Annotated in this window: 721 protein-coding genes, 14 tRNA genes, 2 other RNA genes, 6 pseudogenes and 2 riboswitches (1 of these 745 running past the window's edge); of the genes and pseudogenes, 291 read left to right on the top strand and 452 right to left on the bottom strand. The window is 72.0% G+C overall.

The window, feature by feature from the left end; genetic code table 11:
• Positions 1-242: 242 nt before the first annotated feature.
• Together AC6CH6_RS05545 and AC6CH6_RS05540 are read left to right on the top strand one after the other, a co-directional pair.
• Positions 243-620 (top strand): hypothetical protein, encoded by a 378-nt coding sequence (locus AC6CH6_RS05545; protein WP_498254344.1) that lies wholly within the window; start codon positions 243-245, stop codon positions 618-620.
• Positions 621-798: 178 nt separating this feature from the next.
• Positions 799-1,692 (top strand): glycosyltransferase family 2 protein, encoded by an 894-nt coding sequence (locus AC6CH6_RS05540; protein ID WP_498254343.1) that lies wholly within the window; start codon positions 799-801, stop codon positions 1,690-1,692.
• Positions 1,693-1,752: 60 nt separating this feature from the next.
• Here the strand turns inward: AC6CH6_RS05540 and AC6CH6_RS05535 are convergent, their stop codons facing one another.
• The 3 genes from AC6CH6_RS05535 to AC6CH6_RS05525 form a co-directional block, all read right to left on the bottom strand.
• The gene (locus AC6CH6_RS05535; protein WP_498254342.1) at positions 1,753-2,913 is read right to left on the bottom strand and encodes a fatty acid desaturase family protein; all 1,161 of its coding nucleotides are present in this window, start codon (positions 2,911-2,913) and stop codon (positions 1,753-1,755) included.
• 21 nt (positions 2,914-2,934) lie between these two features.
• Entirely contained in the window at positions 2,935-3,987 is a 1,053-nt protein-coding gene (locus AC6CH6_RS05530; RefSeq protein WP_498254341.1) for a ferredoxin reductase, read from the bottom strand.
• Positions 3,988-4,561: 574 nt separating this feature from the next.
• Positions 4,562-4,834: a hypothetical protein gene (locus AC6CH6_RS05525; protein ID WP_498254340.1), complete on the bottom strand. Its 273-nt coding sequence runs from the start codon at positions 4,832-4,834 to the stop codon at positions 4,562-4,564.
• A gap of 298 nt (positions 4,835-5,132) precedes the next feature.
• On the opposite strand from AC6CH6_RS05525, the gene AC6CH6_RS05520 reads away from it, so the two are divergent.
• From AC6CH6_RS05520 to AC6CH6_RS05485, 8 genes are all read left to right on the top strand, one after another.
• Positions 5,133-6,221: a hypothetical protein gene (locus AC6CH6_RS05520; RefSeq protein WP_498254339.1), complete on the top strand. Its 1,089-nt coding sequence runs from the start codon at positions 5,133-5,135 to the stop codon at positions 6,219-6,221.
• A gap of 648 nt (positions 6,222-6,869) precedes the next feature.
• A complete protein-coding gene (locus AC6CH6_RS05515) occupies positions 6,870-7,400 on the top strand; it encodes a flavodoxin domain-containing protein (RefSeq protein WP_498254338.1) in 531 nt (176 codons plus the stop codon).
• Between the two features lie 5 nt (positions 7,401-7,405).
• Positions 7,406-8,383 carry a hypothetical protein gene (locus tag AC6CH6_RS05510; protein WP_498254337.1) on the top strand — a complete coding sequence of 326 codons (978 nt, stop codon included), beginning with the start codon at positions 7,406-7,408 and terminating at the stop codon, positions 8,381-8,383.
• 93 nt (positions 8,384-8,476) lie between these two features.
• Positions 8,477-9,007 (top strand): flavodoxin family protein, encoded by a 531-nt coding sequence (locus tag AC6CH6_RS05505; protein ID WP_498254336.1) that lies wholly within the window; start codon positions 8,477-8,479, stop codon positions 9,005-9,007.
• A gap of 43 nt (positions 9,008-9,050) precedes the next feature.
• Positions 9,051-10,667, top strand: coding sequence for a DUF4389 domain-containing protein (locus AC6CH6_RS05500; protein WP_498254335.1), 1,617 nt, complete (start codon positions 9,051-9,053; stop codon positions 10,665-10,667).
• A 3-nt stretch (positions 10,668-10,670) separates the two neighbouring features.
• Positions 10,671-11,519, top strand: a complete 849-nt coding sequence (locus AC6CH6_RS05495) for a CPBP family glutamic-type intramembrane protease (RefSeq protein ID WP_498254334.1) — start codon at positions 10,671-10,673, stop codon at positions 11,517-11,519.
• A gap of 92 nt (positions 11,520-11,611) precedes the next feature.
• Positions 11,612-12,568 (top strand): hypothetical protein, encoded by a 957-nt coding sequence (locus AC6CH6_RS05490; protein WP_498254333.1) that lies wholly within the window; start codon positions 11,612-11,614, stop codon positions 12,566-12,568.
• Between the two features lie 43 nt (positions 12,569-12,611).
• Entirely contained in the window at positions 12,612-14,174 is a 1,563-nt protein-coding gene (locus AC6CH6_RS05485; protein WP_498254332.1) for an alpha/beta fold hydrolase, read from the top strand.
• On the opposite strand, the gene AC6CH6_RS05480 is transcribed toward AC6CH6_RS05485, so the two are convergent.
• Entirely contained in the window at positions 14,166-14,405 is a 240-nt protein-coding gene (locus AC6CH6_RS05480) for a hypothetical protein (RefSeq protein WP_498254331.1), read from the bottom strand. The genes AC6CH6_RS05485 and AC6CH6_RS05480 overlap by 9 nt on opposite strands.
• A gap of 243 nt (positions 14,406-14,648) precedes the next feature.
• Here AC6CH6_RS05480 and AC6CH6_RS05475 point away from each other — a divergent pair, with 243 nt between their 5' ends.
• The gene (locus AC6CH6_RS05475) at positions 14,649-15,830 is read left to right on the top strand and encodes an alpha/beta hydrolase family protein (RefSeq protein ID WP_498254330.1); all 1,182 of its coding nucleotides are present in this window, start codon (positions 14,649-14,651) and stop codon (positions 15,828-15,830) included.
• 128 nt (positions 15,831-15,958) lie between these two features.
• Here AC6CH6_RS05475 and AC6CH6_RS05470 read toward each other — a convergent pair whose 3' ends face one another.
• The 3 genes from AC6CH6_RS05470 to AC6CH6_RS05460 all read right to left on the bottom strand — a co-directional run bounded on the left by AC6CH6_RS05470 (position 15,959) and on the right by AC6CH6_RS05460 (position 19,043).
• Positions 15,959-16,672, bottom strand: coding sequence for a GAF and ANTAR domain-containing protein (locus AC6CH6_RS05470; RefSeq protein WP_498254329.1), 714 nt, complete (start codon positions 16,670-16,672; stop codon positions 15,959-15,961).
• A 189-nt stretch (positions 16,673-16,861) separates the two neighbouring features.
• The gene (locus AC6CH6_RS05465) at positions 16,862-17,791 is read right to left on the bottom strand and encodes a GAF and ANTAR domain-containing protein (protein WP_498254328.1); all 930 of its coding nucleotides are present in this window, start codon (positions 17,789-17,791) and stop codon (positions 16,862-16,864) included.
• A gap of 421 nt (positions 17,792-18,212) precedes the next feature.
• Positions 18,213-19,043, bottom strand: a complete 831-nt coding sequence (locus AC6CH6_RS05460) for a helix-turn-helix domain-containing protein (protein WP_498254327.1) — start codon at positions 19,041-19,043, stop codon at positions 18,213-18,215.
• Positions 19,044-19,575: 532 nt separating this feature from the next.
• Here AC6CH6_RS05460 and AC6CH6_RS05455 point away from each other — a divergent pair.
• Entirely contained in the window at positions 19,576-20,370 is a 795-nt protein-coding gene (locus AC6CH6_RS05455) for a helix-turn-helix domain-containing protein (RefSeq protein ID WP_498254326.1), read from the top strand.
• Positions 20,371-20,482: 112 nt separating this feature from the next.
• Here the strand turns inward: AC6CH6_RS05455 and AC6CH6_RS05450 are convergent, their stop codons facing one another.
• Positions 20,483-20,770 (bottom strand): hypothetical protein, encoded by a 288-nt coding sequence (locus AC6CH6_RS05450; protein WP_498254325.1) that lies wholly within the window; start codon positions 20,768-20,770, stop codon positions 20,483-20,485.
• A 1,106-nt stretch (positions 20,771-21,876) separates the two neighbouring features.
• Between AC6CH6_RS05450 and AC6CH6_RS05445 the strand changes: the two genes are divergently transcribed.
• On the top strand, positions 21,877-22,158 hold the full coding sequence (locus tag AC6CH6_RS05445; RefSeq protein WP_498254324.1) for a hypothetical protein: 282 nt from the start codon (positions 21,877-21,879) through the stop codon (positions 22,156-22,158).
• A gap of 658 nt (positions 22,159-22,816) precedes the next feature.
• Here AC6CH6_RS05445 and AC6CH6_RS05440 read toward each other — a convergent pair.
• Positions 22,817-23,089, bottom strand: a complete 273-nt coding sequence (locus tag AC6CH6_RS05440; protein ID WP_498254323.1) for a hypothetical protein — start codon at positions 23,087-23,089, stop codon at positions 22,817-22,819.
• A 496-nt stretch (positions 23,090-23,585) separates the two neighbouring features.
• Here AC6CH6_RS05440 and AC6CH6_RS05435 point away from each other — a divergent pair.
• Both AC6CH6_RS05435 and AC6CH6_RS05430 read left to right on the top strand, forming a co-directional pair.
• A pseudogene (locus AC6CH6_RS05435) lies at positions 23,586-23,820 on the top strand (GuaB1 family IMP dehydrogenase-related protein); the annotation flags it as partial.
• Positions 23,821-24,026: 206 nt separating this feature from the next.
• Positions 24,027-24,305 (top strand): hypothetical protein, encoded by a 279-nt coding sequence (locus AC6CH6_RS05430; RefSeq protein WP_498254322.1) that lies wholly within the window; start codon positions 24,027-24,029, stop codon positions 24,303-24,305.
• Positions 24,306-24,653: 348 nt separating this feature from the next.
• On the opposite strand, the gene AC6CH6_RS05425 is transcribed toward AC6CH6_RS05430, so the two are convergent.
• Positions 24,654-25,205, bottom strand: a complete 552-nt coding sequence (locus tag AC6CH6_RS05425; protein ID WP_498254321.1) for a hypothetical protein — start codon at positions 25,203-25,205, stop codon at positions 24,654-24,656.
• A gap of 405 nt (positions 25,206-25,610) precedes the next feature.
• Here AC6CH6_RS05425 and AC6CH6_RS05420 point away from each other — a divergent pair, with 405 nt between their 5' ends.
• Positions 25,611-26,345 carry a transporter substrate-binding domain-containing protein gene (locus AC6CH6_RS05420; RefSeq protein WP_498254320.1) on the top strand — a complete coding sequence of 245 codons (735 nt, stop codon included), beginning with the start codon at positions 25,611-25,613 and terminating at the stop codon, positions 26,343-26,345.
• Between the two features lie 429 nt (positions 26,346-26,774).
• Positions 26,775-27,377, top strand: a complete 603-nt coding sequence (locus AC6CH6_RS05415) for a DUF805 domain-containing protein (protein ID WP_498254319.1) — start codon at positions 26,775-26,777, stop codon at positions 27,375-27,377.
• 292 nt (positions 27,378-27,669) lie between these two features.
• Here the strand turns inward: AC6CH6_RS05415 and AC6CH6_RS05410 are convergent, their stop codons facing one another.
• A complete protein-coding gene (locus AC6CH6_RS05410) occupies positions 27,670-28,122 on the bottom strand; it encodes a nuclear transport factor 2 family protein (protein WP_498254318.1) in 453 nt (150 codons plus the stop codon).
• Between the two features lie 419 nt (positions 28,123-28,541).
• Here AC6CH6_RS05410 and AC6CH6_RS05405 point away from each other — a divergent pair, with 419 nt between their 5' ends.
• A complete protein-coding gene (locus AC6CH6_RS05405) occupies positions 28,542-29,588 on the top strand; it encodes a serine hydrolase domain-containing protein (RefSeq protein WP_498254317.1) in 1,047 nt (348 codons plus the stop codon).
• 103 nt (positions 29,589-29,691) lie between these two features.
• On the opposite strand, the gene AC6CH6_RS05400 is transcribed toward AC6CH6_RS05405, so the two are convergent.
• The 3 genes from AC6CH6_RS05400 to AC6CH6_RS05390 form a co-directional block, all read right to left on the bottom strand.
• Positions 29,692-30,096 (bottom strand): hypothetical protein, encoded by a 405-nt coding sequence (locus AC6CH6_RS05400; protein WP_498254316.1) that lies wholly within the window; start codon positions 30,094-30,096, stop codon positions 29,692-29,694.
• A 104-nt stretch (positions 30,097-30,200) separates the two neighbouring features.
• On the bottom strand, positions 30,201-30,974 hold the full coding sequence (locus AC6CH6_RS05395) for a hypothetical protein (RefSeq protein WP_498254315.1): 774 nt from the start codon (positions 30,972-30,974) through the stop codon (positions 30,201-30,203).
• A 270-nt stretch (positions 30,975-31,244) separates the two neighbouring features.
• Complete coding sequence (locus AC6CH6_RS05390; RefSeq protein ID WP_498254314.1) at positions 31,245-31,712, bottom strand: hypothetical protein; 468 nt, start codon at positions 31,710-31,712, stop codon at positions 31,245-31,247.
• Positions 31,713-31,802: 90 nt separating this feature from the next.
• Between AC6CH6_RS05390 and AC6CH6_RS05385 the strand changes: the two genes are divergently transcribed.
• Positions 31,803-32,327, top strand: coding sequence for a flavodoxin domain-containing protein (locus tag AC6CH6_RS05385; RefSeq protein ID WP_498254313.1), 525 nt, complete (start codon positions 31,803-31,805; stop codon positions 32,325-32,327).
• Positions 32,328-32,523: 196 nt separating this feature from the next.
• Complete coding sequence (locus tag AC6CH6_RS05380) at positions 32,524-33,192, top strand: GAP family protein (RefSeq protein WP_498254312.1); 669 nt, start codon at positions 32,524-32,526, stop codon at positions 33,190-33,192.
• 31 nt (positions 33,193-33,223) lie between these two features.
• On the opposite strand, the gene AC6CH6_RS05375 is transcribed toward AC6CH6_RS05380, so the two are convergent.
• Positions 33,224-34,366 carry a calcium/sodium antiporter gene (locus AC6CH6_RS05375; RefSeq protein ID WP_498254311.1) on the bottom strand — a complete coding sequence of 381 codons (1,143 nt, stop codon included), beginning with the start codon at positions 34,364-34,366 and terminating at the stop codon, positions 33,224-33,226.
• Between the two features lie 165 nt (positions 34,367-34,531).
• Here AC6CH6_RS05375 and AC6CH6_RS05370 point away from each other — a divergent pair, with 165 nt between their 5' ends.
• Together AC6CH6_RS05370 and AC6CH6_RS05365 are read left to right on the top strand one after the other, a co-directional pair.
• A complete protein-coding gene (locus AC6CH6_RS05370) occupies positions 34,532-35,095 on the top strand; it encodes a DinB family protein (RefSeq protein ID WP_498254310.1) in 564 nt (187 codons plus the stop codon).
• A gap of 60 nt (positions 35,096-35,155) precedes the next feature.
• The gene (locus tag AC6CH6_RS05365; RefSeq protein ID WP_498254309.1) at positions 35,156-35,728 is read left to right on the top strand and encodes a mycothiol transferase; all 573 of its coding nucleotides are present in this window, start codon (positions 35,156-35,158) and stop codon (positions 35,726-35,728) included.
• Between the two features lie 14 nt (positions 35,729-35,742).
• Here the strand turns inward: AC6CH6_RS05365 and AC6CH6_RS05360 are convergent, their stop codons facing one another.
• Together AC6CH6_RS05360 and AC6CH6_RS05355 are read right to left on the bottom strand one after the other, a co-directional pair.
• Positions 35,743-35,952 (bottom strand): hypothetical protein, encoded by a 210-nt coding sequence (locus tag AC6CH6_RS05360; protein ID WP_498254308.1) that lies wholly within the window; start codon positions 35,950-35,952, stop codon positions 35,743-35,745.
• 94 nt (positions 35,953-36,046) lie between these two features.
• Positions 36,047-36,778: a DUF72 domain-containing protein gene (locus AC6CH6_RS05355; protein WP_133410143.1), complete on the bottom strand. Its 732-nt coding sequence runs from the start codon at positions 36,776-36,778 to the stop codon at positions 36,047-36,049.
• A 157-nt stretch (positions 36,779-36,935) separates the two neighbouring features.
• On the opposite strand from AC6CH6_RS05355, the gene AC6CH6_RS05350 reads away from it, so the two are divergent.
• Entirely contained in the window at positions 36,936-37,526 is a 591-nt protein-coding gene (locus tag AC6CH6_RS05350; RefSeq protein ID WP_419967317.1) for a thymidine kinase, read from the top strand.
• A 34-nt stretch (positions 37,527-37,560) separates the two neighbouring features.
• Here the strand turns inward: AC6CH6_RS05350 and AC6CH6_RS05345 are convergent, their stop codons facing one another.
• The 3 genes from AC6CH6_RS05345 to AC6CH6_RS05335 form a co-directional block, all read right to left on the bottom strand.
• Complete coding sequence (locus AC6CH6_RS05345) at positions 37,561-38,058, bottom strand: hypothetical protein (protein WP_498254307.1); 498 nt, start codon at positions 38,056-38,058, stop codon at positions 37,561-37,563.
• Positions 38,059-38,467: 409 nt separating this feature from the next.
• Positions 38,468-40,162, bottom strand: coding sequence for an MDR family MFS transporter (locus AC6CH6_RS05340; RefSeq protein WP_498254306.1), 1,695 nt, complete (start codon positions 40,160-40,162; stop codon positions 38,468-38,470).
• Complete coding sequence (locus tag AC6CH6_RS05335; protein ID WP_498254305.1) at positions 40,159-40,860, bottom strand: TetR/AcrR family transcriptional regulator; 702 nt, start codon at positions 40,858-40,860, stop codon at positions 40,159-40,161. Before AC6CH6_RS05335 ends, AC6CH6_RS05340 begins: the two co-directional genes overlap by 4 nt.
• A 163-nt stretch (positions 40,861-41,023) precedes the next feature.
• On the opposite strand from AC6CH6_RS05335, the gene AC6CH6_RS05330 reads away from it, so the two are divergent.
• Positions 41,024-41,635 (top strand): deoxynucleotide monophosphate kinase family protein, encoded by a 612-nt coding sequence (locus AC6CH6_RS05330; RefSeq protein ID WP_498254304.1) that lies wholly within the window; start codon positions 41,024-41,026, stop codon positions 41,633-41,635.
• On the opposite strand, the gene AC6CH6_RS05325 is transcribed toward AC6CH6_RS05330, so the two are convergent.
• On the bottom strand, positions 41,610-42,503 hold the full coding sequence (locus AC6CH6_RS05325) for an SDR family NAD(P)-dependent oxidoreductase (RefSeq protein ID WP_498254303.1): 894 nt from the start codon (positions 42,501-42,503) through the stop codon (positions 41,610-41,612). The genes AC6CH6_RS05330 and AC6CH6_RS05325 overlap by 26 nt on opposite strands.
• A gap of 146 nt (positions 42,504-42,649) precedes the next feature.
• Here AC6CH6_RS05325 and AC6CH6_RS05320 point away from each other — a divergent pair, with 146 nt between their 5' ends.
• Positions 42,650-43,348: a type 1 glutamine amidotransferase domain-containing protein gene (locus AC6CH6_RS05320; protein ID WP_498254302.1), complete on the top strand. Its 699-nt coding sequence runs from the start codon at positions 42,650-42,652 to the stop codon at positions 43,346-43,348.
• 43 nt (positions 43,349-43,391) lie between these two features.
• Here the strand turns inward: AC6CH6_RS05320 and AC6CH6_RS05315 are convergent, their stop codons facing one another.
• Positions 43,392-43,595, bottom strand: a complete 204-nt coding sequence (locus AC6CH6_RS05315; protein WP_498254301.1) for a hypothetical protein — start codon at positions 43,593-43,595, stop codon at positions 43,392-43,394.
• 186 nt (positions 43,596-43,781) lie between these two features.
• Between AC6CH6_RS05315 and AC6CH6_RS05310 the strand changes: the two genes are divergently transcribed.
• Positions 43,782-44,525 carry an MBL fold metallo-hydrolase gene (locus tag AC6CH6_RS05310; RefSeq protein ID WP_498254300.1) on the top strand — a complete coding sequence of 248 codons (744 nt, stop codon included), beginning with the start codon at positions 43,782-43,784 and terminating at the stop codon, positions 44,523-44,525.
• 164 nt (positions 44,526-44,689) lie between these two features.
• Complete coding sequence (locus AC6CH6_RS05305) at positions 44,690-45,697, top strand: zinc-dependent alcohol dehydrogenase family protein (protein ID WP_498254299.1); 1,008 nt, start codon at positions 44,690-44,692, stop codon at positions 45,695-45,697.
• Between the two features lie 42 nt (positions 45,698-45,739).
• Here AC6CH6_RS05305 and AC6CH6_RS05300 read toward each other — a convergent pair whose 3' ends face one another.
• Positions 45,740-46,876 (bottom strand): CAP domain-containing protein, encoded by a 1,137-nt coding sequence (locus AC6CH6_RS05300; RefSeq protein ID WP_498254298.1) that lies wholly within the window; start codon positions 46,874-46,876, stop codon positions 45,740-45,742.
• A 364-nt stretch (positions 46,877-47,240) separates the two neighbouring features.
• Here AC6CH6_RS05300 and AC6CH6_RS05295 point away from each other — a divergent pair, with 364 nt between their 5' ends.
• The 3 genes from AC6CH6_RS05295 to AC6CH6_RS05285 all read left to right on the top strand — a co-directional run bounded on the left by AC6CH6_RS05295 (position 47,241) and on the right by AC6CH6_RS05285 (position 50,387).
• Positions 47,241-47,675, top strand: coding sequence for a hypothetical protein (locus AC6CH6_RS05295; RefSeq protein WP_133410153.1), 435 nt, complete (start codon positions 47,241-47,243; stop codon positions 47,673-47,675).
• Between the two features lie 38 nt (positions 47,676-47,713).
• Positions 47,714-49,051 carry a M20/M25/M40 family metallo-hydrolase gene (locus tag AC6CH6_RS05290; protein WP_017833811.1) on the top strand — a complete coding sequence of 446 codons (1,338 nt, stop codon included), beginning with the start codon at positions 47,714-47,716 and terminating at the stop codon, positions 49,049-49,051.
• 79 nt (positions 49,052-49,130) lie between these two features.
• Positions 49,131-50,387, top strand: a complete 1,257-nt coding sequence (locus tag AC6CH6_RS05285) for an acyl-CoA dehydrogenase family protein (protein ID WP_498254297.1) — start codon at positions 49,131-49,133, stop codon at positions 50,385-50,387.
• Positions 50,388-50,415: 28 nt separating this feature from the next.
• Here AC6CH6_RS05285 and AC6CH6_RS05280 read toward each other — a convergent pair whose 3' ends face one another.
• Positions 50,416-50,649 carry a DUF5703 family protein gene (locus AC6CH6_RS05280; protein ID WP_035923920.1) on the bottom strand — a complete coding sequence of 78 codons (234 nt, stop codon included), beginning with the start codon at positions 50,647-50,649 and terminating at the stop codon, positions 50,416-50,418.
• 40 nt (positions 50,650-50,689) lie between these two features.
• On the opposite strand from AC6CH6_RS05280, the gene AC6CH6_RS05275 reads away from it, so the two are divergent.
• The 3 genes from AC6CH6_RS05275 to mshC all read left to right on the top strand — a co-directional run bounded on the left by AC6CH6_RS05275 (position 50,690) and on the right by mshC (position 53,387).
• Entirely contained in the window at positions 50,690-51,064 is a 375-nt protein-coding gene (locus AC6CH6_RS05275; RefSeq protein WP_498254296.1) for a primosomal protein, read from the top strand.
• A 111-nt stretch (positions 51,065-51,175) separates the two neighbouring features.
• Positions 51,176-52,006, top strand: a complete 831-nt coding sequence (locus tag AC6CH6_RS05270; protein WP_017833502.1) for an undecaprenyl-diphosphate phosphatase — start codon at positions 51,176-51,178, stop codon at positions 52,004-52,006.
• Between the two features lie 97 nt (positions 52,007-52,103).
• Positions 52,104-53,387 carry a cysteine--1-D-myo-inosityl 2-amino-2-deoxy-alpha-D-glucopyranoside ligase gene (gene mshC, locus AC6CH6_RS05265; RefSeq protein ID WP_498254295.1) on the top strand — a complete coding sequence of 428 codons (1,284 nt, stop codon included), beginning with the start codon at positions 52,104-52,106 and terminating at the stop codon, positions 53,385-53,387.
• A gap of 126 nt (positions 53,388-53,513) precedes the next feature.
• Here mshC and AC6CH6_RS05260 read toward each other — a convergent pair whose 3' ends face one another.
• A complete protein-coding gene (locus tag AC6CH6_RS05260) occupies positions 53,514-54,422 on the bottom strand; it encodes a PAC2 family protein (protein WP_017833504.1) in 909 nt (302 codons plus the stop codon).
• A gap of 74 nt (positions 54,423-54,496) precedes the next feature.
• Here AC6CH6_RS05260 and AC6CH6_RS05255 point away from each other — a divergent pair, with 74 nt between their 5' ends.
• The 16 genes from AC6CH6_RS05255 to AC6CH6_RS05180 all read left to right on the top strand — a co-directional run bounded on the left by AC6CH6_RS05255 (position 54,497) and on the right by AC6CH6_RS05180 (position 73,763).
• A complete protein-coding gene (locus AC6CH6_RS05255) occupies positions 54,497-55,207 on the top strand; it encodes an HAD family hydrolase (RefSeq protein WP_498254294.1) in 711 nt (236 codons plus the stop codon).
• Positions 55,204-56,337, top strand: coding sequence for a site-2 protease family protein (locus AC6CH6_RS05250; RefSeq protein ID WP_498254293.1), 1,134 nt, complete (start codon positions 55,204-55,206; stop codon positions 56,335-56,337). The genes AC6CH6_RS05255 and AC6CH6_RS05250 overlap by 4 nt, the downstream gene beginning before the upstream one ends.
• A gap of 126 nt (positions 56,338-56,463) precedes the next feature.
• Positions 56,464-57,645, top strand: coding sequence for a tRNA (adenine-N1)-methyltransferase (locus AC6CH6_RS05245; RefSeq protein WP_498254292.1), 1,182 nt, complete (start codon positions 56,464-56,466; stop codon positions 57,643-57,645).
• Positions 57,642-59,453: a proteasome ATPase gene (arc, locus tag AC6CH6_RS05240; protein ID WP_498254291.1), complete on the top strand. Its 1,812-nt coding sequence runs from the start codon at positions 57,642-57,644 to the stop codon at positions 59,451-59,453. Before AC6CH6_RS05245 ends, arc begins: the two co-directional genes overlap by 4 nt.
• Positions 59,450-61,087, top strand: coding sequence for a depupylase/deamidase Dop (gene dop, locus AC6CH6_RS05235; RefSeq protein ID WP_498254290.1), 1,638 nt, complete (start codon positions 59,450-59,452; stop codon positions 61,085-61,087). The genes arc and dop overlap by 4 nt, the downstream gene beginning before the upstream one ends.
• 35 nt (positions 61,088-61,122) lie before the next feature.
• The gene (locus AC6CH6_RS05230; protein ID WP_498254289.1) at positions 61,123-61,341 is read left to right on the top strand and encodes a ubiquitin-like protein Pup; all 219 of its coding nucleotides are present in this window, start codon (positions 61,123-61,125) and stop codon (positions 61,339-61,341) included.
• Between the two features lie 5 nt (positions 61,342-61,346).
• Positions 61,347-62,792 carry a Pup--protein ligase gene (gene pafA / locus AC6CH6_RS05225; protein ID WP_498254288.1) on the top strand — a complete coding sequence of 482 codons (1,446 nt, stop codon included), beginning with the start codon at positions 61,347-61,349 and terminating at the stop codon, positions 62,790-62,792.
• Positions 62,793-62,916: 124 nt separating this feature from the next.
• Entirely contained in the window at positions 62,917-63,876 is a 960-nt protein-coding gene (locus AC6CH6_RS05220) for an FKBP-type peptidyl-prolyl cis-trans isomerase (RefSeq protein WP_498254287.1), read from the top strand.
• 90 nt (positions 63,877-63,966) lie between these two features.
• Positions 63,967-64,362, top strand: a complete 396-nt coding sequence (locus AC6CH6_RS05215; RefSeq protein WP_017833513.1) for an FKBP-type peptidyl-prolyl cis-trans isomerase — start codon at positions 63,967-63,969, stop codon at positions 64,360-64,362.
• Between the two features lie 11 nt (positions 64,363-64,373).
• Positions 64,374-66,449, top strand: coding sequence for a helix-turn-helix transcriptional regulator (locus AC6CH6_RS05210; protein WP_498254286.1), 2,076 nt, complete (start codon positions 64,374-64,376; stop codon positions 66,447-66,449).
• 23 nt (positions 66,450-66,472) lie between these two features.
• Positions 66,473-66,841 carry a hypothetical protein gene (locus AC6CH6_RS05205; protein WP_017833515.1) on the top strand — a complete coding sequence of 123 codons (369 nt, stop codon included), beginning with the start codon at positions 66,473-66,475 and terminating at the stop codon, positions 66,839-66,841.
• Positions 66,834-67,142: a Sec-independent protein translocase subunit TatA gene (gene tatA / locus AC6CH6_RS05200; RefSeq protein ID WP_368811024.1), complete on the top strand. Its 309-nt coding sequence runs from the start codon at positions 66,834-66,836 to the stop codon at positions 67,140-67,142. Before AC6CH6_RS05205 ends, tatA begins: the two co-directional genes overlap by 8 nt.
• Positions 67,143-67,248: 106 nt before the next feature.
• On the top strand, positions 67,249-68,142 hold the full coding sequence (gene tatC, locus AC6CH6_RS05195; RefSeq protein WP_017833517.1) for a twin-arginine translocase subunit TatC: 894 nt from the start codon (positions 67,249-67,251) through the stop codon (positions 68,140-68,142).
• Positions 68,143-68,213: 71 nt separating this feature from the next.
• Positions 68,214-71,051: a DEAD/DEAH box helicase gene (locus AC6CH6_RS05190; protein WP_498254285.1), complete on the top strand. Its 2,838-nt coding sequence runs from the start codon at positions 68,214-68,216 to the stop codon at positions 71,049-71,051.
• A gap of 89 nt (positions 71,052-71,140) precedes the next feature.
• On the top strand, positions 71,141-72,829 hold the full coding sequence (locus AC6CH6_RS05185; RefSeq protein WP_498254284.1) for an amidohydrolase: 1,689 nt from the start codon (positions 71,141-71,143) through the stop codon (positions 72,827-72,829).
• A gap of 196 nt (positions 72,830-73,025) precedes the next feature.
• Complete coding sequence (locus AC6CH6_RS05180) at positions 73,026-73,763, top strand: polyprenol monophosphomannose synthase (protein ID WP_109222708.1); 738 nt, start codon at positions 73,026-73,028, stop codon at positions 73,761-73,763.
• A gap of 84 nt (positions 73,764-73,847) precedes the next feature.
• Here the strand turns inward: AC6CH6_RS05180 and AC6CH6_RS05175 are convergent, their stop codons facing one another.
• From AC6CH6_RS05175 to AC6CH6_RS05165, 3 genes are all read right to left on the bottom strand, one after another.
• Positions 73,848-74,183, bottom strand: coding sequence for an RNA polymerase-binding protein RbpA (locus tag AC6CH6_RS05175; RefSeq protein WP_031283042.1), 336 nt, complete (start codon positions 74,181-74,183; stop codon positions 73,848-73,850).
• A gap of 139 nt (positions 74,184-74,322) precedes the next feature.
• Positions 74,323-75,438, bottom strand: coding sequence for an SPFH domain-containing protein (locus AC6CH6_RS05170; RefSeq protein WP_498254283.1), 1,116 nt, complete (start codon positions 75,436-75,438; stop codon positions 74,323-74,325).
• 64 nt (positions 75,439-75,502) lie between these two features.
• Positions 75,503-75,994, bottom strand: a complete 492-nt coding sequence (locus AC6CH6_RS05165; protein ID WP_133410170.1) for an NfeD family protein — start codon at positions 75,992-75,994, stop codon at positions 75,503-75,505.
• Between the two features lie 264 nt (positions 75,995-76,258).
• On the opposite strand from AC6CH6_RS05165, the gene AC6CH6_RS05160 reads away from it, so the two are divergent.
• Positions 76,259-76,633, top strand: a complete 375-nt coding sequence (locus tag AC6CH6_RS05160) for a hypothetical protein (RefSeq protein WP_498254282.1) — start codon at positions 76,259-76,261, stop codon at positions 76,631-76,633.
• 10 nt (positions 76,634-76,643) lie between these two features.
• On the opposite strand, the gene AC6CH6_RS05155 is transcribed toward AC6CH6_RS05160, so the two are convergent.
• Positions 76,644-78,089 carry an alanine racemase gene (locus tag AC6CH6_RS05155; protein WP_498254281.1) on the bottom strand — a complete coding sequence of 482 codons (1,446 nt, stop codon included), beginning with the start codon at positions 78,087-78,089 and terminating at the stop codon, positions 76,644-76,646.
• 917 nt (positions 78,090-79,006) lie between these two features.
• Between AC6CH6_RS05155 and AC6CH6_RS05150 the strand changes: the two genes are divergently transcribed.
• Both AC6CH6_RS05150 and AC6CH6_RS05145 read left to right on the top strand, forming a co-directional pair.
• Complete coding sequence (locus AC6CH6_RS05150) at positions 79,007-79,423, top strand: DUF3054 domain-containing protein (RefSeq protein ID WP_498254280.1); 417 nt, start codon at positions 79,007-79,009, stop codon at positions 79,421-79,423.
• A 50-nt stretch (positions 79,424-79,473) separates the two neighbouring features.
• The gene (locus AC6CH6_RS05145; RefSeq protein ID WP_017833527.1) at positions 79,474-79,752 is read left to right on the top strand and encodes an Lrp/AsnC family transcriptional regulator; all 279 of its coding nucleotides are present in this window, start codon (positions 79,474-79,476) and stop codon (positions 79,750-79,752) included.
• Between the two features lie 136 nt (positions 79,753-79,888).
• Here AC6CH6_RS05145 and trpD read toward each other — a convergent pair whose 3' ends face one another.
• A complete protein-coding gene (trpD, locus tag AC6CH6_RS05140) occupies positions 79,889-80,947 on the bottom strand; it encodes an anthranilate phosphoribosyltransferase (RefSeq protein ID WP_498254279.1) in 1,059 nt (352 codons plus the stop codon).
• 249 nt (positions 80,948-81,196) lie between these two features.
• Between trpD and ctaE the strand changes: the two genes are divergently transcribed.
• The 4 genes from ctaE to qcrB all read left to right on the top strand — a co-directional run bounded on the left by ctaE (position 81,197) and on the right by qcrB (position 85,515).
• Positions 81,197-81,835 (top strand): aa3-type cytochrome oxidase subunit III, encoded by a 639-nt coding sequence (gene ctaE / locus AC6CH6_RS05135; protein WP_081994597.1) that lies wholly within the window; start codon positions 81,197-81,199, stop codon positions 81,833-81,835.
• A gap of 59 nt (positions 81,836-81,894) precedes the next feature.
• Positions 81,895-82,686, top strand: coding sequence for a cytochrome bc1 complex diheme cytochrome c subunit (gene qcrC, locus AC6CH6_RS05130; RefSeq protein WP_498254278.1), 792 nt, complete (start codon positions 81,895-81,897; stop codon positions 82,684-82,686).
• Positions 82,687-82,759: 73 nt separating this feature from the next.
• Positions 82,760-83,854: a cytochrome bc1 complex Rieske iron-sulfur subunit gene (gene qcrA / locus AC6CH6_RS05125; RefSeq protein ID WP_498254277.1), complete on the top strand. Its 1,095-nt coding sequence runs from the start codon at positions 82,760-82,762 to the stop codon at positions 83,852-83,854.
• Positions 83,854-85,515, top strand: a complete 1,662-nt coding sequence (gene qcrB, locus AC6CH6_RS05120; protein WP_284563734.1) for a cytochrome bc1 complex cytochrome b subunit — start codon at positions 83,854-83,856, stop codon at positions 85,513-85,515. Before qcrA ends, qcrB begins: the two co-directional genes overlap by 1 nt.
• A gap of 1,096 nt (positions 85,516-86,611) precedes the next feature.
• Here the strand turns inward: qcrB and AC6CH6_RS05115 are convergent.
• From AC6CH6_RS05115 to AC6CH6_RS05095, 5 genes are all read right to left on the bottom strand, one after another.
• On the bottom strand, positions 86,612-87,016 hold the full coding sequence (locus AC6CH6_RS05115; protein ID WP_017834559.1) for a cytochrome c oxidase subunit 4: 405 nt from the start codon (positions 87,014-87,016) through the stop codon (positions 86,612-86,614).
• A 2-nt stretch (positions 87,017-87,018) separates the two neighbouring features.
• Positions 87,019-88,731, bottom strand: a complete 1,713-nt coding sequence (gene ctaD, locus AC6CH6_RS05110) for an aa3-type cytochrome oxidase subunit I (protein ID WP_095651087.1) — start codon at positions 88,729-88,731, stop codon at positions 87,019-87,021.
• Positions 88,732-88,740: 9 nt separating this feature from the next.
• Positions 88,741-89,622: an aa3-type cytochrome oxidase subunit II gene (gene ctaC, locus AC6CH6_RS05105; RefSeq protein ID WP_031283271.1), complete on the bottom strand. Its 882-nt coding sequence runs from the start codon at positions 89,620-89,622 to the stop codon at positions 88,741-88,743.
• A 250-nt stretch (positions 89,623-89,872) separates the two neighbouring features.
• Positions 89,873-90,244: a HesB/IscA family protein gene (locus AC6CH6_RS05100; protein WP_017833990.1), complete on the bottom strand. Its 372-nt coding sequence runs from the start codon at positions 90,242-90,244 to the stop codon at positions 89,873-89,875.
• An 84-nt stretch (positions 90,245-90,328) separates the two neighbouring features.
• Positions 90,329-91,750: a dipeptidase gene (locus AC6CH6_RS05095; protein ID WP_498254276.1), complete on the bottom strand. Its 1,422-nt coding sequence runs from the start codon at positions 91,748-91,750 to the stop codon at positions 90,329-90,331.
• Between the two features lie 107 nt (positions 91,751-91,857).
• On the opposite strand from AC6CH6_RS05095, the gene AC6CH6_RS05090 reads away from it, so the two are divergent.
• Complete coding sequence (locus tag AC6CH6_RS05090; RefSeq protein WP_133410178.1) at positions 91,858-92,418, top strand: DUF3043 domain-containing protein; 561 nt, start codon at positions 91,858-91,860, stop codon at positions 92,416-92,418.
• A 162-nt stretch (positions 92,419-92,580) separates the two neighbouring features.
• Here AC6CH6_RS05090 and AC6CH6_RS05085 read toward each other — a convergent pair whose 3' ends face one another.
• Positions 92,581-93,669: a quinone-dependent dihydroorotate dehydrogenase gene (locus AC6CH6_RS05085; RefSeq protein WP_498254275.1), complete on the bottom strand. Its 1,089-nt coding sequence runs from the start codon at positions 93,667-93,669 to the stop codon at positions 92,581-92,583.
• 96 nt (positions 93,670-93,765) lie between these two features.
• On the opposite strand from AC6CH6_RS05085, the gene AC6CH6_RS05080 reads away from it, so the two are divergent.
• Complete coding sequence (locus tag AC6CH6_RS05080) at positions 93,766-94,824, top strand: alpha/beta hydrolase (RefSeq protein ID WP_498254274.1); 1,059 nt, start codon at positions 93,766-93,768, stop codon at positions 94,822-94,824.
• On the opposite strand, the gene AC6CH6_RS05075 is transcribed toward AC6CH6_RS05080, so the two are convergent.
• The 8 genes from AC6CH6_RS05075 to AC6CH6_RS05040 form a co-directional block, all read right to left on the bottom strand.
• Positions 94,776-95,570 (bottom strand): isoprenyl transferase, encoded by a 795-nt coding sequence (locus AC6CH6_RS05075; protein WP_017833985.1) that lies wholly within the window; start codon positions 95,568-95,570, stop codon positions 94,776-94,778. The genes AC6CH6_RS05080 and AC6CH6_RS05075 overlap by 49 nt on opposite strands.
• A 2-nt stretch (positions 95,571-95,572) precedes the next feature.
• Positions 95,573-96,325 carry a DNA repair protein RecO gene (recO, locus tag AC6CH6_RS05070; protein WP_017833984.1) on the bottom strand — a complete coding sequence of 251 codons (753 nt, stop codon included), beginning with the start codon at positions 96,323-96,325 and terminating at the stop codon, positions 95,573-95,575.
• A gap of 126 nt (positions 96,326-96,451) precedes the next feature.
• A complete protein-coding gene (leuA, locus tag AC6CH6_RS05065; RefSeq protein WP_498254273.1) occupies positions 96,452-98,197 on the bottom strand; it encodes a 2-isopropylmalate synthase in 1,746 nt (581 codons plus the stop codon).
• A gap of 178 nt (positions 98,198-98,375) precedes the next feature.
• Complete coding sequence (locus AC6CH6_RS05060) at positions 98,376-99,845, bottom strand: LCP family protein (protein ID WP_498254272.1); 1,470 nt, start codon at positions 99,843-99,845, stop codon at positions 98,376-98,378.
• Between the two features lie 154 nt (positions 99,846-99,999).
• Positions 100,000-101,076 (bottom strand): GTPase Era, encoded by a 1,077-nt coding sequence (locus tag AC6CH6_RS05055; protein ID WP_498254271.1) that lies wholly within the window; start codon positions 101,074-101,076, stop codon positions 100,000-100,002.
• Positions 101,069-102,397, bottom strand: coding sequence for a hemolysin family protein (locus AC6CH6_RS05050; RefSeq protein WP_498254360.1), 1,329 nt, complete (start codon positions 102,395-102,397; stop codon positions 101,069-101,071). The genes AC6CH6_RS05055 and AC6CH6_RS05050 overlap by 8 nt, the downstream gene beginning before the upstream one ends.
• Positions 102,398-102,406: 9 nt before the next feature.
• Complete coding sequence (gene ybeY, locus AC6CH6_RS05045; protein ID WP_133410185.1) at positions 102,407-102,913, bottom strand: rRNA maturation RNase YbeY; 507 nt, start codon at positions 102,911-102,913, stop codon at positions 102,407-102,409.
• Positions 102,913-103,998 (bottom strand): PhoH family protein, encoded by a 1,086-nt coding sequence (locus tag AC6CH6_RS05040; RefSeq protein WP_498254270.1) that lies wholly within the window; start codon positions 103,996-103,998, stop codon positions 102,913-102,915. The genes ybeY and AC6CH6_RS05040 overlap by 1 nt, the downstream gene beginning before the upstream one ends.
• Before the next feature lie 288 nt (positions 103,999-104,286).
• On the opposite strand from AC6CH6_RS05040, the gene AC6CH6_RS05035 reads away from it, so the two are divergent.
• On the top strand, positions 104,287-105,213 hold the full coding sequence (locus AC6CH6_RS05035; RefSeq protein ID WP_498254269.1) for a GerMN domain-containing protein: 927 nt from the start codon (positions 104,287-104,289) through the stop codon (positions 105,211-105,213).
• A gap of 16 nt (positions 105,214-105,229) precedes the next feature.
• Here the strand turns inward: AC6CH6_RS05035 and AC6CH6_RS05030 are convergent, their stop codons facing one another.
• The 3 genes from AC6CH6_RS05030 to hrcA form a co-directional block, all read right to left on the bottom strand.
• The gene (locus tag AC6CH6_RS05030; protein ID WP_498254268.1) at positions 105,230-106,027 is read right to left on the bottom strand and encodes a 16S rRNA (uracil(1498)-N(3))-methyltransferase; all 798 of its coding nucleotides are present in this window, start codon (positions 106,025-106,027) and stop codon (positions 105,230-105,232) included.
• On the bottom strand, positions 106,024-107,175 hold the full coding sequence (gene dnaJ / locus AC6CH6_RS05025) for a molecular chaperone DnaJ (protein ID WP_035928454.1): 1,152 nt from the start codon (positions 107,173-107,175) through the stop codon (positions 106,024-106,026). The genes AC6CH6_RS05030 and dnaJ overlap by 4 nt, the downstream gene beginning before the upstream one ends.
• Before the next feature lie 72 nt (positions 107,176-107,247).
• Positions 107,248-108,255, bottom strand: a complete 1,008-nt coding sequence (gene hrcA / locus AC6CH6_RS05020) for a heat-inducible transcriptional repressor HrcA (RefSeq protein WP_133410189.1) — start codon at positions 108,253-108,255, stop codon at positions 107,248-107,250.
• Between the two features lie 174 nt (positions 108,256-108,429).
• On the opposite strand from hrcA, the gene AC6CH6_RS05015 reads away from it, so the two are divergent.
• Positions 108,430-109,293 carry a DUF3097 domain-containing protein gene (locus AC6CH6_RS05015; protein ID WP_498254267.1) on the top strand — a complete coding sequence of 288 codons (864 nt, stop codon included), beginning with the start codon at positions 108,430-108,432 and terminating at the stop codon, positions 109,291-109,293.
• 154 nt (positions 109,294-109,447) lie between these two features.
• Positions 109,448-109,912, top strand: a complete 465-nt coding sequence (locus AC6CH6_RS05010; RefSeq protein ID WP_017833972.1) for a DUF4870 domain-containing protein — start codon at positions 109,448-109,450, stop codon at positions 109,910-109,912.
• 94 nt (positions 109,913-110,006) lie between these two features.
• On the opposite strand, the gene hemW is transcribed toward AC6CH6_RS05010, so the two are convergent.
• Complete coding sequence (gene hemW / locus AC6CH6_RS05005) at positions 110,007-111,251, bottom strand: radical SAM family heme chaperone HemW (protein ID WP_498254266.1); 1,245 nt, start codon at positions 111,249-111,251, stop codon at positions 110,007-110,009.
• On the bottom strand, positions 111,251-113,107 hold the full coding sequence (gene lepA / locus AC6CH6_RS05000; RefSeq protein WP_017833970.1) for a translation elongation factor 4: 1,857 nt from the start codon (positions 113,105-113,107) through the stop codon (positions 111,251-111,253). The genes hemW and lepA overlap by 1 nt, the downstream gene beginning before the upstream one ends.
• A 169-nt stretch (positions 113,108-113,276) precedes the next feature.
• Here lepA and AC6CH6_RS04995 point away from each other — a divergent pair, with 169 nt between their 5' ends.
• Both AC6CH6_RS04995 and rpsT read left to right on the top strand, forming a co-directional pair.
• On the top strand, positions 113,277-113,852 hold the full coding sequence (locus AC6CH6_RS04995; RefSeq protein WP_498254265.1) for a type II toxin-antitoxin system PemK/MazF family toxin: 576 nt from the start codon (positions 113,277-113,279) through the stop codon (positions 113,850-113,852).
• Positions 113,853-114,042: 190 nt separating this feature from the next.
• Positions 114,043-114,303, top strand: coding sequence for a 30S ribosomal protein S20 (gene rpsT, locus AC6CH6_RS04990; protein ID WP_017833968.1), 261 nt, complete (start codon positions 114,043-114,045; stop codon positions 114,301-114,303).
• Positions 114,304-114,418: 115 nt separating this feature from the next.
• Here the strand turns inward: rpsT and holA are convergent, their stop codons facing one another.
• Complete coding sequence (gene holA / locus AC6CH6_RS04985) at positions 114,419-115,420, bottom strand: DNA polymerase III subunit delta (protein ID WP_017833967.1); 1,002 nt, start codon at positions 115,418-115,420, stop codon at positions 114,419-114,421.
• 122 nt (positions 115,421-115,542) lie between these two features.
• Here holA and AC6CH6_RS04980 point away from each other — a divergent pair, with 122 nt between their 5' ends.
• On the top strand, positions 115,543-116,328 hold the full coding sequence (locus tag AC6CH6_RS04980; protein WP_498254264.1) for a potassium channel family protein: 786 nt from the start codon (positions 115,543-115,545) through the stop codon (positions 116,326-116,328).
• On the opposite strand, the gene AC6CH6_RS04975 is transcribed toward AC6CH6_RS04980, so the two are convergent.
• From AC6CH6_RS04975 to leuS, 3 genes are all read right to left on the bottom strand, one after another.
• Positions 116,325-118,907: a ComEC/Rec2 family competence protein gene (locus AC6CH6_RS04975; RefSeq protein WP_498254263.1), complete on the bottom strand. Its 2,583-nt coding sequence runs from the start codon at positions 118,905-118,907 to the stop codon at positions 116,325-116,327. The two genes, AC6CH6_RS04980 and AC6CH6_RS04975, sit on opposite strands and share 4 nt — an antisense overlap.
• Positions 118,904-119,908, bottom strand: coding sequence for a ComEA family DNA-binding protein (locus AC6CH6_RS04970; protein ID WP_498254262.1), 1,005 nt, complete (start codon positions 119,906-119,908; stop codon positions 118,904-118,906). The genes AC6CH6_RS04975 and AC6CH6_RS04970 overlap by 4 nt, the downstream gene beginning before the upstream one ends.
• Before the next feature lie 274 nt (positions 119,909-120,182).
• Entirely contained in the window at positions 120,183-122,675 is a 2,493-nt protein-coding gene (gene leuS / locus AC6CH6_RS04965; protein WP_498254261.1) for a leucine--tRNA ligase, read from the bottom strand.
• Positions 122,676-122,896: 221 nt separating this feature from the next.
• Here leuS and AC6CH6_RS04960 point away from each other — a divergent pair, with 221 nt between their 5' ends.
• The gene (locus tag AC6CH6_RS04960) at positions 122,897-124,054 is read left to right on the top strand and encodes an alpha/beta fold hydrolase (protein WP_498254260.1); all 1,158 of its coding nucleotides are present in this window, start codon (positions 122,897-122,899) and stop codon (positions 124,052-124,054) included.
• Positions 124,051-125,172, top strand: a complete 1,122-nt coding sequence (locus tag AC6CH6_RS04955; protein ID WP_498254259.1) for a glycosyltransferase — start codon at positions 124,051-124,053, stop codon at positions 125,170-125,172. The genes AC6CH6_RS04960 and AC6CH6_RS04955 overlap by 4 nt, the downstream gene beginning before the upstream one ends.
• Here the strand turns inward: AC6CH6_RS04955 and AC6CH6_RS04950 are convergent.
• The 31 genes from AC6CH6_RS04950 to AC6CH6_RS04800 form a co-directional block, all read right to left on the bottom strand.
• Complete coding sequence (locus AC6CH6_RS04950; protein WP_498254258.1) at positions 125,169-126,650, bottom strand: glutamate-cysteine ligase family protein; 1,482 nt, start codon at positions 126,648-126,650, stop codon at positions 125,169-125,171. The two genes, AC6CH6_RS04955 and AC6CH6_RS04950, sit on opposite strands and share 4 nt — an antisense overlap.
• A 128-nt stretch (positions 126,651-126,778) precedes the next feature.
• Positions 126,779-128,893 carry a primosomal protein N' family DNA-binding protein gene (locus tag AC6CH6_RS04945; protein WP_498254257.1) on the bottom strand — a complete coding sequence of 705 codons (2,115 nt, stop codon included), beginning with the start codon at positions 128,891-128,893 and terminating at the stop codon, positions 126,779-126,781.
• A 2-nt stretch (positions 128,894-128,895) separates the two neighbouring features.
• The gene (metK, locus tag AC6CH6_RS04940; RefSeq protein WP_498254256.1) at positions 128,896-130,101 is read right to left on the bottom strand and encodes a methionine adenosyltransferase; all 1,206 of its coding nucleotides are present in this window, start codon (positions 130,099-130,101) and stop codon (positions 128,896-128,898) included.
• A 70-nt stretch (positions 130,102-130,171) separates the two neighbouring features.
• Positions 130,172-131,404 (bottom strand): bifunctional phosphopantothenoylcysteine decarboxylase/phosphopantothenate--cysteine ligase CoaBC, encoded by a 1,233-nt coding sequence (coaBC, locus tag AC6CH6_RS04935; RefSeq protein ID WP_498254255.1) that lies wholly within the window; start codon positions 131,402-131,404, stop codon positions 130,172-130,174.
• A gap of 34 nt (positions 131,405-131,438) precedes the next feature.
• Positions 131,439-131,996: a DNA-directed RNA polymerase subunit omega gene (gene rpoZ / locus AC6CH6_RS04930; protein ID WP_017832309.1), complete on the bottom strand. Its 558-nt coding sequence runs from the start codon at positions 131,994-131,996 to the stop codon at positions 131,439-131,441.
• A 29-nt stretch (positions 131,997-132,025) separates the two neighbouring features.
• On the bottom strand, positions 132,026-132,625 hold the full coding sequence (gene gmk, locus AC6CH6_RS04925; protein WP_419966991.1) for a guanylate kinase: 600 nt from the start codon (positions 132,623-132,625) through the stop codon (positions 132,026-132,028).
• Between the two features lie 68 nt (positions 132,626-132,693).
• A complete protein-coding gene (mihF, locus tag AC6CH6_RS04920; protein ID WP_017832307.1) occupies positions 132,694-133,008 on the bottom strand; it encodes an integration host factor, actinobacterial type in 315 nt (104 codons plus the stop codon).
• Between the two features lie 176 nt (positions 133,009-133,184).
• Entirely contained in the window at positions 133,185-134,102 is a 918-nt protein-coding gene (pyrF, locus tag AC6CH6_RS04915; RefSeq protein WP_498254254.1) for an orotidine-5'-phosphate decarboxylase, read from the bottom strand.
• Positions 134,095-137,415 carry a carbamoyl-phosphate synthase large subunit gene (gene carB, locus AC6CH6_RS04910; protein ID WP_498254253.1) on the bottom strand — a complete coding sequence of 1,107 codons (3,321 nt, stop codon included), beginning with the start codon at positions 137,413-137,415 and terminating at the stop codon, positions 134,095-134,097. The genes pyrF and carB overlap by 8 nt, the downstream gene beginning before the upstream one ends.
• A gap of 1 nt (position 137,416) precedes the next feature.
• Positions 137,417-138,673: a glutamine-hydrolyzing carbamoyl-phosphate synthase small subunit gene (carA, locus tag AC6CH6_RS04905; RefSeq protein ID WP_498254252.1), complete on the bottom strand. Its 1,257-nt coding sequence runs from the start codon at positions 138,671-138,673 to the stop codon at positions 137,417-137,419.
• Positions 138,674-138,735: 62 nt separating this feature from the next.
• A complete protein-coding gene (locus AC6CH6_RS04900) occupies positions 138,736-139,239 on the bottom strand; it encodes a PH-like domain-containing protein (RefSeq protein ID WP_498254251.1) in 504 nt (167 codons plus the stop codon).
• A gap of 40 nt (positions 139,240-139,279) precedes the next feature.
• Entirely contained in the window at positions 139,280-140,596 is a 1,317-nt protein-coding gene (locus AC6CH6_RS04895; RefSeq protein ID WP_498254250.1) for a dihydroorotase, read from the bottom strand.
• A 6-nt stretch (positions 140,597-140,602) separates the two neighbouring features.
• Positions 140,603-141,601: an aspartate carbamoyltransferase catalytic subunit gene (locus AC6CH6_RS04890; protein ID WP_498254249.1), complete on the bottom strand. Its 999-nt coding sequence runs from the start codon at positions 141,599-141,601 to the stop codon at positions 140,603-140,605.
• Positions 141,598-142,221, bottom strand: coding sequence for a bifunctional pyr operon transcriptional regulator/uracil phosphoribosyltransferase PyrR (gene pyrR / locus AC6CH6_RS04885; protein ID WP_498254248.1), 624 nt, complete (start codon positions 142,219-142,221; stop codon positions 141,598-141,600). The genes AC6CH6_RS04890 and pyrR overlap by 4 nt, the downstream gene beginning before the upstream one ends.
• A gap of 127 nt (positions 142,222-142,348) precedes the next feature.
• On the bottom strand, positions 142,349-143,137 hold the full coding sequence (locus tag AC6CH6_RS04880) for an ABC transporter permease (protein WP_498254247.1): 789 nt from the start codon (positions 143,135-143,137) through the stop codon (positions 142,349-142,351).
• On the bottom strand, positions 143,127-144,059 hold the full coding sequence (locus AC6CH6_RS04875; protein WP_498254246.1) for an ABC transporter ATP-binding protein: 933 nt from the start codon (positions 144,057-144,059) through the stop codon (positions 143,127-143,129). The genes AC6CH6_RS04880 and AC6CH6_RS04875 overlap by 11 nt, the downstream gene beginning before the upstream one ends.
• A gap of 70 nt (positions 144,060-144,129) precedes the next feature.
• A complete protein-coding gene (gene nusB, locus AC6CH6_RS04870; protein ID WP_031282389.1) occupies positions 144,130-144,540 on the bottom strand; it encodes a transcription antitermination factor NusB in 411 nt (136 codons plus the stop codon).
• Positions 144,537-145,100, bottom strand: a complete 564-nt coding sequence (gene efp / locus AC6CH6_RS04865) for an elongation factor P (RefSeq protein ID WP_133410212.1) — start codon at positions 145,098-145,100, stop codon at positions 144,537-144,539. Before efp ends, nusB begins: the two co-directional genes overlap by 4 nt.
• A gap of 76 nt (positions 145,101-145,176) precedes the next feature.
• On the bottom strand, positions 145,177-146,292 hold the full coding sequence (gene aroB / locus AC6CH6_RS04860) for a 3-dehydroquinate synthase (protein ID WP_498254245.1): 1,116 nt from the start codon (positions 146,290-146,292) through the stop codon (positions 145,177-145,179).
• Positions 146,289-146,900: a shikimate kinase gene (locus AC6CH6_RS04855; RefSeq protein ID WP_017832293.1), complete on the bottom strand. Its 612-nt coding sequence runs from the start codon at positions 146,898-146,900 to the stop codon at positions 146,289-146,291. Before AC6CH6_RS04855 ends, aroB begins: the two co-directional genes overlap by 4 nt.
• Positions 146,897-148,225: a chorismate synthase gene (gene aroC, locus AC6CH6_RS04850; protein WP_498254244.1), complete on the bottom strand. Its 1,329-nt coding sequence runs from the start codon at positions 148,223-148,225 to the stop codon at positions 146,897-146,899. Before aroC ends, AC6CH6_RS04855 begins: the two co-directional genes overlap by 4 nt.
• A 63-nt stretch (positions 148,226-148,288) precedes the next feature.
• A complete protein-coding gene (locus AC6CH6_RS04845; protein ID WP_498254243.1) occupies positions 148,289-149,182 on the bottom strand; it encodes a shikimate dehydrogenase in 894 nt (297 codons plus the stop codon).
• The gene (locus AC6CH6_RS04840) at positions 149,173-150,396 is read right to left on the bottom strand and encodes an endolytic transglycosylase MltG (protein WP_368795948.1); all 1,224 of its coding nucleotides are present in this window, start codon (positions 150,394-150,396) and stop codon (positions 149,173-149,175) included. Before AC6CH6_RS04840 ends, AC6CH6_RS04845 begins: the two co-directional genes overlap by 10 nt.
• The gene (gene ruvX / locus AC6CH6_RS04835; protein ID WP_498254242.1) at positions 150,393-151,079 is read right to left on the bottom strand and encodes a Holliday junction resolvase RuvX; all 687 of its coding nucleotides are present in this window, start codon (positions 151,077-151,079) and stop codon (positions 150,393-150,395) included. The genes AC6CH6_RS04840 and ruvX overlap by 4 nt, the downstream gene beginning before the upstream one ends.
• Positions 151,076-153,772, bottom strand: a complete 2,697-nt coding sequence (gene alaS / locus AC6CH6_RS04830) for an alanine--tRNA ligase (RefSeq protein ID WP_498254241.1) — start codon at positions 153,770-153,772, stop codon at positions 151,076-151,078. The genes ruvX and alaS overlap by 4 nt, the downstream gene beginning before the upstream one ends.
• Positions 153,772-154,143, bottom strand: a complete 372-nt coding sequence (locus AC6CH6_RS04825; RefSeq protein ID WP_498254240.1) for a hypothetical protein — start codon at positions 154,141-154,143, stop codon at positions 153,772-153,774. The genes alaS and AC6CH6_RS04825 overlap by 1 nt, the downstream gene beginning before the upstream one ends.
• Positions 154,140-154,568: a DUF948 domain-containing protein gene (locus AC6CH6_RS04820; RefSeq protein WP_498254239.1), complete on the bottom strand. Its 429-nt coding sequence runs from the start codon at positions 154,566-154,568 to the stop codon at positions 154,140-154,142. The genes AC6CH6_RS04825 and AC6CH6_RS04820 overlap by 4 nt, the downstream gene beginning before the upstream one ends.
• Before the next feature lie 193 nt (positions 154,569-154,761).
• A complete protein-coding gene (gene rpsD / locus AC6CH6_RS04815; protein ID WP_017832285.1) occupies positions 154,762-155,394 on the bottom strand; it encodes a 30S ribosomal protein S4 in 633 nt (210 codons plus the stop codon).
• 365 nt (positions 155,395-155,759) lie between these two features.
• Positions 155,760-157,283 carry a glycerol kinase GlpK gene (gene glpK, locus AC6CH6_RS04810; RefSeq protein ID WP_133410219.1) on the bottom strand — a complete coding sequence of 508 codons (1,524 nt, stop codon included), beginning with the start codon at positions 157,281-157,283 and terminating at the stop codon, positions 155,760-155,762.
• Between the two features lie 55 nt (positions 157,284-157,338).
• Entirely contained in the window at positions 157,339-158,121 is a 783-nt protein-coding gene (locus tag AC6CH6_RS04805) for an aquaporin (protein WP_419966973.1), read from the bottom strand.
• Positions 158,122-158,237: 116 nt separating this feature from the next.
• Positions 158,238-160,037 carry a glycerol-3-phosphate dehydrogenase/oxidase gene (locus tag AC6CH6_RS04800; RefSeq protein WP_095650959.1) on the bottom strand — a complete coding sequence of 600 codons (1,800 nt, stop codon included), beginning with the start codon at positions 160,035-160,037 and terminating at the stop codon, positions 158,238-158,240.
• Positions 160,038-160,105: 68 nt separating this feature from the next.
• On the opposite strand from AC6CH6_RS04800, the gene AC6CH6_RS04795 reads away from it, so the two are divergent.
• Positions 160,106-161,062: a sugar-binding transcriptional regulator gene (locus tag AC6CH6_RS04795; RefSeq protein WP_095650958.1), complete on the top strand. Its 957-nt coding sequence runs from the start codon at positions 160,106-160,108 to the stop codon at positions 161,060-161,062.
• A 9-nt stretch (positions 161,063-161,071) separates the two neighbouring features.
• Here the strand turns inward: AC6CH6_RS04795 and AC6CH6_RS04790 are convergent, their stop codons facing one another.
• On the bottom strand, positions 161,072-162,427 hold the full coding sequence (locus AC6CH6_RS04790; RefSeq protein WP_498254359.1) for a replication-associated recombination protein A: 1,356 nt from the start codon (positions 162,425-162,427) through the stop codon (positions 161,072-161,074).
• A 316-nt stretch (positions 162,428-162,743) separates the two neighbouring features.
• Between AC6CH6_RS04790 and AC6CH6_RS04785 the strand changes: the two genes are divergently transcribed.
• A complete protein-coding gene (locus tag AC6CH6_RS04785; RefSeq protein ID WP_498254238.1) occupies positions 162,744-164,048 on the top strand; it encodes a cation:proton antiporter in 1,305 nt (434 codons plus the stop codon).
• Positions 164,049-164,070: 22 nt separating this feature from the next.
• Here the strand turns inward: AC6CH6_RS04785 and dtd are convergent, their stop codons facing one another.
• Positions 164,071-164,523: a D-aminoacyl-tRNA deacylase gene (gene dtd, locus AC6CH6_RS04780; RefSeq protein WP_095650955.1), complete on the bottom strand. Its 453-nt coding sequence runs from the start codon at positions 164,521-164,523 to the stop codon at positions 164,071-164,073.
• Between the two features lie 56 nt (positions 164,524-164,579).
• Here dtd and AC6CH6_RS04775 point away from each other — a divergent pair, with 56 nt between their 5' ends.
• Complete coding sequence (locus AC6CH6_RS04775; protein WP_498254237.1) at positions 164,580-165,179, top strand: hypothetical protein; 600 nt, start codon at positions 164,580-164,582, stop codon at positions 165,177-165,179.
• Between the two features lie 17 nt (positions 165,180-165,196).
• Here the strand turns inward: AC6CH6_RS04775 and AC6CH6_RS04770 are convergent, their stop codons facing one another.
• Positions 165,197-165,823 (bottom strand): maleylpyruvate isomerase family mycothiol-dependent enzyme, encoded by a 627-nt coding sequence (locus AC6CH6_RS04770; RefSeq protein WP_498254236.1) that lies wholly within the window; start codon positions 165,821-165,823, stop codon positions 165,197-165,199.
• 341 nt (positions 165,824-166,164) lie between these two features.
• Between AC6CH6_RS04770 and AC6CH6_RS04765 the strand changes: the two genes are divergently transcribed.
• The 4 genes from AC6CH6_RS04765 (at position 166,165) to AC6CH6_RS04750 (ending at position 170,506) form a co-directional block, all read left to right on the top strand.
• On the top strand, positions 166,165-166,593 hold the full coding sequence (locus AC6CH6_RS04765; RefSeq protein WP_126346302.1) for a hypothetical protein: 429 nt from the start codon (positions 166,165-166,167) through the stop codon (positions 166,591-166,593).
• Complete coding sequence (locus tag AC6CH6_RS04760; protein ID WP_498254235.1) at positions 166,593-167,831, top strand: glutathionylspermidine synthase family protein; 1,239 nt, start codon at positions 166,593-166,595, stop codon at positions 167,829-167,831. The genes AC6CH6_RS04765 and AC6CH6_RS04760 overlap by 1 nt, the downstream gene beginning before the upstream one ends.
• Entirely contained in the window at positions 167,828-169,123 is a 1,296-nt protein-coding gene (locus tag AC6CH6_RS04755; RefSeq protein WP_498254234.1) for an APC family permease, read from the top strand. The genes AC6CH6_RS04760 and AC6CH6_RS04755 overlap by 4 nt, the downstream gene beginning before the upstream one ends.
• A gap of 81 nt (positions 169,124-169,204) precedes the next feature.
• A complete protein-coding gene (locus AC6CH6_RS04750) occupies positions 169,205-170,506 on the top strand; it encodes a winged helix-turn-helix domain-containing protein (RefSeq protein ID WP_498254233.1) in 1,302 nt (433 codons plus the stop codon).
• Positions 170,507-170,673: 167 nt separating this feature from the next.
• Here AC6CH6_RS04750 and aspS read toward each other — a convergent pair whose 3' ends face one another.
• Positions 170,674-172,476 (bottom strand): aspartate--tRNA ligase, encoded by a 1,803-nt coding sequence (gene aspS, locus AC6CH6_RS04745; protein ID WP_109269143.1) that lies wholly within the window; start codon positions 172,474-172,476, stop codon positions 170,674-170,676.
• Between the two features lie 144 nt (positions 172,477-172,620).
• On the opposite strand from aspS, the gene AC6CH6_RS04740 reads away from it, so the two are divergent.
• Complete coding sequence (locus AC6CH6_RS04740) at positions 172,621-173,919, top strand: APC family permease (protein ID WP_498254232.1); 1,299 nt, start codon at positions 172,621-172,623, stop codon at positions 173,917-173,919.
• A 185-nt stretch (positions 173,920-174,104) separates the two neighbouring features.
• Here AC6CH6_RS04740 and hisS read toward each other — a convergent pair whose 3' ends face one another.
• A complete protein-coding gene (hisS, locus tag AC6CH6_RS04735) occupies positions 174,105-175,463 on the bottom strand; it encodes a histidine--tRNA ligase (RefSeq protein WP_498254231.1) in 1,359 nt (452 codons plus the stop codon).
• A gap of 237 nt (positions 175,464-175,700) precedes the next feature.
• Between hisS and AC6CH6_RS04730 the strand changes: the two genes are divergently transcribed.
• Complete coding sequence (locus AC6CH6_RS04730; protein ID WP_498254230.1) at positions 175,701-177,278, top strand: DUF349 domain-containing protein; 1,578 nt, start codon at positions 175,701-175,703, stop codon at positions 177,276-177,278.
• A 91-nt stretch (positions 177,279-177,369) separates the two neighbouring features.
• The gene (locus AC6CH6_RS04725; RefSeq protein WP_035928559.1) at positions 177,370-177,966 is read left to right on the top strand and encodes a type IV toxin-antitoxin system AbiEi family antitoxin; all 597 of its coding nucleotides are present in this window, start codon (positions 177,370-177,372) and stop codon (positions 177,964-177,966) included.
• 18 nt (positions 177,967-177,984) lie between these two features.
• Here AC6CH6_RS04725 and AC6CH6_RS04720 read toward each other — a convergent pair whose 3' ends face one another.
• From AC6CH6_RS04720 to AC6CH6_RS04675, 10 genes are all read right to left on the bottom strand, one after another.
• On the bottom strand, positions 177,985-180,309 hold the full coding sequence (locus AC6CH6_RS04720) for a RelA/SpoT family protein (protein ID WP_498254358.1): 2,325 nt from the start codon (positions 180,307-180,309) through the stop codon (positions 177,985-177,987).
• A gap of 212 nt (positions 180,310-180,521) precedes the next feature.
• Positions 180,522-181,541 carry a protein translocase subunit SecF gene (gene secF / locus AC6CH6_RS04715; RefSeq protein ID WP_498254229.1) on the bottom strand — a complete coding sequence of 340 codons (1,020 nt, stop codon included), beginning with the start codon at positions 181,539-181,541 and terminating at the stop codon, positions 180,522-180,524.
• Positions 181,541-183,382: a protein translocase subunit SecD gene (secD, locus tag AC6CH6_RS04710; RefSeq protein ID WP_498254228.1), complete on the bottom strand. Its 1,842-nt coding sequence runs from the start codon at positions 183,380-183,382 to the stop codon at positions 181,541-181,543. Before secD ends, secF begins: the two co-directional genes overlap by 1 nt.
• Before the next feature lie 90 nt (positions 183,383-183,472).
• Positions 183,473-183,925 carry a preprotein translocase subunit YajC gene (gene yajC / locus AC6CH6_RS04705; protein ID WP_498254227.1) on the bottom strand — a complete coding sequence of 151 codons (453 nt, stop codon included), beginning with the start codon at positions 183,923-183,925 and terminating at the stop codon, positions 183,473-183,475.
• 105 nt (positions 183,926-184,030) lie between these two features.
• Positions 184,031-185,128, bottom strand: a complete 1,098-nt coding sequence (gene ruvB, locus AC6CH6_RS04700; protein ID WP_043738545.1) for a Holliday junction branch migration DNA helicase RuvB — start codon at positions 185,126-185,128, stop codon at positions 184,031-184,033.
• A gap of 26 nt (positions 185,129-185,154) precedes the next feature.
• Entirely contained in the window at positions 185,155-185,799 is a 645-nt protein-coding gene (gene ruvA, locus AC6CH6_RS04695; RefSeq protein ID WP_017832261.1) for a Holliday junction branch migration protein RuvA, read from the bottom strand.
• A 90-nt stretch (positions 185,800-185,889) separates the two neighbouring features.
• Positions 185,890-186,516, bottom strand: coding sequence for a crossover junction endodeoxyribonuclease RuvC (ruvC, locus tag AC6CH6_RS04690; protein ID WP_109244419.1), 627 nt, complete (start codon positions 186,514-186,516; stop codon positions 185,890-185,892).
• Positions 186,513-187,274 carry a YebC/PmpR family DNA-binding transcriptional regulator gene (locus AC6CH6_RS04685; RefSeq protein WP_035928571.1) on the bottom strand — a complete coding sequence of 254 codons (762 nt, stop codon included), beginning with the start codon at positions 187,272-187,274 and terminating at the stop codon, positions 186,513-186,515. Before AC6CH6_RS04685 ends, ruvC begins: the two co-directional genes overlap by 4 nt.
• A gap of 141 nt (positions 187,275-187,415) precedes the next feature.
• Positions 187,416-188,138 carry a type 1 glutamine amidotransferase gene (locus AC6CH6_RS04680; RefSeq protein ID WP_498254226.1) on the bottom strand — a complete coding sequence of 241 codons (723 nt, stop codon included), beginning with the start codon at positions 188,136-188,138 and terminating at the stop codon, positions 187,416-187,418.
• A gap of 11 nt (positions 188,139-188,149) precedes the next feature.
• Complete coding sequence (locus tag AC6CH6_RS04675) at positions 188,150-189,457, bottom strand: DUF1727 domain-containing protein (RefSeq protein ID WP_498254225.1); 1,308 nt, start codon at positions 189,455-189,457, stop codon at positions 188,150-188,152.
• Between the two features lie 162 nt (positions 189,458-189,619).
• On the opposite strand from AC6CH6_RS04675, the gene AC6CH6_RS04670 reads away from it, so the two are divergent.
• On the top strand, positions 189,620-189,922 hold the full coding sequence (locus AC6CH6_RS04670) for a hypothetical protein (protein WP_498254224.1): 303 nt from the start codon (positions 189,620-189,622) through the stop codon (positions 189,920-189,922).
• 76 nt (positions 189,923-189,998) lie between these two features.
• Here the strand turns inward: AC6CH6_RS04670 and AC6CH6_RS04665 are convergent, their stop codons facing one another.
• Positions 189,999-190,799: a hypothetical protein gene (locus tag AC6CH6_RS04665; RefSeq protein ID WP_498254223.1), complete on the bottom strand. Its 801-nt coding sequence runs from the start codon at positions 190,797-190,799 to the stop codon at positions 189,999-190,001.
• Between the two features lie 36 nt (positions 190,800-190,835).
• On the opposite strand from AC6CH6_RS04665, the gene AC6CH6_RS04660 reads away from it, so the two are divergent.
• On the top strand, positions 190,836-191,228 hold the full coding sequence (locus tag AC6CH6_RS04660; protein ID WP_498254222.1) for a VOC family protein: 393 nt from the start codon (positions 190,836-190,838) through the stop codon (positions 191,226-191,228).
• Positions 191,229-191,535: 307 nt separating this feature from the next.
• On the top strand, positions 191,536-192,033 hold the full coding sequence (locus AC6CH6_RS04655) for a hypothetical protein (protein ID WP_498254221.1): 498 nt from the start codon (positions 191,536-191,538) through the stop codon (positions 192,031-192,033).
• 37 nt (positions 192,034-192,070) lie between these two features.
• Here AC6CH6_RS04655 and AC6CH6_RS04650 read toward each other — a convergent pair whose 3' ends face one another.
• From AC6CH6_RS04650 to AC6CH6_RS04635, 4 genes are all read right to left on the bottom strand, one after another.
• The gene (locus AC6CH6_RS04650) at positions 192,071-193,603 is read right to left on the bottom strand and encodes an amino acid permease (protein ID WP_498254220.1); all 1,533 of its coding nucleotides are present in this window, start codon (positions 193,601-193,603) and stop codon (positions 192,071-192,073) included.
• Positions 193,604-193,645: 42 nt separating this feature from the next.
• The gene (locus AC6CH6_RS04645; RefSeq protein ID WP_498254219.1) at positions 193,646-195,049 is read right to left on the bottom strand and encodes an aspartate ammonia-lyase; all 1,404 of its coding nucleotides are present in this window, start codon (positions 195,047-195,049) and stop codon (positions 193,646-193,648) included.
• Positions 195,050-195,174: 125 nt separating this feature from the next.
• Positions 195,175-196,173, bottom strand: a complete 999-nt coding sequence (locus AC6CH6_RS04640) for an asparaginase (RefSeq protein ID WP_498254218.1) — start codon at positions 196,171-196,173, stop codon at positions 195,175-195,177.
• Between the two features lie 184 nt (positions 196,174-196,357).
• Positions 196,358-197,053: a FadR/GntR family transcriptional regulator gene (locus AC6CH6_RS04635; RefSeq protein WP_498254217.1), complete on the bottom strand. Its 696-nt coding sequence runs from the start codon at positions 197,051-197,053 to the stop codon at positions 196,358-196,360.
• A 239-nt stretch (positions 197,054-197,292) separates the two neighbouring features.
• On the opposite strand from AC6CH6_RS04635, the gene AC6CH6_RS04630 reads away from it, so the two are divergent.
• From AC6CH6_RS04630 to AC6CH6_RS04610, 5 genes are all read left to right on the top strand, one after another.
• Positions 197,293-198,066, top strand: coding sequence for a VldE C-terminal domain-containing protein (locus AC6CH6_RS04630; protein ID WP_498254216.1), 774 nt, complete (start codon positions 197,293-197,295; stop codon positions 198,064-198,066).
• Between the two features lie 208 nt (positions 198,067-198,274).
• Positions 198,275-198,766 carry a beta-class carbonic anhydrase gene (locus tag AC6CH6_RS04625; protein ID WP_498254215.1) on the top strand — a complete coding sequence of 164 codons (492 nt, stop codon included), beginning with the start codon at positions 198,275-198,277 and terminating at the stop codon, positions 198,764-198,766.
• A gap of 293 nt (positions 198,767-199,059) precedes the next feature.
• Positions 199,060-199,389 carry a hypothetical protein gene (locus AC6CH6_RS04620; protein ID WP_498254214.1) on the top strand — a complete coding sequence of 110 codons (330 nt, stop codon included), beginning with the start codon at positions 199,060-199,062 and terminating at the stop codon, positions 199,387-199,389.
• 82 nt (positions 199,390-199,471) lie between these two features.
• Positions 199,472-200,047, top strand: coding sequence for a dihydrofolate reductase family protein (locus AC6CH6_RS04615; RefSeq protein WP_498254213.1), 576 nt, complete (start codon positions 199,472-199,474; stop codon positions 200,045-200,047).
• A 7-nt stretch (positions 200,048-200,054) separates the two neighbouring features.
• Positions 200,055-200,441, top strand: coding sequence for an MmcQ/YjbR family DNA-binding protein (locus AC6CH6_RS04610; protein ID WP_498254212.1), 387 nt, complete (start codon positions 200,055-200,057; stop codon positions 200,439-200,441).
• Between the two features lie 73 nt (positions 200,442-200,514).
• Here the strand turns inward: AC6CH6_RS04610 and AC6CH6_RS04605 are convergent, their stop codons facing one another.
• Positions 200,515-201,435 (bottom strand): LysR family transcriptional regulator, encoded by a 921-nt coding sequence (locus AC6CH6_RS04605; protein ID WP_498254211.1) that lies wholly within the window; start codon positions 201,433-201,435, stop codon positions 200,515-200,517.
• A 111-nt stretch (positions 201,436-201,546) separates the two neighbouring features.
• Here AC6CH6_RS04605 and AC6CH6_RS04600 point away from each other — a divergent pair, with 111 nt between their 5' ends.
• From AC6CH6_RS04600 to AC6CH6_RS04590, 3 genes are all read left to right on the top strand, one after another.
• Positions 201,547-202,239, top strand: coding sequence for a LysE family translocator (locus AC6CH6_RS04600; RefSeq protein WP_498254210.1), 693 nt, complete (start codon positions 201,547-201,549; stop codon positions 202,237-202,239).
• 239 nt (positions 202,240-202,478) lie between these two features.
• Positions 202,479-205,016, top strand: coding sequence for a PEP/pyruvate-binding domain-containing protein (locus AC6CH6_RS04595; protein ID WP_498254209.1), 2,538 nt, complete (start codon positions 202,479-202,481; stop codon positions 205,014-205,016).
• A 4-nt stretch (positions 205,017-205,020) separates the two neighbouring features.
• Positions 205,021-206,058, top strand: a complete 1,038-nt coding sequence (locus tag AC6CH6_RS04590) for a hypothetical protein (RefSeq protein WP_498254208.1) — start codon at positions 205,021-205,023, stop codon at positions 206,056-206,058.
• On the opposite strand, the gene AC6CH6_RS04585 is transcribed toward AC6CH6_RS04590, so the two are convergent.
• Positions 206,042-206,227: a hypothetical protein gene (locus AC6CH6_RS04585; protein WP_498254207.1), complete on the bottom strand. Its 186-nt coding sequence runs from the start codon at positions 206,225-206,227 to the stop codon at positions 206,042-206,044. The two genes, AC6CH6_RS04590 and AC6CH6_RS04585, sit on opposite strands and share 17 nt — an antisense overlap.
• Before the next feature lie 151 nt (positions 206,228-206,378).
• On the opposite strand from AC6CH6_RS04585, the gene AC6CH6_RS04580 reads away from it, so the two are divergent.
• Together AC6CH6_RS04580 and AC6CH6_RS04575 are read left to right on the top strand one after the other, a co-directional pair.
• Positions 206,379-206,546: a hypothetical protein gene (locus tag AC6CH6_RS04580; protein WP_498254206.1), complete on the top strand. Its 168-nt coding sequence runs from the start codon at positions 206,379-206,381 to the stop codon at positions 206,544-206,546.
• Between the two features lie 26 nt (positions 206,547-206,572).
• A complete protein-coding gene (locus AC6CH6_RS04575) occupies positions 206,573-207,013 on the top strand; it encodes a hypothetical protein (RefSeq protein WP_498254205.1) in 441 nt (146 codons plus the stop codon).
• A gap of 7 nt (positions 207,014-207,020) precedes the next feature.
• Here AC6CH6_RS04575 and AC6CH6_RS04570 read toward each other — a convergent pair whose 3' ends face one another.
• On the bottom strand, positions 207,021-207,458 hold the full coding sequence (locus AC6CH6_RS04570) for a VOC family protein (RefSeq protein WP_498254204.1): 438 nt from the start codon (positions 207,456-207,458) through the stop codon (positions 207,021-207,023).
• A gap of 107 nt (positions 207,459-207,565) precedes the next feature.
• A complete protein-coding gene (yczR, locus tag AC6CH6_RS04565) occupies positions 207,566-208,984 on the bottom strand; it encodes a MocR-like transcription factor YczR (protein WP_498254203.1) in 1,419 nt (472 codons plus the stop codon).
• Positions 208,985-209,045: 61 nt separating this feature from the next.
• Here yczR and yczE point away from each other — a divergent pair, with 61 nt between their 5' ends.
• Together yczE and AC6CH6_RS04555 are read left to right on the top strand one after the other, a co-directional pair.
• Positions 209,046-209,690 (top strand): membrane protein YczE, encoded by a 645-nt coding sequence (yczE, locus tag AC6CH6_RS04560; protein ID WP_498254202.1) that lies wholly within the window; start codon positions 209,046-209,048, stop codon positions 209,688-209,690.
• A 391-nt stretch (positions 209,691-210,081) separates the two neighbouring features.
• Positions 210,082-210,762 carry a DUF305 domain-containing protein gene (locus AC6CH6_RS04555; RefSeq protein WP_498254201.1) on the top strand — a complete coding sequence of 227 codons (681 nt, stop codon included), beginning with the start codon at positions 210,082-210,084 and terminating at the stop codon, positions 210,760-210,762.
• A gap of 188 nt (positions 210,763-210,950) precedes the next feature.
• Here the strand turns inward: AC6CH6_RS04555 and AC6CH6_RS04550 are convergent, their stop codons facing one another.
• From AC6CH6_RS04550 to AC6CH6_RS04540, 3 genes are all read right to left on the bottom strand, one after another.
• Positions 210,951-211,850, bottom strand: a complete 900-nt coding sequence (locus AC6CH6_RS04550) for a dihydrodipicolinate synthase family protein (protein WP_498254200.1) — start codon at positions 211,848-211,850, stop codon at positions 210,951-210,953.
• Positions 211,851-211,922: 72 nt separating this feature from the next.
• A complete protein-coding gene (locus tag AC6CH6_RS04545) occupies positions 211,923-212,669 on the bottom strand; it encodes a B3/B4 domain-containing protein (protein WP_498254199.1) in 747 nt (248 codons plus the stop codon).
• Entirely contained in the window at positions 212,662-213,267 is a 606-nt protein-coding gene (locus tag AC6CH6_RS04540) for a helix-turn-helix domain-containing protein (protein ID WP_498254198.1), read from the bottom strand. Before AC6CH6_RS04540 ends, AC6CH6_RS04545 begins: the two co-directional genes overlap by 8 nt.
• A 304-nt stretch (positions 213,268-213,571) precedes the next feature.
• On the opposite strand from AC6CH6_RS04540, the gene AC6CH6_RS04535 reads away from it, so the two are divergent.
• On the top strand, positions 213,572-214,693 hold the full coding sequence (locus tag AC6CH6_RS04535; protein ID WP_498254197.1) for an MFS transporter: 1,122 nt from the start codon (positions 213,572-213,574) through the stop codon (positions 214,691-214,693).
• A 238-nt stretch (positions 214,694-214,931) separates the two neighbouring features.
• Here the strand turns inward: AC6CH6_RS04535 and AC6CH6_RS04530 are convergent, their stop codons facing one another.
• From AC6CH6_RS04530 to AC6CH6_RS04520, 3 genes are all read right to left on the bottom strand, one after another.
• Positions 214,932-215,468, bottom strand: a complete 537-nt coding sequence (locus AC6CH6_RS04530; protein ID WP_498254196.1) for a DinB family protein — start codon at positions 215,466-215,468, stop codon at positions 214,932-214,934.
• A gap of 67 nt (positions 215,469-215,535) precedes the next feature.
• Positions 215,536-216,312, bottom strand: coding sequence for an HAD-IIA family hydrolase (locus AC6CH6_RS04525; protein ID WP_095650922.1), 777 nt, complete (start codon positions 216,310-216,312; stop codon positions 215,536-215,538).
• Between the two features lie 177 nt (positions 216,313-216,489).
• Positions 216,490-217,803, bottom strand: coding sequence for a heparan-alpha-glucosaminide N-acetyltransferase domain-containing protein (locus tag AC6CH6_RS04520; RefSeq protein ID WP_498254195.1), 1,314 nt, complete (start codon positions 217,801-217,803; stop codon positions 216,490-216,492).
• A 1,488-nt stretch (positions 217,804-219,291) separates the two neighbouring features.
• Here AC6CH6_RS04520 and AC6CH6_RS04515 point away from each other — a divergent pair.
• Positions 219,292-219,495 (top strand): hypothetical protein, encoded by a 204-nt coding sequence (locus AC6CH6_RS04515; RefSeq protein WP_498254194.1) that lies wholly within the window; start codon positions 219,292-219,294, stop codon positions 219,493-219,495.
• 170 nt (positions 219,496-219,665) lie between these two features.
• On the top strand, positions 219,666-219,935 hold the full coding sequence (locus AC6CH6_RS04510; protein WP_498254193.1) for a hypothetical protein: 270 nt from the start codon (positions 219,666-219,668) through the stop codon (positions 219,933-219,935).
• Positions 219,936-219,962: 27 nt separating this feature from the next.
• Here AC6CH6_RS04510 and AC6CH6_RS04505 read toward each other — a convergent pair whose 3' ends face one another.
• The gene (locus tag AC6CH6_RS04505) at positions 219,963-220,802 is read right to left on the bottom strand and encodes a helix-turn-helix transcriptional regulator (protein WP_498254357.1); all 840 of its coding nucleotides are present in this window, start codon (positions 220,800-220,802) and stop codon (positions 219,963-219,965) included.
• Between the two features lie 259 nt (positions 220,803-221,061).
• On the opposite strand from AC6CH6_RS04505, the gene AC6CH6_RS04500 reads away from it, so the two are divergent.
• Complete coding sequence (locus tag AC6CH6_RS04500; RefSeq protein ID WP_498254192.1) at positions 221,062-221,868, top strand: DUF3159 domain-containing protein; 807 nt, start codon at positions 221,062-221,064, stop codon at positions 221,866-221,868.
• 41 nt (positions 221,869-221,909) lie between these two features.
• Positions 221,910-222,866, top strand: a complete 957-nt coding sequence (locus AC6CH6_RS04495) for an SDR family oxidoreductase (protein WP_498254191.1) — start codon at positions 221,910-221,912, stop codon at positions 222,864-222,866.
• A gap of 124 nt (positions 222,867-222,990) precedes the next feature.
• On the opposite strand, the gene AC6CH6_RS04490 is transcribed toward AC6CH6_RS04495, so the two are convergent.
• The 5 genes from AC6CH6_RS04490 to AC6CH6_RS04470 all read right to left on the bottom strand — a co-directional run bounded on the left by AC6CH6_RS04490 (position 222,991) and on the right by AC6CH6_RS04470 (position 227,152).
• Positions 222,991-223,560: a GNAT family N-acetyltransferase gene (locus AC6CH6_RS04490; RefSeq protein ID WP_498254190.1), complete on the bottom strand. Its 570-nt coding sequence runs from the start codon at positions 223,558-223,560 to the stop codon at positions 222,991-222,993.
• 353 nt (positions 223,561-223,913) lie between these two features.
• Complete coding sequence (locus tag AC6CH6_RS04485) at positions 223,914-224,093, bottom strand: hypothetical protein (protein WP_498254189.1); 180 nt, start codon at positions 224,091-224,093, stop codon at positions 223,914-223,916.
• An 8-nt stretch (positions 224,094-224,101) separates the two neighbouring features.
• The gene (locus tag AC6CH6_RS04480) at positions 224,102-225,436 is read right to left on the bottom strand and encodes an NtaA/DmoA family FMN-dependent monooxygenase (RefSeq protein ID WP_498254188.1); all 1,335 of its coding nucleotides are present in this window, start codon (positions 225,434-225,436) and stop codon (positions 224,102-224,104) included.
• Positions 225,437-225,626: 190 nt separating this feature from the next.
• The gene (locus tag AC6CH6_RS04475) at positions 225,627-226,343 is read right to left on the bottom strand and encodes an NADPH-dependent F420 reductase (RefSeq protein ID WP_498254187.1); all 717 of its coding nucleotides are present in this window, start codon (positions 226,341-226,343) and stop codon (positions 225,627-225,629) included.
• Between the two features lie 206 nt (positions 226,344-226,549).
• Positions 226,550-227,152 carry a TetR/AcrR family transcriptional regulator gene (locus AC6CH6_RS04470; protein ID WP_498254186.1) on the bottom strand — a complete coding sequence of 201 codons (603 nt, stop codon included), beginning with the start codon at positions 227,150-227,152 and terminating at the stop codon, positions 226,550-226,552.
• A gap of 472 nt (positions 227,153-227,624) precedes the next feature.
• Here AC6CH6_RS04470 and AC6CH6_RS04465 point away from each other — a divergent pair, with 472 nt between their 5' ends.
• The 4 genes from AC6CH6_RS04465 (at position 227,625) to AC6CH6_RS04450 (ending at position 230,960) form a co-directional block, all read left to right on the top strand.
• Positions 227,625-229,160 (top strand): DHA2 family efflux MFS transporter permease subunit, encoded by a 1,536-nt coding sequence (locus AC6CH6_RS04465; protein WP_498254185.1) that lies wholly within the window; start codon positions 227,625-227,627, stop codon positions 229,158-229,160.
• The gene (locus AC6CH6_RS04460; protein WP_272026890.1) at positions 229,100-229,960 is read left to right on the top strand and encodes an NADPH-dependent F420 reductase; all 861 of its coding nucleotides are present in this window, start codon (positions 229,100-229,102) and stop codon (positions 229,958-229,960) included. Before AC6CH6_RS04465 ends, AC6CH6_RS04460 begins: the two co-directional genes overlap by 61 nt.
• Before the next feature lie 130 nt (positions 229,961-230,090).
• On the top strand, positions 230,091-230,588 hold the full coding sequence (locus AC6CH6_RS04455; RefSeq protein WP_498254184.1) for a DUF1990 domain-containing protein: 498 nt from the start codon (positions 230,091-230,093) through the stop codon (positions 230,586-230,588).
• Positions 230,589-230,678: 90 nt separating this feature from the next.
• Positions 230,679-230,960: a hypothetical protein gene (locus AC6CH6_RS04450; protein ID WP_498254183.1), complete on the top strand. Its 282-nt coding sequence runs from the start codon at positions 230,679-230,681 to the stop codon at positions 230,958-230,960.
• On the opposite strand, the gene AC6CH6_RS04445 is transcribed toward AC6CH6_RS04450, so the two are convergent.
• On the bottom strand, positions 230,893-231,858 hold the full coding sequence (locus AC6CH6_RS04445) for an NAD(P)-dependent alcohol dehydrogenase (RefSeq protein WP_498254182.1): 966 nt from the start codon (positions 231,856-231,858) through the stop codon (positions 230,893-230,895). The two genes, AC6CH6_RS04450 and AC6CH6_RS04445, sit on opposite strands and share 68 nt — an antisense overlap.
• 17 nt (positions 231,859-231,875) lie before the next feature.
• Positions 231,876-232,544 (bottom strand): TetR/AcrR family transcriptional regulator, encoded by a 669-nt coding sequence (locus AC6CH6_RS04440; RefSeq protein WP_498254181.1) that lies wholly within the window; start codon positions 232,542-232,544, stop codon positions 231,876-231,878.
• Positions 232,545-232,680: 136 nt separating this feature from the next.
• On the opposite strand from AC6CH6_RS04440, the gene AC6CH6_RS04435 reads away from it, so the two are divergent.
• Together AC6CH6_RS04435 and AC6CH6_RS04430 are read left to right on the top strand one after the other, a co-directional pair.
• Positions 232,681-233,175 (top strand): DUF6326 family protein, encoded by a 495-nt coding sequence (locus AC6CH6_RS04435; RefSeq protein ID WP_498254180.1) that lies wholly within the window; start codon positions 232,681-232,683, stop codon positions 233,173-233,175.
• Positions 233,176-234,106: 931 nt separating this feature from the next.
• The gene (locus tag AC6CH6_RS04430) at positions 234,107-235,147 is read left to right on the top strand and encodes an NAD(P)-dependent alcohol dehydrogenase (protein WP_498254179.1); all 1,041 of its coding nucleotides are present in this window, start codon (positions 234,107-234,109) and stop codon (positions 235,145-235,147) included.
• Positions 235,148-235,415: 268 nt separating this feature from the next.
• Here the strand turns inward: AC6CH6_RS04430 and AC6CH6_RS04425 are convergent, their stop codons facing one another.
• Positions 235,416-236,399: an AraC family transcriptional regulator gene (locus AC6CH6_RS04425; RefSeq protein WP_498254178.1), complete on the bottom strand. Its 984-nt coding sequence runs from the start codon at positions 236,397-236,399 to the stop codon at positions 235,416-235,418.
• 81 nt (positions 236,400-236,480) lie between these two features.
• Here AC6CH6_RS04425 and AC6CH6_RS04420 point away from each other — a divergent pair, with 81 nt between their 5' ends.
• The 7 genes from AC6CH6_RS04420 to AC6CH6_RS04390 all read left to right on the top strand — a co-directional run bounded on the left by AC6CH6_RS04420 (position 236,481) and on the right by AC6CH6_RS04390 (position 243,288).
• The gene (locus tag AC6CH6_RS04420) at positions 236,481-237,344 is read left to right on the top strand and encodes an NmrA family NAD(P)-binding protein (RefSeq protein WP_498254177.1); all 864 of its coding nucleotides are present in this window, start codon (positions 236,481-236,483) and stop codon (positions 237,342-237,344) included.
• Positions 237,341-237,787, top strand: coding sequence for an anthrone oxygenase family protein (locus AC6CH6_RS04415; protein ID WP_498254176.1), 447 nt, complete (start codon positions 237,341-237,343; stop codon positions 237,785-237,787). Before AC6CH6_RS04420 ends, AC6CH6_RS04415 begins: the two co-directional genes overlap by 4 nt.
• Before the next feature lie 398 nt (positions 237,788-238,185).
• Positions 238,186-238,677 carry an excalibur calcium-binding domain-containing protein gene (locus tag AC6CH6_RS04410; RefSeq protein ID WP_498254175.1) on the top strand — a complete coding sequence of 164 codons (492 nt, stop codon included), beginning with the start codon at positions 238,186-238,188 and terminating at the stop codon, positions 238,675-238,677.
• A 289-nt stretch (positions 238,678-238,966) separates the two neighbouring features.
• On the top strand, positions 238,967-239,713 hold the full coding sequence (locus AC6CH6_RS04405; protein ID WP_498254174.1) for an SAM-dependent methyltransferase: 747 nt from the start codon (positions 238,967-238,969) through the stop codon (positions 239,711-239,713).
• A gap of 350 nt (positions 239,714-240,063) precedes the next feature.
• Positions 240,064-241,230 (top strand): MFS transporter, encoded by a 1,167-nt coding sequence (locus AC6CH6_RS04400; RefSeq protein WP_498254173.1) that lies wholly within the window; start codon positions 240,064-240,066, stop codon positions 241,228-241,230.
• A gap of 585 nt (positions 241,231-241,815) precedes the next feature.
• A complete protein-coding gene (locus tag AC6CH6_RS04395) occupies positions 241,816-242,289 on the top strand; it encodes a cupin domain-containing protein (protein WP_498254172.1) in 474 nt (157 codons plus the stop codon).
• 597 nt (positions 242,290-242,886) lie between these two features.
• Positions 242,887-243,288, top strand: a complete 402-nt coding sequence (locus AC6CH6_RS04390) for a VOC family protein (protein WP_498254171.1) — start codon at positions 242,887-242,889, stop codon at positions 243,286-243,288.
• Positions 243,289-243,357: 69 nt separating this feature from the next.
• On the opposite strand, the gene AC6CH6_RS04385 is transcribed toward AC6CH6_RS04390, so the two are convergent.
• The 8 genes from AC6CH6_RS04385 to AC6CH6_RS04350 all read right to left on the bottom strand — a co-directional run bounded on the left by AC6CH6_RS04385 (position 243,358) and on the right by AC6CH6_RS04350 (position 250,153).
• Positions 243,358-243,627, bottom strand: coding sequence for a hypothetical protein (locus AC6CH6_RS04385; RefSeq protein ID WP_498254170.1), 270 nt, complete (start codon positions 243,625-243,627; stop codon positions 243,358-243,360).
• Between the two features lie 260 nt (positions 243,628-243,887).
• The gene (locus AC6CH6_RS04380; protein ID WP_498254169.1) at positions 243,888-244,478 is read right to left on the bottom strand and encodes a cupin domain-containing protein; all 591 of its coding nucleotides are present in this window, start codon (positions 244,476-244,478) and stop codon (positions 243,888-243,890) included.
• Between the two features lie 179 nt (positions 244,479-244,657).
• Positions 244,658-244,894 (bottom strand): hypothetical protein, encoded by a 237-nt coding sequence (locus AC6CH6_RS04375; protein ID WP_498254168.1) that lies wholly within the window; start codon positions 244,892-244,894, stop codon positions 244,658-244,660.
• A gap of 1,066 nt (positions 244,895-245,960) precedes the next feature.
• The gene (locus AC6CH6_RS04370; protein WP_498254167.1) at positions 245,961-246,182 is read right to left on the bottom strand and encodes a hypothetical protein; all 222 of its coding nucleotides are present in this window, start codon (positions 246,180-246,182) and stop codon (positions 245,961-245,963) included.
• Between the two features lie 309 nt (positions 246,183-246,491).
• Positions 246,492-247,466 (bottom strand): universal stress protein, encoded by a 975-nt coding sequence (locus tag AC6CH6_RS04365; protein WP_498254166.1) that lies wholly within the window; start codon positions 247,464-247,466, stop codon positions 246,492-246,494.
• A gap of 205 nt (positions 247,467-247,671) precedes the next feature.
• Positions 247,672-247,821, bottom strand: a complete 150-nt coding sequence (locus AC6CH6_RS04360) for a DUF4913 domain-containing protein (protein WP_498254165.1) — start codon at positions 247,819-247,821, stop codon at positions 247,672-247,674.
• A 260-nt stretch (positions 247,822-248,081) separates the two neighbouring features.
• Positions 248,082-249,443, bottom strand: coding sequence for an FtsX-like permease family protein (locus AC6CH6_RS04355; RefSeq protein ID WP_498254164.1), 1,362 nt, complete (start codon positions 249,441-249,443; stop codon positions 248,082-248,084).
• On the bottom strand, positions 249,440-250,153 hold the full coding sequence (locus tag AC6CH6_RS04350) for an ABC transporter ATP-binding protein (protein ID WP_498254163.1): 714 nt from the start codon (positions 250,151-250,153) through the stop codon (positions 249,440-249,442). The genes AC6CH6_RS04355 and AC6CH6_RS04350 overlap by 4 nt, the downstream gene beginning before the upstream one ends.
• 99 nt (positions 250,154-250,252) lie before the next feature.
• On the opposite strand from AC6CH6_RS04350, the gene AC6CH6_RS04345 reads away from it, so the two are divergent.
• The 3 genes from AC6CH6_RS04345 to AC6CH6_RS04335 are packed head-to-tail and all read left to right on the top strand — an operon-like array spanning position 250,253 to position 251,881.
• Positions 250,253-251,197 (top strand): sensor histidine kinase, encoded by a 945-nt coding sequence (locus AC6CH6_RS04345; RefSeq protein ID WP_498254162.1) that lies wholly within the window; start codon positions 250,253-250,255, stop codon positions 251,195-251,197.
• The gene (locus AC6CH6_RS04340; protein ID WP_498254161.1) at positions 251,194-251,394 is read left to right on the top strand and encodes a response regulator; all 201 of its coding nucleotides are present in this window, start codon (positions 251,194-251,196) and stop codon (positions 251,392-251,394) included. The genes AC6CH6_RS04345 and AC6CH6_RS04340 overlap by 4 nt, the downstream gene beginning before the upstream one ends.
• Positions 251,384-251,881, top strand: coding sequence for a response regulator transcription factor (locus AC6CH6_RS04335; protein ID WP_498254160.1), 498 nt, complete (start codon positions 251,384-251,386; stop codon positions 251,879-251,881). The genes AC6CH6_RS04340 and AC6CH6_RS04335 overlap by 11 nt, the downstream gene beginning before the upstream one ends.
• A gap of 450 nt (positions 251,882-252,331) precedes the next feature.
• Here the strand turns inward: AC6CH6_RS04335 and AC6CH6_RS04330 are convergent, their stop codons facing one another.
• The 5 genes from AC6CH6_RS04330 to AC6CH6_RS04310 all read right to left on the bottom strand — a co-directional run bounded on the left by AC6CH6_RS04330 (position 252,332) and on the right by AC6CH6_RS04310 (position 256,952).
• Entirely contained in the window at positions 252,332-253,141 is an 810-nt protein-coding gene (locus tag AC6CH6_RS04330) for an alpha/beta hydrolase (protein WP_498254159.1), read from the bottom strand.
• Positions 253,142-253,196: 55 nt separating this feature from the next.
• Entirely contained in the window at positions 253,197-253,556 is a 360-nt protein-coding gene (locus AC6CH6_RS04325) for a nuclear transport factor 2 family protein (RefSeq protein WP_498254158.1), read from the bottom strand.
• 77 nt (positions 253,557-253,633) lie between these two features.
• Positions 253,634-254,455, bottom strand: a complete 822-nt coding sequence (locus AC6CH6_RS04320) for a MerR family transcriptional regulator (RefSeq protein WP_498254157.1) — start codon at positions 254,453-254,455, stop codon at positions 253,634-253,636.
• A 317-nt stretch (positions 254,456-254,772) separates the two neighbouring features.
• The gene (gnd, locus tag AC6CH6_RS04315; RefSeq protein WP_498254156.1) at positions 254,773-255,711 is read right to left on the bottom strand and encodes a phosphogluconate dehydrogenase (NAD(+)-dependent, decarboxylating); all 939 of its coding nucleotides are present in this window, start codon (positions 255,709-255,711) and stop codon (positions 254,773-254,775) included.
• 422 nt (positions 255,712-256,133) lie between these two features.
• Positions 256,134-256,952, bottom strand: coding sequence for an alpha/beta fold hydrolase (locus AC6CH6_RS04310; RefSeq protein ID WP_498254155.1), 819 nt, complete (start codon positions 256,950-256,952; stop codon positions 256,134-256,136).
• 331 nt (positions 256,953-257,283) lie between these two features.
• Here AC6CH6_RS04310 and AC6CH6_RS04305 point away from each other — a divergent pair, with 331 nt between their 5' ends.
• From AC6CH6_RS04305 to AC6CH6_RS04270, 8 genes are all read left to right on the top strand, one after another.
• Positions 257,284-258,183: an SDR family oxidoreductase gene (locus AC6CH6_RS04305; protein WP_498254154.1), complete on the top strand. Its 900-nt coding sequence runs from the start codon at positions 257,284-257,286 to the stop codon at positions 258,181-258,183.
• A 185-nt stretch (positions 258,184-258,368) separates the two neighbouring features.
• Positions 258,369-259,922, top strand: coding sequence for an alpha/beta hydrolase fold domain-containing protein (locus AC6CH6_RS04300; RefSeq protein WP_498254153.1), 1,554 nt, complete (start codon positions 258,369-258,371; stop codon positions 259,920-259,922).
• Between the two features lie 208 nt (positions 259,923-260,130).
• Positions 260,131-261,342, top strand: coding sequence for an alcohol dehydrogenase catalytic domain-containing protein (locus AC6CH6_RS04295; protein ID WP_498254152.1), 1,212 nt, complete (start codon positions 260,131-260,133; stop codon positions 261,340-261,342).
• A 266-nt stretch (positions 261,343-261,608) separates the two neighbouring features.
• Positions 261,609-262,175, top strand: coding sequence for a flavodoxin family protein (locus AC6CH6_RS04290; protein WP_498254151.1), 567 nt, complete (start codon positions 261,609-261,611; stop codon positions 262,173-262,175).
• A 986-nt stretch (positions 262,176-263,161) separates the two neighbouring features.
• Positions 263,162-263,956, top strand: a complete 795-nt coding sequence (locus AC6CH6_RS04285; RefSeq protein WP_498254150.1) for a GAF and ANTAR domain-containing protein — start codon at positions 263,162-263,164, stop codon at positions 263,954-263,956.
• Positions 263,957-264,272: 316 nt separating this feature from the next.
• Complete coding sequence (locus tag AC6CH6_RS04280; RefSeq protein ID WP_498254149.1) at positions 264,273-264,467, top strand: hypothetical protein; 195 nt, start codon at positions 264,273-264,275, stop codon at positions 264,465-264,467.
• Positions 264,468-264,636: 169 nt separating this feature from the next.
• On the top strand, positions 264,637-265,275 hold the full coding sequence (locus AC6CH6_RS04275; RefSeq protein WP_498254148.1) for an NAD(P)H-binding protein: 639 nt from the start codon (positions 264,637-264,639) through the stop codon (positions 265,273-265,275).
• Between the two features lie 117 nt (positions 265,276-265,392).
• Positions 265,393-265,460: riboswitch (guanidine-III (ykkC-III) riboswitch) on the top strand.
• A gap of 10 nt (positions 265,461-265,470) precedes the next feature.
• Entirely contained in the window at positions 265,471-265,785 is a 315-nt protein-coding gene (locus tag AC6CH6_RS04270; RefSeq protein WP_498254147.1) for a DMT family transporter, read from the top strand.
• A gap of 168 nt (positions 265,786-265,953) precedes the next feature.
• On the opposite strand, the gene AC6CH6_RS04265 is transcribed toward AC6CH6_RS04270, so the two are convergent.
• From AC6CH6_RS04265 to AC6CH6_RS04240, 6 genes are all read right to left on the bottom strand, one after another.
• Positions 265,954-267,231 carry an ABC transporter permease gene (locus AC6CH6_RS04265; protein ID WP_498254146.1) on the bottom strand — a complete coding sequence of 426 codons (1,278 nt, stop codon included), beginning with the start codon at positions 267,229-267,231 and terminating at the stop codon, positions 265,954-265,956.
• On the bottom strand, positions 267,228-268,004 hold the full coding sequence (locus AC6CH6_RS04260) for an ABC transporter ATP-binding protein (RefSeq protein WP_498254145.1): 777 nt from the start codon (positions 268,002-268,004) through the stop codon (positions 267,228-267,230). Before AC6CH6_RS04260 ends, AC6CH6_RS04265 begins: the two co-directional genes overlap by 4 nt.
• 628 nt (positions 268,005-268,632) lie before the next feature.
• Entirely contained in the window at positions 268,633-268,815 is a 183-nt protein-coding gene (locus AC6CH6_RS04255; RefSeq protein WP_498254144.1) for a hypothetical protein, read from the bottom strand.
• Entirely contained in the window at positions 268,812-269,168 is a 357-nt protein-coding gene (locus tag AC6CH6_RS04250; protein ID WP_498254143.1) for a hypothetical protein, read from the bottom strand. Before AC6CH6_RS04250 ends, AC6CH6_RS04255 begins: the two co-directional genes overlap by 4 nt.
• A 248-nt stretch (positions 269,169-269,416) precedes the next feature.
• Positions 269,417-269,659, bottom strand: a complete 243-nt coding sequence (locus tag AC6CH6_RS04245) for a hypothetical protein (RefSeq protein WP_498254142.1) — start codon at positions 269,657-269,659, stop codon at positions 269,417-269,419.
• 122 nt (positions 269,660-269,781) lie between these two features.
• On the bottom strand, positions 269,782-270,816 hold the full coding sequence (locus AC6CH6_RS04240; protein ID WP_498254356.1) for an App1 family protein phosphatidate phosphatase: 1,035 nt from the start codon (positions 270,814-270,816) through the stop codon (positions 269,782-269,784).
• Between the two features lie 146 nt (positions 270,817-270,962).
• On the opposite strand from AC6CH6_RS04240, the gene AC6CH6_RS04235 reads away from it, so the two are divergent.
• The 4 genes from AC6CH6_RS04235 to AC6CH6_RS04220 all read left to right on the top strand — a co-directional run bounded on the left by AC6CH6_RS04235 (position 270,963) and on the right by AC6CH6_RS04220 (position 274,776).
• Positions 270,963-271,583: a hypothetical protein gene (locus AC6CH6_RS04235; protein WP_498254141.1), complete on the top strand. Its 621-nt coding sequence runs from the start codon at positions 270,963-270,965 to the stop codon at positions 271,581-271,583.
• A gap of 390 nt (positions 271,584-271,973) precedes the next feature.
• The gene (locus AC6CH6_RS04230; RefSeq protein WP_498254140.1) at positions 271,974-272,741 is read left to right on the top strand and encodes a SurA N-terminal domain-containing protein; all 768 of its coding nucleotides are present in this window, start codon (positions 271,974-271,976) and stop codon (positions 272,739-272,741) included.
• Positions 272,742-273,068: 327 nt separating this feature from the next.
• Positions 273,069-273,524, top strand: a complete 456-nt coding sequence (locus AC6CH6_RS04225) for a hypothetical protein (RefSeq protein WP_498254139.1) — start codon at positions 273,069-273,071, stop codon at positions 273,522-273,524.
• A gap of 529 nt (positions 273,525-274,053) precedes the next feature.
• Complete coding sequence (locus AC6CH6_RS04220) at positions 274,054-274,776, top strand: serine hydrolase (RefSeq protein WP_498254138.1); 723 nt, start codon at positions 274,054-274,056, stop codon at positions 274,774-274,776.
• A 159-nt stretch (positions 274,777-274,935) separates the two neighbouring features.
• Here the strand turns inward: AC6CH6_RS04220 and AC6CH6_RS04215 are convergent, their stop codons facing one another.
• Both AC6CH6_RS04215 and AC6CH6_RS04210 read right to left on the bottom strand, forming a co-directional pair.
• The gene (locus AC6CH6_RS04215; RefSeq protein ID WP_498254137.1) at positions 274,936-275,451 is read right to left on the bottom strand and encodes a hypothetical protein; all 516 of its coding nucleotides are present in this window, start codon (positions 275,449-275,451) and stop codon (positions 274,936-274,938) included.
• Positions 275,452-275,691: 240 nt separating this feature from the next.
• A complete protein-coding gene (locus AC6CH6_RS04210; RefSeq protein WP_498254136.1) occupies positions 275,692-276,294 on the bottom strand; it encodes a hypothetical protein in 603 nt (200 codons plus the stop codon).
• 214 nt (positions 276,295-276,508) lie between these two features.
• Here AC6CH6_RS04210 and AC6CH6_RS04205 point away from each other — a divergent pair, with 214 nt between their 5' ends.
• The 6 genes from AC6CH6_RS04205 (at position 276,509) to AC6CH6_RS04180 (ending at position 281,680) form a co-directional block, all read left to right on the top strand.
• A complete protein-coding gene (locus AC6CH6_RS04205; protein WP_498254135.1) occupies positions 276,509-277,258 on the top strand; it encodes a MerR family transcriptional regulator in 750 nt (249 codons plus the stop codon).
• 877 nt (positions 277,259-278,135) lie between these two features.
• Positions 278,136-278,801 carry an arsenate-mycothiol transferase ArsC gene (locus AC6CH6_RS04200; protein WP_498254134.1) on the top strand — a complete coding sequence of 222 codons (666 nt, stop codon included), beginning with the start codon at positions 278,136-278,138 and terminating at the stop codon, positions 278,799-278,801.
• Between the two features lie 591 nt (positions 278,802-279,392).
• Entirely contained in the window at positions 279,393-280,052 is a 660-nt protein-coding gene (locus tag AC6CH6_RS04195; RefSeq protein WP_498254133.1) for a three-helix bundle dimerization domain-containing protein, read from the top strand.
• Positions 280,049-280,735: an arsenate-mycothiol transferase ArsC gene (locus AC6CH6_RS04190; protein WP_498254132.1), complete on the top strand. Its 687-nt coding sequence runs from the start codon at positions 280,049-280,051 to the stop codon at positions 280,733-280,735. The genes AC6CH6_RS04195 and AC6CH6_RS04190 overlap by 4 nt, the downstream gene beginning before the upstream one ends.
• A 236-nt stretch (positions 280,736-280,971) precedes the next feature.
• The gene (locus AC6CH6_RS04185; RefSeq protein WP_498254131.1) at positions 280,972-281,208 is read left to right on the top strand and encodes a hypothetical protein; all 237 of its coding nucleotides are present in this window, start codon (positions 280,972-280,974) and stop codon (positions 281,206-281,208) included.
• A gap of 106 nt (positions 281,209-281,314) precedes the next feature.
• Entirely contained in the window at positions 281,315-281,680 is a 366-nt protein-coding gene (locus tag AC6CH6_RS04180) for a hypothetical protein (RefSeq protein WP_498254130.1), read from the top strand.
• Positions 281,681-281,687: 7 nt separating this feature from the next.
• On the opposite strand, the gene AC6CH6_RS04175 is transcribed toward AC6CH6_RS04180, so the two are convergent.
• A complete protein-coding gene (locus tag AC6CH6_RS04175) occupies positions 281,688-282,026 on the bottom strand; it encodes a hypothetical protein (RefSeq protein ID WP_498254129.1) in 339 nt (112 codons plus the stop codon).
• Between the two features lie 276 nt (positions 282,027-282,302).
• Here AC6CH6_RS04175 and AC6CH6_RS04170 point away from each other — a divergent pair, with 276 nt between their 5' ends.
• Together AC6CH6_RS04170 and AC6CH6_RS04165 are read left to right on the top strand one after the other, a co-directional pair.
• Positions 282,303-282,506, top strand: coding sequence for a hypothetical protein (locus tag AC6CH6_RS04170; RefSeq protein ID WP_498254128.1), 204 nt, complete (start codon positions 282,303-282,305; stop codon positions 282,504-282,506).
• 166 nt (positions 282,507-282,672) lie between these two features.
• Complete coding sequence (locus AC6CH6_RS04165; RefSeq protein WP_498254127.1) at positions 282,673-283,083, top strand: hypothetical protein; 411 nt, start codon at positions 282,673-282,675, stop codon at positions 283,081-283,083.
• A gap of 191 nt (positions 283,084-283,274) precedes the next feature.
• Here the strand turns inward: AC6CH6_RS04165 and AC6CH6_RS04160 are convergent, their stop codons facing one another.
• On the bottom strand, positions 283,275-283,505 hold the full coding sequence (locus tag AC6CH6_RS04160) for a hypothetical protein (RefSeq protein ID WP_498254126.1): 231 nt from the start codon (positions 283,503-283,505) through the stop codon (positions 283,275-283,277).
• A gap of 385 nt (positions 283,506-283,890) precedes the next feature.
• Between AC6CH6_RS04160 and ppk2 the strand changes: the two genes are divergently transcribed.
• Positions 283,891-284,802 (top strand): polyphosphate kinase 2, encoded by a 912-nt coding sequence (gene ppk2 / locus AC6CH6_RS04155; protein ID WP_498254125.1) that lies wholly within the window; start codon positions 283,891-283,893, stop codon positions 284,800-284,802.
• A gap of 10 nt (positions 284,803-284,812) precedes the next feature.
• Positions 284,813-285,265, top strand: a complete 453-nt coding sequence (locus tag AC6CH6_RS04150; protein ID WP_498254124.1) for an anthrone oxygenase family protein — start codon at positions 284,813-284,815, stop codon at positions 285,263-285,265.
• Between the two features lie 175 nt (positions 285,266-285,440).
• Here AC6CH6_RS04150 and AC6CH6_RS04145 read toward each other — a convergent pair whose 3' ends face one another.
• Entirely contained in the window at positions 285,441-286,043 is a 603-nt protein-coding gene (locus AC6CH6_RS04145; protein ID WP_498254123.1) for a YdeI/OmpD-associated family protein, read from the bottom strand.
• 72 nt (positions 286,044-286,115) lie between these two features.
• Between AC6CH6_RS04145 and AC6CH6_RS04140 the strand changes: the two genes are divergently transcribed.
• Both AC6CH6_RS04140 and AC6CH6_RS04135 read left to right on the top strand, forming a co-directional pair.
• Complete coding sequence (locus tag AC6CH6_RS04140; protein ID WP_498254122.1) at positions 286,116-286,652, top strand: MarR family winged helix-turn-helix transcriptional regulator; 537 nt, start codon at positions 286,116-286,118, stop codon at positions 286,650-286,652.
• Positions 286,649-287,191 carry a TspO/MBR family protein gene (locus AC6CH6_RS04135; RefSeq protein ID WP_498254121.1) on the top strand — a complete coding sequence of 181 codons (543 nt, stop codon included), beginning with the start codon at positions 286,649-286,651 and terminating at the stop codon, positions 287,189-287,191. Before AC6CH6_RS04140 ends, AC6CH6_RS04135 begins: the two co-directional genes overlap by 4 nt.
• A 327-nt stretch (positions 287,192-287,518) precedes the next feature.
• Here AC6CH6_RS04135 and AC6CH6_RS04130 read toward each other — a convergent pair whose 3' ends face one another.
• Complete coding sequence (locus tag AC6CH6_RS04130) at positions 287,519-288,367, bottom strand: phosphatidylinositol-specific phospholipase C/glycerophosphodiester phosphodiesterase family protein (protein WP_498254120.1); 849 nt, start codon at positions 288,365-288,367, stop codon at positions 287,519-287,521.
• A gap of 261 nt (positions 288,368-288,628) precedes the next feature.
• Here AC6CH6_RS04130 and AC6CH6_RS04125 point away from each other — a divergent pair, with 261 nt between their 5' ends.
• Positions 288,629-289,027 carry a hypothetical protein gene (locus AC6CH6_RS04125; protein WP_498254119.1) on the top strand — a complete coding sequence of 133 codons (399 nt, stop codon included), beginning with the start codon at positions 288,629-288,631 and terminating at the stop codon, positions 289,025-289,027.
• A gap of 314 nt (positions 289,028-289,341) precedes the next feature.
• Positions 289,342-290,532 (top strand): PucR-like N-terminal domain-containing protein, encoded by a 1,191-nt coding sequence (locus AC6CH6_RS04120; RefSeq protein ID WP_498254118.1) that lies wholly within the window; start codon positions 289,342-289,344, stop codon positions 290,530-290,532.
• Between the two features lie 209 nt (positions 290,533-290,741).
• Here AC6CH6_RS04120 and AC6CH6_RS04115 read toward each other — a convergent pair whose 3' ends face one another.
• From AC6CH6_RS04115 to AC6CH6_RS04105, 3 genes are all read right to left on the bottom strand, one after another.
• Positions 290,742-291,245 carry a hypothetical protein gene (locus AC6CH6_RS04115; protein WP_498254117.1) on the bottom strand — a complete coding sequence of 168 codons (504 nt, stop codon included), beginning with the start codon at positions 291,243-291,245 and terminating at the stop codon, positions 290,742-290,744.
• 55 nt (positions 291,246-291,300) lie between these two features.
• Complete coding sequence (locus AC6CH6_RS04110; protein ID WP_498254116.1) at positions 291,301-291,978, bottom strand: hypothetical protein; 678 nt, start codon at positions 291,976-291,978, stop codon at positions 291,301-291,303.
• Between the two features lie 113 nt (positions 291,979-292,091).
• The gene (locus AC6CH6_RS04105) at positions 292,092-292,706 is read right to left on the bottom strand and encodes a hypothetical protein (RefSeq protein WP_498254115.1); all 615 of its coding nucleotides are present in this window, start codon (positions 292,704-292,706) and stop codon (positions 292,092-292,094) included.
• Between the two features lie 329 nt (positions 292,707-293,035).
• Between AC6CH6_RS04105 and AC6CH6_RS04100 the strand changes: the two genes are divergently transcribed.
• The 4 genes from AC6CH6_RS04100 to AC6CH6_RS04085 all read left to right on the top strand — a co-directional run bounded on the left by AC6CH6_RS04100 (position 293,036) and on the right by AC6CH6_RS04085 (position 296,046).
• Positions 293,036-293,620, top strand: coding sequence for a hypothetical protein (locus AC6CH6_RS04100; RefSeq protein ID WP_498254114.1), 585 nt, complete (start codon positions 293,036-293,038; stop codon positions 293,618-293,620).
• Between the two features lie 96 nt (positions 293,621-293,716).
• The gene (locus tag AC6CH6_RS04095) at positions 293,717-294,226 is read left to right on the top strand and encodes a hypothetical protein (protein WP_498254113.1); all 510 of its coding nucleotides are present in this window, start codon (positions 293,717-293,719) and stop codon (positions 294,224-294,226) included.
• 7 nt (positions 294,227-294,233) lie between these two features.
• Positions 294,234-294,737 carry a hypothetical protein gene (locus AC6CH6_RS04090; protein ID WP_498254112.1) on the top strand — a complete coding sequence of 168 codons (504 nt, stop codon included), beginning with the start codon at positions 294,234-294,236 and terminating at the stop codon, positions 294,735-294,737.
• Positions 294,738-294,897: 160 nt separating this feature from the next.
• A complete protein-coding gene (locus AC6CH6_RS04085; protein WP_498254111.1) occupies positions 294,898-296,046 on the top strand; it encodes a hypothetical protein in 1,149 nt (382 codons plus the stop codon).
• A 12-nt stretch (positions 296,047-296,058) separates the two neighbouring features.
• On the opposite strand, the gene AC6CH6_RS04080 is transcribed toward AC6CH6_RS04085, so the two are convergent.
• The 5 genes from AC6CH6_RS04080 to AC6CH6_RS04060 all read right to left on the bottom strand — a co-directional run bounded on the left by AC6CH6_RS04080 (position 296,059) and on the right by AC6CH6_RS04060 (position 299,806).
• Positions 296,059-296,556: a hypothetical protein gene (locus tag AC6CH6_RS04080; protein ID WP_498254110.1), complete on the bottom strand. Its 498-nt coding sequence runs from the start codon at positions 296,554-296,556 to the stop codon at positions 296,059-296,061.
• A gap of 129 nt (positions 296,557-296,685) precedes the next feature.
• The gene (locus AC6CH6_RS04075) at positions 296,686-297,336 is read right to left on the bottom strand and encodes a hypothetical protein (protein ID WP_498254109.1); all 651 of its coding nucleotides are present in this window, start codon (positions 297,334-297,336) and stop codon (positions 296,686-296,688) included.
• A 156-nt stretch (positions 297,337-297,492) separates the two neighbouring features.
• On the bottom strand, positions 297,493-297,876 hold the full coding sequence (locus AC6CH6_RS04070) for a hypothetical protein (RefSeq protein WP_498254108.1): 384 nt from the start codon (positions 297,874-297,876) through the stop codon (positions 297,493-297,495).
• 317 nt (positions 297,877-298,193) lie between these two features.
• On the bottom strand, positions 298,194-298,577 hold the full coding sequence (locus tag AC6CH6_RS04065) for a DUF805 domain-containing protein (protein ID WP_498254107.1): 384 nt from the start codon (positions 298,575-298,577) through the stop codon (positions 298,194-298,196).
• Between the two features lie 245 nt (positions 298,578-298,822).
• Complete coding sequence (locus AC6CH6_RS04060; RefSeq protein ID WP_498254106.1) at positions 298,823-299,806, bottom strand: hypothetical protein; 984 nt, start codon at positions 299,804-299,806, stop codon at positions 298,823-298,825.
• Between the two features lie 450 nt (positions 299,807-300,256).
• Here AC6CH6_RS04060 and AC6CH6_RS04055 point away from each other — a divergent pair, with 450 nt between their 5' ends.
• The 5 genes from AC6CH6_RS04055 (at position 300,257) to AC6CH6_RS04035 (ending at position 302,985) form a co-directional block, all read left to right on the top strand.
• Positions 300,257-300,886 (top strand): hypothetical protein, encoded by a 630-nt coding sequence (locus tag AC6CH6_RS04055; RefSeq protein ID WP_498254105.1) that lies wholly within the window; start codon positions 300,257-300,259, stop codon positions 300,884-300,886.
• Positions 300,887-301,048: 162 nt separating this feature from the next.
• On the top strand, positions 301,049-301,579 hold the full coding sequence (locus AC6CH6_RS04050; RefSeq protein ID WP_498254104.1) for a hypothetical protein: 531 nt from the start codon (positions 301,049-301,051) through the stop codon (positions 301,577-301,579).
• Positions 301,580-301,806: 227 nt separating this feature from the next.
• Positions 301,807-302,073: a PLD nuclease N-terminal domain-containing protein gene (locus AC6CH6_RS04045; protein ID WP_498254103.1), complete on the top strand. Its 267-nt coding sequence runs from the start codon at positions 301,807-301,809 to the stop codon at positions 302,071-302,073.
• 136 nt (positions 302,074-302,209) lie between these two features.
• The gene (locus tag AC6CH6_RS04040; protein ID WP_498254102.1) at positions 302,210-302,692 is read left to right on the top strand and encodes a hypothetical protein; all 483 of its coding nucleotides are present in this window, start codon (positions 302,210-302,212) and stop codon (positions 302,690-302,692) included.
• A gap of 32 nt (positions 302,693-302,724) precedes the next feature.
• Positions 302,725-302,985 (top strand): hypothetical protein, encoded by a 261-nt coding sequence (locus AC6CH6_RS04035; protein WP_498254101.1) that lies wholly within the window; start codon positions 302,725-302,727, stop codon positions 302,983-302,985.
• 89 nt (positions 302,986-303,074) lie between these two features.
• On the opposite strand, the gene AC6CH6_RS04030 is transcribed toward AC6CH6_RS04035, so the two are convergent.
• From AC6CH6_RS04030 to AC6CH6_RS04010, 5 genes are all read right to left on the bottom strand, one after another.
• Complete coding sequence (locus AC6CH6_RS04030; protein ID WP_498254100.1) at positions 303,075-303,284, bottom strand: hypothetical protein; 210 nt, start codon at positions 303,282-303,284, stop codon at positions 303,075-303,077.
• Positions 303,285-303,307: 23 nt separating this feature from the next.
• On the bottom strand, positions 303,308-303,481 hold the full coding sequence (locus AC6CH6_RS04025; RefSeq protein ID WP_498254099.1) for a hypothetical protein: 174 nt from the start codon (positions 303,479-303,481) through the stop codon (positions 303,308-303,310).
• 173 nt (positions 303,482-303,654) lie between these two features.
• Positions 303,655-303,990, bottom strand: a complete 336-nt coding sequence (locus tag AC6CH6_RS04020) for a hypothetical protein (RefSeq protein ID WP_498254098.1) — start codon at positions 303,988-303,990, stop codon at positions 303,655-303,657.
• 641 nt (positions 303,991-304,631) lie between these two features.
• On the bottom strand, positions 304,632-305,180 hold the full coding sequence (locus tag AC6CH6_RS04015) for a hypothetical protein (RefSeq protein ID WP_498254097.1): 549 nt from the start codon (positions 305,178-305,180) through the stop codon (positions 304,632-304,634).
• 575 nt (positions 305,181-305,755) lie between these two features.
• On the bottom strand, positions 305,756-306,607 hold the full coding sequence (locus AC6CH6_RS04010) for an SAM-dependent methyltransferase (protein WP_498254096.1): 852 nt from the start codon (positions 306,605-306,607) through the stop codon (positions 305,756-305,758).
• 235 nt (positions 306,608-306,842) lie between these two features.
• On the opposite strand from AC6CH6_RS04010, the gene AC6CH6_RS04005 reads away from it, so the two are divergent.
• Positions 306,843-307,091, top strand: coding sequence for a hypothetical protein (locus tag AC6CH6_RS04005; RefSeq protein WP_498254095.1), 249 nt, complete (start codon positions 306,843-306,845; stop codon positions 307,089-307,091).
• Here AC6CH6_RS04005 and AC6CH6_RS04000 read toward each other — a convergent pair.
• On the bottom strand, positions 307,074-308,147 hold the full coding sequence (locus AC6CH6_RS04000; RefSeq protein WP_498254094.1) for an IS630 family transposase: 1,074 nt from the start codon (positions 308,145-308,147) through the stop codon (positions 307,074-307,076). The genes AC6CH6_RS04005 and AC6CH6_RS04000 overlap by 18 nt on opposite strands.
• A gap of 409 nt (positions 308,148-308,556) precedes the next feature.
• On the bottom strand, positions 308,557-309,150 hold the full coding sequence (locus tag AC6CH6_RS03995; RefSeq protein WP_498254093.1) for a recombinase family protein: 594 nt from the start codon (positions 309,148-309,150) through the stop codon (positions 308,557-308,559).
• Positions 309,151-309,518: 368 nt separating this feature from the next.
• Here AC6CH6_RS03995 and AC6CH6_RS03990 point away from each other — a divergent pair, with 368 nt between their 5' ends.
• Complete coding sequence (locus AC6CH6_RS03990; protein WP_498254044.1) at positions 309,519-309,701, top strand: hypothetical protein; 183 nt, start codon at positions 309,519-309,521, stop codon at positions 309,699-309,701.
• A 720-nt stretch (positions 309,702-310,421) separates the two neighbouring features.
• Here AC6CH6_RS03990 and AC6CH6_RS03985 read toward each other — a convergent pair.
• From AC6CH6_RS03985 to AC6CH6_RS03975, 3 genes are read right to left on the bottom strand one after another with little or no spacing between them, the layout of a single operon-like run.
• Complete coding sequence (locus AC6CH6_RS03985) at positions 310,422-311,345, bottom strand: AAA family ATPase (RefSeq protein ID WP_498254043.1); 924 nt, start codon at positions 311,343-311,345, stop codon at positions 310,422-310,424.
• Positions 311,332-312,792: a transposase gene (locus tag AC6CH6_RS03980; RefSeq protein WP_498254042.1), complete on the bottom strand. Its 1,461-nt coding sequence runs from the start codon at positions 312,790-312,792 to the stop codon at positions 311,332-311,334. The genes AC6CH6_RS03985 and AC6CH6_RS03980 overlap by 14 nt, the downstream gene beginning before the upstream one ends.
• A gap of 13 nt (positions 312,793-312,805) precedes the next feature.
• Positions 312,806-313,438, bottom strand: coding sequence for a recombinase family protein (locus AC6CH6_RS03975; RefSeq protein WP_498254041.1), 633 nt, complete (start codon positions 313,436-313,438; stop codon positions 312,806-312,808).
• A 372-nt stretch (positions 313,439-313,810) separates the two neighbouring features.
• Between AC6CH6_RS03975 and AC6CH6_RS03970 the strand changes: the two genes are divergently transcribed.
• The 3 genes and pseudogenes from AC6CH6_RS03970 to AC6CH6_RS03960 all read left to right on the top strand — a co-directional run.
• Complete coding sequence (locus AC6CH6_RS03970) at positions 313,811-314,410, top strand: recombinase family protein (RefSeq protein WP_498254092.1); 600 nt, start codon at positions 313,811-313,813, stop codon at positions 314,408-314,410.
• Between the two features lie 4 nt (positions 314,411-314,414).
• Complete coding sequence (locus AC6CH6_RS03965) at positions 314,415-316,040, top strand: DUF5677 domain-containing protein (RefSeq protein ID WP_498254091.1); 1,626 nt, start codon at positions 314,415-314,417, stop codon at positions 316,038-316,040.
• A 470-nt stretch (positions 316,041-316,510) separates the two neighbouring features.
• Positions 316,511-316,924 (top strand): annotated as a pseudogene (locus tag AC6CH6_RS03960) (transposase); the annotation flags it as partial.
• Positions 316,925-317,030: 106 nt separating this feature from the next.
• Here AC6CH6_RS03960 and AC6CH6_RS03955 read toward each other — a convergent pair.
• Both AC6CH6_RS03955 and AC6CH6_RS03950 read right to left on the bottom strand, forming a co-directional pair.
• Positions 317,031-318,617, bottom strand: coding sequence for a hypothetical protein (locus AC6CH6_RS03955; RefSeq protein WP_498254090.1), 1,587 nt, complete (start codon positions 318,615-318,617; stop codon positions 317,031-317,033).
• Between the two features lie 726 nt (positions 318,618-319,343).
• Positions 319,344-319,643 carry a hypothetical protein gene (locus tag AC6CH6_RS03950; protein ID WP_498254089.1) on the bottom strand — a complete coding sequence of 100 codons (300 nt, stop codon included), beginning with the start codon at positions 319,641-319,643 and terminating at the stop codon, positions 319,344-319,346.
• Positions 319,644-319,858: 215 nt separating this feature from the next.
• Between AC6CH6_RS03950 and AC6CH6_RS03945 the strand changes: the two genes are divergently transcribed.
• From AC6CH6_RS03945 to AC6CH6_RS03925, 5 genes are all read left to right on the top strand, one after another.
• The gene (locus tag AC6CH6_RS03945; RefSeq protein ID WP_498254088.1) at positions 319,859-320,248 is read left to right on the top strand and encodes a MobC family plasmid mobilization relaxosome protein; all 390 of its coding nucleotides are present in this window, start codon (positions 319,859-319,861) and stop codon (positions 320,246-320,248) included.
• Positions 320,245-321,759 carry a relaxase/mobilization nuclease domain-containing protein gene (locus tag AC6CH6_RS03940; RefSeq protein WP_498254087.1) on the top strand — a complete coding sequence of 505 codons (1,515 nt, stop codon included), beginning with the start codon at positions 320,245-320,247 and terminating at the stop codon, positions 321,757-321,759. Before AC6CH6_RS03945 ends, AC6CH6_RS03940 begins: the two co-directional genes overlap by 4 nt.
• Positions 321,760-321,763: 4 nt before the next feature.
• Positions 321,764-322,534, top strand: coding sequence for a hypothetical protein (locus AC6CH6_RS03935; protein WP_498254086.1), 771 nt, complete (start codon positions 321,764-321,766; stop codon positions 322,532-322,534).
• Between the two features lie 118 nt (positions 322,535-322,652).
• Complete coding sequence (locus AC6CH6_RS03930) at positions 322,653-322,775, top strand: hypothetical protein (protein WP_498254085.1); 123 nt, start codon at positions 322,653-322,655, stop codon at positions 322,773-322,775.
• Positions 322,776-323,099: 324 nt separating this feature from the next.
• Entirely contained in the window at positions 323,100-324,263 is a 1,164-nt protein-coding gene (locus AC6CH6_RS03925) for a hypothetical protein (RefSeq protein ID WP_498254084.1), read from the top strand.
• Between the two features lie 227 nt (positions 324,264-324,490).
• Here AC6CH6_RS03925 and AC6CH6_RS03920 read toward each other — a convergent pair whose 3' ends face one another.
• The 3 genes from AC6CH6_RS03920 to AC6CH6_RS03910 all read right to left on the bottom strand — a co-directional run bounded on the left by AC6CH6_RS03920 (position 324,491) and on the right by AC6CH6_RS03910 (position 326,189).
• Positions 324,491-324,619 (bottom strand): hypothetical protein, encoded by a 129-nt coding sequence (locus tag AC6CH6_RS03920; protein WP_498254083.1) that lies wholly within the window; start codon positions 324,617-324,619, stop codon positions 324,491-324,493.
• A 322-nt stretch (positions 324,620-324,941) separates the two neighbouring features.
• Positions 324,942-325,235, bottom strand: coding sequence for a hypothetical protein (locus AC6CH6_RS03915; RefSeq protein ID WP_498254082.1), 294 nt, complete (start codon positions 325,233-325,235; stop codon positions 324,942-324,944).
• Between the two features lie 45 nt (positions 325,236-325,280).
• Positions 325,281-326,189: a hypothetical protein gene (locus AC6CH6_RS03910; protein ID WP_498254081.1), complete on the bottom strand. Its 909-nt coding sequence runs from the start codon at positions 326,187-326,189 to the stop codon at positions 325,281-325,283.
• A 210-nt stretch (positions 326,190-326,399) separates the two neighbouring features.
• Between AC6CH6_RS03910 and AC6CH6_RS03905 the strand changes: the two genes are divergently transcribed.
• Positions 326,400-326,828, top strand: a complete 429-nt coding sequence (locus AC6CH6_RS03905; protein ID WP_498254080.1) for a hypothetical protein — start codon at positions 326,400-326,402, stop codon at positions 326,826-326,828.
• A gap of 247 nt (positions 326,829-327,075) precedes the next feature.
• Here the strand turns inward: AC6CH6_RS03905 and AC6CH6_RS03900 are convergent, their stop codons facing one another.
• The 9 genes from AC6CH6_RS03900 to AC6CH6_RS03860 all read right to left on the bottom strand — a co-directional run bounded on the left by AC6CH6_RS03900 (position 327,076) and on the right by AC6CH6_RS03860 (position 337,262).
• The gene (locus tag AC6CH6_RS03900; protein ID WP_498254079.1) at positions 327,076-327,549 is read right to left on the bottom strand and encodes a DUF6416 domain-containing protein; all 474 of its coding nucleotides are present in this window, start codon (positions 327,547-327,549) and stop codon (positions 327,076-327,078) included.
• Between the two features lie 665 nt (positions 327,550-328,214).
• Complete coding sequence (locus AC6CH6_RS03895; RefSeq protein WP_498254078.1) at positions 328,215-328,640, bottom strand: DUF4913 domain-containing protein; 426 nt, start codon at positions 328,638-328,640, stop codon at positions 328,215-328,217.
• A gap of 3 nt (positions 328,641-328,643) precedes the next feature.
• Entirely contained in the window at positions 328,644-330,440 is a 1,797-nt protein-coding gene (locus AC6CH6_RS03890; protein WP_498254077.1) for a type IV secretory system conjugative DNA transfer family protein, read from the bottom strand.
• Positions 330,437-332,188, bottom strand: coding sequence for a putative type IV secretion/conjugal transfer ATPase (locus AC6CH6_RS03885; protein ID WP_498254076.1), 1,752 nt, complete (start codon positions 332,186-332,188; stop codon positions 330,437-330,439). Before AC6CH6_RS03885 ends, AC6CH6_RS03890 begins: the two co-directional genes overlap by 4 nt.
• Positions 332,188-333,702: an SCO6880 family protein gene (locus AC6CH6_RS03880; RefSeq protein ID WP_498254075.1), complete on the bottom strand. Its 1,515-nt coding sequence runs from the start codon at positions 333,700-333,702 to the stop codon at positions 332,188-332,190. The genes AC6CH6_RS03885 and AC6CH6_RS03880 overlap by 1 nt, the downstream gene beginning before the upstream one ends.
• Positions 333,683-335,560: a TrbL/VirB6 family protein gene (locus tag AC6CH6_RS03875; protein ID WP_498254074.1), complete on the bottom strand. Its 1,878-nt coding sequence runs from the start codon at positions 335,558-335,560 to the stop codon at positions 333,683-333,685. The genes AC6CH6_RS03880 and AC6CH6_RS03875 overlap by 20 nt, the downstream gene beginning before the upstream one ends.
• Complete coding sequence (locus AC6CH6_RS03870) at positions 335,553-336,302, bottom strand: DUF8175 domain-containg protein (protein ID WP_498254073.1); 750 nt, start codon at positions 336,300-336,302, stop codon at positions 335,553-335,555. The genes AC6CH6_RS03875 and AC6CH6_RS03870 overlap by 8 nt, the downstream gene beginning before the upstream one ends.
• 40 nt (positions 336,303-336,342) lie before the next feature.
• Entirely contained in the window at positions 336,343-336,642 is a 300-nt protein-coding gene (locus AC6CH6_RS03865; RefSeq protein WP_290468098.1) for a hypothetical protein, read from the bottom strand.
• Complete coding sequence (locus AC6CH6_RS03860; protein WP_498254072.1) at positions 336,639-337,262, bottom strand: DUF6668 family protein; 624 nt, start codon at positions 337,260-337,262, stop codon at positions 336,639-336,641. Before AC6CH6_RS03860 ends, AC6CH6_RS03865 begins: the two co-directional genes overlap by 4 nt.
• Before the next feature lie 170 nt (positions 337,263-337,432).
• Here AC6CH6_RS03860 and AC6CH6_RS03855 point away from each other — a divergent pair, with 170 nt between their 5' ends.
• Genes AC6CH6_RS03855 through AC6CH6_RS03840 form a run of 4 tightly spaced genes read left to right on the top strand, consistent with a single transcriptional unit; the run spans position 337,433 to position 340,803 of the window.
• Positions 337,433-337,675 (top strand): helix-turn-helix domain-containing protein, encoded by a 243-nt coding sequence (locus AC6CH6_RS03855; protein ID WP_251356605.1) that lies wholly within the window; start codon positions 337,433-337,435, stop codon positions 337,673-337,675.
• 16 nt (positions 337,676-337,691) lie between these two features.
• Positions 337,692-339,110, top strand: a complete 1,419-nt coding sequence (locus tag AC6CH6_RS03850; protein ID WP_498254071.1) for a MinD/ParA family ATP-binding protein — start codon at positions 337,692-337,694, stop codon at positions 339,108-339,110.
• Positions 339,110-340,222, top strand: a complete 1,113-nt coding sequence (locus AC6CH6_RS03845; protein WP_498254070.1) for a transglycosylase SLT domain-containing protein — start codon at positions 339,110-339,112, stop codon at positions 340,220-340,222. The genes AC6CH6_RS03850 and AC6CH6_RS03845 overlap by 1 nt, the downstream gene beginning before the upstream one ends.
• The gene (locus AC6CH6_RS03840) at positions 340,219-340,803 is read left to right on the top strand and encodes a hypothetical protein (protein WP_498254355.1); all 585 of its coding nucleotides are present in this window, start codon (positions 340,219-340,221) and stop codon (positions 340,801-340,803) included. The genes AC6CH6_RS03845 and AC6CH6_RS03840 overlap by 4 nt, the downstream gene beginning before the upstream one ends.
• Before the next feature lie 55 nt (positions 340,804-340,858).
• On the opposite strand, the gene AC6CH6_RS03835 is transcribed toward AC6CH6_RS03840, so the two are convergent.
• From AC6CH6_RS03835 to AC6CH6_RS03820, 4 genes are read right to left on the bottom strand one after another with little or no spacing between them, the layout of a single operon-like run.
• Positions 340,859-341,299: a hypothetical protein gene (locus tag AC6CH6_RS03835; protein WP_290468094.1), complete on the bottom strand. Its 441-nt coding sequence runs from the start codon at positions 341,297-341,299 to the stop codon at positions 340,859-340,861.
• An 11-nt stretch (positions 341,300-341,310) separates the two neighbouring features.
• Positions 341,311-341,904, bottom strand: a complete 594-nt coding sequence (locus AC6CH6_RS03830) for a hypothetical protein (protein ID WP_498254069.1) — start codon at positions 341,902-341,904, stop codon at positions 341,311-341,313.
• Positions 341,901-342,902 carry a hypothetical protein gene (locus AC6CH6_RS03825; RefSeq protein ID WP_498254068.1) on the bottom strand — a complete coding sequence of 334 codons (1,002 nt, stop codon included), beginning with the start codon at positions 342,900-342,902 and terminating at the stop codon, positions 341,901-341,903. The genes AC6CH6_RS03830 and AC6CH6_RS03825 overlap by 4 nt, the downstream gene beginning before the upstream one ends.
• Positions 342,902-343,315 (bottom strand): hypothetical protein, encoded by a 414-nt coding sequence (locus AC6CH6_RS03820; RefSeq protein WP_498254067.1) that lies wholly within the window; start codon positions 343,313-343,315, stop codon positions 342,902-342,904. Before AC6CH6_RS03820 ends, AC6CH6_RS03825 begins: the two co-directional genes overlap by 1 nt.
• Positions 343,316-343,564: 249 nt before the next feature.
• Here AC6CH6_RS03820 and AC6CH6_RS03815 point away from each other — a divergent pair, with 249 nt between their 5' ends.
• From AC6CH6_RS03815 to AC6CH6_RS03775, 9 genes are all read left to right on the top strand, one after another.
• Positions 343,565-343,780, top strand: a complete 216-nt coding sequence (locus tag AC6CH6_RS03815; protein ID WP_047802221.1) for a hypothetical protein — start codon at positions 343,565-343,567, stop codon at positions 343,778-343,780.
• A gap of 309 nt (positions 343,781-344,089) precedes the next feature.
• Positions 344,090-345,154 (top strand): hypothetical protein, encoded by a 1,065-nt coding sequence (locus AC6CH6_RS03810; RefSeq protein WP_498254066.1) that lies wholly within the window; start codon positions 344,090-344,092, stop codon positions 345,152-345,154.
• A 127-nt stretch (positions 345,155-345,281) separates the two neighbouring features.
• The gene (locus tag AC6CH6_RS03805) at positions 345,282-345,722 is read left to right on the top strand and encodes a LexA family protein (RefSeq protein ID WP_498254065.1); all 441 of its coding nucleotides are present in this window, start codon (positions 345,282-345,284) and stop codon (positions 345,720-345,722) included.
• 14 nt (positions 345,723-345,736) lie between these two features.
• Positions 345,737-346,996: a Y-family DNA polymerase gene (locus AC6CH6_RS03800; RefSeq protein WP_498254064.1), complete on the top strand. Its 1,260-nt coding sequence runs from the start codon at positions 345,737-345,739 to the stop codon at positions 346,994-346,996.
• Positions 346,997-347,487: 491 nt separating this feature from the next.
• On the top strand, positions 347,488-347,628 hold the full coding sequence (locus AC6CH6_RS03795; RefSeq protein WP_498254063.1) for a hypothetical protein: 141 nt from the start codon (positions 347,488-347,490) through the stop codon (positions 347,626-347,628).
• A gap of 347 nt (positions 347,629-347,975) precedes the next feature.
• Complete coding sequence (locus AC6CH6_RS03790) at positions 347,976-348,239, top strand: glutaredoxin domain-containing protein (protein WP_498254062.1); 264 nt, start codon at positions 347,976-347,978, stop codon at positions 348,237-348,239.
• Between the two features lie 73 nt (positions 348,240-348,312).
• Entirely contained in the window at positions 348,313-348,642 is a 330-nt protein-coding gene (locus AC6CH6_RS03785) for a hypothetical protein (RefSeq protein WP_498254061.1), read from the top strand.
• Positions 348,643-348,724: 82 nt separating this feature from the next.
• Positions 348,725-349,516 carry a ParA family protein gene (locus tag AC6CH6_RS03780; RefSeq protein ID WP_498254060.1) on the top strand — a complete coding sequence of 264 codons (792 nt, stop codon included), beginning with the start codon at positions 348,725-348,727 and terminating at the stop codon, positions 349,514-349,516.
• 31 nt (positions 349,517-349,547) lie between these two features.
• Positions 349,548-349,964, top strand: coding sequence for a hypothetical protein (locus tag AC6CH6_RS03775; protein ID WP_498254059.1), 417 nt, complete (start codon positions 349,548-349,550; stop codon positions 349,962-349,964).
• A gap of 36 nt (positions 349,965-350,000) precedes the next feature.
• Here AC6CH6_RS03775 and AC6CH6_RS03770 read toward each other — a convergent pair whose 3' ends face one another.
• Positions 350,001-350,354, bottom strand: a complete 354-nt coding sequence (locus tag AC6CH6_RS03770; RefSeq protein WP_498254058.1) for a hypothetical protein — start codon at positions 350,352-350,354, stop codon at positions 350,001-350,003.
• Between the two features lie 199 nt (positions 350,355-350,553).
• Between AC6CH6_RS03770 and AC6CH6_RS03765 the strand changes: the two are divergent.
• A pseudogene (locus AC6CH6_RS03765) lies at positions 350,554-351,346 on the top strand (IS5 family transposase); the annotation flags it as partial.
• Between the two features lie 281 nt (positions 351,347-351,627).
• Here AC6CH6_RS03765 and AC6CH6_RS03760 read toward each other — a convergent pair.
• The 3 genes from AC6CH6_RS03760 to AC6CH6_RS03750 all read right to left on the bottom strand — a co-directional run bounded on the left by AC6CH6_RS03760 (position 351,628) and on the right by AC6CH6_RS03750 (position 353,120).
• Positions 351,628-351,957, bottom strand: a complete 330-nt coding sequence (locus AC6CH6_RS03760) for a histone-like nucleoid-structuring protein Lsr2 (RefSeq protein WP_498254057.1) — start codon at positions 351,955-351,957, stop codon at positions 351,628-351,630.
• A 572-nt stretch (positions 351,958-352,529) separates the two neighbouring features.
• Positions 352,530-352,736, bottom strand: a complete 207-nt coding sequence (gene cspE, locus AC6CH6_RS03755) for a transcription antiterminator/RNA stability regulator CspE (RefSeq protein WP_498254056.1) — start codon at positions 352,734-352,736, stop codon at positions 352,530-352,532.
• 186 nt (positions 352,737-352,922) lie between these two features.
• Complete coding sequence (locus tag AC6CH6_RS03750; RefSeq protein WP_498254055.1) at positions 352,923-353,120, bottom strand: hypothetical protein; 198 nt, start codon at positions 353,118-353,120, stop codon at positions 352,923-352,925.
• Between the two features lie 308 nt (positions 353,121-353,428).
• Between AC6CH6_RS03750 and AC6CH6_RS03745 the strand changes: the two genes are divergently transcribed.
• From AC6CH6_RS03745 to AC6CH6_RS03725, 5 genes are all read left to right on the top strand, one after another.
• Entirely contained in the window at positions 353,429-354,628 is a 1,200-nt protein-coding gene (locus AC6CH6_RS03745) for a cysteine desulfurase family protein (protein ID WP_498254054.1), read from the top strand.
• Positions 354,625-355,575: a DUF4007 family protein gene (locus AC6CH6_RS03740; protein WP_498254053.1), complete on the top strand. Its 951-nt coding sequence runs from the start codon at positions 354,625-354,627 to the stop codon at positions 355,573-355,575. The genes AC6CH6_RS03745 and AC6CH6_RS03740 overlap by 4 nt, the downstream gene beginning before the upstream one ends.
• On the top strand, positions 355,572-359,087 hold the full coding sequence (locus tag AC6CH6_RS03735) for a hypothetical protein (protein WP_498254052.1): 3,516 nt from the start codon (positions 355,572-355,574) through the stop codon (positions 359,085-359,087). Before AC6CH6_RS03740 ends, AC6CH6_RS03735 begins: the two co-directional genes overlap by 4 nt.
• Positions 359,080-359,946: a phosphoadenosine phosphosulfate reductase family protein gene (locus tag AC6CH6_RS03730; protein ID WP_498254051.1), complete on the top strand. Its 867-nt coding sequence runs from the start codon at positions 359,080-359,082 to the stop codon at positions 359,944-359,946. The genes AC6CH6_RS03735 and AC6CH6_RS03730 overlap by 8 nt, the downstream gene beginning before the upstream one ends.
• 687 nt (positions 359,947-360,633) lie before the next feature.
• On the top strand, positions 360,634-362,064 hold the full coding sequence (locus AC6CH6_RS03725; protein ID WP_498254050.1) for a DNA sulfur modification protein DndB: 1,431 nt from the start codon (positions 360,634-360,636) through the stop codon (positions 362,062-362,064).
• 341 nt (positions 362,065-362,405) lie between these two features.
• Here the strand turns inward: AC6CH6_RS03725 and AC6CH6_RS03720 are convergent, their stop codons facing one another.
• Complete coding sequence (locus tag AC6CH6_RS03720; protein ID WP_498254049.1) at positions 362,406-362,729, bottom strand: hypothetical protein; 324 nt, start codon at positions 362,727-362,729, stop codon at positions 362,406-362,408.
• An 84-nt stretch (positions 362,730-362,813) separates the two neighbouring features.
• On the opposite strand from AC6CH6_RS03720, the gene AC6CH6_RS03715 reads away from it, so the two are divergent.
• The 3 genes from AC6CH6_RS03715 to AC6CH6_RS03705 all read left to right on the top strand — a co-directional run bounded on the left by AC6CH6_RS03715 (position 362,814) and on the right by AC6CH6_RS03705 (position 366,492).
• The gene (locus AC6CH6_RS03715; RefSeq protein ID WP_498254048.1) at positions 362,814-363,290 is read left to right on the top strand and encodes a hypothetical protein; all 477 of its coding nucleotides are present in this window, start codon (positions 362,814-362,816) and stop codon (positions 363,288-363,290) included.
• A 293-nt stretch (positions 363,291-363,583) separates the two neighbouring features.
• Positions 363,584-364,261, top strand: coding sequence for a hypothetical protein (locus AC6CH6_RS03710; RefSeq protein ID WP_498254047.1), 678 nt, complete (start codon positions 363,584-363,586; stop codon positions 364,259-364,261).
• Positions 364,258-366,492 (top strand): hypothetical protein, encoded by a 2,235-nt coding sequence (locus tag AC6CH6_RS03705; protein ID WP_498254046.1) that lies wholly within the window; start codon positions 364,258-364,260, stop codon positions 366,490-366,492. Before AC6CH6_RS03710 ends, AC6CH6_RS03705 begins: the two co-directional genes overlap by 4 nt.
• Positions 366,493-366,588: 96 nt before the next feature.
• On the opposite strand, the gene AC6CH6_RS03700 is transcribed toward AC6CH6_RS03705, so the two are convergent.
• Positions 366,589-367,659: an EcsC family protein gene (locus AC6CH6_RS03700; RefSeq protein ID WP_498254045.1), complete on the bottom strand. Its 1,071-nt coding sequence runs from the start codon at positions 367,657-367,659 to the stop codon at positions 366,589-366,591.
• A gap of 437 nt (positions 367,660-368,096) precedes the next feature.
• On the opposite strand from AC6CH6_RS03700, the gene AC6CH6_RS03695 reads away from it, so the two are divergent.
• Positions 368,097-368,279: a hypothetical protein gene (locus tag AC6CH6_RS03695; protein WP_498254044.1), complete on the top strand. Its 183-nt coding sequence runs from the start codon at positions 368,097-368,099 to the stop codon at positions 368,277-368,279.
• A gap of 720 nt (positions 368,280-368,999) precedes the next feature.
• Here the strand turns inward: AC6CH6_RS03695 and AC6CH6_RS03690 are convergent.
• From AC6CH6_RS03690 to AC6CH6_RS03680, 3 genes are read right to left on the bottom strand one after another with little or no spacing between them, the layout of a single operon-like run.
• Complete coding sequence (locus tag AC6CH6_RS03690) at positions 369,000-369,923, bottom strand: AAA family ATPase (protein WP_498254043.1); 924 nt, start codon at positions 369,921-369,923, stop codon at positions 369,000-369,002.
• The gene (locus tag AC6CH6_RS03685; RefSeq protein WP_498254042.1) at positions 369,910-371,370 is read right to left on the bottom strand and encodes a transposase; all 1,461 of its coding nucleotides are present in this window, start codon (positions 371,368-371,370) and stop codon (positions 369,910-369,912) included. Before AC6CH6_RS03685 ends, AC6CH6_RS03690 begins: the two co-directional genes overlap by 14 nt.
• 13 nt (positions 371,371-371,383) lie before the next feature.
• Positions 371,384-372,016 (bottom strand): recombinase family protein, encoded by a 633-nt coding sequence (locus AC6CH6_RS03680; protein ID WP_498254041.1) that lies wholly within the window; start codon positions 372,014-372,016, stop codon positions 371,384-371,386.
• An 828-nt stretch (positions 372,017-372,844) separates the two neighbouring features.
• On the opposite strand from AC6CH6_RS03680, the gene AC6CH6_RS03675 reads away from it, so the two are divergent.
• Positions 372,845-373,654 carry a hypothetical protein gene (locus tag AC6CH6_RS03675; RefSeq protein WP_498254040.1) on the top strand — a complete coding sequence of 270 codons (810 nt, stop codon included), beginning with the start codon at positions 372,845-372,847 and terminating at the stop codon, positions 373,652-373,654.
• Positions 373,655-373,889: 235 nt separating this feature from the next.
• Here AC6CH6_RS03675 and AC6CH6_RS03670 read toward each other — a convergent pair whose 3' ends face one another.
• Positions 373,890-374,159 (bottom strand): hypothetical protein, encoded by a 270-nt coding sequence (locus AC6CH6_RS03670; RefSeq protein WP_498254039.1) that lies wholly within the window; start codon positions 374,157-374,159, stop codon positions 373,890-373,892.
• Positions 374,160-374,525: 366 nt separating this feature from the next.
• Positions 374,526-374,596: transfer RNA gene (locus AC6CH6_RS03665), tRNA-Gln, on the bottom strand.
• 401 nt (positions 374,597-374,997) lie between these two features.
• Here AC6CH6_RS03665 and AC6CH6_RS03660 point away from each other — a divergent pair.
• Positions 374,998-375,417, top strand: a complete 420-nt coding sequence (locus tag AC6CH6_RS03660) for a nuclear transport factor 2 family protein (protein WP_498254038.1) — start codon at positions 374,998-375,000, stop codon at positions 375,415-375,417.
• 81 nt (positions 375,418-375,498) lie between these two features.
• Here the strand turns inward: AC6CH6_RS03660 and AC6CH6_RS03655 are convergent, their stop codons facing one another.
• The 3 genes from AC6CH6_RS03655 to AC6CH6_RS03645 all read right to left on the bottom strand — a co-directional run bounded on the left by AC6CH6_RS03655 (position 375,499) and on the right by AC6CH6_RS03645 (position 377,473).
• The gene (locus tag AC6CH6_RS03655; protein ID WP_498254037.1) at positions 375,499-375,618 is read right to left on the bottom strand and encodes a hypothetical protein; all 120 of its coding nucleotides are present in this window, start codon (positions 375,616-375,618) and stop codon (positions 375,499-375,501) included.
• A gap of 4 nt (positions 375,619-375,622) precedes the next feature.
• Positions 375,623-376,126: a recombinase family protein gene (locus AC6CH6_RS03650; RefSeq protein ID WP_498254036.1), complete on the bottom strand. Its 504-nt coding sequence runs from the start codon at positions 376,124-376,126 to the stop codon at positions 375,623-375,625.
• A 210-nt stretch (positions 376,127-376,336) separates the two neighbouring features.
• The gene (locus tag AC6CH6_RS03645) at positions 376,337-377,473 is read right to left on the bottom strand and encodes a lycopene cyclase family protein (protein WP_498254035.1); all 1,137 of its coding nucleotides are present in this window, start codon (positions 377,471-377,473) and stop codon (positions 376,337-376,339) included.
• 202 nt (positions 377,474-377,675) lie between these two features.
• Between AC6CH6_RS03645 and AC6CH6_RS03640 the strand changes: the two genes are divergently transcribed.
• Positions 377,676-379,763: a M3 family metallopeptidase gene (locus AC6CH6_RS03640; RefSeq protein ID WP_498254034.1), complete on the top strand. Its 2,088-nt coding sequence runs from the start codon at positions 377,676-377,678 to the stop codon at positions 379,761-379,763.
• 49 nt (positions 379,764-379,812) lie between these two features.
• Here the strand turns inward: AC6CH6_RS03640 and AC6CH6_RS03635 are convergent, their stop codons facing one another.
• Both AC6CH6_RS03635 and thrS read right to left on the bottom strand, forming a co-directional pair.
• Positions 379,813-380,391, bottom strand: a complete 579-nt coding sequence (locus AC6CH6_RS03635; RefSeq protein ID WP_368810824.1) for an HIT family protein — start codon at positions 380,389-380,391, stop codon at positions 379,813-379,815.
• Positions 380,388-382,505: a threonine--tRNA ligase gene (gene thrS, locus AC6CH6_RS03630; protein ID WP_498254033.1), complete on the bottom strand. Its 2,118-nt coding sequence runs from the start codon at positions 382,503-382,505 to the stop codon at positions 380,388-380,390. Before thrS ends, AC6CH6_RS03635 begins: the two co-directional genes overlap by 4 nt.
• A 205-nt stretch (positions 382,506-382,710) precedes the next feature.
• On the opposite strand from thrS, the gene AC6CH6_RS03625 reads away from it, so the two are divergent.
• Positions 382,711-383,901: an MFS transporter gene (locus AC6CH6_RS03625; protein ID WP_109243888.1), complete on the top strand. Its 1,191-nt coding sequence runs from the start codon at positions 382,711-382,713 to the stop codon at positions 383,899-383,901.
• A gap of 73 nt (positions 383,902-383,974) precedes the next feature.
• On the opposite strand, the gene AC6CH6_RS03620 is transcribed toward AC6CH6_RS03625, so the two are convergent.
• Both AC6CH6_RS03620 and AC6CH6_RS03615 read right to left on the bottom strand, forming a co-directional pair.
• Positions 383,975-385,030 (bottom strand): PRC and DUF2382 domain-containing protein, encoded by a 1,056-nt coding sequence (locus AC6CH6_RS03620; protein WP_498254032.1) that lies wholly within the window; start codon positions 385,028-385,030, stop codon positions 383,975-383,977.
• 185 nt (positions 385,031-385,215) lie between these two features.
• Positions 385,216-388,599, bottom strand: a complete 3,384-nt coding sequence (locus AC6CH6_RS03615) for a DNA polymerase III subunit alpha (protein WP_498254031.1) — start codon at positions 388,597-388,599, stop codon at positions 385,216-385,218.
• Positions 388,600-388,944: 345 nt separating this feature from the next.
• On the opposite strand from AC6CH6_RS03615, the gene AC6CH6_RS03610 reads away from it, so the two are divergent.
• Together AC6CH6_RS03610 and AC6CH6_RS03605 are read left to right on the top strand one after the other, a co-directional pair.
• Positions 388,945-389,940, top strand: coding sequence for a LysR family transcriptional regulator (locus AC6CH6_RS03610; RefSeq protein WP_498254030.1), 996 nt, complete (start codon positions 388,945-388,947; stop codon positions 389,938-389,940).
• A gap of 127 nt (positions 389,941-390,067) precedes the next feature.
• Entirely contained in the window at positions 390,068-391,165 is a 1,098-nt protein-coding gene (locus AC6CH6_RS03605) for a tartrate dehydrogenase (protein WP_498254029.1), read from the top strand.
• Positions 391,166-391,241: 76 nt separating this feature from the next.
• On the opposite strand, the gene AC6CH6_RS03600 is transcribed toward AC6CH6_RS03605, so the two are convergent.
• Entirely contained in the window at positions 391,242-391,817 is a 576-nt protein-coding gene (locus tag AC6CH6_RS03600; protein ID WP_498254028.1) for a hypothetical protein, read from the bottom strand.
• Positions 391,818-392,072: 255 nt separating this feature from the next.
• Between AC6CH6_RS03600 and AC6CH6_RS03595 the strand changes: the two genes are divergently transcribed.
• A complete protein-coding gene (locus AC6CH6_RS03595) occupies positions 392,073-392,645 on the top strand; it encodes an MOSC domain-containing protein (protein WP_133410322.1) in 573 nt (190 codons plus the stop codon).
• Positions 392,646-392,683: 38 nt separating this feature from the next.
• On the opposite strand, the gene AC6CH6_RS03590 is transcribed toward AC6CH6_RS03595, so the two are convergent.
• From AC6CH6_RS03590 to AC6CH6_RS03580, 3 genes are all read right to left on the bottom strand, one after another.
• Positions 392,684-393,652 (bottom strand): TIGR03885 family FMN-dependent LLM class oxidoreductase, encoded by a 969-nt coding sequence (locus AC6CH6_RS03590; protein WP_498254027.1) that lies wholly within the window; start codon positions 393,650-393,652, stop codon positions 392,684-392,686.
• Positions 393,653-393,768: 116 nt separating this feature from the next.
• Complete coding sequence (locus tag AC6CH6_RS03585) at positions 393,769-394,608, bottom strand: fumarylacetoacetate hydrolase family protein (RefSeq protein ID WP_498254026.1); 840 nt, start codon at positions 394,606-394,608, stop codon at positions 393,769-393,771.
• Positions 394,609-394,688: 80 nt separating this feature from the next.
• Entirely contained in the window at positions 394,689-395,012 is a 324-nt protein-coding gene (locus tag AC6CH6_RS03580) for a DUF6504 family protein (protein WP_498254025.1), read from the bottom strand.
• Positions 395,013-395,313: 301 nt separating this feature from the next.
• Here AC6CH6_RS03580 and AC6CH6_RS03575 point away from each other — a divergent pair, with 301 nt between their 5' ends.
• A complete protein-coding gene (locus tag AC6CH6_RS03575) occupies positions 395,314-395,817 on the top strand; it encodes a GNAT family N-acetyltransferase (protein ID WP_498254024.1) in 504 nt (167 codons plus the stop codon).
• Between the two features lie 124 nt (positions 395,818-395,941).
• Here AC6CH6_RS03575 and AC6CH6_RS03570 read toward each other — a convergent pair whose 3' ends face one another.
• The 9 genes from AC6CH6_RS03570 to AC6CH6_RS03530 all read right to left on the bottom strand — a co-directional run bounded on the left by AC6CH6_RS03570 (position 395,942) and on the right by AC6CH6_RS03530 (position 402,826).
• On the bottom strand, positions 395,942-396,361 hold the full coding sequence (locus AC6CH6_RS03570; RefSeq protein WP_498254354.1) for a pyridoxamine 5'-phosphate oxidase family protein: 420 nt from the start codon (positions 396,359-396,361) through the stop codon (positions 395,942-395,944).
• Positions 396,358-397,194: an SOS response-associated peptidase gene (locus AC6CH6_RS03565; RefSeq protein ID WP_498254023.1), complete on the bottom strand. Its 837-nt coding sequence runs from the start codon at positions 397,192-397,194 to the stop codon at positions 396,358-396,360. The genes AC6CH6_RS03570 and AC6CH6_RS03565 overlap by 4 nt, the downstream gene beginning before the upstream one ends.
• Positions 397,195-397,232: 38 nt before the next feature.
• The gene (locus AC6CH6_RS03560; RefSeq protein ID WP_487340213.1) at positions 397,233-397,949 is read right to left on the bottom strand and encodes a lipoyl protein ligase domain-containing protein; all 717 of its coding nucleotides are present in this window, start codon (positions 397,947-397,949) and stop codon (positions 397,233-397,235) included.
• A 44-nt stretch (positions 397,950-397,993) separates the two neighbouring features.
• Positions 397,994-398,563: a nucleosidase gene (locus AC6CH6_RS03555; protein ID WP_498254022.1), complete on the bottom strand. Its 570-nt coding sequence runs from the start codon at positions 398,561-398,563 to the stop codon at positions 397,994-397,996.
• Positions 398,564-398,695: 132 nt separating this feature from the next.
• Complete coding sequence (locus AC6CH6_RS03550) at positions 398,696-399,703, bottom strand: MsnO8 family LLM class oxidoreductase (RefSeq protein ID WP_498254021.1); 1,008 nt, start codon at positions 399,701-399,703, stop codon at positions 398,696-398,698.
• Between the two features lie 60 nt (positions 399,704-399,763).
• Entirely contained in the window at positions 399,764-400,615 is an 852-nt protein-coding gene (locus tag AC6CH6_RS03545) for a Rieske (2Fe-2S) protein (protein WP_498254020.1), read from the bottom strand.
• 97 nt (positions 400,616-400,712) lie between these two features.
• A complete protein-coding gene (gene sufU, locus AC6CH6_RS03540) occupies positions 400,713-401,177 on the bottom strand; it encodes a Fe-S cluster assembly sulfur transfer protein SufU (RefSeq protein ID WP_498254019.1) in 465 nt (154 codons plus the stop codon).
• Positions 401,178-401,244: 67 nt separating this feature from the next.
• Positions 401,245-402,528 (bottom strand): aminotransferase class V-fold PLP-dependent enzyme, encoded by a 1,284-nt coding sequence (locus tag AC6CH6_RS03535; protein ID WP_498254018.1) that lies wholly within the window; start codon positions 402,526-402,528, stop codon positions 401,245-401,247.
• A 67-nt stretch (positions 402,529-402,595) separates the two neighbouring features.
• Positions 402,596-402,826: a hypothetical protein gene (locus tag AC6CH6_RS03530; protein ID WP_017834631.1), complete on the bottom strand. Its 231-nt coding sequence runs from the start codon at positions 402,824-402,826 to the stop codon at positions 402,596-402,598.
• 257 nt (positions 402,827-403,083) lie between these two features.
• Between AC6CH6_RS03530 and AC6CH6_RS03525 the strand changes: the two genes are divergently transcribed.
• Both AC6CH6_RS03525 and AC6CH6_RS03520 read left to right on the top strand, forming a co-directional pair.
• On the top strand, positions 403,084-403,551 hold the full coding sequence (locus tag AC6CH6_RS03525) for an ArsI/CadI family heavy metal resistance metalloenzyme (RefSeq protein ID WP_017834630.1): 468 nt from the start codon (positions 403,084-403,086) through the stop codon (positions 403,549-403,551).
• Between the two features lie 372 nt (positions 403,552-403,923).
• Complete coding sequence (locus AC6CH6_RS03520) at positions 403,924-405,162, top strand: FG-GAP repeat domain-containing protein (RefSeq protein ID WP_498254017.1); 1,239 nt, start codon at positions 403,924-403,926, stop codon at positions 405,160-405,162.
• Between the two features lie 73 nt (positions 405,163-405,235).
• Here the strand turns inward: AC6CH6_RS03520 and AC6CH6_RS03515 are convergent, their stop codons facing one another.
• Positions 405,236-405,691: a hypothetical protein gene (locus tag AC6CH6_RS03515; protein ID WP_498254016.1), complete on the bottom strand. Its 456-nt coding sequence runs from the start codon at positions 405,689-405,691 to the stop codon at positions 405,236-405,238.
• Positions 405,692-405,937: 246 nt separating this feature from the next.
• Here AC6CH6_RS03515 and AC6CH6_RS03510 point away from each other — a divergent pair, with 246 nt between their 5' ends.
• Positions 405,938-407,050, top strand: coding sequence for an excalibur calcium-binding domain-containing protein (locus tag AC6CH6_RS03510; RefSeq protein WP_498254015.1), 1,113 nt, complete (start codon positions 405,938-405,940; stop codon positions 407,048-407,050).
• Positions 407,051-407,164: 114 nt separating this feature from the next.
• Here the strand turns inward: AC6CH6_RS03510 and AC6CH6_RS03505 are convergent, their stop codons facing one another.
• Positions 407,165-407,377, bottom strand: a complete 213-nt coding sequence (locus AC6CH6_RS03505) for a hypothetical protein (RefSeq protein ID WP_095650504.1) — start codon at positions 407,375-407,377, stop codon at positions 407,165-407,167.
• 166 nt (positions 407,378-407,543) lie between these two features.
• On the opposite strand from AC6CH6_RS03505, the gene AC6CH6_RS03500 reads away from it, so the two are divergent.
• Positions 407,544-408,278 carry a hypothetical protein gene (locus AC6CH6_RS03500; protein ID WP_498254014.1) on the top strand — a complete coding sequence of 245 codons (735 nt, stop codon included), beginning with the start codon at positions 407,544-407,546 and terminating at the stop codon, positions 408,276-408,278.
• Positions 408,279-408,293: 15 nt separating this feature from the next.
• Here the strand turns inward: AC6CH6_RS03500 and AC6CH6_RS03495 are convergent, their stop codons facing one another.
• The 4 genes from AC6CH6_RS03495 to AC6CH6_RS03480 form a co-directional block, all read right to left on the bottom strand.
• Positions 408,294-409,757 (bottom strand): protein adenylyltransferase SelO, encoded by a 1,464-nt coding sequence (locus AC6CH6_RS03495; RefSeq protein WP_498254013.1) that lies wholly within the window; start codon positions 409,755-409,757, stop codon positions 408,294-408,296.
• 49 nt (positions 409,758-409,806) lie between these two features.
• The gene (locus AC6CH6_RS03490) at positions 409,807-410,406 is read right to left on the bottom strand and encodes a class I SAM-dependent methyltransferase (RefSeq protein ID WP_498254012.1); all 600 of its coding nucleotides are present in this window, start codon (positions 410,404-410,406) and stop codon (positions 409,807-409,809) included.
• A gap of 80 nt (positions 410,407-410,486) precedes the next feature.
• Positions 410,487-411,455, bottom strand: coding sequence for an ABC transporter substrate-binding protein (locus AC6CH6_RS03485; protein ID WP_498254011.1), 969 nt, complete (start codon positions 411,453-411,455; stop codon positions 410,487-410,489).
• Between the two features lie 91 nt (positions 411,456-411,546).
• Positions 411,547-412,857 carry a flavin-dependent oxidoreductase gene (locus AC6CH6_RS03480; protein WP_498254010.1) on the bottom strand — a complete coding sequence of 437 codons (1,311 nt, stop codon included), beginning with the start codon at positions 412,855-412,857 and terminating at the stop codon, positions 411,547-411,549.
• Between the two features lie 104 nt (positions 412,858-412,961).
• Here AC6CH6_RS03480 and AC6CH6_RS03475 point away from each other — a divergent pair, with 104 nt between their 5' ends.
• Positions 412,962-413,726 carry an IclR family transcriptional regulator gene (locus AC6CH6_RS03475; RefSeq protein WP_498254009.1) on the top strand — a complete coding sequence of 255 codons (765 nt, stop codon included), beginning with the start codon at positions 412,962-412,964 and terminating at the stop codon, positions 413,724-413,726.
• A gap of 132 nt (positions 413,727-413,858) precedes the next feature.
• Complete coding sequence (locus tag AC6CH6_RS03470; protein WP_498254008.1) at positions 413,859-415,361, top strand: FAD-dependent monooxygenase; 1,503 nt, start codon at positions 413,859-413,861, stop codon at positions 415,359-415,361.
• Here AC6CH6_RS03470 and katG read toward each other — a convergent pair.
• Complete coding sequence (gene katG, locus AC6CH6_RS03465; protein WP_498254007.1) at positions 415,330-417,537, bottom strand: catalase/peroxidase HPI; 2,208 nt, start codon at positions 417,535-417,537, stop codon at positions 415,330-415,332. The genes AC6CH6_RS03470 and katG overlap by 32 nt on opposite strands.
• Before the next feature lie 105 nt (positions 417,538-417,642).
• Entirely contained in the window at positions 417,643-418,599 is a 957-nt protein-coding gene (locus tag AC6CH6_RS03460) for a M12 family metallopeptidase (RefSeq protein ID WP_498254006.1), read from the bottom strand.
• 496 nt (positions 418,600-419,095) lie between these two features.
• On the opposite strand from AC6CH6_RS03460, the gene AC6CH6_RS03455 reads away from it, so the two are divergent.
• Complete coding sequence (locus AC6CH6_RS03455) at positions 419,096-420,076, top strand: patatin-like phospholipase family protein (RefSeq protein ID WP_498254005.1); 981 nt, start codon at positions 419,096-419,098, stop codon at positions 420,074-420,076.
• 99 nt (positions 420,077-420,175) lie between these two features.
• Here the strand turns inward: AC6CH6_RS03455 and AC6CH6_RS03450 are convergent, their stop codons facing one another.
• Positions 420,176-421,684: an MFS transporter gene (locus AC6CH6_RS03450; protein WP_498254004.1), complete on the bottom strand. Its 1,509-nt coding sequence runs from the start codon at positions 421,682-421,684 to the stop codon at positions 420,176-420,178.
• Positions 421,685-421,986: 302 nt separating this feature from the next.
• On the opposite strand from AC6CH6_RS03450, the gene AC6CH6_RS03445 reads away from it, so the two are divergent.
• The 3 genes from AC6CH6_RS03445 to AC6CH6_RS03435 all read left to right on the top strand — a co-directional run bounded on the left by AC6CH6_RS03445 (position 421,987) and on the right by AC6CH6_RS03435 (position 423,961).
• Entirely contained in the window at positions 421,987-422,619 is a 633-nt protein-coding gene (locus AC6CH6_RS03445) for a dihydrofolate reductase family protein (RefSeq protein ID WP_498254003.1), read from the top strand.
• A 140-nt stretch (positions 422,620-422,759) separates the two neighbouring features.
• Positions 422,760-423,182, top strand: a complete 423-nt coding sequence (locus AC6CH6_RS03440) for a hypothetical protein (protein WP_498254002.1) — start codon at positions 422,760-422,762, stop codon at positions 423,180-423,182.
• Positions 423,183-423,235: 53 nt separating this feature from the next.
• Positions 423,236-423,961, top strand: coding sequence for a YwaF family protein (locus AC6CH6_RS03435; RefSeq protein ID WP_498254001.1), 726 nt, complete (start codon positions 423,236-423,238; stop codon positions 423,959-423,961).
• Between the two features lie 109 nt (positions 423,962-424,070).
• Here the strand turns inward: AC6CH6_RS03435 and nrdF are convergent, their stop codons facing one another.
• From nrdF to AC6CH6_RS03325, 22 genes are all read right to left on the bottom strand, one after another.
• Complete coding sequence (gene nrdF, locus AC6CH6_RS03430; protein WP_017834614.1) at positions 424,071-425,069, bottom strand: class 1b ribonucleoside-diphosphate reductase subunit beta; 999 nt, start codon at positions 425,067-425,069, stop codon at positions 424,071-424,073.
• A 91-nt stretch (positions 425,070-425,160) separates the two neighbouring features.
• Positions 425,161-427,320 (bottom strand): class 1b ribonucleoside-diphosphate reductase subunit alpha, encoded by a 2,160-nt coding sequence (nrdE, locus tag AC6CH6_RS03425; RefSeq protein WP_035929990.1) that lies wholly within the window; start codon positions 427,318-427,320, stop codon positions 425,161-425,163.
• Positions 427,317-427,814, bottom strand: a complete 498-nt coding sequence (gene nrdI, locus AC6CH6_RS03420; protein WP_081994584.1) for a class Ib ribonucleoside-diphosphate reductase assembly flavoprotein NrdI — start codon at positions 427,812-427,814, stop codon at positions 427,317-427,319. Before nrdI ends, nrdE begins: the two co-directional genes overlap by 4 nt.
• A 74-nt stretch (positions 427,815-427,888) precedes the next feature.
• On the bottom strand, positions 427,889-428,125 hold the full coding sequence (nrdH, locus tag AC6CH6_RS03415; protein ID WP_109267973.1) for a glutaredoxin-like protein NrdH: 237 nt from the start codon (positions 428,123-428,125) through the stop codon (positions 427,889-427,891).
• A gap of 298 nt (positions 428,126-428,423) precedes the next feature.
• Positions 428,424-429,923 (bottom strand): aldehyde dehydrogenase family protein, encoded by a 1,500-nt coding sequence (locus tag AC6CH6_RS03410; protein ID WP_498254000.1) that lies wholly within the window; start codon positions 429,921-429,923, stop codon positions 428,424-428,426.
• A 142-nt stretch (positions 429,924-430,065) separates the two neighbouring features.
• On the bottom strand, positions 430,066-431,136 hold the full coding sequence (locus tag AC6CH6_RS03405) for an App1 family protein phosphatidate phosphatase (RefSeq protein WP_133410781.1): 1,071 nt from the start codon (positions 431,134-431,136) through the stop codon (positions 430,066-430,068).
• Between the two features lie 106 nt (positions 431,137-431,242).
• Positions 431,243-432,460, bottom strand: coding sequence for a formaldehyde dehydrogenase, glutathione-independent (gene fdhA / locus AC6CH6_RS03400; RefSeq protein ID WP_133410782.1), 1,218 nt, complete (start codon positions 432,458-432,460; stop codon positions 431,243-431,245).
• 241 nt (positions 432,461-432,701) lie between these two features.
• Positions 432,702-432,777, bottom strand: a tRNA-Ala gene (locus AC6CH6_RS03395).
• Between the two features lie 110 nt (positions 432,778-432,887).
• Entirely contained in the window at positions 432,888-433,298 is a 411-nt protein-coding gene (gene rsfS, locus AC6CH6_RS03390; protein ID WP_498253999.1) for a ribosome silencing factor, read from the bottom strand.
• A 116-nt stretch (positions 433,299-433,414) separates the two neighbouring features.
• On the bottom strand, positions 433,415-434,305 hold the full coding sequence (locus AC6CH6_RS03385) for a hypothetical protein (RefSeq protein ID WP_498253998.1): 891 nt from the start codon (positions 434,303-434,305) through the stop codon (positions 433,415-433,417).
• Positions 434,305-434,925 carry a nicotinate-nucleotide adenylyltransferase gene (gene nadD, locus AC6CH6_RS03380; RefSeq protein ID WP_498254353.1) on the bottom strand — a complete coding sequence of 207 codons (621 nt, stop codon included), beginning with the start codon at positions 434,923-434,925 and terminating at the stop codon, positions 434,305-434,307. Before nadD ends, AC6CH6_RS03385 begins: the two co-directional genes overlap by 1 nt.
• 121 nt (positions 434,926-435,046) lie before the next feature.
• Complete coding sequence (locus AC6CH6_RS03375; RefSeq protein WP_498253997.1) at positions 435,047-435,295, bottom strand: hypothetical protein; 249 nt, start codon at positions 435,293-435,295, stop codon at positions 435,047-435,049.
• 122 nt (positions 435,296-435,417) lie between these two features.
• Positions 435,418-436,776: a glutamate-5-semialdehyde dehydrogenase gene (locus AC6CH6_RS03370; protein WP_031283629.1), complete on the bottom strand. Its 1,359-nt coding sequence runs from the start codon at positions 436,774-436,776 to the stop codon at positions 435,418-435,420.
• The gene (gene proB / locus AC6CH6_RS03365; RefSeq protein ID WP_133410784.1) at positions 436,773-438,026 is read right to left on the bottom strand and encodes a glutamate 5-kinase; all 1,254 of its coding nucleotides are present in this window, start codon (positions 438,024-438,026) and stop codon (positions 436,773-436,775) included. The genes AC6CH6_RS03370 and proB overlap by 4 nt, the downstream gene beginning before the upstream one ends.
• Before the next feature lie 162 nt (positions 438,027-438,188).
• Positions 438,189-439,748, bottom strand: coding sequence for a GTPase ObgE (obgE, locus tag AC6CH6_RS03360; RefSeq protein WP_133410785.1), 1,560 nt, complete (start codon positions 439,746-439,748; stop codon positions 438,189-438,191).
• Between the two features lie 142 nt (positions 439,749-439,890).
• Complete coding sequence (gene rpmA, locus AC6CH6_RS03355) at positions 439,891-440,148, bottom strand: 50S ribosomal protein L27 (RefSeq protein ID WP_017834601.1); 258 nt, start codon at positions 440,146-440,148, stop codon at positions 439,891-439,893.
• Between the two features lie 60 nt (positions 440,149-440,208).
• Positions 440,209-440,520 carry a 50S ribosomal protein L21 gene (gene rplU, locus AC6CH6_RS03350; RefSeq protein ID WP_017834600.1) on the bottom strand — a complete coding sequence of 104 codons (312 nt, stop codon included), beginning with the start codon at positions 440,518-440,520 and terminating at the stop codon, positions 440,209-440,211.
• 220 nt (positions 440,521-440,740) lie between these two features.
• Positions 440,741-442,276 (bottom strand): bifunctional hydroxymethylpyrimidine kinase/phosphomethylpyrimidine kinase, encoded by a 1,536-nt coding sequence (locus AC6CH6_RS03345; protein WP_498253996.1) that lies wholly within the window; start codon positions 442,274-442,276, stop codon positions 440,741-440,743.
• Positions 442,273-442,956 (bottom strand): thiamine phosphate synthase, encoded by a 684-nt coding sequence (gene thiE / locus AC6CH6_RS03340; protein ID WP_284563649.1) that lies wholly within the window; start codon positions 442,954-442,956, stop codon positions 442,273-442,275. The genes AC6CH6_RS03345 and thiE overlap by 4 nt, the downstream gene beginning before the upstream one ends.
• Positions 442,953-443,777: a hydroxyethylthiazole kinase gene (gene thiM, locus AC6CH6_RS03335; RefSeq protein WP_498253995.1), complete on the bottom strand. Its 825-nt coding sequence runs from the start codon at positions 443,775-443,777 to the stop codon at positions 442,953-442,955. Before thiM ends, thiE begins: the two co-directional genes overlap by 4 nt.
• Positions 443,778-443,819: 42 nt before the next feature.
• Positions 443,820-443,913: riboswitch (TPP riboswitch) on the bottom strand.
• 49 nt (positions 443,914-443,962) lie between these two features.
• Positions 443,963-444,697, bottom strand: a complete 735-nt coding sequence (locus AC6CH6_RS03330) for a nuclear transport factor 2 family protein (protein ID WP_498253994.1) — start codon at positions 444,695-444,697, stop codon at positions 443,963-443,965.
• 194 nt (positions 444,698-444,891) lie between these two features.
• Entirely contained in the window at positions 444,892-448,242 is a 3,351-nt protein-coding gene (locus AC6CH6_RS03325) for an Rne/Rng family ribonuclease (protein WP_498253993.1), read from the bottom strand.
• A 427-nt stretch (positions 448,243-448,669) separates the two neighbouring features.
• On the opposite strand from AC6CH6_RS03325, the gene AC6CH6_RS03320 reads away from it, so the two are divergent.
• Positions 448,670-449,302 carry a vitamin K epoxide reductase family protein gene (locus AC6CH6_RS03320; protein WP_498253992.1) on the top strand — a complete coding sequence of 211 codons (633 nt, stop codon included), beginning with the start codon at positions 448,670-448,672 and terminating at the stop codon, positions 449,300-449,302.
• 135 nt (positions 449,303-449,437) lie between these two features.
• On the opposite strand, the gene ndk is transcribed toward AC6CH6_RS03320, so the two are convergent.
• From ndk to AC6CH6_RS03295, 5 genes are all read right to left on the bottom strand, one after another.
• Complete coding sequence (gene ndk / locus AC6CH6_RS03315; RefSeq protein WP_017834593.1) at positions 449,438-449,854, bottom strand: nucleoside-diphosphate kinase; 417 nt, start codon at positions 449,852-449,854, stop codon at positions 449,438-449,440.
• A 43-nt stretch (positions 449,855-449,897) separates the two neighbouring features.
• Complete coding sequence (locus AC6CH6_RS03310) at positions 449,898-450,332, bottom strand: DUF4233 domain-containing protein (RefSeq protein ID WP_176337635.1); 435 nt, start codon at positions 450,330-450,332, stop codon at positions 449,898-449,900.
• Between the two features lie 64 nt (positions 450,333-450,396).
• Positions 450,397-451,770, bottom strand: a complete 1,374-nt coding sequence (locus AC6CH6_RS03305; RefSeq protein ID WP_498253991.1) for a bifunctional folylpolyglutamate synthase/dihydrofolate synthase — start codon at positions 451,768-451,770, stop codon at positions 450,397-450,399.
• Positions 451,767-455,135: an isoleucine--tRNA ligase gene (gene ileS, locus AC6CH6_RS03300; protein WP_498253990.1), complete on the bottom strand. Its 3,369-nt coding sequence runs from the start codon at positions 455,133-455,135 to the stop codon at positions 451,767-451,769. Before ileS ends, AC6CH6_RS03305 begins: the two co-directional genes overlap by 4 nt.
• A 346-nt stretch (positions 455,136-455,481) precedes the next feature.
• Positions 455,482-456,261, bottom strand: a complete 780-nt coding sequence (locus AC6CH6_RS03295; RefSeq protein WP_498253989.1) for an SDR family oxidoreductase — start codon at positions 456,259-456,261, stop codon at positions 455,482-455,484.
• 85 nt (positions 456,262-456,346) lie between these two features.
• Between AC6CH6_RS03295 and valS the strand changes: the two genes are divergently transcribed.
• Complete coding sequence (gene valS / locus AC6CH6_RS03290; RefSeq protein WP_498253988.1) at positions 456,347-459,007, top strand: valine--tRNA ligase; 2,661 nt, start codon at positions 456,347-456,349, stop codon at positions 459,005-459,007.
• A gap of 120 nt (positions 459,008-459,127) precedes the next feature.
• Here the strand turns inward: valS and AC6CH6_RS03285 are convergent, their stop codons facing one another.
• The 6 genes from AC6CH6_RS03285 to AC6CH6_RS03260 all read right to left on the bottom strand — a co-directional run bounded on the left by AC6CH6_RS03285 (position 459,128) and on the right by AC6CH6_RS03260 (position 464,464).
• Complete coding sequence (locus tag AC6CH6_RS03285; RefSeq protein WP_133410796.1) at positions 459,128-459,724, bottom strand: mycothiol-dependent nitroreductase Rv2466c family protein; 597 nt, start codon at positions 459,722-459,724, stop codon at positions 459,128-459,130.
• 64 nt (positions 459,725-459,788) lie between these two features.
• A complete protein-coding gene (gene clpX / locus AC6CH6_RS03280; RefSeq protein WP_017834586.1) occupies positions 459,789-461,084 on the bottom strand; it encodes an ATP-dependent Clp protease ATP-binding subunit ClpX in 1,296 nt (431 codons plus the stop codon).
• 151 nt (positions 461,085-461,235) lie between these two features.
• On the bottom strand, positions 461,236-461,913 hold the full coding sequence (locus tag AC6CH6_RS03275) for an ATP-dependent Clp protease proteolytic subunit (protein ID WP_368819948.1): 678 nt from the start codon (positions 461,911-461,913) through the stop codon (positions 461,236-461,238).
• A 61-nt stretch (positions 461,914-461,974) separates the two neighbouring features.
• Entirely contained in the window at positions 461,975-462,640 is a 666-nt protein-coding gene (locus AC6CH6_RS03270; protein WP_017834584.1) for an ATP-dependent Clp protease proteolytic subunit, read from the bottom strand.
• Positions 462,641-462,830: 190 nt separating this feature from the next.
• Positions 462,831-464,282, bottom strand: coding sequence for a trigger factor (gene tig, locus AC6CH6_RS03265; RefSeq protein ID WP_498253987.1), 1,452 nt, complete (start codon positions 464,280-464,282; stop codon positions 462,831-462,833).
• 109 nt (positions 464,283-464,391) lie between these two features.
• A tRNA-Pro gene (locus tag AC6CH6_RS03260) sits at positions 464,392-464,464 on the bottom strand.
• 225 nt (positions 464,465-464,689) lie between these two features.
• Between AC6CH6_RS03260 and AC6CH6_RS03255 the strand changes: the two genes are divergently transcribed.
• Positions 464,690-464,760, top strand: a tRNA-Gly gene (locus tag AC6CH6_RS03255).
• An 81-nt stretch (positions 464,761-464,841) separates the two neighbouring features.
• On the opposite strand, the gene AC6CH6_RS03250 is transcribed toward AC6CH6_RS03255, so the two are convergent.
• Genes AC6CH6_RS03250 through AC6CH6_RS03240 form a run of 3 tightly spaced genes read right to left on the bottom strand, consistent with a single transcriptional unit; the run spans position 464,842 to position 466,931 of the window.
• Entirely contained in the window at positions 464,842-465,483 is a 642-nt protein-coding gene (locus AC6CH6_RS03250; protein WP_498253986.1) for a methyltransferase domain-containing protein, read from the bottom strand.
• Between the two features lie 32 nt (positions 465,484-465,515).
• Positions 465,516-466,409: an Fpg/Nei family DNA glycosylase gene (locus AC6CH6_RS03245; RefSeq protein ID WP_498253985.1), complete on the bottom strand. Its 894-nt coding sequence runs from the start codon at positions 466,407-466,409 to the stop codon at positions 465,516-465,518.
• Entirely contained in the window at positions 466,410-466,931 is a 522-nt protein-coding gene (locus tag AC6CH6_RS03240) for a ribose-5-phosphate isomerase (RefSeq protein WP_133410799.1), read from the bottom strand.
• A gap of 240 nt (positions 466,932-467,171) precedes the next feature.
• Here AC6CH6_RS03240 and pepN point away from each other — a divergent pair, with 240 nt between their 5' ends.
• Both pepN and AC6CH6_RS03230 read left to right on the top strand, forming a co-directional pair.
• Positions 467,172-469,739, top strand: a complete 2,568-nt coding sequence (pepN, locus tag AC6CH6_RS03235; protein ID WP_498253984.1) for an aminopeptidase N — start codon at positions 467,172-467,174, stop codon at positions 469,737-469,739.
• Positions 469,740-469,888: 149 nt separating this feature from the next.
• Positions 469,889-470,320: a globin gene (locus tag AC6CH6_RS03230; protein WP_255219494.1), complete on the top strand. Its 432-nt coding sequence runs from the start codon at positions 469,889-469,891 to the stop codon at positions 470,318-470,320.
• A 13-nt stretch (positions 470,321-470,333) separates the two neighbouring features.
• On the opposite strand, the gene AC6CH6_RS03225 is transcribed toward AC6CH6_RS03230, so the two are convergent.
• Positions 470,334-471,002: a DUF8185 domain-containing protein gene (locus AC6CH6_RS03225; protein WP_498253983.1), complete on the bottom strand. Its 669-nt coding sequence runs from the start codon at positions 471,000-471,002 to the stop codon at positions 470,334-470,336.
• 5 nt (positions 471,003-471,007) lie between these two features.
• On the bottom strand, positions 471,008-471,493 hold the full coding sequence (locus tag AC6CH6_RS03220; RefSeq protein WP_498253982.1) for an acyl-CoA thioesterase: 486 nt from the start codon (positions 471,491-471,493) through the stop codon (positions 471,008-471,010).
• Between the two features lie 74 nt (positions 471,494-471,567).
• On the opposite strand from AC6CH6_RS03220, the gene AC6CH6_RS03215 reads away from it, so the two are divergent.
• Positions 471,568-472,458: an acyl-CoA thioesterase gene (locus AC6CH6_RS03215; protein ID WP_017834575.1), complete on the top strand. Its 891-nt coding sequence runs from the start codon at positions 471,568-471,570 to the stop codon at positions 472,456-472,458.
• Positions 472,459-472,560: 102 nt separating this feature from the next.
• Here AC6CH6_RS03215 and ettA read toward each other — a convergent pair whose 3' ends face one another.
• From ettA to mptB, 6 genes are all read right to left on the bottom strand, one after another.
• Positions 472,561-474,243, bottom strand: a complete 1,683-nt coding sequence (ettA, locus tag AC6CH6_RS03210; RefSeq protein ID WP_031283621.1) for an energy-dependent translational throttle protein EttA — start codon at positions 474,241-474,243, stop codon at positions 472,561-472,563.
• 123 nt (positions 474,244-474,366) lie between these two features.
• Positions 474,367-474,966, bottom strand: coding sequence for a single-stranded DNA-binding protein (locus tag AC6CH6_RS03205; protein ID WP_498253981.1), 600 nt, complete (start codon positions 474,964-474,966; stop codon positions 474,367-474,369).
• Positions 474,967-475,171: 205 nt separating this feature from the next.
• The gene (locus tag AC6CH6_RS03200; RefSeq protein ID WP_017834572.1) at positions 475,172-475,306 is read right to left on the bottom strand and encodes a hypothetical protein; all 135 of its coding nucleotides are present in this window, start codon (positions 475,304-475,306) and stop codon (positions 475,172-475,174) included.
• Positions 475,307-475,741: 435 nt separating this feature from the next.
• Positions 475,742-475,972 carry a hypothetical protein gene (locus tag AC6CH6_RS03195; protein ID WP_133410803.1) on the bottom strand — a complete coding sequence of 77 codons (231 nt, stop codon included), beginning with the start codon at positions 475,970-475,972 and terminating at the stop codon, positions 475,742-475,744.
• A 718-nt stretch (positions 475,973-476,690) separates the two neighbouring features.
• A tRNA-Arg gene (locus tag AC6CH6_RS03190) sits at positions 476,691-476,763 on the bottom strand.
• Between the two features lie 69 nt (positions 476,764-476,832).
• Entirely contained in the window at positions 476,833-478,404 is a 1,572-nt protein-coding gene (gene mptB, locus AC6CH6_RS03185; protein WP_498253980.1) for a polyprenol phosphomannose-dependent alpha 1,6 mannosyltransferase MptB, read from the bottom strand.
• 156 nt (positions 478,405-478,560) lie between these two features.
• On the opposite strand from mptB, the gene orn reads away from it, so the two are divergent.
• The 3 genes from orn to def all read left to right on the top strand — a co-directional run bounded on the left by orn (position 478,561) and on the right by def (position 480,053).
• On the top strand, positions 478,561-479,178 hold the full coding sequence (gene orn, locus AC6CH6_RS03180) for an oligoribonuclease (RefSeq protein ID WP_272026256.1): 618 nt from the start codon (positions 478,561-478,563) through the stop codon (positions 479,176-479,178).
• Positions 479,179-479,308: 130 nt separating this feature from the next.
• A tRNA-His gene (locus AC6CH6_RS03175) sits at positions 479,309-479,382 on the top strand.
• Positions 479,383-479,480: 98 nt separating this feature from the next.
• Complete coding sequence (gene def / locus AC6CH6_RS03170; RefSeq protein WP_498253979.1) at positions 479,481-480,053, top strand: peptide deformylase; 573 nt, start codon at positions 479,481-479,483, stop codon at positions 480,051-480,053.
• A 31-nt stretch (positions 480,054-480,084) separates the two neighbouring features.
• On the opposite strand, the gene AC6CH6_RS03165 is transcribed toward def, so the two are convergent.
• On the bottom strand, positions 480,085-480,858 hold the full coding sequence (locus tag AC6CH6_RS03165; RefSeq protein WP_498253978.1) for a YaaA family protein: 774 nt from the start codon (positions 480,856-480,858) through the stop codon (positions 480,085-480,087).
• 69 nt (positions 480,859-480,927) lie between these two features.
• Between AC6CH6_RS03165 and rnpB the strand changes: the two genes are divergently transcribed.
• Positions 480,928-481,321, top strand: an RNA gene (gene rnpB, locus AC6CH6_RS03160) — RNase P RNA component class A.
• A gap of 48 nt (positions 481,322-481,369) precedes the next feature.
• Here the strand turns inward: rnpB and AC6CH6_RS03155 are convergent.
• Positions 481,370-482,104, bottom strand: coding sequence for a zinc ribbon domain-containing protein (locus AC6CH6_RS03155; RefSeq protein WP_498253977.1), 735 nt, complete (start codon positions 482,102-482,104; stop codon positions 481,370-481,372).
• The gene (locus AC6CH6_RS03150; RefSeq protein WP_498253976.1) at positions 482,101-483,039 is read right to left on the bottom strand and encodes a Nif3-like dinuclear metal center hexameric protein; all 939 of its coding nucleotides are present in this window, start codon (positions 483,037-483,039) and stop codon (positions 482,101-482,103) included. The genes AC6CH6_RS03155 and AC6CH6_RS03150 overlap by 4 nt, the downstream gene beginning before the upstream one ends.
• A 104-nt stretch (positions 483,040-483,143) precedes the next feature.
• Between AC6CH6_RS03150 and msrA the strand changes: the two genes are divergently transcribed.
• From msrA to epsC, 3 genes are all read left to right on the top strand, one after another.
• Positions 483,144-483,740 (top strand): peptide-methionine (S)-S-oxide reductase MsrA, encoded by a 597-nt coding sequence (msrA, locus tag AC6CH6_RS03145; RefSeq protein ID WP_017833730.1) that lies wholly within the window; start codon positions 483,144-483,146, stop codon positions 483,738-483,740.
• A 137-nt stretch (positions 483,741-483,877) separates the two neighbouring features.
• Positions 483,878-484,813 (top strand): cysteine synthase A, encoded by a 936-nt coding sequence (gene cysK / locus AC6CH6_RS03140; RefSeq protein WP_017833731.1) that lies wholly within the window; start codon positions 483,878-483,880, stop codon positions 484,811-484,813.
• A gap of 158 nt (positions 484,814-484,971) precedes the next feature.
• Positions 484,972-485,556, top strand: coding sequence for a serine O-acetyltransferase EpsC (epsC, locus tag AC6CH6_RS03135; RefSeq protein ID WP_017833732.1), 585 nt, complete (start codon positions 484,972-484,974; stop codon positions 485,554-485,556).
• Positions 485,557-485,710: 154 nt separating this feature from the next.
• Here epsC and gnd (AC6CH6_RS03130) read toward each other — a convergent pair whose 3' ends face one another.
• Positions 485,711-487,168 carry an NADP-dependent phosphogluconate dehydrogenase gene (gnd, locus tag AC6CH6_RS03130; RefSeq protein WP_031283136.1) on the bottom strand — a complete coding sequence of 486 codons (1,458 nt, stop codon included), beginning with the start codon at positions 487,166-487,168 and terminating at the stop codon, positions 485,711-485,713.
• Between the two features lie 190 nt (positions 487,169-487,358).
• Between gnd (AC6CH6_RS03130) and AC6CH6_RS03125 the strand changes: the two genes are divergently transcribed.
• Positions 487,359-487,643, top strand: a complete 285-nt coding sequence (locus tag AC6CH6_RS03125) for a hypothetical protein (protein WP_017833734.1) — start codon at positions 487,359-487,361, stop codon at positions 487,641-487,643.
• A 42-nt stretch (positions 487,644-487,685) separates the two neighbouring features.
• Here the strand turns inward: AC6CH6_RS03125 and AC6CH6_RS03120 are convergent.
• The 4 genes from AC6CH6_RS03120 to AC6CH6_RS03105 form a co-directional block, all read right to left on the bottom strand.
• Positions 487,686-487,761: transfer RNA gene (locus AC6CH6_RS03120), tRNA-Val, on the bottom strand.
• Between the two features lie 130 nt (positions 487,762-487,891).
• Complete coding sequence (locus AC6CH6_RS03115) at positions 487,892-488,794, bottom strand: NAD-dependent protein deacetylase (protein WP_496307150.1); 903 nt, start codon at positions 488,792-488,794, stop codon at positions 487,892-487,894.
• A gap of 31 nt (positions 488,795-488,825) precedes the next feature.
• Positions 488,826-489,284, bottom strand: a complete 459-nt coding sequence (locus AC6CH6_RS03110) for a peroxiredoxin (RefSeq protein ID WP_017833736.1) — start codon at positions 489,282-489,284, stop codon at positions 488,826-488,828.
• Between the two features lie 35 nt (positions 489,285-489,319).
• Positions 489,320-489,736: a DUF3052 domain-containing protein gene (locus AC6CH6_RS03105; RefSeq protein WP_017833737.1), complete on the bottom strand. Its 417-nt coding sequence runs from the start codon at positions 489,734-489,736 to the stop codon at positions 489,320-489,322.
• A 453-nt stretch (positions 489,737-490,189) separates the two neighbouring features.
• Between AC6CH6_RS03105 and aceE the strand changes: the two genes are divergently transcribed.
• The 6 genes from aceE to AC6CH6_RS03075 all read left to right on the top strand — a co-directional run bounded on the left by aceE (position 490,190) and on the right by AC6CH6_RS03075 (position 498,312).
• Complete coding sequence (gene aceE, locus AC6CH6_RS03100; protein WP_498253975.1) at positions 490,190-492,928, top strand: pyruvate dehydrogenase (acetyl-transferring), homodimeric type; 2,739 nt, start codon at positions 490,190-490,192, stop codon at positions 492,926-492,928.
• Positions 492,929-493,039: 111 nt separating this feature from the next.
• Entirely contained in the window at positions 493,040-494,314 is a 1,275-nt protein-coding gene (locus tag AC6CH6_RS03095; RefSeq protein ID WP_284563631.1) for a PucR family transcriptional regulator, read from the top strand.
• A 78-nt stretch (positions 494,315-494,392) separates the two neighbouring features.
• A complete protein-coding gene (locus tag AC6CH6_RS03090; protein ID WP_095650538.1) occupies positions 494,393-495,307 on the top strand; it encodes an ACP S-malonyltransferase in 915 nt (304 codons plus the stop codon).
• 111 nt (positions 495,308-495,418) lie between these two features.
• The gene (locus AC6CH6_RS03085) at positions 495,419-496,486 is read left to right on the top strand and encodes a beta-ketoacyl-ACP synthase III (RefSeq protein ID WP_498253974.1); all 1,068 of its coding nucleotides are present in this window, start codon (positions 495,419-495,421) and stop codon (positions 496,484-496,486) included.
• 209 nt (positions 496,487-496,695) lie between these two features.
• Positions 496,696-496,941, top strand: coding sequence for an acyl carrier protein (locus AC6CH6_RS03080; protein ID WP_017833742.1), 246 nt, complete (start codon positions 496,696-496,698; stop codon positions 496,939-496,941).
• Positions 496,942-497,052: 111 nt separating this feature from the next.
• On the top strand, positions 497,053-498,312 hold the full coding sequence (locus AC6CH6_RS03075; RefSeq protein ID WP_017833743.1) for a beta-ketoacyl-[acyl-carrier-protein] synthase family protein: 1,260 nt from the start codon (positions 497,053-497,055) through the stop codon (positions 498,310-498,312).
• 152 nt (positions 498,313-498,464) lie between these two features.
• Here the strand turns inward: AC6CH6_RS03075 and AC6CH6_RS03070 are convergent, their stop codons facing one another.
• The 25 genes from AC6CH6_RS03070 to ftsY form a co-directional block, all read right to left on the bottom strand.
• Positions 498,465-498,968, bottom strand: coding sequence for a DUF3145 domain-containing protein (locus AC6CH6_RS03070; protein WP_031283140.1), 504 nt, complete (start codon positions 498,966-498,968; stop codon positions 498,465-498,467).
• A gap of 309 nt (positions 498,969-499,277) precedes the next feature.
• A complete protein-coding gene (locus AC6CH6_RS03065) occupies positions 499,278-500,228 on the bottom strand; it encodes a tyrosine recombinase XerC (RefSeq protein WP_498253973.1) in 951 nt (316 codons plus the stop codon).
• Positions 500,229-500,237: 9 nt separating this feature from the next.
• Positions 500,238-501,446 carry a DNA-processing protein DprA gene (dprA, locus tag AC6CH6_RS03060; RefSeq protein WP_498253972.1) on the bottom strand — a complete coding sequence of 403 codons (1,209 nt, stop codon included), beginning with the start codon at positions 501,444-501,446 and terminating at the stop codon, positions 500,238-500,240.
• An 80-nt stretch (positions 501,447-501,526) separates the two neighbouring features.
• Positions 501,527-503,098 carry a YifB family Mg chelatase-like AAA ATPase gene (locus AC6CH6_RS03055; RefSeq protein ID WP_498253971.1) on the bottom strand — a complete coding sequence of 524 codons (1,572 nt, stop codon included), beginning with the start codon at positions 503,096-503,098 and terminating at the stop codon, positions 501,527-501,529.
• Positions 503,099-503,263: 165 nt separating this feature from the next.
• Positions 503,264-504,538 carry a hypothetical protein gene (locus tag AC6CH6_RS03050; RefSeq protein ID WP_498253970.1) on the bottom strand — a complete coding sequence of 425 codons (1,275 nt, stop codon included), beginning with the start codon at positions 504,536-504,538 and terminating at the stop codon, positions 503,264-503,266.
• 89 nt (positions 504,539-504,627) lie between these two features.
• A complete protein-coding gene (locus AC6CH6_RS03045; RefSeq protein WP_498253969.1) occupies positions 504,628-504,996 on the bottom strand; it encodes a YraN family protein in 369 nt (122 codons plus the stop codon).
• A gap of 112 nt (positions 504,997-505,108) precedes the next feature.
• Positions 505,109-505,453 carry a DUF2469 domain-containing protein gene (locus AC6CH6_RS03040; RefSeq protein WP_017833750.1) on the bottom strand — a complete coding sequence of 115 codons (345 nt, stop codon included), beginning with the start codon at positions 505,451-505,453 and terminating at the stop codon, positions 505,109-505,111.
• Positions 505,450-506,223: a ribonuclease HII gene (rnhB, locus tag AC6CH6_RS03035; protein WP_133410822.1), complete on the bottom strand. Its 774-nt coding sequence runs from the start codon at positions 506,221-506,223 to the stop codon at positions 505,450-505,452. The genes AC6CH6_RS03040 and rnhB overlap by 4 nt, the downstream gene beginning before the upstream one ends.
• Positions 506,213-507,118 carry a signal peptidase I gene (lepB, locus tag AC6CH6_RS03030; RefSeq protein WP_498253968.1) on the bottom strand — a complete coding sequence of 302 codons (906 nt, stop codon included), beginning with the start codon at positions 507,116-507,118 and terminating at the stop codon, positions 506,213-506,215. Before lepB (AC6CH6_RS03030) ends, rnhB begins: the two co-directional genes overlap by 11 nt.
• A 62-nt stretch (positions 507,119-507,180) precedes the next feature.
• Entirely contained in the window at positions 507,181-507,861 is a 681-nt protein-coding gene (lepB, locus tag AC6CH6_RS03025; RefSeq protein WP_133410823.1) for a signal peptidase I, read from the bottom strand.
• A 16-nt stretch (positions 507,862-507,877) separates the two neighbouring features.
• The gene (rplS, locus tag AC6CH6_RS03020; RefSeq protein ID WP_017833754.1) at positions 507,878-508,282 is read right to left on the bottom strand and encodes a 50S ribosomal protein L19; all 405 of its coding nucleotides are present in this window, start codon (positions 508,280-508,282) and stop codon (positions 507,878-507,880) included.
• Between the two features lie 195 nt (positions 508,283-508,477).
• The gene (gene trmD, locus AC6CH6_RS03015; protein ID WP_498253967.1) at positions 508,478-509,296 is read right to left on the bottom strand and encodes a tRNA (guanosine(37)-N1)-methyltransferase TrmD; all 819 of its coding nucleotides are present in this window, start codon (positions 509,294-509,296) and stop codon (positions 508,478-508,480) included.
• Entirely contained in the window at positions 509,296-509,934 is a 639-nt protein-coding gene (gene rimM, locus AC6CH6_RS03010; RefSeq protein WP_498253966.1) for a ribosome maturation factor RimM, read from the bottom strand. The genes trmD and rimM overlap by 1 nt, the downstream gene beginning before the upstream one ends.
• Before the next feature lie 138 nt (positions 509,935-510,072).
• Positions 510,073-510,315 carry an RNA-binding protein gene (locus tag AC6CH6_RS03005; protein WP_017833757.1) on the bottom strand — a complete coding sequence of 81 codons (243 nt, stop codon included), beginning with the start codon at positions 510,313-510,315 and terminating at the stop codon, positions 510,073-510,075.
• 2 nt (positions 510,316-510,317) lie between these two features.
• Positions 510,318-510,752, bottom strand: a complete 435-nt coding sequence (gene rpsP / locus AC6CH6_RS03000; protein WP_368811647.1) for a 30S ribosomal protein S16 — start codon at positions 510,750-510,752, stop codon at positions 510,318-510,320.
• Between the two features lie 181 nt (positions 510,753-510,933).
• Entirely contained in the window at positions 510,934-512,115 is a 1,182-nt protein-coding gene (locus AC6CH6_RS02995; RefSeq protein ID WP_498253965.1) for an ABC transporter permease, read from the bottom strand.
• Positions 512,112-513,053: an ABC transporter ATP-binding protein gene (locus AC6CH6_RS02990; RefSeq protein ID WP_109222458.1), complete on the bottom strand. Its 942-nt coding sequence runs from the start codon at positions 513,051-513,053 to the stop codon at positions 512,112-512,114. The genes AC6CH6_RS02995 and AC6CH6_RS02990 overlap by 4 nt, the downstream gene beginning before the upstream one ends.
• Positions 513,054-513,213: 160 nt before the next feature.
• Entirely contained in the window at positions 513,214-513,903 is a 690-nt protein-coding gene (locus AC6CH6_RS02985) for a response regulator (protein WP_419968166.1), read from the bottom strand.
• Positions 513,900-515,396, bottom strand: coding sequence for a sensor histidine kinase (locus AC6CH6_RS02980; protein WP_498253964.1), 1,497 nt, complete (start codon positions 515,394-515,396; stop codon positions 513,900-513,902). The genes AC6CH6_RS02985 and AC6CH6_RS02980 overlap by 4 nt, the downstream gene beginning before the upstream one ends.
• Before the next feature lie 65 nt (positions 515,397-515,461).
• Complete coding sequence (locus AC6CH6_RS02975) at positions 515,462-516,769, bottom strand: hypothetical protein (protein ID WP_498253963.1); 1,308 nt, start codon at positions 516,767-516,769, stop codon at positions 515,462-515,464.
• 71 nt (positions 516,770-516,840) lie between these two features.
• Positions 516,841-517,326: an NUDIX domain-containing protein gene (locus tag AC6CH6_RS02970; protein ID WP_498253962.1), complete on the bottom strand. Its 486-nt coding sequence runs from the start codon at positions 517,324-517,326 to the stop codon at positions 516,841-516,843.
• A 7-nt stretch (positions 517,327-517,333) separates the two neighbouring features.
• Positions 517,334-518,917, bottom strand: a complete 1,584-nt coding sequence (ffh, locus tag AC6CH6_RS02965) for a signal recognition particle protein (protein WP_133410834.1) — start codon at positions 518,915-518,917, stop codon at positions 517,334-517,336.
• 198 nt (positions 518,918-519,115) lie between these two features.
• On the bottom strand, positions 519,116-519,454 hold the full coding sequence (locus tag AC6CH6_RS02960) for a P-II family nitrogen regulator (protein ID WP_017833766.1): 339 nt from the start codon (positions 519,452-519,454) through the stop codon (positions 519,116-519,118).
• A 51-nt stretch (positions 519,455-519,505) separates the two neighbouring features.
• Positions 519,506-520,819, bottom strand: a complete 1,314-nt coding sequence (locus AC6CH6_RS02955) for an ammonium transporter (protein ID WP_368796759.1) — start codon at positions 520,817-520,819, stop codon at positions 519,506-519,508.
• Between the two features lie 208 nt (positions 520,820-521,027).
• On the bottom strand, positions 521,028-522,173 hold the full coding sequence (gene ftsY / locus AC6CH6_RS02950) for a signal recognition particle-docking protein FtsY (RefSeq protein WP_052133099.1): 1,146 nt from the start codon (positions 522,171-522,173) through the stop codon (positions 521,028-521,030).
• Positions 522,174-522,254: 81 nt separating this feature from the next.
• Between ftsY and AC6CH6_RS02945 the strand changes: the two genes are divergently transcribed.
• Positions 522,255-523,490, top strand: coding sequence for an MFS transporter (locus tag AC6CH6_RS02945; protein ID WP_498253961.1), 1,236 nt, complete (start codon positions 522,255-522,257; stop codon positions 523,488-523,490).
• Positions 523,491-523,528: 38 nt separating this feature from the next.
• Here AC6CH6_RS02945 and smc read toward each other — a convergent pair whose 3' ends face one another.
• Positions 523,529-527,218, bottom strand: coding sequence for a chromosome segregation protein SMC (gene smc, locus AC6CH6_RS02940; RefSeq protein WP_498253960.1), 3,690 nt, complete (start codon positions 527,216-527,218; stop codon positions 523,529-523,531).
• Positions 527,219-527,529: 311 nt separating this feature from the next.
• On the opposite strand from smc, the gene AC6CH6_RS02935 reads away from it, so the two are divergent.
• The 3 genes from AC6CH6_RS02935 (at position 527,530) to AC6CH6_RS02925 (ending at position 532,543) form a co-directional block, all read left to right on the top strand.
• Positions 527,530-528,555 (top strand): 3-oxoacyl-ACP synthase III, encoded by a 1,026-nt coding sequence (locus AC6CH6_RS02935; RefSeq protein ID WP_498253959.1) that lies wholly within the window; start codon positions 527,530-527,532, stop codon positions 528,553-528,555.
• Between the two features lie 134 nt (positions 528,556-528,689).
• Complete coding sequence (locus AC6CH6_RS02930; protein WP_498254352.1) at positions 528,690-531,371, top strand: alpha/beta fold hydrolase; 2,682 nt, start codon at positions 528,690-528,692, stop codon at positions 531,369-531,371.
• A complete protein-coding gene (locus AC6CH6_RS02925; RefSeq protein WP_498253958.1) occupies positions 531,368-532,543 on the top strand; it encodes an NAD-dependent epimerase/dehydratase family protein in 1,176 nt (391 codons plus the stop codon). The genes AC6CH6_RS02930 and AC6CH6_RS02925 overlap by 4 nt, the downstream gene beginning before the upstream one ends.
• Positions 532,544-532,651: 108 nt before the next feature.
• Here AC6CH6_RS02925 and AC6CH6_RS02920 read toward each other — a convergent pair whose 3' ends face one another.
• The 6 genes from AC6CH6_RS02920 to coaD form a co-directional block, all read right to left on the bottom strand.
• The gene (locus tag AC6CH6_RS02920) at positions 532,652-533,695 is read right to left on the bottom strand and encodes an NAD(P)-dependent alcohol dehydrogenase (RefSeq protein ID WP_498253957.1); all 1,044 of its coding nucleotides are present in this window, start codon (positions 533,693-533,695) and stop codon (positions 532,652-532,654) included.
• A gap of 369 nt (positions 533,696-534,064) precedes the next feature.
• A complete protein-coding gene (mutM, locus tag AC6CH6_RS02915; protein WP_498253956.1) occupies positions 534,065-535,006 on the bottom strand; it encodes a bifunctional DNA-formamidopyrimidine glycosylase/DNA-(apurinic or apyrimidinic site) lyase in 942 nt (313 codons plus the stop codon).
• A gap of 20 nt (positions 535,007-535,026) precedes the next feature.
• The gene (gene rnc, locus AC6CH6_RS02910) at positions 535,027-535,725 is read right to left on the bottom strand and encodes a ribonuclease III (RefSeq protein ID WP_017833173.1); all 699 of its coding nucleotides are present in this window, start codon (positions 535,723-535,725) and stop codon (positions 535,027-535,029) included.
• Positions 535,726-535,730: 5 nt separating this feature from the next.
• Complete coding sequence (gene rpmF / locus AC6CH6_RS02905) at positions 535,731-535,934, bottom strand: 50S ribosomal protein L32 (RefSeq protein WP_031282896.1); 204 nt, start codon at positions 535,932-535,934, stop codon at positions 535,731-535,733.
• Between the two features lie 2 nt (positions 535,935-535,936).
• Complete coding sequence (locus AC6CH6_RS02900) at positions 535,937-536,449, bottom strand: YceD family protein (RefSeq protein ID WP_165440247.1); 513 nt, start codon at positions 536,447-536,449, stop codon at positions 535,937-535,939.
• Positions 536,450-536,619: 170 nt separating this feature from the next.
• The gene (coaD, locus tag AC6CH6_RS02895) at positions 536,620-537,087 is read right to left on the bottom strand and encodes a pantetheine-phosphate adenylyltransferase (RefSeq protein WP_498253955.1); all 468 of its coding nucleotides are present in this window, start codon (positions 537,085-537,087) and stop codon (positions 536,620-536,622) included.
• 83 nt (positions 537,088-537,170) lie between these two features.
• On the opposite strand from coaD, the gene AC6CH6_RS02890 reads away from it, so the two are divergent.
• Positions 537,171-538,517: a wax ester/triacylglycerol synthase domain-containing protein gene (locus tag AC6CH6_RS02890; protein WP_498253954.1), complete on the top strand. Its 1,347-nt coding sequence runs from the start codon at positions 537,171-537,173 to the stop codon at positions 538,515-538,517.
• Positions 538,518-538,527: 10 nt separating this feature from the next.
• Positions 538,528-539,760 (top strand): aminotransferase class I/II-fold pyridoxal phosphate-dependent enzyme, encoded by a 1,233-nt coding sequence (locus AC6CH6_RS02885; RefSeq protein WP_498253953.1) that lies wholly within the window; start codon positions 538,528-538,530, stop codon positions 539,758-539,760.
• A gap of 59 nt (positions 539,761-539,819) precedes the next feature.
• Here AC6CH6_RS02885 and AC6CH6_RS02880 read toward each other — a convergent pair whose 3' ends face one another.
• From AC6CH6_RS02880 to thiL, 5 genes are all read right to left on the bottom strand, one after another.
• The gene (locus tag AC6CH6_RS02880; RefSeq protein WP_498253952.1) at positions 539,820-541,145 is read right to left on the bottom strand and encodes a UDP-glucose dehydrogenase family protein; all 1,326 of its coding nucleotides are present in this window, start codon (positions 541,143-541,145) and stop codon (positions 539,820-539,822) included.
• An 89-nt stretch (positions 541,146-541,234) separates the two neighbouring features.
• Positions 541,235-541,834: a 16S rRNA (guanine(966)-N(2))-methyltransferase RsmD gene (gene rsmD, locus AC6CH6_RS02875; protein WP_017833180.1), complete on the bottom strand. Its 600-nt coding sequence runs from the start codon at positions 541,832-541,834 to the stop codon at positions 541,235-541,237.
• 50 nt (positions 541,835-541,884) lie between these two features.
• Complete coding sequence (locus tag AC6CH6_RS02870) at positions 541,885-544,182, bottom strand: ATP-dependent DNA helicase RecG (protein ID WP_109222466.1); 2,298 nt, start codon at positions 544,180-544,182, stop codon at positions 541,885-541,887.
• A gap of 12 nt (positions 544,183-544,194) precedes the next feature.
• Entirely contained in the window at positions 544,195-545,154 is a 960-nt protein-coding gene (locus tag AC6CH6_RS02865) for a DAK2 domain-containing protein (RefSeq protein WP_309221582.1), read from the bottom strand.
• A complete protein-coding gene (thiL, locus tag AC6CH6_RS02860; RefSeq protein ID WP_498253951.1) occupies positions 545,144-546,250 on the bottom strand; it encodes a thiamine-phosphate kinase in 1,107 nt (368 codons plus the stop codon). Before thiL ends, AC6CH6_RS02865 begins: the two co-directional genes overlap by 11 nt.
• Positions 546,251-546,314: 64 nt before the next feature.
• Between thiL and AC6CH6_RS02855 the strand changes: the two genes are divergently transcribed.
• Positions 546,315-546,806: a DUF3515 family protein gene (locus AC6CH6_RS02855; protein WP_095651683.1), complete on the top strand. Its 492-nt coding sequence runs from the start codon at positions 546,315-546,317 to the stop codon at positions 546,804-546,806.
• Between the two features lie 142 nt (positions 546,807-546,948).
• Complete coding sequence (locus AC6CH6_RS02850; RefSeq protein WP_017833185.1) at positions 546,949-547,254, top strand: DUF4193 domain-containing protein; 306 nt, start codon at positions 546,949-546,951, stop codon at positions 547,252-547,254.
• Positions 547,255-547,285: 31 nt separating this feature from the next.
• Here AC6CH6_RS02850 and AC6CH6_RS02845 read toward each other — a convergent pair whose 3' ends face one another.
• Together AC6CH6_RS02845 and AC6CH6_RS02840 are read right to left on the bottom strand one after the other, a co-directional pair.
• A complete protein-coding gene (locus tag AC6CH6_RS02845) occupies positions 547,286-548,566 on the bottom strand; it encodes an ABC transporter permease (RefSeq protein ID WP_035928937.1) in 1,281 nt (426 codons plus the stop codon).
• On the bottom strand, positions 548,563-549,345 hold the full coding sequence (locus AC6CH6_RS02840; RefSeq protein WP_498253950.1) for an ABC transporter ATP-binding protein: 783 nt from the start codon (positions 549,343-549,345) through the stop codon (positions 548,563-548,565). Before AC6CH6_RS02840 ends, AC6CH6_RS02845 begins: the two co-directional genes overlap by 4 nt.
• 481 nt (positions 549,346-549,826) lie before the next feature.
• Here AC6CH6_RS02840 and AC6CH6_RS02835 point away from each other — a divergent pair, with 481 nt between their 5' ends.
• Together AC6CH6_RS02835 and AC6CH6_RS02830 are read left to right on the top strand one after the other, a co-directional pair.
• Complete coding sequence (locus AC6CH6_RS02835; RefSeq protein WP_498253949.1) at positions 549,827-550,534, top strand: hypothetical protein; 708 nt, start codon at positions 549,827-549,829, stop codon at positions 550,532-550,534.
• A gap of 198 nt (positions 550,535-550,732) precedes the next feature.
• Entirely contained in the window at positions 550,733-551,335 is a 603-nt protein-coding gene (locus AC6CH6_RS02830) for a class F sortase (RefSeq protein WP_498253948.1), read from the top strand.
• A gap of 34 nt (positions 551,336-551,369) precedes the next feature.
• On the opposite strand, the gene AC6CH6_RS02825 is transcribed toward AC6CH6_RS02830, so the two are convergent.
• The 6 genes from AC6CH6_RS02825 to leuC form a co-directional block, all read right to left on the bottom strand.
• Positions 551,370-552,488, bottom strand: coding sequence for a D-alanine--D-alanine ligase family protein (locus tag AC6CH6_RS02825; RefSeq protein ID WP_498253947.1), 1,119 nt, complete (start codon positions 552,486-552,488; stop codon positions 551,370-551,372).
• On the bottom strand, positions 552,485-553,606 hold the full coding sequence (locus AC6CH6_RS02820) for an NAD(P)H-dependent glycerol-3-phosphate dehydrogenase (RefSeq protein WP_498253946.1): 1,122 nt from the start codon (positions 553,604-553,606) through the stop codon (positions 552,485-552,487). Before AC6CH6_RS02820 ends, AC6CH6_RS02825 begins: the two co-directional genes overlap by 4 nt.
• Positions 553,603-554,352 carry a lysophospholipid acyltransferase family protein gene (locus tag AC6CH6_RS02815; RefSeq protein ID WP_498253945.1) on the bottom strand — a complete coding sequence of 250 codons (750 nt, stop codon included), beginning with the start codon at positions 554,350-554,352 and terminating at the stop codon, positions 553,603-553,605. The genes AC6CH6_RS02820 and AC6CH6_RS02815 overlap by 4 nt, the downstream gene beginning before the upstream one ends.
• Positions 554,353-554,365: 13 nt before the next feature.
• The gene (murA, locus tag AC6CH6_RS02810; RefSeq protein ID WP_095651676.1) at positions 554,366-555,682 is read right to left on the bottom strand and encodes a UDP-N-acetylglucosamine 1-carboxyvinyltransferase; all 1,317 of its coding nucleotides are present in this window, start codon (positions 555,680-555,682) and stop codon (positions 554,366-554,368) included.
• 172 nt (positions 555,683-555,854) lie between these two features.
• Entirely contained in the window at positions 555,855-556,454 is a 600-nt protein-coding gene (gene leuD, locus AC6CH6_RS02805; RefSeq protein ID WP_109222471.1) for a 3-isopropylmalate dehydratase small subunit, read from the bottom strand.
• A gap of 32 nt (positions 556,455-556,486) precedes the next feature.
• Positions 556,487-557,989 carry a 3-isopropylmalate dehydratase large subunit gene (gene leuC, locus AC6CH6_RS02800; RefSeq protein ID WP_284563613.1) on the bottom strand — a complete coding sequence of 501 codons (1,503 nt, stop codon included), beginning with the start codon at positions 557,987-557,989 and terminating at the stop codon, positions 556,487-556,489.
• A gap of 114 nt (positions 557,990-558,103) precedes the next feature.
• Between leuC and AC6CH6_RS02795 the strand changes: the two genes are divergently transcribed.
• The gene (locus tag AC6CH6_RS02795) at positions 558,104-558,916 is read left to right on the top strand and encodes an IclR family transcriptional regulator (protein WP_498253944.1); all 813 of its coding nucleotides are present in this window, start codon (positions 558,104-558,106) and stop codon (positions 558,914-558,916) included.
• Between the two features lie 13 nt (positions 558,917-558,929).
• On the opposite strand, the gene AC6CH6_RS02790 is transcribed toward AC6CH6_RS02795, so the two are convergent.
• Genes AC6CH6_RS02790 through AC6CH6_RS02775 form a run of 4 tightly spaced genes read right to left on the bottom strand, consistent with a single transcriptional unit; the run spans position 558,930 to position 564,282 of the window.
• Complete coding sequence (locus AC6CH6_RS02790) at positions 558,930-560,618, bottom strand: dynamin family protein (RefSeq protein WP_498253943.1); 1,689 nt, start codon at positions 560,616-560,618, stop codon at positions 558,930-558,932.
• Positions 560,615-562,378 carry a dynamin family protein gene (locus tag AC6CH6_RS02785; RefSeq protein WP_498253942.1) on the bottom strand — a complete coding sequence of 588 codons (1,764 nt, stop codon included), beginning with the start codon at positions 562,376-562,378 and terminating at the stop codon, positions 560,615-560,617. Before AC6CH6_RS02785 ends, AC6CH6_RS02790 begins: the two co-directional genes overlap by 4 nt.
• Before the next feature lie 57 nt (positions 562,379-562,435).
• Positions 562,436-563,356: an NADP-dependent oxidoreductase gene (locus tag AC6CH6_RS02780; protein WP_498253941.1), complete on the bottom strand. Its 921-nt coding sequence runs from the start codon at positions 563,354-563,356 to the stop codon at positions 562,436-562,438.
• A gap of 50 nt (positions 563,357-563,406) precedes the next feature.
• A complete protein-coding gene (locus tag AC6CH6_RS02775; RefSeq protein WP_498253940.1) occupies positions 563,407-564,282 on the bottom strand; it encodes a potassium channel family protein in 876 nt (291 codons plus the stop codon).
• A 161-nt stretch (positions 564,283-564,443) separates the two neighbouring features.
• On the opposite strand from AC6CH6_RS02775, the gene AC6CH6_RS02770 reads away from it, so the two are divergent.
• Together AC6CH6_RS02770 and AC6CH6_RS02765 are read left to right on the top strand one after the other, a co-directional pair.
• Positions 564,444-565,688 carry a cation:proton antiporter gene (locus tag AC6CH6_RS02770; protein WP_498253939.1) on the top strand — a complete coding sequence of 415 codons (1,245 nt, stop codon included), beginning with the start codon at positions 564,444-564,446 and terminating at the stop codon, positions 565,686-565,688.
• 51 nt (positions 565,689-565,739) lie between these two features.
• Entirely contained in the window at positions 565,740-566,291 is a 552-nt protein-coding gene (locus tag AC6CH6_RS02765) for a DUF421 domain-containing protein (RefSeq protein ID WP_498253938.1), read from the top strand.
• Between the two features lie 55 nt (positions 566,292-566,346).
• On the opposite strand, the gene AC6CH6_RS02760 is transcribed toward AC6CH6_RS02765, so the two are convergent.
• From AC6CH6_RS02760 to AC6CH6_RS02740, 5 genes are all read right to left on the bottom strand, one after another.
• Positions 566,347-566,541 carry a DUF2795 domain-containing protein gene (locus AC6CH6_RS02760; protein WP_368796789.1) on the bottom strand — a complete coding sequence of 65 codons (195 nt, stop codon included), beginning with the start codon at positions 566,539-566,541 and terminating at the stop codon, positions 566,347-566,349.
• Between the two features lie 128 nt (positions 566,542-566,669).
• The gene (locus AC6CH6_RS02755) at positions 566,670-566,945 is read right to left on the bottom strand and encodes an SHOCT domain-containing protein (protein ID WP_017833203.1); all 276 of its coding nucleotides are present in this window, start codon (positions 566,943-566,945) and stop codon (positions 566,670-566,672) included.
• Positions 566,946-567,108: 163 nt separating this feature from the next.
• The gene (locus tag AC6CH6_RS02750) at positions 567,109-567,810 is read right to left on the bottom strand and encodes an esterase/lipase family protein (RefSeq protein ID WP_498253937.1); all 702 of its coding nucleotides are present in this window, start codon (positions 567,808-567,810) and stop codon (positions 567,109-567,111) included.
• On the bottom strand, positions 567,807-568,586 hold the full coding sequence (locus tag AC6CH6_RS02745; protein ID WP_498253936.1) for an alpha/beta fold hydrolase: 780 nt from the start codon (positions 568,584-568,586) through the stop codon (positions 567,807-567,809). Before AC6CH6_RS02745 ends, AC6CH6_RS02750 begins: the two co-directional genes overlap by 4 nt.
• Entirely contained in the window at positions 568,583-569,737 is a 1,155-nt protein-coding gene (locus AC6CH6_RS02740) for a glutamate--cysteine ligase (protein ID WP_498253935.1), read from the bottom strand. Before AC6CH6_RS02740 ends, AC6CH6_RS02745 begins: the two co-directional genes overlap by 4 nt.
• Before the next feature lie 293 nt (positions 569,738-570,030).
• Here AC6CH6_RS02740 and AC6CH6_RS02735 point away from each other — a divergent pair, with 293 nt between their 5' ends.
• The 4 genes from AC6CH6_RS02735 (at position 570,031) to AC6CH6_RS02720 (ending at position 572,779) form a co-directional block, all read left to right on the top strand.
• Positions 570,031-570,264 carry a hypothetical protein gene (locus AC6CH6_RS02735; RefSeq protein ID WP_498253934.1) on the top strand — a complete coding sequence of 78 codons (234 nt, stop codon included), beginning with the start codon at positions 570,031-570,033 and terminating at the stop codon, positions 570,262-570,264.
• A gap of 6 nt (positions 570,265-570,270) precedes the next feature.
• Positions 570,271-570,717 carry a TerC family protein gene (locus AC6CH6_RS02730; RefSeq protein ID WP_498253933.1) on the top strand — a complete coding sequence of 149 codons (447 nt, stop codon included), beginning with the start codon at positions 570,271-570,273 and terminating at the stop codon, positions 570,715-570,717.
• A gap of 227 nt (positions 570,718-570,944) precedes the next feature.
• The gene (locus AC6CH6_RS02725) at positions 570,945-572,201 is read left to right on the top strand and encodes a heparan-alpha-glucosaminide N-acetyltransferase domain-containing protein (RefSeq protein ID WP_498253932.1); all 1,257 of its coding nucleotides are present in this window, start codon (positions 570,945-570,947) and stop codon (positions 572,199-572,201) included.
• 146 nt (positions 572,202-572,347) lie between these two features.
• Positions 572,348-572,779 (top strand): OsmC family peroxiredoxin, encoded by a 432-nt coding sequence (locus AC6CH6_RS02720; protein WP_498253931.1) that lies wholly within the window; start codon positions 572,348-572,350, stop codon positions 572,777-572,779.
• A 153-nt stretch (positions 572,780-572,932) separates the two neighbouring features.
• Here the strand turns inward: AC6CH6_RS02720 and AC6CH6_RS02715 are convergent, their stop codons facing one another.
• The 15 genes from AC6CH6_RS02715 to AC6CH6_RS02645 all read right to left on the bottom strand — a co-directional run bounded on the left by AC6CH6_RS02715 (position 572,933) and on the right by AC6CH6_RS02645 (position 587,593).
• The gene (locus tag AC6CH6_RS02715) at positions 572,933-573,895 is read right to left on the bottom strand and encodes an NAD(P)/FAD-dependent oxidoreductase (protein ID WP_498253930.1); all 963 of its coding nucleotides are present in this window, start codon (positions 573,893-573,895) and stop codon (positions 572,933-572,935) included.
• A 224-nt stretch (positions 573,896-574,119) separates the two neighbouring features.
• Positions 574,120-574,195, bottom strand: a tRNA-Glu gene (locus AC6CH6_RS02710).
• A 151-nt stretch (positions 574,196-574,346) separates the two neighbouring features.
• Positions 574,347-574,422: transfer RNA gene (locus AC6CH6_RS02705), tRNA-Glu, on the bottom strand.
• A gap of 22 nt (positions 574,423-574,444) precedes the next feature.
• Positions 574,445-574,516 (bottom strand) — tRNA-Gln (locus tag AC6CH6_RS02700).
• Between the two features lie 88 nt (positions 574,517-574,604).
• The gene (locus AC6CH6_RS02695; protein ID WP_498253929.1) at positions 574,605-575,183 is read right to left on the bottom strand and encodes a cupin domain-containing protein; all 579 of its coding nucleotides are present in this window, start codon (positions 575,181-575,183) and stop codon (positions 574,605-574,607) included.
• 133 nt (positions 575,184-575,316) lie between these two features.
• Positions 575,317-576,831, bottom strand: a complete 1,515-nt coding sequence (gene gltX, locus AC6CH6_RS02690; RefSeq protein ID WP_498253928.1) for a glutamate--tRNA ligase — start codon at positions 576,829-576,831, stop codon at positions 575,317-575,319.
• Between the two features lie 109 nt (positions 576,832-576,940).
• A complete protein-coding gene (locus tag AC6CH6_RS02685; RefSeq protein WP_498253927.1) occupies positions 576,941-577,714 on the bottom strand; it encodes a fumarylacetoacetate hydrolase family protein in 774 nt (257 codons plus the stop codon).
• Positions 577,715-577,784: 70 nt separating this feature from the next.
• Positions 577,785-578,894: a branched-chain amino acid aminotransferase gene (locus AC6CH6_RS02680; RefSeq protein WP_035928893.1), complete on the bottom strand. Its 1,110-nt coding sequence runs from the start codon at positions 578,892-578,894 to the stop codon at positions 577,785-577,787.
• 98 nt (positions 578,895-578,992) lie between these two features.
• On the bottom strand, positions 578,993-580,069 hold the full coding sequence (locus AC6CH6_RS02675) for a 3-isopropylmalate dehydrogenase (protein WP_498253926.1): 1,077 nt from the start codon (positions 580,067-580,069) through the stop codon (positions 578,993-578,995).
• Positions 580,070-580,148: 79 nt separating this feature from the next.
• Positions 580,149-581,711 carry a methionine--tRNA ligase gene (gene metG, locus AC6CH6_RS02670; RefSeq protein ID WP_498253925.1) on the bottom strand — a complete coding sequence of 521 codons (1,563 nt, stop codon included), beginning with the start codon at positions 581,709-581,711 and terminating at the stop codon, positions 580,149-580,151.
• Positions 581,712-581,784: 73 nt separating this feature from the next.
• Positions 581,785-582,591, bottom strand: a complete 807-nt coding sequence (locus AC6CH6_RS02665) for a CPBP family intramembrane glutamic endopeptidase (RefSeq protein ID WP_498253924.1) — start codon at positions 582,589-582,591, stop codon at positions 581,785-581,787.
• Between the two features lie 163 nt (positions 582,592-582,754).
• Positions 582,755-583,780: a ketol-acid reductoisomerase gene (ilvC, locus tag AC6CH6_RS02660; protein ID WP_133410868.1), complete on the bottom strand. Its 1,026-nt coding sequence runs from the start codon at positions 583,778-583,780 to the stop codon at positions 582,755-582,757.
• Positions 583,781-583,883: 103 nt separating this feature from the next.
• Positions 583,884-584,393 (bottom strand): acetolactate synthase small subunit, encoded by a 510-nt coding sequence (ilvN, locus tag AC6CH6_RS02655; RefSeq protein ID WP_017833218.1) that lies wholly within the window; start codon positions 584,391-584,393, stop codon positions 583,884-583,886.
• A 3-nt stretch (positions 584,394-584,396) separates the two neighbouring features.
• Positions 584,397-586,289, bottom strand: a complete 1,893-nt coding sequence (locus tag AC6CH6_RS02650; RefSeq protein ID WP_498253923.1) for an acetolactate synthase large subunit — start codon at positions 586,287-586,289, stop codon at positions 584,397-584,399.
• A 287-nt stretch (positions 586,290-586,576) separates the two neighbouring features.
• Positions 586,577-587,593 carry an NAD(P)-dependent oxidoreductase gene (locus tag AC6CH6_RS02645; RefSeq protein ID WP_498253922.1) on the bottom strand — a complete coding sequence of 339 codons (1,017 nt, stop codon included), beginning with the start codon at positions 587,591-587,593 and terminating at the stop codon, positions 586,577-586,579.
• A 158-nt stretch (positions 587,594-587,751) separates the two neighbouring features.
• Here AC6CH6_RS02645 and AC6CH6_RS02640 point away from each other — a divergent pair.
• Positions 587,752-587,827 (top strand) — tRNA-Lys (locus AC6CH6_RS02640).
• Positions 587,828-588,046: 219 nt separating this feature from the next.
• On the opposite strand, the gene AC6CH6_RS02635 is transcribed toward AC6CH6_RS02640, so the two are convergent.
• Positions 588,047-588,583 (bottom strand): MarR family winged helix-turn-helix transcriptional regulator, encoded by a 537-nt coding sequence (locus AC6CH6_RS02635; RefSeq protein ID WP_017833221.1) that lies wholly within the window; start codon positions 588,581-588,583, stop codon positions 588,047-588,049.
• Positions 588,584-588,802: 219 nt separating this feature from the next.
• On the opposite strand from AC6CH6_RS02635, the gene bcp reads away from it, so the two are divergent.
• From bcp to AC6CH6_RS02605, 6 genes are all read left to right on the top strand, one after another.
• Positions 588,803-589,276 (top strand): thioredoxin-dependent thiol peroxidase, encoded by a 474-nt coding sequence (gene bcp / locus AC6CH6_RS02630; protein WP_419968201.1) that lies wholly within the window; start codon positions 588,803-588,805, stop codon positions 589,274-589,276.
• A gap of 36 nt (positions 589,277-589,312) precedes the next feature.
• Positions 589,313-589,396, top strand: a tRNA-Leu gene (locus tag AC6CH6_RS02625).
• Between the two features lie 78 nt (positions 589,397-589,474).
• Positions 589,475-591,082: an ABC transporter substrate-binding protein gene (locus tag AC6CH6_RS02620; protein ID WP_498253921.1), complete on the top strand. Its 1,608-nt coding sequence runs from the start codon at positions 589,475-589,477 to the stop codon at positions 591,080-591,082.
• Positions 591,083-591,194: 112 nt separating this feature from the next.
• Positions 591,195-592,679, top strand: a complete 1,485-nt coding sequence (locus tag AC6CH6_RS02615) for a malate:quinone oxidoreductase (protein ID WP_498253920.1) — start codon at positions 591,195-591,197, stop codon at positions 592,677-592,679.
• A gap of 210 nt (positions 592,680-592,889) precedes the next feature.
• Positions 592,890-596,087, top strand: coding sequence for an efflux RND transporter permease subunit (locus AC6CH6_RS02610; protein WP_498253919.1), 3,198 nt, complete (start codon positions 592,890-592,892; stop codon positions 596,085-596,087).
• Positions 596,088-596,343: 256 nt separating this feature from the next.
• On the top strand, positions 596,344-596,778 hold the full coding sequence (locus tag AC6CH6_RS02605; protein WP_498253918.1) for a MarR family winged helix-turn-helix transcriptional regulator: 435 nt from the start codon (positions 596,344-596,346) through the stop codon (positions 596,776-596,778).
• 19 nt (positions 596,779-596,797) lie between these two features.
• Here the strand turns inward: AC6CH6_RS02605 and AC6CH6_RS02600 are convergent, their stop codons facing one another.
• Entirely contained in the window at positions 596,798-597,622 is an 825-nt protein-coding gene (locus AC6CH6_RS02600) for a transglutaminase-like domain-containing protein (protein WP_498253917.1), read from the bottom strand.
• Between the two features lie 172 nt (positions 597,623-597,794).
• Between AC6CH6_RS02600 and AC6CH6_RS02595 the strand changes: the two genes are divergently transcribed.
• The 3 genes from AC6CH6_RS02595 to AC6CH6_RS02585 all read left to right on the top strand — a co-directional run bounded on the left by AC6CH6_RS02595 (position 597,795) and on the right by AC6CH6_RS02585 (position 600,929).
• A complete protein-coding gene (locus AC6CH6_RS02595; RefSeq protein WP_498253916.1) occupies positions 597,795-598,910 on the top strand; it encodes a YihY/virulence factor BrkB family protein in 1,116 nt (371 codons plus the stop codon).
• Between the two features lie 184 nt (positions 598,911-599,094).
• Positions 599,095-600,192 (top strand): S-(hydroxymethyl)mycothiol dehydrogenase, encoded by a 1,098-nt coding sequence (locus AC6CH6_RS02590; protein WP_368811591.1) that lies wholly within the window; start codon positions 599,095-599,097, stop codon positions 600,190-600,192.
• Entirely contained in the window at positions 600,189-600,929 is a 741-nt protein-coding gene (locus AC6CH6_RS02585) for an MBL fold metallo-hydrolase (protein WP_498253915.1), read from the top strand. Before AC6CH6_RS02590 ends, AC6CH6_RS02585 begins: the two co-directional genes overlap by 4 nt.
• Positions 600,930-601,022: 93 nt before the next feature.
• On the opposite strand, the gene AC6CH6_RS02580 is transcribed toward AC6CH6_RS02585, so the two are convergent.
• Positions 601,023-602,330, bottom strand: coding sequence for a hypothetical protein (locus tag AC6CH6_RS02580; RefSeq protein ID WP_498253914.1), 1,308 nt, complete (start codon positions 602,328-602,330; stop codon positions 601,023-601,025).
• 139 nt (positions 602,331-602,469) lie between these two features.
• Complete coding sequence (locus AC6CH6_RS02575; RefSeq protein WP_498253913.1) at positions 602,470-603,417, bottom strand: aquaporin; 948 nt, start codon at positions 603,415-603,417, stop codon at positions 602,470-602,472.
• A 149-nt stretch (positions 603,418-603,566) separates the two neighbouring features.
• Here AC6CH6_RS02575 and AC6CH6_RS02570 point away from each other — a divergent pair, with 149 nt between their 5' ends.
• Positions 603,567-604,694, top strand: coding sequence for an ADP-ribosylglycohydrolase family protein (locus tag AC6CH6_RS02570; RefSeq protein WP_498253912.1), 1,128 nt, complete (start codon positions 603,567-603,569; stop codon positions 604,692-604,694).
• On the opposite strand, the gene AC6CH6_RS02565 is transcribed toward AC6CH6_RS02570, so the two are convergent.
• From AC6CH6_RS02565 to clpS, 8 genes are all read right to left on the bottom strand, one after another.
• Positions 604,663-605,310: a 3'-5' exonuclease gene (locus AC6CH6_RS02565; RefSeq protein ID WP_498253911.1), complete on the bottom strand. Its 648-nt coding sequence runs from the start codon at positions 605,308-605,310 to the stop codon at positions 604,663-604,665. The genes AC6CH6_RS02570 and AC6CH6_RS02565 overlap by 32 nt on opposite strands.
• A gap of 22 nt (positions 605,311-605,332) precedes the next feature.
• Positions 605,333-606,205 (bottom strand): phosphotransferase family protein, encoded by an 873-nt coding sequence (locus tag AC6CH6_RS02560; protein ID WP_498253910.1) that lies wholly within the window; start codon positions 606,203-606,205, stop codon positions 605,333-605,335.
• 27 nt (positions 606,206-606,232) lie between these two features.
• The gene (gene rdgB / locus AC6CH6_RS02555; protein WP_498253909.1) at positions 606,233-606,877 is read right to left on the bottom strand and encodes an RdgB/HAM1 family non-canonical purine NTP pyrophosphatase; all 645 of its coding nucleotides are present in this window, start codon (positions 606,875-606,877) and stop codon (positions 606,233-606,235) included.
• Positions 606,870-607,655: a ribonuclease PH gene (gene rph / locus AC6CH6_RS02550; protein WP_498253908.1), complete on the bottom strand. Its 786-nt coding sequence runs from the start codon at positions 607,653-607,655 to the stop codon at positions 606,870-606,872. The genes rdgB and rph overlap by 8 nt, the downstream gene beginning before the upstream one ends.
• Before the next feature lie 56 nt (positions 607,656-607,711).
• The gene (locus tag AC6CH6_RS02545) at positions 607,712-608,539 is read right to left on the bottom strand and encodes an MBL fold metallo-hydrolase (RefSeq protein WP_017833240.1); all 828 of its coding nucleotides are present in this window, start codon (positions 608,537-608,539) and stop codon (positions 607,712-607,714) included.
• A 59-nt stretch (positions 608,540-608,598) separates the two neighbouring features.
• Positions 608,599-609,534 (bottom strand): glutamate racemase, encoded by a 936-nt coding sequence (gene murI / locus AC6CH6_RS02540; protein ID WP_498253907.1) that lies wholly within the window; start codon positions 609,532-609,534, stop codon positions 608,599-608,601.
• 115 nt (positions 609,535-609,649) lie between these two features.
• Positions 609,650-610,210: a DUF2017 domain-containing protein gene (locus AC6CH6_RS02535; protein WP_017833242.1), complete on the bottom strand. Its 561-nt coding sequence runs from the start codon at positions 610,208-610,210 to the stop codon at positions 609,650-609,652.
• Entirely contained in the window at positions 610,210-610,548 is a 339-nt protein-coding gene (clpS, locus tag AC6CH6_RS02530; protein ID WP_017833243.1) for an ATP-dependent Clp protease adapter ClpS, read from the bottom strand. The genes AC6CH6_RS02535 and clpS overlap by 1 nt, the downstream gene beginning before the upstream one ends.
• 55 nt (positions 610,549-610,603) lie before the next feature.
• Between clpS and AC6CH6_RS02525 the strand changes: the two genes are divergently transcribed.
• Together AC6CH6_RS02525 and AC6CH6_RS02520 are read left to right on the top strand one after the other, a co-directional pair.
• On the top strand, positions 610,604-611,953 hold the full coding sequence (locus tag AC6CH6_RS02525; RefSeq protein WP_498253906.1) for a nicotinate phosphoribosyltransferase: 1,350 nt from the start codon (positions 610,604-610,606) through the stop codon (positions 611,951-611,953).
• Between the two features lie 113 nt (positions 611,954-612,066).
• Complete coding sequence (locus tag AC6CH6_RS02520) at positions 612,067-612,678, top strand: isochorismatase family protein (RefSeq protein ID WP_133410889.1); 612 nt, start codon at positions 612,067-612,069, stop codon at positions 612,676-612,678.
• A gap of 55 nt (positions 612,679-612,733) precedes the next feature.
• Here AC6CH6_RS02520 and AC6CH6_RS02515 read toward each other — a convergent pair whose 3' ends face one another.
• The 6 genes from AC6CH6_RS02515 to AC6CH6_RS02490 form a co-directional block, all read right to left on the bottom strand.
• Positions 612,734-614,536, bottom strand: a complete 1,803-nt coding sequence (locus AC6CH6_RS02515) for a DEAD/DEAH box helicase (RefSeq protein ID WP_035928862.1) — start codon at positions 614,534-614,536, stop codon at positions 612,734-612,736.
• 120 nt (positions 614,537-614,656) lie between these two features.
• Entirely contained in the window at positions 614,657-614,992 is a 336-nt protein-coding gene (locus AC6CH6_RS02510; RefSeq protein WP_419968217.1) for a DUF3039 domain-containing protein, read from the bottom strand.
• Between the two features lie 57 nt (positions 614,993-615,049).
• The gene (locus AC6CH6_RS02505) at positions 615,050-616,705 is read right to left on the bottom strand and encodes a hypothetical protein (protein WP_498253905.1); all 1,656 of its coding nucleotides are present in this window, start codon (positions 616,703-616,705) and stop codon (positions 615,050-615,052) included.
• Entirely contained in the window at positions 616,687-617,544 is an 858-nt protein-coding gene (locus AC6CH6_RS02500) for an ABC transporter ATP-binding protein (RefSeq protein WP_035928856.1), read from the bottom strand. The genes AC6CH6_RS02505 and AC6CH6_RS02500 overlap by 19 nt, the downstream gene beginning before the upstream one ends.
• A gap of 174 nt (positions 617,545-617,718) precedes the next feature.
• Entirely contained in the window at positions 617,719-618,681 is a 963-nt protein-coding gene (locus AC6CH6_RS02495; RefSeq protein WP_498253904.1) for a tetratricopeptide repeat protein, read from the bottom strand.
• Positions 618,682-618,908: 227 nt separating this feature from the next.
• Entirely contained in the window at positions 618,909-619,250 is a 342-nt protein-coding gene (locus AC6CH6_RS02490; RefSeq protein WP_133410893.1) for an Rv1322 family protein, read from the bottom strand.
• A 69-nt stretch (positions 619,251-619,319) separates the two neighbouring features.
• Here AC6CH6_RS02490 and nucS point away from each other — a divergent pair, with 69 nt between their 5' ends.
• Together nucS and AC6CH6_RS02480 are read left to right on the top strand one after the other, a co-directional pair.
• Complete coding sequence (gene nucS / locus AC6CH6_RS02485) at positions 619,320-620,015, top strand: endonuclease NucS (RefSeq protein ID WP_031282930.1); 696 nt, start codon at positions 619,320-619,322, stop codon at positions 620,013-620,015.
• A gap of 324 nt (positions 620,016-620,339) precedes the next feature.
• The gene (locus tag AC6CH6_RS02480) at positions 620,340-620,543 is read left to right on the top strand and encodes a cold-shock protein (RefSeq protein ID WP_017833253.1); all 204 of its coding nucleotides are present in this window, start codon (positions 620,340-620,342) and stop codon (positions 620,541-620,543) included.
• Positions 620,544-620,618: 75 nt separating this feature from the next.
• On the opposite strand, the gene murA (AC6CH6_RS02475) is transcribed toward AC6CH6_RS02480, so the two are convergent.
• From murA (AC6CH6_RS02475) to AC6CH6_RS02405, 15 genes are all read right to left on the bottom strand, one after another.
• Positions 620,619-621,896 carry a UDP-N-acetylglucosamine 1-carboxyvinyltransferase gene (gene murA, locus AC6CH6_RS02475; RefSeq protein WP_498253903.1) on the bottom strand — a complete coding sequence of 426 codons (1,278 nt, stop codon included), beginning with the start codon at positions 621,894-621,896 and terminating at the stop codon, positions 620,619-620,621.
• A gap of 129 nt (positions 621,897-622,025) precedes the next feature.
• The gene (locus AC6CH6_RS02470) at positions 622,026-622,301 is read right to left on the bottom strand and encodes a F0F1 ATP synthase subunit epsilon (RefSeq protein WP_031282932.1); all 276 of its coding nucleotides are present in this window, start codon (positions 622,299-622,301) and stop codon (positions 622,026-622,028) included.
• A gap of 2 nt (positions 622,302-622,303) precedes the next feature.
• The gene (gene atpD, locus AC6CH6_RS02465; RefSeq protein ID WP_133410894.1) at positions 622,304-623,770 is read right to left on the bottom strand and encodes a F0F1 ATP synthase subunit beta; all 1,467 of its coding nucleotides are present in this window, start codon (positions 623,768-623,770) and stop codon (positions 622,304-622,306) included.
• Between the two features lie 55 nt (positions 623,771-623,825).
• Entirely contained in the window at positions 623,826-624,737 is a 912-nt protein-coding gene (locus tag AC6CH6_RS02460; protein WP_419968223.1) for a F0F1 ATP synthase subunit gamma, read from the bottom strand.
• 60 nt (positions 624,738-624,797) lie between these two features.
• Positions 624,798-626,423: a F0F1 ATP synthase subunit alpha gene (atpA, locus tag AC6CH6_RS02455; RefSeq protein WP_133410896.1), complete on the bottom strand. Its 1,626-nt coding sequence runs from the start codon at positions 626,421-626,423 to the stop codon at positions 624,798-624,800.
• Positions 626,424-626,574: 151 nt separating this feature from the next.
• Entirely contained in the window at positions 626,575-627,387 is an 813-nt protein-coding gene (locus AC6CH6_RS02450; protein WP_498253902.1) for a F0F1 ATP synthase subunit delta, read from the bottom strand.
• Positions 627,387-627,938 (bottom strand): F0F1 ATP synthase subunit B, encoded by a 552-nt coding sequence (locus tag AC6CH6_RS02445; RefSeq protein ID WP_133410898.1) that lies wholly within the window; start codon positions 627,936-627,938, stop codon positions 627,387-627,389. The genes AC6CH6_RS02450 and AC6CH6_RS02445 overlap by 1 nt, the downstream gene beginning before the upstream one ends.
• Before the next feature lie 47 nt (positions 627,939-627,985).
• On the bottom strand, positions 627,986-628,189 hold the full coding sequence (gene atpE / locus AC6CH6_RS02440; RefSeq protein ID WP_017833261.1) for an ATP synthase F0 subunit C: 204 nt from the start codon (positions 628,187-628,189) through the stop codon (positions 627,986-627,988).
• A gap of 118 nt (positions 628,190-628,307) precedes the next feature.
• A complete protein-coding gene (atpB, locus tag AC6CH6_RS02435) occupies positions 628,308-629,102 on the bottom strand; it encodes a F0F1 ATP synthase subunit A (protein ID WP_133410899.1) in 795 nt (264 codons plus the stop codon).
• A 33-nt stretch (positions 629,103-629,135) separates the two neighbouring features.
• Entirely contained in the window at positions 629,136-629,525 is a 390-nt protein-coding gene (locus AC6CH6_RS02430) for an AtpZ/AtpI family protein (RefSeq protein WP_498253901.1), read from the bottom strand.
• Positions 629,512-629,940 carry a hypothetical protein gene (locus tag AC6CH6_RS02425; RefSeq protein WP_498253900.1) on the bottom strand — a complete coding sequence of 143 codons (429 nt, stop codon included), beginning with the start codon at positions 629,938-629,940 and terminating at the stop codon, positions 629,512-629,514. Before AC6CH6_RS02425 ends, AC6CH6_RS02430 begins: the two co-directional genes overlap by 14 nt.
• Positions 629,937-631,049 carry an MraY family glycosyltransferase gene (locus AC6CH6_RS02420; RefSeq protein ID WP_240722643.1) on the bottom strand — a complete coding sequence of 371 codons (1,113 nt, stop codon included), beginning with the start codon at positions 631,047-631,049 and terminating at the stop codon, positions 629,937-629,939. Before AC6CH6_RS02420 ends, AC6CH6_RS02425 begins: the two co-directional genes overlap by 4 nt.
• Positions 631,046-632,974, bottom strand: coding sequence for a polysaccharide biosynthesis protein (locus AC6CH6_RS02415; protein ID WP_498253899.1), 1,929 nt, complete (start codon positions 632,972-632,974; stop codon positions 631,046-631,048). The genes AC6CH6_RS02420 and AC6CH6_RS02415 overlap by 4 nt, the downstream gene beginning before the upstream one ends.
• 70 nt (positions 632,975-633,044) lie before the next feature.
• Positions 633,045-633,884: a glycosyltransferase gene (locus AC6CH6_RS02410; RefSeq protein WP_498253898.1), complete on the bottom strand. Its 840-nt coding sequence runs from the start codon at positions 633,882-633,884 to the stop codon at positions 633,045-633,047.
• Positions 633,885-633,888: 4 nt separating this feature from the next.
• A complete protein-coding gene (locus tag AC6CH6_RS02405; protein ID WP_095651708.1) occupies positions 633,889-634,806 on the bottom strand; it encodes a glycosyltransferase in 918 nt (305 codons plus the stop codon).
• Positions 634,807-635,044: 238 nt separating this feature from the next.
• Between AC6CH6_RS02405 and AC6CH6_RS02400 the strand changes: the two genes are divergently transcribed.
• Positions 635,045-636,016, top strand: coding sequence for an NAD-dependent epimerase/dehydratase family protein (locus AC6CH6_RS02400; RefSeq protein WP_498253897.1), 972 nt, complete (start codon positions 635,045-635,047; stop codon positions 636,014-636,016).
• A 49-nt stretch (positions 636,017-636,065) separates the two neighbouring features.
• Here AC6CH6_RS02400 and AC6CH6_RS02395 read toward each other — a convergent pair whose 3' ends face one another.
• The 9 genes from AC6CH6_RS02395 to argS all read right to left on the bottom strand — a co-directional run bounded on the left by AC6CH6_RS02395 (position 636,066) and on the right by argS (position 648,376).
• Positions 636,066-637,100 (bottom strand): L-threonylcarbamoyladenylate synthase, encoded by a 1,035-nt coding sequence (locus AC6CH6_RS02395; RefSeq protein ID WP_498253896.1) that lies wholly within the window; start codon positions 637,098-637,100, stop codon positions 636,066-636,068.
• Positions 637,088-637,987 (bottom strand): peptide chain release factor N(5)-glutamine methyltransferase, encoded by a 900-nt coding sequence (gene prmC, locus AC6CH6_RS02390; RefSeq protein WP_133410907.1) that lies wholly within the window; start codon positions 637,985-637,987, stop codon positions 637,088-637,090. Before prmC ends, AC6CH6_RS02395 begins: the two co-directional genes overlap by 13 nt.
• A gap of 12 nt (positions 637,988-637,999) precedes the next feature.
• A complete protein-coding gene (gene prfA / locus AC6CH6_RS02385; RefSeq protein WP_498253895.1) occupies positions 638,000-639,082 on the bottom strand; it encodes a peptide chain release factor 1 in 1,083 nt (360 codons plus the stop codon).
• Positions 639,083-639,190: 108 nt separating this feature from the next.
• Positions 639,191-641,413 (bottom strand): transcription termination factor Rho, encoded by a 2,223-nt coding sequence (gene rho / locus AC6CH6_RS02380; protein WP_498253894.1) that lies wholly within the window; start codon positions 641,411-641,413, stop codon positions 639,191-639,193.
• Positions 641,414-641,738: 325 nt separating this feature from the next.
• The gene (gene thrB, locus AC6CH6_RS02375) at positions 641,739-642,689 is read right to left on the bottom strand and encodes a homoserine kinase (RefSeq protein ID WP_498253893.1); all 951 of its coding nucleotides are present in this window, start codon (positions 642,687-642,689) and stop codon (positions 641,739-641,741) included.
• A 6-nt stretch (positions 642,690-642,695) separates the two neighbouring features.
• Positions 642,696-643,805: a threonine synthase gene (gene thrC / locus AC6CH6_RS02370; protein ID WP_498253892.1), complete on the bottom strand. Its 1,110-nt coding sequence runs from the start codon at positions 643,803-643,805 to the stop codon at positions 642,696-642,698.
• Positions 643,806-643,929: 124 nt separating this feature from the next.
• On the bottom strand, positions 643,930-645,252 hold the full coding sequence (locus AC6CH6_RS02365; RefSeq protein ID WP_498253891.1) for a homoserine dehydrogenase: 1,323 nt from the start codon (positions 645,250-645,252) through the stop codon (positions 643,930-643,932).
• On the bottom strand, positions 645,253-646,701 hold the full coding sequence (lysA, locus tag AC6CH6_RS02360) for a diaminopimelate decarboxylase (protein ID WP_498253890.1): 1,449 nt from the start codon (positions 646,699-646,701) through the stop codon (positions 645,253-645,255). It lies immediately after the preceding gene.
• 4 nt (positions 646,702-646,705) lie between these two features.
• Complete coding sequence (gene argS, locus AC6CH6_RS02355; RefSeq protein ID WP_498253889.1) at positions 646,706-648,376, bottom strand: arginine--tRNA ligase; 1,671 nt, start codon at positions 648,374-648,376, stop codon at positions 646,706-646,708.
• 105 nt (positions 648,377-648,481) lie between these two features.
• Between argS and AC6CH6_RS02350 the strand changes: the two genes are divergently transcribed.
• A tRNA-Arg gene (locus AC6CH6_RS02350) sits at positions 648,482-648,557 on the top strand.
• Positions 648,558-648,686: 129 nt separating this feature from the next.
• On the opposite strand, the gene AC6CH6_RS02345 is transcribed toward AC6CH6_RS02350, so the two are convergent.
• From AC6CH6_RS02345 to AC6CH6_RS02330, 4 genes are all read right to left on the bottom strand, one after another.
• Entirely contained in the window at positions 648,687-649,058 is a 372-nt protein-coding gene (locus tag AC6CH6_RS02345) for a hypothetical protein (protein ID WP_498253888.1), read from the bottom strand.
• A gap of 140 nt (positions 649,059-649,198) precedes the next feature.
• Entirely contained in the window at positions 649,199-650,026 is an 828-nt protein-coding gene (locus AC6CH6_RS02340) for an ABC transporter ATP-binding protein (RefSeq protein ID WP_017834405.1), read from the bottom strand.
• Between the two features lie 3 nt (positions 650,027-650,029).
• Positions 650,030-650,968, bottom strand: a complete 939-nt coding sequence (locus AC6CH6_RS02335) for an ABC transporter permease (RefSeq protein ID WP_031283500.1) — start codon at positions 650,966-650,968, stop codon at positions 650,030-650,032.
• Between the two features lie 151 nt (positions 650,969-651,119).
• Positions 651,120-652,124 (bottom strand): ABC transporter substrate-binding protein, encoded by a 1,005-nt coding sequence (locus AC6CH6_RS02330; RefSeq protein ID WP_133411257.1) that lies wholly within the window; start codon positions 652,122-652,124, stop codon positions 651,120-651,122.
• A gap of 174 nt (positions 652,125-652,298) precedes the next feature.
• On the opposite strand from AC6CH6_RS02330, the gene hrpA reads away from it, so the two are divergent.
• Positions 652,299-656,336, top strand: a complete 4,038-nt coding sequence (gene hrpA / locus AC6CH6_RS02325; RefSeq protein ID WP_498253887.1) for an ATP-dependent RNA helicase HrpA — start codon at positions 652,299-652,301, stop codon at positions 656,334-656,336.
• A gap of 12 nt (positions 656,337-656,348) precedes the next feature.
• Here the strand turns inward: hrpA and AC6CH6_RS02320 are convergent, their stop codons facing one another.
• Together AC6CH6_RS02320 and AC6CH6_RS02315 are read right to left on the bottom strand one after the other, a co-directional pair.
• Entirely contained in the window at positions 656,349-656,777 is a 429-nt protein-coding gene (locus tag AC6CH6_RS02320; protein ID WP_017834401.1) for an HIT family protein, read from the bottom strand.
• A 57-nt stretch (positions 656,778-656,834) separates the two neighbouring features.
• Positions 656,835-657,497, bottom strand: a complete 663-nt coding sequence (locus AC6CH6_RS02315; RefSeq protein WP_498253886.1) for an MBL fold metallo-hydrolase — start codon at positions 657,495-657,497, stop codon at positions 656,835-656,837.
• Positions 657,498-657,610: 113 nt separating this feature from the next.
• Between AC6CH6_RS02315 and AC6CH6_RS02310 the strand changes: the two genes are divergently transcribed.
• Positions 657,611-658,042: a Fur family transcriptional regulator gene (locus AC6CH6_RS02310; RefSeq protein ID WP_017834399.1), complete on the top strand. Its 432-nt coding sequence runs from the start codon at positions 657,611-657,613 to the stop codon at positions 658,040-658,042.
• Positions 658,035-658,991, top strand: coding sequence for a diacylglycerol kinase family protein (locus AC6CH6_RS02305; protein WP_498253885.1), 957 nt, complete (start codon positions 658,035-658,037; stop codon positions 658,989-658,991). The genes AC6CH6_RS02310 and AC6CH6_RS02305 overlap by 8 nt, the downstream gene beginning before the upstream one ends.
• Positions 658,992-659,066: 75 nt before the next feature.
• Here AC6CH6_RS02305 and AC6CH6_RS02300 read toward each other — a convergent pair whose 3' ends face one another.
• From AC6CH6_RS02300 to guaB1, 3 genes are all read right to left on the bottom strand, one after another.
• Positions 659,067-660,149 carry a hemolysin family protein gene (locus tag AC6CH6_RS02300; RefSeq protein ID WP_133411261.1) on the bottom strand — a complete coding sequence of 361 codons (1,083 nt, stop codon included), beginning with the start codon at positions 660,147-660,149 and terminating at the stop codon, positions 659,067-659,069.
• On the bottom strand, positions 660,146-661,507 hold the full coding sequence (locus AC6CH6_RS02295) for a hemolysin family protein (protein WP_133411262.1): 1,362 nt from the start codon (positions 661,505-661,507) through the stop codon (positions 660,146-660,148). Before AC6CH6_RS02295 ends, AC6CH6_RS02300 begins: the two co-directional genes overlap by 4 nt.
• A gap of 194 nt (positions 661,508-661,701) precedes the next feature.
• Positions 661,702-663,159 carry a GMP reductase gene (gene guaB1 / locus AC6CH6_RS02290; protein WP_017833670.1) on the bottom strand — a complete coding sequence of 486 codons (1,458 nt, stop codon included), beginning with the start codon at positions 663,157-663,159 and terminating at the stop codon, positions 661,702-661,704.
• 270 nt (positions 663,160-663,429) lie between these two features.
• Between guaB1 and AC6CH6_RS02285 the strand changes: the two genes are divergently transcribed.
• The 3 genes from AC6CH6_RS02285 to AC6CH6_RS02275 all read left to right on the top strand — a co-directional run bounded on the left by AC6CH6_RS02285 (position 663,430) and on the right by AC6CH6_RS02275 (position 668,220).
• Positions 663,430-667,275, top strand: coding sequence for a multifunctional oxoglutarate decarboxylase/oxoglutarate dehydrogenase thiamine pyrophosphate-binding subunit/dihydrolipoyllysine-residue succinyltransferase subunit (locus tag AC6CH6_RS02285; protein WP_498253884.1), 3,846 nt, complete (start codon positions 663,430-663,432; stop codon positions 667,273-667,275).
• A gap of 134 nt (positions 667,276-667,409) precedes the next feature.
• Positions 667,410-668,009, top strand: a complete 600-nt coding sequence (locus AC6CH6_RS02280; RefSeq protein WP_031283102.1) for a GDSL-type esterase/lipase family protein — start codon at positions 667,410-667,412, stop codon at positions 668,007-668,009.
• Between the two features lie 136 nt (positions 668,010-668,145).
• A complete protein-coding gene (locus tag AC6CH6_RS02275) occupies positions 668,146-668,220 on the top strand; it encodes a 50S ribosomal protein bL37 (protein WP_095343185.1) in 75 nt (24 codons plus the stop codon).
• Positions 668,221-668,334: 114 nt separating this feature from the next.
• On the opposite strand, the gene rsrA is transcribed toward AC6CH6_RS02275, so the two are convergent.
• Together rsrA and AC6CH6_RS02265 are read right to left on the bottom strand one after the other, a co-directional pair.
• Complete coding sequence (gene rsrA, locus AC6CH6_RS02270; protein WP_133411264.1) at positions 668,335-668,601, bottom strand: mycothiol system anti-sigma-R factor; 267 nt, start codon at positions 668,599-668,601, stop codon at positions 668,335-668,337.
• A 2-nt stretch (positions 668,602-668,603) separates the two neighbouring features.
• Positions 668,604-669,272 carry a sigma-70 family RNA polymerase sigma factor gene (locus AC6CH6_RS02265; RefSeq protein WP_035927301.1) on the bottom strand — a complete coding sequence of 223 codons (669 nt, stop codon included), beginning with the start codon at positions 669,270-669,272 and terminating at the stop codon, positions 668,604-668,606.
• Between the two features lie 309 nt (positions 669,273-669,581).
• Between AC6CH6_RS02265 and AC6CH6_RS02260 the strand changes: the two genes are divergently transcribed.
• The 4 genes from AC6CH6_RS02260 (at position 669,582) to hisN (ending at position 673,489) form a co-directional block, all read left to right on the top strand.
• Positions 669,582-670,121 (top strand): DoxX family membrane protein, encoded by a 540-nt coding sequence (locus AC6CH6_RS02260; RefSeq protein ID WP_017833665.1) that lies wholly within the window; start codon positions 669,582-669,584, stop codon positions 670,119-670,121.
• Positions 670,122-670,141: 20 nt separating this feature from the next.
• Positions 670,142-671,521, top strand: coding sequence for a 3-phosphoshikimate 1-carboxyvinyltransferase (aroA, locus tag AC6CH6_RS02255; protein ID WP_498254351.1), 1,380 nt, complete (start codon positions 670,142-670,144; stop codon positions 671,519-671,521).
• Complete coding sequence (gene rsgA, locus AC6CH6_RS02250) at positions 671,511-672,620, top strand: ribosome small subunit-dependent GTPase A (protein WP_017833663.1); 1,110 nt, start codon at positions 671,511-671,513, stop codon at positions 672,618-672,620. The genes aroA and rsgA overlap by 11 nt, the downstream gene beginning before the upstream one ends.
• Before the next feature lie 71 nt (positions 672,621-672,691).
• The gene (hisN, locus tag AC6CH6_RS02245; RefSeq protein WP_017833662.1) at positions 672,692-673,489 is read left to right on the top strand and encodes a histidinol-phosphatase; all 798 of its coding nucleotides are present in this window, start codon (positions 672,692-672,694) and stop codon (positions 673,487-673,489) included.
• A gap of 71 nt (positions 673,490-673,560) precedes the next feature.
• Here the strand turns inward: hisN and AC6CH6_RS02240 are convergent, their stop codons facing one another.
• The 3 genes from AC6CH6_RS02240 to smpB form a co-directional block, all read right to left on the bottom strand.
• On the bottom strand, positions 673,561-674,355 hold the full coding sequence (locus tag AC6CH6_RS02240) for a DUF4190 domain-containing protein (protein WP_498253883.1): 795 nt from the start codon (positions 674,353-674,355) through the stop codon (positions 673,561-673,563).
• Between the two features lie 162 nt (positions 674,356-674,517).
• Positions 674,518-674,912, bottom strand: a transfer-messenger RNA (tmRNA) gene (gene ssrA / locus AC6CH6_RS02235).
• An 88-nt stretch (positions 674,913-675,000) separates the two neighbouring features.
• Positions 675,001-675,477 (bottom strand): SsrA-binding protein SmpB, encoded by a 477-nt coding sequence (smpB, locus tag AC6CH6_RS02230; RefSeq protein WP_017833660.1) that lies wholly within the window; start codon positions 675,475-675,477, stop codon positions 675,001-675,003.
• 178 nt (positions 675,478-675,655) lie between these two features.
• Between smpB and AC6CH6_RS02225 the strand changes: the two genes are divergently transcribed.
• Positions 675,656-676,891, top strand: coding sequence for a polysaccharide pyruvyl transferase family protein (locus tag AC6CH6_RS02225; RefSeq protein WP_498253882.1), 1,236 nt, complete (start codon positions 675,656-675,658; stop codon positions 676,889-676,891).
• A 76-nt stretch (positions 676,892-676,967) separates the two neighbouring features.
• Here AC6CH6_RS02225 and prfB read toward each other — a convergent pair whose 3' ends face one another.
• Positions 676,968-678,089 carry a peptide chain release factor 2 gene (gene prfB / locus AC6CH6_RS02220; RefSeq protein ID WP_498253881.1) on the bottom strand — a complete coding sequence of 374 codons (1,122 nt, stop codon included), beginning with the start codon at positions 678,087-678,089 and terminating at the stop codon, positions 676,968-676,970.
• 88 nt (positions 678,090-678,177) lie between these two features.
• Here prfB and AC6CH6_RS02215 point away from each other — a divergent pair, with 88 nt between their 5' ends.
• Complete coding sequence (locus AC6CH6_RS02215; RefSeq protein ID WP_498253880.1) at positions 678,178-679,338, top strand: glucose-1-phosphate adenylyltransferase family protein; 1,161 nt, start codon at positions 678,178-678,180, stop codon at positions 679,336-679,338.
• Between the two features lie 80 nt (positions 679,339-679,418).
• Here the strand turns inward: AC6CH6_RS02215 and AC6CH6_RS02210 are convergent, their stop codons facing one another.
• The 9 genes and pseudogenes from AC6CH6_RS02210 to AC6CH6_RS02170 all read right to left on the bottom strand — a co-directional run.
• Positions 679,419-680,564, bottom strand: a complete 1,146-nt coding sequence (locus AC6CH6_RS02210; RefSeq protein ID WP_133411270.1) for a glycerol dehydrogenase — start codon at positions 680,562-680,564, stop codon at positions 679,419-679,421.
• Positions 680,565-680,746: 182 nt separating this feature from the next.
• Positions 680,747-681,640, bottom strand: a complete 894-nt coding sequence (locus AC6CH6_RS02205) for a LamG-like jellyroll fold domain-containing protein (protein ID WP_498253879.1) — start codon at positions 681,638-681,640, stop codon at positions 680,747-680,749.
• 353 nt (positions 681,641-681,993) lie between these two features.
• The gene (locus AC6CH6_RS02200) at positions 681,994-682,515 is read right to left on the bottom strand and encodes a pilus assembly protein TadG-related protein (protein ID WP_498253878.1); all 522 of its coding nucleotides are present in this window, start codon (positions 682,513-682,515) and stop codon (positions 681,994-681,996) included.
• Positions 682,512-682,895, bottom strand: coding sequence for a hypothetical protein (locus AC6CH6_RS02195; protein ID WP_498253877.1), 384 nt, complete (start codon positions 682,893-682,895; stop codon positions 682,512-682,514). The genes AC6CH6_RS02200 and AC6CH6_RS02195 overlap by 4 nt, the downstream gene beginning before the upstream one ends.
• A gap of 142 nt (positions 682,896-683,037) precedes the next feature.
• On the bottom strand, positions 683,038-683,445 hold the full coding sequence (locus AC6CH6_RS02190) for a TadE/TadG family type IV pilus assembly protein (RefSeq protein ID WP_133411273.1): 408 nt from the start codon (positions 683,443-683,445) through the stop codon (positions 683,038-683,040).
• A 2-nt stretch (positions 683,446-683,447) separates the two neighbouring features.
• Entirely contained in the window at positions 683,448-683,672 is a 225-nt protein-coding gene (locus tag AC6CH6_RS02185) for a hypothetical protein (protein WP_133411274.1), read from the bottom strand.
• Between the two features lie 52 nt (positions 683,673-683,724).
• On the bottom strand, positions 683,725-684,669 hold the full coding sequence (locus AC6CH6_RS02180; protein ID WP_133411275.1) for a type II secretion system F family protein: 945 nt from the start codon (positions 684,667-684,669) through the stop codon (positions 683,725-683,727).
• On the bottom strand, positions 684,666-685,523 hold the full coding sequence (locus AC6CH6_RS02175; RefSeq protein ID WP_498253876.1) for a type II secretion system F family protein: 858 nt from the start codon (positions 685,521-685,523) through the stop codon (positions 684,666-684,668). Before AC6CH6_RS02175 ends, AC6CH6_RS02180 begins: the two co-directional genes overlap by 4 nt.
• Positions 685,520-685,888: pseudogene (locus AC6CH6_RS02170) on the bottom strand (CpaF family protein); the annotation flags it as partial. The pseudogene AC6CH6_RS02170 and the gene AC6CH6_RS02175, both read right to left, overlap by 4 nt.
• A gap of 52 nt (positions 685,889-685,940) precedes the next feature.
• Between AC6CH6_RS02170 and AC6CH6_RS02165 the strand changes: the two are divergent.
• The 11 genes from AC6CH6_RS02165 to AC6CH6_RS02115 all read left to right on the top strand — a co-directional run bounded on the left by AC6CH6_RS02165 (position 685,941) and on the right by AC6CH6_RS02115 (position 694,761).
• Positions 685,941-687,335, top strand: coding sequence for a recombinase family protein (locus AC6CH6_RS02165; protein ID WP_498253875.1), 1,395 nt, complete (start codon positions 685,941-685,943; stop codon positions 687,333-687,335).
• A 255-nt stretch (positions 687,336-687,590) separates the two neighbouring features.
• Positions 687,591-687,815, top strand: a complete 225-nt coding sequence (locus AC6CH6_RS02160; RefSeq protein ID WP_498253874.1) for a helix-turn-helix transcriptional regulator — start codon at positions 687,591-687,593, stop codon at positions 687,813-687,815.
• A 151-nt stretch (positions 687,816-687,966) separates the two neighbouring features.
• On the top strand, positions 687,967-688,425 hold the full coding sequence (locus AC6CH6_RS02155) for a hypothetical protein (protein WP_498253873.1): 459 nt from the start codon (positions 687,967-687,969) through the stop codon (positions 688,423-688,425).
• On the top strand, positions 688,422-689,870 hold the full coding sequence (locus AC6CH6_RS02150) for a hypothetical protein (RefSeq protein WP_498253872.1): 1,449 nt from the start codon (positions 688,422-688,424) through the stop codon (positions 689,868-689,870). The genes AC6CH6_RS02155 and AC6CH6_RS02150 overlap by 4 nt, the downstream gene beginning before the upstream one ends.
• Positions 689,867-690,277 carry a hypothetical protein gene (locus AC6CH6_RS02145; RefSeq protein ID WP_498253871.1) on the top strand — a complete coding sequence of 137 codons (411 nt, stop codon included), beginning with the start codon at positions 689,867-689,869 and terminating at the stop codon, positions 690,275-690,277. Before AC6CH6_RS02150 ends, AC6CH6_RS02145 begins: the two co-directional genes overlap by 4 nt.
• Before the next feature lie 256 nt (positions 690,278-690,533).
• Entirely contained in the window at positions 690,534-690,884 is a 351-nt protein-coding gene (locus AC6CH6_RS02140; protein WP_498253870.1) for a hypothetical protein, read from the top strand.
• Entirely contained in the window at positions 690,881-691,354 is a 474-nt protein-coding gene (locus tag AC6CH6_RS02135) for a hypothetical protein (protein WP_498253869.1), read from the top strand. Before AC6CH6_RS02140 ends, AC6CH6_RS02135 begins: the two co-directional genes overlap by 4 nt.
• Before the next feature lie 25 nt (positions 691,355-691,379).
• Positions 691,380-692,285 (top strand): hypothetical protein, encoded by a 906-nt coding sequence (locus AC6CH6_RS02130; protein ID WP_498253868.1) that lies wholly within the window; start codon positions 691,380-691,382, stop codon positions 692,283-692,285.
• 143 nt (positions 692,286-692,428) lie between these two features.
• Positions 692,429-693,280 carry a phage major capsid protein gene (locus tag AC6CH6_RS02125; protein ID WP_498253867.1) on the top strand — a complete coding sequence of 284 codons (852 nt, stop codon included), beginning with the start codon at positions 692,429-692,431 and terminating at the stop codon, positions 693,278-693,280.
• 65 nt (positions 693,281-693,345) lie between these two features.
• Positions 693,346-693,762 carry a hypothetical protein gene (locus AC6CH6_RS02120; protein ID WP_498253866.1) on the top strand — a complete coding sequence of 139 codons (417 nt, stop codon included), beginning with the start codon at positions 693,346-693,348 and terminating at the stop codon, positions 693,760-693,762.
• A 294-nt stretch (positions 693,763-694,056) separates the two neighbouring features.
• Positions 694,057-694,761 carry a hypothetical protein gene (locus AC6CH6_RS02115; protein ID WP_498253865.1) on the top strand — a complete coding sequence of 235 codons (705 nt, stop codon included), beginning with the start codon at positions 694,057-694,059 and terminating at the stop codon, positions 694,759-694,761.
• Between the two features lie 248 nt (positions 694,762-695,009).
• On the opposite strand, the gene AC6CH6_RS02110 is transcribed toward AC6CH6_RS02115, so the two are convergent.
• Positions 695,010-695,297 carry a hypothetical protein gene (locus AC6CH6_RS02110; RefSeq protein ID WP_498253864.1) on the bottom strand — a complete coding sequence of 96 codons (288 nt, stop codon included), beginning with the start codon at positions 695,295-695,297 and terminating at the stop codon, positions 695,010-695,012.
• Between the two features lie 694 nt (positions 695,298-695,991).
• Positions 695,992-696,912 (bottom strand): annotated as a pseudogene (locus AC6CH6_RS02105) (TadA family conjugal transfer-associated ATPase); the annotation flags it as partial.
• Positions 696,913-697,252: 340 nt separating this feature from the next.
• Here AC6CH6_RS02105 and AC6CH6_RS02100 point away from each other — a divergent pair.
• Positions 697,253-698,200: a glycerophosphodiester phosphodiesterase family protein gene (locus AC6CH6_RS02100; protein WP_498253863.1), complete on the top strand. Its 948-nt coding sequence runs from the start codon at positions 697,253-697,255 to the stop codon at positions 698,198-698,200.
• A gap of 16 nt (positions 698,201-698,216) precedes the next feature.
• Here the strand turns inward: AC6CH6_RS02100 and AC6CH6_RS02095 are convergent, their stop codons facing one another.
• On the bottom strand, positions 698,217-698,633 hold the full coding sequence (locus AC6CH6_RS02095) for a DUF2304 domain-containing protein (protein WP_109243504.1): 417 nt from the start codon (positions 698,631-698,633) through the stop codon (positions 698,217-698,219).
• Between the two features lie 40 nt (positions 698,634-698,673).
• On the bottom strand, positions 698,674-699,339 hold the full coding sequence (locus AC6CH6_RS02090) for a glycosyltransferase family 2 protein (RefSeq protein WP_240722694.1): 666 nt from the start codon (positions 699,337-699,339) through the stop codon (positions 698,674-698,676).
• Positions 699,340-699,482: 143 nt separating this feature from the next.
• On the opposite strand from AC6CH6_RS02090, the gene AC6CH6_RS02085 reads away from it, so the two are divergent.
• Entirely contained in the window at positions 699,483-701,534 is a 2,052-nt protein-coding gene (locus AC6CH6_RS02085) for a DUF6541 family protein (protein ID WP_498253862.1), read from the top strand.
• A 103-nt stretch (positions 701,535-701,637) separates the two neighbouring features.
• On the opposite strand, the gene AC6CH6_RS02080 is transcribed toward AC6CH6_RS02085, so the two are convergent.
• The 6 genes from AC6CH6_RS02080 to AC6CH6_RS02055 form a co-directional block, all read right to left on the bottom strand.
• Positions 701,638-702,405 (bottom strand): ABC transporter ATP-binding protein, encoded by a 768-nt coding sequence (locus tag AC6CH6_RS02080; RefSeq protein ID WP_133411281.1) that lies wholly within the window; start codon positions 702,403-702,405, stop codon positions 701,638-701,640.
• A 2-nt stretch (positions 702,406-702,407) separates the two neighbouring features.
• Complete coding sequence (locus AC6CH6_RS02075; RefSeq protein WP_017833641.1) at positions 702,408-703,268, bottom strand: ABC transporter permease; 861 nt, start codon at positions 703,266-703,268, stop codon at positions 702,408-702,410.
• Positions 703,268-705,271 carry a glycosyltransferase gene (locus AC6CH6_RS02070; RefSeq protein ID WP_498253861.1) on the bottom strand — a complete coding sequence of 668 codons (2,004 nt, stop codon included), beginning with the start codon at positions 705,269-705,271 and terminating at the stop codon, positions 703,268-703,270. Before AC6CH6_RS02070 ends, AC6CH6_RS02075 begins: the two co-directional genes overlap by 1 nt.
• A complete protein-coding gene (glf, locus tag AC6CH6_RS02065) occupies positions 705,268-706,455 on the bottom strand; it encodes a UDP-galactopyranose mutase (RefSeq protein ID WP_133411283.1) in 1,188 nt (395 codons plus the stop codon). The genes AC6CH6_RS02070 and glf overlap by 4 nt, the downstream gene beginning before the upstream one ends.
• 104 nt (positions 706,456-706,559) lie before the next feature.
• Positions 706,560-707,738: a glycosyltransferase family 4 protein gene (locus AC6CH6_RS02060; protein ID WP_498253860.1), complete on the bottom strand. Its 1,179-nt coding sequence runs from the start codon at positions 707,736-707,738 to the stop codon at positions 706,560-706,562.
• Positions 707,739-707,895: 157 nt separating this feature from the next.
• Positions 707,896-708,294, bottom strand: coding sequence for a hypothetical protein (locus AC6CH6_RS02055; protein WP_498253859.1), 399 nt, complete (start codon positions 708,292-708,294; stop codon positions 707,896-707,898).
• Positions 708,295-708,606: 312 nt separating this feature from the next.
• Here AC6CH6_RS02055 and AC6CH6_RS02050 point away from each other — a divergent pair, with 312 nt between their 5' ends.
• Positions 708,607-708,855, top strand: coding sequence for a WhiB family transcriptional regulator (locus tag AC6CH6_RS02050; protein WP_017833636.1), 249 nt, complete (start codon positions 708,607-708,609; stop codon positions 708,853-708,855).
• 73 nt (positions 708,856-708,928) lie between these two features.
• Here AC6CH6_RS02050 and AC6CH6_RS02045 read toward each other — a convergent pair whose 3' ends face one another.
• The 3 genes from AC6CH6_RS02045 to AC6CH6_RS02035 form a co-directional block, all read right to left on the bottom strand.
• Positions 708,929-710,482 carry a sensor histidine kinase gene (locus tag AC6CH6_RS02045; RefSeq protein ID WP_498253858.1) on the bottom strand — a complete coding sequence of 518 codons (1,554 nt, stop codon included), beginning with the start codon at positions 710,480-710,482 and terminating at the stop codon, positions 708,929-708,931.
• Between the two features lie 50 nt (positions 710,483-710,532).
• Positions 710,533-711,402, bottom strand: a complete 870-nt coding sequence (locus tag AC6CH6_RS02040; RefSeq protein ID WP_498254350.1) for a CpaE/TadZ family protein — start codon at positions 711,400-711,402, stop codon at positions 710,533-710,535.
• Between the two features lie 512 nt (positions 711,403-711,914).
• Positions 711,915-712,568 (bottom strand): hypothetical protein, encoded by a 654-nt coding sequence (locus tag AC6CH6_RS02035; protein WP_498253857.1) that lies wholly within the window; start codon positions 712,566-712,568, stop codon positions 711,915-711,917.
• 241 nt (positions 712,569-712,809) lie between these two features.
• On the opposite strand from AC6CH6_RS02035, the gene AC6CH6_RS02030 reads away from it, so the two are divergent.
• Entirely contained in the window at positions 712,810-713,025 is a 216-nt protein-coding gene (locus tag AC6CH6_RS02030) for a helix-turn-helix domain-containing protein (RefSeq protein WP_017833632.1), read from the top strand.
• Positions 713,026-713,052: 27 nt separating this feature from the next.
• Here the strand turns inward: AC6CH6_RS02030 and AC6CH6_RS02025 are convergent, their stop codons facing one another.
• Positions 713,053-713,616, bottom strand: a complete 564-nt coding sequence (locus AC6CH6_RS02025) for a hypothetical protein (RefSeq protein ID WP_498253856.1) — start codon at positions 713,614-713,616, stop codon at positions 713,053-713,055.
• A 209-nt stretch (positions 713,617-713,825) separates the two neighbouring features.
• Between AC6CH6_RS02025 and AC6CH6_RS02020 the strand changes: the two genes are divergently transcribed.
• Both AC6CH6_RS02020 and AC6CH6_RS02015 read left to right on the top strand, forming a co-directional pair.
• Positions 713,826-714,644 (top strand): LysM peptidoglycan-binding domain-containing protein, encoded by an 819-nt coding sequence (locus AC6CH6_RS02020; protein WP_498253855.1) that lies wholly within the window; start codon positions 713,826-713,828, stop codon positions 714,642-714,644.
• A gap of 70 nt (positions 714,645-714,714) precedes the next feature.
• Entirely contained in the window at positions 714,715-715,236 is a 522-nt protein-coding gene (locus tag AC6CH6_RS02015; RefSeq protein WP_144835961.1) for an Rv3235 family protein, read from the top strand.
• An 87-nt stretch (positions 715,237-715,323) separates the two neighbouring features.
• On the opposite strand, the gene secA is transcribed toward AC6CH6_RS02015, so the two are convergent.
• From secA to AC6CH6_RS01965, 10 genes are all read right to left on the bottom strand, one after another.
• The gene (gene secA, locus AC6CH6_RS02010; RefSeq protein WP_498253854.1) at positions 715,324-718,038 is read right to left on the bottom strand and encodes a preprotein translocase subunit SecA; all 2,715 of its coding nucleotides are present in this window, start codon (positions 718,036-718,038) and stop codon (positions 715,324-715,326) included.
• A gap of 191 nt (positions 718,039-718,229) precedes the next feature.
• Entirely contained in the window at positions 718,230-718,916 is a 687-nt protein-coding gene (hpf, locus tag AC6CH6_RS02005; protein WP_017833627.1) for a ribosome hibernation-promoting factor, HPF/YfiA family, read from the bottom strand.
• An 89-nt stretch (positions 718,917-719,005) separates the two neighbouring features.
• Positions 719,006-719,800 carry a ComF family protein gene (locus AC6CH6_RS02000; protein WP_498253853.1) on the bottom strand — a complete coding sequence of 265 codons (795 nt, stop codon included), beginning with the start codon at positions 719,798-719,800 and terminating at the stop codon, positions 719,006-719,008.
• A 95-nt stretch (positions 719,801-719,895) separates the two neighbouring features.
• A complete protein-coding gene (locus AC6CH6_RS01995) occupies positions 719,896-721,590 on the bottom strand; it encodes an LpqB family beta-propeller domain-containing protein (protein WP_498253852.1) in 1,695 nt (564 codons plus the stop codon).
• Complete coding sequence (mtrB, locus tag AC6CH6_RS01990) at positions 721,587-723,341, bottom strand: MtrAB system histidine kinase MtrB (RefSeq protein ID WP_498253851.1); 1,755 nt, start codon at positions 723,339-723,341, stop codon at positions 721,587-721,589. Before mtrB ends, AC6CH6_RS01995 begins: the two co-directional genes overlap by 4 nt.
• Complete coding sequence (gene mtrA, locus AC6CH6_RS01985) at positions 723,338-724,021, bottom strand: MtrAB system response regulator MtrA (RefSeq protein ID WP_017833623.1); 684 nt, start codon at positions 724,019-724,021, stop codon at positions 723,338-723,340. Before mtrA ends, mtrB begins: the two co-directional genes overlap by 4 nt.
• Positions 724,022-724,205: 184 nt before the next feature.
• The gene (locus tag AC6CH6_RS01980; RefSeq protein ID WP_498253850.1) at positions 724,206-725,258 is read right to left on the bottom strand and encodes a uroporphyrinogen decarboxylase/cobalamine-independent methonine synthase family protein; all 1,053 of its coding nucleotides are present in this window, start codon (positions 725,256-725,258) and stop codon (positions 724,206-724,208) included.
• Positions 725,255-725,656, bottom strand: coding sequence for a chorismate mutase (locus AC6CH6_RS01975; RefSeq protein ID WP_017833621.1), 402 nt, complete (start codon positions 725,654-725,656; stop codon positions 725,255-725,257). Before AC6CH6_RS01975 ends, AC6CH6_RS01980 begins: the two co-directional genes overlap by 4 nt.
• A 10-nt stretch (positions 725,657-725,666) precedes the next feature.
• Positions 725,667-726,869 carry a tRNA 2-thiouridine(34) synthase MnmA gene (gene mnmA, locus AC6CH6_RS01970; RefSeq protein ID WP_498253849.1) on the bottom strand — a complete coding sequence of 401 codons (1,203 nt, stop codon included), beginning with the start codon at positions 726,867-726,869 and terminating at the stop codon, positions 725,667-725,669.
• Between the two features lie 159 nt (positions 726,870-727,028).
• Complete coding sequence (locus tag AC6CH6_RS01965) at positions 727,029-728,294, bottom strand: cysteine desulfurase family protein (protein ID WP_498253848.1); 1,266 nt, start codon at positions 728,292-728,294, stop codon at positions 727,029-727,031.
• Here AC6CH6_RS01965 and AC6CH6_RS01960 point away from each other — a divergent pair.
• Positions 728,293-728,760 (top strand): tRNA (cytidine(34)-2'-O)-methyltransferase, encoded by a 468-nt coding sequence (locus tag AC6CH6_RS01960; RefSeq protein WP_017833618.1) that lies wholly within the window; start codon positions 728,293-728,295, stop codon positions 728,758-728,760. The two genes, AC6CH6_RS01965 and AC6CH6_RS01960, sit on opposite strands and share 2 nt — an antisense overlap.
• 34 nt (positions 728,761-728,794) lie before the next feature.
• On the opposite strand, the gene AC6CH6_RS01955 is transcribed toward AC6CH6_RS01960, so the two are convergent.
• Positions 728,795-730,270, bottom strand: coding sequence for a S1C family serine protease (locus AC6CH6_RS01955; RefSeq protein ID WP_498253847.1), 1,476 nt, complete (start codon positions 730,268-730,270; stop codon positions 728,795-728,797).
• A gap of 278 nt (positions 730,271-730,548) precedes the next feature.
• Here AC6CH6_RS01955 and AC6CH6_RS01950 point away from each other — a divergent pair, with 278 nt between their 5' ends.
• Both AC6CH6_RS01950 and AC6CH6_RS01945 read left to right on the top strand, forming a co-directional pair.
• Complete coding sequence (locus AC6CH6_RS01950) at positions 730,549-732,606, top strand: TPM domain-containing protein (protein WP_498253846.1); 2,058 nt, start codon at positions 730,549-730,551, stop codon at positions 732,604-732,606.
• Positions 732,607-732,728: 122 nt separating this feature from the next.
• Positions 732,729-733,472 carry a PspA/IM30 family protein gene (locus tag AC6CH6_RS01945; RefSeq protein WP_133411298.1) on the top strand — a complete coding sequence of 248 codons (744 nt, stop codon included), beginning with the start codon at positions 732,729-732,731 and terminating at the stop codon, positions 733,470-733,472.
• A 121-nt stretch (positions 733,473-733,593) separates the two neighbouring features.
• Here the strand turns inward: AC6CH6_RS01945 and AC6CH6_RS01940 are convergent.
• The 3 genes from AC6CH6_RS01940 to AC6CH6_RS01930 all read right to left on the bottom strand — a co-directional run bounded on the left by AC6CH6_RS01940 (position 733,594) and on the right by AC6CH6_RS01930 (position 737,941).
• A tRNA-Met gene (locus AC6CH6_RS01940) sits at positions 733,594-733,670 on the bottom strand.
• A 46-nt stretch (positions 733,671-733,716) separates the two neighbouring features.
• Entirely contained in the window at positions 733,717-736,704 is a 2,988-nt protein-coding gene (locus AC6CH6_RS01935; protein ID WP_498253845.1) for a UPF0182 family membrane protein, read from the bottom strand.
• A 157-nt stretch (positions 736,705-736,861) separates the two neighbouring features.
• Positions 736,862-737,941, bottom strand: a complete 1,080-nt coding sequence (locus AC6CH6_RS01930; protein ID WP_498253844.1) for a YlbL family protein — start codon at positions 737,939-737,941, stop codon at positions 736,862-736,864.
• Positions 737,942-738,157: 216 nt separating this feature from the next.
• Here AC6CH6_RS01930 and AC6CH6_RS01925 point away from each other — a divergent pair, with 216 nt between their 5' ends.
• A complete protein-coding gene (locus AC6CH6_RS01925) occupies positions 738,158-739,648 on the top strand; it encodes a zinc-dependent metalloprotease (protein WP_498253843.1) in 1,491 nt (496 codons plus the stop codon).
• Here the strand turns inward: AC6CH6_RS01925 and AC6CH6_RS01920 are convergent.
• Positions 739,624-740,193: a M48 metallopeptidase family protein gene (locus tag AC6CH6_RS01920; RefSeq protein WP_498253842.1), complete on the bottom strand. Its 570-nt coding sequence runs from the start codon at positions 740,191-740,193 to the stop codon at positions 739,624-739,626. The two genes, AC6CH6_RS01925 and AC6CH6_RS01920, sit on opposite strands and share 25 nt — an antisense overlap.
• Before the next feature lie 163 nt (positions 740,194-740,356).
• Here AC6CH6_RS01920 and AC6CH6_RS01915 point away from each other — a divergent pair, with 163 nt between their 5' ends.
• Entirely contained in the window at positions 740,357-741,178 is an 822-nt protein-coding gene (locus tag AC6CH6_RS01915; protein ID WP_498253841.1) for a hypothetical protein, read from the top strand.
• On the opposite strand, the gene AC6CH6_RS01910 is transcribed toward AC6CH6_RS01915, so the two are convergent.
• Both AC6CH6_RS01910 and nudC read right to left on the bottom strand, forming a co-directional pair.
• Entirely contained in the window at positions 741,169-743,001 is a 1,833-nt protein-coding gene (locus AC6CH6_RS01910; RefSeq protein WP_498253840.1) for an ATP-dependent helicase, read from the bottom strand. The genes AC6CH6_RS01915 and AC6CH6_RS01910 overlap by 10 nt on opposite strands.
• Positions 742,995-744,080, bottom strand: coding sequence for an NAD(+) diphosphatase (gene nudC / locus AC6CH6_RS01905; RefSeq protein WP_498253839.1), 1,086 nt, complete (start codon positions 744,078-744,080; stop codon positions 742,995-742,997). The genes AC6CH6_RS01910 and nudC overlap by 7 nt, the downstream gene beginning before the upstream one ends.
• A gap of 87 nt (positions 744,081-744,167) precedes the next feature.
• On the opposite strand from nudC, the gene AC6CH6_RS01900 reads away from it, so the two are divergent.
• On the top strand, positions 744,168-745,367 hold the full coding sequence (locus AC6CH6_RS01900; protein ID WP_498253838.1) for a phosphotransferase: 1,200 nt from the start codon (positions 744,168-744,170) through the stop codon (positions 745,365-745,367).
• Here AC6CH6_RS01900 and AC6CH6_RS01895 read toward each other — a convergent pair.
• On the bottom strand, positions 745,343-748,831 hold the full coding sequence (locus tag AC6CH6_RS01895) for an ATP-dependent helicase (protein ID WP_498253837.1): 3,489 nt from the start codon (positions 748,829-748,831) through the stop codon (positions 745,343-745,345). The two genes, AC6CH6_RS01900 and AC6CH6_RS01895, sit on opposite strands and share 25 nt — an antisense overlap.
• Positions 748,832-748,890: 59 nt before the next feature.
• Entirely contained in the window at positions 748,891-752,325 is a 3,435-nt protein-coding gene (locus AC6CH6_RS01890; RefSeq protein ID WP_498253836.1) for an ATP-dependent helicase, read from the bottom strand.
• A 144-nt stretch (positions 752,326-752,469) separates the two neighbouring features.
• On the opposite strand from AC6CH6_RS01890, the gene AC6CH6_RS01885 reads away from it, so the two are divergent.
• Positions 752,470-753,324 (top strand): 3'-5' exonuclease, encoded by an 855-nt coding sequence (locus tag AC6CH6_RS01885; RefSeq protein ID WP_498253835.1) that lies wholly within the window; start codon positions 752,470-752,472, stop codon positions 753,322-753,324.
• A 43-nt stretch (positions 753,325-753,367) separates the two neighbouring features.
• Here the strand turns inward: AC6CH6_RS01885 and hemL are convergent, their stop codons facing one another.
• The 8 genes and pseudogenes from hemL to hemE all read right to left on the bottom strand — a co-directional run bounded on the left by hemL (position 753,368) and on the right by hemE (position 762,466).
• A complete protein-coding gene (gene hemL, locus AC6CH6_RS01880; protein ID WP_498253834.1) occupies positions 753,368-754,684 on the bottom strand; it encodes a glutamate-1-semialdehyde 2,1-aminomutase in 1,317 nt (438 codons plus the stop codon).
• Positions 754,685-754,736: 52 nt separating this feature from the next.
• Positions 754,737-755,747: a porphobilinogen synthase gene (gene hemB / locus AC6CH6_RS01875; protein ID WP_498254349.1), complete on the bottom strand. Its 1,011-nt coding sequence runs from the start codon at positions 755,745-755,747 to the stop codon at positions 754,737-754,739.
• 177 nt (positions 755,748-755,924) lie between these two features.
• A pseudogene (locus tag AC6CH6_RS01870) lies at positions 755,925-756,707 on the bottom strand (uroporphyrinogen-III synthase); the annotation flags it as partial.
• Between the two features lie 107 nt (positions 756,708-756,814).
• Positions 756,815-757,774 carry a hydroxymethylbilane synthase gene (gene hemC, locus AC6CH6_RS01865; RefSeq protein WP_133411311.1) on the bottom strand — a complete coding sequence of 320 codons (960 nt, stop codon included), beginning with the start codon at positions 757,772-757,774 and terminating at the stop codon, positions 756,815-756,817.
• Positions 757,765-758,973: a ferrochelatase gene (locus AC6CH6_RS01860; RefSeq protein WP_498253833.1), complete on the bottom strand. Its 1,209-nt coding sequence runs from the start codon at positions 758,971-758,973 to the stop codon at positions 757,765-757,767. Before AC6CH6_RS01860 ends, hemC begins: the two co-directional genes overlap by 10 nt.
• Positions 758,970-759,722: a hydrogen peroxide-dependent heme synthase gene (gene hemQ, locus AC6CH6_RS01855; RefSeq protein ID WP_498253832.1), complete on the bottom strand. Its 753-nt coding sequence runs from the start codon at positions 759,720-759,722 to the stop codon at positions 758,970-758,972. The genes AC6CH6_RS01860 and hemQ overlap by 4 nt, the downstream gene beginning before the upstream one ends.
• 3 nt (positions 759,723-759,725) lie before the next feature.
• A complete protein-coding gene (hemG, locus tag AC6CH6_RS01850; RefSeq protein WP_498253831.1) occupies positions 759,726-761,264 on the bottom strand; it encodes a protoporphyrinogen oxidase in 1,539 nt (512 codons plus the stop codon).
• Positions 761,261-762,466, bottom strand: coding sequence for a uroporphyrinogen decarboxylase (gene hemE, locus AC6CH6_RS01845; protein ID WP_498253830.1), 1,206 nt, complete (start codon positions 762,464-762,466; stop codon positions 761,261-761,263). The genes hemG and hemE overlap by 4 nt, the downstream gene beginning before the upstream one ends.
• 149 nt (positions 762,467-762,615) lie before the next feature.
• Here hemE and AC6CH6_RS01840 point away from each other — a divergent pair, with 149 nt between their 5' ends.
• Together AC6CH6_RS01840 and AC6CH6_RS01835 are read left to right on the top strand one after the other, a co-directional pair.
• Positions 762,616-763,941 carry a glutamyl-tRNA reductase gene (locus AC6CH6_RS01840; protein WP_498253829.1) on the top strand — a complete coding sequence of 442 codons (1,326 nt, stop codon included), beginning with the start codon at positions 762,616-762,618 and terminating at the stop codon, positions 763,939-763,941.
• A gap of 50 nt (positions 763,942-763,991) precedes the next feature.
• A protein-coding gene (locus AC6CH6_RS01835; RefSeq protein WP_017833430.1) for a TetR/AcrR family transcriptional regulator crosses the window boundary here: on the top strand, positions 763,992-764,419 show its 5' portion. The gene runs 190 nt beyond the window's last position; only the first 428 of its 618 coding nucleotides appear in the window; the start codon lies at positions 763,992-763,994; its stop codon lies off the right edge, out of view.

Raw genomic sequence — 764,419 nt, 5'->3', positions numbered from 1 at the left:
CCCCGGCGCCGACCAGGAATCGCCACCCGGCTCCGGCCGGGTGGCGATTCTTTTGTGCCGCTGCCTCCGTGGCCTCCGTTCCTGGGTCCTTCGCCTCACGTCACCATGGTCGCCGGGAAAATTCAGTGCCAAGTAGGCAGGACCTGAGCGGGCGTGTCCCGATCCAGCCATCCAGAAATCCACCATGGGGTATCACCTGGCTCCATCGGGTAAGTTCTGGGCGGCGGTCGCGGGAAGGACCCTTGTCCGGAGCCCCGGATGGATTTTGCTGTCTGTACCTGCCAGTTGCGCCGGATAGCCATCCGTTTGAGAACCGTCTGTCCCGGCTGATCATGGCTGGCTGTGATCCGGGGATGCTCGACGCCAGTGTCACCGCATGCGACAGTGAAGCCATGGACATTTCCCAGATCGGGCGCCATGTCGGTGATCGGGTTCGAATCCGTGGCGGGGGAGTCGAGAAGACGGGCACTGTGGAGCACGTCCAGGCCGTGACCTACACCCTCGGGGCCGATGATGGCACCGGGGCCCGGGACATCGCCGATGGGTATGTGGTCGTACTCGACGGCCAGCGACTGGAGTTCAGTCCCGGCGATGAGTTCGAGGTCCTCGACGGCACTTGAGGGCCGGCCCGCACCCGCTGTGATGCTCCGGCGGGACTACGGGTCCTGACCGGAAGGGGCTGTCTCACCAGGTCCGCTGAGGACCGTGTCGGAGGCTCTCCTCGCGTCAGAACACTGCTGTTGCCACCGTCGTGTCCGGAGTACATCGAGGGCTGGGCGTCGGCGATCATGGGCGGGGATGATCTCTACCATGGGTGACATGTCTCCCTGTCAGCGCCCTGGTCTGCCGTCTGTGGCCGTGGTGATCCCGGCGTTCAACGAAGAAGCCGTGATCGAGCGGTGTCTGGCAGCGGTGCTGGATCAGACGGTGGCGGCGGAGCAGATCATCGTGGTGGACAACGGGTCCACCGACGACACCGGGGCGGTAGTGGCCCGGGTGCAGCGGCAGCACCCGGAGAGCCCCATCATCGTGGTGCAGCAGAACCTGGAGCAGGGGCTGGTGCCCACGCGCAATGCCGGGCTGAACAGCGCCACCGCAGATGTGCTGGGGCGGATCGATGCGGACTCGGTGCTGGCACCGCAATGGGTGGAGCAGGTACAGCAGGCCTTTGGGGATTCGGGTGTCGCTGCGGCAACCGGCCCGGTGGCCTATGAGGACATGCCGCTGCGCCGGCTGGGATTGAGACTCGACGATGCGGGGCGGCGATTGGCGCTGCGGCTGGCTCCAGAACGGTATCCGGTGTTGTACGGGTCCAACATGGCGATCCGCCGCTGTGCCTGGGAGGGGATCCGTTCCACGGTCTGCCGGGACGAGGCCGATGAGATGCACGAAGACCTCGATCTGTCTCTGCACCTGAGCGAGCACGGGTTGCGGATCGCCTACGTCCCCACCATGGTCGCTGGCGTATCGGCCCGCCGCCTGGAGAATTCCCCCGAAGACTTCCGGTACTACGTGAACCGCTTCGACCGCACCTGCCGCGCCCATCAGATCAACAGCCCGGCGCTGAGGGTGCCGGCGATCATGCTGCGATCCCTGTACCGGCCGCTGCAACTACTGCGAGCCATGCACCCACACTCAGCTCCACTGTCACGCATCAATCGTGCAGACCTCCTCGCTCACCGCACCAGCTGACCCCGGGCGCCCACCAGCATCCGCGTCCCGGCCCATGCTGAAGCCGCCCCGACGGCCGTTCTAGGGCAAGGCCAGGCGGAAGACCTTCGCCCACGCCGAGCCCACCTGCTGATACAGCGGCCCGGTGGTGTACGGCAGTCCGTAGCGGGCGCAGATCTCGCGGACCTTCACGGCGACCTCGGCGTAGCGGTTGGAGGGCAGGTCCGGGAACAGGTGGTGCTCGATCTGGAAGGACAGGTTGCCGGTCATCAGGTGCATCAGTCTGGACCCGGAGATGTTGGCCGAGCCGATCATCTGCCGCAGGTACCAGTCGCCGCGGGTCTCGCCCTCGATCTGGGCCTCGGTGAAGGTGTCGGCTCCGGCGGGGAAGTGCCCGCAGAAGATCACGGCGTGCGCCCAGATGTTGCGCACCGCGTTGGCCGTGACTGTTCCGATGAGGGCCTGTTTTCCTGAGCCGCTCAGGACCGCGGCGGCCACCGGGGTGGCCACGTAGTCCTTGGCGATCTGCTTGGCGAACTTCTCCCCCAGGGCCTTCAGCGACTGGTGGAGCTCGGCCTTGGACTTGGTGCCCTCCCGCACCCGGTCGAGTTCGAGGTCGTAGAGGGCGATGCCCCATTCGAAGATCGGGGCCAGCAGGGCGTTGTAGAGCGGATTGCCCAGGTTCTTGGGCCGCCACGGTTGGTCGGCGTCCATCCGCAGGATGGTGTACCCGACGTCGCGGTCCTTGCCGATGACGTTGGTCCAGGTGTGGTGCAGGTCGTTGTGGGTGTGCTGCCACGCCTCGGCAGGGGTGACGAAGTCCCACTCCCAGGTGGTGGAGTGGATGTCGGGGTCACGCATCCAGTCCCACTGCCCGTGCAGCACGTTGTGGCCGATCTCCATGTTCTCCAGGATCTTGGCGACGGTCAGCATGGAAGTACCGGCGAGCCAGGCGGGCTTGTGCTTGGCGTACAGCAGCGTGGCGCGACCGGCCAGCTCCAGCGATCGCTGGGCCCGGATGACGCGGCGGATGTAGGCCGCGTCCTTGGCCCCGCGGTCCTCGATCACGGCGGCGCGGATCGCGTCGAGCTCGCGGCCCAGCTCTTCGACCTGCTCGGTGGTCAGGTGGGCGGCGGCGGACGGTCGCCCGGCGGCGACCTCGTCCGGTGCGGGGCCGGGGGAATGGGCGGGTGACTGTCCAGCGGTGGCGGTGGTCTGGTCGGGGGACGCGGTGGAGGTCATGGGTCATCCTTTCGGCAGGGGTCAGATGTCGAGGTGGACGGGTCCGGCGGCGCCGGAGATGCAGGTCTGCACGAGTTCACCGGGCTCGCCGTGGACTTCCCCGGTGCGCAGGTCCCGGATCTGCCCGGCACGCAGCGGCACGAGGCAGGATCGGCAGATGCCCATCCGGCAGCCGTAGGGCATCGCCACCCCGGCTTGCTCCCCGGCCTCGAGCAGGGTCGTCGCACCGTCGGCCTCGACCTCCTGGTCGGACTTCTCGAACGTCACGAGGCCGCCCTTCCCGCCGGAATCGGCCAGCAGGGCAGGCGCGAAGCGCTCCACGCGCAGCTGGCCCTCCTCCCGCTGCCAGAGGCTCTCGGCGGCGTCGAGGAACTCGGCGGGCCCGCACGCGTAGGCGGCACGGTCGCGCCAGTCGGGGCAGGCGGCATCGAGGTCGGCGGTCGTGGTGAAATCCAGGCGCCGGCCGCGCTCACCGGTGAACCACTGCACGAGGCGGAAACCGGGGAACTGGTCGGCCAGCTCGGCCAGCTCCTCGGCGAAGAGGGCGTCCTCGGGGGTGCGTGCGGAGTGGACGAGCACCACATCCGCGTCCGGGCGGCTCGGTACCAGGGTGCGGATCATCGACATCACCGGGGTGAGCCCGCTGCCGGCGGTGAGCATCAGCAGCGGGCGCGGGTGCTCGGGCAGCACGAAGTCGCCCTCCGGTGGGGCCAGGAACAGCACGTCCCCGACCGTCGTGCCGCGCACCAGGGCCGTGGAGACAGCGCCCATGGCGGTCACGGTGATGGCCGGGTCCTGCCCCGCACCGGTGCTCAGGGAGTAGGAGCGCCAGTGCCGCACCCCGTCGATCTCCACCCCGATGCGGGCCCACTGGCCGGTCTCATGGGGATTCCAGCCCTTCCCGGGGCGGAAGCGGATCGTGACCGAGTCCGCGGTCTCGGGTTCCACCGCGGTGACGACGGCGCGCAGCTGCCGGGCGCTGGCCAGCGGGTCGAGGAGCCGCAGGAAATCCTCGGGGGAGCGTGGGGTGGTGAAAGCCGACGCCAAGCGGGACAGCACACGTAATCTGGCCATGCGACAGAATATCGCGCAGTTTCCGGGCCTGTCCTCGTCCTGTCAGCCTCAATCCTGTCCAGAAAACTGTGGCGTCATGACGAAAAAGGTGGTGCCGGACTGGGGCGCGACCGGCCCGGGACGGCGTTGCCGCCGTCGTGGACTTCTCTGCTGCTTCCACATTTTCCCGCAGTGACCGTCGAGAAACCCTGAGGTTCTTCTATTGCCCATCCGGCTCGTTCGCAGCAGACCAGGCAACGTTCCCGTGGCCGGGTGAGCGAGCAAGGCAGACCGTTGCCGTAGGGACCACGAGGTGGACCACAGATTGCACCGGCCCGGGACTGTCGACGACCAGCGCTCCAGGTGGAGTGGCGCCACCGGGGTGGGGCGTTGCTCAGCGCCGCCGGTTCCGATTCCTGTTCTTCACCGGGGCGGTTGCCTTCTTCTCATGACGGTCGCTCATCACACGCCCCATCACTGCGGTGGCGACGACGAACGGGAGTTTCTTCATGCGGGTACTTCTCCATGAGTAGGAGAATCGGGGCCTTCCACCCGGACCGGTGGGCTGCCCGGGTGGAGGACCGGGCTTGTGCTGCTATTCAGGGTTGTCGGTTCGCACCGGGCTGTCCTCTTCTTCCTCCAGCTCGGGCAGTCCCTCGCTCTCCGATGCGCCGCTGCCGGGGGAGGAGCCCTCGGGCGCCCGGCGGGCCAGGCGTCGCTCGACGGCGTCGTTGAACTCCTGGTCGGCCCCGGCACCGACCAACCCGCCCTGGGCTTCGCCGGCGGTCTCATGGACTTGCATGGTCTCTTCGCCCGCGTCGTTGTTGGCGGGGTCTGTGGGGTCGGGTGCATTCGGTGCGGAACTCATCAAGTTCTCTTTTCATGGGGGCCGGTGTGGTCAGGAGGTCTTGGTGCATCAGGTGGGAGCCTCTGCGAGGGAGTCCGCCTCGGGGTCCTGGAGATTCCAGCTCTGGGACCTCTCGTGGCATTCCCGAGCGGGGGCGGTGAGGTTGTAGGGATTCCTGTGCGACCGAGTTTGAGGTGGGAAACCGATGTGTGGGTGGGCGTGGACGGACTGAACCTTCGCGTGGGCGGGTTGCGCTTGCGGTGGGGGGCAATGAGGTGAAGTGGGTCCGGGGTGAGCGTGTGTGCTTGATGATGGGGTCATGACCACGACAACAACGATGAGGATAGGGCTGATGGCCGATCCTGGCCTGCCGGAGAAGGTAGCCGAATCGGTTGCTGCTGATTTGTCCCGGGAACTGTCGGACGATCCTGGTGCTGCTGGGGTGCAGTGGGAGGTGGAGGTCAGTTCGGGGGCTCTTCCGCTCACCTCGGAGGGGGAGATTCCTTTGATGGGGCGTGCCGGTGAGATCCGGGACGGGCGAGGTTGGGACTACGTGGTGTATCTGACGGATCTTCCCCGGGTCCACGATGGTCAATCCGTGTTGTGCGAGGTGAGTTCTGCGGCCCGGGCTGCCCTGGTGGCGCTGCCGGCTCTGGGGGCATACCGGCTCAGGACAAGGATCCGGAAGTTGGTGGTGGCCTTGATCCGCTCGGTGCAGGAGGGGACCATGGATTTCCCATCCGCCCCGGCGGCCCGGGAGGCGGTGGGGCATGGCGCGGTGCGCCGGGTGCCCCCGGGGCGGGAGGGGGACGTGGCCTATGTTGTTCTTCCGGGGCGGTGGAATCGGTTGCGGTTGCTGTCAGGGATGGTCCGCAGCAACCGTCCCGGGCGTGTGCTGTCGGCCCTGTCTAGTTGTGTGGCCGCAGCGGCGGCCACCGGGGCGTTCGGTATCTTCTATGCGTCCATCTGGAACATGTCGGATGCACTTTCCGTGCCCCGTATGGCCGCGATCAGTGGCGTGGTGATCGCGGCGCTGAGTGCGTGGCTGATCGTCTACAACGGTTTGTGGAATAGGCTCCGCGACGCCACCGATCGGTGGCGAGCCGGGCTGGACAATGCGGCCACGATCATCACGGTCGGGTTGAGCGTGGCTTTGATGTATATGTTCCTGTGGTTGGTGCTGTTCGTGCTGGGATTGGCGGTCATCACTGGTGACTATCTCGCCTCCCAGCTCGGCCACCCGGTCAGCCTGGTCGACTATCTCCACCTGTCTTGGTTGGCCGCCTCGCTGGGCACCCTGGCCGGGGCCTTGGGGTCGAATTTCGATAGCGACGAGTCGATCCGAGAGACGACCTACAGTCGGCGAGTACACGAACGGCGACAGCTCGCCGATGACTACCAGAACTGAAGGTTCGGTCGAGTCCATCGCCCGGTCGGTGCTGGGTCAGCACAGTGGGCGTCCAACAAACGCAACGGGACTGCTGAAGGCGCGGTTGACTCCTAAGCATGCCTCGTTGCGGTCAAGATTCCCGGGCAAGGGGTTCCCTACGATGAGCCCGTCCCCGGCCTCATTTTGAGGTGACTGGGCAGCTGAACGTCCTGCGTTTTACATATGGCCGGTTGTCGGACATCAAACGGAGGGAAGCGCGGTGGGCGTTGCTCTGCGGGCATGGCCGGTCGGCGCGACACCGGCTGTTCCTCATTGAACAGAGCGGGGGCAGGGGCGCGGGGTTGCAGGTGCCGAACAGGGATGGGGAGAGGTGGTCACCTCCACCCGATGGGTTCTTTGGCCTGCACCGTCATAGCTGGTGTGGCGCAGATGGAGCTGGAGATCGAGCGGGAGTAGGTGCCGGCCAGGACTTGGGTGGGCGGTGCCCTGCTGTCGTCTGCGAGGGGTCACTACCTAGAGGCCGGGGTGCCCTTCGGGGGCTGTGGTCCTCCGGGGCAGGGGAGCCCGTGTCTGCGGTGCGGACCGTCACCTGAACGCGGGGACCGTCACGTATTTCTTGCTGGGCTGCTCCCTTCCTAGGCTGAGAACAACCCGGGGAGATGTCGAATGCGAATTCTGGTCGCTTATGCGAGCTGGCAGGGGTCCACCGCCGAGATAGCCCAACGAATCGCCATCACCCTGGAACATGCCGGGGCCGCAGTGGAGGTGACCCCGGTGGGGGAGGCAGGTAATCCCGTCGGCTACGACGCGGTGGTGCTCGGCAGTGCGGTCCACAATCAGTCCTGGATGCCGGAGGCCGCCGATTTCGTCCACCGCCACGCCGCGGGCCTGTCGTCCCGGCCGGTGTGGCTGTTCAGCGTGGGCATGTCCGATGGTCTGCCCCGGCTGCTGCGCCGGATGGCGCGCACCGCCCAGGACCAGCGGATCGCGTCCGCCCTGCGCGAGGACGTGCAGCCACGGGGTCATCGGGTTTTCTCGGGTGTGTGCCGGCCCGAACAGCTGCCCCGCTGGGTGGGAGTCGTGTTCCAAGCTGTCGGCGGTCACTTCGGGGACTACCGTGACTGGTCGGCGATCGAGGCCTGGGCCCAGCAGATCGCCCAGGACCTGGAGTCGTCCTCGGTCGCGGAAGGCCCCTGAGCGCGATGCGCGCGCACCCCGGCCACCGCCTCCAGCACGACGAGCGTCAGATCTCTGCAGGGCCAGGGCGCCCGGTGCTGTGGTGGTGCGCTCTCATCGCGGTGCTGGCGGGCATCGCCGCGGCCGTGGGTCTGCTGCAGCAGGGCGGGCCAGGCCCCTTCCCTGTCGAGACGGTCCGGGGCCAGGCCGCAGAAATCTCCGGCGACGGCTTGTACCGCTACGACACCGTCTTCACCGCCGCCGGCAGCAGGGCCACGGACCTGGTGACCCTGGTGGCCGGGCTCCCCCTGCTGGTGGCCGCCACGGTGGGATGGAGGCGTGGCAGCACCCGGGCCGGGCTGGTGCTGCTGGGCGCCCTGGGGTATTTCCTCTACGTCTACGCCGGCTACGCGCTGGGAGCGATCGCCTACAACAGGCTGTTCCTGCTCTACGTGGGGGCCTTCTCCGCGGCCCTGTACGCCTTCGTACTGGTCTTCGCGGCCTTCTTCCAGCAGGACCCGGCCCGGCTGTTCCCGCCTGGCACGCCCCGGCGAGGACCGGCGGTGCTGATGTTCGCCAGCACGGTGGTGCTGCTGCTGGTGTGGGGGACACCGTTGGTGTCGGCTGCGCTCACGGGGGCGGCCCCGGAGGGACTGGGCCCGTATTCGACCGAGTTCACCGAGGCCCTGGATCTGGCGGTGATCGCCCCGGCCACCGTCTGGGCCGGGGTGCTGATCCTGCGTCGGGACCCGCGGGGATACCTCATCGCGGTGTCCCTGCTGGTGCTGGAGATCCTGCTGGCGCCGTTGATCATCGCTCAGACGGTGCTGCAGCTGCGGGCCGGGGTGAGCTTCACCCTCCCGGAGATCATCGGACCGATGAGCGGCTTCGTGGTCCTGGCCGTGGCCGCGATCGCGGTGCTCGTGACGATCCTGCGGCACGTCCCCGCGGCGACACCTCGCCCCGATCGACCAGTGCGGACAGGAGCTGGAGGATCACCATGACCAGGCTGTGGGTGCGGTCACTGATCGTGCGCAGAGCTCCGGAACACCTCAACACCACCCAGTGCCCGGCAACTCGACAGAAAGGAAACCACGATGACCGTTGTAGTGGTCTACGAGTCCATGTACGGCAACACCCACCGGATCGCCGGGGCGATTGGCCAAGGACTGACCGCGGCCGGCGTCCCGGCCGACGTCGTCTCCGTCGAGGCGGCGCAAGAGCGTGGACTCGACCCGGAGGACGTGCTGGTGGTGGGCGCCCCCACCCACGTGCACGGGCTCAGCCGGGCATCCACCCGTCAGGCGGCCGTCCAGGACGCCCCCGGACGCGGCCTCGAGGTCGACCCGTCGGCCCCGGGCGCAGGGGTCCGGGAATGGCTGGGAACACTGGATACCCACGGTGGTCGGGCGGCGGCCTTCGACAGCCGGGCGAAAGGCCCGGCGGTACTGACCGGTCGGGCGAGCCAGAAGATCGCCAAAGCCCTCCACCAGTACGGATTCACCCTGATCGCCGAGCCAGAGAGCTTCCTGGTCTCCGCCGACAACCGGTTGCTGCCCGAAGAAGAAACCCGTGCCCGCCAGTGGGGAGCCGAGCTGGCCGCCACGATCCGACCGGCCCAGCCCTAGACCCCTCTCCACGGCGCAGCCCCGCACCATCGAAGGGAACACCATGATCGCCCCACCTGTCCCGAGAAACGCCCCGCCCTCCCGCGCCGGTCCTCCACCGCGCATGAAGGCAGGGCACTGGGTCCTGCTGGTCCTGGGCACGCTACTGGCATCGATGGGACTGGCCGCCACCATCGGCGGGGCGGTGCTGGTCGGTGCTGACGCCGCCCAGCGCGAGGGCCGCTATGTCACCGGCGACACACAGCGGTACCAGAGCACCGGGTACGCCCTGACCTCCCCCTCGGTGGTCATCGACCCGGGCGAGGCCGGAATGCCCGGTGTCCCGCCGGTGGGGGACCTGGCTAGCGTGCAGGTCCGTGTCACCCCGGTGGTCCCGGGCCAGGAGATCTTCATCGGTGTCGCCGAGGCCTCCGACGTCTCGAGCTATCTGCAGGACGTGCCCCGGACCTCGCTGGGGGACGGCTCCTGGGACGTCACCGGCACCCGGCCCGGCTCCCCGTCCTGGCCCGACAACAACGATGATGAGCCGACCACGTCGGGGAACCGGAGCCCAGCTGATCCCACCGGGCAGGACATCTGGGTGGCCTCGGCCACCGGCGCCGGGACCCAGGAGATCACCGTCGACCTGCAACCGGGCCAGTGGTCGCTGGTGGTGTTGAACGCCGACACGACCCGCCCGGTGTGGGTGGACCTGCAGGCCGGGGCCCGCACCGACCTGCTCGGCCCGATCGGCACCGGGCTGCTGATCGGCGGGCTGATCGGTCTCGTGCTGGGGGTGCCCCTGCTGCTGCTGGGCACAAGGGGGCTGGGCCGCGACATCGACCCGGCCGCCCGCCGGGACCGGCCCCGGCCCGGCACGGGACCCGGGGCCGCCCTGGCCGAGAACCCCGGGCGCAACGGCGGGGCGGGCCCCGGCTACCCGGTGCGGGTAACCGGCTTCCTGGATCAACGGCTCTCCCGGGGACTGTGGCTGGTCAAATGGTTGCTGGTCATCCCGCACGCCCTCATCCTGGCCCTGCTGTGGGTCGCCCTGGTGGTCACCACGATCGCTGCGGGGATCACCATTCTGTTCACCGGGCGCTATCCGCGGTCCTGGTTCGCTTTCTCCGTCGGGGTGCTGCGCTGGTCTTGGCGGGTGGGGTTCTACTCCTACTCGGCCCTGGGCACCGACCGGTACCCGCCTTTCACCCTGGCCGCCGCCGACTACCCGGCGGAGCTGGACGTGGCCTACCCGCAGAAGCTTTCCCGCAGTTTGGTGCTTGTGAAGTGGTGGCTACTGGCCATCCCACACCTGCTCATCATCGGCGTCTTCACCAGCGGCACCAGCACCTGGGGCGCCGAGTGGGACGAGAGCGGCCGGGCGACCACCAGCTGGGGCCCCTCACTGCTCGGGCTGCTGGTGCTCATCGCCGCGGTGATCCTGCTGTTCACCGGCCGCTACCGCCACGAGCTCTTCGCCCTGATCGTGGGGCTCAACCGCTGGGTCTACCGGGTGGGCGCCTACGTGCTGCTGCTGCGCGATGAGTACCCGCCCTTCCGCCTGGACCAGGGCCCGGCCGAGCCGCAACCCCGCCCTGCCGACGCGCGGCAGGGGCCCTGGGGCGGCAACCAAGCCGGACCACCGCGGGACCCGGGGGATCGTCCGGCTACAGGACCCTGATCCGTGCTGGCCGCCAGGGCCCCCGGTGGGGTGAGCGCGCACCCGCTGACCGCATTCACCGTGCTGGCCCTGGGCATCACCTGGGCCGCATGGATGCCACAGGCAGCAGCCTCCCGGGGCCTGCTGCCCGAGGCGCCGTGGGTGTACGACGTGCTCTACGTGGTGGGCGGGACCGGGCCCCTAGTGGCGGCCTGGCTCGTGCTCCGGGCCCAGCACGGACCCGGAGTGGAAGGCCGGCTCTTCGCCCCGCTGGCACGGTGGCGGGTGCACCCGGGCTGGTACCTGCTCGCCCTGGCAGGTCCGATGCTCCTGACCCTGGGGGCTCTGACGGTGACCGGCCGGTGGGGGAGCGCGATGGGCGGGCTGGAAGTCACCTGGGCCTGGGCGTGGGTACTCCTGATCCGCCTGGTGGCCGCGGTCCCGGAAGAGCTCGCCTGGCGCGGCTTCGCCCTACCCCGCCTGCAGGCCCGCTACAACGGGCTGGTGGCGGCCGTGATCATCGGGGTGGTGTGGGCGCTGTGGCACCTGCCGCTGCTGCTGAACCGGGACAATCCCATGTCGACCTACCCGATCGCCAGTTTCCTGCTCTCGGTGGTGGCCACCAGCGTGGTCTACACCTGGATCTACAACAGCACCGGCGGCAGCGTCCTGATCCTCACCCTGCTCCACGGGGTCGGCAATGCCGCCGGGGACGTGTTCTTCGGCGGCGACGCCGCACTGTGGAAAGCATTCCACACCGTGAACACGGTCGCCATGACAGCCCTCGCGGTCGCCCTCGTGGCGATCTTCGGTACCGGACTGTCCTCCCGGACCCCGCAAGCACAATTACCGGAGGAGGCCAGGCGTCCATGACCGGATTCCCCGGCGCCGAGAAACCACCACAAGAGCTCGACGCCCCCACACTTCACCCGACAACCACGACCGCCCCGCGAGGAGCATCAAGGATGACTTCAACCGCAGAACCCACCGATCGTCCGCACCACCAGGACCACTCGCCGAACGGTTCCCCGCAGGGGCCAGCGTCCCTGGCCCCGGTGCTGCTCGCCCTGGCGCTGGGTATGGCGACAGCCTCCGTGATGGGACCGGTGGGGCTGGGGCTGCTGGAGTACCGCACCTCGCCCACGACGCTGAACCAGTTGGTGGGCAGTGACGCCGCAGCCCTGGTGATGATCGCGCCCCTGGCGGTGATCGCCGCGGTGCTGGTGGCCCGCGGCCACCGGGCCGGTCCGGTGCTGGGCAGCGGCATCGGTGTCTATGCGGTGTACACCTACGCGCAGGTGGTCATCGGTCAGGAGTATCTGCGGTTGCCCGGCAACGTGGAGTACTGGTTCCCGTTGCTGCTCACCGTCTTTGTGCTGGCCGAAGCGGCCGCGGTGCTGTCCTGGCTGGCGACGCCCAAGGACCTGCCGCGGCCCTCGCGGCGGGTGCAACGGACCGCGGCGGTGGCGCTGCTGGCCTCGGCGGCTTTCCTGACGGTGGGTCTGCACCTGCCGACCATGCTCACCGCTTGGGAGGACCCGTCCTCGATGACCGAGTACGCCTCCAGCCCCACACCGTTCTGGATGGTCAAGCTCATGGATCTGGGCATCCTGGTGCCGGTGGCCATCACCTGCGGGATCGGTCTGCTCGCCGGTGCGGGCTGGGCGCGCCGGGTCGTGTACCCGTTGCTGACCGGCTACACCTGCCTGACCATCTCGGTGGCCTCCATGGCGGTGGTCATGATCCTGAGCAGCGACCCGGACGCCTCACCCGCTCTGGCCGCCGGGTTCCTCGTCTTCGCCGCGCTGTTCGTCGCCCTGGCCGTGGCCCTCTACCGCCCGCTCTTCCACCACGGCGAACACCTCACGGATCACACCGTCCCCGACGACGCCGCTCCCGGAAGGACCGTGGCCCGATCATGAACTGGCCAGACCGACCCACACCGAGCCGTCCGACAGGCCGGCGATGAGTCCCTCACATCAGCACCTTGACCGGGGCTCCTCCGTCCCCGCCCGGCGCACCTCTGCCCAGGTCCGTGTCCACGCCCACCGGCGCCGCGGGCTCACCGCCGCCATGATCCTGGTCGCGGCGACCGGCCTGCTGACCGCTCTGGTGCTGCCGCGCGGACCGGTCACCACGGCCCAGTCCGTGACGATGCTGGCCCTCTGCCTCGCCCTTGGCGTGGCAGCAGGAGTACTCACGGGCTCCCGGTGGTCGGTGCTGGCGGCCCCGGTGGTGTTCACCGCGGTGTTCGAGCTGGGGCGGATTCCGGCGTTCGGGCCCACTGTGGACGGGATCCATCTGAGCAGTGTCTACGGGATCGCCGCGCTGCTGGCCGGCCGGGGTTTCGACGCCCTGGTGATGGGCTTCCCCCTGGCCGTCGGGGCGGTGTGGGGCGCGGCGGCTGGCCGCCGACTCACCCGCAGGGACCGGCCTGCCCGGCGTGGAGTGTGGGGGCACCTTTGGCTGGGCGGTGCGGTGCTCGCCGGGGTGCTGGTGCTGGTCCTGGCGGGCGCCCTGGTGCGCCCGGCTGCCACCGCCCCGATCGTCGGGGCTGACGGCGCCCCGGCCCCGGACGGTGTGGCGGAGCTGGTCACCATCCCGGTCGGCGGGCACGAGCAGTCGCTGATGATCCGCGGCCACGATCGGCAGGCCCCGGTGCTGCTGTTCCTGGAAGGCGGACCGGGCGGTACGGCCCTGGGGGCGATGCGCGCCTCCGGGGGCGGGCTGGAGGAGGACTTCGTGGTGGCCGTGTGGGACCAGCGCGGCACCGGCAAGTCTCTACCGGCCCTGGAACCGACCTCCACGATGACGGTGGAGCAGATGGTGGACGACACCCTGGAAGTCACCGACTACCTCCGGGACCGGTTCGACCAGGAGAAGATCTACCTGGTGGGCTCCTCCTGGGGCACCACCCTGGGGGTGCTGGCCGCCCAACGGGCACCGGAAAAGTACCACGCCTTCGTCGGGTCCGGGCAGATGGTCGACCAGCAGGAGACCGATCAGCGGATGTACGCCGAGACCCTGGAGTGGGCACAACGGACCGGGGACACCGACTTCGCCCAACGACTGCGCGACAACGGCCCGCCCCCGTACACGGACATGCTGGCCTACCCGGACGCGCTGTCGACCAACCCGGAGTACCGGGACTTCCCGCACGGGGACGATTACAACCCGGCCTCGGCCTACCCGGTGAGCCTGTTCGTGCCCGAGTACACCCTCACCGAACAGGTGCGGGCCATGGGCGGGATCATCGACACCTTCGCGGTGCTCTACCCGCAGCTGCAAGACATCGACTTCCGCCGCGACGTCCCCGAACTGGGCGTGCCGGTGTTCGTGGTGGAGGGCGCCTACGAGTCTCCGGGCCGGTCCGAGCTGGCCGTGGAGTGGTTCGAGGCAGTGGAGGCCCCGGAGAAGGAGCTGGTGGTCTTCGCCAACTCCGGGCACACCCCGCACCTGGACGAACCCTCGGCCTTCCACGAGTTCATGACCGGCACCGTGCTGGCCCGGACCGGCGCCTCAGACTGATCGGGGGCCAACGACCCCGCGGCGGATGAGCCCGACGACGACCGCGGTGACCGCGTTCGGCACCCAGTACGGCCAAGGTAACGCCGGCACCAGGCCCAGCACCCAGGCCTGGGCCCAGCGCAGCGCCCCGGACACCCGGCGCCCCGACAGCAGGTGGTAGCCCACAACGGCCTCGAAGGCTGCCGTGCCCAGCACGACACCCGGGGCGGCCGGGACCAGGGTGGTCAGCACCCGTCGGTAGGGCGCCTGAGCCGCGAAACCACCTCCGTGGTTTGAGGGCTCAAGCGTTGCAGTGGGGGCCCTGAAGCACAGGAACCGTGGGTATCTCGTGGCGGAAATCGACGGGCCGACAGCCGATGCGCCACTCGCCACTGCTTTACATATGGCCCGGTTCTCGGATTCGCTCGCGCGCGAAGTGTGGTGAGCGTTTCGGGTACCTGCTGCGCCCCTCCAGTCCGGGAGTACGCTGGCGGCGTGGGTGATCACGAGCTTGTGTCTCTGCCGGTGGGGTTCCATCGGTTCCATCGACGGGACTTCATCAACTACCAGCTCAACCGGGCCCATGCGCTGGGCTTCGCCGACCGCCGCGAGCTGGTCGACGCCGCCGGGCGCGTGCGGTCGATGGGCGACTGTGTCCCCGTGTTCGAGGCCTTGTCGCACCGGGCGGCCGCTGCGGGCCGGCCACGGCAGGCGACGGGCTATGGGCGGATCGCGGAGTTCTTCACCCCGCCAGGGTCGGTGGAGAAGACGGATCGCTACCGCCGCTATCTGAGGCTCGTCGAGACCACGTTCGCCGATGCCGACATCGTCGCTCACGAGGTGCCTTACGCCGGCGCGGCGCTGCCGGCCTATTCGTTGTCCGGGGTGGGGACACCGACCGGTGGCACGGTGCTGCTGCACGGCGGGTTCGACTCCTTGATCGAGGAGTTCTTCCCCATCGCCCAGCGGATCGCAGCCGCCGGGTTCGACGTGATTGCCTTCGAGGGCCCGGGGCAAGGTGGGGCGCGGAGGTTGCACGGGCTCACCTTCGACCACGACTGGGAGAAGCCGGTCGGGGCGGTGCTGGACCACTTCGGCCTCGATCGGGCCGGGCTGGTCGGCATCTCGATGGGCGGGTACTGGGCGTTGCGTGCTGCAGGGCGCGAGCCGCGCATCCACCGTGTGGTGGCCTGGCCGCCGGTGTACGACTGGCTGCACCGGGTCCCCCCGGTGCTGCGGAGCCCGGTCCGCGCGATGGCCCGGCACCGGGGCTTCATGGGCTGGAGTGTGCGCACCCGTGCCCGGCTGTTGCCGACCCTGCGCGTGGTGGTCGATCAGGTCCTGTACATGCTCGACAGCCAGGACCCGGCCGATGTCGCCGAGTGGTTCCTGGGCATGAACGCCGGACACCTGGACAGCGCACGGGTGACACAGGATGTGTTGCTGATGTGCGGTGAGCACGACGCCTTCCAGCCCCCGGCGCTGGCCCGAGCGCAGGCGCAAGCACTCGTGGCCGCGTCAAGCGTCACGACGCGGATGTTCACCAGCGCCGAGCAGGCCGATCAGCACTGCCAGATGGGCAACCTCGAACTCGCCTGCCAGGTCCTCACCACCTGGTTGCGCCGAGTCGGGACGAACGTGGAGGTAACCGGGCCGCGGCCCGATTCGTCACCATGACATCATGCCCGAAGCGTTCGGTGTCTCGATACACCCCGCCCCGACGCGAGACCCGACGTCCGCGAGGATCGCCTAGGTCCTCGGCGTGCGGTCGGCGCCGGTGCTCGCATCGTCCATGGCGGGTCCCGTCACAGCCGCGGGTCATCGGCCCGGTGCACGAGGCGCACGGCCACCACCTGCACGGGTATCTGCTGCTGGCGGGCGGCGGCCAGCAACCGGGTGTGGGCCGCCTCGGCGTCGAGTCCGTGGCGTTCCATCAGGATCCCCACGGCCGCCTGGATCTGTTGCCGCTCCACCAGGCCACCGTGCAGTTCGGTACTGAGTCTTGTGGCCGCTGAGGTGTTGTGGGCCGTCCCCAGCAGGGTGGCGGCCGCGACGGCGAGCAGGCCGAGCAGGTGTTCCTCGTGGTCGGTGAACGCGTGCGGCTCCGCGGCGTAGACCTTCGTCGCCCCGATCTCGCGCCCCCGGTAGAGCAGTGGGACGCTGAGCACCGAGCGCACCCCGGTCGCGGCCGCGGCCCATTCCGGCCACCGGGTCTCGGTGAGCGTGTCCTCGACGCGTTGGACGCTCACGGTGTCCCAGGCCGTCAGGCACGGGCCTTCCCCGGCCGCGTACTGCATCCGGTCCACCGCGGCCACCCCCGGGTCGGTGGCCGCGGTGGAGGAGGGGTGCCCGGAGCTGTCGATCAGGGTGACTCCGGCTCCGACCGCCAACGGAATCAGGTCCCGGGCGACCTCGGCCAATCGTGCCACGGCAGCGGTCGCGGTCGGCTCATCCAGCAACAGTTCCTGCAGCCGGGCGAGAACAGTCATCGGCTCGGCCACTGACGGATCAGATTCCATGACGTCCCTCGCTCACCTGCTGGCACCTGCGGTAGGCCCTGTTTCAGGGGCCATGTTTGCCGGCCGGTACCCATGATCCTCCCCTTCGACGGCCATCGCCCCCTCCCCGCCGGTCCGGTTCTGCGGAGACCGCCGGCCGTGATCTCGCAGCACCTTGATTTTGCGCGTCAGGGTGCATGGTTGGCAGAGTCAGCGTGGCCGAGCGGGGAGCACCCGAGGGGCCGGTCGGCGATGGACGTGTGGTGGCCGGGTTCTCCCTGCAGGCCTGTCGAGGGGCGGGGCCGCGGTGAAGCGGACCGAGTGGGTGCCCGGCCGAGTTCGCAGACGGGTTACCAGGGGGTTGCACATTCGCCTGCCTACCGTGGGGGCACCTCCCCCGGGGAGCTCACACAACCGGTGGGCCTGCTCGTGGCCCACCGCGGCGTCGATCACGGCGGCGGCGACCTCGACCAGGCCCCGGTCCTGGGTGTCTGCTGCCTTGAGCAGCGCCGCCCGGGCCGTCTCGGGAGTCAGGTGGTCGCGGGCCATCAGCACACCGGCGGCCAGCCCGATGAGCTGGCCGGAGTCCAGGGCGTCCTCCCACGGAGCGGCCCGGGGCGCTGGGGCCTCCGGGGCCTGGGCGGCCCCGACCAGGGTGGCCGCCGCATCGGCCAGCAACCCCAGCAGCCGTTCTTCGGCGTCCCCGAAGGCGCCCGGGGCAGAGGCGTAGACCGTCAACGCCCCCAGCCGGCGGTCGAGACAGGCCAGGGGGACGCTGAGCACCGAGCGGATCCCGGCCTCGGCCCCGCCCGCCTGCCACAGCCCCCAGCGGGGATCGGTGGTGGTGTCCTCGACGCGCTGGGTCTGCCCGGTGGTCCATGCGCTCAGGCACGGGCCTGCCCCGAGCCCGTGCTGCCGGGCGTCGATGGCCTCCACGGCCGGGTCGGTGGAAGCGATGGTGGTCCCGATGCCGTCCTCGTCCAGCAGCGAGATCCCGGCCCCGGCCGCGGCAGGGATCATCCGATGGGCAGCACGGGCCAATTGCTGCATCGCGGTGGTGAGGTCCTGGCCGGACAGGAGCCTGCCGGCCAGGTGGGTGAAGCTGGGGGTCAGTCCCTCGGGCAAGAATTCAGAGGACATGGTGGGCGCCATTCGGCAGGGATGGTCAGGCTGGCCCGGTGGCCGCTGCCGACTCCGTCAGCAAAGAAAGCGCCTTCGTCTCACCGACCCCTCTTATGATCAGTGTACTGCCCTTTCGTGCTCCGGAACCCCGGCCCCGGGGGGCGGCCGGGCACAAGCCACAGAACTCGTGGACAGCAGGTGCACCAGCAGCTCGGCGCTCTCTGCTGCTTTGCATACGACCCGGCTGTCGATCCTCAGGCGAGGTCATCGAGGTCATCGTGGGCGTCGTTGCAGTCGGAGTTCCCCGTGAAGTTCATCAGCGGACTTGAGGGTTAGCGTGAGCCCAGTGCGTGGGGTGCCGGTCTGCGCGGTGGGATGGGCGCCACCACGTGGACCGGGTGTTCGACGGTGTCGCCGTTCCTTGTGGTGCGTGGCGGCCTCAGCGGTGCAGGGTGTCGGCGGGTGCTTCACCGTGCTGGGTGCGGTAGGCGGCGGCGAAGCGGCCCGGGTGGGAGAAGCCCCACCGGGCGGCGATCTCGCCCACGGTGTCCCCGGCCGTGGGGTCACCGGCGAGCAGGTCGGTGTGGGCGGCGTCGATCCGGGTGGTGCGCAGGTAGCGCAGCGGTGTGGTGTCCAGGTGGCGGCGGAAAGCCGCCTGCAGGCCTCGTGGGCTCATCCTGGCGGCGGCGGCGATCTCGGGCAGGCCGATGGGCTCGGCCAGGTGGGCTTCGATGAAAGCGACCGCCCGGCGCAGCGCCGCGGGGTGGGCCTGTTCCGGTGGGTCTGGGTCGGTGCCGGCCTGGAGGAAGCTGTTGGGGAAGGTCTGCAGCACCGCGGTGGTCAGGCTGCGCAGGCTCTGCTCCAACATCAGCGGACTGGCCGCGGCGTCGTTGACCAGCACGTGGGCAACGACGTGCCCTGCCGTGGCTTGCCAGTATCTCCTGTGGGTCTCGGTGAGCGGGTGGTGCCCGGTGAACTCCAACCGGAATTCGGTGCGCCCGATCATGGCCCGGGCGTAGTCCTCCACGACCGCGGCCTCCACGGTGAGGGTGCTCAGTCCCAGGTCCTTCCACTGGGCCGTGTAGGGGCCGGAGGGCAAGAGGAAAGCAGGCCCGCCGGTGACCTCGGTGCGCTCGGAGCGGACCAGGAAACGGCCGTGGGCGAGGTGACCGATACACAGCAGTCCCGTGCTGTCGTTGGCGCCGTGGCTGTCCCAGCCGATCAGCCGCAGCCGCTGGGCGGTCAGCGGCCCGCAGGCGGTGCTGGCCATTGTCAGCTCGAATCTGCTCGCCTCCGGTCGCGGCAGGCGCAGGCGGCGGTAGGCATGCTGGAGTGCCTCACGGCCTTCTTCTGGGTCACGGGTGGTCAGCACCGACCATCCCCCTGATGAGCCCATGGTGCCCAGGATATTGCGCTCCACCGTGGAGCACACCGGGTCAGGACACAGCCAGGAGGCCGGGTGCGTTCTGACCGAACCGATTTGTCCTGCCGATCTCGCGAGGCAGTGGACGTGGCTGTGACCGGATCGGGGGTGTGCGCGGTCGTGTCCCGCCCAGAAGGGACGGTCCGTAGAATGGACGGGAGGTCCGGTGGGGGCACTGTCCGGGCGTCGAACCTGCACGCAGCGAGTCGATGGGGGAAACACCGATGAGCGCACCGTTCCACCGTGAGGCCACGGCCACGGAACCAGGAGCCGTGGCGGCCCTGTTCGCCGAGGTGCGGGTGCCCTTCTCCTTCACCCCGACCCGACCCGCCCCACCTTCCGCTACCGGCAGCGCCACGACGGCGATGAGCACCTGTCGGTGGTGCGACTGGGCCTGGACGGCCCGTTCTCCTCCTGGGGCGACACCGAGGTCTTCGGCGTCGCCGAGGCCCGCGCGACCCGCTACGAGTGGTCCACCGGTACGGAGACCGGCACCGGCACCGGATCCCCGGTGCTGTTCCGTCCCGGTCACCCGACCCTGGTCGTCGGGGGGCCCCTGGAGGTGACCACCATCAATCTCACCCGCCCCCTGCTGCAGGGGGTCGCCGACACCGTCTACGGCACCCACACGCCCGTGGCCTTCGCCTCCGCACGGCCGGTCAACGACCGGCTGGGCCGGTACTGGACCGGGGTGGCCGGCATGGCCCGGGACACGGTGGACTCCGCGGCCTTCGCCGAGCCCCTGGTGCGCGTCCAGCTGACCCGGCACCTGGCCGTGGCCATGCTCGAGTGCTTTCCCCTGGCCGGCGACCCGTGCGAGCGGACCCGGTCCATGGCGGCCCAGACCCGCGTCTACCGCACCGCGGTGGCCTTCTTCGACGACCACGCCTCCCTGCCCATCACCGTCGAGGACGCCGCCCGCGCCGCCGGCACCACCACCGAAGCCCTGGTGCGCGCCTTCCGGGCCAACCACCCGCGCAGCCTCACCCCGACCGCCTACCTGCGTACCACCCGGCTGGCCGCCGCCCACGCCGACCTGCTCGCCGGTGACCCCACGGCCGGGGACACCGTGGGCGAGATCGCCGCCCGGTGGGGCTTCTCCCACCCGGGCCGCTTCGCCGGGGCCTACCGGGCGGTCTATGGCGTGCCGCCGAGGCGGACCCTCCAGCGGTGACCGCATGGGGCACGAGGCGGGGTCTGTTCCGGGCTGTCCTGCGGAGGGCCAGGACCGTCCCTGGTTTCACGGTCGTACCCGGGGGCATCTGAGGCCAGGTCCACGCGTTGTCTCAGGCTGCCTGTGGCCGCGTTCGGGTCGGCTGGTGGACGATGATTTGCAGGTTGGTGAGGGAGGTCCCGGGCAGGAGGGGGAAAATCGTGGTGGCCAGGTGGTCCAGGGCGGTGCGGCAGGCGCCGGTGCGGTCCTCGGTCTCCACGTCGAACTGCAGCCACAGCCCGGGGATCCGGTAGGTCACCTGCCCGTGGTGGTCGCTCAGTGCGGCGGTGAGCGAGCCGACCACGACCGGTCCCAGGGGTGTGACGGTGAGGATGCTGGCCGTGGCCCTCCACTGGGTCATGGCCGGCTCAACCTCCTGGCGGGGCGGGGGCGGTCGGTGGCGAGCAGGGCCCGGGCCCGGTGGACCCTCCTGGGCAGTGCCTGGTGGCTGCGGTGGGTGGGGCACCCGGTGACGACCGGCGCACGGAAGCCCCGTCCGTATCGATGCGCAGGAGAGCGGGCAGGTGGTGGGTACAGGATGCGTCGTCCATGGAATGCAGACCCCCCGGGTGCATCTGGGGGGAGGGGCGGCCTCGGCTGAGCCGTTCTCCGGAAGGTGGACCGAGGATTTCAGGTCCATCTGGTGGGACCAGTTGGCGTCTTCCCCCGGCTTTTCACGGTACGCCGCCTGACGGGCCGGAACCATGCCCACGCATGATCCCGGGCATAGATGTCGCCCCACGACGCGCCGGGACCACCACCGGGCAGGACACCCTTCCGGGGATCCCTCACCGACATGCTCAGGTGGCCCGTGCAGCACTTACGGGTGGGGTCACCAGCACGGGCCTCACGACGTGTCCGCCGGCACGTGGGCCGTCCGCACGGACAGGGCCGGGTCCACATCGGCGCGTGCCGCGGGGATGCAGTGTGTTCGGGTCAGCGGCTCGGGAAGCGTTTACCGGTGCGGTGCGGTGCGGTGCGGTGGGGTGGCCGGTCTGAGAGTTTCTGTGCTCGTGGCCGGGTGAGAGGGGCCCGAGCTGTGGGGCCGTGCCCATCAAGTCGTCGTAGCGGTACTCCTTGTCGATCAAACCGTCCTGACCTACGCGACTGACGAGAGCCTCAGGGTTCGAGGCCCGGTGGCCGGTGGGTGGGATTCCACCGGTGCCCGTGCCCACTCAACCGCGGTCCGGGTAGTGACGCTGCGCTGGGCCGGGGTCGCTTCCAGGGACTCGCTGGCCGCCTCGTCCTCGAAGGCGGTGTGTGGAGCGTCGTAGTCGCTGGCCATGATGGGCGTGTGCTCCGTTGAGCCAGTAGAGGGGCGGTAGTGACCTCAACGGAGGCCGGGGGGCTCCGCTGTACCAGAGGTTGGGGACCAGGGGGCGCGACCCTCGGTAATTATTGACCCATCAAGTTACCCGGGTGTATGAAATAGACTAAAGTCTAGATCCAGCTCGAGGGGGCTCTCTGATGGCAACCACATCAATCATCGCCGCAACGGGTGTCGGCGGGCTTGCGGCCGCGGTGGCCACCGTCGGACTGTGCGTGTCGGTGGGGGCAGGCGGCACGCCGGAACCTGCCTGGATCGCTCTGCTGGTGATCGGGGTGGTGCTGCTGGTCATCGGGTTCATGGCGAACTTCGAGCACCAGTCGCGCCTATGGGCCGACCAGCTGGAGGCGCAACGGCAGCTCCGCCGGCACGGGTGGCAGCTGTCGAGGGCGGTCCCGGCATCAGGTTTGTCCATCGGATAAACCGGCCTCACACATCCATCCTGAAGAGCCCGCACAGCCGCTCATGGGTTGATGCCGATGAGTGACTTCACCCGACCCCGGAGACCACGAGGTAGACGTTCGGGATTGATGCGTGAATAAGCAACAGCTCATCTGGCTTGCCCGCAGGGCCGCCGCGAAAGATGTAGCCAGCGCTCGAGAAGAAGATCCGAAGGTCGGAAGGTCGCCGACAAGGAATCTTCTTTGCATATGGCCGACCATCGGTCACCAACCCAGCTCGGATGTCAGCTGATCGTGCAGCAGTCCCCAGCCTCGGTCGACGTTGGCGGCGAGGTGACATCGGGACGCGGAGTGTTCGTGGGAGAGGTCACAATTACTCCATGGTGTGAGTAGTGTGTGCTGGCGCCTCAGAACCTGAAGATGCCGACGGCAGCCAGCATCACCCGCACGGGGTGAGAAGCCCGGTCACCATGCGAGGCACCCACTGGAGCTGATGGGTGAGCCCGCTTCCCCACGAACCATGAAGAGCCGCAAAGTCACCCTCAGCGCAGGTCGTCCCATCGCTGTTCAGCGGGCAGGATCCCGCCAGAAAGATCAGGCGGGCCTCTGCCGGCGCTGCAGGGCGCGTCTCTCAATAGATCCTTGAGCCAGATGGTGATCGCGCGCAGCACGAGGGTGCTTACTCGGGGTTATCGGTTCGCACCGGGCTGTCCTCTTCATCCTCCAGCTCGGGCAGTATCGCGCTCTCTGGCACGTTGCTGCCGGGGGAGAAGCTCTCCAGTACCCGGCGGGCCAGGCGCCGGTCGACCGCGTCGGTGAAACCCTGGGCGGTCCCGGCGTTGGCCAGCCCGCCTTGGGCTTGACTGGCGCTCTCATGGCCTGGCGTGGTCTCCTCGCCCGCGTCGTTGTTGGCGGGGTCCGTGGGGTCGGGGGCATCTGGTGCGGAGTTCATCAGGTTCTCTTCTCATGGGGGGGACTGGTGTGGTCAGGAGGGCTTGGTGTGTCGGGGTTCTCTTCGAGGGTATCGACCCCGAGGTCCTGGTGATTCCAGCTCCTGGACCTCCGGTGGCATTCCTGAACGGGGGCGGTTTCGTTGCAGTTCTGTCCTGGTCCGGGCGACCAAGGGGTCATGCCCTCGTGCATGGGAGGCCGCCGGAGTGCGGTCGGAGGACCCTGTCACTGCAGTCCGCAGCTGGTCGGTGTGGTGATGCCATCACGGGGAACATGGGACCGCCCCGGGGTCAGCGCTCAGTAGCTCTCGCGCATCGATCTCGGTGACCCGTTCGTGCTGCCGATCCACCGTGACAGGGTGCGGGCCGTGACAGGACACCAACGTCTCATGGTCGAGCTGCCGGCGCTTGGCTGTCCAGCACCTGCAGCTCCAGCGAAGGCACTGTGGTCAGGTCGGCGGTAAAATCATTGGCGGGCTGCACCTGAGTGCTCCAGGCGCGTTCGAGCGGGCCCGCAAGGGATTGTCCGAGCGGGGGATCTCCAGTTCCAAGATGTACCTGGACCCGCAGCGGTCTGGGGTGGAGGACCTGGTGGACCACCTCATTGCCGGGGAGCGCAGCTCCATGACCTACGCCGGTGCCACAACCCTGGAGCAGTTCGCGGCTCGCGGTGGTCGGCATCCAGTCCGCCTCCGGCTACGAAAAAGGCCGAGCCCGGGCAGTCAGCTGGTCCCGACCAGCCCCAGGCTCCGACACGCTGGAGGCTTCACGGACTCGTTCAGTGGTCGTCGACCCTCCTGTGGTCCTCCCTCGTTCTGGCTCTCGATGATCGTCCACGGGGCAGGTCAGAAGGCATCGGGTAGTTCGACGGATGACAAGATCAAGGGTGTCACTCACCTGAGGACCCCGGAGGGTGTCCCACACGACAGGAGCACCACCATGACCCACCACCAGCAGAGTCCCGAGGAAATGTGGGCGCAAGCGAAATGGGCTGCCCTCAACCCCGAGTTCCAGGCGGAAATCGAGCAGGCTCTCCTCGATGGCCCGTGGATGCAAGTGCGCTCTGAAGCTCTGCTCGAGGCAGTAGCGGCCGCCCAGCGCGCCGGTAAGGATCCAAACCAGTACGGTTCCCCACAGGCACTCGTAGAGGCATACGGACTGGAATGGCCCACTGAGCCGGAATCGCCCACCGATGGACAGGGAGTCAACGGCGGGTAGAAGCGGGACAACCGCACCATCAGGTGACGTTGACTTGGCTTGCCCATGGGGCGGGCACTGCCGAGGTTCGGGGTGCGGCTGTGCAGTCGCTCGTGGGCCTGTGGACACCAGGTGCAGAGCAGCCCATTTCCGTGACTTCACATAAGGACTGCTACCGGACATGGAGTCGCATGGGTTGGGACGGCCGCGCCGATAGGCGACACGCGGCGTTTCGTGCGCCAAGGGTGAAAACGGAGTTGCGACGCGGAACATCAGTTCCGCGATGGTTGTGCTTGGTAGGGCTGCGCCTAGGTCATGGAACGGCGGCCCGCTGAAGCCCGTTTCTACCGCAGGCGATGAACTGGGACGTCACTTGCCGAGGTTTTCTGCGCTGACATCGACACGGACAGGCCAGCGGCCTGTGACCTCGTGAGAATCAATGGCCCGCAGTAAGGGCGACATGTCGTAAGCACTGGCGTTGATGGTGAGCTTGGCGCCGTGAATGGATCTGACCTTCAAGAACTGCTGCCCTTTCAGCATCTCCAAGCTGTAGTAGGTGATGTCGCTGTAGGGAATGACGTGCTCCTTGCCGAACACGCTGCGGAAGGCCACCTCGAAGGCGCGCGGAGCCACGTAGAAATTGCGGTACATCGCCACGAAGGCCATCCCTCCGACAAAGATCGCCGCCGAAGCAAGGTGGGCGCCGAGAGGTGCGCCGGGCGTGAGAAAGGACAACAGGCCCATGAGGAGCCCCATGCACAGGAAGAGCCAGCCGACCACCGGAATCACCTTGGGCATCCGTACCTGTTCCGAGTACTCCTGGGGCCGGTTGTGGTGCATGCGTGCCCACCAGGCAATCGCGGCAATGGACAGGGTGGTGAACGCCGTGATGAGGATCTTCAGGATGAGCGCGATGGACATTCACTCAGCGGACTTCTGGATTCCCGATGGCCAACGGGTTGTGGGAGTCCCATCGCTTCGTCCTGTGCCACCCGCCCGGCCCTTGTCGGCGGCTCATGAGGACATCGCCGGGTCGTCGATCAGCGTCGCGCCTTGTCTTGCAGCACTTGCGGCAGCCTCGGTGATGGGTGCAGACAGAACTACGGCACAGACCCAGGCCATCCGAAGCCCGCCCTGTTCGCGCTCCGCTCCCCGGCCGTGTTCTGCGGAGGAGCGGCGCGGCGCGGTGATTGAATCGCTGTCATGAGACGCAGCACACGCCGGAGAGTGAAAATCATGGTCACGGTCACGTCACTGACCGTGACAGGACTGCTGGCGTTGACCTCCTGTGGTGCCGACGCCGATGCTGGAGGCGCCGCGGCACCGGTGAGTGACGAGCAGCCGGTGTCCCGTCTCGACGGCATCACTGACAGCGGTACTCTGCGGGTGTGCACCACCGGTGACTACCGGCCGTTCACCTACCTGGACCCGAAGACCAACGAGTACACCGGCATCGACATCACCATGGTGGAGGACCTGGCGGAGAACCTCGAGGCAGAGATCGAGTGGGTCCCCACGACGTGGAAGACCCTCATGGATGACTTCACCGGCGGGTGCGACATCGGCGCTGGAGGCATTTCGGTGTCCACGGCGCGGGCGGAGCAGGCCTTCTACAGCGACCCGTTGATGGAGGAGGGCAAGACGCCGATCACCTTGTGCGAGAACGTCGAGAAGTACGACACGATCGAGGAGATCAACCAGCCAGGAGTCCGGTCGATCACTCCCATCGGCGGAACCAACGAGAAGTTCGCCGAGGCGAACTACCCGGAGGGGGAGATCATCCGGTTCGAGGACAACAACGCCATCTTCGACGAGATCATCGCCGGCCGCGCGGACGTCATGACCACCGATGCCTCGGAGACGGTGTGGGTGGCCAATGAGGAGCCCGAGCTGTGCGCCGTGCACCCGGAGGACCCGTTCGACTACTTCGAGAAGGCGTACCTGCTGCCCCGGGGAGACGTGGCGCTCAAGGAGTACGTCGACCAGTGGTTGAACATGGCCAAGCACGACGGCACGTACGAGGAGGCCACGAAACCCTGGTTCGGGGACACGGAGCTGTGATTGGCCGAGCTCGGAGACGGCGGGTCTGGCGGCCTTGTCGCCTCTGCTGCCACCGGCCGTTGCGCCGGTCCGCGTGAAACAGTCCGGCGCAGACGTGAAGCCGAGGATGTGCCACCGTGTTCGGGCAGCCCTCGGCTCCCCGACCGGCCGATGCGGCGCGATAGCCCCGGCAAGCCTCCCGCCGCCCGAGGAGTCGAGGTCCTCGTGGCACCGGCGGAAAGCTGTCTCGACGTGGGCCCAGCGCAGCAGGTGGGCGGTGGATTTGGTGGCAACGACACCGCCGGCTGTCGAAGCCGAGTTGCCCCCAGAGCCGGGGCCAGCGCTTGTCGCAGGTCACCAGGGGCATCCATCTGGGCGGCGCGGTCTCCTGGAGCGGCCCCTTGCACATACGATGTGTGCAGAAGCGAACTACATGTGAAGGGGATCCCCGTGAGCACGAATGATCCGTATGGCAGCCCGGACCACCCGCCACTCAGCGGCCAGTCCACCAACCCCGTGCAGACACCGGCCTACGGCGGACAGCAGGGCTACGCAGCCCACCCGAACGGCTACGGCTACCAGCAGCAGGGCTATCCGCAGCCAGCCTACCACCAGTCGGGCCCCAACGACTATCAGAACAGCCCGCAGCGGTACGGCACCCAGCCCGGAGTGCCCGTCGGGTTCGGGCAGGCGATCAAGCGCTTCTTCGCGAAATACGCCCAGTTCTCCGGGCGCGCCAGTCGCTCCGAGTACTGGTGGGTCGCGCTGTTCTTCTTCCTGATCTCCTTTGCGGTGAACCTGCTCATTGCGGTGGTCGGCACCGATTCCTTCGGCGAGCCCAACGGCCTTGGCATCGTGTTGTCGCTGGTGTTCTTTGTCTTCGCCCTGGGAACCCTCGTTCCGTCGCTGGCGGTCGCCGTCCGGCGCCTGCATGACGTGAATCTATCCGGGTGGATGCTGCTGCTCGGACTGATCCCATTCGTCGGCTGGATCGTCATCCTCGTGTTCACGGTTCTTCCGCCCAAGCCCGAGGGTGCCCGGTTCGACCGGTGAGCTGACAGCCCATTCTCCGCGGGCCGTTGCTCCTCCGAAGGGGGTAGCCGCCCGTAGTCTTCCCGGCACAGCGGGGGAGAGCCGGTCCCTGCGCTCAGCGGTGATCTGAAGCCCAGTGACCTCGCTGAGCGGCCACCGTCGTCGACGACCAGGCCGGCAACAATCAAGCGGTGTTTCGATGCCAGCACGGCGTTGGCGTGAGCCATGTCGTTCCCCGGACATAGGAATGGCCAGCCAGGAGGCTGACCAGCAATGGATGCTTCGGCTGGCAGGGGAGGGACTCTCGCCGTCGTCACCAGACGGGAAGCTCGCCCTCGCCGGGAGTGACGCGCAGGTCGGACTCGTCGAGGGCGACGTCATCGATGGAGGCTTCACGGCGGCGCATGTAGCCGAGTGCGTCGAACTCCCACAGCTCGTTGCCGTAGGAGCGCCACCACTGCCCGTCGGTGTCGTGCCACTCGTACTGGAACCGCACTCCGATCCGGTTGTCCGTGAAAGACCAGAGGTTCTTGCGCAGGCGGTAGTCGAGCTCGCGGGCCCACTTATCGGTGAGAAAGGCGACGACCTCCTCTCGCCCGCGAATGTGCTGGTCGCGGTTGCGCCACTCGGTGTCGAGGGAGTAGGCGCCGGCGACGCGCGCGGGGTCACGGCTGTTCCAGGCGTCCTCGGCGGCCTGGACCTTGGCGAGGGCGCTCTCGTGGGTGAATGGCGGAAGCGGCGGGCGCGGCTGATCAGAAGTGCTCATGTGCCCATCCTTCTAGGGCGCGGGGTGCGCCCGCCAGTGGCGGGGAACCGCTTTACATATGGCCGGCTACCGATCACTTCTCGGGAGTTCGGCGTTGCAGCGGGGGTTCATATGCCCGCCTCCCTGGTTCCCGTCGCGGACGCAGGTGTCTGTAGTGGTTCACGGCGGGATCGACCGTCGTCCGGTACTGAGGGGCCCAGCGCAGCGTCCTGACGGACGCCGTCTGCGTCGTCTGTATGGCTTGGTCGGTTTCGGTCTTGACACCGCAGCGGCAGAATTTCAAGGTGGCGTCAGACCGTTGCGACGTCCGTGGAGTCGCGCATCTGGGGGATGCCATGCACAGCCATCCGTCCGAGAACCACCCCGGTGATTCCGGGGCCCAGCCAGGGGGTACTCCTGAGTGGTTGGCGGAGGCAGTGATGACCATGATGCGCACCGGGCGCATCCCGGGACTGTCCCTGGTCGTGGTCGACTCACAACGGTCGTTGTACGCCGGTGGGTTCGGAACTGCCGACCTGGCCACGGGGGCGCCCGCGACTCCGGCCACGGTGTATCTGTGGTTCTCCATGACGAAGATCGTGACCGCCACGGCCGCCATGATCCTGGTCGAGGACGGTCGCCTCGAGCTGGACGCACCGGTGGCCGACTATGTGGATGGTCTGCGCGCCCCGCGTGCCTCCCAGCCCACGGTAGGGCAGCTGCTGACCCACACCGCGGGGTTGTCCAATCCTCTGCCGCTGCGATGGGTGCACCCGGCCGAGCAGGAGCCGCCGGCGGTCGAGGACCTGCTGCGGTCCGTGATGAGCCGACCGCGCGCCTATCGCCACGCCCCGGGGCACAGGGCCCGATACACCAACATCGGCTATCTTGCGCTGGGTCAGATCATCGAAGCCGTGAGCGGTATGCCGGTGACGTCCTATCTGCGGCAAGCCGTGCTGGATCCGGCGGGCATGACCGGCACCGGGTTCACCTACTCCCCGGAGGCACCAGCCGCCACCGGTTATGTGCGCGCCCCGCGCGCCGCCGATCCGCTGCTGCGCCGTCTGCTCCCGCCCGGGGTGGCCGGGACCCGTCACGGCGCTTACCTGGGCCTGCGGCCCTTCTACGTCGACGGAGCCGCCTACGGCGGTCTGGTCGGCGACGTGGCGGATGCCGGACGGTTTCTGCGGCTGCACCTGGGTGACGGCCAGATCGAGGGGCACCGCATCTTGTCCGCTGAGACGGCCCGATCCATGCGAGTGATCGAGCACCCGGGGAAACCTTTCGACCACGGCATCGGCTGGTTCCGCCGCCCCACCCCGGAAACGGGGCAGTGGGTCGAGCACTTCGGGGCCGGCGCCGGATTCTGGAACGTCATGCGTCTCTACCCAGCACACGGCTTGGGCATCGCGGTCATGACTAACAGCACCACGAGCTACGACTTCGAGCCTCTCTTCGCCCTCCTCACGACCGCATCCTGGTCGTAGCAGGCCCGGGGTATGTCCGTGAGGGGGGCGTGGGCGTCCGCCGTGTCCCGGTGGCGGGCTCCCACGCCCCGTGCGGGCGGACGGCGAGCGGCACCGTGAGCGCTCAGGGGTTCGTGGTGATGTCCCCGCCGAGTTCGTCCCGGAGCTGCTGCAGCGGGGCCGCGTCCCTCGAGATGACGACCCAGTTGTCCGCGTGCAGGAAGGAGGCGCCCTGCTCGCTGCTGAGGGTGTTCAGCAGCCCCGCCATGCGCTCCTCGGAGTCCGTGACGGCCATGGCCATGCGTCCGTTGGCGCAGTCCAGGTAGGTGGTCTCCGGGTCGGCCGGGGCGCGCAGCTGGTCCGTGCCCGGGCAGTCGATGCCGGCCCCGACGACGTCGTCGCGCAGCGCCGTCGCGTCCTCGTAGACGGCTCCGCCGGCCACCATCGCCTGGATGTCGTCGGCGGTCGGCGCGCAGCCGGTCAGGGCGAGGGCGGAGAGGGCGAGCAGAGCGGGAACGGGTCGGCGCATGGGACGTCCTGTCGTCGAGGGGATCGGGTGGCGTGCTGGGGCCGGCCTGCGGACGGGGGCGGGTCCGGGTCCGGTGCGCGGTGCGCCGTCCGTCGGCGCCGCGCTCACGGGGCGGCCCCCTGCTCCGGACGGTGGTGCTCGTCGAGGACACGGGTGAGGACCCGGCCCGGGGTGTGCCGGTACCCGGGGTCGATGCGCTCGAGCACGGCGACGATCGCCTCGACGTCGTAGACCACGGACGGGTCACCGCTGTGGTGGCTCCAGCGGCGCTCGGCCACCCACGCCCACACGTGCACGGGCCGGCACCGCCGGCAGGTCCCGTGCTCCGCGGTGAGACAGTTCGGCCCCACCGGCTGGTTGAGCCCGGCGATCTCGGCGGGAGTGCGCCGGTGGCGCTCCACCACGGCCCAGAACTTCTCGTCCGGGATCCGGGAGAGGTCCGAGCTCAGACCGGCCAGGGCTTCTCGCGCCCGGACCACGTCGTAGTAGAAGTCCGGCCTCGACCAGGGCGGGACGCGGTGCCGGGCGCGCAGCGCCTCGACCACAGCCGCCTCCTGCTCCTCGGCGATCTCGGCCGCCGTCCGCGGCGACGGGTCCGCGGCCGAGCGCCAGAGGCCGTCGAACAGGGCCGCGCCCTCAGTGCAGGCCTGACGGACCAGCAGCGTGCCGACGTCCGGGGAGCGCCGCTGGGACCAGAGCGCCCCGGAGAGCCGCTCGTAGACCTGCCCGTCGTCCAGGGTGAAGCTCCTCCGGTCGGCGGCCACGACCACACGGCGGGTGGTGGGCTCCCCGGTGGCTCCGGTGCGGGCGGGGATGACCACCGCGCGCGCACCGGGGTACACGGCACCGCCCTGGTTCAGCCTCCGCCGCTCGTCCACCGTCCGGTGACCCCGGCTCAGCGGACCGGCCGGCGCGGCCGGCTGCGGGACCCGGGGGCGCGACGAGCCCGAGACCCGGCCTCACCGCGGCCCGGGGCGGGGAAGACGGTCGGGGCGCCGAACGGCACGAGGACAGGCTCGGTCTGCCGGGCGACGGGCTCAGCGGCCATGGTGGTGCTCCTCGTGGAGTCGGGGTCGACGGGCGACGCGGGCGTCCGGTGCCTGCTGGGGGAACCGTAACAGCCGCCGCGCCCGGGGCGGCGGAGGTCGTCAGGCAACGGGCCGGCGGCCCTCCCCTGCGAGAGCGCTCATGCGGTCCCCGGCGGCGTCCATGCCCAGCGAGGCGAGCACGGCGAGCGCGGCCATCCACCGGCGCGGATGGGTCGCCCCGCGGGCGACCAGCCACCGCTCGAGCATCGCGTCGATCCGCAGCGAGGCGGCCTGGACCCCGCACGTCGCCGCGCCGAGACCCATCAGCAGCGCCGCCCGCGCCGCCACCGGCAGCCGCTGCGCCGCGACAGGGCTCCCGTCGGCCAGGGGCCCGACCTCGGTGCCGGCGTCGACGGGATCCTCCCCGCCGGTGTTCCGGGAGAGCACCCACGCTCCTGCGCCGGCGACCAGGACTCCCGGCACCACGACGTACGCGGCGCGCACCCGGGGCGACCAGCCGGACGGGGAGACCAGCGTCAGCGCTCCGGCGGCCGCGGAGCTGGTCAGGGACAGCACGAGATTGTTCATGGTTCTACGCTACGTCCCGCGTCCCCGGTCGTCACCCGGTCCGGCCGGTCGTCGGCCTACGCTGGAGGCAGGACCGAGAGGGAGGCGGAGATGCGCATTCTCGTCTCACATGCCAGCGCACACGGGTCGACGGCGGAGATCGCCCGGCGGATCGCCGACGTGCTCCGGGACGAGGGCTCGTCGGTCGACGTCGAGCCCATGGAACAGCAGGACGGTCTCGGCGACTACGACGCCGTCGTGCTGGGCAGTGCCATCCACGACCAGGACTGGCTGCCGGTGGCCACCGCGTTCGTCCACCGCCACCAGGCCGTGCTGCGGACCCGGCCGGTGTGGCTGTTCAGCGTGGGGATGTCCGCGGCCCTGCCCCGGATCCTTCGCGGACCGGCCCGCCGCGCCCAGAACCGGCGGCTGGCCGCGTCCCTGCGGGAGGTGGTGCACCCGCGCGGGCACCTGCTGCTGTCCGGGGTGGCGCAGGCCGAGCAGCTTCCGGGCTGGGCCGGACTCCTCCTCTGGGGGACCGGGGGGCGCTTCGGCGACCACCGGGACTGGCCCCGGATCGAGGCCTGGGCCCGCGACATCGCCGGGGCGCTGAGGACGACCACCCGCGGCGGGTGATCCGCGGCCGCGCCCGCGGCCTCCACCCTGGTGGAGAAGGATGTGCCCCCGAGGCCGGTGTTCCGATCGTTCCCGTCGCAGGGCGGTTGGGCCCCGGTGCCCGGGGCCCCAGCCCTCGTCGAGGGGAGCGGTCGGCTCGACCGCAGCCCCGGGCGTCAGCGGCCCGGTCACGGGCACCCGTTCCCAGGAGGTCGTCGTGCCGGCAGCCGCAGCCGCGGGTCTCCCGATCGCGGTGGGACTGCTCGCCGCCTCCCTGCCCGTCGCCGTGATCGTGCTGATGCTCGTCACCAGCGGGACCCGGGGCGCGGTCACAGCGTTCCTGTCCGGCTGGATCGCCGGGATCGCCGTCGTGGCCGCCCTCACCGTGCTGGTCGTCGACACGACCCTGCCCCGCGACGATCCCGCGCCCTGGGTCGGCGTCCTGCGGGTGGTGCTCGGCGGCACGCTGCTGCTGCTGGGGGTCAAGCAGTGGCGGAGCCGGTCGCGCGAGGGGTCGGAGCCGGCGCGGTGGATGACGGCGGTCGACACGATGACGCCCTCGAAGGCCCTGGCCGTGGCCTTCCTGCTGGTCACGGTGAACCCGAAGAACGCGGTGCTGGTCGTCTCGGGGGCGGCCGCGATCGCGACGGCCACGGCGTCCGTGGCGCAGCAGGTGCTCGCGCTCCTGCTGTTCACGGGGGTCGCCAGTGCCGCGGTCGCCGCCCCGGTGCTGCTCGACGTGGTCCTGGGGGACCGGGCCGCCACGGTGCTGGCGGCCGCGAAGGGGTGGATGACCGCCAACGGTTCCTGGGTGATGACCGTCGTGCTGGTCGTCATCGGCGCGGTGCTCCTGGGCAACGGTGTGAGCGGACTGCGGTCCGGCTGACCGTGACCGTCCGTCGGCCCACCCGCGGTGGCTAGGGGGCGCCTGCCGGCCCGTCGAGCCCGCGGCGCTCGCGGCGTCGGCCCAGCTCGTGGGCGCTCACCGCCACGAGGGTCATCACGACCAGGGGCAGGACGAACGAGACCATCACGGAGCTGAACCCCTCCAGGGCGTCGTGCTCGGTGGCCGCCAGCAGCACGTATCCGGTGTAGGCGAGGTACAGGAGCAGGAACAGCCCGCCCTCCCAGCGGGCCACGGCGAACCCGGTGAAGGCGATGGGCAGCAGCGCCACCACGGCGGCCAGCATCACCGGGATGTCCAGGGCCACGGCCGCCGCCGGGACCGGCAGGCCGTCGTCGACGAGGATCGCCGGCACCCCGAGCACCAGCCCGAGGTTCAGCAGGCAGCTGCCCACGACGTTGCCGATGGCGAGATCCCGCTGTCCCCGGCGGACCGCGACGACGGACGCGGCCAGTTCGGGCAGGGACGTCCCGAGGGCAACCACCGTGAGCCCGACGACCAGGCCGCTGACGCCCAGCGCCGTGGCGACGTTGACCGCCCCCTCGACGAGGACCGTGGCCCCGGCCACCAGGAGCCCCACCCCCACCACGACGAGGACGAGCGAGACACCGGCCGAGGCCTCCCCGGCCGGTGGCCCGTCGACACCGGGTGCGGCGGGCGGCCGGTCCGGCGGAGGATCCGGCGCCCCGGCGGGGGAGGCGGCGTCCCGGCGGCCGATCAGCACCGTCAGGACCCCGTGGACGACCACCGCCGCGAACAGCACCGCGCCGTCCGTGCCGCTGATCCGGCCGTCCAGGGACACGAGCAGCAGCACCGTCGACACGACCACCAGCAGGGGCAGGTCGAAGCGCAGCAGCTGCTGTGTGACGGCCAGCGGTGCCACGAGGGCGGTCAGCCCCAGCACGAGCAGGACGTTGGCGATGTTGCTGCCCACGACGTTGCCCAGCGCCAGCCCCGGCTCCCCGGCCAGGACGGAGCTGACGGTCACCGTCAGCTCCGGGGCCGACGTGGCCAGCGAGACGACCGTCAGCCCGATGACCAGCACGGAGAGCCCCAGGCGCCGGGCCAGGGCGGTGGCCCCGCGCACCAGCAGCTCCCCGCCCGCGACCAGCAGCACCATGCCGAGCACGATGCGCCCCACGTCCAGGACCGTCATGGGCGCCAGTCTAGAGCTGCCGCCCGGGAGGACAGAGGCAGTGCGCGGCATCCGTCACGGCACGGGTGCTGCGCGGACGCGGACAGGATCTGTCCGCGTCGGGGAGGACACTGGACCTGTCACCGGACGCTGCGCCGGAGGCGCCCCGACCAGGAGGGAACCGCCATGACCGACCTCGACGTCGCCGCCTGTGCCGCCGACCAGATCGACCGGCACTGGACCCACCAGCTGCGGCCCCGCCTCGCCGGCCTGACCGACGAGGAGTACTTCTTCGACCCCACCGGCGGGTCCGCGTGGACGGTCCATCCCCGGGCCGAGGAACGCACCCCGATGCAGGCGGGCCGCGGGGAGCTCGTGCTGGACTTCGCCTTCCCCGAACCGGTGCCCGCGCCGTTCACGACCATCGCCTGGCGGCTGGCGCACGTCGTCGTCGGGGTCCTCGCCGCGCGCAGCCACGGGCACTTCGCCGGCCCTGAGGCGTCCTACGAGAGCTGGGCGTACGCCGGGACCGCGGAGGAGGCGCTGGCCCAGCTCGACCGCGAGTTCGCCCGCTGGGCGGCCGGGGTGCACTCGCTGACGGACGCGGACCTGGCGCGCCCGTGCGGCCCGGTGGAGGGCCCGTACGCGGACCTGCCGATGCTCGCTCTCGTGCTGCACATCAACCGCGAGCTGATCCACCACGGCGCGGAGCTCGCTCTGCTGCGCGACCTGTACGCCCACACCCGCTGAGCCACCGCGCCCGCCGGCCTCGTCCCCGATCCGCGCCGCACGACACCTCAGGAGCCCACCGTGCCCTTCCTCACTCCCACCGTCACCGACGAGCGCGACGCCCTGGCGGCCTTCGCGAGCCAGCAGATCCGCCAGGTCGCCACCACTCTCCAGGGTCTCGACGCCGAGCAGCTGCGGGCGACTCCCTCGGCGAGCGCCATGAGCCTGGGCGCGCTGGCCCGGCACGTCCTGTTCATCGGCGGGCACGGTCCGTTCGCCGTGCTCACGGACCCCCACCGGACCTCCGGGGAGCCGCTGGACGAGGCCGGCTGGGCCGCCGGGGCGATCCTGCCGGAGGCCGTGCGCCCGGAGGACACCGCCGAGTCCCTGCGCGCGGCCCTGTACGCGCTGGCCGACCGCGTCGAGGCCGGGCTGCGCACCGCGGACCCGGAGGCCCGCATCCCCGTCCCGGACGCCCCGTGGTTCCCGCGGGACCTGGGGACGTGGCCCGCCCGGTGGGTGGCGCTGCACATGGTCGAGGAGAACGCCCGGCACGCCGGGCACGCCGACATCCTGCGCGAGTCCCTCGACGGGCGGACCGCCTACGAGCTCAACGCCCTGGCGGACGGGGAGCCGTGGAGCCCGCAGGACTGACCGGCGGGATGCGGCTACTCGTCGTCCGATGGGCGCCCGGTCCCCGCCTCCGGGTCATCCGGGGGCGGGGCGTCGTCCTCGGCCTCCTCGGGGGCAGCGCCGGCGCGCCGGTTGCTCTCGTCGGTGGTGGCGGTCAGCCAGGCCTCGTCGCGGACGCCCAGTCCCTCCTGGCTCGTCTCCGCCCAGGCCTCGTTGCGGTCCGCGGGCTCGGGGTAGCGGTCCATCTCCGGCTCCTGTCCTGCTCGACGGTGATGGCCCGATCCTATGCCCGGGTCCGGCATCCCGCGCAGTGCGTCCTGCGCCCGGCCGGGGGTCTCCTCAGCCGCCCTCGAGGAGCCGGCGCAGCGTCAGGGCGTTGCGCACGGCGTGGCCGTCGCCGTCGTTGTTGAAGTACGCGTAGACCTCGCGGCCGCCGTGGTGCCACTCCCGGATCCGGTCCGCCCACCAGGCCAGGTCCTCGTCCGAGTAGGAGCCGGCGTAGAGGTGGTGGTGGTCGGGGCCGTGGAAGCGGACGTAGACGAACGGGGCGGTGGCCTCGAGGACGCAGGGCAGCCCGGCCCCGCTCATCACGCAGTACGCCGCGCCGTGGCGCCGGAGCAGCTCGAAGACCTCCGGGTGCACCCAGCTGTCGTGGCGGAACTCCACGGCGACGGGCAGCCAGTCGGGCAGCCCGGCCAGGAACCAGTCGAGGCGCGCGTCGTCGCGGGCCTGCGCCGGCGGGAGCTGGACGAGCAGCACGCCGCGCCGGTCCCGCAGCTCGTGCCAGGACTCGGCGATCCGCCGGCTCCAGGTCTCGGGCGCGTAGAGCTTCTTCGCGTGCGTCAGTCCGCGGGGAGCCTTCACCGTCATCCGGAAGCCCTCCGGCAGGCGCCGGTTCCAGCCGGCGAAGGTGCTGCTGCGCGGCCAGCGGTAGAAGCTGGCGTTGAGCTCCACGGTGGAGAAGGCCCGGGTGTAGATCTCCAGGCGCTTCGCCGGGGCCGTGCCGGGAGGATAGAGGACGTGCTCCCAGTGGTCGTAGCTCCACCCGGAGGTGCCGATGTGCCAGCCCATGGGCTCCAGGGTAGCGGTGGAGGGCCCCGGGCCCGGCCGCCCGCGTGGCGGACGTAGGGTGTTCACCGGCACGCACGGCGCCCCCGCCGAGCACCCCGCACGATCCCAGGAGAACGCGCATGACCACCCCCGACCCCCGGCCTGCCGGGACCCGCTGATGGCGAAGCTCTACTTCCGGCACGGGGCGATGAACTCCGGCAAGTCCACCGTGCTGATCCAGGCCGCGCACAACTACGAGGAGCGCGACCAGACGGTCCTCGTCGCCAAGCCCGCGATCGACTCGAAGGGCGCGGACACCGTGGTCTCACGCCTGGGGGAGTCCCGGCGGGTCGACCTGCTGCTGGCCCCGGAGGACGGGGCGCGCGAGCGCTTCCGGGCCGCCGTGCGGGAGCGCGGACCGGTGCACTGCCTGCTGGTGGACGAGGCGCAGTTCCTCGCCCCGGCCCAGGTCGACGACCTGCTGCGCATCGCGGTGCTCGACGGCGTCCCGGTGCTGGCCTACGGGCTGCGCACCGACTTCCGCACCGTGGCGTTCCCGGGCGCGGCGCGCCTGCTGGCCGTGGCCCACACGGTCGAGGAGCTGCGCACGATCTGCCGCTGCGGGTCCAAGGCGATGTTCAACGCCCGCACGGTGGACGGGGAGCCGGTCTTCGAGGGCGACCAGGTGGCCATCGACGGTGCGGCCGTGTCCTACGAGTCGATGTGCGCCGGCTGCTACCTGCGGCACTCGGACGGGCGCCTGGGCTGAGCCGGGGACCCGGCGGGCCGGCCCGGGGACGGCGTCAGGGGGTGACGTCCCGGTCGTCCTCGCGGCCGTGCCGGTCGACGACCGCCCAGAACAGGTCCTCGGGGATCGCCTCGAGGTCGGGGTGCAGGGCGGCGAGCTCGTCGATGATGGCGGCCACGTCGTAGTGGGCGTGCACGTCGCCGCGCCGGGCGAGCCGGTTCGAGGCGATCAGGCCCTCGACGTAGGCGGTGTGGTCGGAGTCGGTGAACGTGCTCAGGACCGCGTCCGCCCACAGCTGCTCGAAGGCCGGGTGGCCCTCGGTGACGAGCCGGACGGGGGCGTGCGCGCCGTCGGGCTCGGCGGGGTCGACCTCCGGCGCGTCCCGCACCGGTCCGGTGGTCTTGGCGAACCGGGTGCCGTCGTCGACCGTGACGGTCCGGTCGGTCTCGTCGACGACGGTGCGCCGCTCGGTGCGCAGGACGGGGCCGCCGCGGACCACCACGGCGCGGGTGCCGACGCCGGTGGCTCCGCCGAGGTGGTGGTGCTGGCTCACGGAGACCTCCTGGGGTCTGCGCTGCGGGGGCGGCCGATCCGCCGGGTGCCTGATGCGCAGAACCTAGCAGGCGGCGCCGACCGCCGGAAGCCTCCGGGAACGCGGACGGCGCCGCCGGAGGAGCTCCGGCGGCGCCGAGGGCGCGGGGTGGACCGGGGCTCAGCCGCCGAGCAGCACCGCGCGGACCAGGTCGAAGAACATGCCGAGGATGGCCGTGAAGTTGGGGTTGAAGAACGCGTCGAACTCGCCGACCAGTCTGATCATGACAGTTCCTTCCGAGGGGGGTGGGTGGGGCCCGGGCCGGGCGTGGATCCGGCCCGGGCCCGAGCCTACCGGGGGTGTTCACTGAAGCACATGGCCTTTCGGCCAGTTCCCGCCCCGCCCCGGGCCGGCCGGACGCCGGGGCCGGTCAGGGGGAGGGGGTGCCGGTGGAGGACGCTCGGCGCGCGTCGTCGTGCGCCGCTGTCTCCTGCGCCGCTGTCTCCTGCGCCGCGGCCTCCTTCGCGGCGGCCTCGTGGGCCGCGGCCTCCGCGCCGCCGATGGCCTCGCCGCGGGCCACCATGCCGGCGGTGTCCGAGAGCGGGATCTGCTTGAGGAACACCGCGAGGACGAAGGCCAGCAGCATGAAGGGGATGAGGTACCAGAACACCGGGGCGAGGGAGTCGGCGTACGCGGTGACGATGCCCTCGCGGACGGGCTCGGGCAGCTGCGCCAGGGTCTGCGGGTCCAGGGTGGCGGTCGCCTCCCCGGCCTGGGCGGCGGAGGCCCCGGCCCCGGTGAAGACCGCTGTGAGCCGCTCCGAGAGGTTGTTGGTGAAGATCGCCCCGAAGATCGCCACGCCGAGGGCCGCGCCGACCTCCCGGAAGTAGTTGTTGGTGCTGGTGGCGGTGCCCACCATGGACGGGTCCACGGCGTTCTGCACCACGAGGACGATGACCTGCATGATCAGGCCCAGGCCCGCGCCGAACACGAAGAGGTAGACGCAGATCAGCCAGATGGGCGTCTCGGCCGCCAGCGTGGTCATGGAGAGCATGGCCGACGCCGTGACGAGCGTGCCCGCCAGCGGGTAGCCCTTGTACCGGCCGGTGCGGGAGATCCTGAGGCCGGACCAGATCGAGGTGCCCATCAGCCCGACCATCATGGGGACCATGAGCAGCCCGGACTCCGCCGCCGAGGTGCCGGAGGACATCTGCAGGAACGTGGGCACGAACGCGATGGCGGCGAACATCCCCAGCCCCAGGGTGAGGCCGATCGCGGTGGCGTTGACGAACACCGGGTTGCGGAACAGGCCGAGGGGGATGATCGGGTCCTCGGCCCGGGTCTCGTTCCAGACGAACAGCGCCGTGGCCACGAGCATGCCGCCCGCCCACGCCCACGTGGCGGCCGCGCCCCAGCCGTGCTCGGCGTTGCCGCCGAACTCGGTGAAGAAGATGAGACAGGTCGTCGCCACGGACAGCAGCAGGACGCCGGCCACGTCGATCCTGCGGGTCGCGCGCTTGTGCGGGAGGGTCAGGGTGAACCAGGCGATGGCGAAGGCGGCGATGCCGATGGGGATGTTGATGTAGAAGGCCCACTGCCAGGTGAGGTGGTCCACGAAGTAGCCGCCGAGCAGCGGCCCCGCCACGGCGGAGAGCCCGAAGATGCCGCCGAGCGGGCCCATGTACTTGCCGCGCTCGGAGGCCGGGACGATGTCCGCGATGATCGCCTGGGAGAGGATCATCAGTCCTCCGCCGCCGAGCCCCTGCAGCGCGCGTAAGGTCACGAACTGCCAGAACCCGGTGGCCAGGGCGCAGCCCACCGACGCGAGGGTGAACAGGGCGATGGCGACCAGGAAGAGGTTGCGCCGGCCCAGGACGTCGCCGAACTTGCCGTAGACCGGCATCACGATGGTGGTGGCCAGCAGGTAGGCCGTGGTGATCCAGGCCTGGTGCTCCACGCCGCCCAGCTCGCCGACGACGGTCGGCATGGCGGTGGAGACGATCGTCTGGTCGAGGCTGGCGAGCATCATCCCGGCGATGAGGGCGGAGAAGATGATCCAGATCCGCTTCTGGGTCAGCACCAGCAGCGGGGCGTCCTGCGCGACCGCGGACGGGGTGGTGGTCATGGGCTTCCTTCGGTGTCCGGGGACGGGTCAGAGGTGTCGGGGGGAGTGGCTGAGGGGGTCTCCGCGGCGGCGTCCGGCGTCGTCGGCGGGGCGGTGGCGCCGGGGGAGAGCAGGGCCCCGGCGAGGCGGACGTTGCGGGCCAGCAGCTCCGCGAACTCCTCCAGGGGCGGGGACTCGTCCGGGTAGGCGCCGGCCGGCCGGGTCTCGAGGAGCTCGTGGACGGTGTGCCCCGCGAGGTGGGAGACGACGGCGGCGGCCACGCCGGGGAACGGGTCCCGCTCCCCGCAGCCCTGCCGGCGAGCGATGAGGTCCGTCAGCTCGGCCAGCCGGCGTTCCATGGTCTCGGTGAGCCGCTGGAGCAGCACGGGCTCGCGGCGCAGGACGTCCAGCAGCAGGGTCCGGTCGTGGGGGCCCTCCAGGAGGGCGAAGGAGCGCACGACCAACTCCTGCAGGGCGCTCAGCAGCGGCGCTCCGTCCGGCGCGGAGCCCCCGGCCACGAACTCCTCGCCGAAGGCCTCGAGCGGGTCCCGGGCCGGGGTGCCCAGCACGGCGTCGTCCTTGGAGGCGAAGTAGTTGAAGAAGCTCCGCCGGGAGATCCCGACCTCCGCGCAGAGCTCGTCCACGGTGAACCCGGACAGCCCGCGCTCGGCGGTCAGCCGGCGCGCGCCGGTGATGAGGGAGCGGCGGGTCCGGCGCATGCGCTGCTCCCGGGCGCCCGCCGTCACCGGAGGCGCCCGAGGTCGAATTGACGTTGCACTCAAGACATCATAGTGCAATTTTGTGGCGGGCGATGCCCGGTGCGCCGTCGTGCCCCCGTCCGTACGCTGGAGCACGTCGGTGCACGACCGGAGGAGACCCGTCATGGCCCAGGAACCGGACCCCCGCCCGCGGCTGATCGGGCTGCACGGGCGCAAGCAGTCGGGCAAGGACACGTGCGGCGACCGCCTCGTGGTCGCGCACGGCTACGCACGGGTGGCCTTCGCGGACCCGCTGCGGCTGTTCCTCACCGAGCTGGACCCCCTCGTGGGCGTCCGGGACGGCCGGCTCGTGCGGCTCGCCACGGTGCTGGCGGAGGCCGACGGGGACTGGGGTCTGCTCAAGGACGAGGCGCGGGACCCGGTGCACCGGGAGATCCGGACGCTGCTGCAGAAAGTCGGCAACGAGGCCGGCAAGGCCGTCTTCGGGGAGACGGTGTGGGCGGACCGCGGGCTGGAGACCGCCCGGCGGCTGGGCGGGCCGGTCGTGTTCACGGACGTGCGCTTCGACGTCGAGGCCGAGGCCATCACGGCCGCCGGGGGCAGGGTGGTGCACGTGGTGCGCCCCGGGGCTCCTGCCCCGGAGGACCCGCACCCCTCGGAGGCCGGCATCGACCCGCGCTGGATCACCGCCGTCCTCGTCAACGACGGGACGGTCGAGCAGCTCTGGGCGAAGGTCGACGCCCTGGTGCTCAGCCGGCCGGGTGCCCCGGGGTGAGCCCCACGAGCTCGGCGCTGCGCCGCCACAGGGCGTCCGCGAGCGCGTCGTCGGCCGCGCGGGACGGGGCACGGGCGGGCCGCCTCTTCTCGAAGTAGCCCCCGGAGCGCCAGTCCTCGCCGGCGGCGCCCTCCGCCAGCCACACCAGGGTCTCCGCGCCCCGTTCCGGGGTGATCATGAGCCGGCGGCCCAGGCGGGTGCGGTACAGGAACCGCAGGGGGGTGGTGGTGCCCGAGGCGAAGTTCGTCGCGACGCCCCCGGGGTGGAACGCCGCGGCGGCGAGGCCGTGCGGTCCGTGCCGCCGGTCGAGACCGCGGGTGAAGAGGATGTTGGCGAGCTTCGTGTCCCCGTAGGCCCCCTGCGGGGACCAGCGCCGGTCGTCGACGAGGACCTCCGGCGAGAGCCGGCCGATCCGGGCGGCGACGCTGGACGTGCTGAGCACCGCCGCGCCGTCCGCCACGAGCCGGTCGAGCAGCAGGTGGGTGAGCAGGAAGGGCGCCAGGTGGTTGACCTGCCACGTCATCTCGTGCCCGTCGGGCGTCAGCTCGCGGCGGTCGAAGATCCCGCCGGCGTTGTTGACCAGGACGTCGATCCGCGGGACGGACTCCTGCAGCTCCCGGGCGAGCCGGCGCACGTCGTCGAGCCGCGCGAAGTCCGCGGTGAAGTGCCGGAGCCCCAGGGGTGCGGCCACCGCCGCGGTCTTCTCGCCCGATCGCCCGACGACGACGACGTCGTGGCCCCGTCCCGCCAGCTCGCGGACGGCGGCGGCCCCGATGCCGTCGCTCGCGCCGGTGATCACCACCGTGCGCCGCCCCCCGCGCCGGTGGGCGTGCTGCTCGCGGTGCTGGTCCTCGTCGTGCTGGTCCATGGTGACCTCCTCGGTCGAGCCGGAATCCCGGTCAGCATAGCGACGCCTCCTGGGCCGCCGGACGGAATAAGCGCGCGGGCGGAGCCGTTGCGGCACGCACGACGGAAAACACCCGGACAGACAGCACAGCTGAGGAGCTGACCATCATGGCCCGTGTTCTGATGATCGTCTCGGCGGCCGACTCCCTCACCATGCGGGACGGCACCGAGCACCCCACCGGCTTCTGGGCGGAGGAGCTCGTCGTCGCCCACCGGGCGCTGCGCCGGGCCGGGCACACCGTCGACATCGCCACCCCCGGCGGGCGCCGGCCCACCGTGGACCGGGTCAGCCTCTCCCCGGACGTCACCGGGGGCCAGGAGCGGGCCGACGAGTTCCGCAGCTACCTGGAGGACATCGACGCCGAGCTCGCCGCCCCCCGCGTCCTGGCCGAGGTCGACGAGCACGACTACGACGCCGTGGTCCTGCCCGGCGGCCACGGTCCCATGGCGGACCTCGTCCACGACCCCTCGCTCGGCCGGATCCTGGCCTCCTCGAACCGGACCGGCCGGCTCATCGCCCCGTTCTGCCACGGTCCCGCAGCCCTGCTCAGCGCCCAGGACGACGGGACGTTCCTGTTCGCGGGCCGCAGGCTGACCGCCTTCACCAACGAGGAGGAGCTCGGCGGCGGCACCGGGGAGAACACCCCCTGGTTCCTGGAGACCGTGCTCCGGGAGAAGGGGGCCGTCGTGGAGACCGGCCCCGCGTGGTCCAGCCACGTCATCCGCGATGCCAACCTGATCACCGGCCAGAACCCCCAGTCGAGCCAGGCCGTCGCCGACGTCCTCGTGGAGGCGCTCGCCGAGTGACCCCCGGCCGCAGACGCGCCGGCGGCGGTGGGAGCCGCCGGGCTCAGGCGCTGACGGACGTCCTCCCGGCCAGGGCGAGGCCGCGGGCGGCGACCACCGCGTCCCGGAACTCCGGGAACGTGCGGCGGACGGCGTGCCCGCCGTCGGCGGGCACGAAGGTCATGGCCCACCGGTTCCGGCGGAGCCGGTGGAAGGGCACGGCGACGATCTCCACGGAGGGCAGGGCATCGGGGCGCTGAGCGTTCACAGCGGGACCTTTCGGGGGGTTCAGGTCGGGGGAGGGCGGGGCCTGCTCCGGGCGGACCGGGGGATCCGCGGACCGGGGCCCTGCGTGGGGCCCATGGTACCGGGCGCGCCGCCCGGCGGGGCGGTCGCCTGGTCGGTGTCGGCGCCCGGCAGGTATGATCAGCACACTGATCGAGTGAGGAGACCCATGTTCACCCCCGAAGTGGCCGACGGCGTCCACCGCATCACCCACGCCCACGTCAACTGCTACCTGGTCGAGGACGAGGACGGCGTCACGCTCGTGGACGCCGGCCTGCCGAGCATGTGGCCCATGCTGCTGGCGGGACTCGAGGAGCGCGGGCGGCGCCCCGACGAGGTGAGGGCGCTGGTGCTCACGCACGCGCACTTCGACCACGTGGGCTTCGCCCGGCGGGCGCAGGAGGAGTGGCGGCTGCCGGTGCACGGGCACCCTGCGGACGCGCGGCTGGCCGCCCACCCGTACCGGTACCGGCCCGAGCGCAACCGGTTCCTCTACCCCTTCACCCACCCGCGGTCCCTGCCGCTGCTCGGCCGCATGGCGGTGGCCGGGGCCCTCACGGTCCGGGGCGTGCGGGATCTGCTTCCGCTCGAGGCCGGGACCGTCCTGCCGGTCCCGGGCCGGCCGGTGGTGGTCCACACCCCCGGCCACACGGACGGGCACTGCGTCCTGGACCTGCCCGGCCGCGGGACCGTGCTCAGCGGTGACGCGCTCGTGACGCTGGACCCCTACACCGGCCGGCGCGGCCCGCAGATCGTCGCCGGGGCCGCGACCCACGACTCCGCCGTGGCCCTCGCCTCCCTCGACGCGGTGGCCGCCACCGGGGCGCGCACCGTGCTGCCCGGCCACGGGGAGCGGTGGACGCAGGGCGCCGAGGCCGCGGCCCGGCACGCCCGCGCGGTGGGCGCCCACTGAGCGAGCCCGGCAGGGTCCGCGAACCGGTCCGGACCGGGCCGGGAGCGGCCGTGGCTGTCGCGACCCCGCCCCACCGGGGATCCGAAGCGTGCTGATGACACCCCCGGGGGCGGCGGCTATCGTGGGCGGCGACCGACGACCCCGCAGCGCCTGGAGGACCCACCGTGAAGCAACTGACCGTCTCCGCCCCCGGCGGCCTGGACCGGCTCGAGCTCGGGGAGGCACCCGACCCAGGCGCGCCGGGCCCCGGCGAGGTCCGTGTCCGCGTGCACGCCAGCTCCCTGAACTACCACGACTACCTCGTGGTCTCCGGCGGGACACGGACCGAGGACGGGAGGATCCCGCTGGCGGACGGCGCGGGCGTCGTCGCGGCCGTGGGGGAGGGCGTCGACGACCTCGCGGAGGGCGACGCCGTGGTCTCCTGCTTCTTCCCGCTCTGGCAGGACGGACCCCCCGTGGACGGGAACTTCCGGCGCGTCCCGGGGGACGGGCTCGACGGCTACGCCCGGGAGACGGTGGTGCGTCCCGCCACGTGGTTCACGCGCGCACCGGCCGGGTGGTCCCACGCAGAGGCCGCGACCATCACCACGGCCGGCGTCACCGCCTGGCGGGCGCTCGTGGTGGACGGCGGGCTCCGGGCGGGGGACGTGGTCCTGGCCCTGGGCACCGGCGGCGTCTCGGTCTACGCCACGCAGCTCGCCAAGGCCGTGGGCGCCACCGTGGTGGTCACGTCATCCTCCGACGACAAGCTCGAACGCGTCCGGCGGCTCGGCGCGGACCACGTCATCAACTACCGCGAGACCCCCGAGTGGGGACGCGCCGTCCAGGAGCTCACGGACGGGCGCGGCGCCGACCACGTGATCGAGGTCGGCGGCCCGGGCACCCTGGCGCAGTCGATCCGCGCCGTGCGCGTCGGCGGCCACATCTCCCTGATCGGCGTGCTCACCGGGGCAGCGGGCGACGTCCCCACGGCGCTGCTCATGGCGCGCCAGGCGCGCCTCCAGGGACTGCTGGTGGGCAGCCGCCGGGACCAGGCCGACTTCGTGCGCGCGCTCGAGGCGACCGGCCTGCGGCCGGTGATCGACCGCCGCCGCCCCCTCGCCGAGGCCGCCGACGCGTTCCGGGAGATGGAGTCGGCCCGGCACTTCGGCAAGATCGTGCTCGAGCACTGAGCCCGCCCGGTGCCCCGGGGAGCGCACCCCGGGGCATCCCGGTCACCAGCCGGTGACCCACACCTGACCGGTGGCCGGGGACCAGTTCACCCTGTACCCGTTCGAGAAGCGCTGGTAGACGGTGGTCCCGGTGCGGATCTCGTCGGTGACCGGGTAGCCGTAGCCCCGCTCGAAGCCGGCGGCCTTCCAAGCCCGGCCGATGGCGCCGGTCTCGTGCACCGCACGCGCACCGTGGGCCCGCGTCCACAGCACCTTGGTGAGCGCCCCGTCCCGGGAGAAGACCTGGTAGGAGGACCCGTCGGCCAGCCGGCGCTCCTCCGTGGTCGGGAAGCCGTAGCCGTTCTCCCGCCCCCCGGCCACGAACTTCTGGCCGATGACCGTGGCGTTCTCGACCCGGTGGGCGCCCGTGGCCGGGCTCCAGTACAGGGTGGACTTGCGCCCGTTCAGGGAGAACTCCTGGTAGACGCCTCCGGCGCGCAGCCCGCCGCGCTCCGCCGTCACGGGCTGACCGACGACCGGGGCGCCGCCCAGGGCATGGTACTTCGCGCCGATGGCGCCGCCCACGCCGTACCCTGCCGGGGGCGGGACGGGCGTCGACGTCTCGTAGGTGTAGGCCGGGGCCCCGTTCACGCGCGTCGAGGCGTCCGCAGGCGCGCCGCCGTTGGCGTACCCGTAGAGGTTGACGGTGGAGAGCACCTGCCAGGGCTGCCCGGAGTTCTCGAGCCGGCCGTCCGCGTAGGTGAGGCCGATGCCGATCACCTCGTGGCGCGGGTCCTTGATCGCCTTGTCGTGGGCGGCCGAGGACTTCCACCACGCCACCAGGGCGCGCACGTCCCGGTGGTGCTCCAGGGCGATGACCTCGTTGGCGCTGGTCCAGGGCCCGGTGCGCGGGTCGGTGAGGAAGGTGGTGCTGTGCGAGAACTTCTCCTCGACGATCTGCCGGTCGGACTCCTTCTGCACCACCTGGGACAGCGTGGCGGAGTACTTGAGCGGCTTCGCGCCGAGGGACTCGCGGTAGCGGTTGATCTCGTCGAGGATCAGCTGGGCGTCGGCCTGACGCGTGGCGGCGTCCACCGCGACGATGTCCTGCGCGGCGGCGTGGGCCGCCGGACCGGCCAGCAGGGAGGTGCCGGCGAGCGTGGTGACGCCGATGCCGGCGGAGAGGGCCAAAGAGGCCATGCGGCCGTGACGGCGCGCGGGAGCGCAGCGATGTTTCGCCATGGGTGCTTCTGCTTCCTGGTCTGTCTGCACGCACGGAGGAATTGGGGGGTTCCGTGCGGCGGGGGGCTATCGTCGTCCGGCCGGACGACGAGACAGATTGGGCTGGGGAAGGCGCCCAGGGAAAGGCTAGGGAATTCCCATTGCAAATAGGAAATGTGTGAAATTGTTTCGTCTATCACAGAACAATAACGACGACATCACGGAATGTACCGGACGGCCGGAATTGCCGTGGTTATAGTGAGCGGTTCTCACCCCGTCCGCGCGGCGAACGCACCGGTGCCGGTGACGATAGGCTGTGAGCGCACGCCCGGAGAGGAGCCCGATGACCGTCCACGCCACCCGCGCCACCGGCGTCCGGGCCCCGTTGCGGCTGTGCCTCGCCGTCGCCGCCGCCGTCGGCCTGACCGGGTGCGGCCCCGACCTCGGGACGCCCGAGGGCACCACCCGGGCGTTCGTCGACGCGATGGCCGAGCGCGACTGGGACGGCGCCTGCGAGCTGCTGTCCCACGACTACGTGCACCGGGCCACGGAGGGCAACTCGCAGTACTGCGGCGTCCACCTCGAGCGCCGGCACCCGGACACCTCCCGCTACGAGACGCTCGCCGTCCAGGGCGAGGCCGTCGAGACCGCCGAGGGGTACCGGCTGGTGGTCGCCCCCGAGGACGCCCCCGGGGAGACGGAGGAGGTCCTCGTGGTCGAGGAGTCCGGACGCCTCGTGCTGCTGAGCTACCCCGGCCGCGACACCGCCGTCCGCTGAACCCCACCCGCCCACCAGGAACTCCAGGAAGGACCGCCATGACCGATCCTCAGACCGTTCCCGCCGCGGCGGCCGCGGCGTCGTCGCCCGAGGGCGAGACCGTCGAGATCTGCCGCAACCTCATCCGCATCGACACCTCCAACTACGGCAGCGGCGACGCCAAGGGGGAGCGGCGGGCCGCCGAGTACGTGGCCGGGCTGATCGAGGAGGTCGGTCTCGCCACGACCGTCCTGGAGTCGGCGCCCGGCCGGGCCAACGTCTTCGCCCGGATCGAGGGCACCGATCCTTCGGCCGACGCCCTGCTGGTGCACGGCCACCTCGACGTGGTGCCCGCGATCGCCGCGGACTGGTCCGTGGACCCGTTCGGGGGCGAGATCCGGGACGGCATGATCTGGGGCCGCGGCGCCGTGGACATGAAGGACATGGACGCCATGATGATCTCGGTGCTGCGCCACATGGTGCGCACCGGGGACCGGCCGCGGCGGGACATCGTCTTCGGCTTCTTCGCCGACGAGGAGGCCGGCATGGTCTACGGCTCCCACTGGATCGCGGAGCACCACCGCGGTCTCTTCGACGGCGTCACCGACGCCATCAGCGAGGTCGGCGGGTACTCGGCCACCATCGGCGGCCGGCGGGCCTACCTGTTGCAGACGGCGGAGAAGGGCCTCATGTGGCTGCGCCTCAACGCGCAGGGCACGGCCGGGCACGGCTCCCAGATCAACGACGACAACCCGGTCACCCGGCTCTCGAGGGCGCTGGCCAACATCGGCGAGCACCAGTGGCCCGTGGAGCTCACCAAGACCACCCGGGCGTTCCTGGACTCGGTCACCGAGCTGACGGGCGTGGAGTTCGACCCCCAGAACCCCCAGCGGCTGCTCGCCGAGCTCGGCTCCGTGGCACGGTTCGTGGGCGCGACCCTGCAGACCACCGCGAACCCGACGATGCTCGAGGCGGGCTACAAGGTCAACGTCATCCCCGGCTCCGCCCAGGCGGGGCTGGACGTGCGCTACCTGCCGGGCCAGCGCGAGATCGTGCTGGCGAAGCTCGCGGAGCTCGCCGGGGACGGGGTGTCCTTCGAGTTCGAGTCGGACGACATCGCCCTCGAGGTGCCGTTCTCCGGCACCGTGGTCGACGCCATGGTCGACGCGCTGCACGCCGAGGACCCCGAGGCGGTCGTGCTGCCGTACATGCTCTCCGGCGGGACGGACAACAAGTCCCTGGACCCGCTCGGCATCACCGGCTACGGGTTCGTGCCGCTGCGCCTGCCCGACGAACTCGACTTCCCGTCCATGTTCCACGGCGTGGACGAGCGCGTGCCCACGGACTCCCTGGAGTTCGGCTCCCGCGTGCTGCACCGGCTGCTGACCCGGTACTGACCGGCCACCCGCCCCTCCCGCCCCGGTCCGCCCGAGCGCCGGAGCACCCACGACCCCGACGACCGCCGACAGGAGCGAGATGCACCCCGCCACCGGACCGCAGCCCGCGACCGCACGACCCGCACCCGCACCTGCGGGAGCCGAGGCGCCCGAGGACCGGGCGGCCGGGGACCTGGTGCCCGAGACCCTGCTCCCGGACAACCTGCTGGCGACGTTCCGCGAGCGCGCCGCCGGCTACGACCGGGAGAACCGGTTCTTCGACGAGGACTTCGCGGACCTGGTGCGGATCGGCTATCCGCTGATGCTGGTGCCGCGGGACCGGGGCGGCCTCGGGTTCACGCTGCAGCAGGCGGTCGCCGCGCAGCGGCGGCTCGCGGCGGCCGCCCCCGCCACGGCGCTGGGCATCAACATGCACCACGTCCTGGTGGGTGTGGCGCACACCCTGCGCCTGCGCGGGGACGCCCGGGCCGAACGGATCTTCGAGCTGGCCGCGGCCGGGGAGATCTTCGCCTTCGGCATCTCCGAGGCCGGCAACGACTCCGTGCTCTTCGACTCCGACACCACCGCCGTGGCCGTGGCCGACGGCTACCGGATCACGGGCACCAAGATCTTCACCTCGCTGTCCCCGGTGTGGACCCGGCTGATCGTCCACGCCCGCGACGACGCCGAAGAGGGCACGCCGCTGGTGTTCGGCCTCCTGGACCGGGCGGCGGAGGGCATCGAGGTCCTCGACGACTGGGACACCATGGGCATGCGGGCCTCCCAGTCCCGGACCACGGTGCTGCGCTCGGTGCCGATGCCCGCGGAGCAGGTGCTCACCCGCACCCCGGTGGGCCCGAACCCGGACCCGGTGGTGTGGGGCGTCTTCGGCTGCTTCGAGCTGCTGCTGGCCGCCGTCTACACCGGGATCGCGGACCGTGCGGTGGAGCTGGCCGTGGAGATCGCCGGCACCCGGCGGTCCCGCGGCGGGGGAGCGCCCCGTGCCGAGCGCCCCGACGTCCGCCGGCGGATCGCCGAGGCCGCGCTGCTGCGGGACGGGGTGGAGCTGCAGCTGCTCCGGCTGGCCGCGGACGTCGACGCCCTCGGCACCGCCGGCGCCCCGGACCACGGTCCCCGATGGTTCCTGCTGTTCTCCGGGGTCAAGCACCGCGCCACCGAGGCGGCCCGCCGGGTCGTCGACCTCGCGATGCGCAGCTCGGGCGGGGCCCAGTACTCCCGGGGCGGGGAGCTGGAGCGGCTGTACCGGGACGTGCTCGCCGGGATCTACCACCCGTCCGACGACGAGTCCGTGCACGCGGCCGTGGCCAAGGCGCTGCTGGGCCCGATCGGGGGCTGAGCCCCGCCGGCGGGGGCGGGTCCAGGGCTCAGACGGTGCGCTCCACGCGCATCACCCGGCGGCGCAGCCAGTACTTGCGGGTCCCGCCGTAGAGCAGCACGGAACGGGTCAGCTCCCACTTGCCGTACTCGGCGTGCTCGCTGAGCCGGGCCCGCGCGTCGCCGAGCGGTTCGTGCGGCGCCACGGTCAGCAGGAGGTACTCGTAGCGCTGGTCGGCGTCCCTCGTGAGGGTGGCCGAGCTGGTCCGGACTTGTTCTCTCATCGGTCCCCATTCTGCACGGAATAGCGCTAACGTCTACTCCATGAGCAATGACCCTCGTGCCGCGTTGCAGGCCCTCGTGAGCGCCTTCGAAGAACACCTCGTCGCCGCGTCCAACCGGCGCAGCGACGACGACCCGGCCGTCGACGGCGCCTACATCGCCATCGCCGACGCCTTCGACGCCTACGAGGAGGCGCTCTACGACGCCTACGACGAGGTCACCCCGCTGACCGTCTTCGCGGAGGAGGACGACTCGGACGACGACTCCGAAGACGACTCCGACGACGACGAGGACGAGGACGACTCGGAGGACGACGAGGAGCTCCTGGAGGACAACGAGATGCTCGACGAGGACCTCGTCGACGAGGAGGACTACGAGGACCTCGACGACGCCGACGGGGCGCGCTCGGCCCGCTGAGCCCCGTCCCCCGCACCGCACCCGCAGGAACGGCCCGCACGGCGGGCCGTTCCTGCCGCGTCCGGGCCTGTCCCGCCGTGCCCGGCGCGGAGCGTGCCGTAGGGTGGCCGGGTGAATTGGATCGAAACCATCATTCTCGGCCTCGTCCAGGGCCTGACCGAGTTCCTCCCGGTGTCCTCCTCGGCGCACCTGCGCATTGTGGGCGAGCTCCTGCCGAACAGCGCCGACCCCGGCGCCGCGTTCACGGCCATCACGCAGCTGGGCACCGAGACCGCCGTGATCATCTACTTCTGGCGGGACATCGTCCGGATCCTCAAGCAGTGGACCCTGTCCCTGGTGGGCCGCGTGGAGCGCTCGGACCCCGACGCCCGGATGGGGTGGCTGATCATCCTGGGCTCCCTGCCCATCGGCGTGCTCGGGCTGCTGCTGGAGGACTACATCGACACGGAGTTCCGCTCCCTGTGGATCACGGCCACGATGCTGGTGGTCTTCGGCGTGATCCTGGCGGTCGCGGACCGGGTGGGCCGGCAGGCTCGGCACCTGGACGACCTCACCGTCAAGCACGGCGTGCTCTTCGGGCTGGCGCAGGCGCTGGCCCTGATCCCGGGGGTCTCGCGGTCCGGCGGCACGATCACGGCGGGACTGCTGATGGGCTACACGCGCGAGGCCGCGGCCCGCTACGCGTTCCTGCTGGCCATCCCCGCGGTGTTCGCCTCGGGGCTGTACAAGCTGGCGCAGTCCGTGGGACAGCCGCAGGCGGGGCCCTACGGCATGACCGAGACGCTCGTGGCCACGGGCATCGCGTTCGTGGTGGCGTACGTGATCATCGGCTGGTTCATGCACTACATCTCCAACCGCAGCTACACGATCTTCGTCTGGTACCGCATCGCCCTGGGCCTGGCCATCTTCGTGCTCCTGGGCCTCGGGGTGATCAGCGCCTGAGCCCTGCGTCACCTCCGGATCGGGGGCGGCGGCCGGTCCGGTAGGTTGGGTGAGGCCCCGCGGCCGCCGTCCGATCCCCGAACCACCCGAGGTGAGCATGAAAGCCTGGTCCGCCCGACCCGTTCCCGACCTCCCCGGCGAGGCGGCCCTGCCCGTCGTGCAGGACACCCGGCTGCGGCGGCGGGTGGAGCTGCCCCGGCAGGAGCGGGCGAGCCTCTACGTGTGCGGGATCACCCCGTACGACGCCACCCACATGGGACACGCCGCCACGTACGTGGCCTTCGACCTGCTGCACCGCGCCTGGCTGGACGCGGGGACCCCGGTGGACTACGTGCAGAACGTCACCGACGTGGACGACCCGCTGCTCGAACGGGCCGCGGCCACCGGCGTGGACTGGCGTGACCTGGCCGCCGAGCAGACCGAGCTGTTCCGCACCGACATGAGCGCGCTCAACGTCCTCCCGCCCCAGCACTACGTGGGCGCGACCGAGGCCGTCGGCTGGATCGTGCCGGCCGTCGAGCGCCTCGTGGCCCGCGACCTCGCCTACCGGGTGGCGGGCCGGGACGGCGAGCCGGACGGGGACGTCTACTTCGACGTCGAGGCCGCGGGCGCGCTGCCCACCGACGACGACGACGCGTGGGTGCTCGGCGACGTCTCCCACCTGACCCCCGAGCAGATGCTGCCGCTGTTCGCCGAGCGCGGCGGGGACCCCGAGCGCCCGGGCAAGCGGCACCGGCTGGACCCGCTGCTGTGGCGCGCGGAGCGCCCCGGAGAGCCCGCCTGGGACGGCGCGTCGCTGGGCCCGGGGCGGCCCGGCTGGCACATCGAGTGCTCGCTCATCGCCCTGGAGCACCTGCCCGCCCCGTTCACCGTCCAGGGCGGCGGCTCGGACCTCGTCTTCCCGCACCACGAGATGGGCGCCGGCCACTGCTGGGCGCTGACCGGCAAGCCCATGGCCCGGCACTTCCTGCACACCGGGATGGTCGGCCTCGACGGGGAGAAGATGTCCAAGTCCAAGGGCAACCTGGTGCTCGTCTCCGCGCTGCGGGCCCAGGGGGTCGATCCCGCCGTGATCCGCACCGCGATCCTCGCCCACCGCTACACCGACGACTGGTTCTGGACCGACCTCGTGCTGGCCGGCGCCGTCGCCCGCGTGGACGCGTGGCGCCGCGCCCTGGCCGTGGCCCCGGAGGGCAGCGCGGCCCCGCTGCTGCAGGCCGTGCGCACCGCCCTGTCCGACGACCTGGACGCCCCCGCGGCGCTGGCGGCGCTGGACGCGTGGGCCGCCGACGCCCTGACCACCGGCACCCCGGGGCCCTGCGGGGCGGACGCCCGGCTGGTCCGGGACCTGGTGGACGCCCGGCTCGGCATCGAGCTCTGAGCCCGCCGGCGGACCCGGTGCCGCCGGACGACGCCGGACGACGACGGAGGGGCGGCACCCGATCCCGGGTGCCGCCCCTCCGTCGTCCCTGCGCCGCCGATCCCCGTCACCGGGCACCGGCGGCGCTCACTTCTCGTCGCGGCGGCGGCGCAGGTAGCGCTCGAACTCCTTGGCGATCGCGTCCCCGGTGGCCTCGGGCAGGTCCGTGGTGTCCTTGGCCTCCTCGAGCTGCTGGACGTAGGCGGCGATCTCGGGGTCGTCGGAGGCCAGCTCGTTCACCCCGCGCTCCCACGCCTCGGCGTCCTCGGCGATGGCGTCCAGCGGCAGCGTGATGCTGAGCAGCTCCTCGAGCTCCCGCAGCAGGGCCAGCTCGGCCTTCGGGGAGGGGGACTGCGCCACGTAGTGGGGCACCGCCGCCCACAGGCTGACCGTGGGGAACCCGCCCAGGGAGGCCATGTGGGAGAGGAGCCCCACGATCCCGGTGGGTCCCTCGTACTGGGAGGAGTCGATGCCCAGCTCGTCCTGGAGCTCGGCGGTGTCCGAGGTCTTGGTCACCGGGATGGGCCGGGTGTGCGGCACGTCCGCGAGCAGCGCCCCGACCATCACCACGAAGTCGACGTCGAGCAGGGTCGCCTGCTCGAGCAGCTCCGCGGTGAAGGAGCGCCACCGGTAGGAGGGCTCCCAGCCGTGCAGCAGCACGAGGTCGAGATTCGTGCCGGGCACGGTGGCGGTGGAGAGCCGGGTCGTGGGCCAGACGATCTTCACGTCGCCGGTCGCCCCCCGGCGCACGAGGGGCCGGGAGAACTGGTAGTCGTAGTAGTCGTCCGACGTCACCTCGAAGACGTCCTTCGCCCCGTAGTGGGTGGCCAGGAACTGCACGGCGTCCGTGGCGGCGTCCCCGGCGTCGTTCCACCCCTCGAACGCGGCCACCAGCACGGTCACGCGCTCCTGGTCACCGTCCTCGCGGACCACGCCGAACGGCCCCGCCTGGGGGCGGGGGAACGTCTCGTCGAAGTTGTTGCTCACGGAACCCACACTACGCGCCGGGACATCGACGGCAAGTGGCCCGGCACGGGGAGCCCTGTGTTGCGGCCACTACGATGGAGGCCATGTCCAGCCTCCCGTCCGCGTCCCCCGACGACCTCCTGCCCACCGCCGTGCTGTTCGACATGGACGGGACCCTGGTGGACACCGAGCCGTACTGGATCGAGGCCGAGATCGAGCTGGTGCGCTCCCACGGGGGCACCTGGACCGAGGCGGACGCCCTGGCCATGGTCGGCACCGGGCTGGAGGACGCCGCCGCCGTGTTCCAGCGCCAGGGGGTGCGCCTGGGGATCCGGGAGATCGTGGACCGGCTCATCGGCCGGGTCGCGGCCCGCACCCGGGAGCGGGTCGTCTACAAGGAGGGGGCGCCGGAGCTGGTCGCCGCCCTGCGCGAGCGCGGCGTGCCCCTGGCCCTGGTCACCAGCAGCGAGGCGCTCCTGGCCGAGGTCGTCCTCGACGCCTTCGGCGGCCCGGGCGTCTTCGACGTCGTCGTCACCGGCGACCTCGGCCACCCGGCGAAGCCGGCCCCCGACCCCTACCGGATCGGCGCCGCCGGTCTCGCCGAGCGCGCCGGCCGTCCGCTGGCGCGCGCCGGCATGGTGGCCGTCGAGGACTCCCGCACGGGCATCCGCTCCGCGACCGCCGCGGGGATCTTCACCGTGGGCGTGCCCAACATGGTCCCGCTCGACGACGCCGGCGCCGACCTCGTGCTGCCGAGCCTCGCCGGCGTGGGCCCCGAGGACCTCGGCCGGATCGTGGCCGGGGCCCGCGCGTGAGCCGCCCCCGCAGCGAGGGCATCCCCCTGGGCCGGATCGGCGGGGTGCCCATCACGCTCTCCTGGTCGTGGTTCGTGATCGCCGCGGTCACCGTGCTCCTCTACACCCCCGTGCTGATGACCGCCTACCCGCGGCTCGGCGCGCTCAACTACGCCGCGTCCCTGGGCTTCGCCCTGACCCTGGCCCTGTCCGTGCTGCTGCACGAACTGGCCCACGCCTGGACGGGCCGGGCCTTCGGCTGGCCCACCGGCCGGATCGTGCTCAGCCTGCTCGGCGGCCACACCCACTTCGGGGACGTGCGCAGCACCCCGCTGGCCTCCGCCGCGGTGTCGCTGGCCGGGCCGGCCGTGAACCTCGCGCTCGGCCTGGCCGGCTGGACGCTGCTGCGCACCGGCGAGCCGTCGCCCACGCTCGGCTGGGTGCTGCTCGACCTCACCACGTGGGCGAACCTCATCGTCGGCGTCTTCAACGTGCTGCCGGGCCTGCCCCTGGACGGGGGCCGCGTGGTGGAGGCCCTGGTCTGGGCGGTCACCGGCCGGGAGCACCACGGCACGGTGGTGGCCGCCTGGACGGGCCGGCTGCTCGCCGTGGGCCTCGTCGTCGGGGCCGGGGTCACGGGCCTGTGGAACCAGCCCGTCGCCCTCGTGCTCGTCGTCCTCATCGCCGGCTTCATGTGGCAGGGCGCCGGCGCCTCCCTGCGCGGGGCGGCCGTCCTGTCCCGCGTGCACGGCGTCAGCGCCGCCGCGCTGGCCGAGCCCGCCGTGGCGGTGCCGGAGGGCGCCTCCCTGGCCCACACCGACCGGCTGGTCACCGACCACCTCGCCCGCGCCGCCGCCCCGGGCGGCCCGGTCCTGCACGTGCTCGCCGTCTCCCCGGACCGGCAGGTCGTCGGTCTGCTCCTGCCGGCCGCGGCCGACGCCGTGCCCCCGGCCCGGCGGGCCGACACCCCGCTGACGTCCGTGCTCCAGCACCTGCCCGCCGACGCCGTGCTCGACGCCGGGCTGCGCGAGGAGTCCCTGCTGCGGGCCGTCGCCGCCCGGGAGTACCCCCACTACGTGGTGACGGGACCCGACGGCGCCCTCGTGGGCGTGCTGCGCACCGCCGCCCTCGAGCGCCTGCTCGCCGGCTGACGCCGGGCCCCCGCCCCGGCCCCCCGCGCCGCGGTGACACAATGGGGAAGGACCCCCGGGCCGGCGGAGCCTCCGCCGGCCCCCGCACGACCAGACCAGACCACGCCCTGCCCCGAGAGTGAGCCGATGACCGGAACCGCTGACCACACCGCCGCCCCTGCACCCGCGTCCCCGCGGGGCGCCGCCAACCGGCGCGGGCCCTTCCGGGCCGGGGAGCGCGTGCAGCTGACCGACGAGCGCGGCCGGATGAACACGGTCACGCTCGCGGACGACGGCGAGTTCCACTCCCACCGCGGCGTGCTCAGCCACGGCGAGCTCATCGGCCGCCCGGAGGGCACAGTGGTCGAGAACTCCGCCGGGTTCCGGTACCAGGCCCTGCGCCCGCTGCTCAAGGACTTCGTGCTGTCCATGCCGCGCGGCGCCGCGGTGGTCTACCCCAAGGACGCCGGCCAGATCGTCACGATGGCCGACATCTTCCCGGGCGCCCGGGTGGTCGAGGCCGGTGTCGGCTCCGGCGCGCTGTCCATCTCCCTGCTGCGAGCGGTGGGCGACGAGGGCCGGCTGCACTCCTTCGAGCGGCGGGCGGAGTTCGCCGACATCGCCCGCGGCAACGTGGAGACCATGTTCGGCGGCCCGCACCCCGCGTGGCAGATCAGCATCGGGGACCTCGCCGAGGAGCTCGGCGAGCACGAGGCGCCCGGCTCCGTGGACCGTGTGGTCCTCGACATGCTCGCCCCGTGGGAGTGCCTCGACGCCGTGGCCACGGCCCTGACCCCCGGCGGGGTGGTCATGTGCTACGTCGCGACCGTCACCCAGCTCTCCCGCACCGCCGAGGCGATGCGCGCCGACGGCCGCTTCACCGAGCCCGACGCCTCCGAGACCATGGTCCGCGGCTGGCACGTCGAGGGCCTGGCCGTGCGCCCGGACCACCGCATGGTCGCCCACACCGGCTTCCTGCTCTCCGCCCGCCGGCTGGCCGACGGCTCCGAGCGGCTGGCGCCCAAGCGGCGGGCCTCCAAGTCCGAGTACAGCGAGGAGGACCTGCAGGCCTGGACCCCCGTGGCCCTCGGCGAGCGGGACGTCACCGACAAGAAGCTGCGCCGCGCCGGCCGCGATGCCCTCGGCCTGGCCGAGCGCGCCGCCCGCGCGACGCCCCCGCCGGCACCGGCACCGGAGTCCGCGCCCGAGGCCGCACCGGCTCCCGCGCCCGAGGCCGCACCGGCTCCCGCGCCCGAGGCCGCACCGGCTCCCGCGCCCGAGGCCGCACCGGCTCCCGCGCCCGAGCAGCCCCACGAGGAGCGCCCGTGAACGAGACCTCCCCGCAGCAGACCACCGGACCGGCCGGCACCGGACCGGCGGACGCCGAGCAGACCCGCCGGGCCCTGACTAACGCCCAGCGGCAGGTCAACATCCTGCGCGACCAGAAGCGCGCCCTCGACAAGCAGCTCGCCGCCGCCGGCACCCAGAACCAGAAGCTCGTCCGGCTCCTCGACGCGACCCGCACCGAGATCGCCCAGCTCAAGCGCGCCCTCGAGAACGACCTGGTCCCGCCCCTGAGCCAGGGCACCGTGCTGCAGGTCAACCCCGGGCGCACCCCGGTCGGCGAGCAGACGGGCAGCGGTCCCGCCGTCACCGACCGCACGCTCGACGTCCTCGTGGCCGGGCGCCGCATGCGCGTGGCCCTCAGCCCGCTCGTGAGCTTCGCCGCCTGCGAGCCGGGCCGCCAGGTCCTCCTCGACCAGAACTACACCGTCGGCGCCGTCCTCGACTACGAGCAGACCGGCGAGATCGCCACCGTCAAGGAGATCGTCGACCACGACCGCGTCCTCACCGTGGGACGCTCCGACGAGGAGCGCGTCCTGCTGCTCTCCGGGCTCCTGCGCCGGAGCCGCCCGGAGATCGGCGACGCGGTGTCCATCGACCACCGCACCGGCTTCGCCCTCGAGCCCATCGAGCGCTCCGACGTCGAGCAGCTGGTCCTCGAGGAGGTCCCCGCCGTCTCCTACGACGACATCGGCGGCCTCGGCCCCCAGATCGAGCAGATCCGCGACGCCGTCGAGCTGCCCTTCGTGCACCCCGAGCTCTACCGCGAGCACGGGCTCACCCCGCCCAAGGGCATCCTGCTCTACGGGCCCCCCGGCAACGGCAAGACGCTCATCGCGAAGGCCGTCGCCCGCTCCCTCGCCGAGCGCGCCGCGGACCGCGCCGGGCGCGGGAAGGCCCTGGGCTACTTCCTCAACATCAAGGGCCCCGAGCTGCTGGACAAGTACGTGGGGGAGACCGAGCGCCAGATCCGCTCCATCTTCCTGCGCGCCCGCGAGCAGGCGGCCCGCGGCATCCCCGTGGTCGTGTTCTTCGACGAGATGGACTCCCTGTTCCGCACCCGCGGCTCGGGGCTGTCCTCGGACGTGGAGACCACCATCGTCCCGCAGCTGCTCACCGAGATCGACGGCGTGGAGCGCCTGGACAACGTCATCGTCATCGGCGCCACGAACCGCGAGGACATGATCGACCCCGCCGTGCTGCGCCCGGGCCGGCTCGACGTGAAGATCCGCATCGACCGCCCGGACGCCGAGGGCGCCGCCGAGATCCTGCGGCTCTACGTCACCGAGGACCTGCCGCTGCGCCAGGACGAGGTCGACGCCGCCGGCTCCCGCGCCGGGGCCGTCGCCGGCCTCGTGGACGCCGCCGTGGCCCGGATGTACGAGAAGAGCCCCGGCACCCGGTTCCTGCACCTCAGCTACCGGGACGGCACCGAGGAGACCCTCTACTTCAGCGACTTCACCTCCGGGGCAGTCATCCGCAACGTGGTGGACCGGGCCAAGAAGCAGGCCATCAAGGACCTGCTCACCACCGGGGTCCGCGGCCTGGGCCGCGACCACCTGGTCCGCGCGGTGGACGAGGAGTTCCACGAGCAGCAGGACCTGCCCAACACCTCCAACCCGGAGGACTGGGCCCGCATCTCGGGGCGCCGCGGCGACACCATCACCGACCTGCGCGTGGTCCTGCACCGCGACCCGCACCCGGCCGGCCCCGGCGGGCGCCACGCCCCGGCCGGTCCGGCGTCGACCGGTCCGACGTCGGCCGGACCGGTCCCGGGGGAGGGGCCCGCGTGAGCGTGCGCCGCGTCATGGGCGCCGAGACCGAGTTCGGCGTGCTCGCCACCGGCAACCCGCACGCCAACGCCACCGTGCTCTCCAGCCAGGTGGTCACCACCTACGCCGCCCTCGTGCGGCGCCGCCTCGGCGCGTCCCGGACCGCCGCCGGGTGGGACTACCACGGCGAGACCCCCCTCGAGGACGCCCGCGGCTTCACCGTCCCCCGCGACCAGGCCGACCCCTCGCAGCTCACCGACGTCGCGCCCGTGCTCACGGCCGAGGAGGTCGCCGCCGAGGCCCTCCGGGAGATCGGGTCCCACGCCGAGTCCCTGGACTGGCGGCAGGTCGTGATGAACACCGTCCTGCCCAACGGCGCCCGCCTCTACGTGGACCACTCGCACCCCGAGTACTCCTCCCCGGAGGTGACCACCCCCCGCGACGCCGTCCTGTGGGACGCCGCCGGGGACCGGGTGGCCCTCGACGCGGTCCGGGCGATCGCCGCGAGCGCCGCCACGACCGGCCTCGACGTCGTGAACCTCTACAAGAACAACACCGACAACAAGTCCGTCTCCTACGGCGCCCACGAGAACTACCTCGTGCCCCGCACGGTGCCCTTCGCCGCCCTTGCCGCCGGGCTGCTGCCCTTCTTCGCCTCCCGGCAGGTGGTGTGCGGCGCCGGTCGCGTCGGCATCGGGGACCGCGGCGGGCGCCCGGGCTTCCAGATCAGCCAGCGCGCCGACTTCTTCGAGCGCGAGGTCGGCCTCGAGACCACCGTCCACCGTCCCATCGTCAACACCCGCGACGAGCCCCACGCCGAGCGCACCCGCCACCGGCGCCTGCACGTCATCATCGGCGACGCCAACCTCTCCCACACCTCGAGCCTGCTGAAGTTCGGCACCACCTCCCTGGTCCTGGGCCTGATCGAGGCCGGTGCCGCCCCGGACATCGCCCTCGCCGACCCGGTGGCAGCCCTGCAGGCGATCAGCCACGACCCGGGGCTGACCACCACCGTCCTGCTCCGGGACGGCCGGCGGCTCACGGGCGTCCAGCTGCAGCGGCTCTACCTCGAGGCCGCCCGGGCGCACGAGCACGCGACCGGGGGCCCCGACCCGGACACCCGCGAGGTGCTCGAGCTGTGGGCGGAGGTCCTCGACGCCCTCGAGACGGACCCCCTGTCCCTCGCGGACCGCCTGGACTGGGTCGCCAAGCACGCCCTGCTGCTGGGCTACCGGGAGCGCGACGGTCTGGCCTGGGACGACCCGCGCCTGACGTTGATCGACCTGCAGTACGCGGACGTGCGCCCGGAGAAGGGCCTGCACCACCGGCTGGTCGCGGCCGGCCGGATGCGCACCCTCTTCACCGCCGAGGAGGTGGAGCGCGCCGCCGGCCTGCCCCCCGCCGACACCCGGGCGTGGTTCCGTGGCCGGCTGATGACCCGCTTCCCCGACGACGTCCTCACGGCCAACTGGGACTCGGTCTCGCTCACCCTGCCCGGCGTCCGCCGCGGCGCCCGGATCGCGATGCCCGAGCCGCTCGAGCTGACCCGCGAGGACGTCGACCCCCTGCTGAGCGCGGCGCCCGACGCCGAGCACCTCGTCCGCGCCCTCGCCACCGCCCGACCCGCCCTCGTGCACACCGGCTCCCTCGGCTGAGCACCCCGACCACCATCCCCAGGAGGAACCCCGTCATGGCCCAGGAACGCATCTTCGGCACCGGCGCCCAGCGCCGCGAGGAGTCCGAGCTCCCCGAGCTCCCCGAGCCCGGAGCCCCCGCCCCCACGGCACCCACCGCCCAGTCCCAGACCACCGCGACCAGCGCCGACGACCTGCTCGCCGAGATCGACGGCGTGCTCGAGTCCAACGCCGAGGAGTTCGTGAAGGGCTTCGTCCAGAAGGGCGGCCAGTAGCCCCCATGGACCGCAGGATCTACGGGGTCGAGACCGAGTTCGGCCTCACCCACAGCGCCCCCGGCGCCCGTCCGCTCAGCCCGGAGGAGGCCGCGCGCACCCTCTTCCGCCCCGTGGTGGCCTGGGGCCGGTCCTCGAACGTGTTCCTGCCCAACGGCGGGCGCCTCTACCTGGACGTGGGCTCCCACCCCGAGTACGCCACCGCGGAGTGCGCCACGCTCGAGGACCTCGTCGCCCAGGACAAGGCCGGCGAGCTCATCGTCGACGACCTCCGGCGGCAGGCCCAGGACGCCCTGGCGGAGCAGGGGGTGGGCGGGCAGCTGTACCTGTTCAAGAACAACGTGGACTCGCGCGGCAACTCCTACGGCTCGCACGAGAACTACCTGATCGCCCGGCGCACGGAGTTCGCCCGGCTCGTGCAGATCCTCATCCCGTTCCTCGTCACCCGCCAGCTGCTCGTCGGCGCCGGCAGGGTGCACCCCGCCGGGCCCGAGGACTTCGGCGCCGTCCGGATGGGCGACGACGCCGGGACGCCCAGCTACTCGTTCTCCCAGCGCGCCGACCACATCTGGGAGGGCTCCTCCTCGGCCACGACGCGCTCCCGGCCCCTCATCAACACCCGGGACGAGCCGCACGCCGACGCCGAGCACTACCGCCGGCTGCACGTCATCGTGGGCGACTCGACGATGTCCCAGACCACCACGGCGCTGCGGATCGGGACCACCGACCTCGTGCTGCGGATGATCGAGGCCGGGCAGATCCTGCCCGACCGCACCATGGCGGACCCCGTCCGGTCCCTGCGCGAGGTCTCCCACGACCTCACCGGCACCCGCCCGGTCCTGCTCGCCGACGGCACCCGCCGCTCCGCCCTGGACCTGCAGCACGAGCACCTGGAGTCCGTGCGCCGGTTCGTGGACCGCGAGGGGGCCCACCACGACCGCGTGCCGTGGGTGCTCGACCTGTGGGAGCGGGCCCTGGACGCCGTGGCCCGACAGGACACCTCGGCGATCGACACCGAGATCGACTGGGCGATCAAGAAGAAGCTCCTCGACGGCTACGCCGCCCGCGACGGCCTGGACCTCTCCGCGCCCCGGATGGCGCAGCTGGACCTCGCCTACCACGACACCGCCCCGGAGCGGGGGCTCTTCAATCTCCTGCAGCGCCGGGGACGGGCCGCGACCTTCGTCCCGGGCGAGCGGGTCCAGGAGGCCGCCCGCACCCCGCCCGCCACGCGGGCCGCCGTGCGCGGCCGGTTCATCGAGGCGGTGCTCGCGTCCGGACACGAGTACACCGTCGACTGGGTGCACCTGAAGGTCAACGACCGCGGCCGGCGCACGGTGCTGTGCAAGGACCCGTTCGCCGTGGCGCACCCGGAGGCCGACGCCCTGATCGCCGCCCTCGGCGAGCGCGACACCGCGGGGCGGGCCCACGGGGACGCCCCCGTGGTCTGAGCCGCGCCGCGGGAGCGCCCCGTCCAGTCAACGCCCAGCGCCCTGCACTAGGCTGGCCGCCGTCCCGGCCCGAGCCGTCCGACCCCACCGCCCCCACCCGGCCCGACCCCTGAGGAAGACACCCGTGCGAAAGACCCTGACCACCTCCGGCGCCGCCCTGTCCCTGGCGCTCGTCCTCACGGGCTGCTCCGGGCCCGGCGTCGACTCCGTGGAGCTCAGCAACGAACCGGACCCGGGCACGGCCCCGTCCGTCACGTTCGAGACCCCGCTCAACGCCGAGGAGGCCGGCGCGAAGGAGCTGCGCGAGGGCGACGGGGAGGAGCTCGCCGAGGGCGACACCATCCTCCTGCAGGCGGCGCTCTTCAAGGGCTCCGACGGCACGTCCATCGGCGAGACCTACTCCCGCGGCGCCGGCCAGGTGCTCCAGCTCGAGCAGGGCCTCCAGGAGTCGATCCCGGAGATGTACGACGCGCTCGTGGGCGCCAAGGAGGGCGCGATCATCGCCTACTCCTCCCCGGAGACCTCCGGGGCCGCCGGCGACGAGTCGACCTCCGTGGAGGTCTACGAGGTCGTCCGGAAGATCCCCACCGAGATCGAGGGCGACATGCAGGACAGCCCCCGGGGCCTGCCGGAGATCACCGAGAACGACGAGGGCGTGCCGGCCGTGGCGAAGCCGGAGGGCCAGGCCCCGAAGAAGCTCGTCTCCGAGTACCTCATCGAGGGCGACGGCGAGGAGGTCGCCGAGGGCGACACCGTCATCGCGAACTACGTGGGCGTCAAGTGGTCCGACGGCGAGACCTTCGACTCCTCCTACGAGAACGGCGCCCCCGCGTCCTTCCCGCTCGACAACGTCATCGAGGGCTGGCAGGAGGGCCTCGAGGGCAAGAAGGAGGGTTCCCGCGTGATCCTCTCCGTGCCCGTCGGCCAGGCCTACGGCACGGAGAAGGACCTGGGCGAGGACTCCGACTACCCGGCCGGCAGCCTGCTCTTCGTCGTCGACATCCTGGCGGCCGTGGACACCCCCGAGGCCCCGGCCGAGGACGAGTCCTCCGCCTCGCCGTCCCCCTCCGCGACCGAGGAGTAGCCCCCGGTCGGCTAAGGTGGCCCGGTGGGCCCCCGAGGCCCCTCCGATCCCGACGACCACCCGTCGACGACCCGACGAACAGGAGCACCCATGTCCTTCGGAGAGCGCAAGCTCGACCGCAGCAAGCCCGAGATCGACTTCCCCGAGGGGGAGGCCCCGACCGAGCTCGTCAGCACCGACCTCGTGGAGGGCACCGGCGCCGAGGCGACGCCCGGCAAGCAGATCTCCTGCCACTACGTGGGCGTGACGTTCTCCGCCGGCGAGGAGTTCGACGCCTCCTGGAACCGCGGCCAGCCCCTCGACTTCACCGTGGGCATCGGCCAGGTCATCGAGGGCTGGGACAAGGGCCTGCTGGGCATGAAGGTCGGCGGCCGCCGCCGGCTGGAGATCCCCGCGGACCAGGCCTACGGCTCCAGGGGCGCCGGCGGGGTCATCGGCCCGGACGAGGCCCTGATCTTCGTGGTGGACCTCCTGGACGTGCGCTGAGGACCCACCGGATGGCAGCCCGATCGACGGAGCGGCTCCTCAACCTGCTCATCGCCCTGGTCTCCCGCGAACGCGGGTACACCCGCGCCGAGCTCCGGGAGGCCGTTCCGTCGTACGCGGAGTCCGCGTCCGACGAGGCGTTCGAGCGCATGTTCGAGCGCGACAAGGCGGAGCTGCGCGACCTCGGCTACCCCATCGAGGAGGTCTCCGAGGACCCCCTGTTCCCCGACGACACGCACGGCCACCGCTACCGGATCCCGCGCGGTTCGTTCACGCTGCCGCCGCTGCAGTTCACGGCGGAGGAGTCCGCGGTGCTCGCCCTGGCGGCCAACGCCTGGACGGACGCCTCCCTCGGGGAGCTCGCCCGCCGGGCACTGCGCAAGCTCGAGCCCGCCATCGGGGGCCTGCCGGAGGACGACGCCCCGCCGCTGCTGCAGCCCACCCTCACCGCCCACGAGCCGTCCTTCGAGCCGCTGCTCTCGGCCGTGGTGCGCCACCGCGAGGTCCGCTTCGACTACCTCGCCCGCAGCACCGATCAGCTCACCACCCGGCGGCTGCGGCCGTGGGGCATCGGCTCCCGCTACGGCAACTGGTACGTGGTCGGCTGGGACCTGGACCGCAAGGACTCCCGCACGTTCCGGCTGTCGCGGATCATGTCCGACGTCACGGTCACCCGCAAGGAGTTCGACCCGCCCGAGGGCTTCTCCATGAACGAGTCCCTGTCCCAGATGGTCTCCCACGCCCCCGCGCGCACCGTGGAGGTGCTGGCCCGGCCCGGCCACGCGCACATGCTGCGCCGGATGGCCGCCCGGCAGGAGCCCGGCGTCGGCGCCGGGGACGGCGTGGACCGGTGGGACCGGCTGCACATTCCCTTCGCGGAGACCGAGATCCTCGCCGAGGAGATCGCCGCGGCGGGCCCCGGCGTCGTCGTGCCCCGCGACGGGGACGGCACCGCCCCCACCATGCAGGCCGAGGTGCGCGCCGCGGTGGTGCGCCGGCTGCGGAGCGCCGCGTCCGCCGTGGCACGGTTCCGCGGCGTGCAGGTCGACTGGAACAACAAGTCCCGCAAGGGCACGCGCAACAAGCTCTCCACCGCGGACCACCTCTCGCGGCTGCTCGAGATCGTCCGCTGGGTCTACGCCCACCAGGGCGCGGAGCTCGAGGAGACCGCCCGCCGGTTCGGGATCACCGACCAGGAGCTGATCGCGGACCTCAACACCCTGTTCGTGTGCGGCAAGCCCGGGCACATGCCGGACCAGCTGATCGACGCGTCCTGGGACGACGGCCACGTCTACCTGTCCAACGCGGACGAGCTCTCCGACCCCGTGCGCCTCACGCAGCCGGAGGCCTCCGCGCTGCTCGTGGGCCTGCAGACGCTGCGCACCGTGCCCGGCGGGGACTCCGAGGCGGTCGCGTCCACGATCGCGAAGGTTGCCGGCGCCGCGGGGGACGCCGGGGTGCTCGCCAACGCGGTGGGCGCCCGCCCCATCACGGACACGCCCGCGCCCGCCCTCGCCGACGTCATGTCCGCGGTGCGCCGCGCCGTGGAGCAGCGCCGCCGGATCCGGATCGGCTACGTGGTCCCGTCCCGCGACGAGCTCACCGAGCGGGTCGTGGACCCGGTCCAGGTGTTCTCCTCCAACACCCACTGGTACGTGCGCGCCTGGTGCCTCGGCTCCGAGGGGATGCGCAACTTCCGGCTGGACCGGATCTCCGCCGTCGAGGACGCCGGGCCGGCGGGGGAGCGCCCCGCAGCCCAGGAGGCCGCCGCCGCGTCCCCGCCCGCCCCCGGCACCCCGGACACCGTGGAGGTCGTGCTCGTCACCGACCGGCGCAGCCGGTGGATCGCCGACCAGTACCACGCCACCCGCACGGCCGTGGTCCGGGTCCCCGGCGGGGCCCGCACCGGGCCGGCGGCGGACCACGAGGCCGCGCTCATCGGGTTCCAGACGGCCGAGGCCGTGTGCGCGCTCGTCACCCGCTACGGCGGCCAGCTCGCGGTCATCGGGCCCGACGACGTCGTGGCGCAGGTGGAACTCTGGGTGAACTCTGCGCTCGGCGCCTACGGGGCGTCCGAGCCGGCCTGATCCGCCCGCCTATACTGGAAGGCATGCTCTGGTGGTCCTGGGTCCTGCTGTGGACGGTCCTCGTCCTGCTCGGCGCGGCGTTCCTCGGACTGATGCTGTGGCGGCTGGTGAAGACCTTCTTCGTCCTGCTCCGGGACACCGAGACGGTGGCCGGGGAGTTCGCCCAGCGGTGGGACGACGCGGCCGCCGGGGTGCAGCGCCCCGTCCGGGCCGCCCCGGACCCGGCCCTGTTCACACCGGTGGGGCAAGCCGTGGCCGACTACCGGGTCGGCCGTGACCAACGAGAAACCGCCCGTCTGAGACGCCGCATCGAGCGCAAGGACCGGATGGGCCAGCCGCAGCGGATCAGCGACCTCCGCCGGGCTGAACGGAAAGGAATGTTCCATGGGTAGGCTCTTCGACAGCCCCTTCATGATCCTGATCATCCTGCTGGTGATCCTGCTGCTGTTCGGCGCGCCCAAGCTCCCGGGCATGGCCCGCAGCCTCGGCCAGTCGCTGCGCATCTTCAAGTCCGAGGTCAAGGAGATGAAGAAGGACGACCAGCCGGACGGCTCGGACGTGGTCATCGACGGCAAGGCCGTGGCGCCCGGCCGGGACGGCACCACCGACCGTGACCCCGGCGCCACCGGCACCGCCTCGGGCACGGACACCCCGCGCGACCCCGAGCAGCACCCCGGCCGCCCTCCGGCCTGACCCCCGTCCCGATCCGCCGCACCGGCCGGTCCGCGCCCCCGACCGGGGAGCGGGCCGCCGGACCGGCCCCGCCGCCCCGGGCGGCCCCCGAGTCCCGAAGGTCCCCATGTCCTCGCAGTCCCCCCGCGGTCCGAAGAAGCGCCGGACCGCGCGCAAGGCCAATCCCCAGGCGCAGATGGCCCTGGCCGAGCACCTGCGGGAGCTGCGCAACCGGCTGATCAAGTCCGCGGTCGCCACCGTGGTGGGCATGGTCGGCGGGTTCTTCCTGTACATCCCGTTCATGGCCTACATCACGGAGCCCCTGCAGCGGCTGGCCTCCGCGGAGGGCAGCGAGGCCTCCATCAACTACTCCGCGGTGGGCTCGTCCTTCAACATCATGGTGGAGGTCTCCCTGGTGCTCGGCCTGGTCCTGGCCAGCCCTGTGTGGCTCTACCAGCTCTGGGCGTTCGTGACGCCGGCCCTGCACCGGACCGAACGGCGCTACGCGGTCGGCTTCCTGGCCGCGGCCGTCCCGCTCTTCCTGGGCGGGATCGCGGTCGCCGTGCTCACCCTGCCCACGGCCGTCTACGCCCTCACCGCGTTCACCCCGGCGGGCGGGACCAACTTCATCTCCGCAGACGTGTACCTGCGGTTCTTCCTCCAGCTGATCCTGACCTTCGGCGTCGCCTTCGTGCTGCCCGTGTTCCTGGTGGGCCTGAACATGCTGGGCGTGCTCTCCGGGCGCACGGTGCTCAAGAGCTGGCGGATCGTCGTGGTCCTCGTGATGGTCGTCTCCGCGATGGCCGCCCCGGGCCCCGACCCGATGACCATGTTCTACCTCGCCGTGCCGCTGCTCACGCTCTTCTTCGTGGCCGTCGGACTGTGCCTGCTCCTCGACCGCCGGCGGGCCCGGAAGGAGGCCCGCCTCGCGGCGGGCACGGGGGCGTCGGCCGACGTCGCGACCCCCGCCGACGAGCTCGGCCGCCTCGGCCACGACCCCGAGGGCGGGTTCCGCACCTGACCCGCTCGGCCCGTCGCGAACGGGCCCCCGGTGGACCCGGCCACGTCCGGGTCGAGCAGTAGGGTGGACGCATGTCCTCCTACGCCGACCGATACCTGGCCGCCAAGCAGCGGGCCGCCCACGCGAGGACCGAGCTCGCCGTGTTCCAACACCGGCTCGAGTTCGAGATGGACAACTTCCAGACGACCGCCTGCGGTGCGCTCGAGGAGGGCCGGGGGGTGCTCGTCGCGGCGCCGACCGGCGCCGGCAAGACCGTGGTGGGGGAGTTCGCCGTCCACCTCGCCCTGTCCCGCGGGCAGAAGGCCTTCTACACCACGCCCATCAAGGCGCTCAGCAACCAGAAGTTCCACGAGTTCTCCCGGGCCTTCGGCGCCGAGCGGGTCGGCCTGCTCACCGGCGACACCTCGGTGAACTCCGAGGCGGACGTCGTGGTGATGACCACCGAGGTCCTGCGCAACATGCTGTACGCGGACTCGCCCACCCTGCTGAACCTGGGCTTCGTGATCATGGACGAGGTGCACTACCTCGCCGACCGCTTCCGGGGCGCCGTGTGGGAGGAGGTCATCATCCACCTGCCGGACAGCGTCCAGCTGGTGTCCCTGTCCGCGACCGTCTCCAACGCCGAGGAGTTCGGGGCCTGGCTGGACACGGTGCGCGGCGACACGGACGTGGTGGTCTCCGAGCACCGGCCCGTGCCGCTGTGGCAGCACGTCCAGGTGGGCGGGCGGCTGCTCGACCTGTTCCTGGACGACACCACGGTGGAGGAGGCCGCCGAGCGGCTCGAGGGGCCCGGCAGCGACGAGCCCGACGTCAACCCCGAGCTGCTCCAGCTCGCCCGCGCCGAGCACCCCCGCGGGGGCCGCCGGGGCGGCCGCGGGCCCGGGGGACGCTCCCGGGACCGGTTCTCCCGCCGCAACGGCGGCGAGGGCTTCCGGCCCAGCCCCGAGACGCGCCGGGTGTCCCGCCCGCAGCTGATCCGCCGCCTCGACGCCGAGGGCCTGCTGCCCGTCATCACCTTCATCTTCTCCCGCGCCGGGTGCGACGCCGCCGTGCAGCAGTGCGTCGCCGCGGACATCCGGCTGACCGGCGAGAAGGAGCAGCAGACCATCCGTGCCCGGGTGGCCGAGACCGCCGCCTCGCTCGAGGCCGCGGACCTCAACGTCCTGGGCTTCTACGAGTGGCGCGACGGCCTGCTGCGCGGCGTGGCCGCCCACCACGCGGGGATGCTGCCGGCGTTCAAGGAGCTCGTGGAGGAGCTGTTCGCCGAGGGACTCGTCAAGGCCGTCTTCGCCACGGAGACTCTGGCCCTGGGCATCAACATGCCGGCCCGCTCCGTGGTGCTCGAGAAGCTCGACAAGTTCAACGGCGAGTCCCGGGTGGACATCACACCGGGGGAATACACCCAGCTCACCGGGCGCGCGGGGCGCCGGGGGATCGATGTCGAGGGCCACGCCGTGGTGCTGTGGCAGCCCGGGATGGACCCGCACGCCGTCGCCGGTCTCGCCTCCAAGCGCACCTACCCGCTGAACTCGAGCTTCCGGCCCACCTACAACATGTCCGTGAACCTGGTGGCCCAGTTCGGCGCGCACCGCTCCCGCAAGATACTCGAGTCCTCCTTCGCCCAGTTCCAGGCCGACCGCTCCGTGGTGGGCCTGGCCCGCCGGGTCCGCTCCCAGGAAGAGTCCCTCAAGGGCTACGAGGAGGCCATGACCTGCCACCTCGGGGACTTCTCCGAGTACGCCGCCCTGCGCCGGGAGCTCAAGGACCTGGAGCGCGCCGAGGAGAAGGCCGGCTCCCGGCAGCGGCGCTCCGACGCCGTCGCGTCCCTGCACGACCTGCTGCCCGGGGACGTCGTGGAGATCCCGCGGGGGCGCAACGCCGGCTACGCCGTGATCCTGTCCACCGACCCCAACCGGGACGACCCCCGCCCCTCCATCCTCACCCTCGACCACCAGCTGCGCCGGGTGGGGGCCCAGGACCTGGACGGGCCGCTCGAGCCGGTCTCGCGGATCCGGATCCCCAAGCAGTTCACGGGCCGGACCCCCAAGGAGCGGCGCGACCTCGCCTCGTCCGTGCGCAACGCCCTGCACGAGCACCGGCCCCCGCGCGGCGGCGGCCGCGGGCACACCATCCAGTTCGACCGCGGCACCAGCGCCGCCGAGCGGCGCATCACGGAGGTCCGCAAGGCCCTGCGCGGCCACCCCTGCCACGGCTGCTCGGACCGCGAGAGCCACGCCCGCTGGGCCGAGCGCTGGTGGACGCTGCGCCGGGACACCGACGGGCTGCTGCGCCAGATCGAGAGCCGCACCAACACGATCGCCAAGACCTTCGACCGCGTCTCCGAGGTGCTGGGCTCCTTCGGCTACCTCGAGACCCTCCCGGACGGGGAGGTCCGGCCGACCCGCGCCGGCGAGCAGCTGCGGCGGATCTACGGGGACCGGGACCTGCTCCTCGCCCTGAGCCTGCGCGACGGCTTCCTCGACGACCTCGACCCCGCCGCCACCGCGGGGCTCGTGACCCTGCTCGTCTACCAGGCCAAGCGCGAGGAGCAGGGGATCCAGCCGGTCCTGCCGACCGCCGCCATGGACCGGGCCGCACAGACCGTGGTGCGCAACTGGTCCCTGCTCACCGACCGCGAGCAGGAGCACCACCTCCCGGCCACCGCGGAGCCGGAGTTCGGGCTCGTGGAGGCCATGCACCTCTGGGCGCGCGGGGCGACCCTGAGCGCGGCCCTGTCCGGCACGGAGCTCGCCGCCGGTGACTTCGTGCGCTGGGCCAAGCAGGTGATCGACATGCTCGACCAGCTCGCCAAGATCGACCTGCTCGACGCCGGCACGCGCGCCCAGTGCCAGCGCGCGATCGCGCTGGTGCGCCGCGGCGTGGTGGCCCACTCCGCGTTCGAGGACTGAGCCGCGCCCTCCCGCCCCGCGCCGCCCCGTCCACCGGCACGACCGCCCCGCACGACCCCCTCGCACCACCGCCCCCGAACAGGAGACCCGTGAGCACCACCGTCCCCGCCCGTCCCGTCCTCTACCGCAACGGCTCCGTCTACAGTCCCGCGGACCCGTTCGCCACGGCCCTGCTGGTCGACGGCACCCGCGTGGCCTGGGTCGGCTCCGAGGAGGCGGCGCAGTCCCTGCAGGACTCCTCCATGGACGTGGTCGACCTCGACGGGCGGCTGCTGGCCCCGGGGTTCGTGGACTCCCACGTGCACGTGACCGAGACCGCGCTGGCGCTGTCCACCCTCGACCTCACGGCGGCCGGCTCCCTGCACGAGGTGCTCGACGCCGTGGCCGGCGCCGCCCGCACGAGCACGGGCCCGGTCCTCGGCTCCGGCTGGGACGAGTCCGTGTGGCCGGAGCGCCGGGCGCCGACGGCGGAGGAGCTCGACCGGGCCGCCGGCGGGCGCGAGGTCTACCTGACCCGCATCGACGTCCACTCCGGGGTGGTGTCCTCGTCCCTGGCCCGGCGGCTGGGCCTCGCCGGCACCGACGGGTGGCTCGGCGACGGCCGCGTGGAGAACCTGGCCCACGACCGGGTGCGCGGCGCGGCCCTCGACTTCGACGCCGGGCGCCGCGCCGAGCTGCACCGGCTCGCCCTGCGGCACGCCGCGGCCCAGGGATACGTGGCCCTCGTCGAGGCCAACGCCGAGCAGGTCGCCCCCTTCGAGGACCTCGTGCGGCTGACGGCTCTCGCCAACCACGGGGTCGGCGCCGAGGGCGCGACTCCCCGCGTGCTGCCCTACCGGGGGGAGCTCGTGGCCACGGCCCAGGAGGCGCTGGCGGTGGCGGAGCGGTTCGACACCGCCCTGGCGGACCTGCTCGGACGCCCCGTGGAGCGGCGGGAGTCGCTCGTGGGGCTCGCCGGGGACCTGTGCGTCGACGGCGCCCTGGGCTCCCGCACCGCAGCCCTGCGCGCTCCCTACGCCGACGCCCCCGGCGACCTGGGGGACCGCTACCTCGACGCCGCGGCCGTGGCCGCCCACCTCGCCGCGACCACGGAGGCCGGTCTGCAGGGCGGCTTCCACGTCATCGGGGACGCCGGGATGGACATCGTCCTCGACGGCCTCGACCGCGCCGAGGCGCTCGTGGGCGAGCGGGCCCTGCACAGCGCCGGCCACCGTCTGGAGCACGCCGAGATGATCGACCCGGAGGGCATCGAGCGGCTCGCCCACCACGCCGTGACCGTGTCCGTGCAACCGGGCTTCGACGCCGCCTGGGGCGGACCGGGCGGGCTCTACGAGCAGCGCCTCGGGGCCGACCGGGCGGCCGCGATGAACCCGATGGCCTCCTTCTACCGCGCCGGGGTCCCGGTGGCCCTCGGCAGCGACGCCCCCGTGGTGCCGCTGTCCCCGTGGGAGACCGTCCGCGCCTGCCTCCAGCACCACGACCCGGACCAGCGGATCTCCGCGCGGGCCGCGTTCCTCGCCTCCACCCGGGGCGCGTGGCGGGCCGCCCGGCACCCCGACCCCATGCAGGGCCAGCTCGCGCCCGGCACCCCGGCCACGTTCGCCGTCTGGGACGTCGAGGCCCTCATGGTGCAGCAGGCCGAGGGGACCGGCTCCGCCTGGAGCACCGACCCGCGCGCCCGCACCCCCCTGCTCCCCGCGCTCGACGGCGCGTCCCTGCCCGTGTGCCGCCAGACCGTGCTCGACGGCGTCGAGCTGTACCGCTCCGCCGGGTTCTGAGCCGCGGGGCGCCCGGCCGCCCCGCGCCGATCGGATCTTGGTCGCAGGCGCGGGGCAGGTTAGGCTGGGCAACTGCTGCCGGGTGGGCTCGCTCGTCCTTAGAAAACAGGCCGGCATCCCCTCAGGGCCGGACTGGTCCGAAGACGAGGGAGCCTGCCCTGTGGTGCGGCAGGCAGACCTCGAAAGGAACCACCCGGTGCGCGTACTGACCGTCATCCCCACCTACAACGAACACGAGTCCCTCCCGACCGTGATGGACCGGCTCCGCCAGGCCGTCCCGGACGGGCACGTGCTGGTGGTGGACGACAACAGCCCGGACGGGACCGGCCGTCTCGCCGACGAGATGGCCGCCGCGGACGGGAACATCCACGTCCTGCACCGCACCAGCAAGGAGGGCCTCGGCGCCGCGTACATCGCCGGCTTCCGCTGGGGCCTGGCCCGGGACTACGACGTCCTGGTCGAGATGGACGCCGACTGCTCCCACCAGCCCGAGCAGCTCCCGCTGCTGCTGGACGCCGTGGAGCGCGGCGCCGACCTGGCCATCGGCTCCCGCTACGTCCCCGGCGGGCGCACCGTGAACTGGCCCCTGCAGCGCCAGCTGCTCTCGCGGGGCGGCAACCTCTACGCCCGGACGCTCCTGGGCTCCCGGATCCACGACATCACCGCCGGCTACCGCGCCTTCCGCCGCGAGACCCTCGAGCGGATCGGTCTCGAGACCGTCGACTCCAAGGGCTACTGCTTCCAGATCGATCTCGGCTGGCGCACCGAGCGGGCCGGCCTGAGCGTCGTCGAGGTGCCCATCACCTTCGTGGAGCGCGCCGAGGGCGAGTCCAAGATGAGCCCGGACGTGACCCGGGAGGCCGTCGTGCGCGTGGCCCAGTGGGGGCTCACCGCCCGCGCCAGGACCCTGGCGGGCAAGCTCACCCGCCGCTGAGCCTCTGACCGGCGCGCTGCCCGGCACGTGCGGAGGGCCCCACCCGAACCGGGTGGGGCCCTCCGCACGTGCCGGGCGACGGGATCAGATCGCGTGCTTCTCCCGGTAGAACTCGACGCGCTGGGCGAGGATCTCCTCCAGCTCGTCCGTGCTGCGCCGCTCCAGGAGCATGTCCCAGTGCGTGCGCTGGTGCTTCTCGTTGGGGTTCACCGGCTTCTCGCCGTTGACGATGATCGCTTCCTTGCCGGTCTTCGACACCCACACCGGCGGGATCTCGGCCTCCGCCGCGAAGGTGACGGTGACCTTCTCGCCGTCCGCGGTGCGGTACTCGACGCGCTGGCGCGGGGCCGGCTCGACACCGGCCTCGGTCTCCATGGACTGGGAGCCCAGACGCATTCCCCTGAGGCTGCGGTCGCTCATTGTGGTGGTTCCTCCATAACTGACGGTGGCCACGGCAGTGGCGCACGCTCGGGCTGACGGCGGGTCGCACGGACCCGGGATCCGCTGGGTGCAACGCACGGGCTCCCGGGGTTGTTCCCCGGGGCCCGGGCCCGCCGCGTCAGCGCGCGGCCGGGCCGTCCTGCGGCGGCATCGGGTCGTCGAGGCGCACGGGGGCCTCCGGGTCGATGGTCGAGGGCCGGGGGATGGTGAACTCGTCCGGGTCGACGGTGGTGCGCTCCAGGTTGGGCTGCAGGTCCTCCTCCGTCACCCGGACGGCGTCCGGCTTCACGAGGGGCTCGTCCGCGGGCTCGGGCTCCGGCATCTCGTCCGCGTCCGACCAGGTCCGGTCCGGGCCGTCCTCGTCCGGCCTGGAGAGGAAGTCACCCACGCCCCGCAGGGCGTCGCCGAGCTCGGCGGGGATCATCCACACCTTGTTGGCGCTGCCCTCGGCGACCTTGGGCAGGGTCTGGATGTACTGGTAGGCCAGCAGCTTCTGGGTCGGCCGGGCCCGGTGGATCGAGTCGAAGACCTTCCGGATGGCCTGGGCCTCGCCGTCCGCGCGCAGGATCGCGGCCTTCGCCTCGCCCTCCGCGGACAGGATGGCCGCCTGCCGCTGGCCCTCGGCCATGAGGATCCGCGACTGCTTGTCGCCCTCGGCCGTGAGGATCACCGCGCGGCGCTCCCGCTCGGCGCGCATCTGCTTCTCCATCGAGTCCTGGATGGACGGCGGGGGAGTGATCTCCTTGATGTCCACCCGCGACACCCGGATGCCCCAGCGCCCCGTGGTGGAGTCCAGGACCCCGCGCAGCTCGGCGTTGATCTTGTCGCGGGAGGTCAGCGCCTCCTCGAGGTTCAGACCGCCCACCACGTTGCGCAGGGTCGCCGACGTCAGCTGGTCGGCGGCCTGGATGTAGTCGACGATCTCGTAGGTGGCGGCCCGCGGATCCATGACCTGGAAGTAGACGACCGTGTCGATGCCGACCACGAGGTTGTCCTCCGTGATCACGGACTGCGCCGGGAAGGACTGGACCTGCTCGCGCAGGTCGATGAGGGGCAGGAGACGGTCCACGAACGGGATGAGGAAGTGCAGACCGGGGGTGAGGGTGCTCTGGTACTTGCCGAGTCGCTCGACGATCCCGGCCCGGGCCTGCGGGATGATCCGCACCGACCTCAGCAGGATGATGAAGACCAGGACGACCAGGATGACGAGCAGGACGATGACGGCTAGGTCCACGGGTGCCTCTCTCGGTGGCGCCGCTCCGGGCGGCGTTCCCGCCGGGCCGGTGCGGTCTTGGGGGTCAGAAGGACGGGCGCGGCGCCGGCCCGCCGTCGGCGGCCGGAGCGGGGTACGGGGCCACGAGGACGGTGGCGCCCTCGATGTCGTGGACGAAGACGTCGGTGCCGGGGGGCAGCTGCTCGCCGGTGACCGAGCGGGCGCTCCAGGTGTCGCCCTCCAGGCGCACCAGCCCGCTGCGGCCGGTCACGGGGTCCAGGACCTGGCACGGGAGGCCGATGAGCCGGGCGGCGTTGGACGCGGTCCCGGGCGTGGACCGGTTGAGGCGGCGCAGGGCCACCGGTCGCACCACGAAGATGAGCAGCACCGAGGCGAGGGCGAACGTCACCACCTGGAGCACGAAGTTGTCCGTCACCCAGCTCACCGCGAAGGCCAGCAGCGCGGCGGCGGACATCATCAGGAAGAGGAAGTCCAGGGTGAGCATCTCGACGGCGGCCAGAGCGATCACGACGATCAGCCACAGGACCCACGAGTTCTCGACCAGCCACTCCCACATGTCCGTCCCCGGCCTTCCGATCCGCGTCCGCGAGGGCACCCTCGCCTTGGACCCATTCTGCCCCACGGGCCTGACAGGACGCTGGAGCGGCGTGGCGGCAGGGCTGCGGCCGGCGTCCCCGGAATAGGCGCTGTTCGGGTGGCGTTGGGATCTCTACGGTGGTCGCACCGGACTCTCCGGAGACCGCAGGACGCCACCGTCCGTCGGTCCGGCCCGGTGCTGGTCCGCCCCCACAGACCCCCGGCACGCGGGAGGAGGAGATCCATGAAGCTCATCACCTCGGTGGCGGTCTCCGCCGCCGGCGCCTGGCTCGCCGGGACGGCGACCGCCGTGGTCGGCCTCTCCGCGCTGCAGTCCCGGCTGCCCGCCCTGATCGCGCGGGGCGTTCCCGCCGAGCCCGACTTCGAGCGCGCGTTCGTCCTGCTCGGCACGGGTCGCTGCGCGCCCGGCGACGACCGGGCGGAGGTGCTGCGGGCCCGGCTCGAGGAGTCCTGCGGCCGGCCCGTCGTCTACGTGGACCTCACCGTCGGGCCGGAGGCCTCCGCGCGCCGGGCCGCCCGCACCCGGGAGCTGGCGCGGGACTTCCACGCCGACCTCGTGCTGGACCACGACGTCGAGGACCCGGCCGGTCGGTCCTGAACGGCGCCGGTCACCCGCCGGTGGTCGTCACCGGCAGCGGCGCGGTGGCGTCGAGCAGGTGGAAGGCCTCCGCGCTGAAGTCGATGGCCACCTCGTCCCCGGCGGCGGCCTCCGGCACCTCGGACAGGTCGAGGGTCAGGACCGTGCCGTGGTCGAGCAGCACCGGGACCTGCTTGCCGCCGACCGTGTAGGTCAGCTCGTTCTCCCGGGACGGGATGTGGTTGACGAGACCCACCTTCTTCGGCGCGGTGGTCGGCTCGGTGCACCCGTAGTCGATGCACCAGCCCGCGGGGAGCGTCTTGACCTGGCTCAGCTCCGTGGTCCAGGAGTAGAGGGTCGTCTCCGGCGGGCTGCTGGCGAAGAACATGCCGCCGACGCGCAGCAGGTCGTAGTAGAGGGAGTCGATCTCCTGGTCCAGCACGTCGCTGGCCCCCGCGTGGATCAGGGCGTCCTGCCCGAGGCCGGCGTCCCGGATCGCGGCCACCGCACCGTCGAAGCGGTTCTTCTGGGCCACCGTGGTGTTGGCCGTGTCGTTGCGCTCGATGGCGTCCTTGTCCTCCGCCGTGACGGTGGAGAAGTGCGTGGCGATGCCGGCGAGCTCCAGGTGCGGGGCGTCCTCGACGGCTCGGGCCAGGGGGAGCGCCTCCTCGGGCACGACGCCCTCGCGCCCCATCCCCGTGTCGACCCACAGGTGGACCTTCAGCGTCCCTCCCGTGGTGGACAGCACCTGCTCCGCCGCCTCGACCCAGGCGGGGTCCGTTGCGGCGACCTCCACGTCGTAGTGCATCAGCAGCGGGATGTCCTCGATCTGGGCGACGTAGAGCACCGCGATCTTCGCCTCGACGCCGGCCTCGCGCAGGGCGATGGCGTCGTCGAGCTTCGGCACGAAGATGTAGTCGACCTCGGCGGCGTCCTCGATGACCTTGCCGAACACGTCCACGGGCTCGCCGTTCTTGAGCACGGCGCCGAGCTGGACGTTCGACGGGAAGTCGGCCCGGATCGCCTCGGCGTTGCTGCGCACGGTCTCCGTGTTCACGGTGAGGAGCGGGACGTCCTGCGTGCCCTGCGTCGTGTACGTGTAGGCGGTCTTCTCCCCGACGTCGCTCCCGCCGGAGGCGAAGGACACCTCCACCGTGCCCGGGGTCCCGCGGGCCGGGGCCACGCAGGCGTGGCGCGCGGAGCGGTCGTCGAACTCGCACTCGACCTCCGCCTCGCCGAAGCGGACGGTGACCGGGCCGTCGGTGCCCCCGCCGGTGTCCGCCAGGACCAGGTTCCCGCCCTGTAGACCGCCGTGCGAGGGGGAGAGGGCGACCGATCCGGAGGCGGTCGCGGGAGGCGCGTCCGAGCCCTCGTCCTGTCCGCAGCCGGCCAGCGCCAGCACCGACAGGGCCAGCACGGAGGTCACCAGCCGGCGCCCCCGGCCGTCCGTCACGATCACAGTGTTCCGTCGTCCCACGGATGTCCTCCCCTTGAACCAAGAATTTGCCGACGCGAATTCAGGTCGGCCACGGCGAGCGTATCGGCGGCCGGACCTTGAGGCCGGGTCGACGGTGGAATCCCCCCACAAGTGGCCACAAAAGGAGGGCCGGGCGGCGCAACACGAGGACATCGGCACGCTGACGGCGTCGCCAGGGGAGAGGCCCCGGTCTGTTCGGAGCGGGACGGTCGGTCCGCCGTGTCGTGGCGGTGCTGCGGCCCAGTGCGTCCAGTGCGCGAACACGAACTCGCCGATCAGCAGGGACAGCGCCGGCAGCACGCCCAGGAGGACCAGCACCGACCGCTCACCGTGGCGGAACCATGCGACCAGCGCGATGAGCACCGGCGCGACGACGACGAGCGCGGGCTCGGTGCCGCTGTCCGGCCGGACGACTGTCAGGACGGGCCCGACCGCGCCCAGCACGAGCCCGGCGGCGGAGAGGCCCACGGCCCACCGGAACGACGGCGTGCGCGGACACGGATGCCGAGCCCTGCGGCCCCCTGACAGCCTGCTCGGCTAAGCGCCGATAATCGACATTATGTAAAGTAGCGTGGAGCGGAGGCTCCCCTCCAGTCCGTTCCACCCGCTATGTACCACTCCCGAGCATCCCCCGTCGCGCACACCTCCGCCGGTCGTCGCACCGGCCGCTCCACCGGGACGCCGCGCCGCACGAGGACGTGATTCTCCTCGATCGCCCCGCCGTCCCGACCCGCATTCCGTCTCGAGTCCGGCACCCGAGGCCGTCCGGCGGCCCCCCGTGGCCTCCGGGCCCCGGACCATCGACCCCTGGTGGAAGGTTGAGACTTTTTTCGCTCGCAGCCCTCAACTCTCAAGGTGCACCTGAGGCTTTGGGAGGCCCGGATCGCGGCCCGTGGACGCCGCACTAGACTGCCAGCATGCACACGTCGGCCCCCCTCACCGCTCGCCCCGAGGAACGCACCACGCACTCCGGCCCCTGGTCCGCGGCGCTGACCGTGGACGTGCTGCTCGTCCTGCTGTTCGCCGGCCTCGGCCGCAGCACCCACGCCCTGGACGCCGCCGGCCTCCTGATCACGGCGTGGCCGTTCCTGGCCGGGCTCCTGCTGGGATGGATCGGGTGGCGGGTGCACCGCGCCCCGTTCGCCGTCTGGCCGCGGGGCGTCGCGCTGTGGTCGACGACCGTGGCCGTGGGCATGGCTCTGCGCCTGCTCGTCGGCGAGGGCACGGCACCGAGCTTCGTCCTCGTCACGCTCGCGGTGCTCGGCGTCTTCCTGCTGGGCCCCCGCGCCCTCGTCTCGGGGCTGCGCGCGGCCCGCTCCCGCCGCCCGCGCTGACCCCTCCGTTCCGCCGGTCCTGCCGGCCCCGCTCCCGCGAAAGGTGCTCCATGCTCACCGCCATCGTCCTCATCAAGACCTCCGCCGATCGGATCCCCGAGGTCGCCGAGCAGATCTCCGACATCCCCGGGATCAGCGAGGTGTACTCCGTGACCGGTGACTGGGACCTCATCGCGATGGTGCGCGTGCACCGGCACGAGGACCTCGCGGACGTCATCGCCGACCGGCTCTCCAAGGTCGAGGGCGTCGTGGGCACGAACACCAACATCGCGTTCCGGACCTACAGCAAGCACGACCTGGAGGCGGCCTTCTCGCTCGGCATCGACTGAGGGGCGCCGGGCCGGCGCCGGCCTCATGCCACCGGGCCGGAGTCCGCGCGGCGGTCGGGTGCACGGACAGCAGGAGGCCGGCGGGGGAACGCCCCGCCGGCCTCCGTCGTCGTCGGCCCTCCGCCGGCGCGGCTCCTCAGCGTGCGGTGTGGGCGATCCAGCGGTCCAGGACGGCGCGGGCCGCGCCGCTGTCCACCGACTCCTCCGCGCGCCGCACCGCCGCGGCCATCCGGTCCTGGAAGGACCCCGCGGCGCCGGTGTCGAAGGCCACGAGGCCGGCGGCGGAGTTGAGCAGCACGGCGTTGCGCACGTGCCCCTTCTCCCCCGCCAGGACCCGCTCGACCACGCCGGCGTTGTACCGGGCGTCCTGGCCGCGGAGGTCCTCGATCGTGGCCCGCGGCATGCCGAGGTCGAGCGGCTCGAGATCGTGGTGGTCGACCCGCCCGTCCCGGACCTCCCAGACCTCGGAGGGCGCCGTCACGGTGAGCTCGTCGAGGCCGTCGCCGCCCCGGAAGACGAGGGCCCGGTCGCCGCGGGCCGCGAAGACGCCCGCGATCAGTGGCGCCAGCGCGGGATCGGCCACGCCGACGGCCGAGGCCTCGACCCGTGCCGGATTGGTCATGGGCCCGAGGAAGTTGAAGGCGGTGGCCACGCGCAGCTGGGACCGGGCCGCCGCGGCGAAGCGCATCGACGGGTGGAAGGCCTGGGCGAAGAGGAACGTGATGCCCACGTGCCGGGCCGCGGACTCCACCATCTCGACCGGCTGGTCCAGCCGCACCCCGAGCGCCTCCAGGACGTCGGCGGAGCCGGACTTCGAGGACGACGCACGGTTGCCGTGCTTGACGACCTTCGCCCCGGCGCCGGCGCACACGAGGGCGGACATCGTGGAGATGTTGACGCTGGAGAGCCGGTCGCCGCCGGTGCCGACGATGTCCAGGGCCGGGCCGGGGATGTCGACCGGCCGGGCGTTGCCCACCATGGCGTCGGCCAGCCCGGTCAGCTCCTCGACCGTCTCCCCCTTCGCCCGCAGGGCCACGAGGAAACCGGCGATGACGACGTCGGACACCTCGCCCGACATGATCGTGTCCATGGCCCAGTAGGCCTGGTCGCGGGTCAGATCCGTGCCGGAGATCAGGGCGGTGATCAGGTCCGGCCACTCGAAGTGCGGGGCGGTCGTCGGTGTCGTCGTGTTCACGCCCCCGATCGTATCGCCCGCCGCCGGACCGGCCCGAACGGGCTCCCGGGCGTGGGATGCCCCTCGCCGAGGACTTGTGACACGGATCGCATCCGCGTCCCGGAAGCCCCCGGATCCCCGGCCTCCCGCGCCCGGACGCGCGAGGAGACGGCGCGGCTCGTCAGCGGGGGCCCTCGGCGTCCGGACACGCGAACCGCCCGACCCCGCCCCTGGTTGGTCCACCGGGAGTTTTGGCGACATAATGTCTCTGTGACGACTGCAACCCATACCCCAGCCAAGCCGGTAGGCGGGTCGATCAACCGACCCAACCTCACCTCAGTGGGCACCATCGTGTGGCTCGCTTCCGAGCTGATGTTCTTCGCCGGCCTCTTTGCCATGTACTTCACCCTGCGCTCCACCGCACCGGAGCTCTGGGCCGAGGAGTCCGCCAAGCTCAACATCCCGCTGGCCCTCGCCAACACCATCGTCCTGGTGCTGAGCTCGGTGACCTGCCAGTTCGGCGTCTTCGCGGCCGAGCGCCTCCAGCCCCGCCGGGCCGGCGGGCTGTTCGACGTCCGCCGGTGGGGAATGATCGAGTGGTTCGCCCTGACCTTCATCATGGGCGCGATCTTCGTGGCGGTGCAGTCCTTCGAGTACGCGGAGCTGGTCGCCCACGGCATCAGCATCCCGGCCAACTCCTACGGCTCCGCCTTCTACATCACCACGGGCTTCCACGCCCTGCACGTGACGGGCGGTCTCATCGCGTTCCTGTTCATCATGGGGCGTGCCTTCATCGCCAAGCGCTTCGGGCACTTCGAGGCCACCTCGGCGATCGTCGTGTCCTACTACTGGCACTTCGTGGACGTCGTCTGGATCGTGCTGTTCCTCGTGGTCTACTTCCTCCGGTAGGCCGCGCTGTCCGGAGGACGCACCAAGCAAACCAACACCGAGTTAAAGGAACGTTTGACGTGAAGGCACTTTCGCAGCAGCGACGCCACCCTCTGGCCGTCCTGGTCCTGATGGTCCTGGCCCTGCTCCTCAGCGGTGGGCTCTACGCAGTCGCCACCACCACCAACGAGGCCCAGGCCCAGACCGAGTCCTACACCGCGCAGGACATCGAGGAGGGCGAGAAGCTGTTCGTCGCGAACTGCTCCACCTGCCACGGCCTCGACGGCGCCGGGACCCCCTCCGGCCCGTCGCTCGTCGGCGTCGGTGCCGCCGCCGTCGACTTCCAGGTCGGCACCGGCCGCATGCCCATGCAGGCCAACGGGCCCCAGGCCGAGAAGAAGGCGGTCCAGTTCAACGACGAGCAGGTCCGCCAGTTCGCCGCCTACGTGGCGACCCTCGGCGCCGGCCCGGGCATCCCCGAGGAGCAGTACCTGGACGTCTCCCAGGGCAACGCCGCCAACGGTGCGAAGGTGTTCCTCGCGAACTGCGCCATGTGCCACAACGCCGCCGGTGCCGGCGGTGCGCTGACCCGCGGCAAGTACGCCCCCTCGGTGATGGACGTCGAGGAGAAGCACATCTACGAGGCCATGCAGACCGGCCCGCAGAACATGCCGGTGTTCAACGACGCGAACATCACCCCCGAGGAGAAGCGGGACGTCATCACCTACCTGAAGACCCTCGAGGACAACCCCAACCCCGGTGGGTTCGGGCTCGGCGCCCTCGGCCCGGTGTCGGAGGGCCTGTTCGTCTGGACCATCGGGCTCGCCGTCATCATCGGGTTCACCGTCTGGCTCACCTCGCGCTCCGCCTGACGGGCCGTGCCGGCAGCGGATGTCGGACCCCGAAGCTACGATCAACTGCACCAAGAGAAGAATGAGGGACCACATGGGAAGCCACAGTGACGGCACTCCCCACCAGTCGGGAACCGTTGCCACCACGGGCACCACGGCAATGGAGCGTTTCCCCGACCCCGGACTGCCCCCGCACCGCCCGCGCCTGACGGACATCGACTCCGCGGCCGCCAAGCGCGCCGAACGGCAGGTCGTCCTGCTGTTCCTGATCTCGATCATCGGATCGATCCTGTTCTTCGTCGGGTACTTCGGCGTCCGCGTCGACGGACCCATCTACGACGTCACGAACACCGCGCCCACGCAGGCCCTCCAGCTGCAGAACCTGCTGCTCGGCCTCGGCGTCGCCCTGGGCATGTTCGGCATCGGTCTCGGCGTGGTCCACTGGGCCCGCACGCTCATGCCGGACCACGAGCTGGTCGAGAACCGGCACGCGGTGCGCACGGAGGAGCAGCGCGCCGAGGCGCAGAGCATCCTGACCACGATCTACGACGAGTCCGGGATCAAGCGCCGGCCGCTGCTGCGCAACACCCTCATCGGCGCGGCCGTGCTCGCTCCCCTGCCGTTCGTCGGCATGCTCCGGGACCTCGGCCCGACCGATCTGGACGTCCTCAAGGAGACCCTCTGGGACGAGGGGATCCGTCTGGTGCGCGATCCCTCCGGCACGCCCATCAAGGCCTCGGACGTCACGCTCGGCTCCACGTTCCACGTGGTCCCCGAGAACCTGAGCGCCATCGGGCACAACGAGGGCTACCTCGACGAGAAGGCCAAGGCCGTGGTGCTGCTCATGCGCCTCGACCCGGACACCGTCAACGTCTCGCCCGAGCGGTCCGACTGGAACGTCGACGGCATCTTCGCCTACTCGAAGGTCTGCACCCACGTCGGCTGCCCGGTCGCGCTCTACGAGCAGCAGACCCACCACCTGCTGTGCCCGTGCCACCAGTCCACGTTCGACCTCGCGAACGAGTGCGAGGTCATCTTCGGGCCGGCTGCCCGGCCCCTTCCCCAGCTGCCGATCACTGTGGACGACGAGGGCTACCTCGTGGCCCGCAGCGACTTCCAGGAGCCGGTCGGTCCGACCTACTCGCAGCGCGGTACCCATGTCGAGGAGATGCAGGGTGAGGCGAACTGATGTCCACGTCCACTGATTACGAGTACAAGCCCCAGACGGGCGCCGGCCGGATCGCGAACTTCGTCGACACCCGTGTCGGCATGTCGCCGATCGTCAAGGAGTTCGGCCGGAAGATCTTCCCTGACCACTGGTCCTTCATGTTCGGCGAGGTGGCGCTGTACACCTTCGTCATCCTGCTGCTCTCCGGCACGTTCCTGGCCCTGTGGTTCGAGCCGTCGATGGCGGCCCTGGAGTACGAGGGCTCCTACGTCCCGATGCAGGGCGTCGAGATGTCCGCGGCCTACGCGTCCTCGCTCGACATCTCGTTCGACATCCGCGGCGGGCTCTTCCTGCGCCAGATCCACCACTGGTCCGCGCTGGTCTTCGCCGCCGCCGTGTCCGTGCACATGCTGCGCGTGTTCTTCACGGGGGCCTTCCGCCGGCCGCGCGAGCTCAACTGGCTCGTCGGCGTCGCGCTGTTCCTGCTCGCGATCGTCGCCGGCTTCACCGGCTACTCGCTCCCCGACGACGTGCTCTCCGGCAACGGTCTGCGCATCGCCGACGCGATCCTGAAGGCACTCCCCATCGTGGGCGCCTACCTGTCGATGTTCCTGTTCGGCGGCGAGTTCCCCGGCCACGACATCATCGCGCGCCTCTACATCCTCCACGTGCTCGTGATCCCGGCGATCATCCTGATGCTGATCGTCGTCCACCTGTTCATGGTCGTGGTGCACAAGCACACCCAGTTCCCCGGCCCGGGCCGCACCGAGAACAACGTCGTCGGCTTCCCCGTGGGTCCGATCTACGCGGCGAAGGCCGGCGGGTTCTTCTTCATCGTGTTCGGCATCATGGCCCTGATGGCGGGCACCACCACCATCAACGCGATCTGGAACTACGGTCCGTACGATCCCTCCCCGGTGCAGGCCGGTTCCCAGCCCGACTGGTACATGGGCTTCACCGACGGAGCCGTGCGCCTCATGCCCGGCACCTGGCCGTTCAACTGGGAGTGGACGTTCTGGGGCATGTCGATCCCGATGAACGTGCTGCTGCCGATGGCGCCGCTCGCGGTGCTCTTCGGGCTCATGGCCGCGTGGCCCTGGATCGAGCGCTGGGTCACGAAGGACGACCGTGAGCACCACATCCTCGACCGTCCCCGGAACGCTCCGTTCCGGACCGCCATGGGCGCCGCCGGCGTGACGTTCTACACGATCATGCTCATCGCGGCCAGCGGCGACCTCATCGCCACGCACTTCAACCTGGCCGTCAACGACGTCCTGTACTGGCTGCGTGCCCTGTACTTCCTGGGCCCGATCCTGGCCTTCATGATCACCCGCAGGATCTGCCTGGCGCTGCAGCGCAAGGACCGGGAGATCGTCCTCCACGGCCGGGAGACCGGACGGGTGCAGCAGCTCCCCCACGGTGAGTTCATCGAGGTGCACGAGCCGCTCGACGAGTACAAGCGGTACCGTCTGGTCAACATGCCCGACTACCAGGTCGAGCCGGCCCAGCCGAACGCGAAGGGCAAGATCACGGCCACCGAGAAGACGCGGGAACGGATCAGCCGCTTCTTCTTCGAGGACCGTGTCGCCCCCGTCACCCCCGCCGAGCTCGAGGCGGCGCACCACCACCACGAGGCCGACGCCCTCACCACGGGTTCCCAGGACCGGGAGCTCGTGCGCTGAGCCGGCAGCACGCCTGACAGGGCCCCGAGGGGATCACTCCTCTCGGGGCCCTGTCGCATCTGTGGATGCGTCGCCGGCGGTCGGACACAGCGGAGACATGACCGCCGGACTCCTCCGACGGACCTCAGCGCCGTTCCGGCGGGACAGAACCTGCGAACCGCATTCCCCCGGCTCTTGCCGCCCCGAAGGCCCGCAGGACCGCGTCCAGGCCCTCCTGGCGGGACGCTACGGCCGCAAGCGACCGGTACCAGCCCGGGACTCCGCCGGAACCCGCCTCCGGACCGGCACCGGTCTGTCGATGCACTGGGCCGGACCCGGGCCCGTGCCATCGCCGCCGCGCGGTCGGGGAGAGCCCGTGCCAGGGCGGCTCGGACGACCGGGGGCGGGCGTCGCTGCCGTGCTCGCCGGCGTCTCCGTGGCGTCTCCGGCGGCCCCCACGCGGGGCGGGCTGGTCCGGCACCGGACGGACGCGCGAGAACGCTCCGTGTCCTCTGGCATCGCGGGGCCAGCGGCGCGGCGGTGACGACCCGGTCAACGTCGAGAACGGTCCCGCGTGGAACACCGAGCCGCTCGAGGCGCACCATGACCAGGCACAGGACGCAGTACGGACGGTTGCCAGGGTGCACCGCCCGGGGATGGTCCTGCGCCTCGACCTTCGACCGGTGCAACACGTGCCATACCGGCATCGTCTGTCCGGTCGCGCCGGAACCCCTGAACGACGCACCGGAGCCTCTGGACGACGCGCCGGGCCGCTCGGAGCGGAGTGACCGGGCCGCTGCTCCGGACCGTGTCGTCGAGGTCGCGGACCGCAGCGGTCACCGGTTCCCGGGGCCCCGGCCCTGGCCCCGGCTCCACCCGAGGTTCTGCCTCGGGCTCTGGGGCACCAGGTATCCGTCGCACGGAGCGTCATCGCCGGCCTGCCCAAGGACTTGCAACGACAGCCGCTCCCCGCCGTCGGCTTCGTCCTCAAGGACGCTGTGACCGCCCAGGTCTCCCCCGGGACTGGCCACGGCCGCCCGCAGCGCGGGGACGCGAAAGGCCCCGGACACCTGGGGTGTCCGGGGCCTTGTCGACCGTCGGCGTTCAGCCGCCCGTGTCAGTGGGCGTGGTCGCCGCGGGAGTACTCGAAGATCAGACCGACCAGGCCGAGCACCGCCAGGGGGGCGGCGAGGCCGAGGATCCACCAGCCCATGGCCAGCGCGGTGAACGCGAGGGCGCAGCCGGTGCCGAGCAGCAGGGGCCACCAGCTCCACGGGGAGAAGTGGCCGTACTCGCCGGCGGACTCGACGATCTCGCCGTCGAGCTTGTCCTCGGGGAGGACGCCACCGGTGTTGCGGTTCACGAGCCACAGGTAGACGGCCAGCATGAAGGACATGGCGCCGACGGCCAGCAGCGCCGGGAACCCGACGAGCTCGTCGAACCGCGTGAGGAAGCCGTAGACCACGGCCACCAGGAGGCTGAAGCCACCGATGAGGATGAACAGTTTGATGGAGAGTTTCATGCTCAGCCCTTCCGCGTGGCGATGGCGCCGTCGTCGACCGGGGACTGCTGCGGGGACTCCGCGGCCAGCTCCGGGTGGTGCAGGTCCAGCGCCGGCCGCTCGGAGCGGATGCGCGGCAGCGAGGTGAAGTTGTGCCGCGGCGGCGGGCAGGACGTCGCCCACTCCAGCGACCCGCCGAAGCCCCAGGGGTCGTCGACCTCGACCTTGGTGCCGTTGCGCCAGGTCGTGTAGACGTTCCAGAACCACGGGATCATCGAGACGCCGAGGAGCATCGCCCCGACCGTGGAGATCTGGTTCATCCAGGTGAAGTTGTCCTCCGGCAGGTAGTCCGCGTAGCGGCGCGGCATGCCGTCCACGCCCAGCCAGTGCTGGATCAGGAAGGTCATGTGGAAGCCGAGGAACAGCAGCCAGAAGTGGATCTTGCCGATCCGCTCGTTGAGCATCTTCCCGGTGAACTTGGGCCACCAGAAGTAGAACCCGGCGAACATGCCGAACACGACGGTGCCGAAGATGACGTAGTGGAAGTGGGCGACCACGAAGTACGAGTCGGAGACGTGGAAGTCCAGCGGCGGGGTGGCCAGGATGACGCCGGTCAGGCCGCCGAAGAGGAACGTGAACATGAAGCCCAGGACCCACAGCATGGGGGTCTCGAAGGTGATCGAGCCCTGCCACATCGTGCCGATCCAGTTGAAGAACTTCACGCCGGTGGGCACCGCGATCATCATGGTCATGAACGCGAAGAAGCTCAGCATCACGGCCCCGGTCACGTACATGTGGTGTGCCCACACGGTCACCGACAGGGCGGCGATCGCGATGGTCGCGAACACGAGGCCCTTGTAGCCGAACAGCGGCTTGCGGGAGAACACCGGGATGATCTCGGAGACGATGCCGAAGAACGGCAGCGCGAGCACGTACACCTCGGGGTGGCCGAAGAACCAGAAGAGGTGCTGCCACAGCACCGCTCCCCCGTTGGCCGGGTCGAAGATGTGCCCGCCCAGGGTCCGGTCCATGCCGAGTGCGAACAGCGCGGCGGCAAGCGGCGGGAACACCATGATCACGAGCAGCGAGGTGATGAGCGTGTTCCAGGTAAACAGGCCCATCCGCCACACGGTCATGCCGGGGGCGCGCATCGCGATGATCGTGGTGATGAAGTTGACGCCGCCCATGATCGTGCCGAAGCCGGACAGGGCGAGGCCGAAGACCCAGAGGTCACCACCGGCGCCGGGCGAGAACGAGGAGTTGCTCAACGGCGTGTACGCGAACCAGCCGAAGGAGGCCGCGCCCTGCGGGGTGAGGAACCCGGCGGTCGCGATCAGCGAGCCGAACAGGAAGAACCAGAACGCCAGGGCGTTGAGCCGCGGGAACGCGACGTCGGGTGCGCCGATCTGCAGCGGGACGATGACGTTGGCGAAGCCGACGAACAGCGGGGTGCCGAACATCAGCAGCATCAGCGTGCCGTGCATGGTGAACAGCTGGTTGTACTGCTCCTTGGTCTCCAGGATCTGCATGCCCGGCTCGAAGAGCTCGGCGCGGATCAGCAGCGCCATGACGCCGGCGATGCAGAAGAAGGCGAAGGAGGAGATCAGGTACATGTACCCGATCGTCTTGTGGTCGGTGGACGTGATCCAGTTGACGACCATCCGTCCCTTGGACCGGGGCACCACGCGCGGAGCGACAGTGGCTGCCTCGTCCCGTGAATACTCGAGTGTGGACACCGGTACTCCTTAGTTGTTAAAAGATTCTTGCTGCTGGTCGTCCGCGCCCGGGTAGGAGTCGCGGCTGTACTCCTCGCCCAGGGCCCCGGTCTGGCCGGCGTCGCGCAAGGACTGGATGTGGGCGTCGTACTCGGCCTGGCTGACCACGTTGACGTTGAACAGCATCTCCGAGTGGTACTCGCCGCAGAACTCGGCGCACTTGCCGAAGTACTCGCCCTCACGGCCCGTGGTGATGCTGATGTTGTTGGTGCGTCCCGGGAACATGTCCGCCTTCTCGAGGAACGCGGGGACCCAGAAGGAGTGGATGACGTCGCGGGAGGTGACCTGCAGCTCGACGTCGCTGTCGACGGGCAGGTACAGGGTGGGCACCCGCTCGGGGACGCCCTCCTCGCCGTCGAGGTGGCCCTGGATGCCGGTGTCCCAGACGTCGTCGGTCAGGTAGTTGAAGTCCCAGGCCCACTGCTTGCCGTAGACCTGGACGGTCACGTCCGGGTTGTCGTGCTGGGCCGTGATCTCGGCCTGGGTCCGCTCGGTGAAGAAGAACAGGGACATGATCAGGGCGATCGGGACGATCGTGTAGAAGACCTCGAGAGGGGCGTGGTACGCGACCTGGCGCGGGTAGCCGGTCTCGTTCTTGCGCCGGCGGTAGGCGATCATGCACCAGAGCATGAGGCCCCAGGTCACCAGTCCCACGACGAGGGCCGCGATCCAGGAGCCGACCCACAGGTCGAGGATCATGTCGGCGTTGTCGGTGGTGCCACGCTCGGTGGGCATCCAGCCGAGCTTCGCCTCTTCCGAGCATCCCGTCAGCGCGGTTGCTGCCAGGACTGCTACCGCAGACACCTTCGCCGTGCGGCGCCGGAGGCTGTCGGTTCGTGTGTGCGAACTCACAGACGGCCCTTCCTCTTCTTCTCGTGCTCGTCGTCTGCGCGCCGAAGGCCCCGATTCGAAGAGCCCGGACACAGTCAGGTGGAATGTTTCCCTCCGAGCTTACCCCGTGTCGCTGACATCTGGTGACACAGTGTCAGCTTCCGCGCGGCGCTCGGAGGCCCCTCCTGGAGCGGTTCGCGGGACCCCCTGGGAACGCCGAGAGGCCCGCCGTCCGGACGGACGACGGGCCTCTCGGGAGGAGCGGACGGACTCAGTGGAAGGAGTCGCCGCAGGCGCAGGATCCCCCCGCGTTGGGGTTGTCGATCGAGAACCCCTGCTTGGAGATCGTGTCCTCGAAGTCGACCGTGGAGCCCTCGAGGTAGGGCACGCTCATCTTGTCCACGATGACCTCGACGCCGCCGAAGTCCCGCACGGAGTCCCCGTCCAGGATGCGCTCGTCGAAGTACAGCTGGTAGATGAGGCCCGAGCAGCCGCCGGGCTGGACCGCCACGCGCAGCCGGAGGTCGGTGCGGCCCTCCTGCTCGAGCAGGGCGCGGACCTTCTGGGACGCGACGTCGGTCAGCTGGACGCCGTGGGTGGGCAGGCCGTCCACTGCGGCGCCGTTCTCGGTCGTGACGCTCATGATGCTCACTTTCTGTGGAGGGGTGCCGCACGGGGTCGGACCGGCGGCGGGTCTGTCACGGGCACAACGGATGGGCGATCGGGTTCATTCCCGGATCCGCTGCCCGGGGCGGGCGGCGTCGTCGAGGGCGAGCAGCATCAGCGTCTCCGCGACCACCGCGCGCTCGAACTCCGCCAGGTGCAGCGACTCGTTGGCGCTGTGCGCCCGGGAGTCCGGGTCCTCGACGCCCGTGATGAGGATGCCGGCCTCAGGATAGACCTCCAGGAGGTCCGCGGTGAAGGGGATGGAGCCGCCGATGCCCGTCTCCACGGCGGGCCGGCCCCACGCCTCCCCCAGCGCCCACCGGGCGATCCGCGCGGACTCGGAGCCCATGTCGGTGCGGAAGGACTGTCCCGTCTCCTCGAGCTCGAAGCGCACGTGCGCCCCGAACGGGGCGTGCTCCTCCACGTGGCGCCGCAGGGCCTCCGCGGCCTCGGCGGGGTCCTGGCCCGGCGCCGTGCGCAGGCTCAGCTTCGCGCGGGCGGATGCGGCGATGGTGTTGGCGGCGGTGTCCACGGGCGTGACGTCCATGCCCGTGACCGACAGCGCGGGCTGCGTCCAGAGCCGGGAGGCGATCGAGCCGCGCCCGGCCAGCCGGACGCCCTCCAGGACCGCCGCGTCGGCCCGGAACCGCTCCTCGTCGTAGACCAGGTCGGTGCGGTCCTCGGCGAGCAGCCCCTCGACGGCGACCGCGCCCTCGTCGTCGTGCAGGGTGGCGATGAGCCGGGCCAGCAGCGTGGGTGCGTCCAGGACCGGGCCGCCGTACATGCCCGAGTGCACGGCGTGCTCGAGCACGGACAGCTCCACGACGGCGCCGACCATCCCGCGCAGGCTCGTGGTCAGGGCGGGCACGCCGACCTCCCAGTTGGCGGAGTCCGCGATGACGATGACGTCCGCGGCCAGCCGTTCCCGGTGGGCCTCCAGGAAGTCCCGGAAGGACGGGGAGCCGGCCTCCTCCTCCCCCTCCACGAAGACGGTCACGCCGAGGCCGAAGTCGTCGCCGCGGTGGGCGGTCGCGGCGCGCAGGGCAGCGGCGTGGGCCATCACCCCGGCCTTGTCGTCGGCCGCGCCCCGCCCGTAGAGGCGGCCGTCGCGCTCTTCGGCGACGAACGGTTCGGAGTCCCACAGCTCGCGCCGGCCCGGGGGCTGGACGTCGTGGTGGGCGTAGAGCAGCACGGTCGGCCGGCCGGGCGCGGGCCGGCGGTGGGCGACGACGGCGGGGTGTCCCGGCCCGTCGCCCAGGGGCACGCGCAGGATCTCCACCTCCTTCAGGCCGGCGTCCGCGAGCACGCCGGCCACGGCCACCGCACTGCGCTCGAGCTGCGCGGCGTCGAAGGACTCCCAGGCGATGCCGGGGATCGCGACCAGCTCGACGAGCTGCTCGAGGGTCCGCGGCATGTCCGCGCGCACGGTCGCGCGCACGGTGTCGACGGGGACGGGGACGGTCGGGGCACAGGGCTCGCTCATGGCACCCACCCTATGTCCGGGGCCCGGCGGGGACCGGCAGGTCCGTCGGCTATCCTTGACGGGTGTTTGGACGCAAGAAGCAAGCAGACCGCGCAGGGTCCACGTCGGTGACCGCTGCGGCCGCCCCCACGGAACCGGTAGCCGCCCCGCGGCAGACCCCGGGCAAGGGCCGGCCCACGCCCAGCCGCCGGCAGCAGGAGGCGGCCCGGCGCCGGCCCCTGGTCCCGGAGGACCGCAAGGCCGCGAAGGCGCAGTCCCGCGACGCCGCGCGCGAGCAGCGGATGCGGGCGCAGGCCGGCATGGCGGCCGGGGACGAGCGGTTCCTCGGGCCGCGGGACCGCGGCCCGCAGCGCCGGTTCGCGCGGGACTGGGTGGACTCCCGGATCAACGTGGGCGAGTACCTCATGGTCGTGGCGCTGCTCGCGCTCGTCATCCTGTTCTTCCCCGTCCAGGACGTGGCCACCTACGGCGTCTACGTCATCTGGGCGCTGATGATCCTGGGCATCGTGGACGCCGTGCTGTCGACGGCCCGGATGAAGAAGGCCATGCAGGCGAAGTTCGGGACCGTGGAGCGCGGCGTGCGCTGGTACGCCGCGATGCGCTCCTTCACGATGCGCCGCCTCCGCCTGCCCAAGCCCCAGGTCGCCCGCGGGGAGCGCCCCTCCTGAGCCCCGGCCGGCCCGCGCCCGGCGCGGGGTCCGGCCGCGACAGGACTGCCCCGGACCGCACGGTCCGGGGCAGTCCTGTTCCCGCCGACGGGGCGGCCGTCGGCGGCGCCCCGTCGGGACGGAAGCCGTCAGCCCCGGTGAGCCGTCAGCTCGGGTGAGCCGTCAGCTCCAGGCGCGGCCCGCCCGGCGCGCCAGGCCCTGGTTGATGCGGCGCGCCCAGAAGGGACCCTCGTAGAGGAAGGCGGTGTAGCCCTGCACGAGGGTCGCGCCGGCGTCGAGGCGCTCCTGGACGTCCTCCGCCGTGGCCACCCCGCCCACGGAGACCAGGACCAGCCGGTCCCCCACGCGCTCGCGCAGCAGCCGCAGCACTTCGAGGGAGCGCCGCCGCAGCGGGGCCCCGGAGAGCCCGCCGGCCCCGTGGGCCTCGATCTCGGCGGGATCGGAGGTCAGCCCGAGCCCGGTGCGGGCGATGGTCGTGTTGGTGGCCACGATGCCGTCCAGGCCCAGGTCGAGGGCCAGGTCCGCGACGGCCAGCACGTCCTCGTCCGACAGGTCCGGGGCGATCTTCACGAGCAGCGGGACGTGCCGGTCCGCGGCCTCGTCGGCCGCGCGGCCCACCGCGCCGAGCAGCGGCCGCAGGCTCTCGATCTCCTGCAGCTGGCGCAGGCCCGGGGTGTTGGGCGAGGACACGTTGACCACGAGGTAGTCCGCCAGGGGGGCGAGAACCCGGGCGCTCTGCAGGTAGTCGTCCACCGCGTCCTCCAGCGGCACCGCCTTGGTCTTGCCGATGTTGACGCCGAGCACCGGACGGGCGCGGCCGCGGTGGTCCGCCTCGAGCTCGCGGCGCGCCTGCGCGAGGCGCGGGGCCACGGCCGCCGCACCCTCGTTGTTGAAGCCCATCCGGTTGATCACGGCCCGGTCCCGGACGAGCCGGAACAGGCGGGGCCGGGGGTTTCCCGGCTGCGCCTGGGCGGTCACGGTGCCGATCTCGACGTGACCGAAGCCGAGGTCGGTCAGGGCGCCGATCCCCTCACCGCCCTTGTCGAAACCGGCCGCCAGCCCGAACGGGGACGGGAACCGCAGGCCCAGCGCCTCCACCTCGAGCGCGGGGTCGGGCCGGGTGTAGACCCGCAGCGCGGTGCTGATCCGGGCGGCGCGCGCCGCCCGGATGCCGAAGAAGCCGACCCGGTGGGCCCGTTCGGGGTCCATCCGGGAGAAGACAGCCGTGAAGAACGTAGGGTAGAAGCGCATGGTCCCAGTCTTCCACAGGGCACTCCTCCGGCCGGGCGGCCGCGGAGGGGCTTGACGGACCGGCGCCCCGACGGACCGCCCGCACGAGGAGAGGGCATGTGCGCTCCCCCGGACCCGTGGGTCCCCGACGTGCTGGGACCCGGCTTCCGCGCGCGGACCGTGGACCTGGACCCCGGCTCCGCCCCCCACTCCACCGCCACGGTGGTCCGCTACCGGCCGGGGGACGTCCCGCCCGTGCCGGGCCGGCTGCGCGGGGCCGTGCTGTACCTGCACGGCTGGTCCGACTACTTCTTCAACGCCGAGCTGGCCCGGACGTGCGCGGCCGCGGGCTACGCGTTCTACGCCCTGGACCTGCACGGCTACGGCCGGAACCTCACCGACGAGGTGCTCGCCGTGGAGGAGGGCCGCCCCGGCCACACCACGGACCTCGCGGACTACGACGACGACATCACCGCGGCGCTCGACGTGATGGCCGAGGACGGTCTGCCCGGTCCCCGGGGGCGGCTCGTGCTGATGGGCCACTCGACCGGGGGGCTCACCGCGGCGATGTGGGCCTCGCGGCACCCCGACCGGCTCGACGGACTGGCCCTCAACGCCCCCTGGATCGGCAGCCACGGCTCCGACGCCGTGGGCGCCGCCCTGCGCCCCCTGGTGGCCCGGCTCGCCGAGCAGCGCCCGGACTTCCCGGTGCGGGCCCGGCTGCGCAGCCACTACTACCGGGTGATCAGCGAGCACGCGGAGGGCGAGTGGCCGATCGACGCCCGGTGGCGGCCCGAGACCAGCTTCGACATCACCCCGGGGTGGCTCAACGCTGTCCTTCAGGCTCAGAGTGAAGTTGCGAAGGGCTTGAACCTTCACCTTCCAGTGCTGGTGCAGACCTCGGCCCGCTCGTGCATCCGCCCCTGGTGGAGCGAGCGGATGCGCTCGGCCGACACCGTGCTGGACGTCCGGCAGATCCGCCGGCACGCGCCCGATCTGGGCACCGACGTGACGCTGCGCTCCTACGAGGGCGCCGTCCACGACGTGCACCTCTCCCGGCAGGCCGTGCGCCGGGCCGCGCAGACGGATCTCGCCGCCTGGCTGCGCGGTCTGCGACGGCGCCGGCCTCAGGCGGAGGCGCCGGGGCCGGCGACGCGGTCGACGGCTCCGCCGTAGCGCCGGTCCCGCCGGGCGTAGACCTCGACGGCCTCCCACAGGGTGCGGCGGTCGACGTCCGGCCAGAGCACGTCCTGGAAGACGAGCTCGGCGTAGGCGGACTGCCACAGGAGGAAGTTGGAGATCCGCTGCTCCCCGGAGGAGCGCAGGAAGAGGTCGACGTCCGGCAGGTCGGGCTCGTCGAGGTATCGCTGGACGGTCTTCTCGTCGATGCTGCGCGGGTTCAGGACGCCCGCCCGGGCGTCGGCGGCGATGGCGGCCGCGGCGTCGGCGATCTCGGCTCGCCCCCCGTAGTTCACGCACATGGTGAGGGTGACGACGTCGTTGTCGCGGGTGGCCCGCTCCGCCTCCTCGAGGCGGTTGATGACCGAGCGCCACAGGCGGGGCTTGCGCCCGGCCCACCGGATCCGGATGCCCCACTCCTGGAAGGTGGGCAGCTGGCGCTCCATGACGTCGGCGGTGTAGTTCATCAGGAACGTCACCTCGTCCAGGGAGCGCTTCCAGTTCTCGGTGGAGAACGCGTAGGCGCTGACGTACGGGATGCCCATCTCGATGGCCCCGGCCATCACCTCGATCAGGGCCGCCTCTCCCGCCTTGTGGCCCTCGTTGCGCGGCAGTCCGCGCTGGTTCGCCCAGCGCCCGTTCCCGTCCATGACCACGGCCACGTGCTGGGGCACGAACTGCCGCGGGATCGGCGGGGCGCTGGCGCCGCTGGGATGGGCGGGCGGGGCGGCAAAGCCGGGCATGGTCAGCTCCGTTCCACGAGGTTCAGGGACCGGACGGCCCTCTCCAGGTGCCACTGTACGTAGGTGGCCACGATCCCGGCGGCGGCCCGGGCCGTGCGCGGCTCCACGGCGTCGATCCGCTCCCACGCCCCGGTGAGCAGGGCGGAGAGGTGCTCGACGGTCGCGGGGTCGGGGGCGGCGGCCCCCGGCGGGCGGCAGGCCGGGCAGACGGCGCCGCCGAGCGGAGCCGAGAACGCCTCGTGCGGTCCGGGGGCGCCGCACCGGGCGCAGTCGGTGAAGCTCGGGGCCCACCCGGCCGTGGACACGGCGCGCAGCAGGTAGGAGTCCAGGACGGCCCCGGGTTCGTGCAGCCCGCGGGCCAGGGCGGACAGGGCGCCGACGAGCAGCCGGTACTGCTGGGCCGCGGACTCGTCGTCGTTCTCCGTGAACTTCTCCGCGGCCTCGGTCATGGCCGCGGCGGCGGTGTACTTGGCGTAGTCGGCGGCGATGACCGACCCGTAGCCGCGCTTGCCCAGCGCCTGGGAGACGATGTCGAGGTTGCGCCCGGTGACCAGCTGCAGCTCGGCGACGTTGAACGGCTCGAGCCGGGAGCCGAAGCGGGAGGTCGTGCGCCGCACGCCCTTGGCCACGGCCCGGACCTGCCCGTGGTCCCGGGTCAGGAGCACGACGATCCGGTCGGCCTCGCCGAGCTTGTAGGTGCGCAGCACGACGGCGTCGTCCCGGTAGCTGCGTGATGCGAACGTCGTCCTGGCCACCGGATCATTGTCCCACGCGGGGCGGACGGCGCAGGCCGACGGCGCAGCGGGACGGGCCGGGCGGGACGACGACGGCGGGCCGCCCCGCGTCCGGGGCGGCCCGCCGTCGCACGGTGCGCCGGCCGCTCAGCCCTGGGCGTCCCGCACGGCCCGGTTGACCGCCGAGACGAGGGCCTTCAGGGACGCGCGGGTGGTGTTCGCGTCGATGCCCACGCCCCACAGGACGCGGTCCCCCACGGCGGCCTCGACGTAGCTGGCCGCCTGGGCGTCGCCGCCGGCCGAGAGGGCGTGCTCGCTGTAGTCGAGCACGCGCACGTCCACGCCCTCGGACGCGAGGATCGTCTGCAGCGCCTCGATGGGGCCGTTGCCCTGCGCCGTGCGGTGGTGCTGGACGCCGTCGACGTCCAGGCCGATCTCGAGGGTGCTCTCCCCGTCCTCCTCGGAGGTCGTGGTGATGTTGGTGATCCGGTACCGGCCCCAGCGCCCGGCGTCCCCGTCCTGGACGGTGGGCAGGTACTCGTCCGCGAACACCTTCCACAGCTCCGCGCCGGAGACCTCCCCGCCGGAGGTGTCGGTGTGCTCCTGCACCACGCGGGAGAACTCGATCTGCGCCCGCCGCGGCAGGTCCAGCCCGTGCTCGTTGGCGAGCAGGTAGGCGACCCCGCCCTTGCCGGACTGCGAGTTCACCCGGATGACGGCCTCGTAGGTGCGGCCCAGGTCCTTGGGGTCGATGGGCAGGTAGGGCACGGCCCACACCAGCTCGTCGACGCCCCGGCCCTGCTCCTGCGCGTCCCGGGCCATCCGGTCGAAGCCCTTCTTGATGGCGTCCTGGTGGGAGCCGGAGAACGCCGTGAACACGAGGTCCCCGCCGTAGGGGGCCCGCTCGGGGACGGGCAGCTGGTTGCAGTACTCCACGGTCCGGCGGATGTCGTCGATGTCGGAGAAGTCGATCTGCGGGTCCACGCCCTGGGTCAGCAGGTTCAGGCCCAGGGTCACCAGGTCCACGTTGCCGGTCCGCTCACCGTTGCCGAACAGGCAGCCCTCGATGCGGTCGGCGCCGGCCAGGTAGCCCAGCTCGGCCGCCGCCACACCGGTGCCGCGGTCGTTGTGCGGGTGCAGGGAGACCACGGTGGCGTCCCGGTTGTAGAGGTTGCGGCACATCCACTCGATGGAGTCGGCGTAGACGTTGGGGGTGGCCATCTCCACGGTGGCGGGCAGGTTGAGGATCATCTCCCGGTCCCCGCCGATCTCGAAGGTCTCGGCCACGGCGTTGGCGATGCGCGCCGCGAACTCGAGCTCGGTGCCGGTGTAGGACTCCGGGGAGTACTCGTAGGTCACGGACGTGTTCTTCAGCTGCTCCTCGTACTTCAGGCACAGCCGCGCCCCGGTGAGGGCGATGTCCACGATCCCGTCCATGTCCTGGTCGAAGACCACGCGCCGCTGCAGGGTGGAGGTCGCGTTGTAGAGGTGCACGATCGCCTTGTCGGCGCCGTCGATGGCCTCGTAGGTGCGCTCGATGAGGTGCTCGCGGGACTGCGTCAGGACCTGGATCGTGACGTCGTCGGGGATCCGGTCCTCCTCGATGAGCCGGCGCACGAAGTCGAAGTCGGTCTGGGAGGCCGAGGGGAACCCGACCTCGATCTCCTTGTAGCCCATCCGCACGAGCAGCTCGAACATCTTGAGCTTGCGGTCGGAGTTCATGGGGTCGATCAGCGCCTGGTTGCCGTCCCGCAGGTCCACGGCGCACCACCGGGGCGCCTCGGTGATCGCCCGGTCCGGCCAGGTGCGGTCGGAGAGGTCGAACGGGAACTGCTGCTGGTACGGCACGTACTTGTGGATCGGCATGCCGGAGGGCTGCTGGTAGTTGCGCATGGAAGGGGCCTGTTCTGCTCGAGACGTCTGCGGGTGGCCGGGCATCAGGAACTCCGCAACGGGAGGCCGGCCATGCAGTCGTCGGGTCAGGCCCCGTTGCGGCACGTAAGGAGGAGGAGCGTCCCGGTCCGCATGTGTTCAACCTATCACGGGGCGTCCGGCGCGCCGGGTCGCGTCCTCACCAGTCGCCGGCCGCCTGCTGGCAGGTGTACTGCTCGGCGGTCTGGCCGTTGAGCTCCCCGGGAAGCCCCGCGCCGAGCTCGAGCCGGTCCCCCTCGCGGAAGTCCTGGCCCACCGAGACGAACACCCCCACCACGTCGGTGGTCGGCACGATCTGCGAGGAGGGGACACCGAGCAGCTCGGCGACCTCGACGGCCGCCTCGTACCAGCCCGCGCCGAAGAAGATCTGCGTGCCCGGCAGCTCGGTGGCCTGCGGGCCGGACTCGACGGCCGTGTAGCCCTCGTCCTCGAGCACGTCGGCGATGTCCGCGTCCCGACCGTCGACGCCGGAGACGTTGGCGACCGTGAGCGGGACCGTGGCCGGGTCGACCGTGGGGGCCGGGACGGCGGCGTCGGGCGACGGGGTCGCGGAGGAGGTCGGCTCGTCGGCCGGCTCCGCGGAGGGCGACGTGAGCGGCCGGTCCGCGCGCAGCGCCTCGAAGAGGTGCTCGGCCGGGTCCGCGTCGAGCTGGAGCCGGTTGGGGTCCAGCGCGTAGGGCTCGGTGGGCGCCGTCACGAAGACCATGCTGCCCAGGTCGATCCCCCGGACGGCCGTGCCGAGGCCGACCACCGTCGGGACGGAGCCGAGCCCCTCGTCGACGTGCAGGTTGCGGGTGGCGACGTCGGCGATCTCGTAGAGCTTCGGCAGGTCCGACAGCGTCCCCTCGTCCTTGATCTTGCGGGCCATGGACGCGAGGAACGACTGCTGGGAGCGGATCCGGCTCGTGTCCCCGCCGTCGCCGAAGGCGGCGCGGCTGCGCAGGAACGCCAGGGCCTGCTCGCCCTCCACGGAGGAGACGCCGGCGGGCAGCTTCAGCCCCGACTTCGGGTCGTCGACGGCGTCGTTGACGCACACCTCGACGCCGCCCACGGTCGAGGACAGCTCCTTGACGGCGTTGAAGTCGGCGAGCATGAAGTGGTCGATCTTGAGGCCGGTCATCTGGTTGACGGTCGCGACCGTGCACCCGGGGCCGCCGTTGGCGATCGCCGAGTTCAGCATCGCGTCCTCCTCCGCCGGGTGGACCTCGCCGGACTCGGGGTCCGTGCAGCGCGGGATGTCCGCGACCAGGTCGCGCGGCAGGGACACCACGGTCACGCCGCTGCGGTCCTCGCTCACGTGCACCAGCATCATGACGTCCGTCAGGCCGGCGCCGGCGCTGTCCTCGTCGTCGCCGTACCGGTCGTTGCCCTCGCCGTCACGGGTGTCGGTGCCCATCACGAGGATGTCCAGCGGGCCGGCCTCGGGCCCGGTCCCGTCGCCGAGGTCGAGCGGGGAGGTGTCCAGGTTGGACTGCAGCCGCCAGGTCGCGGCCACGCCGGCCCCGAGGACCGCGAGCAGGACGACGACCAGCCCGACGGCGGTCCAGCGCTTCCGGGACCATCGGCGGGCGCGGTGGCGTCCGTGGGCGGCGGGGGGCGTAGAGGACACGGTGACTCTCTCCTGGCGGGCCCCGGGCGCGGGGCCCGGGGTCGGGGGGACGGCGCCCGGCCGGGGCGCCGGGTGTCATGGTAGTCGCCCGCCCCGGGACTCGGGGCGGGCGACGCGGCGGGGTTGGGGGCGCGATCCGGGGGCGCCGGGGGCCTCAGAAGCCCAGGCGGGACAGCTGCTTGGGGTCGCGCTGCCACTCCTTGGCGATCTTCACGTGCAGGTCGAGGTAGACCTTCGTGCCCAGCAGCGCCTCGATGGCGGTCCGGGACCGGGTGCCGATCTCGCGCAGCCGCGCGCCGCCCTTGCCGATGATGATGGCCTTCTGCGACGACCGCTCGACGTAGACGTTGACCCGCACGTCGAGCAGCGGCCGGTCCGCGGGGCGGCCCTCGCGGGGCACCATCTCCTCGACCACGACCGCGAGGGAGTGCGGCAGCTCGTCCCGCACGCCCTCCAGGGCGGCCTCCCGGACGAGCTCGGCGACCATCGTCATCTCGGGCTCGTCGGTCAGCTCGCCGTCGGGGTACAGGGCCGGGGACTCCGGCATCCTGCCGATGAGCAGCCCGGCGAGGGCGTCGACCTGGAAGCCGTCCACGGCGGAGACGGGGATGACGTCGGCCCAGCCCGGGTCGTCGGCGTCGGGACGGGGCGCGTGCGCGGCCGCGGAGCGGTGGCGGGGCTTGCTGGCGGCCCGTTCGGCGCGCTCGGCGCGGACCCGGTGCTCGGCCTCCATGACGGAGCGGCCCAGCTCGGTGACCGCCAGCAGCTGCTCGGCGAGCTCGGCGCGGGAGACGGTGTCCGTCTTCGTGACGATCGCCACGACCGGCTTGTTGCCGGAGGCCGCGAGCTGCTGGGCGATGAACCGGTCCCCGGGGCCGATCTTCTCGTTGGCGGGCACGCAGAAGCCGATGACGTCGACCTCGGCGAGGGTGTCCGCCACGAGGTCGTTGAGCCGCTCGCCGAGCAGCGTCCGCGGCCGGTGGAGGCCCGGGGTGTCCACGAGCACGAGCTGGCCCTCGGGCCGGTGCACGATGCCGCGGATGGTGTGCCGCGTGGTCTGCGGCCGGCTCGAGGTGATCGCGACCTTCTGCCCGACCAGGGCGTTGGTGAGCGTGGACTTCCCGGCGTTGGGGCGGCCGACCAGCACGGCGAAGCCGGCGCGGAACGGGACCGGCTCCCCGGTGGTGGGCTCGCCGGCCCCGGGGGGCACGGCGGGTGTGGGCTCAGACATGGTGGTGGGTCTCCTCCTCGGACTCCTGGGCGGCGGGCTCCACGGCCGTGGAGCCCGGAGGGACCCAGTCGGGGTCCCGGCGGACCTCGAGCTGGCCCACCCGGTTGCGCCGGCCCTCCAGGGTGACGGCCTCGAGGACGATGCCCTCGACGGTGGCGCGGGAGCCCACGATGGGCACCCGGCCGATGGACTTGGCGAGCAGGCCGCCGGCCGTGTCCACCTCGTCGTCCTCGAGGTCGAGGCCGAACAGGTCGCCCAGGTCCTCGACGCCGAGCCGGGCGGAGACGCGGTAGCGGCCGTCGCCGAGCTCGGCGACCTCGGGCTTCTCCCGGTCGTACTCGTCGACGATCTCGCCGAGCAGCTCCTCGATGAGGTCCTCGAGGGTCACCAGCCCGGCGGTGCCGCCGTACTCGTCGACGACGATCGCCACGTGGATCGACTCGAGCTGCATCTCGCGCAGCAGCTCGTTGACCTTCTTCGACTCGGGCACGTAGCGGACCTCGCGGGCGAGCTCGGAGAGCCCCGTGAGCCGCAGCCCGGTGCCCAGCCGGTGCACCCGCTCGGCGAGGTCCTTCTGGTACAGGATGCCGAGGACGTCGTCGGCGCTCTCGCCGATCACCGGGATGCGGGAGTAGCCGGAGCGGAAGAAGAGGTTCAGGGCGTTGTCCACGGTGTCGTCGTCGTCGACGGAGACCATGTCGGTGCGGGGCACCATGACGGCCCGGACGTTGGTGTCGTCGAGGTCGAAGACCGAGTGCAGCAGCTCCGCCTCGTTGTCCTCGATGAGGGCCTGGCCCGTGGACCGGTCGACGAACTCGAGCAGCTCCTCCTCGGTGAGGTAGCCGGGGGCGATGTTCCCCGCGTCCCGGGTGCCCGAAGAGCCCAGGCGCACGAGCATCCCGGGGACCGGCCCGAGCACGATGCGCAGCAGGCGCACCAAGCCGGCCGTGGCCCGGACGGTGCCGGCGGCGTGGCTGCGCCCGACCTGGCGCGGCGAGACCCCGGTGAGGACGAAGCCCACGGCGGCCATCACCACGGTGGCCAGCAGACCGGCGAGCCAGACGTCGTCGAGGCCGTCGAACATCGCGAGGGCCACCGCCACGGCGGAGGCCGTCTCGAACCACACGCTCCAGAAGCGCAGGGCCTGCAGGTGCGCGGTGGGCGTGGCCAGGATCCTGGCGGCGGACGAGGCGGGGGCGTCCCGGGCGATGGCCTCGGCGTCCGCGCGGGGCAGGTAGGTGAGGCCCGTCTCGGCGGCCGTGAGGACGAACGCCGTGCCCAGGAACACGATCGCCGCGACGACCAGGACGGCAGTGGTCATCATGGGGCGCTACTCCATGGTCTCGACCGGCGCGGGCCGGCCGAGGAAGTCGGTGAGCAGGTCCCGCTGGAGGGCGAACATGACCTGCCGCTCCTCGGGCTCGGCGTGGTCGTGCCCCAGCAGGTGCAGGATCCCGTGGGTGGTGAGCAGGCACAGCTCGTCCGCGACGGAGTGACCGCCGGCCTCCGCCTGCCGGCGGGCGACCGGGGGGCACAGCACGATGTCGCCCAGGGTGCCCTCCGCGGGCTCCTCCGGGGTCCCCGGGCGCATCTCGTCCATGGGGAAGGAGAGCACGTCCGTGGGGCCGGGCAGGTCCATCCACTCGACGTGCAGGCGGGCCATCTCGTCCTCGTCGACCACCGCGATGGACAGCTCCGCGTCGGGGTGGACGTGCAGGCGCTCCAGGACGTGGTCCGCGAGCCGGCCCAGCAGCTCGACGTCGACCGCCTCCCAGGCCGCGCGTTCCCCGGCGGGGACGTCCTGCGGGTCGACCTGCAGGTCGAACTCGACGGCCATCAGGCCTCCGTCCCGTCCGTGTGCGGGGCCGCCGGCGCGGCGTCACGGGCGGCCCGGGCGTCGTCCTTGCGCCGGCGCCGTTCGTTGCGGTGCCGGTTGGTCGTGTCGAAGGCGTCGTAGGCGCTGACGATCCGGCCCACCAGCTCGTGGCGCACCACGTCCTCCGCGGTCATCTCCGTGAACGCGACGTCGGGGACGCCGCTGAGCACGTGCTGGACCTGGCGCAGGCCAGAGGACGCGCTGCCCGGCAGGTCCACCTGGGTGACGTCCCCGGTGACGACCATCTTGGAGCCGAAGCCGAGCCGGGTGAGGAACATCTTCATCTGCTCGGGCGTGGTGTTCTGCGCCTCGTCGAGGATGATGAACGCGTCGTTGAGGGTGCGGCCGCGCATGTAGGCCAGAGGGGCGACCTCGATGGTGCCCGCCTCCAGGAGGCGGGGGATCGAGTCCGGGTCCATCATGTCGTGCAGCGCGTCGTAGAGCGGTCGCAGGTACGGGTCGATCTTCTCGCTGAGCGTCCCGGGCAGGAAGCCCAGCCGCTCCCCCGCCTCCACGGCGGGGCGCGTGAGGATGATCCGGGACACCTCCTTGGCCTGCAGCGCCTGGACGGCCTTGGCCATGGCCAGGTAGGTCTTGCCGGTGCCGGCGGGACCGATGCCGAAGACCACGGTGTGCTCGTCGATGGCGTCCACGTAGGTCTTCTGGTGCAGCGTCTTGGGGCGGATCTTGCGGCCGCGGCCGGAGAGGATGTTCTGGGTCAGGGCGCCGCTGGGGCGGGCGGTGAGGTCCCTGCCGATCAGCTCGAGCAGCTGGGTGATGACCTGGGGGGTGACCGCGGTCTCGCGGCCGGCCAGGACCTTCAGCTCGTCGAAGAGGGTGGCGACGATCTGCACGGGCCCGCTGGGGCCCTCGATGCCGAGCTCGAGTCCGCGCGGGCTGGTCGTGAGGCCGGGGAACGCCGTCTCCACCTGGCGCAGGGTGTCGTCCCCGGAGCCGAGGCACCGGACCATCGTCTCGCGGTCGGGGAAGGTGATGACGGTGCGGGCCGTCAGGGGGTGCGTGGTGCCGGGCAGCGTCTCAGTCATGGGTCCGGCCGCGCGGGCCGTGCTCTCGCTCTCTCGTGGGTCGCCGTGGTAGGGACGGCGGACGGGACTCGTCCTCCCCCAGGGTACCGCGCGGCTCCGGCACCGGAGGTCGCCGGCCGCACATTGCGATTTGGTATCGGTCACGCCCGCCGGGGCTCCTCGGCTGGGGGCGTCCACGGGCCCTGTGCTGGAATGGTCCGGTCCTCCGGCAGGGGGACGGGTGCGGCCTCCCCCGGTGCCGGCACCGCCCCCCTCCCGATCCCGGAAAGCCGAGGTGCGCGTCCCCCCATGGCCACTGCCCGTTCCCGGCCCCGGTCCGCCCGCGGCCGGCTCCCCGTGCTCGCCCTGTCCGCCGTGGGCGTCCTGGTCCTCGGCGCGTGCGGCACCGGCCCGGGGCCCGCCCTCGAAGGCACGGTCAGCGCGTCGGGCGCCGCGCCGACCTCCTCCACCACGGCGAGCACCGCGGACGGCCGGGTGGCCACCACGAAGCTGCCCGTCTACTGGGTGGGCCGTGCGGACGGCGAGGAGCGGCTGTTCCGCGAGTTCCGGGACGCCTCCGAGGCGGCCGCGGCCGTGGACCCCATCGCGGCGGCGGCGGCGCTGATGACCGGGGCGACCCCGGAGGACCCGGACTACCGGACGCTGTGGTCCCCGGTGGACCGGGTGGGCGCCTCGACGTCCCCGGGCGGGACCATCACCGTGGACCTGCCGTCCGAGGCCTTCCGCCCGGAGCTGGACGACCGCGAGGTCCGGCTGGCCCTCCAGCAGCTCGCGCACACGGTGACCGCCACGGCGGCCACGGCGGGCCTGCTGCCGGAGGGCTCCGCGGCCGAGGTCGTGGTGCTCGTGGACGGCCGGCCCGACGAGGAGGTCTTCGGGTCCGTGCGCCTCGACGGCCCCCTCCGCCCCGACGAGGCGCTGGAGGCACCGCTCTGGCTCGACGAGCCCCGGCAGGACGAACGGTCCGAGGGGACCCTCGTCCTCTCGGGACGGGCGCTGGACGAGGTGCGGGACTGCCGGTGGACCGTGGCCGGACCGGATGGGGAGCGCGTCTCGAGCGGCGCGGCGGACGAGGTCCCGCGGGGCGACGGGACCGCCGGGTTCCGGGCCGAGCTCGAGCTGGAGCCGGGCCCCTACGTGGTGACGGTCGTCGGCCGGGACGCCGAGGGCGGGACCGTGCGCGACGACAAGGACGTGGAGGTCGTCCCCGGCTGAACCGGCCGCCCGGGACTCAGAGGGTCCCGGACGCCCAGCGGCCGAGCGCGGCGCTGAGCACCGCCAGCGCGGCCGGTCCGGCGGTGGAGCTGCGCAGCACCTCCGGGCCGAGCCGGACCGCGAGGGCCCCCGCCCCGGCCAGGACCTCGAGCTCCGCCGGTGCGACGCCCCCCTCGGGGCCCACCACCAGGACGATCCGCTCGGCGCCCGCCCACGGGGCACCGGCGGTGCCGGCGGTGCCGACGGCGCCGGCCAGGTCGGCGAGGGAGTCGTGCGCCTCCTCGTGCAGGACGAGGCCGCGGGTCCCCGGCTCCCCGAGCAGGCGGGCGAGCTCGCGGGTGGTGGACAGGGGCAGCACCTCGGGCCAGGCGGCCCGCCGCGACTGCTTGGCGGCCGCCGCGACGGTGTGCACCCACTTCTCGTGGCTCTTGGCGGCGCGCTCCTTCTTCCACCGCACGATCGAGCGGTCGGCCTGCCAGGGCACCACGGCGTCGACGCCCAGCTCGGTGGCCGTCTCCACGGCCAGCAGGTCCCGGTCGCCCTTCGCGAGGGCCTGGGCGAGGACCAGCCGGGGCGTGCGGGCGGGCTCGGTGGTCACCGAGACCACGCCGACCTCCATGCTGTCCCGGTCCCCCGCGCGCAGCTCCCCGGTGGTCCGGGTCCCCGCGCCGTCGACGAGCTCGAGCCGCTCACCGGGCGCGAGCCGGCGCACGGTGACGGCGTGCCGGGCCTCCGGGCCGGTGACGGTGAGCGCCGCTCCGGGGCCGAGACCGGCGAGCCGGCCCGGCTCGACCTTGAAGACCGGCAGGCTCACAGGTCGGAGAACCGGTCCTTGAGCCGGGAGAAGAAGCCGCCGGAGCCGGCCGGGGAGTTCAGGGTGGTGCCGGTGGACTGGTCCTCGCCGCGCAGCCGGGACAGCTGCTCGAGCAGCTCGCGCTGCTCGTCGTCGAGCGCCGTGGGGGTCTCGACCTCGAGGTGGACGAACAGCTCGCCCCGGCCGCCGCCGCGCAGCCGGGTGGCCCCGAGCTCGTGCAGGGTCACGGTGTGGCCGGTCTGCGTGCCGGGGCCGACGGGCACCTCGCGCTCGCCGTCGAAGGTCTCGAGGGTCACGGTGGTGCCGAGGGCCGCGGAGGTCATGGGCACCCGGACGCGGGCGTGCAGGTCGTCGCCCTGGCGCTCGAACGTGGGGTCGGGATCGACCTTGAGCTCGACGTAGAGGTCGCCGTTCGGCCCGCCGGCGGTGCCGGCCTCGCCCTGCCCCGAGAGGCGGATCCGGTTGCCGGTCGAGACGCCGGCGGGGATCTTGACGGTCAGCGGGCGGCGGTCGCGCACGCGGCCCTCGCCGTAGCACTCGTGGCACGGGTGCTTGATGACGGTGCCGAAGCCCTGGCAGGTGGCGCACGGCGCCGCCGTGACCACGGTGCCGAGGATCGACTGGACCTGGCGCTGCACCTGGCCGGATCCGTGGCAGACGTCGCAGGTCTCGGGCTGGGTGCCCGCCTGGCAGCAGGTGCCGTCGCAGGTGGGGCAGACCACGGCGGTGTCCACGGTGATCTTCTTCTCCGTGCCGAAGACCGCGTCCCGGAGGGTGACCCGGACGTTGATCAGGGCGTCCTGGCCCTGGCGGGTGCGGGACGCGGGTCCGCGCCGGCCGGAGCCGGCGCCGCCGGCTCCCTGGAAGAAGGTGTCGAAGATGTCGGCGAAGCCGAACCCCGTGCCGGGGAAGCCCCCGCCGAAGCCGGTGTCGGTGCCGTTCTCGTTGCCGGTCGCGTCGTAGACGCGCCGCTTCTCGGGGTCGGAGAGGACGTCGTTGGCGTGGGAGAGGCGCTTGAAGTCCTCGGCGGCCTCCGGGCCGGGGTTGACGTCGGGGTGCAGCCGGCGGGCCTTCTTGCGGTAGGCCTTCTTGATCTCTTCCTGGCTGGCGTCCCGGGACACGCCCAGGGTCTCGTAGTGATCGCTCACCGTGGTCCGTTCTGTCGAGAGGTCTGTGGTGGGTTTCGCTGGTGGGCCCCGGGGGACGGGGCCCGCGGGGGCTCAGCCCCCGAGGATACGGGAGAGGTAGCGGGCGACGGCGCGCACGGCGGCCATCGTGGACGGGTAGTCCATGCGCATCGGGCCCACGACCCCCACCTTGGACTGCGGCCCGTAGCCGGTGGCGACGACGGCGGCCTCGGACAGGGGGCCCTCGGCGTTCTCCGTGCCGATCCGCACGGCCACCCCGCGGGCGTCCTGCTCCATCTCGGAGAGCAGCCGGAGCATCACCACCTGCTCCTCGAGGGCCTCGAGGACCGGGCCGATGCTCAGGTGGAAGTCCCCGGTGGAGCGGGCGAGGTTGGCGGTGCCGGCCATGACCATGCGGTGCTCGGCCCCGCCCGCCGCGAGGGCGCCGACGGCCTCCCCCACGGCGGCGGCGGCCGGCTGCAGCGGCGGGGCGGTGCTCGCGGTCATCGCCGCGAGGGCGTCCGGCACCGCGGTCAGGGAGCGCCCGACCACGGCGGCCAGCACCCGGGCGCGCAGCTCGAGCAGCTGGGACTCCTCGAGCGGCGCCCGCAGCACGGCGACGCGCTGCGCCACCCGGCCGTTGGTCGGGATGAGCACCACCAGCACCCGGCCGGCGCCGAGGTCGACGACCTCGACGTGGCGCACGGTGACCCCGGAGGCGTGCGGGTACTGCACGACCGCGACCTGCTGGGTGAGCTGCGCGAGCAGCCGCACGGTGCGCTCCATGACGTCGTCGATGTCCGCGGCGTCGTCCAGCAGCCGCTGGATGGCCCGCCGTTCCGGACCCGAGAGCGGCTTGACGGCCGCGATCTGGTCGACGAACGTGCGGTAGCCCTTGTCCGTGGGGATCCGGCCCGAGCTCGTGTGGGGGGCCGTGATCAGGCCCTCCTCCTCGAGCGCGGCCATGTCGTTGCGCACGGTGGCCGAGGAGACGCCGAGCCGGTGCCGGTCCACGAGGGCCTTGGAGCCGACCGGCTCGCGGAAGTGCACGTAGTCCTCCACGATGGCCTGCAGGATCTGCAGTCGTCTCGGATGGTTCACGTCGCTCCTCCCCGGTTCGTCCACGCCCCCGAAGATGCCCTGGCACTCGGGTGGCCACAGTGCCAACGGCGTCCAGTGTAGCCCCCGTGTCCGACGGCCGGTCGCCCCCGCGGTTTGGTACGCTTCCGGCTGATCCGCGCCGGACGCGCGGCACCGCGACCCGGGAGGACGACCATGAGCCACCACGGCTGGGGGCCGCGCAGCCTCGACGACGACGCCCTCGCCCGCCGCCGGCCGGTCTCCGCGGAGGTCCCGGTCGCCCCGGGGATGCTCCTGGAGGACGTCACGACCGGCTGGGTCGGCGCGGTCGTGTCCCTGGAGACCATCGGCGGGATGCGCGTGCTGGGGCTCGAGGACCGGAGGGGGCGGGTCAAGGCGTTCCCCCTGGGACCGGGGTTCCTGCTCGAGGGCGAGCCCGTGGTCGTTGTCGAGCCCCGCCGGGCCCCCGCGGCGCGCAAGCGCTCCCGCACGCGCTCGGGCTCCGTGGCCGTCGAGGGGCTGCGCGCGAGCACCGCGAAGGCCTCCCGGGTGTGGGTCGAGGGCTACCACGACGCCGAGCTGGTGGCCAAGGTGTGGGGCCACGACCTGGCGGTCGAGGGCATCGTCGTGGAGCCCCTGCACGGCATCGACGACCTGCCCGCCGCCGTGCGGGAGTTCGGGCCGGGCCCCGGGCGACGGCTCGGCATCCTCGTCGACCACCTCGTGGCCGGCTCCAAGGAGTCGAGGATCGCCGCGGAGACCATGCGCCTGCCCGGCGCCGCGGGCAACGTCCTGGTGCTGGGCCACCCCTACGTCGACATCTGGCAGGCGGTCAGGCCGCGCACCCTCGGCATCGACGCCTGGCCCGTGGTCCCGCGCGGCACGGACTGGAAGACCGGCACCGCCGCCGCCCTCGGGTGGCCGCACCGCACCCCCGGCGACCTCGGCCGGGCCTGGCAGCACATCCTGTCCCGCGTGGACAGCTACGCCGACCTCGAGCCGTCCCTGCTGGGCCGGGTCGAGGAGCTCATCGACTTCCTCACCGCCCCCGGCGCCTGACCCGCCGCCCCCGCGCACGGGCAACGCCCAGCAGATCGTCACAAAGGCACACGTGCGCGGGGCCGATCCTCCGCCCTCCGGGCCGGTCGGTAGGATGGTCGTGTCCCACCCACCCTCCGCGGCCCCGCCGCGGTCCCACCGCCGAAGGACATCCGTGCCCGTGCAGACCGACCCCCGATCGAGCCGCGACAACGCCGGGGCCCCGTTCGAGGGCCTCTCCCCCGTGGCCCAGCCGCTGACCGTCACCGAGGACCACCAGTGGGCGACCCTGGCGCACTTCGGTGGCGTCATCGGCTTCCTCCCCTCGTTCCTCGTCCACCGCGTCTTCCGCGGGCGCGGCCCGTTCACGGAGCAGGAGTCGATGGAGGCCATGAACTTCACGCTGCTGCCGACCCTCGTGGTGGTCACCGGGATCCTGCTCGCCCCGGTGCCGTTCATCGGCTGGTTCTTCGCGCTCGCCGCCGCCGCCGCGTGGCTGCTGCTCGCCGTCGGCTCCCTCATCGGCGGGGTCCGGGTCAACCGCGGCGAACCGCACCTCTACCGCTTCAACACCCGGCTCTACGACCGGCTCGTCGAGCGCCTCCGCGAGCGGTCCCGGGGGCGCGCCGCGCGCGGCTGACCCCGGCCCGCGCCGGGGGTGTCCCTGACGGACGCATCCGTTCCCGACGGGTGCGTCCGTTCCTCGTGCGGGCGCCCCGGCCGGGGTGCCCCCGTCAGGCGAGCAGCCGCCGCACCACGGCGTCGCCGAGGAGCCGGCCCCGCAGGGTCAGCACCAGCGAGCCGCGCAGCGCCGCCGCGGGCTCCACCAGCCCGTCGGCGATCAGCCCGGCCACCGCGGTCCGCCCGCCGCCGGCCAGAGCGGTCGTGGGCAGGCCGTCGCGGATCCTGGCCTCCAGCATCACCCGCTCGAGGTGGCGGGTGTCCGCGTCGAGGATCTCGCGCCCGGCCGCCGGCGACTGCCGGGCGCGCACCCGGTTCGTGTAGGGCACGGGGTGCTTGAGGTTCCACCAGCGCGTCCCGCCCACGTGCGAGTGCGCCCCGGGGCCGATCCCCCACCAGTCCTGGTTGCGCCAGTAGGCGAGGTTGTGCCGGCTGCGGTGGGCGCCGGCGTCCGCGCCCTCGGCGGGCCGGGCCCAGTTGCTCACCTCGTACCACTCGAAGCCGGCCTCGGCGAGGACCCGGTCCGCGAGCTCGTACTTGTCGGCCTGGTCGTCCTCGTCGATCGACGGGACCTCCCCGCGCCGCATCCGCGCCGCGAGCTTCGTGCCGTCCTCGATGATCAGCGAGTACGCGGAGACGTGGTCGGGCTCGTAGCCCACCGCCGTGCGCACCGAGTGCTCCCAGTCGGCCAGGGACTCCCCCGGGGTGCCGTAGATGAGGTCCACGCTGACGCCCAGGCCGGCCTCGCGCGCCCACCGCACGGCCCGCGGCACGTTGTCGGGGTCGTGCGTGCGGTCCAGGACGGCGAGCACGTGCGGGACGGCCGACTGCATCCCGAAGGACACCCGGGTCACCCCCGCCGCCGCGAGCACCGCGAGGGACTCGGGCGTCACGGAGTCCGGGTTGGCCTCGGTGGTCACCTCCGCGTCCGCCGCGAGCCCGAAGCTCTCCGCGGCCTGCGCCAGGACCGCGGCGAGGTCCTCGGCGGGCAGCAGCGTGGGAGTGCCGCCGCCGAAGAACACGCTGTGCAGCGGGCGGGGGGCCACCCCGGAGTCCTCCAGCACCCGGCGCGCCCAGCGGACCTCCGCCGCGGCGTCCCCGGCGTAGGCGTCCTGGGACACCCCCGCCCCGAGCTCCACGGCCGTGTAGGTGTTGAAGTCGCAGTAGCCGCACCGAACCGCGCAGAACGGCACGTGCACGTAGAGGCTGAGCGTGCGGTCGGCGGAGCCCACCGCGGCGGAGGGCGGCAGCAGTCCGTCGAGCGGGCCGGGCAGGCCCTCCGGCTGGGCGGGGGCCACTACTTCTTCTTGTCCTTCGCCCCGGACTCGTCGGAGGACAGCGCCGCGACGAACGCCTCCTGGGGGACCTCCACCCGGCCGACCATCTTCATCCGCTTCTTGCCCTCCTTCTGCTTCTCGAGCAGCTTGCGCTTGCGCGAGATGTCGCCGCCGTAGCACTTGGAGAGCACGTCCTTGCGGATCGCCCGGATGTTCTCGCGGGCGATCACCCGGGAGCCGATGGCCGCCTGGATGGGCACCTCGAACTGCTGCCGCGGGATGAGCTCGCGCAGCTTGCCGGTCATCATCACCCCGTAGGCGTATGCCTTGTCCCGGTGGGTGATCGCGCTGAAGGCGTCCACCGGCTCGCCCTGCAGGAGGATGTCGACCTTCACGAGGTCCGCGGCCTCCTCGCCCTCGGCCTTCCAGTCCAGGGACGCGTAGCCCTTGGTGCGGGACTTGAGCTGGTCGAAGAAGTCGAAGACGATCTCGGCCAGGGGCAGCCGGTAGCGCAGCTCCACCCGGTCCTCGGAGAGGTAGTCCATGCCCTTGAGCTGACCGCGCTTGGACTGGCACAGCTCCATGATCGCGCCGATGAACTCGGACGGGGCCAGCACCGTCGCGGCCACCATGGGCTCGCGGATCTCGGCGATCTTGCCCTCGGGGAACTCGGAGGGGTTCGTGACCGCGCGCTCGGAGCGGTCCTCGAGGGTGACGTTGTAGCTCACGGAGGGCGCCGTGGAGATCAGGTCCAGGTTGAACTCGCGCTCGAGGCGCTCCCGGACGATCTCGAGGTGGAGCAGGCCCAGGAACCCGCACCGGAAGCCGAAGCCCAGGGCCGCGGAGTTCTCGGGCTCGTAGACCAGGGCGGCGTCGTTGAGCTGGAGCTTGTCCAGGGCGTCGCGCAGGACCGGGTAGTCGGAGCCGTCGATGGGGAACAGCCCCGAGAAGACCATCGGCTTGGGGTCCTCGTAGCCGCCCAGGTTCTCGGCCGCCGGCCGCTGGTGGTTGGTCACGGTGTCCCCCACCCGGGACTGGCGCACGTCCTTGACCCCGGTGATGAGGTAGCCCACCTCGCCCACGCCGAGCCCCTCCGTGGGCTTCGGCTCGGGCGAGATGACCCCGATCTCCAGCAGCTCGTGCTGCGCGCCGGTGGACATCATCCGGATCCGCTCCCGCGGGGTCAGCTTGCCGTCGACCACGCGGATGTAGGTGACCACGCCGCGGTAGGTGTCGTAGACGGAGTCGAAGATCATGGCCCGCGAGGGCGCGTCCGCGTCCCCCTGCGGGGCGGGGACCAGCTCCACGATCCGGTCGAGCAGCGCCTCGACGCCCTCACCGGTCTTCCCGGAGACCCGCAGCACGTCCTCGGGGTCCACGCCGATGAGGTTGCCGAGCTCCTGGGCGTACTTCTCCGGCTGGGCCGCGGGCAGGTCGATCTTGTTCAGCACCGGGATGATCGTGAGGTCGTTCTCCATGGCCAGGTACAGGTTCGCCAGGGTCTGCGCCTCGATGCCCTGCGCGGCGTCCACCAGCAGCAGCGCGCCCTCGCAGGCGGCCAGGGAGCGGGAGACCTCGTAGGTGAAGTCCACGTGCCCCGGGGTGTCGATCATGTTCAGCGCGTAGTCCGTGCCCCCCACGTTCCAGGGCATCCGCACCGCCTGGGACTTGATGGTGATCCCGCGCTCGCGCTCGATGTCCATCCGGTCCAGGTACTGGGCCTTCATCTCCCGCGTGGTGACCACGCCGGTGGCCTGCAGCATCCGGTCCGCGAGCGTGGACTTCCCGTGGTCGATGTGGGCGATGATGCAGAAGTTTCGGAGGATCGACGGGTCGGTCGAGGCGGGAACCGGGGCATTGACGGCCAGCGGTGACACGGGCGGTCCTTTCTCCGGGAGAACGTCGCTTCCGGCAGGTCCTGGGGCTACCGGCGGGTGGACCGCGCCGGGGATTCAACTGTCCAGTTTCCCACGTTCGGTCATGGAGAGCCATTTCGGCCCGCGGGGGCCCCGACGGCGCCGGAGGGCCCCTGGCTAGAGTGGTGGCATGAAGCTCAACCTCGGCACGCTGACCCGGCTCGCCGCCCGCGCCGTGGACGCCTACCAGCGCTCTGGGCGGCGCCGCCCGGAGCCCTCCCGGCAGGGCCGGCGCACCGCCTCGCCGTCCGCGCGGCCCCGGCCCACCGTGCCGTCCCGGGCCGGCGACAACCGCCCCGCGGGGCTCTCGCGCCCCTACCCCGGGGACTGGACGGGTCCGGTGCGGCCCGTCTACCGGCCGCTGTCCGATGGCGAGGCCGACCCCGGCGAGATCGTGTGGACCTGGGTGCCCTTCGAGGAGGACCACCGCCGCGGCAAGGACCGGCCCGTGCTGGTCGTGGACCGGGCCGGGGACCACCTGCTGTGCCTGATGCTCACCTCCCGGGACCGCAGCAATGGGCTGGAGCAGGACCCGGACTACGTGGACGTCGGGACGGGGTCGTGGGACCCGCGGGGCCGGCCGTCCGAGGTCAAGCTCGACCGCGTGGTCCAGGTGCTGCCCGCCGACGTCCGGCGGGAGGGCGCGGTCCTGCCCGAGCCCCTCTTCGACCGGGTGGCCGGGCGGCTCCACCGCCTGCGCGACTGAGCGGGCGGCCCGTGTCGGCGCCGCCCGGCGGCGGGGCGCGGTCTGCTAGACTTTTCTGCTGTGTGTCCGCGCTGGTCGTCGGGCACTGCAGGACGGTCGCCACACGGGCGTCCCCACTCCCACTCAGTCACATGGCTGTCCTGTTTGCCCTCACTGACCGAATTCCGCACCCATCGCCAAGGAGTTATACGTGGCCAACATCAAGTCCCAGAAGAAGCGCAACCTCACCAACGAGAAGTCGCGCCTGCGCAACAACGCGTACAAGTCCGAGCTGAAGACGCTGGTCCGCCGCGTCGACGAGGCCGTCGGCGCCTCCGACAAGGAGACCGCCCAGGACGCCCTGCGCGTCGTCTCCCGCAAGCTCGACAAGGCCGTCAGCAAGGGCGTCCTGCACAAGAACAACGCGGCCAACAAGAAGTCCGGTCTGGCCAAGCTGGTCGCCAAGATCTGATCCCGGTTCCCCGCGAACCGCGCCCGCCGCTCCGGCGGGCTGCACGGAGGCCCCGTCCCGCTCAGGGACGGGGCCTCCGTCGTCCCCCGGGCCCGTCAGGCCCGGGGACCGCCGCTCAGCGGCGGCCGGACAGGGCGATGGTCGTGATCGCCCGCTCCACCGCGTAGGCGGGGTCCCGCCCCTCGCCCTTGACCTGGGCGTCGGCCTCGGCCAGCGCCCGCAGCGCCCGCACGAGGTCCTCCTCGGAGAAGCGCCGGGACTCCTCCTGCGCCCGCTCCACCATCCACGGGGCCGCCCCGATCCGCTGGGCGAGCTGACCCGCGCCGCCGCGGGTCCCGTGCACCTGGGCGATCGTGCGCAGCTTCGCGGCCAGCGCCCCGACCATCGGGACGGGGTCCACCCCGGTGTCGAGGGCCTGGCGCCACAGCTTGAGGGCGCTCTCGGCGCGTCCGGCCAGCGCGGCGTCCGCGACCTTGAACGCGGTGGCCTCCACGCGCCCGCCGTAGTACTTCTCCACGTCGTCGAAGCTGATGCTCTCGGGCCCGTCGGACAGCAGCTGGGCGCACGCGGCGGCCAGCTCGGCCGTGCTGCTGCCCACGGCGGCGGCCAGCGCGCGGGCGGCGTCGGGGTCGATGCGGCGCCGGTGGGTGCGGAACTCGGTGACGATGAAGTCGGTCTTGTCGCGGTCGTTCTTGAGGGGCTTGCACTCCACGACGGCGGCGCCGGCGGCCTTGAGGGCGTCGAGGAGCTTCTTGCCGCGGTTGCCGCCGCTGTGCTCCCAGAGCACGACGACGTCCGGGTCGGGGGCCTGGACGTAGGCGAGGCCGTCGGCGAGGCAGTCGTCGTTCATGGCGGCGAGATTGCTGACGTGGATGAGCTTCGCGTCGTCGAACAGGGAGGGGCTGGCGAGCGCGGCGAGCTGTCCGGGGGCGTAGGCGGCGGCGTCGACGGTGGAGAGCTCGACGGGGCCGCGCCGGTCCTTGAGGGCGGTGCGGACGCGGTCGCGGGCGCGGGCGGCGAGGTAGTCCTCGGGGCCGGTGAGCAGGATCAGCGGGGTGGGCTCGACGTCGCGCCAGGTGGGTCCGGCGGTGGGTGCGGGGCGCCTCGGTGGGGTCATGGCCGCGTCCTCCTGTGGTGGCGGCCGGACGGGGCCGCCTGCTGGGTGGGGTGGTCTCCAGCTTCCCACGTCCGGGCGACATGTGGTGGCGCGGTCCCGGGTGGTGGGGTCATGATCGTGGCATGCGGAGGGGTCGCGGGGAACGGGTGGCCGGGCGGGTGCTGACGGGGGCCGCCGTCGTGTTCCTGGTGGCGTGGGCGTGGCCCATCCTCGATCCGGGGCTGGATCCGCGGCTCGTGCTGGCGTGCCGGGTGGTCCTGGGCGCGGTGTGGGCGCTGTTCGTCGCGGACTACGTGGTGCGCCTGGTGCGGGCCGGGGACCGGCGGGAGTTCGTCTCCCGTCATCTGCTGGACCTGCTGGTGCTGGTCTTCCCGGTGCTCCGGCAGCTGGAGCTGGTGCGGCTGGTCGCCCTGGTGCTCGTCGTCAACCGGCGGGCCTCGGCGGACCTGCGGGGGCGGGTGGCCGTGCACCTGGCCGGCGGGGCGCTGCTGCTGGGCGTGGTCGGGTCGCTGGCCGTGCTGGACGCCGAGCGGGGCGCTCCCGGGGCGGGCATCACGAGCTTCGGGGACGCCGCCTGGTGGACGGTCACGACGATGAGCACGGTGGGCTACGGGGACCTGTACCCGGTCACCGTGCTGGGCCGGGGTGTGGCGGTGCTCCTGATGCTGGGCGGTGTGGGGGTGCTGGGTCTGGTCACGGCTCTGCTGGCCTCCTGGCTGGTGGAGGCGGTGGCCGTCCGCGGGGGCCGTGACCTGTCCGCGGAGGTCGCGGCGCTGCGGGCGCAGGTGGCGGAGCTGACCGAGCAGCTGCGCCGGCGGGAGGAGCGCGGGCCGGGTCCCCCGGACCGGGGGGCGGGGGGCGAGGACCCGCCGGGACCCGGGACGGTGGTCCGGGGGCCGGCGGACTAAGGCTCGGCGGGGACGGCACGGAGCCGGTCGCCCTCGCGCAGGATATAGGCGCTGCCGTGCTCGTCCGTGCGCACGAGAGGGATCCCCCGGGTGCGCAGGTGGTCGAGGATCCGAGGGTGGGGGTGGCCGTAGTCGTTGTCCCGGCCGGCGGAGACGACGGCCAGCCGGGGAGCGGCCGCGTCGATGACGGCGGTGCCGCCGTTGCGCGCGCCGTGGTGGGAGACCTTGAGCACGTCGACGTCGACGAGCGGCCCGGCGGTGCGCAGGAGGGCGCGTGCGCCCTCCTCCTCGAGGTCCCCGGTGAGCAGCCAGGAGGTGGACCGGCCGTCCTCGCCGGTGAGCTCGGCGCGCAGCACGAGGGAGGCGTTGTTCTCGTCGGCGGAGGACGGGTCGCTCCAGCGCCCCGGTGCGGTCGGTGCCGGGGCGAGGACGGTCAGGCGCAGTCCGCCCAGCGTCCGGGTCTCCCCCGGGGCCGGTCGGCGGGCCGGGGTGCCGGGCAGGGCGTCGGTCAGCTCCTCCGGCGGTGCCGCGGCCGCCGTGGCGTACCAGACCTCGCCGATCCGCCCGTGCCGGGCGAGGGCGGGCAGGCCTCCGGTGTGGTCGGCGTGGGCGTGGCTGAGGACCACGAGGTCCAGGTGCTCCACCCCGCTGCGCCGCAGGCACCGTGCCAGGGCCTGCGGGTCGGGACCGGTGTCCACGAGGACGGCACGGCCCGGCGCGGTGCGCAGCAGGACGGCGTCCCCCTGGCCCACGTCGCACAGCACGGCCTCCCAGGCCGGCGGCGGACGTCGGGCGTCCACGGCGGCGCGGAGGGCCAGCGCCGCGAGGACGAGCAGCACGGCCGCGGCGGCCGCGATCCGCCGCCGCCGGCGCCGGCGGGACCGCTCCCGCCAGTGCTCCTCCGGGACGGGGACCGGCGCGGGTCCCTCGTGCAGGGTCCCGGACGTCGGCCGGGGGCGCCGGCGGCGCACGTCGAGGGCGTGCACGGCGAGCAGGAGCGCCGCGCTCGCCAGGGTCATCAGCAGCACGCCCGGCAGGCCCTGGGGCCACGGGGCCAGTGCCCCGGGGGCCCCGGCCAGCGCCCGGGCGGTGCCGGCGACGAGGCGCGCCCCCAGTGCGCCGGCGCCCAGGGGCAGCACGGCCGCCGGGGCGCCCGCCCCGTCGGGCAGGTTCAGCAGCAGCAGTCCCGCCAGGCCGCAGACGGTCACCACCGGCACCAGCGGTGCGGCGAGGACGTTGGCCGGCAGCGAGTACACGGGCACGGCGGGCTGGAGGAGCACGAGCACCGGGGCGCACCACAGCTGGGCGGCCGCGGGGATCGCGACCGCCACGGCGAGCACCTCCGGGACCCGGGTACCCAGCCACCGGGTCAGGGGCCGCCCGCTCACCACGATCCCCGCGGTGGCCAGCACCGAGAGGACGAAGCCGTACTCGGCGGCGAGCGCCGGCCGGACGACGACGAGGGCGATCACGGCGCCCGCAAGAGTGGCCAGGGAGACGGCGGTGCGCCCCGTGAGGAGGCTGAGGGCGGCGAGTCCGCCCATCACGGCGGCGCGCAGCACGGACGGGTCGGGACCGACGAGGAGCACGAACGCCGCCAGGGCGCCGAGGCCGGTGGCCAGGCAGGTGCGCCGCCCCGCGCCGAGGGACAGCGCGGCGTGCCCGGCCAGGGCCGTGACGAGGGCGCAGTTGGCGCCGGAGACGGCCGTCAGGTGGGTCAGTCCGGTGTCCCGCATGGCCTGGTCGAGCTCCGGGCTGATCCCGGAGCGCTCGCCGAACGTCATCCCGGGCAGCAGCCCCGCGGCGTCGGGGCCCAGTCCTGCGGTGCCGGCCACGAAGCGCTCCCGGACCTGCTCCCGCCGGCCGGGCTCCCGTGCCGGGAGGTCCGCCGGCGGGGCGGCGGCGCGCAGCACCGGGGGTCCGGGGGACGGGGGCCCGGCGGTGAGCACGGCGGTGATCCGCTGCCCCGGGACCAGCCCGGCCCAGGCGGGCCCGTCCGCGAAGACCGTGACGTCGACGTCGGCGGGTCCGCCGCGGCCCTCGTGGGTGACCTGTTCGAGGCGCAGCCCCAGGACCACGCCGGTGCGGTCCTCGTCCTCGTGGCCGGTCCCGGGGGCGGGCGCCGTCCACCGCCGGGGCGGCTCGGCCACCTCCGCCGTGACGGCCACCGTCCCGCTTGCGGCGAGCGCCGCCCCGAGCGGGCCGTGGGCGGTCTCGCGCTGGGCGGCCGTGGTGCTCAACAGCACGGCCGTGACGGCGAGGGCGCTCAGGGCCACGGCCGACCACGGCAGGGCCCGCCACAGCCCGAAGGCGCGGGGCCGCCCGGGCGGGGGCTCCTCCCGCCGGAGGGCGCGGGCCGCGACGAGGACCAGGGCGGCGCCGAGCACCAGCGCCGCCAGGTAGAGCGCCCCGGCGGCCGCGACCCGTGCCGGGGGCAGGTGCGCGGCGAGCAGACCGGTGAGCCACGCGCCCAGCGCGGCGGGGACGAGCCGCAGGTCCCACGTGCGGCCCGGCGCGCGGGCGTCGCGGTGCTCCTGGTGCTCCAGGGCCCCGGCCCACCACTCGGCGGGGCGCCTCACACGCTCACCAGCGGGCCGAGCGACTCCATCAGGGCGGGGCCGATCCCCGGCACGGCGTCGAGGTCGGCGACGGCGGCGAATCCGCCGTGCTGCTGCCGGAACTCCACGATCCGTCCGGCCAGCACGGGCCCGACCCGCGGGAGGGTCTCGAGCTCGGCCGCGGTGGCCGTGTTGAGGTTCAGCGTCCCGCCCGGGGCGGCGCCCTCCGGTGCCCCGGGCCCGGGCGGTGCACCCGGGACCCCGGGCGGCGCCGCCGCTCCCGGCGCCGCTGCGGCTCCGGGCCCCGGATCTCCGGGAGCAGGGGGTGCGGTCTCGGTGTCCGGGACGAGCACCTGCTGGCCGTCCGTGACGGGGGCGGCCAGGTTCACGGACTCCGTCACGGCGGCATCGGTGAGGCCTCCGGCGGCCTCGACCGCGTCGACGACCCGGGCCCCCGCCTCGAGGGACACGACGCCGGGGCGGGCCACCTCCCCGGTCACGTGCACGTGCAGCGTCGAACCCGCCGCGGGCGGCTGGGCCGCGGCGGACCCCGGCGGGCCCGTCCCGGGTCCGGTCGCCGTGCCCGCACCGGCCACGGCACCGTCCCCGGCCCCTCGCCCGGTGTCGCCCCCGCCGTGCCGGCCGGGGTCCTGGCCGGGGTCGCCGTCCAGCTCCGCCTCGGCGAGGACGGGCCGCCCGGCGGTCTCCGGGACCTCCCCGCCGTCCCTCCCGGGCCCCAGCACCGTCCAGCTCAGCCAGGCGAGCGCGGCCAGGGCGATCAGCAGCAGCGAGGCCGGGACCCGGGTCCGGGCGGCGACCGGCCGGCGGTGGGCGGGAGCGGCCCCCGGTGCCCCGTCCTGGGGCGACGTCGCCCGGCCGGGGCCGGTGGCCTCGCCCCGGGCCTCGGCCAGCAGCGACGCCAGCCGTTCGGCGGGCGGCAGGGCACCAGGCGGCGGGGCAGCGGGCGCGGGAGCACTGCCGGGCCCGGTCCCGGTGGCCGCCGGGACGGGCGCGGAAGGCACGGGCGGGACGACGGGCGCGGGCGGGGTGGGGTTCGCTCGCCGTCGGGCGCGCGGCACGGTACCGGTCATGGCCCCAGCCCACCCCGGCCGGCCGGTCCCGCGCGCCGGACGGGGCCCCGCTGGGGACGCGCGCAGTCCCGGAGGAGGCCTGTGGAGCCCGGACACCGGCCCGAACACCGGCCCGGCCCCCGGTCCGGGCACCGGCTCCCAGGTGCGGGGCGGGGGCCGGGGGCGGCGGGGCGGCGTCGTCGTGCTCCCGTGCGGGAGCGGCGGCTCAGGCCACGATGTTGACGAGCTTGGGCGCGCGCACGATCACCTTGCGGATCTCGGCGTCGCCCAGCTGGCGGCGGATCGTCTCCGAGCCCAGGGCGAGCTCGCGCAGGGCGTCCTCGCCGATGTCGGCGGGCACCTCGAGCCGGTCCCGGACCTTGCCCTTGATCTGCACCACGGCGGTGACGGTGTCGTCCACCAGCAGCTCCGGGTCGACCGCGGGCCAGCCGGCGACGACGACGGAGCCCTCGTGGCCCAGCGCGTGCCACATGTCCTCGGCCGTGTACGGGGCGACCAGCGACAGCAGGACCGCGACCGCCTCGACGGCCTCGCGCACGGCGGGGTCGGCGGGCCCGCAGCCGGAGTCGATGGCCTTGCGGACCACGTTCACCAGCTCCATGGTCTTGGCGATCACCACGTTGAACTTCGCGGCGTCGAGCAGCTGGGCGGCGTCGTCGACGGCCCGGTGGGTGGCCCGGCGCACGGACAGGTCCCCGTCGGCCGGGTCGGCCCCGGGGTCGCCGGTCACGTCCTGGGCCAGGCGCCAGGCCCGGGCCAGGAACTTCTGGGAGCCCTGCGGGGAGACGTCGGCCCAGTCCACGTCGTCCTCCGGCGGGGAGGCGAAGACCATGGTCAGGCGCACGGCGTCCACGCCGAACCGGTCGAGCTGCTCGCCCAGGTCCACGCCGTTGCCCAGGGACTTGGACATCGCCCGGCCCCCGTTGAGCACCTGGCCCTGGTTCAGCAGCGCCTTGAACGGCTCGGTGAAGTCCACGAGCCCCAGGTCGAAGAGCACCTTGGTGAAGAACCGGGAGTAGAGCAGGTGCAGGATCGCGTGCTCCACGCCGCCCACGTACTGGTCCACGGGCAGCCACTTGCGGGTCTGCTCGAGGTCGAATGCCGCGGTCTCGTCGTTCGGGGAGGCGAAGCGCAGGTAGTACCAGGAGGAGTCCACGAAGGTGTCCATGGTGTCGGTGTCGCGCAGGGCGGGGCCGTCGCAGGAGGGGCAGTTCACGTGCACCCAGGACTCGGCCGCCGCGAGGGGGGACCGGCCCTTGGGCGCGAGCTGCTCGCCGCGCAGGTCGTCGGGCAGCCGCACCGGCAGCTGCTCCTCGGGCACCGGCACCTCGCCGCAGGCCCCGCAGTGCACGATCGGGATGGGCGCCCCCCAGAAGCGCTGGCGGGACAGCAGCCAGTCGCGCAGCCGGAAGTTGACCTGGCGGTTGCCCGTCCCGGCGGCCTCGACCAGGCCGATGGCGCGCTCGATGGCCTCGGTCTTCTCCAGCCCGGAGAGCTCGCCCGAGTTGATGAGGGTGCCCTCGCCCGTGGTGGCGGTCCCGGTGACGGCGGGGTCCTCCTCGCCGGTGTCGAGCACCGCGCGCACGGGCAGGTCGAAGGTGCGGGCGAAGTCGAGGTCGCGCTGGTCGTGGGCGGGCACGGCCATGATCGCGCCGGTGCCGTAGTCGGCGAGCACGTAGTCCGCGGCCCACACGGGCAGCTTCTCGCCGTTGAGCGGGTTGACGGCGTGGCGGCCCAGGAACACCCCGGTCTTCTGCCGGTCGGTGGCCTGGCGCTCGATGTCGGACAGCGCCTTGACCTGCTCCCGGTAGGCGGCCAGCTCCGCCGCGTGCTCCGGGGCGACGATCTGCCCGGCCAGCTCCGCGTCCGCGGCGACCACGAAGAACGTGGCGCCGTAGAGGGTGTCGGGGCGGGTCGTGAACACGGTGACCTCGCGGTCCGTGCCGCCCTCGCCGGCGCCCTCGATGGCGAAGCGCACGTGGGCTCCCTCGGAGCGCCCGATCCAGTTGCGCTGCATGGCCAGCACCCGCTCGGGCCAGTGGCCCTCGAGCGCGGCCATGTCCTCCAGCAGCCGGTCGGCGTAGTCGGTGATCTTGAAGTACCACTGGTTCAGGGCCTTCTTCGTCACCGGGGTGTGGCAGCGCTCGCACGCCCCGTTGACGACCTGCTCGTTGGCCAGCACCGTCTGGTCCTTGGGGCACCAGTTGACCGGCGAGTTCTTCCGGTACGCCAGGCCCTTGCGGTGGAACTGCAGGAACAGCCACTGCGTCCACCGGTAGTACTCGGGGTCGGAGGTGTGGATCTCCCGGGACCAGTCCGCGCTGATCGCGTAGCGCTGGAAGGAGGCCTTCTGCGTTTCGATGTTGGCGTAGGTCCACTCCGCCGGGTGGGCGTCGCGCTTGATCGCCGCGTTCTCCGCCGGCAGCCCGAAGGAGTCCCAGCCGATCGGGTGCAGCACGTCGTAGCCGCGCTGGCGCCAGTACCGGGCCACCACGTCCCCCATCGCGAAGGCCTCCGCGTGCCCCATGTGCAGGTCGCCCGAGGGGTAGGGGAACATGTCCAGGACGTAGCGGCGCTCCCGCGAGCCGTCGTCGACGGGCGCGTAGACCTGCTGCTCCGCCCAGAACGACGGCCACGCCGCCTCGATGGCACGGAAATCGTACCCGGTGGTCTCGGTCGTGTGCTGCTGTTCGGTCACGGTCCTCGCCTTCGCGGTCGTGGACCGCCGCCGGCCCCGGAACGGGCGGCGCGCGGTCGCGTGTGCGGCACCCGGGCATCACGGATGCCCGGCGGTGCGCCGACGGTGGTGGAATCCGTCCCATCCTAGCCCAGCGCCGCCCGGCCCCCCGGCCCGCAGGGGCTAGCATCGACAGCGGGCCGGGACGCACCGGGCGCCTGCCGGGCCCGCAGGGAGGAACCATGGCGGCAGCGGCCGGCGCACGGCACGGCACGGCGGACGGCGGCGGGCCCACCGGCACGGGCCGCGACGCCGACGTGCCGGACAGCGCGGTGCAGAACCCCTGGGCCGAGCGGCGCAGCATGGTCCTGGACGGGCACAAGGTGCGCTACTGGTTCTACGACGTCGACCGGGCCCCCAAGCCCCTGCTCGTGCTGGTCCACGGCTTCCGCGGCGACCACCACGGCCTGCAGCTGATCGCCGACCGGCTCCGCGAGCGCTACCACGTGGTCGTCCCCGACCTGCCCGGCTTCGGCCGCTCCGAGCCCTTCCCCGACCGGCCCCACGACATCGCCGGGTACGCGGAGTTCCTGCGCGGTTTCGTGGAGACCCTCACCGACGGCGCGGTGCACGACGGCGCCCCGCACGGGGTCGCCGTGCTGGGCCATTCCTTCGGCTCGGTGGTCGCCGCGCACTTCGCCGCCGCCCACCCGGCGATGGTCGAGCGGCTGGTGCTCGTCAACCCGATCTGCGAGCCCGCGCTGGAGGGCGAGCAGGCGCTGCTGAGCCGTCTGACGGTGGGCTACTACCGGCTGGGCCGGGCCCTGCCCCGGCGGCTGGGCCGGCGGCTGCTCTCCAGCTGGCTCGTCACGGACGCGATGAGCGGGGTGATGACCAAGTCGCAGGACCCCCGGGTGCGCGGCTACGTGCGCCACCAGCACCGCGCCTACTTCTCGTCCTTCGCGGACCGGGACGTGCTGCTGGAGGCCTACGAGGCCTCCGTCTCGCACACCGTCGCGGAGGTCGCGATGCAGCTGAGCATGCCGACCCTGCTGGTCGTGGGCGCGCAGGACGAGCTGGGCTCGCTCGCCGCGCAGCGGACCATGGCCTCCTGGATCCCCCGGCACCGCTTCGAGGTCCTCGACGGCGTGGGCCACCTCATCCACTACGAAGCCCCCGGGCGCACCGCCGAGCTGGTCCACGACTTCCTCTCCTCCCCCGCCCCCGAGCCGGCCCCCGGCCCGCCCCCCGGACCGGACGGCGGGCCGCCCGCGCTGCACACGCAGGCGCCTCCCGCCGACGCCCCCGCCCCCGACACCGCCCCGTTCACCGGTCTGCAGCGCATCGTGCGCCGCGGGCACCGGGCCCGCAGGGACCAGCCCGGAGGACGCCGCCGGTGAGACTGCTCCTGGACGCCCGCTACACCCGTCTCGACCGCCACGACGGGATCAGCCGCTACGGGGCGAGCCTGGCCGAGGCCGTGGCCGGTCTCGCGAGCGCGACCCCCGGCCTGGACGTGGCCCTGCTCGTCAGCGACCCCCGCCAGCTCGCTCTGCTGCCGGGGCTCCCCCACGTCACCGGTCCCTCCCCCGTGTCGGCCGCCGAGGCCGCCACGGCGCTGGTGCTCAACCGGTACGCGCCCGACGTCGTGTTCTCCCCCATGCAGACCATGGGCTCCGCGGGCCGCCGGCACGGGCTGATCCTCACCCTGCACGACCTCATCTACTACGACCACCCCCAGCCGCCCGGGGACCTGCCCGCCGCCGTGCGCGCGGGCTGGCGGCTCTACCACCGGGCCTGGTGGCCCCAGCGGGTCCTGCTGGACCGCGCCGACGCCGTGGTGACCGTCTCGGACACCACCCGCGAGCTGATCGCCGCCCACCGGCTCACCCGCCGCCCCGTGCACGTGGTGCCCAACGCCCCCCAGCCCGGTTCCGTGCTCCCCACCGGGCAGGCCCTGGCGCGGCTGCCCCGGCGCGGCCGGAAGCTGCTCTACATGGGCTCCTTCCTGCCGTACAAGAACGTGGAGACCCTGCTGCGCGCGGCCGGCCGGCTCCCGGACCACGAGCTGCACCTGCTCTCCCGGATCTCCCCCGCCCGCCGCGCCCAGCTGGAGGCCCTCGTCCCGGACGGGGCGCGGGTCGTCTTCCACGACGGGGTGGACGAGACCGAGTACGCCGCCCTGCTCGCCGAGGCGGCCGCCCTGGTGCACGCGTCCCGGGCCGAGGGCTACGGGCTGCCGCTCGTGGAGGCGCTCGCGGCGGGCACGCCCGTGGTGTGCAGCGACCTGCCGATCTTCCGGGAGGTCGCCGGGGGCGCCGCCGGCTACGCCGCGCCCGGCGACGACGCGGGGTTCGCCGCCGCCGTGCGCGCGCTCGAGGACCCGGGCCGGGCCCGCGCCCGGGTGCTGGCCGGGCTCGAGCGGGCCCGGGCCTACTCGTGGGATGACTCGGCGCGCGAGCTGCTGGCGGTCGCCCGCGGCGTCCACGAGTCCCGCATCCGGCGCCGCCGCGCCTAGGGCACCGACCAGGTGTGCACCGGCTCGTTGTCGTCCATGTGCTCGGCGTAGGCCTCCAGCATCCGGCGCAGGGCGGTGGGCCGGTCCGCGCCGTGGCGCTCGAAGTGCTCGACCGCCCGGGTCTGCCACACCGCGCCGTTGACCCCCGAGACGCAGCGGCCCTCGATGATCCCCAGGTAGCGCTCGCGCACCTCCGGGGCCACCCCCCACTCCTCGAGGCCCTGGTGGGCCAGCGGGAGGAGGTGGCGCAGGACGAGCTCGTCGGCGCTGACCTCCCCGAAGCCGGGCCAGTACAGCCGGGCGTCGATGCCGTCACGGGCGGCGCGGGTGAAGTTCTCTGCGCAGGCCGGGAAGCTCATCCGGGTCCACACCGGCCGCTCCTGCCGGGCCAGCACGCGCGCGGCCCCGTAGTAGAACGCGGCGTTGGCCATCACGTCGGTGATCGTCGGGCCCGCGGGCAGCACCCGGTTCTCCACCCGCAGGTGCGGCCGGCCGCCCACGACGTCGTAGATCGGCCGGTTCCAGCGGTAGACCGTCCCGTTGTGCAGCCGCAGCTCCGAGAGGTCCGGGGCGATCCCGGCCCGCAGCTTCGCGGCCGGGTCCTCCTCGGAGCTCTCGGCCAGCAGCGCCGGGAACCAGCGGACGTTCTCCTCGAACAGGTCGAAGATCGAGGTGATCCACCGCTCGCCGAAGAACACCCGGGGGCGCACCCCCTGGTTCTTCAGCTCCACCGGGCGGGTGTCCGTGGCCTGGGTGAACAGCGCGATCCGGGTCTCGGCGTGCAGCCGCCGGCCGTAGAAGAACGGGCTGTTCGCGCCGAGGGCGATCTGCGGGGCGGACAGCGCCTGGGCGGCGTTCCAGTGCGCCGCGAACTGGGCGGGGGCGACCTGCAGGTGCAGCTGGACGCTGGTGCACGCCGACTCGGGGGCGATCGAGTCGCACCAGGTGTCGACCCGCTCGCCGGTGGGCCCCTCGATCTCGAGGCGGATGTCCTCCCCGCGCGCCACGAAGATGGAGTCGTTGAGCGCCGTGTAGCGGTTGTTGTCGCTGATCCACTCCTGCTCGTAGTGCTCGGGCCGCAGGGTGGGCAGGATGCCGATCGTCACGATCCGCGAGCCGACCCCACGGGCCGCGGCGTCCGCGGCGTTGAGCGAGGCGCGCAGGTCCTCCTCGAGCTCCAGGGCGGCCCGTCCGGGCAGCGGGCGGGGAGGCACGTTGAGCTCGATGTTGTACCGCGCCAGCTCGGTCTGGTACCCCGGGTCGGCGATTGCGGCGAGCACCTCGTCGTTGTGGAAGTGCGGGTCGAAGCTCCCGTCGACGAGGTTGAGCTCGATCTCCAGCCCCGTCATGGGCCGGTCGAACTCGAACGAGGCGCGGGCGAGCATCTGCTCGAACACGTCGAGGTCCTCGCGGACCTTCTCCCGGTAGCGCTGGCGCTGCTCGCGCGTGTAGCTGCGGGAACTGACCTCTTCGCCCACGGTGGCCTCCGACTCCCGGCCGCGGCGCGGCCCCAGGACACCAACCAACCACACCGCGGCCCGTGCGCCAACACCCGGGCGCACCCGCCGCTGCGCCGTCCGCGGGTGCACCCCGGCCGGCGCGGTCCTCAGAGCAGGTCGGTGACGTCGCAGCGCACGTGCACCGGGGCGTGCTTGCGCAGCGCGGAGGCCTTCGACCGGGCGGCCCGCAGCCGGCGGGTGACCTCCCCGGCCACGCCGTAGCCGAAGAACAGCAGCGCCCGGTGCGGGGCCGGCTCCCCCTCAGGCCCGGGCTCGTGGTCCTCCAGGGGCGCGGGCCCGATGACCCGCACGGCAGGCGGCAGCTCGAGGTCGGCCAGGAACGCCGCGACCGCCGCGGCCGGGCCCGTCACGGCCGCCGAGCGCACGGCCGGGGGCAGGCCCAGGGACTGGCGCTCCACCAGCTCGCGCTCGGCGTACCCGGCCGGGTCCCACCGCACGAGCGCGCCCACGGCGGCCTCGTGCTCCGCGGTGACCACCACGATCCCGCCGTCCCGGGCGCGGCGCACCAGCGCGGCGGCGTTGAACCACCGGCGCAGCGTCTGCTCCGCGGCGCGCAGGGCGGGGCGCATCAGCATCCGGTTGCCGTCCAGCAGCAGGGCGGCCGCGTAGCCGCCCTCCGCGACCGGCTCGGCGCCCGGGGTGGCCACGACGAGGGCGGGCGTGCCGGGGACGTCCGCGCGCACCGCGTCGCCCGAGGACGCCACGACGGGCACCTTCGGGAACGCCCGCCCCAGCTCCTCGGCGGTGCGCAGCGCCCCGACGGTGACCAGGCGCATCCGGGGGGACCCGCAGGCGGCGCAGGACCAGGCGTGCGCCGAGCGGCCGCACCAGCCGCACCGGGGCACCCCGCGCCGGGACACCACCCCGAGGGGCCCGTCGCAGGCGGTGCAGCGGGCGGGCTCCCGGCAGCGCTCGCAGGCGAGGTGCGGGGCGTAGCCGGCGCGGGCGACCTGGACCAGGACGGGGCCCCGCTCGAGGGCTTCGCGGGCCGCCCGGTAGGCCGTCTCGGGCAGCCGGGCCCGGGAGGCCAGCGGGTCCCGGGCGGCGTGGAAGGAGTCGGCGGTGGAGACGATGCGCGGGGTGTGGACGCGCAGCACGTCCCGCGCGGGGGCGATCCGGCGGGCCCACCCGGAGACGACGAGCCGCTGCGCCTCGGGGCTGACCGCGTGACCGGCGAACAGCGCCGCGCACCCGCTGCGCCCGGCGCGCAGCAGCAGCACGTCCCGGACGTGCTGGTAGGGGGCGCGCTGCTCCACGAGGTTCTCGTCGCCGTCGTCGAAGCACGCCACGAGGCCGAGGTCGTCCACGGGGGCGTACGCGGCGGAGCGGGTGCCGAGGACCACCCGGACCTGCCCGGTGGCCGCGGCGAGGAACGCCCGGTAGCGGGGCGTGGGCCCGTCCTCGGCGTGCAGGCGCACCAGGTGCTCCCCGCCGATCTCGTCCGCGACCGAGCGCTCGAGCCGCGCCAGCGCCTTCTGGTCCGCGACGACGGCGACCGCCCCGCGCCCGGCCCGCCACGCCGCGCCGATCGCGGCGGCCAGGACGTCCGTCCAGTCGTGGGCGGGATGGGCGGGCAGCACCTCGACGACGGCCCGCGGGGAGGCCCCCGCCGCCAGCTCCGCCAGGAACTGCGCACCGCCGGCGTAGTCCGCCAGCGCGGCGTCGTGGGAGGGACCCGGGGCGTGCGGGGACAGCCCGGTCGAGTGGCCGGGCACCTCAGCCAGCCGCTGCTCGACCTCCTTCTCCACGCGGGCGACGCGGGGCGGGACGGCCACCCGGACGACGTCCGCGGCCGTGCCGGCCGAGCGGGCGGCGACGTCCTCGGCCAGCCGCGCGATCTCCGGGGCGAGCACGGGCAGCGGGGACAGGACCCGGCGCAGGGGCTGGATCCGGTGCATGACCTCGGACTCGCCCGTGCGCTCGAGCACGAAGCCTGTCAGCTCCTGCCCGCCGAAGCCGACCTTGACGCGGGCGCCCGGCACCGCCGCCCCGGCCAGCTCGGCCGGCACGAGGTAGTCGAACGGGCGGTCCAGGTGCGGGACGTGGGTGTCCAGCAGCACCCGGGCCACGGGGTCGTGCTCGGCCGGCAGCACCGCGCCCACGCCCTTCGCGTCCTCGCGCGGGGGCCGGGGCGGGAAGCCCGAGAGGAGCGACATCTGCCGCGGGCCCTCCGCGGCGTCCCCGGCGCCCTCCGGGTCCACGGTCAGACCCCGGCGGCCGACCGCAGGTCCGCGACGCGGTCGGTGCGCTCCCAGGTGAACTCGGGCTCGGAGCGGCCGAAGTGCCCGTGCGCGGCGGTGCGCGCGTAGATGGGGCGCTTGAGGTCCAGGTCCTCGATGATGGCCAGCGGCCGCAGGTCGAAGACCTCGCGGATGGCGTGCTCGATCCGGGTGGGGGCGACCTTCTCGGTGCCGAAGGTCTCGACGTAGAGCCCGACGGGGGCGGCGCGCCCGATCGCGTACGCGACCTGGACCTCCACGCGGTCGGCGAGGCCGGCCGCCACCACGTTCTTGGCCACCCAGCGCATCGCGTAGGCGGCGGAGCGGTCCACCTTCGAGGGGTCCTTGCCGGAGAAGGCGCCCCCGCCGTGGCGGGCCATTCCGCCGTAGGTGTCCACGATGATCTTGCGGCCGGTCAGACCGGCGTCCCCCACGGGCCCGCCGCGCACGAAGTTGCCGGCCGGGTTGATGATCACCTGGGTCCCGGAGAGGTCCAGCCCGGAATCCTCGAGCACGGGGCTGATCACGCTGCGGCTCAGGTCGGAGGCGAGCTGGTCGAGGTCGTAGCCCTCGACGTGCTGGGCGGAGACCACCACGGTGTCCACGGCCACCGGGCGGTCGCCGTCGTAGCCGAGGGTGACCTGGGTCTTGCCGTCGGGGCGCAGACCCGGCAGCACGGCGGTCTTGCGCACGCGGGTGAGCTGCTCGGAGAGGCGGTGGGCGATGTGGATCGGCGCCGGCATCAGCACCTCGGTCTCGTTGGAGGCGTAGCCGAACATGATGCCCTGGTCCCCGGCGCCCTGGGCGTCGCGGGCGTCGCGGGCGGTGCCCTCGCGGACCTCGAGGGACTGAAACACGCCCTCGTAGATCTCCGGGGACTGCTCCCCGACGCTGATGGACACCCCGCAGAACTCGCCGTCGAAGCCGTGCACCGAGGAGTTGTAGCCGATGTCGAGCAGCGTCTTGCGCACTACGTTGGGGATCTCCACGTAGCCGCGGGTCTTCACCTCGCCGGCGACGTGCACCAGCCCGGTGGTCACCATGGTCTCGACCGCCACGGAGGACTCGGGGTCCTGGCGCAGGAGGTCGTCCAGGATGGAGTCGCTGATCTGGTCGCAGATCTTGTCGGGGTGTCCCTCCGTGACGGACTCGGAGGTGAACAGTCTCAGGTGCTGGGTCGTCTCGCTCACGGGAGACCACACTACCGGGCGCCCCGGACGGCGCAGCGCCGCACCGGTCGGCGCCGCCGGCCCGGACGGGTCAGGCTCCGGCGCGGACCCCGGCGAGTTCCTGCGCGATCCGCGCCACGAGGCCGCGGGCCACGTCCGTCTTGGAGCCCTCGAGCACCTGCTCGGGGGCCCCGGCCGCGCTGAGCACGGTCAGGGTTGTGGTGTCCTGGCCGAAGACGAGGTTCTCGCCCACGTGGTTGACGGCCAGCAGGTCGCAGCCCTTGCGCACGAGCTTCCGGCGCCCGAACGTCAGGGGGTCGGTCTCGGCGTCCCCGGTCTCGGCCGCGAAGCCGACGAGGAGCTGGCGGCGCCGGGCGGTGTTGCGCAGGTCCACGAGCTCCCTGAGGATGTCGGGGTTGCGCACCAGCTCGAGCACGGGGTTGGACCCGTCCTCGGCCTTCTTCAGCTTGGCGTCGGCGATCCGGGCCGGGCGGTAGTCAGCCACCGCGGCGGCCATCACCACGACGTCGGCCCGGGCCGCGGCGCGCACGCAGGCGCGGCGCAGCTGCTCCGCGGTGCCGACGTGCACGACCTCGACGCCGGCGGGCACCGGCGTCTCGAGGTGGGCGGCCACGAGGGTGACCGCGGCGCCGGCGTCCCGGGCGGCGGCGGCGATCGCCACGCCCTGCTTGCCGGAGGAGCGGTTGCCCAGGAACCGGACGGGGTCCAGCGGCTCGCGGGTGCCGCCCGCGCTCACGAGCACCCGCGTGCCGGCCAGCGGGCCGTCGGGGGCGCCGCCGTCCCCAGCCAGGCGCAGCGCGGCGTCGCGGACGACCTCGGGCTCGGGCAGCCGGCCGGGGCCCGAGTCGGGGCCGGTGAGCCGGCCGTCGGCGGGCTCCAGCACGGTGTGCCCGTGGGCGCGCAGCTGCGCCACGTTGGCCTGCACGGCCGGGTTGAGCCACATCTCGGTGTGCATCGCCGGGGCGAACAGCACCGGGGCGCGCGTGGCGAGCAGCGTGGTGGTCAGCAGGTCGTCGGCGTGCCCGTGGGCGGCGCGCGCCAGCAGGTCGGCGGTCGCCGGGGCGACGACGACGAGGTCGGCGGCCTGGCCCTGGTGGACGTGGTTGACCTCGTCCACCCGGTCGAAGACGTCCGTGCTGACCCGCTGCCCCGAGAGCGCCTCCCAGGTGGGGGCGCCGACGAAGCGCAGCGCGGCCTCGGTGGGGACGGGCACCACCGTGTGGCCGCTCTCGGTGAACAGGCGCAGGAGCAGCGCCGCCTTGTACGCGGCGATGCCCCCGCCGATGCCGAGGACGATCCTCACGCCGCCGCGCCCCGTCGTCGGGGTGCCGGCCGGCTCACAGGTCCTGGAGGTCCCCGGGCTCGCGCCCCGGCTCCTCCGGAGCGGCGTCCGCCGCGTCGCCGGCGCCGTCGGAGGCGTTGTCGGCGGCGATGGCCGCGCCGCTGCCGGGCAGGTCGCCCAGCGGCTCGGCCGGGCTGTCGTCGCCCGAGGAGAAGTCCACCGAGGTGCCGCCGGAGAAGGCGGCGTCCGCGGAGAAGTCCACGGCGCTCTCCTCGGTGCCCTGGGCGAAGAAGTCGGCGCCGAAGACGTCGGCGGCGAGGTCGGCCTCCGTGGTGAGCTGGCCGTTCTCGGCGAACCCGGCGTGCTCGACCGGGCGGCCCTCGATGAGGCCCTCGTCGATCTCGCGGAAGGCGATCGACAGCGGCTTCTCGTTGAGCTGGGTGTCCACGAGGGGACCGACGTACTCGAAGAGGCCCTCGTGCAGCTGCGAGTAGTAGGCATTGATCTGCCGGGCCCGCCGGGCGCCGAAGATCACGAGCCCGTACTTGGAGTCGGACTTCTTCAGCAGGGCGTCGATCGGCGGGTTGATGATGCCTTCGGTGTGGGTAGACAAGCGATTGCTCCAGACGGGGTGGACGGGTCTCAGGATGCCGGCTCGGGGTCGACCCCCATGAGCTGCACGAGTTCGGCGGCGGCGCGCTCGACCCGGTCGTTGATCACGGTGTGGTCGAACTCCGGCTCTGCCGCGAGCTCCAGTTTAGCGGTTTCCAGCCGGACCCGCTGTTCGGCCGCCGTCTCGGTGCCCCGGCCGACGAGCCGGGCGACCATCTCGTCCCAGCTGGGCGGGGCGAGGAACACGAAGTTGGCCTCCGGCATGGTGTTGCGGATCTGGCGGGCGCCCTGCAGGTCGATCTCGAGCAGGACGCTGAGCCCGCGCTCGAGGGCCCGCTCCACGGTGGAGCGCAGCGTGCCGTAGCGGTGCGAGTTGTGCACCACGGCCCACTCGAGCAGCTGCCCGTCGCGGGCCATGGCGTCGAACTCCTCGTCGGAGACGAAGAAGTAGTGGGTGCCGTCGATCTCCCCGGGGCGGGGGTCCCGGGTGGTCGCGGACACGGACAGCCACACCTGCGGGTAGTGGTCCCGGACGTAGGTCGAGACCGTGCCCTTGCCCACGGCCGTGGGTCCGGCGAGCACGGTCAGGGACGGGCGCGCGGCGCGGGGCGCGTCGAGGCTCACGGGCATCCTCCTGGGACTGGGGTGTTTCCCCCAATCTAGCGGATCGCGCCCGGGGCCTCCGCGCCCCGCCCGGCTCAGCGGTCCAGGTGCTCGATGAGCGCCCTGCGCTGGTGCACGCCGAGCCCGCGCAGCCGCCGGGTGCGGGCGATGCCGATCTCGTCCATGATGGCCGCGGAGCGGACCTTGCCGATGCCGGGGGTGGCCTCGAGCAGGTCCGAGACCTTCAGCCGGCTCACGGCCTCGTCCCGGTCCGCGCGGTCGAGGATCTCGGCGACCGTCATGCGGCGCTCGCGCAGCCCCTTCTTCACGTCGGCGCGCGCCGTCCGTGCCCGGGTGGCCTTCTCCCTCGCGGCGGCTCGCTCCTCGTCGGTCAACGGACGCAGTGCCATGTGGTTCCTCCTCGTCGCCACGGACTGCAGCCCCCGTCCCACGAGAGGACGGACAGCCCGTTTGCTAAAGAAACTACATGAAGAACGATGCTTCGCAAGGCGACACGACCGTGGTGTGACCAGGGGTGTCGTCGCCGGGGAGCCGGCGGGAGGAGGCGCGGGACCACCGCGGGGGCTCAGTCCAGGGCTGCCGCCAGCTCCCCTGCCGAGCGCAGGACCGCCTCCCGCAGCGCCGGCACCTCCGGCCCCCGGCGCAGGATCGCCCGGCTCGAGGCCGCGAGCACCTGCCCGGCCGCGGCGCCGAACACGGCCGGGAGCTCCTCGGCGCGGGCGCCCTGCGCGCCGTAGCCGGGGGCGAGCAGCGGCCCGCGCACGGCCGTCAGGTCGATGCCGAGCTCGGTCAGCGCGCTGCCGACCGTGGCGCCCACCACGAGCCCGCAGGAGCCGAGACCGGCCCGGGCGGCAGGCTCTCCCCCGGAACTGAAGAGCCGGTCGTTCTCGGCGGCGGCCGCGGCGCACACGGAGCCGGCCACCGACTCCCGGCCCCCGACGTGCTGGACGGAGCGCCCCTCGGGGTTGGAGGTGAGCGCCAGCACGAACGTGCCGCGGCCGGTGCGGGCCGCCAGGTCGAGGGCCGGGCGCAACGACTCGAAGCCGAGGTAGGGGCTCAGGGTCACGGCGTCCGCCGCGAGGGGGGACCCCTCCCCCAGCCACGCGGCCGCGTAGGCCTCCATCGTGGAGCCGATGTCCCCGCGCTTGGCGTCGGCGACCGTCAGCAGCTCCGCCGAGCGCGCCTGCGCGAGCAGCTCCTCGAGCACGGCGAAGCCGGCGGCGCCGTAGGGCTCGAACAGCGCCACCTGGGGCTTGATCGCGGCGGCGTGCCCGGCGGCGGCCTCCAGGACCGTGAGCGCGAACCGGCGCAGGCCCTCGGCGGAGCGGGGCAGGCCCCACGCGTCCAGCAGGCCGGGGTGCGGGTCGATGCCCACGCACAGGGGCCCGTGCTCGTCCATCGCGACGCCCAGCCGCGCGCCGAAGGGCGCGCGGCCGGGCGCCGGGGTCACCGGGCCGGGCACGGGGGCAGGGACCTCAGGCACGCACGGCCTCGGGCTCGTCGGCGCGCAGGAGGGCCTCCAGGCGCTGCTCGTGCTCCTGCAGGCTCGTCACGTCCCACGAGTAGGCGCGCAGCGCGGTGACGGCCTGCAGGGCGGCGCCCAGCACGGAGACCGTGGTCATCAGGGGCACGCCCACGCTGGTGGCCGCGGCGCGGATCTCGTAGCCGTCGCCGCGGGCGGCGCCGCCGGCCGGGGTGTTGAAGATCAGGTCGATCTCCCCGTCGGCGATGAGGTCCACGATGGTCCGCTCCCCGGGGGCCGTCTCGCGGATCTTGCGGACCACGGTGGACTCGATGCCGTTGCGGCGCAGCACGTCCGCGGTGCCGCCGGTGGCGAGGATCTCGAAGCCGAGGTCGCGGAACATCCGCACGTAGGCGATCGAGGAGCGCTTGTCCTTGTTGGCCACGGACACGAACATCCGCCCGGACGTGGGCAGGGAGACGTTCGCCGCCGCCTGCGCCTTGGCGAAGGCGGTGTCGAAGTACTTGTCCAGGCCCATGACCTCGCCGGTGGAGCGCATCTCCGGGCCGAGCAGGGAGTCGACCACGGCCCCCTCGGCGGTGCGGAAGCGCGCGAAGGGCAGGACGGCCTCCTTCACGGCCACGGGGGCCGAGGCGGGCAGCGTGGACCCGTCGATGCGCTGGGGCAGGTGGCCCTGGGCCCGCAGCTGGGCGATGGTCGTGCCGGTGCCGATGAGGGCGGCGGCCTTGGCCAGCTGCACGCCCGTGGCCTTGGAGACGAACGGCACGGTGCGGGAGGCCCGCGGGTTGGCCTCGATGACGTAGAGGATGTCGGAGGCCACGGCGAACTGGATGTTGATGAGCCCGCACACGCCCACGCCGCGGGCGATGGCCAGGGTGGCCTCGCGCACGCGCTCGACCACGTCCGGGCCGAGGGTGATGGACGGCAGGGTGCACGCGGAGTCCCCGGAGTGGATGCCGGCCTCCTCGAGGTGCTCCATGACGCCGCCCACGTAGAGGTCCGTCCCGTCGTAGAGGGCGTCCACGTCGATCTCGATGGCGTCCTCGAGGAACTTGTCGATCAGCGCGGGCCGCGAGGCGGAGACCTCGGTGGCGTTCTGCAGGTAGCGGGCCAGGGCCGGCTCGTCGTAGACGATCTCCATGCCGCGGCCGCCGAGCACGTACGAGGGGCGCACGAGCACCGGGTAGCCGATGTCGTCCGCGATCCGCTTGGCGGCCTCGAAGGTGGACGCCGTGCCGTTCTTCGGCTGGCGCAGCCCGGCCTCGGCGAGGACCCGGGCGAACTCCCCGCGGTCCTCGGCGAGGTCGATGGCCTCCGGGGTGGTGCCGAGGATCGGCACGCCCGCGGCCTTGAGCTGGGCGGCGAGCTTGAGCGGGGTCTGCCCGCCGAGCTGCACGAACACCCCGAGCAGCCCGCCGGTGCGCCGCTCCGTCTCGACGACCTCCATGACGTCCTCGAAGGTCAGCGGTTCGAAGTACAGCCGCGTGGAGACGTCGTAGTCGGTGGAGACGGTCTCCGGGTTGCAGTTGACCATCACGGTCTCGTGCCCGGCCTCGCGCAGCACCATGGAGGCGTGCACGCACGAGTAGTCGAACTCGATGCCCTGCCCGATCCGGTTCGGCCCGGAGCCGAGGATCATGATGGAGGGGCGATCGTGCCGGCCGACCTCGCTCTCCTCGTCGTAGGAGGAGTAGTGGTACGGGGTGAACGCCTCGAACTCCGCCGCGCACGTGTCCACGGTCTTGAACACGGGGCGGATGCCCAGCGCGTGGCGCACGCCGCGGACCACGTCCTCGGCCAGGTGGGCGAGCTCGCCGATCTGGGCGTCGGAGAAGCCGTGCCGCTTGGCCAGGCGCAGGGTGCGCACCGTGAGGTCGGCGTCCTGGCGCACCACGTCCGCGACCTCGTTGAGCAGCACCAGCTGGTCGAGGAACCAGGGGTCGATGCCCGTGGCCTCGTAGAGCCGCTCCACGGACGCGCCGGCCAGCAGGGCCTGCTGGACCTGCTGGATCCGGTCGGTGGTGGGCGTGCGGGTGGCGTCGACGAGCCGCGCCAGGGCGTCGTCGTCGAGCTCGGGGCGCACGAACGAGAAGCTGGAGCCCTTCTGCTCGAGGGAGCGCATGGCCTTCTGCAGCGCCTCGGTGAAGTTGCGCCCGATCGCCATGGCCTCGCCGACCGACTTCATGGTGGTGGTCAGCGTGGGGTCCGCGGCCGGGAACTTCTCGAACGCGAAGCGCGGGATCTTCACGACGACGTAGTCCAGCGTCGGCTCGAAGGACGCGGGGGTCTTGCGGGTGATGTCGTTGGGGATCTCGTCGAGGGTGTAGCCCAGCGACAGCTTCGTGGCGATCTTGGCGATCGGGAAGCCCGTGGCCTTGGAGGCGAGGGCCGAGGAGCGGGAGACGCGCGGGTTCATCTCGATGACGACGACGCGGCCGGTGTGCGGCTCGATCGCGAACTGGATGTTGCACCCGCCGGTGTCCACGCCGACCTCGCGGATCACGGCGATCGCGATGTCCCGCAGGTTCTGGTACTCGCGGTCGGTCAGCGTCATGGCCGGGGCCACGGTGATCGAGTCCCCGGTGTGCACGCCCACGGGGTCGAAGTTCTCGATGGAGCACACGACCACGACGTTGTCGTTCTTGTCGCGCATCATCTCCAGCTCGTACTCCTTCCAGCCGAGGATGGACTCCTCGAGGAGCACCTCGGAGGTGGGGCTGTACTGGATGCCGGCGCCGGCGATGCGGTGCAGGTCCTCCTCGTCGTAGGCCAGGCCCGAGCCGAGGCCGCCCATCGTGAAGGACGGGCGGACCACCATGGGGTAGCCCAGCTCCTCGGCGGCGGCCAGGGCCTCGGGCATGGAGTGCACGATGACGGAGCGGGCGGACTCGGCGCCGCAGCGCTCCACCACGCCCTTGAACTTCTCGCGGTCCTCGCCCAGGTTGATGGCCTCGACGTTGGCGCCGATCAGCTCCACCCCGTACTTGTCGAGCACGCCGTTGGCGTCGAGGGCGATCGCCGTGTTGAGCGCGGTCTGCCCGCCCAGGGTGGGCAGCAGGGCGTCGGGCCGCTCCTTGGCGATGATCTTCTCCACCACCTCGGGGGTGATGGGCTCCACGTAGGTCGCGTCGGCGAACTCGGGGTCGGTCATGATGGTCGCCGGGTTGGAGTTCACGAGGATGACCCGCAGGCCCTCCTCCTTGAGCACCCGGAGGGCCTGCGTGCCCGAGTAGTCGAACTCCGCGGCCTGTCCGATGACGATCGGCCCGGAGCCGATGACCAGAACGCTGGTGAGATCTGTCCTGCGCGGCATGTCAGTTCTGCCCTTCTTCCTGTGCGTTCGGGGTGTCCTCGGAGCTCTGGGCGCCCTGGGCGCCGCCGGGGACGGCGTTGTCGATGGTCGGGTCGGCGCGGCCGTCCCGGTGGCTGTCCATCAGCTCGATGAACCGGCCGAAGAGGTAGGAGGCGTCGTGCGGGCCGGCGGCGGCCTCCGGGTGGTACTGCACCGAGAACGCGGGCAGGTCGAGGCAGTTGAGCCCCTCCACCACGTCGTCGTTGAGGCACACGTGGCTGACCTCGACGCGGCCGAACTCGCCCCGGGGCGCCTCGACCGGGCCGTCGAGGGGCGCGTCCACGGCGAAGCCGTGGTTGTGGGCGGTGATCTCCACGCGCCCGGTCCGCCGGTCCAGGACCGGCTGGTTGATCCCGCGGTGGCCGAAGACCAGCTTGTAGGTGCCGAAGCCCAGGGCCCGGCCGAGCAGCTGGTTGCCGAAGCAGATGCCGAAGAACGGGATCCCGGCGCGCAGCACCTCCCGCAGCGTCTCGATCTGCCGCTCGGCGGTGGCGGGGTCGCCGGGGCCGTTGGAGAAGAACACCCCGCTCGGGGCCAGGGCCCGGATCTGCTCGAAGCCGGTGTCGGCGGGCACCACGTGCACGCGCACCCCGCGCTCGGCGAAGCGGTGCGGGGTCATCGACTTGATGCCGAGGTCCACCGCCACCAGCTCGTGCAGGACCTCGCCGGTCCAGCCGTGCTCGGCGGGCTCCACGACGTAGGCCTCCGGGGCGGAGACGGTCTCGGCGAGCCGGCGCCCCTCCATCCGCTCGGCGGCGCCGACCTCGGCGACGAGCTCGGCGTCGGGGCGCAGCGCGGCGTCCCCGGAGAAGATCCCGCCGCGCATCGCGCCGCGGTCCCGCAGGTGGCGGGTGATGGCGCGGGTGTCGACGTCCTGGATGCCGACGACGCCCTGCGCCACCAGCTGCTCGTCGAGGGACCCCTCGGAACGCCAGTTGGACGGGCGGCGGGCGGCGTCGCGCACGACGTAGCCGGACACCCAGATCCGCCGGGACTCGGCGTCGGCGGCGTTGACGCCGGTGTTGCCGATGTGCGGGGCGGTCTGCACGACGAGCTGGCCGGCGTAGGACGGGTCGGTGATGGTCTCCTGGTAGCCGGTCATGCCGGTGGAGAACACGGCCTCGCCGAGGGCGGTGCCGAGGGCGCCGTAGGCGCGGCCGCGGAAGACGCGGCCGTCCTCCAGCACGAGCACGGCGGGGTCAGTGGTGATCGAGCTCAAGGTCGTCCTCACGTTCGGGTCTGTGGGTCGGGAAGGCGGGGCGGCGGGTGGCCGCCGGTGGGTCAGGAGTGCGGTGCCGGGACGATCGCCTCCACGGCGTCGAGGAGGCGCTGCTTGTCCTCGGCCCGCTGGGTGCGGAAGCCGGTGTCCACCACGGTGGAGCCCAGCCGCCAGGTCAGCACGGCGAGCCCGTCCCGCTCCACGAACTTGCCGACCATGCCGGAGCTGGTGCCCACGGCCACGAGGTCGGCGGCGGGGACGAACAGGCCCGGGGCGCCCTGCCGGTCCAGGAGCACGCCGTCGTCGTGGACCAGGGCCGTCGCCCGGGCGCGCACGCCCAGTCCGTGGGCCGCGATCCGCTCGAGCGGGGCGCCGGTCTCCGTGGTGCTCACGTACATGCCCGGGACCACGAGCCGGGGCTCGCGCGCCTCGATCCCCTCGGGCGGCCCGGCCGGCGCCGCGATCCCCGACTGGCGTCGCACGCGCGTGCGCCAGCCCCGGCGGAGCAGGGCGAAGAGCACGGCGAGGACGATGACCGTGACGAGCACGGTGCTGAGCTGGTCCATGGGACGGGGGCCTCCGGGCGGTGGAAGGGGGTCGGCGCGGTCAGGCGGCGGGGGTCGGGGCGGGGGTGTTGAGGGCCCCGTCGAGGACGGTGGGGTGGCCGCGGAAGAAGGTGGCGCGGACCGCGCCGGGCAGCTCCATGCCGCGGTAGGGGCTGTTGCGGCCCTTGGACGCGTGCCGGGCGGGGTCCACCACGGTGGTCGCGGCCGGGTCCCACAGGGTGATGTTCGCGGGCTCGCCCTCCTCGAGCGGCCGGCCCTGGCCGGCGAGGCGCCCGATCCGGGCGGGGGTCGCCGAGGTGATCCGGGCGACGTCGCGCCAGGTCAGCAGGCCGGTGTCGACGAGGCTGAGCTGGACCACGGACAGCGCGGTCTCGAGCCCGGTCATCCCGTTGGCCGCGCAGGACCACTCGCACTCCTTGTCCTCGGCCGGGTGCGGGGCGTGGTCGGTGCCGATCACGTCGATGGTGCCGTCGGCCACGGCCTCGCGCAGGGCGTGCACGTCCTCGTCCGTGCGCAGCGGCGGGTTGACCTTGAACACCGGGTCGAAGCTGCGGACCCGCTCGTCGGTGAGCAGCAAGTGGTGCGGGGTGGCCTCGGCGGTGACGTCGATGCCGCGCTGCTTGGCCCAGCGGACGATGTCCACGGAGCCCCTGGTCGAGAGGTGGCAGATGTGCACGCGGGAGCCGACGTGCTCGGCGAGCAGCACGTCGCGGGCGATGATGGCCTCCTCCGCGACGGCGGGCCAGCCCGTCAGCCCGAGCTCGGCGGACACGGTGCCCTCGTTCATCTGGGCGCCCTCCGTCAGCCGCGGCTCCTGGGCGTGCTGGGCCACGACGCCGTCGAAGCCCTTGACGTACTCCAGGGCCCGGCGCATGAGCACCGGGTCGTGCACGCACATGCCGTCGTCGGAGAACATCCGCACGCCCGCGCGGGACTCGGCCATCGCCATGATCTCGGACAGCCGCTCGCCCTTCAGACCCACGGTCACGGCGCCCACGGGACGGACCTCGACCCAGCCCGCGGAGCGGCCCAGCTCGTGCACCTGCTCCACCACACCGGCGGTGTCCGCCACGGGATCGGAGTTGGCCATCGCGAAGACCGCGGTGTAGCCGCCGAGCGCGGCCGCCCGGGTGCCGGTCTCGACGGTCTCGGCGTCCTCCCGGCCGGGCTCGCGCAGGTGCGTGTGGATGTCCACGAGCCCGGGCAGGGCCACGAGCCCGGCGGCGTCGAGGACCCGGGCGTCGCCCGCGTCCGCGGCGAGGTCGGGGCCGATGCGCCGGATCACGCCGTCCTCGACGAGGATGTCGGCGGTCTGCTCGCCGAGCAGCTGGGCGCCCTGGATGAGGTACGAGGTCACGAGAGGTCAGCGCTCCTGGGGGTGCGGGGTGGAGGTGGGGTCGAGGTCGTCGCCGGAGAGCAGCAGGTAGAGCACCGACATCCGCACGGAGACGCCGTTGCGCACCTGGTCCAGGACCGTGGAGCGCGGGGAGTCCGCCGCGGCGGAGGAGATCTCCAGCCCGCGGTTCATGGGCCCCGGGTGCATGATCGCCGTGGCGGCCCCGGCGGCGTCGAGGGCGGCGACCCGCTCGGGGGTCAGCCCCCACTCCCGGGCGTACTCCTGGGCGGTCGGGAAGAAGGCGGCGTGCATCCGCTCCCGCTGCACGCGCAGCATCATCACGGCGTCCGGGGCCGGGTCCAGGGCGTCGTCGAGGGAGAAGACCACCCGACACGGCCAGTCCGCGATGCCGACGGGCAGCAGGGTGGGCGGGGCCACGAACGTGACCCGCGCGCCCAGGGTGGTGAACAGCCACAGGTCGGAGCGGGCCACCCGGGAGTGCAGGACGTCGCCGACGATCACCACGTGCATGCCCTCGAGGTCGAGCCCGCGGGTGCTCTCGCGGCCCTCGGTGCGGGCACGGTGCTGGCGCAGGGTCATGGCGTCGAGCAGGGCCTGCGTGGGGTGCTCGTGGGTGCCGTCGCCGGCGTTGACCACCGCGGCGTCGATCCAGTCGGACTCCGCGAGCTGCTGCGGGGAGCCGGAGGCCGAGTGCCGGATCACCACGGCGTCGGCGCTCATCGCCGCGAGGGTCTGGGCGGTGTCCTTGAGGGACTCCCCCTTCGAGACCGAGGAGCCCTTGGCGGAGAAGTTGAGGACGTCCGCGGACAGGCGCTTGGCGGCCGTCTCGAAGGAGATGCGGGTGCGGGTCGAGTCCTCGAAGAAGAGGTTGACCACGGTGCGGCCCCGCAGCGCGGGGAGCTTCTTGACGGAGCGCTGGCCCACGGCGGCCATCTGGTCCGCGGTGTCCAGGAACGTCAGGGCGGCGTCGTAGGAGAGGTCCTTCGTGGACAGCAGGTGCCTCATGCGCCGGTTCCCGGCACGGTGGTCTCGATGACCACGCAGTCGGCGTTCTCCGCCGTGCGGGGCTCCGGGTCGGTCTCGGCCAGCCGGACCCGGACCTTCTCCTGGGAGGAGGTGGGCAGGTTCTTGCCCACGTGGTCGGCGCGGATGGGCAGCTCCCGGTGGCCGCGGTCCACGAGCACGGCGAGGCGGACCACGCGGGGCCGCCCGACGTCCACGAGGGCGTCGAGGGCGGCGCGCACGGTGCGCCCGGAGTACAGGACGTCGTCGACGAGGACCACGGTGCGCCCGTCGATGCCCTGCACGGGGATGCGGGTCGGCTGGGGGGCGCGGGCGGGGTTCTTGCGCAGGTCGTCGCGGAACATCGTGACGTCGAGCTGGCCGAGGCTCGCGGCGGCGTCGAAGCCGGTGTCGGAGGCGGCGATCTTGGCGGCGATCCGCTGGGCCAGCGGATAGCCGCGGCGCGGGATGCCGAGCAGGACGAGGTCCGAGCTGCCCCTGTTGGCCTCGAGGATCTCGTGGGCGATGCGCGTCAGGGCGCGGTCGATGTCGGCTGCCGAGAGGATGACGCGCGCGGTCGCGGGTCCCGTCGAGGGACCGGCCGCGGAGGTGTCGTCGTTCATGGGTGCCGCCTCCTTCCCCGCCTCACAGGACGGACTTAAAGGTTGCTTGCTCGCCCCAAACTAGCACAGCGGCCCTGACGCCCCGGGCCCGGTGTGACGCCCGCCTCCCCCGGCGACCCGGCCCGGGCTAGGCGCTGTGGTCGGCCCGCTCCCACCAGGCGGCGGTGGCCGCGGCGGAGCCGAGGGCGACGAGCGCGACGCCCAGGACGCCGCCCGGACCGGCGGCGGCGTCCGGGCCGGCCGTCCCGGCGAGCAGGGCGGGCACGGCCCAGGGGAACCACGCGCCGTGGCCGACCGCGGCGAGCACCTGGGCCACGAGGACGGTGAGGAAAAGGACCGCCACAGCGGGCAGGTAGCCACGGCCCACGCTCGCGGCCAGCCCGTAGGACGCCGCCAGGCCCGCCGTGAGCAGCCCGGTGCCGAGGACACCGGCGGCCCCGCGCAGGGCGACGCCGGCCGACCAGCCGGGCAGTCCCAGGGCCGCGCCGAGGGCGAGCACGAGCACGAGGAGGAGCACGGTGAGCGCCGCGCACCAGGCGAGCAGCAGCAGCAGCTTGGCCAGGACCACGGCGGTGCGGGAGGTGGGCAGGGCCAGCAGGTCGGTCGCGGTCCGGTCGGAGAACTCCCGGCCGAAGAGCCAGATCGCGGCGGTCCCGAAGATGATCAGCCCGCCCACCGCGACGGTCTGCGCGGTGAGCGCGAAGTACCCCGGCCAGTCCGCGGTGCCGCCGGTGAGCTGCGCCTTGGCGCCGAGCAGCCCCAGCGCCCGGGCCCGGTCGACGTCCTGGAGCACGTACATGAAGAACGCCCCGACCGCGGCGGCGAGGGCCACGGCCCCGGCGGTGGCCCAGGGCACGCGGGAGCGGCGCAGCTTCAGCGCCTCCGCCCCGAGGGCGGCCGCCGGCTCACCGGTCACCGGGGCGCTCCCGCCGGTGCTCCGCGCCCACCAGACGCAGGAAGTAGGCCTCGAGGTCCTCGCGGACCACCACGAGGCCGGTGGGGGGCACGCCGCCGTGGACGAGGGCGGCGGCCACGGCGTCCGGGCGGTCCGCGGCGCCGGCGTCGCCGAGCACGACCGCGGGCCCCGCGCGGTGCGCGTCGTAGCCGGCGGCGGCCAGGACCCGCACCGCCCGGGCGTCGTCGCGGGTGCTGAGCTCCAGGTGGCGGCGGACCCGGTCGGGCAGGGCGGCCGTGGCGAACTCGTCGAGCAGTCCGCCCCGGTGCAGGACGCCGATCCGGGTGGCGAGGCGGGCGACCTCGCCCAGGATGTGGCTGGAGAGCAGCACGGCGGTGCCGTGCTCGCGGGCGAGGCGTTCGAGCAGGGTGCGGACCTCGACGACGCCGGCCGGGTCCAGTCCGTTGACGGGCTCGTCCAGGACCAGCAGGGACGGGCGGTGCAGCACGGCCCGGGCCAGGGCCAGGCGCTGCAGGTTGCCCCGGGACAGGACGCGGGCGCGGCGGTCGGCGTGCTCGCCCAGCCCGAAGAGCTCCACGGCGTCCTGCACCGCGCTCGTCGACCGCAGCCGGCGCAGCCGGCGGGCGACCTCCAGGTTCTCGCGCACGGTCAGCTCCGGGTAGGCGGAGGCGGTCTCCACGAGGTAGCCGACCTCCGCCCAGACCGACCGGTCGCCGCGCCCGCGGCCGAGGACCGTGACGGTCCCGGCCGAGGGCCGGACCATGCCGAGGACCGTCCGCATGACGGTGGTCTTGCCGGCGCCGTTGAGGCCCAGCAGCGCGTAGACCTCCCCCGGGCGGACCTCGAGGGTGACGCGGTCGACCGCGCGCACGGTCCCGTAGTGCTTCGAGACGCCCTGCAGGCGCAGCGCGGGAGCTGTCATGCGGACCTCCCCGGGACGCACGGTCGTGGTCCCGGAATGGTAGCTCCCCGGGCGGGGTCCGGCGGCCCCGTCAGCCGAGCAGGGTCGGCTTCATCTGCTGCAGCCGGCCCAGCAGGCCGTTGACGAAGCGCGGGGAGTCGTCGCCCGCGAGCTCCTTGGCGAGGCTCACGGCCTCGGCCACGGCGACCCCGTCCGGGACGTCGTCGTTGAACAGCAGCTCCCAGGCCCCCACGCGCAGCACGTTGCGGTCCACCGCGGGCATCCGCTCGAGGGTCCAGCCCTGGGAGTACGTCTCGAGGTACTCGTCGAGCTCACCGCGGCGCATCGTGACGCCGAGCACGAGCTCCTCTGCGTACGGGGAGACCTGCGAGTCGCTGTGCATCCGGCGCCGCTCCATGACCTCGCGGGCGTCCTCGGAACGCTGCTCGGCCTCGAAGAGGATCTCCACGGCGCGCCGGCGCGCCTTGCCCCGGGCGCTCACTCGTTGACGCGGCCCAGGTAGTCACCCGTGCGGGTGTCGACCTTGACCTTGGTGCCCTGCTCGAGGAACAGCGGCACCTGGATCTGGTAGCCGGTCTCCACGGTGGCGGGCTTGGTGCCGCCGGTGGAGCGGTCGCCCTGCAGGCCCGGCTCGGTGTAGGTGATCTCGAGGACCACGGACGCGGGCAGCTCGATGTAGAGCGGGGCCCCCTCGTGCAGCGCGATGGTCGCGTTGAGGTTCTCGAGCATGAAGTTGGCGGCGTCGCCCACCACCTCACCGGGGACGGTGATCTGGTCGTAGGTCTTGTTGTCCATGAAGACGTAGTCGGCGCCGTCCTGGTACAGGTACTGGTACTCGCTGCGGTCCACCGTGGCGGTCTCGATCTTGGCGCCGGCGTTGAAGGTCTTGTCGACGACCTTGCCGGAGGTGATGTTGCGCATCTTGGTGCGCACGAACGCCCCGCCCTTGCCCGGCTTCACGTGCTGGAACTCGATCACGTTCCAGAGGTTGCCCTCCAGCTTCAGGACGGTGCCGTTCTTGATGTCGTTGGTCGTAGCCACAGGTTCTCTCTCTGGTTGTCTGCGAAGTCGGCAGGTCGGCGCGGACAGGGGGTGTCGTCCCGGACCGCGGACCAGTCTAGCTGGGCGCGTCCTCGGCGATCTCCTGGTAGCTCGCGAAGAGGATCGCGGGGTCGGGGACCTCGAGCACGCGGGGCCGGCCGACGGCGTCGAGGACGACGAAGCGCAGCAGGTTCCCGCGCGTCTTCTTGTCCCGCTTCATGACCTCCAGCAGCCGCGGCCACTGGTCCCACCGGTACGCGGTCGGCAGGCCGAGGGAGGCGAGGATGCTGCGGTGGCGCTCGACGACGTCGTCGGCCAGGTTCCCGGCGGTGCGGGCGAGCTCGGCGGCGAAGACCAGCCCCACCGAGACCGCGGCGCCGTGGCGCCACTGGTAGCGCTCGTTGTGCTCGATCGCGTGGCCGAGCGTGTGCCCGTAGTTGAGCATCTCCCGGCGGCCCGCCTCGCGCAGGTCGCCGGAGACGATCTCGGCCTTGACCCGGATGCTGCGCTCCACGAGCTCGCGGACCACCTCGGACTGCGAGTCGCGCACCGCCTCCGGGTGGGCCTCGATCAGCTCGAGGATCCGCTCGTCGGCGATGAAGCCGCACTTGACGACCTCCGCCATGCCGGTGAGCAGCTCGTTCTCGGGCAGCGTCCGCAGGGTGTCGAGGTCGCACAGCACGGCCGCGGGCGGGTGGAAGGCGCCCACGAGGTTCTTGCCCTCGGCCGTGTTGATCCCGGTCTTGCCGCCCACGGCGGCGTCGACCATGCCGAGCAGGGTGGTGGGCACGTGCACCACGCGCACGCCGCGCAGCCACGTGGCGGCCACGAACCCCGCGAGGTCGGAGACCGCTCCCCCGCCCACGGACACGATCGCGTCCGAACGGGTGAAGTCGTTCTGCCCCAGGACCTGCCAGCAGAAGGACGCCACCTGGACGTGCTTGCCCTCCTCGGCGTCGGGGATCTCGGCGGTGAACGCCTGGTAGCCCTGACCGCGCAGCTCCTCCATGACCACGTCGCCGGTGCTGCGCAGCGCCCGCGGGTGGATGACGAGCACGCGCTGGACCCGGTCGCCGAGCACGCGGGGGACCTCGCCGAGCAGCCCGTGGCCCACGAGGACGTCGTAGTTCTCGGCCGGGCGCTCCCCGGTGACGGGGATGGTCGTGACGGTGCGGGGAGCGGACTCGCTCATGCCTGGGCCTCCTGGGTGCTGTCGGTGGTGCCGCCGGCGCTCCGCGCGGAGCGCAGGCGGGTGAGCTCCGCCTCGAGGTCGGCGCCGATCTCGGCGACGGGCCGGTTGCCGCGGCCGTCGAGGGTGATGTCGGCGAGCTCCTCGTAGCAGGCGCGCCGGGACTCGTAGAGCTCCTGCCAGCGTCGCTCCGGGTCCGGCTGGAGCATGGGGCGGGTCCGGTTGCCGCTGATCCGGGGCAGCACGGTCTCGGTGTCCACCTCGAGGTAGGCGACGAGCTCGTGGCGCAGCAGCTCGCGGGTGGACGGGGTCATGGGGGCGCCGCCGCCCACGGAGAAGATCGCGTTGGCGTGGTCCGGGTCCCGCAGGATCTCGGCCACGGTGTCCGCCTCGAGGTCGCGGAAGTACTTCTCGCCGTGCTCCGCGAAGATCTTCGAGATCACGCCGTACCGGGAGACGATGACCTGGTCGGCGTCCACGAAGTCGTAGCCGTAGAACTTGGACATGTGCAGGGCCAGGAAGGACTTGCCGGCGGCCATGGGCCCGATGAGCACCACGGGCCGCTGCGGGGTCTCGGCGGCGTCGGCCGGGGCGGGGAACTGCGCGTTCACGCCTGGGCCTCCCCGGTCTCGGCGGGCGCCACCGCATCTGCGGGGGCCCCGGTCTCGGCGGGGGCCACGAGGGGGTCGCCCATGTGGTCGTCGCGCGCCGCGGCGGCGTCGTCCCCGAAGGCCCCGAGCTCGCCGGCGGAGTGCAGGGACTCCGGGATCGCGGCGAGGTAGGCGTCCTTGTTGCGGGCGGTCTCGGTGATCGAGTCCCCGCCGAACTTCTCCGTCACGGCGTCGGCGAGCACGAGGGCGACCATCGCCTCGGCGACCACCCCGGCGGCGGGCACGGCGCAGACGTCCGAGCGCTGGTGGTGGGCGCGGGCGGCCTCGCCGGTGGCGACGTCGACGGTGCGCAGCGCCTTCGGCACGGTGGCGATGGGCTTCATGGCCGCGCGCACGCGCAGGACGTCACCGATGGACATGCCGCCCTCGATCCCGCCGGCGCGGTTGCTCACACGGCGCACGACGCCGTCTGCGCCGCGGGAGATCTCGTCGTGGGCCTCGGAGCCGGGCCGGGCGGCGGTCAGGAAGCCGTCCCCGACCTCGACGCCCTTGATGGCCTGGATGCCCATCAGGGCCCCGGCCAGGCGCGAGTCGAGCCGCCGGTCCCAGTGCACGTACGAGCCGAGCCCCGGGGGCAGCCCGTAGGCGAGGACCTCGACGACGCCGCCGAGGGTCTCCCCGTCCTTGTGGGCGGCGTCCACCGCCGTCACCATGGCCTCCGCCGTGGCGGGGTCGAAGCAGCGCAGGGGGTCGGCGTCGAGGCCGGGGACGTCGGCCGGCAGCGGGCGCGGGGCGTCCACCGGGGCGCTGACGGCGCCCACGGCCGTGGTGTGGGAGACGAGCTGCACGCCCACGGCCTCGAGGATCTTCGCGGCGACGGCGCCGAGGGCCACGCGCGTGGCCGTCTCCCGGGCGCTGGCGCGCTCGAGCACGGGCCGCGCCTCGTCGAAGCCGTACTTCTGCATGCCGGTGAGGTCCGCGTGGCCGGGGCGGGGGCGGGTCAGGGGGGCGTTGCGGGCGCGGCCCGCGAGCACCTCCGGGTCCACGGGGTCCGCGGACATCACCTCGCGCCACTTGGGCCACTCGGTGTTGGCGATCTCGATCGCCACCGGTCCGCCCTGGGTCACGCCGTGGCGCACGCCGCCGAGCAGGCGCACCTGGTCCTGCTCGAACTTCATCCGCGCGCCGCGCCCGTAGCCGAGCCGGCGGCGGGCCAGGGCGTCGCGGACGTCCTGGCTGGTCAGGCTCACCCCAGCCGGGACGCCCTCGATGATCCCGACGAGCGCCTCGCCGTGCGACTCGCCGGCCGTGAGCCAACGCAACATAACAACTCTTTCCGTTCGGGGTCTCGGCGACAGGGCCCCGCGGGGCGCGGCCGCCGACAGGTCTCAGGTGCGGGGCAGGGACGGGGCGGTAAGGATGGGCCGCCCCACGGCCGCGCACATCGCGGCGACCACGTCCTGCTCGCGGGGCAGGGGTGTGCCCGGATCGCGGCCGGTGAACAGGCGGATCTGGTCCACCGCCTGGAAGATCAGCATATCGAGTCCCGGGGCCACCGCTCCCCCGGCCCGGGACCAGGCCGCGGCCACCGCCGACGGCCACGGGTCGTAGGCGGCGTCCAGGAGGACGCCCGTGGTGGTCGGGGCGGCGGCCTCCAGCTGCGCCGCCAGCTCGTCCGCGCCGTGCGGCGGGAGGGTGGAGATGACCACGTCGTACGCGGCCAGGAGGCCCGGCGCCTCGTCCCACGCCCGCAGGTGCACGGGGATCCCGAGCCGGCGCCCCGCCTCGAGGGCGCGCCCGGCGCGGGTGGCGGAGCGCACGAAGACGTCCACGGAGGCGGCCCCGAGCCGCTGCGCGGCGGCGACGGCGGCCGTGGCCGTGCCGCCCCCGCCGAGGACGGCGGCCCGGGGGACGGCCGGCACGGTGCCCGCCGCGAGCACCGCGCCCACGATGCCGGTGACGTCGGTGTTGTGGCCGAGCACGGTCCCGTCCGGGCGGAAGAGCAGGGTGTTGACCGCGCCGACCGCCGCCCCGAGGACCGTGAGCTCGTCCGCGCACGCGGCGGCCACCGACTTCAGGGGCATCGTCACCGACAGCCCGCGCCAGGCGGGGTCGGACCGGCGGGCGTCGACGAACGGCGGGAGCTGCTCCTCGACCAGGTCGTGGGCGTCGTAGTGCACGTCCTCGCCCAGCACCGCGTACGCGGCGCGGTGCAGGTCCGGGGACCTCGAGTGGCCGATGGGGTGGCCCACCACGGCGGCGCGGGCGGGACTCACCCGCACCGGCCCTCGTTCTCGCTGCACCACTGGTTGTACTCCTCCACGTACCCCAGGTGCTCCGCGTAGGTCTCGGCGAACTTCGTCTCGCCCGTGTCCAGGTCCACGGTCACCCAGAAGTAGTAGTCGTTGTCCTGCGGGTCGGCGGCCGCGACGATGGCGGCGTCGCCCGGGGAGCCGATGGGGCCCACCGGCAGGCCGGGGTTGGCGAAGGTGTTGTACCGGTTGGACTCGTCGCGGCGCTCCTCCTCCGAGAAGTCGTAGCTGCGGCGGTCGAGGCCGTAGGTCACGGACGCGTCGGACTGGATGAACCCGGAGGTCTCGCCGTCGGGGTTCTCGAGCCGGTTCTCGATCGCGCCGGCCACCACGTCGTAGTGCTCGGGCTGGACCTCGAACTCGATGATCGAGCCGATGGTGAGCACCTCGAAGATCTGGTCCTCGTCGCTGATGCCGTTGTCGTCGAGGGTCGTGCGGGTGCGGTCCACCATCGTCTGCAGGATCTGCTCCGCCGTGGCGTCCAGCGGGAACCGGTACTCGCCCGGGTGCAGCCAGCCCTCGAGGGTGGGGAAGCGGTCCGGGATCCCGAACGTCGCCGTGTCCTCCCGGTACGCCTCGAACTCGGAGACGGGGATGCCGGTGGACTCGCTGAGGACCCCGAACACGTCGGTCATCCGCAGGGTCCGGTTGACCGCCGCGTAGTGGGTGGCCTCGTCCTCCTCCATGAGCGCGTCCACGGCGGCCTCCGAGCTCATCTCCGTGCGCAGCTCGTACTCGCCCGGCTGGATGAACTGCTCGGCGTGCTCCTCCTGGTAGGTCTCGACGAACGTCTCGGCGTCCGCCACGATCCCCTGCGCCTCGAGGGCCACGGCGATCTGGCCGGTGGTGGCGCCGTCGGCCACGGAGAAGGTCACGGGGTCCTTGCCGTCGCCGCGGTAGTCGCGGACCTCGAACCACCGGAAGGTGGAGCCGAGCACGGACACCGTGATCAGCGCGGCGAGCAGGAACAGGGCGATGGCCGTGGTCAGGGACACGCGGCCGCGGCGCCGGCGCCGCTTGACCTGCTCGGGGGTGAGCTCCTCGTGCTCGAAGACGCCGCGCAGGCCCGTGGAGGGCTCCCGCGAGGACGGGGCGTCCAGGAGGCTGCCCAGACCGCCGCCGGACGACTCCCGGGGCGCCTCGGGTCGGCGGGGCGCCGACTGGTCGTACGGATCGTCGCTCACGAATGCTCTCCGTCCGGATCGGTGGTCGTCAACGGTGCCGTCCGCGCCCGGTCGGGCGCTCCGGCGGTGTCCTCGGCGGTGTCCTCGGCCGTGTTCCCGGCTCCGGTGGACGACTCCCCGCGGTGCGCCGCGGCGGGACCCTGCCCGTCGCGGTCACCCCCATTATGCGGGACGGCGGGTTCCACGGCGCCGGGGACCGGCGGGTCCACCGGCGCGCCGGGCTCCGCCCCGGTCGCCCTGGCCCGGTCCACGGCGCTCTGCAGGATGGTGGCCGCGGCCACCTGGTCGACCTTGTCCATGTGGTCGCGGCGGGCGACCCCGGCCTCCAGCAGCGCCCGGTGGGCGTCCACGGTGCTGAGGCGCTCGTCGACCAGCCGCACCGGCACGTCGCGGCCCTTCACGCGCAGCCGCCGCACGAGGGCCTCCGCGTAGTCGCGCGCCATCGCGGTCGAGGCGTTCTCCCCGCCGTCGAGGCTGCGGGGCAGCCCCACGTAGACGGCGACGACGTCGTGCTCCTGGACCAGACCGGCCAGCAGCTTCACGTCGAAGCCCTTCCGGGGGTCGCGCCGCAGCGTGGTGAGCGGCGTGGCGAGGATGCCGTCGGGGTCGCACAGGGCGACCCCGACGCGGACGAGGCCGACGTCGACCCCCATCCGCCGTCCCCGGGCGTAGGCGTCGCTCACGCGGCGGCGCCGCCCGTCGCCCGGGCGATGTCGGCCAGCACCGCGTCCAGGGCGTCCCCCGTCCGGGCCGGGTCCTGCCCGCCGCCCTGGGCGATGTCGTCCTTGCCGCCGCCGCCGCCGCCGAGGACCTTGGCGGCCGTGCGCACGAGCCGGCCGGCCTGCACCCCGGCCGCGCGGGCGCCCTCGGTGGTCGCCACGAGGACCAGGGGACGGCCCTTGGCCGTGCCCGTGACGGCGACGACGAACGGCTCCGCCGTCATCCGGCCGCGCAGGTCGAGGGCGAGCGAGCGGACGTCATCGGCCCCGGAGACCTCGCCCATGTCGTGGGTCAGGACCTTCACGGCGCCGACCTCCCGCACCCCGTCGAGCAGGGAGCCGGCCTGCGCCTGGAGCTTCTCCCGGCGCAGGACCGCGAGCTCCTTCTCGGCCGACTTCAGCTTCTCGAGCGTGCCCGCCAGGCGCTCGGGCAGCTCCGCGGAGGACTGCACCTTGAGCATGCCGGTGAGCTGGTGCACGAGGGTCCGCTCGGCCGCGAGGTGGCGGAACGAGTCCAGGCCCACGAGCGCCTCGACACGGCGGTTGCCCGAGCCCACGGACTGCTCGGTGAGCAGGGTGAGCGAGCCGATCTGGGCGGTGCCGCCCACGTGCGTGCCGCCGCACAGCTCCCGGGACCAGGGTCCGTTGAGCTCGACCACGCGCACCCGGTCCCCGTACTTCTCGCCGAACAGGGACATGGCGCCCATGGCCTTGGCCTCGTCGAGGGCCATCTCCTGCGTGACGACCTCGTGGTTGGCGTGGATCGCCGCGTTGGAGACCTCCTCGATCTCCTGGCGCTGGGCCTCGGCGAGCCCCTCGCCCCACGCGAAGTCGAAGCGCAGGTACCCCTCCTTGTTGAAGGAGCCGCGCTGGACGGCCTCGGGGCCGAGGATGTCGTGCAGGGCCGCGTGGACGATGTGGGTGCCGGTGTGGGCGGCCTCGGCGGCGCGCCGCCGGGCGACGTCCACCTGGGCGAGCACCGTTGCCCCGGAGAGGGCCTCGCCCTCGCGCACGACCGCCTGGTGCACGGACAGCCCCTTCACGGGCTGCTGGACGTCGGTGACCTCGAGCACGAAGCCGTCGCCGCTGATGGTGCCCCGGTCGGCGGCCTGGCCGCCGGCCTCGGCGTAGAACGGCGTCTCGTCGAGGACGACCTCGACGTGCTCCCCGGCCGAGGCTGCGGGGACGGTCACGCCGTCCTGCAGCAGGGCGCGCAGCACGGTCTCGTGGCCGAGCCGGGTGTAGCCGGTGAACACCGAGCCGCCCTCGTCGACGAGCCGGCGGAACACCGAGAGGTCGGCGTGGGCGCCCTTCTTGGCGCGGGCGTCCTGCTGCGCGCGGTGGCGCTGCTCCTCCATGAGACCGCGGAACGCCGTCTCGTCGACCGCGACCCCGGCCTCCGCGGCCATCTCGAGGGTCAGGTCGATGGGGAAGCCGTAGGTGTCGTGCAGGGCGAAGGCCTCCGCGCCGGAGACGGCCTGGCCCTGGCGCCGGGCGCCTGTCACCGCCTCGTTGAGCCGGGTGGTCCCGGACTCGATGGTCTTCAGGAACGCCCGCTCCTCGGCGTAGGCGATCCGGGAGATCCGCTCGAAGTCCTCGGCCACGTAGGGGTAGACGCCGCGCATCGCGTCCCGGGAGGCGGGCAGCAGCACGGGCAGGCAGGGCTCGGTGACGCCCATCAGGCGCATCGCGCGGATCGCGCGGCGCAGCAGGCGGCGCAGGATGTACCCGCGGCCCTCGTTGGACGGGCTCACGCCGTCCGCGATGAGCATCAGCGAGGAGCGGACGTGGTCGGCGACCACGCGCATCCGCACGTCGTCGTCGTAGCCCTCCTCCCCCGGCTTCTCGGAGCCGTGGTACCGCTTCCCCGACAGCTCGGACGCCCTGTCCAGCACGGGGCGGACCTGGTCGGTCTCGTAGAAGTTCTCGACGCCCTGGAGCAGCATGGCCAGGCGCTCGACGCCGAGGCCGGTGTCGATGTTCTGCTCGGGGAGGTCGCCCAGGATCTCGTAGTCCTTGCCCGAGCCCTCACCGCGCTGGTACTGCATGAAGACGAGGTTCCAGATCTCGATGTACCGGTCGTCGTCGACGGCCGGCCCGCCCTCCCGGCCGTACCGGGGGCCGCGGTCGTAGAAGATCTCGGAGTCGGGGCCCGCGGGGCCGGGCTGGCCGGTGTCCCAGTAGTTCTCGTCCCGGCCCAGCCGCTGGATCCGCTCGGCGGGCACCCCCACGGTGTCCTTCCAGAGCGTGTAGGACTCCTCGTCGCCCTCGTAGACGGTCACCCACAGCCGGTCCGGGTCCAGGCCGAAGCCGCCCTTCTCGAGCGGGCTGGTGAGCAGCTCCCACGCCATGGGGATGGCCCGCTCCTTGAAGTAGTCGCCGAAGGAGAAGTTGCCGGCCATCTGGAAGAACGTGCCGTGCCGGGCGGTCTTGCCCACCTCGTCGATGTCGAGGGTGCGGATGCACTTCTGGATGGACGTGGCGCGCCGGTAGGGGGCGGTCTCCTGGCCGAGGAAGTACGGGATGAACGGGACCATGCCCGCGATCGTGAACATGGCACCCGGCTGGGAGGAGATCAGCGAGGCGGAGGGCACCACGGTGTGGCCCTGGCCTTCGAAGTAGTCCAGCCAGCGCTTGGTGATTTCCTGAGAGAGCATTACCGGTGCTTTCCTTCGCGTTCGGTCGAGGGGTCGGTGGGCTCCGCCGCGGCCCCGGCCGCGCCGGGGGCGGCGGTGCCGTCGAGCACCGGCGGGGCGGTGCGGCCGGCGGCGAGACGGCCGTCCTGCGGCCGGGGGGCGGCGACGCCGAAGGACTCGCGCAGCTCGGCCTCGCGCTCGTCCATGCCCGCGCGCACGGTGGCGGCGAAGCGGTAGAGCCGGGAGCGCCAGTCCCCGGGGCGGGGGGCGCGCGCGGCGCCGGTGCCGCCCGGCACGGAGAGGTCCTGGCCGGGTGACCGGGCGAGGCGGGTGGCGGCGGCGCCGAGCACGCCGCCGGCGGCCACGAGGGCGAGCCTGCCCCAGAAGCTCATGGCCGGTCCTCCCCCGGGGCGCCGGGGACCTGCTCGTCGGCGTCCCCGAAGCGGTCGGCCCGGTGGGAGCCGTGCGGGGCGGTGTCGCCCGTGAACGCCCGGCGGACGCCGTGCGAGAACGCGGCGACCTTGATCAGCGGCTGGCCCACGGTGGAGGCCACCAGGGAGGACAGCGCGGAGACGTTCGCGGAGGCGTCGGAGACGTTGGTCGTGATCCCGTCCACCTTCTCGAGCTGCGAGTTGGTGGTCGAGACGGTGCGGGTGACCTCGTCGATGAGGGGGACGGTCTCGTTGTTGAGCGAGCGGATCGTCAGCCGCAGCTCGTCGAAGACCTTGCCGAGCTTGAGGATCGGCACCGCGAGCAGGAGCACCAGCACGGCGAACACCCCCGCGGCGAGCAGTCCTGCGATTTCTCCACCGGTCATGGGGCGGCGCGCTCCTTGCTGGTCGGGTCGGGGGGCCGGGGCGGCGGGACCGCCCGGGCGTGCGGGGACGGGCACCGGCGCGGTGCCCGGGGATCAACTGTACCGAACGGAAGAGCCCGCGGCGCAGGCGCCGCGGGCTCTCCGCAGGGAAGGCCCTGCCCTCGGGGTGTCCCGGTGGCAGGAGCCCGCAGGATCAGGCCATGCGGGCGTAGTACTCCACCACGAGCTGCTCCTCGCAGGTCACGGGGACCTCGGCGCGCTTGGGCTTGCGGACCAGCTTGGCCTGCAGCTTCTCGATCTGCACGTCGAGGTAGCCCGGGGTGTCGGGCAGCACGGCCTGGTGCGCGCCGGCGGCGGCGACCTGGAAGGGCACCATCTTCTCCGACTTGGCGTGCACGTGGATCAGCTGACCCTCCTTGACCTGGTAGGAGGGGCGGTCCACCCGCTCGCCGTCCACCAGGATGTGGCGGTGCACGACCATCTGGCGGGCCTGGGCCATGGTCCGGGCGAAGCCGGAGCGCAGGACCAGGGCGTCCAGGCGGGACTCCAGCAGGGCGACCAGGTTCTCACCGGTCTGCCCCTCCTGGCGCTTGGCCTCGACGTAGGCGATGTGCATCTGCTTCTCGCGGATGTTGTACTGCGCCCGGAGACGCTGCTTCTCGCGCAGCCGGACGGCGTAGTCCGAGTCGGCCTTCCGGCGGGCACGGCCGTGCTCACCGGGGCCGTAGGGACGGCGCTCGAAGTACTTCTCGGCCTTCGGGGTCAGGGCGATCCCGAGGGCGCGGGACTTGCGCACCTGGCGGCGCGCACGCGTGTTGTTAGCCACGTTTACCTTTCACAATGCGGTGCCCTCCCCCGTCCGGCGGGCGGTGCGGGGGGAGCGTGTTCTGTTCGGTCCGGCCTCCGAGGACGGGATCGGTCCCGCCGGAGAGGTGAGGATCAGCCGCAATCCTCCTGTCCTGCAAGCGCCGTGGCCGCGCGCCGCGCACCGTGGTTGAGGCGGTGCGCCGGGCGTGCGGGAGCACGGGCCTTGCCGGCCGACGTCCCACTATAGCGTGTGCGGGGCCGTGGCGCGCCCCGGGGTGCTCGCGCCGGGACCGGGCCGGCCCCCGTCCCGGTCCCGGCGCGCCGGAGCGCCGCCCGGGAGTCCCGGACGACGCTCCGGCGCACGAGCCCTCGGCGCGGACGCGGTCAGTCGACGTCCTCGTCCACCCAGTCGAAGGTCTTGGTGACGGCCTTCTGCCAGTTGCGGAACAGCCGGCCGCGCTCGGCGTCCTCCATCTGCGGCTCCCAGCGCTTGTTCTCGGCCCAGTTCGCGGTGACCTCCTCCGTCCCGGACCAGAAGCCGACGGCGATGCCCGCGGCGTAGGCGGCGCCGAGGGCCGTGGTCTCGGTGACCTCCGGGCGGATCACCGGGACCCCGAGCTGGTCCGCCTGGAACTGCATGAGCAGCTCGTTGGCGGTCATCCCGCCGTCCACCTTGAGCTCGGTGATGTCCACCCCGGCGTCGGCGTTCATCGCCTCGACCACCTCGCGGGACTGGTAGGCCGTGGCCTCCAGGGCGGCCCGGGCGATGTGGCCCTTGTTGACGTAGCGGGTCAGGCCCACCAGGGCGCCGCGGGCGTCCGAGCGCCAGTACGGGGCGAACAGGCCGCTGAAGGCCGGGACGAAGTAGGCCCCGCCGTTGTCCTCGACCGACGCGGCCAGGGACTCGACCTGCGGCGCGGAGGAGATGATGCCCAGGTTGTCGCGCAGCCACTGGACCAGGGACCCGGTCACGGCGATGGAGCCCTCCAGGGCGTAGACGGCGTCCTGGTCGCCGATCTTGTAGCACACGGTGCTCAGCAGCCCGTTCTCCGAGTGCACCACCTCGGTGCCCACGTTCATCAGCACGAAGCTGCCCGTGCCGTAGGTGTTCTTGCCCATGCCCTTCTCGAAGCACGCCTGCCCGAACATCGCGGCCTGCTGGTCGCCGAGGATGCCGGCGATCGGCACGTCCTTGAGGAAGCCGCGGGTGCGGCCCTTGCCGTAGACCTCGGAGGAGGAGCGGATCTCGGGCAGCATCGACGTGGGGATGCCCATGTCGGCGCAGATCTCCTCGTTCCAGTCGAGGGTCGCCAGGTTCATCAGCATGGTGCGCGAGGCGTTGGTGACGTCGGTGACATGCACCCCGCCGTCCACGCCGCCCGTCATGTTCCACACCAGCCAGGAGTCGGTGTTGCCCATGAGCAGGTCCCCGCGCTCGGCCCGCTCCCGGGCGCCGTCCACGTTGTCCAGGATCCACTTGACCTTCGGGCCCGAGAAGTAGCTGGCCAGGGGCAGGCCCACCCGGTCCTTGTACCGGTCCGGGCCGACCTCCCCGCCGAGCTCCTCGGCGATCTTCTGGGTGCGGGTGTCCTGCCAGACGATGGCGTTGTAGACGGGCTCCCCGGTGGTGCGGTCCCAGACCACGGTGGTCTCGCGCTGGTTGGTGATGCCCACGGCGGCCAGGTCCCGGGCGTTGATCTCGGCGGAGGCCTCGGCGTCGGCGACCACCTTGCGGACGTTGCGCCAGATCTCCATGGGGTCGTGCTCCACCCAGCCGGCGCGCGGGAAGATCTGCTCGTGCTCGAGCTGGCCGGTGCTGACGATCGTGCCCCGGTGGTCGAAGATGATCGCGCGGGAGCTCGTGGTGCCCTGGTCGATGGCCATGACGTACTTGGTGTCGGTGCTCATGGGTGGTCCCTCACTTCGTTGTGGTGTCGTGGACGGGTCGGTGGTGGTGCGGGCGTCAGGCGGGAACGTTGGCGTACAGCTGGTAGAAGCCGCCGGCGAGCACGGCGCCGATGAGCGGGCCCACGACCGGGACCCAGGCGTAGGCCCAGTCGCTGGAGCCCTTCCCGCGGATGGGCAGCACGGCGTGGGCGATGCGCGGACCGAGGTCACGGGCGGGGTTGATGGCGTAGCCCGTGGGCCCGCCGAGGCTCGCGCCGATGCCGACCACGAGCAGCGCCACGGCCAGCGGCCCGATCTCCGAGGGCGTGTTGCCGAAGAGCAGGATCACGATGACGAGGACGAACGTGCCGATCACCTCGGTGACCACGTTCCAGCCGTAGGAGCGCACGGCGGGTCCGGTGGAGAACACGGCCAGCTTGGTCTCCCCGTCGATGTCCTCGTCGAAGTGCTTCTTGTAGGCGAGGAAGGCCAGCACGGCGCCCAGGAAGGCGCCGATCAGCTGCGCGGCGAAGTAGACGAGCGTGTTGACCAGGGTGACGGCCACCCCGGGGGCGTACTCCCCGGCGCCGCTGGCCCACAGGCCCACGGTCACGGCGGGGTTGATGTGCGCACCGGACTGGAAGGCCACGTACACACCGGCGAACACGGCCAGGCCCCATCCGAAGTTGATCATCAGGAACCCGCCGCCGAGTCCCTTGGTCCTCGGCAGCACGGCGTTGGCGACCACGCCGGCGCCGAGCAGGATCAGCATCGCGGTGCCCGCGACCTCGGACCAGAAGACGGTGGACAGGGAGATGGGCACGGTGGGCGCGACGGCCTGTACCACTGCGTTTGACATCGACAGCACTGCGACTCCTCAGGTGGTGCGGATTGGACGGACCGGCCGCCCGTCGGGGACGGCCGGTGTGGGGGGGGTGGGGTCAGGGGACGGGACTCGGTGGGACGGGTGGGTGCTCAGGCCTCGGAGGGGCGCACGAGCTCCAGGACGTCGGGGGCCGCTGCCCGTGCGGCGGCGGCGGCGGTGTCGTCCGGGGTTCTCGCGGCCTCGTCCTCCGCCGCGCAGCGGAGCCGGTAGGCCTCGACCTCGGCCCCCCGCCGCCGATCGTCCCAGCCGAGGGCCTCGGCCGCGAGGTCCGCGATCTCCTCGACCGCGTCGAGACCGTGGCGGGCCTGCTCCCACGTGAGCCGGGTGCGCGTGTCGAAGATGTCCTCGAGGTGCAGCGCGCCCTCGTGGGTGCAGGCGTGCACGATCTCCGCCCGCAGGTAGGCCGGGGCCCCCTCCAGGGGGCGGCCCAGGTCGGGGCGGTCCTCCACGAGCTCGGCGATCTCGGTGATCGCCGACCCGTAGCGGCCGAGCAGGTGCTGCACCCGCTCCTCGTTCCAGTCGTGCCGGGCGCCCAGGCTGCCGGCCTGGTGGCTGAGCGCGAGATAGCCCTCGGCGCCCAGCAGCGGAGTGCGGTCGGTGACGGAGGGCACGGCCTTGGCCCGCTCCTCGCCCAGGGCGAGGTCCACGGCGTCCTCGGCCATCACCCGGTAGGTGGTGAGCTTGCCCCCGGCGATCGTGATCAGCCCGGGGGCGACCTCGGTCACGGTGTGCTCGCGGGAGATCTTCGTGGACTGCGCGTCCCCGCCGCCCTTCTTCGTCCCGGGCTGCAGCAGCGGCCGCAGCCCGGCGTACGTGCCGATCACGTCCTCGCGGGTGAGCGGCCGGTCGAGGACCACGTTGGCGTGGTCGATGACGTAGTCGATGTCCTCCGCGGTGGCCACCGGGTTGACGAGGTCCTGGTGGTAGGGGGTGTCGGTGGTGCCGATGATCCAGTACCGCGCCCACGGGATGATGAAGAGCACGGACTTCTCGGTCTGCAGGATCAGCCCGCTCTCGCCGCGGATCCGCTCGCGGGGCACGATGATGTGGATGCCCTTGGAGGCGAGCACCTTCAGCCCGCCCTCGGCGTGGGCCAGGTCCTGGGTCTGCTCGGTCCAGACCCCGGTGGCGGCGATGACGGTCTTCGCCCGCACCGTGTGCTCCGCCCCCGTCTCGAGGTCGCGCACGGTGGCGCCGACCACCCGGCCGGTCTCGTCCGTGGGGAAGGACACGGCCCGCGTGCGGTTGGCGGCGAGCGCGCCGTAGCGCACGGCGGTGCGCACGATGGTGACGACGAGGCGGGCGTCGTCGACCTGGCCGTCCCAGTACTTGACGGCGCCGACCATGGAGCCGGGCTTGATGTCGGGGAAGACCCGCTGGACGCCCTTGAAGCTGTAGTGCCGCTGGTAGGGCAGGGTCGCGACCTTGGCGCCGATGTGGGCGAGGGCGTCGTAGAGGCCGATCCCGGCGGTGACGTAGGGCCGCTCCCAGAAGCGGTGGGTCAGCGGGTAGAGGAAGGGCACGGGCTTGACGAGGTGGGGGGCGAGGAAGTCCAGGAGCAGCTCGCGCTCGCGCAGCGCCTCGGAGACGAGCTTGAAGTCGAGCTGCTGGAGGTAGCGCAGGCCGCCGTGGACGAGCTTGGAGGACCACTGCGAGGTGCCGCCGGCCCAGTCCTGGGCCTCGACGATGCCGGTGCGCAGTCCGCGGGTGACGGCGTCCAGGGCGATGCCGGCGCCGGTGATGCCGCCTCCGACCACGAGGACGTCGAGCTCGGGGCCGTCGGAGAACTCGGCGAGTGCGCGGTCCCGTTCGGCGCTGGAGAGGGTGGGGTGGGCCATGGTGGGGAACTCCTCGGGGCGGGTGGTTGCGGTCGGGAAGGTGCTCTGCATCACACTCTGTCCTGGGTTGCACCTATGCTCAAAGCAAATGAACGGACGTGCAGGGAAGGGAGGGTCACATGCACGGTGATGCCGAGCTCCACCACGCGGCGGAGCTGTACTACGTGCAGGGCATGACGATGGAGGCGGTGGCGGACCGCTTCGGGGTCTCCCGCCCCACGGTCTCGCGGATGCTGCAGGCCGCCCGGGAGCGGGGCATCGTGCGGATCAGCCTCGCGGCTCCCCCGGACGCGGGACACGACCTGTCCCACCGGCTGCGGGAGGCCTTCGGGGTGACGGTGCACGTGGCGGGCACGCCGCGCACGGCCACGGAGCCGCAGCGGCTGGAGTCCGTGGCCCGGGCCGCGGCGGGGCTGCTGGGCGACTGGTTCGGGGACGGGATGACGCTGGCGGTCGCCTGGGGGATCACGACCTCGGCGATCGGGGGCCACCTGCAGCCGAAGGCCACGCGGGACGCGGTGGTCGTGCAGATGAACGGCGCGGTCAGCGCCCGTTCCACGGGGGCGGCGCAGTCCTCGGCGCTGCTCGGGCAGATGTCGGCGGCCTTCGGGGCCGCGCTGCTGCCCTTCCCCGCCCCCGCGTTCTTCGACCAGGAGGAGACGCGGCGGCTGATGTGGCAGGAGTCCTCGGTGCGGCGGGTGCTGGCGGTGCGCAACGCGGCGGACCTGGCGGTGTTCAGCGTGGGGGCCTTCCGCGGTCCGATGATCTCCCAGGTGTACACCAGCGGCTACCTGCCGGAGGACGCGCTCCGGGAGTTGTCCGCGCACCGGGTGGTCGGCGACGTGTGCACGGTCTTCCTGCGGGAGGACGGGACCTACGCCGACATCGACTACAACCGGCGGGCGAGCGGACCCACGCCCATGGAGCTGCGGCGGATCCCGCGCCGGCTGTGCGTGGTGGCGGGGGATCACAAGGTGCCGGGCGTGGTGGGCGCCCTGCGGGCGGGCGTGGTCACGGACCTGCTCATCGACGAGCGCACGGCCGCGTCGGTGGTGCGCCACCTGTTCGGCCGCTGAGCCCGGCGGTCACCGGCCCCGGACGATGCCCCGCAGGATCTCGAGGCGGTGGGCGATCTCGCGCTCGCGGCCGTGCTCGGTGGGCCGGTAGTAGTCGGTGCCCACGAGCTCGTCGGGCGGGTACTGCTGGGCGGCCACGCCGTTGGGCTCGTCGTGGGAGTAGACGTAGCCCCGGCCGTGGCCGAGCTGGCCCGCGCCGGGGTAGTGGGCGTCGCGCAGGTGGAGCGGGACGGGTCCGGCCCGGCCGGCGCGGACGTCGGCGATCGCCTCGTTGATCGCGGTGTAGGCGGCGTTGGACTTCGGGGCGGTCGCCAGGTGCGCCACGGCCTGGGCCAGCGGGATCCGCCCCTCGGGCATGCCGATGAGCTGCACGGCGTCGGCGGCCGCCACCGCGGTCTGCAGGGCGGTCGGGTCGGCGGTGCCGATGTCCTCGGAGGCGGAGATGATGAGCCGGCGGGCGATGAACCGCGGGTCCTCCCCCGCCTCGATCATCCGGGCCAGGTAGTGCATCGCGGCGTCGACGTCGGAGCCGCGGATCGACTTGATGAACGCGCTGACCACGTCGTAGTGCTGGTCGCCGTTCTTGTCGTAGCGCACCGCCGCCCGGTCGAGGGCCTCCTCGGCGTGCTCCCGGGTGATCACCGGCACCGGCCGCGCGCGGTCCCCGCCGTCGTCCCCGTCCGTGTCCCCGCCGTCGCCCCCGCCGGTGTCCCCGTCCATGTCGCGGTCGTCCGGCTGCTCCGAGAACGCGACCCCGGCGGCGGCCTCGAGGGAGGTCAGGGCCTTGCGGGCGTCCCCGCCGCACAGGTCCAGGAGGTGCTCGCGGGCCTCCGCGGTGAGCTCCACCTCGCCGTTCAGTCCCCGGGGGTCGGCGACGGCCCGGTCCAGCAGCGCCCCGATGTCGGCCCGCTCCAGGGGCTGCAGCGTGAGCAGCAGCGAGCGCGAGAGCAGCGGCGAGATCACCGAGAAGGACGGGTTCTCCGTGGTGGCCGCGACCAGCACCACCCACTGGTTCTCCACCCCGGGCAGCAGCGCGTCCTGCTGGGCCTTGGTGAAGCGGTGGATCTCGTCGAGGAACAGCACCGTGGTGCGCCCGTGCAGGTCCCGGTCCGTGAGCGCCTCGTCCATCACCTTCCGCACGTCCTTGACGCCGGCGGTGATCGCGGAGAGCTCCACGAACTTCCGGGACACGCCCCGGGCGATCACGTGGGCCAGGGTGGTCTTGCCCGTGCCCGGGGGGCCCCACAGGATGATCGACGACGGTCCCGCCGGGCCCCGGTCCTCCCCCGCCAGCACCTGCAGCGGGGAGCCGGGCTTGAGCAGGTGCTGCTGGCCCACGATCTCGTCGAGGCGGCGCGGGCGCATCCGCACCGCCAGCGGCGCCCGGGAGCGGGTGCGCCGCGCCCGGCCGGCCGGGCGGGCGGCACGGTCCGCCCCGTCCCCGGCGGCGCGGGGACCGGGGTCGGGGGCGTCGAGGTCGTCGAAGAGGGAGCCGGTCACCCCCTCAGGCTAGCGGCTGCACCCGTCGCGGCCTGTCGGACGAGGGGGCACAGGGCGTACGATCAGCACGCTGATCACGTCGGTGCCGGCGGCGGGCGCGCTCCGCCCGGCGACGGCCACGACCGCTGCGGCGCGGGGTCCACCGGGGATCCCGCCCGGCCGTTCCAGGAATGAGGTACCGGTGTTCGAGGCCCCGAGTCTGCTCTTCGCCGCCGCCGGGCTCGCCGTGTTCGCGGCCGCCCTGCTGCCCCGCCTGCTCGTGCGGGCCCCCGTGTCGATGCCCATGGTGTTCCTGGCCGCCGGGGCGGTGATCTTCGCCCTGGCCGACACCCTGCCCGACCCGGACCCGGTGGCCCACAGCGCCGTCACCCTGCACCTGAGCGAGATCTGCGTCATCGTCTCGCTGATGGGCGCCGGGCTGGCCCTGGACCGCCCGCTGGGCTTCCGGCGCTGGGCCACGACCTGGCGGCTGCTGGGGATCGCCATGCCCCTGAGCCTGCTCGGGGCGGCCCTGCTGGGCTGGTCGGTGCTGGGCCTGAGTGCGGCCGGCGCCGTGCTCGTGGCCGCGGCGCTGGCCCCCACCGACCCGGTCCTGGCCTCCGAGGTCCAGGTCGGGGAGCCCTCGGAGTCGCAGGAGGACCTCGAGGGCGAGGACGAGGTCCGTTTCGGGCTCACCTCCGAGGCGGGGCTCAACGACGGCCTGGCCTTCCCGTTCGTCTACCTCGCGATTGCCCTGAGCGTCGTGGGCACCGCTCCCGGCGCGTGGCTGCCGCACTTCCTGACCGTGGACGTGGCCTGGCGGATCGCGGTCGGCTGTCTCGCCGGGGTCCTGGTGGGCCTGCTCCTGCGGCGGCTCTTCTTCCGCTCCCCGCTCGACAGCGTCCGCACGACCGCGCAGACCGAGGGGTTCGTGGCCCTGGCGGCCACCTTCCTCACCTACGGTCTGACCGAGATGGTCGAGGGCTACGGGTTCATCGCCGTGTTCGTGTGCGCGGTGACCATCCGGGCGGGCGAGCGGGTGCACGGCGCCCACGGCGTGCTGCACAGCTACATCGAGCAGCTCGAGCGGCTGCTCACCGTGGTGGTGCTCGTGCTCCTGGGCGGCGCCGTGGCCCGGGGGCTGCTCGCCGGGCTGACCTGGCGGGAGGTGCTCGTCGCGGCGGCCTTCCTGCTGCTGGTGCGCCCCCTCGCCGGCTGGATCAGTCTGCTCGGCGGCCGGACGGGACCGTGGGAGCGCGGCGTGCTCGCCTTCTTCGGCGTGCGCGGCATCGGCTCGGTCTACTACCTCGCCTACGCCCTGTCCGAGGGCGAGTTCGCCGCGGAGGACCAGGCCCTGTGGCGCATCGTGGGGCTGGTGATCGTCGGCTCGGTCCTGCTGCACGGGGTCACCGCGGGGCCCGTCATCGCGGCCCTCGACCGCGCCCGGGAGCGGAAGGCCCGCGAGGAGACGGGCTCCGAGGAGGCCGCTCCCCGCACGGCGATCTGACGGCCCGCGCCGGGCCCCGGTCTCAGCCCCGCCGGGGCCGTTCCAGCTCGGCGCTGTCCAGGACCAGGGTGAACGGGCCGTCGTTGACGAGCTCCACCTGCATCGCCGCCCCGAAGCGGCCGGTCGCCACGCGCGCGCCGAGCTCCCGCAGCGCGGCGACGTACGCCTCGAACACGGGTTCCGAGACGGGGCCGGGCGCGGCGGCCGACCACGAGGGGCGCCGGCCCCGGCGGGCGTCGCCGTAGAGGGTGAACTGGCTGACGGCGAGCACCGGGGCGCCGAGGTCGGCGCAGGACCGCTCGCCCTCCAGGAGCCGCAGCGTCCAGGTCTTCTCGGCGAGCTTCGCGGCCGTCGCGGCGTCGTCGTCGTGGGTCACGCCCACCAGGGCCAGCAGCCCCGGCTCCTCGACGGCCCCCACGACCTCTCCTCCGACGGTCACGGCGGCCCGGGACACTCTCTGCAGAACGATGCGCATGGGCCCCAGTCCACCACAGGACCGGGCCCGCCCGGGGCCCCCGCTAGCCTCGTCCCATGGCCACCGCGCGCAGCACGTCCCGTCCGAGCACCCTGGTGGCCGAGGTGTTCGCGCCCGCCCCGCTGGTGCTGTCCCTGCTGGTGCTCGCCGGCTGGTCGGGGGCCGGGTGGTCCGGGGCCCTGTGGGGTCTGGGGACGGCGGTGGTCGTGGCGTCGCTGCCGATGCTCGTGCTGCGGGTGCTGGCCCGGCGCGGGCGGGTGGACGGGCACTTCGTGCGCACCCGGGCCCAGCGGCTGCCGGTCTACGCCGCCACGGGGGTGCTGACGGCCCTCGTGGTGGTCGCCGAGCTCGCCCTGGGCGCCCCTCCGGTGGTGCCGGTGACCGCGGCGTTCGTGCGGCTGGGCCTGCTGGTGCTGCTGGTCGTGACCCTGTGGTGGAAGGTCTCCGCCCACGTGGCGATGGCCGCGTGCTGGGCCGTGGGGCTCGGCGTCCTCAGCACCCCGTGGGCGGCGCTGGCCGCGGCGCCGGTGCCGGTCGCGGTGGCCGTCTCGCGGGTGCGCACCGGGGACCACACCCCGGCGCAGACGGTCGTCGGGGCCCTGATCGGCGTGCTCCTCGCGCTGGGCTGGGCGTCGGCCGCGCGCACGGTGCTCTGACCGGCGCCCAGGCCGCTTCAGCCCAGGACCGAGAAGCCCGGGGGCAGCGGCCGCCGGCCCGTGAGCGCCAGCAGGATCCCGGGCAGGTGCCCGCCGTGGGCGGCGAGCTCCAGCGCCGTCCGTCCGGCGTCGGCCAGGACGTGCTCGGGGGGTCTCCGGTCCAGCCCGCAGGCCTGGGCGACGTCCAGGCCGTGGACCGTCAGCTCGAAGGTGCGGGTGGGCACGTAGGCGCGCAGCCGGGTGCCGCCCACCAGGGTGCGGATCAGGGGGTCCTCGTCGACCGGCACCTGCGCCAGGGCGTCCCGGGCCCGGTCCAGCGAGGCCCGGACGGTGGCGGCCGGGTGCCGGCCGAGCTCGCGGCCGGCGGCGACGCCCCGGGCCGCGACCTCCGCGGGGTCCGTGGCCGCGGCGGAGAGCGCGTAGTACTGGGCCGTGCCGGTGCAGGTCTCGTCGTCGGCGGGGACGGTGAGATAGGTGCCGAGCGTGACGAGCGCGCGGTGGGTGTGCCCCACGAGCGCCCGGACGTCCCAGGCGCCCAGGCCCGGCCGGGTCCAGTGGTGCGGGCGGATCTCCCCGACGAGCTCGGCGAACCAGGCCCCGGCGTCGAGGAGGGCGGTGCGGGCGGCGGCGGGATCACGGCTCATGGGCTCCCCTGGGTGCTCGGCGCGGGGGCGGGTCCGGTCGGCGGGACCCGGCCCCGGAGGTGCCCGAAGCCTACTGCGCGGCGACGGCGGGCGGGCCGATGTTGCGCCTGGTTGCGCCCGCACCTCCGGCGGCGGGGCGCCGGCGGCGCGCGGGGTCCGGGACACGGGCCGGGGCGGGGCGCCCGGACGGGGCCGGGACGTCGTACGCTCGGAGGACCCCGCACGGGCGGGCCGGGTGCGCCGGCGCCGCCGTGCGGACCGTGCCGGCCGGCCCCGCGCCCGGACCGGCGCCACCGCAGTCCTCGACCGCCCCGTCCCGTCCTCGTCCCGGAAGGCCCCGCATGCCGCCCCGCCCCTCCTCACGGACCATGGCCGCCGCCTCCATCGGCGCCCTGACGATCGCCCTGACCGGCTGCGGGCAGGAGGCCCAGGACGTGCAGGAGGTGGACTCGGACTACGCCCAGATCTGCGTCGAGGACCCGGACGGGGAGGGCGGCGCCGAGCCCGTGCGGGTCGACGACGACGAGTGCGACGACGACCGCGGGCCGCGGGTGGGCGGCTTCTTCCCGATGTGGGTGCTCATGAGCTCCGCCCGGGCCACGGCCGTCCCCGCCGTGGGCTCGCCGGTGTCGTCCGCGGCGGGCTGGAGCACCGGCCGGCCGCCGGGCTCGGCCACCGTGGCCCGCGGTCTGCCCCGCGACGGGGCCGCCGTGGGCAAGAGCGGCGTCTCGCGCGGCTTCGGCGGGTCGAAGAGCGGCTGGGGCTCCTGATGCGGCGCGTCGACGGCCTGGCGCCGCGCCCCGGCTGGGAGCGCACCGTCCGCGCCGAGGGGCTCACCTACGCCCGCACCGAGCGGCCCGACGGCCGGTCCTTCTCGTACTGGAACGAGACGGCCGCCTACGTCTTCTCCCCCGACGAGGTGGACGAGCTGGAGTCCGTCACGGACGAGCTGCACCGGATGTGCGCCGAGGCCGCCCGGTACCTGGCCACCGGCGCCCTGGGCACCCTCGGGCTCTCGGACGCGGCGTTCGAGCTGGCCCAGCACTCCCTCCGGCTGCGGGAGCCCTCGGTCTACGGCCGCTTCGACCTGGCCTGGGACGGGACGGGCCCGCCGAAGATGCTCGAGCTCAACGGCGACACCCCCACCGGGCTGGTCGAGGGGGCGATCTGCCAGTGGAGCCGCATGGAGGCGCTGTTCCCGGGCCTGGGCGAGGACCACCCGGAGTTCGACCAGCTCAACGGGCTGTGGCCCATGCTCGTGGACCGGTGGCGGCAGCGGCTGCCGTACTCGGCCACGAAGACCCTGCACGTGGCCTACACCCGGGAGGAGGAGTCCGGGGAGGACGCGGCCAACGCCGCCGTCATCGCGAACACCGCGGTCGAGGCCGGCTACCGGGCCGTCCTGCTGCCCGTCGAGGACGTCCGCTACGACACCGGGTCCGGCGGCTGGGTGCACGCGACCGGGGACGTGGACGACCCCGTGGTGGTCGGCCCGATCGAGGAGATCTTCGCCCTGCACCCGTGGGAGCACATGGTCGACGACGGCCCCGGCGCGTTCGTGCTCGACGACCCCACCCGGATGCACCACTGGTACGAGCCGGCGTGGAAGATGTTCCAGTCCAACAAGCTCCTGCTCGTGGCGCTGTGGCGGTGCTTCCCCGGGCACGAGAACCTGCTGGCCGCCCACCCGGACGGGCCCGGCGAGCTGCGGGAGTGGGTGCGCAAGCCCGTGTTCGGCCGCGAGGGGGACGGCATCGAGATGCACGCCCGCGACGTGCGGATCCGTTCCGAGCATCCCCACGCCTCCCCGCTGGACGTGTGGCAGGCCTACACGCCCATCCGGAACTTCCCGGGCTCCGACGGCGCCCCCAACCACCCGGTCATCGGCTCGTGGGTGGTGGGCGAGGCGGGCGCGGCCGGCATCGGCATCCGCGAGTCGGACGGCCCGCTGACCGACTACTACTGCCGGTTCGTGCCCAACGTCATCGACAAGAAGGGTCTGCTGTGACCGCCCACCTGCTCCCCCGGTCGATCTCCACCACGACCTCCGCGGTCATCGGGTCCACCTCGATCGCCCCGCTGTACTCGGCCGTGGTCACGGTGGGCCTGATCCACGCCCTGGTCGGCGCCTGGACGCCCGTGGTGCTGGTCGGCGCCGTGCTCCCCATGGTGGTCGTCTCGGTCTGCTTCGCCCGCCTGGACGCCCTCTACGAGGACCAGGGCACCGTCTACCGGTGGGCCCGGGAGGCCTACGGGGCGTTCGCCGGGTTCCTGGGCGGGTGGGGGCTGTGGCTCTCGGCGACCCTCGTGCTCGCCTCCCTCGCCTGGGTCACGGCCGACTCCGCCCTGTTCGCCCTCGGGATCGGCGCCGGGCCCTGGACCACCACCGCCGTGGCCGCCCTGCTCATGGCGGCCTTCGCGGCGGTGTCCGCCACGGGGATCAGGGTCTCGGCCGCCGTGCAGTGGGTTTTGGCCGTCCTGCAGCTGATCGGGGTGGGCGTGCTGGTGTGGGCGGTGCGCACCGCGCCGGCGCTGCCGCCCGGCACGGGCGCCGAGGACGGGGAGTGGACCGGTTTCTACGGCGCCGCGGAGCTCGCCGCCGGCACCGGGGTCTCGGCCGGGGACGTGGCGGCCGCCCTGCTGCTGGCCCTGTTCCTGTACTGGGGGTGGGACTCCACGTTCTCGCTCACCGAGGAGTCCACCACGCAGCGGGCCCCGCGGGTCTCGGCGTGGGTGGCGCTGGGCGTGGTGGCGGCCGCCTACGTCGCCATCGGCTGGGCCTACGCCCCGGGGTCCTCGGTGGCCTCCCCGTTGCTGGCCGCGCTCGTGGCGGTCTCGGCGGGGGCGTCCATCGGCACCACGATGATCCCCACCTCCCGCGGCCTGATGTCCATGGCGCGCGGCGGGCACCTGCCGCGCCGCTTCCGGTCCCTGTCCTTCGCCACGTGGACCACCGCCGCTGTCGCCGCCGCCTGGATGGCGTTCTCCGGGCCGCTCTTCGACGACTCGATCGGCATCATCTCGGTGCTGGTGGCCCTCTACTACGGCCTGGCCTGCGCGGCGGTGGCGAAGCTCGGGCGGACCGCCGGGGCGCGGGCGCTCGGCGTGCTGGGCGCCGCGCTCATGGCCGTCGCCCTCGTCCTGACGGGTGCGGAGTACGCGCTGACCGCCTCGTGGGTGTGGGTGGGCCTGGTGCTCGCGCTGCTCGTGGTCCCGCTGTGGTTCCTCCTGGGCCGGGGCCGCGAGCCGCTGCCGGGCGCCCACGAGCGCACCCCGCACCTGGAGAGCCTGCTCGACTGACCCCCTCGCCGGCTGCTGCCCTGCCGGACCGCTGGTGCCCGGACCACCATGCCCCGGCCGCAGTCGTGCGCGCGGCCGCGAATGCCGTCGACTCCGCACGCCGGTCTCGGTATCGTCGTCCGGGTGACCCGCACGATCAGCCCGGCCCAGGCGCGCCGCGTCGCGATCGCCGCCCAGGGCCTGGACCGCACCCGGCCCCCGGTGGTGACGATGCGGCACGTCACGAGCACCGTGGAGCGCATCGGGCTGCTGCAGATCGACTCGGTCAACGTCCTCGCCCGGGCGCACCTGCTGCCGCTGCTCGCCCGGCTCGGGCCGTACGACACCGCCCTGCTCGATCGGGCAGCGGGCCGGGCGCCGCGCCGCCTCGTCGAGGCCTGGGCGCACGAGGCCTGCTACCTGCCCGTCGCCACCTTCCCGCTCGTCGCCTGGACCCGCCGGCGCTGGGCCGGCATGGACCCCGACGCGCTGGAGGCGCGCCACCCGGGCGTGCTCGAGCTCGTCCGAGACGTCGTCGCCGAGCGCGGCCCGCTCACGGGCCGGGAGGTCGAGGCGTTCGTCGACGCCCGCCACGCGCAGCGCGCCGAGGAGGGCTGGGGCTGGCGGTGGAGCCCCGCCAGGACAGCCCTGGAGATCCTCTTCGACGCCGGGCAGCTCGGCGCCGCCCGCCGCAACGCACAGTTCGAGCGGGTCTACGACCTCGCCGAGCGCGTCCTGCCCCCGCACGTCCGTGGTCAGCCGCCGCCGGACCCGGACGACGCCGTCCGCGAGCTCGTCCGCATCTCCGCCCGCGCCCACGGCATCGGCACCGTCCGGTGCTTCGCCGACTACTTCCGCCTCGGGCAGCGCGTCACCCGCCGCGCTGTCGACGAGCTTGTCGACAGCGGCGAGCTGCTGCCCGTCACGGTCGCCGGCTGGGACCGCCCGGCGTGGCTGCACGTCGACGCCCGTGTGCCGCGCCGCACGGGCGCCCGTGCCCTGCTGGCCCCCTTCGATCCGCTCGTCTTCGAGCGTCGTCGGCTCCTGGAGCTGTTCGGGATGCACTACCGCATCGGGATCTACACCCCGGCCTCCCGGCGCACCCACGGCTACTACGTGCTGCCGTTCCTGCTCGGCGAGTCCCTCGTCGCCCGGGTCGACCTCAAGTACGACCGGGACCGCGGCGTCCTCCTGGTCCGCTCCGCATTCGCCGAGGAGCCGGGTCCCGACGCCGCCGCGGCAACGAGGTGGCCGACGCGCTCCGTCGTCGTCGGGGAGCTGGCGGCCGAGCTGGCGACGACCGCGACGTGGCTGGGCGCGGACACCGTCGCCGTGGACGAGGACGCGAGAGGGGATCTGACCGGTCCGCTGCGGGGAGAGCTCCGCCGACCGTGTCCGCGCTGAGGCCCGAGGATCCGTCCCGACGACGATCGCGGTGGGCGCAGGCTGGATCGGCCTGCGGCGGGGGCTCGGCACCGCCGTGGTGCTGCCGGACCGAGCACCGGCGCACCGGGAGCACATCGGGCCGGGTCCGCCCGGAGCGGGCGGACCCGGCCCGCTGGTGCCCTGGCCTAGTGCGCGGCCGCCTTCTCGGCCTTCAGGTCCTCGTCCTGCTTCGCCCCCGGCCTGGCGTCCACCCCGGCCTCCTTGCGCTGCTGCGCGGTGATCGGCGCCGGCGCGGCGGTCAGCGGGTCGAAGCCGTTGCCGGTCTTCGGGAACGCGATGACCTCGCGGATGGAGTCGGTCCCGGCCAGCAGGGCGACCACGCGGTCCCAGCCGAAGGCGATGCCGCCGTGCGGGGGCGCGCCGTACTTGAAGCCCTCGAGCAGGAACCCGAACTTCTCGTCGGCCTCCTCCCGGCCGATGCCCATGACCTCGAAGACCCGCCGCTGCACGTCCTGCTGGTGGATGCGGATCGAGCCGCCGCCGATCTCGTTGCCGTTGCACACGATGTCGTAGGCGTAGGCCAGGGCGTGCTCGGGGTCCTGGTCGAAGGTGTCCAGGAACTCGGGCTTGGGCGAGGTGAACGCGTGGTGCACCGCGGTCCACTGGCCGGCGCCCACGGCGACGTCGCCGGACTCGACGGCCTCGGCCGCGGACTCGAACAGGGGCGCGTCCACGATCCACACGAATGCCCAGGCGTCCTCGTCGATCAGCCCGGTGCGGTGGCCGATCTCCACCCGGGCCGCGCCCAGCAGCGCGCGGGAGGACTTCTTCTCGCCGGCGGCGAAGAAGATGCAGTCCCCGGGCTGCGCGCCGGTCGCGGCGGCGAGGCCCTCGCGCTCGGCCTCGGTGATGTTCTTGGCCACCGGTCCCGTCAGGGTGCCGTCCTCGCCGACGAGGACGTAGGCCAGACCCTTGGCCCCGCGCTGCTTGGCCCACTCCTGCCAGGCGTCCAGGGTGCGGCGCGGCTGGGACGCCCCGCCGGGCATGACCACGGCGCCCACGTAGGGGGCCTTGAACACGCGGAAGGTGGTGTCCTGGAAGTACTCGGTCAGCTCGGTGAGCTCGAGGCCGAAGCGCAGGTCCGGCTTGTCGGAGCCGTACTTCGCCATCGCCTCCGCGTAGGTCATCCGGCGGATGGGCGTGGGGATCTCCACGTCGATGAGCTTCCACAGCGCGGCCACGATCCGCTCGCCGAGGGCGATGACGTCGTCCTGCTCCACGAAGGAGGCCTCGATGTCGAGCTGGGTGAACTCGGGCTGGCGGTCGGCGCGGAAGTCCTCGTCCCGGTAGCAGCGGGCGATCTGGTAGTACTTCTCGATCCCGCCGACCTGCAGCAGCTGCTTGAACAGCTGCGGGGACTGCGGCAGGGCGTACCAGGAACCCGGGGCCAGGCGGGCCGGGACCACGAAGTCGCGGGCGCCCTCGGGGGTGGAGCGGGTCAGGGTGGGCGTCTCCACCTCGGTGAACCCGTCCTGGTGGAGCATCTCGCGGGCCACCCGGTTGGCGTCGGAGCGCAGGCGCATGATGCGGGCCGGCTCCGGGCGGCGCAGGTCCAGGTAGCGGTGCCGCAGGCGGGCGTCCTCGCCGACCTCCACGTGCTCGTCGATCTGGAAGGGCAGCGCGGCGGCGGTGTTGAGCACGGTCACGGTCTCGGCCATGACCTCGACCTCGCCGGTGGCCAGCGCCGGGTTCTCGTTGCCCTCGGGGCGGCGCTCCACGGTGCCGGTGACCTGCAGGACGAACTCGTTGCGCAGGTGGTGGAAGTCCGCCTCGTCGCGCACCACGATCTGGGCGACCCCGGAGGCGTCGCGCAGATCCAGGAAGGCCACCCCTCCGTGGTCGCGGCGCCGGCCGACCCAGCCGGCCAGCGTGACGGTCTCTCCGATGTGCTCGGCGCGCAGGGCGCCGAGGTTGTGGGTGCGCAGCACTGAAAAACCCTTCGTTGTTCGGGAGGTGCGGACGGGGCCGCGCCCATCGCGCGTTTCCCGGGGATTCACCGGGTGCCCCTACTCTCGTTCCGTGCACGAGTTTACAGCCCGGGCCTCCGCCGCCAGGACGACGACAGTACGACCATGAGCACCTCCCCCGGCCACTCGGCCCTCGCCCGCCGCCTGGGCACCCTCGACGCGACGGTGATCGGGGTGGGCTCCATGGTCGGCGCCGGGGTGTTTGTGGCCTTCGCCCCGGCCGCGGGGTTCGCCGGCCCGTGGCTGCCGCTGGCGCTGCTGCTGGCCGCGGTGGTCGCCTGGTGCAACGCGACCTCCACCGCCCAGTTGGCCGCCGTCCACCCCGCCTCCGGCGGCACGTACGTGTACGCGAACCGGCAGCTGGGCCCGTGGCCGGGCTTCGTGGCCGGCTGGGGCTTCGTGACCGGCAAGACCGCGTCCGCGGCGGCGATGGCGCTGACCTTCGGCCTCTACGCCGCGGAGCTCACGGGGGCCGACGACGCCGGGGCGCGGCTGCTCGCCGTGGCCGCCGTCCTCGGGCTGACGGCGGTGAACCTGGGCGGGGTCACCCGCACCGCCCGGCTGACGAGGCTGCTGGTCGCCCCGGTGCTGGTGGTCCTGCTGGCCGTGGTCGTGCTGCTGTTCGCGGGCACCGGCCCCACTGCGGGCGGGGCCCCTGCGGGGGACGGCCCCGGGTGGGAAGGGACCGGCTGGGGCGTGCTGCCGGCGGCGGGCACCCTGTTCTTCGCGTTCGCCGGCTACGCCCGGGTGGCCACCATGGGCGAGGAGGTCCGGGACCCGGCCCGCACCATCCCCCGGGCCGTGCTGGGGGCGCTGGCGTTCACGCTGCTCCTCTACGGGCTGCTCGGCCTCGGGCTGCTGCGCTTCCTCGGCGTCGACCGGCTCGCGGCGTCGGCCGCCCCGCTCCTGACGGTGGTGCGCGAGGCCGGCTGGGCGGCCGGGCCGGCGACCGCGGGCGCCGTCGTCGTCACCGCGGCCGCCGCCCTGGCCACGCTGGGGGCGCTGCTGGCGCTGGTCGCCGGGATCTCGCGCACGGCCCTGGCCATGGCCCGCGAGCGGGACCTCCCGGGGCCGCTGGGCGCGGTGTCGCAGCGGCACCGGGTGCCGTGGGCGGCTGAGCTGGCCGTGGCCGGCCTCGTGGTGGTGCTCGTGCTGGTCGGCGACGTCCGCACGGTCATCGGCTTCTCGAGCTTCGGCGTGCTCGTCTACTACGCGCTGGCGAACCTCTCCGCGCTCACCCTCCGGCAGCGCCCGGGGTGGGCGCCCCGGGCGGTCAACGCGCTCGGCCTGGCCGGCTGCCTGGTGCTGGCGTTCACGCTGCCGTGGCAGTCCGTGGTCACGATGCTCGGGGTCTTCGCCGTGGGCCTGGCCGGACGCGCCCTGGTCCTGTCCCGGCGGCCCTGACCTCCCCCGCGCCGAAGCCCCACTCTCCCGTCACCCACGGCGCCGAGCCCCCATTCCCTTGCCCTTTCCCCACATTTTTTCTGGGGAATCGCGGCAGGAGTGGGGGCTCGGCGGAGCGGGCGGCAGGGATGTGGGGGCTCGGTGGGGCGGGAGGGGGCGGGGCGGCGGGGTCGGTCGGGAACCGGTCAGGAGCCCGCCGCGCGCACGACCGGGCGCAGGTCCTCGGCCGGCGGGGACCAGGAGGCCGGGTCGGCGGAGACCTGCTCGCCGGAGCGGATGTCCTTGACCTCGTGGGCGAGCGAGCCGTCCTCGCCGCGGACCGTGAACCACACGTAGGGGATGCCGCGGCGCTCGGCGTACTTGATCTGCTTGCCGAACTTGGCCGCGCTCGCCGAGACCTCGCACGCGATGTCGCGCTCGCGCAGCTGCTGGGCCACGTCCTGGGCCGGGGACCAGGACTCCTCGTCCACCAGGGAGATCAGCACCGCGGTGGGGACCTTGCGGGAGGGCGCGGCCATCCCCTGGGACAGCATGCGGGTGACCAGCCGGGTGACGCCCACGGACAGGCCCACGCCGGGGTAGGTCTTCTTGCCGGTGGACGCGAGGGACTCGTAGCGGCCGCCCGAGCACACGGAGCCGAGCTGCTCGTGTCCCACCAGCACGGTCTCGTAGACGGTGCCGGTGTAGTAGTCGAGGCCGCGGGCGATCGAGAGGTCGGCGACCACCGTGCCGGGGGCGCGCCGGGAGGCCTCCCCCACGACCTCGGCGAGCTCGCGCAGTCCCTCCTCGAGCAGCTGGGTGTTCACCCCCAGCGCGCGGACCTGCTCCACGAAGGAGGTGTCCTCGGTGCGGATCGCCGCCAGCTGCAGTGCGGCCTGCGCCTGCTCGGGGGTGGCGCCGACCTCGTCGCACAGGGCCTGGGCGACCCGCTCGGGGCCGATCTTCTCGAGCTTGTCGATGTTGCGCAGCACCCCGGCGGTGTCCTGCAGCCCGATGCCCTGGTAGAACCCCTCGGCGAGCTTGCGGTTGTTGACGCGCAGCACGAACGGCGGGATGGGGAGCCTGGACAGGGCGTCGATCATCACGAGCGCGAGCTCCACGTCGTAGCGGAACGGCAGCGCGCCGTCGCCCACCACGTCGATGTCCGCCTGGGTGAACTCGCGGGCCCGGCCCTCCTGGGGGCGCTCGCCGCGCCACACCTTCTGGATCTGGTAGCGGCGGAACGGGAAGGCGAGGTGCCCGCCGTTCTCCACCACGTAACGGGCGAAGGGCACGGTGAGGTCGAAGTGCAGCGCCAGCTGGTCGTCACCGCGCTCGGCGGGGGCTGCGTCCTCGTCCTCCTGCAGCCGGGAGACGACGTAGACCTCCTTGTCGATCTCGCCCTTGCGCAGCAGCTGGCCGACCGTCTCGACGGCGCGGGTCTCGATCGAGGAGAAGCCGTGCAGCTCGAAGCTCTCCCGCAGGACGTCGAGGACGTGCAGCTCGACCAGACGCTCCTCCGGAAGCCATTCGGGGAAACCGGACAGGGAGGTCTTGCGGGCCATGGGGACGTGCTCCTCGGGTGGATCGGCGGCGGGACGGGTGGACGGCCGGCCCGGACGGGCCCGACGGTTCCGCACTCATCCTAGGGATCCCCGCGCGCCCGGCCCAAAGCCCCGCCCGGACCGGACCCGGACCGGCCCTGGACCCGGCCCCGCGCTCTGCCCCCGTCCGGAGCCCCGCCGGGCGCGGCGCGGGGCACCGGGGAGCGCCCGGCGGCCGGAGCAGGCGGCCTCGGTAGTATGGGCAGGACGATTGTCCGAAGCCGGGCGACGACGCGGGGCACGCTCCCGGGGTCGGCGCCCGGCGAGAGCGAAAGAGTTCCAGCGGTGACAGAACGTCTCGAATCCGACGACCAGCCCACGCCCCGCCCCGTCCCCGCCCCGGGACCCGTGCCGAAGCCGGGGGTCCCCCGGCCGGGTGCCCCCGCGGCGCCGGCGCAGGCCTCCCCCGGCCCGGCCCCCACGCCCGCGGTGGTCCCGCCGTCCGCGGCCCCGGCGGCGACCCCGTCGGTGGCCCCGGCCGCGGCCCCGTCGGCGGCGGCGCCGGCCCTCGCCTCCCCGGAGTCCGTGGCCCGCGCCCGGGCCTTCGGGCGGGTCACGGAGGACGGGCACGTCTACGTGGTCGTCGACGGCGAGGAGGTCCTCTGCGGCCAGTTCCCGGACGCGACCGAGGACGAGGCGCTGGGCTACTTCGCCCGGAAGTTCGACGACGTCGAGGCGCAGGTGGCGCTGCTCGAGCAGCGCGTGGCCGCGGGCGCGCCCTCGGCCGACATGCAGAGCACCGTGGACCACCTCGCCGAGCAGGTCGGCCAGCGCAAGATGCTCGGGGACGTCAAGGCCCTCGAGTCCCGGCTGGAGGCCCTGCGCCCGGCGATCCGGGAGCTCGAGGCCGCCGAGCGGGCCGCCCACGAGGCGCAGCGCGCCCAAAACGTCGCGGCGCGGGAGGCGATCGTGGCGGAGGCGGAGCAGATCGCCGCCCAGGACCCGCAGCGCACGCAGTGGAAGCAGTCCTCGGCCCGGATGGCGGAGCTCTTCGACCAGTGGAAGACCCACCAGAAGTCCGGCATCCGTCTGGGCCGGGCCGCGGAGGACGCTCTGTGGAAGCGGTTCCGCACGGCGCGCACCACGTTCGACCGGCACCGCCGGGCGTTCTTCTCGCAGCTGGACGCCGACAACTCCGAGGCGAAGAAGGCCAAGGAGACCCTCATCGCCGAGGCGGAGGCCCTGTCCGGCTCCACCGACTGGGGCGCCACGGCCGCGGAGTACCGCCGTCTGATGGACCGGTGGAAGGAGTCCAAGCGTGCCTCCAAGAAGGACGACGACGCCCTGTGGGCGCGGTTCCGCGCCGCCCAGGACACCTTCTTCGCGGCGCGCAAGGCCGACAACGACCGGATCGACGAGGAGTTCGAGGGCAACCTCGCCGTGAAGGAGCAGCTGCTCGCCGAGGCGAAGGCGCTGCTGCCGGTCACGGACCTCAAGGCCGCCAAGCGCGCCCTGGGCGACATCCTGGACCGGTGGGAGCAGGCGGGGAAGGTCCCGCGCGCCCACATGCGCCGGGTCGAGGCCGAGCTGCGCACCGTGGAGGACGCCGTGCGCCAGGTCGAGGACGAGAAGTGGCAGCGCTCCAACCCGGAGACGAAGGCACGGTCCAACTCGATGCTCACCCAGCTCGAGTCGAAGATCGAGGACCAGGAGGACGCGCTGGCCCGGGCGCAGGCCACCGGGGACACCAAGCGCGCGGCCAAGCTGGAGGGCGAGCTCGCCACCAGCCGCCAGTGGCTCGAGACGCTGCGCCGTTCGGCGGCCGACCTGCGCTGACCGGGGACGCCCCGGAAGGCCCCGCGGCCGCGCTGTCCACAGCGCGCCGCGGGGCCTTTCCCGTGCCGCGGCCGTGGACGAGAGTGGGCCCATGGACGCCCCGCCCTGGCACCCCGACACCCTGTTCCTGCCCGCACGGCCGTTCTCGCGCGCCGAGCTCTCGGCCCTCGTCACGGACGGGGTGCTCGTGCCCGTGGTGCTGGAGGCGCACGTGCTGCGCGGGCGCCCGGTGACCCGGGCGGTGAAGGTCGCGGCGCTCGAGGCGCAGCTGCCGCCGCACCTGCTGCGGCGCGGGGTGCTCGGGCGGCTCTCCGCCGCGTGGTTCTACGACTGCGCCGGGCGCCCCAGCATCCTGCCGGTGCTGCTGGACAAGCTGCGCCGCACCACGATGTCCCCCGTGCCGGAGGGCCTGGCGCTGCACCAGGTCACGCTGGGCGGCTACGACGTCCACGACGCCGGGCCGGTGCACGTCACCACGCCGCTGCGCACCGCGGTGGACCTGGCCCTGCACGTGCCGGGAAAAGAGGGGACCGCGGCCCTGGAGAAGCTCATGCACGCCCCGCACCTGCACTGCCCGCCCCCGCTGGTGCAGGCCGCGCTCGAGAGCTTCGAGCGGATGCCCGGCCGGCAGGCGGCGCTGCTGCGGGTCCGCCGCGCCGCCCGCGCAGTCGGCCGCCCCCTGCGCTGACGGGGGCGGCCGGGCGGCTCACCGGCCGGAGGGCTCCGAGATGGGGCGGTTGCCCGAGGTGCGGTAGACGTCGTACACCCCGTCGATCCGGCGGACCTGGTTGAGCACGTGGTCCAGGTAGCGGGGGTCGCCCATCTCGAAGGCGAAGCGGGAGATCGCCAGCCGCGACTTCGAGGTGTGCACGGACGCGGAGAGGATGTTGACGTGGTTCTCGGAGAGCACCCGGGTCACGTCCGAGAGCAGGGACTTGCGGTCCAGGGCCTCCACCTGGATCTCGACCAGGAACACGCTGGACTGGGTGGGCGCCCACTCGACCTCGACCACCCGCTCGGTGGAGGTGAGGGCGAGCATGTTGGCGCAGTCCTTGCGGTGCACGGAGATTCCGGCGCCGCGGGTGACGAAGCCCATGATCTCGTCCGGCGGCACCGGGGTGCAGCAGCGGGCCAGCTTGACGTAGACGTCCGAGGCGCCCTGGACCGTCACCCCCGAATCGGACACGCGCGGGCGCACCGGCTGGGTGGCGATCGTGGTCTCCGCGAAGTCCTCCTCCGCGCCGTCGGCCCCGCCGAGGTCGCCCACGATCTTCGCGACCACGTCCTGGGCGCTGACCACGTCGGAGCCGATCGCCTCGTAGAGGGAGCTGATGTCGGTGCGGTGGAAGTCCTGCGCCACCGCGAGCAGGGACTCCTGGGTGAGCGTGCGCTGCAGGGGCAGGTGGTGCTTGCGCAGGGCGCGGGTGAGGGCGTCCTTGCCCTTCTCGATGGCCTCCTCGCGGCGCTCCTTGGAGAACCACTGGCGGATCTTGTTGCGCGCCCGCGGGGACTGCACGAACTTCAGCCAGTCCTGGGACGGTCCGGCGTGCTCGGACTTGGAGGTCAGCACCTCCACCCAGTCCCCGTGCTGGAGCTCCGAGGACAGCGGCACGAGCTTGCCGTTGACCCGGGCCCCGATGGTCTTGTGCCCCACCTCGGTGTGCACGGCGTAGGCGAAGTCCACGGGCGTGGAGCCGGCGGGCAGGGCCATGACCTCGCCCTTGGGGGTGAAGACGTACACCTCGGACGTGTTGATCTGGTAGCGCAGGGAGTCGAGGAACTCGGAGGAGTCCTGGGTCTCCTCCTGCCAGGACACGAGCGAGCTCAGCCAGGCGAGGTCCCCCTCCATGGCCTTCGGGGTCGCGGAGTTCGCCTGGTTGGCCTGGTCCTTGTACTTCCAGTGTGCGGCCACGCCGTACTCGGCGCGGCGGTGCATCTCGTGGGTGCGGATCTGGATCTCCACGGGGCGCCCGTCAGGGCCGATCACCGTGGTGTGCAGGGACTGGTACATGTTGAACTTCGGCATGGCGATGTAGTCCTTGAACCGCCCCGGCAGCGGCCGCCACCGCGCGTGCAGGGCGCCCAGGGCCGCGTAGCACTCGCGCACCGTGTTCACCAGGACCCGGACCGCCTGCAGGTCCTGGATCTCGTCGAAGTCCTTCCCGCGCACGATCATCTTCTGGTAGATCGAGTAGTAGTGCTTGGGGCGGCCGGTGATGGTCGCCTCGATGCCGGCCTCGGAGAGGTCCAGGGCGATCCGCTCGCGGATCTTGGCCAGCGACCGCTCGCGCTGGGGCTGGCGCTCCCCCACCATCCGCACGATCTCCTCGTAGACCTTGGGGTAGAGCGCCGCGAAGGCGAGGTCCTCGAGCTCCCACTTGATGGTGTTCATCCCGAGCCGGTGGGCCAGCGGGGCGAAGATCTCGAGGGTCTCGCGGGCCTTCTTCGAGGAGGAGGACTGGGAGACGAAGCGCCAGGTGCGGGCGTTGTGCAGGCGGTCGGCGAGCTTGATGACGAGCACGCGGATGTCCTTGGCCATCGCCACGATCATCTTGCGCACGGTCTCGGCCTGCGCGGCGTCCCCGTACTGGACCTTGTCCAGCTTCGTCACGCCGTCCACGAGGGCGGCGACCTCGTCGCCGAACTCGGCGCGCAGCTGCTCCAGGGTGTAGTCCGTGTCCTCGACCGTGTCGTGGAGCAGGGCGGCCACCAGGGTGGCGCCCGTCATGCCGAGCTCCGCGAGGATCGTGGTCACGGCCACGGGGTGGGTGATGTAGGGGTCGCCGCTCTTGCGCTTCTGGCCCTCGTGGCACTTCTCGGCGACCTTGAAGGCGCGCTGGAGGACCTCGAGGTCCTCCTCGGGGTGGGTGGCGCGCACGGTGTGCAGCAGCGGCTCGAGGATCGGCGAGTGGTCCATGGGCCGGCCGGAGAGGTAGGACAGGCTCGACCGGGTGCGGTCGCTGCGGCCCGGGAACACGGCCCGCCCCAGCATCGGCCGGGACGCGGGCACCACGTAGTGGGTGCCGGCCATGTCCGAGCGGCGCGGCGGGGTCGGTGCGGCGCTCTGGCCCGTGGGGACGGCCCCGTCGTCGGACGAGCTCATGGCCGGGACTTCCTTCCCAATCGATGCACGCGGGGCGGCGGCCGTGCGGCCGCCGCCCCTGTCGTCGTCCCCGGTCCGGGTCCGACGTGTGCTGCTGTGGCGGTCCGCTCCTGCACGGCCCGCCCTACGGTGGCTACAGTCTAGTGCGCGAGCGCCTCCTCGGCGGCACGCTCGGCGGACGCCCCCGCACGGGCCTCCTGCTCCTGGATGGCGGGCTCCCCGCGGCGCAGCAGTGCGTACAGGGGCGCGGCCACGAACAGGGTGGCGGCGGTGCCCACGATGATCCCGACGAACAGGGACAGGGACAGGTCCTTGAGGGTGCCCGCGCCCAGGACGAGCCAGCCGATGAACAGGATCGAGCCCACCGGCAGGATGCCGACCACGGAGGTGTTGATCGAGCGCACGAGCGTCTGGTTGACGGCGAGGTTCACCTGGTCGGAGTACTTCCGTCCGGCCCGCTCCGGCGGGGCCGTGCCGTCGAGCAGGCCCTCGGTGTTCTCCCGGACCTTGTCGAAGACCACCACGGAGTCGTAGAGCGAGTAGCTGAGCACCGTGAGGAAGCCGATCACCGCCGAGGGGGTGACCTCGAAGCCCACGAGCGAGTAGATCCCGGCGGTGATCGCCACCGAGGCGAGCATGCCGGCGACCGCCGAGACGGACATCTTCCAGGTGCGGAAGTACAGGGCCATCAGGGCGGTGGCCAGGACCACGAAGACCACCAGGCCCTGCAGGGCCTGGCTGGTGACGCCGGCGCCCCAGGTGGGCCCCACGAAGTTGGAGGTGACCTCCTGCTCGCTCACGCCGTAGGCCTCGACCAGGGCGTCCTTGACGGCGAGCGTCTGGTCGTCGTCGAGCTGCTCGGTGCGCACCCGGACGGTCTCCGGGGCGATGTTGGTGACCTCGACCTCCGCGGCGTCCGAGGAGCCGTCGACGGCGCGCCGGCCGGTCTCGATGTCCGGATCGGCCACGGCGGACACGGTGAACTCGGACCCGCCGGTGAAGTCGATGCCGAGGTTGAAGCCGCCCTTGGCGACGGGCACGAGCAGGGAGAGCAGCACGAGGACGCCCACGATCGCGAGCCACCGCTTGGCCCGGCCCACGAAGGGGTAGGAGGTCCGCCCGCTGTGCAGGGCGTTGCCGAAATCTGCGAACCGGGACATCAGGCGTTCTCCTCGGGGGTGCGGGCGGCGGACGACGGCGCGCCGACCGGCGCGCCGTCCGGTGCCGCTGCGGACGGGGGGTCCTGCGGCGCGGTCCGTCCCGCGCGCCGGCGCCGCTCGGCGATGGTCAGCCCGTCGTGCTCCGCCGAGGGCTCGCGCAGCCGTCCGGCGCCCCGGTACAGGGGCACCGCGTCGAGGGCCTCGGGGCTGAGCCCCGAGTGCTTCCCACCGCCGCCGAAGTAGCGGGTGCGGGCGAGCATGACCATTACCGGGTGCGTGAAGAGGAAGACGACGAGGAGGTCGGCGATCGCGGTCAGCCCGAGGGTGAAGGCGAAGCCGCGCACGTTGCCCACGGCCACGAAGTACAGCACCGCCGCGGCCAGCAGGTTCACGGCCTTGGACGCGAGCACGGTCTGGCGGGCGCGCTGCCAGCCGTGGTCGACCGCCGCGGGGATGGAGCGGCCGCTGCGGATCTCGTCGCGGATGCGCTCGAAGTAGACGATGAACGAGTCGGCGGTCTGGCCGATCGCCACGATCAGGCCCGCCACGCCGGCCAGGGACAGCCGGTAGTTCGCGGACCAGCCCAGCAGCGTGATCGCCAGCCAGGTGAGCACGCCCGCGACCACGAGCGAGCTGATGGTCACCAGTCCCAGCAGCCGGTACTGGAAGAGCGAGTACACGCACACGAGCACCAGGCCGATGATCCCGGCGATGATGCCCATCCGCAGCTGGTCGGCGCCCAGGGTCGCGGAGATCTGCTGCTCGGACTGGATGTCGAAGCTCATGGGCAGCGCGCCGTACTTGAGCTGCTCGGCCAGGAACTGCGCCTGCTCCTCGGTGAACTGACCCGTGATCTGGGCCTGACCGTCGGAGATCACGGCGTTCATCGACGGGGCGGAGACCACCTGGCCGTCGAGCAGGATCGCGAACTGGCTGCGGGGGTCGCCGGGCGTGGCGCTGCCGATGCCGTAGAGACGCTCGGAGAGCTCCCGGAAGGTGTCCGTGGCCTCGGGGCCGAACTGCAGGTTCACGGCGAACTGGTTCAGGGAGACCCCGGTGGAGTTCTGCGCCGTCCCGTAGGACGCGTCCTCGATCCCGGTGCCCTGGATCTCGACCGGGCCCAGGAGGTACTTGGTGCCGGTCTCGGGCTCGCAGGCGATGGTCGGGGCGTCGGCATCCTGGGCCTCCCGCTCCTCCGGGGACTGCGGCACGGTGCAGTCGGCCTCCTCGAACTCCCGGAACAGGTCCGGGGTGATCCAGTTCGGGTCGGAGGCGTCGGTGGGCTCGGCCGTGGGCTCGGGCACCTCATCCTCGGCGACACGCTGGTCCTCGGGCACCGGCTCCGCCGCGGCGGTGGTGAGCACGGGGCGGAAGTTCATCTGCGCCGAGGTCTGGATGAGCTCGCGGGTCTGGGCGGAGGGGACGCCGGGCATGGAGACCACGATGTTGTTGCCGGACTGGGTGGCGATCTCCGCCTCCGCCACGCCCGAGCCGTCGACACGCTGGCGGATGATCTCGACGGCCTGGTCCAGCTGCTCGGCGGTGATCTCCTGGCCGGCGTCCTCCCCCTGCAGGGACGGGGAGAGGATCATCTGCGTCCCGCCCTCCAGGTCCAGGGCCAGCTTGGGGCCCCAGCCGGTGCGGTCGGTGCCCGCGCCCCAGGCCAGGAGCCCGGCCAGCAGGGCGAGGAGCACGGCCAGCCCGATCAGGGACCGCCGGGCGGTCGAGAGGGCGGCCCGCACCCCCGAGCGCGCCGGCGCGGTCGAGCCGCCCCGCGCGGACGGGCCGTCCGGGGCGGCGGGTCCCGGGTCAGCGGGGGTCTTGCGTGTGGTCAGTGCCATGGTCTTCCTTATGAACGACGGCCCGGTGGGGCCGGGCCTGTGCATGGGAACGGGCCGACCAGTGGTCGGCCCGTCGTCCCGTGTGGGGGGTCAGTCGTTGCGCTGCCCGGGCTCGCGCCGGGCGTCGTCGTCGAGGGGTTCGACCGGGGTCGATCCCGCGCCGGGGGCGTCGGGCTCGACCACCGACGGCGCCGCCTCGGTCTCGGCGGCGGGGGCCGCCTCGTCCTCGACGACCGTGGTGACGGTCTGCAGGTGCACGGTCACGGCGGTGCCCGGGGCGATCTCGAGGACCACCTTGTTGGTGTCCCGGTCGATCGAGCGCACGGTGCCGTAGAGGCCGTAGTTCGTCATGACCTCGGTGCCGGGACCCATGGCCGCCTGCTTCTCCTTGACCTGAGCCACGGCCTTCTTCTGTCGGCGCATGGGCAGCCAGAGCAGGAGCACCATGGCCACGAGCATCAGGGGCAGCAGCCAGGCGGTGCCGCCTCCCGTGGGCTGGGCGGCCTGGGCGGGGAGGGACTGGGCGAGGAGGAGCGGGCTCACGGACTTCCGTTCGATCGGCGGTGGGTGTCCTCACCATGGTAGGTGATCCGGCCCGTCAGCGTCCTGGACGGCACCCGGGAGGCGGCCCCGGGTCTGCGGCCGCGCTCAGTCCTCGAACAGCGGCGGGACGTCCTCGGCGGCCGGGGCCGCGGCCGTCCCGCCGAAGGCGGCCCGCAGCCCGGGGTCCTTGAACGCGGCGTGCTCGGGCGGGCGCAGGCCCAGGTGGTCCCAGGCGGCGGCCATCGCGATCCGGCCCCGGGGGGTCCGGCCCAGCAGGCCCTCGCGGACCAGGTAGGGCTCGGCCACGGTCTCGACCGTCTCGGTCTCCTCCCCCACGGCGATCGCCAGGGTGGACAGGCCCACCGGCCCGCCGCCGAACTTCGTCACGAGCGCCTCGAGCACCGAGCGGTCCAGCCGGTCGAGGCCGCGGGTGTCCACCTCGTACATGTCGAGGGCCGCGGAGGAGGTGCGGGCGTCGATCCGGGGGATGCCGTGCACCAGCGCCCAGTCCCGCACTCGGCGCAGCAGCCGGTTGGCGATGCGCGGGGTGCCCCGGGAGCGGGAGGCGACTTCGGAGAAGCCCTCCGCGGTCATCGCGAGGTCCATGAGACCGGCGGAGCGGCGCAGCACGAGCTCGAGCTCCTCCACGGAGTAGAACTCGAGGTGGCCGGTGAAGCCGAAGCGGTCGCGCAGCGGGCCGGGCAGCAGACCGGCCCGCGTGGTGGCGCCGACGAGGGTGAACGGCGGCAGGTCCAGCGGGATGGAGGTGGCGCCGGCGCCCTTGCCCACCACGATGTCCACCCGGAAGTCCTCCATGGCCATGTAGAGCATCTCCTCGGCGGGCCGGGACATGCGGTGGATCTCGTCGAGGAACAGCACCTCCCCCTCGGTCAGGGAGGACAGGATCGCGGCGAGGTCGCCGGCGTGCTGGATGGCCGGGCCGGACGAGATCCGCAGGGGCGCGCCCATCTCCTCGGCGATGATCATGGCCAGGGTCGTCTTGCCCAGACCGGGGGGACCGGAGAGCAGGACGTGGTCGGCGGAGCGGCCCCGCAGCCGCGAGGCCTCGAGCACCAGGGACAGCTGCTGGCGCACCCGCTTCTGCCCCACGAACTCGTCGAGGTTCGCGGGCCGCAGCGCCGACTCGAGCTGCTTCTCGTCGGGCTCGTCCTCCCCCGAGACCAGCCGGTCCCGGGAGTTCACGGCGGCGCCGTCGTCGCGGGCCACGTTCAGGCCCCTCGCTCCGCCGGGACCCGGGGCCCGGCCTTGGCCGCGCCGAGCCACCCGAGCACGGTGCGCAGGATCGCGGGCACGTCACCGGAGGCGGCGAGCTCCTCCCGGCCGGAGAGGGCGTCGGCGATGCCCCGGGCGGCGTCCTTCTCGTTCCAGCCCAGGCCCACGAGGGCCTCGAGCACCTGCTCCCGCCACGGCTCCATCGGGGCGGCGGCGGCCGGCTGGGCGGGACGGTCCGGGACGATGAGCTTGTCGGCCAGTTCCAGCACGATCCGGCGGGCGCCCTTGGGGCCGATGCCGGGGACGGTGGTGAACGCCTTGGCGTCCCCCTGCGCGATGGCGCGGTGGACGGCGTCCGGGCCGAGCACGGAGAGCACCGCGAGTGCGGTGCGGGGGCCCACGCCGCTGACGCCGAGCATGATCTCGAAGACCTCGCGCTCGGCGGGGCTGCGGAAGCCGAAGAGCAGCGGGGACTCGTCCTTGCGGGCCACGTAGGCCGTGTCGAGCCGGACCTCCCCGCCGATCCGCAGGCCGGACAGGGTCTCCGGCGTCGCCTGGACCTGGACGCCGAACCCGCCCACCGCCACGACGGCGGTGGTGAGGCCGACGTGCTCGACCTGTCCCGTGATGGACGCGATCACCGCGCAACTCCTTCCCGTGCCCGGCGGGGGCCGTGCACGGTCGATCGAACAGATCTACGAATGACGACCACTCTAGCAGTGGGCGCCGGCTCAGCGGCGCCCGCCCCGCTTGGCGCGGTGCTCCGCCTCGGCCCAGGCCCGCTGGGCGGGGGTCATGCCGGAGCGGGCGGCGGCCAGGGGGCGGGCGCCCTGGTGCGTCTCGGTCCGGGCGGTGGCGTCCACGCCCGTGCCGCCGCCGCGCCAGCCGTGGCAGATGGCGATGGCCAGGGCGTCGGCCGCGTCGGCGGGCCGGGGTGCCTCGTCGAGCCGGAGGATGCGCACCACCATGCGGGCCACGGACGCCTTGTCGGCCCGCCCCTCCCCCGTCACCGCGGCCTTGACCTCGGACGGGGTGTGCCAGGCCACCGGCACGCCGTGGCGGGCGGCCGAGGCGATCACGGCGCCGGAGGCGTGGGCCGTGCCGATGACGGTGTTCACGTTGGTCTGGGCGAACACCCGCTCCAGGGCGAGGGCGTCGGGCCGGTAGCGCTCGATCCACCGCTCGGTGGCCTCCCAGATCCGCAGGACGCGCACGTCGAGCGGGTCGGCGGCGTCCGTGCCGGCCACCCCGACGTCCACGAAGGACGCGGTGCGGTTGCCGGCCATGTCGATCAGGCCGAACCCGCACCGCGTCAGTCCCGGGTCGACCCCGAGGATCCGCTGCGTGGCCGTGGTCAGTCCTCGGAGTCGAGCTGGGCCAGGACCTCGGCGGGGATGTCCGCGTTGGCGTAGACGTTCTGCACGTCGTCGAGCTCCTCGACGGCGTCGACGAGGCGCAGGAACTTCCGGGCGCCCTCGGCGTCGAGCTCCACGAGCATGCTCGGGCGGAACTGCGGGTCGTCGTTGTTGTACTCGAGCCCGGCCTCGTCGAGGGCCGCGCGGATCGCGGGCAGGTCGGTGGCCTCGGAGACGACCTCGAAGACGTCCTCCTGCTCCACGACCTCGTCGGCGCCGGCGTCCAGGACGGCCATGAGGACGTCGTCCTCGGTCAGCCCGTCGGTGCGGGTGACCTCCACGACGCCCTTGCGCTCGAAGAGGAACGCCACGGAGCCGGAGTCGGCCATGGTGCCGCCGTTGCGGGTCACGGCCACGCGCACCTCGGAGGCGGCGCGGTTCTTGTTGTCGGTGAGGCACTCGATGTACAGCGCCGTGCCCTGCGGGCCGCGGGCCTCGTAGAGGATCTCGGTGTAGTCGACGACCTCACCGGTCAGGCCGGCGCCGCGCTTGACGGCGCGGTCGATGTTCGCGACCGGCACCGAGTTCTTCTTGGCCTTGGACACGGCGAGGTCCAGCGCCGGGTTGCCCGCGGTGTCGGGCCCGCCCATGCGCGCGGCCACCTCGATGCCCTTGATGTACTTGGCGAAGGCCTTCGCCCGCTTGGCGTCGATCGCGGCCTTCTTGTGCTTGGTCGTGGCCCACTTGGAGTGTCCTGACATGCGTCCCTCCTCGGGAAGTCGTTCGCGGTCGGCCGGGACGCGTCGTGCGTCGTCCCGGCACGGCCCGCCCCGGCGGTGGCCGGGACGGGCCGGAGAAGTCCTGGTCCATTCTACCGGGTGCGCGCCGCCCCGGCCGGGGCCCTAGCGGGGCCGGGCCTGCGCGACCTCCCGGGCCCGCTCGGCCAGGGTGTCGTCCAGCGGCGCGACGTCGAAGACGCCGAGCCGGCGCTCCACCGCGGCGCGGATGAGGTGGTCGGCCACGGCGGGGTTCTTGGGCAGCATCGAACCGTGCAGGTAGGAGCCCACCACGTGGTGCACGCGGGCGCCCTCGGTGCCGTCCTCGCCGTTGTTGCCCGCGCCCTTCACCACCCGTCCCAGCGGCGTCTGGTCCGGTCCGAGCCGGGTGACCCCGGAGTGGTTCTCGTAGCCGACGACGGTCCCGAACTCCGGGGACTCCAGCACGATGTTGCCGATCAGGCGGGTGGGCCCGCCCACCGTGGTCAGGTCGAGGATGCCGATGCCGGGCAGGGTCTCGCCGGCGCCGGTGCGGAACTCGTGGCCGAAGAGCTGGTAGAGGCCGCAGATCGCGAGCATGGGCACGCCGTCGGCGGCCATGGCCCGCAGCTCGGGGGCGATCCGCTGCAGGTCCTCCTGGACCCGGAACTGCCCCGAGTCCTGGCCGCCGCCGCCCACCAGCAGGTCGGCGTCGGGCGGGAACGGGTCCCCGGGGTTGTGGTCGCTCAGCCGCACGGCGTAGCCGTACTTCTCCAGCCGGCGCTTGAGCGTGAGGGTGTTGCCCCAGTCCCCGTAGATGTTCATGTCCCGGGGGTAGAGCTGGACGAGGTGGACGGTGCGGTCGGTCACGGGGGCTCCGCTCAGATCTCGGCGACCTCGGCCACGCGGGACAGCTCCCGGCGCAGCTCGAGCATGGACGTGTAGGTGCAGAAGACGCGCATCGGCCGGTCCCCGGCCCCGGCGACGAAGCGCCGCAGGGCGTCGCCGAGGCCCGGGACCACCTCGCGCACCGTGACCTCGTCGTAGTCCAGGCGCAGGGCCATGTCCCACGCCCGGGTGCCGGAGACCACGTCCACGCCGCCGGAGCGCAGGGAGTGGAAGTCCACGTCCCACAGCCAGGAGACGTCGCGGCCGTCGGCGTACTCGTCGTTGATGGCGATCATCGTGGCGTAGTCGCCCGGCCGCGCCGAGGCCAGCGAGAGGCGGAACCCGGCAGGGTTCTTCACGAGCAGCAGCTGCAGCGGCCGGCCGTCCACGGTGATGGTCTCCCCGCGGCCGAAGGCGGGGGTGACTCGGGAGAGCTCGTCCACCAGCGCGGCGCGGTCCGCGTCGGGACCGGCCACGGCGAGCGCCAGCGCGAGCGCGGCCGCCGCGTTGTACATGTTGTAGACGCCGTAGAGCTCCACGGTGGTCTCGACGGCCTCCCCGCCCACCGTGAGCCGGACCCGGTTCGCCTCGAAGGACGTCAGCTCCACGTCGGCGGCCGGCCGGGGCGCCAGCTCCGCCTCGTGGTCGGCCTCGGCGTCGGGTCCGCCGGCCGAGCGCATGTCGTCGTCGGAGGGGAACATGGGCCGCAGCGGGGCGGACAGCCCGAACCAGCGGGTCTGCGTGCCCGCGGGGACGTGCTCGGCGAGGGACACGATCCGGGGGTCCTCCCGGTTGAGGACCACGGTGCCCGTGGTGGCCGCGGCGATCTGGGCGAGCATCCGCCGGGTGGTGTCGATCTCGCCGAAGCGGTCGAGCTGGTCGCGCATGACGTTGAGCAGCAGCGCGTGGCGGGGCTTGACCTGCTTGACGAAGTGCACGGCGTGCGCCTCGTCGAGCTCGAGCACGGCGACGTCCGCGTCGAGGCGGCCCGTGAGGCTCATCTCCCCGAGCAGGGCGGCGGCCACGCCGCGCACGAAGTTGGAGCCGGTGCGGTTGGTGAAGACCTTGTAGCCCTGCGAGCGCAGCAGCTGGACGGCCATCTTGGTGGTGGTCGTCTTGCCGTTGGTGCCGCTGATGAGCACCACGCCGTGCGGCAGCTTCGCGAGCTCCTCGGCCACGAACCCGGGGTGCAGCCGCTCCATGACGAGGCCGGGGAAGGCGGAGCCTCCGCCGCGCAGGGTGGTCAGGTACCGGATGCCTTGGCCGAGCAGGCGCACGTGGGGTCTGGACATGCGCTCCATCCTATGGTCTGCGCCCCGGCGGCGGCGGGCACCCGGGTGCCCCTGGGGCGGTCGGTCTGCGCGTCCCTCCAGGCCGCAGGGGGGACGGGCGACGACGACGCACGACATGGTGTCGCCGCGGGGTGCTGTGGACGGGCGGCGCACCGGCCGTAGGGTCGGACCATGAACGCCGCCGGCCCCGCCGTCCCTCCGTCCGTTCCGCCTCGCCGGATGCCGCCCTGGTGGGTGGTCCTGGCGTGTCTCGGCGGTCTCCTGGTGCTGGGCGGGGCGCTGCTGGTGCTGCTCCACCCGGCGGAGGCGTCGTTCGGGTGGTTCGCGGAAGCCCCGCCGGGCGACGCGGCGTTCCCGGCCATGACCCTGGTGACCCCGGAGGCCACGGCGGGGTGGGCCGGTGTGCTGGTCGGGCTCGTCCTGTGGGCCTTCTGCGCCGGCTGGCTCCTGGGCCGGCGCGCCTCGCGGCGGTGACCGGAGGGTCGAGGTCCTCGGCCGCGCCGTGCCCTCAGGTCAGGCCCGGTCCACGAGGTCCTCGACGGCGGCCGCCTCAAGCAGGGCGGCCCGGCTGCTCCGGTCCCTGCGGCGGAGGGTCCAGCGGTGCGTCGACGGCGTGGAGCTCGTTGCTGAGGCCGGTGCCGTCGAGGCCGTCCAGCGGGGTGATGTCCACGACGATGCCCGTCTGCACGTCGAGGTGCACGCAGTAGACCGTGGCGAGGTCGCCGCTGGTGAGGGACGGGTCCTCGCGGCCGTACTCGTGGATCCGGCTGGCGGCACTGTCCAGCAGCGGGCAGCACCCGCACCGCGGGGTGTAGCCGTTCTCCCGGTCCTCGCCGGCACCGAGCCGCGGCCGGCAGGCGGCCGACCAGGTGAGGCGGCCCCGCAGTGTCGTGGCGACGACCTCGCTGACGTCCACTCCCCGGCTCAGCTCGGCCGGGTCGAGCATGGCCGTCCACCGGTAGTCCTGCCACATCGGATCACCGTGGTCGAAGTGCCAGTCCTCCGGGCGCCGGGCGACCAGACCGTCCGGGCGCAGCACCACCTCCGACTCCGGCGACGGCGGTGACGGAACGGCGCCCGCCGCGTCGTCGTCGTCGTCGCAGGTCACCAGGCTCACCGCCGCACCGTAGGGAGGCCCTTCGGCGACCTCGACGCCCCCGGAGGTGCGGACGACCACACGGCCGAGCCGCCGGTCGAGCCAGGCCTCGACCGGTTCGCCGTCCGGAGTGCTCCCGGCGTCCCGCTGCCGCCGGTGGGTGAAGTGCACGGTGGTGAACCGCCACGGCGAGCTGCGCGCCAGTGCGCGGAAGTCGTCGGCCGTGGGGACCTCGGGCAGGGAGTCACCGCTCATGCGACCGAGTAGAGCACATCCCGGTACTGTCGGACCATGACCGGGCAGGAGCTGTTCCCCATCGTCAACTGTGCGGATCTGGTCGGCACCGGGGCCTTCTACGAAGAGGTGTTCCACGCCGTGCAGACGTACCGGTTCCCCGGGACGGGAGAGCCGGTCTTCCTCGTCCTGCGCGTAGGAGACGGTCAGCTGGGCCTGGGCGTCGGCACCACGGCGGCGCTGTACGGCGACACCCCGCTGCCCGCGACCGGCCACGCGGTGGACCTGTGCGTCTACGTCGAGGACCTTCCGGCCGTCCTCGCCGCCGCCCGCCGGGCCGGTGCGGCCGTGCCTGTCGATGCGGAGGCCATGCCGTGGGGCGAGACCGTCGCCTACGTCCGTGATCCCGAGGGCACGATGCTGCTGGTCGTCCAGTCCGGTGCGGGCTGAGGGGCCCCGGTCTTCTGCCCACGGGCCGGCCCCGGGTCCGGAGAACACCACCGACGAGCCGGCAGAGGAGGCAACGCCAGTGGATCGCGACGTCGACCCGGTTCCCCCGGAGGGGTCGGGTCCTCCCCCGCACGCGCGCGCGGCGCCTTCCTCGAGGGCCCCTGCCGCGCCCCGCCCCGCTGCCGGAGCCGACGCGCAGCGGCGGGAGGTCCAGGCCGCCCTGGGCCGGCGGACCGCTCCGCTGTGGCCGGCCCACACGGCAGTGCGGCCGACGACGACGGCGCCGACCCGGCGAGACTGGCAACAGGTGCTCCGTCGGGCCGGACTGGAGCTCCAGCACCACGCGCTGGTGCTGCGCCGGATCACCACCGCCTACGTCGTGGCCGTGGCCGGGCCGCACTTCGAGGCCGGGTGGACCGTCGCCGACGTCCTGCACGCCCTGGACTGGACCCCGCAGGGCGTGCGCTACACCCACGACTCGGTGACCGGGATCGAGAACCCAGGCGCCTGGTTCGCCGCCCGCCTGCGCCCCTGGACCCACCAGGACGGCACCCCGATGCGCTCTCCGGACCAGCGCGCCGCGGCGGAGGCCGAGCAGCGGCGGGCCGAGGCGGTGGCGGCCGCCCGACGCCACGCCTCCCCTCGGACCCGGCAGCAGACCGCCGGGACGGATACCGGGGCCGCGGAGCCGGCCGTCGGGCCGCCGGGGACGACGGACCCGGATCGGCGGCCCTTCCGGGTGCGCTGGGCCGCCCAGATCGCCGCCGGCCGGGCGGAGGCGAGCCGGGGGGCCGGTCGTCCGTGAGCCGGGGGCGCGGCTGCCGCGCCCCCGGGGCGGGGTCCTACCGGACGGGCGGCCCCGTCTCCTCGGAGGCCGCCGGGGCGGTCCGGGCGACGGCGGCGTGGGCCGCGGCGATCTCGTGCACCCGGTCCCGGCACCGGTACCAGCCGAGGACCAGCAGCGGCACGAGCAGCAGCAGGGAGGCGACGGTCCAGGTCCCGATCGGGGAGTCGAAGGCCATCAGCACGACGACGGTCACGAGGAACGCCAGGGTCAGCCAGCCGGTGAAGGGCGCGCCGGGGAGCCGGAAGCCGGGGCGCTCGGCCCTGCCCTGCCGGGACCAGGAGACGAGCCGGAGGTGGCAGAGCATGATCATCGCCCAGGCGCTGATGATGCCGACCGAGGCGAGGTTCAGCACGATCTCGAAGGCCTGGGCCGGCACGAGGGCGTTGAGCACCACGCCCAGCACGGCCACCGCCGCCGTCAGCACGATGCCGCCGTACGGGACGCCGGCCCGGTTCATCCGGCCCGCGAAGCGGGGGGCCGATCCGGCCAGGGACATCGAGCGGAGGATCCGGCCCGTGGAGTAGTGCCCGGCGTTGAGCGAGGACAGGGCCGCGGTGAGCACCACGAGGTTCATCACGGTGTCCATGCCGGCCACGCCGATGGAGCCGAAGAACGTCACGAACGGGCTCTCCCCGGCCTGGTAGGCGGTGTAGGGCAGGAGCAGGGACAGCAGGGTCAGCGACCCGACGTAGAAGACCGCGATGCGCACGATCACCGTGTTCACGGCGCGCGGCATGACCTTCTCGGGGTGCTCCGTCTCACCGGCCGCGGTGCCGATCAGCTCGATGGACGCGTAGGCGAAGACCACGCCCTGGATCACGACGACCGCCGGCAGCAGTCCGTTGGGCAGGAGCCCGCCGTTCTGGCCGATGAGGGACAGGCCCACCTCCTGGCCGTCGGCCGGGGTGCCGAAGAGCACGAGCCAGATCCCGACCACCAGGAAGGCGGAGAGCGCGGCCACCTTGATGAGGGCGAACCAGAACTCGAGCTCGCCGAAGACCTTGACCGAGACGAGGTTCAGCCCGAGGACGAGCAGCAGGGCGGCCAGGGCGTACTGCCACTGGGGGACGTCCCCGATGGGAGCCCAGTACCGGGCGAAGAACTTCATGTACAGCGCCACGGCGGTGATGTCCACGATCGCGGTCATGGCCCAGTTGAGCCAGTACAGCCAGCCGGTGAAGAAGGCCGCCTTCTCGCCGTAGAACTCCCGGGCGTAGGAGACGAAGGAGCCTGAGGACGGGCGGCGCACGACGAGCTCGCCCAGGGCGCGCAGGATGAGGAACGCGAAGAAGCCGCAGACCGCGTAGACGAGCACGAGGGCGGGCCCGGCGCTGGCCAGCCGCCCGCCGGCGCCCATGAACAGGCCGGTGCCGATGGCGCCGCCGATCGCGATCATCTGGATCTGCCGGGGCTTGAGCCCCTTGTGGTAGCCCTCGTCCTCCGCGTGGAGCATGTCGAGGGCGGCGGTCGGTGGCTGGGCCGGGGTGGCGTGGCGCCGGTCCGGGTGGTGGACGGACACAGGGGGCATGGCTCGGTCTCCTGGGTGGTGGCGGGAGTGCTCGTGGACGGGTCAGACGGTGAGGTTGGCGAGGCGCTCCGGGCGCAGGATGCGGCCCAGCTCCTCGGCGGTCAGCAGACCGCGCTCGCGCACCAGCTCCGCGACGCCGGCGCCCGTGGCCAGGGCCTCCTGGGCGATCGCGGTGGCCGTGGCGTAGCCCAGGTGGGGGTTCAGTGCGGTCACCAGGCCGATGGAGTGCTCCACCGACGCGCGCAGGTGCTCCTCGTTGGCGGTAATGCCGCGCACGCAGCGCTCCGTGAGCGTGGTGCAGGCCGCCCGGAGGTGGGCGACGCTCTTGTGCAGGCTGTGGACGATGATCGGCTCGAAGGCGTTGAGCTGCAGCTGTCCGCTCTCGGCGGCCATGGTGATCGTGACGTCGTTGCCGATGACCTCGTAGGCGACCTGGCTGACGACCTCGGGGATCACCGGGTTGATCTTGCCCGGCATGATCGAGGAGCCGGACTGCACGGCGGGCAGGGTGATCTCGCCCAGCCCGGCCCGGGGCCCGGAGGAGAGCAGCCGCAGGTCGTTGCAGATCTTGGACAGCTTCACCGCCACCCGCTTGAGCACCCCGGACAGGTGCACGAAGGACCCGACGTCCTGGGTGGCCTCCACGAGGTCGACGGCGGTGACCAGCGGCAGGCCGGTGACGGCGGCCAGGTGGCGGCAGGCCGCGGCGGCGTAGCCGTCCGGGGCGTTGAGCCCGGTGCCGATCGCCGTCGCCCCGAGGTTGATCTCGTGGACCAGCAGGCTCGCCTCGGCGAGGCGCTGGCGGTCCTCCCGGATCATCACGGCGTAGGTGCCGAACTCCTGGCCCAGGGTCATGGGCACGGCGTCCTGCAGCTGGGTGCGGCCCATCTTCACGACGGTGCGGAACTCGCGGGCCTTCGCCGCGAAGGCGTCCTCCAGCACCTCCAGGGCCGCCAGCAGCTCCTGCACGCCGGTGATCGTGGCGATCTTCACGGCTGTGGGGTAGGCGTCGTTGGTGGACTGCGACAGGTTGACGTGGTCGTTGGGGTGCAGCCGGGAGTACTCCCCCTTGCCGGCGCCCAGCAGCTCGAGGGCCCGGTTGGCGATCACCTCGTTGGCGTTCATGTTGGAGGAGGTGCCGGCGCCTCCCTGGATCACGTCCACGCGGAACTGCTCGTGGAGGCGCCCGTCCAGGATCTCCAGGCAGGCCCCCACGACGGCGTCGGCGCGGGCGGTGTCGAGCAGCCCGAGCTCGTGGTTGGCGCGGGCGGCGGCGAGCTTGACGGCCGCCAGGCCCCGCACCAGGTGGGCGTGGCCGCCCAGGGGAAGGCCGGTGATGGGGAAGTTCTCCACGGCGCGCAGGGTCTGCACGCCCCAGTAGGCGTCGGCGGGGACCTGGCGGTCGCCGAGCAGGTCGTGCTCGGTGCGGAAGGCGGGAGCGGTCATGGTTCTCTCGGTTCTCTCGGGTGTCACGGGGTGGTGGACGGCAGCGGGACGGTGGGTCAGCGGGTCGGTGGTTCAGCGGGACGAGGGGCGGTCTCTCTCGGAGCGGAGGGACAGCGGGCAGCGGCTCAGCGGGCAGTGGCGAGGGCGACGGCGTGCAGCGACCCCACGGTGCGGCCCCCGCCGAGCACGGGGACCCGGCCCAGGCCGGCGAGCGCTGCGGGATCCACCCCGAGCCGCTGCAGGGCCTGCACGGTCACCGGCATCCGGGCGCGGTCGGCGCTGTCGGCGATCTTCACGGCCAGACCGCGCCCGTCCGGCAGGCCCACGAGCTGAAGGCCCTCGAAGCCGTCCTTGGCCAGCAGACCGGGGACCCTGCGCATGAGCTCCGTGACGTCACGGCCCTCGCCGGCCACCTGCTCGGGGTGTCCGGTCATGGCGGACGCGACCCAGGCCTCGGGCGTGCCCGGGGCGGCGGAGGCCAGCCGGGCGAAGGCGGTGGCCATGCCCCGGAGGGTGACGGCGTGCAGGGGGGTGCCGCAGCCGTCGGTGCTGCCGGGCCCCAGCGGTTCGCCGGTCAGCTCCGCCACGACCTCGGCGATCAGCAGCTGCAGCGGGTGGCCGGGGTCGGTGTAGCCGGCCACGGGCCAGCCGTTGACCCGGCAGGTGGCGACCATGGCGGCGTGCTTGCCGGAGCAGTTCTGGGCCAGGCGGGTGGGCCCTTCGCCGGCGCGCAGGGCGGCGGCCCGTTCGGCGGGTCCGTACGGCAGGTCGGGCACGTTCTCCAGGGAGGTCTCGTCCGCGCCGTGGCCGGCGAGGATGCGGCGCGCGCCGTCCCGGTGCCGGGGCGCCCCGGAGTGGCTGGCCGCGGCCAGGGCCAGCAGGGGCCCGGGCAGCTCGAGGCCGGCGCGGAGCATGGCCACCGCCTGCAGCGGCTTGAGGGAGGAGCGGGGGTAGAAGAGGGCCAGGGGGTCTCCGGCCTCGAGCAGGATCCGCCCGGCGGCGTCCGTGGCCACGAGCGAGCCGTGGTGGACGCTCTCGACGACGCCGTCGCGGACCTGTTCGGCGACGGGCACGTGCTGCGGGCGGGCGGTGGACAGGGGTGCCCCGAGGGCTGCGGTGGTCATGCTGGGTCCTTGCTGGAGGTGATTGGTGCGAGCGGGGGCGCGCGCCGGAGGGAGGCGCCGGAGGGCGCCCCGCACGGAACGGAGGGCAGGGTCGAGGGCAGGACCACGGGCGAGCAGAGCGAGGACCGCGGCTGCTCGAGCGGAGTCCGGAGAGGCTGGAACAGTGGCCGGGACGGCCGGCGGGCTACTCGCCGGTGATGGCGCCGAGGGCGCCGCGCACTGCCGCGAGGTGGTCCTGCATGGCGGCTTCCGCCTCGTCGGCCGCGCCGTCGCGGATCGCGTGGAAGATGCGCAGGTGCTCCTCGTCCGAGCGCTTCTGGCGGGCCGCCACCACGTTGAGGGTCTCGGACTGGTGGAAGAGCGCCTCGCGGATGTCGGCGATGACCTTCTCGAACACCCGGTTGTGGCTGATCCGGGCGACGGCGGCGTGGAAGCTGGTGTCCAGCTCGACCCAGGCCTGGGGGTCGTCCTCGGCCGCCATCGCCGCCACGACGTCCTGCAGGAAGCGCACGTCCTCCTCGGTGCGGCGGCGCGCGGCGAGACCGGCCGCGGGGACCTCGATGTGCGGCCGGGCCTCGTGCAGGTCCCGAGCCGAGTACGCGCCCAGGGCCAGGTCCTCGGCCACCCGCTGGGAGACGACGAACGTCCCCTTGCCGGTGCGGCTGACGGTCAGGCCCAGTGCCGCGCAGGAGCGCAGCGCCTCGCGGATCACGGACCGGCTCACGCCGTACCCCTGGGCCAGCGCGGCCTCCGAGGGAAGCTTCTCCCCCACGGCGAGGCGCCCCTCCTGGACCTGCGCGAGCAGGTCCTTGAAGACGGCCTCCGCCGCGCTGAAGCGCTCCACTGGCTGTCCGGCTGTCCGGCTGTCTGACAGGTTCATGTGGTCCAGCATGATACGGGTCACACCGGACTGTCAAGGGGTCACGAGCCGGTTTCCTGCACGACTCGTGCAGGTTCCCGCCAGGTCCGCCTGCTGTGCTGGAGCCGGCATCCCCACACCCCGAGCGGAAGCAGGTGCATCATCGTCGGCAGGACCGCCGTGACCGGCGTCGTCGGAACAGCCGTGGCCCCCGAGGCGACCGCCACCCGGGCCCGTGCGCTCGCCGCACGACCGCACGCGTGAGGACCGCCGGCACCGCGCACCGGGACCGGAGCCGACCCCTGCGCTCGCTCCTGGCCCTGCTTCTCGTGCTCGGGATGCTGGCGGGAGCGCTGGTGCTCCTCGGACCCGGCCTGCTCAGCGGCCTGCGCGGCGGCGACGGCGGGCTGACCTGGGGTGCCGAGTGCGTCGTCGAGACCGCGGACGGAGAGGTCGGGCTCGACCGCGAGGAGGCGAAGCGGGCCACGACCGCGGTGGCGCTCGCCGCCCGCGGGGTGGAGGCCCCGGACACCTCCGGCCTCGACGCGGCGGTGCTGCGGCGCCTGGCCGACGGGCCGCCCGAGGACGCCGGTGCGAGCCTGAGCTGCCGAGGCTCAGCGGCCGACGACCTGCCGCAGCAGCAGCTGACCGCAACCGGCCTGACCCCGCGCGCCGAGCGGGTGCGCGCAGCGATGACCGAGGTGTTCGGAGAGCAGAGTCTGGGCGGGTTCGACCCCGGCGGCGTCGGCCAGGGCCACGGCGAGGAGTCGACGCACTACGACGGCCGCGCCGTCGACGTCTTCTTCCGCCCGGTGACCGAGGAGAACCGGCGCGAGGGGTGGCTGCTGGCCCACTGGCTGGTCGCGCACGCCGAGGACCTGGACGTCCAGTACGTCATCTTCGACGACCGCTTCTGGAGCGCTCACAGCTCGCGGGGGCGGTGGCGGGACTACGACGCGCCCGAGCCCGGCAACGAGATCCTGCGCCACCTCGACCACGTGCACGTGGACGTGCTGCGCGGCGATCCGGAGTGAGGAGCCGGTCGCGGCGCCGGGCCCCGGAACCGGCCTCCGCGTCACGACCGATGACGACGGGAGGGGTGTGCACGGGCGACGCCCGGTCCTAGGGTGAGGAGCGGACCGGGCGGCTCCGGACAGGTCGGACCGCAGCGCCCGGGGACAACGGGCCCGAAGCCCGTCGCTGGAACGCGGTCCGCCGCACCCGTCGAGGAAAGGACCCGCCATGAGCGCCACCGATGACCTCCTGCACCACGCCGAGGCCTACGCCGCCACCTTCACCAAGGGCGACCTGCCCATGCCCCCGGCCCTGCCGGTAGCGGTGGTGGCCTGCATGGACGCCCGGCTCAACCCCTACGGACTGCTGGGGCTGAGCGAGGGCGACGCCCACGTCATCCGCAACGCGGGCGGGGTGATCACCGACGACGAGATCCGGTCCCTGGTCATCAGCCAGCGCCTGCTGGGCACCCGGGAGATCATCCTCATCCACCACACCGACTGCGGCATGCTCACCTTCACCGACGACGCCTTCACGGCACAGATCGAGGCCGACACCGGGATGCGCCCGCCCTGGTCGCCGGAGTCCTTCACCGATCCCGACGACGACGTCCGCCGGTCCATGGCGCGGATCACCGAGAACCCCTTCATCCCGCACCGGGACAGCGTGCGGGGCTTCGTCTACGACGTCACCGACGGCTCCCTCCGCGAGATCCGCTGACTCCCGCGCCGTCCTCCCGCCCCGGGGGCCCGCCACCCGGTGCGGGCGGAGGGGCCCTGTTCGGGGTCCGGCGATCAGTGGGCGACCGTGAAGCGGCGGCGGGAGATCGCCGGGCCGGAGCGCGACACGCGGGAGCGGCCGGTCTCGCAGAAGTCGCTGCCCTGGGCTCCGCGACGCGGCCGGCCCGGGCCGGCGCGGTTCCTTTCCGTCTCCGGGAACGGTCGATCGAGCACAGGGACACGTGTTGTGGGCTATGAATGGAAGGACCATGGACGGACCCCCAGGAGGACACGGTGACGAAGCACGACGACTCCCAGCCCATCACCTCTGTGATCAACACGGGTGAGTTGATGCGGCAGCTGGCGCAGAAGGAGGCCGACCACCGACGCCGGGTCCAGTCCTGGACCGCCGACGGGGTCGAGGAGCTGAGGGACACGGCGGAGCTGCTCGACATCGCCCTGCACCACAGCGACGTCGACGTGGCGGCTGCCGCTGTCGGCAGTGACCACCTGAGCGCCGCCGACCGTCGCCACGCGGCCGAGAACGCCGCCGACCCGCACGTGCGTGCTGCCGCGCGGGCGGAGGCGTCCCGCCGCGGCGAGGACGGGGACGGGCACGGCTGACGACCCGCCACTGGACGCACGACGGACCTCGGAGGCACTGCCCCTCTTGTGCCCGGGCGGCTCCGGCGGGTTGAGTGGGGTCATGGGGAAAGTGATCTACTCCGTCGCCTCCTCGTTGGACGGCTACAACTCGGACGAGCAGGGCAGCTTCTCCTGGGCCGTGCCCGACGAGGCCGTCGTCGCCGCCCTGACCACGGACCTGGCACCGGTCAGCACCTACCTCTACGGGCGGCGCATGTACGAGACCATGGCCGTCTGGGAGACCGATCCGTCCGCGGCCACATGGTCCCCGGAGTCCGCGCGCTTCGCGGAGACCTGGAAGCGCGCCGAGAAGATCGTCTTCTCCTCCTCCCTCGGCCGGACCTGGACCGACCGCACCCGGCTTGAGCGGGAGTTCACCGCCGAGGCCGTCGAGCGCGCGAGGTCCGAGGCGTCCGGGGACCTCACGATCGAGGGCCCGACCCTGGCCGGCAGCGCCCTGCGGCTGGGGCTGGTCGACGTGGTCGAGCTCCTGCTGTGCCCGGTCACGGTGGGCGGCGGCACCCCGGTCTTCCCCGACGGGCTGTCCCTGGAGCTGCGCCTCCTCCGGGAGCGCCGCTTCGACAACGGCATGGTCCAGGTCGGCTACGAGGTCCGCCACCCCCGGTCCCGCGGATAGCAGCGGCGTGGACGGGACGAGACTTCAGCAGATCGCCATGGAGGCGGCCGCCGGACTGCCGGCCGTGACGCACACCTGCCCCTTCGGCCCGGACCACGAGGTGTTCAAGGTCGTGGGCAAGATCTTCCTGATGACCACGGAAGCACCCGGGGAGCCGATCGTGACGCTCAAGTGCGAGCCCCCGCACGCGATGGCGCTGCGCCAGGAGTTCCCCACGATCACCCCCGGCTACCACATGAACAAGCAGCACTGGATCTCTCTCGCCGCCGGCCCGGGGATCACCCCGGAGCTCGTCGGGGAACTGGTGCTGAACGCCTACGAGCTCGTCGTCGAAGGACTTCCCCGGGCCAGGCGCCCGGTGCTGCGCCACACGCGCACCGGAGCACAGCCCTGAGCGGGCGTCCTGCCGTCCGCGTCCGGCGTCGGGGCGCGATGCGAGCACGGGGTCCGTCCGAGCGGTGACGGAGTCAGTGCTCGGACGGTGGTCCCGGGCGGCTCCGTCGAGCGGCGTCGCGCAGCGCCGTCAGGGTCGTGTGGATCAGCCGCGCCCGGGTGGGGTGGGTGCGGGTGTGGGCGACGATGCGCCGGTGGACGGCCGGGTCGACCAGCGGCCTCGAGGTGAGAGTCGCCGGCAGCCCGGTGAGCGCGATCCGGGGCAGCACCGTGATCCCCAGCCCGGCCGCGGCCAGGCTGGTGGCCGCGTGGTGGTCGTCGAGACGGGCGACGTAGTGCGGGGTGTAGCCGGCGGCGTGACAGGCGCGGGTGATGATGCGCCCGGTGGGGCCGTCGTGGATGTCGTGGTCGATCCAGGACTCGTCGCGCAGCTGGGCCATCGTCACCGCGGGGCGTGCGGCCAGCGGGTGGTCGACCGGCAGCACCACGCAGAAGTCCTCCTCGTGCAGGGCATGGCGCTGGTATCCCTCCAGGTGGACGAGGGGCCCGTCGAGGGACTCGTTGCGCACGTCGACGTCGGGGGCACGGCGGCCTCCGGTGGGGTGCAGCTCGTTGATGCTGATCTCCACCACCACGTCCGGGGACCGGGCACGCAGGGCGAGCACCACCCCGGGCATCCAGGCCTGGGCCAGGGACGCGAAGCAGGCGACGGCGATCTGCTCGGCCCGGCCCTGCCGCAGATCCTCCACGGTGCGCTCGAGACGTTCCAGGCTGCTGAGGGTGTCCGCGCTGGCCTCGCACAGGTGCCGGGCGGCGGGGGTGGCCTCGATGCCCCGGCCGCTCTTCTCGAACAGCACCAGCCCGGTCTGCCGGGCCAGGGCGCGGAGGTGCTGGCTGACGGTGGCCGGGGCCAGGTGGAGGTTCCGGGCGGCGGCGTGGATCGAGCCGGCGGCGATGACCGCGCGCAGGATGGTGAGCCGGTGCGGATCGAGCATGCCCCGATCGTACGCCTTCACCTGCCAATGCCACGGAAATCATTGCTGGTGCTGAAGGGTGACGCGGTGGCACGGTAGGGGTCACCGACCACTGACCGACAAGGAGCTGCCGTGGACACCTCGAGCTATCTGGCCCTGCTGGGCGTGGCCGTGGTCCTGGCCCTCACGCCTGGACCCGACACCGTCCTGACCCTGGGCTACGCCCTGCGGCAGCGCCGGGCCGGGATGCTGGCCGCCGCCGGGTCCGCGGTGGGGGTCTTCGCCTGGGCGGGGCTGGTCGCGGTGGGCGTGGCCGCCTTCCTGGACAGCTCCCCGGCCGCCTTCCAGGCTCTGCGGATCCTCGGGGGCGCCTACCTGTTCTACCTGGGCTACCGGGCGATCACCGCCCACGCTCCCGCCCCGGCCACCGCCGTGCCGATGACCGTCGGCGTGGCACGGGCCGCGGGGTCGACCGTCACCGCCGCCCCGGCTCGCCCGCAGCCCTCCGGGCCGAGGGCGCGATCGGCGTTCGCCGCAGGGCTGGTGTGCTGCCTGACCAATCCGAAGACCGGGCTGTTCTTCCTGGCCCTGCTGCCCCAGTTCACCCCGCCCGGGGCCGGGGCGCTGTTCGTCGTGGTGGTGATGGGCGGGACGGTGGCGGCCACCATCGGGGTCTACCTTCTCCTCGTGGCCCTGGCCGCCCACACCGCCGGCACCTGGCTCAACCGTCCCACCGTGGCCCGCAGGATCGAGCTCACCTCCGGGGCGGTCTTCGTGGCGCTGGGACTGATGACCACCGTCCCGGTGCTCGCCACCTGGATCTGAGCGGACTCCCCCGCGCGACCGGCCGGAACGACCGGGGTGGAGGCCCGGGCCACATCGGCGGAACCGGTCCGTGCCGACCACCGGCACCGCCGCGCCGTCACGCTGGTGCCTCACGGCACGGGGAGGTTGACCTGCCGACCGGCCGACCGGATCATCGGCTGTGAACGGGGTACCGGACGCCCCATGGCGCTGCCCGTTCCGCACCTCCCGTCGGCCCCGGGGCACCAGAGAGGCATCCCATGGACGTGATCGACCTGGCCCACATCACCTCGGCGACCACCGCGCTCGTCGGGGGCAAGGCCGTCGGTCTCGGAGCCCTCCTGTCCGCCGGCGAGCGCGTGCCGGACGGGTTCTGCCTGACCACCGCGGCCTACCGCGCGGGCGCCGTCCCCGCGCGGGCCGTCCTGACGGCCTACGAGCACCTCGGCGGTGGTCCCGTCGCCGTCCGCTCCAGCGCCACGGCCGAGGACCTGCCGGACGCCAGCTTCGCCGGCCAGCAGGACACCGTCCTCGACGTCGAGGGCGGGGACGCACTGCTCGAGGCCATCCGGCAGTGCTGGGACTCCGTGCACAGCGAGCGCGCCGTCGCCTACCGGGCCGGTCAGGGGCTGGAGACCGGCGACCTCGCGATGGCCGTCGTCGTGCAGCGCATGATCACCCCGACGGCCGCCGGGGTGATGTTCACGGCCAACCCCCTGACCGGCACCCGCACGGAGACCGTCATCGACGCGGTCCCGGGGCCGGGCACCGGAGTCGTGGACGGCACCATGGACACCGACCACTACGTCCTGCCCGGGCACGGCCCGCTCCCCGGGCCACAGGAGCACGGCTGCCTCTCCCCCGACCAGCTCCGCGAGCTCCAGGCGACCGGGCAGCGGGTCCAGCGCGCCCTCGGCAGCCCGCAGGACATCGAGTTCGCCTACGACGCCGAGGACACGCTCTGGCTGCTCCAGTCCCGGCCCATCACCACGCTCTTCCCGCTGCCGGCCGGGACCGACCCGGTGCAGGGCGACCCGCGGGTCTACATGGAGGTCGGCCACATGCAGGGCCTGCGGCGCCCGGTCACCCCCATGGGCGTGTCCGTGCTGCGGGAGACGACCCGCCGCTGGCTGCAGATCATCGGCGTCGACGACGCCGTGGTCGATCCGTTCCTCGTCGAGATCGGCGGCCGGCTGTTCATGGACCTCACCGGCCTCGTCCGCAGCCCGCGCCTGCACTCCCGCGTCCCCGAGATGGTGCAGGTCTACGGTCCGGCCGTGGCGCGGGGCGTGCGGCGCGTCCTGGCCGACCCCCGCTACGCGCCCCGTCCCGCCCGTCCCGGTCAGCGCGCGTTCTCCGCCGGTGCGACCGCGCGGCTGCTCCTGGCCACCGTGCCCGCCTCGCTGCTGGGCGCGCTGCGGGCCCTGGCACGGCCCGCCGCCGCCCGCGAGCGCGCGTTCCACGAACTCGAACAGGTCCGCCGGCAGCCCCGGACCGAGCCGGCGGACACGGCGGACCGGATCCGTTCCGCCGCCGGTCTGCAGGACGCGACGATGACCGGGCCGATGATGCGCTCCCTGCCGCCCCTGTGGGCAGCGCTCATCGCCCAGGGGGTGGCCGGCTGGCTGCTGGACGGCATCCTGCAGCCCGGCGAGCTGAACGCGACCCTGCGCGGGATGCCCCACAACGTCACCACCCAGATGGACCTGAAGCTCTGGTCGGTGGCCGAGGCCGCCCGCCCGCACCGCGATCTGCTGGTCAGCACCGCCCCGGAGGAGCTCGCCGCGCGCTTCTCGCGCGGCGAGCTGCCCGAGTTCGGCCTGACGGCCTTCCTGGCGGAGTACGGGATCCGCGGCAGCGCCGAGATCGACGTCGGCTCCCCCCGGTGGGCCGACGACCCCACCCCGGTGTTCGCCGCCCTGGCCGGGTACCTGCAGGTGACCGGACCGGACCAGGCCCCGCCGGCCCGGTTCGCCCGCGCCGCCGTCGAGGCCGAGGCCGCCCTGGCAGACCTCGTCGCACGCGCCAGGCGCACCCGGCCGCTGCGTGCCCACCTCGCCGGATCCATGCTGCGCCGCAGTCGGGAGCTGGCCGGCCTGCGCGAACTGCCCAAGTTCCTCTGGCTGACCCCGCTCGCCGAGGTGCGCCGGCAGCTGCTCACCGCGGGGGCCGAGCTCACCGGGCGCGGCCTGCTGGAGCAGCCGGAGGACATCATGTTCCTGACCCTGGACGAGGCCCTCGACGCCTCGCGCGGCGCGGACCTGCGCGCGGTGGTGACCGGCCGGCGCAGGGAGCACCACCGCGAGGCGCGACGGCGGCAGGTCCCCGGCCTGCTGCTGTCCGACGGCACGAACCCCCAGGCCCTGCCCGACGACACCGCGGCCGAGCACGGGCCCGACGTGCTGGTCGGCCAGCCGGCGGCCACCGGGATCGTGACCGGGCCGGTGCGGATCGTCCACCACCCGTCCGAGGCGAGGCTGCAGCCCGGTGACATCCTCGTCGCCCCGACCACCGACCCGGGCTGGACCCCGCTGTTCCTGACCCTCGGCGGACTCATCACGGAGACCGGCTCCACGATCGCCCACGGCCCGACCGTGGCCCGCGAGTACGGCATCCCCGCCGTCATCTGCGTGCCCGACGCCACCACCCTGCTGACCGAGGGCCAGATCGTCACCATCGACGGCGCCACCGGGCTGATCCGGATGCACGACATGGCAGGCGGTGCGCAGCCCCTGGACGGCCCGGACGCTCGAGCACATCGGGCCGGGCGACCGGGCCCGGCCGCACTGGGAGAATAGGCGCATGTCAGGACGGTTCGCATGGGTGCCCGACCTCGAGCCGGGCGAGTGGCTTCGTCCGATGGAAGCTGAGCCTCCGGGCAGCATCCTGTCGGTGGTTCCGCGTGGCTTCGAGGCGTACGCGCGCGTGTTCCACCCTGTCGACCGCGACCGGCCGCGGCAGACGAAGACCTGCCAGGGCCTCGACGAGATGTCGCACTTCGAAGGTGTCGACGACATCGAGGCCTCGCTCGAGACGGAACGCACCACGTGGGCGCAGGCCGCGGAATCGTTCGGCACGACCATGCACGCCGAGGCTCAGTACGCACGGCTCGTGCGGCGTGACCATGGCGACGCCGACGGCGCGATCGCCGCGCACGGCTGGCGCTACAGCGATACGTCCGAGGGCTGTCTCGACGCCGCATCGCTGGCTGCGGTATCCGCGGTGCTGGCCCGTCACACCACGACTCCGGACACCGGCATCGCCGCGATCTGGGAGGGCTGGGGCGGTCTCGTGACTTCGGCGGGGGTTGCGCGCTTCGTGCTCGAGTCCAGCGCGAGTCATCCCGCCCGAGACGACAACGACGCTGGGCGCGTCGTCGTCCCGTCGCTGCGCGAGCGATTCGCCGTGACTGCGCGGCGGGGGATCGCCGGGGCGCAACGGGGGCTGAACGCCCGTCACGGGCTCGCCCACCGTGAGCCGGGGCCGGGCTCGGGGCTGCTCCCCCGAGAGATCGCGGCCGGGCCGCGGTTCGAGCTGCACGGAGGCACCGGGCGCCGCTACGTCCTGTTCGAAGCGGGTGCCCACGACTTCGCGGATGCCGCGTGGCCCGCCCGCGCGCCCTGGGTCGACGAGGTCATCTGGGCCCAGTCGCCCAGCTTCCTGTGGCCGGACGACCACGCATGGGTCCTCGCCACCGAGATCGACTTCGACTCCACGCTCGTGGGCGGGACCAGGGCGCTGGTGCACGAGCTCGTGCGGACCCCGGGTCTCGAGGTGCTGCGCCTTCGCACCGACGCCGACCTCACCGAGGACGGCGACGCACTCAATCGCCCCGAGTGACGTCGTCGCGCCGTGTCCGGCCTGGTGCGAAGGATCCGCGCTCATTCAGCAGCAACGCCCCTCCTGCCACGGGTAGGAACAACAGCGCCGGCAACCACTCGGTGACTGCGAAAATCCCCAGCGCGAGAAGGAGGACGCTCATGGCTGCAACCCGGATCTTGTGGTGCATGACATCTCTTCCGTTGAGTCCGCGCAGACTACCACCAGCGCCCAGAGGCACTTCTGGTGCCGATGAGGGCCAACACGCATGGACTGGATGTGGCCCGGAAAACCGGCTACTCCTCGATAACGTGGAAACACCGGACGACAGGAGACTTTTCATGACAGACATGACCAGCTTCGGAGCACTCCTCGGACTGCTCATCCCGCTGCTCATGCTCACCATCACGTTGTTTCTGTTCTATTGGGTGGTGCGCAAGGGTGTGACTGCCGGCATCAAGGACTACGTGCAGAAGCACGGCGACCGCACGAGCAGCTGGCGCCCATAGGCTCGGTGGAGCGGAGGAGACATCACATGATGAACACCAATAGCTTCGGCGCAGCAGGCATGGCGCTCGGGATCGTCGTGGCAGCCTCCGCCTGCGCCTCCACTGGTCACGGCCTCGCTGTTCTCGACTCCGAGTCCTCCACCCGACCGGTGCCGCAAGTCATCCGGTCCGATGAACAGTTCGCCGGCGACTCCGCCCGCTACCTGGGGGAGATCGACGGTTACTCCTACTTCGCGGCGCGACCGGCCTCGGGTGTCGACCACGAGGCGTGCCTGATCCAGGTCGGCGCCACCTCCGGCGACTGGATCGGTGGATGCTCCACCATCCGGAGCGACAAGGTCGTCGAGCTCTCAGGTGGACTCCCCCGACAGGACGTCGCCCTCGTCACCGACGACCCCTCCACCGACACCCTCGAGGAAGCCGGCTGGGAGCAGCAGGCCGAGAACCTCTGGCAACGTCCGAATTGACCCGTCGTCAGTGGCTGTGCAGATCCTCGGCGAGCATCACGATGATGCCGCTGGGGCCGCGGACATAGGCGAGCTTGTAGGCGTCCCCGTAGGTCCCCACCCCGCGCAGCGGGTGACAGCCGTGCCTCGCGGCGATCTCGAGGGCGTCGTCGATGTCGTCGACGGAGAAGGCGACGCGGTGCATCCCGATCTCGTGGGGCCGGGTGGGCTGTGTCTCGATCGCCTCGGGGTGGATGTACTCGAAGAGCTCGAGGCGACCGCTGCCGTCCGGGGTCTGGAGCATGGCGATGTTGACGTGGTTGCCGTCGAGGCCGACGGCGGTGTCCGCCCACTCGCCGCTGACCGTGTCCCGGCCCAGGACGGTCAGTCCGAGGTCGGTGAAGAAGGCGATCGCCGCGTCGAGGTCACGGACGGCGATACCGACGTTCTCGAACTTTATGGACATGTGCTGCATGGTATCGAGCCGCGGCAATCCGGTCCTGCCGAAGCGTCTTCACGTTCCGAAAGACGGAACCCCATCTGCAACCTTGACGGTGTGGCGCGCCCGACGGCCTAGTAGACAAGGGCTGGTTCGGCGTCCGTGCTGATCTTGCGACCGGGTATCACCGAGTGCCACGACTGCGCGAGGATCTCCACGGCCTGGCGTGTTTCTTCTGCCGGGTAGCTGAAGGGCAGGCGGAGGAAGCGTTCGAAGACCCCTCCTGGGCCGAACCGGGGGCCCGCTCCCAGCAGGAGACCGCCGTCCCGGGCTGCGAGGGCGAGTTGGGAGCTGACCGGCTGTCCGATGTTGACCCAGGTGCACAGGCCTCCCGGAACATGGGGGACGTCCCAGGTCGGGAGGTGTTGCCGGAGCTGGGTTTCGAGGTGGTCGCGTCCCTGGGCGAGCTGCAGCGCCCGGAATCGCAGCAGCTCGTCGTAGTTGCCGAGCATCTCCAGGCCGATGAGCTGCTCCAGGATGGGCGTCCCGAGATCATTGGCGTGACGGGCTTGCTCGAGCCGCCGGATCATCTCCGCATCCGCACGGATCCAGCCGATCCGCAGTCCTCCCCAGACCGTCTTGTTCAGGGAGCCGATGAGGATGGCTGGACCGTAGGCGGCCAGCGGGAGCTGCGTCTCGCCCTCGATCCGCAGCTCAGCCATGGTCTCATCGGCCACCACCACCGACCCGTGGTGTGCAGCCACCGCCATGAGACGCTCACGCTGGTGCCCCGGCATGACCGCACCGGTGGGATTGTGGAAATCGGGCATCACATACGCCAGCGCCGGGCGGGTCCGTTGGAACGCTTGCTCCAGCCCGTCGTCGTCCCACCCCTGTCGCGCGTCCACGGCGACCGGGACGAGGCGGCGGCCGGCGGATTTCAGCGCCTCGTAGGCGTGCGGGTAGCTGGGGGCCTCCACCAGTGCCGTGTCGCTGCGGCGCAGAAGGGTTCTCGCCACCAGGGAGATGGCGTGCTGCGCGCCGAGGGTGACCATGATCTGCCCGGTCTCGGTCGGCACTCCCCGGCCGGTGTAGCGCTCGGCCAGGGCCTGCCGGAGGCGAGGAAGCCCGACCGGGTCGAAGCCGTGGCCGTTCAAGTACGCCGGGAGCTCTTGGGCAGCCCGCGCGACGGCTTCACCGACCTGCGGTGCTGCCGGAAGAGCGGCTTTGCTGAGATCGAGGGTGACAGTGGCCGGACCGTCATCTCCCTCAGGTGTGGTGCCTCGCCCGGGCATGACGACGACGCTGCCGGAGCCACGGGTGCTGTGCAGGTACCCGGCCGTGCGCAGGCGCGTGTAGGCCGCCGCGACCGTGGTGCGGCTGAGACCGAGCTCGGCGGCCAGTTCACGCTCGGCCGGCAGCCTCGTGCCGAGGGGGATCCGGCCGTCGAGGGTGAGCAGGCGGATACGGTCCCCGAGGGCTTCGTAGGCGGGACCGCCCGCACGCCAGGCCCCGAGGTCAGCGGCCAGCCGACGTGCCGAGAGAACCATCATCAGGCCACCATGCCATGATTGGCATCTTGTTGTCAGGCCAATCAGTTGTTGCACTTGGCCTATGACCTTCCTCGGCTCCTGGCGTGGCACGCAACTGTTGATCGGCCTGTTCCTCTACGGGTTCGCCCTGGCCATGATGATCAGGGCCACCCTCGGCGTCGCACCGTGGGATGTCCTGAGCCAGGGCTCCTCGCTGCAGACGGGTGTCCCGTTCGGCGTGATGACCAACCTCATCGGGATGGTCGTGCTGCTGGTCTGGATCCCGCTGCGGCAGAAGCCCGGCGTCGGCACGGTGCTCAACGTCCTGCTCGTCGGCCCCAGCGCGGAGGTCGGTCTGGCGGTGATGGGGGAACCCGAGGCACTGTGGGCGCGGATCCTGCTGTTCTCCGGCGGACTTCTCCTCCTCGCCCTGGCCAGTGGCCTCTACATCGGGGCGCGGCTGGGCCCGGGCCCTCGCGACGGGCTGATGACCGGACTGCACCAGCACTTCGGCCTGCCCATCTGGTTCGTGCGCACGGCCATCGAGGGCACCGTCCTGGCGCTCGGTTGGTTGCTCGGCGGCTCGGTCGGAGCGGGCACCGTAGCCTTTGCGCTGCTCATCGGCCCGCTCATCAACCTGACCCTGCCGATCTTCCGCGTCCCTGAGCGTCGGAACACACCGATCCCGACGTCGCCCGCCCGGCCCGCCATTGATCCCACCCTCTGACACTGTCCCGTGACGGCTTCAGCGGAGGCTCGGTCATGCCGCTTGGGACAGCTGCACGACCAGGTGTCTTCTGAGCTGTGTTGATGGCCGCTGTCCGGGCGTATGTAGAGCGGAGGTACCGTCGACCTCACCTCCACCGCCTCCTCCGGCGCACCAACCAGCGGCAGTGGGCGTCCGGGACCAGCCCCAGGACACCTCCGCCCGCTCGGCCGACAGCAGGGCCGGCCCTTGAAGGTTCGGTGAAGAAGTTCCGCCCAGCCCTCTGATGCCGGAGAAAGCCGCTCCGGCGGAGCTACCGTGGAGGAATCGGACGGCTTCAACCGGAGGCTGACCAGAGCAAACATCACGATGCGCGGGCCTGGCACGGGCTCATGCAAAGGAGAGGTTGGTCATGACTTCGACGTTCAAGCACCTGGTTGCCGGGACGGCCCTGGCACTGGCCCTCAGCGGCGCCGGGGCGACCGCGGCGGTCGCCTCCCCGACCCACGACCCCGCCTCCGCGCCCATGAGCGCCGAGCAGCAGACGAAGCACGACCACCACTTCGCCGTGATGATGATCCCCCACCACCAGGGCGCGATCGACATGGCCGAACTGGCCCTGGAGAAGTCCGAACGCCCCGAGATCTGCGACCTGGCGGAGCAGATCATCGCGGCCCAGACGGAGGAGATAGGACAGTTGCAGGCCGCCGCCGACCGTCTGGCTCCCGAGAGCGACTCCACCCACCACCACGGGCACCACCACGGGCACGGCCACGGACACGGCCACCACCATGGCCATGCTCACGGAGACGGCATGGGCAACGGCATGAGCGGTGGCATGCACGACGACATGATGGGCGAGATGGACGGCATGGCCCTGGAGGAGCTGGCGGAGCTGTCCGGGGACGAGTTCGACCAGGCCTTCCTCGAAGAGATGATCACTCATCACCAGATGGCCCTCGAGATGGCCGAGATGGAGTTGCAGATGGGCAACGACCCCGAGCTGCGGGCCATGGCAGAGAAGATGATCGAGGACCAGCAGGCGGAGATCGAGCTCATGCAGGGTTGGCTGGAAGAGTGGTTCGCAGCCTGAACAGCGGCCAGGGACTGAGCCGCTGGTGAAGGGAACGGGTCGATGACGGGGATCGGCAGCGTGGCCACGGAGAACGCGACCGTGATGGTGAGCCCGAGCGTGCGGCGCAGCGGGCCGCACCTGTCGCGGCGAAGACGTATCAGGCCAGTACTGCGCCCCGGCGATCTCGTCCTGCGGAGCTCCTGATGTCAGCGGTGACGGTCGAGTGCGAGGTCGCCGACCACCCGGGCCACCCGATCGCGCTGCCCCTCGTCGAGGCCCTGCAGGGGCAGCGGAAGACAGGCTCTGGGTGCCAGGCCCAGCTGCTCGGCGATCGCGGCCACGACCCGCAGGCTCCCGAACTCGGCGAACAGCTCCCACAGCGGTGCCAACCGGGCGGACTCGGCGGACGCTTCGTCGGCGCGCCCGTCCAGCGCGGCCCGGGTGATGCGCAGGGCCGGGGCCGGCAATGTGCCGGCGATGACGGAGTACCAGGCATCGCACCCGGCGGTCATCCCGGCGGCCGCCATGGCGTCCCCGGAGACCCCGATGCTCACGTGGGCCGGGACCACCGCGCGGATCTCGCGCACCCGCGCCCGGGCCTGCTGGGGGTCGGCGGGCACCCCGGGGATCTTGATGGAGGCGATACCGGGCAGCTGCCCGATGCGGCCGTAGAGCTCGGTGGTGAAGGTGACGTGGGTGGTGCCCGGGTTGTCGTAGACGATCACCGGCACCGAGGAGTGGGCGGTGACGGTGTCGAAGAGGGCGAACACGTCGTCGTCGGTCAACGGCTGATAGCTCATCGGGGCCAGCAGCACCGCGGCGGCTCCGGCCTGCTGGGCGTGCTCGAGGTGGGTGAGAACGTGGGAGGTGCGCAAGGCCCCGATGCCGACGAACACCGGGATGTCCCCGGCGTGCTCGACGGCCAGGTGGGCGACACGGCGTCGTTCCTCGGTGCTGAGGTAGGCGTAGGAGCCGGTGGAGCCCAGGGCGGTGATGGAGTCCACCTGCGCGTCCGCGAGCCGTCGGATCAGGCCCACGAAAGCGGACTCGTCCACCGCATCGTTGGCCAGGGGGGTGAGGGGGAAGGCGCTCAGACCGGTGAACATCGTGTCAGTCTCCTTCGGTGGAAGGGATGGTGGATCGCGGCGGCACCACGGTGGTGGACGGAAGACGAAGGGTCATGACGGGTCTCCTGGGGTGTGCCGGTCACGGGTAGTGAGCAGGCGGCGGGCGATCCGCACGTCGGGGCCGAGGTCGGCCAGGCGGGTGGCGAGGTCCTCCGCGGCGGCGTGCAGGGCGTCATCGCTCATGGGTTCGAGGGCGTCGAGGATGAACAGGGCCGTGGTGGTGTCCTCGTTCAGTGCGGTGCGCCGTCCCTGGCGCCAGTTCCAGCGCCGGCAGGTCACCCCGGCTTCGTCGCACCACACCACCTCGCCGGGTTCGGGGTGCTCGATCACCGGCTCCCCGCCGGCCACCGTGTCGAAAGCCTCGGCCCCGGTGGCGCGCACCAGTCGCGGCGCCCCGCGGTAGCCGGCCAGGTCCTCCCCGCCGAGTGGGATCTGGTGCAGGACCGAGACGGCGTTGTAGAGATCGGTCAGCCGGTTCACCCGCGGCAGCCCGTTCCCCGCTCGGCGCGTCAGGGCCTCCAGGCTGTTGCGCGTGCGCTGCGGTTTCGCCCCGAAGCCCCGGTAGGCCTCTCGCCACGCGGCCACGTGCGGAAGCTGGTCCACCGGCCGGTCGACCAAAGCGCGGGCCGTGGCGGCCTCGGCTTCGCGCAGCAGCGCCTCACCGTCCGCATCACTGGGGCCCGGGACGAGCCCGTCCACGGCCAGCAGCACGGCCCGGTAGTCCGGGCGCAGCGCGAACACCTCGGCCTCGACCCAGGCGGCCTCGAGCAACCGCTCCAGCGTGTTCGGTTCAGTCATGGGAAGCCTCCTGGTGGTGTCCCGGGCCCACGCCCGGTTCGAAGACGGTCAGCGAGAACCGGGCCGGCGCAGCACCCGGATTGGCGTAGGCATGGGCGACATCGCCGGGGAAGGAGACCGCGTCCCCGGTCTCGAGGGTGATCGACTGCTCGGCGACCTCGACCGTCATGGTGCCGGCCTGGACCTGCAGCAGCTCCTTGGTGCCCCGGGTGTGGGCCTCACTGCTGTGCCGGTCACCGGGGCCCAGGGTCCAGTCCCACAGCTCCACCACGTCCGGCGGTGCGGTGCCGGCCACCAGGAGCCCGCGGCCGCCCGAGTCTCCGCTCCACAGGGCAGCCCCCTCACCGCGCCGGGTGACCTTGACCGATGCCGTCTCAGGCGACTCGACCAGTGCCGGCAGCCCGATGCCCAAGGCGTCGCTGATCCGCAGCAGGGTCCCCACGCTGGGATTGGTGGCGCCCTGCTCCACATTGACCAGCATCCGGCGGCTGACCCCTGCGGTCTCGGCCAGCTGGTCCAGCGTCCAGCGCCGGGCCTGCCGCTGCTGTCTCACCCGGGCGCCGATGGCGGCCGCGAGGGACGTCGTGTTCTGATCCATAAGTGCATCATACTGCACCGATAGTGCATTCTATTCATTCCCGTGTCTGTGCGACCGGCCCCGGTCCCGTGATGGGGACCGGCCCCTGTCGCGATCCACCAGGTCAAGGGGTCGAAGGGTGCCGGACATAGGCTGGCTTCATCATGTCGATCATCAATTTCCGCGCCCAGCAGTCTCCCGCAGAGCCGCGACGCCGCACCGGGAGCACAGCCCCCGCTGAGGCGTGCCACGAGGGCGGCGCCGTCGTCACGGGCCACGATCGATGGTGAACAACTCGGTCTGGCGGGCGCCGGGGATGCCGTTGATGCTGACGATGACCGCCCTGGGCTTCTCGGGGTATGCCGCGCTGCTGGCCGTCGCGCCACTGTGGGCGGTGCACGGCGGCGCCGACACCGCCGGCGCGGGGCTGGTCAACGGCGTGCTCATGCTCTTCACCGTACTCACCCAGCTGTTCGTCCCCAGGGCCCTGCGCCGCTTCGGCTGGGCGCCGGTCCTCGTGGCGGGCATGCTCCTGCTCGGACTGCCCGCCCTGGCCCACGGCCTCAGTGACGCCCTGGGGCCGACCCTGGTGCTCTCCGCGGTGCGCGGGCTCGGATTCGGCGTACTGACCGTGACCGGCAGTGCCTTGGTGGCCGAGCTGGTGGAGCCACAGCATCGCGGGAAGGCGATCGGTGCCTACGGCCTGGCGATCGCGGGACCGCAGATCCTGTTCCTGTCGGCGGGACCCTGGATCGCCGAACAGCTCGGATTCTGGGTCGTGTTCACCCTGGCAGCCCTGCCCGTTGTTGCTGTCGTGCCCGCGATCGGTCTGGCCCGGATGCTGGACGGCGTCCCGGAGGGGGACGAGGAGGAGGAGCGTGCGCCCTACCTGCGCCTCCTCCCTCCGATGGCGCTGCTGACCGGCGTCACCCTGGCCGGCGGCGCGCTGATCACCTTCATGGCCCAGATGAGCAGCAGCGCCGCGCTGACCGCCCTGGCGCTGCTGCTGATGAACGTCGCCGCCGCACTCACCCGTTGGCGGATCGGCGCACTGTCCGACAGGTACGGCCCACGCCGGTTCATCGCACCGCTGGTGCTGCTGACCACGGCCGGCATGACGACCATCGCCTGGGCGGTCCGCGATCCCCAGGCCACCGGGGCCCCGATGTTGATGATCGGAGCAGCGATGGTGGGCATCAGCTACGGCGGCCTGCAGAACCTGACCCTGGTGGTGACTTTCCACGCCGTCAGCCGGCCGCACTACGGTACTGCCAGTGCGGTGTGGAACATCGGCTTCGACATCGGGACCGGTCTCGGGTCGGTCCTGGTGGGCATGATCGCCGCGGGGACGTCGTTCAGCACCGCGCTGCTGATCACGGGAGCGATCTCACTGCTGACTCTGCCGCTGGCGCTGCGGCGTCGCACCGCCGGACCGCGGGTGAACTGATGCCTTGGACACTTCTGGCGTGGACAAGGAACCCCGACTGCAACGTCGATCTCGTGGCCGTGGCCGTGGCCGGCAGCTCGGCCATACATGAAGCGCAGGGGACGGACTTCGCGTTCACCCCACGCTCATGGCTCCATCAGCATCAGCTTGATCAATCCTGAACTGGCGATCCCGCCCAGAACGCAGAACGCCGACTGGGCCACCTCGCCCGCCATCCCGATCTCGTGAGATGACCCCTTCATGATGGCCTGCCGATGGTCAGCTGCTGTCGGTGGTGACCGTAGTGCTGGGTGCCGTAGTGGTAGATCTCGGCCAGGCTCATCCACTCCCGGAAGTACGGGTCCCAGGACACGGGCATGTGCATCCCCCGGGCCAGTGCGGCCGCGGGCTCGGCCTCGAGCTGGGCCTGCAGGACGTCGATGGTGCGGTCGAACCACCGGAGCAGCCGCGGACCGTGGATCACCCGCGCCGCCCCCCTGTCGCTCTGGTAGTTGATGAGGTGGAAGGGCCTGGTGCCGGCCTCCAGCACCCGGGCGAAGGTGCGGCTGACCGACCCGGGGAGACGACCCATCAGGCGCACCAGCGGGATCAGGCGCCGGACGATCAGGTAGCCGAAGAACATGTGGAACAGCAGCTGCCCGTTGGTCCACCGGGTGCCGGACGAGGGCCGGCGCAGATCCGCTGGGGTCGCTGCTGCTACGAGGGCGTGGAAGTCGGCCCGCACGCGTTCGAGCTCTTCGTGGATCTCCTGACAGGTGGGTGCAGCGCCGCTCATCGTGGTCATCCCCTCGTGCGGTGTGCTGGATGTGGAAGGGCTCGGGCTGGAGAAATCCGGCGCCGGGTCAGATGAGCTCGATGACGTCGGCGATCGAGTCCCGGACCCGTCCGGGACGGTACGGATAGGTGGTGATGTCGGCGGCTCGGGTGGACCCGCTCAGCACCAGGATCGTCTCCAGCCCGGCTTCGATGCCCGCGACGACGTCGGTGTCCATCCGGTCCCCGACCATCACCGTGGTCTCGGAGTGGGCCTCGATGCGGTTCATCGCACTGCGGAACATCATCGGGTTGGGCTTGCCGACGAAGTACGGAACGGCTCCGGTGGCCCGAGTGATCAGGGCCGCGACCGCACCGGTCGCCGGCAGCGGCCCCTCCGCTGAGGGTCCCGTGGCGTCCGGGTTGGTGGCGATGAAGCGCGACCCGGACTCGATCAGCCGGATCGCCTTGGTGATGGCCTCGAAGGAGTACGTCCGGGTCTCCCCCAGGACCACGTAGTCGGGGCTGACGTCGGTGAGGGTGTAGCCCACTTCGTACAGCGCGGTGGTCAGGCCCGCCTCACCGACCACGTACGCCGAGCCACCGGGGACCTGGTCGGCGAGGAACCCGGCCGTGGCCAGCGCCGACGTCCAGATCGACTCCTCGGGCACGGTCAGCCCGCTCTTGGCCAGCCGGGCCGCGAGGTCTCGGGGGGTGTAGATCGAGTTGTTGGTCAGCACCAGGAAACGGCGTTCCTGGTCGACGAGGCGCTGCAAGAAGTCAGCGGCGCCCGGAAGGGCCTCGCCCTCACGGACGAGCACCCCGTCCATGTCCGTCAACCAGCACTCCGGGCGGGAACGATCCATGACCACACCTCCTGAGATTCGTCATCAACTGTCGACGATGCTACTGCCGGCACCTGATGCCCTCCCTGCGTCCTTGCCACGCCCTGTGCACGGTGACCGGCACCGTTCGTCATCGACGCCGAGGGCAACTGGCCTGTCGGATCGACCGGTGTCCGTCGGCGTGCAGATGCCGTGCTGTCAGCGCGTGCGGTGCCCGGCAAGGACCAGGCGGCGGGTGAGGCCCGCGCCACGGGCCACGACGCGTTCGAGAGGTCCCTGTCCGAGGGCGCGGTGCCAGGCGGTGGCGAAAAGCGCGGCCACCCCGATCTGGAGGAAGAACCACAGGTAGGGCTGGTCGTAGTGCACCTCGGCGGACAGGGCCAGCAGATGAGCCGAGTACAGGGTGAGGGTCATGGTGCCCATCGCGCTCAACGGCAGCAACCAGCTCCCGAAGCGGCGGGTGAGCAGGAGGAAGCCCCCGAGCACGGCCGCCCCCGAGCCCAGGCCCATCGCCAGGGCCAGGGGCGTGTTGGTGTGCGGGCCGGCGATCGCCAGCCACCACCAGGTGGTGGTCGGCAGCACCGGGTCCGGGCCGAAGACGATGATGTCGTCGATCCCGTCCTCGGTCAGGGCCGGGGTGTGGGTCATGAGCTGGTCGTAGCCGCCGGCCTGGAGGATCAGCACCCAGTAGGCCAGCCACGCCACCACGGCGACCCCGAGGCCGACCAGCAGCAGGCCGACCTGCACCTGGATGCCGGCCAGGTTCAGCCGCCCGATCCCCAGACCGACCAGCAGGTAGGCCAGGTACGGCAGGGCCGGATAGGTGCCGGTCAGCAACAGGTGGGCGAGGGTGGCCCCGGGGGCGGCGGCCAGGTCGGCGAAGCCGAGGTTGAGCTCCGCGGCGGCCGGCAGGGCCTCACGGGTGGCGTGCATGAGCACCGGGGCGGCCAGGGCGAACACCGCCGCCCAGGCGAAGAGGGCCTTGGCGGACAGGTTCAGGAACGGGATGGCCAGGACGAAGAAGGCCCCGTAGTAGATCAGGATGTTGATCGCCGGGATCTCCTCGGCGGTGGCGCCCGGGATCAGCGGGTTGATCGCCAGGCCCAGGGCGGTGATCAACCCGGCCCGGACCAGGATCCCGGCCCGGGTGGCGGTCATCGCCCGGCCGCTGTGGGCGGTGCGTCCTCCGGAGGTGAAGGCCAGGCTCACCCCGGCCAACAGCGCGAACAGGGCGGCGGACCGTCCGGCGAAGAGCGTCCACTGGGCGGTGGGGGCGAAGGTCTCCGGGTCCCAGGCGGGCAGGATGTGGATGGAGACCATGCCGATCAGTGCCAGGCCGCGGGCCGCGTCGATGCCGACCAGCCGCCGCTTGCCGCCGGTGGTGGCCGCAGCTTCCGTGGCGTCGTCGGAGGTTGTGCCCTCGGGAGCCCCCGCACGGGTGGTTGCCCACGGTGTGGTCTCTGCGGAGGTTGCTCCGGCTGCGGAGGCCGGACGGCGGTCGGAATCGGTCATGACAGGTGTGGGCTCCCCCGGGCGATGTGTCGGTGAGCCCCCTGCCCACCGGCCCGGACCGGTGGGCCCAGGACGAACTCAACTGGATCAGCCACCGATATGCCCCAGTTATCAGAACCCTGTGTCGGGGCTGGGAATCAGTCGCTGACCAGGGCGAATCGAGCGGACAGTCCCCTGCGCCTCCGTCGGGCTCCTGTTAATGGCGCAGGGAGCGGGCAGACCGTCATGGGCGTTCTGCATCGGCTGACACCGACCGCGCAACGTGATCATGGCGCGCGAATGCGACCGCAGAGACGGGCGTCCCGGGCACTCCGGGGTGACACACCACACCTGTTGTCCACCCGGTGGCCACCGGGAGGTCATCGACGCGTCGCAGACTGGGGCTGTGCCGGCACGGAGCCAGTGCCAGGACGGGTCCCAGCGGGTGAAATCCGTCTGCGCCCTCCGTGGCGCTGGCACCGCTGTCACAGGGGGATCCGGATCGCGGCGCATTGCCGCACGGTGCGAGGGCACCGCGAGCATGTCGCACCGGCAGTTCCGCGCGGTGACGTTGCCGTGCTGAGACGAACGAGAAGCTGGTGGGCGGCCAGCACGGGGGGATGCCATGACCGAGCAGAAGGCCGATCCACGGGGTCTGCGGACAGGAGTCCGTCTGTTCGTGTTCACGACCCCCACTGCAGTGGCGGTCCTGGCGGTGGCCACCGACACCCCGGCGGTCATGGTCCTGATCGCGGTTCCCGGGGCCGTGGTGGGCGCCGTGCTGCACCATGAGCGACGTCGGATCACCGATCAGCCCGCCCTCGCCGGTACGGTTCCGGGGCCACCCGATCGACCCGGTCCCGGACGGTCGACCACGTCCACCCCGGAGACACACCGAGGGGCGGCCGGAAGTCATCGCCGCGTCGCACACTGGGATGGTGCCGGCACGATGCCAGTGCCAGGACAGGGCCCACCGGGCGGAGCCCGCCTGCGCCCTTCGTGGTCCTGGACAGGCTGTCACGGGGAACCGGATTGTGGCGGATCACCACAAGGTGCCGGCACACCACGACCACATCGGACCAGCGGCTCCGTGCACTGGAGCTGCCGCGCGGCCCGGAACGAGACGCAGGTGGGCGATCAGCACAGGGGGACACCATGACCGAGCAGGAGACGGATCCGCAGAACCCGTGGGTGCTGCACCCACGTGGTCGCCCACCAGGTCGGAGCCCCCGGGGCGCGACGAGCCGGCGTGGGCGCTGAGCCAAGTGGAGCAGGTCCTCCAACGCCGCCGCCAGCAGGAACGCGAACCGGCCAAGGCGCCCTTCATCCCCCGCACCCTGGGCGTGACGGGGTGGGGTTGCTCGCGGCAGGCGGAGTGTCGACGACGGAGGAATACTGACCCGCGGGCGCCGTTGCGCGTCCACCATCCATCCACCCGGTGCTCACCGGCTGGTCATGGTCGTGGCCCAGGCTGAGAGCTCAACGCGACCCAGAAAGGGGGTGGACACCATGGCTGACACCGTGTCGTCCATCGACGACCTCACCACCGTGCACGTCGGGAACCGACTGGAGGCCTGGTCCAACGGGGTGCTGCACCACCTCGGGATCGTGGAGGAGAAACTGCCCGAACTGGGGGTGCTGTGGATCCGCGAATCCGGCACCGGCCAGCGCAAGATGCTCGACGTGTTCAGCTACGACCTCCGTGTGCGCTGACCCCCCGACCAGCAGAGGACCTCTCACCGAGACGGTTTCCGGGTACAAGGGTCGGTTCTCGTTCACCCTGTGGGCCAGGGCCACGGAGAACGCGCCGGGAAGTTCCCGGCCGTCTCCGCGAAAGTTCCGTGCCCAGCAAGAACAGCCTCTTCCGCCACAAGGACACGATCATGAGCGCATCCACCACCCTCACCTCGGATCGGAGCGATCCAGCCCGATCCCCTGGCCCGCACCGCAGGGTGCGCTCCTGCCTGGGACCGGAGGAGGCCTTCCCCGATGAGCTGGGTGGCCTGAGCCTGGCCGAGCTGCAGGTGCTGCACTCCCAGATCTGCCGCCAGCTCGACCGTGAGTACCTCACCACACCGCACGGACCGCACCCCTGCACCACCGACCGGCTCCACGACGTCCTGGGCGAACTCGACGCCCGCGACAACGCCTGAGCCGGCAACCGTGCCGCACGGCACGTGTCAGCTGATCTCCTGCGCGCCGAGGACGGAGAGCAGTTGCAGCTTCTCGTAGCTCTCGGTGCCAGGCACCGCGGTGTACACCAGCAACAGGTGCGACTGCTGCGGGTCCAACAGCGTCTGGCAGTTCAGCTCCAGCGTCCCGACCTGCGGATGCACGAAGCGCTTGACCTCCTCGGGCCGGACACCGACCTCGTGCGCGTCCCACAGGTTCCGCAGCTCCTCACTGCGCGCCAGGGCCAGCTCGGCCAGCGGCGCCGCCCGGGAGGCGGGCCCGCGCCGGGTGACGAGCGTGCGCAGGTGCGAGGCGTACAGGCGCGAGAGAAACGCGTGGTCCTCGGGCGCGTACAGGGCCCGGGCGCCAGGGTCGGTGAACCAGCGGTAGCCCAGACTGCGGGCCGGGCCGGTGTATCCGGTGGCGTCGCCGGTGAGCGCGACGCCCATCGGGGTCTGGCGCAGCGTCTCACCCAGCTCGGTGACGAGATCGGCGGGGGTGTCGACCAGGCGGTCGAGGATGCGCAGCAGGCCAGGGCTGATGTGCTCGCTGAGCGCTCCGCGCGCGGGCGGGTGGTGCCCGGCGAGGCGGAAGAGGTGATCGCGCTCGTCCAGATTCAGGTGGAGGCCCTGCGCGATGGCGGCGATCATCTGCTCGGAGGGGCGCGGGCCGCGCTCACGCTCCAGGCGGGCGTAGTAGTCGGTCGACATGTGGCACAGCGCGGCGACCTCCTCACGGCGCAGGCCGCTGGTCCGCCGGCGCCGCCCCCGCGGCAGCCCCACGTCCTCCGGCTGCAGCGCCCCGCGCCGCCGGCGCAGGAACTCCGCCAGCCCCGCCCGATCAATCACTGCCCTGTCGATTCCTGCCCGGTCGATCATCGGCCCACCTCTCCGTCGACTCAAGGCTCCTCGTCCCTCCCGCTCATTCGTACAGCACAGAACCACCCCTCAGCCACGGCCCGCCGATCCCACCTTGAGCCGGCACAGCGAACGGGACCACCGCGGCGGGCCCGGCGGGTTCGAGCCAGGGGTGGATCGACAGGCCCTGGTTGGGGTCGGCGCCGCGGCCGAGGCTGGAGGCACAGCCCGACCCATCCAGGAGGACACCGTGGCCAATCCATCGCCCGTCGACACCCGTCGGCCTCAGCACCCCCGGCCCGGCAAGGAGCCGTTCAGCCACCCCCGTACCAGCGAGGCAGCACCCAGTGCCAGCGCGCGAGCGCGCCGCGTGCTCGAGCTGCCGGCGCCCGTGGAGCGCTCCGCGGGGCGCGCCGTCGCACACCGGACCCTGGACCGCTTGGGCGGACCGGTCGGCCTGGCAGTGGCCGCGGCCCCGACCATCGCTTTCGTGTCCTCCGAGGCCGTCGCCGGGCTCGGCACGGCACTCGTCGCACTGGCCGTGACCGCGGTGCTGGCCTGCGCAATGCGGCTGGCGCGCCGCGAGCCGCCGGGGGTCGCGGTCGCCGGGGTGCTGGTCGCGGCGGTCTGCGCGGGCGTGGCGGCCCTCGCAGGTGAGGCGCGTGCCTTCTTCCTGCCCACCACGCTCCTGCCCGCGGTCTTCGTCGCGGCCCACGTCGTCTCGCTGATCGCCCGGCGGCCGCTGATGGGCATCATCGTCAACCCGCTGGTCGGCGGGCCCAGCGCGTGGCGCGAGCACCGCGACCTGCGCCGGGTGTACACCGTGAGCACGCTGGTCATCCTGGTCATGGCCAGCGCGAACCTGCTCGTGCGGGTGCTGTTCTACCTCGAGAGCCAGCTCGCGGTCCTGGCCGCGATCCAGGTCGGCGTCCCGGCGCTGTTCGCCGTCCACTTCGCCGTCACCGTGGTCCTCGCCCGCCGCGCGGCGGGCAGGCCCACCACCGGGTCCACGCCCGCGTCCCCCGCCCCGCTCGCCCCTGACACCGTCCGGCCCTGACGCCGTTCACACCCGATCACCACGACCACAGGAGCAACGTCATGCCTCGCACACCCCAGTTCACCGTGCCCGATCTGTCCGGGCGGCGCGCCGTCGTCACCGGAGCCAGCGACGGGATCGGCTTCGGCATCGCGCGTCGACTCGCCGCCGCCGGCTCCGAGGTGGTCCTGCCGGTCCGCAACCGCGTCAAGGGCGAAGCCGCCCTCACCCGCATCCGCACCGAGCACCCGACCGCCCAGGTGTCACTGCGCGAGATGGACCTGTCCTCGCTGCGCTCGGTGGCCGCCCTGGGCGAGCAGCTGCGCGGTGAGGGGCACCCCATCCACCTGCTGATCAACAACGCCGGGGTGATGACCCCGCCGGAGCGCCAGGTCACCGACGACGGGATCGAGCTGCAGCTGGGCACCAACCACCTCGGACACGTTGCGCTGGTGGCGCACCTGCTGCCGCTGCTCGTCGCGGGTCGGGCCCGGGTCACCTCGCAGATCAGCATCGCGGCCAGAAGCGGGGAGGTGAACTGGAGCGACATGAACTGGGAGACCTCCTACGCCGGCATGCGCGCCTACAGCCAGTCGAAGATCGCCCTGGGCCTCTTCGGGCTCGAGCTGGACCGGCGCAGCGGCGCCGGCGGCTGGGGCATCACCAGCAACCTCTCGCACCCTGGTGTCGCCCCGACGAGCCTGATGGCGGCGCGGCCGGAGATCGGCAGGGAGCGGGACACCCCCAACATCGCCGTGATCCGTCGTCTCTCCCGCGCCGGGATCCTGGCGGGCACCGTCGACAGTGCGCAGCTGCCGGCGCTGATGGCTGCTACCTCACCCCAGGCCCGCGGCGGGCTGTTGTACGGGCCGAAGGGACCGGGGAACCTCGGCGGCGGCCCGGGCCGGCACGCCCTGTTCCGCCCCCTGCGCGATCTGCAGGCGGCCGAACGTATCTGGAGGGTCTCCGAGGAGCTCGCCGGGGTCTCGCTCGCCACGTCCGCGCCGGAGCCGTGGTGAGCACTGACGTCGAGGCCGACACCACAGTTGTGGGCATCAATGAGTGATGAGCCCGCTTCGAACCCCGAGCGTGCGTTCTACCGTCCGTGCCCAGAGGATCCTCGGGGAGAGGGAAGGCGCTCCTTCACCCACGCGACGTCGTGCGGCTCATCGAGTAGACGACGGGACCTGCCGGGATCGCAGTGGTGGCGGTGGTGGCAAATCCAAGACGTCGGTAGAGATGCACGTTACGTTCGTCCGAGGTCTCCAGGGCGACGGGCTCACCGCGCCGGTCAATCACTGCCAGGCCCGCTGCGATGACCGCTGTTCCCAAACCTGCGCCTTGCCGGGCAGGGTGAACGCCGACCGTCTCGAGGGTCCATGAGCCCACCGGGGCGGCAGGCAGATCCAGGCCGGTGAGGGCAGTCAGACGTGCCCCGAGGAGTTCGGCGATCCGATGCTGTGTCGGTGCAGGTGGGTCAGCCGCATCCGCCGGGAGGAAAGCGGCGACCGCGCTCACCTGCTCGTCCACGAGCACGAGGCCGTGCTCGAGGGTGTGCGACAGATACAGTCGCTGGATCTCCTCCAGACGCGTGCGGTAGCCGTCTGCGGGAATGGTCCACCGCGTCCACGAGTACGTCTCGAAGGCTGCGGCGAGGACTCGTGCCGCGGCGTCCAGGTCAGAAGTCGCGGCGGGGCGGATGCGGGGACTCATGGCTGGTTCTCCTGGAGGTCGAAGGGCAGCGCCAACAGCCGGCCGACCCCACAGCACAGGTCAGCGGATCTCATGATCGTCACGGGCACGTCCGCGGCTGGCCGCCCAGGCTCGTCGGCTGCTCCCCTCCGCAGAACCCGGTGGCCACCGGTTGTTCCGGGGGCGCCGGGCGCGCCGCGGACGAGCCGCAGCGGTGAGCAACCTCTACCGCAGCACGGTAGGCCGCTAACGGGCCATTTGTGAAGCGGTGGGGAAGAAGCCGCTCTTGACTCCACTGCCCACGAGTCAATCAGCGACTGTTCCGGCCCTGAAGGTGTGGTGTGGCCCTCGCCCTCAGTGCACGGTGATGCGCCTCAGGGTGTCTCGTCCGGGCCCAGGCGGCGGTACCGTCCCTGGAAATACAGCAGAGGTTCGAGCGCGCTCGGGCCCTGCTCATCATGGCCGGTGATGAGCGTGATCCCGGAGGCGTAGAGCCCCAGGGAGTCCCGGAAGGCCCGGGGGTCGATGTCCTGCCGGTCGGCTGCAGCTTGCATGGCCGGGGTCAGCGGGCCGGGTCCGTGAGCCGGGGGTCCACCCCGTACTGCTCGTGGGCTCCCAGGTTCTCGCGCAGGGTGGGGCCCTCGTAGTCGTGGTGGTAGAGCCCGCGCTCCTGCAGGATGGGCACGACCTCGTCGACGAAGGTGTCGATCCCGTCCTCGTAGACGTCGATGGAGACCCAGAAGCCGTCGGCCGCTCCGGCCTCGAACCACTCCTGCAGGTGGTCGGCGGTCACGGAGGCAGGACCCACCGGGGTGGGGTGGTAGTCGATGACCCCGTGGGCGAGAACGTCGCGGATGGTCCACCCTTCGCGGGCCACTTCCAGGGCTCGCGGGGAGCGGGGATCGAAGGGGTTGGGGCGGGCGGCGGCCAGCTGGGCGGGAGTCAGCGGCCGGTCCAGCTGACCGGCCTCCAGCTCCAGTCCCAGCATGGACCCCAGGTACGGGACGCGGGCCGGGAACGTGAGCTCGCCCAGGGCCACGCGGCGGTCCAGGGCGGCGCGCTTGGTGGGGCCGATGGCCGGCATCACCCCGGCGAAGAACTTCACCTCGTCAGGGTTCCGTCCGGCCCGTCGTGCAGCGACCCTGATGGCTTCGCGCTGGACCCGGGCGTCCTCGATGGTGAACACCGCGCCGATAACCGCGCTGGCGTACCGGCCGGCTATCTCGAGCCCGTTCGCCCCGCCGCCGGCGGAGAAGATCACCGGCTGGCCCTGCTCCGAGGGCGGAATGGGCAGCGGCCCCTGGGAGGCGACGTGCTCCCCGCCCAGGTTGATCGCCTGGATCTTGCCCGGGTCCGCGAAGCGCCCGGTGGCGGGGTCCTTGTGCCAGGCGTCGGGCTGCCAGCTGCCCCACAGCGCCTGGGTGATCTGGATGGCCTCGTGAGCACGCTGGTAGCGCTGCGGTCGGGCGGCGATCTGGCGACCGAAGTTGGCCGCGGAGCTGGGGTCGCTGGTGGTCACCGCGTTCCAGCCGGCCCGGCCGTGGCTCATCACGTCCAGGGCCTTGAACTGCCGAGCGAGGTTGTAGGGCTCGTTGAAGGTCGTCGAGCCGGTGGCCACCAGGCCGATGCGCTGGGTGCCCCGGGCGATCGCCGCCAGCGTCATCATGGGTTCCAGGGTCAGCATGGGGGCCTCGTGTTCCAGGTCCCCGCTCAGGGCCAGGAAGTCTGGCAGGAACAGGAACGCGAACTTCCCGCGTTCGGCGGCCTGGGCGTAGCGGACCTGGGCGTCGAAGTCGGTGTAGTTGGACGGGTCCACCCCGGGGGCCCGCCAGGCGGCGGGCTGGGAGCCGTAGCCGTTGCCGAGCTGCATGCCGAGGATCATCTGCGGGCTGGTCATCGAGGAGTCTCCAGTGAGAGGGCACTTAAACGGATCCTTCCTCCGTCTACTCGTTCCAACGATACGGAGAGAGTCTCCGGATTGTCAAAGGGCTGGAAATCCTGATCCGGTAGGCGCATGAGCATTGGGCAACCGCGGGGACGGATGTCGCGGTGAAATCAGTGGGCCACCGTGCCGACCTCCGGCCGGGTCAGAAGGTGCGCTCGGCCACCCGTACCCGCTGCGCACTCTCGAGGGCGGAGACCAGCCGGGCGGCCGGCACGGTCCCGGCGGGGGCCTCGAGCAGGCGCTCATCGGGGGTGGTGGGATCGGCGAGGTAGAGGCGGGTGTAGGCGGCGGCCTCGGGCTCGAACCGCCAGCTCTCGGCCAGGGTGCCGGCGTCGACGGTGTCGAAGCCGAACCGATCGATCAGTGCCGCCACCCGAGTCTTCGCCGCGGCGTCGTTGCCCGCGATGGGCAGTGCGGTGCGGTCGGGCACCCCGGCGGGGCGGGCCAGGGCGGGGATGTGGTGGGCGAGGATGTTGTTGAACGCCTTGACCACCTGGGCTCCGGCGAAGTGGCGCTGGACGAGCTCACCGGTGGTGAACTCGTCCGCGTCGAGGACGGGGACGCGCCCGTCGCGGAACGGGTAGTAGTTGCTGGTGTCGACCACCGTCCTGCCATCCAGCAGGGCCGCCGGGATCGCGGTCGTCGCGGTCAGCGGCACGGACAGCACCACGAACTCCCCGGCGGCAGCCGCCTGCTCGACGGTACCGGCGGTGGCCAGCGGGCCCAGCTCGGCGACGAGATCGATGAGGGTTTCGGGACCGCGGGAGTTGGCGACGACGACCGGGGTGCCGACCGCTGTCGCCAGGCGGGCGATGGCCGCACCGATGTTCCCGCTGCCGATGATTCCAAGGGTGGGCATGACGAGTCCTCGCTCCGGGATAGGTGGAATGGGGTCGGGGTGGTGACGTTCACTGGGGCGCAGGTCCCGTCGTTGGCGGTTCACGACGTGCCGGCGGGCCGATGTCTGGGACTCCCCATGGACTCCGCGGTCGTTGCCGCTTCGTTCCGAGGAACACTGCGCTCGGCGCTGGGTTGCGTGGGCGTCCCCGTGGCTGCCCGTGCTGGTCAGCTCGCAGGGGTGTCTTCGGGTCGGGGTGTGGCCCAGCCGGAGCGGATCATCTCGCGCACGGCCTGGGCCGAGGCCTCGTCGGCCATGGCTGCCCCGCGCACCCAGGCCGTGGCCAGGGCGGCCAGGAACAGGTCCCGCCCGCGCACCCACGACCGGGCTGTGCCCTCGCGCTGGGCCGCGCCGAGGAACTCCTCGGTGGTCGCAATGAAGCCCTGGCAGGTGATCGCCAGCGGGGAGGACTCCTGGGACAGCGCCGCCCGCAGGGGATCGGGCAGTCCGTCGAAGGCGGTCGCCCACTCCCCCAGCGCGTCCAGCCAGTGCTCCAGAGCCACCGCCGCGTCGGTCTCCTGCCGGAGAGCCTCGAGCTGGGCCTCCAGCTCCTCGTTGCGGGCCTGCAGCAGGGCGGCCAGCAGGGCGTCGCGGTTGGGGAAGTGCCGGTAGAGGGTTCCGGCTCCGACGCCGGCCCGCTTGGCCAGCGCGTCCAGGGACCCGGTGATGCCGGCCTCGGCGAAGAACTCTTCGGCGACTTCGAGGATGCGTGTGCGGTTGCGCCGTGCGTCGGTGCGCGGCCGGCGCGTGCCGGTCTCTGCTTCGGTCATGGTCGGGCCCCTCTCCTCGAGTAAGTGGAGACTATCTCCGCATGGTCGTCGAGGGCAAGCGAGGGCGTCTTTTGCATCAAGACCCGCCGTGTTCCGCCCGGCAGGATCCACACCTCCGGCCACCTGCAGAACCAGCTCAGCCCCAGCCACCGCACTGCACCACGGCCGGGGACTCGATCTGGGAACTGCGGCACGCACTCCGGGCATGACCCCCGCACCAACGCCACCCCTGCTGCGCCATTGGCCCGCAGGCCCCAGTCGCCAACCCCCATCCGAGACGTGGCCACGATCACCGGCAGGGCGAGAGGCAACCACTTGCCAACCGGAGTTACTCTCCGCTTTACTGATGCGGAGGCGTTCTCCGTTTGAGGTTACGCCTCTCCCCCGCCATTGACCACAGGGACCCGGGTTGCCCGGGTTGCCCGGATTCCGCCTCGAGACCGAACCACAGCGTGATGAAAGAGAGCCCCCGATGACCACCCGCCAGGCGTCGATCGACCCACAGCCTGACACCGGCCCCCATGTTCTGGGCACTTCCCAGGTCGTGGATGCGCGCGACAAACTGGCCCCCGGTGATGGCCTCGTCCTGGGGCTGCTGATGGCCTCGACCTTCATCGTGCTGCTGAACGAGATGCTGCTGGGGGTCGCGCTGCCCACCCTCATCGAGGAGCTGGCGATCACCGCGACGACCGGGCAGTGGCTGACCACCGGCTACCTGCTCACCCTCGCCGTCCTGATCCCGGCCACCGGCTTCGTGATGCGCAAGTTCCACCTGCGCACCGTCTTCCTGACCGCGATGTCGCTCTTCACTGCAGGGACGGTGCTCGCCGCCCTCGCCCCCGGCTTCGGGGTCCTGTTCACCGGCCGGATCATCCAGGCCATCGGCACCGCCGTCTTCCTGCCGCTGCTGATGGCCACCACCATGCGCCTGGTTCCGGCGGCCCGCCAGGGCCGGTTCATGGCGCTGGTCGTGATCGTCTCCTCCGCAGCACCGGCCCTGGGCCCGGCGGTCTCGGGCCTGGTCCTGTCCCAGCTGAGCTGGCGGTGGTTGTTCCTGCTGATGGTGCCGGTCGCCCTGACCGGGCTCGTGCTGGGCGCGGTGAAGCTGCGCAACATCACCACACCGGAGCCGATCAAGCTCGACGTGCTCTCCCTCGTCCTCTCGGCTGCGGGGTTCGGCGCCCTGGTCTACGGGCTGGCCACCATCGGGGAGTCCACCTCGGGCCACACCCCCGTCTCCCCCTCCCTGCCGATCCTCGTCGGCGTCCTGGGCGTCGCCGCGTTCGTCCTGCGGCAGCGGGCGCTCCAGCGCACCGACGACGCGCTGCTGGACGTGCGGATCTTCGCCGTGAAGTCCTTCACGGTGCCGCTGCTGGTGATGCTGGCTCTGACCATGACGGCCTTCGGCACGGGAGTCGTCTTCCCGCTGCTGCTGAGCAGTGTCAGCGGGTTGGGCACCTTGCAGATCGGGCTCTTCCTCGTGCCCGGTGGCATCACGATCGCCGTGGTCTCGGCCATCGGCGGGCGGCTCTACGACCGCCTCGGCCCCCGGCCCCTGGCGGTCCCCGGGGCACTCATCGTGGCCGCCTCCCTGTGGTTCCTGAGCCGCATCGACTCCGGCACGGCCGTCTCGACGCTGCTCATCGCCTACATCACCATGATCATCGGGCAGGCACTGATGTGGAGCCCGCTGACCACGGCCGCACTGTCGGCACTGCCCGCCCATCTCTACCCCCACGGCAGCGCGGCCTTCGGCACCATCCAGCAGCTCGGTGGCGCGGCCGGCACCGCCGTGCTCGTCTCCGCCTACACCCTCGGGTCCACCGCACACGGCACCGGCCCCTTGGACCTGGCCCAGTCCGTCTCGGCCGTACAAGCCGCCTTCACCGCCGCGGCCGTCGTCGCCTCCGCCTCGGCTCTCGCCACCCTGTTCGTGCGCCGCCCCCGATCGGTCGACCCGCACACCCCCGCGGAACCCACACCCACGGCCCCGGCCGCAACGGCCTGACCCACACCCCCTCGCCCCCATCGGGCATCCACCTGCAGCAAAGGAGACAGACCATGAAGATCGGCATTCTGGGCACCGGACACATCGGCACCACCCTGACCCAGCGGTTGAGCGCAGCCGGACACGACGTCGAGGTCGCCAACTCGCGCGGGCCCGAAACGATCGGGGCCGAGGTGCTGGCCTCAGGCGGACGTGCGGTCCTGGCGGCCGAGGCGGTGATCGATGTCGACGTCGTGATCCTCTCCGTTCCCCTGCACCGTCTTCCGCAGCTCGCGCCGCTGCTCACCGCTCTGCCGTCCGGCACCGTGGTCATCGACACCTCGAACTACTATCCGCAGCGCGACGGCAGGATCGAGGCCATCGAGGCCGGTCAGGTCGAGAGCCTGTGGGTGGCCGAACAGCTGGGGCGACCGGTCGTCAAGGCGTGGAACGCCATCGGCTCCCCCTCCTTCGCAGCCAAGGGTCAACCGGCAGGCAGTCCGGACCGCATCGCCATCCCCGTGGCAGCCGATGACGACCACCACCGGGCCGTGGGCATGGCCCTCGTCGAAGCCACCGGCTTCGACGCCTTCGACGCGGGCCCGTTGACGCAGTCGTGGCGCCAGCAGCCGGGCACCCCGTGCTACTGCACCGACCTCGCCCTCGAAGAGATGCCGGAGCAGTGGGGGGCAGCGGACGCGAGGCGATCGCCGACGCGACGCGACCTGGCCGTCGCCGCCATCCAGGAACGAGTCGGGGACGCCACCACCAACCTCGACGCCGAATACGGCGTACGCCTCAACCGCGCCCTCTTCATCTGAACCCGCAAGACCCTTTGGCCCGCTCCCTGGCAAACACGGTGAAAACCAACCCATTCTGCAACGTCTCCCTCATAGGCCGTGACCGGCAGCCAGGCCATATGCAAAGCGCTCCCTTGGCATAGTGAGCGCTATGACTTTGCTCGACCGCCCACTGACCTACCCGGAGGTCGGCGCTACCGCCGGGCAGCTGCCCGACGGATACACCCATGTGAGGGTTCAGAGGGTCATCGGACACGGGGAGTCGACGTTCCGCCGCGCCACCGAACGCCTGATGAGCTGGCAGATGCACCGAGCAGCCGGCCTGACCGTCGAGGCCACCACACCCCGGGTCGAGCAGGGCAGCCGCGTCCGTCTGCGCCTGGGCCGGCACCTGCTGCGGATCTCCTTCGGATGCCAGGTGGTCTACGTGGTGGAGGAGGAGCGCCGGCGGGGCTTCGCCTACGGGACCCTGCAAGGCCACCCCGAGCAGGGCGAGGAGAGGTTCTGCCTCGACTGGCGGGACGATGACGCGGTCGTGTTCACCATCACCGCCTTCTCCCGGCCAGGCGTCTGGTGGTCCCGCGCCCTGGCACCGATCAGCCATCTGCTGCAGCAGCAATACACCCGGCGATACCTCCACGCCCTGTAGCGTCCCGCCGATACCTGGCGAGCATGCGCCGCAAGGGAACGCGTCCTCGGCGCTGAAGGCCTCAGCCATCAGCACACCGAGGAGATGGTCGTGCTGCTGCAGCAGCCCTGGACCGGGGTCGGGGCGCGATTCCACATCCAGGATCTGTGGCTGTACGTGGCCCCCACGGTCGTGGTCGTCCTGCTGTTCGCCGGCATCATCGACCGGTTCGAAGACCTCGTGCACACCGGTCTGCCGTTCGTCGCCGCGGCCTTCCGGCTCCTCGAGATGTGGGGATTGACCCTCTCGTCGGTTCGCGCGGTCTTCAGTCGGCACCTGTCCCCGCCTCGACCACCACTTTGCCGAGCGCGCGGCCGTCGCCGACGTAGGTGAGCGCTTCGGGCACCTGCTCGAGGGGGAACACGCGGTCGATGTGGATGCGGACATCTCCCGCGACGCATCGGTCGGCAAGAGGCGAGAAATGCGCCGGACCCGGCTTGACGGCGAGAACCCCCAAACGCCGACCCGTCATCGCGCCGATCAGTGCGCCGACCGTCACCACTCGCAGCAGGGCGCGCGTCGTCCCGCCGACGATCAGGTACGTGCCACCGGGGGCGAGCGCACGGCGATACGCGAACACCGACCGCCGGGCGACGAGGTCGATGATGAGGTCGTACGGACCGGTGCGCGTGAAGTCGTCGGCGCGATGGTCGATGACCTCGGCGGCCCCCAGGGATCGCATGAAGTCGAGCTTGCCGGCGTTGTCCACGGCCGTGACACGGATGCCGGAAGCAGCGGCGAGCTGGAGCGCGAACACCCCGGTTCCTCCGCCTGCGCCGTTGATCAGCATCCGCTCACCGGGCTTCGCGCGCGCAACGGCTTGCACCGCGATCGCCCCCGACTGCGGCAGTGTCGACGCCTCGGCAAATGACAGTCCCGCCGGTTTGAGCGCGAGAGCGTGCTCGGGCGCCACGGCGTACTCCGCGAAGCCGCCTTTCAGAGTGAGATTGTCGCCGTAGACTTCGTCACCGCGCCGGAACAGCGTGACCCCTGCGCCCACTGCCTGGACCACTCCCGCGATGTCCGAACCGAGTGTGCGGCGGGCGGGTCTGAACAGGCCGCCGAATCGGGCATAGGCGGGCGACCCGTGCAGCCCCTCCCAGTCGCTCAGATTGACCGAGGTCGCGATCACCCGCACGAGCACCTGGCCTCTCCCCGGCGTCGGCGTGGCGATATCGTCGAGCCGCAGCACATCGGGCGACCCGTAGCGGTCCTGGACGAGCGCTCTCATGCCCGCACGACCATGCGCTAACGCTCGCCCAGCGCGGGGCTCTCGTCGGCGACCCGACGCTCCAGGCCCTCCAGCATCAGCTCCAGCCCGTAGTCGAACTCGTCCGCGAACGCGTAGACGCCATCGCCGAACAGCTCGGCGCGCGAGCGCGCAATGTGCGGATACAGCTCCGCCGACGCCGCGACCTTGACGGCGAACGCCTCCTCGGCGCCGTCTCCCGGTTCGAACGGCAGGCTCGTCCAGGTCAGCGCGAACCCGTACACGTAGGCGTCGATCGCGGAGAACGCGTGTGTGGCCAGCGCAGCGCTGAAGCCCTCGGCCATCAGCACGCCGAGGAGACGGTCGTGGTGCTGCAGCAGCGCGGGGCCGGGATTGGGGCGCGATTCCATCATCCCGAGCGCCCACGGATGAGCGGTGAGCACCGACCGCGCCGATCGTGCCCGGCCGGTCAGCGCCTCCCGCCACGTGGCGCCGACCTGGGGCAGTTCGATCCTCTCGAACACCCAGTCGGCGAGGTCGTCGAGCAGCGCCTCCTTGCTCGGGACGTGATGGTAGAGCGACATCGCCTCGACGCCGAGCTCCTTCGCGACACTGCGCATGCTCACGGCGGAGACACCCGCGCGGTCGGCGACTGCGGCGGCGGCGTCGATGATCCTCTCCCTGCTCAGTGGTGTGCGTCGCGTCATTTTCCCATCCTTGTTTTCCCATCCTTGCGCACTTACGCCCGTAAGCCTACTCTTGGAATTACCCTTACATCCGTAAGTCGAACGTTCGACGAAACCCGAGGACCTGTCGATCCTCACCACTGCAGCGGAGCCCATGATGAGAACACGTCGACACACCACCACGCTGGAGAACCTGCGGACCCCGGTGCAGGCCAAGCTCGCGGCGGCCTGGACCAGCTTGATGTTCTTCTACGTCTACATCGACTACTTCCACCTCTACCAGCCCGGTGCCATCGACCAGATCCGGGGTGGCGGCATCTTCGAGTTCGACATCACCCCGACGTTGTTGACCATGTTCGTCGTGGTCATCGGGATCCCGGCCCTGATGGTGATGCTCTCCATGACACTGCCCGCACGGGTGAACCGCGCCACTAACCTCGTCGTGGCATCGCTCTACATCCCCGTCACGGTGTTCAACGCGGTCGGGACGTCCTGGGACTGGGCCTTCTACTACGGCTTCCACATCGCCATCGAGGTGCTGCTCCTGGCCTTTATCCTGCGCTCCGCCTGGACCTGGCCCCGCATCGCGTCGCCGGCAACCATGGCGACCAGCCCGGACCGTGAAGCCGCTCGCATCCAGCAGCAAGCGTGAACCCGAGAACAGTCCCCGTCCTGTTCACAGCCATCTGCCTCGGTGCCGCGGTGCGGGCCTCCTGGCGGTAGGACACCAACTACCACCGGGACGTCGCGTAGGGGCCTGCCAAGGCCCCTACCGGCAGGTCAGGTCAGGGGATACGCACACAGGCCCACCACCGCCCAGGAAGGTCCCGGTCATGATCCAGGCACACGAGCTCACCCAGCGCTACGGCGACACCACCACCGTGGACACCCTCAGCTTCACGATCGCGCCCGGGACCGTGAGCGGCCGACGTCGGGCACCGTCACGGTCAACGGCAAGCCCTACGGGCAGCACCCTTCCCCGCTGCGGGAGGTCGGCGCCCCGCTCGACGCCAACGCCGTGCGCCCCGGCCGCAGCGCCCACTCACACCTGATGAACGAGATGTCCCAGACCGCGGAGCACATCGGTGCGGTCGCCTTCCGGAACGGCCTGCTCGTCCTGCTGCTCCTGCCCGGCACCCTCAGCTTCATCAGCCTGGACTGGGTGGAGACCATCGTCAGCTGCCTACCGCTGCCGGCGTCCTCAGCACTCCTCACCACCGGAGCGGCCGAGACGCAAGCAAGGTGCCCACCTCTCCGCACAGGCGAGCCTGATCGTGATGGCCGCCTACGCTGTCGTCCCTCTCGCGGCGGCCGCCGTCACGCTGCACCGACGCGACGCCTGACGCCGTGCATCCCGATATCCCCAGGAGCTGAGCACGATGACCGGGGAGATCCTGGCCGTTCCACCTCAGCCTGGTGCTGCCGCACCGGGCCAAACGGATCGTGAACATCGTGCTGCTCGCGCTCGTCGTCGTGCACTCGGTGCGGTGGCGGAGGGCGCCGGTCACGGCTCACCGATGACTGGAACTACACCCTCAATCCCTCCGGCGATGCCCATGAACCGACCGAGACAGGAGAACACCATGAACTCACGCACTCAGCATCCGCGCGGAACGATGAGCGCCATCACCCAGCTGAGATACGGCGGGACCGAGGTGCTCTCGCTCGCCGAGGTCGAGACACCGGTGACCGGCGACGACGAGGTGCTCATCCGGGTGGGCGCAGTCGGGGTCAGCGCCGGCGACATCCTCGTGATGCATGGCGAGCCACGGATGGTCCGCGTCGCATTCGGGCTCCGGCGGCCCAGGCAACCGACCATCGGCCGGGATGTCGCGGGCGTAGTCGAGGCGGTCGGTGCGCAGGTGACCCGCTTCCGCGTCGGCGACGCGGTGTACGCGGAGTCCGACCAGGGCGGATACGCGGAGTTCGCCGCGGTTCCGGAACGGTTCGTCGCGCTGCGGCCGACGACCTTGGACGCCGTTCATGCCTCGGCGGTGCCGGTCTCGGGGACAACCGCGCTCCAAGGACTCAGGCTGGCAGGCGTCGCGCCCGGGCAGCACGTCCTCGTGAACGGCGCCTCCGGCGGCGTCGGCGGATTCGCCGTGCAGCTCGCGAAGGCGATGGGCGCCGAGGTGACCGGTGTCTGTCGCGCCGCGAAGGCCGACCACGTGCGTGCGATCGGCGCCGACCACGTCATCGACTACACCAGTGAGGACTTCACCGTCGGCGGAGGTCGCTACGACGTGATCTTCGACCTCGTCGCCGACCACCCCCTCGGACGCGTGCGCCGCTCACTCACCCGGCATGGAACGCTCCTGGTCGCCGCGGGAGAGGGAGGGAAGGTGTTCGGCCCGTTCGGTCGCATCATCCGCGCATCCACCATGTCGTTGTTCGTGTCGCAACGGCTGCGTCCGCTGGCCACCAAGAGGAACGGTGGCGACCTCGCCGAGCTGACGCGGCGCATCGAGGCAGGCGAGGTCGTGCCCGTCATCGACGAGGTGTTCCCACTCGAGCGCGCCGCCGAGGCGATCACGCGACTCGAGTCGGGCGAGGTGCGGGGCAAGGTGGTCATCACGGTCTCAGCACACGTCAGCGAAGGACCCGGTGGACTCGACCACCCGTAAGCCGGTCCCTCATCGTGACGCCGCTGATGCAAGAACTCCCATGGGTTTCCGGCCAATATCCGGGCCATACGTATAGCGCAGGGTGCCCAGCTACCCCGTGACGCCAAGGGCGGGGGACGGCCTCAAGCCGTACGACGCCCACATGGGAACTCCTACTGCAACGCTTCGTTCGTGCGGCACAAGGGAAGGAATCGGTTGTCGGAGCAACCCCTGTGTGCCCCGCTCCGAAGATGCCTGAACGACGGTGGGCGGGTCGCCGTGGCTGGGGTCACCGAGAAGTCGACGCCCTGATGCCGCGAAGGTGAGGGGGGTGCCGCGCGTGGGTGGTGCGGCGGTAGGCGGTGGGGCTGGTCCCGTAAGCCCGGGTGAAGGCGGTGCTGAAGGTGAAGGCGCTGCTGTAGCCGACCTCGGCGGCGATGGCCGCGGTGGTGGCGGTGGACTCCACCAGCCGGTCGGCGGCCAGGGCCAGTCGCCAGGTGGTGAGGTAGGCCATCGGGGGTTGCCCGACGGTAGTGCGGAACCGCGCGGCCAGGGTGGCTCGGGAGACGTGGACCTGCCGGGCCAGCTCGGCCACGGTCCACCGGGCGGCCGGCTGTTCGTGGAGAAGCGCCAGCGCCTCGGAGGCCACGGGGTCGCCGGTGCCGGTTAGCCAGCTTGGGGTGCTCGTCTCGGAGCGGCGTGCCCAGGCCCGCACAAGATCCAGCAGCAACAGGTCCAGGATCCGGTCCAGGGCACTCTCCTGTCCCAGGTCCGCGGTGGTGAGCTCGCGCTCGAGCAACCCCCGAAGTGTCGGGTCGGTCTCCTGCTCGGTGTACACGGCCAGGGGCGGGAGGGCTGAGGTGACCAGACCCCCTACGGCGGCCTCGGACTGGTAGGTGCCGATCAGCATCACGGTGTCCCCCGCAGCACTGTTGCCCCAGGTCCGCACCCCGTGGGACATGGCCGTCTCCAGATGGTCCCCGGCCGGGGTGCGGCAGGACTGGCCGGGGTCGATCACCACGGTGGGTGCCCGGTCGGCGGTGTCGGCGACCCGGTAGGGTCCGGGGCCGCGAACGGTGGCGGCCTCCCCCGGGCTCAGGCGTTGGGGGGTGGCGCGGTCCAGGATGATCCAGGCCTGCCCGCGCACCGGGATGATCACGGTCAGGGCCGCCTCGTCGCGCACGTCGATGGCGAACGGAGGGTCCATCACCACGCGCAGGGCGAAGGCCGCCCGGGCCCGGGGTCCGGTGAGGAACTGCGACAGAGGGTCCACACCCCTCACCCTAGACGGCAGAAGATGCTCACGAGACGATGAGTCATTCATCGTCCAGCGAATCAGGGGCAGGCTGGAGTCATGATTACAACTTCAGTCCTCGCTCCTGTTCTTGTCACCGGCGGCACCGGGCGCACCGGCGCCCGCCTGGCCCGCCGTCTCACCGAGCGAGGGGTGCGCGTGCGCATCGGATCACGACGCGCCCCGGTGCCGTTCGACTGGCACGACTCCAGTACCTGGGCCCCCGCCTTGGAGGGCGTGAGGGCGGCCTACCTCTGCTACAGCCCGGACCTGGCGTTTCCCGGGGTGCCGGAGGTGATCGCCGGGCTCGCTGAGGCCGCCGTTGAGGCCGGGGTGCAGCGGCTGGTGCTGCTCTCGGGTCGCGGGGAGGACGGGGCACGGGCGGCCGAGGACGCGGTGCGGGCCAGTGGGCTGGAGTGGACGGTGTTGCGGTGTTCGTGGTTCGCCCAGAACTTCAGCGAGCACTTCCTGCTGGGCCCGGTCCGCCGGGGGCGGTTGCTGCTGCCGGCCGACGGGGCCATCACCGAACCCTTCGTGGACCTGGAGGATCTGGCCGAGGTCGCCGCCGACGCGCTCACCGGGGACCGGCACCTGCACCGGGTGCTGGAACTGACGGGCCCGCGGCTGCTGAGCCTGCATCAGGTGGCCGCTGAGCTGTCGGCGGCCACCGGCCGGCCCATCGAGTTCGTCCCCTGCACTCCGGAGCAGTTCGCTGCCGATCTGGGCCAGGACCGGATCCCCGCCGAAGAGGCTCTTTCGCTGGCGGGGTTGTTCACCGAGATCCTCGACGGGCGCAACGCTTCCCTGAGCCCGGATCTCGCCCGGGCCCTGGACCGGGAGCCCACCGACTTCGCCGCCTACGCCGCCCGCACTGCTGCCACCGGGGAATGGGCCGCCCCGGTCACCGAGGAGGTCGGACGGTGACCGGGTGGGTGCCGGTCGCCGCCGGGGTGGGCTCCGGCCTGGCGGGCGGGTTCTACTTCGCCTTCTCCGCCGTGGTGATCCCGGCCCTGCTCCGCCGACCGGCCGAGGAGGCGACCGACACCATGGTCGCCATCAACAAGAAGGCCGTGCGAGCCCCGTTCATGATCCTTTTCTTCGGTACCGCCGCGGGCTGCGGGGCCACCATGATCGAAGAGATCATCGACCCACACCCTCTTTCGTTGCTCCGGATGGCCGGAGCAACGGCCTATCTCACCGGATGGGCCTTGACCATGGCCGTCAACGTGCCGCTCAACAACCGCCTGGCCAACGGCGGCCCCGACCACTGGCAGGACTACCAGCGATCCTGGGCCCGAGCCAACCACCTCCGCGCTGCCCTCTCGGTCGCCGGGGCCCTCGGACTGCTCATCCCCACCCAGCCCTGACCACCACCCATGAATTCCGCACACGCACGGATCAGGACGCCAAGTTCCACGACTGCTTGGTTCTCGCACCGTCGCCATGCACATAAGAGGAACCCCCATGTGCAACGCCGCAGTCCTCACGGTGAAACGGAGCATCAGCAGATCCCTGCGGGAAGGCGGGGGGCACCGAGGCGCGGCCGGAGGCTCTGCTCCGGGGACGGGGTCCACGGCGTGGTCCCCGGTGCCATGGACGGGAACGGGGCGGTCGCCGCGCAATGCATAGGCTTCGTCTCGACCCGCTGAACTCCCGAAGTCAACAAGACTGGGGCAGATCAGGTTTGTGTCGCTGACGGGGTTGGCTCAAGGATGTCGGCTGGATACGTTGCAAAGACAAATACCCCTCAGAAAGCGACAAGCAGATGCGAAAAAGCGCAGCAAGTGCCGCATTCATCACCGCCGCCGGATTCTCAGCCCTCAGTGCTGCCCCGGCGTCGGCCGACGTTTACGGGCCCATCTTCCCCGTCTGTGATGCAGCCTTCGCCGCAGGGGTGTACAACATCCCCCAGGGCAGCCCGGCCTACCACCCCGCTCTGGACACCGACGCCGACGGCGTGGCGTGTGAGAGCGAGACCTACGCCTACGACGCCGCGACGGTGGCCGAGATCGAGGAGCAGCGTGAGCTGGCCCGGGATACTCTGCCCCCGAACACCGGCATCATCGCCGGCCCCGATGGCACCGGCCTGGAAGAGGCACCGCAGATCGAGCAGGTCCCCGTCGGTGGCGCCGACACCGGCGCGGCCGTGGAAACCGCCGACAGCAACGGCGCCGCCGCGGTGACCGGTGGCCTGGCCCTGACTGCGGCCCTCGCTGGTGGTGCGTTCCTGCTGCGACGTCGCGCTCGCACCGCCTGAGCAGCACGCCTACGGCACCGGTAACCCTCCCACAGGGTTGCCGGTGCCATGGGTGTACCTGTCGCAAGCACTGTCCGACACGTCTGTCCCATCTCATGCATCACCGCGCCGGCAGAGCCGGGTCGACCAGACGGACCCATCGTCAGAGATCAGAAATTCCTGAGCTGGGTGTCCGACAATCCGCCATATGCAAGGCGGAAGGGTGCTGAAGTTGGATCGGACGTCACTTGGCGGGGCGGCAGCCCCATTGGTCTTCCCCTCGCACGGCAGGACGGAGAAGAATCTGGTGATGGACCTTCCCCGCATCTTCACCATCCGCGAGAGCACCCACCGGATCCACAACCCGCTGACCGCGGACAAGCTCGCGGCCCTGGGCGAAGCACTCCACCTCTCCCCCGGGACACGGGTGCTCGACCTGGCCAGCGGCTCGGGCGAGATGCTGTGCACCTGGGCGCGTGACCTGGGCTTCACGGGCACCGGGGTGGACATCAGCACGGTCTTCACCGAGCAGGCCCGGGCCCGCGCCGTCGAACTCGGCGTCGCGGACCGGGTCGAGTTCGTCCACGGTGACGCCGCCGGCCATGTCGCGGACCAGCCGGTCGACCTCGCCGCCTGTATCGGCGCCACGTGGATCGGCAACGGCGTCGCCGGAACCGCCGAGCTGCTCGAGCGCAGTCTCCGCCCCGGAGGACTGCTGCTGATCGGCGAGCCCTACTGGCGGCGGACTCCTCCGGACGAGGAGACGGCCCAGGCCTGTCACGCCACCGGCCTCGCCGACTTCCTGCTCCTGGCGGAACTGATCGAGCAGTTCCAGCAGCTCGGATACGACGTCGTGGAGATGATGCTGGCCGACCAGGACAGCTGGGACCGCTACGCCGCGGCCCAGTGGCTCAACCTGCGCCGCTGGCTCGACCAGAACCCGGACGACGATCTGGCCACCGAGGTACGCGAAGAACTCACCACGGAGCCCGCCCGCTACGCGCGCTCCACGCGTGAGCACCTCGGCTGGGGAGTCTTCGCCCTCATGAAACGCTGAGCATCGTCCCGTGCGGGCACCGGACCTCGCACCCTCCGGGACCCGCACAGGTCACGTCGCCGCCGCGGCACAGCGGTCGGCAGCATGAGCGAGCCGGGCATCGGTTCCCTCCAGGCCTTGGCGTGCTGGCGGACCTGTGCCCTGCCCGGCCGCCGAGGCGCGCTCCGGCGCTGACCCTGAACCCTGATCAGCCCTCGCGGTAGCCTTGAGCTCGGTCGGACGGCTCGAGCAGCTTTCCAGTTCGTCCGCCCCAGTACATCGATGAGCGGTCCGGTCGAGCGGCTGGTGTGACCGGTCCCGCTGCGGCCGGCAACGGCACCAGTGCACGCCGCAGCATTGAAGGGACATGAATGACACTCTCCGCGGGCAACCGGATCGGGCTGGCCGGAGCGGCGGTGGTCGGGGTCGCCTTCGGTATGGCCCGCTACGCCTACGGTCTGACACTGCCCGACATCCGGGAGGACCTGGGGCTCTCCGAGCTGGTGCTCGGCCTGGTCTCCAGCGCCACGTTCGCCGGCTACCTGGCCGGCCTATTGCTCGCAGGCCGGCTCGCCGCTCGGCGCGGTTCGCGCGCTCCGACGACCGTGGGCGGGGTCTGCGGCGCTGCGGGGGCGATGCTCGTGACCTTCGCGCAGGCACCCTGGTTGCTCGCCGTCGGTGTCGTCCTGGCCGGCAGCGCCGGCGGCTGGGTCTGGGCGCCCTACTCCGACATCGTGACCCGTGCGGTGCCCTTGCGACAGCAACCCCGAGCGCTGGCGATCATCACGACCGGCACCAGCGGCGGGCTCCTGCTGCTGGGCGGGCTGGCCGTCCTGGCCGCCCTGGGTTCCTGGCGCCTGGTCTGGGCCGGCATCGCCGTCGCCGCGGTGGCCGCCGCGGTCGTGAATCTCCGCCTGGTGCCGCGCACCCGACCGGCCCCACGCCCGGACGGACAAGGCGGTGCCTCCTCCTTGGTCAGAGCGCTGCGCGTCCCGGGCGCCTACTCCGTCGTCTACTTCGCCGTCGTCGTCATCTACTTCACCTACGCCGCCGACGCCCTCGACAGCGGCACCCTCCCGGCGGGAGCCGTCCCGGCGCTGTATGCGGCCATCGGCCTCACCGGCATGGTGGGCGTGACGACCGGGGCCCTCGCACAGCGGATGGGCAGCCTGCGGGTCGCCGCGCTGAGCCTCGTGACGGTCGCCGCTGCGCTGGCGCTGCTCGGGCTGGCCAGCGACTCGTTGACCGCGACGATGGCCTCGGCGTGCATCTTCGGTGCCGGGTACATGACAGGATCGGCGGTGCTCGCCGTCTGGACCGCCGAGCTGGTGCCCGAGCGGGCAGGCGCGGCATTCACGGCCTGCCTGGTCGTGGGGGCCGTCAGCTCGGTCGCAGCACCGGCCCTCGCCGGCGCGATCATTCCAGGCCTCGGGCTGGGGACGCTGCTCGTGCTCACCGCCGCGGTGTCCCTGTCCAGCGGGGCGGCGCTGCTGCTGGGCTCCTCACGAGGAGCGGCCATGGTCCGAACCAGACCATGAACACCAGGACCCTGCATGCCCTCGACGCGCACACCTTTCCCCGTGATGAGCCCGCCCGGCTCCTTCCCACCCGACACAGACGTCGTCGCGCTGGAGTTAGTGGCCGGTAGGCGGCCACATGTAAAGCGAAGGCGTGGTGCCGTCCGGGACACACGCCGTCCGTGGAGCATCCAGAAGTTGTCCGGCGCCCTCGTATCCCTGGCGCGAGCAACCCGGGACGACCTGTGGTGCTGGGTATACCCAACGGAACACCGCGGGCGATGAGTTGACGGACGCATGGGGCTTCTGTGCGCCCATCCGCACCGAAACCGGGCAGGGACTGGGCATACAAGCCTCTGGGTCCAGGTGGCTCTTCGCTGGAGCTATGGACTCACCGGACGGTCGTGGGCTTGTCACCGACCTTGGGCACCCGACCGAGTGGTCATCGGCAAGCTGATGTAAGTCGGGGTGCCTCGGACCGGCGACGAGAAGATCACCAACACTGTGTGTTCACTCCCTACCACCGGGCGCCGCGTGGACAAGTGGATCGGCGTCGGACGGTTCTCCACCCTGGTGATCCTCCGGGGAGAGGTACAGAATGCGGTCATGGACATCACCGACAACGGGCCGAAGCCGAACGCATTCGATATCGAGAGCGCTACGACGGAGAACGCTGACTACCGCCGCGTCGCCTGGACGGGCAAGCACCTGCAGGTGACGCTCATGTCGATCGAGCCCGGCGGAGCGATTGGTCTCGAAGTGCATCACGGCACCGACCAGTTCCTGCGCATCGACGCCGGCAAGGGCCGCGCGAAGATGGGGCCCTCGAAGGACGATCTCTCGTTCCAGCAGGACGTCGAGGACGGCTGGAGCATCCAAGTGCCCGCCGGCACGTGGCACGACGTGGAGAACACCGGGGACGAGCCCCTGCGCCTCTATGCGATCTACGCGCCCACGCACCACGCGCAGGGCATCGTGCAGAAGGCGCCGGAAGACGCCGAGAAGGACGAGGAGCAGGGCCGCGACGAGCCGCCGCCGTGGATCGATGAGGTCGACGACGAGGGCGAAGAGACCGCCTGAGCTGCTACAACGATTACCTGACTGTCCGGCAGCCGGGCCATATGTAAAGCGATGTGAGGAAAGGCCGGTCAATCGTGGCGGCATTCCCGCCGGCGCAGTACCCCCTTGTTCTTCGAGCCCTCGTGCCGTGCGGGGAGGATGGTGCTGTGAATCGGCATCTGGACTTCAGCCCCGGGCCACGGCTGTATCCTCGGCAGGTTCTTGGGGCGGGGGTGTGCGATGTGGGCTACGCCCTGACCACGGGCAGGAGAGAGGACGGCCGGTCGTACAGGATGTCCGGTGTCGACCGAACTCGACTTTGAGGTGCTGATACCGGGCACGTACCCCAGCCCGGTATCCTCGGGAGGCTCCTCGCACCGCTCCGGGACAGGAACGAGACCCGGCTGACGCTGTGGCTCCAGCCCAACCTCTACACCGCTCACTCACCACGCCCGGCCGCCACCCCGTATCGGCGCCACCGGCCCGACCCGAGCAGACAGGGGTCCTTCGGGGGCAGAACAGTTCAGGGCGCCAGAACTCCGGCCCAGCCTTTCCAATCGGGTGACACTGCACGAATACTTGGTCGAACTCGGAGCAACCAGCACCAGGAGTGTTCACATGGCCGCACCTCTCGTCTACCTCAGCTTCCCCGGCACCGCCCGAGAAGCACTGAACTTCTACGCCGACGTCTTCGGCGGTGAACTGAGCCTGCACTCCTACGAAGAGTTCGGCAGGACCGACGGCCCACCTGACGCTGTCGCCCACGGCGTCCTCGACGGCGTGGTCGCCCTGGCAGGATCGGACGCGCCCGAGGGTGCGGAGACGATGCGACTCGAGGGTCTCCTGCTGTCCCTGCTGGGGACGGCCGAGCCGGCCGTCCTGCACGAATGGTTCGAGAGACTCTCGATCGGTGGTTCCCGGATCGATCCCTTGACCCAGCGGCCCTGGGGAGCCTCGGACGGCCAGGTCACCGATCGCCATGGACTGCGCTGGCTCATCGGGTACGAGCCCCAGGCATGAAAGACATAGACCCTTGCCGAGCAAGGACCCGGGTATGCCCGTGCCGCTTCACGGATTGGATGCCCCGGCTCAGGGAGTCACGGTGAGATGGACGAGGGCCTCGTGCACGGCCTTCGCCTTGGGGGTCCGCATCGCCTGGAGGTGCGCACAGATCTGCTGGACGGCCTGCGGGTCCGGGCGGTGACCCTCGGTGGTGTCCCGGCATACAGTCCAGTCCACCGCAGCCGCGTAGCGGTCACTGATCAGCGTCTCGTGGTCGCGGCAGTAGTGGTGCAGGGGCGCCGCTGTGAGCTCCGCGAGGGTGGCCGCTGTCCAGGCCACCACCGGGAGCCGGGTCACAGCAACCAGGCTGCACCCGCTCACCGCACAGAGGCTCTCTGATGTCATGGTTCCACTGTGCAGGGGCGTACCGGTCTCTGAACAGGGGCGCATGCATCTTCATGGGGGATTCGGAGTCTCGTGCTCAGCGCACGCAACGAGGACGGGCTGTCGTGGTCCCGGTGGGCGGGACATTCCTCCGGGCAGCGGCATCCGTCATGGAGGCGCACGTCGGCACCAGGGGTGCCCGCGCTGTGCTGCGGGCAGGGTCGCCTGCCCGTTCAGGACCGGTGGTAGTAGCGTTCCTCAAGCTGACGATTGATGCCCTTGCGCCGGGCCCGGCCCGCCAGCATCTGCAGGGCCGGGGCGAGCAGGCGCCCGGGGCCGGGGAGGTGGATGTCGGACTCCACCAGGATCAGCGCCCCGTGGTAGAGGTTCTTCGGCCGCCCGTCCGGGTGCGTGAGCCCGTCGGTGGCCATGTTCTGCAGGGTCACCAGCCACTTCTCGAACCCGGCGTGGGCGGGGCGGACCTCCAGCACGAAACGCAGCGTGCGGTCCCCGGTCACCTGCCAGCCGTGCACGGTACGTGGGGGCACCACGGCCTCATCGCCGTCGCGCAACCGCACCTGGCGACCGGCGATCTTGCCGTCGAGGGCGCCCTCGAACAGGTGCAGGGTCTCGGTGTAGAGCGTGTGGTAGTGCGAGAACACCTTGATGCCCGGGGAGTATTCGGCGTAGAGCAGGCTGTACTCGCCGGCGGTCTCCTCCCCGGTGCGCACCCAGGTCAGCGCGGTGCCCTGGGTTTGGTCCCGGTAGGTGGTGCGGCCGGTGCACATACCGGTGATCTGCTCGACGGACCAGTCCATCGTCATCGCCCCCGACCACTAGATTACGACCGTTCATGACCCGGTGTCCTAGGTCGTTTCCAGATCGCAATCTGCCCCACTTGGCCTGTGTCACCTCGCGGTTGAAGGGCGATGCCGAGGCCTGGGCGCACCGGGCAGGCGGCCGGTGGCACCGGAGGGGGCGGTCGGTAACGGCGGCGCGGCGCTCAGTCCTCGGTGTGGAGGTGGCGTTGGAGCCACCGGGTGAGCCACAGCTTCAGGCGGGTTTCGTCCCAGTCCGGGGCATCGACGACCAGCACGTCGGACCCGTACCGGTAAACCGAGGTGACACCCTCAGGGTCGCCCAGCTCGAGGATCAGCTGTTCCACCAGTCCGGGGTGCTCAGCGGCGATGTCGGTGCGCGGCCCGACGTCGTAGCAGTCCACCTCGGGGACCACGGTCACCAACGGCTCTTCGACAGCATCGGCCACCGGGGCTCTGCCCGCTCAGCGCGGTGATGGTCCGGTGCACGTGGGCGAGCATTTCGGTCCCGTGGATCGGGTCGCGGCCGTGAGCGGACTGGTAGGCGCTGTAGAGCGGGATCCCGGGCAGGAAGATCTGGTGGCCGCCGGCGGCGAGCACCGGGTAGTTGCGCATCGGGTAGTCATCGATGCGGTGCTCCCCCACCAGCCACCGCGCGTCGGGGACCGCGGCGGTGAGGAGTCGGGCGAGGTAGGAGGTGAACCCGTCGACCAACCCCAGTGCCTGGGCCGGCGGGTGGGGATCCACCGGCATCCCGTGGCGGGCCCAACTGGGCCAGGAGGGGCGGGTCGGGTCTCGGTCCAGGGAGCGGGGATCGACGCCGAGCTCGGTGATCCGCCCGGTGATCCACTCCCACAACGGCGCGACCGATTCGACAGTGCCGTCCAGCACGGCCTCCGGGGATACACCGTGGGCGGTCAGTGCCCGGCGCAATCGTTGGAGGGCCCGGGGACGTTCGGTGAGGAACTCATCCAGGCGTCGGCGACCTGGCGCAGCGTCATCGACTCGTACAGCAACTGCCCCATGGGCGCCACTGTAGTAGGCGGCCATCACCGGGTGCGGACCTCGACGAGCGGACCCCCCGGATAGTGCCTTCTGCTCCCGCAGAGGCCCGCAGGGCACGGGCACCCCCAGGGTGCAGTAAGAGCTTCCCGCCGCGAAAGGAGCCAATTGCGCCGCGGCCTGTGACGCGACGTCCTTGCGGTGGAACCGGATTGTCCGTCGCAACATTGGTCTTTGATACGTTGCCTGACAGCGCTGGCCCCCAGGCCAGTGCCGCCGCCCTGAGGAGTCGTTCCCCAGCGGCTCGGGTGGCGCAGGCGCTACGGCGCCGCGAAGTGCCCCACCCTCTCCCGGGTAGGGGCGCTTCGTCGTGACAGGGGATTGATCAGGTTCCCTCCCTCAGATCACCCGGGACGAGCGGACCGCGGCCCACTCCGGATCCGACCGCCCCAACGGGCAGCCTCCGGAAGCGCAGCATTTCCTTCCTCAGCGCGGATAAGCGTCCGGGGGCATGCTGATGACCTCGGCGATGTCCTCGGCATGCAACCCGGTCAGCTCCGCCAGCTCTTGGAGAGAGGCACCTGCCCGGTAGGCGCGGGCGAGGGCGCGGTTGCGCCTGCGCACCGCGGTACCCCGTTCGAGGGAGAGCACCTGGATGCGCTCGGTCAGCTCAACGACCTCGGCCCGCGACTCCTCCCCCGCGCTCACGGGCACACCACCCTGCTCCGTTACCCTTTCGTTATCCATGGGCGCCAGCTTCTCATTATTCAAAGCGAATCGCCCAGCACCCCAAAACAGCCCACTGAGGTGCCCCCGATCTCGGCGCGGCACCCAGGTGGACGACTCGAGGTAAGCGACCGGCGATCGCCGATCCAACCCGCCCTCAGGCATGGATGGGGACCCGAGCCGGGTGCCTCCGTCCCTACCGCCCCTCCTGCTCGGTCCCTGGAGCGTTTTACTGGGATCGGGGCAGCGGGCCCCGAGCTCGATACCTGCTGCAGTCCCCGCCGAAGACGGTCATCGGCGGGCCTGCTCCAGATTGGGGTGCTCAATCCTCACGGGCACGACCAGCACGGGGCTCTCGCTGTCGTGGAGCACGGCCTGGGAGACGGAGCCGAGCAGCAGCCCCCGGAACCCGCCGATACCGCGGGAGCCGACCACCACCACCTCCGCGGTCCGCGAGGTGCTGGTGAGGATCCTGGCCGGAGGCCCCACGTAGAGGTGATGCTCCACGGACAGCCCAGGATGCTGCTGGACGAGTTCGTGGGCGATGTCGGTCAGCTTCCGATCCGACTCCTGGAAGTACCGCATCGTGTCGAGCTCCTCCTGGAACCAGCTGGGAGTCTCGGAGAGCACCGCGTTGGCGGAGACCAGCGCCAAGGTCCGGCCGTGGTGGTCGGCGTAGTCCGCGGCCGTCCACAGCGCAGGACTACGGGAGCCCAGGGCGTCCAGACCCACGACCACGCGACCGGTCAAGTCCACATCCTCCGCCCTGGCCGAGCCCGCAGGCTCGAGGGCGAAGTCCTCCAACCGGTCCTGGTCATCGGCGGGGCGATCCCTGGCCGGGTCGGGGACGATCATCACGGGGCACCTCGCGTGCGCGGCGACCGCCGCGGAGACCGAGCCGAGCCGACCGCGCAACAGCCCACTGCGTCCCCGCTTGCCCAGAACCACCAGGGCGGCGGAGTGCGAGGCCTTCACGATGGCCTTCGCCGCGTCCCCGGCCACTGCAAACGCCTCCGCCGGCACCCCAACGGCCACCGCCACCGCGCGGGCTTCGGCGAGATGCCCGGCGTTCTCCGTCATCACCGCCCGGGTCGCGCGCATTCCCACCTCGGGGTCCACCACCTCGATGCGGGGATAGGCGCCCAGCAGACGCACCGTCCAGTGGCGGGTGCGGGCCTCCTTCAGGGCGCGGTCCAGGGCGTGCCGGGCCGGCGCGGAACCGTCGATCCCGACGAGCACGACGCCGTGCTCAGCACCGGCGGCCACGGGGCGGTCCTGAGTGCTGAACGTGTCGCCCATGATCAAAGCGTAAGTGATACACGCCACATGAATCGCGGCGAATCCGCCGCCCTGACAGGGCGACCAGGATTCTGTCGGTGTGTCCAGGCAGAACAAGACCACAGTCAGGGCCCAGCTTTCGGACGGGAGGCCCGGAACGCTCTGACCGCGACTGGATGCGGGAGCAGGCCCCTTACTCGAAGAGCCACGGTGGCGGAGGATCCAAGGGAAGAGACATCCCCTTCGGCGCGTGGGCCCTGGAGGCGCATCCATGGAAGAGGCCTCTTTCGTCGAAGAGGGTCCGCATGGTGGGGTCGGCGTAGTCGCGCCACCACACTGCCAACCGGCAGTGGCAGCTGCTGCGAGAACGCCCCGGAGTCGGTGTCCGACAACCGGGCCATATGTGAAGCGGAGGGAGCCCAACTGGGGGCTATCGCAGCAACGGGGTGGGAGCTTCAGTGGCCCGGAGGGGGTTGGAGGATCGACAGGATTGGGAATACCGAGGCACTGGTGGGGGTGGGTCCACCGGTGCCTCGGCGGAAGCAGACGGAGGTTCCCGGATTGTCGCTGTTGCTGGGCTGCTCGGGATGGGGTGTTGGGCCGCTAGTCATTGCGGCGGTGGGTGGGCTTCAGGGCGAGGCGTTGCAGGGGCCGGCAGGCTTCGGTGGCTGCGAGGGTGAGCAGCAGCCCGACGATGACAGTGGCCAGGATGAGCAGAACCCCGGAGAGCTCGAAGCGGAAGACGGTGAGGAAGGGGCTGGCCAGCAGCAGACCCACACCGATGGAGCCGGTCAGGGTCACGGTCAGGGGCATCAGGACGTGGCGGCGGCGGATCGCGGTGAAGAGCTCGCGGGGGAAGCCGGCGTGGTCCAGCGCGATCGCTTCCTCTGCCCGGTCCAGCACGAGAGCGGCCTGGTTGATCAAGGTGGAGGTCGCAGCGATGATCAGGCCCACGGTCAGGGTGATGATCGCGCCGGTGCGCAGGTCCTGGGCCAGCAGGTGGTTCGCTGCGTTGTCGCTGTAGGACTGCGGATCCGTGGGGATGAGGCTGAGGAAGGCGGCGACCATGCCGAGCAGGGCGATGGCGGACACGTTGCGCCAGGCCGTGCGAGGGTCGTCGATGATCCGCCGCATCGCGATCAGTTGCGCCACGGTGCTGGTGGCGGTGCCCGGGCGTGCCAGCAGTTGCAGCAGCCAGGGCCCGAGAAGGTTCACGGCGCTGACCACGAGCACGATCATCACGATGACCACGGCGTAGAACCTCAGTTGGACGTTGAGCACGTCCGGGCTGAAGACCTGCCGAACGATCAGGAACGCGATCACGGCGACCACGAATGCTCCCAGCCGCCAGGCCCGTAGTGCCCGGGGGGTGTGCTGAGCGGCGACTCCCAGGGGGGAGATGCGCACCTGTTGCAGGCCTATCACCGTGGACAGCCCGGCCATCACCAGCAGGGCCACCACCACGGGCAGGATGATCCACCAGGGCGCCAAGAGCTCTGCAGGATCGATCCGCTGGCCCTGGAAGGCCACCAACTGCCAGCCCGGCAGGCTCAGCAGCCACAGCACCACGCCCAGCACGGCGCCGATGGACGCCTGGATGAGGGTTTCCACCACGGACATCACCACGACCTGGCTGCCGCTCATACCGATCAGCCGCAAGGAGGCCAAGCGGCGGGCCCGTCCCCGGGCGCCGAGCCGGGCCGCTGCTGCGCCGAGGTTGAGCACCGGCACGACCAGCAGGGCGCAGGCGATCGCAGCCAGCACCACGTATGCCTCCAGCAGCGGCGGTGCGGTGGGCTGGTTCCAGCGCTGGAAGAACATCCACGTCCCCCCGGCCACCGTGAGGGCGAGCACCGTCGAGACAGTGAAGGCGATCACCGCCAGCACATCGAGGACCGATTCGCTGCGACCACCGCGCAGCCGCTGGATCGCCAATCGGGGCGCCAGGGCCAGGGTGGCCTTCATCGCTGGCTCCCGGTGATGGGACGGTCGGCGTGGACCATGGCATCGCGCAGCTCGATCAGCCGGGTGCACCACCCGGCGACCTGCCGGTCATGGGTGACCAGCACCAGTGTGGCCCCGGCCATGGTGGTGGTCGTGGTGAGGATCTGCATGACCTCGTGACCGGTGGCCTGATCCAGGGCGCCGGTGGGCTCATCGGCGAAGACCACTTTCGGGGAATGCACCATCGCCCGGGCGATCGCCACCCGTTGGGCCTGACCGCCGGACATCTCCCCTGGCCGGCGCCGGCCGGCCCCGACCAGCCCCAGCCGCTCCAGCCACTCGTCGGCGGCCTGCAGCGCTTGCGTCCTCCCGGTGCCGGTGAGCAGCAGTGGCAGCGCCACGTTCTCCCGTGCGGGCAGCTCTGGTAGAAGTTGTCCGTCCTGGAACACGAATCCGAACTGCTCCCGGCGCAGCCTGGAGCGCTGGGAGTCGGAAAGTTCAGAGACGACCGTGTCGCCCAGGTGGACCTGACCGGCATCCGGGGCCAGGATTCCGGCCAGGCAGTGCAGCAGCGTGGACTTGCCGGACCCGGAGGGGCCCATCACGGCCACGGCTTGGCCGGCGGGAATTTTCAGGTCCACCCCGGACAGCGCCCGGACCTGCCCGAAGGACTTGCTCAACCCGCTGGCGTGCAACGCCCCGGGTGCTGTGTTCGTTGTCATGGTCCCCATTCCACCGTTCCCGCCGCCTCCCGCCCATGGTGCCAACTTCCAACCCAAGGTGGAGCCAGCACCACCCCTGGCGGGCACCCCCGTGACTATCGTGGAGGAATGACTGCCACCCCCGGAGCACAGGCGCTGAGCCCACGCGCGCTGTTCTGGTTCCAGGTGGGCCTCGGGGCGCCAGCCGTCGTGGGAACGGCCGTGGGCCTGGGGCTGGCAGACCTCGGTGTTGTGGGACTGTGGACGGCCGGTGCCCTGGTCCTGGCCTGGCTGGGCGGGACCCTGGCGGGGTTGGTGGCCTTGGAACGGCGCAAGCCTCCGCCCGCAGCACGGCACAGCCCCGAGGAGTGGGCCCACAGCGTGCGCCAATTGCGTGCCTCGCGGCTGGAGATCGTCACGGCCTTCGAAATCGAACGCCGCCGCGTCGAGCGTGACCTCCACGACGGGACCCAGCAGCACCTCGTGGCCGCCTCGATGAAAGTCGGAGAGGCCTCCCTCCTCCTGGACACCCCCGATACCGGTGCGCCTGTCCACGCCGTGAAGCTGCTCGGGGACGCCCAGGACGACGTCGAGGCGGCCCTGGCCGCGCTGCGCTCCACCGTCACCGGGATCCATCCCACCGTCCTGTCCGACCTCGGGTTGGAGGCGGCCGTGCGCGATCTGACCGACCGCTCGATGGCCGACGTCGTCGTGCGCGTCCCTCACCCATTGCCGGCAGTGCCCGAGGCCCTCGCAGCGGCCGTGTACTTTCTCACCGCAGAGGCCCTGACCAACGTCACCAAGCACGCCCCCCGAGCCCACGTCACTGTGCTGCTGAGCGCCGATGAACACCTGCACCTGTCCGTCGTCGACGACGGCCCCGGAGGGGCCACCATCCAGCCCGGCCGCGGCCTGGCCGGCATGACGGAACGCCTCGCCGCGTTCGGGGGCACCCTCACAGTGTCCAGCCCACCCGGCGGGCCGACAGCACTCACCGCCCGCGTCCCCCTGCTGCTGCCCCAGGGCCACCCCGGGATCGTCCTGGAGACAGCCACCCACCAGGGGCCCCGATGAGCCTCATCGTCGCTGATGACGCAGCCTTGCTACGGGAGGGCCTCGTCGGACTGCTCGAACGCCAAGGCCATCAGGTCATCGCTCAAGCCGCCACCGCCCCGGAACTCGAAGCCCTCATCCACCGTCACTCCACGCACGGTTCTCTGCCTGATGTCGTGATCACCGACGTGCGCATGCCCCCCCACCATGACCGATGACGGCCTGGCAGCGGCCACCCGCATCCGAGCCACCCACCCCGGCGTCGGCATCCTGGTGCTCTCCCAATACGTCGCCCCGGCCTACGCCGTCGATCTCTTCGCCACCGACCCGACCACCGACAGCCTCGGCGGGGCCATGACCGGTGGCCTGGGATACCTCCTGAAAGAACGCGTCGCCCGCATCGCCGATTTCACCCGTTCCCTGGACATCGTCGCTGCCGGCGGCGTCGTGGTCGACCCCGAGGTCGCCGCCCGCCTGCTCTCCAACCGGCGCACCGCACTGGATGACCTCTCACCGCGCGAACGCGAAGTCCTCGAGCTCATGGCCCGCGGACTGAGCAACACCGAAATCGCCCAACACCTCGTGCTCTCCACCGGCGCCGTGGCCAAACACGTAGCCAACACCTTCACGAAACTCGACCTACCACCCGGACAGGAGAACCGTCGCGTCCGCGCCGTTCTGACCTACCTCACCGCAACCCAGTAACCCCTAGCGCAACACAGCCCGCCGCTAAGCGGGCCATATGTGAAGTAGCGAGGATTTCCCTGTTCTTCTCGCACACGACGCGGTTCCGGCCGATGGCCGCGAGGCTCCCCTCGTCTTCGCGTTGCCGTGCCATGGCTTCGCCTCGACACCTCGCCGCGGGCTTCATACATCCGGAGGGGCGTCTGGATCGTCGCAGATTTACCCGCCCGAACCATAAGTGGGTCGTTGAGGCGTTTTCAGCCGAACGTGTGCCTCTCATCACCTCCCCGAAGGATGTGCGAGCACCGACCCTCTGACCACGCTCGCGACCGGACCCACGCAGGAGGGACCGTTCCACCGTTCTCGGGAGCTTGACCCGGGTTGATTCACAGGCGCTGTCCGAGACGCGCCGGCGCCCGCGCCTTCGTCGCTGGGTCCTGCCGGGCGTCCCCCGCCATCCGGGTCGCGCGCTCACGCAACTCGTCCGGGTACTTCCTCGGTTCGCCCATGACGCTGTTCCTTCCGTGAAAGGAAAACCTCCACAGATCCGTCACGGAACAGTCGCGGCCTTATAGATGAGGTCAGCGACCGCGCGGGGCTGAGCGACGGTGACCCCGTGCGAGGCTTCGATTTCCACCGTGCGCGACCCGGCCCGTTCGGACATGAACCGCATGCTCTGAACCGGGATCGCCAGGTCCTGCATCGTGACGAGCGACCACGAGGGATGTTCTGCCACGCCGCCTTCGTCGCCCGGTCCTCCAGCGCGGACGCCACGATGGGCCGCTGGGTTGCGGCCATCTGCGCCGCGGTAGTCGGATCGACGTCGGCCGCGAAGACCTCCCGGAACAGCTCCGGGCGAATGTACAGATCGTTGTTCTCCCGACCTCCCGGCAGGGGGTGCGGCTCAAGGGCACCACCGAGCTCGCCGCCAGGGAATCGGCCGGCGAGTTCGGCGGTGCTCTCGCCGGGTTCCAGTTGGAAAGAGGCGATGTAGACGAGGGCGGTGACGCCAGGGGCACCGTCGGCGGCCTCGCTCATCACCGAGCCACCGTAGGAATGGCCAGCGACGACGACCGGCCCGGGGATGGTGTCGATGATGCTGCGCAGATAGGCGGCGTCTTCCTGCTGTCCCCGCAGTGGGTTGGCGACGGCCAGCACCCTGTGGCCGCGTGCGTGCAGCTCGGTGATGACGCCGTTCCAGCTGGCGGACTCGGCGAAAGCGCCATGAACGAGGACGACCGTCGGAGCCGAGCTCGACGACGAGGTGGTGGTTGCGGTCATGGGAGTTCCTCTTCTGGAGTGGCGGCCCACGGACCGCCGGCATGGTGGATCCGGGTCAGGGCGCGATGACGAGGTCCTCGATGCCGTCACCGCCGACGCGGAAGCGGAGGCGGAGGTCGGCGACCCCGCCAGGAAAGTCGCCCTCGAGGTGGGCCAGCACGGTCCAGTTGCCGTGGCCGTGCGCGACCTGGCCGATGTACGTGGTCGTATAGGTGTACTGGCTCCCCGCCGTGGCCAGCCAGCGGCGGATCTCGTCGGCGCCCCGGTACTCGGTGTCCTCGTCGACGACGCGTGCGTCGGCGGTGAAAGTCGCAGTGCGTGCCGCGACGTCGTGGGTGGGCAGCTGGTCGTGCAGGTATTGGCTGACGGGTTCGGGCAACAGCTCGGGCCGGTATGGGTCGGTGCCGGTAGTCATCGGTCTCCACTCCTCGGGTTGCGGATGCCACCACGTTCGACCTTCCCCCTGGGGGAAGGTCAAGCACCGTGGTCCGGCTACCGGGAGACACGGAAGACCGGCCAGCCGATCTCCGTCCTCGTCCACTCGTCAATGCCCGGGAAGCCCTCCAGGTACGCCTCCCGGGACGGGGCCTGCACGCCCAGCTCGCGGCGGGCCACGTACTCGCCGAGCGCGCCGTACACCCGTGCGATCTCCTCGTCAGGGCCCTCGCTCGTCGCGACAGCGAGCTCGACCGCGGGCAGCCGGACCGTGGACACGGCCGGCGGCAACGACGCCACGCTCTCCTCGACTGGGGCGTACAGCGTCGCTGTGCCGCGTCCGTCGAGGAACAGCTCGGTGGACCACACCCCGCCGTACGGCCCGGCCACAGCCACGTCACCTGATGCGACGAGCCCGGTGAGCAGGTCAACAGAGCGGCGGAACCACACCCCGAGCTCGTCGCGGTTGATCGTCGCGTGGACTGCGACGGCGTGCATCGGCGGGATGCTGCGGTGGACGACCTCAAGGGTTACGGGGCCGGGGTCGAGCAGGCCCCGGAGCGTGCGCACCGCCGACCGCGTCGCGGCGAGCCGCGTCTCCATCTCGCGCAGGTGGGAGCGGAGCAGGGCCGAGCGCTCGGTGACGTCAGTGGTGGCCATGACCTCGCGGATGAGGTCGAGCGGCGCGTCGAGGGCCCGGAGTGAGCGAATGACCTGGGCGTCAGGCACCTGGTCGGGCGTGTAGCGGCGGTAGCCACTGTGCGGGTCCACGGTCGAAGGTGTGAGCAGACCGGACTCGTGGTAGAACCGCAACGCCTTCGCGCTGAGCCGGGTGGCGCGCGCGAAGTCACCGATGGTCATCACGCCCATGGCGGTCATGGTAGTGCAGACGCCATAGCCCGGTGCGTCGCACCCAGTCAGAGGTCTCGGCGAGCCTCTGCCGCAGCACGGGCCGCCGCTAACCGGGCCATATGTATGGCCGGTCGACTTTTCTGATTCGCGACGAGGGAACTTTCATCGTCCACGTCACCGATCGGTGCGGCCGTCCCGATTCGTGTCGATATTGGTGCTGTGGTGGGTGGTCCGGCGGGCGGACGGAACCGTCAGCTTCTGGAGGCCCTACAGCGATTCCGCTGGCAGCCTGGCGCCGGCCACGCCCTAGGTTCCCGGTCTCCGCCGGGGTTGATGGTGCGGCTCTACTGCTCGGCGGGGTGGGCCGGGTCCTCACCGGGGCCGGCCTCGACATGCTCGGGCCCAGCCGCGGCGTCCTTGACGGCATGGCCACCGAACTGTTGACGCATCGCCGCGATCATCTTCATCGCCGGGGCCTCGTCCTGGCGAGAGGCGAAGCGGGCGAACAAAGCGTTGGAGATGGCCGGAACCGGGACCGCCAGGTCCAGGGCGGCTTCCACGGTCCACCGACCCTCCCCAGAGTCCGCGGCGTAACCGGCCAACCGATCGAGGTGCTCGTCCTCGTTCAGAGCGTTGACCGCCAGGTCGAGCAACCAGGACTTGATGACCGAGCCCTCACGCCAGGAATTGAAGGTCTCCCGCACCGAAGTGACATGACCGGCGGCCTCGAGCAGCTCCCAGCCCTCGGCGTAGGCCTGCATGATGGCGTACTCGATGCCGTTGTGGACCATCTTCGCGAAGTGGCCGGCACCGTGCTCCCCGGCGTGCACGAACCCGAACTCCCCGGCAGGTTTGAGGGAGTCGAAGATCGGCTGGACCTTCGCCACGGTCGCCTCGTCCCCGCCGACCATCAGGGCGTAGCCCTGGGTGATGCCCCACACCCCGCCGGAGACCCCACAGTCGAGGTACTCGATGCCTTTCTCTGCCAGCTTCTTCGCCCGGGGGCTGTCGTGGATCCAGCGGGAGTTGCCGCCGTCGATGATGACATCGCCCTCCCCCAGCAGCCCGGCCAGTTCTCCGATCACCGGGTCCACCACCCGGTCCGGGACCATGACCCACACGACCTGGGGCTCTCGGTCGATCTGGGCCACCATCGCGGCCAAGTCCTCGGCGTCGGAGAGCTCCGGGTTGGTGTCGTAGCCGATGATGGTGTGCCCGGCCCCGCGCAGGCGTTCACGCATGTTCCCGCCCATCTTGCCCAGTCCTACCAGTCCCATCTGCATGGTGGCTCCCACCCTTCGTCTCGCCCGCTGCTGTCGATCACTGGTTGCTGTACGCCCGTCGCTGCTTCGGGGATCACCACCCCGATCAGCTGAACAGTCCCTTCTGCCTCATCATGCCGTGGTGATGCAGTGGGCAATAGAGCGACCCCGGCGCTCTGCTCCTCCTACCGCGAGGTCGCTCCTACGGGCATTGTCCGGTAGCCGGGCCATGCGCAAAGCGAAGGTATTAGTGCGGTTCTTGGCTTAACCGCCCATGAGCTGGCCCTCTACTCGATCATCCCTGGATCGAAGCGGGGATCGCGCGGTGGTTCAGGTGCGCGAGAAGCACTTCCGCCAAGGCGTGGAACGGCGAACCCAAGTGTTCGGGTGCAGGGCACCAAGGGGGCCGATGTCCCCCGGTGGAACGAGCAGTCCCTGACAAGTTAGTCGGCGAGGTGGTCCAGGATTGCCTTGGCGACGGCGGCCGGGGAGTCCTCGGTGGGGATGTGCTTGCCGTTCACCTCCACCAGGTCCGCCCCCGGGATGTCCTCGACGTAGCGGCGGGCGTAGCCGATCTTCTGGAAGTCGTCCTCGCGGCCCCAGACCAGGCGGGTGGGGATCGCCGCCTTCTGCAACGCGGGCACCAGCTCCAGGGTGTACTTCGGGTCCGCGGCGGCGGCCATCGCCGTCCAGGACCGGACCCGGGCCGCATCCCGCCAGGGCGAGAGGTAGTCGTCCAGCTCCTCCTTTCCCAGCTCCCGCAGCATGCTCCCGCGGGTGGAGGTGGCCCGGGCCTCGAGCATGTCCTCGACGCCGGTGGCCTCCCGCACCTGTGGGTCCCGGAACCGCTCGACCGCCGGCACCGGCCAGGAGTCGAACATGACGGAGTTCATCAGCACCAGCTTCCGCACCCGTCCGCTGGTGGCGGCCACGTGCTGGGCGATCCCGCCGCCGATGTCGTGGCCGGCCAGGTCGAACTCCTCCATCCCCAGGGCATCGGCGGCGGCCAGCACGGTCTGCGCCAGGACCGGGACGGTGGCGTGCTCGACGTCGAGCTCCCCGCCGCTGGCGCCGAACCCGGGCAGGTCCAGGGCGACGCACCGGGCGGCCTCGCCCAGGGCAGGTAGCACCGGCTGCCACACCCGGCTCCAGAAGGTGCCGTGCAGCAGCAGCAGAGGCCGGTCCTGCGGGTCTCCGGCGGCCAGGTAGGACAGCTGCGCGCCGTCCACCTCGACCTGTTCACGGGATACGGGGTGGGTCATGCGATGCGCTCCTGTTCCGGTCCACAGATGGCGGGGCGACAGTGCCGAAACCGCTGATTATCCCCGAGTCGTTTATCAGCATGCTTCACACTCTACGGGCATCATCCTGCCGGAACAGCCCGTCAGGATCCAGGAAAAGGCGGGACCAACTTGGGCAAGGGAGGAGCGTCAGTCCGACAGAAGTGCGAGCGGATCAGCACAGAGCGTCTATGTCGGTGCGACCTGCAACTCATGCAGTTCGCTCAGAGCATCAAGCCGTTGACACCCCCACGGCCGGCTGGAAGATTGGGTAACAAGCAAGCTGATGATCCAGTCGACGGAGAGGCATCCCATGTCCGACCAGTACACGATGCAGGACCCCACCACGCAGTACCCCGGCCCCGACGACAGGTTTGAGCAGCAGCAGGAGGGCCCCGGCCTGCAGCGGGACATGGCGCCGAAGCCCGATTCCGGTGAGTCCAGCTACCGCGGCTCCGGCCGGCTGGAGGGTCGCAAGGCCGTGGTGACCGGTGCGGACTCCGGTATCGGCCGGGCCACGGCGATCGCCTACGCCCGGGAGGGCGCTGACGTGGTGCTCTCCTACCTGGCCGAGGAGGAGGCGGACGCGGCCGAGGTCGTGGAGCTCATCGAGGCCGCCGGGCGCCGTGCGGTGGCCGTCCCCGGCGACATTACGGACAAGGCCTACTGTGAGCAGCTGATCGCCACCGCCGTGGCCGAGCTCGGCGGGATCGACATCCTGGCCAACATCGCCGGCAAGCAGCAGCACTGCCCGGACATCCTGGAACTCACCGACGAGCAGTTCGACGAGACCTACAAGACCAACGTCTACGCCATGTTCTGGCTGTGCAAGGCCGCGGTGCCGCACCTGCCCCCGGGCTCGGCGATCATCAACACCTCCTCGATCCAGGGCTACCAGCCGGCCCCGATCCTGCTGGACTACGCCTCCACGAAGTACGCGATCAACGGCTTCAGCAAGTCCCTGGCCGCCCAGCTGGCGCCCAAGGGCATCCGGGTCAACGTCGTGGCCCCGGGCCCGGTCTGGACCCCGCTGCAGATCGTCGGCGGCCAGCCGCAGGAGAACCTCCCCGAGTTCGGCGCCTCCGAGGCCCCAATGGGCCGGCCAGGCCAGCCGGCGGAGATGGCCCCGGCCTACGTGTTCCTGGCCTCCCAGGAGTCCAGCTACGTCAGCGGCGAGACGCTGGCCGCGACCGGCGGGATGCCCACGCCTTGAGGCGCCCCGGCGGGCGGGTCAGGCACCTGCCCGGCCGCGCCTGGTCCGTGGACTGAGCTCGTCCCAGTTTTCCACTTCGGCCCCGGTTCAACGCACGGCCTCCCGCCGCCGCCGCGCACCACCGATGTTCCGGCTCTTCTGCCGGAGGCCCGCCCGACCATCGTTCCCTGTGAGGAGAACCGCGCATGGCTCTGTCCTATCCCACCCAGCCCGGTGACATCGACCACCTGATCGCCGACGACCACGCGATCGTCGAGCGCCAGTTCCAGCACCTCGAGGCCGGCCGCGGCGACCGCCGCACCCTCGTGGACCAGATCAGCTTCGAGCTGTCCCTGCACGCGTACGCGGAGGAGACGGTGATGTACCCGATCTGGCGCGAGCTCGGGATGGACGAGTTCGACGACGACGCCCGGCAGGAGCACGGCGACATCAAGGAGCTGCTCGTCACGCTCGGGAAGGCCGAGCCCGGAGAGGCGGAGTTCGAGACCGCCCTGAACGAGCTGATCTCCGTGACCCGCCACCACGTGGAGGACGAGGAGGGCGAGGAGCTGCCGGCCTTCCGCGCCAAGGTCGGCGCGGACCGGATGGCCGAGCTGGGGCAGAAGTTCCTGGCCGCCAAGCGTCAGGCACCGCCGGCTCCGCACCCGAACGCCCCGGACGAGGGCCGGATCGAGAAGCTGGTCGGGGCCGTCGCGAAGCCGGTCGACGCGGCCAAGGCCGCGGTGTCAGGCAAGAAGAAGCGGCTGGCCACCGACGCCTCCGGCCTGCTGGACGACCAGGCCCAGGCGATCGTCGACGCCCACTCCGCCCTCGGCCCGCAGCCCTTCGAGATCCTCGAGCCCGCACAGGCCCGCGCCCAGCCCGGCCCGGACGACGCGGTCAAGAAGGTCATGGAGGACAAGGGCCTGCAGGGTCCCGAGCCTGTCGGCTCGGCCACCGACCTGAAGATCCCCGACGCGGCAGGCGGAGAGCAGACCCTGCGGGTCTACACGCCAGCCGAGCCCCGGGAGGGCCCGTTGCCGATCATCATGTGGATCCACGGCGGTGGCTGGGTGCTCTTCGACATCGACACCTATGACGCCTCCTGCCGGGGGCTGACCAACAAGACTGGTGCGATCGTGGTTTCCCCCGACTACCGCCGCGCCCCGGAGGCCGTGTTCCCGGCCTCCCACGACGACGTGCTCGCCGCCTGGCGCTGGACCGCGGCCAACGCCGCCCAGATGGGCGGGGACCCGGCCCGGATGGGCATCGGCGGGGAGTCGGTGGGCGGCAACATGGCCCCGGCCACCATCCGCCAGCTCGCCGAGGCCGGGGAGCCGCTCCCGGCCGCCCAGGTGTGCGTGTACCCGCTGACCACCGGTGAGCAGTTCGGGGAGTCCATGGACGACGCCGCCGACGGCCGGCCCCTCAACCGCGCGCTGCTGTCCTGGATGGCGATGCACGCCTTCGACGGCGTCCCCGAAGCGGCGCAGGATCCCAGGATCGACCTGTTGGGCTGGGCCACCGAGTCCCTGGCGCTGATGCCCCCGACACTGGTGATCACCGACGAACGCGACGTCCTGCGGTCCCAGGGCCAGCAGTTCGCGGCGAACCTCGAGGCCGCTGGGGTGCCCACCACTGCCAGCTACTACGAGGGTGTGATGCACGAGTTCTTCGGCGCCTCCGCGGTGCTGGACAAGGCCGAGGCCGCTCAGCAGGAGGCCGGCGCGCACTTCACCGCGGCCTTCCGCACCGCCTGAGGCGGCTCGCAGAGAACCGGCTTGGATTCTCGGCGCCCCGCCGCGCGTCCATGACGCACGGCGAGACGCCGGTCCGGATTCAGGGCTTCCCCAGGGGCCGAGCCACGGCCTCTGACCTGACCCCGCAGCGATCGGTCCACAGTGGTTCTACCGGCCGACAAATCCGACCGCAATGCAGTTCCCCTGACACGACGAAGGAGCTTGATCCATGAAGGCACTGGTATGGCACGGCGAGGGCGACATCCGCCTCGACACCGTGGCCGATCCCGCGATCCAGGATGCGAACGACGCGATCGTGCGCATCACCCGGTCCGCGATCTGCGGCACCGACCTGCACTTCATCCGCGGCACCATGGCCGGGATGCACGAGGGCACGATCCTGGGCCATGAGGCCGTCGGCGTCATCGAGGAGGTCGGGGCCTCGGTCCGCGGCCTGTCCCCCGGGGACCGGGTGATCGTGTGCTCGACCATGTCCTGCGGGGTGTGCCGCTACTGCCGGATGGGTCAGACCGCCCAGTGCGACGTGGCCAACCCCAACGGCCCGGCGGCCGGCACCTGCTTCTTCGGCGGCCCCGCTCCCACCGGGTCCGTGGACGGGCTGCAGGCCGAGTACGCCCGCATCCCGTGGGCCTCCAATACCCTGATCCCGATCCCGGGCAATGTCTCCGACGACGACGCGATCCTGCTCTCCGACATCTTCCCCACCGCCTGGTTCGGCGCCGAGCTCGCCGGGATCCGCCGCGGGGACACGGTGGCCGTCTACGGCGCCGGGATCGTGGGACAGCTGGCGATCGCGGCCGCCTATCGCCAGGGTGCGGGCCGGGTGTGGGCGGTCGACGGCGTGCAGACGCGCCTGGTCAAGGCCTTGGAGCAGAACGCCGAGGTCATCGACTTCAACGCCGAGGATCCGGTGGAGGCGATCATGGACGCCACGATGGGGGTGGGTGTGGACGCCGTGATCGAGGCCGTCGGGGTCGACGCCCAGCGCCCGGCCCGCGGACCCGCGGCCGAGAAGTACGCCGCCCAGGCCGAGAAGTTCGACGCCGAGGTGGCCCAGACCGCGCCCGAGACCAACGTCCAAGGGGAGAACTGGGTGCCCGGCAACGCCCCGTCCCTGTCGGCCCAGTGGGCCGTGGAATCGGTGGCGAAGTACGGGCGGATCGGGATGATCGGGGTGTTCTCCCCGGATTTGACCTCCTTCCCCATCGGGGCCGCCACCAACAAGAACCTCACCATCCGCGCCGGCAACTGCGACCACCGCTCGGTGACCCCGCCCCTGCTGGACCTGGTCGCCGCAGGGCTGTTCGACCCGACCCCCTTCGTCACCCAGCACGAGCCCATCGACAACGTGGTCGAGGCCTACCGCAGCTTCGACCGCCGCGACGAGGGCTGGCTCAAGACCGTCCTCACCACCGGCTGAGAGGCATATCCCTGAGCCTTGCGCGGGCCGGCGGCGGAACAGGGTCCTGCCGCCGGCCCACGATCCGTCGACGACCCATCACCCGTCTCCACACCAGGGACTCCACCCCGGTGCAGCGCAGCGCGGTGGAAGTACACCGTCTCCGGCTCCCGGCGCCGCACCACGAACCGCACATCCGTAAGAACGAAACGCCATGACAGAACTCGCAGCCCTCGCCCTGGTCTGCAACGCTGACCCCGTCCCCTGCGTCCTCCAGCAGCGAGCTGATGGCCCGGCACGTGCTGGAGGCGCTCGAGCAGCACGGGGTGACCACCTCCTCCGTGCGGGTGGTCGACCACGACGTGCGCCCGGGCGTCCAGGTGGACATGGGCGGCGGGGACGAGTGTCCGGCCCTGCGGCAGCAGGTCCTGGACGCGGACATCTTGGTGCTGGCGACCCCGATCTGGATGGGCCACCCCTGCAGCATCGCCCAGCGGGTGATCGAGCGCCTCGACGCCGACCTTGCCGAGACCGACGAGCAGGGCCGGCCGATCATGTACGACAAGACCGCGATCGTGGCCGTGGTCGGCAACGAGGACGGCGCGCACAAGACGATCGCCGACATGACCCAGGCGCTGAGCGACATCGGCTTCACCATCCCCGCCCAGGCCGGGACGTACTGGGTGGGCGAAGCCATGCAGTCTACGGATTACCAGGATCTCGACCAGGTGCCGGAAAAGGTTGCGGCCACCACGGCCGGGGCCGCCCACAATGCCGCCCACCTCGCAGCCCTGCTGCAGCAGAACCCCTACCCCTCAGAGAGCCAGGACAGCAGCCGCCGATCGGGCCAGTAGATATACGGCGAGGACCACCCCCGATGTAGAAACACCCGTGGATTGAAGAGCTTCAAGTCGGCCCTAGGCAAAAAGATCGTCGATCGTGTCTGGCCGGGACGTGCATCGGGCGCTGGGCGGCCGATGCACGTCGGGGCAGCAGGACACGAAATCCGTTCCGCCTCCACAAAATGACAAGTATGCTGTCTATTGGCTAGAATGTACAACATGCTGGTTGCTTGCAGCTCGAACTCGCGGTGGTCGAGACACGAGCGGTGACACTGGCGCCCCGAGGGGACCATGCCGGCCTGCACCGGTGGGGTTACGGCCGGCGCATTGCCTCCCATGACGGCGCGAAGGCGTGTCCTGCACACCCGCGCGGCCTACCGGCTGGCGCAACCGACTGCGGCGCTGCCGAAGGGCTTCGGGGCGGCGCCGGACTAGAGCCCAGCCTTGCCGGCGGGGTCCCGGTCGCACCAGTTATCGCCTCTACCCTGCCTTGTTTGCCAGCCGAAGGATGTCGCCGCCATGCCCTCCCCCACCACACCATCCCCCACGCCGGATCGCGCCCCGGGCCCGTCGCCGGAGACGAGTGGGCCCGCCGGAACCCCGTCGCCGGGGCGCACCGCGGCGGCCACGAGCACCGTCACGGCTCAACGCCGGGCCAGCCGCTGGCGGCCCGGTGACAGTGCGGAGGTATGGATGGGCGGGATGTTGCGCCACCGAGGAGTTGTCGAGGACAGCGCCACCCACCTGGGCGTGGTGTGGATCCGGGAGGTAGGAACCGGCATGCGGATCTTGGTCGACCTGTCCGACACCGACATGCGACCACTCTAGGACCAACCGACGGTCCGCCCTGAGATGGGGGCCACCGGGGTCCCCGGCGGCCCCCCCGCATCAGGGGTACCTTTCTGCTGTTGCCGTCAGCCCCGGGACAGCCTCATCGTCATACCAGCTGTAGCCCCGATGTCATCCCAGGCGCCGGCGCCTGTCGAAAGGTGTATCCCGTGACCGACTCCTCCTCGGTAGCCCACCGCCCGATTCCCTCCTTCCCCTCGATCTCCACCCGGTTGCGCTTGCACGAGGTGCTGGCCGAGAGCCAGGATCTGCGGGAGTTCCTGGAGGAGTTCACCCAGGTGATGGCCGCGCACCTGACCGGCGAGCACACCGCTGTGTGGTGCGCGGTGACCTTGTTGCGCGACGGGCGAGTGGGCACGGTCGCCAGCTCCAACGCCCGGGCCACGGTGCTGGACGAGATCCAGTACGACTACGGGGACGGACCGTGCCTGACCGCCGCCCGCCAGCAGCTCATCGTCCACGCCCCGGACCTGGCCCAGGGGCCCTGGGCCGACTACGGGCAGGCCGCCGCCGCCCACGGGGTCCATTCCGCGGTGGCCGCCCCGTTCGATCTGCCCGGCCCGGACAAAGCCGCGCTGAACGTCTACGCCGGCACCCGTGATGCCTTCGACGAGGACGCGATCGCGGCGATCACCCAGGAGGTCGTGGCCGCCTCTACCGCGCTGCGCCTGGCGCTGCGCCTGGCCCGCCACCAGGACACCGAGATGGACCTGGCCGCGGCGATGTCCTCCCGGACCGCCATTGACGTGGCCGTGGGCATCCTCATCGGCCAGCAGCACTGCACCCAGCAAGAGGCTTTCGACCTGCTCACCGCGGCGGCCGGACGGCGGGGCATCAAATTGCGCGAACTGGCCGTCGAGCTCGTCACTTCCACCACCGGGCAGGCCCCCACCACGCACTTCAACACCTCCGAAGCGCCCTGGGCGGCCGGCCGCACCGTCTGAGACCCTCAGGTCACCCCGGGGCCCCTGTGGTGATGGGTGACCGGGCAACGCGTTGCGTACCGGGGTCGACGATGGATAGGCTCCGCCCTGGTCGAGTAGCTGACCGATCCTTTGATCGTGCCCAGTGAAAGATCCTTTTCATGCCTTCGAGCTTCCCCACCCCGTCCGCATCGAGTTCCCCCGCACCTTGCCCCCGCCACCCCCTGCACCTTGTTCTTGGACCTGGTTCCCGGGCCGGTTCCGCCCAGCAGTCGACGGTGATCCGTTGAGCGGCGCGGCGGAGGCCGGCACCGCCTCACCCTCCCTGGAGCGGCTGATGCAGTTGGGCCCCGACGACCCGTTTCCCGAGGAACTGCTGGGACTGTCCCTGGAGCAGCTGCAGATCCTGCACAGCCGGATCTGCCGGCAACTGGACCGGGAGTACCTCACCGACCCCGAGAGCCGGCACCCGATCACCTGCGACCGGCTGCACGAGCTGCAGATCGAGTTCACCTCCCGCCTACTGGGCTGAACCACCACCGGCCCTCCGGGGCCGGTGGTGACGCCCAGGGGCCGGTGACACCAGGGCCGGTGGGCCGTAGAACCCCGTCGCCGAAGGGCGCACCCACACCCCCTCGTCATCGACAACCCCGGCTCCTGCCCCCTCCCGGGGGTGATGCCGGGACTTCTGAAAGGACATTGTGCGCGTCGTTGTGCTCGGTGCCGAAACATCCCTAGGACAAGAGGTCGTCGAAGACCTCGTCTTCCGCGGACACCACCCCACCCCCGTCCTCGACGGTGAACCCGTCAAGGACATCCACCGGCCGCACCTGATGGATCTCGCCTACGGGGACATCACCGACACCACATGGTTGACTTCCACCGTGGCCACCACAGAGGCCGTCGTGGACGTGCTCAGCTTGTCTCGCAAACAGGTCGCGGCCGCCCGCGCCCGGACCGCCACCAGACAACTGGTAGAAACCATGGCAGCCCACCGGGTGCACCGCTACGTCGGCCTGGCCCCACACCACCTCTACCCCGTCCCCGGTGACAGCACCAGGACCGCCTACGCCCGCCAGCAGCTGCGCCAGACACTGCGCCCAGCCGGTATCGCCCATACCCGCGACCGGTTCCAGATGATCACCGGATCCGGGCTGAGCTGGACCATCGTGCGCACGCCGGCCCTGAGCGCCGGCCCCGCCCGCGGCGTACGCCACGTGCACCTGCGCCCGGGCCCCCAGCGGCGGGCATCCCTCACCCAGCAGGATGCCGCCCGGTTCCTCGCTGCCCAGGTCCTGGAAACCAGCCTGCTGTGGACCAGCCCCCTGATCAGCAACTGAGAGGTGTCCTGCGAAACTCAGGGCGCCATGGTTACCGGCACCCGCGATCATGAACCGATGCTCGGGGGTGGTGACTCGTCTGACATTGCTCCCCATCACCCGGTGTGAGATTTTGGACATGAGCCCGAAACACCGGGTTCCCGGACGAGGGGTGCTGTACCCGGTGTGCGACAAGACGGCCCGCGGGAGGCTGTCATGTCATGGTTCGTTCTGGTGCTCTCTGGGATCCTCGAAGCGGTGTGGGCCACCGCGCTGGGCAAGTCCGAAGGCTTCAGCCGGCTCGGACCGTCCTTGGTCTTCGCCTCGGCGCTGGTCGCGAGCATGGCCGGGCTGGCCTACGCCATGCGAGACCTGCCCGTGGGCACCGCCTACGCGGTGTGGGTGGGAATCGGTGCAGTGCTCACCGTCGTCTACGCGATGGCCACCGGTGAAGAACCGGCCGCGATGCCGAAAATCATCTTCTTGCTGATGATCATCGGCGGGGTCCTCGGACTCAAACTCTCCCACTGAGAACGCAACGACATGCTCCTTGCCACCAGGCAACTCGAGAACCGGCGTGGAGCTCCGTGACTGGGCTGTGCCCGCCGGCTTCTTCGCAGTAGCCCTTCCACGACAAGACCCCCGTCCATCCGAGAAGCTTGGCGAGAGTCTTGGGTTTCACCTCAGGGGCGGGCAGGGTTATTCGTGGCGCAGGGCGGTGATGGGGTCTTTCCGTGCGGCGCGAATCGCCGGGAGCGTGCCGGCGGTGAAGGCGATGGCCAGCACGGCGCCTGCGATCAGGGCGAGGCTGGGGGCGTGGAAGGCGAACAGTGACAGTCCGGGCAGCCCAGCCAGGAATCCCTCGGCCAGGACCTGGGTGAGCCAGGAGCCGCTGGCCACCCCGGCAGCGACTCCCGCGGTCGCCCCGAGCAGGCCGATGAACACCGCTTCCAGGGAGAACAGTCCGAAGACTTTGGGGCCGCTGGTGCCCAGGGCTTTCATCAGCCCGATCTCGCGGGTGCGTTCTTGGACGGACATCAGCAGCGTGTTGACGATGCCCAGGCTCGCTGCCAGCAGCGCGATAACCGCACACGTGTTGAGGATCCAAATCACGGCGTCGATCACGGTGCGGAACATGCCTAGTTGGTCCTCGACCGTGGAGGCGACCATCCCGGCCTGCTCCAACTCCGCCTGCACCGCAGGGGCGTGGTCGGGGTCGTCCATGATGGCCCGGGCCATGATGTAACTGGCCGGGATCTCCTGCGGGCCCCCGCTGGTCTGGTACTCGTAGAGCCGTTCGTTGAAGGAGGTCGAGGGCAGGGGGTTCATCGCGACCCCGGCCAGACTGGCCTGGGACACCCCGGAGACGCGCGCCTGGAATATCCGTTCCGACCCGGCCTGGTTGGTCATCACCACCTCGAGTGCGCCCCCGACCGCGTCCTGAGCCGAGGCGAAGCCCAGATCGGTGACCCAGCTGTCGGGGATCGCGATCTCATCGGCCCCTTCGGTGGCGGTGTGCCCGGTGACCATCTGCAGCCCGTCGCCGTGGACCGGGACACCGAGAGCGAGCTGGAACTTCTCCCCGGCAGCCTGCAGATAGGTGGGGACGACGTTGTAGACCGGTTGCACCAGGGCCACCCCGGGGGTGTCTTCCACGGCGGCGACGTCCCCCTCGGACAGCCCCGCGAAGGACACCCCGAAGCCCGTGGCGACCTGGATGTCGTCGGGATCGAAGCTCCGCGGGCCCCTGCCGGAGGAAAGCTCCAGCAGCGGCTGGGACTTCTGCACATAGAGGGTGTCCGTGTCGCCGAAGGCGGCCACGGTCTCATCGATGTAGTCGTTCACCCCGGTGCCCATACCGGAGGTCAGCGTCAGGGTCAGCGCGCCGATGAACACCGCCACCACGGTCAGCACGGTCCGCATCCGGCCCCGGAAGGTGCTGGCCAGGGCTGAGCCGGCCACGTCCTGCCACTTCACCGGACACCCCCGGCCACACCGAGGGGCAGCTCGTCCCGGAAGACGGAATCGGCACCGACCATCGAATCCGCCCGCATGGGACGCACAAGGGCCGGGGCATCGACGACCGCCCCGTCGCACAGGCGGACCTGCCGGTCGCAGCGCGCGGCCAGGTCCGGGTCGTGGGTGACGATGACCAGGGTGATGCCCTGCTGCTGATTGAGCTCGAAGAGGATGTCCTGGACCACCGCCCCGGTGGCCGAGTCGAGATTGCCGGTGGGCTCGTCGGCGAAGATCACCGCCGGGTCGTTGACCAGCGCCCGGGCGATCGCCACCCGCTGCTTCTGGCCCCCGGACAGGTCGGTGGCCCGGCCCCGGGCCTTGTCCGCCATCTCAAGCCGCTCCAGCACCGCCAGCCCCCGGCCCCGCCGTTCCGCCCGGGACACCCCGGCGATCTTCAGCGGCAGCACCACGTTCTCCAGGACCGTCTGGCCTGGGGTGAGGAAGAACTGCTGGAACACGAACCCGAACATCCTGTTGCGCACGACGTTGAGCTCCCGGGCCGTCAGCGATCCGGCGTCCCGGCCCTGGACCGTCACCGTCCCGGAGGTCGGGGCGTCCAGCAGAGCCAGCAAGTGCATCAAAGTGGACTTGCCCGACCCCGACTTGCCCACGATCGCCACCGACTCCCCCGCCTGGATCGCCAGATCCACCCCGTGCAAAGCGGTGAATCCGGTTTCCCCCCGGCCGTAGCTCTTCACCAGGTCCCGGGCCTCGAGTATCACCGGACTCACGACTATGGACCTTCTTCCCACCCCGACCCCCACAGCGACCCCGGGGCGATCACACGGGCAACTGGCGCGAGACGACGTCTCACCCAACAATCATGTGCATACGCACACAAAATGGGGGAACTGGCGGCTGTCCCCACTAAAGGGGCCCACCACTTGTGCACCAGCGATAAAACGCCACGACAGGCGCGGATCCGCGGTGGAAACCGCCACACCAATCCGTCACGCCGTCAACCGGCAAGGCTCCCGATACCCAGTACCAAGTGTCGACACCCCCTGATGGAGCACCTGCAGTCCTGCCAAGACATGAAGTAAGGTCCCGCCCCTCCGGGACAAAAACACACTTTGCCCCCGACACCACCCCGAATCTGCCCCGACTTGGGACCACCGCATCAGCCGTGGTCAGCAGAGCTGGCTCAATGGCCGCTATCCGGGCCATATGTAAAAGGGCACAGTCCCTTGCTGACCGTCGGTGCAGGTGGCACGTCAAAGACTCCGGTCGATGGGGTCACTTCATCCCATTCTGCAGACGCTGGCATCGTTCCAGCACCATGATGCTGTTTTCGTCCAGGAGGATGCCCTGGACGTGAGCGCACTCCTCCGGCGGCCCACCGGTTGAGGCCCTCATGTGTCACCCCGGCCGATCCTGCCGCCCTGCCGGTTGCTGGCTCCCCAGGTCGCGCTGGGACTGGGTGTGGAGCACGAACAGCGCGAAGGCCGCGGCCAGGGGCAGGGGCCAGACCCGGCCGGAGTCCAGTGCTAGGACCACCATGCACCCGGTGACCACGAGCACGGCCCAGTACTGCCACCTCACCGGGCCGTCTTCCTGGAGTCACCAGGTTGCTCAGCGGTGGCCGCGCGGCGGTGGCCGTTGAGCAGCAGGTGCAGGCCCAGCAGCACCGTGCCCAGGGCGATCAGGCCGGGCAGGTAGGTCTGTTCGGACCAGGGGCTGCCCGCGCCGGTGAACGTCAGCCCGGCCCCCATCACCGCGGCTCCGGCCAGCAGCCCGGCCACCCCGGGCAGCGCCACCACGCGCAGGGCCGTGGCCCACCGGTGCCGCACGCCGACCGCCACCGCGAACCCGGTGATGAGCACCGCGAACAGACCCAGCACCGCCGGAGCCATGGGCACCCCGGAGGCCTCGAGCACGAGCACCGCGATCATCATGCTCCCCGGCACCAGGGCGGCTAACCACCACGACGCGCGCCGGGGGGCGGGGGAAGAACCGGGGGCGGACACGAGGAACACCTCACAGAGGTCGACGACACATGGCGATTACTCCACCGTAGGGGCAGAGGGACCACGACCCCCAGCGACGAAAGTCTGTCTCTGCGCACACCGCACCAGCCATGCCCGTCTGGTACGGCCGGTTCCGTGCCCGCTGCCCTGCGTCGGTGCCGGGTCCTCCCCGGGTTTCAGGAATCGGTGGGCGGCTCCAGGAGGGTGGTGCGGCGGTGGGTCTTCCAGCGCCGGTGGGCGCTGCTGAGAGCCCAGAGCGCGAGCACCATGGCCAGAGCGCCCAGCCCGATGATGTCCCACCGGTGCCGGGTGAACCCATCGGTCATCGTCACGACGGCGACGATGACGAGGATCGGGGTGGCCACGAAGGTGATGCCCACCGTGGGCGGGGTCCTCCTGCGGGCGCGGGTGCGGCGCACGGCTGCCTCTCGTTGTCCGGTGGAGTCACCAACCCTACGGAACCGGCCGGGAGAGCACCGGCGGCGGCACCCGGCACGCACGGTGCACCGCCGCGGCCCCGCCTGCCCGGCCTCGGGGGTGTTCAGGTGCCGGCCGGTGGGTGCTGGCGCAGGGCTGCTTCCAGCAGGGGCAGCAGCGACTCCCCGTCGGGGCCGGTCAGCACGGGTACCCCGTGGACGGATTCGATCTGCCGGTCCGCGCCGCCCTGGGAGCCCGGGGTCACCTGGCGCAGGGCGATGGCCGCCACGTGGTCGGGGTGGGTTTCGGCCATCTCGGTGTAGATCGCCGGGTCGTGCTCGCCGTCGTCGCCGATGAGCACCCACCGGATGTGCGGCAGCTCCTGGACCAGGCGGGTGAGGGAGGAGGACTTGTGCGCCCGGCCGTCGCGGAACCAGCGGTGCGGGGTGATGCCCCAGTCGGTCATCAGGATCGCCCCGGGAGGGAAGTCGTGGCGGTCCAGGAAGCGGGTGATCGGCCCGGCGAAGTTCCAGGCCCCGTTGCTCAGATACACCACCGGGGCATGTTCCTGGCCGGCCACGGCCGCTTGCAGCAGCACGGCCATGCCCGGCACCGACCGCCGGGTCTTACTCGTCCCAGTCAGGGTGCGCCAGGCCGCCCGCAGTGGATGGGCCAGTCCGGTGACCCACACCGTGTCGTCGATGTCGCAGACCACCCCGTGCCCCAGGGCGGCACCGGCCACGTGCACCGTCGCCGACACCGGGCGGCGGCCGTCGGCGCGCAGCAGCGCGGTGGTGGTGCCCGCACCGAGCGGGTGGTCCAGGGCGATGGGGGCGTCGATGAGTCCGGCGTCGTCGCTGGTGAGCGTGGTCGTGGTCCCGTCCAGCTCGACCGTCACTTCCGTGCTGGGGCTCTCCAGGGTGAGCAGGCGCCGCCACCCGGCGATCCCGCGGACTGCGGCCGGGTCGACCGTGGCCGGGGACAGGACCACCCGCCCCAGCACCCGGGCCTGCTCGGGGCCGGCATAGCCGGCGTAGGGGATCACCGCCGGGGTCCACCCCCGTCCGGCCGCCCGGCGGGAGATCCAGTCCCGCACACCGGTCTCGGTGCGGTAGGCGGCCGCGATCGCGGCGCGGCGGACACGGTCGGATACCTCCACAGGCAAGGGCATCACCCCACCGTACCCGCACCCCAGGCACCCCTCCTGGGTCCCGGCGCCGGCAGGCACGGCCCGGGGGTTCTACCCTGGGGAACCGCCCCGTTGCCCGGGCAGCGGCGACGCCGCAGACGAAGGAGGCGCCAGCCATGGCCGCAGTACGACCACGTCCCAGCCACCGGGTGTTGCGGGCCGGGTGGGTCATGGCCCGGGCCTTCACCCCCACCCCCGCAACGGCCGCTCTGGCCCTGCCCTGGACGGTGCTGGCCGTACTGCCCGGGGCGTTGCGCGGTGGGCTGTTCCTGGATCCCACCGGCACCGGGATGGTGTTGCTGAGCCGGCGGCGCCTGGGTGTGGACCTGCTCGTGTTGCTGCCCGTGATGGCCACCGTCACCGCCGGGGCGACCGTAGGGCTCTGGCTGATCGCCGCCGCCGCCCCCGGCGCACTGGCGCCCCTGCTGGTGCTCACCGTGCTGCTGGCGGCTGCCGGCCTTGTCGGGGCGTTGTTCCTGCTGCCAGCCCGAGGCGGCTCCGCAATACCGTTCGGGCCCGAAACGCCCCCGGGCCCGCGGTGGGAGATAGCCGGACTGGCCCAGCTGCCGGGCACCCGTCTCACCGCCCTGCAGACCGCCCGGCGCGCCCTCACCACTGTTCCCCCGCCCGGGGCGGTGGTCGTGGCCGCGGCCAACACGCCGGCCCAGTACGAGCAGTACCAGCGCTTCGGCTTCACCGGCGGCCCCCAGCGCCGGGTCTACCGCGTGCCGGCCTGAGCGGGCCGCGACACGGCCACCGCAGCCCAGCCGGCCGGAGCCGAACGTCTCCCGGTCAGTCTCCGCAGCGGTGACCGGTATGCGTGTCGATCGCGCAACCCGGCGGGTACGGTGTCGGCCGGTCCTCTCGTACGGTCCAGGACGCCCGCCAGGTCAGCGCCCACGACGTCGTCCCGACGATCCCGGAGGCAGGGGATCCCGTCCAGCGACACCCTTCGAGGCCGCCCTGCGGACGGCATCGTCCCGCCGATGGAGGTAACCCGTGTCCACGGTTCCATCAGCAGTGGATCAGCCCTGGAAACGCGATTCATCGCTCAGGTCACGGTTCAGTCCCTGTTCAGACGTCATTGCTAACCTCCTGGCGGCTTGAATCCTTCAGAAAGTAGGCACATGAACAAGAACAAGATGACGGCGACGCTGGCACTGATCGGCTCCCTGTCCATGGTCGCTGCGTGCGGCGCGGAAAATGATCCCGCGGCGCAGACGTCCTCGGGGCAGGAGGCCTCGCAGGAGACCGGCTCGAGTGCGGCCGCGGCGCCGTCACCCGATCTGGACGGGATGCCCGAGGTGGTGGCCACGGTCAACGGCGAGGACATCGGCAAGGACGAATTCGCCCGCGTGTACGAGAACCAGCTCCAGCAGGCCACCCTGCAGGCGCAGATGTCGGGCCAGGAACCGGACCAGGACGCGCTGAAGAAAAGTGCCGCGGAGTCGATGGTCGGCACGGAGTTGCTGATGCAGGAGGCGGAGCAGCAGGGGATCGAGGCCACCGAAGCCCAGATCGACGACGCCCTGGCCGCGGCCGCCGAGTCGAACCAGGTGGGCGAGGAGGAGTTCCTGGCCGCGCTGGAGGAACAGGGCACGGACCGCGAAGAGGTCACCGCCCAGCTCAAGCAGCAGGTGGAGGTGGAAGCGGTGGTCGAGCAGGAGATCGGCACGGTCTCCGCCACCGAGGAAGAACTCCAGGCCGCCTACGACGCGGCGAAGGCCCAGCACAAGCAGATGCCGGCCGAATCCAGCGAGGCATCGGAAATGCCGGCGTACGAGGAGGTGAAGCCGCAGCTGAAGCAACAGGTGGTGCAGGAGAAGGAAGGCACCGCCACCCAGGAACTGGTGGACAAGCTACACGCGGACGGTGACGTGGAGATCAATATTTGACCCGGCGTTGAATCCGCCCGCCGCCCGAGGGTCAGTATTCAGACGGCATCGACACCAGGTCAGGGTGTCACCGATTCGTGAGGCAGTCCCGCCCGGCACAACGCCAGCTGACCCGTTCCGAATCCACCTCGTCCGGACCGCCGCCGAGCCTGGTGCGGCGGTGGGTGGCTGATACCAGGGGGGCGGGCGCGCGCCTGGCCCCCGGGGTGGCGTCGCCACGCGGCCGGACGTGGACGCCCGCACAGTGCTGACCTGGGTGGGTCACTGTTGAGTAGCTTTCGTAGTGGCCGCCGCCCCCCAAGGTAGTCGATCCGAGGGGAGAACCCGATGAGCACTCAACGATCCCGCCGCTCCGCGACCTCGACAGCACCTGCCGCCACCACGCGCCTGGCCGTGATGGCGGCAACGGTCGTGCTGCTGAGCTCTTGCGGCGGCGGTCAGTCCTCGGCCCCCACCGCGCCTCGGGATCGTGAGGCCTGGACCCGCGCCATGGAAGCCGCTGCCCTGGAGCACTTCGGCGGCACCGACTGGTCGGAGGTCTGCAGCAGCGGGGTGGTCTGGGCGTGTGAGCTCACCGAGGTCAGCGCCGCCCAGCGCGGGGCCCTGGTGCTGCGGATGGGCACCGCGGAGCAGCCCCGCCTGGAGCTGCTGGCCGACCGAGCCGTGCACGAGGTCCTGGACGCCCTGCAACCCCAGCACCCCAGCCTGCAGTGGGTGATCGCCACCGATCACGACCACGTCATCCTCGCTCGACAAGCCCGCACCGACACCGCCGAGCAGTGAACACCGCCCGTCCAAGCCACTGGCAGCCCCCCGGGACCGGCGCCCCCAGGGCACCCGCTGGAGTGGCACGGCGCCGACCACCCCAACATCCGGCTCCCTCGACGGCAGTGGCAGGCCCGGCGGTGCCCTACCTCCTCATCGGGGCGGGCGTCGGCGGGAGCCTCTGAGCGCCCAGGCCTCTGCCACCATGGGAGACGAGCCCGAGCACGCACATGCGCCTCGTCCAGTCACCCATCCGCTGCATGGTCGGCCCGGCTTCCACCGACCTGCCCAGGTGCGCGAGAACCGACCACCGGCGGCGCGAGCACCGCGATCGACAGGAAGGACCGTCACTGTGCCAGCTCTGCCCCACCCCCTGGCCCCGCGCGACTCCAGGACCGCCGGCACCGCGGTGGCCGGAGTCGTCCTGCTCCTAGGACTGAGCAGTTGCGCCACCTCACCGGGAAACTCACCAGTTGAGCCCGCCGTCACCGTCACGTCCTCCGTGACAGCGTCCGGTGACCCACGCACCCTGACCTTGCACCAAGACGTGCAGGCCCTGGCCGCTCAAGTGCCCGGAGAGCTCGGCTTCGTCCTGCTGGACCCGCACGGGCGGGAAGCCGCCGCCGTCAACGCCGATCGGTCCTTCACCAGCGCCAGCCTGTACAAGCTCTTCGTCGCCGCAGCGGTCCTGGAGCAGGTCGATCAAGGCCGGATCGCGCTCTCCGACGTCGTCCCCGGGCTGGACATCACCGTCGATGAAGCCCTCGAAGAGATGATCACCTGGTCCCGGAACTACCCTGGTGCCACCATCGGTGAATGGCTCGGGTGGGACGAGATCGAAGCCACCGCTCACACCCACGGGTCCCACGCCACCACCTTCGATCCCGACAACGGCATGGACGATGTCGTGGAGATGACCACCACACCGAACGACGTCTCCCGATTTCTCCAGGCCTTGAACGACGGGGAGCTCCTGGAGCCGTCCTCATCCGGGGTGCTGTTGGGCCACCTGGCAGACCAACACCTCGACTATGCCCTGCCGCAAGGGCTCTCCCCGGACGTCCAGTTCGATCACAAGACCGGCCTGCTCGAAGACGTCTCCCACGAGGCGGGCATCCTCCGGCTCAACGACCAGGACTATGTCGTGGCGATCCTGACCGATGGGTGGAACGGCTACGAGGAGTCCCGCCCCTGGTACCGCGACATGGCCACCAGCATCGACACCTATCTGCACACCCCCACCACAGCATCACCTGCCGGCCCAGGATGACCCCGTGCGCGCTCCACCGGTGCAGCGCCATCACCCCACCGCGTTCGCTCAGATGTGGATCAGCTTTCCTCGGCGCAGTCTTCGTCGTTGTCGATGCTGTGTACTTCCACCACACGGACGCCGCTTCTAGGGAACGTCCATGGCGACATGCCGGTCCATTCACCGCAGGCCCGTCCCGCTCCCCTGATCAGGGGCACGGCTGGTCTCGACCCGGGCGTGACCGATGATCGGGGGATCGGTCACACCCTGCTGAAAGGCGTCCATGATCTGCGCACTCTGGTGCACATTGAAGACGGCGACGACACCCACCGTGACGACCACCAGTGCCATCGATCCTCCGAGCGTCCACCAGCGGGTAGGACGCCCGCAAGCACGCGCCCGCCGCACCATCAGGACAGTGCCCGCAGTCAGGGCCACCATGACCGCCAACACCCACCATGACGGTTCCCCATACACCGACACGCTCAGCGGCGGCTCGGCGAGGCGGCGCCCGGCCGAATCGACCCACTCACCGTTCTGATCGGTGCCGCCGAAGGTCATCCCCACGGACCAACGGCTGCCCAGCCACCAGTAGAACCCGGCGAGCACCACCCCCACGACCAGGACGGGATAGCGAGCCCCCACAGATCTCGAGACGGCTGGCTGCTGGCGGTGGTTCTGGGTGTTGGTCGTCATCGCGCCTTCCGGAACTCGTCGGAGCCGGTCCCGGTCGGCCGGCGCCGGGGTCCGTCCCCACCGTAAGCACAGGCCACTCCTGCACCCGGCGTGGCGGATGCGATCGCAACTGGACCGTGACCCGCCAACAGGCGGAGCAAGAGCCCGTACCTGCGCCGAGCGGGCCCTGGATCCTTCGCGGCACGTTCAGGGACCTTCATCAGCACCCGGCTTCGCGCGTTGGTCTGCTCCCGACTCAGCTCACCACCTCTTCTCGAGGACGTTGTCCGCAGTGGACGGGTCGTCATCCTTGCCGGCGCGGTTCCAGTGTCGGCGGATCGCCACGGCCAGGAGCACTGCTCCCACCAGGACCAGCAGGCGTGGCAGCAGCTCACCCACCCCGGGGGCCCCGCGCGCAACGATGACCACGACCTCGATGCCGACCAGCAGCCCCGTCACCACACAGGTGAGCAGTCCCACCCACCCGCTGTCGTCGCGTTCGAGCTTGATCCAGGCGATGTTGATCAGGACGAAGGCGAGGTCGAGCCCGACCACAGGGAGATTCGGCGAGCCAGCGGATCCCGCCAGCTCGGCCAGGGTCCCGGCGACGGCCAGACCCGCAAACACGGCCCCCAGCGTAGGAGCCCATTCCCGGCCCAGCGCCAACGGCACGAGAACGATCGAGTACAGCGCCAGCAGCAACCCGATGCCGATTCCGGCACCGATCACGGCCCGATCCGAGGGCGAGGCGAAGTAGAGGGTGAATCCCCGGGCGATCAACACCGCACAGGAGAGCACACCCAGCCCCACGAGGGTTCGACGCTGATGAAGCAGTGATGCGGCATTGTCCTCGTCGTTCATCATCCGACGCTATGCCATCTATCGGCCCAGCAGATGGTGCCGACAGGGAGTGTCCCTGCCCCGAGGCGAACCCGCCTCATAACGCCGTGTACTACCGGTGAAAGACGGTGGCTCTCCGATGAACCTCGGCCCCAGAAAAAGTCGGGCCCAATCAGTTGCAGTTGACGCAACGTCAACTGCAATGCTGGTGTCTATCGCCGAGGGGACGGAGGAAGACATGGAGTGGTCCATCCAGGAAATCACCAGGATTACCGGAACCACCAGCCGCACGCTGCGCCACTACGGGCAGATCGGCCTGCTGGAACCATCCCGTACTGGGCACAGCGGGCTGCGGTACTACAACGAGGAAGCACTGGTACGCCTGCAGCGCATCCTGCTGCTGCGCGAACTCGGGGTGTCCTTGGCCGCGATCATCGATGTGCTCGCCGGCGAGCAGGACGTCACTGACGCCCTGCGCACACACCTGGGACTGCTCGAGCAGGAGCGGGACCGGGTGCAGCGCCAGATCGTCGCGGTCCTGCGCACCATCGAGAAAAGGGAAGGAGGTGAACAGCTCATGGCAGAGGAGATGTTCGACGGTTTCGACCACACCCAGTACAAGGAAGAGGTCCAACAGCGCTGGGGCAAGGAAGCCTACGCCGCCGGGGACCGCTGGTGGCGTGGCATGAGCCCCGAGGACCGTCAGGCCTGGCTGGACCGAAGCACACGGTTGAGCACGGACTGGGCCGCCGCGGCCGGCAAGGGCTTTGCCCCCGACAGCGACCAGGCCCAGACGCTGGCCCAGCGCCACGTCCAGTGGCTCGGGGTCGTCCCGGGCAACGGGTCCGCTGGCCCGACGAAGGAGTACGTCGTGGGGCTCGGGGAGATGTATGTCGCCGACCCACGCTTCGGCGCCAACTACGGCGGCGTCGAAGGGGCGAGCTTCGTACGTGACGCGCTGAAGGTCTACGCCGAGCGTCACCTGTAAGGCGGACCTCGACGGCGACAACCGCCAACAATGATCCGCCCCAGGGACAGCCGGTGGCCGGGGCTGCAGACCCGGCCACCATCCTCCCCAGTGGTCTCCGTCCGCCCGTGCCGGCACACACTGCGCCTGGGGGGGCAATTCGTCCCACGGGCGCGCCAGTCCTCTCTCATGTCACCGTTGCGGACACCGTGCGATTCACCGTGGAATCGTGCCTCTAATGCAGGGGATCTACGCTGACCAGTGCCGCGGCAACACCCGGTGATCTATCCGACGTCCGACACAGTCTCGTCAGCCGCAGGATGCCGCGGAACCGGGGCGAAATCGGCCGGGCGGGAGTTCCACCGGTTGCGAGAAACCGGTAATCGGCCATATGTAAACCGGGGTCTCTCGTAGCGTCGTGTATCGAGCGCCGATCGATCCGACCTCCGGAACCTTTCCGTGGTGGTTGTTCAGGGCTCAACTATCCACAGGCGTGGCGACCATGACGAGTGATCCTCTGTCGTCTCTGCCCGATGCTTTTCGGTGTCCGCAGGGCAAGAGTGGCGTGCGAACGCGGCCGCAGGGACGGGCGCCCCGGGCACTACTGCCTGACACATCTCCCCTGTTGTCCATCCGGCGGCCACCGGGAGGTCATCGACGCGTCGCAGACTGGGGGTGTGCCGGCACGAAGCCAGTGCCAGGACAGGAGTACACCGGGTGAAACTGCGTCTGGGCCTTTCGTGGCTCTGGCACCGCTGTCATCGGGGGATTCGGAACGCGGCGCGTTGCCGCAAGGTGCGGGGGCACCGCGAGCATGTCGCCCGGCTGTTCTGCGCGGTGAATTTGCCGTGCTGGGGAGGAACGAGAAGCCGGTGGGCGGCCAACACAGGGGGATGCCATGACCGAGCAGAAGACCTATCTGGAGGGCCCGCGGGTGCTGCACCGGGCCGCCGAGCACCTCACCGAGCGCTGGGCCGGGGTGTTCTTTCCCGAGCTTGTTGAGCGCTGCGTGGCCCAGGCTCACACGGCCCTGGCAGCCACCGCACGTATCCCGACCGAGCTGGCGCCCATTGCCGTGCACGCCGCCGGGAACCGACTGGCGGTCCTGGCCCGGGCCAAAGGAAGCCTCTCTGCACCGGTGCGCCAGGTGCTGTTCGTCGACGCCCACGACACCGGGTGCGCCCAGATCGCCGCCGGGCTGCTGGCTCACCACGCCGGAACCGCCGTGGTCGCCCGCTCGGCCGGGATCGACCCGGGAAGCGCCGTGGACCCGTACGCGGTGGAGGTGCTGGCCCAGCACGGGACCGAACCGACCGGGTTGGTACCGAAGCCGGTGACCGAGGATGTGCTGCGCGCCGCGGACTGGGTCATCACCCTGGGGCTGCAGGATGTCTTGCCCGTGGGCTCCGGCGCGATGGTCCAGGACTGGCCATTGGGGCCATCCTTCGACGGGGACCAGCACCTGGCAGCGGTGGCCGACCTCGACAACCGTGTCCAGGCCCTGTGGGTGGAGATCAGCACCTCGGCCGCTTCCACGCTGCCCCGTCGGGGTCCGAGGTTCTGAGGTGGCTCCGGCGCTGCGGACCGGGGTCCGCTTGTTCGTGTTCACGACCCCTACTGCGGTGGCGGTCCTGGCGGTGGCCACCGACACCCCGACGGTCATGGTGCTGATCGCCGCCCCCGGGGCCGTGGTAGGTGCTGTGCTGCACCAGGAGCGGCGGCGGATCACCGATCTGCCCGCCCTCCCCGGCCCGGTTCCGGGGCCACCCGATCGACCATTCCCCGGACAGTCGATCACCTCCGCCCCGGAGACACCCCGAGGGGCGGCCGGAAGGGACATGGGGTTCGGCGGACAAAGGTGGCACGTGGGTGATCTGCGTCACTTGCTGTCCATCCGTCGGTCATCTGGAAGTCATCGCCGCGTCGCACACTGGGATGGTGCCGGCACGATGCCAGTGCCAGGACAGGGCCCATCGGGCGGAGCCCGCCTGCGCCCTTCGTGGTCCTGGACAGGCTGTCACGGGGAACCGGATTGTGGCGGATCACCACAAGGTGGCGGCACACCACGACCACATCGCACCAGCGGCTCCTTGGGCTGGAGCTGCCGCGCGGCCCGGAACGAGACGCCGGTGGGTAAAGAGCACAGGGGGACACCATGACCGAGCAGGAGACCGATCTGCAGGACCCGCGGGTGCTGCACCGGGCCGCCGAGCACCTCACCGACCGCTGGGCCGGAGTCTTCTTCCCCGAACTCGTCGAGCGCTGCGTGGCCCAGTGCCATGCGGATCTGGCCCGGCAGGCGAGGATCCCGACGTACCTAGCCCCGATGGCCCTGCACGGGGCCGCCGACCGGCTGCGGACCCTGGCCCGCGAGAACGAGGACCGTGGGCGGTCGGTGTACCAGGTGCTGTTCGTGGACGACCACGACACCGGCCCGGCCGCCGTGGCCGCAGCCCTGCTGGCCGAACACGCCGGGGCGGCGGTGGTGACCCGCTCGGCCGGGATCACCCCGGGCACCGCCCTGGACCAGCACGCGGCACAGCTGCTGACCGAGCACGGGGTCGACCCGGCCACCGCAACCCCGAAACCGCTCACCGACCCGATCCTGTCCGCCGCCGACTGGGTCATCGTCCTCGGCGACCACCGACTCGGGCCGATGGGCGAGGGCACCCATCACCAGTCCTGGCCGGCAGTCCCCACCCTGGACACCGACCGGAACTCCGGGGTGACCGCGGAGCTGGAGACCCGGGTGCAGGCCCTGTGGCTGGAGATCACCGCCGGCCCCGCGTCCAGCCCCGTCTCGGAGCGGACATGAGCGAACCCACCGGCCCCACCGGGTCGGCCCAGTCCCTGGACGCTCATGTGCTGGCGCGCACCGCCGAGCACCTGTCGCAGCGGTACGCCGGGGTGTTCTCGCCCGATCTGGTGGAACGGATGGTCTTCGAGTCCTACGCGGCCCTGGCCCGCACCGCCCGGGTGCGCACCCATCTGGCGCCGCTGGCCGGGCACTTCGCCGCCGACCGGCTGGCGGCCCTGGCCCACGCCCGGGCCACCACCACAACCGACCCCCGGCATGCAGGGGTGCCGCAGGTGCTCTTCGTCGGCGAGCACGACACCGGACGCGCCCAGATCGCCGCGGCCCTGCTGACCCACCACGCCGGCGACACGCTCACGGTCCGCTCGGCCGGTCTGCTGCCCGGAACAGCACTGGAACCGCACGTCCGCACGGCCCTGGCAGAGCGCGGCATCGACACCGGTGACCTGTACCCGAAACCGGTCACCGACGACGTGGTGGCCGGGGCGGACTGGGTCATCACCTTCGGCACCCTCGACGGGATCCCGGTGACGGCCGGAGCCAACCACCAGGACTGGGACGTCGAGGACGTGCTCGAGGCCGAACCGGCGGCGGTGGCCGCCGTCATCGACGAGCTCCAGGACCGGGTCCAAGCCCTCTACGAACAGATCCGCACCCACCCACCAGCGCCTCCGGCGCCATAGCGCGGTCACGGCTCCGCTCCGGCGGGAGGAAGCATGCACCGGCACCGGACCCGGCACCGGTGCACCATCGGCGTTGTCGAAGGTGCTGAGCCACTCAACAGGGCCTGGCAGGCGATCCAGCCCCGGGCCGGGGCCTGCCTGCAGCCGGAGGCCGACATCCGTGTGGCGTCGGGGCGGTGTGAGCAACTGCACCCCATCAGCCGCGGTGCAGGCCCCGGAACGGTCAGAGCAAGCCGGTGCCAGATTCTAAGATCGAGGGCATGGCCCTGGATCTGGAACTTCTCACGCTCAGCACCGCCCTGCTGCTGGCAGCAGCCCTGTGGCCGGCGCTGACCCAGGCCGCACGCCGCCGACAGCTGACCACGACCGGCCGGCGGCTCCGGGCCCCGCACACCACGCTGCTGGGATTCCTCGGACCCGTCGCCCTGACCACGGCCGCAATGGCCCTGATGGTGGCGGCCCGCTTCCTCTGAGCCCCTGCCCCCCGGTAATTGACCACCAGGTTAGACCCCTGCTGACCTGCCCCTTCGCCTAACGCGCGCCCGGATCACGGCCGCGGATCTGGGGCAGAATGGGCGTGTGCTGATCGGGATCGTAGGGGCGGGGGCCCTGGTGATAGCGGCGGGATGGCTCGCAGCCCAAGGGGTTCGACGCTGGCTGGCCGCCCGCCGGCAACGCTGGGCGCTGCAGTGCCTGGACGGGCTGCAGGTGGACCTGCAACGCCACTACACGGAGATCTGCGCCCACGTGGCCGCCCACCAGGTCGGAGCGCCGGGGCGCGAGGAGCTGGCGTGGGCGCTGGACCAGGTAGAGCAGGTCCTCCAACACCGCCGCCAGCAAGAACGCGAACCGACCAAGGCGCCCTACATCCCCCACACCCAGGCCGTGGCGGTGGGGCTGCTCGCGGCCGCCGGGACCGGGATGCTGATCCTCTCCGCGCTCTGATCGATGGTCAGGGGCGGACCCCGGCCTTGCCCCAGGAACAGGGCCCCAGCAGCTGGTCGGTGGGGCCGAGGTCCTCCAACTCCTCAGGAGAGAGCAGGGTAGCGGGATTGTGCCCGTCGCTCTCGCAGCGCACCGGCATCACCATGGTGGCCCCGGCCAAGGCGTAGGGGACCCCGAGGATCACCTCGCCCGCGCGAAGTCGCAGCCCCGGACGGTCGGTGTGCATCCGGTAGCGCGACAACCGGGCCGCACCCGGGGTGGTGCTCTGGGCGGGGATGGCCGGCTCGTGCGGGTGGCTCTCGGCGTCGGAGCCGTCAGGGGCGGGGAGCAGAGGGGAAGCGGTCATGGCGGGTCCTCCAGAGAGCGGGTGCACCAAGAGCCCGAACGGACCCCGGTGCCGAAGGTGGAGCTCGACGTCGTCGTCCGCCTCCAGCCTATGGAGGCAGGTCAGCCCCCCGATACCACTGACCACCGTGAGGTCCGCCACGCTCAGGCGCTCTCCGCACCTGAAGGTTGCGGGCGCCGTTGCGCGTCCACCATCCATCCACCCGGTGCTCACCGGCTGGTCATGGTCGTGGCCCACACTGAGAGCTCACCGCGACCGTGAAAGGGGTTGGACACCATGGCCGACACCATGTCGTTCATCGACGACCTCACCACCGTGCACGTCGGCAACCGACTGGAAGCCTGGTCCAACGGGGTCCTGCACCACCTCGGGATCGTGGAGGAGAAACTCCCCGAACTGGGAGTGCTGTGGATCCGCGAATCCGGCACCGGCCAGCGCAAAATGCTCGACGTGATCAGCTACGACCTGCGCCTGCGCTGACCCCACGACCACCAGAGGAGCTCTCACCGAGAGGGTTTCCGGGTGCAGGGGTCGGTTCCCGTTCACCCCCGGGCCAGGGCCACGGAGAACGCACCGGGAGTCCCGACTGTCGCCGCGCAGTTCCGCGCCCAGCAAGAGCAGCCTCCTCCGGCACAAGGACACGATCATGAGCGCATCCACCACCCTCACCCAGCACCGGGTCGATCCAGCCCGGTCCACGGGCCCTCACCGCAGGGTGCGCTCCTGCCTGGGACCGGAGGAGGCCTTCCCCGAAGAGCTGGGTGGGCTGAGCACGGCCGAGCTGCAGGTGCTGCACTCCCGGATCTGCCGCCAGCTCGACCGGGAGTACCTCGCTACACCGCACGGGCCGCACCCCTGCACCACCGACCGGCTCCACGACGTCCTGGGCGAACTCGACGCCCGCGACCACGCCGATCTCGCCACGGCCTTCGGTTCCTATGTCGTTCGCGAGGACGGGCAGCAGACGGCAGCCGACGCCGCCGGTTCCGCCCCGATATCGGAGAACCTGCGCACCACCGCCCAAGAACCCCTCGACCAGATCACCGCCGCCGGCTGACCCCGGCGGCCGATAACGCCTCGGCCAGACCCTGCGGGGACCACCAAAGGACCGGATCCACCCCATGGTGCGGTGATCCGAAAACCCCTCAAGGCACCTATCCGTTCACGGACGAGGCCAGTCTCTGAGACCACAAGGGTCATGAGACAGCCCAACCGCCTCCTATTCGCCCTGAAGGTCGCCGCGCGGCCTCACCACTGGTGGAGGTCCCGATGCTCGACTCTCTCGCCGCCGCACAAGCCCGATCGCTGCACCAGACCATCGCTGCCGCCGGCATTTCGGTGCATCAGCTGTGGTGGCGGCATTTCCGCCTGGGCGGGAACGCCCACCAGCTCGAGGTCGATGCCTACCTCCACCAGGCCCTGCACCTGCCACGGTACGAGCGGGAACTGCTCGACCGCGCCGCCCACGAACTCCTCCATCAGCAGCCGCTACCACCGACGACAACACCTCGGCCAGCAACACCCCCGGGCTGACCTCTACTGCAGCAGCGCTCGGGAGTGCCCAGAAGCCGGTGCCGCAGGGATGGGCGGTGGGATCGGAGAACGTTGACGATCAGCGGCAGTGCCATGCTCGTGATGATCAGCACAGCCGGAACGGCGTACTGCACCAGCCCGAGATCCACCCGGCGCCCCGCGCCGGTAGCCAGAGGATGGCGACGGCTGACCCTGGCCGCCATCGGCCACACCTGTCCCGGCGACACCAGCCGCAGGGACCCCAGGGGCGCCGGCCGCGGGGGTGTTCACCACCCGTCCACCCGCTTGCCTTACTGTCAGGACCGGGTGGCCTACAGAGGGAGGACGAACGGTGCTGCAGGAATGGGATCCAGCGAAGCTGGAGCTGCGGGAGTTCATCGATCTTCTGACCGAGCGCGGCTACACCGTGGGCAACCCCCAGGGCGAGGACGCTGATCTGATCGACCCCGGGGGCTCGGCGGTGCAGACCTGGCAGGAGGACTACCCCTACGACGAGCTCCTGGACCGTGAGGCCTACGAGCTGGAGAAGTATCAGCTGCAGATCGAGCTGCTGAAGTTCCAGTACTGGGCCCAGGACCACGACCTCCAGCACGTCATCGTCTTCGAAGGCCGCGACGCCGCCGGCAAGGGCGGAACGATCAAACGCTTCACCGAGCACCTCAACCCCCGAGCGGCCCGCGTCGTGGCCCTGACCAAGCCCTCGGACAAGGAAGCCGGGCAGTGGTACTTCCAGCGCTACATCGGCCACCTGCCCACCGCCGGGGAGATCGTGATGTTCGACCGCTCCTGGTACAACCGGGCGGTGGTCGAACGCGTCATGGGTTTCTGCACCGACGCCGAGTACGAACAGTTCATGGCCCAGGCGCCCGTCTTCGAGAAGATGCTCCTGGACTCCGGCATCCACCTCACCAAGTTCTGGTTCTCCGTCACCCAGCACGAGCAGCGCACCCGGTTCGCGATCCGTCAGATCGACCCCGTGCGCCGGTGGAAGCTATCCCCCATGGACCTGGCGTCCCTGGATCGGTGGGAGGACTACACGGACGCGAAGGAGGAGATGTTCCTGCGCACGGACACCGACCACGCCCCGTGGATCACGGTGCGCTCCAACGACAAGAAGCGCGCCCGGCTCAACGCGATGCGCTTCTTCCTGGACCAGTTCGACTACGAGGACAAGGACGTCTCCGTGGTCTATCCCCCCGACCCGCTGATCGTCCGGCGCGGCCGCGACGCCGTCGGCGACTGAACCCCGCGGCGTGGAGACGTGGCCGGCCGTGGTCGCCGGAATCGGATCCGCGGTGCTGGGCGGGTTCTATCTGGCGTTCTCGCTGATAGTGATGCCGGCGTTGCGGCGCCGCCCCGCCGGTGAGGCCGCCGCGACGATGATCACCGTCAACCAGGCCACGGTGCGCGCCCCGTTCCTGGTGCTGTTCTTCGGCACCGCCCTCGCCTGTCTGATCGTGGTGAGCACCGGTGTACCAGGCCCCGGCGCCCCGGTCCGCGTGCTGGGTGCCCTAGCCTCCCTCGCAGGCTGGGCCCTGACCATGGCGGTCAACGTCCCGCTCAATACCCGGCTGGCCCGCACCGACCGCAGCACCGTCATCTGGCTCGCCTACGCCCGACCGTGGACACGGGCCAACCATGCCCGGGCCGCACTGTCCATACTCGGGGCGATCGGCCTGCTCTGCCCTCTTCCAGAACCGGTCTGAGAGCCCCTACCGCGACACCGCGGTGGCAGAGCGGGAGGTCCTCGGCGAGCTCGACGCCGAGACGACACCTGAACCCACCGGGCTTCCTCAGGATGGCGTTCTCTCGGTCGGAGTGAGGCTGAGGCTTCTGGCCCGTCCGTCCGTCGCGTGCCATGAATTTCGTCACCGAGTACATCTACGTGACCTCGGGTCGGCGCCATTGGTGGGCCCGTTCCCCGCGCTGGGCCAGTTCCGCCGTTTCCTCCACCCGCCGGGCCCGCGTCTGTGGGCGCTTGGCCTGCACGATCCACTCCAAGATGCCGCGGCGCACCGATCGGGGGAAACCATCCCAGTGCTCGCGCGCCGGGGGCCGGGCGGCCAGGGCCCGGCCCAGGTCCGGGGGCACCACGAGGTCCTCGACCTCGTCCAATGCCGCCCAGGACCCGTCTTGCTGGGCTCGGGCGACTACCCGCAGGCCCGCCTCGGTCATCAGCCCGGCCGCCCGCAACCGCTCCACCCGCTGCTTGTTCGGCCGCGACCACGCGCTGCCGCGACGCCGCGGGGAGAAGTAGAGCAGAGTCCGGTTCTCGTCCAGCTTCTTCGGGACGCTGTCGATCCAGCCGAAGCACAGCGCTTCCTCCACGGCCTCCTCGTACGTCAGGCCACCCCGGCCCGATCCTCGACGCCAGAACACCACCCACACCCCGGCACGGTCGACGGCATGGTCGGCCAGCCACTCCCGCCACTGGTCCCGACCCTGCGGGTGCACCTGTTCCTGGCCCGCCGGCTCTGTCGCCACGGAGATCACCCCTCGATAACTCCTTAGCGGAGCTTCTCGATTTCCGAGCTATCGACATCTAGTGTCGACTACGTGACAGGAGATGCGCAACAGGACCGGATCGAAGACATCGAGCGAGGCCGGGTCAGCGCCCCGGAGCTCTCCTGGGCGCTGCGCGCCCTGCTGCGCGCGGCTGCGGAGGTGGACCAGCAGCTGGCCCGACGACTGGACCTTCGGCCTCTGGACTACTCCGCGATGAACCACGTGATGAGCAGCGAAGACCGCCTCGGTGCGGCCGAGCTCAGCGGGCGGCTGGGCATCTCCACCGGCTCGGCCACCGAACTCGTGGACCGGCTGGAAGAGGCCGGGCACCTGCAGCGCCGTGCCCACCCCTCCGACCGGCGGCGGAAAGTGCTCGAACCCACCGACGCCGCCCTGAAGGCCACCCTGGGTGCGCTGCAGCCCCTGTTCGAACGCCTCGACGGACTCGTCGAGACGTTCTCCCCCGAGGACCAAGCCGTGATCGAACGCTATCTGCGCGCGGCCACCGGCCACTTCCTCGACTTCGCCCACGAACCCCCGGCGCAGGAGCACCCCGCCCCGGGCACGAGCAAGGACCCCACACCATGACCACCACCTCCGACCTCCGGGCCCCCGCCCCGGCCCGCCGCTACCGCTGGTGGCACGCCGCCACGGTCGGACTCACCGCCAATGCCGCCAGTGCCCTGCCGGCCGGCTTCAACGGGGATCCCGCCTTCTACAACGACCTCCACACCCCACCCGGGGCCCCGCCCGACTGGCTGTTCCCCCCGGTGTGGGCGTTCAACAACGCCACCACCTTGTGGAGCAATCTGCGCATCGCCAACCTGCGCCCCGGCACCCCGGGACGCACCACGGTGCTGGTGCTGGAGGGCGTGGACTGGGCCCTGTTCGCTTCCTTCTCCGCGCTGTACTTCGGCCTGCGCAGCCCCGTGCTCGGAGCCGCCGTCACGGTGGCCTCCCTGGGGGTCACCGCCGCCAGCGTCGTGGTCACCGCACGCCTGGACCGCCGTGCCGCCTGGGCGCTGAGCCCCCGGCTGCTGTGGCTGGCCTACGCCTCTTACATCGCCACCGTCACCGCCGCGCGCAACCGGGATGCGTTCCTCGGCTGGGAACCGGGCCGCGCATGACCGGCCCCTCTCTCCGCAGGCCGGCAACCCACCCCCGGGACGAGGGGCCAACCGCGACGGTGGCACGACGGGGGCAGTCGAGTGCCCCAGCTGGACTGAGGCTGCACACCTGGGGCACTCGGCACGGCTGCCCGGGGGTGCATCCGTGCTGGTCAGACAGGACTTGGGGGGTTTCCTGCTGGCCTCCGGCACCGTAGGAAGTAGCTGTGACCGCCCGACCAACAGCCGGTGAACTCCCGGTGTCGATGCCTGCGGTGCTGCCGGGCACCCGACCGGTCGAGTACCGTCGACGGCCCAACGGAGCCGAGGACCAGGTGGACGGTGCGCTCAGCGGGCGAGGAACTCCTGCAGGCCGGGAAGGTCGTCGGTGTTGATGTGGTCGACCCCGGCCGCCTGCAGCTCGGTCCACAGGTTCTCCCGGGCCTGCCCGGCGATGTCGTTGGTGGCCCAGAACCGCACCCGATAACCGGCGGCGTGAGCGGTCTCGACGTAGTCGTGCAGGGCCTCCCGCTCGGCGGCCGGCATATCCCCCACGCCCTGCCAGGTGAACAGTTTGGTCCAGTTCTCACTGATCAGCGGCATGAACTCCGGGGACGGCCCGGTGGCCAGGTCGGTGGAGCGCCCGTCGTAGAAGGAGTACCGGGTCTTCGCGGCCTGCATGTCGGCCAGGGGCCGGTTGCCGCTGATCACCGCTTCCACGGCTCGGTCCTTGATCTGCCCGTGGTGGTAGCCGGTGATGAACTTCTTGTGCTCGGCCAACTCCTCCTCGATCGCCGCCCATGTGGCGGGGCCTTCGCTCTTGATGTCGATCAGCAGCTGGAAGTCCCCGTCATAGCCGGGGTAGAGCTGCTTGCCGTTGGGCGAGACCAGTTCCGCCAGCGGATCCAGGTACGCCTCCTCCAGGGTCGGGGCATCGGCCAGCTCCCAGGCGTCGTGGGCGACCCGCAGCTCCCCCTCGACCAGCCACACGTCGGCCTCCACGGAGGTGAAGCCGTGCTCCAGAGCATCGAGCAGGGGCCGGTCGTGCTCGTAGTCGTTGTGGGCGTGCGCTTGGGCCAACGGTGAGCCCAGCTCCGCTGTCGTCTCGGCGGCCGGGGCGGCTCCGGCCGCCTGCGGGGCCGCCAGCAGGGCGATGACCGTGGTGCCGGTAGCCAAGGTGCGCGAGATCGTCATCATGAAGGTGCTCCTTGCTCAAGAGGGGAGTAATAGACCTCAGGGTGGGCCGTGCCGGTGACCGGGAGTTCTCCCCCGTGTGGCCACCTGGTGAAGGGTCATCGATTAACGCACCGCTCTCGTTCCTGCCGGCCGGAACGGGCGCAGGGGCCGGGGTGATGGCCACCGGAAATGCACCGGCCGGTCACGCGGCGCTCACCCTGGGCTGTCAGGCTGGAGCGGTCACCACCGGCCCGTTGCCTGAGGGGCACTGGAGGTAGCTCGATGACCGCCCCATCCGTCTTGGCCGCCGCGGAGACCAAACTCCTCAAGGCCAAACGCGCCTACGCCAAAAAGCTGCTCGGACTCCTCGCCGCTCATCTGCACCACCATCACCCGCAGGCCGTGCGCCTGAGCGTCTACGCCGACCGGTGCGCCGGCGACTACTTCATCGGCGAGCTGCTGGACGCTGACGGTCAGGCCATCGCCTTCGATCCGGACAGTGTTGTCGTGCCCCTGATGGAGACGGACGGCCCCTTCGGCGAGTCGATCACAGTAGGCCCCCTCAGCATGGCGGACCTGCTGTGCCGGGCCCTGTCCACCCACGATGGGCCGTTGACGAAGCTCTTGCGCGCCGAGCCTCACACCGACGAGCACTACCTGGACCTCACACGGGCCGGCTGACCCCCTCCCGCGATCTCCCTCGGGCCGCCATGAATGGCATGTCGGTCATCACCTTGAGATGGACAGTCCCCTCGGGTCTCACAAAGATGGCCCCGGGCCCTGTTCCGTGTGCCGGTGCCTGGGGTGCAATAGGAGCAGGATCGATCGCCTGAGGCTCCAGCGGCCAGGTGCCGGGTGGTCGGTTCGCCGTGGAGGGGCCAGCAGGTGGGCTCGGGCCAGGTCGTCAACCGCATCGGTGCTCTTGCCTCAGGCGTTGAGCCTGGCTGATTCTCTGCGGGCCCGAGAGACTGTGGCGAGGCCACGAAAGGGGGCGTGTGGTGCTTGATGTGGATCGTGATCTGCCGTGGACGGCGTTGCCGCCCTCCCTCACCCCACTGCTGGCCGGGCATGTGCCCGCCTTCACGGAAGGGTTGTTGGCGGCGGTCCATCGGGACGTCCCGGTCTACGCCGCCTCGCTGGAGGGTCCGTTGCGGGGCGAGATCCAGCAGGGCGTCGAGTCCGCCCTGACCCGTTTCCTGGACCTGGCCGGTACCGCCCAACCGGCTCTGCGCGATGAGGACCGGCTGGTCTACGAGCTGCTCGGCCGGGCCGAGGTCTACCAGGGCCGGCCCATGGACGCCCTGTTCGCCGCCTACCGCTCCGCGGCCCGGGCCACCTTGCGCTCGATGTCGGGGGTCGCCATGGAGTCCGGGGCCGAGGCCTCGGTGCTGATCGTGTTGGCGGAGTCGGTATTCGCCTACATCGAGGAGCTCTCCGCCGCCAGCGCCCAGGGCTACGCCGCCGAGCAGTCCGAACGCGCCGGTGAGCAGGACCGACTGCTGGACACGGTGGCGGAGATGCTGATCCGCGGCCACGCCGAGGAGGACGCCGTGCGCGCGGGCGTGCTCGCGGCCGGCTGGGCCCTGCCCGAACGGGTGGTGGTGGCGACCCTGCCCACGGACCGGCGCACCGGACTCAGATCACGCCTGGGGCCCCGGACGCTGCTCACCTCCCGCCCCGGTGACATCATCGCCATCGTGCCCGAGCCCTCTTCCCCGGCAGCGCACCAGGAGCTGGGGCGTGCCCTCGCCGGGCGGAACGCGGTCGTGGGCCCGGGCCGGCCCTGGCAGGCGGCACCTGACTCTCTGCGTCTGGCCGTGCTGGCCCGGGACCTGCTGCGGCGCGATCCCGAGGCCGAGGGGCCGCTGTGGGTCACCGAGCACCTCCCCCAGTTGCTGCTGCTCAGTGACCGCGCCATGATCGAGGACCTCGCCGCCCAACGTCTGGCCCCGCTGGAACAGCTGCGCCCCGCCCAGCGGGAACGCCTGGGCGCGACCCTGTTGTCCTGGCTCAAGCACCACGGGCACCGCGCTGCGATGGCCACCGAACTGGCTGTCCACGAACAGACAGTGGGCTACCGGGTCAACCAGTTGCGCGAGGTGTTCGGGGAGACGCTCAACGACCCACAGACCCGGTTCGAACTCGAGCTCGTCCTGCGCGCCCTACCCGACCAGAACCCCTCCTAGCCGGCGATCACTGCGGTGCCCCGTCTCTCCAGGCCGTGGTCCCCGGGGACTGATCATCACCGCAAAAACTCCGGAGAACCCCCACTGCAACATCGCCCCCATGGAAAGGGGCCGGTAGCGTGCCATATGTAAAGCCGGTGTTGGGGCCTCCGGGTGGTTTCGACGCCTCGGGTGCTCGAGGGATCTGGGGCATCGTTGTCCTTCCTCGGTCAGTCCTGGTCGACCGGTGCCGGTGGGTGGCCGCGGCGGGCGTCCATGACGCGCGCGTGGGCCATCTCCATCCGCCCGGCCCACAAGAGCGTCGCCCCGAGGATCGGCCAGAACGTCAGCGCGGCCCCCACCCCGACGAAGATCAGCCACGCCAGCGTGGCGACCCAGGTGATGATTCCGAACGCCCACCCCGCGAACACTCCGCCCTGGGCCTGGGTTTGGTAGTCGTAGGGTGCCGGCAGTGGGTCCGGGTCGCCCTCGGTCTCCAGGCGCCGATGCTTGACGTGCAGCCGTTGGATGCCGATGAAGCACCCACCCAGGGAGAGCAGTCCGATGATCGCGTTGGAGAACCCGTACCCGCCGGTGGCCACCAACCAGGCCAGCGCGGCCTCGACCACCTCGTCGGCGACGATGAACCAGATCAGCCACGCGACCAGCCCCCACAGCCATTTTCGGTCCTTCTTCGGGGCGGGCCCCTTACCGGTTCCCGGTGCCACGTCCATCGATTGTCCTTCCCCAGGGTCGGGGGCTCACCGCAACCATGATCGGATCCACGTCCTACCGGCCCGGGGACGCGTCAGGTCCGGCCTCTGGAGGTCGGGACTTTCTGAGCCGGTAGCCCAGCACGGCGGCGGCGACCAGCAGCCCGGCGGCCAGGCGGGGCAGGATCTCTTCGAACCACGGGTGCACCAGCTCCCCCAGCACCACCCCGGTCGGCCAGGCCAGCACCCCGGCGAGGATCAGCAGCCCGATCCGCCGCTTCACCTTTCCCCGCCCGGCGGGATCCTGCGGTAGCGGGGCGGCGCGCTCCTGGTGGCCCTCCCGGTCGAAGAGCAGGAACGGCAGGGACGCGAAGAGGTTGGCGAACATCGTCCGCCAGCCCAAGGAGGCGTTAAAAGTGTCGCTCTCGCCGGCGGGCAGGCCCGCGAAGTAGATCGCCATGCCGATGACCAGCACGGTCATGGCCGCCACGGTGAGGAGACGTTTCCGGTTCCGGACGAAGACGATGTCCTGGCCCTTGGACCGGCCGCGGATCAGCCACGCCCCGCCGACGGCCAACCCGGCGCCCCAGAGGAAGAACACCAGAATAGTCAGCTGCTCGCTGCCCGATGTCGTGGTCAGGTACGGCAGGGACGAGATGACACACACCAGGCTCAGCCCCAGGGTGATGGCCCCGCACAGGGTGCGGAACCACGGGCCCGGCGTGCCGGTGGTGGGTCGTGTTTCGACTGCCATGGTGCGTCCCTGTCGTCGTCATGAAGGGTGGAGGCGGCCCGTGCTCGGCCGCCTCACAAAGGGCTGATTCGTCCCTGCCGGTGTCTCGATGACCGCCGTTGAGAGGGCAGGTGTCAGCTGGTGTAGCGGGGTCGGGTGAACCAGGCGCGCACCGGGGCGCCGAAGGCGGTCACCAGCCAGGCGATGTTGACCGCGATGAAGGCGATCCCGAGGCCGATCAGGACGATCGCCCACTGCCCGTAGAGCCAGAAACCGAAAAGGTTGCCCAGGAAGCCCAGGGAGCTCAGTATCGCCAGCACGGTGCCAGTGATCCGAGCCCAGTTCGCGCCCTTGCGCAGGAACACGTACTCCATGACGTAGAGACCCACCAGCACCACCACCGCGATCCCACCGGAGGCCAGGGAGAACCCCCGCATCTGTCCCATCATGGTGCCGACCTGACCGGCGTCCTCGGCCGGCACACCCATCCGCTGGTACATCGCGGCGAAGTCCATCGTGGCGAAGATGACCGTGACCACCACACCGAAAACCACATAGAGGGCGCCCGAGGCCACGGTCAGACCCAGCAGCCGCTTGAGTTGCCGCGGCGCCGACACCAGCCCACGCTGCTGCCCCGGATCACGCCCCGTTCCCTCGGGCCACCCGCCCGAGGTGTAGCGGGGCGGGATGCCGCGCGAGGGCTCGTACGGGTGACCAGGATGGCCCGGGTCCTGTGGTGGGCTGGTCATGACCGGAACTCCTTCGAGGCGTCGATGGGTTGTCAGTGGGGCCGTGCATGAGCGCGAACGGTCGCTGCCCCGATCCAGGGGACCCTTTGAACAGCACAGCGGATCCACACACCCCTCCCCAATAATGTGCTAACGCACACGTCAAGAGGGGTGCGGCGCGCGTCCCTACTAATGGGGTCCTCACCTCCAGGAGATGCCGCGGCGAAAGATGGCCCCGTCCCTCTCGGGGACCTCAGCCAACCTCGCCTGCAAAGGAACCATTACTGCAAGCCCCCGGGTGCGGCCGCCCAATCGCGGCTCTGCCGTGGTCACGGCGGGACCACGACTATGTGGCTGTTGAGTGGAGATGGGCGGTGATAGGTCTGGGCATCCAGGCCCTCGCCCCAGAAGGCTTGCTCGAATGGACCTACTTTGAGGAGTCCGACGATGCGGCAGACGCGACTCTGGTCCACACGCAGCACCCGGCGGGCCCGATGAGAGCTGTTGTCCTCATCTACGCCGGCCTCCTGGTCGTAGGAGCGCTGGGTGTCATCGCCATGGGCGTCTACAGCCAAACAGGGTTCGTCATCATCACAGGCGCTGCCTTGCTCGTGGGGGCTGTGGTCTTCTCCTGGGCACTGAGACAGGGGCAGCGCCCATCCGGGAACTCAGGTGATGGGACACATACCATCAAAGCGTTCTTGACGGATCTCACCGGGTCCGCCCGCCACTTCGGCCTGACCCTCACCGGGGCCGGTGTCGGTGCCGCCTTGGCCATGTTCGTGCTCATGGAGATCTCCCGCGCCCAACATCCGACGGGGGTCCCGATTCTTCCGGCCGGAGTCTTCATGATCGGATGCGGACTGGCCTTTCTCGGCTCCATCTTCGTCGTCATCGACGCCGTGCATTTCCGCCACACCGGGCGCCGCTTCTAGGAAACCCCCAATAGGGCGTCTGGGTGTTCGCGTCTGCAACTTCTACGCTGGGGTCACGGCGGCACCTGGCGCCGGTGCGAGACGAGAGGCCCCAGCGTGTCCTTCCTCCCGATTTTCATCGTGGCCTTCCTCGCCATCATGGCCGGCAATCTCACCGCGCTGACCCGTGGGCGGATCGCCGCCCGCTTCGCCGAAAGCCCGGAGGAACAAGCCAGACTCGCCACGACGCTGACCGTGACCGTGTTTTTCTGCGTCTTCGTGGTCTTCAGCGCCCTGATGTCGCTGTTCGTGCTGCCCCAGGTGCTCTACGCCGCCCCGGGTCCGGTGACCGTGCTTTTCCCGATCGGGCTGCTCGTGCTCTTCGGTTTCGCCTATCTGCAGGCTCGCCGCTTCCCCTCGGCCATGTCCCGGCAGGCCGCGGCCGGCTGGCGATGGGGCGGGGCCCCGGGGGAAACGGAGCAGATGTGGGAGGACGCCACCCGGGCCCGGTCCTGGATCCTGGCTCTGGGCTTCATCCCGCCCCTACTGGTGCTGGGCGCCCGGGTGTTCTTCTACGGGGCTTTGGGTGCGGAGGCCGATCTGCCGGCCGGGATGCTGATGGGCTGACCTCGAGATGGGATGGATCGCCTTCGGGGCTCTGATGCTCATCGGGCTGACCAACGTGGTGCTCACCCTCCTCCGGGCCCCGGTGGCCGCACGGCTGGCCGCCTCGCCCGAGGACGTCCCGAGGGTCGCGGCCGACCTGGCGGTGACGTCCTTCCACATCGCGGTCCTGGCGATGAGTCTGTTCCTGGCCCTGGTCAGCGGTGTGGGGGTGCTTTACGCCAACCCGGACGCCGAGACGGTGGTCGCCCCGCTGGTTGGGGGACTGTTCTTCACCTACGCCTATCTCCAGGCCCGCTACCGCAGCGGTTACCTGGCTCGCCTGGCTCATCGTCAATGGATTGGCGGCGCCGACGGGGAAACCGAAGAGATCTACGCCGCAGTTTTCCGTGCTCGCGCCTGGATCCTGGGAGCGGCCGTCCTCCCTCCGGTGCTGGTGCTGCTGTTGCGGTTGTTCCTCTTCGGGGCGCTGGGCACTGTCGAGGAGATCCCGACCGGGATGCGCTGGGCCTGAGTTCCTGGCCAGGCACATTTGAAGTCGTGATGGGCCACCAGCCAAGACATCCCGAACGTCCACACCTGCCTGTGCCGATTGAGCAGAGCCCACGTTCGGCAGGGTTGCTCGCGCGAGGTGTCCAACCAAGGCGGGGGCGCGTCAGTCCTAGGGTGAGAACGTGACAAGTGAAGACATCGAGATCGAGAAGCTGCGCACCTACGCCGCCACCGTCGCTGCCGAGGTGACGGATGACGACCTGGCCCATCGTCCGCTGGAGGTCATTCTCGAGGAGCTCATCAACACCCGCGGGCCACAACCGCTTGTTCTCAACGTGGCCGATCGCTACTACGACCACTCTGGGAGCCGGGTCGAGCTGAAGTACCCGTTTTGCGGTGATCTGAACCTGCTCATGGAGGTGAGCGAGATCGTGGGGCGGGGGTGGTCCTCAGGAGGGAAGTCGGTCGCCGAGTTCGCCTTGAATATAGAGAGCCAGTTAGGGGACGACTTCGCCGAGCAACTCGCTCAAGCCCTGGCGCGGATCGAGGGTCAGCTCCTCAAGGACGTCCGCGCGGCTAATGAGCGGATTGAGCGGCGCCAGGCCGCTTTTGCCGAGGTGCTGAGCGCGCAGCTGCAGCCGCGGTGGAAGGTCACCCGCGCATTGCGTGGGGCGATGGAGCAACTGCAGGTGCCACTGACACAACTCACCGTTGATCGTGTGGAAGTGCCCGTTCGCCCTGCGCCGATGTCGATGCGGGTGATCGAGGAGGCAGCGGCGGCTGGGGCTCCAGAATGGTCCCTGGCCGAAGAGATGGCGGAGTCGGTGGCGCAGACGATCGCTTCGTTCTCCAACGCGCTGGAGCGCCTGCCAGGGACAGCCGAGCGGCTGCTGGGCCAGGACGAGGAGACCTTGCGCGATGTGCTGCTGTTCGTGCTCAACGCCAACTTCGAAGGGCAGGTCACCGGCGAAACATTCATCGGGCAGGGCAAATCCGATCTGCTACTGCGCTGGAAAGACCGCGACGCATTCGTCGGTGAGTGCAAGATCTGGAAGGGCCCCAAAGCGCTGTCGGACGGGCTGGATCAACTGCTGACGAGGTACACGCTGTGGCGGCAGACCCGTATCGCTCTGATCGTGTTCATCCGTGACCCCAAGGACGCGACCACCCTGATCAAGTCAGCTCACGCGACGATCCGCGACCATGAGCGCACCCAGCGGGTCCTCAATGCCAGCGACCCGGCCTCCCGCGGCGACTACAGCGTGTCGGGAAGCGGGGACGAGAATCGCCTGGCGCACCTGACGTTCCTGCCCGTGGTGATCAGCCGGTAGGACACCGCAGGGTTACTTGGCGGGGTCGTCCTCGGTGTCGCGTTCGTGGATGTAGACGGACATGGTCAGCAGCGTGATGAAGTGCGCAACGATCACGGCCAGAAACCAGTCGCCCTGGGCAAGGAGGGCGTAGAGAGCCACGGGGACGAGGAGAAACAGCGACAGTGACTGCATGCTGAGGTAGGCCCGCCCCCGAGCTCGCGGGGTGTCGATGTAGCCGTGCCCACCGTGAAAAACCCTTCCTTCGACGAAGTCGGGATCCGCTTCATCGACCTCGTCGCCGGCCTCCGTGGCATCGTCCTGGGCATCAACAGACTGAGCTCGGCGCCGGGCGCGACGGACCATGCTGACCAGCAACCCGGTGTACATCGCGGCGACCAGTCCGGTCATGGCCAGCATGATCCCGCCCTCGTCCCCCGGCGACCTGGTGGTGTGCCACCCGGCCACGACTCCGAAGACCAGGGGCAGCACCCAGACCGCCAGTAGAACCTTCTCAACCCTGGAGAGCACGCCCACCTCCTGTGCTTGCAGGGCCGCCCGCTTGGGAATCCGTGCCGTCGCAACCGGTGATCGTTACCGTCCCGGCTGCGGCAGGACAGGGTGTCCCGGGTGCCGCCATGGGGCCCCGCGGCCTCGGATTCACGGTGAGGACTCATTACGGCCGAGGCCGGATCCGGGATCAGAACCGTCCCGCGGGACACCCGCAGCGAGATCTTTGAGGTCGGCGCGCTGCCCGAGGGCGTAGGTCACCATCATCACGGTGAACCCCACCGCGGTCCCCAACAACCCCAGATCTCCGAGGAAGAGCGTGACCACGCTCATCACGGCAAACAACGCTCCCCCGATGGTCCCGGCGACGATCATGTACCGCGCCCGGTCGGGATGAGCGGTGAGGGAACGGGCGTAGCGCTGTTCCTGTTGCGGTTGCTCGAAGAGGGCCCCGACGGGGAACGCCACCAGGATCGGCAGCAGCGCGACCCCAGCACTCGTGGGGTCGTCCCAGGAACCCGCCAGGATCAAGGCCCCCGCGATCGGCCAGCCGGCCAGCACGATGTAGGTCGACCGCCGTCGGCTCAGCCGCACCGGTCGCCGGCTCAGGGACCAGAGGACGAACCCTGCCCCGAGGAGCACCGCCAACGAGCCACTGAGCACACCGAGCCACGGCATGAACACGCTGGAGCCGGACGGGGAGACCAGATGAGCCACGCTCCACCACAGGGGCACGGCCCCGACACCTGCCATGAACACCCCGCACAGAAACATCAACCGCTTCACCCGGCGCTGGTCCATCCCATCCCTCCGATTGACCGGACAGGGGTCCGGTGCCCCCAGTCTTACCGCCCAGTAAAGACCAACGCTAGGTGTGCATCCGTTAAGGGGACGCTCGGGAGGTATCCCCATGCTTGCCGCAGGGAATTGAAGACAGGACAGATGACGCCGTGACTGTTAGCGAGTTCTCTCCGCGGTGTCTTCCTGGCCTGGTTCGTCGGGTTGGTTGACGAACCAGCTGACGAAGCCGATCGCTAGAGCGATGTAGAGGATCAAAGGAGAAAGGGACCATGGCACTTCGTCCCCTCTCCACAACGCGCTGAGGACCATGGCCAGGAGGTATCCACCGACGGCGATTGCGGTATTGAGGACTTGCCGCCGCTTTGTGGCTTGGGGCGGTCGCTTCGACTCGATGCCCACCAAGAGTTGGGTGAGGAGCAGGAGTGCAACGGCGAGCCAGACACCCCACCAGCCGATCTGCGGGGCCTTGTACAGGGCCAGCACCAGGAGCAGGACGCCGAGCACGGCCAGGATGAGGCGGGCTCTTATCTTGGGTGGCACGAGACCTCCTCTCTGCGGTGGCTCCGGCTGCCCGATGTCCCGGTGTCCCGGTGTCCCGATGTCCCGATGGATGGATCCTTGCAGGGGTTGCTGCACGTCTCGATCCCCACTTATGCGTCGGTGCCTCCCGTCGGTGGTGTCCTGAGCCAGAACATCCCCCTGGCGGGCCTGCGTACCAACGACTCCAGCACAGGAACGGGTACCGCACCTCGGACTGCCGCTGAGCGAAGCGACTGGGTCGCACAGGATGACTCCGGGACGACCGCGGGCCATCGGCAAAAGGAGGATCAACGGCCCGCAGGAGCAGCCGGGTCAGTTCACCGGTCGAACCGGGCGCCTTCGGGTTTGTGCGGCAAGACGGCGAGCACGATGATCACGATCCACCCGACCAGGGGGATCAGGCCGATCAGGGTGAACCACCCCGAGAGGTTCACGTCGTGCAGTCGCCGGATCCCGATCGCCAGCGACGGGATGAAGTGGGCGAGCATGAAGCCGAAGTACACGAAGGACAGCACGACTCCCAGCCCGTTGAGCTCCCCGGAGGGTTCCGTGCCCGGATAGCTGATGAGCAGTTCCAGCGGAAGGTAGATCAGTGCGAGGTAGAGGGCGACCCACCAGTACTCGGAACGGCTGGCGCGCCCGGAGAATTGGGCGTACTTGGCGTAGTAGCGCTTGATCGCGGCACCGAAGCCGACGTGCACCCCCGGTTGGGGACCAACCCGGACAGGCGGCTGGCGCCCATAGGGTCCGGGACCTTGCTGGTGGTACCCGTACGGTCCCTGGGCTTGCCCCTGCTGGGCTCCGGTGTCGCCGCCTGCCGATGGGTACTGCCGGCCGTCGTGCGGATCGCCGCTGCTCATTGCATCTCCCCCTGCGCTGTTCGCATCTGTACACAGGGTAGGGACGGGGTGCCTGCTCCCGCTGTCCCCATCTTGAGGACCAGGCCTTAATGACGGCGTGCGGTGCGGCGGGACACGGCGTCGACGAGCAGGAGGAGCAGGCCGGCGGCAGCGATGGGGAGCGCGAGCATGTAGAAGATGCCCAGGCCGATGGCTACCCCCGTGTTGAAGAGCAGGTCGAGGAGGATCCCGGCCAGGAGCATGGTCACCGCGATGCCGGTTCCGCCTCCGGTGAAGGCCAGCGCCCACTGACGCGACGACGGGCTCCGCGCCCCTCGGCCGTCGTTGGGGTTGGGCTCGTGGCCGGTGAGTGTTTCCTGCCCCGGGGACTCCACAACCTGCGGTGGCCGCCATATGGCCCGGAAGAAGACCGCGGCGCACAGGAGCAGGAACAGGTTCGGCGACATGATGAGAAGGCCTTCGGAGAAGGCGCTCCAGCCCCCGAGATAGACGGCATAGATGATCACACCCAGCGCTGCCACGAGCAGGTAGAGCGCATAGGCGAACATGACCATCCTCCCGGCCGCCCGCGCCCGGGAGGTGCCAGGCCGATGAGGGCCTGCCGCTTCCTGTTGCGAGGATCCGGCCGCGGTGGATCGCAGGGCCTCACCGAGGAGGGTGATCAGCCCACCGGCGGCCACCAGGCCTGCCGGGAACGCCAGCCACCCCACCTGGGCCGCCGGATGCATGTAGTCGATCTTCTCCACGACCCACGTCACGGTGCCGGCGACCACGGTGATGCCACCACTGATGACCGTGACGAGCAGAGCCACCCGACGCAACGATCGGGGAGCTCTCCTGCCGGGCGGACTGCGGCGGCGTGCCGCGAGACGGAGCAGACCGTCGATGGCCAGCAACAGCACCCCGCAGACCACCAGCATCCACCCGGCCCCGTCGATCACCATCGGGTACGGGGACCACGGGCCGAAGAACCTGGAACTGTCCAGCCACATGGGCACGGCCAAGGCGGTGACAGCACCGACCCCGGTGAGGACAAGGCCCCACCACAGCAGTGACCTGTCCGGCTTCATGCCCGCCTCGCCCCAAATGCGCGCCCCGCGGCAGAACGGGGTCTCCGCACTGACCCCAATGCTCGAGGACCCTTTCCCGCAGGGCCCGAGCCGCCCGTTGGGGCGCTCTCCCTCGGTTGCACCTCGGCGCTCTGCTGGCACCCATGCTCCCCCATGGTCGAACGCTAGCGGCGGGGCTGCCCGGGGGGCCACGACGCACAAGAGGGGAACCCTAGGTGCACCTTCCGAGGGCTGACATGAGAAGTGGTGCGCCGCCTCGTTCCTCGCTAGGGCAAGTCGGCACGCCCAAGGGTCATGACCCCTGAACAAGGGTCAAGACCCTGAAGTAGTGACAGCTCGACTGGCCATCTCGCCGTTCCCGGATGCACATGAATATGTAGCGTGGAGCTCACGGGGCGGAGATCATGACGAGTGGTGTGCTCCGTGGCCTAGAACGGCAGGAGAAGCCTCATGGACGGCACCGCGGACCGGCGCACGAAGCAGGTACAGCTGCTGTGTGGGCTGCTGGCCATCGGGATGGGCCTGGTCTCCGTCGTGGCGAACTGGCCCTACGTGCTCGGTGCCACGGGCGAGGACCGGTGGGTGGCCTGGTTCGCGGCCGCCTCCGGGGCGGCAGCCATCGCGGTCGGGGCGTGGCTGCTGCGCGGACCCCGCAGCCACGGCAAAGCCCTCGTGCTCACCCGCCGACAGTGGCGGTACGGATTCGCGGCCCTGATGGTGTCGTTTTGCGCCGTCCTGATGGTCGGGGCCCACAACCTCACGCAGCCGCAAGTGATGACCGGCGTTCCGTCGCTGTTGGTGATCACCTTTCTCCTGCAGCTCTTCGTGGTGGAAGGCAGCGAGGAAGACCACGTCGTGGCGTTCAGCGAAGCCCAACACCGGACCTGGAAGCGTGGCATCGCCTGCCTGATGGCCATCGGCCTCCTGGCCATCGCCGGCGCCATCGCACTGGCCGTGGCCGGCAACCTGATCGGCGTGGGCTTTCTGATCCCCTTCGGGGTGATATTCCTGATCTTCGCCACGATGATGAGACGCCAGCTCATCCGACGTCGAGACGAAACCCCGCGCAAGGCCCACTGAACAGGGATGCGGGACAACAAGCCGGAGCACATTCGGAACCCCCACTGCAACGAGGTGGTCAGGGCGTCAATGAACGCCTCCATGCTCCTCTCGCTCGTTACCTCAGTCGTTCCCCATATATGCGTCGTGCTTTGCGCACGAATCGGGCAGTAGCGTCGAAGCATGGACCAGCCCGCCCTACGCAGCGACGAGGTGCCCGTGCCCTCTGCCGAGCAGGTCCTCGTTCGTGCTCTGCCGGCGGGCGCCGTCATGGCGATCGGCCTCCCTCTGGCCACCTGGTGGTTGCTGGATGCCTCCAGTGACGGTAGCCCGTGGTGGTGGTTGCTGTTCCTGGCGACCACCGTCGGACTGTCCGCGATCATCCAGCGCTACACGAGTCCTCCACGTCCTCGAATCGACCAGCGCATCGGCCAGGCGCAGTGGGCATCGGCTACCACGACCGCTGCGAGAACCGGAGAGCTGCCTGCTTGCCCCGAGGTGCGGACCGCGGTCGGGGTAGCGGCCTGCGCCGGCATCGAAGGGCTGATCGGATCTGCCGCCCTGGTCGTGGCCATCGCCTTCAGCGCGCTGATCCTTCCGGACCTATGGACGGCTCTCCTGCCGGTGACTGTGCTGACCGGGATGGCGGCTTTCCGTGTCCGCCGCTCCTGGGTCTACCTGCGCGCTCTGCACGCCGCCGACCGCGCCGGCTGACGACCCGCTGCTGGAGCTATGGCTGCGCCCGCGACCGCGCCAGCCTCTTCGTCTGCCTCAGATCTACCGCGATGCCGACCGCCCCGGATGGGACGAGCTACGGCTGAAGCTGTGGTGCACGCTGTGGCTGCAGCGCAGCGTGCCGCGCTGAACACGCCACCAGCCAGTGGCTCGCCCGTCCGCACCACCCGCTCCCCCCCTACCGTGGAGGGATGGACCTCGCGACGATGGTTATCAGAGCAACGGTCGACGCCGGGATTCTGGACCAGGCCACCGGCGCCAATCCAATCCTCCCCACGTCCTGGGAGCTCGCCACGCTGCTGCTCGGCGGCGCGCTGATCGCCCTGGTCGTCGGCGCGGTCGTCCCCCTGTCCCGCGACCGCCACTACACCCCCGTCCAGCGGCTGCTGTGGCTGCTGGTGATCCTGGCGGACCCGGTGCTCGGAGCCATCCTGTGGCTGGCCGTCGGCCGCAGGGTCCCAGCGCAGCGGTGATCGACGGAGCCCCCGTTGGTGGCGCGGCCCTGTGGAACAGCCGTCCGATAGCACCGCTGAAGAGTCCACAAGCGTGACCATTCCCTGTCACACCGGCAGCTGATTGGCTGGAATCCCACAGCGACGGAGGGGACCAGTGGGCGAGAGCAGCGCATCAGAGTGGAGCACCCGGTGGTGGGACGTCACGATCTGGGGCACCATCCTTCTCACCGTGCTGATCCACGCCGTGCTGCACGGTTGGACGGACGAGCACACCGTGGCCGCGGTGGCGATGGGAGCCTGGGTAGCACTCAATCTCCTCTGGATTCACCGCAACCGCAGCAGACGTCAACGCGCGGCTGCCGAGTCGATGTCTCCGACAGCCACGGACCAGCAGGCCACCACCTCCAGTACAGCGGGCGTGCATGGCCGTCGGAGGGCGGTGCCCCTGCGTTGGATAGCCCTTGTGTTCCTGGCTGCGATGGTGGTCTTCATCCTGCGCACGGACAACCTCATGGCACCGACGACAGCCCTGGGGGTGTGGATCGCCTTCGCGTGGATCGAACGGCTGGAGCGCAAGGATCCCATCGAGCGACAGCCTCCTGATCCCAGCCTCCACGACTCCACCCGGCGCAACTAGACCCGGGTCCACCGGAAGAACGGGCACCCACGATGACGACACCGAACCCCACTGCGCCGGCTTTCGACGGAACCCGCCGCTCCATGCTCGACATGGGGCTCCAACCCTTCGGTGACTGGTGGTCCACCCTCCCCACCGGGGTCCAGGTCGCCCTCGTGCTGGGCTTCGTCGCGGCGATGGCCGCGGTGATCTGGTGGGCGATCCGCCACGAACGGCGCCACACGCCACCGGGCACGACCTCGAGCATGCACAAGAGGCCGAGACTTGGGCGGAGCAGCCCTCCAGGATCCTGACCGCCAGCCAGAGGCGATCCTGGCCGGCGCTCCGCGCTCGAGCATCGACCTCACTGAGCTGTCACCGCACCCAGCGACGGAGGCCAAGCTCACCTGCTGGCAGCGTGCTTCCGGCGCCGGACCTTCCGCCCGCGACCCAACCACGCCCCGATCACGGCACCGATGGACGAGACGGTCACCAGCAGGACGTTGTCGGTCGCCACGGCGAACCAAATCAGGAACGCGATCATGAGGGTCATCGCGATGAAGGAGCCCAGGACCTTCTGCTCAGCTCGCCGAGTCAGCTCAGACGGCCGCACCCGGTGCCGCGGACCCTCCGCGCTCACCGGCTGCCCCGTCGCCGCTGGCGGATGACCAACGCCAGCATCACCGCGAGCAGCGCCGAAACCGCCAGCAACACCCACCCGCCCCAGCTGCCTCGCAGCAAGAACACATTGCCTCCGAACAGCATGAACACCGCCAACAAGACGATCAGCCACTCGATCCGCTGCGGCACGGACAGCTCCTCCCGGTGTCTCGACCTTCGCATCCTGGCAGGTCTACACCCGCCTCGTCGTTCCCCACTTGTGACCCGGGAGCCCACCGGCACCGGCTGGTAGCGCCACTGCCATGGACCAGCCCCTGCTGCAACGCAACAGGTCAAGGAGTCAAGCGGACCGGGGCAGTCCCTCAAGCCATGAAAAAGAAGTATCTTCCTGCCGCGAACAGGAGCAGGATGGCTCCCACCACAAAGCACCACGCCCCATGCCTCCTCAGCGACTCCACCTGCTGAGGGGTTGTGGGATCTCCAGGGAAGGTCATCCGCGCGAGAAGCCGAGCCGAGTGCTGGGCTTTCGGGCCCGTCCTGCGGAAGGTCACGAACACGAACAGGTACAAAGCCACCCCAGCCAGGGCGACTACGGCCATTTCGTCAGGATTCTCCATCGTGGGCAGGGCAAACAAGATCACGAGTGGCATCAACATGAACCCGATGAATGCAGTGACCAGCCGGGTGCTCGTGCGCACTGACTAACCCCCTAACACTGAATCTGGTCGGCGTCCTTCGACATGCCTTGCCAGTCTGACCCAGGGGGCACACCCCGAGGTGGAGTGACGTGTCACCACTTGTGCTGTCGCTGTTGCTCAATTCAATCCCGACTGCATTAAAAGAGTCAGCTATGGATAGTTGCTACGTAGGTCCCTGCCAGCCTCAAAGAAGTGCAACTGCCATTAGGACTGCTCCAATAAGGAAGAGGACCGCTCCGGAGCGCATCCACTGTCGGACACGAGCAGTCGGTGCTCTATTGCTGTCCCAGCCTGGTTGACGAGATTGTTGGAGTGAGATCACCATGCCCACCAGGACGCACCCTGCTCCTACTATGTACAAAACAATGGCAATGCTCATTGCGCCAGAATCCACGTAAGTTTTCCTCCACTTTTTACTGCACCGCATCTCTGGCGCCCAGTCTGCATTCAGGGGCGGTCCCATCTGCTCGGCTAAGTCTCAGGCATACAGGCCGCACCTTCTAGGTGTGCATCTGTTAAGGGGACAGGCTCGTCCCGCGCCACCCAACCCCGGGGGGCCGGTAGAAGGAACCCTTGTGGCGCCGTGGCCGGTCCCACTTCGTGGGTGCGGCCGGTGCACACCTGTCCATCTGGAAGACAGGTCATTCGGTCGTCGCTTTTGAGTGCACCAGTCGTAGGTATATCCAGCTTCGCCGGAGCCGAAAGGCCGCGACCAGAGCCGCGCCGGTGGCGGCGCCGACAAAGCTCAGCCACAAGAATTCAGGTCGGATGACATTGCCCAGGACACCGCCCACAACGATGCCCACATGAACGATGAAGAACTCGATCTCGGAGCAGGCCGCCAGGGCTGCCGCAGTCCTGACGCCCGGATCTGTCGATACGCTCCGATGCTTGGCGACGTAGGCCAAGGACCAACTCCAGCGTTCTTGGCTAACCTGCTTGTCGAAGCGAGGGCGTGGCGCCTGGACGAGATACAACACCAAGAACGTCGACGCCATGATGGCCAGGGCGCTCAGGAACCACCACCCCTCACCGACATCTGGAGGCAGGAACCGCCCGAGCAGAGGCAGACCGAGCAGGCCTACTGCAGCCGCGGGAATGGACCGGATGACGACCTGACCGGCAGTGGGGATCGAGACGCCCTGGGCCGGCGGCGGGACACGGTCTCCGGTGTCTGGGAGCAGGTCCATACTCGGACGCTATCGGTCGGCCTGAACGGGAGCCACGACGCACAAGAGGGGAACCCCTTCCGAATCGCGGCAACGACAATCGCTTCGACAGTATCCGGGAGGCGAGTGCGGCCGCGGCCACCGCCCGATCGCGCCGGTAGGAGATCCGAGACAAGACCCCCGCCCTCACGCCACCGACGCAAGAGCACATAGACCTGGCGACGCGAGACGCCCAACGCCGCCGCCCCACCATCCACCCGATCTCGGTCAAGCCGGGGAAGAGCTGCAAGCGGGCCTATCACGGCGGCCGCCTGGACGGCGTGCTCCCACGCCTCATCACTCACGGTCAGAAGACCGCGCTCATCTACAGGTTCTCGGACCTCATCCATCACCGACCCATCGCCGAAGTACGGATGACGGTAATGCAGGCGCCCTCGAGCAGCTAGACCCTCACGCAGCAGGGCCGGATGACCATCCCTCAGCGGGCGAATTTCGGTCGTCGTGACCGAATGTGCCCTTTAACCGGACGATCAATGGAGATTCGCCGCGCCCGTGCTTTCGACAGAGTTTTCCAGCGGGATCAGCGGATCGGACCACTAGACAGGCTTGTCGAATACGCCCTGGATGAACACCGTGCGCCCGGCGTCGGCGTTGCGCCCGGAGTTACTCGTCTTGACGGCTGCCTGTTCTCCCAGCACGAGATGCATTCCAAGCGGTGGAGGGGCGCTGGAGCCGCTCGCACCCGACGCTTGCGCCTTCGCCTGCTGTGCCTTGCGCGCCGCCACGATGTCGGCGGTAATGTCGCGCCAGGTGCGCTCCAGGAGACCTGCACCGCGGATTAACCCGCGGAGGGATTCCGCATCGGCCAGATGGCTCTGGTTGGGGCGGCTCGCCCATGGGACCGGAAGCTCGATCGGCTCGCCGTTCCCCGCGCAGATTTCCTGGCAGACGAACAGCCCGCCCGGTCTGAGTACCCGGGCGATTCCGGAATACAGGCGGCGCTTGTCCCGGATGTTCATCTGCATTTGTATCGTCCACACCACGTCGAAGCTGGACGCGGCGAACGGAAGCTCCAGGGCATCACCCGCCTGAAAGCGGGTGCGATCGGACAACCGCGTCATCCGAGAAAGGGCGTTGGCCACCCCGCAGAATTCAGGCGAGAGATCGATGCCTGTCACGTCGCAACCCAAAGTTGCGGCGAGGTAACGCGCCGGGCCGCCCAACCCGCTGCCCACGTCGAGCACTCGCGATCCTGGCGGAATCTTTGCAAGCTCCACCAATGCGCGCGTAGCCGAACGTCCCGCGGAATGAAACTCGTCGGCCGGCGCGAGATCTTCGTGCGTGACCGAGTCCAGGTCCTTGCCGAGAGCTTGCAACCCCGCCACGATTCGCGGCAGAAGTCCGCCCGGCTCGTAGTGACGAAGCATTTCCTCGTGCGAGTCGCCCATGGACGCAAATCCTGCGCGGATTTCGGGGAGCCGTCAAGTATGCGCTTGCTCCCACCACCCCGTCACCTGCCCTCCTCCGGCAGGAGGGAGGGTCTGGCCTGTGCCCTCACGAGGTCTCCACTCGACGCAGAAAGGCATCGCAGACCCCCCTGACCAGCAAACGATCTCTGTCCTCCTAAACGACATCGGAAGGGTCGCGGTCGTGCAATTCTCCCTTCGCCCCAAGGGTCCGTGGGTGGCTGACAACCTGGATCAGCGGATAGCTCGCCTCCCCGCAATCGCTTACGGCTTCGTCGTCCGCTGGACCGTTCCCGAGATGCGATCCATGGCGCAATTCCTACTGGTGCTGTCAGGCGTCTTGCTCGGCACCGCAGCAACGCTTTTTATCGAATTTCTCCTGCCCCGCCGTGCGGCAGAGAAGGCAGAGGCGGCGACGGATGCGTCGCGAGAAATTCAAGAGACGTCGCTAGTGGCCCGTCTTTGAAGTGCTTGGTCGGTTGGCTTTCTTGAGGATTTCGGCGCTTGTCTTGGTCCACACGAAGGGGTGGCAGCGGTCGTTCCACCCGGTGACGAAGGTCCGGATCTTCCGGTTGAGCTCGGGCACGGAGGCGACGTCGGCCCGGTGCAGGGCCTGGCGCTCGATGATCCCGAACCACACCTCCACCAGATTGAGCCAGGATGCCGAGGTGGGTGTGAAGTGCACCTGGAACCGCGGGTTCTCCGCCAGCCAGGCCTTCACCTCAGGGGTCTTGTGCACCGCGTAGTTGTCCATCACCAGGTGCAGCTGCCCCTCCGGGTAGGCCCGGGCGACCTGTCTGAGGAAGGCCAGGAACTCCTGGCGCCGGTGCCGCGGCTTGCACGCGGCGGTGACGTGGCCGGTGGCGATCTCCAGGGCCGCGAACAGGGTCGAGGTCCCGTGGCGGACATAGTCGTGGGTGCGCGCCGCCGGCTTCCCGGGTTGCATCGGCAGTCCCGGGGCGGTGCGTTCCAGCGCTTGAATCTGGGACTTCTCGTCCACGCACAGCACCACCGCGTTCTCCGGCGGTGCCAGATAGAGCCCCACCACGTCGACGACCTTGGCGACCAGGTCGGGGTCCGTGGAGAACTTGAAGGTGCCCTCCCGCCACGGCGCGACCCCGTACTCCCGCCAGGCCTTCGCCACGGTGCTGTGGTCGATCCCCAGCCGGGACGCCAACAGCCGCGAGGACCAGTGGGTGACCCCGAGCTTCTTCGGCGGTGGCCGCAGCGTGGCGGTCACGATCGCCCGGTGGTCGATCCGCCGCGGACGCCCCGACCGGTCGTGGTCGGCCAGCCCCTCGATCCCGGAGGCGTCGTAGCGGGCCCGCCAGGCGATCACCGTGGTGCGGGTGGCCCCCACCTTCTCGGCGATCTCGGTGTTGGAGACCCCGTCGGCGGCCAGCAGCACGATCCGCGCCCGCTGGGCCAGCCCCGCCCGCACGGAAGTGGAGTGCACCAGCCGGGTCAGCTTCTCCCGGTCGCCTTCCCGCAACAGCAACGGGGCCGCAGGATGATTTGCCATAACCCATGATCCCACCCCATCAAGCGTTCAAGCAGTTCGAAGACGGGCCACTAGAACTTCTTCGTGAGACTCAACTCCTGCTCGCCCGCGCGCAGGCCGAGTTGCGTCAACGACCCTGGTGGCGACGGCGGCCGAAAGGTTCAAGGCGATACAAATAGGAACCTTATCTACCTCGACCCTGTCGTCTTGCGGAGGCCAACATCGCCGCTCAGCGATCACAGCGAGCCACCAGCGTTCGTAAGCCGGTGGCTCTGCGCCCGTGCAGACGACTTTGGGAACTTGTGCAGGCGACTTCGAGAATCGACAGCGCCCGCAACCAGGCGTGGTTGTCATGCCCGTTTACCCCGCGCGATGAAAAGCCCGCACAGGTGCGTCATACGCACCACGGTGTCCACAGGTACCGACGGATTCAGATGGTGGTCGCTTGCGGGAGCTCCCGGATCCGCCGGTACAAGGTCGCGCGGGACATGCTGAGATCGCGGGCCACCTGGGTGGCCGGCTCCCCGGACTCGATCAGCCGTAGGGCGTTGCGGATCTGGGAGTCGGTGAAGGTCTGGCGACGACCGCCGAGGTCCTTGCCGGCAGCCCTTCGCTTGGCCACCGAGTCGGTGATCCGCTCCCGCTTGATCTCCAGCTCCATCTGTGCCAGAGCGGCCATGACCGTGAAGACCATCGACCCCATCGGAGTCGCGGTATCCACGTCTCCCCCGCCCAGGTTCAGCACCCGCAGCCCGGCGCCTCTCCCCCGCAGCGCCTCGGCGAAGGTCAGCATGTTCTGTGTCGACCGCCCCAGACGGTCCAGTGTCGTGATCACCAGCGTGTCGCCCGACTCGAGGGCGGCCACCGCCTTGTCGAACTTCGGACGCGATGCACGCCCTCCAGACACACCACTGTCCACATAGATGTCATCGCGCCGCACACCGGCATGCAGGAGGTCAGATATTTGACGGTCCGCATCCTGTTGCCGTGTCGACACCCTGGCGTACCCGATCAGCTTCCCCATGTCCACCTCATCTGTCTCGCAACTGACGTTGAGTATCCGATTCTAGGGGTATGGATAAAGCACAAGGATGCGAGACAGACCCAACCGCGGAAACTCGCGGGTGTGAACCGCAGCGATAAGTGGCGCGCTTCTGACAAAGCTAAACGGCAATGCTGGCCCTGGCATCAGCTAACTTCGGTTGCTATCGCCAATGTGTGGCTAGTGGCGGATCCTCCAGGCTGATAGGTATGAAGCCAGCATGGGTGTCTGAGGGCAACCCCGTCACCCTCGCGTACCAAACAAGGCTCTCCAAGAGTGGAGCCCCTCAACACCCAGTGCGTGGTGCATCGGCCCGAGCCCTGGCTACCAAGAAATGGATGCCCTGCCCCATGAAACCCGCAACAGTCGGTTACGCGATCTACATGCTCATGGGCGGGCTCGGTGTCATCGCCCTAGCAATCTATGTGCAGAACTGGATCGGCATAGTGCTGGGCGTTGTCCTCATTTTCTTCGCTGCCGGCTTCTACCTGGCAGAGAGGCGTTCTCAGCTCCCGCGAGACAAGCGCCGGTAGCCATCCGCGTCTCGCCCTAGAGAGCATCGCACACTAGGTATCGGCCCGGATCAGGTCCCGGTCCCGAGTCTGCCAATGCGGCCGGTGTCACGGTCGCCAATGAAGCCCATCCGACAGGAGAACCCGTGGCTACTCCAAGAGCTCCCATTAGCGGGGGCATCGCCATAGTCTGTGGCCTCTTGTTCGCGGCTGCCGTGGTCTGGGCAATCGTTGAGGGCTCCGGGGACGCATGGTTTAGCAGTTTCATCCTGTTCACTGCTTTCATGTCCACCGTCCTCACTTGGCGGAACATGAAGAAGAGCAATCAGGAGTACCTGGAGCGCCTCGAACGCCTGGACCGCCCGTAGCGCGGGAGGAAGCCCACCCTAGAAAGGCATCCTTGGTGGTTGCCGAGGCCTGAGGGCTCTGAGTCGCACAAGATCGGACAGCCCCGGGTGGCCTGGCCGTGCGACGATCCGCACCATGGAGTCCTCGAGGAACATGAAACCCATGCCGAAGGTCCTGCAGTGGTTGCTGGGGATCTACGCCGTCTTCATGATCGCGGTGTCCTTGCCCCGGGCTATCCGTGAGGGGGACGGATGGGCGTGGGTCATCACCATAGGTTCCGGGCTCTTACTGGTGGGCCTGGCCGTCATGGCACAAGAGATGAAGAAACGCGGTCAAGGCCGCAGGTAGGGCGAGACGCCTCTCGGCATACATCACCACAGCCGTAGGTGGTGGTCAGCGGCCGATGAGGAGTGCGTCGCGGGCGGCTTCGACGACTTCGGGGGTGACGGTGGTCAGCTGGTTGATCTCCAGGATGCGTCTGATCTGGGTGAGGAGGCGGTCAACGAGGCGGAAGTTCCCGCCGGTGATCCGGGCGATGGTGGCGATCGCGACCGTCTGGGTGAACTCGTCATCGTCGGCGGCGAGTCCGTCGGTGTGCCAGCGGCGGGCCAGGACGGCGGTGAGTTCTTCGGGGGTGAGTGGGCGGTATTCGTGCGCGAAGCCGACGCGGCTGTAGAGCTGGGGGTAGCGTCCCAGGCGCTTGTCGATACCGGGCATCCCGATCAGGATCACCCCGATGGTGTGGCGGTCGTAGTAGTCCCGGACCTGTTCCAGGCCGGTGGTCTTGAGCCGGTCGGCCTCGTCGATGATGAGCAGCTCGGTGAGCCCGGAGGAACGCGAGTCTGTGTGCACGAACGGATCGACCCGGCCGTGGCGGTGGTAGTCGATGGCGTAGGAGATCTGCTGGCATGCCCGCGGTAGGGATTGGTCAACCTGGCGTGGGCTGGCGGTGACGGTCGGAGTCCACAGCGCGGTGCGGGCCTGGAGGACCCGCTCGGGGATGGGGCCGGGCTCGCGGTCCTCGCCCAGGTCTCGTTGCCACTGCTCCCATTCCGGGGCCCCGGCGTAGTGCCGGGCCGAGAGGGTCTTGCCGACCCCGGGCGGGCCCCAGCAGAGGCCGATGTAGCGGTGGGCGCGGACAGTGTCGGCGAACTCGGTGAAGCGGCGGTGCTCCCGCGTGGGCAAGAACAGCGGCGCGCCCGGGGGCGGGGGTGAGGTGAGCCCGTTGATCTCCCCGAACGTGCCGGAGAGGAAGCGCCGGCCGTCGTCGTCCTTGCCCAGCAGGCTGCGTGAGGAGTCGGGCTCAGTCGGTGGCATAGGTCCGCAACCGGTGTCGGGGCGCCCGATCCGCCGGCGGGCCTGCCGCCGGTTCACCCGCCGCCGGGGCGGGTGGTGGTGCCCAGCGGTCGTCGGCGGGCAGGGCGTCGGCGAGGCTGCGCCGGGCGCGCAGCTGCTGCTTGAGCGCGGCGCGCCGTGCGCCCCGGGCCTGTTGCAGCTGCTGGAGGGTGATGGTCTCGGCGGCCAGCTCGGGGGCGATCGCCCGGCACAGGTAGGTGTCCTGGTGGTAGACGCGCACCTCGCCGGCGTCGCGGGGGTCGTAGCGGATGGTGACGGTCTCGGAGACGTAGGCGGCCAGCACCGGGGAGATGTAGCGGGTGCCGTGGAAGCGGATGCCGTCGCGTTGGACGATGCGGGTGGTCGCGGCGGTGAGAAGCAGCAGGTCGAGGTCCTCGCTCCGGGCTGGGGTGCGAGGGATCCACCCGTCACTGATCCAGCGGGCAGCTGGGGCCTGACCGGTCTCGGAGTGCACTCGGGAGTGGTAGTCCTCGATGAGGTAGCGCCCCAGCACCGCGTCGAGCTGCTCCAGGGTCAGGGCGGGCGGTGAGGTGGGGGTACCGCCGGTGCCGTGCGGGATGTGGCCGGGCAGGTGCGGGAGCACCTCGGTGGTGATCGTGCCGTAAAAGCGTTCGATCTTGCCCCGGCCCTGCGGGACCCCGACGCGGGAGTGGATGAGCCGGATGTGGGTGTCCAGGCAGACCCGCTCCAGCCGGGTACTGGTGAAGTCGGCCCCGTGGTCGCTGTAGAGCACCTCGGGCAGCCCCTGGACCGGCCACCGCGGGTCGGGCTTGGCCCGCACGGCCTGGTACAGGGCCAGGGCGGTCTGCTCGGCATTCGGGGCACCGGTGAAGACGGTGTAGCCGGCGATCGCGCGGGAGTAATCATCGAGGATCACGCTCAGCCACGGCCGCACCGGGTTACCCCGGTGGTCGAGGATCTCGACGTCGAGCAGGGTATGGTCGGCCTGCCACTGCTCATTGGGCCCCACCGCCGACCGCCGGTGCACCAATTCGTATCGGTCCCGGTAGGCGGTGTCTCCTTCCAGGGCCAGGGTGCGCAGCCCGGGGTCGATGGCGGCGATCACGCTGCGCACGCTCGAGTAGCTCGGTGGCGCCCAGCCGCGCTCCGGGGCCAGATCGCACACCCGGCGGTGGATGAACGTGGTCGTCGGTGCCGGGCGGCGCAGCGCCAAGGCCTCGATCACCGCGATCAGCTCCTGAGGCAGCCGGCGGTGGCCGCGGTCGCTGCGCACCTTGCGCTGCAGCCCGGCCGCCGAGGAGTCCGCCTGGTACTCGGCGGCCCAGCGCTGCAGGGTGCGGACCGAGACGTGGGCGTGGGCGGCGAGCCGGGTCAGCGGCACCCCGTCGTCGAGGTGCTGGCGCAACAGTGCCGCCTTCTCCCGCGGACTCAGCTGCACCACCACCATCACCCCACGTGGATCAGTCCGCCGGACCGGGATCGGGCTCGGCGGCGGTGACCGGTCCGGCCGTCACCGGCTCCGGGGGCCGGGGCGGGAGGTGGCGGTAGAGGCTGGTGCGGGTGATCCCGGTCTTGGCCACGATCTCCGCCATCGTGTGCCCGGACTCGCGCAGATGCGCCGCGTAGGCCAGCTTGTCCGGATCCACCACCGAGGGCCGCCCGATCCGCCGGCCCTTGGCCGTGGCCACCGACCGGGCATGGGCGGCGCGCTCGAGGGTGTAGGTGCGCTCCATCTGCCCGAACAGCGCCAGCAGCACCACCGCCAGCTGAGCCATCGGATCGTTCGGGTTGGTGGAATCCACCTTGATCGGGTCCGCCAGATTGCGCACCCCCACCCCACGCTCGGCCAGGTCGTGGATCAGGTTCAAGGTGTCGCGCACCGTACGCCCGAGCCGGTCCAGGGTGTGCACCACGATCACATCGCCCTTCCGGGCGTAGGCCAGGGCCGCGGTCAGTCCGGGACGCTCCGTGGTGGCCCCGGACTTCTTGTCCACATAGATCCGCTCCGGTGCGATGCCGACCTGCCGGAGGGCATCGATCTGCCGCTCGAGGTCCTGTTTGGCCGTCGAGACCCGCGCGTACCCCAATTCCATGGGTCCACCGTACCGGAAGTTGGTTCCGTACGGCCTGTATGGGTCAGCATTTTTGGTCCAAGTTGTGGCACAGGAATTGCCGATCAAGCACATCGCGTAAGGATCTCGCCGTAGCCCGTCCCACTACCTTGGAAGTGGGACGGCAGGCCGGGCCGGACAAACTCTCAACCATCTCGACCTCGAACGACCCATCGACCCGGATCGGACCGCTCGGCCTTGCTCCCGTCATTTAGCTCTGTCAGAAGCACGCCACTTATCGCTGCGGTTCACATCCGCATGATTCCGCGGATTAGCGTGTCTCGCATCCTTGTACTTTATCCATACCCCTAGAGTCGGATACTCAACGTTAGTTGCGAGACAGATGAGGTGGACATGGGGAAGCTGATCGGGTACGCCCGGGTGTCGACGCGGCAGCAGGACGCAGACCGTCAAGTGTCTGACCTCCTGGCTGCCGGGGTGCGGCGCGACGACCTCTATACCGACCATGGAGTGTCCGGAGGACGTGCTTCACGTCCGCAGTTCAATAAGGCGGTGGCTGCGCTCGAGGAGGGCGACACGTTGGTCATCACGACGCTGGACCGGCTGGGGCGGTCGACGCAGAACATGCTGTCCTTCGCGGAAGCGCTGCGGAGCAGAGATGCCGGGTTGCGGGTGTTGAACCTGGGTGGGGGAGACGTGGACACCGCCACCCCGATGGGCTCGATGGTCTTCACCGTGATGGCGGCTCTGGCGCAGATGGAGCTGGAGATCAAGCGGGAGCGGATCACGGACTCGGTGGCCAAGCGGAGGGCCGCGGGTAAAGATCTGGGCGGCCGGCGCCAGACGTTCACCGACTCTCAGATTCGCAATGCGTTGCGGTTGATCGAGTCCGGGGAGCCGGCCACCCAAGTCGCACGCGACCTCGGGATGTCCAGGGCCACCCTCTACCGGCGCATCCACGAACTTCCAACATCGGGCTGGAAAGGGCTTTAAAAACATGACCAGCGGTAAGAAGGCTAAGAGAAAGCGGCGTGCCCAGAGCACGCTCGGGCAACATAAGCGTCAAGGAAAGAATGTTTTCCAGCCGCCCATGCGAACCATCCCCAACACCACGACTATCCCCTGGCTGCGTGACGTGTTCCCCGACATGCTGTGGATTTGCGCCACGCTCCACCACCAAGGCGAAGCCAAAGGTATGAAGATGGTCGCGACGGTCCTCGACAGGGTGACGGCGCTCATGCCAAAAGCCACCGGCCACGACGGCGCTGAAACACCGGAGCTTCTTACCGGAACCCTGACATCGTTCGACCAAGTTCCGCAGGAATTGAGGAAAGATGTGCTGTCCGCGCTACAGGCCGACGGCCTGTATGAGGAGGCATTCCCGGCCCTTCTTGTGAGGGCTCTGTCCAAGTACAAGGGACTGCCGGGCTCATGGATCTTCGACGGGCGGGATGACCGTGCCGAATTAGAAGGCCTAGGCGACCCCGAGGAGTTCCTCCGAGGAATAGTACGAGCAGCCCCAGGTGGGGGGACTTCCTTGGCTACCAAGTCCAAGGCCATGGTCATCCGCGCGTACATCGTTGCGCGCAAGATGGTCTTTGGCTCTCAACCCGAGTGGGCGGACGCTCTGCCGCGCTACCCCCATGGTGTGACGGAAGATGAGCGGCAACGGCTGGAGTCGACTCTCCGCGCAATGTTCAATGCCCTCGTCGGGATGCCTCCAACGGAGGACGATTCAAACACCTTGATGCTCCAGTGGTCCAAGTCGTTCTGGAGACAGAACTGGTCCCTGTATGACTGCATCGGTCCCGACGCCTCCGGACCGAACCAGGAGATTGACGTCGACGATCCCGCGCCGTGGAAAGAGATCTTGACGAAATGGGTCGACGACGTCCGCGCACTAGAGGAGAAGTTCCTCGAAGCTCAGCGCTCCGCAGATCCGGATCTTTACTTCCCCGACCGCCACGAGGTGCTGTCCGGGGTCACCTATCGACACCTCCGTGCGGTGGAAATGATGGTGCGCTTCCCTGGCTACTGGACGACGGAGCATGGTTCACCCACCTTGCGGAACCTGGTTGAGTCTCGCATCGTCCTCAAGTGGCTCATCAAGCAAGACAATCCAGAGCTGTATCGAAAGTTCAAGGACTACGGGCGCGGAAGACTCAAGCTTTTGTTACTGCACCTTCGTGAGCACTGTGATGACATGGAGAACCCACCTCAGGAACTTCTTGATCAGGTTGAGTACCTCGATGACTTGGTGAACCAGGAAATCTGGGAGGAGTACCAGGACATCAGTATTGAGAAAAACTTCGCCAACAAGGATGTTCGAAGAATGGCCGAGGAAGTTGGGCTCATGAGCGACTACCGTCTCGTGTTCGCCCCGACCAGTTCCAACCTGCATGGAGAATGGGGACAGCTCGATCAGTTTGTCCTCGCACCATGCGGCAATCCATTGCATCGCGGCCACCGCATCCCCAACACAGACCCGAGCGTGGTGGTAGGGCCGGGCATTGTTGAGTCGGCTTTAACCATGCTGCGAGATCTCGTGAATGACTACATCCGCGCCCTCAACGGCTCCGATGCAGAAATCCCCGACGATGATGACCTCGCCAATTCCATCTGACCGCACTGTGTGGCTGTAAGAAACGGTGTGTGAGCGCCGGTGATTGACGTAAGGCCCGGTTAGAGGCCCCGGCGAGGTCATCGGGATGGTTCCAGCCGTGGACCTAGCATCGACCATGTTCCCCGCGGACCGTGTTGCAGTAGGGGTTGGCCGCTGTGCCTCCGCGCCTCCGCGCACCGTGCGGCTGGACCCCTGGGAGCACCGTGCACCCGGAGTGCCCTGGTCCCTCGTCAGCCGTCGAAGTGGGTGGTGGCGGGCCCCTGGCCGAGCTTTCCCAGAAGTACGGCCTCATCGGCGACGGATTCGAGGTCGAGTCGGTACTGCTCTGATCGTCGAAGGGTGCACGGCGCGGGAGAGACGTCCGCGTTCATGCGAGAGTGACAGCGCGCTGCCTGTTGACGTTGCAGGATTAGGCCAGAAGACGTTCCAGGACGATGTCGTTCTCCTTCCGGTCGCCGACCAGGAAGGAACGCAACAGCTTCCGTTACGCCGGTCGACAGCACCGTGACGGGATCGTCAAAGAGCTCAAGCCCGTCTACACCGACCCGTCCGAGGCCGCGGCGAAGGACCGGTTCACCGAGTTCAAGGCCAAGTGGGGCCAGCGGTATCCGGCGATCGTGCAGCTGTGGGAGTCCTCCTGGGCTTCAGTTCGTGCCGTTCGAAGGAGTACGCCGTGGAAATCCGCTTCGGTGATCTGCACGACGAACGCGATCGAGTCGATCAACGCCCGCTACCGGCGGGCGGTGCGGGCACGCGGGCACTTCCCGCACGAGCAGGCCGCGCTGAAGTGCCTGTATCTGGTCACTCGGTCTCTTGACCCCACCGGCGGCGGCAGAGCACGGTGGGTGATGAGGTGGAAGCTGGCGCTCAACGCGTTCGCGCTTCCCCTTCGCCGGACGGTTCGAGAGAACCACTCACTGATGAAAACCGCCGGACCCCGCACACCGTTTATCGGACAGTCCCACTCGCTGCAAGTCGGCCCCTCAGGATCTAATTCGCGGACTTGTTGGGAACCAGGTAGTGAGGACCGATGAGTCCGACATGAACTTTTCGGGTCGAGCCATTCGTATCGTCATGGAAGTAGATCCGAGGCGCGAGACTTCCGCCGCCCTCGGAAATTTTTAGGTGTGCGAGCATTGTGACCGCTCCGGAAGCGTCCACTTCGGTGTCGACCCCGAAGACTCTAGCCCTGGCAAGCTTGTCACTGTTTTGAACTGACTCGCTTTCGGTCATCGAGAGCTTCTTGCTGGTGGCTGGCCAGCCGAGCACGGGGCCTGAAGCGCACCACTCCCAGAACCCACCCTTGTCCCAGCCTCCGGACCGGTCCTCGGCGTAGGCGGCAAGGGCGCGCAGTCCGCGCCATGCGTTGTTGCCCCAGGCGAATGCCGTCGGAGCGGTGTCGATGTCGTCCAGGTCCCGCGGCGCCGATGCGGGGACGACCAACCACTTCGACAAGTACATCTGGGCAGCAAGAACAGCCTCGGAGGTGTCCTGCACCTCATCGGGGACCGAGTCGTCGGTCTCATGTTGGGTGCCCCAGATCAGGTCGCTCAAGCCCCTGGTGATCAGTTCGTCCTTGAGGCGTGCCAGATGCCCATTCGCCCTCGAGAGTCCTTTCTCCAGCTCACTCCGTTCCTCGAGAGCCAGCTCGAGCTCGAATTCCCACTGCTCGCGTGCGCCTTCCAGCTCGGAAGCGGGGATCGTGCCGTCGAGGTCACCAGCCGGCAGGCCGCTCTGCTTGCCGAACACCCGGAACACTTCGGGCACTCGACGTCGAGCTGAGAGCTGTGCGACCGAGTAGACGATTCGGTCAATCGTCGCCGGAGCAGCTTCCTCCAGGCGCGACCGGACGTAGAACCGGTGACGCCAGCCATCAGCTCCGGCGACGACCGCACTGGGAGAGTAAACGCGGATGCCGCCTCCCCAAACAGCGAGGTCGCCGAGGGCTTTCTTGAACGCTGTGACGGCATCGTTGTCGAGGGTAAAGACCACCGCGATGCCCTCCACACGCGACGCGATCTTGTTCACCGGTCGCAGCCACGACCCGTCGTGGTGCCCACTCGGCTCCGAGCACACAATCACGGGCAAGGTGCGGTTGGGATCCGCGAGGAGGTCGGTGAGGATATCGATGCTTGCCGCTGGGATCGCTTGAGGTTCGGTAAGGAGAACGTTGCCATTGAGGCACGGCTTGCCGGCAGTCTTCAACAGGTCGTGCACGATCCTCGGCCTGCCGACCGAAACGCGCCGCGCGAGGTCATCGGACTGCATTCTGTTCTCGACGAGGAGGTGTATCAGCTTTTCGTCGGCGATCGCGCGGATGTCAGTCGTCCACTCGGTCCCATCCTTAGGCGAATGGTCGCTGACGGTGACTTCAAAGGCATGAGAGCTGATCGGTCGATAAATGCTCTTCCGATGCCGCCCCAGCGACACGTTGAGCGTGCTCTCGCCTTCGACCATCGGAGCAGGTTCTGGTGTCTCTTGCACCCACCCAGCGACACGTTGCCGTATGTCGTCAATGACCTGATCGGTGCCTGACGTCACGCTGTCAGACCAGACGGCACGGTATAGCACGCTCATTTCGACTCCTCGCGAATACATTCATGGGTGCGGCTCTCCGCTAGGGACATTGGCCCGAGCAGGTGACCAGCACGTCCCGGCGAGCACACGACCCCGCCTAAGAACAGCTCACGCTCAGCCGCCCCGTTTTCATGATTTTGACTCTAATGCAGGCGACTGACACAAGAGCCAAGTTCGCTGTTGTGGTGCTAGACAGCGACCTGTGCGCGCAGGATGAACTTCAGGCGATCCTCGGTGCCATCCGCGACCTCGGAAATCACGCACTCAGCGAATGAGCCAACTCAGGCGTTGTCCGCCTCTCTACAAGGGGCGGGCACCGTCCGTTACGTGGTAATCACTTGCTTGGGAAGCCGTCCACAGACGGCGGCATAGGAAGTGTCACGGTTGCGCTCTAGGTGACCTGCCGGCTGTGGTCGGGTGGTCGGTTGGGGTCCCCGCTGTCCATCATGGGTGCGGGGAAAGCCGCGGGGCGAGAGAGCTTTTGCCGTGCCCATGTGGGCACGGGGCCAGGAACTCAGCCACGGTGGTCCTTCTCGCGTTCCTCTCGACTCTGGCGTGCTTCACGCCAGATGACGAGCAGCGAGACCACCAGGAGAAGGCCGGAGAACAATCCGATCTTCGAGCCTCGAGTCACCAGGACGATGGAGACGGTCAGGAGCACCCCTTAGCACGTAGTGAGAACCCAGCGACTGGCCGTCACTGCTCCGGCTCGGTGTCGCCGCCGTTCTATGCGGACGGGGAGTGCGTATCCGAGGTGGACTGGGTGGTCTTCCGCCGGCGCTGCACGCGCTGCACCTTATCCGGTGCCGCCAGCCCAATCCTTTTCAGTTCGTCGGCGGTCCAGCCGCCGTTGTTCACGGCGGCCAGGAACGCGGCGGTGTCGTTCTTCTCGGCCTCTTTGAGGGCTTCGCGGGCTTCGTCGAGGGCGCCGCGTGCGGTGATCGCCCGGCGGATGTAGTCCATCCGGTCGTTGAGCAGCCGCTGCGCGGCTTCTTCTGCCTGCTGGGGGTCAGTGAGCTTCGCCATGCCCCCAGGTTAACGAACGCACACCGCCCGTTCCAGAGGAAGCGTCCGCTGAGCCGGCGCTGGGGCACCCGTGGTGCCTCAGCGGAGCAAAGCTATGTTTTATGTGCCATAAAACGAGTACACCGCTGGCCCGCGGGGCTTTGCGGTGGCACACTGGTCCTGTGGGGCCCACTTCAGTGGGGGCGCTGCGCTGGGCCAGGACGGAAGTAGGTGCTGTGGTGGAGCAGAAAAATTCGCGCCACGTGTGGAAGTCGAGGCGGAAGCGGATCGAGGGCAAGACCCAGTACGTCCGGGTGTCCATGTCGGAGTCAGAGCGTGCTCAGTTGATGGTGCTGGAGCAGCAGACCGGGTTGTCACCGTCGGCGCTGATGGTCGAGGCGGTGTTCGGTTCGGCCGATCCGGTGGCGGTGCAGCTGCGGCGGAACCAGCTGGCCGAGTTGTTGGCGATGCGCCGGCTGATGGCCACGATCTCGAACAACGTGAACCAGATCGCCCGGCACGCCAACAGCACCGGCGAGGTCCTTCCCGAGACAGCCGAGACGATGCGCGAGGCCCGGCGGTTCAGTGAGGAAGTGCTGGCCAAGATCGAAGAGTTGATCCCGTGATCCCGAACATCACCAAGGGCGACAAGCCGGTCGGGCTGATGAAGTACCTGGTGGGTCCGGGCCGGGCCAACGAGCACACCGACCCGCACCTGGTGGGCGGCTCCCCACTCATCATGTCCTGGCACGACGACGCGCAGCTGGGCGAGGAAGCCGCGGTGTCCATCGCCCGCGAGATCGACCTGAACCGTCGCGCCTTCGGGGTGGACGCTAACACCAAGCACATCTGGCACTGCTCACTGTCGATCCCGTACCAGGACCGGGAGGTCACCGACCAGGAATGGTCGGACATCGCCGCCCGGTTCATGGACGAGATGGACTTCACCGACGCGCAAGCCAAGGCCCCGTGCCAGTGGGTCGCGGTGCATCACGGACGGTCGACCAAGGGCAACGACCACATCCACATCATGGCCTCCACGATCCGGGAGGATGGCACGAAGTGGGCCGATGGCAACGACTTCTCCCGGGCGCAAAAGGTCGCCCGGGGCATCGAGAAGGACTTCCACCTCATCCAGCTCGGCAACCACTCCGAACGGTGGCTGCAGCAGGGCGAGATACGGCGGGACAGCACCAGGGAACCGACCCGGTTCACGCTGGAGCGCACCGTCCGCGCGTGCGCGGTGGCCGCCGAATCAGAAGCCCAGTACGTCCGTTTGATGCGCCGGGCCAACCTGCTCGTGCACCCCCGCTTCGCCGCCGGCACCGACTCGGTGGTCACCGGGTACTCGGTGGCGGAGCGCCCGCCGAAGGGAATGCGGCCGCTGTGGTTCGGTGGCGGCAAACTCGCCCAGGACCTCACGCTCCCGTCCTTGCGGACCCGCTGGCCGGACACCCCGGTCTCGGCACAGGAGGCGTCGGAGGAGTGGATGGCGGCCAAGCGGCACCGCCGCATCGTCCACCCCGACGCCCCCGGTGCGGTGCTGGACGAGGAGACCGCCCGGCGGTTGGCCGCGGAGCTGAAGGAGGTCCGCCGGCGGCTGGTCAAGATCGCCCCGGACGACCACCAGTCGTGGGCGAACGCGGCCCGGGAAGCCTCCGGTGTGTACGCGGCGTGGTCTCATGCGACCGAGGACGGCCAGGGGCCGCTGGGACGGACTGCCCGGGTGCTGGCCCGGTCCGCGCACCGGTCCGGGGTGAAGATCACCGCCCCCCTGGATGCACCGCTGCGCACCAGCGGCACCACCGCCTTCCTGCTGGCGGCCACCCGTGCCCCGTCCCCGGTGGCGCAGGCGCTGATCATGAATCAGATGCTGCGGATGACTCAGGCGTTCCACGAGATGCACCAGGCCAACAAGGACCTGCGCGAGACCCAGCTCATCAACGACGCCTTCGAGCACCACCTGGCCGTTGTCGCCGAGCCCCTGCCGGAGGTTGAGACCTCCGCGCCGGCGCGCTCGGCCTCCCACGCCGGACCCACCCGTGAGCGCGGGGTACTGCGGGAAACCCAGGGCCCCACCGCCACGGTGCGCCCCTACGTTGACCACACCCGCCCAGAGCACGGAATGGAGCTGTAGCGACATGAGCACACAACCCGATGGCGTAAACGACCTCCTCTCCCGGGACCTCCAAGCGGCGATGGCTGTGGCCGGGCGCTGGGGCGAGATGATGGCCCGGCAGCGTGCCGAGCAGGTCCGCCAACGCTTGATGGAGCAGCAGCACCGGCGGCGTGAGCTGGAGGAACGCTTCGAGGCCGAACGCGCCGTGATGCGAACCGAACTGGCGCCGGTGGACCAGGACCGGTTCTGGGAGACCGCCAAGCCGGAAGACATCGCCGGCCACTACGGACTGGCCCGGCAATGGGAGCAGCACGACGAGGTCGCCCAAGCTGCCCGAGAACGGATCGAGTCCCAGGTGAAGGACCGCCACGGGGTGGCCGTGGAGGACTACCTGCACGACCACGTCCCGCAACAGCAGCGCACCGGATCCCCGGAACAAGAGCTGGCTGCCCGTGAAGCGAAAGACGCGCAGCGAGACCACACCGAGGCCGCCCGCCGCGCCGCAGCGGCCGCACAAGGCGATCTGCAGTACGACACCGACGTCCGTCACGCGGCCGCCGAAGCCGAGGAACTCTGGGACTCCGGAGACCGCAGGGCCCGCCTGGCAGAGTCGCTCATGGCAGCCCTCGGCGGCACGGAGAAAGGTCGCGACGGCGTGCAGGCCCGCCTGGCCGCCGAACGGGATCAGGGCACGCCTCCGGTTGACGCGGTGCGCCCCACGAAACCTGGCCCCAGGGCAAGGAAAAACACCGGGCGCGGACGTGGGCGCGAGAAGGGGCTGGAGCTGGACTGAACGCAACGAGGATAGGGATCGCATCCATGGCGGGGTGCCGACGGCACTGTCCCACTCGGCGCTGATTGCGTTCCCCCAATGCCTCCGCGCCGTCCTTCACCGTCATTCAGCTGCGAGCTTGCAGGTCTATGGCGGCGGGCGGCTGCTGCTCCACCGGGTAGGGATCGCGGTGCCCTCCAACGTGGTGCTGTGTGTCGACGGCGGCTACGCCGGCAAGCTGCTGACTTCCACCAAGGACTAACCGTCTATCACCGTGCAGATCGTCAAGAGGACCGACAGTCGATCCGTTATCGAGGTCCTTCCCCGCCGCAGGGTCATCAAGCGCACCCTGTCCTGCCTGGGGACCCGCTGACGGGCCACGGCACCAGGACGACGACCATGGAAACCAGGCAGCGCCAAATGATGACCTTTCTTATATCCGCTTGGCAAACCATATCCCTATGCATGTATGCGGAGTCCGAGCGTAATTATCGATCCTGGATGCCGACGATCCTTGCAGGATTCCCCAGAGGCACGGACAATCCTTGGACAGATTGAATCCGCGTCGAGCTGACAAGGTGTCAAAATGGCTGACAAGGGAAGAATGAAGGCGGAGCGAACAAAGGCCGATAAATGGGTGGCCTATCGAACTGTCGTCGAAAAAGATGGGTATCTGGCGGTTTTTATGCCAGATCAAAAAGTAGACGTCGGAATGTTTGTAACTTGCGGTCGACACGGGTACTACTTGCCGGAGAGTGAAAGAGAGCATTTAGTGCTCAAATCTGAGGAGTTGGTTAATCCTTCTCAGGAAACGGTGATCCAGGTAGGGGACGATCGGGGGTGGTCGTGGAAAAAAAGGGTGTCCGTAAAGGCAGATGTGCCGACCATCTTATCAGGATCATTGGATTTGTCCGGGGCGCGGGGTAGGCGGGGGGCGGCGTTCCTTCGAGTGCCACGAGCAAGGCGCATCGATGCTCGAAACAAATGGGATGTCCTGTTGCGGGCGCAAAAGCAATTGGCGGATGGCGGGATGTCTGTCAACGACTGCGTGGTCACCTCGGTGACGGAGGCGAAGGAGCCCGGTCTTGCCTGCGTTACGGTGTCCCGAGAGGCCAGAATAGATTTAGGGTTCGACTTAACGGCTGAAGACGCACTAAAAATCGCTGCCATTGCCGCGGGGCTGCCGCCTGTATCCGATATTGGCGCCGGAGTGGCGACCGCCTCGTCAAGCGATGGATACGAAATAGTAAACGTTCAGGAGGGGTTTACCCCGTACATCGCGGAAGCGTGGCAATTAAAGGATAGCCTGGTAAGGCGACTCCTCAACCCGGATGATAAATGCGTTTTCTATCATGTCAACGATCATAAAAAACGTCCGCGAAAGCTAAGCAGCGACGACGTTGAACGTCTTAAAGCATTAAGGGATAGGAGTCTTTCGCTGGAAGATCAGGATAAAGTGTCGAGAGCACTTTTGACTATGGACGAGGCCACCTACAAAGAAAAGGTCAATTCGCGACTGATTTATCGCCCCGAAGCCTCCGAGGTAACACCAGATGAATTACTGAGGATGGATCCGGAAGATATATTCGAACAACTTGATTCCACAAAATCGCCCCGTCTCATTGTCCCGGTGGATGCTCTGCCTGTAGCTCCGCCTTTGCGCCGACTATTGATCGGGGCGGCTGGTGTACTTGTTGCTGCTCAGGCCACAAGAAAAGCTATTAAGAATTCTGAGGGTGAGGTCAAATAAGTGAAGTGAGCAGATCTCTGGCCGTGGCGGGGAGTTTAGGATTGTGTGTAAGTCGTTGCCCGTTGATATTGATGGTGGCCGATTGGTCGGTGCGCATGGCCCGGACAATTTTCTAGATCGAGGTTCCGGTGGCGGACGGCCGTAGGCAGAGTGGGACGAGTTCTCGCATCTACTTCTACTCGTCTTACGTAACCGGTAAGCACGGATGTTGAGGAGGCGGGAGTTGACTACGTCGTCGGAGCCACTGACGCCATCCACCCCTCCAACATGGCCTCGATCACCCGCACATCGGCGCGGAAGAGCCCCACGTCGGCGTCGGTCAGCACGGCGAAGACCTGGCCCGGTACAGCGTCCATCCGAATCTCACGTCACCGTGGAATCGTGCATCTGATGCAGAAGGTTTGCGCTGACCAGCGCCGCGGCAATCCCCGCTGAGCGATCCGACGTCCGGCACAGTCCAGCGAACCACGCTGCGCCGCGGAACCGCAGCGAAATCGGTCCGACGGGAGTTCCAACAGATGCGAGAACTCCCGTGGGTTAATGTCCCATAAGAACGATTACGTAAAGTAGTGGACGTCATGTTGGCGGAATGCGCGAATCCGCCAACATGGACGACTCCCCCGTCACCGACGCCCCGCGCCAGGGGTCCAACGGGTAGGGCCTGCTCCGTCCACGGTCTCAGTTCTGGGGAAACTCCCTCGCGGCAGCATCCCGGCTCTTCCGAGTGGTCTTGTGGTTCACCAAGCCGCCGAGAACGGCTGCGGCCACCAGCACCGTCCACCCGAGGGTGAACTCCACGGAGCCTGCCCCGTTGGTCGTCCCGCCGACGGCGGACACCAGTCCCGGCACGCCCAGTGTGGCGCCGGTGCCCAGTGCCACCAGGATCAGCACCAGACCGAGCAGTACCGCGGCGGCCGCACCGCACACCGCGCCGTGGAGTACCGCTGTCATGGCTTTGGGCATCGAGTGCATCGGGGCCTCCGGCCAATAGGGGTATCTCATCAACGGTATGTCGGGTCAGCCTTCCCAGGCAGCGAAGAAGAAGAAGCTCGAGCGCTGCTCGTACTGGATGAACTCCTGCTGGGGCGCGAGACTAGCGAGGACGTTCTGCTTGGCAGCCGCGAACTCGTGGTCGCTGAGCACCCCGGTGGCGTGCAACCTCCCCAGGTGCTCCAGCTGGGCGATCTGTTCTCCGCCCAAGGTCACCGCGGAGCTCTCCGAGTCGCCAACCACTGCCGCCTCCGGCTCCATCCACGGGGTGGTCTCGCGCAACCGCATGAACGCGGCCGCCAGCTCCTCAGCGCGGGAGCAGTTCACCACGGTGAGGGTCGATCCCAGTGCAGCATGATCGAGCCGGAAGGTCATGCCTCCCTGCCCGCGGCTGGCGATCAGCGACCGGATGTGCTCCAGCGGGACCTGCTTAAACAGCGGCGGGTCACGGCGTTCGTCGGCCAGGAACACGAGCCGGCGGTCGGTCAGTACCACCAGCGCCGGGCGCTTGAGCAGAGTCCCCCATCCGAGTTCAGCGACAGTCTCAGCCGGATCCAGGAGGTGCCTCAGCTGAGGAATCTGGTCGTGGTGGAGGAAACGGGCGTCGCTGCCCATCCGCGTGATTGCCGCAGACAAGCCACTGTCCAGCAACCGGGCACCAGCTCCGAGAGCAGAGGCCAGTTCGCCGAAGACCTCGTGGTGCCGGTCGTCGTTCATCACCACCGACACCTCGGCTACCGCGCCGGTGGTGTCCGGGGGCCAGGTTGCCGAGATCCGGGCGGAGGGGCGGGTCATCCGCCACCCCGAGCTGATTTTCGCCTCGATCCGGGACCCGTCCTCGTGCACCCCGGCGCCCATCGCCTCCAACGCGCTGCGGAGCCGCGTCCGGCCATCGCGGTTGGCGAACTCCACGAGAACGCTCTGCGTTCTGGCCATCGACGTCCTTCCACTCTCGTTCGTTCACGCCCATTGTGCTTCTCCGACCGGCCCGCGTCCCGACGCGCCACGGCCTTCCCCTCCCCTGAGCCCCCAGCTTCGAGCCCGTCCACACCTCTGTGTGCGGAGACCGCGCGCGTCCCGCTATGCGGGGCGTTTTCCTCCTAGATTCGTGGCAGGACGCATCACTGACCTGAGGGAATGATCGAGATGGCAGCAACTGAGGAGCCGGGGGCTCCGGCCGTCCACTACGGCCGCACCCAAGAGCAGTGGGACGCTATGGCCGAGGCGGTCGAGGAATTCTTGATCGAAGTCGCCCGAAGTGAGAAGCAGACCGACTACACCGCGGTCAACGGGAGGATCGCCGAGGAGGGACTCCCGGCGTTCAACTTCTACAAGGACGCTGAGCGGGCTGCCCTCGGCGCGCTACTCGATACCGTCTCGGTGCGGAGCCATCAGAGAAACGGCATCCTGCTCACGGTGCTCGTCATCCATCACGACACCCCGAACGACATCGGCGGGGGGTTCTGGAAGATGGCGGCCCGCCTCGGCAAGGTCCCGCCGAAGCTCTCCGCCGCCGGCAGGCTCGATGCTTTGGTGGTTCTGACCAAAGAAGTGTTCGGCCGCTACGCCGGCTGAGCTGGCAGCTGAGGCGGTATCCCGTGGGATCGGCCGGGACCGCCCCCGTCAGGACATCCAGTGCTAGCTCCCCGGGTGTACCAGTCGAACCGAAAGCTGATCCCGGTGCTCGAGCGGGTGGATCCCATGGCCTCCTGGCACGACGGGCCAGCACGTGGCCCCGGGCGATGAGACTGGCCAGTGGCCAGCCACCGCTGGGTCGTCGACTTGGGCACTGCCGGCGAGGCAACGGCGTGGTTGGCGAGCCTCAGCCATCGAGGTCAGAGCGCACCGTTGCGAAAAGCGCTGCGACCTCAGCGTCCATCCAGTACACGGACGGAGCACCGTCCTCGCCGTGCTTCCAGTGCTGGGGCAGGCCACGGTTCAACTTCAAGCAGTACCGACCCGGCCAGGCGAGCACACCGGCGACGCCGTTCGCACCGTTGGGGATGCTCAGCTTCTCCGCGATCTGATTCCCGGTGAACTCGGTTCCCGGCGCGTCGATCAGCAGGTTGTAGAAGCCTTTGGCACGGCTGGTCATCTTGGACCAGAGCTTCTCAGCATCCTCCCGGTCCTCGTCCGAGCCAGTCCAGCTCCGGCGCTTGCCCAGGTCTCCCGAAGTGTCGAAAAGCATTTCATAACCTCCATCAGAGGGGCTCAGAGACCCTCCTAGCCACTGTCCAAAGAACTGATAGAACTCCGCAACCCGGTCGTCCGGGACCGGAACAGTGATGTCGGGCATGGCGTTTCTCCTTTAGCGACCGGAGGACCACTGCCTCCATGGCGTAAGTGTGACACCTGCCAGAGACCGGAGTCAACCCTCTGTACTTATTCCTTACTTCCCTAAAGGGGCAAGGGTGTTCGCAGACGAGGGTGTAGTCGGTGCTTTGGTGACTTGTGGGGTTGCCGGAGCAGGTGGGACGGGCGTTCCGCGTTCAGCGCTGGGCTCGCACCCTGTCCCATGGCGGGGTCTGCACTCCGGCCTTGGACGTGAGATGCCAGGACCGGCACGATGTGCAGAAATATGCGCCCTTGGGGCCAACGAGGCCGCGATTTGCGTAGCTACGGGCTATCGCTCGCATGGCGCTCACGGCGGTCCGACGGCTGGCGTAAGGGATCTTCGAGCATTCCGACATGTCGATCTTCCTCGACTTGTCGCACTCGGCGGGCTCATATCCTGCCCGGTGCGCGGTTTACGCCTCATAGCGGTCGGCCACGAAGGAACCTTAAGGTTCCGCTTGCTAACCACCATAGCCAAACAAGCGAGTGCATGCCGCTGGCCATGGATCGCTACAAGATTCCATCCCTCAGGCGGTGTCCTGGGGACTAGCTAGTGGGCCGAAGACCTTTGACGCCCGGTGCCGGTGTGCTCCCTGGGGGAACGGGTACCGTCGCTGCTCCGTTTAGTCACTCGAAAAGTCCGGGTGGTGGGGGATCCAGCGGAAGCGGTATGCCCTTGGGGTTGTGTGCCCTCGGTGTGCAGCCGTGGAAGGGCCCCTTCTCGTCGAAAAGCACCCGCATGGTGGGGTCTGCGTAGTCGCGCCACCACACGGCCAGTCCGGTGGTGGGATCGATGCGCAGGTTTTCCCAGGCCCGCCAAAGGCCGGTGAGGCGGCTGACGGCTTCTTCGTGGCGCCACCACTGGGCGCACCAGGTGAAGGTGGTGGCGCGGCCGGCGAGGTCGATGTCGCGCCGGTACTGGTAGGCCAGGTGTTCGATGAGGAACTCGGCCACGTTCGCGTAGACGAGCTCCCCCTCCCCCTGCTCGGGTTCCTCGAGGGGGTCGTCGTCGATGTCGTCGTGGCTGTTGGTTCGGCGAGCCCCGATGTCCATGGGCTACTCCTTCACCAGGGCCGCCCACCGGTTCCCCGTGGGCTCGACCGGGCTCGGCTCAGCAGCCTGAAGCTCTGGCACGGTGGGGGTGTTGGTGGGTGTGTTGTGTGCGGCTTCGGAGGCGGCGGCCGCGTCGGCGTAGGGGCGGGCGCTGACCGGGACGGTGCGCAGCAGCACGGCCCGTGCCCCGGAGCCGAGCATCACGGCCCTGCCCTTGGGCAGGGAGGCGAGGTCGGCCACGGAGAGGATGTCGTCGGTGGCGTCCTGGCGGGAGGTGGACCCGCTGTCCTTCTGCCTCGAGGAGGAGACGGAGGTGTAGGTGTACTTGCCGATCAGCTCGGAGAGCATCTTAAGGAACCCCTCCTCCTTGACGTTGCCGCCGTAGGTGACGACGTTGGCGGTGGAAAACAGCTTGCGCATCCCGGATTCCCCCCACACGTCCACACCTTGGGACCAGGACTGCAAGAACGTGGAGACCACGATGCCGCGGGAGCCGTAGTGGCTGTAGAGGTCGGGCAGGTTCGCCCAGCGGCACACGTTGGCGGCCTCATCGAGAACGCAGAGCATGGGGGTGGCCAGCCGGCCGGCGGCCTGGGTGACGGCGTGCTCCTCGGCGGCGGTCACGGTGGCCACGGTCAGGGCGGTCACCAGGGGCCCGGCGGTGCCGGCGCCTTCCTTGGACAGGGCGTAGAGGGTGTGCTTGCCGGCCACGAACGCCTTCGGGTCGAACTGCGGGCGGTCGTCGTCGGGACGCAAAGGGTTGACCCAGGCGGCGATCTTCTCGTTCTTCAGACACGCCGCCATCTGCAGGGCGGTGGAGTAGACGCTGCCCCGGTACTTCTCGGGCTGACGGATGGTGCTGGCCACCGAGTCGGCTTCCTTGGTCCACCCGTGGGCGTCGAGGAGTTTGGCGGGGGTGTCATCGGTGGAACGGGTCAGCCAGTAGTGGACCCGCTCGATCGGCTCCTCACCCACGGCGGCGGCGAGCAGGAGTCCGGCCAGCAGGTCCTTGCCGGCCGAATCGAAGTGCGCATCACCCATCTTGGCCCCGGCGGGTCGGGAGCCGGTGGAGAAGTTGGTGGCCATCTCCGCGGCGCGTTCACTGTCGGTGACGTAGGTCAGCGGGTTCCACCACCAGGTCGGTTTCTCCCCGGCGACTCCTTGGGGGTCGAAGACCCACACGTCACCGTTGGCGGCGCGGAGGTCGCGGGTCAGGTCGGAGAGGTCGCGTTTGTTGGAGGTGGCGATCACCGGGCCTGGGGCCTCGATGATGGACGGGGCGGCCTGGGAGGTGGTCTTGCCGGTGCGGGTGCCCCAGATGTGCACCAGCGTGTCTTCCCAGGAGGCGTAGAGGGTGTGACCGCCGCGGACCATCTTCCCGAGCATCACCCCGGGGGTGTCGACGCCGAAGCGAGCCGCTTTGGCGCGCGCCTGCTTCTCGGTGAAGGGGGCGACATCGCGGACCGATGCCATGCGCGGTGCGGCGCGGTCGTGCTTGACGACCTTCTGGGCCTTCTGATGGCGCTTCCAGCCCCACAGCACGAACAACGCCGTCAGGAACAGCCCGACGGTGGCGAGCAAGACGAGCTCCGTGCTGCGCCACGAGAGATCGCCGGTGAAGGTCCCCAGGGACCGCTCCCAGTAACCGCCCGGCAGGGGAGCAGCACGCGGGGTCAGCGCGTGGCCGGCGCTAACGACCACGTAGAGGATGGCCGGGACACCGACCAGGGCAAAGAGCAGGGCCAGCAGTAGGGCGACCTCCCCGCCGCCGGTCTTGTACTTGCGGTCCAGGGAGCTCATCGTTCGCCCCTCTCCTGGGCGGCGCGGGACTTGGCTTCGTGCCACTTCTTCTCCGTGTCGTGGACCTGGGACCGGCGCTCGGTGGGGGTGAACTCCATCGAGAACGGGATGCCGGCCCTCGAGCCGACCTTGATGAAGAACTTCCCCTGGCCCGGGGGCGGGGTGGTGGTGCGGTCGTCGAAGTACCAGGCGGCGTTCTCGTCATCGGCCAGCCACTGAGTGAGCTCGTCGTCGGTGAACGCCTGGTCGGTGGGGGCGTAGACGTCGTCGTTGGTGTACTCCAAGGCTTCGTCGCCGCGGCGGTTCCAGGCCGGTGGGTCCTGCCAGATCGCCAGCTGCTCCTGCTCACGCATCGACAGCGGCACCGACTCGGTGAGCAGCGGCATCTCGGACTTGGCCAGCCCGCCGAGGATCTTGATGCCGCAGCGGTCCATGATGCCCTTGGCCTTCGCCCGGTCCTCCTCACCCCGGACTGCCATCAGGTCGGAGGGGGTGTGGGAGGCCATGATCTGCCCCACCCCCCACTCCCGGTTCAAGCGGGTCAGGGCATTGACCTGGTCCACGATGCCGGGCCCGGCCGCCAGGGTGTTCCACAGCTCATCGAGGATCACCAGGAACCGCTGACGCTCGATCACCCCGTCATCAGCGAGCATGTTCGACGTGGTGACAGTCCCGAAGCCGGCCGACCAGCACGCCATCAAGGTCGCCGCCCGCAGGTCCGACTCGGTCTGGGAAATGCGGGAGAGGTCGAAGACCATCGGCCGGGAGGCATCGATCCGGTTGGTGGAGGGGTGGGCGAACATCTGCCCGAAAGCCCCGGAACCGCACAAGGAGTTCAGCGAGGACTCCAACCCCTCGGTGATGTCCTCGTACCGGGCGTCGTCGCCGCGATCCAGGGCGACCTCACGCACCTCGACCGGCTTGTCCTTCAGGACCTGGCGCAGATCCGACATCACCGGCACCGTGCCCGCCTCGGCGTGGCGGGTCTCGAGGACGGTGAGGCACCGGTCCAGGATCGACTCCTCCCGCTCATCCAGCGGCTTCTTGCGCAGGATCGCGATCAACGAGGCGATCAGCGACCGGCGCCTCGAGTGCAGCTCATCCAACAACTCTTCTGCCCTGGCCGGGGACAGCAGCTTCGCGGCCGCCACGGCCCCGCAGTCATCCAGCGGGTTGATGTGTCCGACCCCGCGGCCCAGGGGCAGGACCGCCCCGCCGAGGTGCTCGATCATGGCCACGTGCTCACCCTTGATGTCGCCGAGAATTAGCGGCCACACCCCGAAGGCGGCCAACCCGATGGCCATCCGGCGCAGCAGGGAGGACTTGCCCAGCCCCGGGTTGGCCATCACGAAGGCTGAGGGGTTGGCGATCACCCGCAGCTTCAAAAACCAGGAGATCGGGTCACAGCACACCGGCTCCCCCGACAGCAGGTTGCGCCCCAAAGGGACGCCTTCCAGCGGAGAGCCGCCGCCCATGGGGAAGGGGAAGAGCCCGCAGACCTGGTAGTTGGTGCCGCGCATCTCCCGGATCGGGTGCAGCAGCTGCGCCTCGCCCAGTCCCCGGCCCTTGTGGCCCCGCGGACCCGGGCGACGGGTGGAGGAGGCCGTGACGGAGGTGCTGCCGGTGCGCTTGGGCTTGGCGAACACCTTGCCCAGCTTCGTCCGGGCGAAGGCCCGGTCCAGGACGGTGGTCGAGGCCGCGCCCCGGGAGGCCGGGAGGATGATCTGCTTACGGGCCTTGGTGCTCATCAGAGGGCGTTCCTCACAGTCGACGGCAGGGCCAGGTGGTCCGGGATCACCACACCCAGTGGGAGGCCGGCGGTGAAGGTGGAGTCCTGGGCGCCGTAGGCCTCCTCCAGGCGGATCCTTGCCGAGGTGCCGAGGTTTTCGATGATGGCTTCGGCCTCGTCGATCTCGCCCTTGGAGCGGACGGTGGCGGTGACGACGAGTCCGAAGTTCAGCAGCCCGGCCCCGTCGGCCTCTTCGGCGGCGGTGGCCTGGGCGGCGCGGGTTTCGCGGGTGTCCCGGGCGGTGGCGCGGTTGCGGGAGGAGGCGTTGAAGGTGGCGGTGTTGATGTCGTTCTCCACCATCTGCGCCGCCCTCGCCGGGTCGATGGGCCGGTAGAGCAGCGTGACGCGCTTGCGCACCAGTTCCGGATTCGGGGCGATCAGGGCTTGGAGCACGTTGGCCTGGACGGTCGAGCGCGGGGGAACGGACATCGCCCAGGACTTCGACCAGGAGTTGTTGTGGTGGTAGCAGTCCCAGAAGGTATCGGCGGCCTGCGGGCCGACCTCACTCCAGTCCAGCTCCGGGGCCACCCCCTGGGCGTGGGCCCGGTCGAAGAGCACCGCCTCGGCCGGGTCGTAGGCCACCCGGATGACCTCGCACAGCTGCTGGGTCGTGAGCGGGGCGGCCACCCCGGCCCCGGTGTCGTTGAGCGACAGGGTGAGGTTGGGCAGCCGGGCGGCCAGATCATCGGCGACCTCCTGAGCGTTGCGGATGCGCCCGCCGGCCCGCACGGAGGCTTTGAAGGTGACCGCGATGTAGGCCCTGGTGACGGTGGCGCCGGTGGGCAGCATCTGCACGGTCTCGTTGATGACGTCGCGGGCGAAGGCCGGGGCGTTCTTGGCCATGCGGGCTTCGATCTTGCGGGCCAGTCGGTACCCGGAGTCCGGGGCGGTCTCGATCGTCACCGACGCGGCGGTCAGGCCGGGTTCGTCGGTGAGCATGCCCAGCCAGTGCGCCCAGCGGTCCACCCACCGGTTGATGTGCTCTTGGTCGACCATGCCCCCGCCGTCGGGTTCGGAGGAGAACACCACGGTGTAGTGGTGTTTCTGCGGGACCTCGAGCAGGGCGAAGGGGCGGCCGTAGCCGTCGATGTGCTCGGTGATCGTGGAGCGGGCCGAGATCCCGGGCAGCTTCGTGGTGCCCTCCGGTACCCGGGACACTGGCCCGGCCCGGTAGGCGTTGGCCCCGGAGTAGACGGTGTTGGCCCACCCGGCCCGGCGCACGATGCGCTCGATGAGGGTGCGTCCGTGCTTGTTCTTGCTCATCGACAGGGCGATCAGGACCAGGATCACCGCTTCGAAGGCCAGGGCCACCAGCCACAGGTTGAGCATCATCAGCAGGATCCCGCCGACCACCCCACCGATCAGCAGCACGGTGCCGGCGGTCGACAGCCCGGCCATGCCCTTGGAGGTGGGGGTGCGGAAGTTGCCGTACACCCGCGGGCGGTTCTCGGTTTTAGCTTCGGTCTGCGCCATCAGGGCGGGCCTCGTTTCCGGTCTCGTTGGAGATCTGCGCCTTGAACGCACGTACCTGCTGTTGTGCGGCCTTCCCGGTCTGTCCCGTGCCGGCGGGGCCGGTCGGCCGCACACCGGTACGTGATCCCGTGGGACCGGTGCCGGCACCACTGCTCGGGATGGGTCGGGCCCCGGTGCCGCTGCCCGGGGTGGGCCGTGCCCCTGCGCTGCTGCCCGGAGACGGGTCGGCGCCTGTGCGGGAGGTGGTCGCTCCACTGCCGCTTGAAGCAGTCGCAGGTTGGGCACCTGCCCCGGCTGATCTGCCACTCGAGGAGGTTTCGGAGGGGCTGCCTCCGGCGCTGGACTGAGTGGCCTCGGTGAATGCTTCGCCGGTCTTCTGCGCGGCGTTGGCCGCCGCCATGCCCAGGGCCACCGGAGCTGCGGCCGCGCCGGCGGCCGCTGTACTTGCCGTGCCAGCGGTGCTCGCTGTGCTGGCTCCGGTGGTGCCAGCTGTGCCGGTGGTGCCACTGGGACTAGAGGCCGGTCCAGGGGGCGGGGAGCTCGGTCCGCCCTTGGAAGAGGCGGAGGACTGGGACGGTGGGGTGGAGGAGGAGTCGGAGCCGAAGCCACGCCCCGACCGAGCCAGGTGGGAGGCTCCCTGCGGGATCGCGGCGCCCATCGCGGCGATCCCCAGCGCCCCACCGCTACTACCGCCGGAGGAGGACATGGAGCCCAGGACGGGGCTGAGGAAGCCGATGAGCACGGGCAGGGCGAACACGGAGGCGACGATCATCATCAGCCCGGCGGCGAACTGGATCAGCCCGCTGCCGGAGTCCTCCCACACCCCGGTGGTGGACATCTTGATCGCCAACCCGTAGATCAGGGCCGCGGCCGGTTTGTAGAAGGCGAAGGCCAGGGTCCAGGCGATGACCTTCTGGAAGAAGTTCTTGCCCGTCTCGGTGTTCAGGAAGGCGGCGGAGAGCGGCAGGATCCCGGCCATCAGGAACAGCATCCCGGTGCGCAGCACCATCAGCATCAACTGGATGATGTTCACGATGATCGCCACGACCCCGCCGACGATGATCAGGATGACGTTGCCGCCCAACCACACCGGATCCGCCGCACCGGCGCTGGTGGCGTTGTCCAGGGCCAACAGCTTGAGCACATCGGTCTGGAAGTCCTCGCCGATGGCGGAGTCGATGATCTGTACGGCCAGGGCGTCGGTGCCGGCCACCAGGACGTTGAGGATCGTCACCCCCGAGGCGGTCACCACGGCCAGGGTGAGGAGATTCTTGAGCAGGTCCCGGGCCGGTTCAGCGCGCTGAGTCCAGGCCATCTGGGCCCCGGCGATCATCACGCTCAGCGCGGCCACGGCCAGGGTGAGGTAGAAGGTCTGGTCCTGGATGAAACCCACCGACCCGGACAGGCTTCCCGCCCGGGCCGGGACGAGGAAACCGATCAGGCTGGTGGCCCCACCGATCAGCGCCGCCCCGGAGGCCAGCACGGTGGCCGTGTTCACCAGGCCGGACCCGTCGCCGCGGCGGGCGTTGGTGGCCAACACGATGCCCAGGAACAGCACCCCGAACACGCACACCCCCAGCCCGATCCAGCTCGCGTAGCTCAGCAACAGGTCGATGTAGGCGTTGAACTCCCCACGCGCCGGAGCCTGGGAGGCGGGTGCACTGTTGCTGGTGAGGTTGGCGCTGCCGATCCGAGTCCACATCGACCCCAGGGAGGCGATCGTGTCGACCACGGCAGCGGTTACACCGTCGGCGATCTGATCCAGCGCATCACCGGCCGCTCCGGTGAGTGCGTCGCTGACTCCTTCCTTGACCTTGCAGAAGCCATCGAGTGCGAAGCACTTCTCTTCCTCAGCCATCGTGGGGTCCCCACTCGATGTACCTGTTCAGGTCTGACACCTGGCCGGAGACGGGGCCTGTGTCGCCGTTGTCCTGCAGGGCGAAGCGCCAATCGCCGTCTTGCCACATGAGGTCTGCGCTACTGGTGATGTATGTCTTCTCGGTCCCGTCGTCTCCTGCCAGTACGACCTCAACCGTGGCTCGCTCGCCCGTGTACGAAAGCAGTCGGAAGCCGGCAACCTCGACCGGGACCGTGGAAGCATCCCCTGCGGAGACCCGCTGCTGGACTTGTCCCACGGCGATGTCCTTACCGGGGCCCTCAACGGCAAGCTCCTTGAGGGTGTCCAGCAGAAGCTGGGGATCGTTGCTCGAGGCCAGCATGTTCGCCGTCGTCAGCAACGCCCCTTCAGGAGTGTGGGAGTAGCAGGAGCGCACACCCGTCGACTCGTCCACGGTGCCCGGTCCGTGCTCCTCAGAGGACGGTGCGTAGATCGCCCCGAGAGCGGTCCACTCGACGTCCTCCGGCGCTTTCGTGAGAGTGGTGCCGCTGGTGGCGTCCAAACCACACTCCGACTCTCCGCCCGTCACCGGTTCGGCGGTGGTGGCTGGCGCCGGAGCGGCTTGGGTGGGCTCTTCTCCGTCGGGCCACAGCCACAGGACCACGCCCAGCACGATCAGCATCGCGACGAGAACGGCTGAGATGAGGAAGCGGGGGGTCTTCCACCATGTGCTGTTGTCGTCGGTCTCGATGTGGTCTGTCACGTGTTGCTCCTCGTGTGTGGGGGGCTGCGTCTGGTGGTGGTTATGCCCCGGCGATGAAGGTCAGGATCGAGGCTCCACCGGAGATCAGAGCCACGGCCAGGACGATCTTGATGATCCCGGATACTTCTTCAGTGGTCTCTCCACGGCGGGCGTCGAAGGCCATCTTTCCGCCAACCACCAGCAGGCCCAGCACAGCAATGCCCAGGGCGATCCATTTGCCGACACCGACCATGCGGTTCCAGGTGTCGCCGATGCCGGGAGGGGCCAGGGGGCTGGAGTCGGGCAGGTTGGCCGGCAGCGCCAGCACGGTGTCCTGGGTGGCAAGTACGAGGTCGATCATTGGGGGGTCCTCTCGGAGATGAGTTCATCGACTGCCTCACCGAGGGCGGTGAGGACTTTCCTCGGCTCACGGGCCATGGACTCCCAGCCCGTGGCTCCGGTGAGTCGGAGTTCTTCGATCCACGGCACCACCCAGGTGGAGGGGACACCACCGGAAATCACGCGGGTTGCTGCTGCCAGGGGTTTCGGGGTCTTGCCCGGGGTGCCGGCCACGATCACCAACCCCGCGAGCACTACCTCCGGGTGTTGCCCGGAGGCCCAGTCCTGGGCGGCACGTCGAGCTGCTTCCAACCCGCCATGCGTCTGTCGGGCGAGGAGGACAACGACAGGAGACGGTGCCTCTGGGGTGGGAGAAGGCCAACGGTGATGGCATTCGACACCGCCCAGCAGCTCCCGGAAGGTGGTCTCTCCCGCTCCGCCATGGGCGCCTAACCAGTACGGACCAGCAGAGGACGTGGAGAACCGTTCGAGCCGTCGGTCGCCGTCCGGTGCGGAAACCCCCTGCTGGGGCGCCTGCGCCCCACAAAGCACCGGGGGCGGCTCAGGATGGGTCTCCTCCAGGAGCGAGACCGTCTGGGTCCCCGTGCCGGGTGCGACGAACCCCGTCCACCGATTGCCCATCTAGGCTCCTAAGTTGAATCCAATGCACCGAGGTGCATCCCCGTGGGTCACCCACGGAAACGAATTGAACATGTTCAACTATAGGCGGTTTCGAGCTATGGTGTGCAACCGTAAGCAACTTTTTCCCACTCTGATCTACCGGAGCCGCCGTGATCGCCGGAGCGCTCTCCATGACTGAGTCGCTGGACAGACTCTTCAACGGGCTGCCCGAGCGACTCACCGTGGCCCAGCTGACCGAGGTTCTGGGGCTGTCCAGCACCACGGTGACCTACCGGTGGCTGAGGGATGGGCGGGTGCCAGCCATACAGCTGGGCTCGCACTGGATCATCCTCCGGGACGACGTGAAAGAGCACCTGCGTGCTCACTACAACGTCTCTCAGCAGCCCAACCTCGGAGTGGGGGATACCGACTGATACGAAAGGCATCCCCATGGCGCAGGCCCTCGACCGTCCGCGATGCACCGCAACGATCACCGACGACGACACCGTTGAAGTCTCCATCGACGGTGTGGTGACCCCCCTGAACTCGATGGACGACGCCATTGCCCAGCTAACCGAGACCGCGCGTATCTTGGGTCGGCCCGTCAAAGTCGTAGCCATCGACCCGTCTTCGGACAGCGAACTCGAGACCTACCTGGTCGTTGGGCCTGAAGGGGAGGTCTCCACCGACGGGACGGCCACTCCCCTACCTCGGGCCGGGCGTCGAGGCAGCCGTGCGGTCAGCCTCGATGAGCTCGTGCCCGCCGAGTCGGCCCCGGAGCCACTGCTGACCGAGCCCGAAAGTTCCTCTTTTGACGAAGCTCAGCCGATGCCTTCCACCATCGTCACGCCGACTCTCGAGAACGCGTCGCAGCCCCGTCCCATGCAGGCAAAGTCAACGCCCTCCAGCGCCCCGGCGCTGCAACCATCGGACACGACAGTCTGGGACATCGACTCCGCCCCCAGTTTCATCGCCACCGACAGCTCCCTGGCCGACGCACCAGCCACCCACGGCTGGCGCGGAATGCTCAACCGCATCGGGATGCACCTGCCCCCCGGGCCTGGGGAAGTAGCCGAACGAGAAGACCTGGCCGCGGTCTCACGGCACTGGATCGGCTCCCGCACCATCGCGGTCGTCAACCAGAAGGGCGGTGCCAACAAGACCCCCACCGTTGCACTGCTCGCCGCCCAGTTCGCCCGCCACGGCGGGGCCGGCGTGCTCGCCTGGGACAACAACGAAGCCATGGGTTCCCTGGGCTGGCGCACCGACGGCGCCGGCCACGACTCCACCGCACTGGACCTTCTCCACCACGCCAATCACTTCCTCACCGCCGAAGCCAAAGCGGCCGAGCTGGCCGCCTTCGTCCACCACCAAGCCCAGGATGCCTACGACGTCCTGCGCTCCGACGAATCGCCGTCCAATACCCACGAAATCACCGGGGCCGAGGTGGACGCCTTGCACCGGGTCGCCGAGAAGTACTACCGGCTCGTCATCATGGACAGCGGCAACTCCACCCGGGGCGAGAACTGGGCGCACATGATCGCCCACACCGACCAGATCGTCATCGCCACCACCACCGAGTCCGACAAGGCCCAGGGCGGAGTCAACGCCCTCAAAGCCCTGCACGCCGGAGGCCCCCATGCCGGGGAACTGGCCCGCAATGCCGTGGTGGTCATCTCCGAGCTGATGCCCTCGCACAGCACTAAGGCCCACGCCATCGCCCAGGAGTACGCCCCGTTCGTGCGTGAGGTGGCCATCGTCCCCTTCGACCCGCACCTTGTGCAGGGCCGCATTCACCACCGACAACTGCGCCCCGCCACCCGACGGGCCTGGCTGCACGCCGCAGCCCTGGTCTCCCAGAGCTTCTGATGGCCGGACCCCGCCCCCGAACCCTCGGCGGCGCGGCCCTGCTGCTCCTTGGACTGCCGGTGGGCATGACCATGGCTTTGACCATGCTCGTGGCCACCCTGGCCGAGGATGAAGACGCCGCGGGCTTGTCCACCAGCTGCACGGCCACCGCCGTCGGCACCAACGAGAAGGCCAATGTGGTGTCCGTTCCCAACGGCTGGGGGCCGCTCGTGGACGCGGCCGCCAGACAAGCCGGACTGTCGGCCAGTCTGGTCGCCGCGCAACTGGCGCAGGAGTCCGGGTGGAATCCGGACACCACCAGTCCCGTCGGCGCCCAGGGCCTGGCCCAGTTCATGCCCTCGACCTGGAACACCTACGGCCGCGGCGGCAACCCCTTCGATCCCGAAGATGCCATCGCTGCCCTGGGCCGCTACATGGCAGCCCTGAAAAGCCAAGTTCAGCCCATCGCCGGGGACGATCCGGATGAGCTCGTGCGGCTGACCCTGGCCGCCTACAACGCCGGACCCGGTGCGGTGCAGGAGCACCACGGCGTCCCGCCCTACCCGGAGACCCAGCAGTACATCGAGAAAATCCTCGACGGCGCCCAGGGCAATTTCTCCGCCGGCTGCAAGGCTCCTACCGGTGCCAGGGCCTGGGACGGCGACCTCGGTGACGGGCAATGGACGACCCCGCTGCCCGGCGGTGTCTTCACCTCCGGTTACGGCGGCCGCGCCCTGGCCGGTGTCCCGTCCTGGGCCAACCAGCACGTGGGCGTGGACATCGCCACCCCCGGAGCCGGCAACGGCAGCGGCGGAGTCGTCGTTGCCCCCACCAGCCTGCGAATCACCGGGTTCAACGCCGCCGATGGCTGCGTTATCGCCAAAGAGAACGGGTCCGACCCCGACTTCGGCTTCGCGTTCTGTCACCTGCACTCCTGGGACGTGACCAAGGGCCAGAAGCTCAAACGCGGGGACACCATTGGCGTCGAGGGCAACCACGGACGCTTCGGCATGGCCACCCACCTGCACTTTGAGATCTACAAGCCCGGCGCCCCCGACCTCGTCTTCCCCTACCAAGGGCACAACCTCGACCCCGAGCCCATCCTCAAAGAGAAAGGTGCGTGGCCGAGATGATGCGCCATCAACTCAGCCTTGCCGCAGCACTGCTGCTGTGCGCGTTGCCGCTTGCCGCCTGTGACTCGCCCAGCAAGGCCCAGCAAAGTTCCCCAGAAGCCACTGTCTCTACCGTTCCGCCACAGCTGGGCGAGGGAACTTTCGCCACCCCGGACGACGCTGACCGCACCGACGTGGATTCCACTGCCGAGGTCGCCGCCCTGATGCTCCACTTCTGGGACACCGCCACCGATCGCACCGAGACCGCTGCCGCGGTCCGGGCCAAGCCGCTGATGTCCGCCGACTGGGCCGCGCATCAGGTCGAGCCCGAACGCAACGCAGCAGGTGCCCCGTGGCTCGCGGCCGCTGAGCACCAGGGGTACAGCGCACCCACCATCGTCCCCGTCCACGGCGACGTCAATCAGGACGTCGCTCCGGACAAGGCCATCCGCGCCTACACCGTGGAATGGACCTGGAATACCCGTGATGGGGCCACCGTCCACGAAACGGGTCGTCGGCAGGTCACCCTCTACCTCGAGGAGCACGACGGCCAGTGGGAAGTCGTCGGCCATCAGTCCCGCGACATGGGTGACGCCGAGTAGGTAGATGAACGAAGGAGGCCGACCCTGCCGTTGTGGCGGGGCCAGCCTCCTTTACCTACTGTGTGGAGTCGTCCTGAGAGGAACTTTCCTTCTTCTCGATGACGTCCAGGATCGCCTGAAGCCCTTCAGGATCGATCTGACCGAGGGCCCGGGCGGCGAAGTTGCGGACCTCGGCTCGCCGGAGGGCGCGGACCGTGTGGAGTTCTTGCTCAACCTGCTGAGGGAGCGGCCCATCTTCCTGCACGAGGTATCTCGGGTCCACCCCGAACACTTCCCCCAGCGCCCGGAGCAGTTTCTCGTCGGGACGCACCCGGATGTCGGCGGTTTTCAGGTAGTGCCATTTCGTCCGTGAGATGGCCACGCCGCGGTCTTTGAGGCCTTGCTGGATCGTGGTGAAGTCGTAGGGTTGGCCGGCTTCGGTGCGCAGGGTGTCCAGCAGCAGGTTGATCTTGTCGGCCAAGATCTGGGCTGAGCGTTCCCGGTTGGCGTCCCCCACGTGGTTTCTCCTCATGTCACGATCCAGGCGTAGATGCTGCCCAGGAAGGCCAGCCCGTAGATGAAGCCTGAAATCACCTGCGGACCGGTGTGGTCCTGGAGTCGGATGCGGCTCCAGCACACCGCCAGGCCCACCGGAACAAACAGCAGCCCGACAACACCCCAGGATGTTGCCAGGGCAACAATAGTTCCGCCCATCATCATGCCGTGCCCGGAGATCTTCCACCACGGACTCACCACAGCGATCACCAGCCCGGCCAGGAACGTGGCCACGAGCAGCGCCACGATCTCGATCGGTCCCTGCAGCAGGATCGCCGCCGCGAGGTAGCTGAGGACCAGCACCAGCACCCCGGCCATCACCGGTCGGCGGTGCTCCTTCACGCTCACGTGGTGGTCGGTGAGCACCCCTCGGCGCACCAGCATGAGGACCACGGCCAGCGGAACCCCGCACACGATCAGGGCCGCGCTGATTCCCCACCACAGCGAGGCCGCAGATGGGTTCGCCCCCCAGGGCAGCGCGATGAGCAGTGCCGCCAGCAGCACCGGAGGCTGGAAGGCTTCCGTGGCGGTTCTCTCCCAGCGGGGGACGACGATCGAGGTGCTCATGATGTGAGTTCAAATCTCCTCTCGGCGGCCTGAAGGGCGCACCGTTGCTTTTCCGACAGGCCCGCGTTTTCGGCCCGCAGGGCGTCTTCGACGGCAATGACGGCACTGTAGAGAACCTTCTGGGGATCAGCCGACAGAGCGCTGGACCAGCCCGGAGGGCGTCCACCAGGGCTCCACCGGTCCGCGCCGAGTTGGGCCCACACCGGGGCGATCCTCAGGATGTCCATGCGCAGACCCATCTTCAGGCGCCGGCCTTGGGCGTAGAGACCCAGCCACGCCACGGCCAAGCACACCAGCACGGCCCCGGGCAGGAAGACCGGGCCGAACGAGGCCCGCAGGGCCACAGCTACAGCATCCCACGTGCCTGAATACCCGAGGACTGCGTAGCCGGCCTCGAGCGTGCAGCCGAGCACGAGCAGAGAACCTCCCACACCCAGGCCGAGCAGCCCCGGCCACAGCAGGCGGTCGTGCCCATGCTGGCGCAGGGTGAGTCCCCGGAAGGCGACACGGGCAACATCGGCGGCGTTCCAGGCTCCCATCACCATGATGAGCAGCGTGTAGACCAGGGTGCCGCCCTGGGCAAGGTGGTCCGGAATGAACGCTCCCGAGGTCGGGCCCCGGTCGATCGAGAAGAACGCTGCCGTCAGTCCCAGCAGCAAGGCGCTACCTATGGCGGCCTCCCGCAATGTCCGCGACCGGCTCCAGTCCCTGCGTTGCAGGGACTGGACGAGGGCCGCCCGCAGGCACCATACGGCGCTGAGCGCGAGCAGGTTGCGCACCAGATGGAAGATGTTCTCCCCGCCCAGCCACGCATCCACGGTCTGTTCGGGAACCATGACCCCGTTGGCCGAGAAGGCCAGCGCCGCCAACGCCGTGCCCACCCAGACGAAGTCCACTCGGCGTCGCCGAGCCACTCGTGGCAGACGAACGACCACTGCCACGGCGGCGAAGAGGAACGCCACGGCCTTGAGCAGACTCAACACCGCTCCGAGGCTCATCAGAACGCCTCGAGCAGAGGATCCACCTGCTGGGTCAGTCGGGCGGCCAACCTCGTGGCGGCGTTCTCTGCCGCGATCTCCTGGGCCGTCCAGGTCGAGGAACGCCCGAGAAGGGTCTTGATCCGCCGGGAGCCCCCGATGTGGGCGAAGGCGTTGCCCAGCGTCAGCTCGCATCCACCGTGCATGAGGAGGATGTGTCCGTACTCGTGCAGGATCACGTGCCGGCGCAGCAGCTCGCTCTCTCCGGCAGCATGGAAAATCCAGGACCGCTCAGCCTTCTCCAACCACAACCCCGTGACGTCCTGACCCAACCACGCCGGCGTCGGCTCGATGTGGATGGGCTTGCCGTGCCGACGCTGCACCTCCAGATGAAGACCCTCCCAGGTGAGATGGTCCGGCAGCTCAGCCAGCACATCGGAGTCGGAACGGGAAACAGTTCCCCCTAGCCAAGACATGTCCTCCAGGCTACCCGGAACTTGAACATGTTTATGTTGAACATGTTCAACATGTATTAGGGTGGATGCATGCCGCGCGGCACTTTGCGCCCGGCCGTAGATGACTCAGGCCATCGCTGCTCGCCTCGTGTACCGGAGGGATGAAAAATCACCGAGACACACCTGATACCGCTATCGGTAGCAGTGTCGATATGCCATGATCGACCCATGACCGAGTACCAGCAGCCGAAGTTGCAGGGCCACAAGGTGGCCCTGATGGCGCGTGTGTCTCCAGAACAACACCGCGCGGCGATCGAAGCATCGCATCAGGCGGGGCTCAGCATGGCCGAATACATCGGCGCCTTGATCGACCGCGACGCTGGAAGGTCCAACAAGCTCGACAACAGGGAGGAGCCGCGCCTACCGCTGGCTAATTCCGCTTAAACGACTGACGACCCGCCTGGCAGGGCGGGCCGTCGAAGTCATTCGGCTGTCTCAGGTCGCCAAACTCGCGACAGCCGTTCCAACAGCTAACTGAATCGGAACCTGTCATGAATCCAATACCAGGGGACTGTTGTGTCCCCTAGTGTACCTGAGGCGCGTCCGCAAATGGACCCCTCTTCACTCAGTCACGCCGATTTTCGGTCACATTCCGCCCCTGACGCTGCCCTCGAGGCCGCTGGGGAGTTCCCCTCACATCGCCGGCGGGTGCGGGTGGAGCATGAGCGTTCCAAGGCTGTCGTGCTGCGGGCGGTGCCAAAGGGTTGCCAGCTCGCCAAGCACGTCGCCGCCTGGCGCCGGGCCGTCCTGGAGCACCCCAGCCTGGAATTGATCCGTGCCGATGCCCGGGCGAATCTGCTGGCCGTGGTGGAGATCATCTGCCGCCAGCAGGACCCCGCCTCCCGTACCTGGCGCACGACCTGGGACTGGGTGGCCAACAAGATCGACCGTTCCCGCTCCACCGTGGCGCGGGTGATCCGTCATCTGCGCGACTGCGGGCTGCTGGCCGTGGTGGCCACGGGCCGCAGCGCGGGGCGCACCCCGCGCTCCACCGGCCGCACCCAGGGCGAGGCTCCCGTCTACGCGCTCATCCACAACACCGCCCAGCCGGCAGGTGAGCCTGTGGAACTAACTGACACCCCGGTCCCCACGAAGTGGGAGAGTCTTTCCCCGCACGCGCGCGAAGAGGTTTCCCCGAAGGACGCGGCTACGCCGCGACCCAATCGAAAGCGCGCCGCGCAGCGGCGCGAGGTGGTCGCCGCCCTGAGTCGTCGTACAGCCGCACTGTGGCCCCGTCATGCGACGACGGAGCCTTTGATGAGGCGGGTGACCCGTCGGGCGCGGAAGGAGACTCAGCGGGCGGCTGCCCTGGAGCTCCAGCACGAGGCCATCGTCTTGCGCCAGCTCACCACCGCCCACGTCGTGAGCGTGTGCCGCCCGTTCTTCGAGGCCGGGTGGACCATCGCCGACGTGCTCACCGCCCTGGACTGGACCTCTGAGGGCACCCGCTACGGCTTCCTCACCGTGGAGGGCATCGAGAACCCCGGGGCCTGGCTGGCCGCCCGCATGCGCGCATGGACCCACCCGGACGGCACCCCCCTGCGGTCGCGGGACCAGCGCGTCGCCGCCGAGGCCGCCCAGCGCCGCGCGGCAGCACGCGCGGCAGCCGAACGCTACGCGGCCCGCATCGCTGCCTCCGCGGCCGTCCCAACGTCCTCCCCGGAGCCTGGCCCCCGCCGGCCGTTCCGGCAACGCTGGGCCGCACACATCGCCGCCGGCCAGAACCAGGCGGCTGGTGCGCCCGTCTCGGCTCCGTAGCCGGGCCCTTGGCGTGTCCGGCCGGCCCGGAAGAATCCGCACCATCGACACTAGACACACCGTATATTTGTACGAATCTATTAGGTTTGTGGTCTGAGCTTTAGAATATGTGTTCTATCCTGGCGGCATGAGATACCCGGTACCGCTCACCATTGACCGCCCCGCGCTGGTCTCTGCGGTCCTGGTCCGAGTCCCGGCTGGCTTCCCCTCCCCTGCCCAGGACAGCTTCGACGACGGCCGGATCGACCTCAACGAGGTCCTGATCAGAGACGTCACCTCCACCTACCTCTTCCGCGTCACCGGGGACTCCATGGAAGGCATTGGGATCTACCACGGCGACGAAGTCCTCGTGGACCGCTCCCTCACCCCCAAAGACGGCGATGTCGTGATCGCCGTCCTCGACGGGGACTTCACCATCAAGACCCTCCACGTCCACCCCAGCCGGGTCGTGCTGCACCCGGAAAACCCGGCCTACCCCGACGTGGAGGTCCCGTCCCTGTCGGAGCTGGTGGTCTGGGGTGTCGTGGTCTACGGCATCCGCCACATCAACCAGCGGAAGCTGCACTAGGACGGTGTTCTGCGGTGATCGCCCTGGTCGACGTGAACAACTTCTACGCCTCCTGCGAGGCCCTCTTCGAGCCCTCCCTGGCCGGCAAGCCATTGGTGGTGCTCTCCAACAACGACGGCTGTGTCGTCGCCCGCAGCGCTGAGGCCAAAGCGTTGGGGATCAAGATGGGTGACCCCTGGTTCCAGCTGCGCGCCGACGCGAATCGCTGGGGACTGGAAAAGCGGTCCTCCAACTACCAGCTCTACGCCGATCTGTCGGAGCGGGTGATGCTGCTACTGGCCCGCCACGCTCTGGGTCAGGAGGTGTACTCCATCGACGAGTGCTTCCTCCTCCCACCCGAAGGCACCCCGGCCGAACAGGCGCGATGGGCCCGCCGGCTGAAAGCCACCGTGGCCCGCAATGTCGGACTGCCCGTAAGCATCGGGATCGCCAGCTCCAAGACGCGGGCGAAGATCGCCACCGAGACCGCGAAGAAGCTGCCCGCCACCGGTGGGGTGGTCCACTGGGACCAGGCCCCGGACGGGTACTGGGACCGGCTCATGGCGGTCCTGCCCGTCACCGAGGTCTGGGGGATCGCCGGGCGGCTGGCCAAGCGGCTGGAGGCGATGGGGATCGAGACCGTTGCCGACCTGCGTGATGCCGACCCGGTGGTCATCCGGCAGAAGTTCTCCGTGGTGCAGATGCGCACCGTCCTGGAGCTCAACGGGTTCCCCGCCATCCCCGTCGAGGACGAGGTCGCGACCAAGCAGCAGATCCTGGTCTCCCGATCGTTCCCGGACCCTATCTGGGACCCGGAGATCGTCGGGGCCGCGGTGGCCGAGTTCGCCCAACGCGCCTCCCGCCGTCTGCGCAAGGAGGGCGAGGTGGCCGGGCGTCTCACTGTCTTCGCCTCCACTTCCCCGCACCGGCCCGGACCTGCACACCACGTCTCCACCCACGTGCGCCTGGCTGTGCCCACCAACGAGCCCACTCCCCTGGTGGCCGCGGCCCGGGCGGCCCTGGTGCCCAAGCTGATGCATGGCATGTCCTACATGCGCGCCGGCATCCTCTGCACGGACCTCGCTCCCGAGGGGTCCGTGCCGGTTCTGCCGGGGGTGCTCGAGCATCCCGCCCCGATCGGGGAACTGGTCGATGCGGTGAACCGCCGCTTCGGCACCGGCACCCTCGCCCTGGGCCGACTCGGCGCCCACTCCCCCGCCCCCTGGACCAACCGCCAAGCAGACCTCTCCCCGCGCTACACCACCGACTGGAACGAGCTCCGCACCGTCTCCTGAACACGCACTTGTTAGCTGGGCCGCATTAGAACTGACCTACTCCCCCGGCCGATCAAGGCGACAGTCCTCCTTGGGACTGGGTTGGCGGACGATGGCTGCCGCACATTTCCTCGGCCCTGGCGGGCCTCTGAAATGATTGCCGAAGGGAAGCCGCGGGAACCTCCGAGCCCGGACTGGACCGCGATCACTACCAGCACCTTGCTTGCGGTCAAGGTGGCATACAACAGTGGTGGAATAAAAGGATGTTTTGGAATAAATGGACGTGAAAGCTCCGATGGGATGGTGTAGGGGCTATAGCTGTCCAGGGAGAATGCGAGCCTTGGGCGTCCGCTCAGCCCTCTGGGCGCCGGCGACTCAGTCGCTCTGTGGGCACCGGGGTCCACGAGAAGCAGCAGACTGGGGTGAGCCGGCATCCGCGCGCTTCGACGCATGTGTGCCCTGCTGAGGTTTTAGCAGGGTGTGCATGTCGCTGCACGAAGAAGGAGCCCAACATGAAGATCGTCTGCATGATCAAATCCATGGCGGCCCAGGAGGTTGAGGCGGAGGGTGAGGGATACGTTGCCGCCCGCGAGAAGCTGCTCGCTTCCATCCCCGAGGGACTCGAGCCACTCCACGTTTGCAGGGACTCTTAGGCGGCCACCCTTCCATGTGGTGTCCCCGCGGATGCTGACGCCCCTGCCGACTGCTCGTCTGTGGGGACCTTTGTCCGCCTGACCATTCCCAGCCTCTCCTTAAAATCATCCATTCACGCCATTTACTCCATTCATGTAATGGAGTAAATTGATGGCAGAAGTACCGAAGTCAGACCTGTTGGCGAGGATGGCCTCACTACTTCGACATCGCCCACGTGCTCTATCCCCAGAGTGTTCCCGGTGTCGGCACCGCCGGAGTCTTTGCCGTCCTCGAAGACGACGGTGCGGTGGCCGGGCACAGCCTCTACGTCCAGGACCTGCTCTTCCATTGAGCCCAGGAGGGCATCATGACCACCATCACCCTTTACACCCTCCCCGGGTGTGTGGATTGCCAGGCCGCCGGCCAGGCCATGGACCGGAAGGACATCCCCTTCGGCCTGATCAATGTCGCTTCCCTGCCCGCGGCCGCCGACTTCCTCCGCGGCCTGGGCTACCAGGGAGTGCCCGTGACTGTCGTCCGCGACGGCGACGGTACGGTCCAGGACCACTGGCACGGTCTGCGCCCGGACAAGCTCCACGCTCTGGTGCGACAGCGCGCCGAGCTGACCTGACCGATCACCCGCAGGTCCACGGCACCCCGCATGCTCGGTCCCTGCGAAGTCCACCCGCCCCCAGGAGGACGCCATGATCATCCAGCCTGAACACCCAACCAGCAAGCACCGGGCAACCGCCCAAGAGGCGGCCCGCGCCGCCCAGGCGGTCCTGGCCGGGATCGAGATGCTGCGCGCGGCCGCCCAGGCGGCTGCCGTCAGCGAGAAGTTCACCGAGTGGCTCACCCGCCACGCCCAGCGCCTCGAGGTGCTGGCGCGGAAGGCCCAGCACCTCGCGGATGCCGCCACCGAGGCGTGCCTCAACGCCGGCCACCTCGACGGGGAGCACCTGGTGGAGGTCACCGCCACCGCCTGCCGCGCCCGGGACGACCTCTACCGCGTGTACTTCTCCATCACCGCTTGAGACCCGTCGACACACCTCTGCATTCCATTTACTCAACGACTCCATTTACTAAACTGAGGCAAACACTCAAAGGAGGCACCGTATGGACATCCTTGCCACCGTGCTGCAGAAGGGTGGCGTGGGCAAGACCACCACGGCCTACCACCTCATCCGCGCCGCCCAGCGGGCGGACAAGCGCGTGCTCGCCATCGACATGGACCCGCAGGGCAACCTCACCACCGCCCTGACCCCCGAGCGGCTGCCCCTGGATGAGGTCAGCCTGGCCGACGTCATCAATCCCCAGCAGGCGCCGGGGGAGGAGCCCGTCACGCTGGTCGACGTCATCGTGCCGACCATCTGGCCCGGGGTGGACCTGGCCCCCACCGTGGGGCGGGCCCTGGCGATCATCGAGCAAGACCTCACCCAGGCACCCCGCACCGAGGAACGCGCACGGACCCTTCAGCGCGCCCTTCAGGGGGTGGGGGAGCGCTACGATCTGGTCATCATCGACTGCCCGCCGAACCTGGGCATGCTCACCGTCAACGCCCTGGTGGCCGCCCACGGGGCCGTGCTGGTCACCGAGGCCGGCCTGTTCGCCGCCGACGGGGTGGCCCTGATGCGCGACACCATCGGCTCCGTCCAGCAGCACTACAACCCCGACCTCACGATCCGCGGGGTGCTGCTCAACAAGTGGGAGCCGGCGACCCTGGCCGGACGCGAATGGCGACTGACCCTCCAAGAAGCCCTGGGGGAACAGCTGCTGGACCCGCCCATCCCCAAGCGCGCGGTGATCCGCGACGCCATCGAGACCGGCGACGCCCTGGACCGCATCAAGGGCGGCCAGTCCATGGCCGAGCTCTACACCCGTCACCTGGCCCGGATCACCCGCCGCTAAGCCTGGCCGGCACGAAAGGAATAACCCCCACATGAGCACTGCAGGACGCCGCCGGAAATCCACCTTCCTCACCGGCCAAGACGCTGTCGCCCCCTCCATCACCGACACCACCGCCCCCGCCGCACCCGCACCAGCGCCGGAGGCCGCAGCACCCGCCACACCACAGGAGACGGTGCCGGCCCCCGTAGCTGAGCAGCAGAAGGGCGAGCAGAAGAAGGGGAACGCCACGGACACCCGCCGTCGCCTCCAGGTCCAGATGGACATTGACGACCTCGCCGAACTGCGCTCGGCCTACAACCACGTCGCCCAGCGCGGGCAGACCCTCAGCGACTTCGTCGCCGGCATCATCACCGACCGAATCCACCAGTACCGCGACGAGGTCAACAACGGGCGGCCCTTCGGCGGTGCAGGCACCGTGACCCGGGGCCGACCTCCCAAGTACTACTAGGCCGGCGTGGTTCCAGGCCTTACGGGATCAGGCGGGTCAGTAGACTGGTGGCACCCAGATGGACAGAATGCTCCCCACTCCCCCAGCCACGGCACCTCCGCCCACCAGGGCCAGGTCCCGCAGCGCGTCCTTGGCGGATGGCGGAGGGAAATAGGGGTGCGGCGACACCCGCTCCGAGACATTGCCGATCTCCGCGATCAAATCCTCGAGGGCGAACTCGTCATGCTGGGCCAGCCAGTTCGGGAGCATGTCGTGCTGGGCCTGGGCCACCGCCTGGCCGTACTGCCGGGACGCCGGGACGGTGACGAGCAGGCCGTGCATCACGCCGGCCACCGGACCGATGATCGCCAGTGAGTACAAGGCGGTAATAAGCCAGATCATGGTGCTCAACGTACCTGTGACCAGGCAATACGAGTGCGCCGCCGCTAGACTGAGCTGAATCCCCGCACGAGTGACACCAACGCCATGGGTACACCGGCACGCCTTGGTCCAGCCTGCCCGACACTGGGACCCGTGCTCTGCCGAGCGTGCCCGACGAAACTCCTGTAAGACGACGCAGGAGAGCCACGGATCCCTGGAAGAACAGGCGGTGGAAGGCATTCTCTGCCGATACCGGTGCAGGATTGCCTGGCGCGATGTGCCTGAGCAGTTTGGGCCATGGCAGACCGTGTGGAAGCGGCACCGCCGCTACAGCGGTGACGGGACCTGGGACAAGTTCCTGGCCGCGCTGCTGACCGACGCGCAGAAGGTCCAACTGATCGACTGGGCGGTGTCGGTGGACTCCACCGACAACCGGGCCCATCAACACGCCACGAACTTCGCCCGTGACACAGGGGGCGGGATCGAACTACTCGAATCTGCACGAGGAGCCGGCTGACCACGACGTGGGGCGCTGCCGCGGCGGGCTCGCCCCGAAGATCCATTCCCTGGTCAACGGGGCCGGGCGCCCCCTGGTGGTGCTGGCCGGGCCCGGCCAGGCCGGAGACGCCCCGATGTTCGGCCACCTGATGAATCACCTGCGGGTCGCCCGCCACGGGCCCGGACGTCCTCGGACCCGACCGGAACGGCTGCGGGCGGACAAGGCGTACTCCTCCCGAGCGATCCGGGCGAATCTGCGATCCCGTGGCATCACCGCGGTGATACCGGAGAAGGACGACCAAGCCGGGCACCGGGCCCGCCGCGGCTCCCGTGGTGGGTGGCCGCCGTCCTTCGACGCCGAGGACTACAAGGCCCGCAACGTCGTCGAGCGGTCCTTCAACGTCTTCAAGCAGTGGCGAGGCCTCGCCACGCGCTACGACAAACTCGCACTGACCTACCGTGGTGGGGCCGTGCTGCGCGCCATCACCGTCTGGCTCAAGGACATATTGGGAGACATGCCCTAGCCGAGTAGCCTTACACCCCATTTACCCCATTCAGTCAATGGGGTAAATGGGGTGTATCTGTGGGGGTGCCCACGTGGTCCAGCTGGCGGCCCGGTGTCGGATCAGGACGAGTAACCCGTCACCGGCTGCTCACCGTGCGGAGAAACCGCGGTGACGGACTCTGTGCTCGAGCCCTGCCTCGAGGCGTTCCGCTGTGATGTTGCAGCGGTGGCCGGCCAGCATCGGGCCTGCCGTCACGGAGCCCTCGAAAGACCGAATGCAGTCCGGTGGGGGAGTGGGGCCTACTGGGCGGCGTAGTAGGCGTCCTTGACGGACTGGTGGATGCGGCCGCGGTCGGAGACCTCGTAGCCGTTCTCCTTCGCCCAGACCCGGATCTTCGCCGTCTCCGGGTTACCACCAGTGGAGGAACGGGGCCCGGTGGCCCGGGTGGACTTGGACTGGGCCCGCCGGCCAGCGGTTGCGTAGGGGCGCAGGGCCTCCCGCAGCTTCTCCGCGTTAGCAGTGGAGAGGTCAATCTCGTACTGCCGGCCGTCCAGACCGAACTGGACGGTCTCATCAGCAGGACCACCCTCGAGGTCGTCCTCCAAAATGATCTGCACGCTCTGGGCCATCACAACACCTTTCCGTTGGGGTCATCGTTGTTTCGCGGTGGTGCGCCCACGGTCCGGAACACCGGCACCGACCTGTCTTCCCGCAGGTTTTGAAAGAAGCAGAGGAGATAGAGACCGGAGATTGCCGTGAGCGCCTTCGCCGACCGGTCCACCTTATCGGTAAATTCCAGCCTTTGGTCTCGGCAGTAGCGAAAAGGGTCTGAATAGATCTGTCTACTGATAGGCCTAAGAATCACTGTCTTTCCCGGGGTCAGGGAAGCGAGGGTGCCAGTGGGAAGTGTCCAGGTGGGGTCGGCAAGGGATGAATGCGCATGACGTGCGCGGCAGGCCACGCGGATATTGCCACTGCCTACACCCGTAATGGCGGTACGTTGCCCGGTTGCCAATGAACAGCGAGATACTGATGCAGTTGATAAATATCACGCAGCTTCAGCGGCCGGGATGGGATCAGCTACCCAGGGTTTACGTAGCAAAGCGATCGCCACCCCGCCTATGGACAGGATGGCGATCACGTCAGTGGCGGCGGTGCATCGGCGCCACCACCGAGAATCTCCGCGGGGAGATCTGTGCGGTTAGGGGATGACGGTGACGTTCGCAGCCTGGGGGCCCTTGGGGCCGGCCTGGGTCTCGAACTCCACGTGGTCGCCCTCGTTGAGGGAGCGGAACCCGCTGGAGGCGATGGCGGAGAAGTGCGCGAACACGTCCTTGGAGCCGTCGTCGGGGGTGATGAAGCCGAAGCCCTTGTCGGCGTTGAACCACTTGACCACACCAGTAGTCATATCCAGTACCTGCTTCTTTTCTGCGACCTGTCGAGCCTCCCCGAGGTTCGGAGGGGCCGTGCACGTCAGGGACGTACGCTCCCCACCCTGGCAGAAAGTGCTCTTTCCGGACAGCATCCCGGGGCCCTGCCCGGCGGCCATGGCAGAGTAGCGGCGCTGAGAACGTTGGGCGTCCAGGTGCGGATGTCACGGCAAGTGCAGGGCAGTGAGGCCCGCACGGGCTTCGGCGGCGAACAGGATCGCCGCGATCAGCGGTACCCCGTCGTCGTTGCCCAGCAGCAGGTCCGAGTCCATCGCGAGGGATGAGTGCCGGGCGGGGCGGTCGTTGGTGACCCTACGATGAGCCCGGTCGCCCCCGTGGATGCCGGTACGGTGTCCACCCATTCCACCGCGGGGACCTGCACCTCGGGCAGCTCCCACCCAGTGAGCCGTGTCCAGAATTCCGGTCACGCTCCTTGGCCGTGGGACGATCGAGGCTTAGGACTTGTGGATCGAGATCGTGGCTGTCCCGCCCGAGAGACTCCAGTCGCATCCAGGAAAGCTGGTCCGTCAGTGCTGTCAATGCTGTCGGTGGCCGGTGACAGGCTGTGCTCATCGACGTGGTAGCAGTCCCCGAGCTGCAAAGTCGGGGTGGCGAGCCCGATCGTCGATCGTTTCGGAAGTAAATTGGGAGAGGGAGTGTGTGCGTCCGAATGATGAAGAAAGAAGCGAATGCTGTGATCTATTTGGATGCCGCCGCCTCCAGCCCCCTGGCTCCGTCGGCTCGTGCTGCCATGTTGGCTGCCCTCGACGGTCCTCCAGGTAATCCAGGGGCTGCTCACAATTTTGGACGTCACGCCCGTGACATCGTGGCTGCAGCCAGGGAACAGATTGCGAACCTGATGGATGTGGGGCCGGGTTCGGTTCTGTTTACCGCCAGCGCGACTGAGGCGAATAATCTAGCGATAACCGGCCTCCTCTCATCAACAAAACGGAACCGAATAGTGACTATCGCCACGGAGCATCCGTCCGTGCTGCGGACTGTTCATGCCCTCGCTGCTGCTGGCGCAGATGTTCGAGTAGTTCCGGTTGATTCCCATGGACAACCGGTGCTGGAGGTATTGGCAGCAGAAATTGATGAGCACACGGCGCTCGTGTCCGTTCATTCCGCCAATAATGAAACCGGGCTAATGCCTGACCTTGGTGCAGTAGCCGAACTAGCGCACGCCGCCGGTGCGTGGCTGCATACCGACGCGAGTCAACTAATGGCTTGGGGAGACGCCCGCGGAGTCGCCATGTCTGACCTCGTAACAGTCAGCAGTCACAAGATGCACGGCCCGCAGGGAGCCGCGGCGCTCATCGCCTCGCGCCAGGTGCAACGTCAGCTGCAGCCGATGCTATTCGGCGGCGGACAAGAGCGGGGCCTGCGTAGCGGAACCGAGAACGTCGCGGCGCTTGCCGGATTCGGGGCAGCGGCGGACCTTGCCCATGACAGCGGAGCAACGGCGGCAACGGAAGTCGCCGAACTACGTGACCGTCTCCTGGCAGGCATACGGACTGCTGGTGTGCCGCTTCGAGATCACGCCGCCGATGCCGTGCGGTTGCCGAACATTTTGAATGTAGGTTTGCCAATCGGGTTTGAGGGGGATGTGGTGTTGGCGCAGACTCCTTCCGTCGCTGCCTCGACTGGGAGTGCTTGTCACGTGGGCACTCCTGAGCCGAGCCCGGTCCTGCGGGCCATGGGACTTAGTAGCGAGGAGGCTGCGGCGGCGCTGCGGCTCAGCTTGAGCCGATTTACGACGGAGACCGAGGTGGACGAAGCGGTCGTGGCCCTCACCACCACGCTGCGTCGGCTGAGTGCCGTGCTTTGCGGCAACTCTAAAAATGAACAGGAAGAGAGCTTTTCCGCATGAGTGGCGCATTACTCAAGGCCAATGCTCAACCCGCCTTCGCCCGACACGAGACGTTTCATCTCCGCTTCGGTTGGCTGCGTAAGGCGTTCACCGAGGCGGAGAAGGATCGGGCTGTCTTCAGCAATCCGGAGGCGACCGTCCGTCTTGGGGTGGGTAAGAACATGGTTAGCGCCATTCGGTATTGGGCGCAGGCTTACAAGGTGTTGGAAACCGCCGAGAACCGAGAGCGACCGCGCATGCCGCACCTAGTGCCGTCCGAGTTCGGGCGGGCTCTGCTGGCTGATGAGGGTTGGGACCCGTGGCTTGAGGATCCCGCAAGCCTGTGGCTCCTGCACTGGAAGTTGCTCGCTCCGCCCTCGCTGGCGCCGGTGTGGTGGACCGCGTTTCACTTGTTCGCGCCTCAGCAGTTCGAGGAGCACCAGCTCACCAACCATGTCGTCGAGCTGACGGCGTCAACTGGCTGGCCAGCGGTCATGGAGTCCTCGATCAAGAAGGACGTCGACTGCATGCTACGGACGTTCGCCTTTCGCCGCTATGGGCGTCAGACCATGGACGATTTGCTCGATTGCCCGACCCGGCAACTGGGATTGTTGGCCCCGGCAGCCGGTGATACCAAGAGCTGGCGGTTTGTGACTGGCCCGAAGGCGACCCTTCCGCCGCTTATTGTGGCGTACGCCTGCCTGGACTACCTCAATGAGAAGGCAGCCGGTGACCGCACCATTAGCGTTGCGCGACTTACAGGTGACCCCGGCAGTCCGGGACGAGCTTTTAGGTTAACTGAGACGAACCTCTACGACGCGCTACGGGAGGCAGCGGCATCGCTGCCTGGCATCAAGGTGGCCGAGCCCGCTGGGCTTAGGCAACTTGTCCTCGAGGCCCCAGCGGCGGAGCTCGCCGACGCAGCTTTGAACCGTTATTACCCCTCAACGAACAGGTCCGCGGCATGACCGACACGCTAATCGATCAAATCAAGCCTCGTCAGAGTTACCTGCGGGCAGCGAATTTGGAGCTGCATCAGGAGCAGGTGGAGCACTACATTCCGACCGGTCGAGCACTTGAGGTATTGCGCCGGCTGGTGGAGGCCATCGAGGACCCAAGTGCTGGCCGGGCTTGGTCGCTCACCGGCCCGTACGGAGCCGGCAAGAGTTCATTCGCGTTGTTCCTGCGCGCTTTGCTGGGGCCAGCCAGCTTAAGGCGTAGCCAGGCGGAGGCGACGCTGGGGGATGCAGATGCCCCCCTGTTGGCTGGTTTACGTAAAGTCCGAGAGGGCCTCGGCGCGGAGGAGTCGGGCTTCGTGCTGGCGACGACTACCTGCCAGCAGGAACCGCTGATTGACAGCCTGGTGCGTGCGCTGGAGCACGGGGTATCGGGTTACTGGACCGCAGAGCCTGAGGTCGGGGTTGGCGAGGCCGTTGAGGCTGCGCGCGCAGCTCGGTCGGCACGTACGGTGGCGACTGCGGTCAAAAAAATTGCTGCGCATGCGCCGGTATTGCTTATTCTGGACGAGTTCGGCAAGACGCTGGAACACTTCGCGTCGGCAGCCCATGGCGAGCAGGCGGGCGCCGATCTGTTTGCCCTCCAGGAATTAGCGGAACTAGCAACCGGCTCAGGCGCCACGCCTTCGTTCATCTTCACACTGCAGCACCTCGCCTTCGACGACTACGTTCGACAGGCGTCAGCCGCTCAGCGACGCGAGTGGGGCAAGGTCCAGGGGCGGTTCGAGGACGTGCCCTTCCTCGAATCAGCCGAGCAGTCACTGAGATTGGTTGCTGGTGCACTAGAGGACGCGAGCCTTTCGCCGTCTCTGCATAAGCGGCGAGGCACTTGGGCATTGCATGCCTACGAGCGAGCTACCGATGTGGGCGTGGCGAACCATCTACCCGGTGGTGCCGACACGTTGGAGCGTTGCTACCCGCTCCATCCCATTGCGTTATTGGCTCTGCCGGAACTGTGTGCGCAGCTAGGTCAGCACGGTCGGACGTTGTTCACGTTCCTGGCGAGCACGGAAGACCACACGGCACGGGCGTTCCTCGCTCAGACCCCGGTTCCTGATGCCCGGGCTAGTTTGCCGAGCATGCAACTAGCGGAGTTGTATGACTTTTTCGCTGGTCCCGGGCAGGCCATGGCGGCGGGCATTGGGGGCAGTCGCTGGCGGGAAGTTAATGAACGCATCCGCGAAGCGAGCTCTTTGGCGTCTAAGGACGTGGCAGTTCTCAAGACTGTGGGACTGCTGAACTTGATGGGCAACGTGGTGGGGTTGCGCGCGTCTGCGGATCTCATTTCGTACGCCCTGGCTCCCGCGGATGCTTCACCCGATGCCACGTGGCGTGAGCGGCTTAGTGATCTAGAGGCACGGGGGTGGCTAACCTATCGCTCCTTCGCGGATGAGTACCGTTTGTGGCAGGGCAGTGATGTCGACCTCCGCGGTCGTGTCGCGGACGCCCGTGAACAACTGCGGAGCACAAGTGCAGCGGAGCTACTGACGCGGTTGCAGGCAGAACAGCCCCTTATCGCGGGACGGCACAGCCAACGCGTCACGATGCTTCGGTATTTCTCCGTTGCCTACAGCGATGGTGCAGCGCCCCTGCCTGCCTTGGGACACAACGATCCTGCGGATGGACTCCTTGTCTACTTCCTCGGCGCTCCAGAAGGTGCGGCCACTTTGCGGGCCCCAATGGGGGCCCGGCCCACAGTGGTGGCGTGTAGCGCCCAATCCGAGTTAGTCCGAGACGCCGCCGTTGAGGCAGCTTCCGCCCTCGCCGTTTTGGACCAGCAAGAAGTGATGGACGACCGTGTAGCTCGCCGGGAGCTCCAAGACCGGGTAGCGGATGCGCGCAGCCGCTTGAATCAAACCTTCACGGAGACATTCCGGCCAGGCGCCGAAGGGGTGGATTTCTGGCTGCTGAATGAGTCCAAACCTGGCGAGCTACTGCCTCCCACGAACAGCCTGTCACGGCTGCTCTCGGACGTCTGCGACTCCGCATATAACAAGAGCCCCGAAATCAAGAACGAGATGCTGGGACGCCGCGAACTCACCAGCCAGGGCGCCAAGGCGCGGCGCAACCTCATTCAGGCGATGATCGCTCATCGGGATGACCAGCAGCTCGGATTCGAGAATTACGGGCCCGAGCGGTCTATGTATGAGGCCGTGCTGCGCTTTACTGGTGTCCACCGCGAGTATGGGGGGGTTTGGGATTTCAGTCCCCCGAAGGCGGAGAGCAACCTGAGCCGTGTCTGGGGCACCATGTCGCAGTTCGTGGACAGCTCTACGGAGGAGCCGGCCGGCATTGATGAGCTGTATCGACGGCTGGCAGCCCCTCCAATTGGCCTTAAAGACGGACCGATTCCCGTGCTTCTCACGGCCTTCCTGCTGCATCGCGATCAGGAAGTCGCCATCTATGAGGACGGCTCCTATCAGCCCGCATTAACAATCGATCTCATGGAGCGGTTGATCAAGGCACCCCGGCGTTTTGCCCTGAAGTCCTTTAGCACGGCTGGCGCTCGGAACCGACAACTAGCAGCTATCAGCGACGCCACCACAAAGCTGCAGGGTGCCGGAAAGTCCCTCTCAATGAACCTTTTGAGGAACCGGACGGTATTGGCAGTCGCCGCACCACTTCTGCGCCTCGCACGAGGACTGCCTGACTACACCCTGCACACGACCGCCCTAGAACCGAACACCATCGCAGTTCGAGCAGCCTTGCTGGAAGCGCGTGAGCCGGATCGCCTTCTGTTTGAGGGCCTCCCGGCCGCGTGCGGCATAGATCTCAACAACCATACGCGCGCTATCAACGACGCTGATTTGCCGCTCTTCATTAAACGTCTCCAGCGCGCGCTCGACGAACTGCAGGGCGCATACGAAGACCAGCTCCGGAAAATTGGGTCCGCCGTTGCCGCCGAGCTCGAGCAGCCGGACGACCTCGCCAAACTGCGCCCTGCCCTACAACACAGAGCCCAGTCGCTGGAAGAGAAGGTCATCAACCCCAAGTTGCGGACCTTCCTCTTCAACGCCGCCAACGACACCGACAGTGATACGGCATGGCTCAGCTCCATGGGCCTAGCCGTCAGCGATAAGCCGGTTGAACTATGGCGCGACGAGGATCGAACGCGATTCGCCCACAACTTGCGAGAGCTGGTCGCGGCTTTCCGCAGGGTGGAGGCCTTGCACTACGATGCCGAGGCCCGCGATAGCAGCCCCTTCATGGCGCGCCGCATGGCGATTACGACTCCAGAGGGACAGGAAAGTAACCGAGTCGTCTACTACACGCAAGAAATGTTGGACGACCTTCGTCCGTTGGCCGAGGAGTTGCTCCGACAGGCTGAGGAACGGGTGGGACCCCAGGGCAGAGACGGTCTCGCAGCTCTGGTAGCAGACCTGGTGCTTAATACTGCGGATCAGCCATCATTAACTAAGACTGACGTACCGTCCACCAAACAGAGGAAGGCAAATAATGCCTAGCGAAGCCACAAACATTACAAGCGTCACAGTCGATGTGGCGCTGGCTGATGAGGGCGCGCGTCACGTTTTGGGTATTAGTGGCGGGAAGGACAGCGCAGCGCTTGCCATTTACCTTCGCGACCGGGTACCTCAGCTGGAGTACTTCTTCACTGACACTGGCGCCGAGCTTCCGGAAACGTACGAGTACCTTACGCGCCTTGAAGCAGTCCTTGGGAAGCGAATCGTGCGATTGAACGCCGACCGCGATTTTGATCACTGGCTGCAGGTCTATGGCGGCGCCTTGCCGAGTCCGCAGATGCGGTGGTGCACTAAGAATTTGAAAATCAAGCCACTCGAGACGTGGCTCGGGGACGCCAAGACCTACACCTACATCGGCATCCGAGCTGATGAGCGCCGGAGTGGCTACATCAGCACTAAGCCGACGATCAAGCCGGTCTTCCCGTTCAAAGAAGACGGTATTGATAAGGAGCAGGTCTTCCGCATTCTCGATGACGCCGGCGTGGGTCTACCCGAGTATTACGAATGGCGTACGCGCAGCGGGTGCTCTTTCTGCTTCTTCCAGCGAAAATCAGAGTGGATCGGTCTGGCTGAGCGGCACCCCGACCTGTTCGAAGAGGCCATTGCCTACGAGGAGAAGGAAAACTTCCAAGACACCGCGATGCAAGGTCGCCAGTACACGTGGTCCCAGGGCGAGACACTACGTGAGCTACGGGACCGGGCCGACGAGATCAAGGAGAAGCAAGCCGCAGCCATGGCACGGGCTGCCAGCAAACGCGTGAACCTGCCCTTGGTTGACGCATTGGAGGACGTTCTTGACGATGAGGACGACACGCCCCCTTGTGTGGCCTGCCACATCTAGTGGTTCCAGGTAAGTTGCTAACCGAAACCACTGTCAAGCGCTCTGGAAAGACTTAAGTGAGCCAGCAGCTGCAAGAGCTAGTCCACAGGCACCGCGATGCGCCGAGTCCGGCCCTGAGCATCGACTGGGCACTTCTTCGGCTGCTTGATCAACCGGCATGCCAGCAACTCATGGCAGACCTCCATGAGGGAGGGAACGCCTGGGAGGTTCAGACTGCCACTCCGAATGCGTGGCAAACCATCCCAGACGAGCCCGGTCTATACATGTTCGTCTGGCGCCCCTATCTCTCGTTCGAACTAGAAGAGAACTGTCGGCCAGGTGGTCTTACTCAAGTCTTATACGTGGGCAAGGCAGGTGCTGGTGACGATGGAAGTCCCAACTCAAGCACGCTCAGAGCTCGCTACCGGAGTTATGAAAAGTATCTGCGAGGCAACCCAGCTGCCCTATGGCAGAAAGGAATTCCCCGAACGCGTGATCACTTACTGAGTCGATACCTCACCCTGGAACCTCTGGAACATTGGTTCATTACAGTCCCTCAGTGTAGTGAAATTCCGCATTTAGAAGATAGACTTATTAAGTTTTTAAACCCTCCATGCAATCGGCAACGCTTACCGAATTTGGTTCTAGGCTCCCCTCGACCTGCATTTTAAAACGATTCCACATATCGACCGATTGATAGGAAAATTGATGCCATCAAAAACTTTCGTTCCGGCCTTCAAAGCTAAGGTCGGGGAGTGGAACTATTACTTGGCATTGATGAGTTATGCACAGGTGGCGCGAGAAATAAACTTTGCTTACGAACTGGGCGTAAATAAAGATTTAGGTTCGATGATTCAGCGGGGCATTGGCGTGCGCACCGACGAAATCACAAAATATCTCCTCACCAATGACAGGCGTTTCCTAGGGTCCCTTATTGTCGCTGCTTGGGGAGGTGACCCCGAATACATGCCCCTACGAATGGAGGCAAGCGAGGACCAGGGAGTTCTTGAGGGAGTGGATCGCGAGTTTGGGGTCCTCGCCTTTGACGGTACACATCAGTTCTTTGCCTTGGACGGCCAGCACAGACTGCGAGCAATCAAGGACGCATGCAAGCAGAAGCCTGAACTGGGTAGCGAGGACATCGGAGTCATCATTGTTCCTCATCAGAACACCCCTGAGGGCCGACAGATAACTCGTCGTCTTTTCACGAACATCAACCGTAACGCGGTCAAAACTACCATTCAGGAGAACATCGCACTCGATGAAGATGACGGGTTTGCCATTATTACCCGTCGCTTACTGGATGATCACTCCTTTGTGAAGAAAGACGGTGTCGTTCAGGTTTTCTCCAAGGTGGGAAGTGAGGGAGAACTTAAACTCGCAACACGTCAGGTGGGAGTTAGTTCCTCCTCTTGGACTACCATCGGTGTGCTGTACGACCTGTTAAAGATTCTAGGGTGGGATCTGGATGGGCGAATGCATAAGCTCACAGAACGTACAACTGATGAAATTTTGGAGCAAAGCTATAATTCGCTCACAAAGCTGCTAGATGATCTTCTAGATGCTTCGGGAAACCTTCCGAGCCGTTACGAATCTGCCATCAGCGGGAAGGAACTGCGAGCCCCCAAGGGGCGCGAAAATGAGGGTCACCCTTTTATGCGGCCCGTTGTGCAACTCGCGGTAGCTAAGGCAGTTTGCCACGTCGTACAGCAGGGATTGCTTACTTGGGACGAGGCGTTGGCCAAGCTCAAAGCCCTTGATTGGAACATCGCCAGCCCGCCTTTCCTGGCAGTTTGGCAACTTACTCCGCATGCGCCGCGCGCTCAAGGCAAGATGGCGACTGGTAAAGATAATACGGATCTACTTTTTGAGTTGTTAGTTGTGCATCTCGCCCCGACCACTAAGGCGCAGATCGACCGAGCTCTGAACACCTACAAAGGCGTCAAGGGCACGCGTTATCCGATCACTAAGGAAGAGTTGCAACAGGGGATCGTTACGGCCTCAACTGCGCAGCCAACCACAACCGCACCTGTGATAGACATTAGCCTCGATGAGGTTGCCGCAGCGAGTGAGGATGAGGAGTCATCGGCTACCGAGGAAAATGTTCAGCTTTTCCCAGCGTTGCCGCACGAAATGTAGCGGGCATCTATGTGCGCTTCAGCCTAGCGTGCTTGGATTTTCCAATAATGTTTATGTTTTACCCGATCAGGTTTACCGGTTCTGCCATTGATCGGACTCATGCCGTTCACCTGGAATCCTAATTTCCTGCATTGCCCTAGGTTGCTCGAAACTCGACCGTGTTTCGTGGTGGCAGATCATGATGCCGGAATGTTAGCGCCAGAGCACGCGTAAGACCCACGGCGGTAGCGGCTCGCTGTCGCCGTGGGCTGCCGACCTATGAGACCTTCGCATCCCAGATGGGGGAGGCGGCTTGGCGCGATTCTTCGTCTGGCGGCGTGCCGTGTGTTTGGGGCGTCTTATCAGGGCCGGTGTGATCCGTGTTCTGCGATCGTAGCCCGCATGGGGGCCTCGACGTCGATCAGTTCTTCATCGGTGTCATCGTCGTGGCTGGACTCGGGGGCGTCGTTCGCCATTGCTTGCTCGCCCCAGTCATTGAAGGATAGGCCGTACTTCTCAGCAAGGTAGCGGACCCGGTAAATACGGGACGCGTTCCTCAGGGCGCGATCCAGCATGTCGTAGCTCAGGCCCGCGGAGACCAATCCCAGCGTCTCTCCCCGGGCAGTCTCTCGCCGGACCTCACTAGAAAGCCGTTTTTGTAACGGATCCATGTCGTCCGGCGTCATCTATCCGCTGCCTCACGAGACCATCCCTACTGATGAGTATATTTGTGATTGCAAACATGGTGATATGGGCGAGGGGTGTACGGGATGGTCCATCAACCGGGGAAGAAGACCAGGGGCGAGCTTCCACATCAGCAGAAGCTGCACATCTGGGCCGATGAAGCAGTCCGCATCTTGAGGGATGAGGTCGCCACGAAGTACGGCGGCTACATCACCTATACGCAATTGGCCGAGCGGGTAGTCGAGAACACTGGTCGTACCACCAAAATGCAGCAGCGGTACTGGATCGGCAATGTCCTGGGGAAGGTGCTGCAGCGTTGCCGCAGGCGTAGCCTGCCGGCGCTGTCCTCACTCGTGGTACGCGCTGACACCGGAATGGTCGGGGAGGGGTTCGGTTACTGGCTGGAGTTAACCGGGGAACCGCCACAGGAGACCCAGCTGGGACTGGAGTACGTCGCCGCCGTAGAGCGATTGAAGTGCTATCGCGCTTTTAGCCCTGATGTCCGCGAGGATGCGGAGCCGAAGTTCACCCCCATTTATGAGGCCACGCTCAAAGAAAATTGACATCTCCCGAGTTCGGCGCCGAAGCCAAGTCGTACTCGTTGATCTCGACCCTGTGCGCCCTCCACCAAGTGGTTCGAGTTGCAGTCCTCGGCGGAAGGAGTGCACGTCGGGCGAATCCTGGGCGATGGGAACCCTAAAGGCTGGGCCGAGGATAAGGTCCTCGACCCCGGCGGCAGGCCGTCCGCCCGTCGCCGGGGTCGAACCTTCCCTGCCCTGTCCCACAGTGTGCCGCCGGGCGGACGGGGAATTCCGGCTACATGATGGAATCACGCCCCAACGACCCAGGAGCGACCGTGACCCACCGACCTGACCTGTCCGAAGGCGTGAATGCCGTCCCTGCCGTGCGCCGCTCGGTGCCGGTCTATTGCCTACAACGCGCCCGCCCCGACGGCACCGTGGAGGAGGACAGAACCATTGGACTCGACGTCGTCCTGTCCGGGGACTCCTGGGTCTCCTGCGGGGTCGCGGTGCTCTCCGGGTCGATCTGCGAAACGCACGTCCCGCCCTGCGTCACCGTCGAACGTAGCGTGATCGACAACGTCGATCTGACCGGGTTCCGTGGCACCCTCACCGACGTGGCCGCCTGCGGATTCGGGAGGGCCTCGGTGCTCGCCTCCTCCTGGGCCACCAACCTGCGCGGAGCCACGAGCCACAATAGAGATCGCCGACGACACCGTAGTCCTGCCGGGTGGGAGCTGGGTGTGGGTGATGATCAACTCCCGCGCCGATATCGTGATCGACACCGCGGCGCCGTGCGCGTCGCCACGGCACGCCTGGCCGACTCGGTGGAGGTCGAGATCGTCAACCTCACCCACGACGAGTTCCGCAACCTGCTGGTCCAGCTCCTCGACCGCGCCCAGCTGGCCAAGCTGATGGCTACCCTGTCGGACCGCTTCCACGCTCCCGAGGGAGCCACCGAGCAGGAGGCCCTGGCCCTGCTCGAGACCGCGGTGTGGGAGATGCTGCGATGAGTCGGTCCCCGAACCCGCGCGACATGGCTATTCGAGCCTCCTACAGGGCGTCCGAACCCAGAGCCACTACCTACCGGCTGGCCGCAGCCCGCGACGTCTTCCGGTCCGTATGGCGCCAGCTGGATGACCCTGCCGCTGAGGCTCCGACCGTCGAGGATCTGTGCCAGCGGCTGACCGAAGCACTGGGCCACCCGGGGGGCCACGTCGAAACACTGCTCATGGTGGTAGGCATCGGCGCACCACTGCGCGAGGCGCTGACAGAAGAACGAGTCTCCCGCTTCATCACCACGGCCCGATCCCTGCCAGCACCGACTGAACGAGAAGAAAGCTCGCGCCGCACCGTCAGGGAGATGGCGGCAGCGAGGCAGGCTTTTACCTCTGGGGGTCCCTTCAGGCGCCTCGAACAGCACAGCTCCGTGGTCCGGAACCTGACCATTGAGAAACTTCTCCCACGGCTTTCCAGAACACTGGGCCTGCCCGAATCCGTGGTGACTGAGCTGCTGAAAGAGGCCGGGATCGCGCGTTCGCTGCCCGGATGCCTGACCGATGAGGACGTCGACCGCTTCATCGCCGCGGCCTATCTAGTCCCCAACCCGCAGTCTCCACAGGTTTCCGCCCCGGATGAGTCAGTGCCTCGACCAGCCGACCTGCGTCGAGCCAATGAGGTGGTGGAAGCCGCCTACCGTGCTCTGAACCGAACCGACATCGCTGATCCCACCTTGGCCCAGCTCACTCGGACCCTGACGGCCGTGCTGGGATGCGACCCGGAACGTACCGCAGGCCTACTCGACCAGGTTGGCATCACAGCGCCGTTGCGCATTTCGCTCACTCCGGCCCGGATCAAACAGCTCCGAATCGCCTGCCGCCGCGACCCCGTGTTGGCCCCCGTCCCGCGGAAGCGCACGAGACCCGCAACCGCCGGGCAGCTACGCGAGGCCCGTTCCGTGCTCGAGTCCGCGTACGAGGAACTGAGCCGGACGGAGCACTTTGCGCCCACCGTGGCGGAACTGGCGCCTCGGCTGGCTAACGCGCTGACCTATAAGCTTGCGCACGTCCACGAGTTGCTGGACCGGGCGCGCCTGTACGACCCGCTGTCCCAGTCCCTCGACCGGGCCGGAATCGAGCGGTTTCTTGCCGCCACCACAGAGTCCCCGGCGCACTACGCGCCTCCCGCCCCGGTGGGCGACCGGACACGAGCTGCGGACCGGAAGCCCGCGCCGCTTGCCGTCTCTACACCGCCGCGCCCGGAGACCGCTAAGCGGCAGGTAGAGCGGCTCAGGAGGGAACGGGAAGAGCGGCTGCGGGAGAAGTTGAAACGTGCCGCGGCCAGAGACCTCCGGACTACAGCGACGTCTCGGACGGCACCACACCAACGCGTGGAGCTGCCGATCGAGGCTTGCCGGCGGCTGGTGCACGGCAACGCTTCCGGTGTACCTGCCCGGCTGACGGCCGACCTCTACTTGGCGGTCACGGAACTGACAACTTACGGGGCTACTGCCGATGAGCGGGACGCAGGGCGGATCGCCGCCGAACGGTTCGGGATCCATGCCGACGCGGACACCGCCGCCCATGTCCACGCCCGTGCCAAGCGGGCTTTCTCGCGGGAGACCGGGGGAGAGGCGCTGGACCACCTCTCCCGTCTGGCCCGCCGCCCCCGCGGACTGTTCTACGACGGGCACCTGGACCGCCTCACCCTGTGGGAGACCGAGGACGGCACGATGGCCCTCTACACCTGCGGGGTCGGTCAGTTGCGCACTGCCGCCGCCACCGCCCTGGAGCTGGGGGACCTCGCCTTGCCGCGGATGACCAAGCGCGTCGTCACCGACCGCACCTTTCCCCATCGCGCCGACGACCCGGCGCTGATTCTGGCGATGATCGCCGAGCAACTAGGGCACCAGGCCGAGGCCGCCCGCTGCCATGCAGAGTCCCGGCCGGCCCGCGACGCAGAAGACGCGCACTTGCCCCCTCAGGTGCTTGACCTCGGCAGGTCTCTGACGAGGTCGACATCCGGGAACCCCAGCAGGCCGGGCGTGACGTGGGTCGTGCCGGTGGCCGGCGCACACGAAGACCTCGAGGTCGGCAGGATGGACGCCTCCTACACCCGGCACGTCCCCGGCCCCCGATCAAGAGCGGCGACCACGGTGCGCGAGCACATGCGGCGCCGGGCCGGGTCCAGCCCCTACGACCAGCCCACGATCAAGGTGCGCTCCCACCCTCGCCGCGGCACCTGAGCTTGGCCCGCTAAGTCAGGTAAACCGGGGGCAGTCCCGCCGACGTGGGGCTAGCTAGCACCAGGAGGCTGGTGTATCCCATGCGGGCGAGGCGATCTAGCGTGAGTTCCCGTCCGACAGCGCGTTCTCGGCTCCAGCCGCTTCGTCGGGGCCGGTGTGCTCATGCTCGTGGATCGTTGCCTGCATGATGGCCTCGACGTCGATCGGCTGCTCGTCGGTAGCGTCGTCGCGGCTTGACTCTGCCGCGTCATGTGCCATGGCCTGCTCGACCCAGTCATCGAAGGACAAGCCGTACTTGTCGGCGAGGTACCGCACCCGGTAAACGCGGGTGGCGTCTCTCAGGGCGCGGTCGAGCAGGTCGTAGCTCAGGCCCGCAGAGACCAGTCCTCCGGCAAAGGGCACTACTTGGGCCAGACGCTTGTGCGTGAGGCGCAGGCCGATGCTCTTGAACGCACTTTGGATGACCTTAACCAGGACGTCCTTCTCCAGCTCCTTCCACACCGCGCGCCGCATCATCTGCTGGCTCAGCCGCGAAAGCGCGGCGAGGGCGGCCGTCTTCCCCTCCAGGGTTGCCGCTGTGCTGTAGGACAGCACCCCCATGAGGAAGATTTCCTCTTCGGGTTCGTTCGGGTCGAAACCGTAGTGGACCGCGACCTCCGCGACCGCGCGGCCTAGTAGTGCCAAGGACGCGCTGACATCGCCGACGATCGCCAGGGCTACCGCCCCGGCGGTGGCCCCACCGCTGACCGTCGTCGACACCTGGAGTCCCGTGATGGTCAGTGACGCTGCCGTCGACTCGGCCATGCCAATGAAGGGAAGCAGCTGCTTTGGTCTGCCCTTGTCGAGGGCTTGGAGGTCCAGGACGTCGAACGGGGAGGCCTCGCCGATCCCGGGGTGTTGTTTGCGCAGTCCCCTGATGCGACGTTCCATCGAGACCGATGAGATGGCCGGCATGAAGACAGCCTTTGCCGCTCCGTTGAGCGCGGCCTTGATGCTGTCATCCATGACCTCGCCCACCCGCTCGGCGCCAGGGATCCTTTTTGCCGCATCGCCAGCGGCGGAGACCATCCCAGAGACCTTGGCGGCTCCGCGTGCCCGCCAATTGGCGCGGCGGGATCGCTCGGCAGCGATGAGCTTTTCCCACGCCTGCTGCTCGTAGTCCGTCATCTTTATGGTCATTGCGCCCTCTGCTCTCCATGCTCCGAGGCCAGTAGAGCACCTGCGGCCCGCGACGGGTCGCTCAGCGCGCGGATCGAGGAGCGTGTCATTGCAACCGCTGTCGTCTCGGAAGCCAAGGGATGCGAGACGTCTCGTCCGTGAAATTTGCGTCCGCATGATGTGAACCGCAGCGATAAGTGGCGCGCTTCTGACAAAGCTAAACGGCAATGCTGGCCCTGGCATCAGCTAACTTCGGTTGCTATCGCCAATGTGTGGCTAGTGGCGGATCCTCCAGGCTGATAGGTATGAAGCCAGCATGGGTGTCTGAGGGCAACCCCGTCACCCTCGCGTACCAAACAAGGCTCTCCAAGAGTGGAGCCCCTCAACACCCAGTGCGTGGTGCATCGGCCCGAGCCCTGGCTACCAAGAAATGGATGCCCTGCCCCATGAAACCCGCAACAGTCGGTTACGCGATCTACATGCTCATGGGCGGGCTCGGTGTCATCGCCCTAGCAATCTATGTGCAGAACTGGATCGGCATAGTGCTGGGCGTTGTCCTCATTTTCTTCGCTGCCGGCTTCTACCTGGCAGAGAGGCGTTCTCAGCTCCCGCGAGACAAGCGCCGGTAGCCATCCGCGTCTCGCCCTAGAGAGCATCGCACACTAGGTATCGGCCCGGATCAGGTCCCGGTCCCGAGTCTGCCAATGCGGCCGGTGTCACGGTCGCCAATGAAGCCCATCCGACAGGAGAACCCGTGGCTACTCCAAGAGCTCCCATTAGCGGGGGCATCGCCATAGTCTGTGGCCTCTTGTTCGCGGCTGCCGTGGTCTGGGCAATCGTTGAGGGCTCCGGGGACGCATGGTTTAGCAGTTTCATCCTGTTCACTGCTTTCATGTCCACCGTCCTCACTTGGCGGAACATGAAGAAGAGCAATCAGGAGTACCTGGAGCGCCTCGAACGCCTGGACCGCCCGTAGCGCGGGAGGAAGCCCACCCTAGAAAGGCATCCTTGGTGGTTGCCGAGGCCTGAGGGCTCTGAGTCGCACAAGATCGGACAGCCCCGGGTGGCCTGGCCGTGCGACGATCCGCACCATGGAGTCCTCGAGGAACATGAAACCCATGCCGAAGGTCCTGCAGTGGTTGCTGGGGATCTACGCCGTCTTCATGATCGCGGTGTCCTTGCCCCGGGCTATCCGTGAGGGGGACGGATGGGCGTGGGTCATCACCATAGGTTCCGGGCTCTTACTGGTGGGCCTGGCCGTCATGGCACAAGAGATGAAGAAACGCGGTCAAGGCCGCAGGTAGGGCGAGACGCCTCTCGGCATACATCACCACAGCCGTAGGTGGTGGTCAGCGGCCGATGAGGAGTGCGTCGCGGGCGGCTTCGACGACTTCGGGGGTGACGGTGGTCAGCTGGTTGATCTCCAGGATGCGTCTGATCTGGGTGAGGAGGCGGTCAACGAGGCGGAAGTTCCCGCCGGTGATCCGGGCGATGGTGGCGATCGCGACCGTCTGGGTGAACTCGTCATCGTCGGCGGCGAGTCCGTCGGTGTGCCAGCGGCGGGCCAGGACGGCGGTGAGTTCTTCGGGGGTGAGTGGGCGGTATTCGTGCGCGAAGCCGACGCGGCTGTAGAGCTGGGGGTAGCGTCCCAGGCGCTTGTCGATACCGGGCATCCCGATCAGGATCACCCCGATGGTGTGGCGGTCGTAGTAGTCCCGGACCTGTTCCAGGCCGGTGGTCTTGAGCCGGTCGGCCTCGTCGATGATGAGCAGCTCGGTGAGCCCGGAGGAACGCGAGTCTGTGTGCACGAACGGATCGACCCGGCCGTGGCGGTGGTAGTCGATGGCGTAGGAGATCTGCTGGCATGCCCGCGGTAGGGATTGGTCAACCTGGCGTGGGCTGGCGGTGACGGTCGGAGTCCACAGCGCGGTGCGGGCCTGGAGGACCCGCTCGGGGATGGGGCCGGGCTCGCGGTCCTCGCCCAGGTCTCGTTGCCACTGCTCCCATTCCGGGGCCCCGGCGTAGTGCCGGGCCGAGAGGGTCTTGCCGACCCCGGGCGGGCCCCAGCAGAGGCCGATGTAGCGGTGGGCGCGGACAGTGTCGGCGAACTCGGTGAAGCGGCGGTGCTCCCGCGTGGGCAAGAACAGCGGCGCGCCCGGGGGCGGGGGTGAGGTGAGCCCGTTGATCTCCCCGAACGTGCCGGAGAGGAAGCGCCGGCCGTCGTCGTCCTTGCCCAGCAGGCTGCGTGAGGAGTCGGGCTCAGTCGGTGGCATAGGTCCGCAACCGGTGTCGGGGCGCCCGATCCGCCGGCGGGCCTGCCGCCGGTTCACCCGCCGCCGGGGCGGGTGGTGGTGCCCAGCGGTCGTCGGCGGGCAGGGCGTCGGCGAGGCTGCGCCGGGCGCGCAGCTGCTGCTTGAGCGCGGCGCGCCGTGCGCCCCGGGCCTGTTGCAGCTGCTGGAGGGTGATGGTCTCGGCGGCCAGCTCGGGGGCGATCGCCCGGCACAGGTAGGTGTCCTGGTGGTAGACGCGCACCTCGCCGGCGTCGCGGGGGTCGTAGCGGATGGTGACGGTCTCGGAGACGTAGGCGGCCAGCACCGGGGAGATGTAGCGGGTGCCGTGGAAGCGGATGCCGTCGCGTTGGACGATGCGGGTGGTCGCGGCGGTGAGAAGCAGCAGGTCGAGGTCCTCGCTCCGGGCTGGGGTGCGAGGGATCCACCCGTCACTGATCCAGCGGGCAGCTGGGGCCTGACCGGTCTCGGAGTGCACTCGGGAGTGGTAGTCCTCGATGAGGTAGCGCCCCAGCACCGCGTCGAGCTGCTCCAGGGTCAGGGCGGGCGGTGAGGTGGGGGTACCGCCGGTGCCGTGCGGGATGTGGCCGGGCAGGTGCGGGAGCACCTCGGTGGTGATCGTGCCGTAAAAGCGTTCGATCTTGCCCCGGCCCTGCGGGACCCCGACGCGGGAGTGGATGAGCCGGATGTGGGTGTCCAGGCAGACCCGCTCCAGCCGGGTACTGGTGAAGTCGGCCCCGTGGTCGCTGTAGAGCACCTCGGGCAGCCCCTGGACCGGCCACCGCGGGTCGGGCTTGGCCCGCACGGCCTGGTACAGGGCCAGGGCGGTCTGCTCGGCATTCGGGGCACCGGTGAAGACGGTGTAGCCGGCGATCGCGCGGGAGTAATCATCGAGGATCACGCTCAGCCACGGCCGCACCGGGTTACCCCGGTGGTCGAGGATCTCGACGTCGAGCAGGGTATGGTCGGCCTGCCACTGCTCATTGGGCCCCACCGCCGACCGCCGGTGCACCAATTCGTATCGGTCCCGGTAGGCGGTGTCTCCTTCCAGGGCCAGGGTGCGCAGCCCGGGGTCGATGGCGGCGATCACGCTGCGCACGCTCGAGTAGCTCGGTGGCGCCCAGCCGCGCTCCGGGGCCAGATCGCACACCCGGCGGTGGATGAACGTGGTCGTCGGTGCCGGGCGGCGCAGCGCCAAGGCCTCGATCACCGCGATCAGCTCCTGAGGCAGCCGGCGGTGGCCGCGGTCGCTGCGCACCTTGCGCTGCAGCCCGGCCGCCGAGGAGTCCGCCTGGTACTCGGCGGCCCAGCGCTGCAGGGTGCGGACCGAGACGTGGGCGTGGGCGGCGAGCCGGGTCAGCGGCACCCCGTCGTCGAGGTGCTGGCGCAACAGTGCCGCCTTCTCCCGCGGACTCAGCTGCACCACCACCATCACCCCACGTGGATCAGTCCGCCGGACCGGGATCGGGCTCGGCGGCGGTGACCGGTCCGGCCGTCACCGGCTCCGGGGGCCGGGGCGGGAGGTGGCGGTAGAGGCTGGTGCGGGTGATCCCGGTCTTGGCCACGATCTCCGCCATCGTGTGCCCGGACTCGCGCAGATGCGCCGCGTAGGCCAGCTTGTCCGGATCCACCACCGAGGGCCGCCCGATCCGCCGGCCCTTGGCCGTGGCCACCGACCGGGCATGGGCGGCGCGCTCGAGGGTGTAGGTGCGCTCCATCTGCCCGAACAGCGCCAGCAGCACCACCGCCAGCTGAGCCATCGGATCGTTCGGGTTGGTGGAATCCACCTTGATCGGGTCCGCCAGATTGCGCACCCCCACCCCACGCTCGGCCAGGTCGTGGATCAGGTTCAAGGTGTCGCGCACCGTACGCCCGAGCCGGTCCAGGGTGTGCACCACGATCACATCGCCCTTCCGGGCGTAGGCCAGGGCCGCGGTCAGTCCGGGACGCTCCGTGGTGGCCCCGGACTTCTTGTCCACATAGATCCGCTCCGGTGCGATGCCGACCTGCCGGAGGGCATCGATCTGCCGCTCGAGGTCCTGTTTGGCCGTCGAGACCCGCGCGTACCCCAATTCCATGGGTCCACCGTACCGGAAGTTGGTTCCGTACGGCCTGTATGGGTCAGCATTTTTGGTCCAAGTTGTGGCACAGGAATTGCCGATCAAGCACATCGCGTAAGGATCTCGCCGTAGCCCGTCCCACTACCTTGGAAGTGGGACGGCAGGCCGGGCCGGACAAACTCTCAACCATCTCGACCTCGAACGACCCATCGACCCGGATCGGACCGCTCGGCCTTGCTCCCGTCATTTAGCTCTGTCAGAAGCACGCCACTTATCGCTGCGGTTCACACATGCGGGCGTAAATTTCTGCGACGAGACGTCTCGCATCCCATGCTTTCCAAGACGACCACTTCGCCGTTATCGGCTCCATTGGGCACCGGATCTGATCCACCGCAATTTGCGCGCGGTTACGGCGACCTTGCCGACAGGGCGTCGCCGTAGCGCCTCCCGGCCTGGGCCGGATATGTCATGATCCCGGTCGCTCTTGACCCGTTGGCGCATCGGACCCATCCTGGCGTGACCAGGGGATACGCCGGGTGGTCGTGGAGAATCTCCGTCACTGCGCCCTTCGGCCGTACCCGCTTCCGGGGGATGACGGGCCACCGGCCGCACAATCCGGGAGCACGGCGGGACGGGGCAGCTGAGAAGCTGTCCCACCCCGATTTCCTCACCGACCAGCCGCAGCCTGCCGGCGTTCCTACCTGCGGGGCTTCTGGAGCCACCCCACCTGCGGGTCGGGGGCGCTCCGGCCGAGCGATCACCAGGCGGGCGTCACGCCGCAGCATTCACCCCAATGGTCCGGGAGCCGTGTGCGACCCGGGGTCTGAAGCACCGAAGGAGCCGATCATGCCCCTGGAACACCCGATCGAGATCAAGATCACCGTCGGCGGCGATCCTGCTGAGTCTCCCCCGGGCACCGTCGATCAGGCTGTGCAGGACCTGGACCTTTCCGGCGGCCGGGTCCGGCGGATCTGGTTCCTCGAGGACCTCACCCCCGGCCTGCCCCAGCACCTGCCGATGCTGGAGACCGGACAGATCTTCCGGGTCCGCTTCGACGAGAAGAAGAACGGCAGCTGGGAAGCCGACGCCACCGTGAAGCTGCGCCCAGCACGCCGCACGCAGCTGCCCCATCCCTGGGACCGGGCGCACTCGGCAGACGGCGCAAAGGACGAGACGGACGGCTACGAGTACCGCATCGAGGAGGACTGGGCGGGGACACGACGGTCCCTGGCCGCCTCCCTGAAGGTCGACATCGCCCCCGATCGGCTCACACCAGGGCACGCACCCCGAGACAGTCGCCGGGGCGGTTTTGCACCCCAGGAGGTGTTCAACGAGCACCACCAGCAGTTCCTGGCCGCCTGCGCCGATCGTCGTGTGGTCCTGGACGCGCTCACTGCCCTGGGCCCCATCGAGGCCACCCGGTGGAAAGACGTGGAGGTCGGGAAGTTCATCACGATGGTGGAGCGGTGGGCCCTCGAGGGGTTGGACTTCCTCGAGCTGTCGATCCAGCTCGAAGCAGGCAGCACGGAGGATCCCCTCGATCACCTGATCGCCTTCTCGACCGCCGTAGCTGCCCGCGGGCTGAACCCCTTCAGCCGTCAGGAGACCAAGACCCGGCGCGTTCTCGAGCACCTCGCCCACCGCGCCGGCGCGTGAGCGCACACCCACTACCCCGCCAGGGTCCACCGAACCCCAGGCGTGCGCTACGTGGGCTCTCCCCCGCTCCCGAACAGCCACGCAGCCCACGGTGGTCATCAGGTGCTCGTCGCCCCCCACGGTGTGGCCGCCGCACGGGAGGACGTGGTGTGCCCGGGGGTGAGAAGGAAGCGCCCGGACCAGCGTGCCGGGACCAAGAGGCGCCTGCGCCGATCCGCGACATGGATGCCCGGGCTCAGGGGGTCCCGGTGATGCGGAGGAGGGCGGTGTGCACCGCCTGGGCCTTCGGGGTCCTCATCGCCTGGAGGTGCGCGCAGATCTGCTGGAGGGTCTGCGGGTCCAGGCGGTGACCTTCGGCGCTGTCCCGGCACACCGTCCAGTCCACCGCGGCCGCGTAGCGGTCGCTGATCATCGGCTCGTGGACGGGACAGTACTGGTGCATGGGCGCTGCTGTCAGTTCTCGAAAGGTCGCCGTCGTCCAGGCCACCACCGGAAGGACGGTCACGGCCTCCTGACCGCACCCACTCACCGCACAGGCCATCCCCGACGTCATGGCGCTACTGTGCCGGGACGAGCCGGCCCACCGGTAGGGGTCCGTGCATCTTCATGCGTTTATGAAGCCGTCCCCCCCCCAACGGGGAGAAGAAGACCGCCTTCACCTCCAACGGTGACCGCTGGAACGGGTGCTCGCGGATTCCCCGGGTGAGAACCCCCGGGGGTGCGCAACTGATCTCGCCCACGCACCATGACACCCCGTGATCTCTCACCCCGAACGTAGCCGCAGCTTCCGATCCATAAGTATTCGTGGAGCGACAGTGGAAAGAATCACTGGGGAACCCAACGAGCAAAGTGAGATCTGGGGATTTGAAGGCTCCGGCGCGAGGGATCGAACCTCGGATTGCTGATCCAAAGTCAGCCGTGTTGCCGCTACACCACGCCGGAATGGTGTTGAGCGGGACGCGAAGGAGTTAGCGCCGTCGCCGCTCAACAAGCAGCACGCGTTGGCGTTGCTCTGAGTGGTGGCGGCAGAAGTTCACGGCCCCAATATACAAGGGGAACCCACGGCTTCGCCGGTGGCTCGTATCGCCCCCTGGCCCGAAAGCGAAAAAAGCCTCAATCGACCCAGAGGGCTATCGTCTCGGGCAGCCGCAGCGCGCCCCACCCACTCGTCGAGGTCACCACGCCCGGGCGGAGCCAGATCGTGATGCGGCCCCGGTGGTGGGGCGTAGTGGGTCCGGAGGACGATAGTGAGGATGCAGAGCAACCATGGCAGCGATCGCGATACCGGCTGACTCCGGCCGATGGCTGACACGGTGCTGTGGAAGGAGTTCCGGGAGGAACTGATGGACATCATCGCTGATCCCTTCGAGGCCGCGCAGGCTTCCGTGCAGGCGCGGATCGAGCAGTTCCTGGATGCTGCGACAGCCCAGGACTTCGACCGTCTGGCGTCCTACCATCTGGCGGGACCGAAGTTCACGAAGTTCGACGACGTCGAGCCGTTGGACCGTCAGGACGCCGAAACCGGTATGCGGCTGGAGATTGAGCAGCTCACCGGGATGGAGGACTTCCACGGCCGGTTCGATGACTTGAAGATCGATGTGTTCGGCCCCGTGGCCATCGCCACCGGGATCTTCGTGTGGGACTGTCAGGTCGAGGGGGAATTCGTCTCGGGCCGGTCCCGGTCGACCTTAGTCTTCGTGGACAGCAACGAGCAGTGGTTGATCGCCCACGAGCATCACTCCCCGTTGCCCACCAACGGCTGAGAGATGGTGGCAGCCGGCTGTCGAAGCCGATCACCTGCGACAGCATCTCTACCTACTGGCCCTCAACGGAAGTGACCCCCGTCAGGCCCTCGCACCGGGATCGGGATCGGCGACCATGACCGGCCCAGCGGTCACCGACTCCGGGGGCCGGGGCGGGAGGTGGCGGTAGAGGGTGGTGCGGGTGATCCCGGTCCTGGCCACGATCTCAGCGATCGTGTGCCCAAACTATCGCAGGTGCGCGGCGTATGGCCAGCTTGTCCGGGTCCACCACCGAGGGCCGCCCGATCCGCCGGCCCTTGGCCGTGGCCACCGCCCTCGCGTGGGCGGCCCGCTCGAGCGTGTAGGTGCGTTCCATCTGCCCGAACAACGCCAGCAGCACCACCACCAGCTGCGCCATCGGATCACTCGGATTGGTGGAGTCCACCTTGATCGGGTCCGCCAGGTTGCGCCCCCCTCGCTCGGCGAGGTCGTGGATCAGGTTCAGGGTGTCTCGCACGGTGCGTCCGAGCCGGTCCAGGGTATGCACCACGATCACATCACCCTCCCGGGCATAGGCCAGGGCCGCGGTCAGCCCGGGACGGTCGGTGGTGGCCCCGGACTTGATATCCAGATAGATCCGTTCAGATGCGGTGCCGACCTGCCGGAGGGCATCGACCTGCCGGTCCAGATCCTGTTTGACCGTCGAAACCCGCGCACAGCCCGATTCCATGGCTCATGCGCATTGACCATCGTTTCTGCACGCTGGATGAGACGACTCGCATCCCATGGCTTACGCAAGAGCCTCAACACCCGTGGCGGGGCATGGTGCCACTACGCCGGGTGCCCGCAGCGATCCTCTTGCCCTGTGTCGAATCTGTTGCGACCGCGTGCCGAACGTTGGTGTGCCGGTTCGCCCGGACAGGAGGTGGAGATGACGGGCTCAGATCCATAGACGTGGCTGCAGGAGCATCGTGACCGGCATGGACCCGAGCAGCCCCCGTTCCTGTACGAAAGTGGTTCGCTCGTCGAGGAAGTCAAGGACGAGATCAGCATCCCCGGAGGTGAACGCGGCTTTCATGAATTGCACCGCGCGTTCGGGATCGTGCTCCCACATCTTGAGCACGGGTCTGTCGTACCAGCGGAAGCGTGCGGACGGCCGGGGAGCGTCTGGTGAGCCGGTGGAGGCCAGCGTGGAGGCGAGGTGTTGGGTGTGGCGAAGGATTCGGGTGAAGCCGTAGCCTGTGGTGGCCTTGACGGCCCCGGCGGGACATCCGACGCGCACATGGCGGCCGCGGGGAGGACTGGGGCGGATGCCCAAGGGGATGGAGCCCCGCTCCACGGACAGCAGGGAGAACTCGCTCACACCCCAGACCTTGCGCAGGTAGTCCGACGTTGCCTGTTCGAACGAGAATTCCGGGGTGTGAGCCTTCTCCGGCATGATCCGGGTGATTTCGACGACGGCTTCTCGGGCTGAGATCGGCAGGACGCAGTGGAAATGCACGGGGTCGTGTTCGCCGGACCGAAAGTCGATGAAGGTGGCAACCGATGGGTCGAAGGAGTCGTGCGCAGTCCGCACCCGACGAACCTCACCCGACATGAGCAGTGGTGCCTTGATCCCGGTGGGGGGCACGGTGCTGTCGAAGCAGTGGGACGCCGTGACGAGCCGGCCATCGGAGAGGGCCACGTCCACCGAGCCGGCATGGACCCGTACGCGGGAAACTCGTGCGTCAAGCCGGGTGATCTGAGGGTTGGCATCGATGACGTCGTCGAAGCACCGGAAAACCGCCCGTGACGAGGTGAGGCACAGGCGGTGGCGCTCGAGCGGCAGCACCCGCTGGGCAGGTCCTGTGTCAACCGCGAGGCTCGTGAACGTGGCTGCGGGCGTCAGGGGCAACGGGAGGGCGTCGTCGTGCCAGTAGATCAGTGAACGGTGCGGGTATCGATCTCCGGCGTCGTCGATGATGAGGATCCGCGCCCCGGACAGCCCTGGTTCGCGGCTCAGGAAAAAGGCGAGGCTGCGCCCGGCAAGTCCACCGCCGGCAATGACGACGTCGTACTCCCTCGCGGGGTGGGTCATGAGCAAGGCACTCCTTCTCCGGACGCAGGCATCTCTGCGGCCATTCCCAGAACGTCAGTGGCCCTCGGGGCGAGGTCCAGTCTGGCCGATCCGTCAGGGGTCGTCGACGTCGTCTTCGGCGGCGACACCCGCGTCCACACCCGTTACACCGGGAGGCTAGTCTTGGTCGCACCCGTCCGCCCACCACGACAGAAGCCGGCCCTTGGACAACCCACTCCTGCGCCCCAGCCCGCTCCCCTACGAGCTTCCCGACTTCGGGCGGATCAAGGAGGAGCACTTCCTGCCGGCCTTCGAGGCGGCGATGGCCCAGGACCTCGAGTGCGTGCGGGCGATCCTGGCCGACCCGGACCCGCCCACCTTCGCCAACACCATCGAGGCCCTCGAGCGCGGGGGTCTGGCCCTGGACCGGGTCGAGTCGGTCTTCTTCACGCTGACCGCGGCGCACAACACGGAGGGCATCCAGCGGATCTACCAGGAGCTCGCCCCGCGGCTGTCGGAGCACAAGGCGGACTTCACGCTCAACAAGGAGCTCTACGCCCGGGTCCGGCGGGTGGACCGCACCGACCTGGAGCCGTGGCAGCTGCGCGCACTGGACGAGTACGTCTCCTGGTTCGCGAACTCCGGTGCGGAGCTGACCCTGGACGACCAGCGGCGGCTCCGGGAGATCAACGACGAGCTCTCGGAGCTGAGCATCGGCTACGGCAACGACCTGATCCGGGAGGTCAACGCCTCCGCCGTGGTCGTCGACGACCCGGCGGAGCTGGACGGGCTGTCCCCCACGGACGTCGAGGCCGCCGCCTCCGCGGCCGCCGAGAACGAGATGCCCGGCCGGTACCTGCTCACGCCCTCGCTGTTCACCGTGCAGCCCGTGCTGTCGGTGCTCACGGACCGCGCGCTGCGCCGGCGGATCCACCTGGCCGCCGTCAACCGCGGCACCGGCGAGCACGGCGGCGAGGGCTCGCAGAGCCGCACGGACCTGGTTCCCGTGGCCGCCCGGATCGCCCGGCTGCGCGCGGAGCAGGCCGGGCTGCTCGGCTACCGCAGCCACGGCGACCACGTCATGGCCGGGAACACGGCCCCGTCCCAGGAGGCGGTGCACGAGATGCTGGAGCGGATCACCGGCCCCGCCGTGCGCAACGCCCTCGAGGAGCGGACGGAGCTCGAGCAGCTGGCCGGGCACCCGATCGAGGCGTGGGACTGGCCGTTCTGGGCCGAGCGGCTGCGCCGGGAGCGCTACGCCGTGGACGCCTCCGCGCTGCGGGAGCACTTCGAGCTGGAGTCCGTGCTGGAGCACGGGATCTTCCGCACAGCCCGGGAGCTCTACGGGCTGGTCTTCACCGAGCGCCCCGACCTGGACGGCTACCTGCCGCAGGTGCGGGTGTGGGAGGTCACCGACGAGGCGGGCCGCGGCGTGGGGCTGTTCCTGGGCGACTGGTTCACGCGACCCACCAAGCAGGGCGGCGCCTGGATGGGGTCGCTGGTGCACCAGAACCGGCTGACCGGTCAGCGCCCCGTCGTCGTCAACAACGCGAACTTCACCCGGCCGCCCGCGGGCAGGCCCAAGCTGCTGACCCTGGACGAGGTGGTGACGGTCTTCCACGAGTTCGGCCACGCGCTGCACGGGCTGCTCTCCGACGTGCATCTGCCCTCGTTCTCCGGGACGAAGGTGCCGCGGGACTTCGTGGAGTACCCCTCCCAGGTGCACGAGATGTGGGTGCTGCACCCGGAGGTGCTCCGGCACTACGCCCGCCACCACCGCACGGGCGAGCCGATCCCCGAGGAGACCCTCGCGGGCCTGCGGGAGGCCTCCGCGCACGGGCAGGGCTACCGGACCGTCGAGTACCTCGCCTCGACCTACCTGGATCTCGCGTGGCACGGGATCGAGGACCCCGCCGAGCTGCCGGACCCCCGGACCGTGGAGCAGGAGGCGCTCGCCCGCGCCGGGGTGGACGTGGACGGCATCGCCCCGCGCTACCGGACCGGGTACTTCAAGCACATCTTCGCCGGCGGCTACTCCGCGGGCTACTACTCCTACATCTGGTCCGAGATCCTCGACGCCGACACGGCGCAGTGGTTCACGTCCCGCGGCGGACCGACCCGGGAGAACGGGCGGCGCTTCGCCGAGGAGGTGCTCTCCCGTGGCAATGAGACCGCCCCGATGGAGGCCTTCGAGGCCCTGCTGGGACGCCGCCCGCACCTCGGTGCGCTGCTGGAGCGGCGCGGCCTCCAGCCGCGGGAGGAGTTCGTCCACCGGCGGCGCGGTGCTCCCGCCCGGGACGCCCGCGGCTGAGCGCCGCGGCACCCGGGGGCGGACGGCTCGGGTGTGACGACGACGCGGATCAGGCCGCGGGCCAGGCGTCGGCGATGTCCTGGCGGGTGTCCCCGAGGGTCTGCATGATGGCCTTGGTCCCGGCGAGGACGGGCATGAAGTTGGCGTCCCCGTTCCAGCGCGGCACCACGTGCTGGTGCAGGTGTCCCGAGAGGGAGCCGCCGGCCGCGGCCCCCAGGTTGATGCCCACGTTGAAGGCGTGCGGGGACGCGACGCTGCGGATCGTGGCGACCGCAGTGCGGGTCAGGTCCGTCAGCTCCCGCAGCTCCGCCGGCTCGAGCTCCGTCAGATCGGCCACGTGCCGGTACGGGCAGACCATGAGGTGGCCGGGGTTGTACGGGAACAGGTTGAGGATCACGAAGCAGTGCTCGCCGCGGTGGACGATCAGCGACTCCTCGTCCGCGCGCTGCGGGCCGTTGCAGAAGGGGCACCCGGGGTCCTCCCGCACGGACGGGTCCTCGCCGCGCACGTAGGCGAGCCGGTGCGGGGTCCACAGCCGCTGGAAGCTGTCGGGCACCCCGGGGATCTCGAACTCGTCCTGGCGGATCCAGTGGTGCGGGGGCCCGGCGTCGGGCGCCGTACCGGTCACTGCCCCACCCCGGCCGTCTCCGCGGCGGCGCGGGGGTCCTCGGCGGCGGCGGCCGTCGGCTCCTCGTTGATCCGGCCCTGGATGTGCGCCACGATCCGCTCCACGGCCTCGCCGACCGGGACGCCGTTGTCCTGCGAGCCGTCGCGGAAGCGGAAGGACACGGCGTTCGCCTCGGCGTCCTCCCCGCCCGCGATGAGCACGAACGGGACCTTCTCCTTGGAGGCGGTGCGGATCTTCTTGGGGAACCGGTCCGAGCCGGCGTCGAGCTCCACGCGCACGCCGCGGGCCCGCAGCGTGTCCACCACGCCCTGCAGGTAGTCGTTGAAGGCCTCGGCCACCGGGATCGCCACGACCTGGACGGGGGCCAGCCACGCCGGGAACGCCCCGGCGTAGTGCTCCACCAGCACCCCCATGAACCGCTCCACGGAGCCGAACAGGGCACGGTGGATCATCACGGGCCGCTGCCGGGTGCCGTCGGCGGCCTGGTACTCGAGGTCGAAGCGCTCCGGCAGGTTGAAGTCGAGCTGGATGGTGGACATCTGCCAGGTCCGCCCGATCGCGTCCTTGGCCTGCACCGAGATCTTCGGGCCGTAGAACGCGGCGCCGCCGGCGTCCGGGACCAAGTCCAGCCCGGACTCGGCCGCGACCTCGGCGAGGGTGTTCGTGGCCTCCTCCCAGAGCTCGTCCGAGCCCACGAACTTCTCGGGGTCCTTCGTGGAGAGCTCGAGGTAGAAGTCGTCCAGCCCGTAGTCCTTGAGCAGGTCCAGCACGAAGCCGAGCGTGGTGGTCAGCTCCGCCTTCATCTGCTCCCGGGTGCAGTAGATGTGGGCGTCGTCCTGGGTCATGCCCCGCACCCGGGTCAGGCCGTGCACCACGCCGGACTTCTCGTACCGGTAGACCTGCCCGAACTCGAACAGGCGCAGCGGCAGCTCCCGGTAGGAGCGGCCCCGGGAGCGGAAGATGAGGTTGTGCATCGGGCAGTTCATGGGCTTCAGGTAGTAGTCCTGGCCCTGCTTGGTCAGCTCCCCGGTCTGCGGGTCCCGCTCCTCGTCCACGTGCATCGCGGGGAACATGCCCTCGCGGTACCAGTCGAGGTGGCCGGAGACCTCGTAGAGGTGGCCCTTGGTGATGTGCGGGGTGTAGACGAACTCGTAGCCGGCCTCCGTGTGGCGCTCCCGGGAGTAGTCCTCCATGGTCTTGCGGATGATCCCGCCCCGGGGGTGGAACACCGGAAGGCCGGAGCCGAGCTCGTCGGGGAAGGAGAACAGGTCCATCTCCGAGCCGAGCCGGCGGTGGTCGCGCCGCTCCGCCTCGGCGAGGCGGTTCTTGTACGCGGTGAGGTCCTCCTTGGACGGCCACGCGGTGCCGTAGATGCGCTGGAGCTGCTTGTTCTTCTCGGAGCCGCGCCAGTAGGCGGCGGCCGAGCGCATCAGGGCGTAGCCGTTGCCGATCAGCTTGGTGTCCGGCAGGTGCGGGCCGCGGCACAGGTCCTTCCAGACCGTCTCCCCGGTCTTGCGGTCCACGTTGTCGTAGATCGTCAGCTCGCCGGCGGCGACCTCCACGGAGGCGCCCTCCGCGGCGGCGTCCACGTCCGCGCCGGAGCCGGGGCCCTGGGACAGGGCGATGAGCTCGAGCTTGTACGGCTCGTCCGCCATCTCGGCCCGGGCCTCCTCCTCGCTCACCGCACGGCGGCGGAAGGACTGGGTGGAGTTCACGATCCGCTGCATCCGCTTCTCGATGGTCTTGAGGTCCTCGGGCGTGAACGCCTGCTCGACGTCGAAGTCGAAGTAGAAGCCGTCGGTGATGTACGGGCCGATGCCGAGCTTGGCGTCCTCGTGCAGCTGCTGCACGGCCTGGGCCATGACGTGGGCGGCGGAGTGGCGGAGCACCTCGAGGCCCTCCGGATCGGAGATCAGCACCCGCTCCACGGCGTCCCCGTCGGCCAGCCCGGTGGCGAGGTCCTTGAGCACGCCGTTGACCCGGGCCACCACCACGGAGCGGTCCTCGCGGTACAGGTCCGCGGCGGACGTCCCGGTCCCCACCGTGCGCTGCTCGCCGTCGACGGTGATCGTGAGGGGGGCGGACTCGGGCTGGTGCTCGGGCACGGTGGTCATGGGGAAGGTGCTCCTCGGGTCGGGATCGGCACGCACCGGTACGGGGGGCGCGTGGCAGCGGCACCGGCGGGCGGCGCGCACTGCATCGATGGTACCTGTCGGCCGGTGGGGGCCGCGGCGGTGAGATGATGGCCGGCGGAGGTGAGGCCACCCGATGCCCGCAGACGTTCCCGGACCGCCCGACCCGCCCGCACCGGGAGGGGAGGTGCCCTCTCCCCCGCCGCACCGGCTGTGGACCGCCGGCTTCGTGCTGATGTGGGCGGGCCAGTTCCTCATCTCCATGAACTTCTACCTGCTGATGACCGTCATGGCGCTCTACGCCATGGAGCGCTTCGGCACGGACGAGGCGCTGGCCGGGGTGGCCACGAGCGCGTTCATCGTCGGGGCGGTCCTGGCGCGGCTGCTCACCGGCAAGTACATGGAGCTGCTCGGGCGCCGGCGCGTGCTGCTCGCCGCGCTCGTGCTGCTGGCACTGTGCGCCGCCGCCTACCTGCTCGATACCGGCTTCTGGGGCCTGCTGGTGGTGCGGGTGCTCAACGGCGTGGGCTTCGGCATGGCCACCACCGTGCTGCCCGCGTCCGTCCAGGCCCTCATCCCCGCGCACCGGCGGGGCGAGGGCACCGGGTACTTCATGCTCTCCACCACCCTGGCCGCCGCGCTGGGTCCCCTGGCGGGACTGAGCCTGTCCACGGCGGTGGGCTACGACACGCTCTTCGGGGTGTGCACGGCGGTCGCCCTGCTGGGCCTCGCCGTGGGAGCCGTCACCCGGGTCCCCGAGCTCAGTCTCTCCGCCGAGCAGCGGGCGGGGCTGCGCTCCTTCTCCGTGGGGCAGTTCGTGGAAGCGCGGGCCCTGCCCGTCTCGGCGCTCATGCTCTTCGTGGGCGTGGGGTACTCGGCGGTCCTGTCCTTCCTCAACCCGTTCGCCGTGCAGGCGGACCTCGTGGGCCCCGCGGGCGCGTACTTCGTGGCCTACGCCGTCACCGTCCTGGTGAGCCGCCCGTTCGCGGGCCGGCTGCAGGACCGGCGCGGGGACAACGCGGTGCTGTACCCGTCGCTGCTGCTCTTCGTGGTGGCGCTGCTGCTGCTCGCGGCCGCGGACTCGCCGTTCCTCGTGCTCGCCTCGGGCACGGTGCTGGGCGTGGGCTACGGGGCGGTGCTCTCGGCGGCCCAGGCCGCCGCGGTCCGCTCGGCCCCGCTCACCCGCGTGGGGCTGTCCACGTCGACCTACTTCCTGTGCATGGACGTGGGTGTGGCGCTGGGCCCGATGCTCATGGGGGCTCTGGTCCCCGCGCTCGGCTACCGGGGGATGTACGTGGCGGCCGCGGCGGTGGTCGCGCTGGGCCTGGTCTACTACGCGGCCGTGCCCGGCACGCGGGCCCGGCGGGCAGCGGGGTGAACAGCGTCCGGCACGACGACGGGGCCCCCGTCACCGGAACGGTGACGGGGGCCCCGGAGTCGATCGGGTGCGATCAGATGCGGTCGCGGCGATCGTCGTCGGTCAGGCCGGTGCCGCGCTCGGCGTCGGTCTCGACCTCGACCTGCTCCTTGCGGACCTCGGCGTCGACGCGCTCGGTGTCGCGGACGGTGTCCTTCTCGAGGCCGACCTTCTCGACGCCCACGGTCTCCTTGGCGACGACGGGGCGCTCCTCGTGGAGGGTCACGTCGACGTCCTCCTCGCCGATGGTGCCGGCGGTGGCCTCGGTGCCGCTCAGCGGGGTGCGCTCGACACGGACCTCTTCGCGCTCGAGGGGCACGTCCACGGTCTCGTTCTCCGTGACCACGTACTTGCGCAGACGGGCGCGGCCGGTCTCCTGACGCTCCTTGCCGACGTGCAGCTGCTCCTCGTGGCGGACCACGCCGTTGTCGACACGGTCGGTGCGGTCGCGGTCGGTGTCGGTGAGCCCGGCGGTGCGGTCACGGTCACGGTCGACGTCGGCGATCCCAGCGGTGCGGTCACGGTCACGGTCGGTGTCGGTGAGCCCGGCGGTGCGGTCACGGTCACGGTCGGTCTCGGCGTAGCCGGCGGTACCGGTGACCCCGGCGGTGCCGGCGGTGTCGGTGGCCGGGACGGCGTTGCGGTCGGTGTCCGCGGCGTAGCGGTCGTCGCGGTCGGCGAGACCTGCGGCGCCGGCGGTCCCGGCGGCGCCAGCGGTGCCGGCAACGCCGGCGGTGCGGTCACGGTCGGTGCGGTCGCGGTCGTCGGCGTCGTTGCCGGAGTAGTTCATCTTGTAGTAACGGTAGATCTCCTCCTCCTCGGCCGGGGAGAGGTGCTGGTCCGCGTCCACGTTCGGGGCGTCCTTGACGACGTCCTTGGTGTAGGGAAGGACGAGGCGGTCGCCGTCCTGCTGGGCGCCGTCGGCGGGGACGAAGCTCTCCTTGGTGCCGAACAGACCGGTGTTGACGGTCACGAAGGTGACCTCTTCGGTGTTGTCGTCCAGGAAGACCTGCTCGACCTTGCCGATCTTGTCGCCGTCCGACCCGTAGGCGGTGGCGGACAGCAGTGCGTTCACGTCGTACGTAGCCATGAGAACTCCTTCTCTATTCTGCGAGGCAACGGGCTCCCCTGGACGGGGGGCTCGCCGCGGACGATCTCCGCCCGGGGAGGCGGGGTGCAGCTCGTCCGCTGTTATTAGTAACCATACTGGCAATCAGTTCGCTGGCCAATGGCTTCACCGAGAGTGAAACCCCTGGATCCGGGCGGTTTCCCGGCTCATCCTGCCCCTGATCCCCGGAGGATCGGCGGGGCCGCGGCGCGCACTGCGGCCGGGGTTCCGGGGTCGGCCAGGTCCCAGGCCTGCTCGGCGCTGATGCTGATCCCCCGGGGCCCGGTGCGCCGCGTCCGGCCCCGCACCAGCAGCATCCGCGTGCCGAACAGGTGCTGCCCCGAGCGGGTCTGGGCGTCGGAGAAGAAGGCGCAGTCCACCGCGCCCGTGCCGTCGTCGAGACTGACGAAGACCACCCGCCGGCCGCTGCGCATGGGCGGGGTCATGGTCGAGACCCGCACCCCCGCCACGAGCACCTCGGACCGGTTGCGCAGCTCCAGCAGCCGCTCCGCGGGCGTGACCCCGAGCTCGCCGAGCAGGGGCGCCCAGCTCTCCAGCAGGTGCGCCGAGACGTCCACCGCGAGCAGGTCCAGCTCGGTGCGGACCTTCTCCGCCAGGGTGGGCTCGGGGCGCTCCGCGGGCAGGGCGCGCAGCTCGAGGTCCCCGAGCGGAAGGGCCAGCTGCCCCTCGACCTCCCCGTCCGGCCGGGCGGGCCGGCCGCTGTCCGCCCGGATCCGCAGGGCGTGCACCAGGTCGGCGCGGGAAGCGGGACCGCCGGAGCGGCGCAGCAGGCCGTCGAAGGCCCCCACGGCGGCGAGGCGCTCGAGGGTGCGCCGGGCCGGACGGGCCCGCTGCCGCAGCTCGGCGAGCGAGGCGTAGGGCTGCCCCGCCACGATCCGGCGGACCTCGGCCCGGGAGACCCCGTGGATCCCGGTGAGGGCCAGGCGCACGCCCAGGCGGGCGGGGTCGTCGTCGAGCCGTTCCACGCGGTAGTGCTCGTCGGAGCGGTTGACGTCCACGGGCAGGACGGGGATGCCCATCCGCCGCGCCTCCCCCACGAGCAGGCGCTTGGGGTACATCCCGGGATCGTGCTCCCACAGCCCCGCGAGGAACGCCTCCGGGTGGTGGGCCTTCAGCCACGCGGACTGGTAGGTGGGCACCGCGAACGCCGCTCCGTGGGCCTTGCAGAAGCCGAACGAGCCGAACGCCGCCAGGGTCTCCCAGACCCGGTCCACCACGTCCAGGGGGTAGTCCCGCGCCCGGGCCCGCTCGCGGAAGAACTCCTCCACCTCGAGCTGGCGCTCGGAGCCCAGCCGGCGGCGCAGCTCGTCGGCCCGGGCGAGACCGCACCCGGTGAAGGTGTCGAGGATGCGCAGGACCTGCTCGTGGAAGACGGTCACGCCGTGGGTCTCGGCGAGGATCGGGTCGAGGGACGGGTGGATCGAGACGGGCGCGGACCAGCCGTGGCGGTGCTCCAGGTAGGGGCGCACCATGTCCGAGTGCATGGGCCCGGGACGGAACAGGGAGATGTCCACGATGAGGTCGCGGAAGCTCGTGGGCGCCATCTTGCCGATGAGCTCGCGCTGGCCCGGGGACTCGATCTGGAAGCACCCCAGGGTGTGGGTCGAGCGGATGAGCTCGAACGTCCTCCCGTCGTCCACGGGGATCGCCTCGAGGTCCAGGCGGGGCCGGTCCGGGTGGGTGCGGGCCACCTCGTCGACGGCGTGGGCGAGCGCCGACTGCATCCGCACGCCGAGGATGTCGAGCTTGAGCATGCCCATGGGGTCCATGTCGTGCTTGTCGAACTGGCTCATGGGCATCCCCGTCCCGCTGGACTGCACCGGCGTGCGGTCCAGGAGGCTCAGGTCCCCCAGGATCACCCCGCACGGGTGCATGGAGATGTGCCGGGGCAGCCGGTCCAGGCGCTCGGTGAGGTCCACGAGGAGGTCGAGCTGCTTCTCCTGGGCCACCTGCTCGGCGAAGTCCCGCAGCTCCGGCTGGCGGGCGATGGTCTCCCGCAGCGCCGAGGCCGGCAGGTGCCACAGCTGCTTGGCGGCACCGTCCACGGTCTCGGGGTCGATGCCGAGCGCCAGCCCGGCGTCCCGGACGGCGCCGCGGGCCCGGTAGGCGTTCTGCATGCTCATGAGACTCACCCGTTCGGGGCCGAAGCGCTCGAAGATCCGCCGGTAGACGCGGTGGCGCTCGGCCGACTCGACGTCGATGTCGATGTCCGGGAGGGTCGAACGGTCGTTGGAGAGGAAGCGCTCGAAGAGCAGCTCGTGCTCGAGCGGGTCCACCTGGGAGACGTCGAGCAGATAGTTGACGAGCGAGGACACCCCCGAGCCGCGGGCGGCGTGGCGGACCCCCATCTGCCCGATCATCGCGGAGACCTCGGCCACGGTGAGGAAGTAGGAGGCGAAGCCGAGGTCCTCGATCACCCCCAGCTCCTGCTCCAGCCGGTCCCGCACGGCCCGCCTCGCGCGGCGGCCCGGGTAGCGGCGGCCCAGTCCCGTCTCGCACCGGGCCCGCAGCTCCGCGGGCGCCGGCCGGTCCAGGCCCAGCACGGAGGCCTCGGGCACCACCGGCCGCCCCCAGCCGCAGTCGGCCACCGGGTCCAGCCGGCACCGGTCGGCCACCCGCTGGGTGCCCGCCAGCAGGGCCGAGGTCCCGGCGACGCCGAGGTCCGCGGCCCGGGCGATCTCCGCGGCGAGCGCGCGCATCTGCCGGGCGGACTTGAGCCAGCCCTGGCCGTTGGGCTGCAGCGGCTCCGGCGCCGCCGTCCGCCGGGACGTCCCGGTCCGTCCGGCGCCCCTGCCGCCGGGGGCGTGGCCGGCGCGCGCCCCGAGGGTCTCGAGCGGGGTGAGGGCGCGGGCGGCGTCGAGGACGTCGGCGGTGGCGGCCTCGGCGGGGGTGGCGTAGCGCACCGCGTTGGTCAGCACAGGGGTCAGCCCCGCCTCGAGGGCGGCGCGCAGCATCCGGGCCGCGTGGGAGGTGCTGCACGCCGTGCCGGGGGCGGCGAGGTGCGAGACCACCTCCACGGCGAGCGCCGGTGCGGGGAGCAGGGCCCGCCAGCGGGCCAGGGCGGCGCGCCCGGTGCGGTAGCGGCGGGCCGCGAGCTCCTGCCCGACGTCGGAGGCGGGCCCGAGCAGGACGGTCAGGACCGGCTCCCCGTGCCGGGGCGAGTGTGCGGAGGCCGCGATCTCGGCGGCGGTCACCCCGGGCGGGCCCGCTGCGGCGTGGGCGGTGGAGACGAGCCGGCACAGGGCGGCGTAGCCCGCACCGGCGGTGCCACCGGCCGCCAGGACCACCACGCGGCCGAGGGCGCGCTCGCGGCCGGGGTCCAGCAGGGCGAGGTCGACCCCCAGGACCGGGTCGATGCCGTGCTCCCGGCACGCGCCCAGGTGCTTGATCGCGCCGTAGAGCCCGTCCCGGTCGGTGCAGGCGAGCGCGTCCGCGCCGTCCGCCGCGGCGGCGGCCGCCAGGACGGCAGGCCGGCTGACCCCGAAGTGGGCGCTGAAGGCGGTGGCGACGTGCAGGTGCGGAAAGCTCACGCCCCCATTCGAATACGTGTTCGAATCTTAAGTCAATTGCAAACTGCCGAGGCCGCGAGAATCCCGGCTCCTGGGCGTCCGTCGCGGCGCACGCGGGCCCGGGACGACGCCGAGCCGGGCGGGACACGATCCGCCCACGGCCCGCAGGGGCGCCGCGCACGGGGACGCCCTGGTTCCAGGACGGGGGAGGCCGCACTTCTGTGGCATGTTGTTTCCTGCACCCACGGGCAGGACCGAGGGGTCCGCACCCCCGGGGCGGGTCGGGGCCGCACGGACGCGGCCCCACGGCAGGACGGGGCGGTCGGGCCCGTACGCCCCGCCGCACGGACGCAGGAGGAGACGACGATGGACGTCCGGCAGCTCACGTACTTCCTGGCCGTGGTGGACCACGGCGGCTTCACCCGGGCCGCGGAGCAGCTGCTCATCGCCCAGCCCTCCCTGTCCCAGACCGTCAAGGGCCTCGAGCGGGAACTGGGGGTGCCGCTGTTCCACCGGATCGGGCGGCGGGTGGTGCTCAGCGAGGCCGGCGAGGAGCTGGTGGGCCCGGCCCGGGTGGTGGTCCGGGACCTGGAGGCCGCCCGGGCCGCCGTCGACGACCTGCGCGGGGTGCGCAGCGGCCGCCTGGACGTGGTCGCCATGCCCTCCCCCGGCGTCGAACCGCTCACGTCGATGATCGCCGCCTACGCGCGGGCCCACCCGGCCGTGACGGTCAGCGTGGACGCGGCCTTCACCCCCGAGGAGGTGGCCGACGCGGTGCGCACCGGCCGCGCCGAGATCGGCGTCCTGGGCTCGGAGCACCCGTTCCGCTCCGCCGAGGTCGAGGTGATGCACCTGGGGCAGCAGCCCCTGGTGCTGATCGTGGCACCGCAGGCGGACACCTTCGGTGGCGGGGACGCCATCCGCCGGGAGGACCTGGCCGGGCACCGGGTGGTCGTCTCCCAGCAGGGCTCGCTGATGCGGCGGCTGGTCGACGACGCCCTGGCCGGCGGGGTGCCGGTCGAGATCGCCGCCGAGGTCGCCCACCGCACCTCGGTCCTCCCGCTGGTGCTGGCAGGGGTCGGGCACGCGGTGCTGCCCTCCTCCTGGACCCCGCTGGCACGCCAGGCAGGGCTGCGGGTGCTGCGGATCGAACCGGTCACCGTGCTGCACGTGGCCGCGCTCAGCCGCCCGGCGCACCTGACCCCGGCCGCCCGCGCGTTCCTGGCGGTCGCCGCCGAGCACGCGGCCCGGCACGCCGCGGACCACCCCCGGGCACCGGAGCGGGCGGCGCCGGGCCGGGCCGAGGGGGCGGGCCGGCAGGAGGGGACGGCGCCGCAGGACGTGCCGCGGATCGTGTCATAGGGAATCCCTATCCGGGGGATGGGATTCCGGTCTTGGACCTCACGCTGCTCGGAGCGCTCTACTGGAACCCGGTGCCGCGCTGCGCTGCGGACACCACGACCGGAGCACCCGAGAAGGAGAGCACCCCATGGCCGAGCACCAGGTCTTCACGATCGCCTCGATCCCCGCCGACGGCGTCGGCCAGGAGGTCGTCGCCGCCGGCCGCACGGTCCTGGACGCGCTGGCCGCCCAGTCGAACGGGGCGTTCTCCTTCGACTGGACCGAGTTCCCCTGGGGCAGTGCGTACTACGCCCAGCACGGGGTCATGATGCCGGCCGACGGGCTGGAGACCCTCCAGGACTTCGACGCGATTCTTTTCGGCGCCGTGGGGTGGGAGAACGTCCCCGACCACGTCAGCCTGTGGGGGCTGCGGCTGAACATCACCCAGAACTTCGACCAGTGGGCCAACATCCGCCCCGTGCGCTTCCTCCCCGGAGTGGTCTCCCCGCTGCGCAAGGCCGACGACACCGAGCTGGACTGGGTCGTGGTCCGGGAGAACAGCGAGGGCGAGTACGCCGGACTCGGCGGGCGCAACCTCGCCGGCCGGGGTCCCGGCAACGAGGTCGCCGTGCAGTCCTCCCTGTTCACGGAGAAGGGCTGCGAGCGCATCATCCGCTTCGCCTTCGACCTCGCCCGCACCCGCACGGTCCAGAAGGTCTCCAGCGTCACCAAGTCCAACGCCCAGCAGTACGGCATGGTCCTGTGGGACGAGGTCTTCGCCCGCGTCGCCGCCGACTACCCCGACGTGACGACCGAGTCCGTGCTGGTGGACGCGATGAGCGCCAAGTTCGTCCTGCACCCCGAAGAGCTCTCGGTCGTGGTGGCCTCCAACCTCAACGCCGACATCCTCTCCGACCTCGGCTCCGCCCTGGCCGGCAGCCTCGGCCTCGCCGCCAGCGCGAACCTCAACCCCGAGCGGCGGTTCCCCTCGATGTTCGAACCCGTCCACGGCACCGCTCCGGACATCGCCAGGAAGGGCATCGCCAACCCGATCGGCACCATCGCCAGCGCCGCCCTGATGCTCGACCACTTCGGGCTGCACACCGAGGCCCGCCGGGTCGAGGCCGCGATCGAGGCCACCACCGCCGCCGGCCACCTCACCCGCGACATCGGCGGCACCGCCGACACCGACGAGATCACCCGGGCCGTCGTCGACGCCCTGGCCGCCTCCCTGACCTCCGCCTGAGGCTTCCCGTCCCTCCGGCCCCCGCCCCGCCCGGGGCGCCTCCGGGGACCGGCCGGCACCGCGCCGGGCACGGCGGTCAGCGTCCCGTGGCGCAGATCGCCCGCTCGATCAGGGAGGCGCTGCGGCGGTCGACCTCGTCCTCCACGAGCCTGCCGGGCGCCTCGGGGTACCAGCCCAGGTCGTCCCGCACGTCGGCGGAGACCTCGGACCCACCGCCGCGGCGGGCCACCCGGAAGGTGGCCCGCAGGGGCAGGGCCCGCCACCCGAACTCGGAGGCCGTCCCGCGCCGACGGAAGGTGACGTCCGAGCCCACCGACACCTCCACGCAGCACTCCTCGGAGCGGACCGCCGGGCCGAGGTCCTCGAACGCCGTGCGGATCCGCTCGAGGGCCTCCTCCGGGGGCATCGGGCACGTCCACGCCCGGGTCGTGGTGATGCGCGGCCGGTTCGGGGACCGGCGCGCCAGCCAGGGGACGAGGAACCGCTGACCGAGCACCAGCGCGACGACGACGAGCGCCGCCGCTCCGAGCGCGAGCTGCGCCACGGAGATGACGCCCCGGAGGAGGAGCTGGACCACGACAAGGACGACCACGGCCGACCCGGCCGGCCCGGCCAGCCGGTACCGTCCCCCGGCGGAGCGTCTGGCAGACACGCGACCTCCCTCCCCCATCCGGACCACGGTGCCCCGCGGCTGTCCTCCGTCGTTGTCATTCTTGCCCTCGCGCACCCCGGGACACCAGGTGTGCATCCGTAAAGGGGACAGGATCGCGGGCCGCTCCCCGGGTGCAGGGAAGAGCGGGGCGGCGCGGCCCGGCGCCCCCGGTGTCGTCCGCCCTGCCTATGCTGAGGTCCGGCGGCAGCGAGGCGGCGCCGGACCGGCGGCCGCGACGACGGAGGGGTGTGGGGCATGACGGCGACCTATCGGTACGACGTGGAGGTCCTGCACCTGCTCGTGTCCCCGGCGCACGCCTACTTCGGCCGCGCCCGGGACGGCGCGGCGGACGTCCCCACCACCGACGCCGAGCGGGTGGAGCTGGTGGCCGGCAAGGGCGTGGTGGGCGACCGGTTCTTCGGCAAGGCCGCGCACATGGACGCCGCCGTCACCCTGCTCGCCGTCGAGGCGCTCGAGGCCATGGCCGCGGACCTGGGCACGGGCCCCTTCGACCCGCTCCTGACCCGGCGCAACGTGGTCCTCCGGGGCGCCCACCTGGCCCCGCTGCTGGGCGAGGAGTTCGCGCTGGAGTCCCGGGGCGCCCTCGTGCGGCTGCGGGGCGGGCGCCCGGCCCATCCCTGCGCCTGGATGGACCGGGTCCTGGCTCCGGGCGCGCACGCCGCCATGCGGGGGCGAGGGGGCCTGCGCTGCCGGCCGCTGTCCAGCGGCGACCTGCACCGCGGACCGGCCGTGCTGCACAGTCCGGTCCCGCTCGAGCCGGAGCTGGCCGGCGCGGCCGTGCTGCGGCGCCCGTCCCGGCTGCCGTAGCCCGCGCTCCCGGGACCGGCGCCCGGGGCCGCCCCGGATCAGGCCTGCGCCAGCTGGGGCAGCACCGTCCCCCCGAAGGCGTCGAGGAAGCGGCCCTGCTCCTGCCCCACGTGGTGGAGGTAGATCTCGTCGAAGCCGAGGTCGGCGTACTCGTGCAGCCACTGGGCGTGCCGGCCGAGGTCGGCGGAGACGTTGACCGCCCCGGCGATCTGCTCGTCCCCCACGTCCTCCTGGACCGCCTTGCGCAGGTAGTCCTGGGGTGAGGCGAGCTCGGCCATGGTCACGGGGTCGAAGACGTTGGTGCGCCACTGGTCGAGGGCGATCGCGCGGGCCTGCTCCGGGGAGGGCGCCCAGCTCAGGTGCACCTGCAGCGCGGTCCGCCCGGTGCCGCCGGCCTCGCGCCAGGTCTCGAGCATCCGGCGCAGGTCCTCGAGGGGCTGCTGGACGGTGATGAACCCGTCGGCCAGGGGGGCGAAGCGGCGGACCGTCGCCGGGGTGAGCGCGGCCACGCGCAGGGCGGGCAGGACCTCCGGCGGGTCCCAGACCCGGGCGCGGTCGGCGTGGAACGGCTCGCGGCAGGACACCTCCTCGCCCGCGTGCAGCCGGCGGACGGCGTCGAAGCTGCCCTCGAGGAACCGCTGCCGGTGCTCCTTGGCCGGCCAGTCCGGGGTGACGGCCCGCTCGTTGAGCTTCTGCCCGCTGCCCAGGGCGGTCCAGATCCGGCCGGGGAACATGCGGGCGAGGGTGGCCGTGGCCTGGGCGGTGACCACGGGGTGGTAGCGCCGGCCCGGGGCGTGCACGAACCCGAAGGGCAGGTCCGTGGTGGCCAGGGCGGCGCCCAGCCAGGACAGGGCGAACCCGGAGTGGCCCTGGTGCGGCGACCACGGCTCGAGGTGGTCCGAGCACATGGCGGCGCCGAAGCCGGCCTGCTGGGCGTGCCCGACGTCGCGCAGCAGCTGCTCGGGAGGGATCTGCTCGTGGGAGGCGTGGAAGCCGATCGTCGCCATGGGGTCCTCCGGTCGAAGGCGGGAACAGGACAGTGGGATCAGGACAGCGGGATCAGGACAGCGGGATCAGGTCAGCGGGAGAAGGGCGACGGGACCGGGTGGGGACGGGTGCCGGGTCAGCCGGCCGCCGCCCGGAGGTCCTCGGCGGGGGTGCAGACGTTGCGCAGCTCGCCGATGCCCTCGATCTCGGTGACGACCTCCTGGCCGTCCCGCAACCAGATCCGGCGGGGCTTCTGGGCCAGGCCCACGCCGGCGGGAGTGCCGCAGGCCACGAGGTCCCCGGGCTCGAGGGTCAGGAACCGGCTGAGGTACTCGACCAGCTCCACGGCGGAGAAGATCATCCGGTCGGTGCCGGAGTCCTGGTGCCGCACGCCGTCCACGGTGCAGCGGATCGCCAGTCCCGCCTCGGGGTCGATCTCGTCGGGGGTGACCACCACGGGGCCCACCGGGGTGGTGCGGTCGAAGTTCTTGCCCTGGAACCACTCGGAGGTCCGGCCCTGCCAGTCCCGCACCGAGATGTCGTTCATGATGGTGTACCCGGCGATCGCGGCCCGTGCCTGGTCCGGCGTGGCGTGGCGCAGGGGCGAGCCGATCACCACGGTGAGCTCGGCCTCCCAGTCGATCTTCTCGGACTCCTCCGGCATGGCGATGGGGTCGGTGGGGCCGATGAGCGCGGTGGGGTACTTCGCGAAGATCGTGGGGTGCTGCGGGATCTCCTGGCCGACCTCCTCCGCGTGGTCGTAGAAGTTCAGCCCGGCGCACAGGATCTTGCCCGGGCGCAGGACGGGCGTCGCCAGGTCCTCCGGGGCCGGCGCGGGGCCCGGCTCCCCCGGCAGCCGCAGGTCGCCCCCGGCGAGGAGGGCCCCGACGTCGGGGACGGGGAGGTAGACGGTCCGCCCGTCCTCCTGCCGGAAGGCCTGGGTGGTGCCGTCGCGTCGCACGGTGCCGAGTCTCACGGGTGCTCCCTCACGTTCTGCGGTGCGGTCTCCACCGACGATCCTATGCACCTCCGGCGGGACGGTGCACCGCGGCGGCCCTACGCGCAGCGCACCACGCGGATCCCCGAGGCGCTCGTGGCGGCGAGCAGCCGCCAGCGCCCGGTGTCGAGGGTGTGGACGAGCTCGAGGGTCAGCAGCTCGGAGCGGGTGTTCAGCTGCACCTGGACCCGCCACATCTGCTGGTCCACCGCACCGATCCCCCGGTCCTTGGGCAGCCGCGCGTCCTCGGACCACCAGGCGCGGCGCTCGTACCAGCGCACGGGGCCCTGGGCCACCAGGTAGTCCCGCCCACGCCAGTGCACACCCACCGGCACCCCGTCCGTGTCGCAGTCCACGTCGACGCTCTCCGTCAGGAAACCCACGACGGCTCCTCTCTCCCTCGGCCCGGCGCCCGTCCCTGGTGCGCCCTGTTCCCTGGAAGCTAGAACACCTGTACGACACGCTAACCCGGAGGAGCGTGGAAAAGGAACAAGTGTTCCCTTGAAGTTCCCGCTCCGACCTGGCCGTTCACTTTTGCGATCGAGAACGGCGAAGCATGGACAAGCCCAGCGAAATGGATACGCTGAATGCACGGAGGGCCTGCCCTGCGCGGCCCTCCCGGACGTCCCCTGTCCCTCGTCCGCCCCGCCGGAGCAGCCGGCGTCGACCTCACGGAGGCCTTCCATGACCGGAACCATCACGCTGATCGCCCACACCGCGGCGAACGCCAAGAAGCCCGCGGTGAATCTGCGTCCGTCCGGCCCGGAGGACGCCGAGAGCCTCGCCCAGCTCTACTACTCCTCCTACGAGCAGGGCGGGGTCTCCAGCCTGGAGGAGGCCCGCCAGGTGATCCGGGGAGTCTTCGACGGGGAGTACGGGCCCTTCCTGCCCGAGGCCTCGCCGGTGGTGGTCGACGACGACGGGACCGTGGTGGCCGCCGCGCTCGTGCTGTCCCGGCGGGTCGGCGACGACCTCCCCGACGTCCCCTACATCTTCGAGCTGTTCACGGCGGCCTCCCGCCGCCGCCAGGGCCTGGCCGAGCAGCTGGTGCGGTGCGCCATGGGCACCCTCTACGACAACGGCTACGACCAGGTCAGCCTGCGGATCGCCGAGGACAACGCGGCGGCGCTCGCGCTCTACCTGACGCTCGACTTCAACCGCTGGGTCCCCGAGACGGACTACGTCTGAGCCCGGCGGGCGCTCCGGACCGGGGGACGCCGGAGGGGACGCCGGCACGAACAGGGCCCGGCACCAGGCCGTGGAAGAGGCCCGGGACCCGCGATGCGGGTCCCGGGCCTCTTCTGTGACCGGCTCAGAGCGAGAACTCCTCCCGGACGGGGGGATCGGCGGCGATGTCGACGAACCGCGCCCAGCGGGGGCGCACCGCCACGAGCCGGGTGCTGTCCTTGCCCGTGGCCCCCGGGTGCCGGGACTCCAGCACCTCGCCGGCGTCCCGCGCGGCGGAGCCCTCCAGCACGCCGGCCTCGCCCTCGAGCTGGAACTCCTGGCCCGTCCCGGAGACCACCACGAGGGAGACCCGCGGGTCGGCGAGGAGGTTGGCGTACTTGCGGCTGCGCTCGTTCGTGCCGAAGACCAGCCGCCCGTCCCCGAGGGCCGCGAGGTTGATCCACGCGGACTCGGGGCAGCCGGCGCCGCTGTTGGTCGCCACGACCCCGCCGCCGTGGGCGCGGACGAAGTCGGCGACCCGGTCCGCGGGCTCCCGGGGGCTCAGAACAGGCTCCGCTGCGGCTCGACGAGCTCCGGGGAGTTGTTGCGCACGTTGCCGACCGCCGGGCCCACCGGGTCGAGCACCCAGCGGGCGGCCGTGCGGTGCGCCTCGGCCCGGACCAGGTCCACGAGCTGCGGGGCGTCGTCCTCCCCGGGGCGCAGCCAGTCCCCCACGTGCTCGGGCGCCAGCGGGATCGGCATCCGGTCGTGCAGACCGTGCAGCTCCGTGAGCACGGGGTGCTCGTCGGAGGGCTCCGGGGAGTCGGTGGTGAGGATGGAGCAGGACAGCAGCCACGTGCTCCCGCCGCCGTCCCTGCCGGGCTGCAGGGCCGCGGAGTGCAGCTCCGTGCCCTCGGGCACCCGCCACCACTCGTAGATCCCGGCGAACCAGATGGTCTCCTCCGGGTCGGCCGGGTGGACGTAGTAGGGCTGCTTGCGCCCGCCCTTCCCGGCGCCGGGCTCCTTCTTCCACTCGTAGTAGCCGTTGGCCGGGACCGCGCACCGGCGGGCCCGGACCGCCTTGCGGAAGGACGGCTTCTCGAGGACGGTCTCCGAGCGGGCGTTGAACATCTTCGACCCGACCGCCGGGTCCTTGGCCCAGCCCGGGACCAGTCCCCAGCGGGCCACGTGCAGCTCGCGCACCAGCTCCCCGTCGTCGTCCCGGCCGTCCCCGCCGGTGAGGCGTTCCAGGACGATCGGCACGTCGGTGGTGGGCGCGGTGTTCCAGTTGGCCCGCAGCCGCTCGGAGTCGGCCTCGCCCAGGCTCTCGTCCGGGACCGCCCCGGTCGCGGCGACGAGGTCGCCCACGGCCCGGGCGATGACGTAGCGTCCGCACATCTGCTGCCTCCTCGGTCTGCCCGGCCCGCGGCCGGGGCTCAGTCGGTGAGCGGCCCGTACCCCAGGTACCGGGAGTACATGCCGTACACCTTGCGGATCCCGCGCTCGACGTCGGCCACGGTGGTGCCCGGGCGCAGGTCGTCCACGGCCCCGGCGGTGGCCGGGTCCCAGTCCAGGTCGAGGGCCGAGTAGACGTCGGTGAGCACCGAGCGGATGGGCTCGGACTGCTCGACCACCAACACGGTGCTGAAGTACCAGGCGCCCGCGACCACCCGCTGGGCCGTCCCGGCCAGCTTCACCTTCCGGCCCGGGGTCGACGACGACGCCGGGTGCGTCCCGTGCACGCTGTGCTCGCCGGCACAGTACTCGCCCGGGATCTCGCCGACGTCGGCCTCGACCTCGAGCTCCTCCAGGGCGGCCACGATCATGTCGCCGAAGAGCCGGTAGCGGTCCTGGATGCCCGAGGTGGGGTCCTCGGCGGTCTCGAGGTGGTCGATGATCAGGCACCCGCCGTGGTAGGCCGCGGCGCGGCCCCCCACCTTGCGGACCAGGGGCTCGAACCCGCTCTCGCGGGCGGCCCGGGCGGCGTCGGGGAACCCCGGGCGCAGCTCGTCCCGGCGGCCGAAGGCGACCGTGGGGGCCGGTTCGTACAGGCGCAGGACGGGCCCGCTGCGGCGCACGTCGGCGAGGAGGGTCATGGCGCTCTCGTAGTCCTGCTGGGCGCCCAGGGACTCGCGCTGGCGGAGAAGTTTCATGCTGGCCCCAGTCTAGTGGCGGATCCGGACGGTCCTGCGGCAGGTCACGCCCCGGTGATCCCGCTGCCGCGGAACCAGCGCCCCAGGGCCAGGGCGCTGAGCTCGACCTTCTCGGCCCACGCGACCGCCTCCTCGTCGGCGGCGTCGGAGACGTGCTTGACCATCCGCAGCGGCACGCCCAGGTGCCGGCAGGCCACCGCGATCGCCCAGCCCTCCATGTCCACGAGGTCCGCCCGGGCGGCCAGGGCGTCCCGGGCGGGTCCGCCGGCCACGAAGGAGTCCCCGGTGGCGAGCACGGGGCCGTCGCCGCCGAGCTCGATGACGTTGTCCACGGGGATCCCGGCCGCGCGCAGCAGCTCCTCGTCCACGTCCCGGTTGATGATCCGGGAGGGCTCGAGCACCCCGGTCAGCCCGTGCTTCAGGGCGCCGGCGCTGCCGATGTTGAGCACCGTCAGCTCCGCCCGGCGCGCGGGGTCCGGGCAGCGGGTCAGCACCGCCTCGGTGGTGCGCACCGCCGCGGACGACATCCCGACACCGGTCAGGACCAGGTCGATGTCCTCCGGGAAGTACTTGGTCTCCAGGGGGTGGGCGGCGAGAACGAGCAGCTGTGGCACCCCGTCACTCTATCCGCACTCCCCTCCTGCCCCCGCTCCTGCCGCCGAGTCCCCCACCTGGTCGCAAATCCCCATGATCAGACGGGGGGAATTGCGATCAGATGGGGGACTCGGTGGGACGGCGGGGGGAGGTCAGGCCGGGCGGGTGGTGAACAGCGCGGCGAGCCGCCGGTCGGAGTCCGCCTGGGCGTCGAGATCGTGCGCGCCGCCCGTCACGAGCAGCTCGTCCGCCCCGGTGCGCGCGAGCAGCCGTTCCAGCTGGTCCCGGACCTCCGGGGCCGTGCCGTGGACGGAGGCCGTGAGGGTCTCCTGCACGAGGGCCCGCTCCCGGGCCGTGAGCCCGTCCGGCTCCGCGGGCCGCGCGGGCGCCAGGGGCGGGAACTCGCCCCGGGTGCGGGAGGCGGCCAGGGCGCGGGCCTCGGGCAGCAGCAGTTCGCGGGCGGCCGCGCGGGTCCGCGCCACCGCGACGTTCGCCGAGACCACCGCGTAGGGCTCCGGCCACCACGACGACGGGCGGAACTGCGCGCGGTACCGCTCGAGCACCGCGGCGCCGCCGCCGGGGCCCTCGCGGAAGAGCGCCGGGCCGCCGAGCACCACGGCCAGTCCCGCCCGGGCCGCGGTCTCCACCCCGGCGCCGGTCGCCAGGACGAAGACCGGTGTGGCGGCGTGGTTGCGGGGCCGGGCGGTCACCGGGGCCGCGCCGGAGAGGTGCGCGAGCAGCTCGGCCAGGTCGTCCCCGAAGCGGTCCGCGGCCTCCTTGCCGGTGCGCAGCGCGTCCCGGACCGCGGCGGTGAAGCCGAGGGAGCGGCCCACGCCGAGGTCGATCCGGCCGGGGTGCAGGGCCTCGAGGGTGGCGGCCTGTTCGGCGACCACGAGGGGCTGGTGGTTGGGGAGCATGATCCCGCCGGAGCCGATCCGGAGGCGGCGGGTCCGGGCGGCCAGGGCGGCCATCAGCACCGCCGGTGCGGACCCGGCGATCCCGGGCACCGCGTGGTGCTCGGCCACCCAGAACCGGTGGTAGCCCAGCTCCTCCGCACGCTCGGCCCGCTCCAGGACGCGGGCGAGGTCGTCGGCCTCCGTGGAGCCGTCCCGGGTGTTGGCGCGGTCGAGGAGGGAGAGCGGAACGTCGGAGAGGGCCATGGTGCGCACAACCCGGGCGGCGCCGGAAGCATTCCGGGCCGCTGCCGGGGTCCGGGGTGGTCAGGGCCGGCGCCGGACCTGGATCCGTCCCTCCTCGACGCGGGTCTCGTAGCTGGGCTGCGCGGCGGTCGCCGGTCCGCGGACCACGGCGCCGTCCGCGAGCCGGAAGGTGCTGCCGTGCCAGGGGCAGGTGACGCAGCCGCCGTCGACCGTCCCCTCCTCGAGCGGGCCGCCCAGGTGGCTGCAGACGCTGTCGAGGGCCTCGACCCGGTCCCCGTCGCGGACGAGCAGCACCGAGACGCTGCCGGCCGGCACCCGTCGGTGCTCGCCGGCGGCGAGGTCGGCGTCGGCGAGGACGTCAGTCCACCGCTGTGGGCCCCTCCGCCAGGCGGTGCGGTTGACGTTGACGCCCCGCGCGAAGACGAGGTGGCCGCCCAGGTAGCCCCCGCCCGTGACGCAGCCGTAGCCGACCAGGGCGAGGGCCCTGCCGGCGCCGCGCCGGCCCCGGAGCCGGGCGGCGAGCGAGGCCGCGTAGAACGTCAGGGCCACGCTGTTGGCGGTCGCGTGCACCAGGCCGATGCGCCGGTCGGCGCCCTGGGTGTCGGACCAGTCGTTGAGCCCGGTCGCCGCCGTGGGGACGGCGGCGGCCAGCCCCGCGGCCACGAGCACGTCGGCGGCGCGGGCCGTGCTGGGGCCGCCGGTCAGGTCCAGCACCGCGGCCATGGTCCACGCGCCGATCGGGACGTCGGTGAGGAGGGGGTGCAGCGGGTGCCCGATCACCGTGCCGCTCAGCACGTTGCGGACGGGCGCGGGCCGCACCGCCCGGCCCACGGCGCGGGCCAGGGGCTCGGCCACCCGGTCCAGCGCCTTCCACGTCTCCACGCGGGCCACCAGGTCCTCGAGCTGTGTCATGACCGCCTCCTCAGCGCCGGGGCGGTCAGTGTCCCATCCCGCGCCGGGCAGGACAAGGACGTCCTGGTGTGTGAAGACCGGTGGCGCCGGGTGCCGTTCAGCCGGCGCGTTCGAGGGCCTCCTCGGCGGCGACCCAGCCGAGCATGGCGCACTTGACGCGGGCCACGAACCGGGAGACCCCGGCGAAGGCGGCGGCGTCGCCGAGGACCTCCTCGTCGGGGACCACGGTGCCCCGCGAGCGCAGGAGGTCCCGGAACGCGCCGATCAGCTCCACCAGCTCCGTCCGCGTCATCCCGGGAGCGGTCTCGGCCAGCACAGAGGCCGCGGCCATGGAGATCGAGCAGCCCTCCCCTTCCCAGCTGAGCCGGGCCACCACCGGCTCCGCGTCCCCGGGGACGGCCGCGAGCTCGACCCGCACGGTGATCTCGTCGCCGCACGTGGGGTTGTACTGGTGGGACTCCCCGGCCCCGTGTCCGGGTGCCGGGGCCGCCAGGCCCTCGCCGGAGCGCCGCTTGGCGTGGTCGAGGATGACCTCCTGGTACATCCCGTCCAGCGCGCTCATGGGGTCCTCCTCGGTGGGTTCAGCGGGTCCTGCGGCCCCGGCAGCTGCGGTGCGGCGGTCACGGTGCTCAGCCGGCCACGCGGAAGTAGCTGCGGACCCCGGCGAGCTCGGCCAGGAACCGGTCGACGTCGGCGGTGGTGTTGTAGAGGTAGGCGCTCGCCCGCGTGCTGGCGGTCAGCCCCAGCGCCCGGTGCAGCGGCTGGGCGCAGTGGTGGCCCACCCGCACGGCCACCCCGGCGGAGTCCAGCACCTGCCCGACGTCGTGGGCGTGCACCCCCGCCACGTCCACGGCCGCCAGACCCACCCGTTCGGTGCCCGGGGGCGGGCCGATCAGCCGGATCCCCTCCAGCTGCCCGAGACCGGCCGCGAGCCGCTGCCCCAGCTCGTGCTCGTGGGCCGCGACCCGCTCCATCCCGATCGCCTGCAGATAGCGCACCGCCTCGGCCAGCGCCACGGCCTGGGCGACCCGCTGGGTGCCGGCCTCGAAGCGGGTCGGGGCCGGCAGGTACCGGGCGGACTCCATCGTGACCTTCGTGATCATGGACCCGCCGGTGAGGAACGGGGGCATCGCGTCCAGCAGCTCGGACCGCCCCCACAGCGCCCCGATCCCGGTGGGCCCGAGCATCTTGTGCCCGGAGAACACCGCGAAGTCCACTCCCAGGGCGGGGAGGTCCACGGGCAGGTGCGGCACCGACTGGCAGGCGTCCAGCACGGTCAGCGCCTCGGCCGCCCGGGCCAGCTCGACGAGACGGGCGACGTCGGTGATCGCGCCGGTGACGTTGGAGACGTGGCTGAAGGCCACCACCCGGGTGCGCTCGCCGATGACCTCGGCGGCGGCCCCGAGATCGAGGGCACCGGACTCGTCGACGGGGATCCAGCGCAGGACGGCCCCGGTGCGGGCGGCCAGCTCCTGCCACGGGATGAGGTTGGCGTGGTGCTCGGCCTCCGTGGTGACGATCTCGTCGCCGGGGCCCAGCCGGAAGCGGGCGGCCGTCCCTCCCCCGCGTCCGGCCGAGGCGTTGGAGAAGGAGTAGGTGATCAGGTTGATCGCCTCGGTGGCGTTGGAGGTCCACACCAGCTCCCGCTCGGTGCCGCCCACGAAGCCGGCCACCACCCGGCGGGCCTCCTCGTAGGCGTCGGTGGCCTCCACGGCCAGGGCGTGGGCGCCGCGGTGGACCGCGGCGTTGCGGTGCAGGTAGAAGTCCCGCTCGGCGTCCAGCACCGAAAGCGGCTTCTGCGAGGTCGCCCCGGAGTCCAGGTAGACCGACGGACTGTTCGCCAGCAGCGGGAAGTCCTCCCGCAGCGCACGCACCTCGGGATCGGTCAGGGGCAGCACGTGGTTTCCTTCCATGCTCCGACACTGTACGGCCCGGGCCCGGGGGTTCTCCGGCCGGGCGCCTCCCGGCGTCACGGGCGGGCTACCGGTGGCGGGGGCGCAGATAGGTGTTGCCGTTCGCGTCCTTCTCGACCACGAACTCGTCCTGCAGGTCCTGGTACCACTGCTGCGTCTGCTCGCTGGGCTGGTCCTGGCCCCGGAGGTCGCGGGGGCTGCGCACGGCGGGCCCGTAGAACCGCATGGCGAAGTCGTCGAAGCGCCGGAACAGGCTGCGCCGGGGCTCGTCGTCGTCGGCGTGCTGGTGCTTGCGCATGGTGTCCTTCCGGGTGGCGGGCCGGGCCGTCTCCCCCCATGATCTCCCGCCGGTCCGCGGAAGGCGAACCCGGAACGGTGCGGGAGGAGCCACAGCCGGCGGTACGGGGGGGCGACGGCGGCCCACGGGGCGACCGGGTGGACGGCCCGCCAGGAGAACGCCCGGACGTATTGACGACCATCGATGTTGGTGGCACTCTTCCACATAGACGGACGTCGATACCAAGGAGCGTTCGTCGCACCCGAAAGGAACCCGTCATGTCCAGAGTCCAGCTCGCCCTGCGTGTGGCCGACCTCGAGCGCTCCATCGAGTTCTACTCCACCCTGTTCCGCACGGCCCCGGCCAAACGGCGCCCGGGCTACGCCAACTTCGCCATCGCGGAGCCGCCGCTGAAGCTCGTGCTGCTGGAGGGCGAGCCCGGTGACGACACCCGCATGGACCACCTCGGCGTGGAGGTGGAGAGCACCGAGATCGTCGAGGCGGCCGCACAGCGCCTGGCCGACGCCGGCCTGGCCACCCGCCCCGAGGAGCAGACCACCTGCTGCTACGCCGTCCAGGACAAGGTCTGGGTGACCGGACCGGGCCGGGAGCCGTGGGAGGTCTACACCGTCACCGCCGACGCCCGGCCCGACCTCGAGGGCAGGACCGGCCGGGAGCTCTCCGAGGTGGGCGGCGACGGCTCGTGCTGCACCTCCGACCCCCGGCCGGAGCCCGTCAGCCCGTGACGGTCCCGCCGCGGTCGGCGACTCCGGCGGGTGCCGCCGACCGCGGCGGGCGCAGGACCACCCTCGCCGCACGGCCGGAGCGGTGACCGGGACGGTGGCCGAGGTGGTGGCCGGGACAGCCCCGTGACCCCGGCCGTCCGGCGACGTCACGAAAGGGAACGCTCCTGGTGACCACCTGGTTGCAGGAGTAAATTGAGCTCCCTCAGCTGTTGCGCCTCGGCACCGGGACGTCGTTCCCGGTGCCACCGGTTCCCCGGAGGCGCACCGCGTCCCGGGGGACGTCTCCCGGTCGGCCGGGGGCCGACCGAGGACTCCGGCACGCGCCACCGGCGCCCGTGCCGACGATCCGTCTCACGACCTCGGGGACCCGCCATGAAACACCCACTCCTCTCGCGCGTGCTCACCGGCGCGTCGGCCACCGTGCTGGCGACCGCCGGGCTCGCCGTGGGCGCACCCGCCCACGCCGCGACCGCGCAGCCCGTGTTCTCCTACGCCCAGGGCTGGCGCACCGACCAGCACGTGCGCGAGCTCGCGGACGTCAACGGCGACGGCCGCGCCGACGTGGTCGGCTTCGGCAGCGCCGGCGTCCAGGTCGCCTTCGGCCGGGCCGACGGCACCTTCGGCACGCCGCGCATGAGCGTGCGCGACTTCGGCACCGCGCAGGGCTGGTCCGGCGCGCGGCACGTGCGCACGCTCGCGGACGTCGACGGCGACCGCCGGGACGACATCGTGGGCTTCGGCGACGCCGGCGTCTACGTGGCCTACTCCCAGGGCGACGGCAGCTTCACCGCGCCGCAGCTCAAGGTCCGCGACTTCGGCTGGAACCAGGGCTGGCGCGTCGACCGGCACCCGCGCGAGCTCGCCGACCTCAACGGCAACCTGACCGCCGACATCGTGGGCTTCGGGCACTCGGGCGTCACCGTCTCCCACGGGCTGTCCAACCGGACGTTCACCGGGACCGGCAAGCGCATCGACAGCTACGGATGGGACCGCGGCTGGCGGGTCGACAAGAACCCGCGGATGCTCGCGGACGTCGACGGCAACAGCACCGCCGACATCGTGGGTTTCGGGGACGCCGGCACGTACGTCTCCTACTTCTCGGCGCTCGGGGACACGTTCACCCAGCCCGCCCTGGAGATCCGCAACTTCGGCTACGCCCAGGGCTGGCGCGTGGGACAGCACCCGCGGATGCTGGCCGACGTCAATGTCAACCCCGCCGGCAACGCCGCGGCGGACATCATCGGCTTCGGCTACTCCGGGGTCTCCGTCGCGCACTCGCTGAACGGAGGGAACTACACCGGCGTGGCACTGCGGGTGAACGACTTCGGCCAGGCCCAGGGGTGGCGGGGCGACCGGCACCTGCGGACCCACGCGGACATCAACGTCGACGGCATCCAGGACCTGGTGGGCTTCGGCAACGCCGGGGTCTACGTGGCCTACGGCCGGGCGGACGGCACCTTCGGCCCGGTGTACCTGAAGGTCGCCGCCTTCGGCTACGACCAGGGGTGGACGGAGGACCGGTATCCGCGCCTGCTCGGTGACGTCAACGGCGACGGCCGCGACGACGTCGTCGGCTTCGGGCACTCGGCCACGTACGTGCAGCTCTCGTGAGCCCGCCGGCCGCGATCCGTCGCGGCCGGGCCACGGCTCCGTCCCCGTCCGCACGGACGGGGACGGAGCCGTGCTAAGTCACGGGCTTCGGCTCCGCACCGCGCTCGTGCACGTAGGCGGCCATGGTGATCACGGTGACGAGCTGCACGGCGACCACCACGAAGGTCCAGCCGCCCTCCGCGACGACGTAGACGGCGGCGGAGACGGCGAGCACCAGCGGCAGGACGCGCGACGCGGCGAGCGCGCGGCCGGACTCCCCGGGGGCCCCCGGCGGGTCGGGGCCGTGTCCGGCGGCCGGCTCCGCGTGCCCAGGGGGCTCCGGGGCGGGCGCGGCGGCGGGTTCGGTCCGTCGGCGCCGCGCGGAGTGGACGGTGCTGACCAGCACCGCCAGGTAGAGGGCCGCGACGAGACCGGTGACGAACAGCATGACGGTGCCGTCGTCGTCTCCGACGCACAGCCCCACGACGAGACCGAGGGCCACCGGCAGGAGCCAGAGCCCCAGGAGCAGCCTGTCGCGCACGGTCAGCACGAGGCCCTCCCCCCGTTCGACGATCCCCGTGACCGCATCCTCGCACCCGGCGACCCCGCGTGTCTGACCCCTCATCCGGGGATGGCGCGGTCACCTCCGGCGTCACACACGCGGGGGTCGCCGCCCTCTGCGGCGCGCCGTGCGGTGCCGGACGGGCACCGGACGTAGAACAGGAGGGTGCCTCGCGCGATCCCCCGACGCGTGCCCTCCCCCAGGCGCACTTCCTCTCGTCCCCCCAGGAGCACCATGCGCAACACCCTCTTCCCCTCGCCCGCCCCGGGGGCGGACCCGGCGTCCCGCCGCGGTGTCGCCGGGGGCAGGTGGACCGTGGCGGGGCCGCTGCACCTCGTCCTGGCGATCGGGCTGATGGCGGGCTGCGCGTCCAGCACCGCTTCCACCGACCCGGCCGCCGGCCCCGTCCCGGGGACCGTGACGACGGTGCCCGCCGCCCCCTCCCCGAGCGCCGAGCCCGGCAGCACACCCTCGCCCACGGCCTCGAGGACCCCGGGGACGGTCACCACGGTCGCCCCGTCGCCGAGCTCCGCCCCGGAGCCGTCGGAGACCCCCGTCCGGGCCGTCGCCCCGCCCTCGGGGGCGTTCCTCGCCCTGCAGGACCTGCCGGTCGCCGCCGCCGGGACGATGTCCGACTACGACCGCGACGCCCAGTTCGGCGGGTGGATCGACGCCGACGGCGACTGCGAGGACTCCCGCAACGAGGTCCTGGCCCGGGACCTGACCGGCATCAGCTCCGCCGACGGGTGCAGGGTCGACACCGGCACCCTCGCCGACCCGTACACGGGGGCGTCCATCGACTTCGTCCGCGGGGTCGCGACCTCCGCCGACGTCCAGGTGGACCACGTGGTCTCGCTCGGCAACGCCTGGGTCACAGGGGCGCGCCGGCTCTCCCCGGCCGACCGCGTGGCCCTCGCCAACGACCCGCTGAACCTGCTGGCGGTCGACGGCCCGGCCAACGGCTCGAAGTCCGACCTGGACGCCTCGCGGTGGCTGCCCCCGAACCGGGCCTTCGCCTGCGAGATGGTGGCCGTCCAGATCGCGGTGAAGACCCGCTACGGCCTGTGGGTCACCGCCCCGGAGAGGACCGCCATGGCCGAGGTGCTCTCCGGCTGCCCCGACCAGCAGCTGCCCGGCGGCACGCCGTTCGGCGACATCCCCGGGGGCGCCGGGGCCGCCCCGGCCCCCGCCGAGGAGGCCCCGGCCGGTCAGGCTCCCGTGCCCACGGACGTGCACTACGCCAACTGCACGGCCGCCCGGGAGGCCGGCGCCGCACCGCTGCTGCGCGGGGAGCCCGGCTACCGGGAGGCCATGGACGGCGACTCCGACGGCGTCGCGTGCGAGTAGGACGACAGCGGGACGGGGACCGGACGACGGACGCCACCCGCTGCGCCGCCGCCCCCGCCGTCCCCGCTGCCCCCGCGGCCGCCGCCGGCCGGCGCCGCGGACGTGCGGCCGCGCTCAGCCCTGCCAGGCGGTCCGACCACCGGCGCGGCGGGCGAACTCCGCGGCGCGGCGGTGCGGCAGCGCGTCCCACAGGGACCCCGCCGCCATGCCGACGAACCACAGGCACGGGAACCACCAGCGCCCGCCGCCCAGGTGCAGATAGCACGACACGACGAGGACGAGGGTCAGCGCGATGTTGAGGAACATCAGCGTCATCTGGTGCGGCACAGCGGCCCCCTTCACAGTTCTGCGGCATGCCCTCCGCATCGTGGCACGGCCCGCCCCTCCCCGTCTGACCCCTCTTGGGTGGGCAACTCTCCGGCGGGCCACCCCGGTTCACCGCCCGGCCCGCCTACAGTGGGAACCCCGCCCCCCAGCGAAGCAGAGGCACCCCATGAGCACGAAGGCCGTCGTCACCAGTCTGTTCCTCGCGTCCGGTCTCGCCCTGGCCGGCTGCGCCGGCGACCCCCAGGTCCAGGAGGACACCCCCGCCGCCCGGACCTCGCCCTCCCCCTCGGGCACGGCCCCGGAGGCGACGCCGGAGCCGACCCCCGAGCCCACGGAGCCCCCGGCGTCCGCGGAGCCCGCGGAGCAGCCCGACGACGCCGACGAGGAGTCTGACGAGGAGTCCCCGGCGCAGCCCGCGCCCGCAGAACCCGTCCCCGCCGACGCGTGGTCCGTGTTCTCCACGACGCCCGAAGGGCAGCCGTACGCCGGGACCGTGTCCGGGATCGAGCAGCAGGCGGCCCCGGGCGGCGGTCTCGTGCACCGGCTCACCGCGGACACGAACGACCGCGCCGTGGCCGTCGAGATCTGCCGGGCCTACCAGGCCGCGATGAGCACCGGCCAGGACCGGATCGACGTCGTCGACACCGTCGGGCAGCTCCTCGCCTTCGCCCCGGGCGGCCCCGGGACCTGCCAGGTGCAGGTCAGCACGGACGTCGGGGCCGTGCCCTTCCCGGCGAAGTTCAGCTACGAGGAGGCACTGGCCGCGTGGCGGAGCGGGGTGCCCTACTACGACGCCTTCTGCATCAACTACGACCCGGTGACGGAGGCCGGCGCCGCCCAGTGCACGGGCATCGAGAACGGCACCGTGGACAGCGTGACCGGCGAGTACATCGGCGGCTGACCGCGGGCCGGCGCCTCAGGTCCCGCAGTAGGTCGTGTAGGCGCCGAAGTCCTCCGGGGGGCCGGCGGCGTAGCGCTCCAGGCCCGGACGCTCCTCGTAGGGGGCGGTCACCGCCTCCAGGAGCCGTCCCAGCGGGTCGAGGTCGCCGTCCACGGCGGCGGCGAGGGCCTCCTCCACGAGGTGGTTGCGGGGGATGTGCACGGGATTGACGCGGTCCATCGCCTCGGGGTCCGGCCCCACGGCGAGCCAGCGCTCGGCCCAGGCGTCGAAGGCCGGCAGGTCGAGGACCAGGTCGCGCGCGGCGGTCGCGCCGGTGCGGGCGGTCCCGGCCAGGGCGCGGAAGAACGAGGTCCAGTCGACGCGGTTCTGCTGGAGCAGCACGAGCAGGTCGTCGACCAGGAACGAGGCGACCTCGTCGTCGAGGTCCTCGGGCAGGCCGAGCTTCGAGCGGATCCCGGCGGACCAGGCCGCGCTGTACTGCGGCGCGAACGCCCCGAGCGCCCCCTCCGCCAGGGACACCGCCCGGTCCTGGTCCTCGTCGAGCAGCGGCAGCATGGCCTCGGCGAGCCGGGCCAGGTTCCACTGGGCGGCGACCGGCTGGTTCCGGTAAGAGTAGCGCCCGCCGTGGTCGATCGAGCTGTAGACCGCGGCCGGGTCGAAGGCGTCCAGGAACGCGCACGGCCCGTAGTCGATGGTCTCCCCCGAGATGGTCGTGTTGTCGGTGTTCATCACCCCGTGCACGAACCCCATGAGCATCCACCGGGCCACGAGCGAGGCCTGGGCGGCGACGACCGCCTCGAACAGCGCGAGGTACGGGTGCTCGGCGCCGGCGGCGCCGGGGTGGTGGCGGCTGATGGCGTGGTCGGCGAGCCGGCGCAGGAGGTCGAGGTCGTCCGTGGCGCGGGCGTACTGGAAGGTGCCCACGCGCAGGTGGCTGCTCGCCACCCGGGCGAGCACGGCCCCCGGCATCAGGGTCTCGCGGCGCACCTGCCGCCCGGTGGCCACCACGGCGAGGGACCGGGTGGTGGGGACGCCCAGGGCGTGCATCGCCTCGCTGACGATGTACTCGCGCAGCATGGGCCCGATCGCCGCGAGACCGTCGCCGCCGCGCGCGAAGGGCGTCCGCCCGGAGCCCTTGAGGTGCAGGTCCCGCCGGCGGCCGCCGGCGTCCACGATCTCGCCCAGCAGCAGGGCGCGCCCGTCGCCGAGGCGCGGGGAGAATGAGCCGAACTGGTGCCCGGAGTAGGCCTGCGCCACCGGTGTCGCCCCGGGCGGCACGAGGTTGCCGACCAGCAGGCGTGCGCCCTCCGGGCCGCGGAGCCACTCAGGGTCCAGCCCCAGGTCGGCGGCCAGGGGCTCGTTGAGCACCAGCAGCCGGGGCTCGGCGACGTCGTCGGCCCGCCAGGGCACGGACAGCTCCCCCAGCTCCTGGGCGAAGCGGCTCTCGAAGGTGACGGTGGACAGGGCTGCGGTGCTCACGATGTCCACGCTACCCCGCCGACCCGGCGCCGCCGAGGGGTCGGCGGGATCAGGAGTGCCCGGCGGTCCGCAGCACGGCCACGAGGAAGTCGCTGTCCTCCCGGAACGGGCGCAGGTCCCAGGTGGAGAGCAGCACATCGGGCACGAGCCCGGCCCGCTCGGCGTCCTGCAGGAACTCCGCGAACGGGTAGCCGCGGCCGGCCCCGAAGCCCACGGCCGCCCGGCCGTCGGCGGCCAGGTGGAGGCGGAAGCGGCGCAGCACCTCGAGGCGCGTGCTGGGGGCCAGGAAGGCCATCACGTTGCCGGCGCACACCACGGCGTCGAAGGGCTCCGGGACGCCCCGGGCGGGCAGGTCCAGCTCGGCCAGGTCCCCCACGAGCCACCGGGGACCCGGGTGGTCCTCCCGGGCTGCGGAGACCAGTGCGGGGTCGACGTCGACCCCGACGACGGTGTGCCCGCGGCGGTGCAGGTGGCCGCCCAGCCGGCCGGGACCGCACCCGGCGTCGAGGATCCGGGAGCCGGGCGGGACCATGGCCTCGACCAGCCGCGCCTCCCCCACGACGTCCTCACCGGCGGCCGCCATGGCCCGGAACCGTTCGACGTACCACGACGAGTGCCCGGGATCCGCGCGCACCTTCTGCATCCACATGCTCTGCTCGACCACACGGCCAGGGTACCGCCCGCCGGTCGGGTGCCCGTGCGACGGCGCTGCGCTGCGCGCCGGCTCGTTCAGTCCGCGACGACGGCCTCGACGTCGACCGGTTCGCTGATGAGTCCGTGCTCCCGCATCTGCTCCTCGATGAACTCCAGGGACTCGACGTCGATCTCGGACTTCCACTGCGGGAGGGTCATGGACCCGGCGACCTCGGGCGTCACACGGGCCAGGTCGGGCAGCGCGGCGCGGAACGCGTCCGGGTCCTCCGTCACGGACGCGGCGGTGGCCTCCAGTCCGTTCCGGAAGGCCTCGATCACCTCGGGGTTCTGCTCGCGGTACTCCTGGGTGGCCAGGAAGGACCCGACCATCAGGCCGGGGCGCGCCTCCACGTACGGCCACAGGACGGGCCGGGCCCCGGACTCCGCGCCGATGGTGACGAACGGCTCGATCTCCCACGCCGCGTCGATCTGTTCTCGCTCGAGAGCGGGGATCATGTCGGGGAAGCCGATCTCCACGAACTCGACGCCGGCCGGATCCACCCCGTGCTCCTCCAGCGCGGCGGAGATGGTGACGTCGCCGATGTTCTCGAGGGTGTTGACCGCGATGGTGCTGCCGGCCAGGTCCGCCGGTTCCCGGATGTCGCTGTTCTCCGCGACGAGCACGGCCGAGAAGTCCTCCCCCTCGGTCTCGGAGCCGAAGGTGCCCGGAGCCACCATGGTGATGGGCAGGCCCTTCTCCACGGCCAGCAGGGCGCTGACCGTGTTGGAGCCGGCCAGCTGCAGCCCGCCGCTCATCAGTCCGGGCACGGCCGCCGCCCCGCCGGCGCTGACGTCGACGGTGACGTCGAGGCCCTCCTCCTCGAAGAAGCCCTGCTGCACGCCGTAGTTCAGGTAGGCGGAGGGGACGCCGGCGGTCTCGGCGACGTTGACGGCGACGGGTGCGGCCGGGTCCAGCCCCTCGGCCTCCGGGGACTCGGCCCCGGCCCCGCATCCGGCCAGCAGCAGGGCTGCGGCGGCCGCGCTGACGAGTGGCATGCGCTTCATCGTGGACTCCTTCGTCGTGTGGTCGTGTGGTCGTGAGGTGGTGCGGTGCATCGCGGTGGTGACGTGCCCGGTGTCCGGGGCGCACGGGCGCTCAGCGGGTCGGGTCCGGGGCGTCCGCGGCCCGGAGCTCGTCGAGGCTGTAGCCGGCGATCTGCTGGTACCGGCGGGAGATCGCGACGATCTCCTCCGCGCTGATGACGTCCTCGATCCGGTCGAAGGGCCGGTCCCCGGTGCGCTCCCACACCTCGCGGATGATGGTGTCCGGCGGGGACGTCCGGTTGGCCAGGACCACGGCCGACGTCCGGGGCAGCCGCTCGGCCTCGTAGTCGGCGAGCGCCTGCAGCGGGCCGGTGCCGGCGGCCAGCAGCTCGGCGAGCCGGTGCGCGTCGAGGACGGCCTGGCCGGCGCCGTTGGACCCGCGCGGCACCATGGGGTGGGCCGCGTCGCCGAGCAGGGTCACCCGGCCGAAGGTCCAGCGCGGGAGCGGGTCCTGGTCCACCATCGGGTACTCGAGCACGGTCTCGGCGCCCGTGATGAGCGCGGGGACGTCCAGCCAGTCGAACGTCCAGTCCTGGAAGACGCCCAGGAAGTCCTCCAGGCGGCCCTCCCGCGTCCAGTCGCGGCGGGCCCGCTGCGGGGCCTCGAGCTCCGCGACCCAGTTGACGAGCTGGTTGCCGTCGTCGTCGACGTCGCGGATGGGGTAGACCACCATCTTGCCGCTGGCGAGCCAGCCGATCCGCGCCATGCTCGCCCCCGTGAGGAAGGGCGGCGCCACGGTCGTGCCGCGCCACATCGTGACCCCGGAGTACCGCGGCTCGCCCTCGTCCGGATAGAACTGCCGGCGCACCGCGGAGTGGACACCGTCACAGGCGACGACGACGTCCGCGCGGACGTCGGGCAGCTGGGCGCCGTCGCTGGTCCGGGTGAAGCGGGCGACGGCGCCGGCGCCGTCCTGGTCCACGGACTCGCACCGGTGGTCGGTGACCACCGCGTCCTCGCCCAGGCGGTCATGCACGGCGTCGAGGAGCACCTGCTGCAGGTCGCCGCGGTGGATCGAGAACTGCGGGCTGTCGTACCCGGCGTGACGCCCCGCCGGCTCGGCGTGGACGAACTGCCCGAACCGGTTGTAGAAGACCGCCTCCCGGGTGGTCACCCCGACGGCCGCGAGCGCGGGTTCGAGGCCGAGGCGGCCGAGCACGGCCGTGGCGTGCGGGAGCAGGTTGATCCCCACACCGAGCGGCCGGAGCTCCGGGGCTGCTTCGTAGACGCGGCACGGGATGCCCACCCGGTGCAGCTCGAGGGCCAGGACCAGGCCCCCGACACCGGCGCCGATGACCGTCACCCGGGGTGCCGGGCCCTGCCCGGGCCCGGTGGCCGCCGGGCTCTGCTCCGCTCGTGTCATGTCCTGCTCTCCCTGCCCGCACCGGGCGCCGCCGCCCGGTGCCCTGGGGAGCAACGCTAGGCAGGTGTTGCGCAGAGAAGGATCGTTCCGTCAGTCTTTCTTCCATGCAGAACAAACCGGAGCTGCCGCCGTACGCCATCGAGTCCGTCTCCAACGCCCTGCGGCTGCTGCTGATGCTCCGCGACCGCGACTCCCTGCGGGTCACGGACGCCGCCGCGGAGCTGGGCGTGGCCCGCTCCACGGCCCACCGGCTCCTCATGACCCTGGCCCACGAGGGCTTCGTCCAGCAGGAGCGCAACTCCCGCGCCTACCGGCCGGGTCCGCAGCTGCTCGAGTTCGCGCTCTCCTCCGCCGGCATCCCGGAGCTGCGCCAGGTCGCGCACCCGCTCCTGGAGACGCTCTGCGCCGCCCTCGAGGAGACCGTGAACCTCATGGTCCTCGAGGGGCCGAGCGTGCGGTTCGTCGACAGCGTGGAGTGCGACCGTCCCGTGCGGGTCAGCGGACGGACCGGCGCCCTGCTCCCGGTGCACGCCACGGCCGGCGGCAAGGTCCTCCTGGCCGTGGCGGACCCGGCGGCGGCTCAGGCCCTGCTCGAGGCCGGCCTCCCCCGCATGACCGGGCGCACCACCACGAGCCCCAGGATCCTGCGCGAGGAGCTGGCGGACATCCGGCGGTCCGGCTACGCGCTCAATCTCGGCGAGAGCCTGGACGGCCTGCACGCGGCGGCCGTGCCCGTCACCGACGCCGCGGGCAGGGCCCTGGCGGCGCTGGCCGTGAGCGTCCCGGCCGACCGGGGCGGCCTCTCGGGTCTGCGGCGCCACGTGCGCGCACTGCAGGAGACGGCGGGACAGATCGGCGGGCTGCTCTGACCGGCGGTGGCCGGGCCCGTCCGTTCCCCTCCGTTTCCAAGCTATAGCGCTCCCGGGGGCTTGTGGCAAGACCCCCTGCGCGCCGCAGAATGCTCGGGCCGGGACCGGGAACTGCGGACAGAGGAGCAGCAGATGGACGAGCACGCGGTGGTGGTCGTCGGCGGCGGGCCGACAGGACTCATGCTGGCGGGAGAGCTGGCGCTGGCGGGGGTCGACGTCGTCGTCCTCGAGCGGAGGACCGGTCAGGAGCTCGTCGGCTCGCGCGCCGGCGGGCTGCACGCGCGGACCATCGAGGTCCTCGACCAGCGCGGCGTCGCCGACCGGTTCCTCACTGAGGGCACGACCGCCCAGGTCGCCGGGTTCGCCGGCACCCCCCTGGACATCAGCGACTTCCCAACCCGACACCCCTACGGTCTCGCGCTGTGGCAGAACCACATCGAGCGGCTCCTGGCCGGCTGGATCGGCGAGCTGGGGGTGCCGATCCGCTACGGGCACGAGGTGACGGGCGTGGTCCAGGACGGCACGGGCGTCGACGTCGAGCGGCCCGACGGCCGGCCGCTGCGGGCGCAGTACGTCGTCGGGTGCGACGGAGGGCGGAGCCGGATCCGGAAGGCGGCGGGCATCGGGTTCCCCGGGTGGGACCCGACGACGAGCAGTCTGCTCGCCGAGGTGGAGCTGGCCGAGGAGCCGGAGTGGGGCATCCACCAGGACGCCGTCGGCAAGCACGCCTTCCGCCGGCCCCAGGACGGAGGGCCGGCGGGGGTCATGGTGACCGAGCGCCACGTAGGGCCCGGCCGCGAGCCCACCCTGCGCGATCTCCGCGCGGCGCTCGTCGCGGTGTACGGGACGGACTTCGGGGTGCACAGCCCCACCTGGATCACGCGGTTCACCGACACGACCCGGCAGGCGGCGTCCTACCGGAGCGGGCGCGTCCTGCTGGCCGGCGACGCCGCGCACGTGCACGCCCCGGACGGTGGGCAGGGCCTCAACACCGGGGTGCAGGACGCGGTGAACCTGGGCTGGAAGCTGGCCCAGGTCGTCGGAGGAACCTCACCGGAGGACCTCCTGGACAGCTACCACGCCGAACGCCACCCGGTGGCCGCCCGCGTACTGCGCCTCACCATGGCGCAGGTCGCACTGCGCCGCCCCGACGACCGCGTCCGCGCCGTGGGCGAGACGGTCGCCGAGCTCCTGGCCATGGACGAGCCGCGCCGGCGGTACGCGGCGACGATGTCCGGCCTGGACATCCACTACGACCTCGGCGCGGGACACCCGCTGCTCGGGCGGCGCGTGCCGGATCTCGACCTCCGCACGGCCGGCGGCCCGGCGCGGGTCTTCGCCCTCCTGCACGCGGCACGGCCGGTGCTGCTCGAGCTCGGCACGCCCGGCGGTGTCAACATCGGGCCCTGGGCGGACCGCGTGCGACTGGTCACCGCCGCGCACCACGGCCGCTGGGAGCTTCCGGTGCTCGGACCGGTCACCCCGCCCACCGCGGTGCTGGTCCGGCCGGACGGGCACGTGGCCTGGGTGGGCGAGGGCGACACGTCAGGGCTCGAGGCCGCGCTCACCACCTGGTGCGGTCCGCCGGCCGGGGCCCGTGCCGTCAGCGCAGATCGAACCGGTCGAGCTCCATGACCTTGACCCACGCGGCGACGAAGTCGCGCACGAACTTCTCCTGTGCGTCGTCGCCGGCGTAGACCTCCGAGATCGCCCGCAGCTGGGAGTGCGAGCCGAAGACCAGATCGGCGGCGGTGGCCGTCCACCTGAGCTCGTCCGTGGCGAGATCGCGGATCTCGAAGACGTCCTCCGAGGACTCCGCCGCCCTCCACTGCGTGCCGGCGGCGAGGAGATTGACGAAGAAGTCGTTGGTCAGCGCCTCCTTCCGGTCGGTGAGGACGCCGTGCTCCGACTGCCCGTGGTTCGTCCCCAGGCTCCGCATGCCGCCGACCAGGACCGTCATCTCAGGAGCGGTGAGGTTGAGCATGTACGCGCGGTCGAGCAGCAGCGTCTCGGGCGAGAGCCGCGCGTCGGACTGCACGAAGTTCCGGAAGCCGTCGGCCTGCGGCTCGAGCACCGCGAAGGACTCGACGTCGGTCTGCTCCTGCGCGGCGTCCGTGCGCCCGGGCCGGAACGGGACCTGGACCGGGTGACCGGCGTTCCGGGCCGCGTGCTCGACGGCCGCGCAGCCGCCGAGCACGATCAGGTCGGCCAGCGAGATCCTCGTGCCGTCGGACCGGGCGCCGTTGAAGTCCTCCCGGATCTGCTCGAGGACGCGCAGCACCTCGGCCAGCCGCTCCGGCTCGTTCACCTCCCAGCCGCGCTGCGGCTCGAGCCGGATGCGGGCGCCGTTGGCCCCGCCCCGGTTGTCGGTGCCCCGGAAGCTCGCCGCGGAGGCCCACGCGGTGGAGGCCAGCTGCGCCACGGTCAGCCCCGAGCCGAGGAGGGTCTCCTTCAGGGCGGCGACGTCGTCGTCCCCGACCAGGTCGTGGTCGACCGCCGGGACCGGGTCCTGCCACAGCTGCGGCTCCGGGACCCACGGCCCCAGGAAGCGCGTGACCGGGCCCATGTCGCGGTGCAGCAGCTTGTACCAGGCCTTGGCGAACGCCTCGGCGAACTCGTCCGGGTGCTCGTGGAACCGCCGCGAGATCTTCTCGTACACCGGGTCCGCCCGGAGCGCGAGGTCGGTCGTCAGCATCGTCGGCCGGTGCTTCCGCCCCGGGTCGAAGGCGTCCGGGACGGTCTCGGTGGCGTCCTCGGCGACCCACTGGTGGGCCCCGGCGGGGCTCTCGGTCAGCTCCCACTCGTGGCCGAACAGGTTGCCGAAGAAGCCGTTGCCCCACTGGGTCGGGGTGCTGGTCCAGGTCACCTCCAGACCGCTGGTGATCGTGTCCGGCCCCCTGCCCGTCCCGTAGCTGCTCCTCCAGCCCAGGCCCTGCCCCGTGACCGGGCACGCCTCGGGCTCGGGGCCCACGTGGTCGGCGGGCCCGGCCCCGTGGGTCTTCCCGAAGGAGTGCCCGCCGGCGATCAGCGCGACCGTCTCCTCGTCGTTCATCGCCATGCGGCCGAAGGTGTCGCGGATGTCCCGGGCGGACGCGAGCGGGTCGGGGTTGCCGCCGGGGCCCTCGGGGTTGACGTAGATCAGCCCCATCTGGACGGCGGCCAGCGGGCCCGAGAGCTCGCGGTCACCGGCGTAGCGCTCGTCGCCGAGCCAGGTGTCCTCCGGGCCCCAGAACATCTCCTCGGGCTCCCACACGTCCTCGCGCCCGAAGCCGAAGCCGAACGTCCGGAAGCCCATCGACTCGAGCGCGACGTTCCCGGCGAGCACCAGCAGGTCGGCCCACGAGATCTTCCGGCCGTACTTCTGCTTGACCGGCCACAGCAGGCGCCGGGCCTTGTCCAGGTTGGCGTTGTCCGGCCAGCTGTTGAGCGGGGCGAACCGCTGGGCGCCCTCCCCGGCGCCCCCGCGGCCGTCCGCGATCCGGTAGGTGCCGGCCGAGTGCCAGCTCATCCGGATGAACAGCCCTCCGTAGTGCCCGAAGTCGGCGGGCCACCAGTCCTGCGAGGTGGTCATGAGCTCGACGAGGTCGCGCTTGAGCTCTTCGACGTCGAGCGTGGCGAACTCCTTCGCGTAGTCGAAGTCGGGGCCCAGCGGGTCGGTCGTGGTCGAGTGCTTCCGCAGGACGTTGAGGTCCAGCTGGTTGGGCCACCAGTCCTGGACCGTCCGCGGCTGACCGGTCTTGGGGGTGGGCGCGTCGATCGCCGGGTTCTCGCTCTCGCTGCCGTGCACGGGAGCATCAGGCGTCTGGGACATGGGTCTTCCTTCCAGGATGGCGGTACCGGTCCGGGGCCGGCGGTGGCCGGGTGGGGTGCTGGGCCAAGGGGCGCCGCTCGGGTGACCGAGCCGGTCCCGCTCCGGCTACCAGCACATGATGGCGGTGTCCCCGGACTGTCCTGCCCATGCGAGCCTGACGCGGACGACGTACCGCCTCCCCCGGAAGAGCTTTGCCGACAGGGTGGAGCTGCGGTCCTCTCCGCTGTCGTCGTCGCCGGCGAGGAAGCGCAGCTCTCCGTCGACCTCCTCGAAGAGCACCAGGGTGGTGTCCGCCGTCCCGAAGGTGGCGATCTGGTGCTTCCGCGACAGGTCGGGGGTGATCTCGAAGTCCGCCTGCTGCCCCGGGACCAGGGTCAGGGGCGTGGACCGGAACGGCTCGAGCGTCGGGAGCACGTCCGGCAGGACCGGGTAGAACTTCCGCACCCAGTCCTGGTCCTTGGCCGACAGGCCGCCCGGAGGGCTGATGCCCGGCTGGTAGCGGGCGGGCTCCTTGATGAGGCCTCCGGGGAAGGAGTACTGCATCACCGAGTCGGGGTCCCAGGTCGAGCCCTCCACCTCGTCCTGGCCCAGTTTGCGCAGGACGTTGTGGTGCGTGGTCTCCGGGGACCAGTGGTTCGGTGCCCCGGCGAAGAACGCGTAGACCTTCGCCTCGTCCCAGACGATCCCGGCGAACGGGTTCTGGTGCTCGTGCGGCAGGCCCATCGTGTGGCCGATCTCGTGCAGCGCCGTGGTGCGCCCGTACTCGTCGGTCAGGTCCCAGCCGAAGTTCATGGTCGCGTCCTGGGTGCCGATCGTCAGGACGTCCCTGCCCAGATAGGACCACGACCCGTCGGCCTGGTCGAAGGAGATCCGGACCTCGGCCTCCCCCGGCTCGTCCACCTCCTGGAACCCGAGGCCGATCTCCAGGTCCTTCCACTCCCGGAACGCGCTGCGCACCGCCTGGCGCTGAGGCTCGGGGCCCTCCCGGAACGCGTAGCGGAGCACTGTCCCGTTGACCCACTTCTGGGCCATCACCCGGACGAGGCGCTGTCTGATGCCCACCAGCCCCTCCGGGAGGGGACGCACGATGCGCGGCTTGGCAGCACAGTAGGGACGAACTGAGGAATTCATCGTTCTCGGCTCCTGGGCAAGCGCCTGTCGTGTGATCTCGACTCCCGCACGTCCCGTTCGGGGTGGCAGGAGGACCCCCGGCAACCGTTCTCCAGCGCTTTCTTGCGGCGTACGGAGAATACCGGCGGAGTGATGTGCATCGACATAATCACGGGTGGGTCGCCCGTCAAAGCAGACGGACGTTCCCGTGCTGCGGCTGTGACCATGTGACGCCGAGATGAAGAATTCCTGTGCACGGGTTCGTCCCCAGGTCAGCGCGTGTTTCGATGTGCTGACGGAAATACCGGGGATTTCCGCGATCGCTGATTGTTGTCCGGCGAATTCTTTCCCGTCACACGGGGCCCGATATCGGGCAGCCGTTCCGTGCCCGCACGGCATTTGCTGTACTGACCTCGGGGATCGAACCTGCCGAAGGAGCGTGGACAGCATGGAACGGTATGCCGACCTGGTGCTGGAGGGCGGGGGTGTCAAGGGCATCGCCCTGGTCGGGGCCATCGAGGTCCTCGAGGAGCACGGCTACCGCTTCAAACGGGTCGCCGGCACCTCCGCCGGAGCGATCGTCGGGGCCCTGGTCGCCGCCGGCGCCCCGGCGAACAAGCTGGTGGACATCATCGGCTCCGTCCAGTACCCGGACTTCCGCGACGGCTCCCGCCTCACGCGCTACACCGCGGGCAAGGCCGCAGGGATCCTCGCCCGCAACGGCATCTACCTCGGCGAGCACCTCCGATCCTGGTTGCAGTCCCAGCTCGACGAGTACGGGGTGCGGACCTTCGCCGACCTGCCCTACACCGACGACGAACGGCCCCCCGCCCCGGAGCGCTCCTACCGGCTGGTGGTCACCGCCTCGGACATCAGCCGGGGGCGGCTGCGCTACCTGCCCTGGGACTACGACGACTTCGGCCGTGACCGGGGCGCCCAGCACGTGGTCGAAGCGGTCCGGGCCTCGATGTCCATCCCCTTCTTCTACCGGCCCGTCCGCTGGGACACCGCCGACGGGAAGAAGGCCTGGCTGGTCGACGGCGGCATGCTCTCCAACTTCCCGATCGCCGCCTTCGACGCCCCGCCGGGCACCGTTCCGAGGTGGCCGACACTGGGCATCAAGCTCTCGGCCCATCCGGATGCGGTCCAGGGCACGGGCTACCCGATCAAGGGGCCGGTGAGCATGAGCCGGGCGATGCTCAAGACCATGACCGGCTTCTACGACCAGATGCACATCGAGTCCCCCGACGCCCAGGCCCGCACGATCTTCGTCGACACCGGCACCATCCGTGCCACCGACTTCAACCTCACCGACGAGGACCGGGACTTCCTCTACCGCAGCGGCCGGGCGGCCGCCGAGAAGTTCCTCGACGGCTCGCCCACCCGCCCGCCGTGGGACTTCGACGCCTACATCGCCGCCCACCGCTGAGGCGTGCCCGGGCCTGCCGATCCGGTCGAGCCGGAGTGCCGGCACCGTCCCGCCCGCCGGCCGGAAGCCCGGGCTCACCGGGCCGGCCGTAGGACTCGTTCATCCGGATGACGGGGAGGCAGTGACGCCGTCCTCGGCGTCCTCCGCCGCGACCTGGGCGTACGACGCCGAGACCCGGCGGTAGACCGGGGTCAGGAAGGCCAGCAGCGCGGCAGCGACCATGACGATGCCGGCCACCAGGAACACCAGGGCGATGCCGCGCGAGGTGCCCTCGCCGAGCAGCGGGGCCAGCTGGACGCTGCCCTCCGCGGACCGCGCGTACGGGATGATCCAGAACTGGGCGATCGGTGCGATGAGGAACGCGGTGACCGGCGCCGCCGCGGACTCGAACGCCATGGCGAAGCCGAAGACACGCCCCTGCCGCTCCAGCGGCACGACCCGCTGGATGACCGTCTGTTCCGCAGCCTCCACGAACGGGAAGAGCACCATGTAAAGCCAGATGCCCAGGACGTACAGCCAGGCCCACTCCCGCACAGTGAACACCGCGCCGAGCACGCCCATCGCCATCACCGCGAACAACATGGTGCGCAGCGGATTGGACCCCAGCCCGAACTTGCCGATCAGCGCCCCGCCCACGATGAAGCCGGTGGCGCCGAGCGCGAAGACCGCGCCCCAGATCTCCACGGGGAACATCTCCAGACCGTACGGGTCCATCAGGGCCATGTAGACGCCGCCGATGAAGTTGTTGAACGTCGAGAACAGGATCAGCGCGAACAGCCCGGACACGGCCAGCACGGCGGCGAACGCCCCCCGCAGGTCGAAGCTGCCGTGGGCGTCCGTGGCCGCGGCGCGCACCTCCTCGGGCATGCGCAGCGTCAACAGGTGCGCGAAGGCCACGGCCGTGAGCGCCACGGCGACCACGACCGTCCAGCCCATGCCCAGCAGTCCGACCGACAGCCCGGAGAGCACCGAGGTCACGATGAACATCAGGCCCTGCACCATGCCCACCAGGCCGTTGGCGTTGGCGCGCCGGTCCGGCTCGATGAGGATCGTGACCGTGGTGGACAAAGCGATGTTGCGCATGTTCTCCACCACCGCGCCGATCAGGACGACCAGGGCGAAGACCCAGATCCACGGGCGGGTCAGGTCCGCCATCGAGGCCGCCGGCGCGAGGAGGAACAGGATGCCCGCCAGCACGAACATCACCAGGGTGAAGGCTGCGGCGAAGCGCATCACGGCGAGCTTGCGGTAGCGGTCCACGAAGGTGCCGAAGCTGATGCTGGAGAGCGCGATGAGCAGCATGTAGGCGCCGCCGACCACCCCGGTGGCGATGACGTTGCGCGTCTCCAGATACACCCAGAACGTCAGGGCGAACCAGAGGTAGCTGGTCGTGATGTTGGCGAGGGCGGTGTTCACCAGGATCCCGGCGAAGGTGCGGGACCGCTGCGCCGGGCTGCGCACCGAGGTGTCCACGGCCTCGGGATCGACCAGCCCCGGCCCGTCGACGGCATCGATCGGAGCGGACGTGGCGGTCGCGTCCGCGGGAAGTGCCGCACGGCCTGCGGGTGCCGAGGCGGCCCGGGACCGGCCCGGTTCCTGCTCGTTCATGCGGCTCAGTCTAGTGACGGGCGCGGACAGGCTAACGGCTCGGAGCCGACGGCAGAACACCGCCGTGACCGCCCGGACCCTCCACTCCCGGGTCCGGCCGAGCACGCCGCACCGGACGATCCCCCGCCGGACCAACCCGCCGTTCCGAGGCCGACGAGCCCGCGCTTCGTGCTGAGGACGCACGAGGATTCCCGCTCGCCCGTGGGCGCGCCGTCATACGGGGGCAACGGGTTGACCCCCGGATCCCGTGGCGAAAAACTGGGCACCACGGATGTCGTCGGAGCACACCGAAGGACCACGTCATGGGCATCATCCAGGTCGACCTCTTCCTCACCCTCGACGGCGTCTACCAGGCCCCGGGCGGGCCCGACGAGGACCGTGCGGGCGGCTTCGAGCTCGGCGGCTGGCAGGGGGCGTACTTCGACGACGAATCGGGCGCGACGATCGGCGCCGGGATCGAGCGCATCGACGCACTGCTGCTCGGTCGCCGGACCTACGACATCTTCGCCGGCTACTGGCCGGACCACGGCCACGCCGATCCGATCGCCGCGACGTTCAACACGGTGCCGAAGTTCGTCGTGTCCCGCACGCTGACCGACCCGTCGTGGGAGGGAACCACGGTGCTGACGGAGGTCGCCGCCGAGGTGCGCGCCCTCAAGGACCGGTTCGACGAGATCCACGTCATCGGCAGCGGCGACCTCGTGCGGACGCTGCTGAGGGAAGACCTCGTCGACCGGCTGAACCTGCTCCTCTATCCGCTGGTGCTGGGCTCGGGCAAGCGCGTCTTCGGCGACGGCACCGTCCCGGCCGCCTTCACCCTGGCGCAGCCGCCGCGGGCGTTCCCGAAGGGAGCGGTCTCGCTCGTCTACGAGCGGGCCGGCGACCCGGTCACCGGCGTGGACGTCTCCCAGCCGGCGCAGGAAACGACTCCGTGACGCCCTGATCTCCGTATCCCTCTCACCGGCAACCGGGCCTCCGGGTGACCGGTGCCGCCGCCGCGTCGATCACGTGGAGGAAGACATCCAGAGGGATCCGCTATAATGCGGCCGTCCGAACCCGCGAAGAAGGGCCTGGGATGGACGAGCTGGAGGCACCGAGGTACCGGGTGCCGTTGCGGCTGCAGGGTGTGGAAGGCAGGATGGCGACCTTCGTGGTGCCGCCGGAGTTCGCAGAGCACATCGCCTCGGCCACGCCGGCGAAGAACGCATGGACCCGCGATTTCAACACCGGTCTCGTCGGAGGGGTCCGCATCGATCGCTCCACCACGCCGCCGACGGTGGTCAGCTACCTCACCCGGCCCTTGAAGCAGATCGATGTTGCCGGCGAAGGATGGGTGGCGCTGCTCCGGCGTGACACGCGGCCCCGGGCCAAGAGGCCCTACCAGTTGGTCTCCGTGACTCGCAGCATCGGTCAGGGCAAGGCCAAGAGCTCGGACGGCGGTCCGGCGCAGGTTCCGGTCCACATTGCCCCGCCCATGGCCCTGGACGACCGGATCTGATGTTCTGGTGCCACGGGCGAACCACCCAGGAGACCCGGTGGAGGGGGACGGCGATGCCCAGCGAGGAGGTCTTCGTACCCTACGGCCCCACTCACTGGGCTGCTCTGGGCGTCTGCGTCCTCGGGGCTGTGCTCGTGGTGATGCTGGGCCGCCGCCTTCGGGATTCCGCGGCCGAGGTGGTTTTTTCCCGGGCCTTCGCCGCGGTGCTGACCACGTACACGGTGACGATGCTCGTCTACCGGTCGGTGCCGGACAATTTCGACGTCCACATCTCTCTGCCGGTCCACCTCTCGGACCTCGCGTGGATGGTCGCTGTCATCGCCCTGTGGACACGGGCCCACTGGGCGACGGCGCTCACCTACTACTGGGGACTGACTCTCAACCCGCAGGCCATCCTCACCCCGGCACTCGACTCGCCGGACTTCCCCCACATCGACTTCATCGACCTCTGGGTCCAGCACATCCTGGTCCTCTGGGCCACCCTGTACCTGATCTGGGGACGCCGCGGCCGCGTCGACTGGGGCAGCTACCGCCTGGCCATGGTCGTCACCGTCACGTGGGCCATGGCTGCCTTCGGGCTCAACAACTGGCTGGGGACCAACTACGGCTTCCTCAACGGCAAGCCGGACAACCCCTCGATCCTCGATCTGCTCGGGCCCTGGCCGTGGTACCTGCTGGTCGAGTTCCTCATCATCGCCGTGGCCTGGGCGCTCATCACCTGGCCGTGGACGAGCCGGCGACAGAGCACGGCCGAGCCCCGGGTCGGTGCGGAAGGCTGAGGCTGCACGGCACCACGGCATCGAGCCATGCCTGTCGACGACGGCGGTCCGGCCCACCTCGGGAAGGTGGACCGGACCGCCGTCGTCGTCCTCATGGCTCAGGCCGGGATCAGAAGTCCCAGTCCTCGTCCTCCGTGTTCACGGCCTTGCCGATCACGTAGGAGGAGCCCGAGCCGGAAAAGAAGTCGTGGTTCTCGTCGGCGTTCGGGGACAGCGCGGACAGGATGGCCGCCGAGACGTCCGTCATCTCCTTGGGGAACAGCGCCTCGAAGCCCAGGTTGTTCAGAGCCTTATTGGCGTTGTAGTGCAGGAACTTCTTGACGTCCTCGGTCCACCCGACACCGTCGTAGAGGGACTCGGTGTAGCGCACCTCGTTCTCGTAGAGCTCCTCGAGCAGCTCGTAGGTGTAGAGCTTCAGCTCGTCCTGGCGCTCCTGGGACTCCAGGGCCATGGCCCGCTGGAACTTGTAGCCGATGTAGTAGCCGTGCACGGCCTCGTCACGGATGATGAGGCGCACCAGGTCGGCCGTGTTCGTCAGCTTGGCCCGGGAGGACCAGTACATGGGCAGGTAGAACCCGGAGTAGAAGAGGAAGGACTCGAGCAGGGTCGAGGCCACCTTCTTCTTCAGCGGGTCGTCGCCCTTGTAGTACTTGATGATGATGTCGGCCTTCTTCTGCAGGTACGGGTTCTCCCGTGACCAGCGGAAGACGTCGTCGATCTCCTTCATGGAGGACAGCGTCGAGAAGATGGAGGAGTAGGACTTCGCGTGCACCGACTCCATGAACGCGATGTTGGTGTACACCGCCTCCTCGTGCAGGGTGACGGCGTCCGGGATCAGGGAGACGGCGCCCACGGTGCCCTGGATGGTGTCCAGCAGCGTGAGACCGGTGAACACCCGCATGGTGAGCTGCTGCTCCTCCGCGGTGAGGGTCTTCCACGAGGGGACGTCGTTGGAGATCGGCACCTTCTCGGGCAGCCAGAAGTTCGCGGTCAGCCGGTCCCAGACCTCGTCGTCCTTCGGGTCCTCGATCCGGTTCCAGTTGATGGCCTGGGCCTGGTGGTGGAGCAGCTGCACCTTGTCGATGCTCTCGCTCTTCTCCAGAGTCATGATCTGTCTCTTCCTCGAACGGGGTGGACCCCCGCGCGCGTCCTGCGGACGCGCGCGGGGAGTTGTGGGGTGGTCGCCGGGGCTCCGGCGGTCAGAGCATGCAGGAGACGCAGCCCTCGACCTCGGTGCCCTCCAGCGCCAGCTGGCGGATGCGGGAGTAGTACATCGTCTTGATGCCCTTGCGCCACGCGTAGATCTGCGCCCGGTTGATGTCCCGGGTCGTGGCCGTGTCCTTGAAGAACAGGGTCAGCGACAGGCCCTGGTCCACGTGCTGGGTGGCCGCGGCGTAGGTGTCGATGATCTTCTCGTAGCCGATCTCGTACGCGTCCTGGAAGTACTCCAGGTTCTCGTTGTTCATGAAGGGCGCCGGGTAGTACACGCGGCCCAGCTTGCCCTCCTTGCGGATCTCGATCTTCGAGGCGATCGGGTGGATCGAGGACGTCGAGTTGTTGATGTAGGAGATCGACCCGGTCGGCGGCACGGCCTGCAGGTTCTGGTTGTACATCCCGTGCTCCATGACCGAGGCCTTGAGCTGCTCCCAGTCCGCCCGGGTGGGGATGTGCACGCCCGCCTCGGCGAACAGCTCCCGCACCCGCCCGGTGGCCGGGACCCAGTCGCGGTCGGTGTACTTGGTGAAGTACTCCCCCGACGCGTACTGGGACCGCTCGAAGCCGGCGAACACCGCCTTGCGCTCCTTCGCGATCTCGTTCGACGCGCGGACCGCGTGGTACGTGACCGTGTAGAAGTAGATGTTCGTGAAGTCGAGGCCCTCCTCGGAGCCGTAGTGGATGTGCTCCTTGGCGAGGTAGCCGTGCAGGTTCATCTGCCCGAGGCCCACGGCGTGGGACATCTGGTTGCCGCGCTCGATCGAGGGCACCGAGGTGATGTCGGACATGTCCGACACCGCGGTGAGCCCGCGGATCGCGGTCTCCACGGACTGCCCGAAGTCCGGGGACTCCATGGTCAGCGCGATGTTGAGGGAGCCGAGGTTGCAGGAGATGTCCTTGCCGACCTCGTCGTAGTTCAGGTCCTCGTGGTACGTGGACGGCTCGGAGACCTGGAGGATCTCGGAGCAGAGGTTGGACATGATGATCTTGCCGTCGATCGGGTTGGCCCGGTTCACCGTGTCCTCGAACATGACGTACGGGTAGCCGGACTCGAACTGGACCTCGGCGAGGGTCTGGAAGAACTCCCGGGCGTTGATCTTCTTCTTGGTGATCCGGCCGTCCGCGACCATCTCGTGGTACTTCTCGGACACGTTGACGTCGGAGAACGGCATGCCGTAGACCCGCTCCACGTCGTACGGGGAGAACAGGTACATGTCCTGGTTCTTCTTGGCCAGCTCGAACGTGATGTCCGGGATGACCACGCCCAGGGAGAGGGTCTTGATCCGGATCTTCTCGTCCGCGTTCTCCCGCTTGGTGTCCAGGAAGCTGTAGATGTCCGGGTGGTGGGCGTGCAGGTACACCGCGCCCGCGCCCTGGCGGGCGCCCAGCTGGTTGGCGTAGGAGAACGAGTCCTCCAGCAGCTTCATGATGGGGATGATGCCCGAGGACTGGTTCTCGATCTTCTTGATCGGGGCCCCGGCCTCGCGGACGTTGGTCAGCGCGAACGCCACGCCGCCGCCGCGCTTGGACAGCTGCAGGGCGGAGTTGATCGACCGCCCGATGGACTCCATGTTGTCCTCGATGCGGAGCAGGAAGCAGGAGACGAGCTCGCCGCGCTGCTGCTTGCCCGCGTTGAGGAACGTGGGGGTCGCCGGCTGGAAGCGCCCGGAGATGATCTCGTCGACCAGCTGCGTGGCGAGCAGCTCGTTGCCGTCGGCGAGGTAGAGGGAGACCATGACCACGCGGTCCTCGAAGCGCTCGAGGTAGCGCTGGCCGTCGAAGGTCTTCAGCGTGTAGGACGTGTAGAACTTGAACGCGCCCAGGAAGGTCTCGAAGCGGAACTTCTGGGAGTACGCGCGCTTGGAGAGCTCCTTGATGAACTCCATGCTGTACTTCGCCAGGACCTCGGGCTCGTAGTACTGGTGCGAGACCAGGTAGTCGAGCTTCTCCTCGAGGTCGTGGAAGAAGACGGTGTTGTTGTTCACGTGCTGCAGGAAGTACTGCCGGGCGGCCTGCCGGTCGGCGTCGAACTGGATGTGGCCGTCGGCGTCGTAGAGGTTCAGCAGGGCGTTGAGCTCGTGGTAGCCCAGGCCCCGGTACTTCTCGGGGACGCGCGTGTCCTCGTGGCCGGGCTCGACGCTCACGCCCGGAGCTGCGGAAATTGTCGCCAAAACTGTTCCAATCCTTGATTTACCTGGTGGACATCCTCGGGGGTGCCCATGAGTTCGAACTTGTAGAGGACGGGGACGCCGCACTTGGCCGCGATCTTGTCCGCGGCCAGGCAGAACGCCGACCCGAAGTTGGTGTTGCCCGCGCCGATGACGCCGCGCAGGAACCGCCGGTTGGTCTCCTTGTTGAGGAACTTCACGACCTGCGGCGGGACGGCCCCGCTGCCGTTGGGCCGCCCGTACGTCGGGGCGGCCAGCACGAAGGGCTCGGTGATCTCGGGGGGCTCCTCCCCGGTCAGAAGAGGAAGGCGCAGCACGCGGGCGTCGAGCTTCTCGACGAAGCGGTGCGTGTTGTTGGAGACCGAGGAGAAGTAGACCACCAGTGGGGCGTGGCTGTCCGGTGCCGCGGCGGTGTCGCCGTGGTCCTGCTGAGCGGTCCCGGGACGGGTGCCGGGGTGGTGCGTGCTCATCGCTTCCGCGCTCCGAAATGGGGTCGGTGGTGGATGGACCGGGGCGCCGCGGGGAAGCGGGCGGCGCTCCGGCCTCAGGCCGAGAGGAGGACGGCCAGGGAGGTGATCTTGTCCGGGCGGTAGCCGGACCAGTGCTCGGTCGCCGTCTCGACGACCGGGACCTGCTGGTAGCCGAGGGCCAGGACGTGGGCCAGGGCGGCCTCGTCCTCGGTGACGTCGACGACGTTGTACTCGATGCCCTTCTTGCTCAGGGCACGGTAGGTGGCATTGCACTGGACGCAGGCCGGCTTGCTGTACACGGTCACGGACATCGCTGTTTCCCCTTGGTCGATCGGGTGGTTTGTGGGGGAGATCCGGGACTTCCGCAGGGTCTGCGGCGGTGTAGGGGTCTCTCCGGGTGGCTGATTTCAATACTACATCTAGTGCCAGGAAGGGGAAGCGACCCCTAGATGCAGTGGTGAGGGTTGTCCACAGCTCCTCTCTCGCTATCCCCAGAACCACCGCCGGCCATCCACAGGCGGCCTCCGCGGGGGGTCGCGGAATCCCGCCGCCGGGGTCCCGTTGTGCACAGGCTGTGCGCACCGCGGGACCCCCGGCCGGTGGACAGGATTAATTTTCGGACACGGCGTGTCGGGTCCGGCGGCGGGGCCGGCGCAGCCCGACCGCCGCGGCCGCCAGGCGAGCCCGCAGACCTCGGTAGGGCGGGTAGACGACCCGCAGCGTGTCGGGGGCGAGCGGCTTGTCCAGGACCGCGCGCGCGTGGGAGAACGTGGTGAACGAGAACTTCCCGTGGTAGGCGCCGGTGCCGCTCTCCCCCACGCCGCCGAACGGCAGCTCGGGGCTGGTCAGGTGCAGCAGCGGGGCGTTGAAGGACAGTCCGCCGGAGGACGTGCGCCGGCGGAACAGCTCCTTGACCGACCGCTCCTCGGAGAACACGTAGAGGGCCAGCGGCTTGTCCCCGGCGGCGATCAGCTCGACGGCGTGCTCCGCGGAGGCGACCGGGACCAGGGGAAGGACGGGACCGAAGAGCTCCTCGGCCATGAGCGGGCCGTCCGGGGCGGAGCGCACCACCGTGGGCGCGAGGTAGCGCTCCCCCGGCTCGGCGGTCCCGCCGCAGACGACGTCGTGGGCGGGGACCTGCTCCAGGAGCCCCACCAGCCGGTCGAGGTGGCGCGCGGTGACGATCCGCCCGTAGGAGTCGCTGCGGGACGGGTCCTCGCCGTAGTGCTCCTCGACGGCCCGCAGGAGCTCCGGTTCGAGGGCGGCGAGCGTCTCCGGGGTGCCGAGCACGTGGTCCGGGGCCACGCAGGTCTGGCCGGCGTTGAGGAACTTCCCCCACACGATCCGCCGGGCGGCGGTGCGCAGGTCGGTCGAGCCGTCCACCCAGACCGGGGACTTCCCGCCCAGCTCGAGGGTCACCGGGGTCAGGTGCCGGGCCGCGGCGGCCATCACGATCCGGGCCACCGTCCCGTTGCCGGTGTAGAAGACGTGGTCGAAGCGGTGCTCGAGCAGCCGCGTGGTCTCCGGCACGCCGCCCTCGACCACGCGCACGCAGTCCCCCAGGTAGCGCTCGAGCAGCTCGGCCAGCACCCCGGAGACGGTCGCGGAGACCTCGGAGGGCTTGACGACGACGGTGTTGCCGGCGGCGAGCGCTCCCGCCAGCGGGCTCAGGACGAGCTGGACGGGATAGTTCCACGGCGCCATCACGAGCACGGTCCCGAGCGGCTGGTGCTCCACGCGGGAGCGGGCCGGGGCCAGGCTCAGCGGGACGGGGACGCGGGCCGGGGTCATCCAGCGGCCGAGCTCCTTGCGGATGCCGGCGACCTCCTCGAGGGTGAAGCCGAGCTCGGTCAGCCACGCCTCTGCCGGGGGCTTGCCGAGGTCGGTGGCCAGCGCCTCCTCGAGCACCGTCCGGTTCTCCCGCACGAGGTCCTCGAGCCGGTGCAGCCGGTCCAGCCGGGTCGCGAGATCGACATCGGGCACGAAGGCCGCCCGGGCACCGGCGACGGCGGCGTCCACGGCCGGGAAGTCCGCCGAGGTGTCCGCCGGGACGTCTGCCGAGTCGACTGCCGGTGCGGGGGCGGGGAGGGTGCTGCGGGTGCTGGTCATGGGTCCAGGGTAGGGCCCGGCTCGGACGCCGCAGCCCGCCGGGTCCCGACGGACGGTCCGGGGCGGGCCGTCCGCCGGAACAGGCTCTCGGTCCGAGCAGGCCCGCGGTCGGAGCGGGTCGCCGGTCAGGGCGGGTCGCCGGTCAGAGCAGGCCGTGCTCCGCGAGCTGCCGCGAGATCGAGGCGCCGTCGTTGCCCTCGATCCACAGCGTGCCCTCGGGGATGGTGACCCGCCGCTCCTCGTTGACCAGCGGGGTGCCGGCCAGCACGGCCTCCGCCGGGGACAGGTTGCGGATCACGATGGCGGCCACGTGCTCGGGATAGCGGTGCACGAAGCCGCTGTAGATCTCGGGGTCGTGCTGGCCGTCGTCGCCGATGAGGATCCAGCGCACGTGGGGGAAGTTGCGGGCCAGCCGCTCCAGGTTCTGCACCTTGTGCGCGGCCCCGGCCCGGAACCACCGGTCCGTGGTGGGTCCCCAGTCGGTGAGCAGCAGGGCCCCGGCCGGATAGGCGTTGCGCGTGAGGAAGCGGCGCAGGGTGGGCGCCACGTTCCACGCTCCCGTGGAGAGGTAGAGGAACGGCGCCTCGTGGTGGCGGTGCAGCAGCCGGTCCATCATGACCGCCATCCCGGGGGTGGGCGTGCGGGCGTGCTCGTTGAGCACGAACGAGTTCCAGGCGGCCAGCATGGGCCGGGGCAGGGCCGTGACCATGACGGTGTCGTCGATGTCGGAGACCACCCCGATGCGCTGCTCGTCGGCCACGATGAAGACACGGGACTCGACCGTCTCGGAGCCCTCCGTCTGCATCCACACGGTGTGCTCGCCGGGGGCCAGGGACACCTGCAGGTCGACGTCGACCACCCCGCCCTTGTCGGCCACCAGGTGGAACTCGAACTCGTCGATCCAGATGTTGACGTGGGCGAAGGCGATGGGCACGGAGGTGAACGAGCGCCAGCCGCGGATGGACTCGGCGCTCTCGTCGGTGGACTCGATGAGCCCCCGGGTCTTCAGCAGGGCCCGGCCCAGGACCCGCACGTGGTGCTCGGAGCCGTAGCCCTCGAAAGCCACCATGACCGGGATGTCCCCGCGGGCCTCGGCGCGCCGCTGCCGGAACCGGTGGAGCCGCTGCTCGAGGCGGTAGCCCACGTTGGTGGCTTCCTCGGTGACCTGGTCGACGGTCTGCTTGAGCTCCGAGCTGCTGGATTTCTTGGCCATGCGCCCAGTCTTCCACAGGGCCCACCGCGGACACGGCGGCGCCCGCGGGGCGGGCCGCGCCGGAGGTCCGGTGCGGCCCGCCCCGCGGGCGGGCGGGGTCCGCGGGCTAGTTCTTGATGTAGCCGTTGGGGTTGAGCACGTACTTGGTGGCCGCCCCGGCGTCGAACTCGGCGTAGCCCTGCGGAGCCTCCTCCAGCGGGATGGCCTTGGCGTTGACGGCCTTGGCGATCTGGATCTTGTCGTGCAGGATCGCCATCATCAGCTGCCGGTTGTACTTCATCACCGGGCACTGCCCCGTGGTGAAGGCCAGGGACTTCGCCCATCCCGTGCCGAGGCTGATCGACAGGGACCCCTTCTTCGCGGCCTCGTCCACGGCTCCGGGATCCCCGGTGACGTACAGGCCCGGGATGCCCAGCGCCCCGCCGGCAGCGGTGATGTCCATCAGGGAGTTCAGCACGGTGGCCGGGGCCTCGTGGGAGGCGTCCTTGCCGTGCCCACGGGCCTCGAAGCCGACGGCGTCCACGCCGCAGTCGACCTCCGGGACACCCAGGATCTGCTCGATCTGCTCGGCGGGCGAGCCCTTCGAGACGTCGACGGTCTCGCAGCCGAAGCTGCGGGCCTGGGCCAGCCGCTGCTCGTTCATGTCCCCCACGATGACCACCGCCGCCCCCAGCAGATGGGCCGAGGCCGCCGCGGCCAGGCCCACCGGCCCGGCACCGGCGACGTAGACGGTCGAGCCCACGCCCACCCCGGCCGTGACCACGCCGTGGTAGCCGGTGGGCAGGATGTCGGAGAGCATGGTCAGGTCCATGATCTTCTCCAGGGCCTGGTCCCGGTCCGGGAACTTCAGCAGGTTCCAGTCCGCGTAGGGCACCAGCACGTACTCGGCCTGCCCGCCGACCCAGCCGCCCATGTCCACGTAGCCGTAGGCGGAGCCCGGCCGGTCCGGGTTCACGTTGAGGCAGATCCCGGTCTTGCGCTCCTTGCAGTTGCGGCACCGCCCGCAGGAGATGTTGAAGGGGACGGAGACGATGTCCCCGACCTTGATGAACTCGACGTCCGGCCCGCACTCGATGACCTCGCCCGTGATCTCGTGACCGAGGACCAGGTCCGTCGGGGCCGTGGTGCGCCCGCGCACCATGTGCTGGTCCGAGCCGCAGATGTTCGTGCTCACCGTCCGGAGGATGACCCCGTGCGGGACCTTGCGCCCGATGTTGGCCTGATTGATCCCCGGGGCGTCCTTGAGCTCGAACTCCGGGTACTCGGTGTCGATGACCTCGACCTTGCCGGGACCCTTGTAGGCGACCGCTCTGTTCCCTGTCATCATGACCTCTTCCGTGGTGGATGTCCGTCACGGGAGTCCACGGCGGGTCTCCACCGTCGACGCCCTTGTCCCCCGACGGAACTCCCCACGCTGTGGCCTCGAGCTCGCTGTGACCCGGGTCACGGAGGACGGCCGCCGGTGGTGCTGACGCTAACAGGACGCGTCAACGAGCGGAAGAGAAGGAAGCTGAGAAAAAGCGAAAGAGCCCGCTCCGCGCAATGCGGAACGGGCTCTTTCGTCCTGGTGGAGCTGAGGGGACTCGAACCCCTGACCCTTTGCATGCCATGCAAATGCGCTACCAGCTGCGCCACAGCCCCAGGTCGTTACCTCGGAGACATTATCACAACCTTCACGGGCTCCTTCTCAGTCACCCTTTTCCGGTTGTTCCAGCGCCTCGCTGGGCAACGCATTCATAGTAGACAGCCGATCAGGCTCCAGGCAAATCGTCGGTGGCGGGGGCCGCGGCGGTCTGACCGGTGAGCGGTCCGAGGTCCACCACGGGGCTGTCCCGCCACAGCCGCTCGAGGGCGTAGAACGCCCGGTCCTCGTCGTGCTGCACGTGGATCACGACGTCGCCGTAGTCCAAAAGCACCCAGCGCCCCTCGGAGCGGCCCTCGCGGCGGATCGGGCGCAGCTCGAGGCGCTCGACGAGCTTCTCCTCGATCTCGTCGACCACGGCGTTGACGAGCCGCTCGTTGGAGGCGGAGGCGACGAGGAAGGCGTCGGTGATGCCCAGGGCCTCGCTGACGTCGAGGGCCACGATGTCGTGGGCCTGCTTGGCGTCCGCCGCGGCGGCGGCGACCTGGAGGATGGAGAGGGAGAGATCGTTGACAGTCAAGGAGGATCCTTTCCCGGCGAACCGGAGGTCCCGTCCCGTGGGGACGGATGGAGTGGACGAGTCGTGCAGGAACGGGTGGTGCAGGAACGGTCGGTGCGGTGGAGCCGGCGGGGTGCTCAGAGCACGAACAGCACGAGCACGACGGCGAGGGCCGCGAGCACCGCCAGCAGCAGGAACCACCAGGCGCCGCTCGTGCGGCGGCGGTACTCCCGGGGCTCCAGCAGCTCGAGCCCCTCGGCGGTGCTGGCCGGCACGGGGGCGGCCGGCGGATCGTCCTCGGCCGCGGGCCACGACGCCGCGGGCCCGGGCGGGACGGCCCCCGGCGGAGCCGCCGGTGGGTCCTCCGCGTGCCCGTGCTCCTCGTGGTCGCCGGCCGCGGCGGGCGCGACCGGCGTGGAGCCGTGGTGCTCGGGGTCCCGGGGCGCGACGATCTCGATGTGCGTGAGCGCCGCCAGGTCCTCCGGGGCGAGCCGGTTGCTGAACAGGGCCGGGTCGACGTGCACCGGGTCGTGGGACACGTGCCCGTCCGGCCCGTCCGGGCCGCCGCCGGGGAACACGATGGTGATCTGCTCGAGCGGCTCCTGCGGGTCCTCCGGCGCCCCCGCGGGACGCGGGGCCGGAGCGGGCTGCCCCAGGACGGGCGGTGCGGAGCCGGGCGCCGGGGCCTCCGGAGCCACCACCGACTCCCGGACCGCGGTGCCCGCGCCCGGGTCGGCCTGCGCGGCACCGGCCTGGGCGGCGAGCTCCGCGAACCGGCGCTGCTTCTCGAGCAGCTCGGGGTCCGCGGGGCCGGCGCCGGCTTCCTCGAGCTCGCGGGCGCGCTCGGCCAGCTCACGCTGGAGGCGGGCCAGCCGCCGCGGCCCGAGGGGCTTGACGGGACGGACCGGCACGCCGTCCCCACCGAGGTCGATGATGGGCGCCGGTCCGGAGGGCACCGGCGGCGGCGGCGCCGGGGCCCGGTCGGGGTCCGGTGCGGCGCCGTCCCGCACGTCGTCCTCGCCGGCCATCAGGGTGCCTTCGCCGAGACGCCGCGGGCGCCGACGTGGTCCGTCGTCGTCCCGTCCTCGGGTCCGAGGTAGAGGCCGTACTTGTTGATGTACTGCACCACGCCGTCGGGCACGAGGTACCAGACGGGCTTGTGCTCGGCCACGCGGGCGCGGCAGTCCGTGGAGGAGATCGCCATCGCGGGCACCTCGAGCAGGTTCACGCCGCTGGAGCCCACGGGCGCGGCCAGGTCGTGGCCCGGCCGGGTGACGCCGACGAAGTGCGCGAGCTGCCAGAGCTCCTCGGCGCCCTTCCACGTCAGGATCTCCGCCATGACGTCCGCGCCCGTGATGAAGAAGAGATCCGCCTCCGGGCGCTGCCGCTTCAGGTCCCGCAGGGTGTCGACCGTGAACGTGGGACCGTTGCGCTCGATGTCCACCCGGCTGACCGTGAACCGCGGGTTGGAGGCCGTGGCGATCACCGTCATGAGGTAGCGGTGCTCCGCGGGGCTCACCGCCCCGGCGGCCTTCTGCCAGGGGTGCCCGGTCGGGACGAACACGACCTCGTCGAGGTCGAACTCCCCCGCCACTTCGGAGGCGGCCACGAGGTGGCCGTGGTGGATGGGGTCGAACGTCCCGCCCATGACGCCGAGCCGGGTGCGGCCCGGCCTCCGGGGCGGGACGGCCGTGCCCGTCAGGGGCAGGTCCCGGGTCCGGGCGGCGGTGTCCTGCGGAGCGGTCGTCACGACGGTGGGGTTCCCCGGCTCAGCCGTGGCGCTTGGCCGCGTACTCGTCGAGCATGGCTCGCTCGTCCGCGGGCAGCTCGGCGGGGTCCTGGTGCTGTCCGACCTCCGGGCTGAGGCCCCGGTTCGCGAAGGAGAGCGTCACCACCATGAGGCCGATCAGCACGACGAACACGGAGGCGCCCCAGACCCACGGGGGAACTCCGGCCTCGGCGGCGGCGTGCCCGCCCTCGGCGGCTGCGAGGACGGTGGTGACGGTCTGCTGGAACATGGGGATCCCTTCTGTCGCCGACGTGGCGGCGGGTGGTCGGTGGACGGCCCTGCCGCCTCGGCCGGCTGGCCCGGACGGCTCTCATCGTACTGAATCCGCGGCGGGCCCGCCGCGTCCGGGGCTCAGGCGCGGACGTGCCCGTCGCCCTGGACGATCCACTTCGTGGTGGTCAGCTCCTCCAGGCCCATGGGTCCGCGCGCGTGCATCTTCTGGGTGGAGATGCCGATCTCGGCGCCGAGGCCAAGCTGGCCCCCGTCGGTGAAGCGGGTGGAGGCGTTGACCATGACCGCGGCGGCGTCGATCTCGGCGACGAACCGCTCGGCGGAGGCGAGGTCGTTGGTCACGATCGCCTCGGTGTGCCGGGTGGACCACCGGTCGATGTGCTGGAGCGCCTCGTCCAGGGAGTCCACCACCTTCACGGCCAGGTCCATGGACAGGTACTCGGTGCCCCAGTCCTCGTCGGTGGCGCGCAGGTGGTGGCTGCCGGCCGGCAGCAGGGCCTCGGCCCGCTCGTCCACGTGCAGCGTGACGCCGGCCCGGTCGAGGGCCGCGAGCACCGCGGCCCCGTGCTCGAAGCCGCGGTGCAGCAGGAGGGTCTCCGTGGTGTTGCACGTGCTCGTGCGGTGGGTCTTGGAGTTGACGACCACGTCCACGGCCATCTTCTTCGACGCCGAGTGGTCGACGAAGAGGTGGACGTTGCCCTCGCCGGTCTCGATGACGGGGACCTTGGCGTTCTGGACGACGGACTGGATCAGACCGTGCCCGCCGCGCGGGATGAGGACGTCGACCTTCCCGCGGGCCGCCATGAGCGCGTTCGCGCCCTCGCGGCCGTACTCGTCGACGCTCTGGACGCAGTCCACGGGCAGCTTCACGTCGGCCAGGGAGTCCCGGATGATGCCCACGAGGGCCCGGTTGGACTCCTCCGCGGCCGAGCCGCCGCGCAGCAGCACCGCGTTGCCGGACTTCAGGGCGATCCCGGCGATGTCCACGGTCACGTTGGGGCGGGCCTCGTAGATGGCGCCGACCACGCCCATCGGCACGCGCACCTGGCGCATCCGCAGGCCGTTGGGCAGGGTGCTGCCGCGGACGAACCCGCCCACGGGGTCGGGCAGCGCGGCGAGCTCGCGCAGGCTCTCGGCCAGGCCGGTGATCCGCTCGGCGTCCAGCTTGAGCCGGTCCAGGAGGGCCGTGGAGGTCCCGTTCACGCGGCCGCGCTCGAGGTCCTTGGCGTTCGCGGCGAGCACCACGTCCTGCTTGCGCTCGATGCGGTCGGCGATGGCGAGCAGCGCCCGGTCCTTCCAGGCCCGGGTGGCGCGGCCCAGGACGCGGGCGGAGTCCCGGGCGTCGTCGGCCATCGCGGCGACGCCGGCGACGGGGTCCTCCCCGAAGGTGGCGATGACGCCGGTGTCGGTCACGACCGCCTTGCCGGTCGTGCGGGTGGCTTCGTCGGTGGTCACGGAATCGTGTGCGGCGGAAGTCATTTCTTCAGTTTAGTCCGTGCGCCGCGGGCGCGCAGGACCACGAGGTTGTCCACGTGCACGAGCTCCCGGCTGTAGTCGTCCCCGAGCTCCTCCGCCAGCACGGAGGTGGACTTGCCGAGCATCGGCGGGATCTCGTCCGAGGAGTAGTTGCTGAGCCCGTGGGCGATCTCCTTGCCCTCCTGGTCCCGCAGCGAGACGGGCTCCCCCGCCTCGAAGGTCCCGGACACGCCGGTGACCCCGGCGGCCAGCAGGGAGTTGCGGTCGCGGATGGCCTCGACGGCGCCCGGGTCCAGGGTCAGGGAGCCCTTGATGTCCGCGAGGTGGGCCAGCCACAGCAGCCGGACGTTGCGCCGCCCGCCGGAGGTCGCGAACCAGGTGCCGACGTCCTCGCCGTCCAGGGCGCGGGTGATGTTCTGCGCCGAGGTGACGAGAGCGGGGATGCCCGAGGCCGCGGCGATCCGGGCCGCCTGGACCTTGGTGACCATGCCGCCGGAGCCGACGCCGGCGCGGCCGACCGACCCGATCTGCACGCCCTCGAGGTCCTTGATGGGGTCGTTCACCACCGGGATCCGCTCCCCGCCCTTGCGGGGGTCCATGGTGTAGAGGGCGTCGACGTCGGAGAGCAGCAGCAGGACGTCGGCCTTGATCAGGTGGGCGATCAGCGCGGCGATCCGGTCGTTGTCGCCGAACTTGATCTCCTGGCTGGACACAGCGTCGTTCTCGTTGACGATGGGCAGCACCCCGAAGTCCAGGAGCCGTTCGATCTGGCGGTGGGTGTTCTTGTAGTGGCTGCGCCGCATCAGGTCCTCGGCGGTGACCAGCACCTGGCCCACCGTGACGCCGTAGCGGGCGAAGGACTCGATGTAGCGGCCCATGAGCAGGCCCTGGCCCACGGCGGCGGCCGCCTGCTTGCCGGCCAGGTTCTTCGGCCGCCGGGACAGCCCCAGGGGCGCCAGACCGGCCGTGATGGCGCCCGAGGACACGAACACGAGCTCGATGCCGCGGGCCTTCGTCTCGCCGAGGGCGTCCACGATCATCCGCACGGCCTGCTCGTCGATCGAGCTCTCGATGGACGTCAGCGAGGACGAGCCGACCTTGACCACCACGCGGTGGGCGCGCGGGATGTCCTCGCGGTGCTCGATGGGGCTGCGCCGGTTCTTGCCGCGGTTCTCGCTGCTGAGCTGGACCGCGGACTTCTCCGCGACCTCCTCGAGCTGCTCGACGTCGATCTCGTTCGTCTGCTCGTTCATCCTGGGCGTCTCCCTCGTCCGGTGGGCGTCGTCGGTGTGTCGGGTCAGTCGGTGTGTCGGGTCAGTCGGTGTGTCGGGTCAGTCCGGTGTATCGGGTCGGTCGTCGGGCGGTGGCCGCGGGGCGTCCGGCACGGGCGGTCGCGGTCCGCCCCGCGGGCGGGCTCAGTCGTCGGTGCCGGCCGGGGCCTCGCCGCGCCGGGCGTCGACCGACTCGGTCCACACCCCGGCGGAGCGCTCGGCCTCGAGCTCGGCGCGGGCGGCGGCCTTGGCGTCCTTGCGGTCCTGGTACTGCTGGCGCTTCTGCTCGCGGGTGGGACGGTCGATGTCCGCGAAGCGCAGGTCGGTGCCGCGGGGCCCGGCCAGCAGCTCGGCGCCGCCGACCATCGTGGGCTCCCAGTCGAAGACCACGCCGTCGTCCTCGGGACCGATGAGCACGGCGTCGCCGGGCCGGGCGCCCTGCTTGAACAGCTCCGTCTCGACACCGAGCTTCGCGAGCCGGTCGGCGAGGTAGCCGACGGCCTCCTCGTTGTTGAAGTCGGTCTGCAGGATCCACCGGTCGGGCTTGTCGCCGCGCACGTGCCACAGCGGCTCGAGGTTGCGCTCCTCCCGGGTGATGGTGAACTCGGGCCCGCGCACCCCCTTGGGGCGCAGCACGACCCGCGGGGCCTCCGCCGGGGCGGGACGGGCGGCACGGGCCTCCTGCACGACCTCGCCCATGGCGAAGGTCAGCTGCCGCAGCCCCTCGTGGGAGGCGGTGGAGATCTCGAACACGCGGTAGCCGCGGGACTCGAGCTCGGGCCGCACGAACTCGGCGAGCTCCCGGGCCTCGAGGACGTCGATCTTGTTCAGCACCACGAGCCGGGGCCGGTCGTTGAGCGGCACCGCCTGGCCGCCGTCGAGGTCGCCGTCGACGGCGTAGCCGGCGAGCTCCGCCTCGATCGTCTCGAGGTCGGAGACCGGGTCCCGCCCGGGCTCGAGGGTCGCGCAGTCGAGGACGTGCACGAGGGCGGCGCAGCGCTCGACGTGGCGGAGGAACTCCAGCCCCAGGCCCTTGCCCTCGGAGGCCCCGGGGATCAGGCCCGGGACGTCCGCCACGGTGTAGCGCACGTCCCCGGCCTCCACCACGCCGAGGTTCGGGACGAGCGTGGTGAACGGGTAGTCGGCGATCTTGGGGCGGGCGGCGCTGATCGCGGCGATGAGGCTGGACTTGCCGGCGGAGGGGTAGCCGACCAGGGCGATGTCGGCGATGGACTTCAGCTCCAGGACCACGTCCCGGGCCGAGCCCGGCGTGCCGAGGAGCGCGAAGCCGGGGGCCTTGCGCTTGACCGAGGCCAGCGCGGCGTTGCCCAGCCCGCCCTGCCCGCCGGGGGCGGCCACGAACTCCGAGCCCTGGCCCACGAGGTCGGCCAGGACGTTGCCGTCCTGGTCCTTGACCACGGTGCCGTCGGGGACGGACAGGACGAGGTCCTCGCCCTTGTGCCCGTGGCGGAGGTCGCCCTTTCCGGGTCCGCCGTTGGGGGCGGACTGGTGCGGGGCGTGGTGGTAGTTCAGCAGCGTGGTGGTCTGGCCGTCCACGCGCAGCACCACGCTGCCGCCGTCCCCCCCGTTGCCGCCGTCCGGACCGCCGAGCGGCTTGAACTTCTCGCGGCGGATGGACACGCAGCCGTGCCCGCCGGAGCCGCCGGAGACGTGCAGGACGACGCGGTCGACGAAACTGGCCACGGGGAACTCCTCTGGTTCAAGAACGGACGGGCCACGTTAAGACTGTAGAGGGCGGGCGCTGGACGCACCCACCCTCTACAGACCAAACATGGGTGGTGCGGGTCGTGACCCGCACCGGGGCCGGCAGCGCCGGCCCTGTGGACTACTCTGCGGCAGCCTGGATGTTGACGACCTTGCGGCCCCGGCGGGTGCCGAACTCGACCTGACCGGCGGCCAGGGCGAACAGGGTGTCGTCGCCACCGCGGCCGACGTTGAGGCCGGGGTGGAAGTGCGTGCCGCGCTGCCGGACGAGGATCTCGCCGGCGTTGACGGTCTGGCCGCCGAAGCGCTTCACGCCGAGGTACTGCGCGTTGGAGTCGCGACCGTTGCGAGTGGAGCTCGCGCCCTTCTTGTGTGCCATGAGGTGTGCCTACCTTCGGGTCTTTACTGGCTGGTGGAGTCTGGACGGGGACCGGGCCGGTCAGGCGTCGATGCCGGTCACCTTCACGGTGGTCAGCTCGGCACGGAAGCCCTGGCGCTTCTTGTAGCCGGTCTTATTCTTGAACTTCTGGATGGAGATCTTGGGACCGCGGAGGTTCTCGACGATCTCGGCCGTGACCTTGACGCTCGCCAGGGTCTGGGCATCCGAGGTGATCTTGTCCCCGTCGACCAGCAGCAGGGCAGGGAGCTCGATGGTGCTGCCTGCTCCGCCGGCGACGCGGTCAAGGGTAACGAGGTCTCCGACGGAAACCTTTTCCTGGCGGCCGCCAGCGCGGACAATCGCGTACACCACTTGGGAACTCACTTCTCTCGACGTCATGTGTAAACAGTGTGGGTCGAGCGCATACCTGTCAGGACCAACGACGTTGAGACGAGCTGACGGTGACCGGCCCGTGGGACTAGGCCGAGGTCAGCGCAGGTTCGCCGCAATTCAGGAACTGCACCCGCATGTGCCGCCAGGTGGGGTGTCGAGTTTTTACACGCGCGCACCGGCAGGGCACCGAAGATCAAGACTACTCGATCCGGTCAGCGCCCGCCAACCGGCGCTCCGCCACCGGCGCGGCGAAGAAGTCCCGCTCGAGCGCGCAGGCCTCCAGGAACACCTCCCGCATCCTCGCCCGGACGTCCGCCGGGGCCGCCCGGGCGGCGTCGTCGAGCAGCCGGCGGGCCGTGCGGGTGGCCTCCTGGAACCCCTCGTCCGCGTACGTGGCCAGCCAGTCCGCGTAGGGGTGCCCGTCGGTCCCGTCGGCCGCGGCGAGCTCGTTCAGGTGCCGGCCCACGTCCGCGTAGACCCAGTAGCACGGCAGCACGGCGGCCAGGCCCACCGGGTAGGGCTCCGCGGCGGTGGCCGCGAGCAGGAACGTGGTGTAGCGCCGCGTCACCTCGCCGAGCCCGTCCCGGGCGCCGCCGGCCCGGGCGCCGCCGTCCGCGGCGTGCCGCAGCCGGGCCCGGTGCAGCTGCGCCTCGGTCTCGGTGCAGGACACGGCGCCGGCGGCGAAGAACAGCCGCTGCTCCTCGTCGGGCGCCCTGGCGGCCAGCAGGGCCAGCGCCCGGCTGTAGCCGTCGAGGTACTGCAGGTCCTGGTCGAGGTAGGCGAGGAAGCGGTCCGGCTCCAGCCGGCCGTCGCCGAGGAGGCGGACGAACTCGAGCTCCTCGATCTCCCGCCGCACGGCCGCGGAGGCCTCCCACAGCTCGTCGGTGAACCGCTCCGGCGCCGTGCCCCAGCTCTCGAGGGCGTCCTGGACGTGGTGGAAGTGGTGGACGGGCCCGCTGCCGTGGCCGACCTCGAGGTCCCCGGCGGCTTCGAGGGCGCCGCGCAGCCAGTCCCGGGCGATCCGCAGGCTCCGGGGCCAGTCCCCGTGCCGGGCCTGGAGGGTGGCCAGGGCCGAGGAGAGGGAGCACCCGGTGCCATGGGAGTTCTCGGTGGGCACGCGGGCGCCGTCGAACGCCACGAGGGGCTCGGGGGCGTCCGGGCCCACGAGCGCGTCGGGCGTCCGGTCCCCCCTGAGGTGCCCGCCCTTGACGAGCACCAGGGTGCCGTGGGCGCGGGCCACGCGGTGGCCCTGCGCGAGGGCCTCGTCCCACGACGACGCCGTGTCCTCCCCGGCGAGCACGGCGAGCTCCTGCAGGTTCGGGGTGATCAGGTCGGCGAGGCCGAGCATCGAGCGCAGGGCGTCCTCGGCCTCGCGCTCCAGCAGGCGGCCCCCGGAGGTCGCGACCATGACGGGGTCCAGGACCACGACCGGCGGCCGGTGGGTCCCGAGCCACCGGGTGACGGCCTCGATGACCGGCACGGACCCGAGCATCCCGATCTTGACGGCGTCGATCTCGACGTCCTCGGCGACCGCGTCCAGCTGTGCCGAGAGGAACTCGACCGGCGGGACGTGGATGTCGCGCACGCCCACGGTGTTCTGGACGACGACGGCGGTGACGGCGCTCATCCCGTAGCCGCCCATCGCGGCGATCGACTTGAGGTCCGCGTGCTGGCCGGCCCCGCCCGTGGGGTCGGTGCCGGCGATGGCCAGGACGCGGGGCACGCGGGCGGTCACGGGGCCACCTCCCCGGCGGGTACGGCGGTGAAGGCCCGCAGGTAGCGGGCGGCCGCGGCCGCGGGGTCCGGGTCGGCGCAGATCCCGGAGACCACGGCCAGCCCCGCGGCGCCGGCGGCGCGCAGGCCGGGGGCGTCCTCGACCCGCACCCCGCCGATGGCCAGGCAGGGCAGGGCCGTGCGGGCCGCGGCGCGGGCGAAGCCCTCGACGCCCAGCGGCTCGGGGTGGTCGGGCTTGGTGCGGGTCGCCCGCACCGCCCCGACGCCCAGGTAGTCGACCGTCCCGGCCGGCAGCGCGGCGGCAGTATCGAGCTCCTCCGCCGTGGCGGCGCTGAGGCCGAGCACGGCGTGCGGGCCGCAGATCTCCCGGGCGAGGACCACGGGCAGGTCCGACTGGCCCACGTGCACGCCGGCCACGGGGGCGCCGGCCGCGCGGGCGGCGAGGTACACGTCGGCGCGGTCGTCCACGAGCACGGGCACCTGCCGGCCCACGCGCTCGGCGACGGCCGTCAGCAGGGCGACGAGCTCGCGGACCGGGGCGTCCTTCTCCCGCACCTGGACCATGGTCGCTCCCCCGCGCACGGCGGCGGCCACGACGTCCGGGACCGTCCGGGGGGCGCTCAGGGCGGTGTCCGTCACCAGGTGCAGGGCCAGGGCGGCGGGGTCGAGGCGCGGGCTCACCGGGCGCCCTCCTCGCGCACGAGCTCCGCCCGGGCGGCGATCCCCTCCGGGGTGACGGCGTGCAGCCGGTCCAGCAGCGCCACGGCGAAGGAGCCGGGCCCGGCGGAGTCGGCGGCCGCGTCCTCGGCCGCGAGGGTGTACACCGTGGTGGCGGCCACCGCCGCGGCGGCCGGGTCCGTGCGCACGGCGGTGAACGCGGCCATGAGGGCGCCCAGGGCGCACCCGCCGCCGGTGATGCGGGTCAGCAGGGGCGTGCCGTGCGGCACCCGGACCACGGTGCCGTCCGGGGAGCGCACGAGGTCCACGGGCCCGGACACGGCCACGGCCGAGCCGGCCCGCGCGGCGAGCGCGGCGGCGGCGTCCCGGGCCGCGTCGACGCCGTGGGTCGTGTCCGTGCCGCGGCCGCCGGCGCCGCCGGCGAGGGCGATGACCTCGGAGGCGTTGCCGCGCACGATCGCCGGCTCGAACCCGAGCAGGTCGCGGGCCAGCGCCGTGCGCACGGGCAGGGCACCCACCGCGACCGGGTCCAGGACCCAGGCCCGGCCCGCGCGGCGCCGGGCCCCGACGGCCTCGTAGGCGGCGCCGCGCTGCTCGGCGGTGGGCGTGCCGGTGTTCACGAGCAGGCCGTCGGCGAGCTCCGCGAAGACCCCGCCCTCGCCCTGGATGTCGGTCATCGCCGGGGAGGCGCCCACGGCGAGCAGCACGTTGGCGGTGAAGTTGGTGACCACGGCGTTGGTGATGCACTGCACCAGCGGCGCCGCGGCGCGCAGGTCCTCCAGGGCCGCGGCGGCGTCCTCGGCGAGCGCGGGGTCCGGCGGCACCGGCCTCCCGGGTCCTGGTGTGCGGTCGGACGGGGGTACGGCATCGCGCATCTGCGACATCCCTTCGCTAGTACTGGCTAGATCAGGTTCGACGGGTGTGTTCTCAGCCGCTCGTGCGGCACCCCGTGTCTGGTGTGCTGCCAGTCTAGTCGTCGTGCGGGAGCCGGCACGGACCCCGCACGGGATCAGAACATGCCGTTGGCGTGCGCCATCCGCTGGGGCACCGGCTGCGCGACGCCCCAGTGCTCCACGATCCGGCCGTCGTCGAGGCGCCAGAGGTCGTAGCAGGCGACCGTTCCGGTGGATCCCCCGTCGCGGTTCTCTCCGGGAGCGGCCTCCGCGACGGTCAGCACGAAGTTCCCCTCGCCGACCACCCGGCGCAGCCGCTGGTACGCGGGCTGCGGGCCGTCCGGTGTGCCGCCGGTGTGCTCGGTGCAGCCCCGGGGGCTCATGTGGTCCTGGACGGCGTGGCGGTCGCCCCCGATGAGGGCGGCCTCGACCCACTCGGCGGCGATGCGCTTGTTGTCCTGCGTCCGCTCGTGGTCCGTGACCGCGACGGGACCGTCGAGCTGGGGGCGGGCGCCGTCGGGGCCCGTGCGCAGGGGCTCGAGGACGTCCCAGTGCTCGGCGATCCGTCCGTCCTCCACTCGGAAGACGTCGAAGCCGACCAGCGGCTCCGGACCGAGCCCTTCGTACACCGAGTGGACGGCCACCGTCCCGTGGTCGTCGAGCATCCGGACCATGTCCACGCGGAAGTCGTCGGGCATGCTCTGCACGAAGTGCCTGAGACCCTCGCGCCCGTCCGGCGCGAGCGGCGAGTGCTGGATGAAGTCCTCCGTGTAGTGCCGGTCCACGGCCGACGGATCCCGGTGGACGAACAGTTCCGTGCCGGTGGTGCGGATGGTGTCTGCACTGGTCATGGCGATGCTCCCTGGAACGGGCGGCCGCTCTCCCGGCGGACGGGACGGCGGCCCCGGGTGTGCTTGTGGTGCGCACCACGGTACGCCGCCGTGCGGAGGGCGGGCAGGCCGGGACGGTCCGTGACGGTCCGCGACGACGGAGGACCCCGACCGTGCCGGTCGGGGTCCTCCGTGGTGCTGCTCGGCGGGGCGGGTCAGCCCCGGTCGGCGGGCCGGCCGCTGGTGAGGTCCTCGGCCTTGACGCCGACGCCGACGACGGTCGGCGCCCGGCGGGAGGGGTCCTCCGGGGCGCGCTGGGCGACGGTCTTCGCCTCGTGCCGGGCGCCCTCCGCGGCGGCCGCCTGGCCGGCGGTCACCTCGGCCTCGCCGGGCCGCGCCGCCGGGGCCGAGGCCCGCCGGGAGCGCCGCCGGGGCCGCACGGGCTCGGCGTCCGCCTGCTCCGCGACGACCGCCGCGGCCGGGGCGGGCGCCTGCCGCTCCGTGCGCTCCTGTGCCACGGGCTCCTGGGCCGGGGCCTCCGCCGCGGCGGCGGCCCTCTCCGCGGCGTCATCCGCACCGGTGACCGCCTCGGCGGCGGCCTCCGGGGCGGCGGAGCCGGCGTCCGGCCCCCTCTGCCCGAAGACCTCCGCGAGGGAGTCCAGGCTCAGCGGCCGGGCCTCGGCGGGCTCGACGACCACGGCGTGGCCCTGCGGCAGCTCGATGACCTCGCCGTTGATGGTCAGGCGCGAGCCCTGCTCGCCCGGCGCCCCCTCGGCGGGGATCTGCTCCGGGGCGGCCGGGGCGGTGTCCTCCCCCTCCTCCGGCTGCTGCTCGGCGGCGGTGTCCCCGCCCTGGCCGCGGCCCCGGCTGCGCTTGCCGCGGCGCTTCTTCCGGGAGCGCCCCGAGCCCTCGGGCCGGGACTCCGCCGGCTGGGCGGCCTCCTCGGCGCGCTCCGGCTCGTCCGCGGCCGCCTCCTCGTGGTGGGTGGCGGCGGCGATCGTCGCGAACGCCGTCCGCGCGGCCTCGGCCTTGGCCTTCTCGGCGGGATCGGCCTCGGCGGAGCGCTGCTCCGTCCGGGCGGGCTGCTGCTCGTTGCGGCCCCCGCGGCCGCGCTTGCGCTCCGTGCGGTTCGGCCGCTGGTCGCGGGACTCGCTCGTGGCGCCGCCGGAGCGGCCCTCGAGCGGGTGGTCGTGGACCACCACGCCGCGGCCGGCGCAGTGCTCGCACGGCTCGGAGAACACCTCCAGCAGGCCGGTGCCCATGCGCTTGCGGGTCATCTGCACGAGGCCCAGCGAGGTCACCTCCGCCACCTGGTGCTTGGTGCGGTCCCGGCCCAGGCACTCCACCAGCCGGCGCAGCACGAGGTCCCGGTTGGACTCGAGGACCATGTCGATGAAGTCGATCACGATGATCCCGCCGATGTCCCGCAGCCGCAGCTGCCGGACGATCTCCTCGGCCGCCTCCAGGTTGTTCTTGGTGACGGTCTCCTCGAGGTTGCCCCCGGAGCCGGTGAACTTGCCGGTGTTCACGTCGACCACCGTCATCGCCTCGGTGCGGTCGATGACGAGGGAGCCGCCCGAAGGCAGGAAGACCTTGCGCTCGAGTGCCTTCTGGATCTGTTCCTCCACGCGGTAGTTCACGAACAGGTCCTCGTCCTCGTCCCACTTCTTGAGCCGGTCGAGCAGGTCCGGTGCGACGTAGGTCACGTACGCCTCGATGTTGTCCCACGCCTCGTCGCCCTGGACGACCATGGTGGTGAAGTCCTCGTTGAAGACGTCGCGCACCGTCTTGATCGTGAGGTCCGGCTCCGCGTAGAGCATCTCGGGCGCGAGCGTCCTGGTCGACCCGGCCCGCTCCTGGATCTGCTCCCACTGGGCGCGCAGCCGGTTGATGTCGTGGGTGAGCTCCTGCTCGGAGGCCCCCTCGGCGGCGGTGCGCACGATGACGCCCGCCCCGTCCGGCAGACGGTCCTTGAGGATCTTCTTCAGCCGGGCGCGCTCCACGTCGGGCAGCTTCCGGGAGATCCCGGTCATCGACCCGCCCGGGACGTAGACCAGGTACCGGCCGGGCAGGGAGATCTGGCTCGTGAGCCGGGCGCCCTTGTGCCCCACCGGGTCCTTGGTGACCTGCACCAGGACCGAGTCCCCGGACTTCAGCGCGACCTCGATCCGGCGCGGCCCGCCCTCGAGCCGCGACGCGTCCCAGTTGACCTCGCCGGCGTAGAGCACGGCGTTGCGGCCCCGGCCGATGTCGATGAACGCGGCCTCCATGGACGGCAGCACGTTCTGCACCTTGCCCACGTAGACGTTGCCGATCAGGGAGTCCTGCTGGGTGTGCGAGACGAAGTGCTCGGCCAGGACGCCGTCCTCGAGGACGCCGATCTGGATCCGGTTGTCCTTCTGCCGGACCAGCATCTGCCGCTCGACCGACTCGCGGCGGGCCAGGAACTCGGCCTCGGTGATCACCTGGCGGCGGCGGCCCGTCTGGCGGGACTCGCGCCGGCGCTGCTTCTTGGCCTCGAGCCGCGTGGAGCCCTTCACAGCCACGACCTCGTCGACCGTGGCGGTCTCCGCGGCGCGGGGCGCCCGGACCCGGGTCACCGTGTTGGGCGGGTCGTCGTCGCTGCCGCCCACGAGCTCCATGTCGACCTCGCCGCGGCGGCGGCGCCGACGGCGGCGGCTGGTGGCGCTCCCGCCGGTCCCCTGGCCGGCCTCCTCGCCCTCGTCGGCGAGCTCCGCCGTGTCCGGCTCCTCGGGACCGTCGACCGGGTCCTCGGCGGAGGCGTTCTCCTCCTGCTGGCGGCGCCGCGCCTCCCGGCGGCGGGCGGCGCGCTGCTGAGCGGCCTCGCGCAGCTCGTCGAGGTCCGGGGCGTGGAACATCAGCGAGGTCGCCGTCACCGCGGCGGCCGGCGCCGTGCGCGGCTCCCCGTCGTCGTCGGTGTCCTCGTCATCGGTGTCCGCGCGATCGTCGGAGTCCGCCTCGTCGTCCTCGGCGGACGGGGCGGGGTCCTGCCCGGCTCCGGCCGGCGCGTCGACGGCCGGCGCCTGGGCCCCGGGGCCCAGGTCCTCGGTCTCGCCGGCGGGCTCGACGCCCTCGGCGGCCTCCTCCGCACCGGGCGTGCCGGGCGCGGGGTTCGCGGGCGCGGCCGCCTCCTCGGCCACCGCACCGGGGCGCTCGTCGCCGGGGACCGCGGTCCCGGGCGCGACGTCGAGGGTGTCGGTCCCCGCGGCGTCGCCGGTGGCCGGCGCGGACGGCGCAGCCTCCGACGGCTCGCCGGGGACCTCGCCCGGCGTGTCGGGCCCGGCCTCCGGGACGGCGTCCGGCGCGGGATGCGCGTCCTCCGACGGCTCCTCGGGCACGTGGCCCGAAATCTCCGGGACGGTGTCCGGCACGGCCGGTGCGTCCTCCGACGGCTCCTCGGGCACGTGGCCCGGGGCCTCGGGGGCGGTGTCCTGCACCGTTGCCTCCGCCGCCGGGAGGTCCCGGCGGGCGTCGTGCGATGTGTTCTGCTGACCAGCGTCCAGGGCGTCCTGCGCCCCGGCCTGGTTCACCTGTTCGGCATCCATATACAGCTGTGCTCCTGCCGCGGTACGCCGTCCGTACCCGGTCCCCGCAGCTGCTTGGTCGGCGTATCGCCGGTGGGGGTCCACGCGGCGGCCAGAAGTCCTGTGCGTACCCGTCGCGTCCCGCACACCTCGCGAACGGGCGGGGACGGCAACGAGCCAGTCCGGGGCTTCGAGCCGCTGCTCACGAGGGCAACGGTCTTGGGCCGGCGGCGGACGCGCTCAATCCGATGAGAGCCGCGGGTCCTGCCGACCTGGGGTCGAAGTCCGACTGGGCCGAGATCCCGCGTACGGGCGGGCTCGACCGTGGCCAGTATCTCACAGACGCCCCGGTGCGGGCCGGATTGGCCTCGTCACGGCCCGCAACCCGCGGGCACGGGGCCGGGAGAGCCCCCGGGGCGCATCGGGGCGCATCGCCTAGGATCGGCGTGTGACCTCCACTCCGCCCACCCTCGACGACTCCCCCGCCGTGTCCCGCGGCCCGGACGCCCGCGCCGACCGGCGCTGGGGCCTCGTGGCCCTCGTGACCGGGCTCCTGGGCTTCTACGGCGCCGCCACGCTGGTGTACGAGCGGCTCCAGCTCTTCCTCGACGCCGGCCACCGCACCAGCTGCGACATCAACTCGTGGCTGTCCTGCGGCACCGTCATGCGCACGCCCCAGGCGGAGGCCTTCGGCTTCCCCAACCCCTTCATCGGCATCGTCGCCTACGCGGTCGTCGTGGCCGTGGCGCTCGCGGTGCTGGCGGGTGCCCGGTTCGCCGCCTGGTACTGGTGGGGGCTGCAGATCGGGGTGACCCTCGGCTGGGTCTTCGTGCTGTGGCTGTGGTGGCAGACCACCTTCGAGATCAACGCCCTGTGCCTGTACTGCATGCTCGTATGGGTGATGCAGACCGTCCTGCTGGTGCACACCACGACCCGCAACCTGCGCGGCGGGGTGCTGCCGGCGCCGGCCGGCGTGGCGCGCGGCGCCGAGCAGTGGGCGTGGTTCGTCTCCGCCGCCCTGCTCGTGCTGCTCTTCGGGACGGTCCTGGTCCGGTTCGCCGGGGTCATCTTCCCGGCCTGAGCCCGCCCGGTGCCGTGCGGCTCCGCCGGACGCGGCACGGCACCGACGACGAACGGCCTCCGCCCGTGCTGGGCGGAGGCCGTCGTCGTCGGTGCGCACCGGGTTCCGGCGGGCCCAGGGCTCAGGGCTCAGGGCTCAGGCGAACCAGATGCCGATCTCGCGCTCGGCGGACTCCGGGGAGTCGGAGCCGTGCACGATGTTCTGCTGGACCTTCTCGCCCCAGTCCCGGCCGAGGTCGCCGCGGATCGTGCCCGGCGCGGCGGTGGTCGGCTCGGTGGTCCCGGCCAGGGACCGGAAGCCCTCGATCACCCGGTGGCCCTCGACGACGGCGGCCACGACCGGGCCGCTCAGCATGAACTCGACGAGCGGCTCGTAGAACGGCTTCCCCTGGTGCTCGGCGTAGTGCTGCTCCAGCACGGAGCGCTCCGCGTGCAGCAGCCGCAGGTCGACGAGGCGGTAGCCCTTCGCCTCGATCCGGGCGAGCACCTCGCCGGTGAGGCCGCGGGCCACGCCGTCGGGCTTGACGAGGACGAGGGTGCGTTCCGTGGTCATGGGGGTCCTTCCGAGGTGCGGGTCCAGGATGTCGGTGCCCAGCCTAGCCGTCCGGGTGCTCCCGCTCCCACTGCGCCTGGGCGGCGTCGCGGGCGGCGTTCTCCCGGTCCAGCCGCGCCCCGGTGCGCACGGCGTACCACCAGGCGAGCACGGACAGCCCGCCCACGAAGAACATCGTGGGCAGCACGAAGCCGGTGGCCAGGAACACGGCCTGCAGGACCCAGCCGACCGTGTACCCCCAGGGCCGGCCCAGCACGGCGGGGGCCAGCCCCAGGAGCAGCGCGAGCGCGGTCCCGCCGGCCAGGATCGCCGTCCGGGCCCCGTCCCCGAGCTCCCGGCCGAGGACCCCGTAGGCGGTGAGGGCCGCGAAGAACGCGATGAACGCCTCCATGACCAGCACGGAGGAGGCGAACATCGTGCGGATCGAGCGCCGCGGCCGGGGCTGCCCGGGGCGCCGGTCGCGCTGGGCTCTGGTCATGCGTGCCACGTGGGACGGGTCCTCTCGTGCGGGGGGTGCGGTCGGTGCGGGGCGCGGGGCACGGTCACAGCCCCAGCAGCGCGCGGGCCTCGCCGACCACGGTGATCGAGCCCGTGACCAGCACGGCGCCGTCGAACTCCGGGCGGGCTGCGGCGTCCTGGACGGCCTCGGTCATCGCGTCGTCGAGCTGCGGGACGGCGTGGACCACGTCCTCCGGGAAGCCGAGGTCCACGGCGAGCTCCACGAGCTCCTGCGGGTCGACCGCCCGGGGCGAGGAGGACCGGGTGAACCAGAACTCGGTGTGGAACTCCTCGTACTCGTCGAGCAGGACCCGCAGCATCGCCTCGGCGTCCTTCTCCCGGAGCATCCCCACCACGAGGTTGAGCTTCCCGAACGTGAAGGCCTCCTTGAGGGCGGCCGCCGCGGCCGTGAGCCCGTGCGGGTTGTGCGCGGCGTCGAGGACCACCGGGGGCGCCTTGCGGGCCAGCTCCAGGCGTCCCGGGGACTCGACGGCGCCCAGCCCGGTGCGGACCAGCTCGGGGTTGAGCTCCTTCTCCCCGCCGCCCAGGAAGGCCTCCACGGCGGCGAGGGCCAGGGCCGCGTTCTCCGCCTGGTGGGCGCCGAACAGCGGCAGCAGGACCTCGGGGTACCGCCCGGCCAGGCCCTGGAGCGTGAGCACCTGACCGCCCACGGCCGTGGCGCGGGCCTCCACGCCGAACTCGACGCCGCCGAAGCGGAACGGGACGCCGAGCTCCCGGGCCCGGGCGAGGAGCACCTCGGCGGCCTCCGGGTCCTGCGCGGCGGAGACGAGGAACCCGCCCGGCTTGAGGATCCCGGCCTTCTCGGTGGCGATCTCCCCGAGCGTGTCGCCGAGCAGGTCCGTGTGGTCGAGGTCGATCGGGGTCACCACGGACACCGCGGCGTCCGCCACGTTCGTGGCGTCCCAGGAGCCGCCGATGCCCACCTCGAGGACGACGACGTCGACCGGCGCGTCCGCGAAGACCGCGAACGCGAGCGCCGTGACGGTCTCGAAGTAGCTGAGCCGGGGCTCCCCCCGCTCGGCCAGCTCGGCGTCCACGAAACCCAGGTACGGGGCGATCTCGCCGAAGACGCGCACGAAGGTCTCGTCGTCGACGGGCGCGCCGTCCACGCTGATCCGCTCGGTGACCCGGGAGAGGTGGGGGCTGGTGTAGCGGCCCACCCGCAGGTCGTGGGCGAGCAGCAGGGCCTCCACCATCCGGGCGGTCGAGGTCTTGCCGTTCGTGCCGGTCAGGTGGATCACCGGGGCGGCGCGCTGCGGCTCCCCCAGGACCTCCATGGTCCGGCGCATCGCGTCCAGGCGCGGGGCCATCCGGTTCTCGGGGGCGCGCTCGAGCAGCCGGGCGTAGACCTCCTCGACGGTCCCCGCCCCACCGGTCCCGGCGAAGGGGGCGCTCACGCCCGCACCGCCCCGGTGCCGGCGGAGGTGCCGGCGGAGGCCCCGGTCGGGGCGCCCACGACGGACACGGCCACGGCCGGTTCGCCCACGCGCAGCTCGAGCTCGGCGGAGAGCGTCTCGCCGGCCACGAGCCCGCGGTTGGCCTCGAGGGCGGCGACCGTCCGCTCGTCGGCGGTGACGACGGTGCGGATCCGGTCGGAGACCTGGAGGGCGGCGTCCTTGCGGGCCTGCTGGATCGCCCGGACCATGTCCCGGGCGGTGCCCTCGGCCTCGAGCTCGGGGGTGAGCTCGGTGTCGAGGACGAGGAAGCCGCCGCCGGGCAGGACCGCCACGGCGCGGGACCCGGCCGCGGCGTCCTGCGCCACGACGGTCTCGAGCTCGTACTCGCCCTCCTGCAGCGCCGTTCCGCCGGCGGTGACGGTGCCGTCCTCGGCCGTGCTCCAGTCCCCGGACTTCGCGGCCTTGATCACGGCCTGCACGCCCTTGCCCAGGCGGGGTCCCGCGGCGCGGGCGTTGACCTTGAGCTGCTGGGAGATGCCGAACTGCTCCGCGGAGGCCTGGCCGGCATCGAGCAGGGTCACCGACTTGAGGTTCAGCTCGTCCGCGACGATGCGCTCGAAGGTGCCCGCGAGCTCGTCGCCCCCGGGCACCACCACGGTCATCCCGGCCAGCGGCTGGCGCACGCGCAGCTGGTGGGCCTTGCGCAGGGCGGAGCCGTTGGAGCAGATCGTGCGGGTCGTCTCCATGCGCGCCACCAGGCCGGCCTCGGCGGGGAACAGCGAGGCGTCCGGCCAGTCGGTCAGGTGCACGGAGCGCCCGGCGGTCAGCCCGCGCCAGATCTCCTCCGCGACCAGGGGCAGCAGCGGGGCGGCCACCCGGCAGACGGTCTCCAGGCAGGTGTACAGCACGTCGAAGGCGACGGTGTCCTCGTCGAAGAACCGGTCCCGGGAGCGGCGCACGTACCAGTTGGTCAGGGTGTCCATGTAGGAGCGCAGGCGCTCCGCGGCCCCGGAGACGTCGTAGCGGTCGAAGGCGTCCTGGACGTCCGTCACGAGCCGGCCGGTGGCGGCCAGCACGAAGCGGTCCATCACGTGCTCCGAGTCGTGGCGGGTCCGGGCCTCGTAGCCGGCGCCGCCGTTCGCGGCGTTCGTGTAGAGGCCGAAGAAGTGGTACACGTTCCACAGCGGCAGCATCATCTGGCGCACGCCGTCGCGGATGCTCTGCTCGGTGACCACCAGGTTCCCGCCGCGCAGGATGGGGCTGGACATCAGGAACCAGCGCATCGCGTCCGCGCCGTCCCGGTCCAGGACCTCGTTGACGTCCGGGTAGTTGCGCAGGGACTTCGACATCTTCTGCCCGTCCGAGCCCAGCACGATGCCGTGGCTGATGACGTTGCGGAACGCGGGCCGGTCGAACAGCGCGGTCGCCAGGATGTGCAGCGTGTAGAACCAGCCGCGGGTCTGGCCGATGTACTCCACGATGAAGTCGCCCGGGTTGTGGGTCTCGAACCACTCCCGGTTCTCCATCGGGTAGTGCACCTGGGCGTACGGCATCGACCCGGAGTCGAACCACACGTCCAGCACCTCGGGCACGCGCCGCATCGTGGCGGCGCCCGTCGGGTCGTCGGGGTTCGGGCGGGTCAGCTCGTCGATCCAGGGCCGGTGCAGGTCGACCTCGCCCCGGTCGTTGACGGGCAGCCGGCCGAAGTCGGCCTCCAGCTCCGCGAGGGACCCGTAGACGTCGCGGCGCGGGTGCTCGGGGTCGTCGGACTCCCACACCGGGATGGGCGTGCCCCAGTACCGGTTGCGGGAGATCGACCAGTCGCGGGCGTTCTCCAGCCACTTGCCGAACTGGCCGTCCTTGACGTTCTCCGGGATCCAGGTGATCTGCTGGTTGAGCTCGACCATCCGCTCCTTGATCCGGGTGACCTCCACGAACCAGGAGGACACGGCGCGGTAGATGAGCGGGTTCCGGCATCGCCAGCAGTGCGGGTACGGGTGCTCGTAGCTGGCCTCCCGGACCAGCCGGCCCTGGGCCCTGAGGTCCCGCACCACCGTGCGGGCCACGTCCTTGTCGAAGACGTTGCGCCCGGCGATCCCGGCCAGGGGCGCGCCGGGGGCGAGCCGCTCGTCCTCGAAGAGCCGGTAGAACACCCCGGACTCGTCGAGGGAGAGCACCACGGGGATGTCGTAGCGGGCGCAGACGTTCTGGTCGTCCTCGCCGTAGGCGGGCGCCTGGTGCACGAGCCCGGTCCCGTCGGTGGTGGTGACGTAGTCGGCCACGACGAACTGCCAGGACGTGCCCGTGCCGAAGCGCTCGGCGTCCGCGAAGTAGTCCCACAGCCGCTGGTAGCGCAGCCCCTCGAGGTCGGCCCCGCGGTGCCGGGCGGTCACCGCCGCGGCCGCGGCCGCCGCCGGGTCCTCGGCCTCGCCCCAGCCGAGGTCCTTCGCGTAGGCGCCCAGCAGCTCCTCGGCGACCAGGAAGCGCCGGCCCTCGAGCTCGCCGGCGCCCGGGACCACGGCGTAGACGATCTCGGGGCCCACGGCGATCGCCTGGTTGGTCGGCAGCGTCCAGGGCGTGGTGGTCCAGGCGAGGGCCTCCACCCCGGCGAGCTCGGCGGCCAGTTCGGGCCGGACCGCCCACGAGGCGTCGTCGAGCACGGGGAAGGTGACGGTCACCGTCTGGTCCTGGCGGTCCTGGTAGACGTCGTCGTCCATCCGCAGCTCGTGGTTGGACAGCGGGGTCTCGTCCTTCCAGCAGTAGGGCAGGACGCGGTAGCCGGAGTAGACGAGGCCCTTGTCGTCGAGCGCCTTGAACGCGGCGATCACGGACTCCATGTAGTCCGGGTTGAGGGTCTTGTAGTCGTTGTCGAAGTCGACCCACCGGGCCTGGCGGGTGACGTAGTCCTGCCACTCGGAGGCGTACTTCATCACGGAGGACCGGCAGGCGTCGTTGAACGCCGCGACGCCCATCCGCTCGATCTCCTGCTTGTCCGCCATCCCCAGTTGCTTCATCGCCTCGAGCTCGGCGGGCAGGCCGTGGGTGTCCCAGCCGAAGCGGCGCTCCACCCGGCGGCCCCGCTGGGTCTGGTAGCGGGCCACGAGGTCCTTCACGTAGCCGGTGAGGAGGTGCCCGTAGTGCGGCAGTCCGTTGGCGAAGGGCGGGCCGTCGTAGAAGACGAACTCGTTGGAGCCGTCCCGGCCGGGGTCGCGCTGGTCCACGCTGGCCTGGAACGTGCGGTCCTGCGCCCAGTAGGCCAGGACGCGCTCCTCGACGGCGGGGAACGCGGGCGCCGCGGGGACGCCGCGGGCCGCGGGGTCGGTGGTCGCCTTGGGGTAGACGGGCTGGTCTGACACGGGGTCCATCCTCGTTCTGACGTCGGTGCTGCTCGTGCGGGTCAGGGTGCAAGGACGCTGCCGGCCGGTCGCCCGGGGCGGAACGCGGTACCACCTCGCTTGCGCCCCGGTCCCCGGGGGGACACGGGCCGCCGCTCGTGACTGCTGTGACGGGCTTACCCGTTCGGTTCTACTGGGGGCCCAGGGGCCCTCTTCTTCCGAAGGCTCCCCGGTGATGGCCGGATCGACGCCGTGATGACTGCCCCCATCTTAACCCACCCGGGACGTCGCCGAGATTGCGGCTGTCGGCGACCCGGCGGTCTCCGGTGGCCGACAGCCGCGACCTCGGCGGGGGTGGGTGAGTTCGCGGGGAGGGCTACCGGCCGCGGATCAGCTTGTGCGGGGCCGCCTGGGCGACCGGCTTGATGGTCACGGTGTCGAGGTCCACGTGGTGGGGCAGGTTCACCGCGAAGGCGCACACCTGGGCGACGTCCTCGGAGGTGAGGGGCTTGTCCACGCCCGCGTAGACCTTCTCCGCGGCCTCCTGGTCCCCGCCGAGGCGGTTGAGGGAGAACTCCGGGGTGCGCACGAGGCCCGGGGCGATCTCGACGACGCGCACGTTGTGCTCGGCCTCCTCGAGCCGCAGCGCCTCCGTCATGGCCCGCTCGGCGAACTTCGCGGCGTTGTAGCCGCCGCCGCCCTCGTAGGCCCGGTGCGCGGCGAGGGACGTGAGGTTCAGGACGGTGCCCTCGCCGTTGGCACGCAGCGCCGGGAGGAAGGCTCGGGTCAGGCGCATCGTGCCGAGCACGTTGACCTGGTACATCCACTCCCAGTCCTCGGTGCTGGCCTCGGCCACGCGGTCCGTGCCGCGGGCGCCGCCGGAGATGTTGAGCAGCGCGTCCACGCGGCCCTGCTCCTCCAGCACCTGGTCCCGGAGGGCCTCGACGTCGGCGTCCGAGGTGATGTCGCACGGCGCGGGGACGGCCCCCGTCTCGCGGGCCAGGGCCTCGAGCCGTTCGGCGCGGCGGGCCACCGCGTAGACGGTCCAGCCGGACCGGCGCAGCTCGCGCGCGGTGGCCTCCCCGATGCCGGTCGACGCGCCGGTGACGACGGCGACCCTGCCGGTGTGCGTGGTGGAGCTCTGCTGATCGGTCATGGGCCCCACGCTAGCCGGGCGCCGGGCGCCGCCCAAGCACCGGGACGTCGGGGCGCGCGCCGGGGCTCGTGAGAGACTGGTCGGCATGGCTGACAACACGCAGGGCACAGACACGCCCGCAACCGCACCGGAGACCACGCCCGAGACCACGCCCGTGACCGTTCCCGACAAGCCCGCGCTGGAGGGCCTGGAGCAGAAGTACGCGCGCAGGTGGCGCGAGGAGGGCACCTTCGCCTTCGACGAGGACACCACGCGCGAGCAGGTCTACTCGATCGACACTCCCCCGCCGACCGCCTCGGGCTCCCTGCACGTCGGCCACATGTTCTCCTACACCCAGACGGACGTGATCGCCCGCTTCCAGCGGATGAGCGGCAAGAACGTCTTCTACCCGCTGGGCTGGGACGACAACGGCCTGCCCACCGAGCGCCGCGTGCAGAACTACTACGGCGTGCGCTGCGATCCCACGAGGCCCTACGTCGAGGACTACCGCCCGCCGGAGAAGCCCGCGAAGAACCAGCGCGACTGGGACGTGGTCTCCCGCAAGAACTTCATCGAGCTCTGCGAGGAGCTGGCCGTCGAGGACGAGAAGGTCTTCGAGCAGCTGTTCTCCACCCTTGGCCTGTCCGTGGACTGGACCCGCACCTACCGCACCATCGACGCCCGCTCCCGGGCCGTCTCCCAGCGTGCCTTCCTCCAGGACCTCGCGGCCGGCAACGCCTACATGGCCGAGGCCCCCACCCTGTGGGACGTCACCTTCCGCACCGCCGTGGCCCAGGCCGAGCTCGAGGACCGGGAGCGCGAGGGCACCTACCACCGGGTCGCCTTCCACCGTCCCGACGGCGAGCCGGTGCACATCGAGACCACCCGCCCCGAGCTGCTGCCCGCGTGCGTGGCCCTCGTCGCCCACCCGGACGACGAGCGCTACCAGCCGCTGTTCGGCACCACGGTGCGCTCCCCCCTGTTCGACGTCGAGGTCGAGGTGCGGGCGCACCCGCTGGCCAAGCCGGACAAGGGCTCCGGGATCGCCATGATCTGCACCTTCGGCGACCTCACCGACGTCACGTGGTGGCGGGAGCTGGACCTCCCGACCCGGGCGCTGATCGGCCGTGACGGCCGCTTCGCGAGCGAGACGCCCGAGTGGATCGCCGCCGGCGCCCCGGCCGAGCGCTACGCCGAGGTGGCGGGCAGGACCGTGTTCTCGGCGCAGCAGGCCGTCGTGGAGATGCTCCGGGAGTCCGGGGACCTGGTGGGCGAGCCCCGGAAGGTCATGCACCCGGTGAACTTCTACGAGAAGGGCGACAAGCCGCTCGAGGTCGTCACCTCCCGCCAGTGGTACATCCGCAACGGCGGCCGCGACGCCGACCGGCGCGAGGCGCTCATCGGGCGCGGGCGCGAGATGGACTGGCACCCCGCGTTCATGCGATCCCGGTACGAGAACTGGATCGAGGGCCTGCACGGCGACTGGCTGATCTCCCGCCAGCGCTTCTTCGGGGTGCCCTTCCCGGTCTGGTACCGGCTCGACGGCGACGGCAACCCGGACTACGACGACCCCGTCCTGCCCGCCCTCGACCAGCTGCCCGTGGACCCGGCCGCCGACCCGGCCCCCGGCTTCGACGAGACCCAGCGGGACCAGCCGCACGGCTTCACCGGCGACCCTGACGTGCTCGACACCTGGGCGACGTCCTCGCTGTCCCCCCAGATCGCCACCGGCTGGGCGTTCGACGAGCGCCTGCACGCCAACACCTTCCCGATGGACCTCCGGCCCCAGGGCCACGACATCATCCGCACCTGGCTGTTCTCCACGGTGGTGCGCTCCGAGTCGCTGGCCGGCACGGTGCCCTGGACCAACACCGCGCTCTCCGGGTGGATCCTCGACCCGGACCGCAAGAAGATGTCCAAGTCCAAGGGCAACGTGGTGGTCCCCACCGAGGTGCTCGAGAACTACGGGGCCGACGCGGTGCGCTACTGGGCCGCCTCCGCCCGCCTGGGCGCGGACACCGCCTACGACGAGGGACAGATGAAGATCGGCCGCCGGCTGGCCATCAAGCTGCTCAACGCCTCGAAGTTCGTCCTCGCCCAGGGCGTCACCGAGGCCTCCGTGCTCGGCGCCGGGGCGTCCGCGGACGTCGTGACCGACGCGGTGGACCGTGCGCTGCTCGCCCAGCTGGCCACGGTCGTGGAGCGCGCCGGCCAGGCGTTCCGGGACTACGAGTACGCCCGGGCCCTGCAGCTCACCGAGCAGTTCTTCTGGACCTTCACCGACGACTACGTCGAGCTCGTGAAGGACCGGGCCTACGGGGCCCGCGGAGCGGCCGCGCAGGCGTCCGTGCACGCGGCGCTCGCCACGACCCTCGACGCGCTGCTGCGCCTGTTCGCCCCCGTCCTGCCGTTCGCCACGGACGAGGTCTGGTCCTGGTGGCGCACCGGCTCCGTGCACCGGGCCTCGTGGCCGGGCGTCGAGGGCTTCGCGGACGCCGTGACCGACGCCGACCCGGAGGTGCTCACGACCGTGGGCGAGGCCCTCTCGGGGCTGCGCAAGGCCAAGTCCGAGGCCAAGGTCAAGCAGCGCACCGAGGTGCGCTCGGCGACCATCACGGCCGCCGCCGAGGACGTCGCCCGCCTCGAGGCGGGCCTGGGCGACCTCAAGGCCGCGGGCAACGCCGCCGAGCTCGTGCTCGTCGCCGGGCCCGAGGGCCTCGCCGTGCGCGACGTCGAGCTGGTCCCCGCGGAGGAGCCGGCCCGGTAGCGCCGCCCCCGGCACGCAGCACGAGGGCCCGGCCGCCGCGGCGGCCGGGCCCTCGTGCGTCCGGGTCCTCGCGCGTCCGGGCCCTCCGGCGTCCGGGATCCCGGACCCGCCGGGAACGGGTCAGGAGAAGTCGGGGCCCTGCTCCCGTCCGCGCTTGAGCTCGTAGAAGCCGGGGTAGGAGGCCAGGGCCAGGGAGCCGTCCCAGATCCGCGCGGCGTCCTCGCCCGTGGGGGCGGGGGTGAAGACGGGGCCGAAGAAGCCGACGCCGTTGACCGCGATGCACGGCGTGCCGACGTCCTCGCCGGCAACGGCCTGGGCGGCCTCCGTGGAGGCGCGCAGCGCGTCGTCGAACTCGTCGGAGTCCTTGGCCGCCGCGAGCTCCGCCGGCAGACCGGTCTCCTCGAGCGACTCGCGGATGATCTGCTCCAGGTCCTCCACCCCTCCGGGGTGGCGCCGGGTGCCCATGGCGTCGTAGAGCTTCTTCAGGTACTCGTCGCCGTGCTCGCGCGCCGCCGCCTCGACCACCCGCACCAGCCACATCGACTTCTCCCGGCCGCGGTGGTGGTTGTCGGGGTTGTCCTCGTTGAGGATGCCCAGCGAGATGATCCGCCAGTCCACCTCGACGTCGCGCAGCCGCTCGACCTCCTCCATCCACCGGGAGGTCATCCAGGCCCAGGGGCACAGGGGGTCGAACCAGAACTCCACCTTGTCCGTCATCAGCTTCCTCTCGTCAGGGCGTCCGCCGGAAGTGGCGGACGCGTCACCGAGTAGAAGCCACGGCTCAGGCGGTTTTGTTCCGGTTCTGCTCCTCGCGGATCATCTCGTGGGTGATGATCTCCGGCTCGGCCTGCTTGGCCACGGCCTCGGCGGTGACCAGCACGGCGGCGATGTCCTCCCGGCTGGGGAGCTCGAACATGACGGGCTGGAGCACGTCCTCGAGGATGGCTCGCAGCCCCCGGGCGCCCGTGCCCCGCTGGATCGCGAGCTCGGCGACGGCGGTCAGCGCCTCGGGGTCGAACGTCAGCTCGACGCCGTCCAGCTGGAACATCTTCTTGTACTGCTTCACGAGCGCGTTGCGCGGCTCGGTGAGGATGCGGGTGAGGTCGGCCACCGACAGCTCGCGCAGCGTGGTCACCACCGGCAGGCGGCCGATCAGCTCGGGGATCAGGCCGAACTTCAGCAGGTCCTCCGGCATGACGTCGGCCATCACCTCGTGGCGCGGCCCGCTCTGCTTGAGCTCCGCGCCGAAGCCGATGCTCGTCCGGCCCGCCCGGGAGTCCACGATGTCCTCGAGCCCGGCGAAGGCGCCGGCCACGACGAACAGCACGTTGGTGGTGTCGATCTGGATGAACTCCTGCTGCGGGTGCTTGCGCCCGCCCTGCGGGGGCACCGAGGCCACGGTGCCCTCGAGGATCTTCAGCAGCGCCTGCTGCACGCCCTCGCCGGAGACGTCGCGGGTGATCGAGGGGTTCTCGGACTTGCGGGAGATCTTGTCGATCTCGTCGATGTAGATGATCCCCGTCTCGGCCCGCTTGACGTCGTAGTCCGCGGCCTGGATGAGCTTGAGCAGGATGTTCTCGACGTCCTCGCCGACGTAGCCGGCCTCCGTGAGGGACGTGGCGTCCGCCACCGCGAAGGGCACGTCGAGCTTGCGGGCCAGGGACTGGGCCAGGTACGTCTTGCCGGAGCCGGTGGGGCCGACCAGCAGGATGTTGGACTTGGCGATCTCGACGTCCTCGTCACCGGCCGCCGTGGCCAGGGACAGGGGCTTGCCGTTCTCGCCGGCCCGGACCCGCTTGTAGTGGTTGTACACGGCCACGGCCAGCGCCCGCTTGGCGGTCTCCTGGCCGATCACGTACTGGTGGAGGTGCTGGTAGATCTCGTGGGGCGTGGGGAGCTCCTGCTGCTCGAGGTCCTTGACCTCGCTCAGCTCCTCCTCGATGATCTCGTTGCACAGCTCGATGCACTCGTCGCAGATGTAGACGCGCGGGCCCGCGATGAGCTTGCGGACCTGCTTCTGGCTCTTGCCGCAGAAGGAGCACTTGAGCAGATCCGCGGTCTCGCCGATGCGCGCCATGAAACAGTCCTCTGGTCGGGGTACGGGAATCCTCGTCCAGGATAGGCGAGGACCGGGTCCCGCCCCAACACCAGGGCGCCCCGGTGCGCCGCGACCGGTCGGGTCGCGGCGCACCGGGGCCCTGCGGCTGGGCTGCGGCGGGTCGCCCGGGTCAGGAGGTGACGGTCGCGGGCTTGTGGATCTTCCGGGACTCCAGGACGTGGTCCACGATCCCGTACTCCTTGGCGGCGGACGCGGTGAGGATCTTGTCGCGCTCGATGTCCCGGTTGACCTCCTCGGCGGTCTTGCCGGAGTGCAGGGCCAGGGTCTCCTCCAGCCACTCGCGCATGCGCATGATCTCGTTGGCCTGGATCTCGATGTCCGAGGCCTGGCCCCCGCCCTGACCGGACATGGCCGGCTGGTGGATGAGCACGCGGGCGTTCGGCAGGGCCAGGCGCTTGCCGGGGGTGCCGCCGGCGAGCAGCACGGCCGCCGCGGACGCGGCCTGTCCGAGGCACACGGTCTGGACCTCGGGGCGGATGAACTGCATGGTGTCGTAGATCGCGGTCATCGCGGTGAACGACCCGCCCGGGGAGTTGATGTACATCGTGATGTCCCGGTCGGCGTCCTGCGCCTCGAGCACGAGCAGCTGCGCCATGACGTCGTCGGCCGAGGCGTCGTCGACCTGGACGCCCAGGAAGATGATCCGGTCCTCGAACAGCTTGGTGTAGGGGTTCTGCCGGCGGTACCCGTAGGGGGTGCGCTCCTCGAAGTCGGGGAGCACGTAGCGGCTGGTGGGCATGGCGGCCGCGGAACCGGCCGTGGACGAAGGTCCGTGGGTGAAGGTCATGGTTGAGTTCCTCGGAGGTCTGGAAGAGCGTGCCTGATGACGTGGTGGGACCGCCGAGGTCCTACTCCTGGTCCTTCATGGTCCCGCCGCCGCCGGTCATGGAGCCGGCCGAGCTGGCGATGTGGTCGAAGAAGCCGTACTCGAGGCCGCGCTGGGCGTCGAACCAGTTGTCGCGGTCGTTGTCCCGGAGGATCGTCTCCAGGGACTGGCCGGTCTGCTCGGCGGTGAGCTCCGCGAGGCGCTGCTTCATCGACAGGATCAGCTCGGCCTGCACCCGGATGTCCGAGGCGGTGCCGCCCATGCCGCCGGAGGGCTGGTGCATGAGGATCCGGGCGTTCGGGGTGGAGTAGCGCTTGCCCTTGGTGCCCGAGGACAGCAGGAACTGGCCCATCGACGCGGCCAGGCCGGTGGCCACGGTCACCACGTCGTTCGGGATGAGCTGCATGGTGTCGTAGATCGCCATGCCCGCGGTGACGGAGCCGCCCGGGGAGTTGATGTACAGGAAGATGTCCGCCTGGGGGTCCTCGGCCGAGAGCAGCAGCATCTGCGAGCAGATGAGGTTCGCGTTGTCGTCGCGCACCTCGGAGCCCAGCCAGATGATCCGCTCCTTGAGCAGCCGGTTGTAGACGTAGTCGTCCTGGCCGCCCATGGGGCCGCCGCCCTGCAGGCGCGGTCCGGTGGAGGTTGCGTGGGTCGAGCCGAACGGCGACTCGTGAGCGGAGGTCATGTAACAGTGCCTCTTTCGTCCGTGTGGTCCGGTGATCTCTGAACAGAACACTAGTGCCCGCCCCGGGTCCCGGCCGGTCCCCGTCCGGGTTGTTCGCTGATGGCGCATGGTCGTAGGGCGCGCCCGCCGCACACGACGACGCCGCCGTCCCGGGCGGGACGGCGGCGTCGTCGGGAGCGGTGTCAGGACGTCACTTGGCGGAGTCCGGGGAGTCGGCCGAGTCGGCGGACTCCGGGGAGTCGGCGGACTCCGCGGACTCGGGCGAGTCGGCGGACTCCTCCTCGGTGCCGGGGGTCGGGGCCGCGGTGGTCTCCTCGGGCTCGACCTCCTCGGCGGGCTCCCCCGCCTGCTCCTCGCCCTGCGGGCGCACGAACTCGGAGAGGTCCACCGTGTTGCCCTCGGTGTCGGTGACCGTCGCGTACTCCAGGACCTTGGCCAGGGCCTTGCGGCGGCGCACCTCGCCCACCATCAGGCCGGCCTGGCCCGAGGAGTCGAGCAGCTGGGCGAACTGGTTCGGGTCCATGCCGTACTGCTGGGACATGTTGACGATGTAGTCGATCAGCTCGGACTGCTCGACGCCGATCTCCTCGGCCTCGGCGACCGCGTCCAGCACGATCTCGTTGCGGAACGCGTCCTCGGCGTTCTTCTGCACCTCGGCCCGGTGGTCCGCGGTGTCGTGGTCCGCCTCGGCCTGCGGGTTGTCGAAGTGCTGGGCGATCTGCTCGTCGATCACGGCCTGCGGCACGGGGATCTCCACGAGGGCCAGCAGCTTCTCCAGGACCTTGTCGCGGGCCTCGACGCCCTGCTCCACCACGGTGCCCTCGGCGGCCTGCTTCTTCAGGTCCTCCTTGAGCTCCTCGATGGTGTCGAACTCGGAGGCCAGCTGGGCGAACTCGTCGTCGGCCTCGGGCAGCTCGCGCTCCTTGACGGCGGTGACCTTGACCTTGACGACGGCGTCCTCGCCGCTGTGCTCGCCGCCGGCGAGCTTGGTCTCGAAGGTGGCGTCCTCGTCGGCGGACAGACCGGTGATGGCCTCGTCCATGCCCTCGAGCATCGTGCCGGCGCCCACCTGGTAGGACAGGTCGTTGGCGGCGTCGACCTCCTCGCCGTCGACCAGGGCCTGCAGGTCGAGGGTGACGAAGTCGCCCTCGACGGCGGGACGGTCCACGGACTTGAGGGTGCCGAAGCGCCCGCGCAGCTCGTCGAGGGCCTTCTGCTCGTCCTCGGCGGAGGCCTCGCGGGCCTCCACCTCGACCTCGAGGCCCTTGTAGTCGGGCAGCTCGATCTCGGGGCGCACGGCCACGTCGATCTCGACCTTGACGTCGGCCTCGCGGTCCGTCTCGTCCGGCTTGGCGAGGACCTCGACCTGGGGCTGGGTCAGCGGGGTGATCTCGTTCTCCGCCAGCGCCTGCTGGAAGAAGGTGTTCAGGCCCTCGTTGAGCGCGTTCTCGACGACGAAGTCGAAGCCCACGCGCTGCTCGATCAGCCGCGCCGGAACCTTGCCGCGGCGGAAGCCGGGGACCTGGATCTGGTTGGCGAGCGAGGTGTAGGTCTGGTCGATGAACGGCTTCAGTTCCGCGAACGGGACGTCCACCACGATCTTGACCTGGGTGGGGTTGAGTTTCTCGACGGCGCTCTTCACTTCCGCTGCACTCCTGAGTGGTAGGTCGGTTGGGTCTTCCGGTGCCGCTCTCCGGCCCGGGACAGTCGGGAAGGCGGCTGCCCGGCAGGACCGGGCAGCCGCTCCAACGTCGGGGCGACAGGACTCGAACCTGCGATCTCCTGCTCCCAAAGCAGGCGCGCTAGCCACTACGCTACGCCCCGGTACCTGCAGCCTCAGCTGCAACGACTGCGGTCCGGTGCACGAGCACGGACCACCGGCGAGTCTACCGGCTGGGCGGACGGGGCCGCACCTCGGCCCGCCGGACCCCGCTCCGCACGGCCCGCCGGCGTTCTGCCGGCCGCGCTCCGCGGGTGCGCCCGGGCCCCGGGATTTGACACCGCGCGCGCCGGGCCGGTTAATGGGAAGGCCTCGACAGAGCGCTCCGCGGGGATGTAGCTCAATGGTAGAGCCTCAGTCTTCCAAACTGATTACGCGGGTTCGATTCCCGTCATCCCCTCTCCGCGCACGAACGCCCCGGTCCCGCTGGACCGGGGCGTTCGTCGTTCCGCCGGCACCCCGGCCCGGCTCCCGGCGCATCTCAGCGGCGCAGCCCGACCACCCGCCACACCGCGCCCCGGTCCGCGTGCACGGGACGCAGCCCGTGCTCCTGCAGGACGGCGAGCATGGCCGCCGGGGAGTGCACGTAGGTGCGGAAGGGCGTCCCGGCGGCGCGGAGGCCGAGGTTCTCCAGGGCGGCGAGCGCCCGCAGGAGGCGGTGCCCGGGCGGGTGGCTGAACACGAGCAGGCGCGTCGCCCGGTCCGCGGCGGCGCCCAGGAGCCGTTCGTGATCGGGGTAGCAGCACACGACCCGGTGCAGCACCACGACGTCGTGCGGGGCGACCGCCTCCGGGTCCGTCGCGATGTCGAGCTGCCGGCGCACCACGCGGCCGGACACCCCGGCGGCGGCGGCCAGCTCCGCGGCCTCGGCCTCGTAGGAGTCCACGAGTTCCAGGTTCGTGGTCCGCGCGGCGCCCCGGCGCAGCAGCTCGAGCTGGATCCCGCCCACGCCGCCGCCGATCTCCAGCACGCTGGCCCCCTCGACGCCCTGGGCGGCGAGGAACTCCACGACCCGCAGGGAGGCACGGTCGAGGCCCCGCCGCCGGTACCGGCGGGCGAGGCGCCGCGCGAAGCGGGGCCCGAAGACGCGCCGGTAGCCGGGCGCGCCGCAGCAACTGGACACGGCTCCAGGCTACGCCGCGAACCCCGGCGCGGTCAGCGCTGGCAGGAGGGGCACCAGTAGAGCGTGCGCCCCTCCAGCTCCCCCGCCGCCACGGGCGTCCCGCACCGGCGGCACGGCAGGCCCTGGCGCTTGTAGACGAGGTGGGCGTGCCCGGGCCACGCCTGTGCCTCCGAGATCCCCGGGCGGTCCGCGGCGTCGGTCGTCAGGATCCGGCCCAGCCGCACGCCCGTGCGCATGAGGGCCGCGTTCTCCGCCCACAGCTCCAGCAGCACCGGCTCGTCGAGGGCGCGCCCCGGCGTCATCGGGTCCAGTCCGCGGCGGAACAGGGACTCCGCCCGGAAGATGTTGCCCACCCCGGCCAGCACGGCCTGGTCCATGAGCAGCGCGCCCACCGGGCGGCGGCTGCGCCGCACGGCGGCCACGAAGGGCGCGGGGTCCGCGTGCGGATCGAGCGGGTCCGGGCCCAGCCGCGCCCGGGCCGCCTCGGCCTCGGCGGAGCTCTCCAGCACGCACAGCGTCGGCCCGCGCAGATCGGCCCAGCCCTCGTCCCCGACCAGCCGCACGCGCACCGCCCCCACGGGGGCCGGCGGCAGCAGCGGGCCGGCGGGGGCGGCGGCGTCGTCGTCGTGCGCCTCCCGCTCCCCGATCCGGCGCGGGGCCCCGATGGAGGAGGCGCCGCGGAAGCGGTCGGTGCCGCCGAAGCTCCACGCGCCGTAGAGGCCGAGGTGCGAGCGCAGCACCCGGTCCCCGGCGAAGTCGAGGAACAGCTGCTTGCCGTGGGCCCGCGCCCCCTCGAGCACGGCGCCGTCCAGGGCGTGCGCCCCGGCGGCGAAGCGCCCCTGCGGGGAGCTCACGGCCAGGGCCTGTCCCACGAAGCAGTCGGCGAACTGGCGGGCGAGGCGGTGGACCGAGTGGCCCTCCGGCACTCAGGCCTCCCGGGCGGCCGGGAACTCGCGCGGGCGCAGGTCCTCGAGTTTCCCCGCGACGGTGCCGGTGGACTCGTACTCGCCGATCTGGGCGATCCGGCGCTCGTGGCGCTCGTCCCCGGAGAAGGGCTCCGCGAGGAACGCCCGGACGATCGCCAGCGCCTCCTCCTGAGGGTGCTGGCGCCCCCCGACGGCCACGACCTGGGCGTCGTTGTGCTGGCGCGCGAGCCGGGCGGTGTCCAGGTTCCAGGCCAGGGCGGCACGGATGCCCTCGACCTTGTTGGCGGCGATCTGCTCGCCGTTGCCCGACCCGCCCAGGACGATCCCGAGGGAGTCGAGCCCCGCCTCCCGGTCCGCCCGGACGGCGCGCGCGGCGCTGATGCAGAACGCGGGGTAGTCGTCGAGGGCGTCGTACCCGGCGGGCCCGTGGTCGACGAGGTCGTAGCCGGCGGCGACGAGCTCCTCGACCAGGTAGCGGGAGAGGTCCAGGCCGGCGTGGTCGGTGGCGATGTGGACGCGCATGGGCGGCGTGCTCCTGGGGTTCGCGGGAACGGGGCGGGATCGAGGCGCAGGGCCCGCGCGGGCGGACCGGCCGCCCTCCAGCGTAGTGCGTGCCGCGCACACCGCAGGGCCTCCCCGGGCGGCCGGGACCCGGCTGACATAATGGGACGATCCCCTGCGGCCCACCGGTCGCGGACGCCCCGATCCCGAGCCATCCCGACCCGACCCCGACCCCGACCCCGACGAGAGGACGGCACTGAAGTGCCCGGAACCAACCTGACCCGCCAGGAGGCGGCCGCGCGGGCCGAGACCGTGGCGGTGGACGCCTACGAGGTTGTCCTCGACCTGACCCGCGGCGAGCGCGTCTTCCGCTCCACGACCACCGTGCGCTTCCGGGCGACCCCGGGCGCCTCCACGTTCATCGACGCGATCACCGACGCGGTGCACTCCGTGGTGCTCAACGGCACCGAGCTCGATCCCGCCGAGGTCTCGGACGGCGTGCGGATCCAGCTGCCCGGGCTCGCCGCGGACAACGTGCTCACGGTCGAGTCGGACTGCCGGTACATGAACACCGGCGAGGGCCTGCACCGGTTCGTGGACCCGGTCGACGACGAGGTCTACCTCTACACCCAGTTCGAGGTGGCGGACACCCGGCGCGTGTTCGCCGTGTTCGAGCAGCCGGACCTCAAGGCGCGCTTCGCGTTCACGGTCACGGCCCCCGCGCACTGGACGGTCGTCTCGACCCAGCCCACCCCGGAGCCCGTCGCCGCCGGCGAGGGCGCCGCCACGTGGTCCTTCACCCCCACCCCGGTGGTCCCCTGCTACGTCACGGCACTGATCGCCGGCCCGTACGCGTCCGTGCACGACGAGCTCACCAGCGCCGACGGCCGCACGATCCCCCTGGGCCTGTACGCCCGCCGCTCGCTCGTGGAGCACGTCGAGGCGGAGGAGATGTTCGGCATCACCAAGCGCGGCTTCGAGTTCTTCGAGGCGCAGTTCGGGGTGCCCTACCCGTTCGAGAAGTACGACCAGCTGTTCGTCCCGCAGTTCAACGCCGGGGCCATGGAGAACGCCGGCGCGGTGACCTTCGTGGAGCTCTACGTCTTCCGCTCCCGGCCCACGCAGGCCCGGGTGGAGCGGCGGGCCATCACGGTCCTGCACGAGCTGGCCCACATGTGGTTCGGGGACTTCGTGACCATGCGCTGGTGGAACGACCTGTGGCTCAACGAGTCCTTCGCCGAGTTCATGTCCACCCTCGCCGCGGCGGAGAACACCCGGTACACGGAGGCGTGGACCACGTTCGCCGCCGGGGAGAAGTCCTGGGGCTACGAGCAGGACCAGCTGCCCACCACCCACCCCATCAAGGCCGAGATCCGGGACCTCGAGGACGTGCTGGTGAACTTCGACGGCATCACCTACGCCAAGGGCGCCTCGGTGCTCAAGCAGCTGGTGGCCTGGGTGGGCCAGGAGCAGTTCATGGCCGGGCTGAACCGGTACTTCCGGGAGCACGCGTGGGGCAACACCGAGCTGCGCGACCTCATGGTCCGGCTCGAGGAGGCCAGCGGCCGGGACCTCGACGAGTGGGCCGCGAAGTGGCTCGAGACCGCCGGGGTGAACACACTGACCCCGGAGCTCGAGACCGACCAGGACGGGATCATCCGCTCCTTCCGGATCCGGCAGACCGCCCCCGACGAGCACCCCACGCTGCGCCCTCACCGCCTGGCCGTGGGCTTCTACGACCACGACGGGGCGCAGGGCAAGCTCGTGCGCACGCACCGGGTCGAGCTCGACGTCGACGGCCCGTCCACGGAGGTGCCGCAGCTGGTGGGCCGGGAGCTGCCGGACCTCGTGCTGCTCAACGACGACGACCTCGCCTACGCGAAGATCCGCCTCGACGAGTGCTCCTTGGACACCGCTCTGACCCACCTGAAGAACTTCGAGGACACGCTCCCGCGCGCCCTCGTCCAGGCGTCCGTGTGGGACGGCGTGCACGACGGCGAGACGCCCGCCCGCCGCTACGTGGAGCTCGTGCTCGGCAACATCGCCCACGAGACGTCCTCGACCGGCATCCAGGTGCAGCTGCGCCAGCTGGACACCGTGCTCGACGGCTACGTGGCCGAGCCCGTGCGCGGGGCCACCGTGCGCGCCGCCGCCGACCGGCTCCGCCGGCTCACCGAAGAGGCGGCGCCCGGCTCCGACCAGCAGCTGCAGTTCGTCCGGGCCTTCGCCCGGCACGCCCGCACCGACGGGCAGCTGGACGTCCTCGAGCAGCTCCTCGACGGGCGGCGCACCCTGGAGGGCCTGGCGCTGGACACCGACCTGCGCTGGAGCCTGCTCACCGCGCTGTGCGCCGGCGGGCGTGCCGGCGACGCAGAGGTGGACGCGATGCTCGCGCAGGACAACACCGAGAACGGCGCGATCGCGGCCGCCCGCGCCCGGGCCGCGATCCCCACGGCCGAGGCCAAGGCACGGGCGTGGCAGCAGATCATGGTGGACGGGTCCCTGCCCAACTCCATCCAGGACGCGGCGATCGACGGCTTCCGCACGGCCGCCGACACCTCCCTGCTGGCGCCCTGGGCCGAGCAGTACTTCGCGGCGATCCCCGGCGTGTGGCGCACCCGGACCCACGAGCTGGCCCAGCAGATCGCGACCGGCATGTACCCGAACATCCCCGCCCAGGAGACGGTCGACGCCGCGGACGCCTTCCTCGCGGACCTGCCCGAGGACCTGCACGGACTCCGCCGGCTGGTGCTCGAGCAGCGCGACGCGACGGCCCGCGCGGTCCGCGCGCAGGCCGTGGACGCCGCCTACGAGGTGGTGCGCGCATGAGCGACGAGCAGCAGCGCCCCGGTCCGGCCGGGCACGGTCCCGACGGGGCCGGCTCGACGCCCCCGGCCGGCCAGGACCCGCGCACCGACCCCGCCGCGGCGGCGCCGCCCGGGGCGCGCTCCTTCGCGGTCGGGGCGCCCCTGTCCCAGCTGCGCCGCCCCGTGCCGCAGGTCGGCGACGAGCGGGAGCAGGCCGAGGCCGGCACGGCGTCGTCGTTCTACGACCAGGTGGGCGGGCACGAGACGTTCGTGAAGCTCGTGCACGAGTTCTACGCCCGGGTGGCCGAGGACGAGCGGTTCCGGGCGCTCTACCCGGAGGACGACCTCGGCCCCGCCGAGGAGCGGCTGCGGATGTTCCTCGAGCAGTACTGGGGCGGGCCGACCACCTACTCGGAGCAGCGCGGGCACCCGCGGCTGCGGATGCGGCACATGCCGTTCCCCGTGGACACGTGGGCGCGCGAGACGTGGCTGACGCACATGCGCGCGGCCCTGGACACCCTGGAGCTCTCCCCGCTGCACGACGGGATCATCTGGGACTACTTCGACCGCGCCGCCCACGCCATGATCAACCGTCCCGGCTGAGGCCCCGGGAGTCTCAGCGCTTGGCCAGGACGTGCCCGCCGGGGGTGCTCAGGCGCACCCACCGGCCGTTCTCCGCGACGGCGACCTCCGCGCCCGGGCGCAGGAAGCCGAGCGAGTACGCGGCGAACGCCGCACCGTCCGGCAGCGGCGCCCCGGTCAGCCGCCCCGCGAGCGGCTCCGCCCACCCGGACGACCGGCCCCAGACCTGCGAGCGCACGGTGTCCACGACGGCGGCGCCCGCGTCCGTGGGCACCGCCCGGGCGACCTCGGCGATCCCGGCCCGGGCGACCTCGCGCAGCGCGTCCCCGGCGACGGACCCCACCGGGGTCCACCCGCCCAGGGGCGGGGCGATGCCCGCCCACGAGACGTTCGCGTCCACGGGGGGCAGGCCCACGTCCGTGGCGTCCTGGTCCTGGCGCGGCATCCGGTCGAGGACCCCGCCGAGCGGGACGGTGACGTCCAGGGCCTGCTCCCCGGCCAGCGCGGCGGTGCGCAGGCCCAGGACCGTGGGCGTGGTGTCGAGCAGGCCGTGGGGCTCGAGCACGCACACGTAGACGCCGAGGGCCCGCCCGCGCGCCTGGAAGCGCGCCGCGCCCTGCGGGTCCACCCCGCGGGCCCGGGACAGGTACGTCCGCAGGTCGGCGACGTCCCGCGGGTCCGTCAGGGGGAGGGACCGGCCCACGGGGCTCAGGCCTCCGCCGGCGCGGGCCGGCGGGCGAAGCGGGTCGGGGCGTCCTGCCACTGCTCGAGCAGGCCCCGCTGCGTGTCGTCGAGGCGCACCGGGCGTCCGGAGGAGCGGTCGATCACGACGACGACCGTCTGGGCCACGGCGTAGACGCGCGAACCGTCCTCCTCCTGGACCGCATAGTCCAGCACGAAGCTCGACCCGCCCACGGAGGAGACCCACACCCGCACGGACACCGGGTCGTCGCGGTACAGCAGCTGCTGCGTGTACTCGACCTCCTGCCGGCCGATCACGGTCATCAGGTCCCCCAGGAGGGTGCGGAACGTCGCGCCCTCCGGGACCCCCGCGGCGGTGTCCTCGGGCAGCGGGCGGGCCATGAGCCGGACCCGGGCGTCCTCGAGGTACTGGAGCATGGTGACGTTGTTGACGTGGCCGTAGCTGTCGATGTCGCCGAAGCGCATCTGGATGGGGATCAGCAGCGAAGACATGCCCCCCATCCCATCACACCCGGGCGCGCCGGACGCGCCCCGGCGCGACCGGCGGCTTGGCTAGAGTGAAGACCATGACCTACAGCCCGATCCCGGACCCCACGCAGGCCCTGCTCGACATGCTCGACCTCGCGGACGGGGGTGGCGCGCGCACCCTCGAGGACATCTACGTGGGCCACTCCATCTCCCCCGCACGCGGCCGGGTCTACGGCGGGCAGGTCCTGGCGCAGGCCGCGACCGCCGCCATGCGCACCGTGGAGCCGGAACGGATCATCCACTCGATGCACGCGTACTTCCTGCGCGCCGGGGACGTGTCCCAGCCGATCACCTTCGGGGTGGAGCGGATCCGGGACGGGCGGTCCTTCTCCGCCCGCCGCGTGCACGCCTACCAGGACGGGCGCGCCATCCTCTCGGCCATCGCGTCCTTCCAGGTCCCGGCCCGGGGCCTGGACCACCAGGACGAGTCCCCCCGGAACCTGCCCGAGCCGGAGTCCCTGCCCAGCGCCGTGGAGCTGCTCGGCCACGTCGACGCCCCCGAGGCGCAGGCGATCGCGCACGAGCGGCCCTTCGACATGCGGTACATCACGGAGCCGATCTACTTCAAGCCGGACTCCCGGGGAGAGCCGTTCAACGCGGTGTGGATCAAGACCCTCAAGCCGCTGCCGGACGACCCGAACATCCACCGCGCCGCGCTCGCCTACGCGAGCGACTACACGCTGCTCGAGCCCATCCTGCGCCTGCACGGCAGGACGTGGATCGAGCCCGGCATGAACATCGCCTCCCTCGACCACGCGATGTGGTGGCACCGGGAGACCCGCGCGGACGAGTGGCTGCTCTACGTGCAGTCCTCCCCCAACGCCTCCTCGGCCCGAGGCCTCGGGGTGGGCCGGATGTTCTCCCGGGACGGCCGGCTCGTCGCCACGACCGCCCAGGAGGGCATGATGCGCTTCCCGGAGTTCTCCTGACCGCACCGGAGCACACCGAAGGGGCCCGCCGGGCGGGAAGGAGCTGCTCCTTCCCGCCCGGCGGGCCCCTGCGGCCGCACGGGCTCCGGGCCCGGCCCTGCGTCAGTCGCGGGTGAGGCGGCGGTGGGTGACGCGGTGCGGCCGCGCGGCGTCGGCGCCGAGGCGCTCCACCTTGTTGGCCTCGTAGGACTCGAAGTTGCCCTCGAACCAGTACCACTGGTCCGGCTCGTCCTCGGTGCCCTCCCACGCGAGGATGTGGGTGGCGACCCGGTCGAGGAACCACCGGTCGTGGGAGACGACCACGGCGCAGCCCGGGAACTCCAGCAGCGCGTTCTCCAGGGAGCCGAGGGTCTCGACGTCGAGGTCGTTGGTGGGCTCGTCGAGGAGCAGCAGGTTGCCGCCCTGCTTGAGGGTCATGGCCAGGTTCAGCCGGTTGCGCTCTCCGCCCGAGAGCACCCCGGCCTTCTTCTGCTGGTCAGGGCCCTTGAAGCCGAACGCGGAGACGTAGGCGCGCGAGGGCATCTCGACGTTGCCGACGTTGATGTAGTCCAGGCCGTCCGAGACGACCTCCCACAGCGACTTGCTGGCGTCGAGGTTCGCGCGGTTCTGGTCCACGTAGGAAATCTTGACGGAGTCGCCGATCTTCAGCTCCCCGCCGTCCAGCTCCTCCATGCCGACGATGGTCTTGAACAGCGTCGACTTGCCGACGCCGTTGGGGCCGATGACGCCCACGATGCCGTTGCGCGGCAGGGAGAAGGACAGGCCCTTGATGAGGGAGCGGTCCCCGAAGCCCTTCTGCAGGTCCTTCGCCTCGATCACGAGGTTGCCCAGGCGGGGTCCCGGCGGGATCTGGATCTCCTCGAAGTCCAGCTTGCGGGTCTTCTCGGCCTCGGCGGCCATCTCCTCGTAGCGGGCCAGGCGAGCCTTCGACTTCGCCTGGCGGCCCTTGGCGTTGGAGCGCACCCACTCGAGCTCGTCGGCCAGCCGCTTGGCCTGCTTGGCGTCCTTCTTGCCCTGCACCTCCATGCGGGCGCGCTTGGTCTCGAGGTAGGCCGAGTAGTTGCCCTCGTAGCCGTACAGCCGGCCGCGGTCGACCTCGCAGATCCACTCGGCCACGTGGTCGAGGAAGTACCGGTCGTGGGTCACGGCCATGACGGCGCCGTGGTAGTCCTTCAGGTGCTGCTCCAGCCACAGCACGGACTCGGCGTCGAGGTGGTTGGTGGGCTCGTCGAGCAGCAGGAGGTCCGGCTTCTGCAGCAGCAGCTTGCACAGGGCCACGCGGCGGCGCTCACCACCGGAGAGGACCGTGACGTCGGCGTCCGGCGGCGGGCAGCGCAGGGCGTCCATCGCCTGCTCCAGCTGGGAGTCGAGGTCCCAGGCGTTGGCGGCGTCGATGTCCTCCTGGAGCTTGCCCATCTCCTCCATGAGGGAGTCGAAGTCGGCGTCCGGCTGGGCCATCTCCTCGGAGATCGCGTTGAAGCGGTCGACCTTCGCCTTGATCTCGCCCACGCCCTCCTCGACGTTGCCCAGGACGGTCTTCTCCTCGTTCAGCGGCGGCTCCTGGAGCAGGATGCCGACGGTGTAGCCGGGGCTGAGCCGGGCCTCGCCGTTGGACGGCTGGTCGAGGCCGGCCATGATCTTGAGGATGGTGGACTTGCCGGCCCCGTTGGGTCCCACGACGCCGATCTTCGCGCCGGGGTAGAACGACATGGTGACGTCGTCCAGGATGACTTTGTCGCCCACGGTCTTGCGGGCCTTGGACATTGTGTAGATGAATTCCGCCATGCCCTCAAGGCTACCCCGCCCGGCGGAAGCCGAGGGGCGGCCACCGGGCGGGGACGGACCGGTGACCGCGACGCCGCGGCCACCGGCTCCGTCCCCGCGCCGCGACGGATCGGCCCGGGGAGCTCAGGCGGTGGCGGGCTGGCGGCGCGGGCGCCGGCCCGGCCCGGCAGCGGCCCCGAGGAGCTCACCGGTCTCCGGGTCGACGTCCTCCGGGACCGCCGGGGCCCCGCCCCCGCCGTCGGGGTCGCCGCTCGACTCCGACGGGTCCCCGTCCGGGGCCGTCGGGGCGTCCGCGGCCCCGGTCGCCGCAGCGTCCTCGGGCTGCCCGGCGGGCCGTTCCCCCGTCTGCTCGGCGGGCGGCGAGGAGCTCACGGTGCGCTGGAAGCAGGCCGTGCCGAGGGCGAGGTCGTGCCCCAGGGACACAGCGTCCACGTCCACGGCCGTGTTGCGCCCGTGCTCGCCCTCCCAGAAGCGGACCTTGAGCTTGCCGACCACCACCACGGGCTGGCCCCTCTTGATGCTGGCCAGCGCGTTGAGCCCCAGCGAGCGGAACGCCTGGACGGAGAACCAGTTGGTGTGCCCGTCCCGCCACGCACCGGCCTGCTGATCGAACCAGCGCGGGGTGGAGGCGAGGCGGAAGGTCACCACCACGGTGCCGTCGGGCAGGCTGCGGGACTCGGGATCCGTGGCCACGTAGCCGCGGACGGTGATCTGCTCGGTCATCGGGAACTCCTCTGGACGGCGGCCGGTGCGGCCGGTGCTGGCCCCGGTGGCGGGGTGCACCCAGCGTCCTGCCGGAGCCGGTGCCGCCGCGGCGGGCGGGCCCCGATTGTGGACGGCCGCGCCCCTCGGGTGCGGAGACCACGTGCTGTGCAGTGCGACCGCCGTGCGACGGGCGTGAGACCGACTCACGGTCCGCGAGCGCCCATCAGTCGATGTCGACGGCGTTCCAAGCGATGACGGCGAGGGGCTCCCGGTGCCGCTCCTGCTCGTGGGAGCACGCCCAGCACCACGGGCCGTAGAGCGGTGGGGCGCCGCACTGGCAGAGTCGGATCCGGGCCATCGGACTCACCTCGATGTTCGTTGCAGTGGCCTGACAGGTGACGGCCTGCCGGACGACATCCTGCGCGGGTGTCCTCACCCCTACTACCGGCCCAGTGGCTCCTGTGGATGCACCGCGGACCGGTTTTCGGGGCCGGCACGGCACCCGGACCACCGGAGCGGGTGCCGCGCCCGCCCGGGCCCCTCGCGTCCCCCGCGGCTCGGAGCCGACACCCCGCCACTCCGAGTCGTCGCTCCGCGCAGCGGGGCGACGACCGCGGACGTCAGCCACGGGCGTCGGCCGCGACCTCGCCGCGGCAGGCCGGTGCCGGTGCAGTGCGGGCGCCCGGACGGGAGGCGGCGGTCGGCCTCGCGTGCGACGACCTCACGCAGTCTCCCGGGCACGGCGCGTCAGCGCCGTGCCCGGTTCGCCGCCGACCCCGTGCGTTCCGCTCGGCTAGGCGGCGTGCCCCGGCTCGACCACGATGCAGTCCTCCCGGAAGTCGAGGTTCATGCAGTGCAGCGCGACGACGCCCCGGGTGATCGCCTCCAGCTGCTGCGGATCGATGTCCGGGCCGACGTTGCGGACGATGAAGTCACGGGTGTCCTCCGTGGCCTCCTCCACCGTGTCGTAGTGGTAGTAACGGGCCCCCCGGCCGGTCCACTGCCTGATGATGGTGACGCTCATGGTTCCTCCCCCTGAATCGGATCCGGACGCGTGGTCCGTGGCCGCCCCGGGCACCCCGTCCGGGAACTGCGGCCGTCCCGGCGGGCTGCCGCCGGGGTCGTCGCGGAGGTGCTGCTCCGGCTCCTCGTCCGTCCTGGCGCGGAGCTCAGGTGGCCGGATGACCGCACCCCTCGATGTGCTACTTAACGTATGCGAATTCACACGGTGGTGCTTGTCCACACTTTCGCGACCGCAAACTATCCAGAGGGGTTGCGGCTCGCGGAGAGGCATCGGCGGGACCACCCGGGAGGGGACGGCCGGGCCGTGCCCGCCGGGGGCCGCCGAGGGGCCGGTCGTCCGGGGCGCTGCGGGAAGGAGCTCCGGCTCCGGGCGCCTGCCGGGACGCCGCTCAGCACCTGCCGGCTCCGCCACCGACGAAAGATGGCCCGCCCGGTCCAGTAAGACCGAGCGGGCCGCGGACACACAGACGGCGAGATCTGCGTGCCCACCGCACAGCCTACCCCGCCCCCGCTGCGGCCGGGGAGGCTGTGGCACCGAGCGGGCGCCGGCACCCTGGCCCGGTCCATCGGCGCGGCCGCGTCCGGAAGGCCGTCCACCTCGCCGCACCAGAGCACCCGCCACGCACCGCAGCACGACGTGCCGTCGGATCTGCCGTCGGAGACGACGAGATCCCCGTCGCCACGGACCGTGAGGCCCGGGACGGCGGGGACCTCGAGTGTGCCCCAGGAGGGAGTCGAACCCCCGACCAAGAGATTAGAAGGCTCCTGCTCTATCCACTGAGCTACTGGGGCGTGCCGCCCGGGACCGCGTCCCGGGCGCCGCGATCGAGTTTATCAACTCGCGGGGGCCGCACCGGCTCCTCAGATCACGGCGCTCTGCACCGGGGGCTGGTAGCGGCCGCGGAAGAGCCGCCGGGTCGCCGGGTCGATGAACCACAGGTACACGCCGTAGGAGAGGGCGACGACCGCCGCGATCAGCCGGCCGGAGCTGAGGTCGAGGTCGAGGTACGGGAAGACGTCCAGCTGGTCGGAGACCGCGTAGATCATGAAGAAGACGGTGAGGAAGAACAGGATGTCGACCTGCCAGTCGCTGCGGATGCCCGTCACGGCGAACAGCGGGATGAGCCACACCACGTACCAGGCCTGGATCATCGGGGAGAACAGCACGATCGCGGCGAACGCCCAGGTCAGACGGCGGACGATCCGCTCGTCCCGGCCCACGAACATCAGCCAGAGGATGACGGGCACCGCGAGGGCCTGGCCCGCCGTGTGGACCACCTCCCGCCACTGGCCCGCGTCGGCGCCCACGGCCGCGGCCAGGGTGGTGGCGAGCACGCCGGCGAGACCCACCGGGGCGTACCAGATGGACACGGAGCCGGGAGTGGACATGGCGGAGACCCAGCCGAAGCCGAAGCCGTTGAGCAGCCCCATCAGCCCGAGCAGGGCGATCGCGTAGACGAGGACCAGGAACCAGATGACGAAGCGGCGGGTCCACGACGCGTTCCGGCCCGCCCACAGCAGGCCGATGAAGGGCAGGAAGACGAGGGTGATGGGCTTGATCGCCACGGACAGCGTGACGAGCGTGGTCCCGAGGAGACCGCCCTTCCAGTTGCGGTGCGCGGCGGCCGCGTAGGTGCCGCCGAGGGCGAGGGCGATCATGATGGCGTCGTTGTGCACGGAGACGATGAAGTTCGTGAGGAACAGGGGGTTGGCCACGCTGAGCCACAGGGCCCGGGCCGGGTTGATGCCGTGCAGCCGCGCGAGCCGCGGGATCAGCCACATGCAGGCGATCACGGCGAGCACGCACATCCCCCGGAACCAGAGCACCGCGGCGTCCGGGTCCGCGCCGGTGACGGCCACCACGAACTGCTCGAGCCACAGGAAGAGCGGCCCGTAGGGCGGCGGGGACTCCGACCACATCTGGTCGGCCCCGAGCTGGAAGAAGTTGTCGATCGTGGAGACGCCGTGCTCGTAGGGGTTCAGCCCGCTGGCCATCACCCGGCCCTGGCCGATGTAGGAGTACACGTCCCGGCTGAACAGGGGGATCGTCACGAGCATGGGGGCGGCCCACGCCGCGATGGCGATGAGCACCCACCGGCCGCTGCCGGGTCCCCACGTGTTGAGCTTCTGCCCCAGGCGCAGCCACTCGCGGATCAGGAGCATCCCGCCCACGGCGAGCAGGAGGATGGAGACGATCACCCCGGTGGTCGTGAAGCGCATGCCGATGATGACCGGCGCCTGCCGCAGCGGGGAGACGGAGGCGAGCCAGCCGACGCCCAGGGAGCCGACCAGGAGCATGAGCGACCCGAGCGTGCCCATGAGCACCGTCCGCAGGAGCGAGTCGGAGTCGTACCACGAGCTCCCGGGATCCGCCGGCGGCCGGACGCCGTCGGGTCCCTCGCCCGGCGCCGGCGTCGTCGAAGTGGTCTGCACTGCTCTCCCGATGCGCCCGTCCGGTGGCTGCGGGCGCCCCGGCTGGGCGCAGCACGGACCCGTGGTCGCCCCGATCCTATCCCCGGCTCCTCGGGGAGTCTCCGACCGGCCCCGGCGGCGACCGGCGGCGTCGGGGCGGCACGGTAGATTGTCCGGGTGGCTAATTCGAACGGACGCATTGTGTGGATCGACTGCGAGATGACGGGGCTGTCCATCGAGGACGACGCCCTGATCGAGGTCGCGGCGCTCGTCACCGACGACGAGCTCAACGTCCTCGGGGAGGGCGTCGACGTCGTGATCCGCCCGGACGAGGCGGCGCTGGCGCAGATGGGGGACTTCGTGCGGAACATGCACACCTCCTCCAAGCTGCTCGACGAGCTCCCCTCCGGCCTGACGATGGAGCAGGCGCAGGAGCAGGTCCTCGCCTACATCAAGGAGTGGGTGCCCGAGCCCGGCAAGGCCCCGCTGGGCGGGAACTCGGTGGGCACGGACCGCACGTTCCTGGTGCGCGACATGCCGGAGCTCGTGGCGCACCTGCACTACCGCGTGATCGACGTCTCCACCATCAAGGAGCTCTCCCGCCGGTGGTTCCCGCGGGCCTACTTCCAGGCCCCGCCGAAGACCGGCAACCACCGGGCCCTGGGCGACATCCGGGACTCGATCGACGAGCTGCGGTACTACCGCCGCGCCGTGTTCGCCGCCGAGCCGGGGCCGGACTCGGAGACCGCGAAGGGCATCGCCGCGGAGATCGCCGCGTCCCGCACGGGCGCCTGAGTCCCCCGTCCGGCGCCGGGACCCCGGCCCGGACGGGCGGGGGTCCCGGCGTGGTCCGGAGCCCTCCGGGAATGCGGTACACTCGTATGCGTTGCCCAGCGGAAGCACGGTCTTCCGGCGGGCGTTCATGGTGGGCGTAGCTCAGTTCGGCAGAGCGCCTGGTTGTGGTCCAGGAGGTCGCGGGTTCAACCCCCGTCGCTCACCCACTGTGAAAGGCCGTCCCGTTGACTCGGGGCGGCCTTTCGTCGTTCCCGAACCGGTTCGAAGGGGCGCAGGCCCCGGCAAGTCGAAGGAAGTGCGTCATGGCCGTCCGTCCCGTGGTGATCACCGGCGATCCCGTCCTCCACCGCCCCGCCGCCAAGGTGGTGCGGTTCGACGAGGACCTGCGCGCCCTCGTGGCGGACATGTACGAGACCATGGACGCCGCCCACGGCGTGGGGCTCGCCGCCCCGCAGATCGGCGTGGGGCTGCGGATCTTCACCTACACGTTCCAGAACGACGACGACGTGGCGCCGCGCGGCGTCCTCGTCAACCCCGTGCTGACCCCGGGGAAGGTCTCCCAGGAGGCGCCGGACCCGGACGAGGAGTCCGAGGGCTGCCTGTCCGTGCCCGGCTACAGCTGGCCGCTGAAGCGGGCGGACTGGGTCCGGGTCGCCGGCTTCGACGTGGAGGGCCGGCCGGTCGACTTCGAGGCCACCGGGTGGTTCGCCCGCGTCATGCAGCACGAGTACGACCACCTGGACGGCAAGCTCTACGTAGACCGGCTCAACGACAAGTGGTCCCGCAAGGCCCGGAAGGCGGTCAAGGCCGAGGGCTGGGGCCGCGGCGGCCACACCTGGACCCCCGGCGTCGACGAGGACCCGTTCGGCCACTGATCCGTCCGCGCACCGGCCCCGGCGCGCCCGCTCAGTCCTCCGTCAGCACGACGACGAGCTCGCCCGCCGAACGGGCCGTGGGCTGCGTCAGTTCGGCCTGCCAGCGCTCCTGCGCCGCCGAGAGCAGGTCCAGCGGCGTCTCCAGGCGTTCGCCGGCGGCGGCGCGCTCGACGAGGTGCCGGGCCAGCAGGCCGCGGGTGTGCTTGGCCATGTGCGAGACGACCCGGCGCCTCCCGTGCCGCTCCCGCACCACCTTCACCCCCACCGTCCGGGCCCGGGGGCCGCGCCACGCCGCCGCGTAGGCGGCCGACCGGCAGTCCACGACGAGCCCGTCCCCGGCCGCCGGCTCCAGCACCCCGGGCAGGTGGTGCTTCCAGTGCGCCGCGAGCCTGCCGAGCCCCGGCAGCTCGGCGCCCATGGACAGGCGGTAGGCCGGGATCCGGTCGTCGGGGCGCACCGCGCCCCACAGCGCCGAGACGACGACGAGGGAGGCTGCCGCGGCGGCCCGCTGCGCCCCGGTCATCCCGGCCGGGTCGAGGGCGTCGTAGAGCACCCCGGTGTAGACGCTGAGGGCCGGTGCGGCCGGCTCGGCGCCCAGCCGGGTGTTGCGCTCGACCTCGCCGCGCAGCCGCTCCCCCACGCCCAGCACCTCGAGCGCGTCCTCGCGGGCGCTCGTCGCGGCCAGCTCGGCGAGCACCTGCTCCCGGGCGGCCGTGAGCTCGGGGAAGGACAGGACGGCGGGGTCGACGGGGGCGCCGGCGCCGGGGGCGGTCTTGGTCTCGGAGGGAGGGAGGAGGATCAGCACTCGCAGCAGTCTAGTGACCCCGCGGGCCGGTCCGGGCGCCCCGGACCGGCGGGTAGGATGGGCCTCGGACAGGTCGGCCGGGTGACCGCGGGCCGCGCAGCTCCGGCTGTCGCGGCGCGAGGAAAGTCCGGGCTCCGCAGAGCAGGATGGTGGGCAACGCCCACTCGGGGAGACCCGCAGGAAAGTGCCACAGAGAACAGACCGCCCGTCCCCGGTCCGTCCGGGCGGCGGGTCAGGGTGAAAAGGTGGTGTAAGAGACCACCAGCGCGCCGGGTGACCGGCGCGGCTCGGTAAACCCCATCCGGAGCAAGGCCAGACAGGGTGCGTCCGAGGGCTGCTCGCCCGAGCACCCGGGTAGGCCGCTCGAGCCCACCGGCAACGGTGGGCCTAGATGGATGGTCACCGGCACGGCACGGGCGACCGGCCGTGCGCACAGAACCCGGCTTACAGGCCGGCCTGTCCCCCGCTCCCCCTCACCGCGCACTCCGGGCTCGAGCGGCACCGGGAAGCCTCAGGAGCGGACGAGCAGCACCCCGCACTCGGGGCACGTGAGCACCTCGTCCGGCGCCGCCGCCCGGAACGTCGCGGCGTCCGTGGGGCTGAGCGCCGTTCCGCAGGACCCGCACGCGGTGCCCCGCAGCTCCGCGGCCGCCGGCCGGTCGGTGCCGCGCCCGGTCCGGATCTTCTCGTACCGTGCCAGCAGCCCGGGGTGCCCCACGCCCTCCGCAGCGGCGGGGCGCGTGCCGGCCAGCTCGTCCCGCTCGGCCGTCAGCGCGCGACCCTCCGCGTCCCGGGCCTCGACCCGGCGCCGGGCCTCCGTGTCGGCCTCCTTGAGCCGCGGCGTGATGCGGGCGCGGTGCGCCACGGCATCCTCGAGCTCCTGCATGACCTCCAGCTCCGCCTCCTCCGCCTCGGCCAGCTGCCGGGTGCGGGTGTCGATCTCGTGCTGCAGGCCCATGAGGTCCTTGGCGGAGCCGCCCTGCTCGAGGCGCCGGCGGTCCTTCTCGATCGAGGCCTGGACGCGGGCGACCTTCTGCTCGGCGGCGGCCAGCCGGTCCCGGACGTCCTGCTCGGCAGATCCGAGCTCCTTGGCGGTGGCGATCGCCCGGGCCCGGAGCTGCAGCGCGGCGGCGACCTCAGGGTCGGTCTGCAGCTCCGCGATCCGGGCGGCGATCCGGCGCAGCCGGGCGTCCACCCGCTCGAGCTCCAGCAGGGCTCGTTGCTGCTCGGGCGTGGCGGTGCTCATGCGGGTCCTCCTGCGGTCGGTGCGGCGGGGTCGGGGGCGGAACGGTCGTGGCCGGAGCGGACGGGGTGGTCGAGGCGGAAGTCCCACGGGTCGGAGCACCGCTCGGAGACGTCGACCTGGACGTCGTGGCCGCGCGCCGCGAGCGCCTCCCGCAGCGCGGCGGCGCCCACGGGCAGCCACAGCCACTCGCTCGCGAAGTGGGAGAGGTCCACGAGGTACGGGGTGCCGCCGGCGCCGGGGCCCAGTGCGGCCTCGCGCGCCTCGGACGCCGGGTGGTGGCGCAGGTCCGCGGTCACGTAGACGTCGGCCCCGGAGGACCGCACCTCGTCGAAGAGCGAGTCCCCGGCTCCCCCGCACACGGCGACGCGCCGGACGAGGGCGTCGGGGTCCCCGGCCACCCGGACCCCGTGGGCGGTGGGCGGCACGGCGTCGGCCAGGCGCCGGGCCAGCTCCCGCAGGCGCACGGGCCGCGCCAGGTCCCCCACGCGCCCGATGCCCACGGCCGGATCGGCGGGGTGCGGCGCGAGGGGCGTCGTCGTCGTGAGTCCGGCGGCCCGTGCCACGGCGTCCGAGACGCCGTCCGGGGCGGAGTCCGCGTTGGTGTGGCAGGCGAGCAGGGCGCACCGGTGCTCGATGAGCTCGTGCACCACGGCGCCCTTGAAGCCGTCGGCGGCCACGGACGTCACGCCGCGCAGGAGCAGGGGGTGGTGGGTGACCAGCAGGTCGGCGCCGGTGGACACGGCCTCGGAGACGACCTCGGCCACGGGGTCCACGGCGAACAGGATCCGGCGCACGGGCTGGTCGGGGCGGCCGGTGACGAGCCCGCTGGCGTCCCAGGGCTCCTGCAGGTGCATCGGCCACAGCCGCTCGACGGTCTGCAGCACCTCCGACAGGGTGAGGGCGGGCCGGGGCGGGGACGTGCTCTGCTCGCTCATGCGCCCCAGTCTAGGAGCCCGTTCCGCGCCGGCCGCCGAGGCGGGCGCGGAGGCGCCCGGGGCTGGTGCGGGAATGATGCGGGCCGCGCGGTGTTGTACGGGTCATGGCCTTCTCCGCGCACGACGACGCACGCCCCGCCCCCGATCCCCGCCCCGCCGCGGCGGACCCCGCCGCGACCGAGACGTTCGTGCTCGCGGGCGGGTGCTTCTGGTGCCTCGACGCCGTCTACCGGATCACCCGGGGCGTCACCTCCGTGGTCTCCGGCTACACCGGCGGCGACCCCGGGCGCGCCGACTACTACGCGGTGTGCACGGGCACCACCGGCCACGCGGAGGCGGTCGCCGTGACCTTCGACCCGTCGGTGGTGCCGGCGGACGTGATCCTGGACCTGTTCTTCACCGGTCACGACCCGACCACTCTCAACCGGCAGGGCTACGACGTGGGCACCCAGTACCGGTCCGCCATGTTCTGGGCCGACGGGGCCCAGCGGGAGCTGTTCGAGCAGTCGATCCGCCGCACGCAGCCGGCGTGGGACCAGCCGATCGTCACGACCCTGGAGCCGCTGGGCCCGTTCTGGGAGGCGGAGCCCGAGCACCAGGACTTCTACGCCGCGCAGCCCTGGAACGGCTACTGCCAGGTGATCATCAACCCCAAGCTGGCGAAGGTCCGGAAACGTTACTCCGCGTGGCTTACCGCGTAGTAGCGCTTGCGGGGGCTGGCTAGGCTGAGCTAGGACCGCGCCGCCGCGGGCCCCCCAGAGCGCCGGCGGCCGCAGCACGACCCGAGCAGCACCCAGATCCGACAGAGAACCGACCACGCAGAAACCGAGGTACGCACATGCCGAAGATCTACAACGACGTCACCGAGATCGTGGGCCGCACCCCGCTCGTCCACCTCAACCGGCTCGACGAGGGCCTGCCCGGCAACGTCGCCGTGAAGCTGGAGTTCTACAACCCGGCGAACTCCGTCAAGGACCGGATCGGCGTGGCCATCATCGACGCCGCCGAGAAGTCCGGCCAGTTGAAGCCGGGCGGCACGATCGTCGAGGGCACCTCCGGGAACACCGGCATCGCGCTGGCCATGGTCGGCGCCGCCCGCGGCTACAAGGTCATCCTGACCATGCCGGAGACCATGTCCACGGAGCGCCGGGTCATGCTCCGCGCCTACGGCGCCCAGATCGTGCTCACCCCGGGTGCGGAGGGCATGCGCGGCGCCGTCGAGAAGGCCCAGGAGATCGTCGACACGACCGACAACGCGGTTCTCGCCAGCCAGTTCGCCAACGAGGCCAACCCGGCCATCCACTACGCGACCACGGGCCCGGAGATCTGGGAGGACACCGACGGCCAGGTCGACGTGTTCATCTCCGGCGTGGGCACCGGAGGCACCATCACGGGCGCGGGCCGCTACCTGCGCGAGCAGAAGCCGGACGTGCGCCTCGTCGTCGTCGAGCCCGCCGACTCGCCCCTGCTCACCGAGGGCAAGGCCGGCCCGCACAAGATCCAGGGCCTCGGCGCGAACTTCATCCCCGACATCCTGGACCGCGAGATCTACGACGACGTCTACGACGTGACGGTCGAGGACTCCGTGCGGGTCGCCCGCGAGCTCGGCACCAAGGAGGGCATCCTCGGCGGGATCTCCTCGGGCGCCATCGTGTGGGCCGCCCTCCAGGAGGCGGCCAAGGAGGAGAACCGGGACAAGCTGATCGTCGCCATCGTGTGCGACTTCGGCGAGCGCTACATCTCCACCCTGCTCTACGAGGACATCCGGGGCTGAGCCGCGCCGCTGACCACGACCCGTCCCCGCCGGGAATAGCGCCGCCTGCCGGTGACGTTGCTCCCGGTGGTGGGCGGGTCGTTCCCGTCCGCGCCCCAGCACGTCCCGCCGGTCCCGGCGGGCCAGGACCCCCGCCCCCGGAAGAACAGAGGAAGACCGTGAGTTTTTGGAGCAGACTCGCCGAGGACCTGCAGACGGCCCGGACGCACGACCCGGCCGCGCGGTCCAGGGTGGAGATCGCCCTGAACTACTCGGGTCTGCACGCCATCTGGGTCCACCGCCTGTCCCACCGGCTGTGGCAGCACCCCGACCGGCGGCTGCTGGCCCGCACGGTCTCCCAGCTCGGCCGCTTCCTCACGGGCGTCGAGATCCACCCGGGGGCGACCATCGGGCGCCGCTTCTTCATCGACCACGGCATGGGCGTGGTCATCGGGGAGACCGCGGAGATCGGCGAGGACGTGATGATCTACCACGGGGTGACCCTGGGCGGGCGCTCCCTGGAGAAGGTCAAGCGGCACCCCACCGTGGGCGACCGCGTGGTGATCGGCGCCGGGGCGAAGATCCTGGGCCCCGTGGAGATCGGCGCCGACTCCGCCGTGGGCGCCAACGCCGTGGTGGTCAAGGACGTGCCGGAGGACTCGATCGTGACCGGGATCCCCGGCAAGGTCCGCCCGCGGACCCCCGAGAAGCAGCAGCCCCTCGTGGACCCGTCCAGCTACATCGACCCCGCGATGTGGATCTGAGCCCCGTCCGACCCGGCCGTCCGCACGTCGTCCGCGCCTCCGGCCGCTGACGGGCTCCCGCGCCGCGAGCCGCCCGCGGCCCGCCCCACCGCGACGCCGGCCGGCCGCCCCCGCAGCGGGGACGGCCGGCCGGCGTCGTCGTGCGGGGTCCCGGTCAGGAGACGACCTCGGAGCGGTCCCCGCTCCACAGGGTGTGGTAGGTGCCCTCGGCGTCGTCGGTGCGCCGGTAGGTGTGGGCGCCGAAGAAGTCGCGCAGCCCCTGCGTCAGGGCCGCGTTGAGCCGGGGCCGGCGCAGCGAGTCGTAGTAGTTCAGCGTGGTGGCGAACACCGGCGCGGGGATGCCGCGCTCCACGGCCCGGGCCACGACGCGACGCCAGGACGGCAGGGCCTCCTCGACGGCGGCGACGAACTCCGGGGCGAAGAGCAGGTTCAGCGGCTGCTTGTCCCCCTTGTACGCCTCCATGATGACCTCGAGCAGCTCCGCCCGGATGATGCAGCCCTCCCGCCACAGGCCCGCGATGGTCGCGAGGTCCAGGTCCCAGCCGTACTCCCGGCCGGCCATGGTGAGCATGTCGAGTCCCTGGGCGTAGCTGACCAGCTTCGAGGCGTAGAGGGCCTTGCGCACGTCCTCCACGAACTCGGGGTCGTGCACGACGTCCTCGGTGGTGCCGCCGATGCCGGCGGGCAGCACGCGCTGCGCCTCGAGGCGCATCTCCGGCTCCGCGGAGGACAGCGCCCGGGCGAAGACGGACTCGGCGATCGCGGTGACCGGGGAGCCGAGCTCGAGGGCCTCCTGGACGGTCCAGCGGCCGGTGCCCTTCTGCCCTGCGGCGTCCACGATCACGTCGATGAGGGGCTGGTCCGTGCGGGCGTCGACCTGGCGCAGCACGTGCGCGGTGATCTCGATGAGGTAGGAGGCCAGCTCGGTGCGGTTCCACTGCTCGAAGACGTCGGCCTGCTCGGCCGGCTCGAGCCCGGCGACGGAGCGCAGCAGCTCGTGCGCCTCGCCGATGACCTGCATGTCGGCGTACTCGATGCCGTTGTGCACCATCTTCACGAAGTGGCCGGCGCCGTCCGTGTCGATCCAGGCGCAGCACGGCGTGCCGTCCTCCGCCTTGGCCGCGATGTCCTCGAGGAGGGGGCCGAGGGAGTCGTAGGACTTGCGGGGTCCGCCGGGCATGATGGAGGGCCCGAGCAGGGCGCCCTCCTCACCGCCCGAGACGCCGATGCCCACGAAGTCCAGGCCCTTCTCGGCGAGCTCGCGCTCGCGGCGCCGGGTGTCCTGGAAGTAGGAGTTGCCGCCGTCGATGATGATGTCGTCCTTCTCGAGCAGCGGCACGAGCTGCTCGATGACGGCGTCCACGGGGGCGCCGGCCTTGACCATCACGAGGATGCGGCGGGGGGTCTCGAGGGCGTCCACGAGTTCCTGGAGGGTCTCCGTGCGGATGAACGTCCCCTCGTCGCCGTGGGCGTCGAGCAGGGCGTCGGTCTTCTCGACCGAGCGGTTGTGGAGGGCGACGGTGTAACCGTGCCGGGCGAAGTTGCGGGCGAGGTTCGCGCCCATGACCGCGAGGCCGGTGACCCCGATCTGAGCTTTCTGTTCTGCTGCCATGCCCCCAGCCTACAAACTCCGGGAGGGCGCTCCGTCCGGTGCGCACTTGTTGCCGCGATCCCCAAGGGAAGGAGGGCCTGGGAGGGCCGACGGCGACATCCGGAAAACGAGCCCCGTCACAATCTCCGTTCGCCCCCGGAGGCTCCTACATTTACATTAGTGCTGGAACACGATGAGCCGGGGGGCCGGGATGGACGCGTGGAAGAGCGCACTGACGGTGGCCGTGGCCGGTGCCGCACTGTGGTCGGGCGCCGGGCTCGCACCTGCGGCGGCCGCCGAGGGCAGTGTCGACCTGGTCCTCGGCACCAAAGTGGTGCTCGACGAGGCGACGATCGCCCAGGTCACCGAGGGGGCGTCGCGGCTGTGCGGGGGCACGGCCTCCAGCTACGCGGCGCGGGCCCGGAAGGCCGATCGCACAGGCAGCATCGTGGTCCTGTGCACCCGGCCCGGGAACAAACAGGTTTACTTCCGCTGACCGCGCTCCGCGCCGGCTCCCGCGGGCGGTGCGACCGGCTCGTGGTGGGTCCTACCGGGATCGAACCGATGACATCCACGGTGTAAACGTGGCGCTCTACCAGCTGAGCTAAAGACCCTGACAACCGGGTGGGCGGTTTTCGCAACCGCCGGCACCCGGTTCCCGAACAGGCTACCCGCCGGGGCGCATCGGTGCCGACCGGGTGCGGGCCCGGCCCGGCGTGACGTTCGCCATATTCGCGGTCCGCCCTACGGCCGGGCGAGTCGCTGCTCGAGCCCCACCAGGAAGGCGGTCGCGGACGCGTCGACCTTCAGCCGCGCCGCGGCGTCCCCCCGGGTGCGCCCGTGGTTGACGATCACCACGGGCACGTCGGCGCGCACCGCGTGCCGGACGAAGCGGCGCCCCGAGTTCACGGTCAGGGACGAGCCCACGACCAGCAGGGCGTCGGCGGCGTCCACCATGCGCAGCGCACGCAGCACCCGGTGCCGAGGCGCGTTCTCCCCGAAGAACACGACGTCGGGCTTCAGGACCCCGCCGCAGACCGGGCAGTCCGGCACCCGGAACCCGGCCGTGCGCGGCACCACCGCGTCGGCGTCCGGGGCGAAGTCGATGTCGTCCGGGGACGAGATCGAGTCGTAGAAGCCGGGGTTGAGCTCGTCGAACAGGTCGGAGAGCACCGCCCGGGGGATGCGGGTGGCGCAGCGCATGCACCCGACCTGCGTGTAGCGTCCGTGCAGGTCCACGACGTTGAGGGACCCCGCGGCCTGGTGCAGGCGGTCGATGTTCTGGGTGACCACGCCCGTGACGGACCCCGACTCCTCGAGCCGGGCCAGGGCCGCGTGCCCGGCGTTGGGCCGGGCCCGCGCCAAGTGGCGCCACCCGTACTGGTTGCGCGCCCAGTAGTGGCTGCGCATGGCGGCGCTGCCCATGAACTCGTCGAAGGTCATGGGGGTGCGGGGAGTCGAGCCGGGGCCGCGGTAGTCCGGGATCCCGGACTCCGTGCTGATGCCCGCGCCCGTCAGGACGGCGGTCCGCCGCCCGCCCAGCAGGGCGGCCGCACCGGCCAGCCCCGCCTCGAGCCCGGCGGCGTCGGGGTCCGGGAACTGGTCGGGGTGCACGGGGGCGCCGTAGCCGGCGCGGACGGTGGGCATCGCTGCTCGCTGGGGACCGGGCCGGCCGGGCTCAGCCGTGCAGCTTGGTGAGGGCGGTGCGGTAGGCCTCGAGCTCCCGCGGCGTGCCGCGCTCCGACCGGAAGGCGTCGACGACGACGCCCTGCGCGTCCAGCACGAAGGTGGCCCGCTCCGCCAGACCGGCCACCGGGTCGAACACCCCGTAGCGCTGGGCCACCTCCCCGTGGGGCCAGAAGTCGGACAGCAGATCGAAGTCGAAGGACTCCTCCCGCGCGAACGCCCGCAGCGTGTACTTCGAGTCCACGGACACCGCGAGCAGCTTCACCCCGGCGTCGTCGAACACGGAGAGGCTGTCCTGGAGCCGGCACAGCTCGCCGGTGCAGACCCCGGAGAACGCGAACGGGTAGAACACGATCGCCACGGGGCGGCCGCGGAGGGCGCTCAGGGTCACCGGCTCGCCGAACTGGTTCTTGAGGGTGAAGTCCGGGGCGGGCGCGCCGATCTCGAGCATGCGTGGTCTCCTCCGCTGGGGTCCGGGACGCCCGGTCAGACGTTGCGCTTGGGCATGAGCCGGGTCGCGGCCCAGTCCGCGCTGACGCGTGCGGTCGTGGTCACGTGCAGGCCCGCCGTGGGCGCGGCCTCCTGGACCTCCGCGGGCGGCACGTAGCCGTCGCGGCCCGCCTTGGGGGTCAGCACCCACACCACGCCGCCCTCGTCCAGGGTGGTGGTGACGTCCACCAGCGTGTCGACGAGATCACCGTCACCCTCGCGGAACCAGAGGAGCACCGCGTCGACGACCTCCTGGTCGTCCTCGTCCAGCAGGTCCGACCCGATCACTTCCTCGATGCCGTCCCTCAGGTCGAGGTCGACGTCCTCGTCGTATCCGAACTCCTGGATGTAGTCGCCATCCTTGAAACCGAGCTGGACTACCGCGTCACCCGCGGTGGTCTTGGCCTCGCTCACTGTTCTTGCTCCTTCTGGGATCGGGCCGACGAACGACGACCACGCACTGCGTACCGGTGCTGGGCTCCGCCTGCCCGTCGGCGGACCGCGGGGGCACGGTGGCGGGCCGGATACCGGCTTCACCGTCCAGACAACACCGGATCAGGGACTCTTTCAAGCTCCCGCACGGTGAGCGCCTCCGAATCATGGGGGTGACGCGTGGGCTGACACGCCGTGTGACGGCCCGCCCCGGGTGTGGAAGCATGGTCCCCACAGACACCCCGTACGCCCGAGACGGCCCCGGCGGCGCGATCCGCACGACGGGCCCGGTTCCCGGACGTCCGCCCGTTCCGGGTGGCGTTCGGACAGCGGAACGGGCAACGGGTATTTTGAGACTGTCGGACGTCCCGGCCGCGCCCTCGCGCGCGCACCCGCCCGGGATCCGTCGGGCAACTCGACGAAGAGAGGTTGAACGTGCCTTCATCCAGCAACCACCACATCCTCAGTGGCTTGACCAACAACCTGAAGGACTCCGACACCGAGGAGACCCGGGAGTGGATCGAGTCCTTCGAGGGCCTGATCGAGACGCAGGGCACGGAACGGGCGCAGTACATCATGCGCGCCCTCCTCCAGCACGCCGGCGCGAAGAGCGTGGGCGTGCCGATGGTCACCACCACGGACTACGTGAACTCGATCCCGGTGGACCAGGAGCCGGAGTTCCCGGGCGACGAGGAGATCGAGCGGCGCTACCGTGCGTTCCTGCGCTGGAACGCCGCCGTGATGGTGCACCGGGCCCAGCGCCCGGAGATCGGCGTGGGCGGTCACATCTCCTCCTACGCCGGCGTGGCGACCCTCTACGAGGTGGGCCTCAACCACTTCTTCCGCGGCCCGGAGCACCCCGGCGGCGGCGACCAGGTGTTCTGGCAGGGCCACTCGGCCCCCGGCAACTACGCGCGCGCCTATCTCGAGGGCCGGCTCACCGAGGAGCAGCTGGACGGGTTCCGGCAGGAGAAGACGAAGGCCCCGAACGGGCTGCCCTCCTACCCGCACCCCCGCTCCATGCCCGACTTCTGGCAGTTCCCGACCGTGTCCATGGGCATCGGCCCGATGAACGCGATCTACCAGGCCCAGTTCAACCGCTACCTGCACAACCGCGGGATCAAGGACACCTCCGAGCAGCACGTGTGGGCGTTCCTGGGCGACGGCGAGATGGACGAGCCGGAGTCGCGCGGCCTGCTGCAGCTGGCCGCCAACGACAAGCTCGACAACCTCACGTTCGTCATCAACTGCAACCTGCAGCGCCTGGACGGGCCGGTGCGCGGCAACGGCAAGATCGTCCAGGAGCTCGAGGCCTTCTTCCGCGGCGCCGGCTGGAACGTCGTGAAGGTCCTCTGGGGCCGCGAGTGGGACCAGCTGCTCGCCAAGGACGAGGACGGCGAGCTGGTCCGGATCATGAACGAGACCCTCGACGGCGACTTCCAGACCTACAAGGCCGAGTCCGGCGGGTTCATCCGCGACCACTTCTTCGGCAAGTCCCCGGCCACCAAGGAGCTCGTCGCGGACATGACCGACGACGAGATCTGGGAGCTCAAGCGCGGCGCCCACGACTACCAGAAGGTCTACGCCGCCTACAAGGCCGCGACCGAGCACGAGGGCCAGCCGACCGTGGTCCTGGCGCAGGGCGTGAAGGGCTACGGCCTGGGCAGCCACTTCGAGGCGCGCAACGCGACCCACCAGATGAAGAAGCTGACCCTGGAGGACCTCAAGGCCTTCCGCGACCACCTGCGCATCCCCATCTCGGACGAGGAGCTGGAGAGCGACCTGTACGGCGCGCCCTACTACCACCCCGGCAAGGACTCGCCGGAGGTCAAGTACCTCCTGGAGCGCCGCAAGGAGCTCGGCGGCTTCGTCCCGGACCGCCCGCACGAGCAGCACGAGATCGCGCTGCCCACCGACGCCGCGTACAAGTCCGCGAAGAAGGGCTCGGGCAAGCAGATGGCGGCCACCACCATGGCCTTCGTGCGCATCCTGAAGGACCTCCTGCGGGAGAAGGACTTCGGCCACCGGATCGTGCCCATCGTCCCCGACGAGGCCCGCACCTTCGGCATGGACTCGTTCTTCCCCACGGCGAAGATCTACAACCCCAACGGGCAGAACTACCTCTCCGTGGACCGCGAGCTGATGCTGGCCTACAAGGAGTCCCCGCAGGGCCAGATCCTGCACGCGGGGATCAACGAGGCCGGCTCCGTGGCGGCGTTCACCGCCGCGGGGACCGCCTACGCCACCCACGGCGAGCCGATGGTGCCGGTCTACATCTTCTACTCGATGTTCGGCTTCCAGCGCACCGGCGACTCCTTCTGGGCCGCCGCCGACCAGATGACCCGCGGGTTCATCATCGGGGCCACCGCCGGGCGCACCACGCTCACCGGCGAGGGCCTCCAGCACGCCGACGGCCACTCGCCGCTGCTGGCCGCGACCAACCCGGCGGTCATCCACTACGACCCCGCGTACGGCTACGAGATCGCCCACATCGTCCGGCGCGGCCTCGAGCACATGTACGGCACGGGCGACGAGGACCACAACGTCATGTACTACGTGACGGTCTACAACGAGCCGTACCAGCAGCCCGCCGAGCCGGAGGACGTCGACGTCGAGGGCATCCTCAAGGGCATCTACCTGCTCAAGCCCGCCGAGAACGAGGGGCCCCGGGCGCAGCTGCTCGCCTCCGGCGTGGCCGTGCCGTGGGCGCTCGAGGCGCAGAAGCTGCTCGCCGAGGACTGGGGGGTCTCCGCCGACGTGTGGTCGGTGACGTCGTGGGTCGAGCTGCGCCGCGACGGCGTGGCCGCCGAGAAGGAGGCGTTCCTCAACCCCGGCGACGGGACGCGGACCCCGTTCGTGGCCCAGCAGCTGGCCGGGGCCACGGGCCCGGTCGTGGCCGTCTCGGACTTCAGCGCGGACCTGCCGGACAAGATCCGCCAGTTCGTCCCGAACGAGTTCGCGTCCCTGGGCGCCGACAGCTTCGGCTTCTCGGACACCCGCGCCGGCGCCCGCCGGTTCTTCAAGATCGACTCCCACTCCATGGTGGTCCGCGCCCTGGAGATGCTCGCCAAGCGCGGCGAGGTCGACTGGCGCGCTCCGGGCGAGGCGATCGAGAAGTACTCGCTCAAGGACGTCACCGCCGGCACCTCCGGCAACGCGGGCGGCGACGCCTGAGCCGAGCCCTCCGGTGCACCACGGCGCCCCGCCCACCCGCGTCCGGGTGGGCGGGGCGCCGTCGTCGTCCCCGGGCCCGGGGCGGCGATCCGGTGCTCTAAGCTCGGAGGCATGGCTGGACAGGACGGGAACACCACGACGCGCTGGCTGCGCCCCTCGCGCAGACGGTCCACCGACCGGCACCGTCCCGTCGCCCCGCCCCACCCCAGGACGCTCGAGAACCTCAAGGCCAACCTGGGCGCGATCTCCACGGTCGCGACCCGCCGGCTCGAGACGGACCTCGGCTGGTTCGAGGAGCTGCGCGCCGACGAGCGCTCCGAGCTGGGTCTCGTGGCCCAGCGGGGCATCTCCTCGTTCGTGCGCTGGTACGAGGACCCGGAGGAGCCCCTGTGGGTGCTCACCCAGGTCTTCCGGGGCGCCCCCACGGACCTGACCCGCTCCATCTCCCTCCAGCACGCCCTGCAGCTGCTGCGGATCGTCGTGGACGTCGTGGAGGAGAAGGTCCCGGAGCTCGCCAAGCACCACGACGAGGCCGCGCTGCGGGAGGCCGTGCTGCGCTACTCGCGGGAGATCGCCTTCGCCGCCGCGGACGTCTACGCCCGCGCCGCCGAGAACCGCGGGTCGTGGGACGCCCGGCTGGAGTCCCTCGTGGTCGACGGGATCCTCCGGGGGGAGCACTCCGACGCGCTGCGCTCCCGCGTCGCGGCCCTGGGCTGGGCCTCGACGGGCCCGGTCACCGTGCTCACGGGCTCCGCGCCCGAGGCCGCCGGCCCGTCCACCGTGGCCCGGCTGCGCAGGCTCGCCGGCCGCCACGCGCAGGACTCCCTCGTCTCCATCCAGGGCGACCGGCTCGTGCTCATCCTCGGAGGGCTGTCCGACCGGGACCTCGCCCTCGAGAAGCTCGCCGCCGCGTTCGGGCCGGGACCGGTGGCCTACGGCCCGGAGTCCCCCACGGTCTTCGCGGCGGGACGCTCCGCCCGGCTCGCCCACGCCGCCCTGTCCGTGGCGCCGGCCTGGCCCGCGGCGCCCCGCCCGGTGCACTCCGAGGACCTGTGGCCGGAGCGGGCCATGGCCGGGGACGAGAGCGCGCGCACGGCGATGGTCGAGTCGGTCTACCGCCCGCTGACGCGCTCCGCGACCGGGCTCGTGGAGACCCTGTCCGCCTACGTCTCCGTCGGCCACTCCCTCGAGGCCACCGCCCGGGAGCTGTTCGTGCACGCCAACACGGTGCGCTACCGGCTGCGCCGGATCAGCGACCTCACCGGCTGGGACCCCCTGGTCCCCCGCGACGCGTTCGTGCTGCACTGCGCCCTCGTGGCGGGCCGGCTCGCGGACTCGTGCGCCCCCATCGACACCTCCACCCCCGCCGTGGGACCGGTCTTGTAGCATCCCTACAAACACCGCCGCCGGGCTTGGTGGCCTCCGGGCCACCGCGCGGGGGCCCATCCTTGCGAAGCTGTAGCGGTGATCGCGATCGTCTGCCCCGGACAGGGCTCCCAGAAACCCGGCTTCCTCACCGAATGGCTCGCCCTCGACGGCGTCCGCGCCCACCTCGAGGAGCTGGGCGAGGCCGCAGGACTCGACCTCGTGCACTACGGCACCGAGGCCGACGAGGACACCATCAAGGACACCGCGGTGGCCCAGCCCCTCATCGTGGCCGCCGGCCTCGTCGCGGGCCGGCTGCTCGGCGACCGGATCGGCCCCGGCCGGGACGACCTGGTCTTCGCGGGGCACTCGGTGGGTGAGATCACCGCCTCCGCCCTGGCCGGCGCCCTCACCGAGGCCGACGCCATGGCCTTCGTGCGCACCCGGGCCAACGCCATGGCCCGGGCGGCCGCCGCCGTCCCCACCGGCATGAGCGCCGTGCTCGGCGGCAAGGAGGACGAGGTCCTCGCCGCCATCGAGGCCGCGGGCCTGACGCCCGCCAACGCCAACGGGGGCGGGCAGACCGTGGCCGCCGGCACCCTCGAGCAGCTGGCCGCCCTCGCCGCGGCCCCGCCGGCCCGCGCCCGGGTGATCCCCCTCAAGGTGGCCGGCGCCTTCCACACCGAGCACATGGCCCCGGCCCTGGAGCCCCTGCACGAGCTGGTCCCCCGGCTCTCGCCCGCCGACCCCGTGCACCCGCTGCTCTCCAACGCCGACGGCGAGCCCGTGAGCGGCGGCGCCGCGAACCTCGAGTCGCTCGTGGCCCAGGTCTGCCGGCCCGTGCGCTGGGACCTGTGCACGCGGACCCTCCTGGAGCGCGGCGTCGAGCAGCTCGTCGAGCTCCCGCCGGCGGGCACCCTCGTCGGCCTGGCCAAGCGGGGCATGAAGGGCGTCCCGGCCCTGGCCGTGAACTCCGCGGCGGAACTGGAGCAGGCCAGGAGTATTCTTGACTGACGTCCGCGCGCGCACCGCGTGCGCCGCCCGTCCCGAGGCCGGAGCAGCCGTTCCGCCCCGCCCAGCCGGCCCGTCCGTCCCGCCCGGCCGCACGAAGGAGCAACGACCCCTGTGGTGACCCTGAAGCAGCAACAGACCAACGCGCACTCCCGGATCCTCGGCCTGGGCGTCTACCGCCCGGACGTGGTCGTGACCAACGACGACGTCTGCCAGTGGATCGAGTCCTCGGACGAGTGGATCCAGCAGCGCACCGGCATCAGGACCCGGCACCGCGCCGCCGAGGACGTGAGCGTCCTCGACATGTCCGAGCACGCCGCCCGCGAGGCGCTGGCCGCCGCCGGCATCGAGGCCTCGCAGCTCGGGGCGGTGATCGTCTCCACGATCTCCTTCCCCTACCTCACCCCGTCCGCCGCCGCGGCCCTGGCAGACCGTCTGGGCGCCACCCCGGCACCGGCCTTCGACATCTCGGCGGCCTGCGCCGGCTACTGCTACGGCGTCGCCCAGGCCGACGCGCTCGTCCGCTCGGGCGCGGCCGACTACGTGCTGGTCATCGGCGTGGAGAAGCTCTCCGACGTCATCGACAACAGCGAGCGCTCCATCTCCTTCCTGCTCGGCGACGGCGCGGGCGCCGTGGTCATCGGCCCCTCCGACACCCCCGGCATCGGCCCGTCCGTGTGGGGCTCCGACGGCTCCAAGTGGGACGCCATCCGGATGACCCACCCGCTCACCGACATCCGGGCGGTGGAGCAGGGGCGCGACCGGGCCCAGTCCCCCGACCTCCTCGACCCGGAGACCGGCGCGGTGCGCGAGGACGCCACCCTCTGGCCGACCCTGCGCCAGGACGGGCAGACGGTCTTCCGCTGGGCCTCGTGGGAGGTCGCCAAGCGCGCGCAGGAGGCCATGGACGTGGCCGGGGTGCGGCCCGAGGACCTGAGCGCCTTCATCCCCCACCAGGCGAACATGCGGATCATCGACCAGATGGCCAAGACGCTCAAGCTCCCCGAGTCCGTGGTCATCGCCCGGGACATCGCCGACTCCGGCAACACGTCCGCCGCGTCCGTGCCCCTCGCCACGCACCGCCTGCTCGCCGAGCACCCGGAACTGTCCGGGAAGCTGGCCCTGCAGATCGGTTTCGGCGCCGGCCTCGTCTACGGAGCGCAGGTCGTCGTCCTCCCCTGACCGCCGCCGGGACGCGGACCGGGCCCCCGGGGGTCCTGCCCACGTGTCGGTGCCACCGCGGGGCCCTGCGAGTCGTCGTAGGGTTGAACCGCACACCCGATGTCCCCCGGTCCGGGCCCACGGCCCGACCGGGACAGATGCACCCGGCACCTGCCCGGGGCGCACGTCACCACCGGCTGCTCCGGCAGCCGCAGAGAAAGGAAGCCACCATGGCGAGCAAAGAGGAAATCCTGACCGGCCTGGCCGAGATCGTCAACGAGGAGACCGGCCTCGAGACCGAGGCCGTCCAGCTGGACAAGTCCTTCACCGAGGACCTCGACATCGACTCCATCTCGATGATGACCATCGTGGTCAACGCCGAGGAGAAGTTCGACGTGACCATCCCCGACGAAGAGGTCAAGAACCTCAAGACCGTCGAGGACGCCGTCAACTTCATCGACAACGCCCAGGCCTGATCCGGCCGGTCGGTGCGGGGCGCGGCGGACCGCAGGATCCGCCGCGCCGCACCGACCCGCGACCGGGCGGGCCGCCCGCCGCATCACCCCAGGACACGAGGAAGTGCAGTCATGACCCGCAAAGTAGTCGTCACCGGTCTCGGTGCCACCACCCCGATCGGTGGCACCGTCCCCGAGCTGTGGCGCAGCGCCACCACGGGCGTCTCCGGTGTCAGAGCCATCGAGCACGACTGGGTGGACACCTACGATCTGGGCGTGCGGATCGCCGCGCCCGTCTCGACCCCCGCCAGCGAGGTGCTCTCCCGGGTCGAGGCCAAGCGTCTGGACCCCTCCGGGCAGCTGTCCGTCATCGCCGCCCGCGAGGCGTGGGCCGACGCCGGGTTCTCCGGCAACAACGCCGAGACCTCCGAGGAGGTCGACCCGGACCGCTTCGCCGTGGCCTTCGGCACCGGCATCGGCGGGGTCTGGACCCTGCTGGACGCCTACGACACCCTCCAGAAGCGCGGCGCGCGGCGCGTCATGCCCCTCACCGTCCCCATGCTGATGCCCAACGGCAACGCGGCGGCCGTGGGCATGGACCTCAAGGCCCGGGCCGCGTCCATCACGCCCGTCTCGGCGTGCGCCTCCGGCACGGAGGCCTTCTACCAGGGCATGAACCTCATCCGCTCCGGCAAGGCGGACCTCGTGGTGGTGGGCGGCGCCGAGTCCGCGATCCACCCCGTGACCATCGCGGCGTTCGCCTCCATGCAGGCGCTGTCGAAGCGCAACGACGAGCCGGAGCGCGCCTCCCGCCCCTACGACACGGCCCGCGACGGGTTCGTGATGGGCGAGGGCGCCGGCGCCGTGGTCCTCGAGTCGGAGGAGCACGCCCGCGCCCGCGGCGCACGGATCTACGCCGAGCTCGCCGGCGCCGGCCTCACCTCGGACGCCTACCACATCACCGCGCCCGACGAGGAGGGCCGCGGGGCGGCCCGCGCCCTCGCGGAGGCCATGGAGACCGGTGAGTTCGGTCCGGCCGACGTCAAGCACGTCAACGCCCACGCGACCTCCACGCCCAAGGGCGACGCCCCGGAGGCCGGCGCCCTGCGCCGGGCGTTCGGCTCGGCGGTGGACGACATGTGCGTCTCGGCGACCAAGTCGATGACGGGCCACATCCTGGGCGGCTCGGGCGCCGTCGAGGCCGTGCTCACCGTGCTCGCCGTCCACCACCGCACCGCGCCCTGCACCATCAACCTGGAGAACCAGGACCCGGAGATCGACCTCGACGTCGTCACCGACGCCCGCGACCTTCCCTCCGGGGACTTCGTGGCCGTGTCCAACTCCTTCGGCTTCGGCGGCCACAACGCGGTCGCCGCGTTCCGCACCGTCTGAGCGCACGCCCGCCGCGCCCGCACCGTCGGGCGCAGCCCGTCCGGGCGCGGACCGTTCGGACGCACGCAAGAGGGCCGTCCCGCTGATCGCGGGACGGCCCTCTTGCGCGCTGCGGGCCCCGTGCCCCCGGAGGCGGGGCGGGGCCGCGGGGCTCAGCCGACGCGGTGCAGCCAGCGCACCGGGGCGCCCTCCGCGGCGTGCCGGAAGGGCTCGAGCTCCTCGTCCCAGGCCTCCCCCAGGGCGAGGGAGAGCTCGTTGATGACGAGCAGCGGGTTGCCGGCCGCCGTCTCGTAGGCGTAGCGGATCCGGTCCTCGGAGACCATGATGTTGCCGGCGGCGTCCGTGGTCGCGTGGAAGATCCCGAGGTCGGGGGTGAAGGACCAGCGGGCGCCGTCGTGGCCGCGGCACGGGTTCTCGGTGACCTCGAACCGGAGGCGGCCCATCGTGCGCAGCGCCGAGGCGAGGAGGGCGCCGGTCCCCGCGGGTCCGGACCACTCCAGCTCGGCGCGCACGGAACCGGGCTCGGCGTTCTGCTGGGTCCACTCGAGCTCCGTGCGCTGGCGCGCGACCGACTCCAGCGCCCACTGGATGTGCGGGCACAGCGCTCGCGGAGCCGAGTGCACGTAGAGCACTCCGCGCGTGGTGGGTGCAGACATGACCTGTTCCTCCGTCGTGTAGGTACGTCTTCCCCAACGCCCTGCACGGAAGCGGTCCCACCCGTCGGGCCGCGGCGAGCGTGCCGCGACCGGACGATGCTGTTGTCCGGGCTCGCGTCCCGCCGCGGGGATTCGAGGCCCGCGCGGCGTCCGGTAGCCCGGGTGCCGCACCCGTCGTTCCGGCCGGCTCCGAGCGTGTTGCCGAGTCCGGGACGTCGAGTACAATACGCCACTCATTCAACTGCAAACATTCCACGGGCGTCAACCCGGGACGCCGTGTTGCTCCGCGATCCTCCGCCCCGGCGCACGTCAGGCCCGGGGGTGGGCCTGTCGGTAGACGGTTCCCAGGCGGTCCACGGAGACGTGCGTGTAGATCTGGGTGGTCGCCACGGAGGCGTGCCCCAGCAGCTCCTGCACCGTGCGCAGGTCGGCGCCGCCGTCCACGAGGTGCGTGGCCGCCGAGTGGCGCAGGGCGTGCGGCCCCCGGGCGGCGGTGTCGGGGACGGTGCCGAGCTCCCGCTCCACGACGCGCCGGACCTGGCGGGCGTCGATCCGGCCGCCCCGGGAGCCGAGGAACAGCGCCGGCCCGCTGCCCGCCGCGGCCAGCACGGGCCGGCGGGCCAGCCAGAGCTGCAGCGCGTCGTCGGCGGGGCGGCCGAAGGGCACCGTGCGCTGCTTGTCGCCCTTGCCGATCACCGTGAGGACGCGCCGGGAGCGGTCGACGTCGTCGACGTCGGCACCCGTGAGCTCGCCCACCCGCGCACCCGTGGCGTAGAGCAGCTCGAGGAGGGCGCGGTCCCGGGCGACGAGCGCGCCCTCCGCCCCCGCGGCCCCGGGCTCGGTGGAGCGGGCCGCGAGATCGTCCAGCAGCTCGCGCATCCCGTCGGCGGGCACGACGTCCGGGAGGTGGCGCCGGCGGCGCGGGGCGACGAGCCGCAGGCTGGGATCGGCGCCCACCAGGCCGGTGCCGGCGGCCCAGCCGAAGAACCCGCGGACCGACGCCGTCCAGCGGGCCATGGACGAGCGTCCCGCCCCCTCGGCGTGCCGGACGGCCAGCCAGGCCCGGAGCATCTCCAGGTCCACGGCGGCCGGCGCGGCGACCCCGTACCGGGCGTGCAGCCAGGTGAAGAGGGCGCGGAGGTCACCCGTGTAGGCGTCCACGGTGCGGGGACTGCGCGCCAGCTCGTGCACCAGGTGGTCCGTGTACCGCTCCAGGGCCCGGACCACGGCCGTGGGCAGCGGGGCGGCGTCGGAGGTCATGCGGCGATTCTAGCGGCGGCGCCACCCCTCCCCCGCCCCCTCCGCCAGGCCGCGCTCCTCGAGCCGGCGCAGCCCGCCCAGCACCTCGCGGGCGGACAGGCCGGCGACGCGGGACAGGTGGTCCGGGCGGCTGCGCACCCTCAGGGGCAGCGCGTCGAGGAGCACGCGGTCCCGGTCAGAGAGCCCGTCGACGACGGAGACCGGGGCGGGCCGGTCGGGCGCCGGCGCCGTCCCGAGGGGCTGGACGAGCTCGAGCACCTCGTCGACGTCCGTGACCAGGACGGCGGTGCCCTCCCGCACCAGCCGGTGGCAGCCGGCGGAGGTGCCGGCGTGGACGCTGCCGGGCACCGCGCCCACCGGGCGGCTGAGCCCGTCCGCGTGGTGGGCCGTGTTCTGCGCCCCGGACCGCCACCGGGCCTCGACCACCACCGTGCCGGCCGAGAGGGCGGCGATGATCCGGTTGCGCTGGAGGAAGCGGTAGCGGCTGGGCGTGCACCCGGGGGCGGCCTCGGCCAGCAGCAGCCCGGCGGCCTCGACCCGGTGGAGCAGCTCGTGGTTGCCCGGAGGATAGAGGCGGTCGATCCCGCACGCCATGACAGACACCGTGGGCGGGTGCGCGGTGCCGGTGGCCAGCGCGGCCGAGTGGGCGGCCTGGTCGATGCCGTGGGCACCGCCGGAGACCACCGTCCAGCCGCGGGCGGCCAGGGCGCCGGCGATGTCCAGGGCGACCTGCCGGCCGTAGGTCGAGCAGTCCCGGGAGCCGACGACGGCGACGGAGCGGGCGGCGGGGAAGCCGAGGAGCCGCCGGTCGCCGCGGCCCCACAGGCCCACCGGCTGGAACAGGCCCAGGTCGGCCAACGCCCCGGGCCAGTCGGGGTCCTCGGGGATCGCGAACCACGCTCCCGCCCGGGCGGCGACCCCCAGGTCCGCGGAGGGGTCGAGGTCCGCCGCCCGGGGGGCCCAGCGGGCCAGGGCGCGCCGGAGGTCGACCTGGCGGGGACCGTACCCGGCCTCGGCGGCCGCCCGCACGAACACCGGGTGCTCCCCGGCGCCGATGGGGCGCGTCCCCGTGGCGATCTCGAGCGCGGCGACCGGTCCGAGCGCCGCCAGCAGCAGCATGGCGGTGGCGTCGGTCGGCTCCACGAGCCGGGACAGCCCGGCGCGGGCCAGCAGCAGCGGGTCGTGGCCGGAGCGTGTGCCGGGCGGGGCGGGGTGCATGGCGGGGCCTTCCTGTCGCGGACGGGTCGGACTGGACGGGACGCGGCGGACCGGGCGGGACGGGGTGGACACGGCGGCGCTCAGGCCGGGACGAGGGAGCGGAAGTACAGCGCGGTGTCGACGTCGTCGAGCACCGGGACGCCCCGGCCCTCCAGGTCGGCCAGTGTCCAGGCGACCCGGAGCACCCGCTGGTGCCCTCGGGCGGTCAGCGAGCCTCGGTCCATGGCCCGCTCCAGCGGGGCGGTGACCGGGCGCGGGGGACGCAGTGCGCCGTGCAGGAGACTGCCCCCGAGCTCGGCGTTCGTGCGCAGCCCCAGGCCGCGCAGACGCTCCGCTTGGGCCGCCCGCGCCCGGGCGACGCGCACGGCGACCTCCGCCGTGCTCTCCCCCTGTCCCGCCCCGGCGGCGAGCTCGCCGTAGGAGACCTTCGGCACCGCGATCTGCAGGTCCACCCGGTCCAGCAGCGGACCGCTCAGCTTGCCGAAGTAGCTGCGGCGCATCCGTGGGGTGCACGTGCAGTCGGCGCCGCGGCCCCCGGCCTGCCCGCACGGGCAGGGGTTCGCCGCGAGGACCAGCTGGAAGCGGGCCGGATAGACCGCCGAGGCCGTGGACCGGTCGATCACGACCCGGCCGTTCTCGAGCGGCTGGCGCAGCGCGTCGACGACCCCGCGGTCGAACTCGGGGGCCTCGTCGAGGAACAGGACGCCGCGGTGCGCCCGGGAGGCGGCACCAGGGCGCGGGATCCCGGACCCGCCCCCGAACAGGGCGGCCGCCGAGGCGGTGTGGTGCGGCGCCTCGAACGGAGGGCGCCGGATCAGGGCGGTGCACCGCCCGGCGGCCCCGTTGAGCGAGTGGACGGCCGTCACCTCCATCGCGGCGTCGTCCTCGAGGTCCGGCAGGAGGCCCGGGAGCCGCTCGGCGAGCATCGTCTTGCCGGATCCGGGCGGGCCCACCATGAGCAGGTGGTGCCCGCCGGCGGCGGCGATCTCCAGGGCCAGGCGCCCGTCGGCCTGCCCGGCGACGTCGGCGAGATCCGGTGCGGCGCGGGGCGCGGGGTGGGTCGCCACGCCATCCGTCCCGGGCCCGTCCGGCACTGCCCCGGCCGGGACGGACCCGGCAGGTGCCGGCCGGCACAGACCGGCGGGATCGGCCCCGGCGCCGGCGAGCACGTCGGCGAGGCAGCTGAAGCCCTCCACCCGTGCGCCGGGGACCAGCCCCGCCTCCGCCGCGTTGGCCGCCGGGACGACGATCCGCTCGTGCCCGGCGCGCACGGCGGCCATGACCGCCGGCAGGATGCCGCGCACCGGCCGCAGCGCCCCGTCCAGGCCCAGTTCGGCCAGGAAGACGGTCCGCCCGGTCGCGGGCACGTCACCGGCGGCCTGCAGGGCGCTCATCACGATGGCGAGGTCGAAGAGGGATCCCCGCTTGGGCAGCGTCGCGGGGGTCAGGTTGACCGTGAGCTTGCGCGGGCTCAGGGGCATCCCGCTGTTGCGCGCCGCCGCCCGCAGCCGTTCCCTCGCCTCGTTGAGCGCGGCGTCCGGCAGCCCCACGATGGAGAAGGCGGGCAGGGTCTGCCCGATGTCCGCCTCGACCTCCACCATCGACCCGTCGAGCCCGATCAGGGCCACCGCCCAGGTCCGTGCGAAGCCCATCAGCGCGCCCCGGTGGCGGGCGCGACGGGATCCCGGGGACAGCGCCCGGGGAGGGGGAACGGAAGGGAACGACGACGGTGCATGGGAACCTCCTGGTTCCCAGACTGCGCCGTGCCGGCGGAGCGCGGCGGTGCCGCCCGCCCCACGGTGGAGAAGTCCGCCGACTCAGGCCAGTTCGGTCCCGTTGGGGAGCGAGGGTGGAGGCCCGGGCGTCGCGGCCGGTGACGGAGCGGGTGATGGAGCGCCCGTGGAGGCCGTGGGGGTGGGCGTCGCCGTGGGGGACGGAGCGGGCGACGGAGTGGTGGTCGAGGCCGACGGCGCGGGCGTGGGCGTCGGCGTGGGCTCCGGGCGCGGGGGCCAGTTCCAGCGCCTGGAGGGGCTCGGCGAGGGCGAGGCCGACGCGCCGGCGGTGGCCCCCGGGGTGGCGACCTCGCCCCTGTCGGGGTTCTCGGCGGGAGGCATCGTCTCCTCCGGCGGTGGCGTGACCGGGGGAACGGGCGCCGGCGTGGGCTCCGGTGTCGGCTCCGCGGGAGGGATGACGGGAGGGATCACCGGATCCACCGGCTGCTGGGGGTTTGCCGGTTCCACCGGCGGCTGCGGCGCCGCCGGCTCGGGCTCGGGGGCCGGTGCGGGTTCGGCCGGCACCGGCGCGGCAGGCACGCGAGGCGGCTGCGCCGCGGGACGGGCGGGTTGCGGTGCCGCCGGTGCCGGCGCCGGTTCCGCCTCGATCCGCTCCCGGGGCGTCGGGCTCGGCACGCCGGCCCGGTACTGGCGCTGCTCGGGTCCGTGCCCGACCGGGGAGGGGTCCTGCGACCGGTCGTTGGGGTACGGGGACAGCTCGATGTCGTCGAAGGTCTTCGGCAGCTTCTCGAAGTCGCCGACCATGAGCTCGCGACCCGTGGTGCCGACCGGGACGGCACCGGTGTACTGGGCGATCAGCTCGTGCGTGCGGGCGTCGAGCCGGGCGCCCTCCTGCGGGTCGAGGGGGGAGCCGTCGGCGGCCCAGAAGCCGCCCTCCCCGGAGCGGTTGGGGTCCCAGTCGGAGAGGGCCTCGGCGACCGGCTCGAACGGGAACTGCCCGCCCTCGTGGCTGATCACCTTGAGGTCGTCGATCTGGACGGTGCGGGTGCCCTCGGTGTTGTCGATGTGCAGCTCCACGTAGACCACCGGCTCCACGTTCAGGTCCCGCCGCAGCTGCTCGACGTCGTCGTCGGGGGCCGGCACGGTGGGGAGGTCGAAGGTGACGACCGCGCCCTCGTCGGTGGTGAGGGCGTACGGGCCCGGGCTGAGACCGCTGGGCGCGGTGGTCACGGTGCCCGGCTGCGCGATCGCCTCGGGCTCCGGGGCCTTCAGCACGCCGCACCCGGTGGCGGTCAGCGCGACAGCCGCCGCGAGGGCCGCGGCGCGTCGGGGAGCGGCGAGCGGTCCCGCAGCGACCACAGCACACCTCCGTCGTTCTCCCGGTCATCGACGGTTCAACATTGGCACGTCGCACGAGGCATGTCACGCGGGCCGGGGCGCGCCGCGTCTCATTGGATCTGCCGCAGGACCTCGATCCCCGGCACTCCGTCGTGTGCGAAAGTAATTGCAACGGCATCGACCCTGACCACCCGGGGGTCGCGGTCGTGGGCCCGCGCCCAGGCAGCCGCCAGGCGGTGCAGACGGACGATCTTCTGCCGCGTAATGGACTCGAACGGATGCCCGTACCGCAGGCTCGAGCGGGTCTTCACCTCGACGACGACCACCCAGCCCTCGTGCTCCGCGACGAGGTCGGCCTCCCCCCGCAGTCCGTCCCGGGAGGGCCGTGCGCGCCAGTTGCGCTCCAGCACGCGGTACCCCCGCGCCTCGAGGTGGGCGGCCGCCAGCTGCTCGCCGCGCGCGCCCAGCCCCTCGGACACGGGACACCTCCCTGCTCGGCGGCGCCGTCCCGGCGGCGGCCGGGCGGGTGTCCCCATCGTGCGCCGCGCCGGTCCTGCGCCGAGGGACCTCAGGGGGCGTGTGCAGGGCGGATCAGGGGGCCGCGGGCCCCTCCGGCACGGGCCCGGCGGCGCCCGGCACCGCGAAGGGGTCCGCGTGGGCAAGCTCCTCCACGTTGACGTCCTTGAAGCTCATGACGTGCACGTGCTTCACGAACCGGGCGGAGCGGTAGACGTCCCACACCCATGCGTCCTTGAGCTCCACGTCGAAGTACAGCCCGTTCTTCGTCTCGACCGGCTCGACCCGGACCGAGTTGGCCAGGTAGAAGCGGCGGTCCGTCTCCACCACGAACTGGAAGAGCCCGGCGACGTCCCGGTACTCGCGGTACAGCTGCAGCTCGAGGTCCGTCTCGAAGTTCTCGAGTTCTTCGGCGCTCATGTCGTCCCCTCTCCGATCGTGCTCGGCGCGGCCGCGGGCGGCGCCTGCGTGAGCCGCCAGCTGAGCCGGTGGTGCGGCGTCGTCCCGTGCTCCTCGAGGGCGCGGCGGTGCCGGACGGCGCCGTAGCCCTTGTTGCTGCCCCAACCGTACTGCGGCCAGCCCGCGGAGAGATCGCCCATGATCCGGTCCCGCTCGACCTTCGCGAGCACACTGGCGGCGGCGACGGACGCGCACGTCAGGTCGGCCTTGACGCGGGTCACGACCTGCCCGTCCCACCCGTGCACCGGGAGGTCGTCCGCCGCGGGCGGGAGGTCGCCGAAGAGCGTCCCGGCGCCGGGCTCCGAGAGCCAGTCGTGCGCGCCGTCGAGGAGCACGACGTCGGGCGGCGTCCCCCGCCGCGCCGCGGCCGCGATCGCCCGGTGTCCGGCGAGGCGCAGCGCGGCCGTCAGCCCGAGTCCGTCGATCTCCTGCGGCGAGGCGTGGCCGACGCCGGCGGCCGCGCACCAGGCGAGGATGCGCGGGACGAGCGCTTCGCGCCGTGCAGGGGTGAGCAGCTTGCTGTCCCGCAGCCCAGGGACGCCGCGCTCGGTCCCGGGCCGCAGGACGACCAGCCCGGCGGTGACGGGTCCGGCGAGGGCTCCGCGGCCCACCTCGTCCATCCCGCCGACGAGGCGCCCGTCCGGCTCCTGCAGGGACCGCTCGACGACGAGCCCCGGGGCCCCGCCCCGGGGCGGCGCCGCGCGCCGTCCCGGCCGGGGCTCAGGAACCACCGGTGGACCGGTCGGCGACGTCCGCGAAGACCTCGTCCGGGTTCTGCAGCAGCTGGAACCGGTCGAGCGGCCAGGCGATGACGAACGCGGTGCCGACGACGTCGTCGTGGCTGATGAACGCACCGTTGTCCGCGATCTCGGCCAGGTGCACCCGGGCGTCGGCGGACGCGTCCCGGTGGTCGCCCAGCACGAAGTAGTGGTTCTCGGGGACCTCGACCTCGAACTCGAGCTCCGAGGGCGCGGACCCGGGGTGGAGGTACGCGTCCTGCTCCTCGAGGGCCTCCCCGTTGACGGTGACCCGCCCCGAGGCGTCGCAGCACGCCACGGTGTCGCCCCCGACCCCGATGACGCGCTTGATGAGGTGCTGGTCGGTGCGGTCGGGCAGCACGCCGACGAAGGCCAGGGCGTCGTAGACGGCGTCGGTCGGCCCGCCCCCGCTGTCGGGCTGGGCCGGCAGCCAGCCCTTGGCGTCCTCGAAGACCACGATGTCCCCGCGCTCGAGCGGGCCGAAGGTGGGCTCGAGCACGTTGACGAAGATGCGGTCGTTGAGCTGGAGGGTGTTCTCCATCGAGCCGGAGGGGATGTAGAACCCCCGCACCAGCAGGGTCTTCACGACGAAGGCGATGAGCACGGCCCAGACCAGCACGAGGAGGATCTCCCGCGCCGAGCCCCAGAAGGTGTCGGGGCGCTTCTTGCGGGAGCGCCGGTCGGAGGAGCGCCGGCCCGCGCGGCGCGACGACGCCGGGTCCTGCCCGTCCTCGGCGCCGTCGAGGGGTGCGGTGGCGCGCTCCGCGTCGGCGGTGGGCGCTGCCGGGACGGGAACGGCGGCGTCACCGGGGACGCCGTGGTTCTCCTGGGGCACGCCGTCGCCGGCGGGCTGGGTCCTGTCGGCCACTGCTCTCGTCCTTCCTGGGCGGACGCCTGTGGGCGTCCGGATCCGGATCCGTGCGGATCGCGTCAGAGCTGCCCGGCCCGATCCCGGGGCCACAGAACAGCAATGGGTTCTCCGATGACCTTATCCGCTCGGACCAGTCCGCCACCGGGCGCGCCGAGCAGGCTGCGCGAGTCCACCGACACCGACCGGTGGTCGCCCATCAGCCAGAGCCTGCCCTCCGGGACCACCGCGGTGAACTCGACCTCACTGGGCCGGTCCCCGTCGAGGACGTAGTCCTCGACGATCTCCTCGCCGTCGACCTCGAGGCGGCCGGAGGGACCGCAGCAGGCGACGGTGTCCCCGGGGGTGCCGACGACCCGCTTGAGGTACACGCTGTCCGAGCCGGCGAGCCCGCTCCACCGGCCGAGGGTCTGCAGGACCTGCGCGGGCCACGGGTCGTCGCTGTGCAGCGGGGCGAAGCTGCCCCGCCCGTCGAAGACCACGAGGTCGCCCCGTTCGAGACGGCCCTCGTCGACGAGCTTGCCCACGAGCACCCGGTCCCCCGGTTCGACCGTGGGCTGCATCGAGTCCGACCCGATCCAGTAGACGTCCAGCACGAAGGCGCGCAGCAGACCGGTGACCAGCACGGCCACCAGGAGGGCGAGGACGACGGAACGCCAGCCCCGAGCACGGGGCTGGCGTTCTCGCCGAACGGCGTGGGACCCGGTGGCGCGGGGGTCCCGTGCGCGGGTTCCGGTGGACACCGACGCGCGCGCTGTCCTACTTGCCGGACTTGCCGGACTTGACGGCCTTGCCGGACTTCGAGGACTTGGCCGTGGTGTTGTCGCGCTTCTCGCGGATGCGGGCGGCCTTGCCGTGGCGGTCGCGCATGTAGTAGAGCTTCGCGCGGCGGACGTCACCGCGGGTGACGACCTCGATCTTCTCGATGACCGGGGAGTGCACCGGGAAGGTGCGCTCCACGCCCACACCGAAGGAGACCTTGCGGACGGTGAAGGTCTCGTGCACGCCGGCGCCCTGGCGGCCGAGGACGAAGCCCTTGAAGACCTGGACGCGGGAGCGGCTGCCCTCGACGATGTTGACGTGCACGTTGAGGGTGTCGCCCGGACGGAAGTCGGGGACGTCGCTGCGCAGCGACTTGGCGTCGAGCTGGTCGAGAATGTTCATGGTGACTCTCCTGGTGAACGCCGCAGGTCGCTCACGTGGGTCGGCACGGATCCGTGGTCGCGGGGCGGTGCCCGGTCCGGGTGCGGGATCCGCAAGACGTGGTGACGGGAGCCCTGTTCGGGGTCCCGGGTGTCCGGCTGTTGGTCGCTCATCCCCCTGCGGCAGGGGCGTGCCCAGCAGACACACAGCTGAACATTATGCCACAGGTTCCCCGGAGGCGCCGTCCCCGGCGCGCACCACGTGTCCGCCCGAGACGACCCACCCGGCCTCGGCCAGGACGGCGCGGTCCGCGCGGTCCAGGCCGGCGGGGTCCAGGGACGCGACGAGGTCGGGGCGGCGGGCGGCGGTGCGCTGCAGCTGGCGGTCCCGCCGCCAGCGGCCGATCCGGCCGTGGTGGCCGGAGAGCAGGACCTCGGGGACCGGCCGGTCCCGCCACAGCGCGGGCTTGGTGTAGACGGGGTACTCGAGCAGGCCGTCGGCGTGGGACTCCTCCACGAGGGACTCGGGGTTGCCGACCACGCCGGGCACGAGGCGCCCGATGGCCTCGACCATGGCGAGCACGGCGACCTCCCCGCCGTTGAGGACGTAGTCGCCGAGGCTCATGGGGCGGACCTCGAAGTGCTCGCGGGACCAGTCCACCACGCGCTCGTCGATGCCCTCGTAGCGCCCGCACGCGAAGACGAGGTGCTCCCGCAGGGCCAGCTCGCGGGCGGTGGCCTGGGTGAAGACCTCACCGGCCGGGGAGGGCACAACCAGCACCGGCCGCTCCCCCGCGGGCGCGGGTCCGCCGCCGAGGACGGCGCCGAGCGCCGCGGCCCACGGCTCCGGCTTCATCACCATGCCGGCCCCGCCGCCGTAGGGGGTGTCGTCCACGGTGCGGTGCCGGTCGGTCGTGAACTCGCGCAGGTCCGTCACGGTCAGCTCGAGGAGGCCCTGCTGCCGGGCCTTGCCGATCAGGGAGAGGTCCAGGGCGGAGAGGTACTCGGGGAAGATGCTGACGACGTCGATGCGCATCAGCGCCCGCCCTCCGGCGCCCCGTCCGCGGGGTCCCCGCCGCCGGGGTTCCCGCCGCCGGGGTTCCCGTCGTCGCCGTTCCCCTCATCGGGCCTCCCCTCGTCCAGGCCGAGCTCGAGCAGCCCCGGCGGAGGGGTCACCACGACGAAGCCCCCCTCGGGGTCGACGACCGGGACGATCTCCTCGACGAAGGGGAGCACGGCCTCGCGCCGCCCCTCGTCGAGCTCGATCTCCAGCAGGTCCTGGACGGGCAGGGTGCGCAGCCCGGTGACCACGCCGATCCGCGGGCCCGACCCGTCCTCGGGACCGGTGCGCACCTCGAGGTCGACCAGCTCGTGCTCGTACCACTCGTCGGACTCGGGGTCCTCCTCCAGCGCCTCGGCGTAGAGGCGGGCCCCGCGCAGGGTCTCGGCCCCGTTGCGGTCGGGGACCTCCTCGAGGGCCACCACGAGCACGGCCTTGTTCCAGCGCGCCCCGCGCACGGTGACCACGCCCTCGGGGGCGAGGGGGACGGACGGTTCGAGCAGCAGCCGGGCGCCGGGGGCGAAGCGCTCCTCCGGGGCGTCGGTGAACAGCTGCACGGTGACCTCCCCCCGGATGCCGTGGGGCTTGCCGACGCGGGCGACCTGGACCTTCATGGATCTCCTGGGGGTCGGCGGCCGGGTGGCCGCGGGGAGGGGTGCGGTGGCGGGGAAAGCCGACGGTCCCCGCATCCGGTGCGGATGCGGGGACCGTGCGGGCGGCGGGACCGGACGCCGGGGCGCCCGGTGCGCGCCTCAGCGGGTGCGGTCGGTGTCGACGACGTCGATCCGGACCGGGCCGTCCTCGGCGAGTGCGCCCACGACGGTGCGCAGCGCCTTGGCCGTGCGGCCCTGGCGGCCGATGACCCGTCCGAGGTCGTCCGGGTGCACCCGGACCTCGAGGGTCTCCGACCGGCGCCCGCTCTTGACACGGACGTCGACGTCATCGGGGCTGTCCACGATCCCGCGGACCAGGTGCTCCAACGCGTCGGCGAGCATGACTACTCGGCCTTCTCGGCGTCAGCCGCGGGGGCGTCGTCGGACTCGGCACCGGGGGCGGCCGGCTCGGCCTTCTCGCCCTTGGGGGTGATCGCCTCGGGGACGACCACGGAGCCCTTGTCGGGGGCGACGAACTCGGCCTTGGGCTCGCGCGTCCGGAGGGTGCCCTCGGCGCCCTCCTCGCCCTTGAACCGCTGCCAGTCGCCGGTCACCTTCAGGATGGCGGCGACGGCCTCGGACGGCTGGGCGCCGACGCCGAGCCAGTACTGGGCCCGGTCCGAGACGACCTCGATGTAGGAGGGGTGCTCGGTCGGGTGGTACTTGCCGATCTCCTCGATGACGCGGCCGTCGCGCTTCTTGCGGGAGTCGACGACGACGACGCGGTAACGGGGATCGCGCATCTTGCCCATGCGCTTGAGACGGATCTTAACAGCCACTGGTGTGGACTCTCCTGGTTCTTGGATGAGGTGAACGCCCTGGTCTCGCTCCCGTGGGGCGGGCCGGTCACAGGGGTTCTGTGGACACGAGAAACGTGCGGCGAGAGGGACCGCACGCATCGAGTACCCGTCCAGTATGCCAGACGCCGTCAAGTCCGGCGTCCCGCGGCGCGCTGCCCGCTCACTGCTCGAGGCGTGCGGCCTCCCGCCACGTGAGGGAGCGTCCGCCCTGGAACACGGCGCGCTGGTAGATCCGCTCCCCGAGGCGCAGCAGCACCCAGGCCGCGGCGAGGGCCAGCGCGAGGGACAGCACGGGCTGCCACCAGGCGACGCCGCCGTCCAGCATCCGGACGGGCATCGCCACCGAGGAGACGACCGGGACGAAGGACGCGGCCGTGAGCCACGCGCCCTCGGCGTAGAGGCCCACGAAGAGGGCTCCGATGAGCACCGTCATGATCGGCCCGGTGTTCGTCTGCAGGTCCTCGGAGCGGGAGGCCAGGGAGCCGAGGACCGCCCAGACGGAGGCCTGCGCGGCGAAGCCCGCCACGAAGAAGGCCACGAACCAGCCGGACGCGGCGAGGATCCAGCCGACGTCCGCGGCGGCGCCCGTGACGTTGACGCCGACGAGGCCGACGGCGGCGTAGAGCCCGATCTGACCGAACGCGAGCAGGGAGTTGCCGAGCACCTTGCCGTAGAGCAGCTGCCGGACGGGGACGGCGGTGGCCAGGATCTCCACGACCCGGTTCTGCTTCTCCTCGAGCACGGAGTTGGCGATGGCCATGCCGAAGAGGATGGCGGCCAGGTAGAACAGGAACGCGAAGACGAGGCCCACCACGAGCCGTGCGGGGCCGCGGTCCTGGCCGCCGGACAGCAGCTCGGTGCGCACCTCGGCACCCGCGGTCAGCTCCTCGGCGGTCGTCCCGGCGGCCCGGGCGCCGGCCGCCAGCGTCTCCGCGGCCACCGCGTCCTCGAGGACCCGGGCGAGGGCGGGGTCGACGTCGTCCTGGCCGACCACCGTCCACCCGTCGAGGTCCCGCAGCAGCGCGGCGTCGGCGGTCCCGTCGGCCACCGCCTCGCGGGCCGCGTCCGGGGAGTGGGCGGAGTGCACGGTGAGGGTGTCCTCGCCGCGCTCCGCCAGTTCCTGCGCGGCCCGGGCCGCGACGGGCGCCGCGTCGGGCGCCGCGGTCGCCAGGACGTGGTCGGCGGCCCGGCCTCCGAACAGGGCGGAGGCGGCGATCGAGGCGGCCACGAGGAGCACCGTGACCACCGTGGAGAGCAGGAAGGACCGGTCCCGCAGCTTGACGGAGATCTCGCGGGACGTGACGATCCACCAGGGACGGGCTGCGGGCGGGCGGGCGCTCATCGGGTGACCTCCCGGTAGACGTCGGACAGGGAGGGCACGATCTCGGCGAACTCCAGGAGCCCGCGGGGCACGGCGGTCTCGAGGACGCGGCGGCGGGCGGCGGCGTCCTCGAGCTCGAGCACCGCGGCGGGTCCGTCGACGTCGACGACGCGCACGCCCGGCAGGTCCCGCACCCAGCCGGCGTCCTGCTCGCAGCGCAGCCGGTGCCGGCGGGGACCGGTGCGGCGCAGGTCCTCGGCCGTGCCGGAGGCCAGGACCCGGCCGCCGGAGAGGACGACCAGGGAGTCGCAGAGCCGGTCGACGAGGTCGAGCTGGTGGCTCGAGAAGAGCACGGGCACGCCCTGGGCCGTGTGCTCGCGCAGCAGCTCGACCATGGAGTCCACCGCCACGGGGTCCAGGCCGGAGAACGGCTCGTCCAGCACCAGGGCGGCGGGCCCGTGCAGGAGCGCGGCGGCGACCTGCACCCGCTGCTGGTTGCCGAGGGAGAGGGACTCCAGCCTGTCCTTCCCGCGCTCGGCCAGGCCGAAGCGCTCCAGCAGCCGCCCGGCCTCCGCGAGGGCGTCCCGGCGGTCCATGCCGTGGAGCCGGCCGAGGTAGCCGAGCTGGTCGAGCACCGGCTGCTTGGGGTAGAGCCCCCGCTCCTCGGGCATGTACCCGAAGCGGGCCCGGTCCGCCGCGGTGGCGGGACGGCCGTCCCACAGGACCTCGCCGGCGGAGACGCGCAGCACGCCCATCAGCATCCGCATGGTCGTGGTCTTGCCCGCGCCGTTGGCGCCGACGAAGCCGGTCATCCGGCCGGGCTCGACCCGGAAGGAGACGTCCTCGACCACGGTGCGGCCCCCGAAGGACCGGCTCAGGCCCCGCGCCTCCAGGACGTGCCCCTCGGGGCGGCTCCGGAAGCGGGTCGTGGTCGCGGCGGGGGTGGTGCTGGTGCTCATGGGCCCGGGTCCTCTCGGGGTGCGTCCTCCCGGTGGGTGCCGGGCGGCTCGTGGTCAGCCTACGAACGCGGGGGCCCCGGCGGATCCCCACCCGGGCGGAGTGCGGGCGCCCCGGGGAGCGGGTCGCGGCCGGCGGCCTCCGTCCCGGGGCGGAGCCCGCTCAGTCGACCAGGCCTGCCCGGTGGGCGAAGACGACGGCCTGCACCCGGTCCCGGGAGCCCGTCTTGGCGAGGATGTTGGACACGTGCGTCTTGACGGTGGCGGGTCCGAGGAACAGCCGCTGGGCGATCTCCGCGTTGGACAGCCCGTCCGAGACCAGCAGCAGCACCTCGTGCTCCCGCTCGGTGAGGGACTCGACGACCCGGCGCCGCGCGGGGTCGGACGGCGGGGGGTCGGCCGGCGCGGGAGCGGCCTCGGGGGCGGGTGCCGGGGCGTCCGCGGTCAGGGCCCGGATGACGCGCAGCGTGGCCTCGGGGGCGAGCAGCGCGTGGCCGCCGGCCACGGCGCGCACGGCCTCCACGAGGTCGTCCGGGTCGGCGTTCTTCAGCAGGAACCCGCTGGCCCCGGCGGCGAGCGCGTCGAAGAGGTAGTCCTCGCGGTCGAACGTGGTGACGATCACGACCTTCGCGCACCCGGTCCCGACGATCCGGCGGGTGGCCTCGATGCCGTCCATGACCGGCATCTGCACGTCGAGCAGGGCCACGTCCACGGCCCCGTCGCGGGCGGCGGCGACGGCCTGCGCGCCGTCGGAGGCCTGGGCCACGACCTCGATGTCGTCCTCCACGGACAGGACCATGGCGAAGCCGGAGCGCACGAGGGCGTGGTCGTCGGCGAGCAGGACACGGATCATGCCTCCGATCCTCGCAGAATCCCGTCCGGGGCGCCGGGGACGGCGCCGGCGGCCGCGTCCGGGCCGTCGTCCCTGGTGCCACCGGAAGGCAGGGGGCAGCGGGTGCGGACCCGCCAGCCGGGCCGGCCGGAGCGCGGCCCGATCTCCGCCTCCCCGCCGTGCAGGCGCACGCGCTCGCGCAGCCCCTGGAGGCCGAACCCGGTGCCGGCGGTGCCGCGGCGGGGCGAGCCGTCGTCGAGGACCTCGAGCTCGAACCACGGCTGCCCCTCCGGGCCGCGGCCGGTGCGCAGGGTGACGGACGCGGTGCCGGCCGTGGAGTGGCGGATCACGTTGGACAGGGACTCCTGGGCGCACCTGAAGACGGACAGGCCGAGGGCCGGCGGGATCCTGTCCAGGTCACCCGGGACGGCCTCGACGGTGCGGACGTCCACCGCGAGCCCGTTGTTCGCGTGCCGGCGGGCGAGGGCCGCGATGTCGGCGAGGCCGGGGTCCGGCCGGCGCGCGGCGTCGGAGACGTCTCCGCCCGGGCCGGGGACGCCTTCCTCGCCCTCGGCGCGGAGCACGCCGAGCAGCTGGCGCATCTCCCCCACGGCGGTCCGGCTGGACGCCTCGATCGTGCGCAGGGCGGTGGTGGCGGCGGCGGGGTCACGGTCCAGGACCTTGCGCGCCGCCCCCGCCTGGATGCCGATGACGGACACGTGGTGGGCGACGACGTCGTGCAGCTCCCTGGCGATGCGCAGCCGTTCGTCGACGACGGCGCGGCGGGCGATCTCGGCGGACTGCTCCCGGATCCGCTGCGCCTGGGCCGCAAGGCGGTGCTGCTGCAGCGCGGCCCGCCAGGACGCGCGCCCGGCCAGCACCGCCCCGCCGAAGTACACGGCGTTCACGATCAGGGTGAACACCGCGTAGGACGGCAGCTGGGGCAGCGGCCCGTCGACCTCACCCAGACCGGAGAGGAAGTCCGCGTAGGCGTTGGTGATGGTGAAGGCGCCGAGCAGCCACAGCCCCATGGTGCCCACGACCACCGACATCGCGACCCACAGGGCCTGGCGGTCGCGGGACCAGGCGACGGCGGCGTAGAGGGCCGCGAAGTAGGCGCCCTGGAAGGGCAGCGTCATGGCGGCCGTGGGGCTCGCGTACGTCAGGCCCAGGAACAGCGCGGAGGACGCGACCACGACCGGCAGCGGGAAGCGACGGCGCACGGCGAGGGGCACCACGATGAGCACGGTGCTGAGGTAGAAGCGCCAGGGCTCGTCCCCCTCCGCGAGCCCCGCGTAGCTGTGCAGCAGCACGGAGGCGAGGAGGGAGACGAGCAGGAAGCCCAGGGCGGCCAGCACGTCGTTGCGCCGCTGGGCCGCCGTGGGCGCGGGCCGGGACCAGAACGGGTCCTCGGGGTCGTTCAGCCAGGCGGTGACGCGCACCGCGAGCGGAGCGCGCCGGACGGGGGCCGGGTCCGGGTCGGTGTCCGGGTCGGTGGTGGATCGGGTGTGCACGCCCCCACGGTAGCCCGCGGCGGCGGCGCGGGACTTCCGCCCCGCGGGGGATCCTGCCGGGGCGCTCAGCCGCGGTGCAGGCCGAAGAAGCGGCGCAGGCGCGCTCGCGAGCCGGGGGCGGCGGACGGCTCGGGGAGCTGGGCGGTGGGCCCGGGGGTCGCGGGCCGCTCCTCGTTCCGGCGGCGGCGCGCCCCGCGCAGGGCGGCGTAGTAGGCGCTCTCCGCGGCGGCGTCCGCGAGCAGCGCCGCGGAGAGGGTGCCGAGCACGCGCGCCCCGGCCCCGCCGCGCCGGGCCGCCCCGGCGAGCCCCACGCCGAGGGCCGTCTCGGTGCCGGCCACGGCCAGCAGCAGCTCCGGGCGGCGGACGAGGGCCCGCTGGTACCGCGCGAACAGCCCGTCGCCGGTGGGCTCGGTGGTCATCCCCCGCAGGAGGGCCGAGCCCACGCCCGTGGGCTCGTAGTGCTCGGCGCCCTCGGTGGCCGTGAGCTCCCGGTGGCCCTCGACGACCTTGGCGGCGAGCACGGGCAGGCCCAGCAGCTGCAGGACGGACTCCAGGACCAGGTCGGTGGACTCCCCCAGCACGTAGTTGCGCAGCCGGTTGGTCTCGGCCGGGTCCAGGTCGAAGACGGAGGCCACGGACTCGATCTGCAGGTCCGAGGTGCCGCCGGAGCACAGCCGGACGAGGTCGCGCTCGAACCGGGCGGCCGGCGTCTGCTCGGCCTCGACGGACACCCCGCCCGCGGGGAGCCAGTCGGGGCCCCACTCGAGGGCGCACACGGCGTCGGCCGCCTCGAGATCGGTGACGGACGCCGGGTCCTCCCCCGCGAGCAGGACCTCGAAGGAGCGGGTGGCCCCGTCCGAGGACAGCGCCACGGCGGTCTCGGCGAGACCGGTGCGCACGGCCCAGAAGTCGACCTCGGCGTCGAAGACCACCACGGACCAGCCGTGCCGGGACACGGCGGTGAAGCCGGTGCCGGACAGGGCCGCCAGCACGGGCAGCTCGGGGGCGTCCAGGCGCACCAGCAGCACCCGCCGCAGCCCGGGGTGCTCGGGCTGGAGCTGCTGGCCGGTCATCCGCACGAAGGTCTCGGAGAGCTCGTCGAGGGTGCAGCCGGGCTGCACGGAGCCGTCCTCGGCCCCCTGCGCCAGCCGGCCCTCGGCGTCGGCGAGGAACATCAGCTGCGTGGCCCGGGGGCCCTCGGCGTAGGCGCTGATCAGGCGGTGGTGGGCGATGACCTTGCGCATCCCCTCGCAGGTGGGGCGCGGCCCGGGTCCTTCGGACGCGGTGGACTCCGTCGCGCACAGCACCGTGGCCGGGACCAGGTCCCACGCGGAGGTGGGGGATGCGATGTCGTCGGCGGGGAGTGAGGTCATGGCGTCCATGCTACGCCGTCGCCGGGGCCGGGCCGGGGGCCCGGGGCGTGCGCCCGGTGGCTCCGGGGCGCTCAGCGGGGCCCGTCGACGAGTTCGGCCGTGGTGCCGTCCTCGAGGGCGGCCAGGCCCGCCCGCAGGCGGCGGGCCAGCCCGGGCCGCAGGTACCGTTCCAGGTCCTCCGGCGCCGTCCAGCGGTGGCTGCGCAGCTCCTCCTCCTGGATCGTGATGGGCGTGTCGGCACCGATGACGCCGCCGTCGTAGACGAAGGAGACCGAGTCCCCCCACAGGCCCATCGCCACGCCGTGGTGGACGACGAGGAGCCGGCCCTCGGGCAGGTGCAGGCCGACCTCCTCGACGACCTCGCGGAAGCACCCGGTGCGGGGATCCTCCCCCGCCTCGACGGTGCCTCCGGGAACGGTCCAGTCGGACTTGTAGTTGGGCTCCACGAGGAGCACGCGGCCCTCGGGGTCCCGGATGAGGGCCTCCGCGGCGAGGCGGCGGGTGGGCAGCGAGTCGACGAACTGCTTCAGCTCGGTCTCGGACAGGTAGGAGCTCACGGTGCGATCACTGCCCCAGGAACTTCTCGAAGCCCTTGGGCAGGTTCAGGTCCGCGGGGTCCGGCTGCCCCGGTGCCGCGCCGAACGCCGATCCGGCGGGCGCCTTCTGCTTGCGCTGCTGCTCGAGGGCCGCGTTCTCCTGCGCCCGCTTGGCGGGGTTGCCGGAGCGGGACCCGCTCTTCTTCGCGGAGCCCTTGCCCTTGCCCTTCTTCGGGCCGCCGCCCGCGCCGGGCATGCCGGGGATGCCGGCGGGCATGCCGGGCACGCCCTTGCCCTGGGCCAGGCGCTTCATCATCTTCTGCGCCTGGGCGAAGCGCTCCATGAGCTGGTTCACCTCGGAGACGGTGACGCCCGAGCCCTTCGCGATGCGGGCGCGGCGGGAGCCGTTGATGATCTTGGGCGCCACCCGCTCGTGCGGGGTCATGGACCGGACGATGGCCTCGACGCGGTCGATCTCGCGCTCGTCGAAGTTCTCGAGCTGCTCGCGCATGCCGGCGGCGCCCGGCATCATCATGAGCATCTTCTTCATCGACCCCATCTTGCGCAGCTGCTGCATCTGCGCGAGGAAGTCCTCGAAGGTGAAGTCCTCCTGGTCGGTGAACTTCCGGGCCATCTTCTCGGCCTCGTCGCGGTCCCACTGCTTCTCGGCCTGCTCGATCAGCGTGAGGACGTCGCCCATGTCGAGGATGCGGGACGCCATGCGGTCCGGGTGGAACTGCTCGAAGTCGTCGACGTTCTCCCCGGTGGAGGCGAACATGATGGGCTTGCCGGTCACGGAGGCCACGGACAGCGCGGCGCCGCCGCGGGCGTCGCCGTCGAGCTTGGACAGGACCACGCCGGTGAAGTCGACGCCCTCGTTGAAGGCCTGGGCCGTGTTCACGGCGTCCTGGCCGATCATGGCGTCGATGACGAAGAGCACCTCGTCGGGCCGCACGGCGTCGCGGATGTCGCGGGCCTGGTCCATGAGGGCCTCGTCGATGCCGAGGCGGCCGGCGGTGTCCACGATGACCACGTCGTGCAGCCGCGCGCGGGCCTGGGCCACACCGTCCCGGGCGACCTGCACGGGGTCGCCCGTGGGGTCGTCGAACTCCGAGGTGGTGCCCGGGTGCGGGGCGAAGACCGGCACGCCGGCGCGCTCGCCCACGACCTTGAGCTGGGTGACCGCGTTGGGCCGCTGGAGGTCGGAGGCCACGAGCAGGGGGCGGTGGCCCTGGCCCTTGAGCCACTTGCCGAGCTTGCCGGCCAGGGTGGTCTTGCCGGCGCCCTGGAGGCCGGCGAGCATGATGATCGTGGGCCCGGTCTTGGCCATCCGGATCCGGCGGGTCTGGCCGCCGAGGATGTTCTGCAGCTCCTCGTTGACGATCTTCACGACCTGTTGGCCGGGGTTCAACGCCTCGGAGACCTCGAGCCCGAGGGCGCGCTCCTTGACCGCGGCGGTGAACTCCCGCACGACCGGCACGGCGACGTCGGCGTCGAGCAGGGCGCGGCGGATCTCCCGCACGGTGGCGTCGACGTCCGCCTCGGTCAGGCGTCCCTTGCCTTTGAGGTTCTTGAAGGTGGCGGTCAACCGGTCGGACAGTGAATTGAACACGGGTCGAAAGCTGCTTTCGTCGAGGGAGGCGGCCGGTGCCCCGCGGTCTGCGCCGCGGGCCGCGGCCCGGCCCGGTGTGGCGGGTCAGTGTCCAAGGTTAGCAACTCCGGGCGGCGCGGGGCCCGCCCCGTCGCCGTGCGGGGACGACGACGGCCGGCCCCCTCCCGTGGAGGGGGCCGGCCGTCGGGACGGGTGGGGTCAGAGCGCCGTCTCGTCGCGCTCGCCGGTGCGCACGCGCACGGCCTGGTGCACGTCGGTGACCCACACCTTCCCGTCACCGGCGCGGCCGGTGTTCGCGGAGGAGACGATGACGTCGACGATGTCCGTGGCCTGGTGGTTGTCCACGAGGATCTCGACCCGGACCTTCTCGAGCAGGTCCACCGTGTACTCCGCGCCGCGGTAGACCTCGGTGTGCCCGCGCTGCTGCCCGTAGCCGTGCACGTTCTGGACCGTCATGCCCTGGACGCCGTAGGACTCGAGGGCGGACTTGATGTCCTTGAACTTCTCGGGGCGCACGATCGCGGTGACGAGTTTCATGGAAGGGATGCCTTTCGTGAGGGTGGGATGGGCCGGCGGTCGCCGCACGGCTCAGCTGTGCACCGGCTCGGAGCGGCCGGGCTCGAAGGACGAGGCGTCCTCGCCCGCGGCGTGCCGGCCGGGGCTGAAGGAGCCCGTGGCGTCCCCGGCCAGGGCGTAGCCGGACTCGGCGTGCTGGGTGATGTCGATGCCGTCGATCTCGTCCCGCTCCGTGATCCGGAAGCCGATGGTCTTGTCGATCACGAAGGCGATGACGAAGGTCAGCACCGCGCAGTAGACCACCGAGACGAGCACCGCGACGACCTGGGTGAGCAGCAGGCCGAAGCCGCCGCCGTAGAACAGGCCCGCGGTGCCCTCGGAGGGCAGCGCCACGAAGCCCAGGGCCACGGTGCCGACGATGCCGGAGACGAGGTGCACGCCGATGACGTCCAGGGAGTCGTCCATGCCCATCCGGTACTTGAGGCCCACGGCGAGGGCGGAGCAGATGCCGGCGATGAAGCCGATCCCGATCGCCCAGACCGGGGAGACGTTGGCGCAGGCCGGGGTGATGGCCACGAGCCCCGCCACGACGCCGGACGCGGCGCCCAGGGACGTGGCGTGCTTGTCGCGGATGCGCTCGGTGAGCAGCCAGCCGAGCATCGCGGCGGACGGGGCCACGAGGGTGTTGATCCAGATGAGCCCGGCCTGCTCGGCGGTGCCGGCGGCCCCGGCGTTGAAGGCGAACCAGCCGAACCACAGGATGGCGGCGCCGAGCATCACGAGCGGCAGGTTGTGGGGGCGCTGGCTCGGGTCCTTGCCGAAGCCCTGGCGGGCGCCGACGATCAGGATGAGGATCAGCGCGGCCACGCCGGCGTTGATGTGCACCACGAGGCCGCCGGCGAAGTCGATGGCCTCGCCGATCGCGGAGCCCACGGCGCCGTCCTCGGTGAGCAGCCCGCCGCCCCAGACCATGTAGGCCAGGGGGGCGTAGACGAGCGTGGCCCAGACGGGCACGAACACGGCCCAGGCGCCGAAGCGGGCCCGGTCGGCGATGGCCCCGGAGATCAGGGCGACGGTGATGATGGCGAAGGTCCCGCCGTAGGCGGCGCCGAGGAGGTCCTCGGTGCCCATGATGTCGGCCAGGGCGAAGGACGGCACGGGGCTGCCCGTGAGCCCGCCCAGCAATGGGTCCCCGCCGCTCATGGAGTACCCCCACAGGACCCAGACGATGGAGACGATGGCGATGGAGATGAAGCTCATCATCATCATGTTCAGGACGCCCTTGGCGCGGGTCATCCCTCCGTAGAACAGGGCCAGCCCCGGGGTCATGAAGAAGACCAGGGCGGCCGCGACGATCGTCCACACGTGTCCAGCTGTGATTTCCACGATGTGCACCTCTCTCTGCAGGTTGTCAGGTCACCGGTGCCACTGGCCCGTTCCCCGAGGGGCCGTCCGGTGCTCACCGTTCACTGTCGAGTCTCCGAGAGAGATGTTTCGCCCGCCGCCGCGCGGGGTTGCGGGCATGTTTCACGCCCGCCGCAATGGTTACGAGCACGTAAACTGCGGCGGGCGTGTGGGGGAAAAGGGGGACGGATCAGTCGAGCAGGGCGTCCACGAAACTCTCGGGCTCGAAAGGCGCGAGGTCGTCGGGCCCCTCGCCGAGGCCGATGAGCTTGACCGGCACCCCGAGGCTCTTCTGGATGGCGACCACGATGCCGCCCTTGGCGGTGCCGTCCAGCTTGGTGAGGACGATGCCGGTGACGTCGACCACCTCGGCGAAGACCCGCGCCTGGGTCATGCCGTTCTGCCCGGTGGTCGCGTCGATGACGAGCAGCACCTCGTCGACGGCGGCGGCCTTCTCCACGACCCGTTTGATCTTTCCGAGCTGGTCCATCAGCCCCGCCTTGTTCTGGAGCCGGCCGGCGGTGTCGATCATCACGACGTCCACCTCGTGCTCGATGCCGGCGGTCACGGCGTCGTAGGCCACCGAGGCGGGGTCGGCGCCCTCGACGTGCGAGCGCACGGTGGGCACGCCCACGCGGGCGCCCCAGGTGGAGAGCTGGTCGGCGGCCGCGGCGCGGAAGGTGTCCGCGGCGCCGAGCACCACGTCCTTCTCCTCGGCGACGAGCACGCGCGCGAGCTTGCCCACGGTGGTGGTCTTGCCCACGCCGTTGACGCCCACCACGAGGACGACGGCGGGGACCGGCCCCTTGCGCTCCACGGCCAGGGACCGGTCCATCGACGGGTCGACCAGCGCGAGGAGCTCCTCCCGGAGCATGGCCTTCACGTGGGCGGGGTCGTTGGTGCCCTCGACCTTGACCCGGCGCTGGAGGGCCTCGACGAGGGCCATGGACGAGTCGGTGCCGAGGTCGGCGAGGAGCAGCGTCTCCTCGATCTCGTCCCACACGTCCTGGTCGATGCGGTCGCGCGAGAGCAGGGCCAGCAGGCCCTTGCCGAAGACGTTGTTGGACCTGGCCAGCCGCCCGCGCAGCCGCGCCATCCGGGACGCTGCGGACTCGGGGCGGTCGAGGGCCGGGCGGGTGTCGGCGGGCGGGACCGGGGCGGTGCCGGGCTCCAGGTCCCCGGGGGCCGCGACGGGGCCGCCCTCGAGGTCGTCGGGGTCCCGGGTGGAGGGGTAGCCGCCGCGGGGCGCCTTGGGCCCCCGCAGCAGGACCAGCCCGAGCAGACCGAGGACCACGACGGCGATGAGCACGTAAGCGAGAACGGGTATCGAATCCACGTCGCCCAGCTTCTCACACCGCCCGGTCCCCGGGTCGGGGCCGCGGGGCCGGGCCGCCGCCCGGGGTCCTAGACTCGACGGGTGCCTGTCCAGCCCGCCGCCGCCGCGCCCGAGCGCGACCGCGTTCCCCAGCAGATCACGGTGCTCATCGCCGCCGCCTTCGTCATCGCGATCGGCTACGGCATCGTGGCCCCGGTGCTCCCCCAGTTCGCCACGACCTTCGGGGTCGGGGTGGCCGCGGCCTCGGCCGTGGTCAGCGTCTTCGCCGTGGCCCGCCTCCTCTTCGCGCCGGCGGGCGGGCGGATCCTGAACCGGATCGGCGAGCGCCCGACCTACGTGACCGGCGTGCTCATCGTCGCGCTGTCCTCCGCGGCCACCGCCTTCGCCCAGACCTACTGGCAGCTGCTGCTGTTCCGGGGTCTCGGCGGGATCGGCTCGGTGATGTTCACGATCTCGGCGATGGGGCTGATCGTGCGGCTGGCGCCGCCGCGGATGCGCGGGCGCGTCTCGGGCTACTACGCCTCCGCGTTCCTGGTGGGCGGGGTGCTCGGCCCCGTGGTCGGCGGCCTGCTCGCCGGCTTCGGCATGCAGGCGCCGTTCCTGATCTACGCGGTGTCGCTGCTGGTGGCCGTGGCCGTGGTGCACTTCCGGCTCAAGGACGAGGTGCTCGGCGCCGGCGCGGACCGCCGGAACCAGCCGGTGATGACCGTGGCCGAGGCGCGCCGGGTGGGGGCCTACCGCTCCGCCCTGGTCTCCAGCTTCGCCAACGGGTGGACCGCCCACGGGATCCGGGTGGCCCTCGTGCCGCTGTTCGCGGTGGCCGTGCTGGGGGCCGGCCCGGCCGTGGCCGGCCTGGCCCTGGCGGTCTACGCCGCGGGCAACGCGATGACCCTGCCGGTCACCGGCCGGCTCACGGACCGGTTCGGGCGCAGGCCGCTCGTGCTCTCGGGCCTGGTGCTCAACGGGATCGCGACCATGGGGCTGGGCCTGGTCCAGGACGTCCCGTGGTTCGTGGTCCTCTCGCTCGTGGCCGGGATGGGCTCCGGGACCCTGAACCCGGGTCAGCAGGCGACCGTGGCCGACGTCATCGGACCGGACCGGGCCGGCGGACCGGTGCTGGCCCGTTTCCAGATGAGCGCCGACGCCGGGCAGATCCTCGGCCCCGTGGTGGCCGGTGCGCTGGCCGACGCCGCGGGCTTCGGCTGGGCATTCGGGGTCTCCGGGGCGATCATGCTGCTGGCCGCCGGGGCCTGGCTGCCGGTGCGGGACACGATGGAGCGGCCCGAGACCCCGCCCGTGCGCGGCGCCGGGCAGTAGCAGCACCGGGCAGGAGCACGGCGGGCCCGGCGCCGGGCTCAGCGCAGCTCGGCGAGCCGCTGCCCGATCACGGTGGTCACGCCGTCCCCGCGCATCGCGACCCCGTAGAGGGCGTCGGCGATCTCCATGGTCCGCTTCTGGTGGGTGATGATGATCAGCTGCGAGGTCTCCTGCAGCTGGCGGAAGATGCTCAGCAGCCGCCCGAGGTTGCGGTCGTCGAGAGCCGCCTCGACCTCGTCCATGACGTAGAAGGGCGAGGGGCGGGCCTTGAAGATCGCCACGAGCAGCGCGATCGCCGTCAGCGACCGCTCCCCGCCGGAGAGCAGGGACAGCCGCTTGATCTTCTTGCCGGCCGGGCGCGCCTCCACGTCGATCCCGGTGCTGAGCATGTCCGTGGGGTCGGTGAGGCGCAGCCGGCCCTCCCCGCCCGGGAACAGGGTGGCGAAGACGCCCTCGAACTCCCGGGCGGTGTCGGCGTAGGCCTCCGCGAAGACGCGCTCCACGTGCTCGTCGACGTCGCGGATGATGCTGCGCAGGTCCTGCCGTGAGCGCTTGAGGTCCTCGAGCTGCTCGGCCAGGAAGCGGTGGCGCTCCTCGAGGGCGGCGAACTCCTCCAGCGCCAGCGGGTTCACCCGCCCCAGGGAGGCGAGCTCCTTCTCGGCCCGGCGCAGCCGCGCCTCCTGCTGGGCGCGCACGTAGGGGGCGCCTCCCGCGGCCTCGGCCGGGTCGCCGGACGCGACGCCGAACAGGGCGTCCTGCCCGGCCTCGGCCGCCGCCGGCGCGTCGTCCTCCGGCGCCCCGGAGCCGCGGTCGGCGCCGGGGTCGAGGTCGGGGTCGGGGATCAGCAGGTGCGGCCCGTAGTGCTCCACGAGCGCGTCCGGGGTGAGCCCCAGCTCCTCGAGGGAGCGGTCCTCCAGGGCCTGGATCCGGGCGCGCTGCTGGGTGCGGGCCAGCTCGTCCCGGTGCACGGAGTCGGTGAGCCCGGCGAGCCGCGCGGCGAGCCGGTCGTTGGCGGCGCGCAGGTCCGTCAGCTCCGCGTCCAGCCCGGCGCGGACGGCCTCGGCCCGGTCCCGCTCCGCGGCGGCGACCGCCGCGGACGCCGCCACGAGCTCGAGCAGCTGCTCGGCGCCGGCGAGCACCGCCTCGGCGTTGCGGGCCTGGGTCCGGCGGCGCCGGGCCCGCCGCTCCGCCTCCTCCCGCGCCCGGCGCTCGGCGGCGGCAGCCCGCTCCTGGGACGCGGCCCGGTTGCCGAGGGCCCGGGCCTGCTCCTCGAGGGAGCGCAGGGCGAGCCGGGCCTCCGTCTCCGCGGTGCGGGCCGTCGTGGCGGCCCGGTGCAGCTCGTCGCGGCGGGCGGCGGCCTCGAGCTGGACGGTCTCGGTGTCCTCCTCGCCGTGCTCCTCGGCGGCCCCGAGCCGCTCGGCGGCCTCGCGCAGCCGCTCCTGCTCCCGGGCCAGGTGCTCCCTCGCGGCCGCGACCTGCTCGTCGTAGCGCCGGGTCTCCGCCTCGGCCGAGTCCAGCACGGCCCGGACCCGGGAGAGCTCGGACGCGGCCCGGTCCGCGGTGCGCTCGGCGGCGCGCAGCAGCCCCGCGGTCTCCTCGGCGGCCCGGCGGGCGGCGTCCCGCGCCGCGGCCGCCGCGCCGGAGGCGGCCCGCGCCCGGTCGAGGGCCGCGGCGAGCTCGGCCCGCTCCGCCTCGGCGGCCTCGGCCGCGGCGCGGGTCTCGAGCGTGCCGGCCGCCTCCGCCGCACCGCCCCAGGCGCTGCTGCCCGTGAACACGTCGCCGCCCCGGGTGACGGCCGTCAGCTCGGGCCGGTCGGCCACGATCCGGGCGGCCGTGGCGGCGTCCTCCGTGAGCACGGTCGCGGCGAGCAGGGACCTCACGGCGTCCGCGCCGCGCCGGTTGTCGTCGTCGCCTGGGCCGGCGCCCTCGCCGGCCCCGTCCCGCAGCACGGCCGCGGCGGGCCGGACCCCGGGACGGTCGGGGAGCGCCGGGGCGGGGCCGGACCGGCCGGGGGCGCCGGCGGCCACCAGCAGGTGCACCCGGCCCACGCCGTCGGCGCGCAGGGACTCGAAGACGGAGACGGCCGCGCCGTGGGAGCGCACGGCGAGGGCCTCGGCGAAGGGGCCCATGGCGGCGGTGACCGCCCGCTCCCAGCCGGGCTCGACGTCGACGAGGTCGACGACGGCGCCGAGCACGGCGTCGGCGTGCCCGTCGAGGACCGCCGCGGAGCCGTCGGGCTGGCGCAGGGCGGCGCGCAGGGTCTCGGCGCGGGCGCGCTGGGCGTCGTGGGCGCGCAGCAGCTCCTGGGCCGCGGCCTCGGCCTCCCGTGCGGCGGCGCGGGCCCCGGCGGCGGCCTCGGCGTCCTGCTCGTGGCGGGCGCTGGCCCGTTCGGCGGCGCCGGCCGCGTCCTGGGCCGCGAGCGCCAGGCTGTCCGCCTCGGTGCCGGCCTGCACCCGGCGCCGCCCGGCGTCCGCATGGGTGGTGTGCAGGCGGGAGAGCTCGTTCTCGGCCGCCTCGACCCGGGAGCAGGCCGCCGCGACCGCGCCGGTGAGCCGGGCCGTGCCCTCCCGGCGGTCGGCGGCCGCCCGGAGCAGACCGGTGACCACGCCGTCCTGGTCGCGCGCCGCGGCCTCCGCGTCCTCGCGCTCCTGGATGGCCTCGGCGAGGGCGTCGACGGCGTCCTCGACCTGCTCGAGGAGCTGGTGCTGCTCCTCGCGGGTGCGGGCCGCCTGGGCGTCGAGCCGGTCCGGGTCCCGCCCCGGGTCCGCGGGCTCGGCGGCGGCGCCGAGCAGCCGGCGCCGCTCGGCGGCGAGCGAGGCGAGGGACCGGTAGCGCTCCTGCACGGCGGTGAGCTGGTACCACGTGTCCCGTGCGGCGTTCAGGGCGGGGGTCGCCTCGGCGGCGCGGGCCTCGACGTCGGCCTGCCGGGCGCGGCCGGTGTCGAGGGCCTGCTCGGCCTCGGCGCGCTCGGCGCGCAGCCGGCGCTCGGCGTCCTCGTCGACGGCGAGGCTCGTGCGGGCCTGCACGAGGTCGTCGGCCAGCAGCCGGGCGCGGGCGTCGCGGACGTCGTGCTGGATCCGCTGGGCGCGCCGGGCCGTCCGGGCCTGGCGGCCCAGCGGGGTGAGCTGGCGGCGGATCTCGGCGGTTAGGTCCTCGAGCCGGTCGAGGTTGGCCTGCATCGCCTCGAGCTTGCGCAGCGTCCGCTCCTTGCGGCGCCGGTGCTTGAGGACCCCGGACGCCTCCTCGACGAAGCCGCGGCGCTCCTCCGGGGTGGCGTGCAGGATGCGGTCGAGCTGGCCCTGGCCCACGATGACGTGCATCTCCCGGCCCAGCCCGGAGTCGGAGAGCAGCTCCTGGATGTCGAGCAGCCGGCACGGCCGGCCGTTGATCGCGTACTCTGAGCCCCCCGAGCGGAAGAGCGTGCGCGAGATCGTGACCTCCGAGTACTCGATGGGCAGCGCGCCGTCGGCGTTGTCGATGGTCAGCGACACGTGGGCCCGGCCGAGCGGGGCCCGGCCGGCGGTTCCGGCGAAGATGACGTCCTCCATCTTCCCGCCGCGCAGGGACTTCGCGCCCTGCTCCCCCATGACCCACGCCAGGGCGTCCACCACATTGGACTTGCCCGAGCCGTTGGGGCCGACGACGGCGGTGACCCCGGGCTCGAACTCGAAGGTGGTGGCCGAGGCGAAGGACTTGAACCCCCGCACGGTCAGGGTCTTCAGGTGCACGGGTGTCCGGTCTCCTGGGGTGGGCGTGGCGGGCAGGGGGTCGCCACCACTGTACTCGCGCGCCCCGACGGCCCCGCGGCCGACGGCCGGGCACCGCGCACGGCGGGGCGCACCGACCCGCCCGAGGCGTGCACGGGCGGAGCAGAGGAGCGGAGAAGATGATCAGCCTACAGAGAAACGGCCGAGCCCGGGCCGCCACTGCGGAACCGGCCGGTAGACTGACCGCGACCAGCACGACCTGCCCTCCCCGCGACCTTGCCCTCCGCGGGCGGGCCGGGGCGTCGGCGAGACCCTAACGAAAGCCAGAGACCTTGACCGGTAATTCCACGATCCGCCACCGCAACGCCGCCCTCCTGGCCATCACCAAGAAGGAGGCCGACGAGGTGGTCCCCTCGTCGCGAGCCGACGAGATCCTCGAGGAGACCTTCGCGAGGCTGAAGATGCCGAAGGGGCTGCTCGAGCGCCTAGCCGGCGTCAAGGAGCGGCGCGAGTGGGCCCCGGGGCGCCATTTCACCGACGGCGCCGTGGAGGCGGCGGAGGCTGCGCTGGCCCAGGCGGGCGTCCGCCCGGACCAGGTGGGGCTGCTGATCAACGCCTCGGTGACCCGCGACGGCTACGAGCCCGCGGTCGCCGTCGCGGTCCACGACCGGCTCGGCTTGCCCACCTCCGCCCTGAACTTCGACGTCACCAACGCCTGCCTGGGCTTCGTCAACGGGCTCACGATCGCGTCCACGATGATCGACTCGGGCGCGATCGACTACGCCGTCGTCGTCGCCGGCGAGGACCCGAGCCCGTGGCACCGGGAGACCTACGAACGGCTCCAGGGCCCCGACGTCACCCGTGACCAGGTGGTGCGCGAGTTCGCCACCCTCACCCTGGGCGCCGGCGCCGCCGCGGCCGTCGTCGGCCCGGCCGACCGGCACCCCGAGGGCCACCGCGTCACCGGCTCCGTGGCCCGGTCCGCAACCCAGCACCACGGGCTGTGCATCGGCGGCTTCGACGGCATGTACACCGATGCCACGGGGCTGCTCAAGCACGGCGTGGGCCTACTCGTGGACGCCTGGCACGACGCCCACGAGGACGGCTGGGACTGGACCGACATGGACCGCTACATCGCCCACCAGGTGTCCACGTCCCACACCGACAAGCTGCTGGAAGACACCGGGATCATCCCGGAGCGCTTCCCCCGGACCTTCCCCTTCTGGGGCAACGTGGCCGCCGCGGCCCTGCCCATGACCCTGGCCATGGAGGCCGAGCAGCTCGAGGCCGGCCAGCGCGTCCTGCTGCTCGGGGTGGGCTCCGGGCTCAACGCGACCTACATGGAGATCGACTGGTGAACCGCCGGCGCTGACGCCGCGCCCGCCCGAGACACCCCGCACGAGACGCACCCTCGAGGAGCCCCACGACCATGGCACGCACACGACCGTCCACGACCCAGCAGCGCGGAGGGCCGGACGCGGCGCGGCTGCCCATGACGGAGGTGCCCCTGCCCGGGGTGGACCCAGCGTGGTCCCGCACGGTCACGGTGGCCTCGACCGCCCCCGTGGAGCCGGTCCCCGGCCGGCGGCGCCGCTGGCACGTCCTCGACAACGCGGCCTCCCTGGAGGCCGCCGGGCTCACCCCGCGGGGCACGGTCCTCGCCGTGCACGGCAACCCGACCTGGTCCTACCTGTGGCGCGACGTGCTGGCCGCCGGGACGGACCCCGCGAACCCCTGGCGGGTGATCGCCGTGGACCAGCTCGACATGGGGTTCTCCGAGCGGACCGGGCTCTTCCGCCGCCTCGACGACCGGGTCCGCGACCTGGGCGACCTCACGGCCGAGCTCGGCCTGGACGCGAGCGAGGCCCCCGTGGTGACCCTCGCCCACGACTGGGGCGGGCTCGTGTCCTCCGGCTGGGCCCTGGAGCACCAGGACGTCCACCGCGCCACGATCCTCACCAACACCGCCGTCCACCACGACAACGCCGAGCGGATCCCCGCCTCGCTGCGGCTGGCTCTGGCCCCGGCCGCGCACGGGCTGCTCACCGAGCGGACCACGAGCTTCCTCGACGTGGCCCTGGCACTGGCGGAGCCGTCCCTGTCCCGCGAGGTGCGGGCGGCCTACCGGGCGCCCTACGCCACGCGCGCCCGGCGGGAGGCGATCCGCAACTTCGTGGCCGACATCCCGGCCGCCCCGGACCACCCCTCGCACGCCCGCTACGAGCAGATCGCCGCCGGCGTGGCCGCCCGCGAGGTCCCCGCCCTGCTGCTGTGGGGCATCGGCGACCCCGTGTTCCAGGAGCGCTACCTGCAGGACCTCGTGCGCCGCATGCCGCACGCCGACGTCCACCGCTACGAGGGAGCCCTGCACCTGCTGCCCGAGGACCGGGACGTGGCGACGCCGGTGATGGCCTGGCTCGCGGACCGCTTCGGCCCCGGCCCCGGCCGCCGCGAGCTGCACCTGCAGCGGCGCGCCGTCTCCCGCGGCGAGCACGTCCCCTTCCCCGCGGAGCTCGACGCGCGGCGGGCCGACCTCGCCCTCGCCGTCGTGGACATGGCCCCCGCCTCCGCGGGCGCGGGGGCGCACGCGGCCCCGGTGCGGGCGAGCCTGAGCTGGGCGGAGCTCGCCGACCGCGTGGACCGCCTCGCCGCCGGGCTCACCGGCATCGGGGTGCGCCCCGGGGACCGCGTGAGCCTCATGGTGCCGCCGGGCTCCGACCTCACCGCGCTGCTCTACGCGTGCCTGCGCATCGGCGCCGTCGTCGTCGTGGCGGACTCCGGACTCGGTCCCAAGGGCCTCACCCGGGCGCTGCGGGGGGCCGCCCCGGCCTGGCTCGTGGGCATCCGCAGGGCGCTCGTCGCCGGCCGGGCCCTCGGCTGGCCGGGCACCCGGATCTCGCTCGAGGCCCTCGACCCCGTGTCCCGCCGGGCGCTCGGCGTGGCGCACGACGTCCCCGCGCTGCTGGACTCGGCCCCGCGCGCCGACCTGCCCGCGCCGGACCCGGACGCGGACGCCGCGGTGCTGTTCACCTCCGGGTCCACGGGCCCGGCCAAGGGCGTCGTCTACACCCACCGCCAGCTCTCCGCGATGCGGGACGCCGTGCGCGGCACGTACGGGCTCACCGCCGGCACGGGGCTCGTGGCGGGCTTCGCGCCCTTCGCGCTGCTGGGGCCCGCCATGGGCACCGCGTCCGTGACCCCGGACATGGACGTGACCGCGCCGAAGACCCTCACCGCCCGCGCCCTGGCCGACGCCGCCTCGGCCATCCAGGCCACGGCGGTGTTCCTGTCCCCCGCGGCGATCGCCAACGTCCTCGCGACCCGGCACGAGCTCGACGAGGGGCAGCGGCGGGCGCTCGAGCTCGTGGAGCTCGTGCTCTCGGCCGGGGCCCCCCTCCCGGAGCCGCTCCTGGAGCAGCTGCAGGAGCTCCTGCCCGCGGCGACGCTGCACACCCCCTACGGGATGACCGAGGGGCTGCCCCTCACGGACGTGACCCTCGGGACCATCCGACAGGCCGGCCTGGATAGCGCGGGACCCGCCGTGGCCGGCGCCGGCAACGGCGTGTGCGTGGGCACCGCCGTGCACGGCGCCGAGCTGGGGGTCACCGCCCTGGGCCCCGACGGCGTCCCCGACGACGGGATCACCACCGAGCCCGGGGTCACCGGTGAGATCGTCGCCCGCGCCCCGCATGTCAAGGACCGCTACGACCGGCTCTGGTACACGGAGCACCTCAGCACCCAGCTGCCCGGATGGCACCGCACCGGGGACGTCGGGCACTTCGACGCCGCCGGGCGGCTGTGGGTCGAGGGCCGCCTCGCCCACGTCATCGTCTCCGCCGGCGGCGTGCTGACGCCGGTCGCCGCGGAGCACGCGGCCCGGACCGTGCCCGGCGTCGGCCGCACCGCCGTCGTCGGGGTCGGCCCGGCGGGCACGCAGGTGCCCGTGGCCGTCGTGGAGACCGTCCCGGCGGCCCCGCGCCCGGGCCCCGCGGACCCGCTGCTCTCCGGCGCCGTGCGCGCCGCCGTGCGCGAGGCCACGGGCCTGGACCTCGCGGCCGTGCTCGTGGTCCCCGAGCACCCCACCGACATCCGGCACAACTCCAAGATCGACCGAGCCCTGCTGGCCGGATGGGCGGAGAACGCCCTGGCCGGAGGAAGGATCAGGAACCCGTGAACGGCAAGCACCGCCAGGACGGCACGCACGACGACAAGGTCCCCGCCTATGACGCCTCCGTGACGGAGGGCGCCCCGCCGGCCGGCACCGGCAGCCACGAGGTGGAGCGCGGGCGGCAGGAGCTGTCCGGCGACGGGCGGACGGTGCTCGTCACCGGCGCCTCCGGGATGCTCGGGGAGCACGTGGCGCGGCTGCTCGCCGCCCGCCACTGGACGGTCCGGCTGCTCCAGCGCCGGCACGCACCGCTGGCCGACCAGCCGAACGTCGAGGAGGTCCTGGGCTCCGTCGCGGACCCGGACGCCGTGGCGCGGGCCATGGAGGGCGTCGACGACGTCGTCCACCTCGCCGCCAAGGTCTCCTTCGCCGGGGACTGGGACGAGTTCGTGCTGACCAACGTCACCGGCACCCGCGTGGTCCTGGAGACCGCCCGGCGGGCCGGCGTGGACAACGTGGTGTTCGTCTCCTCGCCGTCGGTCGCCCACACGGGCCACTCCATCGTGGGCGAGCCCGCCCGGACGGCCGACCCCGTGCACGCCCGCGGCAACTACGCCCGGTCCAAGGCCGCGGCCGAGCTGCTCGCGCTCGAGGCCGACGGCCGCGGGATGCGCGTCACGGCTGTGCGCCCGCACATCGTGTGGGGCCCCGGGGACACCCAGCTCGTCGAGCGGCTCGTCGACCGCGCCGCGAAGGGGCGGCTGCCGCTGCTGGACCACGGGGCGGCCCTGATCGACACCACCTACGTGGACAACGCGGCCGAGGCGGTCGTGCGGGCGCTGGAGCGGATCGAGTGGGCGCACGGACGGGCGCTGGTGGTCACGAACGGCCAGCCCCGCACCGTGGGCGAGCTCGTGGCGGGCTTCTGCCGGGCGGCCGGCGTGGAGCCGCCGACCCGCAGGGTCCCCGGCGTCCTGGCCCGCCTCGCGGGCAGGGTCATCGAGAAGGTGTGGGCGGTCCGCCCGGGAGCGGACGAGCCGCCCATGACGGCCTTCCTGGCCGAGCAGATGTCCACGGCCCACTGGTTCGAGCAGCAGAGCACCCGCGAGGTGCTCGACTGGACGCCGTCCGTGACGGTCGAGGAGGGCATGGCGCGGCTGGCCGACTACTACCGCACCCATCCCCTGGGCGCCCACGACGCCCCGATGCCCGCCACGGGGTCCACCGCCGCCCACTGATCGCCCGCCGCGTCGCGCGGCGGGCCGCCCCGGCGGTCTGCGGCCCGAGCGGCGCACCCCCGGGGCGGCCGCACGTGCGGCCGCCCCGGGGGTGCGCGGGGCCCGGGATCAGACCAGCGTGGCGGTGTCGATCACGAACCGGTAGCGCACGTCCGAGTTCTGCACCCGCTCGTAGGCCTCGTTGATCTGCTCGGCCGAGATGACCTCGATCTCGGCGCCCACCCCATGCTCGGCGCAGAAGTCGAGCATCTCCTGGGTCTCGCCGATGCCGCCGATCATGGACCCGGCGAAGGTGCGGCGGTTGGCCAGCAGCGAGAACACGTTGACGTCCAGCGGCTCCGCCGGGGCGCCGACGTTGACCATGGCCCCGTTGACGTCGAGCAGCGACAGGTGGGCGTCGAGGTCGATCTTCGCGCTGACCGTGTTGAGGACCAGGTCGAAGGTCCCGGCCAGCTCCTCGAACGTCTGCGGGTCGCTCGTGGCGTAGTAGGCGTCGGCGCCCAGGGCCAGCCCGGCCTCCTTCTTGCGCAGCGACTGGGAGAGCACCGTCACCTCCGCGCCCATGGCGTGGGCGATCTTCACGCCCAGGTGCCCCAGCCCGCCCAGACCCACGACGGCCACCTTCTTGCCGGGGCCCGCCTTCCAGTGGTTCAGCGGGGAGAAGGTGGTGATCCCGGCGCACAGCAGGGGCGCGGCGACGTCGAGGTCGATGCCCTCCGGGATGCGCAGCACGAAGTCCTCGGTGACCACCACGTGGGTGGAGTAGCCGCCCTGGGTGACGGTGCCGTCGCGGTCCTCGGCGCCGTAGGTCATCACGGCGCCGTCGAGGCAGTACTGCTCGTCGCCGGCCCGGCAGTTGGCGCACTCGCCGCAGGAGTTCACCATGCACCCGACCCCGACCCGGTCGCCGACCGCGTGGCGGGTGACGTCGGCGCCGACCTCGGTGACGATCCCGGCGATCTCGTGCCCGGGGGTCAGCGGGTACTGCTGGGGGCCCCAGTCCCCCTGGACGGTGTGCAGGTCGGAGTGGCAGATCCCGGCGTACTTGATCTCGATGAGGACGTCGTGGGCGCCGAGGTCCCGGCGCTCGAGAGTGGTCGGGACCAGCGGGGCGCCGGCGGACGGGGCGGCGTAGGCGTTGACGGTGCGCAAGAGGTGCTCCTCGGAGGGTGTGGGTGCAGAAGTGCGGGTGCTGAAGAATGCGTGCAGCAGCGCGGGTGCCGCGGGAGGGGTCCCCGGGGTGCCCGCCCGGGCGCGCGGCGGCCTCCGGAACCGGGTGCGGCTCCTGGTGCCGGCGGTGACCGGGGGAGGCGACCGCAGGGGCGGCCGCCACGGAGGGTGGAGGACGGTGCGGGGCCGGCGCGGGGTCTCCCCCGACGGGATCATGGCGGGCCGCACGTCCTCGACGAGCCTACACGCGCAGGAAGTTGGAAAGGAAGCTGATCGATTCCGGGCCGCCGGCGCCCCCGCGCCCCGCGGGGGCACGGACCGTGACCCGCACGCCCGCCCGGGGGCCCGGTCTCAGAACCGGGCGTTGCGGGGGGTGCGCTGGCAGACCGGGCAGCGGTAGGAGGAGCGGTTCATGAACTGCTCCCGCACGATCAGGGTGCTCCGCCCCTCCTCCGCGCAGCGCGGGCAGGGCAGGGAGGCCCGGCCGTAGGCGGAGAGGGAGCGGGCGAAGTAGCCGGACTCGCCGTTGACGTTGACGTAGAGGGAGTCGAAGCTCGTCCCGCCGGCCGCCAGCGCGCGGTCCATGACCTCGCGGACGGCCGCGAGGAGGCGCAGGGTCTCGGGCCGCCGGAGCGTGTCGGTGGGCCGCGCCCAGTGCAGGCGCGCCTGCCACAGGGCCTCGTCCGCGTAGATGTTGCCGATCCCGGAGACCAGCGCCTGGTCCAGCAGGGCGCGCTTGAGCCCGGTCCGGCGCCGGCGCAGCCGGTCGTGGAGGCGCTGCGCGTCGAAGGCGGGGTCCAGCGGGTCCCGGGCGATGTGGGCGGCCCGGGCGGGCACCAGCGGGGCGCCCGTGGCCGAACGGCCGCCCGGGGCGCCGTCGTCGGTGGGGACGAGCCGGTCGAGGAGCATGCCGCCGAAGATCCGCTGGTCCACGAAGCGCAGCTCCGCCGGGGTGCCGGGGCGCTCGGACAGGCCCAGACGCACCTTCAGGTGCTTCTCGTCGGGCAACCCGGCGTCCTTGACCAGCAGCTGCCCGCTCATCCCCAGGTGCACCAGCAGCGCCTCCTGCGGCGGGGCGCCGTCCGCCCCGGCCAGCGGCAGCCACAGGAACTTGCCGCGGCGCACCGCGTCGGCCACGACCGCGCCGTCGAGCTCGTGGCCGAAGGAGACGGGGCCGGTCTCGTGGCGGCGCACCGAGCGGGGGTCCAGGACCTGCACGGACTCGATCCGGCGGCCGACCACCCAGCGCTCCACCCCGCGGCGGACCACCTCGACCTCGGGCAGCTCAGGCACGGGCGCTCCGGGGCGCGCGCTCAGCCACCGCGGCGGGCCACCAGGGTCGCATAGGCCTGCGCCGCGGCGGAGCGCTCGGCCTCCTTCTTGGTGGTGCCGGTGCCCGTGCCGTGGTCCTGACCGCCGACGAGCACGTGCGCCTCGTAGCGGCGGTCGTGGTCGGGGCCCGTGCCCTCCACGGCGTAGCGCACGGGGCCCAGGGCGCGGGCCGCCGCGAGCTCCTGGATCTCGGTCTTCCAGTCCCGGCCCTCGCTCATCACGAAGCCGTCCTCGAGCAGGGGCACCACGAGCCGCAGCACGAAGGCCCGGGCCGCGTCGAGGCCGGTGCTCACGTACACGGCGCCGATCAGCGCCTCCATGGTGTCGGCCAGGATCGAGGCCTTCTCGTGCCCGTTGGTGCGCACCTCGCCCTTGCCCAGGCGGATGTGGGGGCCCACGTCCAGGGACCGGGCGAGGTCGGCGAGCGTGCGGGTGCTGACCACGGCCGAGCGGATCTTCGCGAGGTTGCCCTCGGAGTCGTCGGGGTAGCGGTGGAAGATCTCGTCGGTGACCGCGAGACCCAGCACGGAGTCCCCGAGGAACTCGAGCCGCTCGTTGTGGCCCTGTCCCTCGTGCTCGTACGCGTAGGAGCGGTGGGTCAGGGCAAGACGAAGCGTCCCGGCGTCGATGTCGACGCCGAGACGCTCCAGCAGGTCCTGAGGTGTCGCGGTGGAGGTCACCGTGGTCAGGCGTCGGCCACCTTGCGGCCCTTGTACTCCAGGAACAGCGCGGTGCCGGCGGAGTCGGTCACGACCTTCGCCTGGTGCGGCAGGCTGTAGGTGACCTTGCCGTTCTCGACGGTCTTGACCAGCTTGGGCGCGGTCGCCTTCCACTGCGAACGGCGTGCACGGGTGTTGGCACGGGACATTTTCCGCTTCGGAACAGCCACGGCTATCTCTCTTCTCTCGGTTCGGTCGTCTGGGTCGAGGTGTCCTGCTCGAGCAGCCCCGACAGGGCGCTCCAGCGAGGATCGAGCACCTCGTGGTGGTGTCCCGGGTCGTCCTCCAGGCGCGCGCCGCACTGGGCGCACAACCCCTGGCAGTCCTCCCGGCACACCGGTTGGAACGGCAGCTGCGTGATCACTGCGTCCCGAAGCATGGGCTCGAGGTCGATGGTCTCGTCCTGAACTTCATACATCTGGTCGTCCTCGGAGTCCTCCCCGCCGTCGGCGGCGGGGTCGAAGACGTAGAGCTCCTGCACGTCGACGTCCAGATCGTAGTCGATCGGGTCGAGGCACCGGCTGCACTCGCCGTGGATGGCCACGGCGGCCGTGCCGGACACCAGGATCCCGTCGTGGACGGATTCCAGCCGGAGGTCCAGGTCGATGTCCGAGCCCTCCGGGGCGCCGATGAGTGCGTTGCCGAAGTTCTCCGGCGCGGGCACAACTTCTTCCAGGCGTCGCATCGTCCCCGGGCGGTGCTCGAGGTCCCGGACACCGATGGTGAGGGGCGAACTGTTCTCGCGACTGATGACTGACTCCTGGTGAAATTCTGACCGACAGACCATGTTAGCGTGCCGCCCCGCGCGTTCTCAAACGGGCCGGGTCCGGGCGCGCCGGGACGGGGCGCGCCCGCTCAGCCCTGCAGGGCCCGCAGCACGGGCGCCGGCACGAACCCGGAGACGTCGCCGCCGAGGCCCTGGACCTCCTTCACGAGGGTCGAGGACAGGTGCAGGAACCGGGGGTCGCCGGGCAGGAAGACCGTCTCCACCCCCGTGAGGTGGCGGTTCATCGTGGCCATCGGCACCTCGTACTCGAAGTCCTCGCCCGAGCGCAGCCCCTTGACCAGGGCCACCGCCCCCCGCTGCGCCGCGTACTCCGCGAGCAGGCCCGTGCCCATGGGCTCCACGACGACGCCGGCGACGTCCGCGAGGCTCTCCGCCACCAGGGCCAGCCGCCGGTCCGCGTCGAAGCGGTAGCGCTTGTGCGGGTTGGTGGAGACCGCGACGACGACCTCGTCGAAGAGCGCCGCGGCGCGCGCGACGACCTCCACGTGGCCGTTGTGCAGGGGGTCGAAGGAGCCGGGGCAGATCGCTCGGTGCATGGGTGCCATCCTAGGGGCGCCCCGTGCCGGGGCGGCGTACCGTGGTGGACGAGGGAGTCCTCCGGCCAGAGCGGAGCACCGACATGGGCATGCAGTGCCGCCGGGCGCGGACCGGGGAGCGGATCAGCGCCCTGGACGAGGCCAACCTGCGCGTGGAGCGGCGCGGGGTGCCCATGCACGTCGCGGCCCTGGCCCTCCTGGAGGCCGGTCCCCTGCTCGATGCCGGCGGGCGCGTCCGGCTGGCGGAGGTCCGGGAGCACGTGGAGCGGCGCACCCGGGACGTCCGGCGGCTGCGCCAGCTGCTCGCCCGCCCCGGGGGCGGACGCCCCGTGTGGCTCGACGACCCGGTCTTCGACGTCTCCCGGCACGTGCGCAGCCGTCCGGTGCCGCCGCCCGGGGACGAGGAGAGCCTGCTCCGGGTGTGTGCCGGGATCGCCGCCGTCCCGCTGCCCCGGGACCGGCCCCTGTGGGAGCTGTGGCTGCTCCCCGGCCTCGCCGGCGACCGGGTCGGCCTGCTGATCCGGTGGCACCACGTGCTCGCCGACGGTCTCGCGGCGCTGACCCTGCTCGCGCCCCTGTTCGATCCCGCGCCCGGCGGCGCCCCGCGCGCCCCGGACGCGCCGGGTGGCCCGGGGACGGGCGGCGGCCCGCCGCCCGGGCCTGCCCCGGCCCGCGCTCCGGCCCGCGCCGCGGCCCGCCTGCTCGGCGCCGCGGCCCAGGTCCGCGGCGCGCTCGCGGAGGGCCGCGCCCCGGCGCTGTCCCTCAACCGGCCCGTGGGCCCGCGGCGCCGGGCCGTGCTGGTGCGCGCCGACCTGGCGGCGGTCCGGGAGCTGGCCCACCGGCACGGCGGGACGGTCAACGACGTGGTGCTCACCGCCGTGGCGGGCGGCGCGCGGCGGCTGCTGGCCGCGCGCGGCGAGCTGGCCGGCGTGCCGGAGCTGAAGGTGTCGGTGGCCGCCTCCGTGCGCGCTGCGGGGGACCCCGCCGGCGGCAACCGGGCCGGCGTGCGCGTCGTGGCCGTGCCCGTCGACGAGCCCGACCCGGTGGCCGGGCTGCGGCGGATCGCGGCCACGACCGCCGGGCAGCGGGCCCGCCCGCCGTACCGGCCGGGCGGCCGCCTGGCCCAGCGCTGGATGGTCCGCGTCATGGACCGGCAGCGGCTCGTCAACGTGCTGCTCAGCAACGTGCGCGGCCCCGCGGCACCCCTGCTCTTCGCGGGGGCGCCGGTGCTCGAGCTGTTCCAGCTCGGCGCCGTGCAGGGCAACCTGGCCCTCGCTGTGGGCGTCGTCTCCTACGCGGGGACCCTGGGCATCGACGTGGTGGCCGACGCCGACGTGGTGCCGGACCTCCCGGTGTTCGTCGAGGGGCTGGCCGGGACCCTCGTGCGGCTCGGCGCCGGGCCGCCGCCCGGAGCCGCCGCGGGACCCTAGACTGGCGGCCATGGATGCCACCGACGCCGCCGTCCCGTCCACGCACACGTCCGGCCCCCCGTGGGAGCGGATGGCCCGCGGGGGCGGTCTGCTGACCGGCGCCGGGGAGCTCACCGGGACCGTCTTCGAGGAGATGTCGCGGCTGGCCGCGCGCACGGGCGCCGTCAACCTGGGCCAGGGCTTCCCGGACGTCGACGGTCCGCGGGAGATGCTCGACGCCGCGGCGGCCGCACTGCACGGCGGCGGCAACCAGTACTCGCCGGTGGCGGGTCTTCCGCTGCTGCAGGAGGCCGTCGCCGCGCACCAGCACCGGTTCTACGGGATCGACCTGGACCCGGCCTCCGGGGTGGTCGTGACCGTGGGCGCGTCCGAGGGCCTGGCCGCGAGCCTGCTCGCGTTCCTGCGCCCCGGGGACGAGGTGGTCGTGTTCGAGCCGCACTACGACCTCTACGGCGCCGTGGTGGAGTTCGCCGGCGCGCGGCTGGTCACGGTCCCCCTCGAGCCGCCGCGCTTCTCCCCCGACCTCGACCGCCTCGCCGCGGCCTTCGGGCCCCGCACCCGCATGGTGATCCTCAACGACCCGCACAACCCGACCGGGACGGTGTTCGACGACGCCGTCCTGGCCCGCGTGGCCGGACTCGCCGCCGAGCACGACTGCGTGGTGGTGACCGACGAGGTCTACGAGCACCTGCGCTACGCCGGCGGGCACCGGCCGCTCGCCGCGCTGCCGGGGGCCTTCGAACGGACCCTCACCGTCTCCTCCGTGGGCAAGTCCTTCTCGGTCACGGGCTGGCGGGTGGGCTGGGTCAGCGGGCCGGCGCACCTCGTGGGCCCGGTGCGCGCCACGAAGGCCTATCTCACGCACAGCGCCGCCACGCCGCTGCAGATCGGGGCGGCCACCGCCCTGGGCCTGCCGGACGGGTTCTACGACCGGCTCACAGAGGACTTCCGGCGACGGCGCGACGTGCTCGTGCGGGGCCTGGCCGCGGCGGGCGCCGAGCCGTTCGAGCCGCAGGGCACGTTCTTCGTGGTGGCGGACGTCCGCGGACTGTGCGAGCGGCACGGGGTCGAGGACGCCGCGCACCTGGCCCCGGTGCTGGCCGAGCGGGCCGGTGTGGTGGGCGTGCCCGTGCCGGCCCTCGCCTCGGCGGAGCACCGGGAGCTCTACGCGTCCTGGATGCGCTTCTCGTTCGGCAAGCGCCTGGACGTCCTGGAGCGGGCCGGGCGGCAGCTGGCAGGCTGAGCCGGTCCGCACGGCGGGCGGGAAACCGGCGCGCGGGACGCCGTCCTGCGCGCCGCGCCTCAGACGGCGCTCGCCCGGCGGCCCAGGGCCCGGTAGGTGAAGCCGGCCGCGGTCCAGCGGTCGGGGTCGAGCACGTTGCGGCCGTCGAGGATCTGCGGGACGGCCACCAGCGGGTCGAGCTGCTCCGGGGTCATCGCCTTGAACTCGGCCCACTCGGTCAGCAGCACCACGACCTCGGCCCCGGTGACGGCGGCCTCGAGGGAGTCCACGTAGTCCAGGCGCGGATAGCGCTTGGCGGCGTTGGCGTTGGCCTTGGGGTCGTAGACGGCCACCTCGGCGCCGATCGAGTGCAGCCGGGCGGCGATGTCCAGGGCCGGGGAGTCGCGCACGTCGTCGGAGTCCGGCTTGAAGGCCGCCCCGAGCACGGCGACGTGCCGGCCCACCACGGTCCCGCCCAGCATCTGGGTGACCGTCTCCACCGTGTGGCCGCGGCGGCGGACGTTGATGTCGTCGACCTCCGCGAGGAAGCGCACCGACTGCTCCACGCCGAGCTCCGCGGCCCTGGCGCGCAGGGCGCGGATGTCCTTCGGCAGGCAGCCGCCGCCGAAGCCCACGCCGGCGTTGAGGAACTTGCGCCCGATCCGCTCGTCGAGGCCGATCGCGTCGGCCAGGGTGCGGATGTCCCCGCCGACCGCCTCGGTGAGCTCGGAAAGAGCGTTGATGAAGGAGATCTTGGTGGCCAGGAAGGCGTTGGCCGCGACCTTGACGAGCTCGGCGGTCTCGAAGTCGGTGACGATCAGCGGGACGCCGGCCTCCAGCTGCCGGGCGTAGACCCGGCGCATCACGGCCTCGGCGGCCGGGTCCTGACAGCCCAGCACCATCCGGTCCGGGGCCAGGGTGTCCTCCACGGCGTAGCCCTCGCGCAGGAACTCGGGGTTCCACACCAGGGACACGTCCACGCCCTCCCGCGCCGAGGCCTTCGCCAGGTCCGCCAGGCGGCGGGCGGAGCCCACGGGGACCGTGGACTTGCCGGCGATCACACAGTCCTTCGTGGCGGCCGCGGCGATGGAGCCGACCGCGGCGTCGACGTAGCGCATGTCCGCCGCGAAGCTCCCGGCCCGCTGCGGGGTGCCGACCCCGACGAAGTGGACGTCGCCGAAGGCGCCGGCCTCCTCGTAGCTCGTGGTGAAGCGCAGCCGGCCGGTGCCCACGTGCTTGCGCAGCAGCTCGCCCAGGCCCGGCTCGTGGAAGGGCAGCTCGCCGCGGGACAGGGCGTCGACCTTCTCGGGGTCCACGTCCAGCCCCAGCACCTCGAAGCCCATCTCCGCCATCGACGCGGCGTGCGTGGCCCCCAGGTAGCCCGTTCCCAGAACCGTGATCCTCATGGACGTCCTCCGTCTCTCCCGGGCCGGGGCCCGTGCTCGATGCTGCCTGTCGAATCTTGTCAAAGGGGGTGCGCCCAGCGGCGCAGGTGTCAGTCCGGCGCGCCGGGGGACGCGGGCGATGTGACGTCCGTCTCGGCGAACCACACGGTGGTCTCCCCGTGCCGCTTCTGCTCGAAGCGGCGCAGCCCGGCCGGCCAGCCGGGCTCCGGGGACCGGGTGGAGCGCTCGACCACGAGCACCCCGCCCTCCCGCAGCCGGCCCACCAGCGGGGCGAGGACCGCGGCGAGCTCCGCCTCAGGAAGGGGGTAGGGCGGGTCGGCCAGCACGAGGTCCCACGGCCCCTCGGCGGGATCCGCGAGGTAGCCGCCCACCGCCCCGTGCCGGACCGTGACGACGTCCTCGCGCCCGAGGGCCCGGTGGACCGTCGCGGCGTTGGCGCGGCAGACCCGCGCCGCGCCCGCGTGCCGCTCCACGAGGGTCACGGCGGCCGCGCCGCGGCTCGCGGCCTCGCAGCCGAGGGCCCCGGAGCCCGCGAAGAGGTCGAGGACCCTGGCGTCCCGGAGCATGCCCCACGCCTCGAGCCGCGCGAAGAGGGACTCCTTGACCCGGTCGGTGGTGGGCCGGGTGTCCCGGCCCGGCACGGACTGCAGGCGCAGCCCCCCGGCGGCCCCGGCGATGATCCTGCTCATGCGTGCTCCTCTCGGGTGCCCGGCGGCACGCGGCTCGTCGGCACGGGGGCTCAGCCCCGGTCCAGGAACGCCTCGGCGTCCGGGTCGAGGTAGCGCTCGATGGCCTCAGCAAGCTCGGGGTGCTCCAGCAGCTGGGGGTCCTCGCCCAGGATCGTCACGGCGTCCCGGCGGGCGCGCTCGATGAGCTCGGCGTCGTCGAGGGCCCGCAGCAGGCGCAGGGTGGAGCGGCCGCCGGACTGCGCGGCGCCGAGGATGTCGCCCTCGCGGCGCAGCTCGAGGTCCGCCCGGGCCAGCTCGAAGCCGTCCGTGGACCCGGCCACCACCTCGATCCGCTCCCGCGACGGGTGCTCGGCGGGGCGCCGGGTGACGAGCAGGCACGTCCCGGCGTGCCCGCCGCGCCCGATCCGGCCGCGCAGCTGGTGCAGCTGGGAGATGCCGAACCGATCGGCGTCGACGATGATCATCAGCGTGGCGTTGGGCACGTCCACGCCGACCTCGACCACGGTGGTGCACACGAGCAGCTGCACGTCCCCCGCCGCGAACTCCTCCATGAGCCGGGACTTCCGGTCCGTGTCGAGCCGGCCGTGCAGCACCTCGGCGCGCACGCCGGCCAGGACGGGCTCGGCGGCCACGAGCTCGGCGAGCCAGGTGACGGACGCCATCGTCGCCTCGGACTCCTCGTCCTCGGAGGCCGCCGCGAGGGCGGACTCCGCGAGGGAGGCGTGGGGCGGGGGCTCGTCGTCGTCGCCGATCTTGGGCGCGACCACGTAGACCTGGCGGCCCGCGTCGATCTCCTCCCGGGCGCGCCGCCACAGGCGCCGCTCCCAGCCCGGGTGCTCCACGAGCCCCACGGTGTGGGTGGCGATCGGCTGCCGGCCGGCCGGGAGCTCGTCGAGGACGGAGACGTCCAGGTCGCCGAAGACGGTCATCGCCACGGTGCGCGGGATGGGGGTGGCGGTCATCACCAGCAGGTGCGGGGGCCGCCCGGCCTTGTCCCGCAGCCGGTCGCGCTGCTCGACGCCGAAGCGGTGCTGCTCGTCCACCACGACCAGTCCGAGGTCGGCGAACTGGACGACCTCGGAGAGCAGGGCGTGGGTGCCGATGACGATCCCGGCCTCCCCCGACGCGATCTGCAGCAGGGCCCGCTTGCGCGCCGCGGCGCCCATGGACCCCGTGAGCAGCACGACCTGCGTGCCGTCCGGGTCCCCGCCGAGCAGGCCGGCCTGCGCGAGCGGGCCCAGGGAGCGGACCACGGAGCCGTGGTGCTGGGCGGCGAGCACCTCGGTGGGGGCCAGCAGCGCCGCCTGCGCGCCGGAGTCCACGACCTGCAGCATCGCGCGCAGGGCCACGAGCGTCTTGCCCGAGCCGACGTCGCCCTGGAGCAGCCGGTTCATGGGACGGGTGCCCGCGAGCTCCGCGGCGAGCTGCTCCCCCACGGTCCGCTGCCCGGCGGTGAGCTCGAAGGGCAGCCCGGCGTCGAACCGCGCGAGCACCCCCGCGGGGACGCCCGGGCGGGCGGTGGTGGGGTGGGCGGCGAGCTCGGCGCGGCGGCGGGCCAGGGCGCACTGGAGCAGGAACGCCTCCTGGTAGCGGAACCGGCGGCGCGCCTCCCCGTGCGCCCGGGTGTCCCTCGGGCGGTGGACCTGCCAGTACGCCTCCTCGAGCCCCATGAGCCCCTCCCGCTCCCGGATCCCGTCCGGCAGCGGGTCCGGGACGGCCCCGAAGTCCACGACGGGCAGCAGCGAGTGCACGGCGCGGGCGATCTTGTCCGTGGTCAGCTTGGCCGTGGCCGGGTAGATCGGGATGGGCCGGCCGGCGCGCTCCTCGGCGGTCTCCCCGGCCTCCGGGGCGTCCGGGTCGAGGATCGCGTAGTGCGGGTTGGTCATGGTCACGCCGCCGTTGTACAGCCCGACCTTCCCGGAGAACAGGGCGTGCGTTCCGGGGGGCAGGTCCCTGGCGGCGGTCCAGGCGTTGAAGAAGCTCAGCCGCATCGTCCGGCCGGGGCCCGGGTCGCCGTCCGCGAAGAGCCGCTGCGGGTCGGAGGAGACGCGGTCCGTGATCACCACGTCCGTGATGGACCCGCGCCGCGAGCGCATCTGGCGGGTGGAGGCGTGCACGACCTCGGCCACGATGGTGACCTGCTGGTCGATGCGCAGCTCCGAGAACGGGGTGAGCTCGCCCCGCGGCATGTACCGGCGGGGGAAGTGGTCGAGCAGCTGCCCAATCGTGGACACCGAGAGCTGCCGGGCCAGCTGGTCGGCCGTGGTCCGCCCCAGCAGCCGGGCCAGCGGCTGGTCGAGCTCGGAGACCGGGTCGGGGAACGCCCCGCCGCCGTGGGTGGGGGTCATCTCAGGGGTGCCTCATCCGTCCGCCTCCGAGAGGGAGGTCACCGTGAGGTTGACGGCCTTGCCGCGGGCGCCGATCACCGTGAGGGCGTCCTCGGGCCGCGGCACGTGGACGTGCACGCGCCAGCGGTAGCCGTCCCCCGTCTCGGTCACCGCGCTCATGATCACGCTGGTGCCCACCTCGCTGAGCTCATGGCGCAGCTCCGCGGCGTCCAGCGGGGTGAGCTCCACGGTGCACATCACCTCCACGCCGCCGTGCACGGTGTGCGGGGCGTCCTCGGCGCCGGCGGCCCGGGCCGCGGCGGCGTCGATCAGCGCGTCGAGGGCGTTCTCGTCGCCGGCGTCGTCGCCGCCCACGGTGCGGGCCAGGGCGTCGAAGACCACGAGCATGCCCAGGGCGCCGGCGTCGACCGTGCCGGTCTCGCGCAGGATCTCGAGCTGGTCCGGCGTGACGAGGACCGCGGCGCGGGCGGCGGTGCTGACGCCGGCCAGGAACTCCTTGAGCTGCTGGTTGGACCCGTCCTCCACGCCCTGCGGCACGGGCACGGCGGCGGCGGCCTCCAGGACGGAGAGCATGGTCCCGTCCACGGGGTCCGTCAGGACGCTCCAGGCGCGCACGTGGCCGGCGTGCAGGGCCAGCCGGACGGACTCGGCGCTCATCCTGGTGCTCCCCTCGAGGGAACGGCCCACGGCCGTGAGGAAGACGGAGAACAGGGTGCCCGAGTTGCCGCGGGCCTCCTCGAGGGCGGCCTGGCCAGCGAGGGAGAGCAGCTCCCCGACGTCGCCGGTCTCGAGCACGGCGGCGGCCTCGGCGGCGGCGCGCACGGTGGTCGCGAGGTTGGTCCCGGTGTCGGCGTCCGCGACCGGGAAGACGTTGAGGGCGTTCAGGACGGGGCTGTGGCGCACGAGATCACGGTGGGCCAGGTCGAGCCACCGCCGCATGACGGCCGCGTTCGATCCGATCCTATGGTTCAAAGTGATCCCATCCTTCGCCGACCGGGTGCCCGAGGGCGAGGTGCGGCGCTCGTCCGTCGAGCAGCACCCGGGGGAGGGTGTCGTCGTGCGCGGGGGGCGCGGGCGCACACGAGCCTATCGCACGGAACATCCCGGGCAGCGGCACGCCCCGGGGGAAGACGGCGAGCAGCCCGTGGTCCTCGCCCCCGGTCAGCACCCAGTCGCGGGGGTCCGAGCCGAGCAGCCGGGCGGCCGGGCGCAGGGGCTCGGCGAGGCCGGCCACGGCCGCGCCGTCGAGGTCGACGACGACGCCGCTGGCGGCCGCGACCCGCCCGGCGTCGCGGAGCAGGCCGTCGGAGAGGTCGATCATCGCGGTGGCGCCGGCGCGGGCGGCCGCGGGGCCGGCGGTCACCGGGGCGCACGGCCGCAGCTGCGCCGCCGCGAGCCCGTCCAGGAGCGCGTCCCGGCCGGGCCGGTAGCGGCGGTCCTCGAGCAGCGCCACGCCCGCGGCCGCCCGCCCGGTGGTCCCGGCGAGCGCCACCGTGCCGCCCTCGCCCGCTCCGGAGCGGCGCACCGGGTCCCGGCCCTCGAGGTCGCCCGTCACCGTGGCGGTGACCGACAGCTCCCGGCCGGCGCCCATGTCCCCGCCGACCACGGCGCAGCGGTCCGCGCCCATGGCCTCGAACCCGGCCACGAGGCCGCGGGCGAAGTCCTCGGGCCAGGACACGGGCGTGCCCGGCGGCAGGGTGAGCGAGACGACGGCGGCCGACGGGACGGCGCCCATCGCGGCGACGTCGGCGAGGTTCTGCGCCGCGCACTTCACCCCGGTGTCGTAGCCCGTGGTGACCGCGCCGCCGGTCCAGGCGAGCCGGAAGTCCTGGTCCTGCACCTGGGTGTCCGTGGTGATCACGTACCGCCCGTCCGGGGCCGCGACCACGGCGCAGTCGTCGCCGGGGCCGAGCAGCACCAGGTCCGCTCCGGGGCGGGGGGCGGCGGGGCGCAGGAGCAGCGGGAGCACCCGGGCCAGCAGCTCGGCCTCGGAGAGCTCCCCGACGGTGGGCCCCGGACCGGGCGGGGCGTCGGGCACGGGGGACGGCTCCGCTGGGGGTCGGGTCATGGCGCTCATCCTAACGACGGCCCCGGACGCGGGAACGGGCTCCCCCGAGGATTACGCTGGGGGCATGCCCTCCCCCTCCCTGTCCCGATCCGCCCGTGCCCTGCTGGGGGCGGGAGCCCTGGTGGCGGTCCTCGCGGGGTGCTCCCCCGCCGTCACCGTGGACCCCGCCGAGAACGCCGCCGACCCGGGGTGCGCCCCGGCGATGCTGGCCATGCCGGAGACCGTCGGCGAGCACGAGCGGCGCGAGACCACCAGCCAGGCCACCACGGCCTACGGCGAGCCCACGGCGGCGGTCGTGCGGTGCGGCGTGACCCCGCCCGGGCCCACCACGGACGCCTGCTCCTCCGTCAACGACGTCGACTGGCTGATCCGCCAGGACGAGGACGGGAGCACCTGGACCGCCACGACCTACGGCCGGGACCCGGCCGTCGAGGTGGTCTTCGACAGCACCGCCGTGGCCTCCTCCACCCTGCTGGTCGAGCTGGGCTCCGCGGTGGAGCAGATCCCCGCCGAGCGCCGGTGCCTGGACCTCCAGGACACCGTGGAGGGCCTCTGAGCCGGGGCCGGACGGAGGGGTCCGTCCCCTCCCCCGGGACGTCCCGGAGGCTCGGGAATAGGCCCGTGCCCCGCCCGGTTGTGGCGTGGACACGCACGCGAGCCCACCACGCCCCACCACCACGCCAGAAGGAGGCACATCCGTGGCCACCGATTACGACGAGCCCCGCGTCAAGCCCGAGGACGAGCCCGCCAACGAGTCCCTCGAGGTGATCCAGGCGCAGCGCAGCGCCACCGCGCAGAGCCCGGCGATCGACGTCGACGACTCGGACACAGCGGAGGGCATCGACCTGCCGGGGGCGGACCTGTCCCAGGAGGAGCTGCTCATCCAGGTGGTGCCCGAGCAGGACGACGAGTTCACCTGCATGTCCTGCTTCCTGGTCCGCCACCGCAGCCAGCTCGCCCGCGAGCAGGACGGCGCCCGGTACTGCATCGAGTGCGAGGGCTGACGGCCGCGGCACCCGCCCCGGGCCCGCCCGGTCACTCGTGGCGCAGGGAGGCGATGGGGTCCTTCCGCGCGGCCCGGACGGCGGGGATCGTCCCGGCCAGGAACGCGATCCCCATGACCGAGAGCACGATCAGGGCCACCCGCCACGACTCGAACGCGAACAGCGACAGTCCCGGCAGCCCGGACAGGAACCCGTCGGCCAGCGCCCCGCTCAGGGCCGAGCCGCCGACGACGCCCGTGACGGCGCCGACGACCGCCCCGAGGAACCCGATGAAGACGGCCTCGAGGGAGAACAGGCCGAAGACCCGGCCCCCGCTCATGCCCATGGCCTTCATCAGGCCGATCTCCCGGGTCCGCTCCTGGACCGACATCAGGAGGGTGTTGACGATGCCGAGCCCGGCGGCCACGAGCGCGATGACGGCGCAGGCGTTGAGGATCCACACGATGGCGTTGATGACGGCGCGGAACATGCCGAGCTGGTCCTCCACGGTGAGCCCGAGCATGTCCTGCTCCTCCAGCCGCGCCTGGATCCCGGGGGCCAGGGCCATGTCCTCGACCGTGACCGTGGCCATCGCGAAGCTCTCCGGGACCTCCTCCGGGACGCCGCTGACCTGGTAGTCGTAGAGCCGCTCGTTGAACGTGTCCGACGGGATGGGGTTCAGGGAGGTCCCGACGAGACTGGCCTGCGTCACCCCGGAGATCGTGGCGGGGAACGCCCGGTCCTGCTCCGCCATGTTGGTCATGACCACGTCGACGCGGCCTCCGACGGCCTCCTGCGCGGAGGAGAAGCCCAGGTCGGCGACCCAGCTGTCGGGGACCGCGATCTCGTCCCGGCCCGCGGCGGGCGCTCCGCCGGCCACCATCTGCAGGCCCACGGCGTCGACGGGGATCCCCGGGGAGAGCTGGAACCGGCTGCCGTCGGCGGCCTCCAGGTAGGTGGGGGCCACGGAGTACATCGGCTTCACGGAGCGCACCCCGTCCAGGTCCTCGATGACCTCGATGTCCTCGGGGGTCAGCCCTTCGAAGGACACGCCGAACCCCGTCCGGATCCGGGTGGTGTCCGGGTCGTACTCCCGCGGGCCCGAGGTCGAGGACAGCTCGATGAGGGGCTGCGACTTCTGGACGTAGAGCGCGTCGGCGTCGCCGAACGCCGCCACGGTGTCGTCGATGTACCGGTTCACCCCGGTGCCCATGCCGGAGGTGAGGGTCAGGGCGAACGCACCGATGAAGACGGCGAGCACGGTCAGGGTGGCGCGGATCCTGGCGCGCGCGGTGTTGGCGACCGCGGAGGCCAGCAGGTCGGACCACCTCACCGGGCACCTCCGACCGCTCCGACGACGACCTCGTCGTCCGCGCCGGCGTCGTCCCCTCCGGCGTCGTCCGCCCCGGCTGCGGGGGCCTGCCGGGGTGGAGGGGCGTCCACGACGAGACCGTCGTGCAGGTGCACCTGGCGTCCGCAGCGCCGGGCGAGGTCCTCGTCGTGGGTGACGACGACGAGGGTGATGCCGCGCTCCCGGTGGAGCTCGAGCAGGAGGTCCTGGACCACCGCGCCGGTGGCCGAGTCGAGGTTGCCCGTGGGCTCGTCGGCGAAGATCACGGAGGGGTCGTTGACCAGGGCCCGGGCGATCGCGACCCGCTGCTTCTGCCCGCCCGACAGGTCGGCGGCACGGCTGGAGGCCTTCTCCGCCACGTCCAGGCGCTCCAGCACGTCCAGGGCGCGGCGCCGGCGCGCTCCGGGACGGACCCCGGCGATGCGCAGCGGCAGCACCACGTTCTCCAGGACCGTCTGGTCCGGGGTCAGGTAGAACTGCTGGAACACGAACCCGAACGCGGCGTTGCGCGTCTCGTTGAGCTCACGGGCCGTCATCGACGCCGCCGGCCTGCCGTCCAGGGACACCGTGCCGCGGGTGGGCGCGTCGAGCAGCGCGAGCAGGTGCATCAGGGTCGACTTGCCCGAGCCGGACTTCCCGACGACGGCGACGGACTCCCCGTGCCGGATGCGCAGGTCCACGCCCCGCAGCGCGGCGAAACGGGTGTCCCCCCGGCCGTAGATCTTGACCAGGTTCTCGGCCTCGAGCACCGCGGACGTCATCGAATTCCCCCTGTCGGGGCGACCGTCCCCCCGGACGGCCGCCGCGGGACCACGTCCCTCCCCCAATCATGTGCGCAAGCGAATGGTGGCGGCGACCCGATCCGTGTCCCCACTAGTGCTGTCCCGTGACCCGCGCGGACCCGGACGGCCGCGGAGGACACCCCCGGCGGACCGGTCACGAGGGGGCCGGAGGCGCTCGCCGGGTCCGGTGCCGAGGGCCGGGACTCCTCCCGTCACGTAACAGTTCACCCTTGCTAATGCCGGGATGTGGACGATAGTTAACAGCACAGCTGTTCTTCGGCAGGGGGTTCCGGCTCCGCGGGACGGGCGCACGCCCCGTCCGCGCCGAACGACGAGCGGCACGACGTGACGGGGGTCCGTCCGCGCGGGGGCGCGGCAAGGACCCCGGTGGGGTCGTGCGGCGCGCTGGCGGTCCTGGGGTGGGCCCGGGCCGACTACGGAGTACAGGAGACGCATCGACATGACAACTACGAGAAGACTGGCTGTTGCCGGTGCCTCGGCGACCGTGCTGGTGGGGGGCCTGTTCCTGGGCGTCCCGGCGGCCGTCGCGGCACCGGGCGACGCCCCGCCGGTCGACGCCCCACCGGGCGCGGCCGCATCCACCGAGGTGGCCGGTGCCGTGGCGGAGCTGCCGGCCGCGGCGCCCGCGGACGTCCCGGTCGCCGAGGTCCTGGTCGCCGAGGCGGCTCCGCCCGCACCGGCGGAGGTCCCGGTCGCCGAGCCCGCACCGGTCGTCGCCGACGTGGCGGCGCCCGAGCTGCCGGCCGCGGCCCTCGCGGACGTCCCGGTCGCCGCGCCCGTGGACGTCCCGGCTGCCGCGCCCGTGGACGTGCCGGCCGCCGAGGTGGTCCTGCCCGCACCGGCGGAGGCGCCGGCGCCGGCTCCGTTCGTCGCCGACGTGGCGCCGGAGGCACCGGCGCTGTCCGACGCGGCACCCGCCGCGCCGGCCGCAGCCGCGGTCCAGCAGGCGGTGGTCCCGGAGCTCGCGCCCCAGGAGGCCGCCGCCGGGGCCGCGAACCCGGGGCTCAACGTGGACACCCGCCTCACCGCGGCACCGATGGGGCAGGCGGCCGGCGCCGGTCTGCTCACGGCGCTGCTCGCGGCGGCAGTGGCCCTTCCCGGTGCGCTCGCGTACCGGGCCCGGAGGCTCGGGCGCAGCGGCGCCTGAGCCGCGTGCCGTGCCGGTGGCGCCCGCGGGGCGGCGCCGGCACGGCACCGCACCCGGCGCGCCCGCGCCGGACGGCTCGGGCCGGTGCAGATCGCGCCGGGCCGGGTCGGGTCAGGACGTGCCGGGCCGGGTGCGGACCGGCCGCGGCGGAACGCGCCGGGTCGGAGAACAGGTCAGGTCGGAGGAGGACAGCACAGCATGGCAACGAGCACCGTGGCGGGACCGCCGCGCCCCCTCCCGGCCGAGGAGAGGGATCCCCTGGCCCGGCGGGCGGCGGTGGTGACGCTGTGCGCCGCCGTGCTGTGGGTGGCGCTCATGAACCAGTGGTTCCTCGCCCAGCACCTCCTGGGGCACGTGCCGGCCGCGGCGTCGCCGGTGCGCCTGAGCATCGACGCGGTCGGCTTCGACGCCGACGTGCTCCCCTACGACCCGACCGACGAGGACCTCGAGGGCGGCTCGCTCGTGCCGCCGCAGACCTACAGCGGCTACCGGCTCACGCCGTACGGGATGCCCGGCGAGGGGTCGACCAACACCACGTACATCGCGGGGCACAGCTACGACAAGGTGGAGCTGCCCTTCAACAAGCTGAGCGACCCGGCCCTGGTCGGGGAGGAGCTCGAGGTCGAGACCGTGGACGGGACCCTCGACTACGTGGTGGACTCGGTGACCACCTACGAGAAGGACACGCTGAAGGACAGCGAGATCTGGCGGATCGTCCCGAACCGCATCGTCCTGATCAGCTGCTACACCCAGGACGCGGTCGGCAAGAACGTCGTCGTCACCGCGTCGCCCGCTCCGTGAGCCGGGGGCTCCGCCCCCGGTGGCGTGCCGCGGCTCAGCGCAGCCCGACCGGCCGTTCCAGGGCGAGGCCCAGGAGCTCGTCTATCAGCTCGGCGTAGTCGAGCCCGGAGGCGGCCCACATCCGGGGGTACATCGAGATCGGCGTGAACCCGGGCATCGTGTTGATCTCGTTGATGACCACCTGCCCGTCGGGGGTGTAGAAGAAGTCGGCCCGGCACAGGCCCTCCCCGTCCAGCGCCTCGAACGCGGTCACGGCGCTGCGGCGGATCGTCCCGATCGCCTCCTGCGGCAGGTCCGCGGGGCAGCTGAGCCGCGCGGAGGCCTGGGAGACGTACTTCGCCTCGAAGTCGTAGAACGCGTGCTCGTCGACGATCTCGATCTCGCCGGGCATGGAGGTCCGGGCGGCGGCGGTCCCGCGGCCCTGGAGGACGGCGCACTCGATCTCCCGCCCCACGATCCCCGCCTCGACCACCAGCTTGCGGTCGTGCTCGCGGGCGGTCTCGATCGCGGCGTCCAGGTCCTCGGCGCGCTCCACCTTCGTGATGCCGAAGGAGGACCCCGCCCGGGCGGGCTTGACGAACACGGGAAAGCCCAGCGCGGCGATGCGCTCGCGCACGTCCTGGGGGTCCACGGCCCACTGCCGGTCGGTCACCACGGTGTAGGGGCCCACCGCCAGGCCCGCCGCCTCGAAGGCGAGCTTCATGAAGTGCTTGTCCATCCCCACCGCGGAGGCCGTGACGCCGCAGCCCACGTAGCGCAGGTCGGCGAGCTCGAGCAGACCCTGCAGGGTGCCGTCCTCGCCGAAGGGCCCGTGCAGCAGGGGCAGCACCACGTCGATGTGCCGGTCCCGGCTGACGGTCTGCCCGCAGGGACCGTCCTGGCGCACGATGAGCTCGCTCTCCCCGACCTTCAGGGGCAGGCTCACGAGCTCGTCGCCCACGGGCAGCTCGGCGATCGGGTTCGCGTCCAGCAGCGTCTCCAGCTCCTCCTGCGGGCAGAGGAACCACTCGCCGGAGGTGGCGATGCCGACGGTCACGACGTCCCACTTGTCCCGGTCGATGGCGCGCAGGACCCCGAGGGCGGTGATGAGGGAGATGGAGTGCTCGCTGGAGCGTCCGCCGAACAGCACGGCGACGCAGGGGCGGGGGGTCATGGGGCGGTCCCTTCGGATTTGATCTCGCGGCCCAGCAGGAGCGGGGCCACCTCGTCGATGGTGATCTCCTCGCGGAGGATGGCCACGACGGCCTCGGTGATGGGCATGTCCACGCCGTGGCGGCGGGCCAGGGCGAGCACGGCGGGGGCGGACTTGATGCCCTCGGCGGTCTGGGTCATCTCCTCCTGGACCTCCGCCGGGGTGAGGCCCAGGCCGAGGAGCCGGCCCGCGGTGCGGTTGCGGGACAGCGGGGAGGAGCAGGTGGCCACGAGGTCGCCCAGTCCGGCGAGGCCGGAGAGGGTCTCCAGCCTCCCGCCGAGGGCGAGCGCGAGCCGGGTCGTCTCGGCGAGCCCGCGGGTGATGATGGAGGCCTTGGAGTTCTCCCCGAAGTGGCGGCCGTCGGCGATGCCCACCCCGAGGGCGATGACGTTCTTGACGACGCCGCCGATCTCGGTGCCCACCACGTCCGTGTTCGTGTAGGGGCGGAAGTAGCGGGTCCGGCAGGCGTGGGCCACCCAGGTGGCCAGGTCCGCGGCGGGGGCCGCCACGACGGAGGCCGTGGGCTGCTCCTCGGCGATCTCCATGGCCAGGTTGGGCCCGGACAGCACGCACGTGCGCGCCCGCCAGTGCCGGGGGCCCAGCCCGGTGGCCCGCCCCAGCTCCTCGGCGACCACCTCGCTCATCCGCAGGCCCGTGTCCCGCTCGAGACCCTTGGCGAGGGACAGCACCACGGCGTCGCGCTCGAGGTGCCCGGCCACGGCGGTCAGCTGGGCGCGCAGGGACTGGGCGGGCACGGCGAGGACCACGAGGTCCGCGCCGCGCACGGCGGCGGCGAGGTCGGCGGTGATCTCCAGGCGCTCGGGCAGCCGGATGCCGGGCACGTAGCGGTCGTTGACGCGGGTGCGCGCGGTGTGGTCCATCGCGGGGGCGCTGCGTCCCCACAGGGCCACGGTCCGCCCGATCGGCTCGGCCCGGGCGTGGGCGGACTCGCGGGCGCTGTCGGCGAGGATCTTGGCGAAGGTCGTGCCCCAGGACCCGGCGCCCAGCACGGCGATCCTCCGCGGCCCGGCGGCGGGCAGGCCGCCGGCAGGGGCCGCGGCGGTCTCGGGGGGCGTCACAGGCGGCCTCCCCGGCGCCGGTCCCAGAGGGCGGCCGGCGCGTCCGTGCCGCGCAGCACCGCGAGCTCCCGGGCCACGGCGCGCATGACGGCGTCGGTGGCGTCCTCGAGCCGCGCCGCGTGGCGGCCCACCGGATGGGTCAGGTCGGGGACGTCGTCCCGCCACGGGGTGAGGTCCACGGGCGGGCCGATCCGCACGCGCACGTCCTTCCGGGGGAACAGGCTGACCGTGCGCCGGCCGGTGGAGCGGTCGTGGTCGAGGACCTCCTGGTCCCCCCAGTGCGCCACCGGGACCACAGGGGCCCCGGTCGCGAGGGCCAGGCGCGCGGCACCCGTGTGCCCGGTCATCGGCCACCGGTCGGGGTCCCGGGTGAGGGTGCCCTCGGGGTAGATCACCACGGCGCCGCCGGAGGCGAGCTCGGCGCGGGCGGCCGTGAGCGCCGCCGCGGCGTCGGCCGTGCCGCGCAGCACGGGGACCTGGCCGGTGGCCCGGAGCACCGTCCCCACCCCGGGGGCGCGGAACAGGGACTCCTTCGCCAGGAACCGCGGCATGATCCCGTTGTCGTAGAGCGTGATCGCGACCGTCAGGGGGTCGAGCTCGGTGAGGTGGTTGGGCACCACGATGAACCCGCCCTCGGCGGGCAGGTGCTCCTCCCCCGTCCAGCGCAGCCGGGCCACCAGCCGGTAGGCCGGCTTGACGACGCCCGCGAGCGCGCGGAACAGGCGGCGGTTCGAGGTGCGGCTCATCGGCGGGCCCGGCTCACTCGCCGTCGAGCTCGAAGGACGCCCCGAGCCCCGTTAGCTTGTCGGTGAAGTGCTCGTAGCCGCGCTCGATGAGCTCCACGCCCGTGACGTGGGACGTGCCTTCGGCGGCCATCGCCGCGATGAGGTGGGAGAAGCCGCCGCGGAGGTCGGGGATGTTGATCTCGGAGGCCTGCAGCGGGGTGGGCCCGGAGATCACGGCCGAGTGCACGAAGTTGCGCTGGCCGAAGCGGCACGGCACGGAGCCCAGGCACTCGCGGTGCAGCTGGATCGTGGCCCCCATCCGGTTGAGGGCGGCGGTGAAGCCGAAGCGGTTCTCGTAGACGGTCTCGTGCACGATGGACACGCCCGTGGCCTGGGTGAGGGCGACCACGAGCGGCTGCTGCCAGTCGGTCATGAAGCCGGGGTGGACGTCGGTCTCCACGATGAGCGGGTTGAGGTCCCCGCCGGGGTGGTAGAAGCGGATGCCCTCCTCCCGGATGTCGAGGCCCCCGCCGATCTTGCGGAACGTGTTGAGGAAGGTCATCATGTCGGACTGCCGGGCCCCGGCCACGAAGATGTCGCCGCCGGTGGCGAGCGCGGCGGAGCCCCAGGAGGCGGCCTCGATGCGGTCGGGCATGGCCCGGTGCCGGTAGCCGGTGAGCTCGGGGACGCCCTCGATGCGGATCACCCGGTCGGTCTGGACGGTGATGATGGCGCCCATCTTCTGCAGGATCGCGATGAGGTCCATGATCTCGGGCTCGGTGGCAGCGCCGCGCAGCTCGGTGTGGCCGTCGGCCCGGGTGGCGGTGAGCAGCACCTGCTCGGTGGCGCCGACCGAGGGGTAGGGCAGCTCCACCTTGGCGCCGTGCAGGCCGTGCGGGGCGCTCATCCGGATCCCGGACTCCAGCTTCTCGACACGGGCGCCGAAGTGGCGCAGCACGTCGAGGTGGTAGTTGATGGGCCGGTCGCCGATCTTGCACCCGCCGAGGTCGGGGATGAACGCCTCGCCGATGGCGTGCAGCAGGGGCCCGCACAGCAGGATCGGGATCCGCGAGTCCCCGGCGTGGGCGTCGATGTCGGCGTGCCGCGCCGTGGTGACGTTGCAGGGGTCCAGGGACAGCCGGCCGTCCTCGCGCCCCACGTCGACCCCGTGCAGCGCCAGCAGGTTGGTGACGACCTGGACGTCCTTGATCTGGGGCACGTTCTCCAGGACGGACGGTGTGGAGCCCAGGAGGGCGGCCACCATGGCCTTGGGGACGAGGTTCTTGGCACCTCGCACGGTGACCTGCCCGGACAGGGGGATTCCGCCCGTGATGTGCAGTGCGCTGCTCATGACCTTCCGATCTGCTGTTGCCGGGCCACCCCCGAGCGGGAGCGGCACCCGTACAGTGTAGGTTCCCCGGCGCGGGCCCCCGCACAGGGGCGGGCGTCGTGCGTGTCCGGGACAGCACGACGGCCCGGCGGGCCGTGGAGGGCTCCGCCGGGCCGTGCCGGGCGTGACGAGGTCAGGTGCGGGCGGGCAGCGTGGTCGGCTTGAAGGCGGGACGGCCCGCCTCGAACGCGGCGATGTCCTCCTCGCGCTGGAGGGTGAGGCCGATGTCGTCGAGGCCCTCCATGAGGCGCCAGCGCGTGTAGTCGTCGATCGAGAACGGCACCGTCACCGTGTCGCACGTCACCGTGCGGGACTCGAGGTCGACCTCGATCTCGGTGCCGGGGTGCTCCTCGATCAGCTTCCACAGCAGCTCGACGTCCGCCTGGTCGACCTGCGCGGCCAGCAGCCCCTGCTTGCCCGAGTTGCCGCGGAAGATGTCCGCGAACCGGGAGGAGATGACGGCCTGGAAGCCGTAGTCGCGCAGCGCCCACACCGCGTGCTCCCGGGAGGAGCCGGTGCCGAAGTCGGGCCCGGCCACCAGCACGGAGCCGTGCCGGTACGGCTCCCGGTTGAGCACGAAGTCCTCGTTCTTGCGCCAGGCGGCGAACAGGGCGTCCTCGAAGCCGGTCTTGGTGATCCGCTTGAGGTAGACGGCCGGGATGATCTGGTCGGTGTCCACGTTGGACTGGCGCAGCGGGACGCCGACACCCCGGTGGGTGGTGAACTTCTCCATGGCAGGGCCTTTCTGGGCTTCGGGTCGAGGGCTCAGGCGCCGGCGGACGCGAGGTCCGTGGGGGCGCCGGCGGGCTCGAGGTCGGACGGGGAGGACAGCGTGCCGCGCACCGCGGTGGCGGCGGCCACCACGGGCGAGACGAGGTGGGTGCGCCCGCCCTTGCCCTGCCGGCCCTCGAAGTTGCGGTTCGACGTCGAGGCGCACCGCTCGCCGGGGGCGAGCTGGTCCGGGTTCATGCCCAGGCACATCGAGCAGCCCGCGAAGCGCCAGTCCGCGCCGAAGTCCTTGAACACCCGGTCCAGGCCCTCGGCCTCGGCCTGCAGCCGCACCTTGGCCGAGCCCGGCACCACCATCATCCGTACGTTCTGCGCCTTGGCGCGGCCCTTGACGATCTCCGCCGCCGCCCGCAGGTCCTCGATCCGGGAGTTGGTGCAGGAGCCCAGGAAGACGGTGTCCACGGGGATCTCCTTCATCGGGGTGCCGGCGGCCAGACCCATGTACTCGAGGGCCCGGCGGGCGTTGGCCTTGTCGTTCTCGTCCCCGATGTCCTCGGGGTCGGGGACGGACTGGGACAGGGGGACGCCCTGGCCGGGGTTGGTGCCCCAGGTGACGAACGGCTCGAGCTCGTCCGCGTCGAGGAAGACCTCGGCGTCGAAGACGGCGTCCTCGTCGGTGCGCAGGGTCCGCCAGTACTCGACGGCCGCGTCCCAGTCGGCGCCCTGCGGCGCGTGCGGGCGGCCCTGGACGTAGTCGAAGGTGGTGTCGTCGGGGGCGATCATGCCCGCGCGGGCGCCGGCCTCGATCGACATGTTGCAGATGGTCATCCGGGCCTCCATGGACAGGGCGCGGATGGCCGAGCCCCGGTACTCCAGGACGTAGCCCTGTCCGCCGCCGGTGCCGATCTTGGCGATCACGGCCAGGATGATGTCCTTGGCGGACACCCCCGGGCGCAGCGTGCCCTCGACGTTGATGGCCATGGTCCGGAACGGGGCGAGCGGCAGCGTCTGGGTGGCCATCACGTGCTCGACCTCGGAGGTGCCGATGCCGAAGGCCAGGGCGCCGAACGCGCCGTGGGTGGAGGTGTGGGAGTCGCCGCAGACCACGGTCATCCCGGGCTGGGTGAGGCCCAGCTGGGGGCCCACCACGTGCACGATGCCCTGCTCGGCGTCCCCGAGCGGGTGCAGGCGCACGCCGAACTCGGCGCAGTTGGCCCGCAGGGTCTCGATCTGCTTGCGGGACGTGTCGTCCGCGATGCGGGAGAAGATGTCCTGCGTGGGCGTGTTGTGGTCCTCGGTGGCGATCGTGAGCTCGGGTCGGCGCAGCGGGCGGCCCGCCAGGCGCAGCCCCTCGAAGGCCTGCGGCGAGGTGACCTCGTGGAGCAGGTGGAGGTCGATGTAGAGCAGGTCCGGCCGCCCGTCTTCGCCCTGGCGCACGAGGTGGTCCGCCCAGACCTTCTCGGCGAGGGTGCGCCCGCCCCGGGGCCCGGAGGGTGCGGCGGAGGTCGTGGAGGGGGTCGAGGACTGGTAGTCCGGCATGGCGGATCCTTCCGTGCTGCCTGTGCAACGTGTTTCCTCCATGGTCGGCGCCCGGCTCGCGACGGGCCAGCTTTCGGGCTTGCTTCTCACATTCTGAGACGTCAGTATCAGTGCATGGACACATCTGGACACATGGACCCGTCCGGCGCCCCGCTCGGCACGCCGCTGGGCGGGCAGGGCACCGGGGAGTCGCTCGCGCTGACCGCGACCACCGCGCCCAGCGGGGTGGGGGTGGTCGACAAGGCCGCGGTGATCCTCGACGCCCTCGAGGCGGGGCCGGCGACGCTGGCCCAGCTGGTGAGCGCCACGGGACTCGCCCGCCCCACCGTGCACCGGCTCGCCGTGGCACTGGCCCACCACCGGTTCGTGGGCCGGGACATCCAGGGCCGGTTCGTGCTCGGCTCCCGGCTCGTGGAGCTGGCGTCCGCGGCCGGCGAGGACCGCCTGATCGCGGCCGCCGGCCCCGTCCTGATGAACCTGCGGGACGCCACCGGGGAGTCCGCGCAGATCTTCCGCCGGCAGGGCGACTGGCGCGTGTGCGTGGCCTCCGCCGAGCGGCCCATCGGGCTGCGGGACACGATCCCGGTGGGCACGCAGCTGTCGATGAAGGCGGGCTCCGCCGCGCAGGTGCTCGTCGCCTGGGAGGACCACGACCGCCTGCTCGAGGGCCTGCGCCACGCGCGGTTCTCCGCGACCGTGCTGGCCGGGGTGCGCCGCCGGGGCTGGGCACAGTCGCTGGGCGAGCGCGAACCGGGCATCGCCTCCGTCTCGGCCCCGGTGCGCGGGCCCTCGGGCCGGGTGATCGCCGCGGTGTCGATCTCCGGGCCGATCGAACGGCTCACCCGCCAGCCGGGCCGGCTGCACGCCGAGGTCGTGGTGCAGGCCGCGCGCCAGCTCACGGAGGCGGTCCGGGCCACCACCCAGTAGCCGGCCGCCGCGCTCAGTCGCGCAGGACGGCCAGCGCCCTCCGGAAGGCGGCGAAGGCCTCGAGCTCCGCCCGCACGGGGTCGACGACGGTGCGCCGGGCGGCCTCGGCCACCGACTCGCGCAGCCGGCGCCGCACCGAGCGCTCCCGCATCCGGGCGCCGAAGCCGGCGAGGATCCGGCCGGTCAGGGCCGTGAAGATCCCGAGCACCACCCCGGCGAGGACGAGCAGCGTGGGCACGGGCAGCGGGAAGCCCTCGACGTACGGGGGCGGCGGGACGGGGACCTGGAACCACTCGAGCAGGAACAGGCCCAGGAGCCACAGCAGACCCGCGACCACCGCGAGCATCGCGAGCCACTGGACGACGTCGAGGACGAGCCACCACCAGGAGTTCCGCCCGGCCCGGAAGTCGGTGCGGGCGACGGCCTGGTCGATCGCGTCCGGCAGCCTCTGCTCGTGGGTGCGCGCGGCCTGCCGGACCGACCGGGTCCACGGTTCGGCGGCCCCGTCCGCGGCGTCGTGGGCGAAGGTGCGCACCGCGGAGTCGGCCGCAGCCCGCTGGGCGGCGCCCATGGGCGGCAGGGACGTGCGGTTGACCTCGGGGTTCACGGTCCCGCCCCGGTCGAGGTTCAGCCGCCGCATCGGGTCCTTGCGGAACCTCAGCAGCCACCGGGTGGGGATCCACCCCGTGTGCCCCGCCGCGTGCAGGGCGTAGGACCTCCCGGCGGCCCGGGCGATCCCGGGCACGTTGGCGGCCTGCGCCAGCCCGTCGGTGAGCCGCTCCTGCGCCGGCTCGGTGATCCCGGCAGGCTCCCCGTCCCCGGAGGCCTCGGCGAGCAGCGCGGCGGCGTCGTCCACGTCGGCGTCCAGCCGGGCGCCGGCCGCCGCCCTGGTGTCGGCCACCTGGCGGATCCGCGCGCGGAGGGCCTCGACGCCCTCCCCCGTCACCGCGGAGACGGCCACCGGCTTCGACAGCCCCGTGGTGGGCAGCCCGTCCTGGGCCACGAGCTCCTCGAGGGAGGCCATCACGGCGGGGACCTCGGCGGCCGGCAGCCGGTCCACCTGGTTCATCACCACCATGGTCACGGCCCCGTGGCGGGCCAGCGGCGCGATGAACTCCTGGTGGATGACCGCGTCGGCGTACTTCTGCGGGTCCACGACCCACACCACGACGTCGACCATGCCGACGAGGCGCTGCACGATGGTGCGGTGGTGCAGGCTCACGGAGTCGAAGTCCGGCAGGTCGAGCAGGATCAGACCGCCGGGCGCCTCCGCGGCGGGCGCGCCCGTGATCCGCTCCTTGACGCGCGTCCACCGGCCGGCGGCCGCGTGCCCGGTGGGCAGGGGCGTGTCGACGTGGTGGCGCTGGGTTACACCGAGCCAGTCCAGCAGGGCCTCGCTGCCCGGCTCCCCCCAGACGGCGGCCAGCGGCTCGGAGGTGGTGGGGCGGCGGGCGGCGGCCCGGGCGATGTCCCGTCCCACGACCGCGTTGAACAGGGTGGACTTCCCGGACCCGGTCGCCCCGAAGAAGCCCACCACGGTGTGGTCGGCGGACAGGGAACGCCGCTCGGCGGCGCGGTCCAGGACGGTGCGGGACGCCGCCACGGCCTCGTCGTCGAGCCGGCCGGAGGCCAGCTCCGTGGCGCGCGCGAGCGCGGTGAGCCGTTCGGAGAGGGTCGGCGCCGCCTGCCGGGCGGGGCTCATGCGCTCTCCCCCAGCGTCCGCCCCGCGGCGCGGATGCGCTCGGCCACGGCCACGAGCTCGTCGGCCTCCGGGTGCCCGTCCAGGACGTCGAGGCGCCGCAGGAACACGGACGCCTGCTGGTCCATGACCGTGTGGATGCGGGACTCGAGGTTCCTGCGGGCGTCCTCGGCCATCCGCCGCACGGCGTCCTCCCCGAAGACCGCCTCGAGCAGCTTGGTGCCCACCACGCCGGAGCCGCCGGCGATGCCGACCTCCAGCCCGGTGAGCCCGCCCGTCATGGAGAACACGCCGATCATGAGGATCACGGTCAGCGCGTTCACGCCCAGCGACATGGCCCGCGCCCTGGTCCGCTTGTCCGCGCCCTCGCGCTGGATCAGCTCCATGAGGTCGCCCTGCCAGGCGCGCACCTGCTCGGCCGTGCGCTCGCGGAAGTCCGGGGGCAGCGAGCCGAGGTCGGACCCGCCGAGCAGGACCCGGCCCGCGGGCTCGTCCAGCCAGCGGCGCTCCGCGGTCTCGGAGGCGCGCGCGGCCTCCTCCACGATCACGGTCTGCAGACCGGTCTCGATGGCCTCCTCGACCTGGACCTCGGGTGCCGGCCGCCCGCTGAAGAAGGCGGTGAGCCGGTCCCGCATCCGGCCGATCCCGGCCTCGAGGTTGCGGAAGAACTCACCGGTGCCCACGAAGTCCTGCCAGCGGGCGAGGACCTCGCCGCGCAGCAGGGTCCCGTCCCGGGTCGACTCGATGACGGCGGCGAGCGCCTCGTCGAAGGCGCGGTCCACGTCGTGGCGCAGCTGCGCCTCGACGCGGTGCTGGGAGAGCACCGCCGTCCCGGCCGCGCCGGTGCGCTCGGCGATGGAGCGGACCGCACCGCCGAGGGTCCGGCGGGCGATCTCCGAACGGGAGGCGGCGTTGCGCCCCAGTTCGGCCAGGAAGTCCACCACGGGGGCGACGACGTGGGGCGGGAGCATGCCCATCTCGTTGAGCGGTGACTCCGGGACGGTGAACACCGGGGCGTCCCCGAGGCCCTGCTCGGCGAGCATCCGCCGGAGGTCGTCCTCGATCTCGGCCTCGAGGCCGTGCGGGACCCGGTCGAGGACCACGGCCACCGTGATGTCCCGCTGGGCGGCCTCGACGAGCAGCCGCCACGGCACGGCGTCGGCGTAGCGGTTCGCGGTGGTCACGAACAGCCACAGGTCGGCGGCGGCCAGCAGCTGCCCCGCGAGCCGGCGGTTCTCGTCGGAGATCGAGTCGACGTCCGGAGCGTCGAGCAGGGCGACGCCCTCGGGGATCCGCGGCTCGGCGAGCAGCACGAGGGCCTGGCCGTCCGCGGTGCCGGGCAGCGCGGACGGGGAGGCGGTGTCCGCGGCGGTGGAGCCGGCGGGGATGACCTTCCGCGCGTGGATCCGGCTCAGGTGCGGGAGCACCCGCTGGGTCGAGAACGCCTCGGCGTCGCGCGGGTGGTGGATCAGGATGGGCTGCCGGGTGGTCGGGCGGATGGCCCCGGACCGGGTCACGGGGTGCCCCACGACCGCGTTGACCAGGGTCGACTTGCCGGCGCCCGTGGAGCCGCCGACCACCGCGAGCAGCGGCGCGTCGAGGGAGCGCACCCGGGGCAGCACGTAGTCGTCGAGCTGGGCGACGGCACGGTCGATGTCCTCGCGCTCGCGCAGCACGTCGGTCGTGGACAGCGGGAGGGTCGACGCCGCGAGCAGCGCCCGCGCGTCCTCGAGGGCGCTCAGGATCTCTGTCTGGTCGGTCACAGGGACATTGTGCCAGTCAGCCTGCTGTGCACCTACGCGGCGCGGGACGCCGGGGGCTCACGCCATCCGGACGGCGATCTTGCCGCGGACGTGCCCCTCCTGGCTGAGCCGGTAGGCCTCCACGCCCTCGGCCAGGGGCACGCTGCGGGCGAGCTCGATCCGGAGCGCGCCCCGGTCCACCAGGCGGCCCAGCTCGGTGAGGTCCTCGGCGGAGGGACGCACCCACATCCACGTCCCGCCGTGGGCCTCGACCGCGTCGTCGGCCACGGAGGCGTGCCGCCCCCCGTCCTTCAGGACGGCGAGCGTCTGCTCCACGACCCCGCCCACGAGGTCGACCACGACGTCCACGCCGTCCGGAGCCATCTCCCGGACCCGCTCGGGCAGCCCGTCCCCGTAGGCCACGGGCTCCGCGCCGAGACCGCGCAGGTACTCGTGGTTGGCCTCCGACGCCGTGCCGATCACGCGGGCGCCCCGGGCCGCGGCGAGCTGGACGGCGTAGCCGCCCACGCCCCCGGAGGCGTTGTGCACGAGCACGGTGTCTCCCGCGGCCACCTCCAGGCGGCCGAGGACCTGGTAGGCCGTGAGCCCGGCCAGCGGCAGCGCGGCCGCCCGGTCCCAGTCCACGGAGGCCGGCTTCGGCGCGAGCAGGCGTGCGGGCAGGGCGACGTACTCGGCCATCGTCCCGCCGTGCACCCAGTCCGTGCGGGCGTAGGAGATCACCTCGTCGCCCGGGGCCCACTCCGGGACGTCGATGCCGACGGCCTCCACGACCCCGGACACGTCCCAGCCGGGCACCACCGGGAACTGGACGTCCATCAGCGGATCGAGGCCTCCGGACATGATCATCCGGTCCACGGGGTTGATCGCGGCGCTGCGCACCTTCAGGAGCACCCAGCCCGGTGGGACCTTGGGCTCGGGGAGGTCGGTGAGCTCGAGGACTTCGGGGCCGCCGTAGCGGGCGTACGTCAATGCCTTCATGCTCCGCGCAACCGGTGGTCCCCGGGGATTGTTCCCCGGGGACCACCGGCTCAGCGGCGCAGGTCCCGCCCGTGGTCCTCGGCGTAGGCGGCAAAGACGTCCGCGGGCGTCTCCCCTGCGCACCCGGAGTTCTCCCGCAGCTGGTGCGCGAGCTGCTCGAGGGCCAGTCCCAGCCGCCGGGCGCCGGTGCGCACCCGCGGCGCGGAGGACGCGGCGGCCCGGTCGCGCAGCTCGAGGGCATAGGCCAGCTGCCGGGCCAGGGAGAGGTCCGGGTCCTCCTCCTGGAAGTAGTACGTCTCGCCGTGCTGGGTGAAGTCGATCCGCGCCTTGGCCACCTCCGCGGCCAGGCCGTCCAGCACCCGGGCCGCCGTGACCGGGTCCTCCTCCGCGATGCCGTCCGCGTAGTCCACCTCGGCGAGGGACGTCAGCTCGAGCGCGAGGGCCCGGCGGCGGGACAGCGGCGGATAGATCTGCGTGAACCACGTCAGTGCCGCCGTGAGCAGGGCGAACCCGGTCAGCGCCTCGAGCGGGGTGGCGAGCCGGAGCCAGGGGCCGGTGGCCACGACGTCCCCGAACCCGAGCGTCGCCAGGGTGACGAACGAGATGTAGAGCGCCTCGAGGAGATCCGGGTAGGCGGCGGGGTCCACCCCCGGCGAGTACGTGAAGCCCACGGGGACGTGCGGCAGGTAGACCAGGGCCCAGCCGAGCCCCTGCAGGAGCACCCACAGGAGCACGACCGTGATCATCGAGCCCGGGCCCACGGCCGAGCCGAAGCGGTGCCCGGTGCGCCGGGAGACCCACCAGACGGCGGCCTGCACCCTCCCGCCGATGGCCCCTGTGCCGCTGGGGTGCAGCAGGCTGTGGTACATGTCCCGCAGGCCGAGCACGATCATTGTGGTCCCCAGCAGCGTCAGCAGCACGTCCACGTCGTCGCTCCGTTCCCGTCCGCCGGTGTCCTTTCCCCGCGACCCTACCCGGTGGCTCCCTCTCGGGCCCGCCCTTGGCCGCGTGACCATCAGCAGGGTTACGGTAGTGGCACGCGGCACCCCGGGCGGCGCCGTGAGCCCGATGCGACGGAAGGACGCCCATGGACATCAACCTCGTACTGGCGCTGTTCGCGGGCGCCGTCCTGCTGATCTCGGCGTTCTCGACGCTGCTGCAGCGGGCCGGTCTTCCCGGCCCGGTGCTCGCCCTCGCCTTCGGCGCGCTGATCGGCCCCTACGCGCTGGACCTCGTGCGGATCGAGGACTTCGGCCTGCCCCCGGGAACGCTGCTGGAGCAGGCCGCGCGGATCACCCTGGCGGTGGGCCTGGCCGGGGTCGCCCTGCGCCTGCCGCACGGCTACTGGCGCCGCGACGCCCGCTGGATCGCCGTGGTCATCGGGCTGGGCATGGCCCTGATGCTCGTCGTGGCCACCGGCGTGCTGTGGGCGGCGCTGGGCGTGCCGTTCCTGATGGCGCTGCTGCTGGGCGCGATCATCACCCCGACCGACCCCGTGGTCACCACCCCGATCGTCACGGGTTCCCTGGCCGAGGAGCGGATCCCCGAGCGGGTCCGGCACAACCTCTCGGCCGAGAGCGGGCTCAACGACGGACTGGCCTACCTCTTCGTCCTCCTCCCGGTGCTGCTGCTGACCGAGCCGGACCGGGCGTGGCACGAGCTGCTGACCACCGTCCTGCTGTGGGAGGTGCTCGGCGCGGCGGTGTTCGGGGCGCTGGCGGGCTTCCTGCTGGGCAGGCTGTTCGTCGTCGTCCGCCGGCACGGGCTCATGGAGGAGAGCTCCTACCTGGCCTTCGTGGTGCCGCTGGCACTCGTGCTGCTCGGGGCCGGCAAGCTGCTGGGCACCGACGCCCTGCTGGCCGTCTTCGTGGGCGTCGCGGTCTTCGGGCAGGTGATCCCCCAGCGGGACGAGGCACAGGAGGACAAGGTCCAGGACGCCGTGGCCCGGCTGTTCCTGCTGCCGGTGTTCATCCTGCTCGGCCTGGCGCTGCCGGTCGGTGAGTGGGCGGAACTGGGCTGGGGTGCTCCCCTGGTCCTCGGCGCGGCGCTGCTGCTGCGCCGCTTCGTCGCCCTGTGGGCGCTCCGGCCGCTGCTGCGGGGCGTGCACGACCGCGCCGAGACGCTCGTCCTGAGCTGGTTCGGACCCATCGGCGTCTCCGCCCTGTTCTACGCGACGCTGGCCGAACGGCACACCGGCAACCACGAGATCTTCGTCCACACCACCCTGGCCGTCACCCTGTCCGTGCTCGTCCACGGGCTGTCCACCGCACCGCTGAGCGCGTGGCTCCAGCACCGGGAGCCGGAGCGCAAACAGGAGGAGACCCCCGCATGAGCCCGCAGCACCCCTGTCCCAGGCCCCTCACCACGGATCGAGAGGCCCGCCGTGTGGTTTGACTCCTGGGCCGACATCCTCCGGATCCTCCTCGTCGGAGCCGCCTCCTACACCACGCTGGTGGCGATCCTGCGCCTGTCCGGCAAGCGCACCCTCGCCCAGCTCAACGTCTTCGACTTCGTGGTCACGGTCGCCCTCGGCTCGACCCTCGCCACCATCTTCCTCAGCACGGACGTCTCCTGGGCCGAGGGCGCCACCGCCCTGGCCCTGCTCGCCGCTCTCCAGCTGCTCGTGGCCCTCGTCTCGGCGCGCCGTCCGAGGGCGCGGCGCTTCTTCACCTCGGACCCCGTCCTGCTGCTGGCCGACGGCCGGATCCGGGGCGAGGCGCTGCGCCGCAACCGGCTCACGGAGTCGGAGATCCGTCAGGCGGTGCGCATGCAGGGCACCGGGGACCTCGCCCGGGTCAGGGCGGTCGTGCTCGAGACGAACGGCACGCTGAGCGTCATCACCGCCGACGCGCACGGCGACGGCTCGGCGCTGGAGGACGTCCGCGGCCACGACCGCCCTTCCGGACGCAGGGAGGGCACCGGCCCGGGCGAGTGAGCCCGGGGCCCGGGCGCCGGCCACAGGGGCCGCTCGCGGTGGCGGGCCGGACGGCCTACTCGCCGAAGACCGCCTCGGTCACGTGCGTGGGCTTCTCGTACTGCCGGTCGGGGAGGTTCCGGAGTGCGTCGAGGACGGAGTCGTCCGCACCGGAGTCCTGCGCCTTCCGCACGATCGCGTCCTTGCCGACCGGGTAGTCCAGGCCGCTGAGGTGCTTCTGCAGCTCGATGGGGTTGGGCTTGTCGGACATGGGAGTCTCCTTGTCGTCACCGGGTCTCGTCCCGCCGGTGCGGCGGAACACGGACGCCCCCAGTCTGTCAGCCTGCTTGCCGTTCGTCAGCCCCGCTCGTCCGCCGGGGCGACCACGAGCCGCAGCGCTCACGAGCCGGAGCGGCCCTCCTGCTCGAGCAGCCGCAGCCGCTCCCGGTACTCGTCCTCGGTGAGCTCTCCGGCGGCGTGGCGCTCCAGCAGGCCGTCACGGGCCCGGCGCAGGCCGAGGCGGGTGCGCGACCTGCGGCCCCAGCGGGTGTTCTGCCCGTAGCGTCCCACGAGCCACCGGACGCCCCGGGCCACGGTCCACACCGCGGCGGCGGCCAGCAGGGCCCAGGACATCACCTCCCAGCCCTGGAAGGGGGTCAGTCCCAGTTCGCCCACGGTCCCACCGTCCCTCCGGCGTCGTCGGTCGTTCCTGTCTCCGGCGGCGCGCCGTCCGGGGCGCGCTCGGTGGCCGAAGAGTAGCAGTCGCCTCCGACGCCGGGCCGGGGCGGTCCGGTCGGGACGGGTCGGCGGCCGCCGGGCCCACCGGGCGCCGGCGGGGTCAGCGGGTGAGCGTGCCGATCCCCTCGAGGATCGCCTCGTGCACGCGCGGGTCGCTGAGCGGCAGGAAGTGACCACGCGTGCCGAGCTGGACGTTGCGCGCCCCTTCGAGGTGGCTGCCGCCCGGGATGTGGGGGTCGAACAGGCCGTAGACGGAGACGATGTGCCGGTTGACCTCCCGGCGGGTGGTCAGCGCGGTGAGCTCCGGGGAGTGGGGCAGGAACACCCGGATCGTCGGGAGGGGCAGGAGCCGGGCGAGCTCGGAGCCCGCGAAGGGGGTGTTGACGGCCACGAGCCCCTGGATCACGGTGCCCTCGTTGTGGTGGGCCAGGAGGTGCTTGCCGATCAGCCCGCCCTTGCTGTGCGCCACCAGCACGCAGCGCTCGATCCCCTCCCGGCGGATGTGCTCGTCGACCAGCGCCGCCATGTCCTCGATGGTCCCGGTGTTGAACCTCAGGTCCTCCACCACGTGGACGTCGTGGCCGTGCTCCCGCAGCAGCCCGGCCACCGGGAGCATGAACGTCCACGACTCGTAGATCCCGGGGATCAGCACGACCGGCGTCCGCCCCGGCTCTCCCGGGCCCCGGTAGTGGGCGGGCTCCCACCGGCCGAGGACGCCCGCGGCCTGCCACCGGACCGCGTAGACGTAGTCGCGGGCCCAGGCCGCGAGATTCGCGGCCGCCCCGCCCAGCCGCGGGATCACACCGGGCTCCCCGGACGGCAGGCGGCGAGGAAGGGCGCGCACGCCGCGGCGAGCTCCCGGGGGTCGGTGTGCTGGACGTTGTGCGGGGCCCCGGGGATCTCCAGGAAGCGGGCGTCGGGGGCCGCCCGGGCCAGCCGGCGGGCCCAGTCCCGCCGGGCGATGGGGTCCCGGGACCCGCGCACCACCAGCCCGGGGGGCGTGCAGCCCCGGATGTCCTCCTCGATCCGGTCGCGGAGCATGTGCCGGGTAGTGCGCAGATAGCGGAGCGGGCCCATCCGGAGGTAGTCGCGGACGACCACGGCGTTGGTGCGCGGGGGCTCGCGCAGGGTGTCCCGCAGCAGCCGCCACCCCTGGCCGAGCAGACTGCGCGCGGTGGGGTCGACGGTCGGTCCCACCAGCACGTAGCCGGCGCACAGCCCGGGGTGGTCCCTGACCGTGTCCACGACGACCTGGCAGCCCATGGAGTGCCCCATGACCACGGGAGCCCGCAGCCCCAGCGCCTCGACGGCCCCCGCGACCACGCGGCCGAGCTCGGGCACCGACAGGGGCCGGGCGGGGCGCGGCGAGGACCCGCAGCCCGGCAGGTCGACGGCGTAGACGTCGTGCGTGGCCGCGAGCGCGTCCGCGAGCCGCAGGAAGTACCGGCCCGACATGCCGATGCCGTGCACGAGGACCACCGGGGGCCGTGCGCGGTCGAAGGTCCCCCGCACGTCGACCGCGTGGGTGCCGGCGACGACGCGCCGCCGCTCGAGCCCCGGGTGCCCCCGCGCCCTCACCGGTGGGTCGCCTCGAGCGCCAGGCGCACGACGTCGAGCGGGTCCCGCCGCGCGGCGTGGGCCGCCAGCTGCCGCCGGGCGCCGGAGCCGTCCCGCAGGATGCCGGCCACCACGGACTCCACCTGCGCGGCCTCGTCCCACTCGGCGAGCACGGGGCGCACGGCGGCGAGCAGCTCCGCCACGACGTCCGCGGCCGGGGCGGGGGCGCCGGAGGCCGGGCTGATCAACGGCCCCTCGACGCCGGCCCTGCTGGCCTGCCAGGACCAGGTCCGCAGCTGCGCCGCGCTCACCGGCGGCGCGGGGAGGCCCGCCCGCCACTGGCGGGCGGCCGTCTCGACCAGCGCCCGGCCGAGGGCGGCCAGCACCCCGGTGTGCTCCGCGTCCAGGCACACGTCGGTGATCCGGATCTCCACGGTGGGGTAGCGGGCCGAGAGACGGGCGTCGAAGTAGATCATGCCGAGGTCGAGGGGCACCCCGGAGCGCAGCAGGGCCTCGCGCTGCCGGTCGTGCTCCTCGACCGAGCCGAAGACCTCCGTGGGACCGGAGGTGGGCCAGCGGACCCAGGCCTGGTAGCGGTAGCTGCTGAAGCCGCTCTCCCGGCCGTACCAGAACGGAGAGTTGCCGCTCAGGGCGAGGAGGACGGGCAGCCACACCCGGATGCGGTCCAGCACGGCCACGCCCTCCTCGCGGCTGCCGACGCCCACGTGGACGTGGAGGCCGCAGGTCAGCTGCTCGGCGGCCACCAGCCCGAAGCGCTCCTGGAGCCACCGGAAGCGCGGTGCGGGCACGAGGTGCGGGGCGCCCGCCGTGACCGGTGAGGCGAGGGCGACGGCGCGGGCACCCACCGCGCGGGCGGCGGCGTCGGCCAGGCGGCGCCCCTGATGGATCGCGGCGATCTGCTCCGCGAGACCGGTCAGCGGAGGACTCGCGACCTCGATCTGCTCCTGCTGCAGCTCGGTGGTGACCTGGTGCGCCGGTGCCGTCGCCGGGGAGGAGCGGACGCCCGCGGCGTGCGCGTCCACGGCGTCCGGGCCGGCGGCGGCGGGCTCCAGCGTCACGGCGTCCACGAGGAGCAGCTCCTCCTCCACGCCGAAGGTGCGGGTGGGGCCGGTGGTCGCTGCGGGGGACGGGTGCGGGAAAACGGTGATCACCACCATCCGGGAGGGGCTGGAGCGGTGCGGACGGGCGGGGCGGGCGGCCCCGCCGTCGTCGCCGGGCGGATCCCCCGGCTCACTGCGGAGCGTAGCACCGGGGACCCGCGCAGCGCCGCTGCGGGGGTTCGCGACGCCTCCTGACGCGGAGGGCGGGGCGGGGTTCGCTGGAGGGGCCAGGAGGGGAGTATCCCCCCGCGCAGCGTCGTCACGACGGTCCCACCGCAGGATCCGGCGCGCGGGCCCCGGAACGGGCCGGGAGAGACCTCCGGTCGGGAACCGGAGGGTGGCTGGTGGCGATGGACGTCCCGTTCTGGGGGTGGGCCGCGGTGATCGGCGGCATCGTGGTCCTGCTGGCTCTGGACCTGCTCGCCCACCGGCGCCCGCACGCGATCGGGCTGCGCGAGGCCGCGGTGTGGACGGCGGTGTGGGTGGCCTGCGGGACAGGCTTCGGGGTGGTGGTCTGGGCCGTCTTCGGGTCGCAGGCCGGCCAGCAGTACTTCGCCGGGCACCTGATCGAGAAGTAGCTTTCCGTGGACAACGTGTTCGTCCGGGCGGTCCTGCTCACGTACTTCGCCGTCCCCCGCGCCTACCAGCACCAGGTGCTGTTCCTGGGCGTCTTCGGCGCGCTGGTGCTGCGGGCCATGTACTTCCTGCCGGCGGACCTGATGCACCGTTTCGTGCACCTGCGCGCCGGGCTGGCCCTGGTCCTGGTGTGGGTGGGGGTGAAGATGGCGCTCAAGGTCGACCTGGTCGACATCCCCACGGGGGTCTCCCTCGCGGTGATCACGGTCGTGCTGGTCGTGTCGGTCGGCACGAGCCTGCGCGCCACCCGCGGGCAGGGGCGGCGGGCGCCGCAGTGCCCGGAGGCCCCGCCGTTCCGGACCGCGACCCCCGCGGAGCTCGCGGCGCTCCAGCCCCTGCGGCCGTCCCGGGCCGCCTCCGCCGACCGGGGCGAGGACGGCCGGAGCGGCCGCTGAGGGCGCGGACCGCGCCCGGCGCCGGATGCGGGCCAAGGTCCTGCACCGCCGCTGCGCGGGCCTGCCCGTGCCGCCGCCGGGGCCGGCGCTGCGTGAGGCCTCCTGAGCCTTCCGGCGCAACGTTGCCGCGACAACCGGCGTGGATGCGAAGATTGGCGGCAGTGCACACGACATCCTGAGCGCGACCCACCGTGGGGCCGGGGATGAGGAACAGGACGGCGGGACCCATGAACGACCACCCCACGAGAGACCGGGCCGCGGAGGCCACCGGCGGGCTCGACCCCCGCCGGTCGGCCGGGCGCCTGGTCGCCGTGGACGCCGCCCGGGGACTGGCTCTCGTCGGGCTGACGGCGGTCCACTTCCTGCCGCAGTCCTATCCCGACAACGACCGGCCGACGCTGTCCTGGCTGCTGTTCGCCGGGGACTCCGCGGCGCTGTTCGCCCTGCTCGCCGGGGTCGGCCTCGCCTTCTCCACCGGCGCGCGCAGACCCCGCAGGGGCCGGGACCTCACCGCCGGCCGCGCCGGGATCGCGGTGCGCGCGCTGCTGATCATGGTGATCGGGCTGACCGTCGGGTACCTGATGCCGGCGGACCCGCCGGCCGTCGGCATCCTGGTCCAGTACGGGCTGTTCTTCCTGCTCGCGCTGCCCTTCCTGGGGCTGCGGGCACGGACCCTGTTCCTGTGCTCGGGCGCGTTCCTGCTCCTCGGGCCCCTCCTGATCCACTGGCTGGGCGACGTGGTGCCCGAGCACAGCGCCGCCAACCCGACGTTCGCCCACCTCGTCACCGAGCCGGTCGCGCTCTTCTTCCAGCTGACGCTGACCGGCACGTACCCGGCCGTGACGTACATGGCGTACCTGCTCGCCGGGCTCGCCCTCGGCCGCCTCAACCTCAAGAGCCTGCGTCTGCAGAGCCGCCTCCTGGCCGCGGGACTCGGCCTCGCGGCCCTCGCCAAGCTCGTCTCCTGGGTGCTCCTCTACGGCATGGACGGCTACAACGTCCTGCTCTACAGCATCGTCTCCCTCACCCGGGCGGACCTGGACCACCTCGTCGTCTTCGGCGCCGACGGGCCCCTGCCGACGTCCTCGCTGTGGTGGCAGGCGCTCTCCGCCCCGCACACCAACACGCTCCTCTCGGTGGCCTGGAGCCTCGGGGTGAGCACGGCCGTGCTCGGCGCCTTCCTGCTCGCCGGCCGCGAGTTCGGCAAGTGGCTGCTGCCGCTCACGGCCATGGGTGCCATGACCCTGTCCCTGTACACGGGACAGCTGGTCCTGCTGGCCACCGAGGTCCACTACAGCAGCCCGCTGCTCTGGTTCGCAGCCTGCCTCCTCGTCTCAGCCCTCGTGGCGCTCGCCTGGCGGCACGCCTTCGGACGGGGTCCGCTGGAACGGCTCGTGTCTGCGGCCGCGCACGCGACCACCCGTGCCGTCGCCGATCGGGGGACGCCCCGCGGCCCGGAAACTCCCAGGAGGCCCCTGGGGTAGCACGTGCCTCCGCCGGCCGGACACGCGCCGACGGCTGAAACACGGCCCCGGCCGCTCGCTGGCCGCACGGATCCGTTAGCGTGACAGCAGCGCCGCCCGGCGCCGGCAGGCGGAGCGCCCGCCTGCCGTGGACCTCAGGAGGAACCATGCCGAAACCTGTCATCAGCAAGGCCAGCACCGTCTGGACCGGCGATCTCTTCAACGGCTCGGGCACCACCAGCCTGACCGGCTCGGGCCTGGGCCCCTTCGACGTGGACTGGGACACCCGCGCGGAGAGCGGCGCCGGCGCCAAGACGAGCCCCGAGGAGCTCCTGGCCTCCGCGCACGCCACCTGCTACGCCATGGCGTTCTCCAACATGCTCGCCCAGAACGAGACCCCGCCCACCCGGCTGGACTCCTCGGCCGAGGTGACCTTCGTGGCGGGCGAGGGCATCAAGGGGGTCGAGCTGACCGTGGTGGCGCAGGTGGAGAACATCTCCGCGGAGGACTTCGCGCGCATCGCCGAGGAGGCCAAGGCCGGCTGCCCGGTCTCCCAGGCCCTGTCCGTGGACATCAGCCTGGACGCCTCGCTGGCCTGATCCGGTGCCCGGCTCCGCCGGCCCGGGCGCTGCCCCGGCCGGCGGGGCCCGCCGCCTCCGGCGTGTCGGTGACGGACGGCGACGGTGCAGAAGGTCGCGCGCGCCGGACCCTGCTCCTCGTGGATCCGCTCCCGGCCGACCGGACCCGTGACGTCAGCCGCGGTCGGCGAGCGCCCGGCCGAGGTCCTCGGCCTGCAGGTCGGCGTTGACAGCCGTGGCGGTCGTGAGCCCGGCCGCCGCCGCGGCGAGGACCTGGGCGTGGAGGTCCGTGACGTTGCCCGCCACGTAGACCCCCGGCACGTCCGTGCCGCCCGTGGGCGCCGAGGGCACGTACGTGCCGACGGCATGGCCCTTCTCCTCCACGTCGGCCGTGCGCAGGCCGAGGGAGTCGATGAGGGCGGAGCGGACCGTGAAGCGCGGCACCACGACCACGGCCCGGCACGGCACGAGCTCGCCGGAGACCAGCCGCAGACCGGTGATCCGGTCCCCCGACACCTCCACGCGCCGCACCTCGCCCGCCACGCACTCGATGCCGAGGGCCGCCAGGTGCTCGCGCTCCTCGTCGTCCGGCGCCGGGGCGGTGTGCTGCACGAAGGTGATGTCGTGGCTCCACTGCCGGAACAGCTGCGCCTGCTGCGCGCCCAGGGGGCCGGTGCCCAGCACCGCCAGCGGCTCGTCCCGCCACTCCCAGCCGTGGCAGTAGGGGCAGTGGACGACGTCGCAGCCCCACCGCTGCGCCACGCCCGGGACGTCCGGCAGCTCGTCGGTCAGTCCGGTGGTGATCAGCACGCGGCGCGCCCGCACCGACCGGCCGTCCTCGAGCGCCAGCAGGAACCGGACGCCGTGGCCGTCGTCCCCAGTGGGACGGGCGGAGACCACCGTGCCGTCGACGACGTCCGCTCCGTAGCCGGTGACCTCGGCACGCCCGTCGGCGAGCAGCGCGCCCGGGGCGTCGCCGTCGCGGCCGAGGTAGTTGTGCACGTGCTCCGCGGGGTCGTTGCGCGGGGCCCCGGCGTCCACCACGAGGACCGTGCGCCGGGCCCGGGCCAGGCACAGCGCCCCGGCGAGGCCCGCGGGCCCCCCACCGACGACGACCACGTCATAGCTCTCGTCCATCGTGCCTTCCCCCGTCCCGGAGCCGGTCCCGGCGACAGTACTGCGCCGCCCTGCCAACGTAGCAGTGCCGGGACAGGGATGTAAGCCTGCTGACTGTAGGTGGCGCCGGAGCATTCGGCGCGCACCCCTCCCCCGGGCGGGCAGCGCCGGACCGGGCGGCGCCGGTGCTCGTCGTGGGAAACGAAGACGTCCCCCGGACCGTGTGGTCCGGGGGACGTCTTCCGTGGTGACCCCAGCGGGATTCGAACCCGCGTTACCGCCGTGAGAGGGCGGCGTACTAGGCCGCTATACGATGGGGCCGTACCGATCCGGTCCGCGGTTTCCCGCGACCGGCCTCGTACACTGTACCAGGTCCCGTGCCCTGTTCCGGACGCCGGCCCTGCTCCGGCAGCGCAGCGCACCCCGGACACGAGAACACCCCCGGACCGTGTGGTCCGGGGGTGTTCCGCGGTGGTGACCCCAGCGGGATTCGAACCCGCGTTACCGCCGTGAGAGGGCGGCGTACTAGGCCGCTATACGATGGGGCCGTACTGTTCCGATGGAGCAGCGCTGGGATACCAGGACTCGAACCTAGAATGACGGTACCAGAAACCGTAGTGTTGCCAATTACACCATATCCCACTGTCGTCCCCGGTCCGGCGGTTTCCCGCGGCGACCGGCGCAACGCAAAAGAACTATACCGGCCTTCCGGCACGGCGGCAAATCGGTGTCAGGCGCAGTAGCGGTCCTCGAGCTCCCGGTCGATCCCCCGGCGGCGGGCGATGCCCGCCAGTGCTCGGACGACCGGCCCCAGCCAGCGGTAGAGCCCCGGGAGGTTGATGTCGGTCCACTGGATGAGCAGCGCCGTGCGGAGCAGGCTCCGCGGCCGGCCGTCCCGGCGGGTGCGCCCGTCCCGGGCGAGCCCGTACAGGGCCACCAGGCCCTTCTCGAAGCCCTCGTGGGCGGGCCGCACCTCGACCACGAAGCGGGTCGGGGTCCCGGCCGGGTTCTTCCAGCGGAACAGATGCTCCGGGGGCACCTCGGCCTCGCCGCCCGCTCCGAGGTCCCGCACGACGTGGCCGATCTGGACCCGCAGCACGCCCTCGAGGACGCGCACGCGCATCCCGAACCGTCGGTGGTAGTGGGCGAGCACCTCTCCCCCGGGCTCCACCTCGACGTGCAGCAGGGCGTGCTCGCCCCCGGTCTCCGCGCCGGTGCGCAACCACGTGATGGTGTCCCGCTGCACGGGATTGCGGTGCTGCGGGCGTCCCGCGCGCATCGCCTCGATCTGGTCGTCCGTCCGGTCCATGCTGATCGCCCCCGTGTCCCAGGCTACGCCGGAGCGCCCGGCTGTGTGCAGATGACGTCCCCGCCGACGACGACGGTCCGGCCAGCCCTCCGCGGAGGGCTGGCCGGACCGTCGTCGTCGGCGGGGAGGGCGCTCAGCCGAGCTGGGCGGCGAGGGCGCGCAGGCGGGTCAGCGAGGAGTCCTTGCCGAGGATCTCGAGGGACTCGAACAGGGGCGGCGAGATCCGCCGGCCCGAGACGGCGGTGCGGACGGGGCCGAAGGCCAGTCGCGGCTTGATGCCCAGCCCGTCCACGATGGCCTCGCGGAGCGCGGTCTCGAGGGTGGCGGCGCTCCAGTCCTCGAGCGGCTCCAGGGCGGCAAGGGCGGCCCGCAGGACGTCGCCGGCGGAGTCCTTGAGCTGCTTGCGGGCGTCGTCGGCGACCTCGATCTCGTCGTCGGCGGCGAAGAGGAAGGACAGCAGCTCGGGGGCCTCGCCGAGCAGGTTCATCCGCTCCTGGACCAGCGGGGCGGCCCGGTCGAGGATGTCCCGCTGGCGCTCGTCCAGGGTGTCCCCCAGCACGCCGCCGGCCTGCAGGTAGGGGACGAGCCGGTCGCGGAAGTCCTCGGGGGCGAGCCTGCGGACGTGGGTGCCGTTGATCGCGGTGGCCTTCTTGAGGTCGAAGCGCGCGGGGTTCGCCAGGACGTCGTGGACGTCGAAGTGCTCCACGAGCTGCTCCACGGTGAAGACGTCCTCGTCCGCGGACAGGGACCAGCCCAGCAGGGCCAGGTAGTTGAGCAGGCCCTCGGGGACGAAGCCGCTGTCTTTGAGGTGGAAGAGGCTGGACTCAGGGTCGCGCTTGGACAGCTTCTTGTTGCCCTCGCCCATGACGTAGGGCAGGTGGCCGTACTCGGGCACGTACTTCGCGAAGCCGATCTCGACCAGGACGCGGAACAGCGCGATCTGGCGCGGTGTCGAGGACAGCAGGTCCTCGCCGCGCAGCACGTGGGTGATCTCCATGAGGGCGTCGTCCACGGGGTTGGTCAGCGTGTACAGCGGCTGGCCGTTGGCGCGCACCACCACGTAGTCCGGGATGGAGCCGGCCCGGAAGACGATCTCGCCGCGGATCATGTCGTGGACCACGATGTCCTCGTCCGGCATCCGCATCCGCAGCACCGGCTCGCGGCCCTCCGCCCGGTAGGCCGCGACCTGCTCCTGGGTGAGGTCGCGGTCAAAGTTGTCGTAGCCGAGCTTGGGGTCGCGGCCGGCCGCCCGGTGCCGGGCCTCGACCTCCTCCGGGGTGGAGTACGCCTCGTAGACCGCCCCGTGCTCCCGGAGCCGGGCGGCCACGTCGCGGTAGACGTCCAGGCGCTGCGACTGCCGGTAAGGGGCGTGCGGACCCCCGGTCTCGACGCCCTCGTCCCAGTCGATCCCCAGCCACGCGAGCGCCTCGAGCAGCTGCTGGTAGCTCTCCTCCGAGTCGCGCAGGGTGTCGGTGTCCTCGACGCGGAAGACCATGGTGCCGCCGGTGTGGCGGGCGTGGGCCCAGTTGAACAGCGCGGTGCGGATCAGCCCCACGTGCGGGGTGCCCGTCGGGGACGGGCAGAAGCGCACGCGCACGGGCGAGGAGGTGGTCGAGGCGGTGGCCGGGGTGGCGGGCGTGTCGGTCATGGCTCTTTCGTGGATCGCTCGGGGTCTGGGCGGGGTCGTGCGGTGGTGCGGGGCGCCGCGGTGCCCGCACGGGTCGGCGGTGCGGACCGGCGCCGGCCGGTGGTGCGGGTCAGCGGCGCAGGACGGTCGGCAGGACGCCGATGCCCTCGACCTCCACCTCGATCCGGTCGCCCTCGTCGACGATGCCGACGCCGGCGGGCGTGCCCGTGAGGATGACGTCGCCGGGCAGGAGCGTGAACGCCTGGGAGACGTAGGAGACGAGGAACGGGACGTCGAAGACCATGTCCCGGGTGTTGCCGTCCTGCTTGGTCTCGCCGTTGACGCGGCTGCGCACGGCGAGGGCGGAGGTGTCGAGGTCCGTCTCGATCCAGGGCCCGAGCGGGCAGGCCCCGTCGAAGCCCTTGGCGCGCGCCCACTGCCCGTCGGTCTTCTGCACGTCGCGGCCGGTGAGGTCGTTGGCGGCGGTGTAGCCGAAGACCACCTCGGGCACGCGCTCCACGGGGACGTCCTTGCACATCCGTCCGATGACGACGGCGAGCTCGGCCTCGTAGGAGACCTGCTCGGTCCACGCGGGCAGGGTCACGGGGTCGCCGGGGCCGGCGACGGACGTGTTGGGCTTGAAGAACAGCATCGGCGAGGTGGGCAGCTCGTTGCCCAGCTCCGCGGCGTGGTCGGCGTAGTTGCGGCCGACGCACACGATCTTGGAGCGCGGGATCACGGGGGCGAGGAGGCGGACGTCGGCGATGTCGTGGCGCTGCTGGGTGGGGTTGACCCCGGTGTAGAAGGGGTCGCCCGCGAGGACGGTGACCGTCTCCTCGCCGGCGGCGCCCTGCACCGCGCCGAAGTGGATCTCGCTGTCGACCGTGAACCTGGCAATTCGCATGGGACCAGGCTATCCCACGGTCCGCGGGCGGCCGCGCGGCCCCGGTGGCGCCACCGGGGCCGCGCGGGGCTCAGACCAGGCGGGTCAGCCAGCCGTGCGGGTCCTCCGCGCGGCCCGTCTGGATCTCCAGGAGCTGTCGGCGGATGTCCATGGTGACCTCGCCGGGCCGGGCGCCCTCGTCGCCGATGGTCTCCTCGGTGGAGACGAGCCGGCCGATGGGGGTGATGACGGCGGCGGTCCCGCACGCGAACGCCTCGGTGATGGTCCCGGCCTGCCAGCCCTCGCGCCACTCGTCGAGGGTGAAGCGGCGCTCCTCGACGGTCATCCCGCGGTCCTTGGCGAGCTGGATGATCGAGCGGCGGGTGACGCCCTCGAGGATCGTGCCGGTGAGCTCGGGGGTTACCAGGCGGCCGTCGTCGTAGACGAAGAACACGTTCATGCCGCCCAGCTCCTCGACGGCGTCGCCGCGGTCGCGGTCCAGGAACATCACCTGCTGGCACCCGTGGGCGTCGCCCTCCATCTGGGCGATCAGGGAGGCGGCGTAGTTGCCGCCGCACTTGGCGGCTCCCGTGCCGCCGCGGCCGGCCCGGGCCCAGTCGCGGGAGAGCCAGATGTCCACGGGCTTCACCGGGCCGCCGAAGTAGTTGCCGGCCGGGGAGGCGATCACGGAGTACAGCACCTGGCGGGACGGGCGCACGCCCAGGAACGCCTCCGTGGCGATCATGAACGGGCGCAGGTACAGGGACTCCCCGTCCCCGTCGGGCACCCACTGCTCGTCCACCGACACCAGCTCGCGCAGCGAGTCCAGGAACAGCTGCTCGGGCAGTTCCGGCAGCGCCAGCCGGCGGGCCGACAGGTTGAGCCGGGCGGCGTTGGCCTCGGCCCGGAAGGTCCACACGGAGCCGTCCGCGTGCCGGTAGGCCTTGAGCCCCTCGAAGATCTCCTGGCCGTAGTGCAGCACGGCCGCGGCCGGGTCCAGCACCAGCGGTCCGTACGGCTCGACCCGCGGGTCGCTCCAGCGGCCCGTGCCCTTCTCGACGTCCCCGAACCAGTCGATCTTCACCATGTGGTCCGTGAAGTTCGTGCCGAAGCCCGGCTCGGCGAGGATTGCCGCCCGGACCTCCTCCGGGACCGGGTCCTGGCTGAGGTGGTGGGCGAAGGTGGTGGGCTGTGTGGTCACTGCGTCTCCCTGCGAGGTCGACCCCGTGGCGACCGGCACGCGGGGCTCAGCTGTTGGTTCCGTGCCCCAGCCTATCCCCGGAGCACGGCCGGATCGGCTCAGGCGAGGGCGGCGAGCACGCCGTCGCCCACCTGGGCGGTGGTGCGGGACTCGTTGCCGTGGGCCGCGAGGTCCTGCTGCACGGCGGCCTCGATCCGGGCCGCGGGCCCGGAGTGGCCGAGGTGCTCCAGCATCATGGCGGTGGCGAGGATCGCCGCCACGGGGTTCGCCTTCTGCTGCCCCGCGATGTCCGGTGCGGAGCCGTGGACGGGCTCGAACATCGAGGGCGCCGTGCGGTCCGCGTTGATGTTGCCGGCCGGGGCCAGTCCGATGCCGCCCGTCACCGCGCCGGCGAGGTCGGTGAGGATGTCCCCGAAGAGGTTGTCGGTGACGATGACGTCGAAGCGCGCCGGGTCGGTCGTGAGGAAGATCGTGGCCGCGTCCACGTGCAGGTAGTCGACGGCGACGTCGGGGAACTCGGCGCCGATCTCCTCCACGAGGCGCGCGTAGAGGCGGCCCGCGTTGACGAGCACGTTGTGCTTGTGGACCAGGGTCAGCCGCTTGCGCTCCCGCCCGGCGGCGAGCTCGAAGGCGTAGCGCACGAGGCGGCGCACGCCGTAGGCGGTGTTGAGCGAGACCTCGGTGGCGATCTCGGCGTCGGTGCCGCCGCGCAGCACCCCGCCGTTTCCGGCGTACGGGCCCTCGGTGCCCTCGCGCACCACCACGAAGTCGATGTCCCCCGGGTGGGAGAGCGGGCTGGTGGTGCCCGGGAAGAGCTTGGACGGGCGGAGGTTGACGAAGTGGTCGAGGCTGAAGCGCATCTTCAGCAGCACGTCGCGCTCGATGATCCCGGACGGGACCCGCCGGTCCCCGGGGGCGGCGCCGACCGCGCCGAACAGGATGGCGTCGTGGGTCCGCAACTCGTCCAGCGTCCGGTCCGTGAGGGTCTCCCCCGTGTCCAGCCAGTGCTGCGCGCCGAGGCCGAACTCCGTTTTCTCCACCGTGACGCCGGCCGCGGCGGTCACCGCGTCGAGGACCTTCACCGCCTCGGCGACGACCTCGGGGCCGATGCCGTCACCGGGGACGAGGGCGATCTTCAGGTGGGCGGGGGCGGCTGCGGGCGTCGGCTGGCTCATGGCCCCAGGATAGGAGCCGACCGACCCGTCCGACCACGGTGTGGACGGACGTCTCGCATGATGGACAGCTGAGTGCCGCTCAGGACTGGAGTGGGGCGGGCTCCTCGTAGCGCGGGAACACCGGCGCGGGCGGGGGCAGCTCCGTGCCGGCCACGAGGGGCGTGTCCAGGGCGGTGAACAGGCGGGCGTCGCCCTCGGCCTGGCCGAGCACGTCCAGCAGCCGGGCGGCGGCGTCCGGCACCACCGGCTGGACCAGGATGCCGACCGTGCGCACCACCTCGAGCGTCACCCAGAGCACGGTGGCCATCCGCCCGGCGTCGGTCTTGCGCAGCTTCCAGGGCTCCATGGCGGTGAAGTACCGGTTGGCCTCGGCGACCACCCGCCAGATCCGCTCGAGCGCCCGGTGGAACTGCTGCTCGTCGAACTCGGCGCGCACCGGCGCGCAGAGCCCGGCGGCGGCGGCGAGCATGGCCCGGTCCTCGGGGGTGAGCTCCCCCGGCGCGGGGACCCGGCCCTCGCAGTTCTTGGCGACCATCGACAGCGAGCGCTGCGCGAGGTTGCCGAGGTCGTTGGCGAGGTCGGAGTTGATGCGGTTCTTGATCCCGTCGTGCGAGTAGCTGCCGTCCTGGCCGAACGGCACCTCGCGCAGCAGGAAGAAGCGCAGCGGGTCGAGGCCGTACTCGGCCACGAGGGCGTGCGGGTCGATGACGTTGCCCACGGACTTGGACATCTTCTCGCCCTGGTTGAACAGGAAGCCGTGGGCGAAGACGCGCCGGGGCAGGGGCAGGCCGGCGGACATCAGGAACGCCGGCCAGTACACGGCGTGGAAGCGGGCGATGTCCTTGCCGATCACGTGGGCGTCGGCGGGCCAGTACCGCTGGAACGTCTCGGATGCGGTGTCCGGGAAGCCCACGCCGGTGAGGTAGTTGGTGAGGGCGTCCACCCACACGTACATCACGTGGTCCGGGTTGCCGGGCACGGGCACGCCCCAGTCGAAGGTGGTGCGGGAGATGGAGAGGTCCTCCAGGCCCGAGCGCACGAAGGACGCGATCTCGTTGCGCCGGGTCTCGGGGTGGACGAAGCCCTCCCGCTCGTAGAGCTCCAGCAGCCGGTCCTGGTAGGCGGAGAGGCGGAAGAAGTAGGACTCCTCCTCGGTCCAGGTGACCTCCGTGCCGGTGCCCGTCGAGCACCGCACGCCGTCCGCGCGGAGCTCGGTCTCGTCCTCGCCGTAGAACGCCTCGTCGCGCACGGAGTACCAGCCGGCGTACTTGCCGAGGTAGATGTCCCCGGCCTCCTCCATCCGGCGCCAGAGGGCCGCCGACGCCGCGTAGTGGTCGGCGTCCGTGGTGCGGATGAAGCGGTCGTAGGAGATGTTCAGGGCGTCGTCCATCTCGCGGAAGCGCGCCGAGTTGCGGTCCGCGAGCTCCCGGGCCGTGAGGCCCTCCTTCTCCGCGGTCTGCTGCATCTTCTGGCCGTGCTCGTCGGTGCCGGTCAGGAAGCGGACGTCGTAGCCGTCCAGCCGCTTGAACCGGGCCATGACGTCGGTCGCGATGACCTCGTAGGCGTGCCCGATGTGCGGGGTGCCGTTGGGGTACGCGATGGCCGTGGTGATGTAGTACGGGGTGCGGTGGGAGGAAGTCACGGCCTCCACTCTACCGACCGCGGGGGCCGTGCGCGCCCGGGGCGGCCGGGGCTCGGGGCCCGGCCGGGTCGGCTCACCGCCGGGGGCGCCCCGCGCCCAGACGCCCGCGGGTGAGGGCCAGGACGAGCAGCGCGGCCCCGGCGTAGGTGCCGAACAGGACGAGGTCCACGGTGTCCAGCAGCCCGGTGTGCACCGGCTCCGCGGCCAGCAGGACGAGGTGGTCCTGGGCCGGCGTGAAGCTCGCGTGCAGCAGCACGCACAGCAGCACGCTGCCCGTGCGGTTGTACAGCGGGGTGTAGAGGAACGCGAGGACGAACGGCACCGCGAAGCCCAGCGGCCCGTAGAGCGGGACGTGCCACACCCCCCACAGCAGACCGAGCAGCGCGGTCGCCCGGAGCGGGCCCAGCCGCTCCTGCAGTCGGGGCAGCGCGAAGCCGCGCCAGCCGGGCTCCTCCAGGCCGCCCCCGAGCACCGCCACGAAGGCGAAGGTCGCCAGGTAGGCGGGGGCCCGCTCGAGGGCCAGGGACCAGTCGACCTCCCGGCCCAGCGCCGCGAGCAGGGCGTTGACGACGGCGTACAGCAGCGCGGGCAGCCCCAGCGCCCAGGCCCACCAGCGGGCCGGGACCCGCCACCGCACGATCGCCCGGGCCCAGTCCCGCACGGGTTCCCCCGCCAGCCACGTGACGGCCCACGCCGCCACGAACGGGCCGAGGCCCCCGAGCAGGAGCAGCGGCGTGCCGCCCGCCCCGAGCAGCAGGGGCGCCCAGCACGTCCAGGACCACGCGTACGTCAGGACGAAGAAGGCCGGCAGCTGGTGCCGGGCGACCCGGCCCCGCAGGCCCGGCCCGGGCTGCTGTGCCCGTGCTCCGACGTCCGTCATGCGGACCACCCCCCGGGATCGCGGCGACCGGCTCCGCCCCCAGGGTAGGACGCCTGACACGGCGAGGGGCCGCGTCCGTACGGAATGCTCGGCGCATGACGTGCGAACGCGGCCCCTCGGCCGGTGCCCCCGCGCCGGGCGCGGCGGTGGGGGCGGGTGCGGATCAGCGGGCCGCGGTGCCCTCGACGTAGTCGGCGTCCGGCGAGGTCCACGCGAAGAGCTTGCGCAGCTCCCGGCCGGTGACCTCGATCGGGTGGGACTCCTCCTTCTCGCGCAGCTTCTTGAACTCGGCGCCCCCGTTGTCCTGGTCCTCGATGAAGCGCTTGGCGAAGGTGCCGTCCTGGATGTCGGCCAGCACGGCCTTCATGTTCTCCTTGACCGCGGGGCTGATGACCCGGGGGCCGGAGACGTAGTCGCCGTACTCGGCGGTGTCCGAGATGGACCAGCGCTGCTTGGCGATGCCGCCCTCGACCATGAGGTCCACGATGAGCTTGAGCTCGTGCAGGACCTCGAAGTAGGCGATCTCGGGCTGGTAGCCGGCCTCGGTCAGGGTCTCGAAACCGTACTGGACCAGGTGGGACATGCCGCCGCACAGGACCGCCTGCTCGCCGAAGAGGTCGGACTCGGTCTCCTCGGTGAAGGTGGTCTTGATGACGCCCGCGCGGGTGCCGCCGATGCCCTTGGCGTAGGACAGGCCCAGCTCGAGGGCCTTGCCGGAGGCGTCCTTCTCCACGGCCACGAGGGCGGGCACGGCGCGGCCGGCCTCGAACTCGCGGCGCACGGTGTGGCCCGGGCCCTTCGGGGCGACCATGACGACGTCGACGCCCGCGGGGGCCTCGATGTAGCCGTAGCGGATGTTGAAGCCGTGGGCGAAGAAGATGGCGTCGCCCTGCTCCAGGTTCGGGGCGATCGACTCGGCGTAGACGTGGCGCTGGACCTGGTCCGGCGTCAGGATCATGATGACGTCGGCTTCCTTGACGGCGTCCGCGACGGTGAGCACCCGCAGGCCCTCGGCCTCGGCCTTGGCCCGGGAGCGCGAGCCCTCGGCGAGGCCGATGCGCACGTCCACGCCGGAGTCGCGCAGGTTCAGCGCGTGGGCGTGGCCCTGCGAGCCGTAGCCGATGACGGCCACGGAGCGGTCCTGGATGATCGAGAGGTCGGCGTCGTCGTCGTAGAAGATCTCTGCCATGGGATTGTCTCCTTGAAGCATGGGTGGGCGCGGCGGGGGCACCGCCGCGAGGTGGTTGGGGTGTCTGTGGGCCGGCGCCCGCGTCCACCGCCGCCCGGGGGCGTCAGTGGCGCAGGGCGCGGTCGCTCATCGACTTGGGACCACGTCCGAGGGCCAGCGTACCGGCCCGGACGATCTCCCGGACGCCGAAGGGTTCCAGGATGTCCAGCAGCGCCCGGAGCTTCTCCGGGGCGCCGGTGGCCTCGATGACGAGCGACTCGGTGGAGACGTCGACAACGGTGGCCCGGAACAGGTCCGCGGCTTGGGTGACCTGCAGACGGGTCGCGGCGTCGGCGCGGACCTTGACCATGATGTGGTCGCGCTGCACCGACGAGTCGGGGGTAAGTTCGACGATCTTGATCACGTTGATGAGCTTGTTCAGCTGCTTGGTGACCTGTTCGAGCAGCTCGCCCTCGGCGTCCACCACCACGGTGATGCGGGAGACGCCGTCGAGCTCCGTGGGTCCCACGGCGAGCGAGTCGATGTTGAAGGCGCGGCGCGCGAACAGTCCGGCCACCCGGGTCAGCACGCCCGGCTTGTCCTCGACCAGCACGGAGAGGGTGTGTCGGCTCATGGGTCAGTCCTCCTCGTCCCAGTCGGGGGTCATGTTGCGGGCGATCTGGATCTGGTCGTTGGACACGCCGGTGGGCACCATCGGCCACACCATCGCGTCGGCGGAGACCACGAAGTCGATCACCACGGGGCGGTCGTTGATCTCGAGGGCCTGCCGGATGACGTCGTCCACGTCCTCGTCCCGGGTGCAGCGCAGGGCGGCGCACCCGTAGGCGTCGGCGAGCTTGACGAAGTCCGGCACCATGATGCTGTCGTGGCCCGTGTTCAGGTCGGTGTTGGAGTACCGGCCGTCGTAGAACAGGGTCTGCCACTGGCGCACCATGCCCAGCGAGGAGTTGTTGATCACCGCCACCTTGATCGGGATCTTGTTGATCGTGCAGGTGGCGAGCTCCTGGTTGGTCATCTGGAAGCAGCCGTCGCCGTCGATCGCCCAGACCACGCGGTCGGGCTGAGAGACCTTGGCGCCCATCGCGGCGGGGACGGCGAAGCCCATGGTCCCCAGTCCGGCCGAGTTCAGCCACTGCCGGGGCCGCTCGTACTGGACGAAGTGGGAGCTCCACATCTGGTGCTGGCCCACGCCGGAGACGTAGACGGCCTCCGGGCCGGTCAGGGCGGAGATCCGCTCGATGACGTGCTGCGGCGAGCCCAGCCCGTCCGCCGGCTTGGGGTAGCCCAGCGGGTAGGTGGCCTGCAGGCTGCTGAGCGCGGTCCACCACGAGGAGAGGTCGGGGCTGCCGCTGCGCTCGAACTCCTGGCGCACGGCGGTCACGAGGTCCGGCAGGATCTCCCTGACGTCGCCCACGATCGGGACGTCGGCCGTGCGGTTCTTGGAGATCTCGGCGGGGTCGATGTCCGCGTGGATGATCTTGGCCGTGGGGGCGAAGGTCTCGAGGTGGCCCGTGACGCGGTCGTCGAAGCGCGCGCCGAGGGTCACCAGCAGGTCGGCCTGCTGCATCGAGTACACGGCCGGGACGGTGCCGTGCATCCCGGGCATCCCCAGGTTCTGCTCGTGGGAGTCCGGGAACACGCCCCGGGCGGTCAGCGTGGTCACCACGGGGGCGCCGGTCAGCTCGGCCAGCTCCATGAGCTCGGCGGCCGCATCGGCGCGCACCGTCCCGCCGCCCACGTAGAGCACGGGCCGCTGGGCCGCCGCGATGAGCTTGGCGGCCTCCCGGATCTGCTTGGCGTGCCCGCGCGTCACGGGCCGGTAGCCGGGCAGGTCCATCCGGGGCGGCCAGGAGAACGTCATGGTGTCCTGCTGGGCGTCCTTGGCGATGTCCACGAGCACCGGGCCGGGGCGCCCGGTCGAGGCCAGGTGGAACGCCTCGGCGAGCACCCGCGGGATGTCCCCGGCGTGCGTCACCAGGTAGGAGTGCTTGGTGACCGGCATCGTCATCCCCACGATGTCCGCCTCCTGGAAGGCGTCGGAGCCGATGACCTTGGACGAGACCTGCCCGGTGATCGCGACCATGGGGATGGAGTCCATGTGCGCGTCGGCGAGGGCGGTGACGAGGTTCGTGGCGCCGGGGCCGGAGGTCGCGATGCAGACGCCCACGCGGCCCGAGGCGAGGGCGTAGCCCTCGGCGGCGTGGCCGGCGCCCTGCTCGTGGCGGACCAGGATGTGGTTGATCCGGTCCGAGTCCAGGAGCGGGTCGTAGGTCGGCAGGATCGCGCCGCCGGGGAGGCCGAAGACGTCGGTGACGCCGAGCTCCTCCAGCGCCCGGATGACGGCCTGGGAGCCGGTCATCTCCGTGGGGGCCACCGTGCTGCCCGGGCCCATGACGGACGGGACGGCGGGGACGGACTTCTCCGGGGCCCCCGGGGGCCGGTGGTCAGCGGCGGTCTCCGCGCGCTTGGTGGCCATCAGCGCTGGGCTGATCGGCTGTCCCTTGCTCATGTCACTGTCCTTCTGGTCTGGCCTTCTGGGCTGGTGCTGCTGGTCCGGCTCGACTGTCGCTCCGCCGTGGGCGCCGGGCAAGAAAAAAGGCCCTCGCGGCACCGGGAGGTGCGACAGGGCCCGTGCGCTCGACCGGTCGTCGGCTCAGGCCCCGCGTCCGACGAGGACGCGTACCGTGAGCTGGACGACACCGTGGCTGAGTTGCATGCTCCCATGCTCTGCCGCCCGGCCGGGCGTGTCAATCTACGGACTCCCTGTCCCACGATGTGAGACAGGGCACGTCCGGATCACCCCACCGCGTCCGCCGGGACGTCCAGCCGCCCCTCCTGCTGCAGGAACAGGGGCCGCTCCCCCGCGGCGATGCGCTCGAGCTGGGTCCGCAGCAGCCGCCGCACGCGCGGCTTGTAGGACGTGCAGGAACCACCGGTGTGCGGGGTGAGGATCGCCCCGGGGGCGCGGAACAGCGGGTGGTCGCCGGGGAAGGGCTCGGGCTCGACGACGTCGAGGGCGCAGCGGAGCCGCCCGGAGACGACCTCCGCGGTCAGCGCGGGGGTGTCGACCACCCGGCCGCGGCCCACGTTGACCACCAGGGCGTCGTCAGGCAGCAGGGACAGCACGCGGGCGTCGACGAGGCCGTCGGTCGCCGGGCTCGCGGGCAGGGCCACCACGAGCACGTCGGCGTCGGGCAGCAGGGCCGGCAGCTCGTCGATGCCGTGCACGGGGCCGCGCTCGTCGGTGCGGGCCCGGGAGGCCACCCTCGTGACCTCGACCTCGAAGGGGAGCAGCCGGTCTACCACGGCGGAGCCGATCTCGCCCACGCCCAGCACCAGGACGCGGCTGTCGGCCAGGGTGCGGGTCTCGAAGCGGCGCCAGATCCCGTCGCGCTGCTGCAGGACGGCGCGGTCGAGCTCCCGCTGGGCGGCGATCATCAGCCCCAGGGCCAGCTCGGCGGTCCCGGCGGCGTGCACCCAGCCCGCCGTCGAGAGCGCGAGGTCGGGCCCGATGGCCTCCGGCACACCGTCGAATCCGGTGCTCTGCAGCTGCACGAGCCGCAGGCGGGTCGCGGCGGGCAGGGCCCCCACCCAGCGGCCGGTGAAGTACGGGGCCACCGCCACGTCGATCTCGTCGGCGCGGGCCCCGACCGGGTCCCCGGCCATGTCCCACAGGACGTAGCGGAAGCCCGGGACGCGGTCGCTCAGGTGGTCCACGAGCTCCTGCTCCGGGAGGGAGACCACGCGGAGCTCGGAGAGCGGGACGGACGGGGCGGACGGCGCGGGGGTCTGTGCGGAGGGCATGACCGCCATGGTAGACGCCGCCGCCGTCCGGACGGCGGCGGCGGAATGGACAAGGCGGGACGAGCTGGTAGAGTACTTTCTCGTTGCGAGGCGGGACCCGGCGGAAGCTGGCCGGCGCGATTCGGTCCCCGGGCCGGGAGCGTGCTAGTGTTCTTGCCGCACCACCAGCGCCTCTAGCTCAATTGGCAGAGCAATTGACTCTTAATCAATGGGTTCTCGGTTCGAGTCCGAGGGGGCGCACCACAGGAGGACCCCACCGCGGAGCACCGCGGTGGGGTCCTTCGTCGTTCCCGGGGCACGACGGCCCGCGGGCACGAAAAAACCCGGGGTCGTCGTGCCCCGGGTGCTCCCGCCGGAGGCCGCCGTCCGGCGACCTCGCGTGCCCTCGTGCCGGTGCCGTCCTCGACCCCGTGCCGACCCGCCCCGCGCCCACCCGTGCCGGGACCGCGGGCCGCGGCCGCCTCAGGACGCGGTGTCGCCCGCCGTGCCGGCCTCGGCGATGTCGCGCGACTGCTCGGGCGTGGTGGCGTCGGCGGACCCGGCGTCGGTGACGGTCCCGTCCGGCTGGACCCGCAGCTTCCAGCGGGCGCCGCCGAGCGTGGTGATGATGTCGGCCAGCGTTCGGCGCAGGTTCTCGTCCGTGAGCAGCCCGTGGTCCACCAGCTCGTCCTCGAGCTGGGTGGCGGCCTCGAGGATGCGCAGGCCCTCCGGGGTGATCGACACGAGGTGGCTGCGGCGGTCGTGGACGTTCTTGGACCGGTTGACGTGGCCGTGCAGCTCGAGCCGGTGCAGCGTCTTGCCCATGGTCTGGGCCTGCACCCGGACGCGGTGCGCCAGCTGGGCCTGCGTCATGCTCCCCGCCGTCTTCAGCACGTCCAGCGCCATGACGCCCGCGTGGGTCACCCCGAGCGTGGCCAGGCGCTCGTTCCACGCGTGCTCCACGAGCCGGGCCGCGGTGGAGAGCAATCGGTTGGTCGGCCATTGAGTGGTGAAAGGCATGCAAAGCAGTCTACCGACCTGCACCACGGAATACAGCACCATGCTAAGCAAACTGACGAGCATTTCTCCGCGGGCGGATACGTGGCGGCCCCGAGCGCTCCCCCGGGTCCGCCGGGACGGGCGCCGGTAGTGTTCGTGGTCCGGGGCCGTCCCGCGGCACCGGACCCACGCCCGGGCCCGGCCCGGACGGCACCACCGACCCGACGGAGGAACATCCCCATGGCAGCACGTCTCGAACCCGGCAGCCCGGCCCCCGACTTCTCCCTGCCCGACGCCCAGGGCCGGACCGTCTCCCTCGCCGACCACCGCGGGCGGCGGGTGGTCGTCTACTTCTACCCGAAGGCCTCGACCCCCGGCTGCACCACGCAGGCGTGCGACTTCCGGGACAGCCTGGAGCGCTTCGCCGCGGACGGGTTCGCCGTGCTCGGCATCTCCCCGGACTCCCCGGAGGCCCTCGCGCGGTTCGCCGAGGCCGAGTCCCTCACCTTCCCCCTGCTCTCCGACCCGGACCACCGGGTCGCCGAGGCGTACGGCGCCTGGGGCGAGAAGAAGAACTACGGCAAGACCTACGAGGGCCTGGTGCGCTCCACCGTGGTGGTCGGGCCCGAGGGCGAGGTGGAGCTCGCGCAGTACAACGTGCGCGCCACGGGCCACGTGGCGAAGCTGCGCCGCGACCTCGGCCTGGAGGGCTGAGGCTAGGATGGGCGGGGGCCCGGACGGGCCCCTTCGGCGCGAGTGGTGGAACTGGCAGACACGCAGGATTTAGGTTCCTGTGCCCTGACCGGCGTGCGGGTTCGAGTCCCGCCTCGCGCACCCCGCCGTCCCCGGGCACGCCCCGGGGCCGGCCCACGACGACACCCACGACCGATCCGGTCAGGCAGCGAAGGACCCATGGCGCCCAGGCGAACCCCCCGCACCGCGGCCGCGCTCGCGCTCGTCGCGGGGCTCCTCGCCCTCGGCGGGTGCGCCCCCGCGGGCGAGGGACCCGGCACCCCGACCGCCTCCCGGTCCGTGCCGAGCGCGGAGTTCGTGTTCGCCAACGCCGCCGCCGCCCCCACCCTGGACCCGGCCACGGTCAACATCCTGGAGACGTCCCGGATCGGGGCCCAGATGCTCGAGGGGCTCGTCTCCGCCGACCCCTCCACGGGCGAGGCCGTGCCGGCCCTGGCGCGGTCGTGGGAGACCTCCGAGGACGGGCTCACCTACACCTTCGACCTCCGCCGGGACGTGCGCTTCCACGACGGCACCGCCCTGGACGCGGCGGCGGTGTGCGCGAACTTCGAGCGCTGGGAGGCCCTCGCCGCCGACGGGGCACGGACCCCCTTCGCCACGGTCCTGCGCACCGGCGCCCCCGGCATCGACCCCCTCTACGCGGGGTGCGCCGCGGCGTCGGAGTCCACGGTGGAGCTCTCGCTGACCGCGCCGCACACGCCCCTGCTCCGGGCGCTGACGCAGCCCGCCTTCGGGATCGCGTCCCCCGCGGCCCTGGCGGCCGGCACGCACGAGGCGCACCCCGTGGGCACCGGCCCCTTCCGCTACGAGTCGGGGGACGGGACGAACGTGGTGCTGGTCGCGAACCCCGACTACTGGGGCGAGCTCGGGGACATCGGCCGGCTCGAGTTCCGCACGATCGCCGAGCCGGAGCTGCGCTACGTGGCGCTGCGCCTCGGCCAGGTGGACGGCTACGACCAGGTGGGCCTGGACTCCTTCGCCCCGCTCGCGCGCGAGGGCGTGCAGGTCCTCCAGCGCGACCCGTACTCCGTGTCCTACCTCGGCATCAACCAGGACGTGGAGCCACTGGACGACCCCGAGGTGCGGGAGGCGATCGCCGCCGCCGTGGACCGCGGTGCGATCGTGCGCGAGCACTACCCCGACGGCACCCGGGTGGCGAACCAGTTCCTGCCCGCCCGCTTCGCGATGGACGGGACCGACCTGCAGGTCCCGTCCTACAACCCGCAGCGGGCGCGCGATCTGCTGGCGGCGTCCTCCTACGCCGGCGAGCCGCTGCGGTTCTACTACCCCCGCGGCACCTCCCGCACCTACATGCAGGAGCCCGAGAAGATCTACGCCGACATCGCGGCCCAGCTCGTGCGGGCGGGGTTCGTGATCGAGCCCGTCCCGGTGGCCTGGTCGGACGGATACGTGCAGCAGATCCAGGACCCGGAGGGCGACCACGCCCTGCACCTGCTCGGCCTCAACGGCGGCTACCGCGACCCGGACTACTTCACGGCCGCCCTGTTCGGCGCCCCCCGCGGGGAGTTCGGCGTGGACGCCGTGTCACTGTTCGGCGCCGTCAACCGCGCGGCGGCGCTGCCCGACGGCGAGGACCGCTCGAGCGCGTACGTGTCGATCAACAACCGCGTCTCGCGGCTGCTGCCAGCCGTCCCGCTGGCCCACCCGATCTCCGCGGTCGCCGTCGGGGACTCCGTGACGTCCTTCCCCCTGAGCTCCACCGGCAACGAGGTCTTCAACCGGGTGGACCTCGGCGCCGCGCCGTGAGCACCGGCCCCGGCGCGCGCCCGGCCGCATTCGGGGTTCGTCCGGGCGTGGCGATAGTCTGATCCCGACCATTCACCGGCGCAGCGCCGGGCGTTCAACGGGAGCATCGACTGTGACATCACCTCAGACAACGGAATCGACCGACGTCCTCCTGATCGGCGGAGGCATCATGAGCGCCACCCTCGGCGTGTTCCTCAAGGAGCTCGAGCCGCAGTGGGACATCACGATGCTCGAGCGCCTCGACCAGGTGGGCGCGGAGAGCTCCAACGTCTGGAACAACGCCGGCACCGGCCACTCCGCGCTCTGCGAGCTCAACTACGCGCCCCAGGCCGCCGACGGGTCCGTGAGCCCGGAGAAGTCGCTCGGCATCAACGAGCAGTTCCAGCTCTCCCGCCAGTTCTGGGCCTCCCTCGTGTCCGAGGGCAAGCTGCGGGAACCCGGCTCCTTCATCAACCCGGTGCCGCACATGTCCCTCGTCTTCGGCGACGCGCACAGCGACTACCTGCGCCGCCGCTGGGAGGCCCTGCAGCCGAACAAGCTCTTCGAGCGCATGGAGTACACCGAGGACCGCGAGAAGATCGCCGAGTGGGCGCCGCTGACCATGCACGGCCGCGGGGCGGGGCGCGTGGCGGCCTCCTGGTCCCCCGAGGGCACCGACGTCGACTTCGGCGAGCTGACCCGGCAGCAGGTCGCCCACCTGCAGGCCCGGGGCGGGGAGGTGCGCTACGGCCAGCAGGTCACGGACCTCGACCGGCAGGGCGACGGCACCTGGGTGGCGAGGGTCAAGAACCGCCTCAACACCGAGGGCGACCGGCTCGTGCGCGCGAAGTTCGTGTTCGTGGGGGCCGGCGGCGGCGCCCTGCCGCTGCTGCAGAAGTCCGGCATCCGGGAGGCCAAGGGCTACGGCGGGTTCCCGGTTTCCGGTCTGTGGCTGCGCAACTCCGACGAGGACGTGGCGGCCCAGCACAACGCCAAGGTCTACGGCCAGGCCTCCGTGGGCGCCCCGCCCATGTCCGTCCCGCACCTGGACACCCGCTACGAGCACGGGCGGCGCGCGCTGCTGTTCGGCCCCTACGGCGGGTTCAAGCCCAACTTCCTGAAGCAGGGGTCCTACCTGGACCTGCCCCTGTCCGTGCGCCCGCACAACCTCTACCCGATGACCCGCGCGGGCCTGGCCAACCTGGATCTCGTGAAGTACCTGCTGAGCGAGCTGGCCAAGTCCAAGGGCCAGCGGGTCGAGGCGCTGCAGCAGTTCTACCCGACCGCCGACGGCTCGCAGTGGGAGCTGATCGAGGCCGGCCAGCGCGTGCAGGTCATGAAGCGGGACAAGCAGAAGGGCGGCGTGCTCCAGTTCGGGACCGAGCTGATCACCGCCGCGGACGGCTCCGTCGCCGGCCTGCTGGGAGCCTCCCCCGGCGCGTCCACCGCGGTGCCCATCATGCTCAACCTCCTGGCGAAGTCCTTCCCGGCGCGGATGTCCGGGTGGGAGCCGCGGATCAAGGAGCTCATCCCCTCCTACGGCGTGAAGCTCAACGACAACCCGCAGCTCGCCGACGAGGTCATGGGCCGCACCGCCCAGGTGCTCGGCATCAACTGACACCGCCCCGACGGGCACCGCGCCGCACGCCGCGGTGCCCGCGCGACGAGGCCCCGGACCGACCGGTCCGGGGCCTCGTCGTCGTCCGGTCCGCCCCGGCCCCCCGGCCCGGGAGGCCCGGGTGACCTGTCGGTAGGCGGCGGTACGCTGAGGGGCGTGCGTCCCGGCCCGGCCGGGACGCCCTCGCCCATCCCTCCACAAGGAGCACGAGTGTTTCTCCTCGCCCGCGCATCGATGGCCAACCGCGCCCTGATCGTGCTCATCACGCTGTTCGTCGCCCTCTTCGGGGTGCTCAGCATGCGCTCCATGAAGCAGGAGCTCATCCCGTCCCTGGAGATCCCCGCCATCAGCGTGGTCTCGGCGATGCCCGGCGCGTCCGCGGAGGTCGTCGACGAGCAGGTGGGCCGGCCCCTGGAGCGGGCGCTCAACATCGTGGAGGGCCTCGAGAGCTCGACGTCCACCTCGCGCAGCGGGCTGTCCGAGATCCGGCTCGGCTTCGAGTACGGCACCGACCTGGACCGGGCCCGCAACCAGGTGGAGCGGGCGATCTCCAACGTGCGCACCCAGCTGCCCGACGACGTCGAGCCCACCGCGTTCGCCGGCTCCGTCGCCGACTTCCCCATCGTCTTCCTGGCCGTGTCCTCCGACGAGGACCTCAGCCCGCTCGCCGCCGACCTGGAACGGCTCACGGTCCCGGACCTGCAGCGGATCGACGGCGTGCGCTCCGCCGAGGTCAGCGGCGCCCCCGAGCAGGTCGTCTCGATCCTGCCGGACCGCGCCGACCTCGCCCGGGCGGGCGCCACGCCCGCGGACATCCGCACCGCCCTGGAGGAGAGCGGCGGGCTGGTGCCCGTGGGCACCGTGGACGACGGGGCCACGACCCTGCCCGTCCAGGCCGGCTCCCCCCTCGACTCCCTCGAGGCCGTGGAGAACGTCCCGCTGCCCCTCCCCGAGGACGCGCCCGACGGCGCCGAGCCCACCACCGTGGGCGCCGTGGCCACCGTGGAGCTCGCCGAGCAGGAGCAGACCTCGATCACCCGCACCAACGGGGCCCCGACGCTCGCCCTGTCCGTCACCAAGACCCCGGACGGGGACACGGTCGGGATCTCCCAGGCGGTCGGGGAGATGATCCCCGAGCTCGAGGAGGACCTCGGCAACGGCGCCGAGATCACGGCGGTCTTCGACCAGGCCCCCTACATCGAGCAGTCGATCGAGGACCTCACGGTCGAGGGCCTCCTGGGGCTCGCGTTCGCCGTGCTCGTCATCCTGGTGTTCCTGGCGTCGCTGCGCTCGACCCTGGTCACCGCGATCTCCATCCCGCTGTCCCTGCTCGCCACGTTCATCGGGATCAACGCCCTGGGCTACTCGCTGAACCTGCTGACCCTCGCGGCCATCACCCTGTCCGTGGGGCGGGTCGTGGACGACTCGATCGTGGTGATCGAGAACATCAAGCGCCACTACGGGACGGTCGACCTGCGCACCGACCCCGCCAACGCGAAGCGCCGGGCCATCCTCACCGCCGTGCGCGAGGTCGCGGGGGCGATCACCGCCTCCACCCTCATCACGGTCGCGGTGTTCGTGCCCATCGCGTTCGTGGGGGACGTGACCGGCGAGCTGTTCCGGCCCTTCGCCCTGACCACGACCATCGCGCTGCTGTCCTCCCTCGTGGTGTCCCTGACCATCGTGCCCGTGCTGGCGTTCTGGTTCCTCCGGGACCCCCGCCTCGCGCGGCGGGCCCGCCGGGCGCCGACGGGGCGCCCCGCCCCCTGGGCCGACGGCACGGCCGGTCCCCCGCCCGGCGCCGCGGCCGGGACGCCGCCCCGGCTGGCACAGGGCTACCTGCCGGTCCTGCGCGGCACGCAGCGCCACCCGTGGGCCACCCTCGGGGTGAGCGTCCTGATCCTCGGCGGCACGGCCGCCCTGCTGCCGGTGCTGCCCACCAACCTGCTCGGGGACACCGGTCAGAACACCATGACGATCGAGCAGGACCTGCCGCCTGGCACCGCGCTCGCGGTGACCTCCGAGCAGGCAGGCCGCGCCGAGGAGGTGCTCGACTGGACCGAGGGCATCGAGGACGTCCAGGTCACCATGGGCCCCGGCGGCGGCTTCTCCGCGTTCCTGCCGGGCAGCGGCACCAACAGCGCCACGTTCTCCGTGACGACGGACGCCGCGGTCGACCAGGAGCGGCTGCGCCGCACCGTCGGCGAGCGCCTGGACCGGCTGGACGGCGCCGGCGAGTTCTCGGTGCGGGGCGCCCAGGGCTTCACGAGCAACGACGTCGAGATCTCCGTCACCGCCACGGACCAGGCGACGCTGGCGGAGGCCGACGACGCCGTGGTGCGGGCCATGCGGGAGCTCGGCTCCGCCGGGCAGGTCACGAGCAACCTGGCCGCCACCCAGCCCACCGTGGTGGTCACGGTCGACCGGGCGGCCGCCGCCGCCCGCGGCCTGAGCGAGGATCAGGTCACGGGGGCGCTCGCCGGCACCGTGAACCCCCTCCCCGCCGGGTCCATCGACCTGGACGCCGACTCGGTGGCGGTGACGATCGGCGAGGGCCGCGCCGTCGAGGACCTCGAGGCGCTGCGGGCCCTGCCGGTGCCGGCCGCGGGCGGGACTGCCCGTCTCGACGAGCTGGCCGAGGTCGAGGAGGCACTCACGGTCGAGACCATCACCTCGAGCAACGACCAGCGCACCGCCACCGTGGCCGTCACCCCGGGCGGCGACGACCTCGGCGCCACGAGCGCGGAGGTCCGGGACGCGCTCGCGGGCCTGGACCTGCCGCAGGGCGCGGCGGCCGAGCTGGGCGGGGCCGCCACGGAGCAGGAGACCACGTTCCGGCAGCTGGGCCTCGCCGTGCTCGCCGCGATCGCGATCGTCTACGTGGTGCTCGTGGCGACCTTCAAGTCGCTCGTCCAGCCGCTGGTCCTGCTGGTCTCGATCCCCTTCGCGGCGACGGGCGCGGTCCTCGCGCTGCTGGCCTCCGGGGTGCCGCTGGGCCTCGCCTCGCTGGTGGGCGTGCTGATGCTCGTGGGCATCGTGGTGACCAACGCGGTCGTGCTGATCGACCTCATCAACCAGTACCGGGGCCGGGAGCACCGCATGGACCTGGAGGAGGCCATCGAGAAGGGCGCCACCCGCCGGCTGCGCCCTATCGTGATGACGGCCCTGGCGACCATCCTGGCGATGACGCCCATGGCGCTGGGGATCACGGGGCAGGGCAGCTTCATCTCCCAGCCGCTGGCGGTCGTGGTGATCGGCGGGCTGATCTCTTCGACCCTGCTGACCCTGGTGCTCGTGCCGGTGCTGTACCGGCTCGTCGAGGCGCGCAAGGAGGCACGGCTCCGGCGCCGGGAGGAGCGGATCACGGCGCTGGCCGCGACCCCGGAGGGCAGCGCGCGTGGAAGGTGACGTGACGCTTGTCACCGTGCGCTCTTTCGTGGACGTTTGCTTCCGAAAATACAGGCGGGCGCACCCCGGCCACTCCCCGTCCACGGGTCTCAGAAGGTATCATCGCCGCTGGTCACAGGGGGAATCGGTGCTGTGGAGCGGGCGGCGTGCCGGACGCCCGGGGGAGGCATCCCCCGAAAGGGGGGACACGGGGGCCCGGTGCACCGATGTAACCGGGTCGTAGCATTATCCTGTGACCCGCAGAGAAACAGATCGTGTGCAGAACAGCGCCGACGCCTGGGAGGCCCTCTTCAGGGCCCAGGTGACGGTCATGCGGCGTCTCCAGCGCCAACCCGAGTTCGCGGAGCTCTCCGCCCGCGAGTACGACGTCCTCTTCAACCTCTCCCGCTCCGACGAGGCCGGCATGCGGCTCAACGAGCTCAACGAGTACGTGCTGCTCACCCAGTCGAGCCTCAGCCGGATGCTGGAGCGTCTCGAGCTCAAGGGGCTGGTGCACCGCTGGCAGGACCCGCAGGACCTGCGGGGACTGCGGATCCGGTTGACCGACCGGGGCCGGCAGATGCAGGTGGAGATCGCCGAGCAGTTCCGGGTGCACGTGCACGAGCTGATGTCCGCGGGCCTGGACCCGGAGGAGCTGCGCATCCTGACCCGGCTCGCCGACCGCCTGCGGGAAGCCGTCAACGAGCTCTGAGCCGGGCTCCCCCGCCGCGCTACAGCGGGAGGACGACCCTGGCTCTCGGGTCCTCGCGGCCGGGGACGGAGGACTCCGCGGACACCCGCATCCCGCCGAGCGTGATCTCCCCCTGGAGCGTGGTCAGGAACGCCGTCTCGGAGGCGTCAGCGCCCGTGGCGATGCGCACGAACTCCGTGCGCGGGGCGAGCCCGGTGGCGTCGAGGACGTACCAGGCGCCGTCGTGCCAGGCCTCGACCACTGCGTGGAAGTCCATGGGGGACAGCCCGGGCGCGTAGACCGACGCGAGCCGCGCCGGCACCCCGAGTCCCCGCAGCAGGGTGATGAGCAGGTGGGCGTAGTCCCGGCACACGCCCTGCCGGGTGAGGAAGGTGTGCACCGCGGTGTCGGTGGCCGCCGAGGAGCCGACCACGTAGTCCAGGTGCTCGTGCACCCAGTCCCGCACCCGCTGGAGCGTCTCGTAGCCGCCGCCGCGGGCCCCGGGGAAGAGGGCGTCGGGGGTGCCGGCCATCTCGTCGAAGGGGCAGAAGCGGCTGGGCCGGGTGTAGCGGACGAAGTCGACCGGCTCCGCCGGAGGCGGTGACCCCGCCGGGCCGTCCAGCTCCAGGGCATAGGACACCGTGCACTGCGTGCCGCCCGGGACCCGGGCCAGGTGCAGCCGCGTGCCGTGCAGGTCCTCCGCCTCCTCGAGCGCGACCTCGGTCCCGTCCACGCGCAGGCTCAGGTGCTCGCCGGGACGGGCGTCTCCGCCGGGGCGGGCGGCCGCGAGGGAGAACACCGCGAGGTGGTCGGTCTCCGACGCGAAGTCGACCTCTGCGGAAACGGTGCGCCGGGTGGTGGGCACGAAGGGCCTCCTGGTCGGGGGGAATGTGCGGACGGACCGGTGGCCCGTCCGTTCCATTGTCGCCCACGGGGGCGATTCATCAGTACACTGATCCACGAGACATCCCCCACACGCCCCGCCGCCGGCCGGAGCCCGCGCGCTGCACCCGGCGGCCGACCGCGAAGGACGCAGCATGGCCCAGGACACCACCCAGGACAGCCGCTCCAAGGAGCGCACCGCACCGGATCCCGAGGATCCCCGCAAGCCGGACAGTCCCACCGAGATCAGCAAGCCCTCGTGGGGCTACGTCGTCAAGCGCGCGCTCTCCGAGTTCTCCAAGGACGACTGCACCGACCTCGCCGCGTCCCTGACGTACTTCGCGGTGCTCTCCCTCTTCCCCGCGCTGCTCGCCATCGTCTCCCTGCTCGGCGTGTTCGGCCAGGGGCAGGCCACCACCCAGGCGATCACCGGCTTCCTCGAGGGCGCGGCCCCGCCCGAGCTCGTGAGCCTGCTCGAGGAGCCCATCAACAACCTCACCTCCGGCACCGGCGCCGGGCTCGCCCTGGTCGTCGGCATCGTCGGCGCGCTGTGGACCGCCTCCGGCTACACGGGCGCCTTCGGCCGGGCCATGAACCGCATCTACGAGGTCGAAGAGGGCCGGCCCATCTGGAAGCTGCGGCCGATGAACCTCCTCGTCACGCTGATGCTGGTCCTCATCGTGGTCCTCATCATGCTCATGGTGCTGCTCTCCGGCGGCATCGCCCAGTGGGTGGGCGACCTCGTGGGGCTCGGCACCACGGCCGTGACGGTGTGGAACATCGCCAAGTGGCCGGTCATCGTCATCCTCGCCGTCCTGCTCATCGCGGTGCTCTACTACTTCACGCCCAACGTGCAGCAGCCCAAGTTCCGCTGGATCAGCATGGGCTCGATCGTCGCCCTCGTCGTGGCGGCCGTGGCCGCACTGGCCTTCACCTGGTACGTGAGCAACTTCGCGTCCTACAACGCGACCTACGGCATCATCGGCTCCGTCATCGTCCTGCTGCTCGGTCTGTGGATCATCAACAACGTGCTGCTGCTGGGCGCGGAGATCGACGCCGAGGTGGAGCGCGGCCGCCAGCTGCAGGGCGGGATCAAGGCCGAGGAGACCATCCAGCTCCCGCCGCGCGACACCCGTCAGGTCGACAAGAAGGAGAAGAAGGAGGAGAAGCTCGTGGACCAGGGCCGGAAGCTGCGCCTCGAGCACGAGCACCTCGACTACTCCTCGGACGGCTCCGGGAAGGACGCCGACAAGGCCTCCGGCAGGAACTGACGGCCGACCCCGGCGGCGGGCCCGTGGTGCTGATCCACGGGTCCGCCGCTTCGTCGTGCCCGGGCCGCGGCCGCCGCGCTCCGGCGCCGCACCGCCGCACCGCGCGCCCCCGGCGTCCTTCCCTAGACTGGGGAGCGGTGTTCCGGACCGGAACCGTCACGTCGTCCGCAGGAAGGTCCCACTCATGCACGAGGTCAGAGCCGTCGTCGTCACGGCGAAGAACGCACCAGCCACCCTCGAGACGATCCTCGTCCCGGACCCCGGGCCCGGGGAGGCGCTCGTGGACGTCCTCACCTGCGGGGTCTGCCAGACCGACCTGCACTACAAGGTCGGCGCCGTGGGCGACGACTACCCCTACCTGCTCGGCCACGAGGCCTCCGGCGTGGTCGCCGCGGTCGGCGAGGGCGTCACCGAGGTCGCCGTCGGGGACAAGGTCATCCTCAACTGGCGCGCGGTGTGCGGGGAGTGCCGGGCCTGCCGCAGGGGCGAGCCCTGGTACTGCTTCGCCACCCACAACGCGACCCAGAAGATGACGCTCGCCGACGGCACGGAGCTCTCCCCCGCCCTGGGCATCGGGGCGTTCGCCGAGAAGACCCTGGTCGCCGCCGGGCAGTGCACCAAGATCGAGGGCGAGCTCGAGGACCACCAGTACGCCGCGGTCGGGCTGCTCGGCTGCGGCGTGATGGCCGGCATCGGCGCCGTCCTCAACACCGCGAACGTCCGGCGCGGGGAGTCCGTGGCCGTGATCGGCTGCGGCGGCGTCGGCACCGCGGCGATCGCCGGGGCCCAGCTCGCCGGGGCCACCACGATCATCGCCGTGGACCTCGACGACGAGAAGCTGGCCACGGCGCAGAAGTTCGGCGCCACCCACACGGTGAACTCGAAGGAGCAGGACCCCGTCGCGGCGATCCAGGAGCTCACGGGCGGGCACGGCGCCGACGTCGTGGTCGACGCCGTGGGCGTCGCCGCGACCTTCCAGCAGGCTTTCGAGGCTCGCGATCTCGCCGGACGGCTGGTCCTGGTGGGCGTGCCCGCCCCCGGCACCACGTGGGAGATCCCGCTGGACGAGGTCTTCGGCCGCGGCGGGGCCATCAAGTCCGCCTGGTACGGCGACACCCTGCCGAACCGGGACTTCCCGATGCTCGTGGACCAGTACCGGCTGGGCCGGCTGGACCTCGACGGCTTCGTCACCGAACGGATCGGGATCGAGGACGTCGAGCCCGCCTTCGAGCGGATGACCGCCGGCAAGGTGCTGCGCTCCGTCGTGGAGCTCGACCGATGAGCGCCGTGGACGGCCACGACGGCGAGGCCCTGCCCGACCGGGAGCGCGCCCACCCCGCCGACCGCGGCGCCGTCCCGGTGCGGCCCGCCGAGGGCGCCGGCCGGGCCCGCATCGACCGGCTGGTCACCTCCGGGACGTTCTCCCTCGACGGCGGGACCTGGGACGTCGAGAACAACGTGTGGATCGTGGGCGACGACGACGAGTGCGTGGTGATCGACCCGGCCCACGATCCCGCCGCGGTGGTGGAGGCCGTCGCCGGGCGCACGGTGACCGCGGTCCTGCTCACCCACGCCCACGACGACCACATCCGCTCCGTCAAGGAGGTGGCCGGGCAGGTGGGCGGGACGATCCACCTGCACCCGGAGGACACGGTGCTGTGGGAGCAGGTCTACCCGAAGACGCCCTTCGACGCGGCGATCGCCGACGGGGACGAGTTCACCGTGGCGGGGACGACCCTCACCGCGCTGCACACCCCGGGACACTCCCCCGGGTCCGTGTGCTTCTGGGCGCCGGGACTGGGCGAGGGCGGGGTGCTGTTCTCCGGGGACACCCTGTTCCAGGGCGGTCCCGGCGCCACGGGCCGGTCCTGGTCGGACTTCCCCACGATCGTGGACTCCATCCGCGAGCGGCTGCTGACGCTGCCCGAGTCCACGGAGGTGCTCACCGGCCACGGCGACACCACCACGATCGGTGCGGAGGCCCCGCACCTGCAGGAGTGGCTCGACCGGGGCCACTGACCGCGCCCCCTGCCACCCGCCGCGGCCTCCGGGCCCGGCGGGTGGCCAGGGACGGCGGTGCCCCCTGCCGGCGCGGCCCCGGGCCCGGTGGGCTCAGAGGTCCCCGGGATCGATGCGCCGCCAGCGGTGCACGAAGGTCAGGGCCGTGGCCAGCAGGACCGCTGCGGAGAGCACCGGCACCAGTGCGGCGCTCCGGTAGCCCCAGGACTCCCCCCACCACCCGGACAGCGCGAGTCCCCCGGTCAGCCCCACGCTCATCACCGCGGTCATGACGGTGGTCAGGGCCGTGACCCGGGAGCTCGGGGCCACGAGCCGGGCGATCTCGTAGACCGCCACCAGGCACGGGCCGGTGGTCAGCCCGGCCAGCGCCAGCACGACCACCATCCCCGCGGAGTCGTCCGGGATGGTCAGGAGCATCGCGGCGAGCACGGCCCCGGCGGCCGCCGCCACCCAGCGGTTCCACAGCCGCAGCTCCTCGGTGCGGGCGGACGCGGCCACCGCGGCCAGCGCCGAGGTGAGCCCCGAGACCGCGTACAGCCAGCTGACCGAGACCACCGCGTCCACGGCGGTCGCGAAGACGAGGACCGCTCCCAGGGTCGACCCCACGAGGGCCCCCAGCGCCCCCATCCCCAGCACGGGGAGCAGCCGGAGCTGCCGCGCCCGGCGGCGGCGGTTGCGGGCCGCCCGGTTCGGTGCGGCCGCGACGGGCGGCAGGAAGTGGATGAGTCCCCGCGGCAGGCGGGCCGAGCAGTGGAGCAGGAACACGGTGGTGCCCACGAGCGTCAGGGTGGCCGCGAGCACCAGCACGGCCACCGGCCCGAGGGTCACGGCCACGAGCCCGGTCACCCCGGCCGCCAGGACGGTGGCCAGCGAGTCCATGACGCTCTCGTGGCGCAGCGCGGTGTCGAAGAGGTCCTCCCGGGAGTCCCGGCGCAGCAGGGACCACCAGCGCAGCCGGCACGCCACGCCCATCTGCGGCAGCACGAGCCCGGCGAGCAGGCACGGGAGCACCAGCTGGGCGGGGGCCGCCTCGGGGTCGGCGGCGAGGTCCGGGAGCCGGCGCACGAGCCACCACACCACCAGCGGGTTCACGAGGGTGAGCAGCACCAGGCCGAGCTGGCGCCGGCGCCACGAGGCGGCCGCGCCCATGGCGAGCCCGCACACCGCCGAGCCGAACGTCACGGCGGCGGCGCAGAAGGCGCCCAGGGCCGGGGACCCGGAGATCAGCGCCACCGTGGTCAGCACGCCGAGGGGCACCATGGTCTGGGGCAGCCGCACGAGCAGGGTCAGCACGGGGTACAGCGCGCCGCTGACGGCGGCGAGCTCCCGGGAGTCGGCCAGGGGCGAGCGGGCGGCCGTGCTGAAACCCCCGAGGGGCTCGGCGGCGCGCGCACTGCTCACGAGGTACCTCCGCATCCTCCCGACGGCGGCCGGGCACGGACCAGCCTAGCCCCGCCGCCCGGAGGATGACGGAAAGCGTCGGCCCCCCGCGGTGAGCGGAGGATCCGGCGGCCCTGCCGGACCCGGCAGGGCCGCGGGCTCACCGCTCCCGGACCGGCGCGGCGGACGCGGCGGGCGTCGCCTCCGCGGCCGGGGCGTCCTCCTCCGCGGCGGGCGCCCCGGCGCCGCGGCGCGGCCGGGATAGCGTCGCCGAGCGGTGGACCAGACCGGCCACGAGGCCGCCGAGCAGCGGGGCCACCCAGAACAGCCACAGCTGGCCCAGCTGGCCGGCGCCGGCGACCACGGCGGCGCCGGTCGAGCGGGCGGGGTTCAGCGACCCGCCGTCGAACGGCGCGGTGATCGTGAGCAGGAACGCGAGGGCCGCACCGATGGCCACGGGGGCGAGCACCGCGTTGGCCCGCGGCGCGGTGGAGCCCAGCACCACGAGGGCGAACAGGGCGGTCGCCACGAACTCGACGAGCAGCACGGTGGTCCACCCGGCCTGGGAGGTGGAGTTCTCCCCGAAGCCGTTGGAGACCGCGCCGAGGACCTGCGCGGTCGTCGAGGAGTCGAGCAGGCTGATGAGCACCGCCCACAGCACGCCGGCCGCGGCCAGGGCGCCGAGCACCTGGGCCACCACGTAGCCGATCGCCGCCCGCGCGGGCGTGCGCCCGGCCACGACCGCGGCGAGCGTCACCGCGGGGTTGAAGTGCCCCCCGGAGACGTGCCCGAACGCGACGATCGCGGCGACCAGGCCGAGCCCGAAGCCGAGCGCGGAGTCGATGACCTCGGTGGCGAACATGCCCGTGCCCAGCCCGGCGAAGACCAGCAGCGCCGTCCCGGCGAACTCGGCGGCCCACTGGGCCGGCGCGGACGCGGCCTCCGGGGCGCCGGCGGGCACGGTGTCCTTGCGCGCGGCGACGGGCACGGGCGCCGCGAGGCCCGCCGTGCCGGGGGCGGCGCGGTCGTGGGCGGCGCGGTCGGGGGCAGCGCTGTCGGCACCGTCGGCGCCGGGGCGCGCGGTGGTGCCGGGTACGTGGTGACTCATGGAGCTCTCCTCAGGGATCGGGGCGGCACGGTGGGGGTGCCGTGCCGGCGGGGCGCCGGGCGCCGGGCGCCCGTGCCATGCAACCACAGTGACCTGAAGGGCGGTTGAACCCGCCCCGGGCCGTGTCGGCCGCCGACTACACTGACCGCATGCCCGCCCCCCTGCTCTCGCCCGACGCCGGCCTCGACCCCGCCTGGCCCGAGTACGCCGACTCCGTGCGCGCCGCCCTGCTGGGCGGAGCCCTCGGGGACGCGCTGGGCGGCCGCGCGAGTTCCGGTCCGCGCTCCCGCCCCGCGGCGGCCGGCGCGGACGCCCCCGCCGAAGCCGCCGAAGGCACCGCGGTGCTGCGGATCTCCGACGCCACCCAGCTGACCCTCTACACCCTGGACGCCCTGCAGGAGGTCGTCGAGTGGGCGAACCAGGGCCACGGCGCCGACGAGACCGCGTGCCTGTGGCTGGCCTACCTGCGCTGGCTGGGCACCCAGGGCGAGCGCCACCCGGCCGAGGCGCCGCGGCCCCTGCCCCGCCCGATCGACGAGCACGAGGTCCTGCACGCCGTGCGGGAGCCGGACGGAACGGTGCTGGAGGCCCTCCGCTCCGGCCGGATGGGCGAGGTCGAGCGCCCCCTGCAGCCGGAGGCCAAGGGTCCCGGACCGGTGCTGCGCTCCTCGCCGTTCGGCCTGCTCCCCCACGTCGGCTGGCGCACGCTCGCGCCCCTGGCCATCAACGGCGCCGCCCTGACCCACGGGCACCCCGAGGCGCAGACCGCGGCGGCCGTCCAGGGCTTCGTGGTCCACGCCGCCGTGCGGGCCCGCCGGGAGGGCCTGGCGCGGCCGGTCGCCGCCGCCGTGGCCGCCGCCCGCGAGACCGCCGGGAACCTCACGCGCCCGGTGGCCGAGACCCTCGCCCGGCTCGAGGACGCCGTGCACGCCGCCGCGCGGGAGGACCCCGACCCCGCGGCGCTCGACCGGCTGCTCGGCGCGGGCGGGGCCGCCCCGGAGACCCTGGCGGGCGGCCTCGGCGCCGCCCTGCGCGCGGAGGCCGAGGCCCCGGGCGCCGGGGACCCGCAGGCCGTGTTCCGCCGCGCGGTGGAGCTGGCCACCGCCCGCACCGGCCACCCGGCCGCGGCGGGGGCGATCGCCGGCGCCGTGACGGGCGCGGCCCTCGGGACGGCCGCGCTGCCGCCGGAGTGGCGCGCCCGGCTGGACGCCGGGGACGTGGTGTCGGAGACGGCCGAGCGCTGGCTCAGGGAAGTGGGGGCGCCGCCAGCCGCTTGACGCTCAGTCCCGCGCCGGCGAGCAGCTCCCGGACGGTCCCCGCACCGGCCCGGTGGACCAGGTCCACCACGATCCCCGCGCAGGCCCGGGCGTCCTCGAGGGCGTCGTGGTGGCGGCGCAGCGGCACCCCGGCGGCCTCGGCCGCCCGGGGCAGCGCGTAGGACGACAGGTCGTAGCCGCGCCGGGCCAGCGCCAGGCTGCACGCGTACGCCAGCGGGGCGTGCCGCGTGTCCGTCTCCGCGCACGCGGCGCGGATCACCCCCATGTCGAAGGCCGCGTTGTGCGCCACCACGAGCTCGTCGGGGTCCTCGGCCAGGATCCAGTCCTCGATCCGCGGCCACAGCTCGGCGAAGCCGGGATGGCCCGCCACCGTGTGCTCGGTGATCCCGTGGATGCGCGTGTTCCCGGGGTCGAAGTCCGCGCGGGTGCGCGGCGGGCGCATGTAGACGGAGCGCTCCGCCACCACCCGGCCGCCGCGGACCCGCACGAGGCCCACGGCGCACGGCGAGCCGATGAAGCGGTTCGCGGTCTCGAAGTCGATGGCGGTGAAGGAGAGGGACGACGGACCCGCGGCGGGCCGGTCGGTGGTCGTGTCGGGGGAAGCGGGACGAGGCACCGGAACAGCCTACTGCGCCCGCTCAGGCGGAGACACCGCGCAGGTTGGTCTCGATCCAGTCGTCGGCCCGGGCGATGGACTGGTTGACCTGGGCGGTGTCGAGGTCGTGGTGCAGCGCGTAGGCGACCGCCTGCAGCGGGAACGTGCGCGCGTGCAGCCGGGCCCGCTCGTAGACGGTCTCCGAGACGGCGGCGCGCAGGGTGTCCCAGCCGTACCACAGCCCGAGGGACGCGGCGTCGTGCGCGGGGTCGGACAGGCAGGCGTGGTCCCAGTCGATGATGCCCGTGAGCTCGTCCCCGCCCCCGTCCCACAGCATGTTGTGCCCCATGAGGTCCCCGTGCACCAGGGTCGGCGCCACGGTCGGCAGCGCCGCGAGCTCGGCGACGGCCCGTCGCGCGGCCTCCTGGTTGCGGGGCAGCAGCCGCGGGATGACCTCGTCGAGCAGCACGTGCCGCCGCCGGTGGCCGCCCCAGTGCTGGCCGGGACGGTCGAGGTACCGCGCGAAGCCCGAGGTGTCGACCTCGGCCAGCTCGGTCAGCACCCGGTGCAGCACAGCCGGGTCGCCGTGCCCGGGCGGGTGCGGGTGTCCGGGCAGCCATGTCAGGCCCACCCCGGTGTAGCCGTGGGAGACCACCACGCCGGTGAGCGGCCGCGGGGTCGCGAACGAGAAGCGGGGCAGCCTCCGCAGCACCTCCGTTCGGCGCTGGACGTGCTCGCAGACCGTGGCGTTCTTGGCGATCCGCACGGAGATCACGTGGCCCACGTTCACCACCACGTGGGCGGACCCCCCGGCGTGGACCTCCCACTGGCTGGGGTCGGCACTCATGCCGGCTTCACGCAGCACGGCCTCGACGGCGCCGGCGAACGGCAGGTGGTGGAGCTGCGACCAGGGCATGGTCAACTTCCTCGGTTCGGACGTGGGTCAGTCGGGGACGGCGGCGGGGTCGAGGGCGGTCAGCAGGTGCGGGAGCAGGGCCCGCATCGCGCGCCCGCGGTGGCTGATGGCGTTCTTCTCCGCGCGCGTGAGCTCGGCGCAGGTCCGGTCGGACCCGTCGGGGCGCAGCACGGGGTCGTAGCCGAAGCCGCCGTCCCCGGCGGGCTCCCGCAGCAGGGCGCCACGCAGCGTCCCGGTCTCCACGTGCTCGCGGCCGTCCGGGGTGACGAGCGCGGCGGCGCACACGAACTGCGCGCCGCGGTGGGCGTCGGGGACGTCGGAGAGCTGGGCGAGCAGCAGCCGCAGGTTCGCGGCGTCGTCGCCGTGCCGGCCGGACCAGCGCGCGGAGAAGATCCCGGGGGCCCCTCCCAGCACGTCGACGGCCAGGCCGGAGTCGTCGGCCACGGCGATCAGCCCGGTCGCGGCGGCGGCGGCGCGGGCCTTGAGCAGGGCGTTGGCCTCGAAGGTGGTGCCGTCCTCGACGACGTCGGGGGCGCCGGCCGCGGCGGCGTCCACGACCAGCCGCTCGACGTCGGCTCCGGGCAGCGCGGCCGCGAGCAGGTCCCGCAGCTCGGCGAGCTTGCCCCGGTTGTGCGTGGCGAGCACCACCCGGGCGCCGTGCTGGTCACCCATCGCCGGCCTCGCGCAGGGTCTCGACCTGGATCTGGGTGAGCTGGGCGCAGCCGGCCAGCGCGAGGTCGAGCAGGGCGTCCAGCTCGGCGCGGTCGAAGGGGGCGCCCTCGGCGGTGCCCTGCACCTCCACGAAGTCGCCGGACCCGGTGACCACCACGTTCATGTCGGTCTCGGCCCGCACGTCCTCGACGTACGGGAGGTCCAGCATCGGCACGCCGTCGATGATGCCCACGGACACGGCGGCCACCGTGTCGGTGAGCGGCTGCGCGCGGCGGGCGACGAGCCCCTCGGCCCGGGCCCACCCGATCGCCTCGGCGAGGGCCACGTAGGCGCCGGTGATGGCCGCGGTGCGGGTGCCGCCGTCGGCCTGGAGGACGTCGCAGTCGAGGACCACGGTGTTCTCTCCCAGGGCGGAGAGGTCGATGACCGAGCGCAGGGAGCGGCCGATGAGCCGGGAGATCTCGTGGGTGCGCCCGCCGATCTTGCCCTTCACGGACTCGCGGGCGGACCGGGTGGACGTGGCCCGCGGGAGCATCGCGTACTCGGCGGTCACCCAGCCGCGGCCCTCCCCCTTGAGCCAGCGCGGGACGCCCTCGGTCACGGACGCGGTGCACAGCACCCGGGTGCTGCCGAACTCGATGAGGGCGGAGCCCTCCGCCTGCTGGGACCAGCCGCGGGTGATCGTGATGGGCCGCAGCTCACCGGGCGAACGGCCGTCCGACCGGATCACCCCCGAGGTCGAGAGGGCCGGTGCGGTCTGGTCGACGGGGGATTCCATGTGGTCCACCTTACCCCGCGGCACCGACCGCCCGGCCCGGCCGCCGGCGGTGGGGCTCACGGCCCGACGGCGGCCGCGGGACGGCCGCTCCCCCGGCGGACGATCCGGTAGGTGTAGGCGGGCTCGGCCACCCCGATGGGGCCCGCGAAGACCTCCTGCGCCTCCTCCACGGCCCGCGTCGGGGAGTTCCACACCGGCAGGTGCGTCAGCAGCAGCTGGCGGGCCCCGGCGTCCCGGGCGGCCTCCGCCGCGCGCCGGCCGGTCAGGTGGATGCCGCGCAGCGCGTCGTCGCGGCCCTCGTGGTAGGCGGCCTCGCACAGGAAGACGTCGGCGTCCCGCGCGGCGCGCACGAGCCCCTCGCACGCGTCGGTGTCCCCGGAGTAGGCCAGGGTGCTGGGACCCATGACGCCGTCGTAGTCGATGCGCAGGGCGTAGGGCTCGGGGGTGGGGTGCTCCACCCGGAAGGGCGTGATCGCGAACGGCCCCACCCGCACGGGCTCCTCCGGGACCCAGGTGTGGAAGTCGAACTCCCCGTGCATCCCGGGCTCCGTGGGGAGCCCGTGGGTGCTGCTGAGGTACTCGTGGAGGCCGGTGGGCGCCCACAGCGGGATCGGGGGCCGGCCCCAGCCGCGCGGGTCCCACTTGATCGCCACGTGCAGCCCGGCCAGGTCGATGCAGTGGTCGGGGTGCAGGTGGCTGACGAGCACGGCGTCGATGTCGTGCAGGTCGATGTGGCGCTGCAGCACCCCGAGGGCGCCGTTGCCCATGTCCAGCAGGATGCGCCAGGTCCGTCCCTCGGCGTCCTCACCGCTGACGAGGTAGCAGGAGGCCGGGGAGTTCGGCCCCGCGAAGGAGCCGGTGCATCCGATGATGGTGAGTTTCATGGGCGAGAGCCTTCCAGGAGGTGCCGGTGGGACGGCGGCCGCACCGGCCGCGGAGCTGCTCAGGGCGCGGACGGGCCCGCTCCCCCGATCATCTCCGGGGTGATCCGCGCGAGCGAGCCCGTGGGGTACTGCTCCGCCACGGAGCTGGTGTGCCGGACGCGGGCGACCTCCGGCCCCAGGAACCGCCGGGCGAGGACCTCGAAGGACGCGGCGTCCCCGGTGGCGAGGAACTCGTGGTGGGCGGGCAGGCTCGGGTCCCGCTCGAGCCCGTGGCCGACCAGCGCCCGGTAGACGTCCTTGGCGGTCTCCTCCGCGCTGGAGACCAGCGTGACGGCGTCGCCCATGACGTAGGAGATCACGCCGGTGAGCAGGGGGTAGTGGGTGCAGCCCAGCACCAGCGTGTCCACGTCGGCCTCGCGCAGCGGGTCCAGGTAGGCCTGGGCCGTGGCCAGCAGGCCGGGCCCCGTGGTGACGCCCGCCTCCACGTAGTCGACGAACGCGGGGCAGGCCACCGAGTCGATCCGCAGGTGGGGGGCGGCGGCGAACGTGTCGTCGTAGGCGCGGGAACCGACCGTGGCCTCCGTGCCGATGACGCCGATCCGGCCGTTGCGGGTCGAGGCGACCGCCCGGCGCACCGCCGGCTGGATGACCTCGACCACCGGGATCCCGTAGACCCGGGTGTAGCGCTCCCGGGCGTCGCGCAGCACCGCCGCGGACGCCGTGTTGCAGGCGATCACGAGCAGCTTGACACCCGAGTCGACGAGCTCGTCCATGATCCGCAGGGCGTGCGCCCGGACCTCGGCGATCGGCAGCGGCCCGTAGGGCCCGTGAGCGGTGTCCCCCACGTACACGATCTCCTCGTGGGGCAGCTGGTCGATGATGGCGCGGGCCACGGTGAGACCGCCCACCCCGGAGTCGAACACGCCGATGGGTGAACCGGGGTTGGGGCGCCGGGCGGTCCGGCCGCCGGCCCCGAAGACGTCGTCATCCTGCATATCGTCAAGAGCGTAGTCCCGGGCGTGCCGCCGTCCCAAACCGCGCCGCGGCCGTGCCGCCGTGAGCCGCGTCACCTCCGGCCGAGGCGGGGGCCGTCCGAGGTGTCGTGCCCGGTCAGTCCCGGGGCAGGTCGTGGAGGAGGGCCTCCATGAGGGTCTCCTGCAGCCACGAGACGAAGTTGTACAGGAGCGACATGTACGTCTCGACGTCCTCGATCGCGGACCAGTCGTCGTAGCGTCCCACGCGCTCGGCGTCGGCCTCGCTCCGGATCCCGAGCCGGTCCGCCAGCACCAGCCGCACGTCGTTGAGGGCCTGCCCGAAGGCCTGCGCCTGGGCGGGGTCCAGCCGCACGGGCTGGGCCTCCAGCGCGAGGGCCGCCTGCTGCAGCACGCCGCGCTTGGTCTCCCGCAGCCCCCGCTCCGTGTACCGGCGGAACTCGGCGGCGCGCTCGGGGTCCAGGCTCCCGTCGGGCAGCAGCCGCCGCAGCGCGGAGTCGTCGGGGACGGTGGCGTCCCCGGACACGCCGAGCATCCGCTCGAGGGAGTCCTCCGAGGCCGGCTGCTCGGGGGCGAGCGCCTGGGCGACGTCCGCGAACAGCTTCTGGAGCAGCTCCTTCTCGGGCTCCTCGAAGCGGGCGGTGATGCCCCGGCGGGTGGACCGGAAGCCCTGCGCCATCAGTGGCCCCCCGCCTGCTCGAAGGTGGCCCACAGTCCGAAGCCGTGCATCGCCGCGGTGTGGGTCTCGGCCTCCTCGAGCGAGCCGCTGGCCACCACGGAGCGCCCGTGGTGGTGGACCTCCAGCATCAGGGACCGGGCCTTCTCCTCCGGGTAGCCGAAGTAGGAGCGGAACACGTAGGTGACGTAGCTCATGAGGTTGACGGGGTCGTCCCACACGACCACGTTCCACGGGGTCTCGGTCTCCGTGGCCACGGACGTCGCGCCGGTGGGCCGGGTGCCGGTCTCCGGGGTGGCGGTGGCCGCGGGGCGGGCGGCGGCGGGAGTAGCGCAGTGCATGGTCCGTCCATCGTAGCGAGTGCCGGAGGCGGGGCGCACCGGCGGCGTCGCTAGAGTGGTGCCCGTGAACCAGCGCAGCCACCGGTGGGCCCCGCCGCCCACGTCCCTGATGACCGACCACTACGAGCTGACCATGCTGCAGGCCGCCCTGCACGCCGGCACCGCGCAGCGGCGCAGCGTGTTCGAGGTCTTCGCCCGGCGGCTGCCCGCCGGGCGGCGCTACGGAGTGGTGGCGGGCACGGGACGTCTCCTCGAGGGGCTCGGGAGCTTCCGCTTCGGCGACGAGCAGCTGCGCTTCCTGGCGGACACCGGCGTGGTCAACCGCGCCACCCTGGACTACCTCGCGGACTTCCGCTTCACCGGCTCGATCTCCGGCTACGCCGAGGGCGAGGCGTACTTCCCCTCGTCGCCGCTGCTCGTGGTCGAGGCCACCTTTGCCGAGGCCTGCGTGCTCGAGACGTACTTCCTGTCGGTGCTCAACTACGACAGCGCCGTGGCCTCGGCCGCCTCCCGCATGGTGGGTGCCGCGGCGGGGCGCCCGTGCATCGAGATGGGCTCCCGGCGCGCCCACGAGGAGGCCGCCGTCGCGGCCGCGCGGGCGGCGGTCATCGGGGGCTTCGACTCGACGTCGAACCTCGAGGCCGGGCACCGCTACGGGATCCGGACGGTCGGGACGGCCGCCCACTCCTTCACGCTCCTGCACGACACGGAGGAGGACGCCTTCCGCGCCCAGCTCCAGTCCATGGGCCGGGACACCACCCTGCTCGTCGACACCTACGACGTCGAGACCGCGGTGCGCAAGGCCGTGGAGCTCGCGGGTCCCGGGCTGGGCGGCGTGCGCCTGGACTCGGGCGACCTCGTGACCCAGGCCGCCTGGGTGCGCGGGCTCCTCGACGAGCTCGGCAACCCGGACACGCGCATCACCGTCACCTCGGACCTGGACGAGTACGCGATCGCGGCCCTGAACGCCGCGCCCGTCGACGCGTTCGGCGTGGGCACCCGCGTGGTCACCGGCTCCGGCGCGCCGACGTCGTCGATGGTCTACAAGCTGGTGGCCCGCGAGGACACCTCCGGCGAGCTGCGGCCCGTGGCGAAGGCCGCGAAGGGCAAGGTGTCCGTGGGCGGGCGCAAGCACGCCCTGCGGCGCCGGGACGAGCGGGGCACGGCGACCCACGAGGTGGTCGGGATCGGCCGGCTGCCCGACGACGACGGCGACGACCGGCCGCTGCTGGAGGACTTCGTCCGCCGCGGCGAGCTGCTGGACGGCTGGACCGGCCCGGACGGGGTCCGGCGGGCCCGGGAGCGGCACGCGGCGTCCGTGGCGGAGCTTCCCCGCTCGGCCCGGCGGCTCAGCGAGGGCGACCCCGTGATCCCGACCGTGCTGGGGCCGGAGATCCCGGGCTGAGCAGCCGTCCGGGCGGAGCGCGCCGGACGGGATCCGCCGGACGAGCACCACCGCAAGTGAAGCACCGAACGAGAAGCACCGAGCGTGAAGCACCGAACCGAGGGAGGAACACCATGAGGACCGCACTGATCGTCGTCGACGTGCAGAACGACTTCTGCGAGGGCGGCTCGCTGCCCGTCGCCGGAGGCGCGGCGGTGGCCGCCGCCGTGTCGGAGCACCTGGAGGACCACCACGGGGACTACGCGGCCGTCGCGGCCACCCAGGACTGGCACGTCGACCCCGGGGCGCACTTCTCCGACGAGCCGGACTACGTGGAGTCCTGGCCGGTGCACTGCGTCGCCGAGTCCCGCGGGGCCCACTCCCACCCGGACCTGGACACGGACTGGATCCAGGCGTGGTTCCGCAAGGGCGAGCACGACGCCGCCTACTCCGGTTTCGAGGGGCTGCTGGCCCCGGACGCGGACGTGCCGATGGGCGACGACGAGGACGTCGACGACGAGCCGGACGTGAGCCTCGACGACTGGCTGCGGGAGCACGAGATCGAGGCCGTGGACATCGTGGGCCTGGCGACCGACCACTGCGTGCGGGCGACCGCCCTGGACGCCGTCGAGGCCGGCTACGACACCCGGGTGCTGGTGGAGCTCACCGCGGGCGTCGCCGCGGAGTCCACGGAGCGCGCCCTGCGGGAGATGGCGGAGGCGGGGGTCGAGGTCGTCCGGTCCTGACCCGTGCCCGGCATCGGACCGCCCCGTCCCGGGCGGTCCGCGTCCCGGGCGCGGCTCACTTGCGCCCGATGAACCAGTCCTGCAGCTTCTTGACCCGCGCCTGGAGCTGCGCCTCGTTGGCCTGCGCCACCGCGGGTCCTCCGCACACCCGGCGCAGCTCGTTGTGGACCATGCCGTGCGGGGTGCCGGTGCGGGACGCCCAGGCCGAGACGTTCTTGGACAGCGTGGCGCGCAGCTCCTTGAGCCGCCGGTGGTCGGGCACCGCCGGCTGCTCCGGGGCACGGGCGGCGCCGGGGCGCCGCCGGGCGTGCTGGGACTGACGCTCCCGCAGCAGCGCCGAGACCTGGTCGGCCTCGAGCAGTCCCGGGATGCCGAGGAAGTCCGCCTCCTCCTCCGAGCCCACCGCCACGCCGCCGCCGAAGGCGCCGCCGTCGAAGAGGACCCCGTGGAAGGACGCGTCCGAGCCGATGGCCTCGAACCGGCCCTGGGCGAGGGCCGCGGACGCCTTCTCCTCCCGGTTGGCCTCCTCGAGCAGGTCGTCGTCCCAGCCCTCCTCGAGGGGGTCGGCCGGCAGGCCGGTCTCCTCCGCGGCGGGCTTGTCGAGGGCGTGGTCCCGCTCGGCCTCCATCTCGTTGGCGAGCTGCATCAGCGCCGGCACGGACGGCAGGAACACGGAGGCCGTCTCCCCGCGCTTGCGGGCGCGCACGAAGCGGCCGACCGCCTGGGCGAAGAACAGCGGCGTGGACGTGGACGTCGCGTAGACGCCCACGGCGAGCCGGGGGACGTCGACGCCCTCGGAGACCATCCGCACGGCCACCATCCAGCGGCTGTCCCCGGCGGAGAACTCGTCGATCCGGTCCGAGGCGCCCTTGTCGTCGGAGAGGACCACGGTGGGGTTCTCCCCGGTGATCCGGCGCAGCTGCGCGGCGTAGGCCTTCGCGTCCTGGTGATCGGTCGCGATGACCATCGCCCCGGCGTCCGGCACGGTGCGCCGCACCTCCGTGAGCCGCTGGTCCGCGGCCTGGAGCACCGACGGGATCCACTGCCCGTTCGGGTCGAGCGCCGTGCGCCACGCGTGGGCGGTGATGTCCTTCGTGAAGCCCTCGCCGAGCTCCGCGGCCATCTCCTCCCCCGCGCTGGTGCGCCAGCGCATCTGCCCCGAGTAGGCGAGGAAGATCACGGGCCGGACCACGTGGTCCTTGAGCGCGTCGCCGTAGCCGTAGGTGTAGTCGGCGCTCGAGCGGCGGATGCCGTCCCCGTCCTCCAGGTAGCGCACGAACGGGATCGGCGCGGTGTCCGAGCGGAAGGGCGTGCCGGTCAGGGCGAGCCGGCGGGCGGCAGGGTCGAAGGCCTCCTGGAGCCCGTCGCCCCACGTGAGGGAGTCCCCGGCGTGGTGGATCTCGTCCATGATCACCAGGGTCCGGCCCGCCTCGGTGCGGGCCCGGTGCAGGAGCGGCTTCATGGCCACCTGCGAGTAGGTCACGGCGGCGCCCAGGTAGTCCCGGCCGTGGGAGCCGTCCGCGTTCTTGAAGTTCGGATCGATCGCCAGGCCCACGCGGGCGGCGGCGTCCGCCCACTGCCGCTTGAGGTGGTCCGTGGGCGTCACCACCGTGATCCGGTTGACGGTCCCGCGGTCGAAGAGCTCCTTGGCCACGCGCAGCGCGAAGGTCGTCTTGCCGGCCCCGGGGGTCGCGACGGCCATGTAGTCCCGGGGCTGTGCCTCGAAGTAGCGCTGCAGCGCCTCCGCCTGCCAGGCGCGCAGCTTGGGGGCCGTGCCCCACGCGGCGCGGTCCGGATAGGCCGGGGGGAGGTCGGCGGCGGCTGCGCCGAACAAGGAGAGCTGGTCGTCCTGGGACACTCTGGCGACGTCCTTTCGCTCGTGGTGCCGCGGCCTGGTGGCCGCGGTGGATGACAGGGGGGCGCGGCGGGCCACGCAAAAGCGCCCGCCGGCGGCGGGCGCTTCCTCGGCCGGGGGAGCTCAGCCCTGGTCGTCGCCCTGGTCGTTCGGGGGGCGGAGTCCGTCGTAGATCTCCTTGCAGGTGGGGCACACCGGGAACCGCTGCGGGTCGCGGCCGGGGACCCAGACCTTGCCGCACAGGGCGATCACGGGCTCGCCGGAGAGGGCGGACTCCATGATCTTCTCCTTGCGCACGTAGTGCGCGAAGCGCTCGTGGTCGCCCGGCTCCTCGAGCTCCCTGGTCTCCTCGCGCTCGATCGTCGAGGTGCCCCCGGCCGGCTGCGCCGGATCGGCGCCGTACGGGGTGTCGTCCGGGCCGTTCGTCGGGGTGCCGGTGGTCGCCGCTGAGACATGCATGGGCGCCAGTTTACCCCGTCCCCACCGGCCCCCGTGCGCCGGGAGCGCCCGTCCCGCTCAGCGGAACTGGGCGACCTCCTGGAGCAGCTCGGGGGCCCGCCGGTCGTACCAGCGCCCGCCGAGGACGATCCCGCCCCAGCACAGCAGCGGGCCGAGCACCGCCCCGGCGGCCAGCCCCGCCCAGCCCCACACGGGGTCGCCGGTGAAGACCTGCACGAGGAGGGGGACGGCGGCCGGCAGCACGAGGACGAGGATCAGCCCCAGCGCCACGAACTGGACGAGGACGTTCAGGACGGTGAAACCCTGCGGCGTCTTCAGCGGGGACGCGCCCGGCGGGGCCACGGGGTAGGTGTACCGGGCGGACATCACCGAGGACAGGCCCGCCCCGCCCAGCAGCGCCAGCAGCGCGGTGCCCGCGACCCCGGGCAGCAGCTGCCACCGGCCCTCGACCGCGAACGGCAGCAGCAGCCCGGCCGCCGTGAGCGGCACGGCGATCACGAGCAGCGCGAGCACCCGGCCCGCGCGGTCGTGGACGCCCCGCACACCGGTGAGGACGTGCAGGTGCAGGGCGGTGTTGTCGTAGGACACGTCGCCCGAGATCTGGTACGCGAGCAGCGCCGCGATCATCGGGCCCAGGGCGTAGAGGAAGACGCCGCCTCCCTCCGGGTCCCGGGAGAACCACATGAGCACGGCGAGGGCCGGGATGACGAGCAGACCGGCCGAGTAGCGGGGGTCCCTGACCCAGTAGACCAGGCACCGGGCCGCGACGGCCGCCCACGGGCGCCGGGGCGCGAGGTCGAGGAGCCCCGCGCCGGCGGCCCCCTCGCGCGGGGCCGCGGTCCGCCCGCCGGCCGTGCTGGTGAGAGCCCGCTCCTGCGCGACCCGCCAGACGAGGACGAGGACGACGACGGTCAGGACCGTGACGGCCAGCCGGGCGGCGGCGGTGCCCCACCGGCCGGCGGCGACGTCGGCCGGGACCGCCCAGACGGCTCCGACCGGCGTCCACGCGAGCACGCCGGCGTACTGCGGCAGCCGGTCCCACAGCCTCTCCAGCCCGCTCAGCAGGCCGGTGAGGATCGGGCCGAGCAGCACCAGGGCCACGAGCGCGGCCAGCGAGACCAGCTCCGTGAGGCGCCGGCGGCGGCCGAGACCGACGGCGAGGGCGGTGACGCAGCGGGATCCGGTGACCACGAGGGCCAGCGCGAGCGGCACGCACAGGAGGGCCGCGAGCAGCGCGGCCGCGGACGAGCGCCAGGAGCTCACCGTGGCGAGGAGCGCCAGGACGGTGAGCGCACCCGGCACGCCGACGACCGCGCCGAGGGCCTGGCCCCACTGCACCTGGCCCACGGACAGGGGCAGGAGGGCGAGGCGGGCCGGGTCCAGCGTGGCGTCGGCCCGCGCCGCGAGGATGGGCAGCAGCCACCAGGCCAGCACGGCCGCCGACCCGGCCAGCACGAGGACGGTGCGCACCAGGGACAGGTCCTGACGGCCCAGCAGGAACAGCGCGACCACGGCCAGGCCCAGCAGGAACACGAAGTAGGCGGCGCCCAGCACGGTCCCCACGAGCACCCAGGTGCTGCGGGTGAGGGTGTTGACGAGGATCCTCGCCTTGAGGCCCACGAGGCGCCAGGCCAGGGCGGCGGTGCCCGCCCGGGCGGGGGCGAGGCCCTCCGGGGCCGGGGCGAGCTCCGGGCTCACTCCGGGCGCAGCCACGGCAGGCCCTCCCCCGTCTCCCGGCGCCCGCCGACCAGTTCGACGAACCGGTCCTCGAGCGTGGCCCCGGCCCGGACCGCGTCGACCGTCCCGGCGGCCAGCACCCGGCCGCGGTCCATCACGGCGACGTGGTCGCACATCCGCTGCACGAGGTCCATGACGTGGCTGGAGACGACCACGGTCCCGCCGGCGGACACGAAGCCGTGCAGGATCTCGCGGATGTTCGCCGCCGAGACGGGGTCGACCGACTCGAACGGCTCGTCGAGGACGAGCAGGCTCGGGGCGTGGATGAGGGCGCCGGCCAGCGCGATCTTCTTGGTCATGCCGGCGGAGTAGTCCTGGACCTGGGTCCCGGCGTCGGCCGTGAGGTCCATGGCCCGCAGCAGGTCGTCGGTGCGCTCGGCCACGACGTCCCGGTCCATGCCGCGCAGCAGACCGGCGTAGGTGACGAGCTGGCGTCCGGTGAGCCGGTCGAACAGGTGCAGGCCGTCCGGCAGCACGCCCATGAGCTGCTTGGCCCGACGGGGCTCGGCCCAGACGTCGACACCGGCCACGCGGGCGCTGCCCGCCGTGGGGCGGAGAAGTCCGGTCGCCATGGACAGCATCGTGGTCTTGCCGGCGCCGTTGCGTCCCACGAGGCCGAAGAAGGAGCCGCGGGGGACGTCGAGGTCCACGCGGTCCACGGCGACCTTGGCCTCGGGGGTGCCGGGGCGGCCGAAGACCCGGACGAGCCCGCGCACGCTCAGCGCCGGCGGCCCGCCGGACGGGGGCGCCGGGGTGTCCGGCGCGGGGGCGCCGGTCCGTTCCGGGGCGGCCTGCGGGAGGTGCTGGTGGCTCATGCCCCCAGCGTAGGCAGGCGGGGACCGCGCGCGCCTCCGGCACGCGGCGGAGCCCGGCCCGCCGGCGCGCGGGGTGCGCTCCACCCTGCGGCGGAGGGCGCGCCCCGCGCGCCGGCGGACCGTGGCCGCGCGGTCGCCGGGACGGTCCGACGGGGCGGGGTCAGGGGCGGGGGCTCAGAACAGGGCGCGCATCAGGGCGCCCCGGGCGGTCACCGTGCGCGGGTCATCGGCGCCCACCACGTCGAAGAGCTCGAGCAGGCGCAGCCGGACGGTGTCCCGCTCCTCCCCGGCGGTGCGCCGCACCAGGTCCAGCAGCCGCCGGAAGGCTTCCTCCACGTGGCCGCCCGAGACGTCGAGGTCGGCGACGGCCAGCTGCGCCGCCACGTCCTCCGGGGCGGCGGCGGCCTCGGCGCGGACCGTCGCGGCGTCCAGCGGCAGCACCCGCTGGAGCAGGTGCACCTGGGCGAGGGCGAGCTTCGCCTCCCGGTCCCCGGGGTTCTCGGCGATCGCCTTCCGGTAGGCGGCCTCGGCGGCGTCGACGTCCCCGGCCTCGAGGGCGTCCACGGCCTCCTGGTGCAGCGGGGGCAGCGGCTCCGGCTCGTCGTCGGGGCGGACGGGCTCCACGGTGCCCGTGATCCCGTTCTGCTCGGCGAGCGCGAGCAGCTCGTCCAGGAGCTGGGTCACCTGCTCGGCCGGGACCGTGGAGTTGAACAGCGGGACGGGCCGCCCGCCGAGCAGCGCCACCACGGTGGGCACGGACTGCGCCTGGAACATCTGCGCGATCTCGGGGGCCGCCTCGGCGTCCACGGAGGCCAGCAGGAGCCGTCCCCGGTAGCGGTCCACGACCTGCTCCAGGGTGTCGGTGAACGCCACGGACTGCTCGCTGAAGCGGGCCCAGAGGGCGAAGACCACGGGGACCCGGGTGGAGAGCTCGGCGACCTCCTGGAAGTCCGCCGCCGTCACCTCCCGGCGGTACCCGCCCGGCCGGCCCTCCCCCGCGGGCGGCCCGCCCGGCCCGGCGGCGGGCACGGCGCCCAGGTCCACCGAGCCCCGCACCGACGACGGGAGCGGGGCCTCCTGCGGCGGCGGAGCGGTCTCGGCGGTGCGGCGGGGCTGCTGGTGCTGGAACTCGTTCACGGGGCGTCTCCTGAGGGCTCGTCGACGGGCACGGCGGTCCGCTCGGCCGTCGGTGTCGGGGCGGGATCGGTGGTCCGGTCCGCCGGTCCGGTGGCGGGACGGCGCCCGGCGGGCGCCGCGGGTCTTCCACGATTATCGGCCGCCGGGGGCGGCGCGGCCATCGGTGCGCCCGCGTGTCCGCTCCCGGCGTGACGCCGTGACGGCGTCCGCGCCGGGCAGGGCCGGGCTCAGCGGCGGGTGCGCCAGCAGCGCTCGTGCCAGTGGCGGCGGTCCTCGAAGGCGCTGCGCGCCCCCAGCAGGGAGTCCTGCTGCCAGACGACCAGGTGCGCGATCCCCGGCGGGATCGAGCGGCCGCAGCCGGGACAGGTGTAGGTCTTGACCGCGTTGGCGGGCCGGACGTGGCGGACCAGCCAGTCCCCGTCCGCCGAGCGCTCCACCGTGGGCGCCGGCTCCAGGACGCGTTCGACCGACCACGGCTCCTGGGCGGCGCCGCGCTGCCACTTGCTCGCGCGCGGGCCGTTGCCGGGCCCGCCGTGGCGGCGTCGGGAGGAGTGGTTGGAGCGTGGCACGGCGCCATCGTCTCACAGCGGGGGCCTCCGGGTCCGGGCCGGGTCCCGCGGAGCGCTAGGCTGGTCCGCGTGCGTCTCGTCATTGCCGATTGCTCCGTCGACTACGAAGGGCGTCTGCGCGCCCACCTGCCCGCCGCCCGGCGTCTTCTCCTCGTGAAGGCGGACGGCTCCGTGCTCGTCCACTCGGACGGCGGCAGCTACAAGCCCCTGAACTGGATGAGCCCGCCCGCCCGCCTGCACGTCGGCGAGCCCGAGGCCGAGCTCGCGGCCGAGGGCGTCCTGCAGACGTGGACCGTCCAGGCCGCCAAGAGCGACGACCGCCTCGTCATCCAGGTGTTCGAGATCCACGAGGACGTCTCCCACGAGCTGGGCACCGACCCCGGGCTGGTGAAGGACGGCGTCGAGGCGGACCTGCAGCGCCTGCTCGCCGAGCAGATCCACCGCCTGGGCTCGGGGCACACCCTGGTCCGGCGCGAGTACCCCACCGCGATCGGGCCCGTGGACATCCTGGCCCGCGACGCCGCCGGCGCCACCGTGGCGGTCGAGCTCAAGCGCCGCGGCGACATCGACGGCGTCGAGCAGCTCACCCGGTACCTCGAGCTGCTCAACCGGGACCCCCTCCTGGCGCCCGTGCGCGGGGTGTACGCCGCCCAGCTCATCCGGCCCCAGGCCCGGGTGCTCGCCGAGGACCGGGGCATCGCGTGCCTGACCCTCGACTACGACGAGATGCGCGGGCTCGACGACAGCGGCTCGCGCCTCTTCTGAGCCCACTCCTGCGGGCCCACCGGCGCGGGCCCGGGTCCGCGCCGGGCGCCGCCGGGCTCACGCGCTCGGCGAACAGCCCGCAACACGCGATGATCAGCAGGCGAACAACGTTGACCGCCCCCGGGGAGTGTGTGAAGCTGAACGTGTTCTTCGTTCCATGTTTTGCATGCTCGCAGAACGGGTAAGCGAGCGTGACGTTCGACCCTGGCCCTGGTCCCCCTCCTTCGGGAACGGAGACCGCGGCCCTCGGCTCATCTCGTGGTACCGCCCTTCCGTGCACGACCTGTGCACACGTTTCGCACCATCTCGCAAGGAGAGATCTTCATGGCCCAGGGCACCGTCAAGTGGTTCAACGCCGAAAAGGGCTTCGGCTTCATCACCCCCGACGACTCCGACTCGGACGTCTTCGTCCACTACTCGGAGATCCAGTCGGGCGGCTTCCGCACCCTCGAGGAGAACCAGCGCGTCGAGTTCGAGATCGGCCAGGGCCAGAAGGGCCCGCAGGCCACCGGCGTCACGCTCATCTGATCCGCTTCCCGCGCACCGGCTGAGCACGGAGCCCCGCACCCGTCCCGGGTGCGGGGCTCCGTCGTGCCGGCGTGCTCAGAACGCGGTGCCGACCAGGTGCCGTTCGACGGCGGCCCCCGCGGCCCCGAGCTGCTCCACGAAGTGCTCGTAGCCGCGGTCGACGTGCTGGACGCCGCTCACGTCGGTGGTGCCGACGGCGGCCATGCCCGCGATCACGAGGGCCGCGCCCGCCCGGATGTCCATGGCCTCCACCGGCGCCCCGGAGAGCACCGGCATCCCCGCCACCAGGGCGTGGTGGCCGTCGAGGCGCACGCTCGCGCCCAGCCGTTCGAGCTCGGCCGTGAAGCCCCAGCGGGCCTCGAAGACGTTCTCCGTGACCATGCCGGAGCCCTCGGCCACCGCGTTGAGGGCCACCACGAACGGCTGCAGATCGGTGGGGAAGCCCGGGTACGGCAGCGTGGACACGTTGATCGCCCGCGGACGCCGCGGTCCGGCGACCACGAAGCGGCCCCCGTCCGTCTCCACGCGGCAGCCCGCGGAGCGCAGCTTGTCCAGCACCACGGTCAGGTGGCCGGGCTCCGCGCCCTCGATCTCCACCGTCCCCCCGGTCACGGCCGCGGCGAACGCCCAGGTGCCCGCCACGATCCGGTCGGGCACCGTCCGGTGCTCCACCGGGCGCAGGGACGCCACCCCGGCGACCGTCACGGTGCTCGTGCCGAGCCCCTCGATCCGGGCGCCCATCGCCTGCAGCATCCGCCCGATGTCCACGATCTCCGGCTCGCGGGCCGCGTTGTCGATGACAGTGGTGCCCTCGGCCAGCGTCCCCGCCATCATGAGGTTCTCCGTGGCGCCCACTGAGGGGTAGTCCAGGCGGAAGTGCGTCCCGCGCAGGCTGCGGGGCACGGACGCCACGAGGTAGCCGCGCTCGATCTGCAGCACCGCGCCCATGGCCTCGAGGCCCGCCCGGTGCATGTCCAGGCCGCGGGAGCCGATGGCGTCCCCGCCGGGCAGGGCGACCTCGGCCACGTGGCACCGGGCGACCAGCGGACCGAGCACGGAGATCGACGCGCGCATCGCCCGCACCAGGTCGTAGTCCGCCTGGTGGTGCAGGACCGCCGGGACGTCGATGCGGACGGTCTTCTCGGCGCGCTCGTAGACCACCCCGCAGCCGAGCCGGCGCAGCAGCTCCGCCATGATCGTGACGTCGTGGATCTCGGGGACGTTCGTGATGGTCGACTCGCCCTCGGCCAGCAGGGTCGCCGCCATCAGCTTCAGCACGCTGTTCTTCGCGCCGGAGACGCGCAGGGTGCCGTTGACCGCGGTGGGTCCGTGCACGACGATCTTCTCTTCCATCCACTCTCCTGGGCGGTCTCGCCGGGGTCCCTGCGGGGCCCCGGGTACGGCCGCGGCCTCCGCACCGGTGGTGCGGAGGCCGCGACTGTGCTGGGCGCGCGGGGCGGGGCCCCGCGCGGACGGGCGGGATCAGGCGGCGGCGGCGCCGGGCAGCTCCACGTTGTCCGCCACGATCGTCACCCGGTCGTTGTCGACGAACACGAAGCCGGCGTCGATCGTGCCCTCGAGCCGGGAGCCGTCCACGGGGTCCACCGCGAAGTCGCCGGGCTTGAGAATGCCGGCCACGGCCTCGTGGCCGGGCAGGATACCTATGTCGCCCTCGGACGTGCGGACCCGCACCATCCGGGCGGTGCCGGTCCACACGGCCTGCTCGAGGGAGACGATTTCGACGATCATCTCAGCCATGACTACTTGCCACCGGTCCGCTGCTTGATCTGCTCCCACTGCTGCATGACGTCGTCGAGACCGCCGACGTTGTAGAACGCCTGCTCCGGCACGTGGTCGAACTCTCCCTCGCAGATCTTCCCGAACGCCTCGATGGTCTCGGCGAGCGGGACCGTGGAGCCCTCGACACCGGTGAACTGCTTGGCGGTGTAGGTGTTCTGGGAGAGGAACTGCTCGATGCGGCGCGCGCGCGAGACGACGACCTTCTGCTCCTCGGAGAGCTCCTCGACGCCGAGGATCGCGATGATGTCCTGCAGCTCCTTGTTCTCCTGCAGGATCGACCGGACGCGGATCGCGACGTCGTAGTGCTCCTGGCCCACGATCTGCGGGTCGAGGATGCGCGAGGTCGAGGTCAGCGGGTCGATCGCCGGGTACAGACCGCGGGAGGCGATGTCACGGGAGAGCTCCGTGGTCGCGTCCAGGTGGGCGAACGTGGTGGCCGGAGCCGGGTCGGTGTAGTCGTCGGCGGGCACGTAGATCGCCTGCATCGAGGTGATCGAGTGGCCGCGGGTCGAGGTGATGCGCTCCTGGAGCACGCCCATCTCGTCCGCCAGCGTCGGCTGGTAGCCCACGGCGGAGGGGATGCGGCCCAGCAGGGTCGACACCTCCGATCCGGCCTGGGTGAAGCGGAAGATGTTGTCGACGAAGAGCAGCACGTCCTGGTTCTGCACGTCGCGGAAGTACTCGGCCATCGTGAGCCCGGTCAGGGCCACGCGCAGACGCGTTCCCGGCGGCTCGTCCATCTGGCCGAACACGAGGGCGGTGTCCTTGAGGACGCCCGCCTCCTCCATCTCGACCCAGAGGTCGTTGCCCTCACGGGTGCGCTCGCCCACGCCGGCGAAGACGGAGGTGCCGCCGAAGTTGCGGGCCACACGCGTGATCATCTCCTGGATGAGCACGGTCTTGCCCACGCCGGCGCCGCCGAACAGGCCGATCTTGCCGCCCTTGATGTAGGGGGTCAGCAGGTCGATCGACTTGATGCCGGTCTCCATCATCTCCGTGGAGCCCTCGAGCTCCGCGAAGGACGGCGCCTTGCGGTGGATCGGCCAGCGCTCGGTGATCTCCAGGGAGGAGGTCTCGACGTCGAGGGCCTCACCGAGCACGTTGAAGATGTGGCCCTTGACCACGTCGCCCACGGGCACGGAGATCGGCTCGCCGGAGTCCTTGACCTCGGTGCCGCGCACCAGGCCGTCGGTCTGCTGCAGGGCGATCGCGCGGACCATGTTGTCGCCCAGGTGCTGGGCGGTCTCGAACGTGATCGTCCGCTTCTCGCCGTTGAGCTCGTACTGGGCGGTCAGGGCGTTGTAGATGCCGGGCACGGCGTGCTCGGGGAACTCGACGTCGACGACCGGCCCGATGACCCGGGCGATGCGTCCCGTGGCACCGCCCGAGACCGGCTGCCCGGCCTGTTCGCTGATGGTGGCAGTCATATCTCTCACTTCACTTGTTCGTGGTGGACACTTGCTGGATCGCCGGGACGGCCCGTCACAGGGCCTCGGCGCCGCTCACGATCTCGGTGAGCTCGGTGGTGATCTCGGCCTGGCGGGCGTTGTTCATCAGGCGCGTGTACTTCTTGATGAGGTCGTCGGCGTTGTCGCCGGCCGCCTTCATCGCCCGCTGCCGGGCCGCGAGCTCGCTGGTGGCGGCGTGCGCCAGGCTCGCGAAGAGTCGGGCGTCGATGTAGCGAGGCAGGACGGCGTCGAGGAACTCCTCGGGGTTCGGCTCGAACTCGAAGGTGCTGTCGGGCTCCTCCAGCTCCTCGAACTCCCGGGCGACCTCGTCGGTCAGCGCGTTGGCGTCCACGACCTCGAGCGGCAGCAGCCGGAGCACCCGGGGCTCCTGGACGACCATCGACTGGAACGACGTGTAGACGAGGTGGATCTCGTCGACGCCGCCGTCCTCGTACGCGGTCTCCAGGTCCTCGATCAGCACCTTGCGCAGCTCCCGCGCACGGTCCGGCCGGGCGTTGTCCGTGTCCCCGGTCCAGTTCCGCTCGTACGGGCGGCTGCGGAAGTCGAAGTACGCCTGGGCCTTGCGGCCGATCAGGTAGACCTTGGTCTCCTTGCCCTCCCCGTGCAGCAGCTCGAGCAGGCCCTCGGCCTCCTTGAGCACGTTGGACGAGTAGGACCCGGCCAGACCGCGGTCCGAGGTCATGATCACCACGGCCGACCGGCGCACCTCTTCGGCCCTCGTGGTCAGGGCATGGGAGACGTTGTGCTGGGTGGCGACCTGTGAGACCGCCCGGGTCAGCGCGTTCGCGTAGGGACGCGCCGCCTGCAGACCCTGTCGGGACTTGTTGATGCGCGAGGTCGCGATCATCTCCATGGCCTTGAAGATCTTCTTCATGGACTTGGTCGACGCGATCTTGTTCCGGTAGACCCGAATCTGCGCTCCCATGTGACTTCCTTTCGTCACCGTGCCCGGTGCGCCGCCGCGGCGGCGCACCGGACCGACCGGTTACTTCCTGACGATCCGTTCCTGGTCGACCGCGGACGCGTCGAGGGGCTCGTGCTCCTCGTGGCCCGGCTCGATCCCGTGCTTGGTGCCCCGGAAGTCCCGCTTGACCTCGGCGACGGCCGTCTCCAGCGCGGCGACGGCGTCGTCCTCGAGCTTGCCGGAGCCGACGATGGAGTCCATCACGTTGGTGGTGCGGCGCACGTGCTCCAGCAGGGCCTGCTCGAAGTCGAGCACGTCGGCGACCTCCACCTCGTCGAGGTGGCCGTTGGTGCCGGCCCAGATGGACACGACCTGGTCCTCGACCGGGTACGGGGTGTACTGCTTCTGCTTCAGCAGCTCCATCAGCCGGGCGCCGCGGGTCAGCTGCTGCCGGGACGCGGGGTCCAGGTCGGAGGCGAACATCGCGAAGGCCTGCATCGAGCGGTAGGACGCCAGCTCGAGCTTCAGCGTGCCGGAGACCTTCTTCATGGCCTTGACCTGCGCGGCGCCGCCGACGCGGGACACCGAGATGCCCACGTCCACGGCCGGGCGCTGGTTGGCGTTGAACAGGTCCGACTGCAGGAAGATCTGGCCGTCGGTGATGGAGATGACGTTGGTGGGGATGAACGCCGAGACGTCGTTGGCCTTCGTCTCGATCATCGGCAGCCCGGTCATCGACCCGGCGCCCAGCTCGTCGGAGAGCTTGGCGCAGCGCTCGAGGAGGCGGGAGTGCAGGTAGAACACGTCGCCCGGGTAGGCCTCGCGTCCCGGCGGGCGGCGCAGCAGCAGCGAGACCGCACGGTAGGCCTCGGCCTGCTTGGACAGGTCGTCGAAGACGATGAGGACGTGCTTGCCGCCGTACATCCAGTGCTGGCCGATGGCCGAGCCGGCGTAGGGGGCGAGGTACTTGATGCCCGCGGCCTCGGAGGCGGGAGCCGCCACGATGGTCGTGTACTCCAGCGCCCCGTTGTCCTCGAGGGTCTGGCGCACGCCGGCGATGGTGGACGCCTTCTGGCCCACGGCCACGTAGATGCAGCGCACCTGCTTGTTGACGTCGCCGGACTCCCAGTTGGCGCGCTGGTTCAGGATGGCGTCCACGGCGATGGCCGTCTTGCCCGTCTGCCGGTCGCCGATGATGAGCTGGCGCTGACCGCGGCCGATCGGGATCATCGCGTCGATGGCCTTGATGCCGGTCTGCAGGGGCTCGTGGACCGACTTGCGCATGGTCACGCCGGGCGCCTGGGTCTCGAGGGCGCGGCGGCCCTCGGCCTCGATGGGGCCGAGGTCGTCGATGGGCGTGCCCAGCGGGTCGACCACGCGGCCGAGGAACGCGTCGCCCACCGGCACGGAGAGGACCTCCCCGGTGCGCTGGACCTCCTGGCCCTCCTCGACGCCGCGGAAGTCGCCGAGGATCACGACGCCGATGTCGCGGGTGTCGAGGTTCTGCGCGAGGCCGAGGACGCCGTTCTCGAAGCGCAGCAGCTCGTTGGCCATGACCGAGGGCAGGCCTTCGACCCGCGCGATGCCGTCGGAGGCGCTGCTGACGCGGCCGACCTCGGTTCGTTCTGCGGTGCCGGGCTCGTAGGACGCGGCGAATTCGCTCAGCGCGCTACGGACGTCGTCGGCATTGATGGTGACTTCGGACATGTCCTGTCCCTGCTCTCCTAGTTCGTGATCACTGCCGTCAGCGGTGACCGTGAGTCCAAATCTGTGGCGGAACGCTGCGCTGGTCCACCGGCTGCTGCCGTTCGGCCGGTGGGGCGCCCGCCCGCGGCGGCGTCGTGGGCGCCCCCGGCGCTCAGGCGCCGATCCGCTGGCGCAGCTCGTCGAGCCGGGCCGCGACGGAACCGTCGATGACCTCCTCGCCGACCTGCACCTTGAGCCCGCCGAGCAGCGCCGGATCGACGTCCACGGTGAGCTTGAGGTCCTTGCCGTACAGCGTGTTCAGCTGCTGCTGCAGCCGTCCGCGCTGGTCCTCGGTCAGCGGTCGCGACGTGGTCACGTGCGCGATCCACCGCTGCCGGCGGGCCGCCACCTCCTCCGCGAAGCGCTCGACCAGACGGCCGACCAGGGCTCCGCGCGGCGAGAGCACGGCCTGCTCCACGAGGAGCAGTGCCTCGTCCGAGGCGCCCGGGGTGAGCCGGTGCGCCAGTCGCGTCTTGGCCTCGACCCCGGCGCGCTGGTCGCTGAGGGCGCGCTGCAGCTCGTGCGAGCCGTCCAGCACCCCCTTGAACGCGATCAGCTGGTCCACGACCTGCTCGAGGCCCTGGAGTCCGGCGCGGTTCTCGGCGGACGCCGCGGTGAGGGCCACCCCGGCGTGCTCGAGGGCGTCGGCGAACTCGCGGTCGTCGCTCCAGCGCCGACCGGCGAGGTGCGCGACGATCTCCACGGCGTCCGGGGAGACCTTGTCGGCGAAGATCCGGCGCACGACCTGCTCGCGCCGCGGCCCCTCGTAGGAGGGGTCGGCCAGCGCGCGCCGCAGGGCGCCGTTCTCGTCGAGGATGGCGAGCACGGCGAACAGCTCACGGGCGAGCGCGGGGCTGGCGGAGCCGGCCCAGCGCTCGACCTCACGAGCGCTCTGCTGGGTGAATTCGTTCGCTACGTCTGCCATTACCGCGCCGCACCTGCGTTCCGCTCCTGCTCCTGCTCGAGGTCGGCGAGGAAACGGTCGACCACCCGGTTGGACCGGGCGTCGTCGTCGAGGGACTCGCCCACGATCTTCGCCGCGAGCGTGGTCGCCAGGGCGCCCACCTCGTTGCGCAGGGAGACCACGGCCGCCGAGCGCTCCGCCTCGATGGTGCGGTGGGCGTTCTCGGTGATGCGCGCCGACTCGGCGTTCGCCCGGTCCTTGAAGTCCGCGAGGATCTTCTCCCCCTCGAGGCGGGCCTCCTCGCGGATCTTCTGAGCTTCCAGGCGCGCGCTCTCGAGCTGCTGGTTGTACTCGTCGCGGGCGGCGGCGGCCTCGGCCTGCGCGGCCTTCGCCTTGGCCAGGCCACCTTCGATGGCCTCGGTGCGCTCACGGTAGACCCGCTCGAACGCCGGCACGACGAACTTGACGACGAGGAAGAGCAGGATCAGGAACCCGATGAGGGTGATCGCCACTTCCCACAGGTTGGGGACGAGGGGGTTCGCCCCTTCCTCGGCTGCCAGCAAGAGTGTCATGTGCGCGATTCCTGTTCTCTAGGAAGGACTTGTACGGGATGCGCCACTCAGGCGATGAACGCGAGCACGAAGCCCAGAATCGCGAGCGCCTCGACCACGGCGAAGCCGAAGAACAGCATCGGCTGGAGCACGCGCTGCGACTCCGGCTGGCGGGCGACGGACTGCATGTACGCGGCGAAGATCAGACCCACGCCGATGCCGCCGCCGATGGCAGCCAGACCGTAACCGATAGCACTGAGCGAACCAGTCATGAGGGGTATTTCCTTTCTAGGTGCCCGGGGGCCGGGCGTCGTAGCCGTGTCGGCTCTGAACATTTCGGGGATGGACTGCGGGGGTCCGGCCGGGGCCGGACCGCTTCTTCCACCGGTGTCAGTGGCCCTCTTGCAGGGCGCCCTGGACGTACACGGCGAAGAGGAGGGTGAAGATGTAGGCCTGGAGGACCTGGATCAGGATCTCCAGGAAGTAGATGAACACGCCGAGCACCGTGGAGCCCACGGAGACGATGCTGAGCAGGCCGCCGTTGGTGATGAGGTAGGCGGTCATCGAGGCCGCGACCATCAGGGCGAGGTGACCGGCGAACATCGTGGCGAACACACGCAGGGCGTGCGTGACGGGGCGGATGATCAGGTTCGAGAGGAACTCGATCGGGATGAGGAAGACGTACAGGGCCTTCGGGACGTCCGGCGGCATGGTCATCTTGCTCATGAACCCGCCGAGGCCGTGGCGCTTGATGCCCATGAACACCCACGTGACGTAGGCGATCCCGGCGAGGGCGTAGGCGGAGCCGGCGTGGGAGAGCGTCGGCAGCTGCAGCACCGGGATGGAGCCGAAGAGGTTGTTCACCAGGATGAAGAAGAAGAACGTGAACAGCAGCGGGACGTAGGGGCGGAACTCCTTCTCACCGATGATGTCCCGGCCGAGGTGGTTGCGCACGAACCCGTAGCCGCTCTCGGCGAGGTACTGGGACTTCGACGGGACGAGCGCGTTGCGGCGGATGGCCCACATGAAGAAGCCGGCGATCAGGACGACCGACAGGAGGACCAGCAGCATCTGCTTGCCGAAGCCGAAGGAGCCCACCTCGAAGAAGTAGGGCAGGTGCATCTCGTCGACTGTCGGGGCGGTGAATCCTCCGGTGGCGGGGAGCCTGATGAGGGCGGCGTTCAATGCGGGTCCTTTCTGCAGTGCTCTGGCCGGTGGTCACGGTCGGGGCGCCGAGTCCGGGCCGGACTGGTGCGGGTTGTGAGGATCTGCACCGTCGGAGGACGGACTCCGACGGAGTCCCTCCTGCATGTGGAGGTACACGACGTAGATCCCGGACGCGGCGCCGATGCACGCTCCCAGGACCACGATCCACCGGGTTCCCAGCACGCGATCCGCACCCCACCCTACCAAACTCCAGAACCCCATCCCGATCACCACGTAGAGGAGTGTCGTGAGGCCTCCGGAGAGCCCTCCGCCCTCCACCAGCTCCCCCGCGGTGCGCAGTCCGGGGCGCTCCGCGGGCCCGTCCTGCGGGGCCCCGGGGCCGTCCTCCGGCGGGGGCGTCCCGTCCGGGCGGGCCGGGTCGTCGCGGTCATCCGCGCTCATGGTCGTCCTGCTTCCTGTCGTCCGGGGTCCTGCCGTCGTGCGTCCCGTCGCCGGCGGAGCCGGGTGCACCCGGGCCGTCCGGGTGCTCGGCCGCCGCCCGCCGCCGGGCGTCCAGCACCGGTCCCAGGGCGGTGCGGGTGCCGCGGGCGCCGGCGCGGGCCGCGAGCGCCAGCGAGACGACGAGCGCGGCCAGCACCCCGGCCGCGACCCAGCCCGGGACCAGCCAGCCGGGGGCCGGCACGGTGAGCAGCACCCAGCCGAGCAGGAGCACCTTCAGGACGTAGGTCGCGGCGAGCACGGGGGCGGCGACCGGCCCGTCCGTCCCGGCGGTGGCCCGCGCCACGAGCACGGTCACCAGGTGGCTCGCGACGATCAGCCCCGCGCCGAGCAGGACGCTGAGCAGGGCCGCGCTCACGGGCGGGTCCCCGTCCGGGAGCGGACGGCCGCACGGCGCCCGAGCAGCGCGGGCAGGACCAGGTAGAGCGCGAGCACCGCCAGCACGAACGCGCCGGCCACTGCCGTGGCGACGGGCCCCGTGCGCAGGCCCACGACCGAGGCGACGCTGACGAGGACGGTCGCGGCCGTGACGACGAGCGCGGAGCCCGTGTGGGACAGGCCCACGTCGGTGAGCTGCTGGTAGACGTGCTGGCGGTGCGGCCGGTACCAGGCCTCCCCCGCGCGGACGCGGCGGAGCAGGGTCACGGAGGTGTCGGCCACGTAGACCGCGAGCGGGGGCAGGAGGTACTCGACGTAGACGCCGGAGAGGAAGGCCGCGACCGCGATGCCGGCCAGCGAGCCGCCCAGCAGGTAGGAGCCGACGTCGCCGAGGAACACGGTGCCGCGGCCGAGGTTCCAGGGCAGGAACCCGGCGAAGCCGCCCGCCACGGCCAGGCCGGCGGCGATCATCCACGGCAGGTCGTTGGAGGCGCCGGCCCAGGCGTACAGCAGTCCCGCGGCGAGGCCGTGCAGCCCCGAGATGCCGTTGATCCCGTCCATGAAGTTGGCCATGTTCACGTAGGCGGCGATCGCGATGGTGCCCACGGGCAGCCACCAGGCGGAGGTGCCGAGCACCGCGACCAGGACGGCCGTGGCGGCCAGGCCGATGCCCAGCTGCGCGGCCAGGCGCGCCCGCACGGACACGCCCCGGTAGTCCTCGGCCCAGCCGAGGGCGGCGAACAGCCCGGTCACGGCCAGGACCACGAGCGCGACGGAGCGGTCGACCTCGATCGCGCCGGTGAGCAGGGCGGAGCCGTAGGCGACGAGCACGGCGAGGGCCACGGCCAGGCCCATGCCCCGCACGACCGTGCGGTGGTGGGAGGAGCGCTCGTTGGGGACGTCGAGCACGCCCCACCGGGCGAGCAGCGGCTTGACGGCCAGGGGCAGCAGGAGGCTGAGCACGAGGGCGGGGACACCGACCGTGAGGACGAGCTCCCCGAGCCGGCGCAGCTCCTCCGGGTCGGGGGCGGCGCCCGGGTCGGTGAGATCGAGCCCGGCGGGCAGCAGCACGACCGGGGCCGGGCTCACGACGCCCGCCCCGAGGGGCTGCGCGGGCGCTGGACCGACGTGGGCGGCGGCTGCGTGGACGGTCTGACGACGGGGATCGTGCCCGTGTAGACCATGCCGCCGCGCACCTTCCAGGTGTGCCGGTCCAGCTGGGCGGGGTCGAGGCGGTCGGCGCGCGCGTGGGAGATCTTGGGGTGGAAGGGCCGCTCGTCCTTCTCGCCGAGGCCGATGAGGTCCTCGTGCAGCTTCTCCCCCGGGCGCAGCCCGGTGATCTCGATCTCGATGTCCTCGCGCCCGCTCATCACGCGCAGCCGCTCGGCGATGTCCATGATCCGCACGGGCTCGCCCATGTCCAGGATCAGCACCTCGCCGCCGCGGGCGATCGCCCCCGCCTGGATCACGAGCTGGCAGGCCTCCGGGATGGTCATGAAGTAGCGGGTGGCCTCCGCGTGCGTCACCGTGATCGGGCCGCCCTGCCGGATCTGCTCGGTGAAGAGGGGGAGCATCGAGCCCCGGGAGCCGAAGACGTTGCCGAAGCGCACCGAGACGTACCGGCGCCCGGTGCGGTCCGCCATCCACGCGGTGAGCTTCTCGGCGACGCGCTTGGAGTGGCCCAGGGCCGTGGTGGGGTTGGCGGCCTTGTCGGTCGAGATGTTGACGAAGACCTCGACCTCCGCCTCCTCCGCGGCCTGCAGCACGTTGAGGGTGCCGACGACGTTGGTCTTCCACGCCTCGTCCGGGTACTGCTCGAGCAGGGACACGTGCTTGAGGGCGGCCGCGTGGAAGACCACCTGGGGGCGGCGGTCGCGGAAGATCGCCCCGACCGACTCGGGGTCGCGGATGTCGGCGAGGACGGTGTCGCGGCCGTCGAGCAGGCCGCGCCCCGTGATGGAGATCTGGGTGCCCTGCAGCGCGGACTCGTCGCGGTCCACCATGATCAGCTCGGCGGGCTCGAAGCCGACGAGCTGGCGGCACAGCTCGGAGCCGATGGAACCGCCGGCGCCGGTCACCAGGACGCGGCGGCCCTTCACGTAGCCGGCGATCTCCTCGACGTCGATGTCGACGGGGCGGCGGCCGATGAGGTCCTCCATGCTGATGTCCCGGAAGTCCGCGCCCTGGTGCTTGGCGGTGAGCACCTCGCCGAGCGGGGGCATGGTCATGACCCGGATCCCGGTGCCGGCCACGGCGTCCGCGACCCGGTGCATGATCCGGGGGTCCGCGCCGGACATCGCCACGATCAGCACCGAGGCGCGGGTGCGGGCCATGACGTCGCGGAGGTCGTGCAGGGTGCCGAGCACGGGCACGGAGGAGATCCGCAGGTGCTTCTTGGCGGGGTCGTCGTCGAGCAGGGCCACGGGCAGGAACTCCGAGTGCGGGTCCTGCATCATCCGCTGGATGAGGAAGGTCCCGAGGTAGCCGGCGCCGTAGACCACCACGTGCTGGGCGGAGGCGCCCGGACGGGCGGAGGCCTCCTGGTACATCCGCTTGAGGTAGCGGAAGGCGGCCATGAACAGGCACGCGAAGGGGAACGCGATGAGGGCGGTGGAGCGCGGGATGCCGATGCTTGTGCCCACCACGAGGAGCAGCACCTGGACCACGGCCGTGACGATGAGGGTGACCACCACGAGGAGCTTGGCCTCGTCGAAGCTGCCGAAGGAGTACCGCCCCTTGTACAGGGCGAAGGAGAAGCCGACGACGAGCTGGGCGGCCACGGCCACGAGGGACACCAGCAGCAGCCCGGGGGCGCTGATGAACTGGAGCTCCATCTCGTAGCGCAGCACCAGGGCGAGCACGAGGGCCACGACCCAGGCGACGGAGTCCAGCAGCATCTGGATCCACAGCCACGCCACGGGCCTGTCCTGCGGGGCGCCGCGGGGCGGGAACCCCGCGGCTGGACCCCCGGGGGGCACCGCCGTGCCGGCGGTGCGCTCGGGCGAACCACTCATCGCAAAAGTTCCTTTCGTGGTCGGTGCCGGAGCCGGGGGGCCGGGCGGGGAGGGTGCCGGTGCGGGACGGTCAGCGGCGGGGTGCGCCGACCATGGCCCGGTAGGCCAGCTCCCGGAGCCGGGTGGGGACGAACCGGTAGCCGCCGCGCACCACCACGTTGCGCACCCATTGTAGGAACCCGACGTGGCCGATCCCGCGCAGGCGGGCCTGGAGGGCGAGCTCCGCGCGGAGCACGCGCCACCCGCCGCGCCGCTCGTAGGAGCCCGCCGAGACCCGGTAGCCGACCAGCGGCTCGGCCACGTTGCGCACGTCGGCGCCCGCGCGCAGCATCCGCACCCACAGCCAGTAGTCCTCGGCCAGGGGCACGTGCTCGTAGCCGCCGGCTGCCCGCACCGCCGAGCGCCGGAACACCACCGTCGGGTGGCTCACGGGGTTGCGGCGACGGGAGACGGAGAGGATGTCCCGCTCCCCCACCGGGGCGCGGCGCAGGGCGACCGGGGTCCGCTCGTCGTCGCCGATCTCGTGCATCGACGAGCCCACCAGGTCGGCCCCGGCCTCGATCACGGGCAGCTGCACCGCGAAGCGGCCGGGGTAGGAGACGTCGTCGGCGTCGGCGCGGGCCACCACGTCGTGCCGGCACCGGTCCAGGCCGGCGTTGAGCGCCGCGGTGAGGCCCTCGTTGCGCTCCAGGTCGACCCGCACCACCGGCACGGGGAGCTCGCGCACCAGGCGGTCCAGCTCGGCCTCCAGCGCCGCGGGGACGGGGCCGTCCCGCACGACGACGAGCTCGGCGGGCCGGCGCCGCTGCTCGACGGTGGCCGACTCGGCCGCCCGGCGCACCCGCTCCGCGGTGTCGGCGCGGTAGACGGGCATGAGCACGGAGAACTCGAGAGCGGGGTGCGGGCTCACGGGGTCACCGCGGCCCGCCGAAGCCGCGGCCGCGCATCCCGCCGGCGTAGCGGCTCGCCCAGGACGCGAGCCCGCGCACGTCCCGCCGGCGCAGGTAGAAGAGGGGGTAGCCGACGAGGTCGGCCCCGAGCTGGACGACCCGCTTGTACCGCCACGTGGTCCAGCCCCGGTTGCGGAAGAAGTGCTCGCGCTTGAACTCCGTCCCGGGCACCACGACCTTGAGCCGGCCGGGGACCACGACGTGCTCCTCGTCCCAGCCCGGCGGGTGTGCCACGGCGGTGCGGGTGGTGGTGCCGAAGGGCAGCCCGGAGCGGCGCAGCCGCACCAGGAAGTCGACCTCGTCGCCGCGCAGGAAGAGCTTGAGGTCCGGGAGCCCGACCGTGAAGAAGACGTGCTCGGCCATCAGGGCGCCGTTGAAGAAGGTGGCGTAGCCGGGCAGGAAGCCGAGCGGCTCCAGGTCAGCCCGGGAGTGGGTCATCCGCCCCTCGAGGCGGTAGGAGAAGGCCAGCGCGCCGTGGTCCTGGGGTGCCACGACGAGCGGGGAGACGACCGACAGCTCCCGCCGCGCGGCCTCCTGCAGGAGGATCTCGAGGCAGTCGGGGCCCTCCGGGTGGGCGTCGTCGTCCATGAGCCACACCCGGTCCGCACCGGTGGCGAGCGCGGTCAGGATCGCGAGGGAGAACCCGCCGGCCCCGCCCAGGTTGGCGAGGGAGCGCACGAGCTCGAGCGCGAACCGGCCGCCGATCGCCTCCTCGAGCACCTCCCGCGGCAGCGCCTCGCGCCCCGCGTCGACGAGGCACAGGGAGGCGACGGGCACCGTCTGCTCCCGCAGCGCGGCGACGAGCGCGAGGACGTCCTCGTGCCGGTCCTGGGTCACGCAGGCCACCGCCACCGTGGGGGTGGGCGTGGGGTCGGACGGCATGCGGCTCCTCCAGGGGGTGACGGGCTGTGCGGTGACGGGCAGTGCGGGAACGGGTGCGGGGTCCGGCACGGTGCCGCGGGCAGGCGCCGGAACGTGCCGAGTCTAGCAAGCGGCGCCCGGACGGCCGGGCCGGCGGGCCGCGTCGCCCCGCCCCGGCGGTGGGCCGGTCTGTACGATGAGCGCAGGAATCCGGGCCCGGACGACGGCGACCGGAAGCGACCGGCAGAGAGGAAGCACCGTGACATCGACGACGTGGGCAGTCCTGGGAGCGACGGGGTTCGTGGGTTCCGCGACCGTGGCCCGGCTGCAGGCGGACGGCCAGACGGTGGTCCCGGTCTCCGCGCCGCGGCTGGGGTCCGGGGCGCGCACGGTCCACCACCTGCTCCAGCAGGCCGGCCGGCTCGAGTCCGTCATCGACTACCTCGCCGAGTCCTTCGCCGGTGCCCACGTGGTCGTCAACGCGGCGGGCCTGGCGGCCCCGGACCAGACGCACGAGGAGTCCCTCGTGGGGGCGAACGCGCTGCTGCCGGTGCTCGTGGCGCTCGCGGCGCGCCGCACGAGCGTGCGCCGGATCGTGCACGTCAGCTCCGCGGCCGTCCAGGGCGACGTCGACGTCCTCGACGAGACGCCCGCGGTCCGGCCGTTCTCCCCCTACTCCTTCTCCAAGGCCCTCGGCGAGAGCGCGCTCCTGAAGCTGCGCCGCGACTGGACGGGCGAGGACGGGGCGCCCGCGATCACGGTGCTGCGCGCGACCTCGGTGCAGGGCTCCGGCCGGCGCACCACCGCGCGGCTGGCCCGCTTCGCGTCCTCACCGCTGAGCTCGGTGGCCGGCGACGGCGGCGCGCCCACCCCGGTGACGTCCGTGCACGCCCTGGCCGAGTTCGTCTCCCGGGTCGGGCGCCACCGGGAGGCGCTGCCGCCGGTCGTGCTGCAGCCCTGGGAGGGCGCCACGACCGGCTCCATCCTGCGGGACGCGGGCCGCCGGGAGCCGCGCCACCTCCCCGTGCTGCTGTGCCGGCTCGTCGTGGACGCCGGGTTCGCGGTCTCGGCCCTGGCCGGGCACCGGTGGCACGGCGTGTTCCGCCGGCTCGAGGTCACCTGGTTCGGTCAGCGCCAGGTGCGCGGCTGGGCGGAGGAGCACGACGCGGTCCCCGAGCCGCGGATCAGCGAGGTCCTGCGCCAGGCGCACCTGGCCGCCGGCCGGGGCTGAGCCCCGCAGAGCTGCTCGGGGCGGCGCCGGGCCGCTCCCGGGACGGCGCTCAGGCCTCGCCGCTGCCCCGCGCCACGAGCCGGGCGGCCTCCTCGACCGGCAGCGGCCGCGGCTGCCCCGGCGCACCGGGCCGCTGGACGCGCGTGCGGTCCTGGTCCACGGCCGGGCGCGCGCCCGCCGCGGAGCGCGCCACGAGCGCGGCGGCCAGGCCCTGCGCCGTCGCGGCCCGCGCCGGCCCCGGCACCGGGGGCTGCCGGTCCGCGGGTGCGGCCGCGCCCTCCGGGTCGGCGGGCCCCGCCGCCGCCGGCACGGCCTCCGGATCGGGCTCGCTCACGGCGTGCGATCCCGAGGCCGCCGGGCGGTCGGCGCCGGGCTCCGCGGGGGCGCTGTCGAGCTCCTCGTCGCCGTCCGCCGGCACCACCGAGGGCGCCACCGAGCGCAGCCGGGCGAGGCTCACGGTGCCGTGGCGCACCAGCAGCGGGGTCTCCCCCGTGCAGTCCACGATCGTGGAGGGGACCGGGTCCCGGTCGGCCGGTCCGCCGACGGGCCGCGGGCCGCCGTCCAGGTAGAGCTCCACGGAGTCCCCGAGCATGTCCACCGCGGCCCCGGCCGTCGACGCGGCCGGGTGGCCGGTGCGGTTGGCCGAGGACACGGCCAGCGGGCCGCTCTCGATGAGCAGCGCCTGGGCGAGCTCGTCGTCGGGCACCCGCAGGGCCACGGTCCCGTGGGTCTCCCCCAGGTCCCAGCCCAGCGAGGGGTGGGAGTGGAAGATCAGGGTCAGGCCGCCGGGCCAGAAGGCCCGGGCCAGCGCGCGGGCGTCGTCGGAGACCTCGTCGGCCAGGCCGTCGAGCACCCCGGCGTGGGCGATGAGCACGGGCGGGGGCATGGCCCGGGACCGGCCCTTGGCGGCGAGCAGGGTCGCGACGCCCCGGGCGGAGAACGCGTTGGCCCCGATCCCGTAGACGGTGTCGGTGGGCAGGACCACGCACGCGTCGGCCGCGAGGGCGCGCGCGGCGTGCTTGAGCCCGGCGGTGCGCTGGGCGATGTTGCTGCAGTCGTAGACGGTGGAGTTCACGGCGTCCATTCTCCCATTCCGGTCGTGCGGGCGCGGCCCTGAAGGGGCGTCCGGCCGGCCGTGGCCCGGTCCCGGCCCGTCAGGTCCTGGTGGCCCGCGACGTCCTCGAGGCCCGCGGCCCGGAAGGCGTGCGCCACGGCACCGGCCTGCACCTCGGCGTGCTCCATGACGAAGAACCCCCCGGGGCGCAGCAGCCGCAGGGCCGAGGCCAGGGCCGCCCGCGGGAGGTCGAGCCCGTCCTCCCCGCCCCCGTACAGGGCGAGGTCCGGGTCGTGCTCCCGGGCCTCCGGCTCGCGCGGGACCGCGTCCGCAGGGATGTACGGCGGATTGGAGACCACCACGTCGCAGCGGCCCTCGAGCTCCGGGAACGCGGTGCGCAGGTCGCCCCGGACGAGCTCCGCGCGCGTCCCGCGCAGGTTCTCGGCCGCCCAGGCGTGGGCGGTCCCGGACAGCTCCACGGCGTGCACGCGGGCCTGCGGCACCTCGTGGGCCACCGAGGCGGCGATCGCTCCGGAGCCCGTGCCCAGGTCCACCACGTGCGGGCGGTGCACGCCCGCGGCCAGCTGCGCGCGCAGCTCGTCGACCACCGCCTGCACCACGGTCTCCGTCTCGGGCCGGGGCACGAACACCCCGGGCCCGACCGCCAGCGTCAGGTAGCGGAAGTGGGCGACGCCCGTGAGGTGCTGCAGCGGGATCCGGCGGGCGCGCTCGGCCACGAGCTCCGCGTACCCCGCGGGCTCGTCCCCGCCGATGATGGCTCTCGCCTCGACCTCCCCCCGGGACAGCCCGGTGAGGTGGCCGGCGAGCAGCAGCGCGTCGGTGCGCGCGGAGTCGATCCCCGCCTCGGCGAGCACCTGCTCCGCCCAGCGCACCGCCTGGCCCAGTGACCTCGTCATCCCGGGCCCCGCTCAGCCGTCCTGCTGGCCGATGGCCTCGAGCTGGGCCTGCTCGTCCATCTCGATGGCCGAGCGCACGACCGGCTCGAGGTCCCCCGCCATGACGTGGTCGAGGTTGTACGCCTTGTACCCGGTGCGGTGGTCGTTGATCCGGTTCTCGGGGAAGTTGTAGGTGCGGATCCGCTCGGACCGGTCCATGGTCCGGACCTGGGAGCGGCGCTGCGCGGCGTTGTCCGCGTCGATCTGCTCCTGCTGGTGGGCCAGGATGCGGGCGCGCAGCACCCGCATCGCGGCCTCGCGGTTCTGCAGCTGCGACTTCTCGTTCTGCATCGCCACCACGATGCCGGTGGGCAGGTGGGTGATGCGGACCGCGGAGTCGGTGGTGTTCACGGACTGGCCGCCGGGCCCCGAGGAGCGGTAGACGTCGATCTTCAGGTCGTTCTGGCTGATCTCGACCTCCTCGGGCTCGTCGACCTCCGGGAAGACGAGCACCGCCGCGGCGGAGGTGTGGATCCGGCCCTGCGACTCGGTGACGGGCACGCGCTGGACGCGGTGCACCCCGCCCTCGTACTTCAGCCGCGCCCACACGCCCTCGGCGGGGTCCGTGGCGTTCGACTTGATCGCGACCTGCACGTCCTTGTAGCCGCCCAGGTCGGAGTCGTTGGTCGAGATGAACTCGGTCTTCCAGCCACGGGTCTCCGCGTACTTGAGGTACATGCGCAGCAGGTCCCCGGCGAAGAGCGCGGACTCGTCGCCGCCCTCCCCCGCCTTGACCTCGAGGATCACGTTGCGCCCGTCGTCGGGGTCGCGCGGGACGAGCAGCCGGCGCAGCTTCTCGCGGGCCGCCGTGAGCTGCTCCTCGAGGGCCGGGATCTCCTCGGCGAACTCGGGCTCCTCGGCGGCGAGCTCGCGCGCCGCCCCCAGGTCCTCCTCGAGGCGGTGCACCCGGTGATGGGCCTCCACGATGCCGTTGAGCTCGGCGTAGCGGCGCCCGAGCTTGCGCGCCCTGCCCTGCTCCGCGTGCACAGCGGGGTCGGCGAGCTGGCGCTGCAGCTCGGCGTGCTCGTCGAGCAGGGACTGGATGGGATCCGGCATGGGGCGCTCCTTCGGAGGCGGCGGAGAGGGTCCGGCGGTGGTGGGCACGACGACGCCGCCGCGGCCCCGTCCGGTCGAACCGGTCGGGGCCGCGGCGGCGGGGGCGTGCTAGCGGTCGCTCTCGGCGCGGGCCGACAGCGTGGTCTTCTGCACCTGGAGCAGGAACTCGGTGTTGGACTGGGTGTCCCGCAGCTTGTTCGTGAGCAGCTCGAGGGCCTGCTGCTGGTCGAGCCCGGAGAGGACGCGGCGCAGCTTCCACATGATCTTGATCTCGTCCGGGGAGAGGAGGTTCTCCTCGCGGCGGGTGCCCGAGGAGTTGACGTCCACGGCCGGGTAGATCCGCTTGTCCGCGAGCGAGCGGGACAGGCGCAGCTCCATGTTGCCGGTGCCCTTGAACTCCTCGAAGATGACCTCGTCCATCTTGGACCCGGTCTCCACGAGGGCGGTCGCGAGGATCGTGAGCGAGCCGCCGTTCTCGATGTTGCGGGCCGCCCCGAAGAACTTCTTCGGCGGGTACAGCGCCGCGGAGTCCACGCCGCCGGAGAGGATGCGGCCGGAGGCGGGGGCCGAGAGGTTGTAGGCACGGCCCAGGCGGGTCATGGAGTCCAGGAGGACCACCACGTCCATGCCCATCTCCACGAGCCGCTTGGCGCGCTCGATCGCGAGCTCGGCGACCGTGGTGTGGTCGTCCGCCGGGCGGTCGAAGGTCGAGGCGATGACCTCGCCCTTGACCGTGCGCTGCATGTCCGTGACCTCCTCGGGGCGCTCGTCGACGAGCACCATCATGAGGTGGACCTCGGGGTTGTTCGTGGTGATCGCGTTGGCGATCGCCTGCAGCATCAGCGTCTTGCCGGCCTTCGGCGGGGAGACGATCAGCCCGCGCTGGCCCTTGCCGATGGGGGCGACGAGGTCGACGACGCGGGGCCCGATCTTCTTGGGCTCCGTCTCGAGGCGCAGGCGCTCCTGCGGGTACAGCGGGATCAGCTTCCCGAAGTCCACGCGGTCCTTGTTCTCCTCGGTCTTCTTGCCGTTGACCGTGGTGAGCTGGACCAGCGCGTTGAACTTCTGCCGCGTGGCGTTCTGCTGCTCGCCGTCGCGGGGGGCGCGGATGGCGCCGACCACGGCGTCGCCCTTACGCAGGTTGTGCTTCTTGACCTGGGCGAGGCTGACGTAGACGTCGTTCGGGCCGGGGAGGTAGCCGGAGGTGCGCACGAACGCGTAGTTGTCGAGCACGTCCAGGATGCCGGCGACGGGCAGCAGGACGTCGTCCTCGGTGAACTCCGTGTCGTCGACCTCGGGGCCGGTGCTGCGCCCGCGGCGGTTGCGCCGCTCGTTGCGCTCGGCGCGGTCGTTGCGTTCGTTGCGGTCGCTGCGGTCCCGGTCGCGGTCGTTGCGGTTGCGGTTGCGGCGGCTGCGGCGGCTGCCGCCGTCGTCCTGGCGGTTGTCCTGACCCCGGTTGTCCTGACCGCCCTTGTCCTGGCCGCCCTTGTCCTGCCGGTTGTCCTGGCCGCCCTTGTCCTGGCGGTTGTCCTGGCCCTTGCCGTCCTGGGACTTCCCGCCCTCGGACCGGCCGTCGCGCCGGCCGCGGCCGTCGCCCCGGTCCTGGCCACCCTTGTCCTGGCGGTTGTCCTGGCCCCGGTTGTCCTGGCCGCGGTTCTGGTTGCGGCTCCGGTCCTGCTTCGACTGGTCGTCGTCACGGCCGTCGGCCGAGGAGCGCGCCTCGTCGGTCTCCTGCCCGGAGTCCTGGCCGCCGTTGCCCTGGCCGTTGTCGTCGCGGTTGCGGTTGCGGCGGCTGCGGTTGCGGTTGCGGCCGCCCTCGCCCTCGGCGCCGGAGGCGTCCTCGGCGGGAGCGGGCTGGTCGGCCGGCTGCTGCTCGGTGGAGCCCTGCGCCGCGGTCTGCTGGGCGGCGTCCTGCTGCTCGGAGCCCTGCTGCGCGGGGACGGACACCACACCGGTGCTCGTGGCGCGGCGGGAGCGCGAGCGCCGCTGCGGCTGGCCGCCGTCGGCGCCCTGCGCGGCGGAGGCGTCCTCGCCGGTCGTGGCGGCGGCCGGGGCGGTGCCCTGGTCGGCGCCGCCGTCGGCGGTCTTCTCGACCGTCTGCGCGATCTTCTGCTCGACGGCCTGGTCCCGGTCGGCGACGGCGCCGCCGCGCTGGTGGGCGGCGATCGCGTCGACCAGCAGGCTCTTGCGCATCCGGCGGGCGCCGGTGATCCCGAGCTGGGAGGCGAGCGCCTGCAGCTGGGCCAGCTTGAGCGCGGACAGTCCCGCGTTCCGGGGGTCGCTGGTGGTGGTCTCTTCCGTACCCGTGGAAAGGTCGGTGGTCTCGGTCACGAAGTGTCCTTCTCCCTCGGTGGGGGGCCCATGGATCTCAGAGTCCAGGACCGTGGATGGTTCCCGGCGGGCCGCGATCGCGGGCCGCCTGCGGCGGGGCGCACTTCAGGGCGCGGCAGCCTGGGCGAACAAGGTGTCACCCGGAGATCATGGTGCGCTCCGGTCCGTGTCGGTGCGGGCCGGGGCGCCGACGGCATCGAAGAAGCCGGTGCCGGCGGGGGATCACCGGAGGATCTGAGGCGGTGGAGTCGAGGACCCCGGGGCATCCGACCGGGGCGCTGCCCCTCATGATGCCCGCTGTCCTCGCCGCGCCGGGCGCGGTCTCCTACCCCTGGATCTGCTGCGGGTGCCTCTCCAGCTTAGCACCCTGACCGTCGACGCGCAGACGGAGGACACGCCAGGAGACGGAATCGGTCCCGGGGGCGACGAGCTCCGCGAGGGCCCGCTCCGTCTCCTGCGCCTGGTCCCGGTCCCCGGCGAGGACCAGGACGGTCGGCCCGGCCCCGGAGATCATGGCCGGCAGCCCGCGGGCCCGCAGCGCGGCCATCAGCCGGGCGCTGGGGGGCATGGCCGAGGCCCGGTACGGCTGGTGCAGCCGGTCCTCGGTGGCGGGCAGCAGCAGCTCGGGGCGCCGCGTGAGGGCCTCGACGAGCAGGGCCGTCCGGCCGGCGTTGACCGCGGCGTCGTGGTGCGGGACGGTCGCGGGCAGCAGGGAGCGGGCGAGGCGGGTGGGGACCTCGAAGTCGGGGATCGCCACCACCGGCACGACGTCCTCGTGGACGGTCACGGGGGCGCTGCGGTAGCCGTCCGCGTCGGTCCACGAGATCACGAGCCCCCCGAAGAGGGACGGGGCCACGTTGTCCGGATGGCCCTCCATCGCGGCGGCGACCTGGAGCAGGCGCCGGTCGTCGAGGGCGCGCTCCGCGGGCAGCAGCGCGTTCGCCGCGAGCACGCCGGCCACCACGGCCGAGGCGCTCGAGCCCATCCCGCGGCCGTGCGGGATCCGGTTGGTCGCCTCGAGCCGCAGCCCCGGCAGCTCCTCGACGCCCGCGGCCCGGAAGGCGGCCCGCATGGCGCGGACCACCAGGTGCTCCGCGGACCGGGGCACGGACGCGGAGCCCTCCCCGTGCAGCTCGAACTCCAGGCCGCCGCCGGTCACGGTGACGGCGAGGTCGTCGTAGTGGCCCAGGGCAAGGCCCAGGCTGTCGTAGCCCGGGCCCACGTTGCCGGTGGAGCCGGGGACGCTCACCGCCACCCGCTGGCCGATCTCGAACATCCGGGACTACTCCAGGCCCAGCGCGGCGGCGACGGCGACCACGTCGAAGGGCACGCGCGTGGGCTCGACCAGCGAGGGGTCCTCCCGCTCGGCGGCCTTGATCGCCCACTGCGGGTCCTTGAGACCGTGGCCGGTCACGGTGATGACCACCGTCTGCCCCGTGGGGGCCTCCCCCGCGGCGTGCTTCTGGAGCAGGCCGGCCACGCCCGCGGCGGAGCCCGGCTCGACGAACACGCCCTCCTTGGCCGAGAGCCACCGGTGGGCGGTCAGGATCTCGTCGTCCGAGACGGAGCCGATGAGTCCGCCGGACTCGTCGCGGGCGGCGATCGCCGAGTCCCAGGACGCGGGGTTGCCGATCCGGATGGCGGTCGCGATGGTCTCGGGCTCCGTGACGGGGTGGCCGAGGACCAGCGGGGCCGCGCCCTCGGCCTGGAAGCCCCACATCACGGGCAGCTTCGTCGAGACGGCCGGCAGCTCCCCCGCCGTCGCGGAGACGTAGGGCCGGGCGTACTCCTGGTAGCCCTTCCAGTACGCGGTGATGTTGCCGGCGTTGCCGACCGGCAGGATGTGCAGGTCCGGGGCGTCGCCGAGGGTGTCGACCACCTCGAACGCCCCGGTCTTCTGGCCCTCGATCCGGTACGGGTTCACGGAGTTGACGAGGAACACGGGGTAGGACTCGGAGAGCTTGCGGGCCACCTCGAGGCAGTTGTCGAAGTTGCCGTCCACCTGGATGATGTCCGCGCCGTGCGCCACGGCCTGCGAGAGCTTGCCCATGGCGATCCGCCCCTCCGGCACGAGCACCGCGCACGTGAGCCCGGCCTGCTTGGCGTAGGCCGCGGCGGAGGCGGAGGTGTTGCCGGTCGAGGCGCACACGACGGCCTCGGCGCCCTCCTCCTTGGCCTTCGTGATCGCCATGGTCATGCCCCGGTCCTTGAACGAGCCGGTCGGGTTCATGCCCTCGAACTTCAGCCAGACGGTGTTGCCGGTGAGCTCCGAGAGGGCGCGCGCCCGGATCAGCGGCGTACCGCCCTCCCCCATCGTGATGACCTCGGTGGAGCCGGAGACCGGCAGCCGGTCCCGGTACTCGTTGATGACGCCCTGCCAGACGTGTGCCATGTGCTGGATCTCTTCCTGTGGACTCGGTGGTGCGGGGGGTGCTCGTGCGGGGTGCTCGCGGGGGGCGCGTGCGGCGGCACCCCTCCGGGTGCGGTGCCGCCCACAGGCGGCACCGCGGGGCGGATCAGTCGGCGTGCTCCACACGGATCACGCCGGCGACCTCCTCGACGAAGGGCAGCTCGCGCAGGGCGTCCACCGTGGCCACGAGGTCCTTGTTCGCGCCCCGGTGGGTCACGAGCCGGATCTCCGACAGCTGCGGGTCGCCGTGCGGGTGGTCCGTCTGCTGCATCGTGAAGATCGACACGCCGTGGTCGGCGAAGACCTGGGCGATCCGCGCCAGGACGCCGAGCCGGTCCTGGACCGTCAGGGTGATCGAGAAGCTCGTGCGGACGTCGTCCATCGGCGCGGCAGCGAGCTGGGCGTGGGGGTCCGCGCCCTGGGCCGGGCCGCCGAGCACGAGCCGGCGCGCGGCCGAGACGAAGTCGCCCAGCACGGCCGAGGCCGTGGCGGCGCCGCCGGCGCCCGCGCCGTAGAACATCAGGGACCCGGCGTTCGCGGCCTCGACGAACACGGCGTTGTAGGCGCCGTGCACGCCGGCCAGCGGGTGCTCCCTCGGGATCATGGTCGGGGTGACCCGCAGGTTCACCCCGCCCGGGCAGCGCTCGCACACCGCGAGGAGCTTGATGACGTAGCCGGCCTCGCGGGCGGCGGCGACGTCCGCGGCGGTGACCCCGGTGATGCCGCGGCAGTACACGTCGTCGATGGTGAAGGTCGAGTGGAAGGCCAGGGACGCGAGGATCGCGGCCTTCGCCGCGGCGTCGTGGCCCTCCACGTCGGCGGTGGGGTCCGCCTCGGCGTAGCCGAGCTTCTGCGCCTCGGCGAGCGCGTCGTCGAACTGCGCGCCGGTGGTGTCCATCTGGTCGAGGATGTAGTTCGTGGTGCCGTTCATGATGCCCAGCACGCGGTCCACCCGGTCCCCCGCGAGGGAGTCCTGCATGGGGCGCACGATGGGGATCGCCCCGGCCACGGCGGCCTCGTAGGACAGGGGCACGCCGGCGGCGTCGGCCGCGTCCTGGAGCTGGCGGCCGTGCCGGGCGATGAGGGCCTTGTTGCCCGAGATCACCGGCTTGCCGGCGTGCAGGGCCCGCAGGATGCGGCTGCGGGCCGGCTCGATGCCGCCGGTCAGCTCGATGACCACGTCCGCGGCGTCGACGAGGGCCTCGGCGTCGGTCGTGAGCAGCTCCTCGGGCAGCTCCACGGTCCGCCGGCCGGCGAGGTCGCGCACGGCGATGCCGATGAGCTCCACGGGCGCGCCCACGCGGGCGGCGAACTCGGGGCCGTGGTCGAGCAGGGTCCGGGCCACCTCGGCGCCGACGTTGCCGGCACCGAGCAGGGCGACCTTCACGGTCGAGGGCGGGCGGGTGGTCTCAGGGGTCGAGGCGGTCAATCAGGCTCCCAGGTCGCGGGCGAACAGGTCTTCTTCGGTCTCGCCCCGCACGATGAGCCGGGCCTCCGGCCGGTCGCCGGCGGCGCGCACGGCGACGACCGGCGGGCGGGCGATCCAGTTGTAGTTGCTGGACAGGGCCCAGCAGTAGGCGCCGGTGGCGGGCACGGCCAGGACGTCCCCGGGGGCGAGGTCCTCGGGCAGGTAGACGTCCCGGACCACGATGTCCCCGGACTCGCAGTGCTTGCCCACCACCCGGGAGAGCACGGGGGCCCCCTCGGCGCGGCGGTTCGCGAGCACGGCCGTGTAGTCGGCCCCGTAGAGCACGGGCCTGGCGTTGTCGCTCATCCCGCCGTCCACGGAGACGTACCGGCGCTGCGCGCCGGACTCCGCGGTGACGGTCTTCAGGGTGCCCACGGTGTAGAGGGTGCACGCGGCCGGCCCGGAGATCGCGCGGCCGGGCTCGATGGACAGGTGCGGGACCGCCATCCGCAGGGACCGGGCCGTGGTGGCCACCTGGTCCGCGAGGGCCTCGGCGATCTCGCGGGCCGGGCGGGGGGTGTCGGCCTCGGTGTAGGCGATGCCGTAGCCGCCGCCGAGGTCGAGCTCCGGGAGGGTCAGGCCGAAGCGCTCGTCGGCGGCGGCCATGAAGGCGAGCACCCGCTCCGCGGCCATCCCGAAGCCGTCGGCGTCGAAGATCTGGGAGCCGATGTGGCAGTGGATCCCGCGCAGGTCGAGCTCGGGCTCCAGGACGCACGCGGCGACGGCCTGCATCGCGGGGCTGTCCCCGCCGCCCTCGGGCGGGGCGAGGGACAGGCCGAACTTCTGGTCCTCGTGGGCGGTGGCGATGAACTCGTGCGTGGACGCGTGCACGCCGGGGGTGACCCGGATCAGCACGGGGGCGACGACGCCGAGGGTGCGCGCCAGGTGGGCCACGAGCTCGATCTCGGCGAGGGAGTCCACGACGATCCGGCCGAGGCCGTGGTCGAGGGCGCGGGTGATCTCGGCGGCGGACTTGTTGTTGCCGTGCAGGGCGATCCGGGCGGGCTCCATGCCGCCGCGCAGGGCGACGGCCAGCTCCCCGCCCGAGGCGGTGTCCACGTTGAGGCCCTCCTCGCGCAGCCAGCGCACCACCTCGGTGGTCAGGAAGGACTTGCCGGCGTAGTAGACGGAGACCTCGGCCCCGATCCGCGCGAACGCCTCGGTGAAGGCAGTGCGGAACTCGCGGGCGCGCGCCCGGAAGGTGTCCTCGGAGTAGACGTAGGAGGGAGTGCCGTAGCGCTCGGCGAGCTCCGGGACGGGGATCCCCGAGACGCCCAGCACGCCGTCCTCGCCGCGGCGGAACGCCTCGGGCCAGATGACGGGGTCGAGGGCGTCGAGGTCCTCGGGGACGCTGAGCCAGGCCGGCGCCAGGGGGGAGCCCCCGGTGCGGGTGGTCGGGTCGGCGGTCATGCGATCACATCCTCTCCGGCGCGGACACGCCGAGCACGCCCAGGCCGTTGGCCAGGACTTGGCGTGCGGCGTCGTTGAGCCACAGGCGGGTGCGGTGCAGGTCGGTGACCTCGTCCTCGCCCTGCGGCGCCACGCGGCAGGCGTCGTACCAGCGGTGGTAGGTCCCGGCGAGCACCTCGAGGTGGCGCGCCACGCGGTGCGGCTCGCGGAACTCGGCGGCCTGGGCGAGCACCGACGGGTACTGGCCGAGGGCGGCCAGCAACTCCCCCTCCATCGGGTGGTCGAGCAGCGAGGCGTCGAACACGGCCTTCCCCCGCTCGTCCGTGCGGGCGACCCCCGCCGCCTCGGCGTTGCGCCCCACCGCGCACGTGCGGGCGTGGGCGTACTGGACGTAGAACACCGGGTTCTCGTTGGAGCGCCGGGTCAGCAGGCCCAGGTCGATGTCGATGTTGGAGTCGACGGAGAAACGGGTCAGCGAGTACCGGGCGGCGTCGACGCCGACGGCCTCCACGAGGTCCTCCATGGTCACCACGTTGCCGGCGCGCTTGGACATCCGCACGGGCACCCCGTCCTTGACGAGGTTGACCATCTGGCCGATGAGGACCTCGACCCGGTCCGGGGCGTCGCCCAGGGCCGCGGCGGCGGCCTTGAGCCGGGCCACGTAGCCGTGGTGGTCGGCGCCGAGCATGTAGATGCACAGGTCCGCGCCGCGGTCCCGCTTGTCCTTGAAGTAGGCGATGTCCCCGGCGATGTAGGCGGCCTGGCCGTCGGACTTGATGACCACCCGGTCCTTGTCGTCGCCGTAGGCGCTCGAGCGCAGCCACCAGGCGCCGTCCGCGAAGTAGAGGGCGCCGGAGGTCTTGAGCTGCTCGAGGAGCTTCTCCACGGCGCCCTGGTCGAACAGGGACTGCTCGTGGAAGTACACGTCGAAGTCCACGCCGAAGTCGTGCAGCGAGGACTTGATCTCGGCGAACATCAGCTCGACGCCCGCGGCGCGGAACGCCTCCTGGGGGTCCCCGGAGTCGAGGACGCCGGGGTTCTCGGCGACGATGCGCGCGGCGATGTCGGTGATGTACTCCCCGCCGTAGCCGTCCTCGGGGGCGGGCTCGCCCTGGGCGCGGGCCAGCAGGGAGCGGGCGAAGCGGTCGATCTGCGCGCCGGCGTCGTTGAAGTAGTACTCGCGCACCACGTCCGCGCCCTGCGCCTCGAGCACGCGGGCGAGGGAGTCGCCGACCGCGGCCCAGCGGGTGCCGCCCAGGTGGACCGGGCCGGTGGGGTTCGCGGAGACGAACTCCAGGTTGACGGACGTCCCGGCCAGCGACCGTGCCCGGCCGAAGGCCTCGCCCTGCTCCACGACGGTGCGGGCGATCTCCCCGGCGGCGGCGGCGTCCAGGGTGATGTTGAGGAAGCCCGGCCCGGCGACGTCCACGGCGGCCACGCCCGCGGTGCCCTGGAGGCGGTCCCGGACCACGGCGGCGACGTCGCGCGGGGCGCGCCCCACCTTCTTGGCCAGCTGCATGGCGACGTTGGTCGCCCAGTCCCCGTGCTCCCGGTTCTTCGGTCGCTCGATCCGCACCTCCGGCAGCGGAGCGCCGTCGGCGAGGGCGAGGTCGCCCCGGGCCACGGCGTCCTGCAGGCATGCGGATACGGCGAGAGAAAGTTGTTCTGGAGTCACCGGACCAGTGTAACCGGGCGCCGTGGAGCGCCCGCGCCGGGTGGTCCACGAGCACCCCGCGAAACCTGCTAGTATCGTCGAGGTTCATCGCTGCGGCGGTGAAAGGCCCGCGTAGCTCAGGGGATAGAGCGTCTGCCTCCGGAGCAGAAGGCCGTAGGTTCGAATCCTACCGCGGGCACCACTCGGGACGAAGGCCCCGGACCACTCGGTCCGGGGCCTTCGTCGTGCCCGGGGCCGGGACGGCGCGCAGCCCCGGAGGGCCGGGCGCCGGCGGGAGCCGGGCGCCGCGGGCTCGTCAGTCGCGGGCTCGTCAGTCGCGGGCGCCGGGGTCCCGGCGCCCCGGGCCGCGGAACTCGTCCGGGTCGTAGGGGCGCACGGGTCCGTCGCCGAACTGCTCGTCGAGCAGCCGGTCCTCGGCGCTGGGGCCCTCCCCCGCCGAGCGGCGCCAGTTGAAACCGGCGATCGCCAGGGCCCCTCCGCCGAGCAGGGTCACGGCGCCCACCACGACGACCACCACCGCGCGCCCGCTCAGGCCCGTCCCGTCCTCCGCCGAGACCCGCGCGAGGTGGTGGATGGCCTCGGGCACGGTGAACGTGGAGACGAACAGGGCCACCACGCCCACGGCCAGCAGCCACCCCCCGGTGCGTCGGCGGGCGTGGTGCGGGTCGGGGGTCTGGCTCACGGGGCTGCTCTCCTGGCTGCTGGACGTGCTGCTGGGCTCTGCCGGGCGGACCGCCCGGCGACGCGCGACGGGGCGGGCCGTGCCCGGCCCGCCCCGTCCTCGTCCGCGCCGGTCGTGGACCGGCGGCCGATGCCGTCCGGTCAGGAACCGTCCTCGGTCTTGACGCTCTCGAACAGCGTAGCGTCGTCGAACGCCTCCTGCCCCGCCCCCGGCTGCAGCCGGCGGAACTGCTCGAGCAGTCCGGGCACCGTCATCGACTGCTTCTGGGCGGCGTCGAGCTCGAAGAGGATCCGGCCCTCGTGCATCATGATGAGCCGGTTGCCCAGGCGCAGGGCCTGGTCCATGTTGTGCGTGACCATCACCGTGGTGAGGTGCTGCTCGGCCACGATGTCCGCGGTGAGCCGGGAGACGAGGTCCGCGCGCTGCGGGTCGAGGGCCGCCGTGTGCTCGTCGAGGAGCAGGATGCGCGGCTCGGAGAACGTCGCCATGAGCAGGGACAGCGCCTGCCGCTGGCCGCCGGAGAGCAGGCCCACCTTGGCGCCCAGCCGGTTCTCCAGGCCCAGCTCGAGGCTGGCCAGCTTGTCGCGGAAGAGCTGGCGGCGGGCGCTCGTGAGCCCCGGGGCGAGCCCGCGGGACTTGCCCCGCTGGTACGCGATCGCCATGTTCTGCTCGACCGTCATGGTGGGCGAGGAGCCCTTCATGGGGTCCTGGAACACGCGGGACAGGTACCGGGCGCGCTTGTGCTCGGGCAGCCGGGTGACGTCGGTGTCGTCGACCCGCACGGTGCCGGTGTCCGGGATCAGGCTCCCCGAGATGGCGTTGAGGATCGTCGACTTGCCGGCGCCGTTGGAGCCGATGACGGTGAGGAAGTCGCCCTCTGCCAGGGTCAGCGAGACGCCGGCGAGGGCGCGCCGCTCGTTGACGGTCCCGGCGAAGAACGTCTTGTGGACGTTGTCGATGGTGAGCACGGCTCAGGCACCTGCCTTCGTGGTCGCGGGGGTGTCGGTGAGGTCGTCGACGAGCCGCGCCGCCTCGCTCGCCAGGTGCCGCTCCCTGCGGCGCCGGAAGAACTGCAGCTGGGGCACCACGAGCGCCGCCACCACGAGGACCGCGGAGATCAGCTTCATGTCGGACGGGTTGAGGCCCGCCTGCAGGGCCACGGTGATGACCAGACGGTAGACGACCGAGCCGAGGACGACGGCGAGGGTCGCCATCACCACCGTGCGCGAGCCGAAGAGACCCTGGCCGAGGATCACGGAGGCGAGGCCGACGACGATCAGGCCGATGCCCATGCCGATGTCGGCGAAGCCCTGGTACTGGGCCACGAGGGACCCGGCGAGGCCCACGAGCCCGTTGGACAGGCACAGGCCCAGCATCTTCTGGTGGTCCGTGTTCACGCCGAAGGAGCGGATCATCTCCGGGTTGTCGCCGGTGGCCTGCATGGCGAGGCCGGCGTCCGTGTAGAGGAACCAGTCGAGGAGGACCTTGACCACGGCCACCCCGAGCAGGAACAGGGCGATGCCGATCCACGTCCCCTGCACGCCCATCTCGGCGAGCGGGGTGAAGACCGTGTCCTCGCGCAGCAGCGACAGGTTCGCGCGCCCGTCCATGACGCGCAGGTTGATGGAGTAGAGCGCGGTCATGGTGAGGATGCCCGCGAGCAGCCCGTTGATGTGGGCCTTGGTGTGGAGCAGGCCCGTGATGAGCCCGGCGAGCGCACCGGTCAGGAAACCGGCGGCGGTGGCGAGCCAGGGGCTGCCGCCGCCGAGGATGATCATCGCCGTGGTGGCGGCGCCCGTGGTGAAGGACTGGTCGACCGTCAGGTCGGGGAAGTCGAGCACCCGGAACGTGAGGTAGACGCCCAGCGCCATGACCGCGTAGAGCAGTCCGAGTTCGATACCGGCTATCACTTCTGCTGGATCCGTTCTGGTTGGTGGGAGACGGGGGCCGTCCGCCGATCGGGCGGGCGCGTCCTCCGTCGGAGGGGTGCCGCGGGGGCGGGGGCCGGGCGGGCCGGCGTCCGGGGTCTCCGGACGCCGGCGCCGCCCCGGCCGCCCGGGACTACTCGATGACCTGGTCGGCGGAGTCCTGGAGCTCCTGGGGGACCTCCACGCCCATCCGCTCGGCGGCCTGCAGGTTGATGATCAGCTGCGTGTCCTCCTGGGACTCGACGGGCATGGAGGCGGGGTCCCCGCCCTCCTTGAGGATGCGCACGGCCATCTCGCCGGTCTGGCGGCCGAGCTGCTCGTAGTCCAGGCCCTGGGTGATGAGGGCGCCGCGCTCCACGGAGTCGCCCTCACCGGCGATCAGGGGGATCTGCTTGGACTCGGCGGCGGAGATCACGGCTTCGAGGCCGGAGACCACCTTGTTGTCGGTGGGCACGTAGATGGCGTCGGTGTCCAGGGACTCGGCGGCCTGGGCCACCTCGGAGGTGTTGGTCACCGACTTCTCGACGACCTCCAGCCCCTCCTCCGCGGCGGCCTCCTTCGCGAGGTCCACCTGGACCTGGGAGTTGGTCTCGCCCGAGCTGTAGATGATGCCCACGGACTCCGCCGCCGGGTCGAGCTGCTTGATCAGCGCGATCTGCTCGGCGACCGGGTTCATGTCGGTGGTCCCGGTGACGTTGCCGCCGGGGCTCTCGAGGGAGTCGACCAGCCCGGCCTCGACCGGGTCGGTGACGGCCGTGAACAGCACCGGGCGGTCGGTGACCGACTGGGCCAGGCCCTGGGCGGACGGCGTCGCGATCGCCAGGACGAGGTCCGCGTCCGAGGACGCCATGTTGGAGGCGATGCTGGTGGAGGTGCCCTGGTCCCCGGAGGCGTTCTGGAGGTCGACGGTGAGGTTTTCCCCCTCCGTGTAGCCGCCCTCCTCGAGCGCGGCGAGGAAGCCCTCCCGGGCGGAGTCGAGCGAGGGGTGCTCCACGAACTGGCTGATCCCGACGGTGGCCTCCTCGGCGGCCTCGCCGCCGCCCCCGCCGCCGGCGGGCTCGGTGTCGGAGCCGCCGCAGGCCGTGAGCAGCAGGGCGGTGGAGGCGAGGGCCGCCGTCATCGGGAACAGTCGCTTCATGGTGGGTCCTTTCGGGAACGAGTGGTGTCAGCGATATTACCTTCCGTTCGGTCACAAAATGAGAGGCAGCTCACAAGTGGTGACATAACGGCTCCGACGGCGTGTCGGCGGTGCCCGATCGTCCACCGGGACCGGGCCCTCCGCGGCCCGCGTCCCCGGTAGGATCGGGAGGTCATGTCAGCATCCCTGAGCAGCCCCCGAACCATCGTCTACCCCGAGAACCTCCCGGTCTCCGCGCGCCGCGAGGACATCATGGGCGCGATCGCCGCGCACCAGGTGGTCGTGATCGCCGGCGAGACCGGGTCCGGCAAGACGACCCAGATCCCCAAGATGTGCCTCGAGCTCGGCCTGGGCGAGCGCGGCCTGATCGGCCACACCCAGCCGCGGCGGATCGCCGCGCGCTCGGTCGCGGAGCGCATCTCCTCGGAGCTCGGCGAGAAGATCGGCGGCACGGTCGGCTACCAGGTGCGCTTCACCTCCGAGGTGGGCGCGGACTCACGGGTCAAGCTGATGACGGACGGCATCCTGCTCGCCGAGATCCAGCACGACCGCCTGCTGCAGAAGTACTCGGCGATCATCATCGACGAGGCCCACGAGCGCTCCCTCAACATCGACTTCCTGCTGGGCTACCTCCGGCGGATCCTGCCCCGGCGCCCGGACCTGAAGGTGATCATCACCTCGGCCACGATCGACCCCGAGCGCTTCGCCCGGCACTTCGCGCCGGAGGCGGCCGAGGACGACGAGCCGGGGCGGGCCCCGGTCATCGAGGTCTCGGGCCGCACGTACCCGGTGGAGATCCGCTGGCGCCCGCTGGCCCAGCCGCGCTCCGGGGACGGCGGCCAGGACGCCGAGGACGCCGGCGACGGGCTGGAGGACGAGGACCGGGACCCGATCGACGCCGTGTGCGACGCCGTCGAGGAGCTCTCCGCGGAGCCGCCCGGGGACATCCTGATCTTCTTCGCCGGCGAGCGGGAGATCCGCGACGCCCAGGAGGCGCTGCAGGGCACCCTGAAACGGGTCCGGGGCCTGGCCGACGCCGAGATCCTGCCCCTGTTCGGACGGCTGTCCATGGCGGAGCAGCACCGGGTGTTCGCGCCGTCGGGCCGCCGCCGGATCGTGCTGGCCACCAACGTGGCCGAGACGTCGCTGACCGTCCCCGGCATCAAGTACGTGATCGACCCGGGCACGGCCCGCATCTCGCGCTACTCGGCGCGGACCAAGGTGCAGCGCCTCCCGATCGAGCGGATCTCCCAGGCCTCCGCGAACCAGCGGGCGGGGCGCTGCGGGCGCGTCTCGGACGGCATCTGCATCCGGCTGTACTCGGAGGAGGACTACCTCTCCCGCCCGGAGTTCACCGACCCCGAGATCCTGCGCACGTCCCTGGCGGCCGTGATCCTGCAGATGACCTCGGTGGGGGTCGTCAAGGAGCCCGGGGACATCGAGCGCTTCCCCTTCGTGGAGCCGCCGGAGTCCCGGGCCGTCAAGGACGGCGTGGCCCTGCTCCGGGAGCTGGGCGCCCTCAAGGAGCCGCGGGGCGCGTCCCCGCGGGGCGGGCGGGACGACGACGCCCGCGGCGGGCCCCTGACCACGGTGGGCCGGCAGCTGGCGCAGCTGCCGGTGGACCCGCGGCTGGGCCGGATGATCGTGGAGGCGGACCGGCGGGGCTGCGCCCGGGAGGTCATGGTTCTCGCGGCGGCGCTGACCGTCCAGGACCCCCGCGAGCGCCCCCTGGAGAAGCGGCAGCAGGCGGACGAGCTGCACAAGCGGTTCTTCGACGAGAACTCCGACTTCACGAGCTGGCTGCTGCTGTGGCGCTACGTGCAGGAGCAGCAGGAGGAGCTCTCCTCGACGCAGTTCCGGAAGCTGTGCCGGCGGGAGCACCTGAACTTCCTGCGCATCCGGGAGTGGCAGGACCTCTACGCCCAGCTGCGCCAGATGGGCCAGCAGGTCGGCATCCGGGTCGGCAAGGGCCGCGAGGTGGACCCCTCCGGGAAGGAGCGGGAGATCCACGTCTCGCTGCTGGCGGGGCTGCTCAGCCACATCGGGCTCAAGGACGAGCGCAAGCGGGAGTACCAGGGCGCCCGCGGCTCGCGGTTCGCCGTCTTCCCGGGCTCCAACCTGTTCAAGAAGTCCCCCGACTGGGTCATGTCCGCCGAGCTCGTGGAGACCTCCCGGCTGTGGGCCCGCGTCAACGCCGCGATCGACCCGCTGTGGGTCGAGGAGCTGGCCCCGCACCTGGTCAAGCGCAGCGTCTCGGAGCCCCACTGGTCCCGCGCGCAGGGATCCGTGATGGCCTACGAGAAGGTCACCCTCTACGGCGTGCCCGTCGTGGCCCAGCGCCGGATCAACTTCTGGCGGGTGGACCCCGCCCTGGCGCGGGAGCTGTTCCTCCGCCACGCCCTCGTGGAGGGCGACTGGCAGACCCGGCACCGGTTCTGGGCGCGCAACCGCAAGCGCCTGGCCGAGGTCGAGGAGCTCGAGAACCGGCTGCGCCGCAAGGACCTGCGGATCGACGACGAGGCCCTGTTCGCGTTCTACGACGCCCGGATCCCCGAGTCCGTATTCTCGGCACGGCACTTCGACGCGTGGTGGAAGAAGGCCCGCCAGCAGGACGAGCACCTCCTGGACCTGGACCCCGAGGACCTGATCGCCGAGGAGGCCGGCGGCTACGACGAGTCGCTCTACCCGCGCCAGTGGGTCCGGCGCACCCGGGACGGGGAGCTGGTGCTGGACCTCGCCTACGAGTTCGCCCCGGGCTCCGACCAGGCGGACGGCGTGACCGTGCGCGTGCCCGTGCTGTTCCTCAACCAGCTGGACCCCGAGCAGTTCCGGTGGCAGATCCCCGGGTTCCGCACCGAGCTCGTCACCGCGCTCATCAAGTCCCTGCCGAAGGCCGTGCGCCGCAACTTCGTGCCCGCCCCCGACGTCGCCCGCCAGGCGGTGGCGATGCTCGACGCCGACTTCGACCCCGCCGTCGACGCCCTCGAGCCCTCCCTGGAGCTGGTTTTGCGCCGGCTCAAGGGCCACGTGGTCCCGCCGGGCTCCTGGAACTGGGAGGCCGTCCCGGCCCACCTGCGGATGCGCTTCGAGGTGCGGGACCGCCGCAACCGGGTGCTGGGCGAGGGCGAGGACCTCGAGGCGCTCCGGGCGGAGCTGCACGACGAGATCCGTGCCGCCCTGGCCGAGTCCCTCGGCGCGGTGCCCGGCGCGGCCCCCGGCGCCCCGGCCGGCGGCCCCGCCCGGAACGGCCCGCGATCCCCCGCCCCCCGGCCCCCGGACGCGGCGCCGGCCCCGCCGGCGCTCGAGCGCTCGGGGCTGACGGCGTGGCCCGAGGAGGACCTGCCGCGCAGCGTGGAGACGACGGTGGCGGGCCAGCGGATCACCGGGTGGCCGGCGCTCGTCCCCGAGCGCCCCCGGGCCGCGGGGAGCCGGCACTCCGGCCGGGAGGCCACGGTGGCCGTGCGCATCCTGTCCTCCGCCGCCGAGCAGCGGGCCGCCCAGCGCCGCGGGGTGATCACGCTGCTGCAGCTGCGCATCCCCTCCCCCGAGCGGTACGTGCTGGAGCACCTCAACAACCGGGAGAAGCTGGTCTTCACGCAGAACCCGCACGGGTCGGTGACCGAGCTCATCGCGGACTGCACGGTCGCGGCGATCGACAAGCTCACGCCGCCCGAGCCCCCCTTCACCCGGGCGGAGTTCGACGCGCTGCACGAGCACGTGCGGGCCGAGCTCATCGACACCGTCTTCCAGGTCACCGCGCTCGTGGAGCAGGTGCTCTCCGGGGCCGCCCGGATCCGCAAGCAGCTCAAGCGGTCGTCCTCGCTCGCCGCGGTGAACTCGCTCAACGACGTCAAGGCCCAGCTGGAGCACCTCGTGCACCCGGGCTTCGTCGCCGCCACCGGCTACGACCAGCTCCAGCACCTGCCCCGCTACGTGCGGGCGATGGAGGTGCGGCTCGAGAAGCTCGCCGGCCACCTGCAGCGGGACACGGTCGGGATGCTCGCCGTGCAGAAGCTCGAGGACGACTACGACGCCGCGCTGGACGCCCTGCCGCCGCATGCCCCGGTCCCGGACGAGCTGCGCCGGGTGGCCTGGATGATCGAGGAGCTGCGGGTCTCGCTGTTCGCCCAGGAGCTGGGCACCGCCCACACCGTCTCGGAGAAGCGGATCCGCAAGGCCCTCAAGGACGCCCTCGGGGCCGCCCGGGCCTGACCCGGCGGCGGGTCAGGCCTGCGGCACGGCGGACCCGTGCCCGGCCTCGACGAGGGCGGCCCGGATCCGCTCCGCGGCCTCGTCCATCCAGGCGGGGTCCGGGTCGCGGAGCACGTTGACGAACTGGAACTGCTCGACCGTCTCCGCCGGCCACACGTGCACGTGGGTGTGCGGGACCTCGAAGCCCTGGATCATCTGGCCCACCCGCGCCGGACGCCAGACGGCGTCGATGGCCCGCCCGATGCGCTGGGAGACCACCATCAGGTGCGCCGCCAGGTCCTCCGGCAGGTCGACCCAGTGGTCGTGCTCCTCGCGCGGGACCACGAGCGTGTGGCCCTGCGCGAGCGGGTCGATCGACAGGAAGCCGACGCAGCGCTCGTCCTGCCAGACGAAACGGCCGGGGATCTCCCCCTCGATGATCTTCGTGAAGACGGTGCTCACAGGTGCTCCCTTTCGGTGGTGGGTCGGGTGCGGTCGGCGGGCCGGGCGGACCCGCGGCTACAGGACGACGCGCTCGCCGGCGGCGAGGTGGCGGTACTCGGCGCCGTACTTGGCGGCGAACGAGGTGAGCTGGCCCTCGATCACGCCGAGGCCGTTGTCGGAGAGCAGACCGTCGTGGATCTGGAAGACCCGCTCGGGGCGCACGGACACCACGAAGTCGACGACCTCCGCCAGCTTGTTCCACGGCGCGTGGATCGGCGCCAGGAGCACGGGGGCGGAGAGCCCGTGCGGGACCACCAGCGAGTCGCCGGGGTGGTAGACCGTGTCCTCGACCAGGTAGCCGATGTTGTCCACGGTGCGGATGAGCGTGTGGATCAGGGCGTGCTGGCCGCCGAACGTCCGCACGGTGAAGCCCTCGAGCTCCAGCACGGTCTCGGGCTCGGCGTCGTGGATCGCGTGGCCCTCCCCCAGGGCCTCCCGGAGCCCCGCGGCCACCGTGGCCGGGGCGTACACCTGCACCTCCGGGTGCGCCCGGAGGTGCGCGTGCACCGGCTCGGGGTCGAGGTGGTCCGGGTGCTCGTGCGTGACGAGCAGGACGTCGGCCCCGTCGAGGGCCTCCGCCAGCTCCTCCCGTCCGGAGAACTTGCCCGGGTCGATCACCAGAACCCTGCCCTCGTTCTCGAGCCGCACGCACGAGTGGGTGTACTTGATGAGCTCCATGGGCCCACCCTAACCCCGGGTCCTCACGGGTCCCACCGGCCGGCGGGGCACGTTCCGCGCGGTCCTTGTTAAGCTGGTGCCCGGGCCGGGCACCAGCGACGAGAGGACGAGGCGTGAGCGTGAGAACCAGCGGGGGGAGCGCCGGGGAGGTCCGCAACACCCGGCAGCGCCGCGCCGTCGCGCGGGCGCTCGCGTCCCTGGAGGACTTCATCTCCACGCAGGACCTGCACGCCCTGCTGCGGGAGCGCGGCGACTCCGTCTCCCTGGCCACGACCTACCGGATCCTGCAGTCGATGTCCGAGCTCGGCGAGCTGGACGTCCTGCGCAGCGACGACGGCGAGGCGATCTACCGCCGCTGCGCCGCCGAGCACCACCACCACCACCTGGTGTGCCGCCGCTGCGGCGCCGCCGTGGAGCTCGAGGCCCCCGCGGTCGAGGAGTGGGCCGGGCGCACCGCCGCCGCCCACGGCTTCACCGAGGTGGACCACACGGTCGAGATCACCGGCCTGTGCGCCGCCTGCGCGGCGCGGCGGGCCGATGGCTGAGCCGGGCCCGTCCCGCGGCGTCTTCGTCCTGGCGGTCAACCCGTGCGCCGGCCGCGGCCGTGCCCTCGAGGACGCCCACCGGGCCGCGGAGCTCCTGCGGACCGGCGGCGACGAGGCCGTGGTGCTCTCCGCCGCGGACCTCGGCACCCTGGTGGGGCTGGTGCGCGACCGGCTCCGGGCGCACGCCCTCACCACCCGGGCGCTCGTGGTCGTGGGCGGGGACGGGATGGTCCAGGCCGGCCTCGGCGTGCTCGTGGAGCTCGCCGCGCAGGGCGTCGACGTCCCGCTGGGCGTGGTGCCGTGCGGGACCGGCAACGACCTGGCCCGCCACCTGCGCGTGCCGTTCCGGGACCCGGTGGCCGCGGCCGGACGGATCCTGCGCCGGCTCGACGACCCCCGGGCCCGCCGCCTCGACGTGGGCCGGGTGCGCTTCGCGGACGGCCGCACGTCCTGCTTCGCGACCGCCCTGTGCGCGGGCTTCGACGCCGTGGTCAACGAGCGGGCCAACCGGTGGCTGCGCCCGGCCGGCTCCTCCCGCTACCTGCTGGCCGTCCTGGTGGAGATCGCGCGGCTGCGCACCGTCCACTACCGGCTCGAGATCGAGGACGCCGGCGGCCGGCGCCGCACGGAGCGCCGGGACGGGGTCCTGCTGAACGTCGCCAACACGTCGTCGATCGGGGGCGGCCTGCGGATCGTGCCCGACGCCCGGGCGGACGACGGGCTGCTGGAGCTGTTCACCGTGGCGCCCCTGGGCCGGGCCCGGTTCCTGCTCCTGTTCCCCCGGCTGTTCTCGGGCCGGCACGTGGCGCTGGAGAGCGTGCGGATCGAACGGGTCCGCGCCGTGGCCGTGGACGCCCCGGACGTCACCGTCTACGCGGACGGGGAGCGCCTCGGCCCGCTGCCCGTGCGCGTGGACGTGCTCCCCGCGGCGGTCCGCGTCCTGGCCTGAGCCGGGGCCCGGTCGCGGCGCCCCGGGCGCCCGGCGCCGCCCGCCGCGGGAGTCCCCGCGGCGGGCGCCGGCCGTTCAGCGCGGCGGCTCCGAGGTGTCCACCCGGTCCCCGCGGCGCTGCCGCCGGTCCTGGGTGGTGTCCCGGATCTCGCCCACCAGCTCCTCGATGACGTCCTCGAGGAACAGCACGCCCAGGGTCTGCCCGCCGGCGTCGACCACGCGCGCCAGGTGCGAGCCCGTGCGCTGCATCGCCGCCAGCGCGTCGTCGATCTCGATCCCGGGACGCAGGTTCGCCAGCGAGCGCACCCGGGTCACCGGCACCGGCTCGTTGTAGCGGCTCTCCGGGATCGAGAGCACGTCCTTGATGTGCAGGTAGCCGTTGAGCTCGCCGTCGTCCTCCGTGAGGGCGAAGCGGGAGAAGCCTGTGCGGGCCACCGCCTTCTCGACGTCCGCCGCGGAGGCGTCCTCGGGCAGCGTGACGAGCTGGTGCAGCGGCACCATCACGTCGGCGGTGCGCTTGGACGAGAACTCGAGCGCGCCGGACAGCAGGCCCGTCTGGTCCGCCACCGTGCCCTCCTTCGTGGACTCCGCCACGATGGACTGGAGCTCGTCCAGGGTGAAGGTCGAGGAGACCTCGTCCTTCGGTTCGATCCCCATGAGCTTCAGGACGTGGTTCGCCGCCCAGTTCAGCGTGGCGATCACCGGCTTGACCATGCGGGAGACGAACACGAGCGGGGGCGCCAGCAGCAGCACGGCGCGGTCCGCGGCGGACACCGACATGTTCTTCGGCACCATCTCGCCGAACACCACGTGCAGGAAGGTGACCACGAGCAGGGCCGTGAGGAACCCGCTGACGTCGGCGACCTCGGCCGGCACGCCGAGGTGGACCAGCGGGCCGGAGACGATGTGGTGCAGCGCCGGCTCGGAGATGTTGAGGATCAGCAGCGAGCACACGGTGATGCCCAGCTGGCAGCAGGCCAGCATGAGGGACACGTGCTCCATCGCGTACAGCGCGGTCCGGGCCCGCTTGTTGCCCTCCTCGGCCAGCGGCTCGATCTGGCTGCGCCGCGCGGACATGACGGCGAACTCGCCGCCCACGAAGAAGGCGTTGCCCGCCAGGAGCACCACGAGCCACGCGAGGCCTGCCCAGTCGCTCATCGTGCGTCCTCCTCTCGTGCGCCGCTCTCGCGGGCCCCTGCGGGGGCGTCCTCGGGCTCGGCCGGTGCGGGCACGAACCGGATGCGGTCCACGCGGCGCCCCTCCATCCGGGCGACCTCGAGCACGCCGCCCTGCACCGGGACCACGTCCCCGGGCTTCGGGACCTGCCCGAGCCGGTCCATCATGAACCCGCCCATGGTCTCGTAGGCGGGACCGTCCTCGATGTCGAGCTCGGTGATCTGCTCGGAGACCTCGTCGGGGCGCATCAGCCCGGGGAAGTACCACTCGCCCGCCGCGGACTGCAGCGCGCCGAGGCTGAGCCGGTCGTGCTCGTCGGAGACCTCCCCGACCACCTCCTCCACGAGGTCCTCGAGGGTCACGACGCCGGCGGTGCCGCCCCACTCGTCGACGACGACGGCCATCTGGAGCCCGCCGGAGCGCAGCTGCACGAGCAGGGAGTCGAGGTGGACGGTCTCGGGCACGCGCAGGACGTCCTCCATGATCGCCCCGCACTCGAGGGCGGCGCGGCGCTCCGACGGCACGGCCACGGCCTTCTTGACGTGGACCACCCCGCGGACGTCGTCCGGGGAGTCGTCCATCACGGGGAAGCGGGAGTGCCCGGTGCGGGAGGCGACGGCCACGACGTCCGCGACGGACTCGTGGGAGTCGAGCATCTGCACGCGGATCCGGGGCGTCATGACGTCCGCGGCCGTGCGCTCGGCGAAGGTGAGGGTCTTCGCGACGAACGCGGCGGTGCCGGCGTCCAGGGTGCCCATCTTCGCGGAGCGGCGGACCATCGAGGACAGCTCCTCCGGCGAGCGCGCGCCCGAGAGCTCCTCCTTGGCCTCCATCCCGAACAGGTGCAGGACCCGGTTGGCCACGCCGTTGAGGGTGACGACGAACGGCTTGAACACCGCGGTGAACACGAGCTGGGGACGGGCGACCAGCCGCCCCACCCGGAACGCCTCCGCGATGGCCCAGTTCTTGGGCACGAGCTCGCCCAGCAGCATGGACAGCAGCGTGGAGATGAGCATCGACAGCGCCAGGGTCGCTCCCCCGGCGGCCGCCACGGACAGGCCGGTGAGCTCGGCGATCGGTTCCCGCAGGAAGGACTGGAGCGACAGGTCCAGGGTGTAGCCGGTGAGCAGGGTGGTCAGCGTGATCCCCAACTGGCAGCTGGAGAGCTGCGTGGACAGGGACTTGAGGCACTTCAGCAGCGGTTCCGCCGCGCGGTCGCCCTCGGCGATCGCCCGGCGCACCGTGGTCTGGTCGAGGGCCACGAGGGAGAACTCCACGGCCACGAAGAAGCCCGTGCCGAGGATGAGGAGCAGGCCCGCCGCCAGGAGCAGCCATTCCATCAGGAGCGGCCTCCCGCGGCGGCCCGCCGGGCGGGAACGGGGCGGTCGGCGGCCGGGCGGCCGGGGGCGGAGCGGGGGACGGTGGGCGAGCCGGCTCGGGGGCCGCGGCGGGGGGCGCCGCGGCCGGGCCGGCAACTACTGAACGAGTCCATGAGAGCTCCAGGGTACCGGAGCGGGAGCCCTCCGGCGCCGGTTCAGGACCAGCTGACGGGGCGCGCCCTGCCCTCCTCGTAGCCGGACGCGGACTGGATGCCGACCACGGCCCGGGCCGCGAACTGCTCCAGGGTCGTGGCGCCCGCGTAGGTCATGGAGCTGCGCACGCCCGCGGTGATCTGGTCCACGAGGTCCTCGACGCCGGGGCGCTCGGGGTCGAGGTACATCTTGGAGCTGGAGATGCCCTCCTCGAAGAGTCCCTTGCGGGCCCGGGCGAAGGCGCCCTCGCCGCGGGTGCGCTCGCGAACGGCGCGGGTCGAGGCCATGCCGAAGCTCTCCTTGTACATGCGGCCGTCGGCGTCCACGTTCAGCTCGCCCGGGCCCTCGTGGGTGCCGGCGAACCAGGAGCCCACCATGACCTGGCTGGCCCCGGCCGCCAGGGCGAGGGCGACGTCCCGGGGGTGCTTCACGCCGCCGTCCGCCCAGACGTGCCGGCCCAGCCCGGCGGCGGCCTCGGCGCACTCGAGCACGGCGGAGAACTGCGGCCGGCCCACGGCGGTCATCATCCGGGTGGTGCACATCGCACCGGGGCCCACGCCGACCTTCACGATGTCCGCGCCGGCGTCGACGAGGTCCTGGACGCCGTCGGCGGTGACCACGTTGCCCGCCACGACGGGCACGTCGGGGGCCGCCGCGCGGACCAGCTCGAGGGCCTCCACCATCTTGCGCTGATGGCCGTGGGCGGTGTCCACCACGAGCACGTCCACGCCGGCGTCGAGCAGCGCCCGGGCCTTGCCCCGGACGTCCCCGTTGATGCCCACGGCGGCGCCCACCCGGAGCCGGCCCGCGCCGTCCAGGGCGGGGGTGTAGATCGTGGAGCGGACCGTGCCCTTGCGGGTCAGCACGCCCACGACCGTGTCGCCGTCGAGCACCGGCGCCACGTGGGCGCGGGTCTGCGCGAGCCGGTCGTAGGCGGCGGCGAGGACGTCGTCGCCGGACCCGGCGCGGACCTCCGCCAGGGTGAACACCGGGGCGTCGGTGCGCATGATCGAACCGAGCTGGGTGAAGCGGTCCACCTCGGCGCAGTCGGCCGCGAGCACCACCCCGCGGTAGGCCCGCCCCGGACCGCACACCACCACGGCGCCGTGGGGCCGCTTGTGCATGATGCCCAGGGCGTCGTGGACGGTGTCCTCGTCCCCGAGGACCACGGGGGTCTCGAAGCGCGGCGAGCGCTCCTTGACCCAGGACGTGACGTCCGCGATGACGTCGAGCGGGATGTCCTGCGGCAGGATGCCCAGACCGCCGCGGCGGGCCAGCGTCTCGACCATCCGGCGCCCGGTCACGGCGGTCATGTTCGCGGCCACCAGCGGCACGGTGGCGCCCGTGCCGTCGCGCGGGGTGAGGTCGACGTCGAACCGGGAGGTGACCCGGGAGCTCGAGGGGACGAGGAAGACGTCGCTGTAGGTCAGGTCGGACGTGGGGGTGTTGAGAAATCGCACGCGCGCCAGTCTAGCCGGGGCCCGCGACACGCGCCCCGGGGCGGGGCCGCGGACTAGCCATGCCGCCGCGCGGATCACTAGACTCGCCGGAGGTACGGCCGCGCCCGGTCGACGACCGTCCGGCAGGTTCCGGAGGCGGACGCCGCCGGCTGTCACGGGAGACGGCCGGCGAGGAACACCGGCGGCGGGTCCGGACGCTGCCGGGACCGACACTGTGGAGACCGGGCAGACGGCCTCCACGCGATCAACCATGGAAGAGGCGTATTCCCCGTGCCACATCAGCCACAGCACCCCATCCCTGAAGAATTCGCAGGTAACGAGTGGCTCGTCGACGAACTGTTCGAGAAGTACCGGACGGACAAGAACTCGGTGGACGAGAAGTGGTGGCCGATCTTCGAGTCGATGAGCGCGGACAGCAGCACCGCCGCGGAGCCGGCGGGCGCCGCGCAGGCCCCGGCGCCGAAGGCGGCCCCGGCGGCCGCCCCCGCGCAGCCCAAGGCCGCCGCCGCCCCCCAGCCGCCCGCGGCCCAGCGCACCGCCGCCCGCACCTCCCCCGCCCCGGCGGCGAAGCCCGCCACGCCGCCCGCGCCCACCAGGTCCGGTGCCAAGGCCGAGGGCCGGCCCGAGACCGACCAGGGTGAGACCGAGGCCTCGGACGCCAAGAAGCCCATTCCGGCCCAGCCCGCCCGCGCCCGCGCCACGGCCCCCAACCACGACGCGCCGGCCGAGGACAAGGTCGTCAAGCTGCGCGGGCCGGCGAAGGCCGTGGCCGCCAACATGGACGCGTCCCTCACCGTCCCCACCGCCACCACGGTCCGCGCCGTCCCGGCGAAGCTGCTGATCGACAACCGGATCGTGATCAACAGCCACCTCTCCCGCAACCGCGGCGGCAAGGTGTCCTTCACGCACCTGATCGGCTACGCCGTGATCAAGGCGCTGGCCAACTACCCGTCCCAGAACGTCGTCTACGACGAGCAGGACGGCAAGCCCGTGGCGGTGCACCCCGCCCACGTCAACTTCGGCATCGCCATCGACATCCCGAACAAGGACGGCTCGCGCAACCTCGTGGTGCCGAACATCAAGGGCGCCGAGGCCATGTCCTTCATGCAGTTCTGGAACGCGTACGAGGACGTCGTCCGCCGCGCGCGCGCCAACGAGCTGACCATGGAGGACTACCAGGGCACCACGGTGTCCCTGACCAACCCGGGCGGCATCGGCACCGTCCACTCCGTGCCGCGGCTGTCCAAGGGCCAGGCCTGCATCGTCGGCGTGGGCGCGCTCGACCACCCCGCCGAGTACCGGGGCTCCTCCCCCAAGACCATCGCGCGGCACGCGGTCTCGAAGATCATCACCCTGACCTCCACCTACGACCACCGTGTGATCCAGGGTGCGGGCTCCGGTGAGTTCCTGCGCCTCATCGAGTCCTACCTGCTGGGCGGGGACGACTTCTACGACGAGATCTTCGAGGCCCTGCGGATCCCCTACGAGCCCGTGCGCTGGGCCGTGGACAACCAGGTCAACCCCGAGATCCAGGTCAACAAGGTCGCCCGGATCCAGCAGCTCATCCACGCGTACCGGGTCCGCGGCCACCTCATGGCGGACACCAACCCGCTCGAGTACGTGATGCGCAAGCACCCGGACCTCGACATCCGCACCTACGGGCTGTCCCTGTGGGACTTGGAGCGCGAGTGGCCCACCGGCGGCTTCGGCGGCGCGGACGTGCTGAGCCTGCGCACCATCCTGGGCCGGCTGCGGGACGCCTACTGCCGCACCCTCGGCGTGGAGTACATGCACCTGCAGGAGCCGGAGGAGCGCGAGTGGTTCCAGGACCAGCTCGAGCACGGCTACCAGAAGCCCAGCCGCGAGGAGCAGTTCCGCATCCTGGGCCGGCTCAACGCCGCCGAGGCGTTCGAGACGTTCCTGCAGACCAAGTACGTGGGCCAGAAGCGCTTCTCCCTCGAGGGCGGCGAGTCCCTGATCCCGCTGCTGGACGAGATCATCTCCGACGCCGCCGACGCCGGGCTCGCCGGCGTCGGCATCGCCATGGCCCACCGCGGCCGGCTCAACGTGCTCACCAACATCGCCGGCAAGTCCTACGCCCAGGTCTTCCGCGAGTTCGAGGGCAGCCAGGACCCGCGCACCACCGAGGGCTCCGGCGACGTGAAGTACCACCTCGGCACGGAGGGCTCCTTCACCTCCGACAACGGCAACGAGACCCAGGTCTACCTCGCCGCGAACCCGTCCCACCTCGAGGCCGCCGACCCGGTCGTCGAGGGCATCGCCCGGGCCAAGACCGACGTCCTGGGCGCCGGGCCCGAGGGCGACGGCACGTTCCCGGTGCTGCCCATCCAGGTGCACGGCGACGCGGCCTTCGCGGGCCAGGGCGTGGTGGCGGAGGTCCTGCAGATGGCGCTGCTGCCCGGCTACACCGTGGGCGGCACCGTCCACGTGGTCGTGAACAACCAGGTGGGCTTCACCACCGCGCCCGCCGCGGCCCGGTCCACCACCTACGCGACGGACATCGCCAAGGGCCTCCAGGCGCCGATCTTCCACGTCAACGCCGACGACCCCGAGGCCGTCACGCACGTGGGCCAGATGGCGTTCGCGTACCGGCAGACGTTCCACAAGGACGTCATCATCGACCTCGTGTGCTACCGGCGCCGCGGCCACAACGAGGGCGACGACCCCTCGATGACCCAGCCGCTGATGTACAACCTCATCGAGGAGAAGCGCTCGACCCGCAAGATCTACACCGAGAACCTCGTGGGCCGCGGCGACATCACCCAGGAGGAGGCCGACCGGGCGCTGAAGGACTACCAGGAGCGCCTGGAGCGGGTCTTCGCCGAGACGCACGAGGCGCAGACGTCCTCCATCCCGCTGGTCACCGGGGATTCCGCCGCGATCTCGAACATCGAGCGGCCCTCCGCCCAGCAGGCGGACTCCGGGGTCTCGATCCCCCGCACCACGGCCATCTCGACCGAGGCCGCCCAGCGGATCGGCGCGGTGCACGTGGAGGCCCCCGAGGACTTCGCCGTGCACAAGAAGCTGCGCAAGCTCCTCGAGCGCCGCGAGGCGATGACCCGCGAGGGCGGCGTGGACTGGGGCATGGGCGAGCTCATGGCCTTCGGCTCCCTCATGATGGAGGGCATCCCGGTCCGGATGAGCGGCCAGGACGTCCGGCGCGGCACGTTCACGCAGCGCCACGCCGTGTTCTACGACTCCGGCACCGGCGCGGAGTGGACCCCGCTCAACCACCTCTCCGGGAACCAGGCGCAGCTGGCGATCTACAACTCGCTGCTGTCCGAGTACGGCGTGCTGGGCTTCGAGTACGGCTACTCCGTGGAGCGCCCGGACGCCCTGACCGTGTGGGAGGCCCAGTTCGGCGACTTCGTCAACGGCGCCCAGATCATCCTGGACGAGTTCATCTCCTCCGCGGAGCAGAAGTGGGGCCAGCGCTCGTCGCTGGTCATGCTCCTGCCGCACGGCTTCGAGGGGCAGGGCCCGGACCACTCCTCGGCCCGGATCGAGCGCTTCCTGACGCTGTGCGCCGAGAAGAACATGGTCGTGGCCAACCCCTCGACGCCGTCGAACCACTTCCACCTGCTGCGCCGGCAGGCCTACAGCCGCCCGCGCAAGCCGCTGGTGGTGGCCACGCCGAAGCAGCTGCTGCGCCTCAAGGCGGCGGCCTCCCCGATCGAGGAGTTCACCTCCGGCGCGTTCCGCCCGGTGATCGGCGACCAGGCGGGGCTCGAGGCCTCCGAGGTCACCGACGTGGTGCTGGTCTCCGGCCGGCTCTACTACGACCTCGCCGCGGCCCGCGAGGAGCGCCAGGACCGGAGGACGGCGATCGTGCGCGTGGAGCAGCTGTACCCGCTGCCCCTCGCGGAGATCCGGGAGGAGCTCGGCAAGTACCCCGAGGCCCGCCTCACGTGGGCGCAGGACGAGCCCGCCAACCAGGGCGCCTGGCCGTTCATGGCGGTCAACCTCCTGCCGCAGCTCGACCGGCCGGTCCGGCTCGCCTCCCGCCCCGCGTCCGCGTCCCCGGCCAACGGCTCGGCCAAGCGCCACGCGGCAGAGCTCGAGACCCTGGTGCAGACGGCCTTCGAGCGCGACTGAGCCCGTCCCGGGAGGGCGGGGGCCCGTGCCCCTGCCCTCCCGCACGTCCCCAGCGAGTCCGGCGCCGGCCCGTGCCCACGGGCCGGCGCCGCTCGTCCCCCCGACATCCCGCACCCCCGACCAGAAAGAACGACGTGGAGCAACGAAGGATCAGAATTGTCGCAGTCGGTGACGAGCTGCTGGCCGGCGAGGGCGACCCCCGGGGCCTCGGCTGGTTCGGGCGGGTCATGGCCCGGACCCCGCACCACGTGGCCCCCGTGTCCGCCTACAACCTGGCGGCGCCCGGCGAGGGCAGCGAGTCGCTCAACGAGCGCTGGTTCGAGGAGGCGGCCCGCCGCTTCTCCCCGGGCCACGACAACCGCCTGGTCATCGCGCCCTCCACCCTGGACATCGACCTGTCCATCACGAGCGCGCGCTCCCGGCTGAACATGGCCAACATCATCGACACCGCCTCCCAGCACAACGTGCGGGTCCTCGTGGTCGGCCCCCCGCCCACGATGGACGCCGAGCGCAACCGCCGGATCGCGGACCTCTCGGCCGCCTACGCGGACGTCACGACCCGGCGCAACCACGTCTACGTGGACACGTTCAACCCGCTGCAGCACCACGAGCAGTGGCGCAAGGACCTCGCGGCCAACCACGGACACCCCGGCCAGGCCGGCTACGGGCTGATGGCGTGGCTCGTCCTGCACCGCGGCTGGTACGACTGGCTGGACCTGCCCGAGCCCCGGTGAGCCCCGGCCGTCCCGCGTGTGAGAGAATGGCGGGCAGTGCCTCGTCCGGCCGCCGCTGACATCACCAGACCACGCGGGAACGGACGCCGACACCCACGATCCGCCGCGGGCGACCGCGGACAGACAGGAGGCTCGCATGAGCAAGCGCGGACGCAAGCGCAAGGACCGCCGCAAGGGCGGCGCCAACCACGGCAAGCGCCCCAACGCCTGAGGTCCTTCCCGGACCCCGGCGACGCCGTGACGGAAGGGCCCCGGACCGCTGACGCGGTCCGGGGCCCTTCCGTGTGCCCGGGGGTCCTGCCGTGCGGGAGCCGGGGCGCCGCGCTCAGGCGGCGGGCGGGTCCTGGCGCGCGCCGTGCAGCCGGGCGAGGATCGAGACCCGCAGGTCGGCGGGCGCGGTCTCCGCGCAGGACCGCCGGACCACGGAGCGGATCACGCACTCCAGGTCGTACTCGCGGGCGCACTCCGGGCACTCGAGGAGGTGGCCGTGGATCTCGTCGAGGTCCTCCGCCGGGAGCACCCCGTCGAGGTACTCGTAGATCAGGCGGATCCTCTCGTCCGTGCAGCATCCGAGGCTCTCGCAGTCGGCCATGTCTACTTGTCCTTTTCCTTCTTCTTGTCGCCGGTCACCCTGGACGTGTCGAAGCCGCGCTCGGCGGCGTAGTCGGCGAGCTTCTCGCGCAGCAGCTTCCGCCCGCGGTGCAGGCGGGACATCACCGTCCCGATCGGCGTGTCCATGATCTCGGAGATCTCCTTGTAGGCGAAGCCCTCCACGTCGGAGAAGTACACCGCCAGCCGGAACTCCTCGGGCAGCTCCTGCAGGGCGCGCTTGACGTCGCTGTCCGGCAGGTGGTCCAGCGCCTCTACCTCCGCGGAGCGCAGCCCCGAGGACGTGTGGGACTCGGCGCGGTGCAGCTGCCAGTCCTCGACGGTGTCGGTGTTCGCCTGCAGCGGCTCGCGCTGCCGCTTGCGGTAGAGGTTGATGTACGTGTTCGTGAGGATGCGGTACAGCCACGCCTTGAGGTTCGTGCCGGGCTTGTACTGGTGGAACGCGGAGAACGCCTTCGTGTAGGCCTCCTGCACGAGGTCCTCGGCGTCGGCCGGATTGCGAGCCATGCGCAGGGCGGCGGCGTAGAGCTGGTCCACGTACTCCATGGCGTCCTGCTCGAAGCGCGCCTTCCGGTCCTCGGGGGACTCGGTCTCGACGTCGACGGGCGGCTCGGTGCGCTGGGGGGCGGCCCCCTGCTGGTTCTGCTCGTTCATCACGGACCAGTCTACGGGGACGCGCGTGCGGGCCGGGGCGGGCTCGAGAACGCTCGTGGGGGCGGTGATGGCTGCTCCTCTCCCCCGCCGTGCGGGTCCCTTCGAAAACCTGTGCCGGTGGCCTGCCCCGGACGGGGCGGCCGCTGTCCTGCACAACGGGTGTCACCGTCGCACCTATTCCCACCGCGCCCGGCCCGTGCTCGCCCCGGGCGCGGTCCCCGTGGCTAGGATGGGACGAGCGGCGCCGTCCGCCGATCCAGACCCGCCCGACACAGCCCCGCGGTACCGTCTGCCGCCGAGGAGGAACCCATGAGCATCGTCCGTCGCATCGCCCGCCCGCTGCTGGCCACCGGTTACGTCGCCAACGGGGTGGAGAGCTTCCGCAACTCGTCCCAGGCCGCCCAGCACCTCGCCCCGGCGATCTCCGCCGCCACGAAGGCCTTCCCCCAGGCCGGACCCGCGCTGCAGAACCACGCCGTGGTGGCCCAGGGCCTGGCCGCGGCGCAGCTCGGCGCCGCCGTGCTCTTCGGGCTGGGCAAGCTGCCCCGCCTCTCGGCCGGCGTGCTCGTCACCACCACCGCGCTCAACGCCTACGCCGACTACCGCGCCGCGGAGGCGAGCACCCCGGAGCAGAAGGCCGCCCGCCGCTCCACCGCCTTCAAGAACTCCTCCCTGGTGGGCGCCGTCATGCTCGCCGCCGTGGACACCGAGGGCAACCCGTCCCTGCTGTGGCGTGCCGAGCACCTCGCCGGGGACGTCCGCAAGAACGCCTCCAAGCTGGGCAAGGACACCCAGAAGCAGGTGGCCAAGGCCGAGAAGGCCCTTCAGCACGCCGTCAAGCAGGGCTAGGCCCCGGTCCCCCTGTCGTGATGCCGTCGGAGTCCTCCGCCCCCGCAGCCCGTCCCGGCGCCGCGGAGCCGGCCCCGCAGCACGAGCTGTGGCCGGCTCCGTTCGTCGGGCCCCGTCCCGTCGTCGCCGAGCTGACGGTGCCGGGCTCGAAGTCCCTCACCAACCGGTACCTGCTGCTCGCCGCCCTGGCGGACGGTCCGTGCCGGCTGCGCTCGCCCCTGCACTCCCGCGACTCGCGGCTGATGGTCGAGGCCCTGCGGGCCCTGGGGGCCCGCGTCGAGGAGGTGGCCGGGGACGGCGGCTTCGGCCCCGACCTGCTCGTCGAGCCCGCCCCGTGGGACGCCACCGAGCCGGTCACGGTCGAGTGCGGGCTGGCCGGGACCGTGATGCGCTTCGTGCCGCCGGTCGCCGCCCTCGCACGGTGTCCCGTCACCTTCGACGGCGACCCGGGCGCCCGGGTGCGCCCCATGGGACCGGTGATCGACGCCCTGCGCGCGCTCGGCCTGCGGGTCGGGGACGACGGCCGGGGCCGGCTGCCCTTCACCGTGCACGGCACCGGCGGCGTGCACGGCGGGGAGCTGGAGATCGACGCCACCGGCTCGAGCCAGTTCGTCTCGGCCCTGCTGCTCGCGGGCGCCCGGTTCGACGACGGGCTCGTGCTGCGCCACCGCAGCGCCGACGGCTCGGGGCGCGGTGTGCCGTCCATGCCGCACGTCGAGATGACCGTCGAGGTGCTGCGCGGCCTCGGCGTCTCCGTGGACGACTCCGTGCCCGACGAGTGGCGGGTCTCCCCCGGGCCGGTGCGGGCCTTCGACGTGACCATCGAGCAGGACCTCTCCAACGCCGGCCCCTTCCTGGCCGCGGCCGTGGTGACCGGCGGACGGGTCTCGGTGCCCCGCTGGCCCGACCGCACCACCCAGGGCGGCGACCACTGGAAGCACATCCTCCCGGCCTTCGGCGCGGCGGTGGAGCTCACGGACGGGACCTTCACCGTCACGGGCCCGGACGCGGTGACCGGGGTCGACCTCGACCTCGGCGAGGCCGGGGAGCTCGCGCCCACCGTCGCGGCCGTGTGCGCGGTCGCCGGCACGCCCTCGCGGCTGCGCGGCATCGCCCACCTGCGCGGCCACGAGACCGACCGGCTCGCCGCGCTCGTCACGGAGATCAACCGGCTCGGCGGCGACGCCGAGGAGACCGCGGACGGGCTGCTGATCCGGCCGGCCCCCCTGCACGGCGGGACGTTCCACAGCTACGAGGACCACCGGATGGCCACCGCCGGCGCCGTGATCGGCCTCGTGGTCCCGGACGTCCGGGTCGAGAACATCGCGACCACCGCCAAGACCCTCCCCGAGTTCCCCCGGCTGTGGGCGGAGCTCACGGGCACGAGCCGTGACGCGTAGGGACTCCGTCCGGCGCGACTGGGACGAGTCGGACGTGCGCGTCCGTCCCAGCAAGACCGGCTCCCGCCCGCGCACCAAGGAGCGGCCGGCGCACGAGGACGCCGTCACCGGCCGCATCGTCACCGTGGACCGCGGCCGCTACACCGCGATCCTCGAGGAGGACACCCCCGGGGAGCGGCTGGTCGTGGCCGTGCGCGCCCGGGAGCTGCGCCGCCGGCCTGTGGTCGCGGGCGACCTCGTGGGCCTCGTCGGCGACGTCAGCGGCGCCCCGGACAGCCTGGCCCGCCTCGTGCGGATCGAGGAGCGCTCCACCGTCCTGCGCCGCAGCGCGGACGACACCGACCCGGTCGAGCGGGTCGTGGTGGCCAACGCCGACCAGCTCGTGGTCGTCGTGGCCGCCGCCAACCCCGAGCCCCGCACCGGGTTCATCGACCGCTCCCTCGTGGCCGCCTACGACGCCGGCATCGAACCGCTGCTGTGCATCACCAAGACCGACCTGCGGGACCCCGCCGAGCTGATCTCCCACTACACGGCGCTCGAGCTGCCCGTGCTCGTCTCGGGCCCCGCCCGCGACGTCCCGGCCGACGACGACGGGACCACGCTGCCCCTCGACCCGGCGCTCGTCGAGGCCCTGCGCGAGCGTCTCGACGGCCACGTCTCGGTGCTGCTGGGCCACTCCGGCGTGGGCAAGTCCACCCTCGTCAACGCCCTCACGGGCGCCGACCGGGCCACCGGCGGGGTGAACGCGGTGACCGGACGGGGCCGGCACACGTCGTCGTCGGCCCTCGCCCTGAAGATCGAGGACGCCTCCCCCGGGTCCTGGATCATCGACACCCCCGGCATCCGCTCGTTCGGCCTGGCGCACGTGGACCACGACCGGATCGTGGAGTCCTTCGACGAGCTCGCCGAGGCGATCGCCGAGTGCCCCAAGGGCTGCCGGCACACGGGGACGTCCCCCGGCTGCGCCCTGGACGCCTGGGTGGCGCAGGGCCGCGCCGGGGAGGCGGGCGAGTCCCGGCTGGTCTCCCTGCGCCGGCTGCTCGGGGCCGGGGAGCGCCCCGGGGAGTCCCGCGAGGACAAGGAGCTCGGCGTCCAGTGAGCCGCCGGGCAGGGGGTCCCGCACCCCCGCCCGACCAGGTCCGGGACCGCGGTTCGGGGTAGGTTGGACCAATGCGCAGCCCCAGCAACTACACCGACGACCTCCGCCTCGCCCACATCCTGGCCGACGCCGTGGACCGCCTGACCATGCGCCGGTTCAAGGCCCAGGACCTCACGGTGGAGACCAAGCCCGACCTCACCCCCGTGACGGACGCCGACCGCGAGGCCGAGCAGCTCATCCGCACCCAGCTGGGGCGCGCGCGCAACCGGGACGCCGTGATCGGCGAGGAGTACGGCGCCACCGGCAGCGGCGCCCGGCAGTGGGTCGTGGACCCCATCGACGGCACCAAGAACTTCGTGCGCGGCGTGCCGGTGTGGGCCACCCTGATCGCCCTCGTCGACGAGGGCCGGCCGGTGGTCGGCGTGGTCTCCGCGCCGGCGCTCGGCCGCCGTTGGTGGGCGGCGGCCGGCACGGGCGCGTTCACCGGCAAGTCCCTGGCCAACGCCCAGCGGATCCACGTCTCCCAGGTCGGGCGGCTGTCCGACGCCTCGCTGTCCTACTCGTCGCTCACCGGGTGGCGGGACCGCGGGGTGCGCGAGCGCTTCCTGGAGCTCACCGACGAGGTCTGGCGGACTCGGGCCTACGGCGACTTCTGGTCCTACTGCCTCCTCGCCGAGGGCGCCGTGGACATCGCCTGCGAGCCCGAGCTCAGCCTGCACGACATGGCCGCGCTGGTGCCCGTGGTCGAGGAGGCCGGCGGCCGGTTCACGTCCCTCGAGGGCGAGCCCGGGCCTTTCGGCGGCAATGCGCTGGCCACCAACGGCCTGCTGCACGACGAGGTGCTGGGGCTGCTCGCGACCGGCTCCTGACCCGCCCGCGCGACGACGGGGGCCCGCACCGGCCGGTGCGGGCCCCCTTCGTCGTCGGTCTCCGGCCGGGGTCAGAGGTCCTGGCCGGTGAAGCCCATCTCCCGCTCGATGCACTGCTGGAACGCCGCCTGGTCCGAGGAGTACTGCGAGCAGGCCTCCATGGCCGGCCCGAACTCCCCGAACAGCGCCCCGAAGAGCACCAGGAAGAGGATGCTCGCCAGGATCGCCAGGACGCTGAGCACGATGCCGATGATCGGCAGGGCCTTGGACGCGCCGGGCGTCCTGCCCAGCTTGCGCAGCGCCACGATGCCGAGCACCAGGCCCACGAGGCCCGGGACGATGCCGAGCACGAACCAGCACGTCAGCAGCGCCACGATGCCCAGCACCAGGGAGGCGATGCCCAGCCCCGTGCCGGCGGGCTTCGGGCTCGCGCCGTACTGGTTCATGTCGTACTGCCCCTGGTAGCCCTGCTGCCCCTGGTAGCCCGGGCCGCCGTACTGGCCCTGGTCGTACTGGCCCTGGCCCTGGTAGCCCTGGCCGCCGTACTGGCCCTGGCCGTACTGACCCTGGTCGTACTGGCCCTGGCGGTACTGGTCCTGGTAGCCCTGCTGCCCCTGGCCGTAGGAGTCCTGGCCCTGTTGGCCCTGGTCGTACTGGCTCTGGTAGCCCTGCTGCCCCTGGCCGTACTGCGGCGTGGCGTACGGGTCGCCGGCGCCGCCCTGGCCGGAGCGCGGCGGCTCGTAGGAGGGTCCCGAAGGTGCTCCCTCGACGCGCTGACCGTACTCGGGCGGGTCCTGGCGACCGGAGCTCGACGACCCGCCGGCACCGGTGCCGCTCTGGTCTGGCGTGTTGTCGTTGTGGCTCATGGCGTTGCCCTTTCGGTCGTCTGCGGTACGCCACCAGCTTGTCACACGGCCCGCCGGGACGTGCCCCTTCCCCGGGCGGCGGCACGGCGCCCGCCCTGCCCCGGAACGATCCGGGCACGAAAAAACCGGGGAGCGCCTCGCGGCGCTCCCCGGTCAGGGATCTCGTGGAGATGGGGGGAATTGAACCCCCGTCCGATGCAGCATTGTCAGGGCTTCTCCGGGTGCAGTCTGCGTGGCGTTTTCTCAGTCCCGGCCCTCGTGCAGACACGTGGCCGACGGACTCAGTCGCGAAAGTGTTCTCCAGACGCCCGCGACGAACGGCTGGAGCAGTGGCCTCCTGATTGATGCCAGACCCCGGGTCGAAGGCGAACCCGGGCTGACAGTCACCTAAGTAGTCTGGTTGCGCTTACGCCGCGAGGGCGAAGGCGTTCTGAGACTTGGCGACGTTGCTCTGAGAATTGGCAACTATTGTTTTACAGAGAGCGTTTACGAGATAACTCTGCGTCCTCGACCCGCTTCCCCTGTCTCAACTCACATCGTCGAAACCGATCATCCCCGTATTTTGTTGTCAAGCGTCCCGCCGCAGCGGGATACACCACTCTACCGCGCGGTACTCGCCGACCGCAAGCATTCGCCCCCGGATGCTCAGCCCAGGTTCTTGTAGCGCATGGCCCGCTGGGCCTCGCGGTTGTCCTGCTGCTCCCGCAGGGTCTGGCGCTTGTCGTACTCCCGCTTGCCCTTGGCCACGGCGATCTCGACCTTGGCCTTCTTCCCGTCCACGAAGTAGAGGGACAGCGGCACGATCGTGAAGCCGGACTCCCGCGTCTTCTGCTGGATCTTGTCCATCTCGCTGCGGTGCAGGAGCAGCTTGCGGCGGCGGCGGGCGGAGTGGTTGGTCCACGACCCCTGCAGGTACTCGGGGATGTGGACGCCCTCGAGCCACAGCTCGCCGTCGGTGAACTGGCAGAACCCGTCCACGAGCGAGGCGCGCCCCATGCGCAGGGACTTCACCTCGGTGCCCATGAGCGCGAGACCCGCCTCGTAGGTGTCGAGGATGTGGTAGTCGTGCCGGGCCTTCTTGTTGTTGGCGACGACCTGGCGACCGGTGTCCTTCTTGGCCATGGGCCTCCTCCCTGGGGACGGTGCGGACGGGAACGTGCCGCGCACCGGGGCACGCGGCAGATCCTCCATCCTACGCCACGGCCATCTTGCGGGACCACGGCCGGCACCCGGACCCGGCGGCGCCCCGCCCAGGAGCGTCGCCCCAGGTCACCCCCGCCGCACCCGGTAGGCTGGGCGGATGCTGGAGCCAGTCCCCACCGAGCGCCCGCCTGCCGCGGACGTCCTGTACCTCGTCGGCACGAGCGGTCACCCGAACTTCGGCGACGAGTTCATCGCCGCCTCGTGGCTGCGCTTCCTCGCCCGCGCCCGGCCCGGCGCCGAGGTGTGGCTCGACTGCCCCCACCCGGGGCTGGCGTCCCACCTCTTCGACGGCCTGCACCCGGGGCTGCGGACCACCGACACCCTGTGGCGGCTCGCCTTCGAGACGACCGGGATGGACCCGGCCGCGGCGGACGCCCACGTGGACCGGGTGGTGACGCACCTGGGGTCCCCGCGCTACGACCTCGGCCTGCTCGGCGCCCGGCGCGCGGGCTCCGTGCACTTCCTCGGGGGCGGGTACCTGAACTCCATCTGGCCGCACCACGCGCGCCTGCTCCGGGCGGCGCTGCGGCTGCGCGAGGTCTCCGGGGCGCGGCTGGCCGCCACCGGCCTGGGCCTGGCCCCCGCCACCGACGCCGAGGGCCTGCGCGCCGCGCTCGGCGCCTTCGACCACGCCACGGTCCGTGACGCGCCCAGCGCCCAGCTCGCCCGCGCCGACCGCGCCCCCGACGACGCCTTCCTCGGTCTGCCCGGCCTCGCGGGCTTCACCGGCGCGCCCGCCGAGGGGGCGGGCGACGGCGACGTGTGGGTGTGCCTGCAGAGCGACATGACCGAGCCCGGGATCCTCGACGGCGCCGTCGCCGCCGTGCGGACCGCGCTGACGGGTCCGGCCCTGGCCGGCCGGACCGTGCGCTACCTCGAGGCGATCCCCGGCGCGGACCGCGCGGCCTTCGACCGGCTCGCCGACCTCGTCCCCGAGGAGAACTTCGTGCCGTTCACGCGGCTCTGGCAGGAGGGCTTCCCCGCCCGGCCCGGTCAGACGTGGCTCACCTCCCGGTTCCACTTCCACCTGCTCGCCGCCGCGTGCGGCGCGGAGGGCACCGCGCTGGAGGTCAGCCCCGACTACTACCGCGTCAAGCACCAGTCGCTGCTCGAGGCCGGCACGGGGTGGTCCGTCACGCCCACCGGCGGCACGGAACCGTCCGCGCCCGCCCGGTCGCACGCCTTCCCGGCCACGGCCGCGCGGCTGCACCGCACCAAGCTGCGGGAGGCGGAGGAGCTGTACCCGGCGGCGGCGGCCCCCGAGGACGGTCCCGCCGGGACGGAGCCCCGCACCCGGCCGGGACGGACGGTGGCGCGCTTCCTGCGCCGCTGAGCGCCCGCCCGCCAGGGCACCGGGCCCCGGCCGGTCGCGGGACCGGCCGGGGCCCGGGCAGGGGTCCCGCGGGAGCTCAGGCGTCGGCCGGGGCGTGGCGCTGATCGGCGCGCCAGCGGATCCCGGCGTCGACGAAGCCGTCGATGGCGCCGTCGAAGATCGCGGAGGGGTTGCCCTCCTCGTGGTTGGTCCGCAGGTCCTTGACCATCTGGTACGGGTTCAGGACGTAGGAGCGCATCTGGTCGCCCCAGGACGCCTTGACGTCCCCGGCCAGCTCCTTCTTCTTGGCGCTCTCCTCCTCCTGGCGCTGCAGGAGCAGCCGCGACTGGAGCACGCGCAGCGCGGCGGCGCGGTTCTGGAGCTGGGACTTCTCGTTCTGCATGGACACGACGATGCCCGTGGGGATGTGGGTCATCCGCACGGCGGAGTCCGTGGTGTTCACGGACTGCCCGCCGGGGCCCGAGGAGCGGAAGACGTCCACCTTGATCTCGGACTCGGGGATCTCGATCGAGTCGTCCTGCTCGATGAGCGGGATGACCTCCACCGCCGCGAACGAGGTCTGGCGCCGCCCCTGGTTGTCGAAGGGGGAGATGCGGACGAGCCGGTGGGTGCCGGCCTCGACGGAGAGGGTGCCGAAGGCGTAGGGGGCCTTGACCTCGAAGGTCGCGGACTTCAGGCCCGCCTCCTCCGCGTAGGACGTGTCCAGGACGGTGGTCGGGTAGCCGTGGCGCTCCGCCCAGCGCAGGTACATGCGCATGAGCATCTCGGCGAAGTCGGCGGCGTCCACGCCGCCGGCGCCGGAGCGGATGGTCACCACGGCCTCGCGCTCGTCGTACTCGCCCGAGAGCAGGGTCTGGACCTCCAGCCGGGAGAGCGCCTTCTTGACCGCGGCGAGCTCCTCCACGGCGAGCTCCAGGGTCTCCGCGTCGTCCTCCTCGGCGGCCAGCTGCACCATGACCTCGATGTCGTCGATGCGGCCGCCCAGCTTCTCGAGCCGCTCGAGGTCGGACTGCTTGTGGGAGAGCTTGGAGGTGATCTTCTGCGCCGCGGCCTGGTCGTCCCACAGGTCCGGGGCGGTCGCCTGCTGCGAGAGCTCGGCGATGTCCCGCTTGATGGCGTCGACGTCGCTCACGGCCTCGATGGACGCGAACGTGGAACGGAGGGCGGAGATCTCTGCCGGGAAGTCAAGGGAGGCCATGGAAGCCAAGATTATCCCATGGGGGCAAATCACCCCGGCCCGGCCCGGCGCCCCTCTGGCAGGATGGTGCCGAGAGGAAGGAAGCACGATGCGCATCCCTCGCACGCTGGCCCTGGTCCTCGCCGGCGGGAAGGGCTCCCGGCTCGGCGCCCTGACCGAGAAGAAGGTCAAGCCCGCCCTGCCCGTGGCGGGCACCTACCGGCTCATCGACGTCGCCCTGTCCAACCTCGTGCACTCCCACCTCTCGGACGTGTGGGTCGTCGAGCAGTTCCTCCCGCACAGCCTCAACCAGCACCTGGCCAACGGGCGTCCCTGGGACCTCGACCGCACCCACGGCGGGCTCCAGGTCCTGCCCCCGTACCAGGGCACCGAGGGCGAGGGCTTCGCCGAGGGCAACGCGGACTCGCTCTACCGGCAGAAGGACCTGATCCGCGACTTCGCCCCGGACCTCGTCCTGGTGCTCAGCGCCGACCACCTGTACACGCTGAACTTCCTCGACGTGATCGACACCCACCTCGAGCGGGGCGCCGACCTGACCGTGGTCACCACGCTCGTCGACGAGGACCCCTCCCGCTACGGCGTGGTGCAGACCGACGACGACGGCCGCGTCACCGGCTTCGACTACAAGCCGGACGAGCCCCGGGGGCGGCTGGTCGCGGCCGAGATGTTCCTCTACGACGCGGAGAAGCTGCTGGAGGCCCTGGACCTCGTGCACGAGCAGGAGGGCGGGCTCGAGGACTACGGCAACGACCTGGTCCCGTGGTTCGTGGCGCACCGCACGGTGGTGGAGCACCGCCTGGACGGGTACTGGATGGACCTGGGCACCCTGCAGTCCTACTGGACCGCCCACATGCAGATGCTCGACGGCGACGGCGTGGCCCTGGACGACCCCGGCTGGCCGATTCTCTCGGCCCAGCCGCAGCGGGTGCCTGCCCGGATCGCCGGCAGCGCCGAGCTGCGCGGGTCGATGGTCGCCGCGGGCGCGACCGTGCGCGGCGCCGTGGAGCACTCGGTGCTCGGCCCCGGCGTCGTCGTCGAGGAGGGCGCCACGGTGCGCAGCTCCGTGCTGCTGGACGGCGTCCGGGTGGGGCCTGGGGTGACCCTCGAGAACGTCCTCGCCGACACGGGAGCCGACATCTCCGCGGGTGCGCACGGCGCTGCGGGCGCCGTGACCCTGATCGACGGCACGGGCGCCGTGGCGGCCACCGAGGCGTTCGACCGCGGGGCGGTCCTGCCCCGCGGTCACTGAGCCGTCCGCGGACCGGTCCCGCCGGGGCAGGACCCGCCGGGGCAGGACCCGCCCGGGACGGAACCTGCCCGGACGGGACGCTAGTGGGCGTGGCGGTAGGGCTGCGGCTCGGGCAGGCCGGCGCGGGCACGCACCCGCCGGCCGAGGCGCTCGATGGAGGTCAGCGCCGCGGCGACGTCGTCCGCCCGCACGGTGAAGGGCATGCTGTGGATGGTCTCGCTCTCCACGGTCGCGGCCCGCGCCACGGCCCGGATCTCCTCGGTGTCCTCCGCGCGCAGCCCGATCTCCGTGAGGGTGGTCGGCAGCCCGACCCGGGTGGTGAACTCGATGAAGTCCACGATCTCCGAGCTCGGGGCGCCCTCCAGGACGAGCTGGGTGATGGAGCCGATGTTGACCTTCTGCCCGTGGGCCAGGCCGTGGGTCTGCGGCGCCGCGGTCAGGCCGTTGTGGACGGCGTGGGCCGCCGCCAGTCCGCCGGACTCGAAGCCGAGCCCGGAGAGCAGGGTGTTGGCCTCGATGACCTTCTCCAGTGCCGGGGTCACGACGTGGTCCCGGGCGGCGTCCATCGCGACGAGGGCGTTGTCCCACAGGACGTCCCAGCTCAGCCGGGCCAGGGCGGTGCCCGTGAGGGTGGCCGTGCCCCCGGCCATGGTCAGCGACCCCGAGGCGGCGGTGGCCCTGGCCTCGAGCCAGGTGGCCAGGGCGTCGCCGACGCCCGCCGCCAGGAACGTCGCCGGCGCGTTGGCCACCAGCTGGGAGTCGACGAGGACGAGGTCGGGGTTGCGGGGGAAGAACCGGTACTCCTCGAAGACGCCCTCGTCGGTGTAGACGACCGCCAGCGCCGAGGTCGGCGCGTCGGTGGAGGCGACGGTGGGGACGCTGACCCACCGGATCCCGGCGAGGAACCCCGAGGCCTTGACCGCGTCGATGGTGCTGCCCCCGCCCACGGCCACGGCCACGTCGGCCCCCGCCGCGCGGATGACCGCCGTGAGCCGGTCGATCTCCCCGGCCGAGGGGATGCCGTTGAAGGTCTCGCGCGTGGTCGCCATGCCGGCCCGCGTCAGGGACGCCTCCACGTCGTGGCCCACGAACCCCCAGACGACGTCGTCGGCCACCACCAGGGGTGTCTGCCCGACGGCGGCGAGATACTCTCCCAGGCGTGCGATGGCGCCCGGTCCCTGGACGTAGCGTCCTGGGCTGATGACGGAGCGGACGGGAGCGTCCATGGCCTTCTCCTTCGACGACGGGGCCGGCAGGTCGTTCCCCCTGCCGTCCGGGATGCTGTCCCGGGTGCCCGCCAGCGTAGGAACGTCCCCGCGGTCGGCGCCAGGGACGTTCTCGCCGGGTGAGAAACCGGGGAGGCGTCGCCGTCGCGTCCCGCCGTACGGGCCGGACGGCGTCCCGGTCCTCACCGCGTGGTCATCACCCGGTAGTGCTCCTCGACCTGCTTCCTGGGCAGCTCCTTGGTGTAGACCGCCACCTTGCCGACGGCCCCGTCGAAGAACGACCTCAGGTCCCGGGTGCCCACGCGGAACGGCGCGCTGCCGCGCCGGGGCACGACGACCGTGCCGTCGTGCTCCAGGTCGTCCTGGTCCATGCGCTGCCCGTTGCGGTAGATCTTCGTGTAGCCGTGCGGATAGTCCCCGCCCTTGACGTTGGCATTGATGACGAGCACGTAGTGGATCCACTCCCCCTTGCGCACCGGCACCTGGAAGTAGGACCCCGGCCCCTCTCCTCCGGCCGGGTTGAACGCGTAGCCGGAGATGCGGTTGGGCCGGTTCTCGGAGTTGCTCTTCGAGTACATCCGCGCCACGTACTCGTGGTTCCTCGGCGCGCCCTTGCCCATCCAGTGCACGTACCCCGAGCCCTCCTGGGACCGGAAGTCCAGCGCGTCGGGGCGCATCCACGCCTCGACGGTGAGCACGCCGCGCGTGCCGGCGCTGACGGCGGCGGCGTCGGGCACCTGGAGGTACTGACCGGTGCCGTCGAAGTCCGCGGCCGGGTCGCCGTTGGGCAGGGTCGCCCGCTTCGGCTTGCCGTGGTAGCTGCCGTGGAGCCTGCCCACCAGGTCCTTCTCCGTGCCCGCACCGGGGCTGCGCATGGCCCAGTACGCGGCGGGTCCGTCCCTCCGGACGGTGTCGTCGTAGGAGAGCGGGCGGGCCGCGCTCCGCAGGACGTCCCCGGGATCGTCCCGGGCGGCCGACGACGGAAGCCCTGCGATGCCCAGCGCCAGCGCGAGCAGCAGCGTCAGCACGCCCTGCACCGGCGCGCTCCACCGTCCCCGCGCGCGAACAGTACTCATGTCGAGACCTCGATGTGGTGTCGGACGGGACCGCCCGCACCGGTTGCCCCCGTGGTGCGCGTCCCGCTCACTGCGGTGCCGGCCGTGCGGCCGCACCGGACGTCGTCGCGACACCTCCTCCCCACCAGGACCGATGCGCTCACGAGGACCGGTCCGGAGGAACATCCCTCGGCACCAGCGTGCGCCGCCGCTCCCGGCCGGTCAATGAGATCGCGCCGAACAGCACCCGAACGGTGACCATCCCCGTCGCCCGGTCCGGGGCCGGCCCTGACGTCTGCGAGCGCCGTGCCTGACGCACCGGCCGAACCGCCCCCGGAGCGGCCGCGCAGGTCAGCGGAACCAGGTGGGCCGCGTCATCGACCCAGTCGTGCGCGGGCCTCGCTCGTGGCGGTGATCGGGATGCCGTCGGGCACCAGGAGGTTGACCACCGGCGGGTGCACGACGGCGGTCAGGGTCACCTCCGCGGTCCGCCCGTCCGGGCTCCCGGTGGGTGCGGCCAGGGCCAGGCCCGGCGTCCCGGCCCAGGCGCTGACGGTGTCGAGGTAGGCGGTCGCCGCCCCCGCCACGGCGTCGTCGTCCAGGACCGTGACGGGCGGGGCGCCGCCCGTCCCCGGCTCCAGCGCCACGAACGTGTCGGCCGCGGCGAGCGCGGCGTTGTCGGCCAGCACCTGCAGCTTGCGCTCCCCCACGTAGACCGCGGTGACCCCCATGACCACGACCGTGAGCAGGAGCAGCACGACCGCGAAGCCGATGACCAGGATCGTGACCTGCCCGTCGTCCCGGTCCTCGTCCCGGCCCTCGCCCCGGTCGTGGCCCCGGTCGTGGTCCCGGCTCCCGGCCCGGCGCGGGCCGGGGACGGCGGTCCGCCCGCTCATCCGTAGCGGCCGATCACGACCGTGGCCGAGGACGTCAGCACGGCCACGTCCAGATCCGTGAACCCGGGCACCAGCGGCAGCGGGACCTCCAGGGTGGCGTGCACCGTGGCCACCGCACCGGGCGCCGCGCACGCCCCGTCGGAGCACTCGAGGCGGAGCGCCAGCCGGTCGGGCGCGAAGCCCTGGTCCGCGGCCGCCAGCTGCGCCGCCGCGGTCAGCCCGGTGTCCGAGAGCGCACCGGGCTCGGCACGGGCCAGCACCTGGGACGCCTGCTGCGCGGCGGCCACCACCCCGAAGGCCCCGGACTGGACCTGGGCCACCGCGAGCACGAAGTAGACCACGGGGACGAGCAGCAGCGTGCCCAGCGCGACGAACTCCACGACCGCGCTGCCCTCGTCACCGTCCGCAGGGCCCCCGAGCACATCGGGCGGCCCGGCCGCACGAGCCGCCCCGGTCGCTCCGGTCGAGGCGGTCGAAGCGGTCGATGCCGTCGATGCCGTTGCTCCGGTGGAGGCAGTGGCCTCAGTCGCCGAGGACGGCATGGCCGCGCACCTCCAGGGAGTCGGGCGGACCGAACAGCGCCACCACGGGCAGGGGAGAGACCACCGTGATCTCCAGGGTCCGCAGCTCGCCCACCGCCGCGGTGGTCGCGACGACGTCCTGGGCGTACCGGGGGCCGAGGGCACCGGAGACGATCCGGCGGGTCCGCTCGACCCCGTCCTCGGGCGAGCGGTCGGCCAGGGTGCCGTACCGGGCGCCGGCCGCGGCCGCGTCGATCAGCGTGTTGCGCACGTGCAGGGCCAGGGCCAGCTGCAGCGTGGCCGCGAAGATCATCGCCACGAGGCCGGCCACCATGACGTACTCGACCACCGCACTGCCCCGGTCCGTCTCCGGGGGCCCGGCGCCCGGCCGGGCGCGCTCCTCGTCCATCCTCAGTTCTGGCTCACGCGCGCCATCGCGTCCTGGAAGAGCCCCTCCAGGGCCGGCTGCGCCACCAGCAGCAGCCCGGCCACGAGCACCGCGGACATCAGGGTCAGCATCACCCAGCCGGGGACGTCCCCGCGGTCCGGATCATCGGCGGTGAGCCGCTCGCGCAGCGCGGCGAGGGCCAGGGCGAGGACGCCGAGCAGGGCGGCGAGCCGGTGGAGGTGTGTCATGGGTGTGTCCTTTCCTGGAGGGCGGCCGGTCCCCGGCCGCCCGGATGAGAGGTCAGAAGCCGAGCTCGAGCACGGCGATCCCGGGGAACACGGCGAACACGACCGTCAGCGGCAGCACGCAGAACACGAGGGGCACCATCATGGCGATCTCCTTGCGCCCGGCGGCCTCCATCAGCTCGCGCTTGTCGTTGTCCCGCACGTCCTGGGCCTGGGCCCGCAGCACGTCCGCCAGGGGCGTGCCGCGCTCGATGGCCACGACGATGCCGTCCACGAACCGCCCGATGGGCGCCACCGGGGTGCGCGCGGAGAAGTCCTGGAGGGCGTGCACGAGTCCGGCGCCGGACCGGGTCTGTGCGAGCACCGCGCGGAACTCCGCCGTGAGCTCTCCCTCGGCGACCCGGCACACCCGCTCGAGCGAACCCACCGCGCTCTCCCCCGCACCCACCGACAGCGCCATCAGCTCGGCGACGGCGGGGAACTCGGCCAGCATCCGGGCCTCGCGGAGCCGGATCCGCCGGCTCAGCAGGTGCCCGCGCAGCAGGTGCCCGGCGGCCGTGGCCGCGCCCACGGCCAGCAGCACCCCGCCGGGGCCCGTGCCCCAGCGCGCCTCGGCGGCCACCCCGAGCAGGACGCCGAGCAGCAGGCCCCCCGTCGCGCACAGGAGCTGCTCGGCGCGGAAGTCCGCCGCCGTGGTGCTGACGCCCGCCCGGACCAGGCGTCCCTCCAGGGCCGCCGACGGGGCGGCGTGCCGGAACACGCGGTGGGCCAGCCCGCGCACGACCGGGTCCAGCCCCGCTGCGGCCCGGCCGGGTGTCCGGGCCGAGCGGCGCCCGGGGCGGGCGAGCAGCGCCGACTCGACCTCCACCGAGCGCAGCTGCGGGGCGATCCGGGTCGCGAAGGACGGCCGGCCGGTGACCCGGGCACCGGTGAGCACCAGCCACAGCCCGGCGGCGTGCACCAGGCCGAGGAGCACCAGCAGGGCGGGGGAAGCACTCACCGCAGCACCCGCTCGGGCTCGGGCAGCGCCCCGATCCGCAGCATGAGGCGGTAGGCGATCGTGGAGACGAGCAGCCCGCCGATCAGCACCAGGGCGCCGGCCGGGGTGTCGTAGGCCCGGATCGCGGCGGGCTGGGTGGCCATCAGCGCCAGCACGATCCACGGTGCGGCCACCGCCAGCCGCGCGGCGTTGACCGTCCAGGACTGCCGGGCCTCCAGCTCTCCGCGGGTGCGGGCGTTCTCCCGCAGGAATTCGGACAGCGTGCCGAGCAGCCGGCCGAGGTCGGTCCCGCCCACCTCCCGGGTCACCCGCAGGGCCTCGACGATGTTGTCGGCCACGGGGTCGGCCAGCCGGTCCTTGAGCAGGGTGAGCGCGCCCTGCAGCTGCCCCGAGGCGCGGTAGTCGGCGGCGAACCGGGCGAAGGCCGGGCGCACCGGCTCGGGTCCGCGGTACTGCAGCTGGATCAGCGCCTCGGGCAGGGACATCCCGGCCCGGATCGCCGAGCGCAGGTGGTCGACCACGTCGGGCCACACCTCGCGCAGGGCGGCCGCCCGGCGCCGGGCCCGGTGCTGGACCACCGCCAGGGGAACCCATCCGCCCAGGACGGCGGCGCACAGGCCGAGGACCGCCGCGCCGGTGACCGCAGTGACGAGCAGTCCGCTCAGCGTCCCGGCCGCGGCGCAGGCGGCCAGCAGTCCCGCCGGACCGACCCGGGCCAGGTCCGCGCGCAGCAGCAGCTCGCGCAGCCGGCCGGGCCGGCGCGGGCCGGCCGCGCGCGGCGCCTCCTCGGCCCAGCAGGACCACCAGAGCAGGAACACGCCCGCCCCCAGCAGCACGCCCAGCGCCGCGCTCACCGCGCTGCTCCGACCGGGCCGTCGTCCACCAGCAGCTCGCTCACCCGGTGCCCGGCCCGCTCGAACTTCCACGCCGCCGGCGCCTCGGCGGCCACTGCCAGCAGGGCGCCGTCCGTCTCGGCGAAGACCGGGTACGTCTCGATCACGCCGTTCTCGACCCGGTTGCCGATCGCGAGGATCTCGCTCACCCGGCGGCGGCCGTGCCGGTCCCGGTGGCAGTGCACCACGAGGTCGAAGCACGAGGCCACCGTGGGCACCACGAACCCGGAGCTGATGTTCTCCCCCGCCAGCAGCGGCAGGGTGCAGATCTTGGTCACGGCGTCCCGGGCGGAGTTGGCGTGCAGGCTGCACATCCCCGGGAGGCCGTGCTCTGTCAAGCGGCAATCAAACGGTAAGCTTTGTCTTATGCCTTCCGCTGTGATCTACGCCCGCATCAGTCAGGACCGCGCTGGGGCTGGGCTCGGAGTAGAACGCCAGACCGAGGACTGCCGGGAACTGGCCGGGCGGCTGGGTTGGGACGTGGTGCGGGTATTCACCGACAACGACGTGTCCGCGTTCAACGGCCGCCGCCGCCCCGCCTACGAGGACATGCTGCGCACCCTGGAGTCCGGGGGTGTGGACGGCGTGCTGTGTTGGCATACCGACCGGCTGCACCGTTCCCCGCGGGAGCTGGAGCGGTATATCGACCTGGCCGAGAGGCACAACATCACCACGCATTCCGTTCGCGCCGGGGCCCTCGACCTGGCGACGCCCTCGGGGCGCATGGTCGCCCGGATGCTTGGAGCAACCGCGCGGTACGAATCCGAACACAAAGCTGATCGTGTGAAACGGGCCATGCACCAGGCCGCCAAGGACGGGAAGTTCACGGGTGGGCTCGTGCCGTTCGGCTGGGAGATCGTGGACGGGCATCCGCGCCTGGTGAAGTCCGAGGCCGCTGAGGTACAGCGAGCCGCTCAGGCGGTGCTCATGGGCAAGTCCCTGGGGTCGATCATCCAGGACATGAACGCCCGCGGCGTCAAGACCCGCACCGGGCGCCCGTTCAGCTACGCCACCCTGCGGCAGATTCTCTTGCGGCCCCGCACCGCCGGGCTCGCCAGCTTGTACGGCGAAGTCCTCGGGCCGTCCGAGTTCCCTGCCCTGCTCCTCCGGGACGAGTGGGAAGCCGTCCGCCACAAGTTGATGAATCCGACACGGCGCAAGTCGCAATCGAACCGGATCAAGCACCTGCTCGCAGGGCTGGCACGGTGCGGTTACTGCGGAGCGCGGATGAAGTCAGCATCAGCGAGCAACCGGGACGGCTCCAAGCGGACGGTGTACCGGTGCGAAAAGGTGGGCGGTGGGCCGGGGCACCCTGTCCGCGACGCGGCGCCGATTGAGCATCTGGTCACGGAAACTGTTGTGGGCATTTTGTCCCGCCCGGACGCGACCGCCGTCCTGGCCCGAGGGAAGGGCACCGACTTGGGGCCGCTGACCGCGGAATCTGTGACGCTGCGGCAACGCCTCGAAAGCGCCGCTGACCAGTTCGCGGACGGGGACATCACCGGGGCGCAGTTGGCGACCATCACCGCCCGCATCCAGGACAAGCTTGCCGCCAACGCCGCCGCGGTGGCTGCCGCGCAGCCCTCCCCCGCGGTCGCTGACATGCTGTCCGGCGGGGACGTACAAGCCCAATGGGAGGCCGCCAGCCTGGAGACGCGCCGCGCCGTGATCGACTCGCTCATGACCGTCACCGTGCATCCGATGGGTCGCGTGCACAGCAAAATATTCGACCCAACTACTGTGACAATCACGCCGCGGATGGTTGAGGGGTAAATAACCACCATTGCGGCCACTTTGAGACAATTTGTCGCCTCTCCGACAATTGGGAGACATTAGGGGAATTGCAGGCGTCGTAAACTGTCGCTATTCTTTACGACGTAGCCGCGTGGGATCAGCTCGGGATCGTGAGCGCGGGAAACAAACACCAAAGCGTGCCAAGGCAAAAAGCACATCGCGTGACCGGACCGGCCGAGCGGTCCCTATGAGTCGCGGAGCCGTGCAGGTAAACCAACCTGCGAGGACTCCACGATGGGACCCTTTCCCGTACCCCAGGCCAGCAAAACGGCCCCGAATCTCATCCTGAAAAGCGAAGCGGCAAAACGCCTCAGCGTCTCCGAACGCACCATTGAACGACGCGCACGGGCCGGGTATCTGACTAAGTACCGCACGGGGCCCAAAGCGGTCCGCTTCGATCTGGCGGAAGTCGTCGCCCTGGCACAGCCCGTCGCTGAGCAGAACGGGGTCGCGGCATGACCGCCCCCGGCCGCCTGTCGTCGGCATCAGCGAAAGCCATCACTGCCCATGCGGCCACGCTGGCCGCTCAGTGGCCGCCGCTGACCGCTGACCAGCTCGACCGCGTGTCCATGCTGCTGCGCCCGACGTCCACGGACGGGGGCGCGGCCGCGTGAACCCCGGAGACAGCACGAACCCCGCGCCGGTGAACTTGGGGGTCCACGGCGCGGGGCTCGTTTCAGGAAACTTCGACGGCGACGCAGAGCCGACCGTCACCCACCAGTCTATCTGCCGTCACACGACCACGGCCCCGGAAGCTTCGGCGGATTGGTGGGCCGGCTACGCCGCCGGATACCTCGACCGTGGCGCCGAGGACGCCCCGCTGATCGCTGCGGCCGCCCGCGGTGGAGAACAGGCCGGACGCACCGGAGAGCGCCGCGCCATCGATGCCCAGTACGCCGCCCCGGACACCGAGCACCGGGACCGTGCGAAGGAAATCGGCAAGGGCCTGGATGCGGTCACTGCCCGGAACGCTGCCGCCGAACACGCCCGGCAGTCCACCTACCGGGGCGGGCCCGTGGACTTCTTCACCGGCCAGCCCGCCCAGCACGGCAGGGGGTGGGTGGCATGACGCACTGGACCGACTCACCCGCGTTCGACCCTGCCAACCCGTTCGGCGCCGACTTGGAGGGCGGGCGCCCCCTGGACCACGCTCACACCACGTTCACCCGCTGGCTGGGGGCCTCCTACGACCTTCAGGCGCTGGACATCGTGCTCGCCACGGCAGCAGTGCAGCACCTCGACGGCGACCCGGTGTGGACCATCCTCATCTCGGGCGCCGGGAACGCCAAGACAGAAACCGTGGCACCACTGGCAGGAGCCGGAGCCTACGTGGAATCCGCGATCGCCTCCGAAGGTGCGCTGCTGTCGGGCACCGCCAAGAAGGAACAGGCCAAGGACGCCACCGGCGGACTGCTCCGGAAGATCGGAGACCACGGCACTCTCGTCCTGAAGGACTTCACCACGATCCTGTCCATGAACCGCGACACCCGGGCCGCTGTCCTCGCCGCACTGCGCGAAATCTACGACGGCAGGTGGACTCGCAACATCGGAGTCGACGGCGGCCGCACCCTCGCCTGGGAAGGCCGGTTGACCCTGATCGGGGCCGCCACCACCGCCTACGACCAGCACCACGGCGTGATCGCCGCCATGGGCGACAGGTTCGCCCTGGTCCGCACGGACTCCAGTCGCGACCGGCTCGCCTCCGGGCGGCAGGCATTGGCGAACGTCGGACACGAAACCGCCATGCGTCACGAGCTCGCCCAGGTCGCCGGGCAGGTACTCGCCCAGGTCAACACCGACGTGCCCCTCCCCGAATGGATGTGGGACCCGCTGCTCCACGCCGCCGACCTCGTGACTCTTGCGCGGACCGCCGTGGAACACGACAACCGCGGGGAAGTCATCGATGTCGGCCAGCCCGAGGCGCCTACACGGTTCGCCAAGATGCTCGCCCAGGTCGCCCGCGGGTTGCTCGCGATCGGTGGCACCGAGCACGAGGCCATCAACGCCGCCCTGCGCGTCGCGCATGACTCCATTCCCCCGCTGCGGCTGTCCGCCCTGCGTTGTGTGCAGGTTGACCCCGGGACGACGTACACCCGTGTCGCCCAGCACTTGCAGAAACCCAAGTCAACGGTGCGGCGGAAGGTCGATGAGCTGACCGCTCTCGGGCTGCTGACGCATGACTCCGAGCCTCGCCTGGACAATTCCGGCCGCGAGGTTGGACAGACATGGCGTCACGAAGTCGCCGCCGAGGTGGACGTGGCTGTGGTGGATCAGCTCGATGCGGTTGCCGTGGTGGCGTGGAAGGCCGGATCCACGCCGCACGAGGGCGGTCCGGAAAAGTCAGTCCATGCACACATGGACACAAAGAAGGGCCTTGAAGGGCTCCACACCCCTACTGACGTTTCCGGACCGCCCCTGTTCTGCCTCCACTACGGCTGTACTGCCTCGGCCACCCCCGGCGCGAAGCTTTGCCCCGATCACGCCACTACCGCAGAGAGTGAGACCGCCGCATGACCCCCTATATCGAGACGTTCTCCGCCCCTGGCGGGATGGTCCGCGCCCTCCTGGATGGGCAGGCCTTGACCGCCGAACTGGTGCGCGCGCTGCCCGTGCGGGCCGTGGCCCGCCCCGACCTGCTGGACGCCACCCCGCTGCTGTCAGTGACCACTTCCCGCGCTTACGCCTGGACCCAGTTGGAGGCGGGCCGCCGGACCACGACCACCAGCCCGGCCGTGGGTGAGTGGATTGCCGCCGACCCGGCCGGGCGCCTGGTGCTGATCGTGGCGCTGGCCCTGCCTCCGCAGCGGTGGGGTACGGGGCTGCCGCACCTGGCCTTCGAGGCCCGCCCGCACTTCCCCCCGGCGACGGTAACTGTCGAATCCGCCCGCCACGTCCACGCCGCCGACATGGCGAAGCGGTGAGCACAACGGTCGCCCCGAAGCCGGGGCCCTCGCACATGGCGAAGCTCTTGAAGGATTGGAAGGGCAACGCCCGCCGGTGGGAGCAGCGGGCGAAGGAAGCCCGCCACACGGTCCAGTTGGCGAACTCTGCCCGGGACCACTGGCGGGAGCGTGCCCGTGCAGCTGAACGCCGCCATCTCATCGCCCAGTCCGAACTCGCCCAGGTGCGCGCCGAGCTGGAACGGGTGCGCGCCGCCCTCACGGAAGGAACCCGCCCATGAGCACCCCCGTAGTCCCCACCTGCCCTGACTGTGGCGGCCCCTGGTTGGACGGTTGGCGGTGGGCGCATGTGCCGCTGCGCTGCCTGCTGCGGGCCGCTGACGACGCCACGCAGGCCGCCGACAGTGACCGGACCACGGACACCCGCCCGCCGTTCACTCGGCCGGCTACGGCCACCGAGGCCGCCCTGTGGGCCGCCGTCACCGGCACGGCCCTGCCCCCGGGTGCGGTGACGGTCGTGCACGCCGCGGGCGGGTACTGGGCGAGGGAGGTCGGTGGGCACCTGAACGCCGCCGACGCCCTGGCGGCCACCACACCGATCACCACCCCCGAAGGAGAAGCAGCATGACGACGACTGACACCGAACAGCCCCAGGACTCCGCGCAGGAGCCGCAGGAGCCCACTGAGGAGCCGCAGGACGCCCCCGAGGACGCGCAGGAGGAACAGGAGGCGCAGGAGGGCGCTCAGAGCGAGAAGGGAAACCGGGAGGCGGCGAAGTACCGGACGCGGCTGCGCGCCGCCGAGGCCGACCTGACGGCTTCCCGCGCCCAGGTGACCGCTCTCCAGTCCGCCGCCGTCGCCCGGGAGCTCAACGCCCTGGAGGTCCCCGCAGAGGTCTTCGCGCTGGCGCATGAGCCCGGCGAGTTCATCGGCCCTGACGGCACGGTGGACCGCGATGCCCTGGTCGCCGCGGCCGGTGCGGTGCGGGAACGGTTCAACCTCCGCCCGCCCATGGTCGCTCCGTCGGCACCTCTGCTGGCCCCGGGCGGGGAACGTCCCGCTGCGCGGTCGAGTTGGGCAGACAAGCTCCAGGGGTAAGGCCACAAGCGCTGTGGGAGGACAGGTGATCAACACGCAACATCTGTCCTCTCACAGTGCATTTGTAAATCCGCTGCCCTACGCTTCCAACATGGCTCTCTTCAAGTGGAAAAAGAAAAACGCTTCTGCACCGGCACCGACTACCGAGGATCCCACGCCGACCCCCGAGGCACCTCCGGCACGTGAAAAGAAAACGCTTCGCCTGCCTGTCGCAGAACCCGGCCTGCGGTGCGCAGGGTCCCACTATTTCGAGGACGCCATAGCCAAAGTCCCTTACCCTGGTGACGTTGACGTTGAGCTCGTGCTCCGACCCCAGGGCGACTGGCAAAAGGTTCAGATTTTTTACGGCGGTGAGCGGATTGCTGGGGTCAATCAGCAACAAGACGAACTGCTGGCCGTCCTTCGTCGTGTAGCGCCACGAGGGACTCGTGTAGTGGCTACCGCAAGTACGCATCAGGAAAACTCGTTCACCATCGGCGGCCCCGCGTCGGATGCGACAACGCGCACTCGCGTCACCCTCATGGTTCCGCACCCGGAACGACTTGATGCCTGGTTCCGTGCCACGCCGGAGAAACGCGAGAGCCTCACCCTGTCCGAGCCAGTGCCGCACAAAACTGTGCTCAAGGAGCAAGGAAAGTTTCAAGACGGCTTGCGTGCCGCGGCCGCGGGACGCGATGAAGCAATCGTCATGGTGGACATCGTGAGCATGACGGAGGAACGAGGCAAGTACGCGGGTAGTCCTCGACTGGAGTTCAAATTTCAAGGGCAAACGGTCGGTGTTCTGCCGGGGCGGTACTACGAGGACGAACAAGCACTATTCGATGCTGTTCTGAACGACGGCATGTCTTCCGTTGAGGTTGAAATCAGAGATTCGTCGTACAAACAAGGAGAGCTATACTCACGCGCCATTTATAGCGTCCCACGGAAGTAGGGAAGTACAATAAGGAACGTGGATTCCCTCCCTGGTTGGAGGACTCACGCCCCTTACTGGCTCCCTGCGGGAGCACGGATACCGGCCCTGGTGGCCCACCCGGTCCCACGCACCATATCCGCACAACCGCAGGGAGCTTTCTCATGACCACTTCCACGACTACCACCCCCCGTGCCTGGCTTCCCCAGGACATCCTTGACCTGGTGGTGCAGCCCGTCGGCACGGGTTCCATTGCGGCCCAGGTCGCCGCCTACAGGACGGGTCTCACCGGCAACGCGCTCCGGGTCCCGCTCGTGACCGCCGATCCGTCCGCCGCCTGGGTCAACGAGGGCGAGGAAATCCCGCTGTCCGAGGCCGAGCTGGGCGAAGTCGAAGCCGCGTACCGCAAGCTGGCCGGGCTCACGGTCGTCTCCCGGGAGCTGGCCGAGGACACGGACCCGGCCGCGGCCGAGCAGATCGGGGAAGGGCTGGTGCGCGACCTGGCGCGCAAGCTCGACGCCGCGTTCTTCGGTTCCAACGCCGCCACCCCCAAGGCTCCAGCCGGGCTGGAGGACCTCCAGGGGGTCACGGTTATCGAAGCGCCCGCGACTTTGAGCGACCTCGACGCCTTCTCCGTGGCCCGCTTCCGCGCCGCCAACGTCGGCGCGCGGCTGTCCGGGTTCGTCGCCCACCCCGACGACGCCGAGGACATCGCCACCCTGAAGGAGACCAGCACGTCCGCCAAGCGCCTGCTGTCCCCGGACGCCACCGAGGCCGGGCAGCTGCGCATCGACGGCATCCCGCTGCTGACTTCCCCGGCGGTCACGGCGGGCACCATCTGGGGCATTCCCCAGGGTCGCGCAGTGATCGGCGTCCGGCAGGACGTCGACGTGCGCTCCGACAGCTCAGCGTTCTTCACGAGTGACCGGGTGGCGATCCGGGCCATGCTGCGGGCCGCGTTCGCGTTCTCCCATCCGGCGGCCGTAACTCGGATCAGCCTTGGGGCAGTCGCCTAGGCCACGGCATCATCAAGTCCAGGCTTAGCATGGACCTAACGAACAATGATGTTAGGACCTAGAGCATGAGCACGAAGGAAAAAGCCAGTTGGTTAACAGTGGGCATCAGCGCTCTTGTTAGTGCTGCAGTTGCAGTGATGGTCGCCTTTGCCACTAACTGGTTTCAGGATAGGACGGAACACGAGAAGTGGTTGAGGGATCAACAGCTAGTTGCCTATTCGGAATTCGCTTCGACCGCGAATAATTGTTTTTGGGACCACCAAGAGGATCCCGACACACTGAATTCGTGCATATCCAAACTGCAGTCCCAAATTGTCGCCGTGGACTTGGTCGGAACTCCCGAAGCGTTCGATGAAGCATTCGGGACTCTGGCCATATTCTGGGGCGTCGAAGATCTTGAACCTGGGGAGGAGTACGACGGAGTCGAAGACCAACTAATAGAGCTGAGAGACCAGTTTAGGAGTGATCTCATATCTAACTGATCTTCCTATCTCCGATCAGTTAGCCCGCGATCCGAGTCCGATAGGAGGCCGGCAGGCACTGGCGTCACTGCAAGCTTCACCTTCGGCCGGGTGGGAATCCGCGTCATGTTGCCCACGCCTTTGCGTTCTCCCTCTCCGTCGCCGTGTCGCGGCCCAACTTTGGGCGTGATGCCTATCGACCGCAACGAACTGAGTGAGTCGATCCTTGTCGTCGACCATGTCCGTTGGCGACACGGGCTTGCGATATACGCTCTGCGAGCCCGGCTCAAGGGGGCAATGTGGCACCGTAAGACCATGACCGAAAGTATCGACGAGGCAGTCAAGGCCTACTACGCTAATCGCGAGTTATGGCGCGATGAATCACGTACACGATTTTTTCAAAACCCCGGTGCATACTACTGCTCCAAGTTTATGCATGAGGCTCTCCTCGAAACCATCCGAGCTCTAGAAGGAGAATGGCACGCGCACGGGGATGCTGATCGATACAGGTTAGGTCTTGTCGTCTCATATATCCGCACCCAGTTCATTGTCATCGAATGCGCCACAAACTCAGAACTGATCGAAGGCACCACTTTGCACCGGAAGCAGATGGAAATCTATGCGCGGTTGCAGGAACTGGACGGCCCGAAACCTCTCGGTCGACTGTTGGGGCAAACCCCTCAGGTCACACATATGCGAGTGGAACTGAAGCGACTGTATGGCGAATATTCAGGAATCGCTCACTCATCTACTCTGGAGTCAATTGCGCTACTCGGAGAAAAAGCGACAGAGTATGGTGCAGGTATTACGCTTTACCCGAAATACACGGCAAATTCTCTTATTCTGCTTCACAACTCCGCGCTTATATTCCTTCACTTCCTTCTTTGGCTCTCAGACTACGACCGCGAACATGACCTGAATCTAGGTTTGGAGTTAGTGGAGATATCGGCTGCATCCCTCCTTGCCATGCTTCAAGAGTGGGATCCCCAAAAAGAGGAAAGCTTCGACCCTCCGAAGTGAGTATGTCGCCACCAGGGGGCATCCCCGGGGGGCCCCGCGCCCCGGGATCGCCAGGCATAGGCGCTCGGGCTGCCGACAGGTCTGGGTCCTGGGCGTCAACGTGCGCCCTGGGAGCCCTCAGCGGCCCGCTCACGGGCTAGCGGCGGCCTCCGGCGGCGCGCCTGGGCCTGCCAGGGTCGAGGCGGCCACGGCGCTCCGGCGACTGTAACGCTAAGCTCGCCAGGCGATACGGGGTAGGCCTCCGGGGTTCAGCTCATGGGTGGTCGGACTTCCCCGCGGGGAATTCCCGCCAGGCGCCGCAGGTGCTCGGCGTCGGCCAGGAGTTCACGCCGGACGATGAGCAAGGCGGCCCGGTAACCGGCCTCAAAGCTGTCCGGGTCCACCTGATGGTCGCCACGTTCTTCAAGCCACTCCGTGACTGCTACGACTCGTGTCTCCAGCTCGGCGGCACCGGCCACGAGCTGGTCGGCGGTGCGCTGGCATCGGTCAGCGGGAACGGTGGCCGGGTGCGGTTGCTGCGGGATGTTGTTGCTCATGGTGACGTTCTCCTGTCTGTGGGGCAGTGCTCGGGACTTCCCGACGCTCGTGCTGTCTTTTCTGCTGTCCGCCTACTTGCTGGGGTGGTCTGTGGGAGTGGACTCAACGGCAACGCCGGGCCAGCCTGGGGCTCGGTTGCTCGGTTGGCGGGCAGGGGTGTGCCTCTAACGCTCCCGGCGTGAGGAGCGGTAGAGGCGCGCTGGCGTCCAGCCCGAGACTTCGGAGACGGCCGTATGGGGGTCACTGCGTGACCGGTAGCGCGGCCCACGGCGTTACTCGTGGGCAGTGGCGGCATGTGCACGCAGCTCCGGCGACATTTGGTCGCTGTAGGGCTTGGCACTCCTTCGATCCCGGCGATTGCTCGACCCGGTGACGGCCCCTGTCTGCGTGCTCGACTGTGAGAACCGGCTCTAACCCGGGGAGGGCCGCGGTGCGAGGATCAGCTCGCCAGGACTGTGTGCCCTGTGTCTCCGTCGGCTGGCGGTGTTGATTACGCGGGGTTGCCTTCGCCGCGTTGGGCGGTGTCTGCGGGGCGCAGACGGTGAAACGGAGAAGCCGCCCGGAGCAACCAGCTCGACGGACGGCTGTACGGATGTCAGGGAGTTGTCATAGCCTGGACATGAGCACGGCGGTTGTGGTCGCTGTTGCTCCACGACCCCCGGAGGCTGCAACCTTGCGGGGGTTTCTCTTGTGGTGAGTGCGACGGTATGAGGGCAGCCCGCTGTTGAGCGCGATGAGCATGTCCAGGCTCTCCGCCTCCCGGACCTCCCCGACCACGAGCCGGTCCGGGCGCATCCGCAGCGCCTCCTTGACGAGCCGGCGCAGGGGGATCTCGCCGGTGCCCTCGAGATTGGGCTGACGGCACTGCATCCCCACGACGTCGCGCAGCGGGACCTGCAGCTCGAAGATCTCCTCGACCGTCACCACCCGCTCCCGGGGGCCGATCGAGGCGCACAGACAGTTCAGCAGCGTGGTCTTGCCCGCCTGCGTGGCGCCGGAGACGAGGACGTTGAGCCCGCTGGCCACGGCCGCGTCGAGGAAGCGCGCGGCGCGCGGCGGCAGCGCGCCCAGCTCCACGAGATCGTCCAGGCGCCGGGCCCGGGCCACGAACTTGCGGATGTTCACGGCCCAGTGCCGGCGCGTCACGTCGGGGATCACCACGTGCAGCCGGGACCCGTCCGGCAGCGCCGCGTCCACGAACGGGGAGGACAGGTCCAGGCGACGGCCCGAGGACTTGAGCATCCGCTCCACCAGGTTGCGGATCTGGGCCTCGGTCAGCACGAGGCTCGTCAGCTCGGACTCCCCGCCGCGGGCGGCGTAGACCTCCGCGGGGCCGTTGATCCAGATCTCCTCGATCCGCGGGTCGTCGAGCAGCGGCTGCAGCGGGCCGAACCCGGCGACCAGGTCCAGCAGCACCCGCCGGGCGGCGTCCAGGTCCGCCAGGGCCGGCAGCACCCCGCGCGCCGAGCGCTGGTCGTAGTCGCGCACCGCGGCGTCCACCAGCTCCCGGGTCCGCTCCAGCTCGAGCACCGGGTCCAGGCCGCGGCGCCGGATGAGCTCGCGCACCTCGGCCTCGACCAGCCCGAGCGCGTCCTCGGAGAGCAGTGCCGTCATCCGTCCCCCTGCGCGTTCCCCGGCGCGGGATCCGCGCCGGCGGCGCTCCCCCCGGAGCGCATGCACAGGAACATAGGCCGATCCGATGTCGTCCCCACAACCCCCGCGCGGGCTCCTGTGGACAGCCGTCGCTGACCTGCGACGTTGTTCCCGTCCGGAAACACATGAAGTGTCACAGGATGCGGGCGCATGAAAGCAGGTCGGCGAGGGCCCCGTCCTGAGAGGGCGTGCAGGCCGGGCCGCCGGGCCGTAGGGTGGGCGGGCGAACACGCTCCCCACCGGGCGTCCGCGTCACGGCACCCCCGTGCCGCACGCGCTGCCCCCGATCGCAAGGACCGCCGTGACCCATGTGACCACCGAGCAGGACGGCACACGCCCCGACGTCGCCGCTCGTCTCCGGGCGTTGCTCCGCGCGGGCGTCCCCTACGCCGGAAACCTGCTCACGAGCGCGGCCGGAGCGGCCCTCGGCCGGCACCTGGTGGCCCCGTCGCCGGTCCCGAGGGCAGCCGTGCCCCGGGACTGGCCGGCCGTCTTCGCGCACCGGGGCGGCGCCGAGGTCGCCCCGGAGAACACCCTCGAGGCGTTCCGGGCCGCCGCGGCCCTCGGGGACGTGGTGCTGGAGCTCGACGTGCAGGCCTCCGCCGACGGCACGGCCGTGCTGATGCACGACCTCACGGTGGACCGCACCACGGACGGGACCGGCGCCGTCGCGCTGATGTCCGCCGCGGAGCTCCAGCGCCTGGACGCCGGGCACGCGTTCACCCTCGACGGCGGGACCTTCCCGTGGCGGGGGCGCGGGGTGCACGTCCCCACGCTCGCGGAGGTCTACGAGGCGTTCCCCGAGCACCCCGTGGCGATCGAGCTCAAGGGCAACCGTCCCGGCGCCGAGGAGATCGTCTGGCGGGCCGTCCGGGCGGCAGGTGCCCAGGAGCGCACGCTCGTCGCGACGAACCGCACGGCCTCGATCCGGCGGTTCCGGCAGGTCTCGGGCGGAGCGGTGCCCACGGCGGCCTCCCCCACGGAGTTCGCGGCCTTCCGGCTGCTGTGCCTGCTGGGCCGGCACCAGCACCACACGCTCCCGTTCCAGGGCCTGCAACCGCCGGACTCGCTCCTGGGCCTGCGCGTGCTCACGCCCGGACTCGTGCGCAGCGCCCAGCAGGCGGGTCTGCGGGTGGACGTCTGGACCATCGACCGGGAGGACGACATGCGCCGTCTGCTGGGGTGGGGGGTGGACGGCGTCATGACGGACCGGCCGGACCTGCTGTCCCGGGTGCTCCGGGAGGCCTGATCCGCGCCGGGGCCGGTCAGGCCGCGGGGCGCTGCGCCGGAGAGGTCTCGGCGAAGTCCCGCACCGAGGCGCGCTGGGCGTGCTCCGGGGCCGGGGCCCAGGGCCGCTCCGCCTCGGCGACGGCGATGTGCCGGGCCAGCCGGGTCACGTTGACCTCCTGCTGGCGGTTGCGCAGCGCGGAGGTGGCCTGGGTGATCATGAAGATCACCACGAAGCCGTACAGGACGAGGTCGGTGCCGCGTCCGATCCCGAAGAAATGGGCCACGCCCGTGAGCAGGTCGGGGAAGAAGATGGACAGCGCCGCGAAGACGAAGAAGGCCAGGCCCACCACGCGGCGGATCGCCTGGTGCTTCGCGTTGGCCCCGCCGCGGATCAGGGCGAGCGCGCCGTAGCCCACGGCCAGGACCAGCAGGATCTGGACGGCGTAGATCATCGGACGGCTCTTCCCTTCGACGGTGCGGACTGGGTGCGGACTACTTGACGAACAGCTCGGCGAGGATGTTCACGCCGTTGAGCAGCGACTGCCCCTTGGACTTCGAGTAGTCCGTGTAGATGATCTCCACCGGGTGCTCGACCCAGCGGGGCCGGATGTCGGCCAGCTGGTTGACGATCTCCGAGGCGTGCGCCATCCGGTTCTGGGTCAGCCGGATGCGGGTCAGGGTGCCCCGGTCGATGGCGCGCAGCCCGTTGTGGGCGTCGGAGAGGTCCATGCCGGTGGACAGCTTCGAGAAGAACGCGGCGGTGCGCAGCACGACCCGCTTGAGCGGGGAGATCCGGGTGCGCCCGTCGAGGAAGCGGGAGCCCAGCACGACCTCGGCCTCGCCCGAGCGGATCCGCTCGACCATGTCCCACGCGTCGGTCACGCGGTGCTGGCCGTCGGAGTCGAAGGTGACCACGCAGTCCATTCCGGGGTCCTGCAGGGCGTACTCGAAACCGGTCTGCAGCGCCGCTCCCTGCCCCAGGTTGATGGGGTGCTGGACGACGACGGCGCCGGCCTCGGCGCAGATCCGGGCCGAGTCGTCGGAGGATCCGTCGTCGACGCAGACGACGTGCGGGAAGGTCTTCCGGAGCTCCTTCAGCACCTCTCCCACGACGGCCGCCTCGTTGTACACGGGCATGACGATCCACGAACGACTCACCCGGACATTCTCGCACAGCGCGCCGGACCCGCCCGTCAGCTCGGCGGCCGGACCCGGGCCGGCCGCTATGATCGACCCGACCCTTCCCCCCACCGTGAGGACAAGACCGTGCCCGCTGCCAGGCAGAGCCCCGCAGGACCGACGTGCTGACGGACTGGGGACCCCATCTGCCGGCGTTCCTGGTCCTGCTGGCGTTCCTGTGGCTGCCGGGGCTGGCGCTGCTGTGGGCCTTCGGGCAGCGCGGGGGCCGGATCCTGCTGACGGCACCGGTCTTCAGCGTCGCCGTCGTCGGGCTCACGGGCGTGGTCCTGGACCTGGCGGGCATCCCCTACGGCGCGCTCACCCAGGTGGCCGCCGCGGTGGTCCTGGCGGCGCTGGCGTGGCTGGTCGGCCGGCTCCTCCCCCGGGGCGGCCACGCGCCCGGCCCGCACGACGCCGGTGCGGACCCGGCCGACCCGGCGGAGCGCTCCGGCGGCGCGGGCCGCTGGCTCTTCCCGGCGGGCGCGGCCGCCGGGCTGGCGATCGGGGCGGTGCTGCTGGTGCGCCGGATGGTGTCCGTGATCGGACACCCGGAGGCGATGGCCCAGCGCTGGGACAACATCTTCCACCTCAACGCCATCCGCTACGTCGTCGAGACCGGCAACGGCTCGACCCTGACTTTGAACCGGATGGTCAGCCCGGAGAGCACCATCGCGCTGTACCCCGCGGCGTGGCACCAGCTGGCGTCCCTCTCGGTGCCCCTGGCCGGCGACAGTGTGCTCGTGGCCCACAACCTGACGCTGCTCGCGGTGGGCGGGCTCGTCTGGCCGGCCTCGTGCATCTTCCTGGTCCGCTGCCTCGTCGGCCCGTCCCCCGTGGCGGCCGTGGTCGCCGGCACGGCCGCCGCCGGGTTCAGCGTCTTCCCGCTGGGCCTGATGGCCTGGGGGCCGCTCTTCCCCAACATCCTCGCCCTGGCGCTCGCCCCCGTGTCCCTCGGCCTGCTCGTGCGGCTGCTCGGCCCCGGGGTGAGCGCGGACCGGACGGCGCGCACCCCGGACGCGGCCGGCCGGGTCCGGCTGGCCGCCAGCCTGGTGGTCACCCTCGGCGCGCTGTTCGTCTCCCAGCCCAACGCGTTCCTCGCCCTGCTCGTGGTCGCGGTCCCCCTGGCGGCCACGGCGTGGTGGCTCGGGCTGCGGGCGGCCGCGGGCGCCGGGCGCCGTGGTCCCGCCCTCGGGCTCGCGGCGGTCGCGGTCGTCGTGGTCACCACGTGGCTGCTCCTGTGGAACGTCCTGACCACGGACCGCGCGTGGGACCCCTTCACGTCCTTCGGCCGGGGCGTGGGCGAGGCCGTCGTGCTCACGGCGAACGGCCGCGACGACGTCCCGTGGGTGCTCGTGGTGCTGACCGCGGCGGGGGTCTACGCCGCGATCAGCCGCCGCCGGCTGCGCTGGCTGGTGCTGGGGCACCTGTCGCTCGTGCTCCTGTACGCGGTCTCCGCCGGTGGGGAGGAGGGCCCCTGGCGGGAGTGGTTGACCGGGGGCTGGTACGTGGACTCCTACCGCCTGGCGGCGACCCTCCCGCTGACCGCGGTCCCCCTCGCCGCCCTCGGCGCCGCGCACGTGGTGGAGGGCCTGGCGGCCGGCGCCACGGCGTTCGCCTCGTTCGCCGGCCGGCCCCGGGCCGCCCGCGCCGCCCTTCCCGTCGCGGCCGTCGTGGTGCTCGCCCTCGTGGTCCCCTACTCCCAGGTCGGGTCCCTCACCCAGGCCACGCGGTGGGGCAAGCAGTACTACGCGTGGGAGGGCGCCGAGAGCGTGCTGACCCGGGACGAGTACGAGCTCCTGGAGGACCTCGACGAGCTCACGGACCCCGAGGACGTCATCGCCGTCAACCCGTGGAACGGCGGCTCCCTGGCGTTCGCGGTCGGTGAGCGGCCCGTCACCCAGTACCACGTGGGGACGCCCGGCCCGGAGGTGCGGGAGATCGTGACGGGCATCGACGCCGCCGTCCCCGGCAGTCCCGCGTGCGAGGCCGCCGAGGAGCTCGACGTCCGCTACGTCCTGGACTTCGGGACCCAGTTCATCATCCCGGACGAGCCGTCCGCCCTCGCCTACACCGGGGTCAACGCCGTGGACCCGGCCGTGGACCTGAACCTGGTGCTGGTCGAGCGCAACGGGCAGGCCGCGCTCTACGAGATCGTCGGCTGCGACGGCGCCTGATCCTGCGGCGGGCCCCCCGTCCTGCGACGGACGACGGGCCGTCCGGTTCCTCGCGGAGCCGGGCGGCCCGTCGTCGTCCCCGGGGCGCGGGCAGGAAGGATCGTCAGCCGGCGTTCTCCGCGGCGCGGAACTGCTCGATCACCTCGTCGATGGGCCCGTCGCTGCGGACCCGGCCGTGCTCGATCCACACCCCGCGGTCGCAGACCTTGCGGACCACGTCGAAGTCGTGGCTGACGACGAGCAGCGTCTTGCCCTCCTCGGAGAGCTCCTTGACCCGGCCCAGGCTCTTGCGCTGGAAGGGCTCGTCGCCCACCGAGAGGATCTCGTCGATGATGAAGATGTCCGGGTCGGTGAACACCGCCACGGCGAAGGCCAGGCGCAGGTACATGCCGGACGAGTAGAACTTCACCTCGGTGTCGATGAACTGCTCGATCTCGGAGAACGCCACGATCTGGTCGAACTTCCGGTCGATGTCCTCCTTGGACATGCCGAGGATCGCGCCGTTGAGGTACACGTTGTCGCGGCCGGTGAGGTCGGGGTGGAAGCCGGCGCCGACCTCGATCAGCCCGGCCACGCGCCCGTTGACCACGAGCGAGCCCCCGTCGGGGCTCATCACACCGGAGACCAGCTTGAGGAACGTGGATTTCCCGGAGCCGTTGAGCCCCACGAGCGCCACGCTCTCCCCCGGCCGGATGCTGAGGCTGAGGTCCTCGAGGGCCCGGAAGCGGTTGGAGATGTCCTGGCGCCGCCCCCGCGCGAGCCACATCACCGTCTCCTTGAGGGAACGGGCGTGGCGGAGCGAGAACTCCTTGGCCAGGTGCTCGGCCACCACCGCGGGCTCGGCCGGCGGGGTGGTGCGGTCGGTGCTCATCGTCACAGCTCCTGCGCGAATCGGCCCTCGAGGCGACGGAACAGCAGGTCGCCCAGGAACATGACGACCGTGACCACCAGCAGCGCCACCGGCGTCCAGAGGGAGAACAGGTGGGGCGGCACCTCGTGGGCGCCGGGGGTGGTGGTCGGCAGCCAGAAGGCCGCGTGCGAGAGCTCCACGGCCACGGTCAGGGGGTTGAGCATGAACCCGGCGAACCACACCGGGCCCAGGACGTCCCGGACCATCGTCCACGAGTAGAGCACCGGGGCGGACCACGTGCTGACCATGACGATCAGGTCCACGAAGTTCTCGGCGTCGCGGAAGAACACGTTCGCCGCGCCGAAGAGCATGCCCAGCCCGGCCCCCAGCAGACCCACGATCAGCAGCGCCGCGGGCACGGCCAGCAGCGAGATCCACGTGGGCGACCAGCCCACGATGAGGGCGGCCAGGAGCATGACCACCAGCTGCGGCATGAGGTGCACGCCGGCGACCCACACGGAGGCCACCGGGAACATCTGCCGGGGCAGGTAGATCTTCTTGATCAGGCTCGCGTTGGCCACGATCGAGCGCGCCGCGTTGCCGAAGGACTCCGAGAAGAAGTTGATCAGGATGATCCCGGAGAACAGGTACACGGCGTAGTTCTCCATCCCGCGCTCCAGGCCCAGGAAGATGCCCAGGGCCACGTAGAAGACCACGAACTGGATCCCCGGCTTGACGTAGGACCACAGCAGCCCGAGGACCGTGCCCCGGTAGCGGATCTGCAGCTCCTTGTCGACCAGCAGCTTCAGCAGGTAGCGCTGGCGGAACACCGCCGGCAGCCCCGTCCCGGGGGACGGCCTCCGGACGACCGTGGCAGCCGGCATCAGGCGCCGATCTCCGAGTGCTCGCGGAAGGTCGCCTCCCAGGCCGCCATGGAGGTGACCTCCGGCAGCGCGGCCCGGTAGCGGCGGGACAGCTCCGGCCAGCGCAGGGCCAGCTGGGCGTGCAGCCGCAGGGACTCCGCCATCAGGGCGCGGGCCTCCCGGGGCGAGCGCTTGTACCAGGTGTAGCCGGTGCCGTCCGAGGCGGAGACCAGGGCGCTGTCGTAGCGGGCGAGCCGCCACCACCGGGCGTCCTGGTAGGGCAGGTGCACCTGCGGGTGCTGCTCGGCCTGCTCCTGCGGGCGCACGGCGAGGTGGCGCACCACGGCGGTGGTCGCGGAGGTGAGCACCTTCAGCCCGTGCGGGGCGGAGAGCCGCCGGGTCCGCAGGGGCTTGGCCGACGCGACCGTGGGGTAGGCGTCGAGGTCCGACTCGTAGACGGCGTCGGAGTGCTGGGTCATCATCCGGCGCACGTCGCGGATCCGCTGGGGCAGCAGCTCGTGCAGGGCCTCCGGCCCGGCGAGGACGTCCCGCAGGGCCAGGACCCGGGCCTCCTCCGCGAAGTACTGCATGGACAGCAGGTGCCGCAGGTCCTTGATCCCGTTGCGCCCGAGCACCTCGCCGCCGCGGTCGAACGGGGAGTGCAGCAGGGCGGCCACGAGCTGGTTGCGCTTGTGGAAGTACGCCTGCCAGCTGATGGTGTCGTCCTTGTCCGCCCAGGCCAGGTGCCACACGGCCACTCCGGGCAGGGACACGGTGCGGTAGCCGGCCGCCTTGGCGCGGATGCCGTACTCGACGTCGTCCCACTTGATGAACACGGGCAGCGCCAGGCCGATCTCGCGGACGACCTGCGTGGGGATCAGGCACATCCACCACGCGTTGTAGTCCACCTCGATGCGGCGGTGCATCCACGCGGTGCTGCGCAGGTTGCTGCGGCGGAAGTCGTGGCCGATCTCCACGCCCTCGCCCGCGGGGCCGTACTGGAAGCTGTACGGGTCCATGGCCTCGCCGAAGTTGTGGATCTTCGTCGGGTTGAGCAGGTCGATCATGTGCCCGCCGACCAGCGTGGGCCGCTTGCAGAAGTCGGCGAACACGCTGATCCGGCGCACGGCCTCGGGCTCGATCTCGACGTCGTCGTCCATGAGCAGCACGTAGGTGCTGTCGGCGCGCACGGCCTCGTACATGCCGCGGGCGAAGCCGCCGGCCCCGCCCAGGTTGCCCTGGTCGATGACGCGCAGCCGGTCGCCGAAGCGCTCCTGGACCTCGCTGAAGCCCGGCTCGTCGACGACCTTCTGGTTGCCCTGGTCCACGATCACGACCTGCGCGACCTGCGGCAGGTGCTCCCGCTGCTCGTCCAGGAGGCGGGCGTTGGTGAGGCAGTAGGAGGGCTTGTTCATGGTCGTGATCTGGAGGGTCACGGACCCCTCCGTGGTGCCCGTGCCGTCGCCCAGCCACTGGGCGCCCAGGACCTCGAGCTCCTGGTCTCCCGCGGTGGCGTCGAACCAGTACCACCCGCCGTCGGCGAAGGCCTTCAGCGGCAGCACGACCTCGGTCAGCCGCTCGGCGCCGGAGACCTCGTGCACCGACACGGGCACGGACTCGCCGCGCGCGTTGGAGCTGTGCACGTTCACCGAGCCGCGGCCCGTGGTGCGCACGCGCAGCACGACCTCGCGCAGGTGGGTGTTGTGCCGCCAGTAGCTGGCCGGGAACGCGTTGAAGTACGTGGCGAAGGACACGGTGCTGCGGGCCGGCACGCGCACGGAGGTGCGGCCGAGGATCGCCACACCGCTGGCGGCCCCGGCGTCGGAGGCCACGTTGACCACGATCTGGGGCCGCTGCTCCTTCGTGTCCTCCTGCTGGGCGGCGGTGCCCGTGTCCGCCCGGGAGTCCAGGTAGAGGGGCTGGGTCGGGAAACGGTCCTTGGCCGGGAAGACGAGCTCCTGCAGCACCCGGTAGGAGGTGCCCTCGGTGCCGGTCCGTTCGGTGTCCTGGGTCGTCGCGGTCACGCGTCCACTCCCCCGCTCTCGATGGTGGCCCCGCCGGTGAAGTGGGGCTTGAGCTTGTTGTCGACCATGGACAGCGCGGCCCCGATGGCCATGTGCATGTCCAGGTACTTGTAGGTGCCGAGGCGGCCGCCGAACAGGACCTTGTCCTCGCCGCGGGCGAGGTCGCGGTACTTGAGCAGCTTCTCGCGGTCCACCGAGGTGTTGACCGGGTAGTACGGCTCGTCGCCCTTCTCCGCGAAGCGGGAGAACTCGCGCATGATCACCGTGGCGTCCGTGGTGTAGTCCCGCTGCGGGTAGAAGTGGCGGAACTCCAGGATCCGGGTGAAGGGGACGTCGGGGTCCGGGTAGTTGATCACCGGGGCGCCCTGGAAGTCCTCGATCGGCAGGACCTCCTGCTCCAGGTCGATGGTCCGCCACGAGAGGTCGCCCTCGGCGTAGTCGAAGTACCGGTCCACGGGTCCCGTGTAGACGACCGGGACCTGCCCGGAGACGGCGGAGCGGGAGTAGTCGTGGCCCTCGTCGAAGAAGTCGGTGTCCAGCCGGACGTCGATCTTGGGGTGGTCCGCCATGCGCTCGAGCCACGCGGTGTAGCCGTCCACCGGCAGGCCCTCGTACTTGTCGTTGAAGTACCGGTTGTCGTAGGTGTAGCGCACGGGGAGCCGGTTGATGATCGAGGCGGGCAGGTCCTTGGGGTCCGTCTGCCACTGCTTGCCCGTGTAGTGCTTGATGAACGCCTCGTAGAGCGGCCGGCCGATGAGCTGGATGCCCTTGTCGTTGAGGTTCTGCGGGTCCGTCCCCGCGAGCTCCCCGGCCTGCTCCTGGATCAGCGCCCGGGCCTCGGCCGGCGAGTACGCCGCGCGGAAGAACTGGTTGATCGTGCCGAGGTTGATCGGCATGGGGAAGACCTCGTCGTGATGCCGCGTGTAGACCCGGTGCACGTAGTCCGTGAAGTCGGTGAACCGGTTCACGTAGTCCCAGACCCGCTCGTTGGAGGTGTGGAACAGGTGGGCGCCGTAGCGGTGCACCTCGATCCCGGTCTGGGGCTCGTTCTCCGTGTAGGCGTTGCCACCGATGTGGGGCCGCCGGTCGATGATGGCCACGTCGAGGCCCAGCTCGTTGGCGGCCCTCTCGGCCACGGTCAGGCCGAACAGGCCGGACCCTACGACGACGAGATCTGCGTTCACGGGCTAACTCCTGGGGTTGGTGTCCTGGTGGGCCCGGCCGGCGTCCGGCCGGTGAGGGGGCGGCACGGGCGCGCCGGGCGTGCGCTGCGTACCAAAGTACCTGATCAGTCGGGGAAGCCCTGGAGCAGCCACTCGGCGGCGAGGCGACCGGAGGCCGCCAGGGAGGCGTTCTCGGCCGCCCACGCGGCCCGGCGGCGGCGCTCCCGGTCGTCGTCCTCGGCCAGCGCCGGGTCGAGCCGGCGGTCGAGGGCGGCGATCATGGCCTCGGCCACCGCGTCGGCGTCGTGGTCGACGGCCGCGCCCAGGCCGTTGTCCTGCACGAGCTCGGCCGCGACCCCCGCCCCCGCGTAGACGACCGGCGTCCCGCACGCGGCGGCGGCGTAGATCTTGGTGGGCTTGGTGAAGTCGTAGCCGATGCCCGGGAGCACCGCGCCCAGGGCGGCGACGGCCCCCCGGGTCCACTCCGCGGTCTCGGCGGCGGGGCGCAGCCCCTCGAAGAGCACGCTCCCCGGGGCGAGCCGCTCGGCGATCTCCTGGACGCGGTCGATGTCTGAGCCCCTGCCGAAGAAGCGCAGGCGGGCGTCGGGGTGGGCCTCGAGGACGCGGGGCATGGCGCGGACGAAGACGTCGGCGCCCTGCCACTCGGACATCGACCCGGCGTAGACGAAGTATGGCGCGCCGGGCTCGGCCACCGGTCCGTCAGGGCGGAAGACGTCGGTGTCGATGCCGTTCTCCGCCACGAGCACCTTCTCCCAGGCCACGCCGGTGACGGACTGCAGCTCGCGGCCCATGGCCTCGGACACGGTGAGCACGCCCGCGGCCCGCCGGGCCGCGAGGGTCTCCATGACGCGCATGGCCCGCTTCACCGGCGCGGAGACCTCCATCTTCTCGGCGGCGGTGGTCCAGATGTCGGGGGCGTACCAGACGTAGGGACGGCCCCGCAGGAGCGAGGAGACGAGCACGGCCATCCCCGTGGTGGGGGGCGGTTCGCTGACCACGAGGTCGGCCCGGGTGGCCAGCAGCCGGAAGAGGACGGGGACGTCGAAGCTGAGGTACTGGACGATCCCGCGCACGTAGTCGAACCGGTCGCGCAGGACGGGCCACCGGCGCACGTCGTAGGGCTCCGGTTCGATGACGGACCCGGCGGGCGGGCGCGTGGTGAGGACCGTGACCTCCGCCCCCGCCTCGGTCAGGCCACGGGCCAGGGCCCGCAGCCGGAAGGACGCGGCCGCCGGCTCGGGGGCGAAGATGCGGCTGACGATGACGATGCGGCGGGGAGTCACGGGACCACCTGTTCGGAGCTGCTCGACGGGAGGGGACGGAACGGACGGGGGCCGGGCACGACGGCGGCGGGCACGGGCGCTCCAACTGTACTGGTCCTGCCCGGCCGTCCCGGGCGGGCGCGCCCCGGGGCCTCGGGGGCCGGCCGGGCGGACCGGCTCACCGGACGGTGCGGCTCGTCCACGCGAGCACGCCCGGCCGGAAGAGCAGGACGAGGACGACGACGGCCGGCACCGCCGTCGCGAGCCCGGGCCCCCAATGCCCCGACCGGAGCAGGGGGTAGGCGAGCACCAGGAGGAAGAGCTGGACCACGAGCGCGGCCGCGCGGGGCCACCGGAAGCCGCGCCAGAGGCCCCGGCCCACGCGCAGCAGCCACAGGGCGCCCCCGGCGAAGACCGCCGCGAGGAAGACCGTTCCGCCCACGGTCAGGGGCTCCTCGAACAGGAGGGACCAGACCAGCCGCAGGGCGGCCCCGGCGAGGACCAGGGCCTCGAGCAGCACCACGCCGGTCAGGACCGCGACCGCGCGGGGCCGGACGTCCCGGGAGGGGGTGGGCATGGGGTTCTCCTTCCGGCCGGGCGGCGGGCCCCGGCGCTCCCCGCCACCCTAGTCCGCCCGCCGCCGGCGCGGCCCGCCGTGCGGATCGTGCGGCGGCCCGCCCCGGGCGTCCTGTGAGCAACGCCTCACCGACCCGGCTGTGACGCGCCACCCAAAGCCCTTGTCCGCACCCCTCCGGCGTGGGAAGGTGGACGTCAGTTCTTCACAAGGCCCGTGCGAATGGGCCTTTTCTCTTGTCCCGGACGCGGCCGCCGCAGGATCCTTCTGCCCTGCCCCGACGGGACTCACCCTTGAAAGGAGCGATCGCTGACCATGGATTGGCGTAGCCGCGCAGCATGCCTGGAGAAGGATCCCGAGCTGTTCTTCCCCGTGGGCAACACCGGACCTGCTCTTCTGCAGATCGAGGAGGCGAAGGCCGTGTGCCGCAGCTGCCCGGTGATGGACACCTGTCTGCAGTGGGCCCTCGAGTCCGGCCAGGACGCGGGCGTCTGGGGCGGGATGAGCGAGGACGAGCGCCGCGCCCTCAAGCGCCGCGCCGCCCGCGCCCGCCGCGCCTCCTGAGCGCTCCGCACGCACCGAGGACCGGGAACCCTGCGGGGTCCCGGTCCTCGCCGCTTCCCGGGCCCTCGCCGGATCAGTCGTCGAGGCGGGCGCACACCGTCACCTCGGTGCCCCCACCCTGTCGCGGTTCCCAGCGGATCCAGCCCCCGAGCTCGCCCGCCACGAGGGTGCGCACGATCTGCATCCCGAGCCCCTCGCCGCCGCCCGCCCTGCGGAAGGCGCCGACCCCGGACTCCTCGATGACCACGTCGCCCATCCCGGCGCCGTCGTCGCTCACCACGACCTCGAGCAGCTGACCGGCGCTGTCCTCGTCCTGGACCCTGGACGCCTCCAGGGTGACCGTTCCGGTCCGCCCGGCGAGGCCGTGCTCGACCGCGTTCGTGACGAGCTCGTTGATCACGAGCGCCAGCGGGGTGGCCAGGCGGGTCGGCAGCTCCCCGAAATCCCCGATGATCCGCGTGTGCACCGTCTGCTCGGGCGAGGCCACCTCCGCCGCGAGCCGGAACTGCCGGGCGATGAGCTCGTCGAAGTCCACGTTCTGCGTGAACCCCTGGGAGAGCGTCTCGTGCACCATCGCGATGGTCGCGACCCGGCGCATGGCCTGCTCCAGCCCGTGCCGCGCCTCGTCCGTGGTCATCCGCCGGGCCTGCAGGCGCAGCAGCGCGGAGACCGTCTGCAGGTTGTTCTTGACGCGGTGGTGGATCTCCCGCACGGTCGCGTCCTTCGAGACGAGCTCCAGGTCCCGGCGGCGCAGCTCGGTGACGTCCCGGCAGAGCAGCACCGCACCGAGCCGGCCGGACCGGTCCCGCAGCGGGACGGAGCGGAAGTTGACGCTGACGCGCGCGCCCTCCACCTCGCTGCGCCACGCCGTCCGGCCGCTGAGCACGGGGGCGAGGGTCTCGTCCGCGTCCGCCCCCGGCACCAGCACGGGGGGCACGAGGTCCATGAGCCGCTCCCCGAGCAGCTCGCCGTCGATCCCCAGCCGGCGCAGCGCCGACTCCGCGTTGGGCGAGACGTAGGTCACGCGGTCCTCTGCGTCGAGCCGGATCGCGCCGTCCCCGACGCGCGGCGCGCCGCGGCGCGAGCCCGTCGGGGCGGAGAAGTCCGGCCACAGGCCCTCGTTGGCCATCCGCAGCAGCGCGTCGGCGGTCTCGCGGTAGACGATCTCCTGCCGGGAGACCACCTGACCCGGTGCCCGTCCGGCGTGCAGGGTCAGCAGGGCGAGCGTCCGCCCCTGGCGCACGAGCGGGACCACCTTGACCGGGCCGGAGGCACCGGCCCCTTCCCCCGACGGGCGCACCCGCTCGATCCGCCGGCCGACCCAGGCGGCCCGCAGGGGCCCGCTCAGCTCGTCGGGCAGCAGCTCGCCCACCATGTCCTTGTGGAAGACCGTGGGACCCGTCGCCGGCCGCACGTGGGCGAGCACCCGGAACGAGCTGCCGGGGGCCGGCATGCCTCGCCCGTTGCCGCTGCCCGCAGCCGGGATGTAGTCGGCCGGGAAGCTGAGGATCAGGTCGCCGAAGGCGAGGTCGGAGATGAGCTGCCAGTCCCCCACGAGCAGGTGGAGCCACTCGTAGTCCCCGGGCCCGAAGTCCTTGGTGTCCCTGAGCGGTTCCGTGAACGCCACGTCGCCTCCGGTGGTCGCAGGTGGGGAGGGGCCGGACGGCGCCCCCGCGATCAGCGCCGCAGCCAGGCCCCGATCCTGCCGCCCAGCCTAGTACCGCGCACGAGCGGGTCCTCGTCCGCCCCGGCCGCCCCGGGCTCGGCGAGCACCCGGCCGGCCAGCTCCCGGAGCGCGGCCCGCACGGAGGATCCCGCCGCGGTCTCCGCGAGGACGGCCCCGGCCAGCAGCGCCTCGTCGCAGGTCTCCGGGTCCCACGGCACGAACAGCTCGACCGCCGGGCCGGAGCCGAACCGCGCCCACGCCTCCCGGACCCCCAGCTCGGGTGAGCGTCCCGCCGCCGAGCGGCGCAGCTTGTTGACGGCGACGACGAGCCGGGCCCCGGGCGCGGCCGCGGCGACGTCCGGCAGCGCCTTCAGCAGTCTCGGCACACCGATGGTGTCCGCGGCGCCCACTGCCACCACCACGTCGGCGCGCTCCAGGACCGTGAGGGCCGCCGCGTGCCGGCGGGGAGCCATGGTGTCGACGCTGAGCTCCTCGTCGGCCTCCAGCGCGAAGCCGCAGTCCACCACCGTGGTGCCGAACTCCTGCACCGAGCGCTCCAGCACCGCCGCCACGGCGCTCGAGCGCAGCTCCGGCCAGCGGTCCTGGCGGGTCAGCCCCGTGAGCACCCGGACGGTGCGCCCGGCGACGGCCACGTCGGCGGCCGTCCGCCGCAGGTTCGCCCCGTCCAGCCGCCCCTGGTCGGCGAGCCGGCACGCCTGGGCGAGACCCGCCGCCTCGTCCAGCATCCCGAGGGCCGCGGCCACCGAGGGTCCGTAGGTGTCCGCGTCGACGAGGGCCGTGTCCTGCCCCAGGAGCGCGAGCTCCGCGGCGAGGTTGACGGCCACCGTGGTCCGGCCCGGCGCTCCGGTGGGCCCCCACACCGCCACGATCCGTCCGGCGACCCGGGGGGCCGGGGACTCCGCGCCCTCGCTGTCGTCCCCCTCCTGCGGGTGCCCGCCCGCCGCGGGGGCGGGCGCGCCGAGCACGGCGGCCGCTCCGTCGGCGCGGCCCGCGGCGACGACGTCGGCGTAGCCCACCGCGCTCGGTGCGCCCGACGCGGCGGCGACGGCCTCCTCGACGAGGCGGGCGGCGTCCTCAGGGGCCGCGCGCTCCGGGACGACCACGGCGCCGAGGCCGGCGAGGCGGCGGTGGTCGTGGCCCTCCAGCACCAGCAGCGCCGCGCCGCCGAGCCGGATCTGCTCGAGCAGGCTCGCCGTGAGGTCCTCGGCGCCCTCCGCCACGAGGGCGGCCCGGCCGAGTCCGGCGCGCGCCGCGGCCAGCAGCTCTGTCAGGTCGAGGCAGCGACGGACCACCGTGACCGGTCCGTGCAGCCGTTCGATGCCGTCGACGAGGGGCCAGGTGGAGACCCCGAGGGCCATGACCGGGAGGACCATCACCGGCCGCCCGAGGGATTCCACACGAGCGTGACGCGGGCGTCGTTGCCGAGCGCGTCCACGAGCTCCTCCATCGGGTCCTCCTCGACCAGGACGTGCACCACGGTGCCGCGGCCCGCGCCGAGGGCGGTCTGCTCCGTCTGCACGCCGGCGATCTCGGCCGCCGGGAGCAGCAGGCGGGCCGGCTCGTGGCCGCGGCCGGAGGGCTTCTGGGCGGCGACCCAGACGTCCACGCGCGTTCCCGCCCCGGCGTCCTGGGGCAGCGGATGGTCCACCGGGACGGCGACCGGCTTGCGGTCCAGCCGGTCCGCGGTGCCCAGCGCGGATCCTGGCAGCAGCTGGCCCGCCGGGATCCGCTGCGTCGCGACCGTGCCCGGCCCCGGTGCCGCGTCCGCCGGGACGTAGAGGTCCGCCGCGTCCTGCAGCCGGACGTCGACGGCCACCAGGTCCTCCCCGGTCACGTCCTGGCCGACCTCGATGTCCCGGGCGGCCGCCAGGTAGGGGTCCGTGCGGTTCGTGGCGGTGACCACGGCGGTCACCCCGGCGACGGAGAGCAGCACGAGCAGCAGCCCGGTGAGCAGCCTCGGGTCCCGCCAGGTCGGTCTCCGGAACCGGACCGACGGGGCGTCCGTGCCCCTGACCGTGCCGCTCATCGGCGACCGCCTCTCTCGTTGCCCGGCACGGCCGTGGGGACCGTGCTCGTGGCCCACATTCTGCCCGCGGCCGTGGTGCCCCGGGAACCGGTCGGTGCACAACTGGGGACAGGGTGCGCACCCCGGCCCCCCGTGCCCGCCCGGGGCGGGCGATGGCGACGCCGCATGTGGACGGGGAGCCGTTGCGCCTCTTCGGTGGCAGACTGGAACGGGAGAGCAACCACGAGCAAGGAGGCGGAGGATGGCGCAGCAGCGCTTCCTGACCTTGGCGGACGTCGCCGAGATCCTCAACATCTCGGCGACGCAGGCGAGGGCTCTCGTGCGCAGCGGGGAGCTGCCCGCCATCCAGGTGGGCGGCCGCGGCCAGTGGCGCGTCGAGACCGCCAAGCTGGAGGAGTACATCGCCCGCGGCTACGAGCGCACGGCGGAGGCGGTGCGCTCGGGCGCGCTCGACTGATCCACCGGGACGGCGCCGCCGACCGTCTCACCCCGCCGTGAGCGAGGAGACGCAGACCACCGCGGGGAACGGCACGGCGCGCAGCGCGGTCACGCTGCCCCGTCTGCGGTAGTCGTCGTCGGGGTGCAGGGCCAGGTCGAAGAAGTCCGCGCCCACCTGGTCGACCGTCCCCTCGAGCTCGCCCAGCGGTCCACCGCCGGCGAGCCGGATCCGCACCCCGGCCCTGGCCCGGGCCAGGGCGCGCAGCGCGTGCCCCAGGCCGAGCCGCAGGGCCAGCGGGTCGTCACCGGCCGCCCACCCCCGGCCGAGGGACTCCCACCACAGGACGGCCCCCAGCGGCACCAGGTGCTCGGTGCCCCGGTCCTCGAGGGCGACCCAGCCGGCGCCCACCGTGCGCACCCGGCCCTCGAGCGGGACGGCCCCGGTGAGCAGGGCCCGGACGGGTTCGCCCTGCCGGAGGCGCAGCCGGTCGGTCAGGCGCACCCGGGAGTACTCCGCGCGGGCCTGCTCCGCCGCCTCCTCCTCCACGCCCTGCTGGTGCGCAGAGGCCAGTTGCGCCTCCAGGTCCGCGAACAGCTGCTCCCAGCGCACTGCAGGGCCTCCCCTTCCGGCTCCCGGGCCGTCCGGTCGCGCAGGGCCTCAACGTAGGCGTCCGCCCTGCCCTCGTCAAGGAACGTCATGTCCACCGCAGGCCGCTGAGACCTTTACACCGGCACCCGGGGGGTGCTAACAATGCCCCACGACGTCAAACAGCATCAAACTCTGTCAAATGACGCTAAACGGACTTTCCGGGAGATCAAATGATCGGCACGCCAGGATCCGCGAGCACCGCGTCCGCTCCGCTGTGGTCGGTGCTCCTGGTGCCCGCCCTGGGTGCGGCCACCGCGGCCTGCGGCGCCGCCCTGGCCGGTGCGGGCGGCGTCCGCACCGCCGGGGGCCCGGACACCGGGGCGCTGATCGGGCTCGCAGCGGCCGTGCTCGGCTGCGCTGCGGTGGCGGCCTGGATCCTCGCCGCCGCCCTGGCGGTGCTCGCGGTGCTGGCAGGTCACCACCGCTGGGAGCGCTTGGCCGGGATCTGCGGGCGGTGCTCCCCCGCCCTGCTGCGCCGCGCGGCGGCCACGGCACTGGGCCTGCAGCTGCTCGCGGCCCCGGCGGCGGTCGCCGTCGACCCACCCTCCCCGTTCTGGGGTGCCGGGGCGTCCGCGCAGGAGACGGCCCCCGCCGCAGAGGAGACGACGTCCGCCGCGGAGGAGACGACCCCCGCCCCGGAGGCACCGGGCCCGGCGCCCGCCCCCGGTGCCGGACCCCGGCCCGGCCCCGACCGCGAGCCCGCCCCGGGCGGGGAGTCCGCCCCCGCGCCGTCGACGGCTCCGGATCCCTGCTTCCCGCGGACCGGCCCCTCGGTGGCGGAGCGCACGGTGGACGGTGCCGTCACGGTCGTGCGCGGGGACACCCTGTGGTCCCTGGCCGCCGCCCACCTGGGCCCGGAGGCCTCCGACGAGCAGGTCGCCCGTGCATGGCCCCGCTGGTACGAGCTGAACCGGCCGGTGCTCCCGGACGGACCGCACCGGCTCCTGCCGGGTCAGCGGCTCGTCGTGCCCGGCGCCGGGGGGCCCTGACCCGCCCCCGCCCCGGCTCCGCGGCACCCCACCATCGACACACCGCAGCACCGTTCCCAGGAGGCCCGTCATGAACGCACCCACCGCCGGTTCCGACCCCGTTGCCCGTCCGCTCGCGCCCGAGCGCGGACGTCCGGCGGCAGGGCCCCCCGCCCGCCGGGGGCGCCCGGCGCCGCCCACGGCCCCCGGCGGCTACACGTGGGGCGCCACTCGTGTGCTGGGCCACGACGCCGAGGACGAGCTGGGCCGGGTGACGGCGCTGGCCCGGTCCATCGGCCAGGCGGCCGTGGAGGTGCTGGGCGGGAGCCGGCCGGCGGCACAGCTGGGCCGCTGGACCACCCCGGAGATCGTGGAGCGCTTCCAGCAGCGCGCCGACATGCTCCGACTGCTCCAGGAGCAGTTCGAGGGCAAGGCCGCGCTGCAGGAGCTGCACCGGAACCCCCACGTGCGCAGGTGCCGGGTCTGCCGGGTGGACCGCGGGATCTACGAGGTGGCCCTGGTGGTGGTCGAGCCGAGGCGCAGCCGGGCCGTGGCCATGCGGGTGGAGCGGCTGGGCCGGGGCTGGAGCGTGACGCAGCTCGAGGTCGGCTGACCCCGCCTCCCCGCCCCGGCGCATTCGACCCCGGCGGACCGAGCCCCCGGCGGGCTCAGCCCCCGGCGGACCCGGTCCTGGGAGGGCTCAGCCCTCCGCGGACTCGGCGCTGGCGGCCCGGGCGCGGGCCCGGCGCCCGGCCCGGTTGGCGGAGGCCGCGGCGGCGTCCGCGTCGTCCTCGTCGCGGCCCGCCGCGGTGGGCTCCGTGCGGGTCTGCGTGCCGCCGGTCTCGGCGGGCGCGGTGTACTGCAGGAAGCTGGGCTGGCGCGGGATCTGCAGGTCGACGGGTCCGCCGTCGGCGCCCACGCGCTGGCGGCGGATCTCCATCCGGTACAGGGTCGAGACCGTCTCCTCGCGGATCGCGCCCATCATCTCCTGGAACATCGCGTAGCCCTCGCGCTGGTACTCCACGAGCGGGTCGCGCTGGGCCATCGCCCGCAGGCCGATGCCCTCCTTGAGGTAGTCCATCTCGTAGAGGTGCTCGGGCCACTTGCGCCCGATGACCGACAGCAGCACGCGCCGCTCCAGGTTGCGCATGGCCTCCGCGCCCACCTCCTCCTCCCGCTGGTCGTAGACGAGGCGGGCGTCCGAGAGGATCTGCTCGCGCAGGAACTCCGCCGTGATCCGCGTGCGGCCCCCGGCCTCCTCCACGACCTCGTCGACCGACAGGGTCACGGGGTAGATGGTGCGCAGGGACTCCCAGAGGCCGTCGAGGTCCCAGTCCTCGGGGTGGCCGACCGCCGTGCGGTCCTGGACCGTGGAGGTGACCACCTCGTCGACGAACTGGACGATCTGCTCCTGGAGGTCGTCGCCCTCGAGGACCCGGCGGCGGTCGCGGTAGACCGCCTCGCGCTGGCGGTTGAGGACGTCGTCGTACTTGAGGACGTTCTTGCGCTGCTCGGCGTTGCGCCCCTCGACCTGGCTCTGCGCGGAGGCGATGGCGCGGGAGACGATCTTGTGCTCGAGCGCGGTGTCGTCCGGCGCCCCCGCCATGAGCCGCTGGGCGGCACCGGCGTTGAACAGCCGCATGAGGTCGTCCGCGAGGGAGAGGTAGAAGCGGGACTCGCCCGGGTCCCCCTGCCGCCCGGAGCGCCCGCGCAGCTGGTTGTCGATGCGCCGCGACTCGTGGCGCTCCGTGCCCAGGACGTAGAGACCGCCGACGTCGACCACCTCCTGGTGCTCGGCGCGGGTCTCCTCCTCGCAGCCGGCCACCACGTCCGGCCACACGCGCTCGTACTCCTCCGCGTCCCGCTGCGGGTCCAGGCCCTTCTCCCGCATCCGGTCCACGGCGTTGAACTCGGCGTTGCCGCCGAGCATGATGTCGGTGCCGCGGCCGGCCATGTTGGTGGCCACGGTCACCGCGCCCTTGCGGCCGGCCTGCGCGACGATCGCGGCCTCCCGGGCGTGGTTCTTCGCGTTGAGGACCTCGTGGCGGACGCCGCGCTGGGCGAGCAGCTTGGAGAGGTACTCGCTCTTCTCGACCGACACGGTGCCCACGAGGACCGGCTGGCCCTTCGCGTGCCGCTCCTCGATGTCCTTGACCACCGCGGCGAACTTCGCGACCTCGTTCTTGTAGACGAGGTCGGGGCGGTCGATGCGGACGAGGGGGCGGTGCGTCTCGATGGACACGACGCCCAGCCCGTAGGTGTTCATGAACTCCGCGGCCTCGGTCTCGGCGGTGCCGGTCATGCCCGCGAGCTTCTCGTAGAGGCGGAAGTAGTTCTGCAGGGTGACCGTGGCGAGGGTCTGGTTCTCCGCCTTGATCTCCACGCCCTCCTTCGCCTCGATGGCCTGGTGCATGCCCTCGTTGTAGCGGCGGCCGGCGAGGATGCGCCCGGTGTGCTCGTCGACGATCATGACCTCGCCCTTGAGCACCACGTAGTCCTTGTTGGCGCGGAAGAGCTCCTTGGCCTTGATGGCGTTGTTGAGGAAGCCGATGAGCGGGGTGTTCTGGGCCTCGTAGAGGTTGTCGATGCCGAGCCAGTCCTCGACCTTCTCGATCCCGGACTCGAGCACGCCGACGGTGCGCTTCTTCTCGTCCACCTCGTAGTCGGTGCCCGCGTCGAGCCGCTGCACGAGGCGGCCGAACTCGGTGTACCACCGGTTGGCCTCGCCGGAGGCGGGCCCGGAGATGATGAGCGGGGTGCGGGCCTCGTCGATGAGGATGGAGTCCACCTCGTCGACGATCGCGAAGCTGTGGCCGCGCTGCACGAGCTCGTCGGGGCTCCACGCCATGTTGTCGCGGAGGTAGTCGAAGCCGAACTCGTTGTTCGTCCCGTACGTGATGTCGGCGACGTACTGCTGGCGGCGGGTCGCCGGGTCCTGGTTGGCCAGCACCACGCCGGTCTCCATGCCCAGGAACCGGTAGACGCGCCCCATGAGGTTGGCCTGGTACTCGGCCAGGTAGTCGTTCACGGTAACGACGTGGACGCCCTTGCCGGAGAGGGCGTTGAGGTAGGCGGGGGCCGTCGCCACGAGGGTCTTGCCCTCGCCGGTCTTCATCTCGGCGATGTTCCCGAGGTGCAGGGCGGCGCCGCCCATGAGCTGGACGTCGTAGTGACGCTGTCCCAGGGTGCGGGACGCGGCCTCCCGGACCACGGCGAAGGCCTCGGGCAGCAGCCGGTCCAGGGACTCGCCGTCGGCGACCCGGGCGCGGAACGCGTCCGTCTCGGCGCGCAGCTCCGCGTCGCTGAGCTCCCGGAAGCCGTCCTCGAGGCTGTTGATAGCGGTCGTGTAGGACCGCAGCCTCGTCAGGACCTTCTTGTCTCCGGTCCTAAGGACTTTCTCCAGGAATGACGCCACGTGCACACGCTCCTCGTGTTCGACTGCCGTGCTGGGACTGATGGGGGGGGGTGTCCGGCACCCGCTCCAGTCTACGGGAGCCGGTGCCGGTCTCCGGGCGCGGACGAGCCCGGTGGCCGCGACCACCGGGCTCTTCCGGGGCGGGACCCGGCCGGCACCCAGCCGGACGGCCCGCCGTCACGGGGGTGCGGTCAGCCGGCGGGCTCGGGCTGGTAGGCCCGGACGCTCTCCTCGGATTCCTCGCCGTTCTCACTGAGGCTGATGACGCCGTAGCTCCAGCCCTTGCGGCGGTAGACCGCGGAGGGCTCGCCGGTCTCCTTGTCGACGAAGAGGTAGAAGTCGTGGCCGACGAGCTCCATGTGGTCGACGGCCTCGTCGACGCTCAGCTCGGAGGCCGGGAACCGCTTGCGCCGGATCTCGACGGGGGTGACCGCGTCGGTGAGGCTCACGCTCTGGTCGAACGCCTCCTGCTCGGCGGTCGCGAGCTCCGCGGCGGTGGTGTAGATGGGCCCGGAACTGGGGACCACGGGCAGGGCGCCGGTGGCCTCGTGAACGGCCGTGGGACGGTGGGCGCCGCGGTGCACCTTGCGGCGGTCGCGGGCCCGGCGAAGGCGCTCGAGGAGCTTGCTGTAGGCCTCGTCGAAGGCGGCGAACTTGTCGTCGCCGCGCGCCTCGGCCCGCAGGACGGGGCCGCGTCCGGAGACCGTGATCTCCACTCCCATGCCCTGGTGGCCGGGCAGCGCGTGGTCCTTGGTGACCTTGACATCAATGCGCTGGACCTTCTCGCCCAGCTCCTCGAACTTGACGACCTTCTCGGCGGCGTACTCCTTGAACCGCTCCGGTACGGCGACGTTGCGCCCCATGACGTTCAGTTCCATGATGCCCTCCAAATCTCGGGGGTGACGTGGGCGGATGGGGCCGCCCACCCGGGAGGATTGTTGCGTCCCGTGACTCAACGTTAGTTGAATCACACGGGATATTCACCCGGCCGGGCCGGACCCGAATCAGCGGTGAGCGGAACTGCCGGCGGCCGCACGGCGGCGAGCACCACCGCCCCGAGCACCTCGGCCCCGCCGGCCCGCAGCGCGCGGGCCGCCTCCCCGAGGGTCGCCCCCGTGGTGAGCACGTCGTCGACGACGACGCACCGGGCGCCGGGGGCCGCGGCGGCCCGCATGGACCCCGCGGGGCGGGCCCGCCGGCCCGCGGTGCCCAGCCGCTTCTGCGCCGGCCCGGTCAGCGAGGCCCCGGCCGCCCGGTGCCGCAGGCCGCGGCTGACGACCGCGCCGGCGGGGAGCGCGCCGCGGCGCGCGCAGTCCTCGAGCAGCAGCCGCACGGGGTCGAACCAGCGCCGCCGCAGGGCCGCGGGGCTGGTGGGCACCGGGACGAGCAGCACGGGCCCGGCCGGCCAGCCGGGGGCGGCCGCGTGCAGGGCCGTGGCCAGGCAGGCGGCGAGCACGGGGACCAGGTCGGTGCGCCCGGTGCTCTTGAGCGCGAGCAGACAGGTGGCGAGTCCGTGGGCGTAGCGGCCGGCGGCGACGACGGGCAGCGGGGGGTCGAGCAGCGGCGCGGCCGAGGACGCCTCGAAGGGGCGGGCGCAGGACCGGCGCAGCAGCAGGCGGCAGGCACGGCACAGCGCGGTGCCCGGGGCGCGGCACACGGCGCACTCCACGGGCAGGAGCACCTCGGCGGCCTCGGCCAGCCGGTCGAGGGCGCGTGCGGCCGCCCGGTCGAGGGCGCGGGCGGTGTGCGGGGTCGCGGGCATGCGGCCATCCTGGCGCGTGCCGGACGGCCCGGCCGGGGTGCGGCCGACGATCCGGACGGCCCGGGCTGTGGACCGCGGTCGGACCCGGCGGGCCGTCAGCCGGCGAACGCCGTGTCCAGCACGTCCTCGCTCTGCGGCGCCCAGGCGTTGCCGGTGAGCATGTGCAGCGTGCCGCCGGCCACGGCGTAGACGGAGGACGTGCCGTTGCCCCCGCTGAGCCCGGTGAGGCCCTCGATGCCGGGCAGCTCGCGGAAGCGCCCGGACACGTCGTAGATGCGGGGCCGGACGGAGCCGGTGCCGCCGAGCGGGGCCGCGACAAACTCGCGGTCGCTGAGCCACAGGGCCGCGTCCGCGTCGACGTCCGCGGCCACCCGGAACGGCTCGTTGAGCCGGCGGGGCGTGCCGTCGGGCTCGCGCACCACACCGGTGAGCCAGATCTGGGAGACCCCCTCGTCCTCGGTGACGACGAGCGCCCGGGTGCCCCCGCGCGAGACCCGCAGGGACGTCACGGTCCGCGCGGCGAGCCACGAGGCCTCGACGCGGACCGGGCCCCCGGCGCCCGGGACGGCGCGCACGGCCCGGACGGTCCCGGCGGAGTCCCCGGTCCACACCCACCCGTGCTCGTCGAAGCTCGGCCGGGTCAGGCCGGTCCCGCTGAACTGCTCGACGGGCTCCTCCTCCCGGGCCACGGTCACGAGCGAGCCGGTGCCCGTGTCCACGAACGCGAAGTGCTCGGCGGCGGCGTCCATCGCGGGGCTGGACGGGTGGTGGCCGTCCAGCGGCGGGATCCCGTCCACGGTCTCGGTCTGGCCGCCCTGGTAGAACACGAGGTCGCCTTCGCGCAGCCCCACCTGGCGGGACGGGACGGTGACGTCCTGGACGGGCGCGGCGTCCGTCCACCCCGCGCCCAGCTCCACGGGCGCCCCCTCGACGAGCAGCTCCACGTCGTTCACCGCGGTGAGCGACCGGAGGCTCAGCGCGAGCTGGTCGTGCATCCGTCGGTTGATTTCGATGTTCGCCGGGTCGAACTCGGGCACGCTGAGCTCCACCGTGGCGGTGCCGTCCCGCACGGGCACCGCCGAGCGGGCGAGCGTGGTGCCCGGCGGGAACGCCGAGGTCACGGCCCCCCGGAGGTAGGGCGCGGGGCCGCCGAGCAGGGCCCGCACGATCGACGTCGAGACGGGCACCCGGTCCGGGAACCACCGGGGGTCGACCACCACGTTGGACAGGTCCTCGTCCGCGAAGTAGAGGTGGTGGGGCTCGAAGATGTCCTCGAAGTCGGCCGGGGTGAGCGCCGTGGCGTCGGGGGCGTCGGAGATCCGCCACTGGCCGTCCACCTGGACCACGTCGAAGTCGAGCACCTCGGTGGCGCCCGCCGGCTTGCGCTCGATCACGCCGCTGCCGTCCACCACGCTGTCCACCTCGAGGTTCACCCGGTACTCGTTGTCCTCGAGCCGGGGCACGGGCGCGGCGTCGCCCCGGTGCACGAGGGTGCGCGCGTCGGGGTGCCAGGTGCCCGCGAGCTCGGGGGTGAGGTACTCGCGGGCCACGGAGTAGTCGTCGGCCACGCCGGTCCCGGCCGCGAGGAAGCCCCGCACGATCTGCTCCGGCGTCGCGCCCTCGCGGGGGCCGGCCGGCTCGACGTCGTAGCTCGGCTGGACCGCGGACCGGGTGGGCTCCGCGTGCCGGTGCACGGGTCCCGTCCGGGGAATGGCTCCGCAGCCGCCGAGCGCCACGGCCGCGGCCAGGGCCAGTGCTGCCGTGCGGGTCAGCCGGCGGGTCCTGCTCATGACCGGTCCTCCTCGACGTCGGTCGGCTGGGCCGCGGCGGGGGGCGCCGGCTCCGCCGCGGCCGCGGAGGCCAGGGCCAGGGTCCCCGTCCTCGTCACCACCGCGGTCTCCGGGTACGCGTCGGCGTCGGGCGGCAGCCCGAGCGGGCTCTCGTCGTCGGGCACGAGCCGCCGTCCGCGGGTCCGGGGCAGGGTGAGCCGGAAGCACGCGCCCTCCCCCGGGGCGCCCCAGACGTCGAGCCGGCCGCCGTGCAGCCGCGTGTCCTCGGTGGCGATCGCGAGGCCCAGCCCCGTCCCGCCGGTCGTGCGGGCCCGGGCCGGGTCCGCGCGCCAGAAGCGGTTGAACGCCTTGGCGGCCTCCTCCTCGGTCATCCCGATGCCGTGGTCGCGCACCGCCACCGCCGCGGCCACCTCGGAGGCCCCCACCACGATGTCGATGGGCCGGCCCTCCCCGTGCTCGAGGGCGTTGACCACGAGGTTGCGCAGGATCCGCTCGATCCGCCGCTGGTCCCCCTGGACGGTGCAGCGGGACAGCTCCGAGCGCACCCGCACCGTGGAGCCGGACGAGACGGCGAGCGGGGCGGCGGCCTCCACGACGTCGTGCACGACCGAGAACAGCTCGACGCTGGCCACCTCGAGCCGCGCCGCCCCCGCGTCGAAGCGGGAGATCTCCAGCAGGTCGGCCAGCAGGGCGTCGAAGCGGTCCACCTGGTGGTAGAGCAGCTCGGCGGAGCGCCGGTTGACGGGGTCGAAGTCCTCGCGGGCGTTGAAGAGCACCTCGGCCGCCATCCGCACCGTGGTCAGCGGGGTGCGCAGCTCGTGGGAGACGTCCGAGACGAAGGTCTGCTGCATCGAGGAGAGCTGCTCGAGCTGGGTGATCTGGTCCTGCAGGCTGTCCGCCATGCGGTTGAAGGACCGGGCGAGACGGGCGACCTCGTGCGAGCCGCTGACGGGCATCCGCACGCCCAGGTCGCCGTCCGCGAGCTGCTCGGCCACGCGGGCGGTGCTGGACACGGGCCGGACCACTTCGCGGGTGACGTACCAGACGATCGCGCCCACGAGCAGCAGCAGGACGACCACCGACAGCAGCAGCACCGCGTGCATCGCGTCGAGGGTGCGCTGCGGCTCGGAGAAGTCGTAGACGAGGTAGAGCCCGTAGCGGCTGTTCTGGTAGAGGTCCACCACCGTGCCGACGACGATGACGGGGGCCTCCTCCCCGTTCTCCGTGACCCGGACCGAGGCGGGCTGCCAGAACACGCCGTCCTGCTCCGCGAGCCGCTCCTGCAGCTCCGGCGGCACGGTGCTTGAGGTCATCCAGGGGCTCTGGCTCTGCGCCGGGATGAGGGTCTGCCCGCTGGTGAAGTCCATCGGGAGCAGGATCCAGCGCTCCGTCTCCGCGCCGTCGACCGAGAGCGAGCCGAGGGTCGAGGCCACGAGCGCCTGCAGCTCGTCGCGGTCGGAGGCGTCCGAGGCGTCGAAGCTGGCCTGCACCTGCTCGAAGTCCGCGGTGGCCGAGGCGAGGACCTGGTCCAGCCGTTCCGAGAACAGCCGGTCCGCGATCTGGTGGGAGAGGAAGCTTCCCGTGACGAAGAAGGCCAGCGCGGTCAGGGAGAGGGACACGGCGATGGCCCGGAACTGCAGGGACTGCCGCCACCGGCGGGCCAGCAGGAGCCGCCCCAGCCGAAGCCGCCGGGTCGCGGCACCGGCCGGCCCGCGGCGCCGGGTGGAGGCGGCGGCGTCCGGCGGGGTCATCGGGCGGACGTGCCCGCCTTGTAGCCGACTCCGCGCACGGTGACCACGATCTCGGGGCTCTCCGGGTCCCGCTCGATCTTGGAGCGCAGCCGCTGCACGTGGACGTTGACGAGCCGCGTGTCGGCGGCGTGCTGGTAGCCCCAGACGTCGCGGAGCAGCATCTCGCGCGAGAACACCTGGTGCGGTGCGCGCGCCAGGGCGGTGAGCAGGTCGAACTCGAGCGGGGTGAGGCCGATCTCGTGGTCCCCGCGGTGCACGCTGTGCCCGCTCACGTCGATGGTCAGGTCGCCGATCCGCAGCTCCTGCGAGTTGGCGCGCTCCACTGGGCGCAGCCGGGCCTTGACCCGGGCCACGAGCTCGGCGGGCTTGAAGGGCTTGGGCACGTAGTCGTCGGCCCCGGCCTCCAGGCCGCGGACCACGTCGACGGTGTCCGACTTGGCGGTGAGCATGACGACCGGGACGTCGGAGATCGTGCGGATCTCGCGGCAGACCTGGATGCCGTCCTTGCCCGGGAGCATGAGGTCGAGCAGCAGCAGGTCCGGGCGCACGGCCCGGAAGGTGTCCACGGCGGTGGCACCGTCGTAGCAGAAGACGGGCTCGAAGCCCTCCGCGGTCAGGACGATCCCGATCATCTCCGACAGGGCGGCGTCGTCGTCGACGACCAGTATTCGCGCGTTCATCGCCTCTCCGGTGGTGTGGGGCGGGCCCGCCGGAGCGGGGGCCGCCGTGGCCCGGGGCGTCCGGGGCGTCGTGGCCAGGGTGTCCTGGGCGTCGTGGTGGACCGGGGTCCACCTGCATTGTGGCCGATTGCGGCCCGCCCCGCACCTCGGCGCGGAGTGTGTCGGTCCACCGGGTGGGACGTGCTCACGCGTCGGCGGCGGTCCGGGCCAGCGCGGAGGCGGTTCCGGTGACCCGCGCGAGGACCTCGCGCAGCTCGGCGGGGCCCAGGGCGTCGAGCTCCTCGCGGGGTGTGATCCGGACCCGGTCGAGGGCGGCGGCGGGCAGCCCGAGGTCCCGCCACACGGACCACACGCCCCCGGCGAGGGCGCGGGCCGTGCCGCCGGCCGCGGGGACGAGGCCCAGCCACAGCTGCATGCCGTCCTCGACGAGCGCGGCGAGCGGCTCCCAGTCGTGGACGGTGCCGGCGGGGGCCGGGACGTGCACGGCGTCCGCGCCGGCCTCCCGGGCGAGCCGGGGATCGACCCCGGGCGGCAGCCGCAGGGCGACGCCGGCGGCGCCGGCCGACCGGCAGGCCTCGACGACGGCGGTGAGCGAGCGCCGTGCCTCCGCGGCGGGGACCGCGCGCAGGGTCCGGTAGCCGCTCATCGTGGGCAGGCCGCCCGCGAGCACCCGGGCGAGCTCGGGCTCGTCCAACTGGACGAGGACGTCCCGTCCGGGGGCCGCGGCGCGCACCGCCCGGACGTGCTCGAGGACGCCGGAGGCCAGGGAGTCCGCGATGTCGCGGCGGGCGCCGTGGTCTTTGAGCGCCCGCTCCCCCGCGTGCAGGTGGAGCCGGGCGGCCAGGCTGAGCGGGCCGACGAGCTGGGTCTTGACCGGGGCGTCGTCGGGGCCGCTCTCGGCGCCGATCACGTCGGCGAGCACGTTGACGTCACCGGCCAGCAGCGCCCGGGCGGACCGGGAGTCCTTGCCGGGCACCCCGGAGACGCGCAGCCCGTGGGGCTGCCGGTCCGCGTACAGGTCGTCGAGCACCGCGGCGGTGCGGGCCACGGGGTCGGCGGCCGCACCGCGGGCGGGCAGGACGGGCAGGAATGAGATGTGCGGGGCCCCGAGCTCGCCGCGCAGCAGCGTGACGGACTCGACGACGTCCGTGCCCGGCATCGCGCCGAGGGCCGTGCCCACGACGCCGGGGACGTCGGGGTCGGTGCGCCGGGGGCCGGGCGGGGCGCTGCGGGTCACGGGCGGTCGTCGTCCTGCCGCCGGTGGTCCTCGGAGAGGGCCACGTGGTGGCGGATGACCTCGCTGATGATGAAGTTCAGGAACTTCTCCGCGAACTCGGGGTCGAGCTGCGCGGAGGCCGCGAGCGCCCGGAGGCGGCCGATCTGGGCGGCCTCGCGGTCCGGGTCACCGGCGGGCAGGCCGTGAGTCGCCTTGAGGACGCCGACGCGCTGGGTCGCCTTGAACCGCTCGGCGAGCAGGTGCACCAGGGCCGCGTCGATGTTGTCGATGGTGCCGCGGATGGACTGCAGCTCGGCGAGCACGCGGGGGTCGGCCTGCTCCTGGAGCGAGGACGCGGTGGCGTCGAAGTCCTGGTGGGCCCGGACGTCGGCGGAGGCGTGGGGGTGCGGTGCGGTCATGGCCGCCAGTCTATCGGGCGGGATCGGGCCGGCCCGCACCACCCGGGACGTCGGGGCGGGCCAGTGAGTGGGCGCGGTCGACCGTGGCCTGGCCGAGGACCCTGGTGCCCTGGTAGAGCACGACCGACTGTCCGGGGGCCACGCCGCGCATCGGCTCCTCGAGCCGGACCACGAGCTCGGGCAGCGGACCGTCGTCCCCCTCGACGAGCTCGAGGTGGGCCCGGGCGGGGACGGGGTCCCCGTGCGCCCGGACCTGGGCGAGGACGGGGAACGGGTCCGACGCCGCCCCGGCCGTGGCCCCGGGCCGCAGGAGCGGCGCCGCCTCGGGCACGGGCGCCCCGGCCCAGGAGGGGCGGATCCCGCGCAGCTCGTCGACCGCCAGCATCGCCTGCGGGCCCACGACGACCTCGTTGGTCCGCGGCCGGATCTCCAGGACGAAGCGCGGCTTGCCGTCGGGGGCCGGGGTGCCGATGCGCAGGCCCTTGCGCTGGCCCACCGTGAACGCGTTGGCGCCGGGGTGGGTGCCGACCACGTTGCCCTCGACGTCCTTGATCTCGCCCTCGGTCATCTCGATGCGCTCCGCGAGCCAGCCGCGGGTGTCGCCGTCGGGGATGAAGCAGATGTCGTGGGAGTCGGGCTTGCTCGCCACGGACAGCCCGCGGCGGGCGGCCTCGGCCCGCACCTCGGCCTTGGACGGGGTGTCGGCCAGCGGGAGCAGCACGTGCTCGAGCTGCTCGGCCGTGAGGACGCCGAGGACGTAGGACTGGTCCTTCGCCCAGTCCGCCGCGCGGTGCAGCTCCCGGCCGCCGGCGGGGTCCTCGACCACCTTGGCGTAGTGCCCCGTGCACACGGCGTCGAAGCCCAGGGCGAGGGCCTTCTCGAGCAGGGCGGCGAACTTGATCTTCTCGTTGCACCGCAGGCACGGGTTGGGCGTGCGTCCGGCCGCGTACTCCGCGACGAAGTCGTCGACGACGTCGGCCTGGAAGCGCTCGGAGAAGTCCCACACGTAGTACGGGATGCCCAGGACGTCGGCGGCGCGCCAGGCGTCCCGGGAGTCCTCGATCGTGCAGCAGCCCCGGGAGCCGGTGCGCAGGGTGCCGGGCGTGCGCGAGAGGGCCAGGTGCACGCCCGTCACGTCGTGGCCGGCGTCGACGGCGCGGGCCGCCGCCACGGCCGAGTCGACGCCGCCGCTCATGGCTGCCAGTACTCGCACGGTGAGATCGTCTCCAGGGGTCGGGGTCGTGGTCCGTGTCGTCAACGGGGCGCGGCCGGCCGGTATTCCCCGGCCGCGGCGGGGCGGGTCCCGCGAGTCCCGCCGGTGCGGGATCGGACCGGCGGGGGGTCGACCGGTGCGGCGTCGACCGGTGCGGGCTCAGACGGGCGCCGCGCCGGAGAGCCCGGCGCGCAGCGCCCGCCGGTGGACCTCGGGCAGCGCGGCGAGCAGGGCGTCGACGTCGGCGCCGGTGCTCGTGCGGCCCAGGCTGAAGCGCTGCGCGCCGCGCGCGGTGGCCTCGTCCAGGCCCATGGCCAGCAGCACGGAGGACGCGCGGGGCACCCCGGCGTGGCAGGCCGAGCCGGTGGAGGAGGCGATCCCGGCGCCGTCCAGCAGGAAAAGGAGGGAGTCGCCCTCGCACCCGGGGAAGGTGAAGTGGGCGTTGCCGGGCAGCCGGGCGCCCGTGTGCTCCCGGTCCTCCGGTCCGCGCAGCACGGCGTCCGGCACGATCCGGCGCACGCCCTCCACCAACCGGTCGCGCAGGCCCGCGAGCCGCTCCGCCTCGGTCTCCCGCTCCGCGGCGGATTCGCGGGCCGCCACCCCGAAGCCGGCGAGCGCGGCGGCGTCGAGGGTGCCGGAGCGCACCGTGCGCTCCTGCCCGCCCCCGTGCTGGACGGGCGCCAGCCCCACCGTGCGCCCGGCCACGAGGGCCCCGGCGCCCACCGGTCCGCCCACCTTGTGGGCCGAGACGGCCAGCGTGGTGAGCCCGGGCAGGTGCGCGTCGACGGGCAGCGCGCCGAAGGCCTGCACGGCGTCGCAGTGGAAGGGGACCCCGAACTCCTCCGCGAGGGCGGCGATCTCCGCGACGGGCTGGACGGTGCCCACCTCGTTGTTGGCCCACATGACGGCCAGCAGCGCGGTGGCGCCCGGGTCGCGGGCCAGTTCCTCCCGCACGGCGGCCGGGTCCACGCGGCCGGCCGCGTCGACGGGCAGCCAGACGGCCTCGGCGCCCTCGTGGGCGGCCAGCCACTCGACGGTGTCGGACACCGCGGCGTGCTCCACCGCGGAGACGAGGACGCGGCGGCGGCGGGGGTCCTGCTCGCGCCGGTGCCGGTACAGGCCCTGGACGGCCAGGTTGTCGGCCTCGGTGCCCCCTGAGGTGAAGACCACCTCGACGGGCTCCGCGCCCAGGGCCGCGGCGACGTCCTCGCGGGCCTGCTCGACGACGGCGCGCGCCGCGCGGCCGGGACGGTGCAGCGAGGACGGGTTGCCGCCGCGGGCCAGCTGCTCGGCGACCGCGGCGAGCGCGGAGGGCCGGAGGGGCGCGGTGGCGGCGTGGTCGAGGTAGACGGACTCGTGCGGCACGGACGCCAGTCTAGGGCCCCGGCCCGGGCGTGCGCCCGGCGTCCGTAGACTGGCGGTCATGCTCCGCATCCTCTTCCACACCCCCGAGATCCCGGGCAACACCGGCAACGCGATCCGCCTCGCCGCGGTCACCGGGGCCGAGCTGCACCTCGTGGAGCCGCTGGGCTTCGACTTCGGCTCCGCGCACCTGCGCCGGGCCGGCCTCGACTACCACGACCTCGCGGTGCTGACCGTCCACCCGGACCTGGACGCGGCCTGGGCCGCCCTGGCCCCGGAACGGGTCTGGGCGTTCACCACCGACGGCGAGGTCTCGCACACGGACGTGGCCTACCGCCCCGGGGACGTGCTGCTGTTCGGGCCCGAGTCGGTGGGCCTGCCCGCCGCGGTGAAGGCGGACCCGCACGTCACCGCGCGGGTCCGCATCCCCATGCTGCCGGCCCGGCGGTCGCTGAACCTCGCGAACTCGGCGTCCATCGCCGTCTACGAGGCCTGGCGCCAGCTGGGCTTCGCGGGCGCCGGGAGCTAGCCCCGGCGACCGGTCGCCCGCCGGGGCCCGCCGATCACTGCTGCTCCTCGGCGTCGCCGACCGTCACGTCCGCGGTGCGCTCCTCGCCGTCCCGCACGAACGTCATCGTCCCGGTGCCGCCGGCGGGCAGTTCGCGCACGGCCGCCGTCAGGGAGCTCGCGTCCTGGATGCGGTGGCCGTCGAACTCCGTGATCACGTCGCCCACCTCCAGCCCGGCCTCGTCGGCCGGCGAGCCGGGCACGACCTGCTCCACCGCGGCGCCGTCGGAGAAGGCCCGGCTCCGGCCGTCCGCGCCCGGGGCGGCGCTCACGCTCGTGCCGAGGTAGCCGTGCGTGGCCCGGCCGTTGTTGATGATCTCCACGGCCACCCGCTGCGCGGTGTCGACGGGGATCGAGAAGCCCACGCCGATGTTGCCGGCCTCCGTGCCGGAGCCGGCCGAGGCGATGGCCACGTTGATCCCGATCACCTCGCCGTCCGTGTCGATCAGCGGCCCGCCGGAGTTGCCGGGGTTGATGGCCGCGTCGGTCTGGATCACGTTGAGGAACACCGACGGCGAGGAGCCCTGCGAGCGGCCGCCGGAGCCGCCGTCCTCGTCGGGGAAGTTGAAGAAGAAGTCGTTGCCGCCGCCCTGCTCCTCGCCCTCGCCGTCGCCCTCCGACGGCGTGGACGGCGCGGCGGAGGAGGCCACCGTGATGGTCCGGTTGAGGGTGGAGACGATCCCGTCGGTCACCGTGCCCGCGAGGCCCAGCGGCGCGCCGATCGCGATGGCCGTGTCGCCCACGTTGACGTCGTCCAGGGAGCCCAGGGTCGCCGGGGTCAGCCCCTGGGCGTCGACCTTGAGCACCGCGAGGTCGGACAGCGGGTCGGTGCCGACCACCTCGGCCGGCAGCACCCTGCCGTCGTCGAGCTGCACCTCGAGGGAGGGGCTGCTCGTGGTCCCGTCGAGGGTCACCACGTGCGTGTTGGTGAGGATGTGGCCCTCGTCGTCGATGATCACCCCGGAGCCGGAGCCGTTCTGGCCGCCGCCGGACGCGGAGATCGTCACCACGGACGGGGACGCCTTCACGGCCGCCGCGGTGACCGCGTTCACCTCGGCCTGGTCGTTGACGATGACCGAGCTGGACGTCGACCCGCCCGCGGCCGGTGCCGCGCCGCCGCCGTCCAGCAGGGCGTCCGTCCCGACGGCCGCCCCCGCCCCGACCAGTGCGGCCAGGACCATGCCCGTCACGAGCGATCCCCCCGAGAAGCGCCGCCGCTCCCGGCGGCCCCCGGCGCCGCTCCCGGTGCCGCTCCCCCACGGGTGCCGGGCTGCGGGGTCCCCGGCGCCCTGCCACGCCCCGGCGTAGGGGCCCGCGCCCTGACCGCCGCCCTGCGGTGCCCCGTGGCCGGCGCGCGCGTCCTGCTCGGCGCCGGACGCCCACGGGTCGTGGGCCGGACGGCCGTAGACCGGCGGGAGGGGCTGCGTGAGCTGCGGATCGGCACCGTACCGCGGGTCGCGGGGCTCGGACATGGGGGTCTCCTCCTGGAAACGGACGGGCCCGGCGGTCCCCGGTGCGGACGGGGTGGCACGGGCGGCTCTGTCCTCAAGTATCCACGTCCGCACTGAGACGACGCTGAGAGCCCTGGCCGTTCCCCGGGCGCCGCCCGGACGGCGCCCGGGGACCGCCGGGCCCGCCCGCAGGTCATCAGCCGCCTTGTGGTTTCGCCCTGCGCGTAGGTTCGGCGCCGATCGTCACGCCGTGACGCCCTCGCCCTAGAATCGGGAGCACCGACCACGTGAGGGAGATCATGCACTGGCGCCCCATTGCCCGCCGGACCGCCGCCGGCTGCGGCCTGACGCTCGCCCTGTTCGTACCCGCGGGAGCGGCTCTCGCCCAGCCGCCCGTCGACGTGCCCCCGGGCGAGCGGATTGTCGACGAGTCCGGGGTGCTGGAGGATCCCTCCGCGCTGGCCGCGGACGTGCGCGAGCTCGCCACCCAGGAGGGGATCACCCTCACCGCCGTGTTCGTCGACACCTTCACCGACCCCTCCGATCCCGACGCGTGGCTGCAGGAGTTCGCCGAGCTCAACGGGCTCGGCAGCTCGGACGCGGTGCTGGTCGTCGCCACGGAGGACCGGCAGCAGCGCTTCTCGGCGTACTCCACGGGACCCCTCAGCACCGAGCAGCAGGAGCGCATCAACCGGCAGTTCATCACCCCGGCGCTCGCGGCCGACGACTGGGACGGCGCGGTCGAGGGGGCCGTCGAGGGCATCGAGACGGAGCTCTCCGGCGCCCCCGCCGGGACCGGGGAGAGCTCGGACGGGGGCGGCGCGGGCTTCGGCCTGCTCGGTCTCGGGGCGCTCGGCCTCGGCGGGCTCGCCGTCTACGGCATGGCTTCCCGCAACAAGAAGCGCCGGCAGCAGGGGTCCGCCCCGCAGGGCGGGCCCGGCGGCCGAGGCGCTCCGCAGGGCCCCGGCGGCCCCTACCAGGAGGTCCCGGTGCCGGAGCTGCGCAAGCGGGCCGGGGAGCTGCTGGTGTCCACCGACAACGCCATCCAGCACTCCGAGCAGGAGCTGGCCTTCGCCCAGCTGCAGTACGGGGACGAGCAGGTCGAGCCGTTCCGCCGCGCCGTCCAGGACGCCAAGAAGCACATGCAGGCCTCCTTCGCCCTCCAGCAGCAGCTCGAGGACCACATCCCCGACACCGAGGAGCAGCAGCGCGCCTGGCTCGGCGAGATCATCGCCCGCTCCCAGGACGCCCAGCGCCCGCTCCAGGAGCACCAGGAGGCGTTCAGCTCGCTGCGCCAACTGGAGTCCCGGGCCCCGCAGGCCCTCGAGGACGTGCGGCGCCAGGCCGAGGCCGTGCGCCCCCGCTTCGGCGCGGCCGACGCCCGGCTGCGGGAGCTCACCGCCCGCTACAACGACACCGCGCTCGCCCCCGTCAAGGACAACATCGACCAGGCCCGGGACCGGCTCGACTTCGTGGACACCGCCGTGGAGGAGGCCCGCACCGACCTCGCCGCCGGGCGCACGAGCGACGCCGTGCTCGACATCCGCGCCGCCGAGGAGGGCGTGGGACAGGCCGGGGGCCTGCTCGACGCCGTGGAGCACACGGCCACCGAGCTCGCCCACGCCGAGGAGTCCCTCAAGGACGCCGTGACCATCGCCCAGCGGGACGTCGCCGAGGCGGACGCCCTCGTCCGGCGCGGCTCCAACCCGGAGCTCGCCGGGGCCGTCGCCGGCGTCGGCGCCGTCCTGCGCACCGTCGAGGAGCAGATGGGCGCCGGACGGATCGACCCGCTCGGCCTGAGCCGGCGCCTGGCGGTGGCCAAGGACGAGCTCGACAAGGGGCTCGCGTCGGTGCGCTCCCAGAACGACCGGGACCGCTCCGCGCGGGAGACCCTCGCCCACACCCTCGTCTCCGCGCAGGCCCAGCTGAGCTCGGCGAGCGAGTACATCTGGGCCCGCCGCGGCGGTGTCGGCCCGGAGGCGCGCACCCGTCTCGCGGAGGCCGAGCGCTACCTGGAAGCCGCCCAGCAGGCCCGGAAGTCGGACCCCTCCGAGGCGCTGACCTGCGCCAACGAGGCCGTCCGTCTCGCCGGCGAGGCCCAGTACATCGCCCAGCAGGACGTCGACTCCTTCTCCTACGGCGGCTTCGGCACGCCCGTGGGGATGGGCGGCCACCGGGGCCGCTCCAACAGCGGTCTGGGCGGCGCGATGCTCGGCGGCATCCTCCTCGGCTCGATCCTCAACGGCGGCGGGGGCGGAGGCTTCGGCGGTGGCGGCGGAGGGTTCGGCGGCAGCTTCGGCGGCGGGTTCGGCGGCGGGGGCGGAGGCTTCGGCGGCGGCATCGGCGGAAGCTTCTGATCCGCGCCGACCGGTGCCCCCTGACCCCCGTCCGCCCCGTGACCCCTGACCGACCCACCATCCCCGACCGACCCACGATCCCGGGAGCCCCTCCCGGGAAGCACCAGAGGAGAGAAGGAACCATGATCAAGCAGTCCATCTTCGGCCGCATCGCCCAGCTCGCGAAGGCCAACATCAACGGCATGATCGACGCCGCCGAGGACCCCCAGCTCATGCTGGACCAGATGGTGCGCGACTACACCGAGAACATCCGCGAGGCCGAGGCCGCCGTCGCGCAGACCATCGGCAGCCTGCGCCTGCTCGAGCAGGACCACGCGGAGGACGTGCGCGAGTCCCAGGAGTGGGGCAACAAGGCCCTCGCGGCCTCGAACAAGGCCGAGGAGTACCGGGGCGCCGGCAAGTCCTCCGAGGCCGAGAAGTTCGACAACCTCGCCAAGGTCGCCCTCCAGCGCCAGATCCAGTACGAGACGGAGGCGCGCGGCGCCGAACCGCAGATCCAGTCCCAGACCCAGGTCGTGGAGAAGCTCAAGGACGGGCTCAACAAGATGCGGGGCAAGCTCCAGGAGCTGTCCAACAAGCGGGACGAGCTCAACGCCCGGCAGAAGACCGCGCACGCGCAGTCGCAGGTCCAGGACGCGCTCAAGGCCTTCGACGTGCTCGACCCGACGAGCGAGGTCTCCCGCTTCGAGGACAAGATCCGCCGCGAGGAGGCCCGTGTCCTGGGCCAGCAGGAGCTCGCCGCGTCCTCCCTGGACGCGCAGTTCGAGTCCCTCGAGTCCCTGGGCCAGCAGTCGGAGATCGAGGCCCGGCTCGCCGCCCTGAAGTCCCGCAACGCCGAGCGGATCGTCTCCTCCGAAGAGGTCTGACCCGGTCCTGTCCCCGGACACGGAAGAGCCCCCACGGCCGCGGCCGTGGGGGCTCTTTCCCGCCCGTGGTCCTCCGGGCAAGGCGAAGGCCCCCGGACCGTGACGGTCCGGGGGCCTTCCGTGGTTGCGGGGGCAAGATTTGAACTTGCGACCTCTGGGTTATGAGCCCAGCGAGCTACCGAACTGCTCCACCCCGCGGCGACATGTATGACTATACGTGCCGCGGGGTGGACCCGCAAATCGGCTACTCGGCGGGCTGCTCGGCCGGCTCCTCGGGGGCCAGGGCGCCCTCCGCCTCGGGGGCGACGACGCCGTCCGCCTCGAGCGCCCGCTCGATGGCGTCCTGCAGCCGCTGCTGGGCCTCGCCGTAGGACGTCCAGTCGCCGTCCTGCAGGGCCTCCTCGGACTCCTGGATCGCCTGGTTGGCGTCGCTGAGGGCGTCCTCGAGGCTGGCGCCGCCGGCCGGGGCCTCGGCCCCGTCCTCGCCGGCGCCGTCCGGGCTCCCGGCCTCCGCCTCGTCGACGCCCGCACCGGACGACGTCTGGGCCCCGGAGTCGCCCTGGAAGACCTCGTCGAGGGCCTCCTCGAGGGTCGGCGCGAAGCCCACCTCCTCGCCGAAGCCGACGAGCACGCGGCGCAGCGTCGGGTATGCGGCGTCGCCCGAGGACTGGACGTAGACGGGCTGCACGTAGAGCATGCCGCCGCCCGCGGGCAGGGTGAGCAGGTTGCCGTTGATCACCTCGGAGGCGCCCTGGCGGAGCAGGTTCAGCTCCGTGGAGACGTCGGTGTCCGAGTTGAACAGGTTCTGCGCCTGGCCCGGGCCGGGCACCACGGAGGAGCGCGGCAGCTCCAGGAGGCGCAGTGTCCCGTACTCGTCGCTCTTCACGCCGTCCTCGCCGGTGCCGGCGTCGGAGTTGGCGGAGAGGTACCCGTACATCACGTTGCGGGTGTTGCCCGTCTCCGACTGCTGCGGGATGAAGGAGGTGGTGAGCGAGAAGTTGGCCTCCTCCTCACCGGGCATCCGCATCGACAGGTAGTACGGGGGCAGCGCCACGTCCGAGTCCTGCGTCGGGTCGTTGGGCACGGACCACACGTCGTCGTTCTGGTAGAAGCTTCCGGAGTCCGTGACGTGGTAGCGGTTGAGCAGCTCCCGCTGGACCTTGAACATGTCCTGCGGGTAGCGCACGTGCGCCATGAGCTCCGCCGACATCTCGGAGTAGGGCTTGAGCGTGCTCGGGAAGACGTTCTGCCACGCCTTCAGGACCGGGTCCTGGTCGTCCCACGCGTACAGGTTCACCGAGCCGTCGTAGGCGTTGACCGTGGCCTTGACCGAGTTGCGGATGTAGTTGACCCGCTCCGGCGGCAGGGCCGCCGCGGCGCCCTGGGCCGTCTGCGTGTCCTGCGTCGCCTCCTGCAGCACCGACGGCGTCGAGTACGGGAAGGCGTCCGAGGTGGTGTAGGCGTCCACGATCCACTGGACCTGACCGTCGATGATGGCCGGGTACGGGGCGCCGTCGACCGTCAGGTACGGGGCGACCTTCTCGATGCGCTCGCGCGGGTCCCGGTCGTAGAGGATCTGCGACTCCGGGCGCACGGCGTCCGAGAGCAGCATGTCCGAGGACTGGAACTTGATGCCGTAGGCGAGCCGGTTGAAGAAGTTGCCGATGCTGGGCCCGCCGTTGCCGGCGAACGTCGTCTTGGCGTCGCCGGCCTCGTCGCCGGCCGTCTGCGGGCGGTCCAGCTCGAGGGGCTCGTCGCCCTCGGCGCCGCCCACGATGGAGTACAGCGGGGAGTTCTCGCCGAAGTAGATGCGCGGCTCGTAGTCGTCCGAGATCACGCCCCGGGACGGGATGCCGGCCTGCATGAACTGCGGCTTGCCGTCCACCTCGACCCGGTTGCCGTAGGCGGCGACCACGCCGTAGCCGTGGGTGTAGACCACGTGCTGGTTGAACCACCCCTGGTTCTGGTCGGGGTTCAGCTCACGCGTGGCGATGACGGTGTCCTGGACCTCGCCGTCGATCTCGTAGCGGTCCACGTTGAGGGTGTCCGGGAACTGGTAGTACGGGCGGAACTGCTGCAGCTGCGAGAACGCCGCGGAGACCACGTTGGGGTCCAGCAGGCGGATGTTCGAGGTGGTCTCGGTGTCCTGGCGCAGGGCGCCCTGCTCGGTCTCCGTGGTGGCGTCGTACGGCATGACCTCGGCCGCGTCCAGCCCGTAGGCCGACCGGGTGAGGTCGATGTTGCGCTGGATGTACTGGCTCTCCAGGGCCTGCTCGGTGGGCGTGACCTGGAAGCGCTGGACGATCCACGGGTAGATCCCGCCGGCCACGACCGCGACCACGAGCAGCATGGCGGTGCCGATGACCGGCAGCCGCCAGCGGCCGATGAAGGACGCGACGACGAAGAGGATCGCGACGATCAGGGCGGCCGCCGCCAGGATCGCCTTGGTGGGGATCACGGCGTTGACGTCGGTGTACAGCGCGCCGGTCCACGTCCCGGACGTGGACTGCAGCGTGGAGTACCGGTCCAGCCAGAAGTTCGCGGCCTGGAGCAGCAGGAACAGCGCGGCCAGCACCCCCAGGTGCACACGGGACGCCCGGGTGGTGCTGAGCCCCCGCTCGGTGATCCGGATGCCGCCGTAGACGTAGTGCATCAGGATCCCCGCCACGCCGGCCAGCAGGATCGCCGAGACCAGGAACCCGATGAGAAAGCGCAGGAACGGGAGGGTGAAGACGTAGAAGCCGATGTCGAGGCCGAACTGCGGGTCCTCCTGGCCGAACGGCTCCTGGTTGAGGAACAGCAGCACGGTGTCCCACTGGGTCATCGCCGTGCTCGCCGCGAAGAGCCCGAAGAGCACGGGCACCACCACGATGACGATCTTGCGGACCGGCTCGAGGGCCTCCTGGTAGCGGCGCAGGTTGTCGTCCACGATGGACTCGGCCGTGATGGGCCGGCTGCGGTAGGCGAGGAAGAGGCTGGCGAACATCAGCGCCGCCACGAGCACGGCGGCGACCACGAAGATCACGATCTTCGTGACGTTCTCGGTGACGAACACGCTGAGGTAGCCCAGCTGGTCGTACCACAGGACGTCCGTGTAGAGCTGCGTCAGTCCCACGAAGGCGGCCACGAGGACCAGGACGACCACGACCGTCGGCCACAGCGCACCCCGTTTCCGCCGCTGTCCTTCTGGCTGCTGCCTCGGTGGTCGGGGGGCTGTGGGTCCGGCGGTCACTGGTTACCTCTGCAATCGGGGTCGTTCGTCAGGTGTGGTGCGTGAAGTCGTGGGGTTCGGCCTGCGTCGAGGAGGAGCGCCGCCGGCGGGTCGCCGGGGCACCCCGTCCATTCTGCCCGCGGGCTTCTCGGGGGTGCAATCGTGCACACGGCGCCCGTCATCGGGCGGCGCACCCCGGCAGCGCGGAGAGGTCCCCGCCGCTCCCGGCGGTCTCGGCGGCGGCCACGGCGTCGTCGAGGGTGCGCACGGACACGACCGTCAGCCCCTCGGGGACGTGACCCTGCGCCTCGGCGCAGTTGTCCGCCGGGGCGAGGAAGACCTCCGCCCCGGCCGCCGAGGCCCCCTCGAGCTTCTGCCGGATGCCGCCGATGGGCCCCACCTCCCCCTCCGGGGTGATGGTGCCGGTGCCGGCCACGTGCCGGTCCCCGGCGATCGAGCCCGGGGTCATCTCGTCGACGATCCCCAGCGCGAACATCAGCCCCGCGCTGGGCCCGCCGACCTCGTCGAGCTCGAACGCCACGTCGATCGGGAAGTCGTAGGCGGCCAGCAGGAACACGCCGAGCTGCCAGTTCCCCGACGCCTCGTCGCGCACGGTGTCCACCTCGACGTCGCGCGGCGACCCGGCCCGCTCGACCTGCAGGGTGACGCCGCGCTCCCCCGCCGCGTCGAGAGCCGATTTGAGGGACGGCAGCGACGGGACGGGTTCCCCGTCCACGCCGCGCAGGACGTCGCCGTGCTCGAGCACCCCCTCCGCGGGGCCGCCCGGGACCGTGTCCTGCACGGAGAGCCGGGTGCTGAAGTCCTGGCCCAGGTGCGTCAGCGCGGCGGCGACCGAGTCCTCCTGCGAGCTGCTCATCGCCGCCATGCTGTACTGGTCGGCCTCCTCCCCCGACACGTCCCGGGGGTAGAGGGTGTCGGCCGGCACCACGGAGGCGGACGGGTCCAGCCAGGAGCCGAGGACGGCGAGCACGTTGACGTTCTTGTTGGGCCCGCCGGTGACGTAGACCGTGGTCAGGTCCAGGACGGAGTCGCTCGGGTAGGTCGGGGCGCCGGAGACCCCCAGCAGCTGCCGGCCGTCGTGCTCCCCCACCGTGTTGAACGTGGGCCCGGGAGCCTCGATCACGAAGGGGGCGGGCAGCACCGTCCCGGCCAGCAGCAGCCCGGCGGAGCCCAGCAGCGCCCAGGACTCGAGGCCGCGGCGGCGCAGGGCACGGCGCGGGCGGGGGGATGCGGTCACGGGCGGTCCTCGGCGTCGTCGTCGGAGGGACCGGAGGCTGTGAGGCCGCACGGTCCGGACGGTCCAGCTTATCGCGCGGGACCCGGCCCTGAGCTTCCAGCGAACTGGGAGTTGGCTCATGGTCGGCCCCGTCCGGTGCTCGCTACGCTGGGAGCAGAGACGTCGGGCGCGCCCGTGCCGCCCGATCCCCCGACCCGATCGAAGAACGGTGGACCCATGACTCCCCAGCCTCCCAACGACCGCCCCGGGAACACCCCGGGGGACGACTCCGGCGACGGCCCCAAGGACCCCTTCCAGGAGATGCTCGAGCGCCTCATGGGGCAGAGCGGGATGAGCCCGGAGGACCTCCAGCGCGCCGGCGTGCCGGTGGACCCCCAGGCGATGTCGATGATGTTCCAGCAGATCCAGTCCATGATGGGCGCCGGGGCCTCCGAGGGACCGGTCAACTGGAAGCTCGCCCACGACCACGCGCGGCAGATCGCCGCCGCCGACGGCGACCCGTCGGTGACCCCCGCCCAGCGCGGCGCGGTCGAGGACGCGATGCGCCTCGCCGAGCTGTGGCTGGCCGACCACACCGAGTTCGGCCAGACCTCGATCCGGCCCCAGGCGTGGTCCCGCGCGGAGTGGATCGAGGCCACCCAGGAGACCTGGAAGGACATGACGGGCCCGGTCGCGGAGTCCGTGACGAAGGCGCTCACCGACGCCCTCACCCAGCAGCTGCCCCCTGAGCTGTCCGCCATGATGGGCGGGGCCTCGGGGATGCTCGCGGGCGCCGGCGGGATGCTGTTCGGGATCCAGCTGGGCCAGGCCATCGGCGGCCTGTCCCGCGAGGTGCTGTGCTCCACCGACATCGGCCTCCCGCTCGCGGAGGGCCGCTCCGGGCTGCTGCCCGCCAGCATCAGGGCGTTCGGCGAGGGCCTGGACATCCCCGCGCAGGAGATCATGCTCTACGTCGCCGTGCGGGAGGCGGCGCACGTCCGGCTGTTCGCGGCGAACCCGTGGCTGCGCCAGCACATCCTGGACCTCGTCAAGCGCTTCTCCGCGGGGATCCACATCGACATGTCCCGCATCGAGGAGGCCGCCCGGGACATCGACCCGATGGATCCCTCGAGCATGCAGGAGGCCCTGTCCTCCGGGATCTTCGCCCCGCAGCAGACCCCGGACCAGGAGGTCACCCTCAAGCGGCTCGAGACGGTGCTCGCCCTCGTGGAGGGCTGGGTGCACGTGGTCACCGTCGCCTCGACCGCCAACCTGCCCTCCGGGGAGGCCCTGTCCGAGACCGTCCGGCGCCGCCGCGCCGCCGGCGGGCCCGCCGAGCACGCGTTCGGCTCCCTCGTGGGGCTCGAGCTGCGCCCGCGCCGGCTGCGCGAGGCCGCGCAGTTCTGGGAGTACGTCGGCGAGCGCCGCGGGATGGAGGACCGGGACGGCCTGTGGGACGCTGCGGAGCTGCTGCCCACCGACGAGGACCTGGACGACCCCGCGGGCTTCTCCGAGCGCCGCGGGCTGCTCACCGCGTCCGAGGACGAGGTCGACGCCGCGCTCCAGCGGCTGCTCTCGGGCGGCTACGAGGGCCCCGAGGGCGGGCCCGGCGCGGACAGCGGTGCGGCCACGGACCCTGCTCCCGGCAAGGACGGCGGGCCCGGCACGGGCGGCGGTCCCGGGCGGCCGGAGGACGACGGGCCTCAGGACGGGGACGGCTCCCGCTGATCCGCGCCGGTGCCTCCGGCGTGCCGGTGCGCCCACGCGGCGCCGTCCAGGAACGCCCGGGCCTTCTCGGCGAGGGGGTAGCGGGCCTCGAGCTCCCGGAACCGGGGACTGTGGTCGGCCTCGAGCAGGTGCGCGAGCTCGTGCACCAGCACGAAGTCGAGCACCCACTCCGGGGCCTGCTGGAGCTGGGCCGAGATCCGGATGACCCCGGTGGCGGGCGTCGCGGAGCCCCACCGGGTGTGCTGCCGCCCGGACCACCGCACGTCCGAGGGCCGGGCGCGGCCGTCGAGGTGTCGCCGCGACAGCTCGTGGGCGCGCTGCAGGAGGTGGTCGTCGGAGCGCCGGTCGGCGCCCTTGGCCGCCTCGCGGCGCCGACGCTCCACGACCCGGGGCACCAGCTCCCGGGTCCAGTGCTCGATCTCCCGACGGGTGGCCGTCTGGGGGACCGAGAGCACCACCGTGTCCTCGCTCCAGTGGGCGGACACGGTCTTGCGCCGGCGTGCGGAGCGGCGCACGACGACCTCGGGCTGCGACGGTACGGGCATGGGGACATTGAACACGCCGCGGGCACGGGCCGCGAAACGCCGGCCCGCGCCCGTGTGCACAGCGCTCCGCCGTGCACTGTGGAGGACCCGCCGGCGGGCGCGCCGCGGGCACGGTCCGGGCGAGAGTGACGATGTCCCGCCCACGCGTCCCGGAAGGCGTCCCGTGCCCACCACCCCGTTCCCCGGCCCTCCTCAGGGTTCCCCGCACGATCCGGACCTGCGCCTGTCCTGTCTCGAGCGGCCCCGTCCGGACGAGGTGCACGTCCTGCTCCTGGGTCTGGACGGTCTAGCGGCGGCGCTGGCCGTGCGCCTGCTGCGCTGCGGCGTGCTCGGGCTCAACGTCAGCGACGCCGCGCCCGTCGCGGTCGCCGACCTCGGGACCGGCGCGTACCGGCCCGCGGACGTCGGCCGGTCCCGCGAGGCGGCCCTGCGCCGGCGGCTGCGCGATCTCGACCCCCGGTGCGCCCCCGTCAGCGCGCCGGAGCTGTTCCCCGGGGCGCTGCTGCCGGGCACGGTCGTGGTGCACAGCTCCGGGCGGCCCGGCCCGGACGGCCGGCTGCCGCCCGGAGCGGTGGAACCGGAGGCGTGGGCGGGGATCGACCCCCGCCACCCGGTGGTGTCGCTGCACCACGCCGACGGGGTCCTTCTGCGCTGGCCCACCGTCCCCTGGGCGCACCGGCCCTGCCCGGACTGCGTGCGGGCGACGCTCGAGCACACGGAGCCCCGCACGGCGCCGCACGGCCCCGCCGCCGTCCTCGCGGCGTGGGCGGGTGCGGCCCACGCGGAGGCCGTCGCGGTCCGCCTGGCCGTCGAGGTGCTCGCGGTGGCCCTGGACGCGCTGTGCGGCGCCGGAGCCGGGGGGCACGGGCTCCGGGAGCAGGGCGGCGCCGGGCGCGCCGTCCTCTACGCCCCGCCGTGGCCGGACGCGGTGTCCTGGCCGGAGCCGGACCGGAGCCGGTGCCTGTGCGGCCTCGATCAGGCGTGAGCGCGGGCGCCGCCCTGGCGGGACCGGCGCGGGGCGGGGCGGTCTCCGCCGGTCTCCCGCAGGGCGTCGAGGAAGCGTGAGGGCTTGCGCGTGGGCCGGCCGCCCGGGGTGCGGGACAGGGTCCAGGACAGGACGAGGTGCTCACGGGCTCGGGTGATGCCCACGTAGAGCAGCCGGCGCTCCTCGTCGATCTCGTCGGCGGTCTCGGCGAAGCCGATCGGCATGAGCCCCTCGCTGAGACCCGCCAGGAACACGGCGTCCCACTCGAGGCCCTTCGCCGAGTGCAGGGACGCCAGGGTCACCCCGTTCATCACGGGGGCGTCCTGCTGGGCCATGCGCCGCTCGAGCTCCGCGGCGAAGTCGGGGAGCACGAACTGCTCCTCGCGGGCGGCGGCCTCCGCGGCCATCCGGTCCGCGAGGGAGACCAGCGCGGCCAGCGACTCCCACCGCTCGCGCACCGCGCCCGTGGAGCGCGGCGCGCGGTCCGAGTAGCCCAGCGAGGAGAGGATGTCGCGCACCAGGCGCGTGGGCTCGTCCGAGGCCTCGGCGGCCCGCGCCGCCGTGCGCAGCTGCACCACGGCCTGCTTGACCTCGGGCCGGTTGAAGAACCGTTCCGTGCCGCGCAGCTGGAAGCCGATGCCCGCCTCCGCGAGCGCGGTCTCGAAGGCCTGCGACTGCCCGTTGGTGCGGAAGAGGACGGCGATCTCGGACGCGGGCACACCGTCGTCGACCAGGTCCCGGATGCGCGCCGCCGTCCCCGCCGCCTCGGCCTCGTCGTCCGCGTACTCGTTCCAGGACGGGGGTGGCCCGTCCGGGCGCTGCGCCACGAGGCGCAGCGGGGTGGCCCAGGCGCCGGGGGTCGAGCCCCGCGCCGGCCGGCGGGCCGCGAGCAGGCGGTTGGCGGTCTCCACGACCTGCGGGGTGGAGCGGTAGTCGCGCACGAGCTCGACCACCCGCGCCTGCGGGTGCCGGGCCGGGAACTCGAGCAGGTGCCGGGAGGTGGCCCCGGTGAAGGAGTAGATCGTCTGGGAGGCGTCGCCCACCACGCAGACGTCGTCCCGGCCCCCGAGCCAGGCGTCGAGGAGACGCTGCTGCAGCGGGGAGACGTCCTGGTACTCGTCGACCACGAAGTGCCGGTACTGCTCGCGCACAGTGGCGGCGACGCGCTCGTCCTCCTCGAGCACGGCCACCGTGAGCAGCAGGACGTCCTCGAAGTCGATCAGGTGCCGGTCGGTCTTGAGCTCCTCGTAGGACTGGTACAGGCGCTGGACCGTGCGCACGTCGTAGTTCAGCGGCATCTCCCGCCCGGCGGCCCGCGTCGGATAGGTGTCGGGGGTCAGCATCGAGACCTTGGCCCACTCGATCTCGGCGGCGAGGTCCCGCACGGCCGCGCGGTCCGTGGACAGGCGCATGTTCTGCGCGGCCTCGGTGATGAGCCGCGCCTTGTGCTCCACGAGCCCGGGCAGGGGCCCGCCCACGGCCTGGGGCCAGAAGTACTGCAGCTGGCGCAGGGCCGCGGCGTGGAACGTGCGCGTCTGCACCCCGGCGGCCCCGAGCTCGCGCAGCCGGTTGCGCATCTCGTTGGCGGCGCGGGCGGTGAACGTCAGGGCCAGGACCTTCTGCGGGGTGTAGACGCCCGTGGCGATGCCGTAGGCGATCCGGTGGGTGATGGCCCGGGTCTTGCCCGTGCCGGCGCCCGCGAGCACGCACACGGGTCCGCGCAGCGTGGTCGCGACCTCCCGCTGCTCGGGGTCCAGGCCGGCGAGGATGCGCTCCTCGAGGGTCGACTCCACGTCCGTGCCGGTCTCGCTGCTGGTCACCACGCGGTCTCCGGCAGGTCCTCGCCGAGCCAGTGCGCGATGAGCGCGTGCGCGATCGAGACCCGCCCGGGCAGGGTCACGGACCCGGTGCGCGCCGCCTCCCGCAGCTGCGCCCGGGTGAACCAGCGCAGCTCCAGGATCTCCTGGCCGTCCGGGACGGCCGCGCCGGAGCGCACCACGGCGCGGCAGCCGAGCATCAGGGAGCGCGGGAACGGCCAGGGCTGGGAGCCCAGGTACTGCACGTCCCCCACGGTCAGGCCCGCCTCCTCGGCGACCTCGCGGACCACGGCCTGCTCCAGGGACTCCCCCGGCTCCACGAACCCGGCGAGGGTCGAGAACCGGTTGCCCTTCCAGAGCGCGGAGCGGCCGAGCAGCAGCCGCTCCCGGTCGGGGTCGGGGTCGCCGTCACTGACCGCCACGATGATCGCGGGGTCGGTGCGCGGGAAGTGCAGCGACTCGTCGTTGGGGCACCGCCGGGCCCAGCCGGACCGGATCACCTCGGTGGGCTCCCCGCACTGCGGGCAACGGGGGTGGTCCCGGTGCCACAGTCCCACGGACTGGGCGGTGACGAGCAGCGAGGTGTCCCCGGTCGGGAGCACCGGGCCGAGCTCCCGCAGGCCGGCCCAGCGCAGCTCCTCCCCGCCCCGGCCGGCGGCGAACGCGGTGACGGCCGCCACGAGGGGCTCGGGCACCGCGAAGGGCTCCGCCGCGGCGTCCTCGCCCCCGGGCTCGGGGGCGGCGACGGCGCGCAGCAGGACGCGGGGGCCGGGGCCCCCATCGGCGCCGGGCAGCCGGCCCAGGTAGACCTCCGGCCGGCGCGGGTCGTGGGGCACGGCCGGGAGCTCGGCCGCGGGCACCAGGACCAGGGCGTCCCCGGCCACGGGGGCGAGACCGCCCGCGAGCACGAGCACGAGCGTGGTGGGGTCCTGCGCGGCGAGCACGCGCACGTCGTGGAGCTCTCGGTCGACGGCGTCGCGGTCGAAGGCCGTCGCCGCGAACGGCAGGCGGGCCGGCGAGAGACGCTCGGGGGCGGGCACGGGGCGGGAGCCGGGAACGGGCTCGGAAGGGGTCGAGGCGGGCACGTCCCCCACTGTAGCGACCCGGGCGGACCACGGGTCCGGCGGGGTGGGGACGGGGACGGCTGCCGTGCCTCTTGTAGGGTGGACGGCGTGAGCACGTCCCTCGAGCACCTGGCCGCCGTCGCCGCCGCAGGCGTCCCCGGACTCGCACCCGTGGCCGTGGGGCCCTCCCCCGACGACGACGCCGACTTCCGCTCCGCCGTGGTCCTCGACGCCTCCGGCCGGCGCTGGCGGGTGCGTTCCCCGCTGAGCCCCGAGGCGAGCGTCCGCCTGGAGACCGAGCACCTCGTGCTCCGATCCTTCACCCCCGCCGTCCGGTCGCGTCTCCCGTTTCTGGTCCCCACCGCCGCCGGCTCCGTGGCGCACGGGGACCTGCACGCCTTCGTGCACTCCCACATCGAGGGCGCCCCGCTGGACATCGACGCGCTCGCCCGCATGGCCGCCGAGCCGGATCCCGAGCACCACCGGCACGTGCCGAGCGCCGAGCCGCCCCCGACGCTCACCGTGCAGCTCGGGCGGCTCCTGGCGGCGATCCACGCCCTGCCGACCGCACTGGTCCTGGACGCCGATCTGCCCGGCTACACCGCCGAGCAGTGCCGGCAGCGGCGCCGCACGGAGCTGCGCCGGGCCGCCGACACGCGGCGTGTGCCGGCCGCGCTGCTGCACCGGTGGGAGCAGGTCCTGGAGGACTGTGCCGTGTGGCGGTTCCGGCCGCGCGTGGTCCACGGCGATCTGCAGGAGGACGACCTCGTGATCTCCCGCGGACGGGTGCGCGGGGTGACCGGGTGGACCGACCTGCACGTGGGGGATCCCGCCGAGGACTTCGCGTGGCTATTCGCGGCGCGCGACGCCCGCCTCGCCGAGGGGGTGCTCGAGGCCTACGCCGCGGCCTGCCGCCGGACGTCCTTCCAGGCGCCCGACGGGGCACCGGACCCGCACCTTCTGGACCGGGCCCGGCTGGACGCCGAGCTCGCCCTGGCGCAGTGGCTCGTGCGCGGCGTGGACCGCGGCGCCCAGGACCTGGTGGCCGACGCGGAGCAGATGCTCGCCACGCTCGAGCAGGACGTCGCCCGGCGCCCCGAGCCGGAGCCGGTCGCGGCCGCACCGGAGACCGCGCCGGCGGCCCCGGGGCAGGACGACGCCTCCCAGGACGCGGCCCCGGATCGCGAGCCCGAGGACACCGCCCCGGAGGACCCGGCCCCGTCCGGCGTCCCCGAGGCCCCCTCCGGCCGGACGCCGCCAACGGGATCGGACGGCGGCCCCCCTCAGGGGCGCAGCACCACGTCGTAGGCCTCCCGGACCACCGCCTCGAGCTCCTCGGCCCCCGACAGGTCGTGCGGACGGACGACCCGGTCCTCGGCCACGTAGTAGAAGGCGGCGGTGACCTCCTCGAGCGGGACGGCCCGCAGCCGGGACCACGCGAGCCGGTACACGGCCAGCTGCGCCGACCGCTCCTGCAGCTCCCGGCCGGAGGGTGCCCGCCCCGTCTTCCAGTCGACCAGTTCCCACGTGCCGTCGCCGTTGCGGAAGACGGCGTCCACCCGGCCGCGGACCGTGACCCCGGCGATCGGGGTCTCGAGGGGGAACTCCACGGCGTACGGCTGGCGGTCGGCCCACGGGCCGGAGCGGAACGTCGCCGCGAGCTCGGGGAGGTCGTAGGCCGCGTCGACGTAGTCGTCGGCGGTCCCGGGCAGCTCCCCGACGTCGAAGATCGCGGAGCTGCCGTAGTACTGCTCGATCCAGGCGTGGAAGGTCGTGCCCCGCCGCGCCGCGGTGCCGGGCCGGCGCGGCATGGGCCGGCGCAGGCCCGACACGACCTCGAGCGGATCGCGCGCGAGCGCCACGAGGGTCGAGGCCGAGACGTGGGACGGCATGGGGACGGTCCGCTCGGCCCGGCCGTCCTCGTGCCGGGCGAGCAGGATCTTCGCCTCCTCGGACCACCGGCGCGGGTCCGGCGCGAGCCCGTCCCGCTCCGCGACGCCGAGCAGGTCCTCGACGTCGAGGTCCGCGGTGTCCTCGAAGCCGCGCTCCCGCACCGCGCGGGCGGCCCGCTCGAGCACGGCCCGGCGGCCCCGGTGCGGGGGCGGGCTCACGCGCACGGCGCTGTGCCCGTTCTCGTCCGTCACGGTCTCGGTGACCTCGGGGCCCTCCAGCGGGTCGTACGGCCAGGGGGCGCTCAGCACGGTGGCGGCGGCCGGGTTGCGCGTCCCCTCCGGGACCTCGGCCCATGGGCCCGGGCGGACGGGCGGCTCGGGGCCCTCGGTGAGCGGTGCCAGCTCCGCGACGAACACGGAGGGTTCCTGGCCCTTCGCGGCCGTGCCCCGGAACACGGTGCAGGACAGCTCCAGGACCTCGCGGGCCCGGGTCACGGCCACGTAGGCGAGACGGCGCTCCTCGTCCTCGGCGTGCTGGGCGGCGAGCTCCAGGAACTCCGTGTGGGACTCCTCGAGGGCCTTGAGGTCGCTCGTGTCCACGGCCCACTGCGGCAGGAACCGGGCGTCACCGCGCAGCGGCCAGGCCAGGGTCCCGGTGTCGAGGGTCCAGCGGGAGGGCCGGTCGGTCGGGAAGTTCCCGGCGTTGAGTCCCGGGACGTAGACGTGGTCCCACTCGAGGCCCTTGGAGGCGTGGACCGTGACGAGCTGGACGGCGTCGTGCCGCGTGCGGTCGGGGCCGGGTTCGAGCCCGTTCTCCTCCGCCAGGGTGACGTCGAGCCACGCGAGGAACGCCGAGACGTCGCTGCTCGCGGAGAACGCGGTGAAGGACTGCGCGGCCTCGTGGAACGCGTCCAGGTTGCGCCGCGCCTGGTGGACGGGACGGTGCGGGTGCGCCGCGACCTCGACGTCGAGGCCGAGCACCGTCTCGACCTCGTGCAGCAGGCTCGGCAGGTCGTCCGAGAGGAAGGAGCGCAGGTGGTCCAGCTCCGTCCGCAGCCGGATCAGGCGCTCCCGCGCGGTCTCGGACAGGGTCCGGGCGTGCGCGGACGTCCAGCCCGGCCACGGGAGGGTCTCGAGGGCCTCGATCAGCGACGCGTGGTCGGAGAGGTCGGGCTCGACGAGGGCGTCCTCCTGGGCCTCCTCCGCGGTCACCGGGCTCTCGAGGTCCTCGGCCCGGCCCGCCTGCGCGGCCTCCGTGCGGCGGCGTTCCAGGTGGGACGCCCAGTCGGCGAGGGCCATGAGGTCCCGGGTCCCGATCCGCCAGCGGGCCCCCGCGAGCAGCCGCACGAGGGCGTCCGAGCGGCCGGGGTCGTCCAGCACCCGGAGGGTCGCGACGACGTCGGAGACCTCCGGCGTGCTGAGCAGCCCGCCCAGGCCCACGACCTCGTAGGGGATGCCGCGGGCGGCGAGCTCCCGGCGCACCGGCTCGATCTGGGAGCGCTTGCGGCAGAGCACCGCCATGGTGGGCATCTGCTCCTCCGGCTCGCCGCGGTGCTGCTCCCGACGCTCCCGGACGCGCTCCGCGAGCGCGACGGCCTCCTCGACGTCGGTCGCGTACCGGCTGATCCGCACCCGGCCGGTGCCCGCCCCGGGACGCGGGGTGAGCTCGGGGACGGCGAGGGAGGACGTGCTGCGCGCCCACGCCGGCAGGGTCCGCAGGGGCGCGGCGATGGTGTTGGCGACGTCCAGGATGCTCGCGTCGTTGCGCCACGCCGTGGTGAGGAAGCTGGGCTCCCCGTCCTGGCCGGGCGCGACCGGGAAGGAGTCGTAGAAGCCGAAGAGCTGCCCGGAGGACGCCCCGCGGAAGCCGTAGATCGACTGTTGGGGGTCGCCCACGGCCATCACGGAGTGCCCCTGCCCGAAGAGCGCGGCGAAGAGCCGCAGCTGGGCGTGCGAGGTGTCCTGGAACTCGTCGAGCAGCACCACCCGGTGCCGCTCCCGCTCGGTCCGGCGGGCTGCCGGGTCCTGCTCCGCCAGCCGGGCGGCGGCGGAGAGGAGGTCGCCGAAGTCCATGGCCTGGGCCTCGTGCTTGCGCAGGGAGAAGTCGGCCACGAGCTCGGCGAGGACCCACGCCGTGCGCTGGTTGTCCTCGACCTTCTTCAGCTGGGCGCCCAGGGTCTTCTTCCGGCGCCCCGGCGGTGTCGTGGCCAGCGCGCCGAGCAGCTCGGCCGCGAAGCGCTCCACGTCCGCCGGGTCCACGAGGTGCTCCGCGCACGCCGAGGCGAGGTCGAGGACGGCGGCGACCATGGTCGACTTCGCGGGCATGGTCTCGAGCAGCTCCCCGGTCCAGGCCTCTACGGTCTGCGCGGCGAGCTGCCACGTCCGGGCCTGGCCCAGCAGCGTGGTGTCCGGCTCGATCCCGATCCGCAGCCCGTAGTTGCGCACGAGCGTGTTGGCGTAGGAGTGGTAGGTGCTGACCGTGGGGTCCTGGGGAGCGGCCGGGAGGTCGTCCTCCTCGGCGTGGGCCGGAGCGACGAGCCCCTGGGCGCGCAGCCGGGCGAGCCGGGAGCGCATGCGCTCCCCCAGCTCGCCGGCGGCCTTGCGGGTGAAGGTCACGCCGAGGACCTGGTCCGGGGCGACGACCCCGTTGGCCACGAGCCAGACCACCCGGTCGACCATGGTGGCGGTCTTGCCCGAGCCCGCGCCCGCGACCACCAGCCGGGGGGTGAGCGGGGCCGAGATCACGGCCGACTGCTGGGCCGTGGGGAGGTTGCCGCCGAGCAGCTCGGCCAGCTCCTCGGGACTGTACCGGGGCTCGACGCCGCCGTAGGGGTGCTCGGCGGCGTCGTGCCGGGTGCGGTCGTCGGGGGCGTCGGTCATGGGCGCTGTCGTCTCCTGCTGTCCGGGTGGGACGGGGCCGGGATCCGTCCGCACGGTCCTCACGGTTCGCTCACCTGCCGCCCCTCGGCGCACAGCGGGCAGATCTGCGGCAGCTTGCACCCGTGCCCGTTGAAGGCGCCCTCGGCCTGGTCGTGGCGGGCGGTGAACCGTTCCCCGGCCACGAGCTCCGCGGCCCGGGTGATCAGGTCCCGCGCCCACGTGGCGTCCGGGTCGAGGGGGTCCTGCTGCTGCACGGAGGGGGACTTGGCGCGGGTGCCGAGCTGGACGAGCAGGGCGCCGCCGGAGAGCTCCGTCACGGTGCCGTCGGGCAGCTCGAGGACGGTCTCGTCCTGACCGGCGACCATGGCCGTGCCCGCTCCCGCCGTGAGCGCCACCTGGTAGGCCGCGAGCTGCGGGTGCTCGGCGATCTTCGCCCCGGCGGGCTGGTTCCGGCCGGTCTTGAGGTCGACGACGACGTAGCGGCCCTGCTCGTCGAGCTCGAGCCGGTCCACGCGGCCCCGGAGCAGGGCGTCGCGTGCCCGCCCCTGGACGAGCACGCTGAACGCCCCCTCCACGGAGGCCAGCCGGCGGCCGTGCTTGCTGCGGGCGTCCAGGACGTACTGGGCGAACTTGCGCAGCATCTGCCGGGCCCGCTCGAGCTGGACCGCGGACTCCCAGGTGTCCGGCAGCCCCAGCGTGGGCCAGCGGCGCTCGAGCTCGGCGACGAGCTCCGAGCCGGACGCCTCCGGCAGCTCCTCGGCGATGGCGTGCACGAGCGAGCCCAGGCTGCGGCTGAGGTCGGTCGCGGCCTCGGCCCGCGAGGCGGCCACGAACCAGTCGAGGGGGGACCGGTGGATGGTCTCGATCCGGGACGGGGAGACGGGCACGGGGACCCCGTCGTCGAAGACGGGCGCCGTGCTGGAGAGCGCCGCCGCGCCCCACCAGGTGTCGGGGTGGGCGCCGGGCACCGGGCGCGGGGAGGAGGAGATGCGGTGGAGCAGCCGGGCCGCGGCCTCCGAGCGCACGGGGTCCTCCTCGTGCAGCTGGACCCACTGCCGCAGCTCGGCCACGAGGGCCCGCAGGGTCATGGGCCGGGGGGCGTCCACCACGGCCCGGGCGCCGTCCCCGGGGCGGGAGCCCGGGGGGTCGACGAGGTCGAGGAACTCCGAGGGCTGCTCGTCCTCGCCGGAGGCCGCCGTGACCACGAGCGTGCCGCAGCTGCGGGAGACGGCGGCGGAGAAGGAGCGCAGCTCGTCGTGGCGGACCTCGCGCATCCGGGTGACCGGGGTGACCCGCGCGGCCTGATCGACGCCGAGGTCGAGCGCGTCCGTGAGCAGGTCCGCGCCGAGCAGCTGCCCGCGCAGACGGGTGTTGGGCCACACGCCCTCCTGGACTCCGGCGACGAAGACCACCGGCCACTGCCGGCCCGCGGCGGTGGCGGGCGTCATGATCTCGACCGTCTCGTCGGTCGGGGCGCGGGCGGCCAGGGTGTCCATGGGCAAATCCTGGTTGTCGATGTAGTCCAGGAACTGGGCGGGGCCGGCCCCGGGAAGGTGGTCCACGTAGCGCTCGGCGGACTCGAACAGGCCCACCACGGCGTCGAGATCGCGGTCGGCCCGCTCCCCCGCCGGACCGCCCTCCAGTGCCCGGCGCCGCCAGGACTCGGCGACCCCGGCCGCCTCCCACAGCGCCCACAGGACGGTCTCGGCCGTGGCGCCCTCCTCCCGGAGGGCACGGGTCCCGGCCGCGAGCATCCGGGCGATCCGCCGGGCCGGCACGGAGCGCACGCCGGCGGCGTCGAGCGCCCCGGGGGCCACGAGGGCCTCCACGAGCAGGTCGTCGCTGGTGCGCAGACCCCCCGCGGCGAGCTCCTCCGCCCGGAGCCGCTGGCGGAGCCGGCGGACGTCCATCGGGGAGGCGTTGCCGATCCGCGAGGAGAGCAGGTCGACGGCCGCCTGGACCGTGAGGGCGCCGAAGTGCGCGTCCTCCTCGCGGTCCGCGGCCGCCGCGGCCGCCTCGGTCACGATGCGCAGGGCACCCAGCAGCGGGCGCACCGCGGGCTCGTCGCGCACCGGCGTCTCCGCGGCGGAGGTGCTGACGGGCACGCCGAGGGCGGAGAGCTGGCGCTCGAGCCCCTCCAGGTAGCGGCCGTTGCGCACGACCACGGCCATGTCCGCCAGCGGGACGCCGTGCACCAGGTGGCGCTCCAGGACCTGGTGCGCGATCCAGCGGGCCTCGTGCAGCGGTGAGGAGAGCACCACCGTGGTGACCTCTCCGGGCGCCGCGCGGTCTCCGGCGCCGTCCACCGCGACGTCCACCGGCGCGGTCGCGGCGTCCGCGCCGTGGCCCGTGTCCGCAGCGCCCGGGGTGCTCTCGGCGGGCCGGAGGGCGCGGGGGTGTCGGGCCCCGGCCACGGCGGGGATCCGCTCCGCCACGCGCTGCCACACCTCCGCGACGGCCCAGGGCATCCGCCGGCTCGTGCTCAGGGGGTGCCGCCGCAGGGGGCGCGCGGGCTCGGCGAGCCGGTCCTCGAGGGTGCGCAGCAGGTCGGGACGGGCCCCGCGGAAGCCCTGGACCACGGTGTCCGTGCAGGCGGTCAGCACGGTGTCCCGTCCCCGGCACAGCACGGCGAGCAGCCGGTGGATCGAGGGCGTCGCCTCGTGCAGGTCGTCGACGAGCACGAGGTCGAGGCGCTCCTGCTCGGCCCGCAGGAACTCCGGCTGCTCCTCGAGGACCCGCGCGGCCTCCGTGACGAGGGCCGCCGGGTCGTAGGACTCCGGCATCCGCAGCCGGCGCACGGCCTGGTACTCGGCCTGCATCGTGGCGGCCGCCGCCCAGTCCGGGCGCTCCAGGCGCCGGGCGAGGCGGCGGAGGTCGTCGGGGGCGAGGTCGTACTCGGACATGCGGTCGAAGAGCTCGCGCACCTCCTGCCGGAAGCCGCGGGTGGCGAGCGCCTCCCGGAGGTCCGGGGGCCACACGACGGGGGCCCCGAAGCCGGCGGCGTGCCCCGCCATGAGCTCGCCGATCAGCACGTCCTGCTCCGGGCCGGACAGCAGCTTGGGCCCGTGCACGACGCCCGGGAGCAGCCCCTGGTTCTGGGCCCGCCGGAGCAGGTCGAAGGCGTAGGACTGCCAGGCCCGCACGGGCGGGGAGCTCATGGTGGCCGAGACCGCGGCCGTGAGGTCGTCCCGCAGCCGTGCCGCCGAGAGCCGGGACGGCGTGAGCACGAGCAGCCGGTCCGGGTCCAGGCCCCCGCCGATCCGGCGGGCCGCCAGCTCCACGAGCACCCGGGTCCGCCCGGTCCCGGGGCCGCCGAGCACGAGCCGGGGGCCGCACCCGGCCGGGAGCCCGGCGATCTCCTCCTGCTCGGGGCTCGGCCGCCACGGGGCGCGCTCCGGCGCGGAGCCGTGCGGCGGCACCAGGGTCCAGCGCACCGGCCCCGCCCCGGGCAGGGCGGAGCTCGTGGCGTGGGTGCTGTCCTCGGTGTGCCGCATGGGTCTCATCTCATCACGGGACTCCGACGGTCTAAGCGCTCCGCGTCCGTGCGCCCCGGACGGTTCCGGCCCGGTGCGCACGGAGGCGGCGGCCGGGGCGGCCGCGTCCGTGCCGGGTCGGAGGGGGCCGGTACGGTGGGAGCCATGTCCTCGCCCTCAGGCCCCGCCGGCCCCACCGACCAGCTGCCCCTGTTCGACGCCGCCCCGCTGCGCGCGCCGAGGCCCGCCCCGCCCGCGCCGGACGACGCCGCGGAGCAGGACGTGCTCTTCGACCTCGAGGGGTCCGCGGGCGCCCCGGAGGCGTCCCCCGCGTGGACCGAGGGTCCGCGCGCCTCCTTCGACCTCGAGACGACCGGCCGCGACCCGCACACGGCTCGCATCGTCACGGCGTCCGTCGTGCGCACCGACGCCGCGGGCGCCGTGACGGACGAGTGGGAGTGGCTGGCGGACCCGGGGGTGGAGATCCCCGAGGAGGCGGCCGCCGTGCACGGGGTGAGCACCGAGCGGGCCCGCGCCGAGGGCCGTCCCGCCGGGGAGGTGGTCACGGAGATCGCCGGCGTGCTGGCCGACCTGTTCGCCGCGGGCACGCCCGTGCTGGTGTTCAACGCCTCCTACGACTTCACGGTCCTCGCCCACGAGGGCCGGCGCCACGGGGTGGAGGTCCCGCAGCCCTTCCCGGTGCTGGACCCCTACGTCCTCAACAAGCAGGTGCACCGGTACCGGCGCGGCAAGCGCACCCTCGGGGCGCTGTGCGAGGAGTACGGGGTCGAGCTCACCGCGGCGCACACCTCGGCGGCGGACTCGGTCGCGACGGAGCGGCTCGCGGTGCTGATGGCCCGCCGCTTCCCCGAGCTGGTGCGCCCGGCGGCCGCGCTGCACGCCGACCAGGTCGGATGGGCGGCCGAGCAGGCCGCGAGCCTCCAGGAGTACTTCCGCCGGACCCGCCCGGACGCGGTGGTCGACGGCGCCTGGCCGCTCCGCCGCCCCGAGGACGCCTGAGCGCTCCCCGGGACGGCGGCCGGCCGGGTCCCGGCGGCCGGGGTCAGGCGGCCGGCCGGGCCTCGGCGGCCGCGCGCGCCGCGGCCGGCAGGGCCGAGACGATCCGGTCCATCGCGGCGTCGTCGTGCGCGGCGGAGAGGAACCACGCCTCGAACACCGACGGGGGCAGGTAGACGCCCTGGTCGAGCATCGCGTGGAAGAACGCCGGGTAGCGGAACGTCTCCTGCGCCTTGGCCTGCGCGTAGTCGTGCACGCCGGCGGCGGAGGTGCCGAAGGCCACCGAGAACAGGTTGCCGGCCGACTGGATCGAGTGGTCGACCCCGGCCTCGGTCAGCGCCGCGCGCACCGCCTCCTGCAGCTGCGCCGAGCGCCGGTCGACGGTCTGGTAGGCGATCCGGTCCGCGGTGCGCAGGGTCGCCGCGCCCGCGGCCATCGCCACCGGGTTCCCGGACAGGGTCCCGGCCTGGTAGACGGGGCCCAGGGGCGCCAGGTGGTTCATGACCTCGGCCCGCCCGCCCACGCCGGCGACCGGCAGCCCGCCGCCGATGACCTTGCCGAACATGAACAGGTCGGGCTCCCAGCCGTCCTCGCCCGCGGCGGTGAGGCCCCAGTAGCCGGCCTCGTGCACGCGGAACCCGGTCAGCACCTCGTCGAAGATCATCAGCGCCCCGTGCTCGCGCGTGATCCGGCGCAGCCCCGCGTTGAAGCCCTCGCCGGGGGTGACCACGCCCATGTTGGCGGGCGCGCCCTCGGTGATCACGGCGGCGATCCGGCCGGGGTGGGCGGCGAAGGCCTCCTCCACGGCGGCGAGGTCGTTGTAGGGCAGCACCAGGGTCTCGGCCGCGGTGGCCGCGGTGACCCCGGCGGAGCCGGGCAGGGCGAGGGTCGCCACGCCGGAGCCCGCCTCGGACAGCAGGGAGTCCACGTGCCCGTGGTAGCACCCGGCGAACTTCACGACGAGGTCCCGGCCGGTCACGCCGCGCGCCAGGCGGATCGCGGTCATGGCCGCCTCGGTGCCGGTCGAGACCATGCGCAGCTCGTCGATCGCGCCGATCCGCTCGACCACGAGCTCGGCCAGCTCGGTCTCCCCGCGGGTCGTGGCCCCGAAGGACAGGCCGCGCTCCACGGCCTCGTGCACGGCCTCGATGACGGCCGGGTGGGAGTGCCCGACGAGGGCGGGCCCCCACGAGCTGACGAGGTCGACGTACTCGCGGCCGTCGACGTCGGTGAGGTACGGGCCCTTGGCCGCGGTGATGAAGGGCGGGGTGCCGCCCACGGACGCGAAGGCCCGCACCGGGGAGTTGACCCCGCCGGGCATGACCTTGCGCGCGCGGTCGAAGAGTTCCTGGGAAACGCTCATGGGTTTGTCTGCTTCCTTCCGCCGGGGGTGCCGGCTCGGGGGACGGTGGGGGTCAGGAGAGGCCGTTCTCCTCGCGGAACCAGTCCGCGAGCTCGACGGCGAAGTAGGTGAGCACGGAGTCGGCGCCCGCGCGGCGGATGGACAGCACGGACTCCTGGATCGCGGCCCGGCGGTCGATCCAGCCGTTGGCGGCGGCGGCCTCGATCATGGCGTACTCGCCGGAGATCTGGTACGCGGAGACGGGCACCGGGGAGACCTCGGCCACGTCGCGGAGGATGTCGAGGTAGCTCATGGCCGGTTTGACCATGACCATGTCGGCGCCCTCGTCCAGGTCCAGCTGCAGCTCGTGCAGCGCCTCCCGGCGGTTGGCGGGGTCCATCTGGTAGCTGCGGCGGTCGCCCTGCAGCTGGGAGTCCACGGCTTCGCGGAACGGGCCGTAGAACGCGGAGGAGTACTTCGCGGAGTAGGCCAGGACGGCGACGTCGGGGTGCCCGGCCTCGTCGAGGGCGGAGCGGATCACGCCGACCTGGCCGTCCATCATGCCGGAGGGCCCGAGCACGTGGGCGCCCGCCTCGGCCTGGGCCACGGCCATCCGGCCGTAGATCTCCAGGGTCGCGTCGTTGTCCACGGTCCCGTCATCGGCCAGGACGCCGCAGTGCCCGTGGTCGGTGAACTCGTCCAGGCACAGGTCGGCCATGACGACGAGGTCGTCGCCGACCTCGGCGCGCACGGCGCGCAGCGCCCGGTTCAGGATGCCCTCGGGGTCGCACCCGGCGCTGCCCTCGGGGTCCCGCTCGGCGGGCACGCCGAAGATCATGAACCCGCCGAGGCCCTTGGCCGACGCCTCGGCGGCGGCGCGCCGGAGCGAGTCCATGGAGTGCTGGACGACCCCCGGCATGGAGCCGAGCGGGGCGGGCTCGGTGAGGCCCTCCCGGACGAACACGGGCAGGATGAGGTCGGACGGATGGACCCTGGTCTGCGCGGCGAGCCGGCGCACGGCCGGGGTGGTGCGCAGGCGGCGGGGGCGGGACACCAGGTCGTAGCGGGGGGTTCGGTGGGTCACGGAGTTCGTCTCCTCGGTCGCAGGGATCGGTGTCGTCGGGATCGGTGTGGTCGGTGCGGCCGGCGGCGGAGTCGCCGCCGCCGGGGTCGGTGCCGGGGCGGCCGCCCCCGGGGCCGCCCGGGAGGCCCGCTCCGGGGCGGCGAGGGCCCGGGCGAGGGCGTCGCGGATTCCCTCCGGGGTGGGCAGGGACGCGGCCACGGACGGCAGGCCGCGCTCGGCGGCGGCGCGTCTCGTCGGCTCGCCGATGGCCACGAGGACGGTGCCGGCCAGGACGGCGGGGTCGTCACGCACGAGCTCGGCGAGGTGGGACGGCGCCGTGAGCACCACGGCGTCGGCCTCGCCCGCGGCCAGGACCCGCAGCAGGTCGGACCGGTGGAGCTCGGCCACGCGCCCGTCCACGCCGCGGTCCGTGTCGTCGTCCGTGTCGCCGCCCGTCCCCTGGGCCGGGGCCGGCCGCACGAGGGGCGCGGGCGCCGGCCAGGGCACGGTCTCGTAGGCCGTGGCCGTCAGCACCCCGTACCCCCGCGCGGTCAGACCGGTCTCGAGGGTGGGCCGGGCCCGGGCGGAGAGCGGCAGCAGGACGGTGCCGGGAGCCGGCTCCGGCGGCCAGTCGGCGAGCAGCCCGGCGGCCGAGTGCGCCGCGCCGGGCACGAGGTCCGGCGGCAGCCCGGCCGCCGTGAGGGCCGCGGCCGTGGCGTCCCCCACCGCGGCCACGCGCAGGCCGGCCCGCCGGGCCGCCGCGAACCGGTCGCCGAGCGCCGTGCCGGACGGCTCCCCCGCGACCGCGCGCAGCGCCCGGACGGTGGTGACCGAGGTGACCACCAGCCAGGACCCGGCGGCGGCCCCCGGGTCCGCCGCCCGGACCAGCAGGGCGGCCACGGGACCGGTGTCCCCGGGGAGGGTGGCCTCGAGCAGCGGGGCGAGCCGGACCCGGGCCCCGTGCCCGTGCAGCAGCGCCACGAGCTCCCGGGCCCGGTCGGCGGAGCGGGTCACGACGACCCTGGCCCCGCGCAGGGCGGCGGCCGGGTCGGTGGAGCGGTCGGCGGGGCCGGGGTGCGGCACGGGTCTCAGAGCGTCAACCGGGCCAGCCGGCCGGCGCCGTCGGCGAGCAGCTCGTCGCCCAGCCGGTGGCCGAGGGCGCGGGCGTCGTCGACGCCGCGCTCCGCGGTGCGGCCGCTGCGGCGCATGACCCGGCTGCCGTCCGGGTCGGCCACGACGACGTCGAGCACGAGCACGCCGTCCTCGATCCGCGCGAAGGTGCCCACGGGGGCCGCGCAGCCGGCCTCGAGCCGGGTCAGCAGCGCCCGTTCCGCGGTCACGGCCAGGCGGGTCTCCAGGTGGTCCACCGCGGCGAGGGCGGCGGCGAGCGGGGTGTCCCCCGAGGCGTCCTCGGTGCGGCACTCCAGGGCCAGGGCGCCCTGCCCCGGGGCGGGGAGCATGACGGACGGGTCGATCAGCTCGGTGATCGCGTCCTCCAGCCCGAGCCGCCGCAGCCCGGAGGCGGCGAGCACCACGGCGTCGAGGTCGCCGGGGGCCACCCGCCCCAGCCGGGTGCCCACGTTGCCGCGGATGTCGACGATCTCCAGGTCCGGGCGCGCCGCGCGCACCTGCGCCGCGCGCCGCGGGGAGCCGGTGCCGACCTTCGCGCCGGCGGGCAGACCGGTGAGGGTGAGCCCGTCGCGGGCGCACAGGGCGTCCCGGGGGTCCTCCCGCTCCGGCACCGCGGCGACCTCGAGGCCCGGCACGGGAGCGGTGGGCAGGTCCTTGAGGGAGTGCACGGCCAGGTCCACGGATCCCGCCAGCAGCGCGGCCCGCAGGGCCGTGGCGAAGACCCCGGTGCCGCCCATCTGGGACAGGGGCCCGGTCAGGACGTCGCCCTCGGTGCGGATCGTGACGAGCTCCGGCTCCAGCCCGCCCGCCGCCGCGACGGCCCGGGCCGCCGTGGTGGTCTGGGTGAGCGCGAGCCGGGAGCCGCGGGTCCCGACCCGCAGCACCGGGAGCCCCTGCGCCGCGGCCGTCACGACCACCGCACCTCCCCCGCCTCGTCGAGGGCGACCGGGAGGGGCTCGCCCTGGGGGCGCTGCGCGATGGTGGGACGGGGCCCGGTGGCGCCGCGCAGCACCTTGACGCAGCAGTCCGGGGCGCAGTCGTCGAACCACGTGCCCTCGGCGCACGCGGAGAGCCGCGGCGGGGCGGCGCGCCCGGCGACGCGCTGCTCCACGAGGTCCGCGAGCCCGGCCACGAACGCCGGGTGGGTGCCCGCGGTGGGGGTGCGCACGGCCGGGAGGCCGAGCCGTTCGCAGGTCTCCAGGGCCTCCGTGTCGAGGTCCCACTTGACCTCCATGTGGTCGGAGACGAAGCCCAGCGGCACGAGGACCACGCCGGCGACACCGCGCTCGGCGAGCTCCTCGAGGGCGTCGTTGACGTCCGGCTCGAGCCACGGCACCTGCGGCGGCCCGGAGCGGGACTGGTAGACGAGGTCCCAGGTGTGGTCCCCGAGCTCCTCCGGCCCCACGCGCTCCAGCACGGTCCGGGCCACGGCCAGGTGCTGGGCGACGTAGGCGGAGCCCTCCTCGAAGTCCATCCGCGCCGGCCCGGAGGCCTCGGCGTCGGTCGTGGGGATGGAGTGGGTGCAGAACAGGACCGCGATCCTGCCGCCGTCGGCGCCGAGCCGGTCGCGCACCTGCGCGAGGCCCTCCCGGAGCCCCTCGACGAAGGGCTGCACGAAGCCCTCGGAGTCGTAGTACTGGTGGACCTTGTCGACCTGCATCTCGTCCGTGAGGCCCAGCTCCTCGAGCGCCACGCCGTAGTCCTCGCGGTACTGGCGGCAGCCGGAGTAGCTGGAGTAGGCGCTGGTGGCGAGCACCAGGAGCTTGCGCAGGCCGCGCGCGTGGCACTCCCGCACCACGTCCGCCACGTAGGGCGCCCAGTTGCGGTTGGCCCACAGCACGGGCACGCTCAGGCCCCGGCCGAGCAGCTCGGCCTCGAGGGCGGAGCGCAGCGCGCGGTTCTGGGCGTTGATGGGGCTCACGCCGCCGTTGGCCCGGTAGTGGGTGGCGACCTCCTCGAGCCGCTCGTCGGGGATGCCGCGGCCCTTCGTGACGTTGCGCAGGAACGGCAGGACGTCGTCCTGCCCCTCCGGCCCGCCGAAGGACGAGAGGACGACGGCGTCGTAGTGCTCCGGCGGGTGCGCGCGGGCCCGGGACAGGGCGTTCTCGGCGCTCATCGGAGCACCTCCGCGAGCTCCTCGGAGCGGATCCGGCGGCCCGTGTAGAACGGTGTCTCCTCGCGCACGTGCAGCCGGGCCTCCGTGTTGCGGAAGGCCCGCATGACGTCGACGAGGTCGACCAGCTCGGGGGCCTCGAGCGCGAGCAGCCACTCGAAGTCGTTGAGCCCGAAGCACGCGATGGTGTTGGCGAGGACCTGGGGGTAGTCGCGCGCCGCCATGCCGTGGTTGCGCAGCATCTCGGCGCGGCGCTGGGCGTTCATGTAGTACCACTCGTAGGAGCGCACGAACGGGTAGACGCAGACCCAGTCCTCGGGGGCGACACCGCGGGCGAAGGACGGCGAGTGGTTCCGGGTGAACTCGGCGTCCCGGTGCACCCCCATCGCGTTCCAGGCCTGCGCGGTGCCGGCCAGGAGCTCCGTGCGGCGCAGCCGGCGGACCGCCGACTGGAGCGCCTGGGGGTCGTCGCCGTGCAGCCACGTGAGGACGTCGGCGTCCTCGCGCATCCCCGAGACGTCGTAGGCGCCGCGCAGCGTCACGCCCTCGGCCGCCAGCTGCTCGACGACGCCGTCGAACTCGGCGGCCGCGGAGGCGTCGTCGCCGGCCGTGCGGGCCGCGGCGCCGCCGGCGGGGCGGGCGAACACGGACCAGACGGCCCAGTGCAGCCGCTCCGCGCCGCCGTCCTGCGTCGGCTCGGGCGTGGCTGCGGGGCGACCGCCGTGCTCGTGGGGGCTGGTGTCGTGGGACAAGGCTCAGTCCTTTCGTCGGGTGCTGGTCGGTGGGGTCCGTGCCGGTTCGGTGGCGGCCGGCGCGGCGTCGTCCGAGACGCCCGCCTCGGCGAGCAGGGCGCGGACCTGGGCCCGGGTGTCGGCGACGACGGAGGCGAGGCCCGTGCCCGCGAGCCACCCGCCGACCGCGACGGCGTCGGGCAGCGCCGCGAGCGCCCGCCGGAAGTCGGCGACCCGCCGGGCGTGCCCGACGCCGGTGCGGGGCAGCGCGGAGCGCCAGCGCACGATGTCCGCGCCGACGAGCTGGGCGGGCCGCAGGGGCATGCCCATGAGGGTCGAGGCGTCGGAGAGGGCCAGGCGGATGAGCTGGTCGTCGGGCAGGGCCACCTCCGGGGGCACGGTGGTGGCGTCGGGCTGGGCACGCCCGTAGGAGAGCCGCAGCACGTGCCGGCCGGGGCCCGCCGCCTGCCGGACCCAGTCCCACTTGGCGCTCGCGTGGGTGAGGGCCTTGGCGCGCACGCCGCGGGCGTCCTCGCTCACGAGCAGGCCGGTGCCCCGGGGGGCGCCGTCCAGGCGCGGCTCGTCGACCACGAGCGTGGCCAGGGCCACCTGGGGCCCGGCACCGGGGGCGAACCGCTGGAGCCCCTCCTCGTGGCTGGCGAGGAGCCGGACGGCGGTCGTGCCGTCGGTGGCCATCACGAGCAGCTCCCCGCGCGCCACGGCGGTCTTGTGGCCGAAGCGCGGCTGGCGCTGGATGACCATCCAGCCCTCGCGCCGGGGGTCGCGGTCGAGGGCGATGACGTCGTAGCCGGTGACGAGCTTCACGCCCGCCCGCTCGAGGTCGTGCACGAGGGTCTCGGACAGCGCGTTCATGCCGCCGCGCAGCCCGGCCACGTTCGCGCCCGCAGGCGCGGCGCGGCGCAGGGCGCCCGCCGCGGCGCCGAGGGACCCGTGCTCGCGCAGCGCCCGCCGCAGGCCGGGGGCGACGGCGTCGACGTCGAGGTCGTCGGGGTGGGCGGAGTGCACGCCCGTGGCGAAGGGCGCGACGAGCCGGTCCAGCACCCGCTCCCCCATCCGCGCCCGGACGAGGCCGCCGAGGGAGCGCTCGGTCATGCCGACGAAGGCCGGCAGCCGGCGGTCGAGGCTGGCGCGCAGCATGCCGGCCCGGCCGAGGGCCGCCCGCAGCCGGGGGGCGGTCGGGTCGGCGGGGATGCCCAGGATCCCGGAGTCGGGGGCGGGCACGGCGCCCTCCGGCAGGAACAGCCACGAGCCGGAGCGGTTGGGGTGCACCACGCGCTCGCCGAGGCCGAGCTCGTCCAGGAGGTCGGGGACCGCCCGGGAGCGGGTCGCGAAGGACTCGGCGCCCGAGTCCAGGACGAGGCCCGCCACCTGGTGGGCGCCGACGGCTCCCCCGAGGTGGTCCTCGGCCTCGACCAGGGTGACGCGCAGCCCGCGGGCCGCCAGGTCGCGGGCGGCCACGAGCCCGGAGACGCCGCCGCCCACCACGAGGGCGGATCGGGGCGGGGTCCGGCGGGCGGGCCGGCCGTCCTGCTCCGCGCTCACGGCCTGCCGCCGCGCGGGGTCTGCTCCAGCGGCTGGTCGTGGACGAAGGACACGAGGTCCGTCAGCACCTGCGGGTCGGTGCCCGGCGGGACGCCGTGGCCGAGGTTCACCACGTGCCCGGGCGCCGTGGCCCCGCCGGCCAGCACCTCGCGCACGTGCTCGGCGAGCACGGGCCAGGGGGCGGTGAGCAGGGCCGGGTCGATGTTGCCCTGCAGCACGGTGGACCCGCCGAGCCGCCGGCTGGCCTCGGCCAGCGGGATCCGGTAGTCCACGCCCACCGCGTCCGCGCCGGCGTCCCGCATCGCGGCGAGCAGCTCACCGGTGCCGGTGCCGAAGTGGATCCGGGGCACGGCGAGGTCCTCGACGGCGCGCAGCGCGGCCGCCGAGTGCTCCACCACGTGCGCGGAGTAGTCGGCCAGGGACAGGGAGCCCGCCCAGGAGTCGAAGAGCTGCACGGCGGAGGCGCCGGCCTCGACCTGGGCGCGCAGGAACGCGCCGGAGGTCCGGGCCGCCCACTCGGCGAGCGCCCGCCAGGCCGCCGGGTCGGCGTGCATCATCGTGCGCGGCAGCAGGTGGTCCCGGGAGGGCCCGCCCTCGACCATGTAGGCGGCCACGGTGAACGGCGCCCCGGCGAAGCCGATGAGCGGGGTCTCCCCGAGCTCCGCGACGGTGCGGGCGACGGCCTCGCGGATCGGGTCGAGGGAGCCCTCGGCGAGCTCGGGCAGGGCGGCGACGTCGGCGGCCGTGCGCACGGGGCGCTCCAGGACGGGGCCGCGGCCCGGGACGATCTCGACGTCCACGCCGGCCACGCGCATGGGCACGACGATGTCGGAGAAGAAGATGGCGGCGTCGACGTCGTGCCGGCGCACCGGCTGGAGCGTGATCTCGGCGGCCATCGCGGGGTCCAGGCAGGCGTCGAGCATGGCGGTGCCCTGGCGCAGGGACCGGTACTCCGGCAGCGACCGGCCCGCCTGCCGCATGAACCACACCGGGCGGCGGTCGGGCGCGCGGCCCGTGAGGGCCTGCAGCAGCGGGGCGTCCAGCGTGCCGGCGGCCCGCAGCGGATGGCCCTGCGGCAGCGCCCCGAGCGATCCGGTCAGGCGCCGGAACGCCGCCGAGGGGTGGGTGCCGCCCGTGGGGAGCCCGGGAACGGCTGCGGTCGACGTGTCCGGCGTGCTCGCCGTCTCAGGGGTGGTAGGCATAGTGCTCCCATTGTGCCAAGGAACACCGACGTCGTTTACCGACGCAGCGTCACCGGGGTCCGGGAGGGGCCGGTCGGTGACGGACGTGAGCGGCCTCTCGGACGTCACCGAGGCGCGGATCCGGGGTGACCGTCTAGTATGAATGCACTGTGGTCCTCTTCGCTCTCGTCGCCTCCCATCAGAACGTCGATCTGAACACCGTTGCGCGTCTCAGCACCGGTGCGCTCGGGCTGTCCGAGGAGATGGTCCGCAGCGGCCCGCTCCGGGGCGCCGTGACCCTCTCGACGTGCAACCGGCTGGAGATCTACGGGGAGCTCGAGGACACGCCGGGCGTCCCGTCCGGGGCGGTGCTGGACCGGGTCCTGGCCGACCTCGCCGAGCAGATCGGCTCCCGCGCCGGGCTCGACCCCGAGTTCGTGGCCGACTCCCTGCGGGCGTTCACCGACTCCGGCGCCGCACGCCACCTCTTCACCGTGGTCTCCGGGCTGGAGTCCGCCGTGGTGGGCGAGCGCGAGATCACCGGGCAGGTCCGGCGCGCCCTCAACGACGCCCAGCAGGCGGGGACGGTCTCCGGCAAGCTCCAGCGGCTGTTCGAGGCGGCCGCCCGCACCGCCCGCAAGGTGGGCACGCAGACCGCCCTGGGCGAGCGCGGCCGATCCATCGTCTCCGTGGCCCTGGACCTCGCCGACGACGTCACGTCCGGCACCTGGACGTCGCGCCGGGCCCTCGTGTTCGGCACGGGCGCCTACGCGGGGGCGACCATGGCGGCCCTGCGCGACCGCGGCTGCGCGGACATCGAGGTGTACTCGGCGTCGGGCCGGGCGGAGCAGTTCACCGAGAACCGCGGCGGCACCCCGGTGGGGACCGCGGAGCTGGCCGCGGCCCTGGAGCGCGCCGACGTCGTGATCGGCTGCAGCGGCGGCTCCGCCCCCATGGGCGCCGCCGCGTTCCCCGCCGGGTCCCGCACCGTGGTCGACCTGGCCCTGACCCGCGACTTCGACCCCGCCGTGGCGGACCTGCCCGGCGTCGAGCTCATCACCCTCGAGTCGGTGCGCGTGGCCGCCCCGGACGAGACCCGGGAGTCCGTCGACGCCGCGAGCGGGATCGTCGAGCGCGCCGCCCAGGAGTTCGCCGCGAGCCAGGAGGCCCGGGACATGGACGCCGCGATCGTCGCCCTGCGCAAGCACACCATGGCCGTCCTGGACGCCGAGCTCGAGAAGGTCACCTCCCACCACGGATGCACGGCCGCCCAGGAGCAGATCGAGCTCGCGATGCGGCGCATGGTCCGCTCCCTGCTGCACACCCCCACCGTCCGCGCGCGCGAGCTCGCCGCGCAGGGCCGGCAGGACGAGTACATCACCGGTCTGGCGGCGCTGTACGGCATCGAGGTCCCCGCGCCCGCCGCGGAGGAGAGCGCACCACCGGCGGCCGGGGCGCCGCCGGAGGCCGCCACCCGGTCCCAGGCCGCGGGGTAGGGCAGCATTCGTTCGGCCGGCGCCGCCGGCCGGTTGAGGAGGAACGGTTCATGACTGAGACCAGGAGAGGCCGCCCGGCGCGCCTCCCGCGCGAGGCCCGCCGGCGGCAGCTGCTCGAGACGGCGCTGACCGTGTTCTCCTCGAACGGCTACCACGGGTCGTCCATGGACGACATCGCCGACGCCGCCCAGGTGAGCAAGCCCGTCCTCTATCAGCACTTCCCCGGCAAGCGCGAGCTGTACCTCGCCCTCGTGGACCACTACCTGCAGGAGCTCTCGCTCGGACTCGTCACGGCCCTGCAGGGCAGCGACGTCAACCGCGAGCGGGTCGAGTCCATGCTGGACGTCTACTTCGGCTTCGTCGAGGCCAATCCGGAGGCCCACCGGCTGATCTTCGAGTCCGACCTGCTGGCGGACCCGGAGGTCGCGGAGCGATTCGAGAGCTTCCACCTCGCCGTGGCGGACTCGATCGCCGGGGT

This window comes from Kocuria sp. GQ42 (genome assembly GCF_059758435.1).
The sequence above is the reverse complement of the archived record's forward strand: the minus strand, read 5'-3'. Positions and strand labels throughout refer to the sequence as shown.

What these genes read in the sequence shown, in the direction of transcription:
- AC6CH6_RS05540 (WP_498254343.1), top strand. Translation starts at nt 799, where the DNA reads ATGATCTCTACCATGGGTGACATGTCTCCCTGTCAGCGCCCTGGTCTG.
- AC6CH6_RS05535 (WP_498254342.1), bottom strand. Translation starts at nt 2,913, where the DNA reads ATGACCTCCACCGCGTCCCCCGACCAGACCACCGCCACCGCTGGACAG.
- AC6CH6_RS05530 (WP_498254341.1), bottom strand. Translation starts at nt 3,987, where the DNA reads ATGGCCAGATTACGTGTGCTGTCCCGCTTGGCGTCGGCTTTCACCACC.
- AC6CH6_RS05525 (WP_498254340.1), bottom strand. Translation starts at nt 4,834, where the DNA reads ATGAGTTCCGCACCGAATGCACCCGACCCCACAGACCCCGCCAACAAC.
- AC6CH6_RS05520 (WP_498254339.1), top strand. Translation starts at nt 5,133, where the DNA reads ATGACCACGACAACAACGATGAGGATAGGGCTGATGGCCGATCCTGGC.
- AC6CH6_RS05515 (WP_498254338.1), top strand. Translation starts at nt 6,870, where the DNA reads ATGCGAATTCTGGTCGCTTATGCGAGCTGGCAGGGGTCCACCGCCGAG.
- AC6CH6_RS05510 (WP_498254337.1), top strand. Translation starts at nt 7,406, where the DNA reads ATGCGCGCGCACCCCGGCCACCGCCTCCAGCACGACGAGCGTCAGATC.
- AC6CH6_RS05505 (WP_498254336.1), top strand. Translation starts at nt 8,477, where the DNA reads ATGACCGTTGTAGTGGTCTACGAGTCCATGTACGGCAACACCCACCGG.
- AC6CH6_RS05500 (WP_498254335.1), top strand. Translation starts at nt 9,051, where the DNA reads ATGATCGCCCCACCTGTCCCGAGAAACGCCCCGCCCTCCCGCGCCGGT.
- AC6CH6_RS05490 (WP_498254333.1), top strand. Translation starts at nt 11,612, where the DNA reads ATGACTTCAACCGCAGAACCCACCGATCGTCCGCACCACCAGGACCAC.
- AC6CH6_RS05485 (WP_498254332.1), top strand. Translation starts at nt 12,612, where the DNA reads ATGAGTCCCTCACATCAGCACCTTGACCGGGGCTCCTCCGTCCCCGCC.
- AC6CH6_RS05470 (WP_498254329.1), bottom strand. Translation starts at nt 16,672, where the DNA reads ATGGAATCTGATCCGTCAGTGGCCGAGCCGATGACTGTTCTCGCCCGG.
- AC6CH6_RS05465 (WP_498254328.1), bottom strand. Translation starts at nt 17,791, where the DNA reads ATGTCCTCTGAATTCTTGCCCGAGGGACTGACCCCCAGCTTCACCCAC.
- AC6CH6_RS05460 (WP_498254327.1), bottom strand. Translation starts at nt 19,043, where the DNA reads ATGGCCAGCACCGCCTGCGGGCCGCTGACCGCCCAGCGGCTGCGGCTG.
- AC6CH6_RS05450 (WP_498254325.1), bottom strand. Translation starts at nt 20,770, where the DNA reads ATGACCCAGTGGAGGGCCACGGCCAGCATCCTCACCGTCACACCCCTG.
- AC6CH6_RS05445 (WP_498254324.1), top strand. Translation starts at nt 21,877, where the DNA reads ATGGCAACCACATCAATCATCGCCGCAACGGGTGTCGGCGGGCTTGCG.
- AC6CH6_RS05440 (WP_498254323.1), bottom strand. Translation starts at nt 23,089, where the DNA reads ATGAACTCCGCACCAGATGCCCCCGACCCCACGGACCCCGCCAACAAC.
- AC6CH6_RS05430 (WP_498254322.1), top strand. Translation starts at nt 24,027, where the DNA reads ATGACCCACCACCAGCAGAGTCCCGAGGAAATGTGGGCGCAAGCGAAA.
- AC6CH6_RS05425 (WP_498254321.1), bottom strand. Translation starts at nt 25,205, where the DNA reads ATGTCCATCGCGCTCATCCTGAAGATCCTCATCACGGCGTTCACCACC.
- AC6CH6_RS05410 (WP_498254318.1), bottom strand. Translation starts at nt 28,122, where the DNA reads ATGAGCACTTCTGATCAGCCGCGCCCGCCGCTTCCGCCATTCACCCAC.
- AC6CH6_RS05405 (WP_498254317.1), top strand. Translation starts at nt 28,542, where the DNA reads ATGACCATGATGCGCACCGGGCGCATCCCGGGACTGTCCCTGGTCGTG.
- AC6CH6_RS05400 (WP_498254316.1), bottom strand. Translation starts at nt 30,096, where the DNA reads ATGCGCCGACCCGTTCCCGCTCTGCTCGCCCTCTCCGCCCTCGCCCTG.
- AC6CH6_RS05390 (WP_498254314.1), bottom strand. Translation starts at nt 31,712, where the DNA reads ATGAACAATCTCGTGCTGTCCCTGACCAGCTCCGCGGCCGCCGGAGCG.
- AC6CH6_RS05385 (WP_498254313.1), top strand. Translation starts at nt 31,803, where the DNA reads ATGCGCATTCTCGTCTCACATGCCAGCGCACACGGGTCGACGGCGGAG.
- AC6CH6_RS05375 (WP_498254311.1), bottom strand. Translation starts at nt 34,366, where the DNA reads ATGACGGTCCTGGACGTGGGGCGCATCGTGCTCGGCATGGTGCTGCTG.
- AC6CH6_RS05370 (WP_498254310.1), top strand. Translation starts at nt 34,532, where the DNA reads ATGACCGACCTCGACGTCGCCGCCTGTGCCGCCGACCAGATCGACCGG.
- AC6CH6_RS05360 (WP_498254308.1), bottom strand. Translation starts at nt 35,952, where the DNA reads ATGGACCGCTACCCCGAGCCCGCGGACCGCAACGAGGCCTGGGCGGAG.
- AC6CH6_RS05355 (WP_133410143.1), bottom strand. Translation starts at nt 36,778, where the DNA reads ATGGGCTGGCACATCGGCACCTCCGGGTGGAGCTACGACCACTGGGAG.
- AC6CH6_RS05350 (WP_419967317.1), top strand. Translation starts at nt 36,936, where the DNA reads ATGGCGAAGCTCTACTTCCGGCACGGGGCGATGAACTCCGGCAAGTCC.
- AC6CH6_RS05340 (WP_498254306.1), bottom strand. Translation starts at nt 40,162, where the DNA reads ATGACCACCACCCCGTCCGCGGTCGCGCAGGACGCCCCGCTGCTGGTG.
- AC6CH6_RS05335 (WP_498254305.1), bottom strand. Translation starts at nt 40,860, where the DNA reads ATGCGCCGGACCCGCCGCTCCCTCATCACCGGCGCGCGCCGGCTGACC.
- AC6CH6_RS05330 (WP_498254304.1), top strand. Translation starts at nt 41,024, where the DNA reads ATGGCCCAGGAACCGGACCCCCGCCCGCGGCTGATCGGGCTGCACGGG.
- AC6CH6_RS05325 (WP_498254303.1), bottom strand. Translation starts at nt 42,503, where the DNA reads ATGGACCAGCACGACGAGGACCAGCACCGCGAGCAGCACGCCCACCGG.
- AC6CH6_RS05320 (WP_498254302.1), top strand. Translation starts at nt 42,650, where the DNA reads ATGGCCCGTGTTCTGATGATCGTCTCGGCGGCCGACTCCCTCACCATG.
- AC6CH6_RS05310 (WP_498254300.1), top strand. Translation starts at nt 43,782, where the DNA reads ATGTTCACCCCCGAAGTGGCCGACGGCGTCCACCGCATCACCCACGCC.
- AC6CH6_RS05300 (WP_498254298.1), bottom strand. Translation starts at nt 46,876, where the DNA reads ATGGCCTCTTTGGCCCTCTCCGCCGGCATCGGCGTCACCACGCTCGCC.
- AC6CH6_RS05295 (WP_133410153.1), top strand. Translation starts at nt 47,241, where the DNA reads ATGACCGTCCACGCCACCCGCGCCACCGGCGTCCGGGCCCCGTTGCGG.
- AC6CH6_RS05290 (WP_017833811.1), top strand. Translation starts at nt 47,714, where the DNA reads ATGACCGATCCTCAGACCGTTCCCGCCGCGGCGGCCGCGGCGTCGTCG.
- AC6CH6_RS05285 (WP_498254297.1), top strand. Translation starts at nt 49,131, where the DNA reads ATGCACCCCGCCACCGGACCGCAGCCCGCGACCGCACGACCCGCACCC.
- AC6CH6_RS05280 (WP_035923920.1), bottom strand. Translation starts at nt 50,649, where the DNA reads ATGAGAGAACAAGTCCGGACCAGCTCGGCCACCCTCACGAGGGACGCC.
- AC6CH6_RS05275 (WP_498254296.1), top strand. Translation starts at nt 50,690, where the DNA reads ATGAGCAATGACCCTCGTGCCGCGTTGCAGGCCCTCGTGAGCGCCTTC.
- mshC (WP_498254295.1), top strand. Translation starts at nt 52,104, where the DNA reads ATGAAAGCCTGGTCCGCCCGACCCGTTCCCGACCTCCCCGGCGAGGCG.
- AC6CH6_RS05255 (WP_498254294.1), top strand. Translation starts at nt 54,497, where the DNA reads ATGTCCAGCCTCCCGTCCGCGTCCCCCGACGACCTCCTGCCCACCGCC.
- AC6CH6_RS05245 (WP_498254292.1), top strand. Translation starts at nt 56,464, where the DNA reads ATGACCGGAACCGCTGACCACACCGCCGCCCCTGCACCCGCGTCCCCG.
- AC6CH6_RS05230 (WP_498254289.1), top strand. Translation starts at nt 61,123, where the DNA reads ATGGCCCAGGAACGCATCTTCGGCACCGGCGCCCAGCGCCGCGAGGAG.
- pafA (WP_498254288.1), top strand. Translation starts at nt 61,347, where the DNA reads ATGGACCGCAGGATCTACGGGGTCGAGACCGAGTTCGGCCTCACCCAC.
- AC6CH6_RS05215 (WP_017833513.1), top strand. Translation starts at nt 63,967, where the DNA reads ATGTCCTTCGGAGAGCGCAAGCTCGACCGCAGCAAGCCCGAGATCGAC.
- AC6CH6_RS05210 (WP_498254286.1), top strand. Translation starts at nt 64,374, where the DNA reads ATGGCAGCCCGATCGACGGAGCGGCTCCTCAACCTGCTCATCGCCCTG.
- AC6CH6_RS05205 (WP_017833515.1), top strand. Translation starts at nt 66,473, where the DNA reads ATGCTCTGGTGGTCCTGGGTCCTGCTGTGGACGGTCCTCGTCCTGCTC.
- tatA (WP_368811024.1), top strand. Translation starts at nt 66,834, where the DNA reads ATGGGTAGGCTCTTCGACAGCCCCTTCATGATCCTGATCATCCTGCTG.
- tatC (WP_017833517.1), top strand. Translation starts at nt 67,249, where the DNA reads ATGTCCTCGCAGTCCCCCCGCGGTCCGAAGAAGCGCCGGACCGCGCGC.
- AC6CH6_RS05190 (WP_498254285.1), top strand. Translation starts at nt 68,214, where the DNA reads ATGTCCTCCTACGCCGACCGATACCTGGCCGCCAAGCAGCGGGCCGCC.
- AC6CH6_RS05175 (WP_031283042.1), bottom strand. Translation starts at nt 74,183, where the DNA reads ATGAGCGACCGCAGCCTCAGGGGAATGCGTCTGGGCTCCCAGTCCATG.
- AC6CH6_RS05165 (WP_133410170.1), bottom strand. Translation starts at nt 75,994, where the DNA reads ATGTGGGAGTGGCTGGTCGAGAACTCGTGGGTCCTGTGGCTGATCGTC.
- AC6CH6_RS05160 (WP_498254282.1), top strand. Translation starts at nt 76,259, where the DNA reads ATGAAGCTCATCACCTCGGTGGCGGTCTCCGCCGCCGGCGCCTGGCTC.
- AC6CH6_RS05150 (WP_498254280.1), top strand. Translation starts at nt 79,007, where the DNA reads ATGCACACGTCGGCCCCCCTCACCGCTCGCCCCGAGGAACGCACCACG.
- AC6CH6_RS05145 (WP_017833527.1), top strand. Translation starts at nt 79,474, where the DNA reads ATGCTCACCGCCATCGTCCTCATCAAGACCTCCGCCGATCGGATCCCC.
- qcrA (WP_498254277.1), top strand. Translation starts at nt 82,760, where the DNA reads ATGGGAAGCCACAGTGACGGCACTCCCCACCAGTCGGGAACCGTTGCC.
- qcrB (WP_284563734.1), top strand. Translation starts at nt 83,854, where the DNA reads ATGTCCACGTCCACTGATTACGAGTACAAGCCCCAGACGGGCGCCGGC.
- AC6CH6_RS05115 (WP_017834559.1), bottom strand. Translation starts at nt 87,016, where the DNA reads ATGAAACTCTCCATCAAACTGTTCATCCTCATCGGTGGCTTCAGCCTC.
- AC6CH6_RS05100 (WP_017833990.1), bottom strand. Translation starts at nt 90,244, where the DNA reads ATGAGCGTCACGACCGAGAACGGCGCCGCAGTGGACGGCCTGCCCACC.
- AC6CH6_RS05095 (WP_498254276.1), bottom strand. Translation starts at nt 91,750, where the DNA reads ATGAGCGAGCCCTGTGCCCCGACCGTCCCCGTCCCCGTCGACACCGTG.
- AC6CH6_RS05085 (WP_498254275.1), bottom strand. Translation starts at nt 93,669, where the DNA reads ATGCGCTTCTACCCTACGTTCTTCACGGCTGTCTTCTCCCGGATGGAC.
- AC6CH6_RS05080 (WP_498254274.1), top strand. Translation starts at nt 93,766, where the DNA reads ATGTGCGCTCCCCCGGACCCGTGGGTCCCCGACGTGCTGGGACCCGGC.
- AC6CH6_RS05075 (WP_017833985.1), bottom strand. Translation starts at nt 95,570, where the DNA reads ATGCCCGGCTTTGCCGCCCCGCCCGCCCATCCCAGCGGCGCCAGCGCC.
- leuA (WP_498254273.1), bottom strand. Translation starts at nt 98,197, where the DNA reads ATGCGCAACTACCAGCAGCCCTCCGGCATGCCGATCCACAAGTACGTG.
- AC6CH6_RS05055 (WP_498254271.1), bottom strand. Translation starts at nt 101,076, where the DNA reads ATGTCTGAGCCCACACCCGCCGTGCCCCCCGGGGCCGGCGAGCCCACC.
- AC6CH6_RS05050 (WP_498254360.1), bottom strand. Translation starts at nt 102,397, where the DNA reads ATGACCACTGCCGTCCTGGTCGTCGCGGCGATCGTGTTCCTGGGCACG.
- ybeY (WP_133410185.1), bottom strand. Translation starts at nt 102,913, where the DNA reads ATGGCCGTCGAGTTCGACCTGCAGGTCGACCCGCAGGACGTCCCCGCC.
- AC6CH6_RS05040 (WP_498254270.1), bottom strand. Translation starts at nt 103,998, where the DNA reads ATGACTGAGACGCTGCCCGGCACCACGCACCCCCTGACGGCCCGCACC.
- AC6CH6_RS05035 (WP_498254269.1), top strand. Translation starts at nt 104,287, where the DNA reads ATGGCCACTGCCCGTTCCCGGCCCCGGTCCGCCCGCGGCCGGCTCCCC.
- AC6CH6_RS05015 (WP_498254267.1), top strand. Translation starts at nt 108,430, where the DNA reads ATGAGCCACCACGGCTGGGGGCCGCGCAGCCTCGACGACGACGCCCTC.
- AC6CH6_RS04995 (WP_498254265.1), top strand. Translation starts at nt 113,277, where the DNA reads ATGAAGCTCAACCTCGGCACGCTGACCCGGCTCGCCGCCCGCGCCGTG.
- holA (WP_017833967.1), bottom strand. Translation starts at nt 115,420, where the DNA reads ATGACCCCACCGAGGCGCCCCGCACCCACCGCCGGACCCACCTGGCGC.
- AC6CH6_RS04980 (WP_498254264.1), top strand. Translation starts at nt 115,543, where the DNA reads ATGCGGAGGGGTCGCGGGGAACGGGTGGCCGGGCGGGTGCTGACGGGG.
- AC6CH6_RS04960 (WP_498254260.1), top strand. Translation starts at nt 122,897, where the DNA reads ATGGCGGCAGCGGCCGGCGCACGGCACGGCACGGCGGACGGCGGCGGG.
- gmk (WP_419966991.1), bottom strand. Translation starts at nt 132,625, where the DNA reads ATGCCCGTGAGCCTCGACGCGCCCCGCGCCGCGCGCCCGTCCCTGACC.
- mihF (WP_017832307.1), bottom strand. Translation starts at nt 133,008, where the DNA reads ATGGCACTGCGTCCGTTGACCGACGAGGAGCGAGCCGCCGCGAGGGAG.
- carB (WP_498254253.1), bottom strand. Translation starts at nt 137,415, where the DNA reads ATGCCGCGCAGGACAGATCTCACCAGCGTTCTGGTCATCGGCTCCGGG.
- AC6CH6_RS04900 (WP_498254251.1), bottom strand. Translation starts at nt 139,239, where the DNA reads ATGGACCAGCTCAGCACCGTGCTCGTCACGGTCATCGTCCTCGCCGTG.
- AC6CH6_RS04890 (WP_498254249.1), bottom strand. Translation starts at nt 141,601, where the DNA reads ATGAGGCACCTGCTGTCCACGAAGGACCTCTCCTACGACGCCGCCCTG.
- pyrR (WP_498254248.1), bottom strand. Translation starts at nt 142,221, where the DNA reads ATGAACGACGACACCTCCGCGGCCGGTCCCTCGACGGGACCCGCGACC.
- AC6CH6_RS04875 (WP_498254246.1), bottom strand. Translation starts at nt 144,059, where the DNA reads ATGACAGCTCCCGCGCTGCGCCTGCAGGGCGTCTCGAAGCACTACGGG.
- aroB (WP_498254245.1), bottom strand. Translation starts at nt 146,292, where the DNA reads ATGAGCGAGTCCGCTCCCCGCACCGTCACGACCATCCCCGTCACCGGG.
- aroC (WP_498254244.1), bottom strand. Translation starts at nt 148,225, where the DNA reads ATGTTGCGTTGGCTCACGGCCGGCGAGTCGCACGGCGAGGCGCTCGTC.
- alaS (WP_498254241.1), bottom strand. Translation starts at nt 153,772, where the DNA reads ATGCTCTCTCAGGAAATCACCAAGCGCTGGCTGGACTACTTCGAAGGC.
- AC6CH6_RS04825 (WP_498254240.1), bottom strand. Translation starts at nt 154,143, where the DNA reads ATGAGCTTCTGGGGCAGGCTCGCCCTCGTGGCCGCCGGCGGCGTGCTC.
- AC6CH6_RS04820 (WP_498254239.1), bottom strand. Translation starts at nt 154,568, where the DNA reads ATGACCGGTGGAGAAATCGCAGGACTGCTCGCCGCGGGGGTGTTCGCC.
- glpK (WP_133410219.1), bottom strand. Translation starts at nt 157,283, where the DNA reads ATGAGCACCGACACCAAGTACGTCATGGCCATCGACCAGGGCACCACG.
- AC6CH6_RS04805 (WP_419966973.1), bottom strand. Translation starts at nt 158,121, where the DNA reads ATGTCAAACGCAGTGGTACAGGCCGTCGCGCCCACCGTGCCCATCTCC.
- AC6CH6_RS04800 (WP_095650959.1), bottom strand. Translation starts at nt 160,037, where the DNA reads ATGCAGAGCACCTTCCCGACCGCAACCACCCGCCCCGAGGAGTTCCCC.
- AC6CH6_RS04795 (WP_095650958.1), top strand. Translation starts at nt 160,106, where the DNA reads ATGCACGGTGATGCCGAGCTCCACCACGCGGCGGAGCTGTACTACGTG.
- AC6CH6_RS04790 (WP_498254359.1), bottom strand. Translation starts at nt 162,427, where the DNA reads ATGCGCCCGCGCCGCCTCGACGAGATCGTGGGCCAGCAGCACCTGCTC.
- dtd (WP_095650955.1), bottom strand. Translation starts at nt 164,523, where the DNA reads ATGCGCATCGTTCTGCAGAGAGTGTCCCGGGCCGCCGTGACCGTCGGA.
- AC6CH6_RS04775 (WP_498254237.1), top strand. Translation starts at nt 164,580, where the DNA reads ATGGCCACCGCGCGCAGCACGTCCCGTCCGAGCACCCTGGTGGCCGAG.
- AC6CH6_RS04770 (WP_498254236.1), bottom strand. Translation starts at nt 165,823, where the DNA reads ATGAGCCGTGATCCCGCCGCCGCCCGCACCGCCCTCCTCGACGCCGGG.
- AC6CH6_RS04765 (WP_126346302.1), top strand. Translation starts at nt 166,165, where the DNA reads ATGCCGCCCCGCCCCTCCTCACGGACCATGGCCGCCGCCTCCATCGGC.
- AC6CH6_RS04760 (WP_498254235.1), top strand. Translation starts at nt 166,593, where the DNA reads ATGCGGCGCGTCGACGGCCTGGCGCCGCGCCCCGGCTGGGAGCGCACC.
- AC6CH6_RS04750 (WP_498254233.1), top strand. Translation starts at nt 169,205, where the DNA reads ATGCCGTCGACTCCGCACGCCGGTCTCGGTATCGTCGTCCGGGTGACC.
- AC6CH6_RS04740 (WP_498254232.1), top strand. Translation starts at nt 172,621, where the DNA reads ATGAGCACCTCCCCCGGCCACTCGGCCCTCGCCCGCCGCCTGGGCACC.
- hisS (WP_498254231.1), bottom strand. Translation starts at nt 175,463, where the DNA reads ATGGCCCGCAAGACCTCCCTGTCCGGTTTCCCCGAATGGCTTCCGGAG.
- AC6CH6_RS04730 (WP_498254230.1), top strand. Translation starts at nt 175,701, where the DNA reads ATGGGCAGGACGATTGTCCGAAGCCGGGCGACGACGCGGGGCACGCTC.
- AC6CH6_RS04725 (WP_035928559.1), top strand. Translation starts at nt 177,370, where the DNA reads ATGGACGCCCCGCCCTGGCACCCCGACACCCTGTTCCTGCCCGCACGG.
- AC6CH6_RS04720 (WP_498254358.1), bottom strand. Translation starts at nt 180,309, where the DNA reads ATGGCCGGCACCCACTACGTGGTGCCCGCGTCCCGGCCGATGCTGGGG.
- secF (WP_498254229.1), bottom strand. Translation starts at nt 181,541, where the DNA reads ATGTCCCGGTTCGCAGATTTCGGCAACGCCCTGCACAGCGGGCGGACC.
- secD (WP_498254228.1), bottom strand. Translation starts at nt 183,382, where the DNA reads ATGGCACTGACCACACGCAAGACCCCCGCTGACCCGGGACCCGCCGCC.
- AC6CH6_RS04685 (WP_035928571.1), bottom strand. Translation starts at nt 187,274, where the DNA reads ATGTCAGGACACTCCAAGTGGGCCACGACCAAGCACAAGAAGGCCGCG.
- AC6CH6_RS04675 (WP_498254225.1), bottom strand. Translation starts at nt 189,457, where the DNA reads ATGGAGCGCATGTCCAGACCCCACGTGCGCCTGCTCGGCCAAGGCATC.
- AC6CH6_RS04670 (WP_498254224.1), top strand. Translation starts at nt 189,620, where the DNA reads ATGAACGCCGCCGGCCCCGCCGTCCCTCCGTCCGTTCCGCCTCGCCGG.
- AC6CH6_RS04665 (WP_498254223.1), bottom strand. Translation starts at nt 190,799, where the DNA reads ATGAGCGGTGACTCCCTGCCCGAGGTCCCCACGGCCGACGACTTCCGC.
- AC6CH6_RS04660 (WP_498254222.1), top strand. Translation starts at nt 190,836, where the DNA reads ATGACCGGGCAGGAGCTGTTCCCCATCGTCAACTGTGCGGATCTGGTC.
- AC6CH6_RS04650 (WP_498254220.1), bottom strand. Translation starts at nt 193,603, where the DNA reads ATGCCCCCTGTGTCCGTCCACCACCCGGACCGGCGCCACGCCACCCCG.
- AC6CH6_RS04645 (WP_498254219.1), bottom strand. Translation starts at nt 195,049, where the DNA reads ATGACCGCTCCCGCCTTCCGCACCGAGCACGACCTGCTCGGCGACCGC.
- AC6CH6_RS04640 (WP_498254218.1), bottom strand. Translation starts at nt 196,173, where the DNA reads ATGACCACCGCAGCCCTCGGGGCACCCCTGTCCACCGCCCGCCCGCAG.
- AC6CH6_RS04635 (WP_498254217.1), bottom strand. Translation starts at nt 197,053, where the DNA reads ATGAACCTGTCAGACAGCCGGACAGCCGGACAGCCAGTGGAGCGCTTC.
- AC6CH6_RS04625 (WP_498254215.1), top strand. Translation starts at nt 198,275, where the DNA reads ATGAGCGCCACCGATGACCTCCTGCACCACGCCGAGGCCTACGCCGCC.
- AC6CH6_RS04615 (WP_498254213.1), top strand. Translation starts at nt 199,472, where the DNA reads ATGGGGAAAGTGATCTACTCCGTCGCCTCCTCGTTGGACGGCTACAAC.
- AC6CH6_RS04605 (WP_498254211.1), bottom strand. Translation starts at nt 201,435, where the DNA reads ATGCTCGATCCGCACCGGCTCACCATCCTGCGCGCGGTCATCGCCGCC.
- AC6CH6_RS04595 (WP_498254209.1), top strand. Translation starts at nt 202,479, where the DNA reads ATGGACGTGATCGACCTGGCCCACATCACCTCGGCGACCACCGCGCTC.
- AC6CH6_RS04590 (WP_498254208.1), top strand. Translation starts at nt 205,021, where the DNA reads ATGTCAGGACGGTTCGCATGGGTGCCCGACCTCGAGCCGGGCGAGTGG.
- AC6CH6_RS04585 (WP_498254207.1), bottom strand. Translation starts at nt 206,227, where the DNA reads ATGCACCACAAGATCCGGGTTGCAGCCATGAGCGTCCTCCTTCTCGCG.
- AC6CH6_RS04580 (WP_498254206.1), top strand. Translation starts at nt 206,379, where the DNA reads ATGACAGACATGACCAGCTTCGGAGCACTCCTCGGACTGCTCATCCCG.
- AC6CH6_RS04575 (WP_498254205.1), top strand. Translation starts at nt 206,573, where the DNA reads ATGATGAACACCAATAGCTTCGGCGCAGCAGGCATGGCGCTCGGGATC.
- AC6CH6_RS04570 (WP_498254204.1), bottom strand. Translation starts at nt 207,458, where the DNA reads ATGTCCATAAAGTTCGAGAACGTCGGTATCGCCGTCCGTGACCTCGAC.
- yczR (WP_498254203.1), bottom strand. Translation starts at nt 208,984, where the DNA reads ATGATGGTTCTCTCGGCACGTCGGCTGGCCGCTGACCTCGGGGCCTGG.
- yczE (WP_498254202.1), top strand. Translation starts at nt 209,046, where the DNA reads ATGACCTTCCTCGGCTCCTGGCGTGGCACGCAACTGTTGATCGGCCTG.
- AC6CH6_RS04555 (WP_498254201.1), top strand. Translation starts at nt 210,082, where the DNA reads ATGACTTCGACGTTCAAGCACCTGGTTGCCGGGACGGCCCTGGCACTG.
- AC6CH6_RS04550 (WP_498254200.1), bottom strand. Translation starts at nt 211,850, where the DNA reads ATGTTCACCGGTCTGAGCGCCTTCCCCCTCACCCCCCTGGCCAACGAT.
- AC6CH6_RS04545 (WP_498254199.1), bottom strand. Translation starts at nt 212,669, where the DNA reads ATGACTGAACCGAACACGCTGGAGCGGTTGCTCGAGGCCGCCTGGGTC.
- AC6CH6_RS04540 (WP_498254198.1), bottom strand. Translation starts at nt 213,267, where the DNA reads ATGGATCAGAACACGACGTCCCTCGCGGCCGCCATCGGCGCCCGGGTG.
- AC6CH6_RS04535 (WP_498254197.1), top strand. Translation starts at nt 213,572, where the DNA reads ATGCTGACGATGACCGCCCTGGGCTTCTCGGGGTATGCCGCGCTGCTG.
- AC6CH6_RS04530 (WP_498254196.1), bottom strand. Translation starts at nt 215,468, where the DNA reads ATGAGCGGCGCTGCACCCACCTGTCAGGAGATCCACGAAGAGCTCGAA.
- AC6CH6_RS04525 (WP_095650922.1), bottom strand. Translation starts at nt 216,312, where the DNA reads ATGGATCGTTCCCGCCCGGAGTGCTGGTTGACGGACATGGACGGGGTG.
- AC6CH6_RS04520 (WP_498254195.1), bottom strand. Translation starts at nt 217,803, where the DNA reads ATGACCGATTCCGACCGCCGTCCGGCCTCCGCAGCCGGAGCAACCTCC.
- AC6CH6_RS04515 (WP_498254194.1), top strand. Translation starts at nt 219,292, where the DNA reads ATGGCTGACACCGTGTCGTCCATCGACGACCTCACCACCGTGCACGTC.
- AC6CH6_RS04510 (WP_498254193.1), top strand. Translation starts at nt 219,666, where the DNA reads ATGAGCGCATCCACCACCCTCACCTCGGATCGGAGCGATCCAGCCCGA.
- AC6CH6_RS04495 (WP_498254191.1), top strand. Translation starts at nt 221,910, where the DNA reads ATGCCTCGCACACCCCAGTTCACCGTGCCCGATCTGTCCGGGCGGCGC.
- AC6CH6_RS04490 (WP_498254190.1), bottom strand. Translation starts at nt 223,560, where the DNA reads ATGAGTCCCCGCATCCGCCCCGCCGCGACTTCTGACCTGGACGCCGCG.
- AC6CH6_RS04485 (WP_498254189.1), bottom strand. Translation starts at nt 224,093, where the DNA reads ATGCAAGCTGCAGCCGACCGGCAGGACATCGACCCCCGGGCCTTCCGG.
- AC6CH6_RS04480 (WP_498254188.1), bottom strand. Translation starts at nt 225,436, where the DNA reads ATGACCAGCCCGCAGATGATCCTCGGCATGCAGCTCGGCAACGGCTAC.
- AC6CH6_RS04475 (WP_498254187.1), bottom strand. Translation starts at nt 226,343, where the DNA reads ATGCCCACCCTTGGAATCATCGGCAGCGGGAACATCGGTGCGGCCATC.
- AC6CH6_RS04470 (WP_498254186.1), bottom strand. Translation starts at nt 227,152, where the DNA reads ATGACCGAAGCAGAGACCGGCACGCGCCGGCCGCGCACCGACGCACGG.
- AC6CH6_RS04465 (WP_498254185.1), top strand. Translation starts at nt 227,625, where the DNA reads ATGACCACCCGCCAGGCGTCGATCGACCCACAGCCTGACACCGGCCCC.
- AC6CH6_RS04455 (WP_498254184.1), top strand. Translation starts at nt 230,091, where the DNA reads ATGACTTTGCTCGACCGCCCACTGACCTACCCGGAGGTCGGCGCTACC.
- AC6CH6_RS04445 (WP_498254182.1), bottom strand. Translation starts at nt 231,858, where the DNA reads ATGAGAGCGCTCGTCCAGGACCGCTACGGGTCGCCCGATGTGCTGCGG.
- AC6CH6_RS04440 (WP_498254181.1), bottom strand. Translation starts at nt 232,544, where the DNA reads ATGACGCGACGCACACCACTGAGCAGGGAGAGGATCATCGACGCCGCC.
- AC6CH6_RS04435 (WP_498254180.1), top strand. Translation starts at nt 232,681, where the DNA reads ATGAGAACACGTCGACACACCACCACGCTGGAGAACCTGCGGACCCCG.
- AC6CH6_RS04430 (WP_498254179.1), top strand. Translation starts at nt 234,107, where the DNA reads ATGAACTCACGCACTCAGCATCCGCGCGGAACGATGAGCGCCATCACC.
- AC6CH6_RS04420 (WP_498254177.1), top strand. Translation starts at nt 236,481, where the DNA reads ATGATTACAACTTCAGTCCTCGCTCCTGTTCTTGTCACCGGCGGCACC.
- AC6CH6_RS04410 (WP_498254175.1), top strand. Translation starts at nt 238,186, where the DNA reads ATGCGAAAAAGCGCAGCAAGTGCCGCATTCATCACCGCCGCCGGATTC.
- AC6CH6_RS04405 (WP_498254174.1), top strand. Translation starts at nt 238,967, where the DNA reads ATGGACCTTCCCCGCATCTTCACCATCCGCGAGAGCACCCACCGGATC.
- AC6CH6_RS04400 (WP_498254173.1), top strand. Translation starts at nt 240,064, where the DNA reads ATGACACTCTCCGCGGGCAACCGGATCGGGCTGGCCGGAGCGGCGGTG.
- AC6CH6_RS04395 (WP_498254172.1), top strand. Translation starts at nt 241,816, where the DNA reads ATGGACATCACCGACAACGGGCCGAAGCCGAACGCATTCGATATCGAG.
- AC6CH6_RS04390 (WP_498254171.1), top strand. Translation starts at nt 242,887, where the DNA reads ATGGCCGCACCTCTCGTCTACCTCAGCTTCCCCGGCACCGCCCGAGAA.
- AC6CH6_RS04380 (WP_498254169.1), bottom strand. Translation starts at nt 244,478, where the DNA reads ATGACGATGGACTGGTCCGTCGAGCAGATCACCGGTATGTGCACCGGC.
- AC6CH6_RS04355 (WP_498254164.1), bottom strand. Translation starts at nt 249,443, where the DNA reads ATGAAGGCCACCCTGGCCCTGGCGCCCCGATTGGCGATCCAGCGGCTG.
- AC6CH6_RS04350 (WP_498254163.1), bottom strand. Translation starts at nt 250,153, where the DNA reads ATGGGGACCATGACAACGAACACAGCACCCGGGGCGTTGCACGCCAGC.
- AC6CH6_RS04345 (WP_498254162.1), top strand. Translation starts at nt 250,253, where the DNA reads ATGACTGCCACCCCCGGAGCACAGGCGCTGAGCCCACGCGCGCTGTTC.
- AC6CH6_RS04340 (WP_498254161.1), top strand. Translation starts at nt 251,194, where the DNA reads ATGAGCCTCATCGTCGCTGATGACGCAGCCTTGCTACGGGAGGGCCTC.
- AC6CH6_RS04335 (WP_498254160.1), top strand. Translation starts at nt 251,384, where the DNA reads ATGACCGATGACGGCCTGGCAGCGGCCACCCGCATCCGAGCCACCCAC.
- AC6CH6_RS04330 (WP_498254159.1), bottom strand. Translation starts at nt 253,141, where the DNA reads ATGACCGCAACCACCACCTCGTCGTCGAGCTCGGCTCCGACGGTCGTC.
- AC6CH6_RS04325 (WP_498254158.1), bottom strand. Translation starts at nt 253,556, where the DNA reads ATGACTACCGGCACCGACCCATACCGGCCCGAGCTGTTGCCCGAACCC.
- AC6CH6_RS04320 (WP_498254157.1), bottom strand. Translation starts at nt 254,455, where the DNA reads ATGACCGCCATGGGCGTGATGACCATCGGTGACTTCGCGCGCGCCACC.
- gnd (WP_498254156.1), bottom strand. Translation starts at nt 255,711, where the DNA reads ATGCAGATGGGACTGGTAGGACTGGGCAAGATGGGCGGGAACATGCGT.
- AC6CH6_RS04310 (WP_498254155.1), bottom strand. Translation starts at nt 256,952, where the DNA reads ATGACCCACCCCGTATCCCGTGAACAGGTCGAGGTGGACGGCGCGCAG.
- AC6CH6_RS04305 (WP_498254154.1), top strand. Translation starts at nt 257,284, where the DNA reads ATGTCCGACCAGTACACGATGCAGGACCCCACCACGCAGTACCCCGGC.
- AC6CH6_RS04300 (WP_498254153.1), top strand. Translation starts at nt 258,369, where the DNA reads ATGGCTCTGTCCTATCCCACCCAGCCCGGTGACATCGACCACCTGATC.
- AC6CH6_RS04295 (WP_498254152.1), top strand. Translation starts at nt 260,131, where the DNA reads ATGAAGGCACTGGTATGGCACGGCGAGGGCGACATCCGCCTCGACACC.
- AC6CH6_RS04290 (WP_498254151.1), top strand. Translation starts at nt 261,609, where the DNA reads ATGGCCCGGCACGTGCTGGAGGCGCTCGAGCAGCACGGGGTGACCACC.
- AC6CH6_RS04280 (WP_498254149.1), top strand. Translation starts at nt 264,273, where the DNA reads ATGCAGTTGGGCCCCGACGACCCGTTTCCCGAGGAACTGCTGGGACTG.
- AC6CH6_RS04270 (WP_498254147.1), top strand. Translation starts at nt 265,471, where the DNA reads ATGTCATGGTTCGTTCTGGTGCTCTCTGGGATCCTCGAAGCGGTGTGG.
- AC6CH6_RS04250 (WP_498254143.1), bottom strand. Translation starts at nt 269,168, where the DNA reads ATGATGATCGCGGTGCTCGTGCTCGAGGCCTCCGGGGTGCCCATGGCT.
- AC6CH6_RS04235 (WP_498254141.1), top strand. Translation starts at nt 270,963, where the DNA reads ATGGCCGCAGTACGACCACGTCCCAGCCACCGGGTGTTGCGGGCCGGG.
- AC6CH6_RS04230 (WP_498254140.1), top strand. Translation starts at nt 271,974, where the DNA reads ATGAACAAGAACAAGATGACGGCGACGCTGGCACTGATCGGCTCCCTG.
- AC6CH6_RS04225 (WP_498254139.1), top strand. Translation starts at nt 273,069, where the DNA reads ATGAGCACTCAACGATCCCGCCGCTCCGCGACCTCGACAGCACCTGCC.
- AC6CH6_RS04215 (WP_498254137.1), bottom strand. Translation starts at nt 275,451, where the DNA reads ATGACGACCAACACCCAGAACCACCGCCAGCAGCCAGCCGTCTCGAGA.
- AC6CH6_RS04210 (WP_498254136.1), bottom strand. Translation starts at nt 276,294, where the DNA reads ATGATGAACGACGAGGACAATGCCGCATCACTGCTTCATCAGCGTCGA.
- AC6CH6_RS04205 (WP_498254135.1), top strand. Translation starts at nt 276,509, where the DNA reads ATGGAGTGGTCCATCCAGGAAATCACCAGGATTACCGGAACCACCAGC.
- AC6CH6_RS04200 (WP_498254134.1), top strand. Translation starts at nt 278,136, where the DNA reads ATGACCGAGCAGAAGACCTATCTGGAGGGCCCGCGGGTGCTGCACCGG.
- AC6CH6_RS04195 (WP_498254133.1), top strand. Translation starts at nt 279,393, where the DNA reads ATGACCGAGCAGGAGACCGATCTGCAGGACCCGCGGGTGCTGCACCGG.
- AC6CH6_RS04190 (WP_498254132.1), top strand. Translation starts at nt 280,049, where the DNA reads ATGAGCGAACCCACCGGCCCCACCGGGTCGGCCCAGTCCCTGGACGCT.
- AC6CH6_RS04175 (WP_498254129.1), bottom strand. Translation starts at nt 282,026, where the DNA reads ATGACCGCTTCCCCTCTGCTCCCCGCCCCTGACGGCTCCGACGCCGAG.
- AC6CH6_RS04170 (WP_498254128.1), top strand. Translation starts at nt 282,303, where the DNA reads ATGGCCGACACCATGTCGTTCATCGACGACCTCACCACCGTGCACGTC.
- AC6CH6_RS04165 (WP_498254127.1), top strand. Translation starts at nt 282,673, where the DNA reads ATGAGCGCATCCACCACCCTCACCCAGCACCGGGTCGATCCAGCCCGG.
- AC6CH6_RS04160 (WP_498254126.1), bottom strand. Translation starts at nt 283,505, where the DNA reads ATGGAGGAGTTCGTGGGCGGCGCGGTCGAGCAGTTCCCGCTCGTACCG.
- AC6CH6_RS04135 (WP_498254121.1), top strand. Translation starts at nt 286,649, where the DNA reads ATGACCACCACCTCCGACCTCCGGGCCCCCGCCCCGGCCCGCCGCTAC.
- AC6CH6_RS04130 (WP_498254120.1), bottom strand. Translation starts at nt 288,367, where the DNA reads ATGATGACGATCTCGCGCACCTTGGCTACCGGCACCACGGTCATCGCC.
- AC6CH6_RS04125 (WP_498254119.1), top strand. Translation starts at nt 288,629, where the DNA reads ATGACCGCCCCATCCGTCTTGGCCGCCGCGGAGACCAAACTCCTCAAG.
- AC6CH6_RS04115 (WP_498254117.1), bottom strand. Translation starts at nt 291,245, where the DNA reads ATGGACGTGGCACCGGGAACCGGTAAGGGGCCCGCCCCGAAGAAGGAC.
- AC6CH6_RS04110 (WP_498254116.1), bottom strand. Translation starts at nt 291,978, where the DNA reads ATGGCAGTCGAAACACGACCCACCACCGGCACGCCGGGCCCGTGGTTC.
- AC6CH6_RS04105 (WP_498254115.1), bottom strand. Translation starts at nt 292,706, where the DNA reads ATGACCAGCCCACCACAGGACCCGGGCCATCCTGGTCACCCGTACGAG.
- AC6CH6_RS04090 (WP_498254112.1), top strand. Translation starts at nt 294,234, where the DNA reads ATGGGATGGATCGCCTTCGGGGCTCTGATGCTCATCGGGCTGACCAAC.
- AC6CH6_RS04075 (WP_498254109.1), bottom strand. Translation starts at nt 297,336, where the DNA reads ATGGACCAGCGCCGGGTGAAGCGGTTGATGTTTCTGTGCGGGGTGTTC.
- AC6CH6_RS04060 (WP_498254106.1), bottom strand. Translation starts at nt 299,806, where the DNA reads ATGAAGCCGGACAGGTCACTGCTGTGGTGGGGCCTTGTCCTCACCGGG.
- AC6CH6_RS04055 (WP_498254105.1), top strand. Translation starts at nt 300,257, where the DNA reads ATGGACGGCACCGCGGACCGGCGCACGAAGCAGGTACAGCTGCTGTGT.
- AC6CH6_RS04050 (WP_498254104.1), top strand. Translation starts at nt 301,049, where the DNA reads ATGGACCAGCCCGCCCTACGCAGCGACGAGGTGCCCGTGCCCTCTGCC.
- AC6CH6_RS04045 (WP_498254103.1), top strand. Translation starts at nt 301,807, where the DNA reads ATGGTTATCAGAGCAACGGTCGACGCCGGGATTCTGGACCAGGCCACC.
- AC6CH6_RS04035 (WP_498254101.1), top strand. Translation starts at nt 302,725, where the DNA reads ATGACGACACCGAACCCCACTGCGCCGGCTTTCGACGGAACCCGCCGC.
- AC6CH6_RS04015 (WP_498254097.1), bottom strand. Translation starts at nt 305,180, where the DNA reads ATGGACCTGCTCCCAGACACCGGAGACCGTGTCCCGCCGCCGGCCCAG.
- AC6CH6_RS04010 (WP_498254096.1), bottom strand. Translation starts at nt 306,607, where the DNA reads ATGGGCGACTCGCACGAGGAAATGCTTCGTCACTACGAGCCGGGCGGA.
- AC6CH6_RS04000 (WP_498254094.1), bottom strand. Translation starts at nt 308,147, where the DNA reads ATGGCAAATCATCCTGCGGCCCCGTTGCTGTTGCGGGAAGGCGACCGG.
- AC6CH6_RS03995 (WP_498254093.1), bottom strand. Translation starts at nt 309,150, where the DNA reads ATGGGGAAGCTGATCGGGTACGCCAGGGTGTCGACACGGCAACAGGAT.
- AC6CH6_RS03990 (WP_498254044.1), top strand. Translation starts at nt 309,519, where the DNA reads ATGAAACCCGCAACAGTCGGTTACGCGATCTACATGCTCATGGGCGGG.
- AC6CH6_RS03985 (WP_498254043.1), bottom strand. Translation starts at nt 311,345, where the DNA reads ATGCCACCGACTGAGCCCGACTCCTCACGCAGCCTGCTGGGCAAGGAC.
- AC6CH6_RS03980 (WP_498254042.1), bottom strand. Translation starts at nt 312,792, where the DNA reads ATGGTGGTGGTGCAGCTGAGTCCGCGGGAGAAGGCGGCACTGTTGCGC.
- AC6CH6_RS03975 (WP_498254041.1), bottom strand. Translation starts at nt 313,438, where the DNA reads ATGGAATTGGGGTACGCGCGGGTCTCGACGGCCAAACAGGACCTCGAG.
- AC6CH6_RS03970 (WP_498254092.1), top strand. Translation starts at nt 313,811, where the DNA reads ATGGGGAAGCTGATCGGGTACGCCCGGGTGTCGACGCGGCAGCAGGAC.
- AC6CH6_RS03965 (WP_498254091.1), top strand. Translation starts at nt 314,415, where the DNA reads ATGACCAGCGGTAAGAAGGCTAAGAGAAAGCGGCGTGCCCAGAGCACG.
- AC6CH6_RS03955 (WP_498254090.1), bottom strand. Translation starts at nt 318,617, where the DNA reads ATGAGCGTGCTATACCGTGCCGTCTGGTCTGACAGCGTGACGTCAGGC.
- AC6CH6_RS03950 (WP_498254089.1), bottom strand. Translation starts at nt 319,643, where the DNA reads ATGGCGAAGCTCACTGACCCCCAGCAGGCAGAAGAAGCCGCGCAGCGG.
- AC6CH6_RS03935 (WP_498254086.1), top strand. Translation starts at nt 321,764, where the DNA reads ATGAGCACACAACCCGATGGCGTAAACGACCTCCTCTCCCGGGACCTC.
- AC6CH6_RS03925 (WP_498254084.1), top strand. Translation starts at nt 323,100, where the DNA reads ATGGCTGACAAGGGAAGAATGAAGGCGGAGCGAACAAAGGCCGATAAA.
- AC6CH6_RS03920 (WP_498254083.1), bottom strand. Translation starts at nt 324,619, where the DNA reads ATGGACGCTGTACCGGGCCAGGTCTTCGCCGTGCTGACCGACGCCGAC.
- AC6CH6_RS03915 (WP_498254082.1), bottom strand. Translation starts at nt 325,235, where the DNA reads ATGCACTCGATGCCCAAAGCCATGACAGCGGTACTCCACGGCGCGGTG.
- AC6CH6_RS03910 (WP_498254081.1), bottom strand. Translation starts at nt 326,189, where the DNA reads ATGGCCAGAACGCAGAGCGTTCTCGTGGAGTTCGCCAACCGCGATGGC.
- AC6CH6_RS03905 (WP_498254080.1), top strand. Translation starts at nt 326,400, where the DNA reads ATGGCAGCAACTGAGGAGCCGGGGGCTCCGGCCGTCCACTACGGCCGC.
- AC6CH6_RS03900 (WP_498254079.1), bottom strand. Translation starts at nt 327,549, where the DNA reads ATGCCCGACATCACTGTTCCGGTCCCGGACGACCGGGTTGCGGAGTTC.
- AC6CH6_RS03895 (WP_498254078.1), bottom strand. Translation starts at nt 328,640, where the DNA reads ATGGACATCGGGGCTCGCCGAACCAACAGCCACGACGACATCGACGAC.
- AC6CH6_RS03890 (WP_498254077.1), bottom strand. Translation starts at nt 330,440, where the DNA reads ATGAGCTCCCTGGACCGCAAGTACAAGACCGGCGGCGGGGAGGTCGCC.
- AC6CH6_RS03885 (WP_498254076.1), bottom strand. Translation starts at nt 332,188, where the DNA reads ATGAGCACCAAGGCCCGTAAGCAGATCATCCTCCCGGCCTCCCGGGGC.
- AC6CH6_RS03880 (WP_498254075.1), bottom strand. Translation starts at nt 333,702, where the DNA reads ATGGCGCAGACCGAAGCTAAAACCGAGAACCGCCCGCGGGTGTACGGC.
- AC6CH6_RS03875 (WP_498254074.1), bottom strand. Translation starts at nt 335,560, where the DNA reads ATGGCTGAGGAAGAGAAGTGCTTCGCACTCGATGGCTTCTGCAAGGTC.
- AC6CH6_RS03865 (WP_290468098.1), bottom strand. Translation starts at nt 336,642, where the DNA reads ATGATCGACCTCGTACTTGCCACCCAGGACACCGTGCTGGCGCTGCCG.
- AC6CH6_RS03860 (WP_498254072.1), bottom strand. Translation starts at nt 337,262, where the DNA reads ATGGGCAATCGGTGGACGGGGTTCGTCGCACCCGGCACGGGGACCCAG.
- AC6CH6_RS03855 (WP_251356605.1), top strand. Translation starts at nt 337,433, where the DNA reads ATGACTGAGTCGCTGGACAGACTCTTCAACGGGCTGCCCGAGCGACTC.
- AC6CH6_RS03850 (WP_498254071.1), top strand. Translation starts at nt 337,692, where the DNA reads ATGGCGCAGGCCCTCGACCGTCCGCGATGCACCGCAACGATCACCGAC.
- AC6CH6_RS03845 (WP_498254070.1), top strand. Translation starts at nt 339,110, where the DNA reads ATGGCCGGACCCCGCCCCCGAACCCTCGGCGGCGCGGCCCTGCTGCTC.
- AC6CH6_RS03840 (WP_498254355.1), top strand. Translation starts at nt 340,219, where the DNA reads ATGATGCGCCATCAACTCAGCCTTGCCGCAGCACTGCTGCTGTGCGCG.
- AC6CH6_RS03830 (WP_498254069.1), bottom strand. Translation starts at nt 341,904, where the DNA reads ATGAGCACCTCGATCGTCGTCCCCCGCTGGGAGAGAACCGCCACGGAA.
- AC6CH6_RS03825 (WP_498254068.1), bottom strand. Translation starts at nt 342,902, where the DNA reads ATGAGCCTCGGAGCGGTGTTGAGTCTGCTCAAGGCCGTGGCGTTCCTC.
- AC6CH6_RS03815 (WP_047802221.1), top strand. Translation starts at nt 343,565, where the DNA reads ATGACCGAGTACCAGCAGCCGAAGTTGCAGGGCCACAAGGTGGCCCTG.
- AC6CH6_RS03805 (WP_498254065.1), top strand. Translation starts at nt 345,282, where the DNA reads ATGAGATACCCGGTACCGCTCACCATTGACCGCCCCGCGCTGGTCTCT.
- AC6CH6_RS03795 (WP_498254063.1), top strand. Translation starts at nt 347,488, where the DNA reads ATGAAGATCGTCTGCATGATCAAATCCATGGCGGCCCAGGAGGTTGAG.
- AC6CH6_RS03790 (WP_498254062.1), top strand. Translation starts at nt 347,976, where the DNA reads ATGACCACCATCACCCTTTACACCCTCCCCGGGTGTGTGGATTGCCAG.
- AC6CH6_RS03785 (WP_498254061.1), top strand. Translation starts at nt 348,313, where the DNA reads ATGATCATCCAGCCTGAACACCCAACCAGCAAGCACCGGGCAACCGCC.
- AC6CH6_RS03780 (WP_498254060.1), top strand. Translation starts at nt 348,725, where the DNA reads ATGGACATCCTTGCCACCGTGCTGCAGAAGGGTGGCGTGGGCAAGACC.
- AC6CH6_RS03775 (WP_498254059.1), top strand. Translation starts at nt 349,548, where the DNA reads ATGAGCACTGCAGGACGCCGCCGGAAATCCACCTTCCTCACCGGCCAA.
- AC6CH6_RS03760 (WP_498254057.1), bottom strand. Translation starts at nt 351,957, where the DNA reads ATGGCCCAGAGCGTGCAGATCATTTTGGAGGACGACCTCGAGGGTGGT.
- cspE (WP_498254056.1), bottom strand. Translation starts at nt 352,736, where the DNA reads ATGACTACTGGTGTGGTCAAGTGGTTCAACGCCGACAAGGGCTTCGGC.
- AC6CH6_RS03750 (WP_498254055.1), bottom strand. Translation starts at nt 353,120, where the DNA reads ATGGGTGGACACCGTACCGGCATCCACGGGGGCGACCGGGCTCATCGT.
- AC6CH6_RS03745 (WP_498254054.1), top strand. Translation starts at nt 353,429, where the DNA reads ATGATGAAGAAAGAAGCGAATGCTGTGATCTATTTGGATGCCGCCGCC.
- AC6CH6_RS03740 (WP_498254053.1), top strand. Translation starts at nt 354,625, where the DNA reads ATGAGTGGCGCATTACTCAAGGCCAATGCTCAACCCGCCTTCGCCCGA.
- AC6CH6_RS03735 (WP_498254052.1), top strand. Translation starts at nt 355,572, where the DNA reads ATGACCGACACGCTAATCGATCAAATCAAGCCTCGTCAGAGTTACCTG.
- AC6CH6_RS03730 (WP_498254051.1), top strand. Translation starts at nt 359,080, where the DNA reads ATGCCTAGCGAAGCCACAAACATTACAAGCGTCACAGTCGATGTGGCG.
- AC6CH6_RS03725 (WP_498254050.1), top strand. Translation starts at nt 360,634, where the DNA reads ATGCCATCAAAAACTTTCGTTCCGGCCTTCAAAGCTAAGGTCGGGGAG.
- AC6CH6_RS03720 (WP_498254049.1), bottom strand. Translation starts at nt 362,729, where the DNA reads ATGACGCCGGACGACATGGATCCGTTACAAAAACGGCTTTCTAGTGAG.
- AC6CH6_RS03715 (WP_498254048.1), top strand. Translation starts at nt 362,814, where the DNA reads ATGGTCCATCAACCGGGGAAGAAGACCAGGGGCGAGCTTCCACATCAG.
- AC6CH6_RS03705 (WP_498254046.1), top strand. Translation starts at nt 364,258, where the DNA reads ATGAGTCGGTCCCCGAACCCGCGCGACATGGCTATTCGAGCCTCCTAC.
- AC6CH6_RS03700 (WP_498254045.1), bottom strand. Translation starts at nt 367,659, where the DNA reads ATGACGGACTACGAGCAGCAGGCGTGGGAAAAGCTCATCGCTGCCGAG.
- AC6CH6_RS03695 (WP_498254044.1), top strand. Translation starts at nt 368,097, where the DNA reads ATGAAACCCGCAACAGTCGGTTACGCGATCTACATGCTCATGGGCGGG.
- AC6CH6_RS03690 (WP_498254043.1), bottom strand. Translation starts at nt 369,923, where the DNA reads ATGCCACCGACTGAGCCCGACTCCTCACGCAGCCTGCTGGGCAAGGAC.
- AC6CH6_RS03685 (WP_498254042.1), bottom strand. Translation starts at nt 371,370, where the DNA reads ATGGTGGTGGTGCAGCTGAGTCCGCGGGAGAAGGCGGCACTGTTGCGC.
- AC6CH6_RS03680 (WP_498254041.1), bottom strand. Translation starts at nt 372,016, where the DNA reads ATGGAATTGGGGTACGCGCGGGTCTCGACGGCCAAACAGGACCTCGAG.
- AC6CH6_RS03675 (WP_498254040.1), top strand. Translation starts at nt 372,845, where the DNA reads ATGCCCCTGGAACACCCGATCGAGATCAAGATCACCGTCGGCGGCGAT.
- AC6CH6_RS03660 (WP_498254038.1), top strand. Translation starts at nt 374,998, where the DNA reads ATGGACATCATCGCTGATCCCTTCGAGGCCGCGCAGGCTTCCGTGCAG.
- AC6CH6_RS03650 (WP_498254036.1), bottom strand. Translation starts at nt 376,126, where the DNA reads ATGGAATCGGGCTGTGCGCGGGTTTCGACGGTCAAACAGGATCTGGAC.
- AC6CH6_RS03645 (WP_498254035.1), bottom strand. Translation starts at nt 377,473, where the DNA reads ATGACCCACCCCGCGAGGGAGTACGACGTCGTCATTGCCGGCGGTGGA.
- thrS (WP_498254033.1), bottom strand. Translation starts at nt 382,505, where the DNA reads ATGACCACCGTGCCCGAGCACCAGCCCGAGTCCGCCCCCCTCACGATC.
- AC6CH6_RS03620 (WP_498254032.1), bottom strand. Translation starts at nt 385,030, where the DNA reads ATGGCTACGTACGACGTGAACGCACTGCTGTCCGCCACCGCCTACGGG.
- AC6CH6_RS03610 (WP_498254030.1), top strand. Translation starts at nt 388,945, where the DNA reads ATGGACGTCCGGCAGCTCACGTACTTCCTGGCCGTGGTGGACCACGGC.
- AC6CH6_RS03605 (WP_498254029.1), top strand. Translation starts at nt 390,068, where the DNA reads ATGGCCGAGCACCAGGTCTTCACGATCGCCTCGATCCCCGCCGACGGC.
- AC6CH6_RS03595 (WP_133410322.1), top strand. Translation starts at nt 392,073, where the DNA reads ATGACGGCGACCTATCGGTACGACGTGGAGGTCCTGCACCTGCTCGTG.
- AC6CH6_RS03590 (WP_498254027.1), bottom strand. Translation starts at nt 393,652, where the DNA reads ATGGCGACGATCGGCTTCCACGCCTCCCACGAGCAGATCCCTCCCGAG.
- AC6CH6_RS03575 (WP_498254024.1), top strand. Translation starts at nt 395,314, where the DNA reads ATGACCGGAACCATCACGCTGATCGCCCACACCGCGGCGAACGCCAAG.
- AC6CH6_RS03565 (WP_498254023.1), bottom strand. Translation starts at nt 397,194, where the DNA reads ATGTGCGGACGCTACGTCATCGCCCGGGCCGTGGGCGACCTCGTCGCC.
- AC6CH6_RS03560 (WP_487340213.1), bottom strand. Translation starts at nt 397,949, where the DNA reads ATGAAACTTCTCCGCCAGCGCGAGTCCCTGGGCGCCCAGCAGGACTAC.
- AC6CH6_RS03550 (WP_498254021.1), bottom strand. Translation starts at nt 399,703, where the DNA reads ATGGCCCTCTCCGACGTTCCGCTCTCCCTCCTCGACCGCGCCAACACC.
- AC6CH6_RS03545 (WP_498254020.1), bottom strand. Translation starts at nt 400,615, where the DNA reads ATGACACAGCTCGAGGACCTGGTGGCCCGCGTGGAGACGTGGAAGGCG.
- sufU (WP_498254019.1), bottom strand. Translation starts at nt 401,177, where the DNA reads ATGAGCGCGCTGGACGGGATGTACCAGGAGGTCATCCTCGACCACGCC.
- AC6CH6_RS03535 (WP_498254018.1), bottom strand. Translation starts at nt 402,528, where the DNA reads ATGGAAGGAAACCACGTGCTGCCCCTGACCGATCCCGAGGTGCGTGCG.
- AC6CH6_RS03530 (WP_017834631.1), bottom strand. Translation starts at nt 402,826, where the DNA reads ATGCGCAAGCACCAGCACGCCGACGACGACGAGCCCCGGCGCAGCCTG.
- AC6CH6_RS03525 (WP_017834630.1), top strand. Translation starts at nt 403,084, where the DNA reads ATGTCCAGAGTCCAGCTCGCCCTGCGTGTGGCCGACCTCGAGCGCTCC.
- AC6CH6_RS03520 (WP_498254017.1), top strand. Translation starts at nt 403,924, where the DNA reads ATGAAACACCCACTCCTCTCGCGCGTGCTCACCGGCGCGTCGGCCACC.
- AC6CH6_RS03510 (WP_498254015.1), top strand. Translation starts at nt 405,938, where the DNA reads ATGCGCAACACCCTCTTCCCCTCGCCCGCCCCGGGGGCGGACCCGGCG.
- AC6CH6_RS03500 (WP_498254014.1), top strand. Translation starts at nt 407,544, where the DNA reads ATGAGCACGAAGGCCGTCGTCACCAGTCTGTTCCTCGCGTCCGGTCTC.
- AC6CH6_RS03490 (WP_498254012.1), bottom strand. Translation starts at nt 410,406, where the DNA reads ATGTGGATGCAGAAGGTGCGCGCGGATCCCGGGCACTCGTCGTGGTAC.
- AC6CH6_RS03485 (WP_498254011.1), bottom strand. Translation starts at nt 411,455, where the DNA reads ATGAAGCGCATGCCACTCGTCAGCGCGGCCGCCGCAGCCCTGCTGCTG.
- AC6CH6_RS03480 (WP_498254010.1), bottom strand. Translation starts at nt 412,857, where the DNA reads ATGACACGAGCGGAGCAGAGCCCGGCGGCCACCGGGCCCGGGCAGGGC.
- AC6CH6_RS03475 (WP_498254009.1), top strand. Translation starts at nt 412,962, where the DNA reads ATGCAGAACAAACCGGAGCTGCCGCCGTACGCCATCGAGTCCGTCTCC.
- AC6CH6_RS03470 (WP_498254008.1), top strand. Translation starts at nt 413,859, where the DNA reads ATGGACGAGCACGCGGTGGTGGTCGTCGGCGGCGGGCCGACAGGACTC.
- katG (WP_498254007.1), bottom strand. Translation starts at nt 417,537, where the DNA reads ATGTCCCAGACGCCTGATGCTCCCGTGCACGGCAGCGAGAGCGAGAAC.
- AC6CH6_RS03455 (WP_498254005.1), top strand. Translation starts at nt 419,096, where the DNA reads ATGGAACGGTATGCCGACCTGGTGCTGGAGGGCGGGGGTGTCAAGGGC.
- AC6CH6_RS03450 (WP_498254004.1), bottom strand. Translation starts at nt 421,684, where the DNA reads ATGAACGAGCAGGAACCGGGCCGGTCCCGGGCCGCCTCGGCACCCGCA.
- AC6CH6_RS03445 (WP_498254003.1), top strand. Translation starts at nt 421,987, where the DNA reads ATGGGCATCATCCAGGTCGACCTCTTCCTCACCCTCGACGGCGTCTAC.
- AC6CH6_RS03440 (WP_498254002.1), top strand. Translation starts at nt 422,760, where the DNA reads ATGGACGAGCTGGAGGCACCGAGGTACCGGGTGCCGTTGCGGCTGCAG.
- AC6CH6_RS03435 (WP_498254001.1), top strand. Translation starts at nt 423,236, where the DNA reads ATGCCCAGCGAGGAGGTCTTCGTACCCTACGGCCCCACTCACTGGGCT.
- nrdF (WP_017834614.1), bottom strand. Translation starts at nt 425,069, where the DNA reads ATGACTCTGGAGAAGAGCGAGAGCATCGACAAGGTGCAGCTGCTCCAC.
- nrdI (WP_081994584.1), bottom strand. Translation starts at nt 427,814, where the DNA reads ATGAGCACGCACCACCCCGGCACCCGTCCCGGGACCGCTCAGCAGGAC.
- nrdH (WP_109267973.1), bottom strand. Translation starts at nt 428,125, where the DNA reads ATGTCCGTGACCGTGTACAGCAAGCCGGCCTGCGTCCAGTGCAATGCC.
- AC6CH6_RS03410 (WP_498254000.1), bottom strand. Translation starts at nt 429,923, where the DNA reads ATGACCAGCACCCGCAGCACCCTCCCCGCCCCCGCACCGGCAGTCGAC.
- AC6CH6_RS03405 (WP_133410781.1), bottom strand. Translation starts at nt 431,136, where the DNA reads ATGGCCAAGAAATCCAGCAGCTCGGAGCTCAAGCAGACCGTCGACCAG.
- fdhA (WP_133410782.1), bottom strand. Translation starts at nt 432,460, where the DNA reads ATGACAGGGAACAGAGCGGTCGCCTACAAGGGTCCCGGCAAGGTCGAG.
- AC6CH6_RS03385 (WP_498253998.1), bottom strand. Translation starts at nt 434,305, where the DNA reads ATGGCCGGCGAGGACGACGTGCGGGACGGCGCCGCACCGGACCCCGAC.
- nadD (WP_498254353.1), bottom strand. Translation starts at nt 434,925, where the DNA reads ATGGGCGGGACGTTCGACCCCATCCACCACGGCCACCTCGTGGCCGCC.
- AC6CH6_RS03375 (WP_498253997.1), bottom strand. Translation starts at nt 435,295, where the DNA reads ATGTTCCAGCAGACCGTCACCACCGTCCTCGCAGCCGCCGAGGGCGGG.
- AC6CH6_RS03370 (WP_031283629.1), bottom strand. Translation starts at nt 436,776, where the DNA reads ATGACTTCCGCCGCACACGATTCCGTGACCACCGACGAAGCCACCCGC.
- proB (WP_133410784.1), bottom strand. Translation starts at nt 438,026, where the DNA reads ATGAACGAGCAGACGAACGAGATCGACGTCGAGCAGCTCGAGGAGGTC.
- rpmA (WP_017834601.1), bottom strand. Translation starts at nt 440,148, where the DNA reads ATGGCACACAAGAAGGGCGCGAGCTCCACTCGCAACGGTCGCGACTCC.
- AC6CH6_RS03330 (WP_498253994.1), bottom strand. Translation starts at nt 444,697, where the DNA reads ATGACCAGTGCAGACACCATCCGCACCACCGGCACGGAACTGTTCGTC.
- AC6CH6_RS03325 (WP_498253993.1), bottom strand. Translation starts at nt 448,242, where the DNA reads ATGGATGCCGAACAGGTGAACCAGGCCGGGGCGCAGGACGCCCTGGAC.
- ndk (WP_017834593.1), bottom strand. Translation starts at nt 449,854, where the DNA reads ATGACCACGGAACGCACCCTCGTCCTCGTCAAGCCCGACGGCGTGGCC.
- AC6CH6_RS03310 (WP_176337635.1), bottom strand. Translation starts at nt 450,332, where the DNA reads ATGACCAGAGCCCAGCGCGACCGGCGCCCCGGGCAGCCCCGGCCGCGG.
- ileS (WP_498253990.1), bottom strand. Translation starts at nt 455,135, where the DNA reads ATGGACCCCGTGTCAGACCAGCCCGTCTACCCCAAGGCGACCACCGAC.
- AC6CH6_RS03295 (WP_498253989.1), bottom strand. Translation starts at nt 456,261, where the DNA reads ATGACCGATCAGCAGAGCTCCACCACGCACACCGGCAGGGTCGCCGTC.
- valS (WP_498253988.1), top strand. Translation starts at nt 456,347, where the DNA reads ATGGCTGACAACACGCAGGGCACAGACACGCCCGCAACCGCACCGGAG.
- AC6CH6_RS03285 (WP_133410796.1), bottom strand. Translation starts at nt 459,724, where the DNA reads ATGACGGACAAGGTGGAGTTCTGGTTCGACCCCCTGTGCCCCTGGGCC.
- clpX (WP_017834586.1), bottom strand. Translation starts at nt 461,084, where the DNA reads ATGGCGCGCATCGGCGAGACCGCGGATCTGCTCAAGTGCTCCTTCTGC.
- AC6CH6_RS03275 (WP_368819948.1), bottom strand. Translation starts at nt 461,913, where the DNA reads ATGACCTTCACCCACGGACCTTCGTCCACGGCCGGTTCCGCGGCCGCC.
- AC6CH6_RS03270 (WP_017834584.1), bottom strand. Translation starts at nt 462,640, where the DNA reads ATGACCTCCGCTCACGAGTCGCCGTTCGGCTCGACCCACGCAACCTCC.
- AC6CH6_RS03240 (WP_133410799.1), bottom strand. Translation starts at nt 466,931, where the DNA reads ATGCGCGTCCACATCGCCACCGACCACGCCGGCCTGGACCTCTCCCGC.
- AC6CH6_RS03220 (WP_498253982.1), bottom strand. Translation starts at nt 471,493, where the DNA reads ATGTCTTCGCTGCTGATCCCCATCCAGATGCGCTTCGGCGACATCGAC.
- AC6CH6_RS03215 (WP_017834575.1), top strand. Translation starts at nt 471,568, where the DNA reads ATGACCTACAGCCCGATCCCGGACCCCACGCAGGCCCTGCTCGACATG.
- ettA (WP_031283621.1), bottom strand. Translation starts at nt 474,243, where the DNA reads ATGGCGGAATTCATCTACACAATGTCCAAGGCCCGCAAGACCGTGGGC.
- AC6CH6_RS03205 (WP_498253981.1), bottom strand. Translation starts at nt 474,966, where the DNA reads ATGACCGAGCAGATCACCGTCCGCGGCTACGTGGCCACGGATCCCGAG.
- AC6CH6_RS03200 (WP_017834572.1), bottom strand. Translation starts at nt 475,306, where the DNA reads ATGGCCCGGATCCGACTCTGCCAGTGCGGCGCCCCACCGCTCTACGGC.
- AC6CH6_RS03195 (WP_133410803.1), bottom strand. Translation starts at nt 475,972, where the DNA reads ATGAGCGTCACCATCATCAGGCAGTGGACCGGCCGGGGGGCCCGTTAC.
- def (WP_498253979.1), top strand. Translation starts at nt 479,481, where the DNA reads ATGGCCGTCCGTCCCGTGGTGATCACCGGCGATCCCGTCCTCCACCGC.
- AC6CH6_RS03155 (WP_498253977.1), bottom strand. Translation starts at nt 482,104, where the DNA reads ATGAGCACCGCCACGCCCGAGCAGCAACGAGCCCTGCTGGAGCTCGAG.
- AC6CH6_RS03150 (WP_498253976.1), bottom strand. Translation starts at nt 483,039, where the DNA reads ATGAGCGAGCAGAGCACGTCCCCGCCCCGGCCCGCCCTCACCCTGTCG.
- msrA (WP_017833730.1), top strand. Translation starts at nt 483,144, where the DNA reads ATGGCCTTCTCCGCGCACGACGACGCACGCCCCGCCCCCGATCCCCGC.
- cysK (WP_017833731.1), top strand. Translation starts at nt 483,878, where the DNA reads ATGCCGAAGATCTACAACGACGTCACCGAGATCGTGGGCCGCACCCCG.
- gnd (WP_031283136.1), bottom strand. Translation starts at nt 487,168, where the DNA reads ATGGCAGCAGAACAGAAAGCTCAGATCGGGGTCACCGGCCTCGCGGTC.
- AC6CH6_RS03125 (WP_017833734.1), top strand. Translation starts at nt 487,359, where the DNA reads ATGGACGCGTGGAAGAGCGCACTGACGGTGGCCGTGGCCGGTGCCGCA.
- AC6CH6_RS03115 (WP_496307150.1), bottom strand. Translation starts at nt 488,794, where the DNA reads ATGCCCACCGTCCGCGCCGGCTACGGCGCCCCCGTGCACCCCGACCAG.
- AC6CH6_RS03110 (WP_017833736.1), bottom strand. Translation starts at nt 489,284, where the DNA reads ATGCTCGAGATCGGCGCGCCCGCCCCGGACTTCACCCTCAAGAACCAG.
- AC6CH6_RS03095 (WP_284563631.1), top strand. Translation starts at nt 493,040, where the DNA reads ATGGCTGGACAGGACGGGAACACCACGACGCGCTGGCTGCGCCCCTCG.
- AC6CH6_RS03080 (WP_017833742.1), top strand. Translation starts at nt 496,696, where the DNA reads ATGGCGAGCAAAGAGGAAATCCTGACCGGCCTGGCCGAGATCGTCAAC.
- AC6CH6_RS03075 (WP_017833743.1), top strand. Translation starts at nt 497,053, where the DNA reads ATGACCCGCAAAGTAGTCGTCACCGGTCTCGGTGCCACCACCCCGATC.
- AC6CH6_RS03070 (WP_031283140.1), bottom strand. Translation starts at nt 498,968, where the DNA reads ATGTCTGCACCCACCACGCGCGGAGTGCTCTACGTGCACTCGGCTCCG.
- AC6CH6_RS03065 (WP_498253973.1), bottom strand. Translation starts at nt 500,228, where the DNA reads ATGACCTCCGACGCCGCCCCGCTGCCCACGGCCGTGGTCCGGGCCCTG.
- dprA (WP_498253972.1), bottom strand. Translation starts at nt 501,446, where the DNA reads ATGCACCCCGCCCCGCCCGGCACACGCTCCGGCCACGACCCGCTGCTG.
- AC6CH6_RS03055 (WP_498253971.1), bottom strand. Translation starts at nt 503,098, where the DNA reads ATGGGCTTCGCACGGACCTGGGCGGTGGCCCTGATCGGGCTCGACGGG.
- AC6CH6_RS03040 (WP_017833750.1), bottom strand. Translation starts at nt 505,453, where the DNA reads ATGAGCGCCGAAGAACTCGAGAACTTCGAGACGGACCTCGAGCTGCAG.
- rplS (WP_017833754.1), bottom strand. Translation starts at nt 508,282, where the DNA reads ATGAACATTCTCGACCAGCTCGACGCCAAGTCGCTGCGCAGCGACGTC.
- trmD (WP_498253967.1), bottom strand. Translation starts at nt 509,296, where the DNA reads ATGCGCATCGACGTCGTCAGCATCTTCCCCGAGTACCTCTCCGCCCTG.
- rimM (WP_498253966.1), bottom strand. Translation starts at nt 509,934, where the DNA reads ATGAAGGTCCAGGTCGCCCGCGTCGGCAAGCCCCACGGCATCCGGGGG.
- AC6CH6_RS03005 (WP_017833757.1), bottom strand. Translation starts at nt 510,315, where the DNA reads ATGCTCGCCGACGCGTTGGAGCACCTGGTCCGCGGGATCGTGGACAGC.
- AC6CH6_RS02995 (WP_498253965.1), bottom strand. Translation starts at nt 512,115, where the DNA reads ATGAGCGCCCGCCCGCCCGCAGCCCGTCCCTGGTGGATCGTCACGTCC.
- AC6CH6_RS02990 (WP_109222458.1), bottom strand. Translation starts at nt 513,053, where the DNA reads ATGAGCACCAGCACCACCCCCGCCGCGACCACGACCCGCTTCCGGAGC.
- AC6CH6_RS02985 (WP_419968166.1), bottom strand. Translation starts at nt 513,903, where the DNA reads ATGATCCGTGTCCTGCTCGCCGACGACCACGCCCTCGTGCGCTCCGGC.
- AC6CH6_RS02975 (WP_498253963.1), bottom strand. Translation starts at nt 516,769, where the DNA reads ATGACCTCACTCCCCGCCGACGACATCGCATCCCCCACCTCCGCGTGG.
- AC6CH6_RS02960 (WP_017833766.1), bottom strand. Translation starts at nt 519,454, where the DNA reads ATGAAACTCGTCACCGCGATCGTGCGCCCCGAGAAGTTCAAGGACATC.
- AC6CH6_RS02930 (WP_498254352.1), top strand. Translation starts at nt 528,690, where the DNA reads ATGACGGAGGTGCCCCTGCCCGGGGTGGACCCAGCGTGGTCCCGCACG.
- AC6CH6_RS02900 (WP_165440247.1), bottom strand. Translation starts at nt 536,449, where the DNA reads ATGCGACGCCTGGAAGAAGTTGTGCCCGCGCCGGAGAACTTCGGCAAC.
- coaD (WP_498253955.1), bottom strand. Translation starts at nt 537,087, where the DNA reads ATGCACCGAGCGATCTGCCCCGGCTCCTTCGACCCCCTGCACAACGGC.
- AC6CH6_RS02890 (WP_498253954.1), top strand. Translation starts at nt 537,171, where the DNA reads ATGGGCATGCAGTGCCGCCGGGCGCGGACCGGGGAGCGGATCAGCGCC.
- AC6CH6_RS02885 (WP_498253953.1), top strand. Translation starts at nt 538,528, where the DNA reads ATGGATGCCACCGACGCCGCCGTCCCGTCCACGCACACGTCCGGCCCC.
- AC6CH6_RS02880 (WP_498253952.1), bottom strand. Translation starts at nt 541,145, where the DNA reads ATGAGGATCACGGTTCTGGGAACGGGCTACCTGGGGGCCACGCACGCC.
- rsmD (WP_017833180.1), bottom strand. Translation starts at nt 541,834, where the DNA reads ATGAGCAGGATCATCGCCGGGGCCGCCGGGGGGCTGCGCCTGCAGTCC.
- AC6CH6_RS02870 (WP_109222466.1), bottom strand. Translation starts at nt 544,182, where the DNA reads ATGACCCCCACCCACGGCGGCGGGGCGTTCCCCGACCCGGTCTCCGAG.
- thiL (WP_498253951.1), bottom strand. Translation starts at nt 546,250, where the DNA reads ATGACCCGACCCCCAGCGGAGCCGTCCCCCGTGCCCGACGCCCCGCCC.
- AC6CH6_RS02855 (WP_095651683.1), top strand. Translation starts at nt 546,315, where the DNA reads ATGCCCTCCCCCTCCCTGTCCCGATCCGCCCGTGCCCTGCTGGGGGCG.
- AC6CH6_RS02840 (WP_498253950.1), bottom strand. Translation starts at nt 549,345, where the DNA reads ATGACGTCCGCGGTGCTCGAGGCCGAGAACCTGGTCAAGATCTACGGC.
- AC6CH6_RS02835 (WP_498253949.1), top strand. Translation starts at nt 549,827, where the DNA reads ATGACAACTACGAGAAGACTGGCTGTTGCCGGTGCCTCGGCGACCGTG.
- AC6CH6_RS02830 (WP_498253948.1), top strand. Translation starts at nt 550,733, where the DNA reads ATGGCAACGAGCACCGTGGCGGGACCGCCGCGCCCCCTCCCGGCCGAG.
- AC6CH6_RS02825 (WP_498253947.1), bottom strand. Translation starts at nt 552,488, where the DNA reads ATGACCCCCCGCCCCTGCGTCGCCGTGCTGTTCGGCGGACGCTCCAGC.
- AC6CH6_RS02815 (WP_498253945.1), bottom strand. Translation starts at nt 554,352, where the DNA reads ATGAGCCGCACCTCGAACCGCCGCCTGTTCCGCGCGCTCGCGGGCGTC.
- murA (WP_095651676.1), bottom strand. Translation starts at nt 555,682, where the DNA reads ATGAGCAGCGCACTGCACATCACGGGCGGAATCCCCCTGTCCGGGCAG.
- leuD (WP_109222471.1), bottom strand. Translation starts at nt 556,454, where the DNA reads ATGGAGAAGTTCACCACCCACCGGGGTGTCGGCGTCCCGCTGCGCCAG.
- leuC (WP_284563613.1), bottom strand. Translation starts at nt 557,989, where the DNA reads ATGCCGGACTACCAGTCCTCGACCCCCTCCACGACCTCCGCCGCACCC.
- AC6CH6_RS02795 (WP_498253944.1), top strand. Translation starts at nt 558,104, where the DNA reads ATGGACACATCTGGACACATGGACCCGTCCGGCGCCCCGCTCGGCACG.
- AC6CH6_RS02790 (WP_498253943.1), bottom strand. Translation starts at nt 560,618, where the DNA reads ATGAGCCCCGCCCGGCAGGCGGCGCCGACCCTCTCCGAACGGCTCACC.
- AC6CH6_RS02780 (WP_498253941.1), bottom strand. Translation starts at nt 563,356, where the DNA reads ATGAAGGCATTGACGTACGCCCGCTACGGCGGCCCCGAAGTCCTCGAG.
- AC6CH6_RS02770 (WP_498253939.1), top strand. Translation starts at nt 564,444, where the DNA reads ATGGACATCAACCTCGTACTGGCGCTGTTCGCGGGCGCCGTCCTGCTG.
- AC6CH6_RS02760 (WP_368796789.1), bottom strand. Translation starts at nt 566,541, where the DNA reads ATGTCCGACAAGCCCAACCCCATCGAGCTGCAGAAGCACCTCAGCGGC.
- AC6CH6_RS02725 (WP_498253932.1), top strand. Translation starts at nt 570,945, where the DNA reads ATGAACGACCACCCCACGAGAGACCGGGCCGCGGAGGCCACCGGCGGG.
- AC6CH6_RS02720 (WP_498253931.1), top strand. Translation starts at nt 572,348, where the DNA reads ATGCCGAAACCTGTCATCAGCAAGGCCAGCACCGTCTGGACCGGCGAT.
- AC6CH6_RS02715 (WP_498253930.1), bottom strand. Translation starts at nt 573,895, where the DNA reads ATGGACGAGAGCTATGACGTGGTCGTCGTCGGTGGGGGGCCCGCGGGC.
- AC6CH6_RS02695 (WP_498253929.1), bottom strand. Translation starts at nt 575,183, where the DNA reads ATGGACCGGACGGACGACCAGATCGAGGCGATGCGCGCGGGACGCCCG.
- gltX (WP_498253928.1), bottom strand. Translation starts at nt 576,831, where the DNA reads ATGACCGACACGCCCGCCACCCCGGCCACCGCCTCGACCACCTCCTCG.
- AC6CH6_RS02685 (WP_498253927.1), bottom strand. Translation starts at nt 577,714, where the DNA reads ATGCGAATTGCCAGGTTCACGGTCGACAGCGAGATCCACTTCGGCGCG.
- AC6CH6_RS02675 (WP_498253926.1), bottom strand. Translation starts at nt 580,069, where the DNA reads ATGAGCCAGCCGACGCCCGCAGCCGCCCCCGCCCACCTGAAGATCGCC.
- AC6CH6_RS02665 (WP_498253924.1), bottom strand. Translation starts at nt 582,591, where the DNA reads ATGACGGACGTCGGAGCACGGGCACAGCAGCCCGGGCCGGGCCTGCGG.
- ilvC (WP_133410868.1), bottom strand. Translation starts at nt 583,780, where the DNA reads ATGGCAGAGATCTTCTACGACGACGACGCCGACCTCTCGATCATCCAG.
- ilvN (WP_017833218.1), bottom strand. Translation starts at nt 584,393, where the DNA reads ATGAGCCGACACACCCTCTCCGTGCTGGTCGAGGACAAGCCGGGCGTG.
- AC6CH6_RS02650 (WP_498253923.1), bottom strand. Translation starts at nt 586,289, where the DNA reads ATGAGCAAGGGACAGCCGATCAGCCCAGCGCTGATGGCCACCAAGCGC.
- AC6CH6_RS02645 (WP_498253922.1), bottom strand. Translation starts at nt 587,593, where the DNA reads ATGGCGGTCATGCCCTCCGCACAGACCCCCGCGCCGTCCGCCCCGTCC.
- AC6CH6_RS02635 (WP_017833221.1), bottom strand. Translation starts at nt 588,583, where the DNA reads ATGCCTTTCACCACTCAATGGCCGACCAACCGATTGCTCTCCACCGCG.
- bcp (WP_419968201.1), top strand. Translation starts at nt 588,803, where the DNA reads ATGGCAGCACGTCTCGAACCCGGCAGCCCGGCCCCCGACTTCTCCCTG.
- AC6CH6_RS02620 (WP_498253921.1), top strand. Translation starts at nt 589,475, where the DNA reads ATGGCGCCCAGGCGAACCCCCCGCACCGCGGCCGCGCTCGCGCTCGTC.
- AC6CH6_RS02595 (WP_498253916.1), top strand. Translation starts at nt 597,795, where the DNA reads ATGGCCCAGGACACCACCCAGGACAGCCGCTCCAAGGAGCGCACCGCA.
- AC6CH6_RS02590 (WP_368811591.1), top strand. Translation starts at nt 599,095, where the DNA reads ATGCACGAGGTCAGAGCCGTCGTCGTCACGGCGAAGAACGCACCAGCC.
- AC6CH6_RS02585 (WP_498253915.1), top strand. Translation starts at nt 600,189, where the DNA reads ATGAGCGCCGTGGACGGCCACGACGGCGAGGCCCTGCCCGACCGGGAG.
- AC6CH6_RS02575 (WP_498253913.1), bottom strand. Translation starts at nt 603,417, where the DNA reads ATGAGTCACCACGTACCCGGCACCACCGCGCGCCCCGGCGCCGACGGT.
- AC6CH6_RS02570 (WP_498253912.1), top strand. Translation starts at nt 603,567, where the DNA reads ATGCCCGCCCCCCTGCTCTCGCCCGACGCCGGCCTCGACCCCGCCTGG.
- AC6CH6_RS02560 (WP_498253910.1), bottom strand. Translation starts at nt 606,205, where the DNA reads ATGCCCTGGTCGCAGCTCCACCACCTGCCGTTCGCCGGCGCCGTCGAG.
- rdgB (WP_498253909.1), bottom strand. Translation starts at nt 606,877, where the DNA reads ATGGGTGACCAGCACGGCGCCCGGGTGGTGCTCGCCACGCACAACCGG.
- rph (WP_498253908.1), bottom strand. Translation starts at nt 607,655, where the DNA reads ATGGAATCCCCCGTCGACCAGACCGCACCGGCCCTCTCGACCTCGGGG.
- AC6CH6_RS02545 (WP_017833240.1), bottom strand. Translation starts at nt 608,539, where the DNA reads ATGAAACTCACCATCATCGGATGCACCGGCTCCTTCGCGGGGCCGAAC.
- murI (WP_498253907.1), bottom strand. Translation starts at nt 609,534, where the DNA reads ATGCAGGATGACGACGTCTTCGGGGCCGGCGGCCGGACCGCCCGGCGC.
- AC6CH6_RS02535 (WP_017833242.1), bottom strand. Translation starts at nt 610,210, where the DNA reads ATGGCGCAGGGCTTCCGGTCCACCCGCCGGGGCATCACCGCCCGCTTC.
- clpS (WP_017833243.1), bottom strand. Translation starts at nt 610,548, where the DNA reads ATGCACTGCGCTACTCCCGCCGCCGCCCGCCCCGCGGCCACCGCCACC.
- AC6CH6_RS02520 (WP_133410889.1), top strand. Translation starts at nt 612,067, where the DNA reads ATGAGGACCGCACTGATCGTCGTCGACGTGCAGAACGACTTCTGCGAG.
- AC6CH6_RS02510 (WP_419968217.1), bottom strand. Translation starts at nt 614,992, where the DNA reads ATGCATGTCTCAGCGGCGACCACCGGCACCCCGACGAACGGCCCGGAC.
- AC6CH6_RS02500 (WP_035928856.1), bottom strand. Translation starts at nt 617,544, where the DNA reads ATGAGCCACCAGCACCTCCCGCAGGCCGCCCCGGAACGGACCGGCGCC.
- AC6CH6_RS02480 (WP_017833253.1), top strand. Translation starts at nt 620,340, where the DNA reads ATGGCCCAGGGCACCGTCAAGTGGTTCAACGCCGAAAAGGGCTTCGGC.
- murA (WP_498253903.1), bottom strand. Translation starts at nt 621,896, where the DNA reads ATGGAAGAGAAGATCGTCGTGCACGGACCCACCGCGGTCAACGGCACC.
- AC6CH6_RS02470 (WP_031282932.1), bottom strand. Translation starts at nt 622,301, where the DNA reads ATGGCTGAGATGATCGTCGAAATCGTCTCCCTCGAGCAGGCCGTGTGG.
- atpD (WP_133410894.1), bottom strand. Translation starts at nt 623,770, where the DNA reads ATGACTGCCACCATCAGCGAACAGGCCGGGCAGCCGGTCTCGGGCGGT.
- AC6CH6_RS02460 (WP_419968223.1), bottom strand. Translation starts at nt 624,737, where the DNA reads ATGGGAGCGCAGATTCGGGTCTACCGGAACAAGATCGCGTCGACCAAG.
- atpA (WP_133410896.1), bottom strand. Translation starts at nt 626,423, where the DNA reads ATGTCCGAAGTCACCATCAATGCCGACGACGTCCGTAGCGCGCTGAGC.
- AC6CH6_RS02450 (WP_498253902.1), bottom strand. Translation starts at nt 627,387, where the DNA reads ATGGCAGACGTAGCGAACGAATTCACCCAGCAGAGCGCTCGTGAGGTC.
- AC6CH6_RS02445 (WP_133410898.1), bottom strand. Translation starts at nt 627,938, where the DNA reads ATGACACTCTTGCTGGCAGCCGAGGAAGGGGCGAACCCCCTCGTCCCC.
- atpE (WP_017833261.1), bottom strand. Translation starts at nt 628,189, where the DNA reads ATGACTGGTTCGCTCAGTGCTATCGGTTACGGTCTGGCTGCCATCGGC.
- AC6CH6_RS02430 (WP_498253901.1), bottom strand. Translation starts at nt 629,525, where the DNA reads ATGAGCGCGGATGACCGCGACGACCCGGCCCGCCCGGACGGGACGCCC.
- AC6CH6_RS02415 (WP_498253899.1), bottom strand. Translation starts at nt 632,974, where the DNA reads ATGAGTGGTTCGCCCGAGCGCACCGCCGGCACGGCGGTGCCCCCCGGG.
- AC6CH6_RS02405 (WP_095651708.1), bottom strand. Translation starts at nt 634,806, where the DNA reads ATGCCGTCCGACCCCACGCCCACCCCCACGGTGGCGGTGGCCTGCGTG.
- AC6CH6_RS02395 (WP_498253896.1), bottom strand. Translation starts at nt 637,100, where the DNA reads ATGGACGCCGTGAACTCCACCGTCTACGACTGCAGCAACATCGCCCAG.
- prmC (WP_133410907.1), bottom strand. Translation starts at nt 637,987, where the DNA reads ATGACGAGGTCACTGGGCCAGGCGGTGCGCTGGGCGGAGCAGGTGCTC.
- prfA (WP_498253895.1), bottom strand. Translation starts at nt 639,082, where the DNA reads ATGCCGGATCCCATCCAGTCCCTGCTCGACGAGCACGCCGAGCTGCAG.
- thrB (WP_498253893.1), bottom strand. Translation starts at nt 642,689, where the DNA reads ATGTTCGAGATCGGCCAGCGGGTGGCGGTGAGCGTCCCCGGCTCCACC.
- thrC (WP_498253892.1), bottom strand. Translation starts at nt 643,805, where the DNA reads ATGGCACACGTCTGGCAGGGCGTCATCAACGAGTACCGGGACCGGCTG.
- lysA (WP_498253890.1), bottom strand. Translation starts at nt 646,701, where the DNA reads ATGACCGCCGACCCGACCACCCGCACCGGGGGCTCCCCCCTGGCGCCG.
- AC6CH6_RS02330 (WP_133411257.1), bottom strand. Translation starts at nt 652,124, where the DNA reads ATGAAGCGACTGTTCCCGATGACGGCGGCCCTCGCCTCCACCGCCCTG.
- hrpA (WP_498253887.1), top strand. Translation starts at nt 652,299, where the DNA reads ATGTCAGCATCCCTGAGCAGCCCCCGAACCATCGTCTACCCCGAGAAC.
- AC6CH6_RS02315 (WP_498253886.1), bottom strand. Translation starts at nt 657,497, where the DNA reads ATGGAGCTCATCAAGTACACCCACTCGTGCGTGCGGCTCGAGAACGAG.
- AC6CH6_RS02305 (WP_498253885.1), top strand. Translation starts at nt 658,035, where the DNA reads ATGGCTGAGCCGGGCCCGTCCCGCGGCGTCTTCGTCCTGGCGGTCAAC.
- AC6CH6_RS02300 (WP_133411261.1), bottom strand. Translation starts at nt 660,149, where the DNA reads ATGAGCGACTGGGCAGGCCTCGCGTGGCTCGTGGTGCTCCTGGCGGGC.
- AC6CH6_RS02295 (WP_133411262.1), bottom strand. Translation starts at nt 661,507, where the DNA reads ATGGAATGGCTGCTCCTGGCGGCGGGCCTGCTCCTCATCCTCGGCACG.
- rsrA (WP_133411264.1), bottom strand. Translation starts at nt 668,601, where the DNA reads ATGGCCGACTGCGAGAGCCTCGGATGCTGCACGGACGAGAGGATCCGC.
- AC6CH6_RS02265 (WP_035927301.1), bottom strand. Translation starts at nt 669,272, where the DNA reads ATGAACGAGCAGAACCAGCAGGGGGCCGCCCCCCAGCGCACCGAGCCG.
- AC6CH6_RS02260 (WP_017833665.1), top strand. Translation starts at nt 669,582, where the DNA reads ATGAGCATCGTCCGTCGCATCGCCCGCCCGCTGCTGGCCACCGGTTAC.
- aroA (WP_498254351.1), top strand. Translation starts at nt 670,142, where the DNA reads ATGCCGTCGGAGTCCTCCGCCCCCGCAGCCCGTCCCGGCGCCGCGGAG.
- hisN (WP_017833662.1), top strand. Translation starts at nt 672,692, where the DNA reads ATGCGCAGCCCCAGCAACTACACCGACGACCTCCGCCTCGCCCACATC.
- AC6CH6_RS02240 (WP_498253883.1), bottom strand. Translation starts at nt 674,355, where the DNA reads ATGAGCCACAACGACAACACGCCAGACCAGAGCGGCACCGGTGCCGGC.
- smpB (WP_017833660.1), bottom strand. Translation starts at nt 675,477, where the DNA reads ATGGCCAAGAAGGACACCGGTCGCCAGGTCGTCGCCAACAACAAGAAG.
- AC6CH6_RS02225 (WP_498253882.1), top strand. Translation starts at nt 675,656, where the DNA reads ATGCTGGAGCCAGTCCCCACCGAGCGCCCGCCTGCCGCGGACGTCCTG.
- prfB (WP_498253881.1), bottom strand. Translation starts at nt 678,089, where the DNA reads ATGGCCTCCCTTGACTTCCCGGCAGAGATCTCCGCCCTCCGTTCCACG.
- AC6CH6_RS02215 (WP_498253880.1), top strand. Translation starts at nt 678,178, where the DNA reads ATGCGCATCCCTCGCACGCTGGCCCTGGTCCTCGCCGGCGGGAAGGGC.
- AC6CH6_RS02210 (WP_133411270.1), bottom strand. Translation starts at nt 680,564, where the DNA reads ATGGACGCTCCCGTCCGCTCCGTCATCAGCCCAGGACGCTACGTCCAG.
- AC6CH6_RS02205 (WP_498253879.1), bottom strand. Translation starts at nt 681,640, where the DNA reads ATGAGTACTGTTCGCGCGCGGGGACGGTGGAGCGCGCCGGTGCAGGGC.
- AC6CH6_RS02200 (WP_498253878.1), bottom strand. Translation starts at nt 682,515, where the DNA reads ATGAGCGGGCGGACCGCCGTCCCCGGCCCGCGCCGGGCCGGGAGCCGG.
- AC6CH6_RS02190 (WP_133411273.1), bottom strand. Translation starts at nt 683,445, where the DNA reads ATGGACGAGGAGCGCGCCCGGCCGGGCGCCGGGCCCCCGGAGACGGAC.
- AC6CH6_RS02185 (WP_133411274.1), bottom strand. Translation starts at nt 683,672, where the DNA reads ATGACACACCTCCACCGGCTCGCCGCCCTGCTCGGCGTCCTCGCCCTG.
- AC6CH6_RS02160 (WP_498253874.1), top strand. Translation starts at nt 687,591, where the DNA reads ATGGGACCCTTTCCCGTACCCCAGGCCAGCAAAACGGCCCCGAATCTC.
- AC6CH6_RS02150 (WP_498253872.1), top strand. Translation starts at nt 688,422, where the DNA reads ATGACGCACTGGACCGACTCACCCGCGTTCGACCCTGCCAACCCGTTC.
- AC6CH6_RS02145 (WP_498253871.1), top strand. Translation starts at nt 689,867, where the DNA reads ATGACCCCCTATATCGAGACGTTCTCCGCCCCTGGCGGGATGGTCCGC.
- AC6CH6_RS02140 (WP_498253870.1), top strand. Translation starts at nt 690,534, where the DNA reads ATGAGCACCCCCGTAGTCCCCACCTGCCCTGACTGTGGCGGCCCCTGG.
- AC6CH6_RS02135 (WP_498253869.1), top strand. Translation starts at nt 690,881, where the DNA reads ATGACGACGACTGACACCGAACAGCCCCAGGACTCCGCGCAGGAGCCG.
- AC6CH6_RS02125 (WP_498253867.1), top strand. Translation starts at nt 692,429, where the DNA reads ATGACCACTTCCACGACTACCACCCCCCGTGCCTGGCTTCCCCAGGAC.
- AC6CH6_RS02120 (WP_498253866.1), top strand. Translation starts at nt 693,346, where the DNA reads ATGAGCACGAAGGAAAAAGCCAGTTGGTTAACAGTGGGCATCAGCGCT.
- AC6CH6_RS02115 (WP_498253865.1), top strand. Translation starts at nt 694,057, where the DNA reads ATGACCGAAAGTATCGACGAGGCAGTCAAGGCCTACTACGCTAATCGC.
- AC6CH6_RS02110 (WP_498253864.1), bottom strand. Translation starts at nt 695,297, where the DNA reads ATGAGCAACAACATCCCGCAGCAACCGCACCCGGCCACCGTTCCCGCT.
- AC6CH6_RS02095 (WP_109243504.1), bottom strand. Translation starts at nt 698,633, where the DNA reads ATGATCTACGCCGTCCAGATCCTGCTGGTCCTGGCCGTGGGCTACGGC.
- AC6CH6_RS02080 (WP_133411281.1), bottom strand. Translation starts at nt 702,405, where the DNA reads ATGAGCACCGACCGCACCACCCCGCCGGCCGAGCCCGCGGTGGTGGCC.
- AC6CH6_RS02075 (WP_017833641.1), bottom strand. Translation starts at nt 703,268, where the DNA reads ATGCCGGCTGCCACGGTCGTCCGGAGGCCGTCCCCCGGGACGGGGCTG.
- AC6CH6_RS02055 (WP_498253859.1), bottom strand. Translation starts at nt 708,294, where the DNA reads ATGCCCACCCCCTCCCGGGACGTCCGGCCCCGCGCGGTCGCGGTCCTG.
- AC6CH6_RS02050 (WP_017833636.1), top strand. Translation starts at nt 708,607, where the DNA reads ATGGATTGGCGTAGCCGCGCAGCATGCCTGGAGAAGGATCCCGAGCTG.
- AC6CH6_RS02035 (WP_498253857.1), bottom strand. Translation starts at nt 712,568, where the DNA reads ATGAGCGGCACGGTCAGGGGCACGGACGCCCCGTCGGTCCGGTTCCGG.
- AC6CH6_RS02030 (WP_017833632.1), top strand. Translation starts at nt 712,810, where the DNA reads ATGGCGCAGCAGCGCTTCCTGACCTTGGCGGACGTCGCCGAGATCCTC.
- AC6CH6_RS02020 (WP_498253855.1), top strand. Translation starts at nt 713,826, where the DNA reads ATGATCGGCACGCCAGGATCCGCGAGCACCGCGTCCGCTCCGCTGTGG.
- AC6CH6_RS02015 (WP_144835961.1), top strand. Translation starts at nt 714,715, where the DNA reads ATGAACGCACCCACCGCCGGTTCCGACCCCGTTGCCCGTCCGCTCGCG.
- hpf (WP_017833627.1), bottom strand. Translation starts at nt 718,916, where the DNA reads ATGGAACTGAACGTCATGGGGCGCAACGTCGCCGTACCGGAGCGGTTC.
- AC6CH6_RS02000 (WP_498253853.1), bottom strand. Translation starts at nt 719,800, where the DNA reads ATGCCCGCGACCCCGCACACCGCCCGCGCCCTCGACCGGGCGGCCGCA.
- AC6CH6_RS01995 (WP_498253852.1), bottom strand. Translation starts at nt 721,590, where the DNA reads ATGAGCAGGACCCGCCGGCTGACCCGCACGGCAGCACTGGCCCTGGCC.
- mtrB (WP_498253851.1), bottom strand. Translation starts at nt 723,341, where the DNA reads ATGACCCCGCCGGACGCCGCCGCCTCCACCCGGCGCCGCGGGCCGGCC.
- mtrA (WP_017833623.1), bottom strand. Translation starts at nt 724,021, where the DNA reads ATGAACGCGCGAATACTGGTCGTCGACGACGACGCCGCCCTGTCGGAG.
- AC6CH6_RS01975 (WP_017833621.1), bottom strand. Translation starts at nt 725,656, where the DNA reads ATGACCGCACCGCACCCCCACGCCTCCGCCGACGTCCGGGCCCACCAG.
- AC6CH6_RS01960 (WP_017833618.1), top strand. Translation starts at nt 728,293, where the DNA reads ATGCTCCGCATCCTCTTCCACACCCCCGAGATCCCGGGCAACACCGGC.
- AC6CH6_RS01965 (WP_498253848.1), bottom strand. Translation starts at nt 728,294, where the DNA reads ATGACCGCCAGTCTACGGACGCCGGGCGCACGCCCGGGCCGGGGCCCT.
- AC6CH6_RS01955 (WP_498253847.1), bottom strand. Translation starts at nt 730,270, where the DNA reads ATGTCCGAGCCCCGCGACCCGCGGTACGGTGCCGATCCGCAGCTCACG.
- AC6CH6_RS01950 (WP_498253846.1), top strand. Translation starts at nt 730,549, where the DNA reads ATGCACTGGCGCCCCATTGCCCGCCGGACCGCCGCCGGCTGCGGCCTG.
- AC6CH6_RS01945 (WP_133411298.1), top strand. Translation starts at nt 732,729, where the DNA reads ATGATCAAGCAGTCCATCTTCGGCCGCATCGCCCAGCTCGCGAAGGCC.
- AC6CH6_RS01925 (WP_498253843.1), top strand. Translation starts at nt 738,158, where the DNA reads ATGACTCCCCAGCCTCCCAACGACCGCCCCGGGAACACCCCGGGGGAC.
- AC6CH6_RS01920 (WP_498253842.1), bottom strand. Translation starts at nt 740,193, where the DNA reads ATGCCCGTACCGTCGCAGCCCGAGGTCGTCGTGCGCCGCTCCGCACGC.
- AC6CH6_RS01895 (WP_498253837.1), bottom strand. Translation starts at nt 748,831, where the DNA reads ATGACCGACGCCCCCGACGACCGCACCCGGCACGACGCCGCCGAGCAC.
- AC6CH6_RS01890 (WP_498253836.1), bottom strand. Translation starts at nt 752,325, where the DNA reads ATGCGGCACACCGAGGACAGCACCCACGCCACGAGCTCCGCCCTGCCC.
- AC6CH6_RS01885 (WP_498253835.1), top strand. Translation starts at nt 752,470, where the DNA reads ATGTCCTCGCCCTCAGGCCCCGCCGGCCCCACCGACCAGCTGCCCCTG.
- hemL (WP_498253834.1), bottom strand. Translation starts at nt 754,684, where the DNA reads ATGAGCGTTTCCCAGGAACTCTTCGACCGCGCGCGCAAGGTCATGCCC.
- AC6CH6_RS01860 (WP_498253833.1), bottom strand. Translation starts at nt 758,973, where the DNA reads ATGAGCGCCGAGAACGCCCTGTCCCGGGCCCGCGCGCACCCGCCGGAG.
- hemE (WP_498253830.1), bottom strand. Translation starts at nt 762,466, where the DNA reads ATGCCTACCACCCCTGAGACGGCGAGCACGCCGGACACGTCGACCGCA.